Here is a 916,313-nt window from a genome sequence, read left to right as displayed (position 1 = left end):
GGTGCTCGGTAAACTGAACCAGGTGCCGGATGTGATTGACGCGCGTCGTCTGCACGGCGGCTGAACATCCTCTTCTGTAGGCCGGGTAAGGCAACGCTGCCACCCGGCATTTTGACATCAGGACAGAACTATGACTCAAATCGACCGCCTGCTTGGCATCATGAAACGCCTGCGCGACCCGGAAAACGGCTGCCCGTGGGATAAAGAGCAGACTTTCGCCACCATTGCGCCTTACACGCTGGAAGAGACCTACGAAGTGCTGGACGCGATTTCGCGCGAAGATTTCGACGACCTGCGCGGTGAGCTGGGCGACCTGCTGTTCCAGGTGGTGTTCTACGCTCAGATGGCGCAGGAAGAGGGGCGCTTTAACTTTGACGACATCTGCGCCGCTATCAGCGACAAGCTGGAGCGCCGTCATCCGCATATCTTTGGCGATGCCTCCGCAGGCAACAGTGCGGAAGTGCTGGCGCGCTGGGAGCAGATCAAAAGCGCCGAACGCGCTGAAAAATCCCAGCACTCGGCGCTGGACGACATTCCCCTGAACCTTCCTGCGCTGATGCGCGCGCACAAAATTCAAAAGCGCTGCTCGGCGGTAGGGTTTGACTGGACCTCTCTCGGCCCGGTGCTGGAAAAAGTGCACGAAGAGATCGACGAAGTGATGCATGAAGCGCAGCAGGCCGTTGTGGATGAAGCAAAGCTGGAAGAGGAGATGGGCGATCTGCTGTTCGCGACCGTCAACCTTTCTCGCCACCTCGGTGTAAAAGCGGAAACCGCCCTGCAAAAAGCGAACATTAAATTCGAACGTCGCTTCCGCGAAGTTGAGCGGATTGTGGCCTCGCGCGGCCTGGAAATGAGCGGCATTGACCTCGACGCGATGGAGGAAGTCTGGCAGGAAGTAAAACGCCAGGAACATGATCTCTAACGAAATTTTGCGATCAAGCGCAATTTGTGTGATTTTTTAAATGACAAGCGCTTGATTTGCGTCAAAAACATTTACCCAAAAGGGGCTATTTTCTCACTCCTTATGTTTGTCATGGCCTGGGAAGGAGACGGAGAATGAAAGTTTGTGGCGCTCGTCGTGTTCGGGTATACTACTTTCCCGTCCTGGTTATTCCATCGTTTCACCCTAACTTCTCAGGTTCAGCATGACAACGAACTATATTTTTGTGACCGGCGGGGTCGTATCCTCTCTGGGTAAAGGCATTGCCGCAGCCTCCCTCGCAGCCATTCTTGAAGCCCGTGGCCTCAATGTGACCATGATGAAACTGGATCCGTACATCAACGTCGATCCAGGCACCATGAGCCCAACCCAACACGGGGAAGTGTTCGTTACTGAAGACGGCGCTGAAACCGATCTGGATCTTGGCCACTACGAGCGTTTCATCCGTACCAAAATGACCCGTCGTAACAACTTTACGACTGGCCGCATCTACTCTGACGTTCTGCGTAAAGAGCGCCGTGGTGACTACCTGGGCGCGACCGTGCAGGTCATCCCACACATCACTAACGCCATCAAAGAGCGTGTCCTTGCCGGTGGCGAAGGGCATGACGTTGTGCTGGTTGAAATCGGCGGTACCGTAGGGGATATCGAATCCCTGCCGTTCCTCGAAGCGATTCGTCAGCTGGCGGTAGATATTGGTCGTGAGAACGCGCTGTTCATGCACCTGACGCTGGTGCCTTACATGGCGGCAGCAGGTGAAGTGAAAACCAAACCGACTCAGCACTCCGTTAAAGAGCTGCTCTCCATCGGTATTCAGCCTGATATCCTGGTTTGCCGTTCCGATCGCGCGATTCCGGCGAACGAACGCGCGAAAATTGCATTGTTCTGTAACGTGCCTGAAAAAGCCGTTATTTCAATGAAAGACGTCGATTCCATTTATAAAATCCCGGGCCTGTTGAAATCACAGGGTCTGGACGATTATATTTGTAAACGATTCAGCTTGAACTGTCCGGAAGCTAACCTGTCTGAATGGGAGCAGGTGATTTACGAAGAAGCCAATCCGGGCGGCGAAGTGACTATCGGTATGGTCGGCAAGTATATTGAACTGCCGGATGCCTATAAGTCAGTTATCGAGGCGCTGAAGCACGGTGGTCTGAAGAATCGCGTCTCCGTCAACATCAAGCTGATTGATTCGCAGGATGTTGAAACGCGCGGCGTTGAAATTCTCAAAGATCTGGATGCGATTCTCATCCCTGGCGGCTTCGGCTACCGTGGTGTTGAAGGCAAGATCGCCACTGCACGCTATGCGCGTGAAAACAATATTCCATACCTCGGCATCTGCCTGGGTATGCAGGTTGCGCTGATTGAATTTGCGCGCAACGTAGCGGGAATGGAAAACGCGAACTCTACGGAATTTGTGCCAGACTGTAAGTACCCTGTCGTGGCGCTGATTACGGAATGGCGCGACGAAGACGGTAACGTCGAAGTCCGTACCGAGAAGAGCGATCTGGGTGGCACCATGCGTCTTGGCGCACAGGCCTGCCAGCTGTCAGACGATAGCGTGGTTCGCAAGCTGTACGGCGAGCCGGTGATTACCGAGCGCCATCGTCACCGCTATGAAGTCAACAACATGTTGTTGAAACAAATTGAAGCTGCAGGTCTGCGTGTTGCAGGCCGTTCTGGGGATGATCAGTTAGTCGAGATCATCGAAGTGCCAAACCATCCGTGGTTCGTGGCCTGCCAATTCCACCCGGAATTTACTTCAACGCCGCGTGACGGGCATCCGCTGTTTGCAGGCTTCGTGAAAGCCGCCAGCGAGTACCAGAAGCGTCAGGCGAAGTAAAAAAAGTTAGAACGGCAACGCGTACCCCTGGTACGCGTTGTTTGTCTGGAGTTTTAGTTTAACTTGTACTGAGGAAAATCTAATGTCCAAAATCGTTAAAGTCATCGGTCGTGAAATCATCGACTCCCGTGGTAACCCGACCGTTGAAGCCGAAGTTCATCTGGAAGGTGGTTTCGTCGGTATGGCTGCTGCTCCATCAGGCGCATCTACAGGTTCCCGCGAAGCGCTGGAACTGCGTGATGGCGACAAATCCCGTTTCATGGGCAAAGGCGTACTGAAAGCGGTTGGCGCTGTTAACGGTCCTATTGCTCAGGCTATCGTTGGCAAAGATGCCAAAGATCAGGCTGGCATCGACAAGATCATGATCGATCTGGACGGTACTGAAAACAAATCTAACTTCGGTGCGAACGCAATCCTGGCAGTTTCCCTGGCGAACGCCAAAGCAGCCGCTGCTGCTAAAGGTATGCCACTGTTCGAGCACATCGCTGAACTGAACGGCACCCCAGGCAAATACTCCATGCCTGTACCAATGATGAACATCATCAACGGTGGTGAGCACGCAGACAACAACGTTGATATTCAGGAATTCATGATTCAGCCTGTTGGCGCGAAATCCCTGAAAGAAGCGGTGCGTATGGGTTCTGAAGTGTTCCACAACCTGGCTAAAGTTCTGAAAGCTAAAGGTATGAACACTGCTGTTGGTGACGAAGGTGGCTACGCGCCAAACCTGGGTTCTAACGCAGAAGCGCTGGCTGTTATCGCTGAAGCGGTTAAAGCAGCAGGCTACGAGCTGGGCAAAGACATCACCCTGGCGATGGACTGTGCAGCATCTGAATTCTACAAAGACGGTAAATACGTTCTGGCTGGCGAAGGCAACAAAGCATTCACCTCCGAAGAGTTCACCCACTTCCTGGAAGACCTGACCAAACAGTACCCAATCGTTTCTATCGAAGACGGTCTGGACGAGTCTGACTGGGATGGTTTCGCATACCAGACCAAAGTACTGGGCGACAAAATCCAGCTGGTTGGTGACGATCTGTTCGTAACCAACACCAAGATCCTGAAAGAAGGCATCGAGAAAGGCATCGTTAACTCCATCCTGATCAAATTCAACCAGATCGGTTCTCTGACCGAAACGCTGGCTGCGATCAAAATGGCGAAAGACGCTGGCTACACCGCTGTTATCTCTCACCGTTCTGGCGAAACTGAAGACGCTACCATCGCTGACCTGGCTGTGGGTACCGCTGCTGGCCAGATCAAAACCGGTTCTATGAGCCGTTCTGACCGTGTTGCTAAATACAACCAGCTGATTCGTATCGAAGAAGCGCTGGGCGAAAAAGCACCTTACAACGGTCGTAAAGAGATCAAAGGCCAGGCATAAGCCTGAACTTTCGTTCTTATGAAAAAACCCGCTTCGGCGGGTTTTTTGTTTTCTATAGCAGAAGCGGCAGCGTGGCGCTGGCCGTTTGCTGGCTTACGTCACCGTAATGGCTGTCTACTGCAATAAGGGAAGTGGTAAGCAGTTCAACCAGCAGCATCACGCCAACCTTGGCATTGAGCGCACCCGCGCTCAGCGGTCCCTCGGGCTTGGCTGCAACCAGCTGTAAATCGCTCAGGGAGGCCAGCGGGCTGCGGGGTGTATTGCTGAGCGCCAGTACCTTAACGCCACGCTTGCGGGCGAGTTTCACCACGTGAAGCAGATCCCGTGTAGAGCCAGAACTTGAGATGGCCACCACCAGCGTCTCTTTCGAGAGCGTCGTCGCATTCATGGCGGCGCGATGCATATCGCTAAACAGCTGTGCAGGTTTGCCGAGTCGCAGCAGCTTGTAATGCAAATACTCCCCCAGAATCGCGCTGGCCGCCACCCCGTAAATTTGCACTGATTGCGCCTGATGCAAGGCCAGTGTCGCCTGTTCAAGCTGGGCCCGGTCGAGGAGTTTTGCGGTATCTTGCAGCGCCTGGACAGACTCATCCACCACGTTATCTATCGCATCTCCTGCCTGACGCTCTGGCAAACCCTGCTGAATATCCAGCGCAAGCGCCATTTTAAATTCGTTATATCCCTTACAGCCCAGCGTGCGGCAAAGGCGTGTGACGCTGGCCTCGCTGGTGCCGCTTTCACGCGCCAGCTCGGTGATCGTCAGGTAGAGCACCCTGGCAGGATCGTTGAGAACAAACTCCCCCAGTTTTTGTTGCGTTGGGCTGTACCCGGAAGCCTCCTGGCGTAGCTTCAGCAGCAGGTTTTCATGGTCCGACATGCTAGATCCTTAATGCGTTTCTCTGCCAACTAGTGTGGCGGAAAGCGGGGGAGAGATGCCAGTCATTTCGAAAAAGTATGATCGGCGTCCTGATTTTTGGTGGTAATTTTCACAATTTAAATTATATGTGGTAAAAATTTTCATCAACAACCAGGGGGATAAAAAAATGATGCAAATGTTCAGCGGAGCGTCTTCCGGCGGATGGTTTGAAAAAGCGCAGCGCTTTGGCAAATCCTTTATGTTACCCATCGCCATACTGCCCGCAGCAGGTCTGTTGTTGGGGATCGGCGGGGCGCTATCGAATCCGAATACGCTTACCGCGTATCCATTTTTAGACGTTGGCTGGCTACAGGCCATCTTTACCATCATGAGCAGTGCAGGCTCGATTGTGTTCGCAAACCTGTCGGTACTGTTTGCTGTTGGGGTCGCCGTTGGGCTGGCAAAAAATGATAAAGGTACGGCAGGGCTGGCGGCATTACTCGCTTATCTGGTGATGAATGCCACTATCAATGCGCTGCTGATCCTGACCGGAAAACTGGCGCATGAGAACCCGGGCGCCGTAGGGCAGGGCATGACGCTGGGTATTCAGACGCTTGAAACGGGCGTGTTTGGTGGGGTCGTTATTGGGCTTGTGACCTGCGCACTGCATCATCGGTTTAATAAAATCGCGCTTCCGCAATTCCTGGGCTTTTTTGGCGGCTCACGCTTCGTACCCATTATCAGCTCACTGGCGGCGATACTCGTCGGCGCGCTGATGACCGTGGTCTGGCCGCATTTTCAGAAGCTGATCTTTGGCCTTGGCGGTCTGGTGGATGCCACCGGCTATCTGGGAACATTGCTGTACGGCTTCATCCTGCGCATGCTTGGCCCGTTTGGCCTGCACCACATCTTTTATCTGCCGTTCTGGACCACCGCGCTTGGCGGCAGTGAAATTGTTAACGGTCACCTGGTTGAGGGCACGCAGCGGATCTTCTTTGCTCAGCTCGCGGACCCGAACACCCAGCACTTCTATGAGGGCACGTCGCGCTTCATGTCCGGGCGCTTTATCACGATGATGTTTGGCCTGCTGGGCGCCTGCCTGGCGATGTACCACACGGCTAAACCCGAGAACAAGAAGCGCGTAGCCGGGCTGCTGCTGTCAGCGGCGTTAACCTCTTTCCTGACGGGCATTACCGAGCCCATCGAGTTCTCATTCCTGTTTATTGCGCCGGTGCTGTACGTCATTCATGCGCTGTTTGACGGGCTGGCGTTTATGCTCGCGCACATGCTGCATATCACCATCGGGCAAACTTTCTCCGGCGGGTTTATTGATTTCGTGCTGTTCGGCATTTTGCAGGGTGAAGCGAAAACTAACTGGATGTTCGTCCCGCTGGTAGGCGTACCGTGGTTCTTCCTTTACTACTGTACTTTCCGCTATCTGATTAAACGTTTTGATTTTGCCACGCCGGGCCGTGAAAAGGAGGCGTTGGCTGACGAGGCTACCCTGCCGCAAAGCGAGCGTGCCGCGGCGGTGATCGCCGGATTGGGTGGAAGAGACAATCTGGATGACGTTGACTGCTGCGCCACGCGTCTTCGCGTCACGGTGAAAGACAGTAGCAAAGTCAATGAAGCAGCACTGAAAGCGACCGGCGCGCGCGGCGTTATCGTCCGCGGCAACGGTGTCCAGGTCATCTATGGCCCGCACGTCACCATTATCAAAAACGAAGTGGAAGAGATCTTATCGTAATGAAAACTGTACTGGATAACCTGAAAGGAAAACTGGTCGTCTCCTGCCAGGCGCTGGAAAATGAACCGCTGCACAGCCCGTTTATTATGTCGCGAATGGCGCTGGCGGCAGCCCAGGGCGGTGCCGCTGCGATCCGCGCCAATAGCGTGGTGGATATCAAGGCTATCAAAGGGCTGGTCTCACTGCCGGTCATCGGCATCATCAAACGGGACTATCCGGATAGCGAGGTGTTTATCACCGCAACGCTCAAAGAAGTGGATGAGCTGATGGCGGTCGCCCCGGACATCGTTGCGCTGGATGCGACCGCCCGGAAACGGCCCGGTGGCGTATCGCTGGACATGCTGATCGCGCAGATCCGCACCCGTTACCCTTCGCTGCTGCTGATGGCGGATATTGCCACCGTGCAGGAGGCCGTGACCGCGCAGGCGCTGGGGTTTGATTGTGTCGGAACCACCCTTTACGGTTATACGGCAGAGACCGCGGGCCATTCGCTACCGGAAAATGACTGCGCGTTTTTGAAAGAGGTGCTGTCTGCCGTCACGATCCCCGTGATTGCCGAAGGTAACGTGGATACCCCCGATCGCGCGGCCAGGTGTCTGGAGTTGGGTGCGCATACGGTTGTCGTCGGCGGGGCGATCACCCGACCGCAGCAAATTACGGAACGGTTTATGGCGGCAATTGGCGCGCAAAGCACCGATGGAGCATGATCATCTGACGGGGATCTGCGATACTTATCGTTTATTCCCTTAACAGAGTTGACTATGCAGTACCCGATTAACGAGATGTTCCAGACCCTGCAAGGCGAGGGTTACTTTACCGGCGTTCCCGCTATCTTTATTCGTTTACAGGGATGCCCGGTTGGCTGCGCCTGGTGTGATACCAAACATACGTGGGATAAGCTCGCAGATCGGGAAGTGTCGCTGTTCAGCATTCTGGCGAAAACCAAAGAGAGCGATAAATGGGGCGCGGGCAGCGCGGAAGATCTGCTTGCCATTATTGGTCGTCAGGGCTGGACGGCGCGGCATGTGGTGATCACCGGCGGGGAACCCTGCATTCACGATTTGATGCCCCTCACCGAACTGCTCGAGAAGAACGGCTATAGCTGTCAGATCGAAACCAGCGGTACCCATGAAGTGCGCTGCTCCCATTCAACGTGGGTAACGGTTTCACCGAAAGTGAATATGCGCGGCGGTTATGACGTACTGTCGCAGGCGCTTGAGCGTGCGGATGAGATCAAACATCCGGTGGGGCGCGTGCGTGACATCGAAGCGCTGGACGAACTGCTGGCGACGCTGACGGACGAAAAGCAGCGCGTGATCGCGCTACAGCCTATCAGCCAGAAAGACGATGCAACCCGTCTGTGCATTGAAACCTGTATCGCCCGCAACTGGCGCCTGTCGATGCAGACGCACAAATATCTGAACATTGCCTGATACTTTTGTGGCCCCGCTTAACGCGGGGCTTTTGTTGTTGGCAGTAAAGCCCAGGTCACGACTGCCGACCCAAGGCAAATCGCACTGTTGAACAGCAAGGCATACTGCGCGGCACTGGCCATTCCCATCGGCAGCCATAGGGCGTACAGCGATGCGGTGACCGCGATCCCCATTGCGCCGCCAAGGGAACTGCCCATCTTATAGATCCCTGAAGCCACCCCCACTTTGTTTTCAGGGGCATTCATTACCGCCGTGTCCGTTGAGGGCGTGGCGTAACATCCGAGCCCCAGCCCGAATAAAATATTGCTCAGAAAGACGGTGACAATGTAGACCTCTTTGCTTAAGAAGGTGCATGAAATCAGCGTAATACCTGTTGCGGTCAGCAGCGGGCCGGTCATCATCGGCAGCCTGGCGCCATAGCGCTGAAGCAGTTTTTCACCCACCCGGATCATCGCCAGTACGGTAACCAGATACCCCAGCGTCATCATGCCGGTCTGTAGCGGTGACAGATGATGGCCTTGCTGCAACCAGATGCTGGCGATCATCATGGTGCCAATGCAGCCGTTGAGCAGGAAATTTGAGAATACCGAGGCGCTATAGGCACGGTTTTTAAACAGGGCGAAATCGATCAATGCCGCATCGCCCTTCCGCCGCCCGGTAACGACAAAGCACATCAGTGCAATCACGGCTCCACACAGTACAAGAAGCGATAAACTGCTGCTCCAGCCCCAGCTGTGTCCTTTGCTGATAAACAGATTGAACAGCACCAGCATAAGGACAAAACTCACCAGGCCGCTGATATCCAGCTTGTGTCGACACGCATCAGGGCTGCGGCTTTCCGGCGTGGCGCGGATAAGCAATAGCGCGACCAGAGCCACCACTATCGACAAAATAAAAATCCAGCGCCAGCCCAGCGTGGTGGCGATGGCGCCTCCCACAAACGAGCTCAGGCCACTCCCGCCCCATGAACCAATAACCCAGAAGCTGATTGCGCGCTGGCGTGCTTTCCCTTCATACCAGGTCTTAATCAGCGCCAGCGTGGCGGGCATGATGCAGGCCGCGGATAGCCCCTGTATCGCTCTTCCCAACAGAAACAGGACGGGCTCCCATGAAATGAACAGCAGACCGCTTCCGATCATGCTCAAAATCAGGCCTGTCATGGTCAGGCGCATGCGCCCAAACTTATCGGCAAACCCACCGCAGGCTACGACAAAACAGCCGCTAAACAACGCGCTCAGGCTGACGGCCAGCGTAAGGGTTTCGAGGGCAATGTCGAGGCTATTCTGCATGGCCGGAACCACGTTGATAACCGACTGGGCAAACAGCCAGAAGGTCAGAACGCTCATGACGATACCCGCCAGCAGCCGATCGTTACCGGCGTAGGCGGATGCGTCTGTCAGGGAAACGGTACTCATAATGCAGCCCTCCCGGGAAGGTGCGAATCAGCGCAGATAGTGTTCGGTCAGTGCGGCCCACAGCGCCGCGCCGGTGAGGAGAATAGTGTCGTTAAAGTCGTAGCCCGGGTTATGCACCATGCAGCGGTCAGGCTCATCGCCAGCGCCAAGGGTGAAATAACAGCCATTGGGATTTTTCTCGAGCATGAACGCAAAGTCCTCGCTGCCCATAAACGCATTCACCTCCGCGACGGACTCCTGACCGAACAGATCGGTGGCGACGTTGCGCACCATCTCATTGGCTTGCGGATTGTTTTTCAGTACCGGGCTGCCATTAATGTGTCGAATGGTAGCCGTGGCATTGAAACTTTCCGCCTGCGCAACGGCGATATCATGGATGCGCTGTAGCACGGTTTGCCGCACGCTTTCATCCAGCGTGCGCACGGTAAGTTTCATCAATACTTTGTCGTTGATGATGTTGGGGGCATGTCCAGCCTGAATGCTGCCTACGGTAACGACGGCAGGCTGAAAAGGGGTGATATTGCGCGAAACAATGGACTGCAAAGCGATAGTGATATGACAGGCAACCAGGGTGGCATCTACGGTATGTTCTGGCACCGCACCGTGACCCCCCACGCCGTTAACCTCAATATGAAGGGTGTCCGAAGAGGCCATCATGGCGCCATCGCGCAGACCAATTTTTCCGACGGGCTGTGACGGCATATTGTGCAGACCAAAAATGTGGTCGCAGGGGAACAGGTCAAACAAACCGTCCTCTACCATAACGCGTCCGCCATACAGAAGTTCTTCCGCGGGCTGAAAAATAAGGTGCAGCGTGCCGTTAAAATTGCGGGTGCGTGCCAGGTACTCCGCTGCATACAGGAGCGTTGTGGTGTGGCCGTCATGACCGCAGCCGTGGAATTTACCCTCAACGGTACTGCTCCAGGCCTTGCCGCTGTTTTCCTGCATAGGCAGCGCATCCATGTCGGCGCGCAGACCCAGGCGTTTAGGCCCGTTACCCACCTTCAGTGTGCCGACCACACCGGTTTTCGCCAGGCCGCGATGAACATCATATCCCCATTCCTCAAGCAACGCCGCAACGCGATCGCTCGTATTGTGCTCCTCAAAACCAATTTCAGGATGCTGATGAAAATAGCGACGTAATTCAGTGAACTGGGCTTCTTTGCCGCGCAGAGCTTCGATAATTGGATGTGTCATTTTTGTTATCCTTTTTATGCCAAACGGTGATAATTTCGAGTCTATGACGATCGCACTGCCAGAAAATGCATTTTTTTGTTGTAAAGCGACGGTTTTGTTTTGATTGTTTTTCATACAATTCCGTTATGACAAAAAAGAGCCGGTCATTATTTGTCTTTGATGAGGGGAAAGATGAATCAGCGGGGAGATGAATTTTGGGTGGAGATCCAGGACATTCGCCACTGCGTGGAGGATGAAGGCGATACGCTAACGTTGCTCTGGGTGCTGGAAGGGCGGGCTGAGCTGAATACCGATGTGGGACGTGACATCCTGGAGGCCAATACCCTTGCCATCATCAACCGTCATCGACGCTGGCAGTTCACGAGCGAAACGGCAAATATCACCCTGCGCGTGTCCCTTTCCGGGCGCTGGGTGGTCCAGCTCTGCAATGATTTTTTTGTCCATGATTACGCTATACCGGCAGAAGCCGGAGGCGTCTGGCCCCAATGCGATGCGCTTCGCGATCTGCTGCGCCAGCTTCTTGTGGTCACCCTCATTAACGACCCACACCGCTACCGGTTGGAGACGTACCGCTGGCTGAGCGAGATATTGCTGTTGCTGACCAGCCGCTTTCAGCAGCCCGCCCGGTATTTGTCCCGTGAACTTTCCCCAGCGCACAGCAAACGCATTGCCCGGGTGATAGAGCGGATCAATGCCAGTTATTCTCGCCGTATTACGCTAGCGGAAATCGCCGCGAGTGAATATGTCTCTGAAGCCTGGCTCTCTCGTCTCTTTAGAAAGGAAGTGGGGATCAGTTTCATGCAGTACATCACCACCCTGCGGCTGGAAAAGGCGGCTGACGCGCTCCGTCTGACGAACCGACCGCTGCACCAGATTGCGCTTGAGCAGGGTTTCGCCAGCACGCGTATGATGACCGATCGGTTTCGGCGTGTTCACAATATGTCCCCGGGTGAGTTTCGTAAGTCCCGACGCCAGCACCCGGAGGCCACACGTGTTCGTACGGACAGGTGTGAGCAGCGCTATCCGGTGGCCATGGATAAGCTGTTTAGCCTGCTCAATGAACCGGTGGCGCGCGGCTGGGGAGCCTCCCCGCTTATCGATCGACCGCAGCAGGAGCAGACACTGGATCTTGAGCAGCTTAATTCTCTCTCCACCTCGCTGCGCCGTATGCGGGTGGTCATTACTCTGCGTGAGCTCGACGATTTACTGCGTGAGGACGTTCGTCAGAATCTTGAAGCGATAAATGAGGCCATTCCCATAGAGGGGATTGATATCGCCGAACCTTTTCTCAGCAGCCGTCTGTTTGCCACCGGGTGGGATGACCCCCAGATGGCGGGCTACGCCTGCTGGTACAATCTGCATCAGCTCTTCACCTGGCTGGCAAAAAAGCAATGGACGGTGCTGCTGCACACCGGCGTAACGACCCGTCGCGATCTACTTGCCCGTTTTTTACAACGGTCGGTCAATCATTTTTCGCCCGTGATCACCGCGGGCTGGCACTTTGTCATGCACTGGTCAACACAGGCGAGTGAGGAGACCCGGGAGCAGGTCTGGCTGGCGCAGCAAAACGTCATACGCAACTATCTGCCACAGGCAAAGTTTGGTTTATGGCATCGATTTTCACCCGACAGCGCGGGCGTGAGCGACAATACCCTGTTCAGCTCAGCCATCCTGATGCAGGCCGATTTTCTTGCCTGTTCAGCCGATGCCAATGAACTTCTCGATCCTGCGCAGCGGGAGCCAGCCCAACTCTCTTCTACAGAAAATTATCCGGTACAGAAGATCCGCCAGATTATCGCCGCCCTTCGTCTGCGCAAATGTTCGCTTCCCGTCTGGCTTCTCTCCTGGAATACCCTCACCGGGAACACGCGGGCGACAAACGGCTGGTTTTTTCGTGGGGCGCTGCTGATGCAGAGCCTGCTCGGGCTATCGGAACAGGTCTGGCTAGGGGGATTCTGGCTCAATTCGGGCCTTCAGGGTGAAGCCCGTGCGAACAACACCATCGATACGTCAAGCCTTGCGCTACAGTACAACCATGGTCTTCCACGGCCGGTTTATTGGGTACTCTGGCTCTGGCAACGCCTGCGGGGCGAGGTGCTGGTAAACGACGGGCGTGTTCTGCTCACGCGCCATCACAATGGTTACCAGTTGCTGCTGCGTAATGTGGTGGTTTTTAATCCGCTCCTTTCCAGTGAAGAAGCATTCATCCAGCGTTTTCGCCAGCAGTATCATTTACACCTGAAGGGAATGCGCGGTATTTGGCGAATTAAACGCCATCTTTTCGATCAGCATAACGGCGCGCTCTATCCGTTGCTTGAAGGGGTAGGCAGCGAAAGCGGCCCTGACGAAGAGATGTGGCGCTGGATAGCGCACAAAGCGCGTCCAACGCTTTCCCTATACGATGAACGCATTGATGACGGCTGGCAACTGACAGAATCACTGGAGAGTAATGCGCTGGTGCTCTATGAGTTTACGCCGCTCGTGCCTCTTGAGGCCGAAACGGAGGAGATTCACTCCCCGCGGTAGACGCAGCCTGCCGTGCAGGTCTCTTTGATCATCACCGCGCTCAGCAGCGGCACAAGCGGTTTCATCTGATCCCAAATCCATTTCGCCAGCACTTCGCTGGTCGGGTTTTCAAGGCCCGGAATATCATTCAGATAGTAGTGATCGAGACGATCGTAGGTCGGCTTAAACGCGGCCTTCAGTTCGGCAAAGTCCATGATCCAGCCCGTATGGGGATCGACTTCACCGGTGATTTCAAGACGCACCATAAACGAGTGTCCATGCAGGCGGCCACATTTGTGCCCGGCAGGAACGTGTGGAAGGTGGTGTGCGGCTTCGAAGGTGAAATCTTTAAACAGTGTGGTGGACATCATAGCTCTCAGGAATGCGGAAAAAACCGCCGCATAGTACCGGAAAGCACAATTTTTATCATTAACTAAAACGGCTCTGAACGGTCACCGCCTCGTATTCATGGTGTTTATCGACTTTTGTTGTTTTATTTCATATAGTTATTTAATCGCTTTTATCGTTAAGAACGATAACTAAAACAGGTTAGTCCATTTGGTTATTTATTATTTCCATCCCTTCTTTAATTGTTATTATCCCCGCCGTTAACCTTATCTTCAGTTTGGATTTATTCGCTTAAAGTCCGCTTTGCTACTGGAACATAACGACGCATGACAACACAGGCCCCACCTTCAAATTTGCTTCCCCTTAACCCGGAGCAACTGGCGCGCCTCCAGGCCGCGACTTCCGATTTTTCACCCACCCAGCTTGCCTGGGTCTCCGGCTATTTCTGGGGAATGCTGAACCAGCAGCCGGGTGCTGTGGCAGGCGTACCGCCAACGGCCGTTGAAATTCCTGCCATCACGCTTATCTCCGCTTCGCAAACGGGTAATGCCCGTCGTGTGGCCGAAGCGCTGCGTGATGACCTGCTCGCCGCGAAGCTGAACGTTAACCTGGTCAACGCCGGGGATTATAAATTCAAACAGATCGCGTCAGAAAAACTGCTGGTGGTGGTGGCGTCAACGCAGGGGGAAGGTGAGCCTGCTGAAGAAGCCGTCGCGCTGCATAAGTTCCTGTTCTCGAAAAAAGCACCAAAGCTCGAGGGCACCGCCTTTGCCGTCTTCGGCCTCGGTGATACGTCCTATGAATTTTTCTGCCAGTCCGGTAAAGATTTCGACAGCAAGCTGGCGGAGCTGGGCGCAGAGCGCCTGCTGGATCGCGTAGACGCTGACGTGGAATACCAGGCTGCCGCCGCCGAATGGCGGGCGCGCATCGTTGAGGTGCTGAAGGCCCGCGTCCCGAAAGAGACGCCAGCGCAGGCCGCCGTTACCGTAGCCGGCACCGTTAACGAAATCCACACCAGCCCTTACACGAAAGAGGCGCCGCTGACGGCGAGCCTGTCGGTAAACCAGAAAATCACGGGCCGTGATTCAGAAAAAGACGTGCGCCATATCGAAATCGATCTCGGTGACTCTGGCCTGCGTTACCAGCCTGGCGATGCGCTGGGCGTCTGGTATCAGAACGATCCGGCGCTGGTGAAAGAGCTGGTCGAACTGCTGTGGTTGAAAGGCGATGAACCGGTTACCGTGGACGGCAAAACGCTCTCGATCTCCGAGGCGCTCCAGTGGCATTTCGAACTGACGGTCAACACCGCCAACATCGTTGAAAACTACGCCACCTTAACCCGCAGCGAATCGCTCCTTCCGCTGGTCGGGGACAAGGCGAAGTTACAGCAATACGCGGCGACAACGCCGATTGTCGATATGGTGCGTTTCTCTCCGGCACAGCTGGATGCTGACGCGCTGGTCGGCCTGCTGCGTCCGCTGACCCCGCGCCTGTACTCCATCGCCTCCTCGCAGGCGGAAGTGGAAAACGAAGTCCACATCACCGTTGGCGTGGTGCGTTACGACATCGAAGGCCGCGCGCGCGCGGGCGGGGCGTCAGGCTTCCTGGCAGACCGCGTGGAAGAAGAGGGTGAAGTTCGCGTCTTTATCGAGCACAACGACAACTTCCGCCTGCCGGCGAACCCCGAAACGCCGGTGATTATGATTGGCCCGGGCACCGGTATTGCGCCATTCCGCGCCTTTATGCAGCAGCGTGCAGCAGACGACGCGCCGGGTAAAAACTGGCTTTTCTTCGGCAACCCGCACTTTACTGAAGATTTCCTCTACCAGGTTGAGTGGCAGCGCTACGTCAAAGAGGGCGTGCTGACCCGCATCGATCTGGCCTGGTCCCGCGATCAGAAAGAAAAAGTATACGTACAAGACAAACTGCGCGAACAGGGCGCAGAGCTGTGGCGCTGGATCAATGACGGCGCCCACATTTATGTCTGCGGCGACGCCAATCGCATGGCGAAAGACGTTGAGCAGGCACTGCTGGAAGTGATTGCCGAATTCGGCGGTATGGATGCCGAAACGGCGGATGAATTTTTAAGTGAGCTGCGCGTAGAGCGCCGTTATCAGCGAGATGTCTACTAATGAGCGAAAAACATCCTGGCCCACTGGTGGTCGAAGGCAAACTGACTGATGCCGAGCGCATGAAGGTAGAGAGCAACTACCTGCGCGGTACCATTGCCGAAGATTTAAATGACGGCCTGACCGGCGGTTTCAAAGGCGACAACTTCCTGCTGATCCGTTTCCACGGTATGTACCAACAGGACGACCGCGATATCCGCGCCGAGCGTGCCGAACAGAAGCTGGAGCCGCGTCACGCGATGCTGCTGCGCTGTCGTCTGCCGGGCGGGGTAATCACCACGAAACAGTGGCAGGCGATCGACAAGTTTGCCGGTGAAAACACAATCTACGGCAGCATTCGTCTGACCAACCGTCAGACCTTCCAGTTCCACGGCATTCTGAAGAAGAACGTCAAGCCGGTGCACCAGATGCTGCACTCCGTGGGTCTGGACGCGCTGGCGACTGCCAACGACATGAACCGTAACGTGCTTTGCACCTCGAACCCGTACGAATCTGAGCTGCACGCCGAAGCGTACGAGTGGGCGAAAAAAATCTCCGAACATCTGCTGCCACGTACCCGCGCCTATGCGGAGATCTGGCTCGATCAGGAGAAAGTCGCCACCACCGATGAAGAGCCGATCCTCGGTCAGACCTACCTGCCGCGTAAGTTTAAAACCACGGTGGTGATCCCGCCGCAGAACGATATCGACCTGCACGCCAACGACATGAACTTCGTGGCGATTGCCGAAAACGGCAAGCTGGTCGGCTTTAACCTGCTGGTGGGCGGCGGTTTGTCCATTGAGCACGGTAACAAGAAAACTTACGCCCGCACCGCGAGCGAGTTCGGCTTCCTGCCGCTGGAGCACACGCTGGCCGTGGCAGAGGCGGTGGTTACGACCCAGCGCGACTGGGGTAACCGTACCGATCGTAAAAACGCGAAAACCAAATATACCCTTGAGCGCGTAGGCGTCGAGACGTTCAAAGAAGAAGTGGAGCGTCGCGCGGGCATCAAGTTTGAGCCGATCCGCCCTTACGAATTCACCGGTCGCGGCGATCGCATCGGCTGGGTAAAAGGCATCGACAATAACTGGCACCTGACGCTGTTTATCGAAAACGGCCGTATTCTTGATTATCCGGGCCGTCCGCTGAAAACCGGCCTGCTGGAAATCGCAAAGATCCACAAAGGCGAGTTCCGTATTACCGCCAACCAGAACCTGATCGTCGCCAGCGTGCCGGAAAGCGATAAGGCGAGAATTGAAGAGCTGGCCCGCGAGCACGGGTTGATGAATGCGGTGAGCGCGCAGCGTGAAAACTCAATGGCCTGCGTGTCGTTCCCGACCTGTCCGCTGGCGATGGCCGAAGCCGAGCGATTCCTGCCGTCCTTCACTGATAAAGTGGAGGCGATTCTGGAAAAACACGGTATTCCGGATGAGCATATTGTTATGCGCGTGACGGGCTGTCCGAACGGCTGCGGCCGCGCGATGCTGGCCGAACTCGGTCTGGTAGGGAAAGCGCCGGGTCGCTATAACCTGCATCTGGGCGGTAACCGTATCGGGACACGAATTCCGCGTATGTTCCGCGAGAACATCACCGAGCCGGAAATTCTCGATTCCCTCGACGTGCTTATCGGACGCTGGGCGAAAGAGCGCGAAGCGGGTGAAGGCTTCGGCGACTTTACGGTACGTGCGGGCATCATTCGCCCGGTGCTCGATCCCGCAAGGGATTTCTGGGAGTAATCCATCCTTTGCCCGGTGGCGCTTCGCTTACCGGGCCTACGGGTTTTGTAGGCCGGGCAAACGCAGTGCCGCCCGGCGAAACAGGTAAACGAGGTTCTTATGTCCGTACTCGATCTAAACGCCCTTAATGACCTGCCAAAAGTTGAACGCATTCTGGCCCTGGCAGAAACTAACGCCCAACTGGAAAAGCTCGACGCCGAAGGGCGCGTGGCGTGGGCGCTGGAAAACCTGCCGGGAGACTATGTGCTTTCGTCGAGCTTTGGCATTCAGGCGGCGGTCAGTCTGCATCTGGTGAATCAGATCCGTCCGGACATTCCGGTGATCCTCACCGATACCGGCTATCTGTTCCCGGAGACCTATCAGTTTATCGACGAGCTGACGGACAAGCTCAAGCTGAACCTGAAGGTTTATCGCGCAACCGAAAGCGCGGCCTGGCAGGAGGCGCGTTACGGCAAGCTGTGGGAGCAGGGCGTTGAGGGCATCGAGAAATACAATGAGATCAACAAGGTCGAGCCGATGAACCGCGCGCTGAAAGATCTTCATGCGCAGACGTGGTTTGCTGGGCTCCGCCGCGAGCAGTCCGGGAGCCGGGCAACGCTGCCGGTGCTGGCGGTGCAGCGTGGCGTGTTCAAAGTGCTGCCGATCATCGACTGGGATAACCGCACGGTGTACCAGTATCTGCAAAAGCACGGGCTGAAGTACCATCCGCTGTGGGATCAAGGCTACCTGTCGGTAGGCGACACCCACACCACGCGTAAATGGGAACCGGGAATGGCGGAAGAAGAGACGCGATTCTTTGGGCTGAAGCGCGAGTGCGGGCTGCACGAAGGGTAATGTTTTTTCGCCCGGTGGCGTCTACGCCTTACCGGGCCTACGTTTCGTGCCGTTGTAGGCCCGGTAAGCGCAGCGCCACCGGGCTTAATTGCATCAGGCTTTCCCCGCTTTCGCCAGCTCCTTCACCAGCGGCAGCATCACTTTCACGACATCCCGGCTGCGGTGCTCAATCCGCTGCGGCAGCGTTTTATCAATGTGCTGCTGATTATCCAGCCGCACGTCATGCCAGCTGGTCCCGTTTGGGAACGCCTTCGATTTAGCGCGCTGCTGATAGCCATCTTTTTTGCCCAGCGCCCAGTTAGTTGCCTCGACGTACAGCACCGGAATGCCCGCCTTATCAAACACTTCACCGTCATTACAGCAGCCCGTGCCTTTGGGATAATCGGGGTTACCGCCCGGATTTGTCGCGGCATAGACGCCATGCGTGCGGGCAAGCGCCAGCGCGCGGTCGCGGGTGAGTTTACGTACGCTGCTCGGCGTGCTCTGTCCGCTATTAAAATAGAGCTTATCTCCCACGATCAGATTATCGAGGTTAATCACCAGCAATGTATTTTTCTTCTCCTCAGCGGTCATGCGCTTAAGGAGATTCTCAGCGCCGAGTTTTCCTTCTTCTTCACCGCTGGTCGCAACAAAGCGAATGCTGTATTTCGTCGGAATATTCTTCAGGCGTTCGGCCAGCTCAAGCATGACGCCCAGCCCCGCCGCATTGTCATCCAGTCCCTGAAGCGTCAGCCCGCCGAGGTTATTATCGACATCGGCGTCGCTCATCGGCGTGTAGGTATCAAGGTGCGCCATAATAATAATCTGCTCAGCCGCCTTTCCTTCGTGCGCCGCAATGACCGTGCTGCCGGTTACGTTATGCCAGTTCTGCGTTTTATTGCGTGAGGTATAGATGTAGCGGCTGTGGAAAGCGCGAATGTCGCTCTCATAGCCCATATCCGCAAACTGCTGACGAATATAGTCTGCCGAGAGCATTTCGGCTGGGGTTCCGGTCATGCGGCCCGGAAAGACCGTCGCAATATGCCGCGCCTGCATACTGGCTATTTCACCGTAAGATTGATTTTTTGCCTGAGCCGGAAGGATAAAGCAAACGCCGAGCGCCAGGGCAACGAATCGGTGGCGCATTGCGGAAAACATAGTGAGTCCTTAAAAACAGAGCAAAATTTTAACCCGCATAGTATGAAACTGTGATCGGGTAGACACAATTTGAATTGCGCTTAAATGCCCGAAATTTCGCATGTTAAGCACTTTTTGATATTTGCTTTTTCACGGCGTTATTCCATTGAGTAACTACTCATTCCAATTCGTAATTTCATTCGATCTAAGCTGCCCCCTATAGTCCCTTTATTCCTGGTTGTTAGTGAGTTGTTGCCTGTGGACTATCTCCCCCTTTTTGCCGCCTTGAAAGACCGACCGGTACTGGTTGTCGGGACGGGTGAAATTGCCGATCGCAAAATCGCGTTCCTGCAACGCGCCGGGGCGCAGGTGCAGGTCGTTGCAGAGGCGGATTTTGAAGAGTCTCAGATCGACAGCGTGGTGCTGGTGATTGCGGCAACCGAAGATCGGGCGCTCAATCGCCGAATCTCCGACGCAGCTCAGGACCGTCACCGTCTGGTGAACGTGGTAGACGACCAGCCGCTGTGCTCGTTTATCTTCCCGTCGATTGTTGACCGCTCGCCGCTGCTGGTGGCGATCTCCTCCGGCGGCACCGCGCCGGTGCTGGCGCGCGTACTGCGGGAAAAAATCGAAGCGCTGCTGCCGACCAGCCTCGGGCGCATGGCGGAGAAGGCCAGCTACTGGCGCAACCACCTTAAAACGCGTCTGACCAGCGTGACGGAACGCCGTCGCTTCTGGGAGCGTGTGTTTCGCGGCCGCTTTGCCAGCCTGATGCATGCCGGTAACGAGACGGCGGCGCAACAAATTCTCGAAGACGAACTGGATAACCCCGGCAGTACGGGCGGGGAGATCATTCTGGTGGGCGCCGGGCCGGGCGATGCCGGGCTGCTCACGCTGCGTGGCCTCCAGGTTCTTCAGGATGCGGATGTCGTGTTCTACGACCATCTGGTCACCGACGGTATTCGCGAACTGATCCGCCGTGACGCGGAGCAAATTTGCGTCGGCAAACGTGCCGGCGAGCACTCCGTGCCGCAGCACGACACCAATCAAATGCTGATTGCCGCCGCGAAAGCGGGCAAGACCGTGGTGCGCCTGAAAGGGGGCGACCCGTTTATCTTCGGCCGTGGTGGCGAGGAGTTGCAGGCGGCAGCCGAAGCGGGCGTCCCGTTCCAGGTGGTCCCCGGTATTACGGCGGCGTCTGCCGTCACGGCCTACGCCGGTATTCCGCTGACCCATCGCGATTACGCCCAGAGCGTGACCTTTGTGACCGGGCATTATAAAGCCGACAGCACGCCGTTTGACTGGTCGCATCTCGCCCAGAGCCGACAAACGCTGGCGATTTATATGGGCACGATGAAAGCGGCAGACATCAGCGAACAGCTTATTCAGCACGGTCGCGATGCGACGACGCCGGTAGCAGTTATCTCCCGCGGGACACGCGTCGATCAGCATGTCGCCATCGGCACTTTACAAGACCTTGCAACCCTGGCGAAAGACGCCCCGATGCCCGCCCTGATCGTGGTGGGAGAAGTGGTGCAGTTGCACAGCTCGCTCGCCTGGTTCCAACACACAACCGACACAGAAGGCTTCGGCGCTTCTGTTGTAAATTTGGCTTAAGGAACGGTTATGGACCAAAAACGACTTACTCACCTGCGGCAGCTCGAAGCGGAAAGTATCCACATTATCCGCGAAGTGGCCGCCGAGTTCTCTAACCCGGTGATGATGTACTCCATCGGTAAAGATTCCAGCGTCATGCTGCACCTGGCGCGTAAAGCGTTTTATCCGGGGACGCTGCCGTTCCCGCTGCTGCATGTGGATACCGGCTGGAAATTCCGCGAGATGTACGAGTTTCGTGACCGTACCGCCAAAGCCTACGGCTGCGAGCTGCTGGTGCACAAAAACCCGGAAGGGGTGGCGATGGGCATCAACCCGTTCGTGCACGGCAGCGCCAAGCATACCGATATCATGAAAACCGAAGGGCTGAAGCAGGCGCTGAATAAATACGGTTTTGATGCGGCCTTCGGCGGCGCGCGGCGTGACGAAGAGAAATCCCGCGCCAAAGAGCGTATCTACTCTTTCCGCGACCGCTTCCACCGCTGGGACCCGAAAAACCAGCGTCCGGAGCTGTGGCACAACTACAACGGCCAGATCAACAAGGGCGAAAGCATTCGCGTCTTCCCGCTCTCCAACTGGACCGAGCTGGATATCTGGCAGTACATCTATCTGGAAAATATTGAGATCGTTCCGCTGTATCTGGCAGCAGAGCGCCCGGTCCTGGAGCGCGACGGCATGCTGATGATGATCGACGACGATCGCATTGATTTACAGCCGGGTGAAGTGATCAAAAAACAGATGGTCCGTTTCCGTACTCTCGGCTGCTGGCCGTTGACCGGCGCGGTGGAATCCAGTGCGCAGACGCTGCCGGAGATCATCGAGGAGATGCTGGTGTCGACCACCAGTGAGCGACAGGGCCGCGTGATTGACCGCGACCAGGCAGGCTCCATGGAGCTGAAGAAACGTCAGGGTTATTTCTAAGGAGCCGCCATGAATACGACTATTGCCCAACAAATTGCCGATGAAGGCGGCGTAGAAGCTTATCTGCACGCCCAACAGTACAAAAGTCTGCTGCGTTTCCTGACCTGCGGCAGCGTTGATGACGGGAAAAGTACCCTGATTGGTCGTCTGCTGCACGACACGCGACAAATTTACGAAGATCAGCTCTCTTCCCTGCACAATGACAGTAAACGCCACGGCACCCAGGGCGAAAAACTCGACCTGGCGCTGCTGGTGGACGGCTTGCAGGCGGAGCGCGAGCAGGGCATTACCATTGATGTCGCCTATCGCTACTTCTCTACCGAAAAGCGCAAATTTATTATCGCCGACACCCCGGGGCATGAGCAGTACACCCGTAACATGGCGACCGGCGCGTCCACCTGTGACCTGGCGATCCTGCTGATGGACGCCCGTAAAGGCGTGCTGGATCAGACGCGTCGTCACAGCTTTATCTCTACGCTGCTGGGGATCAAACACCTGGTGGTGGCGGTGAACAAAATGGATCTGGTGGACTACAGCGAAGCGCGATTCGACGAGATCCGCCAGAGCTACCTGACCTTTGCTGAACAGCTGCCGGGCAACCTCGATATTCGCTTTGTGCCGCTGTCGGCGCTGGAAGGGGATAACGTCGCCTCTCAGAGCGCGAACATGCCGTGGTACAGCGGCCCGACGCTGCTGGAGGTGCTGGAAACCGTTGAAATTCAGCGCGTGGTTGAGACCCAGCCGATGCGCTTCCCGGTGCAGTACGTAAACCGTCCGAACCTCGATTTCCGCGGCTTCTCCGGCACCCTTGCGTCCGGCTCGGTCAACGTGGGCCAGCGCGTGAAGGTGCTGCCGTCCGGCGTGGAATCGACCATTGCCCGTATCGTCACCTTTGATGGCGATCTGGACGAAGCAGGGGCAGGTGAAGCGGTAACCCTGGTGCTAAAAGACGAGATTGACATCAGCCGCGGCGATCTGCTGGTCGACGCGCAGGAAACGCTGGCGGCGGTGCAAGGCGCATCCGTGGACGTGGTGTGGATGGCGGAACAGCCCCTGACAGCAGGCCAGAGCTATGACATTAAAATTGCCGGCAAGAAAACCCGCGCCCGCGTGGACGGCATTCAGTTCCAGGTGGACATCAACAACCTGACCCACCGTGACGTGAGCGAGCTACCGCTGAACGGCATCGGTCTGGTGGATCTGACCTTCGACGAGCCGCTGGTGCTGGATCCGTATCAGCAGAATCCGGTGACGGGCGGGCTGATCTTTATCGACCGCCTGACCAACGTCACCGTCGGCGCCGGGATGGTCCGTGAGCCAAACGCGCAGGCTACCGTGGCCTCTGAGTTCAGCGCGTTTGAACTTGAGCTGAATGCGCTGGTGCGTAAACACTTCCCGCACTGGGGCGCACGCGATTTGCTGGGAGGCAAGTAATGGCTGCCCATGATGAGAACGTCGTCTGGCATCCTCATCCGGTCACCGTCGCCCAGCGCGAACAGCTCCACGGTCACCGTGGGGTTGTGCTGTGGTTTACCGGGCTGTCTGGCTCCGGTAAATCCACGGTGGCAGGCGCGCTGGAAGAGGCGCTGCATCAGCAGGGAGTGAGCACCTACCTGCTGGACGGCGACAACGTGCGTCACGGCCTGTGTAGCGATTTAGGGTTCAGCGATGAAGACCGTAAAGAGAACATTCGCCGGGTGGGAGAAGTCGCCAGCCTGATGGCGGATGCCGGGCTGGTGGTGCTGACGGCGTTTATCTCACCGCACCGCGCCGAACGTCAGATGGTGCGTGAGCGCGTGGGCCGGAATCGCTTCATTGAAGTGTTTGTGGATACGCCGCTGGCAATCTGCGAAGCGCGCGATCCGAAAGGGCTGTATAAAAAAGCCCGCGCGGGAGAGCTGCGAAACTTCACCGGTATTGACTCGGTTTACGAAGCGCCTGAATCCCCTGAGATTCATCTGGAAGGTCAACAATTGGTAACAAATTTAGTAAGCCAATTATTAGACCTGCTCAGACGGGACGATATTATCAGATCCTGAGACGGTATCGTTCGGGAGCTGTCTTCCCGAGCGATGAGTCACGGTCACAGGATTAGCTATGCGCAACAGTGAAAACTACATGATTACCACCGGGTCGGAACCGTTAACGACCGACGACGAGACGACCTGGTCCTTCCCTGGGGCGATTGTCGGCTTTGTGTCGTGGCTACTGGCGCTGGGTATCCCGTTTTTGATCTACGGTGGAAACACCCTCTTTTTCTTCCTCTATACCTGGCCTTTCTTCCTGGCGCTGATGCCCGTTGCGGTTGTGGTGGGCGTGGCGCTGCACTCCCTTTTCAACGGCAAGCTCCTGTATAGTACGCTCATCACTATCGCCACCGTTGTGGTCATCTTTGGCCTGCTGTTTTTATGGCTGATGGGCTAACTTACGGCATAATTAAAACCCCGCAGTAGAGTCCAGCGGAAAGTTATGGGATGATGATGCCGTTTTTTCAGGGGGCAGGATGGGTAAACTAACGCTGCTGTTGCTGGCTTTGCTGGTCTGGCTGCAATATTCGCTGTGGTTCGGCAAAAACGGACTGCACGACTACAGCCGGGTGAGCGATGACGTCGCGGCACAGCAGGCGACAAACGCCAAACTTAAAGCGCGTAACGATCAACTTTTTGCTGAAATTGATGACCTCAATGGCGGCCAGGAGGCGATTGAGGAGCGCGCACGCAATGAACTTAGTATGACTAAGCCGGGCGAAACGTTTTATCGTCTGGTTCCGGATGCGTCTAAACGCAATCAGGGCTCCGCACAAAACAATCGATAATCAGGCCCAGGATTACGACATGGCAGCAACTTTTTCGGACGTCTGTGCCGTGGTGCCGGCCGCAGGTTTTGGCCGGCGTATGCAGACAGAATGTCCTAAGCAGTATCTCTCAATTGGCGATAAAACGATCCTCGAGCACGCCGTGGCGGCGCTGCTGGCGCATGCCCGGGTGAAACGCGTTGTTATTGCCATCAGCCCCGGCGATGCACGTTTTGCGCAGCTCCCGCTGGCGAATCATCCTCAGATTATCGTCGTTGACGGCGGCGCAGAGCGGGCTGACTCCGTTCTGGCGGGCATTCAGGCTGCCGGGAACGCGCAGTGGGTGCTGGTGCACGATGCCGCGCGTCCCTGTCTGCATCACGACGATCTGTCGCGTCTGCTGGCCCTGAGTGAAACCAGTAAAGTGGGCGGCATTCTGGCCGCCCCGGTGCGTGACACCATGAAGCGTGCCGAACCGGGTAAACCAGCGATTGCCCACACCGTCGAGCGCGTCGATCTATGGCACGCGCTGACGCCACAATTTTTTCCCCGCGAATTACTCCACGACTGCTTAACGCGAGCGCTTAAAGAAGGTGCGACCATTACGGACGAAGCCTCGGCGCTGGAGTATTGCGGTTTCCACCCCACGCTTGTTGAAGGACGCGCTGATAATATAAAAGTGACGCGCCCGGAAGACTTACAGCTCGCGGAATTTTATCTTACCCGTACGACCCCTCAGGAGAAGGCATAATGCGTATTGGACACGGTTTTGATGTACACGCCTTTGGTGGCGTTGGCCCAATTATCATTGGCGGCGTGCGCATTCCTTACGAAAAAGGTCTGCTGGCGCATTCTGATGGCGACGTGGCGCTGCATGCGCTGACCGACGCGCTGCTGGGTGCCGCCGCGCTGGGCGACATTGGCAAACTGTTCCCGGACACCGATCCTGCTTTTAAAGGCGCAGACAGCCGCGAACTGCTGCGCGAAGCCTGGCGTCGTATTCAGGCCAAAGGCTACACCCTCGGCAACGTTGATGTGACGATCATTGCTCAGGCACCAAAGATGCTGCCGCACATCCCTCAGATGCGCGTGTTTATCGCTGAAGATCTGGGTTGCCATATGGACGACGTCAACGTCAAAGCGACCACCACGGAGAAGCTGGGCTTTACCGGTCGTGGCGAAGGCATTGCCTGTGAAGCCGTGGCGCTGCTGGTGAAGGCGGCCAAATGACGGATTTCGACAATCTGACGTATCTGCACGGTAAACCGCAGGGCAAGGGTCTGCTGAAAGCCAACCCTGAAGATTTCGTGGTAGTGGAAGATCTGGGTTTTGAGCCGGACGGCGAAGGCGAGCACATCCTGGTGCGCATTCTGAAAAACGGCTGCAACACCCGCTTCGTGGCGGACGCGCTGGCAAAATTCCTCAATATTCACGCCCGCGAAGTGAGCTTTGCCGGTCAAAAAGATAAACATGCCGTGACCGAACAGTGGCTTTGCGCCCGCGTGCCCGGCAATGCCATGCCCGATTTAAGCAAATTTGAGCTTGAGGGCTGTAAGGTACTGGAGTACGCCCGCCATAAACGCAAATTGCGTCTGGGCGCACTGAAAGGCAATGCCTTTACCCTGGTGTTGCGCGAAGTGACCGAACGCGAGGACGTTGAAAAACGCCTGAAGGCCATTAACGAACGCGGCGTACCAAACTATTTCGGCGCTCAGCGCTTTGGTATCGGTGGTAGCAACCTGCTGGGCGCGCTGCGCTGGGCGCAAAGCGGTGCACCGGTGCGCGATCGTAATAAACGCAGTTTTTGGTTGTCGGCGGCCCGCAGTGCGTTGTTTAATCAGATTGTGAGCGAACGGCTGAAAAAACCGGACGCGAATCAAGTTGTTGTCGGCGATGCGCTACAATTAGCGGGACGCGGAAGCTGGTTTGTGGCAACGGCCGAAGAGATGGCCGATGTCCAGTCGCGCGTGGACGCTAAAACGCTGATGATTACCGCCGCCTTGCCGGGTTCAGGCGACTGGGGAACCCAGGGCGAGGCGCTGGCCGCTGAGCAGTCAGCGGTGGCGGATGCGCCAGAATTACAATCGTTGCTGGTGCGGGAAAAGGTCGAGGCGGCACGCCGTGCGATGCTCCTCTACCCGCAACAGCTGAGCTGGAACTGGTGGGATGACGTAACCGTCGAGTTACGCTTCTGGCTGCCGGCAGGTAGCTTTGCCACCAGTGTTGTCAGGGAACTTATCAACACGTCGGGTGATTATGCGAATATTGCTGAGTAACGATGACGGGATCCATGCGCCAGGTATTCAGACGCTGGCGAAACACCTCCGCGAATTTGCGGATGTGCAGGTCGTGGCTCCCGATCGTAACCGCAGTGGCGCGTCTAACTCATTGACGCTGGAGTCTTCACTTCGCACCTTTACCTTTGAGAATGGCGATATTGCCGTCCAGATGGGGACGCCGACCGACTGCGTGTTTCTGGGCGTGAACGCGCTGATGCGCCCGCGGCCGGACGTTGTGGTCTCCGGCATCAATGCCGGGCCAAATCTTGGCGATGATGTGATTTACTCCGGCACCGTGGCCGCGGCGATGGAAGGGCGTCACCTGGGGTTTCCGGCGCTGGCGGTCTCGTTAAACGGTCACACCCACTATGACACAGCCGCCGCGGTGACCTGCTCCATTCTCCGTGCGCTTGGCCGCGAGCCGCTGCGTACCGGACGTATCCTCAATATTAACGTGCCGGACCTCCCGCTGGACGAGATCAAAGGGATCCGCGTGACGCGCTGTGGCAGTCGCCATCCTGCCGATCAGGTTATTCCCCAGCAGGATCCGCGCGGCAATACCCTGTACTGGATCGGCCCGCCGGGAGCTAAATGCGATGCCGGACCAGACACCGACTTCGCTGCGGTGGATGAAGGGTACGTTTCCGTTACGCCGTTGCACGTAGATTTAACCGCTTATAGCGCGCATGATGTGGTGTCGGACTGGTTAGATCGGGTCGGAGTGAACGCGCAATGGTAAGTAAACGTGTACAAACTCTTCTGGAACAATTACGCGCACAGGGGATCGCCAACGAGCAGGTGCTGAACGCGCTTGCCCAGGTTCCCCGTGAGAAGTTTGTAGATGAGGCGTTTGAACACAAAGCGTGGGAAAACGTGGCGCTGCCCATTGGGCAAGGCCAGACGATTTCGCAGCCCTACATGGTGGCGCGTATGACGGAGCTTCTGGAGCTAACGCCAGAGTCCCGGGTGCTGGAAATTGGCACCGGTTCAGGGTATCAAACCGCGATCCTGGCTCACCTTGTGCACCATGTCTGTTCGGTGGAACGGATTAAAGGGTTGCAGTGGCAGGCGCGCCGTCGCCTGAAACAGCTTGATTTACATAATGTATCGACACGCCACGGCGATGGATGGCAGGGTTGGCAGGCTCGCGCCCCGTTTGACGCCATCATTGTCACGGCAGCGCCACCTGAAATCCCCACTGCGCTTCTTTCGCAGCTGGACGAGGGTGGCATTCTTGTATTGCCCGTCGGCGATGAGCAGCAGCTTTTGAAGCGCGTTCGTCGACGCGGCGGCGAGTTTATTATCGATACCGTGGAAGCCGTGCGCTTTGTGCCCCTGGTTAAGGGCGAACTGGCCTGAGACTCGGATTTTTCCAGGGTTATTAAGGCAAATTCAGCGTATGGTGTGGCGCGATAGATTCGTGCCATCACGGTTATTTTTAAGTCACTGGTAGTTAACACATTCCTGGGGGATAAATGAGCGCGGGAAGCCCAAAATTCACCATCAGCCGTGTTGCGGCATTATCACTGGTTTCGCTCTGGCTGGCAGGCTGTACAAGTTCAAATAACGCGCCTGCGCCCGTCAGTTCCGTTAATGGAACCAGCGGCTCGGGTAACACGTCCAGCGGAATGTTGATCACCCCTCCGCCTAAAATGGGCACCTCAACGGCGCAGCAAACTCCGCAGATCCAGCCGGTTCAACGTCCAGTTACGCAGCCTACGCAGATTCAGGCAGTGGAACAGCCTGTTCAGACTGAAAATGGCCGCATAGTGTATAACCGTAAGTATGGGAACATTCCGAAAGGTAGCTATACCGGCGGCAGCACCTATACCGTGAAGCGCGGCGATACGCTGTTCTATATTGCCTGGATCACCGGGAACGATTTCCGCGATCTGGCACAGCGAAACAACGTCCAGGCCCCGTATGCTCTGGAAGTCGGGCAAACGCTTCAGGTTGGCAACGCGACGGGGACACCGCTTACGCCAGGCAACACCGTTTCAGCGGCCGACGTAACTGCGCAAAATAACAGCGTTACTCCTGCACAAAAAACCACCACGGTGGTTGCTTCACAACCTGTAATTACGTATTCTGAGGATTCAGGTGATCAGAGTGCTAACAAAATGTTGCCGAATAATAAAGGTACTGCGACTGTTGTCACAGCACCGACTACGGCACCTGTGGTTAGCTCTACTGTACCGACTGCAAGCAGTCAGAATGCCAGCTCGTCAATCACCACCTGGCGCTGGCCAACTGACGGCAAGATTATCGAGAACTTCGCTACCTCTGAGGGGGGCAACAAAGGGATCGATATCGCAGGCAGTAAAGGACAGGCAATCATCGCGACCGCAGACGGACGCGTTGTCTATGCCGGTAACGCACTGCGCGGTTACGGTAATCTTATTATCATCAAACATAACGATGATTACCTGAGTGCCTACGCCCATAACGACACTATGCTGGTCCGGGAACAACAAGAAGTTAAGGCGGGGCAAAAAATCGCTACCATGGGTAGCACCGGAACCAGTTCTACACGCTTGCATTTTGAAATTCGTTACAAGGGGAAATCCGTAAACCCGCTGCAATATTTACCGCAGCGATAAATTGACGGGGCATGCCAGCCAGGGTGTCTCGTCCAGGGATCACGGGTAGGAGCCACCTTTATGAGTCAGAATACGCTGAAAGTTCATGATTTAAATGAAGACGCGGAATTTGATGAGAACGGATCAGAGGCTTTTGACGAAAAAGCCTTAGTAGAAGAGGAACCCAGTGATAACGATTTGGCTGAAGAAGAGCTGTTATCGCAGGGTGCCACACAGCGTGTGCTGGACGCGACTCAGCTTTACCTTGGGGAGATTGGTTACTCCCCACTGCTAACGGCCGAAGAAGAAGTCTATTTCGCACGTCGTGCTTTGCGTGGTGATGTTGCCTCGCGTCGTCGCATGATCGAAAGTAACCTGCGACTGGTCGTGAAAATTGCCCGCCGTTACGGCAATCGTGGTCTGGCTCTGCTGGATCTGATTGAAGAGGGCAACTTAGGTCTCATCCGCGCAGTTGAGAAGTTTGACCCGGAACGCGGGTTCCGTTTCTCAACCTACGCGACCTGGTGGATTCGTCAGACCATCGAACGGGCTATTATGAACCAGACCCGTACGATTCGACTGCCGATCCACATCGTCAAAGAGTTGAATGTTTATCTGCGTACCGCGCGCGAGTTGTCCCATAAACTGGACCACGAGCCAAGTGCGGAAGAGATCGCAGAGCAACTCGACAAACCGGTTGATGACGTAAGCCGTATGCTGCGTCTCAACGAGCGCATTACCTCGGTTGACACCCCGCTGGGTGGTGACTCCGAAAAAGCGCTGCTGGACATCCTGGCCGATGAAAAAGACAACGGCCCGGAAGACACCACGCAGGACGATGACATGAAACAGAGCATCGTCAAATGGCTGTTCGAACTGAACGCCAAACAGCGTGAAGTGCTGGCACGTCGTTTCGGTTTACTGGGGTATGAAGCTGCGACACTGGAAGATGTCGGCCGTGAGATTGGCCTGACCCGTGAACGTGTTCGTCAGATTCAGGTTGAAGGGCTACGCCGCCTGCGTGAAATCCTGCAAGGGCAAGGTCTGAATATCGAAGCGCTGTTCCGCGAGTAAGCAACCATTCGTCAGAAAAGGCCCGTCGTGAGACGGGCCTTTTTTATGCCTTACGATTGCGCCGTTTCGTGCAGCAAACGCCAGGTGATGTTATCCCCTTCCTGATTAAGCACCGCGGTTGACCAGCGCACGTTGACGGGCTGGCCTGGCCGGGTTTGCGTCTCCCGGTAATGGAGCACCGCGCCGTTGTCCCATGTCTGAAGCGTCGTTAGCGCATCAATGCCGATCCTGAGCCCGGGTCGGGTTCCCCGCTGCGCATATAAAAATTGGGCCAGAGCGTGATGATCTAAATGGGTGCCACTCGGTGGAACCATCAGAAAATCCGGACGAAAACGGGCGAGCAGGGTGTCCCGATCGCCTTCGCCTGCACCTAACCAGTTTTCAAGGGCGACGTGGATGTCGAGGATCTCTTGTTCGAAATGAGTCATGGTTGCTCCTGTTGCAGTTGCGCAAGTAACTGCGTGTTATTAAGACGGTAGACGTACAGTACGGGCAGCAGAGTGATAACTGCGGCAAAAATAAACATCCCGTGCCAGGCGGCCAGCGGCGTAAAATAAGCTTGCATGAAGCTCAGCGCCTGCGCCAGCAGCAGGGTACCCGCAAAAAAGCTCAACTGACGATTCAGATTCCATAGCGCACTGGCATCAGGCATATCTTCCCGCCGCGTTGTCAAAAACGCGCTGCTCTGAGCCGTACTGCTGCAAAGGCTTCCCCCCGCACCCATTAACGCAAACGCAACGGCAGGTAACAGCATAGCCGGGCCGACGTTGATTAAAAGCAGAATGCCCGTTGCCTGCAAAAGGCAACCGATGACCACCAGCGGCCGCGGGCCGATACGGTTGAAATAGCGTCCTGTCGCGGTGATAGCCAAAAACGATGCCACAGACCACGGCAGCATAAGCATGCCCGTTGCGGTGGGCGTCATATTGGCCTCGCTCTGAAGGTAATACATGCCCGTTACGTTCACGCCAATAAAGATGCCGGGTACGCACACATAGATAAGCATGGATAAGCGCAACAGCGGATCCGTCAGCAAAGACAGGTTTACTATTCTGGTGGTGTTTATCGGTGACGGTTCTGTTTTAAGCCACGCGCAGGCCAAAACAAAGGTGACAATGGCGACGGGCAGGGTGGCAAAAAATATCCAGCGCCAGCTGAATGTCTGAACCAGCATGCCGCCCACAGCCGGTGAGCACGCGGGGGCAAGCAGTGCGACCAGCATCACCGCCGAGGAGAGTCTGGCCCGCTCATGAGGCTTAAACTGTTGCCAGGTCAGCGCCTGACCAACCGGGATCAGTAAACCCCCTCCGGCGCCCTGTACGACTCGCCAGGCAATCAGACTTTCCAGAGAAGAGGAGAGACCCGCCGCAACGGAGGCCGCGCTAAAGAGAAGCAGTGAGAGCAGAATAACGCGCTTCGGCCCGACGCGGCGCGTCAGAATACTGCTGAATGGGATGACTAACGTCAGCCCGGCAATGTATCCGTTACTTACCCAGGCAAGCGCGGAAGGTGTGGTATTGAATGCGTGAGCCATCGCCGGAAAGGCGACGCTGGCAATAAACATGTTTATCAAATCAAGGAAAAAGCCGAGCAGAAAGACGACGGCGATTTTGCTGCGATACGTCATGGAAGTTCCTCCGGTGAGGTGGCGTATCGTATCGGCCCGCGCGTTACGGATAAACGCGACAAAGGACGATATACTGTCAACATTATTTTGACAGTTAACCAGGCAAGCGATGCTTAATTTACAGCGTACGGCGATGTTTATCGCCGTAGCGGACACCGGCAGTTTCACCGCCGCGGCGGAGGCGATGGGGCTGACAAAAGCGGTGGTCAGCTTTCATATTCGTCAGCTTGAAGAGGAGCTGGGCGTCACCCTGTTGCTGCGAACCACCCGACGCCTGACGCTGACCGAAGCGGGGAAGCTCTTTCATCAACGAAGCGTGATGCTGTTACGGGATGCAGAGCGATTGCAGGATGATGTTCGCGCCAACCACGCCGGGCTGACGGGAGAACTGCGGATCACCACCACGCCCGAGTATGGCTCGCAGGTGGTGGTGCCTTTGCTGGCTGAGTTTAGCCAGCTGCACCCTGATCTCCGCGTGCGGCATGTCTCGTCCTCTTTGCATGCCGATCTTATCGCCGAGCGCTTCGATGTCGCTATCCGGCTCGGCACGCTTGCAGATTCGCGCTACCACGCCGCGTTGATGACCTCCTTCACCATCCTGCCCGTGGCTACGCCATGCTGGCTGGCAAACCATCCGGTTGACTCGCTGGAGCAGCTGGCGGAAGCGGACTGGATCATTCACGAGCGTTTAACGTCGCCGCTGCGCTGGCAGGTGAGAGGCGTAGATCGGCATCCGGTTTCCTTTGAGATCAGAAAAGCGCCGCGCCTGTATGCAGACAGTGCCCAGGCGTTGATGGCTTTTGCCCTCGCGGGATGTGGCGTGGCGCTGTTGCCGGAGTGGCTGGTGCGTAACGCACTGGATGCGGGGGAACTGGTCTCGCTGTTACCGGAGTACACGTTTGCTCAGCAGGGCATCTATGCTGTTTATCCCGATGCCCGGCATGTGCCCGCGAAAGTGCGAACATTTATTGATTTTATGCGCGTCAGGGTTACTTAACCCTGCATCATCTTTTTAATGAGCGCTGAAAATTGCTCTCGTTCCGCGCCGTTAAGGCGCCCTAAAAACGCCTCATCCACCTCATTTCCAATCGGTTTACTGCTCTCAAGCAGGGCCTCACCTTCGGCCGTCAGAAAGACAAACCGACGGCGTTTGTCCGCCGGATCGTGCTCGCGCCTGACCAGGCCGCGTGCTTCCATGCGGCTCAGCATTTCTGCCAGCGTCGCTTTGGTGCTCACCGCGACTTCAGTCAGGGCAACCTGCTCAATGCCAGGATTTTCAGCAATTGACCGCATCACCGCATATTGTGGTTTGGTCAGTTCGGGCAATGCGTGTTGCCACTGGGCGGTATGCTGTTGAAAAAGCTGACGTAGCAGGTGAAACGCTTCTTGTCTTAACTCCATGGACACTCCGACGGAAAAATACTCCCTCTATGATAGCCGCTCTCGGGCTGAATTTTAACGTGAGAGTTTTTAGCGAATAGTGTGATCGTATGCGAACGATCTTGTCAGCAGCAGGATCGAGGCGTAGTTTAGTTAATATGTTCGTATACGAACAAACTAATTGAGGTGCTGAATGAGATTGATTGTGGGAATGACGGGCGCGACGGGTGCGCCATTAGGCGTGGCGTTGTTGCAGGCGCTGCGGGAAATGCCGGAGGTGGAAACGCATCTGGTGATGTCGAAGTGGGCAAAAACCACGATTGAGCTGGAAACGCCCTTCACTGCGCATGACGTTGCTGCACTGGCGGATGTCGTCCATAGCCCGGCCGATCAGGCTGCCACCATCTCCTCCGGCTCGTTTCGCACCGACGGCATGATCGTCATTCCGTGCAGCATGAAAACGCTGGCGGGTATCCGCGCGGGCTACGCCGAAGGGCTGGTAGGGCGTGCGGCAGACGTGGTGCTGAAAGAGGGACGCAAGCTGGTGCTGGTTCCGCGTGAGACGCCGCTCAGCACCATCCATCTTGAGAACATGCTTGCCCTTTCCCGCATGGGCGTGGCGATGGTGCCGCCTATGCCTGCGTACTACAACCACCCACAAACCGCCGATGACATAACCCAGCATATCGTGACCCGCGTTCTCGACCAGTTTGGTCTGGAGCATAAAAAAGCCCGACGCTGGGAAGGTTTGCAGGCAGCGAAACATTTTTCACAGGAGAATAAAGATGGCATTTGATGATTTGAGAAGCTTCTTGCAGGCGCTCGATGAGCAAGGGCAGCTGCTGAAAATTGAGGAAGAGGTAAACGCTGAGCCGGATTTAGCGGCCGCCGCCAACGCTACCGGACGCATTGGCGATGGTGCGCCTGCGCTGTGGTTCGATAATATTCGCGGCTTCACCGATGCCCGTGTGGTGATGAACACTATCGGCTCGTGGCAAAACCACGCTATTTCGATGGGGCTGCCAGCAAATACCCCGGTGAAAAAACAGATCGACGAGTTTATTCGTCGCTGGGACAAATTCCCCGTCTCGCCAGAGCGTCGTGCAAATCCGGCCTGGGCGCAGAACACGGTGGATGGGGAAGACATCAACCTGTTCGACATTCTGCCGCTGTTCCGCCTGAACGACGGTGACGGGGGCTTTTATCTCGATAAAGCGTGCGTTGTCTCCCGCGATCCGCTCGACCCCGATCACTTCGGCAAGCAGAACGTCGGGATTTACCGTATGGAAGTGAAGGGTAAGCGTAAGCTCGGCCTGCAACCGGTGCCGATGCATGATATCGCGCTGCATCTGCATAAGGCAGAAGAGCGCGGCGAAGACCTGCCTGTTGCCATTACGCTGGGTAACGATCCGATCATCACCCTGATGGGCGCCACGCCGCTGAAATACGATCAATCCGAGTATGAGATGGCCGGTGCGCTACGCGAAAGCCCGTATCCGATTGCGACGGCTCCGCTGACCGGTTTCGATGTGCCGTGGGGGTCGGAAGTGATCCTCGAAGGGGTGATTGAAGGCCGAAAACGTGAAATTGAAGGGCCATTCGGTGAGTTTACCGGACACTACTCCGGCGGGCGCAACATGACGGTCGTGCGCATTGATAAAGTCTCTTACCGCACAAAACCCATTTTCGAATCTCTCTACCTGGGGATGCCGTGGACCGAGATTGATTATCTGATGGGGCCCGCTACCTGCGTGCCGCTCTATCAGCAGCTGAAGGCGGAATTCCCGGAAGTGCAGGCGGTAAACGCCATGTACACCCACGGCCTGCTGGCGATTATCTCCACCAAAAAACGATACGGCGGTTTTGCCCGTGCGGTCGGGCTCCGCGCCATGACCACGCCACACGGTCTGGGTTACGTGAAAATGGTGATTATGGTGGATGAGGACGTCGATCCGTTTAACCTGCCGCAGGTGATGTGGGCGCTGTCATCGAAGGTCAATCCGGCTGGCGATCTGGTGCAGCTACCGAATATGTCTGTGCTGGAGCTTGACCCCGGCTCCAGCCCGGCGGGGATCACTGACAAGCTGATCATTGATGCCACCACCCCTGTCGCTCCGGACAACCGTGGTCACTACAGCCAGCCGGTACAGGATCTCCCTGAAACCAAAGCCTGGGCCGAAAAACTGACCGCGATGCTGGCGGCACGTCAATAAGGAGGAAAAAATGATTTGTCCACGTTGTGCCGATGAACATATTGAGGTGATGGCAACATCACCGGTGAAAGGTGTCTGGACGGTATACCAGTGTCAGCACTGTCTGTATACCTGGCGCGATACCGAACCGCTGCGCCGTACCAGCCGTGAGCATTACCCGGAAGCGTTCCGCATGACGCAGAAGGATATTGATGAAGCACCGCAGGTGCCGACGATCCCGCCGCTGCTGTAATAAAAAGCCCGGAGGCGCTGCGCTTACCGGGCGTTAATATTGTGCGATCTTTTGCCCGGTGGCGCTACGCTTACCGGGCCTACGGGTTTTGTAGGCCGGGTAAGGCGAAGCCGCCACCCGGCAAAAAAGACCGCAGAGAACTAAACCAGACTCTTCAACCGATAAATCCACTCCAGCGCCTGACGCGGCGTCAGCGAATCCGGATCGAGATTTTCCAGCGCTTCCACAGCCGGAGATGTCTCTTCCGGCACCGCCAGCAGTGACATCTGCGTACCATCTATCTGCGTAGCTGCCGCATTCGGTGACAAACTTTCCAGCTCACGCAATTTCTGACGCGCGCGCTTAATCACCTCTTTCGGCACACCCGCCAGCGCGGCGACGGCCAGGCCATAGCTCTTGCTTGCCGCGCCGTCCTGCACCGTGTGCATAAAGGCGATGGTGTCGCCGTGCTCAAGCGCATCAAGGTGAACGTTAGCCACGCCTTCCATTTTCTCTGGCAGCTGTGTTAGTTCGAAATAGTGCGTCGCGAACAGCGTCAGCGCCTTGATTTTATTCGCCAGACTTTCCGCGCACGCCCAGGCCAGGGACAGGCCGTCATAGGTGGAGGTACCGCGTCCTACTTCGTCCATCAACACCAGACTGTTCTCTGTCGCGTTATGCAGAATGTTGGCGGTTTCGGTCATCTCGACCATAAAGGTAGAGCGACCGCTCGCCAGATCGTCCGCCGCACCCACACGGGTGAAGATACGGTCGACAGGGCCAATCTCAACCTTCTGCGCCGGAACGTAGCTGCCGATGTAGGCGAGCAGCGCGATAAGGGCTGTCTGGCGCATATAGGTACTTTTACCGCCCATATTGGGGCCGGTAATGATCAGCATTCTTCGCTGCGGTGACAGGTTCAACGGGTTGGCAATAAACGGCTCGTTCAGCACCTGCTCAACCACCGGATGGCGACCTTCGGTAATGCGAATGCCGGGCTTGTCAGTAAAGGTTGGACAGGTGTAGTTCAGCGTTTCGGCGCGCTCGGCCAGGTTTACCAGCACATCCAGCTCGGCCAGCGCAGCGGCGCTCATTTGAAGGTCAGCCAGATGCGGCAACAGGATGTCGAACAGCTCGTCATACAGCTGTTTCTCCAGCGCCAGCGCTTTACCTTTCGACGTGAGCACTTTGTCTTCGTACTCTTTCAGCTCGGGAATAATGTAGCGCTCGGCATTTTTCAGCGTCTGGCGGCGAACGTAGTGAATCGGTGCCAGGTGGCTCTGCCCACGACTGATCTGGATATAGTAACCGTGTACGGCGTTGTAGCCGACTTTCAGGGTGTCGAGCCCCAGACGTTCACGCTCGCGGATTTCCAGCTTATCCAGATAATCCGTCGCGCCATCGGCCAGCGCACGCCATTCGTCCAGCTCTTCGTTATAACCCGGAGCAATAACCCCGCCATCCCGCACCAGAACAGGCGGCGCATCAATGATGGCGCGTTCCAGCAGTTCGCGAAGCTCGGTAAATTCGCCCATGGTTTCGCGCAGCTTTTGCACTGGCGCGCTGTCGATCTCTCCCAGCTGAGCGCGCAGTTCCGGCAACTGCTGGAAAGCGTGACGCATACGGGCGAGATCGCGTGGACGCGCGGTACGCAATGCCAGGCGCGCCAGGATACGCTCAAGGTCACCCACCTGACGCAGCACCGGCTGCAATTCGGTGTAACGATCCTGCAATGCGGCAATGGTTTGCTGACGGCCAATCAGCGTTTCGGTGTTGCGGATCGGCATATGCAGCCAGCGTTTGAGCATACGGCTGCCCATGGGGGTAACCGTGCTGTCAAGAACCGACGCCAGCGTATTTTCCATGCCGCCAGCGAGGTTCTGCGTGATCTCCAGGTTGCGGCGCGTGGCGGCATCCATGATGATGCTGTCCTGCTGACGCTCCATGGTAATTGAACGGATATGGGGCAGGGCGGTACGCTGCGTATCATTCACGTACTGCAACAGGCAGCCTGCGGCACATAGCCCGCGCGGGGCATTTTCCACACCAAAGCCAATCAAATCGCGCGTGCCAAATTGCAGGTTCAGCTGCTGGCGCGCGGTATCAATTTCGAACTCCCACAGTGGACGACGACGCAGGCCGCGGCGACCTTCAACCAGCGCCATCTCGGCGAAATCCTCTGCATAAAGCAGTTCTGCCGGATTAGTGCGCTGTAGTTCAGCCGCCATGGTTTCACGGTCAGCCGGTTCACTCAGGCGAAAACGACCGGAGCTGATATCCAGCGTGGCGTAGCCAAACCCTTTACCGTCCTGCCAGATCGCCGCCAGCAGGTTATCCTGGCGCTCCTGAAGCAGGGCTTCATCGCTGATGGTTCCCGGCGTCACGATGCGTACGACCTTGCGCTCAACGGGGCCTTTCGACGTGGCCGGGTCGCCAATTTGTTCGCAGATAGCGACAGATTCGCCCTGGTTCACCAGCTTCGCCAGATAGTTTTCAACCGCGTGATGCGGGATACCCGCCATCGGGATGGGTTCGCCTGCCGACGCGCCACGTTTCGTCAGAGAAATGTCGAGCAGCTGAGACGCACGTTTCGCATCGTCATAAAAAAGCTCGTAAAAATCGCCCATACGGTAAAACAGCAGAATTTCCGGATGCTGTGCCTTCAGCTTCAGGTATTGCTGCATCATCGGCGTATGCGCGTCGAAATTGTCGATTGTGCTCATGGAGTTATGATATCCATTTCTTTGAAAATATTACGCTTTGAGCGGCTCAATGGCCGATTGTTCCTTCTATTGTCGCATGAAAAAAAGGTGCGGCGCAGAAAAAAGTCACGACTTTACGAGGCATCTTCCGCTATTAATTCAATGATGATTTTTCCGTGCTCGACGCCCACCCGAACCTGCGAGTTGGTGGTAAATCCCGCTTGTTCAAGCCAGTCGCCTTTCAGGCTCAGCGCTGCGTGTACGCTGTAGCGTTTTGGAATTTTCGTTTTACGGTCTTCATGACGTTTTCTGAAGTAACCCACTTTTAAGTGCCGATAGGGTTTGGCGATCGCGATCTGTTGCATAAGCTCTCCGGTGAATGCGGTTATTTACACCTGTATAAAATACCAGTAAAACGCAGCGAGGGGAGGGGTAATTCTGGAAGGACGCTTCAGAAAACGGAATGCAATAACTGAAAATGTGCGGATAAAAAGGTATTATAAATACACTTTATTGTTGAGGACGACGTTATGTCCGGTAAACGTATTTCACGAGAAAAAAAGACGATCGCCAGAATGATCGCCCTGTACGAAAACAGGTGTCCGCACGCCATAAAAGAAGAGGGGCACTATTCGGCGCTTAAGGCTTATGCCGATAAGCGGCTGGATAAATGCGTGTTTGGTGAGGAAAAACCTGCCTGCAAACAGTGCCCGGTGCACTGTTATCAGCCCGCCCGACGGGAAGAGATGAAGCAGGTAATGCGCTGGGCAGGGCCACGTATGTTATGGCGTCATCCGATTCTGACCATCCGACATCTGATCGACGATCGTCGTCCGGTTCCGGAATTACCGGAAAAGTATCGGCCTAAAAAATAATCGTCTCAGCGCCGCAGTGGACGACAAATCACGCTCAGGGCTACGGCGCGGCGCAGGCAGACAGAAAAAGAGCACCAAATATCCCTGCGCCAGCGCGGGAGCAATATGTACCCGCTGACGGAATGACGGGTTATTTCAGGCTCTCTTTATCGATTCCCAGACGCTTCATACGCGAGAGCAGGGTAGTACGCTTCAGCCCCAGCCGTTGCGCCGCACCTTTCGGTCCGGCTACCACGCCGTTGGTCTCCTTCAGCACTCGCATAATGAGCTGATATTCATCTTCTCCCTCTTTCGCAAGCTCGCTTGCGGCCACGGTCGTTTCAGAGAGAGTAACCTCTGGCAGGGAGAGCTGGAGCACGTTCCCGCGCGTCAGCAGGACCGCGCGCTCAATGACGTTTTCCAGCTCGCGCACGTTCCCCGGCCACTCCATCGCCGAAAGGGTGCGTAGCGTTTCGGCAGGAATACTGTCGATATTTCGCCCCATCCGGCGGGCAATCTTCGCGGTAAAGGCTTTCACCAGCAGCGGAATATCTTCCGGGCGTTCGCGCAGCGGCGGCAGGCAGATCGGGAAGACGTTCAGACGATAGTAAAGATCGCTGCGAAACTCGCGGTCGGCGACCATTTTTTTCAGATCGCGGTTGGTGGCGGCAATCAGACGCACGTCGGTCTGGATCAGCTTGTTGCTGCCGAGACGCTCGAACTCCTGCTCCTGCAAAACGCGCAGCAGCTTAGGCTGAAGCTCCAGCGGCATATCGCCCACTTCGTCGAGGAACAACGAGCTTTTATCCGCCAGTTCAAAACGGCCCAGCCGCTGGCTGCTGGCGCCGGTAAACGCGCCGCGCTCGTGGCCGAACAGGTCGCTTTCCAGTAAGCCCGCAGGCATCGCCGCGCAGTTCATCTTCACCATCCGGCGGCTGTTGCGGTTGCTCAGGTTGTGGATCGCCCGGGCAATCAGCTCTTTCCCTGTGCCGGTTTCACCTAGGATCAGCACCGTGCTGTCGCTCTGCGCCACCATCTCCACCTGCTTGAGGATGTTGTACATGGCATCGCTGCGTCCGATGATTTCGCCAAACTCGCTGTCCACATTGTTGAGCTGCTCGGTCAGCGCCAGGTTTTCGTCCACCAGCCGTTCTTTCAGACGGTGGATCTCCTGATAGGCGAGGGCGTTATCCAGCGCAATGGAGATACGTTCGGCGATCTGGCGCAGCAGCTTCAGGTTGGCGGTGGTAAATACGGCTTCATCGCACTGCGCCAGTTTAAGCACGCCGAGCATGGTGTTGCCGGACATCAGCGGCAGCAGGCACAGGGTCTGGATCTTGTTGCCCCAGGTGTTAAACAGCATCCGCTCGTAGGGCGCTACCGGATCCTGCTCGCTGAGGTTTAACAGCAGGATCTCTTTGCTTTTAAATACCCGTTCAGACAGGGTTCCCGCTTCGTCCACTTCGCTTTGCTCGTGCGCCGGGTTAGCTTCGTCGAGGTAGTGGGTGGAGTAGATGTTCAGCTTGCCCTTACGGTTGCCGCGCAGCGCAATGCTGATGGCATCGATCCTGAAATAGTGATGGATCTCTTTGGCGACTTCGCTCACCAGTTCGTCCATATCGAGACGCGACAGCACGGCATTGGTGATGGCGACCAGAATGCGGAAATTATCGCGCTCGCGGCTCAACAGGTCGTAATCCACGTTATTGGTGACGCGGCTTTGGATCTGCTCTGCCACGACGGCCACAATTTGCGTGAAGGTATGCAACCGCTCGTACTCCGCCTCGGTCCAGGGCTGGTCGTTATTACGGATAAACTCGCAGCCGCCAAAAATTTGCCCTTCCACCGCCAGCGGCAGCATGCTGTAGTGGCCGAACGGGTGGTAAAGGTTGCTCTCTGCCAGCTTCGGCCAGGCCTGGCGAAATTGGTCAAAATTGCAGTGCAGCGCTTCCGGGCGGGAGAGAATACGTCGCACCGGACCGTGGGCCAGAAACGTTTCATCTTCATATTCGAAGATTTTGCCGTTATCACGCGTTGAGAAATAGCTCGCGCGGTGGGTTGCGCTATGCCAGAGCACAATGGCGGCGCTGTCCGCCAGCGCTGATTGCCTGACCAGCCGCGTCAGGGCATCGCTCAGCGCGCCGAGGTCGGGCTGTTGTAAAAGTGTGCGCGTGATGTCAAACAGGCCCTGCTGTCCAAGATCGCTCATCGGTGTATACGGCATTGTTGCTTTCCAATAGAAACTGGCAAAAAAGAGACATTCAGCGCTGACCGCTTTTGGCGCGGTCTAGCAAATTCGGGGTAACGGTTCAGCGTGCGGCAGATCCAGCGTGCGCTTCACGCCGTAAAGCCCGGTCAGGCGCACCCCTTTGCGCTCAACCACGTCGCCGATGATGGCCGCGTCTTTCCCTAAGGGATGTGCGCGCAGTTGTTCAAGTACGGCTTCCGCCGCCGTGCGTTCCACGCCGATCACCAGCTTACCTTCGTTGGCAAAGTTAAGCGGGTCTAGCCCTAATAGCTCGCACAGCCCGCGTACAGCAGGCTTAACGGGCAGGCCGCGCTCGGTCAGTTCAATTCCGCAGCCGCTGCTTGCGGCAAATTCGTGTACGACGGCATTCACGCCGCCTCGCGTGGCGTCGCGCAGGGCTTTTACACCCGGCATGTCGCGCAGCGTCTGGATCAGCGGCGTGAGTACCGCGCAGTCACTGTGCAGCTCGCCATCCAGCCCTAAGCCTTCGCGCAGGTTCAGGATGGTTGCCCCGTGGCAGCCCAGCGTGCCGCTGACAATCAGCACGTCGCCTGCACAAAGCTGCTGCGCGCCCCAGTGAATGTCGGCGGGGATCGCCCCCATTCCGGCGGTGTTAATGAAGAGCTTATCTGCCGCGCCGCGCTGCACCACCTTGGTATCCCCGGTCACGATGGCGATCCCCGCCTCGCGGGCGGTGTGCGCCATGCTGTTAACCACCGCCGTGAGCGTCTCCATGGGTAACCCTTCTTCGAGGATAAACCCGCAGGAGAGGTAGCGGGGGATCGCGCCGCTGACGGCCACGTCGTTTGCCGTGCCGCAGACGGCGAGCTTGCCGATATCGCCGCCCGGGAAGAACAGTGGGTCAATCACGTAGCTGTCGGTAGAGAACGCCAGCCTGTCGCCGTGGGCGGTCAGGGCCGCGAGGTCAATACGCGCCTGATCTTCCTGCTCGGCGAGCCAGGGGTTGTTAAAGGCTTCCATGAACAGCCTGTTAATCAACTGCTGCATCGCCTGTCCACCGCTTCCGTGCGCCATTTCCACCGTGTTCATGCTTCACACTCCTGGTTGCGATAGTGATACCACGCGGCGCATGCCCCTTCGGAAGAGACCATCAGCGCGCCAAACGCGGTTTGCGGGTTACAGGCGTTGCCAAATAACGGGCAGTGATGAGGTTTGCATTTGCCGGTGAGTACGTCGCCACAGCGGGCGCGGGGATCGTCGCACACCTTCTGCGGCTGCGGGCGGAAATGCGCTTCGGCGTCGAAGGCGCGATACGCGGGCGTCAGGTGTACGCCGGATTCGGCAATCAGCCCCAGTCCGCGCCACTCGCTGTCGCCTTCGACGCTAAACACGTCGGCTATCGCCTGCTGTGCCCGTCTGTTACCTGCATCGGGCACCACGCGGCGATACTGATTTTCCACCACACTCAGGGCCGCTATTTTCTGCTCAACCAGCATGGTCACGCCTTGCAGTAGATCAAGTGGCTCGAAACCAGCCACCACTAACGGACGATTGTACTGTTCAGCGATAAAACCGTAGGCTTCTGTGCCGATCACCATGCTGACGTGTCCTGGTGCCAGGAAGGCGTCGATGCCGTTGTCCGGCGCTTCAAGCAGGCTACGCAGCGTGGGAATAAGCGTGATGTGCTGGCAGAAAAAGTAAAAGTTAGTGACGTTGCGGGCTTTCGCCTGCTGGAGAGTGATAGCGGTGGCGGGCATGGTGGTTTCAAAACCCAGCCCGAAAAAGACCACCTTACGCTCAGGATTAGCCTCTGCCAGCGTAAGGGCATCCATCGGTGAGTAGACGATCCGCACGTCCGCGCCGCGCGCCTTCGCCTGGAGCAGCGAGCCATTTTTTCCCGGTACGCGCATGGCGTCGCCAAAGGTGCAAAAAATCACACCGGGGCGGCTGGCGATGTCGAGACAGCTGTCGATGCGCCCCATCGGCAGCACGCACACCGGGCAGCCGGGGCCGTGGATAAATTCGATGTTCTCCGGCAGCAGCTGGTCGAGGCCAAATTTGAAGATGGCGTGGGTGTGTCCGCCGCACACCTCCATGATCCGCAGCGGTTTTTCTTTCGTGTAGTCCAGCAGGGACGCGCGGGTTTTCAGGCGATCGATAAGCTGCAACACCTGCTCAGGCGCGCGATATTCATCAACGTAACGCATGTGTTATCGTTCCTCACCATACAGCAGGGCACCCACGTCCGGCTCAACGTCGAACATATTCTGTAGCGCGTCCAGCGTGTCGCGTGCTTCTTCCTCATTAATCACGCTCATGGCAAACCCCACGTGGACCAGCACCCACTGGCCGAGACGCGATGCGCCGGTCTCATCGTGGCTGCCCACCAGCGTCAGATCGACATCGCGCAGGATGCCGCAGACCTCCACTTTGGCCTGATTGCCGTCGATCGAATGAATTTGTCCGGGGACGCCTATGCACATCGTTCGCTCTCCAGCCAGTTCAGCCAGGCGTCCATCCCGTCGCCGCGCGTGGCGGAAACCAGCAGGATCTCAATGTCCGGGTTCACTTCCCGGGCGTAAGCCAGGCACTTATCCACGTCGAAATTCAGGTACGGCAGCAGGTCGACTTTGTTCAGCAGCATGAGGGAGGCGGCGGCAAACATATGTGGATACTTCAGCGGCTTGTCTTCCCCTTCGGTCACGGAGAGCACCGCCACTTTATGCCGCTCGCCGAGGTCGAAGCTTGCCGGGCAGACCAGGTTGCCGACGTTTTCAATAAACAGGATGCCGTTATCCGCCAGCGGCAGGCGCGGGGCGGCGTCGGCAATCATCTGCGCATCCAGGTGGCAGCCCTTGCCGGTGTTGACCTGAATCGCGGGCGTACCGGTTTCGCGGATGCGCGCCGCGTCGTTTACCGTTTGCTGATCGCCTTCGATAACGGCGCAGGAGACACGTTTATTCAGTCGTTTGAGGGTTTCGGTCAGCAGGGTGGTTTTACCGGAGCCGGGGCTGGAGACCAGGTTCAGTACCAGCTGTTGACGGGCGGCAAAGCGGGCGCGATTGCGGGCGGCGAGCTGGTTATTTTTGTCCAGCACGTTAATCTCCACCTCCAGCATCTCGCGCTGGCTGATGCCCGGCGCGTGGGTGCCTGCTTCGCCGTGGCCGTAATGCAGGTCGCCCGCGTCTGAACGCTGTGGCGCAAAGGTGATGCCGGTCAGTGCCGCCGCGGGACGCGGTGCAGGAGAAAAGGGTGCGGAGCGAAACGCGGAGTGGGGACGGTGTTCATCCCCTTCTATATACAGGTTGCCTTCAGCGCAACCGCAGGTACCACACATACATTACTCCTTCTCGATTTCGAGGCGTTGGATCTGCATACCGTCATCCGCCACGATGCGCAGCCCGCTGCTCTGGCACTGCGGACAGCGCTGTACCTTCGATGACAGCAGCGTGACGTACTGCTGACACTGCTCGCACCAGCACTCCGCCTGCTGCTCCTCGATATGCAGTGCGCAACCCTCCGCCAGCGTGCCGCGGCACACCAGCTCAAAACAGAAGGTGAGGGCGCTGGTCTCGACGCAGGAAAACGCCCCGACCTTCAGCCAGACGCCGGTCACGCGCTTCGCATGGTTCTGCACAGCCTGCTGTTCGATAAGTTCCAGTGCCCGCTGGCAGAGGGTGATTTCGTGCATGACGCCTCCTTAATGAATTGCCCCTTCAATGCAATAACAGTGCCAGCTTGATTTGCGTTACGGCGTGACGATGTCAACGCTGTCGAAATGACACGTCGACACCGCAGCGGTGACAGTGCGCATCTCTTTAAAATCCATTTAAATCAATAAATTAAAAACTGGCACGAAATCTGCTTAACAGCCGCTAACTCCATTAACCGGATACCTTTTATGACTATTTGGGAAATTAGCGAAAAAGCGGATTACATCGCGCAACGTCATCAGCAGCTTCAGGATCAGTGGCACCTCTACTGCAACTCTCTGATTCAGGGGATCACCCTGTCAAAAGCCCGTCTGCACCATGCCATGAGCTGCGCGGCGCAGGGGGACATGCGCTTTGTGTTGTTTGGTCACTTCACGATTTTTGTCACCCTGGCGGAGAGCTTCAACAGCCACACCATTGAGTATTACGTTGAGACAAAAGAGGGTGAAAAACAGTGTATTGCGAAAGCCCAACTGATGGCCGACGGCATGGTGGACGGTCACGTCAGCACCCGCGATCGCCAGCAGGTGCTGGAGCACTATCTGGAGAAAATCGCGCCGGTTTATAACGGCCTCTACGCTGCCGTTGAGCACGATCAGCCGATCAACCTGAAACAGCTGATCGACGGAAAATCCTCCGCGAACGTGGCCTGAAGAGCGAGTGTCGAGAAGTGTCGATAAGACAGTTTTTTTTCGTCAAAAATGACCATCACCAGAGGATGACCCGGTGAACCGTTTTGTAATTGCTGACTCGACGGTCTGTATTGGCTGTCGAACCTGTGAGGCGGCGTGCTCGGAAACGCACCGCCTGCACGGGCTACAGTCCATGCCGCGCCTGCGCGTCATGCGTAATGAGAAAGAGTCTGCCCCGCAGCTCTGTCACCACTGTGAAGACGCGCCATGCGCGGGCGTCTGTCCCGTCAATGCCATCACCCGCGTTGACGGCGCGGTACAGCTGAACGAAAGCCTGTGCGTGAGCTGCAAGCTGTGCGGCATCGCCTGTCCGTTTGGCGCCATTGAGTTTTCCGGCAGCCGTCCGCTGCATATTCCGGCGAATGCCAACACCCCGAAAGCGCCGCCTGCGCCACCGGCTCCGGCACGCGTGAGCACGCTGCTCGACTGGGTGCCGGGCATTCGTGCCGTTGCGGTGAAGTGCGACCTGTGCAGCTTCGATGAACAAGGTCCGGCCTGCGTGCGCACCTGTCCGACCAAAGCGTTAATTCTGGTTAATATTCGCGACATCGCCCGCACCAGCAAACGCAAGCGCGAGCTGACCATCAATACTGACGTCGGCGATCTTTCGCTGCTGCGGGCGATTAACGAGGGGGCGAAATGAACGCGATAGTTATGATGACCAGCGGCGTGGCCTGGTTTGCCGCCGCCGCTGTCCTGGCGCTGCTCCTCTCCTTCCATAAAACGCTGAGCGGCTGGATCGCCGGTATCGGCGGGGCGGTCGGCAGCCTGATGACGCTGGCGGCGGGCGGCGTTGTCCTGATCGACGGCCAATCCGTCGACACCCTCATCCCGCTGATCCACCACGCCGTTGAGCTTACGCCGCTAAATGCCATCTGGCTGGTCACCTTTGGTCTGTGTGGGTTGTTTATCAGCCTGTTTAATATCGACTGGCACCGCCATCAGCACACCAACGCCAACGGCCTGCTGGTTAACCTGTTGATGGCCGCCGCGGTCTGCACTGTTGTCGCCAGCAACCTCGGCGCGCTGGTGGTGATGGCTGAAATCATGGCCCTGTGCGGCGTGTTCCTGACCGGATGCAGCGCCTCCGGCAAGCTGTGGTTTGCGCTCGGACGACTCGGCACGCTGCTGCTGGCGCTGGCCTGCTGGCTGGTGTGGCAGCGTTTCGGCACGCTGGACTTTGCCGTGCTTAACGGCCAGCCGCTGGGGAATGACGTCTGGCTGTTGGGCGTAGTCGGTTTTGGCCTGCTGGCCGGGATTATCCCGCTGCACGGCTGGGTGCCGCAGGCGCATGCCAATGCCTCGGCCCCGGCTGCCGCGCTGTTCTCCACCGTGGTGATGAAGGTCGGTCTGTTCGGCATCCTGACGATAACCCTGACGGGCGGCCAGCCGCCGCTGTGGTGGGGCGTGGCGCTGCTGATTGCGGGGATGATCACCGCATTTGTCGGCGGGCTGTACGCCCTGATGGAGCATAACATCCAGCGCCTGCTGGCGTACCACACCCTGGAGAATATCGGCATCATCCTGCTCGGCATGGGCGCGGGTGTCAGCGGGCTGGCGCTCAACCAGCCGGCGCTGATTGCCGCCGGGTTTATTGGCGGTCTGTATCACCTTATCAACCACAGCCTGTTTAAAAGCACCCTGTTCCTCGGCGCGGGCAGCGTCTGGTTTCGCACCGGGCACCGCGATATTGAAAAGCTCGGCGGGATTGGCAAAAAAATGCCCGTCATTTCGCTGGCGATGCTGGTCGGGCTGATGGCGATGGCCGCGCTTCCGCCGCTGAACGGCTTTGCCGGGGAGTGGGTGATCTATCAATCCTTCTTCGCGCTCGGCCAGAGCGACGCGTTTATCGCGCGGCTGCTCGGCCCGCTGCTGGCGGTTGGGCTGGCGATTACCGGGGCGCTGGCGGTGATGTGTATGGCGAAGGTTTACGGCGTCACCTTCCTGGGTGCGCCGCGCACCCGCGAAGCGGAAAACGCCTGTTGCGCCCCGGTGCTGATGGCCACCAGCGTGGTCGCGCTGGCGCTGTGCTGTATCGCAGGTGGGGTTGCCGCGCCGTGGCTGCTGCCGCTTCTGGGCCACGCCATTCCGTTGCCGCTGGCTACGGCGCATACCGTCGTGTCCCAGCCGATGATGGCGCTGCTGCTGATTGCTGCGCCGCTCCTGCCGTTCGTGCTGATGCTGTTCTTCAGACGCGACCGTCTCGCCTCCCGCTCGCGCGGCGCGGCGTGGGCCTGCGGCTACGAACACGAGCAGTCGATGGTCATCACCGCCCACGGTTTCGCCATGCCGGTGAAGGAGAACTTCGCCGCCGTGCTGAAGCTGCGCCACTGGCTGAACCCGGTGGGCTGGGTGCCGGGCTGGCAGAGTGCCGCCGTGCCCGTGCTGTTCCGTCGCCTGGCGCTGATCGAGCTGGCGGTGCTGGTGGTGATTGTCATTTCACGAGGAGCCTGACATGAGTTTGTTACTGGCAATTCTTCAGGCGCTGGTGCTGTTTGCCGCCGCGCCGCTGCTGTCGGGCATCACGCGCGTGGCGCGCGCCCGGCTACACAACCGTCGCGGGCCTGGCGTGCTCCAGGAGTACCGCGATCTCTTCAAGCTGCTCTCCCGTCAGAGCGTCGCTCCGGATGCCGCAGGTTGGGTGTTCCGCCTGACGCCGTTCGTGATGGTCGGCGTGATGCTGACCATCGCCACCGCGCTGCCGGTAGTGACGGTGGGCTCGCCGCTGCCCGTGCTTGGCGATCTGATTACGCTGATCTACCTCTTCGCCATCGCGCGTTTCTTCTTTGCGATTGCGGGCCTGGACACCGGCAGCCCGTTTACGGGTATCGGCGCCAGTCGTGAGGCGATGCTCGGCGTGCTGGTTGAGCCAATTCTGCTGCTGGGGCTGTGGGTCGCCGCGCAGGTTGCTGGCTCGACCCACATCAGTTTCATCACCGACACCGTTTACCACTGGCCGGTTTCACGTTCGCTCCCGCTGGTGCTGGCGCTCTGCGCCTGCGCGTTCGCCACCTTTATCGAGATGGGCAAGCTGCCGTTCGATCTCGCGGAAGCGGAGCAGGAATTGCAGGAGGGGCCACTCACCGAGTACAGCGGCTACGGCTTTGCGGTGCTGAAGTGGGGCATCAGCCTCAAGCAGCTGGTGGTGTTGCAGATGTTCGTCGGCGTTTTCTTCCCGTGGGGGCAGATGACGCACTTCTCTGCGGGCGGCCTGCTGCTGGCCGTTGTGGTGGCTGCGCTCAAGCTGCTTATCGGCGTGCTGGTGATTGCCCTGTTTGAAAACAGCATGGCGCGCCTGCGTTTTGTCGAAACGTCACGCATTACCTGGGCTGGTTTTGGTTTTGCATTTTTAGCGTTCGTCTCCTTGCTGGTGGCGTGATTAAAGAGAGTGTTTATGTCTGAAGAAAAGAAAGGTCAGCAGTATCTCGCCGCGTTGCATCAGGCTTTCCCGGGCGTGGTGCTGGAGGAGTCATGGCAAACCAAAGACCAGGTAACCGTCACCATTAAGGTGAACTATCTGCCGGAAGTGGTGGAGTTTCTCTACTACCAGCAGGGCGGCTGGCTGTCGGTGCTGTTCGGCAACGACGAGCGTCAGCTGTGCGGCAACTATGCGGTGTACTACGTGATGTCGATGGAGCAGGGCGAGAAGTGCTGGCTCACCGTGCGCGTCGAAGTTGACCCGAACAAGCCGGAGTACCCGTCCGTCACGCCGCGCGTACCCGCCGCCGTCTGGGGCGAGCGCGAAGTGCGCGACATGTACGGCCTGGTGCCGGTTGGTCTGCCTGACGAGCGTCGCCTGGTGCTGCCGGACGACTGGCCGGATGAACTCTATCCGCTGCGCAAGGACAGCATGGACTACCGCCAGCGTCCGGCCCCGACAACCGACAGCGAAACCTACGAGTTCATCAACGAGCTGGGCAGCAAGAAGAATAATGTGGTGCCGATCGGCCCGCTGCACGTCACCTCTGACGAACCGGGCCACTTCCGCCTGTTCGTCGACGGCGAAAACATTATCGACGCCGACTACCGCCTGTTCTACGTCCACCGCGGCATGGAGAAGCTGGCGGAGACCCGCATGGGCTACAACGAAGTCACGTTTCTTTCTGACCGCGTGTGCGGCATCTGCGGCTTTGCCCACAGCACTGCCTACACCACCTCGGTGGAGAACGGCATGGGGATCGTGGTGCCGGAACGCGCGCAGATGATCCGCGCCATTCTGCTGGAGGTGGAACGCCTGCACTCACACCTGCTGAACCTCGGCCTGGCCTGCCACTTCGTCGGCTTTGACTCCGGGTTTATGCAGTTCTTCCGCGTGCGTGAGGCATCAATGAAGATGGCGGAGATCCTCACCGGGGCGCGTAAAACCTACGGCCTGAACCTGATCGGCGGGATCCGCCGCGACCTGCTGAAAGACGACATGATCCAGACCCGCCAGCTGGCGCAGCAGATGCGCCGCGACGTGCAGGAGCTGGTGGACATGCTGCTCAGCACGCCCAACATCGAGCAGCGCACCGTCGGGATTGGTCGTCTTGACCCTGAAATCGCCCGCGACTTCAGCAACGTCGGCCCGATGGTGCGCGCCAGCGGCCACGCCCGCGACACCCGCGCCGATCACCCGTTCGTCGGCTACGGCCTGCTGCCGATGACCGTGCACAGCGAGCAGGGCTGCGACGTCATCTCCCGCCTGAAGGTGCGCATCAACGAGGTGTTTACTGCGCTGAACATGATCGACTACGGCCTCGATAACCTGCCGGGCGGCCCGCTGATGGTGGAAGGCTTCACCTACATTCCAAACCGCTTTGCCCTCGGATTCGCCGAAGCGCCGCGCGGGGATGACATTCACTGGAGCATGACCGGCGACAACCAGAAGCTCTACCGCTGGCGCTGCCGTGCGGCGACCTACGCCAACTGGCCAACCCTGCGCTACATGCTGCGCGGTAACACCGTCTCTGACGCGCCGCTGATCATCGGCAGCCTCGATCCGTGCTACTCCTGCACCGACCGCATGACCGTCGTGGACGTGCGCAAGAAGAAAAGCCAGGTGGTGCCGTACAAAGAGCTTGAGCGCTACAGCATCGAGCGTAAGAACTCGCCGCTGAAATAAGGACTCGTGATGTTTACCTTTATCAAAAAAGTGATCAAAACCGGCGCGCAGACCAGCAGTTATCCGCTGGAGCCGATCCCGGTGGATAAAAACTTTCGCGGCAAGCCGGAGCACAACCCGCAGCAGTGCATCGGCTGCGCGGCCTGCGTCAACGCCTGCCCGTCGAATGCCTTAACGGTGGAAACGGACCTGAAAACCGGCGAGCTGGCCTGGCAATTTAACCTCGGGCGCTGCATCTTCTGCGGCCGCTGCGAGGAGGTCTGCCCGACGGTAGCCATTCGCCTGTCTCAGGAGTACGAGCTGGCGGTGTGGAAAAAAGAGGATTTCCTCCAGCAGTCGCGCTTTGCGCTGTGCAACTGCCGCGTCTGCAAGCGTCCGTTCGCCGTGCAAAAAGAGATCGACTACGCCATCGCGCTGCTGAAGCACAACGGCGACGTGCGTGCGGAGCATCACCGTGAAAGCTTCGAAACCTGCCCGGAGTGCAAACGTCAGAAATGCCTGCTGCCGTCTGACCGCATCGATTTAACCCGTCATATGAGAGAGGCCAGCTGATGGAAAACTTACTCGGCCCGCGCGACGCTAACGGCATTCCGGTACCGCTGACGGTGGAGGAGTCCATCGCCAGCATGAAGGCGTCGCTGCTGAAAAAAATCAAACGCTCGGCCTACGTCTATCGCGTGGACTGCGGCGGCTGCAACGGCTGTGAGATCGAAATCTTCGCCACCCTGTCGCCGCTGTTTGACGCCGAACGCTTCGGCATCAAAGTGGTGCCGTCCCCGCGCCACGCGGATATCCTGCTGTTCACCGGCGCGGTCACCCGCGCGATGCGCTCGCCTGCGCTGCGCGCCTGGCAGTCTGCGCCGGATCCGAAAATCTGCATCTCCTACGGCGCCTGCGGCAACAGCGGCGGCATCTTCCACGATCTTTACTGCGTCTGGGGCGGCACCGACAAAATCGTGCCGGTGGACGTCTACATTCCGGGCTGCCCGCCGACGCCCGCCGCCACGCTGTACGGTTTTGCCATGGCGCTCGGCCTGCTGGAGCAGAAGATCCACGCCCGCGAGCCGGGCGAGCTGGACAACCAGCCAGCCACTCTCCTGCACCCGGATATGGTGCAGCCGCTGCGGGTGAAGATCGACCGCACGGCGCGCAGGCTGGCGGGGTACCGCTATGGCCGTCAGATTGCCGACGGTTATCTGCGCCTGCTGAGCCAGGGCGACCATCAGGTGGCGCGCTGGCTGGAGGCCGAGAACGATCCGCGTCTCAATGAGATCGTGGCAAACCTGAACAGTATTGTGGATGAGGCGCGTATCCGATGAGTGAAACGGTGGTGTTCAGCCAGCTGAGCCGTAAGTTTATTGATGAGAACGATGCCACGCCGGATGCGGCGCAGCAGGTGGTCTATTACAGCCTGGCGATTGGGCACCACCTCGGGGTGATCGACTGCCTGGAGGCGGCGCTAAGCTGCCCGTGGCCCGAGTACCTGGCGTGGATCGCCACGCTGGAGGAGGGCAGCGTGGCGCGGCGCAAAATGGAGGGCGTGCCGAAGTACGGCGAGATCGTTATAGACGCCAACCATATCACGATGCTCGCCAACGCCTTTGACGCGGCGCTGAGCGTACAAACCCCGGCGCAGCAGGCGTGGAGCAAAACGCTGCTCTGCATGCTGCACGATATTCATCAGGAGAGCGCCATCTACCTGATGGTGAGGAGATTACGTGACTGACGTTTTACTGTGTGTCGGCAACAGCATGATGGGCGACGACGGCGCGGGCCCGCTGCTGGCGGAGATGTGCGCCGCGAACCCGCCGGGCAACTGGGTGGTGATTGACGGCGGCAGCGCGCCGGAAAACGACGTGGTGGCCATTCGCGAGCTGCGCCCGGACAGGTTGTTAATCGTCGATGCCACCGATATGGGGCTCAACCCCGGCGAGATCCGCCTGATTGACCCGGACGACATCGCCGAGATGTTTATGATGACCACCCACAACATGCCGCTGAACTACCTGGTGGATCAGATTAAAGACGACGTGGGTGAGGTGCTGTTTCTGGGCATTCAGCCGGACATCGTCGGGTTTTATTATCCGATGACGCCGCCGGTGAAAGAGGCGGTGGACGTGGTGTATTCACGGCTTGCCGGGTGGGTTGGGGACGGGGGTTTTCAGCCCCTCACCCCGGCCCTCTCCCCAGAGGGGAGAGGGTGAAAACCGCATCGAGCAGTTTGTAGGCCGGGTAAGGCAACGCCGCCACCCGGCAAAACAGGCTACGCCAGATCCGCCCCGTTACTCGCAATCACCTTCTTATACCACCAGAACGATTTCTTGCGCTTGCGGTCCAGCGTGCCGTTCCCGGCGTCGTCGCGGTCGACGTAGACAAACCCGTAGCGCTTACTCATCTCCCCGGTTGAGGCCGAGACCAGGTCAATGCAGCCCCAGGTGGTGTAGCCCATCAGCGGGACGCCGTCCTCAATCGCGTCACCCATCGCACGGATATGCTCGCGCAGGTAGCTGATGCGGTAGTCGTCGTTGATCTCGCCGTTTTCATCAATGACGTCCTTCGCCCCGAGGCCGTTTTCCACCAGGAACAGCGGCTTCTGGTAGCGGTCATACATCATGTTCATGGTGATGCGCAGCCCGAGCGGGTCGATGCCCCAGCCCCACTCGCTCACCTGAATATGCGGGTTGCGCAGGGACTTCACGATGTTCGCCGCGCTGGTGTTGCCCGCGTTCATATCCGCCGACGCGCAGCGCGAGGCGTAATAACTGAACGAGACAAAGTCGACGGTGTTTTTCAGCAGGTCGTCGTCGCCGGGGTCTTTCACAATCACCACCCCTTTCTCGCGGAACACGCGGGCGGAGTAGGCCGGATAGCTGCCGCGCGCCTGCACGTCGATAAAGAACAGGTTCTCGCGATCTTTCTCCAGTGCCATCCACACGTCTTCCGGCTTGCAGGAGTAGGGGTAGAAGTTACCGCCCGCCAGCATGCAGCCGACCTGGTTTTCCGGGTTCACCTCGTGGGCGATTTTGGTCGCCAGCGCGCTCGCCACCAGCTCGTGGTGCGCGGCCTGGTATTTCACCTGGTCTTCGTTTTCCCCTTCCTCAAACACCAGCCCCGCGCCGGAGAACGGGCTGTGCAGCATAATGTTGATTTCGTTGAAGGTCAGCCAGTATTTCACCAGCCCGTTAAACGCCTCGAAGCAGGTGCGGGCGTAGCGGGCGAAGAAATCCACCATCTTACGGTTGCGCCAGGAGCCGTACTCCGTCACCAGGTGCATCGGCACGTCGAAATGGCAGAGCGTCACCAGCGGCTCGATGTTGTACTTTTTGCACTCCTCGAACACCGCGCGGTAGAAGGCAATGCCCTCCTGATTTGGCAACGGTTCGTCGCCATTCGGGTAGAGGCGGCTCCAGGCAATCGAGGTGCGGAACACCGTAAAGCCCATCTCCGCCATCAGGGCAATGTCTTCTTTGTAACGATGGTAAAAATCAATCGCCTCGTGGCTCGGGTAAAATTCGTCGTCACGCAACGAAAACCGTTTTTCCTTGCCGACTTTTACCGCCAGACGGTTTGCGCCGTGGGGGATCATATCGACCGTCGTCAGTCCTTTGCCGCCTTCACGGTAAGCACCTTCACTCTGGTTGGCGGCAAGCGCGCCGCCCCATAAAAATCCTTGTGGAAAAACAGACATTCTTACCTCGCTTTCAGTTTATGCTTCTGCTGCTTTGTTCTGTACCGGTGCGGTTTGCAGGGCGCGTGCTTTTTCGGCTTCGTCTTCTACCGGGATATCTTCAAACCCTAACAGCAGGGTCAGCACGAACGACAGCACCACCGCCAGACCCATCACGCCAAACACCCAGACGATGGTCATCGGGTTGGCCGGGTCGAAGAACTGCACGCTGGTGAACAGCCCCGGCGCCGCCATGGAGTGGCTGGCAAGACCGGCCATGCCCGCTACCGCGCCGCAGATAAAGCCGCTGATCAGGCTCGCAATCAGCGGACGCTTCAGGCGTACCGCCACGCCGTACAGCGCCGGTTCAGAGATCCCCGCCATGATGGCGGAGGCCGCAGCCGCCAGCGCCGTCTGGCGCAGCTCCGGGTTTTTGGTTTTCCACGCCACTGCCAGCGATGAACCGCCGAGCGACAGGTTGGCGCCGATTTCCGACGGCATCACCATCCCTTCTTTGCCCGTTTCGGCAATGGTCTGGATGATGGTCGGCGTAAACACGCGGTGCATCCCGGTCATCACCAGCAGCGGCCACAGCGCGCCCATAATGGCAACGGAGAGCCAGCCCAGATAGCCGTGAATGGTGTAGACCAGCGCGGAGATGGCGCTACCGATCCAGATCCCGAGCGGGCCAATCAGCACGATGGCGAGCGGGGCGGCAATCAGCACGATCAGCATCGGCTTGAGGAAGTTTTTGGTCACCGCCGGGATGATGCGATCCACCCAGCGTTCGATATACGACAGGCACCAGGTCATCACCAGGGCCGGGATAACGGTATAGGTGTATTTCACCGCCGTCACCGGAATTAAGGCAAATTCTACATGCTCGCCCTGCGCCGCTTTCGCCATCAGCTCGATAAAGCTCGGGTGAACCAGTACGCCCGCAATGGCTATCGCCAGGGACATGTTGGTTTTGAACTTCACCGCTGCGGAAGCCGCCACCATCAGCGGCAGGAAGAAGAACGCGCCGTCGCCGATAACGGTCAGGATCGTCAGCGTCGGGTCACCTTTGCCCAGCACGCCGGTCATCTCAAGGATCATCGCCAGCAGCTTGACCATCGACCCGCCGATGATCGCCGGGATCAGCGGAGACATGGTGCCGATCAGCGCGTCGAGGATCCCGGCGCCAATCCGGCGCAGCGTAAGCTTCTGTGGACCTTCCGCTACGGCAGGTTGCAGGTTGGCGGGCAGCAGGCTCACCACTTCACGGTATGCCTGGGACACGGTGTTGCCGATGATCACCTGGCACTGGTTGTCGTTGCGCACCACGCCGAGCACGCCGCTGATGCTTTTCAGACGCGCGGCGTCGGTAAGGCTTTCGTCTTTCAGAACGAAGCGCAGGCGCGTCATGCAGTGGGTGACGGCGACGATGTTCTCTTTACCGCCCAGCGCGCTAACCACGTCATTTGCCAGCGCAGCGTAATTTTTTGCCATCGGATGAGATCCTGTTATCGTTGTGAGAAGTGTAGGAAACCGGTTTCACATAATCATCATGAGTTTCTTTTAATGAAACAAGACCACTTTTTATGCATTTTTTCGTTTCGTGATGACGATCACTCGTGGCCGTAAAAAGCGTGATAACGCCGCTGCGACAATTTTTCTGCGGTGAAGTACACTGCGGCTCATCAGAGTTGAATGGAATAACACTATGACCACGATGCTGGAAGTGGCGAAGCGGGCAGGCGTGTCGAAAGCGACGGTCTCCCGGGTGCTGTCGGGGAACGGTTACGTCAGCCAGGAGACGAAAGACCGCGTGTTTCAGGCCATCGAAGAGAGCGGGTATCGCCCCAATCTGCTGGCGCGAAACCTGGCGACCAAACGCACCCAGACCCTGGGGCTGGTGGTGACAAACACCCTGTACCATGGGGTCTACTTTAGCGAGCTGCTGTTTAACGCCGCGCGGATGACGGAAGAGAAGGGGCGTCAGCTGATCCTGGCGGACGGCAAGCACAGCGCCGAAGAGGAGCGCGAGGCGATCCAGTACCTGCTCGACATGCGCTGCGACGCGGTGATCATCTACCCGCGTTTTCTGAGCGTGGAAGCGCTGGACCAAATTATTGAGAAATGCGAGCAGCCGATTATGGTGCTCAACCGCCGTTTGCGGAAAAACAGCAGCCACAGCGTCTGGTCCGATCATAAAGCGTCGTGTCAGGACGCAGTATCGCAGCTGATTGAGAAAGGCCACCGGGAGATTGCGTTTATCACCGGTTCGCTGGATTCCCCCACCGGCGTGGAGCGTCTTTCCGGCTACAAGGACGCGCTGGCGCAGCACGGCATTGCCCTGCGTGACGCGCTGATCGCCGAAGGGAAGTGGAGCCCGGCCAGCGGCGCGGCGGCGGTCTCTCAGCTGCTCACCCGCGCCGAAACGTTTACCGCCCTGGTGGCGAGTAACGACGATATGGCTATTGGCGCCATCAGGCAGTTGCACGAGAGCGGCGTCGCCACGCCGGGCGCGGTGTCCGTCATCGGCTTTGACGACGTGGCAATCGCGCCCTATATCGTGCCGTCCCTCTCCAGCGTGCGTATTCCGGTAACGGAGATGATCCAGGAGACTATCAGCCGCCTGATCTTCATGCTCGACGGCGGTGAGTTTAAGCCTCAGCAAACTTTTTCCGGCGAGCTTATCCTGCGCGACTCCGTCATTGACGGCCCGCATCGCTGACGTCGACATCTGTCATCGTCACAAATGACGATGACAGATCCTCTTCTTTTTTATTTATCTTCAAAATCAATGCATTAAATATTGGCACGGTTTATGAATAGCTTCGCGCATAACAGTTATGCCGGAGAAGCAGATGAACCGTTTTATTATGGCCGATGCCAGCAAATGCATTGGTTGCCGTACCTGTGAAGTGGCGTGCGTGGTTTCCCATCAGGCGGAGCAGGATTGCGCCTCCCTGACCCCCGACACCTTCCTGCCGCGCATCCACGTCATTAAAGGCGTGAATATTTCCACCGCCGCTATCTGTCGCCAGTGCGAAGACGCGCCGTGCGCCAACGTCTGTCCGAACGGGGCGATTAAGCGCGAGAAAGGCTTCGTGCATGTGATGCAGGAGCGCTGCATCGGGTGCAAAACCTGTGTGGTGGCGTGTCCGTATGGCGCGATGGAGGTGGTCGTTCGCCCGGTGGTGCGCAACAGCGGTATCGGGCTCAGTGTGCGCGCGGAGAAAGCCGAAGCCAATAAATGTGACCTCTGCTACCACCGCGACGCCGGTCCGGCGTGTATGGAAGCCTGTCCGACGCATGCGCTGGTCTGCGTCGATCGCGATAAGCTCGAACAGATGAGTGCCGAAAAACGCCGCCGTGCGGCGTTCGACACCTCGTCATCGCTGCTGTTTTAAGCTGCAATGCGCGTTAACGGCGTACAGCTTCGGGTGCGCGGCAAGGTGCAGGGGGTAGGATTTCGTCCCTTCGTCTGGCAGCTTGCACACCAGCTGGGGCTGGCGGGCGACGTGTGCAACGACGGAGAGGGTGTCCTGGTGCGTCTCGCGGGTAGTGGGGGTGACTTTACCGCGAGACTGCGCCAGGACTGCCCACCGCTGGCGCGCATCGATCGCGTTGAAACGCAGCCGTACAGCTGGAATACGCTGCCGGACGAGTTTGTCATCCGCCACAGCGAGAGCGGGGCGATGGACACGCAAATCGTCCCGGATGCCGCCACCTGTCCCGCGTGCCTGGCGGAGATGCGCGATCCGCGCGAGCGCCGTTATCGCTACCCGTTTATCAACTGCACCCACTGCGGGCCGCGGTTTACCATTATCCGCGCCATGCCCTATGACCGCCCGGCCACGTCAATGGCGCCATTCCCGCTCTGTGTGCCCTGTGAAACGGAGTACCGCAACCCGGCTGACCGGCGTTTTCACGCTCAGCCGGTGGCCTGCCCGGACTGCGGGCCGCAGCTGGAGTGGCAAGCCGGGGATGCTGCCACCACCACCCGCGAATCGGCGTTAAGCGCGGCGGTGGAGAGATTGAAAAACGGCGGGATTGTGGCGGTCAAAGGGCTGGGCGGATTTCACCTGGTCTGCGACGCGCTTAACCCACAGGCGATTCGGAAATTGCGGGCACGCAAGCAGCGCCCGACCAAGCCGCTGGCGGTGATGATCCCGCATGCGAACGATCTGCCGGAGGCCATCCAGACGCTGTTACGTTCACCCGCTGCGCCGATTGTGCTGACGCCAAAAGCCTGCCTTCCTGCGTTTCCTGAGGAGATTGCGCCGGGGCTGAATACAATTGGCGTGATGTTGCCTGCGAACCCGCTCCAGCATTTGCTGATGTTGGACTGCCAGCGCCCGCTGGTGATGACCTCCGGCAACCTCAGCGGCCATCCACCCGCCATAAGCAACCAGCAGGCGCTGGAAGAACTCAGTGACATCGCTGACGGCTTCCTGCTGCACAACCGCGATATTCTTCAACGGATGGATGATTCAGTAATGGATCGGGAGGGCACGATGCTGCGTCGCGCACGCGGTTTTGTGCCGGATGCCATCACATTGCCCGCCGGATTCCGCGACATCCCGCCCATGTTATGCACCGGCGCGGAGATGAAAAATACCTTCTGCCTGGTACGTGGCAACCAGGCGGTGCTGAGCCAGCATTTTGGCGATCTGAGCGACGAGGGCGTAGAGGCGCAGTGGCGCAGTGCGCTCTCGACGATGCAGGACATCTACGCCTTTCAGCCTGAGCGCGTGGTGTGCGATGCCCATCCGGGATATCACGCCCGACAGTGGGCCCGGGCGCAGGCGCTGCCCGTTGAGACCGTGCTGCATCATCATGCGCATGCGGCGGCGTGTCTGGCGGAGAATGGCTGGCCGCTCGACGGCGGGGATGTTATTGCCCTGACGCTGGATGGGATCGGTATGGGTGAGAACGGCGCGATGTGGGGCGGCGAGTGCCTGCGGGTGAACTATCGCGACTGCGAACGGCTGGGCGGTCTGCCAGCCGTTGCGCTGCCGGGGGGCGATCTGGCGGCAAAACAGCCGTGGCGCAATTTGCTCGCCCACTGTCTGGCGTTCGTACCTGACTGGCAGCAGTACCCGGAAACAGAGGCGGTACAGTGTCAAAACTGGCCGCTGCTGGCAACGGCAGTGTCGCGCGGTATCAATGCGCCGCGGGCCTCCTCCTGTGGTCGTCTGTTTGACGCCGTGGCCTGTGCGCTGGGCATTGAAACGCAACGCTATGAGGGCGAAGCCGCGTGCCGGCTGGAGGCGCTGGCCGAACGCTGTGCAGGGGTTGATCATCCGGTGACGCTCAAGACGGATAACCTTGCGCTGTTCTGGCAGCAGTGGCTGGCCTGGCGGGCGGAGCCCGGCGAGCGCGCCTGGGCCTTTCACGATGCGCTGGCAAAAGGGCTGAGCGAACTGGCGGCAACGCATGCCCGCCGACGGTCGCTCTCTACGGTGTGCTTCAGCGGAGGTGTCCTTCACAACCGCCTGCTACGCGCGCGCTTTCGTCATTACCTTTCTGATTTCACGCTTCTTTTTCCTTCGCGCCTGCCCGCAGGCGACGGAGCGATCTCCTTCGGGCAGGCGGTGGTTGCTGCCGCCCGATCATGTTCACAAAGGATTTAAAATGTTACGACTTTTACGCAATGAACCTCGTGCAGCGTGCCTGCTGCTGGCTCTGGTGATGGCTAACCTGCTGGCCTGGGGGCTGGCGTGGCACACCTTTAGCGGCAGTACGGCGCTGATGGCGGCCAGCCTGCTGGCCTGGTGTTACGGACTGCGTCATGCGGTGGATGCCGACCATATCGCCGCGATTGATACCGTGACGCGTAAGATGATGCAGCAGGGCAAGCGCCCGTCCGGCGTGGGCGCATGGTTTTCCCTCGGACACTCCACCATCGTAGTGCTGGCCTCCATTGCCATCGCCGCCACCGCCACGGCGTTTCAGAAAAATATGGAATGGTTCCACGAAACCGGCAGCCTGATTGGCACCGCCGTCTCCGCCGCCTTCCTGCTGGCGATGGCGCTGGTGAATATGGTGATCCTGCGCGGCGTCTGGCGCAGTTTTCAGGCACTGAAACACGGCAGGCCGGTGCAGGGGGACATCACGCTGCCTGCACAGGGTGGCGTCATGAACTGGCTGTTTGGCAAAACCTTCCGCCTCGTCAATAAAAGCTGGCAGATGTACCTGGTCGGTTTCCTGTTCGGCCTGGGCTTTGACACGGCCACCGAAATCGGCGTACTGGGGATCTCCGCCGCCAGCGCCTCCAGCGGGATGTCGGTGTGGTCGATCATGATCTTCCCGGCGCTCTTCGCCAGCGGCATGGCGCTGGTGGATACGCTCGATAACCTGCTGATGGTGGGTGCCTACGGCTGGGCGTTTAACAAGCCGCAGCGCAAGCTGTACTACAACATGACCATCACCGGCACTTCGGTGGTGGTGGCGCTGTTTATCGGCGGGCTGGAAGCGCTGGGTCTGCTGATGGACAAGTTCGCCCTCAGCGGCGGCGTGTGGGATCTGATTGGCGCGGTGAACGATAACCTGGGCGACGCCGGGTTTGTGGTGGTCGGGCTGTTTGTCGCCTGCTGGCTGATCTCAATGGCGAACTACCGCTGGCGCGGTTATGACGCGCTGGTGGTGCGGTCCTGAACCACGCAGCCCTGTTTTTGCCCGGCGGCGCTACGCTTGCGCGGGCCTACAAGGTTTGCCGTTATGGTGTTGAGTAGGCCGGGTAAGCGGAGCGCCACCCGGCATGACGAGGGTTAAGCAGGTAACGATTTCAGCAGCGCGAAGGCCTCCTTCATTCTGTCTTCGCTGACCACAAAGGCGCGCATCTGACCGACAGTATCGGTGCCGCGAGCTACCATGCCCTGAGCCGAAAGGGCAATCTCCCAGTTCAGATCCTGACGCTGCGTTTCACCTGCGAGATGCAGCGGTAGTTCCGGCGTTTTTACCTTCACCAGCATGGCGGGTAATTTCACCGGGGCGTTGCCGCCGAGCAGGTTTTTCGCCAGGAACATGGCGCTTAACTGAATCGGTTGCAGGAACGGCAGCACCTGGCCGTTAATTTCCGCGCAGTCGCCCAGGGCATAAATGTCCGGCTGGGTGGTTTGCAGGTAGCTGTCTACCTTCACGCCGCGATTGATCTCTGCGCCTGCGCGGTGCGCCAGCGCGGTTTCCGGGCGCAGCCCCGTCGCCGCAATAACCACATCCACTTCCACCCTGCGGGTGCGGTCGAGCGTCGCACAAATGCCGGTTTCGGTTTTACTCAGGCTCTGCAACTGCGATTTCAGCAGCAGATGCACGCCCATGTCGGTCAGACGATGCTGTAAGCGACTGCTTACTTCTGCCGGCATCAGCGCTGACAGAATGCTGGCCGCGTGGTCAACCAGGGTGACGGATTTTCCCGCCCGGCAGAAGTCCATCGCCAGCTCGGTGCCAATCAGCCCGCCGCCGACAATCATCACCCGCATGGCGTCGCGTAACAGGGTCTCGCTGGCCTGATACTCCTGCTGACTGTTGAGCGTGACCATCAACTCGCGGCCCTCAACCGGCGGCACAAACGCAGATGCCCCCGTCGCCAGCACCAGCTTGTCGTACTGCCAGGTTTTATCTTTCGCGTTCACCACGTGGGCGTCGGCGTCGATATCGGTGACCCAGGTGTACGGAAACAGACGCAGATTAAATTGTTCTGCAAACTCCCCCGCCGTCTGGCGGGTGAGATCGTCGGCGCGCTGATTTTGGCTAATGACGTGGCTTAAATCAGGCTTGTTGTACTCATCCATGCTGTCGGCGGCGATCACTGTCAACGGCACGTTAGCATCCTGTTTGCGGATATTTTTCACCAGCTGGCGGGCGGCAAAGCCCGAGCCGATAATGACGATGCCGTGGCTCATTTTGCCTCCGTTGCCAGTTCATCAAAGACGTCTTTTCCGAGGGAACATTCCGGGCAGAGGAAGTTGTCCGGCACCTCGCTCCACGGTGTACCCGGCGCGACATCCTGCAACGGCTCGCCCAGCTCAGGATCGTAAATCCACTGGCAGACGCTGCACTGCATGCAGGGGCCGAGGTCGGCAGCGGCAGGAGCGGCTTCTGCTACGGCTTCCGGCGCAGCAGCCGCGGCGGGTGCGGTTTCCGGCAGCGGCGCAAGCGCCCACTGGCGGGCAATGTCGCGACCGTGCTGGCGACAGATTTCCAGCGCGTCGAGATCCGGACGCCATTTCGCCTTCAGGCTCAGGGACATCTCAAAACCGGCATCCTGTAAACGGGTGGAGAGACGGTCTACCGCGCCGCCGCTCCAGCCGTGTGAACCAAAGGCGCTGGCGCGTTTGTTACGGAAGCGCAGGCCGGTCATCTCTTCCACCAGTCCGGCAATTTTCGGCATCATCACGTTATTCATGGTGGAGGTACCCACCAGCACGCCTTTGGAGCGGAAGACGTTGGTCAATACCTCATTCTTATCGCTGCGCGCCACGTTGAAGATTTTCACTGCCACGTTCGGGTCCACTTCGTTGATGCCCTGGGCAATGGCGTCCGCCATCATGCGGGTGTTGTTGGACATGGTGTCGTAGAAGATGGTGATGCGGTCTTCCTGATAGTCCGCCGCCCACTTCAGGTACAGCTCGACGATCTGGGTAGGATTTTCACGCCATACCACGCCGTGGGAGGTAGCAATCATATCCACTGGCAGGTTGAAGCCGAGGATCTCGGTGATTTTTGGCGTGACCAGACGGCTGAACGGCGTCAGGATGTTGGCGTAGTAGCGCTGGCACTGTTCGAACAGCTCGGTCTGATCCACTTCGTCGTTGAACAGACGTTCGTCGCAGTAGTGCTGGCCGAAGGCGTCGTTGCTGAACAGCACCGCGTCACCGGTCATGTAGGTCATCATGCTGTCCGGCCAGTGCAGCATTGGGGTTTCCACGAAGATCAGCTGTTTGCCGTTGCCGATATCCAGCGTGTCGCCGGTTTTTACGGTGTGGAAGTTCCACTCTGGATGGTGGTGGTGGCCGTTGATGGAGTCAATGGCGTTGGTGGTGCAGTAGATCGGGGTATCCGGAATGTGGGACATCAGCTCGGTCAGCGCCCCGGCGTGATCCTCTTCCGCGTGGTTGATGATGATGTAGTCGATGTCATTCAAATCGATTTCGCTGCGCAGGTTCTGCACGAACTCGCGGCTGAATTTGTGATCGACGGTATCGATCAGGACGTTTTTACCTTCACGAATGAGATAGCTGTTGTAGCTGCTGCCGCGCAGCGTTTTGTATTCCGTCCCGTGAAAATCACGTACTTCCCAGTCACGTTGACCCACCCAATGAATGTTATTTTTAACCAGAATAGACATAGCAACCTCAACTTAATACGGCGTTTTCAAATAAGATGACTGTCATATATCAAGTTGCGTGCCAGTTTTTTAACTCATTGAAAATAATGTATTTATATTTTTATTCTCCCTAATGGGTAGTCATTTTGACTATCTTAAAAATTGTCAATATGACACTATGTGTTGTCAAAATGACAGTGAGGCAGCGATGAGCTTTTCCGTAGATGTGCTGGCGAAGATCGCCATAGAACTGCAAACCGGTATTGGTCATCAGGACCGCTTTCAGCGGCTGATCTCCACGTTGCGCCACGTGCTGGATTGCGATGCCTCGGCGCTGCTGCGTTACGAAGGGCGGCAGTTTATTCCGCTGGCTATCGACGGTCTGGCGAAGGACGTACTCGGGCGGCGCTTTACCCTGGAGGGTCACCCGCGTCTGGAAACCATCGCCCGTGCGGGTGATGTGGTGCGTTTCCCGGCAGACAGCGATCTGCCCGATCCGTACGACGGCCTGATCCCCGGCCAGGAGAGCCTGAAGGTTCACGCCTGTATCGGCCTGCCGCTGTTTGCCGGGCAGAACCTGATTGGCGCGTTAACCCTCGACGGCATGTCGCCGGATCAGTTCGATACCTTCAGCGACGAAGAGCTACGGCTGATTGCCGCGCTGGCGGCCGGGGCGCTGAACAACGCCCTGCTGATAGAACAGCTGGAGAGCCAGAATATTCTTCCGGGTAGCCCGACGGCGTTTGAGCAGGTGGCGCACACCGAAATGATTGGCCTTTCGCCGGGCATGGCGCAGCTTAAAAAAGAGATTGAGATTGTCGCCGCGTCTGATTTGAACGTGCTGATCTTCGGGGAGACCGGCACCGGTAAAGAGCTGGTGGCGAAAGCGATCCACGAAGCCTCGCCCCGTGCGGTGAACCCGCTGGTGTATCTCAACTGCGCGGCGCTGCCGGAAAGCGTGGCGGAAAGCGAGCTGTTCGGACACGTCAAAGGAGCCTTTACCGGGGCGATCAGCAACCGCAGCGGCAAGTTCGAAATGGCTGATAACGGCACGCTGTTCCTCGATGAAATTGGCGAACTCTCCCTTTCGCTCCAGGCCAAACTGCTGCGGGTGTTGCAGTATGGCGATATTCAACGCGTGGGTGACGATCGCAGCTTACGCGTGGATGTGCGCGTGCTGGCGGCGACGAACCGCGATCTGCGCGAAGAGGTGCTGGCGGGCAATTTCCGCGCCGATCTGTTCCACCGTCTGAGCGTGTTCCCGCTCACGGTGCCGCCGCTGCGCGAGCGGGGCGATGATGTGGTGCTGCTGGCGGGCTTTTTCTGCGAACAGTGTCGGCACAAAATGGGGCTTTCCCGCGTGGTGCTAAGCCCCGGCGCGAGGACGCACCTGCTGAGCTACGGCTGGCCGGGTAACGTGCGTGAACTGGAACATGCGATTCACCGCGCGGTGGTGCTGGCGCGGGCTACGCGTTCGGGGGATGAAGTGGTTATCCATGCGCGCCATTTCGCGCTGCATGAGGAAACGACGCCGTCCGTGAAGCCAGTGATACCTGAGAGCGTGAACGAAAACCTGCGCGAGGCGACGGATGCGTTCCAGCGTCAGATGATCACCCGCGCCCTGGAGCAGAATAACCGCAGCTGGGCGGCATGCGCGCGGGCGCTGGAGATGGACGTCGCCAACCTTCACAGGCTGGCGAAACGTCTGGGGCTTAAGGGTTAAATAATCCCCGCCTGGTAGAAGTCTTGCAGGTTGATCGCGCCGCACAGCCTGCCGTGCTCGTCCACCACCGGCGCAGCGGTGATTTTGCGCTTCATCAGTACCTCTTTGGCTTCAATGGCGCGGCTGTCGGCATTCAGCGTCAGCCCGCCCCGGGTCATTGCTTCGGATACCCGCGCCTCCAGCTTGCCGCCGCCCACCAGCCAGCGGCGCAGGTCGCCGTCGGTGAAGACGCCCTTCACCTGGCGGTCATTGTCGCATACCGCAACCAGCCCCAGCCCGGTGCGGCTCAGCTCCAGCATGGCGTCCATCACGCTGGTGTCGAGTTTGACCTGAGGAATGGCATCGTCCGTGCGCATCAGGTGGTGAACCTTGTTGAGCAGACGTGCCCCAAGCGCGCCAGCAGGATGGGAACGGGCGAAATCTTCCTCATTAAAACCGCGCGCCTGCATCACCGCCATCGCCAGCGCGTCGCCCATCATCAGCGTGTTGACGGTGCTGGAGGTCGGTGCCAGGTGCATCGGGCAGGCTTCGCGCTCAACGGAAATATCCAGCGTTGCTTTCGCGGCCAGCGCCAGCGGCGAACGGGATTTGCCGGTCATCGCTAACAGGGCCACCGATTTTTCTTGCAGGCGAGGGATGATGAGATCCAGCTCTTTGGCTGAACCGGAGTAGGAGATAAACAGCATCACGTCGCGGCTTTCGATCATCCCCAGATCGCCGTGCAGCGCTTCGGCAGGATGCACGAAGAACGCCGGTGTGCCGGTGCTGGCAAGCGTCGCGGCAATCTTCTTGCCGATATGACCGGATTTACCGATACCCGCCACGATCACTTTGCCCTCGCAGTGGATAATGGTGTTGGCTGCACGAACAAAATCCTCACCCAGACGCTCCGGCAGGCGGCTGGCTTCCTGTAGCTCCAGCAGCAGAGTCTGGCGGCCTGCGTTTAACAGAAAATCACTCATTTTTCTCTCCGGTTACGATCACGTCGATGCCCTTCGCTTCCAGCGCTTTTTTAAATGCCGGATCGATACCTGCGTCGGTAATCAGCTTATCGACGCTTTCAAGGCTACAGACAATGTTGGGGCTTTTACGGCCAAACTTCGACGAGTCCGCCATCAAAATCACTTCCCGCGCGGCGTTGCACATCGCTTTGCTGACGCTGAACACCTCGTTGAAGGTGGTCACGCCCGCGTTGAGGTCGATGCCGTCCGTGCCCATAAACAGCTTATCGAAGCTGAAGTGGTCGAAGGCATTCTCCGCCAGCTGCCCGTGAAACGACGCGGATTTTTTACGGAAGGTGCCACCGGGCATCAGGATGGTCTGCTCGCTGTCGAACTCTGACAGGGCATTGACGATGTGCAGGCTGTTGGTCATCACGGTGATGTTATTAAAGCGGCTGAGCAGCGGGATCATCTGCAGGACGGTACTGCCAGCGTCGAGGATGATGGAATCGCCGTCCTGGATAAATTTGACCGCGGCTTCGGCAATCAACGCTTTCTGGTGCGTATTAATCAGCGTCTTGTGATCGATAGGCGGGTCGGCTTCGTCTTTATTGAGCACCACGCCGCCGTAGGTACGAATGACGGCGCCGGAGTTTTCGAGCAACACCAGGTCCTTGCGTATTGTCGTGCCGGTGGTGTCAAAGTAGTGGGCCAGATCCTCTACCGAGCACTTTCCCTGCTTTTGCAGATGCTCAAGTATGGCCGCCTGCCGCTGACGTGGTTTCATAGGCGCTTCGTTCCTTACGTTGCGAAATGATAATTCCGCAAGTTTATAACTTTCACAACGAAATTATCCATGTTTCAGATTAAGCGCTAATGATAGTGCATTCTGACAGAGTGAATCATGGGGGAAGATCACATCAGGTTGTAATTCATGCAGCAAAATGCCGTTGATCGCCTGGATTTTCACCGGGCGGGCAAAGACGGTCATGCCGCGCATGATGAGGGAATCGCAGACCTTATTGTTTTCATCCAGCGCAACAGCGACGACAACCCGCGGTTTGAAGCGTCCGCCGGAACGCCCGACGCCCACACGGCCTTTCTGGCACAGGGCGTCAAAGGCGCGGTTAAACTGATGGATCTGCCAGCCGCCAAACGCCATCTGGCAGATCCAGGCGAGGGCGGCGAAGGTGATTAATGCGGTTACCATATCGGCTCCTTAATTGCCGGGTGGCGGCTGCGCCTTACCCGGCCTACGGGGGTTGTAGCCCCGGTAAGTGCAGCGCCACCGGGGATTAAACTCAGAACATCACCTGCCCACCGGTGACGTTAATCGACTGCCCGGTGCAGTACGAGGCTTTCGGGCTGGCGTAAAACAGCAGCATGTTCAGCACGTCCTGATAATCACACCCGCGCTTGAGCGGCACTTTGTCGATGTAGTACTGCTCCACTTCTTCAGCTTTGATGCCGAGCTTGGAGGCGTACTGCGGCAGCAGGGACTGGAACATCGGCGATTTCAACAGGTTACCCAGCATCAGCGAGTGAACGGTGATGCCGTATTCGGCCAGATCCAGCGCCAGAGACTGCGTCAGCCCCACGCCGCCAAACTTCGCCGCGCTGTAGCCGGAGTTGTGCTTGCTGCCCACTTTCCCGGATTTCGAGTTGATCTGAATGATGCGCCCCTGAATACCATCGCGGATCATCAGCCGGGAAAACTCACGGGCGCAGAGGAAATAGCCCACCAGATTCACCTGCAACGAGCGGTCAAAATCCCCCAGTTCGAAATCGCTGATAAAGGCCGCTTTCGCGATCCCCGCGCTGTAGACCAGCAGGTCGATACGCCCAAATATCTCATCTACTTCGCGGGCCAGCGCCATCACGCTCTGCTCGCTGGTGGCGTCGGCACCAAATCCGTACGCCATCCCTTCGCCAAACTCGGTGTTGATGGCGTCCGCCACGCGGGCGGCTTTTTCACTCTGAATGTCCACTACCGCCACGCGATAACCCTCTGCGGCAAGCCCACGGCAGAGGAACTCGCCTAAGGTTTGTCCCCCACCAATGACAACGGCAACCTGACTCATGTGTTTCTCCTTAATTACGCAACAAATTTTAACGTACAGCCTGGTGTGACAGCCTGCGGAACCGGCCCCTCAACGTGAACCGTGCCGGGATACTCCGCCTGCGGCTGCCCGTCAAAACGCAGGGTGATATGCCCCAGCTCGCGCAGGTTTTGTTCAGCGACGTCGCCGACGGCGGTCACGGCATAGCGCGCCTCGCCCAGCTCAAGCTGGCTCCCGGCCTTCAGCTCGCCGTTTAGCTCGCCGTGGCAGTGGATAAAGCAAAACTCTTCGATATCCGCAGGCGCCCCTTCGCGGAAGGTGATCAGCATCTGGTCGCTCAGCGCATCGGCCGCGCTCTGGCCGATGCGGGTAATGGTGGTCTGGTAAATCACGGTCATGGCAGGAACCTCTTATTGATAAATAAAGCCGGAGACAAACCAGGCAATCAGCACCGTGGGCGCGCCCGTCAGGAAGCGGCTCACCAGCACGGAGGGGACGCCCACGCGCACGGTGTCCTGACGTGCTTCCGCCAGCGACAGCCCGACGGGGATGAAGTCGCACGCCGCCTGAGCGTTAATGGCGAAAAGGGCTGGCAGAGCGAGGTGCGGGGGAATGTTGCCCAGACCAATCTGTACGCCAATCAGCACGCCGATGACCTGGGCAATCACCGCGCCCGGGCCGAGAAACGGCGACAGCAGCGGGAAGGAGCAGATCAGCGCCAGCGTCACCAGGCCGAGCGGGTGGCTGGCGAGCGGGGCGAGGCCCTGGGCAATCCAGTCGCCGAGGCCGGAGGCCATGATGATACCGATCAGCGCCGAGACGAACGCCATAAACGGCAGAATGGTTTTCAGCACCGTGTCGATGGTGTCGCGCCCGGACTGGAACAGCACCGCCACGGCGGACCCCATCCCCATCCCGACCTTCGCCAGCAGGCCATCGCTCTGCTCGGTGATTTTTTTGCTGGTGTCGTACTCGCGCGGGGCCGCTTTTTGCGGCGCGGATGTGCCATTCACCAGCGTGATGTTGTCCTCCTTCACCCCAGAGACATAAATATCCTCAAGGATGTACTGCGCCAGCGGGCCGGATTTCCCGGTGGAGTGAATATTTACCGTCGGAATGCGGCGCTTCGGATAGATGCCGCAGCGCAGCGTGCCGCCGCAGTCGATCACCGCCACGCCGATTTCCGCTTCCGGCGGTTCCCCTTCCTTGAAGCCGTCGACCGCTTCCCAGCCCGTCAGCTCGTGCAGCCTGTCGACGATCGCCGGGCGCGTGCCCGCGGTGATGTACACAATCTTTTTGCCTTCGGTGGCGTCGAACTCCAGCGGGCCGCCCCAGCCGCCCGTGCCTTTCTCAATGCGGATCCGGTTCATGCTGTAGCTCCTGAAAGATGGACTTTCTGTTCAAGCTGGATGCCCATTTTTTTCTCAAAAATGGCGGTGGTGAGATCCGTCACCCAGCCGCGGAAGAAGTTGGTGACCAGACCGACCAGCAGGTAGCTCACCGCCAGCGGGCCGAGCGGCAGGCCAAGCGTGGTAAGGCCGCTGGCGATCCCGAGATAAACGAACAGCTCGCCGGGGTTGATGTGCGGGAACAGGCCGTTCATGGAATGGCAGCTGTAGGAGGCGGCGGCGTAATAGCTCGGCTTGTACTTCTCTGGCATAAAGCGGCCGAGGCTTAAGGTCATCGGGTTGCAGAACACAAAGGTGCCGATGAAGGGCAGGATCAGGTAGCGGGACAGCGGGTTTCCGGCGCAGCGCTGGGCGAAGCGTTCAATACGCTGCTGGCCGATAAAGTTAATCAGCGCGTTCATGATCACCAGCAGGCTGATCAGCAGGGGCAGGATCCCGGTCACCATGCCGGTGAATACCTCGCCGCCTTTCTGAAAAAGCCCGATGAACCACTCGGCGCCGTAGGTGATGGTTTCTATCATTCTTCTCTCCTGTAGGGCGTTTGTTTTTGTCTGTTCGGGGCTAATAATAATCAAATTGAAAGCTTTTAAAGTGTTAATTAGATCTCACAATGAAAGAAAAATGGATTAATTTGAAAGATAATTGGTGGGGCGAATGATTTTCGATGGAAAAAAGCGCGGATTTGCGTTGGGGAGGTGTGTACCGCTTCCTTGAGGTGTTGCGGATGCTTTACCATACTGGGTTCTTACCGAACTCGTTAAATGGATGCCACATGTTCAAGCGTCGTTATGCAGCGCTGTTACCTGCGCTTATTCTCCTGTCCGCCTGTAGTAGCAAACCCAGGACTGAAGCTGTTCAACAAACGGCGGGCGCGCCTTCCGGCGGGTTCCTGCTTGAGCCGCAGCACAATATGATGCAGATGGGCGGCGACTTCGCGAATAACCCTGCGGCCGAACAGTTCATCGATAAAATGGTGAGCAAGCACGGTTTTGATCGCCAGCAGCTGCATGCCATTTTGTCTCAGGCGAAGCGTCTGGACTACGTGCTGCGCCTGATGGACAGGCAGGCGCCGACGGCCCAGGTGCCGACCGGGCCAAACGGGGCGTGGCTGCGCTATCGCAAACAGTTTATTACCCCGGACAACGTGCAAAATGGCGTGGTGTTCTGGAATCAGTATGAAGACGCCCTGAACCGCGCGTGGCAGGTCTATGGCGTGCCGCCGGAGATCATCGTCGGTATTATTGGGGTTGAGACCCGCTGGGGACGCATTATGGGTAAAACCCGCATCCTCGATGCGCTGGCGACGCTCTCCTTCAACTACCCGCGCCGCGCCGAGTATTTCTCCTCTGAACTGGAAACCTTCCTGCTGATGGCGCGAGACGAACAGGACGATCCGTTAGATCTGAAAGGGTCGTTCGCCGGTGCGATGGGCTACGGCCAGTTTATGCCGTCCTCCTATAAGCAGTACGCGGTAGATTTTAACGGGGATGGTCACATCAACCTGTGGGATCCCGAAGACGCCATTGGCAGCGTGGCCAACTACTTCAAAGCGCACGGCTGGACGCCGGGCGGCCAGGTGGCGGTGCAGGCAAACGGCGAGGCGTTTGGTCTGGAAAACGGATTTAAAACCAAATACAGCGTGGCGCAGCTGGCAGCGGCAGGCTTAACGCCGTCGCAGCCGCTGGGCAATGTTGACCAGGTGAGCCTGCTGCGCCTGGATGTCGGAACCGGTTATCAGTACTGGTTCGGACTGCCGAACTTCTACACCATTACCCGCTACAACCACAGCACGCACTATGCGATGGCGGTGTGGCAGCTGGGGCTGGCGGTGTCTCAGGCGCGTGTGCCGGCAGCGTCACCGTTTAGCCAGTAAGTCCCCTTATGCCTCCCTCTCCCTGTGGGAGAGGGCTGGGGTGAGGGCACCCGCCCGCACCTGTTTCCCGCAGAAACATTTCGCCACATTCCCATTTCACTCCCGCCGTTTACATCTTAATCGTCTTTCATTATTGTTATGTTATAACATAATTTTTAATTGAGATATCCATGTCCCTGTTTTCTCTCTCATCCCCGGTTCGTCTGCTGCTGGCGCTGATGCTCATTCTGTTTCTCGGCCTGGCCGTGCGCTGGGCGGTGGCGTTGCCATGATCGTGATGAACGACCTGGTGGCGGGTTACGATCGCCAGCCCGTTACGCGCGCACTGTCCGGCGTGATTGAACGCGGGAGCATGACCGCCATCGTCGGGGCCAACGGTTGCGGCAAATCCACGCTGCTGAAAACGCTCGCTGGCTTTCTTCCGCCCGTCAGCGGTACGTTTCGCTGGCAGGGGAGACGTCCGGTGGTGGGCTGGCTGGCGCAGCGTCACGCGCTGGAGGCGCAATTTCCTCTGACCGTGCAGGACGTGGTGAGCATGGGCTGCTGGCCAGAAATCTCGCTATTTGCCGGTTTTCGTCGGGATACCCGCATGCGCATTGCCGGCGCGCTTGAGCGCGTGGGGCTGGCGTCCATGGCGTTATCCACCATCGATGAACTCTCCGGCGGGCAATTCCAGCGCATGCTGTTTGCCCGCGTTTTAGTGCAGCAGGCACCGCTGGTGATGCTGGACGAACCCTTCACCGGCGTTGATGAAGCGACCTGCAACGTGCTGATGGATCTGATGCTGGAGATGTATATGCAGGGGCAGACCCTGCTGGCGGTACTACATGACAGCGAGCGCGTAGCACGTCACTTCCCGCAGACGTTACGTCTGGACGCTGATAGTCCCCAATGGAAAACCGAGCGGGTGAGGGTGGCATGATCTGGCATACATTCTTCCAGCCGTTTATTGAGTACGGCTTTATGCGCCGTGCACTGGTGGTTTGCCTGGCGCTCTCCGTCAGCACCACGGCGCTGGGGGTATTCCTTCAGCTGCGTCGGATGAGCCTGATGGGGGACGCCCTTTCTCATGCCATTTTGCCGGGTGTCGCGGTGGGCTATCTGCTCAGCGGTATGTCGCTGCTGGCAATGACTGTCGGCGGGTTTATTGCCGGGATCGCCGTTGCGCTGGTGGCCGGGCTGGTCAGCCGCCGCACGCCCCTTAAAGAGGATGCCAGCTTCGCGGGGTTTTACCTGGGTTCCCTGGCGCTGGGCGTCACGCTGGTGTCGCTGCGCGGTTCAAATGTCGATCTGCTTCATCTTCTGTTTGGCTCCATTCTCGCCGTGGATAGCGCGTCAGCCCTGTTCGTGACGGGCGTTTGCATGTTCACGCTCCTCACGCTGGCGATGTTTTATCGTGGGCTGGTCAGCGAAGCGTTCGATACCGCGTGGTTGCAGGTGAACGCGCGCTGGCTGCCCGGGATGTTACACGGTCTGTTTCTGGCGCTGCTGGTGCTCAACCTGGTGGCCGGTTTTCAGGTGCTCGGCACGTTGATGGCCGTCGGGCTGATGATGTTACCCGCCGTGGCGGCACGCTGCTGGGTGCGCACCCTGCCAGGGTTACTTCTGATGGCGGGTATCAGCGGTATTTTTTGCGCGTGGCTGGGCTTAAGCCTTTCCTGGGCAGTGAGTCTGCCCGCCGGGCCCTCCATTGTGCTGACCGCCAGCGCATTGTTCTTTATTTCCGTTTTATTTGGCACGCTCAGCAGGCTGGCGGATAGCCTGCGGGCGCTTTTTTAACGCAAGGGGAAACGATGAAACGTACAGGGTTAGCCGTGGCGCTCGCGCTCGGCATGATGACGCACGGCGTAATGGCGAAAACGCTTAATGTGGTGACCAGCTTTTCCATCCTGGGAGACATCACGCAGCAGGTTGGCGGCGATCGTGTGAAGGTGACGACGCTGGTGGGGCCGGACGGTGATCCCCATACTTTCGAACCCTCGCCCAAAGACAGCGCGGCGCTGAGTAAAGCCGACGTGGTGGTAGTCAATGGGCTGGGGCTGGAGGGCTGGCTCGATCGTCTGGTGAAAGCCTCCGGATTCAAAGGCCAGCTGGTGGTTGCTTCGGACGGCGTGAAAACGCACACGCTGGAAGAGGACGGTAAAACCGTGACCGATCCGCACGCGTGGAACAGCGCGGCGAACGGCGCGCTGTATGCGCAAAATATTCTCTCTGGGCTGGTGAAGGCCGATCCTGAAGATACGGCGGCGCTTGAAGCTACCGGTAAACCCTATATTGCGCAGCTCTCTCAGCTGGACGGTTGGGCTAAAAAGCGTTTCAGCGACATCCCACAGGCGAAGCGCAAAGTGCTGACCAGCCACGACGCTTTCGGCTATTTCAGCCGCGCCTACGGCGTGACGTTTATGGCGCCGCAGGGGCTGTCGTCTGAGAGTGAAGCCAGCGCGGCGCAGGTAGCGGAGATCATCAATCAGATTAAAGCTGACGGTGTGAAAACCTGGTTTATGGAAAACCAGCTTGATCCGCGCCTGGTGAAGCAGATCGCGACCGCCACGGGCGCCCAGCCGGGCGGTGAACTTTACCCGGAAGCGCTGTCCGCGAAGGGCGGCGTGGCGGACACCTACGTCAAGGCGTTTCGCCACAATGTGGATACCCTCGCTAACAGCATGAAATAAGCGTCTCTCTGGCCGGTGCGCCCGCATCGGCTTTTTTCTGAAGCCCCCTCGTAAAACCCGACGCGCATCCCCATATTTGATGAGAAAGTGCTATCTTGTGCTGCATGTTTTTCTAAGGCCTGGAGCGAGAATGACTGACCATGAATTGATGCAGCTAAGCGAAGTGGTGGGGCTGGCGCTGAAACAGCGCGGCGCGACTCTTACGACCGCAGAATCCTGCACCGGCGGCTGGGTGGCGAAAGCAATTACCGATATTGCTGGCAGTTCCGCCTGGTTTGAACGCGGCTTTGTGACCTACAGTAACGAGGCTAAAGCGCAGATGATTGGCGTGCGTGAAGCCACGCTTGAGCAGCATGGCGCGGTCAGCGAGCCGGTGGTGATCGAAATGGCGATTGGCGCGCTGAAAGAGGCGCGCGCAGATTACGCTATCTCCATCAGCGGTATCGCGGGGCCGGACGGCGGCAGCGACGTGAAGCCTGTCGGCACCGTCTGGTTTGGCTTTGCCACCTCAAAAGGTGAAGGGATCACCCGCCGGGAATGCTTCAGCGGCGATCGCGAAAGCGTGCGTCGTCAGGCAACGGAATACGCGTTAAAAACGCTCTGGCAACAATTTCTACAAAATACTTGATACTGTATGACTATACAGTATAATTGCCTCAACAGAACAGAAGTCCATGGTGAAGCGCAGTTGCTTCTCCCGGCATGACAGGAGTAATAATGGCTATCGACGAAAACAAACAGAAAGCGTTGGCGGCAGCACTGGGCCAGATCGAAAAGCAATTCGGTAAAGGCTCCATCATGCGCCTGGGTGAAGACCGTTCCATGGATGTGGAAACTATCTCCACTGGTTCGCTTTCTCTTGATATCGCACTGGGCGCTGGCGGTTTGCCGATGGGCCGTATCGTAGAAATCTACGGTCCGGAATCCTCGGGTAAAACCACCCTGACGTTGCAGGTTGTTGCGGCGGCACAGCGCGAAGGTAAAACCTGTGCGTTTATCGATGCCGAGCACGCGCTGGACCCGGTCTATGCCCGTAAACTGGGCGTTGATATCGACAACCTGCTGTGCTCACAGCCGGACACCGGCGAGCAGGCCCTGGAAATTTGTGACGCGCTGGCGCGCTCAGGTGCGGTTGACGTGATCATCGTCGACTCCGTTGCGGCGCTGACGCCAAAAGCAGAAATTGAAGGTGAAATCGGTGACTCTCACATGGGCCTCGCGGCACGTATGATGAGCCAGGCGATGCGTAAGCTGGCGGGTAACCTGAAGCAGTCCAATACGCTGCTGATCTTCATCAACCAGATCCGTATGAAAATTGGTGTAATGTTCGGTAACCCGGAAACCACCACCGGCGGTAACGCTCTGAAATTCTACGCTTCTGTCCGTCTGGATATCCGCCGTATCGGCGCGGTGAAAGAGGGGGATAACGTCGTCGGTAGCGAAACCCGCGTGAAGGTTGTGAAGAACAAAATCGCAGCACCGTTCAAACAGGCTGAATTCCAGATCCTCTACGGCGAAGGTATCAACTTCCTCGGCGAGCTGGTTGACCTGGGCGTGAAAGAGAAGCTGATTGAAAAAGCGGGCGCATGGTACAGCTACAACGGTGACAAGATTGGTCAGGGTAAAGCGAATGCTATCTCCTGGCTGAAAGAGAACCCGGCGGCGGCGAAAGAGATTGAGAAGAAGGTGCGTGAACTCCTGCTGAGCAACCAGGACTCTAAACCTGATTTCGTGGTCGACGGCGCGGATGCTGAAGAAACCAACGAAGATTTTTAATCCTCTCGGATAAAAATGAAGGGCTGCTGATGCGGCCCTTTTTGCATTTCTGAATCGACAGGTTTTTTATGAGTGAACCGACATCACGCCGACCAGCCTACTCACGCTTGCTGGATCGGGCCGTGCGTATTCTTGCCGTGCGTGACCATAGTGAACAGGAGCTGCGGCGGAAACTGTCAGCGCCCGTCATGAGCAAAAACGGTCCGGAAGACATTGATGCCACCGCGGAAGATTATGACCGCGTGGTTGCCTGGTGCTACGAGCATCACTATCTGGATGACGGCCGTTTTGCCGCTCGCTTTCTTGCCAGCCGTGGTCGTAAAGGCTATGGGCCAGCGCGTATCCGCCAGGAGCTGAACCAGAAAGGTGTAGCCCGTGAATCGATTGAAAAATCCATGCGCGAAAGTGAAATCGACTGGTGCGAACTGGCGCGTGAGCAGGCGGTACGAAAGTACGGTGAGCCGCTGCCGCGTGAATTTTCAGAAAAAGTTAAAATCCAGCGCTTTTTGCTCTACCGCGGCTTCCTGATGGAAGATATTCAGGATATCTGGCGTAATTTTACCGATTGAACGCATGCGGGATTTTACTTCCCACTAAAGAAAACTTATCTTATTCCCACTTTTTCCAGTAGCTGGTCCGTCCAACTGTTTACAGATACAGATCTGCTGCGACATTTCGTTAGCTTGATTTCAGGATAATTATGAGCAAGAGCACCGCTGAGATCCGTCAGGCGTTTCTCGATTTTTTCCATAGTAAGGGACACCAGGTTGTTGCCAGCAGCTCCCTGGTACCGAACAATGACCCGACTCTGCTGTTTACCAACGCCGGGATGAACCAGTTCAAGGATGTGTTCCTTGGTCTCGACAAGCGTAATTATTCCCGCGCCACAACCTCACAGCGTTGCGTGCGTGCGGGCGGTAAACACAACGATCTGGAAAACGTCGGTTACACCGCGCGCCACCACACTTTCTTCGAAATGCTGGGTAACTTCAGCTTCGGCGACTACTTCAAACACGACGCCATTCAATATGCGTGGGAACTGCTGACCGGTGAAAACTGGTTTAATCTGCCGAAAGAGCGTCTGTGGGTGACCGTGTATGAGACCGATGACGAAGCGTTCGACATCTGGGAAAAAGAAGTGGGTATCCCTCGCGAACGTATCATCCGTATCGGTGACAACAAAGGCGCGCCTTACGCGTCTGATAACTTCTGGCAGATGGGTGACACCGGCCCTTGCGGTCCGTGCACCGAGATCTTCTACGATCATGGTGACCACATCTGGGGCGGCCCTCCGGGAAGCGCGGAAGAAGATGGCGATCGCTACATTGAGATCTGGAACATTGTCTTCATGCAGTTCAACCGTCAGGCCGACGGCACCATGGAGCCGCTGCCAAAACCGTCCGTAGATACCGGTATGGGTCTTGAGCGTATCGCGGCCGTTCTGCAACACGTTAACTCCAACTATGAGATTGACCTGTTCAGCACCCTGATCAAAGCCGTTGCCGAAGTGACGGGCGCAACCGATCTGAACAACAAATCACTGCGCGTTATCGCAGACCATATTCGTTCCTGTGCGTTCCTGATTGCTGACGGCGTTATCCCGTCGAATGAAAACCGTGGCTATGTGCTGCGTCGTATCATTCGTCGTGCGATCCGTCATGGCAACATGCTGGGCGCGAAGGACACCTTCTTCTATAAACTCGTTGGGCCACTGATTGGCGTGATGGGCTCTGCCGGTGACGAGCTGAAACGCCAGCAGGCGCAGGTTGAACAGGTTCTGAAAACCGAAGAAGAGCAGTTTGCCCGTACGCTGGAGCGCGGACTGGCGCTGCTGGACGACGAGCTGGCGAAACTCAAGGGCGACACGCTGGATGGCGAAACCGCTTTCCGCCTGTACGACACCTACGGCTTCCCGGTTGACCTGACGGCGGACGTTTGCCGCGAGCGCAACATCAAAGTTGACGAAGCAGGCTTTGAAGCCGCAATGGAAGAGCAGCGTCGTCGTGCGCGTGAATCCAGCGGTTTTGGCGCGGACTACAACGCGATGATCCGCGTTGATAGCGCGTCTGAATTTAAAGGCTACGAAGAGCTGGCTCTGACCAGCAACGTGACCGCGCTGTTTGTTGACGGTAAAGCCGTAGACAGCATTAGCGCAGGTCAGGACGCGGTTGTTATCCTGGATAAAACACCGTTCTATGCGGAATCCGGCGGCCAGGTTGGCGATAAAGGCGAACTGAAAGGCAATGGCTTCAGCTTCAGCGTAAGCGATACCCAGAAATACGGTCAGGCAATTGGTCACCAGGGCAAACTGGTTTCCGGTTCTCTGAAAGTGGGCGAGGGCGTTCAGGCCAACGTTGACGAAGCTCGCCGCGCGCGCATTCGTCTGAACCACTCGGCAACCCACCTGATGCACGCAGCCCTGCGCGAAGTGCTGGGTACGCACGTTGCACAGAAAGGTTCTCTGGTTAACGACAAAGTGCTGCGTTTCGACTTCTCGCATTTTGAAGCGATGAAGCCGTCTGAAATTCGTGCGGTGGAAGACCTGGTGAATGCCCAGATCCGCCGTAACCTGCCAATCGAAACCCACATCATGGATCTTGAGGCAGCGAAGAAGAAAGGTGCGATGGCGCTGTTTGGCGAGAAATATGACGACCGCGTTCGCGTGCTGAGCATGGGCGACTTCTCTACCGAACTGTGTGGCGGTACTCACGCATCCCGCACCGGTGACATCGGCTTGTTCCGCATCGTTTCCGAGTCGGGTACGGCGGCAGGCGTGCGTCGTATTGAGGCGGTGACCGGGGAAGGTGCAATTGCCAGCCTGCATGCGCAGAGCGACCAGCTGCACGAGATCGCGCAGCTGCTGAAAGGCGATAGCCAGAACCTGGGCGAGAAAGTGCGTGTCGCGCTGGATCGTACCCGTCAGCTGGAAAAAGAACTCCAGCAGCTGAAAGAACAGGCTGCGGCGCAGGAGAGCGCAAACCTCTCCAGCAAAGCGGTAGACATTAAGGGCGTCAAACTGCTGGTCAGCGACCTGGCGGGCGTTGAGCCTAAGATGCTGCGTACCATGGTCGACGATCTAAAGAACCAGCTTGGTTCGACGGTTATCGTGCTGGCAACGGTCGCAGAGGGTAAGGTTTCTCTGATTGCGGGCGTCTCTAAGGATGTGACGGATCGTGTCAAAGCAGGGGAACTGATTGGCATGGTCGCCCAGCAGGTGGGTGGCAAAGGTGGCGGTCGTCCGGACATGGCGCAAGCCGGTGGTACGGATGCGGCGGCACTTCCCGCGGCATTAGCCAGCGTTGAAAGCTGGGTAAGCGCGAAACTGTAATAACTACAAAGCACAAGCAGACGCCATAGCGGTAACGTTATGGCGTCTTGCTCACTGCGCTATCGATAACGATAAAGTCAGGTTGAGTTTGTGTATATCGGCTAAACTTACGTTTAACAGAATGTGATGCCGTGACTGCTTACACTTTACGTGTTTGTCATCGCTTACTTTTTGGCGTTATATGATGGATAATGCCGGGATACAAGAGACCCGACTCTTTTAATCTTTCAAGGAGCAAAGAATGCTGATTCTGACTCGTCGAGTTGGTGAGACCCTCATGATTGGGGATGAGGTCACCGTGACAGTTTTAGGGGTAAAGGGTAACCAGGTACGTATTGGTGTTAACGCTCCTAAAGAAGTATCTGTCCACCGTGAAGAGATCTACCAGCGTATCCAGGCTGAAAAATCCCAGCAGTCCAGTTACTGATATTGTCGCGTCTCGCTGTCGGGCGAGACGCAACCCTCCCGCTATTTTTCCTGCATAAAGTTACCGTTCTATTTCAAACGCTTCGTTTTTGACCACTCTCATAATCTTATCTCATCCAAATGACGCGCTTCTCTCAACACAATTCTGTGAAGATGCCTGCAAAATCCGCTTATAAAACACTCTCTTTGCGGCTTTTACATGCGAATTGCGTGCGAATTGTGCAAACGAAAAAAGCATGTGGAAAATTGTTTGACTTATAAGTCCCAGAAAGTAATATATGCGCCACGCAGCGACGAGAAGCTCTTAACGAGTTGCTCGAAGCACTCGAAAGAGGCGTTGTGTGGTGAGGTGGCCGAGAGGCTGAAGGCGCTCCCCTGCTAAGGGAGTATGCGGTCAAAAGCTGCATCCGGGGTTCGAATCCCCGCCTCACCGCCATTTTGCATCCGTAGCTCAGCTGGATAGAGTACTCGGCTACGAACCGAGCGGTCGGAGGTTCGAATCCTCCCGGATGCACCATCTATTACTTCATATTGCTTTCGAAGTGATATGAATATCGAGCAGTACAGTAGTAAATCCCGATGCATCCGTAGCTCAGCTGGATAGAGTACTCGGCTACGAACCGAGCGGTCGGAGGTTCGAATCCTCCCGGATGCACCATTTTTTACTTCATATTGCTTTTGAAGTGATATGAGTATCGAGAAGTACAGCAGTAAATCCCGATGCATCCGTAGCTCAGCTGGATAGAGTACTCGGCTACGAACCGAGCGGTCGGAGGTTCGAATCCTCCCGGATGCACCATTTTTTAATTCATATTGCTTTTGAAGTGATATGAGTATCGAGAAGTACAGCAGCAAATCCCGATGCATCCGTAGCTCAGCTGGATAGAGTACTCGGCTACGAACCGAGCGGTCGGAGGTTCGAATCCTCCCGGATGCACCATCTCTTCTTGTGATCCCCTTCGATGTTTAGTTCTTAATCACTCTCATTGTTATCACTTCGCAATCAGCGACAAAAATCCCCTTTTACGATAAAGTAATGCTTTGTTAATCGTTTAGCGAGAGCACGATGTACGCACAGTATGACGGTTTGATCTTCGACATGGACGGCACCCTCCTGGATACCGAACCCACGCATCGTCAGGCCTGGACCGAAGTCCTGGGCCGTTACGGTATGCGTTTCGATTTACAGGCGATGATTGCCCTCAACGGATCGCCCACCTGGCGTATCGCACAGGCCGTGATTGAGCTGAATCAGGCCGATCTCGACCCGCACCAGCTCGCGCGTGAAAAAACCGAAGCGGTAAAAGCCATACTGTTAGACACCGTGCAGCCTTTACCACTCATTGACGCCGTCAAGGAGTGGCACGGCCGTCGTCCTATGTCTGTCGGTACGGGCAGCGAGAGCGCGATTGCTGAAGCGCTACTCAAACACCTTGGCCTGCGCCACTATTTTTCTGCCGTCGTTGCTGCCGATCATGTTAAACATCACAAACCCGCACCGGATACCTTCCTGCGCTGTGCAGAATTAATGGGTGTACCACCTGCAAAATGCGTGGTGTTTGAAGATGCTGATTTTGGCATTCAGGCCGCGCGTGATGCCGGAATGGCGGCGGTGGATGTTCGCTTACTGTGAGTGACGCGCTGTCACTCGCTTCATTATTCGCCAGCAGTTTTTTAAGCTCCACCCTCTTACCGGGGAATTCGGAAGTGGTGCTGGTGGCGATGCTGTTGTCCGGCGTGAGTCAGCCCTGGTTGCTGGTCTTAATAGCAACAATGGGTAATAGCCTTGGAGGGCTGACTAACGTTATTCTTGGACGTTTCTTTCCGCTACGCGAAAAATCTCGCTGGCAGGAAAAGGCAGTGGGCTGGCTAAAACGCTATGGCGCTGCCACGCTGTTATTAAGCTGGATGCCTGTAATAGGCGATTTACTGTGTCTGCTGGCGGGATGGATGCGCATCTCCTGGGGACCGGTGCTCTTTTTTTTGTGCCTTGGCAAGGCGTTACGCTATGTTTTACTGGCATGGGTAACACTACAGGGTATGACGTGGTGGCACTAATTGGTGGAATGAATTCGCGACCTTCAATCGTCAACCATTACAATTATGCTGAGTGACAATTTTTTGACAGGCGGGAGGTCAAATTGATCCCGGACGTATCACAGGCGCTGGCCTGGCTGGAAAATCACCCTCAGGCACTGAAGGGGATTCAGCGTGGGCTTGAGCGCGAAACGCTGCGCGTAAATGCGGATGGTAGCTTAGCGACTACGGGACACCCGAAGGCGTTAGGCTCGGCGCTGACACATAAATGGATCACAACCGATTTCGCCGAAGCGCTGCTGGAGTTCATTACGCCAGTAGACGGTGATATTGATCATATGCTGACGATCATGCGCGACGTGCATCGCTTCACCGCCCGCAACCTCGGCGACGAGCGTATGTGGCCGCTCAGCATGCCGTGCTATATCGAGCAGGGGCAGGATATCGAGCTGGCTCAGTACGGCACCTCGAATATTGGACGGCTGAAAACGCTGTATCGCGAAGGACTGAAAAATCGCTACGGCGCACTGATGCAGACGATCTCTGGCGTGCACTACAATTTCTCTCTGCCGATGGCGTTCTGGCAGGCGAAGTGCGGTGAAACGGATAAAGAAGCGATCTCCGCGGGCTACTTCCGCCTGATCCGCAACTACTACCGTTTTGGCTGGGTTATTCCGTATCTGTTCGGCGCGTCCCCGGCTATCTGTTCATCGTTCCTGCAAGGGAAACCGACCACGCTGCCGTTCGAGAAGACTGAGTGTGGCATGTACTATCTGCCGTACGCGACCTCGCTGCGCCTGAGCGACCTTGGCTATACCAATAAGTCGCAAAGCAATCTCGGAATTACGTTTAACGATCTGCACGAATATGTGGCAGGCCTGAAGCGGGCGATAAAAACCCCGTCGGAAGAGTACGAAAAAATCGGCCTCGAAAAAGACGGCAAGCGCCTGCAAATTAACACCAACGTATTGCAGATTGAAAATGAACTGTATGCGCCGATTCGTCCGAAGCGCGTGACGCGCAGCGGTGAAACGCCGTCGGATGCGCTACAGCGCGGCGGGATCGAATACATTGAAGTGCGCTCGCTGGATATCAACCCGTTCTCACCGATTGGCGTTGACGAGCAGCAGGTTCGCTTCCTTGACCTGTTTATGGTCTGGTGCGTACTGGCGGATGCGCCGGAAATGAGTTCCGACGAACTGCTGTGTACTCGTGCCAACTGGAATCGCGTGATTCTGGAAGGGCGCAAGCCGGGTCTGACGTTAGGTATTGGCTGTGAAACGGCCCAGTTCCCACTGTCTAAGGTAGGGAAGGATCTGTTCCATGACCTGAAGCGCGTAGCCCAGACGCTGGATAGCGTGTACGGCGGCGAAGCTTACCAGAAGGTCTGCGACGAACTGGTTGAAAGCTTCGATAACCCGGAACTGACATTCTCAGCACGTATTCTGCGTTCTATGATTGAACAGGGAATTGGTGGCACAGGGCGTTCACTCTCAGCGGAGTACCGTGAGATGCTGATGCAGGAGCCGTTAGAGATCCTGAGCGAAGCGGATTTTGTGGCAGAGCGCGATGCGTCCGTTGTGCGTCAGAAAGAGGTCGAAGCGGCGGATACGGAGTCGTTTGAGGCGTTTCTGGCGAAGCAGGCCTGAACCAAAAGAAAAAGGCCACATCGCTGTGGCCAAAATATACATCTCTGAATTCAGGGATGATGATAACAAATGCGCGTCTTTCATATACTCAGACGCGCATTCTGTAGAAGAGTTCAGTTTATTTTAAAAAAAATCACTATCGGAGGTGACGTATGCCGTTATTAGATAGCTTTACTGTCGACCATACCCGTATGGAAGCACCAGCAGTCCGCGTGGCGAAGACCATGAACACGCCGCACGGCGACACGATCACCGTTTTCGACCTGCGCTTCTGCGTGCCGAATAAAGAAGTGATGCCAGAGAAAGGCATTCACACGCTGGAACACCTTTTCGCCGGATTCATGCGCGACCACCTGAACGGCAACGGCGTGGAGATCATCGATATCTCTCCGATGGGCTGCCGCACCGGTTTCTACATGAGCCTGATTGGTCAGCCTGAAGAGAAACGCGTCGCGGATGCGTGGAAAGCGGCCATGGAAGACGTGCTGAAGGTGAAAGAGCAGAACCAGATCCCAGAGCTGAACGTTTACCAGTGTGGCACTTACCAGATGCACTCTCTGGAAGAAGCTCAGGAGATTGCCCGCCATATCATCGAACGTGATGTTCGTGTAAACAGCAACGACGAGCTGGCCCTGCCAAAAGAAAAACTTCAGGAACTGCACATTTAGTATTGTGCCTGTGGATGCCCGGTGGCGCTTCGCTGACCGGGCCTACAATACTGATGACGACAACCACGGCCAGCTCCGCGCTGGCGACGCCGGTATCGCGATCGTTTTGCGGATGCACGCTGATACAGACGTCGCTGCGGCGGCTGAAGTGGTGGCAGAAATATTCGATCTGGTCGAGATAGACGTTCGGCGTGCTCACTTCGACGTAAGTCTGTCGAGAGCCAGCGCGTGGCGCGGGTGTGTTCAGCATGGTACGCTCCTGTTGTCTTTTCACTCTCGTGAATCAATTTCAGGCGCGCTGCTTTATCGGAACTGACAATCGCTGTCGCGTTTTGGACACGGTGCGGTGTTTTGCCGGATGGCGGCTACGCCTTATCCGGCCTACGTTCGTAGGCCCGGTAAGCGTAGCGCCACCGGGCAACCCGTGCACAGGGCTAGTGCGCTCCACCGCCCCCGCTACCGGCACCAAACGGTGGTTTGGCAAACCACACCAGCCCCAGCAGGACGATGAAGATCCCCGCCGATATCCAGAAAATCTCGTTTGCCGAGATAATCAGCCCCTGGTTGGTGATCTGCTGGGCAAGCCAGCCGGACGCCTGCTGCTCCGTCATCCCCATCCCCTCAAGCTGGCTATACATCTGCTGAGCGTTAGGGTTGAACGGGTTCACCGCTTCGGTCAACTGGGCGTGGTGCATCGCTTCCCGGTTGGTCCACAGCGTGGTGGTGATCGATGTCCCGATGGAGCCCGCCAGCGTACGGGTGAAGTTCGACAGGCTCGATGCCGCCGCCATCCGCTCAGGCGGCAAGCCGGAAAGCGTAATGGTGGTCAGTGGCATAAAGAAGCACGCCACAGCAAAGCCCTGAATAAACTGCGGCCACGCGGAGGCGCCAAAGTCCATTCCCGGTTCAAACGTATACGCGCGCCAGTAGAAGCACACGGCGTACATGATGAAGCTGAACGTCACCAGCCTGCGCATGTCGAGCTTATGGGCGAAACGGCCAATAATCGGCGACAGCAGAACCGGAATTAACCCCACCGGCGCGGAGGCCAGCCCCGCCCAGGTTGCGGTATAGCCGTACACCTCCTGCAACAGCTGCGGCAGCAGAACAATCGCGCCGAAGTAGAGCATATAGGCGAGGCTGATACAGAGGCAGCCGATGGTGAAGTTTCGCGATTTAAACAGCGAGAGGTCGACTATCGGATTTTCGTCCGTCAGCTCCCAGACAATCAGGAAGCTAATGGCAACCACGGCGACCACCGTCAGCACGATGATTTCCGTAGAGGCGAACCAGTCCAGCTCTTTGCCGCGGTCGAGCATGATTTGCAGGCTGCCGATGCCGACAACCAGCAGTGCCAGCCCGATGCCGTCGATCCGCCGCTGTTCGGTCCGCGTTTCGCGACCACGCAGAGACTGTAGCGTCATCAGCACCACCAGCGCACCGATGGGTACGTTGATGAAGAAGATCCAGCCCCAGTGATAGTTATCGCTGATATAGCCGCCGAGGATTGGCCCGCAAATTGGGGCGACAATCACCGTCATCGACCACAGCGCGAGCGCGATGGAGCGCTTGGCGGGCGGATAGTTGTTCAGCAGCAAACTCTGCGATAGCGGAATCAACGGCCCGGCGACAATCCCCTGAATGACGCGGAAGAAAATCAGCATCGTCAGGCTGCTGGACATGCCGCAGGCCCAGGAGGCCAGTACGAACAGGATCGTCGACCAGAGGAACAGCTTCACTTCACCGACGCGCTTCGCCAGCCAGCCGGTGATGGGAATAGAGATGGCGTTCGCCACCCCGAATGAGGTAATGACCCAGGTCCCCTGGCTCAGCGATGAGCCAAGGTTCCCGGCGATCGTAGGGATCGCCACGTTTGCGATGGTGGAGTCCAGCACCTGCATGAATGTCGCCAGCGACAGCGCAATGGTCATAATGACCAGCTGCGCCCCCTCAAGCGGTTTTTGCGGCTTTTGCTGTTGCATAACGCTCACCTTCGGCTTAACCGGCGTTTGCCTTCACGATGTCATCGATCAGCTTATTGACCGGATCGAGGCTAATTTCACGGGCGTTACTTTCATAAGCTGGCGTGCTGCGCACCTGGCTTGCGAGGATCTGACCGTCGCGGTTGGCGGTATCGACCGTCACCAGCGTGGAAAGGCCAATTCGCAGCGGATGGTCTGCCAGCTGCTTAGGATCCAGCTCGATACGTACAGGCAAGCGCTGTACCACTTTGATCCAGTTGCCGGTGGCGTTCTGTGCAGGCAGCAGGCTGAAGGCGCTGCCGGTCCCCATGTCCAGACCGACTACTTTACCGGTGTACTTCACGTCATCGCCGTAGATATCGCTGACCACGGTTGCGGTCTGGCCGATACGCATATGCGCCAGCTGGGTCTCTTTGAAGTTCGCGTCCACCCACAGGTTGTTCGCCGGAACGACCGCCATCAGCGGCGTGGTGGTGCTAATTTGCGCACCCGGCTGCACGGAACGACGGGAAACGTAACCGGTCATCGGGCTGACGATTTTGGTACGTTGCAGGGCAAGCCATGCGTTACGCACTTCGGTCGCCGCCTGTTTCACCGCCGGCTGGTTTTCCAGAGAGGTGCCCAGCACCATCGCCTGGTTGGCGTTGTACTGTTGGATCGCCACGTCCAGCTGCGCCTGTGCGCTCGCCACCGCATCGCGGGCGTGCTGCAACTCTTCACGGCCAATCAGGTTGGCGGTGCCGAGAGGAACACGACGCTTGAGGTCGCTCTGCGCCTGGGCCAGGGCCGTTTTCTGCACGTCGATATTGGCCTGAAGCTGTTTGCTGTTGATCATCAGCTGGCGGGTCTGGCGAACGCTGGAGGCCAGCGCCGTCTGTGCTTTTTCAAACGCCTGTTGGGCGTCGGTCGGGTCGAGCGTGACCAGCACATCCCCTTTTTTCACAAAGTCGGTGTTGTCAGCCCAGACTTTCGTGACGCTGCCTGACACCTGCGCCATGATTTGAACCTGATTCCCTGCCACGTATGCATCGTCTGTCTCTTCAACATGACGCAAGACTAAAAACCAATAGATCCCATATGCCACGGCAATAATAATAAAGAGCAAGGTCAGCAGAATAAGGGCGCTCTTACGTTTGCCCTTCTTGTTGACCGGTTGCTGCGGGGGGGTGTTCTCCGCATTTGCGCTCATTGTTGTTCTCCACGATCTTTTTATTTTCACATCGGCTGAGCCGACCTGCTGTCAGAAAGGCCAGCAGTTTCACGTGCTGGCCTGTCAGTTTTTCTTTTGCAATCTGGAATGTTGAGCGGATCGTCGCGTTAGCGCAGCGCCTCAAGAATGACGCCATCTTCATCCATCTGGTCCAGACGGGTGAGCAGCTTGCGAGTAATGTGCTCAAGCTGGTCGCGCTCGGCGGTGCTGAGGGCAGACCAAAGCTGGTGCAGGCAGTTATGCTGCGGTGGCAGCACTTCGCGCAGGAATTCGTGACCTTTCTCGGTCAGTTGCAGATGCAGGCAGCGGCGATCGTTATCGCTCTCACGGCGCTCTATCCAGCCGCGCTTCTCCAGCTCATCAGCAATACGGGTTGCATTGGTACGGGATGAACCCAGCGCGCAGCTCAGTTCAGACGGCTGAATGCTGTGGTTTTCCTGAGACTCAAGCGTAATCAACGCCATAAACAACGTCTCGTTAATCCCTTGCGCTTTCAGCATCTTGTTACGATTTTCCAGCAGCTTACCCTGCATGTGCATGCACAGGCGGGTCAGCAGGATCTCCTGATACGGGAAGTCCTCATGACGACTGGCGCGGAACTTAAGCATTTGTTCAATGGGCGTAAACGAACTATCCATTTTGGGCATAACCTCATTAATTACAGCCGATATAGTAACGATAGTGACAAATAATGTAAATGAATTATTTGTGCGGTTATATCCGCCAAACGTATGTCACCATCAGAAAGCGCCGGGTAAATCCGTGACCCGGTGAGCACAGAAAGTGTGGGGTGTGTACCCGCGAAAGAGGGGATGTGAGGACAGGGGTCTGAACTATTCATGCCGGTAGTAAATATGTCACCCACAGTAAAATTTCTGGGATAAATGATTACCGTTACCTTAACAGATGCAGGCCCCCTTTACACCCCAGGGGGCCCAAAGCAATGTAAAACTTAGTGAATTGCTTCCTGGCGGTGATAGCCGCGCCACCATACCAGCAGATTTATCGCCGCCACGATGGCGCCGATTGCGCACACGCCCGTCCAGCCCGCATGCTGCCAGGCGGAGGCTGAGATTAGCGAGCCCGCCGCGCCGCCGATAAAGTAGCTGGTCATGTACCCGGCCGTCAGACGGTTACGGGCGTCTGGTTTCACGCGGTAAATCACGGTCTGGTTGGTGATATGAACGCCCTGCACGGTGAGGTCGAGTACCAGAATACCGACAATTAGCGCCAGCACTGAGACGTGTCCGTACCAGATAGCCGCCCATGAGAGCAGGAGTAAAACCAGCCCTGCGGAGGTGGTCATATGAGATTTACCTTTGTCGGCCAGGCCACCCGCCGGGCGCGCGCCCAGTGCGCCAGCCGCGCCTGCCAGCCCGAACAGGCCAATCACGCCTTCTGAGTAGTTAAACGGCGGCGCGGCGAGCAGAAACGCCATCGACGTCCATAAGATGCTGAAGTTGGCGAAGGTGAGACACCCCAGAACGGCGCGTGTGCGCAGGAGTTTATCCCGGGTGAAGAGGCTGAAAACGGAGGCGAGGAGCTGCGGATAGTTCAGGTGATTCTCCTGCTTCACCTTTGGCAGGCCGCGCCACAGGGCCAGCGCCATGATAACCATCAGTACGCTTGCCACCCAGTAAACGGTGCGCCAGCCGCCGAGGCTCGCCAGCAGCCCGGCAACGGTTCGCGCCAGCAGGATGCCCAGCAGCAGGCCGCTCATAATAGTGCCAACCACTTTGCCGCGTTTTTCCGGGGAAGCCAGCGTCGCCGCGAGGGGAACCAGAATTTGTGCCACCACCGAGAACAGCCCCGTCAGCGCGGTACCGATAATCATCATCGTTAACGACTGGCTGCTGGCGGTGATCAACATCCCGCCTGCGGCCAGCAACGTCATGGAGACGATAAGCATCCGGCGCTCAAACATATCGCCTAATGGCACCAGGAACAGCAGCCCGGCCGCATAGCCGAGCTGCGCAGCGGTGACGATAAAGCCGGCGGAGCTGGCTGAAAGATCGAAAGCACGCGCGATAGTATCAAGCAGAGGTTGCGCGTAATAGTTGCTGGCGACGGCCAGTCCCGTTGCCACGGACATTAAAAGGATGAGTGCGGGGCTAAGCCCTTGAGTTGTTTTTGTCATTTGTTTCAGGAATCGTAAGTTAAGTGATTATTTTTCCGGAAACATAATAACCAATGATTGTGAATGTTGGGGGATTGTTACGTGGTGGATTGTGCGGTTTAGGTTGGGTGCGGTTTGATCCCCTCACCCTACCCCTCTCCCCAAAGGGGAGAGGGGATTTTATACACCCTCTCCCCTTTGGGGAGAGGGCAGGGTGAGGGGTAGTATTTTTACTTCTGCGCCTCAAGCGCCTCTTTTACCCAGCCATCGAACTGCTGCTGGTGGGCTTTGATCCAGCCATCCACGTGGCCTTTGATATCAGCTTCGGATGATTTACCCGCGTGCATCATCGCGTTCTGGGCGTTAATGTCTGCCAGCGGCAGTTTCATCACCGAGAACAGCTTCGCCGCCGCCGGGTTTTTCTCGGCCCAGGCTTTGTTCGCCACGATATGCATGGTATTCACCGGGAAGCCATAGTTCATGCCGTTTGGCAGTTTGGTGTCGATATCTTTCTGCTCGCCCGGCAGGGAGGAGAAGGGCACCTGCAACCACACCACGTCTTTGCCCGGCTTCAGCACGTCGCTCACCCAGTACGGCGTCCAGGTGTAGTAGATCACCGGCTTGCCTTCTTTAAAGCGGGCGATGGTATCGGCCATCATCGCAGAGTAATTGCCGTGGCTCACGTCGACGGTCTTCGCCAGATCGAAGGCTTTGTTCTGGTGGTTAATCACCGCTTCACAGCCCCAGCCCGGCGAGCAGCCCATCATGTCGGCTTTGCCGTCACCGTTGGTATCAAAGAGTTTGGCGATCTTGGGATCTTTCAGCTGTTCAATATTGGTGATGTGATACTTATCGGCGGTTTTCTTGTCGATCAAATATCCCTGCGCAGCGCCGGTCACAAAGGTGCCTTCGTGGTAGAATTTCTTGTCACCGCCTGCGGCGGCATACATATCGTCGTGCAGCGGCTGCCAGTTCACGGCGGTAAAGGTGGCATCGCCGGAGGCAATAGAGGTATAGCCCACGTTGTAATCCACTTCACTGGCGGTATTCACCGTATAGCCCAGTTTCTCCAGCGCACGGCTGACAATCTGGGTCTGGAAGGACTCTTCCGAAATGGTGCTCTGCACCGGCTGCACGGTAATGCCTTTGCCCGGCAGGTCAGCGGCAACTGCGCTGGTGGAGACAAGGGTCGCAAACGCTGTGGCAAAAAGTACGTTATGTCGCATCGTTGTTCCTTATTTTGTGAATGGGCGGGTGAGTAACCCGACAGGGCCGGTGGTATACCAGCGACGGTTGCCGCGACTGCGTGAATCACGACCGACAGCCTGGGTCAGGCGGTCAAGAATGATGGCGAGGATCACAATCCCGACGCCACCGACGGTCGCCAGCCCCATATCGAGACGGCCAATGCCGCGCAGTACCATCTGACCTAACCCGCCAACGGCAATCATTGAGGCGATCACCACCATCGACAGCGCCAGCATCAGCGTCTGGTTAACACCTGCCATAATGGTCGGCATCGCCAGCGGAAGCTGAACCTTAAACAGCATCTGACGCGGGCTGGCGCCAAACGAGCGTGATGCCTCTATCAGATCCGCAGGCACCTGGTTAATGCCCAGAATGGTCAGGCGAATAATCGGCGGCAGGGCAAAGATAATGGTCACGACCACCCCCGGTACGTTACCGATGCCGAACAGCATCACGATAGGCACCAGGTAAACGAACGCTGGCGTGGTCTGCATTGCATCCAGCAGCGGGCGGATAATTTTTGCGGCCCGCGGGCTGCGCGCCAGCCAGATCCCCATCGGCAGGCCGATCGCCACGCAGAACAGCAGGGCGGTCAGCACCAGCGCCAGGGTGATCATCGCCTGAGACCACGCGCCAATCGCGCCGATGGCAATCAGGGAGATCAGCGTGGCGATCCCCATACCCGCGCTGCCGAACTGCCATGCGATCAGCGAGAACAGGATAATCGCCACCGGCGCGGGCATGCCCAGCATCAGCTGCTGGAAGCCGTTCAGGATGTAATCCACCGGGATACGGATCCCCTGGAACACCGGACGGAAGTGGGTAACGACCCAGTCGATCCCCTCCGTTACCCAGCTATCCAGCGGGATCAGCGTCTTGTGGAACGGATCCATAATATTGAAATGCTCTGGGGCAGGCGCCGGTGCGCTGTTGAGCCAGTCTGCCGCGCCGCCGCCATCGGCAGGCGCAGGCGTCGACCCCCACGCATCGGCAGATTGCGCCGCGCTGTCCGCTGCTTCAGTGGTGCCCCATGGGTTTGATTGATCAGCCATTGTTTGTCCCCTCGCGATCTAAAGCCTGTAGCAGCATCCGTTTTGAGATGATGCCAACGTACTGTTGTTCTTCACCGACAACCGGCACGGCGCACGGCGCCTGACCCACGTGAGAGAGCAACTCGCTGAGCGGCGTTTCGGCGTCCACGGCAAGCGGAGCGTCAATCAACGCCGCATCGATTCCCTGGTTTTCGCTCAGGGCGGTTTTCAGGGAGTCGATGGAGACAACGCCGACAAATTTATTGCCGCGTTCAACCAGATAACCGTATTCACGGTCTTCGTCCTGCAACAGCTTCAGCGCGGAGCGCGGACCAAAACCTGGCGTTTTTCGAATAATGCCGTTTGGTGTTCGGCGGGCAATATCTTTCGCACTGAATACGTGGCTAATATCCACGCCGCGGAAGAAGGTGCGCACATAATCATTCGCCGGATTATTGAGAATTTCATCCGGTGTGCCGACCTGCACCACTTCACCATTTTGCATAATGGCGATACGGTCGCCAATACGCATGGCTTCATCCAGATCGTGAGAAATAAAAACAATGGTGCGCTGATGTTTGGCCTGTAATTTTACCAACTCATCCTGCATCTCGGTGCGAATTAAGGGATCGAGCGCCGAGAAGGCTTCGTCCATTAATAAAATATCCGGATTAATCGCTAATGCGCGCGCTAATCCCACGCGCTGACGCATACCGCCGGAGAGCTCATCCGGATACGCATGAGCATAATTTTCCAGCCCGACCTGACGCAGTGCATCAAGGGCTTTTTCCTGACGTTCCTGAGCGGGCGTGCCGGCTAACTCCATGCCAAAGGCGGTATTATCGAGTACCGTCATGTGCGGCATCAGTGCAAATGACTGAAACACCATCGCAATTTTCTTTCTGCGCACCTCGCGGAGTTCCGCGTCTGATATTCTGGCGATATCAACGCCGTCAATCAGCACCTGTCCGCGGGTGGGTTCAATCAGGCGATTGAGAAGGCGAACCATAGTGGATTTACCCGAACCGGATAATCCCATGATGACAAAAATCTCGCCTTCTTCAATGGCCAGACTGGCGTCTTTAACGCCAAGCGATAGCCCGGTTTTTTCCAGAATTTGCTCTTTCGAAAGGCCTTTCTCAATATATTTGAAAGCACGCTGCGGGTGCTCGCCAAATACTTTATAAAGATTTTTCACTTCTAATTTAATTGCCATGCAATAGAGAGTGTCCTGTTATTTGTTTATGTCGATATGATTACCATGGTAAATAGTTAACTGGCATTACCCTAACATACTCAGAATCTGAGACAACCCTGGACCTGCCTGAGGTCGGAATTTTACCGCAAGCGAAACGGCTGAATTTCCCATGAATAAAGGGCTGAGGGCGCTTTGAATTTTTCTCAATTTTTTGCTACTGCATGGGAGAATTTCGCCTGAATCGGTGTGATTCAGGCGAATATGAAGGGGAAATTACAGTGTAGTACGTAGTGGAATATTCGGCTGGAAATAATGAAATGTAGAGTTAATTAATGAACGTTAATTCATTCATTAAAAATCCCAGTCCTCGTCTTGCGTCTCCACCGCTTTACCCATCACGTACGACGAGCCGGACCCGGAAAAGAAGTCGTGGTTTTCATCGGCGTTGGGCGACAGCGCCGCGAGGATCGCCGGGTTCACTTCCGCCATTTCCGGTGGGAATAACGCTTCGTAGCCCAGGTTCATCAGCGCCTTGTTGGCGTTGTAGCAGAGGAAGGCTTTTACGTCCTCTTCCCAGCCCGTTCCGGCGTACAGCTCCTCGGTATAGCTCAGCTCGTTGTCATACAGATCCATCAGTAAATCGAGGGCAAAACCTTTGAGTTCCTCGCGTTTTTCCGGGGTGACTTTCTCCAGTCCTTTCTGGTACTTATAGCCGATGTAATACCCGTGTACCGCTTCATCGCGGATGATGAGGCGAATCAAATCGGCGGTATTAGTGAGCTTGCCCCGGCTCGACCAGTACATGGGCAGCCAGAAGCCGGAATAGAAGAGAAAAGATTCCAGGAACACGCTGGCGATCTTCTTCTTCAGCGGCTCGTCGGCCCGGTAATATTCCAGCACCAGATCTGCCTTGCGCTGCAATGACGCGCTCTCTTCGCTCCAGGCGTAGGCCGCGTCCACGTCTCTGGTCTGGCACAGGGTGGAGAAAATCGAGCTGTAAGAGCGGGCATGGACCGCCTCCATAAAGCTGATATTCGACATTACCGCCTCTTCGTGCGGGGTCAGCGCATCACTCATCAGCGCGGGCGCACCCACGGTATTCTGAATGGTGTCCAGCAGCGTCAGGCCGGTAAAGACGCGGATTGTCAGCTGCTGCTCGGCATGGCTCAGGGTTTGCCAGGCCGGAATATCGTTGGAGAGCGGCACCTTTTCCGGCAGCCAGAAGTTGCTGGTCAGGCGGTTCCAGACCTCCAGGTCTTTATCATCCTGAATTTTGTTCCAGTTAACGGCGCTTACGCGTGACAGTTTCATCCTTTCTCCTTACAGCGCGCAGGACACGCAGCCTTCAATTTCGGTACCTTCCAGCGCGAGCTGGCGCAGGCGAATGTAGTACAGCGTTTTGATGCCTCTCTTCCAGGCGTAGATCTGCGCTTTATTGATATCCCGCGTGGTGGCGGTGTCCGGGAAGAAGAGCGTCAGCGACAGCCCCTGGTCCACATGTCTGGTCGCCTCGGCGTAGGTATCAATGATCTTTTCCGGGCCGATCTCATAGGCGTCCTGGTACAGAGCCAGATTCTCGTTAGTCATAAACGGGGCAGGGTAGTAGACGCGGCCGGTTTTGCCTTCCTTGCGGATTTCAATCTTCGACACGATCGGATGGATGCTCGAGGTGGCATGATTTATATAGGAAATGGAGCCGGTTGGCGGAACCGCCTGAAGGTTCTGGTTATAGATGCCGTAGTGCATCACATCCTCACGCAGCTGTTGCCACATCTCACGCGTCGGCAGGGTGATGCCGGCGCGGTCGAAAAGCGCGCGTACTTTTTCGGTTTTCGGCTGCCAGTCGCCTTCCAGATACTGGCTGAAATACTCTCCGCTGGCGTAGCGGGACTGCTCAAAGCCTGCGAACCGCTGGTTGCGTTCGCGCGCCAGCAGCATCGAGGTATGCAGCGCATGCCAGGTGATGGTATAGAAATAAAGGTTGGTGAAATCCAGCCCTTCCGGGCTGCCGTAGGCGATACCCTCCCGCGCCAGATAGCCGTGCAGGTTCATCTGCCCAAGGCCGATGGCATGCGACGCGGCGTTGCCCGCCTCAATGGACGGTACGCTGCGGATGTGGCTCATGTCCGATACCGCCGTCAGCCCGCGAATGGCGGTCTCTACCGTGCGGCCAAAATCGGGGGAATCCATGGTGTGGGCAATATTCAGCGAACCGAGATTGCAGGAGATATCTTTGCCGATATCCGCGTAGTCGAGGTTCTCGTCGTAACTGGACGCGCTGTTGACCTGCAAAATCTCCGAGCACAGATTGCTCATGTTGATGCGCCCGGCAATCGGGTTGGCGCGGTTCACCGTATCCTCGTACATGATGTACGGGTACCCGGACTCAAACTGAATTTCGGCCAGCGTCTGGAAAAAGTCGCGGGCGTTAATGTATTTCTTACGAATGCGCTCGTCCGCCACCAGTTCGTCATACAGTTCGCTGATGGCCACATCGCCAAAGGCTTTGCCGTAGATACGCTCGACGTCATACGGTGAGAAAAGCGCCATGTCGGCATTTTCTTTGGCCAGCTTAAACGTGATATCCGGGATCACCACGCCGAGCGACAGGGTTTTAATGCGGATCTTTTCGTCGGCGTTTTCACGTTTGGTATCCAGAAAACGCAGAATGTCCGGATGATGCGCGTGCAGATAAACCGCGCCCGCGCCCTGACGTGCGCCAAGCTGGTTGGCGTATGAGAAGGCATCTTCCAGCATCTTCATCACCGGGATGACGCCGGAGGACTGATTTTCGATGCGCTTGATCGGCGCGCCCGCTTCCCGCAGGTTCGAAAGCAGAAATGCCACGCCGCCGCCGCGTTTCGACAGCTGTAGCGCCGAATTCACCGCACGGCCAATCGACTCCATATTGTCTTCAATACGCAGCAGGAAGCAGGAGACCAGCTCGCCGCGCTGGGCTTTGCCGCAGTTAAGGAAGGTTGGCGTGGCAGGCTGGAAGCGGCCTGAGAGGATCTCCTCCGTCAGCCTTTCGGCCAGAGCTTCATCGCCCTGCGCCAGCGTCAGGGCTACCATCACCACCCGATCTTCAAAGCTTTCTAAATAGCGTTTGCCGTCGAAGGTTTTCAGGGTGTAGCTGGTGTAATACTTCCACGCGCCGAGAAACGTCTGGAAGCGAAAACCACTGGCGTGCGCCCGTTCAAACAATGCCACCGCGAAGGCGCGGTCGTAGCGGGTCAGGACGCGCTCTTCGTAATAACCCTCTTTTACCAGCCAGTCGAGACGTTCCTGCTGGCTGCCAAAGACGACGCTGTTCGGGCGTACATGAGCGGCAAAAAAGGCGTCCACCGCCTCACGATCTTTGCCAAACTGAATGCGCCCCTCCCGGTCATAGAGGTTTAGCATGGCGTTTAATGCATGGTAATCCGGCGTCGCCTGAATCACGCGCTCTGCGGTTGTCGTTGCCAAAATTCGTTCACTCCTTTACGCACGTTCTCTACGTCCTGCTGTGTCCCCATCAGTTCAAAACGATAGAGATACGGCACGCCGCATTTTTGAGAGATGACATCCCCGGCGCGGGCAAAGGCCTCGCCGAAGTTACGATTGCCTGCCGCGATCACGCCGCGAATCAGCTGCCGGTTATGGGGATCGTTCAGAAAGCGGATCACCTGACGAGGCACAGCCCCCGCGGTGCCGCCACCGCCATAGCTGGGCACTACCAGAATGTAGGGTTCGTCTACCTGAATACGCTCCCGCTCGTTCAGCGGAATGCGAATCGCGGGCAGCCCGAGACGCTCCATAAACCGAAGCGTGTTTTCCGAGCTGCTGGAAAAGTAGACCAGCCTGCTCATGCACTGACGCCCTGAGCGGCAAGGCGGTTGATCATGTCCGGACGAAAGCCAGACCAGCTGGTGTCGCCGGCAACCACAACCGGAAGCTGACGGAAACCCTGCGCCCGCAGGGTGTCTGCCGCGTCAGGCACCTGATCTATATTGACCATCTCAAATGCCACGCCGCGGCTCTCCATCGCCCGTTTCGTGGCGTGGCACTGAACACAATCGTTACGAGTGTAAATAATAATGCTCATGATTCGTATTTCCATTTATAATGAGAGAACGGCGCGAGTAAACGCGTCATGTTGTGTCTGTCTTGCTAAAAGGAATACTAGATGTAGTTGAGATAACTTTCAACCACACAAGATATGGGAAATTCAGATTGATAAGGCCCCAATGATGAGCCTGGCGGGGCAGGGCGGACTGCGCGGGTTTTTCAGGCTTTCAGGCAAAGAAAAGCCCCGGCGCCTGAGGCTACCGGGGCTGAGAACGCGTGCTTACTTACGCAGGCTAAGCAGGGCGCCGACAAAAATCCCGACTGCCGCGACCGTTCCCAGCGTACACAGCGGTTTTTCACGTACGAAGGTGGTGGCGCAGCTGGCCATATCGCAGGCCGCCTGAGTGGTACGTGAGCGGCCATTCATCCTTGCGCGCGTTTCACGCAGCAGAGACTGAGCCTTACGTTTCGCGGCATCTGCTTCATCCTTCGCGTCAGAGCCCCAGGATTTCAATACGGCTTCCAGCGTGTCCGCTAATTGGCTGACATCGTTACGAATATCCTGGGTGTCGTCGTTAATATCGTTTCGGTTCGGTCTGTTAAACATACGATCCTCCATAATTTGTGTTCCCGTTTAGTTTAGTCCAGAAATGTAATATCTGAAGCGAGTCACGGCTTATCGGGCAGTTTATGGAATATTCTGAAAGCCCTGCTAATGCTGAATACTGTAAGGTTGCCCGGCAGGTATGATAATGAGGAAAAGATATGTATTTACGACCCGATGAGGTGGCGCGCGTTCTTGAAAAAGAAGGGTTCACCATGGATGAGGTAACATCAAAAGCGTACGGATATCGCCGTGGTGAGAATTATGTTTACGTCAACCGTGAAGCAAGAATGGGGCGTACTGCTCTCATTATTCACCCGACACTCAAAGACAGAAGCCTGTCATTTGCTGAGCCCGCCTCGGATATTAAAACCTGCGATCATTATCAGCAATTTCCGCTCTATTTAGGCGGCGAGACGCATGAACATTATGGTATTCCGCACGGTTTCAGCTCGCGTATGGCGCTGGAGCGTTTCCTGAAAGGGCTGTTTGGCGACGTACAATAACTCAGCGACTGGCATGAGCCAGTCGCCTTATCTTACGCTTTTGCCTGACTATAAGGGCTGACTTTAAACAGGCGGCGGCAGTAGTCAAGGAAGTAACCGTACACCGCACCCATCAGCATAGATACCACGATATTTGAACTTACCGCGGCGGCGATTTGATGCCAGTCTGCGCCCACCGTCAGCAAAATAACCACATACACCGGGGACTGGAACGTCACGTAAGCCAGCACGTCCGCCAGGTTTTTTACCCAACCTGCCGGGCTAATACGCCGGGCGAAACGCATCACCGCATCGCGATACATTCCGTACGGCCAGGCAATCATGATATTCACCGGAATGGCCACCAGGCGCGATGAGAGGGACTGCTCAAAGGTCATTCCGGACAGGAAAATTTCAATCAGCATGTTTACGACGGAACAGTAAACGACCATCGCGAACGTATCCGCTACCGCATGGCGCAGGCGAGACTGCGGTGAGAACATGTCTGAACTCCTCGAACAGGACAAAAAAGTGGCGTTTTTACCTGCGGCGTTTAGTGCTTTAGGTTGGTTTGTTTTGAGTGTATAGCGTATCCCTCTGGCTTTTAACTAACAAGTAGTGATTAATTTTTATTTATGGACGCTTTGTCCATAAAATTCTCTAAAGTTGGCTGTTTTTTGTGCGAGTCGTTATTTTCTTTCCCATCCACCGTTTTATTAAACGAAATCAGACTATTAGCTTATCTGAGCAAGCGTATAACGTTTGTTATTCGGAGGATGCCGGGCGGTTTTTTGAACGGCTTTAAACAGGGATTTTTGACCAGGTGCAGGACGGAATATTACGCATTAAAACTGACAGGTAATTCGGGGTTATATTAACGGGATATTCTAAAACATTTACAATAATGTCAAAACGACAGAGTGGGTAGATATCAGAACAAAAATCAATTATTCTGTTGCTTGATTTATGTTATACACACGAAGAAAGGTTTCTCATTATTATGGCTTTAACGTTACAGAATCTTAATAATATCCGTACCCTCCGGGCGCTGGCGCGTGAATTATCCATGGATGTTCTGGAAGAAGTGCTGGAAAAAGTTCGGATTGTCACAGAAGAAAAACGCAGCGAGCAGGCTGAATTAGAGCGCCAGCGCGCTGAACAGCAGGATAAAATTAATGCTCTGCTGGAACTGATGAAGGCAGACGGTATTTCCCCGAGCGATCTGTTAGGCGGAGAACTGGCTCATGCGGGCCAGCCGGCTAAAAAACGTAAAGCGCGTGCGGCGAAATATCGTTTCATCGACGCGAACGGTGAAGAGAAAACGTGGACCGGTCAGGGACGTACGCCAAAGCCAATTGCGAACGCACTGGCAAACGGTAAATCGCTGGATGATTTCCTGATCTGATGATTATTCGGGCGGTGTATTCCGCCCGATTATTGACTTAGCAGACGCCAAAGTCACCTTCTTCGGAGTACAGAACTACGTCCGCCGCTTTCAGGTGATATTTCTCGCCCTGCTCATTGCTGGCCTGCACGGCCACAATGTTTTCACCATTTACTTCGAGCACTTTCAGTTTCGGACCGCCCTGACGCGGTTGGACATAATCACCGACAGAAAACATAGCACCTCCTCATCATTGTCACGATCTTCACCATAGCCCACGTCCGGGGCGGGGTACAGCCTAATCTTTCAGATACCCCTTATCAGGTACGTCGGTTCCACGGCATCACTTTCAGCAGTCGCGCCATACCGCAAAAACCTGTCACTCCGGCGAACAGCAGCCCGGCGCCCACAAAACCGCTTAGCAGGAAAAAGCCGCTGGAGACGCTGTAACCCAGCACCACGCCGCAGAGAATCAGCAGCCCGGCGGCGATCTGCACCTGACGCATCAGCGGAAGCGGCTGCGATTTATCTTCAACGGTCAGCAGCCCGGCCTGCTTCCAGCCCTGAATGCCTCCCTCAACCACAAAGGCGTTCGCAGGGGACGCTGCCCGGGCAAGACGAGCATCATTGTTTGCGGTTCTTGCGCCAGACTGACAGTGGAAAATCACCGTTTCTCCCGGCGCTGCGTTAAGCCCGCCGGGTAACGAATCCAGCGGAATGGAGTGCGCCACTGGAATATGCTCGCGGGCATACTCGTCGGGGTCGCGAATATCGATAAGTTTGGCGCCTTCAGCAATAAGCGCGTTTGCCTGCTGCGGCGAAATAAGAGGAAGAGACATTGTGTTTCCTTACGGTCAATTTCAGAACAGTAGAGCATTTAAGGCAGGGTTTCAGCCAGTGTAAAGAGGGTAAAGGCAGGTAAAAGCGCGAGAGACGAATGGCAGTTACCCGTAAACTGGCTACGCTTAGAGAAGTGTCTTTTATAATTTTCAATTGGTTAGCTTGCACGGAGTTATTTATGGGTTTTTGGCGCGTTGTTTTTACGATTATTCTCCCGCCGCTGGGCGTGCTGCTTGGCAAGGGACTGGGCTGGGCGTTTATCCTGAACATCCTTCTGACCATCCTGGGTTACTTCCCGGGTCTTATCCACGCGTTTTGGGTTCAGACGAAAAGCTAGGTACGCCACAATAGATCACTGTAGATCCGGGTCAGCGCGCCCTCGGGGCCAAACTGCTGTTTGATCCAGCGCGTGACCTGACCGGTCGCCGCATGCTGCGTGGCGAGCAGCATGCGCGAGTCCTGGCGCGGATTATTGATTCGCCGCTTTACCAGCAGCCCGTCCTCCACCGCCTCACGCGTCATATACTCCGGTAAAAATCCAATACCTTCCCCCAGGATCTGACACTGACATTTGGTGTTAAAGTCCGGTACCAGAATCGCCTCCTGACCGTGAAGCAGCCAGCCGACCTTCTTGTTGATGGTATGCGCGGTGTCCTCGACCATGATATTGGGATACAGACGCAGCTGACTTTCGGAAATGGGCTCCGGGGCGAACGCCAGCGGATGCGTGGGCGCGATGGCAAATACCCAGCGGATCGCGCCTATCTCGGTGTAATCGATGCCTCCGCCATCCAGCAGCGTATCCGGCGCGCCAATGGCGATGTTGGCCTGATTATTAATGATGGAATCCCAGACGCCGTTATACACCTCGGTCGTCACCGTGATTTGGCAGGTAGGAAACTGTTTTTTCAGCACCTGGAGCAAACGCGCGGTATGGCGTGGCGTATACAAAAGCTGATTAATGCAGATGCGCACCCGCGTCTCAATGCCCTGCGAAATGGTATCAATCCCGCGCTTGATGGCATGAAAGTCATTCAGCAGGTCGGTCGCTTTACGATAAAAATAAAAACCGGATTCGGTCAGCTCAATGCTGCGCGTGTTGCGTACAAACAGCACCACGTCCAGCCCGGTCTCCATACGTTTGATGGTGTAACTGATGGCGGAAGTGGTCACGCCCAGCTCGGCAGCCGCTTTGCTAAAACTGCCAAAGCGTGCCGCGGTGGTGAAGGCCAGCAAATTCTCTTCGGTAAAGATGGAATTCATATTATGGCTCCTGGTTACCATCAGTTTTGAACATATTTTAACACCGGCGTTACATCATAGTTGATGTCGGTCACAGTTCTGGATTTTTACGTAGGGCCGCGCTGTGTAAGGCTTTTTCATTCATAAGGATAATGCAGCCCGAGGCGCGTAAAAGCGGTAAACCATAAGAAAAAGGTTGCACAGACGCACGTTTTTGCCGGACTGTTGAATTTAACTCAACAATGAATTGCGTGTCGATGAATCATTTTTAAGCGGATTCTTTTATGACCAGGCTGTTGCTATTCTCAGGTCATCAGAAGTGAAACATAGGGAGTCTGAATATGTCTGCAACTGCACTGGTTACAGAATTTTTGCTGGCGGCAGAAGAGGGTAATATCGACGCGCTAAAAGCCTGCCTGGAAAAAGGCGTGGATATTGACGCGACCAACCGCCAGAAAAGAACCGCCATTATTATTGCCAGCCTGAAAAAGCATTACGCCTGTGTGGAATTTTTAATTGCCGCCGGGGCGGATATTGATAAACAGGACCAGACCTGTTTTAACCCCTTCCTGATCGGCTGCCTGACCAATGATTTAACCCTGCTGCGCATTGTCCTTCCGGCGGATCCGGATCTCGACCGTCTGACGCGCTTTGGCGGCGTGGGCATTACCCCTGCCAGTGAAAAAGGGCACGTTGAAATCGTGCGCGAGCTGCTGGAAAAAACCGACATTAACGTCAACCACACCAATTTTGTCGGCTGGACGCCGTTGCTTGAGGCCATCGTGTTAAACGACGGCGGCGCAAAGCAGCAGGAAATTGTGAAGCTGCTGCTGGATCACGGCGCGAATCCGCACATGACTGATAAATACGGCAAAACCCCGCTCGAACTGGCGCGGGAAAAAGGCTTCAACGCGATCGCAGACCTGCTGCTGGCGGCAGGCGCATAGCGCATTCGGTCAGCCTTCCCCTGGCTGGCCGTGAATCAAAAAACGCATTGTTACCGACGTGCATTTAGCACGACGGCGGCCCCCTTTTATCTTAAACAGGTGAAAATAATGCCAACCAAAATCGTCATAAAAAAGAATACGTATTTCGATTCGGTTTCCTTAATGTCGGTTTCCACCAAAGCCAATAAATTGCCGGGCGTCGAGCAGGCGTTTGTGGCGATGGCGACGGAAATGAACAAAGGGGTATTAAAAAACCTCGGGCTATTAACGCCGGAATTAGCGGACGCGAAAAACGGCGACCTGATGATCGTTATTAAAGGCGACGCGGCGAATGAGGAAACCCTTGCCGCCATTGAAGCGTTATTCACGCGTAAAGAGAGCGCTGGCTCCCATGAAGCACGCTACGCGACAATTGCCAGCGCCAAAACCCATCGTCCGGACAGCAACCTTGCGGTGATATCCGTCAACGGCACCTTCGCCGCCCGCGAAGCGCGCCAGGCGCTGGAAAACGATCTCAACGTAATGCTGTTTTCCGATAATGTGTCGCTCGACGACGAGCTGGCGCTGAAGCAGCTGGCGCATGACAAAGGATTGCTAATGATGGGGCCGGACTGCGGCACCGCCATTATCAACGGCGCGGGGCTGTGCTTTGCCAACGCGGTACGTCGCGGGCCGATTGGCATCGTTGGCGCCTCCGGCACCGGTAGCCAGGAGCTGAGCGTGCGCATTCACGAGTTCGGCGGCGGCGTGTCGCAGCTGATCGGCACCGGCGGGCGCGATCTCAGCGAGAAGATTGGCGGCCTGATGATGCTCGACGCCATCGACATGCTGGAGGCGGACGACGCGACCCGGGTGATAGCGCTCATCTCCAAACCGCCTGCACCCGCGGTGGCAGAGAAAGTGCTGGCCCGGGCACGCGCCTGCCGCAAACCTGTGGTTGTGTGCTTCCTGGGCCGCAACGAACCGCCAGCCGATGAAGACGGCTTGCAGTTTGCTCGTGGCACCAAAGAGGCGGCCCTGAAAGCGGTGCTGCTTACCGGCATTAAAAAAGACTCCCTGGATTTACATCCGCTCAACTGGCCGCTGATCGAAGAGGTGCGCGCCCGCCTGACGCCGCGGCAGAAGTACATTCGCGGCCTGTTCTGCGGCGGCACCCTGTGCGACGAAGCGATGTTTGCCGCGCTGGAGAAGTTTGACGATGTTTACAGCAACATCCAGCCGGATCCGGCCAGGCGTCTGAAGGACATCAGCGTCAGCCAGGCCCACACCTTCCTTGATTTCGGTGACGACGATTTCACCAACGGCAAACCACACCCGATGATCGACCCGACCAACCGCATCAGCCGCCTGCTACAGGAGGCGCGCGATCCGCAGGTGGGCGTCATCGTGATGGACTTCGTGCTGGGCTTTGGCGCACACGAGGATCCGGTGGGGGTGATGATCGAGGCGATCAAAGAGGCACAGGCAATCGCGAAAGCCGACAACCGTCCGCTGGAAATTCTCGGCTACGTGCTCGGCACCGATCAGGATCCGCAGTCGCTGGCCCAGCAGTGCCAGCTGCTGACCGACGCAGGCGTCATCTGGGCCAGCAGCAGCACCAATACCGGATTACTGGCACGCGAATTTGTCTGCAAAGGGGAGAGAGCATAATGACGACCTTATTCAACCAACCGCTGAACGTGATTAACGTCGGGATTGCGATGTTCAGCGACGACCTCAAAAAACAGCACGTTCCCGTGACCCAGCTCGACTGGACGCCGCCGGGGCAGGGCAATATGCAGGTGGTGGACGCGCTGGATCGGCTGGCGGAAAAACCGCTGGCGGAGAAAATTGCCGCCGCGAACAACATTGCCCTTGAGCGCATTATTCAGTCCCATCCGGTGCTGGTGGGCTATGACCAGGCCATCAACGTGGTGCCGGGCATGACTCGCACCACCATTCTGCACGCCGGTCCGCCTGTTACCTGGGAAAACATGTGCGGGGCGATGAAGGGCGCGGTTACCGGCGCGCTGGTGTTTGAAGGGCTGGCGACGGATCTGGAGGACGCCGCAAGGCTGGCGGCTTCCGGGAAGATCACCTTCTCGCCGTGCCACGAGCACGACTGTGTGGGCTCTATGGCGGGCGTCACCTCCGCGTCGATGTTTATGCACATCGTTGAGAACAAAACCTACGGCAACCGCGCCTTCACCAACCTCAGCGAGCAGATGGCGAAGATCCTGCGCATGGGGGCCAACGATCAGAGCGTGATCGACCGCCTGAACTGGATGCGCGACGTGCTCGGCCCAATGCTGCGCGACGCGATGAAGATTATCGGCGAAATCGACCTGCGACTGATGCTGGCCCAGGCGCTGCACATGGGCGACGAGTGCCACAACCGCAACAACGCGGGCACCACGCTGCTTATTCAGGCGCTGACGCCGGGGCTGATCCAGGCGGGCTATCCGGTGGCGCAGCAGCGTGAAGTGTTCGAGTTTGTCGCCAGCAGCGACTACTTCTCCGGTCCGACGTGGATGGCAATGTGTAAGGCCGCGCTGGATGCCGCCCACGGCATTGAGTACAGCACCGTCGTCACCACCATGGCGCGCAACGGCTACGAGTTCGGCCTGCGCGTCTCCGGCCTGCCGGGGCAGTGGTTCACCGGCCCGGCGCAGCAGGTGATCGGCCCGATGTTCGCGGGCTATAAGCCGGAAGACTCCGGGCTGGATATCGGCGACAGCGCGATTACCGAAACCTACGGCATCGGCGGCTTTGCGATGGCGACAGCCCCGGCAATCGTGGCGCTGGTGGGCGGCACGGTGGAGGAAGCCATCGATTTCTCCCGCCAGATGCGCGAAATCACTCTCGGCGAAAACCCGAACGTCACCATTCCGCTGCTGTCGTTTATGGGCATCCCGTCCGCCATCGACATCACGAAGGTCGCGGGCAGCGGCATTCTGCCGGTCATTAATACTGCCATTGCCCATAAGGACGCCGGTATCGGCATGATTGGGGCGGGCATCGTTCACCCGCCGTTTAGCTGTTTTGAAAAGGCGCTGTTAACCTTCCGCGATCGCTACGTTCTATAAGGTATGCATCCATGAAAAACATGAAACTGGAGTGGAAAAGAGGTGACTGGGCAGCTTATTTCGGGTTGATGACCAACAACCTGACCAATTTGCTGACCATGATGGGGTTGCTCATTTTTGTCGTCGGCATCCCGAAGGAGATTGTTTATGGACGCATCGCGCCAGCCTTCGGGCTGGCGGTGCTGGTGGCGAGTCTTTGCTATACGTGGTTTGGCCTGCAAATGGCGCGCGCCACCGGACGAACGGACGTCACTGCGCTGCCGTCCGGCCCGAGCGCGCCGTCGATTTTTACCGTGACCTTCCTGGTCTTAATGCCGGTTTACCAGCAAACCGGCGATGCGGATTTCGCGATTCAGATTGGCCTGGTGTGGTGCTTTGTGGAAGCGATGATCCTCGCGGGCGGTTCCTTCCTGGGGGAAACCATCCGCAAGATGATCCCGCGTACCGTGCTGCTGTCGTGCCTGTCCGGTCTTGGCCTGCTCCTGCTGGCGATGAACCCGATGTTGCAGGCGTTCGAAGCGCCGACCGTGTCGTTTATCGTCCTGCTGCTGATCTTCATTAACTGGTTCGGTAAAAAGCCGATTTTCGCCCGCATCCCGACCGGCCTGCTGTTGTTGATTGCCGGTACTCTGCTTGCGTGGATCTCCGGCCTGCAAAGCCCGGATGCCATTAAAGCGTCCATGTCATCCTTCGGCTTTAACCCGCCGGAAGTGCATGTGGACAGCTTTATGCAGGGGTTGCCGCATGCGCTGCCGTATCTGGCGTCCGCCGTACCGCTGGGGCTGGCGAACTACATCTTTGACCTGGAGAACATCGAAAGCGCCCACGCGGCGGGGGATGAATACCCGACCCGCAAGGTAATGCTGGCGAACGGTCTGGCCTCCATGCTCGGCTGCCTGATGGGCAATCCGTTCCCGGTCACGGTCTACGTCGGCCATCCTGGCTGGAAAACGATGGGCGCCAGCATCGGCTACACCCTGGCGTCCGGCGTGACCATGTTCATCGTGCCGCTGTTCGGGCTGGGGGCCTTTATGCTCGCCATCATCCCGATGACCGCCATCGTGCCGATTCTGGTGTTTATCGGCGTCGTCACCGCCAACCAGGTGGTGAGGGAAACCCCGAAAGTGGAGGTGCCCGTCATCTTCATCTGCCTGTTCCCGTGGATCGCCAACTGGGCGCTGACCATGATGAACAGCGTGATGAGCGCGGCGGGGACCAGCGCGGCGAAAATTGGCACCGACGTGCTGCACAGCAAGGGGATCTACTACGAAGGCCTGATGCATCTCGGCAACGGCGCGCCGCTCGCCAGCATGCTCTGGGGCTGTATCGCCATCTTCGCCATCATCAACAAACCGCTACGCGGGGCCGTCGCCGCCGCAGGAGGCGCGCTGCTGGCGCTGTTTGGCGTGATCCACGCCCCGGTGGTGGGCTTTGCCGAGGGCAGTTCCCTGATGTTCGTCACGGCCTACCTGATGATGGGCGGGATGTTTGTGGTGAAGCATGTTCTCGATATCTCTGTTAATCCCCCTCTCCCAGTGGGAGAGGGCCAGGGTGAGGGCGCCAGAACGCACCTTCTAAAGGAAACAAAATGAAAGAGCTTATGGTCGTTGCCATCGGCGGCAACAGCATTATCAAAGACAACGCCAGCCAGTCGATTGAGCATCAGGCGCAGGCGGTCAAAGCGGTGGCTGAGTCGGTGCTCGAAATGCTGGCCTCGGACTATGACATCGTGCTCACCCACGGCAACGGCCCTCAGGTGGGGCTGGATCTGCGCCGCGCCGAGATCGCCCACGAGCGGGAAGGGCTGCCGCTGACCCCGCTGGCAAACTGCGTGGCAGATACCCAGGGTGGGATCGGCTACCTGATCCAGCAGGCGCTCAACAACCGCCTGGCGGCGCGCGGGGAACAAAAAGCGGTCACGGTCGTCACGCAGGTGGAGGTGGATAAAAATGATCCTGGCTTTATGCACCCGACGAAACCCATCGGCGCGTTCTTCAGCGAGGCGCAGCGCGACGAACTGCAACTTGCGCATCCGGACTGGCATTTTGTCGAGGATTCAGGCCGGGGCTATCGCCGCGTGGTGGCTTCACCGCAGCCGCGGCGCATTGTCGAGGCGGACGCCATCAAGGCGCTGACGCAGAAAGGATTTGTGGTGATCGGCGCGGGCGGCGGAGGCATTCCTGTGGTGCGCAGTGACCAGGGCGATTATCAGAGCGTGGACGCGGTGATAGATAAAGATCTCTCCACCGCGCTGCTGGCGCGCGAGATCGGCGCCGACGTGCTGGTGATCACCACCGGCGTGGAGAAAGTGTGCGTTAACTTCGGCAAGCCGAACCAGCAGGCGCTGGATACCGTCAACGTGGCGCAGATGACGCGCTACAGGGATGAAGGCCACTTCCCGGCGGGCAGCATGCTGCCGAAAATCGTCGCTTCGCTGGAATTTTTACGCCATGGCGGCAGGCGCGTGATCATCACCTCGCCGGACTGCCTGCCCGCAGCGCTGCGCGGTGAAACGGGTACCCACATTGTTAACGAAGGAAGATAAGATGAGTGAGAATAAAAGCCGCCGCGAGTTTATTAGCCAGAGCGGTAAAATGGTTACCGCCTGCGCGCTGTTTGGCGCCACGGGTTCTGTCGCGTATGCTGCCGATTCTGCTAAGGCAACCTGCGAGACGGGTAAACCGATGAACATCACCGCAAAACATTACTATCTCGATAACGTGCTGCTGGAAGCCGGGTTTAACTTCGACGGCAGCGTGGTGACAAGTACCCGCACCGAGCTGAAAACGCTTGAGATAAAAGACGGGAAAATCGTCGCCCTGCGCGATAACAACAGCCACGCCGACGCGGCCCTGCCGCACTTCGATGCGGGCAAAAAGCTGATGCTCCCGGCGATGCGCGATATGCACATCCATCTGGACAAAACCTTCTATGGCGGCCCGTGGCGCTCCCTGAACCGTCCGGCGGGTACCACCATTCAGGACATGATCCGCCTGGAGCAGAAGCTGCTGCCGGAATTACAGCCTTACACGCAAGAACGCGCCGAAAAGCTGATCGACCTGATCCAGTCCAAAGGGTCCACCATCGCCCGCAGCCACTGCAACATAGAGCCGGTTTCCGGCCTGAAAAACCTGGAAAATTTGCAGGCGGTACTGGCGCGCCGAAGCCCAGGTTTTGACTGTGAAATCGTTGCCTTCCCGCAGCACGGTCTGCTGCTCTCCAACTCTGAAAAGCTGATGCGCGAGGCGATGCAGGCCGGAGCGCACTACGTGGGCGGGCTGGACCCAACCAGCGTCGACGGCGCGATGGAGAAATCCCTCGACACCATGTTCCAGATTGCGCTGGATTACAACAAAGGGGTGGATATTCATCTGCACGAAACCAGCCCGGCGGGCGTGGCGGCGGTGAACTACATGGTAGAAACCGTGGAGAAAACGCCGGCGCTGAAGGGGAAGCTGACCATCAGCCACGCCTTCGCGCTGGCGACGCTTAACGAACAGCAGGTGGATGAGATCGCCACCCGCATGGCGGCGCAGCAGGTGACCATCGCCTCCACCGTGCCGATTGGCACCCTGCACATGCCGTTGAAGCAGCTGCGTGAAAAAGGCGTGTTTGTCATGACCGGTACCGACAGCGTGATTGACCACTGGTCCCCGTACGGTCTGGGGGACATGCTGGAGAAAGCCAACCTCTACGCCCAGCTCTATATTCGCCCGAACGAACAGACGCTTTCGCGGGCGCTGGGCATCGCCACCGGCGACGTGCTGCCGCTGAACGACAAAGGTGAGCGCGTGTGGCCTAAAGCGCAGGACGACGCCAGCTTCGTGCTGGTGGATGCCTCCTGTTCCGCCGAGGCCGTGGCGCGTATCTCTCCGCGTACCGCGACGTTCCACAAGGGGAATCTGGTCTGGGGCTCTGTGGGCTAATGTGGTGCCGGGTGGCGCTGCGCTTACCCGGCCTACGGTTCGGAGATTTTGTAGGTCGGGTAAGGCGAAGCCGCCACCCGACAATGCAGTATACTGCTATGCACATTCTTAAAGAGGGATCTGCCATGGCACAAAACATCTACGACAACCCGGCATTTTTTGAAGGCTATGCCCAGCTTCCGCGCTCGGTTCAGGGCCTGAACGGCGCGCCGGAGTGGCCCGCGCTCAAGGCAATGCTGCCAGATTTAACCGGTAAAGCGGTTGTCGATCTCGGCTGCGGCTACGGATGGTTCTGTCGCGCAGCGCGCGAGCTGGGCGCTTGCGACGTCACGGGCGTCGATATCTCTGAAAAGATGCTCGCCCGCGCGGTAGAATTGACGGATGACACGCAGATCCACTATCAGCGTAGCGATCTGGAATCTCTTCAGCTTCGCGAAAACAGTCTCGATCTGGTCTACAGCTCGCTGGCGCTGCACTATCTGCCGGAACTGGATGCGTTATTCGCCAGGGTGCAGCGTGCGCTTAAACCCGGCGGCAGCCTGGTTTTCTCGATGGAGCACCCGATTTATACCTGCGCTACCCGTCAGGGCTGGCTCACCGACGACAACGGTGAGCGGTTCTGGGGCGTGAACCATTATCAGGACGAAGGCAAGCGCGTCAGCAACTGGCTGGCAGAGGGGGTAATCAAATACCACCGCACGCTGGGTACCACGCTTAACGCGCTGATCAAGGCCGGATTGACGATAAGTGAAGTCAATGAGTGGGGACCAACGCAGGCGCAGGTTGACGCCTGGCCCGCACTGGCCGAAGAGGCGGAACGCCCGATGCTGGTGCTGATCGCCGCCCGTAAGGCTTAATAGCCGACTTTATATACCCGCCCGCTCTGTACCCCTTCCACGCTGCGGCGGTAGGCCTGCGCAACGGTCGCAGCGGGAACGCTTTCAAAGCCCGGGAAGAAGCCATCATATGCTTCGACGGATTCCGTCAGCACCGTCGGGCTGATCAGGTTAATGCGGATCCCGCGCGGCAGTTCACAGGCCGCTGCGCGCACAAACCCTTCCAGCGCCGCGTTTACGGTGGTGGCATTGACGCCCTGAGCAATCGGTTCGTGCGCCACAATCCCGCTTATCAGCGTGATCGAGCCGCCTTCGTTCAGGAAGTGCTGGCCGGTCAGCGCCAGACGAACCTGCCCCAGTAGCTTATCCTGCAAGCCCCGGTTGAACTCGCCGTCGGTCATGGTTGCGAGCGGGCCGAAGTGTACCCCACCGCTGGCGGAGACAATCGCATCCACCGGGCCGATCTTTTCGAACAGCGCCTGTACGCTCGCCTGCGAGGTGATATCCACCTGATGCTCGCCCTGCGTGCGACCCACGCGGATCGTCTCGTGGCGTTGGCTTAACTCTTCTGTGACTGCACGACCGACCGTACCGCTGGCACCAATAATGACGATTTTCATAGCAGACTCCTTATGTTGTGAGCCTTCATTCTTTAATAAATAAAAACTCAGATAAACTGGGCTAACGTTAGAAGATTACTAACCAGAGGTTTGGAATATGGATAAGCTTCGCGGGATGGAGACGTTCATCGCGGTAGTGGAAAGCGGCAGCTTCACCGGCGCGGCGGCCCGGCTGGAGATGTCGGCGGTGATGGTCGGGAAGTATATTGCATTGCTGGAATCGCAGCTCGGCACGCGGCTACTGGAACGCAACACCCGACGCCAGAGCCTGACCGACGCCGGACGCGTTTATTTCGAAGAGGCCAGGCGCGTGCTGGAGCAGGTCTCCATTGCTGAAAACGCAGTTGAACGTCTGCGAGCCACGCCCGCCGGCACCCTGCGCGTGACGGCACCCACCTCGTTTGGCGGCTGCGTTATCGCGCCTCTGACGGCCACGTTTTTACAGCGCTACCCGCAAGTGCGCATCGAACTGGATCTCACCAACCGAATGGTGGATCTGGTGGAGGAAGGGATCGATCTGGCCATTCGCATCGGGGAGATCCGAAATGAGGATCTGGTGGCGAAATACCTGTGTCCCTACAACATGACGATCTGCGCCGCGCCGGAATATCTGGCGCGTCACGGTACGCCGCAAACGCCAGCCGATCTGGTGGATCACCTGTGTCTGTCGCACACGGTATGGACGGCGCGTAACGAGTGGCGGCTGCCCGGTGTGGAAGGCGAGGTGCGCTGGAAGCGTGATGCCGTCTTACGATGCAATGACGGCTACGGCTTACGCATGGCGGCGCGAGCCGGGGCAGGACTATTGCTGCAACCGGAAGTGCTGGTGGCTGAAGAGCTGGCAAACGGCAGGCTGGTTCGGGTTCTGGAAGCGTTTACGCCCGCGCCGAGGCCGGTGCATTTATTGTGGCGCCAGGATTTGCGTCCGCTGCCTAAGCTAACGGAATTTATTGCCCATATTCTGCTAAGATTGGGCACAATATAAAAAAAGAAGGTAAGTAAAGAATGTCTGCAAACAAACTCGCCAGCAGCGCGCAGGGCCTGCAATCCTCTGCCATCCGTGAATTATTAAAACATAGCAAAATGGCAGGCGTGATTTCGCTGGGGGGCGGTATTCCAAACCCGGATCTGTTCGATCATGAAGGTTTAAAAATTGCCGCTGATGCCGTGCTGTCTCAGCATTTTGGCGAAGCGTTCCAGTACGGCCTGACGGAAGGCGTCCCGGGGCTGCGCGAAGAGATCCAACGCATCTGTGAAGGTCGCGGCATCGCCTGTAAAGCCGATGACGTGGTCATTACATCCGGCTCTCAACAGTCGCTTGACGTGCTGGCGCGTGCGTTAATTAACCCGGGCGATACGGTCGTCGTTGAGCGTCCGACCTACCTCGCCGCGTTGCAGGTCTTTGGCCTGGCACAGGCGAATTTTGAATCCGTCGGCACCGACGGCGACGGCATGAAAGTAGATGAACTTGAAGCGCTGGTGGCAACCAAAACCATCAAAGCGGTTTATATCGTGCCAACCTTTGGTAACCCGGGCGGCGTGACGCTCTCCGAGGCGCGTCGTAAACAGCTGGTGGAATTATCGAAGCGCTATGACTTCGTGATTATCGAAGACGATCCGTACAGCGAAATCAACTATACCGAGGAAGCGTTCCGCCCGCTGATTGCTCATGCCAAAGATATCGGCAATGAGGATAACGTGGTGTACACCTCCACCTTCTCTAAAATCCTCGCGCCGGGCACCCGCGTGGGCTGGGTGCTGGTGCCGGAGTGGCTGAAGCGTGCGGTGGTGAACCTCAAGCAAACCACCGATCTGCACACCAGCACGCTGTCGCAGCTGATGACGTACGAATATCTGAAAACCGGTCGTCTGGCGAATCAGATTAAAATGATCCGCGAAGCCTATCGCCAGAAATACCAGACCTTTGCCAGTGAACTGGAAGCGGAGCTGGGCGATGTGATGTCGTTCCACAAGCCAAAGGGCGGCATGTTCCTGTGGGCGAAAATGAATAACGGCATCAATACGACGAAATGGCTGGAAAAAACGTTGAGCAACGGCGTCGTGTTTGTGCCGGGTGAGTTCTTCTACTGCAACGAGCCGGACCACACCACGCTGCGCATGTCTTTCGTTACCCCAACGGATGAGCAGCTTAAAGAAGCGGTTCGACGTCTGAAAATTTCCCTGTAAGCGGATGCGCATAATGGCAGATGCCGTTATGCGCTGTTCCCGTGTAGGGTAAGGTTATTGCGTGGCGTGGGCGAGGGTGCGGTCAAATGCATCGCCGTCTGGCACCTGTGTGACTTCATGGATCCGACAAATTTTCCCCTCGCGCAGCGTGGCAAACATATACACCTCTAATTCTGCCTGGCGACCATCCGGATATGTCACGGCCACTCTGTGCCGGTCTGCCACACATTCGTTATGGCAACATAACGCTTCCACGGTAAACGTAATCTCGCGGATCTGCGCACGCACATGGTTCAGGTGTTTCATAAATCCCTGATAATCAAGCATGTGACCGTCCGTAACCTGCTGGTAATCGGGCGTAAACACCTCTGCCGGATCTACATTGCCATTGAATAAGCGGGTTAACAGACAGGCCATTTGCTCGCGCTGCGCGGTGTTGTCGGGCTGGTTTATCAGGGATGTAATGATGGTCATGTTAGCTCCTCGTGATGTTGAGCCGCTATTATCCTTGACAGCATAAGGCGTAGTTTCTGTAATAAGTCGAAGAATAACGATTTTCGGTCAAATTCATGCTGACAACTGAGAGGCTTGTTCATCCCGGCGGCTATCACACCCCGTGGCACAGCCATCATGCCGGCCAGCTCTGGCGCATTGCTGCGGGGCTGCTGGTGATTGAGACGCCGCTGGGGCGTTCGGTGGTACCCGCAAAACATATCGGCTGGATCCCGCCTGGTCAGCAGCACGCTGCCTTTTCGGAAAGTGCGATTGAAGGTTGCGCTGTCTATCTTGACCCTGCCCATTGTGAAGGGCTTCCGGAAGAGGCCACGCTTTTCGAGTCGGACGATTTTACCGATGCACTGTTTTCCCGTTTAAGCGTTGCCGGGAGTGAATACGATCCCCGAAAGCTCATCCTGCTGCTGGAGGAGTTGGCTCTGGCGTCTCAGGTCCGCTTTTATCTGCCCGTACCGACCGATCCCCGGCTGAAAAATGTGGTCAGGAAACTGCTGCAATCCGTCGATGATAATCAGACGGTGGAAAGCCATGCCAGCCGTGCCGGGATGAGCGTACGTACATTCAACCGGCGGTTTAGCGCGGAGACGGGGATGAACTTCGTCAACTGGCGCCAGCTGGCGCGCGTCATGCAGGCGATGGAGTGGCTGGCGGCGGGGAAGCCGGTGGGGTGGATTGCGCTCTCGTGCGGATACAGCAGCGTCAGCGCATTTATTGAAGTTTTCAGAACGTGGACCGGTAAAACGCCGGGGCAGTGGGCGATTAAAGAAGGCCCTTTTGCGCAAAGGTAATGCGCGTGGCCTCGTTGAGATCCAGCTCTCTTAACGATTCCGGATAAACCCAGGCGATCTCCTGAAACTCGTCGTTAAACGTAACATCCCGATTGGCGCTGATGCAGTCGAAGATCAGATAAATCATATAAATTTCCTCGGTGGTACCATCGGCGTAAGTTTTGACCCTGATGTCATCGCGAAAAGCCCAGGGCTTGACGTCGATAATGTCCAGCGCGTCGCCCAGCTCCTCACGGACTTCACGGCGCAGCGCCTGTTCCATGGTTTCGCCTGGTTCCATTCCACCACCGCAGAGTGCCCACTGACCGGGGAATACACCGCGATCGTCGGCCATTTTACATAGCAGGTAGGCTCCGTCATTCTGGATGATGGGGCAGACAATGTTTCGTTGGCGCATGATTTCTTCCTGAAAAATGAATTTGGGCTACTATAGCAGATTGGTGATGGAGATCATGTTAGGTGTGTTGGATCCACATCACTCGGAACAGCGGTGTAGGCCGGGTAAGGCGAAGCCGCCACCCGGCGTTTGACTACCGCTCCCTCAGCGCCTCCCTCGCCCGGTTAAACGGCTTAATCAGATAATCCAGCACCGTTTTCTCCCCGGTCTTAATATCCACCGTCGCAATCATCCCCGGCACAATCGAAAAGTGCCTGCCCGCCTTGTTCACCAGATAATCCTGGCTGGTGCGAATGAATACACGGTAGTAGAACACCTCCGGCTTCGCTTCGTCCTGAATGGTGTCCGGGGAAATGGTCTCCACCACTCCGTGCAGCCCGCCGTAAATCGCGTAATCGTAGGCGGTGATTTTCACCAGCGCCTCCTGATTAGGATGGATAAAGGCGATATCCCGGGGCGAGAGGCGGGTTTCAATCAGCAGGTGATCGTCCACCGGCACAATCTCCATTAACTCGCCGTTGGGCGGTATGACGCCGCCGATGGTGGTCACCTTGATGTTTTTCACGATCCCGCGCACCGGCGACTTCACCGTCAGGCGGGTAACGGAATCCTCGCGGCCTTTCAGGATCGCTGACACCATATCCACCTCGGCGTTGGCCTTCGACAGCGCTTCACGGGCCTGCACGTAATACTGGGAACGCACGTCGGTGAGCTTCAGCTCCAGGTCGCTTTTCTGCCGTTGCAGGCGCAGCACTTCCACGTGGCTGGCGGCACCGGTTTTCACCAGCCGTTGAGTGATCGCCAGTTCTTTATTGGCGAGCGCTAACGCGGAGCGGAGTTCACGCTGCGTATCCTCCAGCTGGGCGCGGCGAGAGTTGTAAAGCCGCGTTTCTGCGGCGGTCAGGTCGGTCCATTTCGCCAGGGAAGGCGGGAATTTCAGCGGGAGATCGTTCACCTCGGCGTACAGGCGCACGCTGGAGGCCAGCGACGCGCGGTAACGCGCCGCGCTTTCGCCGACGTTAGATTCCGAGCGGGTAGGATCAAGCCGCGCCAGCACCTGTCCGGCCTGCACCTGATCCCCTTCGTGTACGTTCAGCTCGGTGAGGATCCCCCCATCCAGCGACTGCAATACCTGCTCGCGTGAACTGGGGATCACTTTTCCGGTGCCGGTTGAGACTTCATCCAGCACCCCGAACCACGCCCAGACGCCGAGCACCACAAACATCAGCAGGGAGAAGAAAACGATGCGCCGGGCACCGGTATAACCGCTTTCGGAGTCGAGCGCGTTATCCAGATCTTCTACTGCGGCAACGTCACGCTGATTGATTTTCATTGTTCCACTCCCGTCCGGTTGCCTGCTGCTGTTGCTGCATACGGCTGTTGTTCAGCGCCTGCGCTTTTGGCGCGTCCATCACCAGCATGCCATCTTTGAGTACCACCACGCGCTCCACCAGCTCCAGTACCGGCACGCGGTGGGTCGCGACAACCAGCGTGCGGTTGCCGAGCCACGCCCCGAGACGTTGAATAAATTCCCGCTCGGTATGTTCATCAAGGGAGGCGGTCGGTTCATCCATCAGCACGATATTCGGGTCGCGCAGCAGCATCCGCGCCAGCAGAATAGACTGCCGCTGCCCGCCGGACAGCCCGACGCCGTTCTCCATAATCGGGTAATCCAGCCCCTTTGGCAGCTTCTGCACAAAGCTGGCCGCGCCGCACATCTCCAGCACCTCGAAGATCTCTTCATCGGTGGCGCGCGGCATGCCGAGCGTGATGTTCTCGCGCAGGGTGCCGTAAAACAGCCGGGCGTTTTGGGTCATAAAGCCGACGTTTCTCCGCACGTCAGCCACGTCCAGATGCGGCAGGCTGAGGTTGTCGAGCCGCAGTTCACCGCCCGCCAGATCCATCCCGCCCGCCATCGCCTGCAACAGGGTTGATTTGCCCGCGCCGTTGCGCCCGAGGATCGCCACTTTTTCGCCCGCTTTGATCTCCAGGCGGTTAATGCGCAGCGCCATGCGCGGATCTTCCGGGTGATAGCGGAACTGCGCCTGCTCGAACAGGTAATGTCCGCGCAGCACGTCCTGACGGATCGGCGTCTCTTCGCGCTGATTCTCGGTCGGCAGCTGCATAATGCTGTCCAGCCCCTCTTTGGCCGCCTTCACCTGCTGCCAGCGGGCCAGCACGCCGCACAGCGTCGCCATCGGGGCGATCATCCGTGAGGCGAGCATTGAGGCGGCCACCACCGAACCGGTGGTTAAGGTGCCGTCGATCACCATCGGCGCGCCCACCACGATCACCCCGGCATAGACCAGGCTCTGAATGGTCATCCCCCAGCTGATCAGGTTCTGCGTCAGTTCGCGGGTGCGCAGGCCGGATTCGGCGGTGATCTGGATATAGCTGTTCCACTGCTGCAAAAAGCGGTTCTCCGCCTGCATCAGCTTGATGTCCTCCAGCCCCTGCACGCTCTCCACCAGCACCGCGTTGCGCAGGGTAGATTCATGCGCCGACTGCTTCGCCAGCTCCGCCAGCTTCTTTTGCAGCAGCAGGCCAGGCAGGACCATGATCACCGCCGCCACCGGGGCGATCCACGCCAGCTGCGGGGCGATGATCGCCAGCACAATCACAAACAGGATAAAGAACGGCAGATCGACGATGGTGGAAATGGTGGAGGAGGTGACCATCTCGCGGATCTGCTCCAGCTCGCGCAACTGGGAGATAAAGCTGCCGGTGGAGCGCGGAATGGCGCTGTGGCGTAGCCGCAGCGCGTGGCCGAAGACCCGATCCGAGACGCGCATATCCGAGCGTTTGCCCAGCAGATCCATAATGTGCCCGCGCGCCACGCGCAGCACAAAACCAAACAGCGTGGCGATCAGTACCCCAATAGTCAGTACGTAGAGCGTCGGGTAGGACTGGGCGGGGATCACCCGGTCATACACCTGCATGGAAAAGACAATGCCGGAGAGGGAGAGCACGTTGATAAACAGCGCCGCCAGCATCACCCAGCTGTAAGGGCGAAGGTCGCGCATCACCAGCCGGTAGAGCCAGTCCGGGCGGTATTTTGAGATATAGGCGTCCACGCGGCTGTCCTTCAGCGCCGCCAGCGGACGCAGGGCGATGACGTGGCGGATGGCAGGCAGCATCGCGCTCATCGACAGGCGGTTGGTGTGCGTGTTGTCGTCGAAAAAGCTGACCTCAAGCGTATCCTCGCCGTCGAAATTGTCGATCACGCCGATTTTACCGTCGTTTAGCTCTACCACCACCGGCAGACGCCAGCTGTTAATGGACTGCTGATCGGCCGTCAGCAGCTGGAACGTCAGCCCGGCTTCACGGGCGAGCTGCGTCAGCGCGGGCACCATCGGTTTGCCTTTCAGCCACGGCGCGCCCGCGATCAGCGAGCCTGGCGAGCAGGCAACGCGATAGCGCGTCGCCACATAGCCAAACGCCTGCGCCCACTGCTCCAGCGCCTCATCCGTCATGTTTTCACCTTGCGGAATATCGCGTTGCTTCATGGCTGGATCTCCACGGTCTGGATGGTGCGGTTTTCAAGATCGAACGCCTGACGTATGCGCCCGGTTTGGTAGAGACAGTTCAGCTGAAGCTGGCGGAGCTGTCCGGCGGTTTGCTGCTGGGTAAAGCGCGCCTGATACACCTCCTGCTCGGCGTTGAGCACGTCGAGCAGCGGGCGGGAACCAAGATCGAGATACTGCTGCTGATACAGCTCGCGGGTACGGGCGCTGAGCGCTTCCTGGCGGCCCTGGATCTGAAGCGTGCTCATCAGGCTCATCACCTGGCTGCGCGCTTCCAGCAGTTTTTGCCGCACCTCAAGACGGGTGCGCTGAATGGTGGACTGGGCCGATTCCACCGCGTGTCCGGCGGCGTTACGCCGGGCGGTGAGGCCGCCGCCCTGATAGAGCGGCATCTGCACTTTTACCCACGCGGAGTACTGGGTGCGGTCCCGCGTTTCGTTGCCTGAGTAGCGGTCGTTAAGATAGTGGCGGACTTCCGGCTCCAGCGAGACGGTAGGGGTCATCTGCGCGTTGGCATAGTCGAGATTGGCCTGCGCGACGTTGGCCTGCGCCCAGGCCGCTAAAACCGAGGGTACCAGGCGATCGTCCGGCTCGGCAATATCGCAGCTGCGGGCCAGACTTTGCGGAAATTCATTGCTGACCGCGTTCAGGCCGTCCCAGCCCAGCATGCTCATCAGCGTGGCGCGTGAGCTGTCGAGGCTGGCCTGATACTGCATCAGCTGCGCTCGCGCGCCTTCGATACGGGCATCGGTCTGCACCACGTCAGAGAGCGACGTGGCGCCTTCGTCATTACGCAGCTTCGTCAGTGTGCCGATGGAGGTCAGGGCGTCCAGCTGTTCTTTAGCGGTCTCGACCATCTGCTGCCAGGTCTGCACCTGCACCATAGCGATGGCGGTATCGTGGGCGATAGTGTCGATGCTCACCAGCACGTTGGCCTGCTGCTGGGCGACGCCCGCGTTTTCGGCGCGCACCTGGCTTGCGACTTTGCCGAAGTCGTAAAGCATTTGCGAAAGAGAAAGCACCAGCGAGGGGGTAAAGCCATTATCGTCGCCGTCGTGGCTATAGCCGTTATCCATGCCGGCGTTAATTTGCGGATAATATTTCGATTTGGCGACGTCCACATTTTCGCTCTGCTGATAGAGTTTGCCGACGGCTTCACTGATGGCCGGATGCCAGGTCACGGCGCGGTTTACGGCTTCATCCAGCTGTAGCGTGCCGGGGGCGGCTTTGCTGGCTACGGGCGCCACGCGGCCATTTAAAGAGGGGAGTTCCTGCGTTTCGCTTAATTGTCCGGTATTAATCATCGCCGCAGGGTTTGCCGCGATAGCGGGCACAGATATCAGGCAGCACGAGAGCCACCAGTAAGGCATCTTCTTTCCCATGTCTTGTCCCTAATAAAAAAGTACTGCTTTTTTGTTTATGCCCGGGCGCTGTGCGCGCCCGGGTCATTTCTTGCAGGTGCTATCAGGTAATGATGTGTTGCTGGTTTACAAGCTCGTCGTAGGTGGTCTGAACGTTGTCCAGCGTAACGAGCGTAGATTTAGTGTAGGCGGCTCCCGTGCCGTCACGGTCGATGGAGATCACAGTATTGTTACCGCTTTGTGAAACAGAGACATAGTTCCCCAGCGTCGACGCGCTACCGTTCCAGCCCACCAGCAGATCGCCAATGTCGATCTTGTCTCCCTGCGACAGGGAGAAGTTCGTCCAGTGGTCACCCGTGCTGTTACCTGCGGTGGCGTTACCCGCCGTAGTGTTCAACACCTGATAAATCAGCGTGTCGCCGTAGGCCGTGCCGCTAATCACATCGTTATGTTCCGAACTGACAAATTTCGGTGCCATATTGATGGTCAGCGAGGCGGTATCCCGGGTGCCGTTGGCGTCGGTCAGGGTGTAGTTAAAGACCTCCTTGCTGGTGATGGTAGAGAACGATATCCCCGGGTTGAGTGTGTAGGTGTAACTGCCGTCTGCGGCAATCGCCAGCGTGCCGTAGTGACCCGTGATGTTTACCTGCGTGCTGCCGGTGTAAGGATCCAGCGTGGTGGTTACGCCGTCGTAGCCGGTAATGCTGAGACGGGTATCCACCGAGTGCAGCTGGTCCATCGCGCCCGCGGAGCCGGTGCCGTCGAAGATATTGCCGTCAACGGTGTGGGTGCCCGTGGCGTCAAACTGCGACAGGGAGTAGCTGGTCCCGGTGACGCTTGGGGTAACGGTGATATTTCCCACCCCCAGCGGTCCCATTCTGCCGGTATAGTTCAGCGTATAGGTTCCCGCTTCCAGATCGAGGCCCGTCAGGTTGATCGTCGCCCTGCCGCCCAGCAGCAGCCCGCCGTTAAATGAGCCGGATCTGAGGGTGGTGGTGCCGTTGGTCAGCGTCCAGTCGACCGTTAACCCGGTAAGGGTCAGCAGCGAGGCGACGTTAAACGACAGAACCACGTTATGCAGTGCAGTATTAGGATCCACCACGAAGGTCCCGCTTCCGCTGCCCTGGGTTGAGGCAAGCAGCGCGGCGTTCCAGCTCGCCGACCCGACGGTGGTATCCGAGTATGCGGCGGTGCGGTGCACCGAGTTCACGTCCATCGCCGTGCTGACATCGTTCACCGCGTCCATTGGCTGCGCGGTCGGGGTGATGTTCAGCGATGCCGTGTCTTTCGAGCCGTTCGGCGCGGTGATGGTGTAGACGAAGGTATCCGGCGTGCTGATGCTGTCAGCGCCGACCCCGCTGTCCAGGGTGTAAGTGTACTCCCCGGCTGCGTTGATCCGCAGCGTACCGTACTCGCCGGTGATCTCCGTCAGGCCGCTGCTGTTCACCGCCACGCCGTTAACGTCGGAGACCACGGTACCTGCTGGCGCAATATCATCCGCCAGCACATCCCCGGTCGTGCTCTCGCTCACGCTTGCCACGCTGTAGACATGATCCTGCAAGACGTTCAGCGTGTAGGCCGTCAGCGCGGTGATCCCCGCCGCCGTATTGAGCAGGAACAGGTACTCGCCAGCGGGCAGGTTCAACGTCAGCTGCGGGGAGGTGCCGCCCAGCAGCGGCGCGCGCAGCCAGCCGGGTTCAACGCGCATCTGCTCGAAGGTCTGCGTCGCATTGTTGAACTTATAGATGTAGAGGTCGAACACCGAGGCCAGCGCGACGCCGCCCACGGACGCCTGAACGGTCATGGTGCGGGTGGTGCCTTCTTCCACGTTATAAATGATCGGGTTGGCCAGATCGTCCAGCAGGTTCAGCCCCAGGGTATTGCCAAGGTTGATCCCCACCAGGGTAAAGCCGCCCTGCGACGAGGTGCCGTTGTTGATCGCCTCCACGGTGGTGTCGAAGGTCAGCGAGGCGGTATCGTCCACGGCCACGATCCCGCTGCTGGTAGTGCCTTCGCCCAGCGACAGAACCAGATTTGCCGAGGCGCTGGTGCCGTTATGGGTGATGGTGTAGGTAAAGTTCTCCGTGCGGCCAATGACGGCGGCGCTGGTGTTGGTCAGGTTATAGGTATAGCTGCCGTCCAGGTTGATGGTCAGCGTGCCGTATTGCCCCTGAATCACCGTGCCGTCAGCCGTAACGCTGGTGGTGGTGCCCTGGGCGTTGGTGACCGTAGTGACGGTGGTGCCCGCCGGGGCGTTGTCGCTGCCTGCGGTTGGATCCACGTCAGTGATGACGTTCCCGACAACGCTGGTCTCGCCGGACACGGTGCCTGCGCTGGTCTCTTTCACCGCCACATCGAGGCTGGTGTAAGAGCCGGTTGCCAGCAGGTTAGTGTTGTAGCTCAGGACGCGATACTGACCATTCGCCAGCCCGTTCAGGTTCAGCGATACCCCCGTCGCGCCGAGGGTCAACAGGTCAGCGAACTGCGGCTGCCCGGTATCGACCACGGTGGTCCAGGTGTTGTTGGCGGCGTCGAAGCGCTGTACCACCAGCTCAAGGGTATTGAGCAGGGAAAGAACGGCACCCGTGGCGTTGGCGTTCACGGCAATATCCGCACTGCCGCCGTTGCCGACGGTGAAACCTACCTGCGCGGTGTCGTTGCCGAGCAGCGTCAGCACGTTACCTAAGGCGCCTACCAGCAGGAAACCATAGTCGCTGTACTGCGAATTGGTCACCGTGGCGGTGGTCGTGAGCGCCAGTTCTTCAGCGTTGGTGCTGGCAGAGAGCGGCACCACCGGCGCAAGGGCTGAGCCGGGCAGCGAAACGTTGCCTGCCGCATCGGTGGCGGTGATTTGCAGCGTCTGACCTTCCGTCTGTTTATTGAGGAAGGTGTAGCTCCAGGAACCGTTGCTGTCCGCCGTGGCGGTGACCGTTGAATTATCCGCCAGGCGGATGGTGACGGTGCTGCCCGCTTCAGCGCTACCGGTCAGTACGCTGCCGTCTGCGTTGAAGGTCCCGGTTGGAGCCGTTGGCGCAGTGAGATCGACAATGACGGTGGTCGACGTGGAAATCGGGCTGGTGCCCGAGCCGTTGCTCGCCGTGGCGGTGAAGGCATGCGGGCCTTCACTCAGCACCGGCGTGGTGAAGCTCCAGTTGCCGCTGGCATTCGCGGTGACCGTGCCCATCAGCACCCCGTTGTTATAGAGGGTGATGGTCGTGTTCGGCTGCGCCGTGCCGCTCAGGGTTGGCGTGGTGTCATCGGTGGTATTCCCGTTGGTCAGGTTGCCCGTCACCGTGCCAACGTTATCGTCAATATTGGCGATAACAGGCGCGTTCGGGATTGTGGTGATCGGGGCAATCACGGAGGTGGTGATACCCGCGTTACCGGCCTTATCGGTAGCAAAGACGATCAGTGACTCCCCGCCGGTCTGTGGAGGGGTGAGGGTGGCGCTGAAGCTTCCGCTACCGTCCGCGACGGCCGTTCCAAGCACGGTTCCGGTGCTGCTGGTGATGGTGACGGTGCTTCCCGCTTCCGCTGTACCGGTAACCTGCGTCCCGTTGGTGATCACCGCCAGCCCGGTTGGGGCTGGTGGCGGCGTCAGGTCAACGTTAATCGTGATAATCGGTGAAGCCACGCTGGTATTGCCCGCGGCATCGGTGGCGGTTGCGGTGAAGTTATGCGCGCCTTCCGTCAGCGTGGTGCTGGTTTGCGGCAGCGTCCAGTTGCCGTTGGCATCGGCAGTGACGGTCCCCACCAGCGTCGTGCCGTCGTAAATACGTACGGTGGCATTGGCTTCTGCCGTACCGTTTAAGGTCGGACGGGTGTCGTTGGTTGGGTTGGTGCCAGTAACAGGTCCGGTGACGGTCCCCACATCATCCTCAATCGAGGTGATTGCCGGTACGACAGGGGCGGTGGCATCCACATTAATGGTGTAACCGCCGGTCTGCGCGCTGGCGTTGCCCACCGCGTCGGTGGCGGAGAAGGTCAGATTATGCGGCCCGTCAGCCAGCGGGGTGGAAGGCGTAAAGCTCCACGCGCCGCCGGTGGCGACTGCGGTGCCAATCTGTACCCCATTATCAAAGATGGTGACCGTCGCGCCGGCTTCTGCCGTACCGGTGATCGTTGGCCGCGCGTCGTTGGTTAACCCGCCGTTGGCGACAGGCGCAGCGGCGTTACCGACATCGTCGGTGATGCTGGTCAGCACCGGCAGCGCTGGCGGCGTGGTGTCAATGGTCAGGCTGAAGTCGGCGGACGGCGTGCTGGTGTTACCCGCCTGATCCGTTGCTTCTGCGGTAAAGGTGTGTGACCCGGTGCCCAGCGGCACGGTGATATCGACGGTCCAGTTGCCATCGGCATCGGCAGTACCGGTGCCCACCAGCGTGGTGCCCTCATAAATATTCACGGTGGCCAGCGGCTCGCTGGTCCCCACCAGACGCGGGAGAGGATCGTTGGTGGTCTGGCCGGAACCTATTGCCCCGGTGATGGTGCCAACGTCGTCAATCGCCTGGGTGATAACCGGCGCGACAGGCGCAGCCGTATCTACCACCAGCGTAAAGCCTGGTGAGGCAGGGCTGACGTTGCCCGCGGCATCGGTTACCGTGGCGGTCCAGGTGTGGCTGCCGTTTGCCAGCGTACCGGTGGTAAAGCTCCATACGCCGTTTGCGTCCGCCACGGCGGTACCCACTTCACGGCCACTTTCATAAATGGTGATGGTCGCGTTGGCCGCCGCGGTGCCGTTCAGTGTTGGCGTGGTGTCGTCTGTGCTTTGTCCCGAGGCGACCGGGCCCAGCACGGTACCAGCATCGTCAGTGGCCGGGGTAAAGACCGGTGCATCGGGCACCGAGGTATCCACCGTCAGGTTGAACGGTGGTGAGGTGACCCCGGTATTGCCTGCGGCATCGGTGGCGTTGAAGGTAATAACGTGCGGCCCTTCGCCCAGTTCAGTGGTCGGCGTGAAGGTCCAGTTACCCTGGGCGTTGACGACCGCCGTGCCGATTTCCACATCATCGACAATAACGTGTACCGTTGCGCCCACTTCCCCCGTACCGTTGAAGGTTGGACGTGTGTCGTTCGTGGAGCCGTCGCTGGCGAGGGTTCCCGTTCCCGGGCTGACATCGTCTATTACCGTGGTAACCACCGGGGCCGCAGGCCCGGCGGTATCCACCGTAAAGGCGAACACTGGCGAGTTGGCGGAGACGTTTCCGACATCATCGCTGGCGTTAACGCGCAGGTTATACGTCCCGTCAGTCAGTACCGGATCCGGCGTAAAGGTCCAGTTGCCGCTGCCGTCGACCGTGGTGGTGCCAATCTCCACGCCGTTATTCAGCACGTGAATGATGGTACCCGCCTGGCCGGAGCCGCTGAGGGTTGGCGTGGTGTCATTGGTCACCTGCCCGGCGGTAAGCGGGCCGGTTGTGCCTCCCGGGGCATTGTCGCTGACCGTAACGATCGTCGGCACCTGTGGCGCAGTCAGATCGATTTCGACGCTCCAGGCGTTGGACGGCTGGCTGACGTTGCCCTGCGGATCCGTCGCTCTGACGGTAAAGTCATGCGTCCCTTCGCCGAGGGCGGTTTCAGGGGTAAATGTCCAGGCACCGGTGCCGTCTGCTGCCACCGTACCAATTTGCGTAGCGCCATCAAAAATGGCGACGACGCTGTTCGGCTCGGCGCTACCGGTCAGGGTTGGCGTAGTGTCGTTGGTTGGATCGCCGCTTGGGACAGGCGTTGCCGCATTGCCTGCGTTATCCGTCACGCTGGTAATCACCGGCGTGGTAGAGACGGTGTCGACAACGATGGTGATCCCGGCCGACGGGGCGCTCTCATTGCCTGCCGGGTCGGTGGCGGTCACGGTCAGGGTGTGGCTGCCGTCGTCCAGCGCAGGCGGCGTGTAGCTCCAGGTGCCGGTCGGACCGACAACAACGGTGCCCAGCGGGTCGCCGTCATCGTACACCGTAATGGTGTCCCCGGCCGTGCCTGTTCCGGTCAGGGTAGGACGGTTGTCGTTGGTGCTCTGCCCGTCAGCGATTGGGCCGATGACCGGGCCTACGTCATCGGTCACCGCACCGATGGCTGGTGCGGTCGGATCGGTGAGGTCGACGGTGACGGTCGCGATCGGCGACTGCCCGCTGGTCGCGCCGGTGGTGGTGTTTGTGGCGGTGACGGCGAAGGTGTGTGGGCCTTCCGCGAGCGGCAGCAGCGGCGTGTAGCTCCAGTTGCCGTCTGCATCCGCAACAATGTCGGTCAGCGGAACCAGCGCCCCATCCAGATAAATGGCGATGACGCTACCCGCATCGGCGGTGCCGGTAAGGGTAGGCGTGGTGTCATTGGTGGTTTTATCTTTCACATCGCCAGTGACGGGATCGGCATCATCGTTGATTGCCGTAATCACCGGCACCGCTGGCAGAATAAGCGGGGAGTCCGGTACGTCAAAGGTGGTTGTCGGGCTTGCATTACCTGCGGCGTCCGTGGCGAACAGCGTCAGCGTCGCGGGATCCAGTTGGGCCGGGGAGAGGGCGATGGAGAAGATGCCTCCCGTCGCGACCCCGGTCCCGATGATATTGCCGCCGGCGTCACGCACCGTCACCGTGGTTCCGTCATCTGCCGTACCGGTCAGCGGCGTGCCCTCTGCGGCAATGGTGATATTGGTTGGCGTTGCAGGAAGCAGCGTATCCACCGTCACGCTGAGATCGCCGGAGCTGGCGGAGGTATTCCCCGCCGCGTCACTTGCGGCAACCGAGAAGGTGTGCGGCCCTTCCGCAAGCGCGGGGTCGGCTGTCCAGGACCATGTCCCGTTCGGCTGAACCACCACGACCACCGGAGACGGCGTGCCATCAACAGAAACGGTTACGCTCGAACCCGGCTCGCCAATCCCGGTGAGGGTTGGGGTACCGTCGCGGGTGTAAAGCACGCTGTTAGTCAGTTGGCTGTCAGAGACGGCGTCAATTTGCGGCACGGTCGGTGCCTGCGTATCGACCGTCACGCTAAAGACCGGGCTGACCGGGCTCAGGTTACCCGCGTCGTCCACCGCGGCGACGGTGATATTCAGCGGACCATCGGTTTGTGTCGGCAGGGTGTATGACCACTCGCCATTGGCGATTTCAACGCGATCCACTTCCACGCCGTTGTTGTAGATAATCACCGTTTCGCCGGTCGTGCCGCCTCCGCCAATGACAGGTGTGTTATCGTTGGTTGAGCCTCCATTCTGAGCGCCGCCAATGGAACCGATGAGCGGGGTATCCGGGGCGAGGGTGTCGACCGTTATCGTGATACCGGTTGATGGCAGAGATTCATTGCCGGCTTCATCGGTGGCGGTCGCCGTGTATTGGTGCGTCCCTTCGCCAATGTTGCTCTCAGGACGCCAGCTCCAGTTACCGCTACCGTCCACCGTGACGCTGCCCACGGCCTGCGGCTCGCCTGTACCCACCTGGTCATAGATGGTAATGACGTCATTCGGCGTACCGGTGCCGCTCAGTACCGGGCGCGGATCGTTGGTGGTTCCGCCGTTGTCCACTGGCCCGGTGATCTGGCTTACGCTGTCTGTCACCGTCGGGATCCCCGGCTGGCCCGGCGCGTCGGTATCAATGGTAATGGTCACTGGCGTGGACGGTGCGCTTTCGTTCCCGGCGCTGTCCTGATTGGTCACCGTCAGGGAGAGATCGTAGGTGCCGTCAGGGAGCGGATCTTCCGGTGTCCAGCTCCAGTTACCGTCGCCATCGATCTCGGCTTCACCTATTTTGGTTGCGCCATCGTAAATGCTTACGGTATCTCCCGGCGTGCCCGAGCCGCTCAGGGTTGGTGTGGTATCGCGGGTGGTCTCCCCAGGATTCAGAGCCGTCCCCGGTGTGGCGCCGTCCGGGTTCACGGTGATCTCAGGAATATCCGGCGTTGCAGGCGCGGTCGTGTCGATCGCCAGCTCAAACGGTGGCGAGATGGTGGTATTACCCGCCTCATCCGTCGCGTGGACCGTCAGCGAATGCGGGCCGTCCGTCAGCGGCGTGGTTGGCGTAAAGCTCCAGCCGCCGCCGCCGTCAAGCACGGCCGTGCCGAGCAGGGTGGTCCCGTCATAGATAGTGATGGTGGTGCCTTCCGGTGCGGTTCCCTGCAGCTGCGGCAGCGTGTCATCGGTAGTATCCCCGCTGTTAAGCGGAACCTGCACAGTGCCGATGTTATCGGAGACGGTGTCAAGGGTGGCCGCCGGTGGCGGAGTGGTATCGACGGTAAAGGTAAAGCCGGGTGATGATGCGCTGGTGTTGCCGGCCGCATCGCTCGCGACGACGGTGAACGTATGCTGCCCGTTCCCTAATGCGGTAGTGGGCGTGAAGGTCCATGCGCCACCGTTGTTCACAATGGCAGTACCAATATCCTGTCCGTCCAGGCGGATCGTCACGGTGGAGCCCGGCTCGCCGGTACCGTTCAGCGTCGGGAGCGTGTCGTTGGTGATTTGGTTGTTGTCGAGCGGCCCCGTGCGGCCCGGTACGTCATCAATGACCTGCGTAATGGCTGGAGCGCCCGGCGCGGCGGTATCCACCGTGATGCTCCAGGTGTTCGATGTCCCGCTGAGGTTATTGTTGGCGTCAACCGCCGTCGCCGTCAGCACGTGCCCGCCGTCGGGAAGATCCGTTTCCAGCGTGATGGACCACTGGCCGTCAGGCCCAACCACCGCAGTGCCGATTTCAGTGGTGCCGCTGTAGAGGGTGATCGTTGTGCCGGGCTCGCCCGTTCCGTTGATGGTCGGGGTTTTGTCGTTGGTGAGACCGTTCTGGCTGACAGGACCGGTGACGTCGAGCGCATCATCCTCCACGCCTGTGATGACCGGGGTTTGTGCCGCGGTGATGTCCGGCGCGTCAAACGGCGCGGTCGGGCCGGTGTTTCCGGCGGTATCGGTGGCATCTGCGGTCAGGGCTTCGCCGTTGGCTTTCGGCGGGATCAGATCAACGCTGAAATTACCCTGATCGTCGGCGACCGCTTCCCCGACCTTAACGCCATTTTCACGAATGGTGACGGTGCTGCCCGGCTCGGCTGTACCGGTTACCGTGGTGCCGTCGGCAGAGATCACCACGTTTTCCGGTGCCAGCGGTGGCGTGCTGTCTGGCGCGTCGGCAAAGCCGGACGGACTGGTGTTGCCGCTGCCGTCGGTGGCCGTCACTTCAAGGGCTTCGCCGTTGGTCTGGGCTGGCGAAATCGGGATGGTAAAGGTGCCGTCCGGACCGGCGGTGGCCTGGCCGATAATCGTACCGTCCGGCGCTTTAATAATAATCGTGCTGTTTGGCTCGGCGGTTCCGCTGACGCTTGCCCCGTCTTCCGCCACCACCAGGTTACCCGGTGCGGCAGGCGCGGTGATGTCCGCTGCGTTAACCAGCGCCGGGGAACTCTGGTTGCCTGCGGCATCGGAGGCGACCACGGAGATGATCTCGCCGTTCACTTGTGCAGGGTTCAGGTTGGCGATGTAGTTGCCGTTGCTGTCGGCAGTGGCGGTCCCGATTTGCACCCCGGCGTTGTTGGTGATGACAATTTTACTGCCCGGCTCGGCAGTACCGGTGATTTGCGTGCCTGTCGAATTGAGCGTCGCCTCCGGCATGTCTGGCGGCGTAAGATCGACGGTAAAGTTGATCGGCTGAGACAGGCCGCTCTGGTTGCCTGCCGCATCGGTTTCGCGCAGGGTAATCGAATGTGCACCCTCTGCCAGCGGCGTTGTCGGCGTGATGCTCCAGGTACCGTTCGGCAGAACCGTTGTGCTGCCAATCGCAACGCCGTTATCGTAAACCGTAATCGTGCTGCCTGGTTCTCCTCGGCCCGTCAGGCGGGGCTGCGACTCGTCGGTAAACTGCCCGGCGGTAATCGTGCCTTTCAGCCCTCCGGTGTCATCGTTAACGATAAATCCTGTCGGCACCGGCGGGGTGGTGACATCCACCGTTACGGTAAAGGCCGGCGAGGCCGGACCGGTGTTACCGGCGATGTCGGTGGCGCGTACGGTAAGCTGGTGGCTGCCTTCGCTCAGGTTAACCGACGGCGTAAAGCTCCAGCTTCCGTTGCTGCCTACAACCGCTGTGCCAATGGCAATGCCGTTATCATAGATGGTGACCGTAGAGCCCGCTTCCGCCGTGCCGGTGAGCTGCGGGCGCGGATCGTTAGTGGTGCTTCCGCTTCCGAGCACGCCGGTATTGGGCGCAACGTCATCGGTCATACCGGTGATGGCCGGGGCACCTGGTGCGACCGTATCCACCACGAAGGTCACCGCTGTGGACGCCGGGCTGGTATTGTCTGCCGCATCGGTCGCGGTGGTGGTAATGGCGTGGTTTCCTTCAGACAGGTTGGTCGACGGGGTAAAGCTCCATTTCCCGGTAGCATCGGCCGTGGCGGTGCCGATCGGCTTGCCGTTGTCATAGAAGGTAATAACGGTGCCAGCTTCACTGATGCCGCTGAACGTCGGGCGTGCATCGTCCGTGCGTTGTCCGTTGCTCAGCGGGCCCGCTTCGGTGCCCACGTTATCATTGACGGTGACAATCTCGGGGGCAGCCGGCGCGGTTGAATCCGGTGCCGTGACCTGAACGCCCGGGCTGGTATTGCCGGACGGATCGGTGGCGGTGGCGGTGATCTGCTCCCCGTTGGTGAGCGGCGTGCCGAGATCGATAGTAAATTTCCCGTCGCTGCCAGCCTTGCCCGTTCCGATGGTGTTGCCATCGGCATCTTTCAGTGTCACGGTGCTGCCCGGCTCAGCCGTACCGGAGACGGTTTTGCCGTCAGGCGAAACCTCCAGATTGGCAGGTGCATCCGGCGCGGTGAGATCCGGTGCTGTGACCTGACCACCCTGGCTGGTATTGCCGGACGGGTCGGTGGCCGTGGCGGTGATCTGCTCCCCGTTGGTGAGCGGCGTACCGAGATCGATAGTAAATTTGCCGTCGCTGCCGACCTTGCCCGTTCCAATGGTGTTGCCATCGGCATCTTTAAGGGTAATCGTGCTGCCCGGTTCAGCCGTACCCGTTACGGTTTTGCCGTCAGGTGAGACCTGAAGATTAGTGGGAGCATTCGGAGGCGTAGTATCAGGTTCGGAAGGATTTCCCGGATTACCGGGATTCGGGTTGTTGTTATCGTCATCTCCGCCACCTCCACCGCCGGTTCCCGCCGCAATAGCAATCCCACCTGCGGCGGCCAGGCCACCCAGCACCCAGGGCCACGCAGCGGCGCCACCAGCATCACTCCCTGACGCCGCCAGTAATGCATCGGTGGAGGCGATGGATTCATAGGTCGCGGCACCGGTTGGATCTTCAATCCACCACAGCGCTCCGTCACTCTCTTCAAGCACCAGCTGGCTTACGCCCTGCGCATCAGCGACGTAGAAATTCTTGAGGGTAATCACTTCGCCCGAATTGAGGGTAATCACCAGATCGTTTCCGCTGCGGGAGTAATCTGCGATGTTGGCTCGATCCACGTTAAGCTTAACGATTGAGGAGTGATCGAGTGTTATCTGTGTCCCTTCCGTGGTCGTTTCCACGCCAGTTAATTTAGATATAACAGATATTTGGCTCATACAGTTATTACTCCAGCAGAGTGATTGGTTACGGCGTGTCAAACAAAGCCATCGTTTCTGAAGGGATGAACGCGCTCCCGGCGAAAATACTGTTTAATAAACAGGATTTACCGTTACTTTCTTTAGCGCGACCGATGCCCGCCAGGATTAAAAGTGGCAACCTCAGGGCAAAGCTAATTATTTACACAGGAAATAGTTGTTTATTTATATGTTTGCGATTTATAAGCCTTATTATTTGTGCAGGTATTAAATTATTTCGTTATAAAAATGATATAGCTATAAATGTCTGAATACGCAAATTAAGTGTTCGTAAACCCAACGCGGCTATTGCAGGAGGGATTAATTGATAGCGTGAATATGTTTCGTTAGCTATGAGGGCGCGTGGATAAAGGGTTTTGGCGTAAAAGGTGCAACCCTTAAAACGGTGCTGGTGGGGCGATATTAATAATTATAATATGCGATAAATATCTAATTTTGGTTAGGTTTAATTGCTGCTTAATTGTAGTTTAAGTTAGGGTAAAATATCTGGTGTATGATATATTTAAAACTCTCTCATTTGTAAAATATATTTTTACGGGCGGGTTAATTTCTGCTACTCAAAAAAATTACGTATTTTCTTCTCATGTTTAATAAATAAAAGGCCGCAAGCGAGGCCTTTCAGAGGCTATCGGTATTAGCCTAAAGAAATTATGCCGATTTCCACGAGGGCGGCTAATGTCAAAAGAATAAAGAGGATAACAACTATTGGTCTGTACATTTTTAAGGTTCCATCCTTGTGTGAAGTCCTGCCCATCGTGTCCGTTGTCATTTTCCATGGTAATGACGTGCTGTCGTTGATGCTCATCAAAGGGACGCAGTAGATTGAGGAAAATCTGCATTCAGGGTTGGAACCATTTAACGCAGTGTAGGCTGCGTGGCGGGGAGCTGTCGCCACTGGCGGATGTGCTCGATCAGGGCTCTGAGCTTGGGGGCCATATTGTGGCGCTGGGGAAAATAGAGATAAAAACCAGGAAAAGATGGAAGAAACGCATCCAGTAAGGAAACCAGCTGTCCTGATTCAATGTACGGTGTGAAGGTGTCCTCCGTGGCAAAGGTTATACCACCGCCGGCCAGCGCGAGGCTGAGCATAAGACGCAGATCGTTAGTGGTGATTTGTGGTTCAATTGCCACATCGAAAGGGACGCCTGCTTCCTCAAACTCCCAGCGATAGGGGGCAACGTCCGGGGAAGGGCGCCAGCCGATACACCGATGAGCGACCAGTTCACGGGGGTGCGTCGGTGCGCTGTGTGTCGCCAGATAGGAAGGTGAAGCCACCACCCGTTCACGCTGCTGGCCCGTAAGGGGAATAGCGATCATGTCTTTTTCGATAACTTCGCCCAGCCTCACCCCGGCGTCATAGCCCGCTGCCACGATATCGAATTCCTCATCTGACACGAAAACATCAAGCGATACCGCAGGATGCGCGGCCGTAAACGAGGCGAGCAGTGGGCCCGAAAGAAATGCTTCCGCAATTGAGGTGACTGCGATCCTGAGCTGTCCGCGCGGTATGCTGTCCGAGATAACATCGTCAAAGGCCGCCTCAATGTTGGCGATGGGCCCCAGCAACGATTTATGCAACCGTTCACCCGCTTCGGTGAGCCTTACCGAGCGCGTGGTGCGCATCACCAGCAGGGTCTGAAACCCATCTTCGAGACGTCTTATTCCCTGGCTGACAGCGGAACGGGTTATGCCCAGGCGCCCGGCGGCAGCGCTGAAGCTGCGTTCTTCGGCGACCGCCAGAAAAAGCGGTAACAAATTAAGATCGATTTTCATTGTTTAACATTGCTAACCAGTGAGTCCAGTAAAGGCAGGATACAAGAAACAATGGTCTGTATCTATGATTGCAGTGAACTCAACTGAAGGAGTAAAACATGAACAAAGTCATCTTAATTACCGGCGCCTCCAGCGGTATCGGAGAAGGTATCGCCAGAGAGCTCGGCAAGGCAGGCGCAAAAGTGTTCCTGGGTGCACGCAGGCTGGATCGCATCCACGCTCTGGCTGATGAAATCCGCAGCGCAGGAGGGGAGGCAGAGGCTCAGGTATTAGACGTTACCAGCCGCCAGTCGATGGCCGCCTTCGTTCAGGCAGCACGGGATAAGTGGGGCCGCATTGACGTACTTATTAACAACGCGGGCATTATGCCTCTCTCTCCGCTTTCGGCTGGCAAGCAGGATGAATGGGAGCGCACCATTGACGTAAATATCAAGGGCGTACTGTGGGGTATTGGTGCTGTTTTGCCGATTATGGAAGCCCAGGGCTCGGGGCAGATCGTCAATATAGGCTCGATTGGTGCCTTGTCCGTCGTGCCCACGGCCGCCGTCTATTGCGCGACCAAATTTGCGGTACGGGCCATTTCCGATGGTTTACGTCAGGAAAGTTCGAACATCCGTGTGACCTGCGTCAACCCTGGGGTAGTGGAAAGCGAACTGGCCTCGACCATTACGCACGAAGAAACCATGGCGGTGATGGATGCGTACCGGGCTATTGCTCTCAAACCGGCTGATATCGCTCGCGCCGTGCGCCACATCATCGAGGCGCCTGAGAGTGTCGATACCACCGAAATCACCATCAGACCTACGGCCTCTGCAAACTAACGTAGCGGGTCAGGCACCAGCCTGCCCGCTTCACCCTCTTACCACGGCTGTTCGGTCGGCATAATAAACAGCTCTGCCACGTCCACATGTTCCGGTGCCTGCAATACGTAAAGAATCGAGTCGGCGATATCATCGGCTTTCAGGAACGTCATCTTCTCCTTCAGCTGTTCCATCTGTGCACGATAATTTTCGTCACTGATATGCTCGAATAATTCACTTTCAACGGCACCCGGCTGAAGCGAGGTGACGCGAATGTTGAACTGAGGGGCCAGCTCCATACGCAAAATATCCGAGAAGGCGGCAACCGCGTGCTTCGTCGCGCAGTATACGCCCAGTCCGGGAAAGGTTTTACGCCCGGCGATCGACGAGGTATTGATAATATGACCAGAGCGCTGTGACTGCATAATCGGCAGTACGGCCGCGACCGTGTTAAACAGGCCCTTTACGTTTACATCTACCATTCGATGCCACTCGTCAACACGGAGGCTGGCGATATCCGAAATCGGCATCAGCCCGGCGTTATTAAAGGCGATATCAATATGGCCATAGCGTTTGTGCAGTGCCTCCACCCCTTTATTAACTGAGGCCGGGTCAGTGACATCCATGGCCAGCGCCATGGCTTCCCCGCCAGCAGCCTCAATTTCAGACACCAGCGCCTGAAGACGATCCAGACGGCGGGCAGCGAGACCCACCCTGACGCCCTGTTCCGCTAACTTTTTGGCCGTGGAGGCACCAATTCCGCTTGAAGCACCGGTGATGAGCGCGACTTTACCGTTGAGTTCCATAGTTGATCCTCTTGAGAGTTGATTTCAACGCTTCAGAAAGAATGTCTGAAGTACGGGTCAATAATGGATCTTTCTGGCAATCGCTTCGCGCGGGCTTTTGCTCAAACTGTCGGGCTTTTGCTGCGAACGGCATCGCTGCGATAGTGGGAGGGCGTCACGCCGTTATGCCTGAGGAATACGGCAGCAAAGTGGCTGGGGCTGGTGTATCCGACGTTCAGTGCAATATTGATAATGGAATCATTGCTTTCCGATAGCATGCGACGCGCCTCCTCCATGCGTAGCCGGATAAAGTAGTGAGAAGGGGAAAGTCCGGTTGACTGTTTAAAGGCGCGGCTAAAATGGTATTCGCTAAGATCGGTCAGTTCAGCCAGGCGTGCCAGGTCAAACGGCTGGGCTAACCCTTCACGCATTGCCGTGAAGACCCGGTGCAGCTTAAATGCCTGCAAGCCCCCGCGGTGTCGTTTCGCATGTGTGCCATAGGTGCGAATCAGATGTACTGCCAGCGCCTGCGCAATGCCCTGAATAAACGGGCCGCTGGGTGGATTTTGCAGATACAGCTCCTGACGTATCTGCTCCAGCAGGGCGGATAGCGTGTCGTCGCGCGCGCCGGAGACTTCCCGCAGTTCATACTCCTGCATCATAGCCACTCCCATATAAACATGCATAACGACGAAAGGCGTATCTGGCCCGGCGTGCCAGCGCATTTCAGTAGGAGAAGCCGCCGTTGTGAGAAAGAAATCGCCTGCGGTAACGCGGTTTGCTAACCACGGCTCACCGGGGGAACGCTCCTCAACGACGGCATTACCTGAGAGGATCCAGACGATAAAAGGCTCCGGCACTGCCGGAATAATGACGTTTTCCTGCACGTGTCTGCGCGCCAGAATTTGCACGAATACATCCCGGGAAGATTGCGCCCGATGTTCCCTGATCAGCTTGCCGGGAAGGTATTCTTCAAAGGTCTCTGCGGAAGTACGCTGCGTCATATTTATCGTTGCCTTTAGCTATGCCAGTTGCACCAGGTTCACCGCCGGAAGAGGACCTCCGGGGAATTGTTGTAGCGTACCGCCAACCTCCAGGCTGCCTAAATCAATACTTGCGAAGCCCAGTTGACCGGCTAAGGCTGTTATTTCCGCCTTTGCGTCAGGATGGTCTCCGGAGATAAAGACGACACGACGGCCACCCGCCTGCGCCGGATCCTGAGCCAGCACCCCTGCAAGGAGAGTATTGAAGGCTTTAACGACGCGTGCACCCGGAGCCCACTGTGTCACCACCTGGCTTGAGTTTTTTCCGCCCAGTTCAGCCAGCGTGAAGCCTGGCAGTATGACCGGGTTGGTCGCGTCGATCAGGATACGCCCCTCCCAGTTGATGCCGCGTAACGCGGCCTCGGTTTTGTCCCAGTTTGTGCTGACAAAAACGATGTCGGCCTGGGCGGCCTGTTCTACGGTGCCAGCGCGAGCCCCGTGGCCCAGTTTCTCAACCACCGCAGTCAGGCTTTCCGGCCCGCGGCTGTTACTCAGAATAGCGTTCATGCCCGCTTTAACCAGTTGTTCTGCAAAGGCTTTCCCGATAGCGCCAGCGCCGATGATACCTACAGTAGTCGTTTTCATATTGTATTTCCTTCATTGAAGAGTAGTGAACATGCACTGAGAGTAGTAATCTTTGACCTATCTGAATAGCCTATATAATTAGATGGGATCCATCTGCTGGAGCGATACATGCTGGACGGTATGTCTGTTGATCAACTCCGCACCTTTATTGCTGCCGTTGATGAAGGGAGTTTTTCCGCCGCCGGTCGCAGGCTGCGGCGCGCGCAGTCGGTTGTCAGCGCGACGCTGGCAAACCTTGAGGCACAGGTCGGGTTTCCATTATTCGATCGTACCGGGCGTTATCCGACGCTGACGGAGGCGGGCGTCGCCATGCTGGAAGCGGCGCGTCTTGCCACTGGCGGGATGGACGCCTTTAAGGCTAAGGCGCGCACCTTAGCCGAAGGTCTTGAGCCTGAACTGGCGGTGTCCGTCGACGTGATGTTTCCCGTAGCGCAGCTCACCGCTGCGGTGCAGGCGTTTCAGCAGGCATTTCCTGACACCCCGCTGCGTTTGTATGTGGAAGCGTTGGGGGCGGTGTTCCAGCCTTTACTGGACGGTCATTGCCGGGTGGCGATAACCGGATCGCTGCCGCATCTTCCGGCGGGATGCACCTCAGAATTCCTTCTCAGCGTGCCTGCGGTGGCCGTTGTCTCCCCTGAGCATCCGCTGGCGAACGCGTCCGGTCCGATCCTTCGTTCACTTTTACAGGAACACGTCCAGCTGGTGCTGACCGATCGCTCCTCTCTCACCGTGGGCCGAAGCTTTGGCGTCATGTCGTCAAAGACATGGCATTTAGCGGATATGGGCGCGAAGCACGCCTTCCTGCGTGCCGGACTGGGGTGGGGTTATATGCCGCTGCCAATGGTCGAGGAAGATCTCGCAGCGGGAAAACTGGTTACGCTGAACGTGCCGATGCAGCCCGACGTCGGGCCCGGTTTTTCCATGCAGGCGGTGCACCTGGAGGAACATCCGCCCGGCCCGGCCGGACGCTGGTTCGTTAACAGGCTGAAAATGCAGGCTGGCATGCCTCTCAACGAACGCAGCGGATCCGGCAAGTGAGCTCAACGGATAATTCAGGTTTTGTTGCTGTTGCATGTCTCCAGTATCGCACCGGCCCGACGGGCCGTGGCAGGCAGGATGTCGGCATCGGCTACGTAGCCATCGGGATCGAGACAGCGATTGTGTTCTCTCGCCTGTTGCAGGATCGCTTCATCCCAGTAGAGGCGCTTACGCTGATCGCCGCGGGTCGTCAGAATAAACTCCGTTTTGCCGTCAACCGCGCGGTAGCGACGCCAGCTGTTTGCCGGAACAGAGATCACCGAACGTTCCGGAGCGATAACGCTCACTTCTTCGCCCGCCTCGTTCCAGGTGACCTCCAGCTGGCCTTTAAAGACCATAATGACCTGAATATCCGGGCAGAGATGGCGGCCCACAACGTGATCCTCGGCGAGACGCAGCCATTCGACGGAAAAACCGTGCGGGCTCACGATAGCGGGAGCGGAATCCCGATCCTGTGAAATGCCGAAACCGATAACCGGCGCAATTTCGCCGCCGTGTCCTGGCAGCACCGAATCCAGCAGTCCCTGGGCTGACCAGCAGCGGTCATCGCCGGTTACCGCACGCTGGCGCATCTCCTCAACGCTGTAGTCACGCAGCCCGGCAATATATTCCTCTGACAGCGGCGTCAGCAGCGCGGCGGGGTCAGGCCGCGGGTCGCCGGTTTCCTGTGTGATGAGCATGTTGTCTTTACTCAAATACATTCCGTATTCGCTGGCTGCCGCCAGCACGGAAGGATGCCAGATGATGCCGCCCGTGTTGTCCCCGCCGAGCACCGTAAACACCATACCGCTGGTCTCTTCTTTACTGACGTTGGTGAAACCGCGGAAGATCCAGGTCGGTATTGAAAGGATAGTGGGTGCGCTAAATTCAGCTTCATGCTCGCCGTTGGCACCCCAGCGAAAACGCCATATTCCTTCATGGATCAGGAACACCTCGGCGGTGAAATGCAGATGCAGATTATTCGTCACCCCTTTCGGCATAGCCGCCGCGCCAATGTTAAAGCCGTGCGGCTCGGGAATATTGACGACCTGCTCGCTGGACTGGGTTACACCCGGGCCGATGAAGGAATAGTTTTGTTTGAGATGCGAGCCGGGTAGCTTGCAATCAATAAAAGCAAGATTACAGGAAACCATGTCCTCGGGGGCGATTAACCGTGTTCGTGCCTGACTCTGGGTAAGATGGATGGTTTTCATTATTTCTCCTTTTAATAACCGGATGCACCGGTGGTAGGGATAGCGTTGCCGCGGGCGAGGGCAATGGCTTCACGCGAGGCGCGACCCAGTTGCATGACGTCGTTTGCAGGGGTAACAAACTGAAAACCCTGATCAATGCGCGCTGCGGCGGCCGCGCCGGAAGTGCAGAAAATTCCGGCAATCTTCTGCTGCTGGCGGCAGCACTGAATCACCCGCTCAATAGCAGCAAGCATTTCGGGATGATGGGATTCGGCGCTGGCGCTGCCGGTCAGCGTCAGTGAGAGATCGTTGGGGCCAATAAACACACCGTCCAGCCCTTCGGTATCAAGGATGGCGTCAAGATCAGCCAGCCCTTCGCGGGTTTCGATCATCGCCAGCGTCAGGATCTCGTTGTTAGCGTGCTGTGGATAATCACTGCCGCCGTAGAGTAGACCTCTGGCCGGACCAAAGGAGCGAACACCCAGCGGTGGATAGCGACAGGCCGCGACAAAACGGCGAGCCTGTTCCGCGCTGGAGATCATCGGGCAGATTACGCCGTAGGCTCCTGCGTCTAATACGCGCATGATTTGCGCCGGATCGTTATCTGCCACCCGCACCAGCGGCACGGCAGGCGTGGCCGATAGCGCCTGTAGCATTGACAGCGCGCTGGCAAAATCAATCATGCCGTGCTGCAAATCGACGGTGACGGCGTCGTAACCCTGATGGCCCATAATTTCCGCGCTATAACCGGACGGGATCGCCAGCCAGCCGTTTATGATGGGAGTATTTTCCAGAAATGCGGTCTTTAAACTGTTTTTGCGCACTGTATGCACTCCGTTATCCACTGACGCAGCAGCGGCGCGATCTCATCCGGGTTTTCCAGCGGAATAAAATGCCCGCCAGCCTCCACCGTATGTCTGGTCACGTTCGCGTTGCCTGCGGCCAGTAGCTGATGATGATGGGGCGTGCAGATAACGTCCTGCGCGCCGTTTAGAAGTAATGTGGGGCAGGAGAGGACGTTAAACGCAGTCCGGTTGTCCTGCCGGTGAATGGCCATTTCCGTTTGCCCGGCAAAGGTCTCAATGCCGCACTCTTGCGCCATTCGGCAAATAGTCTCTTGCAGGATCCGATCGGACAGACGTGACGGGGCGACATAGCTCTGCCACAGCGAGGAGACCAGCCAGTCGGCCAGGCCCCGCGCCTGTGCGGTGCGTACCGCTTCCCGGCGTGAAGCGAGGGTGTCTGGCGCAACGGGCAACGGATTAACGGAAATCAGCGTCAGCCCGTTCACTCTTTCTGGCGCGTCGGCGGCCATTTGCAGCGCGACTATGGCACCGAGAGAAAACCCTGCCAGCAGAAAGCGCGGCGGCAGAACCTCTAATAACCGCCGTGACGCCTGCGGCGCGGACTCCGCACCCGTCAGCGTAATACAGGACACCGCTGCGACATTCAGCCGTTCAATAACGGGCTGCCAGAGCCGGGCGTTACAGAGCGTGCCACCAAGCAGCACCAGTGGCAGATCGGTATTGTCCAGAAGCGGATATTCCATTGCATCCCTCACGTAGCGGTCCCGCCGCCGTCAACCATCAGGGCACTGCCGGTGATCAGCCCGGCGGCATCTGAGGCGAGAAACACTACCGGGCCCATAATGTCCTCCAGCTTGCCTAACCGGCGCAGCTTGATGTTGTCCAGCACGTAGTGGCGGAACGCCGGATCGGCAAGCGCCGGGCGCGTCAGGTCGGTTTCAATGAAGGTCGGGCACAGCGTATTAACGCGGATCCCCGCATCGCCCAGCTCCAGCGCCATCGTTCGGGTTAACCCTTCAAGCGCGAATTTGGAGGCACAGTACACGCTACGCTCGGGGCCACCAACGTGTCCCATTTGCGATGAGATGTGAATAATCGACCCTCCCTTACCGCCCGCCCGCATTCTGCGCGCCACGCGCTGGCTGACAAAAAAGGTGGCGCGCAGGTTAAGCGCCATCACCGCATCGAAATTGTCCTCGTTCACCTCAAGAAACGGCTGGTGGCGGGCCAGCCCGGCACTGTTCACCAGAATGTCGGGCGTGGGCAATGTCGCCAGCACACGCTCAACCTCCTGAGCGTCGGTAATATCCAGCTCCAGCGGGTGAAATGCGAGCCTGTGTTCCGCTGCCACACCTGCGGCATGCGCCAGCGCCTCGTGGCCCCGGGCGGCGATCCATACCTCTGCGCCCGCCTGTGCGAGGGCGACGGCGGCAGCGAAGCCAATCCCTCTTGACCCGCCGGTTACCAGCGCGCGTTTGCCGTGCAGGGTGAAAGAGGGCGTTTGCAAAAGCGTCATGGCTTACACCTTTTCCCTGACCGGGGCCGGTGTGGCGTAGGGAACCTCCGTCTGGCCATAACGGCGCACGCGAATATTGGCCTGCTCGGCATGTCCGGCGAAACCCTCCAGCAACGACAGACGCGAACAATAGCTGCCGATTTCGGCGGTGGCTTCGTCGCTGAGGACTTTCTGGAAGGTGCAGGTTTTCATGAACTTGCCCACCCACAGGCCGCCGGTATAGCGTGCGGCTTTTTGCGTCGGCAGGGTGTGGTTGGTTCCGATCACCTTATCGCCGTAGGCCACGTTAGTACGCGGCCCAAGGAACAGCGCGCCGTAATTGGTCAGGTTAGCCTGGAACCAGTCGTCCCGGTCGGTCATCACCTGAACATGTTCGGAAGCGATACGATCTGCCTCCAGCAGCATCTCTTCGTAGCTGTCACAGACGATGATTTCCCCGTAGTCCTGCCAGGACTGGCGGGCAATGTCGGCGGTAGGGAGCTTTTCCAGCAGCCGTTCCACTTCGCTGAGCGTCTCTTTGGCAAGCTGGAGCGAGTTCGTCAGCAGGATGGCAGGGGTGGTGACGCCGTGTTCGGCCTGGCCCAGCAGATCCGTGGCACACATTTCCGCGTCAACGGTGTCATCGGCAATCACCAGCGTTTCCGTCGGACCGGCAAACAGATCGATACCTACCCGGCCAAAGAGCTGGCGTTTGGCCTCCGCGACGAAGGCGTTACCGGGGCCGACCAGCATGTCGACCGGTGCCAGCGAGTCCGTGCCCAGCGCCATGGCGCCTATCGCCTGAATGCCGCCAAGGGCATAGATTCCGTTGCGCCAGCCATTTTTTGCGCCGCGACAATCGCCGGGGCGGGCTGACCGTTAAACGGCGGGGCACAGCTGATAATTCTTGAGCACCCCGCCACGCTGGCGGTGATAATCGACATGTGCGCGGAGGCGAGCAGGGGATATTTTCCGCCAGGCACGTAACATCCCACGGCGTTAATCGGAATATTTTTATGCCCAAGAATAACGCCGGGACGCGTTTCAATTTCCAGATCCCGCAGGCATTCTTTCTGCGCGCGGGCAAAATTCGCCACCTGCTGTTGGGCGAATTCAATATCCTGAATATCCTGGCGGCTTAACTGTTTTATGCAGCGGTCGATCTCCGCGGGGGTCAGACGATAATCCTGACGGTCATAACGATCGAATTTAATGGATAATTCGCGAATGGCTTTATTTCCACGTTTTTCAATATCTGCAAGTATTTGCTCAACCATTTCTCTTATTTGCTGGTTGGCTTGCTGGCGCTCTTCGGTAGATTTACCGGTTTTTAATTTCCAGGACACACGCTTCTCCTTACCTTTTTTAGATGTCAGTTGTCCTCCCGGCAGACCGGGAAAGGGTGTTTACTTCAGAGTGGGTTATTGATCCGGCGCTGCGGCGTACGCACCGTTTTTTAATAATTGGGCTGAGGTTTGCGTTTTACGGGCATATACCCATCGAGCGGACAGCGGCGTGGCAATAGCGGCCACAACGGAAAGGGCGGCAATCAATATATAACCGGACGACAGGTTAATATGTTGCATCATTACGCCCATCATTACCGGCCCGACAAACATGCCGCAGGAATAAATGGTCTGGAATAGTCCCATTCGCGTGGATTGTTCATCAGACGAGGTATTCACTACGCTGAGCGACATAAATGCGGCAAAGGCCATACCGAACGAAAAACCTGCCAGCGCCTGCCACAGGTAAATGACGTACATATTGCTGGTAAAGGGAATGCCGAAGGTGGAGATCACCTGTAAAACGATGCCGAGCACGGCGGTTTTTACCAGCCCAAGGCGCTGATAAAACACCGAGCTGCACAGGGCGATGGCCAGCCCGTAAAACAGAAGGTGGATGTTTCCGAGCACCGCGAGGATCCCCGCCCGGGCGCCGAGCTGTTCGGCGTAGACCGGCGTCAGCGTGTCCCGGGTGGCGAAGGGCACCAGAATGACGACGGTCGCCAGGATGCCAATCAGCCAGACGGAACGGTCGGCCAGCTGCTGGCGCGCGCCGGTGATGCAGGCTTTAAGCGTGGGGGCCTGCACCGGGTCGTGCACGTCCTGAATGCGGGTCGTCAGGATCAACGCCACCAGGGCGGAGATGCAGGAGACAAAAAAGGCGATGTTATTGGCAAAATAGTGAATCAGCACCGCGCCAATACAGTTGCCGAGAAACACGCCGATGGGCCCTGCCAGCGCCAGCAGCGCGACGGCGGCAGGGGCTTCGTTGCGACCGAAGTAACGCATGAACAGGATGTTGTACAGCACCCATGTCGCCGCCGTGACGCCGTCTGCCGCTTTAGCCAGATACAGCGTAATGGCATTGGGTTCAAGCCAGGCAATTGGCCAGGCGATAATTGGCAGCAGCAGGCCAATCTGGATGAAGATCCTGCGGCTTTTAACCACGTCGGAAATAATGCCTAACGGGAAGCGTATCAGAAGGGTTGCCAGCCCGGATGCGCCCATGATGATGCCCATGATCTGGGGCTCAATGCCCTGGTTGATCATCATGGGGGCCAGGAATGCATCAATGCTATGGATGCAGATAAAGAACAGGATGCTGATGATGAAAAAGAGCCGGGCTTCCCGACGGCGTAACAGTGCTTGAAACATGGTTTTGAACCTCTTAAGAATTAATGGGTTATAACCAGTCAGGGACGACGTTTACCGGTTCAATCCTTTGGGCGACTCCTGTTCTCTCCGGTACCATTGACGGTATGAAAACTCTTTGCATACGTATTCAAGATTTGAAGTTACGAAAAGGTTTCATGTTTGTAAAGTGATCTCGATCTTGTTGTGAGAATTTTAATTTTTTGTGTTGCATACGCATGCAAAGGTGGTGTAAGTATAAAAAACACCCACTTGCTGAGGCGTTTGAAGCACGCGCAAATGGGCAGGACGTTGATAAGGAATCAGGGGTAATGAAACGTAAGACTTTTGCAGCAGTCACATCCCAACAGGTCGCTCAACTGGCGGGGGTATCGCAATCTGCGGTGTCGCGAACGTTCACGCCGGGGGCCAGCATTTCACCGGCAACGCGTGAAAAAGTGCTGAAGGCGGCGCGCGAGTTGGGCTATCGCCCGAATGCGATAGCCCGTTCGCTCAACACGGCGCGTTCGCGCATTATCGGTGTCGTCATTTCTTACTTTGATAACCCCTTTTACTCGCAGGTGCTGGAGGCGCTGGCACAAAAGCTGGATACGCTGAACTATCACCTGCTGCTGTTCGTTGGCGACCGGGAAGGTAACGTTGACCGTATTTTTGACCAGATTATGCAGTACCGGGTGGATGGCATTGTGCTGGCCTCGGTGACGCTGTCGCTGGAGTTGTCCGAGGAGTGTCTTGCCGCCGGGATCCCGGTAGTGCTGTTTAACCGCAGCGAAGAGAGTGGCATGGCCTCCAGCGTCAACAGTAATAACGAAGCGGCCGCGCGGCAGATTGCCGAGTTTCTGCTGGCGGGGGAGCACAAGCGTTTTGCCTACGTGGGCGGCGTGGCTGATTCCCCGGTCAATATCGCCCGCCAGCACGGGTTCATCTCCACGCTGGAAGAACATGGCATCACCGATGTGCGGGTGGTGCACGGGAATTACGACGCTCAGCAAACCACCCGGGCGGCTTATACCCTGTTTTCGGCGTCGCCAGCGCCGGATGCGGTCTTTGTCGCCAACGATCATATGGCCGTCACGGTAATGGATGTGGCGCGCTATGAGTTTGGTTTGCGCATTCCGGAGGAGGTCTCCATTGTCGGGTATGACGACATCGGCCCTTCCGGCTGGCCCTCTTATGCGTTGACCTCGGCGTCGCAGCCGGTCGGCGCGATGGTAGATGCCACGGTTGAACTGTTAATGAAGCAAATTGACAGCGGAACCATAGAGCCTGAACAGATTACGGTGCCCGGTACGCTGGTGATACGCCACTCGGCGCGTCGCCCACGCAGCGGCGTTATCGAAACCAATGGTTTAACGCTATTCCAGTCTAAGGAGCGCACATGACCAGATTGCGGGGCTTCAGCCCTCAATTCGACTCTATCCAGCAGTTCATTTTGACGCTGACGCACGTGGTGTGGGAGCAGAAAGATATCGGCCAGCTGGCGGATTTTTACGCCACGCCGGTGGTTTTCACTACCCCCGAAAAACAGCTGCATGAGCTTTCCCAGTTTATGCGCCTGACGCTTGAGGCGATGCACAGCTTCCCGCAGCGAGCGGTGCTGACGGAGGATATTCTGTGCAGCCAGAACCCGGGGGACGAGTACTATGCGGCTCAGCGTACCGTAGCCCGCATTCAGCATCAGGGGGAGGGGTTTTTTGGCCCGCCGACCGGGAAAAATGTCTGGGTCCGCACCTGGGCCGATCGCATCTGTGTTGATGGGGCCGTACGCCAGGAGTGGCTGCTTCAGGATCGTGCAGCGATTGTGGCGCAACTGGGGCTGGATATCCGCGAATTTGCCTTTAACCTGGCGACCATGCGCCAGCAGCTTGGCGTGGAGGCGGTCTCTGCCGAGACGCTGGATGCCCGCTGGGCGGGCGGGCCCGAGGGCGACGACGTAGAAGGGGCGCTGGCAGGCGTCGTTGAGCGCTACTTAACCATGTGGGCGGGCGGTAACAGTGGCGTGGTGCCCGGTCTCTATCACCCGGCGGCGACGCTTTACGCGCCGGGTCATTGCCTCTGCACCGGTGAGCAGGAAATTGGCGCACAGCTTTCTGGCTACCGCGCTTCATTTGCCGACAGCGAAACGCAGCTCCATCATCTGATTGTGCGTAAAGATCCTAACGAGCCGAATCGGCTTTCCCTGCGCTGGTCGTTATTAACCTGGCATGACGGTTACGGCAAATTTGGTGCGCCAACCCGTAAACCCATATCAATTACCGGTATCAGCCAGCTTGAATTACGTGATGGTTTAATTTTCCGTGAATATCTGGGGATCGATGAATTAGCGATCTGGTCGCAAATAGTGAATTAACAGGGGCGGCAGCCCCCTTATTCTGGCTGCCGAAAATAATCGAGTTTAATTCACCCTCACTTACGGGTGCGGGTTCTTATTGTCTGAAAACAGAGCAGGAGTTTATATGTCTTCCACCGAAGCAACAAATAAAGCACCAGCCGTACCCGAAAAAAGCAGCGTGAAATCGCTGAAAGAGGAACCTGTATTACAGGTGGAACGTCGTGATTTTGTCGATCTGGTACCGGAAAAAAGACCGCGCGTGCAATCATTACGCGGCTTTGATGACTGCTATACCGATATTGTCGATTATATAGTTCGCTGCACCCATAAAATATGGGACGAGCGCGATGTCGGCTTAATTTATTCTCACTATACCCATAACTGCGTGCTGTATAACGCGCTGGGGACACTCTATAACCGTGAGCAGGTGGTACAGGATACGCTGCAACGCTTAATTGCCTTCCCGGAGCGGCGCGGCATGGCAACCCAGGTTATCTGGAACGGAAATGATGTTGACGGTTTTTATACCTCTCACCTGGTGACGGGAAGCGGGCGGCATACCCAGCACAGCCATTTAGGCAAGCCGACCAACCGCACCTTCGTTACCCGTACCGTGGCGGATTGTATGATCCACGAGAATAAAATTTACCGGGAGTGGGTGGTCAGCGACAACATGTCGTTAATGAAACAGCTTGGCCTGAATACCGATCAAATCGCATTTAATATGGCAAAGGAGCAGTTCGATAAAGGCTTCCGCGTGATGGACATCGGCGAAAATGGCCGCATGCTGGGACAATATCCGCCGGAGATGGAGTGCGATGTATCCATTGCACACACCGATACGGAAGAGCAGTGTCTGCGCTGGCTGCACGAGATCTACAATCGTCGGATGTTCGGCAAAATCAAAGAGGTTTACGCCCCTAACGTGCAGTGGCATGGCCCGCTGATGAAAGAGCTGTACGGCACCGCGGCGGTAACCCATCAGACGCTGGCGCTGGTGGGGATGATCCCTGACGGCGCGTGGCTGCCGCAGCATATCTGTTCCAACCCGTGCGATGAAGGCGGCGTCAAAGTGGCGGTTCGCTGGATCATCGAAGGGCATCACCTGGGTTACGGCGAACTGGGCAAGCCGACCGGAGAACGACTGTTCGTGATGGGCATGTCGCACTACCACATCGTCAACGGCAAAATTGTTGATGAATGGGTCGTGTATGACCACCTTGCGCTGCTGGCGCAAATCAAACTCGGCCAGATGGAGGACGCGTAAATGTTAAATCAGGTGAGCTGGATTAAGCGCCCGCAGGGGCAGGATGCGCAGGCCGATCGTTCCCTGACGGAGAAGGTCAGCGCCATTATCGAGCGCGTGAAAACCGAAGGCGATACGGCGCTAAGAGCCTTTTCGCAGCAGTTTGATAACGTCGTGCCGACGCAGTTTGAGGTGAGCGAGCAGGAGATCGCCGAAGCACTGGCGGGGATGGATGCCCAGACGCGTCGCGACAGCGAGTTTGCTATTAATCAGGTGCGTCGTTTTGCGCAGGCGCAGCTGGCGACCATGCAGCCGCTGGAAGTTGAGACGCTGCCTGGCGTGCATCTCGGTCACCGGATCATCCCGGTGCAGACGGTGGGCTGCTACGTGCCGGGTGGGCGTTACCCGATCCTCTCTGCGCCGGTGATGTCGATTGTCCCTGCGACGGTGGCGGGCTGCGAACAGATCATCGCCTGTCTGCCGCCGGGAGCGCATCCGACGATGATCGCGGTTTGCCATCTGGCGGGCGCGCACCGCATTTTCAGGGTAGGTGGCGCGCAGGCCATTGCGGCCATGGCCTGGGGAACGGAGAGCATTCCATCGGTGGACAAAATCGTTGGGCCAGGCAACGCCTTCGTTAACGAAGCGAAACGCCAGGTGTTTGGTCGAGTCGGCATTGATGCCCTCGCCGGGCCGAGCGAGATTTTCACTATCGCTGACGACAGCGCCGATCCGCGCATTCTGGCCGCCGATATGCTGGCGCAGGCAGAGCACGATATTCATACCCGCGTCGGGCTGGCGACAACCAGCCGGGATATCGCTGAGCGTACCCTGGCGGAGGTTGAGCGTCAGCTTGCCAGCCTGCCAACGGCCGCCACGGCGGGGGAGGCGTGGCGCCGGCAGGGTGAGATTGTGCTCTGCGAAGATGAAGCACAGCTGATTGCGTTTGCTGACCATATGGCGACGGAGCATTTGCAGGTGCATACCCGCGATCCGCACGCGACGGCGGCGAAGATCCGCAACTATGGCTCGCTGTTTATTGGTCAGAACGCCAGCGTGGTGTTCTCTGATAAATGCTGCGGCACCAACCATACGTTACCGACGATGGCGGCGGCACGCTATACCGGCGGTCTGTGGGTTGGGGCGTACGTCAAAATCTGTACCCATCAGTGGATTGACGAGCAGGGTATCCCGGCAATCGCAGAACCGGCGATCCGCCAGAGCCGTACCGAGGGGATGCAGGGGCACCGACGGGCGGCGGAAATTCGTCTGCGTCCGCAGGACATTGATGCCATTACTACCGGCATGCGGGACTAAAACGTATCCCGGGCAGCCTTCTGCCCGGTTTTCATTACGAGGGAGCCTGAGTCTATGAAGCGCCTGATACCGCCAGACGACTGCCCGGAGGAAATTGCCCGCCGTCTCGACGTCATTCAGCAGCACCGGGCGCTCAACGCGATCCTCGGGGTTAACCCTGACGCCATGTCTCAGGCGGAACAGCATCAGCAGCAGCGTCGACGCGGGGAGCCGATCGGCCCCCTGCACGGCGTGCCGTTGATCGTCAAAGATAATATTGCCTGCGCACCGATGCCCATTACTCTTGGCTGCCGGGCGCTGGCCTCACTTAACGCGACGTCGGATGCGCTTGTTATACAGCGGTTGCGCAGGGCAGGAGCGATTATCCTCGCCAGAGCGAATATGTCCGAGTTTGCTTTTGACGTGCGCTCGCGAAGCTCGCTGGGGGGCGATGTGGCAAACCCGCTTCGCCCGTCACTCACCGCCGGAGGTTCCAGCGGAGGATGCGCCGCGGCGGTGGCGGCGGGGATGGCGGATGGCGCATTGGGTACCGATACCGGCGGCTCTATCCGCATTCCCTGTAGCTATACCGGGTTGGTGGGGCTACGGCCTGCTTTTCGCCGTTCACAGCTGGATGGCGTGGCGCCGCTCTCGCCCAGCAAAGATACCGTTGGGCCAATGGTACATAGCGTTGAAGATGCCGCCTTGCTGCATTCGGTGATCCATGGTTTGCCACCGGTTGCGCTTCCTGTGCGTTCGCTGAAAGGCGTTCGCTTTGGTGTGGTAACCGCGTTACAGGGAGAGGATGAGGTACAGCTGGAGGTCTGGCAGTCGGCGCTGCACACGTTGCGTCGTGCCGGAGCAACGCTGGTGGAGGTATCATTACCTTTGCTGGACGACGTAAGTCAGGCGACATGCCTGAGCCTGTATGAATTTCGCGTGGCGATTGACGACTGGCTTAGCAAACAGCCTGGCGCTCCCTCCGGACTAACAAGCATTGTGGACTCCGGCGCTTACCTGCAAGAGTTTGCGCCGTTTCTACGTCAGATGCTGGTGAGTAACACGCTGAAAACCCCGCACTGGCTGGCGGGGCGTCGCTTTCAGCGCCTGTTACGGCAGAGCCTTTGCCAGGTGGCGGAGGCGCAGCGCATCGACGGATTTGTGTATCCCACCGTACAACGGTTACCAGAAAGTATGGCGAAGATGCCGCCAGGCTGCGCACCGGAACTGGCCGCCATCAGCGGCCTGCCGGCTATAACGTTGCCGTGCGGCGTAAGCCGTATCGGTCTGCCGGTGGGGATGGAGATGTTATCGGTGCAGGAGGATGAGACGGCGCTGATGGTGCTGGCGCTGGCGTGTGAGGGGGCGCTGGGCGAGAAGGGACAGATATAAAAAGCCCGCAGAGCTTGCGCCGTGCGGGCTTTCAGCACTTCATCGGATGACTCTGGTAATCACCGATGGAGGATTATTGGGCTGGTGGAGTCTTAATAAATTCATTAATAGGCTGTTTTTTGTTGATAATTTATAAATTCTACTTTCACGGTATGCCAATGGCGATTTGTTGCAGTGTTTCCTGTGGTTAAGCAAACCTGTTTTTTGAATGGATCACACCAAGAAAAAGCTTTTTTGGATTTAACTGTTCACCCTTAACTTATATTTAGAAAGAAAAAGACCGGCTGTTGCTGGTCTGAGGTCGGTTAAGCCGTTACGGGTTTGTCTTCCTGTAGCTACTTCGAAGAAAGGGCAAGTCTGCGTACAGTCATCAGGAAATCGAATGGGGTTGAATCCCACAACTCAGGTGAGAAATCAAATCCATACCGGCTTTTGAATTGCTCATCCAGCCTGTCTCCGTAAAGCGCAAGGAAACAATCGACCTCTTCGGCTAACTCTTTTAACATCCAATCTGGGGCTGTTTTTTTATAGAGTTCAATAGTGCCCTCAATAGTATCCTCTCCCTCATTTATGAGGTCATGATCCTGATTGAAATAACCCTGAATCAGCTGATCAAGATGATAGAAATTTTGCATAATCCACCTGTCCTATGGGGTCGGGAATGCTGTAAGGATATAGCGACAGAGCTGGTCATCCCTGTACTCGGAGTTTGGTTCAAAAGGCATTGAGTAGTTGCCTATTGCAGAACATCTTTTGCCGATGAACAAGAGGCGTGGCAAGCGGCATATGGGCACTGGATGCAAAAATGTAAAACTGGGGTTACTGAAGTTAGCGCTGGCCAAAGTTTTGCCGAGTGGACGTAATGTGGACATGGGCAAAAAAAGGGTTACGTTTTCACGTAACCCCTTGTTTTATTTGGTGGGCTGGCGGAGTCTGAATTGGTTATGTAATTTATTGAATTTACTTTGGTAACTACTAGTTCAACTTTTCGCTGGTGCCTATTTAGGTGCCTAAAAAATTTTTCACAGTATTTTGATGAGTAAAAGGAAGAGAGATAGGGAAGGTGACTGATACTATTTAAGTGTTCATTATCCCCGTAGCTCGCCTTGCTCTGAGAATATCGGTAGCGCTGAGGAATGGCGTCTGATCCTGCCATGAAAATCCCTTCCGGTCGATGCGTACCAGTTCATAACGTTCCACTAGAAAATTCACCGCATCGGCAAGTGTTATTCCTGCGTCGATATGCTCCTCAATGGCCGTGTTGTCATGGAATGGCGTGTCGTTAAGCGTCAGTCCGTAATGGTGTTCCAGCAGATACGTCAGCAGTTGCTGCCAGACCTGCACGGGAGACAGACGTGACGAAACCGGCACTGTGGCCGGTACAGTTGAAATGTGCATGGGCAGAATCCTAAGAAAAGAAGAAGAGAGAAGGTGTTAATCGGTTGGATAAACAGTGAGGTAAACGTAGCCGCAGCTGCCACGAGTATCAGCTATGCAGGTTAAACCCGTAAGATGAATGATCACCTGATGTTGCTGCTGTGGATTTAGCTCACCGGAACGCAGCATTGATTCCAGTTGATCTATAAACAGCGGGAAAGTCTGATCCAATTTCTGCAGTTGCTCCGGGATAAAGCCCCCCGTCAACCCAGCCCTGTCAGCCAGGTAATGCAGCCGATTACCCTCCTGAATCAACCTTGCTCCAAACCGTGGGGCGAAATCGCTTTGTAGCCCCCATTCCTGAGATGGTGTTAATGACATGGATACCCCCCGTTTAAAGCAAACCCTGCTCGGCAAAAGAGACCACTTCGTTTCCAACAACGAGATGATCCAGCACGCGCACTTCCACCAGTGCCAAGGCTTTCACGATCCGCTGAGTAATATGTTTGTCCTGCTGGCTGATTTCCGTCGTACCGGACGGATGGTTATGAGCAAGGATGACCGCTGCGGCATTGTACTTGAGGGCCAATTTAACAACTTCGCGGGGATGTACCTCTGTATGGCTGAGCGTGCCAGTGAAAAGTATTTCTCGCTCCAGCAAGCAGTGCTGGTTGTCGAGATACATCACGATAAAAACTTCACGCTCCTGATGAGCCATCTGTAACTGAAGCCAGGTTTTGGTGAAGCTGGTGGAGGTAAATGGCTTACTCGGCTGACGCTGGTATTTTTCCAGCAATCGTAATGCTCGCCGAATAACTTGCTGCTCATTTGCAGGAAATACCGGGGATAAATTGAATACAGACATATTTGCTCCTTAAAACAAAAAGCCTCGCCGGTTTATTGGCAAGGCCTGAGGGAAGGGATAATAAAAAGGTTCATGAGGCAAGCTGCAGCATATTTTCAGCCATCACCCATAGAGCGCGATTGAGCTTTACATCTCCGTCGATACCTTTTACCGCACGGGTTTGAGCACGCTTACCTTTCGTCGTTCGTCCCGATAGCCCGCCTTTTATCAAGTTCTCCTGAATGCGTTGGTAAGTGGTCCACAGATCATTGCTCTCATCCTGCCAGCGGCGCGGGGAAAGGATCTGCGATTCCGTCACCGGCTGATGCCCTTCACCAAAGCGATAGGTTAATGCCGCTTTCGCCATCGCCTGCTGTGCTGGTGGCGGTAACAAAAGCGACTGCATGGCATCGCGTTTCTCCTCCACCCGGTCAAATATCCCCAGCACTTCGTAAGCCCCTTCAATGACTTTCTCCACCACGTTGCCTTTATGCGGCACTCGTACCTCACCAAAGCTCTCACCGCAAATCAGCCCGTTCTGGCAGACTGCGCGAAATAGTCCCGGCAACATCTGGTATGAGCTGGAGCCGTCATGGCTGTTAAGCAGAATGATTTCCGGCACCTGCTTACCGGTTATTTGCCCTTCACGGCGCAGGCGCAGCATGTGTTTCGTGTGCTCTCTCTTGCTTTGGTCGCGCACACGAGTCTGGCAGGCAAAGAATGGCTGAAAGCCTTCACGCTGCAGGTTATCAAGCAGGGTAATGGTCGGGATGTAGGTGTATCGCTCACTACGAGATTCATGTTTTTCTTCGCTGAACACACTCGGGACATAGTGCGCTAGTTCATCTCGGGTTAATGGACGATCACGGCGAACGAGATTGACCGCACCAAATCGGCTTGCTAAACGCATGGAATAACTCCTTATTAATAAAAATAAATCCCTTGTTCATGATTGAGCAAGAGTTGAATGTTTTTAAAGATAAAATAACGTTATATTCGGTTGGGTAATATAGATGTGATTTAAATTCTATCTTTGTTTTTTATTATCCATTATATGTGATAACTCTAGACCAGAATTTAATGTTCTGGAGTTTTAATTTGCCAAAAATAATAGTTTTCTTCTTTTATTGTCATTTTTGCGATTTGTGGATAGCTAATGGCGTTTGTCTATGTAGGGAACATGTAAGAGTTATTGTTAAGTGATAATAAGTTAGTTATAACAGGACTCATGCTAAGTAAATATCATGACGTATTTACTTTATGTTGGTAATGTAAATTGAATAATTAAATACTGTAATCAGTAGTGAGGGTAGAATATGTATTCTAATATAACAGAATTGGCTCCGAAAACTATTCAGTATAAATATATCAAATCCCATGGACCCCTAAATAAATATCAGCTAAAACGGATAGAGCAGACAATTGACAAAACGCTGGATGAGTATCCTCGAGTATTAGCGGTAAGGGTGGACCTCCATATGCCCGTTTGCAGACCACTCTGTGATATGCTCATTGCAGATGATTATGCCAGAACAGATGCCGCTGCAATCTCTCGGTTTAATGCTTCGCTTAACACGAAAATAAAACACTATGAATTTAAACAGAAAAAGGCAGGTAAACGGGTACGTGAAACATCATCTCGCATTGTGTGGGCAAGGGAGTTCTGTCCTACAAATTATAAAAAACACTATCATGTTTTGCTTCTGCTCAATCGGGATGCATTTAATAGTCTTGGATCATTTGAGAGTGATAATGGAATACCGCTTCGTTTTATCCGTGAAGCATGGATGAGCGCTATTAATTTGATTTATCCCAAAAATAAAGAGTTGGTACAGATACCTGACAATCCATGCTATTACATAAGTGCAAAAGACGGTAAGCAAAGTGAAGCTTACAGAGAGCTGATATTTCGCTCAAGTTATCTTGCTAAAGAGAAAAGTAAATGTTTTACAGATGGGGAACGAAATTTTGGTTGTAGTATTAAGTGAAGAGGGACGGTGAATTATAAGACTGGTTAACTAAAAGCTTTTTAAATGAATAAAAATATCGATTATATTGCCGAAGGGGCTGGTGAATATCAGGTGTAACTCAGTAAGATGCGTCTCATTTGTAAATAAAAAGATTGGTAAGTAATTATTAAGAGTCGTGAGGTTAAATCATTTTGAATTTTTATGATGCTTACAGATTGATGTTATAAACTAATTTAGTCCGATACAATCTAATTACTCTGAGGTGGCTTCACAACATAAATTTTAATGTTTAAGTTGCTCTCCTGCTCTTCATCCAAAGGATTCACAGGAGATAAACATGAATACGAACCCGATTGTTACGAATTTCTCGAAACTTGTTTTCCCACATCTTTTCGAAGAGGTAACAGGGGCTATACAAGCCATAACGCATGCACCGACAGAGTTGATCGCAGGAACACAGTTGTCAGTGATGTCACATGCTTGCCAGGGTGTGGTGGAGTTTGAACACAATGACGGAAGAAGAAGCCCTGTGTCCCTGTACAGTATTATTCTGGCTGAATCAGGGGAGAGGAAAACGGCAGTGTTCAATCTGCTGCAGAAACCAATACAAGACTTTCAGAAAAAAAAGTTGAAGGACTATGAGGAGGAAATGAATATTTATGAAGCGGACTCACAGTCATGGTGGGCCATCAGAAAGACCATACTTCGCCAAATTAGAAAAAAAACAGACATGGGTGAGGACAGCACATTTGAGCAGGAACAATTGAGAGAACACTTTACCCATCAACCTAAAAAGCCAAAGCGCCCCAAGCTACTCTATAGTGATGCTACACCTGAGGCTATTATCCAGGGACTGGTTGAAAGCATAGGTACGTCAGGTTTAATCTCCGATGAAGGCGGTGTGATTTTTAATGGGCGGGCGATGGGTAATACACCTCTTTTTAATCAACTCTGGGATGGAGGGAGTGTTGATGTGGAGCGTAAAGGACATCGTCTGAACGTTGATAACGCCAGACTTATGGCGCTTATAATCACCCAGAGAAATGAGTTAGTCCTGTTCAGGAAAAAGCATGGTGCTCGTGTCCAGGGAAATGGTTTTTTTGCCCGCTGTCTGTGGTCTGTAACTACATCAACGCAGGGTATAAGAACGCATCAACCTGATATCCACGTAGATACCAGTGTTCTGGATAAATTTAACAAACGAGTTGAGGAATTACTTGAACAAACGCTTGCCGGAACCACTCCTTGTGTTCTGCATTTTTCTGCTGACGCGGAGAGGCGCTTTGCACAGTATCAAAATGAAATTGAGCAAAGGATATTAACAGAGAAAGAAAAGCATGATGCACTTCCGGGAATTTTATCAAAGCTTCCTGAGAATGCGGTAAGGCTGGCAGCATTGATGCATTTTTTTTATGAATTTGAGGGTGATGACATTAATTTAGGAACGCTAAATTATATTTTTCTGATTATGGAATATTATTATCAACAAGCAGTGAATATATTGACTGCCAGCCTGACTTCCGATAAGGAGGATGCCAAAAGGCTCTGGGAGTGGTTAATGACAAGTTCTTTCTGGAATAATTCCTCTGTCGCGAAGTCAGAAATAAGACGTTATGCGCCCTATCAGCTGCGTGATGTAGCCCGCTTTAACAACGCGTTAAAATATCTTGAGGAGGCTGGTCTGGTATCTATAAGTAAATTCAAAAATGGCAACGGTTCGGTCAGTCAAATGGTGGGCATCAATCGTTAATGTAAGATATCCACAACTACTCCTCTGCTTTTCCTGCTCCGTAGAGCAGAAATCGCAGGGGGGAATTTCCAGAAAATTATCCTTAATGAAAAGCACACTCTGTACCCGCATTTGAAAAAAACAGACGAGAGCTGTGTAAATTTACAGTTAATGTTTAACTCAGGTCAGTCGTCTGACAGACACATGCTGACGTTTTTATTATCTGTGAAGCAAAATGCTTTGCTGCATGACATTTTGATTTTCTGTATGACAGGAGTGATTGATGATTAGGTGCCACCTGAACAGACTGATGGGTGAACGCAGATTAAAGGTTGCCGATGTGGTACGCGATACCGGTCTTCCCCGTAGTACTGTCACAGCGCTCTGGAGAGATAACGCCACCCGGATTGAGCTGCCAGTGCTAAGCATTCTCTGTCATTATTTTAAATGTGATGTCAGTGAGTTACTGGAGTTTACTTCGGATGAAAATCACGTTGAATTATGTCGTCCAAGAAAGGGTTTAAATAATTTTTCACATCGTGTCTGGTTTATGAGTAAATAAGACAAAATCATTAGTGGGCTGTATTTTTAATGTTAATGATTTTGTCATTATTGAATTTAGGTTTGTTGCTTTATACCAAAATTTTGTTTATTCATGGCTACCATTTTAAATAATTACAAGCAGCACTATCTGCTCTATATGAACAGTTTATCTTGGCTGCTTCGTAGCCGATTAAACCTATAATGGGGTTATTGTTCTCATTGTTGTTGTAAATATCTTTTAGAAGGTTATCTCCTTGTTGGCTAGCCCAGCTCTGAGAGCCGTTATTAAAATCAAAATAATATTTTGCTGAGAGCAGTTGGACGGATTGCTCTGTATCTGGCAAAACGCTCCAGATAATAACTTGCTTAACTTTGATGATTTCATTTTCAGCCAGTTTTTTAGCAGCACTTAAACCTTCTTTCAATTTTGAATTGTCTGGTTCTTTCTTAAAGCAATAAGGATCACTTCCATTGGCGACACAGGCCTCATTGTATTGATCTATAGAACGCTTTGCGCTTTCTATCAAACTGGCGTATCCATTAGCAAACCGAGTCATTTCCCTTTTCCAGATATCATTAGTTGCAGATATCGACATATCACACGTATAAGTTACGGTTAGGCGTCCTTGCTCATCGGCTCCATTTTCCCATTGAAAGGATTCACATCGCTGGCGATGTTCTAATGCGGTCCCCAGGGTTCTGGTTGAATCGATATTTGATAATACCTGTGATTTTATAATTTCCTGATTGTTTGAAGCGGATACGTCATCACAGCCAGCAAGAATAAAGATTGAACAGCCGATAAACAATTCAGTAAGTACTTTTTGTTTAGACATGAGTGATTCCTTTTGAAGTTTTGTTAAATTATTCAGTCTTGATTAAATTAGGCCTGATAAGGCGATTTGATCTGGTTTTAATGAATGAAGGGCACATGTTCGATGCCTTTATGAAGTAAGTTGCTCTTGGTATTTATCGTATCGGTCAAACAAGCGTGGCTTTCAATTTCTTTACCCATAGGGTTCATGACACTGATATGAGCGTCGGGCTGACCTTTGTACTCTTCATAAGCGATCGCAATAGCACCTTCTATATCTTCTCCTGTTCCTCGCAATACAAAGACTCTGCTGTCAGTAACATCATTTACTGTGATGGACTGTTGAGCTTCACCTGAATTTGTGTCCAGTTTGATAACTGTGCGACCTTTATCTGAACTCTTATCCTGAGATTCAAAGTAAATATATACAGTATCCTTTTTATGACTCAGGGTCATAACCTCACCCGTATCAAGTGTGCATTTTAAATCCCAGTTTTCCTGACAGGCCTGCGAATAACTGCTTAACAATATGAGCAGATATAAAGATACTTTCGTTTTTACAAGATTCATATAACCTGCTAATTAAGTGAGTGGACTATTGTTAATTGATGAATTGCTCCTCTTTTACTACTGTTTATTTGATGGATAATATTTTTTACATGAACGATGATAAGCCGAATTCATTACATCGTGGATATAAGGAAAATGAGGTAAGGATGCGATGAACCGCTCACCCGCAGTGAGATGGCAGATGTCATCCCTGCGTACAAAACTCTCTGTGGTTAATTTCACCTGGTTGATGCTGGCTACTGGAATAACCCTGATTATTTCGGCCTGACAGGCAACTAAATACCAATTACCTTCCGTGTGGATAAGTCGGTAAGGTTCCAAGACTGTGTGAAAATCACCGTCAGTCAGCAAATGAATACGGTTTTGCTGACAGACCGCCTGTATCAGCCGCTGAAAGCATTCTGATGACACAACCGAGTCGGAATGCGATGAAGGCCAGATTAGGCAGGGGGAATATGATGTTTCACCTGTGAGGTAATGCATCAACCTGCGGTCAGGCGACGGAAACAATTGAGTGATACCGGTGTTGCGCATAAATGCCAGAACATCTAACGAGCTGTCTGTAAAGCGTTTCCCGTCAAGCCGCCAGCGTCCATTCTCACTGACGATATTAAGGTGGAGTAGTCGCTGGTGGAAATCTCGCTGCAACGTTCGTTCAGATACTCCAAACTCTTCTGCCAGGGTTTTAAGGTCAAGAGACTCTCCTGACAGTAACCTGCTGATAATCTGTGTTAGCCTGATGGCAAACCGGTCATAACGAGTTGATGTATTGTTCATCAGAAAAAATATCCAGGGATAAATTACTGTTTTTCATGAGGTTATTATGAATCATTCGCACGTCAGGATGTGTCGCAGTAAGGGGAGGAATAGAGAAAAAACGTCCAGACAAATAATTAAGTAATATCCTGATTAACAATAACTATTTTTTCAGAGACAGAACTGAAGCTGGTCGCGACATATCCTGTCGCTGAAATTCACAATTCTCAGGTGGCTTAACTTAGTGGAGAGGTGCATCAGAAAAACCAGTGCCATATTGCGGTAGCTGCATTCTCCAGCCCTTCTCTGAGCACTCCCAGTCCGTTGCGTATCACGTTGGGGAGAGGTATGGCCTCCAGAATCCTGCTCAATACTTCTCCCAACAAATCCGCGAAATCCTTTCGGGCCTTAGTCTCCGATTCTTTGGTGCGATGTTCTTTCCTGATCTGGCGAAAGACGCCACTAGTAGCCTCTGGTGGCAGGGCAAAAATCATTGTTTCTACTATGCGAGACATGTTGTAACCGGTTTTTGCTGAAACAGCATGCACCGGGTAAGGGGTAAAGAACTGGCGTGAAACGGCAGCACTTCTGGCTGCGAGCGTCATGAGTTGCTCCACTGAAGGAGATCCTTTTTCACGATCCCATTCCTGTGATGGCTCGGCTTTGTCAGCCTGGTTGATAGCAAAAACAATGCCGTCTGTCGATACGCCACAATCCAGTAGAAAACGGTGGAACTCTTCGTCTGTGGTACAGGCCCGGTCATCGGCTTTCATCACCCAGAGAATGAGATCCAGCTTCGGTAACTGTTCCTGGTACATATGGCGGTATATCTCATCATGCTTCAGCGATTCACCTGCGCCCGGCAGATCGACCAGCGTCAGGCTGCGTCCTCCTGCGTTCAGGGTAAAGTGCAAAGGTTTACGTGTGCAGCCTTCTGCATGGCTGACCGGGCTGAGAGGTTGTTCAAAAAGGGCATTGCATAGCGAGGATTTTCCGACACCAGATTTCCCCATGATGCCAATCACGGGTTCGTAATTAATACTCTGGCGTATATGCTCCAGCACCAAATCGGAGATGTGTCCAGGAAGAATGGATAAAGGTTGCTTCAGGACATTAATGCCCCGTTCTGTTGAATCAGACATGTAGCCTCCGGAATGAAAAAAATTCGATACAGCAATATCGCTGCAATATATTCATTGCGGTAATACAGGTCTGTTTTTTTTTGCATTCGAATTACGGGAGAGAAATGTGATTTTGTTGAGCAAACCGGGGACATTGCCCCGGTTCACTGATACGGTGAAATGATATCTAACGTCGCATTACCCATTCGTTCAGTTCTGACTCCAGCCAGCCAACGGATTGCCTTCCCAGTTGTCGTTGTTTTGGAAATGTTTCATCGTAGCGTGGCGATTTTGGATTAAGCCAGTCGTATATGGTTGAGCGTGAAATACCCATTTTTTTCATGACATCTTTTAGCCTCAAGATCCTCGGTGAATCAGGAATATTTGCGTAACTGGATGTATGTGAGGAGAGGTGGTTTTGTAACATCTAGGCTTCCTTAGTATGCGTTTGTTCGGGTAGTCACATGTTGCCGACATAGCCGAATTCGGCATACACTCGAAGTAAAATGCGAATAAATTTACTTAAGGCGTTTACTTTTTATGAAAAATGTGAAAGTTGATTTTTTTGATGGTTTTTATCTACAGCTTTGTGCCGTCTTTGAAAGCAAGTTTCTTGAGTTGGGAAGGAAACTTGAAGCTGAAAAGAAAGGCGAATGTGAGGACATTCTACATAGGTACAGGCAAACCGCTCATGATAAAATCGAAGAATTTAAAATGATTGAATTGGCTAAAAAACAGGGGCAACCTGATTTAGATAGGGCTTGTGATGATGATATTCGGTACTCACAGGAGTTTATAAATATTCATGGGGTAATGGTTGAAAAGCCTTTTGTTTATAAGAAAACTTATGTGGAAGTTCGGGGTGAAAATCGTAGCAACATTGTTGGTCATAAACTGACAGGGCTTGCGAGACTATATGGTACACAATATGAATCTTTATATATCTCTATGGCTGTTGAAGATTTTTATTGGGCACAATTTCAATATGAATCAGGTAATAAAAAAGAGAGCTGTGAATTCCTGCTTGATGCATTTTCTTATATTAATAGCTGCATTTCATGTAATGATGGTACAGAATCACAGGAGTATCATAGATTCAGACGTGATTTCGATAACATATGCCGAAAAATGAATTCTAGCATGGGAGGGAAGAATAAACTGCAAGATCTTGAGCACTTGAAGCCTTGTGTTTTTATTTGTGCTAAGAATCTTTCTGCTTTAAACGATGTTCCTGTTGGCGGATGGAAAACGAAGAAAGAATTTTTTGAATACATAATCCCCGCTCTCTGTGAATATGATAAAAAAATAAATTCTGACAGATGGGATGGTGATACGGGGAGCAGGGAAGAATCTATCCGTAACAAACTCGACATATGGTCAAGGGGGGAGCTTAAAGATGTAATCAATAAGGTGTTAAGATCCAAAAAAGTTAGCAGTTTCATTGCCCGTTAAACAGTATCAGAGGGGCTGGAAGGTTAGAGTATATTCAGGGCGGACTAATGCAAAACGTGTAGTAGTCCCTGTTTGAAGCGAACAGACTACAACCAGAACATCTGGTACTCAGATGTTCCTGACAGAATTAACATGGGAATGAATATCAATTATCTGCGTACTCTATCAGCGAAACCGCGATCGGCATCGTCGCGCCATGCTCGCATATCACTAGGGGGCGTTTTCTACAAGCTGGGTTGGTCAGATCACAGAATAAAAAAATGAATTTTGTATTCTACAGTATGAGAAAGTAATGAATTAACTCATGATAAGCGCACCCGTGAAATGGCCGAAGCTGAGGAACCTTAGTCGCCGGATAGCGATTTGATTAAAATTAAGAATGTGTGGTGTCCTCTGGCGGAATACTTCATTGTAGAAGTCATTCTCTGTAACGGTGGATAAATGAATAGGTATTACGTGGTAACTGTGAAGCGAAAGGAGAACCGTGAAACTGTACGAAAACGTGGTGATTGGTAATTTTCTCTATGGATTGGGCGTTTCCATAGGAAATCGGCTTAAATCCGGATACCTTCCGGGGGCTGTCAGTTTATTGCAGCAGACTCCCGAGGACAAGGCGTTGGGGGATGTCCTGCTCGAATTTCCCGGTACACTGCGTCTTATCGAATTCAAGGCACAGGGGAATCGTTCAACAAAGGAACGTCGCCGTCACAATAAATTATCGACGATCCTAAAAGACAAACAGGAATTTCGGGATATTTCTTGTAGAGAGCAGGAAATGCTGAGTATTTCCCGCCGAGTCCACTGGTACGTGGAAACAACACCGTCCCCTCTGAAAGGAGTTGAAGCTTTTTTTTCTCCTTACCTTGATGCCTTCGACACAGGGAAACCAGCGAAGCAATTATTCGCACTGGAAAAATACATTGAATCCGTAGCTGATGATGTGGTTACGTCGAGGAGTGATGAACGCGATGTGCAGGAGAAGGAGTATCTGAAACTTGTACGCTGGTGTCAGGGCGTGGGCGAGACAGGTGCTGGAGCGTTGATTGTCATTGTGGGTGCTGGCGGCTGTATGGAGTTTGTCGCGCTGGAAGATTTGATGGCTTTGAACATGTCTTATGGAAAATGGGTGACATACAGACAAGACATGGAGTTGCGGCTGGAGAGGGCGTTGGAAATGGAGCTTAAGCAAAAAGAACTGAAGATGGAGCGAGGGTGGGAATATGGGCGATAACGTGGAAAAACGTTTGACAGATCGTGATGTCCAGTTGTTCTTTGATGCGGCAGAAACACTGCGGGAAGCCGCAGAGTGCGACGGTGAGAAGGCCAGGAAGGCAACGGCAGAATTGGCTTCTTTCATCAACCGGTTAGATGTTCGTCTCAAAAGGCTGGAAAACGATGTCTCTCACAAAATAAATGGCTCAGCGGAAATGACTGCCAATCGTGCGGCTGAGCTGTTGAGTGTCCAATTTCGACAGGCGAATGAGGCGGCCCAGAGAGCAACAGAGCAGTACCAGGAAGCGGCAAAAAACCTCAACTATAGAAACTGGTTCTATATCTTGGGTACTCAGTTTGTACTGGTGTTGGTTTTTATCGCATCCATTATGTTTCTGGTGCCTTCTCTAGATGAAATACAGCAACGCCGGGCGCAAATGGCAGATTTAAATGAGCAACTTGATGGCGTTCCATTGCAATGGGGAATGTGTGGTAAAGAAAAATGTTTCCGCACAGATGAACGCAGTGGCAAGGGAGCCAAAGGTGCTGATGGCAACACTTGGCGCGTTCCCTGGAAAGGGTAACAGTACTCATATCCATTAGCTCTGACGTAACTTTATGCAATCAATCCAGTTCGATCTCTACAAACTTGGGTGGAAGGCTTTCGAAGATCTCATTTCGTGCATCCTGAAAGAAACTCTTGGGCAGACGTTCCAGGTATTTCTGACGGTGTTGATGGCGGTCGTGATGGCGCTTTCTATGGCTCTTGGTCGGAGACTAGTTCCGGCGAGATCATGAACGGTAGTTTTACCGTTCAATGCAAACATACCAGCAAACAAGACATGAAGCTGCTGAAGAGTGTGATTTGTGATGAGCTTCCAAAGATCGAGCGGCTACACATGAATGTCAAACTCACTATAAAATCTTTGTCCATTCAGTTAGCATATCCTTCATTTCTTCGGGGCTAAAAATGCAATAAGGAAAATCTGAATGCTCAGAAGGTTCCGGTTAGAGCGGAAGTCTGACTATGAAAAGCTGGTGATTGCTCAGCGTCTGGCGGACATGCTTGAGAAATTCTTAAGTGGAAGGCTGGCCCCTCTGTCGCTTGGTGCTGAACAAGGTGGCATTGAGGAGTGGGACGATGTGGTCATCATGCACACCACAGACCACTATGAGCATTTACAGATTAAGCGCCAGTCGACTGACTTTTGTACCAAAGATCCTGATAAAGCTGTACAACTCGCTAAAAAATCCAGAAAGGGTTCCTCGCCCATCTCCCCGACCAATTCCGTTTTAGACTCGGCGTTTTCTAGTCTTGCCAGAATCGCGAAAGCGGGAAAACTTGATGAATTTCCCAACCGTGAGTTCAGACTCACTCTCGTGGGTCTGCATCTGCAGATAAAAGATAATTTTTCAGTCAATCATTTAGAAGAAGTCTGTGATCTTTGTCGTCAAAAAGGACTCAGTATAGAGGAATTAGCTAAGCGTCAGGATGGTCCAACCACGAGGGCTTATTTATGGCTAACAACTTGGTGTGGATTCGAAGACTGGAGTCAGATACGAAATGTGCTTCGCATGGTTCAAATCAATTGTATCGGTAACGATGCGACATTAAAAGATAGGACAATTCACTCGCTTGGTCGTTACTTCAGCGATCCGAATCGTACACTGGACCGTTTAATTACCTATATCGCGGCAGAAACATCTGACGTAGCAGCCTTGGGCTGCCATGACGTAGTCCAGGAACTGCGAAGTGAACTGCGCCCTGATGTTGAAACCTGGGTGCAGTATCAGTTACGCGACGGTTCTACAATGGCTAGCAAAACTTGGTCATTAGCCGGAACTCTTGATCTTGCCAGTCCCACAGCAAGGTCTGCAAAAGGAGTCGTTGAGCACATGTGGAGTAGTGAGCCCGGCAACCGCAAGCTCAGAGTCTATGCCAATTACTCCCCCCTGGTTGGAGATAATCTGACTCTTCTTTCGGCCATCGTACGTATGGCTTTGCACTTACCCCAGGGCAGTCAAGGGCTGATGTTAGGTGAACCAGCGTGGCGCAGTAGCGTTGGTCATGAAATTGGACACACACTTGGCTGTGCAGAACATGACTACAGCGATCTGCCTTGGCTTGAGAATGCTGAACGCCTAGCATGTGCACAAGATCATGAATTTAAGTCGTTAAGTGCAGCCCGAGGAGAAGCTGAAGCGCTTGCTAAAGCCATGGACGACTTGCTGTGGCAACGCCTCCTCCAAGGGGTTTCAGCAAAGCTCGGCTCAATCTCAGATTCGGCGCTAGCAGATGCGATGGATACGGTCTGGCAGTCATGGCTGGGCGGGTTCGCCGCTGCACCTGAAAACCGCCGAAAATTCATGGATCAGCTTCTGTATCCGAAAACTGAGAGAAAAAATGAAAAGCATGCGCTTCGGTTGGGCCTTCGTACTTTAAATCTTCTCGTTACTGCTGTTGAAACCTTATTGCTGGTTGCAGTGGGTTTCCCTGAAGGCAGCAATAACTGGGATTCTTTTCAGGAAGGAGGCCCAGTATTGAGCATTGCTCTTAAGTACTGGTCTGGCCCTGCTGGTGGTTTTTCGGGAGTGCGGGAGCTTTCTGACGATCCGTTAATAGCTGTTATCGGACCTAATCCGGATCCCATCGTGATCTTATCGGGTGTGAGTACATCCCCATCAGAATTATTAAATATAGGAATGGCTGACGACGCAGAGACTGCGACCAGTATGGCCGCTGAGCGTCAACCGCACCTGCTTGTCACGCGGTCTGGAATGTTTCGTCATTTACATAACGGGACACTTGACTCCGTACGCCAACATTTCACTAAGCAATGGCAAGATCGAAAACTCGCTCGTGAATCGGCCATTGAGAAGAATACGAAAGGATCCTGAAATGCCGACAATCCAAGAACTCGTTACCGCTATAACCAAGCGTGCTGAGGGCCGCTATGAAGTTCATTTGGTAGATGCGGACGAAATGGTTTCACCCTCAATTGATATCGGCATGACTGCAATACAACTCAGACGCATTAATCGGGAAAATGCCGGATGGCGGACAGTGTTGATCACGGCCTTTCCTAGTAACCACGATAATATCCAGAGTGCTTTCAGATGGGCCGCTGATATCCGAGACATACTTGCAGAGCCGCAGACAGCAGACCTTTACATGTTTATGCTCATCGACGGAGTTGAGTCAGAAGATGCTGCCCGTTTCGAAACGGACGATCGATTCTGTAGAAAATTGGTACTCAGGAAGCATGAAGATATCGATTCTTTCCTTGATCGGAGTTTTCTGGCGTCTTTAACACCCGCAAGAGATGGGAATGATATCAGCGATCCTCTTCTAGCTTCCCTGAACGCGATGTGTCAAGCCCACAATTGGGTAAAACCTCACCTTGAAAAATGGCGTGAATTGCTGCTTTCTGAGAAATCTGGCGATGAAATTGTTAATTGTTTGAGGGATATGGCGTTTGGAGAGAAGGACTTCCAATGAAACACCTTAAATCTATTACGCTATCAAACGTCCGCCGATACGGTGCAGACACCAAAATTGAGCTCAGTGGCGGTGCAACTATTCTACTGGCCCCTAACGGCACGGGGAAAACGGCCTTCTTCGAAGCTATCGAATTCAGTCTCACAGGTAATATTTCTCGTCTAGGTGAGAATCTCTCACCTATCATCCGGGAAAGTCAGACAGTGGCTAAGGTGGTCTTGGATTTTGGGGATGTACAAGCCTCTGCGCAGGTGAGCAACGGAGGTGACGTCAAAAGGACTGGTGATTTAAGCTCTCTCTTTCCGGATACGAATGCCGAGGACATCCCCTTTTTACTGAGACTTACCCACTTACTGGATCAGCGCGAGGGACAATGGCTGGTAAAAGCGGATGCAAAAGTTGCGGGCGCTCAGCTGGCTCGCTTGCCAATCGGTAAAGATGGAACCCTAGTTAGTAATGCTCTTGGTGGCATTCGCCGCGTTCTCACTGAGAAGCTGAAGCAAGCGAACAGATCCCTTGAGGCGCTCGAAGCCGAGTTTGGGGAATGGCAAAGTCTGATTCTTGATCGTGACCAAGCCGCAACACAATCTCAGGCCGCACTGCGCAGCAAAGAAAACATTGCAGAATCAATCTCAGAAATCGCTCGCAATACTCAGAGTGCAGAACAATTGCCAGTAGGTTTACTGGTTCCACCAGTGGGTATCAGCAATCTGGAAACAATGCACGATGCATTAGAGCAAACAGTACAAGCCAAGCTGAGTCAACTTCGCGAACAGATTGCAGCGCTTATGGAAGTGGATGGACTAATTGGCCGGTTCGTTTCTGAGCAAGTGAGTTCTGAGCAGCTTGGCAATGCGCTTATAACTGCTAAAGAAGAGTTGACACAAAAACAACAGGAACGATCTCAGCTTGTTAATAAAAAAAATACACTCCAGAAGGAACTCGTCACAGCTGAAGCTGAACGTGATGTAATTATACAGCAGCTTAACCGGCTCAATAGTGAGGCGCGAACCAAAGAGACCTTCGAACAACGCAAGCATGATTTGGCGTCAGCTGACAAAGCGTTGGCCGACGCCCAGACTCTGGCATCAACCTTGCGACTCGTACATGAAGGGAACGAACAGCTCCGTATTGAACACGAACTTATAAGTAAACAGCGTAAATCTCTGCTACTTGTAGATAGTGAACTACTTACCGCTCATCAACTTATCAAGCGCTGGGAAGAGATTCTTCAACATATCTCGACCGTTACCGACTCGGTTAGCAATGAGGAAATTCAGAAGCGTGTACTTCAGGAGCGTCTTCATACCGCAAACACGTTAAAGGCATTAGCTGAAACCGATGAGCTTTCAGTGAAGCAGCTCCATGAAACGCTCACGTCTACTGCTGACACAATAAGGCAATCCGTAGCCTCCATTGCCGCACATATACCAGAGGATCGCGGGGACTGCCCTTTATGTGGAGTGGAACACGGCGCTGCCATTCTTCATGAACGCATTACCAAATCATTAGAGGCTATAGATCCCAAAGTTATCGAAGCAGAGCAGTGCGTCAAAACCGCATCCGATCATTTACGTAGATGTACAGAATCAGTGACACATGCCGAAACAGAATTGAAAACGTGCCAGAGTAAAATTGTTGAACTGCGAGGCGATATCGTTCGCTCAGTAGCGGATATCAATCAACTCAAAACAAACATCCTTCTTGACGGAGATACGGTACAACTAGCGAAAGCATCTATCCAGCGTCGCGAAGAATCAAATGCTTCAGCGAAACATCAACTTGACGAAAAACAGCATAATCTTGCCCCCTTACCGACACCTGAAATATTGGAAGCGTCTAAAAACGCGTACCAAACGGCGACTCGCGAACTGGATACTGCGCGGCAGAATCGGGCCGGAGCCTTGGCTAATCTTGAACAAACAACCGCTGCACTAGCTGCAATAACAACATGTGCACTCCCTTCAAAAACGCTGGCTGATTTATCCATTGAGCAAAACAAAAATGCCATTCGACTCACTGAATTAAAATCGCAAATTGAGGCTGAGCAGTCTGCACTGGATAGACAGAATATCCCTTTAACTGAAGCTAATAATAAGATAAGTGGCATCGAAAAGCAGATCACTGACGCTCAGGCTCAGCTAGCCTCAATCCGATATTCATGGAGACAACTGTCCTTCCTCGGCGATCCCGCGCACGAAGTGGCGAGCAGTAAAGAGATTCAACTACAGTCATCCGTTGCTGACCTGTCCCGACATTCAGAAAAGTTACAAACACTCAAAATTGAGATTGGCACTTGGAGCAAGCTGGAACAGACTCGTTTGGCACAAGGGCTTATAGATCGTCGCCGAGGAACATCATCGGAACAGGAATTTGCTACGAGCCTCAGCCAGCGAATTGATAACGAGAGAGCAATTCAGATGCAGTTGCTGCAATTATCTGAAGCGATGGAGACGCTCAATCGTTGCCTGTCTGCTGAGATCTCGAATGTACAAAAACATGTGCTCTCTGTCGTTCCAAGGTGGCAGGCTTTGCTCAAACGCGTAGTGCGAGAACAGCGTTTTACTGGCACCAGTTTGGGTTTTCGTAGTATCTACAGAAAGGAACATGCTGAAGTATCTGTTCCTTTGCATGGGAAGTCAGTACCGGTTCCGGCGATAGCGAGCGAAGCTCAGCTTACTGATCTACAGCTTACCTTCTTGCTCTCCATGGCATTGGAACACCAGTGGTCCTCATGGCGCTGCCTGCTTCTGGATGATCCGACACAGCATCATGACCTGGTCCACGCAGCATCCGTATTCGATTTACTGCGCGATTACATAGTTGATCATGGCTTCCAGATTGTAATTGCAACGCATGATGCCCTTCAGGCCCGCTACTTCATGCGCAAACTGCAAAATGACGGCATTGATGCACGCTTGTGGTCACTCGTTCCAACACCTGAAGGGGTGACGGCATCTGAGATGCAGATAACCAGATAACCTAATAGCGCTGTGCCAGGTAATAAAGCAAGGCTGTTGTGCTCTCAACCTGAGAAAACTCGAAGGCTATTCATTTTAGGAGGAAAGGATGGAATCTGCTCGTGACAAACGCACCGGAGAAAAAGTGGATGCTGAAGAACTCTGGTTGTTGGATATCGTTGATACCAGTGGTTATGTCTGCTGGGGATGCGGAATCGAAATGTATCCTTCCGCCTATAAAAAAGGCAGTAAGAAAAGACCGTCGTTTAGTAAAATGCCAGGAAAAGAACACATTAACTGCGATGCTGATGCCGAGAGCACTGTTGTTAAGCAGGGCCAGAAGAAAAGCGTCCGCCATCTCTTGGACAGTGCACCGGCTTTGATGCCAGCAGGGTTAAAGTTGATTGAAAAACGTCCAGTTGTTGATCCTGACGCAACAGGTGGTGAAAACAGTTCGAGCACAACACGTTCTACATCATCAACATCCAGTAGTGGCAATGCCCCAACACGGCAATCGCGTCGTCCGGTTAATGCTATTCGGCAGATTTGTAGAGCGTTTATTCACTTCCCATATGATCGAGGTATGTCACTACATATACCGGATATTGATGCCGATACTTACATGTCCGTTTTTAAAAAACTTAAAGATCCTATTCAGTCTTATCCGGAGCAACGGGTTTTCTACTCACAGCTGTTGTGGCAGAAATTTGAGCAAGATGAGAATCGGATTATCATTCCGCTTTCTGGAGAATGGGTTAAAGATGAATCCGGAAGGCTCAAGCCTTCTCGAAGTTACAAACTCCATGTGGAATGGAGCGGCTGGTCCCAAGCTAAACGCACAGCACTTCGAAATGAGCTGGAGGCTGCCCAGGAAGAAGCGAAGGATGCGGGGAAGAAAAAGCTAAAAGACAGGGCTCAGATTTTCTTCATTGGTGAGCAAAGTACCGAGGACCATGAGGTCTTCTACGTAGCCGATTACAGGCTGATTTGTGCGATCGTAGGACATATCACCTATCCGAGAATTTAAATTAAAATCAGAAACTTGAGCTGTAACTCCTAACAAGTTGAGAACCGAAACATACGTCTTTAATAAACTTTGCCTTGGTTGGTTTAAACCTTCCATAAGTCGAGAAAAATAAAGGATAAATAGATGTGGTCAGATAAGGAATCATCAGAGGATTACCTAAATTTTGGTGAAGTATCTCAGCTAGCAGTAGATGTGCTTACCACCGAAAATATGTTGCCAGTATCAATAGGCATTTTTGGTAACTGGGGGGCTGGCAAATCTTCACTTTTGAAACTGATAGAGCAAAAACTTGAGCAAGATGACAAAGATTGGATAGTAATTAATTTTGACTCTTGGCTCTATCAGGGCTACGACGATGCGCGTGCTGCCCTACTTGAAGTCATCGCTACAGCATTGACAAAAGCTGCGGGTGGCAATACGACTCTTGTCTCAAAAGCAAAAAGACTTTTAAGCCGGGTTGATGGGTTTAGAGCAATGGGCTTTCTGGCTGAGGGAGCTGCTTTATTTGCTGGTGTTCCTACTGGCGGTTTGCTTTCCAGAAGCATTGGTGCATTTAGGAATGTTACTGATGGCATCCAGAGCCAGGAAGAATATGAGGCTTTGAGCAACCTGGCTAAAGAAGGTAAACAAGCTGCGGGTGGTTTGATTAAACCAGATGCTAAAAAAAGCCCTCCACAGCAGATTGATGCTTTTCGTCAGGAATATGGGGAAATTTTAGAAGAGCTTGGTAAGCCACTCATCGTAGTAATTGATAACCTCGATCGCTGCCTGCCTGCTAATGCTATCCATACCCTTGAAGCCATCAGGTTATTCCTTTTCTTAACTAATACTGCCTTTATCATTGCAGCGGACGAGGACATGATTCGTTCTTCTGTGGCTGATTACTTCAAAGGGGCATCCCAACGTCATCAAATAGACTATCTCGATAAGCTCATCCAGGTTCCTATTCGGGTGCCAAAAGCTGGGGTGCGTGAGATTCGTTCATATCTATTCATGCTTTATGCTATTGAGCATGGCTTGAAAGGCCAAAAACTTACCACGCTTCGCGGCGGGCTAGAAAAGGCATTGCAGCAATCCTGGAAAGATGAACCAATTACTCGGCAAGACGCGCTTAAAATGACTGGTGAATCTGAGGATAGTAATCTCGCTTTAGCATTTGCACGTGCGGACCGCATTGCTCCAGTATTAGCCAACTCTCCAATTATTCATGGCAATCCTAGGATCGTTAAACGCTTGTTGAATGTTGTCAAAATGCGTTCTCAAATTGCTAAACGACGAGCTATGCCTTTGGATGAAGCAATCATCACTAAGTTAGTAATCTTTGAGCGATGTGTTGGAGTAGATGGCACAGCTGACTTATATCACCTCGTGGATATTGAACAAGGCATGCCCCAACTGCTTAGACAGCTTGAAGAGGCTGACGGTCAAATACCTTCTGAAGCGCCAAAGACATGGACTGATAATCCAACAACTAAGTCTTTTATTGCTCAATGGTCCCAGCTTGAACCACGCCTTGGTGGAATCGATTTGAGAGCCGCCATATACCTATCCAGAGAAACCATGCCAATAGGTGCATATGTAGTTGGTCTGTCTCCATCTGGACGGGAAGCATTGAATGCACTTATTGAATTGAAAAATACTAGTTCTCCTACAGCAGAAGTTCTTCTGGAAACGCTTCCGCGTGAGGAACAGGTGCCGGTAATGGAAGGTTTAATTAGCCAGTTGAGGCAAGTATCGGAATGGGCTCGTAGGCCTAAAGGTTTTTCTGGTGCATGCCTCTTGGCTCGCCACTCGACAGATGCGGCCAGTATATTTATTCGTTACTTGCAGGAGTTGCAGCAGGGAACGAAGCCACCAGTATGGATGGCTGCAGCACTAAAAGATGAGCAATGGAATAAGGACGCTTAATGGGAACTTCACAATCAAGTATAGGCCCGGGTGGTGGTTCTCCACTGGTTCCACCATGGGCTGATGATCAGCCACAGCAACCCTTAACTCCGCCTCAAGAACGAAGGTTTGCGCCTTTTCGGGAGTCTTTGGGAAACGCAGTTTCAAACGGCAATAGAGCAGACTTCAGAAAAGCCATAGGGCATTACGCGCGAAAAGCCTCTGGAGGAAGCAGTAGTGCAGCTCGAAGATTAGGGAGTGTCACACAGGCAGGGGGCGGATTGTTTGGGGCTCTGGCGGGAGTGCAAGCGGCTCCAGGAGAACCAAGCATTGATTTGGGAAGTTTGGCTGGCCTTCCATGCGAAATGGCAATATCAGCGATTGCTCAAGCTTTAACGTCACAGGATGGTGATTCAGAAAAAATTTGTGCAGCCATGAATCATGCCTTAGTGGAAGCTCTCGATGGTGTAGCAATTTTCGATCCCCAAAAAATAACTGATGGTGTGATCGTTGACACAATGATTTGTTATTTAGCTGAAAGCATTTTTCTGCAAATGGTCATGGATTCTAACAAGGCATGGAATAAAGCGGACACTCCTTCAAAGGCCATTCATGCAGAAACTGAACTTCGAGAATTGATCAAAGTTGTTGTTGATAAGCATATGGCTCCAAAACTTGTCGGTAACATTAGATCTTTTACAAGAAATCAAATGGTTAAAATCGAGCGTCAGGTAATTATTGAGGCTTGGCAAGAATGGGAGGCCTATCAATGACATACTTAGTTTTCCATCATGATCATCGTCTCTTACCGCCAGCAGGTGAGAACTTGTTGCCCGTACAGCTTTATGGATTAAGTGGGCAGGGACGGGGTGATATATCTATTATTGGAAATCCTGCGATTGATCGAATTAAGCGCTTGGGAGTCAAAATTCCAGCTCAGGTCATGGACTTTTTGAGCATCGCACTAGCGGTTACAGCGGCTGATACCTTCGTTCAGCGTGAAAGCTCGGAGGATGGTTGGACTCGTCAATTCTCGCTACGACTTCCCCTTCATGAGCCATCTCGATGGATTGCTCTAAAGAAGGAACTTGAAAGCACTTTGCATTTTCTTAGTGGGGACATCTGGGATTTCGAGTTTTGCACTGGTGGTTATGCACCGCCAGAACCCTATAGTCAACATTCAAGGTTTCACCTGATTAAGCTCAAAGAACTTGATTGTGTCAGTTTATTTTCGGGAGGATTAGATTCGGCTATTGGCGCAATAGATCTTCTAGCAGTGGGGCGCGCTCCGCTTTTAGTTAGCCATGCTTATAAAGGAGATAAGTCACGCCAAGATCAAATTGCTGAAAGATTGAATGGTCGATATTCACGGTTTGAAATTAATGCTGATCCGCATCACTATCAAGGTGTGACTGACATTACGATGCGAACGCGGAGCCTCAATTTTCTTGCTTTTGCGGCAGTGGGCGCTTGTGCTGTACAAGAAGTATCTCAACAAAAAAAGGTCGATCTTTATGTGCCCGAAAATGGGTTTATCTCGTTAAATGCTCCACTAACTCCACGCCGGATAGGTACGTTGAGCACACGAACAACACATCCATATTTTATTGCCAGCATACAACAGCTGTTTGATGCGGTCGGAATTCCTTGCCAAATAATCAACCCATATCAGTTCAAAACAAAAGGGCAAATGGCTTATCAATGTTTGAATAAGCAACTCTTAACTGAAATTGTAGAAAGTACAGTATCTTGCAGTCATTGGAAACGCGCTAATCAGCAGTGCGGGGTATGTGTACCGTGCATCATTCGACGGGCATCGCTTCATGCAGGGGGAATTAATAGAGACGCTGGTTACACATTCCAATCCCTGGCTAAAGTAATGAATGAAATTGATCGTAGGGATGATCTTATCGCTCTCAGGATTGCAATCGCACAGAAATCCACTTTGAAAATAGGAACATGGGTCGCCAAGAGCGGCCCCTTGCCTGTGGCCGCTTTCAATAATTTTAAGCAGGTGTTTATGGAAGGGCTAAATGAGGTCGAAAACTACTTATTGAGTGAGGGCATTGTGTGAGCATCGACATGCACTGTCATCTTGACTTATATCCTCGGCCAGAACAAGTGGCTGAGGAGTGCAGACGTCGAGGGACTTATATACTGTCGGTTACAACGACACCCAGAGCATGGCATGGGACTTCTTTACTGGCTAAAGGAAGCCAGCGAATCCGAACTGCTCTTGGGCTCCATCCCCAAATTGCACATCAAAGATCTCATGAGTTAGAGCTGTTTGATTCGCTACTTTCCGAGACCAGGTATGTTGGCGAAATAGGGCTTGATGGTGGTAAGGGATTTAAAGAGCATTGGGATGTCCAACTGAAGGTATTTCGGCACATACTCAATAGTGTGCATCGTGCTGGAGGTAAGATTATGACTATTCATAGTCGGGGAAGTGCATCAGCTACCATTGATGAGATTGAAAATATTGATGGGATAGCGATATTACATTGGTTTACTGGTACACCCAGGCAGCTAGAAAGAGCAATCGATTTAGGGTGTTGGTTCTCCGTGGGGCCTGCTATGCTCGATACAATTAAGGGGAAGGCCTTAGCTTTGAAAATTCCTAAATCACGCATTCTTACAGAAACCGATGGGCCATTTGGTAAGTTTCGTAATGAACCACTAATGCCATGGGATAGTGCGATTGCCGAGACTCAGTTAGCCACATTATGGGGAGCGAGCCCTATGGATGTTAAAGCCCAGCTTTCTGATAATTTAAGAAGACTGTGTAGTTATTAAGTGTTTAGATAAAACGAATAAGCGCTCCCTATGAATCGCTTATTCGTGTATTAGCCGACAAGCCTTATACCTCTAATACCCTCGCTAATCATGCTTCCGTGGTCAGCTGCCATCACGAAGTCAGCCCACCACTGCATCATAGGTCGTCGCTGCTCAAGATAATCACTGCGGTTATACGCACGACGAACCTCATTCTTATCCACGTGGGCCAACGCCGCTTCAATAACGTCAGGTGGAAAACCCTGTTCGTTAAGGGCTGTACTGGCGATAGAACGCAAACCGTGTGAAACGAGCACACCTCCAAAACCTGCACGTTTTAGCGACGCGTTAACGGTCTGGCTATTCATTGGCTGGTTGGGTTTGATACGGCTTGGGAAGATAAATTCGCGGTTGCCGCTCAAAGGCTTCATCATCTCTAGAACAGCCATCGCTTCGTCTGACAATGGAACAGTATGGTCACGGTTCATTTTCATTCGTGATGCGGGAATTTTCCATTCTCGCGCTTCCAGATCTAGTTCATCCCAGCGAGCTTCAGCCGCTTCGGCAGGGCGGGTAATAGTAAGAAGTTGCCACATGAACAGGCAGCGTGTGGAAAGGCTAATGCTGGCTGTTCGCATTGTCTGCATCAGTTGTGGTAGCTGATCCGGTCGAATGCTGGGCATGTTCTTTTTCTGAGGCTTCTCGAAGGCTTTACCGATATTAACGCTGGGAACAGCATCAATCAGCCCTGTGTTTTGGGCATAGATCATGACCTCATTAATGCGCTGGCACAGGCGACGAACGGTTTCCAGTGCTCCTCTGGCCTGAACCGGTTGGACGGCCTGAACCAGTGTATGAGCTTTAATATCTATAACGCTAATGTCGCCAATTGCAGGAAAAACATCTCTCTCAAGAGAGCGCCAGATATCCTCTGCGTAGTCATCGGTTACACTGGCTTTCTTTATATTCCACCAACGTTCAGCCACGAGCTGGAAAGTATTGGTTTTGGCTGCCAGCGAACTGCGAAGTTGTTCTTGCTGATGTTCCTGTGGGTCGATTTGTTTCGCCAGGAGAGAGCGTGACTCTGCTCGATAGTTTCTGGCATCGGCAAGCGTAACTGACGGGTAGGGGCCTATGCTCTTCTTCGCACGTTTCTTGGTGACAGGGCGAATGTAGCGAAACTGCCAGATTTTACTCCCGCTGGATTTGATAAGTAGCTCAAGGCCATCGCCATCATAGAGAACGTAGTCCGCTTCCTTGGATTTAGCAGATTCGATTTCTTTAACGGATAGAGGTTTGGTTTGTCTTGCCATTGCCGGGTTTCCATAGTTTTAGGCACCTCAAAAACAATAAAGCTTTATGAAGTGCCTAACAAGGTGCCTAAAAGGTTCGGATTTAATTAGTTGGCATCAGACTTCGCGGGACAAATTGCAGGTACAAAAAAGCCCGCAGGGCTTGTGCCATGCGGGCTCTTAAGACTTCATCGGATGACTCTGGTAATCACCGACGGAGAATTTTGGTGGAGCTGGCGGGAGTTGAACCCGCGTCCGAAATTTCTACATCCTCGGTACTACATGCTTAGTTTGTCTTTACATTCGCACGCCAGCTGCGGACAAACACGCCACTAACGAACTAGCCTGATTAGTTTTAACGCTTCAACCCCAGGCAGGGTTTCCACGCGATCTCTTTTGGGTTTGACCTCTCTTTGATCCCCGTCTTAAGAGCGGAAGCTAGGGAGAGAGGGCTCTTAGCAGGTTATTAAGCTGCTAAAGCGTAGTTTTCGTCGTTTGCGACTATTTTTTTGCGGCTTTTAACGAGGCAAACCGCCCCTCGGCATGCACCTTGGGTTTCGCAAATCCCGTCGAATCCAGAATCAGCCCCAATAGTGTTGAACTCAGTATACCAGATTTCACTTCCTCGATACCAGCCCGAAACGCTAACTTATTGAATAGTACAATAAGCGCGCAGAATCAACGTCCTGCGTTTTTCATGATACGTGCTTTGTCGAGCTGCCACTCGCGTGCTTTCAGGTCAGTACGTTTGTCGTGCTGTTTCTTACCTTTCGCCACGCCGATTTTCACTTTGCACCAGGCATTTTTCCAGTACAAAGAGAGCGCCACCACGGTGAAGCCTTCGCGGTTGATGCGTCCGTAGAGGGATTCCAGTTCGCGCTTGTTCAGCAGCAGCTTACGGGTGCGGGTTGGATCGCAGACGTAATGTGAAGAGGCGACGGTCAGCGGCGTAAAGTTCGCGCCGAACAGGAAGGCCTCACCGTCTTTCAGGATCACGTAGCTGTCGCCGATATTGGCTTTCCCGGCACGCAGCGATTTTACTTCCCAGCCCTGCAACGCAAGGCCAGCCTCGAATTCTTCTTCGATGAAATACTCGTGGCGAGCACGCTTGTTGAGCGCAATGGTCGCCGAACCAGGTTTATGTGCTTTTTTCTTCGTCATAAGTGTCGTAAAGCCGTCGGTAATCTGATTTTAAAAAGTCACCTCATTGCGTCCTGTGAGGTCTAACGCGCTATCTTAGCACGAGATAAGGCTTAGCGTTTTTTTAACAGGTGATAAATGTTATTATTTGTCTGTTGTGTGACCATGGAAAATGCTATGCCTCAGATTAGCCGTACTGCGCTTGTTCCCTACAGCGCGGAACAAATGTATCAGTTAGTGAACGACGTTCAGTCCTATCCGGAATTTATTCCAGGATGCACCGGTAGCCGGGTGCTGGAATCCGGCCCGACGCAGATGACTGCGGCCGTGGATGTCTCCAAAGCGGGGATCAGCAAAACGTTCACCACGCGCAATACCCTGACGAGCAATCAAAGTATTTTGATGCATCTGGTGGATGGTCCGTTTAAAAAACTGATGGGAGGGTGGAAGTTTACGCCACTGAGCGCTGACGCCTGCCGCATTGAGTTTCATCTGGATTTTGAATTTACCAATAAGCTGATCGAACTGGCGTTTGGCCGAATATTTAAAGAGCTGGCCTCGAATATGGTTCAGGCGTTCACCACGCGCGCCAAAGAGGTTTACAGTGTCGCATAAGATTGCTGTTGAGGTGGTGTATGCGCTGCCGGAGAAGCAGTATTTGCAGCGCGTGACGCTTGAAGAGGGCGCCACCGTTGAGGCGGCTATCCGGGCCTCCGGCATCCTTGAACTTCGCCGTGATATTGACCTGGCGAAGAATAAAGTCGGCATTTATAGCCGTCCGGTTAAGCTCGGTGATGTGCTGAAAGAGGGCGACAGGGTTGAAATCTATCGTCCGCTGATTGCCGACCCAAAAGAGTTGCGCCGTCAGCGAGCAGAGAAATCCGGTAAGTAGCCAAATAAACATACACAAAAAAGGTGCTCATTGAGCACCTTTTTGCGTTGCTGGCGCCTGATTATTTGGTCAGGGCAGGCTTGTTGTCGATGTTGGTCAGCACGCCAGCACTGCTGAAGGTCAGCGTCAGGGTTTGCTGGGTCACATCTTCATGACCAGGCTGCTGGCGGAATACATAGAACCACGTATTTGTGCCGAACGGATCGGACATCATCGGGGTTCCCAGGGCATAAGCGACCTGCTGTTGTGTCATACCTACGCGGATTTTGGACACATCGTTAGGAGTAAGGTAGTTCCCCTGGTTGATATCAGGACGGTAAACCACTTTCTCCAGAGTGGAACAGCCTGCGGTCAACATCAGAAGAACCGCTGCGGCAGCGGTCAGCGTTTTACAGCGCATAGTGATTTGATTCCTTTTCGGGCCCGAGCAGTACGCGGCTCATATGTAATATGCCGATGATAATAGACCTTGCCCCACTTTGAAACTGGTCTGGCGGCGTTTTTGTTGTTCTGTATGACCCTGAGATCCCGAAAAAGTTTATGCCGCCAGCAGTTCTTTCGCATTCGCGAGCGTATTACGGGTGACTTCACTGCCCCCCAGCAGGCGTGCCAGCTCCTGCAAGCGTGAGCGTTTATCCAGCGGTTTCATGTGCGTTTCCGTCATTTCGCCATCGGTTTCCTTGCTAACGATAAAGTGGTGATGACCACAGCCGGCGACCTGCGGCAGGTGAGTCACACACATAACCTGCGTCGATTCACCCAACTGACGCAGCAGTTTGCCGACAACGGCCGCGGTCGGGCCGCTGATACCCACATCCACTTCATCGAAAATCAACGCCGGGGTTTCCATTTTACGGGCGGTAATCACCTGAATGGCCAGGGCGATACGCGACAGTTCACCGCCAGAAGCCACTTTCGAAATCGCCTGTAAAGGCTGGCCTGGGTTGGTGGTGACGCGGAATTCTACGCGGTCTGCGCCTTCCGCCGTCAGGTGATGCTCTTCAAAGCGAACATCAATAGTGAACACCCCATGCGGCATCGCCAGCGTATGCATGCTGTCGGTAATATGCTGGCTAAGCTCCAGAGCATAGTGCTGTCGCACGTCGTGCAGCCGTTTCGCCGTTTCCAGCGCCTGCTGATGATGCAGATTAACCGCCAGAGACAAGGTTTCAAGGGAATCGGCCTGATCGTCCAGCTGCTGCTGTTCCTCCAGCAGAGACTGATAGTAATTCGGCAGCTCTTCCGGGGTAACGTGATGCTTACGCGCCAGTGAAATCTGACGGGAAATGCGTTGCTCAAGCTCGAACAGACGGTTCGGGTCGAGATCGAGACGTTCACAGTAGTGGCGCAGCTCATCCCCGGCTTCTGAAATCTGAATCGCGGCCTCTTCCAGCATTTCCAGTACGCCAGAAAGCTTATTGTCCATGCCGGTCAGTTCGGTAACAAGCTGACGCACGGTATACAGCTGGCTCTGCAAATTCACGTCTTCGCCATCCGCCAGCATGTTCAGGGCATTCTGGCTGATGGAAAGCAGCTGACCGCTGTTGGCCAGACGCTTGTACTCCTCGTCGATTTGCTCAAATTCACCCGCCTGAGGGTTAAATTCGTTCAGCTCTTTCAACTGATATTCCAGCAGCTCGGCGCGCGCGGTACGCTCCTGGCTTTGCTGTTGATGCTGCGCAAGTTCGCGGCAGCTTTGATGCCACTGACGATAGTGCTCCGCCATGAGTTGAGTAAGCGCGTACTCACCCGCGTAGCCATCGAGCAGGGCTTTCTGCTGTTCGGGTTTGATTAGCTGCTGGTGCGCGTGCTGACCATGGATCTGGATGAGCAGCTGGCCCAGCTCGCGAAGCTGGGAAAGGGGAACCGCTGTACCATTGATAAAACCGCGGGAGCGGCCGTCACTGCTGATGACGCGACGAAGTAAACACTCACGTCCATCTTCCAGCTGGTTCGCTTCCAGCCAGCGCAGGGCGGCAGGCGTGTCTTTTAACGAGAAGCGGGCGCAGAGATCGGCACGGGCCGCACCTGTGCGCACCATATCACCCTCTGCACGACCGCCGAGGCACAAGCCGAGGGCATCAATGGCAATGGATTTACCTGCACCGGTTTCACCGGTAATCGCCGTCATTCCACTATGGAAGTCGATCTCAAGCTCACGAACAATGGCAAAGTTGCTGATGGTCAGTTGTGCCAGCATAATTGTTTTCCTGTATGAAAAACCATAACTGTGTTTGTATACAGTATAAACTGGTTTTATATACAGTAAAGCGCTGGATGTAAAATCAGAACAATTTTTTTGACCAGCCGAGTTTTGAGCTTAATGTATTGAAATAACTGTAATCTTTTGGATGGATAAGGTTCAGGTGATAATCGCAGCGGCGAATGAGGACATCTTCTCCTTCTTGAATGGGAAGCGCAATCTGGCTGTCGCAGCTGATCTCCAGGTCGCTGCGGCGATGTGAAAAACGCAGGCGGATGGTGCTGTCGCCGTTGATCACCAGCGGACGCGCCGAGAGCGTATGCGGGAACATCGGCACCAGGGTGATCGCATCCAGCGATGGCGTCAGGATTGGGCCTCCGGCTGAAAGCGAATAGGCAGTTGACCCCGTCGGGGTTGAAATAATCAGCCCGTCAGAGCGCTGCGAGAAAGCGAAGATTTCGTCGATATAGACTTCGAACTCGATCATGTGCGCCACTTTACCAGGGTGGAGAACCACCTCGTTAATAGCGGTGCTGATGCGCTTCTGGCAATCCTGCTGGCAGACCTGGGCTTCAAGTAAAAACCGTTTTTCACTGATATAGTGACCTTCCAGCACGTCCGCCAGCTGCTGTTGCGCATTGTCCGGGTCGAGGTCGGTCAGGAAACCAAGATTGCCACGGTTAATACCAATAACCTTAATATCATAGCGAGCCAGCGTTCGCGCCGCGCCCAGCATATTGCCGTCGCCGCCGACCACCACGGCGAGATCCGCCTGCTGGCCAATTTCCGCCAGCGTGCCGGTTCTGACGCTTTTAAGCTGCAACTCCTGGGCGATCTGCTGCTCGACCATCACTTCATAGCCTTTACCACACAGCCAGCGATACAACATTTCATGTGTCGTCAATGCGGTAGGGTGACGCGGATGGCCGACGATCCCAATACACCTGAAATGATTATTCATTTTCTGGAGGTCCTTGTGCCTGATGAATGATGACAATCTGCCTTGTTCCCTTGAATCCAGGAAACTGATCCCCATAATAAGCGAAGTTAGCGAGATGAATGCAGAAAAACGCGGAGAAATTCATGAGTAGTAAAGAACAGAAAACGCCTGAGGGGCAAGCCCCTGAAGAAATTATCACGGAACAGCACGATGAAGTTGAGGCAGTAGAGCCAGACACGTCTGCTGAGCAGGTGGACCCGCGCGATGAAAAAATTGCCAATCTGGAAGCTCAGTTGGTAGAAGCGCAGAATCGCGAACGCGATGGCGTACTGCGTATCAAAGCGGAAATGGAAAACCTGCGCCGTCGTACCGAGCTGGACGTTGAAAAGGCGCACAAATTTGCGCTGGAGAAATTCGTCAACGAACTGCTTCCGGTGATCGACAGCCTGGATCGCGCGCTGGAAGTGGCGGATAAAGCTAATCCGGATAACGCGGCGATGATTGAAGGCATCGAGCTGACGCTGAAATCCATGCTGGATGTGGTGCGTAAGTTCGGTGTTGAAGTGATTGCCGATACGGATGTACCGCTGGATCCAAACGTTCACCAGGCCATTGCGATGGTGGAATCCGAAGACGTTGCCGCGGGTAACGTGCTGGGCGTGATGCAGAAAGGGTATACCCTGAACGGTCGTACTATTCGCGCTGCGATGGTGACCGTGGCGAAAGCGAAAGCGTAATTTGCCGACCCGTAGTGCCGGGTGGCGGCTTCGCCTTACCCGGCCTACAACATTACTCGGCGATACTTTCGCGTAAAGGTTTAACGGGCAGGACCTTCACCTGCTTAATCATGTTGTCCTGAACGTCCAGAATATCAATATCATACTGCGCAATGCGCACGCGCGTGCCTGCCGCCGGGATCTCTTCCAGCGCTTCCAGGATCATTCCGTTCATCGTCCGCGCTTCGTCTTCCGGCAAATGCCAGTTAAACGCTTTATTGATTTCACGAATGTTGGCGCTGCCGTCGATAAGCACTGACCCGTCGTTTTGCGGGGTGACTTCTTCTGCAAGGGAAGGCGACATTGACGTGGTAAAGTCCCCGACAATCTCTTCCAGAATATCTTCGACCGTCACCAGCCCCTGTATGTCGCCGTATTCATCCACCACCAGACCGACTTTCTTCTTGTTTCGCTGGAACTTCACCAGCTGCGTGCTCAGTGGGGTGCCTTCCGGCACGTAGTAAATTTCGTCGGCGGCGCGCAGCATCACCTCTTTGGTGAACTCGTTTTTCTCAGTCATCAGACGATAGGCCTCGCGCACACGCAGCATGCTGATGGCATCGTCGAGAGAATCGCGATAGAGGACGATACGCCCGTGCGGGGAGTGCGTCAGCTGGCGGACAATGGCCTTCCAGTCGTCGTTAATATCAATCCCGACGATTTCATTGCGCGGCACCATGATGTCGTCAACGCTGACCTTTTCCAGATCCAGCACCGACAGGAGCATGTCCTGATTGCGACGGGAGATCTGCGAGCGGGATTCGTTCACGATGGTACGCAGTTCGTCTTTGCTGAGCGCGCTACTGATGGTGACGTCTGCCTTTATACCAACCATGCGCATCAGCACCCGTGTCACCATATTCAGCAGCCAGACCAGCGGCATCATCAGAATAAGCAGCGGTGCTAACAGGAAGCTGCTCGGGTAGGCGACTTTTTCCGGGTAAAGCGCCGCGATGGTTTTGGGCAGTACTTCCGCAAACACCAGCACCACAAACGTGAGCACACCTGTGGCAATCGCCACGCCTGCGTTGCCGTACAGACGCATCCCGACGATGGTGCCCAGTGCAGAGGCGAGAATATTGACCAGGTTGTTACCGATAAGCACCAGGCTAATCAGACGGTCCGGCTTACGCAGAAGCTTTTCGACACGACGCGCGGCACGGTTACCCTGCTTGGCGCGATGACGTAACCGGTAGCGGTTCAGCGTCATCATGCCGGTTTCAGAGCCAGAGAAATAAGCGGAGATGACCACCATGATGACCAGAATGACGATCAGCGTGGTGGTAGAGATGTGTTCCAGGGGGAACTCCTTTTGTTACTTAGCCAGCAAATTGCTGTATGAAGCGGCTACCAAAATAGGCAAGCGTGAGAATGCCCGCACCCGCAACGTTGAACCAGACCACGCGACGACCGCGCCAGCCTTCATGATAATGGCCCCATAACAGGACAATATAGACAAACCACGCGATGATGGAGAGGACCGCTTTATCGATATTCTCCACGCTGAACAGGTTCTTCATATAAAACAAGCCCGTGCACAGCGTCAGCGTCAGCAAAACCACGCCGACCTGGGTGATGTGGAACATCTTACGCTCAATCACCATCAGCGGCGGCATTTCATGGTTAAACGCCAGCTTTTTATTTTTCAGCTGGTAGTCGATCCAGGCGAGCTGCATGGCGTAAAGGGCGGCGATGATCAGCGTCGCGTAGGAGAATAGAGACAGGCCGATATGCACCAGCATCCCCGGCGTGGCTTCCAGATGGGTAATAAACTCATTGGGCATGAACGTGGCTAACGCCAGGTTGATCAGCGCAAAGGCGTAGACTATCGGCAGCAGCAGCCAGCCACGATTTTTAGACGCGACAATGGTCATGACCGTACAGATCATCAGGCTGACCAGCGAGCCGACGTTCAGCACGCTCAGATTTTGCACGCTGCCGTCGCCGGGAATGATGCGTGATTCCAGCGCAAACGCATGGCTAATCAGTGCGATCACTGCCGAAAGAATAGCCATGCGCCGCCAGCCGCTGTTTTTTTGCAGCAGGCCAGGAATGATCAGCGCGAGGCTGACAGAGTAGGCAACAAGGGCGATCAGTGCGAAAACAGGCATATAGGCGTCGACAGTTGTCTTAATAAGAAAGAGAAGCAGTATAACGTTACGTGACGCCTGCTCCAACCGTTGCATAACAACAAAGGCGCCTTCATGTTATACTCCGGCAAAATTCTGTGTATGTGTCGCCCAGGCGACCTAACGTTTCTACCCCAGGCGAGAGACAATGTTTGATAATTTAACCGATCGTTTGTCGCGCACGCTGCGCAACATCAGCGGCCGTGGACGCCTCACCGAAGAGAACATCAAGGAAACGCTGCGCGAAGTGCGCATGGCGCTGCTGGAAGCAGACGTTGCGTTGCCGGTCGTGCGTGATTTTATCAACCGCGTGAAAGAGAAAGCGGTTGGTCATGAAGTTAACAAGAGCCTGACTCCGGGTCAGGAGTTCGTCAAAATCGTCCGTAACGAGCTGGTTTCGGCGATGGGCGAAGAGAACCAGGTGCTTAACCTGGCGGCTCAGCCACCAGCCGTCGTGCTGATGGCGGGTCTGCAAGGTGCGGGTAAAACCACCAGCGTCGGTAAGCTGGGGAAATTCCTGCGCGAAAAGCACAAGAAAAAAGTGCTGGTGGTTTCGGCGGACGTGTATCGCCCGGCGGCGATCAAACAGCTGGAAACGCTGGCCGAGCAGGTTGGCGTAGACTTCTTCCCGTCCGACGTGGCGCAGAAGCCTGTTGACATCGTTAACGCGGCGCTGAAAGAGGCGAAGCTGAAATTCTACGACGTGCTGCTGGTGGATACCGCCGGGCGACTGCACGTTGACGAAGCGATGATGGACGAAATCAAGCAGGTTCATGCTTCTATCAATCCGGTAGAGACCCTGTTTGTTGTCGACGCCATGACCGGTCAGGATGCGGCGAACACCGCAAAAGCGTTTAACGAAGCCCTGCCGTTAACCGGCGTGGTGCTGACCAAAGTCGACGGCGACGCTCGCGGCGGTGCGGCGCTGTCTATTCGTCATATCACCGGTAAGCCAATTAAGTTCCTCGGCGTGGGCGAGAAAACCGAAGCGCTGGAGCCGTTCCACCCGGATCGTATTGCCTCCCGTATCCTCGGCATGGGCGACGTGCTGTCGCTGATCGAAGATATCGAAAGCAAGGTTGACCGCGCGCAGGCTGAAAAACTCGCTAGCAAGCTGAAAAAAGGTGACGGTTTCGATCTGACCGACTTCCTTGAGCAACTGCGTCAGATGAAAAACATGGGCGGTATGGCAAGCCTGATGGGTAAACTGCCGGGTATGGGGCAGATCCCGGACAACGTCAAATCCCAGATGGATGACAAAGTGCTGGTGCGTATGGAGGCAATCATCAACTCGATGACGCTGAAAGAGCGCGCGAAGCCAGAAATCATCAAAGGTTCCCGCAAGCGCCGTATCGCAGCCGGTTGCGGCATGCAGGTCCAGGACGTTAACCGCCTTCTGAAACAGTTCGACGACATGCAGCGCATGATGAAGAAAATGAAGAAAGGCGGCATGGCGAAGATGATGCGCGGCATGAAAGGCATGATGCCGCCCGGTTTTCCTGGGCGATAATCGCTTTTGAGATTGCTTTTTGCCCGAAAATGAGTAAAATTTTCGGGCTTTTAATATGACACCCGGGCTCCGTTCCTCGATGGGGCCCGGTTGTTTTATTCACACAAGAGGATGTTATGGTAACTATTCGTTTAGCACGTCACGGCGCTAAAAAGCGTCCGTTCTACCAGGTTGTTGTGACTGACAGCCGTAATGCACGCAACGGTCGCTTCATTGAGCGCGTTGGTTTCTTCAACCCACTGGCCTCTGGCGCAGAAGAAGAAACTCGTCTGGATCTGGATCGTATCGCTCACTGGGTTGGCCAGGGCGCTACTGTTTCCGATCGCGTTGCTACGCTGATCAAAGCAGCAAACAAAGCAGCTTAATCTGTCACGGTGGTCATGATGAGCAATAAAGCACCTGTTGAACCGATCGTATTGGGAAAAATGGGTTCTTGCTACGGTATCCGTGGTTGGCTCAGAGTGTTTTCCTCCACTGAAGACGCTGATAGCATTTTTGATTACCAGCCTTGGTTTATCCAGAAAGCCGGTAAGTGGGAAGAGGTCGAGCTGGAAAGCTGGCGTCACCACAATCAGGACATCATCATCAAGCTGAAAGGCATTGACGATCGTGATGCCGCGAATGCGCTGACTAATTGTGAAATTGTCGTGGATTCGTCGCAGTTGCCGCAACTGGAAGAGGGTGACTACTACTGGAAAGACCTTATGGGTTGCCAGGTAGTGACCACTGAAGGCTACAGCCTGGGGAAAGTCATCGACATGATGGAAACCGGGTCAAATGACGTTCTCGTCATTAAGGCAAACCTGAAAGATGCATTTGGCATCAAGGAGCGGTTGGTCCCGTTCCTCGATGGACAGGTTATCAAGAAAGTCGATCTCACTACTCAAACCATTGAAGTAGATTGGGATCCTGGTTTTTAAATTCTCCGGATAAACGGTAAAAGACGGCGCTATGTGGATTGGCATAATTAGCCTGTTTCCTGAAATGTTCCGCGCGATTACCGATTACGGGGTAACTGGCCGGGCAGTAAAGAATGGCCTGCTGAGCATCCAGAGCTGGAGTCCTCGTGACTTCACGCATGACCGGCACCGTACCGTGGACGATCGTCCTTACGGCGGCGGACCGGGGATGTTGATGATGGTGCAACCCTTACGGGACGCCATTCACACAGCAAAAGCCGCGGCAGGTGAAGGCGCGAAGGTGATTTATCTGTCACCTCAGGGACGCAAGCTTGATCAAGCGGGCGTGAGCGAACTGGCGACGAATCAAAAGCTGATTCTGGTCTGTGGTCGCTACGAAGGGATAGATGAGCGCGTAATTCAAACCGAGATTGACGAAGAATGGTCTATCGGCGATTACGTTCTCAGCGGTGGTGAGCTACCAGCAATGACGTTGATTGACTCCGTCGCCCGGTTTATTCCGGGGGTTCTGGGCCATGAGGCTTCGGCAACGGAAGATTCCTTTGCCGATGGATTGCTGGACTGTCCACACTATACTCGTCCTGAAGTGTTAGAAGGGATGGAAGTCCCGGCAGTGTTACTGTCTGGAAACCATGCCGAGATACGTCGCTGGCGTTTGAAGCAGTCGCTGGGCCGGACCTGGCTTAGAAGACCTGAACTTCTGGAAAACCTGGCTCTGACTGAAGAGCAAGCAAAGTTGCTGGCCGAGTTCAAAACCGAACACGCGCACCAGCAGCATGAACATGATGGGAAAGCGTAATACGCTCCCGAATATCAGTTTACCCAGGATAAGAGATTAAATTATGAGCAACATTATTAAGCAACTTGAACAAGAGCAGATGAAGCAGGACGTACCTTCCTTCCGTCCAGGTGACACCGTGGAAGTGAAAGTATGGGTTGTTGAAGGTTCCAAAAAACGTCTGCAGGCATTCGAGGGCGTGGTTATCGCTATTCGTAACCGCGGTCTGCACTCTGCATTCACTGTTCGTAAAATTTCCAACGGCGAAGGCGTTGAGCGTGTCTTCCAGACTCACTCTCCGGTAGTTGACAGCATTGCTGTTAAACGTCGTGGTGCTGTACGTAAAGCTAAACTGTACTACCTGCGTGAGCGTACTGGTAAGTCTGCTCGTATTAAAGAGCGTCTGAACTAAGATTCGCTTAAGCGACATCCTGTCAGAAAGGGCTGGCCGAAAGGCTGGCCCTTTTTTTATCCCATCGCACCTCTCGCGTTAACCCTTCCGTCATAAATCATTTACAATGTTCGCCTCTTGGGGGGAGGGTAAGTGGATAACGTACTGCATCAGCATAGCTGGAAACGCGCAGCGGCATTGACCGCGCTGTTTGCGATCCTGCTGATCGTCGTGGCGCCGCTGATCTCCGTCTCGCTGCAAAAAGATCCCATGAGCGCCATGCCGGGCATGCACCATGACATGAGCATGATGTCGATGGACGAGCATCATGGGGATATGCCGCATTCCATGCCAGTTGACCATGCGGAAGCCTGCGGCTACTGCGTGCTGTTAGCGCATGTGCCGGGCGTGATGCTGGCGCTTATCGTTCTGCTCAGCGTGGTGTTGCAGCGGCTGCGCATGAAGCCGCCTCGTCAGGCGGTCAGCCACTGGCACTTTTTCCCCTGGCTTTACCCCGATACCCGCGCGCCGCCGCGTCGGTCTGCTTTCTCCCTTTAAAACAAAATCACTCACTTTTTGCCTTAAAAAGGAAAAGTATGACTACCTGCACTCCGCGCGCGGCATGGGGAAACCTGCTGCGTCGCCTCCATTTCTATATCGGGCTGTTTGTTGGTCCGTTTATTTTCTTCGCAGCGCTGACCGGTACGCTGTATGTCGCCACGCCGCAGCTTGAAAATGCGCTGTACCATCATGCACTCCACACGGATGCCGTGGGTGAGGCGCAGCCTCTTGCTGCACAAATTGCCGCGGCCGAAAAGGCCGTAGAATCAGATCTGCGTCTGCATGCCGTTCGTCCGGGGCTGGAAGAGGGCGAAACGACCCGCGTGATGTTTGCCGACCCGGCGCTGAGTACCTCCGAGCATCGGGCTATTTTTATTGATCCCGCCAGCCTTGAGGTTCGAGGGGATATGACCGTATACGGCACCAGCGGGATTTTACCGCTGCGTCAGACTATCGATTATCTGCATACCTCGCTGATGCTGGGCAACCTCGGGCGCCTCTATAGCGAGTTAGCCGCCTCGTGGATGTGGGTTGCTGCCCTGGGCGGGATCGCGCTGTGGTTCTATACCCGACCGAAGCGCCGTATTAACAATCGTTTCCAGAATCGTCGTCGCCTGCATGTGATCTTAGGCTGGACGTTACTGGCGGGAATGCTGCTGTTCTCAGTCACCGGGTTAACCTGGTCACAATGGGCCGGTGGCAACGTCGATAAGCTGCGTGCAGAGATGAACTGGCTGACGCCGCAGGTAAACACCACCCTTTCCGGTGCGCCGGAAATGATGGATGAACACGCCGAACATCGTGGTCATCACGGCGGAATGTCGATGCCTGAAATGCCTGTTGTACTGTCGCTTTTTGACAGCGTATTGCAAGCCGCCCGCCAGTCAGGAATTGATGCGAACAACGTTGAGATCCGTCCGGCAAGCAGGGTCGACCAGGCCTGGACGGTGACGGAAATCGATCGCCGCTGGCCGACGCAGGTTGATGCCGTTGCCGTGGACCCTCAATCTCTGAATGTGCTGGACAGGACTCGCTTTGGGGATTTCCCGCTGATGGCTAAACTCACCCGCTGGGGCGTGGATTTCCATATGGGGATCCTGTTTGGTCTGGCAAATCAGCTGCTGCTCATCGCGTTTGGCGTTGCGCTGTGCGTGCTGATTATCTGGGGATACCGGATGTGGTGGATGCGTCGTCCTGCGACGTCAGCCGCGAACCCGGTACAGACGCTCTGTCAAAGCTGGCTGGCATTGCCGCTGTGGGGAAGGGGAGTGACGTTCATGATAAGCCTCCTGCTGGGGCTGGCGTTGCCGGTAATGGGCGTCAGTCTGGCGGTATTTATCGTGATTGACTGGCTGCGCTGGCGAGCGGCTTCAGGCGTGTCGCTCGCCGGCACATCCGCTAAATAGTCTTAAGGCGTGCTGATAACTACCGCAACACGGCGGTTTTCAGCGCGCCCTTGCGCAGTACGGTTGCTGCTGAGAGGGTATTTTTTGCCTAAACCCCGCGTAGTGAGGTTGCTGCGCGGGATGTTCGCGCCCTTCGCCCAGGCATCCGCTACAACATTGGCACGTTTTAACGAAAGCGCTTCGTTGTAGCTCTCTTCGCCATAGTTATCCGTATGGCCGTCCATCCGGGCGTGATTCAGACCGGTTGCCGCCAGACGTGAGGCCATAGTCTGGATCTGCGTTTCACTTTCCGGACGCAGTCTGGCGTCATTTTTATCAAACAGGATCTTATCCGACAGGCCCAGGGACCAGTCGCCATTCAGTTCGTTAAAGCCGTAGGACTTCATGGCCGCGATTTGCTCTGGTGTGAATTTACCCTCCGGCGTCTGGCACCCGGACATAACCAGAGATGCCAGTAACAACGGCGCGAAGTATCGCTTCAACATATCGTCTTCCTTTCAGGGTATTGTTTTCGAACGCTGGTTTTTGACCAGGTACATATTGCGATCGGCTTGCTCCAGTAATGCCTCGACGGAGGCATTTTCCCACGCCAGAGCAAAGCCAATGCTGAGTGACATTGATGCTGTGTGTCCGTTATGCAGATCAAACGGACGGATAAATTGCTGCGACAGCGCAGCGCAAATATATTCGACCTCACGCGCGGTGTGGACGCCATAAAGGATCATGGCAAACTCGTCGCCGCCAAGACGGTAAGACTGATGACGTTTTTCGCCAAATTCGACCATCCTTTTTGCGGCTTCGATCAGTACGCAGTCACCCGCGGCATGGCCCCAGGTGTCGTTAATAAACTTGAAGTTATCACCGTCCAGGAAGAGCAGGGCAGAATTGGTCTTTGCCGAAGCGTCATTCATTAAGGCCGCAATGTTGTTGCGAAACGCGGCGCGGTTTGCAAGCCCCGTGAGCGGATCGTGCATGGCGGTACGCAACAGTTGAGCGTTTTTCGCCTGTAGCTTGAGCTGCCACTCTTCCATTTCATCCAGCAGGCTGTTGAAGTCTTCACCAAACTGGTGGAACTCTTCAATGCGGCCTTCCGTTACCCGGCGAGAGAAGTTGCGGTTGGTACGGACGTCATGCACAACGTCAGTGATGTTTTGCATTTCAACAACCATGCCATGATGTAGCGAGCGGGTGATGGTCAATGCGACGGCAGAGGCAAAAAGAATGCAGCCGGTGAGGACCGCAAATGAGAGCCAGATAAAGTGGCTAATCAGGCTGTCTCGTGCGGTCAGACGAATTTCGCCAATCACATTACCGTTATGTATGATGGGCTGTGCGACAGGAACAGGGAACAACCACCGGTTGACCAGCGCGCCCAGCGTGTCGGTATTATCCGCCGGGTTCCACGACCACCAGGCAAACCGTTTATGATGTGCATTAAGCACTTCCGCCACAGCAAATTGCCCCTGCTTGCCGAGGGTCGCCAGCGTTTCATTTGCCGCCACGGCATCGTTGAACACCAGAGAAGCCTCAAGGCTGTGGCTCATGGTGGCGCCGGTGAGTTCGAGGTTTTTTTGCGCGTATTGCTTTAATGTCACCACGGAAGCGAAACACAGCAGCAACCATATAAACGTCATCGTTATAATGACGCTTATCATGCTGATTCGCCGCAACGTTCTTTTAAACGTCGGACGCGGTGTTGGTGTGACTTCCTTATTCATGCTTCTTATTCCGTGCGAGCATTAATACATCCGGATTGACTCTTACGCCACTGCGCGTCAGCGCATCCAGATTTACGGAAAACCTGACCTTGTTGTGCTCTATTATCAGACAAAATGCGCTGCCAATAACGCATTCAGGATTTTGCTCTGACATTAATAGCAACGCCTGGCCCTGATATTGATTTATTATTTCCTGTTGTTTTGCCGGTGATTCGCTCCCGAAATAGAGGGCATCGCACCTTGCTGTGAGTGCTTCCCGATCGCTATGCACAATGACAGGACTATAGGGCAACGGGTTATTTACATCTTCACTGCTGAGCGCCTGTCTGTAACGGGAAGAGGCATAAATACAGAGCTTAGGCTGGCCGGAAAGTGCTGGCCATCGGGTGTAGCTTACAATACCAGAAACAATCGAACGTACCGATTTATCCGTTTCCGTGAGCGAGCCTGCCCTTACAGGGCTCACCAAAATGAACAGCATTAGCGCCAGGGGGAGGTGAAGCAAAGCGATCAAGAATGTATTTCTCATCAGAATCCGCCAAACCGCCCCGGAAATAGATGCCCTTATGAATTTCCGGCAGAATACCATTCTTTCTCAAAGCCGTCATTATGTCAGAAATATCCCTGTCTTGACCTAAGCTAAATCTTACAGAGCACGATATTCAAAGTAATTTAGGCAGGCTCAATTAAGTCTGCTGGAATTCATACTTTTATTCATTTTTTGTTGCCAGGATTTATGTAGCCACGCAACTTTCCCTCAATTCACCCGAGGATAATTAAGCTAACGGCCAGCGCCGGGATAGCGTGCCTGGTGTGAGCGTAGACTGGCGTTAAAAGCGCATGTGTAATTTTATGTTTACGATTTTAACCTGTGATTTGGCATTTAAATGGCTACTGTAAAATAATCTGTACGTATTTTGGATTGAAATCTTTACTTGATATGTTATCGTTGTGTCACCTCTTCGAGGAAAACCACTATCGCAAACGAGTTTTACAGGATCGCAATCATGCAAAAAGACGCGCTGAACAACGTACATATCACTGACGAACAGGTGTTAATCACCCCGGATCAACTGAAGGCGGAATTCCCGCTGAGCGTCGCGCAGGAAGCTCAGATTGAGCACTCTCGCCAGACCATTTCTGACATTATCGCAGGCCGCGATCCGCGCCTGCTGGTGGTATGTGGTCCTTGCTCCATTCACGATCCTGAAACCGCCATTGAGTACGCTCGTCGATTTAAAGCATTAGCGGAGGAGGTCAGCGATAGCCTCTATCTGGTGATGCGCGTCTATTTTGAAAAGCCACGTACTACGGTTGGCTGGAAAGGATTGATCAACGATCCGCACATGGATGGCTCGTTTGATGTGGAAGCGGGCCTGAAGATTGCGCGTCGCCTGCTGGTGGAGCTGGTCAGCATGGGGCTGCCGCTGGCAACCGAAGCGCTGGATCCGAACAGCCCGCAGTACCTCGGCGATCTGTTTAGCTGGTCTGCGATTGGGGCGCGCACCACCGAGTCACAAACCCACCGCGAGATGGCGTCTGGCCTGTCTATGCCGGTTGGTTTTAAAAACGGTACCGACGGCAGCCTGGCCACGGCGATTAACGCCATGCGCGCCGCCGCCATGCCCCATCGTTTTGTCGGGATCAACCAGGCGGGCCAGGTATGCCTGCTGCAAACGCAGGGCAATCCGGACGGGCATGTGATCCTGCGCGGTGGTAAAGCGCCAAACTACAGCCCGGCGGATGTCGCGCAGTGTGAAAAAGAGATGGAACAGGCGGGACTGCGTCCGGCGCTGATGGTAGATTGCAGTCATGGTAATTCGAATAAAGATTACCGTCGCCAGCCTGCGGTTGCAGAATCTGTGATTGCACAGATTAAAGATGGTAACCGTTCAATTATCGGCCTGATGATTGAAAGTAATATTCATGAAGGCAATCAGTCATCGGAACAGCCGCGTAGCGCGATGAAGCCCGGCGTCTCGGTCACGGATGCTTGCATCAGCTGGGAAACCACTGATGCGCTACTGCGTGAGATCCACAAAGATTTGAACGGCCAGCTGGCGACGCGTCTGGCATAAGAGGATAGTTATGGTTGCTGAATTGACCGCATTACGCGATCAAATTGATGAAGTGGATAAGGCGTTGCTGGACCTGCTGGCGCGCCGCATGGCACTGGTTGCTGAGGTCGGCGAAGTTAAAAGCAAATACGGCCTGCCAATTTACGTTCCGGAGCGTGAGGCCTCTATGCTCGCCTCCCGCCGTAAAGAGGCACAGGCGCTGGGCGTTTCACCGGACTTAATTGAAGATGTCCTGCGTCGTGTGATGCGGGAATCCTATTCCAGCGAAAACGACAAGGGCTTCAAAACTCTCTGTCCGTCGCTGCGTCCGGTGGTGATTGTCGGTGGCGGCGGCCAGATGGGGCGTCTGTTTGAAAAAATGCTGACGATTTCTGGCTATCAGGTGCGCATCCTGGAAAAAGAGGACTGGCCGCATGCGCCGGAACTCATGAAGGATGCCGGAATGGTTATCGTCAGCGTACCGATTCATGTGACGGAGCAGATTATCGCGAAACTTCCTCCGCTGCCGGAAGATTGCATTCTGGTGGATCTGGCGTCCGTTAAAAATGGCCCTCTACAGGCAATGCTGGCGGCGCACACCGGGCCCGTGCTTGGGTTACACCCGATGTTTGGCCCGGACAGCGGCAGCCTGGCGAAGCAGGTAGTGGTTTACTGCGACGGACGGCAGCCGGAAGCCTACCAGTGGTTCCTGGAACAGATCCAGGTCTGGGGAGCACGTTTGCACCGCATTAGCGCGGTAGAGCATGACCAGAACATGGCGTTTATTCAGGCGCTGCGCCACTTTGCAACCTTCGCCTATGGTCTGCACCTGGCGGAAGAGAACGTTCAGCTTGAACAATTGCTGGCGCTTTCCTCGCCAATCTATCGTCTGGAGCTGGCGATGGTCGGGCGACTGTTTGCCCAGGATCCACAGCTTTACGCCGACATCATCATGTCGTCTGAAAATAACCTGGCGCTGATCAAGCGCTACTATCAGCGTTTTGGCGAAGCGATCACCTTGCTGGAACACGGCGATAAACAAGCGTTTATCGACAGTTTCCGTAAAGTGGAGCACTGGTTCGGTGATTACGCCACGCGATTCCAGAGTGAAAGCCGCACGCTGTTGCGCCAGGCAAATGACAGTCGCCAGTAATCTGATGATGTATATACTAAAAGCCAGCAATGCTGGCTTTTTTCATTTTGGGGAACTGTCATGGCTGAACCGCAGCTGCTGTTGAACTATACCGGGCATCTGCCCGAATGCCCGACGTGGAGTGCTGAAGAGAAGGCGCTCTACTGGGCGGATATTCTGGAAGGGGAGATTCATCGGTACCATCTGCCCACCGCGGAACACTCGGTGCTCTCATTCCATGAAGAAGTTGGGTGTTTTGCCCTGCGTGAACGCGGCGGATTTATCGTCGCGATGCGAAACGCCATCTGGCTGACCGATAAACACGGCCTGCTCCAGCGTAAGGTTTGCGATAACCCGTCCAACCCGCAGCTTGCACGCTTTAACGATGGAGGCACCGACCATCAGGGACGGTTTTATGCGGGCACGTTCTGGGGGCTGGGAGATTATAACGGCGCCATGTTGATGCGTATCGACAACGACCTGACACCGAAAGTGATCCAGTGCGATATTCAGGGGCATAACGGTTTAGCGTTTAGTCCTGACAAACGGTGGATGTTTACTTCTGATACGCCGAACGGTGTGATTTACCGTACGCCGCTTGATGAGCAGGGGGAACCCGGTAAGCGCGAAGAGTTTCGCCGTTTTAGTGAGGGAGACGGTATACCCGACGGAGCGGCAATGGATGAGGAAGGCTGCTACTGGAGCGCACTGTTTGACGGCTGGCGTATCGCACGGTTTTCACCGCAAGGCGAACAGCTGGAAGAATACCGGCTGCCGGTACGCTGCCCGACAATGGTCTGCTTTGGCGGCGACGATATGAAAACGCTGTTTATCACCACCACGCGGGAAAATATGGAGGCGGAGGAGCTGGCGAAATACCCGCTTTCCGGTGCCATCTTCACCCTGCCTGTAAATGTGGCAGGGATGAAGAAAAGCCGCTTTATCGAACATTAAGCCGGATCGACCGGGACCACGTTTTCGCTCGGATAGCAGCCCAGTACTTTCATGGAGCGTGTGATCTCGCCCAGTTCGCGCAGGGCTTTCTGCATGGATGCAGACTCCAGGTTGGCCTGAACGTCGAGATAGAACATCTCTTCCCACGGGTTGCCATGTATTGGGCGGGATTCCAGCTTCGTCATGATCAGGTTGTGATTACGCAGCACCAGCAGCGCTTCAACCAGCGCACCCGCCTGCTGGCCGGTCGCCATCAGCAGGGTGGTTTTCGCCGGAACCTGGTCGGACACGTTGATGGCCTTGCGGGCAAGAACCACGAAACGGGTGATATTTTGCGTCTGGTTGGCCAGATTGCGTTCCAGCACCTGTAAGCCATACAGCGCGCCGCCCGCTTCGCTACCGAGTGCCGCGACGGCAGGAGAGTTTGCCTGCGCCACTTTTTCCATCGCCGCCGAGGTGCTTTCGGTGTACTCAATTTTCCAGTGCGGATAACGGTTCAGGAACTGGCTGCACTGCTGGAACGGCTGCGGGTGGCTGTACACCGTTTCAATCTGACTCAGATCGGTTGAGCCAGAGACCAGCACGCAGTGATCGATAGGAATAGTCAGCTCACCGACCAGCGACAGGCTGGTGTGCTGGAGCAGATCGTAAACATCGTTGATGGCGCCGGAACTGGTGTTCTCAATAGGCACCACGGCGTAATCTGCCTGGCCGGTTTCGACCTGGTTGAAGATGTCTGCAAATTTTGCACAACCGCTCTCAATGAACTCTTCGAAATGACGGGCTGCGTACTGGCGAGCCGCCAGGTGAGAATAAGAACCTTTCGGGCCGAGGAAAGCGATCCGAGCAGAGTGCGGGTTGGTTTTGTTCAGATGCTGCTGGAGCAGGGCCTGTTGCGTCAGAACGGAATCTTCAATGATGAGCTGGAACAGGCGGGTGATGTAGTGGGCATCAAGATGATGCGCTTTGCCGAGCTGTATCAACCGTTCCAGTAAATCACGCTCGCGATCGATATCGCGCACCGGCCGATGAGAATCCAGCTTGGCTTTGCCAACTTCAATGGCGAGCGCGCGGCGTTCTGCCAGCAGGGCCAGTAACTTTTCGTCGAGTGCACTGATTTTTACGCGTAAATCCAGGAGCGGGTTTTCCGGTGTCATAGTGTTGTCTGTCTCATTTTATCGTTATCAATAAAAAAGGCCTCCCGGTGTGGGAGGCCTTGTTGTTCGTCTTCGCATTCTTTATCACACGACGAAACGCCTCCCGGTCAGGGGAAGGTAAAAAAGAATGCGAAGAAAAACGGCGTCTGTTTCATTAGGTCATCCTGAAATTGATAGGGTTAAAGTACCTGTACTGTTTTGATCCTGTCAATAAAAAACGCGCCCGAAGGCGCGTTGTCGGTACACTCAATTTAAAGGATTACTCTTCTTCAACTTCTTCCGCGAAGCTGGCGTCTTTCACCGATGTTGTGGCGCGACGGGCTTCACCTTTGTGTTGCACTTTATTGAGCTGCCGTTCCAGCTTGTTGATCAAATCGTTAATTGCGGTGTACATATCCTCGTGTTTAGCGCTGGCGACCAGATGGCCGTTTGGAGTATTGATAGTTGCATCAGCGACGAAACCCTGCGGCTCCTTGGACAGGATGATATGTGGATTAATCAAATGTGTTTGCCATTTATCCAGTTTGGCGAGACGGTCTGCGACGTGCTGGCGGATTGCCGGAGTAATTTCCATTTGTTTACTGGTAATGTTCATTGTCATAAATTTTACCTCTTGTCTTTCCGTCTTGGTGATTCCAGCATACCCGACCTAATGTCAAAATGTGTGATTTAGATCACGTTATTTTGTCGGTTTTTGTCAGGGAATCTTTTTTGTGAGGCAGGGCAGGAAGAGGTGAGATTTACCTTGTCGAAGCCAGCAATTGCGGTCATAGTTGACTGGATGTGTTGAAGCTAAACCGCTTCAGCGTAAGTCTGAAAGAATAAAAAAACGGCAGCCTGCGGGCTGCCGTTATGCGTTGTAGCGGTATCAGGTGTTGCTGCTGTTCGCGGCGATGATTTTCGCCACTTTGTCAGCCTGAGCCGTCATCTGCATCTGGCGATACGCATTCTCCATCAGCTTCAGGCCATCACGCGTGGCCTGGGTATCTGGATAATCACGCAGCATGCCTTCTACACGGTTAACCACGGCAACCCATGCGCCACGGCGAGTGTAGTATTCCGCGACGGAGTACTCGTATTTCGCCAGACGATCTTTCAGGAACACCAGACGCTTAGTGGCATCGGTAATGTACTGGCTGTTCGGGTAGCTACGCACCAGTTTGGAGAAGTCATTGAAAGCATCACGCGCATGTTGCGGGTCACGGTCAGAACGATCCACCCCGAAGAAGCCCTGCAATGCACTGTCATCCAGCGCCATGTTAGTCAGGCCGCGCATGTACATCACGTAATCGATGTTAGGATGGGTAGGGTTCAGACGCATGAAACGATCGATCGTTGCCTGAGCCAGCGGCAGATCGGCATTTTTATAGTAGGCGTAGATCAGATCTAACTGTACCTGCTGTGAATACGGACCAAACGGATAGCGATTATCCAACGCTTCCAGTTGCGTTATCGCCTGTTTCCAGTTACCGTCCTGCAACTTTTGTTGTGCAGTCGCATAGATTTCATTCGGCGGATTGTCAGGGACCTGTTCATTCGAACCGGAGCAGCCCACCAAAGCCAGGCTCAACGTGGCCGCTGCCACCAGATATTTCATGCGCGTCATGACGTTTTGACTTTCCTCAAATGTTTGTCCGGGAGAAACTCAGTTCCTGCTCCCGATTAAGACCAGCTACAATAGCACACTATATTAAACGGCAAAGCCGTAAAACCCAACGTTAAACGAAGAAGCAGTTTATGGCACAACGAGTAGAACTCACCGCAACAGTCTCCGAAAATCAGCTCGGTCAACGCTTAGATCAGGCTTTGGCCGAATTGTTCCCTGATTATTCGCGTTCACGTATAAAAGAATGGATCCTTGACCAGCGCGTGCTGGTAAACGGCAAGATCTGGGACAAACCAAAAGAGAAAGTGTTTGGTGGGGAAGCTGTCGCCATCAATGCTGAAATCGAAGAGGAAGTCCGCTTCGAGCCGCAGGATATCCCGCTGGATATCGTCTACGAAGATGACGATATTCTGGTCATCAATAAACCGCGTGACTTTGTTGTCCATCCGGGCGCGGGTAATCCTGACGGTACGGTACTTAACGCACTCCTTCATTATTACCCGCCGATAGCTGACGTACCGCGTGCCGGTATCGTTCACCGTCTGGATAAAGACACCACGGGTCTGATGGTGGTGGCGAAGACGATCCCCGCCCAGACTCGACTGGTGGAATCTTTGCAGCTGCGCGAAATCACCCGTGAGTATGAAGCGGTGGCGATTGGTCATATGACCTCTGGCGGCACGGTGGAAGAGCCGATTAGTCGTCATCCAACCAAGCGTACGCATATGTCCGTACACCCGATGGGTAAACCGGCGGTAACCCATTACCGCATCATGGAACATTTCCGTATTCATACGCGCCTGCGTCTGCGTCTGGAAACCGGGCGTACTCACCAGATCCGCGTGCACATGGCGCATATTACCCATCCGCTGGTGGGTGACCCTGTTTACGGCGGTCGTCCGCGTCCACCAAAGGGCGCATCGGATGAATTCATCTCCGTGCTGCGTAAATTCGATCGCCAGGCGCTGCATGCGACGATGCTACGTCTTTACCACCCAATCACCGGAATTCAGATGGAATGGCATGCGCCTATCCCACAGGATATGGTGGAACTTATCGACGCGATGCGCGCAGATTTCGAAGAACATAAGGATCACGTGGACTGGTTATGACCAAACTGATTGTCCCGGAGTGGCCGCTGCCTGAAGGCGTGGCCGCCTGTAGCTCGACCCGTATCGGTGGCGTGAGCCAGGGTGCGTGGGCGTCTTTGAACCTCGGTGCGCACTGTGGCGATAACCTGGAGCACGTCGAAGAGAACCGTAAACGCCTCTTTGCTGCGGGAAACCTTCCTTCAAAACCGGTCTGGCTTGAGCAGGTGCACGGTAAAGCGGTGCTGAAGCTTACGGGTGAGCCCTATGCGTCTAAACGCGCCGATGCTTCGTACAGCAATACGCCGGGAACGGTTTGCGCGGTGATGACCGCTGATTGCCTGCCGGTGTTGTTTTGTAACCGTGCCGGTACGGAGATTGCAGCAGCGCATGCGGGCTGGCGTGGCCTGTGTGAAGGCGTACTTGAAGAGACCGTTGCCTGCTTCCAGGACGATTCTGCAAATCTCATCGCCTGGCTTGGCCCGGCGATTGGCCCGCAGGCATTTGAAGTGGGGCCTGAGGTTCGGCAAGCTTTTATGGAAAAAGATCCTCAGGCGGTTAATGCGTTTGTGGCGTCCGGCGATAAATATCTGGCCGATATTTATCAGCTTGCCCGCCAGCGCCTTAATAATGTCGGCGTGACCCAGATCTTTGGCGGAGATCGCTGTACATTCACCGAAAAGGGTGATTTTTTCTCCTATCGCCGTGACAAGACGACAGGCCGTATGGCAAGTTTCATTTGGCTGATATAACCTAAAGAATCAAGACGATCCGGTACGCGCCGTTTTCTTTTCACATAATTCAGGTTATTAACCTTGAATAATTGAGGGATGACCTCATTTAATCTCCAGTAGCAAATTTGACCTGTTATGGGAGGAGTTATGCGTCTGGATCGTCTTACTAATAAATTCCAGCTTGCTCTCGCCGATGCCCAGTCCCTCGCACTGGGGCACGACAACCAATTTATCGAACCTCTTCATTTAATGAGCGCCTTGCTGAATCAGGAAGGGGGATCGGTACGTCCTTTGTTAACGTCCGCTGGCATTAATGCCGGCCAGTTACGCACCGCCATCGATCAGGCGCTGAGTCGTTTACCGCAGGTAGAAGGTACCGGTGGCGACGTACAGCCGTCACAGGATCTGGTGCGTGTACTGAACCTTTGCGACAAGCTGGCGCAAAAACGTGGGGACAACTTTATTTCGTCAGAGCTGTTTGTTCTGGCGGCGCTTGAATCACGCGGTACCTTAACCGACCTGCTGAAATCCGCCGGTGCAACCACCGCTAATGTGACCCAGGCGATTGAGAAAATGCGCGGAGGTGAAAGCGTGAACGACCAGGGAGCCGAAGACCAACGTCAGGCTTTGAAAAAATTTACGGTCGATCTGACCGAACGTGCCGAGCAGGGCAAACTTGACCCGGTAATCGGTCGCGACGAAGAAATTCGCCGGACTATTCAGGTACTGCAACGCCGTACCAAAAACAACCCGGTGCTGATTGGTGAGCCTGGCGTCGGTAAAACCGCCATCGTTGAAGGGCTGGCGCAGCGTATCGTTAATGGCGAAGTGCCCGAAGGGCTGAAAGGCCGTCGCGTACTGGCGCTGGATATGGGCGCGCTGGTGGCCGGGGCGAAATACCGCGGTGAATTTGAAGAGCGTCTGAAAGGCGTGCTGAACGATCTGGCGAAACAGGAAGGCAACGTCATCCTGTTTATTGACGAACTGCACACTATGGTGGGGGCAGGTAAAGCTGACGGCGCAATGGATGCAGGGAACATGCTGAAACCTGCGCTGGCACGTGGTGAACTTCACTGCGTCGGTGCCACTACGCTGGACGAGTATCGTCAGTACATTGAAAAAGATGCCGCGCTGGAGCGACGCTTCCAGAAGGTGTTTGTCGCAGAACCAAGCGTTGAAGATACCATCGCGATTTTGCGTGGTCTGAAAGAGCGTTATGAGCTGCACCATCATGTGCAGATCACTGACCCGGCCATCGTTGCGGCGGCGACGCTTTCGCATCGTTACATTGCCGACCGTCAGTTGCCGGATAAAGCCATCGACCTTATCGATGAAGCGGCGTCCAGCATCCGTATGCAGATTGACTCGAAACCGGAAGAGCTGGACCGACTCGATCGCCGCATTATTCAGCTCAAGCTGGAACAGCAGGCATTGAACAAAGAGTCTGATGAAGCGAGTAAGAAACGCCTCGATATGCTCAACGAAGAGCTGGATGAGAAAGAGCGTCAGTATTCTGAGCTGGAAGAAGAGTGGAAAGCAGAGAAAGCCTCCCTCTCTGGCACCCAGACAATCAAGGCGGAGCTGGAGCAGGCGAAAATTGCCATTGAGCAGGCGCGTCGCGTAGGGGACCTGGCGCGGATGTCCGAGCTACAGTACGGCAAGATCCCTGAGCTGGAAAAACAGCTTGAGATCGCCACGCAGTCGGAAGGCAAAACCATGCGTCTGTTGCGTAATAAAGTGACGGACGCCGAGATTGCCGAAGTGCTGGCGCGCTGGACGGGGATTCCTGTAGCTCGCATGATGGAAAGTGAACGCGAAAAACTGCTGCGTATGGAGCAGGATCTGCATCAGCGCGTCATTGGCCAGAACGAAGCGGTCGAAGCGGTATCTAACGCCATTCGTCGTAGCCGTGCGGGGCTGTCCGATCCGAATCGTCCCATCGGCTCGTTCCTGTTCCTGGGGCCAACCGGTGTCGGTAAAACCGAGCTGTGTAAAGCGCTGGCTAACTTTATGTTCGACAGCGATGACGCGATGGTGCGTATCGATATGTCCGAGTTTATGGAGAAACACTCTGTCTCGCGTCTGGTCGGTGCGCCTCCGGGATATGTCGGTTATGAAGAGGGCGGTTACCTGACGGAAGCGGTTCGTCGTCGTCCTTATTCCGTCATCCTGCTGGATGAAGTGGAAAAGGCTCATCCTGACGTGTTTAACATTCTGTTGCAGGTGCTGGATGATGGACGCCTGACGGACGGGCAGGGAAGAACGGTCGATTTCCGTAACACGGTGGTGATCATGACCTCGAACCTGGGTTCCGATTTGATTCAGGAACGCTTCGGTGAGCTGGATTACAGCCATATGAAAGATCTGGTGCTGGGTGTGGTCAGCCAAAACTTCCGTCCGGAGTTCATCAACCGTATTGATGAAGTAGTCGTGTTCCATCCGCTGGGTGAGAAACACATTGCGTCGATTGCGCAGATCCAGTTGCAGCGTCTGTACAAGCGTCTGGAAGAGCGTGGGTATGAAATCCACATCTCGGATGATGCGCTGAAACTGCTGAGCGAGAATGGTTACGATCCTGTTTATGGCGCGCGTCCGTTAAAACGTGCAATCCAGCAGCAGATCGAAAACCCGCTGGCGCAGCAAATCCTTTCCGGGGAGCTGGTTCCGGGCAAAGTTATCCGTCTGGAAGCCAACGAAGACCGAATTGTGGCAGTGCAGTAAGTCACAAAACGCAAAAACGGGCCGCTTGCGGCTCGTTTTTGTTTAAAAACCAGGCAAGAATTAAGGTCTGAGATGTGTTTTGCCTGGAAAGTGAGCAGTCAGTAAATAATTTTCACTTTGCACTTGCAGCCTCAGAATAACTCCCTATAATGCGCCTCCACTGACACGGAACAACGGCACGCACGCCGCCGGGTTAGCAGAGAAAAGCAAAATAAACGCTTGACTCTGAAGCGGGAAAGCGTAATATGCACACCCCGCGCCGCAGCGAAAACGTAGCGGCACTGCTCTTTAACAATTTATCAGACAATCTGTGTGGGCACTCAAAGTGACATGGATTCTTAATGTCCTCGGACACTAAATGAATACCAAGTCTCAACGAGTGAACACGTAATTCATTACGAAGTTTAATTCATTGAGCATCAAACTTAAATTGAAGAGTTTGATCATGGCTCAGATTGAACGCTGGCGGCAGGCCTAACACATGCAAGTCGAACGGTAACAGGAAGCAGCTTGCTGCTTCGCTGACGAGTGGCGGACGGGTGAGTAATGTCTGGGAAACTGCCTGATGGAGGGGGATAACTACTGGAAACGGTAGCTAATACCGCATAACGTCGCAAGACCAAAGAGGGGGACCTTCGGGCCTCTTGCCATCGGATGTGCCCAGATGGGATTAGCTAGTAGGTGGGGTAACGGCTCACCTAGGCGACGATCCCTAGCTGGTCTGAGAGGATGACCAGCCACACTGGAACTGAGACACGGTCCAGACTCCTACGGGAGGCAGCAGTGGGGAATATTGCACAATGGGCGCAAGCCTGATGCAGCCATGCCGCGTGTATGAAGAAGGCCTTCGGGTTGTAAAGTACTTTCAGCGGGGAGGAAGGCGACAGGGTTAATAACCCTGTCGATTGACGTTACCCGCAGAAGAAGCACCGGCTAACTCCGTGCCAGCAGCCGCGGTAATACGGAGGGTGCAAGCGTTAATCGGAATTACTGGGCGTAAAGCGCACGCAGGCGGTCTGTCAAGTCGGATGTGAAATCCCCGGGCTCAACCTGGGAACTGCATTCGAAACTGGCAGGCTAGAGTCTTGTAGAGGGGGGTAGAATTCCAGGTGTAGCGGTGAAATGCGTAGAGATCTGGAGGAATACCGGTGGCGAAGGCGGCCCCCTGGACAAAGACTGACGCTCAGGTGCGAAAGCGTGGGGAGCAAACAGGATTAGATACCCTGGTAGTCCACGCCGTAAACGATGTCGACTTGGAGGTTGTGCCCTTGAGGCGTGGCTTCCGGAGCTAACGCGTTAAGTCGACCGCCTGGGGAGTACGGCCGCAAGGTTAAAACTCAAATGAATTGACGGGGGCCCGCACAAGCGGTGGAGCATGTGGTTTAATTCGATGCAACGCGAAGAACCTTACCTACTCTTGACATCCAGAGAACTTTCCAGAGATGGATTGGTGCCTTCGGGAACTCTGAGACAGGTGCTGCATGGCTGTCGTCAGCTCGTGTTGTGAAATGTTGGGTTAAGTCCCGCAACGAGCGCAACCCTTATCCTTTGTTGCCAGCGGTTAGGCCGGGAACTCAAAGGAGACTGCCAGTGATAAACTGGAGGAAGGTGGGGATGACGTCAAGTCATCATGGCCCTTACGAGTAGGGCTACACACGTGCTACAATGGCGCATACAAAGAGAAGCGACCTCGCGAGAGCAAGCGGACCTCATAAAGTGCGTCGTAGTCCGGATTGGAGTCTGCAACTCGACTCCATGAAGTCGGAATCGCTAGTAATCGTGGATCAGAATGCCACGGTGAATACGTTCCCGGGCCTTGTACACACCGCCCGTCACACCATGGGAGTGGGTTGCAAAAGAAGTAGGTAGCTTAACCTTCGGGAGGGCGCTTACCACTTTGTGATTCATGACTGGGGTGAAGTCGTAACAAGGTAACCGTAGGGGAACCTGCGGTTGGATCACCTCCTTACCTTAAAGAACCTGCCTTTGCAGTGCTCACACAGATTGTCTGATGAAAAGTAAATAGCAAGGCGTCTTGCGATTGAGACTGTACGTCCCCTTCGTCTAGAGGCCCAGGACACCGCCCTTTCACGGCGGTAACAGGGGTTCGAATCCCCTAGGGGACGCCACTTGCTGGTTCGTGAGTGAAAGTCACCTGCCGTCATATCTCAAAACTGACTTGCGAGTCATGTTTGAGATATTTGCTCTTTAAAAATCTGGATCAAGCTGAAAATTGAAACGACACATCTTTAATGGTGTGTTCGAGTCTCTCAAATTTTCGCAATCGGAAGTGAAACATCTTCGGGTTGTGAGGTTAAGCGACTAAGCGTACACGGTGGATGCCCTGGCAGTCAGAGGCGATGAAGGACGTGCTAATCTGCGAAAAGCGCCGGCGAGGTGATATGAACCTTTGACCCGGCGATGTCCGAATGGGGAAACCCAGTGCAATCCGTTGCACTATCGTTAACTGAATACATAGGTTAACGAGGCGAACCGGGGGAACTGAAACATCTAAGTACCCCGAGGAAAAGAAATCAACCGAGATTCCCCCAGTAGCGGCGAGCGAACGGGGAGCAGCCCGGAGTCTGAATCAGCTTGTGTGTTAGTGGAACGGTCTGGAAAGTCCGACGGTACAGGGTGATAGTCCCGTACACGAAAGCACACATGCTGTGAACTCGAAGAGTAGGGCGGGACACGTGGTATCCTGTCTGAATATGGGGGGACCATCCTCCAAGGCTAAATACTCCTGACTGACCGATAGTGAACCAGTACCGTGAGGGAAAGGCGAAAAGAACCCCGGCGAGGGGAGTGAAAAAGAACCTGAAACCGTGTACGTACAAGCAGTGGGAGCCTCTTTATGGGGTGACTGCGTACCTTTTGTATAATGGGTCAGCGACTTATATTCTGTAGCAAGGTTAACCGTATAGGGGAGCCGAAGGGAAACCGAGTCTTAACTGGGCGTTAAGTTGCAGGGTATAGACCCGAAACCCGGTGATCTAGCCATGGGCAGGTTGAAGGTTGGGTAACACTAACTGGAGGACCGAACCGACTAATGTTGAAAAATTAGCGGATGACCTGTGGCTGGGGGTGAAAGGCCAATCAAACCGGGAGATAGCTGGTTCTCCCCGAAAGCTATTTAGGTAGCGCCTCGTGAACTCATCTTCGGGGGTAGAGCACTGTTTCGGCTAGGGGGCCATCCCGGCTTACCAACCCGATGCAAACTACGAATACCGAAGAATGTTATCACGGGAGACACACGGCGGGTGCTAACGTCCGTCGTGAAGAGGGAAACAACCCAGACCGCCAGCTAAGGTCCCAAAGTCATGGTTAAGTGGGAAACGATGTGGGAAGGCACAGACAGCCAGGATGTTGGCTTAGAAGCAGCCATCATTTAAAGAAAGCGTAATAGCTCACTGGTCGAGTCGGCCTGCGCGGAAGATGTAACGGGGCTAAACCATGCACCGAAGCTGCGGCAGCGACGCTTATGCGTTGTTGGGTAGGGGAGCGTTCTGTAAGCCGTTGAAGGTGTCCTGTGAGGGGTGCTGGAGGTATCAGAAGTGCGAATGCTGACATAAGTAACGATAAAGCGGGTGAAAAGCCCGCTCGCCGGAAGACCAAGGGTTCCTGTCCAACGTTAATCGGGGCAGGGTGAGTCGACCCCTAAGGCGAGGCCGAAAGGCGTAGTCGATGGGAAACAGGTTAATATTCCTGTACTTGGTGTTACTGCGAAGGGGGGACGGAGAAGGCTATGTCAGCCGGGCGACGGTTGTCCCGGTTTAAGCATGTAGGCGGAGGTTCCAGGTAAATCCGGTACCTTATTAACGCTGAGGTGTGATGACGAGGCACTACGGTGCTGAAGTGATAAATGCCCTGCTTCCAGGAAAAGCCTCTAAGCATCAGGTAACACGAAATCGTACCCCAAACCGACACAGGTGGTCAGGTAGAGAATACCAAGGCGCTTGAGAGAACTCGGGTGAAGGAACTAGGCAAAATGGTGCCGTAACTTCGGGAGAAGGCACGCTGATATGTAGGTGAAGTCCCTGCGGACGGAGCTGAAATCAGTCGAAGATACCAGCTGGCTGCAACTGTTTATTAAAAACACAGCACTGTGCAAACACGAAAGTGGACGTATACGGTGTGACGCCTGCCCGGTGCCGGAAGGTTAATTGATGGGGTTAGCGGCAACGCGAAGCTCTTGATCGAAGCCCCGGTAAACGGCGGCCGTAACTATAACGGTCCTAAGGTAGCGAAATTCCTTGTCGGGTAAGTTCCGACCTGCACGAATGGCGTAATGATGGCCAGGCTGTCTCCACCCGAGACTCAGTGAAATTGAACTCGCTGTGAAGATGCAGTGTACCCGCGGCAAGACGGAAAGACCCCGTGAACCTTTACTATAGCTTGACACTGAACACTGGTCCTTGATGTGTAGGATAGGTGGGAGGCTTTGAAGCGTGGACGCCAGTCTGCGTGGAGCCAACCTTGAAATACCACCCTTTAATGGCTGGTGTTCTAACGTAGACCCGTAATCCGGGTTGCGGACAGTGTCTGGTGGGTAGTTTGACTGGGGCGGTCTCCTCCCAAAGAGTAACGGAGGAGCACGAAGGTTGGCTAATCCTGGTCGGACATCAGGAGGTTAGTGCAATGGCATAAGCCAGCTTGACTGCGAGCGTGACGGCGCGAGCAGGTGCGAAAGCAGGTCATAGTGATCCGGTGGTTCTGAATGGAAGGGCCATCGCTCAACGGATAAAAGGTACTCCGGGGATAACAGGCTGATACCGCCCAAGAGTTCATATCGACGGCGGTGTTTGGCACCTCGATGTCGGCTCATCACATCCTGGGGCTGAAGTAGGTCCCAAGGGTATGGCTGTTCGCCATTTAAAGTGGTACGCGAGCTGGGTTTAGAACGTCGTGAGACAGTTCGGTCCCTATCTGCCGTGGGCGCTGGAGAATTGAGGGGGGCTGCTCCTAGTACGAGAGGACCGGAGTGGACGCATCACTGGTGTTCGGGTTGTCATGCCAATGGCACTGCCCGGTAGCTAAATGCGGAAAAGATAAGTGCTGAAAGCATCTAAGCACGAAACTTGCCCCGAGATGAGTTCTCCCTGAGACTTTAAGTCTCCTGAAGGAACGTTGAAGACTACGACGTTGATAGGTCGGGTGTGTAAGCGCAGCGATGCGTTGAGCTAACCGATACTAATGAACCGTGAGGCTTAACCTTACAACGCCGAAGCTGTTTTGGCGAAGAGACGAAATTTTCAGCCTGATACAGATTAACAGAATTTGCCTGGCGGCTTTAGCGCGGTGGTCCCACCTGACCCCATGCCGAACTCAGAAGTGAAACGCCGTAGCGCCGATGGTAGTGTGGGGTCTCCCCATGTGAGAGTAGGGAACTGCCAGGCATCAAACAGAAAGAACCCCGTACCGGAAGGTGCGGGGTTTTTTGCTTTGTGCACGGAAAAACATGCCGGATGGCGGCTTCCCCTTATCCAGCCTACAATTGTTAAAACGATTTTAACAATGGTGCCGCTTTGACTCGTCCTTTTGATTACCAACAAGATTTTGCAAATATAAATTTTCGCGAACATCCCGAACGGTATCAGGTTGGCCGGGGTGAGCAGGGCGTATTGATGGTCGAGCCTTATAAAAGCGAAATCCTTCCACACTGGCGTTTTAAAAATTCTGAAGTCGCAGCGCGTTCGGCACAAGAGATATACGCTCTCTTTGAAGAGTACCGCAGTAAAAACGATTTTGTAGGCATGGATATGGCGCGTAAATTCATACAAATGGGCTATACCCGCGCCCGGCGATACGCGAATCATAAGGGCGGTAAAAAGTATGATGCGGAACGACAAGTCAAACCCTTCGATCACGATCCAGTGAAAGCAGAAGCAGCCGCAGTCTTCAAAAAGTGGTGGGATAAAATTCGTGCAGACGAAGATTACTTGCAGCGAAAAAAGGCCCACCAGCAGTCCTGGGGATAATTACTGCGTCCGCTAATAATTAGATAGCTGATCGAGTTCACAAAACGCAATGAAACATATTGGAAACATTTTATTTACCTAACGATTCGTTTTAAATCCGGTTTTACTGTTTGTGGGCAAAGGCCCGCAATGTGAGACAGGGGATATTAAAATGACAGAAACCGTAGCCAGTGCAGATACGGATAACACCAATTTGGCAGGTAAGGATACTCGCCGTCGGGTTTGGGCAATCGTTGGGGCCTCATCAGGAAACCTTGTAGAGTGGTTTGACTTTTACGTCTATTCATTTTGTTCACTCTACTTTGCGCATATCTTTTTCCCGTCAGGGAACACCACAACTCAGCTTTTGCAAACCGCAGGCGTTTTTGCCGCCGGGTTCCTGATGCGCCCTATCGGTGGATGGCTATTCGGCAGGATCGCGGACAGGAAAGGGCGCAAGACATCCATGCTCATCTCTGTATGCATGATGTGCGTCGGCTCGCTGGTGATTGCCTGCCTGCCCGGTTATGAGACTATCGGAACATGGGCACCGGCGTTGTTGTTGCTGGCACGTCTGTTCCAGGGGCTATCGGTCGGTGGCGAATATGGCACCAGTGCGACATACATGAGCGAAGTGGCGGTTGAAGGTCGCAAAGGTTTCTACGCATCATTCCAGTATGTAACCCTCATTGGCGGACAGCTACTGGCGTTACTGGTTGTGGTGATCCTTCAACAAATCCTTAGCGATGAAGATTTACGCGCCTGGGGCTGGCGCATTCCGTTTGCCCTGGGGGCAGCCCTGGCGGTTGTGGCGCTGTGGCTACGCCGTCAGCTTGATGAAACCTCACAACAGGAGGTCAGGGCGCTTAAAGAAGCTGGTTCGATGAAAGGGCTGTGGCGTAACCGCAAAGCATTTTTGATGGTATTAGGCTTTACCGCCGCAGGCTCGCTAAGCTTCTATACCTTCACCACCTATATGCAAAAATATCTGGTCAACACTACGGGCATGCATGCAAACGTTGCGAGTGTCGTCATGACGGTGGCGTTACTGGTCTTTATGCTCATCCAGCCAATTGTCGGCGCGCTGTCGGACAAAATTGGTCGCCGTACCTCCATGCTGATCTTTGGCGGCATGCTCACCCTGGGTACCGTTCCGCTTTTGACGGCGCTACAGCATACAACCTCTCCGTATGCCGCTTTCGCTTTAATCATGGTGGCGCTCATTATTATCAGTTTTTACACGGCAATCAGTGGCATTTTGAAAGCGGAAATGTTTCCCGCACAGGTGAGGGCGCTGGGCGTAGGCCTGTCTTATGCGGTCGCGAATGCCCTGTTCGGCGGTTCGGCGGAGTATGTCGCGCTATCGCTTAAGTCGTGGGGCAGTGAAACGACCTTCTTCTGGTATGTCACCGTAATGGGAGCGCTGGCGTTTATTGTCTCGCTGATGCTGCATCGCAAAGGAAAAGGTATCCGCCTTTAATAATGCGCCATCTGCCAGACGGCGTAGCCGGTTGTTGCCCCGGCTACGTCCCAGGCAAAATCTTTCCAGCTCCAGCCACTTCCCGAGGGGCGGCTATCCCAAAGTTCTTTTGATGCCCCCAGGCTGATGGAGAACATCAGGCCTATTGTGGCACTTCGATCCCTGCTATAACCCTGGTGCAGCGCATACTCATTACCCGCAGCGGACATCATTGCCGACGCCAGAAAGTGCTGAGCTTTATCCTGACCCGACCAGTTATCATTAGCCATATGGCTGCAACCTGTCAGCAAAAGAGGGATTATCAGGCAAGGCGTACGCATTAACAGGCTCCATAAAAAAAGCCCCGTCGATGACAGGGCTCGTGTATTACAGAATGCGGCTGATGAGGCGATCGATACGGATCCGACGTAGACGGCGAATCAGCTTGCGAACTTTCACCGGGTAATCAGCGATGCTTTGCAGATCGCGATAATGACGAACCACTGTGGTATGCGTGCGTATAAGCTCCAGCTCACGATCGCGTTTCGCGGCTAACGCATGCTGAGGATCGTGAATAAGAATGGCGTTTTCCAAATCCAGACGCCAGGCGCGTGGGTTCAGGTTATTACCGGTCAGCAGCATCCACTCGTCATCAACCCACATTCCTTTGAGATGATAACTGTTATCTTCATCTTTCCAGAGGCGCACGACGAGCTGGTCCGTGTTCACATAGTACTGTAAACGGCTCAGAAAGCGGCGCAGGTTAATCTCATAGAGATAAGGCAGTGCGCCGATGATCTTGAAAGGCTGATCTTCCGGAATGAAAAAGTCGTTTGCCGTTTTATCCCCGACAATGATTTCCACCTTTTTACCATCACGCAGCAACTGAATGATATTACGCACCAGAACGGCGGGAAGGTTGAAGTACGGGGTGCAGATGGTGAGCTTATGCTCCGCGCACGGCATCAAATGGAAGATAGTCTTGTTCAGGAGGCTGGATTTACCCAGGCCTACCAGAGGCGTAACGGACAGTTCTTCATTATTGGCATCACCCTGGAAACGATAAACCGCATCGCGCAGCTCCTGGCGGAAGGAGCGAACGTCGTTTTTGATTTCCGGGCTTTTCGGGCGATGAGGATCGTCAAGACGATGCACACCCCGGCCATGAACCAGGTTTTTATCAACCCAGTTGAACATGATGTCGGTCATCTGCGGATTACGGATAAGATGGTAGCGATCGTAACGGTATTTATCGAGCTGATGGAGATACACATCATTCAGACTGGCGCCGCTATAAAAGACGCTGTCATCAATGATAAATCCTTTAAAATGAAGAACGCCAAGCGCTTCACGGGTATTCACCGGTACGCCATATACCGGGATATCAATACCCGGATTTTCCTGGGCCATGCGGCAATACCAGTCAGCATTGGTATTCGAGGCAGCCGCACCAATACGGCCACGCTGAGCACGGTGCCAGTCAACCAGCACGCGAACATCCAGTTCCGGACGCTGACGTTTCGCTTCATAGAGCGCGTTCAGGATCGCACGCCCACCTTCATCTTGTTCAAGATAGAGCGCCACAATGCAAATACGTCGCGTAGCGCTGGCAATCTTTTCAAGAAGCGTCTCCCGGAAATGAGCGGGAGCATAAAAGAACTCTACATCATCAACTGACTGAGAAATCTTCGGTAGTTGAGCAAGGTGTTGTTGATGTTTATTACGCTTAAATTTTGACAACATCACAGTGCGTTTCTTCTCTGTTCATTGAAGGGTTGTCTGTACCAGGCAAACAACATAAGCGGACAATGATACCCCAGTGCCGGGAAAAGTGGGTAACATTTCCAGCAGCTTACTCTTGTTTATCCGTCGAAGTCAGGCTGAGGGACAAAGAGACAATGCCTTCATCCAGCTGGATATCAACGTCAAAACCGAGCTTCCGCGCCAGGGTCACCATACCCCGATTATTTGGCATAGTAATGCCATTGAGCCGTGACAATCCGTGATCGCGCGTATAACCAATGAGTTTTTCGAGCAGCCGTCTGCCCAAACCCAAACCTTTAAGATCGGAACGCACCAGTACGGCAAACTCCGCATCCACGTTATCCGGGTCGGAAATGGCACGCGTCACGCCGAGGATCTCTTCTCCCTCTGCGGAACGGCGGACCGCCACAATCGCCATTTCTCGATCGTAGTCGATCTGGGTCATATTGGCTAAATCGTCGTGGGTAAATTCATTAATTTCGCTGAAATAGCGATAGTACAAATCTTCTTTCGTCACCTGCGAGATGAACGCTCGCAGCAGCGGCTCGTCTTCCGGCAGGATAGGGCGAAACAGTGCCCGCTCTCCATTTTTCATCTCCACCCACTCTTCCAGATGGAGAGGATAAGGACGAATGGCGAGACGGCTTTCCCGGTCACCGACAAATGGCGCAATTTCCAGCGTCACGTCGAGGGCAGTGAATTCATTTCCGGAAGCGAGGAGCGGGTGGATGTCCAGGCGCTGGATCTCCGCACAGTCAACAATGAGGTTGGAGACCTTCACCAGAAACTGGCTTAACCCGGCGATATCAAGCGGCCTCAGAGCGCTTCTGCCGCGGATTTTTTTACTTTTGATGGCCTGAATAACCAAATAACGCGCCAGGTTCATGTTTAGAGGTGGAAGCGCGACAGCCGCTTGTTCTTCTGGCCGCCATTCAACGCCGCCTTCACCCAACATAATAAGTGGACCAAAAACCGGATCGTGTTCGACGACCACGCGCAGCTCCTGCGCACCTGCTCGGTTAGCCATGCTCTGCACCAGCAGGCCGTGGATCCGGGCCTGTGGCCACGTCATTTTAACGCGATCGATAATGGCATCCGCGGCCTGTTGTACTTCTGTCGCGGTGCGCAGATACAGCATGACGCCCTGAACATCCGATTTGTGCGGAATATCGGGGGAGCGCAGCTTCAGCGCGACCGGATAGCCAATCTGCTCAGCGATATGTACCGCCTCAGCGCTGTCACCGGCAATCCAGGTCGGCAGTGTTTGCATCCCATAGCTGCCAAGAATGGGTTGCACTTCATGCGTATCAAGCGAAGTGGCGCCCTCTTCGATGGCCTGTTGCAATAAACTGTGTACGTCCACCGAATTTGCTGTGAGGTTGCCCGGTAGGGCAGGCGTTTCACGCAGCTGCTTCTGGTTGCGGCGGTACTCAACCATATGCATAAACGCGGTTATGGTGCCCTCTGGCGTACGGTAGGTTGGCAACCCGGCTTCACTAAACAGACGTCGCGCTTCCTGCGAGGAGAACTCGCCGCACCAGTTGGTCAGCAGGGTGACGTATTTGCCGCGCGGATGGTTTCGGACAGCCTCAATCAGCGTTCGTGCACTTTCGCTACCTGGCGCAACCGCGCTGGGCGAATGGATAATCATCAGCGCATCAAAGTCCTGGCTATCCAGCAAAATCGTGATCGCCTTAATGTAACGATCGCTGCTGGCATCATCGCGCAAATCGAGGGGATTATCGGGAACAACGCTTCCCGGTAACGCGTCCCGCAGGCGCTGGAGCGTCTCTTCACCCAGCGTGGCCAGCTTGCCGTTGCGTAGCCAGAGCTCGTCCAGCGCCAGGGCGGCGGGAGCGGCTCCGTTGCTGACAATCATCAGCTTTTCACCGCGCAGGGGACGCATGTGGCTCAACGTTTCGACGGCGGAAAAAAGCTCGTGCGTATCCTGTACCCGCAGTAAACCGGCGCGCTGGATCGCTGCATCCCATGCGGGATCCATCCCGGAATGGGAATGCAGCAGGCGCTGAGCCGCGGGGCTGCGCCCGCTTTTGATGACCAGAATCGGTTTATTACGCGATGCGCTACGCGACGCCGACACAAAACGACGGGCGTAGCTCAGGTGTTCAAGGTAGAGTAGGATAGCGCTGGTTTTGCTGTCACGCGCCAGGAAATCCAGCAGCTCATCGACGTCAATGTCCAGGCTGTCGCCGAGGGCGATGAAATAGGAAAAGCCCATCTCACGCTGCTGCGCCCAGTCGAGGATGGTATTGGATACCGCTGCCGACTGTGAAATAAAGGCCAGTTTGCCTTTACGGATCGGAACCGGGGAAAAACTGGCATTCAGCCCTTGCCAGGGCGCAAGCAGACCGAGGCTATTTGGACCAAGAATGCGCATCTGGTAGCGGCTGGCGCAGGCCAGCAGTTCGGGCTGCTGTTCAGGAGGCGAGGAAAGAATAATGCAGGTTTTACAGCCTTTCTGACCGAGCGACTCAAGCAATTCGAGGTTTCGTTTCGCATGCGTACAGAGCACGGCGAGGTCGGGAACAAACGGTAAACTTTGCACGTCCGGCCATGCCAGCACCCCCTGTACCGCTTTATAAGCGGGCGTAACGGGCATGACCGGGCCGTTAAACCCGCCAGCCAGCAGGTTACGCATCATCAGATACCCTGCGCGGTCCGGTTTCATCGAGGCGCCAATAACGGCAATGGATTTCGGACGGAGTAGCGCTTCTAACCCTCTCTGGCTCATGCAGGCCTCCTGTGAATGCAAGCGACCTGATGATTTTAAACGCTTTCTGTCTCTGTTGCTGTGACGCTACCCTTATGAACGGTTTTTCCTGCCAGATAACGTTCGCGGAAGCAGGAGAAGTGGGAGCTTAATGCGCTGGCCGCCTGGGTATCGCCCGCCAGATCCAGTAGCGCAATGGCGACTTCAGCGGTGCAATATTGACCCTCGGCATGCGCTTCTCGTAAGCGATAGGCAGAAACGCGCGACAGATCGACGGAAATCACCGGCAGCGCATCAAGATAAGGGCTTTTGCGAAACATCTTTCTTGCTTCGGTCCAGGTGCCGTCGAGCATAATAAACAGCGGCGGCTTACCGGATGGTGGCGCCGTAAGCACCTGGCGTTGTTCGCCTGCATATGATGCCGGGAAAACGACCATGGGCTGATAGTCCGGGTTTGCCACCAGGTCAAGCAGAGCCTGAGGTGGCTCAGTGCGCGACCACTGAAACGCTGCGGTATTGGGCAGAATATCGGCGATCAAACGCCCCGTGTTGCTGGGCTTCATCGGTTCGGTATCGAACATGACCAGACAAAAACGGCTTTTAGCCTCGCTCGGTGCAAGCGTTTCGCACAGACACACTTTCAGCGGTAAAAGGCAGCGCTGGCAGCGGCGAATACGATTGCCTCGGGCCAGAAAAGGGCGGGTTGCGCGCGCAAGGCGCTCGGCGCGTAATTGAAGTACAGCGTTATCAGTCATGGGCGAAAAGGCAGGAAAAAACCCATTTTCGCAGAGGAGAGAACGGGGCACAAGATGTGCCCCGTGAATGTTACAGGGATTCGTTTAACCAGCTGTCGAAAGGCGCCTTCGGTACTGCACCATTGAGCATGTCGATCACTTCCCCATTTTTGAAAATCATAATGGTTGGAATGCTGCGAATGCGAAAACGGGCGCTGAGTTCACGTTCCGCTTCGGTATTCACTTTAACAAAACGCATTTTCCCGCTGCGCTCTTCAGCCACGTCTTCGAAGATGGGCGCAAAGTTACGGCAGGGGCCGCACCACGGTGCCCAGAAATCGACCACAACCGGCAGATCGTCCTTGAGGAGTTTGTCCAGCGTAGCACCCGTCGCGTTAATGACATCGCCATCAAATAATTCGTGGCCACAACGCCCGCATTTCGCACCGTCATCCATCCGATCGTCCGGAATGCGGTTTAAAGCCTGACAGTTGGCACATACGGTATTCATAACTAACCTCTGATAGAGCCGTGGAACAACGGCAGAACGCCGATAATGTTTCTGATATGTTACATATTATCAGTGAGCCTGTATAAATCGACAACGCGTTTTATTCAATGGGAACAATAGTCACAGGCTTTTGTACGAAATTATGGCTATGAGCTTGCACATCGGGTAATCTGCGCGCTTCGCGCAGCGCTGGTGGAGAAAAGCATGAACGACGAAATGAAAAACAAAAGCGGCAAGGTCAAAGTGATGTATGTCCGCAGTGATGATGACTCTGATAAACGCACCCAAAATCCGCGTACCGGAAAAGGTGGCGGGCGTCCGGCGTCTTCTCGTGCAGACGGTGGCCGTCGCCCCGCCCGCGATGACAGAAATAACCGCGGCGATGACCGCAAACGTGATGACCGTAAGCGTGACGATCGCAAACGCGATGATTTTGTCCGCGACGGTGGATCGCCATGGCGTACCGTTTCTCGCGCGCCCGGTGAAGAGGCGACCGAAAAAGCCGATCACGGCGGTATCAGCGGAAAAAGCTTTATCGATCCGGAAGTGCTGCGTCGTCAGCGTGCGGAGGAGACCCGTGTCTACGGTGAGAACGCCTGTCAGGCCCTGTTCCAGAGCCGCCCGGAGTGTATCGTTCGCGCATGGTTTATCCAGAGCGTGACCCCGCGCTTTAAAGAAGCGCTGCGCTGGATGGCGGCGAACCGTAAAGCCTACCACGTGGTTGACGATGCCGAGCTGACAAAAGCGTCCGGGACTGAACACCACGGCGGCGTCTGCTTCCTGATCAAAAAACGTAACGGCACCACCGTGCAGCAGTGGGTCAGCCAGGCGGATGCCGATGACTGTGTGCTGGCGCTGGAAGATGTGGGTAACCCGCATAACCTGGGCGCTATGATGCGTAGCTGCGCGCACTTTGGCGTGAAAGGCGTTCTGTTGCAGGATGCCGCGCTGCTGGAATCCGGTGCGGCAATCCGTACCGCGGAAGGCGGTGCTGAGCATGTTCAGCCGATCACCGGCGACAGCGTGCTGGAGGCCCTTGAGCAATTCCGTAACGCGGGCTACACCATTGTCACCACCTCAAGCCGCGCCGCTACGCCGCTGTTTAAAGCGACGTTGCCGCGCAAAATGGTGCTGGTGTTAGGTCAGGAGCGCGATGGTCTGTCTGATGCGGCACTCTCCAGCGCTGACATGAGCGTTTCTATCGACGGCACTGGCAACGTTGAAAGCCTGAACGTATCCGTTGCGACCGGCGTGCTGCTGGCCGAATGGTGGCGTCAGAACAAGGCATAAGCCTTATATGTGCCGGGCCTGACCCGGCACATTCAAACCCTACTCACTCTCTGCCGGTAACACAGGCATCCAGTCAATCGGCTTTTCGCCACGCTTTTCCAGCCACTCATTCGTCAGAACAAAATGGTTACTGCCAAAGAAACCGCGATGCGCAGACAGCGGCGACGGGTGCGGTGCTTTCAGTACGTGATGGCGCTGACGATCGATAATCGCCCCTTTCTTTTGGGCATGTGAACCCCAGAGTAAAAACACGACGCCTTCACGATGCTCATTGATTAGGCTGATAACCTTATCGGTAAAGGTTTCCCATCCCAGACTGGCGTGGGAGTGTGCCTGACCCGCCCGGACGGTTAATACGGTATTCAGCAACAGCACGCCCTGGCGCGCCCAGCTTTCCAGATAACCGTGATTAGGGCGGGTGAAACCCGGAATCGTTCCTTCCAGCTCTTTATACATATTCAGCAGAGAAGGGGGAATGGCCACGCCCGGACGCACGGAAAATGCCAGTCCGTGAGCCTGCCCGGGACCATGGTACGGATCCTGCCCCAGTATAACCACCTTCACGTCGCTCAGTTCGGTGTAGCGAAAGGCGTTAAATACATCTTTCTGCGGTGGATAAATTGTCTGGCCGGCCTGCCGTTCAGCCGCAACGGTACTGAGGGTATTAATAAAATAGGGCTGCTGCTTCTCTTCTGCCAGCACGTCATGCCAGGTTAAAGGTGTTGTCATCTCGCTCTCCTGCGAATTTCATTCTCTGCCTAGCTTACCTGCTAATGCCTGGTGAGCAAAATTACCCGCGGAAAAGCGGCTAAGTGTCTCAATTTATGTTGAAAACCAGGCAGGGTAAGTTGAATTGGTAAATCATTAAAATTGATCTAAAACAAAAAATTCAGACCACACTCTTTGTGTGGTTAGTGATTTTGTTGATTTAAATCAATAAATCACCCGGGTCTGAATGTTATATATACACACAACAAACAATGGTTTTACCAATTGGCCGCAAAAGGCCAGCATCAGTTAATGTAGCCTAAGGGAGGCAACACATGATTACAGGTATCCAGATTACTAAAGCTGCAAATGACGATCTGCTGAACTCTTTCTGGCTGCTGGACAGCGAGAAAAATGAAGCGCGCTGTGTAGTAGCGAAAGCAGGTTTTGCGGAAGACGAAATCGTTCCGGTGAGCAAACTGGGCGAAATTGAATACCGTGAAATTCCAATGCAAGTGCAACCAGAAGTGCGCGTGGAAGGTGGTCAGCACCTGAACGTTAACGTCCTGCGTCGTGAAACGCTGATGGATGCTGTTGAGAACCCAGAAAAATACCCGCAGCTGACCATCCGTGTGTCTGGCTATGCGGTGCGTTTCAACTCTCTGACTCCGGAACAGCAGCGCGACGTTATCGCCCGTACCTTTACTGAAAGCCTGTAAGGTTTCAGCTTCGGGGGTGGAATAAAAAAGCCGGGAATGTCCCGGCTTTTTTTTACTCTTCAGTTTTTGTCTCTGGCGCAGCAGAACTTGGCTTACGGCGCTTACCAATATTTTTGGTATCGCGGTGGCGCTGCTTCACGCGCGGCTTCTCTTTTTCTTTCTCTTTTCTCTCAGCACGTTTCGCGAGCGCTTTCTTGGACGGTTTACCCGTCATTTTTTCACTCGGCGCACGTGTCGTCGGACGAAGTTCGTCAATCACACGAGCTTTTAGCGGCTCATCAACGTAGCGGCCAATTTTTTGGAGCAGCAGATGGTCGTGCGCTTCTACCAGAGAAATAGCAATCCCTTTGCGGCCCGCACGGCCGGTACGACCAATACGGTGCAGGTAAGTATCACCGCTGCGCGGCATATCAAAGTTGATCACATGGCTCACGTCCGGGATGTCGATCCCGCGCGCGGCAACGTCGGTTGCAACCAGCACATTCACGCGACCATCGGTCAGGCGCTTAATCCCTTCGGTACGCTTAACTTGTGCCATTTCACCTTCGAGATAGCAGTTGTTGATGCCAGCGTTGCGCAGCATTTCTGCCAGCTCATGCACGCGCTCGCGTTTACGTACGAAGACGATGGTACGGGTTGCTTCTTCCTGCTTCAGCAGATGTTTCAGCAACTCAACCTTATGCTCAAGGTTATCTGCGCGGTAGTACCACTGGTGGATCTTCTTACGCTCACGCGTCGATGGCGTAGCGGACACTTCCACCGGATCTTCCAGCAGACGTTCGGCGAAATCTTTAATGGCATCCCCTTCAAGGGTTGCCGAGAACAGCATTGTCTGGTTACGCCAGCGCGTTTCACCCGCGATGTGTTCGATATCCTGGGCAAAGCCCATGTCCAGCATGCGGTCAGCTTCATCGAGAATCAGCGTTTCCACCGCCCGGCAGTCGAAGTTCTCTTCTTTTATGTATTGCAGCAGACGGCCTGTCGTCGCGACAACGATATCCTGGTTTTCGCTGAACACTTCGGCGTGGTTCATATACGCTACGCCGCCGGTGATGGTCGCGATATCCAGATGGGTGTTCGCCGCCAGCTCACGCGCGTGTTCGGCAACCTGCATCGCCAGTTCACGGGTCGGGGTCAGGATCAAAATGCGCGGCGGCCCTGATTTTTTACGCGGAAAATCGAGCAAATGCTGCAACACAGGCAGCAAGTAGGCTGCTGTCTTCCCCGTGCCGGTTGGCGCAGAACCGAGCACATCGCGGCCCTCAAGCGCAGGCGGAATGGCCGCGGCCTGAATGGCGGTCGGGCGTGTAAAGCCTTTACTCTCAAGAGCATTGAGCAGGCTTTCATCGAGTTCAAGTTCGGAAAAAGTCGTTACAGTCATGTTCTACCTCTGTGTGGGGCGCTGATTATAGACGTTACGGCTGTAATCTTCATCTGTTTGTATGGATATCGCTTTTCGACCACTTCGCTTTCCCCTATGCTACTCCAGTTTCACACAGAAGGTTGCCCTGACATGTCTCAACTCAAAGCGCAGTTGCGCCGCGATGGTTTTACGTTTAAACAATTTTTTGTGGCGCACGATCGTTGTGCAATGAAAGTCGGTACAGACGGTATTTTACTGGGTGCATGGGCCCCTGTCGCAGGTGTAAAACGCATTCTGGATATTGGTACGGGCAGCGGACTTCAGGCGCTGATGCTGGCGCAGCGTACCGAAGAACACGTCACTATCGACGCCGTTGAGCTTGATCCTCAGGCGGCCCAGCAGGCAAGCGAAAACGCTGCCGATTCTCCGTGGGCAGAACGGATCAGGGTGGAATGTGCCGATGTCCTGACCTGGGCACCGGAGCAGACTGCGCGTTACGATTTGATCGTCAGCAATCCGCCGTATTTCACGCCAGGTGTGGAGTGTGGAACGCCGGAACGCGAGCAGGCACGTTACACCGGCTCGCTCGATCACAAGGCGCTACTGACCAGCGCGGCGGAACTCATCTCGGAAGAGGGATTTTTCTGCGTGGTCTTGCCCGAAAGCACGGGTAACACCTTCATTGAGATCGCTCGGGATATCGGCTGGAGTTTGCGTCTTCGTACCGATATTTCGGATACGGAAGGTCGCTTACCGCACCGCGTGTTGCTGGCGCTCTCGCCGAAAGAGGGGGAGTGCTTTACCGACAGGATGGTTATTCGCGGGCCAGACCAGCGTTATTCCGAAGATTACACTGCCCTGACCCAGGCCTTTTATCTGTTTATGTGAACCTGCGGCGTCAACACCGACGGGCCGGACGTTTCCAGCGGGTCGGGATAGTCCAGCGTATAATGCAGGCCACGACTCTCTTTGCGCATCATCGCACAGCGTACAATCAGCTCGGCAACCTGCACAAGGTTGCGCAGCTCCAGCAGATTATTGGAAACGCGGAAGTTGGCGTAATATTCATCAATTTCCTGCTGCAACATCATGATGCGGCGTAACGCGCGTTCCAGACGCTTCGTTGTGCGTACAATCCCGACATAATCCCACATGAGAAGCCGCAGCTCGTGCCAGTTATGCTGGATAACCACCAGTTCGTCCGGGTTCTCTACCCGACTTTCATCCCATGCTGGCAGGTGCGTTGTTGGACGTGCATAGGGCATGCGTTTGGTTATATCTTCCGCAGCCGACCATCCATACACCAGACACTCCAGCAATGAGTTTGAGGCCATGCGATTCGCACCATGCAGGCCGGTGTAACTGACCTCGCCGATCGCATACAAACCATCCACGTCGGTACGACCATGATCGTCAACCATCACCCCGCCACAGGTATAGTGGGCGGCAGGCACAATCGGCACCGGATCGCGGGTTAAATCGATACCCAGACTCAGCAGCTTTTCATAAATCATCGGGAAGTGCTGGCGAATAAAGTCTGCCGGTTTATGGCTAATGTCCAGATACATACAGTCCACGCCAAGCCGCTTCATCTCGTGGTCAATGGCGCGGGCCACGATATCCCGCGGGGCAAGTTCACCTCGGGGGTCGAAGTCCGGCATAAACCTGGAACCGTCCGGTCGCTTGAGATACGCGCCTTCGCCGCGCAACGCTTCAGTTAACAGGAAGTTACGTGCCTGCGGGTGGAACAGGGCGGTAGGATGGAACTGATTAAACTCCATATTCGCTACGCGGCAGCCTGCGCGCCAGGCCATGGCGATACCGTCTCCGGAGGCGATATCCGGGTTAGTCGTGTACTGGTAAACCTTGGAGGCGCCGCCGGTCGCCAGCACAACGGCTTTAGCCTGGCAGGTTTCCACCTTCTCTTTATTCCGATTCCACACCCATGCGCCGACAACACGGCGCGTGCCGGGCAGGCCAATTTTATCGGAAATAATCAGGTCGACGGCGTTACTGCGCTCCAGCACCCGAATATTGGGATGGCTGAGGGCTTTGCTGACCAGCGTGGTTTCAACCGCTTTTCCTGTTGCATCAGCAGCGTGCAGAATACGGCGATGGCTGTGCCCGCCTTCACGGGTCAGATGATAGCTCTCTTCACCATTAGGCTGAACCTGCGTATCAAACAGCACGCCCTGGTCGATAAGCCATTGCACGCAGTGGCGGGCATTGCTGGCGACAAACTCTGCGGCATGCTCATCCACGATCCCGGCACCGGCAATCAGAGTGTCTTCTACGTGTGAGGCAATGCTGTCCGTTTCATCAAACACGGCGGCAATACCGCCTTGTGCATAGAAGGTGGAACCTTCGCTCATCGGCCCTTTACTCAGCACGATTACGTTCTGATGTTCCGCCAGGCGCAGCGCGAGGGAGAGGCCAGCAGCACCGCTGCCGATAATCAGTACATCACAATGGAGTTCAGGCGTTGTATTCATGATGTTTGTTTAATTTACTAAACATGGTCTGGGCAGAATAGCATTGTGATGCGAGTTATCGCACGTTTTTTTTGAAGCGTGTTGCAATGACTAAACGGATGGCCGGAAGTTATATCATCGCTAAATGACTGGAATTATTTTGCGAAGCAGATCGTTAGCTTCAGATTTTGTGGTGAAATAAAGCCTGTGTTGCGTTACTCTTCTGACGATAAAGTTAATGATTCTTGTCAGAAAGCGGGTGCGTATCGTGAACAGACTTATAATGAGAGAAAATGAACGGTCTGCGGCGCGATGAACAAAAACAAAGGCGTTACGGAACTTATTGAAGAACAGACGCTCTAATTCGGTGCTTGCTCAAAGTGCAATGTTGTTAGAGTGGCGTTTCGATAACGCGTGGAATTTGGTTTGGGGAGACATTACCTCGGATGAGCGAGCAGTTAACGGACCAGGTCCTGGTTGAACGGGTCCAGAAGGGAGATCAGAAAGCTTTTAACCTACTGGTGGTGCGCTACCAGCATAAGGTAGCGAGTCTGGTTTCCCGCTATGTACCGTCAGGCGATGTTCCTGATGTGGTACAAGAGTCTTTTATTAAGGCCTATCGCGCGCTGGATTCATTCCGGGGGGATAGTGCTTTTTATACCTGGCTGTATCGTATTGCAGTCAATACGGCTAAGAATTATTTGGTTGCTCAGGGGCGTCGTCCGCCTTCAAGTGATGTTGACGCTATCGATGCAGAAAACTTCGAAAGTGGCGGCGCGCTGAAAGAAATTTCGAACCCTGAGAACTTAATGTTGTCAGAAGAACTGAGACAAATCGTTTTTCGCACGATCGAGTCGCTCCCGGAAGATTTACGCATGGCAATTACGTTACGGGAGCTGGATGGCCTAAGCTATGAAGAGATAGCCGCCATCATGGATTGTCCGGTCGGCACGGTTCGTTCACGAATTTTCCGTGCGCGAGAAGCCATTGATAATAAAGTTCAACCGCTTATCAGGCGTTGACGATAGCGGGATACTGGAAAAGGTATTAGGCATGCAGAAAGAAAAACTTTCCGCTTTAATGGATGGTGAAATGCTGGATAGTGAGCTGCTCGATGAGTTGTCTCATTCTCCCGAAATGCAACAGACCTGGGAGAACTATCATCTTATCCGCGACACTCTGCGGGGTGATACCAGCGATGTTCTCCATTTCGATATCTCAGCACGCGTTATGGCGGCCATTGAGAACGAACCTGTTCATCAGACCACGCCGCTTATTCCTGAAGCGCAGCCTGCACCTCACCAATGGCAGAAAATGCCGTTCTGGCACAAGGTGCGTCCATGGGCCAGCCAGCTCACCCAGATGGGAGTCGCTGCGTGTGTATCGCTTGCAGTTATCGTTGGGGTCCAGCACTATAATACCCAGTCTGAAGCCAGTCAGCAGCCTGAAGCGCCAGTGTTCAATACGCTGCCGATGATGGGTAAAGCCAGTCCGGTTAGCCTGGGCGTACCGGCAGATGCCTCCGCAAGCGGCGGACAGCAACAGCAGGTACAGGAGCAGCGTCGTCGCATTAATGCGATGTTGCAGGATTACGAGTTGCAGCGTCGTCTGCACTCCGAGCAGCTTCAGTTTGAGCAGGCCCAAACCCAGCAGGCTGCTGTGCAGGTGCCAGGAAACCAAACTTTAGGAACGCAATCGCAGTAATGAAGCAACTTTGGTTCGCCATGTCTTTGATGGCGGGTAGCCTGTTCTTCTCTGCTAACGCCTCGGCTGATGTTTCATCCGGGGCGTTGTTGCAGCAAATGAATCTGGCCAGCCAGTCACTCAATTACGAGTTGGCATTTATTAGCATCAATAAGCAGGGTGTCGAATCGTTACGCTATCGCCACGCCCGCCTTGATAATCAGCCGCTCGCCCAGCTTTTACAGATGGATGGCCCGCGTCGGGAAGTGGTCCAGCGTGGGAACGAAATCAGCTATTTCGAGCCAGGCCTTGAGCCGTTTACGCTCAATGGTGACTACATCGTTGATTCCCTGCCATCGCTCATTTACACCGATTTTAAACGTCTCGCCCCCTACTATGATTTTATCTCGGTGGGGCGAACGCGTATTGCCGACAGGTTGTGCGAAGTGATCCGCGTAGTCGCGCGGGATGGGACACGTTACAGCTATATCGTCTGGATTGACGCAGAGACGAAGCTGCCGATGCGCGTTGATCTGCTCGATCGCGACGGTGAAACGCTGGAGCAGTTCCGCGTGATCTCCTTCGACGTGAACGGTCAGGTTGGCAACAGTATGCAGAATCTGGCCAAAGCCAGCCTGCCGCCTTTGCTTTCCGTACCTGCCGGCGATTCTGTCAATTTCAACTGGGTACCTTCCTGGATCCCGCAAGGATTCAGCGAAGTATCCAGCAGCCGTCGCCAGCTGCCGACTATCGAAACACCGGTTGAGTCGCGCCTCTATTCCGATGGGCTATTTAGCTTCTCGGTGAATATCAATCGCGCTACGGCGAACAGTTCCGAACAGATGCTCCGTACCGGTCGCCGGACGGTTAGCACGACGGTACGCGATAATGCGGAAATTACCATTGTTGGTGAATTACCGCCGCCAACAGCAAAACGTATTTCAGACAGCATCAAATTCAGGGCTGCGCAATGATTAAAGAGTGGGCGACGGTCGTATCCTGGCAGGATGGCGTAGCGCTTGTCAGCTGTGACGTTAAAGCATCATGCAGCAGCTGCGCTTCGCGAGCCGGTTGCGGCAGCCGCGTATTGAATAAGCTGGGGCCGCAAACGTCGCACACTATTGCTGTGTCGAGCGATCAGCCGCTGGTGGCAGGGCAAAAAGTGGAGCTCGGCATCGCTGAAGGCAGCCTGCTCACTTCCGCCATACTGGTTTACCTTTCTCCGCTCGCCGGACTTTTCGTGATGGGCGGGGTTTTCCAGATGCTGTTCGGCACAGATTTGGCCGCCATGTGCGGTGCCGCCTTGGGCGGTGTGGGCGGTTTCTGGCTTGCTAAAGGCGTTTCCCCAAGGCTTACCGCCCGGGAAGCCTGGCAGCCCGTCATTCTCAGCGTTGCACTGGCACCCGACCAACTTCGTGTTGAGACGCTCTCTTCTGAGGCCCGGTGATCTGCCGGGCTTTATTATTATTTACATCGCAATAAAGTAAACGCCGTCTCTTCGCGCTATACCTGACTCTAAGTGCATTTCCAGCAGACGAGGTTGTAGTGTAGAATGCTGCGTTTTCGCACTGAAAAACGTCAGGCTAAGAACAGCGGCCTCCAGGAATTCGTAAGGCATAATTATTTAACTATATGAAGAACATACGTAACTTTTCGATCATTGCTCACATTGACCACGGTAAGTCGACGCTGTCTGACCGTATTATCCAGATTTGCGGTGGCCTGTCTGATCGTGAAATGGCAGCCCAGGTTCTGGACTCCATGGACCTGGAACGCGAACGCGGTATTACCATTAAAGCCCAGAGCGTGACGCTCGACTATAAGGCTTCCGATGGTGAAACCTACCAGCTGAACTTTATCGACACCCCAGGGCACGTTGACTTCTCTTATGAAGTGTCACGCTCGCTGGCGGCCTGCGAAGGCGCGCTGCTGGTGGTGGATGCCGGGCAGGGCGTAGAGGCCCAGACGCTGGCAAACTGCTATACCGCCATGGAAATGGATCTCGAAGTGGTGCCGGTTCTGAATAAAATCGACCTGCCAGCCGCCGATCCTGAGCGCGTAGCGGAAGAAATTGAAGACATCGTCGGTATCGATGCGACCGATGCAGTGCGCTGCTCGGCAAAAACCGGCGTAGGTGTTCCGGATGTACTGGAACGTCTGGTGCGTGACATTCCGCCGCCGGAAGGTGACCCGGATGCGCCGCTCCAGGCGCTGATCATCGACTCCTGGTTTGATAACTACCTGGGCGTTGTCTCGCTGGTGCGTATTAAAAACGGCACCATGCGTAAAGGCGACAAAATCAAGGTCATGAGCACCGGGCAGGTCTACAACGCTGACCGCCTCGGCATCTTCACACCAAAACAGGTTGACCGTACCGAACTGAAATGCGGCGAAGTGGGTTGGCTGGTCTGTGCAATTAAAGACATCCTCGGCGCGCCAGTGGGCGATACCCTGACCGGCGCACGTAACCCGGCAGATAAAGCGCTGCCAGGCTTCAAAAAGGTGAAACCGCAGGTTTATGCGGGTCTGTTCCCGGTCAGCTCTGACGATTACGAAAACTTCCGCGATGCGCTCGGAAAGCTGAGCCTCAATGATGCTTCCCTGTTCTATGAGCCAGAAAGCTCAACGGCGCTGGGCTTCGGCTTCCGCTGTGGCTTCCTCGGTCTGCTGCACATGGAGATCATTCAGGAACGTCTGGAGCGTGAATACGATCTGGATCTGATCACCACCGCCCCGACGGTTGTCTACGAAGTAGAAACCACGTCGAAAGAGGTCATCTACGTCGACAGCCCTTCCAAGCTCCCGCCGCTGAATAATATTCAGGAACTGCGCGAGCCTATCGCAGAGTGTCACATGCTGCTGCCGCAGGAGTTCCTCGGCAACGTGATCACCCTGTGTATTGAGAAGCGTGGCGTGCAGACCAACATGGTGTACCACGGTAACCAGGTGGCGCTGACCTATGAAATTCCGATGGCGGAAGTGGTGCTCGACTTCTTCGACCGTCTGAAGTCTACCTCCCGTGGCTATGCGTCACTGGACTACAACTTCAAACGCTTCCAGGCCTCGAACATGGTTCGCGTGGACGTGCTGATCAACGGCGAGCGAGTTGATGCCCTGGCGCTGATCACCCACAACGATAACGCACCGTACCGTGGTCGTGAGCTGGTTGAGAAGATGAAAGAGCTGATCCCGCGTCAGCAGTTTGACATTGCGATTCAGGCGGCCATTGGTAACCACATCATTGCCCGTTCAACCGTGAAGCAGCTGCGTAAAAACGTTCTGGCTAAGTGCTACGGCGGCGACGTCAGCCGTAAGAAAAAGCTGTTGCAGAAGCAGAAAGAAGGTAAGAAGCGTATGAAGCAGGTCGGTAACGTTGAGCTGCCGCAGGAAGCATTCCTTGCCATCCTTCATGTTGGTAAAGACGGAAACGGTAAATAACCTTAAGGAGTTGGCATGGCGAACATGTTTGCCCTGATCCTGGTCATCGCTACCCTGGTAACAGGTCTGTTATGGTGCCTGGATAAGTTTATCTTCGCCCCAAAACGCCGTGAACGTCAGGCTGCCGCGCAGGCAGCCACGGGCGATACGCTGGACGCGAAAACCCTGAAAAAAGTCGGCCCAAAACCGGGCTGGCTGGAAACAGGGGCATCGGTCTTCCCGGTGCTGGCGATTGTGCTGGTGGTGCGTTCATTTATCTATGAACCGTTCCAGATCCCGTCAGGATCGATGATGCCAACGCTGCTGATCGGTGATTTCATTCTGGTTGAGAAGTTTGCCTATGGCATCAAAGATCCGATCTACCAGAAAACGCTGATCGAAACGGGTCATCCGAAACGTGGCGACATCGTGGTGTTTAAATATCCGGAAGATCCACGGCTGGATTATATTAAACGCGCGGTAGGTCTGCCGGGCGATAAAGTAACCTACGATCCGATAGCGAAGGAAGTGAGGATTCAGCCAGGCTGTAGCTCTGGAACTGCATGTGAAAATGCGCTGCCAGTCACTTACTCCAACGTTGAGCCAGGTGATTTTGTGCAGACCTTCGCCCGCCGTAATGGCGGTGAAGCGACCAGCGGATTCTTCCAGGTGCCAAAAGGTGAAACCAAAGAGAACGGTATTCGTCTGGTTGAACGCAAAGAGACGCTGGGCGATGTCACTCACCGCATTCTGACCGTGCCAATCGCACAGGACCAGCTAGCAATGTACTACCAGCAGCCAGGCCAGCAGCTGGCGACCTGGATTGTGCCGCCGGGACACTACTTCATGATGGGTGACAACCGCGATAACTCTGCGGACAGCCGTTACTGGGGCTTTGTGCCGGAAGCGAATCTGGTCGGTAAAGCAACCGCTATCTGGATGAGTTTCGAGAAGCAGGAAGGCGAGTGGCCGACCGGCGTTCGCCTGAATCGTATTGGTGGAATTCATTAAGTTTCGTCAAAAATAACACGTAGCGGCTTTTATTCGCCGCTACGTGAATTATTTCAGCGATAAATCTCTTTGAACTAACGACATCCCCTGTCGTTGCGTATAGAATATTCCCCCGAAGTTTAAGGTTGGCCCTGCAAGGGTGCCACGGCACACGAAACCGCGTTGGTTTTCTCAGGTCGGTTTCGTGTGCTGCATTTTTGACGCATTCATTTATTGGTATCGCATGAACCCCATCGTAATTAATCGGCTTCAACGGAAGCTGGGCTACACTTTTCATCATCAGGAGTTGTTGCAACAGGCATTAACCCATCGCAGTGCCAGCAGCAAACATAATGAGCGTCTCGAGTTTTTAGGCGACTCTATTTTAAGTTTCGTGATTGCAAATGCGCTTTATCATCGTTTTCCGCGTGTGGACGAAGGTGATATGAGCCGCATGCGTGCCACGCTGGTGCGCGGCAACACCCTCGCTGAAATCGCACGCGAGTTCGAGCTGGGTGAGTGTCTGCGTCTGGGGCCGGGTGAGCTGAAAAGTGGTGGGTTCCGTCGTGAATCCATTCTTGCCGATACGGTCGAGGCATTAATCGGTGGCGTGTTCCTGGACAGCGATATCCAGACCGTAGAAAAGCTGATCCTGAACTGGTATCAGACCCGTCTGGACGAAATCAGCCCGGGCGATAAACAAAAAGATCCGAAAACGCGTCTGCAAGAATATTTGCAGGGTCGTCACCTCCCGCTGCCATCCTATCTGGTGGTGCAGGTACGTGGCGAAGCGCACGATCAGGAATTTACCATCCATTGCCAGGTCAGTGGCCTGAGTGAACCGGTGGTCGGCACGGGTTCAAGCCGTCGTAAGGCTGAACAGGCTGCCGCCGAACAGGCGTTAAAAATGCTGGAGCTGGAATGAGCGAAGAAAAAACGTATTGCGGATTTATTGCCATCGTCGGACGTCCGAACGTTGGTAAATCCACCCTGTTGAATAATCTGCTTGGACAGAAGATTTCCATTACCTCGCGTAAGGCGCAGACCACGCGTCACCGCATCGTCGGTATCCATACTGAAGGCGCTTATCAGGCGATCTACGTCGATACCCCGGGCCTGCACATGGAAGAGAAGCGTGCCATCAACCGTCTGATGAACAAGGCGGCGAGCAGCTCCATTGGCGATGTAGAGCTGGTGATTTTCGTTGTGGAAGGCACCCGCTGGACGCCGGACGACGAAATGGTCCTGAACAAGCTGCGTGACGGCAAAACGCCGGTGATCCTCGCGGTCAATAAAGTGGACAACGTGCAGGAAAAAGCCGATCTGCTGCCGCATCTGCAATGGCTGGGCAGCCAGATGAACTTCCTGGACATCGTCCCGCTGTCTGCGGAAACGGGTCTGAACGTCGATACCATCGCGGGTATCGTGCGTAAACATCTGCCGGAAGCGACTCATCACTTCCCGGAAGACTACATCACCGATCGCTCTCAGCGTTTTATGGCGTCTGAAATCATCCGTGAGAAGCTGATGCGTTTCCTGGGCGCTGAACTGCCGTACTCTGTAACGGTGGAGATCGAGCGTTTCCAGAGCAACGAGCGTGGCGGCTACGATATTAACGGTCTGATCCTCGTTGAGCGAGAAGGGCAGAAGAAGATGGTGATCGGCAATAAAGGTGCCAAGATCAAAACTATCGGAATCGAAGCCCGTAAAGACATGATGGACATGTTTGAAGCACCGGTTCACCTGGAACTGTGGGTGAAAGTGAAATCTGGCTGGGCCGATGATGAGCGTGCGCTGCGCAGCCTCGGTTACGGCGAAGATCAGTAACCTAAGACGACGAACATATGGATGGATGGCAGCGCGCCTTTGTCCTGCATAGTCGTCCCTGGAGCGAAACCAGCCTGATGCTGGACGTCTTCACGGAAGAGTCCGGTCGCGTGCGCCTTGTTGCCAAAGGCGCACGTTCCAGACGTTCTAATCTGAAAGGTGCCTTGCAGCCTTTCACCCCGCTGCTGGTCCGCTTTGGCGGGCGAGGGGAAGTCAAAACCCTGCGCAGTGCTGAAGCCGTCTCCCTGGCGCTTCCTCTTTCTGGTATCACGCTCTACAGCGGTTTGTATGTCAACGAACTCATTTCACGGGTTCTTGAACATGAGACCCGCTTCTCTGAACTTTTCTTTGATTACCTGCACTGTATTCAGGCACTTGCTGGCGCAACCGGCACCCCTGAGCCTGTGCTGCGTCGTTTCGAACTGGCGCTGCTCGGGCACCTTGGTTACGGCGTTGATTTTCTGCACTGTGCGGGGAGCGGGGACGAGGTAGAAGACACCATGACCTATCGCTATCGTGAGGAAAAGGGCTTTATTGCCAGTGTCGTCGTCGATAACAGCACTTTTACCGGGCGCCAGCTCAGAGCACTGTATGAACGCGAGTTCCCGGACGCCGACACCCTGCGTGCGGCAAAACGCTTTACCCGAATCGCGCTCAAGCCGTATCTTGGGGGCAAACCTTTAAAGAGCCGCGAATTATTCAGGCAGTTTATGCCGAAACGCTAATGTTTTACCCCTCACCCCAGCCCTCTCCCGGAGGGAGAGGGAGAAGGTAAATGACCAAAAATACCGAGGATTGTCATGGCTGAATTACTGTTAGGCGTCAATATCGATCACATCGCCACGTTACGTAATGCACGCGGTACCGCGTATCCCGATCCGGTTCAGGCGGCATTTATCGCTGAGCAGGCTGGCGCCGACGGCATTACCGTCCACTTGCGTGAAGATCGTCGCCACATCACTGACCGCGACGTGCGCATCCTGCGTCAGACGCTGGATACCCGCATGAACCTGGAGATGGCGGTGACAGAAGAGATGCTGGCGATTGCCTGCGAGACCAAACCGCATTTCTGCTGCCTGGTGCCGGAAAAGCGTCAGGAAGTGACCACCGAAGGCGGTCTCGATGTGGCCGGGCAGCTCGACAAAATGCGCGATGCCTGCAAACGCCTGGCGGATGCCGGTATCCTGGTATCTTTATTTATCGACGCCGATTTCACCCAGATTAAAGCCGCTGCCGACGTGGGCGCGCCGTATATTGAAATTCACACCGGCTGCTATGCCGATGCCGAAAACGACGCAGCGCAGGCGAAAGAGCTGGAGCGAATCGCCAAAGCGGCAACCTACGCCGCGAGCCTGGGACTGAAGGTGAACGCCGGTCACGGCCTGACTTATCACAACGTAAAAGCCATTGCTGCCCTGCCGGAAATGCATGAGCTGAACATTGGCCACGCCATTATTGGTCGTGCGGTGATGAGCGGCCTGAAAGAGGCGGTGTCCGAGATGAAGCGCCTGATGCTGGAAGCGCGTCAGTAATGGCTATTCTGGGCTTAGGCACCGACATCGTCGAAATAGCCCGCATTGAAGCGGTGATCGCCCGCAGCGGCGATCGCCTCGCAAGACGCGTGCTGAGCGATAACGAATGGGCTATCTGGGAGGCGCATCAACAGCCGGTGCGCTTTCTGGCAAAGCGCTTCGCGGTAAAAGAGGCGGCGGCGAAAGCGTTCGGCACGGGCATTCGTAACGGCCTGGCGTTTAACCAGTTTGAAGTGTTTAACGATGAGCTGGGTAAGCCACGTCTGCGTTTATGGGGCGAGGCGCTTAAGCTGGCGGAAAAGCTGGGCGTGGCGCACATGCACGTAACGCTTGCAGATGAACGCCACTATGCCTGTGCGACGGTGATTATTGAGAGTTAAATTTTGTCCGCATGGTGCATCAGGACAAACTTATCCCACAACTGTTCTTCGTTCTCGACGTGTGCCGGATCTTTTAAGATCGTATTGGGAATTGGGCACACCTTCTGGCAGGTCGGCGTTTCATAGTGGCCGATGCATTCGGTGCAGCGGTCGCTGTTAATCTCATAAATGCTGTCGCCCATCGAAATCGCCTGGTTCGGGCATTCGGGTTCGCACATATCGCAGTTGATGCATTTTTTGGTGATTAACAGCGCCATCAGGAAATTCTCAGAAACATCACAAACAGGGCGGGCATTATACGCTCATTCGTTGTTCAAACCAGTTTTTTTACCAGCTCTTCGCTGTGCCGAATACGTTCTGGCGCACGCTCCAGATCCTGCTGAACCAGCGCCATAAACAGCAGGTCCGTCAGCATCATCTGCGCACTCGTCGACGAAATCGCCGCGCTGCGAGTGGCCTGTTCCTCGGCAATGGTATACAGGCAGCGGGTTGCCCGTTGCTGGAGCGCATTCGGGCTAAATCCGGTAATCGCCAGAATTTTTCCCCCTACGCGCAGGGCTTCGTCGGTGGCCATATTAATTTCACGTCGCTCGCCGGAATAGGAGATGGCCAGCAGTAAATCGTCAGGATCCATGGCCTGCACGGTCGCCAGCAGCGCGTGCATATCCTGTTCAACGATGGCGTTATAGCCGATTTTTGTCAGCTTCCAGCCAAAGTTACGCGCAACCAGTCCGGAGGCGCCGATCCCGGTCAACACAATGCGCCGCGCGTCGCGAAGCATGGCTACGCTTTCCAGCAGCTTCTCTTCCGTGTTTACATCCAGCGTGGCATGCATTGCCGCCACGTTCTCCTTGATCAGCTTTTCGCCCACCAGACGCATCGGATCGTCGCCACGGATCTGGTTATGCACCGGCATTGACTGCGGATTCGGGTTGCTCACCAGTGCTTCACTGATCGCCAGCTTTAGCGCCGGAAAGCCCTTATAGCCTATTTTCTGGGCGAATTTCACCACGCTCGACTGGCTTACCCCGGCTTCGCCTGCCAGCTGCTGGGAGCTGAGGTGTCGCGCGCGATCGGGCTGAGAAAGTAAAAAATCCGCCAGCTTTTTATCACTCTGGGCAAACCCTGCGTAGCGCTGACGAATACGAATTAAACAGTTCATACGGTCTCCTGGCGAAAATGTGATTACCCGCGCAAATACGAATTTTACTCGCCTGAATGAATTTTATATTCCATTATAGTGCGTTTATTATGAATTAAAAATTCCAGAGGTAAATAACATGAATCTTGGCTCTCTTGTTTCTGAAACGCGTAACCCGCAAACCATGGATCTTGATGCACTGTCCACGCTGGAGCTGGTAAACCGCTTTAATCAACAGGATACCCTCGTCGCGCTGGCAGTCAAAGAGACATTGCCTGAGGTAGCAAAAGCCGTAGACGCCGCTGCCGGCGCTCTGAAAGCAGGAGGACGCATTATTTATATGGGAGCGGGAACCAGCGGGCGCCTCGGTGTGCTGGATGCCTCAGAATGTCCGCCGACTTTTGGCGTTCCGAACGGGCTGGTCGTTGGCCTGATTGCCGGTGGCCCCGGCGCGCTGCTGAAAGCGGTAGAAGGGGCAGAAGACAATAAACAGCTTGGGGAAGATGATCTCAGGGCGCTGAACCTGACCGCGCAGGATCTGGTGGTCGGCCTGGCGGCTTCTGGTCGTACGCCGTACGTCATTGGTGGACTGGAATATGCCAGACAGACCGGGTGCACCACAGTGGCCATCTCCTGTAACCCGGGCTCGCCGATTGCGCAGGTGGCCGCCATTGCCATCTCTCCGGTCGTCGGGCCGGAAGCGCTCACCGGCTCCACACGGCTGAAGTCGGGTACCGCGCAGAAGCTGGTACTCAATATGATCTCCACCGGCGCGATGGTGAAATTTGGCAAGGTCTACCAAAACCTGATGGTGGATATGCAGGCCACTAACATCAAGCTGGTGGACAGAGCGTGTCGCATGGTGATGGAAGCGACAGGCGCCAGTCGTGAAGAGGCGGAAAAGGTGCTTCAGCAGACCGATCACGATGTAAAACCCGCCATTCTGATGATATTAACCGGGCTGGATGCAGCCGCGGCCAGAGCCAGACTCGAAGCCCATCACGGGTTTTTACGGGCGGCATTAGAACACCAATAAGAGGCGTGTATGGACAAAACAGCAGCGCTCGCCAGCGACATCCTGCTCGGGATCGGTGGGGAAAAAAATATTCAGCGTCTTGAGAACTGTATGACGCGTGTTCGCGTCGAGGTGCATAACGACGAACAGCTTGATTTGACGCGCCTTAAGCAGCTTCCCGGCGTGAGCGGGTACGTTAAGCAGGGGCAACAGCACCAGTTGATTGTCGGTCCGGGCAAAGCGGCGCAGGTGGTAGATGCCATGCGCGCCCTGATGACGGGCGGTGAAACGGCTCCCGCCTTTGACGATGCGGAACGCACCAAAGCGCAGGCGAAAGCCAAATACAAAGCCCCTATGAGCGATGCGCTGCGCCAACTGGCTAACGTCTTTATTCCGCTGATCCCGGCGTTTATCGCGTCGGGGCTGATCACCGGGATTATCAATATTCTTAAGCGTCCGGATATTGTCGGGGATTTTGCCACGCAGTATCCGAACCTGCTGGGTATTCTGGCGATTTTCGGCAGCGCGGTGTTTGCCATCATGAACATTCTGGTGGGGGTGAACACGGCCAAAGTGTTTGGCGGCTCGCTGGCGATGGGCGGCGTTATGGCGGGTATCCTCTCCAGCCCGCAGCTGGCGCAGATTACGCTGTTTGGCGAGGCGCTTCAGCCTGGCCGCGGCGGGGTGATTGCCGTGCTGCTGGTGGTCATTCTGATGTGCTGGATCGAGAAAAAGCTGCGCGCGGTGCTGCCAGGCTCGATTGAGCTGATCCTCAACCCGCTGCTGACCACATTGATTACCGGGAGCGTGGCGATTGTGGCGCTGCAACCGTTAGGCGGCGCCATCTCTGAAGCCATCGCCCACGGCGCGTCTCTGGCTATCGATCGCGGTGGGTTATTGGTGGGGGCTGTGCTGTCCGGAACCTTCCTGCCGTTAGTGCTGACCGGTCTGCATCAGGGGCTAGTGCCGATTCACGTCGAACTGGTACAGGCGCACGGCTATAACGCCCTGCTGCCGATCCTGTCGATGGCGGGCGTTGGGCAGGTCGGCGCGGCCATCGCGGTGCTGATGAAAACCCGCAACGCACGTCTGAAAAAGGTCATTAAAGGGGCGTTGCCGGTCGGGTTGCTCGGTATCGGCGAGCCGCTGATTTTCGGCGTTACGCTGCCGCTGGGCAAGCCGTTCCTGGCCGCCTGTCTCGGTGGCGCGGTGGGCGGGGCGTTGATTAGCTACTGGAAAGTGGCGACCGTTATCACCTTCGGGATTTCCGGTTTACCGCTGGCATTAACCATCGTGACCGGAAAAGTGATGCTCTATCTGTTAGGCTATCTGGTAGCGGTGATCGCCGGGTTCCTGTTTACCTGGCTATTAGGATTCAACGACCCAGAGGAGTAAGGTTTGGCAAATCACGAGCGTCGCGTTGTCTTTTTTGATCTGGATGGAACGCTGCATCAGCAGGATATGTTCGGCACCTTTATGCGCTATCTGCTGCGGCGCCAGCCCCTTAACGCGTTGCTGGTATTGCCCCTGTTACCCGTTATTGGCATCGCGCTACTGGTGAAAGGCCGTTCAGCGCGCTGGCCGATGAGCCTGCTGCTCTGGGGATGCACGTTTGGTCATAGCGAAGCGCGTCTTAAGCAGCTTGAACAGGATTTTGCCCACTGGTTTCGCGGGCACGTCGCCGCGTTTCCCGTGGTCCAGGCGCGCCTGACCAGCTATCTCGACGCCAACGATGCCGATATCTGGCTGATTACCGGCTCCCCGCAGACGCTGGTGGAGCAGGTCTATTTTGATACGCCCTGGCTGCCGCGCGTAAACCTTATCGCCACGCAGATCGCGCGCGGCTACGGCGGCTGGGTGCTCACCCTGCGTTGCCTCGGACATGAAAAAGTGGTGCAGCTGGAGAAACGCATCGGTACGCCGCTGCGTCTGTACAGCGGCTACAGCGACAGCAAGCAGGACAACCCGCTGCTCTATTTTTGCCAGCACCGCTGGCGCGTCACGCCTCTGGGCGAACTTCAGCAACTCGAATAGTCTTATCTGTACCGGCTGTGTATAATGCCGCCCGCTTTTCGACTGGAGTATCAGCCCTTGTCCAACCCTGAACACAATCATGAATACTGGATGCGCCACGCGCTGGCGCTGGCTCAGCGCGCCTGGGAAGAGGGCGAAGTTCCCGTGGGCGCGGTGCTGGTCCATAACAATCAGGTAATTGGTGAAGGGTGGAACCGTCCGATTGGCCGTCACGATCCTACCGCGCATGCTGAAATTATGGCGCTGCGTCAGGGCGGGCTGGTGCTGCAAAACTATCGTCTGCTTGATACCACCCTGTACGTCACCCTTGAACCGTGCGTGATGTGCTCCGGGGCGATGGTGCATAGCCGAATCGGTACGCTGGTGTTTGGCGCGCGGGATGAAAAAACGGGCGCTGCTGGTTCACTGATGGACGTGCTTGGGCATCCGGGGATGAACCACCAGGTGAAAACTATCGGCGGGGTACTTGCACCAGAATGTTCGGGTCTGTTAAGTGACTTTTTTCGAATGCGTCGGCTGCAGAAAAAGCAACAAAAGGCAGAATTGAAACCGCAGGGTGATTAAGCTCGTCCGGTGCGACCACCGGATAGCTTTCAGCCAGCTGTTGCGCCTCGGCCGCCTCTTTTTCTTTCTCCAGCAGATATCCCACCAGGCTTATCTGATACTTACGAATATTTTCCACGTAGGCATACGCTTCATGCCCGCGCGCATAGCCGTACGTCAGCTTCTGGTACCACTGTTTCTGGCTAAGCAGCGGCAGGCGCTGTTTTACATCTGACCAGCTGTCCGGGTTACCTTTGGTTTTTGCCGTCAGCGTCCGCGCGTCGAGCATATGGGCATAACCCATGTTATAGGCGGCCAGCGCAAACCAGATCCGCTCCCCTTCAGGGACCGTCTCCGGCACTTTCGCCATCATATCCTGTAAATATTGCGCGCCGCCGCTGATGCTCTGTTCCGCATCGGTTCGATCGCTAATGCCGAGGCTCTGCGCGGTATTTTTGGTCAGCATCATCAACCCGCGCACGCCCGTGGGGGAGGTGGCCTGAGCATCCCAGTGCGATTCCTGGTAGGAAATTGCCGCCAGTAACTTCCAGTCAATCTCCTGAGCGTACTTCTCGAACAGCGGTTGCAGGTCCGGCAGCACGCTATCTACCGCGCGCAGGAAGGAGCGGGTGTCAACGTAATCAAAATCGTCACCGTGACCGAGATATTTCTCTTCCAGACGCGCCAGGGTGCCGTCTTCATTGATGGAATTAAAGAAATCGAGCATAGCCGCAGAGACGGTTTGATCGTCGTCCAGCTGGGTAAACCAGGTCACCGGCTGTTCGTCGGTCACATCCAGCGCCACGGCGATTTCAGGATGAACGCGCTGGAAAAGACTGATCGCCACCGAATCAGCAATGGTATAGGCCAGCTTTTTATCTTTTACCTGCTCCAGCAATTCGGTCGTGCCGAGTTTAGGATCGACCGTCCAGCTGAGGTTAGGGTATTTTTTCTCTTTCAACGCCCGCAGATCGTCAATCACCACATGGCCTGGCGCAATGGTCAATTGCTGGTCGGTGATGTCGGCCAGTGAGCGCGGGCGCAGGCTACCCACACGATAAACCACCTGCTGCGACACGGAGTAGTAGGTCGGGCCCGGCTGATAGTTTTTGCTGCGTTCGCTGTTGTACACCAGACCTGCGGCGAGAATATCGGCACGGTCATGGTCTAAATCATCAAACAGCTGGTTGATGTTCTGCCGCACGGTGACTTTCAGCTTCACGCCCAGATAGTCCGCAAACAGCTGTGCCAGTTCGTAATCAAGACCAATGGTTTTACCGTTGATATCGTCGTATATAAGCGGAGAGGAGAGGGTACTGACGCGCAACTCCCCCCGCTCCTGAATGGCGGCGATACGGTTTTCGGCTTTGCCGAACCAGGGGATAGACGGCCAGAGGGCCACTGCCAGCAGCAACGTAACAATGCCGATGAGCAGATAATTAATCTTTAATTTTTTCAATTAGTTAATTCTCTGCGACGCCGGTTGCCTCAGTGTGCTGTAGTCATGTTAAGAGTAGAGTTTGCCATTGATTGAGCGGCATTTTGCGCAAAGTAGCGCCAGTTGGCAACCAATTAGAGAGACAGGTCACATCTATTGTTAAACAAAAAGGATGATTTTATTTCGACGCAAACGGTTTCGTCAGCGCTCAGGATTCTCTATAATGACGCCCGTTTTCCCCCCTTGCGCACACTGTAAGCGCCCCGGCGCTTCGAAGACGAGAGACTTATGATGGAAATTCTGCGTGGTTCGCCTGCACTGTCTGCCTTCCGTATTAACAAACTGCTGGCACGTTTTCAGGCGGCCGACCTTCCGGTAAGCAATATTTACGCTGAGTATGTCCATTTTGCTGACCTGAATGCCCCCCTGAATGCAGAGGAGCGCGTACAGCTGGAACGTCTGCTTAAATATGGCCCAAGCCTGAGCAGCCATACGCCGACCGGCAAATTAATCCTCGCCACGCCACGCCCTGGCACCATCTCCCCCTGGTCTTCCAAAGCAACAGACATCGCTCACAACTGCGGCCTGAACCAGATTAACCGTCTGGAGCGCGGTGTGGCGTACTACGTGGAAGCCTCTACCCTGAGCGACGCGCAGTGGCAGGCCGTCACAGCGGAGCTGCACGACCGCATGATGGAGAGCGTGTTTGACTCTCTGGATGATGCGCAGAAACTGTTCTCCCACCATCAGCCTGCGCCGGTACAGAGCGTGGATCTGCTGGGGCAGGGGCGTCAGGCGCTGATCGACGCAAACCTGCGTCTTGGTCTGGCGCTCGCAGAAGATGAAATCGACTACCTTCAGGATGCATTCGTTAAGCTGAATCGCAACCCGAACGACATCGAACTGTATATGTTCGCGCAGGCCAACTCCGAGCACTGCCGCCACAAAATTTTCAACGCCGACTGGATTATCGACGGCGAACAGCAGCCGAAGTCGCTGTTCAAAATGATCAAAAACACCATGGAGCAAACCCCTGACCACGTGCTGTCTGCCTATAAAGACAACGCCGCAGTGATGGAAGGTTCCGAGGTGGGCCGCTTCTTCGCCGACCGCGAAGCAGGGCGCTATGACTTCCACCAGGAGCCTGCGCATATCCTGATGAAAGTGGAAACCCACAACCACCCGACGGCCATCTCTCCGTGGCCGGGTGCGGCGACCGGCTCCGGCGGTGAAATCCGTGACGAAGGTGCGACCGGTCGCGGCGCGAAACCAAAAGCGGGTCTGGTCGGTTTCTCCGTTTCCAACCTGCGTATCCCGGGCTTTGAACAGCCGTGGGAAGAAGATTTCGGCAAGCCAGAGCGCATTGTGACCGCGCTGGATATCATGACCGAAGGCCCGCTGGGCGGCGCGGCGTTCAACAATGAATTTGGTCGTCCGGCGCTGAACGGTTACTTCCGTACCTACGAAGAGAAAGTGGACAGCCATAACGGCGAAGAGCTGCGCGGCTACCACAAACCAATTATGCTGGCGGGCGGGATCGGCAACATTCGCGCCGATCACGTGCAAAAAGGTGAGATCGTCGTGGGCGCGAAGCTGATCGTGCTCGGCGGCCCGGCCATGAACATTGGTCTGGGCGGTGGTGCAGCCTCGTCTATGGCTTCCGGCCAGTCTGATGCGGATCTCGACTTCGCGTCCGTGCAGCGCGACAACCCGGAAATGGAGCGCCGCTGTCAGGAAGTGATCGACCGCTGCTGGCAGCTCGGCGATGCCAACCCGATTCTGTTTATCCACGACGTGGGCGCGGGTGGACTCTCTAACGCCATGCCGGAACTGGTGAGCGACGGCGGTCGCGGCGGGCGCTTCAACCTGCGCGATATCCTGAGCGATGAGCCAGGCATGAGCCCGCTGGAAATCTGGTGTAACGAATCCCAGGAGCGCTACGTGCTGGCGGTTGCTGCCGATCAGCTGCCGCTGTTTGACGAGCTGTGCCGCCGCGAGCGCGCGCCGTATGCCGTCATCGGTGAAGCGACCGAAGAGCAGCACCTGACTCTCAGTGATACCCATTTCGACAACCAGCCGATCGATCTGCCGCTCGACGTGCTTCTCGGCAAAACGCCGAAGATGACCCGCGACGTTACAACCCGCAAAGCGGCGGGTAAAGCGCTGGATCGTCAGGGCATTATTGTGGCGGAAGCGGTTAACCGCGTGCTGCACCTGCCTGCGGTGGCGGAGAAAACCTTCCTGGTCACCATCGGCGACCGTACCGTGACCGGTATGGTGTCACGCGATCAGATGGTCGGCCCGTGGCAGATCCCGGTCGCTAACTGCGCCGTGACCACCGCGAGCCTCGACAGCTACTACGGCGAAGCGATGGCGCTGGGTGAACGCACCCCGGTGGCTCTGCTGGACTTCGCCGCTTCTGCCCGTCTGGCGGTCGGTGAAGCGCTGACCAATATCGCCGCGACGCAGATTGGCGACATCAAACGCATCAAACTTTCCGCGAACTGGATGGCCGCTGCCGGTCACCCTGGCGAAGACGCGGGCCTGTACGAAGCGGTAAAAGCGGTGGGTGAAGAGCTGTGTCCTGCGCTCGGCCTGACCATTCCGGTGGGTAAAGACTCCATGTCGATGAAAACCCGCTGGCAGGAAGGCAGCGAGCAGCGCGAGATGACTTCGCCTCTGTCGCTGGTGATCACCGCGTTTGCGCGCGTGGAAGACGTGCGTCATACCGTTACGCCGCAGCTTTCCACTGAAGATAACGCCCTGCTGCTGATTGACCTCGGCAAAGGCCATAACGCGCTGGGTGCCACCGCGCTGGCACAGGTTTACCGCCAGCTCGGCGAAAAGCCAGCCGACGTGCGGGACGTCGCACAGTTGAAAGGCTTCTACGACGCAATTCAGGCGCTGGTGGCGCAGCGTAAGCTGCTTGCCTACCATGATCGTTCCGATGGCGGCCTGCTGGTAACGCTGGCAGAGATGGCCTTCACCGGCCACTGCGGCGTTGAAGCAAACATTGCAACGCTTGGCGAAGACCGCCTGGCGGCGCTGTTTAACGAAGAGCTTGGCGCGGTCATTCAGGTACGCGCCGCAGATCGCGACGCGGTGGAAGCGATTCTGGCGCAGCACGGTCTGGCAGACTGCGTGCACTATCTCGGTAAAGCGGTGCAGGGCGACCGTTTCGTGATTGAAGCCGACGGCCACCCGGTGTTCAGCGAAAGCCGCACCACGTTGCGTATGTGGTGGGCGGAAACCACCTGGCAGATGCAGCGCCTGCGTGACAACCCGGAATGTGCCGATCAGGAGCATAACGCGAAGGCGAACGACAACGATCCTGGCCTGAACGTGAAGCTCACCTTCGACATCAACGAAGACATTGCCGCGCCGTACATTGCGACCGGTGCGCGTCCGAAAGTGGCCGTGCTGCGCGAACAGGGCGTTAACTCCCACGTTGAGATGGCAGCGGCCTTCCACCGGGCGGGCTTTGACGCCATCGACGTCCACATGAGCGACCTGCTGGCAGGGCGTACCGGGCTGGATGATTTCCAGGCACTGGTAGCCTGCGGGGGGTTCTCCTACGGTGACGTGCTGGGCGCGGGCGAAGGCTGGGCGAAGTCCATCCTGTTCAACAGCCGCGTACGTGACGAGTTTGAAACCTTCTTCCACCGTCCGCAGACGCTGGCGCTGGGCGTGTGTAACGGCTGCCAGATGATGTCTAACCTGCGCGAGCTGATCCCGGGCAGCGAAGCCTGGCCGCGCTTTGTGCGTAACCAGTCTGACCGCTTTGAAGCGCGCTTCAGCCTGGTAGAAGTAACCCAAAGCCCGTCTCTGCTGTTGCAGGGGATGGTCGGTTCGCAGATGCCAATCGCGGTTTCGCACGGTGAAGGTCAGGTTGAAGTCCGTGATGCGGCGCACCTGGCTCAGCTTGAAAGCAAAGGACTGGTGGCGCTGCGCTTTGTTGATAACTTTGGCAAGGTCACCGAAACCTATCCGGCTAACCCGAACGGTTCGGCAAATGGCATTACCGCGGTCACCAGCGAAAGCGGTCGGGTGACCATCATGATGCCGCACCCGGAGCGTGTCTTCCGCACCGTGAGCAACTCCTGGCACCCGGAAAACTGGGGCGAGGACAGCCCGTGGATGCGCATTTTCCGCAACGCGCGTAAACAACTAGGTTAAGTTTCAACGCCTGACTGTAGGCCCGGTAAGCGCGAGCGCCACCGGGCTTTTTTGTCTCTGTCGCAAATTCGCGACAACTCTCTGGTCTGAGTGTCTCCAAAAGGAGACATTTAACCTGTTGATTTATATGCGGCAGGACAGGTTCCCGTTAAGGTGTTGCTTAATAGCGACACTTAGCCTGGAAATCATTCACGTAACAATCAATACGTTTTGATAATAAAAATATTACTAATCATAAGGATAGCGTTAATTTTTGCAATCTGGCACGCGTGTTGCATAATAGTAACCAGTGGCTCATTCACCTTCTTATGTCAGCCCCTTCGGGACGTGCTACATAAACTTCGAATGACGCACAAAAAGGTGCCTGCCGTCCAACTACTGATTATTGCAATGCTTTATCAGGCCAGGGCGAAACGTCGAGTTAGGCACCGCCTTATTCCATGACAAAGCCGGGTTTTTACCCGGCTTTGTTGTATCTGAAGGGCAGACTCAGTTACGCTCTCCTCAAACCCGGATGAAGAGAGTAATGTGTTGAAACGCTGGCCCGCTTTCCCTCGCTCCCTGCGACAGCTCGTTATGATGGCCTTCCTGCTGATCCTGCTACCTTTGCTGGTTCTGGCCTGGCAGGCCTGGCAAAGCCTGAACGCGTTAAGTGCTCAGGCGGCCCTGACTAACCGCACCACGCTTATTGATGCTCGCCGTAGCGAGGCGATGACCAACGCCGCGCTTGAGATGGAGCGTAGCTATCGCCAGTACTGCGTGCTGGACGATCGCACGCTGGAGAGGGTCTATCAGAACCAGCGTAAACGCTACAGCGAAATGCTGGACGCCCACGCCGGGGTGCTGCCAGATGACAAACTCTATCAGGCGCTGCGTCAGGATCTGAACGATCTGGCGCAGCTCCAGTGTAAAAACAGCGGTCCTGATGCCGCCGCCGCCGCCCGACTTGAAGCCTTCGCGAACGCCAATACGGAGATGGTTCAGTCCACCCGTACGGTTATCTTTTCCCGTGGTAAGCAGCTCCAGCAGGAGATTGCCGAGCGCGGCCAGTTCTTCGGCTGGCAGGCGCTGGTGCTGTTCCTCGTCAGCCTGGGGCTGGTGCTGCTCTTTACCCGCATGATCATCGGCCCCGTGAAGGGGATCCAGCGGATGATTAACCGCCTGGGGGAGGGTAAATCTCTCGAGGATACGGTCGTTTTTAAAGGCCCGCGCGAGCTGCGCTCGGTCGGTCAACGCATCATCTGGCTTTCAGAGCGCCTGGCGTGGCTGGAATCGCAGCGCCACCAGTTCCTGCGCCATATCTCACACGAACTCAAAACGCCGCTGGCCAGCATGCGTGAAGGTACGGAACTGCTGGCCGACGAAGTGGCGGGGCCGTTAACCCCTGAGCAAAAAGAGATCGTGGCGATTCTGGATGCCAGCAGCCGCAATTTACAAAAGCTTATTGAACAACTGCTGGACTATAACCGCAAGCTGGCGGATGGTGCTGTGGTGCTTGAAAGCGTTGAGATTGAACCGCTGGTGGACATGGTGATCTCCGCCCATAGCCTGCCAGCAAGAGCTAAAATGATGCATACCCAGGTGGAACTCAACGCGCCAGCCTGTCTTGCAGAACCGATGCTGTTAATGAGCGTACTGGATAATCTTTATTCCAATGCGGTGCACTATGGTACTGAATCCGGTACCATTTATATCAGAAGCAATAACAACGGTTCGCGGGTATTTATTGACGTAGCGAATACCGGAAGCCCGATTCCGGATGATGAAAAAACGATGATCTTTGAACCCTTCTTCCAGGGGAGTCATCAGCGAAAAGGTGCGGTAAAAGGAAGTGGTCTGGGGCTGAGTATTGCCCGCGACTGCATACGACGCATGCAGGGTGAGCTTAACATCGTGAGTGATGAACGCGCCGATGTCTGTTTTCGTATCGAACTGCCTCTTGAGCCGGAAAAATCAATGAAATGAATAACAACCTGGTGAGTATGTCACACGTCTTTTACCGCGCACTGCGCGCGGTGTTTTCCAGCAAAAATGTGCGCCTCAGCCTGCCCTGCTTACTGCTGGCAGGCTGTGTAACCCATGCACCGAAAAGTGCAATTAGCCACAAACAGGAAGATAAATGGCCGCAAAAACAGCTGGCTGATTTCCTTTCGACACGTTGCGATGATATCTGGAGCCTGTCGGGGCGTGATGTTGAATCCAATCCGCTGTTCTGGCTGCGCGGAATAGACTGCGCCCAGCGGCTGGCGCCCGCCGAGGCCCGTGCCCAGGCGGCGATGCTGGTGGACGATACCTGGCAGGACGCATTTAAACGCGGGATCGTGATGGCGGATGCCAGAATCACGCCTGTCGAACGCCGCGCCAACGTGACGCGGCTGGATACTTACGTGATCAATATTCCCCCGCAGGTGCGCCCGGTCTATCAGCTCTGGCGGGACGGACAAACCCTGCAATTACAGCTGTCTGAAGAGCGTTTCCGCTTCAGCAAATTGCAGCAGTCAAGCGACAGCGAGCTTGATGCGCTTCGCCAGCAGCAGGAGTCGCTGCGCGAGCAGCTGGAAACCACCACCCGCAAGCTCGAAAATCTGACCGATATCGAAAGACAGCTCTCGACGCGTAAGCCGGCAGGCAGCTATCTGCCTGATGGGTCGAAAGGCAACTCTGCCACGACGCCAGACAGTGAGACGCCGAAACAAGAGGATGTGAAGCCATGACAAGCCGTAAACCTGCCCATCTGTTACTGGTGGATGACGATCCCGGGCTGTTAAAGCTGCTGGGGATGCGTCTGGTCAGCGAAGGCTACAGCGTGGTCACCGCTGAAAGCGGGCAGGAGGGGCTGAAGGTGCTCAGCCGTGAGAAAATCGATCTGGTGATCAGCGATTTGCGCATGGATGAAATGGATGGCCTGCAACTGTTCACGGAGATCCAGAAGCAGCAGCCCGGGATGCCGGTGATTATCCTCACCGCTCACGGATCTATTCCTGATGCGGTGGCCGCGACGCAGCAGGGGGTATTCAGCTTCCTCACCAAACCGGTGGATAAAGACGCCCTCTATAAAGCGATCGACAGCGCCCTTGAGCACGCAGCGCCATCCGGCGACGACGCCTGGCGTGAATCCATCGTGACGCGTAGCCCTGTGATGCTGCGCCTGCTGGAACAGGCGCGGATGGTGGCGCAATCCGATGTTAGCGTGCTGATCAACGGCCAGAGCGGGACCGGGAAAGAGATCCTCGCCCAGGCGATCCACAACGCCAGCCCGCGCAGTAAAAATGCTTTTATTGCCATTAACTGTGGCGCGTTGCCGGAACAGCTGCTCGAATCAGAGCTCTTCGGCCATGCCCGCGGCGCCTTTACCGGCGCGGTGAGCAGCCGTGAAGGGCTGTTCCAGGCGGCTGAGGGCGGCACGCTGTTTCTTGATGAAATTGGCGATATGCCCGCGCCGCTGCAGGTCAAATTGCTGCGCGTGTTGCAGGAGCGGAAAGTACGTCCGCTCGGCAGCAACCGCGATATCGATATCAACGTGCGTATTATTTCCGCCACCCACCGTGATTTACCCAAGGTGATGGCGCGCAACGAGTTCCGCGAAGATCTCTACTATCGACTGAATGTCGTCAACCTGAAAATCCCGGCGCTGTCCGAGCGTGCGGAAGATATCCCGCTGCTGGCAAATCACCTTTTGCGCCAGGCCGCTGACCGCCACAAACCATTTGTGCGCGCGTTCTCCACCGATGCGATGAAACGCCTGATGACCGCAAGCTGGCCGGGTAACGTACGCCAGCTGGTGAACGTGATTGAGCAGTGCGTGGCGCTGACGTCATCGCCGGTGATCAGCGATGCGCTGGTGGAGCAGGCGCTCGAGGGGGAAAACACGGCCTTACCGACGTTTGCGGAAGCGCGAAATCAGTTCGAGCTGAACTATCTGCGCAAGCTGCTGCAAATCACCAAAGGCAACGTGACCCACGCGGCGCGCATGGCCGGGCGTAACCGTACCGAGTTCTATAAATTGCTCTCACGCCACGAGCTGGAAGCGAACGATTTTAAAGAGTAATACCGCAAAATTCGCCTGAATATGATACTGTGAGCAACCGATTACGAGGCTGCTTACTGGCAAGAGTTTAAGGACCCACCATGAAAAAAATTGATGCGATTATTAAACCTTTCAAACTGGATGATGTACGTGAAGCGCTGGCAGAAGTAGGCATCACCGGGATGACCGTAACTGAAGTGAAAGGTTTTGGTCGTCAGAAGGGCCACACCGAGCTATACCGTGGCGCAGAGTACATGGTGGACTTTCTGCCGAAAGTGAAAATCGAGATCGTGGTGAGCGATGATATCGTCGATACCTGTGTGGATACCATCATCCGCACGGCGCAGACCGGTAAAATTGGCGACGGGAAAATCTTCGTCTTTGACGTGGCGCGCGTGATCCGTATCCGTACCGGCGAAGAAGACGACGCGGCGATTTAACATTCTTGCCGGGTGGCGCTGCTGTATGACCGGATACATAGGTAACAGATCAGACCGGGAACATAGGTAACACTTTTCAGTCTATCCGGAGCACACTCTGGGTTTTTCGGTCGTAGTACGCAAGCGTTATTCCATTAAAGATGATGGCCTCCAGGCCATCATCTTGTTCTTCCAGCATGATGTACTCATCAGTCAGCGCTTCACTCAGGAACACCGTCCCCTTTTTCCCCATATAGAGTGTCCCCCTTGATTTCACCCTGTAGACCGTACCTCCTTCCGGATAAGCATATTCAGGAACCCTGCCATCCCAGTGCCGGCCTGAGGGTTGCCATACCGTTCCGGGCGTTGCACCCGCCAGGGCTTCATGTGGCCTTTCGTAGTTAAACTCTTCCCGGTAGCCACTGAACCACCGCTGTTGTTCTTCCATCGTCATAAATATGTTGCCCTGTTTTACTGCACTTTTCAGCGAACGATGCATTCGCTCATGACGGCCGTTTTCTTCCGGATGCCCCTTTCTGATGCGTTCCGGTCTGATGCCCAGCTTTATCAGCCAGACTGCAAGGCGACTTAACCCGGCGATACCTGTTCCTGCGAAAGGCTGACCATTATCCGTTCTCAGGACTTCCGGCAGACCGTACTCCAGGAACGCATCCGTCAGGCACTGCCTGACGAAGGGCTCGCTCTCCCGGTCTGCTCCCCGGCAGCTCAGAAGATACCGGCTGTGATTGTCGGTGAGGGTGAAGGGATGACAGTATTTCCGGCTCAGCAGCCTGAACTTGCCTTTAAAATCAGCGCTCCAGACCTGATTGTTCTCACTGATGATGGTCAGGGGCTGGCGATTGCCCGGGGTTCTGCGTTTTCGCTTTTTATCCGGAACCAGGCCTTCACGCTTGAGGATATCGCCGATAGTACTGGCAGCGGGGACGGTAAAATCGACGTGATGATTGAGCAGCCACATCCGCAGTTTTTTGGGGCCCCAGTCAGGGTGTTTTTGCCTCAGGGCCGTAAGCTGCCCGGCGATATCATCAGGAACTGTCCGGGAGTGGGAGTGCGGAGCACGCGACCGGTCAGAGAGAGATGACAGGTCAGAGGGGTCAAAACGCTGAAGCCATTTGTAACCGGTTTTTCGACTGATGCCGAAGAGACGGCAGAGGGCAGAAAAAGAATCCGTACCTGCATGGCAGGCACGGATAAAATCAAGGCGTTGCATAGGTCGGGTCTCAGTCCAGGGCATAGCGAGTCTCCTCTTCTATGCCAGTTATAACTGTTACCCATGTATCCGGTCTAAAGTGTTACCCATGTTTCCGGTTCATACCCTGCGCTTACCCGGCCTACAGAACCCTTCGCAGATCCGTGCAAGCGCAGCGCCGCCGGGCGATTACAGCACTTTATGCGGGCCGAAACATTCGTAATGAATGTTGTCTTTGTTCACGCCCAGGTCTACCAGCTGCTTCGCGGCATACTGCATAAACGCTACCGGCCCACACACGTAGAACTGCATCCCCGGTGCGCTAAACGCCCCTTCGTGCTGCCCTAAATTCATCAGGCCTTCGCTGTCAAAACGTGCCGCTGCGCGGTCAGCTTCCGTGGGTAAACGATACCAGGTATGCGCGGTAAAGTGTGGCAGACCCGCTCCGAGCGCTTTCACTTCATCTGCAAAGGCGTGCACATCACCGTTTTCGGCCGCGTGGAACCAGTTAACCTGCGCGCTGTGGTTCGATTTTGCCAGCGTATCCAGCATCGCCAGCATTGGCGTTTGACCAACACCTGCGGAAATCAGCGTCACCGGGGTACCCGATTCCACCGCCATAAAGAAATCACCCGCTGGCGCGGCCAGATGAACGATATCACCCACGCTGGCGACGTTATGCAGCCAGCTGGATACCTGACCGCCTTCCTCACGTTTAACCGCAATGCGATAGCCTTTGCCGTCTGGCTTGCGGGTCAGGGAGTACTGGCGAATCTCCTGGTGCGGGAAGCCTTCAGGCTTCAGCCAGACGCCCAGATACTGCCCCGGCTGGTAATCGGCAACTGGCTGGCCGTCCACCGGCTCAAACTCAAAGCTGGTGATCAGTGCGCTGCGCGGGGTTTTCTCAACGATGCGGAAAGCACGCGTGCCTTCCCAGCCGCCATTCTTGCTGGCGTTTTCGCTGTAGATCTGCGCTTCACGGTTGATGAACACGTTTGCCAGCACGCCGTATGCCTTACCCCAGGCATCCAGCACTTCCTGGCCCGGGCTGAACATTTCGTCCAGGGTTGCCAGCAGGTGACTGCCCACGATGTTGTACTGCTCAGGTTTGATCTGGAAGCTGGTGTGCTTCTGGGCGATTTTTTCCACCGCAGGCAGCAGAGCCGGCAGGTTTTCGATGTTGCTGGCATAGGCGGCAATAGCGTTAAACAGCGCTTCGCGCTGATCGCCGTTACGCTGGTTGCTCATGTTGAAAATCTCTTTGAGCTCCGGGTTATGCGCGAACATGCGATCGTAGAAATGAGCGGTCAGTTTAGGACCCGTTTCAACCAGCAGGGGGATTGTGGCCTTCACGGTAGCGATGGTTTGGGCGTCGAGCATAGCAGCTTCCTTCTGATGTTACTTTAATGATGTATTTTATATGCATCTTATAAAAATACCCCTGCAATGTAAATGGTTCTTTGCATCGTGAAAAATATGCATCACAAAGCTGAAAAGAAATCCGTTGAAAATGGCGAGAGCTTTATTGCTCAAACCCTTGCGTGGCGTGGAGGTAAACGTTTGCGTAAAATCGTTTGTCAAGACCTGTTATCGCAGAACTATTCAGTTATACTGTTGCCCGTCGTCCAACAGGACTGCCTTTTCAGGCCAAAAATTTACTTGTTAGCTGAGTCAGGAGATGCGGATGTTAAAGCGTGAAATGAACATTGCCGATTATGATGCCGAACTGTGGCAGGCTATGGAGCAGGAAAAAGTACGTCAGGAAGAGCACATCGAACTGATCGCCTCCGAAAACTACACCAGCCCGCGCGTGATGCAGGCGCAGGGTTCTCAGCTGACCAACAAATATGCTGAAGGTTACCCGGGCAAGCGCTACTACGGCGGTTGCGAATACGTTGATATCGTTGAGCAGTTGGCGATTGACCGTGCGAAAGAACTTTTTGGCGCTGACTACGCGAACGTCCAGCCGCACTCTGGCTCTCAGGCTAACTTCGCTGTTTACACCGCGCTGTTGCAGCCGGGCGATACCGTTCTGGGTATGAACCTGGCGCAGGGCGGCCACCTGACTCACGGCTCTCCGGTTAACTTCTCTGGCAAACTGTACAACATCATCCCTTACGGTATTGATGAGTCCGGTAAAATTGACTACGAAGACATGGCGAAGCAGGCCAAAGAGCACAAGCCGAAGATGATCATCGGTGGCTTCTCTGCTTACTCCGGCATCGTTGACTGGGCAAAAATGCGTGAAATCGCTGACAGCATCGGCGCGTACCTGTTCGTCGACATGGCGCACGTTGCCGGTCTGATTGCCGCTGGCGTTTACCCGAACCCGGTTCCACATGCGCACGTTGTGACCACCACCACCCACAAAACCCTGGCGGGTCCACGCGGTGGCCTGATCCTGGCGAAAGGCGGTGACGAAGAGCTGTACAAAAAGCTGAACTCCGCCGTGTTCCCAAGCGCCCAGGGCGGCCCGCTGATGCACGTTATCGCCGCGAAAGCCGTCGCGCTGAAAGAAGCGATGGAGCCAGAGTTCAAGGTTTATCAGCAGCAGGTTGCTAAGAACGCCAAAGCGATGGTGGAAGTGTTCCTGAACCGCGGTTACAAAGTGGTGTCCGGTGGGACTGAAAACCACCTGTTCCTGCTGGATTTGGTCGATAAGAACCTGACCGGTAAAGAAGCTGACGCAGCCCTCGGCCGCGCCAACATCACCGTGAACAAAAACAGCGTGCCAAACGATCCGAAGAGCCCGTTCGTGACTTCCGGTATCCGTATCGGTTCTCCGGCCGTAACTCGCCGTGGCTTTAAAGAAGCGGAAGTGAAAGAGCTGGCGGGCTGGATGTGTGACGTTCTGGACAACATCAATGACGACGCGGTTATCGAGCGCGTTAAAGGTAAAGTGCTGGACATCTGCGCACGCTTCCCGGTGTACGCATAATTCTCTGCGTTTCAGAACTGAAAAAGGCCGCTCATGCGGCCTTTTTTTATGGGCTAACGTCGGTCGAGGGAGATGGCCCCCGGCCCGGTTATCGCCAGCAAAATAAAGGCGCCAGCGATACTCACATTTTTATAGAAGTTAATCATATTTGGCAGGACCGCATCGCCCGTCATATCCCAGTAGTGGTGTCCAATCACCGCCGTTCCCAGCGTATAGAAGACAAAGATCACCGCGAGGGGGCGGGTGAAAAAGCCCAGAACGATCAGAATCGCGGCGGGGATTTCCATTACCACCGCAATAATCGCGGCCAGCATGGGCATGGGGGCGCCGAGCGACGTCATGTACTGAACGGTGCCGCTAAACCCCGTCAGCTTGGGATAACCGAAAATAATAAACAGGACTACGATAGCAATGCGGGCAATTAAAAGCAGGAGAGAACGAGAGGATCCGAAATCGAAATAACGTAAGCTGTTCATGGCAAACGACCTCTTCAGGCGATGTCTTATAAACGTAATACAGTTTTACCGCTCTCGCCATACGCTGTACGGCTGGTGATGATGTTAATTTTTAGTTAATTTATAGCGCGCTAACGACTTGCTAAAGTCAGGGATTAACGCCAGACTATCGCCTCCATTTCGGGAGGGATTCATGGTCTTGCATTCCACGCGCTGGCTGGCGCTCAGCTATTTCACCTATTTCTTTAGTTACGGTATTTTTTTGCCTTTCTGGAGCGTCTGGCTCAAGGGAATTGGTCTGACGCCTGAGACCATCGGCATCCTGCTGGGCGCGGGGCTGGTGGCACGTTTCCTGGGTAGCCTGCTGATAGCACCCCGCGTCAGCGATCCCTCTCTGTTGATTAAAGCGGTGCGAATTCTGGCCCTCCTGACGCTGGTCTTTGCGGCCTGCTTCTGGGTCAGCCACCAGTTTGCCTGGCTGATGGTGGTGATGGTTGGCTTTAATCTGTTCTTCTCCCCGCTGGTGCCGCTGACGGATGCCCTGGCGAACACCTGGCAAAAGCAGATCACCATGGACTATGGCCGCGTGCGCCTGTGGGGATCGATTGCCTTCGTGATCGGCTCTGCGCTGGTCGGGAAACTGGTCAGCCTCTATGACTATCGCGCCATTCTGGCCCTGTTAACGCTCGGCATCGCCTCGATGCTGCTCGGTATGTTGCTGCGTCCGTCGGTGATGCCGCAGGGCGAAAGCCGCCATCAGGAGAGCGCTGGCTGGCCCGCCTGGCGCTCGCTGGTGGCGCAAAGCTGGCGTTTCCTGGCCTGCGTCTGTCTGCTTCAGGGGGCGCATGCGGCCTATTACGGCTTCAGCGCCATCTACTGGCAGGGGGCGGGCTACTCGGCTTCTGCGGTAGGCTACCTGTGGTCGCTCGGCGTGGTTGCGGAGGTCATTATCTTCGCGCTGAGCCAAAAACTGTTCCGTCGTTTCGGGGCGCGTGACCTGCTGCTGCTTTCCGCCGTTTGCGGCGTAGCGCGCTGGGGCATCATGGGCTGGACGACGGAGCTGCCGTGGCTGATTGTGGCGCAAATTCTGCACTGCGGAACCTTCACCGTCTGCCATCTGGCGGCGATGCGCTATATCGCGGCGCGAGAGGGTGGGGACGTTATTCGTCTTCAGGCAGTCTATTCAGCGGTGGCGATGGGCGGCAGTATTGCGGTGATGACCGTATTTGCCGGTTTCCTCTATCAGCACCTGGGCCACGGTGTGTTCTGGGTGATGGCGCTGGTCGCTTTGCCGGCCATTGTCATCCGCCCTAAAGTCGCTGCTCGCACGTAACTAGGATTCGAGCATAACGCGAATATGTTCCTGCTGCTGCGTGTTCAGGGTCTCAACGGCATGAATGAGCGGCGGCGAGAACAGCGGCAGGGCGGTTGGATAAGGCGTAATAACCAGCGCCGCCTCGCGGGGGGCGCCCTCCTTCTTAAACGCTTCCAGGCTAAGATAACGAATATTGAGCGGCAGCAGCGTTAGCTCGCGAAGCTGCTGCTCAATTAACTCCTCGCAGGCTTTATCTTCCCCCGTTAACAGGACCACCTGTTTTTCATGAAGATCGGTTTCCTGCATCAGCCAGGCACCAAAAATCACCGCCACCAGAGCCATCTCTTCACCGGAGAATCGCAGGCCAAATTCGGCTTCGAGCTCAAACAGCGCCTCTTTAGTGGTGCGCAGCAGCCGGGGGTATAGACGGTGGATCTCTTCCGGCAGATTGTTGTCGATGCCAATGTCAAATAAGGAGCGGTCCAGCGCCTGAGCCAGATGAATATACAGCTGATCGGTCAGCCCTTGCTCATCGCTGAAGTTCATCCCGGTTTGCGCCCGGAAACGGGCAATCATACGCACGATGGCCCGACGCAGGCGCTGATCCTGCTGGTGTTTATCCAGTACCGGGTCGGGTGTGCGGAGCATCATAAACAGCAGCGCCAGGAACAGCTGTTCATCACAGTGCGTTCCCTGCGGGACGCGCCGTTTCCAGTGACGGACAATTTCCTGCGCCGTAAAGTATTCCCCTCTCGATTGCGTCCAGCTGCGCTGAACGGGTGAAAACTCCGGCGTATTGCCCAGATGATGCTGAATCAGACAATATTGCAGATAAAGCTGTAAAAACTGTACGTCGCGGGACTCAAACTGGCGCTGAAGCTTGCGCGCGCAAAAGTTGATAAGCGCCCGAAGGTTCGCATCGTCATAAAGCGGGCGGGCAATGCCGTGCTGTTTGAGCGCGGTTTTTAAGGCAGGGGTAAACTGTTGGGCGACAAAATGTGGACACAGCCGAAGCGCCCTGCGCAGCCAGTGCAGCAGGCACAAACGCTGATTCAGGGCGGAGCCCTCAATTCGGTAACAACCGTCATGGTGCGTGACGATATCAAGCCGATGATAGCGCTGGATTTCATCGCGCGTCTCGGCTATATCTTGCCGTGCCAGGACGTCGTCCACGCCGTTGGCAGCGATTATGCTCTGTGCGGTGACGGCAGCATCGGGCAGGTAAAGCATCAAAAGCACCTGGCAACGGCGCTGCGAACTGGAAAGCACAGATGGAATTTCAAGCGTCGTCATCATCTGTCGGGTATCCAGTGTGAATGTTTGATAAGAATAGCTAAAGGATGGGCGCTGAAAAGCGCGCCGGCAGGCCTTTCATTCAGGATTGCTGGCGAACATCACAGAATTTTTGACGTGAGGAATTGATGCAAACAGTTAAACAAAGCGTGATAGCGTTATTTTTGGCGGTTATCACCTCCGCCGCCAGCGCACATCCTCACAGCTTTATCAGCCTGAAAACCGAACTGGTGACGGACGGCACACAGCTTAGCGGCCTGAAGATGCGCTGGACGATGGATGAAATCACCTCCGCCGACCTGCTGTACGATGCCGGAAACGCAAAGCCCGGCGACGAGATCTGGAAAAAGCTGGCGGCGGAAGTCATGGCCAACGTGCTGGGTCAGCACTACTTCACCGAGTTCTGGCACAACGGACAAAAGGTGAAATTTCTTAACCGTCCCACGGAGTACGGTATGACCCGCGACGGCCATCAGGCGGTGCTGACGTTTATCCTTCCGCTGGCGCACCCTCAGCCGCTGGCCGGGCAGAAGTACAGGTTTTCCACGTTTGACCCAACCTACTATGTCGATATGCATTACGCCCAGGACAGCGACGTACAGTTGCCAGAAATATTGCAAAAAAGCTGCAAAATTGCCGTGCACACGCCGACGCCCAGTGAAGAGACGCTGAACTTTGCCGTTTCCCTTGATAAAGAAGATGCGCCTCCAGAAGACATGGAATTAGGAAAACAGTTTGCGCAGGAGGTGACGTTACAATGTCAGTGATCTCCTCCCCCGTCAGTAAGCCGCGTCGCTGGCTGCACCTCTGGCCTCTGGCGCTCTTTTTGCTGTTTGCGTCTGGCGGCGCGCTCTGGCTGTGGCAGGCATGGCCGCAGGTGATGATGAAAAGTATCCTCTGGCAGCGGGAAGTTAATCAGCAGATGAGCGGGCTGCTGAAAGCCGTGGCGGAAAATCCGTCCAAAGCGGGCGGCTCTCTTCTGGCGTTCAGCTTTATCTATGGCGTGCTGCATGCCCTGGGGCCGGGGCACGGCAAAATCGTCATCACGACCTGGCTTGCCACCCATCCGTCGAAGCTGAAATCGAGTATCGGCCTGACGCTGGCTTCCTCGTTACTTCAGGGCGGTGTGGCAATTGCGCTGGTCGTGGTCGTCCTTTCGCTGCTACAGCTCCCGGCCCGCCAGCTGCATATGAGCAGCTTCTGGCTGGAGAAGGGAAGTTACGCGCTGGTAGGCTTACTGGGGCTGATTCTCTGCTGGCGGGCGCTGAAAAAATTGCGTGCGTTGCTGCAAAAACCAAAATTCAAAATCTTTACGCCGCATCACGTTCACCATAAAAACTGCGGGTGCGGGCATCAGCATCTGCCGACGCAGGAACAATTACAGAATGGTGACGACTGGCGTGCGCGCCTGATGATTGTTCTCTCAATGGGGATGCGTCCATGCTCGGGCGCAATCATGGTGCTGTTGTTCAGCAAAGTGATAGGTGTATTTGGCTGGGGCATGATCTCGGCGCTGGCGATGGCGGCGGGAACATCTCTGACTATCTCTTCGTTAGCCTTGCTGGTGCACAGCTTCCGTCAGCTGGCGGTAAAACTCAGCGGCAATAAAACGCCGGTATTGTGGCGACAGGTTGGCTGGACGACGCTTGCGCTGGCGGGCGGGGTGATTCTGCTGGTGGCTGCGGTCACGATGTGGATAAGTGCGGTGCCGGTGGGAAGGGGGTTGCGGCCTTTTTAGCCATACCTGAGGGGTTTGTAGGCCCGGTAAGCGTAGCGCCACCGGGCTTAACAGACTGGATTAACGCTTCAGCGCATCGCTCAGTTCTTCACGCATGTTTGCCAGCATGGCTTTAACAACGCGCGGGTTACCTGCAACGATGTTGCCGGTAGACATATAGTTATGGCCGCCGGTGAAGTCACAAACAATCGCGCCAGCTTCACGTGCGATCAGCTCGCCCGCCGCGAAGTCCCACGGCTTCAGTGACAGCTCAAAGTAACCGTCAACGCGGCCGGTCGCCACGTAGGCCAGATCCAGTGCAGCAGAGCCGGTGCGACGGAAGTCCGCGCATTCGGTGAACAGTTTGCCGAGGATATTCATATAAGTGGTTGCGTGCTGCTTCGCCTTGAACGGGAAGCCGGTCGCCAGAATCGTGCCGTCCAGATCGCGTGCATTGCTGCAGCGCAGACGGTAGCCGTTCAGCTGCGCGCCCTGACCGCGGGTCGCGGTGAACAGTTCGTTACGCATTGGATCGTAAACAACGGCGACTTCAGTACGGCCTTTGATGCGTACTGCGATAGACACAGAGAAGTGTGGCAGGCGCTTAACGAAGTTGGTGGTGCCATCCAGTGGATCGATAACCCATTGAACATCCTGATCGGTACCTTCATGTTCACCGCTTTCTTCGGTGATGATGGTGTGCTGCGGGTAAGATTTGCGGATCGTTTCGATAATAATCGCTTCGGCGGCTTTATCGACGTTAGTCACGAAATCATTGCTGCCTTTCTGGCTGGTTTCTACGGAGTCTGGGGTTTCGTAGTGTTTGGCAATTACATTACCCGCCTTGCGCGCTGCGCGCACGGCGATGGTCAGCATCGGATGCATCGGTCTCTCTCACTGGATGTTAAAGAACAGGAAAATCGGCGCAGAGTATAGCAGCGGGATCGGATTATGTCTCTCGTTTATGATAATATGCCCGAATATTCTTCAGACACTGAATCCAGACATCTAAAAATTATGCTGCAAAACATTCGAATCGTGCTGGTCGAAACATCGCACACCGGCAACATGGGCTCTGTGGCCCGCGCTATGAAAACCATGGGCTTAACGAACCTGTGGCTGGTTAACCCGCTGGTGAAACCAGACTCTCAGGCTATTGCGCTGGCGGCCGGCGCCAGCGACGTGATCGGGAATGCACAGATTGTGGACACCCTGGACGAAGCCCTGGCCGGTTGCAGTCTGGTGGTGGGGACCAGCGCGCGCTCCCGTACGCTGCCCTGGCCGATGCTGGACCCGCGCGAATGCGGCCTGAAAAGTATCTCAGAAGCGGAACAGGCGCCGGTTGCGCTGGTGTTTGGTCGTGAACGCGTTGGCCTGACCAACGAGGAACTACAGAAGTGTCACTACCACGTGGCGATTGCCGCAAACCCGGAATACAGCTCGCTGAACCTAGCGATGGCGGTGCAGGTGATTGCCTACGAAGTGCGCATGGCATGGCTGGCGACGCAGGAAAAACCGGTCGAACCTAAAGAAGAGACGGCCTACCCGCTGGTGGACGATCTTGAGCGCTTCTACGGCCACCTGGAGCAGACGCTGCTCTCTACTGGCTTTATCCGCGAAGGTCACCCGGGACAGGTGATGAACAAGCTGCGCCGTATGTTCACCCGCGCGCGTCCGGAAAGCCAGGAGCTGAACATCCTGCGCGGGATCCTGGCGTCGATTGAGCAGAAGAATAAAGAGTAGTGTTGATTTCCCCCTCTCCCTGTGGGAGAGGGCCGGGGTGAGGGCATCAGTCCGCACCTTTGTTATGAAGGCACAGAAGGTTAAATACCTGACTAAAACAGTCAAGTAAATAGTTGACCAATTTAGTCAGGAATGTCAGACTTGGCCCTGCTATGCAATACCCCCATTTTACAATAAAAAACCCCGGGCAGGGGCGAGTTTGAGGTTAAGTAAGACATGAGACTGACATCTAAAGGGCGTTATGCCGTGACCGCGATGCTGGACGTTGCGCTCAACTCCGAAGCGGGCCCGGTTCCGTTGGCTGATATTTCTGAACGACAGGGGATCTCCCTCTCTTATCTGGAACAGCTGTTCTCCAGACTGCGTAAAAATGGACTGGTGTCCAGCGTTCGTGGCCCGGGCGGCGGTTATCTGCTGGGTAAAGACGCGGGCAGTATTGCGGTTGGCGAAGTGATTAGCGCAGTTGACGAATCCGTTGATGCGACCCGTTGCCAGGGCAAAGGCGGCTGCCAGGGCGGCGATAAATGCCTGACCCACGCGCTGTGGCGCGATCTGAGCGACCGTCTGACCGGCTTCCTGAATAACATCACCCTGGGTGAGCTGGTTAATAACCAGGAAGTTCTGGATGTTTCTGGTCGTCAGCACAGTCAGGATTCACAACGCAGCACCCGCACGCAGGACGCCATCGACGTTAAACTGCGCGCGTAATTAAAAAGATAAGTATTCAGAATCAGGCCGGGGTGGTCACACCCCGCGTACTCGGTCGTACATCCAGCCGGTTGCCTGATTCCTTGCATTGAAGCGATGTACGGAGTTTATAGAGCAATGAAATTACCGATTTATCTCGACTACTCCGCAACCACGCCGGTGGACCCGCGTGTTGCCGAGAAAATGATGCAGTGTCTGACCCTGGACGGAAACTTTGGTAACCCAGCTTCCCGTTCACACCGTTTTGGCTGGCATGCTGAAGAGGCGGTTGATATCGCCCGTAATCAGATTGCTGACCTGGTCGGTGCCGACCCGCGTGAAATTGTTTTCACCTCCGGTGCGACCGAATCCGACAACCTGGCGATCAAAGGTGCAGCCAACTTTTATCAGAAAAAAGGCAAGCACATCATCACCAGCAAAACCGAACACAAAGCCGTGCTGGACACCTGCCGTCAGCTGGAGCGTGAAGGGTTCGAAGTGACTTACCTGGCGCCGCAGAGCAACGGGATCATCGACCTGAAAGAGCTCGAAGCGGCGATGCGTGATGACACCATTCTGGTTTCCATCATGCACGTTAACAACGAAATCGGTGTTGTGCAGGACATCGCCACCATCGGCGAAATGTGCCGTGCGCGCGGCATCATCTACCACGTGGATGCGACCCAGAGCGTGGGCAAACTGCCTATCGACCTGAGCCAGCTGAAAGTGGACCTGATGTCCTTCTCCGGTCACAAAATCTATGGCCCGAAAGGCATCGGCGCGCTGTACGTTCGTCGTAAGCCACGTATCCGCATCGAAGCACAGATGCACGGCGGCGGACACGAGCGCGGCATGCGTTCCGGTACTTTGCCTGTTCACCAGATCGTGGGGATGGGCGAAGCGTATCGCATCGCGAAAGAAGAGATGGAAAGCGAGATGGCACGCCTGCGTACGCTGCGTAACCGTCTGTGGGACGGCGTGAAGGATATGGAAGAAGTCTATCTGAACGGCGATCTCGAGCAGGGCGCGCCCAACATCCTCAACGTCAGCTTCAACTATGTTGAAGGCGAGTCGCTGATCATGGCGCTGAAAGACCTGGCCGTTTCTTCCGGTTCTGCCTGTACGTCTGCAAGCCTGGAGCCATCCTATGTGCTGCGTGCGCTGGGCATGACTGACGAGCTGGCGCACAGCTCTATCCGTTTCTCTTTAGGTCGTTTCACTACCGAAGAAGAGATTGACTACACCATCAAACTGGTTCGTAACTCCATCGGCCGTCTGCGCGACCTTTCTCCACTGTGGGAAATGTTCAAGCAGGGCGTGGATCTGAACAGCATTGAATGGTCACATCACTAATCGGTACATAAGGAGAATTCAATCATGGCATACAGCGAAAAAGTTATCGATCATTACGAGAACCCGCGCAACGTTGGCTCTTTTGACAACAGCGACGAATCTGTCGGTAGCGGTATGGTTGGCGCGCCAGCGTGTGGCGACGTGATGAAGTTGCAGATTAAAGTCAACAATGAAGGTATCATTGAAGACGCGCGCTTCAAGACCTACGGCTGCGGTTCTGCTATCGCCTCCAGCTCCCTGGTCACCGAGTGGGTGAAGGGCAAGTCTCTGGACGAAGCACAGGCAATCAAAAACACGGACATTGCTGAAGAACTCGAACTGCCGCCGGTGAAAATTCACTGTTCAATTCTGGCAGAAGACGCGATCAAAGCCGCCATTGCGGATTACAAAAGCAAACGTGAAGCAAAATAATTGAGGTTTGAGTATGTCGATTACCCTTAGCGACAGCGCTGCCGCGCGAGTAAGCTCTTTTCTGGCGAACCGTGGTAAAGGCTTTGGCCTGCGACTGGGCGTACGTACCTCCGGCTGTTCTGGTATGGCTTACGTACTGGAGTTTGTTGACGAACCGGCGTCTGATGACACCGTGTTTGAAGACAAGGGCGTGAAGGTGGTGGTCGATGGCAAAAGCCTGCAATTCCTCAACGGCACTCAGCTGGACTTCGTCAAAGAAGGCCTGAACGAAGGGTTCAAATTCACGAACCCGAACGTCAAAGACGAGTGTGGTTGCGGCGAAAGCTTCCACGTTTAACTGCGCGTCATCCGAAACCCCACCGTGGCCTACCTGCTACGCGTGGGGTTTGTTCTAACAGGCTACCCCTGAGATTGTTATGGATTACTTCACTCTCTTCGGACTACCCGCTCAATACCCGATTGATCTCCAGGCGCTGACGATCCGTTTTCAGGATCTCCAGCGTCAGTACCATCCGGATAAATTCGCCAGCGGGACGCAGGCAGAGCAGCTGGCTGCGGTATCACACTCCGCAACCATCAACCAGGCCTGGCAAACGCTGCGTCATCCGCTGGCGCGTGCAGAATATCTGCTCTCGCTCCACGGTTTTGATCTGGCGAGCGAACAGCATACCGTGCGCGACACCGCGTTTCTGATGGAGCAGCTGGAGCTTCGCGAAGAGCTGGATGAAATTGAACAGGCTAAAGACGAAGCGCGTCTGGAACGTTTTCTCCAGCGCGTAAAGGGCATGTTCGATACCCGCCATCAGCAGATGGTTGAGCAACTGAACAACGAGACCTGGGACGTGGCGGCAGACACTGTGCGCAAACTCCGTTTTCTCGATAAACTGCGAAGCAGTGCTGAACAACTCGAAGAAAAGCTGCTCGATTTTTAATTTCGGAAGCAATTATGGCCTTATTACAAATTAGTGAGCCAGGCTTTAGCGCCGCACCGCACCAGCGTCGTCTGGCGGTCGGTATTGACCTGGGCACCACCAATTCTCTCGTGGCGACCGTGCGTAGCGGCCAGGCGGAAACGCTGGCTGACGAGCAGGGCCGCCATCTGCTGCCTTCCGTGGTCCACTACCAGCAGCAGGGTCACGCTGTCGGCTTTGATGCCCGCGCCAATGCCGCGCGCGATCCGGCTAACACCATCAGCTCGGTTAAGCGCATGATTGGCCGCTCGCTGGCGGATATCCAGACCCGTTATCCGCATCTGCCGTACCAGTTACAGGCCAGCGAAAATGGCCTGCCGATGATTGCGACATCTGCCGGTCTGCTGAACCCGATTCGTGTTTCCGCTGACATCCTCAAAGCGCTGGCGGCGCGCGCGACGGCGACGCTCGGTGGCGATCTGGACGGCGTGGTAATCACCGTTCCGGCCTACTTCGACGATGCACAACGTCAGGGCACCAAAGACGCCGCGCGTCTGGCGGGCCTGCACGTGCTGCGTCTGCTGAACGAACCGACAGCGGCAGCCATTGCCTACGGCCTCGATTCCGGTCAGGAAGGGGTGATTGCGGTTTACGATCTCGGCGGCGGGACGTTTGATATCTCTATCCTGCGCTTAAGCCGCGGTGTGTTCGAAGTGCTGGCGACCGGCGGGGATTCCGCGCTCGGCGGCGATGACTTCGACCATCTGCTGGCGGACTACATCCGCGAGCAGGCGGGCATCAGCGATCGCAGCGATGCGCGCGTCCAGCGTGAACTGCTGGATGCGGCCATCGACGCCAAAATCGCCCTGAGCGATGCGCAGTCCGTCAGCGTGAACGTCGCAGGCTGGCAGGGTGAGATCACCCGCGACCAGTTCAGCGAACTGATTGCGCCTCTGGTTAAGCGTACCCTGCTGGCCTGCCGTCGCGCATTGAAAGATGCGGGCGTTGAGGCTAACGAGGTGCTGGAAGTGGTCATGGTTGGCGGCTCAACCCGCGTGCCGCTGGTACGTGAGCGCGTAGGGGAATTCTTTGGCCGCACGCCGCTAACCTCTATCGACCCGGACAAAGTGGTTGCCGTGGGTGCCGCTATCCAGGCCGATATCCTGGTCGGCAACAAGCCGGACAGCGAAATGCTGCTGCTGGACGTCATCCCGCTGTCTCTGGGTTTAGAAACCATGGGCGGCCTGGTGGAGAAAGTTATTCCCCGTAACACCACCATTCCGGTGGCGCGCGCGCAGGAGTTCACCACCTTCAAAGACGGCCAGACCGCGATGTCCATCCACGTGATGCAGGGCGAGCGCGAGCTGGTGCAGGACTGCCGCTCTCTGGCGCGCTTTGCGCTGCGCGGAATTCCGGCGCTGCCGGCGGGCGGGGCGCATATTCGCGTCACCTTCCAGGTGGATGCGGACGGTCTCCTGAGCGTGACGGCGATGGAAAAATCCACCGGCGTCGAATCGTCCATTCAGGTGAAGCCGTCCTACGGCCTGACCGATGGCGAAATCGCCTCCATGATTCAGGACTCAATGAGCTACGCCGAGCAGGATGTGAAGGCGCGTATGCTGGCGGAACAAAAAGTGGAAGCCGCCCGCGTGCTGGAAAGCCTGAACGGCGCGCTTGCTGCCGATGCCGCGCTGTTAAGCGCCGCTGAGCGCCAGGTGATTGACGAGGCTGCTGCGCGCTTAAGCGCCGTGGCCGAAGGCAATGACGCTGACGCAATAGAAGAAGCCATTAAAAACGTTGATAAACAAACCCAGGACTTCGCTGCTCGCCGCATGGACAAATCTGTCCGCGTCGCGCTGAAAGGCCAGTCCGTGGACGAGGTTTAATATGCCAAAGATTGTTATTTTGCCTCATGCGGACCTCTGTCCGGATGGCGCTGTTCTGGAAGCGAAGACCGGTGAAACCATTCTCGATGTAGCCCTGCGTGCAGGTATCGAAGTGGAACACGCCTGTGAAAAATCCTGTGCCTGCACCACCTGCCACTGCATCGTGCGTGAAGGTTTTGATTCTCTCGCCGAGAGCACCGAAGACGAAGACGACATGCTGGACAAAGCATGGGGTCTGGAGCCAGACAGCCGCTTAAGCTGCCAGGCGGCGGTGACCGATGAAGATCTGGTCGTGGAATTCCCACGCTACACCATCAACCACGCACGCGAGCATTAATATGGGACTGAAGTGGACAGACAGCCGTGAAATCGGCGAAGCGCTCTACGACGCGAACCCGGATCTCGATCCGAAGACCGTACGATTCACCGACATGCATCAGTGGATCTGCGATTTAGAGGATTTTGACGACGATCCAAACGCATCCAATGAAAAAATTCTGGAGGCGATTCTGTTAGTCTGGTTAGATGAAGCAGAGTAAATCACTTAACGGGCTGCCTTCAGGCGGCCCGTTTGCTAAAAGGACAAATAAAATGACCGAAGCGATGAAGATTACGCTCTCCACGCAGCCAGCCGACGCACGCTGGGGCGAGAAAGCCACCTGGAGCATCAATAACGACGGTATTACCCTGCACCTGACGGGTAACGATGATTTGGGCCTGATCCAGCGCGCCGCGCGTAAAATTGACGGCCTGGGCATTAAGCATGTCACTCTGACTGGCGAAGGCTGGGACACCGACCGCAGCTGGGCTTTCTGGGCGGGTTACAAAGGCCCGAAAGGCACCCGTAAAATTGAGTGGGCGAACCTCGATGAAGCCGGTCAGAAAGAGCTGGAAAGCCGCCTGAAAATTATCGACTGGGTGCGCGACACCATCAACGCCCCGGCGGAAGAGTTGGGGCCTGAGCAACTGGCGCAGCGCGCGGTTGACCTGCTGTGCGGCGTGGCGGACGACAAGATGTCCTACCGCATCACCAAAGGTGAAGACCTGCGCGAACAAAATTACATGGGTATCCACACCGTGGGTCGTGGCTCCGAGCGTCCTCCGGTCCTGCTGGCGCTGGATTACAACCCAACCGGCGATAAAGAAGCGCCGGTCTTTGCCTGTCTGGTCGGGAAAGGTATCACCTTCGATACCGGCGGTTACAGCCTTAAGCAGAGCGCGTTCATGGACTCCATGAAGTCCGACATGGGCGGCGCGGCGACCATTACCGGCGCGCTGGCGTTCGCCATCACCCGTGGTCTGAACAAGCGCGTGAAGCTCTACCTGTGCTGCGCGGATAACATGGTGAGTGGCAACGCCTTCAAGCTGGGCGACATCATTCGCTACCGCAACGGTAAAAATGTTGAGGTGATGAACACCGATGCCGAAGGCCGTCTGGTGCTGGCCGATGGCCTGATCGACGCCTCTGCGCAGAAGCCGGAGCTGATTATCGACATGGCGACCCTGACCGGCGCGGCGAAAACTGCCCTTGGCAACGATTACCATGCGCTGTTCAGCTTCGACGACAAGCTGGCCGCTCGCCTGCTGGCCAGCGCGACGGCGGAAAACGAGCCGTTCTGGCGTCTGCCGCTGGCCGAGTTCCACCGCAGCCAGCTGCCGTCTAACTTCGCCGAGCTGAACAACACCGCGAGCGCGGCGTACCCGGCGGGAGCCAGCACAGCAGCAGGCTTCCTGTCTCACTTCGTTGAGAACTACCATGAAGGCTGGCTGCACATTGACTGCTCCGCTACCTACCGTAAAGCGGCGGTTGAGCAGTGGTCAGCAGGCGCAACCGGTCTGGGTGTGCGTACCGTGGCGAACCTGCTGACGGCTGAGTGATCTTTTTTGCCGGGTGGCGCTACGCTTACCCGGCCTACAAAACCCGTAGGCCCGTGCAAGCGTTGCGCCGCCGGGCAATTGTGAAGTAGCCAAACTATGTCAGAAACCAAAAACGAATTAGAAACCCTGCTGGAGCAGGCGGCGACCGAGCCCGCCCACCGTCCGGCCTTTTTCCGCACGCTGCTGGAATCCACCGTCTGGGTGCCGGGCACCGCCGCGGAAGGGGAGCAGGTTGTCGAAGACAGCGCCCTGGATCTGCTGCACTGGGAGAAAGACGACGGCACGTCGGTGATCCCGTTCTTTACCTCGCTCGAGGCCTTGCAGGAAGCGGTAGAAGACGAACAGGCGTTCGTGGTGATGCCGGTGCGCACGTTGTTCGAAATGACCCTGGGGCAGACGCTGTTCCTCAACGCCAAACTGCCGACCGGGAAAGAGTTCACTCCGCGTGAAATCAGCCATCTGATTGGTGACGAGGGCAACCCGCTCAGCACCCAGGAGGTGCTGGAAGGGGGCGAAACGCTGCTGCTGTCTGAAGTGGCTGAGCCGCCCGCGCAGATGATTGACTCCCTGACCACGCTGTTTAAAACCATCAAGCCGGTAAAACGCGCGTTCCTCTGCTCCATCAAAGAGAGCGCTGACGAAAAGCCTGTTCTGCTGATTGGGATTGAGGCCGATGGCGATATCGACGAGATCATCCAGGCGGCGGGAAGCGTAGCGACCGACACGCTCCCGGGCGATGAGCCGATTGATATCTGTCAGGTGAAGAAAGGTGAGCAGGGCATCAGCCACTTTATTACCGAGCACATCACCCCGTTCTACGAGCGTCGCTGGGGCGGCTTCCTGCGCGATCTCAAGACCAACCGCATTATCTGATTACGGCGGGGTGACCTTCACCCCGTTGCTTCCAGCAACAGTAAATCCATCAGCAGCACCAGATTCGACTCAAACGACGTCACCCCTGCGGCTTCGGCGGCGAAATGTACCGCTTCGTCATAGAGGGCAAAATGCACGTCGGCCATACCTGCCAGCGTATTGGCCGACGCGCGGGTAAACGCGACGATCGTCATGCCGACGTTTTTGGCGATCCGCGCTTTATCCAGCACCTGCTCCGTTTCGCCGCTGCGCGAAACGGCAATAAATACCTGATAGCGTGCGGCGTTGCTGAGAAAAATATTCCGGCTGTCCCCCGGTCCGGAGATGAACGCGGTTTTTCCCAGCACCTGCAACTTCTTGGTCAGGTACTCGGCAAAAAGATATGAAAACCCGGCGCCGTAGAGAAAGAAGCTCTCTTTCTGGCGCAGCAGGCTGGCAAACTGCTGGCGTTTGTCCTGGGTAACCCACTGGAAGGTCTGCTGATAGTTGGCGATAAACTGATTAAACAGCGCGGGCATTTCTGCATGTTGCGCAGACTGTACGGTGATATGCGGCGTGTCAGAAAGCAGCTGCTTGCAGTGCCAGATAAACTCGCTAAATCCGCTGAAGCCCAGCTTCTGGCATAGCCGCATAATCGTCGCGGTGGAGACAAATGTCGCCAGCGCCAGCTCGCGCACCGTGATATTGCCCACCAGCAGCGGATGCTCAGTGAGGTGGGCGAGGACGCGATACTCCGCGCGGGTCAGTGACGACCCGCGTGTTAACAGCGTTGCCAGGCGGTTATCCATTATTTCGCCGGTTCTACCGGCAGATCGTCCCGTGCACCCCATTCACTCCAGGCGCCGTCATACAGCGTCACGTCATTCGCGCCAAGGGTTGCCAGCGCCAGGATCACCACGCAGGCCGTCACGCCGGAGCCGCAGCTGGCAATAACCGGACGATGCAAATCCACGCCCTGACGTTCAAAAATGGCACGCAATTCATCGGTGGTTTTCAGCTCGCCTTCAAACACCAGATCGCCCCACGGCACGTTCAGCGCCCCCGGGATATGTCCTCGTTTCAGTCCCGGACGCGGCTCATCCGCTTCAGCGTTGAAGCGCGGAGCAGGACGGGCATCGACGATTTGCGCCGTTTTTTCATGGCTCACGACCAGAACGTCGGTCAGGCGCTTGACCACGTGTGCGTCGAACGTGGCATCGAATTCGCCTTCCGGCAGCGTCACGTCGCCCTGCTGAAGCGGCAGCTCGTCGCGCTTCCAGCCCGCAAGCCCACCCGCCAGAATCGACACTTTTTCCACGCCGAAGTTTTTCAGCATCCACCACGCCCGCGGGGCGGAGAAGAGGTTACCCTCATCGTAAACAACGAGGTGTTTGTCTTTGCTGATGCCGAGCTCGCGCATCGCCACGGAAAACGCTTCCGGACGAGGCAGCATGTGCGGCAGGGGAGAGGTGTGATCGGAGAGGGCTTCGATATCGAAAAAAACCGCGCCAGGCAGGTGCCCTGCGCGATATTCAGCGGGAACGTCACGATGCTCCTGGCCCGGAGGGGCCATGCGCGCGTCGATAATCTGAACTTCCGGGTCGTCGCCGTGCTCAATCAGCCAGTCGGCGGCGACAAAATATGAGGTGGACATGGTTGCCTCCATTCTTTTCCGTAAAAAAGGATTGTCGGTGTTTTTTCTGACACCGACAAGTTAACCACGTTCAACTCGCGAGCAAGCCCCTATTTTTTCACCGCTTCACCGTCCTGCCATGCCTTTTGCAGCGCTGGCCAGTAGTCGCGGTTGGCTTCGATCATCTCATCCAGAATCGCTTTCGCGTGCTCCATGGTCGGCACGGTGCGGTTCAGGGTAAACGCCTGCAACGCTTTCTCGTAGCTGCCTTCGATGGTTGCCTCCACCAGCAGCTGTTCAGAAGCGAGCTGCTGTTGCAGGAGCGTCTGGTGGAACAGCGGCACCCGACCCACGCGGACGGGCTCTGGTCCTTCGGAGGTAATATAGGCAGGCACTTCCACCACCGCATCATAAGGCAGGTTGGTAATCGCCCCGCGGTTTTCCACCATCACCAGGTGACGCTGGCGCAGGTTGAATGCCAGCGAGCAGGCGACATCGACGATAAATTCGCCGTGAACACCTACGTGGAAGGCGTCCGGTAAGATCCCGCTGCGCTGGTACTCTTCGGCGGCGGCAAACAGCTTTTTCTCACGTCCGTTCATCACTTCGTTGGCACGGGTATAGTCCGGGTTCTGATGCTCCACAATCTGGTTCGGCATCAGGTAGTACTGTAGATACGGGTTCGGCAGGTACTCCGGGAAGTTATCCATAATCGGCTTGATGTTGCGCCAGGTTTTCACCCATGACGGATCCGAGTGCTGCGGGTCGGTTTTGGCCGCGTCTTCCGTCAGCAGGCCAAACTTCGCGATATGTTTACGCAGCTCCGGCAGCTTGTCCTCGCCGTCCACCAGCACGCGGGTAAACCAGCCGAAGTGGTTGAGGCCAAAATAGTCCACCTCCAGTTTATGACGGTCCACGCCCAGAATGGCGCCCATATTGCGCATCGCGGCGACAGGCATATCGCAGATGTTCAGCACGCGTGCGTTGGGGCGCAGGCGACGCACGCCCTCAGCGACGATCGCCGCCGGGTTGGAGTAGTTCACGATCCACGCTTTCTCGTGCGCGTAGCGTTCCACCCTATCGATCAGCTCTACCATCGGCAGGATCGTACGCAGGCCATATGCCAGCCCGCCGGGTCCGCAGGTTTCCTGGCCGACCACTCCGTGGCGCAGCGGAATTTTTTCATCCTGCTCGCGCATTTTGTACTGTCCGACGCGCATCTGAGCAAAAACAAAATGCGCGCCGCTGAAGGCCACCTCCGGATCGCTGGTGACCGTGAATTTGATGCTCTGGCTGTGGTCGCGAATGACCTTTTCCACCACGGGCGCAATGGTGTTCTGGCGCGCCTCGTCGATGTCATACAGGCGAATCTCTGCCAGGGGGAAATCGTGCAGGCGTACCATCAGGCTTTTCACTATACCTGGCGTGTAGGTGCTGCCGCCGCCGGCAATCGACAGAATGAATGGGGGTGTTAACATCTTTAGCTCCTTTCAGAGAAACGTCTCAACGGCTTCTCGCATTTTTTTGACATGCAGCCCGTAGACCACCTGAACGTTGTTACCTTGTTTGATAATCCCTTTCGCGCCGGTCGCTTTCAGGCGCGGTTCGTCGATGATGGTGACGTCCTTCACCGTGACGCGTAAGCGGGTGTAGCAGTTATCAACCACCTGAATGTTTTCCCGACCGCCCAGACCGACGACGATCGATTCGCCCAGCCCGTCGTTATTTCCCTTCGCCTGGTATTCCTGTTTGCTGTAGAGGCGCGTCTCCCGATCGTCATCTTCACGACCGGGCGTTTTCATGTTGAAACGCAGGATCAGGAAGCGGAACACCACGAAATAAAGGGCGAACATGATCAGCCCGACCACGATGTACATGGGCCAGTTGGACTTTTCCGTGCCGAGCGGCAGGTTGTAGAGGATAAAATCGATAATTCCGTTGGCGCCGATGGCGTGAACGCCAAACAGGGTGAACAGCATCATGCCAATGCCGGTCAGCACCGCATGCACCACGAACAACAGCGGGGCGACAAACAGGAAAGAGAACTCGATCGGCTCGGTTACGCCGACCAGCAGCGAGGTCAGCGCCGCCGGGATCAGAATGGCTTTCGCAATCGCTTTACGCTCTGGCTTCGCGGTCATGTACATCGCCAGCGCGGCGGCGGGAAGGCCGAACATCTTGCTGATGCCGCGAGCATCCCACACCACGGTGCTGCTGAGCTGCTTCACGTCCGGGCAGGCCATCTCGGCGAAGTAGATATTGCGCGCGCCCTGGTAAGCCGTACCGCACACCTCCTGCGTACCGCCCAGTTCGGTATACAGGAACGGCGTATAGACCAGATGATGCAGGCCCGTCGGCACCAGAATGCGTTCAAGGAAACCGTAGATCGCCACCCCAAACGGACCGGACCCTTTGATCGCCAGCGCCAGGGCGCTTATTCCATGCTGTGCGTACGGCCAGAGTTCGCTCATGACCACGCCGAGCAGCATAGAGACTGGCAACATCACAATCGCGACAAAGCAGTGGCCGGAGTATATCGCCATCGTGCCGTTAAACTGGACACCGGAATATTTGTTGTACAGATAACCGGAGAGCGCCCCGGTCAGGATCCCGGCGAAAACGCCCATCTCCAGCACCTGGACGCCCAGAACCATGCTTTGTCCGGCGGCTTTCATCTGCTCTGCAGGGGCCAGTTCTCCCTGAAGCTGTAACGTCACGTTCATGGCATTGATAAACACGATAAAAGTCACCAGCCCAATCAGCGCCGCGTAGCCTTTGTCTCGGGTTGCCAGGCCAATGGGGATCCCGACGGCAAACACCAGCGCCAGGTTGACCAGCACCGACACGGCAGATTTGGCGATCAGCTGGCCGACACTCTGGATCAGCGGATGGCCGAGAAACGGCAGGTACTCGGCCAGATTGCCGTTACCCAGCACATTCCCAAAGGCGATAAACAGACCGACGATAGGTAAGATAAGTACAGGTCCGTAAAGTGATTTTCCGAAATTTTGTAGGGCGTTCACGGCTCGTTTCATGGCTTTCTCTCTTATTGAACCGCGCACTCGGGGTGCGTCATGGTCATAAAACTAGCAGGCATGATGCGAGCTTATCCAGCTATCTTCTTGTTTTAAAAACAAATGACGCGAAAGGTAACATGTTACGTTACGCTGTGTGATCGCGGTTCCACCCTCGCATACGAGTACGATGCCATTCTGCGAGGCGCTTTCCAGATTATAAAATTGGACTTTTTGTATTAACGAAACTTGCGGATAATACTTATCCGGACGACGACCAACAGGCCCCTCAGGCCAGGGACATAGGATGAAACCGTTTCGCTTAGCTGCGATCTCTCTCGCGCTGCTCACCACCTTTACGCTTGTCGGCTGTGATAACAGCGATGACAAACCTCAGGCCGCTGCCCCCGCAGCGTCTACTACATCAGCACAGAAAACCCCGGTAAAACCGGATCCTGAAAAGCTGGCTAAGCTGGCCGCGCAGAGTCAGGGTAAGGCGTTGACGCTGCTGGATGCCTCTGAAGTGCAACTCGACGGCGCTGCGACACTGGTTCTGACCTTCTCTGTACCGCTGGATCCCAGCCAGGATTTTGCGAAAACGGTGCATGTGGTGGATAAAAAAAGTGGCAAAGTGGACGGCGCCTGGGAACTGGCCCCCAATCTGAAAGAGCTGCGCCTGCGCCATCTGGAGCCGAATCGTAATCTGGTCGTCACCGTCGAGCGTAATTTGCTGGCGCTGAACAAAGCGACATTCGGCATTGACTATGAAAAAGCGATCACCACCCGGGATGTTGAACCGACGGTCGGATTCGCCAGCCGCGGATCGCTGCTGCCGGGTAAAGTGGTGGAAGGGTTGCCGGTGATGGCGCTCAACGTCAACAATGTGGACGTGAACTTCTACCGCGTTAAGCCGGAGTCGCTGGCCTCGTTTGTCGGCCAGTGGGAGTACCGTAACTCGCTGACCAACTGGGAGTCTGACAACCTGCTGAAGATGGCGGAACTGGTCTACACCGGCCGTTTCGACCTCAACCCGGCGCGCAACACGCGTGAAAAACTGCTCCTGCCGCTCAAAGATATTAAGCCGCTCCAGCAGTCTGGCGTCTATATCGCCGTGATGAATCAGGCTGGTCACTATAACTACAGTAACGCCGCGACGCTCTTTACCTTAAGTGATATTGGGCTGTCCGCTCACCGTTATCATAACCGCCTGGACATCTTCACCCAGAGTCTTGAAAACGGTGCGGCGCAGTCAGGCGTGACCATTACCCTTCTGAACGATAAAGGACAGACCCTGGCCGAGGCGAACAGCGACGCCGATGGTCATGCGAAACTGGAAACCGATAAAGAAGCCGCGCTGATCCTGGCCAGTAAAGATGGCCAGACCACGCTTCTTGACCTCAAACTTCCGGCGCTGGATCTGGCGGAGTTTGATATCGCCGGTAACCCGGGTTACAGCAAACAGTTCTTTATGTTTGGCCCGCGCGATCTCTATCGTCCGGGTGAAACGGTGATCCTTAACGGCCTGCTTCGCGACAGCGATGGCAAACCGCTTCCCGAGCAGCCGGTAAAACTTGACGTGCTGCGTCCGGACGGCCAGGTAGCGCGTACGGTCGTTGTGCAACCTGAGAACGGCCTTTATCGCTTCAACTATTCGCTTGATAGCGGCGCCCAGACCGGCATGTGGCATATTCGCGCGAATACGGGGGATAACCAGCAGCGCATGTGGGATTTCCACGTCGAAGATTTTATGCCTGAGCGTATGGCGCTGAATCTGACCGGGCAAAAAACGCCGGTTTCCCCGCAGGAGGATGTGGACTTTAACGTTGTGGGCTATTACCTGTATGGCGCGCCGGCTAACGGTAATTCTCTGCAAGGCCAGCTTTTCCTGCGTCCGCTACGTGACGCGGTGCCTGCACTGCCTGGCTTCCAGTTCGGTGATATTGCCGAGGAGAACCTGAGCCGCAGCCTGGATGAAGTGCAGCTTACGCTGGACGAACAGGGGCGCGGACAGGTTACCACCGAAAGCCAGTGGAAAGAGGTGCACTCGCCGCTGCAACTGATTTTGCAGGCCAGCCTGCTGGAATCAGGCGGGCGTCCGGTAACGCGACGCGCCGAGCAGGCTATCTGGCCTGCGGCTGAACTTCCGGGGATCCGCCCACAGTTCGCCAGCAAGGCCGTGTACGACTACCGCACCGATACCACCGTCAACCAGCCGATTGTTGATGAGAACGGCAACGCCAGCTTTGACATCGTCTATGCCGATGCCAGCGGGGCGAAAAAAGCGATATCTGGTCTGCAGGTGCGTCTGGTCCGTGAGCGTCGCGACTACTTCTGGAACTGGTCCGAGAGCGAGGGCTGGCAGTCTCAGTTTGATCAAAAAGATCTCGTTGAGGGCGAGCAGGAACTTAACCTCAAGGCCGATGAAACCGGTAAAGTCACCTTCCCGGTGGAGTGGGGCTCATACCGTCTGGAAGTGAAAGCCCCTGATAACATGGTCAGCAGCGTGCGCTTCTGGGCGGGGTACAGCTGGCAGGATAACAGCGATGGCACGGGTGCTGCTCGCCCGGATCGTGTGACGCTGAAACTGGACAAGCCATCCTATCAGCCAGGCGATACCATCAACCTGCATATTGCAGCGCCGGCCGCAGGCAAGGGCTATGCAATGATCGAATCCAGCGAAGGGCCACTGTGGTGGAAAGAGATCGACGTACCGGTTAACGGTCTGGATCTCGCCATTCCGGTGGATAAGGCCTGGAAACGTCACGATCTCTACCTCAGCACGCTGGTGGTTCGTCCTGGCGATAAATCTAAATCCGCCACGCCAAAACGCGCGGTTGGTCTGCTGCATCTGCCAATGGGGGACGAAAATCGTCGCCTGAGCATCGCACTTGATAACCCACAAAAAATGCGTCCGAACCAGACGCTTTCTGTGAAAGTGAAAGCCAGCGTAAAAGAGGGGGCTGTGCCACAGAAGGTGAACGTGCTGGTCTCGGCTGTTGATAGCGGCGTGCTGAACATTACCGACTACGTCACGCCGGATCCGTGGGAAGCTTTCTTCGGTCAGAAGCGCTATGGCGCGGACATCTATGATGTTTACGGCCAGGTGATTGAAGGTCAGGGACGTCTTGCCGCACTGCGCTTTGGCGGAGACGGCGATGAACTGAAACGCGGCGGTAAGCCACCGGTGAACCATGTCACCATTATTGCTCAGCAGGCGCAGCCGGTTAGGCTTGATGCCAACGGTGAAGGCACCATCACGCTGCCGATTGGCGATTTCAACGGCGAACTGCGTCTGATGGCGCAGGCCTGGACGGAAGACGATTTCGGCAGCAGCGAAAGCAAAATCATTGTGGCGGCTCCGATTATCACCGAGCTTAACACGCCGCGATTCCTCGCAAGTGGCGATACCTCTCGCCTGACGCTGGACCTGACCAACCTTACTGACCAGCCGCAAACGCTGAACATTGCGTTAACCGCAACCGGTAAGGTGTCGCTCGAAGGTGCTCAGCCAGAGCCGGTTAAGCTGCCGCCTGGCGCACGTAGCACTCTGTTTATTCCGGTGCGCGCGCTGGAAGGCTATGGCGATGGTGAAGTAACTGCTCAGGTGACGGGGCTTCAGCTCCCTGGTGAGACGTTTGCGCCGCAGCAGAAGAGCTGGAAAATTGGTGTACGCCCCGCATTCCCGGCGCAAACGGTGAATACGGGCACGATGCTGAACCCTGGCGAATCCTGGAGCGCGCCAGCACAGCATATCGACGGTTTCTCGCCTGCCACGCTACAGGGACAGCTGTTGCTCAGCGGTAAACCACCTTTGAACCTGGCGCGCTACATTCGTGAACTTCAGGCCTATCCATACGGATGTCTTGAGCAGACCACCAGCGGCCTGTTCCCGTCCCTCTACACCAACGCGGCACAGCTTACGGCGTTGGGCATTAAAGGCGACACCGACGATAAACGCCGTGCGGCCATTGATATCGGCATCTCCCGTCTGCTGCAAATGCAGCGTGACGATGGCGGTTTTGCCTTGTGGGATAAAAACGGCCCGGAAGAGTACTGGCTGACCGCCTATGTTACGGACTTCCTGGTGCGGGCAGGGGAGCAGGGTTACAGCGTGCCTGCCGAGGCGGTGAATAACGCCAACAGCCGACTGCTGCGCTATTTACAGGATCCGGGGATGATGTCCATCCGCTACAGCGACGACACCCAGGCCAGCAAATTTGCTGTCCAGGCGTATGCTTCGCTGGTGCTGGCTCGTCAGCAAAAAGCGCCGCTCGGTGCACTGCGTGAAATCTGGGAGCGTCACGCTCAGGCCGCTTCCGGGCTTCCGTTGATGCAGCTGGGCATGGCACTCAAACTGATGGGGGATACACCGCGCAGCCAGCAGGCGCTGGATCTGGCTCTCAAAACACCCCGTAACGACAGCCGAAACTGGATGGCGGATTACGGCAGCCAGCTGCGTGATAATGCCCTGATGCTCTCCCTGCTGGAAGAGTACAAGCTGCTGCCGGATGCGCAAAACAGGCTGTTGAACGCGTTATCTGAAGACGCGTTCAGCCAGCGCTGGCTGTCAACCCAGGAGAGCAATGCGCTGTTCCTGGCTGGACGTTCACTGCAAACCTTGTCAGGCGCGTGGCAGGCAACGACCACCCTCTCTGAACAGACCCAGAGCAGTGATAAAGCGCAGGTAGAAAACCTGAACGGCGACCAGCCTGGTGCCTTGCAGGTGACGAATACCGGCACGACGCCGCTGTGGGTACGACTGGACACTACTGGCTATCCGGAGTATGCGCCCCAGCCATCTTCTCACGTCTTGCAGATTGAACGTCATATCCTGGCGACAGACGGCAGCAGCAAGTCGCTCTCTTCACTTAAGAGCGGTGAGCTGGTTCTGGTGTGGCTGGAAGTGAAGGCAAGCCAGAACGTACCGGATGCGCTGGTGGTGGATCTGCTCCCGGCAGGTCTGGAGCTGGAAAACCAGAATCTGGCGAGCAGCAGCGCCAGCTTGCAGGACAGCGGTAGTGAAGTGCAAAACCTGCTGAATCAGATGCAACAGTCTGATATTCAGCACATGGAATTCCGCGACGATCGCTTTGTGGCCGCCGTGCCGGTCAATGAAGGTCAGCCGGTCACGCTGGTTTACCTGGCCCGTGCCGTTACGCCAGGAACCTATCAGGTGCCTGTTCCGATGGTCGAGTCCATGTACGTTCCGCAGTGGCGGGCAACGGGGTCGGCCAGTGGCCCGCTGATCGTTGTTCCGTAAGATGCGGATAGCACGCCTGATTCGCTCCCGCTGGCTGTGGCTTGCGGGAGCGCTTCTCTTTTTAGGGGGGCTGATTGTCGCCGCTGACCGCGTGTGGCCGTTGCCCCTGAAAGAGGTCAACCCTGCGCGAGTGGTGGTGGATGAGCAGGGTGTTCCGTTGTGGCGCTTTGCCGACAGTGAAGGCATCTGGCGCTATCCGGTTACCATTGAAGAGGTATCCCCACGCTATCTTGAGGCGCTGATCCAGTATGAAGATCGCTGGTTCTGGGATCACCCTGGCGTCAATCCGCTTTCTGTACTGCGTGCCGCCTGGCAGGATCTCACCGCCGGGAGAGTGGTTTCTGGCGGGAGCACGCTTACCATGCAGGTGGCACGTCTTCTGGATCCGCATCCGCGTACCTTTGGCGGTAAAATTCGTCAGCTGTGGCGGGCGATGCAGCTGGAGTGGCATCTCTCCAAGCGTGAAATCCTGACGCTGTATCTCAACCGTGCCCCGTTTGGCGGCACGTTGCAGGGCGTGGGCGCGGCAAGCTGGACTTATCTTGGCAAACCGCCGTCTCAGCTGAGCTATTCCGACGCGGCGCTGCTGGCTGTACTGCCACAGGCACCCAGCCGTCTGCGTCCCGACCGCTGGCCGGAACGTGCCGAAGCGGCGCGGAACAAAGTGCTCGACCGCATGCTGACTCAGGGCGTCTGGTCTGAGAAGCAGGTGAAAGAGTCCCGTGAAGAGCCGGTCTGGCTGGCCCCCCGGCAGATGCCGCAGCTGGCGCCGCTCTTTTCCCGCATGATGTTGAGTAAAAGCCGCGACACAAAAATAGTCACCACGCTGGATGCAGCTTTGCAACGACAGCTTGAAGAGCTGGCAATGAACTGGAAATCGCGCCTGCCTGCCCGCAGTTCACTGGCGATGATCGTCGTGGATCATACATCCATGAAAGTGCGTGGCTGGGTAGGCTCGGTAGATATCAATGATGACAGTCGCTTTAGTCACGTGGATATGGTCAATGCGATCCGATCGCCGGGATCGGTCCTCAAGCCATTCATCTATGGCATGGCTCTGGACGATGGCCTGATCCATCCCGCTTCGTTATTACAGGATGTTCCAAGAAAAACGGGGGATTATCGCCCCGGCAACTTTGACAGCGGTTTCCATGGGCCGGTCAGCATGAGCGAAGCCCTGGTGCGTTCCCTCAACCTGCCTGCGGTGCAGGTACTGGAAGCGTACGGCCCAAAACGTTTTGCAGGCATGCTGAGCAACGCGGGATTACCGCTCATACTCCCCGCGGGGGCGCAGCCCAACCTCTCCCTGATCCTGGGGGGCGCAGGCGCACGCCTGGCTGATATCGCTGCCGCCTATAGTGCCTTTGCGCGTCAGGGTAAGGCGGGCCGGTTGCGTTTACAGCCGGGCGATCCGCTGATCGAACGTCCGCTGCTGTCGCAGGGGGCGGCGTGGATCATTCGTCGCATTCTCGCCAGTGAAGCACAGCCCCTGCCGGACAGTGCGCTGCCCCAGGTTGCGCCGCTGGCGTGGAAAACGGGCACCAGCTATGGCTACCGGGATGCCTGGGCCATCGGGCTGAACGCCCGGTATGTCATTGGAATCTGGACCGGACGTCCGGACGGCACGCCCGTTGCCGGGCAGTTTGGTTTCGCCAGCGCAGTTCCGCTCCTGAATCAGGTCAATAACATGCTTCAGTCCCGCTCGATGGTGGATGAAGCCCGTCTGCCGCGCGATCCGCGTCCTGCAAGCGTAGGACGGGGCGTGATTTGCTGGCCGGGGGGCCAGTCCCTGCCTGAAGGGAACGAAAACTGTCGGCGTCGGCTGTCAACCTGGCTGCTGGAAGGCAGTGAACCGCCTACGCTGCTGCTGCCGGAACAAGAGGGTATTCGCGGGATCCGTTTCCCGGTCTGGCTGGATAAAGAAGGCAAACGCGTCGCAGCGGATTGTCCTGATGCGACAGAAAAAGTGCTGGATGTCTGGCCGCTGCCGCTGGAGCCCTGGCTGCCTGCTGCCGAAAAACGGGCTGCTCGTCTCCCCGCCCGTTCAGCGGTTTGCCCTCTGCTGGATAACCATAATGCGGCGCCGCTGATGTTGTCAGGCGTCAGAGAAGGGGCGGTAATTAAACGTCTTCCGGGTGAGAAAAACATGACCCTGTTCGTTTCAACCAGCGGCGGGGAGGGGCAACGATGGTGGTTTTTGAATGGAGAACCGCTGGACGGACATCAGAAGAATTATTCACTGCAATTATATTTACCGGGTAAATATCAGTTAGTTGTATTAGATGAAACCGGACAAACGGCGACGGTCAATTTTGAGTTAGATCGCTAAGTGTTACTCCTCAAGAGTTAGCTTGATAATTATCAATATCCGTTCCTGAAAAAAAACGAGAATGCGTTTTTATTTTAAGGAACGAGCAATGGAAAAAAATAAACATCAGGGAGAGGGGACTATTCCCGCCATATCCCGGCGTCAGTTTATTCAGGCAGGATCGGCGCTCGCCGCTCTGCCTTTTGTCGTCAAAACCGGCAAAGTACAGGCACAGGGCGCGGCGGTTTCAGACACTACGCCTGAAGAAAAAGTGGTGCAAACCTGTAGTACGTTTGACTGCGGCGGCAAGTGTGATATTCGTGCTCACGTCAGTGAGGGCGTTGTGACCCGAATTTCTACGCGTCCGGATAACGCGTTGGATCCGCAAATGCCCGTAATGCGCGCCTGCGTGCGTGGCCGGGCTTATCGGAAATTTGTTTACCATCCCGATCGACTGAAATACCCAATGAAACGTGTAGGGAAACGTGGCGAAGGAAAATTCGAGCGTATTACCTGGGATGAAGCCACCACCCTTATTGCGAATCAATTAAAAACTATTACGCAAAAATACGGTGCGGCTTCACGCTATGTTCATGTGGGCACCGCTGTGTCCGGCGGGACTTTTTCCGGCGATAAAATGGTTCGTCGTCTGCTCAACTTAACCGGCGGCTATCTCGAAAGCTATCACTCGGTCAGTATGGGTAACACGGCGGCAGCAACGCCGTATACCTATGGCACCGCTGCCAGCGGCAGCTCTCTGGACACGCTGCTGGACACCAAACTGGTCATCCTCTGGGGACATAACCCGACGGAAACGATCTTTGGTCACAGCAACCACTTCTACCAGAAGATGAAGCAAAACGGCACTCGCTTTATTGTTGTCGACCCTCGCTATTCCGATACGGTTTCCTCCCTGGCCGATCAGTGGATCCCGCTGCTTCCCACCACGGACAACGCCCTGATGGACGCGATGATGTATGTGATCGTCACGGAGAACCTGCACGATCGCGACTTTATTCAGCGCTACACCCTGGGCTTTGACGAAGACACTATGCCAGAAGGCGTTCCGGCCAATGAATCCCTGATGGCTTACCTGAGCGGCGCAAAAGATGGCGTGGCGAAAACGCCCGAGTGGGCAGAGAAAATCACCCACGTGCCTGCACAAACAATTCGGCAACTGGCGCGCGACTACGCAACCACCAAACCCGCTGCGCTGATCCAGGGCTGGGGACCGCAGCGTCATAACTGCGGCGAGCGCACCGCGCGCGGCTCGACGTTGCTGGCTACGCTCACGGGTAACGTCGGGGTGAAAGGCGGTTGGGCAGCAGGCTATGGCGGCTGCGCAAACCGGAAATTTGCCGCCGGGCCAGAGATGCCGGACAACCCGGTCAAAGCCAAAATATCGGTGATGAACTGGGTGCAGGCCGCCGACGATGCCTCTCAGGTCACCGCGGACGTCGGCCTGAAGGATGCCGAAAAGCTGGACAGTAATATCCGCATCCTGTTCTCGCTGGCGGGAAATTATCTGGCTAACCAGAACCCGGATCTTCATCAGGCAACCCGTGTCCTGGAAGACGAGTCGAAAATCGAGTTTATCGTCGCAAGCGATCTGTTTATGACGCCGAGCGCCCGATACGCCGACCTTCTTTTGCCGGAAACCAGCTTTATGGAACGCTGGAATATCGGCGAAACCTGGGGCACGGCAAGCTATCTGATCCTGTCAGAAAAGCTCATTGAACCTGAATTTGAACGCCGTTCAGACTACGACTGGCTGCGGGAGGTCGCCGCTAAGCTTGGCGTCGAACCCGCGTTCAGCGAAGGGCGTGACGAAAAAGCGTGGATTGAGCACATCTGGGAGCAGACGCGTCTTTCCATGCCTGACGAAAACCTGCCGGACTTCGCGACGCTACAGAAGACGCGTCAGCACCTTTTCAAAAGCGCGCCGTTCGTCGCCTTTGAAGACAACATTCGCGATCCGCAGAATCATCCGTTCCCGACGCCGTCCGGAAAAATTGAGATCTTCTCGAAGCGTCTGTACGACATGCATCACCCGGAAATTCCGGCGCTGTCGCACTACGTGCCTGCCCATGAAGGGCCGGAAGACGCGCTGGCGAAACGCTTCCCGCTCCAGCTGATTACCTGGAAAGGAAAAAACCGCGCTAACTCCACCCAGTACGCCAACCCGTGGTTAATTGAGGCGCAGCAGCAAAAGCTGTGGATCAACCCGCAGGATGCGCAAAAACGCGGCATTGCGCAGGGAGATACCGTGCGTATTCATAACGCGCGCGGCATTTGCGAGATCCCGGCGGAGGTCACGCCGCGCATCATTCCAGGCGTTGTGGCCATGCAGGCAGGTGCCTGGTGGCAGCCGGACGAGCAGGGTATTGATAAGGGCGGCTGCGCGAACGTGCTCAGTTCCGCACGTATTACCGCGCTTGCGAAAGGGAATTCCCATCAAACCATGCTGGTGGAGGTAGCTAAAGCATGAGTCAGTTTAAACATTACGCACCGGTAAGCGACAAACAGCTGGGTTTTTATATCGACTCTTCTCGCTGCTCGGGCTGCAAAGCATGTCAGGTAGCGTGCAAAGATAAAAACAACCTTGAGGTCGGACGTCGTTTCCGTCGCGTGTACGAAGTTAATGGCGGGAGCTTTATCCCGACCGGGCAGGGTGGCGTCAGCAATAACGTTTTTGCCTACACGCTCTCTATCTCCTGTAACCACTGTGCCGACCCAATCTGCACCAAAAACTGTCCGACCACTGCGATGCATAAGCGTCCGGGGGACGGTATTGTGCGCGTAGATACTGATAAGTGCGTCGGCTGCGGCTACTGCGCGTGGTCATGCCCTTACGGCGCGTCACAGCTCAACGAGCAGACCGGGCAGATGTCCAAATGTGATTTCTGCGTGGATCTACAGGCGAAGGGGGAACAGCCTGTCTGTGTGGCAACCTGTCCACTCGAAGCGATTAAATTCGGGCCGATTGATGAACTGCGGGCGAAGTATGGTGCGGTCTGTGATGTGAAAGGCTTGCCTGATTCCTCCATCACCAAACCGAACCTGGTGATCAAAGCGCATCAGGGCGCAGAGAAAGAGGGGAAACGTCATGCATGAGTTACCGCTGCTAATTTTTACGCTGTTCCTGCAAGGATCGGTTGGCGTTACGCTGTGGCTGGCCTTCGGAAGCACGCAACGCAGCGCGCTGCTGCCGGCTGCCGGAGCGTTTGTGCTGGCCAGCCTCGGTCTGCTCGCCTCTGCGTTGCACATGGGCTATCCACTTAATGCGTTCAATGCGCTGCGTCACGTATCCAGCTCCTGGCTGAGCCGTGAGATTATCTTTGCCAGTCTTTATCTTGCGGCACTTGGCCTCGCAACGCTGCTGATGTTTGTCAAAAAACCAGGCTGGAAGCCGCTGTTGGTTGTGGCAGGTCTTGTCGGGCTGGTGGATGTGTTCTGCATGGCGCAGATCTACATGCATGCATCCGTGGTGACGTGGCATCACATTAATACCCTGGTGCTGTTTATCGGTTCGGTGGGAATTATCGGTTCAGCCTGCATGGCCGTTGGGGCACGTTCCCAGACTCGCGTGCGAACGGCGATTGTCATTATCACGCTGCTGGTGATTGCACGTCTGGTGATGCAGCCCGTCTGGCTGGCAGATATTACGGCTATGGACAACACCGTTGTGACGTTCCCACACGCACCGTTACAAATGCTGGAGCAACTGCGAACCGTGCATCTGCTGAGCTGGTGCGTTTCCGTTGCGGGTATGTTGTGCTTTGCTGCGGGCGGCTTAAAAGCGGCGCGAGGCACAATGCTGTTGGGCAGCGCCTTGCTGATTGTGGGTGAGCTGATGCTGCGCTTTGTTTTCTTCAGTATTGGCTGATGGGCGGATTAACCTTTGCCCCGGCGATGGACGTGACGCATGCGTGCGTCCGTCGCCGTTTTCGCCACTCTTCCTGCTGCGCCTGCGCGGACGTCTGTCCCGTACAGGCTTTTTCTTTTACCGACACCGGCGTCTCGGTTGATGACAGCCGCTGTATTGAATGCAGTGACTGCCTGTTTGTCTGCCCCGCTGAAGCCATCACCGGCATCACGCCGCGAAAACGTTTTCTGTGTGGCGATACGCTTGTTGGGCCTTTTACTGACCGTGCGCCAGGGGTGAATGAGCTTCTGCTGTGGCACGCGCAGCACCACGTTCGTTTTATCAGTATCGACGCGGAGCAGAATCCTGACTGGTTGCTGGCGATTGCCCGGCTGAATCTGGCGCTTCGTCGACGTGGTGAAGCAGCGTGGGCGTTTAAACATATACCCGTCAACGAGGTAAATACCGCCCGGCGTGCGCTGATGCACGTTCCCCGTGAGGATGTCCGGGTCTGTTGCGTCGTGCCCGGTCAGCGTGAGCTGCGCAGGGCGTTTTCTGCATTTAGCGAGGCAGAGATAACTCTCGATACCGAATCCTGCGTACTCTGCGGCGCGTGCTGGCGGAGTTGTACGGAAAACGCGATTCGGTTTGAGAACGCTGAACTGGTCGTGGAAACCGGACGTTGTACGGGGTGTGGCGGCTGCGAAGCGGTATGCCAGCATGCGGCGATAAACGTGACGCAAACAGACGGGACAGCGAAAAGCGTGACCATACCGGCATATGAAGCCGTTTGTTTGACGTGCCACCGCCATTTCTGGTCATTTAGTTCTGATGAAAAGCAGTGTCCGCTCTGTTTTCACCATCAGTACGGCATGCGAAATACGAGCTGTTGCTAATCTTCGTCTCATTTTAAAAAAATGTTATGCATAACCATAGGCAATGGCGCTATTGCTCTTTATAATCCGCGCCACACCATACTCAGGTATGCAAAAACAACAGAACATTTTACAGAGGTTATCAATGGCTATTGAACGTACTTTTTCCATCATCAAACCAAACGCGGTGGCAAAAAACGTTATTGGCAGCATCTTCGCTCGCTTTGAATCAGCAGGGTTTAAGATCGTTGGCACCAAAATGCTGCACCTGACCGTTGAACAGGCTCGCGGTTTCTACGCTGAGCACGAAGGTCGCCCATTCTTTGACGGTCTGGTCGAGTTCATGACTTCTGGCCCAATCGTGGTATCCGTACTGGAAGGCGAAAACGCGGTACAGCGTCACCGCGATCTGCTGGGTGCAACCAACCCGGACAACGCGCTGGCAGGTACTCTGCGCGCTGACTACGCAGACAGCTTCACCGAGAACGGCACCCACGGTTCCGACTCTGTTGAATCTGCTGCGCGCGAAATCGCGTTCTTCTTTGCAGAAGGCGAAGTGTGCCCGCGCACTCGCTAATAATTTCGTAAATGCCGCGTGCAAACGTGGCATCCCTGCGCCAGACTTTGTACAATGCAACGCCCCGGACGAGCAGACTGCTTACCGGGGCGTTTCTTTTCAACCCACCAAGGGCCACAACGTGTAACAACGAGGCCGGAAAAAATTATGTCTGAATTAGTGAATACCTCTGAAGTCGCCATTCCTGCGGTTCCCAATAAAAATGGAAAAATTAACCTGCTGGACCTGAACCGTCAGCAGATGCGCGAGTTCTTTAAAGAGATGGGCGAGAAGCCGTTTCGTGCCGATCAGGTCATGAAATGGATGTACCACTATTGCAGCGACAACTTTGATGACATGACGGACATCAACAAAGTGCTGCGCAATAAGCTTAAAGAAGTGGCGGAAATCCGCGCACCGGAAGTGGTGGAAGAGCAGCGCTCTTCAGATGGCACTATCAAGTGGGCCATTGCCGTTGGCGATCAGCGTGTTGAAACCGTGTATATTCCGGAAGACGATCGCGCCACGCTGTGCGTCTCTTCTCAGGTGGGCTGTGCGCTGGAGTGCAAATTCTGCTCTACGGCGCAGCAGGGCTTTAACCGTAACCTGCGCGTATCGGAAATTATCGGCCAGGTCTGGCGTGCCGCGAAAATCGTGGGTGCAGCGAAAGTCACCGGTACACGTCCAATCACCAACGTGGTGATGATGGGGATGGGTGAACCGCTGCTCAACCTGACCAACGTCGTTCCGGCGATGGAAATCATGCTCGACGATTTCGGTTTTGGTCTGTCCAAGCGCCGCGTTACGCTCTCTACTTCCGGCGTTGTGCCTGCGCTGGACAAACTGGGTGACATGATTGACGTTGCGCTGGCCATCTCCCTTCACGCGCCAAACGACGCCATCCGTGACGAAATTGTGCCGATCAACAAAAAGTACAATATCGAAACTTTCCTGGCTGGCGTGCGCCGTTACCTGGAGAAATCCAATGCTAACCAGGGCCGCGTGACCATTGAATACGTGATGCTGGATCATGTTAACGACGGTACCGAGCATGCACATGAGCTGGCTGAACTTCTGAAAGATACGCCATGTAAGATCAACCTGATCCCATGGAACCCGTTCCCGGGCGCGCCGTATGGCCGTAGCTCGAACAGCCGTATCGATCGCTTCTCAAAAGTGCTGATGGAGTATGGTTTCACCACCATCGTACGTAAAACGCGTGGCGACGATATCGACGCAGCCTGTGGTCAGCTGGCGGGTGACGTTATTGACCGTACCAAACGTACGCTGCGTAAGCGTATGCAGGGTGAGTCAATCGCGGTTAAAACCGTTTGATTATTATGCAGACACGGCGCATTTTTTGCGCCGTGAAGCATTAATTTACTGAATAACCAGCCACAATCATCACGACTGATTAATAATTACGGTGCGTTTCATACGACTTTCGGGCAGTATGTAACGACGTAACAACAGTTTAGCGTGAAGGCCTGCCAGCGCTGTCATCTGCGGCCCGACAGTCTTATACTGTTTGTTCCAGGTTAACTGACCTAAAGTTTCGCGGTGCGGGTGGCATTGTGACTCACCGGCACCTGAACCCTTATTTTCACGTACCAGTAGTTGTAGCGAATGAATACTGAAGCCACTCACGATCAAAATGCAGCACTCTCCACTGGCGTTCGTCTTCGCAACGCCCGTGAACAACTCGGACTCAGCCAGCAAGCCGTTGCAGAACGCCTGTGCCTGAAGGTTTCCACCGTTCGCGACATTGAAGAAGATAAGGCGCCCGCCGATCTGGCTTCAACGTTTCTGCGCGGTTATATCCGTTCTTACGCCAAACTGGTTCATATTCCTGAAGACGAATTACTGCCGATGATGGAGAAGCAGGCGCCTGTGCGTGCGGCAAAAGTTGCGCCGATGCAAAGCTTCTCTTTGGGTAAACGTCGTAAAAAACGCGATGGCTGGCTGATGAGCTTTACCTGGCTGGTCCTGTTCGTGGTTGTCGGGCTGACGGGCGCATGGTGGTGGCAAAACCACAAAGCGCAACAGGAAGAGATCACCACCATGGCCGATCAGTCCTCCGCTGAGCTTAATCAGTCTGGTACTAACGGCGCGCAAAGCGTGCCGTTGAGCACCGAAGGGGCTGCGACCTCCAGCGAACCTCAGGCGGCAGCAAGCAGCACGCCTGCAACCGAGCCAGCGGCGACGCCAGAAGCGACGGCGAATACCGCACCGGCTACCCAGGCCCAGGATCAGAACGCGGTCGTATCACCTTCTCAGGCCAATGTTGATACCGCCCCTGCGGCAACGGCACCGGCAGATAACACCGCGGCGTCACTGCCAACTGACCCGGCGGGTACGGCGGCACCTGCCGTTGACCCGAATGCGCTGGTGATGAATTTCACGGCTGATTGCTGGCTGGAAGTGACTGACGCGACAGGTAAAAAGCTGTTCAGCGGCCTGCAACGTAAAGATGGCACGTTAAATCTAACGGGCCAGGCACCATACAAGCTTAAAATCGGCGCACCGGCAGCGGTACAGATCCAGTATCAAGGAAAACCTGTCGATCTGAGCCGCTTTATCAGAACTAACCAGGTTGCGCGTCTTACCGTTAATGCCGAACAATCAGCAGCACAGTAACAGACGGGCAATGCGGGAGATTTTACATGCATAACCAGGCTCCTATTCAACGTAGAAAATCGAAACGGATTTACGTTGGGAACGTGCCAATCGGCGATGGGGCGCCTATCGCCGTCCAGTCGATGACCAATACGCGTACTACGGATGTAGAAGCGACGGTTAATCAAATCAAAGCATTAGAACGCGTCGGCGCGGACATTGTTCGCGTCTCAGTGCCGACCATGGACGCCGCTGAGGCGTTCAAACTGATCAAGCAGCAGGTGAGCGTTCCGCTGGTTGCCGATATTCACTTCGATTACCGTATCGCGCTGAAAGTCGCTGAATACGGTGTCGATTGTCTGCGTATTAACCCAGGCAACATCGGCAACGAAGAGCGCATTCGCATGGTGGTTGACTGCGCCCGCGACAAAAACATTCCAATCCGTATCGGCGTAAACGCTGGCTCTCTGGAAAAAGATCTCCAGGAAAAGTATGGTGAGCCGACGCCACAGGCGCTGCTCGAATCCGCCATGCGTCACGTCGATCATCTGGATCGCCTTAACTTCGATCAGTTCAAAGTGAGCGTGAAAGCGTCTGACGTCTTCCTGGCCGTTGAATCGTATCGTCTGCTGGCAAAACAGATCGATCAGCCGCTGCACCTTGGCATCACCGAGGCGGGCGGTCTGCGCAGCGGCTCAGTAAAATCGGCAATTGGTCTCGGCCTGCTGCTCTCTGAAGGCATCGGTGACACGTTACGCGTCTCCCTGGCCGCCGATCCGGTGGAAGAGATCAAAGTCGGTTTCGACATCCTGAAATCACTGCGTATCCGCGCGCGTGGGATCAACTTCATCGCCTGCCCAACCTGTTCACGTCAGGAGTTTGACGTGATCGGCACCGTCAATGCCCTGGAGCAGAGACTGGAAGACATTATCACCCCGATGGACGTCTCCATCATCGGCTGCGTGGTGAACGGTCCGGGTGAAGCGCTGGTGTCCACGCTGGGCGTTACCGGCGGTAACAAGAAAAGTGGTCTCTATGAAGATGGCGTTCGTAAAGATCGTCTGGATAATAGTGATATGATCGACCAGCTTGAAGCCCGCATTCGCGCAAAAGCGACGATGATGGACGAAGCGCAGCGCATCAGCGTTCAGCAGGTTGAAAAATAACGTGATGGGAAGCAGGCTGCTTCCCATGTATGATTGAACCCATTCTTTGGGTTCTTTTTTGTATATAGAAAGAGAATAAACGTGGCAAAAAACATTCAAGCCATCCGCGGCATGAACGATTATCTGCCTGGCGAAACCGCCATCTGGCAGCGCATTGAAGGCACACTGAAGCAGGTGCTCGGCAGCTACGGTTACAGCGAAATTCGTTTGCCGATTGTAGAGCAGACCCCGTTATTCAAACGCGCGATCGGCGAAGTGACCGACGTGGTTGAAAAAGAGATGTATACCTTTGAGGACCGCAACGGCGACAGCCTGACCCTGCGTCCTGAGGGGACGGCGGGTTGCGTACGCGCCGGCATCGAACATGGTCTCCTGTACAATCAGGAGCAACGCCTGTGGTATATCGGCCCGATGTTCCGCCACGAACGTCCGCAAAAAGGCCGCTACCGTCAGTTCAACCAGCTTGGCGTGGAAGTGTTTGGTCTGCAAGGTCCAGATATCGATGCCGAACTGATTATGCTGACTGCCCGCTGGTGGCGTGCGCTCGGTATTTCTGAGCACGTTTCCCTGGAGCTGAACTCTATCGGTTCTCTGGAAGCGCGTGCGAACTATCGCGATGCGCTGGTGGCGTTCCTGGAACAACACAAAGAGAAGCTCGACGAAGACTGTAAGCGTCGTATGTACAGCAACCCGCTGCGCGTACTCGATTCCAAAAATCCTGACGTACAGGCGCTGCTGAACGATGCGCCAGCGCTGGGTGACTACCTGGATGAGGATTCCCGCGAACACTTTGCTGGCCTGTGCAAGCTGCTTGAAGCGGCGGGCATTGCTTATACCGTTAACCAGCGTCTGGTGCGCGGTCTGGACTACTACAACCGCACCGTATTTGAGTGGGTCACCACCAGCCTCGGTTCGCAGGGCACCGTCTGTGCTGGCGGTCGTTATGACGGACTGGTCGAGCAACTGGGTGGTCGCGCAGCACCGGCTGTAGGCTTCGCGATGGGCCTTGAGCGACTTGTTTTGCTGGTTCAGGCAGTTAATCCGGAATTTAAAGCCGATCCTGTTGTCGATATATACCTGGTGGCCTCAGGTGCGGATACGCAGTCTGCGGCGATGCAGCTTGCCGAACGCGTGCGCGATGCGCTGCCGGACGTAAAGCTGATGACCAACCACGGCGGCGGCAACTTTAAAAAACAGTTTGCTCGTGCCGATAAGTGGGGCGCAAGTATTGCACTGGTGCTGGGTGAGTCCGAAGTGGCCAACGGCGAAGTGGTGGTTAAAGACCTGCGCTCTGGTGAGCAAACTACGGTAACGCAGGATGGCGTTGCGGCGCACTTGCGCACTCTATTGGGCTAAGGAGAAGGACTGCGTGGAAATGTACGAGAACGAACACGACCAGGTTGATGCGGTTAAACGCTTCTTTGCTGAAAACGGCAAGGCACTGGTTGTAGGGGTTATTTTAGGTGTTGGTGCGCTGGTTGGCTGGCGTTACTGGAACAATCATCAGGCTGACTCTGCTCGCGGTTCATCCCTGAACTACGAAAACACCGTTAGCGCAATCCGTGCCGATCAGCCGCAAACGCTGACGGCTGCGGAGAAATTTGCCGCTGACAACAAAAACACCTACGGTGCGCTGGCTGCGCTGGAAGTGGCTCAGCAGTATGTTGATAAAAACGAACTGGATAAAGCCGCTGCGCAACTGTCTCAGGGGCTTGCTGCTGCCAGTGACGAAAATCTGAAAGCGGTGATCAATCTGCGCCTGGCACGTATTCAGGTTCAGCAGAAAAAAGCCGACGACGCGCTGAAAACGCTTGATACCATTAAAGGTGATGGCTTTGCCGCTATTGTCGCCGATCTTCGCGGTGAAGCACTGCTGAGTAAGGGTGATAAAGCGGGCGCGCGTAAAGCGTGGCAAGCTGGCGTGGATAGTAAAGCTTCACCTGCGCTGAGCGAAATGATGCAGATGAAAATAAATAATTTGTCCGTCTGAGAGGGACCCAATGCAATTGCGTAAATTACTTCTGCCAGGACTGCTTTCTGTTACGTTATTGAGTGGTTGTTCACTGTTCAGTGGCGAAGAAGACGTTGTCAAAATGTCCCCGCTGCCGACGGTTGAAAACCAGTTCACTCCGTCCACCGCCTGGGACACCTCCGTGGGTGATGGTATTGGCGATTTTTATTCCAACCTGCACCCGGCATTTGCTGACGGCGTGGTCTATGCGGCCGATCGCAAAGGCACCGTTAAAGCGCTGAACGCTGATGACGGAAAAGAAGTGTGGTCCATTAACCTGGCGGAAAAAGACGGCTGGTTCTCCCGTAAACCTGCGCTGCTTTCTGGCGGCCTGACCGTTGCTAGCGGTCACGTGTATGTGGGCAGCGAAAAAGCGCAGGTTTACGCGCTGAATGCCAGCGACGGTTCGGTTGCATGGCAGACCAGCGTTGCCGGTGAATCCTTGTCACGTCCGGTTGTCAGCGACGGCCTGGTGTTGATCCATACCAGCAACGGCCAGTTGCAGGCGCTGAACGAAGCCGATGGTCTGGTAAAATGGACGGTTAACCTGGATATGCCAGCGCTGTCTCTGCGTGGTGAATCTGCTCCGGCGACTGCATTTGGCGCCGCCATTGTGGGTGGTGACAACGGTCGTGTCAGCGCAGTACTGATGCAGCAGGGCCAGATGATCTGGCAGCAGCGTATTTCCCAGGCGACCGGTTCAACTGAAATCGACCGTCTGAGTGATGTGGACACCACGCCGGTCATCGTTGACGGTGTGGTTTACGCGCTGGCGTATAACGGCAACCTGACGGCGCTGGACCTGCGTAGCGGTCAGATCATGTGGAAACGTGAGCTGGGTTCCGTGAACGATTTCATTGTCGACGGCAACCGTATTTATATGGTGGATCAGAACGACCGTCTGCTGGCGCTGAGCACCGAAGGTGGCGTGACGCTGTGGACGCAGAGCGATCTGCTTCACCGTCTGCTGACCGCACCGGCACTGTATAACGGCAGCCTGGTGGTGGGCGACAGCGAAGGCTATATGCACTGGATCGATCCAGAGAATGGCCGCTTCGTGGCGCAGCAGAAAGTGGACGGCTCAGGCTTCCTGACCGACCCGGTTGTGGCTGACGGCAAACTGCTGATTCAGGCAAAAGACGGCACGCTGTACGCGATCACGCGTTAATTACACGGCGGTTGTAGTATACTAAACGGCTCCTGTTCACTCAGGAGCCGTTTTGACATTTTTAAAAACGCTGCGAAAGCGACGTTATTTTGAATTTTATGAGGCTTCAAACATGGTACCTGTGGTCGCGCTTGTCGGGCGCCCTAACGTTGGAAAATCCACTCTTTTTAACCGTTTAACACGCACCCGTGATGCGCTGGTTGCGGATTTCCCGGGGCTGACGCGTGACCGTAAGTACGGTCGTGCAGAGGTGGAAGGACGCGAGTTCATCTGTATCGATACCGGGGGTATTGACGGTACGGAAGACGGCGTAGAAACCCGCATGGCAGAGCAATCTCTGCTGGCTATCGAAGAAGCGGATGTGGTTCTGTTTATGGTGGATGCGCGTGCTGGCCTGATGCCCGCGGACTCCGCTATCGCTAAACATCTGCGTTCACGCGAAAAGCCAACCTTCCTGGTGGCGAACAAAACTGACGGTATCGATGCCGATCAGGCCGTTGCGGATTTCTGGTCTTTAGGTCTGGGTGATATTTATCCTATCGCGGCCTCGCATGGCCGTGGCGTCACCAGCCTGCTGGAAACCGTTCTGCTGCCGTGGGTTGATGAAGTAAACCCGCCGGAAGAGGTGGACGAAGACGCCGAATATTGGGCACAGTTTGAAGCCGGAGAGGAAGGCGAGGAAGAGCCGGAAGATGACTTCAACCCGCAGGATCTGCCGATTAAGCTGGCTATCGTTGGTCGCCCAAACGTAGGTAAGTCTACGCTTACTAACCGTATTCTGGGCGAAGAGCGCGTGGTGGTTTACGACATGCCAGGCACAACGCGTGACAGCATTTACATTCCAATGCAGCGCGATGAACGTGAGTACGTACTTATCGACACTGCAGGGGTGCGTAAGCGCGGGAAAATCACTGATGTAGTGGAAAAATTCTCGGTGATCAAAACCCTTCAGGCGATTGAAGACGCCAACGTGGTGCTGCTGGTTATTGACGCACGTGAAGGTATCTCCGATCAGGATCTCTCTCTGCTCGGCTTTATCCTTAATAGTGGGCGCTCACTGGTTATCGTCGTCAACAAGTGGGATGGCCTGAGCAATGAAGTACGCGAACAGGTGAAAGAGACGCTGGACTTCCGTCTGGGCTTTATCGACTTTGCCCGCGTTCACTTCATCTCTGCCCTGCACGGCAGCGGCGTAGGCAACCTGTTCGAATCCGTTCGTGAAGCCTATGACAGCTCTACCCGCCGCCAGAGCACGGCGATGCTGACCCGTATCATGAACATGGCAGCAGAAGATCACCAGCCGCCGCTGGTGCGTGGCCGTCGCGTGAAGCTGAAATATGCCCACGCCGGGGGGTATAACCCGCCTATCGTGGTGATCCACGGTAACCAGGTGAAAGACCTGCCGGACTCCTACAAACGCTACCTGATGAACTACTTCCGTAAGTCGCTGGACGTGATGGGTACGCCTATCCGTATTCAGTTCAAGGAAGGGGAAAACCCGTTTGCGAATAAACGTAATACCCTGACGCCGAACCAGATGCGTAAGCGTAAGCGTTTGATTAAGCACATTAAGAAAAGCAAATAAGCTTTCATGGTAAATCACTAGCTATCATAAGCATCTTAAAGCCCGAATATTTCGGGCTTTTTTGTTTTCAAGGGCTATCATAAGACCACAAGAAAGTGCATGCTTTAGGTGTACACAATGGTGTACCCAGTATGCTGTTAAGTCGTTTTGGGTACACTTTTAAATGTATCAGTAGATTGCTAGGTATACGTGCATGCCAAAACTTACCGATATGCAGATCCGATCGTGGATCAAGAGTGGCGAACGATTTGAAGGTAGGTCCGATGGCGACGGACTCTATCTCCGCTTTCGCAAAGAGGACAAAACTCCATTCTGGCGTTTTCGATACAAACTTGCCGGCAAGCCCCGGACCTTGATGATTGGTTCTTATTCTATTATTCCGCTTGCTAAAGCAAGGGAGATTGCTAGAGAACTTGCAGCCCGTGTTGCTCTAGGGCATGACGTGGCTGCAGAGAAGCAACAACGCAAGGCTGAGGCTATAGCAAAAATTGAAGCTGAAAAGAACGCTATCCACGTTTCAGAACTTGCAGCGGAGTATTACTCTCGTCAGATCGAGCCAACGTACAAGCATCCAGAGCTTTTCCTCGCTAGCCTTCAAAAGAATATTGTGGCCTTAATTGGAAAAATGAAGGTCGAAGAAGTTCGTCCACGCCACGTTGATAGTGTTCTTCAAGACGTACTTAAGCGTGGGTCGCCCACAGTAGCTAATGATGTTCTTCGTATGCTCAAGCGCCTGTTTGACTTCGCGGTCGTTAGAGGCATGATTGATGTTAATCCTGCTATATCATTCGGCTCAAAAGATGCTGGGGGAAAGGAGAAAGGAAGAAAGCGGGCATTGAGTCGTGATGAGTTAGTCATGTTCTTTAAAGCGCTGCGTAGTGGGCAAGGAATCAGCAGGGAAAATGAGCTAGTTTTTAAACTTATATTGGCGCTGGGTGTGCGCAAAATGGAGTTATGCGCTGCTGAATGGTCTGAATTCGATCTCGAAAACGAGGTTTGGCATCTTCCCGGTACTAGAGCCAAGAATGGTGATGACATTGATATACCATTGGCGCAGCCGGTTATCGAATGGATAAAAGAGCTCAGACTTTTTGCCGGTGAGAGTCGGTGGTTTATACCCGCTAGGAGAGCCAGAAACACAGCTCACATTAGTCGTGCAACCCTTAACATGGTCATGCCGTCTGTACTGAAAGAAATGCAGGATATTGAGCCATTCAGTATCCATGATTTGCGTCGTACTATGCGCACTCAAATGGCTGCGTTAGGTATTGATCCTATAATAGCTGAACGTTGTTTAAACCATAAAATCCCTGGTATTGAGGGCATATACAACAGACACGAATACTTCGAAGAACGCAAAGTTGCTTTGGCTCGATGGGCTGACCTCTTAATGGACGTTGAGGCTGCTGGTCTGTCAAAGGAAATTATATCAAAAAGGAATGATTGAACATGGCGAAACTGTTGAGTTCAAATGTTTTCGAGAGACTTGCGTCTCAACGACTCATTACGATCAATGAAGTTGTTTATGCACTTTATGGATTAAATCCTAATACTAAAACAGCAGATCTTCCTAAGGAAGTCGCAGAAGAAGCTCAAGATATTAAAAAAACTATATCACGAAATCTGAGAAGCGCGGGGTTTCGAGTCTATAGTGTTACCACAGAGATGGAAGCAGATCTCGTGTTTGCCGCTTGCATTGATTATATAAATGAAGAGATTACGCCACCTGCAATTATTAATAAGGTTAAGGAAGCAGTAAGCGAATTCATTTATACAAACGAATGGGAAAAGTACATGTTTGCTTTTGGCGGGCGAACGCTTCTAGAAGATGTTGCGAAAATAAGAAAAACAGGAAGAGGCCAGCATCGTAAAGTTGATGAAGAAAATGGAACATTAAAGATGATGGGGCTGTTAATTAAATTGTTAGCAGATAAGCATCCTACTAAAAAATATGGGAGTCGAGAAAAGCCCACTATATCTGAAATTTATAAAGATATTTGTATGCTTATCGAACTTGAAAAGGCAACAACAAAAGGAATTGGTAAATCGACTTTTTCAGCCAAAGCTGCTGCGGCGTTACAATCGATTCATAACTCTTAATTATTTGTGGGTTTCAAACCATTAAAATCCAATTTCTAACAAAACAGGAATTAGGCAACAGAACTGAGATGTTGCCATCCTTTTACATGTATGAACATGTTTTGGCATCCCTTGCCATCCTTTGGTATCAGTAGTCTTGAGATGGTCCGAAAGGGTCTGAGAGGGTTAGGGAGGACATTCTCAGCCCTCAGTAACCATTCGAGTTACCATACAGTTTTGCCTTTTCCATCCGATGTTCTCCAGTGTTCTCCAGTGTTCTCCTGTGTAGTCCTTTATAGTCCCTTATAGTCCTTTGTAGTCTTCAAAGGTTTTAAGACAGATATAGACGTTCTTAGCCGCTATCAAGTCTATCTTATTGAAATAAAATAATAATTATCAATGTGTTAAATCTGGTTGGTCAGTTGGTTAGTGATATGATTTTCTTGATGGATTCATATTCTTTCAATGGATTGAAATGTTTTTTCAATAGATTCCAGTTTCAGTAGAAAGTATGCATTTGCACTCTTAGACTGGTCATCACATCATCAGCTATCACAGGAGAGCAAGGGCTAATGGAAAAAGAAAAGGAAATTAATTCTTTATCATCCGGTAGATACATACGTCGTTTTCGACTGCCGGAGATCTTAGGTGTATCTATGCCTACAGTTGATCGATGGGTCAAAAATGGAATCTTGCCACGTCCGGTCAAGCTGAGCGACAACGTGACTGCTTTTGATGCGCAGGAGATTAATCGCTGGCTGCAAGAGCGGCGCAAGGCTAACTGAGTCAGATCTTCACTTCTGTAAATTAGATTCGAGGAACAGTATGAAATCAAATAATGGCCTTAATGGTCAGGGCTTCCCTCACCCTGAAAACTGTAGTGATGATATTTCCGTTATCAATTTTGAGGGGCTAAAAGTTCGCATTGTTAAGCTAAATGGCGAACCGTGGTTCGTTGCAAAAGATGTTTGCGCGGCGCTGGAACTATCCAATTCGCGCATGGCGTTGCAGGCTCTGGATGATGACGAGAGAAATACCGTAACTTTAACTTACGGTATTCGCGGGAACCCAAATCATAGCGCTGTCTCTGAATCTGGTTTCTACAAGCTGATCGCCCGCAGCCGTAAAGCTACTACGGCAGGCACATTCGCCCATCGTTTCAGTAATTGGGTATTTCGCGAGGTGATTCCCTCAATCCGCAAAACTGGCTCTTATGGCGTGCCGTTCGTGTTTCTGAACGATTTTAGCCGGCGTATGGCAGCCTATCAGCAGGAGGCCAGTAAACGCGGTTATAAGTTGCAGCAATGTAAGAGTGCTAAAGAGGCTCTTGAACGCGAGGAGATTCAACTATGGCGTAAGTATCAGCCTGAGCTGTTAGATGAAAATGTTCACGAGCCGTTCACTGAAGTTCGCTCAGCTCCGGTTGGAAACAAAAATCGAGTTCATGAATAACTTGCGTGCTCTTGCGATGTAGAGCACTCAAAATAAGTTTGTCGCGACAGCTCACTAAACAATTCGAAAAGGTTAATGCCATGAAGAACAATTATGCCCGTCTGGGGCAGGGCTTCGCTCACCCTAAAAACTCCTTGCCATGTTATTCAACTGAAGGGTATTCTTTAAAAGCACCAGCAAAATCTGGTGTCGGGCGTGAGAACCCGGATAAGCAAAAGGCGATACCAGACGCCTATAGCGTCTTTTTTTGTGTCGTAAGGCCAGTACATCTTCATTCAGCGGGGAAGATCCGCATCGAATCTATGGTGGCGCTGGCGGGGCAGCCGAAAGGCTGGCCGGTATCCTTTTGCACCGGTATTCTCACCCCCGTCAGTGTCACCACCCTTTATGAGCGTGAGAACTCAGGTGGTGACTCCAGTAAGCAAAAGGAGGCTGCCACATGGCTACTACCCCAACCCAAAAACTGCCCAAATTCACCTGGCTTTTCCTCGGTACGCCGAAAGGCCGGGCCTGCACTCCCGTTGTTATCCGCATCGTTGCCGACAGTGAGCAAGAAGCCCGCGAGTTTTATTCCTGCTGGGATCTTATCTTTGCCGCCAAAATTCGCTCTGAATGTTCGCTTTATCAGTACAGCAGCGGCGCGTTTGAACTGGATGTTGCGAAATTGGGAGGTAGCCATGTTTAACCTCCAGACCCTGACAGCTAAAGCCCGCGAGCTGCGCGGCAACGTGGTAAAAGCCACTACCACGAAAGGCACCCGCACCATGACCCCCGTTTACGAACGGGAAGAGCAGCGCAAACTGCGTGAACGCATCCAGCAGACACAGCCGGACTGGGTTTTACTCTGGTGGGATATTGCGACCGTTACTGGCTGGCGTACCAGCGACGTGTGCAACTTCCGTTATTCCTGCATCAACTGGGAAACCGGCATTGCGACAATCATCGTAGCGAAGCAGACCAAGGCAGCAGAAGCCAGGGCGACCCGGAAGGGGCTCGAGATTGTTCGCCGGCAGCGCAAGGACGCTTCCCGGCTTGCTGGCGATCACATTGCCTACATGCACTGGGATAGCGTGAGCTGCGACGAGCTGGCCGCCGGTATGACGGAAGAAGAACAGGCGATCGTGTTTGAGCTGGTTGCAAAGGCTGAGGTTAAGCATGATACCAAACAGCTGCCGCCGGGCATCATCAAACGACTGCGTGAACGCATGGAGCGCAATCTTATCGGTGACGACCTGGTATTTTCCCGCAGCCAGATTGAAAGTAACCGTTGCCAGTCTCTGGAAGGTAGCGTGAGCCGCCAGACAATCTGGAAGAAACTGCACAACGTAATGCTGTGGTTTACCCGCGTGGTAAACACGCGTCTGCGCCTGAGCGCCTATTCCAGCCGCAAAATTGCCGCCTTTAATCTCATGTCCGCCGGCGGCGAACAGGGGTTGCTGGTCGCCTCTGAAATGCTCGGGCACAGTAACCCGGCAATCACCCGAACTTACCTCCAGTTAGGCAGTAAGGCCTCCGCCATTCAATCCCGTCTGGCCATGGAGGTATCTGTATGACAACGGTTATCCCAATTTGCTGTCTCGGTGCTTTCGCCGATCACATCTCTGCGCAATTAAATAGCGTGCGACTTTGTTTTACCAGCCAGTTATTAAGGGACGGGGAGGGGAAATTATGACTCCTGTTTACGATCTGGTTCGCCGGGCCGACGGCAAAAACGTATTCAGTTTTCCGGCCGGTGGTCGCTATCTGGTGGACACGTCGAACGGGTTGCAGTCGATGCGCCCCCTTCTGGACGACGAGATCATTTTTACGGTGGAGAGTGCCGTGCGCTTTCTGAGGAAAATTGGTTATCAGGTAATCCCGCCAGCGGCGTGAGGTAAAAAATTATGACGATTAAAAATTCCGGCTTAGCTGCTGGTGGCCGCGCTCACCCTGAAATCAGGCCGGGCGATAAATGGAAGGACGGTCGGGGCAACATCGTAATTATCGAAAGTTACCGATTCGACCGAGTGACATATTGCCGTGAAGGGTACAGCTCACCGTGTTTTTGTACGCCCGAAAGACTGGTGCGGGAGTTTGAATTTGTTTCTTCCGCGCCGGTCGCCGGCGAAAAAGATATCGATCGGATTATGCGGGTACAGGGCATCGAACGAATTTGGGTTATGCGGGAAATCATCAGGGAGCGAGGGAACAGAAAATGAAGAATGCACCAAACCTTAAAAAGCAGCCGGCGGATCTCATGGAGGAGTCAATTATCTTTGCCGGCGCCGATGCCTGGACGTTCGCCAAAGCATGGCAGGAAATGAACCCGATTGGCGACACCGTGCCGCCGGTCGTGCTGGATAAAAAGCAGCTGGCGGAGCTGGAGAATATCCGGATTGTGGATGATGGCCGTCTCTATGCCCGGGTTTGCCGCGGCGGGCATCTGACCGAACGGCAGATAACCATTCTCGCGACAAAGCTGGCGGTGGCCGGCGTGGAGCGCGCGCAATTCTACTCTGAAGGTTATCAGCTTCTGGAGGACTGGACGCCCCAGCTGCCGCGCCTCAAAGCCGATGCGGAAGCCGGCAAAAGCATGGTGATCGGCAAACCGCTGACGGATGTAAACCTCCGCGACCTGGCTGATAACGAAAAGGCGCTCATACTGGCCGCGCGTTACACCGGCATTGCAATCAACGAAAACAGCGAGGGCGTGTACGTCTACCGTGCCGGCATCTGGGAGAAAACGTCTTTGCTCGAGCTGAGCCGCGAAATGGTGGCTATCTACAACGAGAACAAAACCAACTTCAGCAAGCGCGCGATCAACAACGTTATCGATGCCCTGAAAATCGTTATCCCGGTAATGGGGGAGCCGCGGCGCAGCCTGATCCCCTTTGTTAACGGCGTCTACGATATGGAAACCGGCGTTTTCTCCGAACACAGCCAGGATAACTGGCTGACCAACCATAACGGCGTAACCTACACGCCGGCGGTGCCGGGCGAAAACCTCCGTGACCACGCGCCGAACTTCCATAAGTGGCTAAGTTACGCATCAGATAGAGACGCAATTAAGATGCAACGCATCGCTGCAGCGCTCTTTATGGTGCTGGCGAACCGGTACGACTGGCAGCTGTTTCTCGAGATAACCGGGGAGGGCGGCAGCGGGAAAAGCGTCTTCACCCATATCGCGACGATGCTGGCCGGCGTGCATAACACCGCCAGCGGGAACATGGCGGCGCTCGACAGTGCACGCGGGCGGGCGCAGTTCGTCGGCAAGAGCATGATAACGCTTCCTGATCAGCCCAAATATTCAGGTGAGGGCACCGGGATAAAGGCAATCACCGGCGGGGATGCGGTGGAGATCGACCCGAAACACGAGCACCAGTACACCGCCGTTCTGCGGGCGGTGGTTGTGGCCACGAACAACACGCCGATGATTTTCACCGAACGCGCCGGCGGCGTTTCCCGGCGCCGCGTAATTTTCCAGTTTAACCGGCGCGTCAGCGAAGAGGATAAGGATCCCGACCTGGCAGAAAAGATATCCGCTGAAATTCCGGTGGTTGTTCGCCGGCTGCTGGCGAACTTTGCGAACCCGGAAAAAGCGCGGGCGCTTCTGCTGGAGCAACGGAACAGCGAAGAGGCATTAGAGGTGAAACAGAAAACGGATCCGCTGTACGCCTTCTGTGCGCATCTGGAGCGCCTGGCTGATTGTGCGGGAATGATGGTAGGAAACCGCAATCCGCCTCACTATCCGCGAATTTATCTCTATCACGCTTATCTGGCATTCCTGGAGGCCAACGGTTTCGACAAGCCGCTGACGCTGAATAAATTCGCAGAGGGGATGGAAAGTGCGATGAGGGAGTTTAATCACGAGTACCGTAAGGAACGTAGAGCCCGTGGCATGGTGACTAACGTTGAACTTTCGGAAAGTGCGGAAGACTGGTTACCTCAGACGCATCCTGTAGCCGGTCATAAAGAATGAAGTTCAGATAAATATGGAGAAAGGTATACATGGTATACATCGAGAAGATAATTTATATATAAATCAGTGAAATAAACCATGTATACCTTGTTTTCAGGTATACACAGGGTGTACATGGTGTTCATTCTCTCATTAATTATCTGATGGTTTATTAAACAGAATGATGTATACCGTGTAGACCTGAAATCCCAAAATGTAGGCTGGTGTTCATAGGTTAATGTGTTGTTTTATAATAAATTTATTGGCTTTATGAACACCATGTATACCTTGAGGGCAAATTCTTTAAAACGCATCCACTCTTTTCACGTTGTGGACCCCTGCTATTTCATTAATATCGTTTCATAAATCGCAACTGGTTAATTGATTGTTGCGATTAATGGAACTTTAACGGTCGCTATAACAGGGGGAATTATGAGCAAGGTTAACGTTAAGCCCGTTCTGCTGAACGGGGAGCAGATTCAGGCTCTGAAAACCATCCAGGAGAGGGAGCGCCAGAAGTCGGGCATGGGGATCGCGCCGTCAATCCATGCTGTTGCACGCAAGGTATTTGATGCAGGGCTGTCAAAAATGGAGGCTGGCCAGTGAGCTACTCAATCAAAATAGGGAAACACAGTATCGAGCTGGCGGGTTATGCCGGTAAGGTTGTTGCGCCAAATACTCAGATGGCCGCTTTATTCCGTGGTATGGCGGGCGAACTCACCAGCCTGAGGACAACGGCGCAGCAGGCCGAAGCTGAGGCGGATTTGCTGGACGTTATCCGCAACGATCCGGATCTGAACGAACAGGCAAAAAACCGCAGGGCAGGTGAAGCCCGGAACCCGGACACGCTCAAAGACTTTACCCGCGGCGTCGCAGCCGTAAGCGAGCAGGCTGCAAACATTCTCGATTATCTGAAGAACAGGCTCGCTCCGGTCAATCCCCTGGCATCTGATGATGTTCAGGGATTCATGCGTGACAGTGAAATGCGCCAGGCATTCGCCCGACTGGATCGCCGCAGCCAGGAAAAAATGCTGCTGTCGATGCACAGTGGAAAGCATCAGGAGCTGGCGGACGCTTTACTAAGGGCGCACGCAGTGTGTTCTGGACTCGATACGGAACAGCTAAAACGTCTCGGCTTCTCCCGTATCGCATCGGAGAACGGGCAGGTGATTAGCGCGGTTGCCGAGCTGGTCGATGCGGTAAGGAAAGACGTCGCACAAATTACAGCTGTCCGAACCTGGTATAACAATCTCGTTTACGGGAAGAACGACGATCCATCAGAAGTTCTGCCCCGCATGACCGGCCTTGATCAGTTAAGCGAACATGTCAGCGCGATGCTCAAAGGCAGCCAGCGGCAGACACATTCAGAAGAGAAGCAGGCCGCCTGAGGGCGGCTTTTTTCTGCCCGGAGGGATACACCAGAATGCTGTTAAGTAAATCAGCCTACGCCAGGCATATGGGCGTCAGCCGGCAAACTGTTTACGGCTGGATAGCCCGCGGTGAAATTGTAATTTCAGGCGATAAAGTGGATGTCGAAGCATCGCAGGCTAAACAAAATTCTGCTGGTGCTGGCGAACACCAGACTGAAATGACGTGGGCGCAGGCCGCCGCATGGGTATGGAAGCATGACGGCGGGAAAGAGTTGCCGGCTGATATTGATGCTGGCCAGCGTATAGAGGCAGCAGCCGCTGAGCTGGGTTTTGATGTTCAGCACGAGCCCGATGAACAATTGCTGATTCTCTTCCGGCCGGATGAAGAAAACCACAGCTTCTTTGGCAAAGACCGTGCAGCAGGCGCTTTACGGTTTCTTCGTTCTGAGCTGGCTTACGTTGCCACAATGCACCCCAATACGCCGGATGACTGGAACAAAACCGGTTTAATGTCACTCTGCCTGCTGGGCGGCGAAAAACTGTAAACCCCCCAGTCCCTCAAACTTGACACTTTTTCGCGAGAAACTGGGAAAAGTGTCAACCCAACCTAACGGAACCTGACGCCTACGAACAGCTGCTACAGCAGAAGTGTAAAGGGCTGGCGTGAGATTTGTTGAGCCTTGGCTGTTAGCTTTTGTTAATGCTGATGCGAAGCTGGGCAGGTGTCAGCCTGTTATGGTTTGTTATGCCTTACTAGGGAAAACTAGGGGTAAAGTGTCAACCGCTACCGCTTCAGAAAACTTCAGGCACACGAACTCGCGAAGGGGAGGTGTTAAGCACTCCCCCTTTGCAACCATCCTCGAGCCTCTTTCAGATCGCTGTTCTGGTTTGCCCGGACGCTGGCGTTCAGATTGAGTTGTCAAAAGTTGTCACACACCGGCAACGCCAGTGGGGATTTTTGGCAGAACGCGCTCTAAGTTACAGTTGCTTTATTAAGTTAATTTTTATTGTGACTAAACTAGGGTGATATTTGATGATGAAATAATATAAATCAAAATACTCACACTTAGGAATTAGTAGCTATTTAATTATTATTGAGTTTGTATGTTAGGATCAACACTTAACACTTAAAACGTAATATGCAACAAAAACCACTTTGATTATCTTTTCACTACATAACATCTATATGCTGATTCCATAATGATGATTACCTGTTGATAAGGAATGTTTAAGGGTGCATGAAGGCTAGTAGATGGGTTCTTTTCATTATCAGAGTTTAAATATATAAGATTTTAGAAGAAAACTCTTGATTTTACATGTGTAATTAATTTAATAATAACACAAAATTCAAATGAACAGGATTACAAAAAGTGCAAGCCTTTGGTGTTGGTTCTTTTCACTTCAGTATAGATTTTTCGAAAGCGCCAGAAAATCTTACGATAGATATGTTTGTGAACGAGATTGGTCGAGTTCTTGAATCTATACAGTCTGTTAGTGACTTGGAGGTGGATTATGATGAAGATATGACTCCCCCGGATGCAATAATAAATTCAGATTTTTTTGAGCAAAATGACTGTGCTCCTGATGCAATTTTCCCTTTTATTCATTTTTTTGAGGTTAACTTCACTCTAACACTATTAAAAACTTATCAACGAAAATTACTCGGGTATTCAAGTGTTAATGACGAAAGCACATCAACCGATTTATTTGATGTGAATATAAACTATGATTACCAGACTAGTTTAGCAATAGTTAAAATTGCAAATAGCAATAGAAAAAGTTCAGGGGCAAATGCAATTCAAGTCGTAAGGGAGTATTTAGCTGCCGAATTCAAAGTGGCAAATACTTTTGTGACTTTCGAATCTTTAGGGCCAAGTCCTTTTCATGCTAATTTTTATATATCTCATGATGATTCATTAGATTCATATAAAGTTAATTTGATTGAAGATGTTGGTTATGATGATATTGAAATAATATTAGGCAAGGACGATGGATCTTCTGGGTTAAGCCAGGAGGCAAGGTTTATGATTGATTTTAAAAGTGAACTAGATACATTCTATGGATGTGTTACTGCACGAAACTGGTTTATGCATCGATGGTATGCAATTAGAGAAGGAATCAATGAGTTAGAGACGTATCAAAACCGACGGTTTAGTCCTTTTTTCTATTTCCAAAAAAGAAAATTAATATCAAATATACTTCTCGAACTTTGGATGTTCAACAATGATAAAATTGACTCTGAAAACGAGATTTCTTCTTATCATACAAAGTTTCCTTACCATAGAGATGGTGTGATTAAAAACTTCATTGATAAAGAAATTAAGAACTCACCGAAATATTCAATAAAGGAAACAATAGAATTAGTCCAGTTTTTTGAGCAAAAAAACGCTAAGTCTTTTGAATTGGGAATGGCACTGATAACCTCAATTATTGGTGGTGTTATTGGCGCGGTCATCACATCTTTGTCTTCACTAACTAAATGAGTTTCGGTTTGAATTATAATATGTAAGTAATTTAATGAATAAATAACAATATGGATATACAAAGTTCTTTTGTACAAACCGTTTAGATTTGATGGGATGTGTTAATTAAGTATATTTTGGTGACTTGAAAGTGTGCAGAGCTACATCGGTTTGCATGATTAGGGTCCGAAAATCTCAGGCATAACGGTGTACCCATGGGTGTACACAATTTTGAGTTCCATGTTTATTATTCTATGTTAATCAATAGTTTGCGTATAAATTGCACATACACATTAAGAAAAGCAAATAACTCTTACCGAACTCACTAAAACCCGCGCCTGTCGCGGGTTTTTTTCGCTCATTCAAAAGGTCTGCCTTCCCTGTGTGATGTCAATCACTATTCGCTTTTAACCATGTTTATATCTAAGAAAGTAGACAATCGTCGAATTTTCATCTTAAAGTCCAGGGTTCGGTACTAGACAAAACTAGCGCCTGGTTATCAAATGGTTAACCAATATTTCGCCGCATGTAAAAAATCGATCGGATACGTAACCGTTCGGCGTACATGCTGGTGTTTACAAGCACGACACATACCTTTCGGGAGAATTATGCAATCCTCTGTTAATCAAAAAGAGAGCCGAACCTTCTTCGGCCATCCTTATCCGCTCGGTTCGCTGTTCTTCACCGAGATGTGGGAGCGTTTCTCGTTTTACGGTATTCGCCCGCTATTGATCCTGTTTATGGCCGCCACCGTGTACGACGGGGGGATGGGCCTGGCGCGTGAAAACGCCTCGGCGATTGTCGGCATCTTCGCGGGCACCATGTACCTCGCCGCACTGCCGGGCGGCTGGCTGGCGGATAACTGGCTCGGCCAGCAGCGGGCCGTCTGGTACGGTTCGATTTTGATTGCGCTTGGGCACCTGTCGATTGCCCTGTCGGCCATTATGGGCGACAACCTGTTCTTCATCGGCCTGATGTTCATCGTGCTCGGCTCCGGCCTGTTCAAGACCTGTATCTCGGTCATGGTCGGTACCCTCTACAAAAAGGGCGATGCGCGTCGTGACGGCGGTTTCTCGCTGTTCTATATGGGCATCAACATGGGCTCGTTCATTGCTCCTCTGATTTCCGGCTGGCTGATTAAAACCCACGGCTGGCACTGGGGCTTTGGTATCGGCGGTATCGGGATGCTGGTCGCCCTGATTATCTTCCGCGTGTTTGCCGTTCCGGCCATGAAGCGCTACGACAGCGAAGTCGGTCTGGACTCCACCTGGAACAGTCCAGTAGTGAAACGTAACGGCGTGGGTGCCTGGCTGCTGGCGCTGGCTGTGGGTGTTGCAATCATCGTCACGTTGATTGCCCAGGGCGTGATTGTGATTAATCCGGTCGCGGTGGCCAGCGTGCTGGTATATGTGATTGCCGCCTCCGTCGCGCTCTACTTCATCTACCTGTTCATCTTCGCCGGGCTGAATCGCAAAGAGCGCGCAAGGCTGCTGGTATGCTTTATTCTGCTGGTCTCCGCCGCGTTCTTCTGGTCCGCGTTCGAGCAGAAGCCAACCTCCTTCAACCTGTTCGCCAACGACTACACTAACCGCATGATCGGTGATTTTGAGATCCCGGCGGTGTGGTTCCAGTCGATTAATGCCCTGTTCATCATTCTGCTGGCACCGGTATTTAGCTGGGCATGGCCGAAGCTGGCGAGCAATAATATTCGCCCGAGCAGTATCACCAAGTTCGTGATCGGTATTTTGTGCGCGGCGGCGGGCTTCGGCCTGATGATGCTGGCGGCACAGAACGTGCTGAGCAACGGTGGAGCAGGGGTTTCTCCGTTCTGGCTGGTGGGCAGTATCCTGATGCTGACGCTCGGGGAACTGTGCCTGAGTCCGATTGGTCTGGCAACCATGACCCTGCTGGCGCCGGAAAGAATGCGCGGTCAGATGATGGGCCTGTGGTTCTGCGCCAGTGCGCTGGGTAACCTGGCTGCGGGCCTGATTGGTGGTCACGTGAAGGCCGACCAGCTGGATATGCTGCCAGACCTCTTTGCCCGTTGCTCCATCGCGCTGTTGATTTGTGCTGCGGTGCTGATCGTCCTCATTGTTCCGGTGCGTCGCATGCTGGAAAATGTGCAGACAAAACCGGCTACCGAAGCCTGATACTATTCAGCCTGCCGGGGCAGTTATCCAGCCCCGGCCCACCTCAACAGGAGAGAGCATGTCGATAACCTGTCCGGATTGCCACGCAGCGCTCGAGCCGCAAAACGGTATCGCGCACTGCGACAGCTGCAATAACGATATTCCCCTCGAAGCGCGCTGCCCTGATTGCCATCAACCGCTTCAGGTACTCAAGGCCTGCGGTGCGGTGGATTACTTTTGCCAGAACGGCCACGGTCTTATCTCTAAAAAACGCGTGGAGTTTGTTCGGGCTGAAGGTTAATCGCACACGCAGCCTTCACCTTTCTGCCACAGTTCCACCAGCGACTCGGGTGCTTCCTGCTCGGGTACCAGCACGATGATATCGGCGTAGTGCGCCTGATTTTGGCCGGTCCAGATAATCTGGATGCGGAAATAGCGCTGGTCACCTCTGCCGGGGGAAGAGGCTTGCCCGGGCGGCTGGCCGCGCGGGAAAGCCTGCTCCAGAATGCTCACCAGGCGCTGGCGCTGGGCCTCATTAAGCGAGGAGAGCGCAATGGTGCGCTGGCCGCTCAGCTTAGGGATAAAAGCGACGCCGCCTTCCCGGGCCAGCTCAACCACGGCGTCATCCGTCAGTTCCGGAACCTGCATTACAGCACTCCTACCTGTTCCCAGGCTTGTTTTATAGCCGCCCCAACGTCGCTACCGGAGCGTTTCTCGCCGTGCGCTATCGTCAGTTTTGCAAAGGCATCAAAATCCGCATCCTGCGCCAGGTTGCGATCGCAAACCGTGTCGTACCAGGCATAACCCGCTTTTTCCCAGGCGTAGCCACCGATCGCCGTTGCGGCCAGGTAAAACGCGCGGTTGGGGATACCGGAGTTAAGGTGTACGCCGCCGTTATCCTCGCGCGTTTTGATGAAATCTTTCATATGCCCGGGCTGCGGATCTTTACCGAGCAGCGGATCGTTATAGGCCGTGCCGGGTTCAGACATGGAGCGAAGCCCTTTCCCGTTGATGCCCTCCGCCAGCAGCCCTTCACCAATCAGCCAGTCTGCTTTATCGGCGGTTTGCTTAAGATGGTATTGCTTCACCAGCGAACCGAACACGTCGGATAACGACTCGTTCAGCGCGCCCGATTGTTCAAAGTAGATGAGTCCGGCTTCGGTCTCCGTCACGCCGTGGCTAAGCTCATGCGCTACCACGTCGATGGCAATGGTAAAGCGGTTGAAGATTTCCCCGTCGCCATCGCCAAAGACCATCTGCTGGCCGTTCCAGAAGGCGTTTTGATACTCACGGCCATAGTGCACGGTGCCGGTGAGGATCAGCCCTTTGTTATCGAGCGAATCGCGCTGATATTCCTTCCAGAAGAAATCATGGGTAATACCCAGATAATCGTACGCTTCATCCACCGCCACATCTCCGTTGGAGGGCTGGCCTTCATAGCGTACCTGGGTACCCGGCAGATCCTGGGTCTGTTTCGCATCGTAGATGTCACGCTCAAGCTGACCGGCTTTATTCACATGCGGCGCGGCGGGTTTGCCCGGCATATGGGCCATCAGCGTCTGGACGTGGGTTAAGGTCTGACGGGCGCAGCGCTGCTGCGGCTCAGAACCGCTTTCGATAATACGGCGAAGAATATACGGAGGGATGACGCTATGTAGATGGGGCATGCTGCTCTCCTTATTAAAAAAGGCAATAGCAGCAGTATAGTTTGTAACCGGCGAAGATTTATCCGCTTTTACGCTGACGCGTTTTTTTCACCGGTTTGATCTCTTTCACTTCACTCTCGACCCAGCCGTCAGAAAGCCGGGTGGTGAGCACATCCCCTGCTTTAACCTGCTTCGTCTGCTTCAGCACTTTGCCGTCCGTCGCGGTGGTCACGCTATAGCCGCGGGCCAGCGTGGAGAGTGGGCTGACGGCTTCCAGATGGGTGACCGCATTGCCAAAACGCTCGCGGGTGGCGCTCAGGCGTGAGCGGATATTTTCCGCGAGGCGGAACTCAAGCTGCTGGATCCGCGTTTGTGCGCGATAAATCTTTGGCAGCGGATTCTGCTGGTTCAGACGCTGAGTCGTGCGCTGCTGGCGCGATATCGCTTTCTTAAGCTGGTTATCCAGCGCGAAGTTCATCCGCTGACGCAGACGCTCCAGTACGGTTTGCTGACGCGCCAGACGCAATTGCGGATGCTGCTGTTGCAGACGATGATGAAGCTGGGTAAAGCGGCGGGTACGGTTGGCGAGGAAGTAGTCCATCGCCATCTCCAGGCGCTGCTGCCCGTTCTGGATCTGGCGCAGCAGCTCCTGCTGATTACGGCTGACCACCTCTGCCGCCGCGGACGGCGTGGGCGCGCGTAAATCCGCGACAAAATCGGCTATCGTCACATCCGTTTCATGGCCGACGGCGCTCACCACAGGGATAAGGCTGGCAAAGATTGCCCGCGCCACGCGCTCGTCGTTAAAGCTCCACAGGTCTTCCAGCGAGCCGCCGCCGCGCCCGACGATCAGGACATCGCACTCCTGACGCGCATTCGCCAGCTCAATCGCGCGCACGATCTGCCCCGGCGCATCGTCACCCTGAACGGCAGTTGGGTAGATAATGACGGGCAGGGAAGGGTCACGGCGCTTCAGGACGTGCAAAATATCGTGCAGCGCCGCGCCGGTTTTCGAGGTGATAACTCCAATACAGTGGGCAGGTGAGGGCAGGGGCTTTTTAAACTGCTGGTCAAACAATCCCTCAGCCGAAAGCATGGCTTTTAACTGCTCGTACTTCTGCTGCAACAAGCCTTCACCGGCGGGCTGCATGCTCTCGACGATAATCTGATAATCGCCGCGCGGCTCATACAAGGTAATGTTGGCACGAACCAGAACCTGCTGGCCATGCTGAGGGCGGAACGTCACGCGACGATTGCTGTTGCGGAACATCGCGCAGCGCACCTGAGCGGTGTCATCTTTTAGCGTAAAGTACCAATGACCGGAAGCAGGCTGCGTGAAGTTAGAGATTTCACCGCTGATCCAGACCTGTCCCATTTCCTGCTCAAGCAGCAAACGCACCGTCTGATTAAGGCGGCTGACAGTATAAATTGAGGGGGATTGAGAGGATAACATGTGAGCGGGATCAAATTCTAAATCAGCAAGTTATTCAGTCGATAGTAACCTGCTGAGAGGCGATCGCAAGCATTTTTTTCAAAAAAGTGTAGATGCAATCGGTTACGCTCTGTATAATGCCACGGCAATATTTAACCACCCAGGTCAGAGATATTGCCCATGCTACGTATCGCTAAAGAAGCACTGACGTTTGACGACGTCCTCCTCGTTCCCGCTCATTCCACCGTTCTGCCGAATACTGCCGACCTCAGCACGCAGTTGACGAAAACCATTCGTCTGAACATTCCTATGCTCTCCGCAGCAATGGACACCGTGACTGAAGCGCGTCTGGCTATCGCTTTGGCACAGGAAGGCGGCATTGGCTTTATCCACAAAAACATGTCTATCGAGCGTCAGGCGGAAGAAGTTCGCCGCGTGAAGAAACATGAATCCGGTATCGTGTCCGATCCTCAGACCGTTCTGCCAACCACCACCCTGCACGAAGTGAAAGCGCTAACCGAGCGTAACGGCTTTGCAGGTTACCCGGTTGTGACCGAAGACAACGAGCTGGTGGGCATCATCACCGGTCGTGATGTGCGTTTCGTGACTGACCTGAACCAGCCTGTCAGCGTCTATATGACACCAAAAGAGCGCCTGGTGACCGTTCGCGAAGGCGAAACCCGCGACGTGGTGCTGGCGAAAATGCACGAAAAACGCGTTGAGAAAGCGCTGGTTGTGGATGCGAACTTCCACCTGCGTGGCATGATCACCGTTAAAGATTTCCAGAAAGCAGAACGTAAACCGAACGCCTGTAAAGACGAGCATGGCCGTCTGCGCGTCGGCGCTGCGGTTGGCGCGGGCGCAGGTAACGAAGAGCGCGTTGACGCGCTGGTTGCCGCGGGCGTTGACGTGCTGCTGATTGACTCCTCACATGGCCACTCCGAAGGCGTTCTGCAACGTATTCGTGAAACCCGTGCTAAATACCCGGATCTCCAGATCATCGGCGGTAACGTGGCTACGGGCGCAGGTGCTCGCGCGCTGGCGGAAGCCGGTTGCAGCGCGGTGAAAGTGGGTATCGGCCCTGGCTCTATCTGTACTACCCGTATCGTCACCGGCGTGGGCGTTCCGCAGATCACCGCGGTGTCTGACGCGGTTGAAGCGCTGGAAGGCACCGGTATTCCGGTTATCGCGGACGGCGGTATCCGCTTCTCTGGCGACATCGCCAAAGCGATCGCCGCAGGTGCCGCAGCCGTGATGGTGGGCTCCATGCTGGCCGGTACCGAAGAATCCCCGGGCGAAATCGAACTCTACCAGGGCCGTTCTTACAAATCCTACCGCGGTATGGGCTCCCTGGGCGCGATGTCCAAAGGTTCCTCCGACCGTTACTTCCAGACCGATAACGCCGCTGACAAACTGGTACCGGAAGGCATCGAAGGCCGCGTGGCCTATAAAGGCCGTCTGAAAGAGATCATCCACCAGCAGATGGGCGGCCTGCGTTCCTGTATGGGGCTGACCGGCTGTGGTACCATTGACCTGCTGCGTACCAAAGCGGAATTCGTACGCATCAGCGGTGCGGGTATCCAGGAGAGCCACGTGCACGACGTGACGATCACCAAAGAGTCCCCGAACTACCGTCTGGGATCATGATTTTCTTCGCCCGACCTCGTGTCGGGCGATTTATTTAATCTGTTTCACTTGCCTCGGAATTAGCGTCAATGACGGAAAACATTCATAAACATCGCATCCTCATCCTCGATTTTGGTTCTCAGTACACTCAACTGGTGGCGCGTCGCGTGCGTGAGCTGGGCGTATACTGTGAGCTGTGGGCGTGGGATGTCACGGAAGCACAGATTCGCGAGTTCAATCCAAGCGGCATCATCCTGTCCGGCGGCCCGGAGAGCACCACCGAAGAGAACAGCCCGCGCGCGCCGCAGTACGTATTCGAAGCGGGCGTACCGGTGTTCGGCGTGTGCTACGGCATGCAGACTATGGCGATGCAGCTGGGCGGCCACGTAGAAGGCTCTAACGAGCGTGAGTTCGGCTACGCGCAGGTTGAAGTCGTCACCGACAGCGCGCTGGTGCGCGGTATCGAAGATTCCCTGACCGCAGACGGCAAACCGCTGCTGGACGTGTGGATGAGCCACGGCGACAAAGTCACCGCTATCCCGTCGGACTTCGTGACTGTAGCCAGCACCGAAAGCTGCCCGTTCGCGATTATGGCGAACGAAGAAAAACGCTTCTACGGCGTGCAGTTCCACCCGGAAGTGACTCACACCCGTCAGGGTATGCGCATGCTGGAGCGCTTCGTGCGTGATATCTGCCAGTGTGAAGCCCTGTGGACCCCGGCAAAAATCATCGACGACGCCGTGGAGCGTATCCGCCAGCAGGTTGGTGATGACAAAGTGATCCTCGGCCTCTCCGGCGGCGTGGACTCCTCCGTGACCGCGATGCTGCTGCACCGCGCCATCGGCAAAAACCTGACCTGCGTCTTCGTGGATAACGGCCTGCTGCGTCTGAACGAAGCCCAGCAGGTCATGGACATGTTCGGCGACCACTTCGGTCTGAACATCGTTCACGTGGAAGGCGAACAGCGCTTCCTGGACGCGCTGAAAGGCGAGAACGATCCGGAAGCGAAACGTAAAATCATCGGCCGCGTATTCGTGGAAGTGTTCGACGAAGAAGCGCTGAAGCTGGAAGACGTGAAATGGCTGGCGCAGGGCACTATCTACCCTGACGTGATCGAATCCGCCGCCTCCGCAACCGGTAAAGCACACGTCATCAAATCTCACCACAACGTGGGCGGCCTGCCGAAAGAGATGAAGATGGGCCTGGTTGAACCACTGCGTGAGCTGTTCAAAGACGAAGTGCGTAAGATCGGTCTGGAACTGGGTCTGCCGTACGACATGCTCTACCGTCACCCATTCCCGGGCCCGGGCCTCGGCGTACGCGTGCTGGGCGAAGTGAAGAAAGAGTACTGCGACCTGCTGCGTCGCGCGGACGCGATCTTCATTGAAGAGCTGCACAAGGCTGACCTGTACAACAAGGTTAGCCAGGCGTTCACCGTGTTCCTGCCGGTTCGCTCCGTCGGCGTGATGGGCGATGGCCGCAAGTACGACTGGGTTGTCTCCCTGCGTGCTGTGGAAACCATCGACTTCATGACCGCGCACTGGGCGCACCTGCCGTATGACTTCTTAGGCCGCGTGTCTAACCGCATCATCAACGAAGTGAACGGCATTTCCCGCGTGGTGTATGACATCAGCGGCAAGCCACCGGCGACGATCGAGTGGGAGTAAGCCCATAACCTTTCCTGCGAAGTTATAAGCAGGTAAGACTGATAAAACCCTCTGTTTACAGAGGGTTTTTCTTTTGTAACTGATATCCGAACGGGACGTGAATTATTGGCTCATCTGTCGGGATCCACGGCAGCCGATACTGCGTCGCCATGCCCCTGGCGCCTGACCATACTGACGCTTAAAGCTGCGGTTGAAGGACTGCTGAGAGTCAAAGCCCAGCGCGATCGCCACGTTCAGAATCGGTTCATCGCTTTGGGCTAAGCGCTCAACCGATTTTTGCAGCTTTTGCGCGCGAATATATTCAGCGAGAGGGGAGCCGGTATGTTCTTTGAAGATCCGCTGGAGATGCCATTTCGAATAGCCGGCTCGCCTGGAGACGGTTTCAATGTCCAGGCGGCTATCAAGGTTGTTGTCGATCCAGTCGAGCAAATCGTGAATGAATGCACCCGTGTTCATCTTGCTTCCCCCTACGCCACGCATTAAAAGCATCTTTGTTTGTTGCACTTAAAGGTGGCCCGTTTTGATATTAATTGCAAGTTTTATTGTTACATTTAAATCCCTTCTCAAAACCCGTGATTTACCTTCGCCGCAAATAGCACATAAAGTGCAACAATTATTCTTGCACTTAATTAAGCGCCTTCCTACAATCGCCGCGATAGTGTATTCGCAACTGTTACAGTTTTGTGGCGATGAACGACACAAATGGCCTTAAGCCAGACCGGACAAAGGAAGTGGCGCGGCGCCTCCCGCTGCGTCTTGCCCGGCGGCTACAATAACCGGAATAAAAATAATGAGCCTGCAAAAAACCTGGGGTTACTTTCATCTGAGCGCGACGGGGGTGGTTTTACTCTCCGCGCTTCTCGTCGGGTGCGATGACAGCGTCGCGCAAAATGCCGCACCGCAAGCGCCCGTCGTCAGCGCAGCTGACGTGGTGGTGAAATCCATTAGCCAGTGGGACAGCTTTAACGGTCGCATTGAAGCGGTGGAAAGCGTTCAGCTGCGCCCACGCGTCTCCGGCTACATTGATAAAGTGAATTACACCGACGGCCAGGAGGTGAAAAAGGGCGAGGTGCTGTTCACGATTGATGACCGAACCTATCGCGCGGCGCTGGAACAGGCGCAGGCGAACCTGGCGAGAGCCAAAACGCAGGCCAGCCTGGCGCGAAGCGAGGCTAACCGTACCGATAAATTAGTCAATACCAACGTGGTATCCCGTGAAGAGTGGGAGCAGCGCCGTTCCGCTGCTACCCAGGCACAGGCCGATATTCGTGCGGCGCAGGCGGCGGTTGATGCCGCGCAGCTCAACCTCGACTTCACCAAAGTGACCGCGCCTATCGACGGTCGCGCCAGCCGGGCGCTGATCACCAGCGGTAACCTGGTGACTGCGGGTGACAGCGCCAGCGTGCTCACCACCCTGGTCTCACAGAAGACGGTTTACGTCTACTTCGACGTGGACGAGTCCACCTATCTTCACTATCAGAACCTGGCCCGCAGCGGGCAGGGGGCGTCCAGTCACCACACGGCGCTGCCAGTGGAGATTGGTCTGACGGGTGAGGAGGGCTATCCCCATCAGGGCAAAGTGGATTTCCTGGATAACCAGCTCACGCCGAGTACCGGTACAATCCGCATGCGCGCGCTGCTGGATAACTCACAGCGTCAGTTCACGCCGGGACTCTTCGCACGCGTGCGCCTGCCGGGCAGTGCGGAATTTAAAGCCACGCTTGTTGACGATAAGGCGGTGCTGACCGATCAGGATCGTAAGTATGTTTATGTCGTTGATAAAGACGGGAAAGCGCAGCGCCGCGACATTACGCCGGGGCGTCTGGCCGACGGTTTACGTATCGTACAGCAGGGGCTGAAACCCGGGGATAAAGTCATCGTCGATGGTTTACAAAAAGTGTTTATGCCGGGTATGCCGGTTAACGCGAAAACCGTTGCCATGACCGCCAGCGCCGCCCTCAACTGATCCCTTACCTGAGAATCCAATCCATGGACTTTTCCCGTTTTTTCATCGACAGGCCGATTTTTGCCGCTGTACTGTCGATTCTGATTTTTATCACAGGATTAATCGCCATCCCGCTGCTGCCGGTGAGCGAATATCCTGATGTCGTGCCGCCAAGCGTGCAGGTGCGCGCCGAGTACCCGGGCGCCAACCCGAAAGTGATTGCCGAAACCGTGGCGACGCCGCTGGAAGAGGCGATCAACGGCGTTGAAAACATGATGTACATGAAATCCGTCGCGGGCTCCGACGGCGTGCTGGTGACTACCGTCACCTTCCGTCCGGGTACCGACCCGGATCAGGCGCAGGTACAGGTGCAAAACCGCGTCGCACAGGCCGAGGCGCGTCTGCCGGAAGACGTTCGGCGTCTGGGCATTACGACTCAGAAACAGTCGCCAACGCTGACGCTGGTGGTGCATCTCTTTTCGCCTGGCGGTAAGTACGATTCACTGTATATGCGTAACTACGCCACGCTGAAGGTGAAGGACGAGCTGGCGCGTCTGCCCGGCGTGGGTCAGATCCAGATTTTCGGCTCGGGTGAATACGCGATGCGCGTCTGGCTGGATCCAAACAAGGTGGCGGCGCGCGGACTGACGGCCTCGGACGTGGTGACGGCGATGCAGGAGCAAAACGTACAGGTCTCCGCCGGGCAGCTTGGCGCCGAGCCGCTGCCGAAAGAGAGCGATTTCCTGATCTCCATTAACGCCCAGGGCCGTCTGCATACCGAAGAAGAGTTTGGCAATATTGTCCTGAAAACAACGCAGGACGGTACGGTCGTCCGCCTGCGCGACGTGGCGCGTATCGAGATGGGTTCCGGCAGCTATGCGCTGCGCTCCCAGCTGAACAATAAAGACGCGGTCGGGATTGGTATCTTCCAGTCGCCGGGGGCAAACGCCATCGATCTGTCTAACGCGGTGCGCGCCAAAATGGACGAACTGTCCACCCGTTTCCCGGACGATATGAAGTGGGCGGCACCTTACGACCCAACGGTATTTGTGCGCGACTCGATCCGTGCGGTTGTACAAACGCTGCTGGAAGCGGTGGTGCTGGTCGTGCTGGTGGTGATCCTTTTCCTGCAAACCTGGCGCGCGTCGATCATCCCGCTGATCGCGGTGCCGGTATCGGTGGTGGGTACCTTCAGCATTCTTTACCTGCTGGGCTTCTCGCTGAATACCCTGAGCCTGTTCGGGCTGGTGCTGGCCATCGGTATCGTGGTGGATGATGCCATCGTGGTGGTGGAGAACGTCGAGCGAAATATCGAAGAGGGGCTCGCCCCGCTTGCGGCGGCGCATCAGGCGATGCGTGAAGTGTCCGGGCCGATTATCGCCATTGCGCTGGTGCTGTGTGCAGTGTTTGTGCCGATGGCGTTCCTCTCTGGCGTGACCGGCCAGTTCTACAAACAGTTTGCGGTAACGATAGCCATTTCCACGGTGATCTCCGCGATCAACTCGCTGACGCTTTCTCCGGCGCTGGCCGCGCTGCTGTTGAAGCCGCATGGTGCCCCGAAAGATTTCCCGACCCGGCTTATCGATCGTCTGTTCGGCTGGATTTTCCGTCCGTTTAACCGCTTTTTCCATCGCAGCTCGACCGGCTATCAGGGACTGGTAGGGAAAACGCTTGGCCGACGCGGTGCAGTGTTTGCGGTTTATTTGCTGCTGCTTTGTGCCGCGGGTGTGATGTTTAAAGTCGTACCCGGTGGGTTTATTCCGACGCAGGATAAGCTGTACCTGATCGGCGGCGTGAAAATGCCGGAAGGCTCGTCGCTGGCGCGTACCGATGCGGTGATCCGCAAAATGAGCGAGATCGGGATGAATACCGAAGGTGTGGATTATGCGGTCGCGTTTCCTGGCCTGAACGCGCTCCAGTTCACCAATACGCCGAACACCGGGACGGTCTTCTTTGGCCTGAAGCCGTTCGACCAGCGTAAACATACTGCGGCGGAAATTAACGCGGAGATCAATGCGAAAATCGCGCAAATCCAGCAGGGCTTTGGCTTCTCGATTCTGCCGCCGCCGATTTTAGGGCTGGGTCAAGGGTCCGGTTATTCCCTGTATATTCAGGATCGTGCTGGTCTGGGCTATGGCGCGCTGCAAAACGCGGTGAACACCATGTCCGGGGCGATTATGCAGACGCCGGGGATGCATTTCCCCATCTCAACCTACCAGGCTAACGTTCCGCAGCTGGATGTGCAGGTTGACCGTGATAAAGCGAAAGCGCAGGGCGTATCGCTTACCGATCTTTTCGGCACGCTGCAAACCTATCTGGGCTCGTCATATGTAAACGACTTTAACCAGTTTGGACGGACCTGGCGCGTAATGGCACAGGCCGACGGGCAGTTCCGCGACAGCGTGGAAGATATCGCGAATTTACGCACACGCAATGACCAGGGCGAAATGGTGCCGATTGGCAGTATGGTGAAAATCACGACCACCTACGGGCCGGACCCGGTGATCCGCTACAATGGTTACCCGGCGGCGGATCTTATTGGTGATGCTGACCCGCGCGTGCTCTCTTCCGCGCAGGCGATGACGCAACTGGACGCCATGTCTAAGCAGATCCTGCCGAACGGGATGAATATTGAATGGACGGACCTGAGTTTCCAGCAGGCCACCCAGGGCAATACGGCGCTGATCGTCTTCCCGGTCGCGGTGCTGCTGGCGTTCCTGGTGCTGGCGGCGCTGTATGAAAGCTGGACGCTGCCGCTGGCGGTGATCCTTATCGTGCCGATGACGATGCTCTCCGCGCTGTTCGGCGTCTGGCTGACCGGGGGCGATAACAACGTCTTCGTGCAGGTGGGGCTGGTCGTGCTGATGGGGCTGGCCTGTAAAAACGCGATACTTATCGTGGAGTTTGCCCGCGAGCTGGAAATTCAGGGCAAAGGCATCATGGAGGCTGCGCTGGAGGCGTGCCGCCTGCGTTTACGCCCGATTGTAATGACCTCTATCGCCTTTATTGCCGGGACCATTCCACTGATCCTTGGTCACGGGGCAGGGGCAGAAGTCCGCGGCGTCACCGGGATCACCGTTTTCTCCGGGATGCTGGGCGTGACGCTGTTTGGTCTGTTCCTGACGCCGGTCTTTTACGTGACGCTGCGTAAGTTCGTGACGCGCGGCAAAGCGGAAAGAGAGGTGTTGCCTGCGTAGGACGTAGCAGATAACAAAAAGCCGCCTTCATTGTGAAGGCGGCTTTTTTTCGCAATCCGTCAGGATTAAGGCGCTTTTTTATGCTGCGTACAGAGTTCCGGCACCGGATCGCACCCGCTGGTATCGGCTTTTTTCACCTCTTCCAGCGCGCTGGCGACGGTATGGCGCGCTAAAACCGCTAACGAAGCCTGCTCCGCTTCATCAGCGATTGATTTGAAGTACCAGCAGGCGTTGGCGCTGACCACACAGCGGGCCGGGACGTCAGGACGGGACGCCCACAGCTTTTTATCTTCAGTGACGGAAAGGTAGATATCACGCAGGGTGATCTCTTCAGCCGGGCGGCCAAGGTGAATAGAGCCGTTGCGGCCAAGCGTGGAGACGATAATGCCGTCCCGGGCGAGAGGAACCATTAATTTGCGGATAAAGCTCGGATTCGCTTCCAGGCCGTAAGCCAGGATTGCACTCGTCGAACGTTCACCCGATTGCTCCGCCATCGCTACGCTGAGAACCATCTGCAAAGCTGTCGGGAAGCGGTAATCTAACATTTTTCTGTCCTGGGTTGCGGTGAATCTTGTTCTTTTTGGCACCGCAGAGGTGAATAATCAGTAAGTAACAATATAACAAATACGGTAATTTTATTGAAGCAATCTGCGGCATACGTGAAGTAACGCTGCGCTGACACATGTCAGGACGTGTAGCGCCGGGTTTACGTTCATGCGAACGCCGGATTCGGGAAATCAACGGTCACCATAAGACCACCTTCGGCTGACGTACTCAGATTGACCCTGCCGTTGTGTTGCTGCGTAACGGCTTTGACGATGGCAAGCCCCAGTCCACTCCCGCTTTGGGTCTGATTAGGATCGCGGAAAAATCTGTCGAACACGCGCTCCCGCAGTTCAACCGGGATACCGGGGCCCGCGTCTGAGACGCGCAGCTGAGCGGACGTATCACGCGATTGCAGTTGTACCTCAATGCGTCCACCCTCAGGGCTGTACTTCACGGCATTCTCAATTAAATTGTCGATCAGCGACACCAGACGTTCCCGAATGCCTGCGACATGGATTTCATCGTCACCGAAGAATTCAAACTCAATCCCGCGTGCCGATGCCAGCGGCTCCAGTGCGGCCATTCGCTCCTGAATAAGCGTTGTCAGCGGCACAGGCTCCATTACCGTGTCGATGTGCGCTTCGCTGTGCTTCATCAGCAGAAGCTGATTGACGAGACGAGCAGCACGGCTATTGCTGCGAACAATGCCTGCAAGCAGCTCCTGCTGGCTTTCGCTGATGACCGAGGACTGCAGCGCCTCGACGTTGATTCGCATCGCGGCCAGCGGCGTACGCAGCTCGTGCGCGGCATCGGCAATAAACACCCTTTCCCTTTCGGCGCTTTCCCGCACCCTGGCGAGAAAGTCATTAATCGCGTCCACCGTCTGGCGCAGCTCCCTGTGCCTGGGAACGGCTTTTAAGGGAGAGAGATCGTCTGGCGTGCGCAATGAAATTTCATTCACTACCCTGTTCCAGGGGCGCATCGCGATGCGGATTGACAGCCACGCGGGAAAAAGAAGAAAAGGAATGCATACCAGCAGCGGCATGACGTAATAGCCGCGCGAGTTCAGGTAGATAAAGAAATTCCAGCTGCCAGCCGGGGTAAAAAGGGTGACTTCAACGTCGGAGCGCGCGGATTTGAGTGTGCGGCTCGTCCAGGTGTGGTCTCCGGTCCGGACGCGCTGCATTTCCCCCAGACGGCTATTTTTCACCTCCGTTGGCGCGCCACGCGAAGAAAAAATAATCTCATTATGCTTGCGAACGATCAGGTTGATAGCGAGTTCCGGATCTTCACCGCCGCCATAACCCTCCCGCAGCGCCTTGCTGAACGCGGCCAGCACCTCATTACGCGCCTGCGGCCTATCCTCCATGCTCTCAACAAGGGAAAAAAGGGTTTCGTAAGTCTCACTGCCCGTGAGTATTGGAGGGCTGCGCAGGTCCTCCAGCAAAATGAAGGTTAAAAAGAAACACCAGAGCAACGTAAGCAGCAGCATCTGGGCGACCAGCATTCGCCTGACCAGCGTAGGGAGCCTGAGGCGGTACCAAAAATTACGCATCAACCTGCCGCCTTCTGAACCGGTACGGTATCAATGACGTACCCTACGCCCCGCACCGTTCGCACAAAGCCATCGCCAATTTTTCGCCGCAGGTTACCCATATGCACGTCGAGCGCGTTGCTGAGATTTTCTTTCGTGCCGAATATCCTCTCTTCCAGATACCGCCGCGTAAGCACGCGATCGGCGCGCAGCATTAACGTTTCAAGCAGCGCATATTCGCTTGCCGTCAGCTCAACGTGGCGTGCGCTCACCGTTACGCGACGCGTCGGAATATGAAGCGACAAACCGCGAATTTCTATTGCCTCATTTTCAAAACCGTAACTGCGTCGCGCAAGGGCTCTCACGCGTGCCAGCAGCTCGGCGAGAACAAAAGGTTTGACCAGATAGTCGTCCGCGCCCGCGTCCAGCCCGCACAGGCGGTCCTGCAGCGTGCCTCGCGCCGTCAGGATAATGACGGGGATCCCCCGGAGCTGCTGACGCAGACGCGTCATCAGGCTCATGCCATCGCCATCGGGCAGCCCCAGGTCGAGCAGGATAAGCTCCGGCACGCAGAGCTCAAGCTGATGCAGCGCATCCTCTTTCCGGCGTACCCATATGACATCAAATCCTTGATCTGCAAGGGCGAAACGTACGCCGTTGCCGAGATCCAGGTCGTCTTCAATTAGTAGAATTTTCACAAAGGTAACGGTATCAGCAGTGGATGAAGAACAGCTTAAGAAAAAAACGGTATCAGGAAATCATTTAGCTTTACATAACCAGCACGTGCTTCAGCGTTTCTTCATTTTCGGCTCATAAGAACCTTAGGGAGGGTATTCAGAATGAGCGCGCTGGCGTTTAACACCGCCTGAATCGTAACCATCTGAATCCAAAAGGGCTTCTTTAATGAGAAACTGCAAACTGCGTCACAGGTTCCCCCGTTCACTCATCGGTCGCAGCGTGAAAAGCATCCTGTCGGGGGCCGTCCTGGCGTTACTGGCTACCCCGGTGCTGGCGGCCGGGCAGCGCCAGGGCAACGTGTTAACCCTGGGGGGCGGCGTGGATGTTGCGCCACGCTATTCCGGTTCGGATAAGAGCCGCGTTACTGCGGCTCAGGTGGTTGATTACGCGATGGCAAATGGGTTCTTTATCAGTACCACCCGCGGGCTCGGCTACGGCAACCGCGTTGGCAACCTGGATTACAGCGCTGCGCTGAGCTATCGCGCAGGACGTAAGGATCGCGACGTAAGCAGCGATTCAATCGCCTCCGGCAGCGACTACCTGCGGGGGATGGGTGACATCAAAGGCTCGGCCGTCGTTGTGCCGGGGCTGGGGTACAGGATAACTGACTGGCTTAACGTGCAGCTGCAGGCTGAGGTCCCGGTTTCGGAAAGAGACAACGGTGAGGCTGTGCACTTCGGCATTGCCAGCCCGCTCTACACCTCTCCTGAAAACTCGGTGACGCTGGCGCTGACCGGTAGCTGGGGATCCAGCAAGTACATGCAAACGTACTACGGGGTCAGCGCCGCCCAGTCGGCCGCATCGGGATTTGCCCGACATGATGCCGGATCGGGCATATACGCCTATTCGCTGAACCTGGACTGGACCCATAAGCTCACCTCCCGCTGGAGCCTGCTTGCCGCAGCTGGCGTTACGCAGCTGACGGGAGAGGCGGGCGATAGCCCCATTGTTCAGCGAAAAACGTCTCCTGTGGGAAGTTTGAAGGTGACGTATAGCTTCTGATGGTTCAGTGAGGGCGAAGGCGCGTTTGTGACAAAACCGCACATAACCCCGTTACAGGAGCCGGAAGTACATAAAGCCCGTAGGATGGCGTGGCCCGAAGTCGGACCGTTCATCATGCGGGCTTTTTTATCACTGTTGACCCGATAACGCCTGTTCAATCGTACGGGTAACAACGTCCGGCTGGCTGACCATCGATACATGGCTTGCCGCAACCTCCGTGGTGTTGGCGTTGATTTTCTTCGCCATTGCGCGCTCAAGCTCAGGATTGATCATCCGGTCATTTTTGCTGACCACATACCAGCTCGGTTTGTCATGCCAGGCGGCATGCGCGACTTTCTCCCCAAACGCATTGGCCTTAATGGGGCTCTGCGTCGCGGCAATCACGCTGCGCTCAACGTCCTTCACGTCAGGGGCAAAATTCTCGCTGACCGCTTTTGTCGGCAGATATAAATACCCCTCTGCCGTTTTAGCGAGGCTGGCGCTCCCTGGCGGATCAGGGAAGCTATTTGCCAGTTCTGCCGTCGACTGGCCGGAATCCGGCGCAAAAGCGGCAACGTAAACCAGTGACTTCAGCGGGCATTGTTTCCCGCCTCGCTGATTACCGTCCCGCCCCAGGAGTGACCGACCAGCACCACATCCCCATGAGCCCGGGCAATAGCACGCTGCGTGGCGGCGACATCATCTTTCAGAGACGTGAGCGGAAGTTGTACCGCAATGACCTCGGTATGGTGTTTTTGCAGCCGGGTGATCACCTTATTCCAGCTGCTCCCGTCGGCAAACGCCCCGTGCACCAGCACCACGCTGGCTTTCGTCTCTGCCAGCGCGCTGGTGGAAACCGCCAGCAGCGCCGCTGTTAATACAGACAATGCTTGCATAACAGGCTCCTTAAAAGTGATGAACCGCCGCGTGGGGCGGTACGGTGAATTCAACGGTTTTATGGTCGATGGGCTTATGCGTCGGGTCGGCAACGATGATGGTTACCTTGTGTTTCCCGGCGGGCAGCCCGACCAGGATCACCGGCTCGCCGCTGGTTTCAGCCCAGTGCCAGGGCGCGTCATCCACCACTACGTGAATATGGCCGATACGCGGAGTGACTTTCAGCGCGTCGGGTCCAAATACAGGTTCAATGCGCAGGTTTTCGACGCGGTACTGAATAAAGACCGCACCTTTACTCAGCGGTCCCGCCAGCGGTGGGTCGACGATCAGTTTTGCTGGCGGCTGGGGTTTTTCCTGCGGCGCTACGGCGGCCGGGCCATTAACATCAGCGGCGCTCAGGCCATCCAACGGTGCGGCCAGTGCGCCAGCAAAGGACGTCAGCGCAAATACAGGAAGCAGGAAATATCGACGAATCATCTGTGGCTCTCCTCATCAGTTTATTATGGCGAGGGACACAGAAGACCATTTTTATGTATCGGGGATGTTTGCTTTTGCGGGCGTTTTGTACCGGTTTGTCAGCGTAGCGCTCGGGATACAGTGCGATACAGTTTGTCTGCCTGGAGCGAACACGCTTTAGCGCTCGGGCGAATCCACTACAAGACCTGATTGCTGTGACTGAATTTTGTCCTGATGGTGATACCAGGCGCCAATGGAGGAATAAACAAAGCGGCCAAAGAAAAACAGGAAACTGATGAGCAGTATGATGCGGGTCATCCGGGTGTTAAATCGATGTCGTTTTCGCATACGCGTAGCCTGACTCACTTTCTTTTCCTGAGTATACCCTTTTGGGCGATACGGCTATTAAGGCACAGCCGCAAGTCGGGGTCAATTCAGCGAAATGTAAAATACCGTCAATGCTTACATTAATTTATGTTATTAAAAACAACGCTTTTATTTATCGCATTGATAATTACAGGAAAAATATTCAAATAAAACGTAAGAAATGTTTATTCAGATAAATTAATTTGATTTAGGTCAACGGCATCTCGTCGTTGATATTTAAAATCCCACCTCCACTGTGCTTGCCAGGAATTTTCCGGGCATCGTGTACGTCAGGTTGGATGCCTGTCTTCATTTACCCTCTGGAGCGCAAGGGTTGTAAACGAGCATCTATGAATATTCACCACATCCTGAAGCAAAATAAAGACCGCTGGTGGGCACTTCCTCTTATATTACCCGTCGTGTTACTCCCGGTGCTTAGTGTGGCTAATACCTTAACGCAGCTGGGCGACGGTATCGTTGCGCTCTATTATCTCCCGCTCTCCTTTCTGCTGACGCTGATGTTGTTCTTTGGCCTGGAAGCCCTTCCCGGAGTGGTGGTGTCGCTGTTTTTACGTTATTACCCGTCCGTTGGGCTGTTTGAAACCGTGACCGGCATTCTGCATTTTATCGTTCCCCTGGTGCTCAGCTGGGGCGGTTACCGCGTGTTTGCGCCCCGACGCAATATGATCGCTTACGGTGACATACGCCTGATGGGGCAACGTATCTTCTGGCAGGTGTTTTGCCCGGCAACGCTTTTTCTGGTGCTATTTCAGTTTGCGGTTTATCTCGGGGTCTATGAGAGCCGCCAGAGCCTTGCAGGATTGAATCCCCTCAATATTCGGACCCTTATTAACTATCAGGGGCTGCTGGTGAGCGGGCTGACGGGTGTGCCGCTAAGCTACCTGCTGATCCGCCTGATACGTCATCCGCGCTATTTCAAGGGACTGATGTCCCAGCTCCGCACGCAAATAGACAAAAAGGTGACGGCCGTTGAGTTTGTGGTGTGGTTTTTAGCTCTGGGAGGGTTGCTGGCTATGCTGCTGCTGCCCATGAATGAAAACAGTTCCATTTTCAGCACCAACTACACTTTGTCACTGCTGATGCCCGTGATGCTCTGGGGGGCGATGCGCTTTGGCTACAAGCTGATGTCAATCATCTGGACGCCGGTCCTGCTGGTGTCGATTCACTTTTTTTATCACTACATTCCGGTGCAGGGGGGTTATGGCATTCAGCTGGCGATCACCTCATCCAGCTATCTGGTCTTTTCCTTCGTTGTGACGTACATGTCGATGCTGGCGACACGCCAGCGGACCATCAATATTCGCTCCCGCAGTCAGGCTTTTCTCGATCCGGTGGTGCATATGCCCAACCTGCGGGCGCTGTCGCGAGAGCTGGCCAGTAACCCCTGGTCGGCGCTCTGTTTACTGCGCGTGCCCGAGCTGGAAGTGCTGGGGCGTAATTACGGCGTACTGCTACGGATCCAGTATAAGCAGCAGCTGGCGCAATGGATAAATGGCACCCTTCAGCCAAAAGAGCAAGTCTATCACCTCACCGGATATGACATGGCGGTGCGACTGGAGGCGGAGTCGCATCAACAGCGCATTGAGACGCTGGACGAGCATATTAAGCAGTTTGTTTTTATCTGGGATGGTATGCCGGTGCAGCCTCAGGTTGGCGTGAGCTACTGCTATGTACGCTCACCCGTCAATCACCTCTATCTGGTGCTGGGGGAACTGGGCATCGTGGCTGACCTCTCCCTCTCAACGAATCACCCGGAAAATCTTCAGCAGCGCGGGGCTGTTCACTTGCAGCGTAGCCTGAAAGATAAGGTGGCGATGATGAGCCGTTTGCAGACAGCGCTGGAGCAGAACGCTTTTAGCCTTTTAGTTCAGCCCGTTCGCGGCCTGCGCGGCGATCATTACCACGAAGTGCTGCTGCGAATGCGTGATGATAACGGGGCGCTGATCTTTCCCGAGCAGTTCCTGCCCATAGCACAGGAGTTTGGTTTATCGTCGCGTGTCGATTTATGGGTACTGGAGCGTACGTTGAGTTTCCTGGCACAGCACCGCCAGCGTTTGCCGGGCCAGCGCTTTGCCATCAACCTCGCACCTTCTACCGTCTACCGGGCGCAGTTCCCGCTTGAAGTGAGCCGCCTGTTAGCCAGATATGCCGTTGAAGCATGGCAGCTGATCTTTGAAGTGACCGAAAGTAGCGCCTTTGGTCATGCGGATCTGGCGGCATCCACCCTCAGGCAATTGCAAAAAATGGGAATACGGATCGCCATTGATGATTTTGGCACCGGCTACGCCAGCTATGCGCGGTTAAAAAGCGTGGACGCCGACATTCTCAAAATCGACGGCGGCTTTATTCGCAATATTGTCAGCAACAGCCTGGATTACCAGATCGTGGCATCCATTTGCCATCTGGCCCGGATGAAGAAAATGCTGGTGGTGGCGGAATGTGTGGAAACAGAAGAGATACGTAGCGCGGTGCACGCGCTAGGTATCGATTATGTGCAGGGCTACTTAATTGGGTTGCCAGTTGAGCTTGATACGTTGCTCGAAACACAGCCTTCTCAGGAGAACGCCTTAGCCGTTACGCTGCCGCCTCAGAACTCTCTTCTTCAATCTTCAACAGCCAGCCGGTGACCGCTTCCCAGTACTGCTGCTCTTTTTCCAGATCCAGCAGCACCAGCGCGTTCTGGCTAAACCAGTCGTGCGGGAAGCTCAGCGTCCAGTGATAGTCATCCGTTTTAAGCTTCAGTGTCGGCGGCGTGGTGGTCGCCTGTCGCTGATTATTGAGCAGCACGCCCAGGCGCAGAAGCTGAATGAGTGGCAGGAACTGCTTTTTCTTAAATAGCGTAAAGCGCGGCAGATCGTCGAGCTTGATGGCTTTGCGGTGATAGCGCACCAGCGTCGCCATCATGGTTTGCTGCTCCTGGTTGAAGCCAGGCAGATCGCTATTTTGCAGAATATAGGCTGAATGGCGATGCATGCCGCTGTGGTTAATGTTCAGCCCCACCTCATGCAGCATCGCGGCCCATTTTAACAGCGCGGCCAGCTGCGGATGCGCCAGCTTTGGATTCTGCTCCTCCCACTGCTCGTACATCTGAACCGTGGTTTCCAGCACCCGTTTCGCCTGTTCGCGGTCGATATTGTACTGGTTGGCAAGGCTCTGCGCGGTGCGGCTGCGAATATCCTGATGACGGAAACGGCCTTCCATCTCATACAGCACACCTTCGCGCAGGGCGCCGTCAGAGAGGCGCAGCTCTTTGATCGCCAGCGCGTCAAACACGCCGCAGAGGATCGCCAGCCCCGGTACGAACACCGCTTTACGCTCGTCGGACAAGCCCGGCAGACTCAGGGCGTCGAAGCTCTTGTGCTTAAGCACCTCTTCGGTGAGTTTCACCAGGCGCTCAGGCGTAATAAACCCGTCCTTTTCACCCATCGCCAGCAGCACTTCATGGGCCGCTTTAATCGACCCCGATGCGCCCAGCGCCACGTTCCAGCCCTGAATACGATACTGCCAGGCCAGATTTTCCAGTTTTTGCACGGCGGCCATGCGCGCGCGCTGGAAGTTTTCGCGGGTGATGACGCCGCCCGGAAAATACATTTGCGCGAAGCTGACGCAGCCCATACGGCGGCTTTCAACCAGACGCGGCTCGAAATCTTCGCCAATCACCAGTTCGGTTGAGCCTCCGCCGATATCAATCACCAGCTTGCGGCCTTTTTCCGGCTGCGTATGCTCCACGCCCATAAAAATCAGGCGCGCTTCTTCGTTACCGGAGATGATCTCAATCGGGTAGGGGATAACCTTTTCCGCGCGCTTAAGAAATTCCGGCGCGTTCAGCGCCTGGCGTAGCGTATGCGTCCCGACGATGCAGACGCTGGACGGCGAAAAGCCTTGCAGACGTTCTGCGAACAGCGACAGACAGTTAAGCCCGCGCTCCATTGCCTCTTCGCTCAGCATGTTACGCGCGTCGAGCCCATCGGCCAGATGCACGCGCTGCTTCAGACGACCGATGATCTGCATCGCGCCATCCACCTCGCGGGCGATGACCATATGGAAACTGTTTGAGCCAAGATCGACCGCAGCGAACTCCTGCGGGCGTGGGGTATTATCGTTTATTGGCATAGGTTAATCGGGTTGCTCAAGTGATTTGATGTAATCGTAAATCGCCAGCTGCGACCGCACTTTACGGCGATTGCCGCGCGGTACATAGCGATTACTGAGTTCTTTGTCGATATAACGTGCTTTCACCGTATCGCTGAACAGGATCTCGATAATGTCCAGGATACGCTGCTTCAGGCGAGGATCCAGCAGCGGTGCCGCCACTTCAATACGGTAATCAATGTTACGCGTCATCCAGTCGGCGGACGAGAGGTATACGCGCTTATCACCGGCGTTATCGAAAATATAGACGCGATCGTGTTCAAGATAGCGATCCACAATGCTGATCACGCGGATGTTGTCGCTGATGCCTTCCAGTTCCGGAATGAGCGAGCACATGCCGCGAATGAGCAGATTTACCGGAACGCCGGAGCTGGAGGCCGCATACAGGCGATCCACCAGGCCTTTGTCCACCAGATTGTTGAGCTTCAGCGTGATGCCGGACGACAAGCCGTTCTGCGCATTGGCAATCTCTTTGTCGATCATATCGTACAGCAGGCGCCGTGAGTTCTGCGGTGACACCAGCAGATAATCGAAGCTCACCGGGCGGTACGGGTTCTCAATGAAGTTGAACACCCGACGCACTTCGTTGGTGATGCGGGCATCGGCAGTCAGCAGCGAATAGTCGGTGTAAATACGCGCGGTTTTCTCGTTAAAGTTCCCGGTACCGATATGGGCGTAGCGCACCACATCGTCGCCCTCTTTACGGGAGATCAGGAACAACTTGGCGTGAATCTTCAGCCCCGGCGCGGAGAAGATGACGTGCACGCCCGCTTCCGTCAGTCGGCGCGCCCAGTGGATGTTGGCCTCTTCGTCGAAGCGAGCCTGGAGCTCAACCACCACGGTCACTTTCTTGCCGTTGTGCGCTGCGTGGATCATCGCATCGATGATGCGGGAATCTTTCGCCACGCGATAAATGTTGATTTTAATCGCCAGCACGTTCGGATCGAACGAGGCCTGACGCAGCAATTCCAGCACGTGTTCAAAGGTGTGATACGGATAGTAGAGCAGCACATCCCGCTCGCGGATGGCATCGAACCCGTTGCGGAATTTATCGAACCAGATATGGCGCAGGCGCGGCAACGGTTTGTTTACCAGATTGGCTTTGCCGACGTTCGGGAAGCCAATGAAATCTTTAAAGTTGTGGTAACGCCCACCGGGGATTATGGAGTCGTAGCGGGAGATGGTCAGCTTATCGCGCAGCATCTCCACCATCGCGTCCGGCATATCGCGCTGATAGACAAAACGCACCGGCTCTGCCGTCAGGCGCTGCTTGAGGCTGGAAGACATCAGCTCCATCAGGCTGGCCTCCATCTCATGCACCAGATCGTACTCGGCATCACGGGTCATCTTCATCGAGTAGGCGTTGAGCGCGTCGTAATCGAAGAAGCCTTTGAAGATATCGTCCAGACAGTAGCGCAGAATGTTATCCAGCAGGATCATCGGCTTACGTCGGCGCGGGGTTTCCGGCGGCAGATTTACAAAGCGCGGGACTTTATCAGACGGTATTTCCAGCAGCGCGTAGTTAATGGTCTCACCACGAATGATTTCTACCGCCAGATAGGTGTAATCATCTTTCAGGAACTGCACCAGATCGGTTTCACGGTTGATCAGAATCGGGGTGATATGCTGGCGCAGATAGTGTTTGAAATAGTGGCGCAGCCAGTTTTGCTGATTCGCGGAGAGCTGGCGTTCGTTGATCAGGAAGATTTGGTTGCGTGCCATTTCCAGCAGCAGCTCGTTATAGAGGCCATCAAATTCCTGATCGGCTTTCATGACGCGAGACTGGATTTTTCCAAGCAGATGCCGCGAGTGGGAGTTTAAGCCCTGTTCTTCGCTGATGATGATTCGGCGTTTCAGTTCGGCGAAGCGAACCTTGTAGAACTCATCCAGATTGTTGGAATAGATGCCTAAAAAACGCATACGCTCAATCAGCGGGTTACTTTTATCGGCCGCTTCCTGAAGTACACGTTCGTTGAATGCTAACCAGCTTAGCTCTTTCTCGATATATAACTTTTCCTGACCCATTACAGCTCACACTCCAGTTCAATCACAGGACGTGGTAAATCCGTCTCGTCCTTATTATGGCGAGCATTTCCACGATATGTCCAACAGTGCCAGAAAAGTATGACAGTTATTTTTTTTGTTGGGGATTTTAGGGGGTTGGAGAAGGGAATATCGGGTAATGCAATATGTAGGTCGGGTAAGCGCAGCGCCACCCGACAGAACAAACTACTCTTCAGCCGCATGACCCTGCGGGGGTAACTTCACGCCGTCCAGCCAGGCGGCACCGTCGCGCATCTCAAGACGGCCGTCAACAAACCAGCTTACCACCAGCGGATAAATGGCGTGTTCCTGAGCCTGTACACGTTCCGTCACGTCGTCTTCGTTGTCACCGTCAAAGACCGGTACTTTTGCCTGCAAAATGACCGGACCGCCGTCCAGCTCGTCGGTAACGAAATGCACGGAGGTCCCATGCTCCTCATCGCCGTTCTCCAGCACCTGACGATGGGTATGCAGGCCAGGATATTTCGGCAGAAGAGAAGGGTGGATATTCAGCAAACGTCCGTTGTAATGCGCGACGAAGGCCGGGCTCAGGATACGCATGTAGCCCGCCAGCACCACCACGTCAGGCGCGTAGGCGTCAATCTCCTGCACCAGCTCACGGTCAAAGGCTTCACGCCCGGCGAACTGGCTGGCTTCCAGCGCGTGCGCAGGAATGTTCGCTTCCCGCGCGCGCTCAAGGCCGAACGCATCGGCCTTGTTGCTGAATACTGCCCGAATGGTGCCATTGATTTTCTTCTGTTTGCAGGCGTCTATAATTGCCTGCAAATTGCTTCCGTTGCCGGAAATGAGCACCACGATGTTTTTCATTCAATGACCACACGCTGTTCGGAATCGGAAGCTTTAATCGTACCGATTTTCCACGCGTTTTCACCTTTTTCTGTCAGCAGCTTAACCGCTTTATCCGCTTCGCTGGCGGGCAGGGCGATAACTATGCCCACGCCGCAGTTAAAGGTGCGGTACATTTCATGCTCGCTCACGTTGCCTGCGGATTGCAGCCAGTTGAAGACGGGCGGCCACTGCCATGAGGAGGCGTCGATCACCGCCTGGGTATTGTCCGGCAGCACGCGCGGAATGTTTTCCCAGAAGCCGCCGCCGGTAAGGTGAGCGATGGCGTGCACGTCAACGTTCTCAATCAGCTCCAGCACGTTTTTCACGTAGATGCGGGTCGGGGCCAGCAGGTGATCGGCCAGCGGTTTGCCGTCCAGCTCGGTGGTCAGCGGGTCGCAACCGCTCACTTCGAGGATCTTACGCACCAGAGAGTAGCCGTTGGAGTGCGGACCGCTGGAGGCCAGCGCAACCAGCACATCGCCGTCAGCCACTTTGCTGCCGTCGATAATTTCTGATTTTTCTACCACGCCGACGCAGAAGCCTGCGACGTCATAATCTTCACCGTGATACATGCCTGGCATTTCAGCGGTTTCACCGCCGACCAGCGCACAGCCGGATTGCAGACAGCCTTCGGCGATACCGTTAATGACGCTGGCTGCGGTATCCACATCCAGCTTGCCGGTCGCGTAGTAATCCAGGAAGAACAGCGGCTCAGCGCCCTGTACCACCAGGTCGTTGACGCACATCGCCACCAGATCAATACCAATCGTATCGTGACGCTTAAGATCCATCGCCAGGCGCAGTTTTGTACCGACACCATCCGTACCCGAGACCAGCACAGGTTCACGATATTTTTGCGGCAGCGCGCACAGTGCGCCGAATCCACCCAGGCCACCCATCACTTCCGGGCGGCGGGTTTTTTTCACCACACCTTTGATTCGGTCAACCAGCGCATTACCTGCGTCAATATCAACACCGGCATCTTTGTAGCTGAGAGAAGTTTTGTTGGTCACGGCTTAAATCCCCACGCGATTGCATAGCTAGTAAGAAAAATCGGCGCAATTCTAACAGTCCAGGCAAACGTTTGCGAGCCTATTCTCGGCGCGGGGATCTTTTTTTCTGTGCGGACTGTCCAGGGCAACAAACTTGACTCCGTTCACGAAAATGAAACCGGTTTCGGCGATCTGCTTGCAACGGCTATCTCCTTTGCACATCATCAAAATGAAACCGGTTTCTGTAACTGTTTTTGCAGAAAATAACGCAGAATGAGGGAAAGCGAATGTCAGGATTTAAAGCAGGTTTTCTGTGGGGTGGGGCCGTTGCGGCGCACCAGCTTGAAGGCGGCTGGAAAGAGGGCGGCAAGGGCGTGAGCGTTGCCGATGTCATGACGGCAGGCGCCCACGGGGTACCGCGTGAAATCACCAACGGCGTGCTGGAGGGGAAAAATTACCCAAACCACGAAGCCATCGACTTTTACCACCGCTATAAAGAAGACATCAAACTCTTTGCCGAGATGGGGTTCAAATGCTTCCGCACCTCCATTGCCTGGACACGTATCTTCCCGAAAGGCGACGAGCTGGAGCCGAACGAAGCGGGACTCAAATTCTATGACGATCTTTTCGACGAGTGCCTGAAGCACGGCATCGAGCCGGTGATCACGCTTTCCCACTTCGAGATGCCTTTCCACCTCGTAACGGAATACGGCGGCTGGCGTAACCGTAAGCTGATCGACTTCTTTGTCCGCTTCGCGAAGGTCGTTTTTGAGCGCTATCAGCATAAAGTGAAGTACTGGATGACCTTTAACGAGATCAATAACCAGGCCAACTTTCATGAAGACTTTGCGCCGTTTACCAACTCCGGGCTGAAATATGCGCCGGGAGAAGATCGCGAGCCGGTGATGTTCCAGGCGGCGCACTATGAGCTGGTGGCCAGCGCCCTGGCGGTGAAAGCGGGGCGTGAGACCAACCCGTCACTGCACATCGGCTGCATGATTGCCATGTGCCCCATCTATCCGCTGACCTGTGCCCCGGACGACATGATGATGGCGATGAACGCCATGCATCGCCGCTACTGGTTCACCGACGTTCACGTGCGCGGCAAGTATCCGCAGCATCTGCTCAATTACTTTGAACGTCGCGGCTTCGCGCTGGATATCACCGAAGAAGATAAAGTGGCGTTGACGCAGGGCTGCGTGGATTACATCGGGTTCAGCTACTACATGTCGTTCGCCACCAAAGCGACGGCGGATAATCCGACGCTGGATTATGACGAGAGCAAGAGCCTGGTTTCTAACCCGTACGTGCAGAAATCGGACTGGGGCTGGCAGATCGATCCTGTCGGGCTGCGCTACTCTCTGAACTGGTTCTGGGATCACTATCAGCTGCCGCTGTTTATTGTGGAAAACGGCTTTGGCGCGATCGACATGCAGGAGAGCGACGGCACGGTGAACGACCAGTACCGCATCGACTACCTTTCCGCCCACATCCGCGAGATGAAAAAAGCGGTGGTGGAAGACGGCGTGGATCTGATGGGCTATACCCCGTGGGGCTGTATCGACCTGGTCTCTGCCGGCACTGGCGAGATGAAGAAACGCTACGGTTTTATCTTTGTCGATAAAGATAACGAAGGTAACGGCACGCTGACCCGCAGCAAGAAGAAATCTTTCGACTGGTATAAGCAGGTGATTGCGAGCAACGGCGATAACCTGTAATTGTCGGGTGGCGCTAACGCTTACCCGACCTACACTACACGTAGGCCCGCGTAAGCGCAGCGCCACCGGGCAAGACCCCGCACCCAAACCGGAGCCCAGCCTCCGGCTTTTTTGTTTTTGATTGATGTACATCAAGCAACATGGGTATGGCGCAATCCGAAAAAAGCGGTATAATCCCGCGATTTTTTTGCGGATGCCACCTCAGAGGAGAAAGAGAATGAAGATTGTGGAAGTGAAACACCCACTCGTTAAACACAAGTTGGGCCTGATGCGTGAGCATGACATCAGCACGAAGCGTTTTCGCGAACTGGCTTCTGAAGTGGGTAGCCTGCTGACCTACGAAGCGACCTCTGATCTGGAAACGGAAAAAGTGACCATCGAAGGCTGGAACGGCCCGGTACAGGTTGAGCAGATCAAAGGTAAAAAAATTACCGTGGTGCCAATCCTGCGTGCGGGTCTGGGCATGATGGAAGGCGTGCTGGAGCACGTCCCAAGCGCGCGTATCAGCGTGGTGGGTATCTACCGTAACGAAGAGACGCTTGAGCCGGTCCCATACTTCCAGAAGCTGGTCTCTAACATTGATGAGCGTATGGCGCTGGTTGTTGACCCGATGCTGGCGACCGGTGGTTCGATGATCGCCACCATTGACCTGCTGAAACAAGCAGGCTGCAGCAGCATCAAAGTGCTGGTGCTGGTCGCGGCGCCGGAAGGTATCGCGGCGCTGGAAAAAGCGCACCCGGACGTTGAACTCTATACCGCGTCTGTCGACCAGGGACTGAACGAGCACGGGTACATTATCCCGGGGCTCGGCGATGCCGGCGATAAGATTTTTGGGACTAAATAATAGAATAACGATAAAGAAGCCGACTTTGATAGTCGGCTTTTTTTTGAATAAAAACCAACAATGACACTCAGAGGAAAACACTATGACGCGCCGTGCTATCGGGGTGAGTGAAAGACCGCCGCTTTTACAGACAATCCCGCTTAGTTTGCAGCACCTGTTCGCCATGTTTGGCGCAACCGTGCTGGTGCCAATCCTGTTTCACATTAACCCGGCTACCGTGCTGCTGTTTAACGGCATCGGTACGCTGCTTTACCTCTTCATCTGTAAAGGCAAAATCCCGGCCTATCTCGGGTCGAGCTTCGCGTTTATCTCCCCGGTACTGCTGTTGCTGCCGCTGGGTTACGAGGTCGCGCTGGGCGGCTTTATCATGTGCGGCGTGCTGTTCTGCCTGGTCTCCTTCATCGTGAAGAAAGCGGGTACCGGCTGGCTGGACGTGATGTTCCCGCCTGCGGCAATGGGGGCAATCGTTGCCGTCATCGGCCTGGAACTGGCGGGTGTCGCGGCGAACATGGCTGGGCTGCTGCCTGCGGACGGTCAGTCACCGGATTCTAAAACCATTATTATTTCGCTGGTGACGCTGGGCGTGACGGTTTTCGGTTCCGTCCTGTTCCGCGGCTTTATGGCGATTATCCCGATCCTGATCGGCGTGCTGGCGGGTTACGCGCTCTCCTTCGTGATGGGCGTTGTGGATACCACACCGATTGCCGAGGCACACTGGTTCGCGCTGCCGACCTTCTACACCCCACGCTTCGAATGGTTTGCTATCTTCACCATTCTGCCTGCTGCACTGGTGGTGATTGCTGAGCACGTTGGCCACCTGGTGGTGACGGCGAACATCGTGAAGCGTGACCTGATCCGCGACCCGGGCCTGCATCGCTCCATGTTTGCCAACGGTTTCTCCACCATCATCTCCGGTTTCTTCGGCTCCACGCCAAACACGACTTACGGGGAGAACATCGGCGTAATGGCGATCACCCGCGTCTACAGCACCTGGGTTATCGGCGGCGCGGCGATCATCGCTATTCTGCTCTCCTGCGTCGGCAAACTGGCGGCGGCGATCCAGATTATCCCGGTTCCGGTGATGGGCGGCGTTTCCCTGCTGCTGTACGGGGTGATCGGTGCGTCCGGTATTCGCGTGCTGATTGAATCCAAAGTGGATTACAGCAAGGCGCAGAACCTGATCCTGACCTCCGTTATCCTGATCATCGGCGTGAGCGGCGCGAAGGTGCACATCGGCGCGGCAGAGCTGAAGGGTATGGCGCTGGCGACCATCGTCGGCGTGGGCCTGAGCCTGATTTTCAAGCTGATCTCGGTCATTCGTCCGGAAGAAGAAATCCTGGACGCTGACGATAGCGAAAAAGCACCACATTGATCCTTTAACCGGGCGGACGATCCGCCCGGTTCTCTCCTTGCTGGTTCCGTGTTAAACTCCATTCCGATTTTATGTAAGATCTCTGGTTGAGGTATTTCTGAACGGACCGGCACAGCTCTCTCTGCCACTTTATCTCCCTGACGACGAAACTTTCGCGAGTTTCTGGCCGGGTGATAACCCCTCTTTACTGGCTGCACTGCAAAACGTGCTGCGCCAGGAACACAGCGGATACATCTATATCTGGTCACGCGAAGGCGCGGGACGCAGCCACCTGCTGCATGCAGCCTGTGCGGAACTTTCGGCGCGCGGTGACGCGGTAGGCTATGTGCCGCTGGATAAACGCACCTGGTTTGTGCCTGAAGTGCTGGAGGGCATGGAACATCTCTCCCTGGTCTGCATCGATAATATTGAATGCGTGGCGGGAGACGAGCCGTGGGAAATGGCGATCTTTAACCTCTACAACCGCATTCTGGAGTCGGGCAAAACCCGGCTGCTGATCACCGGCGATCGTCCGCCGCGTCAGCTCAATCTGGGGCTGCCGGATCTGGCGTCTCGTCTGGACTGGGGGCAAATCTACAAGCTGCAACCGCTGTCGGATGAAGACAAACTCCAGGCACTTCAGTTGCGCGCCAGACTGCGCGGATTTGAACTGCCGGAAGACGTAGGGCGCTTCCTGCTCAAGCGTCTGGATCGGGAGATGCGCACGCTCTTTGATACGCTCGATCAGCTCGATCGCGCCTCCATCACCGCCCAGCGCAAGCTGACCATTCCGTTTGTGAAAGATATTCTTAAGCTGTAGTTATGCCGGGTGGCGGCTGCGCCTTACCCGGCCTACATATGGCACCCGTAGGCCCGGTAAGCGCAGCGCCACCGGGCTAAAGATCCCCCATCAGGTGCTCAACCAGCAGCGGAATCGGTCTTCCCGACGCCACGCTTCTGCCGTTCTCACGCCACAGCGCCGTCCCGCTGATATCCAGATGTGCCCATGGGATCGCCGGCGGACAGAAGTGATGCAGCAGCCACGCCGCCGAGGCGCTTATCGCTGCATTGTTAGTCGGTGTGTTGCACAGATCGGCAATCGCGCTGTCGGTCTGCTTTTTCAGCCGTGCGTCCAGCGGCAGAGACCACACCTCGTCACCGCTCCGTTTCCCTGCCTGCGTCAACGCGGCGCGCAGCGGTTCATCCTGGGTCATCAGCCCGCTCAGCTCATACCCCAGCGCTTTCACCACTGCGCCCGTTAAAGTCGCCATATCAATGATGTAGCGGGCCTGCGGGTACCGCTGGCTGGCCCAGGCAATGGCGTCAGCCAGCACCAGCCGGCCCTCGGCATCGGTATTATTGATTTCAACGGTGGTGCCGTTACAGGCTGTTGCCACCGTGCCGGGCTGCATGGCGTCGGGGCCGATGGCGTTTTCCGCCAGCGCCAGCACGCCCATGATGCGCACGGGTAATTTCAGCTCCGCAACTGTCAGCATCAGCCCCAGTACGTTGGCCGCGCCGCACATGTCATATTTCATGGTGTACATGCCCGCGCCTTCCTTCAGCCACAGGCCGCCGGTGTCAAAGGTAATGCCTTTTCCCACGTAGCAGCGCATCGGGCCGTCGTTGGCACCATCATAATGAATAGCCAGCAGACGCGGCGGGCAGGTCGCCCCTTTGCCAACGGCGTGCAGCAGTCCAAGACCCTGCTCAGCAATATCTTTTTCGTTCAGCACCTCGCAGCGCAGGGCAGGGCTGGCGGCACACAGTTTTTGCGCCTCTTCCACCACAAACTGCGGCGTGCAGCGGTCGGACGGCATATCCGCCAGACGTCGCGCCGCGATCATGCCGAGCGCAATGGCCTGCTGCTGGCGGAAGGTCGTCTCCAGCTTCGCCTGCTGTTCCGGCAGGCAGAGGGCAGTGATGCAGGTAAGACGCACCGCTTTGTCCGTCTTCTTCAGCTTCAGGTCACTGAGCCTGTGCGCCTGATTAAAGAGAAAACGCAGCACCTGCGCCAGCACCACATCGTCGATATCCGTCACGTCCAGCACGAGTTCGGCGCTGGCGGGGGCGGTAAGCAGCGGTCGCAGGGCGGTGAGCAACCCTTCGGTCAGGGCGTCATGCCAGATCGTGTCCGGCAACAGAGTAATGCGCGCAAACGGCGCGCAGCCAAAGCGCGCGTCCGCGACGGTGCTCTGCTGGCGCATTTCAGCGATAAGAGCGCTATCCGGTAACAGGGAACTGTCAGCGCGCGCAATCAAATGGCTGTTCGGCTTCGCGTCTGAAAGCGCGTTGATAAACTGGTAAGTGATCATCATGATTCCTCAATCGGCGCGCGGATCCGTGCGGCATAGGCCTGCATCCACTCCTCATCTACCGCGTGATAGTGCGTTTTCTCCCGCAGGCGTTCAGTACGAAAAACGGTGAGGGGCTGGCGAGCCGTCGCCACCACGAACGAGAAGGTTTTTATGTTAGTCGCGGCGCCAAATTCTCCTTTGCTGTTCATGCACACCACGGAGAGATCGCCCGCGCGACCGAAGCGCGACATCAGCTTGTCTTCCAGTTCGAATACGACTGAATCCGCCGCCTGCTGCGGCGTCATCCCTTGCGCCATCCGGCGAACGATTTCGTAGCTGGTACAGCCCTTCATCAGGTCTTCACCGACGCCTGTGGCGGTGGCCGCGCCGGTTTCGCTGTCGCAGTAAAAGCCGGAGCCGATGATGGGTGAGTCACCGAGGCGACCGCGTTTTTTCATAAACAGGCCACTGGTGGAGGTGGCGACGCTCATCGAACCCTGTTTATCAAGGCCAATGATGCCGACGGTGTCATGTCCGTCGTAGGGGCTTAACCCCTTATCCAGCGTTTCGCGGCAGCGCTTGCGGTAGTGCTGCATGGCGCGATCCGTGAGCATGGTTTTGTCGGCAAAGCCCTGGCTCAGCGCCCATTCGCGCGCGCCCTGGCCGACCAGCAGGCTGTTATAGCGTTGACGGCTGAGCGCGTGCGCCACGCGCACCGGGTTGGCGATATCCACCAGATTCCCCACGGCGCCGAACGCCAGCGTGTCGCCGTCCATATAGGCCGCGTCCAGCTCCACCTCGCCGTTCTCGGTCGGCAGGCCACCGTAGCCGACGGATTTATACAGCGGAAAGTCTTCCACGGCAGCGACGGCATCGACCACCGCCGAAGCGACCGGTTTTCCCGCCGCCAGGGCAGACGCGGATTCCGTTACCCCTTCAAGTGCCATTCGCCAGGTTGCGATAATTCCCCACATGCTTTACTCCTGTTTTGCAAGGGTGGTGTCGGGTTGCGTAGCGGTAGTCAGCTCCGCGGCGCGGTACTGTTTATCCAGGATACGCATAAAAGGCAGGTACAGCATGGCGCCAATCAGCAGGTTGATCAGCTGCATCACGCTGCCGCTCAGGTGCCCGGTGACGATAAAGCCGCTGATAACCGGCGGCAGGGTCCAGGGAATAAACACCCCGGTGGTGACGGCGACCGCGCCAATTTTCATCGCCGTATACTGCACGGTGACCAGCACCAGCGGCACCAGATTAAACGGGATGAGCATGATCGGGTTCATGATCACCGGCAGGCCAAACAGGATCGGTTCGTTGATGTTAAACACTGAGGCTCCTGCGCCGAGGCGCGCCACCTCTCGCATGTTTTTGCTGCGGGCGAAAATCAGCATCGCTATCACCAGCGACAGCGTGGCGCCCGCGCCGCCCATCCAGATCATGTCAAAAAACTGTTCGGTGATGATGTGCGGCGGCGTCGTTCCCGCCTGAATCGCGGCGATGTTGTCGGTCTGGTTTTCCATCCACAGCGGGCGAATAATGCCGTTGATCATCGAACCGGAGTTAATGCCCACTGACCACAGAATGGTGATACTGAATACGGTCATCAGCGCACCGAAATAAGAGGTACCGTAGTGGCGCACCGGGGTGGCAACCACTTCATAAATAAACTGGTGGATGGTGTGGTAGTGGGTGTTTTCAAATATGATGCGGATAATAAGCACCAGAATCATCACCAGCAGGGCCGGGATCAGCGCCGCGAACGACTCCTGCACCGCCGGAGGTACGCCGTCCGGCATTTTGATGACCAGCTTTTTGCGCTTCAGCCAGCAGAACAGTTCCGTCCACAGCAGGGAACCGATCATCGCCACAAACAACCCTTTGCTGCCAATCCACTCCACCGGCATCACGGTAATGCCGCCGTTTTCCGCCACTTTGATAAAGGGCGTCAGGATCAGGAAGGCGACCAGCGCCAGGATGCCGCAGGAGATGCGGTCCTCGCCATAGTGCTCAGCCAGGCGGTAGGCCACCAGGAAGCTGATAAACAGCGACATGGTTGAGAATACCGCGTTGAATGGAATCTCTATAATCGCACTCCAGCTCTCACCAAAGGCCTGAGACATAAACTGCTGATAGGCCTGATTCGGGAAGGAGGAGATTACCAGCAGGATGGAGCCGACGATGATAAACGGCATGAATGAAACGTAGGCCCCACGAATGGCCCCAAGATGACGCTGCTGGGCCGTTTTCGCCGCCAGCGGCATCAGTTTTGCTTCAAGAAATCCCAGAACATTGTTCATTGTGAACTCCGTACAAGATTGAGAGGTGTTGTTTATGTTATGTCTGTGGATTATCAGTGAAGCGCGGCGAGCGAAAGGTGAAATCGGTCACAAAGCATTCGCTGTTCTACTATAAATCTCATAAGATTAGTTGCGGAGAGAGACGCGATGGAAATCAAACTGCATGCTAACGCCACCACCACACCGCGTATCCGTCGCTATCTTCAGCAGTCAGATAAAAGCGACAGAGAGCTAGCTGTTGAACTGGGGATCTCGGTCACCACCGTCAGGCGCTGGCGCAACCGCGACCAGGTTTCGGATAACCACACAACGCCAAAAGTGATACACAAAGCATTGAGACAAGAGCAGGCGGCACTGATAAATGCCGTGCGGGATATCACTGGGGCACCGCTGGATGAACTGCTGCTGCTGGTGAATGACGGACTCGGGATCGCCGTTTCCCGCGCGACCCTGAACCGCTACCTCAAACCGGCTTCGGTAAGACAAAAGGGGGCGTCGTTGCAGGGCAAAAAGGCGCTGAAGGCCGGTATCATGCCGCAGAAGCTACTTCTGCATCATCAGCCGCTATCGCTGCATATGGACGACGGTGGGGAGCAACACCTGCTCTGGGCGCGTGAACCCGTCAGCGGCTGGTGCTACGCCCGGCTTTATGCCGGTGTCTCGCCGCAGTTGCTGACCCGCTGGACGAACGAGGTGCTGGCTGCCTGTCCGGCTGATATTCAATCTATTGAGACTTTTGGGCTAGAAGTGAACTTGCCGGAGCATAACGTCATCGTAAAAGTGCATTCACAGTATTATCTTGCCCTTCAGGTCGCCGTGCCGTTACGTGAGATCATTCCGCGCGTGAATAGTGAACCGGCGGGAGAACTGTTGATCCAGCTGTGTGAATTTTTCAACCGGGGAAAAGCGCAGAAAAAGCTGGGGGAGAGTACGCCGCAGGCGTTTCTGGAAGCGCTGCGGCGTAACGATTAGACGATCCCGAGTACGTCTTCCGGCGGACGGCCGATACGCGCCTTGCCGTTCGCCACGACAATCGGGCGCTCAATCAGCTTAGGATTGTCGACCATCGCCTGAATCAGCCGATCTTCAGTGAGACTGGTATCGTTCAGATTGAGCGATTTATACAGATCTTCTTTCTGACGCATCAGCTCGCGTGCGCTGCCCATGTTCAGCATCTTCAGCAACTGGCGGATCGTCTGCGCGTCCGGGGGCGTCTCCAGATACAACACCACTTCCGGATCGATGTCGTTAGACTTCAGCAAATTCAGAGTCTCGCGGCTCTTGGAGCAGCGAGGGTTATGGTAAATTTTTACCGCGTCTGTCATGACTTCTCCTTTATTACATCTTCTCGTACGGCTTAAAGCGTTGTTGCAGGCCACGCAGCTGGTCGATTCGCGCATCGTAGCGGGCCTGTTGCAGGCTGCCGAGCTTCACCTGTGAGCTGGCGCTGCTTAGCAGGGATATGGCCTGATCGAGGCGCCCCGCCAGCGCCAGACCTTCCGCACGCGCGGCCAGCTCCTGATCGCGATTACCCAGTTGCCCCTGGGCCTGGGCGAGCAGCTCCCAGCCGTTCTGGTCATCTTTATTGTTAAAGGTATAGCGGTTCAGAATGGTCACCGCCTCGCCGGGCTGGCCGCCCTGTAAGTAGGCGTTCGCCAGGTTTAGCTGCAATACCGGATTGTTGCGAATGTCTTTCGCCCCTTTCAGACGGTTGATCGCATCGGTCGCTTTTTTCTGTCCTAAATCGATATCGGTTGCGAGGTCGAGATACCACGGATTGTCAGGCGCCGACGCCAGCAGCGGCTGTAGCGCTTTACGCGCTTCATCGTACTTGCTTGCTTCCATCGCCTGGAGTGCCTGACCATACTGCGCGGCGTTCTTCTCGCGCACGTTGCCTTTCGCCAGCGCGTCCAGCAGATCGCTGGTGAGCTGATTACGTCCGGAGTTGTACATGCCAAGCGTTCTCACTTTGGCCATGTAGAAATCCTGCGAGGACTGCACGACGACCGGACGCATCTGGTTAGCACGGTTACGCGCATCCGAGAGACGGCTTTCCGGCAACGGGTGGGTCAACAGAATTTCAGGCGGGCGCGACGAGTAGCGTGCCTGGTCGAGCAGTTTTTCCAGGAAGCTCGGCATGGCCTGCGGGTCAAAGCCGGAACGCTGTAAAACCTGAATGCCGATGCGGTCTGCTTCCTGCTCGTTCTGCTGGGTAAAGCTGATCATCCCCTGACGCGTTCCCGCCAGCGTCCCGGTAAGCGCCGCCATCCCGGCCTGCGGGCTGGCCATCGCCAGCAGAATAGAGCCCAGCGCGCCCACCCAGGTCAGGGGGGCGTTACGCTTCTGATCTTCCATCGCACGCGCCAGATGGCGCTGGGTGACGTGCGAAATTTCGTGCGCCATGACGGACGCCAGCTGGCTTTCGTTATCGGAATAACGGAACAACGCCGAATGCAGCACCACGTTCCCGCCAAAGAAGGCGAAGGCGTTGATTTCGTCGTTATTGATTAAATAGAAGTGGAAGGGCGTTTTTACCGAGTCTGCGTGCGCCACCAGTCGCATCCCCAGACCGTTGATGTACTGCACCAGCAAAGGGTCGTTAATCAGCGGAGCACTGCCGCGCAGCTGGCGTACGTAATAATCACCCATCTGCATCTCCTGCCCGATGGAGAGCGTGCTTCCTGCCGTGGTGCCCATGTCCGGCAATGAATCGGACGAGTCAGCGAAAGCGGGCAACACCTGACCCACCGTCACGGCGGCAATCAGTGTCGCAACCAGTGTTTTTCTCAACTGCCTGAACATAACCACTGTCCTGTATGTTGGATGTGCTAATTTGACCGATGAACCCGCATAACGTTCATCTCCGCTGCACTGCGAGTGTAGCCGTGTTAAGAGATGAAGAAAATCCCATTCATCAGGGTTTTGCGAAACCTGACAGTGAAACAAAAAGGAAAGTCTTTTTTGTGACAGTTAGATACAATTCACCGTCTCACTCCCGCCATTCGATTCAGGGAAGGGTTGTATGCTCGAAATGTTAATGCAGTGGTATCGGCGTCGGTTTAGCGATCCGGAAGCCATTGCTTTGCTGGTCATTCTGGTTGCCGGATTCGGTATCCTGTTCTTCTTTAGTGGCCTGTTGGCACCGCTTCTGGTGGCAATTGTGCTGGCGTATCTGCTGGAGTGGCCCACCGCGCGTCTGGAACATATCGGCTGTTCCCGACGCTGGGCGACCAGCATTGTTCTGGTGCTGTTTGTCGGCATTCTGCTGCTGATGTCCTTCGTGGTGATGCCCATCGCCTGGCAACAGGGGATCTACCTGATCCGCGACATGCCCGGCATGCTGAATAAACTTTCTGATTTTGCCGCCACGCTGCCGCGCCGCTATCCTGCGCTGATGGACGCCGGGATCATCGATGCGATGGCCGAAAACATGCGCGCCCGCATCATGACCATGGGTGACTCGGTGGTGAAATACTCTCTGGCCTCGCTGGTGGGGTTGCTGACGCTGGCGGTTTACCTTGTTCTCGTGCCGCTAATGGTGTTTTTCCTGGTCAAAGATAAAGAGCAGATGCTGAATGCGGTGCGCCGCGTGCTGCCGCGCAATCGCGGTCTCGCCGGTCAGGTCTGGCAGGAGATGAACCAGCAGATCACCAACTACATTCGCGGTAAAGTGCTGGAGATGATTGTGGTGGGCGTGGCGACCTGGATTGGCTTCGTGATTTTCGGGCTGAACTACTCGCTGCTGCTGGCGGTGCTGGTCGGATTCTCGGTTCTGATCCCGTATATCGGCGCGTTTGTGGTGACCATTCCGGTAGTCGGTGTGGCGCTGTTCCAGTTTGGTCTGGGTACGGAGTTCTGGAGCTGTTTCGCCGTATACCTGATTATTCAGGGACTGGACGGGAACCTGCTGGTACCGGTGCTGTTCTCAGAAGCAGTTAACCTGCATCCGTTGGTGATTATCCTGTCAGTGGTGATTTTCGGCGGGCTGTGGGGATTCTGGGGCGTGTTCTTCGCCATTCCGCTGGCGACGCTGATTAAAGCCGTGGTCCACGCGTGGCCGGATGTGCCGGCGGTGGAAGAGAAGTAGATTTAGTGCGGGCTGATGCCCTCACCCCAACCCTCTCCCACGGGGCTGAGGGATCCCCAGTAATTTTTTTATGCAGAAGCAATAAAGTTGCTTTCTAGATGACTGAGGGCTGTCAGCGATGCCCTGGTCCGGCTGTAAATCGCTGAGGCGTTTGCCTTCCGGCCGGGGCGAGGCGCAGGGATGCGCCGAGAGGGCGGCTTTACAGGGACGTTGCCTCCGCCCGTACCCGATAAGCCGGAAGGAATAAGCCGAGGGCACCGCGAAGCGGCGATTTACCGCCGGGAGCCCGGGTCGCCAGGGTGGTGGCGACTGAGCCACCCTGGCACGTTCACCGGTCATGTCGTTACAGAGTAGCAAGGAACATAAAGTGAACGGAATGACCACCACCGCCGTATGTTCCCCTCACCCTAACCCTCTCCCCGGAGGGGCGAGGGGATTGCTCAGTGCTCGCATTAATTTGTGGGGAACCCTCAGCCCACGGGGAGAGGGGGCAAACACTAAAAACGGCAACCTGGGTTGCCGTTTTGCTGTTTATCAGGCGCTTTGTTTCAGCCAGTTCAACACCACGTCGTGGTGGTTGCTGGTTTTGAAATCATCAAACACGTGCTCAACTTTACCGTCAGCGTCAATCAGGAAGCTGATGCGGTGAATACCGTCGTACGTTTTGCCCATAAAGGACTTCTCACCCCAGACGCCAAACTGCTCGCAAACCTGGTGGTCTTCATCGGAAAGCAGCGTGAAGTTCAGCAGCTCTTTTTCCGCAAAACGTGACAGCTTCTCTGGTTTATCGGTGCTGATGCCCAGCACTTCCACACCGACCTTTTTCAACTCATCCATGTTGTCACGTAAACCGCAGGCCTGTACGGTACAGCCCGGGGTCATGGCTTTCGGGTAGAAATAGACCAGAACACGCTGTCCCTGGAAGTCGGTCAAATTTACTTGCTCGCCGTCTTGATCCGGTAAGCTAAATTTCGGTGCGATATCACCGGCTTTCAGTGGGTTCATTACTCAACTCCATCCTGTTCGTGCTGCGAATAATCGACGACGCTTATACTGCCTTGCGCGTGTAATTCTGTACAGAGGGCTTTGAACGCTTGCTCGATATTTGACGCATCCTGCGAGGCAGGGCTGTGGGCGGTAATTTGAATAAACAGCGTCGGGATGGCGTTTTCATCGCCAGGCTGCGTGCGGGAAACCAGTTCGGCAATGTTCATCTGATGGCTGTCAAACAGTGCCGTAAAACGTTCAATCAGATGAGGTGAATCAGGCACTTCAACCTGTACCCAGACTGTGGCAGGCAGAGCCGGACGCGGGCGCGCGGTGGTGCGCTTCATCACAATCAGTAAATCCAGCTCTGCGCCTTTCAGCGGCAGGGTAGATTCGATGAGGGTAATGGCATTCCATGTTCCGGAAAGCAGCATGATGAACGTGAACTCTTCGCCAAGCATAGCCAGCCGGCTGTCTTCGATATTGCAGCCGCAGCTGCTCACGTGGCGAGTGATGGTATTCACGATACCCGGCCTGTCAGCACCCAGCGCAGTGATAACCAGGTAATGTTGTGATGAGGTTGTCAAACCTGTTCTTCCTTTGCGTGGTTAAGTCTTCCTAAGGAAAGCATAAAAAAAACATGCATACAACCGCCTGAGAGCCTCAGGTCGCTTGCTTTTATTACAGTTCCAAACGTAACATTGAGGCTCTTGTTCGCACAGAGGATGGCTCATGTTCACGGGAAGTATTGTCGCGCTTGTTACACCGATGGATGAAAAAGGTAATGTCTGCCGGTCAAGCATGAAGAAGCTCATTGATTACCATGTCGCCAATGGAACCTCGGCGATCGTTTCGGTAGGGACTACCGGTGAATCCGCTACGCTGAGCCACGAAGAGCACGGCGACGTTGTGATGCTGACCCTGGAACTGGCGGACGGGCGTATTCCGGTCATCGCGGGTACGGGCGCAAACGCAACGGCAGAGGCCATTAGCCTGACTCAGCGTTTTAACGACAGCGGCATTGTTGGCTGTCTGACGGTGACCCCTTACTACAACCGCCCAACTCAGGAAGGTTTGTTCCAGCATTTCAAAGCCATCGCTGAACATACTGACTTGCCACAAATTCTGTATAATGTGCCGTCCCGTACCGGTTGCGATATGCTGCCGGAAACCGTTGGCCGTCTCTCGAAAGTAAAAAATATTATCGGGATTAAAGAGGCAACAGGGAACTTAAGCCGCGTTCATCAGATCAAAGAGCTGGTTTCAGACGACTTTATCCTGTTGAGCGGTGATGATGCGACCGCACTGGACTTTATGCAGCTCGGTGGTAACGGCGTTATTTCCGTGACGGCGAACGTGGCGGCGCGTGATATGGCTGACATGTGCAAACTGGCCGCAGCCGGTCACTTTGATGAAGCTCGCGTGATTAATCAGCGTCTGATGCCGTTGCATAATAAATTATTTGTCGAACCCAATCCGATCCCAGTGAAATGGGCATGTAAGGAGTTGGGGCTTGTAGCAACCGACACGCTGCGTCTGCCAATGACACCGATTACCGACCATGGTCGTGAAATTGTCGCTGGCGCGCTGAAGCATGCCGGTTTGCTGTAAAGTTTAGGGAGATTTGATGGCTTATTCAGTACAGAAGTCGCGCCTGGCCAAGGTTGCGGGTGTTTCGCTTGTTATGCTCCTCGCTGCCTGTAGTTCAGACTCGCGCTACAAGCGCCAGGTGAGCGGTGATGAATCCTATCTGGATGCGCCGCCGCTTGCTGAACTTCACGCGCCTGCCGGCATGATCCTGCCGATCCAGAACGGTGATTATAATATTCCGGTTACCAACGGCAGCGGCCTGGTGGGTAAAGCGCTCGATATTCGTCCACCAGCTCAGCCTCTGGCGCTGGTGAGTGGCGCGCGCACGCAGTTCACCGGTGATACAGCTTCTCTGCTGGTGGAAAGCGCACGCGGTACCACGCTGTGGCCGCAGGTTGTGAGCGTCATTCAGTCGAAAAACTATACGATTGATAAACGCGACGACGCCAGCCAGACCTTAACCACCGACTGGATTGAGTGGAACCGTCTCGATGAAGACCAGCAGTATCGTGGTCGTTATCAAGTCTCCGTTAAGCCGCAGGGTTATCAGCAGGCGGTTACCGTTAAGCTGTTGAATCTTGAGCAGGCAGGTAAACCGGTTGCCGATCCGTCCGCCATGCAGCGCTACAGTACCGAAATGCTGAACGTGATTGCAGCGGGTCTGGATAAGAACGCTGCTGATGCCGCAAACGCCGCGCAGAACCGTAACGGCTCAACGTTTGACGTGCAGAGCGGTGCAGACGATACCGGCCTGCCAATGCTGGTGGTGCGTGCGCCGTTTAACCAGACCTGGCAGCGTCTGCCAGCCACGCTGGAAAAAGTGGGCATGAAGGTGACCGACAGCACCCGTTCAACGGGCAGCATCACAGCGACCTATAAGCCGCTGTCTGAAAGTGCCTGGCAGGAGCTGGGGGCAAGCGATCCACAGTTGCCTTCCGGTGACTACAAAATCCAGGTCGGCGACCTCGATAACCGCAGCAGCCTGCAGTTTATCGATCCGAAAGGACACACGCTGACCCAGGCGCAGAACGATGCGCTGGTCGCTGCCTTCCAGGCCGCATTCAGCAAATAATAGTGAGGGCTGGTTAATCCAGCCCTTTTTATTTTCGTGCCACGCAAACGTGTGCGTGGCATAATAAAGCCAGTTTTGAATACAAATCATCACACCAGGAGTAATGAAGATGCAGAAGCAAGCTGAGTTGTATCGTGGCAAAGCGAAAACCGTATACAGCACGGAAAACCCGGATCTGTTGGTGCTCGAATTCCGCAATGATACGTCAGCAGGAGACGGCGCACGCATTGAGAAGTTCGATCGTAAGGGCATGGTGAACAACAAGTTCAACCACTTCATTATGACCAAACTGGCCGAAGCCGGTATCCCGACTCAGATGGAAGCGTTGTTGTCCGATACGGAATGTCTGGTAAAAAAACTGGATATGGTGCCGGTTGAGTGCGTGATCCGTAACCGTGCCGCAGGCTCCCTGGTGAAGCGTCTGGGCATTGAAGAGGGTATCGAACTGAATCCACCGCTGTTCGATCTGTTCCTGAAAAACGACGCCATGCATGACCCGATGGTCAACGAATCCTACTGCGAAACCTTCGGCTGGGTCAGCAAAGAGAACCTGGCGCGCATGCAGGAACTGACCTACAAAGCCAACGACGTGCTGAAAAAGCTGTTTGATGACGCGGGCCTGATCCTGGTCGACTTCAAGCTGGAGTTCGGTCTGTACAAAGGCGAAGTGGTGCTGGGCGACGAGTTCTCTCCTGACGGCAGCCGCCTGTGGGACAAAGAGACGCTGGATAAAATGGACAAAGACCGTTTCCGCCAGAGTCTGGGTGGCGTGGTCGAAGCGTACGAAGCGGTTGCTCACCGTTTAGGCGTTAAGCTCGACTAAACTGCGCATTTGCCAAAGGATGTTGGCATCCTTTGGCGTCTTATCCTTGTTTACTATGGTAATCCTTTCATTAACCGCCTACGATCATAGCTATTATAAATGGAATAGTTCGAGGTGTTTATGCGCTGGCAAGGGCGTCGTGAAAGTGACAACGTAGAAGACAGACGCAGCAGTGGTGGCGGTGGTCCGTCTATGGGCGGGCCAGGTTTCCGGTTACCCAGCGGCAAGGGCGGTATTATTCTGCTGGTCGTCGTGCTGGTAGCGGGCTACTACGGTGTCGACCTGACCGGTTTGATGACCGGTGAAACCGGGCAACAGCAGCAGTATTCTCAGCGCTCCATCAGCCCGAATGAAGATGAAGCGGCGAAATTTACTTCCGTTATTCTCGCGACGACCGAAGATACCTGGGGTCAGCAGTTCGAGAAAATGGGGCGGACTTATCAGCCGCCAAAACTGGTGATGTACCGGGGAGCAACCCGCACGGGCTGCGGCACCGGGCAGTCCGTTATGGGGCCGTTCTACTGCCCGGCGGACAGCACCGTCTATATCGATCTCTCCTTCTATGACGACATGAAAAGCAAGCTGGGCGCCGACGGCGATTTTGCCCAGGGCTACGTGATCGCGCATGAAGTCGGCCACCATGTGCAGAAGCTCCTCGGCATTGAACCTAAAGTGCGTCAGATGCAGCAGAATGCGTCTCAGGCGGAGGTGAATCGTCTTTCCGTACGCATGGAGCTTCAGGCCGACTGCTTCGCTGGCGTCTGGGGACACAGCATGCAGCAGCAGGGCGTGCTGGAAACAGGCGATCTGGAAGAGGCCCTGAATGCCGCACAGGCGATTGGTGACGATCGCTTGCAGCAGCAGAGCCAGGGGCGCGTTGTGCCGGACAGCTTTACCCATGGCACCTCAGAGCAGCGCTACAGCTGGTTTAAGCGTGGCTTCGACAGCGGCAACCCGTCGCAGTGTAATACCTTCGGCAAAGCTATGTGATGTTGGGGTTTGAACAGCTGGTTAACCAGCTTCAGCGTACCGGGCACCGCCGGCTGGTGGTGCTCAGCGGCGATGAAGCGTGGACGTTGAGCCAGGCGACCATTCTGCGCGATACGTTACCAGGAGACTGGCTGTGGCTGGAGGAAAACCCCTCTAAGACCATCAGCGGCCTGCTGGGACGTGAATACCTGCACGCCGTTTTTGACGCGCGAGACGGGTTTGACGTCTCGGCCTTCGCCGCCCTCAGCGGGACCCTGCGCGCCGGAAGCCTTCTGGTGCTGCTGGTGCCGCCGTTCTCCGTCTGGGCTAACAGGCCCGACGCGGATTCTCTACGCTGGAGCGACAGCGCCGAGCCGATCGCCACCCCGCACTTTGTTTACCATTTTTGCCGGACGCTGGCCGCCGATTCAGATGCTATCGTCTGGCATCAACATCGTCCGCTGTGCCTTCCCGTTGCGCCAGATTTACCCGCCTGGCAGCCCGCCAGCGGTGAACCGCAGCGCGAGCAGGCTGCGATCCTCGACGCGCTTCTGACCATGCCTGCTGGCGTGGCTGCCGTGACGGCCCCGCGCGGACGAGGAAAGTCCGCCCTGGCGGGCATGTTGCTCAACGGCATTCAGGGTAGTGCTGTAGTGACCGCACCGGCAAAAGGGGCGACGGATGTCATCGCGCGTTTCGCCGGGGAACATTTTCACTTTATGGCCCCGGATGCGCTGCTGGCCTCCACAACAGAAGCTGACTGGCTGATTGTCGATGAGGCGGCCGCCATCCCCGGCCCGCTGCTCGAGAAACTGACGATGCGCTTTCCCCGCGTGTTGTTGACCACTACGGTGCAGGGTTATGAAGGCACGGGCAGGGGATTCCTGCTGAAGTTCTGCGCCCGGTTCAGCGGTCTGCGTCGATATACCTTATCAACCCCTGTACGCTGGGCTGCCGGATGTCCTCTTGAGCGAATCGTGGCGAACGCGCTGCTGTTCGACGATGCGCTTATCGATCGCAAACCGGCAGGGGAGGTAAGTTTAACGTCGCTGGAGCCCGGGGTGTGGGAGAGCGATCCGGCGCGCGGGGCAGGTGTGTATGAACTGCTGTGTGCCGCGCACTACCGGACGTCCCCCCTCGATTTACGCCGGATGATGGACGCGCCGGGACAGCATTTCACCGTTGCTGAAACCGACTCAACCCTCGCCGGTGCTCTCTGGCTGGTGGAGGAGGGCGGCTTATCTCCAGAGCTTAGTCGCGCGGTGTGGGCGGGATTTCGTCGGCCGCGTGGAAATCTGGTGGCACAGTCGCTGGCTGCCCACGGCGGATCGCCTCTCGCGGCGACGCTGAAAGGCCGACGCGTCAGCCGTATTGCGGTTCATCCTCATCGCCAGCGGGAAGGCATCGGCCAGGGGCTGATCCGCAGTGCCAGCGGAGAAGATTATCTCTCGGTCAGCTTTGGCTATACCGACGAGCTGTGGCGTTTCTGGCGGCAGTGCGGGTTTGTGCTGGTGCGAATGGGCAGCCACCGGGAGGCCAGCAGCGGGTGCTATACGGCGATGGCGTTGCTGCCGCTGAGCGAGGCGGGGCATCAGCTCTGCGAAGAGGCGCATCAGCGTTTATGTCGTGATATGCGCGTCCTGTCGGCCTGGAATGGCGAAAAGATCCCGGTGATGGATGCATGGGAAGCTACCCTTAATAGTGACGACTGGCTGGAGCTGGCGGGGTTTGCCTTTGCGCACCGGGCGTTTTCAACCTCGGTTGCGGCGCTAACGCGATTGTTGTTTGCCGTGGATATGCCGCTCCCGGCGCTGCGTGGGAAAATGGAAGGGAATACGCACAATTTCGGGCGCAAAGCGTTGCTGGCGAAGCTACGCGAGGAAACCGCTCACGCGCTTGAAAGGCTTGATTACTCTCGTAGCCAGCGGCTGAAAGCCGACATTTTGCAATGGCAATTTTTTCAATGATTTCTTCAGTAAAGTGGCATGGTCATTACCCCGCAGAGGCGTAAAATCCTGCTTAACAATTAAGGAGATCGCCATGAAACATGACCATTTTGTTGTGCAAAGCCCGGATACACCTGCTAAACAGCTACTACTTCTGTTTCATGGCGTGGGCGACAATGCCGTCAATATGGGACAGATTGGCAGCTGGTTTGCACCCGTTTTCCCACACGCGCTGATCGTCAGTATCGGCGGCGTGGAGCCCTGCGGTCCGGAAGGGCGGCAGTGGTTTTCCGTCGAGGGCGTGACGGAGGAAAATCGTCAGGCACGTATTGATGCCGTTATGCCAGCCTTTATCAATACCGTGCGTTACTGGCAGCAGCAGAGCGGCGTAGGTGCCAATGCAACAGCGCTGATTGGCTTCTCTCAGGGCTCAATCATGTCGCTGGAAAGCGTAAAAGCGCAGCCCGGACTGGTGTCCCGCGTGATTGCCTTCAATGGGCGTTTTGCGACGTTACCGCAAAGCGCGACCACGCAGACCACGATCCATCTCATTCATGGGGGTGAAGACCGGGTAATTGAGCTTTCGCATGCGGTTGCGGCCCAGGACGCGCTGACGCGTGAAGGCGGGGATGTGACGCTGGATATCGTGGACGATCTGGGGCATGCCATTGACGATCGCAGTATGCAGTTCGCGCTCGGTCATCTGCGTTATACCGTACCGAAGCACTACTTTGATGAAGCGCTCAGCGGCGGTAAGCCGAATGATGATGATATCGTCGAGTTTATGTGAGGTTTCCCCTCTCCCTAGGGAGAGGGGAAACAAAGCGATTACTTCTTCTGGTCCTTCTTCGGCCAGTCGTCTTCATCGTCCCACTTGTCGTTAAAATCACGGTGCGGCGGAAGATCCGGTTTGTTGGCAAGGAACTTTTTGTGGTCAACGCGCTTGAGATCTTTAATCACGTTAAGCAGCACGCCTACCAGAAATACCAACACCAGAATCCACCAGTACTTTGAAAGCCAGTCCATTCGCTAATCCTCTTTAAGCACCCGTCAGGCGACGAGCTGCTCCATAATACGTTGATACATGCGGGCCAGCAGTTGTAAATCGGCAGCGTTCACGCATTCATTGATTTTGTGAATCGTCGCGTTAACCGGACCCAGTTCGACAACCTGTGCGCCCATGCGGGCAATAAAGCGTCCGTCAGATGTGCCGCCCGTTGTCAGCAGCTGTGGCTTAATTTCATTATAGTGCGCAATGGCGTTCACTACCGCATCCACCAGTTTACCGCGCTGCGTCAGGAACGGCTGGCCAGACAGCCACCAGTCGAGGGTATAGCGCAGCTGGTATTTTTCGAGCAGCGCAATCACGCGCGCTTTTATCATCTCGTCGGTCAGTTCGGTGCTGAAGCGGAAGTTAAACTGGACGAAGAGATCGCCGGGAATGACGTTGTTGCTGCCGGTGCCGGCCTTGATGTTGGCTATTTGCATGCTGGTTGGCGGGAAAAATTCGTTGCCTTTATCCCATTCAATGCCCACCAGTTCGTTCAGCATCGGCGCGGCGCGGTGTACCGGGTTATCCGCCAGGTGCGGATAGGCAACGTGGCCCTGCACGCCATGAATGGTCAAATTGCAGGTCAGGGATCCACGGCGGCCATTTTTCACCACATCGCCCACCACTTCGGTACTGGACGGTTCGCCCACCAGACAGTAGTCCAGACGTTCATTGCGCGCCATCAGCGCCTCAACGACCTTCACGGTGCCGTTGTGGGCGCTGGCTTCTTCATCGGAGGTAATCAAAAACGCAAGACGGTTTTTATGGTTCGGATGCTGGGCGACGAAACGCTCTGCCGCCACGACCATCGCAGCCAGGGAACCTTTCATATCCGCAGCGCCGCGTCCGAAAAGCATGCCGTCGCGGATGGTTGGCTCAAAAGGCGGGTTGATCCAGCGGTCTGCGTCGCCTGCGGGAACTACGTCGGTATGTCCGGCAAACGCCAGCGTCTCCCCCTGACCGCGCCATGCCCAGAAGTTCTGCGTATCGCCAAAATCCATGTGCTCGACGGTAAAACCGATGGCACGCAGGCGCTCAATCATTAATGCCTGACAACCTGCGTCGTCCGGGCTAAGGGAAGGACGGCGAATAAGCTGCTGAGTCAGCTCAATGACCGGGCATGACATAGACTACACCTCAACGAATAAATCTGAATAAAGGGTTTCACTGAAACCCAGCAGCATAGGCTGACCTGGCTTGCAGAGCAATGGGCGTTTGATGATTGCCGGCATTTCAAGCATCAGTTTGGCTGCGCTGTCGGCGTTGTTGATCGTGGCCCGGAGAGATTCATCCAGTTTTCGCCAGGTGGTCCCGCGGGTGTTCAGCAGCGCTTCCCAGCCCAGTTCGTTGATGGCGGAATGGAGAAACGCGGGGTCAAGCCCGTCGGTACGGTAATCATGGAAGCGATAGTCGATGTTGTGTGCTTCCAGCCAGCGGCGGGCTTTTTTAATCGTATCGCAATTCTTAATGCCGTACATCACAACCATAGTGAATCCTTTTGTTCTTGTGTGGATTAAATGTTCAATATTTTCGAAGATATATCCTTAAGTGGAATATAACATATTCGGAATTTTTCGTGATTTACAATTCTCCATAATTCAACGAACAGCTGTACGCTGAATAGTGTTCCATCTTTTAAGCATAGTTGTCCACTCTGTATAAATTGCCAATAAACTCAGGGGGAAATTAAAAATGCTGTCATTTTTCTGACTATTTCAAAATATTGCTGTGGGTCACATAAAATTTACCCGGCAACGCTCATAGTGATCCTAAACCTACCTGCACAGCGAGGCTCAATCACAGCAATCGGTTAAAGTGGCTTCACAATGATGATACGTTTTCGTAGAATGCACATAATAATAAGAGAGGTTGTTATGATTGAACATGAACTGGGGAACTGGAAAGATTTTATCGAAGGCATGCTTCGTAAATGAATTTCCGGTAAGAAATGCAAGAGCACTTAATTAACTAAAATAACCATAGTGTGAAAGAATCACACAATAAAAAGGCGGCCTGTAAAGCCGCCTTTTTTTATTTCAACGAGTTATTCCGGCTTATCCTTCAGCGGGAAACGACGGCGTATCAGCACAAAGAACAGCGGTACGAAATAGATAGCCAGAATCGTCGCGGAAATCATTCCCCCCATAACGCCCGTTCCCACCGCGTGCTGGCTGCTGGAGCCTGCGCCGGAGCTGGTGGCCATCGGCAGGACGCCAAATACAAACGCCAGAGAAGTCATCAGGATCGGGCGCAGGCGCTGACGACAGGCGTGCAGCGTGGCGGCCATCAGTTCGTGACCTTTGGCATTCATCTCACTGGCAAATTCGACGATCAGAATGGCGTTTTTCGCCGACAATCCGATTACGGTGAGGAGTCCGACCTGGAAATAGACATCGTTTTCCAGGCCACGCATCCAGGTTGCCAGCAGCGCGCCGATGACCCCGAGAGGCACCACCAGCATTACCGAGAACGGCACTGACCAGCTTTCATACAGCGCCGCCAGGCAGAGGAACACCACCAGCAGCGAAAGGGCATACAGGGCAGGCGCCTGCGCGCCGGAAAGCCGTTCCTGGTAGGACATCGCCGTCCACTCCAGGCCAAAGCCGGTCGGTAACTGCTGAACCAGTTTTTCCATAATGTCCATTGCAGTACCGGTACTGACGCCAGGCGCGGCTTCACCGACAATCTCCAGCGCCGAATAGCCGTTGTAACGCTCCAGACGCGGCGAACCGGTCTCCCAGCGTGACGTCGCAAACGCCGAGAACGGCACCATGCCGCCGGTGTTATTGCGCACATACCAGCGGTTGATATCGTCCGGCAGCATGCGGTATTTGGCAGCAGACTGAACGTAGACCTTTTTCACGCGACCGCGATCCATAAAGTCATTCACGTAGCTTGAGCCCCATGCCGTTTGCAGGGTGTCGTTAATGTCGTCGATGGAGACGCCCAGCGCCTGCGCTTTACGCTGGTCAATATCCACCTGTAGCTGAGGGCTGTCATCCAGACCGTTATGACGAACGCGGGTAAGCTGCGGATCTTTCCCGGCCAGCTCGAGCAGTTTATCGCGAGCTGCCATCAACGCGTCATGCCCGGCACCCGCGTGATCCTGAAGCTCCATATCAAATCCGGCTGAGCTGCCCAGGCCACTGATAGCGGGCGGGCTGCTGGCGAAAACGCGCGCTTCCTTGATTTTGTTGAACGCTTTAGTTGCACGTTCAATGATGGCAAAGGAGGAGCCGCTATCGCTGTCGCGCTGGTCCCAGTCTTTCAGGCGCACAAACATACGCGCCACATTCTGCCCGTTACCGCCAGGGCCAGAGCCGACGGTGGAGAAGACGGAGACCACGTTATCCTTCTCCTGAGTATGGAAGTAGTTCTCAACCTTCTGCACCACTTTCAGGGTCTGCTGCTGGGTCGAGCCGCTCGGTAACTGTACGGAGGTGATAAACATGCCGCGATCTTCCAGCGGCAGGAACGAGGTTGGCAGCCGCAGGAATAAGAAGACCATGCCGCCGAGCAGCAGGACATAGACCACCATCCAGCTCACGCTGCGGTGCAGTACTTTACCCACGCCCGCTTCATAGCGCGCCGCATTTCGGTTAAACATGCGGTTAAACCAGCCGAAGAAGCCTTTTTGACCGTGGTGTTCGCCCTTATGCAGCGGTTTGAGCAGCGTCGAGCACAGAGCAGGGGTAAGGATCATCGCCACCAGTACGGAGAGCACCATCGCAGAGACGATGGTGATCGAGAACTGGCGATAAATCGCGCCCGTAGTGCCGCCAAAAAACGCCATCGGGATAAATACCGCCGACAGCACCATGGCGATACCGACCAGCGCACCCTGAATTTGTCCCATCGATTTGCGCGTGGCCTCGCGGGGCGAAAGCCCTTCCTCGCTCATGATGCGCTCGACGTTTTCCACCACCACGATGGCATCATCCACCAGCAGGCCGATGGCCAGCACCATGGCAAACATGGTCAGGGTGTTGATGCTGTAACCGAAGGCATACAGCACCGCAAAGGTTCCCAGCAACACCACCGGCACCGCAATGGTGGGGATCAGCGTGGCGCGGAAGTTTTGCAGGAACAGGTACATCACGAGGAACACCAGCGCGATAGCTTCGAGCAGGGTTTTCACCACATCTTCGATGGAGGCTTTTACGAATGAGGTGGTTTCGTAGGCGACTTTGTACTCCAGTCCGTGCGGGAAGTAATGCGACAGCTCATCCAGACGCTCTAACACCCGCTGCGCGGTCGCCATTTCGTTGGCGCCGGAGGCCAGTTTCACCCCCAGGCCGGACGCGGCATTGCCGTTAAAGCGACTCAGGTAGTCATATTTTTCCGCCCCCATTTCCACTGTGGCGACATCCCCCAGACGCACTTCCGAACCATCCTGATTCACGCGCAGTGTGATATTGCGGAACTGTTCAGGCGTCTGGAGCAGCGACTGGGAGTTGATGGTGGCGTTAAGCGCCTGGTTATCCACGGACGGCGTACCACCGAGCTGCCCCACGGCAATCTGAGCGTTCTGCGATTCGATAGCGTCGGTGACATCTTTGGCGGTCATCTGCACGCTGTTCAGCTTGTTGGGATCCAGCCAGATACGCATGGAATACTGCGAGCCGTAGGCGTCGATATCACCCACGCCGTTGATACGGCTGAGCGGGTCCTGAATATTACTGGCGACGTAGTCCGCGATGTCCTGCTTATCCATCGAGCCATCGGTTGAAACAAACGCGATGGTCAAAATATTGGTGTCACCGGTCTTACGCACGGTCACCCCCTGGTTCTGCACCGCCTGAGGCAGTTTACGCAGGGCCGATTGCAGCTGGTTTTGCACCTGCTGCACCGCTTCGTCCGGATCCGTGCCCGCCGTAAAGCTCAGGGTTACCGTCGCCTGGCCCGTGGCGCTGCTCTGCGAGGACATGTACATCAGGTTATCAAGACCCGTCATGTTCTGCTCGATAACCTGCGTGACGGTATTTTCCAGCGTCTGTGCCGAGGCGCCAGGGTAGTTCGCCGTGATACGCACGTTAGGGGGGGCGAGGTCGGGGTATTGCTCAACAGGAAGGGAAGTAATCGCCAGGACACCCGTCAGACACAACAGGATTGCAAGCACCCAGGCAAAAATGGGGCGATCGATGAAAAAATTCGCCATTAAAATGTGACCTCGTTTTGCTGCACGTCATTATTGTTTATTGCCCGCCTAACTTTAGCGGTAAGGCCCAGGTCAAACGTGGAGAAATAAAGGAGATAATGTAAATTATCATGCGCTTTTTTCAGCGCGCCTTCTTTCCCGCTATTTTTCAGCCTGCGCCGCAGGTGTCCGGAACGTCACGCTGACCTGTGTACCGCCCTGTGGGGGCTGAGAAAAGTGTAATGTTCCGCCGAGCCGTCCCGCGCGTTCGCGCATGATATTCAGCCCGTAATGCCCCGGCGGTTCACTGGCGTCGCCGATACCAATACCGTTGTCACAGATCGTGACCGTGTGAGTACCGTCCGCGGTGGTGACGCAGCTGACCACAATCTCGCTGGCGTCGGCATGTTTAATCGCATTCAGCACTGCCTCACGCACAATCTGTAAGAGGTGCACCTGTTTTTGCGCGTCCAGCGCAAGCGATGAGAGACGGCAGTCAAGCACCAGCTTCGCGCTGGTCTGGCTTTGCAAACCGTCGAGAGACTCCTGTAGCGCGGCAGGAAGATTGGCGTGGTTGAGCGTCAGGCGGAAGGTGGTGAGCAGCTCGCGTAGCTGATGCCAGGCGTTATTCAGCTCGCGGGAGAAGTCCGTAATGATGGTCTGCGCCGGGGCATTGTCGCCCGGCACGGCATGCTTCAGCAGCGTAAGCTGAATACGCAAATAGGAGAGCACCTGCGCCAAAGAATCATGTAGCTCACGCGCGATGGTGGCGCGCTCTTCCATCAGCAGCAACTGCTGATAATGTTTCTGCGCCTGATTGAAATAGAGCCCCCGGCCCAGCATCGTCGCCACGCTTTCCATAAGCGGCAGCGGAACATCCCCGGTCGCGCTTTGCCAGCGCAGTTCGCCGTACAGGGTGTCCTGCATTAATACCGGTAAATTGTGCATTTTCTCGCCCGGGGACTCCTGTCCTTCGTAAAGCTGCCAGTCGTCACTGGTGCGCAATTGCAGGTAATTCATCTGCGTATAGTCATGCACAATTTGCAAAATATGCCGGAAGCAGTGGCTGTCTATCTGCCCGGTATTCAACGCCTGTGAGCATTTGAACAGCATTTCAAGCTGCTGATGCGCTTCATTCAGGTGGCGGGTTTTTTCGGCAACGGAGTGCTCCAGGGAACGGTACAGGGTGTGTAATTCCGCCGACATATGGTTGAAGGCGCGGGAAAGCTGGCCCAGCTCGTTGGGAAGCATAATATCCGGCGCGGGGGTATCGAACTGCCCCTGTTCGATACGCTCGCTCGCTGCCACCAGATTATTCAGCGGCAGCACAACCTGACGGCGGATGCGCCGCAGGGTCATCACCGCCAGCAGCAGGATGCCCAGGCCGCCCGTCAGCGACATGAAAATCACCAGCTGTATCTTATGTTCGGTGTAGTGCTGTAGCGCCAGCACAAAGGCATCTATCCGGCCCACAAAATCCTCTATGTTGCTCTGATACCACCCGGTATCGCCGCTGGCGATACGCGTGTCCATCTCCTGCCAGCCAAGCTGCAACTGCTGGTAACGCTGTTTGACGTCCTCTGGCACATACCAGCGGTTTAGCTTCTGCAACGCAGGCGCGCTCAGCGTTTTCTGCCAGACCGCGCGGTGCTCTGCCAGCGACGGGCTGGCGCGCTGCATTTCGTAGCCCAGGCGGTAGCTCTGCATGCGCAGCGATCCGGCGATGTTAATCGCCTCGGCGTCGCGCTGGCTGCTGGCGAGTGTAACCAGCGCAATGGCGCTGATCAGAACGGACAAGACAATCATCGAAAAGAAAGCCCGAGCCAGGCTTCCCGATACGGGGCGTTTAACGGTCACTCATCAGCTTCCTGAATTAAATTGATCTGCCACAGGTTCACTGGAAATAGTTCGCCTTCCTGGGCATTTGAACATTGCGTCGCCATGCCACTGTGGGTAAATACGATAACAATATAAAGAATAAGGTTATTGAACCAAAAACAGGTGTTGTTATGAATCGTTTTATTATGGCCAACGCTCAACAGTGTATCGGTTGTCGCGCCTGCGAAGTTGCCTGTGTGATGGCGCACAACGGGGAGCAGCACGCGCTGAGCGAGCGCCATTTTCATCCCCGCATTACGGTCCTTACCTCTGGCTTGCGAAAAAGCCCAGTGACCTGCCACCACTGTGAAAATGCGCCCTGCGCGCAAAGCTGCCCGAACGGAGCCATCACGCAACACAGCGACAGCGTACAGGTCAATCAACAAAAATGCATCGGCTGTAAAGCCTGCGTGGTGGCCTGCCCGTTTGGCACGATGGACATGCTGATCACCCCGCTTGAAAATGACAGCGTAAAGGCCTCGGCGCACAAATGCGACCTCTGCCTGGAAAGGCCGCAAGGCCCGGCCTGCGTTGAAAACTGCCCGGCGGAGGTGCTTACGCTCGCCACCCCAGCCGTGCTGGATAAGCTGGTTAAACAGCGCCGACAGCGCAGCGCAAGGCTGGACGCGCTGCCGTGGCACAGCGAGGCGGTTCAATCAGCCCCTCCGCAAACCAAACGGCAACAGATGCAAAACACCCCGGCGCGCGGTGAGCCGGATAAGCTCAGCCCCGACGCGCGCGCCGGCCATTTTAACGAGATCTACTTGCCGTTTCGCCCGGAACAGGCGCAGCGCGAAGCATCCCGGTGCCTGAAATGTGGCGACCACAGCATTTGCGAGTGGACCTGCCCGCTGCATAACCATATTCCGCAGTGGATTGAGCGGATCAGGGCGGGGGATATCATCGGTGCGGCTGAGCTTTCTCACCAGACTAACTGTTTACCGGAAATTACCGGCCGCGTCTGTCCACAGGATCGATTATGTGAAGGCGCCTGCACCCTGCGGGATGCGTCAGGGGCGGTAACCATCGGTAATATCGAACGATATATCTCGGATCGGGCGCTGGCGATGGGCTGGACGCCGGACGTCAGCCACGTTACACCGGTCGGTAAGCGCGTCGCCATCATTGGTGCCGGTCCGGCAGGGCTGGCCTGTGCCGACGTACTGGTGCGCAGCGGCATCGGTGTGACGGTCTACGATCGCCATCCAGAAATCGGCGGATTGCTGACCTTTGGTATTCCGGCCTTCAAGCTGGATAAATCCCTGTTAGCGCGGCGCAGAGAGATATTCAGCGCGATGGGTATCCGCTTCGAGCTGAACTGCGAGGTGGGAAAAGACGTGTCGATGGTCCAACTGCAAAACGACTACGATGCCCTGTTCATCGGCGTAGGGACCTATCGTTCCATGAAAGCAGGTATCCCTCATGAAGACGCGCCGGGCGTGTACGACGCGCTGCCGTTTTTAGTGGCAAACACGCGGAACGTGATGGGTCTTGACCCTACCGCAGACGAGCCGTTTATCGACACGCAGGGGTTAAACGTGGTGGTGCTGGGCGGGGGCGATACGGCGATGGACTGCGTGCGCACCGCGCTGCGACATGGCGCGGCGAAAGTAACCTGCGCCTATCGGCGGGACGAGGCCAACATGCCGGGCTCAAAGAAAGAGGTTAAAAACGCGAAAGAAGAGGGCGCGGCGTTTGAATTTAATGTCCAGCCGGTTGAGCTCACGCTGGATACCGACGGGAAGGTCAACGGTATCCGGATGCTGCGCACCCGTCTGGGCGAGCCGGATGCGCAGGGGCGGCGTCGTCCTGTCCCGGTGGCGGGCAGTGAGTTTGTCATGCCAGCGGATGCGGTGATCATGGCGTTTGGGTTTAATCCGCACGCCATGCCGTGGCTTCAGGCGCAGGGCGTCGAAACCGACGACTGGGGGCGCATCAGGGCCTCCGTGGAGAGCCGTTATCGTTACCAGACCTCGAATCCGCAGATTTTTGCTGGCGGTGATGCGGTACGTGGTGCGGATCTGGTGGTCACCGCGATGGCGGAAGGGCGCCATGCCGCGCAGGGGATCATGGACTGGCTTGGCGTGCCGCCGCGCAACATGCATTAACGCAGACGGGCGACAAAGCGGGCATCACGGCGTAGTATAAACAGACTCATTTTGCCGTGGAGCCCGTATGTCCCTGAACATTACCGTTATTAAAGACAAAATCCTTTCTGAAAATTACTTTGTCCTGCGTAACATCACTTACGATCTCACCCGTAAGAGCGGGGATGTCATTCGCCATAAACGCGAAGTCTACGACCGGGGCAATGGTGCAACCATTCTGCTGTATAACCGTGAAAAGCAAAGCGTGGTGCTGATCCGCCAGTTTCGCATCGCGACATGGGTCAATGGCAACGCGGACGGACGTCTGATTGAAACCTGTGCAGGTCTGCTGGACGACGATGAGCCGGAAGTGTGTATCCGCAAAGAAGCCATTGAAGAGACGGGTTTTGAGGTGGGGGCGGTGCAGAAAGTCTTTGAGCTGTTTATGTCCCCTGGCGGGGTTACCGAGCTGGTTCACTTCTTCATTGCGGAGTACACCGATGCCCAGCGCACGCACCGGGGCGGTGGCGTGGACGATGAAGACATTGAAGTGCTGGAAATGCCTTTCGCTCAGGCTGTCGACATGGTGAAAAGCGGCGAGATCCGCGACGGTAAAGCGGTGATCCTGTTGCAGTATCTGCAAACCAGCGGTTTGATGAATGCTGCGGCGGTAGCGTGATAAGTTGTATTTCAGATAAATCTATCCGATAAATCCGATTGAGCCAGCCCGCCCAGGGCACGAAGATACGCCCCAGATTGACCTATTCGTTTCCGGGGCTGTGCCGTTCATGCGCTACTGCGTTTTTCTTCTCTTCTTCATTTGCGTGCTTCCCGCGCCTTTGGTGTGGGCTGCGCCTGCGCAGCAGTCTTTTTCAGACTGGCAGGTGACCTGCAATAACCAGAATTTCTGCGTAGCGCGCAACACCGGCGAGCATCGCGGTCTGGTCATGACGCTGAGCCGCAGTGCGGGGGCAAAAACAGACGCCAGCCTGCGCATCGATCTCGGCGGTCTTTCGACGCCTCCGGTGAAAGAGCCTGACATTGCCCCGCGCCTGCTGCTCGACAATGTGCCGCTTCAGCTCACGTCGCAACACTGGCAGTTAACCCCCTGGCATCTTAAAACAGACGATACGGGCACCATCACCACGTTTCTGAAAACCATTCAGGAAGGGCAGGCGCTGACCCTGCGCGAGGGGAAGCAAACGATCTCTCTGGCCGGTCTGAAAGCGGCGCTGCTGTTTATTGATGCCCAGCAAAAACGCGTCGGAAGTGAAACGGCATGGATTAAAAAAGGGGATAGTCCACCGCTGAGCGTGCCGCCTGCGCCGGCATTAAAAAAGGTGGCAGTGGTGAACCCCACGCCAACGCCGCTGACGCATAACGAACTTAACGATCTGCTGGATTACGGTACCTGGCGCATGAACCACAGCCAGTGCTCCCTCGATCCGAACCGGCGTGAAGTGCGCGTGACCGCGTTGACCGATGACAAAGCGCTGATGATCATCAGCTGTGAGGCGGGGGCGTACAACACCGTCGATCTGGCGTGGCTGGTGTCGCGTAAAAAACCGTTTGCTGCCAGAAGCGTGAGATTGCGCCTGCCGTTTACCCCTTCCAGCCAGAGTAGCGACATGGAGCTGATGAATGCCAGCTTCGATGAAAAAACGCGCGAGCTGACCACGCTGGCACTGGGACGCGGGATTGGCGACTGTGGGATCCAGACCCGCTGGCGTTTTAACGGCCAGCGCTTCCGCCTGGTGCGCTACGCGGAAGAGCCAAGCTGCGATAACTGGAATGGGCCAGATGCCTGGCCCACGCTGTGGATCACAAGGTAGGGCTCTGTCGCTTACCGGGCCTACGTTTTAGCGATTTGTAGGCCCGGTAAGGCTTAGCCGCCACCGGGCACGAAGACTGCACTACAGCACGCTCAGCGCCTTCTCCACCACGTTCTCAACGGTAAAGCCGAAGTACGGGAACAGCTTATCGGCCGGGGCGGATTCACCGTAACCCTTCATGCCGACAATCGCCCCTTTCAGACCCACATATTTGTACCAGTAGTCGGCAATGCCAGCTTCAACCGCCACGCGCGCCGCGACGTTTGAAGGCAGCACCGATTCGCGGTATGCCTCATCCTGGGCATCAAAGATATCCGTTGAAGGCAGGGAAACCACGCGCACCGCGTGACCCTCGGCGGTCAGTTTCTCGGCCGCTTTTACCGTGATTTCCACCTCTGAACCGGTGGCAATCAGGATCACGTCCGGTTTACCGCCGCTGTCTTTCAGGATGTACCCGCCGCGGGCGATATTTTTCACCTGCTCCGGCGTGCGCTCAATCTGCGCCAGGTTCTGGCGCGACAGGATCAGCGCTGTGGGTCCGTTATGGCGCTCTACGGCCAGCTTCCAGCCCACAGCCGCTTCAACCTGATCGCACGGACGCCAGGTACTGAAGTTTGGCGTCAGGCGCAGGCTCGCCAGCTGCTCTACCGCCTGGTGCGTCGGCCCATCTTCACCCAGTCCGATGGAGTCGTGGGTATACACCATGATTTGCCGCGCCTTCATCAGGGCCGCCATACGCGCCGCGTTACGGGCATATTCGACAAACATCAGGAAGGTGGCGGTGTACGGCACGAAGCCGCCATGGTGGGCGATACCGTTGGCAATGGCGGTCATCCCGAACTCGCGCACGCCGTAGTGGATATAGTTTCCGGCAATGTCTTCCTTCAGGGATTTAGAGCCAGACCAGATGGTGAGGTTACTTGGCGCCAGATCCGCCGAGCCGCCCAGCAGTTCGGGCAGGACAGGGCCAATCGCGTTCAGGGTGTTTTGTGACGCCTTACGGGTGGCAATTTTCGCCGGGTTAGATTGCAGGTTTTCAATCAGCGCCTGAGTTTTCTCTTCCCAGTCTTCCGGCAGGCCACCGCTCATGCGGCGGTTAAATTCGGCCGCCAGCTCCGGATACGCTTTTTTGTAGGCAGCAAACTTCTCGTTCCAGGCCTGCTGCGCTTTTTCACCTGTTTCGCGAGCATCCCAGGCCCTGTAGATCTCTTTTGGGATCTCAAAGGCCGGGTGTTTCCAGCCCAGTTTCTGGCGGGTCAGCGCCACTTCCTCTTCACCCAGCGCCGCGCCGTGCGCCTCTTCTTTACCCGCTTTGTTCGGCGAGCCGAAGCCGATGGTGGTGCGGCAGACGATCAGGGACGGTTTGTCCTTCACGCTCTGCGCTTCCTGAATCGCTTTTTTCACCGCCTCAGGATCGTGACCGTCGATTTCGTGCACCACGTGCCAGTGATAGGCTTCAAAGCGTTTTGCCGTGTCGTCGGTAAACCAGCCCTCGGTTTCCCCGTCAATGGAGATACCGTTGTGATCGTAGAAGCCAATCAGCTTGCCCAGCCCCAGGGTGCCCGCCAGCGAGCAGACCTCGTGGGAGATCCCCTCCATCAGGCAGCCATCACCCATAAAGACATAGGTGTAGTGATCGACAATCTCGTGGTCGGGCTGGTTGAACTGCGCGGCCAGCGTACGCTCTGCAATCGCCAGGCCGACGGCATTCGCCAGCCCCTGGCCCAGCGGGCCGGTAGTGGTTTCAACACCCGGCGTATAGCCGATCTCCGGGTGGCCCGGCGTTTTGGAGTGCAGCTGGCGGAAGTTTTTTAACTCCTCAAGCGGCAGGTCGTAGCCGGAAAGGTGCAGCAGGCTGTAGAGCAGCATCGAGGCATGACCGTTGGAGAGAATAAAACGGTCGCGATCGTACCAGGTCGGATCGGTCGGGTTGTGCTTCAGGAAGTCGTTCCACAGCACTTCGGCAATATCAGCCATACCCATGGGGGCGCCAGGGTGGCCGGAATTGGCTTTTTGTACGGCATCCATGCTGAGGGCGCGAATGGCGTTGGCGAGCTCTTTACGGGACATAGTTCACTCCGTGGCAAGGTTAAAGTTTGGCGGCGAGAAGATCTTCGAGTTTGCGCTGGTCGACGGCGAACTGGCGGATGCCATCTGCCAGTTTTTCCACGGCCATTGGATCCTGATTGTGCTCCCAGCGGAATTCCGCTTCGGTCATGGGTTTCGGTTTTGGCAGAACGGTAGAGGTCGGTACCAGCTTGCGGATCACCGTCTCTTCACTCTCCTGAAGCTTTTTCAGCAGGTCAGGAGAGATGGTCAGACGGTCACAGCCCGCGAGCGCCAGGATCTGCTCGGTGCGGCGGAAGCTGGCCCCCATCACGATGGTCTCGTAGCGATGCTGCTTGTAATAATCGTAGATATTACGCACCGATTTTACGCCAGGATCTTCTTCCACCACGTACGGATCCATTGGCTGTTTCGCCTGATACCAGTCGTAGATACGCCCGACAAACGGTGAAATCAGGAACACGCCCGCTTCGGCGCAGGCACGCGCCTGGGCGAAGGAGAACAGTAGCGTCAGGTTGCAGTGGATCCCCTCTTTCTCCAGCACTTCCGCCGCGCGGATGCCTTCCCAGGTAGACGCAAGCTTGATCAGAATGCGTGACTTATCGATCCCCTGCTCCTGGTAGAGTTCCACTATGCGGCGGGCCTTGTTAATGCTTTTTTCCTGGTCGAACGAGAGGCGGGCGTCCACTTCGGTAGAGACGCGCCCCGGTATGCTTTTAAGAATTTCCGCACCGATATTGACCGCCAGCTTGTCGCTGGCTTCGGCGACCTGCTGTTCCTGCGTTTTCCCGCGCTGTTTGCCGTAGGCAAGGGCGTCATCAATCAGATGACTAAAGTGCGCAAGACCGGCCGCCTTGAGCAGCAGAGAGGGATTGGTGGTCGCGTCTTCCGGCTGGTAGTGACGAATCGACTCGATGTCGCCGCTGTCTGCAACCACGGTGGTAAATTGTTTGATGCCGTCTAGCTGGTTCATAATTACTCCTTGGAAATAAAAGAGTTAGTCGAGTGCGTTAGTTCACACTTCTGAGAAAATCATGATGGACTTAACAAAAAAGCATAGCAGACGGGGGAGGCATTGCTTTCTGAGACGGGTAACATGGCTGTTATAAATTGATAACAATTTTTATTCTGCAATGGTGAGAGTTTGGCAGCCTTCAAAGTTTAGGAGCCTGCCTGCGGCGATACTATGCGGCACACCAGGGTGTGCATAGGAACGTCGACATCACCCTTTTTGACCGAAACGTGAAAGGAATAACAAGATGGATGATCAGTTAAAACAAAGCGCTCTCGATTTTCACGAGTTTCCTGTTCCGGGTAAAATCCAGGTATCCCCGACCAAACCGCTGGCGACCCAGCGCGATCTGGCGCTGGCCTACTCGCCGGGCGTGGCTGCTCCGTGCCTGGAAATCGAAAAAGATCCGCTGGCAGCGTACAAATACACCGCGCGCGGCAACCTGGTGGCCGTTATCTCTAACGGTACGGCGGTGCTGGGGTTAGGGAACATCGGTGCGCTGGCTGGTAAGCCGGTGATGGAAGGGAAGGGCGTTCTGTTTAAGAAATTTGCCGGTATCGACGTCTTCGATATCGAAGTGGACGAACTGGATCCGGATAAATTCATCAACGTGGTGGCGGCGCTGGAGCCGACCTTCGGCGGCATCAACCTGGAAGACATCAAAGCGCCGGAATGTTTCTATATCGAGCAGAAGCTGCGCGAGCGTATGAACATTCCCGTGTTCCATGACGACCAGCACGGCACGGCGATTATCAGTACCGCCGCCATTCTGAACGGCCTGCGCGTGGTGGAGAAAAATCTCTCCGACGTGCGCATGGTGGTCTCCGGCGCAGGCGCCGCGGCCATCGCCTGTATGAACCTGCTGGTGGCGCTGGGCATGCAGAAGCACAATATTGTGGTCTGCGACTCCAAGGGCGTGATCTACAAAGACCGCGAGCCAAACATGGCGGAAACCAAGGCGGCCTATGCGGTGGAAGACGACGGCAAGCGCACGCTTGAAGACGTGATTGACGGTGCTGACATTTTCCTCGGCTGTTCAGGCCCGAAAGTGCTGACCCAGGAGATGGTGCAGAAGATGGCGCGCGCGCCAATGATCCTGGCTCTGGCGAACCCGGAGCCGGAAATTCTGCCGCCGCTGGCGAAGGCGGTGCGTGAAGACGCTATCATCTGCACCGGACGTTCGGACTACCCGAACCAGGTGAACAACGTGCTCTGCTTCCCGTTCATCTTCCGCGGGGCGCTGGACGTCGGCGCCACGGCGATCAACGAAGAGATGAAGCTGGCTGCCGTTCATGCTATCGCAGAGCTGGCGCACGCCGAGCAGAGCGAAGTGGTGGCCTCCGCCTACGGCGATCAGGATCTGAGCTTCGGCCCCGACTACATCATCCCTAAACCATTTGACCCGCGTCTGATCGTGAAGATCGCGCCAGCGGTGGCCAAAGCGGCGATGGACTCCGGCGTGGCGACGCGTCCGATTCAGGATTTCGACGCGTACGTCGATAAGCTCACCGAGTTCGTTTACAAAACCAACCTGTTTATGAAGCCGATCTTCTCCCAGGCGCGCGCCGACGCGAAGCGCGTGGTGCTGGCGGAAGGGGAAGAGGCGCGCGTGCTGCATGCCACGCAGGAGCTGATCACCTTAGGGCTGGCGAAACCGATCCTGATTGGTCGTCCGAGCGTGATCGAGATGCGTATTCAGAAGCTCGGCCTGCAAATAAAGCCGGGCGTGGACTTTGAGATCGTTAACAACGAATCCGATCCGCGCTTCAAAGAGTACTGGAACGAATACTATTCGATCATGAAGCGTCGCGGGATCACCCAGGAGCAGGCGCAGCGGGCGGTGATCAGCAACACCACGGTGATCGGCGCGATCATGGTTCATCGCGGTGAGGCGGATGCGCTGATCTGCGGCACCATCGGCGAGTACCATGAGCATTTCAGCGTGGTACAGGAGATCTTCGGCTATCGCGAGGGCGTCCATACTGCCGGCGCAATGAACGCGCTGCTGCTGCCAAGCGGTAACACCTTTATCGCCGATACCTACGTCAACGACGATCCCTCCCCGGACGAACTGGCGGAAATCACCGTGATGGCGGCGGAAACCGTGCGCCGCTTTGGTATCGAGCCGAAAGTGGCGCTGCTGTCGCACTCAAACTTCGGGTCATCCAAATCCGCGGCGGCGTGCAAAATGCGCCAGACGCTGGACCTGGTGCGAGCGCGCGCGCCGGAGCTGATGATCGACGGCGAGATGCACGGCGACGCCGCGCTGGTGGAGAGTATTCGTAATGAACGTATGCCGGACAGTCCGCTGAAAGGCTCGGCGAACGTGCTGATTATGCCGAACGTGGAAGCGGCGCGTATTAGCTATAACCTGCTGCGCGTGTCGAGTTCTGAAGGGGTGACCGTAGGGCCAGTGCTGATGGGGGTGTCAAAACCGGTGCATGTGTTAACGCCGATTGCCTCCGTGCGTCGTATCGTCAACATGGTGGCGCTGGCGGTGGTTGAGGCGCAGACGCAGCCGCTGTAATTTATTGCCCTCGCCCCTCACCCTAACCCTCTCCCCATAGGGGAGAGGGGACTGCTCTGAGCCGTCTTTTCACCCTCGCCCCTTTGGGGAGAGGGCCGGGGTGAGGGGTAAGGGTTAAACCCAGTCCCGAACCTTAATAAACTCACTCAAGGCAGCCTCCGGGCTGCCTTCTTTTGGCGCGTAGCTGTATTCCCAGCGCACCAGCGGCGGCATCGACATCAGAATGGACTCCGTGCGCCCGCCGGTTTGCAGGCCAAACAGCGTCCCGCGATCCCACACCAGATTAAATTCCACGTAGCGCCCGCGACGGTAGAGCTGGAACTCACGCTCGCGCACGCCGTAGTCGGTGTCTTTGCGGCGTTCGACAATCGGAAGATAGGCGTTGGTAAAGCCTTCACCCACCGCGCGCATAAAGCTGAACGCGGTATCAAAATCCGGCGTGTTGAGATCGTCAAAGAACAGCCCACCGATGCCGCGCTGCTCGTCGCGGTGCTTCAGATAAAAATAGTCATCGCACCACTTTTTATATTTCGGGTAAACGTCTTCGCCAAACGGCAGGCAGAGGTCGCGCGCGGTGGTGTGCCAGTGCACGGCATCCTCTTCAAAGCCATAGTAAGGCGTTAAGTCGAAACCGCCGCCAAACCACCAGACCGGATCGGCCCCCGGTTTTTCCGCGATGAAAAAGCGCACGTTGGCGTGGCTGGTTGGCACAAACGGGTTATGCGGATGCACCACCAGCGAGACGCCCATCGCCTCGAAGCTGCGGCCCGCCAGTTCAGGCCGATGCGCCGTGGCGGACGCTGGCATTGCATCACCGTGGACGTGGGAGAAGTTGACCCCCGCCTGTTCAAAAATACCGCCGTTACGCAGCACGCGGCTGCGCCCGCCGCCGCCCGCTTCGCGCTGCCAGGTGTCTTCCTGGAATTCACCGCCGTCTGCGGCGGTCAGTTTCTGGCAAATCGCGTCCTGGAGCTGCATCAGGAAAGTTTTGACCAGCTGTGCATTCGGTTTCATCAACGTTTCCTGGAGTGCGCTTTTTGATTATCGAACCAGTTGAAATAACTGATGACCCCGGAGGCGATGGCGTTCGCGATCTTCTGACGAAACGCCTTAGTGCCGAGTAAACGCTCTTCTTCCGGGTTGGTAATGAACGAGGTTTCCACCAGCACGGACGGAATAGACGGTGACTTCAGCACCACAAACGCGGCCTGCTCGGTGCTTTTACTGTGCAGACGGTGCACGGGTTTAATCCGTTTGAGGATATGCGAGCCGAGCGTCAGGCTGTTTTTGATGGTATCGGTCTGCACAAGATCGAACAGAACCTGCTGTAACAGATGGTCTTTGTCGGTGGCTTTTTTCCCGGCCACTTCATCCGCCCGGTTTTCGCGATCGGAGAGGTATTTCGCCATGGCGCTACTGGCGCCACGGTTGGAGAGCGCAAATACCGAGGCGCCTGCGGCGGAAGGGTTTGTGAAGCCATCCGCGTGAATGGACATAAACAGATCGGCGCCGTGCTTGTGGGCAATCTCCACGCGATCGTACAGCGGGATAAACGTGTCGCCTGTGCGCGTCAGGCGGGCGTCAATACCGTTGCTGCGTAAAATTGCGCGTACATTTTTTGCAATTGCCAGCACGACGTGTTTTTCTTTCGACCCGTTTCGGCCAATGGCGCCGGTGTCGATCCCGCCGTGGCCCGGATCGAGCATGACCAGACGCTTTGCGCCAGCTTTTTTGGTTTTCGGCTTGCTGTGTCCGTTACTGGTTTTAAGCGTGCTCTCTTCTTTTGCCTGAGCCTGCTTTGCGATACCCGATAACGTTAAGGCCGCCAGCCCCGCTTTGAGAACCTGACGACGCGATGTGAGTGCTTTTAATGGTTTGAATGTGCTCATGCGGCCTGAATTGTAAAAATTGGGGTCCTGGTGTTATATCGTATCGTGTTTCCCGTTACGACAGTCCTTATTGAGAATTGTTTTACTTTTCATTTCAATACGTGACAAAGTGACATTATGCCAAATTTTGGCGAGTTTTTCCCCGGTTATTGGCTAAACGCCCTGTTCACGCCATAATCACTGTTTTTAAACCCGAAAAGGCGGTTAATACCATGGAGATACGCGTTTTTCGCCAGGAAGATTTCGAAGAGGTGATCACCCTTTGGGAGCGCTGCGATCTGCTGCGTCCGTGGAACGATCCGGAAATGGACATCGAACGGAAGGTGAATCACGACGTCAGTCTGTTTCTGGTCGCTGAGGTCAACGGCGAAGTGGTCGGGACGGTGATGGGCGGGTACGACGGCCACCGCGGCTCGGCCTACTATCTGGGCGTGCACCCGGAATATCGCGCGCGCGGCATCGCCAACGCGCTGCTTAACCGTCTGGAAAAGAAACTGATCGCCCGTGGCTGCCCGAAAATCCAGATTATGGTCCGGGAAGATAACGACGTGGTGCTGGGCATGTATGAACGTCTGGGCTACGAGCACGCGGATGTACTGACGCTGGGTAAGCGCCTGATCGAAGATGAAGAGTACTGAGTTCCACCCTGGCGACTACGACATTCACGGTCGTCTGCGTCTGCCTTTTTTGTTCTGGTGCGTTCTGCTGTTGCAGGCCCGCACCTGGGTGCTGTTCGTGATGGCTGGCGCGTCGCGCGGGCAGGGCGATACGTTACTGAATCTCTTTTATCCCGATCACGATGCGTTCTGGCTGGGGTTACTGCCGGGCGTACCGGCGGTCCTGGCGTTTCTGTGCAGCGGACGGCGGCAAGCCATTCCGCGCTTCTGGCGCGCGCTTCGCTGGCTGCTGATCCTGGCGCAGTTTGTGCTTCTGGTCTGGCAACCCTTGCTCTGGCTGTACGGCGAGCCGCTTTCGGGTATCGGGATTGCACTGGTGGTGGCGGATATTGTCGCGCTGCTGTGGCTGGTCACGAATCCCCGTTTACGCGCCTGTTTTACGCAAGAGCCAGATTAAAACGGCACTTTTTGTCGATACTGCACTCCAACAAGCGTTGATTTACTACGTAAGGACGTCTCAATGAAATCGCTGCGTTTACTTTTATGCGCTCTCCCGCTGGCGTTAACCGGCTGTTCCACGCTCTCATCCATCAACTGGTCTGCGGCCTATCCGTGGAACTGGTTTGGCTCCTCAATGGAAGTGACCGAGCAGGGCGTGGGCAAAATCACCGCCTCGACGGCGCTGGATCAGGATGCCATTCAGGATGCCATCGGCAGTGATTATCGCCTGCGCAGCGGCATGAAAACCGAGAACGGCAACATCGTGCGCTATTTCGAAGCGTTGAAAGATGACAAGGTGGCAATGGTCATCAACGGCGATAAAGGTACGGTCAACCGCATTGCGGTGATGGATGAAGAGATCCCGACCTCAGGTGGCGTGAAGGTGGGAACGCCGTTTGGCGAACTCTATCAGAAAGCGTTTGGCCACTGCGCCAGTGTGCCATCGGAGGAGAGCGTGGCGGTCGAGTGTAAGGCCGACGGCAGCCAGCATATTAGCTATGTGTTCAGCGGCACCTGGAACGGTCCGGAAGGGTTAATGCCGTCTGACGACACCCTGAAAAAGTGGAAAGTGAGCAAAATTATCTGGCAGCAGTAATTTGCGCCTGAGCAAGCCGCCTCGCTGAAATCCGGGTATAATAGCCGCCATCAATGCCACGCTGTCGTGGCATCTTTATTTCAGGAGGAGCGATGTCTCAGGTTCAGAGTGGCATTTTGCCAGAACATTGCCGGGCGGCGATTTGGATTGAAGCCAACGTCAAAGGGGACGTGGATGCCCTGCGCGCGGCCAGCAAAGTTTTCGTTGATAAACTGGCCACCTTCCAGGCCAAATTCCCCGAAGCCCATCTGGGCGCGGTGGTTGCCTTTGGCAGCACCGTCTGGCGTCATCTGAGCGGCGGCGAAGGCGCAGAAGAGCTGAAAGACTTTATTCCTTATGGCAAAGGTCTTGCGCCCGCCACCCAGTATGACGTTCTGATCCATATCCTCTCCCTGCGTCACGACGTGAACTTTTCTGTCGCTCAGGCTGCGATTGAGGCCTTTGGTGACAGTATCGACGTGCAGGAAGAGATCCACGGTTTCCGCTGGGTGGAAGAGCGCGATTTGAGCGGCTTCGTCGACGGCACCGAAAACCCGGCCGGGGAAGAGACGCGTCGCGAGGTGGCTGTAATCAAGGATGGCGTGGACGCGGGCGGCAGCTATGTGTTCGTCCAGCGCTGGGAGCATAACCTCAGGCAGCTTAACCGCATGAGCGTGCATGACCAGGAGATGATGATTGGCCGTACCAAAGATGCCAATGAAGAGATTGACGGCGATGCGCGTCCGGTCACTTCCCACCTGTCCCGCGTTGACCTTAAAGAAGACGGTAAGGGGCTGAAGATTGTTCGCCAGAGCCTGCCGTACGGCACCGCGAGCGGTACGCACGGCCTGTACTTCTGCGCTTATTGCGCACGCCTCTACAACATCGAACAGCAGCTGTTGAGCATGTTTGGCGATACCGACGGTAAGCGTGACGCCATGCTGCGCTTCACCCGCCCGGTGACCGGCGGCTACTACTTTGCGCCGTCCGTTGAGCGCCTGCTGGCGTTGTAAATCGCTCTCCATTCGTAGGCCGGGTAAGCGTGAGCGCCACCCGGCAATTTCTCCCGCACCTCTTATTCCCTTTTCTGCTTCTAAATCACCAAACGGTATATAAAACCGTTACTCCTTTAGACTCCGTTATAAATATTATGACTATAAGATAGTCATCACATTTATAAGGGTGCGCAATGGCCGTTACTGTACTGAAAAAAGGATCGCTGGCACTGGCAGGTTTACTGCTGGTGGCGCAGGCGCAGGCAACCGAGTTGCTGAACAGTTCTTATGATGTTTCGCGCGAGCTGTTTGCCGCCCTTAATCCCGCATTTGAACAGCAGTGGGCGAAAGAGAACAACGGCGACAAGCTGACCATCAAGCAGTCGCACGCTGGCTCATCCAAGCAGGCGCTGGCCATTTTGCAGGGGCTGAAAGCGGACGTGGTGACCTACAACCAGGTCACGGACGTGCAGATCCTGCACGACAAAGGCAAACTGATCCCGGCGAACTGGCAAAGCCGCCTGCCGAACAACAGTTCGCCATTTTACTCCACCATGGGCTTCCTGGTGCGCAAGGGCAACCCGAAGAACATCCACGACTGGAACGACCTGGTGCGTTCAGACGTAAAGCTGATCTTCCCGAATCCGAAAACCTCCGGCAACGCACGTTACACCTATCTGGCGGCGTGGGGCGCGGCGGACAAAGCTGACGGTAACGATAAAGCGAAAACCGAACAGTTTATGACCCAGTTCCTGAAAAACGTCGAGGTGTTTGATACCGGCGGTCGTGGCGCAACCACCACCTTCGCCGAGCGCGGGCTGGGCGACGTACTGATCAGCTTTGAATCCGAAGTGAACAATATTCGTAAACAGTACGAAGCGCAGGGCTTCGAAGTGGTTATCCCGAAAACGAACATTCTGGCCGAGTTCCCGGTGGCGTGGGTGGATAAAAACGTAAAGGCTAACGGCACAGAAAAGGCGGCGAAAGCCTACCTGAACTATCTGTACAGCCCGCAGGCGCAAACCGTTATCACCGACTACTACTACCGTGTCAACAACCCGGACGTGATGAGCAAGCTGAAAGACAAATTCCCGCAGACCGAGCTGTTCCGCGTGGAAGATCATTTTGGCGCCTGGCCTGAGGTCATGAAAACGCATTTTGTCAGCGGCGGTGAGTTGGACAAACTGCTGGCAGCGGGGCGTAAGTAATGTTTGCAGTGTCCTCCAGACGTGTGCTGCCGGGCTTTACCTTAAGCCTCGGGACCAGCCTGCTGTTCGTCTGTCTGATTTTGTTATTACCGCTCAGCGCGCTGGTGATGCAGCTCGCTGAGATGAGCTGGTCCCAGTACTGGGAAGTGATTACTAACCCGCAGGTGGTGGCGGCCTACAAGGTCACCCTGCTGTCTGCGTTCGTGGCCTCGATTTTTAACGGCGTGTTTGGCCTGCTGATGGCGTGGATCTTAACTCGCTATCGCTTCCCTGGCCGCACCCTGCTCGACGCGCTGATGGATCTGCCGTTTGCCCTGCCGACGGCGGTTGCCGGTTTGACGCTGGCGTCGCTCTTCTCCGTGAACGGGTTTTACGGTGAGTGGCTGGCGAAGTTTGATATCAAAGTGACCTATACCTGGCTCGGTATCGCGGTGGCCATGGCCTTTACCAGCATCCCGTTTGTGGTACGTACCGTGCAGCCGGTGCTGGAAGAGTTAGGACCCGAATACGAAGAGGCCGCAGAAACGCTCGGCGCCACGCGCTGGCAGAGTTTTCGCAAGGTCGTGCTGCCGGAACTCTCTCCGGCGTTGCTGGCGGGTATCGCGCTCTCCTTTACCCGCAGCCTCGGTGAATTTGGCGCGGTCATTTTTATCGCCGGGAACATCGCGTGGAAAACCGAAGTGACCTCGCTGATGATTTTTGTCCGTTTGCAGGAGTTTGATTATCCGGCCGCGAGTGCGATTGCCTCGGTGATCCTTGCCGCGTCGCTGCTACTGCTGTTCTCGATTAACACTCTGCAAAGTCGCTTTGGTCGACGTGTGGTAGGTCACTGATGGCGGAAGTTACGCAATTGAAGCGCTATGACGCGCCCCGCATCAACTGGGGCAAATGGTTTCTGATTGGTACCGGCGTGCTGGTCTCCGCATTCATTCTCGTCGTGCCGATGGTGTACATATTCGTTCAGGCCTTCAGCAAAGGGATTATGCCCGCGCTGCAAAACCTGGCCGATCCGGACATGCTCCACGCCATCTGGCTGACGGTCATGATTGCCCTGATCACCGTCCCGGTGAATCTGGTGTTTGGCGTATTGCTGGCCTGGCTGGTAACGCGCTTTAACTTCCCGGGGCGTCAGCTGCTGCTGACCCTGCTGGATATCCCGTTTGCGGTGTCACCGGTGGTGGCGGGTCTGGTTTATCTGCTCTTCTACGGTTCCAATGGCCCGCTGGGCGGCTGGCTGGATGAACACGACCTGCAGATCATGTTCGCCTGGCCGGGGATGGTGCTGGTGACCGTCTTTGTCACCTGTCCGTTCGTGGTACGCGAGCTGGTGCCGGTGATGCTCAGCCAGGGCAGCCATGAAGATGAAGCCGCGGTGCTGCTCGGCGCTTCCGGCTGGCAGATGTTCCGCCGCGTCACGCTGCCGAATATCCGCTGGGCACTGCTTTACGGCGTGGTGCTGACCAACGCCCGTGCGATCGGTGAGTTTGGCGCGGTGTCGGTGGTATCCGGCTCGATTCGCGGCGAAACCCTGTCGCTGCCGTTACAGATTGAATTACTGGAACAGGACTACAACACCGTCGGTTCCTTTACTGCCGCAGCGTTGCTGACGCTGATGGCGATTTTGACCCTGTTTTTGAAGAGTGTGGTGCAGTGGCGTTTAGAGAATCAGGAAAAACGTCAGCATCAGGAGGGAAATCATGAGCATTGAGATTGCCAATATTAAGAAGTCTTTTGGTCGCACCCAGGTGCTGAATGATATCTCGCTGGATATCCCTTCCGGACAAATGGTGGCGCTGCTGGGGCCGTCTGGCTCCGGTAAAACCACGCTGCTGCGTATTATCGCCGGGCTTGAGCACCAGACCAGCGGACATATCCGCTTCCACGGTACGGACGTAAGCCGTTTGCATGCCCGCGACCGTAAAGTGGGTTTTGTATTCCAGCACTACGCCCTGTTCCGCCACATGACGGTATTCGACAACATCGCGTTTGGTCTGACCGTACTGCCGCGTCGTGAGCGTCCGAATGCGGCCGCCATCAAAGCGAAAGTGACCAAACTGCTGGAGATGGTGCAGCTGGCTCATCTGGCGGACCGCTTCCCGGCACAGCTTTCTGGCGGGCAGAAACAGCGCGTGGCGCTGGCGCGTGCGTTAGCCGTGGAACCGCAAATCCTGCTGCTGGACGAACCGTTTGGCGCGCTGGATGCGCAGGTGCGTAAAGAGCTCCGCCGCTGGCTGCGTCAGCTTCATGAGGAACTCCAGTTCACCAGCGTTTTCGTGACCCACGATCAGGAAGAGGCGATGGAAGTAGCCGACCGCGTGGTGGTGATGAGTCAGGGCAACATTGAGCAGGTTGACGAGCCAGAGCAACTCTGGCGTGAACCGGCGACCCGCTTTGTGCTGGAGTTTATGGGGGAAGTAAACCGCCTTCAGGGTACTATTCGCGGCGGTCAGTTCCACGTTGGCGCGCACCGCTGGCCGCTGGGGTATACCTCCGCGCACCAGGGACCGGTGGATCTGTTCCTGCGCCCGTGGGAAGTGGACGTCAGCCGCCGTACCAGCCTGGACTCACCGCTTCCGGTGCAGGTGCTGGAAGCTAGCCCTAAAGGTCACTACACCCAATTAGTGGTACAGCCCCTGGGCTGGTACACCGAGCCGCTGACCGTGGTTATGCGTGACGACGAGCCGCCGCACCGGGGGGAACGCCTGTTTGTGGGGCTGCAACACGCGCGCATTTATCACGGCAACGAGCGCATCGAGACGCGCGAGGATATTGCTCTGGCGGAGTCAGCCTGATAGGTTATTGAGTATGTTTTTCGCCCGGTGGCGTGATGCTTACCGGGCTTTTTATTGAGTAAAAAACGTGAATACACTCGAACACACCATCGGCAACACCCCTCTGGTCAAACTTCAACGCATGGGGTGTGACAACGGCAGCGAAATCTGGGTCAAACTTGAAGGCAATAACCCGGCGGGGTCGGTGAAAGACCGGGCGGCGCTGTCGATGATTGTTCAGGCCGAAAAGCGCGGCGAAATAAAGCCCGGCGACGTGCTGATCGAAGCCACCAGCGGTAACACCGGTATCGCACTGGCGATGATAGCCGCCCTGAAAGGCTATCGTATGAAGCTGCTGATGCCGGATAACATGAGCCAGGAGCGCCGTGCCGCCATGCGTGCCTACGGGGCCGAGCTGATTCTGGTGAGCAAAGAGCAGGGGATGGAAGGGGCGCGAGATTTAGCGTTAGCGATGGCGGAGCGCGGGGAAGGCAAGCTGCTCGACCAGTTTAATAACCCGGACAACCCGTACGCGCACTACACCTCCACCGGCCCGGAAATCTGGCAGCAAACCGGCGGGCGCATCACCCACTTTGTCTCCAGCATGGGGACCACGGGCACGATCACCGGTGTGTCACGTTTTCTGCGCGAGCAGGAGCAGCCGGTGACGATTGTCGGCCTCCAGCCGGAAGAGGGAAGCAGTATTCCGGGCATTCGCCGCTGGCCCGCGGAGTATATGCCGGGCATCTTTAATGCGCAGCTTGTGGACCAGGTGCTGGATATTCATCAGCGCGAGGCGGAAAATACCATGCGTGAGCTGGCCGTGCGTGAAGGCATCTTCTGCGGCGTCAGTTCGGGTGGCGCGGTAGCGGGGGCGATTCGGGTGGCTAAGGCAAACCCGGGTGCAGTAGTGGTAGCGATTATTTGCGATCGCGGCGATCGCTACCTGTCGACCGGCGTCTTTGGTGAAGAGAGTTATTCGCAGGGGGCGGGGATTTAAGCGTCATGGAGATGATTTTATTCCGGGATAACACCCGGGCGCAGCAAACCGATATTGTCGCCGTTCAGTCGCAGGTGGTGTACGGCAGTGTGGGAAACAGCATCGCGGTGCCAAATATTCGCACCCATCGACTGAACGTTACCGCCGTGCCGACGGTGCTGTTCAGCAATACGCCACACTACGACACCTTCTACGGCGGGGTGATCCCGGACGAGTGGTTCAGCGGCTACCTGAAGGCGCTGGAAGAGCGCGAGATCCTGCGCGAGCTAAAAGCGGTCACTACCGGCTATATGGGCAGCGCCAGCCAGATCGTGCTGCTGGCGCAGTGGCTGAAGGCGATCAAAGTGCAACATCCCGATCTGCTGGTGCTGGTCGACCCGGTAATCGGAGACATCGACAGCGGGATGTACGTGAAGCCGGATATTCCTGAAGCCTACCGTGAGCACCTGCTCCCGCTGGCTCAGGGCATTACGCCCAACGTGTTTGAGCTGGAAGTGCTGAGCGGCAAACCGTGCCGTACTCCGGAGAGCGCCATTGCCGCCGCGCAGGGGCTGCTGTCTGACACGCTTAAATGGGTGGCGATCACCAGCGCGCCAGTGGCTGACGATCCGCAAAATATCCACGTCGTGCTGGTGAGCGAGGAGGGCGTTACCGTAAGCGCACACCCGCGCGTTGAGACGGACCTGAAAGGGACGGGGGATCTGTTCTGTTCGGAGCTGGTGAGCGGTATCGTCCGTGGTAAAACCGTGGCCGACGCCATTCGCATGGCGGGCGACAGGGTGACTGACGTGATGATCTATACGCAGTCGAAAGGCTACGACGAGCTTATTCTGCCTGCATAAACAAAAATGGCGCCCGAAGGCGCCATTTTACCGTGCGGCAAGAATTACTTCTTGATGCGGATAACCGGGGTTTCACCCACGGTAACGCTGCCAGACAGTTTGATCAGCTCTTTGATTTCGTCCATGTTGGAGATAACAACCGGAGTCAGGGTAGACTTCGCTTTTTCTTCCAGCAGTGGCAGATCGAATTCAATTACAGGGTCGCCAACTTTAACACGCTGGCCTTCTTCCGCGATACGTTTGAAGCCTTCGCCTTTCAGTTCAACGGTGTCGATACCGAAGTGAACGAACAGTTCGATACCGCTATCGGATTCGATAGAGAACGCATGGTTGGTTTCAAAAATCTTACCAATGGTACCGTCAACTGGAGCAACCATTTTGTTGCCAGTTGGTTTGATAGCAATGCCATCACCAACGATTTTCTCAGCAAACACTACATCCGGCACGTCTTCGATATTGACGATCTCGCCGGAGAGCGGAGCAACAATCTCAATAGTTCCGGAGTCGCTATTGCTTTTGTCACCGAACAGTTTACTAAATAAACCCATTAGACTTATCTCCTAAGCAGTAATTTGGGCCGCATCTCGTGGATTAGCAGATTGTTTTTTCTTCAATGAACTTGTTAACCAGCGTCATTAACTCGTCCGTTGTCGGTTGAGCAAGAGCCTGCTCTGCTAATACCTTCGCATCTTCGAAGTTCGTGTTACGGATAATCTTCTTGATGCGCGGGATGGAAATGGCGCTCATAGAGAATTCGTCCAGACCCATACCCAGCAACAGAAGTGTAGCACGTTCGTCGCCTGCAAGCTCACCACACATGCCAGTCCATTTACCTTCTGCATGAGAAGCATCAATAACTTGCTTGATCAAATTCAGTACAGACGGCGACATTGGCTGGTAGAGATGTGAAATCATATCATTACCACGGTCAACTGCCAGGGTGTACTGCGTTAAATCATTGGTACCGATACTAAAGAAATCAACTTCTTTGGCTAAATGACGTGCAATGGTCGCGGCTGCCGGTGTTTCCACCATCACGCCGATCTCGATTGACTCGTCAAATGCTTTACCTTCGTCACGCAGTTCCTGCTTGTAGATTTCAATCTCTTTCTTCAGTGCACGCACTTCTTCAACAGAGATGATCATCGGGAACATGATGCGCAGCTTACCGAAAGCGGATGCACGCAGGATAGCGCGAACCTGGTCACGCAGGATCTCTTTGCGATCCATGGCGATACGCACGGCACGCCAGCCCAGGAACGGGTTCTCTTCTTTCGGGAAGTTCATGTACGGCAGCTCTTTGTCGCCACCGATATCCATGGTGCGGACGATAACGGCCTGCGAGCCGCACGCTTCCGCAACCGCTTTGTACGCTGCAAACTGCTCTTCTTCCGTTGGCAGGGCGTCGCGGTCCATGAACAGGAATTCAGTACGATACAGACCAACACCTTCCGCACCGTTGCGTTCAGCGCCGTCAACGTCACGTACGGTACCGATGTTAGCGCACACTTCAACCTGATGGCCGTCCAGCGTGATGGCTGGCAGATCTTTCAGTTTAGCGAGTTCCGCTTTCTCGGTAGCAACCTGCTCCTGAACGGAACGCAGCTGCTCGATCACATCGTTAGTTGGGTTGACGTAAACCACGTTGTTTACGGCATCCAGAATCAGATAGTCGTCGTTTTTCACCTGCGAGGTGACGCTACCGGTACCCACGATGGCTGGCAGCTCCAGAGAACGCGCCATGATAGAGGTGTGGGAGGTACGTCCACCTGCATCAGTAATGAAACCCAGCACCTTGTTCAGGTTCAGCTGTGCGGTTTCAGACGGGGTCAGGTCAGCGGCAACCAGGATGACTTCGTCCTGAATCGCGCTCAGATCGATGATGGCCAGACCCAGGATGTTGCGCAGCAGGCGCTTACCGATGTCACGTACGTCAGCCGCACGCTCTTTCAGGTATTCATCGTCCAGTTCTTCCAGGGCAGTTGCCTGACCTTCGATAACTTCATGCGCAGCCGCGTCGGCCGTCATGCCTTTATCTTTAATCAGGGCTATGATTTCCTGCTCCAGCTCCTCATCTTCGAGCAGCATAATGTGCCCTTCGAAGATGGCTTCTTTTTCTTCACCGAAAGTTTCGCCAGCTTTAGTTTTAATCGCTTCCAGTTGCGCAGATGCCTTGGCACGACCGCTCAGAAAACGTTCAACTTCCTGATCAACCTTGTCGGCAGAAATTTTTTTCCGGTCAATGACGATTTCGTCTTCTTTCAGCAGCAATGCTTTGCCGAAAGCGATACCCGGGGATGCTAAAATGCCTGAAATCATAACCCTACCTTACTTGTGACTGATATTGAAAAGAACCCGGTAAACTTACTCGAGTTCAGCCATCAGCTTAACCAGATGCTCAACTGCTTTCTGCTCGTCTTCACCTTCAGCGGAGATGGTAACAACGGTACCCTGAGTCAGACCCAGAGTTTGCAGCTTGAACAGGCTTTTTGCGCTAGCGCTTTTGCCGTTGGAAGTCACAGTGATTTCAGAAGTGAAGCCTTTCGCTTCTTTAACAAACTGAGCAGCAGGGCGGGTGTGCAGACCGTTCGGAGCGGTAATGGTAACTTCTTGCTGGAACATTGTATTTCCCCAACTTATAGGTTTAGTGTTGTGGAACTAAAGTCTAGCCTGGCGACTTAACTTTAGCCTGTATAGTTAGCGCTGACGTTTCAATCGTCATTAAACATTATGCAGTGAAAGCAAGACTTGAACCAAATCATAAAATCGATTCAGCAGCGCTATTTCGTTCACCGATTAATTTCGCGCATCAAAATAATTGCTGGTTTAAATACCAGACCCAACGGGGTGAAGCAATGCCAGGAGGGGTAAAACTTTGAAGCAGGCCACAAAAAAGCACCTGAAAAGGTGCTTTTTTACGCGTTTTTAACATACTGGCATCACTGTTGCAGTTCTTTCTCTGTGAACAGATCGGCAAACAGTGCTGTGCTTAAGTAACGCTCACCCGAAGACGGTAGGATAACCACAATATTCTTGTTGGTAAAGGTTTCGTCTTCCAGCAGTTTGAGAGCTGCAGCAACCGCCGCACCGGAAGAGATACCCGCCAGAATGCCTTCCTCGTCCATCAGGCGACGCGCCGTGGAGATGGCTTCTTCATTGGTGATGGCGACCACTTTATCGATCAGCTTCAGATCGAGGTTGCCTGGAATAAAGCCAGCGCCGATACCCTGGATTTTGTGCGGACCTGGTTTGATCTCTTCGCCTGCCAGCGCCTGAGCGATAACCGGAGAGTCGGTTGGCTCAACGGCAACGGTAATCAGATCTTTTTTACCTTTCGTGCCTTTAATATAGCGAGACACCCCGGTCAGCGTACCGCCGGTGCCTACGCCGGAGATAAACACATCAACCTGACCGTCGGTATCTTCCCAGATTTCCGGGCCGGTGGTTTTCTCATGAATTTCCGGGTTGGCCGGGTTGCTGAACTGCTGGAGCAGCAGATACTTTGCAGGATCGCTGGCGACGATTTCTTCGGCCTTCTGAATCGCGCCCTTCATGCCTTTCGCGCCTTCCGTGAGGACCAGATTCGCACCCAACGCTTTCAGCAGCTTACGGCGCTCAATACTCATGGTTTCAGGCATAGTCAGCGTCAGCTTATAGCCGCGCGCCGCCGCAACATAGGCCAGGGCGATACCGGTATTGCCGCTGGTGGGTTCAACCAGCTCAACGCCAGGTTTCAGCACGCCACGCTTTTCAGCATCCCAAATCATATTCGCACCGATACGGCATTTAACGCTGAAGCTTGGGTTACGAGATTCGACCTTCGCCAGAATGCGTCCATTACCGATACGGTTCAGTCGAACCAGGGGCGTATGACCGATAGTCAGCGAGTTGTCTTCATAAATCTTACTCATGGCCTGTCCTTAACTGTATGAAATTGGGATACCGACCCAGCATACCTGTTGAACAGGTATGGGGAAGTAAGGAAATCGCATATCTATATGCTGCAAGGAAATAATGGGGATCAGTATGGAATAAGGGGCGGCATAAGCCACCCCTCTTTTACACATTTTTGCATTACTTCCATAACGCGTGCTTAGCACGGTAGCAGTCCGCCCACATCGCCGTCGCGCCGCAAACGGCAACGGGCATGATGAACAGATTCAGGAAAGGGATCATGGTGAACAGGCTGGTAAGGGCACCAAACTGCATATTGGCAACCTTCTGAGTGCGCAGGGCAGTGCGCATCTCTTTAAACGGCACTTTGTGGTTATCGAACGGATAATCACAGTACTGGATAGCAAGCATCCAGGCGCTGAACAGGAACCACAGCACGGGTGCGACCGTCTGGCCGATCCCGGGTACAAAATAAAGGATGAGCAGCACAATCGCCCGCGGCAGGTACCACGCAAACTTCTGCCATTCGCGCTTCATGATGCGGGGGACATCTTTCACGATCCCCAGTACGCCCGTGTCAGGCGGCGCCGCACCGGTCAGGCGCGCTTCCAGCTGTTCGGCCAGCAGACCGTTGAACGGCGCGGCTATCCAGTTAGCTATCGTCGAAAAGAAATAGCCGAAAACCAGCAGCACGGAGATAACCGCAATCGGCCAGAGCAGGTAGTCCAACCACTGTAACCAGTCCGGCACATAGCTCATCAGGGAAGGGATCCAGCTTTCCAGTCTGGTGAACAGCCACCAGAACGCGCCCCCCATCAGAATAATGTTGATCAGTAACGGCAAAACAACGAAGCGTCGAATGCCCGGCAGGGAGACCAGTTTCCAGCCCTGAGAAAAGTACCAGACCCCGCTACGTGGGGCAGAAGAAGATGTTGAAACCATACCAGGCTGTACTCCTTTTTACACAACCAGTGGAATTGCCCGCCTATATTATCCAGTTACGGGCCAATGACCAGTTCGGAAATGTTCGAAAAACCAGCAAAAAGCACGATTTAGTTCATCTTTATGCTGTGAATGCTCTGCATACACTTGCACTTGACGTAAACGGCAAATACTCTTAGTGAGTAAATGTTTGCCGTGGTGGCAAGGTGTTAGAACAACAGAGAATATAATGATGCAGGATTTGCGTCTGATATTAATCATTGTTGGCGCGATCGCCATAATCGCTTTACTGGTACATGGTTTCTGGACCAGCCGTAAAGAGCGTTCCTCTATGTTTCGCGATCGTCCACTGAAGCGCATGAAGTCCAGTCGCGAAGACGATGACGTTGAAGACGACATCGACGGTCTTGACGACGACGGCGTGGGTGAAGTTCGTGTTCATCGGGTCAATACTGCGCCCGGCGCAGCGCATGGAGAGCATGAAGCTCCCCGCGCTCCGCAGCACCAGTATCAACCACCGTATGCCTCTGCCCAGCCGCGCCAGCCAGCGCCGCCGCCAGTGGAAGAACCTGTTCGTCATCCGTCGAAGCAGCCTGTGCAACAGCAGCCCGTTGCGCCACAGCCTGTACAGCAGCAACCTGTGCAACAGCCTGCACAGCCAGTGCATCAGCCACAGCCAGTGCAACAGCCGCAGCCGGTAGAACAACCGCAGCCTGAATCTGCACCGCCTGCGCCACAGCCCGCTCCGCGCGTTGAGCCAGAGCCTGTTGTTGAGCCAGAACCGGTTGTTGAAAAGCCGCAGCGTAAAGAAGCGGTAATCATCATGAATGTGGCTGCTCATCATGGCACCCATCTGAACGGTGACGTGCTGCTTAACAGCATCCAACAGGCAGGCTTCAAGTTCGGCGACATGAATATTTTCCATCGCCACCTGAGTCCTGACGGCAGCGGTCCGGCGCTGTTCAGCCTGGCCAATATGGTCAATCCAGGCACGTTTGACCCGGAAATGACCGGTGATTTCGTCACGCCTGGGGTTACGATCTTTATGCAGGTGCCGTCCTACGGTGACGAGCTGCAAAACTTTAAGCTGATGCTACAGTCCGCTCAGCACATCGCCGATGAAGTGGGCGGTGTTGTGCTCGACGATCAGCGTCGTATGATGACGCCGCAGAAACTGCGCGAATATCAGGACCGCATCCGCGAAGTTAAGGAAGCTAACGCGTAATCGTCGCGTTTACTTCAACTCCTCCTCAACCCCCGCCTGTCGGGGGTTTTTCTCATTGATGGTGCGATATGGACTCAATCGAACAACAACTTACTGAACTGCGAACCACGCTTCGCCATCATGAATATCTCTATCATGTTATGGACGCACCGGAAGTACCGGATGCGGAATATGACCGCCTGATGCGTGAACTGCGCGAGCTGGAAGCGCAGCACCCCGAACTGATTACGCCCGATTCCCCAACGCAGCGCGTCGGCGCGGAACCGCTGGGTGCTTTCAGCCAGGTGCGCCACGAAGTGCCGATGCTGTCGCTGGATAACGTGTTTGATGAAGAGAGTTTTCTGGCTTTCAACAAGCGCGTGCAGGATCGCCTGAAGAGCGTCGACAATCTGAGCTGGTGCTGCGAGCTAAAACTGGATGGTCTGGCCGTCAGCATTCTTTATGAGAACGGCGTGATGGTACGTGCCGCAACGCGCGGCGACGGCACCACCGGGGAAGACATCACCACCAATGTGCGCACCATTCGTGCGATCCCGCTGAAGCTGCGTGGCGATAACATTCCTGCGCGGCTGGAAGTGCGCGGGGAAGTTTTCCTTCCGCAGGCGGGGTTTGAGAAGATCAATGAAGAAGCGCGTCGTACCGGGGGTAAAGTGTTTGCAAACCCGCGTAACGCGGCGGCAGGTTCGCTGCGCCAGCTCGATCCGCGTATCACCGCGAAGCGACCGCTTACTTTCTTCTGCTACGGCGTCGGGATCCTGGAAGGCGGTGACCTGCCGGATACCCACCTGGGTCGTTTAATGCAGTTCAAAGAGTGGGGTTTGCCGGTAAGCAACCGCGTGCAGCTTTGCGACTCTCCAGAGGCGGTGCTGGCGTTCTATCACAAGGTTGAAGAAGATCGTCCCACGCTTGGGTTTGATATTGATGGCGTAGTGATCAAGGTTAACTCCCTGGCATTGCAGGAACAGTTGGGTTTTGTTGCCCGGGCGCCACGCTGGGCAGTGGCCTTTAAGTTCCCGGCGCAGGAGCAGATGACCTTCGTTCGCGACGTGGAATTTCAGGTAGGACGTACGGGTGCGATTACGCCTGTGGCGCGTCTGGAGCCTGTGCAGGTGGCTGGCGTGCTGGTCAGTAACGCTACGCTGCATAACGCCGATGAAATTGCCCGTCTGGGGCTGCGAATTGGTGACAAAGTGGTGATTCGCCGCGCGGGCGATGTGATCCCGCAGGTGGTTAACGTAGTGGAATCAGAACGTCCTGCCGATACCCGTGCCATCGAGTTTCCTGCCCATTGTCCGGTATGTGGTTCGGACGTTGAGCGCGTGGAAGGTGAAGCGGTAACGCGCTGTACGGGCGGGTTAATCTGCGGCGCGCAGCGTAAAGAGTCCCTGAAGCACTTTGTCTCCCGCCGGGCGATGGACGTCGACGGAATGGGTGACAAGATCATCGACCAGTTAGTTGAGAAAGAGTATGTCCATACGCCAGCGGACCTCTTTACCCTGACGGCAGGTAAGCTGACCGGTCTTGATCGTATGGGGCCGAAATCTGCCCAGAACGTGGTCAATGCGCTTGAGGCGGCCAAAAATACTACCTTTGCCCGTTTCCTTTACGCGCTCGGCATTCGTGAAGTCGGAGAGGCGACGGCGGCAGGGCTGGCGGCGTATTTCGGCACGCTGGAGGCTCTTGAGAAAGCCACCATCGACGAACTACAGAAAGTCCCTGACGTTGGTATAGTGGTCGCTACCCACGTCTTCAACTTCTTCGCCGAAGAGAGCAACCGTGAAGTGATCGGTAAATTACTGGAACAGGGCATTCACTGGCCCGCACCGGTAGTGGTTAATGCAGAAGAGATCGACAGCCCGTTTGCCGGTAAAACGGTGGTGCTGACCGGCAGTCTGAGCCAGCTCTCGCGTGATGACGCGAAAGCGCGCCTGGTGGCGCTTGGGGCAAAAGTGGCGGGAAGCGTGTCAAAGAAAACCGACCTGGTGATCGCCGGGGAAGCGGCCGGTTCGAAGCTGGCAAAAGCGCAGGAGCTCGGCATCGAGGTGATCGATGAAGCGGAAATGATGCGCCTTTTAGGAGAGTGATGTGGAAAAAGAGCAGCTCGTTGAGATCGCCAATACGGAGATGCCGTTCGGTAAATATAAGGGCCGCAGGCTGATTGATTTACCGGAAGAATATCTGCTGTGGTTTGCCCGTAAGGATGAGTTTCCTGCCGGGCGTCTTGGCGAGCTGATGGCTATCACATTACTGATCAAAACAGAGGGGCTGACCCAGCTGGTGCAGCCCCTGAAACGTCCTTAAACTTTCGCGGCGCGGGTCTCTTCCTGCGCCAGCTTTTCAGTCTGTGCCTTGTAACGCCGCGCCAGTACCGCACACACCATCAGCTGGATCTGATGGAAAATCATCAGCGGCAGTACCATCATCCCAATGACCGACGTCGGGAACAGAATATTGGCCATCGGGATCCCGTTGGCCAGGCTCTTTTTCGATCCACAGAATACGATGGTGATTTCATCGGCCTTATTGAAGCCGCATTTGCGGGCCACAAAGACGTTAACCGCGATCACAATGGTCAGCAGAACAAGGCTTACCACCACAATAAACAGCAGCGATCCTGCGCCCACCCTGTGCCAGATGCCGTTCACCACGGCTTCGCTGAAGGCCGTGTAAACCACCAGCAGAATGGAGCTTTGGTCCGTTTTCCCGATCCATTTTTTGTGTTTCGCCACAAACGCCCCAATCCAGGGGCGGGATAAGTGTCCGAGCACAAACGGCAGTAGCAGTTGCAGACAAATTTTACCCACCTGCTCCAGATTACCTTCTGCACCGTGCATGTTCATCAGCAGACCGACCAGCAGCGGTGAAACAAAGATCCCGAGCAGGCTGGAAGCCGAAGCAGAACAGACCGCCGCCGCGACGTTGCCGCCCGCCAGCGAGGTAAAGGCAATAGCAGACTGCACGGTGGCCGGCAAAATGCACAGATAAAGGAAACCGGTATAGAGTGCCGGATCGACATTCACCGGCGCCCACCAGGCAAACAGCACGCCCAGAACAGGGAAGAGGATAAAGGTGCTGCACATTACCCAGAGGTGCAGTCGCCAGTGGCTACCGCCTGCAATAATGGCTTCCCGGGAGAGTTTGGCGCCATGCATAAAGAACAACAGGGCAATGGCTGCCGTGGTCAGCCCTTCAATGACCGGAACGAAACCGCCCCGCGCCGGGAAGAACGAGGCCAGCAAGACGACACCAATCAGGGTCAGCGTAAACGGATCAAGGATACGAAAAAGTTTCATAATCACTCCTGAAAACAGATGCCGCTATTGTGCTTTCTTCCCTTTGAGAAATAAAATTGATTTATTGCATCTATTCATGAATTAAACAGATGAATTATTCACTACGTCAGCTTCGTGTTTTCGTCACCGTCGCGCAGGCCCGCAGCTTCAGTCGGGCTGGGGAGATGATTGGCCTCAGCCAGTCGGCGGTGAGCCATAGCGTGAAAGAGCTGGAAACTCAAACCGGCGTGAAACTGCTCGACCGCACGACGCGCGAAGTGGTGCTCACCGAAGCGGGACATCAGCTGGCAACGCGTCTGGAAAGGCTGCTTGATGAACTGAACAGTACGCTGAGAGACGTCGGACGGCTTGGACAACAGCTTTCCGGTACCGTGAGAGTGGCGGCGAGCCAGACGATTTCGGCGCATCTTATTCCCCAGTGCATCGCTGAAAGTAATCACCGCTATCCGGATATCGATTTTGTTTTGCACGACAGGCCGCAGCAGTGGGTACTGGAGAGTATTCGTCAGGGGGATGTGGATTTCGGGATTGTTATTGATCCCGGAGCGGTAAGCGACCTGGAATGTGAAGTGGTACTCTCGGAACCCTTTTTATTGCTCTGCCGCGATGATGATCCTCTGGCATCGCTGTCGCAGGTGGCCTGGCAAGCCTTACAGGGGGCAAACCTGGTGTTACAGGATTATGCATCAGGTAGCCGCCCGCTGATAGATGCCGCACTGGCCGCACAGGGCGTAAAGGCAACCATTGTGCAGGAGATTGGGCATCCTGCCACGCTCTTCCCCATGGTCGAAGCGGGGATTGGGATCAGCGTTCTGCCTGCGCTGGCGCTGCCACTGCCGCAGGGAAGTCGTTTAACGGTGAAGCGTTTCCTGCCCTGTATTGAACGCCAGCTGATGCTGGTACGCCGTAAAAACAGGTCTCTTTCCGGAGCGGCTCATGCCTGCTGGGATGTGGTGCGTATGCAGGCCAGGCGTCTGATGGAGGCCCGCACGCGCGATCCACTTTTTAACGAAACCAATGATCAGATATAGATATCAATCTGATGTTCTGCGGAGGGTTTATTGACGCCTTCCGCCACGGCCTGACCGCTTTCCTGTTTTGGCATCGCCTCTTCTGCCTGCTGACGCTGCAATTGCGCCAGCTGTGCCTGCAACATAGCCAGCTGAGATTCGAGCAATTCTTGCTGCTTTTGCTTTTCTTCCGCTGTGGCATCACCCATGGCGACTTCTTTAAGTTGCTGAGTGACTTTCGTTATCTGTTTGGTCAGACGGGTGATCTGGGAAGCAATGTCGTTTCCGCCGGAGCTGTTATCTACGCTGCCGATTTCCATCGCCGACAGAGAAACGGGCTTAAGAGTTGTCATATTGAGATCCTTTTCGCCATAAAATAGAGGTATCGGCAAAGAAGGCGTGAGCTTGAGTAAAACAAGCGGTTTGGCTGTAATGGGGATGTGCTATATCGCAGATAGCAAAAAAGCGCCTTTAGGGCGCTTTTTTACATTGGTGGGTCGTGCAGGATTCGAACCTGCGACCAATTGATTAAAAGTCAACTGCTCTACCAACTGAGCTAACGACCCGAAATGGTGGGCGATGACGGGCTCGAACCGCCGACCCCCTCCGTGTAAAGGAGATGCTCTACCAACTGAGCTAATCGCCCATTTCGGAACTGCTACGATAAGGTGAGAATGGTGGGCGATGACGGGCTCGAACCGCCGACCCCCTCCGTGTAAAGGAGATGCTCTACCAACTGAGCTAATCGCCCAATCTCAATTCTTATCTACACTGCGAGTCTACCGAAGTAGATGGTGGGTGATGACGGGCTCGAACCGCCGACCCCCTCCGTGTAAAGGAGATGCTCTACCAACTGAGCTAATCACCCCCGCTGTGTGGAGTCGCATTATAGGGAGAGTTGAAAATGAGTCAACGCATTTTCTAAAGTTTTTATTCGTTCGTCGTAAAATTAGTCAAAACGATCGCAAAACGGACTGTGGTGCATGATTTCTAAACAAAAACAGCAATCTCGAACCGGATAAAGTGATCGACATTGAGGAATCGGCCCACAGTGATAGAATATTGCCCATTGTTTTCTTCCCAGGATTTGCCGATTACCGGCATCTTTATAACGTAAGGCCATTTCATGAAAATCAAAACTCGCTTCGCGCCGAGCCCGACAGGCTATCTGCATGTCGGTGGTGCACGTACTGCTCTCTACTCCTGGCTTTTCGCACGCCACAACAAAGGTGAGTTTGTGCTGCGTATTGAAGACACCGACCTGGAGCGCTCAACGCCGGAAGCAATTGAAGCCATTATGGATGGGATGAACTGGCTGAATCTGGAGTGGGACGAAGGCCCATACTTCCAGACCAAACGTTTTGACCGCTATAACGCCGTAATTGACGAGATGCTGGTCGCAGGCACGGCCTATAAGTGCTACTGCTCAAGGGAGCGTCTGGATGCGCTGCGCGAAGAGCAAATGGCAAAAGGCGAAAAACCGCGTTATGACGGTCGTTGCCGTCATGACCACAGCGAGCATGCTGCTGATGAGCCTTGCGTAGTGCGTTTTGCTAACCCGCAGGATGGCTCTGTTATCTTTGATGACCAGATCCGTGGCCCGATCGAATTCAGCAACCAGGAGCTGGATGACCTCATCATTCGTCGTACTGACGGCTCGCCAACCTATAACTTCTGCGTGGTTGTGGACGACTGGGATATGGAAATCACTCACGTGATCCGTGGTGAAGACCATATCAATAACACCCCGCGTCAGATCAACATTCTGAAAGCGCTGAACGCGCCTGTACCGGTGTATGCGCACGTATCGATGATCAACGGTGACGACGGTAAAAAGCTGTCCAAACGTCATGGCGCGGTGAGCGTGATGCAGTACCGTGATGACGGCTATCTGCCGGAAGCGCTACTGAACTATCTGGTACGTCTGGGCTGGGCTCATGGTGACCAGGAGATCTTCAGCCGCGAAGAGATGATCGAGCTTTTCTCTCTGAACTCGGTAAGCAAATCAGCCAGCGCGTTCAACACTGACAAACTGCTGTGGCTGAACCATCACTACATCAATACCATGCAGCCAGAGTATGTGGCGACTTATCTGCAATGGCACATTGAGCAGGCAAACATCGATACCCGTACGGGCCCTGAACTGGCGGATCTGGTGAAGCTGCTTGGCGAGCGTTGCAAAACGCTGAAAGAGATCGCCGAGAGCTGCCGCTACTTTTATGAAGAGTTTGACGCGTTCGACGCCGATGCGGCCAAGAAACACCTGCGTCCGGTTGCGCGTCAGCCGCTGGAAGTGGTGCGAGATAAACTCGAAGCCATTACCGAATGGACTGCAGAAAATGTTCACCACGCGATTCAGGCAACCGCTGATGAGCTGGAAATTGGCATGGGTAAAGTCGGTATGCCGCTGCGCGTTGCGGTGACGGGGGCAGGCCAGTCTCCGGCGCTGGACGTGACCGTTCATGCCATTGGCAAATCACGTAGCGTTGCGCGTATCAACAAGGCGCTGGGCTTTATTGCTGAGCGCGAAAGCCAGCAGTAATGCTCGTGAAATACAAATAACGGCAGGGTAACCTGCCGTTTTTTATGTCTGTTATTCAGCAATACCAAGACGCGTGAGAAAACCCTGCAAACCTTCGCGAGCGAGCAGCTTGTGCAAACGTTCCTGTTCGACAGTTGTCATGTTTTCCAGCGAGTCGATAATTTGTGGAAGCAGGCTGGATGAGGTCGCCACGCCATAGAGTGAAGGGCTTTCTGCCACATGGTAAACAGCCCGACTGTTACGAATGGCGGGAAGGCTAATGATGTGCTCCTTAACGTGCGCATCAATACATATCACCCTCGCTCTTCCGCCTTTTACACCGTTGATACCCTCCGTTTTCCATCCTTTCTGTCGTATCCAGCGATTAACGGTTTGTCGGGCGACGCCCAGACTGTCCGCCAGCTCTTCCGTGGTCATTTTGCTGCGTAATCTTTTCATATTAGCGTTGGTCGCGAATCCCTAAGCGTTGTAACAATCCGGTAATCCCTTCCCGCAGTAACAGAGATGTCATCTGCTTTTGCTCATCCGGCGTCATTTCATTCGCCAGCGTCAGGAGCAGGGCGTGAAGCGAGCCTTCGTGGTACGCCTTTTCTGGCATTTCCGGCGACTCTGTTACCCTGCGTGCGCTGCGAATAAAGTCGCGCACTTTTTCATTGACGTGTACCAGACGCGCCTTGCCGCCCTGAACGCCTGGTTTTGGCGATGTAATCCAACCCTCTTTGCGTACCCATTTATTGATGGTCTGTCGGCTATAGCCAGTCAGCAGGGCTAACTCTTCTGGCGTCATTCGTTCCTTGATCATACAATTTCCTGAATATCTGTGGGGTTAATTAGTGGTTCATTTTATAGCACCGTTTTACGTGAAAACGTGACAAGCTTAACTCCTGGCTGCGAGCAGACTCGCAAAGTGATTCATTTGCATGATTTTTCGGCGGTTGAAAGGCTGAGGTTGAATTTGCCGTTGACACTGTGCGGCGGAATTCATATTATGCCGCCCGTCAACATGACAGCTTTACGATGGGGCTATAGCTCAGCTGGGAGAGCGCCTGCATGGCATGCAGGAGGTCAGCGGTTCGATCCCGCTTAGCTCCACCAAACTCTGAACCCAACAGAGTACGGTAGGTAAAGTAACATGTGGGGCTATAGCTCAGCTGGGAGAGCGCTTGCATGGCATGCAAGAGGTCAGCGGTTCGATCCCGCTTAGCTCCACCAAAATTTAAACCCTCGTCGTCAGACGGGGGTTTTTTATATCTTGTAAAATATTTAGACTGTTTTTGTTGCAATTAACGTCGTTTTCTATACCTCACCTCAATCCAAATCAATAATTAAGTCCATAAATAGACCTAAACTTGATTCGTCCAATTAATAAACCTATTATCGATCCGGTCAATAAGACGATGGTTAAATAGATTACCCGGATTAATGAATAGAAAAATTTACAATAATGTAAAAATATTTATGATTGCCCTGGCGCTAAGCCTGATTGCGATCCCCTTTTCCCGTTATATCTCTCCGCGCGCTATCGTTAACGAAAATGATGTTTATTTAGCGTGGCTGCCCTTAAGCGCCATGCTCGCCATCGTGTTGTTATTTGGACGATGGGCAATCATTCCTTTGTTGCTAAGTTTTAGTGTTACTAATGCTTATTACTTTGATTTAGCCCCGCTACAATCTATCGTTTTATTATGTTGTCAGACGTTTTCCGTCTTCGCCGCCTGTGGCGTTATCCGTTTGATGCTGGGCAAGCGCTGGCGCCACAGCATGCCGAATAAGTACATTGGTATACGTATTTTATGGCTCGGATTTATGGTGCCTGTGGGCATCAAATTATCGATGTATCTGGCGGGGTATTTATTTGATTTCCCGGTAACAATCTCCTCCTATTTCGGCGAAGGATCTGCAATTTATAACGTTATCGATATTCAGAGTCTGATTTGCGCCGCCCTGATTTTCACCATGATGTTCTATTATCCATTAAGAATGATTATTAATCCTCGCTATGCCCGAACATTCTGGCGGCGAAGCGTGAAGCCCCTCTTTTGCAACAAAAAAGCGTTATTTATCGTTGTGTGGCTGATGCTGTTGGTCTCAATGATCGCTATTTTATGCGCACCTTTTGAGTCGCAGTTTATTGCGGGTTATTTGATGCCGACCGTTTTCATTCTTTTTACCCTGGGTATTGGTCGTTTGAGCTATGCGCTCATCTCTTTATTCTGGGCAGCCTCAGCGCTCATGTTGTTGACCTATAATTATAATTTTCTCAATGGCGTTGAATCGGGCCACTCGCTCTCCTTTATTCTGTCGGTACTCATCTCTTTCGCTATCTGCCTGCTTTACATGTCGCAGATCTATCAGAAAAGTGAATGGCTGAAACAGGGGTGGCAGGAGAGGGCGCTTACCGATCCGCTCACCGGTCTGCCTAACATTCGTTCGCTGGAAGTTTTTCTACAGCATCATCCTGAGGCCAAAGTCTGCTGCTTGCGTCTGGATAATCTGGAATTCCTGAGCCGTCACTACGGCATCCTCATGCGCGTGCACTGTAAAAAGATGATCACCGCGTCGCTGCAGCCGTTATTGCAAAAAGACGAGAAGCTCTTCCAGTTACCAGGCAGTGAACTGATGTTGGTCTTGCTGGGACCGGGCACGGCTGAACGTCTGCAATTTATGGTTGACCATCTGAACAGCCGTAAAATTATCTGGAACAAGACTGAGCTCGACATTGAGTTTGGTGCCTCCTGGGGGGAAGTGCCAAATGGAGAAAGCGTGCATCACACGCTGGGTCAGTTGAGCTGGCTGTCCGAGCAGTCCTGTTCCGGGCATAACGTCCTTGCGTTAACCAACAGTCTGGATGATGTTTCTGGTCATACGACGGACAGGGTGCTAATGCTGGCCCGTATAAAACGCGCCCTTGATATCGGTGGTCTCCATCTTTACGCGCAGCCAATTCACAACGCGCGCGGAGAAGGGTACTTTGAAATCCTTTCGCGTCTTGAAAGTGATGGTGAGATCATCACCCCTGACCGCTTTATTCCGCTGATTGCTCAGTTCAACCTGAGCCACCGATTCGACCTGAACGTGGTGGAAAAATTGCTGATGTGGATGCGCAGTCATCCATCCGGACGGGCCGGAACGCGGTTCTCCGTTAATCTGATGCCGCTGACGCTGATGCAGAACGAGATTGCAGCTGAGATCATCGCGCTTTTTGAACGCTACGCCGTTGCACCGCAAGATATCGTCATTGAGATCACCGAGGAACAGGCTTTCTCTGACTCGGGAAGCAGCATCAACAATATCCAGCAGCTGCGGGATTATGGCTTCCGCATTGCTATCGATGACTTTGGTACCGGCTATGCCAACTTTGAGCGCCTGAAGCGACTGGAGGCCGATATCATTAAGATCGATGGCTGCTTCGTGAAAGATATCTGCACCGACAGCATGGATGCGATGATCGTGCAGTCCATTTGCAACATGGCAAAAACGAAATCGCTTTGTGTGGTGGCTGAATATGTGGAATCGGCTGAACAACGCGAGATGTTGCTGCGATACGGCGTTGATTATTTGCAGGGCTATTTGATTGGTAAACCACTGCCCCTGACGGCGCTGGAGACATAAAAAAACCGGGAGCGATGGCTCCCGGTTTTCATTGAGCGATATGGATTACAGCACCAATGCTGCGATAGAGGCAGACAGGACGCTCACCAGCGTTGAACCGTAAACCAGCTTCAGGCCAAAGCGAGAAACGACGTTACCTTGCTCTTCGTTCAGGCCTTTAATCGCACCAGCGATAATACCGATGGAAGAGAAGTTCGCGAAGGAGACCAGGAAGACGGACAGGATCCCTTCCGCACGCGGGGAGAGCGTGCTGGCAATCTTCTGAAGATCCATCATCGCCACGAATTCATTGGATACCAGTTTCGTTGCCATGATACTGCCCACCTGCAACGCTTCGTGAGCGGGCACACCCATTACCCAGGCGACCGGGTAGAAGATATAGCCCAGAATACCCTGGAACGAAATACCAAGTACGGCCGCAAACAGGGCGTTCAGCGCAGCGATCAGTGCGATAAAGCCAATCAGCATCGCGGCAACGATAATCGCAACCTTGAAACCCGCCAGAATGTATTCACCCAGCATTTCGAAGAAGCTCTGTCCCTCGTGCAGGTTTGACATCTGAATGTTCTCTTCGCTGGCATCCACGCGGTACGGGTTAATCAGCGAAAGAACAATAAAGGTGCTGAACATATTCAGAACCAGCGCTGCAACCACGTATTTAGGTTCCAGCATAGTCATATACGCGCCCACGATAGACATGGAAACGGTAGACATTGCTGTCGCCGCCATGGTGTACATGCGGTTACGGGACATCTTGCCGAGGATATCTTTATACGCAATGAAGTTCTCAGACTGACCCAGGATCAGCGAGCTGACTGCGTTAAAGGATTCCAGCTTGCCCATGCCATTAACTTTCGATAACAGGAAGCCGATTGCACGGATAACCACCGGCAGAACACGAATGTGCTGGAGGATCCCGATCAGGGCAGAGATGAAGACGATAGGGCAGAGCACTTTCAGGAAGAAGAAGGCCAAACCCTGATCGTTCATGTTGCCAAAGACAAAGTTAGTCCCGTCGTTGGCAAATCCGAGCAGTTTTTCGAACATTTCGGAGAAGCCTTTCACGAAGCCGAGGCCTACGTTGGAGTTCAGGAAGAACCACGCAAGTAAAACTTCAATGACCAGCAGCTGGACAACATAGCGAATACGAATATTTTTGCGGTCAGTGCTGACCAGCAATGCGAGTGCAGTAACGACAACGAGTGCCAGGACAAAATGAAGGACGCGGTCCATATTTGCTCCAAATATGAGGCAGGTTTAATTTCCGTGCACATTCTATGTAACAAGCACAAAGAAAACGAGATCAAGCCCACACTATAGTTACATCCTGTGACGAGTCTCAAAAATAGTGATCACCAATACATTTTTGTTATGTTAGGTAAATGAGTGAAAAGTTAAGTTTGTGTGCTACGCTTCACAAATGTCTGCGCATTTTCACATTCTGTGACCTTGCTCCACCTGCCTGTCTATTGTCCCTGGCTATCAGAGTAATCATGTTAACAATTACAAATGAACTTGATAATCATTCTCATTTTGATAGCATAAAACATAGCAAAGGCTATATTTCCAGAGGCAGAAATGACGAATAGTCGCGTAGAGAGTAGCAGCGGCAGAGCGGCACGCAAGCTGCGGTTCGCATTAATGGGACCGGCATTCATTGCCGCGATTGGCTACATCGATCCGGGTAATTTTGCGACCAATATTCAGGCCGGGGCCAGTTTCGGCTATAAGCTGCTGTGGGTTGTGGTGTGGGCCAACCTGATGGCGATGCTGATTCAGATGCTTTCCGCGAAGCTGGGTATTGCCACCGGGAAAAACCTGGCGGAGCAAATCCGCGATCATTATCCGCGTCCGGCGGTATGGTTTTACTGGGTCCAGGCGGAAATTATCGCCATGGCCACCGATCTCGCCGAGTTTATCGGGGCGGCGATCGGCTTTAAGCTTATTCTGGGCGTCTCCCTGCTACAGGGCGCCGTGCTGACCGGTATCGCCACGTTCCTTATTTTGATGCTCCAGAGGCGGGGACAAAAACCGCTGGAGAAAGTCATCGGCGGCCTGCTGCTGTTCGTCGCTGCCGCCTATATTGTTGAGCTGATTTTCTCCCAGCCGAATCTGGTGCAGTTGACGAAAGGGATGGTGATCCCGTCGTTACCCACCTCTGAAGCCGTATTTCTGGCCGCCGGGGTGCTGGGGGCGACCATTATGCCGCACGTAATTTATCTGCACTCTTCTTTAACCCAAAATCTGCACGGCGGGACGAGTAAAGAGCGCTACTCCGCCTCGAAATGGGATGTGGCAATTGCGATGACCATTGCCGGATTTGTGAATCTGGCGATGATGGCGACTGCCGCCGCCGCGTTTCACTTTAACGGGCATACCGGGGTTGCCGATCTCGACCAGGCGTACCTGACGCTGGAGCCGTTGCTGAGCCATGCCGCTGCCACTATTTTTGGTTTAAGCCTGGTTGCTGCGGGACTTTCCTCTACGGTTGTGGGGACACTGGCCGGGCAGGTGGTGATGCAGGGGTTCGTACGTTTCCATATTCCACTGTGGGTTCGCCGTTCGGTAACGATGCTGCCTTCCTTTATTGTAATTCTGATGGGGCTGGATCCGACCCGCATTCTGGTGATGAGTCAGGTGCTGCTGAGTTTCGGTATTGCGCTGGCGCTGGTGCCGCTACTGATATTCACCAGCAACAAATCGCTGATGGGCGATCTGGTGAATTCGACGTGGGTGAAACGCGCCGGGTGGGCCATTGTGGTCGTGGTGGTGGCGTTAAACATGTGGTTGCTGTTAGGCACAGCAGCAGGCCTGTAAAAGAAAAAGGAGCCGTGAGGCTCCTTTTAGCTGTTAATGGTGATGGCCGTGACCATGGCCTCTGCCTTTTCCGTGACCCCTGCCGCCACGGCGGTCGTCACGATCGTTCCAGCCTTCGCGGTAGCCGCGCTCGTAGGCCTTACGCTTATCCCAGCCACGGTGATAGCCGTTATCGTGTTTCCACCAGCGGTTTTTACGCCACTCATAATGTCGGTGCCAGTAGTCACGGTCGCGCCAGTAGCCACCGTCCCAGTATCTGCCGTAGTCATCACGATCGCCAATTTGTAATTTAATCGATGGCAACAGGGTGATTTCGCCCGCATTGGCGACCAGCGGGGCCGAAGCCAGTAGTACCGCTGCAAGAATCAGTGACCTGAACATACTCTTCTCCTTCACGATCGGGGCCGCTGTGCGACCTGTTAACGCAATTTTACGAGTTGGTAAACATTCGTTTCATCGCCTCAACTCCTAAATCATGAACGAGAGCACTTTTTGCTAAAAGTGTTTTTAATCTGAACTGGACAGGATCGCTTCTATCGTCTTCAGCTCTTCTGCGGAGAAATGACGATTTTCAAGCATGCCTGCAGCATCATCAATTTGTCCGGTTTTGCTTGCGCCGATGAGCACGGATGTCACCGCATCGTGGCGCAGGATCCAGGCCAGTGCCATTTGCGAAAGCTTTTGCCCCCGTTTTTCCGCCAGCGCATTCAGCTTGCGTACCTTTTCCAGCTTTTTGTCGGTGACCTGTTCCGGATTAAGGAACTTACTGCCGCTTGCTGCGCGAGAATCTGCCGGGATGCCGTTCAGATAGCGATCGGTCAACTGTCCGCCCGCCAGGGGAGAGAAGGGGATACATCCCACCCCATTTTGCTGCAACACGTCCAGCAACCCCTCTTCAGGCGCACGTTCAAACATGGAGTACTTCGGCTGGTGGATTAGACAGGGCGTGCCCAGATCCTCCAGTATTTCAATCGCCTGCCGCGCCAGTTCTGCCGGGTAGTTGGACAGGCCGATGTACAGCGCTTTGCCCTGGCGCACCACATGGTCAAGCGCTTTCATCGTTTCACGTAGCGGCGTTTGTGGATCGGGGCGGTGGTGATAGAAGATATCAACGTACTCCAGCCCCATACGCATGAGGCTCTGGTCCAGGCTGGAAATCAGATATTTACGCGAGCCCCAGTCGCCGTAAGGCCCGTCCCACATGGTGTAGCCCGCTTTGGTGGAGATGATTAGCTCATCGCGCCAGGGCAGGAAATCCTCCTGCAGGATGCGCCCGAAGTTGCGTTCGGCTGAACCAGGAGGTGGGCCGTAATTATTAGCAAGGTCAAAATGTGTAATACCCAAATCGAAGGCGCGCTGTAAAAGTTGACGGCTGTTTTCGAGCAGCGTCGCGTCGCCAAAATTATGCCAAAGCCCCAGCGAGATGGCGGGAAGCTTGAGGCCGCTTTGTCCACAGCGGCGATATTGCATTGTTTGGTAACGATTTTTGTCAGGTTGATAACCCATGAGCGAGACCTCTGGCGCTGGAAAGAAAAATCAGTGTATGCGTTTACACTAACCTGAAGAAAATGAGCATAGCTCAGCTTTTTTCGTAAAGCATTCTTTCCAGCCCCTGATTGTCGCCAATTCTGGACACCCTTCACGCTTATTTAATACTCAGAGTGAGGACAACGTCAGAAGGACACCTATAATATGCGTACCCCCTATTGCGTCGCCGATTACCTGCTGGACCGACTAACAGATTGCGGTGCCGATCATCTGTTTGGCGTGCCGGGCGACTATAACCTGCAGTTTCTCGACCATGTGATAGACAGCCCGGACATCTGCTGGGTGGGCTGTGCCAACGAGCTGAACGCGTCTTACGCCGCAGACGGCTATGCCCGCTGTAAGGGATTTGCCGCACTCCTGACGACTTTCGGCGTTGGGGAGTTAAGCGCCATGAACGGTGTGGCGGGCAGCTTTGCCGAACATGTCCCCGTGCTCCATATTGTGGGGGCTCCGGGTATGGCGGCGCAGCAGCGAGGAGAGTTACTGCACCACACCTTAGGCGACGGCGAGTTCCGCCATTTCTACCACATGAGCGAACCCATCACCGTTGCACAGGCGGTGCTTACCGAACAAAACGCCTGCTATGAAATTGACAGAGTCCTGACCACCATGCTGCGGGAGCGCCGTCCGGGCTACCTGATGCTGCCCGCCGATGTGGCGAAAAAAGCCGCTACGCCCCCTGTAAGCGCTCTCACTCTTAACTCCGCACCGGCCGATTCAGCCTGCATGCAAGCGTTCCGTGAGGCTGCCGAAAAGCGTTTGTCAACGAGCAAACGCACCGCGCTGTTAGCGGACTTCCTGGTGCTGCGCCACGGTTTGCGCGCGGCCCTTCAGACGTGGGTGAAAGAGGTGCCGATGGCACACGCCACCATGCTGATGGGCAAGGGCATTTTTGACGAACGACAGAGCGGTTTTTATGGCACCTACAGCGGATCGGCGAGCGCCGCGGCGGTCAAAGAGGCAATCGAGGGGGCTGATACGGTGCTGTGCATTGGCACGCGCTTTACCGATACGCTCACAGCCGGGTTTACCCACCAGCTGACGCCAGATCAGACGATAGAGGTTCAGCCCCACGCGTCCCGCGTCGGCGACGTCTGGTTTACGGGTATCCCGATGAGGGAGGCCATTGAAACGCTGACAGCGCTGTGCAAAACGCATGTACGTGATACGCGAGCGCCATCGGATCACAGCAGCTCTTCTTTCCCCACTATCGAAGGGGCGCTGACTCAGGAGAGCTTCTGGCGAACCCTGCAAACGTTTATTCGCCCCGGAGACATTATTCTGGCTGACCAGGGGACGTCTGCTTTCGGCGCTATCGATTTGCGTTTACCGGCAGACGTGAACTTTATCGTCCAGCCGCTTTGGGGATCGATCGGCTACACGCTCGCGGCGGCGTTTGGCGCGCAAACAGCGTGTCCGAACCGACGCGTGATTGTCCTGACGGGTGACGGTGCCGCGCAGTTGACCATTCAGGAGCTGGGATCGATGCTGCGCGACAAGCAGCGCCCGATTATTCTGGTGCTTAACAACGAGGGATACACGGTTGAGAGAGCCATCCACGGGCCGGAGCAGCGCTATAACGATATTGCCCTCTGGAACTGGACGCAGATCCCGCAGGCGCTGAGCCTGGCGCCAGAGGCAGAATGCTGGCGCGTCAGCGAAGCGGAAACACTGGCGGAGGTGCTGGATAAAGTAGCACACCACGAGCGACTATCGCTGATCGAGGTGATGCTGCCGAAAGCCGATATTCCGCCGCTGCTGAGCGCGCTGACCAAAGCGCTGGAGGCGCGCAATAACGCCTGATTACCTGTCGTTTCGCCATGCCATCAACATCGGTTTGCCCGCCAGCAGGAGCCAGGCGGGCAACATCACGATACAAAGGAGCGGCAGAAGCGTGGTATCCGGCACCACAACGGCCGCCATAAACAGACTCAGCCATGCATCGCGCGTTACCACCAGTACCAGCCCCAGAATGGAGCAGGAGACGGTAATCGCCGCAGGGACAGCGTCGACGTGCTCATGCAGCATCAGCCCCAGCGCGACGCCAACAAATACCGCCGGGAAGATCCGTCCTCCCCGGAAACCACAGGCTGCAGCGATCACCAGCGCCGCCAGTTTTACCAGCGCGAACAGCAGATAATCGGAGACGCCAAAAACCTGGCTGAAGGCCAGCTGCTGCATCTCGTCCAGACCCTTAAACAGCGTAACCGTCCCGCCGATAGCGCCTAAAACGCCCAGAATAAAACCGCCCATACCCAGAATCAGCACCGGATGCTTCAGCCTGTGCATCAGACGATGCAGGCGCGGAAGACACCACACTGCGATCATTCCCAGCGCAATGGCTATCGCGACGACGACGGCACCGCTGACAATATCGGTGAGTTGCATCTGGCCATAGTGGGGGATGGGGAGTGAAAAATGAGGATGGAAAAACAGGCTGGTCGTGAGGGCCCCTGCTGCGGCGGCCATCAATGGCGCAAAGAGTTTATCCCACAGCGGCACATCATTGTCGCTGCTGAGCGTTTGCGAAAAGATGAGCGCAGCCGCTATTGGGGTACCAAACAGTGCCCCGATGGTACCGGCGGAAGCCAGAATCGTCCAGTCCAGCGCGCCAACGCGCGGGAAAAGACGCGCTCCCAGAAAGACCGCCAGCGCGATATTAACCGCCATAATGGGATGTTCAGGCCCGAGGCTTACGCCGCCCGCAAGACCGATAATCAGCGCGATAACAAGCCCCGGCAGAGCAGAGGGAGATACTGGCGCACCAATCAAGGGTTCCAGTGCCGGGTCCGGCCCGGCATGGCCCGGGCTATAGCGGATCACCAGACCTACGGCAATTCCGGTCAGGGTCAGCATCATCATGATCCACCCTGGCGAGTCAGTGCTGATGCCAAGTTTAACCGGCAGCGCGGTCCATAAAATCGTTTGCAGCACTGCCGCTACTTTCATGACGACGATGAGCACCAGGCTCGACGCTACGCCAATAATTAGCGCCGGGACAGCCAATAACAGCATGGTTCTGGCTCGCGGATGGAGCATGATGATTTCCTTGTACAAAACGGCTTAACGTTACTTTGCACAATCAGCATTGTGGCAATAGTGCAAAAGGTGCTGAAACGGTAAAGTTATTATGTGACGAAGATCGATAATCCATGGGCAGTCACCTTCTGGTCGTTGTTGTTATCACGCCTTGAATTTACAGTGTCCCAAAGATTTATTCTGACTTTAGCGGAGCAGTAGAAGAATGACAAAGTATGCTTTGGTAGGTGATGTAGGCGGCACCAACGCGCGCCTTGCCCTGTGCGATGTAAACAGCGGTGAAATTTCTCAGGCGAAAACCTATTCAGGGCTGGATTACCCAAGCCTGGAAGCGGTAGTTCGCGTCTATCTTGAAGAGCATAAAGTGAGCGTTGAAGACGGTTGTATCGCCATCGCCTGTCCGATCACCGGCGACTGGGTGGCGATGACCAACCACACGTGGGCCTTTTCAATTGCCGAAATGCGGAAAAACCTCGGCTTCTCGCACCTTGAAATTATCAACGATTTCACTGCGGTTTCCATGGCTATCCCAATGCTTAAACCTGAGCATCTGATTCAGTTCGGCGGTACGGCCCCGGTTGAAGGCAAACCCATTGCTGTTTACGGCGCCGGAACCGGTCTGGGGGTGGCGCACCTGGTTCACGTCGACAAACGCTGGGTCAGCCTGCCGGGTGAGGGCGGCCACGTGGATTTTGCGCCGAACAGCGAAGAAGAGGGCATTATTCTTGAGGAGCTACGCGCCGAGATTGGTCACGTGTCGGCCGAGCGCGTGCTTTCTGGTCCGGGTCTGGTGAACCTGTATCGGGCGATTGTAAAATCAGACGGACGTCTGCCGGAAAATCTGCAGCCTAAAGATGTGACCGAACGCGCGCTGGCCGACAGCTGTATTGACTGCCGTCGTGCTTTGTCGTTGTTCTGCGTCATTATGGGGCGTTTCGGCGGCAACCTGGCCCTGAATCTCGGCACCTTTGGCGGGGTCTATATTGCGGGCGGGATCGTGCCGCGCTTCCTCGATTTCTTTACCGCCTCCGGTTTCCGTGGTGGCTTTGAAGACAAAGGCCGCTTCAAAAGTTACGTGCAGGACATTCCGGTTTACCTGATTGTCCACGACAATCCGGGCTTGCTTGGCTCCGGGGCGCATCTGCGTCAGGTACTTGGCCAGATCCTCTGACATCCGTCTCCCTCTCCTGCGGGAGAGGGAACGCGCTACAGGTGCATGAGCTGGCGGAACGCTTTCACTCTGCTGCGGCTTACCGGCACCTGAAAATCCAGATCCTTCAGCCGCAAAATATAGGTGTTATTAAACCAGGGTTCGATCTCGCGGATCTTGTTCAGATTGACGCAGAACGAGCGGTGGCAGCGGAAGAAGTGCGCTGCCGGGAGTTTGTTGCAAAATTCGGTGATGTTCATCGCCATTATGTAGGCCTCACGCCGCGTATAGACAAACGTCATTTTTTCGTGCGCTTCAGCATAGTAAATATCGTCGACAGGCGTGACGATGATCCGTTCGTCCTTCACCAGATTAATGGTGTCGTTTTCACGCGCTACCGGACTGGCACTGGCGGGCAGCGACTGCTGCTGCCATGCGGCTTCCAGCTTATGCAGCATGCTGATAATACGCGACTCCTGATATGGCTTGAGAATATAGTCAAACGCCTCCAGCTCGAAGGCTTCCACGGCATGCTCTTTCCACGCGGTGACAAACACAATAAACGGCTTGTGGGCGAACTGATTGATATTTTGCGCCAGCAGAACGCCGTCCAGAGACGGAATATTAATATCGAGAAAAATCGCGTCGACCCGGTTATGCTGCAAAAATTTCAGCACGTCCAGACCATCCTCAAAACAGCCAACAATCTCCATCTGGCTGTGGGTTTTGATAAGCCAGCTCAACTCCTGCTGAGCCAGAATTTCATCTTCTACGATGATGACTTTCATCTGTTACTCCGGCCTACGGCAACAAGGATATGGGGGCATTAACGGGCGTTCGTTCGTTCGGAACATAAAAAGCAATCTCGGTGCCCGGCTCAAGGCGGTGAATGTGCAGCCCGTCACCGTACAGCAGCTTGACCCGGTGGTGCACGTTCAGCAGCCCGATTTTATTTCCCGGCATTTCGTTTGATTCGACGCGCTCGATAACTTTCGGATCGATGCCGTGTCCGGTATCGCGCACGGCGATTCGCACGCGGTTACCGCTTTCCGTCACGCTAATCGTGACCACGCCTTTTCCTTTACACGGCTGAATGCCGTGAACAATAGCGTTTTCCACCAGCGGCTGGATCAGCAGGCTTGGAATCACGCAGTTGACCTCTTCATCAATATCGTAAATGACCGTCAGCTTATCGCCAAAGCGTGCCTGCTCAATCGCGATGTAATCCTTGATTTGATACAGCTCTTTTTTGATGTCGATCTGCTCGTCGTCTTTTAACTCAATGTTGTAGCGCAGATAGCGCGACAGATTAAAAATCAGCTGCCGCGCGGTATCCGGATTAAGACGAATGGAAGAGGAGATAGCATTCAGCGCGTTAAACAGGAAATGGGGATTGATCTTGCTTTGCAGGGCACGCAGCTCTGCCTTATTTGCCATCTCGCGCAACTGCTCCGCACGCGAAACTTCGAGTTGGGTGGAGATGATCTGCGACAGGCCAATCGCCATCTCCTGGAGCGAGGAGGTGATTTGGTGTGCATGGCAGTAGTAAATTTTCAGCGTCCCCGTGACCACGCCTTTTTCCCACAGCGGGATCACCAGCATTGAGTGGATCTCTGGCGTCCGGTGGGCTTCATCATTGTTTTTAATGATGATTTTTCCGTAGTTAATCGCCTGTCTGGTGGTCGGGCTGATGGTATCGTCGCTGTCGCGATAATTGTGCTCACCGACGCCAACATAGGCCAGCACGTGGTCAATATTGGTGATGGCGACCGCATCGGCGTGAATATCCCGGCGGATGATATCGCAAACCTGACGTAAAGATTCGGTGTTAACGTGTCGGAAAAGCGGCAGCGTTTTGTTGGCAATATCCAGTGCCAGCTTCGCCTGACGCGCGGCGCTGGCCTCTTTTTCGCCTTCCACGCTTTGCACCAGCAGCACGATAAAGCCTATACAGACGCTTCCGAGGATCATCGGAATACCGATCTTCGAGACGATATCCAGCCCCAGCGCAGTGGTCGGTGCCCAGACGACGACCAGGATCATGGTCAGCGTTTCGCAGACCATCCCCGCGATTATCCCCGCGCGCCAGTGCTGTTTTTTCGGGATTTTGCGGTTAATCCAGCCGGAGAGTACCCCGGCAATAATGCTGGTGATAAAGCAGGGGACTGCCGTCACGCCGCCAATATCAATCAGGTATCGATGGGTGCCGGCGATAATGCCTGTGATAATCCCGACCCAGGGACCAAAGAGGATCCCGCCCGACATGACGGCGATGATGCGCACGTTCACCAGCGAGCCTTCTACCGGCACGCCGGACCAGGTGCTGAACAGGGCAAACATCGAAAAGATAAACGTAACGGCCAGCAGCTCTTTTGGCGAGTGGGCAGATTTATGCAACAGTTCGCGAAACAAGCGGATGCGGATAAGGAAAAAGAGACAGATCAGCATTAATGCCGCGCGGTCGAACACCGCCAGGAGCATATTGAAGATTTCGTGCACGGTCAGGCCTGGGAAAACGGGAAAAATCTATGATAGAAAACATAGGGCCAGATGACCAGCTATCCATCAGATTTATCAAATGGGGAAAAACCATAATTCTCAAAGGGGATTGCTGGCTTTTGACTGAAAGTCGCTGCTTTTTCGTTTGGGGAGAAGCGTCAGGTAACGATACTGAAAATATTGTGTTAAATCGCAGCGCTTAAAACTGCCTGATCACGATAAGAGTTCCGCTTTTCACTACAATCGCATTCCCGTTTTAGCGCAATATATTGTTTTGCCGTTATCCCCTCGACAGCGTCTTTTTCTTCAGGTTATTTTCTAAGCATGCCACACGGGTGGCAGCGTCGCTCGGACGGTCCGGGCGCTAACGTGACTCTGAGGAATCTATGGCTGAATTCAGTCCTGAACGCCGTTTTACGCGTATCGATCGTCTCCCCCCTTATGTTTTCAATATCACTGCTGAACTGAAAATGGCTGCGCGTCGGCGCGGTGAAGACATTATCGATTTCAGTATGGGTAACCCTGACGGCCCAACGCCGCCGCATATCGTTGAGAAACTCTGCACAGTTGCCCAGCGTCCCGATACCCATGGGTATTCAACCTCACGCGGCATTCCACGCTTGCGTCGGGCTATCTCCCGCTGGTATCAGGATCGTTATCAGGTGGATATCGACCCTGAAAGCGAAGCGATTGTGACCATTGGCTCCAAAGAGGGGCTGGCCCACCTGATGCTGGCGACGCTCGATCACGGCGATACCGTCCTGGTGCCGAATCCGAGCTACCCAATTCATATTTATGGGGCGGTGATTGCTGGCGCGCAGGTGCGTTCTGTTCCACTGGTGGAAGGCGTCGACTTCTTCAACGAGCTGGAACGGGCGATTCGTGAAAGCTATCCGAAGCCGAAAATGATGATCCTCGGTTTCCCGTCCAACCCAACGGCACAATGCGTCGAACTCGAATTCTTTGAGAAAGTGGTCGCGCTGGCTAAGCGTTACGACGTGCTGGTGGTACACGATCTCGCCTATGCTGATATCGTTTATGATGGCTGGAAAGCGCCGTCAATTATGCAGGTACCGGGTGCCCGTGATGTGGCGGTTGAGTTTTTCACCCTGTCGAAAAGCTACAACATGGCGGGCTGGCGAATTGGATTTATGGTGGGAAACAAAACGCTGGTGAGCGCCCTGGCGCGTATTAAAAGTTACCATGACTATGGTACGTTTACGCCATTGCAGGTCGCGGCCATCGCGGCGCTGGAAGGGGATCAGCAGTGCGTGCTTGATATTGCCGCCCAGTACAAGCGCCGCCGTGATGTGCTGGTAAAAGGGCTTCACGAAGCGGGCTGGATGGTTGAAATGCCTAAAGCTTCCATGTACGTCTGGGCGAAAATCCCCGAGCCGTATGCGGCGATGGGATCTCTGGAATTTGCCAAAAAACTGCTTCAGGACGCGAAGGTTTGCGTCTCTCCAGGCATTGGCTTTGGTGACTACGGTGACACGCATGTGCGTTTCGCGCTGATCGAAAACAGCGACCGTATCCGTCAGGCTGTGCGGGGGATTAAAAGCATGTTCCGCGCGGATGGCCTGCTCGCAGTGAAGAGCGTCGTGGAACAACCCGAGTCGTAACGGACACCAAAAAAACAGGCGCCAACGGCGCCTGTTTTTTTGACTGCATTTTCTTAACTAGATCATCAGAGCAAACGTTCCGGCCCAAACTAAAACAATAACCGAAATGCCCATAAAGAAATATTTCACGTTTCATCGCTCCGCGTATCTTCCGGTACGCATTAAAAAAACAGAGTCCAACTGAGTATAGAGAGTTGAAATCATGCGAAAGGGGAAATCGGAATTATCCCGTTACGTCGCTAACTTCAGCTCTGAATTCTGTGCTTTCCTGTCGCCAGACGGCGCTAATGTACGCCTAAATTTCAGGAGTGACAAGAGGCATTTTTTTAAATAATTTCCGATACTTACGAGTGTCGTGGAACGGCGACAGTTTGATTTCGGTACGCAATAAATGCCTGTTGAGCGACGGTCGAAAAAAGCCGTTATGCACTGCGATTACAGGTGCTTGAAAAGGTTAGTTTCTTAGCGAAACTAACCTTCGAAAGGGGTTAGATATAAAGTGAGGCTTCGCCCAGAGGGCGGGTTTTAAAGCGGCGGTGCATCCACAGATACTGCTCAGGTGCTCGCATAATCTCAAACTCAATCACCTTATTGATAAAGGTCGCGGCTTCACTCTCATCCTCAGGATAGTTCGCCATCTCCGGTGAGATATGCAGACGATAGCCTGACTTATCCGCTTTTCTGACCATGGTCACCGTTAACATCGAGGCGCCAGAGAGACGTGAAATCACAAAGGTACCGTTCGTCGTAGCGACATCTTTAACCGCAAAGAAAGGGGCAAAGCTGCTGCCTTTAGGGCCGTAGTCCTGGTCCGGGGCAAACCAGACGGCTTCACCTTTTTTCAGGGCGCCAACCATACCGCGCAGATTGTTACGGCTGATCATCGCCTTATTTGAACGCATGCGGCCCCGCGTTTGTACCCATTCCATCAGTGCGCTGTTATGCGGGCGATAGGTTGCCATCATCGGCTGACAAAGACCCATAACGCGGCCGCCCAGCTCAAGCGACATAAAATGCACACCCACAACCATCACGCCGCGTTTTTGCATCTGGGCATGTTTGAGGTTATCCAGACCTTCAACGTCAAACCATTTACGGACACGCTCGTCTGGCCAGAACCAGGCCATACCGGTTTCAAGCAGCGCCATACCGATAGATTTAAAGTTTTCAGCGATCAGCGTTTCACGCTGCTGCGCGTTGTAATGCGGAAAGCAAAGTTCAAGATTTTTTCGGGCAATGGACTCGCGACGCTTAAGAAAGTGACGCGATGCGCTGCCGAGCTTCGAACCCAGGAAGCGAATCACGGGATAAGGAAGCTGGACCAGCAGCCAAAGTACGCCAAGGCCGAACCATGTAAACCAGTAGCGCGGGTGCAGAAACGCCCGCTGAAATTTGGATTGAGACAAAATAGTGGAACCTTTGTAAAGCCTGTGAAGGTAGCGCAGACTTCGCGATACCACGTGCCATTGAGACCGTAGGACGAGGTCATGGTTGCAGGCTTTACCGTTCTTTACGACGTTGCCTGGCCATTGCTGACTTGGGTGGGCGGCTTAATGTAGCACCGTTATACATTATGAGCTATTACTCGTTTTTGCTTAAAAAAGCGGCAATTGCAAAGCGGATTGATAAATCAGGCATTATAGGGGGAAATTAAAAGTGTCCCCTGCAGGAATCGAACCTGCAACTAGCCCTTAGGAGGGGCTCGTTATATCCATTTAACTAAGGGGACGAAGCGGCAAGAGTATAGCGTTATTTACACTTCTCGTTAAGCGCATTGCCGCCTGACTGGTCAAAGAGTCACCGTTCACGCCGATTTTTCGGCAGTTTTATCCTTTTTTTCCTGAGCCTTAAGTTCGGCTTTACGCTTGTTGGACATGTCGTTACGGATTTGCGCATGGCTCAGCAGTGCAAAGATAAAGGTTCCGCCACAAATGTTGCCTGCGAGAGTAGGCAGGGCGAACGGCCAGAAAAAGTCGCTCCAGTGGAGTGTGCCGTTAAATACCAGATAAAGGATTTCAACGGTCCCGACAACAATGTGCGTGGTATCGGCGAGTGCGATAAGCCAGGTCATCAGGATAATCACCACGATTTTCGCGCTGCCCGCTGACGGGAACATCCAGACCATAGTGGCGATGATCCAGCCGGAGATAATGGCATTAGAGAACATTTCAACCGGCGTATTTTTCATTACGTCCATGCCAATCTTCACGAATGCGTCGCGGGTCGGTTCATCAAAGATTGGCATATACTCGAAGGCCCAGGCTGCAACGCCCGTACCGATCAGGTTCCCCAGCAGCACGACGCTCCAGAGGCGCATCAGTAAACCAAAATTACCAAGGGTCGGATTTTGCATGACGGGCAGTACGGCAGTGACGGTGTTCTCCGTGAAAAGCTGCTGTCGCGCCATAATGACGATAATAAAGCCGAACGTGTAGCCTAAATTCTCCAGCAAAAAACCGCCCGGCACGCCTTCCAGTTGAACGTGAAATATACCTTTGGCGAGCAGAGAGGCACCCATCGACAGACCGGCTGCGATGGCCGACCACAGCAGGGCCATTGCATCACGCTCCATCTCCTTTTCGCCATCCTGGCGAATATGCTCATGAATGGCCATGGCGCGCGACGGCAGGCGATCCTCATCGACTTCTATCTCTTCTCCCCGGTCTTTCTCCTCACTTTCAATCTCATGTTCCTCATTGTTCTCACCAATTTTTTCTTCGTTAATATCTTTCATAACTGCTCCTTCGGGGTAATCGCTCATTTAAGCGTAGCGGCTTTTGGCGCCTTGCCCGTGGGGAAGCTCTTAAATTGCTGAAAATGGCAATAAAGGTGAGACATCTCTTTCAAAGCCAATATAAAATTGCCAGCGAAACGAATTCTTAAAGACAGGCTATGCTGAAATTAGCGTGATGACGCGAGCGGGTCGTCATTGTCCTCGTAGACATCGGTAAGCGTGCTGTTACAATCACTTGCACGTTTCAGGCGGAGCCTCACAGGCTCCGTCACAGATGGCATTCAACGATAGCCATATTGAACAGGGAGAAATATATGAAGCTTCGGCTGTCGGCGCTTGCGCTGGGCGTAACGATGCTTGTGGGCTGCGCCAGCTCTGGCGAGCAAACGGGACGCTCCGATCCTCTCGAAGGATTTAACCGTTCAATGTACAACTTTAACTATAATGTGCTGGATCCATATCTGGTTCGTCCGGTTGCCGTGGCATGGCGTGACTACGTTCCGCAGCCAGCGCGTAACGGGCTGAGCAACTTTACCAGTAACCTGGAAGAGCCAGCGGTGATGGTGAACTACTTCCTCCAGGGCGACCCGTATCAGGGGATGGTGCATTTCACCCGTTTCTTCCTGAACTCTCTGCTGGGTATGGGCGGCTTAATAGATGTCGCAGGCATGGCGAACCCGAAATTACAGCGTGAACAGCCGCATCGTTTCGGCAGCACACTGGGGCATTATGGCGTAGGTTATGGGCCGTATGTGCACCTGCCATTCTACGGCAGCTTTACCGTGCGTGATGATGGCGGCGATATGGTGGATACGCTGTATCCGGTGCTGTCATGGCTCACCTGGCCGCTGTCGATTGGTAAATGGACCGTGGAAGGGATTGAAACGCGTGCGCAACTGCTGGACTCTGACGGTCTGCTGCGTCAGTCTTCCGATCCGTACATCATGGTCCGCGAGGCCTATTTCCAGAACCATGACTTTATTGCCAACGGCGGTAAGCTGAAGCCGGAAGATAATCCGAACGCGAAAGCCATCGAGAACGAATTAAAAGATATCGATTCGGAATAAATAAAAAAGGTGAGCGATGCTCACCTTTTTTAATCGTGTTGGGATTAGAACGCGTAGTTGAAGTTGGTACCAAACAGCCAGGCTTTACCTTCAGAGGTAAACTCGTAAGGGCCTTCCTGGAAGGTCACTTTCTGTCCATGCATGTACGACACGCCCGCGTCGATAGAGGCATTCTCGTTGAACGCGTAGGTTGCCCCCGCACTTACCCAGAAACGGTCCTGATCCGGAATGGAGATAGAACGCTTATCTGCCGGTACCGGACTGTCATCAAATGCCACGCCGGTACGGAACGTCCAGTTGTCATCCATATAATAGGTCGTACCAAGTGCGATACGGTAAGCATCGTGGAAGCTTTCGTCTTTATAGAACAGCGTCTGGCCGTTGCTGCCGGTGGCTTTCAGCTCCTGGAACTGGCTCCAGCTGGTATACGCGAGGCTATAGTGAATAGCCCACTGCGGCGCAACGCGGTTATAACCTGACACTTCCCACATTTCTGGCAGATGCAGTGACAGTGAACCCGGTACGGTTTGATTCGAGGTACCCCATGGAATGGTGGTGCCTGCGCCCGGTACCATACCGTTGACTGGGCTCAGGATGCCGCTTTTGTAATCGCCATCGAAGTCAATCTTCACTTCTGAGCGGTAGGTCAGACCCCAGCGGTTGTTTTTATCCAGTTCATACAGGATACCGGCGTTCCAGCCGTAACCCCACTCGTCACCTTTCAGGCTGGCAATTTTATTGCTGTTTTTCGGCAGCGCAGCAGTTTGCTCCCCGGAATAACGCTCGATTTTTGCATCAGCGTAGACAGCATCAAAGCCCAGACCAAAGCTCCAGTTATCGTTCAGACGATATGCGCCGCTCAGGTTAAGGTTCAGGGTCGTCAGGTCGGTTTTACCGCCGTATTCCCCGGCCGGGTAGTTGTTATTGAACTCCGTTGCCAGGCCATAGTTTGAGGTGACAGAGGCACCCCAACCAAACTGTTCATTGATTGGCGCAACAAAGTGCAGGTTAGGCACCCACGCCGTTGGTGCAATGTTATCCGCCTTCAGATCTGCGCCGGTATACTGAGATTTGCCAGAAATGTTGACATCAGGATCGATGTAAACCGCACCGGCAGAGAAGGTAGGGCGATCAAACATCATGATAAGCGCCGGGTTACGGCTTGCGTTGCCTGCGTCATCGGCAATCGCACCTTCCCCGGAATACGCACGGCCAAGGCCAGAGGAAGAAAATTCGTTTAACTGGAAGCCCGCTGACCAGGCGGACGTTGAGACGATTGCCACTGCAACTGCTAAAGCAGTTTGTTTGAACAGGGTTTTCTGGCTCATGACCATAACCTCATTGAGTTATTTTTATTCAATAATTGTTACATACCGTAACAGGAGCGCGAAGTGTAGGGTCTGAGGTATGACATACAAATCAGACCAGTGGCGAGAGTATAGGTCTGACCAGCTGGGATGTTGCAAGTTTGTTTATTAATATTTTCAAACATGTTTCATGAAACGAGATCTGGTTGGCAAAATTGTGACCAGTACGATTCATCCGAAAAGGTGAATTTTGTTTTAGATCATTTTTTAGTGTGATATTGCTCACTTATCCGGTTTTGCGCCATTAACGGCTGGAGGGGGCTCGTCCGGGGGCGTAAAATAGTCGCATCGTGTTTATCTCGCGCGCTGCGCGAATACAGAGGAAATTGAGCTATGAGTAAATGCAGTGCTGATGAAACCCCGGTTTGCTGCTGTATGGATGTTGGCACCATTATGGACAACACCGATTGCACCGCCTCTTACAGCCGCGTATTCCCTAACCGCGCTGAAGCGGAAGAGACGCTGGCCGCGCTGAGCAAGCGTGCGCGTGAAGTCGAATCCGATCCATGTGAAATCAAATCTACCTTCACGGAAGTGGAAGGCGGCGTACAGCTGGATATCGACTTTGTGTTCGCCTGCGAGGCAGAAACGCTGATCTTCCAGCTGGGCCTGCGTTAATTCCTGCGGTCTGGTGCCCTCACCCCAACCCTCTCCCACGGGAGAGGGCGCAAACACTAAAAACGGTAACCCACGGGTTACCGTTTTGCTTTTACCCTGGGCATTTTCTTTTTCTTCTCTGTGCCTTAGCTCGCAATTTTTCGCTTCCCCGATTGGCTCAATGTAAAAAAATAGTTAAGACTATTATCAGGTCAGACCACTTAACGTGCGCGCAAAATTTTTTTACAGGGGAGTGTTATGAGTCAGGCATTACCGCTTATCACCCGACACGGTGACCGCATTGCCATTGTCAGCGGGTTACGTACGCCGTTTGCACGTCAGGCAACCGCGTTTCACGGTATACCGGCTGTCGATCTGGGAAAAATGGTGGTGGGGGAGATGCTGGCTCGCAGCGAGATCCCGCTAGAGGTTATTGAGCAACTGGTTTTCGGCCAGGTGGTACAGATGCCGGAAGCACCCAATATCGCGCGTGAAATCGTGCTGGGTACCGGCATGAATGTTCATACCGACGCCTACAGCGTCAGCCGCGCCTGCGCTACCAGTTTCCAGGCGGTGGCGAACGTGGCGGAAAGCCTGATGGCGGGGACCATTCGCGCGGGAATTGCCGGCGGCGCGGATTCCTCCTCCGTGCTGCCCATCGGCGTCAGCAAACAGCTGGCCCGCATTCTGGTGGATGCCAACAAAGCTCGCACTACCGGTGCAAAGCTTAAACTCTTCTCGCGTTTACGCCTGCGCGACCTCATGCCCGTGCCACCTGCCGTTGCTGAATACTCCACCGGCCTGCGCATGGGCGATACAGCCGAGCAGATGGCAAAAACCTATGGTATTACCCGCGAACAGCAGGATGCGCTGGCGCATCGCTCGCATCAGCTGGCAGCGAAAGCCTGGTCGGAGGGCAAACTGACCAACGAAGTGATGACCGCCTATGTACCGCCTTACCGGGAACCGCTCGCGGAAGATAACAACGTTCGCGGCACCTCAACGCTGGCAGATTACGCAAAACTGCGACCGGCCTTTGACCGTAAACATGGCACCGTTACGGCGGCCAACAGTACGCCGCTGACGGACGGTGCCGCCGCCGTGATCCTGATGACGGAATCCCGGGCGAAAGAGCTGGGCATCACACCGCTGGGCTATTTGCGCAGCTATGCCTTTACCGCCATCGATGTCTGGCAGGACATGCTGCTCGGACCGGCCTGGTCCACGCCGCTGGCGCTGGAGCGCGCGGGGCTAACGCTCTCCGATCTCACGCTAATTGATATGCACGAAGCCTTTGCCGCACAAACGCTGGCAAACGTGCAGCTTATGGCGAGCGAACGTTTTGCCCGCGACGTGCTGGGCCGCGCACATGCCACAGGCGAAGTGGATCAGAGTAAGTTTAACGTGCTGGGTGGCTCCATTGCCTACGGTCATCCGTTTGCGGCGACCGGCGCGAGAATGATAACCCAGACCTTACACGAACTGCGTCGCCGTGGCGGCGGCTTTGGTCTCGTTACCGCCTGTGCGGCGGGCGGTCTGGGCGCAGCAATGGTTCTGGAGGCTGAATAATGGAAACGACATCTGCATTTAACCTTGCTGTTCGCCTTGATAACGTGGCCGTTATCACCATTGATGTGCCCGACGAAAAAATGAATACCCTGAAGGCGGAGTTCGGCGTTCAGGTGCGTGCGATGCTCAGACAGATCCGCGAAAACAAAGCGATACGTGGCCTGGTATTTATCTCGGCAAAGCCGGATAACTTTATTGCCGGGGCCGATATCAACATGATTGCCCGGGCGACAAGCGCTCAGGAAGCAGAAGATCTGGCGCGTCAGGGGCAGCAGGTGATGGCGGAGATCCATGCGCTGTCGATACCCGTTGTCGCTGCGATCCACGGGGCTTGCCTGGGCGGCGGGCTTGAGCTGGCGCTGGCCTGCCACAGTCGCATCTGTACCGACGATGCGAAAACCGTACTCGGACTGCCTGAAGTACAGCTTGGATTGCTGCCCGGTTCAGGTGGCACGCAGCGCTTGCCGCGGCTGGTGGGCGTCAGTACTGCGCTGGAGATGATTTTAACCGGTAAACAGCTGCGCGCCCGTCAGGCGTTAAAGGCGGGTCTGGTTGATGAGGTCGTTCCGCACGCAATCTTGCTTGAGACTGCCGTTGAGCGGGCGCTGAAAGGTCGTCAGGCGAAACGCCCCCTGCCGGTGCGTGAGCGTATCCTCGCCGGGCCGCTGGGGCGCACGCTGCTGTTTAATATGGTGGGTAAAAAAACCGAGCAAAAAACCAGAGGGAACTATCCGGCAGCGACGCGCATTCTGAAGGTGATTGAAACCGGTTTATCGCAGGGCAGCAGCAGCGGTTATGCCGCGGAAGCGAAAGCGTTTGGCGAGCTGGCGATGACGCCGCAGTCGCAGGCGTTGCGCGGCATTTTCTTTGCCAGCACGGAGGTTAAAAAAGATCCGGGCAGTGAAGCTGAACCGGCTCCGCTGCGCGCCGTTGCGGTTCTGGGTGGTGGGCTGATGGGCGGCGGCATCGCGTTTGTCACCGCCAGCAAAGGCAAATTGCCCGTACGTATCAAAGATATCAATCCTAAGGGCATCAACCACGCGTTGCAGTACAGCTGGCAGAACCTTGATCGCAAAGTGAAACGCCGCCATATCAAGGCCAGCGATCGCGATAAAACCCTCGCGATGATCACTGGCGCCACCGACTACAGTGGGTTTGCACACCGCGATCTGGTGATTGAAGCCGTGTTCGAAGATCTGGCCCTTAAGCAGCAGATGGTAGCGGACGTTGAACAGCATTGCGCGCCGCACACCATTTTCGCGTCAAACACCTCGTCTTTGCCGATCGGCGACATCGCGGCGAAAGCCATGCGCCCGGAGCAGGTGATAGGGCTGCACTATTTCAGTCCTGTCGAAAAAATGCCGCTGGTGGAGGTTATCCCTCATGCCACAACCAGCCCGCAAACTATTGCCACCGTGGTGAAGCTGGCGAAAAAACAGGGCAAAACTCCTGTTGTGGTCGCGGACAAAGCCGGCTTCTACGTCAACCGCATTCTGGCGCCGTATATTAACGAAGCGATGCGGTTGCTGACGGAAGGGGAGAAAATTGAGCACGTCGATGACGCCCTGGTGAAGTTTGGTTTCCCCGTCGGCCCAATCCAACTTTTGGATGAGGTAGGAATTGATACGGGGACTAAAATTATCCCTGTGCTGGAAGCGGCTTATGGCGATCGTTTTGCGCCGCCTGCAAACTTTGTTTCCGCAATTTTGAAGGACGATCGCAAAGGCAGAAAAAATGAACGCGGTTTCTATCTTTACGCCGCGAAAGGGCGTAAAAGCAAGAAACAGGTCGACCCTTCGGTTTATGCGCTTATTCCTGTCACGGGTCAGGGAAAACTGTCGGCGGTTCAGTGTGCTGAGCGCTGCGTGATGATGATGCTCAATGAAGCGGCGCGCTGCTTTGGTGAGCAGGTGATCAAAAGCGCGCGCGACGGCGACATCGGTGCCGTGTTTGGTATCGGTTTTCCGCCATTCCTTGGCGGCCCGTTCCGGTATATGGATACCCTCGGGGCGGGTGAAGTGGTTGCGATCCTGCAACGTCTGGCCTCGCAATACGGTCCACGGTTTACACCTTGTGACGAATTATTGCAGATGGCGGAACGGGGTCAGACATTCTGGCCCGCAAGGGAAACTGATTGCGTAAACTGAAGTCAAAGAAGGGTAAATCCTGAGGTGATGGAACCTGTTTTGGCGAAATTGTAAACAGAGATTGACTATACTTACGCCATTGAGGTAAAAAACAGCGTTTCATTCACCGAATGGATCAGGCACAATGCCCGGCCATCGGGTTTTCTACCTCAGAGCATTAATCGCGGGTAGTTAACGCCGGTGATTCTGGTTAACAAAAGCGGTGCAATATGCAAGTTTTTATCATGCGTCACGGCGACGCGGCACTCGATGCCGCCAGTGACTCAGTACGTCCTTTAACCGTCTGTGGCTGCGACGAATCCCGTCAGATGGCGACATGGCTTAAAGGTCAAAAAGTGGACATTGAACGCGTTCTGGTGAGTCCGTTCCTGCGGGCAGAACAGACGCTGGATGTGGTAGGGGAGTGTATGAACCTGCCATCCAGTGTGGATGTTCTCCCTGAACTCACGCCGTGTGGCGATGTTGGCCTTGTCAGTGCTTACCTTCAGGCGCTGTGCAACGAAGGTGTCGCTTCCGCACTGGTCATTTCCCACCTGCCGCTGGTCGGCTATCTGGTATCTGAGCTGTGCCCGGGCGAAACGCCACCAATGTTCACAACGTCCGCCATTGCCAACGTCACCCTCGACGAAACCGGCAAAGGGGTCTTTAACTGGCAAATGAGTCCGTGCAACCTGAAGATGGCTAAAGCTATCTGACGTGACGTGCGATATGGCGGGGTGCCGCGTGCCTCCCGCCATCCTGTCAGGGCAACTCTGGCGGCTGCCACTCCTCAACTTCAATCAACACCAGCAATGCGGCATCTCCGCCGTACTCTTTTGGTGCCTGATGAAAAGCCATTACGTGCGGATGCTGAGCCAGCCACAGCGGCGTCTGTTGTTTGAGAATATGTTTGCCGTGACCGTGCATCACGCAGGCGCAAAAAACATGCTCGCGTCGGCACGCCGCGATCAACGCCCCCAGCTCCTGCTTCGCCTGCATCTGGGTCAACCCGTGCAGATCGAGGAACAGCTCCGGCGAGTAATCTCCCCGGCGTAATTTTTTCAGTTCAAAATGGCTAACGTCTTCGCGCACGTATTTCACCGCGCCCTGCGTATTTAGCAGCGGCTGAAACTCATCTGAAAAATAGTGGCTGTTATCGGCCTGCTCCTGGAGCAGACGTTTGACCGGAACCTCGCTGATTTTTTTACGCTGCGGGCGATGGACAATGGTGTCGTGCGTGATTTTACGCGTCCCGGTCATCAGCTGGCGGAAGAGAGCCTGATCCTCCTCGCTGAGCGATGTTTTCTTTTTCATTCGTCATTCTCATCTCGTATTTCCGATAGTGTACCCGACTAAACGCATTTTTTAACCTCAAGCGACACGCGTCATTGCTGATTTATCGCCGTCTTCATGGCAAACTAGCCGCCGAAAATTATGCGAGCATGCCCTGGAGGAAAGAGTGGATAAAATTTTTGTCGATGAAGCAGTAAACGAGCTGCATACCATACAGGACATGTTGCGCTGGTCGGTTAGCCGCTTCAGCGCCGCCAATATCTGGTACGGACACGGCACCGATAACCCGTGGGATGAGGCCGTCCAGCTGGTGCTGCCGTCACTCTACCTGCCGCTGGATATTCCGGAAGACATGCGCACCGCGCGCCTGACCTCCAGTGAAAAACACCGCATCGTTGAGCGCGTGATCCGTCGCGTGAACGAGCGTATTCCGGTGGCTTACCTGACCAACAAAGCCTGGTTCTGCGGCCATGAGTTCTATGTTGATGAGCGTGTGCTGGTGCCGCGTTCGCCGATTGGCGAGCTGATCAACAACCACTTTGACGGCCTGATTAACCATCAGCCGCAGCACATACTTGATATGTGCACCGGCAGCGGCTGCATCGCGATTGCCTGCGCGTACGCCTTCCCGGAAGCGGAAGTGGACGCCGTCGATATCTCCACCGACGCGCTGGCCGTCACCGAACATAACATTGAAGAGCACGGCCTGATCCATCACGTCACGCCTATCCGCTCTGATCTGTTCCGCGACCTGCCGACGCTGCAATACGACCTGATCGTCACCAATCCACCGTACGTGGATGCCGAAGACATGTCCGATCTGCCGAACGAGTACCGTCACGAGCCGGAGCTGGGCCTGGCGTCAGGCTCTGACGGGCTGAAGCTGACCCGCCGCATCCTGGCCTGCGCGCCGGATTATCTGACCGACGATGGCGTTCTGATTTGTGAAGTGGGTAACAGCATGGTACATCTGATAGAGCAGTACCCGGATGTGCCGTTCACCTGGCTTGAGTTCGACAACGGCGGTGACGGCGTCTTTATGCTGACCAAAACGCAACTGCTTGATGCACGCGAATACTTCAGCATTTACAAAGATTAATCCAGCGGGCTTCGGCCCGTTTCACAACGCTCAAACACAAACAACAACATCGGAGCCGTGATGGCAGGAAACAGTATTGGACAGGTATTCCGTGTGACCACCTTTGGCGAGTCGCACGGTCTGGCACTGGGTTGTATCGTTGATGGCGTCCCGCCAGGCATCGAACTGACCGAAGCCGATTTACAGCATGACCTTGACCGTCGTCGTCCGGGTACCTCTCGCTACACCACGCAGCGTCGCGAGCCGGACCAGGTCAAAATTCTCTCCGGCGTTTTTGAAGGCCGTACCACCGGGACCAGCATTGGTCTGCTGATTGAAAACACCGATCAGCGCTCCCAGGACTACGGCGCGATTAAAGACGTCTTCCGTCCGGGCCACGCCGACTATACCTACGAACAAAAATATGGCTTTCGCGACTATCGCGGCGGCGGACGTTCTTCCGCGCGTGAAACCGCGATGCGCGTGGCGGCAGGTGCGATTGCCAAAAAATATCTCCAGCAGAAATTCGGCATCGTTATCCGCGGCTGTCTGACCCAGATGGGCGACATTCCGCTGGCAATCAAAGACTGGGATCAGGTAGAACTTAACCCGTTCTTCTGCGCCGATGCCGACAAGCTGGACGCGCTGGACGAGCTGATGCGTGGCCTGAAAAAAGAGGGCGACTCCATTGGTGCGAAAGTCACCGTGGTGGCCGACGGTGTGCCGGCTGGCTGGGGCGAGCCGGTATTTGACCGCCTCGACGCTGACATCGCCCACGCGCTGATGAGCATCAACGCGGTGAAAGGCGTTGAAATCGGCGACGGTTTTGACGTGGTTAAGCTTCGCGGCAGCCAGAACCGCGACGAAATCACGAAGGCGGGTTTCCAGAGCAACCATGCGGGCGGCATTCTGGGCGGCATCAGCAGCGGGCAGCAAATTATTGCCAATATCGCGCTGAAGCCAACGTCCAGCATTACCGTGCCGGGCCACACGATTAACCGTTCAGGCGATGAAGTAGAGATGATCACCAAAGGACGGCACGATCCATGCGTGGGGATCCGCGCGGTACCGATCGCAGAAGCGATGCTGGCGATCGTGCTGATGGATCACTTCCTGCGCCAGCGCGCGCAGAATGCGGATGTGTCGACCACCATTCCACGCTGGTAACTATGAAAAAAACCGCAATCGCTCTGCTGGCGCTGCTGGCCAGTGGAGCAAGCCTGGCCGCCACGCCGTGGCAGAAAATCACCCACCCGGTAGCGGGAAGCGCGCAGTCCATTGGCGCTTTCTCCAACGGGTGTATCGTCGGCGCGCAGGAACTTCCGCTGCAGTCGGACACCTATCAGGTGATGCGCACCGACCAGCGCCGTTACTTCGGCCATCCTGACCTGGTACTGTTTATTCAGCGTCTTGGCAACCAGGTGCATAACCTGGGGCTGGGGACGATGCTGATTGGCGATATGGGGATGCCTGCAGGTGGTCGCTTCAACGGCGGTCACGCCAGCCACCAGACCGGACTGGATGTGGACATCTTCCTGCAACTGCCGAAAACGCGCTGGAGCTCAACGCAGCTGCTGAAACCGCAGGCGCTGGATCTGGTCTCGGCCGACGGTAAACGGGTCGTCGCCTCGCGCTGGTCGCCGGAAATTTCCAGCATGATTAAGCTGGCGGCAGAGGATAACGACGTCACACGGATCTTTGTTAACCCGGCCATCAAGCAGCAGCTTTGCCTGGATGCGGGAACGGATCGCGACTGGCTGCGTAAAGTGCGCCCGTGGTTCCAGCACCGGGCGCATATGCATGTTCGCCTGCGCTGCCCGGCGAACAGCCTGGAATGTGAAGATCAGCCGCTGCCACCGCCTGGCGATGGTTGTGGTTACGAACTGCAAAGCTGGTTTGAACCGGCCAAGCCTGGAACCTCTAAGCCTGAGAAGAAGACACCGCCTCCGTTGCCGCCTTCCTGCCAGGCGCTACTGGATGAGCATGTACTTTAATGGATAATTTCGTCGATCTGTTTATGGTGTCACCGCTGCTGCTGGCGGTGCTCTTTTTTGTTGCGATGTTAGCCGGATTTATCGATGCCCTGGCGGGCGGTGGCGGGTTGCTCACCGTTCCGGCGCTGCTGGCGGCAGGCATGAGCCCTGCCCAGGCGCTTGCCACCAACAAACTCCAGGCATGCGGCGGTTCGCTCTCCTCATCGCTCTACTTTGTTCGGCGCAAAGTGGTGAATCTCGCCGATCAGAAGCTCAATATCCTGATGACGTTTATTGGCTCGACGGCGGGCGCGCTGCTGGTCCAGCACGTACAGTCCGACATTCTGCGCCAGATCCTGCCGATTCTGGTTATCTGTATTGGCCTCTATTTCTTACTGATGCCAAAGCTCGGCGAGGAAGACCGGGCGCGGCGACTGCACGGCCTGCCGTTTGCGCTGATTGCCGGTGGCTGCGTCGGTTTTTACGACGGCTTCTTTGGTCCGGGAGCAGGCTCGTTTTACGCGCTGGCATTCGTGACGCTGGCCGGGTTCAACCTCGCCAAATCCACCGCCCACGCCAAAGTCCTCAACGCAACCTCCAACGTTGGCGGTCTGCTGCTGTTTATCATTGGCGGCAAGGTTATCTGGGCTACCGGATTTGTGATGATGGCGGGGCAGTTTTTGGGCGCGCGCGCAGGCTCGCGTCTGGTATTAAGCAAAGGGCAAAAGCTGATCCGCCCGATGATTGTTGTTGTCTCGGCGGTGATGAGCGCCAAACTTCTTTATGACAGCCATGGACAGGAGATCCTCACCTGGTTGGGGATGAACTAATGAACAGTACGCATAAATACGAACAGCTGATTGAGATCTTCGACAGCTGTTTTGCTGATGATTTTAATACCCGTCTGATTAAAGGCGACGACGAACCGATCTATCTTCCTGCTGATGACCAGGTTTCATACAACCGCATCGTCTTTGCCAATGGCTTTTACGCCAGCGGTTTGCACGAGATTTCGCACTGGTGCATCGCGGGGAAAGCGCGTCGCGAGCTGGTGGACTTTGGTTACTGGTACTGCCCGGACGGGCGCGACGCCGCCACCCAGGGGCAGTTCGAAGATGTGGAGGTGAAACCGCAGGCGCTGGAGTGGCTGTTCTGCGTGGCAGCGGGTTTCCCGTTCAACGTCAGCTGTGACAACCTTGAAGGCGACTTCGAGCCAGACCGTATCGTCTTCCAGCGCCGCGTGCATGCGCAGGTGATGGAATATCTTGAGAAAGGCATCCCGGAACGTCCGGCACGCCTGATCGAGGCTTTACAAAATTATTACCATACGCCGGAGATCACGGCGGAATGCTTCCCGTGGCCGGAAGATTTATAACAGAGGAAAGAAGATGATCGCAGAATTTGAATCACGCATTCTGGCGTTAATTGATGACATGGTGGAACACGCCAGCGATGATGAGCTGTTCGCCAGCGGTTATCTGCGTGGTCACCTGACGCTGGCGGTAGCCGCGCTGGAAGCCGGGGACGATCACTCTGCCGACGCCGTTCACGCGGAAGTTACTCGCAGCCTTGAAAAAGCCATTCTGGCCGGGGAACTGTCTCCACGCGACCAGTCTTTAGTGCTGGGCATGTGGGACAATTTGTTCCAGCAGGCTAAACGCTAAGTTGCCGCCTTCTCTTCCCTCTCCCTTTTGGGGAGAGGGCCAGGGTGAGGACACCAGACCGCACCCTACTTAACCCTTTTCCCCTTCAGCAATTTCCGCACCCACAGTCGGTTCGGATTAAGCCCCGCGAGCGTAACCCTGTCCAGCGGAACCGGCTCATCGCTCATTTGCGCGGCTAGCACTTCAGCCAGCAATGGCGCGGAGCATAATCCCCGCGAGCCTAAGCCACCCAACATAAACAGTTCCGGATAAACGGGCGCACTTACCGCCGTTTCTTTGTTGTCTGCAAGATCCTGATAGACTTCAAGCGTGGCGTCATAGTCCGGCACGTTTCCCGCCATCGGCAGGTGATCGCGGGTCGCGCAGCGTACGCCGCAGCGCGCCTGACCCTCACTGACATCAACCTCTTTCGCCCACGACGCATTCGGGAAACAGTCGAGCAGGCGCTGGCGGTTTTGCTGCTGATCCGCTTCGCTGTACTGCATATCTGTTTCACCGCGATGATAGCTGGCACCGATGCAGTGATGGCCGTTGGACGGATTTTGCGGCGTCGCGTAGCCGTCGTAACACAGCACCTGACGCAGTTTGCTCAGTTCGGGCGCAGTGGGGATATGGCTCACCTGGCCGCCGACTGGATAAACCGGCAATGACGCTGTCTGGGTAAACTGAGTGATGTGATGTCCGTTGGCCAGTACAACGCTGGCATGCTGCGACGCATTGCCGTCAGCAAAACGCAGTTCCCAGTGCGCAGTGCGGCTTAGCGATTCAACCTTGTGGGCATAATGCACTGTCAACCCACGCGACTGCCCGAGGGCTATCGCCGCAGAAGTCAGTTCAGCCGGACATAGCCAGCCGCCGAGTGGATACTGAATTCCGCCGCAGCCGGTGTCGACGCCAGCGGTCTCAGCAACCTGCTGAGCCGTCACTGCATGGGCGATGGTTTCCGGCAGCCCCAGCGACAGCATTTGGGTGATTTTCTGTTGGCTCTTCTCATCCCAGCCCAACTGCGTCACACCGCACCAGTCGTGGTCGAACGCAACCGGCAGGCTATCGTAAAGGCGACGAGCAAACGTAAACGCAGCCGGGAAGAACTGGAACAGTGCTGGATCGTGTGAACTTAATAAGGGATAAAGCGCGCCCTGACGGTTGCCTGATGCACCCATCGCCGGTGCCTCGTCAGCGCAGTAGAGCGTCACCTGCCAGCCACGGTGCAGCAGCGCCAGTGAGAGCAGGGCGCTGGCAATACCTCCGCCCACAATGGCGACCTCACGCGACGCACTGGGGCGGCGAGCAAACCAGGGTGCCTGTGCCGGGATCGCCAGATCCTGCTCCATCACCCCCACCAGCATGTCGCGTTTGCGGCCAAAGCCTTTGGTTTTCCGCATGGTAAACCCCGCCTCCTGCAACCCACGGCGGACAAAGCCCGCCGAGGTGAAGGTGGCAAGCGTCGCGCCCGGGCGTGCCAGACGTGCCATTGCGCTGAACAGGTGCGGACTCCACATGTCAGGGTTTTTGGCGGGCGCAAAACCGTCCAGGAACCAGGCGTCCACTTTCTGATGCATTGAGTCATCGAGCTTATCGGTCAGGTCGTTAATGTCGCCAAGCCACAGGTCGAGCGTGACGCGTCCGTCGTCCAGAATCAGACGATGACAGCCGCCGATAGCCGGTGGCCACTGGGCCTGAAGCTGTTCCGCCCAGTGGGCAAGCTCCGGCCAGCGCTGATGGGCAAGCCGCAGATCGTGTGCGGTAAGCGGAAATTTTTCGAAACTGATGAAATGTAATCTTTGTAAGGTAGCCTCGGGGTGTGCAGCGCGAAACTGGTCGAAGGCCTGCCAGAGGGTCAAAAAATTCAGCCCGGTGCCGAAACCGCTCTCCGCGACGACAAACAGGCTGCGCGGATGCTCAGGGAAGCGGGTGCTGAGATGATTTCCTTCGAGGAAGACATAGCGCGTCTCTTCCAGTCCGTTATCATTAGAAAAGTAGACGTCATCAAAATCTCGGGAAACAGGTGTACCCTCAGCGTTGAATTCGAGGTTGGCAGGTTGTATGGCGTTTTGTTTCACGTAAGTTACTCGTCCGACAGGCAGTGGCACGATCTTAGCGATGTGAGCCCATCGGTGCAAATTTCCACAGAAAATCGCTGATCGGACTTGTTCGGCGTACAAGTGTACGCTATTGTGCGACTCGAAACTTTTTATAGTGCGACTTACAGAGGTATTGAATGAAACGTGCAGTGATTACTGGCCTGGGCATCGTTTCCAGCATCGGTAATAACCAGCAGGAAGTCCTGGCATCTCTGCGTGAAGGACGCTCCGGGATCACTTTCTCTGAAGAGTTTAAAGATTCTGGAATGCGTAGCCACGTATGGGGTAACGTTAAACTGGATACCACCGGTTTAATTGACCGTAAAGTGGTTCGTTTCATGAACGATGCCTCTATCTACGCCTATCTTTCCATGCAGGAAGCGATCAAGGATTCTGGTCTGAGCGAAGACGCTTACCAGAACAACCCACGCGTGGGCCTGATTGCAGGCTCCGGCGGTTCCTCTAAAGCTCAGGTGTTCGGTGCTGACGCCATGCGCAGCCCGCGCGGCCTGAAAGCGGTCGGTCCATATGTTGTGACCAAAGCCATGGGTTCAGCGGTTTCCGCGTGCCTGGCAACGCCGTTCAAAATCCACGGTGTGAACTACTCCATCAGCTCCGCATGTGCGACCTCCGCACACTGTATCGGTAATGCGGTTGAGCAGATCCAGCTGGGCAAACAGGACATCGTATTTGCTGGCGGTGGCGAAGAGCTGGGCTGGGAAATGGCCTGTGAGTTCGACGCGATGGGCGCACTGTCCACCAAATACAACGAAACGCCAGACAAAGCATCCCGTACCTATGATGCACACCGCGACGGTTTTGTTATCGCTGGCGGCGGCGGTATGGTTGTGGTTGAAGAGCTGGAACACGCGCTGGCGCGTGGCGCGCACATCTACGCTGAGATCGTGGGCTACGGCGCAACGTCTGACGGCGCTGACATGGTTGCTCCATCCGGCGAAGGCGCGGTGCGCTGCATGAAGATGGCGATGCACGGCGTTGATACCCCAATCGACTACCTGAACTCCCACGGCACCTCAACGCCGGTAGGTGACGTGAAAGAGCTGGGTGCGATCCGTGAAGTGTTCGGCGACAACAGTCCGGCGATCTCTGCAACCAAAGCCATGACCGGTCACTCTCTGGGTGCGGCGGGCGTGCAGGAAGCGATCTACTCTCTGCTGATGCTGGAAAACGGCTTTATCGCGCCAAGCATCAACATCGACGAGATGGACGAGCAGGCGGCAGGCCTGAACATCGTGACCGAAACCACCGAACGTGAGCTGACGACCGTTATGTCCAACAGCTTCGGTTTCGGCGGCACCAACGCCACGCTGGTGATGCGTAAGCTGAAAGCGTAAGCGTTTGAAGATATAGTAGAAGGGAGCCACGCGGCTCCCTTTTTTTTTGCCAGAACACGGAGTTATGCATGAAGGCTGTTACCCCTGAGAAGAGCGCTCCTTCCGGGAACCTTTCCCTTTTCCGCATCGCCTTTGCGGTGTTTCTGACCTACATGACCGTTGGTCTGCCGCTGCCGGTGATCCCCTTGTTCGTTCACCAGGAGCTGGGCTATGGCAACACCATGGTCGGTATTGCGGTGGGCATTCAGTTTTTAGCGACGGTATTAACCCGGGGTTACGCCGGTCGCCTCGCGGATCAGCACGGCGCAAAACGCTCGGCGTTGCAGGGCATGTTTGCCTGCGGGCTGGCGGGGGGAGCCTGGCTGCTGGCGGCGCTGTTGCCGATAGATGCAGCGTATAAATTCGCGCTGCTGGTGGCAGGGCGCCTGATCCTCGGCTTTGGCGAAAGCCAGCTGCTGACCGGCACCCTGACCTGGGGAATGGGGCTGGTGGGACCTGCGCGTTCCGGAAAAGTGATGTCCTGGAACGGGATGGCGATTTACGGCGCGCTGGCGGCAGGCGCACCACTGGGGCTGCTGATCCACAGCCAGTTTGGTTTTGCGGCGCTGGCAGGCACTACCATGGTATTGCCGCTGCTGGCGTGGGCGTTTAACGGTTCGGTGCGCAAGGTGCCCGCCCATAAAGGCGAGCGTCCTTCGCTGTGGAGCGTGGTGGGGCAAATCTGGCAACCGGGGCTTGGGCTGGCGCTTCAGGGAGTGGGCTTTGCGGTTATCGGTACCTTCGTCTCCCTCTATTTCATGAGCCGCGGCTGGGCGATGGCAGGCTTTACGCTGACGGCTTTTGGCGGCGCATTTGTATTGATGCGCGTGCTGTTTGGCTGGATGCCGGATCGCTTTGGCGGCGTGAAGGTGGCGGTGGCGTCACTGGTCATTGAGACCGTGGGTCTGGTACTGCTCTGGCAGGCGCCGTCCGCATCCGTTGCGCTGCTGGGTGCGGCGTTAACCGGCTGCGGCTGTTCGCTGATCTTCCCGGCGCTGGGCGTTGAAGTGGTGAAGCGCGTGGCTCCGCAGGTGCGCGGCACGGCGCTGGGCGGCTATGCGGCGTTTCAGGATATCTCTTACGGCATCACCGGGCCGCTGGCGGGGCTGCTTGCAACGTCGTTTGGCTATCCTTCCGTATTTCTCGCCGGTGCGGTGTCAGCGGTAGTGGGGATTGTGGTGACGCTGGTGGCGTTTCGCAGGTCGTAGTTTTTGCCCGGTGGCGCTCCGCTTACCGGGCCTACAACCGCGCGAACCGTAGGCCGGGTAAGGCGTTGCCGCCACCCGGCAGTTTTAAGCAACCAGCCAGAAAATCGCCAGCGCAATCAGCAACGCGATAAACATCAATCCCGGACGGGCAGAAAGCGTCTTGAACGTGTCAACAACGGGGGCAAACAGCGGGTTGTAGATCGGCTGAATGTTTCTTACCTCCGGCACGCCGCCTTCCCGCTCGGCGCGGCGAACGAAGATCTGATTCAGTAAATCCTGTACCTGCGCGGTGGTCAGCACGGTTTGCGGTGTCGCCTGCCAGCTCTGCTGGGCGTAATCCCGGATCATATCGAACTCGTGCGGTTCCAGCGGTTGTTTCAGTGCCGCCTGTACGCTGTGCAGGGTCGGAGCGCTCTGGGTGCTGAGCGTCTGACGCGCCTGGAGCCAGGTGACCAGATGGGTAAACTGTTTTGCCGGGATCATCTCGCCCGCTTTCACACCGGAAAGTTCCAGCATGGATTGCCAGATAAGCTTTGTCGGTTCGCCGGTGGCGGCAGCCAGCTTAGTGACCATCTGCTTGAGCGTATTATGCTCCGCAGGCTGCAATGGCCGTTCTGTAGACGGGCGCTGTTGCGGCTGCGGGATAGAAAGCTGATTGCTTTGCAGCAGGGTCAACACGGTTTTCAGCTGTTCCGGCGAAAGCTGGCTCAGGGCGGTATGACCGTACTGTTGACGGATAAAATCACTCACTGCCTGACGATTATTCCCCTGGCCCAACAGCTCGGTCAGCTGCGAGATAATCTGGCGGGTAGTATGTTGCTGCTGTGCGCTGGTAAGACGCTGGTTCAGGTTTTGTTCGGCGGCAGGGAAATGGCGCGACTGTAGCGGCGCATCGTTTCTTACGCCCAAATCGTGCTTAACGCCGGCCCATACCTCTGCGTTTTGCTGTGAGGTCAACGCAATAAGACGCGTGATCAGACGCTCCAGTACGGTGCGTTGCTGCGTGGAGAGCGGTTGTTCGCCTGGCGTGTTGGGCGTTACGGGGCCTTCACCCGGAGGGCGCGGAGGCGTACCTGAAATGGGCTGCATCGTCAAAAATCCTTAAAGTCAAACTCAGCGTAACCGGGCGGAGATATATGCCCGGCGGCGAGATTATGGCACACTTGGCAGGTTTACTTCCTCTCAAACAGGTACTCAGACGTGAAAATCCTCGTTGATGAAAATATGCCTTACGCCCGTGAGCTGTTCAGCCGCCTGGGTGAGGTTAAGGCTGTCCCTGGTCGCCCGATTCCGGTCAGCGAACTGGACGATGCAGACGCCCTGATGGTGCGCTCGGTGACCAAAGTAAATGAGGCGCTGCTCACCGGCAAAGGGGTTAAATTTGTCGGGACGGCAACGGCCGGGACCGATCATGTGGATGACCAGTGGCTTAAGCAGGCGGGGATTGGTTTTTCTGCGGCACCAGGCTGTAACGCCATTGCCGTCGTGGAATATGTATTCTCCTCGCTATTGATGCTGGCCGAGCGCGATGGTTTTGCGCTGAAAGACCGCACCGTCGGGATTGTGGGTGTGGGCAACGTGGGCGGACGTCTGCAAAAGCGTCTGGAAGCCTGGGGCATCCGCACTCTGCTGTGCGATCCGCCGCGTAAGGATAACGGCGATGAGGGCGATTTCCGCACGCTGGATGAGCTGGTCGACGAGTGCGACGTCATCACCTTCCATACGCCGCTCTTTAAAGAAGGGCCGTACAAGACTCTGCACCTGGCCGACGAAAAGCTGATCCGCCGTCTGAAGGCTGGCACTATTCTGATAAATGCCTGCCGGGGACCGGTGGTGGATAACGCGGCGCTGCTGACATGTCTCGACGAGGGTCAAGATCTTAGCGTCGTACTGGACGTCTGGGAGCCAGAGCCGGATCTCAACGTCGCATTGCTGAATAAGGTGGACGTGGGTACCGCGCATATCGCGGGTTATACCCTTGAAGGCAAAGCGCGTGGCACAACCCAGGTGTTTGAGGCTTACAGCGCCTTTATCGGCCATCCGCAGCAGGTCGCGCTGGATACGCTGCTGCCCGCCCCGGAATTTGGTCGCATTACCCTTCATGGACCGCTGGATGAGGCAACGCTGAAAAGACTGGTGCATTTGGTGTATGATGTGCGCCGCGATGACGCGCTGCTGCGTAAAGTGGCGGGTATTCCGGGTGAGTTTGACAAGCTGCGCAAAAATTACCTTGAGCGCCGCGAGTGGTCCTCCCTGTATGTGATGTGCGATGACGCCCCCGCGGCGGCGCTGTTGCATCAGCTGGGATTTAACGCCGTTCACCACCCGGCACGTTAATGTCTTCTTAATGCTCCCTGTCGGATATTCCGGCAGGGACGCTTTTTTATTTCTGGAGTAAACCACCATGTCTGAAGGCTGGAACATTGCCATTTTGGGTGCCACTGGCGCCGTGGGCGAAGCCCTGCTTGAAACCCTTGCTGAGCGTCAGTTCCCGGTGGGCGACATTTACGCGCTGGCGCGTACCGACAGCGCAGGAGAACATCTGCGTTTCGGCGGGAAATCCGTGATGGTGCAGGATGCCGCCGCGTTTGACTGGACACAGGCTCAGCTTGCGTTTTTTGCCGCAGGTGCGGAAGCCACGGCATCCTACATTGAAGAAGCGACCAATTCAGGCTGTCTGGTGATCGACCTGAGCGGCCTGTTCTCCCTGGAGCCGGATGTGCCGCTGGTGGTGCCGGACGTCAACCCGTTTGTGCTGGCTGACTACCGCAACCGCAATATCATTGCAGTACCGAACAGCCTCACCAGCCAGCTGCTGACCGCGCTGAAGCCGCTGATCGACGACGGTGGCCTGTCGCGTATTTCCGTGACCAGCCTGCTGTCAGCCTCCGCTAACGGCAAAAAAGCCGTAGACGCACTGGCAGGGCAGAGCGCGAAGCTGCTGAACGGTATCCCGATCGACGAAGATGATTTCTTTGGCCGCCAGCTGGCGTTCAACATGCTGCCGCTGCTACCGGATCGTGAAGGTTCGGTGCGGGAAGAGCGTCGTATCGTCGATGAAGCACGCAAAATTCTGCAGGATGACGGTCTGATGATCTCCGCGAACGTCGTGCAGTCTCCGGTCTTTTACGGCCACGCGCAGATGGTTGGGTTTGAAGCCCTGCGTCCGCTGGCGGCTGAAGAAGCCCGCGACGCGTTTGGCCGCGGTGAGGACCTTGTCCTGTCCGAAGAGAGTGAATTCCCGACGCAGGTGGGCGACGCTACCGGCAGCGCGCATCTCTCTGTGGGCTGCGTGCGTAACGATTACGGTATGCCTGAGCAGGTGCAGTTCTGGTCCGTTGCCGACAACGTGCGTTTTGGCGGCGCGCTGATGGCGGTCAAAATCGCGGAAAAACTGGTGCAGGAGTATCTGTACTGATGTCAGATGTGGAACAAAAGCCGGTCCATAGAATTGCCCTCGGCATTGAATACGATGGCAGTAAATACTATGGCTGGCAGCGGCAGAATGAGGTGCGCAGCGTCCAGGAGAAGCTGGAGAAAGCGCTCTCTCAGGTGGCGAATGAACCGATAAGCGTCTTCTGTGCGGGCCGCACCGATGCCGGCGTTCACGGCACGGGGCAGGTGGTGCATTTTGACACCACCGCCGTGCGCAAAGACGCGGCCTGGACGCTGGGTGTAAATGCGAATTTGCCTGGTGACATTGCCGTGCGTTGGGTGAAAGCTGTGCCGGATGATTTTCACGCGCGTTTCAGCGCGACGGCGCGGCGCTACCGTTATGTCATCTACAACCAGCGCCTGCGTCCGGCGGTGTTAAGCCAGGGCGTGACGCATTTTTATGAACCGCTGGATGCAGAACGTATGCAGCGTGCGGCGCAGTGTCTGATTGGAGAGAATGATTTTACGTCGTTTCGTGCGGTGCAGTGTCAGTCCCGTACGCCGTGGCGTAACGTCATGCACATTAACGTCAGTCGTTATGGCGCGTATGTGGTGGTGGATATCAAAGCCAATGCCTTTGTACATCATATGGTGCGGAATATTGTAGGCAGCCTGATGGAAGTGGGCGCCGGACACCAGCCGGAGAGCTGGATTGCAGAACTGCTGGCAGCGAAGGACAGAACGCTTGCGGCAGCAACGGCGAAAGCGGAAGGTCTGTATCTGGTTTCGGTGGATTACCCGGACCGGTTCGACCTGCCAAAACCGCCAATGGGCCCGCTGTTTTTAGCGGACTAAACAAAGGCGCAATTAGGGCTTAGACAATATGGACGTAATACGTTTTCTGATTGATTTCATCCTGCACATTGATGTTCACCTGGCGGAGCTGGTCGCGCAGTACGGCGTCTGGGTATACGCCATTCTGTTCCTCATTCTGTTCTGTGAAACCGGCCTTGTGGTTACGCCGTTCCTGCCGGGAGATTCACTGCTGTTCGTGGCGGGCGCGTTATCCGCACTGCCAACGAATGACCTGAATGTCCACCTGATGGTCGTCCTGATGATCATCGCCGCGATTATTGGTGATGCGGTCAACTACACTATCGGGCGGGTGTTTGGCGAGCGGTTGTTCAGTAATCCGGACTCGAAGATTTTCCGCCGCAGTTATTTAGATAAGACCCATGCGTTCTATGAGCGCCATGGCGGTAAGACCATTATCCTTGCCCGTTTTGTGCCTATTGTGCGCACATTTGCACCGTTTGTGGCGGGAATGGGTCACATGTCCTATCGTCATTTTGCCATGTACAACGTGGTGGGCGCGCTGCTATGGGTACTGCTGTTTACCTATGCGGGCTACCTGTTTGGCGATCTGCCGGTGGTTCAGGAAAACCTTAAGTTACTGATTGTAGCGATTATTGTGCTTTCCGTTCTGCCGGGTGTGATCGAAATTATTCGTCACAAACGCGCGGCGGCAAAACAAGCGAAGTAAGTGCACGCTGGCGGTTCGACCACTTTTTTATCCAAAGTTTCGGGCTGTTATGTTTTAATGTGCAACATTCATGGTCTGTTGGAGGCAAAAATGGCATTATTCGCCTCTTACAGCAAAACTGGCATACGACCAGGTTCAGGCAGAAAGGTTATCAATGAGCTGGATTGAACGAATTAAAAGCAACATTACCCCAACGCGTAAAGCGAGCATTCCTGAAGGGGTATGGACGAAGTGTGATAGCTGCGGCCAGGTTCTGTATCGCGCAGAGCTGGAACGCAATCTTGAGGTGTGTCCGAAGTGTGACCACCATATGCGTATGTCGGCGCGCAACCGCCTGCATAGCCTGCTGGACGAAGGTTCTCTGGTAGAACTGGGCAGCGAACTGGAGCCAAAAGATGTGCTTAAGTTCCGCGACTCCAAAAAATACAAAGATCGTCTGGCCTCTGCACAGAAAGAGACCGGCGAGAAAGACGCGCTGATCGTCATGAAAGGCACCCTGCATGAGATGCCGGTGGTTGCCGCCGCGTTTGAGTTCGCCTTTATGGGCGGCTCAATGGGCTCTGTGGTTGGTGCGCGTTTCGTGCGTGCCGTTGAGCAGGCGCTGGAAGACAACTGCCCGCTGATCTGCTTCTCTGCCTCCGGTGGCGCACGAATGCAGGAAGCGCTGATGTCCCTGATGCAGATGGCGAAAACCTCTGCCGCGCTGGCGAAAATGCAGGAGCGCGGTCTGCCGTACATCTCGGTACTGACCGACCCAACCATGGGCGGCGTTTCTGCAAGCTTCGCGATGCTGGGCGACCTGAACATCGCTGAGCCAAAAGCGCTGATCGGCTTTGCCGGTCCTCGCGTTATCGAGCAGACCGTACGTGAGAAACTGCCGCCGGGCTTCCAGCGCAGTGAGTTCCTCATTGAGAAGGGTGCTATCGACATGATCGTCCGCCGCCCGGAGATGCGCCTCAAACTGGCAAGCGTCCTGGCGAAGCTGATGAATCTGCCGTCGCCGAGCCCGGACGAGCCGCGCGAAGGCGTGGTGGTACCGGATCAGGAACCCGAGGCCTGATAACTGAAAAGGGCAGGGCCAAATGGCGCTGCCCTTTTGCTTTCTAAACCGTTAATGACAACCGGGCATCATGGAAAATAAAAGCATTCCTCAAGCCACGTCGCCCCTGGCCGCGTGGCTTTCTTATCTGGAAAACCTGCACAGTAAAACTATCGACATGGGCCTTGAGCGCGTAAGCCAGGTTGCCGCGCGCCTTGACGTGCTGAAACCTGCGCCTTTCGTGTTTACCGTGGCCGGCACTAACGGTAAAGGCACCACCTGCCGCACGCTGGAATCTTTCCTGATGGCCGCCGGTTATAAGGTAGGCGTTTACAGCTCGCCGCATCTGGTGCGCTACACCGAGCGCGTGCGGGTGCAAAACACCGAGCTGGCCGAATCGGCCCATACGGCGTCGTTTGCCGCTATCGAAGCCGCGCGCGGCGATACCTCATTAACCTATTTCGAATACGGCACCCTGTCGGCGCTGTGGCTGTTTAAGCAGGCGCAGCTGGACGTGGTGATCCTGGAAGTGGGTCTGGGTGGACGTCTGGATGCCACAAATATGGTAGATGCGGATGTCGCCGTCGTCACCAGCATCGCGCTGGATCACACCGACTGGCTGGGGCCCGACCGCGAAAGCATTGGCCGTGAGAAGGCCGGTATTTTCCGGGCCGATAAGCCTGCCGTGGTTGGCGAACCGGACATGCCACATACCATCGCTGAAGTGGCGAAAGAGAAGGGTGCTCGTCTGCTGCGTCGCGGCGTGGACTGGCAGTATGAGGTGCAGGACAACGGCTGGCGCTTTAGCGACGCGCAGGGCGTGCTGGAGAATCTGCCGCTGCCGCAGGTGCCACAGCCTAACGCGGCGACTGCGCTGGCAGCCCTGCGCGCCAGCGGGTTAGCGGTGAGCGAGCAGGCAATCCGCGATGGCATTCAGAACGCACTGCTGCCGGGACGTTTTCAGATTGTGAGTGAGTCGCCGCGTCTGATTCTGGATGTTGCACATAATCCGCATGCGGCGGCGTACCTCGCAGGACGTCTCAAATCGTTACCAAAAACCGGGCGCGTGCTGGCGGTTATCGGTATGCTTCATGATAAAGATATCGGCGGCACGCTGGCCTGCATGGAGAGTGTGGTCGATAGCTGGTATTGTGCTCCTCTGGAAGGGCCGCGCGGCGCGACTGCTGAGCAGTTGATGGAACATCTCGGCAAAGGCGAAATCTACAGCAGTGTGGTTTCGGCCTGGCGTGCCGCGATGGCGGAGGCTAAACCAGAAGATACCGTGCTGGTGTGTGGGTCATTCCACACGGTGGCACATGTCATGGAAGTGATGGACGCGGGGAGAACCGGTGGCGAGTAAGTTTCAGAACCGTTTAACAGGAACCATTGTGCTGGTCGCGCTCGGGGTGATTATTCTCCCGGGACTGCTCGACGGGCAAAAAAAGCATTACCAGGATGAATTTGCGGCCATTCCGCTGGTACCCAAACCGGGCGATCGCGACGAGCCCGATATGCTGCCAGCGGCAACGCAGGCGCTGCCAGCCCAGCCGCCTGAAGGCGCAGCGGAAGAGGTGCGCGCAGGTGATGCAGCCGCGCCGTCTCTTGACCCGTCGCGTCTGGCGACGAACAATAACATCGAGATTGATCCGGTGCCGGTAGAACAGCCTAAGCCTGTTGAGAAGCCGAAACCGGTGGAGAAGCCGCAGCCGAAACCGCAGCGGGATAAAGCGGCCGAGCAACTGGCAGCCGCTTCAGAAACGCCACCGCCGGCGAAACAGGACGCGGCCCCTACCGGCAAAGCCTATGTCGTTCAGCTCGGTGCATTGAAAAATGCAGATAAGGTCAATGAGATTGTGAGTAAACTGCGCGGCGCGGGATACCGTGTTTATACTTCACCCACCACGCCGGTACAGGGTAAAATTACCCGTATCCTCGTGGGGCCGGATGCGTCTAAAGATAAGCTCAAAGGTTCGCTTGGCGAACTGAAGCAGATCTCCGGGCTGAGCGGTGTGGTGATGAACTACAGCGCGAACTGATAAGGCTCCCCTCACCCCGGCCCTCTCCCCTTTGGGGAGAGGGTTAGGGTGAGGGGGAGAAAGCAGACGTCCACAGAGACGTCAGGCGGAGGGGCGTTGAGCATTTTTTCAGCGCCTTTTTTATTTACGCGTGGGAAGGAAATCCCTACGCAAACGTTTTCTTTTTCTGTTAGAATTCGCCCCGAACTGGATGACAGGGCGTTTAATCGTGGGACACATATGGTCTGGATTGATTACGCCATCATTGCGGTGATTGGTTTTTCCTGTCTGGTTAGCCTGATCCGTGGCTTTGTTCGTGAAGCGTTATCGCTGGTAACCTGGGGTTGTGCTTTCTTTGTTGCCAGTCATTACTACACTTACCTGTCTGTCTGGTTCACGGGCTTTGAAGATGAACTGGTCCGAAACGGAATCGCCATCGCGGTGCTGTTTATCGCGACGCTGATTGTCGGCGCTATCGTCAATTACGTGATAGGTCAGCTGGTCGAGAAAACCGGTCTGTCAGGAACGGACAGGGTACTCGGCATCTGTTTCGGCGCGTTGCGAGGCGTGCTGATTGTGGCCGCGATCCTGTTCTTCCTGGATACCTTTACCGGGTTTTCCAAAAGTGAAGACTGGCAAAAATCGCAGCTCATTCCGGAGTTCAGCTTCATCATCAGATGGTTCTTTGACTATCTGCAAAGCTCGTCGAGTTTCTTGCCCAGGGCATAAACCCTGAGATGTGGCTTAACGAGGAAAAGACGAATGTGCGGTATTGTCGGTATCGCCGGTTTCATGCCGGTAAACCAGTCGATTTATGACGCGTTAACGGTGCTTCAGCACCGTGGGCAGGATGCTGCGGGTATCATCACCATTGATGCAAACAACTGCTTCCGTTTACGCAAGGCGAATGGCCTGGTAAACGATGTGTTTGAAGCCCGCCATATGCAGCGTCTGCAAGGTAATATGGGGATCGGTCACGTTCGTTATCCTACTGCTGGTAGTTCCAGCGCCTCTGAGGCTCAGCCTTTTTACGTTAACTCCCCGTATGGCATCACGCTTGCCCACAATGGCAATCTGACTAATGCCCACGAGCTGCGTAAAAAGCTGTTTGAAGAGAAACGTCGCCACATTAATACCACCTCTGATTCTGAAATCCTGCTCAATATCTTTGCCAGCGAGCTGGATAACTTCCGCCATTATCCGCTGGAAGCAGACAACATTTTTGCCGCCGTTGCCGCGACTAATCGCCAGATCCGTGGCGCGTACGCTTGCGTGGCGATGATTATCGGTCACGGCATGGTGGCCTTCCGCGATCCAAATGGCATTCGCCCGCTGGTGCTCGGCAAACGTGACCTCGGCGATGGCCGTTCCGAGTACATGGTTGCCTCCGAAAGCGTGGCGCTGGACACGCTGGGCTTCGAATTCCTGCGTGATGTCGCGCCAGGCGAAGCGGTCTACATCACCGAGAAGGGCCAGCTGTTTACCCGCCAGTGCGCCGACAATCCGGTGAGCAACCCGTGCCTGTTCGAATACGTTTACTTCGCGCGTCCGGACTCGTTCATCGACAAAATTTCCGTTTACAGCGCGCGCGTCAACATGGGGACGAAGCTGGGCGAGAAGATTGCCCGCGAGTGGGACGATCTCGACATCGACGTCGTGATCCCAATCCCTGAAACCTCCTGTGATATCGCGCTGGAAATTGCCCGTATTCTGGACAAGCCGTACCGTCAGGGCTTCGTGAAAAACCGCTACGTTGGCCGCACCTTTATCATGCCGGGCCAGCAGCTGCGTCGTAAGTCCGTACGTCGTAAGCTGAACGCTAACCGTGCCGAGTTCCGCGACAAGAATGTGCTGCTGGTGGACGACTCCATTGTGCGCGGCACGACGTCTGAGCAGATCATCGAGATGGCGCGTGAGGCCGGGGCGAAGAAAGTATATCTCGCCTCCGCAGCGCCGGAAATTCGCTTCCCGAACGTGTATGGCATTGATATGCCAACCGCTAATGAGCTGATTGCGCATGGCCGTGAAGTGGATGAGATTCGCCAGATCATCGGGGCCGACGGCCTGATTTTCCAGGATCTGAACGATCTGATCGATGCGGTGCGCGCCGAGAACCCGGATATTCAGCAGTTCGAATGCTCGGTATTCAATGGGATCTACGTGACAAAAGACGTAGACCAGCAGTATCTCGACTACCTTGATTCTCTGCGTAACGACGATGCGAAAGCCGTCCAGCTGCAAAACGATCTCGAAAGCTTAGAGATGCACAACGAAGGTTGATGCTCCGGCAAGTGAGGGCGAATGCCCTCACTTGCAACTCCCCGTAAAATCCTGCACAGTCAGCCCTGAAATCAGCAAGGGCAAAAATCATGAAACGACTCATTGTAGGGATCAGCGGTGCCAGCGGCGCGATTTATGGCGTCCGGCTGTTACAGGTGCTGCGTGACGTTGCTGGCGTAGAAACCCATCTGGTGATGAGCCAGGCGGCGCGTCAGACCCTCTCTCTTGAAACCGATCTCTCTCTGCGCGACGTTCAGGCGCTGGCTGATGTTGTCCACGATGCCCGCGATATCGCCGCCAGCATCTCTTCGGGCTCGTTTAAAACGGCCGGCATGGTTATTTTGCCCTGTTCGATTAAAACCCTCTCCGGTATCGTAAACAGCTATACCGACACGCTGGTGACGCGTGCGGCGGACGTGGTGCTGAAAGAGCGTCGTCCTCTGGTGCTCTGCGTGCGGGAAACGCCGCTGCACCTGGGACATCTGCGTTTAATGACGCAGGCAGCCGAACTGGGAGCTGTGATAATGCCGCCGGTCCCCGCGTTCTATCATCGTCCACAAACGCTGGACGATGTCATCAACCAGACCGTTAACCGCGTGCTGGATCAGTTCGATATAGACCTGCCGGAAGATCTCTTTACCCGCTGGCAGGGGGCGTGAGGCTGTGCACAAACAAGGTGCATGAAATGACTGTTTGCCCTGTTTCAGGGCAAAACTGCAACCGCGATCATATCCTCGACATTTAATTCGCTTTTTCCCTTTTTCTCTTTCCGGTTCGTTCGGCAGACCTGCTATCTTTCACCATTAAGGCAGTATCGCAACGTTTTATTAACATATTTAACGTCGTAGTTTTAACCCGACGACAATGTGGCATAAGACCTGCAAGAGCAGCCTGCAACACAACACACAACATAAACCATAATAAAATCACGGTTCTTGAGGGTAAATGTATGAAGAAGACGGTTCTGGCTCTGTCTTTGCTCGTGGGCTTGAGTGCAGCAGCAAGTAGCTATGCAGCGCTACCACAGACAGTTCGTATCGGTACAGACGCAACCTACGCGCCATTCTCCTCCAAGGATGCGAAAGGCGATTTCGTGGGGTTTGATATCGATCTGGGAAATGAGATGTGCAAACGCATGGAAGTGAAATGCACATGGGTGGGCAGTGACTTTGACGCGCTGATCCCGTCGCTGAAAGCCAAGAAAATTGATGCCATTATCTCTTCTCTCTCCATCACGGAAAAACGTCAGCAGGAGATCGCCTTCTCAGAGAAGCTCTACGCTGCCGACTCACGTTTGATTGCCGCGAAAGGCTCGCCAATCCAGCCGACCATCGACTCGCTGAAAGGCAAACATGTTGGCGTGCTTCAGGGCTCGACCCAGGAAGGTTACGCCAATGCTAACTGGCGCGAGAAAGGCGTCGATGTGGTCGCTTACCAGAACCAGGATCTGATCTACTCTGACCTGGCGGCAGGCCGTCTGGATGCCGCGTTTCAGGATGAAGTCGCCGCGAGCGAAGGCTTCCTGAAACAGTCTGCGGGTAAAGAGTACGCCTTTGCCGGCCCGTCGGTGAAAGACAAAAAATACTTTGGCGACGGCACCGGTATTGGCCTGCGTAAGGATGATACCGAGCTGAAAGCCGCCTTCGACAAAGCGTTTAATGAGCTGCGTACAGACGGTACCTACGACAAACTGGCGAAGAAATACTTCGATTTCAACGTCTACGGTGATTAATACCTGAATGAGATGCACTGATGTGGTGCATCTTTAGGGGGAGTGTTCCAGTATGGTGCAAGCAATGCACCAGATTGGAACGCTGTGTGCATAGTTAAGCATTTTAAATGCAAAAATTCCCGTTCAGAGGCATTAATCTTTGCCTGAGTGAGGGGATTAATGGCACATTAACGGCACCCCATAGTCGTAAAATCTCGTATTTAGACAGTTTGTTGAGGACAGATATGAAAAAACTGGTGTTGTCACTTTCTCTGGTACTGGCCTTTTCCAGCGCCACCGCAGCATTCGCAGCCATTCCGCAGAAAATTCGTATTGGGACTGACCCAACCTACGCGCCTTTCGAATCGAAAAATGCGAAGGGGGAACTGGTCGGTTTTGACATCGATCTGGCTAACGAGCTGTGCAAACGCATTAAAGCGCAATGTACCTACGTTGAAAACCCGCTGGACGCGCTAATCCCGTCCCTGAAAGCGAAAAAAATTGACGTGATCATGTCCTCCCTGTCTATCACCGAAAAACGTCAGCAGGAGATTGCCTTCACGGACAAACTCTACGCGGCTGACTCACGTCTGGTGGTGGCGAAATCCTCTGACATTCAGCCAACCCTTGAATCTCTGAAGGGCAAACGCGTGGGCGTGTTGCAGGGTACGACGCAGGAAACCTACGGTAACGAGCACTGGGCGCCAAAGGGGATTGAAATTGTCTCTTACCAGGGCCAGGAAAACATCTACGCAGACCTGACGGCAGGCCGTATTGACGCGGCATTCCAGGATGAAGTGGCGGCAAGCGAAGGCTTCCTGAAACAGCCTGTGGGTAAAGATTACAAGTTCGGGGGGCCGTCCATTAAGGACGAAAAACTCTTTGGCGTTGGTACCGGTATGGGCCTGCGGAAAGAAGACAACGAACTGCGTGAAGCCCTGAACAAAGCGTTCGCCGAGATGCGCGCGGACGGCACTTACGACAAGCTGGCGAAAAAGTACTTCGATTTTAATGTTTACGGCGGCTAATCGCCCCGTCTGATAACGTGCGGCCCCTCCCGTTGCGGGAGGGGAAAAGACACGGTTCTACCACTCACGAGACGACAGGGCACGCGGTATGCTGTACGGATTTTCTGGCGTTATTTTACAGGGCGCGCTTGTCACCCTTGAGCTGGCTATCAGCTCCGTGGTGCTGGCGGTGCTGATAGGCCTGGCGGGCGCGGGGGCAAAGTTATCCGCCAACAGACCGCTGGCGCTGATATTTGAAGGCTATACCACGCTGATTCGCGGCGTGCCTGACCTGGTGCTGATGCTGCTGATCTTTTATGGCCTGCAAATCGCACTTAACGGCGTCACGGATGCCATCGGCATGGATCAGATCGATATCGACCCGATGGTGGCCGGTATTATTACCCTTGGTTTTATCTACGGTGCTTATTTCACTGAGACCTTTCGCGGCGCTTACATGGCTGTGCCGAAAGGGCACATTGAAGCGGCGACCGCCTACGGTTTTACCTCCTCACAAACGTTTCGCCGGATCATGTTCCCGGCCATGATGCGCTACGCGCTGCCGGGCATCGGTAACAACTGGCAGGTTATTCTCAAGGCAACGGCGCTGGTCTCCCTGCTGGGTCTGGAAGATGTGGTGAAGGCCACGCAGCTGGCGGGTAAAAGTACCTGGGAACCGTTCTATTTTGCGGTAGTCTGCGGCGTAATCTATCTGGTCTTTACGACCGTCTCCAATGGTGTGCTGCTTCTGCTCGAACGTCGCTACTCCGTGGGTGTGAAGAGGGCTGACCTGTGATTGAGATTATTCAGGAGTACTGGAAATCCCTGCTGTGGACGGATGGCTACCGCTTTACTGGCGTGGCGATCACGCTGTGGCTGCTGATCTCCTCGGTGGTCATGGGCGGCATTCTGGCGGTGTTCCTCGCCATTGGCCGCGTGTCGAACAATAAATTTATCCAGTTTCCGATCTGGCTGTTCACCTACGTGTTTCGCGGTACGCCGCTGTACGTGCAACTGCTGGTGTTCTATTCCGGAATGTACACGCTGGAGATCGTGAAAGGCACCGAGATGCTGAACGCGTTCTTCCGCAGCGGTCTGAACTGTACGGTGCTGGCGCTGACCCTTAATACCTGCGCCTATACCACCGAAATCTTCGCCGGGGCCATTCGTTCCGTGCCGCACGGTGAGATTGAGGCGGCGCGCGCGTACGGCTTCTCCTCCGTGAAGCTCTATCGCTGTATTATTTTGCCTTCAGCGCTGCGCATTGCGCTGCCGGCGTACAGCAACGAAGTGATTTTAATGCTGCATTCGACGGCACTGGCGTTTACCGCCACGGTGCCGGATCTGTTAAAGATTGCCCGCGATATTAACTCTGCCACCTACCAGCCGTTTACGGCGTTTGGTATTGCGGCAGTGCTCTATTTGATCATTTCTTACGTCCTGATCAGCCTGTTCCGTAAGGCTGAAAAACGCTGGTTGCAGCATATAAAACCGTCGACGCACTGAGAATTTATGATGGCTGAGAACAAATTAAACGTAATTGATTTGCACAAGCGCTACGGCGAACATGAAGTGCTGAAAGGGGTGTCGCTGGAGGCTAACGCGGGCGACGTGATCAGTATTATCGGCTCATCAGGTTCGGGTAAAAGTACCTTCCTGCGCTGCATCAACTTCCTCGAAAAACCGAGCGAAGGATCGATTGTGGTGAGCGGACAGAACATCAACATGGTCCGTGATAAAGACGGTCAGCTTAAAGTGGCGGATAAAAACCAGCTGCGCCTGCTGCGTACGCGTCTGACAATGGTATTCCAGCACTTCAATCTCTGGAGCCACATGACGGTGCTGGAGAACGTGATGGAAGCGCCGGTTCAGGTGCTCGGCTTAAGCAAGCAGGAAGCCCGCGAGCGTGCGGTCAAATACCTGGCGAAAGTGGGTATCGACGAGCGGCAGCAGATCAAATATCCGGTGCACCTGTCAGGGGGACAGCAGCAGCGTGTTTCCATCGCCCGCGCGCTGGCGATGGAGCCGGAAGTATTGCTGTTTGACGAACCGACTTCCGCGCTGGACCCGGAACTCGTTGGCGAAGTGCTGCGCATCATGCAGAAGCTGGCGGAAGAGGGCAAAACGATGGTGGTGGTGACGCACGAGATGGGCTTCGCCCGTAACGTTTCTAACCACGTTATCTTCCTGCATCAGGGCAAGATTGAGGAGCAGGGGCATCCGGACGAAGTGCTGGCGAACCCGCAAAGCCCGCGTTTGCAGCAGTTCCTGAAAGGCTCGTTGAAGTAATCTTTCGCCTTTCTCCCTCTCCCTGTGGGAGAGGGCCGGGGTGAGGGCATCAGGCCGCAGAGCCGCCCAATCGCCCGGTGGCGCTTCGCTTACCGGGCCTACAAAAACCGTCGGCCGGGCAAACGCAGTGCCGCCCGGCATTCAGACCGCACCACACTCCAGCCGATACACCCAGTCGTCATACCGTACGCCGTTAATCTCGTACGCCTTCTCCAGTACCTGTGTGCGCACAAAACCTGCTTTCTCAAGAACCCGCACCGACCCGCCATTATCCGCCAGCACGTACGCGTTAAGCGCCTTCACGCCCGTCTGGTTAAATGCATACTCACACACCGCGCGCAGCGCCTCGCTGGCAATGCCTTTTCCCTGCGCGTCAGGCACAACCGTGTAGCCAATATCCGCCTCTTCACGGTTCGCCGCACTGATTTGCAGGCCGATATCCCCGAGCGGCGTAACGTCGTTATGCAGACGGATCACAAAGACATGCTCCGCCATCAGGCGCGCGGCAAATACGCGGCGCGTCTCTTTTTCAGGCATGATAGCGGCCATATAGCGCATGATGTTGGGGTCTTCGCGCAGAGAGCGAAAGAACGCCCAGTCAGAAGGTTCGAAAGGGGTGAGGTGAAGCCGGGTTGTGGTGATGGTTGCCATAGTTACGCCATATCATCCAGAGATGGCGTATAACTCTAACATATTCACTGCACCACATCCCCCAGCGCCTCTTCCAGGTCATACCAGCGGAACGTAAATCCGGCCGCTTCCAGCCGTTTTGGCAGCGCGCGCTGGCCGCCCAGCACCAGCACCGAAGATTCGCCCATCAACAGCCGAATCGCCGTCGCAGGTACGCGCAGTACCGCCGGACGATGCAGGGCATGACCTAGGGCGTGAGCAAACTGTTCATTACGTACGGGGTAGGGAGATACCATGTTAAACGGCCCGCGCAGGTCGTTATCCAGCAGCCAGAGAATACCGTTGACCATATCGTCGATATGGATCCACGCCAGATACTGACGACCGTTGCCGATGGGCCCGCCAAGCCCCATTTTAAACGGCGGCAACATTTTACCGAGAATACCGCCTTTCGGAGCAAGCACCACGCCGGTGCGCAGCAGGCAGACGCGGGTGTTATCGCTCTGCGCCCCGCAGGCAATGCGCTCCCACTGGGCGCAGAGTTTATGGGTAAACTCGTTGTGCGGCGGCTCTTCTTCGGTCACCACCACTTCACCGAGATCGCCATAATAGCCTGTTGCAGAGCCGGAAATCAGCACCGAGGGCGGCATCTCGCTGTTACGAATCAGCTCAACCAGCCTTTCGGTCATGTTCCAGCGGCTGCTGCATAAACGCTGTTTTTGCTCTTCGGTCCAGCGTTTATCAGCGATAGGCTCGCCTGCGAGGTTGATGACGGCGTCAAAGCCGTTCAGATCCTGCCGTTCCGCCAGGCCTTTCCAGATCTCAACGCCGGTGCCCAGCACCTGGCGCGCTTTCTCCGGGCTGCGCGTGACCACGGTAATGTCGTGATGCAACGCCTGCAAACGTGGAATGAGATGGCGACCAATCAGCCCCGTACCGCCGGTGAGCAGGATCTTCATACAACCTCCAGGTTTACGCCTGGCGCTGCCAGCTTAACGTCATGGAGACGGAGTCGGCGTAGCGCAGGGCGTGAAGTTTATCGATCTCCACTTCAGCATAAGTGACCCATTGGTGTTCGCGTGCGATGTCGAGCACATCCTGAGTTAATTTTTCCAGTAGCGCAAAACGGTTGTTCTCAACGTACTGGATGATGCTTTTGGTGATCGTGCGATAGTTCAGCGCGTCATTGATGTCTTCGCTGGCGCGCGCCTTGTCTGCCGGGTAATGGATCACGACATTCACCACGATATCCTGGCGATTCGCGATCTCCTCCTCTTTGATACCAATGAATGTGCGTAAGCGTAGGTTTTTTATACGAATAATAGCGTCATGCTGGGACATTGCAGGTCTTCTCCGTGTCAGTATTTTTACCTCATCATACATGAGGAGAACACCTGCACCCAACGGGGCACAGGCTCAAATCTGATGGATTTTTTGCATGGCGCGTTCGGTTGCCGGGCGGGTCCGGATGCGCTCAAACCAGTTGTTCACCGCCGGATAAGTGGCCAGGTCGATCCGGTGGCGTTCATGGGTGTTAATCCACGGCCAGCAGGCGATATCTGCGATGCTGTAATGCTCACCTCCCAGCCACGGTGATTTTTCCAGCCGACGGTTCAGGACCCCGTACAGGCGCTGGGTTTCGACCTGATATCGCTCAATGGCGTAAGGGATCGTCTGCGGCGCATAGGCGGTAAAGTGATGATTCTGCCCCAGCATCGGCCCCAGGCCGCTCGACTGCCAGAATAACCATTGCAGTATGTGATGACGCTCGCGCATCTCCCCGCTCAGAAGCTTGCCGGTTTTCTCCGCCAGATAAAGCAGTATCTCCCCGGATTCAAACAGGCTTAGCGGTTTTCCGCCGTCTGAAGGCAAGTTATCAATGATGGCCGGAATTTTATTGTTGGGCGAGATGGCCAGAAAAACGGGGCGGAACTGATCGCCTTTGCTGATATCCACGCGAATGATCCGGTAGTCCAGTTCGGCTTCTTCAAGAAAGAGGGTGATCTTATGGCCATTAGGGGTGGGGGCATAATAGAGATCTATCATTCTCAACTCCTGTCAGTGCGAATAGTGTTGCCATGAAAAATCAGTATAGGTGCTTGTTGTAAATCGTGAGTTTTCATCAAGTGACAGCGAGGCAAAGAGATTATATGTTGAGTGAAAACCGATCAGCCGATGAGGATGTTATGAGCCAGCCTGTAATAACGTTGTGGTCCGATGCGAACTTTTTTTCCCCTTATGTCATGAGCGTTTATGTGGCGCTGGCAGAAAAGGGGCTAACTTTTAGTCTGAAAACCGTTGACCTGGACAGCGGCGAACATCTGAAGCCTCAGTGGCAGGGCTACGCGCTCACCCGCCGTGTCCCTGTGCTGGAGATTGACGGTTTTGAGTTGAGTGAATCCTCAGCGATTGACGAGTACCTTGAAGACCGCTTTGCCCCACCAGAGTGGGAACGCATCTATCCTCACGATCTGCAAAAGCGCGCCCGCGCCCGCCAGATCCAGGCGTGGCTGCGTAGCGACCTGGTGCCGATTCGCACAGAACGCTCCACGGACGTGGTGTTCGCTGGCGTCAAAAAGCCCGCCCTCAGCGAGGAAGGCTTATCCAGCGCCCGGAAGCTGATTGATACCGCGTCATCGCTGCTGTCACAGGGTAACCCAAACCTGTTTGGCGAGTGGTGTATTGCCGACACCGATCTGGCGCTGATGCTCAATCGCCTTATCCTCAACGGCGATGACGTCCCACAGCTACTGGTGGATTACGCCACATTCCAGTGGCAACGCGCGTCGGTACAGCGCTATCTGGCACTCTCTGCTAAGCGCGCGGGCTGATAAGACGGGGCGCTTGAGGTATGATAGGGGCAGTCTGAATTCCCGAGGAGTAACTGATGAAACTGATGTTTGCGTCGGATATTCATGGATCGCTGCCCGCGACCGAACGCGTGTTATCTCTGTTTGCCCAAAGCGGGGCGCAATGGCTGGTGATCCTGGGCGATGTGTTAAACCACGGCCCACGCAATGCGTTGCCGGAAGGCTATGCTCCCGCGCAGGTGGCGGAAAAACTTAATCATTTTGCCTCGCGCATTATCGCCGTTCGCGGCAACTGCGACAGCGAAGTTGACCAGATGCTGCTGCAATTTCCCATCACCGCTCCCTGGCAACAGGTGTTGATGGAAAACAGCCGTTTGTTCCTGACCCACGGGCACCTGTTCGGCCCGGATAACCTGCCGTCACTCGCCGCTGGCGATGTCCTGGTTTATGGTCATACTCATATTCCGGTGGCGGAAAAACGCGGGGCGTTTTACCACTTTAACCCCGGGTCTGTCAGCATTCCTAAAGGCGGTAACCCGGCAAGCTACGGCATGTATGAAGACGGGACATTAAGCGTTATCGCACTTAATGATCAGCAAGTTATTGCGCAGATAGCGATTAATCCGTAAGTTACACCACAACTGCAAACGCGCCGAAAGAGCGCTTAGACGAGAAGGTTTCCCGATGGTGGAGCAGAATCATTTGGCAAGTACTGAGTGGGTTGACATTGTCAGCGAAGAGAATGAAGTGATCGCGCAGGCCAGCCGCGAACAAATGCGTGCGGAGCGTCTGCGTCACCGCGCGACTTACATCGTTGTTCATGACGGCATGGGCAAGATTCTGGTCCAGCGTCGCACCGACACCAAAGATTTTCTTCCTGGTATGCTGGATGCCACAGCGGGTGGCGTCGTGCAGGCCGATGAAGTATTGCTGGATTCCGCGCGTCGTGAAGCGGAAGAAGAGTTAGGTATCGCTGGCGTGCCGTTTGCCGAGCACGGACAGTTTTATTTCGAAGATGAGCATTGTCGCGTCTGGGGCGGGCTGTTTAGCTGCGTTTCCCACGGACCTTTCGCCTTGCAGGAAGAGGAAGTGAGCGAAGTGTGCTGGATGACGCCGGAAGAGATCACCGCGCGTTGCGACGAATTCACGCCGGATTCCCTTAAAGCACTGGCGCTGTGGATGACCCGCAACGCCAAAAACGAATCCGCTAAACCGGAAAATAAGGCGGAAAAAGAGGAAGAGGCTGAGTAAGCCTTAACAGCTTTCCCGCAGACACAGGCTGGACGCGATGGGTTTATGGTCGCGCCAGTCTCCGTCATTCAGACGTTCCAGTAACGCTTTCCCGGCTTCAATCCCAATCTTGCGATGCGGTACTGCCATCGTCGTCAGCGGCGGCTGACAGACGCGGCTGACGTCGCTGTCGCCAAAGCCCACGACCGCTAAATCGTCCGGCACCTTGATGCGCCGACGCTGGCACTCATACAGCGCGCCGCAGGCCAGTTCATCTGATACGCACACCAGCGCATCCAGCTCCGGCCACGCCAGCAGAAACTCCGGCAATTGTGCCGCACCGGTGGAAAAGCTCGGCGGCATGGCGGCATTAATCACTCTGTTTGGCGACAGGTGGTGGCGCAGCATCGCCTTGTACCAGCCCTGCAAATGCTGCTGAAAAATCCACTGCTCCTGGTTAGCGCACAGCAGGCCGATATTCTGGTAGCCGCGCTGAATCACCATTTCGGTAAGTTCATACATGGCGGCGACGTTATCAATCCCGATATTCATATCAATAGGATCGGCACGCATTGCACCCATTTCCATCACCGGGATAGAGGCGTTTTTTAGCCAGTGTCGCACGGTATCGGAGTGCTCGACGCTGAGCAGTATCGCCGCGGCGATGTTCGAGGCCAGCAGCGTTTCAAGCAGTTTCTCTTCCTGTTCAAGACGATGCTGAGATTCCGCCAGCATAATCTGATATCCGGCTGGCTGGAGCACCTGCTGTAGCCCGGCGAACATCTCGGAACAGCCAGCTTCGGAAAGATTGGGTACTACCATCGCAATCGTCCATGACGATGCCGATGCCAGTGCGCTGGCGGCAAGATTGGGCATGTAACCCAGCTCCTGCACCGCGGCTTCAATTTTTTCACGCAGTTTATCGGAAACCTGTTCGGGCGTGCGGAGGGCACGGGAAACAGTCATCGTGCCTACGCCGGCAAGCTGCGCGACATCCGCGAGCGTTACTTTTCCGGTACTGCGCCGTTTTCGGGTTAAAGACATACATCTTCCTGCTGACAGGACGCGATTCAGTTTCATCCTTCATTTTACGTGACAGGCAGTATACGCCTTAAATCCCTTTTTTTGCTGTGATTTCGCACCAGGATAGCAATTTGATAACGCTATCACAGTCCTGCATGTTAGTCGTTGGTAGCGCTATCTTTGTGATCGCGATCGCAGTCATTAATTGATGGGTTGAATAGAGTTTGCCCATGTCTGGTCTTTAGCGGGAGTGAAAAATGCTCAAAAAGTGGATATATGATACAACCATCATCCTTCAGGATAGCGTTGAAAGCTGGCCCCAGGCGCTGGAACTGTGCGCGAAACCGCTGCTGGATTTGCAGGTCATTGCGCCGAAATATGTCACGGCTATCATTGAGCAGCATCACAGGTTAGGTCCCTACTATGTGCTGGCTCCTGGGCTGGCAATGCCACATGCGCGACCGGAAGAAGGGGCGAAAGGACTTGGCCTGTCATTATTAAAACTGAAACAGGGCGTCTCATTTGGTGCTGGTGAGTTTGACCCCGTCGATGTGATTGTGATGCTGGCGGCGCCGGACAAACATAGCCATATCGAAATGATCTCCGCCTTAGCAGAATTATTTTCCAGCGACGAAGATATAGCTGAATTACATCGGGCGAATACGCTGGAGGAGATAAAAACCGTCATCAATCGCTTCTGATTTAATTATTTAATCCGATTCATCTCAACATTACGCGTCAGCGTGATGGGTGTACTCTACTCAAAAAAGGGGATAACAATGAAAATTATGGCTATTTGCGGCTCCGGCCTGGGCAGCAGTTTTATGGTCGAAATGAATATTAAAAAGGTGCTCAAAAAACTGGAAATTGAGGCAGAGGTTGAACACTCCGATCTCTCCTCGGCCACGCCGGGCGCGGCGGACCTGTTTGTAATGGCGAAAGACATTGCCGCCAGCGCCAGCGTGCCGGAAAGCCAGCTGGTGGTGATCAACAATATTATCGATATCAACGAACTCGAAGCGCAGCTGCGCGCCTGGTTCGAAAGACAATAATCCTGAAAAGGCGAGGTGGATATGTTTATCCTTGAAACGCTGAATTTCGTTGTTGATATTTTAAAAGTCCCTTCCGTCCTGGTCGGGTTAATTGCCCTGATTGGTCTGGTGGCGCAGAAAAAAGCCTTTTCAGATGTGGTAAAAGGCACAATTAAAACCATTCTCGGCTTTATTGTACTGGGCGGCGGCGCAACCGTGCTGGTGGGCTCTTTAAATCCGCTCGGTGGTATGTTTGAGCACGCCTTTAATATTCAGGGCATTATTCCCAACAATGAAGCTATTGTGTCGATTGCCCTGGAAAAATATGGTGCCTCCACCGCGCTCATTATGGCTTTCGGGATGGTGGCGAATATTATTGTCGCGCGCTTTACCCGCCTGAAGTACATCTTCCTGACCGGGCATCACACCTTCTACATGGCGTGCATGATTGGCGTGATCCTGACGGTCGCAGGCTTCGAAGGGGTAGGGCTGGTCTTCACCGGTTCGTTGATCCTCGGCCTGATTATGGCCTTCTTCCCGGCGATTGCGCAGCGCTATATGAAGCGTATTACCGGCAACGATGAGATCGCCTTCGGTCATTTCGGCACGCTGGGCTACGTGCTGTCCGGCTGGATTGGCAGCAAGGTCGGTAAAGGCTCGCGCTCCACCGAAGAGATGAACCTGCCGAAGAACCTCAGCTTCCTGCGCGACAGTTCGATCTCCATCTCACTGACCATGATGATTATCTACCTGATTATGGCGGTGAGCGCCGGGCGTGAGTACGTGGAGGCCACCTTCAGCGGCGGCCAGAACTACCTGGTGTACGCCATCATTATGGCCATCACCTTCGCGGCAGGCGTGTTTATCATCTTGCAGGGTGTGCGCCTGATTCTGGCGGAAATTGTCCCGGCCTTTACCGGCTTCTCGGAAAAACTGGTGCCCAATGCGCGACCTGCGCTGGACTGCCCGGTTGTCTACCCGTATGCGCCAAACGCGGTGCTGATTGGCTTCCTGTTCAGCTTCCTCGGCGGGATTGTGGGCTTGTTCATCTGCGGTCAGTTTAGCTGGGTGCTGATCCTGCCGGGCGTCGTGCCGCATTTCTTCACCGGTGCAACGGCGGGCGTGTTTGGGAACGCCACCGGCGGACGTCGCGGGGCGATGATTGGCGCCTTTGCTAACGGCCTGCTGATCACCTTCCTGCCGGTCCTGCTGCTGCCTGTTCTGGGCGCGATTGGCTTTGCGAATACGACCTTCTCGGACGCCGACTTTGGCGCCGTCGGGATTGTGCTCGGCAACCTGGCGCGCTTCCTGTCGCCGCTTGCCATCACCGGACTGGTTGTTGTGTTGTTTGCGCTGCTGGTGGCCTACAACGTCTTCGCTAAAAACAAACCTGCCAGCGGTAACGCGCAGGAAAACCCCGGAGCCAAATCATGAATGAGAATGAAATAACCGAACTGGCGCGTCAGATCCGCCTTGAGACGCTGAAATCCCTGACGCAGCTGGGTTTTGGTCACTACGGCGGCAGCATGTCAGTCGTTGAAACACTGGCCGTTCTGTACGGCGCGGTAATGAAAATTGACCCGGCCGATCCGGACTGGCCAGAGCGCGATTACTTTGTGCTGTCGAAGGGACATGCGGGCCCGGCGCTGTACAGCACGCTGGCGATTAAGGGCTACTTCCCGATTGAAGAGCTGAGCACGCTAAACCAGAACGGAACGCGTCTGCCAAGCCACCCGGATCGCCTGAAAACACGCGGCGTGGATGCCACCACCGGATCGCTGGGTCAGGGGATCTCCATTGCAGGCGGCATGGCGCTGTCGCACAAGCTGGCAGGAAGGCCAAACCGGGTGTTTTGCATCGTTGGCGATGGGGAGCTGAACGAAGGGCAGTGCTGGGAAGCCTTCCAGTTTATTGCACACCATCGACTGAACAATCTGACGGTGTTCGTGGACTGGAACAAACAGCAGCTCGACGGCGAGCTGGACGAAATCATCAGCGCCTTCGATCTGGAAGGCAAATTCCGCGCCTTTGGCTTTGACGTGGTGACGGTGAAGGGGGATGACATTCCGGCGCTGCTGGAGGTGACCGCACCGATCCCTGCGACCGATGCGCGTCCGCGAGTGGTGATCCTCGACAGCATCAAAGGGCAGGGGGTGCCATACCTGGAACAGCTCAGCAACTCGCATCACCTGCGATTAACTGAGGAAAGCAAAGCGGCGCTCAACGAGACGATTCGCCAACTGGAGGCTTCACATGATTAAGGTTGCACCGACAGGACAGAAAGATTCGGTTGAGATGCGTAAGGTCTATGCGGGTTTTGTGGCAAAACAGATTGAGGCCGGGAGCGAGATTATTGCGCTCGAAGCGGATCTGATGAGTTCGATGGCGATGGACGGCGTAGCGCGTGATTATCCACAGCACGTCATCAACTGCGGCATTATGGAGGCCAACGTGATTGGGACGGCCGCCGGGCTGTCGCTCACCGGACGTAAGCCGTTCGTCCATACCTTTACCGCCTTTGCCAGCCGTCGCTGCTTCGACCAGCTGTTTATGTCCCTGGACTACCAGCGCAATAACGTGAAGGTGATTGCCTCGGATGCGGGCGTGACGGCCTGCCACAACGGCGGGACGCATATGTCGTTTGAGGATATGGGCATCGTGCGCGGTCTGGCGCATTCAGTGGTGCTGGAGGTGACCGATGCGGTTATGTTCGAAGATGTGCTGCGTCAGCTTATCGACCTGGAAGGCTTCTACTGGGTGCGGACCATCCGTAAACAGGCGCCGAGCGTCTATGCCCCGGGGTCAACCTTCACCATCGGCAAGGGCAACGTGCTGCGCGAGGGAACCGATATTACCCTGATTGCTAACGGCATTATGGTGGCGGAAGCGCTGGAGGCGGCGCGCCAGCTGGAGCAGGAGGGGGTAAGCGCAGCGGTCATCGACATGTTTACCCTGAAGCCCATCGATCGGATGCTGGTGAAAAATTATGCCGAGAAAACCAGGCGTATTGTGACCTGCGAAAACCACAGCATTCACAACGGGCTGGGGTCGGCGGTGGCGGAAGTGCTGGTGGAAACCTGTCCGGTGCCGATGCGGCGGGTTGGGGTGAAGGAGCGTTACGGTCAGGTAGGCACGCAGGACTTCCTGCAGAAGGAGTATGGCCTGACGGCACATGACATTGTGTCGGCGGCACGAGAGTTGCTGTAATAAAAAAGGCGACCGTTGAATGGTCGCCTTTTTTGCCGGATGGCGCTTCGCTTATCCGGCCTACAAAACCCTGGGCCCGGTAAGCGCTAGCGCCACCGGGCTTTTTAGCTTACTGCTGCTGCGAAGACTGGATCGCCGTCAGCGCGATGGTGTAGACGATATCGTCAACCAGCGCACCACGAGACAGGTCGTTCACAGGCTTGCGCATACCTTGCAGCATTGGCCCGATGGAGATCAGGTCTGCTGAACGCTGTACCGCTTTATAGGTGGTGTTACCGGTGTTCAGATCCGGGAAGATGAACACGGTAGCGCGACCTGCAACCGGCGAGTTAGGCGCTTTAGATTTCGCAACGTCAGCCATTACCGCGGCATCGTACTGGAGCGGGCCGTCGATCATCAGATCCGGACGTTTTTCCTGCGCAATGCGGGTTGCTTCACGGACTTTCTCTACGTCGCTGCCTGCACCAGAAGTACCGGTGGAGTAGGAGAGCATCGCTACGCGCGGTTCGATGCCGAAGGCAGTCGCGGAGTCCGCAGACTGGATAGCGATTTCTGCCAGCTGCTCTGCGGTTGGGTCCGGGTTGATCGCGCAGTCGCCATAAACGTAAACCTGTTCAGGCAGCAGCATGAAGAACACGGAGGAGACCAGAGAGCTGCCCGGTGCGGTTTTGATCAGCTGCAACGGTGGACGGATAGTGTTCGCGGTGGTGTGAACCGCACCGGAAACCAGGCCGTCAACTTCGTCCTGCTCCAGCATCAGCGTACCCAGCACGACGTTGTCTTCCAGCTGCTCGCGCGCAACGGCTTCGGTCATGCCCTTGTTCTTACGCAGCTCAACCAGGCGGGCAACGTAGCTTTCGCGAACCACTTCCGGGTCAACGATCTCAATGCCAGCGCCCAGCTCAACGCCCTGAGACGCCGCAACGCGGTTGATCTCATCCGGGTTACCCAGCAGCACACAGGTCGCGATACCGCGCTCTGCACAGATGGCCGCCGCTTTAACGGTACGTGGTTCGTCACCTTCTGGCAGAACCACGCGTTTGCCCGCTTTACGCGCCAGCTCGGTCAGCTGGTAACGGAAGGCTGGAGGAGACAGACGACGGCTGCGCTCGGACGTCGCCGTCAGGGATTCGATCCAGTCTGCGTTGATGTAGCCCGCAACGTATTCCTGAACTTTCTCGATACGCTCGTGGTCATCAACCGGCACTTCGAGGTTGAAGCTTTGCAGGCTCAGGGAGGTCTGCCAGGTGTTGGTGTTCACCATGAAGACTGGCAGGCCAGTGGCGAACGCACGTTCGCACAGCTTGCTGACGCGCGGGTCCATCTCGTAGGCACCGGTCAGCAGGATCGCACCGATTTCCACGCCGTTCATCGCAGCCAGGCACGCTGCAACCAGCACGTCTGGACGGTCAGCAGAGGTCACCAGCAGGGAACCTGCGCGGAAGTGTTCCAGCATGTGCGGAATGCTGCGCGCGCAGAAGGTCACGGACTTCACGCGGCGGGTGTTGATATCGCCTTCGTTAACGATGGTGGCATTCAGGTGACGCGCCATATCGATTGCACGGGTGGCAATCAGATCGAAGCTCCATGGCACCGCACCCAGCACCGGCAGTGGGCTGGAATCCTGCAGCTTAGCCGGGTCAACTTTGATGACTTTCGCTTTGGAAGAGTCGTCGAAGATTTCGGACAGGTCAGGACGCGTACGGCCCTGCTCATCAACCGGTGCGTTCAGCTTGTTAACAATCACGCCGGTGATGCTGGTGTTTTTCGCACCGCCGAAGCTGCTGCGCGTCAGTTCGATACGCTCTTTCAGCTGCTCTGGGGTGTCCGTGCCCTGAGACATCACGAAAACGATCTCTGCGTTCAGGGTTTTCGCGATTTCAAAGTTCAGAGACTGGGCAAACTGGTGTTTACGGGTCGGGACCAGGCCTTCAACCAGCACCACTTCAGCGTCCTGCGCGTTAGCGTGGTAGTTGGCGATGATCTCTTCCATCAGCACGTCTTTCTGGTTGCTGGAGAGCAGAGATTCAACGTGGCTCATCTTCAGCGGTTCAGCCGCTGGCAGATTGGAGTTCTTACGAACGATGGAGGTGGTCTGGTCTGGCGCATCGCCACCGGCACGTGGCTGGGCGATAGGCTTAAAGACGCTCAGACGAACGCCTTTGCGTTCCATAGCGCGGATCACGCCGAGGCTGACGCTGGTCAGGCCGACGCTGGTTCCGGTAGGGATCAGCATAATAGTACGGGACACGGTTTATCCTCTTTCGTTACCGCCGCGTTGGGCGGGCTACAAAACAGCACCGCCAGCATTGCTGGCGGTGTGGAATCAGGCAGTCAGGCGGCACGCGTCTTGCGCGATGACCAGCTCTTCGTTAGTTGGGATAACGATAGCCGGGCGGGTGCCTTCTTTGTTGATGAAGCCAGACTTGCCGAAGCGGGCAGCCAGGTTACGCTCGTGATCGACTTCGAAGCCCAGTACGCCCAGTTTGCCCAGGGACAGCTCACGTACCATTGCCGCGTTCTCACCGATGCCGCCGGTGAAGATAACCGCGTCCAGACGACCGTCCATCAGCGCGGTGTAAGAACCGATGTACTTCGCCAGACGGTGGCAGTAAACGTCCATTGCACGTTTAGCGTCAGCTTTTTCTGCGTAGTTGTCTTCAACGTAACGGCAGTCGCTGGTGACTTCGGTCAGACCCAGCAGGCCAGACTCTTTGGTCAGCATTTTGTTGATGTCGTCAACGCTCATGCCCAGGGTGTCGTGCAGGTGGAAGATGATCGCCGGGTCGATATCACCGGAACGGGTACCCATCACCAGACCTTCCAGCGGGGTCAGACCCATAGAGGTATCAACACACTTACCGTTGCGGATTGCAGAAACAGAACCACCGTTGCCCAGGTGGCAGGTGATGATGTTGACTTCTTCAACCGGCTTGTTCAGTACTTTTGCGGCTTCCTGAGTCACATAGAAGTGGCTGGTGCCGTGTGCGCCGTAGCGACGTACGCCGTGCTCTTTGTACAGGCTGTATGGCAGGGCATAGAGGTAAGACTCTTCCGGCATGGTCTGATGGAACGCGGTGTCAAACACGGCCACGTTTTTATCTTTCAGATTCGGGAAGGATTTCAGTGCTTCAGCGATACCGATCAGGTGAGCCGGGTTATGCAGCGGTGCGAAAGACGCAGAGTCTTTGATGCCCTGAATCACAGAGTCGTCGATTACCACGGAGCTGGTGTATTTTTCGCCGCCGTGGACGATACGGTGACCAATCGCAGTCAGCTGAGCAGACAGTTCTGGTTTTTGTGCCAGAATAGTGTTAACGATAAAGTTCAGCGCTTCACTGTGAGCGGCGCCTGCACCTAAAGCCGCTTCTTGTTTGCTGCCGTCCATCTTCCACTTGATACGTGCTTCAGGCAGATGGAAACATTCGGCCAAACCAGAGAGGTACTCATCACCGTTGAGCGCATCGATGATGGCGAATTTCAGTGAAGAGCTACCGCAGTTCAGAACCAGTACTAACTTACTCGACATGGAAGTACCTATAATTGATACGTGGCTAAAAAAACGTCAATGAGTCTAAAGCGTAACGCATGCTGACTCAGACATTTATGATTAACATCATGCCAAACGAACATTCTGGCAGGATGGAAGAAATACCTATGATTTTAAGCCATTTTGAACATTTTTCAGACAATGGCATAATATGCGATAATTTGACGAGTTAACGCTTCTCGTCTACGGCCTATCAGGCTGGCACAGGATACCCGATACGGGGTAGCGATGACAAAATATTTTGAACGTTGTCATAGCCTGTTGTGGTTTTGCACGAAAATTTTAATTTTTATATGTGAAGTTGAGGTACAGCCATGTCAACACCTGAAATCCCGTCCGTGAACTTTTTTAGTCTGTTTCGTCGGGGACAGCATTACGCAAAGACATGGCCGATGGAAAAGCGCCTCGCGCCCATGTTTATTGAAAATCGCACTATTCGCGCCACGCGCTATGCGATTCGCTTTATGCCCCCGATCGCTGTCTTTACTCTTTGCTGGCAAATTGCGCTGGGTGGACAGCTTGGACCTGCCGTCGCGACGGCGCTCTTTGCGTTAAGCCTGCCGATGCAGGGATTGTGGTGGTTAGGTAAACGTTCCGTCACGCCACTTCCGCCTTCTATTTTACACTGGTTTTATGAAGTGCGTGGAAAACTGGAGGAGGCCGGCCAGGCGCTCGCCCCGGTTGAAGGCAAGCCGGATTATCAGGCGCTGGCGGACACCCTCAAGCGCGCGTTTAAACAGCTTGATAAAACATTCCTCGATGACTTGTGATTGATCATCGAAACGACGACCAAAAGAAGGCACAGTAACAATCAGTTACCGTGTCTTTTTTTTACAGTGCAATGCGCTACAGGAGTCGAAAGATGGAAATGACCCATGCTCAACGTCTGATTTTGTCTAACCAGTACAAGATGATGACTATGCTTGATCCCGATAACGCTGCGCGCTACAGCCGCCTGCAAACCATTGTTGAACGTGGTTTTGGCTTGCAGATGCGCGAACTGGATCGCGAATTTGGCGAACTGAAAGAGGAAACCTGCCGTATCGTTATCGACATCATGGAGATGTACCATGCGCTGCATGTGTCCTGGACCAATCTGAAAGACCAGCAGTCCATTGACGAGCGCCGCGTAACGTTCCTGGGCTTTGATGCCGCGACAGAAGCGCGCTATCTGAGCTATGTGCGCTTTATGGTGAACACCGAAGGGCGCTACACTCATTTTGATGCGGGTACGCACGGCTTCAACGCCCAGACCCCGATGTGGGATAAGTATCAACGTATGCTGAGCGCGTGGCACGCCTGTCCGCGTCAGTACCATTTAAGCAGCAACGAAATTCAACAAATCATTAATGCCTGACGGAGGTGCGTGTGCAGTGTAAAGGTTTTCTGTTTGATCTGGACGGTACGCTGGTGGATTCGCTGCCGGTAGTGGAGCGTTCCTGGTGTCATTGGGCCGACAGGCACGGCATTGACCATCAGGATGTACTGAATTTCATCCATGGCAAACAGGCCATTACCTCATTGCGGCACTTCCTGGCGGGACGTCCTGAGGAAGAGATTCAGGCGGAGTTCAAATATCTGGAGCAGATTGAAGCTACCGACACTGAGGGCATCACCGCGCTGCCCGGTGCGCGCGAATTGCTTGAGCATCTGAATGAAGCGCAGATCCCGTGGGCTATCGTCACCTCCGGCTCGGTTCCTGTCGCGCATGCCCGCCATAAGGCGGCCGGTTTACCGACGCCGGACGTCTTCATTACCGCTGAGCGCGTAAAGCGCGGCAAGCCCGAACCGGATGCGTTTCTGCTCGGCGCTGAACTGCTCGGCCTTGCGCCAGCGGAGTGCGTGGTGGTGGAAGACGCGGCGGCAGGCGTGCTGGCCGGGCTGAACGCCGGAAGCCACGTCATTGCCGTTAACGTCCCGGCGGGGTCCCCCCGGCTGGAGGAGGCGGATTTTGTGCTTAATACTCTGACCGCCATCGACGTCTCGAAGGCATCAGACGGCGTTGTAACCGTCTCGCTAAAAATGTAATCCCATGATATAGCCCCGCATTACCGGGGCTTTTTTATGGCAGAATTGCTTCTCCTCCACTGACAAGGACATGTTGTGAACGGTGAACTGATTTGGGTCCTGAGCCTGCTGTTAATCGCCATCATTCTTTTTGCCACGGGCAAGGTGCGCATGGATGCCGTCGCCCTGTTTGTGATTGTCGCGTTCGTTCTGAGCGGTACCCTTTCCCTGCCGGAAGCCTTTTCCGGGTTTAGCGATCCCAACGTTATTTTGATTGCCGCCCTGTTTATTATTGGCGACGGGCTGGTACGCACCGGCGTGGCGACGATGATGGGGTCGTGGCTGGTTAAAGTGGCGGGCAGCAGCGAAACCAAAATGCTGATTTACCTGATGCTGACGGTCGCCGGACTGGGTGCGTTTATGAGCTCGACGGGCGTCGTGGCCATCTTTATTCCGGTTGTGCTGAGCGTCTGCATGAGGATGCAGATCTCCCCGTCGCGGCTGATGATGCCGTTGAGCTTTGCCGGGCTCATCAGCGGCATGATGACGCTGGTCGCGACGCCGCCGAACCTCGTCGTAAACAGCGAACTGATCCGTGAGGGGCTTGAGGGGTTTAGCTTTTTCAGCGTCACGCCGATCGGGCTGGTTGTACTGGTGATGGGCATTATCTATATGCTGTTGACCCGTTTCGCGCTGAAAGGGGAGAAGCAGGACAAAGCCAAAGAGGGCTGGAAGCGGCGAACTTTTCGCGATTTGATCAAAGAGTACCGTCTGACCGGGCGCGCCCGTCGGCTGGCTATCCGCCCCGGTTCGCCGATGATAGGCCAGCGGCTGGACGACCTTAAGCTACGCGAACGCTATGGCGCGAACGTCATCGGGGTTGAGCGCTGGCGTCGTTTTCGTCGGGTAATCGTTAACGTGAATGGGGTGTCAGAGTTTCGCGCGCGTGACGTCCTGCTGATTGATATGTCCACCGCGGACGTGGATCTGCGAGAGTTTTGTAGCGAGCAGCTGCTGGAGCCGATGGTGCTGCGCGGCGAGTATTTCTCCGACCGGGCGCTGGATGTGGGAATGGCCGAGGTGTCGCTGATCCCGGAATCGGAGTTATTGGGCAAAACCGTGCGCGAAATCGGCTTTCGTACCCGCTATGGCCTCAACGTGGTGGGCCTGAAGCGCGATGGCGTAGCCCTTGAAGGGGCGGTGGTGGATGAGCCGATCCTGCTGGGGGATATCTTCCTCGTGGTCGGCAACTGGAAACTGATTAGCCAGCTCGGGCAGAAAGGCCGCGATTTTGTGGTGCTGAATATGCCGATTGAAGAGAGCGACGCGTCACCGGCGCACAGTCAGGCGCCCCATGCGATTTTTTGCCTGGTGTTGATGGTCGCGTTGATGCTGACGGACGAGATCCCTAACCCGGTGGCGGCGATAATCGCCTGTCTGTTAATGGGCAAATTCCGCTGTATCGACGCCGAAAGCGCTTACAAAGCGATTCACTGGCCAAGCATCATTCTCATCGTTGGGATGATGCCCTTCGCCCTGGCGCTACAGAAAACCGGCGGGGTGGATTTGATCGTAAAAGGCTTAATGGACGCGGGCGGGGGATATGGTCCGTACCTGATGATGGTTTGCCTGTTCGTCATGTGCGCCACCATTGGTTTGTTCATCTCCAATACCGCAACGGCGGTGCTGATGGCGCCTATTGCGCTGGCGATGGCAAAATCGATGGGCGTTTCGCCCTATCCGTTTGCGATGGTGGTAGCGATGGCGGCGTCCGCGGCATTTATGACGCCGGTATCTTCCCCGGTCAATACCCTGGTGCTGGGGCCGGGAAACTATCGATTCAGCGATTTTGTAAAGCTGGGCGTGCCGTTCACCGTGCTGGTGATGCTGGTATGCGTGGTGCTGATTCCGGTGTTATTCCCGTTCTGAGAACATCGCCGGGTGGCGGCTACGCCTTACCCGGCCTACGTGATTCGTAGGCCCTGCAAGCGCAGCGCCGCTGGGCGAAAAACTACAGCGGCGAATCCTGACTGATCTCATCCAGCGACTTCGTGAAATTGGCGTGCCGTTCACCGTGCTGGTGATGCTGGTATGCGTGGTGCTGATTCCGGTGTAATTCCCGTTCTGAGAACATCGCCGGGTGGCGGCTACGCCTTACCCGGCCTACGTGATTCGTAGGCCCTGCAAGCGCAGCGCCGCTGGGCGAAAAACTACAGCGGCGAATCCTGACTGATCTCATCCAGCGACAAATGGAAGCTCGGCACAAACACCTGCATAAAGTAATCCATCTCTTCGCTACGGCGGGAGTCGAGCGTTTTCTCCAGGCGCGTTTTCGCCAGCAGGAACTCGTTATTCCCCGCGGATAACTCTTCCAGACATTTCAGGTAGGCGCACAGCGCATCGGCCTGCTTAACCAGGGATTTCTCCTCTTCCGTATACTGATGCTCGTCGATCAGCGGCCCGAAGATATCACGCAGCTCATCAGGCACCATATCGATCAGCTTCTGCTGGGCAATCTTCTCAATGGCCTTATATTCCTGGGCAATCTGCGAGTTGAAATATTTCACCGGCGTAGGCAGATCCCCGGTCAGCACTTCCGATGCATCGTGGTACAACGCCAGCAGGGCGATACGTTCGGCATTAACCTGCCCGTTGAATTTGCGGTTTTTAATTGCTGCCAGCGCATGAGCGACCATGGCAACCTGCAAACTGTGCTCAGACACATTTTCAGTGCGCACGTTGCGCATCAGCGGCCAGCGGTTGATGAGTTTCAGGCGGGAGAGGTGGGCAAAGAAATGACTCTGACTCATAGATTACCTTATGTCTTCACTGCGACGGACTTCATTGTGCGGGGAGGGGAGGGAAGATGCAAATTTGCAGATGTTACAGGCCGGGTAAGCGCAGCGCCACCCGGCGGAAAGTCAGCGTTACTGATGGTACCCCGAGAGGAATCGTCCGAAGCGGCTGATGGCCATTTCGAGATCGTCTTCGCGCGGCAGGGTTACAATACGCACGTGATCCGGCCACGGCCAGTTAAACGCCGTCCCCTGAACCAGCAGCACTTTTTCCTGCAACAGGAAGTCGAGCACCATTTTCTGGTCGTCGTGAATATTGAAGCGCTTCGCGTCGATTTTCGGGAACATATACAGCGCGCCGTTAGGCTTCACGCAGGAGACGCCCGGAATATCATTAATTAATTCCCATGCACGGTTGCGCTGTTCATAGAGGCGGCCGCCTGGAACGATAAACTCGCTGATGCTTTGATAGCCCCCGAGTGCTGTCTGGATCGCATGTTGCGCCGGTACGTTGGCGCACAGACGCATGGATGCCAGCATCTCCAGCCCTTCAATGTAGCCTTTCGCATGTTTTTTCGGACCGTTCAGTACCATCCAGCCCTGACGGAAACCGGCAACGCGGTAAGTTTTAGACAGTCCGTTAAAGGTGACCGTCAGCAGATCGGGCGCCAGCGCGGCGATAGAGTGGTGCTGCGCCGCGTCGTACAGGATCTTGTCGTAAATCTCGTCGGCAAAGATGATCAGGTTGTGCAGGCGGGCGATCTCGACGATCTCCATCAGCAGCTCTTTTGAATAGACCGCGCCCGTCGGGTTATTCGGGTTAATGATCACGATTCCCCGGGTGCGCGGTGTTATTTTGGCGCGAATGTCATCCAGATCCGGGAACCAGTCCGACGATTCATCGCAAAGATAGTGCACCGCTTTACCGCTGGAGAGCGATACCGCAGCCGTCCACAGCGGATAGTCTGGAGCGGGAACCAGCATTTCATCGCCGCTGTTCAGGAGCGCCTGCATCGCCTGAACGATCAGCTCCGAGACACCGTTGCCAATGTAGATATCTTCAACGGTGACGTCGCGCATACCGCGAGCCTGATAGTGCTGCATAATGGCTTTACGGGCGGAATAAAGCCCTTTTGAATCGCAGTAGCCTTGTGCAGTGGGCAGGTTACGGATCACATCCACCAGGATCTCATCCGGCGCTTCAAAACCAAATGGCGCGGGGTTGCCGATGTTGAGTTTCAGAACCTTATTGCCTTCCTCTTCAAGGCGTTTTGCCTCTTTGAGTACCGGGCCACGGATGTCGTAACAGACGTTGTCGAGCTTGCTGGATTTTTCGATAGGGGACATGAACCTTTAACCTTTTCGCTATTATTGCAACTTCCTGCCGTGGAAGCAGCACGGAACAATGTACTCCCACCGCGCTTCGTTTTGAAGGGCGCACAGAAGAAGATTTTGTCCAACCAGGCAGCACTGCTGTGATTGCTTAATCTAATGATGGAGTGATTTTGCGCCTGAAATTACCGTGAAAACGCTTAATGTTGGGTTTTTTATGCTGAAAGTTTCACATAAATATTAATATTATTCTGATTTAAATAAAAAGACGATCCGGGCTGAAGCGTTAGTCCCCCTGAGTGACCATTCGTAAAACCTGAATGCTGAGATACAGTTTGCTCTATTAGCAAAGCCAGGTTAAAAGTTACTCATGTGAAATTAATGTTAAGTGTTATTAATGAATGGCCTGAATCTAAATTAAACTTTATTTATTATTAACGACGAAAATGCAACTTTCGTTAATTTTAATAAAAAGAGTGTAGTTGCTTATCATTGGCGTTAAATCCGTTATATTGCAATAAGACTTATAAATATAGTGGATTTGGGTTAAGATGTGTTTTGGGAATGCAGCGTAGCGATAGGCTTGTTACGTATATCAGCTTCTGCCTTCCTGTATTAATCGATTGTTATTGTTAAAGTAATCTCTGGCTGATTGGGTAAGTCACATCTTGCTACGCTGGCAACGCTGCGATATAGATGGCAGAAAACATGTCTTACTCTTAATGGAATTTACATCTACCTTCAGATAACGAAATATCCTGAACGCAAGAGAATAAAAATAACGTCATGAAACGTGATTTCTGACTGTTGATATACCAAAGTACAATAACTATCTGTCAGGCAGTCTGCCGGGCCGGGACGCGAGGGAAACTCTTCAGAAGGAATTGCTTAACTGTTACACACAGCTTCAACCCGGGCAGCTCCGCACGAGCAACCTGAAAGTGAAAAGATATGATAAATGCAAATCGTCCGATAATGAATCTCGACCTCGATCTGCTGAGAACGTTTGTTGCGGTCGCCGATCTCAACACTTTTGCAGCAGCTGCTGCCGCCGTTTGCCGTACCCAGTCCGCCGTGAGTCAGCAAATGCAGCGGCTGGAACAACTGGTTGGTAAAGAGCTTTTTGCGCGTCATGGACGTAATAAGCTTTTAACAGAACATGGTATTCAGCTTCTGGGTTATGCCAGAAAGATACTGCGCTTTAATGATGAAGCCTGTATGTCATTAATGTTTAGCAACCTTCAGGGAGTGTTAACATTAGGGGCGTCAGATGAATCAGCAGATACCATTTTGCCCTTCCTTCTCAACCGAATTAGCTCGGTTTATCCGAAGCTTGCCCTGGACGTTAGCGTTAAACGCAATGCCTTCATGGTTGAGATGCTGAAAGAAAACGAGGTTGACCTGGTGGTCACCACGCATCGACCTGGCCAGTATGACTGCCTGACGCTGCGTACTTCTCCTACGCACTGGTACTGTGCCGCGGAGTACGTATTGCAAAAAGGTGAGCCAATACCCCTGGTCCTGCTGGACGATCCTAGTCCGTTCCGCGATATGGTGCTGACTGCGCTCAACGAAGCCAGTATTCCGTGGCGCCTGGCGTACGTTGCGTCAACGTTGCCTGCGGTACGAGCGGCAGTGAAGGCCGGACTTGGCGTAACAGCCCGTCCGGTGGAGATGATGAGCCCCGATCTGCGTGTGCTGGGTCAATCTGAGGGACTCCCGTCGTTGCCGGATACGGAGTACCTGCTGTGCCATAATTCCGCCAGCAATAACGAGCTAGCGAAAGTGGTATTCGAGGCAATGGAAAACTACCACAATCCATGGCAGTACGCGCCTGTTACTCCGGAAGGAGGGGATGACTCCCTGATTGTGGAAAGGGATTTTGAGTGATCATTCCCCCAAAATTCTCGTAACAAAATGTAAGTGCAAAAAAGAGCCACTCGCATGATTTTTTCATGCGAGTGGTTTTTTTTGCTATTCATAACCGCGAACGGAGCAGGGTTAAAGCAAATACCGCTTATTTATCAATGCAGAAAATGCTTTTGGTTAAGTTATAAACGATACCTCTTCTAACTTGCCTAATACCCCGCCGATGTTAAAAAAACAGGAAATATGTTGCTGTTTTTTTGATTGAATTAACAAAAGCGTGTCTCAGATCAAGAAAATACTCCCATTTGGGGGGAGGAATCGTTGGCAAATCCTGTCAAAATAGGAGGGTTATTTTTTTTACTTCCAAAACGGACACGATTCAACAAGATGCATTTGACGTAAAGTCATGTACCCACCAGGGTTAAAGGGCACCAAATGTTAATGAGAATCGCACGTTGTAATTTAATGTGAAGAAACCTTTGTTAAAGTTGACAAAAGGTTATAGAAAGGAGTAAAAAACCCCATCATTTTGCTGTCTATGTCTCATTTCTGACAGTTAGTGTAAGGTTATTTTGTTCCTCCCCATGAATCGATGTGATGCCCATCTGCCAGCAAGAGCAGTGTCGTCGGTATCACTTTTGATGAGTAAGCAATGAGTATGTCAACATCCACAGAAGTCATCGCTCATCACTGGGCATTCGCAATCTTTCTTATTGTAGCCATTGGCCTGTGCTGCCTGATGTTAGTCGGCGGCTGGTTCCTGGGCGGTCGCGCCCGCGCAAGGCACAAAAACACACCTTTCGAATCAGGTATTGATTCAGTAGGTACCGCTCGCTTACGCCTGTCTGCCAAGTTCTACCTGGTAGCCATGTTCTTCGTCATTTTCGACGTGGAAGCGCTTTACCTCTTCGCGTGGTCTACCTCCATTCGCGAAAGTGGTTGGGTGGGCTTTGTCGAGGCCGCAATTTTCATTTTAGTGTTACTGGCCGGTCTGGTTTATCTGGTGCGTATTGGCGCGCTGGACTGGACACCTGTGCGTTCACGCCGTGAACACATCAACCCGGAAAACAGTATCTCTAATCGTCAGCAGTAACAGCGAGGCAATAAGATGGATTATACGCTCACCCGCATAGATCCTAACGGTGAGAATGACCGTTACCCCCTGCAGAAACAGGAGATCGTAACCGACCCCCTGGAGCAAGAAGTCAACAAAAGCGTGTACATGGGCAAGCTCGAACATGCCATGCACGATATGGTCAACTGGGGTCGTAAGAACTCCATCTGGCCATACAACTTTGGCCTTTCTTGCTGCTACGTTGAAATGGTGACGTCATTCACTGCGGTGCATGACGTTGCGCGTTTTGGGGCCGAGGTACTGCGTGCTTCTCCACGTCAGGCTGACCTGATGGTGGTGGCCGGGACCTGCTTTACCAAGATGGCACCGGTTATTCAGCGTCTTTATGACCAGATGCTGGAGCCAAAATGGGTAATATCCATGGGCGCATGTGCAAACTCCGGCGGTATGTACGACATTTATTCCGTTGTGCAGGGCGTTGATAAGTTCATTCCGGTGGATGTGTACATCCCGGGCTGCCCGCCGCGTCCAGAGGCCTATATGCAGGCGCTGATGCTGCTGCAGGAGTCAATCGGTAAAGAACGCCGTCCGCTCTCCTGGGTTGTTGGCGATCAAGGTGTCTATCGCGCGAACATGCAGTCTGAGCGCGAGCGTAAACGTGGTGAACGTATTGCCGTCACCAACCTGCGTACGCCTGACGAAATTTAATTTGCGCCTGTGGGCCTGGAGAACACCTTCGCATATCACTACTCAAATAGCGCGAAGCCAGGCTTAACAGTCACCACGGACCATTTGCAATGGTGAACAATATGACCGACTTAACCGCGCAAGAAGCCGCCTGGCAGACCCGGGATCATCTCGATGACCCCGTCATTGGCGAACTGCGCAACCGTTTTGGGCCGGATGCCTTTACTGTTCAGGCCACCCGCACCGGGGTACCCGTTGTTTGGGTGAAGCGTGAGCAATTACTGGAAGTTGTCGATTTCCTCAAGAAATTGCCAAAACCTTACGTCATGCTGTTTGACTTACACGGCATGGACGAACGTCTGAGAACGCACCGCCAGGGTCTCCCTGCTGCGGATTTTTCCGTTTTCTACCACCTGATCTCAATAGACCGCAACACGGATATCATGCTCAAGGTGGCATTGTCTGAAAACGACATGCATCTGCCGACGATCACCAAACTTTTCCCAAACGCTAACTGGTACGAGCGTGAAACCTGGGAAATGTTCGGCATGACATTCGACGGCCACCCGCATCTGACGCGCATCATGATGCCGCAGACCTGGACCGGCCACCCGCTGCGTAAAGACTACCCGGCACGCGCCACTGAATTCGACCCGTTTGAGCTGACCAAAGCCAAGCAGGATCTGGAGATGGAAGCGCTGACCTTCAAGCCGGAAGACTGGGGCATGAAGCGCGGCACCGAAAACGAGGACTTCATGTTCCTCAACCTCGGTCCAAACCACCCCTCTGCGCACGGTGCATTCCGTATTATCCTTCAGCTTGACGGCGAAGAAATTGTCGACTGCGTGCCTGACATCGGCTATCACCACCGTGGTGCCGAGAAGATGGGCGAGCGTCAGTCCTGGCACAGCTACATTCCGTATACTGACCGTATCGAATACCTCGGCGGCTGCGTAAACGAGATGCCATACGTGCTGGCCGTTGAGAAACTGGCAGGCATCACCGTCCCGGATCGCGTTAACGTGATTCGCGTGATGCTGTCTGAACTGTTCCGTATTAACAGCCACCTGCTGTACATCTCCACGTTCATTCAGGACGTCGGCGCGATGACGCCGGTCTTCTTCGCCTTTACCGACCGTCAGAAAATCTACGATCTGGTGGAAGCGATTACCGGTTTCCGTATGCACCCGGCCTGGTTCCGCATCGGCGGCGTGGCGCACGATCTGCCGCGCGGCTGGGACCGCCTGCTGCGTGAATTCCTCGACTGGATGCCGAAACGTCTGGCGTCTTACGAGAAAGCCGCGCTGCGTAACTCCATCCTGAAAGGCCGCTCCCAGGGCGTTGCCGCCTACGGCGCGAAAGAGGCGCTGGAGTGGGGAACCACAGGTGCTGGCCTGCGCGCAACCGGTATTGATTTCGACGTGCGTAAAGCCCGTCCTTACTCTGGCTACGAGAACTTCGACTTTGAAGTCCCGGTTGGCGGCGGCGTTTCCGACTGCTACACCCGCGTGATGCTGAAAGTGGAAGAGCTGCGCCAGAGCCTGCGCATCCTTGAGCAGTGCCTCAACAACATGCCGGAAGGCCCGTTCAAGGCGGATCACCCGCTGACGACGCCGCCACCGAAAGAGCGCACGCTGCAACATATCGAAACCCTGATCACCCACTTCTTGCAGGTTTCCTGGGGCCCGGTCATGCCGGCACAAGAATCCTTCCAGATGATTGAAGCGACCAAGGGTATCAACAGCTACTACCTCACCAGCGACGGCAGCACCATGAGCTACCGTACCCGCGTGCGTACGCCAAGCTTTGCGCACCTGCAGCAGATCCCGGCCGCCATTCGCGGCAGTCTGGTCTCCGACCTGATTGTGTATCTGGGTAGTATCGATTTTGTTATGTCAGATGTGGACCGCTAATTATGCACGAGAATCAACAACCACAAACCGAGGCTTTTGAGCTGAGTGAAGCAGAGCGTGCCGCCATTGAGCACGAGATGCACCACTACGAAGACCCGCGTGCGGCGTCCATTGAAGCGCTGAAAATCGTACAGAAACAGCGTGGTTGGGTGCCGGATGGGGCGATCTATGAGATCGCAAAAGTGCTGGGCATTCCGGCAAGTGACGTAGAAGGCGTAGCCACGTTCTACAGCCAGATCTTCCGTCAGCCGGTCGGCCGCCATGTGATCCGCTACTGTGACAGCGTTGTCTGCCACATTACCGGTTATCAGGGCATTCAGGCTGCGATTGAGAAGAAACTTAATATTAAGCCGGGCCAGACCACGTTCGACGGACGCTTTACCCTGCTGCCAACCTGCTGCCTGGGTAACTGCGACAAGGGACCGACCATGATGATTGATGAGGACACTCACAGCCATCTGACGCCGGAAGCGATTCCTGACCTGCTGGAGCAGTACAAATGAAAACTGTAATTCGTACTGCTGAGACGCATCCGCTGACCTGGCGTCTGCGCGATGACAAACAGCCGGTCTGGCTCGACGAATATCAGAGCAAAAACGGCTATGCCGGTGCGCGTAAAGCCCTCGGCGGCATGGCGCCAGACGACATCGTTAATGCGGTGAAAGAGTCTGGCCTGAAAGGGCGCGGCGGTGCGGGCTTCTCCACCGGTCTGAAGTGGAGCCTGATGCCGAAAGATGAATCCATGAACATCCGTTACCTGCTGTGTAACGCCGATGAAATGGAGCCGGGTACCTATAAAGACCGCCTGCTGATGGAACAGCTGCCGCACCTGCTGGTGGAAGGCATGCTGATCTCCGCGTTCGCGCTGAAAGCGTACCGTGGCTACATCTTCCTGCGCGGCGAATACATCGAAGCGGCTGAAAACCTGCGTCGCGCGATTGCCGAAGCCACTGAAGCCGGACTGCTGGGTAAAAACATCCTGGGCACCGGGTTTGACTTCGAGCTGTTCGTGCACACCGGTGCCGGGCGTTATATCTGCGGTGAAGAAACCGCGCTAATTAACTCCCTGGAAGGCCGCCGCGCGAACCCGCGCTCCAAGCCACCGTTCCCGGCAAGCTCCGGCGTGTGGGGTAAACCGACCTGTGTAAACAACGTCGAAACCCTGTGTAACGTTCCGGCTATCCTTGCGAACGGCGTGGAGTGGTATCAGGGCATCTCATCAAGTAAAGATGCCGGTACCAAGCTGATGGGCTTCTCCGGTCGCGTGAAGAATCCCGGCGTCTGGGAGCTGCCGTTCGGCACCACCGCACGTGAAATTCTTGAAGACTACGCCGGCGGCATGCGCGATGGCCTGAAATTCAAAGCCTGGCAGCCGGGTGGGGCAGGGACAGACTTCTTAACCGAAGCCCACCTTGACCTGCCAATGGAGTTCGAAAGCATTGGTAAAGCAGGCAGCCGTCTGGGTACCGCGCTGGCGATGGCCGTCGACCACGAGATCGGCATGGTATCCCTGGTGCGTAACCTGGAAGAGTTCTTCGCCCGCGAGTCCTGCGGCTGGTGTACACCATGCCGTGACGGTCTACCGTGGAGCGTGAAGATCCTGCGCGCTATCGAACGTGGCGAAGGCCAGCCTGGCGATATCGAGACACTTGAGCAACTGTGTCGATTCTTAGGGCCAGGTAAAACCTTCTGTGCCCACGCACCGGGTGCCGTCGAGCCGCTGCAGAGCGCGATTAAATATTTCCGCGACGAATTCGAAGCAGGCATCAAGCAGCCGTTCAGCAATACCCATTCTATCAATGGTATTCAGCCGAACCTGCTGAAAGCACGCTGGTAAAAACAGAATTTTGATTAACGCTCGGTTTCGGCCGAGCCAACTGGAAGCATGCTAATGGCTACGATTCATGTAGACGGCAAAGAATACGAAGTCAACGGGGCGGACAACCTGCTGGAAGCTTGTCTGTCTCTTGGCCTCGATATTCCGTACTTTTGCTGGCATCCGGCGCTGGGCAGCGTCGGTGCTTGCCGCCAGTGTGCGGTGAAGCAATATCAAAACGCGGAAGACACGCGTGGTCGACTGGTGATGTCCTGTATGACGCCAGCCACCGAAGGCACTTTTATTTCGATTGATGACGAAGAAGCCAAACAGTTCCGCGAAAGCGTAGTGGAGTGGTTGATGACCAACCACCCACACGACTGTCCGGTGTGTGAGGAGGGGGGTAACTGCCACCTTCAGGATATGACCGTCATGACCGGTCACAGCTTCCGTCGCTATCGCTTTACCAAGCGTACCCACCGAAATCAGGATCTGGGGCCGTTCATCTCTCACGAAATGAACCGCTGCATCGCCTGCTACCGCTGCGTGCGTTACTACAAAGATTATGCAGACGGTCAGGATCTGGGCGTGTATGGCGCGCATGACAACGTTTACTTCGGTCGTCCGGAAGACGGTACGCTTGAAAGCGAATTCTCCGGTAACCTGGTAGAAATCTGCCCGACCGGCGTGTTCACGGATAAAACCCACTCCGAGCGTTACAACCGTAAATGGGACATGCAGTTTGCGCCAAGCATCTGCCAGCAGTGCTCCCTCGGCTGTAACACCAGCCCGGGTGAACGTTACGGTGAACTGCGTCGTATCGAAAACCGTTACAACGGTACCGTTAACCACTACTTCCTCTGCGATCGCGGTCGTTTTGGCTATGGCTATGTGAACCTGAAAGACCGTCCGCGTCAGCCGGTTCAGCGCCGTGGCGACGACGTCATTACCCTCAACGCTGAACAGGCGATGCAGGGCGCGGCAGATATTCTGCGCCAGTCGAAGAAAGTGATCGGCATCGGCTCCCCGCGCGCCAGCATCGAAAGCAACTTCGCGCTGCGCGAGCTGGTTGGGGCGGAAAACTTCTATACCGGTATCGCCCATGGCGAGCAGGAACGTCTGCAACTGGTGCTGAAAGTGCTGCGTGAAGGCGGTGTACACACGCCTGCGCTGCGCGAAATCGAATCCTATGATGCGGTTCTGGTGCTCGGGGAAGACCTGACGCAGACCGGCGCACGCGCGGCTCTGGCGGTTCGTCAGGCGGTGAAGGGCAAAGCACGTGAAATGGCAGCAGCGCAGAAAGTGGCTGACTGGCAGATTGCGGCGATCCTCAACATCGGCCAGCGCGCGAAGCATCCTCTGTTTGTGACTAACGTCGACAACACCCGTCTGGACGATATCGCCGCGTGGACCTACTGCGCGCCGGTTGAAGATCAGGCGCGCCTCGGCTTTGCCATTGCCCACGCGCTGGACAGCAACTCGCCGGCCGTTGAACTGGATCGCGACCTGCAGAACAAGGTCGACGTGATTGTTCAGGCGCTGGCGGGGGCGAAAAAACCACTGATCATTTCCGGTACCAACGCCGGTAGCGCTGAAATCATTCAGGCCGCAGCGAACGTTGCCAAAGCCCTGAAGGGCCGTGGCGCTGACGTCGGTGTGACCATGATTGCCCGTGCGGTGAACAGCATCGGACTGGGCATGATTGGTGGCGGCTCGCTGGAAGAAGCGTTAAGCGAACTGGAATCCGGTTCTGCTGATGCGGTGGTAGTGCTGGAAAATGACCTGCATCGCCACGCTTCCGCCGCTCGCGTTGACGCCGCGCTCTCCAAAGCACCGCTGGTGATGGTTATCGACCATCAGCGCACCGCGATCATGGACAAAGCACACCTGGTGCTCTCTGCTGCAAGCTTCGCAGAAAGCGACGGGACGGTGATCAACAACGAAGGCCGCGCACAGCGCTTCTTCCAGGTTTATGACCCGGCCTACTACGACAGCAACACCGTGATGCTGGAAAGCTGGCGCTGGCTGCACTCTCTGCACAGCACCGTGCAGAGCCGTGAAGTGGACTGGACGCAGCTCGACCACGTTATCGACGCGGTTGTTGAGAAACTGCCTCAGCTGGCGGGCATTAAAGACGCCGCGCCTGACGCAAGCTTCCGTATTCGCGGCCAGAAACTGGCGCGTGAGCCGCACCGCTACAGCGGTCGTACTGCGATGCGTGCCAACATCAGCGTGCACGAACCGCGTCAGCCGCAGGATAAAGACACCATGTTCGCCTTCTCGATGGAAGGGAACAACCAGCCGTCTGCGCCGCGTTCGCAAATCCCGTTTGCATGGGCACCGGGCTGGAACTCCCCACAGGCATGGAACAAATTCCAGGCTGAAGTGGGTGGTCATCTGCGCCACGGCGATCCGGGCGTGCGTCTGATTGAAGCCTCCGAAACCGATCTGGACTTCTTCTCTACCGTTCCGGAACGTTTCCAGGCTCAGGAAGGCCACTGGCGTATTGCGCCGTACTACCATCTGTTCGGTAGCGACGAAATGTCCCAGCGTTCTCCGGTATTCCAGCAGCGTATGCCGCAGCCGTACATCAAGCTCAACCCGGCGGATGCCGCGAAGCTTGGCGTTAACGCGGGTGCGAACATTGCCTTTAGCTACGACGGCCAGACAATCAGCCTGCCGCTGATTATTTCTGAAAGCCTGTCAGCAGGGCAGGTGGGTCTGCCGATGGGTATGCCTGGCATCGCGCCGGTCCTGGCGGGTGCGCATCTTGATAACCTTCAGGAGGCAAAAGCATGAGTTGGTTAACGCCGGATCTTATCGACATCCTGCTGAGCATTCTGAAAGCGGTCGTCATTCTGCTGGTGGTCGTCACCTGCGGCGCGTTCATGAGCTTTGGTGAACGTCGTCTGCTCGGTCTGTTCCAGAACCGTTACGGACCGAACCGCGTGGGCTGGGGTGGTTCACTCCAGCTGGTGGCGGACATGATCAAGATGTTCTTTAAAGAGGACTGGGTTCCGCGCTTCTCGGACCGCGTGATCTTTACGCTGGCGCCGATGATCGCCTTTACCTCGCTGCTGCTGGCGTTTGCTATCGTTCCCGTCAGCCCGACCTGGGTGGTGGCTGACCTGAACATCGGCATTCTGTTCTTCCTGATGATGGCAGGCCTCGCGGTGTACGCGGTGCTGTTCGCAGGCTGGTCCAGTAACAACAAATACTCGCTGCTGGGTGCGATGCGTGCTTCCGCGCAGACGCTGAGCTACGAAGTGTTCCTGGGGCTCTCCCTGATGGGCGTGGTGGCGCAGGCCGGTTCATTCAACATGACCGACATCGTCAACAACCAGGCCGACATCTGGAACGTTATCCCGCAGTTCTTTGGCTTTGTGACCTTTGCTATCGCGGGCGTGGCGGTGTGTCACCGTCACCCGTTTGACCAGCCAGAAGCCGAACAGGAACTGGCCGACGGTTACCACATTGAATATTCCGGTATGAAATTCGGTCTGTTCTTCGTGGGCGAGTACATCGGTATCGTCACCATTTCCGCGTTGATGGTAACGCTGTTCTTTGGTGGCTGGCATGGCCCGTTCTTACCGCCGTTCATCTGGTTCGCGCTGAAAACCGCGTTCTTCATGATGATGTTCATTTTGATTCGTGCGTCCTTACCGCGTCCGCGTTATGACCAGGTAATGTCCTTCGGCTGGAAAGTGTGCCTGCCGCTGACGCTCGTCAACTTGTTGGTAACGGCGGCTGTCATTCTCTGGCAGCAGCCATAAGGGGCTTTGAGATCATGACCTTAAAAGAATTACTCGTAGGCTTTGGCACCCAGGTACGCAGTATCTGGATGATCGGCCTGCACGCGTTTGCCAAACGCGAAACCCGGATGTATCCGGAAGAGCCGGTATATCTGCCGCCGCGCTACCGTGGCCGTATCGTGCTGACGCGCGACCCGGACGGTTCCGAGCGCTGCGTAGCCTGTAACCTGTGTGCGGTAGCGTGTCCGGTAGGCTGTATCTCTCTGCAGAAAGCCGAGACGGTAGACGGCCGCTGGTACCCTGAGTTCTTCCGCATCAACTTCTCACGCTGCATTTTCTGCGGTCTGTGTGAAGAAGCGTGCCCAACCACGGCGATTCAGCTGACTCCAGACTTCGAGCTGGGTGAGTACAAGCGTCAGGACCTGGTGTACGAGAAAGAGGATCTGCTGATTTCCGGTCCGGGCAAATACCCGGAATATAACTTCTACCGGATGGCGGGTATGGCAATCGACGGCAAAGATAAGGGCGAAGCAGAGAACGAAGCTAAGCCTATCGACGTCAAGAGCCTGTTACCGTAAGGAGAGGGCAATGGAATTCGCTTTTTATATCTGTGGCCTTATCGCCATCCTGGCTACGCTGCGAGTGATCACGCACACCAATCCGGTGCATGCGTTGCTGTATTTAATCATTTCGCTGCTGGCTATTTCCGGGGTGTTCTTTGCGCTGGGCGCGCATTTTGCCGGTGCGCTGGAAATTATCGTCTACGCGGGTGCCATTATGGTGCTGTTCGTGTTCGTGGTGATGATGCTCAACCTGGGCGGCTCTGAAATTGAGCAGGAACGTCAATGGTTAAAACCGCAGGTGTGGATTGGCCCGGCAATTTTGTCGGCCATCATGCTGGTGGTGATTGTTTACGCTATTCTGGGCGTAAACGACCAGGGCATTGACGGCACGCCAATCAGCGCCAAGGCTGTTGGTATTGCGCTGTTTGGTCCGTACGTTCTGGCGGTTGAACTGGCCTCTATGCTGCTGCTGGCGGGCCTGGTTGTTGCCTTCCACGTCGGTCGCGAAGAACGTGTTGGTGAGGTGCTGAGCAACCGCACTGATGACCGTGCGAAAAGAAAAACGGAGGAGCGCGCATGATCCCCTTAACACATGGACTGATCCTCGCTGCGATTTTGTTCGTTCTGGGCTTAACCGGTCTGGTTATCCGCCGCAATCTGCTGTTTATGCTGATCGGTCTGGAAATAATGATCAACGCTTCCGCGCTGGCCTTTGTGGTCGCCGGTAGCTACTGGGGCCAGGCCGACGGTCAGGTGATGTACATTCTCGCCATCAGCCTCGCGGCTGCCGAAGCGAGTATTGGCCTGGCGCTGTTGCTGCAGCTCCATCGTCGCCGCCAGAACCTGAACATCGATTCAGTAAGTGAGTTGCGTGGATGAACATGCTTGCCTTAACCATTATTTTTCCGCTGATTGGCTTCGTGCTGCTGGCATTTTCTCGCGGCCGCTGGTCTGAGAATCTGTCTGCCACCGTGGGCATTGGCTCAATCGGTCTGGCTGCGCTGGTGACAGCGTATGCGGGTATCGATTTCTTTAACAATGGACGTCAGGCCTACAGCGTGCCGCTGTGGAACTGGATGTCGGTCGGTAACTTCAACATCGGTTTCAACCTAGTGCTGGATGGTCTGTCTCTGACCATGCTCTCCGTGGTCACCGGCGTCGGCTTCCTGATCCATATGTTCGCCTCCTGGTATATGCGCGGTGAAGAGGGATACTCCCGCTTCTTCGCCTACACCAACCTGTTTATCGCCAGCATGGTGGTTCTGGTGCTGGCCGATAACCTGCTGCTGATGTATCTGGGCTGGGAAGGCGTGGGTCTGTGCTCTTACCTGCTGATCGGTTTCTACTACACCGATCCGAAGAATGGCGCAGCGGCCATGAAAGCGTTCGTCGTGACCCGTGTGGGTGACGTCTTCCTCGCTTTCGCGCTGTTCATTCTCTACAACGAACTGGGCACGCTGAACTTCCGCGAAATGGTGGAACTGGCGCCAGCGCACTTCGAAGCAGGCAACAACATGCTGTGGTGGGCAACGCTGATGCTGCTGGGTGGTGCTGTGGGTAAATCCGCACAGCTGCCGTTGCAGACATGGCTTGCCGACGCGATGGCGGGTCCAACCCCTGTCTCCGCGCTGATCCACGCCGCGACCATGGTCACCGCCGGTGTCTACCTGATTGCGCGTACCCATGGCCTGTTCCTGATGACCCCGGAAATTCTGCATCTGGTGGGTATCGTCGGTGCGGTTACGCTGGTGCTGGCAGGCTTTGCCGCGCTGGTGCAGACCGACATCAAACGCGTTCTCGCGTACTCCACCATGAGCCAGATTGGTTACATGTTCCTGGCGCTGGGCGTTCAGGCGTGGGACGCAGCCATTTTCCACCTGATGACGCACGCGTTCTTTAAAGCGCTGCTGTTCCTCTCATCCGGTTCGGTGATCCTGGCCTGCCACCACGAGCAGAATATCTTCAAAATGGGCGGACTGCGTAAGTCCATCCCGCTGGTCTATGTCTGCTTCCTGGTAGGCGGCGCGGCGCTGGCGGCACTGCCGCTGATTACCGCAGGCTTCTTCAGTAAGGATGAAATCCTGGCGGGCGCCATGGCGAATGGTCATATCAATCTGATGGTTGCGGGTCTGGTCGGTGCGTTTATGACCTCCCTGTACACCTTCCGTATGATTTTCATCGTCTTCCACGGTAAAGAACAAATTCACGCCCACGCAGGGAAGGGGATTACCCACCACCTGCCGCTGATTGTGCTGCTGGTACTCTCCACCTTCGTTGGCGCGATGATTGTGCCACCGTTGCAGGGCGTACTGCCGGCAACAACCGAGCTTGAGCACGGTCGCGTTCTGACGCTTGAAATCACCTCGGGCGTTGTGGCTATCGCGGGCATCCTGATTGCCGCATGGCTGTGGCTGGGCAAACGCACGCTGGTGACTGCCGTTGCCAACAGCGCGCCGGGCCGTCTGCTGGGCACCTGGTGGTACAACGCATGGGGCTTCGACTGGCTGTACGACATGATCTTCGTGAAGCCGTTCCTGGGCATTGCGTGGCTGTTGAAGCGCGATCCGCTGAACAGCCTGATGAATATCCCGGCGATCCTCTCTCGCTTTGCAGGTAAAGGCCTGCTGTACAGCGAGAACGGCTATCTGCGCTGGTATGTGGCATCCATGAGCATCGGTGCGGTTGTCGTGCTGGCGCTGCTGATGGTGTTGCGATAGTGGTTTTTGCCCGGTGGCGCTGCGCTTACCGGGCCTACGAGACCGTAGGTCGGGTAAGCGTGAGCGTCACCCGACACCACAAACCGCACTAACACGTGAATTTTGTCGAATTCGTTGAAAATCGGTCCCTGAGGGACTTTAACAAGGAATAAAAATCGCCATGTTATTACCCTGGCTAATATTAATTCCCTTCATCGGCGGCTTCCTGTGCTGGCAGACTGAACGCTTTGGCGTGAAGATGCCGCGCTGGATCGCGCTGATCACCATGGGATTGACGCTCGCGCTTGGCCTGCAACTGTGGTTGCAGGGTGGCTACTCATTGACCCAGTCTGCGGGCCTTCCGCAGTGGCAGTCTGAGTTCATTCTGCCGTGGATCCCACGTTTCGGTATCACAATCCACCTTGCGATTGACGGTCTGTCGCTGCTGATGGTCGTGCTGACCGGTCTGCTCGGCGTTCTGGCGGTACTCTGCTCCTGGCGAGAAATCGAAAAATACCAGGGCTTCTTCCACCTGAACCTGATGTGGATCCTGGGCGGCGTTATCGGCGTGTTCCTGGCCATCGACATGTTCCTGTTCTTCTTCTTCTGGGAGATGATGCTGGTGCCGATGTACTTCCTGATCGCGCTGTGGGGCCACAAGGCATCCGACGGTAAAACGCGTATCACGGCGGCCACCAAGTTCTTCATCTACACCCAGGCGAGTGGTCTGGTGATGTTGATTGCCATCCTGGCGCTGGTGTTTGTGCATTACAACGCCACCGGCGTCTGGACCTTCAACTATGAAGATCTGCTGAAGACCCCGATGTCCCACGGTGTGGAATACCTGCTGATGCTGGGCTTCTTCATCGCCTTCGCGGTGAAAATGCCGGTAGTTCCGCTGCACGGCTGGCTGCCGGACGCGCACTCTCAGGCGCCAACGGCGGGTTCCGTTGACCTGGCGGGTATCTTGCTGAAAACGGCGGCCTACGGTCTGCTGCGTTTCTCCCTGCCGCTGTTCCCGAACGCCTCCGCAGAGTTTGCGCCGATTGCCATGTGGCTTGGCGTGATCGGTATCTTCTACGGTGCATGGATGGCTTTCACGCAGTACGACATCAAACGTCTGATTGCTTACACCTCCGTTTCCCACATGGGCTTCGTACTGATTGCCATCTACACCGGTAGCCAGCTGGCGTACCAGGGCGCGGTGATCCAGATGATTGCGCACGGTCTGTCCGCAGCCGGTCTCTTCATCCTGTGCGGTCAGCTGTACGAACGTCTGCATACCCGCGACATGCGTATGATGGGCGGCCTGTGGGGCAAAATGAAATGGCTGCCTGCACTCTCCATGTTCTTCGCGGTTGCCACCCTGGGTATGCCAGGTACCGGTAACTTCGTTGGCGAATTTATGATTCTGTTCGGCAGCTTCAAAGTGGTTCCGATGATTACCGTCATCTCCACCTTTGGTCTGGTGTTCGCCTCCGTGTACTCGCTGGCGATGCTGCACCGCGCCTACTTCGGTAAAGCGAAGAGCGAAATTGCTGCTAAAGAACTGCCGGGGATGTCGCTGCGTGAGCTGTCCATCATCCTGCTGCTGGTCGTACTGCTGGTGCTGCTGGGCTTCTATCCGCAGCCGATTCTGGATACCTCGCACTCCGCGATGGGTAACATCCAGCAGTGGTTTGTTAATTCTGCTTCTACTACAAGGCCGTAATTCGCCATGACAATAACTCCACAACAACTGATCGCGCTGCTACCGCTGCTGATCGTCGGATTGACGGTGGTGGTTGTGATGCTCTCCATTGCGTGGCGACGCAATCACTTCCTGAATGCGACCCTGTCCGTTCTGGGTCTGAACGCTGCGTTAGTCTCCCTCTGGTTTGTTGGCCAGGCGGGCGCAATGGACGTCACGCCGCTGATGCGCGTTGACGGCTACGCCATGCTCTACACCGGTCTGGTGCTGCTGGCGAGCCTGGCAACCTGTACCTTTGCGTACCCGTGGCTCGAAGGTTACAACGACAACAAAGAAGAGTTTTACCTGCTGGTACTGATTGCCGCGCTCGGCGGCATTCTGCTGGCGAACGCGAACCACATGGCCGCGCTGTTCCTCGGTATTGAGCTGATCTCACTGCCGCTGTTCGGCCTGATTGGTTACGCCTTCCGCCAGAAACGCTCACTGGAAGCGGCTATCAAGTACACCATCTTGTCCGCTGCTGCGTCGTCGTTCCTGCTGTTCGGTATCGCGCTGCTGTATGCACAGACGGGTAACCTCTCCTTCCTGGCGCTCGGTAAGAGCCTCGGCGACGGTATGATGCACGAGCCGCTGCTGCTGGCGGGTCTGGGCATGATGATTGTTGGCCTTGGCTTTAAACTCTCTCTGGTGCCGTTCCACCTGTGGACGCCAGACGTTTATCAGGGTGCGCCAGCGCCGGTCTCTACCTTCCTGGCGACGGCGAGTAAAATCGCTATCTTTGGCGTGGTCATGCGTCTGTTCCTGTACGCCCCGGTGGGTGACAGCGAAGCGGTTCGCGTGGTGCTGGGCATTATCGCGTTCGTTTCCATCATCTTCGGTAACCTGATGGCGCTGAGCCAGACCAACATTAAGCGTCTGCTGGGCTACTCCTCTATTTCCCATCTGGGCTACCTGCTGGTGGCGCTGATTGCGCTGCAAAGCGGTGAGATGTCGATGGAAACCGTGGGTGTGTATCTGGCCGGTTACCTGTTCAGCAGCCTCGGCGCGTTCGGCGTGGTGAGCCTGATGTCCAGCCCGTACCGTGGCCCGGATGCAGATTCCCTGTTCTCCTACCGTGGTCTGTTCTGGCACCGTCCGATTCTGTCTGCGGTAATGACCGTGATGATGCTCTCTCTGGCGGGTATCCCGATGACGCTGGGCTTTATCGGTAAGTTCTACGTGCTGGCCGTCGGTGTGCAGGCGGGTCTGTGGTGGCTGACTGCCGGTGTCGTTATCGGCTCCGCGATTGGTCTTTACTACTACCTGCGTGTGGCTGTGAGCCTGTACCTGAGCGCGCCTCAGCAGCTCAACCGTGATGCGCCGTCCAACTGGCAGTACAGCGCCGGGGGGATCGTGGTGCTGATCTCCGCGCTTCTGGTGCTAATCTTCGGTATCTATCCGCAGCCGCTGATTGAGATTGTGCAGCGCGCGATGCCGCTGATGTAAAAGCAAAAAACCCGCCTCGGCGGGTTTTTTATTGCCCAGCGGCGCTACGCTTGCAGGGCCTACAGGTCTTGTAGGTCGGGTAAGCGAAGCGCCACCCGACTAAGCTAACTGCTTCCTGCTTATAAGCGGCCCGTCAATCTTCTTCATCGAGCGGTCCAGCACCTCTTCAATCACCGACGACAGCTCATTCAGCTCAAACTTCGCCACATAGCCGTCAGCCTTCACTTTGCGTATATGATCTTCGTTCGCGTTGCCGGAAAGAGACGAGTGGATCACCACCGGAATATCTTTCAGTACCGGGTCAGTTTTGATTTTGCGCGTCAGCGTAAAGCCGTCCATCTCCGGCATTTCGAGGTCGGTTAATACCAGGGCAATCTTATCGGTAACGGGGACGCCCTCAGCCTGAGCCTGCGCGGCCAGCTGAGTGATTTTCTCCCATGCGTCTTTGCCGGTGATATGCAACTGAGCCGGGATCTCCATTGCCTGCAATCCCTTCTCCAGCATTGAGCGCGCTACTTTCGAGTCTTCAGCAACAATCGCGACAGAGCCAGGCTTGATGTTGAATTTGGTGGTTTCCAGATGGGTGGCGTGCAGATCGTGGTTCGCCGGGGTGATGTCATACAGGATCTGCTCCACGTCGAGCACCATTGCCAGATCGTTGGTATCGGTCTTTTCGTCCAGACAGGCAATGCTGGTGATGTAGCGACCGCTGACGGCGGTTTCCGCGGCGTGCACCTGCTTCCAGTCGAGACGCATGATGTTCTCCACCGATTCCACGGCAAACGCCTGCACGCTGCGGGCATATTCGGTGATCAGCAAAATGTTTAGCCCGGTGGCTGGCTTGCAGCCGGCGACAGCGGCCAGATCGATCACCGGGATCACCTGGTCGCGAATATTTACCATCCCCATCAGCGGAGACTTCATTCCCGCTGGTTTGGTGAAGGTCGGCATCGGCACAATTTCGCGCAGTTTGAACACGTTGATGCCGAACAGCTCGGATTTATTTTCGTTCAGAGAGGTGCCAAGACGGAACAGCAACAGTTCAAAACGGTTGGACTGGGTCAGGTTCGCCCTGTCATCAATATCTTTCTGGAAATTATCCATTCTACCCTCAAGAGAAATGCTGGCCTTTTAATCGTTATCGGCACCCTGAGGGAAAAATGAAGGACTAAACGCTGACCTGAGCAAAATCTTCCGCCAGCTCGCATGCCGGGAACACCTCCCGACACTCTGCCAGCAGGCTTTCACAGCCGCGGACGTCATAGCGTGAGCTGACGTGAGTGACAATCAGTTTCCGGACGCCAGCCTCGCGCGCCAGCTGCGCGGCCTGACGCGTTGAGCTGTGCCCCCGGCTGTTGGCTTTTTCTTCCATCGCCGCTTCCAGCGTTGCCTCATGCACCATCACATCCACACCCCCGGCAAGCCGGAGCGCCGAAGGGCAGGGGGCGGTATCCCCAAAAATAGCCAGTTTTTTGCCCGGCTGCGGCGGCGCAAGGTAATCCTGACCGTTGATGACGCGCCCGTCTTCCAGCGTGACGGTCTCGCCGTGCTTCAGACGCTGGAACAGCGGGCCAGGTTTCACCCCATCGGCCTGCAACGCGGCGGCGTTCAGCGCGCCGGGCTTGTCATGCTCCTCAACGCGATAGCCGTAGCATTCCACCGGATGGTTAAGCGGGTAAGCGCGCACCTGGTAATCTCCGTCGTCGAACACCAGACCTTCGCCGATCTCAACCACCTCCAGCGGATAATCGGTCCACGAGCCGCTCAGGCGCAGCGTGGTCTCAACGAATGCCTGAATACCCGCAGGGCCATAAATGGTCAGCGGGTTAGCGTTACCGGCCATCGAACGGCTACACAGCAGGCCCGGCAGGCCAAACAGATGGTCGCCGTGCAGATGGGTGATAAATATTTTATCCACTTTCCCCGGGTGGTATGAGGTATGCAGCAACTGATGCTGCGTACCTTCGCCGCAGTCAAACAGCCACAGCCCGCCGCGGGTAGGATGCTTAAGATCCAGCAGAATCGCCGTCACGTTGCGTGAGCGGGTTGGCACGCCCGCGGACGTACCCAGAAAAATCAGTTCCATAATGCAATCAGCCCTTTGCCGAATGGGAAGGGGTTTAGTATAACGTGATGAACCCCAGGAAGGAGAAACACATGATCCAGTGGCAAGATCTACACCACAGCGAACTGACTATTCAGTCACTCTACGCCCTGCTCAAACTGCGCTGCGAAGTTTTTGTGGTTGAACAAACCTGCCCGTATCAGGATATCGACGGCGATGACCTGGTCGGCGAGAACCGGCACATCCTCGGCTGGCGCGATAACGAGCTGGTGGCGTATGCGAGGATTCTGAAAAGCGAAGAGGATTTTGACCCTGTCGTCATTGGCCGCGTCATTATCAGCGGAAGCGCGCGCGGTGAAAAGCTGGGCTATCAACTGATGGAAAAAACGCTGGACGCATGCCTGAAACGGTGGCCAGACAAGGCGTTATACCTGGGCGCGCAGGCGCATTTGCAATCATTCTATGGCCATTTTGGTTTTACCCCGGTCACGGACATTTACGATGAAGATGGCATCCCACACATCGGTATGGCGCGCGAAGCGAAACAGGCGCAATAGCGAGACGTTGTCTATAGTTATCGGACTGGTGTACTAACATGGAGAAAAATATGTCATTTCAATCCTGGGATACCCGAGCAGACGACGATCTAACGCTGTTAAGCGAAACGCTGGAAGAAGTACTGCGCTCTTCAGGCGATCCTGCCGATCAGAAGTACATTGAGCTTAAAGCCCGCGCCGAGCAGGCGCTGCATGACGTGAAAAACCGCGTCAGCAACGCATCCGACAATTACTACTACCGCGCCAAACAGGCGGTTTATCGTGCCGACGATTATGTGCACGAAAAGCCGTGGCAGGGCATTGGGGTCGGTGCGGCCGTAGGGCTGGTGCTGGGCCTGCTGTTAGCCCGTCGTTAAGCCGGTAAACCCCTCCCTACACGTGGGTACTGCTATTTATCATCAGTACCCCGTATAATGTAAGGTTTTAACAGGGAGAGGTTCGCGTGCATTCGATTTCCATCGCGCTGGAACGCCTGCGCACTCAGCTTGCTCAAGCGTTACCCGCTACACCCGGTTTACGCCATTTCGATGTCTCTTTCCCGTTAAACGACGCCTTCGATCCGCTGGCCTGGCTGGGTGTGCAGCGATGCTATCCCCAGTTTTACTGGCAACAGCGGAGCGGTGATGAAGAACTCGCCGCGCTCGGAAGCCTCGCCCATTTTGACTCTCTGGCCTCGGCCTCCCGGTTTTTGCACACCCATGACGTAGCCAATGATACCCGTATCTGCGGCCTGAACGCCTTCAACCCGGCACAGGGAAAGCTGTTTTTACCGCGCCTTCTCTGGCGACGGTCTGGCGGGGTCGCCACGCTGCGCCTGCAACTGTGGAGCGAAACGTCGCTGTGTGACGATGCCGGTGACGCACTGAAGTTTATTGATAACCTGCGCGACGCCGCGCCGATCCGCCCGTTGTCCGTGCAGATTGTGCAGGAAACCCATCATCCGGAAAAACCGGAATGGCTGGCGTTGATTCGTCAGGCGACGGATACCCTTGCTCGCGGCGATTTTGAGAAAGTGGTGCTCGCACGTGCTACAGACGTGCAGTGCCAGCAGCCCGTGAACGCCATCGCGCTAATGGCCGCCAGCCGCGCGCTGAACCTCAACTGCTATCATTTTTGTATGGTCTTTGACGCCTGCAACGCGTTCCTCGGCTCGACGCCCGAGCGACTTTGGCGGCGACGCGGCATGCTGCTGCGCACTGAAGCGCTGGCAGGCACCGTCGCCAGCCATTCTGACGATAAGCAGGCCCAGCGTCTGGGCGACTGGCTGATGAACGACGACAAAAATCAGCGGGAAAATATGCTGGTGGTGGAAGATATCTGCCAGCGTCTTCAGCACCATACCCGGACGCTGGAGATCCTCCCAGCGCAGGTGCTGCGTCTGCGCAAGGTGCAGCATTTACGCCGCTGTATCTGGACCGAACTCAAACAGTCTGATGACGAGCAGTGTCTGCATATTCTGCAACCGACGGCGGCGGTAGCCGGGCTGCCGCGTCAGGCGGCGCGAGAATTTATTGCGAAAGTGGAGCCGTTTGACCGGGAGTGGTACGCCGGATCGGCGGGCTATTTATCGCGCGATCAAAGCGAGTTCTGCGTGGCATTACGCTCCGCCCGCGTTCATGACGACGCGCTGCGTCTTTATGCGGGGGCGGGCATCGTCAGCGGCTCCGATCCAGAGCAGGAGTGGCAGGAGATTGAAAATAAGGCCGCCGGGCTGCGTTCCCTCCTCCTGAGGGATTAATACTGATTCGTGCAATCCCGATTCATATCAAAATTCTGACTTTTTCTATTATTTATACTGTGTCGCATTCTTGATACTGGACAATCTCATGTCAGTAAGTTCTTTTAACCGACGCTGGGCGACGGTGATCCTTGAAGCCCTGACCCGCCATGGTGTCAGGCATGTGTGTATTGCTCCGGGCTCTCGCTCCACGCCGCTCACCCTTGCTGCGGCGGAAAACAGGGCTTTTATTCATCACACCCATTTTGACGAGCGTGGTCTCGGCCACCTGGCGCTCGGGCTGGCGAAAGTCAGCAACGCGCCCGTGGCGGTGATAGTGACTTCCGGCACGGCGGTGGCAAACCTCTATCCCGCGCTGATTGAAGCGGGGTTAACCGGCGAAAAGCTGATTTTACTCACCGCCGATCGTCCTCCGGAACTTATTGACTGCGGCGCGAACCAGGCGATTCGTCAGCCTGGCATTTTTGCCTCGCATCCTTCACAGACGGTCTCGTTGCCGCGCCCCACCCAGGATATTCCCGCCAGCTGGCTGGTCTCAACTCTCGACCACGCCATGAACGCACTGCGCAGCGGCGGGCTGCACATTAACTGCCCGTTTGCCGAACCGCTGTACGGCGAAATGAACGAGACCGGCCTAGCCTGGCAACAGCAGCTGGGAGAATGGTGGGAGAGCGAAAAGCCCTGGCTGCGTGAGCAGACGCATCTGGAAAGCGCTAAGCAGCGCGACTGGTTCTTCTGGCGCCAGAAGCGCGGGGTGGTGATTGCCGGGCGGATGAGTGCGGCGGAAGGCAAGCTGGCGGCGGAGTGGGCACAAACGCTTGGCTGGCCGCTGATTGGTGACGTGCTTTCCCAGACGGGCCAGCCGCTGCCCTGCGCTGACCTCTGGCTGGGGAACGCGAAAGCGGTCACCGAGCTGGCGCAGGCGCAAATTGTCGTCCAGCTGGGCTCGAGCCTGACGGGCAAGCGACTGCTCCAGTGGCAGGCCACCTGTACGCCAGAAGAGTACTGGCTGGTGGATCCGCTCGAAGGACGCCTTGACCCGGCGCACCATCGCGGTCGCCGCCTGGTGAGCGATATCGACAGCTGGCTGGAATTGCATCCGGCGGAAAAACGCAAACCCTGGGCGGTGGAGATCCCGGCGCTGTCGCGTCAGGCGTGGGAACTCACCAAAGCGCAGTGCGAGGAGTTCAGTGAAGCCGGGCTGGCGCACCGTATCCGCAAATATCTTCCCGAGCAGGGGCAACTTTTTGTCGGTAACAGCCTGGTGGTGCGCCTGATTGACGCCTTTTCGCAGCTGCCCGCGGGTTATCCGGTATACAGCAACCGGGGCGCGAGCGGCATTGACGGGCTGATCTCCACCGCCGCTGGCGTACAGCGGGCCAGCGCAAAATCCACGCTGGCGATTGTGGGGGATCTCTCAGCCCTCTACGATCTCAACGCGCTGGCGCTCCTGCGTCAGGCGTCGGCTCCGTTCGTGCTGATTGTTGTTAACAATAACGGCGGACAGATTTTCTCCCTGCTGCCGACGCCGCAAAGCGAACGTGAGCGCTTCTATCTGATGCCGCAAAACGTGCAGTTCGAACACGCCGCCGCCATGTTCAGCCTGAAGTACCATCGCCCGGAAAACTGGGACGCGCTGGAGACGGCGCTGAACACCGCCTGGCGGCAGCCTGGCGCGACGCTGATTGAGCTGGTGGTAAACGATTCTGACGGCGCGCAGAAGCTGCAACATCTGCTGGCGCAGGTGAGTCACCTGTGATCCTCGCTGGCGTCACTCTGCCCGGAAAATCAGGCTACCCCTGGCTGGTTTTCTTGCACGGTTTTTCCGGTGACTGTCGTGAGTGGCAGACCGTTGGGGCGTCGCTGCATGACTACCCTAGACTCTACCTTGACCTGCCCGGGCACGGTGGTTCAGCGGATACGGGCGTGACGGGGTTTGCAGAGGTAAGTGAATTGCTCACGTATACCTTAATTAGTTACAACATACTAAATTACTGGCTGGTAGGGTACTCACTCGGTGGCCGCATTGCGATGTTCCATGCCTGCCAGCATCCTGCGGGGTTAGACGGGGTGATTGTGGAAGGTGGACACCCGGGCCTGCAAGACGCCGATGCGCGTCAGGCGCGGCTGACCTCGGACCGCCGCTGGGCGTCACGGTTTCGCAGTGAGCCGCTTGAGGCCGTCTTTGCCGACTGGTATCAACAGCCGGTCTTTGCCTCCCTTACGGATGAACAGCGCAACGCGCTGATCGCGCTGCGTAGCCGGAACAACGGCCCGAGGCTGGCTGAGATGCTGGAAGCCACCTCGCTTGCCGTTCAGCCTGATTTACGTCCCGCGCTCACCGCGCGTGATTTTTCTTTCGACTATCTCTATGGCGAACGTGACGGGAAGTTTGCAGCCATCGCTGCTGAACTTAACGCCATGCGTCATGCTATCCCTCATGCCGGACACAACGCCCACCGGGACAACCCGGAAGCGGTTGCCGCGAGTCTGGCTCAGATACTGCGTTATCGAACAAAGGACACGCTATGATCTATCCTGATGAAAACATGCTTTACGCGCCGGTTGAATGGCAGGACTGCTCCGAAGGCTACACCGACATTCGCTACCACAAATCCACCGATGGTATCGCCAAAATCACCATCAATCGTCCACAGGTACGCAACGCGTTTCGTCCGCTGACCGTAAAAGAGATGATCCAGGCGCTGGCGGATGCACGCTACGACGACAACATCGGCGTCATCGTCCTCACCGGGGAAGGGGAGAAAGCCTTCTGCTCGGGCGGCGATCAGAAAGTCCGCGGCGACTACGGCGGATACCAGGATGATGCCGGCACGCACCACCTGAACGTGCTGGATTTCCAGCGCCAGATCCGCACCTGTCCAAAACCGGTGGTTGCGATGGTGGCAGGTTATTCCATCGGCGGCGGTCATGTGCTGCACATGATGTGTGACCTGACTATCGCGGCGGAAAATGCCATTTTCGGTCAGACTGGCCCGAAAGTTGGCTCCTTCGACGGCGGCTGGGGGGCATCCTACATGGCGCGCATCGTCGGCCAGAAAAAAGCCCGCGAAATCTGGTTCCTGTGCCGTCAGTACAACGCCCAGGAAGCGCTGGACATGGGGCTGGTTAACACCGTGGTGCCGATCGCCGATCTGGAAAAAGAGACCGTGCGCTGGTGTCGCGAAATGCTGCAAAACAGCCCAATGGCGCTGCGCTGCCTGAAAGCGGCCCTCAACGCCGACTGTGACGGTCAGGCGGGACTTCAGGAGCTGGCGGGTAACGCCACCATGCTGTTCTATATGACCGAAGAGGGTCAGGAAGGGCGCAACGCGTTCAACGAAAAACGCCAGCCAGACTTCAGCAAATACAAACGGAACCCGTAATGCGTCGCGCGCAGGTTTACCGCTGGCAGATACCGATGGACGCGGGCGTGGTACTGCGTGAAAGGCGGTTAAAAACCCGTGATGGCTTTTTCGTGCATCTCCGGCAGGGCGAGCGGGAAGGGTGGGGCGAAATCGCCCCGCTTCCGGGCTTTAGCCTGGAAACGCTGGATGAGGCGCAGGCGGCGCTGATGGCCTGGACGCACGAATGGCGTGAGGGGGCAGCTCCGTCGCTGCCGGACGTTCCTTCCGTCGCGTTCGGCATCAGCTGCGCGCTGGCAGAGCTGGACGGCTGTTTGCCGGATGCGGCGAATTATCGCGCCGCGCCACTCTGTTCCGGCGATCCGGATGAACTTTTCGCGCTGCTCTCCGGGATGCCTGGCGAGAAGGTGGCGAAAATTAAGGTCGGCCTGTACGAAGCGGTGCGCGACGGGATGGTGGTTAACCTGTTACTGGAAGCCATTCCCGATCTGCACCTGCGCCTGGACGCCAACCGCGCCTGGACGCCGCTCAGGGCGCAGCAGTTTGCGAAGTACGTCAACCCGGCGTACCGCAACCGCATCGCGTTTCTCGAAGAGCCGTGCAAAACGCGCGACGACTCTCGCGCCTTCGCCCGGGAAACCGGCATTGCCATTGCCTGGGATGAGAGCCTGCGCGAAGCCGGTTTTACGTTTGTCGCCGAGCCGGGCGTCGGGGCCGTGGTCATTAAGCCAACGCTGACCGGCAGCCTCGACACGGTGCGCGAGCAGGTTGCGGCGGCCCATGCCGCAGGGCTGACGGCGGTGATCAGTTCATCCATCGAATCCAGCCTCGGGCTGACGCAGCTGGCGCGCATCGCTGCATGGTTAACGCCGGACACCGTTCCCGGTCTTGATACGCTAAACCTGATGCAGGCCCAACTGATTCGCCAGTGGCCGGACAGCACCTTACCGTGCCTCGACGTCGGGACGCTGGAGCCGCTGCAATGACTTTTACCGACTGGCCGTGGCGGCACTGGCGCTCCAGGAGTGCCGATACACCCGCGCTGCGTTTAGACGATATAACGCTCAACTGGTCACAGCTGGGCGAGCGTATCGATCGTCTGGCAGCCGGTTTTCAGTCTCAGGGTGTCAGGGACGGGGACGGCGTGATGCTCCTCGCCCACAACCATCCGCAGACTCTGCTGGCCTGGCTGGCGCTGCTTCAGTGCGGCGCCCGCATTTTGCCGGTGAACCCTCAGCTTCCCCGTCCGCTGCTGGACGTCCTCCTGCCGCAGATGACCCTGCGCTTTGCGCTGGTGCTTAACGGTGAGTATGACGGTCTGCCTGGGCTGGTATTAAGAGAGGGCGAGGAGCAGGGCGGCGTGACGTGGCGGGCAGAACGGCTGGCCTCGATGACGCTCACCTCCGGCTCCACCGGCTTGCCAAAAGCGGCGGTGCACACCTGTGCCGCCCACCTTGCCAGCGCAAAAGGCGTGTTGTCGCTGATGCCTTATGGCGGTGATGACGACTGGCTGCTGTCCTTGCCGCTGTTTCACGTCTCCGGTCAGGGGATTTTGTGGCGCTGGTTGCAGGGCGGAGGCCGTCTCACCGTGCGTGAAAAACAGCCGCTGGAGCAGGCCCTGCAGGGCTGTACCCACGCCTCGCTGGTGCCGACGCAGCTGTGGCGGCTGCTCAATTCACACCATCCCGTTGCGCTGAAAGCCGTGCTGCTCGGCGGGGCGGAAATCCCCGTTGAGCTGACCGAACAGGCGCGCAAGCAGGGGATCCGCACGTTCTGCGGCTACGGTCTGACCGAGTTCGCCTCCACCGTATGCGCCAAAGAGGCCGACGGCGCGCCGGACGTGGGCAGCGCGCTGCCGGGCAGAGACCTTCAGGTGGTGAACGGTGAAGTCTGGATCCGGGCGGAAAGCATGGCGGCGGGCTACTGGCGAGACGGCGCCTTACTGCCGCTGGTCAACGAGCAGGGCTGGTTCGCCACCCGCGATCGCGGCGAGTGGCATGACGGACGCCTGACCATTCTGGGCCGAATGGACAATCTCTTTTTCAGCGGCGGAGAAGGGATCCAGCCGGAAGCGCTGGAGCGCGTTATCGTCACACATCCGCAGGTAAGCCAGGTGTTTATCGTCCCGCTGGATGACGCCGAATACGGGCAACGCCCGGTGGCGGTAGTGGAATGTGAGCCGGGTACGGATATCACGCTGTTGCCGGAGTGGGTTCAGGGCAGGCTGGCGCGCTTTGAGCAGCCGGTACACTGGCTGGCGCTGCCGTCAGAACTGAAAAATGGCGGGATAAAGATTTCCCGCCAGGCGTTAAGGCAGTGGGTCAATGCCCTGTTGAGGGGCTAATCAGCCGATATCCGGCTGCGGTTTCTGCTGGCGTCGACGCATCCAGCGCAGCACCGGCGGCACGACAATCACCATGATCGCCATCGCCAGCAGGATCTTCGTCACGCTGCTCTCCCACAGGATCGCCATGTTGCCATTGCTGATGGAGAGGGCGCGGCGCAGGTTCTGCTCCAGCATTTCCCCCAATACAAACCCTAAAATCAGCGGCGACATCGGGAAGTGCATCTTGCGCAGAATGTAGCCCAGCACGCCGAGCAGCACCATTAACACCAGGTCGAAGGTGGTGCTGTGCACCGCGTACACCCCAACCGCAGAGACGGCGGCGATGGCCGGGACCAGGAACCACAGGGGAATGGTCAGCATGCGGGTGAACAGCCCGATCAGCGGGATGTTCATCACCAGCAGCATCACGTTGGCGATCAGCAGCGCCGCAATCAAGCCCCAGACGATATCGGGCTGCTCGGTAAACATCGCCGGACCCGGGGTGATGTTATAGAGCGTCAGCGCGCCCATCATCACCGCCGTGGTGCCGGAGCCCGGCACGCCGAGGGTCAGCATCGGGATAAACGAGCCGCAGGCCGAGGCGTTATTGGCTGCCTCTGGCGCCGCCACGCCGCGTATATCGCCCTTACCGAAGCTGTCGCTGTTGCCGCTCAGCTTTTTCTCGGTCATGTAGGTGATGGCGCTGGCGATGGTCGCCCCCGCGCCGGGCAGGATGCCGACAAAGAAACCAATCACCGACGAACGCAGGGTAGCACCCACACACTGTGCCCCCTCTTTGGCATTAAAGAGCATGCGGCCGGTTTTGCGCACCAGCGTCTGCCCGCTGCTGGTATGTTCCAGCATCAGTAAGATTTCTGAGACAGAGAACAGGCCAATCACGACGACAATGAACTGCACGCCGTCGGACAGGTGAACGCTGTCGAAGGTAAAGCGATAAACCCCGGTGTTGGCATCCACGCCGACGGTGGCCAGACTGAGGCCAATCAACGCAGACAAAAACGACTTCAGCGGATTCTGCGCCATCATGCTGCCGAGACAGGCGATGGCGAATACCATCAGGGCAAAATACTCGGCCGGACCAAACGCCAGCGACCACTGGGCCAGCGCCGGGGCGAAGAGGATGATGCCGCCAATGGCGATCAGGGAGCCAAAGAACGAGCTGACGGCGGAAATAGAGAGCGCCACGCCGCCGCGTCCCTGCTGTGCCATCGGATAGCCATCCAGCGCGGTCATAATGGCGGCGGCATCGCCAGGAACGTTAAGCAGTATCGAGGAAATACGCCCCCCGTATTCGCAGCCGATATAAACCGTCGCCAGCAGGATCAACGCCGATTCCGCAGGCAGGTGCAGCGCAAAGGCCAGCGGCAGTAAAATCGCCACGCCGTTGATAGGCCCAAGGCCCGGCAGCAGGCCAACGATCGTCCCGACGAAACAGCCGATCAGGGCGATCACCAGGTTTTCCGGGGTCATCGCTACCGCGAACCCCTGAGAGAGATAGATCCAGGTATCCATAGCGTGCTCCGTTAGTTAAACCATGCGCCGAGCGGCAGGGTCACGTCCAGCAGGCGGTCGAAGGCGTACCAGAGTAAAATGCCCAGTACGACCCCGGAGATCCCCGCCGCAGGCAGCGAGGCGTTAAACAGTATGCCAATCACCATCGTCAGCAGGGCGGTGGCGATCGGGAAGCCGAGCCACTCAAAGCCCCACGCGTACATCAGCAGAACAATCACCATTACCAGCAGACGTTGCAGCGTGCGGCGTGGCGGCCACTCCACGGTGTCCGGATGGCGCAGCAGCAGGGCCACCGAACAGAGCAGCATCAGGCCAACAATGCCGACGGGAAAGGGGCGTGGCCCCACGGGTTCATAGCTGTATTCGCTGTGGATCTGCCAGGCGACGAACAGGCCGCCAATGCAGAGCAGCAGCCATATCCCGGCAAAAATGCGATCGCTCATAGCGCCTCCGGTTATTTCGCAAGACCAAAGGCTTTCGCCTGTTCGCGGTAGTCATTCACCTGTTTTTTCACATACTCGTCCAGCTGCTTGCCGTTCAGGTTGAACTCAAACAGCCCGCGCAGATCGCGCTGTTTTTTGAACTCCTCGGTTTGCTGAAGTTTTGCGAAGGTATCCACCCACCACTGGTACTCGGCGTCGGTCACTTTTGGCCCGACGAAGAAGCCACGGATGATCGGCCAGACCAGGTTATAACCCTGCTCTTTGGCGGTTGGGACGTCTGCCAGCTGGCCCGGCAGACGGTTTTCCGAGAAGACCGCCAGCACGCGGATCTTATCCCCGCTCAGGTAGGGCACCATTTCGCTGAGATCGCCCGATACTGCCTGCACGTGATTGCCCATCAGCGCCGTCACCGGCTCACCGCCGCCTTCAAAGGCCACGTAACGCATTTTGTGCGGATCCACTTTGGCCTGCTGCGCCAGCAGCGCGGCTTTCATCCAGTCCTGGCTGCCGATAGAGGCGCCTGCGCCAATCACCACGCTGTTCGGATCTTTTTCCATGGCGGTCAGCAGATCTTTCAGGGATTTCCACGGGGAGTCGGCGCGAACGGCGATCATGCCGTAATCGGTGCCCACGGTGGCGAGCCAGCGCACGTCATTTACGTCATAACGACCAAATTTCCCCTGCGACAGGTTCAGCAGCGAGCCGCCGGAGAAGGCCACCACGGTGCCGGGTTCAGCAGGGCGCTGGGCGACGATGGCGTTATAGGCTACCGCGCCCACGCCGCCGGGCATGTAGGTGACGCGCATCGGTTTCTCAATGGCCTTCGTCTCCAGCAGGCTGACCTGAATCAGCTTACAGGTCAGGTCAAAGCCGCCGCCGGGTTTGGCCGGTGCGATACACTCGGTGCGGGACGGGGTGTCCTGCGCCTGGACGACAGAGGCACTCAACAGCAATACGCTTGCAGCAAGGGTAGAAAGTAATTGTTTTTTCATCGTTTATCCTCACGCCGGAGAACCGGGAGTACGGGTACGGGTGTCTTTTTTCTGATTATGTGAACCACCTTGTAGCGGTTCCGTTGCGTGATTGTTAAAACAATAACCTTTCATTTCCCTTTCACTGCGACACCAACTTTACAGGATGTGATATGCGTCTCTTACTGGCGGAAGATAATCGTGAGCTGGCTCACTGGCTGGAGAAAGCGCTGGTACAAAACGGATTTGCCGTGGATTGCGTCAACGATGGACGGGCGGCCGATCACCTTTTACAGGGGGAAAACTATGCCGTCGCGATCCTTGATATCGGCATGCCCGGCTTCGACGGGCTGGAAGTGGTGCATCGTCTGAGAAAGCGCGGGCAGACGCTGCCGGTGCTGTTTCTTACCGCCCGCAGCAACGTGGCAGACAGGGTGAAAGGGCTGAATGCCGGGGCGGATGACTATCTGCCGAAGCCGTTCGAGCTGGAGGAGCTTGATGCCCGCCTGCGCGCGCTGCTGCGCCGCAGCGAAGGGCGAACCCAGGAGCGCCAGCGGCTGGGAGAGCTGGAGTACGATGATGAAGGCTTTTTTCTGCTGCGCGATGAACCTCTTTCCCTCACGCCGCGCGAGCTCTCTTTACTGAAGGTGCTGATGCACCGCCGGACCCGTCCCGTCTCCCGGCAACAGCTCTTCGACCAGGTGTTCAGCCTGAACAACGACGTCAGCCCCGAGAGTATCGATCTCTATATTCACCGCCTGCGTAAGAAGCTGACCGGCAGCGGCGTGCGGATCACCACCCTCCGGGGACTGGGCTACGTGCTGGAGTGCGGCGATGAAGTGGGTTAAGCCGCAGTCGCTTTACCTGCAACTTTTGCTCTTTCTGGGTTTGCCGCTGCTGCTGTTATGGGGGCTGTCAGCCTTTAACAGCTACGTTAGCGCGCTACAGGCGGCGACGCAGGCCTATGACCGCACGCTGTTATCCTCGGCGCGCACCGTGTCTGAGCGGCTGGTGGTGCACAAGGGCAAGCTGCTGGTGAACGTGCCCTGGGTCGTGCTCGACAGCTTTGAGCTGAACATGAACGATCGCCTCTACTACAAGGTGGTTGACCCTGACGGGCGGACGATCTCCGGCTATGACGATCTGCCAAATATGCCTCCCTCCACGTCGCGCACCACTCACTATCCGGCGCTGGCGTGGTTTTATCATACCGAGTATCGCGGGCAGGCGATCCGCGTGGCGAAGCTGCTCCAGCCGGTTAACGAAGATAATGTGTTCGGGATGGCGGAAATTTATGTCGCAGAAACGTTGCAGTCGCGGCGCTATCTGGCCACACAGCTGCTGTTTTCCTCGCTCGTGTCGCAGGGGCTGCTGGTGCTGCTGACGCTGGTCCTGACCGCCTGGCTGCTGCGCCGCGTGCTGCGCCCAATGCGGCAACTCTCTTCGCTGATGGTGCGCCGTGAGCCCGGGCTGTTGGCCCCGCTGCCGGAGCTGCTGCCCTGGTCGGAAACGCGGCTGCTGATTGTGGCGTTTAACCGTTACATCGACCGGTTGCGCGGCGTACTTTCGCGGCAGGAGCGCTTCAATGCCGATGCCTCACACCAGCTCAAAACGCCGCTGGCGGTGCTAAAAACGCAGGTATCCGTTGCTCTGACGCGTAACGATCCGGCGCTGTGGCAGGAGAGCTTACGGGCAATGAACGTTACGCTGGATAACACCATCGTGCTGACGGAAAGACTGTTACAGCTTTCGGCGGTGAAGCGGAAAGAGCAGGGGGAGCGACAGTTTGCCCCTGTCGATCTGGTACAGGTGGTGCAAAACTGCTGCTTTTCGCGGCTGGCACAGGCGCGCAGCAAGGGTATCGATCTCGGTTATGACGGCGTACAGCAGCCGGTAATGATTGAGGGGGATGACGTTTTGCTGGGCGAACTCTGCGCTAACCTGCTGGAGAACGCGATCAAATACACGCCGGAGCAGGGCATCGTGACGGTGTACCTGCGCATGGATAACGATGCCGTTGAGCTGAGCGTGGAGGACAGCGGACCGGGTATTGCCGAAGACCAGATCTCCCAGGCCATGCTGCCGTTTCATCGGCTGGATAACGTGGGCGATGCCGCCGGGTCCGGCATTGGCCTGGCGCTGGCCAACGATATTGCCCGCCTGCACCGCAGCCATCTTCAGCTGATGCCCAGTGAAAATCTGGGCGGCCTGTGCGTAAAAATGCGTTTTTTATTGATGATATAAATACCGATATTATCAAATCGTTACAAACTAATTGCCCGATGTCCACTGAGCGCATTGATCCCACAGACAGTCAGGTTAAAATCTCGCGGTTTTTGGACATCTCTGAATATATTGTGCGGGATCACGACAATGAAAAAAGTGGCATTAATGGGCTTAGGCCTGATGTTTGTATCGGCAGCAGCCAACGCTATTTCCTTCAACGGCTCGGCGGGCGAAGATTATACCCACCTGGGCTTTGGTCTTGGCACGGATAGCGCAGGCCTGGCGATGACCGGCGGCTGGACGCATAACGACGACGATGGGGATGCGGCAAGCCTGGGGCTGGGCTTCAACGTACCTTTGGGTCCTTTCCTGGCGACAGTCGGCGGTAAAGGGATTTACACCAACCCGAACGACGGTGACGAAGGTTATGCGGCGGCAGTGGGCGGCGGTTTGCAGTGGAAAATCGGCGACAGCTTTGGCCTGTTCGGTGAGTACTACTACTCTCCGGATTCCCTCTCCAGCGGTATCGATAGCTATGAGGAAGCCAACGTGGGTGGACGCTGGACCATCATCCGTCCTGTCACCATCGAAGCGGGTTATCGTTATCTGAACCTGGCGGGTAAAGACGGCCACCGCGACAACGCGCTGGCAGATGGTCCCTACATCGGTGTGAGCGCAGGTTTCTAATCCTTTCGGCGCGGCGTTCAGTCGCGCCAGTTTCTCTCTTCCCCCGGTCTTCGATTGCGCTATAGTGTTTTGACCATTGAAATGGGAGAACACAATGATAAACGTGGAAATGTTATCCACTGGCGACGAAGTGCTGCATGGGCAAATCATTGATACCAATGCCGCCTGGCTCGCCGATCTCTTCTTTGAGCAAGGATTACCGTTAACGCGCCGCAACACCGTGGGTGACAATCTTGAGTCGCTGGTCAACGTTCTGCGCGAGCGCAGCGAACGCTGCGACGTGCTGATTGTGAACGGCGGGCTTGGGCCCACCAGCGACGATCTCAGCGCGCTGGCCGCCGCCACGGCCAGAGGTGAAGGCCTGGTCCTGCACGAGGCGTGGCTGGCACAGATGGAGCGATTTTTCTCCGAGCGTGGCCGCGTGATGGCCCCCAGCAACCGCAAGCAGGCTGAAATTCCCGCCAGCGCGGAACTGATTGATAACCCGGTCGGCACCGCCTGCGGGTTTGCCGTTCAGCTGAACCGCTGCCTGATGTTCTTCACCCCGGGCGTGCCGTCGGAATTTAAAGTGATGGTCGAGCAGCAGATCCTGCCGCGCCTGCGCGCGCGCTTCACGCTGCCTGAACCGCCGCTGTGCCTGCGTCTGACCACCTTTGGCCGCTCGGAAAGCGACCTGGCCCAGAGCCTCGATCACCTGCAACTGCCTCCCGGCGTGTCGATGGGCTATCGCTCCTCCATGCCGATTATTGAACTGAAGCTGACCGGACCGGCGTCAGAGAAAACCGCCATGCTGGCACTATGGCCGGAAGTGCAGCGCGTCGCCGGGGAAAGCCTGATTTTCGAAGGAACGGAAGGGCTGCCGGCGCAGATCGCAGCGAATTTGCAGTCCCGCCAGCTGAGCGTGACGTTAAGCGAGCAGTTTACCGGTGGGCTTCTGGCGCTTCAGCTTACCCGGGCGGGTGCGCCGCTGCTGGCCAGTGAAGTGGTGCCGTTCCAGCAGGAGACGCTGGCGCAGACGGCGCGCTGGGCATCCGAGCGCAGAGTGAAGCATTTCGCCGGACTGGCGCTGTTTGTGGGCGGGCTGGATGAAGAGCATCTCAACTTCGCCCTGGCAACGCAGGAAGGGACGCACGCCCTGCGGGTGAAGATGAGCATTACCCGCCACAGCCTGGCCGTGCGTCAGGAGGTGTGCGCGATGATGGCGCTGAACATGCTGCGCCGCTGGCTGAACGGCAAAGAGGTCGCCAGCGAGCACGGCTGGATCAACGTCGTGGAATCGCTGTTCGTAGAGTGAGGATGTGCCGGGGCAGTGTCCCCGGCAACGGTTACGCCAGTGCGTTTGCCAGCAAGGTAATGGGATGTTCACAGCGTTTGCTGGTGGACATCTCGATCTGCCACTTGCAGGTTTCACAATCCGTCACCACGATATCTGCGCCGCTCTCTTCAATCTGCCGGAACAGCGGCGCGCCAATGGCCTGTGACGTTGGGTAGTTTTCACGCTTGAATCCGTAGGTGCCAGCGATGCCGCAGCAGCGTGAGTCCAGCACCGTCAGCTCCAGCCCCGGGATCAGCCGCAGCAGATCCAGCGTATAGATCGACCATCCCATCTTCTCCATATGACATGGCGTGTGATACACCACCTTCAGCGGCAATTTGCCCAGCGGTAACGTCTGCCCGCTGTCCAGCTTGCGCCAGAGAAAACGGGTCGCCAGCTCAATGTGCTCGCGCAGGCCGGTGTTATCCACATCCAGCAGATGCGGATATTCATCGCGCAGCGTGAAGGTACAGGTTGACGACGTCGCCAGTACCGGTATCCCTTTGTCGACGATCGCCTCGCGCAAAGAGGTGACGTTGCTTTTCGCCTGCCTGCGCGCTTTGTCGGTAAAACCGTTGGCAATCAGCGGAACGCCGCAGCACTTCTCTTTGCTCAGCAGCTGAACGCCCGTCCCCATGGCGTTCAGCACTTTCAGCAGGTCTTTTCCCAGCTGCGGATGGTTGTAGTTCACGTAGCAGCCGTGGAAGAAGGCAACCTGCTCAGCAAACTGCGCCTGTTCTGCCGCCACGGATTTATACCAGCGGCGGAAGGTGCCGTGAGAATATTTCGGCAGACTGCGGTGATGGTCGATTTTGAGCGTCGCATCCAGCAGCCTGCGCACCGGCTTCAGGGCGGTGGCGGCATTGACGACCGGCGCGAAAGGCGTCGAGAGGCTGCCCATCAGATCGGTGTGGCTTAGTATCGCGTCGCGCAGCGTCGGTTTTTGCGTACTGTAGCGGGCGCGGGCGCGCTGGATGATATCGCCTATTTTCACGTCCGACGGGCAGGCAACTTCGCAGCGTTTGCAGTTTATGCAGTATTTCAGCGCCTCGTCGTAGAGCGCGCCGTCCTTCAGGCGCAGACGCTCCCCGTCGGGGCCGGCCTGTTTCGGGCCGGGATAGCGCGGATCGACGCCGCTGACCGGGCAAACCGTGGTGCAGACCGTGCATTTGATACAGCTTTCAAATCGGGTGTCGTTCATTGTGCTCCCTCCCTGCGCTGGATAATCTGCTCCGCGACATGCAGCGCGGTGACGGCGCAGACGCCGCCACCGCAGCCCTGTGCCACGGGATCGTACCCGCCCAGAACCGAGCCGATGGCGTAAAGATTTTCAACCGGTTCCCCGCCCAGCTGCGGGCGCAGCTGGGTGTCGACGATCACGCCGAACTGCTGCCAGGGCTGCGGGGTGAAGAAATCGCTTTGATACCAGTCCGCGCGGGAAGCGCTTTGCCGGACATCCAGCCCGAGAATTGCCTCACGCACGCCATCCCGGCTGCTCAGCAGACCGTTACTGAAAAAACTGCCGCTTGCCAGCACCGTATAGCGTGCACGAAGCGGGATGTCGCCGTGGTTGCGGGTCCAGATTTCGCTTACCGCGCCCTCTGCCAGGGTGATTTTTTTCACCTCGTCGCCTGCCAACCAGACGCCACCCTGGGCGACAAACTGACGTTGAAGCTGGGTATGCAGACGAATGCCGGGCACGGAAGGGGGGAGCGTCGGCAGTAAACCGAGCGTACAGGGCAGGCGCGCCGAGAGCCAGCGCCAGAGCCGGTTGTCCGTTAAGCCAAAACAGGCGGGCATAAACAGGGCGTCGCAGGTCTCGCCGAGCGGTTGAAGCGCCGCGTACAGCTGCGGCCAGTAGCGTTCATTATCCAGCAGACGGGCAATGTTCACCGCACGAAACTCGCTGGGGTTTTCGCGCAGCACGTCGAGCTCGGGGAGATCAATCTCCGCCGTATCCACCTGAATGCCCTGCTGTCTGAGAGACGCGGCGGCAAGATGCGGCTGGAAATCAAGGAAACCGCTGATCCCCACCACCCGCACGTGCCCGGCAGCGATGGGGGCGACAGGCACCTCTTCCGGGCTAAGCCAGGCGGCGCGCAGAGTGCCGAGCGGCGTGACGCGCTGATGATTTTGCTCGGCGTCACCCTGCATGCGTGCGCCGCAGGCGGTCAGCAGGTGTTCGGTTTCGCAGGCAAAGCGGGCCATATTCTCTGCGCCCGTCAGGCGGTAGGGATGTTCAGGCGGCAGATCGGCGAACGATAGCGCGCCCAGTAAATCCAGCGAGCCGGAGGAGAAGTGCAGGGCACTTTGACCGCGAGTGACAATGGCGCAGCGCAGACCCCGCTGCGTCAGTTTGAGACCGCACAGCAGGCCCGCCAGCCCTCCACCCACAATCACGGTATCAAATTTCATGGTTGTGCTCCTTCTCCAGACCGCAAAGTCCCTGATAGACCCAGCGGGTAAACTCACTTTCGCGCAGGGCATCGCCCCAGGCGACGGGCTGAATGCCTTTCCAGCGCTCATTTAAAAAATCGCTGAGCTGGGCGAGCGACTGGGTTGAGGAGGTGGCATGAAAACGTTGCAGCAGCCCGGCGGCACGGCAGGCGCACAGCTCCCCCTGACAGGTGCCCATCCCGACTCGCGTGCGGCGGCGTAAATCAAGCAGGTTGTTCACCGTCAGGTTTTCCACGGCATATTGCACCTCGCCTGCGGTCACGGCTTCGCATTCGCACACCAGGCTGCGGCTGAGTCGCCCTTCACCAAGCCAGGTCGGGGTGCGGTCGCCGTGGCGGTAAATCGCCGAACCGCGAAGCGGGGCAGGAAGTGAAATGATTTTGTGCAGCGTTTTTTCTGTCGATTGCTGCGAGCCGGGCAGGGCCCGCTCCGCCGTCACGCACGGCGCGGTGTTACCGAGCTTACGGCAGACGGCATCGGTGGCCCACTCCGCCATCAGCCGGTAGGTCATCAGCTTGCCGCCGGTAATGGTGATAAACCCGTCCATGCCGTCGCGTTCGGCGTGATCGAGCAGCACGATGCCGCGGCTGACGTTACGCCCGCTCGGATCGTTGTCGCTGGCGACGAGGGGACGCACGCCCGCGTAGGCACGCAGAATACGCGTCTGCGCCATCACCGGGGCCAGCTTTTCCCCTTCGCGCAGCAGGATATCCACCTCTTCGGCGGTAACGCGGTTGTAATCAATTTCGCTGTAGTCCACATGCATTGAGGTCGTGCCGATCAACGAAATGGTGTCCCCCGGCACGAGGATGTCGGCGTCAGACGGTTTACGGCAGCGGTTGATGACATGGTTATTGATGCGATGGTCGAGGATCAGCAGCGAGCCTTTGGCCGGGAACATGCGGACGGATAAATCGGCGTATTCCGCGATGCGCTGGCCCCAGATCCCCGCCGCGTTGACCACGACGGTGGCATACAGCTCGCGGTGTTCATTGTACTGCGTATCACACACGCGCACCCCGCGTACGGTATTACCTTCACGAATAAGCCCGGTGACGTGATGCCCGGTCAGGATCTGTGCGCCGTGTTCCCGCGCGTCGAGCATATTGGCGGCGGTCAGGCGGAAAGGATCAACGGTTCCGTCAGGCACTTTTACCGCGCCCAGTAACGCCGGGTTTACCGAGGGTTCAAGACGGCGCGCCTGTGCAGGATCGAGCGCCTCGGCCTGAATGCCTGCCGCCGTGCAGGCGGTGATAAAGGTTTGCTGAAAGCCGAGATCATCTTCGGGAAGGGTGATAAAAAGGCCGTTGGTCGGTTCAACGCAGTGGCGGGCGATGCGCCTGAGGATCTGGTTTTCAGCAATACACTCGCGCGCGGACTCAGCGTCAGTGACCGCATAGCGGGCACCGCTGTGCAACAGACCGTGGTTACGCCCCGTTGCGCCGGTGGCGATGTCGTGGCGTTCCAGAAGCGTGACGCTCAATCCCCGCAGGGCGCAGTCGCGTGCGATGCCGGCACCCGTCGCGCCACCGCCAATGATAATCACATCGCTGAAGCGTGGATCGTGAATTGTCATTGCCTTTCCTCTATGTTCGTTTTTTAGCATTTAGCCACATTGATCGTGTGGTTTGTTTGATTTCGAACATAAACGCGCGAAATTCGAAAGTGAAACGTGATTTCATGCGCTTTTTTGCGCATTCTGTCATATTTCTGTAACAATCTGTGCGTTGATTCACAGTAACATTCACCGTGATTTCTTAACATCGCCGCCTCTGTAGCCGGGCGCGAGATGCCCGGTCATTTTTTGAAAGGCCACGGAGGCTGTTATGCTCAGTATCTTTAAACCTGCGCCACACCGGGCGCGACTGCCAGAGGCAGAGATTGATCCTCTCTACCGCCGTCTGCGTTGGCAAATCTTCCTCGGGATCTTCTTCGGGTATGCGGCGTACTATCTGGTACGTAAAAACTTTGCGCTCGCCATGCCATACCTGGTGGAACAAGGCTTCTCCCGCGGCGATCTGGGCTTTGCGCTGTCGGGGATCTCCATCGCGTACGGTTTTTCGAAGTTCATTATGGGGTCGGTGTCGGATCGCTCGAATCCGCGTGTGTTCCTGCCCGCCGGTCTGATCCTCGCGGCTGCGGTGATGCTGTTCATGGGCTTTGTGCCATGGGCGACCTCCAGCATTGCCGTCATGTTCGTACTGCTGTTCCTCTGCGGCTGGTTCCAGGGGATGGGGTGGCCGCCATGCGGACGTACCATGGTGCACTGGTGGTCACAGAAAGAGCGCGGTGGGATTGTATCGGTCTGGAACTGCGCGCATAACGTCGGGGGCGGGCTTCCGCCGCTGCTGTTCCTGCTGGGGATGGCCTGGTTCAACGACTGGCACGCGGCGCTCTATATGCCTGCCTTTGGCGCCATTCTGGTGGCGATTATCGCCTTCGCCCTGATGCGCGACACGCCGCAGTCCTGCGGCCTGCCGCCGATTGAAGAGTACAAAAACGACTACCCGGATGATTACAGCGAGAAGCACGAAGAAGAGCTGACCGCGAAACAGATCTTCATGAAGTACGTGCTGCCAAACAAGCTGCTGTGGTACATCGCGGTGGCGAACGTGTTTGTCTACCTGCTGCGCTACGGCATCCTCGACTGGTCCCCGACTTACCTGAAAGAGGTGAAGCACTTCGCGCTGGATAAATCCTCCTGGGCCTATTTCCTGTATGAATACGCGGGCATTTCCGGCACGCTGATCTGCGGCTGGATGTCGGACAAAGTGTTTAAGGGCAACCGTGGGGCGACGGGCGTGTTCTTTATGACGCTGGTGACCATCGCGACAGTCGTTTACTGGCTTAACCCGCCGGGTAATCCGGGTGTGGATATGGCCTGTATGATTGTAATCGGCTTCCTGATTTATGGTCCGGTTATGCTGATCGGCCTGCACGCGCTGGAGCTGGCGCCGAAGAAAGCGGCAGGCACGGCGGCAGGCTTTACCGGTCTGTTTGGCTACCTCGGCGGTTCAGTGGCGGCAAGTGCCATCGTCGGTTACACCGTCGATTTCTTCGGCTGGGACGGTGGCTTTATGGTGATGATTGGCGGCAGCGTGCTGGCGGTTCTGCTGTTGATCGTCGTGATGATTGGTGAAAAACGTCACCATGCCGAGGTGCTGGCGCGTCGTCAGTAAGGAGCATTGCGATGAAATTAACTCAGTTAGCGACAGGCCTGCTGCTGGCGGGCCTGATGACAGGCTCCGCGCTGGCGGCGGATAAAATCGTGATCGCCCACCGTGGCGCCAGCGGTTATCTGCCGGAGCATACGCTGCCGGCAAAAGCGATGGCCTATGCCCAGGGCGCGGATTATCTGGAGCAGGATCTGGTGATGACGAAGGACGACCAGCTGGTCGTTCTGCATGACCACTATCTTGACCGCGTGACGGACGTGGCGGAGCGTTTCCCGGATCGTGCCCGTAAAGATGGCCGCTACTACGCCATCGACTTCACGCTGGCGGAGATCCGCTCGCTGAAGTTTACCGAGGGCTTCGAGATTGAGAACGGTAAGAAGGTGCAGGTCTATCCGGGGCGTTTCCCAATGGGCAAGTCTGACTTCCGTATTCACACCTTCGAAGAGGAGATCGAGTTTGTTCAGGGGCTGAACCACTCGACGGGCAAAAATATCGGTATCTACCCGGAAATCAAAGCGCCGTGGTTCCACCATCAGGAAGGAAAAGACATTGCCGCGAAGACGCTGGAGGTACTGAAAAAGTACGGCTACACCAGCAAGAAGGATAAGGTTTTCCTGCAATGTTTCGATGCCGCGGAACTGAAGCGCATCAAAACTGAGCTGGAGCCGAAGATGGGAATGGATCTCAATCTGGTGCAGCTGATTGCCTATACCGACTGGAATGAAACTCAGGAAAAACAGCCGGACGGGAAGTGGGTGAACTACAGCTACGACTGGATGTTTAAGCCGGGCGCGATGAAGCAGATTGCGCAGTACGCCGACGGCATCGGGCCGGATTACCACATGCTGGTGGCGGAAGGCTCAACGCCGGGCCACGTGAAGCTGACGGCGATGGTGAAAGAGGCGCATGCGAACAAGATGCAGGTGCATCCGTATACCGTGCGTGCAGACCAACTGCCGGAGTATGCGACGGACGTGGATCAGCTTTACGACGTGCTGTATAACCAGGCGGATGTGGACGGATTGTTTACGGATTTCCCGGATAAAGCGGTCGAATTCATTCACCGGAAGTAGGTTTTATAGGTCGGGTAAGGCGAAGCCGCCACCCGACAATCAGGCTCTGCGGCCTGATGCCCTCACCCTAACCCTCTCCCACCGGGAGAGGGGATAAGGACAACATCACATCTCGATCTCTATATCGCCTTTTGCCCGGCAGCAGCAGGGCAAAATTTCCCCTTCACTGATAAAGGCCAGCGGTTCGGTCAGCCAGTCTACCTGGCCTGCGACCAGACGGCAGCGGCAGGAGCCGCAGTAGCCTTCACGACACTGGTACTCGACTTCTACCTGATGTGCTTCAAGCGCCACCAGCAGAGAAGGGTGCTCTTCCTGGCACAACACCTCTGTACCCGAAAGGCTCAGCGTTACGCGGCTCATCAGAGCTGGAAATCGCTCAGGTCGTCGGTGTTGACTTCAGAATCAATCTGACCGACCAGGTAAGAACTCACTTCCACTTCCTGCGGCGCGACCTGCACGTTATCGGACACCAGCCAGGTGTTGATCCACGGGATTGGGTTAGAGCGCGTCTGGAACGGCAGGTCGAGACCGACGGCCTGCATGCGGATGTTGGTGATGTACTCAACGTACTGGCACAGAATGTCTTTGTTCAGGCCAATCATGGAGCCGTCGCGGAACAGGTAGTCTGCCCACTCTTTCTCCTGCTGGGCCGCCAGCACGAACAGGTCGTAGCATTCCTGTTTGCACTCTTCCGCAATTTCCGCCATCTCCGGATCGTCTGCACCGCTGCGCAGCAGGTTCAGCATATGCTGAGTCCCGGTCAGGTGCAGGGCTTCGTCACGGGCAATCAGACGGATAATTTTGGCGTTGCCTTCCATCAGTTTGCGCTCGGCAAACGCGAAGGAGCAGGCGAAGCTCACGTAGAAGCGGATCGCTTCCAGGGCGTTGACGCTCATCAGGCACAGATAGAGCTGTTTTTTCAGGGTCCGCAGGTTTACGGTGACGGTTTTACCGTTCACGTTGTGCGTACCTTCGCCCAGCAGATGCCAGTAGCTGGTCATCTCGATCAGTTCGTCATAGTAGTGCGCAATGCCTTCGGCGCGCTTCTGGATCTGTTCGTTGGTGACGATATCATCAAACACCACCGCCGGATCGTTCACGATGTTGCGGATGATGTGGGTGTAAGAGCGGGAGTGGATCGTCTCGGAGAACGCCCAGGTCTCAACCCAGGTTTCCAGCTCAGGAATCGAGATCAGCGGCAGCAGCGCCACGTTCGGACTACGACCCTGAATGGAGTCCAGCAGCGTCTGGTATTTCAGGTTGCTGAGGAAGATGTGCTTTTCGTGTTCCGGCAGCGCCTGGAAATCGATACGGTCGCGGGAAACGTCAACTTCTTCCGGACGCCAGAAGAAAGAGAGTTGCTTTTCAATCAGCTTTTCGAAGATGTCATATTTTTGCTGATCGTAGCGTGCCACGTTGACCGGCTGGCCGAAGAACATCGGCTCTTTGAGCTGGTCGTTTTTCGTCTGTGAAAAGGTGGTATATGCCATTGCGGTGAGTCCTGTGGTGTTATTTCCCCTCACCCCGGCCCTCTCCCACAGGGAGAGGGGGAAAGAGTTCCCTCTCCCTGTGGGAGAGGGTTAGGGTGAGGGAATTTATTAGATCTTACATGCGCCGCTTTCGCAGCCATCGTCCTGAATTGACGGCGCCAGGTCGTCCTGGGCGTCTTCCGCACCATCACGGGTGTTGTGATAGTACAGGGTCTTCACGCCAAATTTGTAGGCGGTGAGCAGGTCTTTCAGCAGTTGCTGCATCGGAACCTTGCCTGACGGGAAGCGCGTCGGGTCGTAGTTGGTATTGGCAGAGATCGACTGGTCGATAAACTTCTGCATGATACCCACCAGTTGCAGGTAGCCATCGTTGTTTGGCATTTCCCACAGCAGCTCGTAGTTGTTGCCCAGCGTTTCGTAATCCGGTACCACCTGACGCAGCACGCCGTCTTTCGACGCTTTGATGCTGACGTGGCCGCGCGGTGGCTCAATACCGTTGGTGGCGTTGGAGATCTGCGAAGAGGTCTCGGACGGCATCAGGGCAGAGAGCGTGGAGTTACGCAGGCCGTGAGTTTTAATGGACTCGCGCAGGCCTTCCCAGTCGAGGTGCAGCGGCTCGCTGACGATCGCATCCAGGTCTTTTTTGTAGGTGTCGATCGGCAGAATGCCTTTCGCGTAGGTGGTTTCATTGAACCACGGGCACGCGCCTTGTTCTTTCGCCAGCTCGTTGGAGGCTTTCATCAGGTAGTACTGAATGGCTTCGAACGTCTGGTGCGTCAGATTGTTGGCGCTGCCGTCGGAGTAACGCTTGCCGTTTTTCGCCAGCCAGTAGGCGAAGTTGATCACGCCGATACCTAAAGTGCGACGGCCCATTGCGCCGCGTTTTGCCGCCGGGATTGGGTAATCCTGGTAGTCCAGCAGGGCGTCGAGCGCACGAACCGCCAGCACGGCCAGCTCTTCCAGCTCGTCCAGGCTCTTAATCGCACCCAGGTTGAACGCAGAGAGCGTACACAGGGCGATTTCGCCGTTTTCATCGTTCACATCGTCCAGCGGTTTGGTCGGCAGGGCGATCTCCAGGCACAGGTTGGACTGGCGCACTGGCGCAACCACCGGATCGAACGGGCTGTGGGTGTTGCAGTGGTCAACGTTCTGGATGTAGATACGGCCGGTAGAGGCACGTTCCTGCATCATCAGGGAGAACAGATCGACCGCCTTCACGCGCTGCTTGCGGATGCTGTCGTCTTTTTCGTATTTGGTGTACAGACGCTCGAATTCGTCCTGATCGGCGAAGAACGCGTCGTACAGACCCGGGACGTCGGATGGGCTGAACAGGGTGATATCTTCACCTTTCAGCAGGCGGGTGTACATCAGCTTGTTGATCTGCACGCCGTAGTCCATGTGACGCACGCGGTTGCCTTCCACGCCGCGGTTGTTCTTCAGAACCAGCAGGCTTTCCACTTCCAGGTGCCACATTGGGTAGAACAGGGTCGCAGCGCCACCGCGCACGCCGCCCTGAGAGCAGGATTTTACCGCCGTCTGGAAGTGCTTGTAGAACGGGATACAGCCTGTGTGGAACGCTTCACCGCCGCGGATCGGGCTGCCAAGCGCACGGATACGACCAGCGTTGATGCCGATACCAGCACGCTGGGAGACGTATTTCACGATGGCGCTGGAGGTCGCGTTGATGGAATCCAGGCTGTCACCACACTCGATCAGTACGCAGGAGCTGAACTGACGGGTAGGGGTACGCACGCCAGACATGATTGGCGTAGGCAGAGAAATCTTGAACGTAGAGACCGCATCGTAGAAACGCTTCACGTAGTCCAGACGGGTTTCACGTGGATAATTAGAGAACAGGCAGGCGGCCACCAGAATATAGAGGAACTGGGCGCTCTCGTAGATTTCGCCCGTCACACGGTTCTGAACCAGGTATTTGCCTTCGAGCTGCTTCACCGCCGCGTAGGAGAAGTTCATGTCGCGCCAGTGATCGATAAACCCGTTCATCTGCTCGAACTCTTCTTCCGTATAGTCTTCCAGCAGATGCGTGTCGTATTTGCCCAGCTCAACCATTTTCACTACGTGATCGTAAAGCTTCGGCGGCTCGAACTGGCCGTAGGCTTTCTTACGCAGGTGGAAAATCGCCAGACGCGCAGCGAGGTACTGATAATCCGGTGCGTCGCGGGAGATCAAATCTGCCGCTGCTTTGATAATGGTTTCGTGGATATCAGACGTTTTGATGCCGTCGTAGAACTGAATGTGAGAACGCAGTTCGACCTGGGATATAGATACGTTGTTCAGTCCTTCTGCTGCCCAGTCGAGAACTCGATGGATTTTGTCCAGATTGATACGCTCGGTAGTACCGTCGCGCTTTGTCACCAGCAGACTCTGATTCATGTGGGTTTTTACCTGTCCGTGAAATAAAAAAATATCCCCCGCTTATCCACAGAACCGTCTTGTGACTAACTCTGTGGATAAATACTACATATAGGGGTTTTGCGATAAGAAGAACGCTATATGGTGAGTATTCTAGTATCGAATCTTTTCAGCACAAGGGTTGATTTTGACGTTAAATTGAGGTTGTGAAAGGGTAAAAAAGGCTAAGTCCTCGTACCGTAAGGCCTGGAAGAGATGTCAATATTCCAGAAAAAAAATTCAAAATTTGATCGAGTGCTGATTTCTTCAACGGGAGGTCAGAATTGCGCAACATGATGTCGCGCAATCTTTATAAGAATAACGAATGACGTTAGTCGTTTTTGGCGGTTGTGTGCAACATATAGTTAACATCCACGCCCGGGGCAAGTTTGAATTTATCCGTCAGAGGATTGTAGTGCAGACCCGTCATGTGCTGCTCCTTAAGCCATGTCTGGTCAACCCAGCCCAGCAGTTCGGCAGGCTTGATGAACTTCTTCACGTCGTGCGTCCCTTTCGGCACCATGCGCAGCACATATTCCGCGCCTACCACGGCCATCAGCCAGGCTTTGCCGTTGCGGTTGATGGTCGAGAAGAAGACCTGTCCACCCGGTTTCACCAGTTTTGCACAGGCGCTGACGACCGACTGCGGATCGGGAACGTGCTCCAGCATCTCCATGCAGGTCACCACGTCATACTGGTGCGCATGTTTAGCCGCGTGCTCTTCCACGGTTTCCTGGACATATTCTACCTGTACGCCGGACTCCAGCGCATGAAGACGCGCAACCTGTAGAGGTTCGAAGCCCATGTCCAGACCGGTGACGGTGGCCCCTTCGCGCGCCATGCTTTCCGCCAGGATGCCGCCACCGCAGCCGACGTCGAGCACTTTCTTACCGAACAGACCGCCGGAACGCTCCGCGATATAGCCCAGACGTAGCGGGTTAATACGATGCAGAGGTTTGAACTCACCTTCGAGATCCCACCAGCGGGACGCCACCGCTTCAAATTTGGCAATCTCTTCGTGGTCAACGTTGTGAGCCACCGGGGATTTTTCGGCATTCATGGGCGCTTTTACTCCTTATTTAGCAAGACAAATGAGTATATCAGGCAATCCCTGTGAATAAAGCGTATAGGTTTACCTGTATCACCGCGGCTGTGTTATAATTTGCGACCTTTGAATCCGGGATACAGTAGAGGGATAGCGGTTAGATGAGCGACCTTGCGAGAGAAATTACACCGGTTAACATCGAGGAAGAGCTGAAAAGCTCCTATCTGGACTATGCGATGTCGGTCATTGTTGGCCGTGCGCTGCCGGACGTCCGCGATGGCCTTAAGCCGGTACACCGTCGCGTACTATACGCCATGAACGTATTGGGCAATGACTGGAATAAAGCCTACAAAAAATCTGCCCGTGTCGTTGGTGACGTAATCGGTAAATACCATCCCCATGGTGATTCCGCGGTGTACGACACCATTGTCCGTATGGCGCAGCCTTTCTCGCTGCGTTACATGCTGGTAGATGGTCAGGGTAACTTTGGTTCTATCGACGGCGACTCCGCCGCGGCAATGCGTTATACGGAAATCCGTCTGGCGAAGATTGCCCATGAGCTGATGGCTGACCTGGAAAAAGAGACGGTTGATTTCGTTGATAACTACGACGGCACGGAAAAAATTCCTGACGTTATGCCAACGAAGATCCCAAACCTGCTGGTGAACGGTTCGTCCGGTATCGCAGTGGGTATGGCGACCAATATTCCGCCGCACAACATCACGGAAGTGATTAACGGCTGCCTGGCCTACATCGACGATGAAGACATCAGCATTGAAGGGCTGATGGAACACATCCCGGGCCCGGACTTCCCGACGGCGGCAATCATCAACGGCCGTCGCGGTATTGAAGAAGCGTACCGTACCGGTCGCGGCAAGATTTACATCCGTGCTCGCGCCGAAGTGGAAGCGGACGCCAAAACCGGCCGTGAAACCATTATTGTTCACGAGATCCCGTATCAGGTGAACAAAGCGCGTCTGATTGAAAAAATCGCCGAGCTGGTAAAAGAAAAACGCGTTGAAGGCATCAGCGCGCTGCGCGACGAGTCTGACAAAGACGGTATGCGCATCGTGATTGAAATCAAGCGCGACGCGGTGGGTGAAGTTGTGCTGAACAACCTTTACTCCCAGACTCAGCTTCAGGTCTCCTTCGGTATCAACATGGTTGCGCTGCACCATGGCCAGCCGAAGATCATGAACCTGAAAGAGATCCTGAGCGCGTTTGTGCGTCACCGCCGTGAAGTGGTGACTCGCCGTACCATCTTTGAACTGCGCAAAGCGCGCGATCGTGCCCATATCCTTGAAGCACTGGCCGTTGCGCTGGCGAACATCGACCCGATCATCGAGCTGATTCGCCGTGCGCCGACGCCGGCAGAAGCGAAGGCGTCGCTGGTTGCGCGTCCATGGGATCTGGGCAACGTGGCGGCGATGCTGGAACGTGCCGGCGATGATGCTGCGCGTCCTGAGTGGCTGGAGCCGGAATTCGGCGTGCGTGACGGTCAGTACTATCTGACTGAACAGCAGGCCCAGGCGATTCTGGATCTGCGTTTGCAGAAACTGACCGGCCTTGAGCATGAAAAACTGCTCGACGAGTACAAAGAGCTGCTGGAGCAGATTGCCGAGCTGCTGCATATCCTGGGTAGCGCAGAGCGCCTGATGGAAGTGATCCGTGAAGAGCTGGAGCTGGTTCGCGATCAGTTCGGCGACGAGCGTCGCACCGAAATCACGGCCAACAGCTCTGATATCAACATTGAAGATCTGATCAACCGCGAAGACGTGGTCGTGACGCTGTCTCACCAGGGTTACGTGAAGTATCAGCCGTTGACCGACTACGAAGCACAGCGTCGTGGCGGTAAAGGCAAATCTGCGGCGCGTATTAAAGAAGAAGACTTCATTGACCGTCTGCTGGTGGCCAACACCCACGACACGATCCTCTGCTTCTCCAGCCGGGGCCGTCTGTACTGGATGAAAGTCTATCAGCTGCCGGAAGCGAGCCGTGGCGCGCGGGGTCGACCTATCGTTAACCTGCTGCCGCTGGAAGCGAACGAACGTATCACCGCCATTCTGCCGGTACGCGAGTACGAAGAGGGCGTGAACGTCTTTATGGCAACCGCGAGCGGTACCGTGAAGAAAACCGCGCTGACCGAATTCAGCCGTCCACGTTCCGCCGGGATCATCGCGGTGAACCTGAACGAAGGCGACGAGCTGATCGGCGTGGATCTGACCTCTGGTTCCGATGAAGTGATGCTGTTCTCTGCGGCCGGTAAAGTGGTGCGCTTTAAAGAGAACGCCGTGCGCGCAATGGGTCGTACGGCGACCGGCGTGCGTGGTATCAAGCTGGCGGGTGAAGACAGCGTGGTTTCCCTGATCGTTCCGCGTGGCGAAGGCGCAATCCTGACCGTCACCCAGAACGGCTACGGTAAACGTACGGCGGAAAGCGAATACCCGACCAAGTCTCGCGGCACGCAGGGCGTTATCTCCATCAAAGTGACCGAGCGCAACGGTTCCGTTGTTGGCGCGGTACAGGTGGACGATGCGGACCAGATCATGATGATCACCGATGCCGGTACGCTGGTGCGTACCCGCGTGTCAGAGATCAGCGTGGTGGGTCGTAACACCCAGGGCGTTATCCTCATCCGTACTGCGGAAGATGAAAACGTCGTCGGTCTGCAACGCGTTGCTGAGCCGGTGGATGACGAAGAGCTCGACTCTATCGACGGCAGCGTCGCGGAAGGGGATGATGAAATCGTCCCGGAAGCGGACACCGATGATGAAGCAGCGGATGACGCTGACGAGTAACGTCTCCTGACGCATAAAGGGCCGGTTTCCGGCCCTTTTGTTTTGCGCAAGCAGACAAGTGAACGTTGCGACAAGCCGCGTTTACCGCTACCTTAACCACATTCTTTTTTCCCCGATGGCGGAGCCTCGCCCCTTTGAAATACCTCGTCTCCTTTCGTACCACGTTAAAAGTCTCTCGCTATCTGTTTCGGGCGCTTGCGCTACTGCTATGGTTGCTGGTGGCACTGCTCTCGGTGTTTTACATCGTTAACGCGTTACACCAGAAAGAAGCGGAGATCCGCCAGGAGTTTAACTTAAGCTCGGATCAGGCCCAGCGCTATATCCAGCGCACGTCTGACGTGATGAAAGAGCTTAAGTATATCGCTGAGAATCGACTGACGGCGGAGAACGGCATTCTTGCCCTCCGCGGTCGGGATGAAAAAACCGAAGTACCTGATTTCGAACCGCTCTTCCCGGACTCCGATTGTTCCGCGATGGGCAAAGCCTGGCGTGGCTCACTGGAGTCCCTGTCATGGTTTATGCGCTACTGGCGCGATAATTTTTCGGCCGCTTACGATCTAAACCGCGTCTACCTGATTGGCAACGAAAATCTTTGCATGGCGGACTTCGGTCTGCGGGATATGCCCGTCGAACGCGAAGACGCGTTGAAAAGCCTGCATGAGCGCATAGTGAAATACCGCAATGCGCCTCAGGAAGAGCGCGGGAACAACATCTTCTGGATAAGCCAGGGGCCGCGCATGGGCGTCGGCTATTTCTATGCCCTGACTCCGGTTTACCTCGGAAACCGCCTGCAAGCGCTGCTGGGGATTGAACAAACCATCCGCATGGAAAACTTCTTCACGCCGGGCAGTCTGCCGATGGGCGTGACCATTCTGGATGAGAACGGCCACCCACTCATCTCCCTTACCGGGCCTGAAAACCGCCTGAAAGTGGAGCCCAGCTGGATGCAGGAGCGGTCATGGTTTGGCTATACCTCCGGGTTCCGCGAGCTGGTGCTGAAGAAAAGTTTACCGCCATCGTCGCTGAGCATTGTCTATTCGCTGCCGGTGGACAAGGTGCTGGAGCGCATTCGCATCCTGATCCTTAACGCCATTTTGTTGAACATCGCGGTAGGCGTCGCGCTGTTTATGCTGGCGAGAATGTATGAGCGGCGGATCTTTATTCCGGCGGAAGCGGATGCTCAGCGTCTGGAGGAGCACGAGCAGTTTAACCGTAAGATTGTCGCCTCGGCGCCGGTAGGGATCTGTATCCTGCGTACTCAGGACGGGACAAATATCCTCAGTAACGAGCTTGCCCATAACTACCTGAACATGCTCACGCATGAAGACCGCCAGCGGTTAACGCAGATCATCTGTGGGCAACAGGTTAACTTTGTGGATGTGCTGACCAGCACGCACACCAATCTGCAAATCAGCTTCGTCCATTCGCGCTACCGCAATGAAAACGTGGCGATTTGCGTGCTGGTGGACGTCTCCGCGCGCGTTAAGATGGAAGAGTCATTGCAGGATATGGCGCAGGCGGCGGAGCAGGCCAGCCAGTCGAAATCGATGTTCCTCGCGACCGTCAGCCATGAGCTGCGTACGCCGCTGTACGGCATTATCGGTAACCTCGATCTTCTCCAGACCAAAGAGCTGCCGAAAGGGGTCGACCGCCTGGTGACGGCCATGAACAACTCGTCCAGCCTGCTGCTGAAAATTATCAGCGATATTCTCGACTTCTCTAAAATTGAATCCGAGCAGTTGAAAATAGAACCGCGTGAGTTCTCCCCGCGCGAGGTGATGAACCATATCAGCGCCAACTATCTGCCGCTGGTGGTGCGCAAACAGCTGGGGCTGTACTGCTTTATCGAGCCGGATGTGCCGCTGACGCTGCATGGCGATCCGATGCGTCTGCAACAGGTCATCTCGAACCTGCTAAGCAACGCCATCAAATTCACCGATATCGGCTGTATTGTGCTGCATGTCTGCCGGGCAGGGGAGTACCTGACTATTCGCGTGCGCGACACGGGAGTTGGCATTCCGGCGAAAGAGGTCGTTCGCCTGTTCGATCCGTTCTTCCAGGTGGGGACGGGCGTCCAGCGTAATTTCCAGGGGACCGGGCTGGGTCTGGCGATTTGCGAGAAGCTTATCAGCATGATGGACGGGGATATCTCCGTCGATACCGAGCCGGGTATGGGCAGCCAGTTCACCATCCGTATCCCGCTCTACTCGGCACACTATCCGGTGAAAACCACGGTCGACGGGCTGAGCGAAAAGCACTGCTGGCTGGCGGTGCACAACGCCTCCTTACATGATTTCCTGACCTCGATGCTGACCAGCAGCGGTGTGCGGGTCTCACGCTATGAAGGCCAGACGCCGGACGCAGATGACATGCTGATTACTGACGTTGAGCCAGACAAGGCGTGGGCGGGGCGGGGCGTGGTGATGTTCTGCCGCCGTCATATCGGTATTCCGATTGAGCGTTCGCCCGGGGTATGGGTGCACAGTGTGGCGACACCGCACGAGATGTTGGGCTTGCTGGCGCGTATTTACAGCGTACAGCTTGAGGACAGCGATGGCGCTACCGTGCTGGCCTCCCCTGATGAGCTGGCATCGGTGAATGACGATATGATGATTCTGGTCGTCGACGATCATCCGATTAACCGTCGTCTGCTCGCAGACCAGCTTGGCTCTCTGGGCTATCAGTGTAAAACGGCCAATGATGGCGTGGATGCCCTGAATGTCTTAAGTAAGAATCATATTGATATTGTGCTCAGTGATGTGAACATGCCTAACATGGACGGCTATCGTCTGACGCAGCGTATCCGACAGCTGGGGCTGACGCTGCCGGTGGTGGGGGTGACAGCCAACGCACTGGCGGAGGAGAAGCAGCGCTGTCTGGAGTCGGGAATGGACAGCTGTCTGTCGAAGCCGGTCACGCTGGATGTACTGAAGCAGACGCTATCCGTGTATGCGGAGCGGGTGCGAAAAGCGAGACAATAAAAAAGGCCCGAAAGGGCCTTTTTTATGTATCCGACGGCGCTGCGCTTGCGCGGGCCTACGGGGTCTTTAGACCGGGTAACCGCGAGGGGCACCCGGCGTAGACAGCGACGATCAATCTTTGTCCGTTGCGCTCAGCGTCACGGAAGAGAGATAGTTCAGCAGGGCGATATCGTTATCCACACCCAGCTTCATCATCGCGGATTTTTTCTGGCTACTGATGGTTTTGATACTGCGGTTCAGCTTCTTGGCGATTTCAGTAACCAGGAAACCTTCAGCGAACAGACGCAGAACTTCACTCTCTTTAGGCGAGAGACGCTTGTCGCCATAGCCACCTGCGCTGATTTTTTCAAGCAGGCGTGAGACGCTCTCAGGCGTGAATTTCTTCCCTTTCTGTAGCGCCGCCAGCGCTTTAGGCAGATCGGTAGGTGCGCCTTGTTTCAGCACAATCCCTTCAATATCAAGATCCAGAACGGCGCTCAGGATCGCCGGGTTATTGTTCATGGTCAGAACAATGATCGAAATGTCCGGGAAGTGGCGTTTAATGTATTTGATGAGCGTAATCCCATCACCGTATTTATCCCCAGGCATGGAGAGATCGGTAATGAGCACGTGCGCATCAAGTTTAGGCAGGTTGTTAATAAGGGCTGTGGAATCTTCAAATTCACCGACTACATTCACCCACTCGATCTGTTCAAGTGATTTGCGAATACCGAACAGTACAATCGGATGGTCATCGGCAATAATTACGTTCATATTGTTCATGTATAAGGCTACCTTGCTACAGCAAGCTCTTGACGTAAGCGTCAATGTCGCTGATGTATTTTTCAATGCCAGAGGCATCTTTCTCACGAATTAGATGTTCCAGCGTTTCACATAACTGCTTGCCGGGAACCAGATTAAGCATGGCAAACACCCCTTTAAGCCGGTGTGCTGTCTGTGCCAGCGCTGCAAAATCCTGCGCAGCGGACTCAGTATACAACCGCTTAACATCATCTGGTACTGTATCAACGAAGAGCGAATAATATCCGCTGGCATGGAGTTCGGCATTTTCATCGCCGCCTAACGGTGACTCCAGGATCTCTTCCTGCGCCAGATTCTCTTCAATCAGTTGTAATACAGCTTCCTGCATTGCATTGCTCATATTAAAGTTGACGCGCAGCTGCCCAGGGCCGATTTTCCGCACGCCTGGCTCATCATCGCTTAAAAGCAAGCCGGAGGCAGTAAGATTAGACGGATTATCAGTTAAAAATAGATCAAATTCTTGACTCGCGAGCCTTTCGTCCGGGGTAATGCAGGACGCGCCCCAGTTTTCCAGCTGACGAACGACGATATTACGGATCTCACTGGAGGTCACGTCCACCATCACCACCACATCATCCAGCAGACGCTCTTCATCCTCTTCCTGAGGATTCGCCGCCATTTTAACATGCAAGGAGTAGCGGGTGCCGAGGGATTCGCGCGCCTTAATATTCAGATGACCGCCCAGCTTACGCGCCAGCTGATCGCAGAGCCAGAAGGTGAGGGCATTCGCCTTACCGTAGTGGTCGCGCTGGGTATCGTTCAGGAACGGGAAGTGCAGGTTATCGATTTCGCTCACGGTGACGCCTTCGCCCGTATCCAGAATACGGAACGTCAGACGATCGTCGGTGGACTCATCGGTGCTGACTTCAAGGGTGATCTTGCCGATCTGTGTCGTGGTGACGGCATACTGAATCAACATCATCAGGATGCGACGCAGCGCATCGCGATCGCCGTGACGCTCGTCGTTGGCCGGTAAATGGTTGTTGATCAGCAGCTGGAGCCCTTTGCGCTTGATCACCGGCAGGACTTCCGGAACCACCTCATCAATCAGATCCTGGATGGAAAAGAGCGTAGGGGTGCCCTTCCAGATGTCATTCTCCAGCATGTTCGCAAGCTGGATTTCGTCCACCAGACGAACCAGCGAGTCGGCCTGGCTGCTAAGCTGTCGGCTTTCCGGCGTGCTTAAATCAGCAATCTGCGTGGCGAGTGACTTCAGCGGCTGTTTAAAGGCATCGCCAATGTTTTGCATAAACGCCGCGCGGCCATGCTGGTTTTTCTCATACAGCCTTTGCGCCTGCTTGAGCTTTTTATTCACCAGCACTTCGCGATCCTGATCGCGGATGATGAAGATTTGCGTGCGCGAGGCGACCTGACTGCGGAACTGACGGATCTCATACAGTTCATTATTAATGGTGGCCTGAATGACGCCCTGATGCTGGTCCGCCATGGCCGTAATATTTTGCAGGTTAAGATGCGGCAGAAGGTGATCGGCAATTTTGTTGCTCATCACCGTCCGGTTTGCCTCCTGATCGTGAACAAGCACCCCAAGCGGCAGCACGGAAATAATCTCTTCATTCAGGGCACGAAGAACACGCAACTCGTTGCTGGTCCCGGCTGATACCGACGTCGAGTCGCTCTGGCGGCCCGACTGGAAACGGAAGGTGCTGTAGCCAAACAGCGCCAGCGCCAGCAGGCCGATATTCAACAGCAGCGGCAGCATAATGTTTTGCAGGGTATCAAGCATCAGGGTGCCAAAAGGCACCTGCCACACCAGCCGCATACCGGTTGAGTTGAGCGATGAGGCAATCTCAATCTTCGAGCCATTAAATGAGATCGCTACGCTGTCCGGGCCTTCTTTATCCGACGGCGTGCGCATATTTTGGGTGCTGTTGTCTGGCTCCAGTCGGAAACTGTCCAGCGGCATATCCGGCGGGATAAGATCGTTAATTGGCAGATCGAAGGCAACCACGGTCGCCAGATGGCCCGGCTGGTTAAAGGTGGTTCGCAGCGTAAAGTAGTGGCCATTCTGCCAGGCAAGACGGCGTAATGACGAGAAACTTTCGCGCTCGTCCAGCGCGTTGGCCTGTTGCAGCATTTCTGCCCGACGGGAATCGACAATGCTGCCAACGGTGGTCTCTTTAAAGCCCGACGAGAGATCCTTAAGCGGCAGGGTCGAGATCAGGATCATGCTGTTGTCCTGACCGTTCAGGTAATACATGGACCACGGTACGGTCTCGGCGCCCCACAGGGTGTCCAGATAGGAGGAGATCCGCTGCGTCATCTCAAGCGTTGCGCTGTCGTGCGAGCCGAAAATCAGGGCTTCCGTCTTACGCTGCGGTTTTTCAAGGTAATACACATCCTGCTTAAGGCGCGTTTCCTGCAACCCTTCGCCTGATGAGGTGGCAGGTGTGGCGGCGATATTGTCGTAGATTTGCCAGGTCGCGTAGCGCCACGTATCAATGCGCTTATGCACCGCATGGGTGATATCGACAATTTGATAGCTTTTATCTTTAAGCCAGGTATTCACGGCGCTCTGAACCATCACTCCCATTGTGACTAACAGCACAACGATCAATAGAAGAAAGAAACGGGTGATGCTGCCCGGTAGAAGGGAGAATTTGCTCGGGGCGGTAGTTTCAGTCTGACTCATCGATGTGTTTAACCCGTAATGGCCGCGCGGTAATGGGATAGGGCAGTATAAAGGGTAATAACTGAATTTCCAGCGTCGTTATCGGTATGACCTTGACTTTTTATCTGTCGCAACCCGCTTCAACGTCATCCGTGTGAAAGATGTACAAAACCCAGTGAAATGTACAAATATGCTGTTACAACGGCAGTAAAATAGCACGAATTAACAAGAAATTAATTTTGAAAGTGAAAAGGAAAATCTGTAAACGCCGGGCGATGGATTTAGTTAATAGTCGTTATCATTACAGACGGGTAGCACATAAAATGTCTGTTGACGTAAAGAAAGGTAAAAAAAAACCGAATGCGGAGCATCCGGTTCAATTAGGGATAAACAGACATTCAGAACTGAATGACGGTAATAAATAAAGTTAATGATGATAGCGAGGGTTATTTTAGTGGTGTTGACGGGAATTTTTTTGTCATTCAGTGCTGTACTCTTTTTTAAGTTAGTCTTTTGAATTTTATAGGATATATTTTTGTTTTGATTATCCGTGCTATATTTTTAAACTTTAGATGCTTTGTGAAAGTTCCTTGAAATTTACATATTGAAACATCTTGATGGTAAAGTGAAACATCTTCAAAGTTTTCGTATCATATTCCTGTTGGATTATTCTGCATTTTTGAGGAGAATGAACTTGCCGACTGGTTAAGAGGGTTGACCAGTAAGCAGTGGTAAATAATAAGGCATATAACAGAGGGTTAATAAAATGAAAGTTAAAGTACTGTCCCTCTTGGTACCAGCTCTGCTGGTGGCAGGCGCAGCAAATGCGGCTGAAATTTATAACAAAGACGGCAACAAATTAGATCTGTACGGTAAAGTGGATGGCCTGCACTATTTCTCTGATGACGACAGTGCAGACGGCGACCAGACCTACATGCGTCTGGGCTTCAAAGGCGAAACTCAGGTTAACGACCAGCTGACCGGTTACGGCCAGTGGGAATACCAGATCCAGGGTAACTCTGGTGAGAACGAAAACAACTCATGGACGCGTGTGGCGTTCGCAGGTCTGAAATTCGCTGATGCGGGTTCATTCGACTACGGTCGTAACTACGGCGTTGTTTACGATGTGACTTCCTGGACCGACGTTCTGCCGGAGTTCGGCGGCGATACCTACGGTTCTGACAACTTCATGCAGCAGCGTGGTAACGGCTTCGCGACCTACCGTAACCAGGACTTCTTCGGTCTGGTTGATGGTCTGAACTTCGCGTTGCAGTACCAGGGTAAAAACGGCAGCCCAAGCGGCGAAGGCCAGACCAACAACGGTCGTGACGCGCTGCGTCAGAACGGTGACGGCTACGGCGGCTCTCTGACTTACGATCTGGGCGAAGGCTTCGCACTCGGTACGGCAGTCACCAGTTCTAAACGTACTGCTGACCAGAACGCTGCGGGCTACTACGGTGAAGGCGATCGCGCAGAGACCTACACCGGTGGTCTGAAATACGACGCGAACAACATCTACCTGGCTGCACAGTATACTCAGACTTACAACGCGACCCGCGTTGGCGATCAGGGCTGGGCTAACAAAGCGCAGAACTTCGAAGTGGTTGCTCAGTATCAGTTCGACTTCGGCCTGCGTCCATCCGTGGCTTACCTGCAGTCTAAAGGTAAAGACATCGAAAACTATGGCGATCAGGATATCCTGAAGTATGTTGACGTGGGTGCGACTTACTACTTCAACAAAAACATGTCCACCTATGTTGATTACAAAATCAACCTGCTGGATGAAAATGACTTCACCCGTCAGACAGGTATCGGTACTGACGATATCGTCGCGCTGGGTCTGGTTTACCAGTTCTAATTGCTCATACTGCAACAAAGGGGCCATCAGGCCCCTTTTTTCATGCTTTTTTAGGGTCTTCAAATACGCTGTTTTAGTGTACTCTTGCCGCCCTGGCATGAGGATAATAACCAATGGATATGACTTTTTTACGCGCCAGCGTTCTGGCGACTTTTTTACTCCTGACCGCGTGTGACTCTTCTACACAGCCCGCAAAAATCGACGCACCCGCCGCGACGGTGCTGGAAGGGAAAACCATGGGGACCTTCTGGCGCGTCAGCGTGATGAATATCGATAAATCCCGCGCTGAAGAACTACGCGGTAAAATTCAGGCGCAGCTGGATGCCGACGATCAGCTACTCTCTACCTATAAAAATGACTCAGCGCTGATGCGTTTCAATCGCTCCAGCAGCACCTCGCTGTGGCCGGTGAGCGAAGCAATGGCCGATATCGTCACGGAAGCCATGCGCGTGGGCTACAAAACCAACGGCGCAATGGATGTGACCGTTGGGCCGCTGGTGAACCTGTGGGGATTTGGCCCCAACAAGCAGCCGGTGACCACACCCGATCAAGCCGCCATCGACGACGCCCGCGCGCGTACAGGGTTACAGCATCTGGCGGTGATCTCCCAGTACGGTCAGCAATACCTGCAAAAAGACATTCCCGACCTGTTTGTGGATCTCTCCACGGTAGGCGAGGGGTATGCTGCGGATCATCTCGCGGCCCTGATGGCGCAGGAAGGCATTCCCCGTTATCTGGTTTCCGTCGGGGGCGCGCTCGTCAGCCGGGGCATGAACGCCAGCGGCAGGCCGTGGCGAGTGGCCATCCAAAAACCAACCGATCAGCAGAACGCGGTGCAGGCGATTGTCGACATCAACGGGCACGGTATCAGCACCTCCGGAAGCTACCGCAACTATTACGAGCTGGATGGCAAACGTATCTCGCATGTGATTGATCCGCAAACCGGACGCCCGATTACCCACAACCTGGTGTCCGTGACGGTGATAGCGCCAACTGCGCTGGAAGCCGACGCCTGGGATACCGGATTGATGGTGCTCGGCACGGAGAAGGCCAAAGAGGTGGTGCGTCAGGAAGGGCTGGCCGTCTATATGATCACCAAAGAGGCTGACGGGTTTAAAACCTGGAGTTCACCGCAGTTCAACAGCTTCCTGGTGAGCGAAAAAAATTAAAAAGCAAGGTTGCGGGTTTTTGTTCGGTGGCGTTCAGGCAAGCTGAGCGTATGCTTGTAAGAGGAGCCGATGATGAAAAACACAACCTATCTTACCGATGAGGATCGCTGGCAGGCTGTTCTGGCCCGCGATCCGCGTGCGGATAACCAGTTTGTCTTGGCCGTGCAGACGACCGGCATTTATTGTCGTCCGTCCTGCCGTGCCCGCCACGCGCTGCGTAAAAATGTCTGCTTTTATCCTGATGCTCACCAGGCCGCGCAGGCGGGTTTCCGCCCCTGTAAGCGCTGTAGGCCGGACCAGGTCGACCCTATGGCGCAGAAAAAGGCCAACGTTGCGCTGGCCTGCCGACTGCTTGAGCAGGATGCTGCGCTGAACCTGGAGGCACTGGCGCAGCAGGTTGGCATGAGTCCGTTCCATTTCCACCGCTTGTTTAAATCCGTTACCGGCATGACGCCGAAAGCATGGCAGCAGGCTGCGCGTGAACAACGCCTGCGTAGCCTGCTTGCACAGGGCGGTAAAATCACCGACGCCGTACTGGCCGCTGGCTTCCCGGACGGCAGCAGCTACTACCGTAAAGCCAACGGCGCGCTGGGCATGACGGCGAAACAGTACCGTAACGGAGAGGCTGCGGTCCGCTATGCCATCAGCGACTGCTCGCTGGGCCACTGTCTGGTGGCGGAAAGCGAGCGCGGGATCTGCGCAATACTGCTGGGTGATGACGACGCCGGGCTGACGGCTGAGCTGCTCTCACTGTTTCCGCTTGCCGTCCGTGAACCGATGGAAGGCGCATTTGCCGGGCGTGTTCGTCAGGTGATTGCCTCTGTCGACAGCCGCGCGACGCCGTTGACGTTACCGCTGGATATCCGGGGTACCGCTTTCCAGCAGCAGGTCTGGCAGGCGCTGCGGGCTATCCCCTGCGGTGAAACGGCGAGCTATCAGCAGGTGGCGAAGGCCATTGGTAAACCCAATGCCGTACGTGCCGTGGCAGGAGCCTGCGGAGCCAACAAACTGGCGATAGTTATCCCCTGTCACCGCGTGGTGCGTAACGACGGTGCGCTGTCGGGTTATCGCTGGGGCGCAACGCGTAAGGTGCTATTGTTGAAACGTGAGGCGAACAACCCGGAGGGATAATGCTCGATCTTTTTGCTGATGCTGAACCCTGGCAGGAGCCGCTCGCGCCGGGGGCGACGATCCTGAGACGTTTTGCGCTTTCCCGCGCGGCGGCGCTGTTCGACGGTATTGATACCGTCACCGCCCGTTCGCCGTTTCGCCATATGGTCACGCCGGGCGGGTATACCATGTCCGTGGCGATGACCAACTGCGGCGAACTGGGATGGGCGACGAATGAGCGGGGCTATGTATATGCCGCGAACGACCCGCTGACGGATAGGCCGTGGCCGCCGATGCCGGAGGCGTTTCAGGCGCTGTGTCACGATGCCGCCGTCGCGGCCGGCTATCCTGATTTTCGTCCCGATGCCTGTCTGATCAACCGCTATGCCGTCGGGGCAAAGCTCTCCCTGCATCAGGATAAGGACGAGCCTGACCTGCGCGCGCCGATTGTGTCGGTATCCCTTGGACTGCCCGCTGTCTTTCAGTTTGGCGGCCTGCGGCGCAACGACCCGCTCAAACGGCTGATGCTGGAGCATGGCGATGTGGTGGTCTGGGGCGGTGAATCACGGCTTTTTTATCACGGTATTCAGCCGCTTAAAAATGGCGATCACCCGGTGGCGGGGGCGTTTCGCTACAACCTCACGTTCCGCCAGGCAGCGTACAGAGAATAAAAATAAGAATTATTCTTGATGTGTGTGAAAGGCAGTTTACACTGCTGGCTGATTTTTCTTGTCCGGATTGCTCTGCATGCAACTACTTCTTCTTGTCTGGCGGCAGTATCGCTGGCCTTTTATCGCAGTGATGGCGCTAAGCCTTGCCAGCGCGGCGCTGGGGATCGGCCTGATTGCCTTCATTAACGTGCGTTTGATCGAAATGGTCGACACGTCACTCTCCGTCCTGCCGGAATTTCTGGGTTTACTGCTGCTGCTGATGGCAGTCACGCTCGGGTCACAGCTGGCGCTGACCGCGCTCGGCCACCACTTCGTTTTCCGTCTGCGCAGCGAGTTCATCAAACGGATCCTTGATACTCAAGTGGAACGCATCGAACAGCTGGGAAGTGCTTCTCTGCTGGCGGGGCTGACCAGCGATGTGCGCGCCATTACCATCGCCTTTGTGCGCCTGCCGGAGCTGGTGCAGGGGATCATCCTGACCTTTGGCTCGGCAGCCTATCTCGCCTGGCTCTCCAGCAAAATGCTGGCGGTAACGGCGCTGTGGATTGTTATTACCATCTGGGGCGGGTTCCTGCTGGTATCACGCGTCTATAAGCACATGGCGGTGCTGCGCGAAACGGAAGACAAGCTCTATAACGATTATCAGACAGTGCTGGAAGGGCGCAAAGAGCTGACGCTGAACCGCGAGCGCGCCGAACATATCTTCAACCATCTCTATATCCCGGATGCGCACGAATATCGTCATCACATTATTCGCGCCGATACGTTCCACCTGAGCGCCGTGAACTGGTCCAACATCATGATGCTGGGTGCCATTGGCCTGGTGTTCTGGATGGCGAACAGCCTGGGGTGGGCGGATACCAACGTGGCGGCAACGTACTCCCTGACGCTGCTGTTTTTACGCACGCCGCTGCTGTCGGCCGTTGGCGCACTACCGACGCTGCTGAGCGCACAGGTGGCCTTCAACAAGCTGAAGAAGTTCGACCTTGCGCCGTTTAAGTCTGAGTTCCCGCGCCCGCAGGCCTTCCCGAACTGGCAAACGCTTGAGCTGCGTAACGTGACCTTCCGCTATCAGGATAACGCCTTCTCCGTGGGGCCGATAAATCTGACCATTCACCGCGGCGAACTGCTGTTCCTGATCGGCGGCAACGGCAGCGGCAAATCCACGCTGGCGATGCTGCTGACGGGCCTCTACCAGCCGCAGTCAGGCGAAATTTTGCTTGATGGCAAAGCGCTGAGCGCGGAGAAACCGGAGGACTACCGCAAGCTCTTTTCGGCGGTATTTACCGACGTCTGGCTGTTCGACCGGCTGCTGGGCCCGGAAGGGCAGCAGGCGGATCCGGCGCTGGTGGAGAAGTGGCTTGCGCATCTGCAAATGTCACACAAGCTGGAGCTACAGGATGGCAAAATCCTGAATCTCAAGCTGTCGAAAGGGCAGAAGAAGCGCGTGGCGCTGCTGCTGGCGCTGGCCGAAGAGCGCGACATCATCCTGCTGGATGAATGGGCCGCCGATCAGGACCCGCACTTCCGTCGCGAGTTTTATCAGGTCCTGCTGCCGCTGATGCAGGCGATGGGGAAAACCATTTTTGCCATCAGCCATGACGATCACTACTTCATTCACGCCGACCGTCTGCTGGAGATGCGCGACGGCAAACTGAGCGAGCTGACCGGCGATGAGCGCGATGCGGCGTCACGGGACGCGGTGGCGCGCACGGCCTGATTGCAATTGTGCCGGGTGGCCCCCGGCACACTCATTTTTCATATATGCCGTTTTTTTCTCCATCCCGACCCGCCGTTTATTCTTATTTACATATCCCCGCGCTATGCTTAACGCCAACTCATTTAATGGATTTATGATTGATGTCGGTATTAAAGAAAAACAGCGCCAGGCAGCGTGACCAGGAGCGTGCGCGGCTCATCTGGCTCCTGACGACCGATAAAGCGGTCACGTCAACGTTATTGGGTAAGCTAACCCTGGCTGAGCAATATGATGTCGGCACGCTGGCCGACGATATTGCTGAGGTAGGTGCGCTGGTTGCACATTTACCACCTCCGGATCTGGCGGACACCCTGGAGGCATTGCCTTCCGAGGAGCGCCACGCCCTGTGGCGGCTGGTGCAGGATCATGAGCGCGGTCAGGTGCTGCTTGAAGCCTCGGAAAACGTCTGGGATGACCTTATCGATGAGATGAGCGATCGGGACATTCTTGACGCCCTGCAAACGCTGGATATCGATGAGCAGATTTACCTCGTTCAGCATCTTCCGCGCAACCTGACCGGACGCCTGCTGGCTTCCCTGCCTGCCGAGGAGCGGGCGCGCGTGCGTCAGGTGATGCACTACGAGAAAAACAGCGTCGGCGCGATCATGGAGTTTGGCGTCATCACCGTGCGTCCGGACGTCACCCTGGGTACGGTGCAGCGCTATCTTCGTCGCCTGGGCAGTATGCCGGACAACACCGATAAACTGTTCGTCACCTCGCGGGATAAAACCCTGCTCGGGGAGCTGGAGCTGAAAACGATCCTGCTGAACAGCACCCAGCAGCGGGTAAGTGAGGTCATGGAAACCGAGCCGATGGTCTTCTCGCCGGAAGACGATGCCGAAAAAGCCGCGCGTACCTTCGAACGTGATGACCTGGTGAGCGCGGCGGTGGTGGATTCGGTGGGCAAGCTGATGGGGCGTCTGACCATTGATGAGATCGTTGACGTGGTCTATGAAGAGACCGATAACGACCTGCGTGCCCTTGGCGGTATCAGTGCCGAAGACGATGTTCATGCCTCCGTCGGCAAGGCCGTCAAAACCCGCTGGGCGTGGCTCGCCATCAATTTATGCACCGCGTTCGTGGCGTCCCGCGTTATTGACGGCTTCGAACATACCATTTCCCAGCTGGTGGCCCTGGCGTCGTTGATGCCGATTGTGGCGGGGATCGGCGGGAACACCGGCAACCAGACTATCACCATGATCGTTCGCGCCCTGGCGCTGGAAAACATTCAGCCGGGTAATTTTTCGTGGCTGATTTTCAGGGAGATGGGCGTCGCGCTGATTAACGGCCTGGTCTGGGGCGGCATCATGGGCGGCATTACCTGGTGGCTGTACGATGATATGGCGCTGGGCGGGGTCATGATGCTGGCGATGGTGCTGAACCTGCTGGTGGCGGCGATGATGGGCGTGATTATCCCGTTGACCATGACCCGGCTGGGGCGCGACCCCGCGGTGGGGTCGAGCGTGATGATCACCGCCATTACCGATACCGGCGGTTTCTTTATTTTTCTTGGACTGGCGACGATTTTTCTTCTGTAGCCAGTGCTTTTTGCTTAAGTCGGGCAGGGAGGATGAACATCATCACAATCCCGCCCAGCACGCCAATCGCCAGGTTGCCGGTGTAAACCGTTGCCACAACCGTCACCAGCATCACGACGGTTTCAGCCACCGGCGCGTTTTTCAGCGTTCCGGGCTGAACGCTATGCCAGCTAAAGGTCTTGACGGCCACAATGGCCATAATACCCGCCAGTACCGCCATCGGGATTTTGGCCATCACCTCGCTGAGCGCCGTAACCAGCACAAGCAGTACGATACCCGCCGCAAGGGTGGAGATACGGCTTCTGCCTTTCCCCATCTCCACGTTAACGATGGTCTGCCCAATCATCGCGCAGCCCGCAATGCCGCCGTAGAACCCGGCCATAATATTCCCCACGCCCAGACCGATGCTCTCGCGGCGCTTGCTTGAAGGGGTAACGGTCAGTTCATCCACCAGCTTAGCCGTCAGTAGCGATTCCAGCAGGCCAACAAAAGCGATACTTAGCGCGCACGGCCAGATAATGCTCAGGGTTTCCAGATTGAGCGGCACCAGCAGTTGCGTAAAGCCCGGCAAACCGCCGCTCATGGAGCCTTCATCCCCTACCGTTGGCAGGATTTGCCCGCTGGTGACGGTGAACAAAGTCAGCAGCACAATGGCAATCAGCGGGGAGGGTACGCTTTTAATATAGCGTGGCACCCACAGCACAATCAGCAGCGTCAGCACGAACAGGCCCACTATCAGCGGGCTTCGGCTCCAGAAATGGGGCACCTGGGCAAAGAAAATCAAAATGCCAAGGGCGTTAACAAACCCGGTCATCACCGACTGGGGAATAAAGCGCATCAGCCGCGCCATTCCCAGCGCGCCGAACAGGATCTGAATCACGCCAGCCATCACCACCGCGGGCAGAATGTACTGTACGCCGTGTTGATGGACCATCGGGCCAATCACCAGCGCGACGGAACCGGCCGCCGCCGTCACCATGGCCGGACGCCCGCCGAGCAGGGAAAGGGCGAAACAGAGCACCACGGAGGCGATAAGGCTCACTTTCGGATCCACGCCCGCGACCACGGAAAACGAAATCACTTCCGGGATCAGCGCCAGCGCGGTAATCACGCCGGCCAGGGTTTCGCGCATCAGACGTTGAGGCGAACGTAAAACGGTGGCGACATGGCCTTCTTGGGGTACAGACGAGTGAGGTAATGACATAACAATTCGCTGGTAGGGGCAGGCTTCCGTGCGCGCGATCACAAAGTGCAGCATCATAGCCAGGAAAATCGTCGGGTGCCAGCCTGTATGCCAAAACCCTACAAACAATCCATCATTAAATTTCACAATTACAATAATTTCGTAACCTTTAAACAATATTTAAAAGTTGCTACCGTGCCACCGCAGCGTGTTTCACCTGTAATTTCTACGCATCAAGCACTATTCAACTAAGGCATAAATGATGAAAAAAATGACTGCCGTGCTCTTTTCTCTGGCCGTGGGGCTGAACGCCGTCTCGCTGGCGGCGAAGGCTGACGCACCAAAAGAGCAGGAAACGGATGTCCTTTTAATTGGTGGCGGCATCATGAGCGCCACGCTGGGCACATATCTTCAGGAATTAGAGCCGAACTGGTCCATGACCATGGTCGAGCGCCTTGATGGCGTGGCGCAGGAAAGCTCTAACGGCTGGAATAACGCCGGGACGGGGCACTCGGCACTTATGGAACTGAACTATACGCCGCAGAAAAAGGACGGTTCCATTAGTATCGAGAAGGCGGTAGAGATCAACGAAGCGTTCCAGATCTCACGTCAGTTCTGGTCTCACCAGGTGAACAGCGGTGTGTTGCACAATCCGCACTCCTTCATCAACACCGTTCCGCACATGAGCTTTGTGTGGGGCGATCAAAACGTCAACTTCCTGCGCGCGCGCTACGCAGCCCTGCAACAGAGCACGCTGTTCCGCGGGATGAAATACTCTGAAGATCACGCTCAAATCAAAGAGTGGGCGCCGCTGGTTATGGAAGGCCGCGATCCGAACCAGAAAGTGGCGGCGACCCGCACTGAAATTGGTACTGACGTTAACTACGGTGAAATCACCCGTCAGCTGGTGGCCTCTCTGAAGAAAAAAGAGAACTTTAACCTGCAACTCAGCTCCGAAGTGCGTGGTTTCAAGCGCAACGCGGATAACAGCTGGAGCGTGACCGTTGCCGATCTGAAAAACAACGAAGCCGAGCATGTGATTAAGGCGAAGTTCGTGTTTATCGGTGCTGGCGGCGCGGCGCTGAAACTGTTGCAGGAGTCCGGTATTCCGGAAGCGGACGACTACGCCGGCTTCCCGGTTGGCGGCCAGTTCCTGGTGTCGGAAAACCCTGAAGTGGTTAACCGTCATCTGGCTAAAGTGTACGGTCAGGCTTCTGTTGGTGCGCCACCGATGTCCGTTCCCCATATCGACACCCGTATGCTGGACGGTAAGCGCGTAGTGCTGTTCGGGCCGTTCGCTACATTCTCTACCAAGTTCCTGAAAAACGGTTCCCTGTGGGATCTGCTGAGCGCGACCACGACGTCAAACGTCAAGCCAATGATGGACGTGGGACTGGATAACTTCGATCTGGTGAAATACCTTATTAGCCAGGTGATGCTCTCTGATGAAGAACGCTTCGAGGCGCTGAAAGAGTACTATCCGCAGGCGAAGAAAGAAGACTGGCGTCTGTGGCAGGCGGGTCAGCGCGTGCAGATCATCAAACGCGATCCGAAAGAGGGCGGTGTGCTGCGTCTGGGTACCGAAGTAGTAAGCGATAAGGATGGCACTATTGCCGCGCTGCTGGGAGCATCCCCGGGGGCGTCTACCGCTGCGCCAATCATGCTACACCTGATGGAAAAAGTGTTTAAGGACAAAGTATCCAGCCCGGAATGGCAGGCGAAGCTGAAAACCATTATTCCATCCTACGGTACGAAGCTGAACGGTAACGTTGACGCCACGGAACAAGAGCTGGAATACACCAGCCGCGTTCTGCAACTGCAATACGTCAAACCGCAGGCTGCGGATGCTGCGCCGAAGGCAGAGCTGAAGCCGCAGGCGGAAAGCAAGCCGGTGGCGGATATCGCGCTGTAAGCTAAACGCAAAACGATAACATCCGTTACCGTTTTTCGTGTTTTCTCCCTCTCCCACCGGGAGAGGGTTGGGGTGAGGGCACCAGAACGCACCCTTTCCAGGTCGGGTAAGCGTGAGCGCCACCCGACTTATTTTTAACGTACTTCCGCTTGCCCTACCGTCTCATCCGCCTTCCATACGCGATATTTCACATCCACGTTTTCCGGCGTATATACGACAATCGGCAGCTTGCTGTTATAGCGCAGCAGACTGTTATCACCCAGATAGGCGGTGATAAATTTCTTCTCTTTCTTGCCGTCCGGGCACGCCATCATGGTGGAGACTGGCGAGGTTACTTTGTCGAAGACATAGTAGTCATAACCCCAGCCTTCCAGCGTTTTGCTTTCCAGTTGGCCGCCCAGACGATGCTGGTTGCAGTCCACTTCCAGCGTTTGGCCGATTAACAGCTCGACTTTGAAATTCCCTTCATTCTGCTGAGCCGGGAGCTGAATAACCTGGCGCTTCATCCCTTTGTCCGCTTGCGGATACGGGGCAACTTTTTCCAGCGGCTGCTCTTTTGGGGTTTCGCTGGCGAAAGCGCTGGTGCTCGCGCACGCAGCGGCGATAAGGGCGATGGCAAATTTAGGTGCGTTTTTCACTGTCATTCCTTTTTGTTAAAACGATCCCGGAAAGACTAACATAATGTATGTGAATGGTTGGCGTAATTTACTCACATTTTCATTTTAAACGGAGTAAAGAACTGCTTTTATGCTCTTTTATTGGTGTTTAATGCTGTGGTGGAGTCGGTGCAGAGATCGTGTTATTTTACGCGTTAATTATTGTTATTCATCTGTAAAGGGAGAAGAGATGGTACGGGAAAAACTGAAGACACCTGAAGGCCGCAAGTTCCTGCTGGCGTTACTGGTTGTGTTTATGATTGCTGCTGCATGCGTGGGGCGAGCAACCATTGTCGGCGTGATCGAGCAGTACAACATCCCGCTCTCTGCGTGGACAACCAGCATGTTTGTCCTGCAATCAGCGATGATCTTTGTTTACAGTCTGGTGTTCACCGTTCTGCTGGCGATTCCGCTGGGGATTTTCTTTCTCGGTGGGCGTGAGAAGCACTAAGCATTGTGCATGCGAAGACAGGCAATAAAAAACCAGCCATAAGCGGCTGGTTTTTTTGTGTAGTTTTGGTCGGCACGAGAGGATTTGAACCTCCGACCCCCGACACCCCATGACGGTGCGCTACCAGGCTGCGCTACGTGCCGACGCATAAAAGGAATACTACTCGATTCCTTTTTGATTGCAAGGGGGAAGCAACGCTAACTGATTCATAAATAATCAGTTAGCGATAAAGCGCTTCTCGTCTGTCAGCACCTGCAACAGCAAGCTGAGCTGCGGTTTCTGGTCTTTCAGCTTCTCACCTTCGAGGCTGTACGTCTGGTAATTGCCGTTGCTGTTCAGCACAAGGGACAGCGTCGGCGTGGTCACCACCAGCGTGTTTTCGCCAGCAGCCGTGACCCAGTTATGACGCCGCGTGGCGCTAAAGAGGTCTTGTCCCTGCGAGTATTCAATTGCCGGCGTGCTAACGTGCAGCAGCCGCTGCATTAACGTGGTCATGACGTCTTTATGGTCGGTCAGCATATTGATGCGTTGCGCGGGAGTGCCCGGCCAGTGGATCACCAGCGGGACATGCAGGTTCGGGCGCGACCAGTCCATGCCCTTCGCTTCGTCGCCGAGCGGCACGCCATGCCCCGCCGTGATAATGACGACCGTATTGTCCAGCTTGCCCGCGTCGCGCAGGGCGGTCAGCACGCGAGCGATCTGCGCATCGACATCACCCGCCGCACGGCTATAGCGGCGCGCGAAGCCTTTCTGATTGCTGTCATCAAGATTTGTGCCGTTAAACGCAACCCAGGAGAACCAGCGGTTATCTTCCTGTGCATAGCGCTTCAGCCAGTCTATCCACTGGTCAGCAGTCCGATCGTCAGACTGGCTCTGCGCGGCTGGCAGTGAGAAATCAGACAGCAGCGCCTGGCGGTACAGCGAGCTGTTGAAACCATCAGAGGCGAACAGCCCCAGCTGGTAGCCCTGCTGATTAAGCCCGGTAATCAATGCAGCCGGAATACGGGCCGACAGCACGCCGTCCATATAGCTCGGTGAAATGCCGTAGAACAGACCGAAAATACCCGCGTCGGTCGAATTACCGGAACTCATATGCTGAGTGAATACGATGTTGTTCTCAGCGAATTCAGCCAGGGCAGGCATCTGCTTCTCATAGCGAGAATAGTTCAGGCCATCGACGGTAATCAGCAGCACGTTCTGACCGCGCCCCATGTCGCGATATTTCAGATCGCTCAGGGGATACTGCACGCTGACCGCTTCCGGATTACCCTGTTCGACCAGACGACGCTGATACTCCTGCGCGTCCAGCAGACCGTGTTTTTCAAGGAAACGACGTGCCGTCATCGGATAGGAGAGCGGCAGATTCGCGCGCTGCATGGTAATAGGGCGGTAGAAGTTCGCATCTGCCCAGATATACATCAGGTGCGAACCGATAAATGAGGCGAAAAAGAGCGCCGCGACGGGCTTCGCATAATGTCGGCGTCGGGTCAGGCTGCGGAGCTTTTGCCAGCTCCACGTCGCGAACAACATTTCGATCAGCAGGATAATCGGCACGCTGATAAACATCAGCTGCCAGTCGCGGGCGGTCTCGTTCTGATCCGGGTTAATCACCAGCTCCCAGACGACAGGATTCAGGTGCAGGTGGAACCGGGTAAAGACTTCGCTGTCGATAAGCAACAGCGTCATGCCCGCCGTCGCAAGAATGGCGGACAGGAAGCGCATCAGCCGCTGCGACATGACGATAAACGTCAGTGGGAACAGGATCAGCAGATAGGTGGCGAAGACCAGAAAGCTAAAGTGACCAACAAGGCTCATCCACGAGTAGATACGCCCGGTTAACGTGGTTGGCCAGTCTGCCACAAACAGATAACGGCAGCCGAGCACCATCGCCAACAGAATGTTGAACAGGGCAAACCAGTGCCCCCAGCTGACCATCTGGGAGACTTTTTCACGGTAGCGCTGACGATTCGTCACCATAAACTGTTGTTCGTTTCCCTTAGTGTGCCTGGTCGTCGCTAACGGATGACTGCAAAGCCTGGGCGAAAGATTTGGCGATCGCCTGACGCTGAGCCGGAGCAACGCTGGTATTGATCAGGTTGGTAACCATATTTCCCAAAACCATCAGGGAGAGATCGGTTGGCGTTTTATGTTTTTCCAGTACGTTGACCAGCTCACTGAGCAGTTGTTCAACGTGTTCGTCACTGTAGCGGGAATGTTGTGGCATAAATCAAAATCAGTTTGTTGAGAGAAGGGCGACATATTACCGTAGCAACAGCTTTTTTTCCCCTTTTTTATCTTCTGTTGCACACATGCGTTGGTGGTGGTTGAATACCGCCCGGTCTAAAAGGAGAGTTTATCATGAGTCTGGAAATCAACCAGATTGCCTTGCACCAGCTTATCAAGCGTGATGAGCAAACCCTTGAAGTGGTGCTACGCGATTCGTTACTGGAACCAACGCCTACCGTTGTCGAGATGATGGCGGAGTTGCATCGCGTCTACAGCGCGAAAAATAAAGCCTATGGCTTGTTCAGCGAAGAGAGCGAGCTGGCGGATAGCCTGCGCCTGCAACGTCAGGGCGAAGAGGATTTCCTGGCATTCAGCCGCGCTGCAACCGGCCGTCTTCGTGACGAACTGGCGAAATATCCCTTCGCCGATGGCGGTATCGTCCTGTTCTGCCACTACCGCTATCTGGCGGTAGAGTATCTGCTGGTCACCGTGCTGAATAATTTAAGCAGCATGCGTGTGAACGAGCAGTTGGATATCAGCTCAACGCACTATCTGGATATCAACCATGCGGATATTGTGGCGCGTATTGATTTAACCGAATGGGAAACCAATCCGGAATCGACGCGCTACCTGACCTTCCTTAAAGGCCGCGTGGGCCGCAAAGTGGCCGATTTCTTTATGGACTTCCTCGGTGCCAGTGAAGGGCTGAACGCCAAAGCGCAGAACAAAGGTCTGCTCCAGGCGGTGGATGACTTTACCGCTGAGGCGCAGCTGGATAAATCTGAGCGTCAGACCGTGCGTCAGCAGGTTTACAGCTACTGTAACGAGCAGTTACAGGCCGGGGAAGAGATTGAGCTGGAGTCGCTGTCCAAAGAGCTGGCGGGCGTCAGCGAAGTCAGCTTCCAGGAATTTACCGCGGAAAAAGGCTATGAGCTGGAAGAGAGCTTCCCGGCGGATCGCAGTACGCTGCGTCAGCTGACGAAATTTGCCGGTAGCGGCGGTGGGTTAACCATTAACTTTGATGCCATGCTGCTCGGGGAACGTATCTTCTGGGATCCGGCGACCGACACGCTGACCATTAAAGGCACGCCGCCGAATCTGCGCGATCAGCTCCAGCGTCGCACCTCAGGCGGTAAGTAGCGGCCATAAAAAAACCCCGCAGAAGCGGGGTTTTTCTCGACAGGTTTGCGATTACGCGCGAACGAAGTCGATGTGAGACAGTTTTGGCTTGAACGGGTGACGCTGAACAGCCTGAACTTTTACTTTTTCTTCTTTACCGCCAACAACGATGGTCAGAACTTCGCTGTAGAATTCAGCTTTGTTCTGCATGTTCCACACTTTGTCGTGATCCAGTTCGATTGCAACTGGAGCAGCTTCGCCACCGTAAACGATAGCCGGGAACTTGTTAGCGTTACGCAGGCGGCGGCTCGCACCCTTACCCTGCACGTTACGTACTTCTGCTTCGATAGTGAACATTGATTTCTCTCTGTATTTAAAACCCTGCTACAGGCGACCCAGCAGCAGGTGAGTGTTCTGCCTCACGGATGTGAAGCGGGCGGCATTTTATACTCAAATGGCTCGCGCATCAACGAAAAGTCCCGTTAACCGCGCAATTCGTTTGCCCGGCGAAAGCGTCCTTCATAGTCAAAGACCTTCTCACGCACCTGCCAGAACTGCCCTTTTTTACGGGCGACAACAAAATCAGGATGGCGCAGCAGCGCCTGCTGGCGCACGATATCGGCAACGGTTATCCAGCGCAGCGGCACGCCGGGCGTGCGGGTATGCGGGCGGATAAAGAGCTGTTCGAACGCGGTGCGCTGGGCGGGCGTCTGGACCCTGAACCGCTCGCTGACGTCTGCGCCGTCCTCGTCGTAATAGGTAATCTTTAGCCACTCGCCTTTTTCATCCGCACCGGGCTGTAAGACCATGCCGGAACAGCGCAGCACCAGCGCATCTTTCAGTTTCAGCGCCGCTTTCAGCATGTCATCCGGGTCGACCAACACCGTGTCACACTCCCGACAGCGGCGGGCAGCGATATCGTTCTCGGCGTTGCACTGCGGGCAGTTTTTGAAGCGGAAGCGGAAATCACACTGTTCGCGATGGCCTTCATCGTCTTCAAACCAGCCCTGACAGCGGCGGCCAAAATGTTCGATCAGCGTGCCGTCGGCGGTAGTTTTGCCCCAGAAAGTGTTGGCAAACCCGCAGGCCGGACAAAACACCTGTACCGGCACGTTGTCGCTCTTGCCTTTTGGCGTGCCCACTTCCGGGGAGTAGAGATCGTGCGGATTACCGGCATAATCGAGGATCAGACAGTCGGTTTTGCCCGGTGCCAGGCGCAGGCCACGGCCGACAATCTGCTGGTACAGGCTGACGGATTCGGTCGGGCGAAGAATCGCAATCAGGTCAACGTGCGGTGCGTCAAACCCGGTGGTTAATACGGAGACATTCACCAGGTAGCGGAACTGCTGGGCTTTGAAAGCCTCAATCAGGCTGTCGCGCTCCGGCCCGGGGGTTTCACCGGTAATTAACGCCGCGTCGTTGGTGGGCAGAAGCCCCGTGATTTCACGCGCGTGTTCGACGGTAGCAGCAAAAATCATCACCCCTTTGCGCGTTTGCGCAAACTCTTCAATCTGGCTGATGATATGCGGCGTGATCCGCTTCTGTTTTTTCAGCTCATGGTTAAGATCCGCCTCGCTGAACAGCCCGTTGCTCTGCGCCTGTAAGCGGCTGAAATCGTACTGCACGACCGGCATATCCAGCCGCTCCGGTGGCGTCAGATAGCCATGCTTGATCATGTAGCGCAGCGGAAGCTCATAGATACAGTCGCGGAACAGGGCCTTTTCATCGCCACGCACCATGCCGTGATAATGAAACTGATAAATCCAGCCCTTGCCCAGACGAAATGGCGTGGCGGTCAGGCCAAGCAGGCGTAAGTGAGGGTTCACCTCTCTCAGATGAGTGAGGATTTGCTGATACTGGCTGTCGTCGTCATCGCTGATGCGGTGACACTCATCGACAATCAGCAGGGAAAACTCGCTGCGAAACAGGTCCAGGTTGCGCGCAACGGACTGTACGCTGCCAAACACCACTTTCCCGTGGCTCTCTTTGCGCTTCAGCCCGGCGGCAAAAATATCGGCCTCCAGGCCGAGCGCGCAATATTTGGCGTGGTTTTGCGCCACCAGCTCTTTTACGTGCGCCAGCACCAGCACGCGCCCGCGAGCCAGGCGCGCCAGTTCGGCAATCACCAGGCTTTTACCGGCTCCGGTCGGGAGCACGATGGCGGCGGGTTCCCGGTGCTTGCGAAACCAGGCGAGGGTGGCATCAACGGCTTCTTGCTGATAGGGGCGTAGTGTGAACGTCATGGCTTCTCTATTCAGTTAACTCGCATATAGTATGCCACGAAACTTTTTCCCTTGAGTGGCGCAACCAGACCATTATACTGAACTGTTTCTGACTGCTTCTTTTTCGGACGCGTAGTCCGACTTCCAGCACCATTAAGGCTAAAAAGATTTCATGCGACTTGATAAGTTTATCGCTCAGCAACTCGGCGTAAGCCGCGCTATTGCCGGGCGTGAAATTCGCGCCAGCCGCGTAACCGTGGACGGCGACATTGTGAAAGACAGCGCTTTTAAACTCCAGCCTGACCACCAGGTGGAGTATGACGGCAACCCGCTGACCCAGCAGAATGGCCCGCGCTACTTCATGCTCAACAAACCGGAAGGTTACGTCTGTTCAACGGACGATCCGGATCACCCGACGGTGCTCTACTTCCTCGACGAACCTGTGGCGCACAAGCTGCATGCGGCAGGGCGTCTGGATATCGATACCACCGGCCTGGTGCTGATGACCGATGACGGTCAGTGGTCGCACCGCATCACCTCCCCGCGCCATCACTGTGAGAAAACCTATCGGGTGACACTTGAGTCGCCGGTCTCGGATGACACGGCAGAGCAATTCGCGAAAGGCGTTCAGCTGCATAATGAAAAAGATCTGACCAAACCGGCGGTGCTGGAAGTCATTACCCCAACGGACGTCCGTCTGACCATCAGTGAAGGCCGCTACCACCAGGTGAAACGGATGTTTGCCGCCGTGGGCAACCACGTTGTGGGGCTGCATCGTGAACGTATCGGCGCGATTGAACTCGATCCAGACCTGGCGCCAGGGGAATATCGTCCGCTGACGGAAGAAGAGATTGCCAGCGTCGGGCTGCTTTCACGCTAAATTCAGGAGAACCCTGTGACCACCAGGCCACACTCGTCGTTTAAAATCGTATTTATCCTTGGCCTGTTGGCCATGCTGATGCCGCTGTCTATCGATATGTATCTGCCCGCGCTGCCGGTGATTTCCGCGCAGTTTGGCGTACCGGCAGGCAGCGCACAGATGACGCTCAGCACCTACATTCTTGGTTTTGCGCTCGGCCAGCTCTTTTATGGCCCAATGGCAGACAGCCTGGGGCGCAAACCCGTAATTCTGGGCGGGACGTTGATATTTGCCGCGGCGGCGGTGGCCTGCGCGCTGGCGCAGAGTATCGATCAGCTGATCGTGATGCGTTTCTTCCATGGCCTGGCTGCGGCTGCGGCAAGCGTGGTGATTAACGCGCTGATGCGCGACATCTACCCGAAGGAAGAGTTCTCACGCATGATGTCGTTCGTCATGCTGGTCACAACAATTGCGCCGCTGGTCGCCCCCATGGTGGGCGGGGCGGTGCTGGTGTGGTTCAGCTGGCATGCGATTTTCTGGATCCTGGCGATTGCCGCGCTGCTGGCCTCGGTGATGATCTTCGTCTTTATCGATGAAACGCTGCCGGTCGAGCGCCGTCAGAAGTTTCACGTCCGCACCACGCTTGGCAACTTTGCCTCGCTGTTTCGCCATAAGCGCGTGCTGAGCTATATGCTGGCCAGCGGCTTTAGCTTTGCCGGGATGTTTTCGTTCCTGAGCGCGGGGCCGTTTGTGTACATCGAACTGAACCATGTGTCACCCCAGCACTTTGGTTACTACTTCGCGCTGAATATCGTGTTCCTGTTTGTGATGACCATTATCAACAGCCGCTTTGTCCGGCGGGTCGGGGCGCTGAATATGTTCCGCGCCGGGCTGTGGATCCAGTTCGTGATGGCTATCTGGCTGGTATTGAGCGCATTGTTGGGCGTCGGTTTTTGGGCGCTGGTGGTGGGCGTGGCGGCGTTTGTTGGCTGCGTCTCGATGGTCTCATCCAACGCGATGGCGGTGATCCTCGACGAATTCCCGCATATGGCGGGCACCGCCTCGTCGCTGGCAGGGACGTTCCGTTTCGGGATTGGCGCGATTGTCGGGGCGCTGCTCTCAATGGCGACGTTTAATACTGCCTGGCCGATGCTGTGGGCGATTGCCCTCTGCGCGACCTGCTCCATCCTCTTCTATCTTTACGCCAGCCGGCCCCGTAAGACGGCGCATAAATGAGCACTTAAGGCCCGAAACGGGCCTTTTTGTTGACCCATATCAACCAACCCTCGGTTCGTTTACCCGGTGTTTGTTTCTTTTATGTAAAATCTATTTATGTAAAAAGTCACATCATTGTATTTAAAAAGGTTGAGTTAGATCGCAGAAACGGGTACATATAGCGCCGACGCGAGCCTGCAACGCCTATAAAATCCGCTAAACAGTGCAGGTTGGCGATGATGTGTTACTATAAATGTAAATAAATTGTGAAGTAAATTTGCTTCCGGGGATCTGAACGTGAATACATTACAACTCTCCATTGTCCATCGCTTGCCCCAGAGCTATCGCTGGTCGACGGGTTTTGCAGGTTCGAAAGTTGAACCGATTCCGCAAAGCGTTGCCGGGGAGGATAATTGTCTGGTAGCGCTCAAGCTGCTTAGCCCGAGCGATGAAAATGCGTGGCCGGTTATGGAACGTCTCAGCCAGGCGCTGACGGACATCGAAGTAGACAGCTCCGTGCTGGAATGCGAAGGTGAGCCGTGCCTGTTTGTTAACAGCCAGGATGAATTTGCTGCGACCTGCCGTCTGAAAAACTTCGGCGTGGCGATTGCCGAACCGTTCTCCGGTCAATATCCTTTCTGAGTGCTAGTCAGCGGACAATAGCTGGCGCGTGTAATCCTGCGCAGGCGCAGTGAATACGCGCTGGCACTCTCCCTGCTCAACGACTTCTCCCTGCCGCAATACCACCACCTGATGGCAAAGCGCACGCACCACCTGTAAATCGTGGCTGATAAAGATATAGGCCAGCCGATGCTTTTCCTGTAGCCCCTTCAGCAGCGCCAGAATTTGCGCCTGCACGGTGCGGTCCAGTGAAGAGGTAGGCTCGTCCAGCACGATCAGCACCGGTTTCATGATCAACGCGCGGGCAATCGCTATACGCTGGCGCTGTCCGCCGGAAAACTCAGCCGGATACCGGTGCCGGGTATCGGGATCTAAACCCACTTCCGCCATCACCCGCTTCACGTCGATTTCACGCTGTTGTGCCGTCAGCGCGGGCTGATGAACGCGCAGGCCCTCTTCAATAATCTGCAATACGCTCAGCCGCGGGTTCAGCGAAGAGTTCGGATCCTGAAAGACCACCTGCATCCGCGGGCGGACGGGCAGCATTTGGCGGCGGCTCAGGTTTTGCAGCGGCATGCCGTCAAAGAGAATGCTTCCCTGCGAGGCGATCAGGCGCAGCAGCGCCAGGCCGGTGGTGCTTTTGCCCGAACCGGATTCGCCCACAAGCCCAAGCGACTCGCCCGGACGCAGAGAGAAGCTCATGTTTTTCAGAACATGATTGTGATCGACCACGCGACGCAAAATGCCTTTGCGGATCGGGAATGACACCGACAGGTCCTCAACCTTCAGCAACGGTGCGCTGTCAGCGTTAAGCGGAACCGGGTCGCCAGAGGGTTCGCTATCGAGCAGGCGCTGTGTATACGGGTGCTGAGGCGCGCTCAGCAGGGCAGTTGCCCTGTTCTGTTCGACGCAGCTGCCGTTTTGCATCACGGCCACCGCGTCAGCGAGCTTTTTCACGATGCCCAGGTTATGCGTAATAAACAGCAGGCTCATGTTCAGCTCGTCGCGCAGTTCACGCAGCAGTTGCAGAATTTGCGCCTGCACCGTGACGTCCAGCGCGGTGGTGGGTTCATCCGCAATCAACAGTTCGGGGCGCGTCAGCAGCGCCATCGCGATCATCACGCGCTGGCGCTCGCCGCCGGAAAGCTGATGCGGGAAATCGTTCAGCCGTTTCGCCGCATTACGAATGCCGGTGCGTTCAAGGCAGTCCAGAATTTCCCCCCGCGCTGCCTCTTTACGCATTCCCCGATGAAGTGACAGCACTTCATAGAGCTGTTTTTCCAGCGTATGCAATGGATTGAGCGACACCATCGGCTCCTGAAAAATCATGGCAATCTTATTGCCACGAATGCCGCGCAGGGTTTGCTCATCAGCGTTCAGCAGGGATTGTCCATGGAACAGAATATCCCCGTGCGGATAGCTGACCGGCGGGGAAGGGAGCAGGCGCAGCACCGACAGTGCCGAAACGCTCTTACCGGAGCCGGATTCCCCGACCAGCGCCAGCGTCTCTCCGCGCTGGATCTGCAACGATAAATCCGTCACCACCGGGCGAGATTCGCCCTGCTTTGAAAACGCAATCGACAGATTTTCTATGCTCAGAAGAGGCCGGGTCATGTCATACCGCCTTGTTGGGATCGAAGGCATCGCGCACGGCTTCGCCAATAAAAATCAGCAGGGAAAGCAGCACAGCCACGGAGAGGAATGCGGCGATGCCCAGCCAGGGGGCCTGGAGGTTGTTTTTGCCCTGCAACAGCAGTTCGCCAAGGGACGGTGAGCCCAGCGGCAAACCGAAACCAAGAAAATCAAGCGACGTCAGGGTGGTAATGGAGCTACACAAAATAAACGGCAGGAAGGTGAGGGTCGCCACCACTGCATTGGGAAGCATGTGACGGAAGATGATTGCGCGATCGCTCACGCCTAACGCTTGCGCGGCGCGAATATAATCGTAATTTCGCGTGCGCAGAAACTCCGCGCGCACCACGCCGACCAGTGCCATCCAGCCGAACAGGACGGTGATGCCTAACAGCCACCAGAAGCCAGGCTGTACTACGCTAGACAGCAGGATAATCAGAAACAGCGTCGGCATACCGGACCAGACTTCAATTACGCGCTGCCCCCACAAATCGATTTTTCCACCGTAATAGCCCTGCACGGCGCCCGCCACGACGCCCATCACGCTGCTAAAGAGCGTCAGAAGCAGCCCAAACAGGAGCGAGATGCGGGTGCCATAGAGGATGCGCGCCAGCACATCGCCGCCGTTGGCGTCCGTTCCCAGCCAGTTCTGCGAGGAAGGCGGGGAAGGGAAGGGGGTGGACGTGGCGTAGTTAATACTGTTCGCGCCAAAGCGAATCGGTGCCCAAAGCGCCCAGCCGTGCTGCGCGATCTGTTCACGTAACCAGGGATCCTGATACTCGGCTGGCGTCGCAAACGGACCGCCAAAATCGCTTTCGCTATAGGTAGTAAGCACCGGCACGTACCAGCGATCTTTGAAATGCACCAGCAGGGGTTTATCGTTGGCAATCAGTTCGGAACACAGACTTAAGGCGAACAGGACGGCGAAGATCCACAGCGACCAGTAGCCGCGACGGTTGTGGCGAAAGCGCGCCCAGCGGGCCTGATTGACGGGGCTTAAACGCAACATCAGCGGCCCTCAAAATCGATACGGGGATCGACCAGCGTATAGCTGATATCGCTGATGATATTCAGCAGCAGGCCGATCAGGGTGAAAATGTACAGTGTGCCAAACATCACCGGGTAATCACGGGAGACGGTGGCCTCATAGCCGAGCAGCCCTAAACCGTTGAGAGAGAACATCACTTCTATCAGCAGAGAGCCGGTAAAAAACATACTGATGAACGTGGCGGGAAAACCGGCAATCACCAGCAGCATGGCGTTACGAAAAACGTGCTTCCACATAATCTGCTTTTCACCGACGCCTTTGGCGCGCGCGGTGACGACGTACTGTTTGCGGATCTCATCAAGAAAGGCGTTTTTGGTCAGCATAGTAAGCGCCGCAAAACCGCCGATAACCGTCGCCAGCACCGGAAGCGTGATGTGCCAGAAGTAATCGGTGATTTTCTGATACCACGGCAACGTGCTGAAATCCGCAGAGACCAGCCCGCGCAGCGGGAAGAGGTCGAAATAACTGCCGCCAGCGAAAAAGACAATCAGCAGCACGGCAAACAGAAACGCCGGGATAGCGTAGCCGATGATAATGAACGTGCTGCTCCAGATATCAAAACGGCTACCGTTGTAGACCGCTTTGCGGATCCCCAGCGGAATGGAGACCAGATAAATAATCAGCGTCCCCCACAGTCCGAGCGTGATGGAAACCGGAAGGCTTTGCTTGATCAGGGTTAGCACCGAGGCGCTGCGAAACAGGCTGTCGCCAAAATCGAAACGGACATAATCCCAGAGCATCCTGAAATAACGCTCGTGCAGCGGCTTGTCAAAACCATAGCGATGGGTGATCTCGGCGATCACCTCCGGATCCAGTCCCCGACCGCCCCGGTAGTGGCTTTCGCTGATATTGCCCACGCCCGTCCGGGCATGGCTGGCCCCCATTCCTTCACCGCCGCCGCCCGGCATGCCGCCAGCGTGACCAAATTCTATGGCCGCAATCGCCTGGTCCACCGGGCCGCCGGGGGCAATCTGCACGATAAAAAAGTTAATGGTAATGATGGCCCATAGCGTCGGGATAACCAGCAGCAGCCTGCGGATAAGATAAGCGCCCATCGTCACTCCTCAACGCCGCGCTGCGGGCAGTTTTGCGGCTTTATTCACGTCATACCACCACGTATCAAAACCAAGCGTATAAACCGGGCGAACGGCGGGCAGGGAGAATTTGTCCCAGCGGGCCACGCGATCTTCACCCATGTACCACATCGGCAGCATGTAATAGTTCCAGGTTAACACCCGGTCAAGCGCGCGCCCGAGCGGCAGAAGTTTCTCTTTATCGCCCTGAGCGGCAACGATTTTCGCGATCAGCGCATCAATCACCGGACTCTTTACCCCCGGAGCGTTGTAGGAGGAGTCGATATACCCCGATGCCCAGGAGATTTGCAGGTCTGAACTCGGCCACGGCTGGGCAGCCCACAGGGTTTGCATCATGTCGTAATCGCGACTGCGCTTGCGGTTGGTCAGCTGGGCAATATCGACCTGGCGGATATTCATGGTCACCCCAAGACGGGCAAGGTTCTTCTTAAACGGCAGCACCCACTGATCGTTTGCGCCGGAGGCAATCAGCAGTTCGAAGCTGAGCGGTTTACCTGTTTTAACATTTACTCGTAGCCGATTTTTCAGCACCCAGCCAGCGTCATCCAGCAGTTTGCTGGCTTTCAGCAGGTTGTCCCGGTCGAACCCGTTTCCGTCGGATTTTGGCGGTTCAAATAGGCGGGTGAACACTTCCGGCGGGAGCTCCGCTTTCATTGGCGCCAGCAAAACCAGCTCGTCCGCGTGGGGATAATCACGGGCGGCATATTCAGTATTCTGGAAATAGCTGTTCGCCCGGCTGTAGGCTCCGTAAAACAGCGCTTTGTTCATCCATTCGAAATCAAACGCCAGGGTAATAGCTTCACGCACCCGACGATCGGAAAAAACCGGGCGCTGAATATTAAACGCCAGCCAGCGCGTGTCCTGCGCGGATTCGTTTTTATGTTCGTCTTTAACGATATAGCCTTTCGCGAAATTTTTTCCGATATACCGGGTCGCCCAGTTTTTGGCGCTGTTCTCGACACGTAAATCAAATGCGCCTGCCTTAAACGCCTCGAAGGCCACGTTATCATCCAGGTAGTAGTCGTAGCGGATTGTATCGAAGTTCCAGCGGCCCCGGTTTACCGGCAGCGTGGCTGCCCAGTAATCTTTCACGCGGGAATAGATCACGTACTGGCCCATTCGCCAGTCGGTAATGCGATACGGTCCTCCGGCCAGCGGCGGGGAAGAGAGGGGATCGCTCAGCTTATGGTTTTTCCAGAATGATTCGGGCATGACGGGCAGGGAGAACAGGCTCAGCATATTCTCTTTGTTTGGCTCTGGGAGTTCGATTCGCACGGTCAGCGGGGCGATGGCTTTCACCGTGGTGCCCTTGTACACCAGACGAAACTGCGGCACGCCTTCGGTCATAAATTTATGAAAGGTGAACGCCACATCGCGGGCGCTAACCGGCGTACCGTCGTGAAAACGCGCCCGCGGATTAATCGCGATTTCTGCCCAGCTAAAATCATCGGCGTAACGCACGTTCTCAGCGACCAGGGGATAATAGCTGCCGGGCTCGTCGTCGGAGGTGACGAACAGCGTGTCATAGAGGGATTCGGTACGCGCTGCCGCCACGCCGCGCAGGGCGAAGCGGTTAAAGTTGTCAAACGTTCCGGTCGCGGAAAGCGTCACGTTCCCGCCTTTCGGGGCGGCGGGGTTCACATAATCGTAGTGAGTAAAGTTGACCGCATACTTCGGCTCGCCAATGACGGCAAAGGCCGTGCTCTCTTTGATGGCCTGCGCCTGGCCCGACAGGCTCACCAGCGCCAACAGCATCAATACAACGCGCATAATCATAGTGCGGCGGATCCCTTTGTTCACAGGCAGGCTCGGTTGAGGAGAATAATAAGGGACAGCGCCGTGATTGTGAAATTATTCCCCGAGCGTGATGTCGGGTTGCCACGTCCTGAACTGCTCCAGCGGCATAGGTCGGCCGATCCAGTAGCCCTGAAGATAGTTCACGCCATGCTCGCGCAGCCACGCCGCCTGCTCGGGCGTTTCAACACCCTCGGCGACGGTTAACATATTCAGGCGTTCTGCCAGCGTCAGCACCGCGTCCAGCACTGGCGAGGTAACGGTTTCAGTCCCGATGGCATTCACGAAGCCACGGTCAATTTTCAGGTAATCCATCGTGAAGCGTTCCAGATAGATCAGCGCGCTGTGGCCGGTGCCAAAATCATCGATGGCGATTTCAAAACCTTCACTGTGCAGCCATTCAAACAGCTGATTTGCCTCGCGGTGGTTGATCATGTCGCGCTCGGTTATTTCCAGCACAATCTGGAAGTGATCGGGCGGAAGGGCAGCGGCAAACGCGCGCATATCCTCCTTAAAGCTTTCCGCATGCAGATGACCGGGCGCGATGTTGATCCCAAACTTGGCCCCAGGCGGGAGCACCGTTTGCAGTACAGGGGCATCGCGGATAATCAGGTCAAAAAGATGCAGCGTCAGCGGGACAATCAGCTTCTGCGCTTCAGCAAAATTAATAAAGGCATCCGGTGGAATTTCGCCCATCACCGGATGCTTCCAGCGCATCAGGACTTCCAGCCCGGTCATTCTGAGCGACTGCGCATCCACGACGGGCTGATAGACCACGTAGAACTGGTCGTGCTTGATGGCCGTAAGGATCTCTTTCCCGGGATTCAGACGGATAGTGAGAATATAGAAATTCAGCAGACCTGCCGCAATACCGCAGACCAGGCCGAAGAACACGGCGTAGAGCAGTTCATCGGTCTTCCAGGCTTGCGCATAGACGTTAACGGTCAGAGGAATATTTTTCAGCGTGGCGGTGCGGGCAGGGACCTCAGGCAAATCCCGCGCCTGAACCAGCATTCCGGACTGGGTGGATAACGCGGAGTCGCCAATGACGATCGATATTCCGGAAAATTCATCCTGACGTGACGTATAAAGAAGGTAAGGCGTCAGGTTGATGTTCACGGAGGTAAATACGCCGCCGTCTTTTACCAGCGGATTGCGATACCAGATAGCGATCGCGGGTTTATCCGGCAGCATGGGCGTGCCCGGCAGGAGCGCGATATCAACAGGTTTGCTGATGTGTAGCTGAGGGATAAGCGTTTCCATTGGGGTATTCATCGGACCTGTTGCCGAAGAGCAGAAGGCCTGTTTATCCCGGACCAGCAAAAAGGCGCGCACGTTAATACTGAAGGCCGCGCGTGAGGTGAGCGCCGCACTGACCTCTTCACAGCTGTTCAGCGTGAGCGGCTGGAGCGTATCAATAGAGGTTTTAAGCTCGTCGAAAAAGCTCTCCATGTAGACGCTTAAATCCGTAATGAGGGTATCGTACCTGATTTCTCGCTTGTGATAACTCCAGTAAAACTGTAACGCACTCAGAAGCAGGGCGGTAAACAACCCCGTCAGAATACTGAGAAACAGTATCTTGCGGTTGCTGGAGAAGTAGCGGGTAAACATAGATGTCGTGATTCCTGAAATGACGCTGGATGTCTATCAGTGTAACGGGCAAAAAAAAACACTGCCGGAGCAGTGCTTTTTTAATCGTATCGCCAGCCAAGGGATAACCAACGATACGACAGCAATATTAACTACGGCTCAGAACGCGGCGAGCTTCGTTGTAGCGCTTCTTCCAGTAAGGTTCGTTCATGCTGGAAATCGTCACACCACTGCTGGTGGAAGCATGGACAAACTGATCGTTACCGATATAGATGCCAACGTGTCGACCGGTTGAACCTGCTCTGAACAGGACTAAATCGCCCGTACGCAGTTTAGTGCGCGAAATGGACTTGCCCATTTCCTGCTGTTCATAAGTAGAACGCGGAAGATCTAACCCAAACTGCTCACGGAAAGTACGCTGTACGAATGCGGAGCAATCGATGCCTTTCTTGGTGCTGCCGCCCAGGCGGTAACGCACGCCTTTCCAGTCAGCATACTGATCCATAATACGCGACTTAACGTCGAGATTACGTACCATATTTTCAAATTCATCCTGAGAGGCTTGCAGTGAAGAGGAATCTTCCATTCCCACAACACGCGTCTCAGGATGCATATTCTTCGCGGTGTTCGTCGTACTACATGCCGAAAGCAGAACCGCCACTGCAATCGCCGGGATCCCCCGCAAGATATATCTCAAAATTGGTTGAGATTTGACCATTTTGTTTGTTTTCCCTTGAAGTCCTTAACGAAAATATCGTTATAAAAATGCCAACCGTGACGAGACTAATTATCTGTTCACAATGAGACAATTCTTTATGGTGAAATCTGTGGCACAACGCACAAAATTATTCACCACGATAATAATTATCTCAATGGGGCAAAACGAGTTCGAGGTTAACCGATTGCAAAGGGCATTGCGAGCAAAAAAGACCGTTTTTTTATAAGAAAATGTGATACACAACGTTACAGCGCGGAATTGCTCAAAATGCCGCCATTCATACCGGTAATCCCTGCAATTGCTTCATTTTTATCACGAATTGTATGACGGAATGATGACAGCGCTGAATGATGCCGGAAAGAAGTGACTCAGGGATCGAAAACGATCCCTGATGAATGGTGTTAATTAGCGTTATTTATTTGTTTCAGACTTGTTTAAATTTGCCGGGAAGATAGCGATCAAAAATACTTATTACGCGATCGCTCAGGGGAGTCATCAGCACCCAGGGTAAACCAATTAACACCGCCGTGAGGGAGCCTACGGCGATATCTGTCAGCCAGTGAGCGCCAATCATCACCCGCGGGAATGCAAATACCACCACAATAACCAGGGCGATGGCGAAGGCTTTTTTACCGAAATAGCGCAGCATGAAGCCAGCAAAAATCAGCAGCATCATACCGTGGTCGCCCGGGAAGCTGTCCTTCGAGGCGTCTTTGGTTGGAATATGAAGCAGCTCGCTGACGCGGTTAATATTCGGGAAAGAGAGCGACGGACTGGCGCGTTTAACCGGCATCAGATGCTGCGCCAGCTGGTTGATAATCACGGCTGCCAGCAGCATGACCAGGCCGATAATCAGAATACGGCGACGACCCGTTTTGTCTTCCTTCAGCCAGAAGGAGAGCATCAGACAGCCCATTGCCAGCAGCGAACAGCCGTCAAACGCGCGGTTGTTGGTGATCGCCACCAGCCACAGGAAGGCTTCACTCTTCGCCAGCGCCTGGTTAAAGAAGTGGAACAGCCCGGAATCCAGCGGGAACCAGAATCCGTGATCCGCCGGGATATACCAGGAGAAAAAGATCGCCAGACCGGCAGCGTTGAGCAATAAAATAGCAGGAAGTCGAGTCGTCATAGTCTTCAGCAATGTGTGAAATCAGGGGCAACGTTAGCCGCCCAAACTTAAACGAAGCTTCAACAGGCTTGACTGGAGGGCATTCCAGTCGGTATTAACCGCACTAATTAGCTCTATCCGGCTGTCGGGTGGCGCGACGTTCTGGGTTTCTATAAAGAAATCCTCGCCCTGACGATTAATGCGCACCAGACCATCCGGGGTGCGCATGATCCCTTTTACCCGCTCAACCGGCGCCAGTCTCGCCCATTCCAGTATACCAATGGTGTCGAAAACCGTATCGGCATCGAAGATCCAGCCGCAGGCCTGGTGTCCCTGGCCGCTGTTCAGATTTCGACGCCAGCGCTGATGTTCCGGCAGGCTCAGCGCAGCCAGACCTTGCTTCGCGCCGTGGCTATGCGAATGCTCTGCGCTGGCAGGCAGTTGCGTCTGGTTGAGGCGGGGAAGATCGAGCAGGGCGCCATCAATGTTGCCCTGGGTGGTCTGCACATACTGACGTCCACCGCCAGCCTGCTGCCACCAGGCATTGAACGTGGCCTGACTTTCAGGCGTCGCGCGATCGGATTTATTCGCCACGATGATGTCTGCCGAGGCGAGCTGGTCGCGGAAATTGTCGTTATTGATCGCTTTTTCATCCAGCAGCTGGCGGGGGTCGAGCAGGCAAAGCGTCGCACGCAGCTCAAGCCACGGCTCGTAGACCGGGGCGGTCAGTAAATCAAGAATTTGCTTCGGATGACCCAGCCCAGTGGGTTCAATCAGCAGACGGTCAGGCTTGCCCTGACGCAGCAGCGTATTCAGCCCGACCTGCATCGGCAGACCATTCACGCAGCACATACACCCGCCCGGGATCTCTTTCACCATCGCGCCGCTGTCGGCGAGCAACGCGCCGTCGATCCCCACTTCGCCAAATTCGTTGACCAGCACGGCCCACTTTTCCGCCGGATCTTTATTGGCCAGCAAATGCAGAATGGACGTAGTTTTACCGCTGCCGAGAAAACCGGTGATCAGGTTGGTTTTGGTCACGTGCGCTCCGATAAATAATTGTGATGTAGTAACAACTATCTATCATCCTGACGAAAAAATCGGGCATTGAGAAGAGGGAGGGCGAACGGAGCGTAAAACCGTTCGCCTTAAACGCAATAATCGCTAAATTTTTAACGTTTCGATAACGGCCTGACGCGCGCCGAGCCGGACGAGGCGCTGGTACGCGCCGGTGATTACCTCGACAAAGACAGGGTTTTGCGGCAGGTCGTCGCCAAAGATTTCTTTTAGCGTCAGCAGGGCGCTAACGCGTTCTGCGTCACTGCTGGTAGCGACAATGGCCTGAAACTTGTCGCTCAGCGGATCGCGCACGTCAATGGCGTTGCCCTGGTCGTCCGTCCCGCTGACGTAGCGCATCCAGCCTGCGACGCCCAGCGCCAGTAATGGCCAGGCGGTGTTACGCTCAAGATGCATGCGGATCCCATCCAGCATGCGCTGAGGCAGCTTCTGACTGCCGTCCATAGCGATTTGCCAGGTGCGGTGCTGTAGCGCCGGGTTGGCGAAGCGGTCAAGCAGGCTGTCAGCATAGGCTGTCAGATCGACGTTGGTGATGCGCAGCGTAGGGGCCTGCTCATTCAGCATCAGCCTGCGGGCAGCCTCGCGGAAGCTGTCGTCCTGCATACATTCATTTATGTGCGCGTAGCCGGCAAGGTAGCCCAGATACGCCAGGAAGGAGTGGCTGCCGTTCAGCATCCGCAGCTTCATCTGCTCCCAGGGCAGGACATCCTCAACCATCTGTACGCCTGCAACCTCCCATTCCGGACGCCCGGCGACAAAGTTATCTTCCACTACCCACTGAATGAACGGTTCACAGCTGATGGCGCAGGGATCTTCAACGCCAAGTTCCTGGGTGATTTCCGCGAGTGAGGCGTCAGTGGCGGCGGGCACGATTCGGTCGACCATGGTGCCAGGGAAGCTCACGTGCGCCTCGATCCATCCGGCCAGCTCTGCGGATCGCTTTCCGGCCATGCCGAGAACGGCATTTTTCACCACGTGGCCGTTATCGGGAATGTTGTCGCAGGAGAGCACGGTAAACGCCGGCAGGCCGCGCTCGCGGCGGCGATGAAGCGCTTCGACCAGAATACCCGGCGCGGAATGCGGCTCAGACGGATGCTCAAGATCGTGCAGAATGCGGCTGTTGTGCATATCCAGTTTCCCCGTCGCCGGATCGATGCAGTAGCCTTTTTCGGTAATGGTGAGGGAGACAATGGCCACCTGCGGTTCGCAGAACTTCTCAATAATGGCTGCCAGCGAGTCGAGTTTTGCGTTCAGGCACTCTTTTACCGCACCGATAATAATGGGCTGATTGCCTTCGGCACCTTTCTCCAGCACGGTAAACAGATGATCCTGCGCGCGGAGCTGGCGCATGAGAACATCGCCGCTAAAGAGGCTAATCTCACAAATACCCCAGTCGCCTCCTTTGGCGTTCAGCACCCGGTTTGTTAACAACGCCTGATGCGCCCGGTGGAACGCGCCAAAGCCGAAATGGACGATGCGGGAGCGTAACTGCTCGCGATCGTAGCGGGGCTGCTGGACATGAGCAGGAAGCGCGGTGGAGGCAATAGTCTTCATGTAGTACACACCTGATTAACCATTAATTAACAATGCCAGTGTAAAGTTATATGACAACAAATTAAATTGGTAAGCCGTAAATATCCCGGTTATGTGAGTTTGATCAATCAATGTCGCGCGCTGTGTTGACCACTCCGATTAAACATGTATGGTAGTCGTCATTGAGGTAATCCATATTGGTATAACAACTTGAGAGGGTGGGGCAATGGAACAAACCTGGCGTTGGTACGGGCCGAACGATCCGGTTTCTCTTGATGATGTGCGTCAAGCTGGCGCAACGGGTGTGGTCACGGCGCTGCATCATATTCCGAACGGTCAGGTGTGGCCGGTGGAGGAAATCCAAAAGCGTCAGGCACAGCTGGCAGAGAAGGGTCTAACCTGGTCTGTCGTGGAAAGTATTCCGGTTCACGAAGATATCAAAACCCACTCCGGTGAGTGTGAAACCTGGATTGCGAATTATCAGCAGAGCATTCGTAACCTGGCGGCCTGCGGTATTGATACCGTCTGCTATAACTTTATGCCAATTCTGGACTGGACGCGTACCGACCTGGAATATGAAATGGCCGATGGTTCGAAGGCGCTGCGTTTCGATCAAATCGCTTTTGCGGCTTTCGAGCTGCACATTCTGAAGCGTCCGGGGGCGGAAGCAGACTACACCGCCGAAGAGCAGCAGCAGGCGCTGGCGTGGTTCAATGCCGCCAGTGAAGCGGACATTGAGAAGCTGGTTCGCAATATTATCGCGGGCCTGCCGGGGGCGGAAGAGGGCTATACCCTCGATCAGTTCCGCGCGCGCCTGGCGGAATATGGCGATATCGATAAAAACCAGCTGCGTGAAAACATGGCGCACTTCCTGCGCGCTATCGTGCCGGTGGCAGAAGAAGCGGGCGTGCGGCTGGCGGTTCATCCGGACGATCCTCCGCGTCCAATCCTTGGCCTGCCGCGTATCGTGTCGACCATTGAGGATATGCAGTGGCTAAAAGAGACGGTGGACAGCATCTACAACGGCTTTACCATGTGTACGGGCTCTTACGGCGTGCGTGCGGATAACGATCTGGTGCGGATGATCGAAACCTTTGGGGATCGCATTCATTTCACTCACCTGCGTGCAACCTGCCGTGAAGAGAATCCAAAAACCTTCCATGAAGCAGCCCACCTTGGCGGCGACGTGAACATGGTTGCGGTGGTGGATGCCATTCTCTCTGAAGAAGTACGTCGTAAGCAGGCGGGGGATGTACGTCCTATCCCGTTCCGTCCGGATCACGGGCATCAGATGCTGGACGATCTGCGCAAGAAAACGAATCCAGGGTATTCGGCGATTGGCCGTCTGAAAGGGATGGCGGAAGTGCGCGGTATCGAGCTGGCGCTGAAAATGACGAAGTATCCAGAGCTTCTGTAAGCCTGATTGCCCGGTGGCGCTACGCTTACCGGGCCTACGAAAAACCGGCTCTGAGGCCGGTTTTTGTGTTTTTGTAGGCCGGGTAAGGCGCAGCCGCCACCCGGCAAACGCCACAATCAGTCAGCGCGACCCATATAGCGTTTTTCTTCGATATGGATACGGATTTTCTCGCCCGCTGACAGGTATTCTGGCACCTGTACGACCAGACCGGTAGTCAGGGTAGCCGGTTTGTTACGCGCGCTTGCAGACGCGCCTTTGATGCCCGGTGCCGTTTCAACGATTTCCAGATCAACGGTCTGCGGCAGCTCCAGCGCCAGCAGCACGCCATCCCAGGTCAGCACCTGCATGTCCGGCATTCCACCTTCAGGAATAAACAGCAGCTCTTCTTCGATCTGATCTTTGGTGAAGATATACGGGGTGTAATCTTCTTTATCCATGAACACGTATTCGTTGCCGTCAATGTAGGAGAAATCAACGTAGCGACGGGTCAGGGTCACGGTATCCACGATATCGTCGCCTTTAAAACGTTCTTCCACTTTCAGGCCGGTGCGGACATCGGAGAAACGCATTTTATACAGCGTTGCTGCGCCACGGGCGCTGGGTGCCTGAATGTCGATATCTTTCACAATCAGCAGTTTGCCGTTGTAATTCAGTACCATACCTTTCTTAATTTCGTTCGCTCTTGGCATTGCAGTAATCCTGTTTACGGGAGGTAAAAAATATCGCGCCAAATTACTCGCGCGCGGCCTTTCAGGCAAGCGGAATTCGTGGGTTTTGCTATCAATACATAAAAGGTGTTACTGTGCGCGCAATGCCCGACTGCGCGGGCATCTGCCACCAACAGAGAGCATGTATGGATTGTCGTTCCGACTGTGGCGCGTGCTGTACCGCACCGTCCATCTCAAGCCCCATTCCAGGCATGCCACAAGGCAAGCCTGCCAATACCCGCTGCGTTCAGCTCTCTGAATCTAACCTGTGCATGATCTTTGGCTCGCCTTTACGCCCGAAGGTGTGCTCCGGGCTCCAGCCTGACGCCGAAATGTGCGGCAGTACGCGCCAGCAGGCCATCACTTACCTGCTTGAGCTGGAAGCGCTCACCGCGCCTTAAACGTCCTTAATCCGCGTCAGGCAGCTCAGCGTCAGGACGCACATCACCAGCGCAATCCAGAACACCGTATGATAGTTCCAGATTTCAGCCACAACGCCCGCCAGTGAGCCTGCAATAATCCAGCCCACGCGGGTGGTATTAGTATAAAGGGTGGTGGCAGCGCCTGCCTGACCCGGCATCAGATCCTGGAAGTAGAGCATGCCGATACCGGCCAGAATGCCGATATAAATGGCGTTCAGCAGCTGTAAAGCAAGAAGCAGCGCTGGCGTATGGACCGTCAGCATGCCGACATAAAACAGCAGCCCGGCAACGGCGGCGACGCGCATCAAAAAGCGCTTGCCGAAGCGCTTCGCGTAATAGCCCGCAATCAGCATGGTGGGGATCTCAAGCCCCGCGGCGGTTCCCATCATGATCCCGGCCAGCTTCTCCGGCAGATGCAGCTCATCAATAATAAACAACGGCATATTAATGATATAGAGGCTGTTCGTTCCCCACATCAGCGTACAGATAATGAATAACAGTAGTGCGTCGCGCCGGTTACGCCGCGGTGCTTCCAGCGTACCGGTCGCCACTTTCGGCTCTTTACGCATGGAAGGCAGGAAGAACCATACCATTGCGCCACACACCACGAAGGCTACCGCCGCGCTGAGGTACATTACCGTAAAGCCAAAACCCATTGCCAGCGCGTAGGCGAGCGGGGGGCCAATCACCCACGCAAGCGACACCTGCGCGCGCAGTATCGAGCTGAACATCACCGCTTCCCGCCCGGTGCGGTCGGCATGCTCGCGGGCAAGGGCGAACATCTGCGGGTTGGCGGTCGAGCCGAAGCTGCTCAGGAACACCCCAACAAACAGCAGAATGAAATAGTTGCGGTTCCAGGCAAACAACACGCAGGCGAAAACGCCCAGCAGACAGCAAAAAACAATCAGGCTTTTGCGATCGCCTTTTCTGTCGGAACGCCCGGCCAGAAACTGGCTGACCAGGATGCCAATGATGGCGCTCCCGGTGAAGAAGAAGCCAACCATCGCCGGGCGGGCGTGGACTTCGTTGGTCAGAAACAGGCTCAGCGTAGGCGTTTGTAACGCACCGGCAATACCGGTGAGGAAAGCAACAATCAAAAACGCCGTTGACGTCAAATCAAATGGCTTTGGTGAGGCGGCAGCGGGGGTGTTATGCATGTTCAGTCTTTGCGAGTAACAGAGAGAGGCGGAGTTTACGCCGCCTGTCATTAAATAAACAGAGGGCAAAATCAAGATTGCCACAATAAATCAAAATAGCATTTCAGTTTAACGCTGTTTCGCTGAAGCGTGCTGAACCTGTTTGCTGAACATCAGCAAAAACCTCCCTATTGAAGAAGAAATGTGCTGCACTTCTAAATTCTGCAACAAGAAATGTAACTTTTCTTGCAACCATTTGTAGAAAAGACAAGACTTCTTGAAACGTTTCAGCGCTATCTTGCATGTCCTGTAGAAGCAGGTTAGCGCATATTTTCTCAGTTAAGCTGAAACGATTCAATTTCAGCAGGAGAGGAGAATCATGTTCCAGTTATCTGTTCAGGATATCCACCCGGGCGAACAGGCCGGGAATAAAGAAGAGGCTATTCGCCAGGTCGCCGCTGCGCTCGTGCAGGCTGGCAACGTGGCGGACGGCTACGTCAACGGCATGCTGGCGCGTGAACAGCAGACCTCCACCTTCCTCGGTAACGGTATTGCAATTCCGCACGGCACCACGGACACCCGCGATCAGGTGCTGAAAACCGGCGTGCAGGTTTACCAGTTCCCGCAGGGCGTGCTCTGGGGCGAGGGGCAGGTGGCTTACGTGGCGATCGGTATCGCGGCCAGCGGTGACGAACACCTGGGCCTGCTGCGTCAGCTGACGCACGTGCTGAGCGATGATGCCGTCGCGGAACAGCTTAAATCCGCCACCACTGCTGAAGAGCTGCGTGCCCTGCTGATGGGCGAAAAACAGAGCGAAGCGCTGAAGCTGGATAATGAAACCCTGATGCTGGACGTCGTTGCGTCCGATCTGGTGACGCTCCAGGCGCTGAACGCGGCTCGCCTGAAAGAGGTGGGGGCGGCTGATACCGCCTTTGTGACCCGCACCATCAATGATAAGCCTTTAAACCTGGGTCAGGGCATCTGGCTGAACGACAGTGCTGAAGGCAACCTGCGCAGTGCTATCGCGGTCAGCCGTGCTGCGGTTGCCTTTGAGACAGACGGCGAACGCGCCGCGATGCTGGTAACGGTTGCCATGGCTGACGATCAGCCGGTTTCCGTGCTGAAGCGCCTTGGCGATCTGCTGCTGAACAATAAAGCTGAAAAACTGCTGAACGCAGACGCGGCGACGGTGCTGGCTCTGTTGACCAGCGACGATGCGCTGACGGACGACCTGCTGAGCGCAGAGTACGTGGTGCGTAACGAACACGGCCTGCATGCCCGTCCGGGCACCATGCTGGTGAATACCATTAAACAATTTGAAAGTGAGATCACCGTGACCAATCTGGACGGTTCGGGTAAACCAGCCAACGGGCGCAGCCTGATGAAAGTTGTCGCGCTGGGTGTGAAGAAAGGCCATCGTCTGCGTTTTACCGCGCAGGGTGCTGATGCTGAACAGGCGCTGAAAGCGATTGGCGACGCCATCGCGGCCGGTCTGGGGGAGGGCGCATAATGAGCAGACGTGTTGCGACCATTACGCTGAACCCGGCTTACGATCTGGTGGGCTTCTGCCCGGAAATTGAGCGTGGCGAAGTTAACCTGGTGCGAACCACCGGCCTGCATGCCGCAGGGAAAGGGATTAACGTGGCGAAGGTGCTTAAAGATCTCGGTATCGACGTCACCGTTGGCGGCTTCCTTGGCAAAGACAACCAGGACGGTTTTCAGCAGTTGTTCAGTGAACTGGGCATCGCCAACCGTTTTCAGGTTGTGCAGGGCCGTACCCGTATTAACGTTAAGCTGACCGAGAAAGACGGTGAAGTGACCGATCTGAACTTCTCCGGCTTCGAAGTGACCCCGGCTGACTGGGAGCGCTTCGTTGCCGATTCCCTGAGCTGGCTGGGCCAGTTTGACATGGTGTGCGTCAGCGGCAGCTTGCCGTCCGGCGTCAGCCCGGAAGCGTTCACCGACTGGATGACGCGCCTGCGCAGCCAGTGCCCGTGCATTATTTTTGACAGCAGCCGCGACGCGCTGGTCGCCGGTCTGAAAGCCTCGCCATGGCTGGTTAAGCCTAACCGCCGTGAACTGGAAATCTGGGCGGGCCGTAAGCTGCCAGAATTAAAGGATGTGATTGACGCTGCCCATGCGCTGCGCGAGCAGGGTATCGCTCATGTGGTGATTTCGCTGGGTGCAGAAGGTGCCCTGTGGGTTAACGCCTCCGGGGAATGGATTGCCAAACCGCCTTCTATGGAAGTGGTCAGCACCGTGGGTGCCGGGGATTCGATGGTTGGCGGCCTGATCTACGGTCTGCTGATGCGCGAATCCAGTGAACATACCCTACGCCTTGCTACCGCCGTTGCGGCCCTGGCCGTGAGCCAGAGCAATGTCGGTATTACCGATCGTACCCAGTTAGCCGCGATGATGGCGCGCGTTGACTTAAAACCTTTTAACTAACAGCAGGAGAGGAATAATGAAAACGCTGCTGATCATTGACTCCGGTCTCGGACAGGCTCGCGCCTATATGGCGAAGACCCTGCTGGGCGCGGCGGCACAAAAAGCGCATCTGGATATCATTGATAACCCGGGTGATGCTGAAATGGCGATTGTTCTGGGTGACAAAATCCCCGCGGACAGCGCCCTGAACGGCAAAAAAGTGTGGCTGGGCGATATTAACCGCGCGGTGGCACACCCTGAACTGTTTCTGAGCGAAGCAAAAGGTCATGCGACGGTTTACAGCGCACCCGTTGAGGCCGCGCCGGTCGCAACCGCTGGGCCGAAACGCATTGTTGCGGTAACGGCCTGCCCGACAGGTGTGGCTCACACCTTTATGGCGGCTGAAGCCATTGAAACCGAAGCGAAAAAACGCGGCTGGTGGGTGAAGGTTGAAACTCGTGGCTCTGTTGGCGCGGGTAATGCCATCACGCCGGAAGAGGTGGCCGAAGCCGATCTGGTGATCGTGGCGGCCGATATCGAAGTGGATCTGGCGAAGTTTGCCGGTAAGCCGATGTACCGCACCTCAACCGGCCTGGCGCTGAAGAAAACTGCGCAGGAGTTTGATAAAGCGCTGGCGGAAGCCAAACCTTATCATGCGACCGGTGCGGCTAAGACGCCTGGCGAAGGTAAGAAAGAGTCTGCGGGTGCCTATCGTCACCTGTTAACCGGGGTTTCCTACATGCTGCCGATGGTGGTGGCGGGCGGCCTGTGTATTGCGCTCTCCTTTGCCTTTGGTATCGAAGCCTTTAAAGAGCAGGGCACGCTGGCGGCAGCGTTGATGCAGATTGGCGGCGGCTCCGCGTTTGCGCTGATGGTGCCGGTGCTGGCGGGCTTTATCGCCTTCTCCATTGCTGACCGTCCGGGTCTGACGCCGGGCCTTATCGGCGGTATGCTGGCCGTGAGCACCGGTTCTGGCTTCATCGGCGGTATCATCGCCGGTTTCCTTGCCGGTTACGTGGCGAAGCTCATCAGCTCGAAGCTGAAGCTGCCGCAGAGTATGGAGGCGCTGAAACCTATCCTGATCATCCCGCTGATTTCCAGCTTGGTGGTCGGTCTGGCGATGATTTACCTGATTGGTAAGCCGGTCGCGGGCATTCTGGAAGGTCTGACCCACTGGCTGCAAACCATGGGGACGGCGAACGCGGTGCTGTTGGGCGCAATCCTCGGCGGTATGATGTGTACAGACATGGGCGGTCCGGTAAACAAAGCGGCATACGCGTTCGGCGTTGGCCTGCTGAGTACCCAGACCTATGCGCCTATGGCGGCGATCATGGCGGCAGGTATGGTGCCTCCGCTGGCACTTGGCCTGGCGACAATCATTGCCCGTCGTAAGTTCGATAAAGCGCAGCAGGAAGGCGGCAAAGCGGCGCTGGTGCTGGGTCTGTGCTTCATTACCGAAGGCGCAATCCCGTTTGCGGCGCGCGATCCAATGCGTGTTCTGCCATGCTGTATCGTCGGCGGTGCGGTAACGGGAGCTATCTCCATGGCGGTAGGTGCGAAACTGATGGCACCGCACGGCGGTCTGTTCGTCCTGCTGATCCCTGGCGCCATCACTCCGGTGCTGGGCTACCTGCTGGCGATTGTTGCCGGTACGCTGGTGGCGGGTCTGTCTTACGCGGTGCTGAAGCGCCCGGAAGCGGAAGTGGTCGCAAAAGCAGCCTAAAAGAGGTGTCGGGTGGCGGCTTCGCCTTACCCGACCTACAAAAAAGCCGGGTCGCGTTAAGCGCCCGGCTTTTTTTATGCCGCCTGTTCAGCGGTCTGCTGTGCCTTCAGCCAGGCAATCTCTTCTGCCCAGATATCCGGATTGATGGTTTCCAGCACCATTGGAATGCCGTCGAAGCGGGCATCCTGCATGATAAAGCGGAACGCATCGTGGCCGATATTACCTTCGCCCAGGCTGTGGTGACGGTCTACGCGGCTGCCGAACGCGCTTTTCGCATCGTTTAAGTGCATACCGCGAAGATATTTAAAACCAACAATACGCTCGAACTCTTCGATGGTATTTTTCGTGGCCTCGGTTGTGCGCAGGTCATACCCGGCGGCAAACGCGTGGCAGGTATCAATGCATACGCCCACGCGGGATTTGTCCTCCACGCCGTCGATTATCGCCGCCAGATGCTCAAACTTAAAGCCGAGGTTGCTGCCCTGACCGGCGGTATTCTCAATCACCGCCGTCACGCCCTGGGTTTTATCCAGCGTCATGTTGATGGACTCGGCGATGCGCGCCAGACAGGCGTCTTCGTCGATTTGCATCAGATGGCTACCGGGATGGAAGTTCAGCAGCGTCAGCCCCAGCTGTTCACAGCGCTGAACCTCATCCAGGAATGCTTCGCGGGATTTTTCCAGCGCCTCAGCAACCGGGTGGCCGAGGTTAATCAGGTAGCTGTCGTGCGGGAGGATCTGCCCAGGCCCATAGCGGTATTTCTCGCAGGCGGCTTTGAAGTCATCAATCACTTCCGCGGTGAGGGGAGCTGCGCGCCACTGGCGCTGGTTTTTGGTGAACAGGGCGAAAGCGGTCGCCTCGATTTCGGCGGCGCGAATGGCGGCATTCGCAAGGCCACCGGCAGCGCTGACGTGCGCTCCAACATATTTCATAAAAAGACTCCTGTTAACCCGAAATGCCTATGATAGCGGGTTAACAGGAGAAGGACGAGATGGTTTATGCCAACAGGCTGTGTACCGCAAGGTTAATCGCACCGCCGCCAACAATCAGCCAGATGAACAGCACCAGCGCCATCAGCAGCGGTTTCGCCCCGGCTTTTTTCAGCGCGCTGACGTGCGTGGTGACGCCCAGCGCCGCCATCGCCATCGCCAGCAGGACCGTATCCAGCGTGACCAGCATATCCACCATCACTTTTGGCAGCAGGTGGAAAGAGTTGAAGATAGCGACCACGATGAACAGGATCGCAAACCACGGAATGGTGATTTTGCTTTTCTCGCTGCCGCCTGCAGGAGCCAGCTGTTTAACCCGCGCCGCGAGGAAAATCAGGAACGGGGCCAGCATCATCACGCGCAGCATTTTGGCAATGACCGCCGCGTTTTCCGCTTCCGGGTTAATGGCGTGACCTGCCGCCACCACCTGCGCCACTTCGTGCATGGTTGAGCCGATATAAATGCCGTAGGTTTCCGGGCTAAACCAGTGCGCCACCAGCGGATACATGGCTGGATACAGGAAGATCGCCAGCGTACCGAAGATAACTACCGTCGCGACGGCAACCGTGACTTTACTGGCTTCGGCTTTGACTACCGGCTCTGTTGCCAGTACAGCCGCTGCGCCGCAGATGCTGCTACCCGCACCGATCAGCCAGCTGGTCTGTTTGTCCAGACCAAAGATCTTCTGGCCGATAAAGCACGCCAGTAAAAAGGTGCTCGAAAGGGTCAGGACGTCGATGGCAATCCCGCTGACACCCACATCCGCGATCTGCGAAAAGGTGAGACGGAAGCCATAAAGGATGATCCCGAGACGTAATAAATGCTGCTTGGCGAAAATCACGCCGCCGTCGCAGGATTTCCAGATGTGCGGGTAAACGGTGTTCCCGACCACCATGCCGAGCAGAATGGCCAGCGTCAGGGCGCTGAACCCTGCGCCGGCAACAGCTGGTATACTGCCACCCCATAAGGCCACGCCGGTAACCACGGCGCTGAGCGCGAGACCCGGCACGAAGTGCCACACTGTACGATGATGTTGTAAGGTGATTTCTGACATAACCTTCTCCTTTGTCTGGCTAAAGGTTACGGCGCTCTGGCTTAAAAATAAAATTGATTATATATTTATAATCAATCTTTATAAGTGGTAAGCAACCATGCACATCACATTGCGTCAGCTGGAAGTTTTTGCCGAGGTGCTGAAAAGCGGCTCGACAACCCAGGCGTCACAAATGCTGGCGCTCTCGCAGTCCGCCGTTAGCGCGGCCTTGACCGATCTTGAAGGGCAACTGGGCGTCCAGCTTTTCGACAGGGTAGGAAAGCGACTGGTGGTGAACGAACATGGCCGCCTGCTGTATCCGCGTGCCCTGGCCTTGCTTGAGCAGGCAACGGAGATCGAACAGCTGTTCCGCGAGGACAACGGCGCTATTCGCGTCTACGCCAGCAGCACGATCGGTAATTACATCCTGCCGGAAGTGATCGCCCGCTACCGCCGGGATTTTCCGACCCTGCCGCTGGAGATGAGCGTCGGCAACAGCCAGGACGTGATTAACGCGGTGATTGATTTCCGCGTGGACATCGGTCTTATCGAAGGGCCGTGCCACAACGTCGATATCATTGCGGAGCCCTGGCTTGAGGATGAGCTGGTGGTGTTTGCTTCCCCGGCCTCTTCTTTACTCCAGGGCGAGGTTACGCTGGAGCGTCTGGCGCAGGCGCAGTGGATCCTGCGAGAGCAGGGCTCCGGCACGCGTGAGATTGTCGATTATCTGCTGCTGTCCCATCTGCCGCAGTTCCAGCTAGGGATGGAGTTAGGTAACTCCGAGGCCATTAAGCATGCCGTACGTCATGGCCTGGGCATTAGCTGTCTTTCCCGACGGGTGATCGCCGAACAGCTGGAAACCGGCTCTCTGGTTGAGATCCCCGTTCCGCTGCCGAAGCTGGTGCGCACGCTGTGGTGCATCCACCATCGTCAGAAACACCTTTCCAGCTCGCTCCAGCGTTTTCTGCGCTATTGTGCCATTTAACGTTCCCCGGTGGCGCTTCGCTTACCGGGGCCAGGTGCGCTTATCACTCCACATTTTTATGCTTTACTTATAATCCTGGCCGAGTCATGAAGCTCTCTTATAACTGAGCATTTCTGCCGGAAGCAACGCAGATCGTCTGCTACAATCGCGCCTCATTTATTGAATGGACAGCATTTTCACATGGTTTCAGAAACTAAAACCACAGAAGCGCCCGCGCTACGTCGCGCACTTAAGGCGCGTCACCTGACGATGATCGCCATTGGCGGCTCCATCGGTACGGGTCTTTTCGTTGCCTCTGGCGCAACAATTTCGGCAGCCGGCCCGGGTGGGGCATTATTCTCTTATATCCTGATTGGCCTGATGGTCTACTTCCTGATGACCAGCCTGGGCGAACTGGCGGCATACATGCCGGTGTCTGGTTCGTTTTCGACCTACGGACAAAAATACGTTGAGGAAGGCTTCGGCTTCGCGCTGGGCTGGAACTACTGGTACAACTGGGCGGTGACCATCGCCGTTGACCTCGTCGCCGCACAGCTGGTGATGACCTGGTGGTTCCCGGACACGCCCGGCTGGATCTGGAGCGCCCTGTTCCTGGCGGTCATCTTCCTGCTGAACTACATCTCCGTGCGCGGTTTCGGCGAAGCGGAATACTGGTTCTCTTTAATTAAAGTGGCAACCGTCATCATCTTTATCGTCGTCGGTGTGGCGATGATCGTTGGTATTTTCAAAGGGGCTGAACCGGCGGGCTGGAGTAACTGGACAATAGGCGATGCGCCGTTTGCCGGGGGCTTCTCGGCGATGATTGGCGTGGCGATGATTGTCGGCTTCTCCTTCCAGGGCACCGAACTGATTGGCATTGCGGCCGGTGAATCCGAAAACCCGGAGAAGACCATCCCGCGCGCGGTGCGTCAGGTGTTCTGGCGTATCCTGCTGTTCTATGTGTTCGCGATCCTGATTATCAGCCTGATCATTCCGTATACCGACCCAAGCCTGCTGCGTAACGATGTGAAAGACATCAGCGTCAGCCCGTTCACCCTGGTCTTCCAGCACGCGGGTCTGCTCTCTGCGGCGGCGGTGATGAACGCGGTGATCCTGACGGCGGTACTGTCTGCGGGTAACTCCGGGATGTACGCCTCTACCCGCATGCTTTACACCCTGGCCTGCGACGGTAAAGCGCCACGTATTTTCTCGAAACTGTCTCGCGGTGGCGTGCCACGCAACGCGCTGTATGCGACCACGGTGATTGCGGGTCTCTGTTTCCTGACCTCCATGTTCGGCAACCAGACGGTCTACCTGTGGCTGCTTAACACCTCTGGTATGACGGGCTTCATTGCCTGGCTGGGCATTGCCATCAGCCACTACCGTTTCCGTCGCGGGTACGTCAAGCAGGGTCATGATCTGAATAACCTGCCGTACCGGTCAGGGTTCTTCCCGCTGGGGCCGATCTTCGCCTTTGTTCTGTGCCTGATCATTACCCTGGGCCAGAACTATGAGGCCTTCCTTGCGGACACCATTGACTGGGGCGCCGTCACGGCCACCTATATCGGCATTCCGCTGTTCCTGATCATCTGGTTTGGCTACAAACTGACGAAAGGAACGCGCTTCGTTCGCTACAGTGAAATGGATTTCCCGGAACGATTTAAACAATAACCGCACTTCCTCTCTTTTAGCCCGCTCAATCGAGCGGGCTTTTTTATGGGCAGATCAGAAGCTGTAGGTCATGCCTACGGTATAGCGACGGCCATCCAGCACGGTGTCATACGTATCGTAGTCAATCTGCTTATCGAGCATGTTATATACACCGGCAGTAACCAGCAGGTTTTTGTTGGCGTTGTAGCGCATACCGACATCCACCTGAGTGTAGGACGGTGTGCCCTGAGACATAGACGTGCGGCTCAGGTACTCAGACGTTTTACCGCGCAGGTTCAGACGGCTCCAGAAGCCGACGTCGGGCGTCGCCTGCCAGTCCAGGGTGGTGTTGAACATGTGTTTTGGCATTTTGTTCAGTGGCTTGCCGGAGAACTGGCCGCTCTTCTGCTCGGATTCCGTATAGGTGTAGTTTGCAGTCCAGTTCACATCGCGCGTGATTTTCCAGCCGAAGGAGGACTCCACACCGCGCATATTGGCTTTGTCCACGTTGACGCGATCGCTGACGAAATCATAGCTATGATCGCCAATCGTACAGGCGGGATCGGCGCTGCTGTTACAGCGGCGAACTTCCGTAATCTTGTCCTTGAAGTCGGTATTAAACAGGGTCACACCGGCATTAAGGTTATCGTTGTTATCCCAGAGCAGGGCGAGCTCTTCGCTCAGGCTCTTCTCGGGTTTCAGATCCGGGTTGCCGACGATGATACCGTCAAGACGGCCGCCACCTGTCACCTGGCCCCAGCTGGCAGACGACTGACGCAGATCCGGCGCACGATAGCCAGCAGAAACACCGCCTTTCAACGTCCACTGATCGGCCAGGTGCCATACGCCGTAACCGCGCGGCGTCCAGTTCGTCCCGTAGTTTTGGTCTTTATCCATACGCAGGCCGCCGGTCAACGTAAAGCTTTCCGTCATTGACCATTCATCTTCGGCAAACAGGGCCCAGCTCCAGCGCGTCAGTTTGTTCAGGCCGTCAGCAGCTTCCAGCTGATTACCCTTGTCGCGCAGTTTCTCATAGCGGTACTGCCCGCCGAGGGTCAACGTATGATCGCCGAGGAAGATCTGGTTCTGGTTGTTAAAGGTGGTGTTGTAGGAACGCATTTTGCGACCTGGATTATTGGTCTCTTCCTGCTGGATATAGCTGGTGGTATTGAAGTCGTCGTAATAACCACTGTGAGTTAACGAGTAGGTCGTGTGCTCATAGCGCGAGTCGCTTTTGGTATTTGGCGTACAGGTTGTTCCCCGGCAGGTTTCAGCTGCTTTCGACATCCCCGGGGTGCTGTTTCTGTCCTGAAGCTCGCGAGCAAAGTCGAGATCGAAATCGTTCTTCTCGTCCGGCGTGAAGTTCAGCGTAATGCCACCGTTACGCATTTTCTGCTCGTTATAGCCGTTCACGATTTTATCTTCTGCGCGGCGTGACAACAGCCCCGTCACTTTTGCACCCAGCAGCCCGTCAATCAGGGGACCAGAGGCGTAGGCGTTGGTCTGGAAGATATCGCCGGAGTCATGATTTTCCTGGAAGGTTGCATCGCCATGCAACGAACCGGTCCAGGCTTTGGTGTTCGAGACTTTTTTGGTAATGACGTTAATGACGCCCCCCATAGCATCGGAGCCGTAAAGCGAGGACATCGGGCCGCGGATGACCTCGATGCGCTCAATGGACTCCAGCGGCGGCAGCCAGCCTTGTTCAATACCCGAGTTGTCGCTGTTTGGGCGGGTGCTTCGCGTACTGACGCGTTTGCCGTTCACCAGGAACAGGGTGTACTGAGAGGCCATGCCGCGAATACTGATATCACTGCTACTTCCACCGCCGGTGACGACGACGCCCGGGACATCTCTCAGGGCATCGGTAACATCACGGTAGGCTTTATCTTCAATCTGCTGTTTTGAAATCACAGAGATGGAGGCGGGGGCATTCTGGATCTTTTGTTCAAAACCCGTCGCGGTAACGACAACGGTATCCTGATCGGCTGCGTGAACGAAGGGGGAACATGTGGCAGCGCCAATGGCGACGGCCAGGAGCTTAATGCGTGGTATTGTCATTTGTACATTCCGTATAAAAATGAAAAAAACTCCATCGGGATAACCCTGAGAACTGTATGTTTTTGTCTTGTAAGAACTCTTTGAGATGGAGAAGAGCCTGGAATTGTACAAAAGAATGTAGAATTGTAAACACAAATGATAATTGAAATCATTTGTGTTTGAGTGAGGGCGACGGAAAACAGGCTGGATTCAAGCGGATAGGATTATGTAAATGAGGGGAAAGGCCCGACAGGCGAGAGGCTATCGGGCAAACAGCTGTATTTACGCGAACAAATGTGTCGCATGGAAGCGAAGATGATCTTCAATAAAGGACGCCATAAAGTAATAGCTGTGATCGTATCCCGGCTGTATGCGCAGCGTCAGCGGCCAGTCCTTCTGGCGCGCGGCTTCCGCCAGCACCGCAGGCTGTAACTGCCCGGCGAGGAACTGATCGGCATCACCCTGATCCACCAGCATCGGGATAGCGTCTTCTGGCTGGCTTGCCAGCAACAGCGCACAGCTGTCCCATTCCTGCCATTTCTCTGCATCCTCACCCAGATAGTGCGTGAAGGCTTTTTGCCCCCACGGCACCTGCGTTGGGTTCACAATCGGCGCAAATGCGGACACGCTGGTGTATTTCCCCGGATTTTTCAGCGCCATTATCAGCGCCCCGTGGCCACCCATCGAATGTCCGCTTATCGCGCAGCGCTCGCTGACCGCGAACTGAGAGTGCACCAGGGCAGGGAGTTCATCGCGAATGTAGTCATACATGCGGTAATGGCTCGCCCAGGGTTGTTCCGTGGCGTTGAGATAGAACCCGGCGCCTTTACCCAAATCGTATCCGGCATCGTCGGCCACGTCATCGCCACGCGGGCTGGTATCTGGCATCACCAGCGCAATGCCCAGTTCGGCAGCAATACGCTGGGCACCCGCTTTGGTGGTGAAGTTTTCGTCGTTGCAGGTCAGGCCTGAAAGCCAGTACAACACCGGTGGATTGTCCGCAGGGGGCAGGAAAATGCTGAACGTCATAGCACAGTTCAGCGTGGTGGAGTCGTGCCGCCAGCGCTGCTGTCGACCTTCAAAACAACGATGCTCTTCGAGCAGTTCCATGCAGGGCTCCTTATCCGAAAGACTATTCATAAAACGCATAATACAGAGTTTTCATTGACCTGTGAGCAACTTTCACTTTCGCAGGACGGCGAGATGTTGCATCATAAATTTACTTTTCTTTAACAATTGGAGCGATCATGGCGCTGCGTATCGCGCTCAGCGGATTTGTGGTTCTGGTCGTGGCGATGGGGATAGGGCGCTTCGCCTTCACGCCTCAGGTGCCGCTGATGATTGCCGCCGGGCAACTCACGCTTACCAGCGCGGGGCTGGTGGCGGCAATGAACTACCTGGGCTATCTGGTGGGGGCATGGGATGCTATGCGCGCTCATCGCTTCGTTGAAACGCGTCTCTGGCTTGGCATCACTGGCGCGGTGGCGCTGACGCTGCTCTCTGCGGCGGCAGATAATGCTGTCGTTCACGGTCTGCTGCGCTTTGTGATCGGCTGCATGAGCGGCTGGTCGATGGTGCTGATTGCCGCCTGGACCAACGAGCGGCTGGGGCAGCTGGGCAAGCCGGGGCTTAGTGCAGCCGTCTTTGCCGGACCCGGGGCCGGCATCGCCCTGAGTGGCCTGCTGGCGGTCTATATTCAGGCGAGATCCCTGTCTGCCGGCGCGGCATGGCAAATCTACGGCGTACTGGCGTTGGTGCTGATTGCGCTGGTGGCGCGCTACCTGCCGCGCGCGGGCCAGCTTCATCGCCCCGGTACCGCGCCTGAGCCGTTGCTGCTGACCGCGGATCTCAGGCGTCTGGTCTGGAGCTACAGCCTGGCAGGGTTCGGCTATATCCTCCCTGCGACCTTCCTGTCGCAAATGGCGGCGGTGCGTTTCCCGGGCAGCCTGTTTGCCCAGTTTGTCTGGCCAATATTTGGCGCCGCCTCGGTGGTGGGGATTGCGCTCAGTATTGCCCTGCGGCATACATCAAGCGCTAACCGCAGGCTGGCGATTGTTCTCTGGTTACAGGGGATAGGCGTGCTGGCGGCCTGGCTGCTGCCGGGCATTGGCGGCTTGCTGACGGGTGGGCTGCTGGTGGGCGGCGGGTTCCTCTGCGCCGTGCAGCTCTCTCTTCTGTACGGTCGCGAGCTGGCGCCAGATCATACGCGTTATATGGCGGGACTGCTTACCACCGGGTATGCCATTGGTCAGCTGATTGGTCCGGTCACGTCGGCACTCTCGACCTGGCTCACGCACCGGCTGGAACCTGCGCTGGGGCTGGCGGGGATCGCGCTGTTCGCTGGCGGAGCGTTAGTCTGGAACCGTCAGGCTGAAAGGCAACAGCAATTGCAATAATTATCGACGTGAATACTGGATTATGTGCGTCGCCTCACGCACAATGAGCGCACACTTTTGCCACAACGAGGGCAAAAGACGCCACACCTGCAGGAGAAAAGAATGTCATCACTCAGTAAAGAAGCAGCCCTTGTCCATGAAGCGCTGGTTGCGCGCGGTCTTGAAACGCCACTGCGCCCGCCCGTGCAGGAGCTGGACAATGTTACCCGCAAGAGTCTGATCGCCGGCCATATGACGGAGATCATGCAACTGCTGAATCTCGATCTGAGCGACGACAGCCTGATGGAGACGCCGCACCGCATCGCGAAAATGTACGTCGACGAAATTTTCTCCGGCCTGGATTACGCGAACTTCCCGAAAATCACCGTCATTGAAAACAAGATGAAGGTCGATGAGATGGTGACGGTACGCGATATCACGCTGACCAGCACCTGCGAGCATCACTTTGTGACCATCGATGGTAAAGCGACGGTGGCCTATATTCCAAAAGATACGGTCATTGGCCTGTCCAAGATCAACCGCATCGTGCAGTTCTTTGCCCAGCGTCCTCAGGTGCAGGAGCGTCTGACGCAGCAGATCCTGACCGCACTGCAAACCCTGTTGGGGACTAACAACGTGGCGGTGTCTATCGACGCGGTTCACTACTGCGTGAAAGCGCGTGGCGTGCGTGATGCAACCAGCGCGACTACCACCACCTCGCTGGGCGGCCTGTTCAAATCGAGCCAGAACACCCGCCAGGAGTTTCTGCGCGCCGTGCGCCACCACAACTAATCAGACAGGGCAGGGACCATGGAGCGAAACGTCACGCTCGATTTTGTTCGCGGCGTCGCCATTCTCGGTATCCTGCTGCTGAATATCAGCGCCTTCGGTCTGCCGAAGGCCGCCTATCTGAACCCTGCATGGTATGGCGACATCACGCGCAGCGACGCCTGGACGTGGGCAATCCTTGATCTCTTCGCACAGGTTAAATTTCTGACCCTCTTTGCGCTTCTGTTTGGCGCGGGACTTCAGCTTCTCCTCAAACGCGGTACGCGCTGGATCCAGTCGCGTTTAACGCTGCTGGTTATCCTCGGTTTTATTCACGGGCTGCTTTTCTGGGACGGCGATATTCTGCTCGCGTATGGTCTGGTGGGCCTGATTTGCTGGCGGCTGATCCGCGACGCGCCCGGTGTAAAAAGCCTCTTTAACACTGGCGTGATGCTCTATGTCATGGGACTGACCGTGTTATTGCTGCTTGGCATGATCGCTGATGCTTCCACCAGTCGTTCGTGGATCCCGGATGCGGCCAATCTGCAATATGAGCAGTTCTGGAAGCTGAAAGGCGGCATGGAAGCGATCGGCAACCGGGCCGATATGCTCGGCGATAACCTGCTGGCGCTGGGGGCGCAATACGGCTGGCAGCTGGCGGGGATGATGCTGATGGGCGCAGCCCTGATGCGCACCGGCTGGCTGAAAGGAGAATTTAGCCTGCGACACTATCGTCTCACAGGCGCTGGCCTGGTACTGCTCGGCGTGATGATTAACCTTCCGGCGGTGATCGTACAGTGGCATCTTCAGTGGGATTACCGCTGGTGCGCGTTCCTGTTGCAGGTGCCGCGAGAGCTGAGCGCGCCGTTCCAGACCATTGGCTATGCGGCGCTGATCTATGGCTTCTGGCCCCGGCTTTCTCGCCTGTGGATCGTCAGTGCGGTGGCCTGCGTTGGACGGATGGCGTTAAGCAATTACATCCTGCAAACGCTGATATGCACCACGCTTTTCTACCGATTCGGCCTGTTTATGAAATTCGACCGCCTGACGCTGCTGGCGTTTGTTATTCCGGTCTGGATTGTTAACGTGGTGTTTTCAGTTATCTGGCTGCGTTTTTTCCGCCAGGGCCCGCTGGAGTGGGTATGGCGACGGTTAACCGCCCTTGCGTCGGGCGTGTCATTGCGTAATACATCCAGATAACGATCTGGATCACAATCATTAACAAAACGGATGTAAGCGTTTTCATCTGTGTGAGCTTCTTCACGTAGTCTCCTCTCTCTCGCTGCCAAAATAGCCACCTTGCTAAACACAGGGGGTGTCTGTGAGTTGCTGCAATCCTTTTAAGGGTGGTGAATATGATCACCATTCGTGACGTCGCCCGCCAGGCGGGTGTTTCTGTTGCTACTGTCTCCCGCGTGCTGAACAACAGTGCGCTGGTCAGCCCTGAAACGCGTGAAACCGTAATGAAAGCCGTGACCCAGCTGGGGTACCGGCCAAACGCCAATGCTCAGGCGCTGGCGACGCAGGTCAGCGATACCATTGGTGTCGTGGTGATGGACGTGTCGGACGCCTTCTTCGGCGCGCTGGTCAAAGCGGTGGACGTCGTTGCTCAGCAGCACCAGAAATATGTGCTGATTGGCAACAGCTATCACGAGGCTGAAAAAGAGCGTTATGCCATTGAGGTACTGATCCGCCAGCGCTGTAACGCCCTGATTGTGCACTCAAAAGCCCTGAGCGATGAAGAGCTGGCTGGGTTTATGGAGCAGATCCCCGGTATGGTGCTGATCAACCGTATCGTCCCCGGTTATGCGCATCGCTGCGTCGGTCTGGATAACATCAGCGGCGCGATGATGGCGACGCGGATGCTCATCAGCAACGGCCATCAGCGCATTGGTTATCTGGCTTCCAGCCACGGTATTGAAGACGACATGATGCGCCGTGAGGGCTGGCAAAACGCCCTGAAAGAACAGGGCATTGCGCCGCTGGAGAGCTGGGTAGGTACCAGTTCACCGGACATGCAGGGCGGTGAAGCGGCAATGGTGGAACTGCTGGGGCGTAACCTTCAGCTGACGGCCGTGTTTGCCTATAACGACAGCATGGCGGCAGGTGCGCTTACCGCGCTGAAAGATAATGGCATTGCGGTGCCGCAGCATTTATCGCTGATCGGTTTTGATGATATTCCGATTGCCCGTTACACCGATCCGCAGCTGACAACGGTGCGTTACCCCATTGCGTCGATGGCGAAACTGGCGACAGAGCTGGCGCTACAGGGGGCGGCAGGGCTGTTAGATCCTGACGCAACGCATTGTTTTATGCCGACTTTAGTACGCCGCCATTCGGTCGCTATCCGACAAACTGTGGCTCCGATCACTAACTGATAACATCACGTGATGTAACCGTTTTCAATCTGTGAGTAAATTCACAGTATCTTAACAAGCCGCTGTCTATGATGTCAGCGTTTTAGAGGCTGAAACACAATGTAACGGTGATTATTCACTTTTACCGTTACCAGAATGCCTCAAACAACGAATAAAACGCATTTCTGGAGCGTTACCGAACACGGAAGCTGGACATTTTATAAGTGAACTTCGGCGATCAGTAACGTTTTATTAACATCTGCCCGCCGACCGTTTTTCACAAGAACTACCCTGCATAAAAAAAACCGGAGATACCATGAATAAGAAGGTGTTGACTCTGTCTGCTGTCATGGCAAGCATGCTTTTTGGCGCAGCAGCACACGCAGCGGATACCCGTATTGGCGTGACTATCTATAAATACGACGACAACTTCATGTCCGTTGTGCGTAAAGCAATTGAAAAAGATGCTAAATCAGCGCCAGACGTGCAGCTGCTGATGAATGACTCCCAGAATGACCAGTCTAAACAGAACGATCAGATTGACGTTCTTCTGGCAAAAGGCGTGAAAGCGCTGGCTATTAACCTGGTTGACCCGGCTGCGGCAGGTACGGTGATCGAGAAAGCACGCGGCCAGAACGTGCCGATTGTCTTCTTCAACAAAGAGCCTTCCCGTAAAGCGCTGGACAGCTACGATAAAGCGTATTACGTGGGTACTGACTCCAAAGAGTCCGGGATTATCCAGGGCGATCTGATTGCGAAACACTGGGCGGCGAACCCAAACTGGGATATGAACAAAGATGGTCAGATTCAGTTCGTTCTGCTGAAAGGCGAACCGGGCCATCCGGATGCTGAAGCTCGTACCACCTACGTTATTAAAGAGCTGAACGATAAAGGCCTGAAAACCCAGCAGCTGGCGTTAGACACCGCAATGTGGGACACCGCTCAGGCGAAAGATAAGATGGATGCGTGGCTCTCTGGCCCGAACGCCAACAAAATTGAAGTGGTCATCGCCAACAACGATGCAATGGCAATGGGTGCTGTTGAAGCGCTGAAAGCACACAACAAATCCGCCATTCCTGTATTCGGTGTGGATGCTCTGCCAGAAGCGCTGGCGCTGGTGAAATCTGGCGCAATGGCCGGTACCGTGCTGAACGATGCTAACAACCAGGCGAAAGCCACCTTCGATCTGGCGAAAAACCTCGCTGATGGTAAAGGCGCTGCTGACGGCACCAGCTGGAAAATTGAAAACAAAATCGTTCGCGTTCCTTACGTGGGCGTAGACCAGTCCAACCTGGCTGAGTTTATCGGTAAATAAGTTAACTGAATTGTCTTCACTGGGCGCAATTCGTTGCGCCCTTTTATAACGCGATATGCGAGGCCAACAAGGTATAATTATGGTCAGCACAACTACTCAGTCGTCCGGTGAATACTTGTTGGAAATGACCGGTGTTAACAAGTCATTCCCCGGTGTTAAGGCGCTCGATAATGTTAATTTAAAAGTTCGTCCTCACTCTATTCATGCGTTAATGGGTGAAAACGGTGCGGGTAAATCAACATTATTAAAATGCCTTTTTGGGATCTATCAAAAAGATTCTGGCAGCATTCTTTTTCAGGGAAAAGAGATCGACTTCCATTCAGCGAAAGAAGCGCTGGAGAACGGTATCTCGATGGTACACCAAGAATTAAACCTGGTTCTGCAACGTTCAGTTATGGATAATATGTGGTTGGGCCGCTATCCAACCAAAGGTGTCTTTGTCGATCAGGATAAAATGTATCGCGACACCAAAGCCATTTTCGATGAGCTGGATATTGATATTGACCCGCGCGCACGCGTCGGGACATTATCCGTTTCCCAGATGCAGATGATCGAAATTGCCAAAGCGTTCTCCTATGATGCGAAAATCGTGATCATGGATGAACCGACATCGTCATTGACGGAAAAAGAGGTTAACCACCTTTTTACCATCATCCGTAAGCTGAAAGATCGCGGCTGCGGCATTGTCTATATCTCACATAAAATGGAAGAGATCTTCCAGCTGTGCGATGAAATTACCATCCTGCGCGATGGCCAGTGGATTGCCACCCAGCCGCTGGAAGGGCTGGACATGGACAAGATCATCGCCATGATGGTTGGCCGTTCATTGAACCAGCGCTTCCCGGATAAAGAAAACAAGCCGGGCGAAGTGATTCTGGAGGTGCGTAACCTGACCTCACTGCGTCAGCCGTCCATCCGCGATGTCTCTTTCGATTTGCACAAGGGCGAGATCCTTGGTATCGCAGGGCTGGTGGGCGCTAAGCGCACCGATATCGTGGAAACCCTGTTTGGTATCCGTGAGAAAGCCGAAGGCACCATTACCCTGCACGGTAAGAAAATCAACAACCATAATGCCAACGAAGCCATTAATAATGGTTTTGCGCTGGTGACGGAAGAGCGGCGTTCCACCGGTATTTACGCTTATCTTGATATTAACTTTAACTCGTTAATTTCTAATATTCGCAATTACAAAAACAAGGTCGGGTTGCTGGATAATTCCCGCATGAAGAGCGATACCCAATGGGTGATTGACTCCATGCGCGTGAAAACGCCGGGCCACCGCACGCAAATTGGCTCACTCTCGGGAGGGAACCAGCAGAAAGTTATTATTGGTCGCTGGCTATTAACCCAGCCTGAAATACTGATGCTGGATGAACCTACGCGCGGTATCGACGTGGGTGCAAAATTCGAGATTTACCAGCTGATCGCAGAGCTGGCGAAAAAAGGTAAAGGGATCATTATTATTTCTTCCGAAATGCCGGAATTGTTAGGGATCACAGACCGTATTCTGGTTATGAGCAATGGTCTCGTTGCCGGTATTGTTGAAACCAAAACGACAACGCAAAACGAAATTTTGCGTCTTGCGTCTTTGCACCTTTAAGATCAGGGGCTCCTCATGAGTGCGTTAAATAAAAAAAGTTTTCTCACTTATCTGAAAGAAGGCGGTATTTACGTTGTTCTTTTAGTCTTGCTGGCGATAATTATTTTCCAGGACCCAACGTTCTTAAGTCTGCTGAACTTAAGTAATATTCTGACCCAGTCTTCCGTACGTATTATCATCGCACTGGGCGTGGCAGGGCTCATCGTTACCCAGGGGACAGACCTTTCGGCAGGGCGCCAGGTGGGTCTGGCGGCGGTTATTGCGGCAACCCTGTTGCAGTCGATGGAAAACGCCAACAAGGTGTTCCCGGAGATGGCGACCATGCCGATTTTCGTGGTGATCCTGATCGTATGCGCCATCGGCGCGGTAATTGGCCTGATTAACGGCATCATCATTGCTTACCTGAACGTGACGCCATTCATCACCACGCTTGGCACGATGATCATCGTTTATGGTATCAACTCCCTGTACTACGATTTCGTCGGCGCGTCTCCAATCTCTGGCTTCGAAAGCGGCTTCTCGACCTTCACGCAGGGGTTTGTTGCGCTGGGCAGCTTCCGTCTCTCCTATATCACCTTCTATGCGCTGATTGCGGTGGCGTTCGTCTGGATCCTGTGGAACAAAACCCGCTTCGGTAAAAACATCTTTGCTATCGGCGGCAACCCGGAAGCGGCGAAAGTCTCCGGCGTCAACGTGGCTCTGAACCTGCTGATGATTTATGCCCTGTCCGGTGTGTTCTACGCCTTCGGCGGGATGCTGGAAGCAGGCCGTATCGGCTCTGCCACCAACAACCTCGGCTTTATGTACGAGCTGGATGCGATTGCGGCCTGCGTGGTCGGCGGCGTCTCCTTCAGCGGCGGCGTGGGTACCGTGCTGGGCGTGGTGACCGGTGTGATCATCTTCACCGTGATCAACTACGGCCTGACCTACATCGGCGTCAACCCGTACTGGCAGTACATCATCAAGGGCGCGATCATTATCTTCGCGGTTGCCCTGGATTCACTGAAGTACGCGCGTAAGAAATAAGTTCTTCAGAATGGAAAGGCCCGCTCACGTAGCGGGCCTTTTTTTGCCCGGTGGCGCGACGCTTACCGGGCCTACAAAATCGCGATCGTAGGTCGGGTAAGGCGAAGCCGCCACCCGACATCAGTTATTACTTCTTCTGCATTTCCAGCAGCTGCTCCGGCGTCACCGCCGGATAACCTTGCGCATTTTCAGGCACTTCGTGCATCGTTGGGATCGGCACCAGCGGGCCTAAAAAGCGCGGTTCACGCTTGAACAGGTACAGGTCAGCCAGCGCGCCAAAACGGGCGCCAAACTCGCGTACGCGCACGCTCAACATATCCTTTGGCGACGGCACGGCGTAGCACTGGGCCTGGATCCCCATATGCAGGGCGATAAACAGCGCCCGCTCGCAGTGGAAACGCTGGGTGATGATGATGAAATCGTTGGTGTCGAACACCTTGCGGGTACGCACGATGGAATCAAGCGTGCGGAATCCGGCGTAGTCGAGCACGATATCGGCCGGGTCGACGCCTGCGGCAATCAGGTCTTTGCGCATCGTCACCGGCTCGTTATAGCTTTGCAGCGCGTTATCGCCGCTCAGCAGCAGATAGTTCACCTTGCCGCTGTTATAGGCGTTCAGCGCGCCCTGAATACGATACCGGTAATACTGATTGATGACGCCGGTGCGGTAATACTTGGCGGTGCCAAGCACCACGCCAACCTGGCGGTAGGGGAGGTCCTGTAGGTCGTCAAAAATGTAGGGAGCTGTTTTCCAGCTCATCCAGCGGTCGAGACCCAGCACGATCAACAGCAGTATGCCGACCAGGACAGACAGGCTGTAAAACACGCGCTTTAACATGCAGATGGCTCGTACCGATGATGAAATTTCCCTCAGGCTACTGTACCCGCCTGGTTAGCGCAAGAAACAGCGATTCAACTGAGGGGTTTTTCGTCAGACTGGCGGGCAAATTTGCCCGCCGAACAGATTATGCTAGCAGCACGCGGTCGATGGTTGAACAGCCCAGCGCTTTCAGCGTGGCTGCGGTCGCGTCCCACTGGATCAGCGGTGCATCGGCCTTTTCAGCGAGGATCGCGCGCTGAATATCCGGGTAGTCATACCCGTTCAGGCTGAGCAGGTTCAGGGCGCCCTGGAGCGGAGGCAGCGTCGGGTTAAACGCGGCGTTCTCTGCATAGCTGCCGCTGAAGATGCGGCCGTCGCGGCACTGAAGGGCGACGCCGCTTGGTGATTTGCTGTATGGCGTGTGGCTTTTATTGGCGGCGGCAATGGCCGCTTCGCTGAGCGCATCCCCTGAGAGCGCGTAACCGTGGTCCTGCTCATCCATCAGCAGGGTTTTGATCTCAAGATCTTTAGGGCCAAAAGCATCCGGCAGGTAATCACCCAGCGTATGCGGCGCGCGTCCCGGCAGGTTGATACGCAGTTCGAGACCGCTGTTCAGCTCATTCATAAACTGGCGGCAGTGGCCGCAAGGGGTATAGTTGACGGTGATGGCGCGCAGGGCCTTTTCGCCGCGCAGCCAGGCGTGACTGATGGCACTCTGCTCCGCATGAACGGTTTGCTGCATGGTCGCACCGAGAAACTCCATGTTCCCGCCGAAGTACCAGGTCCCGCTCACGCCGCGCGCAATTGCGCCTACGTTAAAATGGGAAAGGTCAGCGCGGGCGCAAGCAGCCGCCAGCGGCAGCAGGGCGAAAGCCAGCGCGTCTTCGTCCAGCCCCGTTGCCTGTTTAAGCGTCGTGACCTGATCTGCCGTCAGCAGGGCGGGGAAATGCGCATCCGCCAGAACCGGAGCCAGGGCTGATTGCAAATTCTCTGCAAGCTGAGAGAAAGCAGCTTGAAAACGTGGATGCATGACGTTGCCTCATCAAGGTTAATGGATCGGTAGTGTACGGAGCCGTACGGCCTTTATATGTGATCCAAATCTCATTATGTATGCAACTTATGAAATGAAAATGAAATTTGCGCGACGCATCGCAAATTTTAGCCCATTACTGCCAGAATAATCGGGAAGATAAACGGCGCGAGCAGGGAGGTTATAATCCCGCAGATCACCAGTGCCAGCGAGCTGAATGCCCCTTCCTGATAATCCAGCTCCGCGCAGCGTGCGGTGCCCAGCGCGTGCGAGGCGGTACCCATCGCCAGACCGCGCGCCGCTTTGGTCCGAATTTTCATGATATTCAGCAGTGTATGACCAAACACCGCGCCCAGGATACCGACGAAAATCACGCACACGGCGCTGATGGCCGGAATGCCGCCGATGCTGCCGCCCACGGCCATGGCAATCGGCGTAGTAACGGATTTAGGCAGGATAGAGGCGGCGATCTGCGGCGATGCGCCCATCAATAAGGCCACCGAGGTACCGGTGATCATCGCAACAAGGCTACCCACAAAGCAGATGGTTATGATGGATTTCCAGCGCGCGCGGATCTGATGCAGTTGCTCATATAAAGGAAACGCCAGCGCCACCACGGCAGGCTGCAACAAATCGTTGAGGATCTTGCTCCCGGCGAAGTAACGTTCATAAGAAATGCCGGTGAGCAGCAGAAAAGGAATAATCACCACCATGGCGACCAGCAGCGGGTTGAGCAACGGCATTTTGAAACGAACCGCAAGCTTACGCGCAGCAAAGAACACCACCAGGGTTAACGGCAGGGACCACCAGATATTCGCCATCATTTTTTTGTTTTCTCCCCGATGACCTTACGTTCGCCATGCACAATGTGTGAGCTCCAGCTGACGACCAGGAAAACTACCAGCGTACTGATGGCGCAGGAGACCACTATCGGGCCGAACTGCGCCTTAAGCACATCGTAATACTGCATAACCCCAACGCCGATAGGCACAAAAAGCAGGGCCATATAGCGAATGAGAACGAAGCACCCCGGGTTGACCCATTTCGCGGGCAGCACCTGTAATGCCAGCAGCACAAACAGGATCAACATGCCGATAATGCTGCCGGGGATGGTAATAGGCAGCAGCGACGCGATAAAAATGCCGGCGTACAGGCAGGCATAAATCAGGACGAAGGCGCGAAGGTATTGCCAGATAGTATTCAGTGATTTGCTCATGGTGAAAGTCCTTGCTGAGACGTATTCATCATACAATTAAACCTGAAAATGTGCCACGGATCACATCATGAATTTTGGGCATACCAGACATTCCAGAATGGAACGCCGGGCTTTCAACATACATAGAGAGCAGCTACTATAGCGCGTCTTTTTTCACAGGTACTCAGAATGCGTGTTTTACTGGCCCCGATGGAAGGCGTGCTCGACTCTCTCGTGCGCGAGCTGCTTACCGAGGTGAACGATTACGATCTCTGCGTGACGGAGTTTTTGCGCGTGGTCGATATGTTGCTGCCAGAAAAATCATTTTATCGTCTCTGTCCGGAACTGCATCGTCAGAGCCGCACCCCCTCCGGTACGCTGGTGCGCATTCAACTGCTCGGCCAGTATCCTGAGTGGCTGGCGGAAAACGCCGCCCGCGCGGTAGCGCTTGGCTCGTACGGTGTCGATCTTAACTGCGGCTGTCCGTCAAAGCTGGTCAACGGCAGCGGCGGCGGGGCGACGTTACTCAAAGATCCGGAATTGATTTATCGCGGCGCAAAGGCCATGCGTGAGGCGGTGCCATCGCATCTGCCGGTGACGGTCAAAGTGCGTCTGGGATGGGACAGCGGCGACAAGCAGTTTGAAATTGCCGACGCGGTGCAGCAGGCGGGCGCCACCGAGCTGGTGGTGCACGGGCGAACCAAAGAGGATGGTTATAAAGCCGAGCGCATTAACTGGCAGGCGATTGGCGAGATCCGCAAACGGCTTACTATTCCGGTGATTGCTAACGGCGAAATCTGGGATTATGAGAGCGCGCAGGCCTGCCTCAAAGAGACCGGCTGTAATGCCGTGATGATTGGCCGCGGTGCGCTGAACGTGCCGAACCTCAGCCGGGTGGTGAAATACAATGAGCCGCGGATGCCGTGGGCGGACGTGGTGAAACTCCTGCAAAAATACACGCGGCTGGAAAAGCAGGGCGATACCGGGTTGTATCACGTCGCGCGCATTAAGCAGTGGCTGAGTTATTTACGGAAAGAGTACGACGACGCGCTGGGATTATTTCAGGAGATCCGTACGCTACAGACGTCGGCGGATATTGCCCGTGTGATCCAGTCGAAGCACTGAGCGAAGTGTGAATACGTTTGCCCGGCGCGGAGCCGGGCAAACGTATCAGAAAATCATTTTGAATACACCGGTTACCACCAGCAGCCCTATCAGAAATATAATCAAAATAACCCACAATAATATTTTCATTCGCTTCTCCTGCGTATGTCTGTCGTCAGTAAGTGTAGCAGTCAATTCATAATTGGTATGAATAGGTGAAATTAAATCATTCGCTTGGGGAATAAATTTCCGGATATGAAAATGTATAACAATATGCGGATTGCCACGCGTTACTAAAAAACGGAACGTCAGTAAGCGTAAGTTGCGCCTTTATTTTTTTGAGTTTATGGCGTAATGAAACGTTCTCTTACTTTATCTCTGAGTGCTCCCCTTATTTTTATGCTGGCCGCCTGCGCGCCGGAGCATGCCACGGTGTCTCCAGTGAAAACGCAAGCCGCCGCCGCTGCTGTAAATACCCAACTAAGTCATGCCGACTGGCCAAAAAACGAATGGTGGAAAGATTTTAATGACCCTCAGCTCAACGCGCTGATCGCTAAAGCGCTGGCGGATGCGCCGGATATGCAAATTGCCCGGCAGCGCATCACCCTGGCAGAAGCACAGGCGAAAGCCGCTGTCGCTGCTGATGGTCCACAAATGGATTTTTCCGCAGATGTGGAACGGCAAAAGATGTCGGCAGAGGGGCTGATGGGGCCATTCGCCCTGACTGACCCGGCGGCGGGGACAACCGGACCCTGGTACACCAACGGCACCTTTGGTCTGACGGCCGGATGGGATCTGGATTTATGGGGTAAAAACCGCGCCCAAATTGAGGCCCGCATCGGTAAGGTGAATGCGCAAAAAGCGGAGCTGGAGCAGACCCGACAGCTGCTCGCCAGCAGCGTCGCGCGGCTGTACTGGGACTGGCAGACCGAGGCCGCGGTGGGTGACGTGCTCGCGCAGATCAAACGGGAGCAGGAAAATATCATCGGTGCCGATCGTGAGCTTTATCAGCACGGCATTACCTCCTCGGTGGAAGGCGTTGAAACAGATATCAATGCCAGCAAAACCGATGAACAGCTCGCTGACGTGCACGGCAAAATGAAGGCCATTGAGGCGCGTCTGAATGCATTGACCAATACCCCTTCAGTCACGCTCGCCCGGCATGCCTTACCTGACGCAGAGGCGTCGCTGCCGTCAACGCTCGGTTATGAGCTGCTGGCTCGCCGCCCGGATTTGCAGGAGGCGCACTGGTATATCGAAGCGTCCATGAGCGAAGTGGATGCCGCCAGAGCCGCGTTCTACCCTGACATCAATTTGATGGCGTTTTTGCAGCAGGATGCATTGCACCTTAGCGACTTGTTCCGCTCATCTGCTCAGCAAATGGGCGTAACCGCGGGTCTGACGCTGCCAATTTTTGACAGCGGTCGGTTAAATGCGAACCTGGATATCGCCCAGGCGCAAAACAACCTCTCCGTGGCGAACTACAACAAGGCCGTAGTGGACGCCGTAAACCAGGTTGCCCGGACGGCCAGCGAAGTAGAAACCCTGACCGCCAAAAATCAGCACCAGCAGCAGATCGAAAAAGATGCGGCGCGCGTCGTTGCGCTGGCACAGGCGCGCTTCAGCGCGGGGATCATTGCCGGCTCGCGGGTGAGTGAAGCAAAAATTCCGGCGCTCAAAGAGCGTATTGCCGGGTTGATGCTGAAAGGTCAGTACGTGGATGCCACGCTCCAGCTCACCTCCGCGCTGGGTGGCGGATATCATCACAGCTAAAATCGCGCATTATCTATACTTACCTCTTTGCAGATTTTCAGGAGGTGAGTATGACGCGAGTCGCAATTGTTACCGCATCGGATTCAGGAATTGGCAAAACGACGGCCCTGATGCTGGCCGAACGCGGGTTTGATATCGGGGTGACCTGGCATTCAGATGAGGAAGGGGCGCTGGCAACCTGCCGTGAAATTGAAGCGCGCGGGCAGCGTGCCGAGGCCATCCAGCTCGACTTAAGCAATTTGCCGGAAGGCGCAAAGGCCATTGAAACCCTGATTACGCGTTTCGGGCGGCTGGATGTGCTGGTAAACAATGCCGGGGCGATGAACAAAGCGCCATTTCTGGACCTGTCATTTGACGACTGGCGGCACATATTCACCGTTGACGTGGACGGCGCATTTCTCTGCTCGCAAATCGCGGCGCGTCAGATGGTGAAGCAGGGAGAAGGGGGGCGGATCGTGAACATCACCTCGGTGCATGAACATACGCCATTGCCGGACGCCAGCGCCTATACGGCGGCCAAACATGCGCTGGGCGGGTTAACAAAATCGATGGCGCTGGAGCTGGTTAAACATAAGATTCTGGTGAACGCCGTTGCGCCTGGTGCGATCGCCACGCCGATGAATGATATGGACGACAGCGAAGTGAAAGAAGGTTCAATGCCGGAAATCCCGCTGGCACGGCCAGGGCATACCAAAGAAATAGCCAGCCTGGTGGCGTGGCTGTGTGACAGCGACGCCAGCTACACCACCGGGCAGTCGTTTATCGTCGACGGCGGTTTTATGCTGGCGAATCCGCAGTTTAAGCCAGCAGAATAAACATTCCCCTCACCCCAACCCTCTCCCCTATATAGAGTTCCCTCTCTCCTTTGGGGAGAGGGGTAGGGTGAGGGGCAGCAGGCCGCACTCACTCTTCATCCCGCCGCTTTTCACGATGCTTGAGCCACAGCCGTACCCCAATCACCACCGCAACAACCAGGATCAGCCAGGCCCAGTGTTTAAGATGCTGATCGAGATTATGCAGCCACGGGCCTATCACTTCGCCACCCACGTAGCCAAGCGTGGTAAAAATCAGCGCCCAGGCAATCGCCCCGATAATGTTCAGCGGCAGGAAAATTTTCGGCGGTAAGCGGCTCGCGCCAATCAGTATTGGCCCAATGATGCGAAAGCCATACATAAAGCGGGTGCCAATCACAAACATATAGGGATGCCGCTGGATAAGCCGCTGAGCACGACGAATTTTCTTTTGATGCTTAGCAAAACGTTGTAAAAGCGTCGGACCAAAGCGCAGACCCAGAAAGTAGAGCAGCTGGTCGCCAATCATACCGCCCAGTGCGACGGCGGCGACCACCAGCGGGAATTTCAGCAATCCCTGATGTGCGGCCACTCCGCCCAGCAGCGTGATGGTTTCACCCTCTGCCACGCTGCCGATGACCAGCGCGGCGTATCCATATTGTTCAATAAGACCGTTGATATCCATTAAGTAAATGTCGTCTCCCTTACTGTGCCTGCGTTAATCATATACCCCATCCATCAACCACGCGGCAATCAACGGAAATTTCCCACTGTACATAAAATAATCTAAAGCCTGCATTATACTTTAGCTATCGCTGACGGGCCGACAACAAGGGGGCGTTATGAACCATGTCTGGGGACTTTTCTCCCATCCCGATCGTGAAATGCAGGTCATCCGTAACGAGAACGAAACGGTCGCGCATCACTACACCCACCACGTCCTGCTGATGGCAGCGGTGCCGGTGGTCTGCGCGTTTATTGGTACTACGCAAATAGGCTGGAACTTTGGTGACGGCACCGTGGTTCAGCTTTCCTGGTTTACCGGACTGTACCTGGCCATTCTGTTTTATGGCCTGATGCTGGCCGGGGTGGCGGTAATGGGGCGGGTCATCCACTGGATGGCGCGCAACTATCCGCAGCGCCCGTCGCTGGCACACTGTATGGTCTTCGCCGGATACGTCGCGACCCCGCTGTTCTTAAGCGGTATTGTTGCGCTCTATCCACTGGTCTGGCTGTGCGCGCTGATCGGTACGGTTGCCCTCTTTTACACCGGTTATCTGCTGTATGTAGGATTGCCAACCTTCCTCAACATCAATAAAGAAGAGGGCCTGAGCTTCTCCAGCTCTACGCTTGCCATCGGCGTGCTGGTCCTTGAGGCGCTACTGGCCCTGACAGTTATTCTTTGGGGTTATGGATACCGTCTCTTTTAAGTCCCCTGCATTGCTGGCGTAAATGCCAGCAATGCAGCATCTGGTTATGATTCTCCGCTGGCGACAACGCACGGTGACCGCTATGATGCCGAAGCCAGCCTGTGTTTATCCGTCGACACAGGCGGTGTACGTCATAACGTGCGTGAATCATTATCAGAAGTCTCATCATGCTGAAATTTCGAGTGTCACTCCTTAGTCTTGTGCTACTGTTGGGCGTCTCCGCTACCGCGCCAGCCATCGCCAAAACGCCCGCAGTTGCCACCGCTGCTGCGCAACCCCAGATTGCGTCCGGCAGCGCGATGATCGTTGACCTGAATACCAACAAGGTGATCTACGCCAGTCACCCGGATCTGGTGCGCCCGATCGCTTCCATAACCAAAGTCATGACCGCGATGGTGGTGCTTGATGCACGACTGCCGCTGGACGAAAAGCTAAAAGTGGATATCAGCCACACGCCAGAGATGAAAGGGATCTACTCTCGCGTGCGTCTGAACAGTGAAATCAGCCGTAAAAATATGCTGCTGTTGGCGCTGATGTCCTCAGAGAACCGCGCGGCGGCGAGCCTTGCCCACCATTATCCTGGCGGTTACGACGCGTTTATCCGCGCGATGAATGCCAAAGCCAAAGCGCTGGGGATGAAAAATACCCATTTCGTGGAGCCAACCGGTCTGTCGATCCATAACGTCTCGACGGCGCGTGATTTAACCAAGCTGCTGATCGCCAGTAAGCAATACCCGCTGATTGGTCAGCTCAGCACCACGCGTGAGGAGATGGCGACATTCTCGAACCCGGCGTATACGCTGCCGTTCCGCAACACTAACCATCTGGTGTATCGCGATAACTGGAATATTCAGTTAACCAAGACCGGATTCACCAATGCGGCAGGGCACTGCCTGGTGATGCGCACCGTGTTTAACGGTAAACCAGTGGCGCTGGTGGTGATGGATGCCTTCGGCAAATATACCCACTTTGCGGATGCCAGCCGCCTGCGCACCTGGATTGAAACCGGGAAAGTGCAGCCGGTGCCGGCTTCAGCGCTGGCGTATAAAAAGCAGAAAGCGGAACAGATGGCGACGGCGCAGAACGACTGAGTCGCCTGTCTGTGCCGGGGGGCGGCTTCGCCTTACCCGGCCTACGGCCCTAAAGCGGCCCCGATACGTAGGCCCGGTAAGCGGAGCGCCACCGGGCGAAAGCGCCTACTCCGGCAGCGTCCAGTCACCATCGTTGAGTGGACGCTGCATGATCAACGTATCCCGCCAGTCGCCCTTCTTATACCCTACGCTGCGCAGTTGACCGACAACCTCGAAGCCATGTTTTTTATGCAGCCGTAACGATCCCGCATTATTGTTTCCGTCACCGACCACAGCAATCATCTGCCGCCAGGGACCTTGCTCACACCGTGCAATCAGGGCATCCATCAGCGCCGAGCCAAACCCGCGCCCGGTGGTGCTGGCATCCACATAGATGGATTCCTCAAGGGTGTACCGGTAGGCCTGACGTGGACGATAAAACGTGGCGTAGCAGTAGCCGACAACAATGCCGCGATACAGCGCAACCAGCCACGGTAAACCGCTGTCGGTCACACTCTTCATCCGCTGACGCATCTCATCGACGGTGGGGGGAACTTCCTCGAAGGACGCACGGCCATGAAGCACATGCCAGGCGTATATCGCCGAGATGGCATGTGCATCGTCAGGAAGGGCGTCGCGCACCTCGATTTCAGTTTCAGGTAAAATCTCTACAGCCGACATGTTCTGCCCGCTCCTTGTTTGGAAAGCCAGAGAAACGTTTCTCTGGCAACAGGCAGATACTCTAGTACGATTGAGGAGAGCTTAACAATCTCTTAAATTTGGCTATAGGCGTTCATCAGAGGCTTGCGTATTGTGCTCCTCTGTTTCGGCACTCTCTTTCCAGTATTTCTTCCGCGTTGTCTTACCAATGCCGGGGTTCATACTGTTTGTAGGGTCATTTTTGCGATAAAACTGTTTAAGCGTCTCCGGCGCTTTGTACAAATGCCCCACGTTGTGCTCGGCAGGATATTGCGCGCCACGCTCGTGCAGCAACGCCAGCATTTGCTCTTTCAACGCATGCGCATCCACCCCTTTTTTGACGATGTAATCCTGGTGGAAGACATAGCACATGAAGTGGCCGTAATAGAGCTTGTGCACCAGCTTGCTGTCAATCTCCGGCGGCAGATGTTCAAACCACTCGGTATCGTTGCGACGCAGGGCAATATCCAGCGCCAGAATATCCTCTACCTCTTCGGAATGCACAGCCTGATAACGGATAGCCGCACCCGCCGCGGCGAAGCGGTGCAGGAAGGCTTTGCTGCCTTCTTCCGGTGTGCAGGCGAAGAAATCCCCGTCGGCAGTTTTGAAGAACTCGGTGAGCCAGCTCTGCGCTTCGGCAATTCCGTCCCCGGCCATTTTCAGCAGCAGGTGGTGCTCATACTTATCGTGCCAGGTCTTCATCCGCTCCGGTAAATGCGCCGGGAAGGCGTTGCCCAGTTTCTGCATAAAGCGGTCGGTGAAGTGCGGTTTGAACAGCGATACTTTCTCCAGCATCGCGTCGGTGCGACCCTTCATGGTGAAGAAGAACGGCATTTTGTCGGTGCCGAGCTTGTCGATCATCAGGAAGGTATCTTTGCCGTAGCGCTCAGCGATGTCATAAATGTCCCGGTGCATATACTCGCCCGCCACCGGCAGGTGAGTGAACTCGGCCAGAATATGACGGCGGATCTCCGTCAGCACCTCCGGCTGATTGGTGCCAATGTAAAACACCTGCTGCTTTTTCTCTGCCGGGAAGGTATCGAGGCGCACTGCAAAAACGGCCAGCTTGCCCGCGCAGCCGGAGGATTCAAACAGGCGATCCGGATCGGCGTTATAGCGCGCTGGCGTATCGGCATTGATATCGCGCACGCGGGTGATGTAATCGTGGTCATGCGCGTGACGGCCATCGTGCTGAACGTCTTCGTCCTTCACGCGGTCATCGTCAAGTTTGCTGAGGATCTGCTCTGGCGTTACACCCAGATCGATCCCCAAATGGTTAACCAGCGTCAGCTTGCCGTTTTCATCGATACGGGCAAACAGCGACATCTCCGTGTAGGCCGGGCCGCGCTGCACCAGCGAGCCGCCGGAGTTATTGCAGATCCCGCCGATCACCGAGGCGCCAATGCACGATGAGCCGATCACCGAGTGCGGTTCGCGTCCCAGCGGCTTAAGCGCTTTTTCCAGCGAGTAAAGCGTGGTGCCGGGGAAGGCGAGCACCTGTTCGCCCTTGTCCAGCAGGTGCAGTTTGTCGAGGCGCAGGGTGCTGATAATCACGATGTCACGATCGTAATCGTTGCCGTTCGGCGTGGAGCCTTCGGTCAGGCCGGTGTTAGCAGCCTGCATTAAAATAATCTTGTCTGCCGCAACGCAGGCGCTGAGCACGCGCCACAGTTCGAGCAACGTACCGGGGAAGACTACCGCCAGCGCGTCGCCCTGGCCGGAGCGAAAGCCCTTCCGATAGCGGGCGGTTTTGGCCGGGTCGGTAAGCAGGTGAGAGTGACCAACCAGGCGAGACAGTTCGTTAATAAATGTAGTGTTATCGTCAGTTCGAACAGAAGACATCTTCCACTCCTTGTGGTGGGGCAAATTTCTCGCTGTAAAGCATAGCGCGATTAGCCGTTGAGCGGTCGGGTATTCATGAGAAAAATCAGAGAATAACCCTGCAAGGTTTTCAGGCTTTATGGCACACTGCGCTTTTCGCACGGTCTGGCCGGGTGCTTCCCGCGGTTATTGATGAGAGAGAATAACAACATGAAATGGCTATGTTCTGTAGGTGTCGCCGTCAGCCTGGCGCTGCAACCTGCGCTGGCAGAGGATTTGTTTGGTAATCACCCGCTCACGCCTGAAGCCCGCGACGCCTTTGTCACGGATTTACTCAAAAAGATGACGGTCGATGAGAAAATCGGCCAGCTGCGCCTGATCAGCGTCGGCCCGGAGAACCCGAAAGAAGCCATTCGCGAGATGATCAAAGACGGGCAGGTAGGAGCCATTTTTAACACCGTTACCCGCCAGGATATCCGCAAAATGCAGGATCAGGTGATGGAACTGAGCCGCCTGAAAATTCCGCTGTTCTTCGCCTACGACGTGGTGCACGGCCAGCGTACCGTCTTCCCGATTAGCCTCGGCTTAGCCTCCTCCTTTAACCTCGATGCGGTGAAAACCGTCGGGCGCGTATCGGCATATGAAGCCGCAGACGACGGCCTGAACATGACCTGGGCGCCGATGGTAGACGTCTCCCGCGATCCGCGCTGGGGCCGTGCTTCGGAGGGCTTTGGGGAAGATACTTATTTAACCGCCACGATGGGCAAAACCATGGTGGAAGCGATGCAGGGCAAAAGTCCGGCAGATCGTTACTCGGTGATGACCAGCGTCAAGCACTTCGCCGCCTATGGCGCGGTGGAAGGCGGCAAAGAGTACAACACCGTGGACATGAGCCCGCAGCGCCTGTTTAACGACTATATGCCGCCGTACAAAGCGGGGCTGGACGCGGGCAGCGGCGCGGTGATGGTGGCATTGAACTCTCTCAACGGCACGCCTGCCACCTCCGATTCGTGGCTGCTGAAAGATGTGCTGCGCGACCAGTGGGGCTTCAAGGGCATCACCGTTTCGGATCACGGCGCGATTAAAGAGCTGATCAAGCACGGCACAGCGTCTGACCCGGAAGATGCGGTACGCGTGGCACTCAAGTCCGGCATCAACATGAGCATGAGCGACGAATACTACAGCAAATACCTGCCGGGGCTGGTGAAGAGCGGCAAGGTGACGATGGCGGAGCTGGACGATGCCGCTCGCCACGTGCTGAACGTGAAATATGACATGGGGCTGTTTAACGATCCTTACAGCCATCTGGGGCCGAAGGAGTCTGATCCGGCGGACACCAATGCTGAAAGCCGCCTGCACCGCAAAGAAGCCCGCGAAGTGGCGCGCGAAAGCCTGGTGCTGCTGAAAAACCGTCTCGACACGCTGCCGCTGAAAAAATCCGGCACCATTGCCGTGGTCGGTCCACTGGCCGACAGCAAGCGTGACGTCATGGGCAGCTGGTCCGCCGCAGGCGTGGCGGATCAGTCCGTTACCGTGCTGACAGGCATTAAGAGCGCTGTGGGTGATAATGCAAAAGTGGTTTACGCCAAAGGCGCAAACGTCACCGACGATAAAGACATCGTGACCTTCCTCAACCAGTACGAGGAAGCGGTGAAGGTGGATCCACGCACGCCGAAAGAGATGATCGACGAAGCGGTTAACGCCGCGAAGCAGTCCGACGTGGTGGTCGCCGTGGTGGGTGAAGCGCAGGGGATGGCGCACGAAGCCTCCAGCCGGACCGACATCACGATCCCGCAAAGCCAGCGTGACCTGATCGCGGCCCTGAAAGCCACCGGCAAGCCGCTGGTGCTGGTGCTGATGAACGGGCGTCCGCTGGCGCTGGTGAAAGAAGACCAGCAGGCTGACGCCATTCTGGAAACCTGGTTCGCCGGTACCGAAGGCGGTAACGCCATTGCCGACGTGCTGTTTGGCGATTACAACCCGTCAGGCAAGCTGCCGATGTCCTTCCCGCGCTCCGTCGGGCAGATCCCGGTTTACTACAGCCACCTGAACACCGGTCGTCCGTACAACGCCGACAAGCCGAACAAGTACACGTCCCGTTACTTCGACGAGGCTAACGGCCCGCTCTATCCGTTTGGCTATGGCCTGAGCTACACCACGTTTAAGGTCTCTGACGTGAAAATGTCGGCGCCGACCCTGAAGCGTGACGGCAAAGTGACCGCCAGCGTGGAAGTGACCAACAGCGGTAAACGCGAAGGCGCGACGGTGATCCAGATGTACGTTCAGGATGTCACGGCCTCCATGAGCCGTCCGGTGAAACAGCTGCGCGGCTTCGAAAAGGTCAACCTGAAACCGGGCGAAACCAAAACGGTCAGCTTCCCGATTGACGTAAATGCGCTGAAGTTCTGGAATCAGCAGATGAAATACGATGCCGAGCCTGGCAAATTCAACGTCTTCATCGGCGTGGATTCCGCCCGCGTGAACAAAGCCGAGTTCGAACTGCAATAATCTTACCTTCCTCCCCATCCCCCGCCTGGCGGGGGATGCCTCTCATCTGGTACGAAAAACGGTTAAATTCACTGTTTTAAGCTACGCTTTTCTCTCAAGCCTATGAAAAAGGCCACAAAATAATGAGGAAAGCAGAATGACGATTATTAAGGGGATAACAGGGTCGGCGGTGCTACTGGCGGCGCTGAGCCTGCCGTTACAGGCCGCAGAGCCGGTTAAGGTGGGTTCCAAAATTGATACCGAGGGCGCGTTGCTCGGCAATATCATTTTGCAGGTGCTCGAAAGCCACGGCGTGAAAACGGTCAATAAAGTGCAGCTTGGCACTACGCCTGTCGTGCGCGGTGCTATCACTTCCGGCGAGCTGGATATCTACCCGGAATACACCGGCAACGGGGCATTCTTCTTCAAGGATGAAAACGATCCGGCCTGGAAAAATGCCAAAGCCGGGTACGAAAAAGTCAAAAAGCTGGACGCGGAAAAAAATAAGCTGGTCTGGCTTACACCGGCACCGGCCAACAACACCTGGACCATCGCGGTGCGCAAAGATATCGCCGAGAAAGGCAAGCTCACCTCGCTTGACGATCTCAGCCGCTACCTGAAAGAGAAGGGCGAGTTTAAGCTCGCGGCCTCGGCAGAGTTTATCGAGCGCGCTGATGCCCTGCCAGCGTTTGAAAAAGCTTATGATTTCAAGCTCGATCAGGCACAGCTGCTCTCTCTGGCGGGCGGCGACACGGCGGTGACCATTAAGGCGGCGGCGCAGAAAACCTCCGGCGTCAACGCGGCGATGGCTTACGGCACCGACGGCCCGGTCGCGGCGCTTGGTCTGCAAACCCTGACCGACCCGAAAGGCGTTCAGCCAATTTACGCCCCAACCCCGGTCGTGCGCGAGGCGGTGCTGAAAGCCTACCCGGAGATCGACGATTGGCTCAAACCGGTGTTTGAAAAACTGGATGCGAAAACGCTGCAACAGCTGAATGCCAGCATTGCCGTAGAGGGGCTGGATGCCAAAAAAGTGGCTGCCGACTTCCTGAAACAACAAGGGCTTGTGAAGTAACGGGATAAGGCTGTGCCAATAAAATGTCATAACCGCGTCCTGCTGCTGTTGGTCTGTGTGGCCATCGTGGCGGTCGCGTTACCTTTTGTGAATGTCGCGCCAAACCGTCTGGTGTCGGGCGAACCGCGCGCGCTGTGGCAGATCTGGGCATTTACGCCGCTGCTGCTGGGCGCGGCGCTGGCGAGTACCGTAGTCTTAGCCTTCTGGCCGGGGCGAAACGCGCTGTGGCTGACGCTTCTGCTCAGCGAAGCGCTGTTTATCGTACTGTTCTTGAGCGCGGGACAGGCGGCAACGCAGATGGCCTCGGTTGAAAGCCCGCTGGCGCGCACGTCGATTGGCAGCGGCCTGTGGCTGTGGCTGGCACTCTGCCTGCTGGCCTGTAGCGATGCCATTCGCCGCCTGACGCCGATACCTGTGTGGCGCTGGCTGCTGAACGCGCAATTCTGGGTTATCCCCCTGCTGATCCTCTTCAGCGGCGAGCTGAATCAACTCTCGCTGTTAAAAGAGTACGTCAACCGTCAGGAGGTGTTTGACAACGCGCTGGCGCAACATCTGACGATCCTGTTCGGGACGCTGGTCCCGGCGCTGCTGCTGGGCGTGCCGCTGGGCATGTGGTGCTACCGACATCCCAGCCGCCAGGGTGCCGTCTTTACCGTGCTCAACGTTATTCAGACCATCCCCTCCGTTGCCCTGTTTGGCCTGCTGATTGCCCCCCTCGCCGGTCTGGTTAAATCCTTCCCTGCGTTGGCCGCGGCAGGCATTGCCGGAACTGGGCTGACCCCGGCGCTGATTGCCCTTGTGTTGTATGCGCTGCTGCCACTGGTGCGCGGCGTGGTGGCGGGGTTAAGCCAGGTTCCGCCCGACGTGCTGGAAAGCGCCCATGCGATGGGGATGAGTGCGCGCCAGTGTTTCTGGAAAATACAGCTGCCGCTTGCGCTTCCGCTGCTGGTTCGCAGCCTGCGGGTGGTGACGGTGCAAACCGTTGGGATGGCGGTAATTGCCGCGCTGATCGGGGCGGGCGGCTTTGGGGCGCTGGTGTTCCAGGGGCTGCTCAGCAGCGCGCTGGATCTGGTGTTGCTGGGCGTTGTGCCCACGATTGCGCTGGCGGTCGTTCTGGATGCCTTATTTGCCCTGTGGCTCGCGCTGCTCAGGAGAAGAGCCAATGATTGAATTTCATGATGTGAGTAAAACCTTTGCGGGCCGTCCGGCGACAAGCCATCTCAATCTGCATTTTGCCGAGGGGGCGTTCTCGGTATTGATCGGGACGTCGGGGTCGGGAAAATCGACGACGCTGAAGATGATCAATCGGCTGGTGGAGCACGACAGCGGGACGATTCGCTTTGCCGGAGAGGAGATCCGCAGCCTGCCGGTGCTGGAGCTGCGGCGGCGTATGGGCTACGCCATTCAGTCCATCGGCCTGTTTCCCCACTGGACGGTGGCGCAGAACATTGCCACCGTGCCACAGCTGGAAAAATGGTCCCGGGGGAAGATCAATGAGCGTGTCGACGAGTTGATGGCGCTGCTGGGCCTGGACGCGTCGCTTCGCGACCGCTACCCGCACCAGCTATCCGGCGGACAACAGCAGCGGGTCGGGGTGGCGCGCGCGCTGGCCGCTAACCCGCAGGTACTGCTGATGGATGAGCCCTTCGGCGCGCTGGATCCGGTCACCCGCGGCGCACTTCAGGCCGAGATGAGCCGCATCCACCGTATTCTCGGGCGCACCATCGTGCTGGTGACGCATGATATCGACGAAGCACTGCGGCTGGCCGATCGTCTGGTACTGATGGATCACGGCGAAGTCGTCCAGCAGGGTACGCCGCTTGAGCTGTTAACGTCGCCGGCAAACGATTTTGTGCGTGAGTTCTTTGGCCGCAGCGAGCTGGGTGTCAGGCTGCTCTCGCTGCGCACCGTCAGGGACTATCTGCGTCCGCAGGATGCGCAAATCGGTGGTGAACCGCTGCATGACGGGATGAGCCTGCGCGATGCCCTGTCGGCGTTTGTCGCCCGGCAGTGTGAGGTGTTACCCGTTGCGGACGGGCAGGGGACACCATGCGGGACGATCCATTTTCGCGATCTGCTGGCGGGGGAGGTGACGCGTGAAGTGGGTCCGTGATCCGTTACTCTGGCTGACAGGGCTGTTTATCGCCTTACTCTACCTGATGCCGCACAGCGCGGTGCTGTTTAATGCGCTTATTCCCGGGCTGCCGCGCCCGGTGTACCAGCAGGAGAGCTTTGTTAATCTCACCCTGGCGCACTTCTGGCTGGTAGCGGCGTCAAGCGTGATTGCCATCGTGCTGGGCACAGGTGCCGGTATTGCGGTGACGCGGCCTGCGGGCAGGGAGTTCCGTCCGCTGGTGGAGACCATCGCCGCAACGGGGCAGACCTTTCCGCCGGTGGCCGTGCTGGCGATTGCCGTGCCGGCGATCGGTTTTGGGCAGGAGCCTGCCATCATTGCGCTGATCTTGTACGGCGTGTTGCCCATTCTGCAAGGGACGCTGGCGGGCATTGCGGCGGTGCCTGCATCGGTGCTGAGCGTAGCGGAAGGGATGGGAATGAGCGCCTGGCAGCGGCTACTGAAGGTTGAACTGCCGCTGGCCGCACCGGTGATTATTGCCGGTGTGCGGACGTCCGTGATCATCAACATTGGTACGGCAACCATCGCGTCGACGGTCGGGGTCAATACGCTGGGGACGCCAATCATTATTGGGTTAAGCGGGTTTAACACGGCCTATATTATTCAGGGGGCGGTTCTGGTTGCGCTGGCGGCGATTGTGGTGGATCGCCTGTTTGAACGCCTGGCCGGATACCTCAGCCAACACCGCCGCGAACAATAAACGAGTAACCTGCAAGCATAACGCCACCGATACCGCTGACGGCCATCAGTGCAAAAAGGGTAATTACGGCCAGTTTCGTTGCCTTCATCATGTGCTCCTGTTGTTAACGGAACAATTATACGGTGAAGCGCAGCTGTTAATGAACCATTAAATGCGTTACAACGCATTTGGCCCCAGCGAGTAAACGGGATAACCATGTTCGCGCCATTCCGTCAGGAGCTGCTGCTGGGAAGCGGAGGGGACTTCGCCACACCAGACCAGCAGCGTCTGCCCCTCAAACAGTTCCGGCCTGAGCTGTGCCAGGGAGTGTGCAAGCACGTCAACGCGCCAGCCCTGCTGGGTGGCAATCCAGGCTTCGAGCCACAGCCGGGTGGTATCGTGGACGTTCCAGCCGATCACCAGCGCATCTTTGCTGTTTTTATTCCGCGCTGAGGCAAGACAGACGGAAATATAGTTAATCAGCACGCCATCAAGCATGCTGAGCAGTGCCTGTAAGGTGGTTTGCTGACACTGAAGCCGACGCCGTAGGGGAATAAAAAGATGGGTGATCAGGGTTTGCGCGGGGTAGTCTCGACCCTGTTCTTTGATCCAGCCGCGCAGACGCTGCAAATTGCCGGTCTGCAACAGCCTCAGCAGCGTTTCCTGCTGCTCGCGCCAGAGATGCTGCGTATCAGGATCGTCCTGGCTCAGAAGCGACTTCACCTTGCCTACCTGTACGCCATTGTCGATCCAGCTTTTGATCTCGCGAATCCGGTCAATATCCGCATCGTTAAACAGGCGGTGCCCGCCGTCCGTTCTTTGCGGCTTAAGCAATCCATACCGTCGCTGCCACGCCCGTAGCGTAACGGGATTGATATCACACAGGAGTGCCACTTCACCTATCGTGTAAAGCGCCATTTTCGCCCCCAGGCTTGCGCGTCCCCAGCTTAACTGTAGACCCACTTTGCGGAACCAGGAAGATTTGATTCTTTTTTGTACAAATTATACGAAAGACAGGTTATCTCCGGCAAAAGGTGTGATGACGGACACGATTTATCGCTTTTTTGGCACGTTTCAAAGAAAGTTAACCGCCATCAGTGTATGTTACGCGTTTTTAGAATGTGCGGTTTGTGAGTATGTACGAGTTTAATCTGGTGCTGCTGTTGCTTCAGCAGATGTGCGTGTTTCTTGTCATCGCCTGGTTGATGAGCAAAACGCGCCTGTTCATTCCGCTGATGCAGGTCACCGTCCGTCTGCCGCACAAATTCCTCTGCTACGTCGTATTTTCCATATTCTGCATTATGGGGACCTGGTTTGGTCTCCATATTGAAGATTCCATCGCCAATACGCGCGCCATTGGCGCGGTAATGGGCGGGCTGCTCGGAGGCCCGGTCGTGGGCGGTCTGGTGGGGTTAACCGGCGGCCTGCACCGCTATTCGATGGGCGGTATGACGGCACTAAGCTGCATGATCTCCACCATTGTCGAAGGGCTGCTCGGTGGTCTCGTCCACAGCTATATGATTAAGCGCGGACGGCCGGATAAAGTGTTCAGTCCCCTTACCGCCGGGGCGATCACCTTCGTGGCGGAAATGGCGCAGATGGCGATCATCCTGCTGATCGCGCGCCCGTTTGACGATGCGTTACATCTGGTCAGCAGCATTGCCGCACCGATGATGGTCACCAATACCGTAGGTGCGGCGCTGTTTATGCGCATTCTGCTCGACAAACGCGCCATGTTCGAAAAATACACCTCGGCATTTTCTGCCACCGCCTTAAAAGTTGCGGCGTCGACGGAAGGGATCCTGCGGCAGGGATTCAACGAGGAGAACAGCATGAAGGTGGCGCAGGTGCTGTATAAAGAGCTGGATATCGGGGCCGTGGCGATTACCGATCGCGAAAAGTTGCTGGCGTTTACCGGTACCGGGGACGACCACCATCTTCCAGGTAAGCCGATCTCCTCGGCCTACACTTTGCGCGCTATTGAAACGGGTGAAGTGGTGTATGCCGACGGGAATGAAGTGCCGTACCGCTGTTCCCTGCATCCGCAGTGCAAACTTGGCTCTACGCTGGTCATTCCCCTGCGGGGCGAAAACCAGCGCGTCATGGGCACCATTAAGCTTTACGAAGCCAAAAATCGCCTGTTCAGCTCCATCAACCGCACGCTGGGGGAGGGGATCGCCCAGCTGCTTTCGGCGCAAATCCTGGCGGGGCAGTATGAACGGCAAAAAGCGCTGCTGACGCAGTCAGAAATTAAGCTCTTGCACGCTCAGGTGAATCCGCATTTCCTGTTTAACGCGCTCAACACGCTGAAGGCGGTGATCCGCCGCGACAGCGATCAGGCCGCGCAGCTGGTGCAATTTCTGTCGACATTTTTCCGCAAAAACCTGAAGCGTCCCTCGGAGATCGTCACCCTCGCGGACGAGATTGAGCATGTAAACGCCTATCTGCAAATTGAAAAAGCGCGCTTCCAGTCACGATTACAGGTGTCGTTATCCGTCCCGGATGAGCTGGCGTATCAGCATCTTCCGGCCTTTACCCTGCAACCGATTGTGGAGAACGCCATTAAGCATGGGACGTCGCAGCTGCTGGGAACCGGAGAAATCATGATTTCCGCTTCCCGTTTTAACCACCATCTGGTGCTGGATATTGAAGATAACGCGGGGCTGTATGAAGCCTCCGCGTCAGGCGGTCTGGGCATGAGCCTGGTGGATAAACGCCTGCGCGCACATTTTGGTGATGACTGCGGTATCACCGTCGCCTGTGAGCCAGACCGCTATACCCGAATTACCTTACGATTGCCGCTGGAGGAGAACGCATGTTAAGAGTGCTGATTGTTGATGATGAGCCGTTAGCACGGGAAAACCTGCGTGTCCTGTTGCAGGAGCAGAGTGATATTGAGGTCGTGGGGGAATGCGCCAATGCCATTGAAGGCATCGGTGCGGTGCATAAACTGCGCCCGGACGTGCTGTTCCTCGATATTCAGATGCCGCGCATCAGCGGTCTGGAGATGGTCGGCATGCTCGACCCGGAGCACCGCCCCTATATCGTCTTTCTGACGGCCTTTGATGAGTACGCGGTAAAGGCGTTTGAAGAGCACGCGTTTGATTATCTGCTGAAACCGATTGAAGAGAAACGCCTTGAAAAGACCCTGACCCGTCTGCGCCAGGAGCGTACCGCGCAGGACGTGACGCTGCTGCCGGAGCATCAGCAGCCCCTGAAGTTTATCCCCTGTACCGGGCACAGCCGGATTTACCTCCTGCAAATGGACGACGTTGCCTTTGTCAGCAGTCGTCTGAGCGGGGTATACGTCACCAGCGCTGAAGGCAACGAAGGCTTTACCGAGCTTACGTTACGCACGCTGGAGAGCCGCACGCCGCTGATCCGCTGTCATCGACAGTATCTGGTGAACATGGCGCACCTGAAGGAGATCCGCCTGGAAGATAACGGCCAGGCCGAACTGGTGCTACGTGCAGGGCAAACCGTGCCCGTCAGTCGTCGCTATCTGAAAAGTTTGAAAGAGGCGATAGGGCTGTAAAACTGGTACACTGCGCGCCATTGCATCATCGACATTCGAAGGCTCTATGCTAAGTAACGATATTCTTCGTAGCCTGCGCTACACCCTGAAAGCGAACAATAATGACATGGTGCGCATTCTTGCGCTCTCCGACATGGAATCCACGTCCGCCGGGTTCGACACCTGGATGACTAAAGAAGATGAAGAGGGTTTTGTTCGCTGCCCGGACATCATTCTGTCGGGCTTCCTGAACGGCCTGATCTACGACAAGCGCGGCAAAGATGAATCTGCGCCTGAGCTGGCGCTGGAGCGTCGGGTGAATAACAACACGGTGCTGAAAAAGCTGCGTATTGCGTTCTCCCTGAAAACTGACGACATTCTGGCGATCATGACCGAGCAGAAATTTCGCGTGTCGATGCCGGAAATCACCGCCATGATGCGCGCGCCGGATCATAAAAATTACCGCGAGTGTGGGGATCAGTTTCTGCGTTATTTCCTGCGTGGGTTGACGCAGCGGGTGCATAACCAGAAGGGGTGATTTTTAGCCGGGTGGCGGCCCCGCCTTACCCGGCTAAAAACTCGTTGGCCCGTGCAAGCGTAGCGCCGCCGGGCAAAAAAAAGCCGGATTCTCATCCGGCTTATTTATTACTTCACCTGCTGACCCGGCTTCGCGCCTTCGTCAGGGCTTAACAGGAAGATGTCTTTTCCGCCCGGGCCTGCGGCCATCACCATCCCTTCAGAGATGCCGAAGCGCATTTTACGCGGCGCCAGGTTTGCCACCATCACGGTCTGACGACCGATCAGCACCTGCGGATCAGGGTACGCGGAACGAATGCCGGAGAAGACGTTACGTTTCTCGCCGCCCAGATCCAGCGTCAGACGCAGCAGTTTGTCAGAACCTTCCACGAACTCCGCGTTTTCGATCAGCGCCACGCGCAGGTCGACTTTGGCGAAATCATCAAAGGTGATGGTCTCCTGAATCGGATCGTCCGCCAGCGGGCCGGTCACCGGCGCGGCAGCCGCTTTCACCTCTTCTTTTGATGCTTCCACCAGCGCGTCAACCTGTTTCATCTCGATGCGGTTATACAGCGCCTTGAAGGTGTTCACCTTGTGGCCGAGCAGCGGCTGCTGGATGGCATCCCAGGTCAGTTCGGTGTTCAGGAATGCTTCCGCGCGGGCTGCCAGCTGCGGCAGAACCGGCTTCAGCCAGGTCATCAGCACGCGGAACATGTTCAGACCCATGGTGCAGATCGCCTGCAAGTCGGCGTCGCGGCCTTCCTGTTTCGCCACCACCCATGGTGCCTGCTCGTCGACATATCGGTTGGCCACGTCTGCCAGCGCCATGATTTCGCGAATGGCTTTACCAAATTCACGACTTTCCCAGGCTTCGCCAACCGCAGCGGCGGCGTCGGTGAAGGTTTTATACAGCTCAGGATCGGCCAGTTCGGCAGAGAGCACGCCGTCAAAGCGTTTAGCGATAAAACCTGCGTTACGGGACGCCAGGTTCACCACCTTGTTGACGATGTCCGCGTTCACGCGTTGCACGAAATCTTCCAGATTCAGGTCGATATCGTCGATGCGGGAAGAGAGCTTCGCGGTGTAGTAGTAGCGCAGGCTATCCGCATCGAAGTGGTTCAGCCAGGTGCTGGCCTTAATAAACGTCCCGCGAGATTTGGACATCTTCGCACCGTTGACCGTTACGTAGCCGTGTACGAACAGGTTAGTCGGCTTGCGGAAATTGCTGCCTTCAAGCATCGCTGGCCAGAACAGGCTGTGGAAGTAAACGATGTCTTTGCCGATGAAGTGGTACAGCTCGGCGGTGGAATCTTTCTTCCAGTACTCGTCGAAGCTTAGGGTATCGCCGCGCTTGTCACACAGGTTCTTGAAGGAACCCATGTAGCCGATTGGCGCATCCAGCCAGACGTAGAAATATTTGCCCGGCGCGTTCGGGATTTCGAAGCCGAAGTATGGCGCATCGCGGGAGATATCCCACTGCTGCAGACCGGATTCAAACCACTCCTGCATCTTGTTCGCCACCTGCTCCTGCAGCGCGCCGCTGCGGGTCCACGCCTGCAGCATTTCGCTGAACGACGGCAGGTCGAAGAAGAAGTGCTCGGAGTCACGCATCACCGGCGTGGCGCCGGAAACCACGGATTTCGGCTCGATAAGCTCGGTCGGGCTGTAGGTCGCGCCACACACTTCGCAGTTATCGCCGTACTGGTCCGGGGATTTACATTTCGGACAGGTGCCTTTGACGAAACGGTCCGGCAGGAACATGCCTTTTTCCGGATCGTACAGCTGAGAGATGGTGCGGTTTTTAATGAAACCGTTCTCTTTCAGACGGGTGTAGATCAGCTCTGACAGCTCGCGGTTCTCGTCGCTGTGCGTGGAGTGATAGTTGTCATAGCTGATGTCAAAGCCAGCAAAATCGGTCTGATGCTCCTGACTCATTTCGGCGATCATCTGTTCCGGGGAAATTCCCAGCTGCTGCGCTTTCAGCATGATTGGGGTGCCGTGGGCATCGTCCGCACAGATGAAGTTCACCTCGTGGCCGCGCATTCGCTGGTAACGGACCCAGACATCAGCCTGGATATGCTCCAGCATGTGGCCGAGGTGGATTGAGCCGTTGGCGTACGGCAGGGCGCACGTTACCAGAATTTTTTTCGCGACTTGAGTCATAGTAGGCATTACTTCTTTTAACTGTGAAAAGGGTTTTCGATATTACCAAAAGGGGCATTATTAAGTAAGCACAAACCACGGCCTTTCAGGTAAACTTGTTCATCTAAGGTCTTATTCACAAGAACAAAGGAGTCGGGATGAGTTCTCAATCCCAGGCCAAATCACCGGAAGCCTTACGAGCAATGGTCGCCGGGACGCTGGCTAATTTTCAGCATCCAACCCTGAAGCACAATCTCACGACGCTGAAAGCGCTTCATCATGTCGCATGGCTGGACGATACGCTGCACATTGAGCTGCAGATGCCGTTCGTCTGGACCAGCGCCTTTGATGCCCTGAAAGAGCAAACCAGTTCTGAGCTGCTGCGCATTACTGGCGCAAAAGCAATTGACTGGAAGCTAAGCCACAGCATCGCCACGCTCAAGCGCGTGAAAAATCAGCCGGGCGTTAACGGCGTGAAGAACATCATCGCCGTCAGTTCTGGCAAGGGTGGGGTGGGTAAATCGTCGACCGCCGTGAACCTGGCGCTTGCGCTGGCGGCAGAAGGGGCGAAAGTCGGCATTCTGGATGCTGATATTTATGGCCCGTCCATTCCGAACATGCTGGGTGCTGAAAACCAGCGTCCAACTTCGCCGGACGGTACCCACATGGCGCCGATCGTGGCGCACGGTCTGGCGACCAACTCCATTGGTTACCTGGTCACGGACGATAACGCAATGGTCTGGCGCGGCCCGATGGCCAGCAAAGCTTTGCTGCAAATGTTGCAGGAGACAATGTGGCCTGACCTCGATTATCTGGTGCTGGACATGCCGCCGGGCACCGGTGATATCCAGCTGACGCTGGCGCAGAACATTCCGGTCACCGGCGCCGTCGTGGTCACCACGCCGCAGGATATCGCGCTGATCGACGCCAAAAAAGGCATCGTGATGTTCGAGAAGGTGGAGGTGCCGGTACTCGGCATCGTCGAAAACATGAGCATGCACATTTGCAGCAACTGTGGACACCATGAGCCGATCTTCGGTACCGGCGGTGCGGAGAAGCTGGCGGCGCAATATCACACCCAACTGCTGGGGCAACTGCCGCTGCATATCACACTGCGTGAAGATCTGGATAGCGGTAAGCCGACGGTGGTCAGCCGTCCTGATAGCGAATTCACGGAAATCTATCGTCAGCTGGCGGGGCGCGTTGCGGCGCAACTGTACTGGCAGGGGGACGTGATCCCGAGCGAGATCGCCTTCCGCGCGGTGTAACGCCTCTGCGCGTCAGTGCCGGGTGGCGGCCTCGCCTTACCCGGCCTACCTCGATTTTGTAGGTCAGGTAAGCTTAGCGCCACCTGACTTTACCCAAGCCGATAGTGCATCAAATAATACTCTCCTTCCGGAGAATCCCCCGTCGCCTCAATGTGCCAGCCGTGGCGCTGGTAAAACGCAACCGCCCGCTCATTCTTCACCAGACACTTCAGCGCGCCTGTACTGGTAAACGTCCTCTGTACTTGTTCCAGTAACAAACGGCCAACTCCCAGACGCTGATACTGCGGGTCGACAAACAGATTGTGCAAAAAGTTATCATTTTCCCAGACGGAGGCAAACCCTACCCGGTGACCGTCGTGAATCGCAACCCAGATCTGCTCGTCACGCGTTGCGGCGTCAAAATCCTCAAGCTGCCATTCAGAATTGTCCAGCCATGGCCAGGCCACGCGTCGTGCATGCAGGTACAGCGTGCGCAGAAATGGCCGGTCGTCCTCCTGCCAGGGCCGGATCATCGTATCAGCGGTGATAGAAAATATCTCCGTTATAGGCTTTGTAGATTTTGCCATCAGCATCGCCAATCAGAACATAATTTTCACCCATGTAGGTCCAGTGCGTACCGGCATCGGGCGCGGGAAGGTTACGTAGCTGGTACTGTTTGATGGTGTACTCTGGCGTCTGATACTGCGCGGGCGCGGTATCGCCAATCTTAAATTTGGTGAAGTCGGCGATGAACTCCTGCTCTTCATAAGCCTTAATGCCGGAAGGCGCGGCGGCCGTTTGCGGGGCTGCGAATGCGGAGCCCGCCAGAGACAGTAATACACCCAGAAGCACCAATTTACGCTTAGCCATTTTTTCTCCAGTGATATCGTTATGGATACGCTTGTCTGCGGGGGACAGTGCGGCAGACAGCCCATTTTAAGTATCAAAACAGGGTGTGTTTGAAAAAAAATGTAACAAAAGTGAACGGTTTTGTGTAGTGCCAGCGGTTGTGAGTATTTTTGATATGAATGCGTGCTGACGGGAATAATTCATTGTAACTATCGTTTTGCTGAATTAATTCTGAAAATACATTGTTGCCGTAATTTTATAAACTGTAGATCGTGCTTTTTTTTGCCACAGGCTTTAAGATTTTCAGGAAGATTATATTTTAATTAATTGCCCGTCACAGATCGGGCAATTCGTGTCTTCACTTTTAGATTACGTTTTAGTATTCCGTTGAAAAGAAACTTATTTCAAGCGTGGGTTAGCGCAGGGCTGCGCCCCGTCGGGCGTTCGCTACGAGCAGGGATGATAAGTATATATAAATGAAAAACACAACAGCATTATCTGTAATATTCTTAGCAATAAGTCAGTTGGCGGGGTGCGTAATTTCTCCTGGCCAAACGTTAAGTTCCGCAGGCAAAAAAATAATTGCGCCGGCTGATCTCAATAATAGTTTAGATAAACAAATCGAAATTTATCCACTTACGCCCGGATTAATTGAGAAACTACGTCCCGCAGCAGCTAAATCTCAGGCAAATCCTAATCTTGATGAGCAGGTCAAAAACTGGGAATACCGTATTGGAATCGGTGACATCCTGACGGTCACCGTCTGGGATCACCCGGAGCTGACTACGCCCGCGGGACAGTATCGCAGCGCAAGCGATACGGGAAACTGGGTCAATGCCGATGGCACGCTCTTTTATCCTTACGTGGGTAAACTGCACGTGGCGGGAAAAACGGTTTCCAGAGTGCGCGAGGAGATCACCGCGCGGCTGGATAACGTCATTGAAAGCCCTCAGGTCGACGTCAGCGTTGCCGCTTTCCGTTCGCAAAAAGCCTACGTTACGGGAGAAGTGGCGAAATCTGGCCAGCAGGCCATCACCAACATTCCGCTGACGGTTATGGATGCCGTTAATGCCGCAGGTGGGCTTACTGCTGATGCGGACTGGCGGAACGTGGTGCTGACTCACAACGGTCAAGATTCCCGAATTTCCCTGTATGCCCTGATGCAGCATGGCGATTTAACCCAGAATAAGCTGCTCAACCCTGGCGACATCTTGTTTATTCCCCGCAACGATGCGCTGAAAGTATTCGTGATGGGCGAAGTTGTTAAACAGAGCACGCTGAAGATGGATCGCAGCGGCATGACGTTGGCTGAAGCGCTCGGCAATGCCGGTGGCCTGGACCAGAATATGGCTGATGCGACGGGTATTTTTGTTATCCGCTCGGTACGCGAGTCCGGGAAAATTGCGAATATCTATCAACTGAATGCAAAAGACGCTTCGGCCATGGTGCTGGGCACCGAGTTTCAGCTTGAGCCTTACGACATTGTCTATGTCACCACTGCTCCACTCTCCCGCTGGAATCGCGTAATAACACAGCTTGTTCCGACAATCAGCGGGGTGCATGACCTCACCGAAACGGTTCGTTATATCAGATCGTGGCCGCAATAATGTTCGAATCAATACTCGTGGTATGTACCGGAAATGTCTGCCGTTCTCCGATTGGAGAACGGCTTTTGCGCCAGCACTTGCCCGACAGACACATCACCTCGGCGGGAATACTCGGCCTTGAGGGGTATCCGGCGGATGAGTGCGCCCAGGACGTGGCCTGGCGGCATGGGATCTCCCTCGACGGTCATGTGGCGCGCAGGCTGACACGCAGGCTGATGCAGGGATCCGATCTCATCCTGGTTATGGAGCCGGAACATCTTCGCTTCATTGCAGCCATGGCACCGGAAAACAGGGGGAAGTCGCTGCTTTTTGGGCAGTGGCTGGAGCCGCAGGATATCCCAGACCCCTATCGTAAAAGCCGTGAAGCGTTTGAATATGTGTTCGGGCTATTGGGTAAAGCCAGCCAGGAATGGGCACGTCGTTTAGGACAGAAAGGAATAAAGCATTAATGTCGTCTTACACAACAGACAGTTATGGTGCAGGGGCACCCGAACAAAATGAAATCGATCTCGTTCGTTTGCTCGGCGAAATGATCGACCACCGCACGATGATATTGTGCGTGACTTTCCTTTTCACTTTATGCGCGGGCCTCTATGCCTGGGTTACGCCACCTGTTTATCAGGCGGATGCTATGGTGCAAATAGAAAGCAAACAGGATAACGGCCTGCTCAAAGGCTTGAGCCAGCTGGGCACCGATATTTCGCCGGATGTTGCCCCTGAAATTTTACTGTTGAAATCTCGCATGATCCTCGGCGAGACCGTCGACAAATTAGATCTGACGTATCAGGCAAAGCAGCGCGTTTTGCCTGTGGTGGGGCGTCTCTGGCAGCGTCTGCAAGGGCGTGGCCAGGGCAACATAACGTTAGGCGAACTCCAGATCCCGCAGGTGGAGGGCAAAGCGCAAGAACTCACGCTGACCGTACAGGAAGCGGGAAGGTATCACCTGACGGGCGAAAACATTGAGGCAGACGGCCAGGTTGGTAAAACGCTGGTTACGCAAGGGATCGTGCTGCGGGTGACTTCGATTGAGGCGACGCCAGGCACACAGTTTTCGCTTAAGTCGTTGACGCGCCTGGAGACGATCAATGCACTGAAGAAGCGTCTGACGGTCGTGGAATCGGAGAAACAGAGCGGTATTGTGACCTTAACCCTGACGGGTGAAGATCCTGACAAAATCGCCCGGGTGCTGAATGCGATAGCTGAAAATTATCTTCAGCAAAATATCGCGCGCCAGGAGGCTCAGGATTCGCGTAGTCTGGATTTTTTACAGGAGCAGTTACCGAAAATCAGAGCGGACCTGGATCAGGCTGAAGCGCGGCTGAATGCCTACCGGGCGCAGCGCGACTCTGTGGATCTGTCTTTAGAGGCAAAATCCGTCCTGGATCAGGTTGTGAACGTTGAGAATCAGCTAAATGAGCTGACGTTCCGGGAGGCAGAAATTTCCCAGCTCTTTAAAAAGAGTCACCCTACCTACCGTGCATTGCATGAAAAAAGACAAACCCTTGTGCGGGAACGGGATCGTCTTAATAACCGTGTGTCCTCGATGCCCTCCACGCAGCAGGAGATTTTACGCCTGAGCCGCGATGTTGAGTCGGGCCGCACGATTTATTTACAGCTTTTGACGCGTCAGCAGGAGCTGAATATTTCCCGCTCCAGCGCTGTCGGGAACGTGAGGATCATTGATGAGGCGGTTACACTCCCGGATCCGATAAAACCGCGAAAAGCGCTAATCATTGCGCTTGGCGCGCTGTTCGGGCTCATCCTTTCAATGGGGACCGTACTGGTACGTCAGGCGTTCAAACGTGGGATCACGCTTTCCGAACAGCTGGAAGCGCAGGGGATGCCGGTTCTGGCGACGTTACCACGTTCACAGTGGCTGTGGAGTAAAACGCATTTGCGCAGAAAAAATCCGTTTTCTCGTCGCTGGACACACAAAACCTCGGATGTACCTTTCCTGCCAGTCGATCGACCTGCTGATATGTTTGTTGAAGCGGTACGCGGGCTGCGAACCAGTCTGCATTTCACCATGATGGAGGCTGAGAATCGCATTGTGATGATTTCTGGCCCCACGCAGGACTGCGGAAAAACGCTGGTGGCGACGAACCTGGCGGCCATTGCCGGGCAGAGCGGTCAGCGGGCGCTGTTTATTGATGCGGATATGCGCCAGGGTTATGTGCATAATATTTTTGGCCTGGAGAACCGCCACGGATTATCCTGCCTGCTGGAAGGGAAGCGCGACTTTGGGGAGGTCATTCAGCATGCTGAAAAAGGGGGAATTGACGTCATCACCTGCGGCCCGGAACCCCTGCGTCCGTTAGAAATGCTGTTAAGCGAACGGTTCATTGACATCATGTCCTGGGTTAACGAGCAATATGACATTGTCATCATCGATACACCCCCAGTTCTTGCCGTCAATGATGCCGCGCTGGTTGCCAGAGCAGCCGGAACAACGCTAATGGTTGCCCGTTACGATAAAACCAGCGTGAAAGAGATGGAGAATACCGTTAAACGTCTACAGCACGTTGGCGTGAAGGTCAGCGGCACAATCCTCAACGATATTGTTAAATCCGCAGCGCTGTTTTACAGCTCGGGGTACAGCCAGTATGACTACGGTTATGCTTCGAGGAAAAAAGGATAGGGGCGTCAGGACGGGAAAATAAACCCTCTCCCGGATGGGAGAGGGAAAAGCATTACTTCGCCATCACTTCCTGCGCGGTACGCTCAACCAGAGACAGCAGGACTTTAACGTCCTCCAGCGTCACGGTTGGGTTCAGCAGGGTCAGCTTCAGGCAGGTGACGCCGTTATGCTCGGTCACCCCGACGTTTGCGCGGCCGGATTCCAGCAGTGCATCGCCAATTTTCTGGTTCAGCAGGGCGATACCGGCGTCATCCATCTGGGTCTGCGGACGGAAGCGGAACAGCACGCTTGCCAGCTGGGGTTGCATAACCAGTTCCAGAGCAGACTGCTCTTTTACGTAAGCCGCAACCTGCTGTGCCAGCGTCACGCCGTGATCGATAATTGCCGCGTATTGCTCCTGACCCAGCGCTTCCAGGCTCATCCACAGTTTCAGCGCGTCGAAACGACGGGTGGTTTGCAGAGATTTGGAAACCAGGTTAGGCACGCCCGCTTCTTCATCGAACTCAGAGTTCAGGTAAGCCGCCTGATAGCGCATCAGCTCATAATGACGTGCTTCTTTCAGCAAGAAGGCACCGCAGCTGATGGTCTGGAAGAACTGCTTGTGGAAGTCCAGCGTCACGGAATCCACCAGCTCGATGCCGTCCAGGTAGTGACGATACTGCTCGGACATCAGCAGCGCGCCGCCCCAGGCCGCATCAACGTGTACCCAGATATTCTGTTTCGCAGCCAGCTCGGCAATGGCACGCAGCGGATCGATAGCACCCGCATCCGTCGTGCCGGCCGTGGCCACAATCGCCAGGATCTGTTCGCCGTTCGCGTTGCACTGTTCGATTTTCGCCGCCAGATCGGTGAGATCCATGCGGGAGAATTCATCAGTTTTCACCTGCACCACGGACTGGTAGCCCAGACCCATCAGCGCCATGTTTTTCTGCACGGAGAAGTGGGCGTTTTCAGAGCACAGCACGCGAATTTTGCGCAGATCGCCCACCAGACCGTCCTGCTGTACCGAGTGGCCCTGACGCGCGAAGAACGCATCACGCGCCAGCATCAGGCCCATCAGGTTACTCTGGGTGCCGCCGCTGGTGAAGACGCCTGCGTCGCCAGCCTGATAACCCACGCGGGTACGCAGCCATTCGATCAGCTTGATCTCAATAATGGTTGCGGACGGGCTTTGATCCCAGGAGTCCATACTCTGGTTGGTGGCGTTAATCAGCACTTCCGCCGCCTGGCTAACCACCAGGCTTGGGCAGTGCAGGTGCGCCACGCACTGCGGGTGATGAACGGACAAACTGTCTTTCAGGAAGAACTCCACGGCGCGTTCAATCGCCGCTTCGTTGCCCAGCCCTTTCGGGTTGAAATCCAGCTTAATACGGTCGCGCAGCTCCGCGACCGTTTTGCCCTGGTACATCTCAGGTTGTTTCAGCCACTGCATCACAGCCTGAGTGCTTTGTTCAATCGCCTGCTGGTAAGCTTCAATGCTCTGGGCAGAGGAGAACAAAATTGGGTTTGAATCAGACATCGTAATCAACAACTCCGGTTACGCCGGGCGAACGCCCGCAGCAAGCAGTGCCTGCTCGAATTTATCCAGGAACACTTTCAGCTCGTCATCGCTGATCAGCAGTGACGGCAGCAGACGCAGAACGATACCGTTACGGCCGCCACGCTCCAGAATCAGGCCTGCTTCGAAGCACTTCTTCTGGATCAGTGCAGACAGCTCGCCATCGCCCGGGAAGCAACCCATGTGGTCGGCGGCTTCATGTGGCTTAACGATTTCAATACCGATCATCATGCCCAGACCGCGAACGTGGCCGATAACCGGATAGCGTTTCGCCATCTCTTTCAGCTGGCCTTTCAGCCATTCGCCCTGTGCGGCCACTTTGCCCGCGATATTCTGGTCTTTCAGGATCTTCAGCGTCGTCAGACCGGTTGCCATCGCCAGCTGGTTGCCGCGGAAGGTACCGGTGTGGTGACCAGGCGCCCACGCATCGAACTGCTTCTTGATACCGAGCACAGCCAGTGGCAGACCGCCGCCAACTGCTTTGGACATCACGATGATGTCAGGCTCAATGCCTGCGTGTTCGAAGGCAAAGAATTTACCGGTACGGGCAAAGCCAGCCTGAACTTCGTCGAGGATCAGCAGAATGCCGTGTTCCTGAGTCACTTTACGGATGCGCTGCAACCACTCAGCCGGAGCCGGGTTCACGCCGCCTTCGCCCTGAACAGCTTCCAGGATCACCGCGGCAGGTTTACGCACGCCGCTTTCAACGTCGTTGATCAGGTTATCGAAGTAGTAGGTCAGCGCCTTCACGCCCGCTTCACCACCGATACCCAGTGGGCAGCGGTACTCGTGTGGGTAAGGCATGAACTGGACTTCTGGCATCATACCGTCAACCGCTTCTTTCGGAGACAGGTTACCGGTGACGGACAGTGCACCGTGGGTCATACCGTGGTAACCACCAGAGAAACTGATGATACCGCTGCGACCGGTTACTTTTTTCGCCAGCTTCAGCGCCGCTTCAACGGCGTCAGCCCCGGACGGGCCAGTGAATTGCAGACAGTACTCTTTGCCCTGACCAGGCAACAGAGAGAGGAGGTATTCTGAAAACGCGTCTTTCAACGGCGTAGTCAGATCCAGGGTATGTAACGGCAAGCCGCTGGTAATGACATTTTGGATGCTTTTCAGCACATCAGGATGATTGTGGCCAAGCGCGAGGGTGCCTGCGCCTGCTAAACAGTCAAGGTATTCTTTATTATCTGCATCGGTGATCCACACGCCTTCTGCTTTCGTGATCGCTAAAGGCAGTTTGCGCGGATAACTCCTGACGTTAGATTCAAACTCGGCCTGACGGGCCAGATAGGTTTCGTTGCTTTTGTGGGCATCTACGGTGTCAATACGGACTTTATCCGTCATCATATCACTCCTACAACCGCCGCTTCGTTATGAGCAACGATTGAATAAAAAGTTAAAAAACAGATGGGGCCTGAAAAAAACGCCGCCAATATAGAGCCTTTTGTCACCGGGCTCAATGGTTAATTTGTTTACTGTTTTGTGACACAGGGCACAGGGGAGGGGATAACCTCATTTTCCGGCAAAAATATGCAGTTTATTCTCAATAAAAACAGTGGCTTATATATGGATTGTCAGCATTGTAAAATCAGATGAAAGAGTGTGGCAAATTGTGCGCCTGGCAGGCTAAAAGGAGGCGGAGAGCCTCCTTAGACTGTTTATTTTTGAGTAACGCGTAAAACGCCGTGTTCACGTCCCTTTGTTTTATTCCATGACGCGTCCGTAATACCGTTTTCATCCAGGCTTATCGATATCACAAAACCGTTACCATGGATCTCATAGAAATTCGCATTCAGACGTTTAACGCTGGCTTTTTTGCCGTTCACGGTAGCGCTAAAAAAGCCGTTAGAAAGGGTAGCGTTAACCGTATCCGACGAGAACGAGGCTTCGCGAAGGGGATCGTGAACGGATGCCGTTGGTTCGTGTTGTGCCGCGTTTTCCGCTTTGGTTTTGCTGATATCGCAAGATCCATCGCCAGCGCTAATTTGCGTGCATCCCGAGCGCTCTAACTGAGCACGATAGTGTGCGCTAATGGCGTGTGCAGGCGAAATACACCCAGCAAGTACGGCAGCGCTTAACACTAGCATCATTGATTTTTTCATTTTATCACCTTAAAAACGACACAAATAATAAGAAACGTACATAATGCCGATCCAGACCCCGACCGAAATAAGCAATAGATACAGGGCAGCTGAAATAAAAATGTGTTTGAGCATGTTATTGGCCATCATCATACTTTCCATCAGCGAAGTACTGTCGCCCTGAAAAGCTTCCTCTATTATGAATGTAGTCGAGTTACGTGTTTTTCTTAAAAGCCAATCCCGATGCCTGCGCCCATAGCAAGATCATTATTTGTAGAATCGCTTACGCCAGCTTTAACGATGGTGTTGCTACCAACGTGGAAGGATGCACCCACACTAACAGCTTGCTCGTCTTTAAAGCTACCTACACCAGCAGAGAACATGACAGCCTGATCTTTCTCTACTTGAGGCATAGAGGCGATAGCTACAGCGCTAGCAGCACCTGAACGGGCTTCTTTCTTATTGCTATCAACTTCATCTTTCAGGCTCTTGAATTGAGAGTTAGTGTTAACTTGCGCTTGTGCGAACACTTGTTGAGCAGCTTTCAGATCTTTAGCTTGTGCTGTAGTTTGGGTATTGAGTGACTTAACCAGATTGATAGTTTTAGTATCAACTTCTTTCTTAGTGATGGTAGTTGTGATTCCGTTAGAGCCAGCTTTACCTGCATCCCCTTTATCCCCTTTATCCCCTTTATCACCTTTAGCGCCAGTGTCGCCCTTATCACCTTTGATGGAATCTCCTTTATCTCCTTTATCTCCTTTCTCACCCTTAACACCTGGAGCACCATCTTTCCCAGCTATACCTTGTGCGCCTGTATCACCTTTTAAACCTTGCGCACCTGTAGCACCATCTTTACCATCGATCCCGTTTTTACCATCAACACCATCTTTACCATCTACGCCGTTAGTCGGCTTAGGAGCGTTTTCTAATGCTGTAAGGCGGGTAGAGTTATTACCAGCCATGATAAGAGCAGTGTTAGCGTTTGTATCGGCTTGATTAGCTGTATCTTGCGCAATCTGTGCTTTATCAGCAAGAAGCTGTTTAGCCCCTTGTAAGTCACTGTTGACGTTATCAATAGCAGAAGTATTAGCTGTTGCAGTAGTTAATGCACTATTTGCTGTTTGTGCATTACGCAGGATTTCAACGTGATCACTAGCCTGATTACCTTCAACAGTGGTAAGGCGTTTACCTTGCTCAATTACAACAGTATCAGAAGCCGCAATATGGGAAGCGTTTTTATCAGCTAATGTTTTAGCCTGATCCGCCGTATCTTGTGCAGTAGAAGCAGCAGAGGAAGCAGTATTAATAGCTGTATCTTGTTGACTATTTACCTGATTGATTGCAGGGATTTTGTTAAAATACACATCAGCAATATCATTCGATAGACCATCAACTTGACCTTGCAAATTACTATGTGCTGTTTCCAGATCCTGACCACTGGAAAGAACTACATCACTAGCGGGTGTAGCAGCTTTAACAACACTAGATAACAGGATGCCAAAAACAGTAATAGCCATTACTGATTTGTTAATACATTTCATTTGAAAGACTCGCATTAATTTAATTAAGTGGTAACTGTGCTGAACTATAAATAGTTTACGTTTGGGAATGTTGATCTAAATCACAGTTAGCACATATGGCTTAAATGGTTGGATGTGATATTAAAGGCATTTAAGCATTACAAAACAAGGGGTTGTATAGACACTGTGTTTCTAGATGTATAAGTTGATGTTTATAAATGAAATTATATTTCAAGTTCATTCAATGGATTTTTTAAATGTATACTTTGAATCATAATTCATAACTTTCATATGAAATTAACTTCAATTGAAGCTGAAAGTAAGCATTATGAATGAGGAAAAACGGGTTAATATAAGATTTTTAACAAAAAGTGCTATTTTTTAATAAAAGGTAAAAAAAGTAACAAAATCTGGCACCAAGACCTTTTCAAGTGTTGCTATAATTAAATATTAAAAGAGAATATTCACACAGGAGAGCAATGAATGAAAGTAAGCAAAGCTTACAAATTCATAAATACTTCAGGAGTTACTTATTACTCTTTGTAAATATGTTTTTGATTTTGACTTACTCGAATAAAACTTGTTTTATTCGTATAGGTAAGCAATTAAAGAAAGTTATTAATCTACTTTCTAATCCTTCTAATAACAACACAAATCATAGATTTGGTTGTAAGTAAAATCAAAACATTAAATTCAAAAACACCGATAGAGAAAAGCAAAAGCCAATAAAATTTATATAAGAGAGTTAGTTATTTCCCTTATCGTTCTCTTATGCCCTTTTACCTTATTGTGGTTTTCCCTCTTATCGGAATATTAAGCATGCGTTCAGCTTGCGAAATTATTTAATCATCCATATATATTTATACAAAGTAATCGTAAGCGCTTGCAAAGCTCCCTGTTATTTATGTATGGATGGATAAGTAATTTCAGGAACAAAAAACAATTATTGACAACCGGAATGTCTGATTGTTTTTAAGTTGGTGTTTATTATTAGAATATTTGCCAACTTTTTTTATTCGAGAATTAAGCTTCTCAAAACATGTTTGTGATCACGTTAGTGATAAAATAACGAAACCTCCTAATATGAAAGGAAGATCTCCAGGCGGGGAATCATCTAATCATTTAGGAGGTTTTTGTTTATACCGCCTGATAAACAAGGAAGTAAATATTATGCCAAAATCATCTATCACTATTGGTGATGTATTCATTACTAACAATTGTGGGTTTTGTACTGTCATTGATTATACAAACAAAGATAGCGTAACTATCAAATTTGATAATACAGGTTTCATTACAAAGGTTAGAGCAAGAAATTTAAAATCAGGACAAGTAAAAGATCCCTATGCAATCTCGGTTTGTGAGGTTGGTTTTATAGGAGTGGGTGTACCAACTACGATTAATGGAAAACTTACAAGAATCTATAGTTTATGGGTACATATGCTTACACGTTGTTATAGTGAAAAGTATCACTTAGATTTCCCTAGCTATAAAGGTTGTAGTGTTGCCCCTCGTTGGTGTTGTTTTGCTAATTTTGCTAACGACATCAAAACACTTGAAGGGTATGAAGATTGGTTAGATCCGCATAATAAAATTTGCCTCGATAAAGATGCAAAAGATCCAGGTAATAAACTCTATAGTATTGATACGTGTCGTTTCATTACCTCTTATGAAAACATTGCTGATGCTTCCTATCGTCGCTCTCATTGATTCCTTTCTGCCTTTCCTTATCGGTGCTCTTAGTCTTTTGTGTTCGCTCCTGCCTTGCGTGAAGAAGCGATGACCGGGAAGGCTTTAGCTTTCGACGGTCGCAAATGCTTTAGCTTTGCGGCCTACTTTCCTACGCTCAACATCATTAAGCGGTATACAAGCGGGTTAACACATTTCAGGTGCTTCATTATGTGATTTAGCTATTCCAGGTGTGATAACTGCTGTGATAAATACTGTGATAATTCGAAAAATCTTGCACCCTGCCTACGGCCCCGGTTACACTAAACACCTACAAATTGTTTGTGTGTAAATGATTGTTTTCTAAGTAATTTGACTCGGGGTAGTGTTCGCTTGAACATTTGAGAAATACCCGTATTACCTGATCTGGATAATGCCAGCGTAGGGAAGTCAGATGCCTACCCGGTCATCGCTTCTTTCCGCACGGCAGGAGCGAAACCATGCAGCCTGACCTGCTCGACTCACACGTTTTACATCAATTCCGAACCCGTTCCCCGCTCACGCACTGTATGACCAACGATGTCGTGCAGACCTTCACCGCCAACGTTCTGCTCGCGCTCGGTGCTTCCCCGGCAATGGTGATCGAAGCCGAGGAAGCGGAACAGTTTGCCGCGCTTGCCGATGCCCTGCTCGTCAACGTTGGCACGCTCACCGCGCCGCGCGCCCAGTCGATGCGTCGGGCTATTGAGAGCGCGGTAGCCGCGGGCACACCCTGGGTTCTGGACCCCGTCGCGGTTGGCGCGCTGGCGTTCCGCACCCGTTTTTGCCAGCAAATATTATCCCTTAAACCTGCGGCCATTCGTGGCAACGCCTCCGAAATCCTCGCCCTTGCCGGAATGAGTGCGGGCGGACGTGGGGTCGATTCCACCGATACGGCAGCGAGCGCGTTGACCGCTGCGCAGGCGCTTGCCCGCCAGACCCACGCCGTTGTAGTCGTCACAGGGGAAGTGGATCACATCACCGACGGCCAGCGAACCCGTACGGTCGCGGGCGGCGACCCGCTGATGACCCGCGTGGTAGGAACTGGCTGTGCGCTCTCGGCGGTCGTCGCCGCCTGCTGCTCGCTGCCTGGCGACAGGCTTGATAACGCGGCGGCAGCCTGCGGCTTTATGAAGCGCGCAGGGTCAGTTGCCCTGACTCAAAGCCGGGGGCCCGGCAGCTTTGTCTCCGCGTTTCTGGACGCGCTTTACGCGCTGGAGGAACAGGTATGACGCGCATTAATGCCTTGACTATTGCGGGAACCGATCCCAGCGGCGGAGCGGGGATCCAGGCAGACCTGAAAACCTTCTCTGCGCTCGGCGCATACGGGTGCTCGGTTATCACCGCGCTGGTTGCGCAAAACACGCGCGGCGTACAGTCGGTGTATCGCATTGACCCGGATTTTGTCGCCGCGCAGCTGGATTCGGTATTCAGCGACGTACGTATCGACACCACCAAGATCGGCATGCTGGCAGAGGCGGACATTGTTGAAGCGGTCGCTGAACGTCTCAAACACTACCAGATAAAAAACGTGGTGCTTGATACCGTGATGCTGGCCAAAAGCGGCGATCCGCTGCTCTCCGCCTCGGCTGTCGACACTCTGCGTAAAAAGCTGCTGCCGCAGGTTGCGCTGATCACGCCAAACCTGCCTGAAGCCGCCGCGCTGCTGGATGCGCCACACGCGCAAAACGAACGTGAGATGAAAGAGCAGGGGAATGCGCTGCTGGCGATGGGGTGTCGCGCGGTGCTGATGAAAGGCGGCCATCTTGATGATGCAGAAAGCCCGGACTGGCTTTTCACCCACGATGGCACGCAACGTTTCACCGCGCCACGCGTCCAGACCAAAAACACCCACGGCACGGGCTGTACGCTCTCGGCGGCGCTGGCGGCGCTGCGTCCTCGTCACGCCACATGGGCGGATACGGTGCAGGAGGCGAAGGTCTGGCTCTCGGGCGCGCTGGCAAAAGCCGATTCTCTGGAAGTGGGTCACGGTATTGGTCCGGTTCACCATTTTCATGCATGGTGGTAAGCCGTATACTGGCATGAAACTCATGCCAGAGAAAAACAGAGATGGAACAAGCGCATACCCGGTTAATTGCTCAACTCAAGGAACGAATTGCCGCACCGGACAACACGCCGCTGTATCTGAAATTTGCCGAAACGGTTAAGAACGCGGTGCGCAGCGGTGTGCTCGCGCACGGTAATATTTTGCCCGGCGAGCGCGATCTGAGCCAGCTGGCCGGAGTGTCGCGTATTACGGTGCGTAAAGCCATGCAGGCGCTGGAAGAGGCTGGCGTCGTTACCCGCGCGCGTGGATACGGGACGCAAATCAACAATATCTTTGAATATTCGCTGAAAGAGGCGCGCGGCTTTTCTCAGCAGGTGGTGCTGCGTGGCAAAACGCCCAACACCCTGTGGGTCAATAAACGCATCGTGAAGTGCCCGGAAGAGATCGCCCGCCATCTTTCCCTTGCGCCGGAAAGCGATGTGTTTTTGCTTAAGCGCATCCGTTACGTGGATGACGATGCGGTATCGATAGAGGAGTCCTGGGTACCGGTAGGATTAATTCCCAACCCGGACGACATTGGCGTCTCGCTTTATGATTACTTCCGCAGCCAGAATATCTTTCCGCAGCGCACCCGTTCCCGCGTCAGCGCCCGGATGCCGGACAGCGAGTTTCAGGCACATATCAAGATGGACGATAAGATACCGGTGCTGGTGATCAAGCAAGTCGCGCTCGATCAACAGCAGCGGCCAATTGAGTACAGCATCAGCTACTGCCGCAGCGACCTATACGTCTTTGTGTGCGAGGAGTAGGGCCTCGCGCGTGGGGGCGCAGTCTCCACCGCGATGGCTGACTACCCAGGCGGCCACGGCATTGCCAAGCTGCACCGACTCTGGCAGTGACCATCCCGCAGCCAGCCCGGCAAGGGTACCTCCCGCATGGCTGTCACCGGCGCCGATGGTATCGACCACGGTAGCAGGAAACGCCGGAACGTGTCCGGAAGCGTCACCGTCGTACCAGACCGCCCCGTCTTTATCATGGCGTACGATTAGCGCAGCGCCAAACCGTTGCTGCCACTGAGTGCCGAGCTGTTCCACGTTCACGCCAAGCCATTCGGCGGCAAGTTCCGCCTCCTGCCGATTGAGCGAGACAACCGGTTTACGGGCCATAATCCGCGCCATCAGCGGGTCGGGAATATCCGCGATGCGCGGACCGAAATCGATAAAGAGCGTCACATCCTGAAGACGTTCCACCCAGGCCGTCAGCAGCTCGCCGCTGGGCGACGCCAGCTGGTAGCCGGACAAATAGATCAGGCTTTTCTCCGGCACGCTTAACCCGTCCAGCCAGCGTTGCTGCCACTGATTCTCCACACCGCTAAACGACATGAAGGTCCGTTCACCGTCAGGCTCCACCAGCGCCAGGCACCAGCCGTTATCGCCCGTTTCCGCTTCCACGGCGCTGTGCAGATCCTGCTTCGCCATGGCGTTACGGATAATATCGGCCCACACGCCGTGGCCAACGGGAAGCGCGTTTTGCGCTGCAATGCCGAGCCGCTTGAGGGCGATGGCGATATTCAGCGCGCAGCCGCCAATATTCACTCCCTGTTGCTTCAGCTCGATATCACACCCGCGCCAGGGCAGGGCGTAGGCGTCGGCAATCACGTCGATGACCGCCGCGCCGAGCACCGTTACGGGGCGCGTAGCGTGAAGGGTTTCGAGACGGCGGGCAAAAGCACTCATACGCCCTCCCTTTGCTCCCGGAAGTGCAGTAGTTTTTCGCAGTAGCGTCCGAAATCAAGCTGGTTTACGGCATCAAGTTCGCTTTTAAGCGCCGGATCAATGGCCTGTACACCGTGCAGCGCGCCACAGATGGCCGTTGCCATCGCGCCGATAGTGTCCGTATCACCGCCCAGGTTAGCGCATAACACCGCGCAGCGGTTCGGATCGGTGCCCGCAAGTTCGACCATCGCAATCGCCGCCGGAACGGACTCCAGGGTGCTCGTGCCCGCGCCAATAAGCTGATAGATCTGCTCGCTGGCGGACTCCGTACCGTTGGCTTCGCGCACGGTTTTCAGGGCCAGCTCAATACGAGCGGAAAGCGATGCGCTGAAGGTGGTGGTGTTCGCCTCCTGTGCCGCACGGGCAATACCCGGCAGGGCATCGGCGATGTTCTGCCAGCGCTCGCCGTCGATAGCGCGTGAAACCGCCCACGCGATCACCACCGCACCGGCGATGGCGAGATCCGATTTATGGGTCGGGCTGGAGGCTAACGCAACCTGTTCAACAAAATGTGCCAGACGCGTGGCCGGTAGCAGGCATCCCAGCGGGGAGGCGCGCATCGCCGCCCCGTTGGTGACGCCGTTATTTTCCAGCTCGCTCACCGGCTTGCCGTCACGGATGGCGTTCAGGGCAATTTTGGAGGTCGGGCCGAGCACATTCTTATTGAACGCGTCAAAATCCAGCGCCCAGTCCAGAATATGCTTACCGATAACGTCAGGATTAATTTCCCCGTCGCATTCGATAATCGCGTCGGCCAGGCACAGCGCCATCGACGTATCATCCGTAAATTCGGCCTGATTAAAGTAGCAGGCGGCATTATTCTCAGCCGGGCCGGGTAAGAAACGGTCGATCCAGCCGAAGTGCGCTTTTACCCGCTTGCGCGGCCACAGTTCAGACGGCATCCCCATCGCATCCCCTAACGCCTGCCCGTAAAGAGCACCGAGAATACGGTCTTGTTTCATTTAACTTCCCCTCGTGTCAGCGCGGTATCGCCATCAACCACCTCAATTGCGGTGATATCTTTATCCGATTCGCGAAAAAACAGCATAAACAGCACGGCAATCACTACAATCATGATTGCACCAAACGTCCACATTCCGGCCCAGTTGAAGGTCAGCCCATTCACCGGCTCTTTATAGGCGAACATTTTTTCCATCATCACGCCGCCGAGACGGTAACCCAGCAGGCTACCAAAGCCCTGACAGCACAGCGTGATCAAGCCCTGCGCCGCGTTGCGCATATGCACGGGCGCTTTTTTATCCACGTAGATGTACGCGGTGACGTAATAGAAGTCATAGCTTACGCCGTGCAGCAGAATGCCGAGGAACAGCAGGGCGTAGGTGAAGTATTGTTCGGCACCGCCGTAAACAAAGAAGCCGTAGCGAATGGCGGCGGTGATCAGGCCCAGCAGCAAGACCTTCTTAATACCAAAGCGTTTGGTAAAGAACGGCAGAGCGAGCATGAAGAAGATTTCAGAGAACTGGCCGAGGGTCATCCAGCCGGTGGCGTTTTTCATCCCCACTTCGGTGAGATAGCCGTTGGCAAAGATGTAGTAGAAAGCCAGCGGCATGGCGAACAGGAATGAGCAGAAGAAGAACACCAGGAAGTTTTTATCGCGCAGCAGGATCAGCGCATCCAGCCCCAGCATCACTTTGATATCCAGCTTGCCGGTGCTCTTCGGCGGGGTATTCGGCAGGAAAAGTGCGAAGACGCCGAGCAGAAGGGAGCTGGCAGCGGTCATCAGCAGCGGGATATTGGTGTCAGAGATGTCGCTATAGCCCATCATCTGCGGCAGGAAGCCGCACGCCAGGCCGGATGCAATCCAGCCGATGGTGCCCATCACGCGGATGCGCGGGAAATCAGCCTCCACGTCATCGACGTTCGCAAAAGCGATGCTGTTCGTCAGCGCGATGGTCGGCATATAGGTCAGGGAGTAGGCCAGCAACAGCGGGAAGAAGGTGCTGAACTGGGTTTGCTGTGCTGCGAAATACATCAGAATCGCGCCAGCGAACATCAGCACGGCCAGCACTTTCTGGGCGGCGAAGAAACGGTCGGTCAGCGAGCCGACCAGGATAGGAGAGAGGATCGCGGCAATAGCGGTACAGGCATAGGACCAGCCAATTTCCCCGGCGGTAAACCCGCTCTTGCTCAGCCACAGCCACAGCGGCACAAACCACGCGCCCCAGATAAACCATTCAACAAACATCATGAATGACAGTTGGACTTTCGTTTTCATTTTTTAATCCTGCATGTCAGAGGTACGCATGTAACATACCATGTGATAATACCTTTTAAATACCTTTAAGGCGATTGTTTGATCAGTGTAACAAAAATGTTGTACATGAAACGAGCCAGCAGATTGTGCTTAAAAAAGTTGCAAATGGTGGAAAATAGGTTAAGTCGGTACCAGGCTTAGTCTGCCTGCAAAAACGTGGGCTTGGATCACACGCTCCGACATCATGTCGGACATACGGGAGCATCACTATGACTGATATTGCGCAGCTGCTTGGCAAAGACGCCGACAGCCTTTTACAGCATCGTTGTATGACCATTCCAGCCGACCAGCTTTATCTGCCTGGCCATGATTACGTAGACCGCGTCATGGTCGACAATAACCGTCCTCCTGCCGTACTGCGAAACATGCAGACGCTTTATAATACCGGCCGCCTGGGCGGAACCGGGTACCTCTCTATTCTGCCCGTTGACCAGGGCGTTGAACACTCTGCGGGGGCATCGTTTGCCGCGAACCCGCTCTATTTTGATCCGAAAAATATCGTCGAGCTGGCGATTGAGGCGGGCTGTAACTGCGTGGCCTCCACCTACGGCGTGCTGGCCTCCGTGTCGCGTCGCTATGCCCACCGCATTCCGTTCCTCGTTAAGCTGAACCACAACGAAACCCTGAGCTACCCAACCGAATACGACCAGACGCTCTACGCCAGCGTCGAGCAGGCGTTCAATATGGGTGCGGTGGCGGTCGGGGCAACCATCTATTTTGGTTCTGAACAGTCGCGTCGTCAGATAGAAGAGATCTCCGCGGCGTTCGAGCGCGCCCACGAGCTGGGCATGGTAACCGTGCTGTGGGCCTATCTGCGTAACGGCTCGTTCAAAAAAGACGGAGTGGATTACCACGTGTCTGCGGATCTGACCGGTCAGGCAAACCACCTTGCGGCGACCATCGGCGCGGACATCGTGAAGCAGAAAATGGCCGAGAATAACGGCGGCTATAAAGCGGTGAACTTTGGCTATACCGACGACCGCGTCTACAGCAAGCTGACCAGCGACAACCCGATCGATCTGGTGCGCTACCAGCTGGCGAACTGCTATATGGGCCGCGCCGGGCTGATTAACTCCGGCGGTGCGGCAGGCGGTGAAACCGACCTGACCGATGCGGTGCGCACGGCGGTGATTAACAAACGCGCGGGCGGCATGGGGCTGATCCTCGGCCGTAAGGCGTTCAAAAAATCTATGGCCGACGGCGTGAAGCTGATCAACGCGGTTCAGGACGTCTATCTGGACAGTAAGGTCACGATCGCTTAAGTCTTTTCCCCTCACCCTAACCCTCTCCCCAACGGGGAGAGGGGACTGTTCAGTGCATACGGGAAGAGGGCCGCCACCCGGCAACACATCAGCGCAAAAGCTGACAGTCCGGCGGCAACCGGCACTGCAACGCGCCGGGCAAAACTTCGATGCGGAATCGCTCGCCGCTGAGCGGCTCTCCGTCGAGGTTAAAGGTCATGCCGTGTGGGGCGATCACTTCAAACCACGCGGATTTCCCGTCGATGATATTGGGGCTCTCCTCTGGCTGCGTCAGCGTCGTAAACAGCGCCGGCAGCAGCCCGTCGCCGGTAAAAATACGCAGCTGTAATTGACCGTCGTTGATCAGCGCTTCCGGGCAAAGCTGCTGTCCGCCGCCTGCCTGACGCCCGTTGCCGATACCAATCACCAGCGCGTCGCCCTGCCAGTGGAAGTTTTCACCTTGGATCTCACAGCTGTCGGGCCTGAGCGTGTCCATGCGCATCAGACCATGGATGAGATACGAAACGCCGCCCAGCGCGGCCTTCAGTTTTTCCGGCGTTTCGCTGGTAATGCGGGTGCCGAACCCGCCGGTCGCCATATTGATAAAGCAGGTTCTTTCATTCACCTGCGCAATATCGACGGCGGTCGCTTTCCCGAGGATAGCCAGTTGCAGTGCTTTGCCTAAATCCTCAGGTATACCGGCGCTGGTGGCAAAATCGTTGGCGGTACCGAGCGGTAAAATCCCCATCGCCGGGCGAGCTGCGTCGTTGAGGTCAATGAGCGCACCGGCGATCTCGTTGATCGTTCCGTCGCCGCCGCCGGAAATGATGGTCTGAACACCTAACCTGATGCCCTCGTCGATGTAGCGCGCCGCATCGCCTTTTTCAAACGTTACTCGCACGTGTATGCATGCTCCGTCTTCACGCAATTCGGTAATCGCCTGGCGCAGCAGATCGTTGCCTGCACTCTTGCCGTTAAGAATTAATAAACTGTCTGGATAGGTTGCCATCCGGGTTGCTCCCTTTTTTAGCTATAGAAAGAGTGTATCCCAGAGAGGGAAAAAGCGGGTAAGAACAGGATGAAAGGCAAAAAATAAGCCCGCGTAAGGGCTTTGAAATCGACTAAAGAACCCCGTAGCGCTTACAATGCATACTACTGCCGCTCAATTGACTATTGTGGTCAACGTTTGAGGTGTGACATTGGCCTTGCCTCGATTTTGAGCTGCTTACGCCAGACCCGATTATGTAGCGTTAGCGCAATGGAGCGGTAAAAAATCGATGAATTCATCCACATAATGTTCAGAAAGAAACATCCCAGCCCCAGCAAAGAGGTTATTTGCGGTGTGTAGTTCTCAACAGGGCCGAATAAAAGCGAAATCCCCGTCCAGATGAAATAAATGATGCTCATTATGCCTGTCAGCGTAATGACGAAAATATGCAGTTTATATCCAGGTAAAGAACCTCGTGTAGTCAGAAACATCGTGCTCATCACTACCAGACAATACACAATCGCTGCAATGAATACTCCCATCATAACCTTAAATTCGGGTAAGCCGAGCCAGCGAAACAGCAACAACCAGAGGGATACTTGCAGCATGGCGTAGCAAAAAATAGCCAGTAACGTGCTCACTGCCAAAGGAATTCCTGTCATATGGACGCCCACAGGAACGCCGAACCGATCTTTTAACTGTTCTTTTAATGTTTCAAGCTGGTTGGGATCATCGGTCGCCATTTTACTTTTAACCAAAGCACTTAATGCAAGGCTATCTTTAATGTATTTCATCATGGACGGGTCAATAACTTCCTGTAAATGAAAAAGACTGAATTAAACCAAAAATGTATTTACCCGTTTGTGCAACATTCTGTGGATTTCTGATATTTCCTGAGATGGCACTTCCAACGAAGGCAGAAGAATTTGAAATGGTATTCAGCAACTCACGCTGTAAGAGCAACTGCAACGCTTCTGACGGATAACGTTTGGGATACACGCCTGCCTTCATTGCTGCTTTTACACCTGAATTCGAGATGCCGGGATTGCGGATACGAATAATCTCCTCTGTTAATCGCGTACGGTCGGCCCGGCTCATTTTTTGTAATAAGGAGAGCAAACTCTCAGACGATGAACGGTTAAGAAGGCGATATGTTAATGCAGCGCTTTTTAAACCCGCAGCAGCCCCGGCAAGAGAAATCGCATCCAGGGCTGTGTTGGTTGCTGTATACCACTCCTGGGAGTCCATCCACGCAACGTAGTCATCGTGATTCATAGCAATCAACGATAGTCGGCCAAGCCCATTTGCACATTGAATTCCAGTTGCTACACCACCTGCTAAAATCACAGCGGCTATAGCACCGGAAGACCCTGCAGTGAGAGGTATAGCCATACCGGCCCCTGCCGCAAGTACAACAGTAAGAATTGCGGCTCCGCAGGAAATTGCCGTTGAACCAATTTCAGTCGCCAGGGAAGGGGACTGAATCGTAGCCGTTGTTGCGTGAACGGGGTTAACTTGTGAGGCATTTACTTTGGTTATGACTACATGACTAACCGAGCTTTCGTTTGGTGTCGCAATCCTTCTTGATGGCCGTACTAGCCACTGACGTGTACCGTCTGAGTAGATAATCCCGGCCTGGCTAAAATTTCTGCTGCAGTCCAGTTGACCTGCAAGTGCTGTGAAATTTATATCGCCGCCAGAGGCAAGACCAGGACTGCGTGCGAGTTCGTAATCTGGAAGATCCTTTGAAAGTTGTCCTGTGAATGTCACTTCATCTCTCCGTCCGTGTGAAGCATTGATTGTTAATAAATCAAGAGTAAAGGTCCTGTTAACACTTAAAATTAGGAATGTTCCGAATAGTGTTCATCCCTCTCAAATCCATTAAAAAATGTGTTTAGGCTCCTTTGTTCGTTCGATTTGCTTAGATGATACGCCTAATGCTGACACAAACCTTTCCCGGGTCAATGCAACGCCATATTTATCAGGGGGAAAAATTTCAGGAGTTAACAAAAAAATAAGCCCGCGTAAGGGAGATTACGCAGGCTAAGGAGGTGGTTCCTGGTACAGCTAGCATTTATGGGTTATGTTTTTCAGCGGGGGGATAATACCCGTATTGAACGAAGCGGTATGTGATCCGATTCTAAGAATTATCCCAGCGTGAAAAAATCCCGTTGATTGACTATTTGCCGTGCGGATTTCGGGTATTTTCACCTTCAAAATTGCGCATCAGCAGCGCAAACTCCAGCTCTACTTCTTCAGGAACCGGCAGCCAGACCACATGGCCGTCGCCAGGTGCGACCTCAATCGCCTCACCTTTTTTGTTTTCCAGATGCTCCAGGCGGAAGTTCATGTTGCCCTGCGGTGTCATCAGCTCCAGGCTGTCGCCTTTGGTGAATTTGTTTTTTACGGCGACGGCGGCCAGCGGGCCTTTACGCTCGCCGGTGAAGTCGCCTACAAACTGCTGGCGTTCGGAAATCGAATAGCCATGCTCGTAGTTCTGGTAGTCGTCGTGGGTATGTCGACGCAGGAAACCTTCGGTATAACCGCGATGCGCCAGGCCTTCCAGCGTTTCCAGCAGGCTGGTGTCGAACGGTTTACCGGCGGCGGCATCGTCGATGGCTTTGCGATACACCTGCGCGGTACGAGCGCAGTAGTAATAGGACTTGGTGCGGCCTTCGATTTTCAGGGAGTGCACGCCCATCTGGGTTAAACGCTCCACGTGCGCGATGGCGCGCAGATCCTTCGAGTTCATGATGTAGGTGCCGTGCTCGTCTTCGAAGGCGGTCATGTACTCACCCGGACGTTTGGCTTCTTCGATCATAAACACGCTGTCGGTAGGCGCGCCGATACCCAGCGTTGGCTCAACGTTGGTGACCGGGATCGGCTCGTGTTTATGCACGATGTTACCGATGTCATCCTCTTTGCCTTCCTGAACGTTATATTCCCAGCGGCAGGCGTTGGTGCAGGTGCCCTGGTTCGGGTCACGCTTGTTGATGTAGCCAGAGAGCAGGCAGCGGCCGGAGTAGGCCATGCACAGCGCGCCGTGAACGAAGATTTCGATCTCCATATCCGGCACCTGGGTGCGGATCTCTTCGATCTCTTCGAGAGACAGCTCGCGAGACAGAATGACGCGGGTCAGCCCCATCTGTTTCCAGAATTTCACCGTTGCCCAGTTGACGGCGTTAGCCTGCACCGAGAGGTGAATGTCCATATCAGGGAAGTTCTCCCGAACCAGCATGATTAAACCCGGGTCCGACATGATCAGTGCGTCCGGCCCCATCTCCACGACCGGCTTCAGGTCACGAATGAATGTTTTCAGCTTGGCGTTGTGCGGCGCGATGTTCACCACCACGTAGAATTTTTTGCCCAGGGCATGCGCTTCATTGATGCCGAGCTGAAGATTCTCGTGGTTGAATTCGTTGTTACGCACGCGCAGCGAATAGCGCGGCTGGCCCGCGTAGACGGCGTCGGCGCCATAGGCGAAAGCGTAACGCATATTTTGCAGCGTTCCCGCCGGGGAAAGGAGTTCCGGTTTAAACATGTTTGTTCTCGTTCTGATGACAGGTCAGATCCGCGTGCACCAGGTGCAGCGGTAAGGGGAGATCCCCCACTTTAAGGGCGGGCATTGTAGCGCTGCGGGGCGGGGAGGTAAAGTTCTTGTGCCGGGTGACGGCTTCGCCTTACCCGGCCTGGATTGTCCCGCAACTGACTAGGCAATCCTGCACGCATCCGCTTCCCAGCGATACCCCACGCCGTACACCGCGCGAATAAACGACTGGTCGGCGTCCAGCGCCTCCAGCTTACGGCGCAGGTTTTTGATGTGGCTGTCGATGGTGCGGTCGGTCACCACGCGGTAATCGTCATACAGATGGTTGAGCAGCTGCTCGCGGGAAAACACTTTTCCCGGCTCGTGGGAGAGGGTTTTCAGCAGGCGGAACTCCGCGGGGGTGAGATCCAATAGTTTGCTGCGCCAGCTCGCCTGGAAGCGGCTTTCGTCGACGATCAGCGGGCTTTGCGCATCCAGCACCTGCAATTCACGCTGCGGCTTGCAGCGGCGGAGGATGGTTTTCACGCGAGCGACCACCTCCCGCGGGCTGTAAGGCTTGCAGATGTAATCGTCAGCGCCGATTTCGAGCCCCAGCAGACGGTCGATCTCTTCGATTTTGGCCGTCACCATCACGATGGGCACATCGGAGAAACGACGAATTTCCCGGCACAGGGTCAGGCCGTCAGTACCCGGCAGCATCAGATCCAGCAGGATCAGATCCGGCGGCGTCTGGCGCACGTAGGGCAGCACCTGGTCGCCGTGGCTGATAAGCGTTGGCGCATAGCTCGCAGCGCGCAAATAGTCGATCAGCAGTTGCCCAAGTTTAGGCTCGTCTTCCACGATCAAAATACGCGGTGTGTTGTCGTCAATCGGTAACTCGGTCATGCTTCCCTCGATAAATCCCGTTCCAGAGGTAACTCTACTGTAATGCTAACCCCGCCAAAAGGCGAATGGGCGGCGCGGATGGTGCCACCATGCGCCTCCACAATGTTTACGCAAATCGCCAGCCCAAGGCCGGAGCCCCCGCTGGCGCGGTTGCGTGAACCTTCGGTGCGATAGAAGCGCTCGAACAGTTTTTCCAGCTGCGCATCCTTCACGCCAGGGGCGGAGTCCGCAAAGGTCAGGGCAAAGCGCCCGTTCTCCTGCTTGCCGGAGATATGCAACCCGCCGCCGCCGTCGGTGTAGCGGAGGCTGTTCTCCAGCAGATTATTGAACAGCTGCATCAGGCGATCTCTGTCGCCGAATACCACCGCGCTGTCAGGCAGCGAGAGGTTGATTTTCAGGTCACGGCTGGCGAAGCGTTCGCGGAACGCGCCGGTCACGACTTCAAGGATATTGATCACGTCGATTGGGGCTTTCTGGTAGGCCAGGGCGCCTTCATCGGACATGGAAAGCTGATGCAGATCGTCCACCAGCTTGGTCAGCGTACCGACTTCCGCCTGTAGCGAGGCCACGGATTCGGGGGTGAACTGCCGCAAGCCGTCCTGAATCGCCTCCAGCTCACCGCGCAGCACCGCCAGTGGGGTGCGCAGCTCGTGCGAAATGTCGGCCATAAAGTCGCGGCGCATCTGCTGGTTTTTCTCCAGCGTGCTGGCGAGCTGGTTGAAGTCCTGCGCCAGCTTGCCCAGTTCATCCTGACTGCGGGTGTCCACGCGGGTCGAGAAATCACCCGCCGCCAGCTTATGCGTGCCTTCCACCAGGCGTTTAACCGGCGCCAGCAGGCCGCGCGCCAGCGGGAAGGTGGCGAGCGCCGCAAGCAGGGTAGAAAGCGCGACAATCAGCCAACTGGTCTGGCGCTGCTGGCGATCAAAGTTGATGTCGGTGTTGCGCGTCAGCCGCTCGACCGGCGAGGCAATAACCCAGCCCACCGTGGCGCCGTTCGAGGTAATGGCGCGCTTTGTACCGTCCGGCGGTACCGGCGAGCGCGGGCCAACGAGCACGTGCATCTCCTGATCGATCACCCAGAACTGGGTGCGCCAGCCGTGCGGCGGCATGCCCGGCCCCGGGCGGTCGTCGTCATTATCGTGCTCCAGCGAGCGCAGAATTTGAAATATAAAACGATCGTTATTGCGCAGAAAACGCCAGTTACCGTGCAGGCTATACTGTTCCCCCAGCGCGTCGCTTAAGCCCTGTAAGCGCTGTTCGTTACCGTGCTTGATGTAGTCAATAAAGCCGCGCTCAAAGCTGACCCGCACCGCCCAGTGCATGGTAATCAGCAGGACGATACAGGTGGCGAAAATCGCCACAAAAAGCTTACCGGTGATCCCCGGACGCCAGAATTTCATGGTGCACTCCTTTTGCCGCGTCGGATCACAACGTTTTTGGTCGTGTCATTCGGTACTCTGGCAAAGATAAAAGCGGGCAGGGCGATAATTACCGCCATGCTGAGGTAGGTGTATAAAAAGACCTGATGCGCGACGGGGGTGTCGGCGCTGAGATGGTGCTGACCGTACATGCCGAGCAGCAATCCGGCGACCGTGACCCCCACGCTCATAGAGAGCTGCATGATCATCGACAGCAGGCTGTTACCACTGCTCGCCAGTTCGTCCGGCAGATCTTTCAGCGTCAGGGTGTTCATCGACGAGAAGCGCATGGAGTTGATGATCCCCTGGCAGAACAGCACCAGCGGCAGGATGTAGTACCAGCCCAGCAGTGCCACGGTCATAAACAGCAGACTAACCAGCGCCAGCCCGAGCGTGGCGGCCACCAGCACCCGGCGATAGCCAAAGCGGTTTACCACCTGCACCACAATACGCTTCATCCCCATGCTGCCGAGCACCATCGGGATCATCATCAGCCCGGCATGGAACGGCGAGAAGCCCATCCCAATCTGTAAAAATACCGGCGTCATAAACGGCAACATGCCGCTGCCGATGCGTCCGGCAAAGCTGCCGAACAGACCAAGACGGTAGGTGGGATTCTTGAACAGGTTCAGGCTAAACAGCGCGTTAGCGTTGCCTCTGGCATGCCACAGATACCAGAGAATGGCGGTGACACCCAGCGCTACCAGCAGGGCGAGCGACAGGGAGGAGATCCCCAGCCCTTTTTGCCCGTCGAGCGCCAGGGTGAGCGTCGCCATGCCAGCTGCCAGCAGGATGAAGCCAAAGAAATCAAAGCGCCGGGTCTGCATTTTATAGTTCGGCATCAGTGTCAGGGTGGCAATCGCGCCGATAATACCGACCGGCAGGTTGATCAGGAAGATCCAGTGCCAGGAGGCATACTCCACCAGAATACCGCCCAGCGCCGGGCCCAGCAGCGGGCCGACCTGACCGGGCAGGGTGACGAAGGTCATCGCCGCCATATACTGCGCGCGCGGAACAATTTTCATCACCGTTAACCGCCCGACGGGCACCATCATCGCGCCGCCGACGCCCTGTAGCACGCGCGCCATCACCAGCTGGTCAAGGGTATTGGCCTGGGCGCAAAACAGCGAGCCGGTGGTAAACAGCACAATGGCGGTGAAAAAGATGTTTCGCACGCCGACTTTATCCGCCAGCCAGCCGCTGGCGGGCAGCATCACGGCGACCGTCAGCACGTAGGCGACAATCACCATATGCATGTGCAGCGGGCTCTCCCCCAGGCTTTTCGCCATTGAGGGGAGGGCTGTGTTCACGATGGTCGTGTCCAGCGACTGCATAAAGAAGCCGAACGCGACGATCCACAATTGCCAGCGAACGTTACTGGGTAGGTCGGTCATTTACTCGGTCACCGTGGTTCTCTTTTTACGCGAAAAACGCAGCCGCAGGCGGTCAAAGAACAGATAGACTACCGGCGTGGTGTAGAGCGTCAGCAACTGGCTCATCACCAGGCCGCCAACGATCGTGATCCCCAGCGGCTGGCGCAGTTCAGAGCCGTCACCGCCGGATATGACCAGCGGCAGTGCGCCGAACAGCGCGGCCAGCGTAGTCATCATGATCGGGCGAAAACGCAGCAGACAGGCCTGGAATATCGCCTCGTCCGGCGTCAGGTTGCCGTTGCGCTGGGCGTCCAGGGCAAAGTCGACCATCATTATCGCGTTTTTCTTCACAATACCTATTAATAGCATGATCCCAATGAGCGCGATGAGGCTGAATGGAGCACCGAACAGCTCCAGCGCCAGCAGCGCCCCCACGCCCGCAGAGGGAAGCGTGGAGAGAATGGTCAACGGATGCACGTAGCTTTCGTACAGCACGCCCAGCACGATGTACACCGTGGCAATGGCCGCCAGGATCAAAATGACCTGCGAGTTCATGGTGTCCTGGAACACCTGCGCCGTACCGGCAAAGCTGCCGCGCACGGAGGAGGGCACCCCGAGCTGGGTCATGGCGCGGTTAATGGCATCGCTGGCCTCAGACAGCGACGAGCCGGTTGGCAGGTTAAACGACACGGTCGAGGCGGCGGAAAGCCCCTGGTGGTTCACTGACAGCGGCGCGTTCGACGGCTGCCAGCTGGCGAAGTACGACAGCGGGATCGCCTTGCCGTCATCATTGATCACAAACATCTTGTCCAGCGCGCTGATGTCCTGGGTGTAGCGCGGATCGACTTCCATTACCACCTTGTACTGGTTCATCGGCTGATAGATGGTGGAGACTTCACGCTGCCCGAAGGCGTTGTTAAGCAGGCTGTTGGCCGCCTCCACGTTAATGCCCAGGCGGGCCATAGTTTCACGATCGTAGGTGAGCGCCATCTCCGCGCCGTTGTTCTGGCTGTCGGAGTTCACGTCCGCCAGCTGCGGCAGCGCGGCCAGCGCTTTACGGATCTTCGGCTCCCACTCGCGCAGGGCGGCTAAGTCATCCGAGAGCAGGGTGTACTGATAGCTGGCGTTAGCCTGTCGTCCGCCGACGCGGATATCCTGAACGGCCATCAAAAACAGGTTCGCCCCCGGCTCTTTGGCGAGCTTCACCCGCAAGCGGTCAATGATCTGCTGCGCCGTTTCGTGACGTTCACCGCGCGGCTTAAGGGTAATAAACATCATCCCGCTGTTAACGCGCGAGCCGCCGGTAAAGCCGGTAACGTTGTCTACGGCCGGATCTTCCCGGATGATTTTCATAAAGTCCTGAAGCTTGCCGCGCATCGCCTGGAACGAAATGCTCTGGTCTGCCTGAATACCGCCCATCAGCACGCCGGTATCCTGCTCCGGGAAGAAGGTTTTCGGGATGGTGATATACATCCAGACGTTGAGCCCGATGGTGGCGATAAGCACCAGCCCGACAATACGCGTGTGGTTCAGCACCCATTTCAGCGATTTGCCGTAGCCGGACTGCATCGCCATCAGGACGTGGCCAAAGCCTTTCCTGCGCGGCTGTGAGTGTGGTTGGCTGCGCTTTAGCATCCAGCCGCACATCATCGGCGTTAGCGTCAGCGAAATCACCAGTGAGATACCAATGGCGACGGAGAGCGTGACGGCAAATTCGCGCAGCAGTCGCCCCGGCAGGCCGCCCATCAGCAGCAGCGGCAGGAACACCGCCACCAGCGACAGGCTCATGGACAGGACCGTGAAGCCCACTTCGCGCGTCCCCTGAAGCGCTGCCTGGAGCGGCTTCATGCCCGCTTCCAGATGACGCGAGATATTCTCCAGCACCACGATGGCGTCATCCACCACAAACCCGGTAGCAATCGTCAGCGCCATCAGCGACAGGTTGTTAAGGCTAAACCCGCACAGGTACATGGCGGCAAAGGTGCCTATCAGCGATACCGGGACCGCCACCGCCGGGATCAGCGTGGCGCGCCCCGAGCGCAGGAACAGGAACACCACCAGAATTACCAGCGCGACGGAGATGATCAGCGTTTGCTCTACCTCTTCAAGCGAGGCGCGGATGGTGGGGGAGCGGTCCTGCGCAATCTGGAGATCGATGGCCGCCGGAATGGTTTCCTGAAGCTCCGGCAGCCGCGCGCGGATGCTGTTCACCGTCTGAATGATGTTGGCTTCCGGCAGCTTGCGGATCATCAGCAAAATCGCCGGTTTGGCATTGGTCATCCCGGCGTTACGCACGTCCTGCACCGAATCGGTGACGCTGGCGACGTCGCTCAGGCGCACCGCCGCGCCGTTGTTGTAGTGAATAATCAACGGCTGATACTCGGCGGCGGTTTTCAGCTCGTCGTTGGTCTGGATCTGCCAGCGGTGGCTGCTGTCCTCAATCGCACCCTGCGGCTTACGCACGTTGGCGTTGCTGATAGCGGATCGTACGTCGTCAAGCGACACGCCCTGATTAAACAGCGCCTGCGGATTCAGCCCCACGCGCACGGCGGGCAAGGAGCTGCCGCCGACATCCACGTCACCCACGCCGTCAATCTGGGCGATGGTTTGCGCCAGCTGGGTGGAGGCAAAATCGTACAGCTCGCCCTGGGAGTAGGTCTCTGACGTAAGCGTCAGGATCATGATCGGCGCATCGGACGGGTTGGCCTTGCGGTAGGTTGGACGGCTCGGCATGCCGCTCGGCAGCAGGCTTTGGGCGGCGTTAATCGCAGCCTGCACGTCACGCGCCGCACCGTTAATATCCCGGTCGAAGTTAAATTCCAGAATGATGCGCGTGCTGCCCAGCGAACTGCTGGAGGTCATCTCGTTAACCCCGGCAATTCGCCCAAGCGATCGCTCAAGCGGCGTCGCCACCGATGAGGCCATGGTTTCCGGCGAAGCACCCGGCAGCGAGGCGCTGACCATGATCACCGGGAAATCGACCTGCGGTAGCGGGGCCACCGGCAGCAGCCGGAAGCCGAGCACGCCGCACAGGGTGATAGCGACGGAGAGTAAAATCGTCGCCACCGGACGGTAAATGAAGAGGGCGAAAAACTTCACTTACGCCTCCTCTTCACGTTTCGGGAAGCGGCTTTTCGTCCACAGGGCCAGACGGTCAAACAGCAGGTAGATAACCGGCGTGGTAAACAGCGTCAGCACCTGGCTCACGAGCAGACCGCCGACCATGCCGATGCCCAGCGGACGGCGCAGTTCGGCCCCCACGCCGGTGCTTAGCATCAGTGGCAGGGCGCCCAACAGGGCGGCGAGGGTGGTCATCAGGATCGGGCGAAAACGCAGCAGACAGGCCTGGTAAATGGCCTCGCGCGGCGCCATACCCTGCTCGCGCTCGGCGGCCAACGCAAAGTCGATCATCATGATGGCGTTTTTCTTCACGATGCCGATAAGCAGGATGATGCCGATGATCGCAATCACGTCCAGTTCGCTCCCCGCCAGCATCAGCGCCAGCAGCGCCCCCACGCCCGCTGTCGGCAGGGTGGAGAGGATGGTGATCGGGTGGATGAAACTCTCATACAGCACGCCAAGCACGATATACATCGCCACCACCGCCGCGACAATCAGCCAGACGGTGCTGCCCAGCGCGGCCTGGAACGCCAGCGTACTGCCCTGAAACTGGGTCTGAATATCGGACGGGAAGCTGAGTTCTTTCTCCGCGCCCAGAATGGCCTCCACCGCTTCGCCCAGCGAATACCCATCCGGCACGTTGAACGAAATGGTGGTGGACGGGAACTGATCGAGATGGTTAATCGACAGCGGGGTGTGGCGCTCTTCCACGCTGGCAATGGCGCTGAGCGGCACAATCCCGCCGTCTTTGCTGGTCAGGCGTATCGAGTCCAGCGCGGCAAGCCCGGGCGTGTTCTCGGTGTTATGTTCCAGCACCACGCGATACTGGTTGGCCTGGGTGTAAATGGTGGAGATCAGTCGCTGACCAAAGGCGTTATACAGGGCGTTATCCACGTCGGACATGGTAATGCCCAGACGGCTGGCGGTGTCGCGGTTGACGTTCACGTACGCCGCCAGCCCTTTATCCTGCCAGTCGCTGCTGACGTCAGAAACCTGCGGCAGTGCTTTCAGCTTATCCACCAGCTGCGGCACCCAGGTGCTGAGTGCATCAAGCGATGTGGCCTGGAGCGTAAACTGGTACTGCGTGCGGCTCACCTGCGTATCAATGGTTAAATCCTGGATCGGTTGCAGATACAGCTCAATGCCCGGCACGCGCGCCACCGCGCTTTGCAGTCGCTCAATTACCGCGTTGACGCGATCGTCGCGGTCATCGAGCGGTTTAAGGTTAATTTGCAGGCGCGCGCTGTTGAGCGACGGGTTGGTGCCGTCCACGCCCACGTAGGCAGCCAGGCTTTCCACCGCCGGATCTTTCATGATGATCTCAGACACCTGCTGCTGGCGCTGCGCCATGTTGGCGAAGGAGACCGTCTGCGGCGCCTGAAGCGTGCCCTGAATAATGCCGTTGTCCTGAATCGGGAAGAAGCCTTTCGGAATGAAAATCCACAGCATCACGCTGAGCGCCAGGGTGCCGAGCGCCACGCCGAGCGTCGCCCAGGGATGGTTCAGGACTTTCGCCAGCACGCGGCCGTAGGCGGCGATAATGCGCTCGAACATCCGCTCGGAGGCGCGCGAGAAGCGGTTTTGCTTGCGCAAAGATTCGTGGCTCAACATGCGGGCGCACATCATCGGCGTTAGCGTCAGCGACACCACGGCAGAGATCAGAATGGCGACCGCCAGCGTCACGGCAAACTCGCGGAACAGCCGCCCGACGATATCGCCCATAAACAGCAGCGGGATCAGCACCGCAATCAGCGAGAAGGTGAGCGAGATGATGGTAAAGCCAATTTCTCCTGCGCCCTTCAGCGCGGCGGCTAAGGGCTTTTCACCTTTTTCGATATAGCGCGAGATGTTCTCGATGACCACGATGGCATCGTCCACCACGAACCCGGTGGCGATGGTGAGCGCCATCAGCGTCAGGTTATTAATCGAAAAGTCGAGGAACACCATCACCGCAAACGTCCCGACCAGCGAGAGCGGCACGGCGACGGCGGGAATGATGGTTGCCGGAACGTTGCGCAGGAACAGGTAGATGATCATCACCACCAGCGCAATCGCCAGCATCAGCTCGAACTGGGTGTCTGACACCGAGGCGCGAATATTCGTGGTGCGGTCAGAAAGCACTTTCACGCTCACCGATTTTGGCAGGCTTTCCACCAGCTGCGGCAGCATGGTGCGAATGCTGTCGGCGGTATCAATAATGTTCGCGCCCGGCTGGCGCTGAACGTTCATGACAATCGCCTGCTGCTTATTAGCCCACGCCCCGAGCCAGCTGTTTTCCGCGCCTTGTTCGACGGTTGCCACGTCGCCGAGGCGGATCGGCGCGCCGTTTTGATAGGCCACAATCAGCTGACGGTACTCATCGGCGGACTGCATCTGGTCGTTGGCGGAGAGCGTGACCGCACGGGTTGGGCCGTCCAGCGAGCCCTTCGCTGAGTTAACGTTGGCGCTGCTGATGGCGGTGCGAATGGTTTCGCTGGTTAACCCCAGCGCGGCAATAGCCTGGGCATTGAGCTTAACGCGCACAGCGGGGCGTTGACCGCCCGCCAGCGTCACCAGCCCGACGCCGGTCACCTGCGAAATCTTCTGCGCCACGCGGGTTTCGACCATGTCTTCCACCTGAGTCATCGGCATGGCGGAGGAGGTGACGGCAAGGGTCATGATCGGCGGGTCTGCCGGGTTGACCTTGCTGTAAACCGGTGGATTCGGCAGGTCAGACGGCAGCAGGTTAGTGGCGGCGTTAATCGCGGCCTGCACCTCCTGCTCGGCGACGTCCAGCGACAGCGTGAGCTGGAACTGAAGCGTGACGACCGAGGCGCCGCCGGAGCTCTGGGAGGACATCTGCTTCAGGCCAGACATCTGGCCGAACTGGCGCTCCAGCGGGGCGGTGATGGCGGACGTCACCACATCCGGACTGGCGCCCGGATAGAGGGTGACAACCTGAATGGTCGGGTAGTCCACTTCCGGCAGCGCCGACACGGGCAGAAAACGGTAGCCAATGATCCCGGCCAGCAGGATCGCCACCATCAACAGGGTCGTCGCAACCGGACGTAAGATAAACAGGCGTGATGGCCCACCTGTAGAGCTCGGCGGCATCACCTGCATCAGGCTTTTGCTCCTGTATTCTGCGCTTCCACCACCTCGACCTGCGCCCCTTCGGTCAGACGGTCAATACCGTCGGTTACGACGCGGTCGCCAGCGGACAGCCCGGCACTGATCACCACCGTCTGACTGTCCTGGATCCCGGTTTTCACCAGATGTTTGCTAACCTTGTTTTCGCTGTTCAGCACCCAGACAAAGTTGCCTTCACTGCCCATTTGCAGGGCCGCCGTCGGGATCACCACGGCGTTTTCTTCTGTCGCGACCAGCATTCGCGCATTGACGAACTGATTCGGGAACAGGGCATCGTCCTGATTGTTGAAGCGTGCTTTAAGCTTGATGGTGCCGGTGGTGGTATCGATCTGGTTATCCAGGCTAAGTAGCGAACCTTCGCTCAGCTTCTGCTTGTTGGTGCGATCCCAGGCTTCAACCACCAGCGCTTTTCCGGCCTTCTGCGCCTGTATCACCGTCGCAATGTCGCTTTCCGGCAGGGTAAAGACGAGATCGATAGGGTGCGTCTGGGTGATCACCACGATGCCCGTGGTGTCGCCGCTGGAGATTTGGTTGCCGATATCAACCTGTTTCAGGCCCACGCGGCCGTCAATCGGCGCGGTGATCCGGCTCCAGTCGAGCTGGAGCTGGGCGCTGGCGACCGCGGCTTCGTCGGCCTTGATGGTGCCCTGAGATTCACTGACCAGAGACTGCTGGGTATCCAGCTCCTGGCGCGACACGAGGTTGGTTTTTACCAGCTGCTGATAGCGGGCTAAATCGCGGCGGGCATTGGCGAGGGTGGCTTTGTCTTTCGCGAGCTGCCCCTGCGCCTGCGCCAGAGCCACCTTAAACTGGCTTGGGTCGATTTCCGCCAGCAGATCGCCGGCTTTCACCTGCTGGCCTTCCTGGAAGTGGATGGCCATCAGCTGACCGTCCACGCGGCTACGTACCGTCACGGTGTTGGCGGCGGTAATGGTTCCCAGCCCGGAGAGATAACGAGGCACCGCTTTATTCACCGCCGTTGCCGCCTGTACCGGTGCCAGCGCCGCGCCGCGCATACCGTGGCGCCCGCCGCCCGTTGGACGTTGTGAGGGGCTATTGGCGCCAGCAGGTGCCGTGGAGTTCGCGGACTGGCTGTGCCAGTACCAGGCGGCCAGGACCACCACAATCAGACCAACGGCGATTGCCCAGCGGGATTTGTTACTGCCTTTCATCGTTATACGTTCTCGTCCTGAAACACTTTCGGGGAATGATACTAGTTTAGTCAGGTAACACAGCGGAAAAATGGAGGAAATATGGAAGACTGTCAGGAATGGTCTGAGTGTGGTGCGTTGTTTCGCCGGGTGGCGGCTTCGCCTTACCCGGCCTACAAGATCCTTGAACCGTAGGCCGGGTAAGCGCAGCGCCACCCGGCACAACCCCATTAGCTAAACACCACCTGCGCCCAGCGGGCCAGTCCTGCCGTAACGGAGCCAAAGTCATCGCCGCCGGCAATCGGGATCCCCGGCAGCTGTTCCGCCAGCGCTTTCTTGATCAGCGGTGAACGGGCGCTACCACCGGTCAGGTAAATCACGTCCGGTTTCTCTTTGCCATTCTCAAGCGCCAACTGCACCTGCTCCAGAATACGCTGTAGCGGCTGAGCCAGCGCCATTTCCAGCCCTTCCTGGGTGATAGCCGTAGCCAGATCGTCCCTGATAAACGGTAGCGTAACCGCATGCTCAGGACGATCGGAAAGGGCAATTTTGCTCTCTTCGGCGGTGCGCACCACCCGGTAGCTCAGACGCTGACGCCACACCTTATACAGCAGCGCGACCTTCTCTGCATCCTGCGCATCACGCACCAGATCGTTAAGGAGACGCCCATTCGCGGTGCTGTAAAAATCACTCTGGGCAGGGACGTCGTTGATGGCAATCGCATTCCACCATGGCAGGATCGGCAGGGCGATGCCTTTCTCGGTTTGACCGCCCATGCCGAGCAGCGGCATCAGGCTCTTGAATGCCAGGGCGATATCCAGATCGTTACCGCCCACGCGGCAGCCGCTGTGCCCCAGCAGGCTGTTTTCACGATCGCGACGATGATGCCACTGCGGACCCATCAGCAGTAATGAACAGTCCGTCGTACCACCGCCGATGTCCACCACCAGCACCCGTTTCTCTTCCGTCAGCGTGGCTTCAAAATCCAGCCCCGCCGCAACCGGCTCATACTGGAACACCACGTCACAGAAGCCTGCCCGGTGCGCTGCACGCTCAAGGATCCCCTGCGCCTGCTGGTTGGCTTCGTCGCCGCCCAGCCCCTGGAAGTTAATCGGACGGCCAATCACCGCCTGGGTGATGGCATCCGGTACCTGGGATTGCGCCTGATTGCGGATGTGCAGCATCATCGCGCAGACCAGATCTTCAAACATCGCCACCTGCTGTGGCTTCAGGCCGCTGGCGCCGAGGAAGGATTTCGGCGATTTAACGAAGTAGACCTCTTCCGGGTCTTCAATGTACTGCCCGAGGGAAGAGAGGCCGAACTGCACGCTGGAAGGGGTAACGTCGATATCTTCCTCGCGGTTAAAGCTGACCGCACGGCGCAGCAGCGCCTGGGTTTCCGCCGCCGTGGCCGGAACCTGATGATGGCGGAACAGCCACTCGCTCACCGCTTCACGCGTGGGCGCACAGAGCATTGACGGCAACAGCGTACTGCCGTTTTCCATTTTCAGGAGCTGCGGTTGTCCGTTTTGCATTATCGCAACCGAGCAGTTTGCGGTGCCGTAGTCGAATCCAATAAACACAATAAATCCCCATGCCGGTGAGAAGGGGCGAGACTTTAGCGAAATGTCTGCCAGGCGACAACAGGAATATGAAAGCAAGGCGCAACGCGATCTTTCGGTTTATGCTGAGGTAAATACAAAAGGAGATACGATGTTCACCCTGAACTGGCAACCGCCCTACGACTGGCAGTGGATGTTTGGCTTTTTTGCCGCGCGTGCGGTAACAGGGGTTGAGACCGTTACGGAGTATTACTACGAACGCAGTTTTGGCTATGCGGGGCATCAGGGCATATTTCGGGTTGTGCCAGACAGCGCAACCCATACGCTGGCGGTGTCGCTCAGCCCTGGCCTGATCCCGGTGGCGGATATTTGCCTGGACCGCATTGCCCGCCTGTTCGATCTTGATTGCGACCCGCTAAGAATTGCGCAGACCCTGGGCGATCTCGGCGCGGCGCGGCCGGGGTTACGTTTGCCGGGCGCGATGGATGCCTACGAGCAGGGCGTGCGCGCCATTCTCGGGCAACTGGTGAGCGTTGCGATGGCGGCAAAACTGGCGTCAAGAGTGGTGGCGCTGTGCGGTGAACCCATCCAGGACGCGCCGGGCTACCTCTGTTTTCCTCCGCCAGAGGTACTGGCCGCGGTGGATCCGCTGGCGTTGAAAGCCCTTGGGATGCCGCTCAAGCGTGCGGAGTCGTTGATTCATCTGGCGCAATCGGTGGTGGACGGTGAATTCCCGCTGTTCCCGCCTGCGAACGTCGAGGCCGGGATGAAGGCGCTACAGCAGCGCCCCGGCATCGGGCGCTGGACCGCAAATTATCTGGCCTTGCGCGGCTGGCAGGCGAAGGATGTTTTCCTGCCGGATGATTATCTCATTAAACAGCGCTTTGCCGGTATGACGCCCGCGCAGATCCGTCGCTATGCCGAGCGCTGGCAGCCGTGGCGCTCGTATGCGCTGTTACATATCTGGTACACCGACGGCTGGTCGCCGTCAGTTGATGGCGAAATAGCTGGTATTCAGCAGTAGATCGAGCGGCTGCGCTTCTCCGATGGTGTCGCCGTAAATAAAGTCAATGCCGATGCCCGACAGCGTATTCATCATGATCGACTGATGGCATGGCCCGGCAATAGTTTTTATGCCCAGACGCTGGGCGTGGCCCTGAATGATGGTCACCATCATCTCATCCATCAGATTGCCGTGGACGTTGGTCACCACGTCTGCATCCAGCAGCAGATAATCAGCGGTGTTGGCGCTGAGCTGGCTGAAGACGTTCATATCGCGTCCAACCCGGGTCAGCACCACGCGACAGCCAGCCTGACGAAGCTTTTGCAGACCCTGCTGCACGTTTTCATCCGTATTGCTCAGCACATCAACGGCGATCGCCAGATGCAGCAGCCGCGCCGGCAGCGGACCTCTGGTGATCAGGTCGAGCAGCTCATCCACCAGCGTGACGCTGGCTAAACCCGCTTCTGAGAGCGGCAGCGCGACGCCCATCCCTTTGGCCGCCACCTGTGCGGCATAGGTACGGAAAAATTCGCTGAATATACGTCGGTCAAGGGCGTGCAGCAGCTCCGGCTCCGCCAGCCCGGCGCGGAAGGCATGCTCTTCCAGCACTTCCCCCTGGCTGGTCCACAACCGCAGGGAAATCAGCCAGAAGCTACTGCTCTCGGGAATGCGCGGTGAGGCGACGCTGCGGGCGATCATCAGCAGATGATTATCTTTGATCATGTGCCACTGCTCATCCAGCGACATCATGCTGCGCGTGCTGTGGATCCGCTCCTGCTGGGGTTCATAGACGGTGACCACACCGCGCCCGCTGTTTTTCGAGGCGTAACAGGCGATATCGGCCTGAGACATCACTTCCGCTGTCTGATAATTAGCGTCGTCAATCAATGTGATCCCCGCGCTGGCGCCGATGCGGTGCAGGCGTCCTTCCCAGGAAAAATGATAGTTGTTGATGGCGTCGATCAACCGGCCCGCAATATAGCGTGCGCTTTCGACGTTGCAGTCCGGCAGCAGCAGGCCAAACTCGTCGCCGCCCAGACGCGCCAGCACGTCGCTGGAGCGCAGCATGGTCAGCATCAGCGAAGAGAGTTCGCGCAGGAGCGCGTCGCCCGCCGCGTGGCCTGCGGTATCGTTCACCGCCTTAAAACGGTCAAGATCGATAAAGACCAGCGCGTGACGCTGATGGGTCTCCTGTACCGTCTGCAACAGGCGCTTAAGATGGTTTTCAAAACTGACGCGGTTCGCCAGGTGGGTAAGGGCGTCATGGGAAGCGCTGTAGCTCAGCTGGCGCAGCATTTTTCGCGACTCGGTGACATCCTGAATCACCAGCACCGAGCCGATAGCGTGCCCCTCCAGGGTGCTGAGCGGGGTAATGCTGTAATGAATGTCGAAACTGCCTCCATTCCGGCAGTTAAGCACCACATCCTGTTCGATATCGGTACGGGACATATCGCCGCTGTGGATGTTTTCCATTAACGGGCCGTTCTCGCCGAAGGTAATGTGCAGCACCTTCAGAACGGGCTGACCCAGCGCTTCGCTTTGCGACCAGCCGCTCATCTTCTCGGCGACCGGGTTCATAAAGGTGATGTTCATGTCGATATCGGTGCACAGCACCGCTTCGCCGATGGAGTCGAGGGTGATATGCAGGCGCTCTTTTTCCTGGAACAGCGCCTCGTTCAACTGCTTCACCTCGGTCATATCCATGTTGATCCCTAACAGCCGCTCCACTTCGCCCTGTTTGTTCAGCACCCGGTTCGCCAGCGAACGAATGTGGCGAATGCCATCCTTGACGCGAATGCGAAATTCCAGCTTGAAAGGCACCCTGGCCTGGAGTGACTCACGCAGTACCTGTTCGGCGTGCGGACGATCTTCAGGCACCATGGCCGCATGCCAGAGCTGCCAGGTGGGTTTAATGTGCGGGGGGATCTCGTACAGCTCAAACATCCGTTTATCCCAGCTGATCACGTCCGGCTCGAGATCCCACTCCCAGATCCCGATGCCGCCGGCTTCGTTCGCGAGGGTGATACGCTCCATCAGACGCTTATTCACCCACTCGGTCTGTTTCAGGTCGTTGATGTCTTCAATCTGGGCAATAAAGTAGAGCGGCGTACCGTCGGCATGGCGCACAACGGAAACGGCCAGCAGCGCCCACACCACCTCGCCGCTGCGGGTGTAGTAGCGTTTTTCGAGGCTGTAGCTGTTGATCTCCCCGTTAATCAGCTGTTGCAACTGCTCCAGGTCGGTATTTAAATCTTCCGGCCAGGTTAACTGCTGGAACGTGAGCGACTGAAGCTCAGACTGACTGTAACCGAGGAAATTGCACAGCGCCTTGTTGGCCTGAAGCCACTGACCCTCAATGCCCACCAGCGCCATACCAATCGCGGAATATTCCATCGCATTACGAAAACGTTCTTCGCTTTCCGTAATATGTTTACGCTCGGCCCGGAAGGCATACATCACCATCGTCATAATGTTGGCGGGGAGCAGCATCATCAGAAAGGGAAGCCATGGCGCGTTGAAGGTCACCATCATGTTTGAAGGTGTCATGGAGGGCGGGTTTCGCGCCATCATCAAGGACACCATCATGATGGTGAATAAAAAAATCAGGAATGCTTCCATTCGCGGCAGGCGTACCGCGCTCCACATCAGCAAAACGATGATGCAGGTGAACGGCCACGGCAGCCAGGTGATTGCCGTCCAGCTAAGAACCAGTGTAACGACCAGGGTCACCAGCGTTTCCAGCAGCAGTCTCGGGTTGCGGTGGCGCAGCAGGTAATGCGGTTTAAACAGCAGACCTAACGGTACAAGCGCCAGCGCGCCAATGGCTTCTGAAAGTACCCAAAACAGAAAATTACGCAGCGGCTCCGCGCCTGGCACCAGAAAATGAACCAGAATGCCGCCCACCAGCGGCGGCACCAGGGCGCTGCCGAGGGCAAGGCGTATCCAGTCGTTGAGGTTTTGCAGCGGGTTATACCAGGGGAGCAGCTTACGCAGCAACACCGCACCAACACAGGCCTCAATAATATTGATTGCCGTGTAGGTTAAGTTGATTGATTCCCATGAAAAGAGCATCCACGAGGCAAAAATATTGCCAAAGGAGCAGGCGAGGGCGATGCCGGGCCACATTTTTCCCGCATGGCGGTAAAACGCCACCATCATAATGGAGGTCGGGAACCACAATGGCGCCAGCAGCGAACCGAAGCGAGTCAGCTCAAGGGAAAATAAGGTGAAGATGAACGTGACCAGACCCAGACAGACAAGCCGCAGTAAAGGATGTGGGGTAGTAACCAAAACCCGCTGGTATTGTTTATTCATTACCGCTCTATCCAGGGACGCCGTGTTGTCAGGAGCCAGCTCCGGACGCGTGAAATCATTAATTTGGTTTATGCTAGTACAAACATTTTACAATTCATATGCTGAGTGCTCAGATTTTGACTTCATAGACTTATAAAATAGTTACTCTGCGAAGAAGGGGGATGAAATGGTGAAAATCCGTGCGTAAAAATTTCGCTAAAGGCGTGAAACGGCGCTTTTCAGCCCGCCTCGCATAACCTGCGCATTCGACTGGTATCACGCCCCCGAAATCCCTATAATTGCCGCGTTTGACGCTCCGGCGTCGTCCTTCCTTACATCCAGGTTAATCAGGTCGCTAAATTTATGACTGATAAGTCTCATCAGTGCGTCATCATAGGCATCGCCGGCGCATCGGCTTCAGGTAAAAGTCTTATTGCCAGTACGCTTTATCGCGAACTGCGTGAACAAGTGGGTGATGAGCATATCGGTGTTATTCCCGAAGATAGCTATTACAAAGATCAATCCCATCTTTCGATGGAAGAGCGCGTAAAAACCAACTACGACCACCCCAGTGCGATGGATCACAGTCTGCTGTTCCAGCATCTGGAAGCGCTGAAGCGCGGCGAGGCGATTGAGCTGCCCGTCTACAGTTACGTGGAACATACCCGCACCCAGGAAACGATCCGCATTGAGCCCAAGAAGGTGATTATCCTTGAAGGGATTTTGCTGCTCACCGACGCCCGTCTGCGCGAATCAATGAACTTCTCGATTTTCGTCGATACCCCGCTGGATATCTGCCTGATGCGGCGTATTAAACGCGACGTTAACGAACGCGGTCGCTCCATGGACTCCGTGATGGCGCAGTATCAGAAAACCGTTCGTCCGATGTTCCTGCAATTTATTGAGCCTTCTAAACAATACGCCGATATTATTGTGCCTCGCGGCGGTAAAAACCGTATTGCCATTGATATCTTAAAAGCGAAAATCAGTCAGTTTTTTGAATAAGCCGTGTGAATTGTGTACCGTTCAGAGATAACCTGGTTTTGCCCTGACGCCGTAAGGATTCAGGGCGCGATGCACGAAAGGAGAAAGTGCCATGCGTCTTTGTGACCGCGATATAGAAGCCTGGCTGGATGAAGGCCGCCTGTCTATCACCCCGCGTCCGCCGGTTGAGCGTATTAACGGCGTGACCGTCGATGTACGTCTGGGGAATAAGTTCCGCACCTTCAGCGGCCACACGGCACCGTTTATCGACCTCAGCGGGCCGAAAGACGAAGTCAGTGCGGCGCTGGATCGCGTCATGAGTGACGAAATCGTCATCGAAGAAGGAGAGGCGTTTTATCTCCATCCTGGCGAACTGGCGCTGGCGGTGACCTTTGAATCGGTCACGCTGCCTGCGGATCTGGTCGGCTGGCTTGACGGACGCTCTTCTCTGGCGCGTCTGGGCCTGATGGTGCACGTCACCGCGCACCGTATCGATCCGGGCTGGTCTGGCCGTATCGTGCTGGAGTTCTTTAACGCCGGTAAACTGCCGCTGGCGCTTCGCCCGGGAATGATGATCGGTGCGTTGAGCTTCGAACCGCTGACCGGCCCGGCAGACCGTCCTTATAACCGCCGTCAGGACGCAAAATATCGCGACCAGCAGGGTGCGGTTGCCAGCCGTATCGATAAAGACTGATCTGTGAGTTCACTGAGGAAGCCATGAGAAGAGTTCTGACAACGCTGATGATTTTGCTGGTGGTGCTGGTGGCTGGCCTTTCAGCGTTGGTGCTGCTGGTTAACCCGAATGACTTCCGGGCCTATATGGTGCGGCAGGTTGAAGCGCGCAGCGGGTATGAACTCAAGCTGGACGGGCCGCTGCGCTGGCACGTCTGGCCGCAGCTCAGCATTCTCTCCGGACGTATGTCGCTCACCGCGCCGGGCGCCGCGCAGCCGCTTGTTACGGCGGATAACATGCGTCTTGATGTCGCGCTCATCCCGCTCTTATCCCATCAGCTCCAGGTTGAACAGGTGATGCTGAAAGGGGCGGTGATTCAGCTTACGCCACAAACCGAAGCCGTTCGTCAGGCGAATGCCCCGGTCGCACCGCGTGAAAATACTTTGCCTGATGTTCCGTCTGACACCGGCTGGTCTTTCGATATTGGTAATCTGAAAGTCGCTGACAGCGTGCTGGTTTTCCAGCATGAGGATGACGAACAGATCACCGTCCGCAATATCAACCTCAGGATGGAGCAGGACGCCAACCATCACGCGACCATGGAGTTCTCCGGGCGGATCAACCGTAATCAGCGCGATCTCAACCTGTCGATGAATGCGAACGTGAACGCCTCTGACTACCCGCACCAGCTGACGGCGGACGTTCAGCAGGTCAACTGGCAGCTGACCGGCGCGGATTTACCCGCGAAGGGGATCGCCGGCCAGGGCACGATGCAGGCGGTGTGGCACGAAGAGCGCAAACAGCTCGAACTGAACGCGCTCAACCTCCAGGCCAACGACAGTTCCCTGAAGGGGCAGGCGAGCGTCACGCTTGATGAAAAACCCAAGTGGGTGTTGGATCTGCAATTCGACAAGCTGAACCTTGAGAACCTGCTCGCGGCCCAAACGGTGAATGCGACCGATGAGGGTGTCGCGCAGGTAGGGCAAAGCCAGGTCACGCAGTCGCGTCCGGTGATCTCCTCCAGTCTCGATCTGCCTGACTACAATGGTCTGCGCGGATTTACCGCCGACATTCTGCTGGAAGCGAACAGCGTGCGCTGGCGTGGGATTGATTTTACTGACGTCAACAGCCAGATGTTCAACCACAACGGCCTGCTGGTCATCTCTGAGCTCAGCGGAAAAATGGGGGCAGGAAATCTCTCCCTGCCGGGCACGCTGGACGTACGTAAAGACGTTGCCAGCGCCGCGTTCCAGCCGCGTCTGGAAAACGTTGAGATTGGCACCATCCTGAAAGCCTTTAATTACCCGATTTCCCTCACGGGGCAGCTGTCGCTGGCCGGGGATTTCTCCGGCACGAAGATTGATGCGGACGCCTTCCGTCGTAGCTGGAAGGGGCAGGCGCACGTTGAGCTAAAAGATTCGCGCATGGAAGGGCTGAACTTCCAGCAACTGGTGCAGCAGGCGGTAGAGCGCAGCAGCAGCGTGAAGGCGAATGAAAACTACGATAGCGCAACCCGTCTCGACAGCTTTACCAGCGAGCTTGCCCTCGACAACGGTCAGCTCTCGCTCGACGAGATGCAGGGAATCTCGTCCCTGCTGGCACTGACCGGAAACGGCGCGCTGGATCTGGTGAAAGAGACGGTTGACACCCGCTTCAACGTCCGCGTGAAGGCTGGCTGGGAAGGGGAAGGCCAGCTTGTCGAGTTCCTGAAAGAGACGCCGATACCGCTGCGCGTGTACGGAAAATGGCAGGAACTCAATTACAGTTTGCAGGTCGATCAGATCCTCCGTAAGCACCTTCAGGATGAAGCGAAACGTCGGCTGAATGACTGGGCGGACCGCAATAAAGAGTCTCAGTCTGGTAAGGACGTGAAAAAGTTGCTCGATAAGCTCTGATGCCTGTTGTGCCGGGTGGCGGCTTCGCCTTACCCGGCCTACAAAAGCCAGACACCGTAGGCCGGGTAAGCGAAGCGCCACCCGGCTTTTTTACACCTCAAAATCCATCTCATCCTCACCGCGCAGCGGTACTAGCTGCACCTTCTGCACGCGATGGCTCTCTACCTGCAAGGTTTTGATCATGTAATTCCCCACCTGGACCTCTTCGCCCGGCTGCGGAATACGTTGCAGATATTCCATCAGCAAACCGGCGATGGTGTGGTATTCGCGCTTCTCGTCCAGCGGAAGCGGAACGAACTGCACCAGATCTTCGAGCGGCATATGGCCGTTGGCGGTCCAGCTGCCGTCTGCGTTTTTCTGAATATCGTGGCGTGCATCGATCTCATCCACCTCATTAGGCAGATTACCGGCGATGGTTTCCATCACGTCGCTGAGCGTCACCAGCCCTTCCACAGAACCAAACTCATCAACGACAAACGCGAAGTGGGTACGCGCGTTGCGGAACTGCTCCAGCGCGGAGAGAAGCGGCAGCGCTTCCGGGAAGACCAGCGGCTGGCGCACCAGCGCGCGCAGGTTGAGCGGCTCACCGTGAAGCTGCTGTTGCAGCAGGTCAATCACGTGTACCACGCCCAGCAGCTCTTCTTCCTCTTCTCCGCCGGTCACCACCACGCGGGTGTGCTGGTTTTTATCCAGCAGGGCACGGATCTGCTCTTCCGGTGCCGTCAGGTCAATATGCTCAATGTCGTGGCGGGAGGTCATGATACTGCTGACCGAGCGCTGGTTGAGGTTAAGCACGCGCTCTATCATCCGGCGTTCCTGCGGGTTGAAGATCTGCCCGTCGCTGTGGTCGGCTAGCATCGCAGCGGATTCAGCATCCAGCTCGGCATCCTCTTTTTTGCCGCTCAGCAGACGCATCACCGTATCTGCGGTGCGCTGTCGTAATGTCTGGTTCGCGGAAAGAAAACGGCGGCGGTTGAAAATGGCCAGCTGGTTAAGAAACTCAATAAGCACCGAGAAACCAATGGCTGCGTACAGATATCCTTTCGGGATATGGAAGCCAAAACCATCCGCCACCAGGCTAAAGCCAATCATCAGCAGGAAGCTCAGACAGAGAATGACGATAGTCGGGTGACTGTTCACGAAGCGCGTCAGGGCTTTACTGGCGAGCACCATCAGGGTGATGGCAATGATCACGGCGGCCATCATCACCGCCAGATGGTCAACCATCCCGACGGCAGTAATCACGGAGTCGAGAGAAAAGACGGCATCCAGCACCACTATCTGCGCGACCACCGGCCAGAATTTAGCGCCGCGCCGCTGGGTGGGGTTTTCACTGTCTTTTCCTTCCAGCCGCTCATTAAGCTCAACCGTGGCTTTGAACAGCAGGAACAATCCGCCGAAAAGCATGATCAGGTCGCGGGCGCTAAAGCTCAGACCCTGCACGCTGAATAAGGGTTTGGTGAGCGTGACCAGCCATGATATTGAGGCCAGTAACAGCAGACGCATCACCATGGCGAGCAGAAGACCGGTCACGCGGGCGCGGTCGCGTTGTGAAGGGGGTAATTTATCGGCAAGGATGGCGATAAACACCAGGTTATCAATGCCGAGCACTAATTCGATGACGACCAGCGTCACCAGCCCGGCCCAGATTGATGGATCGGCAATCCATTCCATAGTAAATGCAATACCTTCTGTTATATGACTAATGTCACACTTCGATCATGGATAAAGCAGACGGAAATTGCAATGCCGGGGTGAGATTTCTCTTAATGCTACACTTAGGTAAAACCCATTTGCGGGGCTGTGTAAATAAGTTAAATGCGAAGATTTAATTACAAAAGACGATATTTAGGATATATCGCAATAAATGGTCTGGTGCTCTATTTTGTCAATATAAAGAAAATCCGAAAACCTCAAAACTTTGCTCTTAATATTAATCTTAAAAACGAATATTAGGACGGTTGTCTCCTTGCCTGCTATTAGGTTAGCTGCAACAATTCTTCCAGCATCAAATGTTAAATCTCCTTGTTGCTATTTTTGTTTCAGTCTTTGGTGAAGGTTATACATTATCAATCACCCGTTTAAGGTGGCGGATATATTTCTCAAAAGGCCTGATCCAAGAGGGTGTCTAACCATAACGCATTGTTTAGTCAGTGGATTGGTAACTGAAAGCCAAGGGCGGTAGCGTGCCTGAAAGCGTGTGAATCAGCCTCAATTATTCTGTCAATAGCCAATGGATGAATAAGCTTTTTTTAGGACTGATGCCAGTTATATTGCTAAATGATTAACTGCATTCTGATTGTCACCACGACCCGCGCTTATTTTAATTGCACAGGATAATTACTCTGCCAAAGTGATAAATAATCAATGATGAAATCCAAAATGAAATTGATGCCATTATTGGTGTCTGTGACCTTGATGAGTGGTTGCACGGTCTTTCCCGGCAGCAATATGTCAACAATGGGCAAGGATGTGATTAAACAGCAGGATGCTGATTTTGATCTCGACAAAATGGTGAATGTTTACCCATTAACCCCACGTCTGGTAGAACAATTACGCCCACGTCCGAATGTTGCTCAGCCAAATATGTCTCTGGACCAGGAAATTGCCTCTTACCAGTATCGCGTTGGTCCGGGTGACGTGATTAACGTGACCGTCTGGGATCACCCGGAACTGACCACACCTGCGGGCCAGTACCGCAGCTCAAGCGACACCGGTAACTGGGTACAGTCCGATGGCACCATGTTCTATCCCTACATTGGCAAAGTGCACGTCGCGGGCAAAACGCTTGCTGAGATCCGTAGTGATATTACCGGCCGCCTGGCGCAGTACATTGCTGACCCGCAGGTGGACGTTAATATCGCCGCGTTCCGATCCCAGAAAGCCTATATCTCAGGCCAGGTCAACAAATCCGGCCAGCAGGCTATCACCAACGTCCCGCTCACCGTTCTTGATGCGATCAATGCCGCAGGCGGCTTAACCGACGGTGCTGACTGGCGCAACGTGGTGCTGACCCACAACGGCAAAGAGCAGCGCATTTCGCTTCAGGCGCTGATGCAAAACGGTGACCTGACCCAGAACCGTCTCCTCTATCCGGGCGATATTCTTTACGTGCCGCGCAACGACGATCTGAAAGTGTTCGTGATGGGTGAAGTGAAGAAACAGAGCACCCTTAAGATGGACTTCAGCGGTATGACCCTGACCGAAGCGCTGGGCAACGCGGAAGGTATCGATCTGACCGCCTCCAACGCCAGCGGTATCTTTGTGATCCGTCCAATCAAAGGCGAAAACGCGAAAGGCAAGATTGCCAACATCTACCAGCTGGACATGTCCGACGCGACGTCGCTGGTCATGGCAACGTCGTTCCGTCTCCAGCCATACGATGTGGTCTATGTCACCACCGCGCCGGTTGCCCGCTGGAACCGTCTGATCAACCAGTTGCTGCCTACCATCAGTGGCGTTCGCTACATGACGGATACGGCGAGCGACATTCATACCTGGTAAGCCGCGATGTTTAACAAAATTCTGGTGGTGTGTGTGGGGAACATTTGCCGTTCCCCCACGGCTGAAAGGCTGTTGAAAAATTACCAGCCTGCGTTAACGGTCGACTCCGCAGGGCTGGGCGCGCTGGTCGGAAAAGGTGCCGACGAACGTGCCGCAAGCGTCGCCCTTGAGCATAACCTCTCACTCGACGGGCACGTTGCCCGTCAGGTCTCTGGCCGAATGTGCCGGGAATATGACCTGATCCTCGCGATGGAAAAACGCCACATTCACGCGCTGTGCGATATCGCACCGGAGATGCGCGGCAAGGTGATGCTGTTTGGTCACTGGGATGGTGAGCGCGAAATTCCCGATCCGTATCGCAAGAGCCGCGAGGCCTTTGAGGCGGTATACACCTTACTAGACCAGTCTGCCCGCCAGTGGGCGCAGGCACTGAAAGCTCAGCAGGGATAACAATGACAGAAAAAACAAGACCTTCTGCCGCCCCGACGTCGGGCAGTGATGAAATCGATATCGGTCGCCTGGTCGGGACCGTTATTGAAGCGAAATGGTGGGTGCTGGGTATAACCGCCATCTTTGCCGTGGCGGCGATCGTTTATACGCTGTTCGCGACGCCTATTTACAGCGCCGACGCGCTGGTGCAGATCGAACAAAATACCGGAAACTCGCTGGTTCAGGATATCGGCTCTGCGCTGGCCAACAAGCCGCCGGCATCGGAGGCTGAAATTCAGCTGATCCAGTCGCGCCTGGTATTGGGCAAAACGGTTCACGATCTGGGGCTGGATATCGCGGTCACCAAAAACACCTTCCCGGTGTTTGGCGCAGGCTGGGATCGCCTGATGGGGCGCAGTAACGATACGGTAAAAGTGACCGACTTCGTGATTCCAAAAGGGGCTGGGGACCAAACCTTTACCCTGACCGTGCTGGGACCAAAACAGTATCAGCTGACCAGCGACGCAGGCTTCAGCGCGCGCGGCGAAGTGGGGCAGATGCTGACCAAAGATGGCGTGAGCATCAGGGTTGGTGCCATCCAGGCGCACGAGGGCGGTGAGTTTACGGTCACCAAATTCTCGACGCTCGGAATGATCAACAATCTGCAAAACAACCTGACCGTCACCGAAAACGGTAAGGATACCGGCGTCCTGAGCATGACCTTCACCGGTGAAGACAAGGATCAAATCCGCGACATCCTGAACAGCATCACCCGTAACTACCTTGAGCAGAACGTTGAGCGCAAGTCAGCGGAAGCCGCTAAAAGCCTCGCGTTCCTCAGTAAACAGCTGCCGGAGGTGCGCGCCCGTCTGGATGACGCCGAGAACAAGCTGAACGCATACCGTCAGGATAAAGACTCCGTCGACCTGCCGCTGGAGGCGAAATCGGTTCTCGACTCCATGGTCAATATTGATGCGCAGCTGAACGAGCTGACCTTTAAAGAGGCGGAAATTTCCAAGCTCTATACCAAACGTCACCCGGCGTACCGCACGCTGCTCGAGAAACGTCGTACCCTGGAAGAAGAGAAGGCGAAGCTGAATGACCGCGTGACCGCGATGCCGAAGACGCAGCAGGAAATCGTACGCCTGACGCGTGATGTGGAATCCGGCCAGCAGGTTTACATGCAACTGCTGAACAAGCAGCAGGAGCTGAAAATCACCGAAGCCAGCACCGTGGGCGACGTGCGTATCGTTGACCCGGCGATTACCCAGCCGGGCGTGCTGAAGCCGAAGAAAGCGCTGATCATCCTCGGCAGCATTATTCTCGGCTTGATGCTCTCTATCGTCGGCGTGCTGCTGCGCTCGCTGTTCAACCGCGGTATCGAAAGCCCGCAGGTGCTGGAAGAGAACGGGATCAGCGTGTACGCCAGCATCCCGCTTTCGGAGTGGCAGAAGTCCCGTGACAGCGTCAAAACCGTTAAGGGCGTCAAGCGTTACAAACAGAGCCAGCTGCTGGCCGTGGGTAACCCGACCGACCTGGCGATTGAAGCGGTGCGTAGCCTGCGTACCAGCCTCCACTTCGCCATGATGCAGGCCAAAAACAACGTCCTGATGATGACCGGTGTCAGCCCGTCAATTGGTAAGACCTTCGTCTGTGCCAACCTGGCGGCGGTGGTGAGCCAGACCAACAAGCGCGTGCTGCTGATCGACTGCGACATGCGTAAGGGCTACACCCATGAGCTGCTGGGTACCAACAACGTTAACGGTCTGTCGGAAATCCTGCTGGGTAAAGGGGAGATCAGCGAGAGCGCCAAACCGACCTCGATTCCGAAATTTGACCTGATCCCGCGTGGCCAGGTACCGCCGAACCCGTCTGAACTGCTGATGAGCGAGCGCTTCACGCAGCTGATCGAGTGGGCAAGCAAAAACTATGACCTGGTGCTGATCGATACCCCACCAATTCTGGCGGTCACCGACGCCGCCGTGGTAGGGCGTCATGCGGGCACCACGCTGATGGTTGCACGCTATGCGGTGAACACCCTGAAGGAAGTGGAAACCAGCCTGAGCCGCTTTGAGCAGAACGGTATTGAGGTGAAAGGGGTCATTCTGAACTCCATCTTCCGCCGTGCGACGGGTTATCAGGATTACGGCTACTACGAGTACGAATACAAGTCTGACTCTAAATAACAAAACACACCCCACACCCCTCACCCTAACCCTCTCCCCTGAGGGGAGAGGGGACTGCCTGGTGCAGTCTTTCACCCTCTCCCCTCCGGGGAGAGGGCCGGGGTGAGGGGCAGGAGGAATACATGAGCACACAACGCCCTTTGATTTCTATCTATATGCCGACATGGAATCGTCAGCAGCTGGCGATCCGCGCGATTAAATCGGTCCTGCGTCAGGATTACGATAACTGGGAACTGATTATCGTGGATGACTGTTCCTCCTCTTACGAACAGCTGCAAAAGTTTGTCGAAGACCTGAACGACCCGCGCGTGGTGTACACGCACAACGCCATCAACTCCGGGGCGTGCGCGGTGCGCAATCAGGCGATTATGCAGGCGAAAGGGCAGTATCTGACCGGTATCGACGATGATGACGAATGGACGCCAAACCGTCTGTCGATCTTCCTGTCGCACAAAGCGCAACTGGTGACCCACGCGTTTCTGTATGCCAACGACTATGTCTGTCAGGGCGAGGTCTATTCGCAGCCGGCCAGCCTGCCGCTGTATCCGAAATCACCGTATTCCCGCCGCCTGTTCTACAAGCGCAACATCATTGGCAACCAGGTATTTACATGGGCCTGGCGCTTTAAGGAGTGTCTGTTCGATACCGAGCTGAAGGCCGCGCAGGATTACGACATCTTCCTGCGGATGGTGGTGGAGTACGGCGAGCCGTGGAAGGTGGAAGAGGCCACGCAGATCCTGCACATCAACCACGGGGAGATGCAGATCACCTCGTCACCGAAAAAATTCTCGGGCTACTTCCATTTTTACCGCAAGCACAAGGACAAGTTTGACCGTGCCAGTCGGAAGTATCAGCTCTTTACCCTCTATCAGATCCGCAATAAGCGCATGAACTGGCGCACGCTGCTGACGCTGCTGTCGGTGCGTAACGGCAAGCGTCTGGCTGACGGGCTTCGGGGGAAATAATGTTTCTGGAAGATTGCCGCGCTAACAGCTGGAGCCTGCGCCCGTGCTGCATGGTTCTGGCCTACCGTATTGCGCACTTTTGCTCGGTGTGGCGCAAAAAAAATGTGCTGAACAATATCTGGGCCGCGCCGGTGCTGGTGCTGTACCGCATCATCACCGAATGCTTTTTTGGCTATGAAATTCAGGCCGCTGCCACCATTGGCCGCCGCTTTACCATTCATCACGGCTATGCGGTCGTCATCAACAAGTTCGTCGTCGCGGGTGATGATTTCACCATTCGCCACGGGGTGACAATCGGCAACCGTGGGCCAGACAGCCTGGCCTGCCCGGTGATTGGCAATAACGTCGAGCTGGGCGCCAACGTGGTGATGATCGGGGAGATTACCGTGGGCAATAACGTGACGGTTGGCGCAGGTAGCGTAGTGCTGGACAGCATTCCGGACAATGCGCTGGTGGTGGGCGAGAAAGCCCGCGTGAAGGTGATTAAATGAACATTCTGCAATTTAACGTACGCCTCGCAGAGGGCGGGGCGGCAGGCGTAGCGCTGGATCTGCACCAGCGCGCGCTGCAAAAAGGATTACAGTCGCGCTTTGTTTACGGTTACGGCAAGGGCGGCAAGAAAAGCGTCAGCCATGATAACTATCCGCAGGTGCTGAAGCAGACGCCACGTCTGACCTCCATCGCCAATATTGCGCTGTTCCGCCTGTTTAACCGCGACCTGTTCGGCAACCTGAATAACCTCTACCGCACCGTCACCCGCACCCGCGGGCCGGTTGTGCTGCACTTCCACGTGCTACACAGCTACTGGCTGAATCTGGAAGAGGTGGTAGCGTTTTGTGGCAAAGTGAAGGCGCACAAGCCGGACACCCGTTTCGTCTGGACGCTACACGACCACTGGAGCGTGACCGGACGCTGCGCCTTTACCGACGGCTGCGAAGGCTGGAAAGATAACTGCCAGAAATGCCCTACGCTCAGCAACTATCCGCCGGTGAAGGTCGATCGCGCGCATCAGCTGGTTGAGGGCAAGCGTCAGCTGTTCCGCGACATGCTCTCGCTCGGCTGCACCTTTATCTCTCCAAGCCAGCACGTGGCAGATGCTTTTAATAGCCTGTACGGAGCAGGGCGCTGCCAGATTATCAACAACGGTATTGATGTGGCGACGGAAGAGATCCTGGCCGAACTGACGCCCGTAGCCATTACCACCGGCAAGCCGAAAATTGCGGTCGTCGCCCATGACCTGCGCTACGACGGCAAAACCAACCAACAGCTGGTGCGCGACATGATGGCGCTCGGCGACAAAATTGAGCTGCATACCTTCGGCAAATTCTCGCCGTTCGAAGGCGCTAACGTGGTGAATCACGGGTTTGAAACCGACAAGCGCAAACTGATGAGCGCGCTCAACGGTATGGACGCGCTGGTGTTCAGCTCCCGCGTGGACAACTACCCGCTGATCCTGTGCGAAGCGCTGTCCATTGGCGTGCCGGTCATTGCCACCCACAGCGACGCGGCGCGCGAAGTGCTGGAGAAATCGGGCGGTAAAACCTTCAGTGAGAACGAGGTGCTGCCGCTGGTGCAGCTGTCGAAGGCCGATATCGCGCAGGCTGTTTTTGGCACGGACCTGGAATCGTTCCGCAACCGCAGCCGTAAAGCGTACAGTGGACAACAGATGCTGGAGGAGTATGTCTCGTTCTATCAGAATCTGTAGTTATCTGCTGCTGCCGCTGATCTACCTGCTGGTCAACGTCAAGATTGCCCAGCTCGGTGAAAGCTTCCCAATCACCATCGTCACCTTCCTGCCGGTTCTGCTGTTGCTATACGTTGATAAGCTTAACCTCAAAAAGCTGATGATTGCGCTGGGGATCGGGTTTGGTCTGACGGCGTTTAACTACATCTTTGGTCAGTCGCTGGACGCCAGCAAATATGTCACCTCCACCATGCTGTTTGTTTATATCGTTATCATTATTGGCATGGTGTGGAGTATTCGTTTTAAAACTATCTCTCCGCACAATTATAGGAAAATCCTCAGGTTCTTTTATATTGTCGTCGGGCTGATTGTTATGCTTGCGGCATTGGAGATGGCGCAAATTATTCTCACAGGCGGCAGTAGCCTGATGGAAATAATTTCGAAATATCTTATATACAGTAACAGCTATGTACTGAACTTCATTAAGTTTGGTGGCAAGCGTACCACTGCGCTCTATTTTGAACCGGCGTTTTTTGCTCTGGCATTAATCTCAATTTGGCTCAGCATCAAACAGTTCGGTATCAAAACCCCCAAGACCGATGCTATGATTCTTGCAGGAATCGTTCTGTCAGGGTCGTTCTCAGGGGTAATGACGTTTATTCTGTTTTACCTGCTGGAGTGGGCGTTCCAGTACCTGAACAAAGAGGCGATTAAGAAAAAACTGCCGCTGGCGATCATTTCTCTGACGGTATTTTTAGTGGGCGTAATATTCGCCTTCCCGTACATTTCTGAACGTCTGGGTGATTTGGGAACGGAAGGTTCGTCGTCCTATTATCGCATCATTGGTCCACTGGTGATGGTGGGTTATTCCTTAACCCATATTGATGGCGTAGTAAGATTCGGCTCACTTTACGAATATGTTGCATCATTCGGAATCTTTAACGGTGCGGATGTCGGTAAAACCATAGACAATGGTCTGTATCTGTTAATTATCTATTTTTCCTGGTTCGCCGTACTGTTGACACTGTGGTATCTGTTTAAAGTTTTCAAAATGATGATTAACGCGTTTGGTGATAACCAGAACTTTCGCGTGCAACTTTATCTGTTCACACCGGTGTCGTTGTTTTTTACCGGGTCAATATTTAGCCCGGAATATGCATTCTTAATTGTATGTCCGTTTATTTTGCGCAAAGCGTTGAATATTACGAGCGTATGACGAAATGAGGTGATTTATGTTTCTTAGCGTCATTACTGTCGCCTTTCGTAACCACGAAGGGGTGGTAAAAACCTGGCGCTCGCTGCGCAACCTGGCGCGCGATCCGAGCCTCACCTTTGAGTGGATCGTGGTCGATGGCGGCTCGAACGACGGCACGGCGGAGTTCCTGGAAAAACTTAACGGTGAGTTCAACTTACGTTACATCAGCGAGAAAGATAAAGGCATTTACGATGCCATGAATAAAGGCATCAACATGGCGCAGGGGCGCTACGCCATCTTCCTCAATTCCGGCGACGTGTTCCATGAAGATGTGGCGCTGTTTGCACGCCAGCTGGCGCGCCAGAAAGAAGATGCCATGTTTATCGGTGATGCGCTGCTTGATTTCGGCGAGGGGAAAAAAGTCCTGCGCGGCGCGAAACCAGGCTGGTATATCTACCACAGCCTCCCGGCCAGCCATCAGGCTATTTTCTTCCCAATGAGCGGCCTGAAAAAACAGCCTTACGATTTGCAATATAAAGTGTCATCAGATTATGCCCTGGCCGCCAGCCTGTACAAATCTGGCTACCCGTTCCGTCGAATTAAAGGACTGGTATCCGAATTTTCAATGGGCGGCGTGTCAACCTCGAATAATCTGGAATTGTGCCAGGATGCCAAAAACGTGCAGCGTAAAATATTACGCGTACCGGGGTTCTGGGCGGAATTATCTTATTTCTTACGTCTGAAAACGACGGGTAAAGCGAAAGCCTTATATAACAAAGCCTGAGATATAAGGAAACGTAATGCAGGAATTAAATGGATTCTCCGTGCCGAAAGGTTTTCGGGGCGGGAGCGGTATTAAAGTTCAACTGTGGTGGGCTGTACAGGCAACGTTATTTGCCTGGTCGCCGCAAATACTGTACCGCTGGCGCGCATTTTTACTGCGTCTGTTTGGCGCAAAAATAGGAAAAAACGTAGTCATTCGTCCTTCGGTGAAAATTACTTATCCCTGGAAATTAACGCTTGGGGATTACGCCTGGGTTGGGGATGACGCGGTGTTATATACCCTTGGCGAGATTACGATTGGCGCAAATTCGGTGGTTTCACAGAAGTGTTATTTGTGCACCGGCAGCCACGATTTTATGAGCCCGCATTTTGATATTACCGCTTCGCCTGTTGTGATCGGTGAAAAATGCTGGCTGGCAACAGACGTCTTTGTTGCACCCGGTGTTTCTGTTGGCGATGGCACGGTAGTCGGTGCCCGCAGCAGCGTTTTTAAATCGCTACCGGCAAATAAAATTTGCCGTGGCAACCCCGCAGTGGTGATACGCGAACGCGTTGAAACTGATTAAATTCATAAGTAGAGGAATATAAACATGTCTAAAGTCGCTCTCATCACCGGCGTTACCGGGCAGGATGGTTCTTACCTGGCAGAGTTACTGCTGGAAAAAGGGTATGAAGTACACGGTATTAAACGTCGTGCGTCTTCATTTAACACCGAACGTGTCGATCATATTTATCAGGATCCTCACGCGGCGAACCCGAAATTCCACCTGCACTACGGCGACCTGACCGATACCTCCAACCTGACCCGCATCCTGCAGGAAGTACAGCCGGATGAAGTCTACAACCTGGGCGCGATGAGCCACGTTGCGGTTTCCTTCGAATCCCCGGAATACACCGCTGACGTGGACGCCATGGGTACGCTGCGTCTGCTGGAAGCGATTCGCTTCCTGGGTCTTGAGAAGAAAACCCGTTTCTATCAGGCATCTACCTCTGAGCTGTATGGTCTGGTGCAGGAAATTCCGCAGAAAGAGACTACGCCGTTCTACCCACGTTCTCCGTACGCGGTAGCGAAACTGTACGCTTACTGGATCACTGTGAACTACCGTGAATCCTACGGCATGTACGCCTGTAACGGCATTCTGTTCAACCACGAATCCCCACGTCGTGGCGAAACCTTCGTGACCCGTAAAATCACCCGCGCGATCGCTAACATCGCTCAGGGTCTGGAGTCTTGCCTGCACCTCGGCAACATGGACTCCCTGCGTGACTGGGGCCATGCGAAAGACTACGTGAAAATGCAGTGGATGATGCTGCAGCAGGAACAGCCAGAAGACTTCGTGATCGCGACCGGCGTGCAGTACTCCGTACGTCAGTTCGTTGAGATGGCTGCGGCACAGCTGGGCATCAAGCTGCGCTTCGAAGGCACCGGCGTGGAAGAGAAGGGTATCGTTGTTTCCGTGACCGGCCACGACGCACCGGGCGTGAAGCCAGGCGACGTGATTGTTCAGGTGGATCCGCGTTACTTCCGTCCTGCTGAAGTGGAAACCCTGCTGGGCGACCCAACCAAAGCGCACGAGAAGCTGGGCTGGAAACCAGAAACCACCCTGCAAGAAATGGTATCCGAGATGGTGGCCAAAGATCTTGAAGCAGCGAAAAAACACTCCCTGCTCAAGTCCCATGGCTACGAGGTTGCCATCGCGCTGGAGTCCTGAGAATGACAAAACAACGTATTTTTGTCGCCGGTCATCGCGGAATGGTGGGTTCCGCGATTGTCCGCCAGCTTGAACAGCGCGGCGACGTTGAGGTGATTGTTCGCACCCGCGACGAGCTGAACTTGCTTGACAGCAAAGCGGTGCAGGACTTCTTCGCCAGCGAACGTATCGACCAGGTGTATCTGGCGGCGGCGAAGGTGGGCGGTATTGTCGCTAACAACACCTACCCGGCGGATTTCATCTACGAGAACATGATGATTGAGAGCAACATCATTCACGCGGCGCATCTGCACAACGTGAACAAGCTGCTGTTCCTCGGTTCATCCTGTATCTACCCAAAAATGGCGAAACAGCCGATCGCCGAGAGCGAACTGTTGCAGGGGACGCTGGAAGCCACCAACGAGCCGTATGCGATTGCTAAAATTGCCGGGATCAAGCTGTGTGAATCCTACAACCGTCAGTATAACCGCGACTATCGCTCGGTGATGCCGACCAACCTCTACGGACCGCACGACAACTTCCACCCGAGCAATTCGCACGTGATCCCGGCGCTGCTGCGTCGTTTCCACGAGGCGACTGCCGAAAACGCCCCGGACGTGGTGGTGTGGGGCAGCGGTACGCCAATGCGCGAGTTCCTGCACGTGGACGATATGGCGGCAGCCAGCATTCACGTCATGGAGCTGGATCGCGAGGTGTGGCAGGAAAACACCGAGCCGATGCTGTCGCACATTAACGTCGGGACCGGCGTGGACTGCACCATTCGCGAGCTGGCGCAGACCATCGCGCAGGTGGTGGGCTACAAAGGACGCGTGGTGTTTGATGCCACCAAACCGGACGGCACGCCGCGCAAGCTGCTGGACGTGACCCGTCTGCATCAGCTGGGCTGGTATCACGAGGTCTCACTGGAGCAGGGGCTGGCCAGCACCTACCAGTGGTTCCTGGAAAACCAGCACCGCTTCCGGGGGTAATGATGTTTTTAAGTCAGGAAGATTTTGCCACGGTGGTGCGTTCCACTCCGCTCATCTCAATTGATTTGATCGTGGAGAACGAACGCGGCGAGTTCTTGCTGGGGAAACGAACCAATCGTCCTGCACAGGGCTTCTGGTTCGTGCCCGGCGGGCGCGTGCAGAAGGATGAGACGCTAAGCGATGCGTTTGAGCGTCTCACTCTGGCGGAACTGGGCCTGCAACTGCCGATGGCAGCGGGCCAGTTTTACGGGGTCTGGCAGCACTTCTATGACGATAACTTTTCGGGCACCGGGTTCACCACGCACTATGTCGTGCTGGGGTTCCGCCTGAAGGTGAGTGAGGCAGACCTGCGTCTGCCTGATTCTCAGCATGACGATTACCGCTGGTTAACGCCAGAGGCGCTGCTGGCAAGCGACAATGTCCATGACAACAGTCGGGCGTACTTCCTTGCGGAACGTCAGGCCGAGGTGCCAGGCCTATGAAAATCCTCGTCTACGGAATTAACTACTCGCCGGAGCTTACCGGTATCGGGAAATACACCGGCGAGATGGTCGAGTGGATGGCGAGCCAGGGACATGACGTGCGGGTGATTACCGCCCCGCCGTATTACCCGGAGTGGAAGGTAGGCGAACGCTATTCCAGCTGGCGCTACCGCCGCGAAGAGGGGGCTGCGACCGTCTGGCGCTGCCCGCTCTACGTGCCGAAACAGCCCTCGACGCTGAAACGTTTAATTCATCTGGGCAGCTTTGCCCTGAGCAGTTTCTTCCCGCTGATGGCGCAGCGTCGCTGGAAGCCGGATCGCATCATCGGCGTGGTGCCGACGCTGTTCTGCACGCCAGGCATGCGCCTGCTGGGCAAACTCTCCGGCGCGCGCACCCTGCTGCACATTCAGGATTATGAAGTGGACGCCATGCTCGGACTGGGGATGGCCGGGAAAGGCAAGGGCGGCAAGGTGGCGAAGCTCGCCAGCGCCTTTGAGCGCAGCGGCCTGCACAACGTGGATTACGTCTCGACCATCTCGCGCTCGATGATGAACAAGGCGCAGGAGAAGGGTGTCCCGGCGGAGAAGGTGATCTTCTTTCCGAACTGGTCCGAAGTGGCGCGTTTCCGCGATGTGACAGACCAGGATGCGCAGGCGTTACGCGCGCAGCTCGGTTTGCCTGAAGATCAAAAAATCATTCTTTACTCAGGCAACATCGGTGAAAAACAGGGGCTGGAGAGCGTGATTGACGCCGCGCTTCAGCTGAGCGAACACCCGTGGATGTTCGTGATAGTCGGGCAGGGCGGCGGTAAAGCGCGGCTGGAAAAAATGGCCAGCGAGCGCGGACTGACCAACATCCGCTTCTTCCCGCTTCAGTCTTATGACGCGCTGCCCGCGCTGCTGAAAATGGCAGATTGCCATCTGGTGGTGCAAAAACGCGGCGCGGCGGATGCGGTGCTGCCGTCCAAGCTGACCAACATTCTGGCAGTGGGCGGAAATGCGGTGATTACGGCAGAAGCCGCAACAGAATTAGGCCAGCTGTGCAACAGCTACCCGGGTATTGCCGTTTGCGTAGAGCCAGAATCGGTTCCTGCGCTGGTGACCGGAATTGAGCAGGCACTCGCCATGCCAAAAGAGAACACGGTGGCACGTGAATATGCCGAACGCACGCTCGAGAAAGAGAACGTGCTGAGCCAATTTATTGCAGATATACGGGGATAAATCATGAGTCAAACCACTTTGTATCCGGTCGTAATGGCGGGTGGATCCGGGAGCCGGTTGTGGCCACTGTCCCGCGTGCTTTATCCAAAACAATTTCTGTGCCTCAAGGGCGACCTCACCATGCTGCAAACGACGGTTAACCGTCTGCACGGCGTGGAGTGTGAAAGCCCGGTGGTGATCTGTAACGAGCAGCACCGCTTTATCGTTGCCGAGCAGCTGCGCCAGCTGAATAAACTGACCGAAAATATCATTCTGGAGCCTGCCGGACGCAACACCGCGCCTGCTATTGCTCTTGCGGCGCTGGCGGCAAAACGCAGCAGCCCGGACTGCGACCCGCTGATGCTGGTGCTGGCGGCTGACCACGTTATTCAGCAGGAAGACGCCTTCCGCGACGCGGTTCGCGCGGCGATTCCTTACGCTGAGAACGGCAAGCTGGTGACCTTCGGCATCGTGCCGGATCTCCCGGAAACCGGCTATGGCTACATTCGCCGCGGCAGCGTTACGCCTGGTGAAGGCGACAGCGTGGCCTTTGACGTGGCGCAGTTTGTCGAAAAACCGAATCTGGAAACCGCCCAGGCCTACGTGGCCAGCGGTGAATACTACTGGAACAGCGGTATGTTCCTGTTCCGCGCCGGTCGCTACCTGGAAGAGCTGGAAAAATATCGCCCCGATATCTTACATGCCTGCGAAAAAGCGATGGCGGTGGTGGATCCGGATCTTGATTTTATCCGCGTGGACGAAGAAGCCTTCCTCGCCTGTCCGGAAGAGTCCATTGACTATGCGGTGATGGAACGTACGGCAGATGCGGTAGTGGTGCCGATGGATGCGGGCTGGAGCGACGTTGGCTCCTGGTCGTCACTGTGGGAGATTAGCGCGCATACCCCGGAGGGTAACGTCCATCACGGTGATGTGATCAGCCACAAAACGGAAAACAGCTACGTCTACGCCGAATCTGGCCTTGTCACCACGGTAGGGGTGAAAGATCTGGTGGTCGTGCAGACCAAAGACGCGGTGCTGATTGCCGACCGTAATGCCGTGCAGGACGTTAAAAAAGTGGTGGAGAAGATCAAGGCCGATGGCCGCCACGAACACCATATTCACCGTGAAGTCTACCGCCCGTGGGGCAAATATGACTCCATCGACGCTGGCGAGCGCTATCAGGTGAAACGCATCACCGTGAAGCCTGGAGAAGGGCTGTCGGTGCAGATGCACCATCACCGCGCCGAACACTGGGTAGTGGTGGCGGGAACCGCCAAAGTGACCATCAACGGTGAAGTGAAGCTGCTCGGTGAAAACGAGTCCATTTATATTCCGCTGGGTGCCACGCACTGCCTGGAAAACCCGGGGAAAATTCCACTCGACTTAATTGAGGTGCGTTCCGGTTCGTATCTGGAAGAGGACGATATCGTGCGCTTCCAGGACCGCTACGGGCGGGTGTAGCGCCGTCTTAACGCCGGATGGCGCTTCGCTTATCCGGCCTACGAATGAATAAAAAACAATTAAGCCTGTTAACGGGCGGGCCAACTGTTGCCTGAAAAAGGGGTCATCATGGAAAAATTAACCTGTTTTAAAGCCTACGATATTCGCGGCAAGCTGGGCGAAGAGCTGAACGAAGACATTGCGTGGCGCATCGGCCGCGCGTACGGCGAATACCTGAAACCACAAACTATCGTGCTGGGCGGCGACGTGCGTCTCACCAGCGAATCCCTGAAGCTGGCGCTGGCGAAAGGGCTACAGGACGCGGGCGTCGACGTGCTGGACATTGGACTTTCCGGTACCGAAGAGATCTATTTTGCCACCTTCCACCTGGGCGTGGACGGCGGTATCGAAGTGACGGCCAGCCATAACCCGATGGACTACAACGGCATGAAGCTGGTGCGCAAGGGCGCGCGTCCTATCAGCGGCGACACCGGTCTGCGCGATGTGCAGCGTCTGGCCGAGGCCAACGACTTCCCGCCGGTGAACGAAGCGAAGCGCGGCAGCTATAAGCAGATCAACCTGCAAAAAGAGTACATCGACCACCTGCTGGGCTACATCAACGTGGCGAACCTCAAACCGCTGAAGCTGGTGATTAACTCCGGCAACGGCGCGGCAGGCCCGGTTGTCGATGCACTTGAAGCCCGCTTTAAGGCGCTGAACGTGCCGGTGACCTTCGTCAAAGTGCACAACACGCCTGACGGCAACTTCCCGAACGGTATTCCTAACCCGCTGCTGCCGGAGTGCCGCGACGACACCCGTAACGCGGTGATTGAGCACGGCGCCGATATGGGTATTGCCTTTGACGGCGATTTCGACCGCTGCTTCCTGTTCGACGAGAAAGGGCAGTTTATCGAAGGCTACTACATCGTTGGCCTGCTGGCGGAAGCGTTCCTTGAGAAAAACCCGGGGGCGAAGATCATTCACGATCCGCGCCTCTCCTGGAACACCGTCGACGTGGTGAAGGCCGCGGGCGGCGAGCCGGTGATGTCTAAAACCGGCCACGCGTTTATCAAAGAGCGTATGCGCGAGGAAGACGCCATCTACGGCGGCGAGATGAGCGCCCACCACTATTTCCGTGATTTTGCCTACTGCGACAGCGGGATGATCCCGTGGCTGCTGGTAACCGAGCTGCTGTGCCTGAAAGGACAGAGCCTGGGCGAACTGGTGCGCGACCGCATGGCGGCGTTCCCGGCGAGCGGGGAGATCAACAGCAAACTGGCACAGCCAGCCGAGGCCATCGCCCGCGTCGAACAGCACTTTGCCATTCATGCGCTGGAGATTGACCGTACCGACGGTATCAGCATGGCGTTCCCGCAGTGGCGCTTCAACCTGCGCTCTTCCAACACTGAGCCGGTGGTGCGCCTGAACGTTGAGTCCCGCGCCGATACCGCGCTGATGGAAGCCCGAACGAAGGACATTCTGGCGCTGTTGAATCAGTAAAAAGAAAACCTTACCCCTCACCCTAACCCTCTCCCAAAGGGGAGAGGGAACTTGAACACCCTCTCCCCTTTGGGGAGAGGGCCGGGGTGAGGGGCGAGGGGAAAGGTTTAGAACTAAAGGAACAACGATGACAAATCTAAAAAAGCGCGAGCGAGCGAGAACGAATGCATCGTTAATCTCTATGGTGCAGCGTTTTTCTGATATCACCATCATGGTCGGCGGACTGTGGGCGGTGTGTTGGGTCAGCGGGCAGCCGTTCTTATACATGCACTTGCTGATGGCGTTGATTGCGCTGGTGGTGTTTCAGATGATCGGCGGCATGACCGATTTCTATCGTTCATGGCGTGGCGTCAAAATGACCACCGAACTGATGCTGCTGCTCCAGAACTGGACCTTAAGCCTGATTTTCAGCGCAGGCCTGGTGGCGTTCAGCCATGATTTTGATAATCGGCTTGTGACCTATCTCTGCTGGTATCTGTTAACCAGCGTTGGCATGGTGGTCTGCCGCTCGCTGATCCGCTTTGGCGCGGGCTGGCTGCGCAACCGTGGGTATAACCGTCGCTTTGTTGCCGTGGCGGGCGACCTGCCGGTGGGACAGGTGTTGCTCGACAGCTTCCGCAAAGAGCCGTGGTTAGGTTTTGAAGTGGTCGGGGTTTATCACGACGCGAAGCCCGGCGGCGTACCATCTGACTGGGCGGGCAGCTACGAACAGCTGATAGAAGACGCGAAAGCCGGCAAAATTCACAACGTCTACATCGCCATGCAGATGAAAGATGAATCCCGCATCAAGACACTGATGCGCGAGCTTGCCGATACCACCTGCTCGGTGATCCTCATCCCTGACGTGTTTACCTTCAATATTCTTCACTCCCGTATTGAAGAGGTGAACGGGGTACCTGTTGTTCCGTTGTACGACACGCCGCTGTCGGGGATTAACCGCGTGCTGAAGCGCGTGGAGGATATCGTACTTTCGTCTCTGATCCTGCTGCTCATCTCCCCGGTGCTGTGCTGCATTGCGCTGGCGGTGAAGCTCAGCTCGCCGGGGCCGATCATCTTCCGTCAGACCCGCTACGGCATGGACGGTAAGCCGATCATGGTGTGGAAATTCCGCTCCATGAAGGTGATGGAGAACGACAAGGTGGTGACCCAGGCGACGCAGAACGATCCGCGCGTCACCCGCGTGGGTAACTTCCTGCGCCGTACCTCGCTCGATGAGCTGCCGCAGTTCATCAACGTGTTCACCGGCGGGATGTCCATCGTCGGTCCTCGTCCTCACGCCGTGGCCCATAACGAGCAGTACCGTACCCTGATTGAAGGCTACATGCTGCGCCATAAGGTGAAGCCAGGCATCACCGGCTGGGCGCAGATCAACGGCTGGCGCGGCGAGACCGACACGCTGGAAAAAATGGAAAAACGCATCGAGTTCGACCTGGAGTACATCCGCGAGTGGAGCCTCTGGTTCGATATCAAGATTGTTTTTCTGACCATTTTCAAAGGCTTCGTGAACAAAGCGGCGTACTAAGATGAGCTTACGTGAAAAAACCATCAGCGGCGCGAAATGGTCAGCCATGGCCACCATCGTCATCATCGGCCTCGGGCTGGTGCAGATGACGGTGCTGGCGCGCATTATCGATAACCACCAGTTCGGCCTGCTGACGGTCTCGCTGGTGATTATCGCGCTGGCCGATACGCTGTCTGACTTCGGTATCGCCAACTCGATTATCCAGCGCAAAGAGATCAGCCACCTGGAGCTGACCACGCTCTACTGGCTGAACGTCGGGCTGGGTATCTTCGTCTTTGTGCTGGTGTTCCTGCTGAGTGATGTGATTGCCGGCGTGCTGCATAACCCGGACCTGGCGCCGCTGATGCGCACCCTGTCGTTTGCTTTCGTGGTGATCCCGCACGGGCAGCAGTTCCGCGCGCTGATGCAGAAAGAGCTGGAGTTCAACAAGATCGGCATGATTGAAACCAGCGCCGTGCTGGCGGGCTTTACCTTCACCGTTGTCAGCGCCCATTTCTGGCCGCTGGCGATGACCGCCATTCTCGGCTACCTCGTTAACTCTGCCGTGCGCACGCTGCTGTTTGGCTTCTTTGGCCGCAAGATTTATCGCCCGGGACTGCATTTTTCGCTGGCGTCTGTTTCATCCAACCTGCGCTTCGGCGCGTGGCTGACGGCAGACAGCATTATCAACTATGTGAATACTAACCTCTCTACGCTGGTGCTGGCGCGCATTCTGGGCGCGAGCGTCGCGGGTGGCTACAACCTGGCGTATAACGTCGCGGTTGTCCCGCCGATGAAGCTCAACCCTATCATTACCCGCGTGCTGTTCCCGGCGTTCGCCAAAATTCAGGACGATACCGAGAAGCTGCGCGTGAACTTTTACAAGCTGCTCTCCGTGGTGGGAATCATCAACTTCCCGGTACTGCTGGGGCTGATGGTGGTCGCCAGCAATTTCGTACCGCTGGTGTTTGGCGAGAAGTGGAACAGCATCATCCCGATCCTGCAACTGCTGTGCGTTGTGGGGCTGCTGCGCTCGGTGGGGAACCCGATTGGTTCTCTGCTGATGGCGAAGGCGCGCGTGGATATCAGCTTCAAGTTCAACGTGTTTAAAACCTTCCTGTTTATTCCGGCAATTATTGTGGGCGGGCACATGGCGGGCGCCATTGGCGTGACGCTCGGCTTCCTGCTGGTGCAGATCGTCAATACCGTGCTGAGCTACTTCGTGATGATCAAACCGGTGCTGGGCTCCAGCTACCGTCAGTACATTCTCAGCCTGTGGCTGCCGTTTTATCTCTCCTTACCGACTCTGGCGGTGAGCTACGGCCTGGGCGTGGTGCTCAACGGGCATCTGCCGCTGGCGGCGCTGCTTGCGGTGCAGGTCGCGGCAGGCGCGCTGGCATTCGGCGTAATGATTGTACTGTCACGCAATGCGCTGGTGGTTGAGATAAAGCGCCAGTTTTGCCGTAACGAAAAAATGAAAACGCTGCTTCGCGCAGGCTAATTTTACGAGGCCATTATGAAATTACTTATTCTTGGCAACCATACCTGCGGCAACCGTGGCGACAGCGCCATCCTGCGCGGTTTATTGGATGCAATTAACACCCTTAAGCCTGAGACAGAAGTGGATGTGATGAGCCGTTATCCGGTCAGCTCATCCTGGTTACTGAACCGCCCGGTGATGGGCGACCCGCTCTACAGCCAGATGAAACAGCACAACAACGCTGCGGGCGTGATGGGGCGCGTGAAGAAAGTACTGCGTCGCCGCTACCAGCATCAGGTGCTGCTTTCTCGCGTAACCGACACCGGCAAGCTGCGCAACATCGCCATCGCGCAGGGCTTTACCGATTTCGTGCGTCTGCTGTCCGGCTATGACGCCATTATTCAGGTGGGCGGCTCGTTCTTCGTCGACCTGTACGGCGTGCCGCAGTTTGAGCATGCGCTCTGCACCTTTATGGCGAAAAAACCGCTGTTTATGATTGGCCACAGCGTCGGGCCGTTCCAGGATCCGCAGTTCAACCAGTTGGCGAACTATGTCTTCGGCCACTGTGACGCGCTGATCCTGCGTGAATCGGTCAGCCTCGACATGATGAAGCGCAGCGAAATCGACACCACCAAAGTGGAGCACGGCGTAGACACCGCCTGGCTGGTAGATCATCAGGATGACAGCTTCCAGGCCAGCTACGCGGTACAGCACTGGCTGGACGTGGCGGCAAAACAGAAAACCGTCGCCATTACCCTGCGTGAACTTGCGCCCTTCGATAAACGCCTCGGCACGACTCAGGCGGCGTATGAAAAAGCCTTTGCCGAGGTGGTGAACCGCGTGCTGGACAGCGGTTACCAGGTGCTGGCGCTTTCCACCTGTACCGGTATCGACAGCTACAACAAAGATGACCGCATGGTGGCGCTCAACCTGCGTAACCTGGTCAACGACCCATCCCGCTACCACGTGGTGATGGACGAACTGAACGACCTGGAGATGGGCAAGCTGCTCTCCGCCTGCGACCTGACCGTGGGCACGCGTCTGCACTCGGCCATTATCTCGATGAACTTCGGCACGCCAGCCATCGCCATCAACTACGAGCACAAGTCCGCAGGCATTATGCAGCAGCTCGGTATGCCGGAAATGGCCGTCGATATTCGTCATCTGCTGGACGGATCGCTGGGTGCGATGGTGGGCGACACGCTCGGCCAGTTGCCTGCGATCAACGAACGTCTGGCGGTGGCGGTGAAAGCCGAACGCGAAAAAGGTATTGGCATGGTGAAATCCGTCCTCGACCGCGTCCGGGAGGGGAAATGAAGGTTGGTTTCTTCTTACTGAAATTTCCGCTGTCGTCTGAAACTTTTGTGCTGAACCAAATCACCGCGTTTATCGATATGGGGTATGACGTGGAGATTATCGCCCTGCAAAAGGGCGATACGCAAAACACCCATGCGGCGTATACCCAGTATGGGCTGGAGGCGAAAACCCGCTGGTTGCAGGACGAACCCACCGGACGGATGAACAAACTGCGCCATCGCGCTGGCCAGACGCTGCGCGGCCTTCATCGCGCCTCGACGTGGCGGGCGCTGAATATGTCGCGCTATGGGGCGGAGGCCCGCAACCTGATCTTATCCGCCATTTGCGGGCAAACGGCCCAGCCGTACCGGGCCGATGTCTTTATCGCTCACTTTGGCCCGGCTGGCGTCACGGCGGCAAAACTGCGTGAGCTGGGGGTAATTGACGGCAAAATCGCCACGATTTTCCACGGTATCGATATCTCCAGCCGTGAAGTGCTGAACCACTACACGCCGGAATATCAGCAGCTGTTTCGCCGTGGTGACATGATGCTGCCGATAAGCGACTTGTGGGCCGGACGCCTGAAAACCATGGGGTGCCCGAGCGAGAAAATCACCGTTTCACGCATGGGCGTGGACATGGAACGCTTCACCCAGCGACCGGTCAAGGTGCCGGGCAAGCCGCTGCAAATTATCTCTGTTGCCCGCCTGACCGAAAAGAAAGGGCTGCACGTAGCCATCGAAGCTTGTCGGCAACTGAAGGCGCGCGGTGTGGACTTCCACTACCGCATCCTGGGTATCGGGCCGTGGGAGCGTCGCCTGCGCACGCTGATTGAACAGTATCAGCTGGAAGACGTGGTGGAGATGCCGGGCTTCAAGCCGAGCCACGAAGTGAAAGCCATGCTCGACGAGGCGGATGTGTTCCTGCTGCCTTCCGTAACCGGCGCCGACGGCGATATGGAAGGCATTCCCGTGGCGCTGATGGAGGCGATGGCGGTCGGCATTCCGGTGGTCTCGACGTTACACAGCGGCATCCCGGAGCTGATCACCTCTGAGCATTCCGGCTGGCTGGTTCCTGAAAACAATGCGCTGGCGCTGGCGGACCGTCTGGCCGCGTTCAGCGATATCGATCAGCAGACGCTGATCCCTGTGCTGCAAAATGCGCGGCAAAAAGTTGAAGCAGAATTCAATCAGCAGGTGATTAATCGCCAGTTAGCGAGCCTGCTGCAAACGCTGTAACGCTGAGGTTGTATGCTGAATAAGATTACCCGACGCCGATTTGTCTCTTCTTTATCCGTCCTGGCTGCCATGCCGCTGCTGTCGCCCCGCGCTGTGCGGGCGGCAACCGGGAAGACGGTTTCTGTCGATCGCTACAACAATAAGGACTGGATCGCCGCCTTTAAGCAGGCATTTACCGAGGGCGATACCGTTGTTGTTCCCGCCGGGTTTACCTGTGAAAACATCAATACCGGCATTTTCATTCCTGATGGCAAAACCCTGCTGATCCGCGGTGCGCTGAAGGGCAACGGCCGCGGACGATTTGTACTCCAGGAAGGCTGCAAGGTCATTGGGGAAGGAGAAGGGCGCACGCATAACATCACGCTGGACGTGCGTGGCTCCGACTGTGTCATTAAAGGGCTGGCGATGAGCGGCTTCGGCCCCGTCACCCAGATCTACATCGGCGGTAAAAAGCGGCGAGTGATGCGCAACCTGCTCATCGATAACATTACCGTGACGCAAGCCAACTACGCGATCCTGCGTCAGGGGTTCCACAATCAGGTGGACGGTGCGCGCATTACCAATAGTAAATTCAGCCACTTGCAGGGTGACGCGATTGAGTGGAACGTGGCGATTAACGACCGCAACATCCTGATCTCGGACCACGTGATCGATAACATCAACTGCACCAACGGCAAGATCAACTGGGGCATAGGCATCGGGTTGGCCGGCAGTACGTACGACAATGATTATCCGGAACAGCAGACCGTTAAAAACTTCGTGGTGGCAAATATCACCGGCAGCAACTGTCGGCAGCTGGTGCATGTTGAAAACGGTAAACACTTTGTGATCCGTAATATCAAGGCCAACAATATTACTCCTGACTTCAGTAAAAAGGCCGGAATTGATAACGCGACAGTAGCTATTTATGGCTGTGATAATTTCGTTATTGATAATGTCGATATGGTCAACAGCGCCGGAATGCTAATTGGCTATGGCGTGATCAAGGGCGATTATCTGTCGATACCGCAGAACTTCAAACTTAACGATATTCGCCTGGATAACCGACAGCTTGCCTATAAGCTGCGCGGGATACAGATTTCCTCCGGCAATGCTACGTCGTTTGTTGCCATCACCAACGTTGAGATGCAGCGGGCAACTCTTGAGCTGCATAACAAACCCCAGCACCTTTTCTTACGTAATATCAACGTGATGCAGGAGTCAACGACGGGGCCGGCTTTGAAGATGAACTTCGATTTGCGCAAAGACGTGCGCGGGAAGTTTATGGCTAAAAACGAGACGTTGCTGTCGCTTGCGAACATAAAAGCGGTTAATGAAAAGGGGCAGAGCTCGGTGGATATTGATCGCGTTGATCAACACGTGGTGAATACGGAACGGTTGAATTTTGCGCTGCCGCACAGGTAATCATCCAGACTATTTTGCGACAATTCCTGGAACGAAATCGCGATCTATTCAGATTACAACTACTGTAATTTGTGGTGGGGTGACCTAGGATTACTTCATATTTAAGGCAAAACATGCTGGCGAAAACAGGTTTAAAAGCTATAATTCGTCAACCATTTTAAGGTGGAAGAAATAATGATTAATTTGAAAGCAGTCATACCGGTAGCGGGTCTGGGCATGCATATGTTGCCAGCCACGAAGGCAATTCCTAAAGAGATGCTGCCGATCGTTGACAAGCCGATGATTCAGTACATCGTCGACGAGATTGTTGCTGCAGGGATCAAAGAAATCGTTCTGGTGACGCACTCTTCGAAGAATGCGGTAGAGAACCACTTCGACACCTCTTATGAACTCGAAGCGTTGCTTGAGCAGCGCGTTAAGCGTCAGCTTCTGGCGGAAGTTCAGTCTATCTGCCCTCCTGGCGTGACCATCATGAACGTGCGTCAGGCGCAGCCGCTGGGTCTGGGCCACTCGATCCTGTGCGCGCGTCCGGTCGTAGGCGATAACCCGTTTATCGTGGTATTGCCCGATATCATCATTGATACCGCCTCTGCCGATCCGCTGCGTTACAACCTGGCGGCAATGGTTGCACGCTTCAACGAAACGGGTCGCAGCCAGGTGCTGGCGAAACGTATGAAGGGTGATCTCTCTGAGTACTCTGTTATTCAGACTAAAGAGCCGCTGGAGTCGGAAGGGCAGGTGAGCCGTATCGTTGAGTTTATCGAAAAACCCGATCAGCCGCAGACCCTGGACTCCGACCTGATGGCAGTTGGTCGTTATGTGCTGAATGCGGATATCTGGGCTGAGCTGGAAAAAACCGAGCCGGGTGCCTGGGACCGTATCCAGCTGACCGATGCGATTGCTGAGCTGGCGAAGAAGCAGTCGGTTGATGCCATGCTGATGACCGGTGACAGCTATGACTGCGGTAAGAAAATGGGGTATATGCAGGCGTTTGTGAACTATGGCCTGCGTAACCTGAAGGAAGGGGCGAAGTTCAGAAGCCGGATTGAGAAGCTGCTGGCTAACGACTGATAGTCCTTCCGCAGTCTGAAAGACTTTATGCGCGGCAGCCATCATTTTGTTATGTTGTTACATAAACAAAATGATGGCTGCCGCTTTTTGTTATTAATTCCTGTGATAACAGAGAGTTACCTGCTTCAAATCTGGGCTGATTTGTAACGATTTGTGCTTGTTTCCGAATCCATTTAGGACGACAATTAACGCCAGTTTTTGTCTGAAATCAGACAGTCAATTTTATATTCAACACTCGCTCAGTGCACTGGTAGCTGTTAAGCCAGGGGCGGTAGCGTGCAAAAATTTCTAATCCTGAATTAATACCAGGATTAAGAACGCCGATATCTCGACATATCTACAAAACGGAATAGATAACGTGAAAATTCTTGTAACGGGTGGAGCCGGCTTTATCGGCTCAGCGGTTGTACGACATATTATTACCAATACCCAGGATGAAGTCGTCAACTTGGATAAACTGACGTATGCCGGTAACCTGGAATCCCTTAACGATGTCAGCGCCAGCGAACGTTATGTGTTTGAGCATGCGGATATTTGTGATAAAGCGGCTATGGACCGTATTTTTGCTGAGCATAAACCGGATGCGGTGATGCACCTGGCGGCAGAAAGCCACGTTGACCGTTCCATTACCGGCCCGGCGGCATTTATTGAAACCAACATTGTTGGGACCTATGTGCTTCTGGAAGCTGCCCGTGCTTACTGGTCAACGCTCGATGACGCAGCGAAAAAAGCGTTTCGCTTCCATCATATCTCCACCGATGAAGTTTACGGCGATCTGCCGCACCCGGATGAACATCCGGCATCCTCAGAGCTTCCGCTGTTTACCGAAACCACTGCCTATGCGCCAAGCAGCCCGTACTCTGCCTCCAAAGCATCCAGCGACCATCTTGTTCGTGCCTGGCTGCGCACTTACGGCTTCCCGACCATCGTGACTAACTGTTCGAATAACTACGGACCGTATCATTTCCCTGAGAAGCTGATCCCACTTGTGATCTTGAACGCCCTTGACGGTAAAGCGTTGCCGATTTACGGCAAAGGCGACCAGATCCGTGACTGGCTTTATGTAGAAGATCATGCGCGTGCGCTTTACACCGTAGTGACTCAGGGCAAACCGGGTGAGACTTACAACATCGGTGGTCATAACGAAAAGCAAAACCTGGACGTTGTGCACACTATTTGCGATCTGCTGGATGAGATCGTCCCGAAAGAAGGCTCGTACCGCGACCAAATTACGTATGTTGCCGATCGCCCAGGACATGACCGCCGCTATGCGATTGATGCGCATAAAATTGGGGTGGAACTGGGCTGGAAGCCTGAAGAGACGTTCGAAAGCGGAATTCGTAAGACCGTGGAATGGTATCTGAGCAACCAGGAGTGGGTTAATAACGTAAAAAGCGGTGCTTATAAAACCTGGATCGAACAGAACTACGGGGAACGTCAATAATGAATATTCTTCTGTTCGGCAAAACAGGGCAAGTGGGCTGGGAGCTTCAGCGCGCGCTGGCTCCACTTGGCAATCTGATTGCGCTTGATGTGCATTCTAAAGATTACTGCGGTGATTTCAGCAACCCGGAAGGGATTGCTGAGACGGTTCGTAATATTAAACCTGACGTGATCGTCAATGCAGCCGCACACACCGCAGTGGATAAAGCAGAGTCGGAACCAGAGTTTGCGCAGTTACTGAATGCGACAAGCGTTGAGGCTATCGCGAAAGAAGCTGCAAAGATTGGCGCCTGGGTTGTTCACTACTCCACGGATTACGTCTTCCCCGGTGATGGCGAAACCCCCTGGAGTGAGACGGATGCGACGGCACCGCTGAATGTTTATGGTCAGACGAAACTGGATGGCGAGAAAGTATTGCAGGATAACTGCCCTAATCACCTGATTTTCCGTACCAGCTGGGTATATGCAGGTAAAGGCAACAATTTTGCTAAGACCATGCTGCGTCTGGCGAAAGAACGCAAGGAACTTTCCGTCATTAATGATCAGGTGGGTGCCCCAACCGGCGCTGAGCTGTTAGCCGACTGTACCGCACACGCCATTCGTGTAGCGATGATGAAACCCGAAGTTGCCGGGCTTTATCATCTGGTCGCTTCTGAGACGACAACCTGGTACGACTATGCGGCGTTGGTGTTTGAGGAAGCCCAAAAGGCAGGCGTTGAGTTGGCGATTGAAAAGCTGAATGCTGTACCAACTACGGCATATCCGACGCCTGCGCGTCGCCCGCATAACTCACGCTTAAATACCATGAAGTTCCAGCAGAACTTCAACCTGGTATTACCAGCATGGCAGGTTGGTGTGAAACGTATGCTTGCTGAGCTTTTCACGGCACAATCCATTTAATCAATTGAAAAATGCCCGTTTACGGGCATTTCGTGTTTATAGAGAAATTATAATGGCTACACGTAAAGGTATTATCCTTGCCGGCGGATCCGGCACTCGTCTCTACCCTGTGACCATGGCTGTAAGCAAGCAACTGCTGCCAATTTACGACAAACCCATGATTTACTACCCGCTGTCTACGCTGATGCTGGCAGGGATTAAAGATATTCTGATCATCAGTACGCCGCAGGATACTCCGCGCTTTGAACAGCTGCTGGGGGACGGTAGCCAGTGGGGGTTAAACCTTCAGTATAAAGTTCAGCCAAGCCCGGACGGACTGGCACAGGCCTTTATCATTGGCGAAGAGTTTATTGGTGACGATAGCTGTGCGCTGGTGCTGGGCGATAACATTTTCTATGGTCATGACTTGCCGAAACAGCTGGAAGCCGCAGTAAACAAAGGTGACGGTGCAACCGTATTCGCCTACCACGTCAATGACCCTGAGCGTTATGGTGTGGTGGAGTTCGATAAAGATGGTACGGCAATCAGCCTGGAAGAGAAACCGCTCGAGCCGAAGAGCAATTATGCCGTTACGGGACTCTATTTCTACGATAACGATGTAGTGGAAATGGCGAAGAACCTGAAGCCTTCTGCACGCGGTGAGCTGGAAATTACCGACATTAACCGTATTTATCTTGAGCAGGGGCGTTTGTCCGTTGCGATGATGGGGCGTGGATATGCGTGGCTGGATACAGGAACCCATCAGAGCCTGATCGAGGCGAGCAACTTTATTGCGACAATTGAAGAGCGTCAGGGATTGAAAGTGTCCTGCCCGGAAGAGATTGCGTATCGCAAAGGGTTTATTGATGCTGAGCAGGTGAAGAAGCTGGCTGAACCATTGAAGAAAAATGCCTATGGCCAATACCTGTTGAAGATGATTAAAGGTTACTAAGACATGAATGTAATTAAAACTGATATTCCAGATGTGCTGATTTTTGAACCAAAAGTATTTGGTGACGATCGTGGGTTTTTCTTTGAAAGTTTCAGCCAGAAAGTATTTGAAGAGGCGGTAGGGCGTAAAGTTGAGTTTGTGCAGGATAATCACTCAAAATCCTGCAAAGGCGTTCTGCGTGGCTTGCATTACCAACTGGAACCGTATGCACAGGGCAAACTGGTACGTTGTGTCGCTGGTGAAGTTTTTGATGTTGCGGTTGATATTCGTAAATCTTCGCCAACGTTTGGGAAATGGGTTGGTGTCAATCTTTCTGCTGAAAATAAACGACAGCTTTGGATCCCTGAAGGGTTTGCACACGGATTTTTGGTGTTGAGTGATACGGCTGAGTTTGTTTATAAGACGACAAATTATTATCATCCTGAAAGTGATAGAGGACTAATTTGGAATGATTCAGACCTCCAAATTGACTGGCCTCTTCAAAATACACCTTTACTTTCTTCGAAAGATATGCAACAGCCATCCTTCAAATCCCTCTGAACAAAGCATAAACCCTACAGATTTATTTTTTGTAGGGTTTAGCCTTTTAATAAGATCATGAGAAAATTTATCAGAGACGTCCCCCTTAAATCTATTTTTCATCTTTTTTTAGTTAGAGGCAGTATTTATCTTTTTCCATTTATCACATTACCAGTAATAACACGCAGCCTTGGTGTAACACAATTCGGTATATTATCAATGTTTTTGGCTGCTCAACAATATCTGATAATGCTGGTGGAATATGGCTTTACATTAACAGGCGCAAGGGATATTTCCAGAACGGTACACAAATACGACGAAAACAAAATACTGAGCGAAATTTTAAAGTGCCGCTTTTTGATTTTTCTGGTTTGTACTATCTTTGTTGTTTCTACTTATTTTTTACTCCCTGAGTATGGATATTCATTCTGTTACCTAATATTATTAATGGCAGTTTTGAGTTCTGTATGTAACCAAACTCACTTTTTTATCGGGAAGGAGAGGACGGGGTTTATAGTTATATCAACTGCCATAGCAAGAATTCTATCAATCTTAATTGTGGTTCTATTTGTAAGAAATAAAGATGATATATATATTGCGATGCTCGCATATTCATTAAACGTAGCGTTACCCAATATTCTTTCTATTTTTTATTTGCAGTTTGTATTAAAATATAATTCATTCTATAAAACGTCCTGGGAAGGATTAGTATTAAGGTTTAAAAGCGGGTTTGATATTTTTATCTCAAATGTATTTACTAATGTGTACAGTACATTAACGCTGATTTATCTAGGTTCTGTTCGCGGGCCAACAGAAACGGGTTATTATTCGAGTGCGGAAAAATTAAAGGCCGCAGCACAAGGGGTACTTTCACCTATTGCGCAAGCTTTTTTCCCAAGAATATCTAAAAAAGAAGGACGGGAGTTTTATCTATTGTGGCGTAAGTCAACGTTAATACTTGTTGGCTTTTCGGTGTTTATTGTTACTGGCTTATTATTATTTAGTCAGCTAATTTATAAAATATTTTTAGGGCAGCAGTATTTCGCTGGTTTACCTATTTATTATATTTTGTCATTTAGTATAATTTCTATATCTTTCGGCATAGCCTATGCACAGAACTTATATTTGATACAAGGCAAAACCAAACTCTTAAGAATGATATATTTTGTGGTTTCGATCCTTCACATAATACATATGCCTTTGTTAGTTCATTTCTTCGGAGCTATCGGCGCAGCACTATCGGTATTAATCACTGAAACCCTTGTTTCGTTGCTCATGTATATTTTCAGAAAAAAATGCTTCTTATGGAGTCAAACTTGAAGATTTTCGCATTAATTGTGACGTATAATCCAGACTTAAATTCCTTTAGCAAAAACCTTGATGCTATTAATAATCAAGTAGAAAAGGTAATTATTGTCGATAATAGCAATGATGCTACTTGCCAGGATAACCTCAAAGCCTATCTTAAAGAAAAAAATGACACTATACTCATTCAACCAAAAGAAAATTTAGGTATCGCTTATGCACAAAATATTGGTTTTGTGCAAGCTATTAAGGATAATGCAGACTATATTGTAACTTTCGATCAGGATTCATCTGTAGAAGACGGTTTAATTGCAGAACTTTATAACGAGTACAAAAAAGTCGAAGCATTAAATGGCATTAAAATTGCTTGTATTGGACCATCAGTTATCAATGAAAGAAACAATACCCGGTATGATAAATATTTCCGAAATAGTACTAAAGTAAATGATTCTGTATATAGTGTTAAATCTATTATTTCTTCAGGTACACTATATAATGTAAATGTCTTTGCTGCCATAGGCTTAAACAAAGCAGAATGGTTCATTGATTCTATCGATATTGAATGGTGTTATAGAGCAAGATATCTGGGTTATCATGTGTTAATGACAACTAAGGTTGCTATGAAACATAATCTTGGCGCTAAAGATATGCATCTTCCGTTAGGGAAATCTATTAATATCGGCTCTCCATTTAGATTGTATTATGTTTATCGTAATTGGGTTTTTTCACTTCGAGAGCCTCAATTCGAATTAGCCTATAAACTTAAATTATTGATTTTGATGCCTATTAAGTTCATTATTTTCGCTAACGTATCGCCACGCAAATCAAGGATGTCCTTTATGCTGCGTGGTTTTAAAGATGGCGTGATGAAAAAACATTCTTTTTTAAAATAAGTTTATTAAATGAAAATTTCGATCACTGCAAACACCAGTTGGTATATTTATAATTTCCGCAGAAATACTATTTTGGCACTAATAAATAGTGGGCATGAAATAATTGCGGTATCATCTGATCTTGATTATAAAGACAAATTAGAATCATTGGGCTGTAAATATGTTCAAATCGAAATGCAGAGATGGGGTAAAAACCCGTTCTTCGATTTAAAAACAATCTATGATTTCTATAAGATCTTCAAAAAAGAAAAGGTAGAACTAACATTAAATTTCACACCAAAAAATAACATATATGCAAGTTATGCTGCGAGCTTTCTCAATATTAAAATTATTAATAACATAGCTGGTCTTGGCGTAGTCTTTATTGAAAATAACCTTTTTTCTCGGCTTGTTTCATTTCTGTATAAAACAAGTCAAAAAAAAGCGGACTATATCTTCTTTCAAAATAATGATGATAAACAGCTTTTTATCGATTTAGGAATCGTGCGCTCCGAAAATTGTGATCGGTTGCCTGGGTCAGGTGTTGATCTATCGCGCTTTGAATATTCTGCTATGAGTACTTCTAATAAAATTAGATTTTTATTAGTAGCTCGATTAATTGCAGAAAAAGGTGTCCGTCTATATGCTGAAGCAGCCAAAGAATTAAAAAAGCGTTATTCTAATTTAGAATTTTGTTTGTTGGGACCATTAGATACATGTAGTGCTTCCGCTATAAAAAGTGATGAAATTGAAGCATGGCAAAACCAAGAAATAATCAATTATTTGGGGTTTACAGATCATGTTGAAAATGAATTAAAACTTTCTGATTGCATAGTACTTCCTTCATATTACAGAGAAGGTGTACCTAAGTCGCTTTTAGAAGCAGCCGCGATTGGTAGGCCAATAATTACTACAGACAATGTAGGATGTAAAGAGGTTGTTGATGATGGCGTCAATGGTTTCCTGTGTGAACCAAGATCTATGACTAGCCTCATGTATAATCTTGAAAAATTCATTTTATTATCGCCTATTGAAAAAGAAAAAATGAGCGCGAAAAGCAGAGAGAAAGTCCAGAAAGAATTTGATGAAAAGATTGTTATTAAAAAGTATTTAGATGTTATAAATAACTTATCGAATCATATTTAAGAAGATGGTGTTTCTATTAGAACTTTTACATCGTCCTTTTGAGAAAATTGGATGACCTTAAATACAATTAATGTACAATGAATGATTTTATATAAATCAAAAAAATATCCACGGCTTGATTTATATCTGTCGTCAAGATTTTATGTTGATAATTTTATTAAAGAATTGATTTTTTTAATATGTGAAGAATAAATTTTGATGCCTTTGTTTTGTATTCATTGTATTTATTATTCTCAAAGATTTTGCTGTTAATATTATATTTTTCAACCATGTATATTTATGCAATAACTTTTGCTAATACAAGCTATTAAATAAGAATAAATGCTCTGAATGAGAGATGACGTCTAGAATCACTATCATACGAATAGATATGCTATAACCTACATTAAGTAATTTATCAGTTATTTATTTTTTAGGTATATGGGCTTGCCAAAACAGCATGGAGTCGGAAATATGCCCTGGATTTTTTTAATTATATTTAGTTTATTCTGTGTAGCTGTATGCGCGATTAATCAAAGTTATTCAAAGGTAATGTCTTTTGCTCTAACTGCAATGTTCACTGTATTTTTTACTATTTATTACTTTAATGGTGTGGATTGGTTAAATTATTATTATGTCTTTGATTATTTCAAGGGCGCATTTGATATTCGATATGATTTGCTTTTCAATACTTATTTATATATCGCTGCAAATTTTATTGGTGTATTTCAGCTTGTAATATTTATTTTTTATTTCTTTTCTTTCTTTTTACTCTATAAATTGACAAAAAATAGTTGTATTGTCATAAATGGACCTGCATTTATTACTTGCGTTGTCTTTTTAGGAGGCATGGCTTTAGTTTTAGACCAAATACGCCAGTTTGTGGCGATTTGTATTTCTTTCTTTGCATTCAATCATCTCCTACAGGGTAATACGAAAAAATTCTATAAGTTTATATTATTTGCTGCTCTGTTCCATTATTCCGCACTGTTTGTTCTGTTGTTTAGGGTGTTAATTAACTTAAAGAAAAAAAGAATTATTATTGCTGGCCTGGTTGTTGTGGTTTCCTTTGTTTTTCTCGGCGGTGTGATAATTTTTAATTTAGGGTTTGTATCTAATATTCCAGTAATTGGTTTAGAACTTTATAGAAAAGTTGCTATATATGTTCGTGAGTTGGATACCTTTAAGGCAGAGATAGGTTTTGGTGTATGTGCTGATATTCTTATTATTTTTTACTATTTGTTGCGAAGGGAAAGATACAATCAGTTAGATAAACTGTGGGCGTTGGCATTTATGTCTGCATGTTTTCACATAGCATTCTACTTTATGCCTGCATTTTCACGATTTAACTATTTTTCAATTCTACCTCTATCTTATATATTTAGTCATGCGCTTACAAGCCGAAGAAATAAAATGGGGGTCGCACAGTTTGGGACCATTTTGGGGGCTGTCTCGTTAACTATACTAATAGTGACAGTGAAGACATTCACTGATCCAAAGAGGCCGTCATGGGATGAATATTCACCAAGTGCGATCCTATTCAATTCTCAGGAATTAGATAATCTGAGAAGCATTCGATGCGCAGCATTAAAGAATGAAATTGAGGATTTTTGCGCAACTTATTAAAAATGATTTCGCATTAAAGGTCATGATAGCTAACACTACGCAATTTCACTTTTTTTGTGCTATCCATGGGTAAGCTACCTGGGTTAATATTTATAATACATTTCAAGCCGCGCAACAGTCGCGGCGACCACACCTGACAGGAGTATGTAATGTCCAAGCAACAGATCGGCGTTGTCGGTATGGCAGTGATGGGGCGCAACCTGGCGCTCAACATCGAAAGCCGTGGTTATACCGTCTCCGTTTTCAACCGCTCCCGTGATAAGACCGAAGAAGTCATCGCTGAGAATCCAGGCAAGAAACTGGTTCCTTTCTATACGGTTAAAGAGTTCGTTGAGTCTCTGGAAACACCTCGTCGTATCCTGTTAATGGTGAAAGCGGGCGCAGGTACCGACGCTGCTATCGATTCACTGAAACCTTATCTGGATAAAGGCGACATCATTATTGATGGCGGCAACACCTTCTTCCACGACACCATTCGTCGTAACCGTGAACTGTCTGCTGAAGGCTTCAACTTCATTGGTACCGGCGTATCCGGCGGTGAAGAGGGCGCCCTGAAAGGTCCATCCATCATGCCTGGCGGTCAGAAAGAAGCGTACGAACTGGTTGCGCCAATCCTGACTAAAATCGCAGCCGTAGCTGAAGACGGCGAGCCGTGCGTGACCTATATCGGTCCTGATGGCGCTGGTCATTACGTGAAGATGGTTCACAACGGCATTGAATACGGCGATATGCAGCTGATTGCTGAAGCCTACTCTCTTCTGAAAGGCGGCCTGAACCTCTCCAACGAGGAGCTCGCAGAGACCTTCACCGAGTGGAACAAAGGCGAGCTGAACAGCTACCTGATCGACATCACCAAAGATATCTTCACCAAGAAAGATGAAGAAGGTAAATACCTGGTTGATGTGATTCTGGATGAAGCTGCGAACAAAGGTACCGGTAAATGGACCAGCCAAAGCTCTCTGGATCTGGGTGAGCCATTATCCCTGATCACCGAATCCGTATTTGCACGTTATATCTCTTCTCTGAAAGAGCAGCGTGTTGCAGCGTCTAAAGTGCTGTCTGGTCCTCAGGCTAAACCCGCAGGCGATAAAACTGAGTTCGTTGAGAAAGTCCGTCGTGCGCTATATCTGGGTAAAATCGTCTCCTATGCGCAGGGCTTCTCCCAGCTGCGCGCGGCGTCAGATGAGAACAACTGGGATCTGAACTATGGCGAGATTGCGAAAATCTTCCGTGCTGGCTGTATCATTCGCGCACAGTTCCTGCAAAAAATCACCGATGCCTATGCAGAAAATGCAGGTATCGCAAACCTTCTGCTGGCACCTTACTTCAAGCAGATTGCTGACGAATATCAGCAGGCACTGCGTGATGTTGTTGCGTACGCGGTGCAGAATGGTATCCCGGTTCCTACCTTCTCCGCTGCGGTGGCGTACTACGACAGCTATCGTGCTGCCGTTCTGCCAGCGAACCTGATTCAGGCACAGCGTGACTACTTCGGTGCGCATACCTATAAGCGTACGGATAAAGAAGGTGTGTTCCACACCGAATGGCTGGATTAATCTGATTTAACTCAGTCTGATAGCATGGCCCGGTGAGTCTCACCGGGCTTTTTTTATCGCTTTCAGGCCCATGTTGACTTACTTTCCCCAGCCCACTCCTTTTATTGCCGCATAAATCACTACGTTTATCCCTTTCTGAAGCAAGGCATTCGTCTTGACAGTCCCTCAACTTAAGAGGTAAAAACCTCAACAGTTGTTTATTGCGGTGGTGTGCTTACGCCTCCAGAAACTCAAACTTGAAGAAGTTAAACGAATGAAAATAACTATCTCCGGAACAGGCTATGTTGGTCTCTCAAACGGTATCCTGATCGCACAAAACCATGAAGTGGTTGCATTGGATATCGTGCAGGCAAAAGTGGACATGCTTAACCAGAAGAAGTCCCCGATCGTCGATAAAGAGATTGAAGAGTACCTGGCGACCAAACCGCTGAACTTCCGCGCAACCACGGACAAAGAAGACGCTTACCGCGATGCGGATTTTGTCATCATTGCCACGCCGACCGACTACGATCCCAAAACTAACTACTTCAATACCTCTACCGTTGAAGCGGTGATCAAAGACGTTACGTCAATCAACCCTAATGCGGTGATGATCATCAAGTCGACGATTCCAGTAGGCTTCACCAAATCTATCAAAGAAGAGTTGGGTATTGATAATGTCTTCTTCTCGCCGGAGTTTCTACGCGAGGGCAGGGCGTTATACGATAACCTGCACCCATCCCGTATCGTGATTGGCGAGCGTTCCGAGCGTGCAGAGCGTTTTGCTGCCTTGCTCCAGGAAGGCGCCATTAAAAAAGACGTGCCGGTGCTGTTCACCGATTCCACCGAGGCAGAAGCGATTAAGCTTTTCGCTAACACCTATCTGGCCATGCGCGTGGCTTACTTCAACGAGCTGGACAGCTATGCCGAGAGTTTAGGTCTGAATACCCGTCAGATCATCGAGGGCGTATGTCTCGACCCGCGTATCGGTAACCATTACAACAACCCGTCATTCGGTTACGGCGGCTACTGTCTGCCAAAAGATACCAAGCAGCTGCTGGCAAACTATCAGGCAGTGCCGAACAACCTGATTTCCGCTATTGTGGATGCCAACCGCACGCGTAAAGACTTCATCTCAGATTCTATTCTCGCGCGTCAGCCGAAAGTGGTGGGCGTGTATCGCCTGATCATGAAGAGCGGTTCCGATAACTTCCGCGCTTCTTCCATTCAGGGGATCATGAAGCGTATTAAGGCGAAGGGCGTGCAGGTCATTATTTATGAACCGGCCATGCAGGAAGACGAGTTCTTCCATTCACGTGTGATCCGCGATCTGGATGCGTTTAAGAAAGAAGCGGACGTGATTATCTCCAACCGTATGGCGGAAGAGCTGGCGGACGTGAAAGATAAAGTCTATACCCGCGATTTGTTCGGCAGTGACTAATCAAAATCGTGATATAAAAAAACCCGGCAATCTGCCGGGTTTTTTGTTTTTAAACGTTATAGAAGTTGCGGTACCAGTCGACGAAGTTTTTCACGCCTTCTTTGACTGAGGTTTGTGGTTTAAACCCAATAACGTCATACAGAGCTTTGGTGTCCGCACTGGTCTCCAGCACGTCCCCCGGCTGGATCGGCATCATATTTTTCACCGCTTCTTTGCCCAGCGCCTCTTCAAGCGCAGTGATGTAATCCATCAGTTCGACAGGTGAACTGTTACCGATGTTATACACGCGATACGGGGCAGAGCTGGTTGCTGGCGAACCGGTTTCGACTGTCCAGTCTGCGTCGGCCTGAGGAATGACGTCCTGTAGGCGAATAATCGCCTCCGCAATATCATCGATATAGGTGAAGTCGCGCTTCATCTTGCCGTAGTTGTATACGTCGATGCTGTTGCCTTCAATCATAGCTTTGGTGAATTTAAACAGCGCCATGTCCGGGCGTCCCCAGGGGCCATAGACGGTAAAGAAGCGCAGGCCAGTGGTCGGCAGGTTGTACAGATGCGAATAGGTATGCGACATCAGCTCATTGGCTTTTTTGGTTGCCGCATACAGGGATACCGGATGGTCTACGGAGTCGTCAGTAGAAAATGGCATCTTACGGTTGAGGCCATAAACGGAACTGGATGAAGCATACAGAAGATGCTGAACCTTGTTGTGGCGACAGCCTTCCAGCACGTTTAGGTGACCTACCAGGTTAGCATCTGCGTAGGCATGCGGGTTTTCCAGCGAGTAACGCACGCCCGCCTGTGCGGCAAGATGGATCACGCGGTCAAATTTCTCCTCAGCGAATAGCGCGGCCATGCCCTCGCGGTCCGCTAAGTCCAGCTTGTGGAAGGTGAAATTCTCGGATTTGAGCAGATCGAGACGGGCGAGCTTAAGGTTTGGGTCATAGTAATCATTCAGATTATCAATACCAACAACTTCATGCCCTGCATCAAGCAGGCGCTTGCTGACATGAGAACCGATAAAGCCCGCCGCGCCAGTAACCAAAAATTTCATAGCTTCCCTCATTTAATCTGTGTTCTTATTGATGCCAGTGGGCATCAAAGTCTGTCTATAATAACTCGTTAAACTAGACATACATAACCCATCTTTCCGATATAACTCATCGGATTCTTATAGAAAATTCCTCAGCAACAGATACACTATGGAAACAAGATTATGTTTGCCCTTTTTCATCTGTTAGGGATTGTATGACGCAAAACAACAATAACCTGGTCGCACGCAGTAATGACTCGGAACAAATTGATTTTCTCGATTTAGTGCTGCAATTGTGGAGTGGTAAGTGGGTAATAGGGACGTTCATCGCTGTATTTATCGTTCTTGCTGCTGTATACATCACTGTTGTCCAAGAAAAATGGACATCATCTGCTATCATTGCCCAGCCTGATGCAGCACAAATTGCAACCTATTCTAATGCTCTGAACATACTCTATCGTGGCGCTGGCCCTTCAATGACCGATATACAGAATCGTGCCATTGGTCGTTTTAACTCATCCTTTTCAGCCTTAGCACAAGCCTTGGAAAACCAAGAAGAACCGGAAAAACTCTCTATCGAACCTACTGTTAAAGGTCAGATGTTACCATTAACTGTAAGCTATCAGGGTGAATCGGCTGAAGCAGCGCAAAAGCAGTTGGCGCAGTACATCCAACAGGTCGATGAGCAGACGGCAAAAGAGCTGACGCTTGATCTTAGCGATAACCTCAAGCAGCAGATTACAACCTTAAACGACTCCCTTCAAAACCAAGAGAAGGTCGCGCAGGAGCAAAAAGATCTGCGTATTAAGCAGATTACTGAGGCACTAAAAAACGCAGAAGCCGCGAAAATCAGTGGTCCTCAGATTCAGCAAACACAGGATGTGACCCAAGAAACCATGTTCCTGCTGGGTAGTGAAGCCCTGAAATCGATGATTGAAAACGAAGCGTCTCGTCCGCTGGTTTTTACTAGTCTATATTATCAAACTAAGCAGAATTTGCTGGATATTCAGAATCTCAACGTTAACCCAGACACTATTCACGTCTACCGTTACGTCATGAAGCCGAACCTACCTATCCGACGTGACAGCCCTAAAAAGGCCATCACCCTCATCCTTGCCGTTCTCCTCGGCGGGATCATCGGTTCTGCTGTCGTCCTTGGCCGTAACGCGCTGAGAAACTACAAACCAAGAGCCTGATTTACACACAAAAAAAGACCGGGTTTCCCCGGTCTTTTTTTATTTATGCCGTTTCCGCAGATTCTCAATCACCGTCGTTAAATCCAGCTCCTGATCCTGAAGCAGCACCAGCAGGTGATACATCAAATCCGACGCTTCGTTCGTCAGCTCCTCCCGATCATGCACGGTGGCCGCCAGCGCCGTTTCAACGCCTTCTTCACCCACTTTCTGCGCAATACGTTTGGTGCCGCTGGCGTACAGCTTCGCCGTGTATGAGCTCTCGGGATCCGCTGATTTACGCTCTGCCAGCAGCTGTTCCAGCTGATAGAGGAACAGCCACTGATGGCTCGCCTCGCCGAAGCAGCTACTGGTGCCTTTGTGGCAGGTCGGCCCAATCGGGTTGACCAACACCAGCAGGGTGTCGTTGTCGCAGTCAGGCGTAATGCTGACCACATTCAGGAAGTGACCCGAGGTTTCCCCTTTCGTCCACAGACGCTGCTTGGTGCGCGAGAAAAACGTCACCTTGCCGCTGTCGAGCGTTTTTGCCAGTGCCTCCTGGTTCATGTATCCCAGCATCAGCACTTCGCCTGAAACGGCATGCTGTACAACCACCGGCAGTAATCCGTCAGTTTTTTCCCAGTCCAGCTGCGCCTGTTGTTGCTCTGTTAACATACCCTGATCTCCACGCCCTGGTCGGCCAGGTACGTTTTTAACTCACCAATATTGATAATCTGTTTGTGGAACACGGAAGCGGCCAGCGCGCCGTCTACGTTCGCATCGCGGAAGGCTTCAAGGAAGTGTTCCATGGTGCCCGCGCCGCCGGAGGCAATCAGCGGAACCTGGCAGACCGCGCGCACTTTTTTCAGCTGCCCGAGGTCGTAACCGTTACGAACGCCGTCCTGGTTCATCATGTTCAGCACGATTTCACCCGCACCGCGTTTTTGCACTTCCTGCACCCAGTCCAGCGTCTCCCATTGGGTGACGCGCGTGCGGCTTTCGTCGCCGGTGTACTGGTTAACGTGATATTTGCCCGTTGCGGTATCAAACCAGGTGTCGATCCCCACGACAATGCACTGCACGCCAAAGCGGTCCGCCAGACGCGTAATCAGCTCCGGATCTGCGAGCGCAGGGGAGTTAATCGAAATTTTGTCCGCACCGAAAGAGAGAATTTTCGCCGCATCGTCAGCAGATTTAATCCCGCCCGCCACGCAGAAGGGAATATCAATCACCTCTGCCACGCGCGCCACCCAGCTTTTGTCCACCACGCGGCCATCGCTGGAGGCGGTGATATCGTAAAATACCAGTTCGTCTGCGCCTTCTTCGGCATAGCGTTTAGCCAGGGGAACGATGTCGCCAATGATCTCGTGGTTGCGGAACTGCACGCCTTTTACAACCTGACCATCACGCACGTCCAGGCAAGGAATTATCCGTTTTGCCAGCATTGAATCGCCTCCTTCACCGTAAATTTGCCTTCCAGCAGCGCGCGACCCACGATCACGCCGCGTACACCGGTTCCGCGCAGAGCGGCGATATCCGCCAGGTCGCCGATACCGCCAGAGGACTGAAACGCCACCTGCGGATAACGCGCGCAAACCTCTTCATACAGTGAGACGTTAGAGCCTGCGAGCGTACCATCGCGTGAAATATCCGTGCACAGCACATGCTTCAGCCCTACCGGGAGATACATCCCGACCAGCTCTTCCAGCGTTACGCCGGAGTTTTCCTGCCAGCCGCTGACCGCGACCTGCTTGTTACCCTGCGCGTCAATGCGCACATCCAGCGCCAGCACCAGCGCATCCGCGCCGAAGCGGCGGAACCAGCCCTTGACCGTCTCAGGATCTTTCACAGCGGTCGAACCGACTACCACGCGCGCCACGCCCGCGTCCAGTAAGGCGGCAACATCGGCTTCCGTACGCACGCCGCCGCCCACCTGCACCGGGACGTCCACGCCAGCCACCAGTGTTTTAAGCAGTGGGATCTGGCGTTTGGCCGGATCTTTCGCGCCGGTCAGATCGACCAGGTGCAACACCTCAGCGCCCTCCGCGGCGTAAGCCTGTAACCGCGGCAGCGGGTCGTTGCCGTAGTCGCGCTGCTGTCCGTAATCGCCCTGGTGGAGACGAACAACCGTGCCGTCAATTAAATCTAAAGCGGGAATTATCATCACATCTCCAGGAAATTTTTCAGCAGCTGCGCGCCGGCGGCGCCGGAGCGTTCCGGGTGAAACTGCACGCCGTAAAAGTTATCTTTCTGCACGGCGGCGGTGAACGCCTCGCCGTAATTGCACTGGGCGATGGTGTAGGTATTCACGGGCATGGCGTAGCTGTGAACGAAATAGAAGTACGCGCCGTCTTCGATTCCCTGGAACAGCCTGTTGCCCGCTTTCGGATAAACGCGATTCCAGCCCATGTGCGGCAGCGGCAGGCCGTGGTCGGTCATTTTCGGCACGTCTTCTTCAATAATGCCCAGCAGATCAACGCCATTGCTCTCTTCGCTTCGGCGGCCAAGCAGCTGCATGCCGAGGCAAATGCCCAGCACCGGTTGAGTACAGGCTTTGATGAGTTCAACCAGCTCGCGCTCGTGGATCTGATCCATCGCCGCCTGGGCGGTGCCTACACCCGGCAGAAAGAGTTTATCCGCGCGCAGCACCACGTCCGGGTCGCGGCTTACCACCGGCTCGTAGCCGTGGCGCATAATCGCCGACTGTACGGAGTTCAGGTTGGCGCATCCGGTGTCCAGAATCACCACGTTCATTACAGCACTCCTTTCGACGAGGGAAGGGCGTCACCTTCCACGCGGATCGCCTGGCGCAGGGTACGGCCAAAGGCTTTGAACAGGCTCTCGACGCGGTGATGATCGTTTTTGCCTTTGGTTTTCAGGTGCAGCGTCAGGCCCATGGTGTAAGAAAGCGAGCGGAAGAAGTGCTCCACCATCTCGGTGCTGAGATCGCCCACGCGCTGGTAGGTGAAGTCGGCTTTATATTCCAGGTGCGGACGCCCGGAGATATCCATCGCGCAGCGCGCCAGGCACTCGTCCATCGGCAGAACAAAGCCGAAGCGGTTGATGCCGCGTTTGTCGCCGAGCGCCAGCTTCAGGGCTTCGCCCAACGCCAGGCCGGTATCTTCCACGGTGTGGTGATCGTCGATATACAGGTCGCCCTTAACGGCGATCTCCATGCGGAAGCCGCCGTGAGTGGCGATTTGATCCAGCATATGGTCGAAGAAACCGACGCCGGTGTGGATCTTGCTGCCGCCTTCACGATCGAGCCAGACCTTCACGTCGATCTGCGTCTCTTTGGTGTTGCGTTCAACGTGAGAATAGCGGTCGCGTCTGGTGAGCTGCTCGCTAATCATCGCCCAGTTTAGCGTGTCGCGGTTATAGCGCAGACCCGCAATGCCCATGTTTTCCGCCAGCGTGATATCCGTGACGCGATCGCCAATCACATAGCTGTTGGCTTTATCCAGCGCCTCTTCAGCCAGATAACGTTCAACAAGCTTCAATTTTGGCTTGCGGCAGTCGCACTCGTCGGCAGGCATATGCGGGCAGATCAGCACCTCGTCGAAGGCGATGCCCTGCGAGGTCAGCACCTGCATCATCAGGTTGTGCGGGCCGTCAAAGTCCGCCTGCGGGAAGCTGTCGGTGCCCAGACCGTCCTGGTTGGTGATCATCACCAGCTTATAGCCTGCTTTCTGAAGCTTCAGCAGCACCGGGATCACGTCGGGTTCAAACGCCAGCTTGTCGAAACGATCGACCTGAAAATCGCTGGGTGGCTCCGAGATGATGGTGCCGTCACGATCGATAAAGAGATACTTCTGACTCATACTTTCTCCGCTTTCAGGGCGTCAATCACGCGCTGGCTCTCCGCGCGGGTGCCGACGGTAATACGCAGGCAGCCGCTCAGGGTAGGTTGTTTATTCTGGTCTCGTAAGATGATGCCCTGATCCCACAACGATTTAAATATCGCGCTTGAGGCGGTGAAGCGCACCAGGATGTAGTTGGTCTCCGAGTCGAACACCTGCTCCACGCACGGAATCGTTTTCAGGGCATCGACTAGATATTGACGCTCCTCCAGGATCTGCGCCACACGCTCGCGCATCGCGCTGATGCCCTGCGGGGCCAGCGCCTGTGCCGCAATATCGGCAACCGGCGTTGAGAGCGGATACGGGGCGATCACTTTTAGCAGCAGGTCGATAACCGCTTTATTTGCCAGCGTAAAACCGCAGCGAAGACCGGCGAGAGCGAACGCTTTGGACAGAGTGCGCAGCACAACGAGATGCGGATACTCTTCAAGCCAGCCTGCCAGTGTCGCCTGCGGGCAGAACTCAATGTAGGCTTCGTCGGCCACAACCAGCGCTTTGCCGCGCGTCATTTCCAGCAGGGAACGGATATCCTGCGGATTGATAATCTGCCCGGTGGGGTTGTTCGGGCTACAGACAAACACCACCTTCACGCCGTCAAGGTTATCGGCGATGCCCTGCAAATCCAGCTGCCAGTTGTCGAGCGCCTGTACGTTGCGGCAGGCCACGCCAAAGGTTTCGGCGCTGACGCTGTACATCCCGTAGGTGGGCTGGCAGTACATCACCGCGTCTTTGCCCGGCTCGCAGAAGGCGCGGATCAGCAGCTCAATCCCTTCATCCGCCCCACGGCTGACCAGCACCTGCTCAGGCTTCACGCCTGCATACTGCGCATAGTTCTCGATCACCGCTTTCGGCTGACACTCCGGGTAGCGGTTCAGCGTCTGCTGCGAGAGCTCAAAGGCCACCGCCGTGGGGTATTCGTTGGCATTCAGCCAGACGTCGCCGTTCCCGCCGAGACGACGCGCAGACTGATAGGGCGTCAGGCGACGGACATTTTCGCGGGCTAATTCTTCGATGTTCATGCTTGCTCCTTCAGGGCGGCAACGCGCAGCGTCACGGCATTTTTGTGGGCAGTCAGGCGCTCGGCGGCGGCCAGGGTTTCAATGGTCGACGCCAGCGAGGCAAATCCCTCGCGGGAGAGTTCCTGCACGGTCATGCGCTTCTGGAAATCCGCCAGCCCCAGGCTGGAGCAGGTTGAGGTATAGCCATACGTGGGCAGCACGTGGTTGGTGCCGGAGGCGTAATCCCCGGCGGATTCCGGTGACCAGTCCCCGAGGAACACCGAGCCTGCGCTGGTTATGCTGTCGACCAGATCGCGCGCGTTGCGGGTCTGAATGATCAGGTGCTCCGGCCCGTACTGATTGGAGATGGCGATGCACTGGTCGATATCGCGAGCCACAATCAGTCGGCTGGCCGATAGCGCCTGACGCGCCGTTTCCGCACGCGGCAGGTCGGCCAGCTGACGCTCAACGGCCTCGCCCACGCGTTTTGCCATGTCGGCATCTGGCGTCAGTAAAATCACCTGCGAGTCAGGGCCGTGCTCGGCCTGCGAGAGCAGGTCAGAGGCCACGAAATCCGGTGTAGCGCCGCTGTCGGCAATCACCAGCACTTCAGACGGACCGGCAGGCATATCAATCGCCGCGCCGTCCAGACGCTGACTGACCTGGCGCTTCGCTTCGGTAACGTATGCGTTGCCAGGGCCAAAGATTTTGTCGACTTTGGGAACAGACTCCGTCCCGAACGCCAGGGCGGAAATCGCCTGCGCACCGCCCACTTTATAGATCGCCTGCACGCCGCACAGCTTCGCCGCATACAGGATCTCATCGGCGATCGGTGGCGGAGAGCAGAGCACCACCTTCTGACAACCGGCAATACGTGCCGGAGTGGCCAGCATCAGGACGGTCGAAAACAGCGGGGCAGAGCCGCCAGGAATATAGAGGCCAACGGACGCCACCGGGCGCGTCACCTGCTGGCAGCGCACGCCGGGCAGGGTTTCCACATCCACCGCCTGCAATTTCTGCGCGGTGTGGAAGGTATCAATATTTTTCACCGCGACGGCCATAGCCTGTTTGATCTCATCCCCAAGGCGGCTTTCCGCCCCGGCGATCTCCTGCGCGGTGACCTGTAACGCGTCGACCTCAGTTTTATCAAACTTCGCGCTGTACTCACGCAGCGCGTCGTCTCCGCGGGCTTTGACGTTATCGAGGATCTCCGCCACGGTGCGGGTGATGCTCTCCGAGGCGGAAATTGCCGGGCGCATCAGCAGCTCACGCTGTTGCGCGTCGCTACAGGTATTCCAGTCGATGATTGTGTTAAAGCTCATGGTCGTTACTCCATCATCTTCTCAATTGGCAGCACCAGAATAGAACTCGCGCCCAGCGCCTTCAGTTTTTCCATCGTTTCCCAGAACAGGGTTTCGCTGCTCACCATGTGCATCGCCACGCGCTGCTGGTCGCCCGCCAGCGGCAGAATGGTTGGGCGCTCAGCACCTGGCAGCAGGGCAATCACTTCGTCCAGGCGCTCGGTTGGCGCATGCATCATGATGTATTTGGATTCACGCGCCTGAATCACGCCCTGAATACGGGTCAGCAGCTTGTCGATGAGCTGCTGTTTAGCCTCCGCCATCTCGCCGTCGCGCTGGATAAGGCACGCTTTGGAGCGGTAGATCACCTCCACTTCGCGCAGGCCGTTGGCTTCCAGCGTGGCGCCGGTGGAGACGAGGTCACAGATGGCATCGGCCAGGCCCGCACGCGGCGCCACTTCAACAGAGCCGTTCAGCAGACAAGATTTAAACTGCACGCCTTTTTGATCGAGGTAACGCTTCAGCAGGTGAGGGTAAGAGGTGGCGATACGTTTGCCGTTCAGCGCGGCCGGGCCATCCCAGGCTTCATCAACCGGCGTGGCCAGCGACAGGCGGCAGCCGCCAAAGTCCAGACGACGCAGGGTAAAGTAGCGCGGATCTTCGCCCTGCGCGCGGCGGGTTAATAACTCTTCTTCCAGTACGTTTTCGCCGATGATGCCGAGGTCAACGACGCCATCCATGACCAGGCCCGGAATATCGTCATCACGTACGCGCAGAATGTCGATCGGCATATTTTCAGCCAGGGCGATCAGGCGCTGGGTGTGCAGGTTGATTTTAATCCCGCAGCGGGCCAGCAGTTCGCGTGAATCGTCGCTTAAACGGCCTGATTTTTGAATAGCTATGCGTAAACGTGAGTTATCTAACATTCTGTGTTCCTCGTTAACCTGTTTTAACCTGTCTGAATGCGGACCAAAAAAAAGCCCCCGGAAGAAGATCTTCCGGGGGCTTTTTCATGCGTTCATGCACCACTGGAAGATCCAAACGTCTTCCAGCACACATCGCCTGAAAGACTAGTCAGGATGATGGTGATGATGGTGGTTTTTAAAAGGAACGCGTGTCATATAAATTCTCGTTGAATGCTTATGCATTTGATGTCTTTTAACCTAAACCAGTTGTACGCCATAAAGCAAGGGCTTTTTTTGATCATTAATTCATTTCATATTGATGGTATGAATTGTGCGTTCCATAAGGCTGGCGTAGCCTTATAACAGGCGTCGTTAAGCGGAGAATGTCATGAAAAAGGTCGCGATTGTCGGATTAGGGTGGTTAGGAATGCCACTGGCGATGTCATTAGCCGCGAAAGGCTGGCAGGTGACAGGGAGTAAGACCACGCGGGACGGGGTTGAGGCGGCGCGCATGTGCGGCATTGATGGTGTCGAGCTGCGTCTCGAACCCGAGCTTATCTGCGATACCGACGAGCTGGATGAACTGATGAATGTGGACGCACTGGTCATTACCTTACCGGCGCGGCGCAGCGGGCCGGGCGAGACGTTTTACCTGCAGGCGGTGCAGGAGATTGTCGACAGCGCCCTGGCGCACCATATTCCGCGTATCATTTTCACCAGCTCGACCTCCGTCTATGGCGATATCGACGGTACGGCGAAAGAAAACACCGAGCGCCGTCCGGTAACCGCCAGCGGACGGGTACTGAAAGAGCTGGAAGACTGGCTGCACAATCTGCCTGGCACGCAGGTGGATATTTTACGCCTCGCCGGGCTGGTGGGGCCGGGGCGTCATCCGGGACGCTTCTTTGCCGGTAAATCCGCGCCGGATGGTCAGCACGGCGTTAACCTTGTACACCTAGAAGATGTTATCGGTGCGATAGAGCTGCTTTTACAGGCTCCGAAAGGGGGGCACATCTATAATATATGTGCGCCTTCGCATCCGCCACGCAGCACCTTTTATCCGCTGATGGCGCGCCAGCTGGGTCTGGCGCCGCCGGTGTTCAGTGAGGCGCAGGGGGAGCGCAAAGGCAAAATTATTGATGGCAATCGTATTTGCCATGAACTGGGATTTGAATATCAGTATCCCGATCCGCTGGTTATGCCCATGGAATAATTGCGCCGGCGGAGGCCATCGCACACCGCAAGGGGGCGAAGATGAAACCGTTGCTGGATGTTCTTGTTATTCTGGATGCGCTGGAAAAAGAGGGGAGCTTTGCCGCCGCCTCGGCGAAGCTCTATAAAACCCCTTCGGCTCTGAGCTACACCGTGCAAAAGCTCGAGAGCGATCTTAATATTCAAATTCTTGACCGCACTGGCCATCGCGCGCGTTTCACCCGTACTGGGCAGATGCTGCTGGAAAAAGGGCGTGACGTGCTGCATACGGTTCGCGAGCTGGAAAAACAGGCCGTCAAACTTCATCAGGGCTGGGAAAATGAGCTGGTGATTGGGGTTGATGATACTTTCCCTTTTTCGCTGCTTACCCCGCTTATTGAGGCGTTCTATCAGCGCCATAGCGTCACGCGGCTGGTTTTTATCAACGGCGTGCTGGGCGGCTCGTGGGATGCCTTAACGCAGGGCAGGGCGGATATCATCGTTGGAGCGCTGCATGAGCCTCCTCAACTGAGTGAATTTGGTTTCGCCCGGCTGGGCGTTCTGGAGCAGATCTTTGCCGTTGCGCCTCACCACCCGCTGGCGAATGAACCGGAGCCTGTTTCAAGACGCGTCATTAAAAACCATCGCGCCATTGTGGTGGGAGACAGCTCCCGCCCCGAGTGCGGCATTTCATCGCAGCTTCTGGATGAGCAGGAGGCCATCACCGTTTTTGATTTTAAAACCAAGCTGGAACTGCAAATAAGCGGCCTGGGGTGCGGCTACCTTCCCCGTTATTTAGCACAGCGCTTTACTGAAAGCGGCGCGCTGGTGGAAAAACAGGTTTTAGCGCAGAGCAGTAACGAATCGGTATGGGTGGGCTGGAGTGAACAGACCGCCGGGCTTGCCAGCGCCTGGTGGCGAGACGAAATTTTAGCAAATAGTGCTATCGCGACAGTTTACACTCAGGCAGATGATGGGAAATCAACCAGTTAGTAAAATTAATTTATGGGCAGGTTTCTCAATGTATTGCCTTTTGTATCTAGAATAGGGCAAAATGCCGCCGCTGCAAACAAATGAATAATCGACGATATAAAAGGCGTCGGTTATTTTTTTTTGCATGTACGAAACGAAACTAAAAACCAAGAGGCCGGGCTTCGTACCGGATAGATATTTACTAAAATCCGACAGTTGTTGTCGCTGAGGAAGAAAGAAATGGGGCAATTTTTCGCTTACGTGGCGGTTATCACCGTAAAGGAGAATAACTATGTCGCATAACGCAACTCCAAACACCTCTCGCGTGGAATTACGTAAAACGCTTACGTTGATTCCGGTTGTTATGATGGGCCTTGCCTATATGCAACCGATGACGCTGTTCGATACATTCGGTATCGTATCAGGCCTTACTGACGGTCACGTTGCAACGGCGTACGCCTTTGCACTGGTCGCCATTCTCTTTACAGCGCTGAGCTACGGTAAACTGGTTCGCCGTTTCCCGTCCGCAGGCTCTGCGTACACCTATGCTCAGAAATCCATTAGCCCGGCTGTTGGCTTTATGGTGGGCTGGTCATCACTGCTGGACTACCTGTTCATGCCGATGATCAACATTCTGCTGGCAAAAATTTACTTCGAAGCGCTGGTGCCTTCCGTACCGTCGTGGATCTTCGTTGTGGCGCTGGTGGCCTTTATGACCATCTCTAACCTGCGCAGCATCAAGACCGTGGCTAACTTCAACACCCTGATCGTGATCCTTCAGATGGGGATTGTTGCGGTTATCGTTGGGCTGATCATCTACGGCGTTTCCCACGGTGAAGGCGCAGGTACGCTGACCAGCACCCGTCCGTTCTGGTCTGAAGGTGCGCACGTTGTGCCGATGATCACCGGGGCGACTATCCTGTGCTTCTCGTTTCTGGGCTTCGACGGTATCTCTTCTCTGTCTGAAGAGACCAAAGATGCCGAGCGCGTGATCCCGAAAGCGATTTTCCTGACCGCGCTGATTGGCGGCCTGATCTTCATCGGTGCGTCTTATTTCTTACAGCTGTATTTCCCGGATATCTCTCGCTTTAAAGATCCGGATGCATCGCAGCCTGAAATCATGCTGTACGTGGCAGGTAAAACCTTCCAGTGGGGCGTGCTGATCTTCTCCAGCGTCACCGTACTGGCATCCGGTATGGCAGCGCACGCGGGCGTTTCTCGTCTGATGTACGTGATGGGCCGTGACGGTGTGTTCCCAACTCGCTTCTTTGGTTACGTGCATCCGAAATGGCGTACCCCGGCGTGGAACGTGCTGCTGGTGGGCGCGATTGCCCTGCTGGCGATCAAGTTCGACCTGGTAACGGCCACTGCGCTGATTAACTTTGGTGCGCTGGTGGCGTTCACCTTCGTTAACCTCTCCGTGATTTCGCAGTTCTGGATCCGTGAGAAGCGCAACAAGACGCTGAAGGATCACATCAACTATCTGGTGCTGCCAGTGTGTGGTGCCCTGACGGTGGGCGCCCTGTGGATCAACCTGGAAGAGAGCTCAATGGTTCTGGGTCTGATCTGGGGTGCAATCGGTCTGATTTACCTGGCTTGCGTAACGAAGAGCTTCCGCAACCCGGTTCCTCAGTACGAAGACGTCGCGTAAGACTGTGTCGGGTGGCGGCTATGCTCAACCCGACCTACAGTTTTGTAGGCCGGGTAAGCGTTAGCGACACCCGGCAAAAAAAAGCCGGAGACATCGCCTCCGGCTTTTTTGTACCCGCTACTCAGACAATCTCTTGCGCGTACTGGAACAGCGCTTTCAGCAGCGCCTGTTTCTCAGCATCCCCTTCATACTGGCCGTAAAGCATCTCCAGCTCCTGGGCATAGCTATTAAGAAACTCCGGTGTAAACACGTTGCGCCGATGCTGTAACCAGCGCTCCTGCTCTGCTTCATCCAGCGAGCCGGGATAGTTGCGCGCACGGTAGTTAAACATCAGCTTCTCAATACGCTTATCTGCGAAGGTGATATCCAGCGCAGGCAGGTTACGCGGGTCGGTTTGCAGCACGATGTTCATCGCCGCGCGATCGGCATCGCTGAAGAAGCCGTTATAAAGCTGCGCATCCACATTATCAGACGGCACGAACGGCTCTGCTTCGGCAAAAATGGCGACGACTTTCTCGCGCACCTGCGGGTTGTCGCGCAGCACTTTCAGGTTATCGAGGCAGTGCTGACGGTTAATCCCCAGCCGGTCGGCGTCTTCCGGACGCAGCGTGTTGGCCTGCGCAAGCACCGGGCATTTATTGATGTGCACCAGTTTTACCGGTACGGCTGGCAGGTCACCCAGCGCCTCTTTCGGCGTATAGAGCCGTTCACGTAAGGTGTCGCTGTCGAGCTCAAGCAGCGGCGAGATATTCCCGGCAAGATCCACCATGATGACGGCGTTACGGTTGTCCGGATGCCAGGCAAGCGGCGCCACCCAGCTTGTGTTCCCGCGCCACGCGCCGAACATCCCTGAAATATGCACCAGCGGTTTCATCTGCGGCACGTCAATCAGCGTCATCAGCTTTTGCTTGCTGCGATGGCTCAGCAGATACTCAAACAGGCGAGGCTGCGCGGTTTTTACGAGCTTCGCCATAGCGATGGTCGCGTAGACGTCTGCCATCGCGTCGTGGGCGTTGCTGTGCTCGATGCCGTTGGCCCGCGTCAGGTGCTCGAGCCTGAAGCTCGGCAAGCCGTCGTCGTTCTCCGGCCAGTTAATTCCCTCCGGGCGCAGCGCATAGCAGGCGCGCATAATATCCAGCAAATCCCAGCGCGAATTGCGGTTCTGCCAGCTCCAGGCATAGGGATCGTAGAAGTTGCGGTAGAAGATATTGCGCGTCACTTCATCGTCAAAACGGATGTTGTTGTAACCCACCACGCAGGTATCAGGCACCGTGAACAGGTCGTGGATGCGACGGGCAAATTCTGCTTCGCTAACGCCTTTATCCCGCGCTTCCTGAGGCGTGATGCCCGTCACCATCACCGCGCCCGGCTGCGGCAGGTAGTCATCGGCGGGTTTACAGTAAAACACCTCGGGTTCGCCGATGACGTTAAATTCGTCATCGGTTCGGATAGCCGCAAACTGCGCCGGTCGGTCCAGCGCCGGATGGGTACCAAAGGTTTCGTAATCGTGGAACAAAAAAGTCGGGCGCGCGGCAGAGTCAGACACCAGTAATCTCATCCTGTTAAAAATTGACGTCTCTATGGTAAACGATTGGGGTGAGCAGTCCGAATAAAAAGCACCTTCAGGCAAGAAATTTGCGAGATTTGTTCCGAAAAAATCTGCGTGCTGTCACATTTTTTTGCAATTAAGGCAGGTAACGACATCAGAACTCCCGTAAAAAGGTCATCGATTTTTACTGACCTGAGGATATACCGTTGAAACGCCGTCTGTTTATTGCTGTTTCTTTACTCGCTTCGAGTATTTCATCCGCGCTGGCTGCCGAGCCGCTGGATTTTTCACCTCAGCCGCCTGCCATCCAGGCAGGATCCTGGGTATTGATGGATTACACCACGGGTCAAATCTTAACGGCGGGCAACGAACATCAGCAGCGTAATCCGGCGAGCCTGACCAAACTGATGACGGGGTACGTTGTCGATCGTGCCATTGATAGCCACCGCATCAGCCCCGATGACATTGTGACGGTCGGACGTGACGCCTGGGCAAAAGGCAATCCGGTCTTTGACGGTTCGTCTCTGATGTTTCTGAAGCAGGGCGATCGGGTTTCTGTGCGCGATCTCAGCCGCGGCCTGATTGTTGATTCCGGCAATGACGCCTGCGTGGCGCTGGCGGATCACGTGGCGGGCGGTCAGCCGCAGTTCGTCAGGATGATGAATGACTACGTTGAAAAGCTGAACCTGCGCGATACCCACTTCGAAACCGTACACGGGCTGGATGCACCCGGTCAGCACAGCTCCGCTTATGATCTCGCCGTGCTTTCCCGGGCCATCATCCACGGCGAGCCTGAGTTCTACCACATGTACAGCGAGAAGAGTCTGACCTGGAACGGCATCACTCAGCAGAACCGCAACGGCCTGCTGTGGGATAAGACCATGAACGTGGATGGTCTGAAAACGGGACACACCTCGGGCGCGGGCTTTAACCTGATCGCCTCCGCAGTGGATGGTCAGCGTCGACTGATTGCGGTGGTGATGGGGGCAGACAGCCCGAAAGGACGTGAAGATCAGGCGCGCAAGCTGCTCCACTGGGGACAGCAAAATTTCGATACGGTGCAGATCCTGCATAACGGCAAAAAAGTGGGAACCGAACGCATCTGGTATGGCGATAAAGAGCAGATCGCGCTGGGCACGGATCAGGATTTCTGGCTGGCATTACCCAAAACGGAAGTGCCGAACATCAAGGCGAAATATGTAATGGATAAAAAAGAGCTGGAAGCGCCGATCGCCGCGCATCAGCGGGTAGGGGAGATCCAGCTGTATGATCGTGACAAGGTGGTAGCGCACTGGCCATTGGTTACGCTGGAGCGCGTTGAAAAGGGCGGCCTTTTCTCCCGCCTCGGCGATTATCTGCATCATAAATTCTAACCTTTTCGGGCAGACTGTCAGTGTTGCGAGTCTGCTCACATAATAAACACTCCTGGTTTGCCGATAATCTCGATTCTGCTTTATAGTGTATATATATACAGTAATAAACGGAGGCAGCATGGACTACAGCATCAGGCAGCAACAGAAACGTACGATCGCTGGCTTTCATCTCGTGGGGCCGTGGGAAAAGACGGTCAAGCAGGGATTTGAACAGCTGGTTATGTGGGTAGATGGACGTCATATTCAGCCGCAGGAGTGGGTGGCCGTTTATTATGACAATCCGGATGACGTGCCGGCAGAAAAGCTTCGCTGCGTTACCGCCGTAACGGTAGCGGACGATTTCACTATCCCTGATAACAGCGAAGGGGTAATGCTGACCGAAATTGCTGCCGGAGAGTATGCTATTGCCGCCGCGCGCGTCGAAAATCATGATTTCGCCACCCCGTGGTATCAGTTCTTCAACTCCCTGCTGGAAGACAGCAAATTCCAGATTGCGCCAAAACCCTGCTTCGAACGCTATCTGAACGATGGCAATGCTGACGGCTACTGGGATATTGAGATGTTTGTACCGGTAGAGCACAAAGTGGGATAATCCTGCGAAACGCAGGGTTTTTCAGCCGGGCGCGATCCACCCGGCTGAAAACACAGTACAATTGTGGTTTGCCGTAGAGCTGGAGACGGGTGTGCGCCCCGACAAGTCATTAACCCCTTTTGAAATTCGGTTATACAAACATTATCGCGTGGTGCACGGTTGCCGCATTGCGCTGGCGTTTGTGCTGACCTTCGTACTGGTTCGTTTGCTGGATATCCCGGAAGGAACGTGGCCGCTGATCACGCTGGTGGTGGTGATGGGGCCGATCTCATTCTGGGGGAACGTGGTCCCTCGCGCTTTCGAACGCATAGGCGGTACCGTTTTAGGCTCGGCGCTTGGGCTTATCGCCCTGAAGCTGGAGCTAATTTCATTTCCGTTCATGTTGCTGTGGTGCGCGGTGGCGATGTTTCTTTGCGGATGGCTGGCCCTCGGCAAGAAACCGTATCAGGCGCTGCTGATTGGCATTACGCTCGCGGTAGTGGTCGGCGCACCGGCGGGCGATATGACCACCGCATTGTGGCGAAGCGGGGACGTGATCCTCGGCTCGTTGCTCGCCATGCTGTTTACCGGCATCTGGCCGCAGCGCGCCTTCCTGCACTGGCGCATTCAGATGGCAAACTACGTCACGGCATTTAACCGGGTTTACCAGGCCGGGTTTTCGCCGAATCTGATTGAGCGTCCGCGGCTGGAAAAGCACCTGCAAAAAATCCTTAATGATGTGGTCAAAATGCGCGGGTTAATTACCCCGGCAAGCAAAGAGACGCATATCCAGAAAGCCATTTTTGAAGCCATTCAAACGGTCAGCCGTAATCTGGTCTGTATGCTTGAACTGCAAATCAATGCCCACTGGGCCTCACGCCCCAGCCATCTTCTGATGCTCAACGCGCATACGCTGAAAGAGACGCAGCAGATGACGCAACAAACCCTGCTGACCATCGCTCATGCACTTTACGAAGGTAACCCACAGCCGATACGGGCGAACAGCGAGCGGCTGAATGACATCGTCATCGAGCTCAAACAGCTGATGAATGAGCGTCAGGGCGACAATGTGTCGGAAACGCCCATCCACGGCTATGTCTGGCTGAGTATGGAGCTGGCGCGACAGCTGGAGTTGTTATCGCAGCTGATTTGCCGGGCACTGCGCAAATAAAAAGCGTATGTGATGCCTGCTGCTTCGATTCAGCAACAATTAGGGTTATGATGGTTTTAAACGATATACTCATTGTCATTCGCAGCCGCTGTCTGTTAAAACGGTTGCTTTAACGAATCCGAATCTCACATTATCAGGGGTGTAAAAATGGAAACTACCAAGCCTTCGTTCCAGGATGTTCTGGAGTTCGTCCGCCTGTTCCGCCGCAAAAACAAGCTACAGCGCGAAATCCAGGACGTAGAGAAGAAGATCCGTGACAACCAGAAACGTGTCCTGCTGCTGGACAACCTGAGCGACTACATCAAGCCAGGTATGAGCGTTGAAGCCATTCAGGGCATCATCGCCAGCATGAAGAGCGATTATGAAGATCGCGTTGATGACTACATCATCAAAAACGCTGAGCTGTCCAAAGAGCGTCGCGACATTTCCAAAAAGCTGAAAGTGATGGGCGAAATCAAAAACGTCGACGCTAAAGGCGAGTAATCGCATACTCTGTTGCCCGGTGGCGCTGCGCTTACCGGGCCTACAGGACCCTAGGTCGGGTAAGCGTAGCGCCACCCGACAATTTACATGGTGCAGAAAAGCAAAAAGCCTGCTCTAAAAGCAGGCTTTTTAAATTTGGCTCCTCTGACTGGACTCGAACCAGTGACATACGGATTAACAGTCCGCCGTTCTACCGACTGAACTACAGAGGAATCGTTGTGGAGGCTTATCTTAGCGGCGAAAAAACTTTTGTCAAACCTGATCTCAGGCAAAAGTGATTGTTTGATGATTCTGTCGTCATTTTGTTGTAAATCCAAACATAATTTTATGGAAAATACTTTGCAGGATACGCATTTCTGCCCCATCATTTGAAATGGAGTTTCAACTTTCTCGTTAAGGCCCATTTTGAACGTCACCGCACCCCTGCGCCAGGCGATTATGCGCACGCCCTGGTATGCAAAACGTAAGAGTTATCGAGTTCTGTTCTGGCGTGAAATCACCCCCCTTGCTGTGCCTATTTTCCTGGAGAATACCTGCGTCCTGTTGATGGGGGTGTTAAGCACCTTCCTGGTGAGCTGGCTCGGTAAAGAAGCCATGGCCGGGGTAGGGCTGGCGGACAGTTTCAACATGGTTGTGATGTCCTTCTTTGCCGCTATCGATCTCGGTACAACGGTAGTGGTGGCGTTTAGTCTTGGGAAACTTGATCCAAAACGCGCCCGGGAGGCGGCCAGACAGTCGCTGATGATCATGACCCTCTTTTCGATCATCCTGGCGGCGGTTATCCATTATTACGGCAAAGAAATTATCGACATCGTCGCGGGTGAAGCGACAAGTGAAGTGAAGGATCTGGCGCTCACCTATCTGGAAATGACGGTGCTGAGCTATCCGGCGGCTGCCATCGCGCTGATTGGTAGCGGTGCGCTTCGTGGCGCAGGGAATACCAAAATTCCGCTGTTAATAAACGGCGGCATGAACATCCTGAACATCATTATCAGCAGCGTTTTGATTTACGGCGTCTTTTCCTGGGAGGGGCTGGGCTTTGTCGGCGCGGGATTAGGGCTGACCATTTCCCGCTATATTGGTGCGGCGGCGATAATCGGCGTGCTGATGGCGGGAATTACGCCATCGCTGCGCTTGACGCTTAAAAGCTATTTCCGTCCGCTTAACTTCGCCATTATCTGGGAAGTGATGGGGATCGGTATTCCGGCCAGCATCGAATCCGTGTTGTTTAACGGTGGGAAACTGCTGACGCAGATGTTTGTTGCCGGGATGGGAACAGACGTCATCGCCGGCAACTTTATTGCCTTCTCCATCGCCTCGCTCATTAACCTGCCCGGAAACGCACTGGGATCGGCGTCGACGATCATCACCGGCAGACGCCTCGGAAAGGGGCAGATAGGGCAGGCGGAACGGCAGCTTCGGCATGTCTTCTGGCTTTCAACCATTGGACTGACGGCGATTGCGTGGGGAACTGCGCCTTTAGCCGGGCTGATGGCCTCGTTCTATACGCACGAAAATGACGTGAAAGAGGTCGTGAAGGTGCTGATTTGGCTCAACGCGGCGTTTATGCCAATTTGGGCCGCGTCCTGGGTACTTCCTGCCGGGCTGAAAGGGGCGCGCGATGCCCGGTTTGCGATGTGGGTCTCCATGCTCGGCATGTGGGGCTGCCGCGTCGTGGCGGGCTACACGCTGGGGGTAATGTTAGGTATGGGCGTTGTCGGCGTCTGGCTGGGGATGTTCCTTGACTGGGCCGTGCGCGGGGCGCTGTTCTACTGGCGCATGGTGAGCGGACGCTGGCTGTGGAAATATCCGCGAAAAAAAACGGAGCAGGAGGTTTCGGAAACGGCAAGTGCCTGACAAATGTGCGAAGTGGAGAATAAATCGGCAAACGATTGAAAATCTGCATTCACCCTTTGACATCCTCAGGGCGCATCGATAATATGCGCCCCGTTCACACGATTCCTCTGTAGTTCAGTCGGTAGAACGGCGGACTGTTAATCCGTATGTCACTGGTTCGAGTCCAGTCAGAGGAGCCAAATTTAAAAAGCCTGCTTTTAAGCAGGCTTTTTGCTTTGCTGCGTTCAGTAAAATTGTCGGGTGGCGCTCCGCTTACCCGACCTACAAAAACATCGAATCGTAGGCCGGGTAAGGCGAAGCCACCACCCGGCAAAAGCCGCACTATCCGTTCACACGAATTGGCGCCGTTGCCTCCACCAGCCACGGCCGCGCATCGCTGTCCACCCGGGGTGAAAGCGCCTCTCGTACCTGCTGGTGGTACTCATCCAGCCACTGTTTTTCTGACTCGCTCAACAGATGCAGCTCCACCTGGCTTAAATCGATTGGGATCAGCGTCAGCGAGGCAAACTTACAAAATCCCGGACGGCTTTCGACAATCTCCACCTGGTTTTCAATGCGAATACCGTGGCTATCGCCCAGGTAGTAACCCGGCTCAATGGTCATAATATTGCCCGCCACCAGCGGCCACGGGTTGACCTTTTGCGCAAAACGGTGCGGGTTCTCGTGGATCAGAAGCTGATGCCCTACGCCATGACCGGTGCCGTGGTCGTAATCCAGTCCCAACTCCCACAGCGGACGGCGCGCAAAGGCATCCAGCTGGTGCCCCTGAGTGCCGGACGGGAACTGAAGGGTAATCAGCGACAGGAAGCCTTTAAGCACTGCGGTGTAGTGCAAACGCTGCTGTGGATCGACCTTTCCCCAGGCCAGGGTACGCGTCGCGTCCGTGGTGCCGTTGCGGTACTGCCCCCCGGAATCATTCAGGTAAAAGTGGTCGTGGCCGATGGGCTTGTTGCTGGCCTCGCTTGAGTGGTAATGGCACATCGCCGCGTTACTCGCGGAAGCGGAAATGGTGGCGAAACTCGGCTCGACAAAGCCAGGCTGTTGCAGGCGGAACGCAAGCTGTTTCGCCTGCACGTCAAGCTCGGTCAGCGGCATTCCCGACGCGGCCCGCTGAGGAACTTCCCGGCTCAGCCAGGCCAGGAAATTCACCCATGCCGCACCGTCCTGGTGATGACATTCACGATAGCCCGCCAGCTCCACCGGGTTTTTCGTAGCTTTCATCAGGGTGATCGGGTCGGTCTGCCAGATAATTTCCCCCTGAGGTTCAACAGCAAAGCGTAACGCCACCGGTGCGGAATCGGGATCGATCATGATCCGCTTACCCTGCGCAAGCTGCCTACAGCGCGGGATAAAGGCTTCCTGAGGCGCAATCGTGAAGGCGTTCCGAACGGCATCCGGCAGCGCATTCAGCTTGCTGTCATCCACAAACCATTCCACCGCACCCTCGCGGCTCAGCAGGGCAAACGACAGAGGCACCGGGCAAAAGGGGATATCTGAGCCCCGCACGTTCAGCAGCCAGGCGATATTGTCCGGCAGGGTAACGGCCAGATAATCCGCGCGGTGCTCTGCAAGCACGGCGGCGGCGCGCTGGCGTTTGGCGGCGCTGCTTTCGCCGCTGATGTCTACAGGCATCTCGCGGATAAGCCCTGCGGGGGCGGCAGGGCGGTCAACCCAGAGGGTATCGAACGGAGAGCGCGCGAGCGGTACCAGTTCGCACGGCGTGGCCGAGAGCCGCGTAAACTCTGCATTGGTCATCAGCAGCGCATCAAAGCCGATGCGCGTGCCGGCCGCAACGTTTTTCGCCAGCCACTCGGCCAGCGGCTCGTTGTGCAGATGGTGGATCTCCACCTCGTGGAGATTGACCTGTACGCGGGCCTGAACCTGATAGCGTCCGTCAACAAACAGCAGCGCTCTGTCTTTCAGTACCAGCGCCAGCCCCGCCGAGCCGTCAAAGCCCGTCAGCCAGGCCAGCTTTGCATCATACGGTGCGCAAGATTCGCTCTGCCAGGCATCGGCGCGCGGCACAATCATCCCGTCGAGCTGATTGTCCTGTAGCCACTGGCGCAGGGCCGTAAGCGGTGATGTGGTGTGCATATTGTGTCCTTAGTATCACCTAAACGGTGGCTCATTGAAGGTGCGCAGCTTACGGGAATGCAGTTTGTCGCCCTCTGCACGCAGTAAATCGATGGCGCGAATACCAATCTGAAGGTGCTCTGAGATCGCCCCTTCGTAGAAACGGTTCGCCTGACCCGGCAGTTTGATCTCGCCGTGCAGCGGTTTATCGGACACGCACAGCAGCGTGCCGTACGGGACGCGGAAGCGGTAGCCCTGCGCGGCAATGGTGGCGCTTTCCATATCGATCGCGACCGCACGGCTGAGATTGAAACGCAGGGCGGAGGCGGAATAGCGAAGCTCCCAGTTACGATCGTCGGTGGTGACGACCGTACCGGTACGCAGGCGCTGCTTCACCTCTTCACCCGGCATGCCGCTCACCTCTTTGGTGGCGTCGTACAGGGCGCGCTGTACTTCCGCAATACTCGGGATAGGAATGTCCGGCGGCAGAACCGCGTCAAGGACATGGTCGTCACGCAGATAAGCGTGGGCGAGGACATAATCACCAATCAGCTGGCTTTCACGCAGGCCGCCGCAGTGGCCGATCATCAGCCAGACGTCCGGGCGCAGAACCGCCAGATGGTCGCAGATGGTTTTTGCATTCGACGGGCCAACGCCGATGTTAATCAACGTAATGCCCTGACCGTCGGCGGTGACCAGGTGCCAGGCGGGCATCTGGTGCTTTTTCCACGCCAGGTCGGAGATGGCCTCTTCCGGTGCTTCGGTTTCGGCGGTGATCCAGATCCCGCCCGCGCAGGAGAGAGCGATGTAAGGGCTGTCCGGGTCAAGGATCTGGCTACAGCCCCAGCGGACAAATTCGTCTACATAGCGGGTGTAGTTGGTAAACAGTACGAACGGCTGGAAATGTTCGGCTGGGGTGCCGGTGTAGTGGCGCAGGCGTGCCAGCGAAAAATCGACACGGCGGGCATCAAAGTGCGACAGCGGTGAAAACTCTGCCGGGTGATAGATCCCGTCCGCCGTCTCATCGCCAATCTGCGACAGCTCAGTGGTCGGGAAATGGCGGGTCAGCCCCGCGCTCATGGAGCGATCCAGCGTCAGCGCTGAGCCGTCTATCACGTACGGGTAAGGGATCTCGTGCAGGGACGGTTCAACGCTGATATGCGCGCCGTAATCCTGATACAGCAGGGTAAGCTGCTCTTCCAGGTAGGGGCGGAACAGCGCAGGACGCGTGATGGTCGTGCTGTAACAGCCGGAGTGGGTGAAACGCGCATAGGCGCGGGTTTTCGGATTGCTGCTGGCGCTGCCGTCCCAGGTGACAGAGAGCGATGGATAAACAAAAAGGCCCTGGGTTCTGGCCTTTTCATCGGGAAGTTTCCCTGTTTCGATATAGTCACTGATGGCGCTGCGCAGTGCATTGACGGACTGTTCATACAGCGCGTCGAGTTTTTCCAGCGCCTGAGCCGGGGTCAGGCTGGAGCCCTTATTATTCATGTCTGTCTCCTTGTTCCACAGGTGTGCGGCTATACCCGATAGTATGTCACACGCCTGTGAAACAAAAGTGAGGAGATCAGCTGTGCGCGGTTTCCTTCATCAACAGGGCGGTGGCAGCAGAAAGCAGGCAACCTGCCAGCAGATAAATCGCCACGCTATGCCAGTTCCCGCCGGAGAACGTCACCAGCGCGGCGGCGATAAACGGCGTAAACCCGCCGCCGACCACGCTCGCCACCTGATATCCCACGCCCGCGCCGCTGTAGCGGTAGCTTGCGCCAAACAGCTCGGTAAACATCGGCTGCTGCACGCAGACCACCATATCGTGAGCGATGTTCGCGAGCATGATCGCGAAGAAGACAATCCAGAAGACCGACTGGGCCTCCAGCGCCATAAAGAACGGCCAGGCGCTGAGTGTGCCGATAAGCGCCCCGGTGATATACACCCGTCGACGGCCAAAGCGATCCGCCAGCCAGGCGAAGCAGGGGATGGTCAGGCAGCTGATCCCGCCCACCACCAGGCCAATGTTCAGGAACAATTCCCGCGGCAGACCGAGGTTTTGAGTGGAGTAGTTGAGGGCGAAGGCGGTGACGATATACATCGTCAGCAGTTCGCACAGGCGCAGGGCGATAATTTTCAGAAAAGCGCCAGGGTGCTGCACCAGCGCTTCCATCACCGGCAGCCGTTTTTTCGCGACCGGTTTTTCGCGTTGCTGCTGCTCAAACTCAGCCGACTCTTCCATGCCGTTACGGATCCACAGGGCCACCACGACCAGCACAATGCTGAAGATAAACGGAATACGCCAGCCCCAGCTCAGAAACTGCTCGTCTGTCGTGAGCTGGCTAATGAGCGACACCAGGCCCGTGGAGAGCAGCAGACCCACGCCATAACCTACCTGCACGCCGCTGCTGTAGAACGCTTTCTTGTTCTTCGGCGCGCTTTCCACGGACAGCAGTGCCGCGCCGCCCCATTCACCGCCGACGGCAAAGCCCTGAATGGCGCGCAGCGTCACCAGCAACACCGGAGCCCACCAGCCAATCGAGGCAAAGGAGGGCAAAATACCGATCAGCGCGGTGGCAATGCCCATCATCCAGACGGTGAGCATCAGCATGCGCTTACGTCCAAGGCGGTCACCGAAGTGGCCGAAAATTATCCCGCCCAGCGGACGAAACAGAAAACCGACGCCGAAGGTGGCAAACGCAGCAAGCGTGCCCATGGCGGGGCTGATCTGAGGAAAGAATTCACGGTTAAAGACCAGCGCAGCGGTAATACCGTAGAGCAGAAAGTCATACCAGTCGACGACGGCGCCTGCGAAGCTACCTAAAGCGGCGCGGCGGGCGCGGTTAAGCGAAGGTGTCTCCTCGTTGCGGCGAGCGGAGATGAGGGTGGAGTCCATAGTTGTCCTGTCTGTACTGATTTTTAATTATTGGTATAAGAAAAGGTCACTCACGTTGCAGCCGTCATATTGACGGAACGTATGAGACTACCGCGACAGACGGCCTGAGAAAACGTTTTTATCTTTCCTGAAAGCGCAGAATCAATAAATTTCATCTTATCGGGTCCCAATATAAATCAGCCTGTTTGGCTCCGGTTAGGGCTGAATGGTTTACAGTAATAATGATCGCTGTGTGACGTAAGCTGAGGGAATAACGATGCAACGCCTCTTTCCTGCACTCTGGGTAGTCCTGTTTTTGGTGGCTTCGCCGCTGCATGCGGAGCCAAAAGTCTACGGCGAACAGCGCATCCACCGCTGGTGGGATGCGGTAACAGACGATATTTCCCAGACATGGGAACAGCCGGATCGTTACGATCTCTACCTGCCGTTTCTGAGCTGGCATGCCCGCTTTATGTATGACAAAGAGAAAACGGATAACTACAACGAAATGCCGTGGGGCGGCGGACTGGGCGTTTCTCGCTACAACGACGAGGGCAACTGGAGCGCACTCTTTGCCATGATGTTTAAAGATTCACATAACGAGTGGCAGCCCGCGATGGGCTACGGCTGGGAAAAGGGCTGGTATCTGGATAACGCAAAAGATTTCCGTCTGGGGCTGGGGGCCGCCGCGGGGATCACCGCGCGCGACGACTTTGCCAACTATGTCCCGCTGCCATTTATTTTCCCGCTTTTCTCTGCCGGATATAAGCGCGTCACCGTACAGTTCACCTATATTCCCGGAACCTACAACAACGGCAACGTGCTGTTTGCCTGGCTGCGCCTGGGCTTTTAAAGTGTGATCACTTTTTTGGCCACTGCGTTGGACAGAATCAGCAGCGAAAACAGGACCGACGTAACAAAGGTGAGCACAATCAGAGCAAGTTTGGTGCTCAGGGACGTTACCGGAATGAGCGCCGTCAGCAGGTGAAACACCGAGTAGTGCATGATATAGACCCCGGTCATCGTTTTGCTAATGGCGGCCAGCACGGACTCTTTAAACTCCGCATTGCGGCGAAAACGTACGCCGTTGGCCGCAATCACCAGGGCAATAATCAGGATGTAGATTTGCGATCCGGTGAGGATAAAGGCGTTTCTGTCCGCTTTAAATAGCGCAAAAAAGAAATGCCGTTCGTAAAACCACGTGAAGAGATAGATAAACGGTATGGCAATCACCGCTGCCCTGACCACATTTTTGCGGCCGATCCACGCCGCAATCTGCGGATCGCAAAAGAGCTGCCCCGTCAGATAAAACAGCAGCCACGTCCACAGGCGATACTGCGGCGACAACGAAAGCACGTGGACATCAGGATAGAGGGCTGACAGCAAATCGTACCCGTATGAGAAAAGCAGCAGGGTGACAATCACCCCGCAAAACAGCGTTCGCCGCTGGCTGAGCCACTCCACCGCCGGATGAAAAGTGTAAATCACGACAAATGCGAACACGAACCAGGGCTGGATAAGATATCCGCGCTGATAGGGCTCCCACAGGTAGTAAATGGTTACCCAGAACAGAAAGACGATCACCAGGCTTTTGATCTTATCCAGCTGCCAGCGCGTGCCGTGTCGGGATTGCCCATCCAGATACCCTGCAACCACAAAAAACAACGGCGTGGCGATGGTCGAAATGAAGGTTAAAAAACCGAGGATCCAGTGATAGTCATAATCGTAATGGTCCCAGGTGTTGTAGATGGTGAAGAAGGTGACCGCCGTCATACAGCCCAGCGTCTTGATGATGTTCAGCCCTGTCGCATTCATTGTTGTTCAGCTTCGTCCTTACGATGAAAACACGCGTAAATTACGGGGAGTACCAGCAGCGTCAGGATTGTAGCAAACCCAAGCCCAAACATAATCACAACGGCCATGCTCTGGAAGAACACATCCAGCAGCAGGGGGGCGAGGCCAAGCACGGTCGTAAAGGCGGTGAGCAGGATGGGACGCAGGCGCGACGTGGCGGCGTAAACGATCGCAGTGTGCTGATCCTGCTGCGCTTTCTGCTGCTCAATCTCTTCCACCAGCACAATGCCGTTGCGGATCAGCATCCCGCTCAGGCTCAGCAGGCCAATCAGTGCCATAAAGCCAAAGGGGATCCCGGTAAGTAAAAAACCGGGCGTAACGCCGATCAGCGCCAGCGGCACGGTCAGCCAGATAGCGACGGCGTTTTTTACCGAACTGAACATCAGCACCGTGATCACAAACATCACCAGATACCCGAGCGGCAGCGTGGTAAATAGCCCCTGCTGCGCTTCGCTGGAGTTCTCCGCGTCCCCGCCCCATTCAATGCTGTAGCCGTGGGGCAGAGGCAGGGCATCTATTTGCGGCTTCACGCGGGCGAGAATATCGCCGGACGTTTGCTGGCTTAGCGGGTCAGGGTCGGTCTGCACGGTCAGCACGCGCGAGCGGTCGCGACGCAGGATCAGCGGATCTTCCCACTCCAGCGCGAAGCCGCTGACGACGTTGCTCAGCGGAATATACTGCTGACGGGTCTGGCTCCATACCAGGACGTTATTCAGGTGATTGGCGTCCAGCCGTTCACTTTCCGGCGGGCGCACCACCACGGGTAACAGGTCGCTTCCTTCTCTGTACAGTCCCGCCCGGCTGCCGGAGAAATTCATCTCCAGGGCGTTATCGACGTCTTGCTTATCCACGCCAAGCTCACGTCCGAGCGCGGTGACGTACTGCGGGCGGATCACTTTGCTGCGGTTTTGCCAGTCGTTCCTGACGCTGTCCGTCGCCGGATCGCGCGTAAGAATGTTGTCTACCTGGCTGGCGATCAGACGCAGCCTGTCCGGATCGGGGCCCTTAATACGTATTTCAATGGCGCTGTCACCGGAGGGGCCAAACATCACCCGTTTCGTGCTGGCATTAACCTGCGGGTAGTTCCGTGCGATGTACTCATCAACGTGGCGGGTCAGGGCGGGGATGTTACGCTGGTCGTCCATTCTCACCATGATTTGTGCATAGTTGCTGTACTGCCGCTGTCCGCTGTAGGTCAAAATAAATCGCATACTTCCCTGACCAATCGTCGAGACCGTAGTTTCCACGCCAGGCTGGCCGTTAATGGTTTTCTCGATATCACCGGTCATCTTCTCGGTCCAGTTAATGTCGGTCCCGTAAGGGAGCCAGAGGTCGACAAAGAAAATTGGCGTACTGGATGAGGGGAAGAAGTTCTGCCGCACCGAGCCAAAGCCCCAGATGGCGGCAGCCAGCAGTGCGGCCATCACCATCAGCGTTGGCGCTTTACGCCGTAACAGTGCATTGAGCAAACCCCGGTAGATCCGATAGATGCGTTTGTCGTAGGGATCCGTTTCGTCGGCGTCTGGCGGTGCAGCGTCATGTTTAAACAGCCACCATTTAATCAGCACCGGCGTAATGGTGAGGGCTGAGAACCAGCTCAGCATCAGCGAAATCAGCAACACCTGAAACAGCGACTTACAGTATTCGCCGGTGGAATCCTGCGACAGCCCGACGGGCGCAAAAGCCAGGATGGCGATGACCGTCGCACCCAGCAGCGGCAGCGCAGAGCGGCGAATAATCGCGTTAATGGCGTTAAGCAGGGGCGAGCCCTGCTGCCGGGCTATCAGTACCCCTTCGACAACCACGATGGCGTTATCGACCAGCATACTGAGGGCGATGATCAGCGCCCCCAGTGAAATACGCTGTAGTTCTATGCCCCAGAGATACATGATCAGCAGCGTGCCCAGCACGTTGAGCGTGAGGGAAAAGGCGATAATGAGCCCGCTGCGTAAGCCCATAAAGATCAGCAACACACCGACGACAATCGCCAGCGCCATCAGGAAATTAATGATAAATCCGTTGACGGAATGCCCGACCTCCGCCGCCTGATCGTAAAACAGGTCGATATGGATACCTGCCGGTTTCTCGGCTGACATCTGCTCAAGCTTCGCCTCCAGGGCATGTCCCACGTCGATCACGTTAACGCCGGGGATAAAGGAGACGCCCATGGTGACGGCTTTTCTGCCGTTGGCATGGTAGATGCTGGCAGGGGACGCATCCAGCCCGCGTGACAGGGTGGCAATATCCCGTAAACGGGTAGCCGCCCCAACGCCGGGCGGGGTCACTATGAGATCGGCCAGCTCGTCAATACTTTCGAATTCACCTGTAGGATGCAGACGAATTGACTCAGTACCGGAGGGGATCTCTCCCGCGCTGGAAACCACGTTCAGCCTGCTGAGCTGGGCAGAAAGCTGGTTAAGCGTAATCCCGCGCGCGGCCATTTTGCTCAGAGAAATGTCCACGTTAATCTGCTGGGTGAGGGCTCCGCCGATGGCCACTTTGCCCACGCCCGGCACGAGGACCAACTCCCGGCGCAGCTGCTCGGCATACCGCACCAGTTCCGGATTGCTGAATTCATCGCCGGAAATGGCAAAGAAAAAGCCGAACACATCGCCAAAATCGTCATTCACAAACGGGGTCACTACCCCCGGTGGAAACTGTCGGGCGGCATCTCCCACCCGGCGACGCAGTTCATCCCAGATTTGCGGCAGCGCATTTGAGTGGTAGCGCGAGGCTATATTGACCGTGATCTGCGACAGGCCGCTGGAGGAGATGGAGCTGACGTTATCCAGGTAAGGTAACTGCTGAAGCGCGTTTTCCAGCGGCAGGGTGACCTCTTCCTCAACCTGCTGCGCCGACGCGCCCGGATAATGAGTGATTACCACCGCCGTTTTGATGGTAAACGCCGGATCTTCCAGTCTGCCGATGTTCAACAGGGCAATAATGCCACCTACGCCCAGCAGCAGAATAGTCAGCCAGACGCGAACCGGGTTGCTGATAAACTGACGAGAGATATCCATTACAGTCCCCGTTCACGCGTCCAGATACGTACCGGCTGGTTGGGATGTAACTCCCCAACGCCTGCGGCCACCACGCGTTCACCCGCCTTAAGCCCACCGACGATGACGACCCCCTCAGCGCTGACTTGCCCGACGCTGACCTTACGATCTTCCAGGTGCAACGTATCGCCTTCGCCCGTCACCACCCAGACGTGTGGCTCATTGCGCGGGCGGTTATCCGGGTTAAAGACCGCTTCAACCGGCACCACCAGCGCCTCACTGCCCACGCCCGTCGGTAGGTTGGTTAAATTGATGGTGACCGTTCCGCTGACGCCGCCCACGACGGGAAAATCATCCGGGCGGGGCATGGTTAAAATCACCTGCCAGGTCAATGTGTTGCTGTCGCTACTGCCTGAGTGCTCTTTGTACACAGCGGTAAACTCGCGACCGGGCAGGGCGTTGATCCTCACTACCGGTTTGTACTGCGCATTGCGGATATCGAAGGTGTTAAACAGGTTCTCTGGAAGGCTGAACACCACGTCCAGCAGGTCGGTACGGGTCAGGGTGACGACGGGCTGGCCGGCTGAGACGACCTGATGATTTCGCACATGTACGCTGGCCGCTGTCCCGCTAAAGGGGGCGACGAGCGTCATCTGGCTTAATTCCTCGCGAGCAATCTGTAGCGCGGCGTTTGCAGAATCGCGGTTTGCGCGCTGGACATCCATCTCGGCCTTCGACACGGCCTGGCGTCCTGCCAGGGTCTGGAAGCGGTCGAATTGCCGCTGAGCCAGGGTCGCCGCCGTTTGCCTGTCGTTCAGACGCTGCCGGGCTTCGCGATCGTTAAGACTGGCGAGCCGTTGTCCCTGTTTGACAACGGCACCCTGGCGAATGTCCAGAGTCTCAATCTGCCCGGCACGTTTGAACGCGAGATCGGTGGCGTCGCCGGATTCGATACGCGCGGGAAATACGCGCTGCTGCGCGTTGCCGGCCTTCACCACCTCTGCGACTTTTACCATTTTTGGCAGGGGCGCGGCGCGGTCGGGTTTGGGGTCGCACGCCGTCAGCAGCAATAAAACAGCAGGCAGAAGAGAGAGGTAGCGCTTCACAGTATTCCCCTGATAATAATTGTTTTATTTATTTCGTCATCAATGCTGGGGTGGCACTATTCCGCCAGGGCCGAGACGACCACATAGGTAAATAAACCGATTGCTGTGCTGGCGATAATGGCAAGCGCAATAAACAAACCAAGGCGAATCAGGCTCAAACCGTACATGCATTCCTCCATGAGGTTGAAGGTGGCGCGGGATAATGAGAATGAACATGTTGCATGTCTGACTATGAGCATAGTCGGTGAATAAATAAATGTTAAATAACCATTATTAGTGGCGTGACATACTCAGGCGAAACAAGCGATACGATAGCGTATCCCCTTTGAATAACATCCTGATATTCCTGTGCTACGTTTAATAGCATCCATTCCTTTTTTCCGTAAAAGGCATTCACGCCTGTACCCATGGGTTTGATGCGATCTCTCCTGATTCACTCACTGTTGTGTTGGTTATAAAAAGGATGCTTGATATGTATAAAACGATTCTGGTGCCGGTGGATGTATACGAAACAGCGTTGTCTGATAAAGCGCTACAGCATGCCCAATTCCTGGCGCAAAGCGCATCGGGTAATGTCCATCTGCTGTACGTTATGCCAAAGTTCTCGGCGGAACTGACCCGCGGTTTTATTGCAGACGCGAGAAAGATGGATGAATATATGATTAATAATGCTAAAGAAAAACTGGCCGCGCTGGTAAAAAAAATCAGCCTGCCGGAAGCAAATGTCCATCTACATGTTCGCAGCGGGAATATACGTGATGAGGTAATCAAACTGGCGGATGAACTTAACGTCGGCGCGATTATTGTGGGGTCGCGCAATCCCAATATTCAAACCCATTTATTAGGGTCAGAGGCGGCGAGTATCGTTCGTTATGCACATGTTCCTGTTTTCGTTATTCGTTAATGACATGAAAGCAAGGTGATTTCTGAAAAGAACCCGAGGAAGGAACGATGATAACAGAAAAGCCTCACCATCCGTATTATCAACAGACCGTTGATGAAACCCTGACAAATATCCAATCCAGCCTGGACGGACTTACCAGTGCAGAAGCCACCGCCAGACTGGAAAAATACGGTGAAAATGCCTTACCGCAAAAACCGGGTAAACCTGGCTGGCTGCGCTTTCTGGCCCATTTCAACGATGTCCTTATTTACGTCCTACTGGCGGCGGCGCTGCTGAAGCTGATAATGGGACACTGGGTGGATATGTTTGTCATTCTTGGGGTGGCCATCATCAACGCCCTGATTGGACATATTCAGGAGAGCAATGCGGAGAAATCGCTGCAAAGCATTCGTAATATGCTCTCCAGCGAGGCTGTGGTCATCCGGCAGGGCAACCATGAAACTATCCCGACGACAGCGCTGGTGCCGGGAGATATCGTGGTGATACGCGCCGGGGATCGCATTCCTGCCGACCTTCGCGTAATAGAGGCGCACAACCTGCGGGTGGAAGAAGCTATCCTTACCGGCGAATCCACCGTGGTGGAGAAAAGCAGCGATGCGCTCCACGGGGAGTTGCCGTTAGGCGACCGTTACAACCTGCTTTATTCTGGCACCACCGTCAGCTCCGGCGGGGGAAAAGGGCTGGTGGTGGCGACCGGGGGGGAGACCGAACTCGGCCATATCAACCAGATGATGTCGGACATTGAAAAACACCGTACCCCGTTGATGGTGCAAATGGACAAGCTCGGCAAGACCATTTTTATCACCATTCTGGTGATGATGCTGGCGCTGTTCGTTTTCAGTCTTATCTTCCGTGATATGCCCGTATCAGAGCTGGTGCTGTCGCTGATTAGCCTTGCGGTGGCGGCGGTGCCGGAAGGTTTACCGGCCATTATCTCCATCATCCTCTCGCTGGGCGTGCAGGCGATGGCGCGTCGCAAGGCGATTATTCGCAAGCTGCCTACCGTGGAAACGCTGGGGGCGATGACGGTGATCTGCTCGGATAAAACCGGCACCCTGACCATGAATGAGATGACGGTAAAAGCGGTGATTACCGCGGACACCACCTACCGCGTGGAGGGAGACAGCTACGAGCCGGTGGGCAATATTCACCCTGTTGACGATCCAACACCGGTAACCGTGACCCAGGGGTCTGTGCTGGAGCGCTATCTGCGCACCGTCGATCTCTGTAATGACAGCCAGCTGATCAAAGATGAGCAGGGGCTATGGAAAATCACCGGCGGGCCCACCGAAGGCGCGCTGAAGGTGCTGGCGGCAAAAATCCCGCTTCCGGCAATTGACGCCGAATTGCGCAGTAAAATCCCATTCGATTCGCAATATAAATACATGTCTACCCTGTATCGCCTGGGCGACGAAGAGGTGATGTTAATCACCGGTGCGCCGGACGTCCTTTTCCGTCTTTGCCAGCACCAGCAGACTCAAAACGGGCTGGAGCCGTTCAACCTGCACTATTGGGAAGAGAAGATTGAAGAGTATGCGCGCGAAGGATTGCGCATGGTGGCTGCGGCCTGGAAACCGGCCGCCAGCGGGCAGCGCGAGCTGACGCATGCGGATCTGCAAGAGGGGGTCATACTGCTCGGCATTGCGGGCATGATGGATCCCCCGCGTCCGGAAGCCATTTCGGCCATTGCCGACTGCTTGCAGGCGGGCATTCGCGTGAAAATGATTACCGGGGATCATCCACAAACAGCGATGAGCATTGGTCAGATGCTGGGTATTGGCAACGCGGCGAGCGCCATTACCGGGCGCGAACTGGAGGCGATGGACGACCACCAGCTGAGCGAGGCGGCGCAAAAATACGATATCTTTGCCCGAACCAGCCCGGAAGATAAATTCCGTCTGGTGCAGGCGCTGCAAAGTAAGCAGGAAGTGGTCGGGATGACCGGGGACGGCGTGAACGATGCGCCTGCGCTGAAGCGGGCGGATGTCGGCATCGCGATGGGGATCAAAGGTACTGAAGTCACCAAAGAAGCCGCCGATATGGTATTAACGGATGATAACTTTGCCACCATTGCCCGGGCGGTCCATGAAGGGCGTCGGGTCTACGACAACCTGAAAAAGACCATTCTGTTCGTTATCCCGAGCAACATCGCCCAGGCCCTGCTGATCATTATTGCCCTGCTGGCGGGGAACCTGATCCCGTTAACACCGGTACTGATCCTGTGGATGAACATGGCAACCTCGGCAACGCTGTCGTTTGGTCTGGCGTTTGAAGCGGGTGAGAAGGACATCATGAACCGGCCGCCGCGTAAGTCTAACCTGCACGTGATGGACGGTTACGCCATCTGGCGCGTGGTGTTTGTCGGCCTGATGATTGCCATCAGCGCCTTTGTGCTGGAGGCCTGGCTGCAACCGCGCGGTTACTCGGCGGAGTTCATCCGCACCGTGTTGCTGCAAACGCTGGTCACTGCCCAGTGGTTTTACATGCTCAACTGCCGCGTCACCGACGGCTTCTCCCTGAGTAAAGGTCTGCTGGCTAACAAGGGCATATGGATCGTGAGCGGCGTACTTCTGGCCCTTCAGCTTCTGATCGTCTATGCGCCGTTTATGCAGATGTTGTTCGGTACCGAAGCGCTGCCGTTCCGCTACTGGATCATTACCTTCCTGATCGGGTTCGCAATGTTCATGATTGTTGAAGCGGAAAAAGTCCTTACCCGGAGATGGCGCACGACGAAAGGATAACTGAATGAGTAGTCTAAGCCTGCCCACCGGCAGGCTTTCTCTTTGACCGAGTACAGAACACTATGATTCGATTTGCCGCGTTCGTTTTTACGCTTTGTATACTGGTTCCCGCTGCATCTGCTGTAACCTACCCACTCCCTCCCGAGGGGAGCCGCCTGGTGGGAGCGCCGATAACTGTCACCGTACCTGAAGGCAATACCCTGCCGCTCGAAGCGTTTGCAGCGCAGCACGGGCAAGGGTTAAGCAATATGCTGGAAGCTAACCCGGGGGTAGATCCGTTTTTACCACGTGCCGGTACAGCGCTGGTGGTGCCGCAGCAGCTTATTCTGCCGCCAACCGTGCGTGAAGGGATTGTGGTGAACGTCGCGGAAATGCGTCTTTACTATTATCCACCCGGCAGCAACACGGTTGAGGTGCTGCCTATTGGCATTGGTCAGGCCGGGCGCGAAACGCCGCGTAACTGGGTAACCGCCGTTGAGCGCAAACAGGAAGGCCCAACCTGGTCACCCACGCCAAATACGCGACGTGCTTACGCGAAGGAGGGGAAAACGTTGCCCGCGTTCGTGCCCGCCGGGCCGGATAACCCGATGGGGCTGTATGCCCTTTATATCGGCAGGCTGTACGCGATCCACGGTACCAACTCAAATTTCGGCATTGGCCTGCGCGTCAGCCAGGGCTGCATTCGCCTGCGTAATAACGATATCAAATACCTGTTCGATAACGTTTCGGTGGGGACGCGGGTACAGCTTATCGATCAGCCCGTAAAAATGACCACCGAGCCGGATGGTAGCCGCTGGGTAGAGGTTCACGAGCCGCTTTCACGCAATCGCGCGGAATTTGAATCAACCCGAAAAGTGCCGCTGCCCATTTCGGCCGCGCAAAGGACGCAGCTGATAAGTGAAGGGGCGGGCACTGAGCTGGAACGGCGGTCGGGGATGCCGGTGAGGCTTGCAATGCCCGGTGGCGTTGCGCTTACCGGGCCTACAGGACCGTAGGTCGGATAAGCGGAGCGCCACCCGACAAACTTACCAAACGCAGAAAAGCAAAAAGCCTGCTTTAAAAGCAGGCTTTTCAAATTTGGCTCCTCTGACTGGACTCGAACCAGTGACATACGGATTAACAGTCCGCCGTTCTACCGACTGAACTACAGAGGAATCGTGTGAACGGGGCGCATATTATCGACCTGCGTACGCCTTGTCAAAGGATGGATCGCCGACTTTTAACTGTTTGCTGACAAAACCAGCAAAGTGACGTTTTTGCCAACGGAATGCACCATAATTGTGCAGATATACCCCGAATGGGGCAGATCGGAAACCATTGTCCCCATCTCAAAACAGGCACCAGTGATTGGCTTTCCTTATTTTCAGCCGCTTAGCAGAGACATACACCCGCTGCAAAAAACTGGCATCCATATTGCAAAACCTGTTTAACAACACAGCCGTTACCGGCACGCTATTTTCGAACAGGGGGCAACATGAACTTAAGACGACTGAAATACTTCGTAAAAATCGTCGATATCGGCAGCCTGACCCAGGCGGCTGAAGTGCTGCATATCGCGCAGCCTGCGCTGAGCCAGCAGGTCGCGACTCTGGAAGGCGAAATGGACCAGCAACTGTTGATCCGCACCAAGCGCGGCGTAACGCCTACCGAAGCGGGAAAAATTTTATATACCCATGCCCGTACGATCCTGCGTCAGTGCGAACAGGCGCAACTGGCCGTGCACAACGTAGGTCAGACCCTGAGCGGGAATGTCTCCATCGGCCTGGCGCCGGGAACGGCCGCATCGTCGGTAACCATGCCGCTGCTTCAGGCGGTGCGCGCGGAGCTACCGGAAGTGCTGGTTTATCTGCATGAGAACAGTGGTTCCGTGCTCAATGACAAACTGCTCAACGGTCAGCTGGATATGGCGGTGCTGTACGATCGCTCACCGGTTGCCGGGATCACCAGCCAGCCGCTGCTTAAGGAAGATCTTTATCTGGTCGGGACCCGTGATTGCCCCGGCCAGAGCATTGATTTAACCGCCGTGGCAGAGATGAACCTGTTCCTGCCGCGCGACTACAGCGCCGTGCGCGTTCGCGTTGACGAAGCGTTCTCGCTGCGCCGTCTGACGGCGAAGATTATCGGTGAGATTGATTCCATCTCCACGCTGACTGCCGCCATTGCCAGCGGCATGGGGGTAACGGTACTGCCCGAGTCTGCCGCACGTTCACTGTGCAGCGCGGCGAATGGCTGGATGGCCCGCATCACCACGCCATCCATGAGCTTACCGCTGTCGTTGAATATGTCCGCGCGCGGCTCCCTGTCACCGCAGGCGCAGGCGGTGAAAGAGATCCTGATGTCTCTGGTCAGTAAGCCGTCGCTGGAAAATCGCGAGCTGCAACTGGTCAGCTGATATTCCAAATAAGCATAAGATGCTGGTTTTTATTATTTGTTCTTCAGCCCGGCTGACTCTAACAATAGCCTTATGTCAGATGCGCCGGAGTGAATCGTGAATTTCCAGCAACTTAAAATTATTCGTGAGGCGGCCAGGCGGGATTACAACCTGACCGAGGTCGCCAACATGCTTTACACCTCCCAGTCAGGCGTCAGCCGACATATCCGCGAGCTTGAGGAGGAGTTAGGCATTGAGATTTTTATCCGTCGCGGCAAGCGCCTGCTGGGCATGACGGAGCCAGGCAAGGCATTGCTGACCATCGCTGAGCGCATTCTCAACGAGGCCAGCAACGTTCGTCGGCTGGCAGATCTCTTTACCAACGACGCGTCAGGTGTGCTGACAATCGCCACCACCCATACGCAGGCGCGCTACAGTCTTCCGACCGTTATCAAAGCATTTCGTGAGATTTTCCCGGATGTACGTCTGGAACTGATCCAGGGCACGCCGCAGGAAATCGAAGTGCTGCTGCATAACGGTGGGGCAGATATTGGTATCGCCAGTGAACGGCTGAGCAACGACCCGCTGCTGGTGGCGTTCCCGTGGTTCCGCTGGCATCACAGCCTGCTGTTACCCGCCGATCACCCCCTGAATCAGGTTTCGCCGTTGACGCTGGAAGAGATCGTCAAATGGCCGCTGATTACCTACCGGCAGGGCATTACCGGACGCTCGCGCATTGATGAAGCGTTCAAGCGTAAAGGGCTCACACCGGACGTGGTGCTGAGCGCGCAGGATTCCGACGTGATCAAAACCTACGTCGAGTTAGGGCTGGGGATTGGCCTGGTGGCCGAGCAGTCTGGCGGAGAATATGAAGCCGGAAATCTGGTGCGCCTGGATACGCGTCATCTTTTCGACGCGAATACCGTCTGGCTGGGGCTAAAGCGCGGGCAGCTTCAGCGCAACTACGTGTGGCGATTTATCGAGTTGTGCAATGCAGGGCTGTCCGTGGATGAGATCAAACGCCAGGTGATGGAGCCGGAAGAGGTGGCGATTGATTATCAGATTTAGTCGCTAATCAGTAGGCCGGGTAAGGCGCAGCCGCCACCCGGCAAATTTACCGAACCCACAAAAGCAAAAAGCCTGCTTTAAAAGCAGGCTTTTCAAATTTGGCTCCTCTGACTGGACTCGAACCAGTGACATACGGATTAACAGTCCGCCGTTCTACCGACTGAACTACAGAGGAATCGTGTGAACGAGGCGCATATTATCGACCTCAGTGCGCCTTGTCAAAGGGGAAAACACCGTTTTTGTTCGTTTGCCGACAATTTCAGCAAACCGATGATTTAATAGCAAATTTGCTTTCAAATTGCACAGCAAATCGCGCCGCCCGCAGACAGGCGGCGCGCAGGATCAGAACAGAACGGAGTAGTTCAGACCAAACGTACGGCCACGGCCTTTATAAGTATAAAGACCCGGTGCACCGTAGGTTGGACTATACAGCCCCGGTGCGCGCTGGCCCCAGGCGGTGGTGTAGTCTTTGTCCAGCAGGTTCTCCACGCTGAAGCTGACTTTGCCCACCGGCAGGGCGTAGCTACCCAGGAAATCAACGGTGTTATAGCCATCAATCTTCTTACCGTCGGCGTCAGACACGTCGAAGGTTTGTGTGCTCTGCACGCGCAGGGCCCAGTCGCCCGGCGCCCAGTTCACCCATGCGCTGGCTTTCGACGGGCTGGCGCTGTCGACCGTCAGCTTCTCCCATTTCCCGTTTTCACGCGTTTCGGACTTGATGGCGTTAAAGTTCGCCCCGGTGCTCCAGTCGCTGTCGGTGAAGAAATAATCCACCTGGCCTTCAATCCCGTAGATACGACGTTTGTCGTCTTCCAGGTTGATGGTCATGTCGCTCTTGTTGATGGTGATGGTTTTATCCGAGAGCGAGTAGTAGGCCGCCACCTGGGTACGCAGGTTATCGCCGGTGAAGCGCCAGCCCAGCTCGTAAGCATTGACCTTAATACCGTCCAGCGTTGAGTCGTTCACGTTCACGCTGTTTTGCAGGCGATAGTGACCATCGACCAGCTGATAGGTGCCGGAGCCGTAGTACTTCGCCAGGTCCGGAATTTCGAAGCCCTGGGAGAAGTTAAACCACAGCTGTTGCTGTTCGGTCAGACGTCCAAGGATCCCGGCGTTAAACAGGAAGTTGTTGTAGTCGGTTTTCCCGCCCGGCACCGCGTCAGCGGAGGTGGCTTTGCCCGTGGCGATTGCCTGCTGCTGGGCGTAACCGACAAAATCGTCCACCTTGTTTTCGGTGTACTGGTAGCGCACGCCGCCGCTCAGGGTGATAGCGTCAATGTCATAGCTGGCTTGCAGGAACGGCGCGAGGTTGGTAATGCTGTATCCCGGGTAACGGCCCACGTTGTAGGCGTTGTCCAGCTCCATGCCGCCGCTCGCCGCTGCTTTGCTTAAGTCGAAGAACTGCTGGTTGGCGTCGAACGTTTCGTGATCGGCATCCACACCCCAGGTGAGGGTCAGGTCATCCATCGGCTTGCTGTTCAGCGTCAGCTTGCCGCCGTAAAAATCGGTTTTCTGCTGGGACGCGCCAATGCTGGTCACCGCGCCTTTGCTCAGCGTCGGGAACGGGTAGTAGGTCAGGCTCTCATCACGGTAGTAAATCTGCGCAACCAGATCCTGCCCCCAGAAGTCGGTGTTCGAGTACTGCAGGTTGATCAGGTGACGCTCTGTGCCCGGGATACGGTCAGAGTCCAGGTTGTCTTTGTTATAGGCTTTGGCATCGCCCGTGACCGCAGCGAAATTCTCTCCGAGGAACAGGCCGTGCTTGCCGTCGGATTCGCTCTTGTAGTACTGGGTGGTTAACTGGAGCTGCTGATGATCGTCGATGTTGATGGTGCCCGTTCCCATCACGTCGATACGGTCGGAATACTGCAAGCCGGTCTGGGTGTTATCGATAATCACCTCGTCGCCGTTGCCGTCATACCAGCCGCCGTAGCGCTGATAGGAGACCGACAGACGTCCAGAGGCATTGTCGTTGCCGCCGCTCACGGCTGCTGAGACGTTCTCATCATGGTCGTTATGGCTGTTAAACCCGCTTTTTGCCCCGGTCTGGAACTCCACTTCGGTCTCCGGCTGGCCTTTTTTGGTGACGATGTTCACCAGACCGCCGGTACTGCCGCCGCCGTACAGCGAGGTGGCGCCGGAAATGACTTCGATACGGTCAATGTTGAACGGATCGATAGAGTCGAGCTGGCGGCTGTCGCTGCGGGACGAGTTCAGACGTACGCCGTCCACCATCACCATCATGGAGCGACCGCGCAGGTTCATGCCGTAGTTGGTACGTCCCTGGCTGCTGACGTCCATGCCGGGGATCAGCTGGGCCAGCACCTCTTTAATCTCTTTCCCGCCCTGAACCTGCTGCTCAATTTCCGCCCGCTCTATAACCCAGGTGGTTTGCGCCATCTCTGCCACGCTGCGATGTGCCCGGCTGGCAGAAACCACAATATCTTCTTCCTTTTGTTCTTCCGCCCACGCAGAGGTAGAAAGCATGGCAAGCAAGCACGGATTTAAAACCCAAAGATGAGAACGTTTCATTGTTATGTTGATCCTGAATGTGTGTGTCAGTACTCGGTGGTCTTCATTAATGATTTAAAAACCTGGCTGCTCTCCGGGCTGGTGGTGCTCCGCCAGTGGATCACGCCGGGGGTGGTTGCCAGTTCAAACGGCTCGTCATCGTGAGCGCGATTCAGAATTCGCGCCGCGCGCCAGGCCATCAGGCTGAGCTGGGGTTCGGCAATACCGAGACGGTGCATCCCGGCATTGACGGCAAACAGGCGGTTGCTCTGCGGGCCGTCCCATTCAAGGGTGAAATCGTTGTTGATGCAGAAGGCTTCATCCTCATCCAGACGCAGTCGGGAAGAGAGCGGGGCGAGAAACGCGGGCTGTACGGTGCGGTAGCCGGTGGCGAAAATCACCACGTCGCTCTCCAGCTGTTCGCGACCGCCGTCCAGGTGATGCTGGATGCTCAGGCGCTGCCCGTTCTCCTGGCGCGTCAGCGCCGTCACCGAGCGGGACGGCATCAGGTGCGCCCAGGGTTTTTCGCGCAGCACTTCGAAGCGGTGATACATAGCACGATAGATGGCCAGCAGCGACTCCGTGGTGATCCCGTCGGAGGTCATCTTCTGCTCCTGCAACATCTGGCGACGGGCGTCGTCACCGAGGGTGGAGAAGCTGTCCACATACTCCGGCGTGAAATACTCGTTAGCAAACGCGGCTTCATCCAGCGCGTTGTAGTTGTTGCGACGCGAGATCCAGTTGAGGCTCAGCGGCTGGCCCCATTCCCCACGGAAGATATTCAAAAACAGATCCGCACCGCTCTGGCCGCCGCCGACGACGGTGACGCGCTTGCCTGCTAAATCCGGCGTGCGCAGCATCATTTCGCTGGCGTGGAAGCAGGTGTCGTCCTGCGCGGTGACGCAGTCTGGCAGATTGATCTGCTTCCCAATCCCCACGCAGACGTGGCGCGCCAGGAAGCGATCCCGCTGGGTCACGACCTCAAACAGACCGTTTTGCTCATCAAAGCTGACCTGCTGCACCTGCTGGCAGAAGGCCAGATTAGTCAGGTTATCCGCCGCCCAGCACAGGTAGTCGGCAAACTCCTCGCGCGAGACGGTGCGCTGCTCGGTAGTGAGGAAACGGTAGAACTTTTTGCGCTGTACCAGGTAGTTCAGGAAGCTGTGGCGGTTGGTTGGCTCCACGGCGCTGACCAGATCCTTCAGGAAGCTGGTCTGCATATGGCAGTCCGGTACCATCATTCCCGGGTGCCAGGAGAAGTGCGGCTTGCGTTCAAGAAACAGCGAGCTAAAACCGTCCAGCCCCTCTGCCAGCGCGGCTATACTGAGGTTGAACGGACCGATACCAATGCCGATGAAATCATAGGTTTTCATTGCGCTGACTCCTGGGAGACCAGAAAAAGAGGGTTATCAAGATCGCAGACGTAGTTCGGCAGCATGCGGTTGCCGCCATCGTGTTCAGAGAAGGTCAGTTTGACCGGGTTGAGGATCACGCGAATAATCTGCGGCTTAAACAGGTCGAACTTCGCGAAGCGCGCCGCAAGATCCGGATGGGCGGCCATATAGCGACGTAACACCTGCGCCAGGATCTGATAGAAGCGGGTTTCGCTCACGCCGGTTTGCAGGGTGAGACGGGAAATAAAGCGCAGCACCGTGACAAAGTTGCCGGTTTGCAGGTCGTGGATGATGTAATCCGCACTGAGGCGTGCGGTGACGGCTTTTACCTGCTCCGGCAGGCTCTGCGCCTGCGGGAAATCCTCGTCCACCAGGCGCATGTCGCCCTGGAAATCCTTCAGCAGAATGCGCTGTGGGACGTAATCTTTCATCACCAGCGTGACGTTCTGGCCGTGGGCGATGAGCGCCACCCCGTAGCGGCAGAGCAGGTGATAGAAGGGGATCACCGTCGCCTCAAACAGCTTTTCCAGCCATGCGTCTGCGGTTAACCCCGAGCGTTTGATCCATGCGTCAATCAGCGGGCGCCCGTCGTTATCGGTTTCCATCAGCGCGGCCATCAGCACCGCCTGTTCGCCATCCTGTAAATAGCAGGATGGGTTCTCGCGCCAGATCACCCCCAGCATCTCCTGATAGCGGTACGGCGCCTCAGGCAATGCGGCATAACCCGGATGCGACAGATATCCGGCTGCGGGTTCGCCAAGCACCTGCGCCCCGGAGTGAATCAGCGTGGCATCGCTGGCGAACTGCTGCTGTAGCCAGCGCGAGGCCAGCGGACCGGCGGCAATATACTTGCCCGGAATACCGCGGTAGCAGGAAGTGTTGTAGATGGTCAGCGGCAGCTTGATGTCATAGGGCGCGCGACGGCTGGCGTTGGTCAGCGTGCGCAGGGACTGCTGCGCCAGATACTCATCGCCGAACTCTCCCAGCTCCACCATCTCACCGCGCGCGAGCTGTGCCAGGAAATGAATGGCAATTTTTTGCTGCCACTGCCACGGATGCAGCGGCACCGGCAGCCAGCTGTCGTCCAGATCCAGTTCCTGCCAGCGGGCGTCGAATCGGTTGCGCTCGGCATCGTCCATGGCGCTGGCGAGCAGGGTGTTGATATCGCAATCGGCGTCACTGCTCCAGACCAGACGATCGCGTTGCACGGCGACCCAGTGCAGACGAAAACGCCCGCGATATTCCGGCGCGTAAAGGCGCAGGGCATCCAGCCCCCAGCCGCGGCGTCCCTTGTTAAAAATAAACTTCGGGTGACCGCGCATCAGGCACTGTAGTTCGTCCGGGTTGAGGTGGATCAGCGCATCGGCATCCAGCGTGTCACGCGCCTGCAACAGCTGCATGTCGCCCCGCAGCGTGGCGTAGAGATCTTCCATGTGCTCCGCCGTTTGCGCGTCGCTCATCTCCAGCACGGTGGCCAGTTGCAGCAGCGCGTTTTCCGCTTCGACCGCCGCGCCGCTGGCGGTGGTCAGGGTATCAGGATCAATATGCAGCCAGCCCCAGATCCCACGCGTGGCGCTAAACTGCCAGGTCGCGTTGCCCATACTGATGCGCCAGTAGTCCGCCGAAACCGGCTCGGCGCGCAGGGTGCGTTCATATTCCAGTTCAGCGAGGATCTTCGCCACCATCTCGCGGTTCACTTTCTGCCAGAGCGCGTTCACAGTTCCACCTCATGGAAGAAGCGGTGACGCTCGCTCATGATGAGACGGGAGCGTTTGTGCGGGAAGTCGAACTCTTTCACCGTGTCGAAACCGGCGGGCGCCAGATGGCGGAACAGACGCTGGTTGTCGAAGCGCGGTTCCGCCACAATGCGCGCCGTACGCGGTTCATTGAGATACAGATAGTGGCTGAGGCCACGCAGCCAGCTGCGGATATACTGCGCCCCGCGCCAGTTCTCTTCGCCCACCAGCATATGTAGCCCGCGGTCAAACGGCTGCCAGCGGTAGTGGCGGCCAATGCGGTCTTCCGCCGCCCAGTAGAGTTCAAAATAGCCGAACGGCTGGTCGTCAAAACAGCCGATCACCGGGTAACAATAGGTCGAGTCGAGCTGACGGCGCAGGTAGTTTTCCTGCTCGGCCTGCGGGCCCGCCATCTCCCAGAAGGCGTTCACGCGTGGGGTGTTCATCCAGCGGGTAAAACGCTCGCCGTCCAGCGCCACGTCCGCCACGCGGAAGCTCAGGGTGCGCTTAATCTGCGGATCGTAACGGCGATACACTTCGCCCTGCGGACGATGAGGGCGCAGCGGGAAGTACAGCTGACGGCTTTCATCAAACTGCATTCCGCCGCTCGCCTGCGGACGTTCGCCTTTCAGCCACAGCGGCAGCTGCCAGAATATTTCGCGCGCCAGATAATCCCCGTTTGCGAGGCTAAACAGCGCCTGCGCCTGAGGTTCATCCTGCCAGGCGGCCCACGGCAGGGTAATGCCGGTCAGGGCGGGGGCGGCAACAAACAGCTGGTCGAGGGCGTCCACCAGCCAGCCGTCCGGGAGCCCGGCCAGACGCGCAAGGACCGCGCTGCCGTCAAGACCCAGCGTCAGCGGCAGGTTTTGTTCCATGGCCGTACAGCGAAAGCCGTAGCCGGAATGGACGATGTTCGCGTTTGCCATCACGCCTTCTCCTTATAAAACGGGTTGCTAAAGTCGAAATAGATCACCGCCGGATCGACGATGGTGTTTTCGTTGCGATCGTGCAGGTAGCAGAAGAAGTTGCCTTTGCAGTTCCAGGTCGGGCTGTCGAGCACATAATCAAGGCAGCGGGTCTGCTTCGCCGTCATGCGCAGTTTGGCCAGCGCGTCACGCACGCGGGGCATCAGGTTCTCTTCGCTGTCGAAGCCGGCAGCGGCGAGCGCGGCGGTGACGGCAAGGGTAGAGTTCAGCAGCAGGTAATAAGGGAAGTAGCGCAGCAGCTGGCTCTCACCGAAGCGGTTTTCCACCTCGGTTTCGCCTGCCTCTTTCAGCCACGCGTCGGCCCCTTCGGTCCAGGCGCTGCCCTGACAATCGCGGTAGATCAGCCCAACGGGGAAATCCTGCTGCATCTCAACGAGGATATTTTGCTGGTGCGCCAGCAGGACCAGACCGTAGTCCGCCTCGGCGCTGAACAGCGGAAGCAATACGCGGTCGCAGTAGGCGTCCAGCCAGCAGCGTGCGGCCTGGGCGAGCGGGAGATCCAGACGCTGGCTCAGACGGCGCACCGCCGCCGCCAGCAGGCTGTCGCCGCCGTCCGGTGCCGCCTGGGTCAGGCTCACCAGCACGTTGGTTTGGGTATCTGGCGTATCAAACAGCAGGTTGACGCGCAGGGCCATCAGGCTCTCTTCCTGAATGACGCCGCTTTCATCGCGCAGCCCGGCCCAGCCGTCTTCCTGCATCACGCGCATGGTCGGGTAGCGCGCCTGGAGTTCCTGCCAGCGTGCCGTTTTCGCCAGCCGCGCCAGGCGCATGCCGCGCTTAACTTCTTTGACCGACAGCGTGCGCACGGAGTTGGTCAGCCGCACGCTGAGGGAAAACTTAATCATGTCGCTATTGGTTTCGCTGTACAGCGAGCGGGAAGAGCTGGTAGGCAGCCACTGTGCGCCCGCCTCGCCAAGATCCCGCAGGGCGCCTTTTTCAACCAGACGCTGGCACCACGGCTGCTCCAGCAAATAGGCAGCCTGCCACGGATGCATCGGCAGCAGCCAACGGGTGTCGGTGAAGTGGCCGAGAAGATCCGGCGCACTCTGGGCCGCGAAGCGCAGCAGACGTTCACGCAGGGAGACGTTCAGGCTGTCCCCGGCAATCAGTTCATGCTCAACCGCAAACCAGCGCAGCGGGAAGCGCGAGGCGAAATCCGGCAGATAGCGGCGCGCCTCGGCCTCGTTAAACGGCTCGTGCGATTTTGGGGCAGGATGAAAAGCATGGCCGACCAGCAGCGCCTGTTCCGCTTCGGCAAAGGTCAGCGGCTTATCGCGCAGGTTTGCCCAGTTGTGGCGTAAATCAATGGCCTGCCAGGTGTGCGTATGGCTCTCCAGGACGCGCTGCTTAAAGCGCGCCAGCGTATCGGCGTCCAGAGCGCCTTTTACTGTCTCTTTTTCAAGGATGAAATCAATCAGTTGATGGAATGTGACCGTGTCACCGCCGTCGCTGTCGGCTTGAATCAGCGTGGCCGGGAAACAATACTGGTGATGCTGCGTGGGGGAGAAATAGCGTACCGGAACCCGGATGGCCTGGGTTGGTGAGAGCGGGATATGTATCTGCGATAACTCATCCGCACGGGTTGCGGGAAGATAGTGCCAGTCCTTCGTTTCGCGCAGCAGCGCGTTCAAAAAACACTGGGCCGCAACATCTGTACCGGCGGAGCGGGGCAGAGCACGCATAGATGTACCTCATTCCATGACTGATAATAATTCTCGTTATGATATTCATTCTGTTTACAGCCGCAACTATTTTTGCAATATTTGTTTTCATAAACTTCATAATTTCCACACATTTATTGACATTATCTTCACAATTCTATGCGCACCTGTACTGAGAACATCACAGACAATATGGCCCCGAAGGCAAACTGGCCCCTTGCACTGGGCGCCGGTTTATTGGGTATCGGACAAAACGGTTTGCTGGTCATGCTGCCGCAGCTGGTCTCCCTGACCGGACTGTCGCTCTCCGTCTGGGCCGGGCTGCTGATGTTCGGCTCGATGCTCTTTTTACCCGCATCGCCCTGGTGGGGACGCCAGAGCGAGCGGCACGGCTGTAAGGTCGTGATGCTGGCCTCGTTAGGCGGCTATCTGGCGAGCTTCGTCGTGATGGCGCTGGTGGTCTGGGCGATGGCCAACGGCGCGCTGAATGCCCTCTGGGGAATGGCGGGCCTGGTTCTGTCGCGCATGCTGTACGGCCTGACGGTATCGGGGCTGGTGCCTGCGGCCCAGACGTGGGCCATTCAACGCGCGGGGCTGGATAAAAGGATGGCGGCGCTGGCAACGATAAGCTCTGGCCTTAGCTGCGGGCGTCTGCTGGGACCGCCTCTGGCCGCGCTGATGCTCAGCGTCAGCCCGGTCGCACCGCTCTGGCTGATGGCGCTGGCGCCGTTTATCGCGCTGCTTCTGGTGCTGCGCGAAGCCGCCGATCCCCCGCTGCCGCCGGTGGCGCACCAGTCGACGCGGTTACAGGACTCTATGATGCCTTTCCTGCTGCTGGCGCTGCTGCTGGCGGCGCTGGTCAGCCTGATGCAGCTTGGTTTATCGCCGCATCTTCATCCGTTATTTAATGGCGATGCCGTGCAAATCAGCCATCATGTCGCCCTGCTGCTGAGCCTGGCCGCGCTGGCGACCCTGGCGGCGCAGTTTCTGGTGGTACGCCCGCAGCATTTTAGCCCGAGGGTTTTACTCTTAATTGCCGCGGTCTTGATGGTGGCGGGGCTTGGGCTGATGTGTCTCGCCAGTTTAGCCCTGTTCTACGTGGGCATTGTCATCACCTCGCTGGGTGCCGCCATGGCCACGCCGGGATACCAGCTTTTGCTCAACGATCGGCTGACGACGGGCAAAGGGGCAGGGGTGATCGCCACCAGCCATACGCTGGGGTACGGGGCCAGTGCGCTGCTGGTACCCGTGGTGACGCGCTTTTACGGTGAGCAGTTTTTGATTACTGCCGCATGGGGAATGGCGCTGCTGTTTCTCGCGGTGAGCGTATGGGTACGATCGACCGATCGTACCCCTGCTGAACATTAGTGGAACGGATGAGAGGAGGTGCTGGCTGCGTCCTCACTTTGCCGCAGACGCTGGAGCGGATCCTGCTGGTAAAACTGGCAGAAACGCTGCCACAGCGCCGGGAAGCGTGGGGCGAAAAGCTCAGGTGCGCTAAAGAAATACTCGGACAGCACCGCGAAGCACTCGGCGGGATCGGTCGCGGCATAGGCATCAATGCTGGCCGCGCTTTCACCCACCAGGTCTATCTCATCCTGAATGTTTTCCATCGCCGCGTGCAGGTCGTGCTCCCATCCCGCGACTTCACGCAGCGGGATCAGCGGCACGCCGCTGGCGCGATCGCCGTTGCGGGTATCCAGCTTATGCGCTACTTCGTGAATGATCAGGTTGAAGCCCGAGGCATCGAACGAGTCCTGAATATCCAGCCAGTTGAGGATGATCGGCCCTTGCTGCCAGCTCTGCCCGGACTGCACCATACGCTGGTTGTGCACCAGCCCGATGTCATCCTCCCACTCATCATCGACGATAAACGGCGCCGGGTAGATCAGCACTTCGTGGAAGCCATCCAGCCATTCGATACCCAGCTCCAGTACCGGTAAGCAGAAGAGCAGGGCGATGCGCGAATTTTTAAGCGGATCCAGTTCGAAGCCCTGTAGCGGCACAAGCCGTTTTTGCTGTAAAAAACGCTCGGCCAGCTGAATCAGCTTTGATTGCTCTTCAGGCAAGAGATTCGCCAGCACGGGGATCGCCAGAGCCTCATCCCAGGGCAGCGCCATATTTCGACCAGCTTCGTTCGTTTTCCAGGGCCACTTAATCATCGCTTTGCTCGTTACTCGCACGTGAACAAAATGGAAAGGTCAGGGGCTGTTAGCATGCCAACATACTCTGTTAAGCAGTATGACACTCCTCTTCGGCGGCATGCAGACTGGCAGCCTGTTTAAGAGGAATCCAGCCCGCATAAACTATCACTATGTGCCGTAAGGTTGATAGCGCTTTAGGGGTATCCCCTTCATTTTGTGAAGTATGTCGTACGCGGCTATGATAAATCTCTTCTTACCCTACCGTGCTTAAGGATCCCGTCAGTATGCCCGTCAATTTTGACCTCAACGATCTCTATGCCTTCCGCGCTTTACTGGAATACGGCAATTTCCGTCTTGCGGCGGAGTCTATCTGCCTTTCCCAGTCGGCGTTGAGTCGCAGAATTGAAAAGCTGGAGGCGGCACTGGGGACAAAACTGTTCGACAGAACCACCCGGCGCGTCACGCTGACTCTGTATGGACAGACCTTTGCCGACCGGTGCGGGCAACTGCTTGTCGACGTGGAGTCCATGCTTTCGGATATCGATAAGGCCAGCGAGGAGCGCACGGGATTAATCACCGTGGCGACGGTGCCGTCTGCCGCCTGTTACTTTATGCCGGATGTGATCCGCCGCTTTCAGTCCCGTTACCCCCGCGTGCGCATTAAACTTATCGACAGCAGCGCCGGAAATGTTATCGAGGCCGTCACCCGCGGACAGGCGGATTTTGGTATCTGCTTTGCCCGAAGTTTACAGCCCGACATCGAGTTTGTCCCGCTGGTGGAGGACGTCTACGTGGCCGCCTGCCGACGAGACAGCCCGCTTGCAAAAAGAAAAAGCCTGACGTGGCAGGCTTTTTATCAGCAGGATTATATCGGTCTGGATAAGACCTCCGGCAACCGCAATCTTCTCGACCAGCGGGTCGGACATATTCGGCCTGAGCGCCCCAGCATCTGTGAAACGCGGCACGTGACGACTATGCTCGGGATGGTTGAAGCCGGGATCGGCATTGCGGCCGTTCCCGCCATGTCAATGCCCCGCGCAGAGCATTCGCTGCTGACGTCGGTGCCTTTAACCGAGCCAGAGGTCAGGCGAACCGTGGGGTTGATTCGCCGCCGCGGGCGGATCCAGTCCTACATTGCTGCCGAACTCGAAACGCTGATCACCGAGCAGTATCGCGAGGTGCACTGACGGGCGTTAAGCCCGTTGCCGTAATGACGCTGGCCGCCTGTGGCGAGGAGAGAAAGGCCAGCAGCGCTTTTCCCTGCTCAGGATGGTCGGCCTTCTGCGTTACGGCTCCGGCGAAACGGGTAATGTACTGTATGTCGTCAGGCAACTTACCCACAAACGTCACGCCCGGGACCGGCAGAAGCTCGCTCACCTGCTGAAAGCCGAGATCGTATTTCCCTTTTGCCACTTCAGACGCCACCGGGATGCGCTCAACCCGGTGCGCTTTATTTTGGACCTGGCCGTCGATGCCCAGCTTACGGAACAACTGGCTCTCAACATACCGGCCGCTGGCGCTGTCGGAATAAGCCATGGAATGCGCCTTCAGCAGCGTTTGCCGCAGGGCGGGTACCGTACTGATATCCGGCACCGGCGCGCCCGCTTTGACGACCATCCCGACGGGCGAATCCGCCAGCTCCACGCGGGAGCCCGCCGCCGTCCTGCGATCCTGTTCCAGTTTCGCCAGCGCATCGCCCACCATAATCACCACGTCCGCTTTTTCGCCCCGGGCGAGCCGGGCCGGAATGGCCTGCGGTGTTTTGCCCATCGACGGGCCGGAGACCACAATGAGCCTGTCGCCGCTTTGCGCTTCGTACTGCGGCGTCAGCTTCTCCAGCGCCGCTTTGAAGCCGCCAGAAATCATCACCGTTACCTCCTGCGCAAGCGCGCCCGCGCTGAGGGTGGTGAAGGTCAGGGCGGCAATCACCGTTCTGAATGTAAGCATGAGGGATCACTCCTTAACGGCGGTTTGCAGAATTAACGTGCGACGACGATAGAGATAAAGCGTTGCCAGCAGGGCGCAAACGGCGGCAAAGCTCATCCAGTAGCCCGGGGAGGCTTTGTCGCCGGTGTACTCAATTAAGGCGGTAGAAATCACCGGCGTGAAACCGCCAAAGACCGCCGTTGCCAGGCTATAAGCCAGCGAGAAGCCTGCCACGCGCACCTCTGCTGGCATGATCTCCGTCAGGGCCGGGATCATCGCGCCGTTATACAGGCCGTAGAGGAAAGAGAGCCACAGCAGCACGGTCAGCATCATTGAGAAACTCGGGGCTGCCGCCAGCATCGTCAGTGCCGGATAGCTGGTCGCCAGCGCCAGCAGCGTCATGGCGATCAGCACCGGTTTGCGTCCGAAGCGGTCCGACAGCGCGCCGCCAATCGGTAGCCAGATGAAGTTAGAAATGGCTACCAGTAGCGTGACCAAAAGACTGTCCGAGGCGCTGAGCATCAGGACTTTTTTACCGAAGGTCGGTGCGTAAACGGTGATCAGGTAAAACGCGGTGGTGGTCATCGCCACCATCAGCATGCCCGCGATGACTACTGGCCAGTTGGCGAGCAGCGTTGTGAAGACCTGACGCATCGCCAGATGGTGGCGACGGGCGCTGAATTCCTCGGTCTCCTCCAGCTTGCGGCGCAGGAAAAAGATGAACGGCACAATCAGACAGCCAAACAGGAACGGAATACGCCACCCCCATTCGCGAATGGCACTCTCTTCCAGCACCATATTCAGCGCAAAGCCCATCGCCGCCGCAATCATAATGGCGACCTGCTGGCTACCCGACTGCCAGCTGGTGTAGAAACCCTTGCGGCCCGGCGTGGCGATCTCCGCCAGATAAACCGAAACCCCGCCCAGCTCGGCGCCTGCCGAAAAGCCCTGCAACAGGCGGCCGGTCAGCACCAGCAGCGGCGCCCACAGGCCAATGCTCTGATAAGAAGGGATCAGCACAATCAGAAAGGTTCCGGCGGCCATGATCGACAGGGTGACGATCAGCCCTTTACGGCGGCCCACTTTATCAATGTAAGCCCCCAGCACAATGGCCCCGATCGGACGCATCAGAAAGCCCGCGCCAAAGACGGCGAAGGTCATCATCAGCGACGCAAATTCACTGCTTGCCGGGAAGAACGTGTGGGCGATGTAGGTGGCATAAAAGCCGAACAGAAAGAAGTCGAATTGCTCAAGAAAGTTGCCCGACGTGACGCGGAAAATCGCGCCCGCTTTCGAACGAACCGTTGCAGGTGAGGTTGAGGAAACCATAATTATCTCCAGTTTTATAGTGACGTTATGCTCGTCTGTTTCTGAAAACTGGATCAGGAAGTGGAAATTGATAAGCGCAAATCGCGCATGGACTGATGCGTGTGGTGCATTAATGACAAAGCGTTGACCAGTATTTACATATTCAACAATAACTTAACATTTCAGTAATCTGTTATTTACCACATTTCGCTAAGTTGCTGATATATCAGTTTTGTGACACCGCGCAGGAGAGAAGCCAGGCGGGGCCTGGCTTGGGATTATCAGCGCAGCGCGTTGGCAATCGCGCTAAACATCAGCGACGCTTCCAGCGGCTGGGCGCTGAATGACGGCTCTGCCTGCGGCCAGGTGGACCACTGGACGATAACCAGTTTTTCTTTCTGATTAACCACGATCATCTGACCAAAAATACCCAGCGCCCACAGGGAATCCTTCAGCGAATTTTCGACTTTCGGCTCCACGTTTGTGGCGGTGGCCGGCACTTCGTTGTTCCACCACTGGTAGCCGTACAACCCCTTCGGATGCGCCTCGGACACCGATCCTTTGGCCTGTGTCCAGGCTGAGGACTGTTTCACCCAGCCCTCGGGGAGGATCTGCTTTCCGTCCGGCAGCGTACCGTTATGCAGGATAAACTCCCCGAAACGCCCCCAGTCTTCCAGCGTGGCGTTGAACCCATGCGCACCCACGTCGTGCTGGCCTTTGCTGTAGGCATGCCACACGCCGTCGCTCGCCATGCCGTACGGCTGCCAGATGCTTTTCTCCAGATACGCCGCGAGCGTCATGCCGGTGGCGCGCTCAAGCACATCGCCTAACAGCCAGGCGCCACCCGAGGAATAGGACCAGTTTTCACCCGCCGGGTGTTCACGGTGTAATCCTTTCACCAGGGTGCGCACGCAGTCGTAGGTGCCCGGTTTCGCTTCGCATTCGGTAAGCCGGGCGAAGTCTGACTGCGGGTTAGTGTAATCTTCGTTCCACGCCACGCCCGAGGTGTGGGTGATGAGCTGTTTTAGCGTTACGCCCTCCCAGGCGGTGCCTTTTAAATCCGGTTCGTACTGGGTGATGAGGTCGTCCAGTGAGTGGATTTTACCCTCTTTTATCGCAACGCCCACCAGCGCGGAAACCACCGATTTGCCCACGGAACGCGACGTCCAGAGCGTTGTGTTGGTATTGCCTTCTCCCAGGTATTTATAGGCCACTTTGCCATTTTTAAGCACCAGCATGCCGCTGACGTTCTGGCGTTTCAGGTAATCCTGAAGATTGTAAATCTTACCCTTCACCTGATAGCGGGCATCGGTGAGCGGTTTTTCTGCGGGCAGCAGCGGCGTTGCGTTGCCGTGGCGGAACACATCGCCCGCGTAGTTGCGGTAGTCATTGCGAAAGCCCACCACGCGATCGGCCTGGCTCCAGGTGAGCATGGTATGTGCGTCCGGGAGTCTGGCATCGAAAGGCGCCGGACAGGTCGTGAGGTCGGTACCGTTGCAGGCCGCCATGACGGCGGGCGAGAGCAGGCTGCTGACAACCAGCGCCGCGAGCAGTGTGCGGTTTGTTTTGATTTTCATATTTATCTCGTTTGGCTCAGGAAGGACTTCAGTTTAAGAACCTGCGGCCTATAATAAAAAACGCGTTATGGGGGAAAATCCCCCGGAAAAATCGCGTGGAGAATGACGTGGCATCACTGATCTATTCCTTTGCCCAACTTGAGGCGTTCACCGCCGTCGCTGAGCACGGCAGCCTGATGAAGGCGGCCAGTAAACTCGGCAAAGATCGTACAACCCTGCGGGATCTGATCGATTTTCTTGAGGATGGGCTGGGCTACGCTCTGTTCCTGCGGGAGGGGCGCAGCCTGCGCCTGACGCCGGAGGGGGAGCAGCTTCAGCGGCAGGCGCACCTGCTGATGCGGCAGGTCAAAGCATTTGAGGCGTTTGCCCGATCGGTGCCGGATAGTGCCACGCAGGACATTGCCCTCGTTTACGATCCGTTCACCCCCAGAGCTTTTTTACAGGCGCTGATTGCCACACTGGCGGCGAAAAAGATCCGCCTGAGCCTGACCAGCGCATCGCGCGATGAGGCGGAAGCCATGCTGGCGAACGGTCAGGCCGATCTGGGGATCTGCCAGGCGCGCAACCGCAGCGTGGGCAATGAGATGGAGTGGCGGGCGCTGGGGGCGATCGAAATGGATTTTTACGCCGCAACGGCGCTTTTTGCGGAGGTTGCGTCGCCGGTGTCGCTGCTCGACCTCTCTCTGGTTCCGCAGGTGATTATGCATGCCGCGTCAGACGAGCCGGTTGCCCGTCGCCTGCAAATTTCAGGGCACACGCTTTTCACTAACGAACTGGAGATGCTGCGCGGCCTGCTGGAGCAGGGCTGCGGCTGGGGGTTTTTGCCGACCCATCTTCACGCAACGCAGTGGAAAAATGTAAAAAGGCTGCCCACCGAAGTGGGCAGCCAGGGGATAAGCCAGACGATAGTCACCATCTGGAAGCCGGGCAGCGACAAGCGCGGGCTAATCAACGATACGCTCTCGCAGCTTCCGGCGTTATGGAAACGCTCAGCGCTGTGAACACCCTTTGCACTGTTTATTCTGGATCTGCTGGAAGAAGTCGTTGCCTTTGTCATCCACCAGGATAAACGCCGGGAAGTTCTCCACTTCAATTTTCCAGATCGCTTCCATACCCAGCTCCGGATAAGCGACGCACTCCAGGCTCTTGATGCTGTTTTGCGCCAGCACCGCCGCCGGGCCGCCGATGCTGCCGAGGTAGAAGCCGCCGTGTTTATGGCAGGCGTCCGTCACCTGCTGGCTGCGGTTACCTTTCGCCAGCATGATCATGCTCGCGCCGTGGGATTGCAGTAAGTCCACATAGGAGTCCATACGTCCCGCAGTGGTCGGGCCGAGTGAGCCAGACGCGTAACCTTCTGGCGTTTTGGCCGGGCCTGCATAGTAAATCGGGTGATCTTTGACGTACTGCGGCAGGGCTTCGCCGTTATCGAGCAGTTCTTTCAGCTTCGCATGGGCGATGTCGCGCGCCACAATAATGGTGCCATTCAGCGACAGGCGGGTGGAGACCGGGTGCGCGGAAAGCTGCGCCAGAATATCGGGCATCGGCTTGTTCAGATCAATGCTTACCACGTCGCCTTCTCCCTGCTGGCGCAGGGATTCAGGAATATACTGGCCCGGATTGTGCTCCAGCTTCTCAATCCAGATCCCGTTGCGGTTGATTTTCGCTTTGATATTACGGTCAGCGGAGCAGGAGACGCCCATGCCGATTGGACAGGAGGCACCGTGGCGCGGCAGACGGATCACGCGAATATCGTGCGCGAAGTATTTCCCGCCAAACTGTGCGCCAAGGCCGAGGTTTTGCGCTTCCTGAAGCAGTTCCTGCTCGAGCTGGACGTCGCGGAACGCCTGGCCGTGCGCGTTGCCTTCGGTTGGCAGGCTATCGTAGTAGCGCGCAGAGGCGAGCTTGACGGTTTTCAGCGTGGCTTCCGCTGAGGTGCCGCCGATAACGAAGGCGATATGGTAAGGCGGGCAGGCCGCGGTGCCGAGGGTCCGCATCTTCTCAACCAGATAATTTTTCAGCTTCGCCGGGGTGATCAGCGCTTTGGTTTCCTGATACAGATAAGTTTTGTTGGCGGAACCGCCGCCTTTCGCCATGCAGAGGAATTTGTACTCGTCACCATCCACGCTGTAGAGGTCGATCTGCGCGGGCAGGTTGGTGCCAGTATTCACCTCTTTATACATATCCAGCGCCGCATTCTGCGAGTAGCGCAGGTTGTCTTCAATATAGGTGTTATACACGCCCTGGCTCAGCGCGGCTTCGTCACCGCCGCCGGTCCAGACGCGTTGGCCTTTCTTACCCATAATGATTGCCGTGCCGGTATCCTGACAGGTGGGCAGCACGCCTTTCGCCGCAATCTCGGAGTTGCGCAGGAATTGCAGGGCAACGTACTTATCGTTCTCGCTGGCTTCCGGGTCGCTCAGAATAGCCGCAACCTGCTTCTGGTGAGAGGTGCGCAGCATAAACGCTGCGTCGTGGAAGGCCTGCTGGGCCAGCAGGGTCAACGCCTCTGGCTCGACTTTCAGCACTTCCTGACCGTCGAACTCGGCAACGGAAACGTGCTCTTTGGTCAGCAGATAATATTCGGTGTCGTCATGCGCGAGTGGGAAGGGGTTCTGGTAGATAAAGGGTTTGTTTGACATAGCTTGCTCCACAAAAATTTAACCGCCGGAGGAAATGTCCGGCGGTCAGAAATCAGAACATCATGGACATCCACGGGTAACCAATCAGCAGCAGAGCTGCCAGGAAAATGGCACCGAAGATGGTGCCGAGGCGCCAGTAGTCTTTGGTTGGCAGGTAGCCGCTACCGTAGTAAATCGGGCTTGGGCCCGTACCGTACGGGGTGATGATCCCCATCACGCCCAGCGAGGTCACCATCAGCAGGACGAACACTTCCATATTCATGCCCGGAATGGTGGAGGCGATGGTCAGCATCGCAGGCAGCAGCGCCGTGGTGTGCGCGGTGGTGCTGGCGAACAGGTAGTGCAGCAGGTAGAACGCCAGCAGCAGGACGATGGTGGCGACACCCGGAGAGATACCGCTCATCAGCATGCCGCCTTCTTTACCCAGCCAGCTGATAAAGCCGGTGGAGGAGAGACCATCCGCCAGTGCCACCAGGGTGGCGAACCAGACGAAGGTATTCCACGCGGCTTTGTTGCCGGTGATGTCGTTCCACTCCAGCACGCCGGTCCACAGCATCAGGCCAACGATCAGCAGGGCAGCCATGGCCGGTTCAATCCACGCCGCGGCGAAGATCCACATCAGCAGCGCGCAGCACACGAATACCAGCAGCAGGATCTCATTGCGCGACAGTTTGCCCAGTTTTTCCAGTTCGCGGGTCGCCCACAGTGGTACTTCATTGTTTACCTTCACTTCTGGCGGGTAGAACCAGTAGGCCAGTAGCGGCATGGTCAGGATCAGCAGGATACCCAGCGGCAGGAAGGCGAGGAACCAGGTCCCCCAGGAGATATCAATTCCAACGGTGCTTTTCACCAGCGCCAGTGCCAGCAGGTTAGGTGCCAGAGCGGAAAGGAACATCGAGCTGGTGATACAAGCCGCGGTGATTGCCACCCACATCAGATAGGAACCGATTTTGCGCGCGCTTGGGTCGTTGGGTTTTGAACCGTACAACGGCGGCAGGTTAGCGATAATCGGGTAGATGGTCCCGCCGCTGCGCGCGGTATTGGACGGGGTGAACGGGGCCAGCAGCAGGTCCGCGAAGGTAATGGCGTAACCGAGCGTCAGGCTGCGACGGCCCAGGTACTTCACCAGAATCAGCGCCAGACGGCGGCCGAAGCGGGTTTTGTCGTAGCCTGCGGCGAACATAAAGGCACCGAAGATCAGCCACACGGTGGAGTTACCAAACCCGCTCACCGCCCATTTAAAGGAGGCGCCCGCCAGCTTGAATTTCGGGTCAGCCAGCTGTTCGGGGCTAAAGAGCACCCACTGGCTGCATAGCGCAATCGCCACCACGCCGGTGAGGCCGATTACGGCGCCCGGCAGAGGTTCGAAAATCAACCCGACGATGACGCCAACAAAGATGGCGAAGTAGTGCCACGCATATGGCGGCAGCCCTTCCGGAACGGGGACAAACAACAGCAGGACGGCGACAATGACGGGCAGGGCCATCATCAGCAGGCGTTTTGCTGTTCCATTTGATGCCAGATTCGCCGCAGGAGGCGTTACAGCAGTTTTTGTTTTCATAGTATCACGTCTTAAGTTGTCAAAAATTCGTCGTACAGCGAAAACACAAATTCGATTGCTTTATTCGTTTTGCTTTTTTTAGTTATTTAAGGTGCGTTTTTGTGTTTTCAGTAATAGCGATTTAACGCATTATTGTTTGCGCTAAATAAAAAATGATGATGTTTTTATATTGCGCCTTTGGATGCCATTACTATTGATCGCGATCAAAAAAACAGAATTGAGGACGTAATTTTATACTTTTTATAATAACCACTCTGAGTAGTGTGGTTATTCGCTATTTTTAAGCATTTTATTTATCAATTTTATAACATTAATAGTTTGGACTGTATTTTACGTTTTGATTTTAAAGGGTTTTTGGTGTGTATGGTGTATTGGCCTTACCATTGTTGATTTAACTTTTTTTAAATTAATGTGAACGTATAAAACATTCGCGCTAACACCAATGTGTTATTAATGTTATCGCAGGGATTAAATAGTTTATTAACTAACGTAATGACTTTAGAAACTAAAAAAAGCTTTATATTAATGTCATGACATCGGCAAAAACACGAAATAAAAAATCCATACCGATAACGAATTCTTAATTTTTAAAGTTTGGAGTTTCTATTATGAGCACTAACGAACGTATTTTAAGCCCCTTCACATTACCGAATGGTACTGAACTGAAAAACCGTTTGTTAATGGCCCCGATGACAACCTGTACGGGGTATTACGATGGCACCGTGACCAGCGAGCTGGTGGAGTACTACCGCGCCCGCGCTGGCAGCATCGGCACCATTATCGTTGAATGCTGTTTTGTTGACGATCTCGGCCTTGCGTTCCCGGGCGCAATTGGTATTGATAACGACGAAAAAATCGCCGGACTGGCAAAAATCGCTGACGCCATTAAGTCCAAAGGTTCCAAAGCCCTTCTGCAAATTTACCACGGCGGCCGTATGGTCGACCCAAAACTGATCGGCGGCCGCACGCCGGTTGGCCCAAGCGCGGTTGCCGCGCCGCGTGACGGTGCCGCGACGCCGGTTGCTCTGACTTCAGAAGAAGTGGAGGGCATGATCGGCAAGTTCGGCGAAGCCGTACGCCGCGCAATTCAGGCCGGCTTCGATGGCGTCGAAATCCACGGGGCGAATACCTATCTGATCCAGCAGTTCTACTCCCCGAACTCTAATCAGCGCGACGACGAGTGGGGTGGCAGCCGCGATAACCGCGCGAAATTCCCGCTGGCGGTGCTGGACATTACCCATAAGATGGTGCGCCAGTACGCGGACGACGCGTTTATCATTGGCTACCGTTTCTCACCGGAAGAGCTGGAAGTCCCCGGCATTCGCTTCGAAGACACCCTGTATCTGCTGGAAAAACTGGCCGCTCGTGGGGTGGATTATCTGCACTTCTCCCTTGGCGCCGCCCTGCGTCCTTCTATCGTCGATACTCAGGACCCGACGCCACTTATCGAAAAATACTGCGCCATGCGCTCTGACACGCTGGCGCAGGTACCGGTGATGGGCGTTGGCGGCGTGGTGAATGCCACGGATGTGAATGAAGCGCTGGATCACGGTTACGACCTGATTGCCGTTGGCCGCGCCACCATCGCCTATCCGGACTGGACCGATCGCATCGCGGCGGGCGAAAGCCTGGAGCTATTTATGGACAGTACCCGACGCGAAGAACTGAGCATCCCGGAACCGCTGTGGCGCTTCTCGCTGGTGGAAGCGATGATCCGCGACATGAGCATGGGCGAATCTAAATTCAAACCGGGCACCTTTATTGAAAAAGTGCAGGACGATGCTAACGAACTGGTGATTAACGTCAGCCTCGAAACCGATCGCATCGCCGATATCGAACTGGCCTCCGGCCCGAGTGAAGACGTCGAGTTTGTCACCAGCTTCGAAGAGATCCGTACCCGAATTCTGGATGCCAATACCCCGCACGTGGATGCTATCACCGGCGCAACCAGCCAGAGCGAGGCGGTGAAAAAAGCGGTCTCGAAGGCGATGCTGAAATCCAGCAAAGCGCTGGCGGCAGAAGAGGGCGCTGACCCGAATGAGGCTAAAAGCGTGGACGTGGTGGTGGTCGGCAGCGGCGGCGCCGGTCTGGCGGCGGCGATTCAGGCTCACGACGAAGGCGCGAGCGTGCTGATCGTTGAGAAAATGCCGACTATTGGCGGGAACACCATTAAAGCCTCTGCCGGGATGAACGCGGCGGAGACCCGCTTCCAGCGCGTGAAGGGCATTCAGGACAGCAAAGAGCTGTTCTACCAGGAAAGCCTGAAAGGCGGTGGCAATAAGAACAACCCTGAACTGCTGCGTCGCTTTGTCGAGAACGCGCCGCAGGCCATCGAATGGCTGGCAACGCGCGGCATTATGCTCAACGACATCACCACCACCGGCGGGATGAGCATCGACCGTACGCACCGTCCGAAAGATGGTTCCGCGGTGGGCGGATATCTGATTAGCGGCCTGGTGCGCAATGTCAACAAACGCAACATCGAGGTGATGCTGGATACCTCCGTGAGCGACATCATCTTCGAAAACGGCGAAGTGACCGGCGTGCGTCTGACCACCGAAGAGAACGAAACCCTCACCGTGGCAACCAAAAGCGTAATTGTCGCGACGGGCGGCTTCAGCGCCAACAGCCAGATGGTGGTGAAATACCGTCCGGACCTGGAAGGGTTCGTGACGACTAACCACAAAGGCGCAACCGGCGGCGGTATCGCACTGCTGGAGCGTATTGGCGCAGGCACCGTCGATATGGGCGAAATCCAGATCCACCCAACCGTTGAGCAGAAAACGTCGTACCTGATTTCCGAATCCATCCGCGGCGGCGGGGCGATTCTGGTAAACCAGCAGGGCAACCGCTTCTATAACGAAATGTCGACCCGCGACAAAGTTTCGGCGCAAATCATCGCGCTGCCGGAGAAATACGCTTACATCGTCTTTGACGAGCATGTTCGCGCCAAAAACAAAGCCGCGGATGAGTACATCGCGAAAGGGTTTGTCACCAGCGCCAGCTCGCCAAAAGCCCTGGCGGAAGCGCTGGGGATGGATCACCACCAGTTCCTGGCAACGCTGGAACGCTACAACGGCTTTGTGGAAAAACAGCATGACGATGATTTTGGCCGCACCACCGCGCTGCGTGCGCCTATCAACGAAGGGCCGTTCTATGCCATTCAGATTGCGCCGGGCGTGCACCACACCATGGGCGGTGTGACCATCAATACAGAAACCTGCGTGCTGGACAGCAACCACAACGTATTGCCGGGAGCCTTTGCTGCGGGTGAGGTTGTCGGGGGTATCCACGGCGGTAACCGCATCGGTGGTAATGCGGTGGCAGATATCATTATTTTTGGTACGCTTGCCGGACATCAGGCGGCTATGCGTTCGAAAACACGGTAAGGCTCCTGTTTCCCCGGCGGCGCGGTGCTTGCCGGGGCTACATCTGAGGACTTATGTAATGCCTGATAGCCATCGCGTTTACAGCTACAACGCCGTTCTGATGGGCTCGCCCATCCTCCTGAAACTCTTCTCCCATGACGAAGCCCTCGCGTCCCGCGTGTTTCGCCTGATCAAACAGTACGAAGATCTCCTCACCGTCAACCGTGCGGATTCGCAGGTGATGGATGTCAACCATGCTGCCGGTCAGCATCCGGTTGTCGTCAGTCGCCCGGTGTTTGACCTGATCCGCTGCGCGAAAGCGGCCAGCCTGCCTACAGACAGTGCGTTCAACCTGGCGATAGGTCCGCTGGTCAAACGCTGGAAAATTGGCTTTAAGGGGGACGCTGTACCGCCCGCGGACGAGATCGCCGCCTTGCTGAGTATCACGGATCCTGCGAACGTGGTACTGGATGACGCCAACAGCAGCGTGTTTCTTACACGCCAGGGAATGGAGATCGATCTGGGGGCTATCGCCAAAGGTTATATCGCCGACAGGGTGCGGGATTACTTGCATAAAGAGGGCGCCGAACTCGGGTTGATCAACCTTGGCGGCAACGTCCAGACGTTAGGCTCGCCGGAGGGTGGCTGGCGCGTCGGGCTGAAAAAACCGTTCGCCGGTGACGCGCTGATTGGCGCCATAACGGTAGAAAACCGGTCGGTTGTGACGTCAGGCACCTATGAGCGCTACTTCGAGCAGAACGGCAAACGTTATCATCACATACTTGACCCGCGAACCGGCTACCCGCTGGATAACGAACTGGACAGCGTGACGATTATTTCGCAAGACTCCCTCGACGGCGATATCTGGACCACGCTGATCTACGGCATGGGCGTGGAGCAGGGCTGCGCCGCGCTGCGTTCGCGCCCCGATATTGAAGCCATTTTTGTCACCAAAACAAAAGAAGTGGTGATCTCCTCGATGCACCACTTCCGTTTTACCCTTCTGGACGACAGCTACCGAATTACTGGCAGTACTGTTTGAGCAGGCGGACCTGTTCCGGCTGCAAACGGTAGCGATATACCGGTCGACCGGTGGCACCGTAGTGAATGCTGGTGAACAGGATATTGATTTGCGCCAGCCAGATCAGGTATTTGCGGCAGGAGACGCGGGAAATGTTGACCGCATTCGCCAGATCGTCGGTGGAAAATTCTATCTCCGGATGGCTGTCGATCCACTGGCAAATGGTGCGCAGCGTCTGCGGCGTTAAGCCTTTCGGTAATTTTTTGCTGTCGGCCAGCTCCGGCGCGCCGCCGTGGATCAGCCTGTCGACGTCGGCCTGTTCATAATACTGATGCGAGCCCATCAGACTGCGCTTTGCCTTCCAGCCGTTCAGCGCCTCTTCAAAACGCGGGAACTGGAACGGTTTAATCAGGTAATCCACCACGCCATAGTGTATCGACGTCTGGATCGTTGCGGCGTCGGATGCTGACGAAATCATGATAACGTCAATCGGGCGGCCCGATGCCCGGATGATGGGCAATAGATCCAGCCCGTTATCCTGCTGCATATAGACATCCAGCAGCACCAGATCGATCGGCTGGCCTGGGTTTGCGATCAATGCTTCGGCCTGGTTGAGCGTGGAAGCGACGCCGCAGCAGTTAAAACCCTCAACGCGGTTAACATACAGACGGTTGAGGTCGGCTACCATGGCGTCATCATCGACAATTAATACATTTATCACGCGATATTCCTCTCGCTATCCCAGGGGATCTGAACAAAAAATTGGGTAAATACGCCAGGCTCCGACTCGACGGTAATATCTCCGCCCAGGTTCTGGATCTGCTGACGTGCAAGGAACAGCCCAACGCCACGGTTTTCACCTTTTGTTGAGTAGCCCTTTGTAAAAATAGCCTCCAGCCGCTCGGGATCAATGCCGGGACCGTCATCGCTGACCTCACCGCTCAGCCAGCCGTTCTGATAATGCAGCAGCAGGCCGATCTCGCCTTCCGGCTGACCTTCCATCGCATCCAGGGCATTTTCGATTAAATTGCCCAGCACGGTGATCAGAACCGCAACCTGCTCTTCATTGCTGGTGTCAGGAAGCTGACTCTCCTCGGCCAGCGTCAGGGTCACTCCCGCCTCTTTGGCGCGGTTGATTTTACCCAGCAGGAAACCCGCAATGACCGGCGATTTAACCTTGCGCTGTATCGCGCCGATATCCGTCTGATAATTCTGTGCGGTCTGGATGATGTACTCTTCCAGCTTATCGTAGCGCTTCATGTGCAGCAGGCCGAGGATCACGTGCAGCTTGTTCATAAACTCATGCGTATGTGAGCGCAGGGCATCAACATAGTTGACCATACCATCGATACGCTGCATTAACTGGCTGATTTCGGTCTTATCGCGGAAGGTGCTGATTGCCCCGATCACCTGATTCTGGCTTTTCACGGGGACCATGTTGCACAGCAGTAGCCGTCCGTTACAGCCGATCTCTTGATCCTGACGAGCAATGCCGGTTTTCGCCACTTCCCGCAGGCTGACCAGCAGTGGTTCGCCGCTGCTCTCGGAGTGCTCACCCGAGCTCAGGAGCAAAATTTCTCTGGCGGTGTGGTTAATCATCGTCACGCGCCCGTGCATATCAACAGCCATCACGCCTTCGCGCAGGGACTGCAACATGGCCTGGCGCTGCTCAAAGAGGGCGGAGATCTCGTAAGGCTCCAGCCCGAAGAGAATACGTTTCAGAACCCGGACCAGACCCCATATCGCCACTGAGCTCATCAGAACGCTGAATAAGATGGTCCACACGGCATTGAGCCGACCGCGGGCAATCTGATCTTCAACTTTATTCAGCGAAATACCCACCACGACCACGCCGATCTGGTCGTGCCGATCGTCATAAACGGGCGTAAAGACGCGCAGTGCTTCCGCGAGCGCGCCGCGGTTCACGGAGACATTCTCTTTCCCTTCGAGGGCGGGCGTCAGATCGTCGCCAATAAAATGCAAACCTAACAGCGCTTCGTTTGGATGGGAATAGCGGATCCCACGCAGGTCGGTAACCACGGTAAACAGCAGGTCGTTGCGCTTCGTCACCGCCTGGGCAATCGGCTGGATGATGCCGGCCTGCGGCGATTCCATCAGGCCACGCTTGATCTCCGGGCTGTCGGCCAGCGTTCGGGCGATACCCAGCGCAGTATCTTTCACGTCATCGCGCGTGGCACGGGTGATCTGCACAGAGTACAGCGCGAAGACCACCAGCAGCACAGAACCGATAATGGCGCAAACCATCAGCGTAACCAGCGTATTCAGCTTCATAGGGCGCTTGCGCGTCGGGGGGAAGGGCTGCAAATCGCTCATTAACACTCCGCGATGAAAAAGAAAGGGCTAATTATCGCTGATGACGGGCATTTCATAAAGCCATGTAAAGAGAGGCGTTTCGTGAGCCTTCTCTCATGTGACCTGTATAAAACACTTTATAGTGTGGGGGTACTCATAATAAGGAGGCAGTTTATGAGCATTATGCTTACCGGTACGGCCAGGGAAAGACGGCACGCCAGCACGATGAACATCGACAGATTATCTACGCTGGATATGCTTAATGTCATACACCAGGATGACGCACAAATCTCTTCTGCACTTACCCCTCACTTAAGTATGCTGGCTCGCGTGGTGGATAACGCGGCGGCGACGCTTAGTCACGGCGGACGTCTGGTGCTGATCGGCGCAGGCGCGTCCGGAGGTGTGGCGAAGCAGGCGGCAGAAGCGTTCGCGCCGGGAAAACATCCGGTCATTGCGATGACAGCAGGCGATAACGCCGGAAGCTACGCGCGCGGCGTTGCAGACCTTCAGACGATAAAATTCGGCGAGCACGACATGATGCTGGCGCTGTCCGTCAGCGGCAAAACGCCATGGGTTTGGGGCGCGATGCGTCATGCGTGGTCTCTGGGCTCAACGGTCGCGCTCATTACGGAGGATGCGCAAAGTGAAGCGGCGCAGCTGGCGAGCATGGTTATTGCCCCCGATCTGGGCGCGGATGTGGTTGCCGGGTATACCAACGCCAAAGCGGGCATTGCGCAAAGCATGATAATGCATATGGTCACCACCGGTCTGGCGATACGGACAGGACGGGTGTACAGCAACCTGCGTGTTGATCTGGAGGCAAGCAATACCAGATGGGCCGAGCGACAAATTGCCATTGTAATGGAAGCGGGGGGATGCTCCCGGGCGCAGGCGAAGGCGGCGCTGGAAAGCTGTAACCATCAGTGTAAAACGGCGGTGCTAATGGTGCTGACGGGTATGGATGCCTGGAAAGCGCATGAATTACTGGCACAGAATAACGGGTTTGTTCGCCTGGCCTTGCAGGAAGCGCCGTAATATTTCAGCGTCAAATAAAAAAAGCCCGCGTTGCGGGCTTTGCTATTTATGGGGATCAGAACTGGTAGATCATACCGATGCCAACGATGTCATCGGTTGCAATACCGTTGTCATTGTAGAAGGCATCATCTTCGTCCAGCAGGTTGATTTTATAATCAACGTAGGTGGAGAAGTTCTTGTTGAAGCTGTAGGTCATGCCCACGTCGATGTAGTTAACCAGATCCTGGTCTACATAGTCATAACCATTGCCTGGATGATAATCGTTACCACCCAAATCGATGCCTTTAGAATAGACCCACGCCAGGGATGGACGCAGACCGAAGTCAAACTGGTACTGCGCTACGGCTTCAAAGTTCTGAGTTTTGTTGGCGATGCCATCGTTGCCGTACGGAGTCATGTTGCGGGTTTCCGCATACATCATTGCCAGGTAGACATCATTCGCATCGTATTTTGCACCGATTGTCCACGCTTCCGCACGTTCACCGCCGGCATATTTGCTGAAGCGATTATAGGTACCTGCGCCGTAAGCAACCTGGTCGTTGGTACGGTCAGACGATGAATAAGCGGCACCCAGCGACAGACCGAAATCGAAGTCATAGGTAGTTGACATACCGAAGCCGTCGCCGTTCTGGAAACGAACATCATCATGGCCGTTTTTGGTGCCTTCCTGATTTTCGTTTGCGTTAGCACCTTCATTAGCACCCTGATATTGCAGTGCAAAGTTCAGGCCGTTAACCAGACCGAAGAAGTCATTATTACGGTAGGTCGCCACACCGTTAGTACGGCCAACCATATAGTTGTCGGTCCAGGTATAGGAGTCGCCACCAAATACTGGCAGCATATCGGTCCAGGCTTCAACGTCATACACGACGCCGTAATTACGGCCATAATCGAATGAGCCATATTCGCCGTATTTCAGGCCAGCAAAGGCCAGACGGTTAAAAGAGGTGTCGCCTGCGCCTTCGGTATCGTTAGCGTAGGTTTTATATTCCCACTGGCCGTAACCAATAAGATCGTTATTAATTTGTGTTTCGCCTTTGAAACCAATCTGGACATAGGTTTCATCGCCGTCGTCGCCTGGGTTGTCGGAGAAGGTATGACGTGCATCAACTTTACCGTACAGGTCAACTTTGTTGCCGTCTTTGTTATACATTTCCGCCGCATTTGCTGCGCCAGCCATTAATAACGCGGGTACGAGAATTGCCAGAACTTTTCTTTTCATTATATATTCCCTTTAAATATAAATTTTCTGAATATATGTAATTACCCTCCGTAACTACATGGCTGATACTATTCTATGGATTATTATTTAGGTTCAAAAATAAATGTAATTAAAGTGGTAAAAACATTACAAAATATTTCTTTTTATCTCTTTATTTTTCGCATGAATTAATTCATTGAAAATATAGCGGGTAATTATTATTAAGTATTTCTAAATTCTATTTATTAAGGGTTTTGATTCGGGTGTATTATAATTAACTCTCTTTTGAGCAACAGGATGGGATGATGGAACTTGCTCAGTGGCAGCACCGTTTTGAGCGCTGGCTCGACGAAAATCATTTTACTGATGATGCGGCGCACGATATCGCCCATTTTCGCCGCGTCTGGATGACGGCGCAGGCCATTATGGCTGACGGGGATTGCGATCCGCTGGTTGTGCTGACCGCATGCTACTTCCATGACATTGTCAGCCTGCCGAAAAATCACCCGCAGCGTAGTCACTCCTCGCGGCTGGCAGCGCGAGAAACGCGCCAGATCCTGAGCCGCGATTTTCCTGATTTTCCGCCCGATCGGTATGCGGCCGTTGAGCATGCCATTGAAGCACACAGCTTCAGTGCCGGTATCGCGCCGCAAAGCCCGGAGGCCAAAACGGTCCAGGATGCCGACCGGCTGGAGGCGTTAGGCGCCATCGGCCTTGCGCGCGTCTTTGCCGTGTCCGGTGCGCTGGGCACCGCGTTGTTTGATGCCGACGACCCGTTTGCCGGGGCGCGTGCGCTGGATGATAAAGCTTTCGCGCTCGATCACTTTCAGACCAAACTCCTGCGCCTGCCGGACACCATGCAAACCGCACGGGGACGCGAACTTGCGCGTCACAATGCCGATTTTCTGATCCAGTTTATGGCGAAGCTGAGTGCCGAATTACAGGGCGATTACCTCGGAACCGACAGCCAGATATTGACCCATTTCCGTCGCAGTGTGCGATCCTGAACTGTGGTACTCTGTTTTCTGTCTTTATTGTCCGGTTAAGAGAATGCAGGAAAATCGATCAGTGACTGTGCCCGCGCCTGAGCGGGTTGAGAAATCAACGGCAGCCGTGCAGGCACTCCTGCGTCAGCTGCTGGAAATGTATGATGCTAAAACGCTGGCAAACCAGCTGCTGGCACATGGCGAGAGCCACTGGAGCCCGGCAATACTCAAGCGGCTGCTGATAAGCGACAGGGCAGGGCACCGCCTGAGCGACGGCGAGTTCCGTTATCTGCGCAACCTGCTGCCGCGCCCGCCTGCTGCGCATCCGAATTATGCCTTTCGCTTTATCGATCTCTTTGCCGGTATTGGCGGCATTCGCCATGGCTTTGAAGCTATTGGCGGGCAGTGCGTGTTCACCAGTGAATGGAACAAACATGCCGTCCGCACCTATAAGGCGAACTGGTACTGCGACCCCGACGAGCACCAGTTTAATGCCGACATCCGCGACGTCACCCTGAGCCACAAAACCGGCGTCAGCGACGAAGAAGCCGCTGAGCACATTCGCAACACCATTCCGGCGCACGATGTGCTGCTGGCAGGCTTCCCGTGTCAGCCGTTCTCACTGGCTGGCGTGTCGAAAAAGAACGCGCTGGGACGCGCACACGGCTTTGCCTGTGATACGCAGGGCACACTGTTCTTTGATGTTGCCCGGATTATTGATGCCCGCCGCCCGGCAATTTTTGTGCTGGAGAACGTCAAGAATTTAAAGAGCCATGACGGCGGCAAAACCTTCCGCATTATCATGCAAACGCTGGATGAACTGGGTTACGACGTGGCGGATGCAGAGGACATGGGGCCGGACGATCCGAAAATTATCGACGGCAAACACTTCCTGCCACAGCACCGCGAGCGCATCGTGCTGGTGGGATTCCGCCGCGATCTCAATCTGAAAGGCGATTTTACGCTGCGCGATTTGCCCTCGCTGTATCCGGCGCGCCGTCCGACAGTGGCCGATCTGCTGGAGCCCGCCGTCGATGCGAAATTCATTCTGACGCCAGTGCTGTGGAAATACCTCTATCGCTATGCCAAAAAGCATCAGGCCAAAGGCAATGGCTTTGGGTTTGGCATGGTCAATCCGCTTAATCCTGACAGCGTGACGCGTACGCTGTCGGCGCGCTATTACAAAGATGGCGCGGAAATTCTTATCGATCGGGGCTGGGATAAGGCGCTGGGCGAAAAAGATTTCGACGACCCTCAGAATCAACAGCACCGACCGCGGCGCTTAACGCCGCGCGAGTGCGCCCGCTTAATGGGCTTTGAGGCGCCGCAGGGCTACAGTTTTCGCATTCCGGTGTCGGATACACAAGCCTATCGTCAGTTTGGCAACTCGGTGGTGGTGCCAGCCTTTGCCGCCGTCGCAAAACTGCTGGCCTCACGCATCAGCAAGGCCGTTCAGCTGCGTCAGAGTGAGGCCGTCAATGGCGGACGTTCACAATAAGGCCACGCGCAGTAAAAACATGCGTGCCATCGGTACGCGTGATACCGCGATCGAAAAACGGATCGCTGGCCTCCTGACCTCCATCGGGTTTGAATTCAGGGTTCAGGATGCCACGCTTGCCGGGCGTCCTGATTTCGTGATCGATGCGTATCAATGCATCATCTTTACCCACGGCTGTTTCTGGCATCATCACGACTGCTATCTGTTTAAAGTCCCGGCGACACGCACCGACTTCTGGCTGGAGAAGATTGGCAGGAACGTCGAGCGTGATAAACGCGATGTTTCGCAGCTTTACGCCCAGGGCTGGCGGGTGCTGATTGTCTGGGAGTGCGCACTGCGCGGAAGAATGAAGCTGAATGACGTGGAACTGACGGAGCGGCTGGAAGAGTGGATCTGCGGCGGCGGTCAGGCCGCGCAGATCGATACCCAGGGCATTCACCCGATCACGGTTTCTCCACCTCACACGCCGTGACAATGGGTTTCGCGGGCAGTAAATATTTACCCAGCGTGACCAGCACCACGGCAAAGACAATCACGCCCAGCGCCAGCCATTCAATCGTCGACAGCACTTCGCCCGCAAAACCGGTACCCAGCAGCACGGCAACCACCGGGTTAACGTAGGCGTAGCTGGTGGCAACCGCCGGTGAGACGTTGCGGATCAGGTACATATAGGCGTTGATGGCAATAATCGAGCCAAACAGCGCCAGATACCCGACGGCCAGGAAACCTGAGAGATCTGGCATTGCCGTCAGTTTTTCACCCGTCAACGCCGAGGCAATCAGCAGCACGATGCCTGCCGCGAGCATTTCAATGGCACCCGCCATCATCCCGGAGGGCAGTTCAATGCGGGAGCCGTAGACCGAGCCGAAGGCCCAGCTCATCGAGCCGATCATGATCATAACGGCAGCCCAGGGGTTTCCGCTCAGGTTACCGCCGCTGTTCAGCATGATAATACCCACAAGCCCAATCGCGATGCCCAGCCATTCGAGCTTACGGGTGCGGATCCCGAACAGACGACTAAAGCAGAGCGTAAACAGCGGCACGGTCGCGACGACCACGGCGGCGATGCCCGACGGCACGTTCTGGTGTTCGGCGACGGTTACTGCGCCATTGCCCACCGCCAGCAGCAGCAGGCCAATCAGGGCGGCGTTAAGCAGGGGACGCAGCGGCGGTAGCTTGTGGCCGCGCAGCAATAAAAACGCCATCAGCAGCACGCCAGCCGTAAGGAAACGAATACCGGCCATCATCAGCGGGGGCCAGCTTTCCACGCCAATACGAATGACAAAGTAGGTGGATCCCCAGATGATATACAGGGAAAAAAGTGCTCCAATGAGCGGTAATAAATGCCGAAAACGCATAGTCCCTCACGACGAAATAAAAAGTTCGCTCATAGTTAACGCCAAAACTATCGGGCTGGCGAGTGCTTTAATTGTGTTGTTAATGTGAAATTTTTGTTGACGTGAGGTGCCTGTTTCCGGGCGCTGAGTTTTGTTCCATACTATTCACTTAATTAGCAAAAAAAGAAGGATAGAGATTTTGGCAGGAAGTAGCTTATTAACATTACTGGACGATATCGCCACCTTGCTGGATGACATTTCAGTCATGGGAAAACTGGCGGCGAAAAAAACCGCCGGGGTACTGGGGGATGACTTGTCGCTTAACGCGCAGCAGGTCAGCGGCGTGCGGGCGAACCGTGAGCTGCCGGTGGTGTGGGGCGTAGCGAAAGGGTCCTTTATTAACAAGGTGATCCTTGTTCCGCTGGCGCTTCTGATTAGCGCCTTTATACCCTGGGCCATTACGCCATTGCTGATGATTGGCGGGGCGTTCCTGTGCTTCGAGGGTGCCGAAAAAGTATTGCATATGTTTGCCGCACGCAAAGAGAAAGACACCCCGGAAATGCGCCAGCAGCGTCTGGAAGCGCTGGCCGCGCAGGATCCAAAAACGTTCGAGCGCGATAAGGTCAAAGGTGCGATCCGTACTGACTTCATCCTTTCGGCCGAGATTGTGGCGATTACGCTTGGGATCGTATCCGAAGCACCGCTGATGAATCAGGTCATGGTGCTTTCGTTGATTGCCATTCTTGTAACGGTTGGGGTGTATGGGCTGGTCGGTCTGATCGTCAAGCTGGATGATATCGGCTTCTGGCTGGAAAAAAAATCCAGCGCCATTGCCCGCGTTATTGGCAAAAGCCTGCTGGTGCTGGCGCCGTGGCTGATGAAAAGTTTGTCGATAGTGGGAACTCTGGCGATGTTCCTGGTCGGCGGCGGTATTATCGTGCACGGCGTTGCTTCGCTGCATCATGCAATTGAACATCTGGCGTCGGGACACGGTTCGGTGATCGCCGCCATTCTGCCGACGCTACTTAACCTTGTGTTGGGCTTTATCGTAGGTGTCATTGTGGTGGCAGTGGTCAAGCTGGTAGAAAAAGTACGCGGAAAATCGCATTAATTTTTGCTGACCCCGGATGCAAAAAGACCATTCCTCGTCTAAATTGAAAACGTTTCACCCTGATACAGGAGGCAGGTATGGTCTTTTTGGTCAGTGATGAAGTTAAGCCAAAGAATGGTGGTCCATGCATGATTGTCACCGGTTATTCCAGTGGAATGGTGGAGTGCCGGTGGCATGACGGATACGGCATTAAGCGGGAGGCTTTTCGTGAAGATGAGCTTCAGCCTGGTGATAAAAGGCAAAAACGCGATAAGGCTTAATCACACAACGCCCGGCCTTGCCGGGCGTTTTTACTGGCAGAAGACTTATCATATCGGATGGTGAGCGACACTCAGGGAGTGCGTGTGCAGCACAATACCTTTGTTGTAAAACAATCTTTTTTGCAGTGGCTGCATAAGCGTAGCAATCCCCGTTTGGTTGTTAACCTCTGTTTTATCGTTGTCCTGATCTTTTCCACCCTCCTGACCTGGCGCGAAGTTGTGGTACTGGAAGATGCCTATATCTCCAGTCAGCGTAACCATCTGGAAACGGTTGCCAGTGCGCTGGACAGACAACTCCAGTTCAGCGTCGATAAAATGCTGTTTTTTCGCCACAGCATGCGTGATGCGCTGGAAACGCCGCTGGCGTTTGGCGTGCTGCATGATGCGGTAAAGCGTTTTGCCCGTTTGCGCGCATCCCCCACCTGGCAAATTGAGGTTGATAAACAGCGCACATTGCCGATCAACGGTGTGTCTGATGCCTTCGTTGAAAAGACCACCCTTCTGAATCGCGATGATGAGTTTCTTGATAATGAACTGTCCGCCGCGCTTGAAGTGGGGTATTTATTGCGTCTGGCATCCAGTTCTTCCGGCAACGAAGAGCGCGTGATTTATGTCTCTCGCGCCGGATTCTTTCTGGAAACGGATACGCCGGAAAATGCCAGCGATATCGTGCAGCGTTACTACCATCTGGTCACTCAGCCCTGGTTTACCCAACAGTCCGAGCGTGAGAACCGTGCGCGTGCCGTGCGCTGGTTTATCTCGCCTCCTTCCTCCTTTGTGGGCAAAAAGCCGCTGATCACCGCCAGTGTGCCTGTTTATTACAATCACGTCTGGTATGGCGTGGTGGCGATGGATTTCACCTTTGCCACCCTGCGTCGTCTGCTGGTGGAGGCCGTAGGCGATAACCCGGAAGGGGAATACCAGCTGTATGACAGTCGTCTCACCCTGCTCGCGACGTCTGGATCATCTGCTGCGGACGTTAATCATTTTGACGCGCCCGAACTAGCGCAGATAGCGCACGCAATAGAATCGGATTCCGAAGGCGGCATTCGCCTGGGGAGTCGTTTTGTCAGCTGGGAGCGTCTCGACCACTTTGATGGCATCGTCCTGCGCGTGCACACCCTGGAAGAAGGGGTGCGCGGCGATTTCGGCAGCATCAGTATTGTGCTGGCATTGCTTTGGGCGCTGTTCACCGCGATGCTGCTCATCTCATGGCTGGTGATCCGGCGCATGGTCAGTAATATGTATTCGTTGCAGAATTCGCTGCAATGGCAGGCCTGGCACGACCCTCTGACCCGGTTGAATAATCGTGGGTCGCTGTTTGAGCGGGCGAAAATACTGGCGAAGCAGTGTGAACAGCAGGCGCTGCCTTTCTCTGTCATCCAGATCGATCTTGACTGCTTTAAGAGCATTAATGACCGGTTCGGGCACCAGGCGGGTGATAAGGTGTTGTCCCATGCTGCGGGGCTGATTGCCAGTACCCTGCGCACTAAAGATATTGCCGGGCGCGTCGGCGGCGAAGAGTTCTGTGTGGTGCTGCCCGGCATGACGCTTGAAGAGGCGGCGGAAGTTGCAGAGCAGATCCGTGAGCGTATCGACAGCAAAGAGATCCTGATTAAGAAAAGTACTACCCTGCGCGTGAGCGCGTCGTTTGGCGTCTCTGGCGCGCAGGAGAAGGGCAATTATCACTTCGAAAATCTGCAATCCACCGCCGATGCGCGTCTGTATGAGGCGAAACAGCGCGGGCGTAACCGGGTCATCTGGCAGGATCACGTTAAAAAGTAATCAAGCCCCTCGCGCCAGCCGGCCGGTCCGGTGTGCTGAGTGCGATAAACCCGTGTGGGATCGTTGTTCTTAAGGCTGACCCCCTCCCGGTTGAAGCCTTTCACCACCACGGCGAAGGCTACGCTGTCCAGCAGAGGGGCATCATTGGGGCCGTCGCCCAGGCCCAGCGTTGTCGGGTCAAATCCGTCGTGCAGGCGATACTGTTCCACAAGCCAGTGCACCGCCACGTCTTTGCCACAGCTCGTGTCCAGAATATGCCAGAAGCGAGCACCCGGGACGATCTTCAGCCCCTGTCGGGCCAGTTCGGCTGCGAAGCGTTTCATTTGTTCATCACTGTCACGCCAGATCAGCGTCACGGAAGCCTCGTGTTTACGTGCAAGCGCCGCTCGGGGACGGCTTAGCCCGGTCCATTCGGCGACCACGCGCTCATCCACATCGTCGAAGGTGGTGAATTTCAGATGCATCTCCTGGCGTACCCGGGCAATAAACTGCCGGATATCGTCATGCTTCTTTTCTGAGATGAACCGTGCGGCGTTTTCCCACCGTACGTCAGGCTGGATCACCGCGCCGTTTTCCGCAATGTAGGGCAGCCCGCCAAGGCCAAGTTCCTGCTGGATGTCACGCATTTCGGACGCGGTTTTGCTGCTGCACAGAATGACTGGTACCTGTTCATCCTGTAAACTCTTCAGCCAGGAAGCGGCAGGCTGCCAGTCGAGAGTGTGAAAATCCAGCAGCGTACCGTCGAGATCGGTAAAGACGAGCAGAGTCTCCTTTAGCGAAGGCATAACGTCTCCTGAATAATGATGTTCATCTAAGAAAAGTCTTAAAAAAACTCAGCATTGATGTCCCGTTGAAGTGGAAACGATCCCGATAAACCCACACGCGGCGCATGTTTATACTCATAACCAAAATTCACATGTATAAAATATAATATTCGCTAAGAGAATATATGCTTGTAAGACAAATCTGTTGGGGATAATGTCTTACCTGCATCAGATTTCCTGGTGTAACGAATTTACAAGTGCTTCTTGCATAAGCAAGTTTGATCCCGGTCATCCCCATGACCGGGATTTTTTTCGCCTTAGCGGTTCGTTTCCGAGACGCTAAAGTCATGGATATCCAGCTCGAATGCTTCAGCCAGTTCACGGTAGGTATGGTAATCACGACCATTGACCACGACACGGTCTGAATTATCCTCCGCGCGATGAACTTCGGACTCACTGATTTCATTAATGGCGGCAAGCAGGGCATCGACATCCACTTCCACCTCACGCTTAATGGTGTCGCTGTACTCTTTGTCAGTCTTCATGGCGGGCTCCTCATTTAACCGTCTCAACAGCTAAGTATAGACCGCACACAAAAACGCCATTCGCGTCAGGCGGCGATGCCAGCCAGGGTAATTTGTTCTACACTGGCTCAAAACCACAGGAGGAATGTATGAAGGTCAACGATCGGGTAACCGTCAAAACGGACGGTGGGCCGCGCCGCCCGGGCGTGGTGCTGGCAATAGAAGAGTTTAATGAAGGCACAATGTATCTGGTGTCGCTGGAAGATTACCCGCTCGGCATCTGGTTCTTCAACGAACTGGGGCACCCGGATGGGATCTTTGTGGAAACGGCGGAATAGGGCGGCGTCGGGGGCGTCTTCTCCCCGGCCCGGCTGCTGAAAAGCAAAATCTCTGGCCAGGCCAGAGATCAAGGTAGGGTACAACATGGCCGTGCAAATTAGCGCATATTAACGAAAATCCCATTCGTCACATTATCTGTCAGGCGTACGACATGGTATATCACTTGCTTATTATGCGTTTTAATTTTCCTTTTAATATTTCCTTTGTGTGACGATACTGTTTTTGCCTTGATATTCATCTGGTCTGAGATCTGAATTGTCCCTTGTCCAGCCATCCACATTCTTAGCATACTTGATTCAGTTCTGCTTAATGATAGAGTGGGTAAGTTAACCGCCCCTACATTCTTAACTTCTTTATTCAAATAATCGCCCAGAATGTCATCAAGCGACTCTGGTTTAATCGATTTCGAACTGATTAATAAGTTTTTACGCACCAACAAATACTCATCGAAATGAATATTGGCGATCGCCATAAAAACAATAAACAGGGTTCTGGGATGCTGATTAATGATCTGCTTAATGTGCTGACTGTTAGCGGGGTCGCGAATGAAACAGTCCTCATTAATAAACACCACGCCGGGCTTGTGAGTCTCACAAGCGGCTGCGAGTTCTTCAACGGTGTGTGCATCGTTGATGTCTCTCTTTCTTACCCCTCTGCTTGCTAAGTACCCGGTTAACCCTAGCCGGGTGTAGCTGCATAAATCCATAATGATCGTTGACATGGCATACCCTCACTCAATGCGTAACGATAATTCACCACCTGCCTGAGAGCTCATAAACAGCCATACGGGATGGAAAAAATCTAATAAAACCTGTGAGCATGACAAAGACTTTCAGGCGAACTCACTATCCCGTAAAGTTACGTATAATTTGCCAGGAATCATCTTAAAGTAAAGTAAATATTAAGTATTGTGAGGTGGTTAGAAACATTTAAACCGCGTCAGATATATCCTGGTAGATGTTTTTCAAGATTATTTTTAGGAATATCCTCAGAAAGACATTGCAAACACTGCGGGTTATTATTTGCGTGGAAGTTCGCTGACAATATCCGCTAAGAGATTGAATATCTCGCTGAATAAATGCTCGCAGAAGGGGGCGATAAGTGGCATCAATAATGACATTAATAAAAGGCCAACCGTCAACGTCACCGGAAAGCCGATGACGAATACCGACAGCTGCGGGGCCATTCGGTTGAGTAAACCCAATGCGAGGTTAACGGTGAGCAACAGGGTTATGACAGGCAGCGCCAGCATCAGCCCGTTGAGGAAGATCAGCCCGGCAGCCCGCACCAGCGCCAGAAAAGCGTTACTGTTCACCGGGTTGTCGCCAATCGGCAGCGTGTGGAAGGTGTCCACCAGCATAGAGATGAGCCACAGGTGGCCGTTGAACGAGAGAAACAACAGCATCGCCAGCAGGTCGATAATACGCGCCAGCACGGGCATATTCAGATGGCTGCCCGGGTCAACGAACGTCGCGAAAGACAGACCCATCTGCAAACCGATCAGTTCGCCCGCCGTTCGTACCGCGGCGAAGGCGAGCTGCATCGTAAACCCGACCGCCACGCCAATCATCACCTGTTGCAGGGCAATCCAGATCGCATTCGGGGAAAAAATCGGAATATCCACCGCCGGCAGGGAAGGGGCAACGATAATGGTGATAACCATGCCCAACCCAATTTTGATGCGTTTAGGCACCGACTTTTCACTGAGTATGGGGGCGGTGGAGATCAGCGCCATGATGCGCAGCATCGGCCAGAAATAGATCCCGAGCCACTGAACAAACTGATCGCTGGTGAATTGCAGCATCGTCCGTCAGCCGATGATGTAAGGCAGATTGGTGAACAGGTTGCGCATGTAGTCCAGCAGCAAATTGAGCATCCAGGGCCCGGCAACGATAATCGCCACGAAGACGGCGATGATCTTCGGGATGAACGACAGGGTCATTTCGTTAATCTGCGTGGCGGCCTGAAGAATACTGATAATCAGACCGGTTACCAGCGCAACCAGAAGCAGGGGCGCGGCGACGGCAATCGCGACTTTCATCGCTTCCGTGCCCATCATCATGACCGACTCAGGCGTCATTGCGCGCTCCTCAACTGTAGAAACTCTGCGCCAGCGAGCTGACCAGCAGCTGCCAGCCGTCGACCAGCACGAACAGCATGATCTTAAAGGGCAGGGCAATGGTTGCGGGCGGGACCATCATCATCCCGAGCGCCATCAGGACGCTGGCGATCACCAGGTCAATAATCAGGAACGGAATGAAAATGGTGAAGCCAATCTGGAACGCCGTTTTCAGCTCACTGGTCACATACGCTGGCAGCAGAATGCGCATCGGCACCGCTTCCGGTCCCTGTAACTCGCCCGTGTTAGCGAGACGGGCAAACAGGGCCAAATCCGCTTCGCGCGTCTGGCGAAGCATAAATTCACGTAATGGCTGAGCCCCCTTTTCCAGGGCAACCTGCATGGAAATTTTATCTTCGCTGAACGGCTGGTACGCCTCGGTGTAAATCTTGTCGATCACCGGCGACATAATGAAAAAGGTCAGGAACAGGGCTAAACCCAGCAGCACCTGATTGGGCGGCGCGGACGGCGTGCCGAGCGCATTTCGCAGCAGACCAAACACAATGATGATGCGGGTGAAACTGGTCATCATCAGCAGGATCGCCGGGATAAAGGTCAGTGAGGTGATGAACACCAGCGTCTGCACGGAGAGGGACCAGCTTTGTCCCCCGTTCGCCAGCGGCGTGGAAACCAGCCCCGGCAGCTGCGCATACACAGAAGGCGCGAACAGGCCCAGACCTGCCAGCGTAAGCAATAACAAACGGCGCATCAGGATCTCCCGGAACGCTTGAGCAAACTCTTCATAACGGACTGAAAATCCGCAGGGGCCTGGGCGTTAGCCTCCACCGTGACAGGCGAAGGGGGCAGCGTGTGAAGAACGTTAATGCTGGAGGCAGTCACGCCCAGCACCAGTCGCGCATCTTCCACTTCCACAATGACCACGCGCTCGCGTGGCCCGAGTGTGGTGCTGGCACTGACCTTCAATCCGCGCGTGCCGGCCGTTTTCCCGGCCAGCCCGAAACGCTTTGCCAGCCAGGCGGCGATAAGGATAAAGGCAATAATACCGAACAGCGCGCCGCTCACCTGAAGCAGCGGGGAGCCGGGTACGGCGGAGGGCGCGGACAGTGTTGCCTGGGTTTTCATACTTAACGGCTCAGGCGACGCATACGTTCGGAAGGGGTAATGATGTCGGTGATACGTACGCCGTATTTATCGGCCACCACCACTACTTCGCCCTGTGCAATCAGGTAGCCGTTGATCAGAATATCCAGTGGCTCACCCGCTAAACCGTCCAGGGCTACAACGGAACCCTGCGTCAGGCGCAGCAGCTCTTTAATAGTCATGCGGGTGCGGCCCAGCTCAACGGTCAGCTTGACCGGAATGTCCATAATCAGGTCGATGTCCTGTAACGTCCCGCTGACGTCGCCGCCGCCTAACTGCTGGAAGACCGCGTCTGCCGCGCTTTTCGTCGGCGTCGTTTTTTGCTCGTTTAACGCGTCAGCCCACAGATCGTCCAGTGCTCCGCTGTTTTCATCGGACGGATTGTTCATGTCACTCATTTGGGCTGTTCCTCATTCAGCGAATTCAAAATCGGGTTGATCAAGTGCTCAACGCGTAACGCATACTGGCCGTTAATTGTGCCGTACTGGCTTGTCAGCACGGGTACGCCATCCACATGGGCAATAATGCGGTCGGGTTTATCTATCGGCAAAACGTCGCCGGGTTGTAATTTCAGGATCTGCGATAACCGCATGGAGATGTCGGCAAAGTTAGCCACTAGCTCCAGCTGCGAGTGCTGAACCTGGCGCACCAGGTTCTCACGCCAGTTCTGATCTTCATGGCGTGAGTTCTCCAGCGGCGGGTTCACCAGCAGTTCGCGCAGCGGTTCAATCATGCTGAACGGCAGGCAGATGTTGAACTCGCCCGTCAGGTTGCCGATCTCGACGTGGAACGGGGTGTTCACCACGATGTCATTCGGGGAGGTGGTGATGTTGGTAAACTTCACCTGCATCTCGGAACGCACGTACTCCACTTCCAGCGGGTTAATCGCTTTCCACGCGTCGCTGTAGGATTCCAGCGCCAGCTTCAGCATGCGGTTAATCACGCGCTGTTCGGTATGGGTAAACTCGCGGCCTTCCACTTTGGTCGGGAAACGGCCATCGCCACCGAACAGGTTGTCCACTGCGATGAACACCAGGCTTGGCGAGAACACCACCAGGCCGGTACCGCGCAGCGGTTTCAGATGGATCAGGTTAAGGTTGGTTGGCACCGGCAGGTTGCGGGCAAACTCATGATACGGCTGAATGCGGATCGCACCGACGGTGATATCCGGGCTACGACGCAGCAGGTTAAACAGCCCCATTCGGAACTGACGTGCGAAACGTTCGTTGATGATCTCCAGCGCCTGTAAACGCTCGCGCACCACGCGACGCTGGGTATTGGGATCGTAGGGACGAATATTATCGTCGCCGGTCAGACCCGGCTTCGGATCGTCACTCTTATCGCTGTCGCCATTGAGCAGCGCATCGATTTCTGCCTGAGAAAGAATACTGTCGCCCATGTCGTTACCGCAGAATGAAGGCTGTATACAGAACGTCAGTGACTTCCTGCTTAGGTTGGCCGTTGACCAGCGGGGTCGCCAGCGTCTGTTTGATCGCATCGACCAGCTTTTGCTTGCCCACATCGGTGGCGAGCGCGGAGGCATCCTGACGAGAAAACAGCAGCAGCAGACGGCTACGCACTTCTGGCAGGTAGTCGTTCAGACGTGCACGGGTCGCTTCATCTCTCAGACGCAGCGTAATGCCCACGTAAAGCACGCGATCCGCATCGCCGAGGTTCACGGTGAACGTATCCAGCGGGTAGAAGACCGGCGCCGGTGGAGGCGGCGCTTCAGCTTTGGCGGCTGCGCTGGAGGGTTCCTGCTGCATACGCCAGTAACTGTAGCCTGCGGTGGCGCAGGCCGCGAGGGTAATCAACACCAGCAGCGGGATCCAGATGGAACGCTTGCTTTTTTTGGTGATAGCGGAGTCTGTCATCTGATACGAGCTTCCTGTTTCGGTACAGCTTAATACGGTGATTATCCCGTGTCCGGCTTAGGTCAAAGCGTGGAAAAGACGGGGATAATCACGTTACCTCTGGCGTTTAGGCAAAGATGTCTACGGCACGGCTGCCGCGCGCGGCGGATTGCAGGGCGGCAGGGGCAGGCAATAATTCTTCGCTCTCCTCGTTAAACCCGCCATGCTGGCCTGAACGCGAAGCGTGCTGTTGTTGCCCGGATGAAGATTGCTGCTGCCCGGCAAAGCCTTCGCTGCTGACGCTGCTTTGGGAAAGCTGTATGCCGTTTTCCGCAAGCTGCGTGCGCAGGATCGGCAGGGCCGCTTCCAGCGCCGCACGAACGTGGCTGTGGGGCGAAACCATCTGCAACTGCGCCTGGTTGTCATCCAGCTTAAGCGAAATTTGCACCTGACCCAGATCTTCCGGGTGCAGGCGTAGCTCTGCGGTCTGTTGGCCCTGTCTGGTGAACAGGGTGATGTGCTGGCTTAGATTCTGCTGCCATTCGTGCGTGCCCAGCGGCTGGCTTAACACCGGCGCGGTCGCAACGGTAGCGGCAGACTGGGGAGTTGCCAGGTGACTAACGATCGGGGCCAGCGTCGCGGTTGGGCTGGCGGCAGACGACGCCGTGCTCGCTACGTCCTGCTTCTCCGCGACGGCGGCAACAGCTGGCGTAACGGCTGCCGTGGCGGGCAGCGACGTGTCGCTGTCCTGAACCGACGTTTTTTCCTGACCCGTTAACGCATGGCTAAGCGGCTGATGCTGGCCGTTGTCCGTCTGGGCTAGCGCAGAGGGGAGGGCGGCACGGGGGGCGACCTCCCCGGTGCTTGCTGGCTGCGTCGCCATTGGGGTGGTAGTCTGCTGGTGCGGTAACATCGCCATCAGCGCGCTTAACCCGGCCAGCTCCTCTTCTTCAGTCGTGGTCTCGCTGTTTGCTTTCGCGTCCGTCCGGGTCAGCGCCTTCAGCGCATCCGTATTCGCTGCGGGTTTCAGGCCGGAGACGAGGCTTTGCAGGGAGACGGCGGTATCTTCATCAGTCAGGGTCTCCTGGCGCGAGAGCAGCTCGGCGATTTTGGCCTGGAGCGTGGTATCACCGTTTTTTTCCTGTGCCGCTGTCGACAGCTTGCTTCCCGCCGCTTTCAGATCGGCCAGCGTCAGCGGAGCATCTTTGCCTTTGCCGGTGGTCTCGGTCAGCGCGCCCGCCAGCAGAGAGAGAAAATCTTGCGCGCCCTCAGCGCCTTTTCCGGTCAGCGTGCCGCCGGACGGGTCGCTGTCGGTCATCAGCAGTTGTTGCAGTGTGATCATTCTGGTTTCCTCATTGATGCGCGCTGGGCAAACTCATCCATTTTTTTCTGATCCAGACGGTTTTCCGCCAGGGTCGAGGCTGCAATCTGCCGGTCCTGTAAGGTTTGCCAGGCCTGCAACCGCTGTTTTTTCTCGCGCCAGAAATTCAGCGCGGTATCGACTTTTTGCGTCCACTGGTTAAGCTGCTGGCGATGCTGCTCAATCGCCTTTTCCAGCGTCTGGATAAACTGCTGATAGTTAATCCAGCGCTGGCTACCAATGCCCTGCGTCATGTCGGTGTTAAGGTTGGTGCGATATTCATGCTGATAGTCGATTAACATCTTCAACTGTTCTTCAGCCTGCTGGCACCCGCGTCGCATTGCGCCAAGTTGCAATGCGGCATCATCAACTTCTTTTTCAGCCAGATCTTTCAGCGTTGATAACGCGCTGTTCTGCGCCATGACCTTCGCCCTCCACCTGTGTTACACCTGCGGGAAAATCAGCTCCAGTGCCTGGAGGGAATCTTCCCAGTCGGCGCGTTCAAAAATACCCTGTTGCAGAAATGCCTCCAGCTGCGGCCACAGGGCAATCGCTTTATCGAGCATCGGATCGCTGCCTTTGGCGTACGCCCCGACGCTTACCAGATCGCGGTTGCGCTGGAAGCTGGAGAGCAGTTGTTTGAAGTTACGCACGCGGGCGTAGTGTTGTTCGGTGATCAAGGCCGTCATCGCACGGCTGATCGACGCTTCAATATCAATCGCCGGGTAGTGCCCGGCTTCGGCCAGACGGCGCGACAGCACGATATGGCCGTCGAGGATCGCGCGCGCGGAGTCGGCAATCGGGTCCTGCTGGTCATCGCCTTCGGTCAGTACCGTATAGAACGCGGTGATGGAGCCTCCGCCGCTGATGCCGTTCCCCGCGCGCTCAACTAACGCCGGGAGCTTGGCGAAGACCGACGGCGGGTAACCTTTGGTCGCGGGCGGCTCGCCGATGGCCAGCGCAATCTCACGCTGCGCCATCGCGTAGCGGGTCAGGGAGTCCATAATCAGCAGCACGTGCTGGCCCCGGTCGCGGAAATCTTCCGCGATACGCGTGGCGTAGGCGGCACCCTGCATACGCAGCAGCGGCGACACGTCCGCCGGGGCGGCGATCACCACCGAGCGGGCGCGACCCTCCGCACCAAGAATGTTTTCGATGAAATCTTTGACTTCGCGACCACGCTCACCAATCAGGCCGACGACGATAACGTCCGCCTGGGTATAACGCGCCATCATGCCGAGCAGGACCGATTTACCCACGCCGGAGCCGGCAAACAGCCCCATACGCTGGCCGCGTCCCACGGTGAGCAGGGCGTTAATTGGCCGCACGCCGGTATCCAGTACGTGCTCGATTGGCGTGCGTTGCAGCGGGTTAAAGGGTTGGGTGATCAGCGCGCCGGTTTCGGTGGTATCAGGGGAGGGCAGGCCATCGAGCGGTTTGCCGCTCCCGTCCAGCACGCGGCCCAGCAGCGCCGGACCGAGCGGGAGCTGTTTGCCGCTTTGCAGGCCGTCACCGCTGATGTTTTTTGCGTAGACGCGGGCGCCGGGCAAAATCCCTTCCACTTCCTCAAGGGGCATCAGAAACAGTCGCTGGCCGTTAAACCCGACCACTTCACTTTCCACTTCACGCGTCTCACTCCCGTCCTGACGCTCAATCACGCAGGTGGCGCCGAGCGGAAGTTGCAGACCCGTGGCTTCCAGGACCAGACCGGTGGCACGCGTCAGGCGTCCATAACGACGAACGGATGGCAGCTGCGCCATCTTCGTTTCAAAATTATCGAGCGTGTTAAGCCAGCGCGTAAGGCGTGCGGTCATCAGACGACTCCCGGTGCCGCCAGGCGGCACAGTTCCTGCCAGCGGGTCGCGACGCTGGCATCCAGATCGCCCTCATCCGCCGAGACCTTACAGCCTCCGTGATGGAGCGACGGATCGCCGCGCAGCCGCCAGCCGTGCAGGCTCAGCGTCGCGCCGAGGCTCTCTTCCACGCGCTGCAAATCATCAGGATGCACGCGCAGCTGCGGTTTGCCGCTGAACAGCGGCTCCTGCTGGAGCAGCCCCTGGATTTGCTTAATCAGCGCGGCGTTATCCACGACCGGCGTCTGGCCGATCACCTGACGGGCCGCCTCCAGCGCCATCTGCATCAGGCGCGAGGCAATCACGCTGTCGAGCGCATCCAGCGTGTGCTGAAACTCGCTCACCAGCTGCTGCATACGGGCATGCAGCGGCGCCTGCTGCTGGCGCGCCTGCTCAATGCCCTGCTCTAAACCTTTCGCCAGCCCTTCCTGATAACCCTGTGCGTGCCCGGTCTGACGGCCTTCGTTCATCCCGGCGTTGAAGCCCTGCTCGTGCGCCTGCATTTGCATCTGGGCCAGCATCTGGGCGCGCTGTTCCTCTTCACTCAGCTCGGGCACGCCCGCCCCGGCGTCGCCCTCATCGGACGACACTATGGCAGGGGTGAACTCTGCGGTGGGAGGGGAGAGGTCGTCAGGCGTCCAGCGCTTCCACGACAGTTCATCAGACATAGGTGTCGTCTCCGCTGCCAATCACCATCTCGCCGGTTTCTGCCAGACGACGAACAATAAGCAGGATCGCTTTCTGTTCGTTCTCCACCTGAGACAAACGCACCGGGCCACGGTTGGCCAGGTCGTCGCGCAGGATATCGGCCGCACGCTGGGACATGTTGCGCAGGAACTTCTCGCGCAGCGGCTGCTCGGCGCCTTTGAGGGCGATAAGCAGGGACTCCGAATCCACTTCCTGAAGCAGGCGCTGGATGCTGCGATCGTCCACTTCGACCAGGTTTTCGAACAGGAACATCTCGTCGATAATTTTCTGCGCCAGTTCGCCGTCGAACTCGCGCACCGCCGTAATAACCGCCTCTTCCTGCTGCGTTTTCATCAGGTTGATGATTTCCGCTGCCGTTCTCACGCCGCCCATTTTGCTGCGCTTGAGGTTCTGGCCGTCGAGCAGGTTGTTCAGCACTTCGGTCAGCTCCGCCAGCGCGGCTGGCTGGACGCCGCCGAAGGTGGCGATACGCAGCATCACGTCGTGGCGCAGGCGCTCGTCGAACAGCGCCAGAATATCGGCCGCCTGGCCCCGTTTGAGGTGGACCAGAATGGTGGCGATAATCTGCGGGTGCTCGTCGCGAATAAGATCGGCGGCGCTTTGCGGTTCCATAAAGTTGAGCGTTTCGATCCCGCTGGCGGTGTCGCGCGTTTCGAGAATATCTTCCAGCAGGCTGGCGGCGCGTTCTTCGCCCAGCGCCTTAACCAGCACGGAGCGCAGGTATTCGTTGGCGTTGACGTTGAGCGCAGCAAACTGCTCGGCTTCCTGCTCAAACTCCGCCAGCACTTCGGTCAGCTGCTTGTTGGAGATCTGGCGCACGTTGGCCATCGCCGCGCTGAGGATCTGCACTTCTCGCTGAGAGAGGTGTTTAAACACCTCCGCCGCGCGATCTTCGCCAATGGTCATCAGCAGGATGACGCTCTTATCGGTGCCTGTAAGCGTATTACTCATGTTCGTTACCCATCCAACCGCGGATGACCAGCGCGACGACGCGCGGATCGTTATCTGACATTTCGCGAATGCGCTGGCTCATCACCTCTGCGCCCATTCGCTGGTTAGCACGGCGCTGCTGCATCTGTTCATCTTTGCTGAGACGAACTTCAACCGCTTCTTCCTCGTCCGGACGCGCGTTCTTCTGTTCCAGCGCGGCTTTTTCGGCTTCAGCGCGACGCTGAAGCTGAGGACGGACACCCTTACGCCACAGCAGCCACGCGACAATCAGCACCAGCAGCCAGCGGCCTGCGGACATCAGCTGATCGAAGAACGCCTGCTGTTGCCAGAACGGCAGTTCGCCACCGGTCTCATCCACCGGGTTGAACGGTGAGTTCACAACGTTGAGGGTATCGCCACGTTTTTCAGAGAAACCCATCGCTTCGCGGGTCAAATCTTCGATCTGCTTCATCTGCTCCGCCGTGAGCGGCAGCGGTTTACCGTCCGGCAGCGTTTTGTAGTTCACCACCACGGCAACAGAGAGACGCTGAATATCGCCCGTGTTCAGTTTGGTATGGCGGATAGTCCGGTCGACTTCGTAGTTGGTCGTTTCGTTACGGCTGCTGTTACGCGGGCCGGCACTGTTCGCGGTCGAGGTCGTCTGCTGATTCGTTTGCTGACCGTTCTGCGGGTTGGCCGGCGGCGTGGAGATTGGCGCGGCGTTGGCAGGCGCAGGCTGGTTAGAGAGCGCACCCGGCACACCGCCAGGATACTGGCCACCGACCTGTTCCGTCTCATTGATCTGACGCGAGCGTAACACGGCGCGAGAAGCATCCCCGTTCGGGGCGTACTGCTCTTCGGTCTGTTCTTTATTCGAGAAATCAATCTGCGCGGTGACCTGCGCATGCACGTTGCTGTTGCCCACCACAGGGCCCAGAATCGCTTCGATGCGACGCTGGAGACGGCCTTCCACGTCGGCGGCGTATTTCAGCTGGGCGTCGTTGAGATCGCGCCCGGCGGTGTTGGACTGCGTCAGCAGGTGACCGCTCTGATCCACCAGCGTAACGTTACCCGGCGGCAGACCGGCTACCGCACTGGAGACCAGGTGCGTGACGGCGCTGATCTGCCCTTCATCCAGCGCACGACCGGGTTCGAGGTTAACCGTCACAGAGGCAGAAGGGGACTTTTGTTCGCGGACAAACAGGGACGGCTTAGGCATCGCCAGGTGCACGCGGGCACTTTTCACCGGGCCTAAGGTTTCAATCGTACGGGCCAGCTCACCTTCCAGCGCGCGCTGGTAGTTAACCTGCTCGCTGAACTGGCTGATGCCGAATTTTTCCTGATCCAGCAGTTCAAACCCAACCGCGCCGCCTTTCGGCAGCCCCTGCTGGGCGAGACGCAGGCGAAGCTCGTGCACTTTATCTGCCGGCACTTCAAGCGCACCGCCGTTATCGGCAAAGCGATACGGGATGTTCATCTGGGTCAACTGGGTGACGATGGCACCGCCATCCTGGTCGGAAAGGTTGCTGTAGAGCGTGCGGTAATCCGGGCTTTTTGCCCATAAGACCATCGCGACAACGATCGCAATGGCGGCAGCGCCTGCCACAATCAACGGGATCTTAGGGTTGGCGCGAAGGCGGTTCATCCACTCGAGTGATTTATTCTGCGGCGCTGTCGATGCTGCTGTCGCACTCATTGCGCACCTCTTAAATCCTGGTGGTTTACGTTATTCGTGTAGAGAAACAAAACTGACTCCCGGGTCGGCAAACACGACAAAAGTTCCATACTGATGGCCCTGCCATTATTTGATGATTCGTGATTTTCTATGCGTCAAATAACCTGGTTTTTTAACGCTATTTACCGCCATTATCTTATTGACAAGCTGTTAGTCTTGACCTCGTAAAAAACCATCCAGGGGAGAGTCATGGCTATACAGGGCATTGAAGGGGTACTCAGTCAGTTACAGGCGACGGCGATGACCGCCCGTAATCAGAGCGTAACTGACCAGCCGCAGGGCATTAGCTTCGCCGGTCAACTGCATGCGGCGCTGGACAGGATCAGCGATAAGCAAAACGCGGCCCGTACCCAGGCTGAGAGATTTACCCTCGGTGAACCCGGCGTGGCGCTCAACGATGTGATGGCCGATCTGCAAAAAGCGTCGGTGTCATTGCAGATGGGGTTGCAGGTGCGTAACAAGCTGGTGTCGGCGTATCAGGACGTGATGTCGATGCAGGTGTGAAACCTTCCAATCTTACGCTGGCAGCCTGATGGCTTTAATGCCACAATATTTTTTTCTTCGCATGCAGGAAAGATGATGAAAAAAGTAGCAATTGTGGCTGCAATGCTGACGTTAGCGGGATGCGTTCAGGTCGAAAACTATCAGGAAGTGGTTAAGCATCCGGCACCTTCGAATCTGGCAGGTTACTGGCAGTCGAAAGGGCCGCAGAGCGCGATGGTGAGCCCGGAGGCGATTGCCACGCTGGTGGTGACGCCAGAGGGTGATACCCTGGACTGCCGTCAGTGGCAGCGCGTTATCGCGGTGCCGGGTAAGATCATGCTGCGTTCAGCTGATTATTATAACGTGACCGAAAAACGAGACGTCTATCCGCTCGATCGTGATGGGGCGGCGCTGGAGTATGACGGCATGGAACTGTACAAGGTTGACCGCCCAACGGTGGAATGCGCAGATTACCTGAGCAAGAATCCTCTGGAGAGTAAGCTTCCGTAACCGTTTTGGAGTTTGCGCCCTCTACCCGTGGTCTGAGGGATCTCCACAAAATAATGCCTTCACCGTCGGCCCCCTCTCCCTGGAGGGAGAGGGCTGGGGTGAGGGGGAACATACGGCTCTGGTGGTCATTCCGTTCACTTTAAGACCGCACTGTTCCAGCACTACAGCGCGTCCTCAATCACCCAGACGCTGACGCTTCCCCCGTTACAGAAGAACGTCCCTTCGCCATCCGCCGCCGTGGTCACGGTTTCCTCGCGGTTGCCTAAAAAATCCCGCCAGGTCTTATTGCCGTAATTCTCGCCGAGGCAGATCGTCTTCTCACCGTTATCACCATTCGACAGCACCACCACACAGCCCGGGTGCTCCTCTGTCCCGCTGCGGCTAAACGCAATGCAGTTTGGATGATCGAAAAAGAGGGTTTGCACGCCGTGGGCAAAACGCTGCCGGGCGAGGATCAGCTCGTGGAGCTGTTCAATCACCGGCATATCAATGTGATACGTCTCACCATCCCCGCCAGTGTCGTCATAGCTGGCGCCAAAAAGATCCGGGTAGAACACGCTCGGCACGCCGTTTTCACGCAGCAGGATGAGCGCGTAGGCCAGCGGTTTGAACCAGGCTTCAACCGGGGCTTCCAGCGCCTGCAAGGGCTGGGTGTCATGGTTGGCCACCAGCGTTACGGCATGGAACGGATCGGCTTCCACCAGCGTACCGGTGAAAATCTGGCTCATATCGTAGTCGCGTCCCTGGCGTGACGCTTCGTGAAATTTCATTTGCAGCGGCGCGTCAAACAACATGGTTTTGCCGTCCACCTGATTGATGTATTGCTGCAATTTATCCACTTCGTGAGACCAGTATTCCGCCACAATAAACAGAGGCTGCGGGGCCACCTCCTGGACATGTTCAATCCACTCTTTATAGAACCAGGCTGGAATGTGTTTTACCGCGTCCAGGCGGAAGCCGTCGCAGTGCGTTTGCTCCATCACCCAGCGCGCCCAGTATTTGATCTCCTCCGTCACCGCGTGGTTGCGAAAATCAATATTTTCACCCATCAGGTAATCGAAATTGCCCATCTCGTCGTCGACCTGATCGTTCCAGCCTTCGCCGGTGTAGTCGTTAACGATTTTGAAGATACCGTCCTCACTGGGATTTTCAATGTGGTCGATACCGCTAAAGCATTTGTAATCCCAGATGAACTGCGAATACTGCCCGGCCCGAACGGGGAAGGTGTAGCGCGTCCAGGCTTCACATTCGATGATCTCATCGCTGATTTGGGTGCGATCCTGAGCATCCACGCGTTGCACGCGGACGGGTTCCTTTTCATCGGCGCCCATTTTGTGGTTGACCACCACGTCCAGAAGCACCGCAATCTGGTTGCTTTTTAAGGCGTTGATGGCCTCCAGCAGCTGGGCTTTATCGCCGTATTTGGTGGCGACGCTGCCTTTCTGGTCAAACTCACCGAGGTCGAAAAGGTCATAAGAGTCATACCCGACGGAATAGCCGCCGGATGCCCCTTTGTATGCCGGCGGTAACCAGACCATATTGATGCCGATTTCGTTCAGGTTGGGGGCTAATGCCGTGACTTCTCGCCACAGTTCACCGCCGGTGGGGTAGTACCAGTGAAAACATTGTAAAAGTGTTGGGTTGCGCATGCACCATCTCCATGAGGTCGCGAAACTCAAGTATGGAGCAGGTTTGGCAGAAATGCCTGGCGAACGAAACGGTTAACGCTTGCCCGCCAGTTAAATGGCTAATTAATATCGCTATTACTTTGCGGAACCAGGACATGACCGCCCTGATTACCGTAGGTGGAGAGAACGGTTTTCTGGATGGAGGATTGCCCAACCAGCTTCGCCAGCTCATCCATTCTGGCTTGCAGCAATGTTTTTACCTGGCCTTCGTTGTCCAGGATCACCCGCAGCGTCGGGCGAAGCTGCTCCTGAATCTGCATCGAAGGTTCACTTTCCTGAGTGAGACGAGCCAGTGAGTGCACCGCATTAACATAGTCGGTTTCACAGATGATTAGATCATCCCATAGTCCCTGCCGCGCCAGTCGCAACATCAACTGGCTCTGCTCAAGGAGTTGCTGATAAAGGGCATAAAGTTGCGGTGCGTTACTCATTAGACGGCGTCCTGCATCAGTTGTGGCGTACCGGCAACCTCCTTCCACCCGTCAGCGATATTGCGCAGCAGGTTTTCCACCTCTTCGATGGCGCTGGCGTCGTTATTCACGTTGGCGTGCAGGAGGCGACGTACCATATAGGCATAAAGGGCAATCAGGTTTTGCGTAAGCTCATCACCGTTATTTTCCACCAGGCCAACCTTCAGCCCGTTTTCGATAATGTTGATGGCTTTTGAGAGCGCCAGCCCTTTAGCAGGAATATTACCGTCTGCCAGGAACAGACGCGCGCGTACCAGCGCGCTGAGGGCTCCATCAAATAGCATGATTACCAGCTGCTGCTGGCTGGCGCTCATCACCGCGCTTTCAACTTCTATCTTTGCGTAGGCCTGCGTGCCTTTTGCGCCGTACATGTTATCCCCCTCGGGTCTGATTAGCGTTTACTACTTGTTGCTGGACGTATTTTCGAACTGCTGCGTCAGGTAGCTGCTGGTGTTGTTCAGCGAGGTCATCAGTACGTCCAGCTGGGTAAACTGGGCTTTGTACTGCGCCACTCTTGCATCAATACGTTCGCTCACGGCGTTATATTGATCCGTTAACTTGTTCAGCGTTTTGCTGACGCCATCTTTGGCCGCCTGGATAATGCCTTTACTGGAAAGCCAGTCAGTCAGATGGGTGGCCATGGTGGTGGTGATCCCGGTGGTTTTTCCGTCACCTACAACCAGATCTTTCACCGCAGACGGGTTATCCGTCAGCGCTTTTTTCAGCTTTTCGCTGCTCAGCTCCAGCTTGCCCGTGCTTGGATCTGAGGTAATGCCAACCTGAGACAGCGTTTTATAGGCGGTTCCGCCGACGGTGTTGCTCAGCATGGTTTTCAGCTGCGTCTGGATAGTACGCAGCGTAGTGTCTCCGAGCAGGGCGCCGTTGCTGGAATCCTGCGCATCTGTGCCCGCATCAACCGCCGTATATTTGGTTAACGATGCAAAGCTGTCCTGAAGGGTGTTGTAGGCATCCACCCAGGCTTTCATCGCCGTTTCCGCTTTAGACGTATCTTTAGTAATCGTCAGCGTCTGGTTACCGGTGGTGACGTCGTTCAGGTTCAGGGTGATATCTTCCAGCGCATCGCTAATGGTGTTGCTGCTGTTTTCGATATCTACGTTATTCACCTTCAGCTTCGCGTTTTGCGCGGTAACGCTTTCCATCATACCGTTGCTGGCATCGGTGCTGGTGCCGTTGTAACCCATAAAGGATTGCAGGGCGCTATCGCCGCTTACGCTGATGCTGACCGCGTTGTCCGCTCCGGTTTCGGTGGAGGTGATGGACAGACGATATTGACCATTACCGACGTTAATAATACTGGCGGTCACGCCGGCGTCAGCTTTGTTAATCGCATCGCGAATGCCGGTCAGCGAGGAATTTGCCGCGCTGATATCGATGGTCACCGGATCTTTACCGTTTCCGGCGGTAAAGGTGATCTTGCTGTCAGCCGTGGCAATGGCCGTTTTGGTATCCGGCTGTGCGTTTTTGGTCGTCAGGGTTTGCGCCTGCGCCAGCTGCGACACGCTGATGGTGTATTTACCGGCAATCGCGCTGCCGGTAGTGGTGGCGCTGAATGCCGTGGAGCTACTCGACGTGCTGGTCGCCGTAAACAGGTCGGCTTTATTCAGCGCGGTGTTTGCAGTCTGAAACGCTTCCAGCGAACTCTTCAACGTGCCGTAAGCGCTAAGCTTGGCGGTATAAGATGACTGTTGTTTGGTTATCGGCGTCAACTGTGCTTTTTCGGCCGTGGTCAGACTATCCAGAATGTCTGCTAACTTAAGACCCGAACCGATCCCCAATGATGAAATACTTGCCATATTTATTCCTTAATCTATCGACACGTAGAACGAATAGTGGGGTTATCGGCTTTTATGGGGGAAAGTTTACGGTTAATTTCTTTTTTTTAATGGCGGGAATAACGGTAATAGAGAAGAGCTTTTCCGTGGCTAAAAAAATTAACGCGATCCTGAAAAAAAATCTAAAGGTTGGTTTGGACCAGACGATAACACCTTTGACGGCGATGAAGCCGAAGGGTGGAAACCCAAATCTAACCAAACAGATTTGATGAACAACAGGAATCGAAATCATGGCACAAGTCATTAATACCAACAGCCTCTCGCTGATCACTCAGAACAACATCAACAAGAACCAGTCCGCTCTGTCTTCTTCTATCGAGCGTCTGTCTTCTGGTCTGCGTATCAACAGCGCGAAAGATGACGCTGCGGGCCAGGCTATCGCTAACCGCTTCACCTCTAACATCAAAGGTCTGACTCAGGCTGCACGTAACGCTAACGACGGTATCTCTCTGGCACAGACCACTGAAGGCGCGCTGTCTGAAATCAACAACAACCTGCAGCGTGTTCGTGAACTGACCGTTCAGGCAACTACCGGTACTAACTCTGATTCTGACCTGACCTCAATCCAGGACGAAATTAAATCCCGTTTGGAAGAGATTGACCGTGTATCGGGCCAGACTCAGTTCAACGGCGTGAACGTGCTGGCGAAAGACGGCACTATGAAAATTCAGGTTGGCGCGAACGATGGACAGACCATCTCCATCGATCTGCAGCAAATTGATTCCTCGACTCTGGGTCTGAAAGGTTTCTCAGTAAATGGCAATGAACTGAAAGTTGGTGATGCAATTACCAATGTAGATCTGGGTGGTACAGCAGCACCAGTAGCTGTTAGCTATGCAGCTGGAACCGCGACTACTTTAGGTATCACTGATACATCAAACCTGAGCTTCCATAACGTTCTCGATTCAGATGGTGCGGCGACTAACCAATATGTTGTCAAATCCGGCGATGATTACTATTCAGCAAAACTGAATGCTGCAACAGGTGAAGTTACACTTGATACTACAGATGTAGCCTACACCACTGAGAGCGGTGCTACAGCAACTCAGAACGGCGTCGCCATTAAAATGGCCAACGCCAAAGACACTGGCACTGCAACTGGCTATGTCACTGTTGAAGGGAAAAACTATACTGCGACAGCTGCTGGAACAACAACAGTAGTTGTCGGTACTACTGCTGAATTCAGTGGCGCATCTACCAATGATCCATTAGCGCTTCTGGACAAAGCTATTGCACAAGTAGATAGCTTCCGTTCTTCACTGGGTGCGGTTCAAAACCGTCTGAGCTCTGCCGTAACCAACCTGAACAACACCACCACCAACCTGTCTGAAGCGCAGTCCCGTATTCAGGACGCCGACTATGCGACCGAAGTGTCAAATATGTCTAAAGCGCAGATCGTTCAGCAGGCTGGTAACTCCGTGCTGTCCAAAGCTAACCAGGTTCCTCAGCAGGTTCTGTCTCTGCTGCAAGGCTAATCGCCTGATTACGCTTAAACCCCGCTTCGGCGGGGTTTTTTCTATCCACGCACAAGCGTAACCCCCCAAATAACCCCTCATTTCACCCACTATTCACCCGATTAAAACCCCTCCAGAATCGGATAATCATGCCGATAACTCAACTAACGCAGGGCTGTTTATCGTGAATTCACTCTATACCGCTGAAGGTGTAATGGATAAACACTCGCTGTGGCAGCGTTATGTTCCGCTGGTGCGTCACGAAGCATTGCGCCTCCAGGTGCGTTTGCCGGCGAGCGTGGAACTGGACGATCTGCTACAGGCGGGCGGTATCGGGTTATTGAATGCAGTTGACCGGTACGACGCTCTGCAAGGAACGGCATTTACGACTTACGCAGTGCAGCGTATTCGTGGTGCGATGCTGGACGAGCTGCGCAGCCGCGACTGGGTGCCGCGCAGCGTTCGCCGCAACGCGCGCGAAGTGGCGCATGCGATGGGGCAGCTGGAACAGGAACTGGGGCGCAACGCGACGGAAACCGAAGTGGCGGAGCGCCTGGGCATTCCTGTTGAAGAGTATCGCCAGATGTTGCTCGATACCAATAACAGCCAACTCTTCTCTTATGATGAGTGGCGCGAAGAGCATGGCGATAGCATCGAGCTGGTGACGGATGAGCATCAGCAAGAAAACCCGTTACACCACTTACTGGAAGGGAATTTACGCCAGCGCGTGATGGAAGCGATTGAAGCTTTACCTGAACGTGAGCAACTGGTGTTAACCCTCTATTACCAGGAAGAGCTCAATCTCAAAGAGATTGGCGCCGTGCTGGAGGTGGGCGAGTCACGGGTGAGCCAGCTGCACAGCCAGGCCATTAAACGCCTGCGCACAAAACTGGGTAAGTTATAGGTGAGTCATTCGCCTTGGAAATGCCGCACAACGTATTGACAACCAGGAGTTATCATGACGGTGCAGCAATCTAAAAGACGGCCTTTAAGCCGCTACCTGAAAGACTTTAAACACAGCCAGACGCATTGCGCCCACTGTAAAAAATTACTCGACCGCATCACGCTGGTTCGTCGCGGTGAAATCGTGAATAAGATTGCGATTTCCCGCCTCGACACGCTGATGGATGAAGCCGCCTGGCTTGAAGAGCAAAAAGAGTGGGTAGCGCTTTGCCGTTTCTGTGGCGATCTCCACTGCAAAGAGCAAAGCGACTTCTTCGATATTATCGGCTTCAAGCAGTTCCTGTTTGAACAAACGGAGATGAGTCACGGCACCGTGCGTGAATACGTGGTTCGCCTGCGCCGCCTGGGTCAGCATTTGACCATGCAAAATATCTCCCGCGATCTGCTGACGACCGGATACCTGGATGAAAATCTGGAGCCCTGGCTGCCCGCCACCAGTACCAACAATTACCGCATCGCGCTGCGAAAGTACGCGCAATATAAAGTCCAGATGCCGGGCGTCATAAAGCAGAAAGTCCACGCCGGAACAACTTCTGATATATATTAAAAAAGAATAAGATGTAGCGCAGCCGCCTTTGACGTTGCAGGCGATTTCTCTACACTACTCAAAAATTCCACTGTATCGGAGTACTTATGAAATTAGCAGTTCTGGGTCGTCAGGCGCTGATGGGGATGATGGCCGTTGCGCTGGTCGCGGGGATGAGCGTGAAAACGTTCGCGGCAGATAATCTGCTCAACAAAGTCAAAGAGCGCGGCACGCTGCTGGTTGGGCTGGAAGGAACCTATCCTCCGTTCAGCTTCCAGGGCGACGACGGTAAGCTGACCGGTTTTGAAGTGGAGTTTGCGCAAGAGCTGGCCAAGCATCTCGGCGTCAAAGCCTCCCTGAAACCGACCAAATGGGATGGTATGCTGGCGTCACTGGATTCCAAACGTATCGACGTGGTGATTAACCAGGTGACCATTTCTGACGAGCGTAAGAAGAAGTATGACTTCTCTACGCCGTACACCGTCTCCGGTATCCAGGCGCTGGTGAAGAAAGGTAACGAAGGCAGCATCAAATCCGCCGCGGATCTGAAAGGTAAGAAAGTCGGCGTCGGTCTGGGCACCAACTACGAAGAGTGGCTGCGCCAGAACGTGCAGGGCGTGGACATCCGCACCTATGATGATGACCCGACGAAATACCAGGATCTGCGCGTAGGCCGTATCGACGCCATTCTGGTTGACCGCCTGGCAGCGCTGGATCTGGTGAAGAAAACCAACAATACCCTGGCCGTCGCGGGCGATGCATTCTCCCGTCAGGAGTCCGGCGTGGCGGTGCGTAAAGGTAACGAAGATCTGCTGAAAGCCATTGATGCTGCCATTGCTGAAATGCAGAAAGACGGCAGCCTGAAGGCGCTTTCTGAGAAGTGGTTCGGCGCAGACGTGACGAAATAAGTCTCTGACCGACAAAAAAAGGCGCTTTTAAAAGCGCCTTTTTTATTTCTCGTGCGTCTGCGTGCATAATGAAATAACAATTGTTTGCGTGACCGGAGGAACCATGTCACTACAGAATTTAACGCGCTTTCCCCGTCTGGAATTTATCGGCGCACCCACGCCGCTGGAGTATCTGCCGCGATTTTCTGACTATCTGGGGCGCGATATTTTCATTAAGCGTGACGATGTGACGCCCATGGCGATGGGCGGGAATAAGCTGCGCAAGCTGGAATTTCTCGCCGCCGATGCCCTGCGCGAGGGCGCGGATACGCTGATCACCGCCGGGGCAATTCAGTCTAACCACGTTCGCCAGACGGCGGCAGTGGCGGCGAAGCTGGGCCTTCACTGCGTAGCCCTGCTGGAGAACCCGATTGGCACGCAGGCAGAGAATTACCTGACTAACGGTAACCGCCTGATGCTGGATCTGTTCAACGTGCAGGTTGAAATGGTTGACGCGTTGACCGACCCGGCTGCACAGCTTGATGAACTGGCGACGCGCCTGGAAGCGCAGGGCTTTCGTCCGTACGTCATCCCGGTTGGCGGCTCGAATGCGCTGGGTGCTCTCGGCTATGTTGAGAGCGCGCTGGAAATCGCCCAGCAGTGCGAAGGCGCGGTGAGTTTGTCCTCGGTGGTAGTGGCGTCCGGCAGCGCGGGGACCCATGCCGGTTTAGCGGTCGGGCTTGAGCAACTGATGCCGGACGTAGAGTTGATTGGCGTGACGGTTTCCAGAAGCGTTGCGGATCAAAAGCCGAAAGTCGTCACCCTGCAACAGGCGGTGGCAGAACAGCTTGCGCTTCAGGCGAAGGCGGAAATATTGCTGTGGGATGACTACTTCGCGCCGGGCTATGGTACCCCCAATGATGAAGGGATGGAGGCCGTTAAGCTGCTGGCCCGCCTCGAAGGTATTCTGCTTGACCCTGTCTATACCGGTAAGGCGATGGCGGGCCTTATCGACGGTATCGCCCGCAAGCGCTTTAAGGATGAAGGACCCATTTTGTTTGTTCATACTGGCGGGGCGCCTGCGCTGTTTGCCTATCATCCCCATGTCTAAAAATCAGGTAGAAAAATAATAATGCAAGAAAGTATTCAACTGGTTATTGATTCGCTGCCGTTCTTGCTTAAGGGCGCGGTGTTTACTTTACAGCTCAGTATCGGCGGGATGTTCTTCGGGCTGGTGCTCGGGTTTGTGCTGGCACTGATGCGCATGTCGAACATCTGGCCGGTGCGGTGGCTGGCGCGGTTTTACATCTCCGTGTTTCGCGGAACGCCGCTTATCGCCCAGCTGTTTATGATTTACTACGGGCTGCCCCAGTTCGGTATCGAGCTGGATCCGATCCCGGCGGCGATGATTGGCCTGTCGCTGAATACGGCGGCGTACACCTCTGAAACGCTGCGTGCGGCGATCTCGTCCATCGATAAAGGACAGTGGGAAGCGGCGGCCAGTATCGGGATGACCCCGTGGCAGACGCTGCGCCGGGCGATCCTGCCCCAGGCGGCGCGCGTGGCGCTACCTCCGCTGAGCAACAGCTTTATCAGCCTGGTGAAAGACACCTCGCTTGCGGCGACCATTCAGGTGCCGGAGCTGTTCCGTCAGGCGCAGCTGATCACCTCGCGCACGCTGGAAGTGTTTACCATGTATCTGGCGGCCTCGCTGATTTACTGGGTGATGGCGACGGTGCTGTCCGCCCTGCAAAACTATTTTGAAAACCAGCTTAACCGCCAGGAGCGAGATCCAAAATGAGTGCAATTGACGTCAAAAACCTGGTGAAAAAATTCCACGGGCAAACGGTGCTGCACGGCATCGACCTTGAGGTTGAGCAGGGCGAAGTGGTGGCAATTATCGGCCCGAGTGGGTCAGGGAAAACCACGCTGTTGCGCAGCATTAATTTGCTTGAGCAGCCTGAAGGCGGGACGATCCGCGTGGGCGATATCACCATTGATACCGGGAAACCCATCAGCCAGCAAAAAGGGCTGATTCGCCGCCTGCGTCAGCATGTTGGCTTCGTATTCCAGAGCTTTAATCTCTTTCCGCACCGTACGGTGCTGGAAAATATTATCGAAGGTCCGGTCATCGTAAAGGGTGAACCAAAGGAAGACGCGACGGCCCGCGCCCGCGAGCTGCTGGCGAAGGTTGGCCTGGCCGGGAAGGAGACGAGCTATCCGCGTCGGTTATCTGGCGGACAGCAGCAGCGTGTCGCCATTGCGCGCGCGCTGGCGATGCGCCCGGATGTGATCCTGTTCGACGAACCCACATCCGCACTCGATCCTGAGCTGGTCGGGGAAGTGCTTAACACTATCCGACAGCTGGCGCAGGAAAAACGCACGATGGTGATTGTGACGCATGAAATGAGCTTCGCTCGCGACGTTGCCGATCGGGCAATTTTCATGGATCAGGGGCGAATAGTAGAGCAGGGGCCAGCTAAGGCGCTGTTTGCCAATCCTCAGCAGCCTCGAACCCGCCAGTTCCTTGAAAAATTCTTAATGCAGTAGCATTTTCACGCTCAATTTGCTCCAGATGTCGCTTCTGGAGCAAATTATCCTCCCATAACTTCAGTTTTGTTGATTTTTTATTCCGCCCGATGTGGATAAGCCATCGCCAAATTAAAGATAATCCGTCTGTGGTCGATATTTTATATAAATGATCCTGCTTTATGTGTTAGGTTATATTCACCATAATAATGATTATCTTTATCAGAGGCTTCATTCGGCAAGTATGAGGGATATAGACTTTTTCACCTGGCGACGGGAATGCGTCCTCCGGTTTCAGGAAATGACCTGTGCTGACGAGGTATATCAGGAACTTCAGCGACAAACGCAGGCGCTTGAATTCGATTATTATGCGCTTTGTGTTCGACACCCTGTGCCATTTACCCGCCCGCGAACATCCGTCCATTCCAGTTATCCGCAACAATGGATGGCGCAATATCAATCCGAGAATTATTTCGCCATTGACCCGGTACTGAAGCCGGAGAATTTCATTCAGGGTCATTTGCCCTGGACGGATGAATTATTCACGGATGCCCAGCAATTATGGGACGGCGCTCGGGACCACGGTTTACGTAAGGGAATAACCCAGTGTCTGATGCTGCCAAATCATGCGCTCGGCTTCCTCTCCGTGTCATGTACTAGCTTACAGGCACACTCGATATCCAGTGAAGAGATTGAGCTGCGTTTACAAATGCTGGTTCAGATGGCGCTCACTACACTGTTGCGCTTTGAACATGAGACGGTGATGCCGCCGGAAATGAAATTCAGCAAGCGTGAACGGGAAATTCTGAAGTGGACCGCAGAAGGGAAGACGTCGGCAGAAATCGCCATCATTCTTTCCATCTCGGAAAATACCGTCAACTTCCATCAGAAGAATATGCAGAAGAAATTCAACGCGCCGAATAAGATCCAGATAGCGTGTTATGCCGCGGCGACTGGGCTTATTTGACTGATATCACGTTCTGCGTGTCAGACGAGGAGAAGGCTGAATGCATTGCATCCAGCCTTTTTTGTTACTGGCGGTAGGCTTGTTTAATTTGCTTAACTGTATTGGCAAAAACAGCGGATTCCGCCTGATCTTCCATCTGCGCGATCTGTTTTTCCATTTTAATGATCACACGTCCAGCATCAGCCTGGCCCATCGCCTGTAGCATAAGCGTCAGCAGCGACTTCAGGCAGTTTACTTCCTGTGCCAGTTCCTGGTTATTCTCGGCAGTGGCAAATTCAGGTGTGCTCATTTATTTTCCTCATTATAAAACAGCGCATGAGCGCGACGATGAAAGTTAAGGCGGCGGAGTATACCACAAGCTGCGGCAAAAAATGCAGTGGTTGTTTTTTATACTTTTACGCGTATTGATTATTGGCCGGTGCGGATTATGAAGGTAATCTGCCCAATATGTTAGCGACAATTAAATGTTTATCGCCGGTACGCCATCCGTTAATTGTTGTTACAAAAAAATGAGAGCATTTTTTAGTTTACGTTAACAAATGTTTTGGTGGCTTTTTGAATGCTGGTGCTAAAAAAATAGCGGTAAAGCCCAGTACACATGGGTTTTCTTTCCACTTACTGTACAGCCTAATTTCCAAAAACGAGACCCGAATCGTATAGCCGATTTTTTAGCGTTTTAATCTTGCATGGAAAACCGTTAATATAAACCCAATTAGCAGTCAGTAGCGTTATCCCTATTCTGGAGACATTTCCTTTGATCAACGTCCTTCTTGTTGATGACCACGAACTGGTGCGCGCAGGGATACGACGCATTCTTGAAGATATAAAGGGTATTAAAGTAGCCGGCGAGGCGTGCTGTGGCGAAGATGCCGTCAAATGGTGTCGCGCGAACTCCGCAGACGTGGTGCTGATGGATATGAACATGCCCGGTATTGGCGGGCTTGAAGCCACGCGCAAAATCGCGCGCATGTTTGTTGATACCAAAGTCATCATGCTGACCGTCCATACCGAAAATCCGCTGCCCGCCAGGGTCATGCAGGCGGGGGCTGCGGGGTATCTCAGTAAAGGTGCTGCACCGCAGGAAGTCGTCAATGCGATCCGCACCGTTCACGCAGGGCAGCGCTATATCGCTTCTGATATTGCTCAACAGATGGCGTTGAGTCAGATTGAACCGGAAAAAACGGAATCTCCGTTTGCCAGTTTGTCTGAGCGCGAATTGCAGATTATGCTGATGATCACTAAAGGTCAGAAGGTGAATGAGATTTCTGAACAGCTGAATCTCAGCCCGAAAACGGTCAACAGCTATCGCTATCGGATGTTCAGTAAACTGAACATCCACGGTGATGTCGAACTGACTCACCTGGCCATTCGCCATGGTTTGTGCAATGCGGAGTCGTTAATAAGTCAGTGAGTGAAGCGTTCGATTCAAAAGCATTTCTGAAAACCGTCACCAGCCAGCCTGGCGTCTACCGGATGTATGATGCTGGCGGTACGGTTATCTATGTCGGTAAGGCGAAAGATCTGAAGAAACGCCTTTCAAGTTATTTCCGCAGCAACCTTGCCTCCCGTAAAACCGAAGCGCTGGTCGCACTTATACACAACATTGATGTCACCGTAACGCACACGGAAACGGAAGCGCTGCTCCTTGAGCACAACTACATTAAGTTGTATCAGCCGCGCTACAACGTTCTGCTGCGTGATGACAAGTCCTATCCGTTTATCTTCCTGAGCGGCGACACGCACCCGCGGCTGGCGATGCATCGTGGCGCTAAGCATGCGAAAGGTGAATATTTCGGCCCCTTCCCGAATGGTTATGCCGTGCGGGAAACGCTGGCGCTTTTGCAAAAAATCTTCCCTGTTCGCCAGTGCGAAAACAGCGTTTATCGCAACCGCTCCCGGCCATGCCTGCAATATCAGATTGGCCGCTGCCTGGGACCATGCGTTGAAGGGCTGGTGAGCGAAGAAGAGTACGCGCAGCAGGTGGAATATGTCCGCCTGTTTTTAGCCGGGAAAGACGATCAGGTGCTGACGCAACTGATTACCCGCATGGAAAAAGCCAGCGCGGCGCTGGAATTTGAGGAGGCCGCACGCATCCGCGACCAGATCCAGGCGGTGCGCAGGGTGACCGAGAAGCAGTTTGTTTCCAATACGGGCGACGACCTCGATGTCATCGGCGTTGCCTTTGACGCCGGCCTGGCCTGCGTTCACGTGCTGTTTATTCGTCAGGGCAAAGTGCTCGGCAGCCGCAGTTACTTCCCGAAAGTGCCGGGCGGGACTGAGATGGGTGAAGTGGTGGAGACCTTTGTCGGCCAGTTTTATTTGCAGGGCAGCCAGATGCGTACGCTGCCCTCGGAGATCCTGCTCGACTTCACGCTGGACGATAAAACCCTGCTGGCGGACTCACTTTCAGAGCTGGCAGGTCGCCGGGTGAATGTCCAGACGAAACCGCGCGGCGATCGTGCGCGTTATCTGAAGCTGGCGCGAACCAATGCCGCCACGGCGCTGACCACCAAACTTTCCCAGCAATCGACCGTCAGCCAACGTTTAACCGCGCTTGCTGCGCTGCTCAAGCTGCCGGAAGTGAAACGCATGGAATGCTTCGACATCAGCCATACGATGGGTGAGCAGACCGTGGCGTCGTGTGTGGTCTTTGATGCCAATGGCCCACTGCGGGCAGAGTATCGTCGCTATAACATCACCGGTATAACGCCCGGTGACGATTATGCCGCCATGAATCAGGTGCTGCGTCGTCGCTATGGTAAAGCGATTGAAGAGAGTAAAATCCCGGACGTTATCCTTATCGACGGCGGGAAAGGGCAGTTGGGGCAGGCGAAGGCGGTATTCGAATCGCTCGACGTGGAGTGGGATAAGAACCATCCGCTGCTGCTAGGGGTAGCGAAAGGGGCAGATCGTAAGGCTGGCCTGGAAACGCTGTTCTTTGAGCCGGAAGGCGAGGGCTTTAGCCTGCCGCCAGATTCCCCTGCACTGCACGTGATCCAGCACATCCGAGATGAGTCGCACGATCATGCCATTAGCGGACACCGCAAAAAACGGGCGAAAGTGAAAAATACCAGTACCCTTGAGACGATTGAAGGCGTCGGGCCAAAACGTCGCCAGATGCTGTTGAAGTATATGGGCGGATTGCAAGGATTACTCAACGCCAGTATGGAAGAAATTGCAAAAGTGCCGGGTATTTCGCAAGGGCTGGCAGAAAAGATCTACTACTCGTTGAAACATTGAGGGCTCTGTAGCAACATAGAGCTAAATTTTACTGACAACAGACAGTTACCGTCATCATGCGATTTAATATCCCTACGTTGCTTACTCTCTTTCGCGTTGTGCTCATTCCGTTCTTCGTCCTGGCATTTTACCTGCCGGTCGTCTGGGCGCCTTTTGCCTGTGCGCTTATTTTCCTGATTGCCGCCGTGACGGACTGGTTTGACGGTTATCTGGCGCGTCGCTGGAACCAGAGTACCCGCTTTGGCGCGTTCCTCGATCCGGTTGCGGATAAGGTGATGGTGGCAATTGCGATGGTGCTGGTGGCGGAACATTATCATACCTGGTGGGTGACGCTGCCTGCCGCGACCATGATTGGCCGTGAGATTATTATCTCTGCCCTGCGCGAGTGGATGGCGGAGCTGGGTAAACGCAGCAGCGTGGCGGTGTCCTGGATCGGTAAAGTTAAAACCACTGCGCAGATGGCGGCGCTGGTGTGGATGCTGTGGCGTCCGAATGCCTGGGTAGAGTGGGCCGGCATTGGTCTGCTGTGGGTTGCGGCGGTGCTGACATTGTGGTCAATGTTGCAATATTTGAACGCTGCGCGCGGTGATTTGCTTGAACAGTGATCGTTTCGGCTTAATTTTCAGCAAACGATCCTGAGATGCAAAAAATAACGTTGACTCATAACGTCATATCAGTAGAATGCAACGCATCGAACGGCGGCACAGTAAGCCGGACGATAATGAAATCAAGTGCTTAGCAAGGCGTTAAATAGTTACTTGATAACATGCGGGAATAGCTCAGTTGGTAGAGCACGACCTTGCCAAGGTCGGGGTCGCGAGTTCGAGTCTCGTTTCCCGCTCCAGATTAATGCATCGGCAGTTTGCGGGTGCAGGCCGAAAGACAAAAGATTTAAGGCGCGTTAGCAAAGCGGTTATGTAGCGGATTGCAAATCCGTCTAGTCCGGTTCGACTCCGGAACGCGCCTCCACTTTCTTCCCTGGCCGGATGGTGGAATCGGTAGACACAAGGGATTTAAAATCCCTCGGCGTTCGCGCTGTGTGGGTTCAAGTCCCACTCCGGCTACCATGGGAAAACTAGAATAAAATCAATGATAAGCAGTGTCGTGTAAACCACCGAAAGGTGGTTTTTTATTTCCTAATTTTCGCCATTCGCCATTCTTTCGCCATTCGGCTTCACCATAAAAAGAGGGCATTACTGCCATCCGACTACCGGAACTATAGGAATTTTTCTATCATAACGTGCTGTCTGTGACGCGTTTTTATGACCAGCGATTCCCTGTTTTTCGTTAAGCGTGCCTTCCAGATCCGATATCCCTTTAGATTTGCTGCTACGAAGTTAGGTTATGGTAATAACCAGGCTGACTTAGTCTATGGCGTCGTTGATCTCTCTTTATCGGCATATGGTGCGGGCAGAAAAGTTTTGGGTCCCAGAGAGAGGTCCTGGAGTTTATTCCACGATTATATCAGAGGTTGGCAAGAGGCTTTTAAAACCGCAATGGCGCTGGATTTGACCAGTGGGAGCATTACGGGGTGGCAGATGTACCAGATAGCAAAAGAGAATTGATTATGTCTCAAGAGTTAGAATTTTCGCTTCATCCACCTGTTTGGCCTGCCGTGGCCTATTTCATTGTATCTATTGCAATTTTTCTCTTGCTTTATCTCGGCAAACTAAAAGTTCACAGGCTGCATAAATACCCGCTATTTATCGTGTATAGGGTGTTTGTAATCGCTATTGCAGCCGTTCAGATAAACATCTTTGCCAATGGCTACGAGTTTGTCAGCAGCTTTTTGCATATAGATTTTGACCCCTATCGCTATGACTCGGTATATTGGGGATCATTGTTTTTCTCCATAATTTACTTGCTGGCGTTGCCCCGGAACAAGTTTTAGCATAATGAAATTTTCATTTAAGGGACGCTATGTCTTTACCGCCATTGTATGCACTGCGTGCGTTTGAAGTTGCTGCGCGGTTGAACTCCTTCAGTAAAGCCGCTGAAACGCTCAATATTACGCCGGGCGCGGTCAGCAGACATGTCCGTACCCTTGAACTGTGGTTCGACTGCGAGCTTTTCAAAAGGCTAGGTCCTCGCGTGGAGGTCACTGAAGCCGGGCGAGTGCTTGCCGGACAGCTTAACGAAAGCTTCACGAGCATTGAATGGGCCTGCCGGGCATTTCGCAGTGAAAACCATCTGCTGCGGTTAAAAACACCCAGCACCCTGACCATGAGATGGCTTCTCGACGTGCTGCGATCTTTTCGCAACAACCATCCAAAACCGCAGGTGGAGATTGCCAGCGTCTGGATGGACATTGACACCGTTGATTTCAATCTTGAGCCATACGACTGCGCCATCCTTCTCGGTAATGGCCGTTTTGGTGAGACAACGGAAAGCCAGCTGCTTTTTCATGAATGGCTTATCCCGGTTTGCACCCCATCGCTTATCGAACCGGCCCGGCAGCAGCTTTCGCAATGCGATTTGATTCATCCTTCACCGGACAGACGTGACTGGCGGCGCTGGCTGCGAAGAACAGGATTGTTTCCGGGGCTCGATATGAGCAGCGGCATGGTGTTTGATACCCTTGAACAGGGAAGTATCGCCGCGATGAACGGGCACGGCATCGCTATCGCCGACCTGCATCTCACGCTTGATGCCCTGAAAAGCGGCCTGCTGGGCCTGCCGTTCAGGGAAGCTATCGCGACGGGAGATGGTTACTACCTCGTCTGGCCAAAAAATTCGCTCAAAAGAGAGAGCATCCAGCACCTTCTGGGCTGGCTGCAAAACCATACCCCGGTCGTTCCGGCTCTGGATATCGATTACCTGGAATACGATGAAAGCCGGGTTTATTAATACCGTTATGAGTAAGAGATGTTGGCCATCTTTTTATAGCGTTCTGGCAAAGCGCTGTTCAGGCTGAGTACCTTATCCAGAATATAAAATGCTGGCGTGTTTTTCTGCTGCTCAGCGTCAATAATTGCACCGCGTAATATCGTGGCGGCAGACGAAATCCTGTGAAAATATTCTTCAGTCTCAGGCGTCTGTAATTCACCCGACGTGGCGTAACGCACGTGCGGCCAGCCGGAGAAGTCGAGCAGCGGAAGGGGCTTTCCTGCTTCAGGATGACAGGCTGAAATCAGCGCAGCCGCTTGCTTAGGGTCGCGATGGGCAACGGACAGCATGTATACGCGCTGCGAAAACGGTGACAGATTCTCAGAGTGATGTTTCGTCGCCATAAGCATGGCCATAAAATCCTGTAAATCATCGGCTGAATCGGTGTCAGGTGGTAATACAGTTTTCAATAACTGATATAACGCATCAAGTGTCATATTTGCCCCGGATCCTCTTATCATTATTATTCAGTTTGCGGCTGAACGTTTTATCGACCCGCGTAAAGGCGGGTCGTGAAGATGATATTTGAATGCGGTCGCATCAGAAAAACGATTAATAATGGCAATCACTGTGAGTTTTTCTCACTATAGCCTCCAGGCTTCACACGCCGCCCAGGTACGCCTTCCTCACCTCCGGATCCTTCAGCAACGCCTCGCCGCTGCCGCTTAACCGAATCTGCCCGTTAACCATCACATAGCCGCGGTCGGACAACTTCAGCGCGTGGTAGGCATTCTGCTCGACCAGAAAAATCGTCATTCCGTTACGGGCCAGTTCGCGCAGCGTCTGGAAGATCTGTTTAACCACGATTGGTGCGAGGCCGAGGCTGGGTTCATCCAGCAGCAGAAGTTTAGGACGGCTCATCAGCGCCCGGGCAATAGCCAGCATCTGCTGTTCACCGCCGGAGAGCGTCATCGCCCGCTGGTTACGCCGCTCCTTGAGGCGAGGGAAGAGGTCGAACATGCTTTGCATATCTTCAGCTGCATGCTGATTGCCGACGGGGATTGTCCCCATCAGCAGGTTCTCTTCTACAGACATATCCGGGAAAATGCGTCGTCCCTCAGGTGCCTGCGCGATGCCGCCGGTGGCAACATAGTGGGTGGATTTGTGGCTGATATCATCGCCGCAGAAGAGGATCTGCCCGTTGCGGATCCGGGGCTGACCAAAGACAGACATCAGTAATGTTGACTTCCCCGCGCCGTTAGCGCCAATCAGGGCCACGGTTTCCCCTTTGTTTACCTCAAGTGAAACCTGCTTCAACGCCTGGATCACCCCGTAAAAAACGTCCACATTATGAAATTGAAGCATCGGTGCGCTCACAGATTTACCTCGGTTTCGTCGGTGCCCAGATACGCGGCAATCACTTTTTCATTGTGCTGGATCTCAGCCGGTTTACCTCTGGCAATCACATCGCCGTGATCGAGCACAATGATGTCATCTGAAATGCCCATCACCATCCCCATATCGTGCTCGATCAGCAAAACCGTGATGTCGTGGTGGTCGCGCAGGAACCTGATGATCTCGCTCAGCTTGTGCGTCTCCACCGGGTTCAGACCGGCAGCAGGTTCATCGAGACAAATCATCTCCGGGCCGGTGCACATGGCGCGGGCGATTTCGAGGCGTCGTTGCTGGCCATAGGACATTTCCCCGGCCAGACGGTTCGCGCAATCTACCAGATCCACCACCTCCAGCCAGTAAAACGCCCGGTCCAGCGCCTCGTTCTCTGCCCGACGATACGCAGGGGTGTTCAGCACCCCCGCCAGCAGATTGCGATTGACGCGCATGTGCTGTGCCACCAGCAGGTTTTCCACAACGGACATCTCGCGGAACAGGCGGATGTTCTGAAACGTGCGCGCAAGACCCGCGCGGTTCACCAGATGCGTGCCGCCAAACATCTTATAGAACAGGCGTTGACCAAGCTGCGCCGGGCTGAGCCAGTCGCCCGGCTGGAGTTTCTGGCCGAGCACCTGAATGACATTGGTAGTTTTATTTCGTGCATTGAACAGAATGTTGCCGCCGGAGGCCCGGTAGAAACCGGTCAGGCAGTTAAAGACGGTTGTTTTTCCCGCGCCGTTAGGCCCAATGAGTGCAGTAATAGAGCCGCGCTGCACCTCAAGATTGACGTCGTTTAAGGCCTTGATCCCGCCGAAGTGCATCATCAGATGTTCTACACGCAAAATCGTTGCGTTCATGGCGCCACTCCTTTACGCACGGCAAATCCGCTGCGGTTGATGCGGATCAGACCGCGAGGACGCCAGATCATCATCACCACCATCAGCATGCCAAACAGCAGCACGCGGTATTCCGCAAAGCTGCGCAGCAGTTCCGGCGTGACGGTCAGCACAAAGGCGGCCAGTACGACGCCGACGGTGGAGCCCATCCCGCCCAGGACCACAATCGCGAGGATGAGGGCCGATTCAAAAAAGGTGAAAGAGGTGGGGTTAACAAACCCCTGCCAGGTGGCAAAAAACACCCCGGCGATACCTGCCGTCGATGCGCCCAGAGTGAAGGCCGAGAGTTTGACCAGAACGTGATTCAGCCCCATGGAACGGCAGGCAATCTCATCCTCACGGAGCGCTTCCCACGCCCGTCCAATGGGCATTCGGGTCAGCCGGTGTTTAATGTACAGCACCAGCATGACTACCAGGAAAAGCACCGCATAGATGAAGATAAACTTCATGTTGGGGTTATAGGTCAGGCCGAAGAACTCGTGGAAAGGGACGCCGCCTTCTTTGGCGCGTCGGCCAAACTCCAGGCCAAAAAAGGTCGGGGCAGGGGCTGAAACGCCGTTAGGCCCGCCGGTGAAGGTAAGCCAGTTGTTCAGCACCAGACGGATGATCTCGCCAAACCCGAGCGTGACGATGGCGAGATAATCCCCGTGCATGCGCAACACCGGAAAGCCGAGCAGGGCGCCCGCGCCCGCAGCCATTAGCGCCGCCAGCGGCAGCATGCTCCAGAACCCAAGCCCCAGATACTGATACCCGAGCGCCAGTCCGTAAGCGCCGATGGCATAGAAGGCGACATAACCCAGATCCAGCAACCCTGCCAGGCCAACGACAATGTTCAGCCCAAGACCGAGCAGGACGTAAATCAGTCCGAGTATAGCGACCGTCAGAAAGTATTTTGTGGCCACAAACGGGAAGCAGATCGCCAGCGTGACAATCAGCGGAATGATCCAGCGCATGCGGCTTTTATACGCCGGTGGCCGGACATACACCCCCGCATTGTCAGATTCAAACCGCGCCTGTAAACGTCTTCCGGCCGCCGTAGCTGAAAAGGCGCTCAGCAAAAAGCGTCCCACCATCACCGTGCCTACAATCCACGCCAGCCGCTGGCCGTCAAAGGTAAAGCTGTAACCATCCAGTATGACGCCCGCAATCGGGCCGAAAATAATCAGGGCGATCATTCCGGAAAAAATCGCGTCCAGAATGCAGCGCTTCAGGGAAAAGCCGTCAGAGGTCATCGCGTTGTTCCTTACACTTTAGCCACGACAGGGCGGCCCAGCAGCCCCTGAGGACGGAAGATCAGGATTAATACCAGCAATCCAAACGAGAACACGTCTTTATAATCCGAGTTCACCATCCCGGAGAATTGCGCTTCTGCGACGCCCAGAATCAGCCCGCCAAGCATCGCACCGGGCAGAGAGCCGATGCCGCCCAGCACCGCCGCCGTAAAGGCCTTGATGCCGATAACGAACCCGACGTAAAAATCAAAGGTGCCGTAATTCATGGTGATCAGCACGCCCGCCAGCCCGGCCATGGCTGCGCCGATAACAAACACCAACGAAATAATTCTGTCGGTGTTGATACCCAAAATGGAGGCCATCTTACGATCCTGCTGCACCGCACGGCACATGCGCCCTAAGCGGGTACGGTTGATAATCCAGGTCAGCACCAGCATGCCCGCGAACGAGGCGATGAGAATAAAGACTTTGGTATAGGTTATCTGGACAAACCCTTCGCCGAGGTGAAAACGCAGCACGCCATCCAGCATGGTCGGTACGCCCTGCTGCCGTGGGCCCTGGCTGAGCTGGACGTAGTTTTGCAGTATCAACGACATCCCGATGGCCGAAATCAGCGGCGCCAGACGCGTCGAATTGCGTAGCGGCTTATAGGCGATGCGCTCAATCGTCCAGCCATAAACGCCGGTGACCACGATGGTGAAAACCAGGGTTCCCAGGATCAGCAGCGGAAAGGAGTGGAGTCCAAAAAACGCCAGCAGGGCCAGGCCAATGGCCGAGAGATAGGCGGAGATCATATACACTTCGCCGTGGGCGAAATTGATCATACCGATGATGCCGTACACCATGGTGTAGCCGATGGCGATAAGACCATAGACCGAACCCAGCGTTAAGCCATTAATTAATTGTTGCAGGAAGAATGTACTCATGGTCGCGCACCTGAATAAAGGGTTACGCCGACAGTCAGACCTGCCGGCGTTGAGCAGATTCCGTCCCGTTATGGCACTTCTTTATATTTGCCTTTGTCGTCCCACTGGTAGACCACGTAGTCAGACACTTTGAGGTCACCTTTGCTGTCCCAGGCTTTTTTACCCATCACCGTGTCGACAGGGTTGGCCTTCAGCCACTCGCTGGCTTTTGCGGAATCCGTCCCTTTCGTGGCCTTGAATGCCGCTGCGATAGCCTGCACAGACGCATAGGCGTAGAGGGTGTATCCTTCTGGTTCAAATTTACCGGCGCGGAATTTCTCGATGACGGCTTTTCCGTCCGGGATCAGGCGCGGGTCTTTACCGAAGGTCATGTAAATACCGTTGGTGTACTGCGCCCCACCGGCGGCGGTAACCATCTCTTCATTGACGATACAGTCTCCCGAGAAGAACTTCGCCTGCACGCCCTGTTCACGCATCTGGCGAACCAGCGGGCCCGCTTCCGGGTGACAGCCCCCGAAGAACACCACGTCTGGTTTTTGTGCGCCAATTTTGGTCACCAGCGCGTTAAAGTCTTTCTCCCCGCGGGACAACCCTTCGTACATCACTTCCTTAACGCCGCGTTTCGCCAGCGCCGCTTTAGTGGCGTCCGCCAGCCCCTGACCGTAGGTGTCTTTATCGTGGATGATGACGACCCGTTTGGCTTTAAGCTTATCGAGAATAAAATCGCTGGCGACCTGGCCCTGCTGGTCGTCACGTCCGCACATGCGGAACATATCGCTCATGCCCCGCTCGGTAATAAGCGGGTTCGTTGAGCCGGGGGTGATGGAGAGGATCCCGGCATCGCTATAGACCTCGGAGGCGGGCATGGTCGACGAGGAGCAGAAGTGGCCGACGACCGCTTTCACTTTATCCTGATCGACTAAGCGGTTGGCGACGGCAACGGCCTGTTTGGGTTCGCAGGCGTCATCGCCCTGAACCAGTTTGATTTTCTCACCGTTGATCCCGCCAGCGGCGTTAATGTCTTCCGCCGCCTGCGTAGCGCCATGCCAGTATTGATCGCCATAGGTTGCGTTCGGGCCTGTGAACGGCCCGGCCACGCCGATCACGATATCGGCCTGTGCAGAAAAGGCCGTCACCAGACAACCGGCCAGTAACAGGGAGAGGGGAGTTTTGGTAAATTTCAGCGACATTATTATGTTCCTTAGCAAAGAGGTTTTTGCACCAGGTAGAAACCCGAACGCCTGATGGCATCGTAAATCCAAAAACAAGAGCGAGAACAAAATGCACTTTAGAAGCAATCTCGTGCTTAATACGGCGAGGATCCCACGCACCGCGAAGCGCGCAGAACATTAAGCAAAAAGGTTGCCAGAATGGTTAATCCCTTGACCGGGTCACAACACGTTGAGTATAGAGCGCCGTTTTATGCGCCTTTGCGGGATGAGATGAATTTACAGCGGAGATCACATCTCCTTAACAACAAAGCCCATAAGTTGTGCAATGGTCACGATTTGCACGTTTTTGCAGCAATAAAGACCTAAACTTCAGATAGGCATGCGCGGCGATATATGTCAGGATCGTTTTTTTTATCAGGAGTATCAGCAATGGCTGAAGGCCCATTAAATGAAAGCGAGATGGCGTGGCTGGAAGAGACATTAATCTCTTACGGACACGACGATGCATCCGTGATTGACGTGTCCGAACTGGACGGCATGCTTACCGCAGTACTTTCCGGTCCCGTTGTGGTGGAGCCCGACACCTGGCTGGTGGCGGTATGGGGTGGCGAGAAGTATATTCCGCGTTGGAAAAACGATCGTGAGATGAACCGTTTTATCGATCTCTGCTTTAAGCACATGAACGATATTGCCGAGCGCCTGAGCGAATACCCGGATCAGTTTGAACCGCTGTTTGGCTATAACGACGTTGACGGTCAGAGCTATACCGTAGTGGAAGAGTGGTGCTATGGCTACATGCGCGGCGTGGCGCTGACGGACTGGTCATCCCTGCCGGAAGCGCTGGAAGCGGATCTGGCGGTGATTGCCCTGCACGGAACGGAAGAGCACAGCGTGAAGCTGGAAGCGCTGACCGAAGAGGAGTATATGGCCAGCATCGAGAGCATTCAGCCTGCGGCGCTGCGTTTGTACAACTACTGGGTGGCTAATCCGCAGCAGCCGGAAGCGAAAAAGCCGATCGTGAACGGGTCGAAGGTGGGACGTAACGATCCGTGTCCATGCGGGAGCGGGAAGAAGTTTAAGAGTTGCTGCCTGCATTAAATCATTAATTGCTGTGGCCTGAATGGGGCACGGGTGTTGAGTCCCCGCTAAAATCGGCGAACCGGAGACCAGATGACAAGGGCTGGACGCCATGTATGGCGGCCAGAGGCGAATCGAGACAGGATGTCGAGTTGAGCCGACCGCAGGCAGATGGTCGGGAGGTGAGCGCAGTGCGAAGCACCGATTTTCCGCGGGGCCGCGGGGATTGATAAGGGGGCCGCGGCGGCCCCCTTATCCCGTTCACATGTTGTGAAAAAATCATATTCTGTTGATCTTAAGGTGAACGGAACAGTACCTCAGGACCTGTATAAATAAGTTATCCCACTTCCGGCAGCATTCCCGCTGCAATCAGCACCTGCACCAGAATAATCACCACCCCACAACCAAACACCACGCACAGCAGCGGCTTACCACCCGCCACGCGGTATCCTTGCTGCGGATGTTGCTGGCGGCTCTTCCACGCCAGCAGGGAAGGCAGCAGCAGGGCCAGTACCGATAACGCCACGCCAGCATACCCTAGCGCCATCACAAACCCGCGCGGATAAAAGAGCGCGAAGGCCAGCGGCGGCAGGAAGGTCATCGCCCCCGTCTGTAAGCGTCCGGCAACGGTATTGCGACGCTGGAACAGATCCGCCATATAGTCAAACAGGCCAAGCGCCACGCCGAGGAAGGAGGTTGCCAGCGCCAGGTCTGCAAACAGATGTACCGCCAGCTCCACGTGTGAAGAGGCCACCACGTTACGCAGGGCAACCAGGAATCCATTCAGACCAGTATGCTCTGCCATCAGGCCGATAAAGGTGGTGGAATCAATACTGCCCAGCGTCACCAGCTGCCAGAACAGGTAAGCAATCAACGGAATGGCGCTGCCGATCACAAAGACGCGGCGCAGCTTGCGAATATCACCGTTCATATAACTCACGATGCTCGGCACGCTGCCGTGAAAACCGAAAGAGGTGAAAATCACCGGGATGGCCGAAAGCGCCAGACCTTTCTCCAGCGGGAGGGAGAGCAGGTTAACCTTGTGCACATGCGGTGCCAGCAGCACCAGCATCACAACAAGGAAGAGAATTTTGGCGCTGAACAAAAAACGGTTAAACAGATCGACCAGCGACGTGCCCGCACAAACCACACCGCCACCGATCAGCGTAAAGACAATGGCGCCTGTTTCCGGTGAAAGCGACGCACCGAAGCCGTCATTGATACTTGACGCAATCAGCTCCCCGGCGCCGCTGATGTAGGCGGCGGTCAGCGCGTACATCAGGAACATCATGCTGAAACCGGTGACCCACTGCCCGTAGCGTCCAAGATAGCGTGCAGCCAGGGAGCCTAAGCCGGTATCGGCAGGGACATGCTGATAAACCTCCAGCAATAATAGCGCGGTGTAACACATCAGGGCCCAAAGACCGCCCAGCAGCACTACGGTAACCCCAAACCCGACGCCGGCGGCAGCCAACGGCATGGCCAACATTCCTGCGCCAATTGTCGTTCCGGCGACGATAAAAATACTTCCCAGAGTTCTGTTCTTCACGCTTTCCTCTACAACGCTTCCATACCGCGACTCATTCTGCGGCGCAGAGTAAGGTAAAAGCACCATCTCGTCAAATCACCGTTACATAGGGTGTAATGATTAATTTACAAAAAGAAAGGGGGAACCTGCGCCAGCGCAAAGCGTGCCGTGGAGGGAGCGTTTAGTCTGCTTTTTATTTGCGAGAGGTAATGATGTCAATTCACGGACACGACGTGCTGAATATGATGATTGAGTCAGGTGAGCGTTATACGAAGGAGAGTCTGGTTGAGGCGATACATGCCCGCTTTGGCGAAGCGGCGCGTTTCCATACCTGTTCAGCTTCGGAAATGACAGCCGCGGAGCTGGTGGCGTTTCTGGCGGCGCGCGGAAAATTCATTCCGGCAGCAGACGGATTTTCCACGCACGAAAGTAAAATTTGCCGTCATTGAATAAAGCGGTGCTGAAAACTCAGCACCGCTTTTCTATTAATTCTGCGTGTCGAGCGTCGACAGCTCTTTATCAATGAAGTACAGACCTTCCCCGGATTTACCTGCCAGAGATAATTTATCCAGCACGGATTTAAACAGCTTCTCTTCTTCGTGCTGTTCAGCCACATACCACTGAAGGAAATTAAAGGTTGGATAATCCTGACTGGTCATGGCGGCATGAGCCAGTTCATTTATTTTCTGGGTGATCAGCTGTTCGTGCTCATAGGTGGCACGGAACAGTTCATCAAGAGAGCCGTACTCGGCGAAAGGCGATACCACGTTATCAATGCGCGGCAGGCTGCCGGTGTCCGTCAGGTAATCAAACAGACGCTGCATGTGCGTCATCTCTTCCTGGGCATGACGACGCAGGAAGGCGGCAGCCCCTTCAAAGCTGTGATAGCTGCACCAGGCGCTCATCTGCTGATAAAGCAGTGAAGAAAATAGCTCAAGATTCATTTGCGCATTGAGCTTGTCGATCATTTCAGTTTTTAACATGGTGCAGCTCCGGTTTATTAATACTGGTTCACGATGAGCGACACTATAATTTGTTATTTAATTATTTGCAAAAAGTAAAATAAATATTTATTTATTAAAAATACGAATGGGAATAAAACGCATTGCCGCCATTTGTATTTATTAATGAGAATTGTTTTTGTTCTTATTAAATAAACTGCCAGCGTGACTGGCAGTCGCGGTTAATACCACGGATTCTGGCTGGAAGAGGTAACGGCATATCCCTGACATTTATACTGAATGGTCACACTTTCGTTCAGACAGAGTGAACCGCTGATCAGGGTGCAGGTTTTAATCGGCTGCCCGTAGGCTGACGCGGAGGCGTAGCCCATGCGTTGGCAGGCCTTTGTTGCCGTACCGTTATTAACATAGTCATCAGACCAGGCGTTTTGGAGCATGGTCTGGCCATAGTCGAGGCGCACAATTCCGTTTGGGGCATCCGTACTACTGACTTCTGCCTGACGGTTGATGCTGCACCCGGCGAGCAACAGGATCGTTCCGGCTATGATTACACGTTTCATGTTTCACTCTGCGTGACGGGAAATACGCCATTGTAACCAACGCGACGGGACGCAATGGCCGGAATAGCCGGAGGATCTGCCCTTTCACTCTACAACGAGCCGGGCCACCGCGCGAAATTGTGAGCGCATCTTTGTTTTTTAAAACAAGTTTTCACTTAATTTGAAAGTGCGTTTGTTTGATAGTAAGGTTAAGTTGAAAAGGTATCCACAGCGGGATCGCCCGCCATGCATTCAGGAGAGACAAGATGAAAATTGCACTGATGATGGAAAACAGCCAGGCCGCTAAGAATCCCATCATCCTTAATGAGCTGAAAGCCGTTGCTGATGAGAAAGGTTTCCCGGTCTATAACGTCGGTATGAGTGATGAGAACGATCATCATCTCACTTATATTCACCTGGGCATCATGGCGAGCATTCTGCTTAACGCTAAAGCCGTTGATTTTGTTGTTACCGGCTGCGGTACCGGGCAGGGCGCGTTAATGTCCCTGAACATCCATCCGGGTGTGATTTGCGGTTACTGCATCGATCCTGCGGATGCTTTCCTGTTCGCGCAAATCAACAACGGTAACGCGCTTTCTCTGCCGTTTGCGAAGGGCTTCGGCTGGGGGGCAGAACTGAACGTACGCTTTATCTTTGAGAAAGCGTTTACCGGACGCAATGGCGAAGGCTATCCACCAGAGCGTAAGGAGCCGCAGGTGCGTAACGCCGGTATTCTGAACCAGGTGAAAGCGGCGGTGGTAAAAGAAAACTATCTGGATACCCTGCGTGCAATCGATCCTGAGCTGGTTAAAACCGCCGTCTCAGGCCAGCGCTTCCAGCAGTGCTTCTTCGAGAACTGCCAGGACAAAGAGATCGAAGCCTTCGTGCGCGGTATTGTTGGCTGATTTCCTTTGCCGGGCGGTGCGTTGCCCGCCCGGCACAGAGCCTTACTTTTTCGATGATACCGCGCTGCCTGCATTTTTGGTCAGACGCAGCGTGTCAACCATTCCCACCAGGCAGATCAGCGCGATCGCCACAAATGCCAGCCGGAAGCTCATTCCCGGCATGCCGGCAATCCCCATCGTCTCACTGACTTTTTCCCCGATACGAATACCAATTGCCCCGAGCGTGATCCCAAGTCCCACGGCAAGCTGCGTTGCGGTTGAAAACAGCGTATTGGCATAGCTCATCTGCGCAGAGGGTACATCCGCAAAGGCCAGCGTACTGATGGCTGTAAACTGGATCGAACGAAAAACGCCACCCAGATAGAGGATCAGCATGACGAGCCACACAGGAGTCTGCGGCGTAAGAAAGGCGCAGGCCAGCAGCGCCAGGACATTCAGTGAACCGTTAATCAGCAACAGCCGCTTAAACCCCAGGCTGCGGATCAGGGGCGTCGTCGCCGGTTTAATGGTGAGATTGCCTACGAAAACGGCCAGCACCAGCAGGCCAGAATGGAACGCGTCCATGCCAAAGCCGACCTGGAACATCAGCGGTAACAGGAACGGAACCGCGCTGATGGAGGCGCGAAACAGCGATCCGCCGTACAGGGTGACGCGAAACGTCGGCACTTGCATCGCATCGAGCCTGATCATCGGCCAGGTTGCCCGCTTAAAGTGGCGCAGCGCCAGGCTCAACGCGGCGACACCGACGATAAACAGCGTGGCGGTTAATCCTGTCCGCAGAGGCTCTGCGCCCATCAACTCCATCGCATAAACCAGGCTCACCATGGCAAGGGTGGTGACCACAAAACCCGGCAAGTCAAACGGTCGGCGCGTATCTTCATGCAGGTCCGGAATGATTCGCAGTGCCAGCAAAATGGCGATTATCCCCAGCGGCACATTAATAAAGAAGATCCAGCGCCAGTCGGCATAGCTTGTAATGAACCCGCCCAGCGGCGGGCCGATGATCGGCGCGACCAGCGCAGGCCACGTCAGGGTGGCGATTGCCGTGATGAGCTGATGCTTTGGCGTTGTACGTAACACGGCCAGGCGACCCACAGGCACCATCAGCGCGCCACCCATGCCCTGGAAGACGCGCATTGCGACAAACTCCTCGAGCGTGGTGGACAGGCCGCAAAATACCGAGGCCAGCGTGAAGATCGCCAGCGCGAGGGCAAATACTTTTCGCGCGCCGAAGCGGTCGGCGATCCAGCCGCTGGCGGGGATCAGCACGGCAAGGGTGATCAGGTAGGCGCTGATGCCGATATTCAGATCCACGGCCTGTATGCCGAAGCTTTTTGACATATCCGGCAATGCGGTGGCGATCACCGTCCCGTCCAGAAACTCCATAAAGAAAGCACCGGCCACCAGCAGTGCCGCAGGCGATAATCCACGGCTCTCTTTGCCGGATACGTTTTCACTCATTCTCTTCCTGCCCGCTCAAAAAATTTTATAAAAATTTACTGGAATTTATAAGTCTGTAACGTGCGGATTTATCGTGCCTTTTTTTAACAAACCGGCAGCACTGAGGGTTTATTAACCGTGATGCAGGTCACAAAATGGTTGATTTTTGTGATGGCGGTCATATTATAAGCGTATTGATAATAACACCTGCATAACACGTTACTGGAGCAACATAATGAAACTGCGCAAAATCCTGAAAAGCATGTGGGCTAACTACTGCACAACGTTTAAAGACGTCCCACCGGGTGCGATGTTCTGATAAAAAAACCTGCTTCGGCAGGTTTTTTTATGTCTGCGGACGACGAGAGGGAGATGGAAGGGCGTCTGTTTTGCTACTATGGCGGCCTTTGAATAAGGAGAACCCCATGTCACAAAACCTGAGCGCCGATCAGGAACTGGTATCTGACGTCGTCGCCTGCCAGCTGGTTATTAAACAAATCCTTGATGTGATTGACGTTATCGCGCCGGTTGAGGTACGCGAAAAGATGTCGACCCAGCTAAAAAACATCGATTTCACCAATCATCCTGCTGCGGCGGACCCGGTTACGCTCCGCGCGATCCAGAAAGCGATCGCGCTGATTGAACTGCGCTTCACGCCGCAGGGTGAGTCACATTAAAATAAACCGATGTTTTAAAATTAGAAACCGTTTTCTGATTTTACGTCGAAGGGCGACAGAGTCTGTCGCCCACAGAAGGCTCAAAAGAACGTCTGCACCAGCAGATAGCTCACCACGCAGGCACAGCTGACGCCAATCAGGCCCGGCAGAATAAAGCTGTGGTTGATGATGAATTTACCGATGCGGGTGGTGCCGGAGCGATCGAATCCAATACAGGCCAGATCGCTCGGATAGGTGGGCAGCACAAAGTAGCCGTAGGAGGCCGGGAAGAAGGCCACCAGCATTTTCGGATCGATGCCTAACATCAACCCCATCGGGGCGACCGCGGTTAAGGCCGCGGCCTGGCTGTTGACCAGTTTCGACACCAGAAACAACACGATGGCATACGTCCAGGGATGACTCTTCACTACCCCCTCCAGTGCCATTTTCAGTTCGTCGAGATGCGCCTGGAAAAAGGTATCGCTCATCCATGCCACGCCAAACACCGAGAAGATGGCGACCATCCCCGCCTTAAATACCGCTCCGTTTGAAATGGCCGACGCATTAACCTTACAGGTCATCAGCATGATGGCCCCGGCAATAAGCATCATCATTTGAATGACAAGGTTCATCGACAGGGCCGTCATTTTGCCTTTGATCTCAAACGCCGGACGCAACTCGGGCAACGCACCCAGCAGGACCACAACGGCAATCCCGGCGAAGAAGATCCACGTTGACCAGTAGGCCTGTTTAGGGAAACGCTGATCCATCAACGTCTCCGTTCCCCCATAGATAAACTCCCGCTGTTTCGGATCTTTCAGCTTTTCCTGAAATTCAGGATCGTCTGCGAGGTTTTTCCCCCGGCGCAGGCTCCACAGTGCCGCAATGGCGACGCCAGACAGTGAGGCCGGTACGGAAACGGCGAGTATTTCGAGGATCCCCCACGCGTGGCCGATACCGTGCTGCGCACCCAGAATAGAGACCAGCGAAACGACGGCCACGGAAACGGGGGAGGCGGTGATCGCCATCTGAGAGGCCACCGAGGCAACCGCCATCGGCCGTTCCGGGCGAATGCCTTTTTTCAGGGCGATATCCGCGATAATGGGAAACATAGTGTAGACGACGTGGCCGGTCCCGCAGAGAAAGGTTAACATCCAGGTGGTAAACGGCGCGAGAAGGGTGATGTGCTGGGGATGTTTACGCAGCAGGCGCTCTGCGAATTGCATCATCACGTTCAGGCCACCGGCGGTTTGTAGTGTGGCCGCGCAGCCGATGACGGCCAGGATCGTGAGCATCACGTCAACCGGCGGTTTACCGGGTTGCAGACCAAAGACAAAACTCAAAATAAACAGGCCGATGCCGCTTATCAGCCCCAGGCCCATCCCGCCGAAGCGGGTACCTACCAGCAGGCAGAGGATAATGACAATAAACTCAATGGTGATCATGATGCTCCCTCGTTAATGAATGTAATTAAACAAATCATTACACGATGTGTGGTTATTCATTGGGAGCAAGATCTGATTTGTTAAATGTCAGCAAAAGCAGGGAGTTGGCACCCACTCCCTGACGGGAGCGGGTGAAGGGACTTAGTGGTGTTGCACGGTAGCTATGTCGAGAAGATGGCGGTCCGTCTGCTCCAGACAGATCCCCGCGCGTTTCGCGTTGCGGATTTCGTCTGCGAGCGTTTTCAGCAGCATGCCATCCTGCTGCTGCTCTCTGTCCATATCACGTAAAAACTTGAGGGTAATGATGTCCTGTTGCGCTTTGGCTTCATCGGCCAGCTTGTTCAGCTTTGTACAGCGTTGCTCATACTCTTCAAGCGTTTTCTGGAACAGTTCCTCCAGAGAGGAGTAATTATCTTCAATCGTTTCAAGCTCTTTGACTGTGGGATTGGCGCCGATGGCTTTCAAAAAGTTAAAGACACGCATCATGTGCGTGACGTTACTTTGCGCCTGAGTACGAAAGAAGGTGGCAGTGCCGTTGAGGCTTTTTCTGGAACACCAGGCGCTCAAATGCAGATGCAGATTTGAAGCATAAAACTCCAGGTTCATCTGGGCATTCAGTTTTTGCATCATCGTTTGGGTAGTCATACTCATATCCTTATTGACTGTGGGACTTGATGTCCGCTACGAAACCTGACCCGGCAGGTACTGACGATTGAATAACAGAAAAAGATTTCTGCAAGGTAAACAAACTCGAAAATTCACGTCCTGTGTTCGATTTAAATAAGCATACGCTTCTCTTTGAATTAAGAAAACTCTTAGTTGGGCTGTGTTTACCATACATTACAAATTTAAATATAGCGCAGAACAGAAAACAGGTGGCGAGATAAAATATTTTTTATCTTTATGTTTTTAATGATATTAAAATCAGTGCTTCCCATTTTTATCGTTTCAGGAAACCTTCTGTGGCGGGAAATTCTGTGAAAGTGTTAAATCAGAAATAATAACTGCAAATATATCCTGCTGTAGCAAATTTGAGCTAAATCAATTTTCACATAATATACGGTTCTGTGATCGCGTCGTAAGATTGTTATCTAACAAATCTGGAAAATGAAACGATGTTTTATATCTTTTCACCCGTAGAGGTTTATGATGACAAAAGTTGCGGTGCTGCTGGCACCTGGTTTTGAAGAAGCAGAAGCGATTATCACAGTGGATATCCTGCGTCGCTTGCAGATCGAGGTGGAAACGCTGGCCTGCGCGGAGTCCCGTGCGGTAGTGAGTTACCACAATATCCCCATGGTGGCTGACAGTACATTAACGGAACGTATTAATAGGCTGTATGACGCGGTCGTGTTACCCGGTGGGCCGCAGGGGAGTATCAATCTTGCGGCTAACCAGGAGGTGATCCGCTTTGTTTCCGCGCATGACGAGCACGGCAAACTCATCTGCCCGATCTGCTCTGCGGCCGCGCGGGTGCTGGGCGCAAACGGGCTACTGAAGGGGCGGCGCTACGTCTGTTCCGGCGATCTTTGGCAGACCGTTGATGATGGAGTATATGTAGATGCGCCGGTCGTGGAGGATAACAACCTCATCAGCGGCAAGGGGCTGGGGCACGCTTTTGACTTTGCGCTGACGCTCTCTGCGCGTCTGCTGGGCGACGACGCCCCCGTGCGCGATCATGCTGAACACATCTATTACCGCTGGTAAATTTCTGCCGGACGCTAAGGCGTCCGGGTTACAGGGATTTCTTAGCTGACCTTATGGATAATCCTGCTTAACTCCTTTCCATTTGTAGGACAATTACGTCCTTTTTTATGTCATTTTTCGCTGAATTTATGTACGCAATTACTGTAATTCTGCGGTGTGATGTCGCTCTCTTATGGATGATTAATTTCCCGCTAAAACTATCACCAGCAATAACGCTTATGACGAGGTAAGCGCTAATGCCTTGTTTTAAGTCCGATTAAATAAGTTGTTCGCCATTATTCCCTACAGATAAGAATGCTAAAGCTGGAGTTTACCATGCACAAATTTACTAAAGCGCTGGCGGCCATCGGCCTGGCTGCCGTTATGTCACAATCCGCTATCGCTGAAAATTTAAAGCTCGGTTTTCTGGTTAAACAGCCGGAAGAACCGTGGTTCCAGACCGAATGGAAATTTGCTGATAAAGCCGGAAAAGATTTGGGATTTGAGGTAATTAAAATCGCCGTACCTGACGGCGAGAAAACGCTTAACGCCATTGATAGCCTGGCGGCGAGCGGCGCGAAAGGTTTCGTTATCTGTACGCCGGATCCAAAGTTGGGTTCAGCGATTGCCGCGAAAGCGCGCGGTTATGACATGAAAGTGATTGCGGTGGACGATCAGTTCGTGAATGCCAAAGGCAAACCGATGGATACCGTTCCGCTGGTGATGATGGCGGCCACCAAAATCGGCGAGCGTCAGGGCCAGGAGCTCTATAAAGAGATGCAAAAACGCGGCTGGGATGTAAAAGAGACCGCCGTGATGGCGATTACCGCTGACGAGCTGGATACCGCCCGTCGTCGCACCACGGGCTCCATGGACGCCCTAAAAGCGGCTGGCTTCCCGGAAAAACAAATCTACAAAGTCCCGACCAAATCCAACGATATCCCGGGCGCCTTTGATGCGGCGAACTCTATGCTCGTCCAGCATCCGGAGGTGAAACACTGGTTGGTGGTGGGGATGAACGATAACACCGTGCTGGGCGGCGTGCGTGCAACGGAAGGCCAGGGCTTTAAAGCACCGGACATTATCGGGATCGGCATCAACGGCGTGGACGCCGTGAGCGAACTGTCTAAAGCGCAGGCGACCGGCTTCTACGGCTCTCTGCTGCCAAGCCCGGATGTCCACGGCTATAAATCCAGCGAAATGCTTTACAACTGGGTGACCAAGGGGGTTGAGCCGCCGAAATTCACCGAAGTGACCGATGTGGTGCTGATCACCCGCGATAATTTCAAAGAGGAGCTGGCGAAAAAAGGACTGGGCGGTAAGTAATACGCTGTGATTGCGCCCCTCACACGCCGTGAGGGGCCTGACGTACACACTACAGGAATCACGGAGTCGTTATGCAACAGTCTGATCCGTATCTCTCTTTCCGCGGCATCGGTAAAACATTCCCCGGCGTAAACGCGCTGACCGATATCAGCTTCGACTGCTATGCCGGTCAGGTTCATGCCCTGATGGGGGAGAACGGCGCGGGAAAATCCACGCTGCTAAAAATTCTCAGCGGCAACTACACGCCCACCACCGGCACGCTGGCCATTCGCGGCGAAGAGGTGGCCTTTGCCGATACCACGGCAGCGTTAAACGCGGGCGTCGCCATCATCTATCAGGAGCTGCATCTCATTCCTGAAATGACCGTGGCGGAGAACATCTATCTGGGCCAGCTTCCGCATAAAAGCGGCGTGGTCAACCGCTCGCTGCTCAACTATGAAGCGGGCTTGCAGCTCAGGCACCTTGGGCTGGATGTCGATCCGCAAACGCCCCTTAAGTATCTCTCCATCGGCCAGTGGCAGATGGTGGAAATTGCCAAAGCGCTGGCGCGTAACGCCAAGATCATCGCTTTTGACGAGCCAACCAGCTCGCTCTCGGCGCGTGAAATTGAAAACCTCTTTCGCGTGATCCGCGAGCTGCGCAAAGAGGGCCGCATCATTCTGTACGTCTCCCACCGTATGGAAGAAATTTTTGCCTTAAGCGATGCCATCACCGTGTTTAAGGATGGCCGCTACGTGCGCACCTTCACCGATATGCAGCAGGTCAATCATGACCAGCTGGTGCAGGCGATGGTCGGGCGCGATCTGGGGGATATTTACCACTGGAAGCCGCGCGAGTACGGCCCTGAGCGTCTGCGTCTGGATAGCGTTAAAGCCCCAGGCGTGCGCACACCTATTTCACTCTCGGTGCGCAGCGGCGAAATCGTCGGGCTGTTTGGCCTTGTCGGGGCAGGGCGCAGCGAGCTGATGAAAGGGCTGTTTGGCGGTACGCGCATTACCCAGGGCCAGGTCTTCGTCGACGGGAAAAAGGTCGATATACAGAAGCCTGCGCAGGCGATTAACGCGGGCATCATGCTCTGTCCGGAGGATCGAAAGGCCGAAGGCATTATTCCAGTGCACTCGGTGCGCGACAACATCAACATCTCTGCCCGGCGCAAGTTCATCCGCGCGGGATGTCTGATTAACGACGGCTGGGAGGCGCGCAACGCTGATCACCATATCCGTTCGCTGAACATCAAAACTCCCGGGGCTGAACAGCTGATCATGAACCTGTCCGGCGGCAACCAGCAAAAAGCCATTCTGGGGCGCTGGCTGTCGGAAGACATGAAGGTCATTTTGCTGGATGAACCAACGCGCGGTATCGACGTGGGGGCGAAACACGAAATCTATAACGTCATCTATGAGCTGGCAAAACGCGGCGTGGCGGTGCTGTTCGCCTCCAGCGATCTGCCCGAGGTGCTGGGCGTCGCCGACCGTATTGTAGTGATGCGTGAAGGCGAAATTGCCGGTGAATTGCTGCATGAACAGGCGAATGAACAACAGGCGTTGAGTCTCGCCATGCCTAAAGTTAGCCAGGCTGTCGCCTGAGTAAGGAGTCAATGATGTCCTCTGTTACTACATCCGGAGCGCCGAAGTCGGCTTTCAGTTTTGGCCGCATCTGGGACCAGTACGGCATGTTGGTGGTTTTTGCCGCCCTGTTCGTTGCGTGCGCGATTTTTGTGCCAAACTTTGCGACCTTCATCAACATGAAGGGGCTGGGGCTGGCTATCTCCATGTCCGGCATGGTGGCCTGCGGAATGCTATTCTGCCTGGCCTCCGGCGATTTTGACCTGTCGGTCGCCTCGGTGATTGCCTGTGCCGGGGTCACCACTGCCGTGGTGATCAATATGACCGAAAGCCTGTGGATCGGCGTGCTGGCGGGGCTGATGCTCGGCGTGCTGAGCGGTCTGGTGAACGGCTTTGTGATTGCGCGCCTGAAGATTAACGCCCTGATCACGACGCTTGCGACCATGCAAATCGTGCGCGGTCTGGCCTATATCATCTCCGACGGTAAGGCGGTGGGGATTGAAGACGAGCGCTTCTTTACGCTGGGCTATGCCAACTGGCTGGGCTTGCCTGCGCCTATCTGGCTGACGGTAGCCTGTCTGATCCTGTTTGGTTTCCTGCTTAACCGCACCACCTTTGGTCGTAATACCCTGGCGATTGGCGGGAACGAGGAAGCGGCGCGTCTGGCGGGTGTCCCGGTCGTACGGACCAAGATCATTATCTTTGTGCTTTCCGGGCTGGTGTCGGCAGCGGCGGGGATTATTCTGGCGTCGCGTATGACCAGCGGCCAGCCAATGACCTCTATCGGTTATGAGCTGATTGTCATTTCCGCCTGCGTATTGGGGGGCGTATCCCTCAAGGGCGGCATCGGAAAAATCTCATATGTGGTGGCGGGGATCCTGATTCTGGGGACCGTGGAGAACGCCATGAACCTGCTTAATATTTCTCCGTTCTCTCAGTACGTCGTACGCGGCCTGATCCTGCTGGCAGCAGTGATCTTCGACCGTTACAAGCAAAAAGCGAAGCGTACCATCTGATTTATTTTTAGCCACTTATCTGCTCAACTATTAACCATAGTTGACTCCCTGACCGGCCCGCCAGTTATGCTGACGGGCCGGTTGCTAAATGGCGAGCGCCGTCACACTGTCTATACTTACATGGCTGTTTTGTTCACTGTAAGGAGGATTAGGGTGGCTGACTTGTTAACCGCACCGCCTGTACTGCCCGGAAAATTTGCTTTCTTTTTTGACCTCGACGGGACGCTCGCCGGAATTGAACCGCATCCTGACGACGTCGTTGTACCGGATCTGGTGTTAGAGAATTTGCAGCAGCTCTCCCGACAGAACGAGGGGGCACTGGCATTGATTTCAGGGCGCTCAATGGCCGAGCTGGATGTGCTCGCCAGTCCTTATCACTTTCCGCTGGCCGGTGTGCACGGAGCGGAGCGCCGCGATATCCATGATCAACTGCATATAGTTTCACTCCCCGATACGCTGGTTCAGGCGCTGCATGCGCAACTCTCTTCTGCTCTGGAACTGCTTCCCGGTACGGAACTGGAAGCCAAAGGCATGGCCTTTGCGCTGCACTACCGTCAGGCGCCTCACCATGAGGCGGCGATCTTTTCGGTAGCAAGAAGCGTGGCGGAAGCCCATCCGGAGCTGGCGTTACAGCCCGGTAAATGTGTGGTCGAGATTAAACCGGTAGGAATTAATAAAGGCGCTGCCATTGCAGCGTTTATGGCGGAAGCGCCGTTTAAAGGGCGTACGCCAGTATTTTTTGGGGATGACCTGACCGACGAGGCCGGGTTCAGCGTGGTAAACCAGGCCAGTGGCATGTCTGTCAAGGTAGGGCCGGGTGAAACCGTTGCCGGATGGCGGCTGGAAAACGTCGCCAGCGTCTGGCAGTGGATATCTGATGTCGCTAACCAGCAACAACAACAAATAGCGCAAAACAACGGGAGAAATCATTATGGGTCGCTTAGTCGTCGTCTCTAATCGCATCGCACCGCCGGATGATAAAAAAGCCAGTGCCGGTGGCCTGGCGGTCGGGGTATTAGGTGCCCTCAAAGCCGCGGGTGGTCTCTGGTTTGGCTGGAGCGGGGAAATCAGTAATGATGAGAAACCGCTTAAAAAGGTGTCACGGGGCAATATCACGTGGGCTTCCTTCGCACTCAGTGAGAAGGACTATGATGAATATTATTCCGAGTTCTCAAACGCCGTGCTGTGGCCAGCGTTTCACTATCGTCTGGACCTGGTGAAATTCCAGCGTGAATCCTATGAAGGCTATATGCGCGTTAATGCGCTGCTGGCAGATAAACTGCTGCCGCTGATCGAAGAAGACGATATTTTATGGATCCACGATTACCATCTGCTGCCTTTCGCCAGAGAGCTGCGAAAACGTGGTGTGAATAACCGAATCGGTTTTTTCCTGCACATTCCTTTCCCGACGCCGGAGATTTTCACGGCACTGCCGCAGCATGAAGAGATCCTTGAGGCGCTGTCCGATTACGACCTGCTCGGTTTCCAGACGGAAAACGACAGGCTGGCCTTCCTCGACAGCGTGTCCGGTAAAACCCGACTAGTTACTCACGGCGGCAAATCTCACACCGCGTGGGGACGTAATTTCCATACCGAGGTCTACCCGATTGGTATTGAGCCAGACGAAATTGCCGAGCAGGCCTCCGGTCCATTGCCTCCGAAGCTTGCCCAGCTTAAGGATGAACTCAAGCACGTTAAGAATATCTTTTCGGTTGAACGACTTGATTATTCCAAAGGGTTGCCGGAGCGATTCCTCGCGTACGAAACCCTGCTGGAAAAATTCCCGCAGCATCACGGCAAGATTCGTTATACCCAGATAGCGCCGACCTCGCGCGGTGAGGTTCAGGCCTATCAGGATATCCGTCACCAGCTTGAGACCGAAGCAGGGCGCATCAACGGGCGCTACGGGCAGCTTGGCTGGACACCACTTTTCTATTTGAATCAGCACTTTGAGCGCAAAATTCTGATGAAAGTGTTCCGCTATGCGGACGTCGGGCTGGTCACGCCCCTGCGCGACGGGATGAATCTGGTGGCAAAAGAGTATGTTGCAGCACAAGATCCTGCTGACCCGGGTGTGCTGGTGCTGTCTCAATTTGCCGGTGCGGCAAACGAGTTAACCTCAGCGCTGATTGTAAACCCTTACGATCGCGATGACGTGGCAAATGCCCTGAACCGTGCGTTAACTATGCCGCTTGCGGAACGTATTTCACGCCATTCGGAAATGATGGAGACCATCATGAAGAATGATATTAACCGCTGGCAGGCGCGTTTTATTGACGATTTGCGCGCGATCCAGCCGCAAAGTCAGGAAGGTGATCTGCAAAAAAAGATCGCGACCTTCCCTAAACTCGCCTGATTTTCTCCGGGGGCATTAATTGCCCCCAAGAGGCACCAGCAGGACATCAACCTGGCTTGACGAAACGATAGATTTTGCTGAGCATGCCGCACGAGAAAAAAAACTCTGGTTATGATTTCCGCAAATAACCAGGTCAATATTCTCTTTCTGACAGATGTCGAGTATATGCGCGCTTAATTCACCGGTCGCGATAACGGTCTGATGAATCGGATAGTCTGCCCTCTCCACCAACTCTTGCAGGAATTGGTGCGTTTCCTCCTGCAATACCTCACGTATATCTTCCAGCATCGGCGCAGCCAGCTGATTATACATTTCGGGTTCCGCGGCCAGCGTGATCAGGCTGATGCGGGCATTGGCGGGGCGGGCGATGGATACGGCTCGGGCGACAAGCTGGTGGCTTTCGGGAGAAACAGCAACTGAAACAAGCAGATGGGAGTAACTCATCACGCACTCCTTTGATGTCAGAATGACAAGTTTTCCCAGCTTTACCGCGAAACTGTCATTACTGCAAGAGGTGAATGCGTCATTAGTGTGAAGCTTATCATAATTATTCATTAATTATTCTTATAAGAAGAATAACTGAAAAGATGGCCTAAATGAAAAAAATTAACAGCTTAACGTAAATTACACATTTTCCCTTCCAGGTGGTTAACTCGCCTTAACTCATCATCAACCCGGCGTAGATCGTTACGCAACGAAACTGATTTTTGTGTTGCCAGCGTTAACCTCCTGTTTTTACTTTATTAATTAATGGTAGTTTCAACGTGAAGTTTTCCCCATAGCAGATCAATGCGGATTTGCCCTGTCTTTACATTTCCCAGACCCAATTCCCCCGTCCGGATGCATGAGTATTCGTTCCTGAAGAATATAAACAAGCTTGGGTTGGATAAAAAACACCCAAATTACAAGTCACGCTGATGGATTTATGGGTTACATTCGCGTAAATTATGTGACGCAGATCACATTTTTTTTAAATTCCAGGGGGGGCTGCATTGTATGTGTCAAAACTGACGAGTAGAGTTTGCGTCGAATTAGGAAAAATCTTAGTTATTTGTAAGAAAAGATAAAATGTGTAACCGACATTTTGGCCATGTTAACCGGTCACGCGCTTTACGACGTACAAACCTAAATTCAACTATGCATTTGGCCTTTTCTTTTTATACCGGGTGATTTCCCGGCGACATCACGGGGTGCGGTCTTTCCGCATAAAAACAATAGTTGGTTATTCGGGATGGGAAAAATGCATACATCCGAGTTGCTAAAACATATTTACGACATCAATTTGTCGTATTTATTGCTCGCGCAGCGTTTGATTAGTCAGGACAAACCGTCAGCGATGTTTCGTCTGGGTGTTAACGAAGAGATGGCAACCATGCTGGGGGGATTAACACTTCCGCAGATGGTCAAGCTGGCTGAAACCAATCAGCTTGTCTGCCAGTTCCGTTTCGATAACCCGCAGACCATTACGCGTCTGACTCAGGAATCCCGCGTGGACGATCTGCAACAGATCCACACCGGTATTCTTCTCTCCACCCGCCTGCTCAACGAAATCAGCCAGCCTGACGACGTAGCCCGGAAGAAAAGGGCTTAACAATGAGCGAAAAAAGCATTGTTCAGGAAGCCCGTGATATCCAGTTGGCAATGGAACTCATCACGCTGGGTGCGCGTTTACAAATGCTGGAAAGCGAGACGCAACTGAGCCGTGGTCGTTTGATCAAGCTGTACAAAGAATTGCGTGGTAGCCCACCGCCAAAAGGCATGCTGCCGTTTTCCACTGACTGGTTCATGACCTGGGAGCAGAACATCCATGCTTCCATGTTCTGTAACGCCTGGCAGTACCTGCTTAAAACGGGCTTATGCAGCGGCGTGGATGCCGTGATTAAAGCCTACAAACTTTACCTTGAGCAATGCCCGCAGCAGGAACAGGGACCCCTGCTGGCGCTGACCCGCGCATGGACGCTGGTGCGTTTTGTTGAAAGCGGAATGCTTGAATTGTCGCGCTGCAACTGCTGTGACGGCAATTTTATTACCCACGCGCACCAGCCTGCGGGCAGCTTCGCCTGTAGTTTATGCCAGCCTCCATCCCGAGCCGTAAAAAGACGTAAACTTTCCCGGGATGCTGCCGATATTATTCCACAACTGCTGGATGAACAGATCGAACACGCTGTTTAACCCGAACCTGTGGGCAAGATTCCAGCAGCGGTAAGCGATTACCGCTGCTTTTTTTTACCCTGCGTTCAGGTCACGCGCTCGAAATGAACGTCCTGCCATAGTCACTAGCGGAAGGATGATGTCGTGCTTATCTTATTAGGTTACCTGGTAGTTCTCGGTACAGTTTTCGGCGGTTACATGATGACCGGCGGGCACCTTGGAGCACTCTATCAACCGGCTGAACTTGTCATCATCGGCGGTGCAGGGGTAGGGGCTTTTATCGTTGGTAACAACGGTAAATCGATCAAGGGCACGCTGAAGGCGATTCCGCTGCTGTTTCGTCGCTCGAAATACACCAAAAGCATGTATATGGATCTTCTGGCGCTGCTCTATCGCCTGATGGCGAAGTCACGTCAGCAAGGAATGTTCTCGCTGGAGCGGGACATTGAAAACCCGAAAGAGAGCGAAATTTTCGCCAGCTACCCGCGTATTTTGGCTGACGCGATGATGCTCGATTTTATCGTCGATTACCTGCGACTGATCATCAGCGGCAACATGAACACCTTCGAAATTGAAGCCCTGATGGACGAAGAGATCGAAACCCACGAGAGCGAATCCGAAGTGCCGGCCAACAGCCTGGCGCTGGTGGGCGACTCGCTTCCGGCGTTCGGTATCGTGGCGGCGGTCATGGGCGTCGTTCATGCCCTGGCCTCGGCGGATCGCCCGGCGGCTGAACTGGGCGCCCTGATTGCCCACGCAATGGTGGGGACGTTCCTCGGTATTTTACTGGCATACGGCTTTATCTCCCCGCTGGCGAGCGTGCTGCGCCAGAAGAGCGCTGAAACCACCAAAATGATGCAGTGCGTGAAAATTACGCTGCTCTCAAACCTCAACGGTTATGCACCACCGATCGCCGTCGAATTTGGCCGTAAAACGCTGTACTCCAGCGAGCGTCCGTCGTTTATCGAGCTTGAAGAACACGTGCGTGCGGTGAAAAACCCCAACCAACAGACGACAACTGAGGACGCATGAAAAACCAGTCCCATCCGATCGTCATCGTAAAAAAACGCAAGCATAAGGGGCACGGGCACGGTTCTCACGGCTCATGGAAGATCGCGTACGCCGATTTTATGACCGCCATGATGGCCTTCTTTCTGGTGATGTGGCTGATCTCCATCTCCAGCCCGAAAGAGCTTATTCAGATTGCGGAATATTTCAGAACACCGCTGGCGACGGCGGTCACCGGCGGGCCGCGCATATCGAACAGCGACAGCCCGATCCCCGGCGGCGGTGACGATTACACCCAGCAGCAGGGCGAAGTGAAAAAACAGCCTAACATCGACGAGCTGAAAAAACGGATGGAGCAGGCGCGCCTGAAAAAACTGCGCGGTGACCTGGATCAGCTGATTGAGGCGGACCCTAAATTGCGCGCGCTGCGTCCGCATCTGAAAATTGACCTGGTGCAGGAAGGGCTGCGTATTCAAATCATCGACAGCCAGAACCGACCGATGTTCAAAACCGGCAGTGCCGACGTGGAGCCCTACATGCGCGATATTCTGCGCGCGATTGCACCGGTGCTGAACGGCATTCCGAACCGCGTTAGCCTCTCCGGTCACACGGATGATTTCCCGTACGCCACGGGAGAGAAGGGATACAGCAACTGGGAGCTTTCTGCCGATCGCGCCAACGCCTCGCGTCGCGAGCTGGTGGCGGGTGGGCTTGATGATGGCAAGGTCCTGCGCGTGGTCGGCATGGCTGCAACCATGCGCCTGACCGACCGCGGACCGGATGACGCCATCAACCGTCGTATCAGTCTTTTAGTGCTGAACCAGCAGGCGGAGCAGGCCATCCTGCATGAAAACGCCGAAAGTCAGAATGAGTCACTGGACGATTTAAAACAGCCTGGGGCCGTCCCTTCGGCTGCCGTTCCAACATCGCCACCAGCCAATCCGAGGTGATAGCGTGAGCATGGATATTACCGATTTTTACCAGACATTTTTTGATGAAGCCGACGAATTGTTGGCCGATATGGAGCAACATTTGCTGGATCTGGTGCCCGAGGCACCGGACTCAGAACAGCTCAACGCCATCTTCCGTGCGGCGCATTCCATGAAAGGCGGAGCCGGAACGTTTGGATTTACCATTTTGCAGGAAACGACCCATTTAATGGAAAACCTGCTGGATGAAGCACGACGCGGTGAGATGCAGCTCAATACCGACATTATCAACCTGTTTTTGGAAACGAAAGATATTATGCAGGAACAGCTCGACGCCTATAAAAGTTCGGCAGAGCCTGATGCCGCCAGCTTTGAATACATCTGCAACGCGCTGCGTCAGTTAGCGCTGGAAGCCAAAGGTGAGGCGTCTGCGCCCGTTGTCCCTGCGGCAAAACTGAGCGTTGTTGACGCCGCGGCCAAACCAGACAGTGCGCCTGATGCGCCCGCAGGAAAATTGCGCGTAGTGCTGTCACGGCTGAAAGAGAACGAGGTCAACCTGCTGGAAGAGGAGCTGGGTAACCTGGCGACGCTCAGCAACGTGGTGAAGGGTAAAGACAGCCTGGCCGCGACGCTCGACGGCGGGATCGGTCAGGATGACATTGTGGCGGTGCTGTGCTTCGTGATTGAAGCGGATCAAATTGCGTTTGAAACCGAGGCGGCGGCCGTTGAAGTGCCCGCGCCGGCAGAAATTGCCCCTGCGGTAGTTGCCGCTGCTCCGGCCCTGAAAGCCGTGCCAAAAGAGACGGCCGCCCCGGCCCGCGGTGAAAAACCGGCGGCGCGTTCCAGCGAGTCCACGAGCATTCGCGTGGCGGTGGAGAAAGTGGATCAGCTGATCAACCTGGTGGGTGAACTGGTGATCACCCAGTCGATGCTGGCCCAGCGCTCCAACGAGCTGGACCCGGTGACCCACGGCGATCTCATCACCAGCATGGGCCAGTTACAACGTAACGCCCGCGATTTGCAGGAATCGGTGATGTCCATCCGCATGATGCCGATGGAATATGTCTTCAGCCGCTTCCCGCGCCTGGTGCGCGACCTGGCCAGCAAGCTCAACAAACAGATCGAACTCACGCTGATGGGCAGCTCCACCGAGCTGGATAAGAGCCTGATTGAACGCATTATCGACCCGTTAACGCACCTGGTGCGTAACAGCCTCGACCACGGCATTGAGCTGCCGGAAAACCGCGTGGCAGCCGGAAAATCGCCAGTGGGCAACCTGATCCTGTCAGCAGAACATCAGGGCGGCAACATCTGCATCGAAGTGACCGATGACGGCGCGGGCCTGAACCGCGAGCGCATTCTGGCGAAGGCGATTTCGCAGGGCATGGCGGTCAACGAAAACATGACTGATGAAGAAGTGGGCATGCTGATTTTTGCCCCAGGCTTCTCAACCGCAGAGCAGGTCACCGACGTTTCCGGCCGCGGCGTGGGCATGGACGTGGTGAAACGTAACATTCAGGAGATGGGCGGTCACGTTGAGATCCAGTCTAAGCAGGGCGCGGGCACCACGATCCGTATCCTGTTGCCGCTGACGCTGGCCATTCTTGACGGCATGTCCGTTAAAGTGGCGGATGAAGTCTTTATTCTGCCGCTGAACGCGGTGATGGAATCCCTCCAGCCGCGCGAAGAAGATCTGCATCCGCTGGCGGGCGGCGAGCGCGTGCTCGAAGTGCGCGGCGAGTACCTGCCGCTGGTGGAACTGTGGAAAGTGTTCGAAGTGGACGGGGCAAAAACCGAGGCCACGCAGGGTATCGTTGTGATCCTGCAAAGCGCCGGACGCCGCTACGCGCTGCTGGTCGATCAGCTGATTGGTCAGCATCAGGTGGTGGTTAAGAACCTGGAAAGTAACTACCGCAAAGTGCCGGGGATCTCTGCTGCCACCATCCTGGGTGATGGTAGCGTCGCGCTGATCGTCGATGTATCGGCACTTCAGGGATTAAATCGTGAACAACGTGTGGCGAACACAGCCGCCTGATTAAGTAAAAGGTAATAACATGACCGGTATGAGTAACGTAACGAAACTGGCGGGCGAGCCATCTGGGCAGGAATTCCTGGTTTTCACTTTAGGTGATGAAGAGTACGGTATCGACATCCTGAAAGTGCAGGAAATTCGCGGGTACGATCAGGTAACGCGCATCGCGAACACGCCAGCGTTTATCAAGGGTGTGACCAACCTGCGCGGTGTGATTGTGCCTATCGTGGATCTGCGCGTGAAGTTCAGCCAGGGCGATGTGGAGTACAACGATAACACGGTGGTGATTGTTCTGAATCTGGGGCAGCGCGTGGTGGGGATTGTGGTGGACGGCGTGTCAGATGTGCTGTCGCTGACCGCCGATCAAATCCGTCCTGCGCCGGAGTTTGCGGTCACGCTGTCGACGGAATACCTGACAGGGCTGGGTGCGCTCGGCGAGCGTATGCTGATTCTGGTGAATATTGAGAAGCTGCTGAACAGCGAAGAGATGGCGCTGCTGGATATTGCGGCGAATCACGTGGCATAAAATAATGCCGGGTGGCGGCTTCGCCTTATCCGGCCTACAAATGGCTCCAACACGTAGGCCGGGTACGCGCCAGCGCCACCCGGCTCTTATGTATCTTTACGCCTCCTGCTCCACCAGCTCAGCCTCAACTTCCCGCGCCCCTTCATTCTGCGACAGCATCGCCGTCGCAATCCCGTTCCCCAGCACGTTAATGGCCGATCGGCCCATATCCAGGAAATGGTCAATCCCCATCAGCAGCAGGATCCCGGCTACCGGAATGTTAAAGCCTGGAATGGTTGCCGCCAGCACCACCAGCGACGAGCGCGGTACGCCCGCAATGCCCTTCGAGGCCAGCATCAGCGTTAACATCAGCACCGTCACCTCGGTAAAACTCAGGTGAATGTTGTACGCCTGGGCAATAAACATTGAGGCGAACGAGCAGTACACCATGGAGCCGACCAGGTTAAACGAGTAGCCGATCGGCAGGACGAAAGAGGCGATATTCCGTGAACAACCAAAGCGCGCTAACTGCTCCAGCGTTTTTGGGTATGCCGCTTCAGAGCTGCTGGTGGTAAACGCCACCAGCACCGGATCTTTCAGCATCGCCACCAGACGGAAAATCTCTTTCTTCAGTACCATGTAACCCACGGCCAGCAATACAAGACAGGTCAGGAGGATCGCCACATAATAACCGCCAATAAACGAGGCATAGTTCAGCAAAATGCCCAGCCCCTGGGTGGCAATGACGGACGAAATCGCCGCGAAAATGGCCAGCGGCGCAACGTACATCACGTAGCCCGTCACCTTCAGCATAATGTGGGATACCACATCCAGCGCCGCGACCAGCGGGGCGTTGAATTTTTGGCCCAGTGACGCGCCGCCAATGCCGAAGAACATCGAGAAGACCACAATTTGCAGGATCTCATTGTTCGCCATCGCGCCGGCAATGCTGGTTGGAATGGTGTGTGACAGGAAGGCTTTCAGCGACATCCCGCTCACGGCCAGGCCGGTATCAACCGTCTCTGTCGGAATGCTCAGGTTCAGACCGCTGCCGGGTTGTTCAAGGGTAACAATAAACAGCCCCACCAGAATGGAAAGTACGGATGAGCTGATAAACCACACCATCGCTTTACCCCCGACGCGCCCAATCGTAGACGTTTCACCCAGCCTCATAATGCCCACCGTCAGGGTGCTGAACACCAGCGGGGCTATCACCATCTTGATCAGCCGCAGGAAAATATCGGTCAGCAGGGTGATGTTCTCCGACCAGGCCTGTATCGCGTCGGACGAAGCATACTCATGGATCGCCGCACCGGAAAGAATGCCCGCCAGCATGAAAATCACGATGAAGAGCGTGAGTTTGTTTGCACTTGCCACAAAAAGATCCTCTATGCGCTAAAAGAGTTTCCTGCGTCAATGCATACAAAATTTTTATTTAAGCGCAGGAAAATATTCGGGGCATAAATTGAAGTAAAGCTGCGTGAGTTACAACTTGTTTTTAATTTTTATGAAATTCGTTGTTTTTAACATGACGATATATTGTGACTCAGATCACACTACAGGCGATATATCCTCAAGTTAAGCAAGAATAATGCCCATTTTTTTTTGCTAACCCTTTGTAATGTTTGTTAATAACCTGTTAATTCGAGCGGGGTTGCCCTCTTTTTGATGAAAGTGGTTGAAGTGCTAACCATAAACTAAATTCTCAGTAACCGCGCCGGGGAATGTTTAAGCGGGGCTAACATACTGAACAGTATGAATAAAATATGGCAAGCGAACCTATATTTCTTCTGGAGGGTGGTAAATGAAAAGAAAACTTCTTTTTATCTGCGCGGGCACGCTGCTGACGGCGGCAACGGTCGGTCAGGCTCTCGCGGTCACCAGTAGCGGCACTATCGGCGCGACGTTGACGCTGACCAACGGCTGCTTGATCAACGGCTCGCCAACGCAAAACGGCATTAACTTCGGGACGCTCGATTTCGGCACTCATCCTGCAACATTCTCCACCCTGACAACCCAGTTAACCGGTGCCAGCGGAGGAAACACCTTTACCATTCAATGTACCACTGCCAGTTACACGGTGGCGATCACCGGCAACACTAACGCTACCGCACCCGGAACCGTTGTCGGCACCCCAGGTACGCCGGGCCGCTATCTGGTCAACACCGCCAATGCGGCGCAGGGCGTTGCCTACAGCCTGTTCAGCGATAGTGGTTACAACAACGTGGTTGCGAACAATGCCGCGTTGCCGGTCGCCTCTACTGCGGGTGGGGTGGATAGCTACACCCTCTACGCACGCATTACGGGCGGCGGCAATAGCGTGACGGTCGTACCGGGAACCTATACCGACACGATTAACGTCAGCGTCACCTACTGATTCAGCCATGAAGGCATTGTTATGTCTGCGCGACAGCGCAGAGGGCGTCGTGCACCCTTTTTTGACCCTGTTGGTCGGGCTGATGTTGATCCCAGACGCCGGGGCGGTGACGTCCCAGTCATTCAGGGTGAGCGCGACGGTTGTGCCTGGATGCTCGGTGAGCACCGGCACCGGCGGGCGTTTCGGTACGCTGAATTTCGGGACCCGCAGCGGCGTGGAGAGCGCACCGGTCAGCACCAGCTTTGTTGCCGACGGCGCGTTGTCCATCGCCTGCACACCGGGTGTGGCGCTAAGTATGAGCATTAATGGCGGTCAGAATTATAGCTCTGTGCGGCGGATGACGCGTTCAGGCGGGACAGAGGTGGTCGGTTACCGGCTCTACAGCAGCAGCTCTCTGGCCGCAAACAGTGAAATTGGGGTTAACCAGGCAATACCGATTACCTATACCAACAGCAATAACATCGCGCTGCCTCTTTTTGGCGTCGCGCTTTTGACCGGGTTTAGCCCGTCAGGAACGTATTCAGATCAACTCACCGTGACCTTGTCATGGTAGGAAAGGGAGAGCATTGATGAAGCCATTTTTCAGGCGGTCAGGCCTGTTGAGTCTGTTGGGGATAACGGCCCTTACAGCGGTTAAGGCGCAAGCAGCCGCAACCATTCTTCTTTGGCCTATCGATCCGTGGCTTTCGGCAGACGCCAGAGCAACTGAATTGTGGATCCAGAATCAGGGCAACAGCGCCACGACAATGCAGATACGCATTGTGCGCTGGAAACAGGAGGGCGGATATGAGCGTTACACCGCCCAGCAGGATGTGGTCGCCAGCCCGCCGATCGTGACTATCGCTAAAGGCAGTAAACAGCTTATTCGCCTGATTAAGCAGGGGACGATCCCGTCCGGCGTCGAGCAAGCCTACCGCATCATTGTGGATGAGATTCCCCAGCCGGATGCAAAAGCGGAACCGTCTATGGGCCTCAAACTGCAAATGCGCTATTCCATTCCCTTATTTGTTTATGGACAGGGGATCCCCACCCTCAACGAAGGAGAGCATCACGCGCTGGCGAACACTCAGCAGCTCAACTGGCGGGTCATTCAGGAGGAGGGGAAACCCGCGCTTGAGGTCCGCAATCAGGGGAACGTTCACGTCAGGCTCAGCCAGGTTGCGGTTGAGCAGGGCGGGCAAAAACGCACGGTTGCCGAGGGGCTGCTGGGTTATGTGCTGCCAGGCAGCACCCGAAGCTGGCCGCTTCCGGCAGGGATTTATCAGCCGAATCGGATGAGCGCGCAAATTAATGCCAGGGATACGCAATGGCAATCGACGCCCGTCAACTGAAACCGGCGATGATGATCCTGCTTTGCGTCAGTACCAGCGCATTTGCCGAAACCGGCGACGACAGTTTACCGCCGCCGCCGGACGCGCGGACGATGAACGGCGAAGCTGTATTCCAGCTCGCCCTGGTGCTGAACCACTATGACACGGGTCTGGTGGTGCCGGTGACGCAGCGCGAGGGCGCCTGGTTTATTTCAGGAGCGGATTTGCTTCGCGCCGGACTGCCGCAGGAGCATGTGCCTGCCGGAGAGGTGAACCTTTCAACGCTCTCATCGGTACGCATAGAGTATGACAGCAGCGCCCAGCGGCTCATGCTGACGGTCCCCCGGGACTGGGTTGCGGCGCGGATCACGTCGTTTAGCGGTCAGAGCGCGCAAAGCAAGCCGCATTATGGCCGGGGCGCGCTGCTCAACTACGACGTTTATACCAACCATACCGAACATACGGGCGGCCAGGCGTCGGTGTGGCATGAGTTCCGCTATTTCAACGAAGACTATTCGTTTTCTTCGACAGGGTACGCCCGACAGAATTTCGCCGGAAGCAGCGGGCAGCAGGAAGGATACGTGCGCTATGACTCAACCCTGCTGATCACCAACGAGGAGGATGCCACCACCTGGACCGTTGGGGACGTCATCAGCGATGCGCTGAGCTGGAGCACCAGCGTGCGGATGGGCGGGATCAGCTATGGGCGCGACTTCTCCCTGCGTCCGGATCTTGTGACCTGGCCGCTGCCGGCGTTTTCCGGTGAGGCGGCCGTCCCGACCTCGGTCGATCTCTTTATTAATGGCTACCGTTCCGGCTCCACCCGCCTTCAGCCGGGGCCGTTTACCCTCACTAATCTGCCGTACATCAACGGCGCAGGGGATGCGGTACTGGTCACCACCGACGCGCTGGGACGTCAGGTGAGCACCACGCTGCCGTTTTATGTCAGCAGCGATCTGCTGAAGCAGGGGTTAAGCGACGGCGCCGTGACGCTGGGCAGCCTGCGGCGCAACTACGGTATAGAGAATTTTGACTATGGCCCGGCGGCGGGCAGCGGATCGTATCGCTACGGGGTGACCGACTGGCTGACGCTGGAGGGGCATGCGGAAGGGGCGGAGTCGCTGGCGCTCGGCGGCGCGGGCACGGTGCTGAAGCTCGGGCGTTTTGGCGTGGTGAACACGTCTTATACCCAAAGCCGGATGCGCGGCGACGAAGGGGGCCAGATGAACTGGGGCTATCAGTACAGCACCAGCGAGTTTAGCGTAGCGACCCAGCATACCCGACGCGACCGCGGCTTCGGCAACCTCGCCCTGTACGATCAGCCCACCGTTTATGATGAATATGATAACCCCGTTGCCAGCCTGAGCCGCAATACCGACCAGTACTCCTTAACCTTTAACCTCGGTGATTACGGCAATATCGGTGCGGCGTGGATCGGCGTGGAGAGTTTTGACAGCCGGAAAACCGAGCTGCTCAACCTCTCCTGGAGCCGAAATCTGTGGCGCTCAAGCAGTATTTACCTGGCGGCCAGCCGTGACCAGCAGCGGGACGACTGGACGGTTGCGCTGTCGTTGCAGGTCCCTCTGGGCGAACGTGACAGCGCCGCCGTTACCTTTGAAAACACGCCTGATGCAGGCAGCACTCAACGCATTAACTACAACCACTCGATGCCGTCTGACGGCGGCTTTAGCTGGAACATGGCCTGGGCCAACCAGTCGCGGTCGAGTAACTATCAACAGGCCACGCTCGGCTGGCGGAATAACAATGTTGAGCTTCAGGGCGGCGGCTACGGTGAGAAGGGGATGATGACCTGGTGGGGCGAGGCGATGGGCTCTGTCGTCCTGATGGACGGTGAGCTGTTTGCGGCGAACAAAATCAACGATGCGTTTGTGGTGATCAGCACCGACGGACATCCGGACGTACCCGTCAGCTACGAGAACCAGCCGGTTGGTAAAACCAATAACAAAGGTTATCTGCTGGTCAGCGGCGTTTCCGCCTATTACCCGGCGAGCTACCGCATTGATACCCTGAACTTACCTGCGGATACCCGGCTGAAAGAGACCGAGCGTCGGGTGGCGATTCGTCGGCATAACGGTTATCTGGTGGATTTCCCGATGGAGCAGGAGCGGGTTGCCAGCGTGATCCTGCATGACGCGCAGGGCAATGCGATCCCGGTGGGAAGCCAGGTCAAACGCGCGTCCCGCAGTAGCGCGGTTGTTGGCTACGACGGCCTCGCCTGGCTGGAAAACCTCAACGATGTGAATCCTCTGGAGGTCATCACCCCGGACGGTAAACGCTGTATCGCAACGTTGAACGTGGGCGCAAATCCCGAGCATAAGCTGCAAACCTACGGTCCGCTGACCTGCCGGGAGGCGCCGTGAAACGCCTGTTGATAGCCATACTGTTGCTGTTCCCGGGCAGCGGCTGGGCGGCCTGCACCGTCAGTACGGTGAACGCCTCGTTTGGCAGCGTCACCTCATTCGCCCTGAGCAGTACGGGGGAGGTGCAAACCACCGGCACGCTGGTGGTGTCCTGCGATACTGTTCTCAACCTGCTAACCAACGACTCGGTGACGCTGACCTACACCTCGGCGTCGATAGCCGCCAACAGCCGCGCCACCATGAAACGTACCGATAATGCGGCCATCGCGGACGTTATCCCCACGCGCCTGTGCGGTGCCACTGGCTGCGGCGGAAACAGTGAAGTACAAATCAGCAAAACCTATACCTGGAATGGCAACACCCTGCTCGGGCTGCTGGGGTCAAGGCGCTACAACATTCCGCTTTATTTCCGTACTGTGCCGGGGCAGAACGTCACGGCCGGGCCGTACCAGGTGTTGTTAACGTTCAGCATCAACTACAACGTGTGCGCCGTTGGCGCGGGCGGGCTATGCCTGACCCCGCAAACCGGCACGGCAACTACCTCCATTCTCCTCAACATGACCGTCACCAACGATTGCAGCACGATGACCACGCCGGACGTGAATTTTAACAGCGCGCCGCTGGTGCAAAATTTTCCCACCGTTTCGCAGTCGATCGCCGTCACCTGCACTAAGGGCAGCACCTACACCATAGGCATTAATAATGGAGCAAACGCCCTGAACAACGTTCGTCGTATGGTTAGCGGCAGCAATTTTATGAGTTACGACATCTATAAAGAGGCGACCAGCAACCGCTGGGGCGGCAGTGGCAGCGAGCGCTGGGCCAGCGCCAGCTCATCCCAGGTCAGTACCGACGGGCTTTTACGCACCTATAACTACAGCGCTAAGGTCCTGACCAGCCAGGCCACGCCGCCTGCCGGAACCTACACCGACACGCTGATCGTTGACGTCGCGTTCTGACACCCCGCGCTTTTCCCTTTCGCAAATGTAAAGTTCCCGTGGCCCCTGCCGATAACACCGTTAATCAATCGATGAGAAGGTGTTGTATGTTGAACCGTATCCGCGTTGTCACAATGCTTATGATGGTGCTGGTCATTTTCGCACTTCTTCAGCTTATTTCTGGCGGCCTCTTTTTCTCCTCGTTAAAACAGAACCAGGACAGCTTCGCGGCCTCGAACGATTTGCGGATGCAGCAAAGCGAACTGACCACAACCTGGGATCTGATGTTGCAGACGCGTATCAATCTGAGCCGCTCGTCTGCCCGCATGATGATGGATCCGAACAACCAGCAGAGCAGCGCAAAAACGGAACTGCTGAAGAATGCGCGCGCCACGCTGGCAGACGCGGCGAAACATTACGAGGCCTTCAAAAAAATCGCCCCTCAGCCCGCAATGGCGCAGGCGAGCGCGAACATAGATGAAAAATATCTGGCCTACTTCGCCGGCCTCACGGAGCTGGTGCAGTTCCTGGAGAAGGGCAATATGGATGCCTATTTCGCGCAGCCGACCCAGGGCATGCAGAACGCCCTCGGCGCGGCGCTCGGCGAGTACGCCAAAGCCAGCGGCGAGCTTTATCACTCCGCCTTTACGCAAAGCCAGAACGACTACCGTTTCGCGAAATGGCAGATGGCGGTGCTCGCCCTCGCGCTGGTCATCGTGCTGGTGGCCGTGTGGTACGGCATTCGTCATATCCTTCTTAATCCGCTTGGCCGCGTCATTGCCCATATCCGCGATATTGGCCGGGGCGATCTCACGAAAACGCTGACCGTTTCTGGTCGCAACGAGATCACCGAGCTGGCGACCAGCGTCGACCATATGCAGCGTTCGCTGATTGATACCGTCGCCAACGTGCGCGAGGGGGCGGATGCCATCTATACCGGCACGAGTGAAATCGCGATGGGCAACAACGATCTCTCGTCCCGTACCGAACAGCAGGCGTCCGCTCTGGAAGAGACGGCGGCAAGCATGGAGCAGCTCACCGCGACCGTGAAGCAGAATGCCGACAACGCCCGTCAGGCGTCGCAGCTTGCAGAAAGCGCGTCCGACACCGCCCAGCGCGGCGGTCGGGTGGTCGACGGCGTGGTGAAAACCATGCATGACATTGCCGACAGCTCGAAGAAAATCGCCGATATCATCAGCGTTATCGACGGCATCGCCTTCCAGACCAACATTCTCGCGCTGAACGCGGCCGTTGAAGCGGCGCGTGCGGGCGAGCAGGGACGTGGGTTTGCCGTGGTCGCTGGCGAAGTACGTAACCTCGCCAGCCGCAGCGCCAATGCGGCGAAAGAGATCAAAGCCCTGATTGAAGACTCTGTTTCACGCGTGGATACCGGCTCGGTGCTGGTGGAAAGTGCGGGTGAAACCATGAATGACATCGTGAATGCCGTGACGCGCGTGACGGACATCATGGGTGAAATCGCCTCTGCATCGGATGAGCAGAGTCGTGGTATTGACCAGGTCGCTCTGGCGGTATCGGAAATGGATCGTGTGACGCAGCAAAACGCCGCCCTGGTGCAGGAGTCCGCTGCCGCGGCCGCTGCGCTTGAGGAGCAGGCGAGCCGCCTGAAAATGGCCGTCTCGGCGTTCCGTCTTACTTCAAAAACAACAAATACGGTCAGCTCGCGGTCAGCGTACAGCGAAGCAACCCCGGCGCCCGTGACAACACCTACGCGCGCAGCGGTGACCGGACAAGATGAAAACTGGGAAACATTTTGACTGACAATTAAACCGCGGCTGCTTGCCGCTTGATGGGAGCGTGGATGTTAAATCGTATTCGTATCTCGACCACACTGTTTTTGATTCTGATCCTGTGTGGGGTTTTGCAGGTTGGCAGTAACGGGTTGTCTTTCTGGGCGTTTCGCGATGGCTATCAGAATTTGCAGGAAGTTGAGACGAGTAATCAGCAGCGCTCCGCACTGGCACAAACGCGTGCCGTGCTGTTACAGGCAAGCACTGCGCTGAACAAAGCAGGGACGTTAACCGCGCTGAGCTATCCGCCGGATGATATTAAGGCGCTGATGGTCGTGGCCCGCAGCAGCCTGAAGCAGGCCGACGCGCAGTTTAAGACGTTTACGGCGCAGGAGGCGGTGAGTGAGAAAGAGAAAACGCTGAAAGTCGCCATGAAAAAGACCTTTGATGTGTGGTACGGCGATCTCGACCATCAGGCGACGTGGCTGGAGAACAACCAGCTTTCTGACTTCCTGACCGCGCCGGTGCAGGCGTCTCAGACGGCATTTGACGACAGCTTTAACGCATGGCAGCAGGATATTAACCAGTTTGTGGCGCGTGCCGGTGCGGACAGCCGTACCAGCTACCGCATGTCAGGGGTGATTTTCCTGACCATGGTGATCCTGGCCGCCCTGCTGACCGGCGGCTCGCTGTGGTGGTCGCGCAAAATGATCGTCCAGCCGCTGGCGATCATCAGCAGCCACTTCGACAGTATGGCGAAGGGCGACCTGGCGCGTCCGGTGGCCGTGTATGGCAGGAATGAAATATCAGCGATTTTCGCCAGCCTGAAGGCGATGCAGAGTTCGCTGCGGGAAACGGTAAGCAACGTTCGTCAGGGCAGTTACGCCATGCATACCGGGATCTCCGAGATTGCGGCAGGCAATAACGACCTCTCATCCCGCACCGAACAGCAGGCGGCATCGCTGGCGCAGACGGCGGCCAGCATGGAGCAACTGACCGCGACGGTAAGCCAGAACGCCGATAACGCGCGTCAGGCGTCCGACTTGTCAAAACAGGCGGCGATGACGGCGAAACGTGGGGGCGACCAGGCTTCTCACGTCGCCAGCACGATGCAGCAGATTGCCGCCAGCTCGCAGAAAATTGGCGACATTATCAGCGTCATCGACGGTATCGCGTTCCAGACCAATATTCTGGCGCTGAACGCGGCCGTTGAAGCGGCGCGTGCCGGAGAGCAGGGGCGCGGGTTCGCGGTGGTTGCCGGTGAAGTCCGAAACCTCGCTAGTCGCAGCGCCAACGCGGCGAAAGAGATCAAAGGGCTGATAGAAGAGTCGGTCTCCCGCGTTCAGCAGGGCTCCGCGCTGGTGGATACCGCCGCGCAGACCATGCACGAGATTGTCACCTCCGTGACGCGGGTTAACGACATTATGGGCGAGATTGCCTCGGCGTCTGATGAACAACGCCGTGGTATTGAGCAGGTGGCGCAGGCCGTTACACAGATGGATCAGGTTACGCAGCAGAACGCCTCACTGGTGGAAGAGGCGGCGGCGGCTACCGATCAGCTGGCAAACCAGGCGGATCACCTTACCGGGTTGGTCGCCGTATTTAATGTGAAAGAGCACGTTGAAGCAGTAACAGAAGTCGGACGGTCACAGGCCGTACCCGTTGTATCCTGAATGTGATTGAGAAGGCGCTATGACATCACCCATGCCCTCAGGGCAAACGTCATTATTGTTGCAGATGACACAGCGCCTCGCGCTGTCCGACGCGCATTTTCGTCGGATATGTCAGTTAATCTACCAGCGTGCGGGGATCGTGCTTGCGGACCATAAGCGAGACATGGTCTACAACCGGCTGGTGCGGCGCTTGCGCACGCTGGGGCTGGATGATTTTGGCCGCTATCTGAGCATGCTCGAAGCGAACCAGAACAGCGCCGAATGGCAGGCATTTATCAACTCATTAACCACCAACCTGACCGCGTTTTTCCGCGAGGCGCATCACTTCCCGGTGCTGGCGGAACACGCCCGTCGCCGTAGCGGAGAGTATCGCGTCTGGAGCGCGGCAGCCTCTACCGGGGAAGAGCCGTACTCGCTGGCCATCACCCTTGCAGACACCCTGGGAATGGCGCCGGGCCGCTGGAAAGTGTACGCCAGCGACATCGACACCGAAGTGCTGGAAAAAGCCCGTAACGGCGTTTATCGCCAGGATGAACTAAAAACGCTGTCTCCTCAGCAGCTACAGCGTTACTTCATGCGCGGTACCGGCCCGCATGAAGGACTGGTGCGCGTACGCCAGGAGCTGGCGAACTGCGTGGAATTCGCCCCCGTTAATTTACTGGATAAGCAGTACAACGTGCCGGGGCCATTCGACGCCATTTTTTGCCGTAACGTGATGATCTATTTTGATAAAACGACGCAACAGGACATCCTGCGTCGCTTTGTTCCGTTGCTCAAGCCTGACGGTTTACTGTTTGCCGGGCACTCGGAAAACTTCAGCAACCTCGTGCGTGAGTTTAGCCTGCGTGGGCAAACGGTTTATGCGCTGAGTAAGGAAAAAGCATGAGTAAAATCAGGGTATTGTCTGTCGATGATTCTGCGCTGATGCGTCAGATCATGACCGAAATCATCAATAGCCACAGCGATATGGAGATGGTGGCAACAGCGCCCGATCCGCTGGTCGCGCGGGATTTAATCAAAAAATATAACCCCGACGTGCTGACGCTGGATGTCGAAATGCCACGCATGGATGGCATCGATTTCCTGGAAAAATTAATGCGCCTGCGCCCGATGCCGGTGGTGATGGTGTCATCTCTGACCGGTAAAGGTTCAGAAATCACCCTGCGCGCGCTGGAGCTGGGGGCGGTGGATTTTGTCACCAAGCCGCAGCTCGGCATTCGCGAGGGGATGCTGGCGTACAGCGAGATGATCGCCGAGAAAATCCGTACCGCGTCGCGCGCAAAACTGGCGGCCCACAAGCCGATGGCCGCGCCGGCAACCCTGAAGGCCGGACCGTTACTCAGCTCGGAAAAACTGCTGGTCATTGGGGCGTCAACCGGAGGAACAGAGGCAATTCGCCATGTACTCCAGCCATTGCCGCTCTCAAGCCCGGGTATCCTGATTACGCAACATATGCCGCCGGGCTTTACCCGCTCATTCGCGGAGCGCCTGAATAAGCTGTGCCAGATCAGCGTGAAAGAGGCGGAAGACGGCGAGCGCGTGCTGCCAGGTCACGCGTATATCGCCCCGGGTGACAAACATATGGAGCTGGCGCGCAGCGGGGCGAACTATCAAATCAAAATTCATGACGGGCCGCCGGTTAACCGGCACCGTCCGTCGGTGGATGTGCTGTTTCATTCGGTGGCGAAACATGCGGGGCGCAACGCCGTGGGGGTGATCCTGACGGGGATGGGCAACGACGGCGCCGCCGGAATGCTCGCGATGCACCAGGCTGGCGCCTGGACGATTGCGCAGAATGAAGCAAGTTGTGTGGTGTTCGGCATGCCGCGCGAGGCCATCAATATGGGTGGCGTAAGCGAAGTGGTCGATCTTAGCCAGGTAAGCCAGCAGATGCTGGCGAAAATCAGTGCCGGACAGGCAATACGTATTTGACTCAGGAGTATTATTTTATGGCGGATAAAGAGCTTAAGTTTTTGGTTGTGGATGACTTTTCCACCATGCGTCGCATTGTGCGCAACCTGCTAAAAGAGCTAGGCTTCAACAACGTTGAAGAAGCAGAAGACGGGGTGGATGCGCTGAACAAACTCCAGGCTGGCGGGTTTGGTTTTGTGATTTCCGACTGGAACATGCCGAACATGGACGGTCTCGAACTGCTAAAAACCATCCGCGCAGATGCAGGCATGGCCTCTCTGCCGGTGCTGATGGTGACCGCAGAAGCGAAGAAAGAGAACATTATTGCCGCTGCACAGGCGGGCGCAAGCGGCTACGTGGTGAAGCCATTCACCGCGGCGACTCTGGAAGAGAAGCTCGGGAAGATCTTCGAGAAACTCGGCATGTGAGGTGATGGAAATGTTGCAACCTGCTATGAAACCCGTTGAAGAACATTCGCCGAGCGACATTATTGCCCGTATTGGTAGCCTGACCCGCATGCTGCGCGACAGCCTCCGTGAGCTGGGGCTGGACCAGGCTATCGCCGAAGCGGCGGAAGCCATCCCCGACGCGCGCGACCGTCTGGACTACGTGGTGCAGATGACCGCGCAGGCGGCCGAGCGAGCGCTGAACAGCGTTGAGGCGTCACAGCCGCACCAGGATGCGATGGAGAAGGGGGCGAAAGCGCTGACCCAACGCTGGGATGAGTGGTTTGAGAACCCCATTGAGCTGGCGGATGCCCGCGAACTGGTAACGGACACCCGTCAGTTCCTGGGCGATGTGCCAGGGCACACCAGCTTCACCAATGCGCAACTGCTGGACATCATGATGGCGCAGGATTTCCAGGACCTCACCGGCCAGGTGATCAAGCGCATGATGGATGTGATTCAGGAGATTGAACGTCAGCTGTTGATGGTGCTGCTGGAAAATATTCCGGAACCGGCTGCCCGTCCGAAACGCGAGAACGAAAGCCTGCTCAATGGTCCACAGCTTGACACCAGCAAAGCGGGCGTGGTGGCAAGCCAGGATCAGGTGGACGATCTGCTGGACAGTCTTGGTTTCTGATTGCCTTTCTGCCTCAGGCTGTGAACGCGGCCTGAGGTTGTTCAGAACAAAAACAGCGAAAAGAGCCCGAATAAACGGGCTTTTCCCGCCATTGGATTTTCTCTGCGCTGGCATGATACCCGTGAATTAATGGGCTGCGAGCAGGCACAGTGGCAGAAGAGAACGACGACAAAACAGAAGCCCCCACACCCCACCGACTTGAAAAAGCCCGTGAGGATGGGCAGATCCCCCGATCCCGAGAGCTGACCTCCCTGCTGATCCTGGTGGTGGGCGTCTGCATAATCTGGTGGGGCGGGGAGATGCTTGCCCGCAGACTGGCGGGAATGCTCTCTGCTGGCTTACGTTTTGATCACAGCATGGTCAATGACCCCAATCTGATCCTCATTCAGATCATCAACCTGGTAAAAAGCGCCATGATCGCTCTGCTGCCGTTGATTGCCGGGGTGGTCATCGTGGCTCTTGTTTCGCCGGTCATGCTCGGTGGCCTGGTGTTCAGCGGTAAATCGCTGCAACCAAAATTCTCGAAGCTCAACCCGCTACCCGGTATTGCGAAAATGTTTTCAGCTCAAACCGGGGCTGAGCTTCTTAAAGCGATCCTGAAATCGCTTCTTATGGGCAGTGCTGCCGGGTTTTTTCTGTGGCACCACTGGCCGGAGATGATGCGTCTGATCAGTGAATCCCCCATGACGGCGATGAAGAATGCCCTGAACCTGGTCGGATTAGGCTCGCTGCTGGTGGTTCTCAGCATTATTCCGATGGTGGCGTTCGACGTTATCTTCCAGATCTTTTCCCATATCAAGAAGCTGCGAATGTCGCGTCAGGATATTCGCGATGAATATAAACAGATGGAAGGCGACCCGCACGTCAAGGGCCGTATCCGCCAGATGCAACGTGCTGCCGCGCGTCGTCGCATGATGGAAGATGTGCCGAAAGCCGATGTGATTGTCACTAACCCGACCCACTACTCCGTGGCGCTTCAGTACGACGAAAACAAAATGAGCGCACCGAAAGTGGTGGCGAAAGGGGCCGGGCTGATTGCGCTGCGCATTCGTGAAATCGCGACGGAAAACCGCGTACCGATCCTTGAAGCACCGCCATTAGCCCGTGCGCTGTATCGCCACGCGGAAATTGGACAACAGATCCCGGGCCAGCTCTACGCCGCTGTCGCAGAGGTGCTGGCCTGGGTGTGGCAACTGAAACGCTGGCGTTTAGCGGGCGGTCAACGACCTGTAAAACCTGAGAACCTTCCGGTGCCTGAAGCACTGGATTTTTTGAACGAGAAGGACACTGATGGCTAATCTGGTGGCAATGTTGCGCCTGCCCGGCAACCTGAAATCGACGCAATGGCAGATCCTTGCCGGACCGATTCTGATCCTGCTAATTCTGTCGATGATGGTGCTGCCGTTACCGGCATTTATCCTCGACCTGCTTTTCACCTTCAACATTGCGTTGTCCATCATGGTGCTGCTGGTGGCGATGTTCACCCAGCGCACGCTGGAGTTCGCCGCGTTTCCAACGATCCTGCTGTTCACCACGCTGCTGCGCCTCGCGCTGAACGTTGCCTCCACGCGTATCATCCTGATGGAAGGGCACACCGGCGCGGCGGCGGCGGGCAAGGTGGTCGAAGCCTTCGGTCACTTCCTGGTGGGCGGCAACTTCGCCATCGGTATCGTGGTGTTCGTCATTCTGGTGATTATCAACTTCATGGTTATCACTAAAGGGGCGGGGCGTATCGCAGAAGTGGGCGCGCGCTTCGTGCTCGACGGGATGCCGGGCAAGCAGATGGCAATCGACGCCGACCTGAATGCCGGGCTGATTGCGGAAGATGAAGCAAAAAAACGCCGTGCCGAAGTGACCCAGGAGGCAGATTTCTACGGCTCCATGGACGGTGCGAGTAAGTTTGTGCGCGGTGACGCCATCGCGGGCATTCTGATCATGGTGATTAACGTCGTCGGCGGCCTGCTGGTCGGCGTGCTGCAACACGGCATGGACATGGGCCACGCAGCGGAAAGCTATACGCTGCTGACCATTGGTGATGGTCTGGTGGCACAGATCCCGGCACTGGTGATCTCCACCGCGGCGGGCGTAATTGTGACCCGCGTCAGCACCGATCAGGATGTAGGCGAGCAGATGGTGGGGCAGTTGTTCAGCAACCCGCGCGTTATGCTGCTCTCCGCGGCGGTACTGGGCCTGCTCGGTATGGTGCCGGGCATGCCAAACCTGGTATTCCTGCTGTTCACTGCCGCGCTGCTGGGCCTTGCCTGGTGGATGCGTGGCCGCGAAACTCAGCCTAAGGCAGAGCCAGCGCCGGTCAAAATGCCTGAGAACACCCAGGCGGTGGAAGCCACCTGGAACGACGTTCAGCTCGAAGATTCGCTGGGGATGGAAGTGGGGTACCGCCTGATCCCGATGGTGGATTTCCAGCAGGATGGCGAACTGCTTGGCCGTATCCGCAGCATTCGTAAAAAATTCGCCCAGGACATGGGCTTCCTGCCGCCGGTGGTGCATATCCGGGACAATATGGATCTCCCGCCCGCCCGCTACCGCATCCTGATGAAAGGGGTGGAAATCGGCAGCGGTGATGCGTACCCCGGCCGCTGGCTGGCGATTAACCCGGGCACTGCCGCAGGCACGTTGCCGGGTGAGCAGACGACCGACCCGGCCTTTGGTCTGGCGGCCATCTGGATTGAGAGCGCCCTGAAAGAGCAGGCGCAGATCCAGGGTTACACGGTTGTTGAGGCCAGTACCGTGGTCGCGACGCACCTCAACCATCTGATTGGCCAGTTCTCCGCGGAACTGTTTGGACGTCAGGAGGCGCAGCAGCTGCTTGACCGCGTAACGCAGGAGATGCCAAAGCTAACCGAAGATTTGGTGCCGGGCGTGCTTACCTTAACCACCCTGCACAAAGTGCTGCAAAATCTGCTTGATGAGAAGGTGCCGATCCGCGATATGCGCACCATTCTGGAAACACTGGCCGAGCATGCGCCGCTCCAGAGCGATCCACATGAGCTGACGGCGGTGGTGCGCGTGGCGCTCGGGCGCGCCATAACCCAGCAATGGTTCCCGGGAACCGGCGAAGTGCAGGTGATTGGCCTGGACACGCCGCTGGAACGTCTGCTGCTTCAGGCCCTACAGGGCGGTGGCGGGCTGGAGCCGGGTCTGGCGGACAGATTGCTGGCGCAAACCCAGGAGGCGCTGGCGCGTCAGGAGATGCTGGGCGCGCCGCCGGTGCTGCTGGTGAATCATGCGCTGCGTCCGCTGCTGTCGCGCTTCCTGCGCCGGAGCCTGAACCAGCTGGTGGTGCTGTCGAATATGGAGCTGTCCGATAACCGCAATATTCGCATGACGGCGACCATAGGAGGGAAATAATGCGTAAGTGGCTGTGGATCTTATTTTTCCCACTGGCGGTGCAGGCCGCAGGCGAGGGGGCATGGCAGGCCAGCAGTATCGGCTTAACGCTCAACCATCGGGGGGAGTCGATCTCCTCCCGTCCGCTGTCAGCCTCTGAGCCCGTCTCCGGGCAGATGACGCTGGTGGCCTGGAATTACACCCTGACGGGACCCACACCGGCCGGGTTGCGGGTGCGGCTGTGCTCGCTGACCCGCTGCGCGGAAATCGAGGGCCAAAGTGGCATCACCCAGGCCTTCAACGGGGTGTCTGCTCAGGAACCTTTACGCTTTATCTGGGAAGTGCCAGGCGGTGGACGTCTGATCCCGGCGCTGAAGGTTCAGCGCAACGAGGTGCTCGTCAACTACCGCTAACTGCCCGCCTTTTCGCCAGTCTTCAGGCATTTCTGAAGGCTGGCTCGCAAAATTGACCTTCCCTTTTGATACAAAAGAAACGCTGTTTTATAAATCAGTGACACGCGTATTGACACTCTTTGCATTTTTGCCATTCACCACCCTGTGATGGCAGAAACAGAAAGGTTTCACCAGGTCGATACTTTTACTGTAGCCGTGTAAAAACTCCCGGACGAGGTTTGCTTACAGGGAGTCTCCCAAAACTGATTAGGGTTGACGGCAATGAAAACACGTAAAATTGGACTCGCAAATTATCTTGCTTACGGTTCAGGGGACTTCCTCGGAGCGGGGACTACCGCCCTGACGGCCGCCTGGCTTTTGTATTTTTATACGACCTTCTGTGGACTCACACCGATTGAAGCAACCTTTATCTTCGCCGCCGCAAGGGTGCTGGATGCGGTTGTCAGTCCGTTAATGGGCTTTTTAACCGATAATTTTGGTACCACCTGGCTGGGTAAGCGTTTTGGCCGGCGTAAGTTCTTCATCCTGCTCGGTATTCCCTGCGTTTTCAGCTACTCGCTGATGTGGGTAGGGGACATGAGTTTCTGGTATTACCTGCTGACGTATCTGATCTTTGATATTGTTTACACCATGATTCTGGTGCCGTATGAAACGCTGGTGCCGGAAATGACTGACGATTTCAAACAAAAAACCAAATTCTCCGGGGCGCGTATCTCCATGGCCCAGATGTCAGCCATTCTGGCCTCCTTTCTGCCGGGGATCCTGCTCACGCATTTCGGCAAAGACAACGCGATCTCCTTCTTCTATGCAAGCCTGGTCTTCTCCGTACTTTGCGCGCTGATGCTTGCTTTCGTCTGGTTCTTCACCTGGGAGCGTCCGCGGGAAGAGTGGTCTGAAGCAGCCCTGCGCGCTGAAGAAGAGAAAAAAAAGCTGACCCTGGGACAGAGCCTGAACCGTCTTTTTGTCGAATTAAGTTCGACGCTGCGTATCAAGATTTTCCGCCAGCATCTGGGCATGTATCTCGGCGGCTATATTGCCCAGGATGTGTTCAACGCCGTATTCACCTATTACGTGGTGTTTGTGCTGATGCAGGAAGCATCCATGGCGTCCAACCTGCTGGGCACGATGGCCATCTTCCAGTTCCTCGCCGTGATTGGCATGATCCCGCTGTGCATTCGCTTCGGACCTGCGCCGTCTTACCGCATGGTGGTCGTGCTGTTTGGCCTGGCCTCGCTCTCTTACGCGGTGCTTTATTACGCGGGTCTGAGCGACGTTTACGCTCTGCTGCTGCTGATCTCTGCGGTTGCCGGTCTTGGCCGCGGGGGTATTAACTACGTACCGTGGAATACCTACACCTACATTGCTGACGTGGACGAAGTGATCACCGGTCAGCGTCGTGAAGGGATCTTCGCGGGCATCATGACGCTGACCCGTAAAGCGTCCCAGGCCGGTGCGGTAATGCTGGTGGGGATCGTGATGCAGATGTCTGGCTTTGTCAGCGGTCAAAAAGTGCAGCCTGCGGAAGTGAGCCACACTATCCTGATGATCCTGAGCGTCGGCACCATTCTGGTACTGTTCTGCGGCTTCCTGGTCTCCCTGCGCTTCAAACTCAATTTGCAGACCCACAGCACCCTGCGTGAAGAGACCGCGAAAATGCGCGAGTCCGGCCATGCGATGCCGGAGGCGGCGACCCCGCAGGCCCGCGCCACCGTGGAGATGCTGGCCGGTATGCCGTATGAATCCCTGTGGGGCAACAACAATATCGGTTACCTGAATCGCAACAAGCCGGCGGCCCCTTCGCTGAAGGATCGTGCGGTACTGAATTCGACATACAACAGAGGTTAAGATGATGAAAGTTTGGCCTGTCAAACATAGCCCGTTACTGCGTCAGCCTGAGCGCTTTATCGCCAGGGATGAACTGAAATCGCTGATTCAAAAGGTGACGCATAATCTGGTCAATATCCACGACAAAACGGGTGAGTTTTTGCTGCGGCTGGACGACGGGCGCGTAATCGACACCAAAGGCTGGGCCGGATGGGAATGGACGCACGGCGTTGGTTTGTACGGTATCTGGCAGTATTACTGCCAGACCGGTGACGCAGGCATGCGCGAGATTATCGACAGCTGGTTTAATGACCGTTTCGCAGAAGGCGCAACCACCAAAAACGTGAATACCATGTCGCCGTTCCTGACACTGGCGTATCGCTACGAAGAGACCAAAAACCCGGCCTGGTTGCCGTGGCTGGAAAGCTGGGCGGAATGGGCGATGAATGAGATGCCGCGCACCGAACATGGCGGCATGCAGCACATCACACTGGCGGAAGAGAACCATCAGCAGATGTGGGATGACACGCTGATGATGACGGTGCTGCCGCTGGCGAAAATCGGCAAGCTGCTTAACAAGCCGGAGTACGTCGAGGAGGCGATCTATCAGTTCCTGCTCCACGTACAGAACCTGATGGATCGTGAGACGGGGCTGTGGTTCCACGGCTGGAATTACGACGGCAATCACAACTTTGCCCGGGCCCGCTGGGCGCGCGGCAACAGCTGGCTGACCATCGTGATCCCGGATTTCCTCGAATTGGTGGATCTGCCAGAAAACAACGCCGTTCGTCGCTATCTGGTGCAGGTGCTAAATGCGCAGATCGCCGCACTGGCAAAATGTCAGGATGAGAGTGGATTGTGGCATACGCTGCTGGACGATCCTGATTCTTATCTGGAGGCGTCGGCCACGGCAGGGTTTGCCTACGGCATTCTGAAAGCCGTGCGCAAGCGGTATGTCGGCGCAGAGTATGCAGAGGAGGCGGAGAAAGCGATCCGCGGTATCGTGCAAAACATCTCGCCGGAAGGGGAACTGCTGCAAACGTCCTTCGGGACGGGGATGGGCAGCGATCTGGCGTTTTACCGCCAGATACCGCTGACCTCGATGCCGTATGGCCAGGCAATGGCGATTCTGTGTCTGACGGAATATTTACGGAAATATTTTTAATACCTGAGTAATAATCTCATTACTGCAAAGCCTCTTTTAGAAGAGGCTTTTTTTATAATGGTACCGGGAAAATACCTTACGCTATCAATATCAGGCGTGTTATATATTGATGGGGTGAATACTAGGCTGGAAATACGTTGCGCTTAGTATTAAATCGTGATTTTCTTCACAAAACACAATCCGTATTTATCCTATTTTTTATCTGCGTTAAGATTCTTCTAATATTCATACAAGGAGTGATGCAATGGAAAATACAATGGGCGGTATTATCGTTAACCCTGCTGTAAATATGCATGCTGATAAAATGTCTGAAGAACATATCAATATGTTCGACACGGTTTTCAAGGATATTGATGGTGCGGGTTATTTCCCACTACTGTATGTCGGAAGCCAGCTGGTGGCTGGCCAGTTCCATACCTTTATTGCGCTTCGCCGTTTTATCCATGCGGAAGGCCCGGAAAAATCACTGGTTAAGGTGATTATTTTTCAAAGCCTGAATAATGACTTTGCCATTCATTCAATTTCTGAGTTTTAATGATTTTAACTACGGATAATTATTTAGACTGAAAAGGACATCATTATGTGGAAATCAGCGAAAAGAGATGAGTTTATCCCATTGGACGCGCCTGTAGCAGGTTATGAAATAGGTGTTCCTGGTATCAAAGGACCATCTCCATTGTTTATTATTCGCGCAAAAGTGAATGGTGGGATTCATCCGGGGAAATGGGTGTTCGGCAATACGGCATGGGTCCCATGGGGAGGAAGAGAGCACTTTTGTAATGAATTTGAAGTTTACGTGGGCGCTTTAAAATGGGTAGACGTTAAGGATAAACATTTCCCACCGAATATGGTTGAGGCGGGACATGAAGCCAATGGCACTAAGCTCTACGTTGCCCGCGCAAAATTCGATAACGGTCTCTTTGTGGGTAAAGCTGGAAGTCACCTCAGCAGAGGTTGCTGCATCGGCTATAACGGCAGAGAGTATGAATTAGATACCTTCCAGGTACTCGTTCACGACTGATGGCGTTCATTTATAAAAAAACCCGGCAACCGCCGGGTTTCTTTTTTACATACGTTCTATGGTTTCGATACCCAGGGTATCCAGACCCAGTTTCAGGGTCTTCGCCGTCAGCTGCGCCAGCTTCAGGCGGCTGTTACGCACCGCTTCGCTCTCGGCGGTCAGGATAGGGCAGTGTTCGTAGAAGCCAGAGAACAGACCGGCCAGATCGTAAAGGTAAGCACACATAACGTGCGGCGTACCGTCGCGCGCGACCACAGAGAGCGTCTCTTCGAACTGAAGCAGGCGGGCAGCCAGCTGTGCTTCACGGTCTTCGGTAAGGGTCACCGTGGCGTTCGCCAGCACGCTTTCGTCAATACTGGCTTTACGGAAGACGGAGAGTACGCGGGTGTAAGCGTACTGCATGTATGGCGCCGTGTTGCCTTCAAACGCCAGCATGTTGTCCCAGTCGAAGATATAGTCGGTGGTACGGTTCTTGGAGAGATCCGCGTATTTTACCGCACCGATCCCAACCGCGTTAGCCAGTTTCTCCAGCTCGTCAGCAGGCATATCCGGGTTCTTCTCGGACACCAGGCGACGGGCGCGCTCCAGCGCTTCATCCAGCAGATCGGAGAGCTTCACGGTGCCGCCTGCACGGGTTTTGAACGGCTTACCGTCTTTACCCAGCATCATGCCGAACATGTGGTGTTCCAGCGGCACGGAATCCGGCACATAACCCGCTTTACGCACGATAGTCCACGCCTGCATCAGGTGCTGGTGCTGACGGGAGTCGATGTAATACAGCACGCGGTCTGCATGCAGGGTTTCGTAACGGTATTTCGCACAGGCGATATCGGTGGTGGTGTAGAGATAGCCGCCATCCTTTTTCTGGACGATCACGCCCATCGGTTCGCCTTCCTTGTTTTTATACTCATCAAGGAATACTACCGTTGCGCCTTCGCTTTCCACCGCCAGGTTTTTGGCTTTCAGGTCCGCCACAATGCCCGGCAGCATCGGGTTATACAGGCTTTCACCCATTACGTCGTCGCGGGTCAGGGTCACGTTCAGACGGTTATAGGTAAGCTGGTTCTGGGACATGGTGATGTCCACCAGCTTGCGCCACATCTCGAGGAAGTACGGATCGCCGCCTTGAAGTTTCACCACGTAGCTGCGCGCGCGCTCGGCAAAGGCTTCGTCTTCGTCGTAGTGTTTTTTGGCTTCACGGTAGAAACCTTCCAGGTCTGCCAGCGCCATTTCGCCTGCGTTTTCCTGCTGCTGTTTTTCCAGATATGCGATCAGCATACCGAACTGCGTGCCCCAGTCGCCTACGTGGTTAGCGCGGATCACCTTGTGACCGAGGAACTCCAGGGTACGCACGGCCGCATCACCGATAATGGTGGAGCGCAGGTGACCGACGTGCATCTCCTTCGCCACGTTTGGCGCGGAGTAGTCAACCACCACGGTCTGCGCTTCTGGCTGAGCCACGCCCAGACGGTCAGATTTCAGCGCCGCGTCAACGTGGCTTGCCAGGAACGCAGGCTCAAGGAAAATGTTGATAAAGCCCGGACCGGCGATTTCGGTTTTGCTGGCGATGCCGGTGAGATCCAGATGCGTCAGTACCTGCTCAGCGAGCTGTCGCGGCGGCATGCCCAGTTTTTTAGCCACTGCCATCACGCCATTAGCCTGATAGTCGCCAAACTGTACTTTCGCTGACTGACGAACCTGTGGTTCGCAATCCGCAGGCGCACCTGCGGCAATCAGTGCCTGACTGACTTTTTCTGAGAGAAGAGCCTGAATATTCACCTGGATACCTTACGTTTTTGATGCGGGTAAAAAACACCCACGCCAGTTTAAGAATTTAGGGCGGGAGTATACTGCAAATGGCCTCGGGCGTCAGCCCTGCGGGGGGCGAAGATCGCTCAGAATCCAGGCGAAGACGGTATGCATAATCATGCAGTCAAAAAAACCGTGATTCTGCGGTTGGTCGACAGAGATCAACAGAGTAAATTAGCGGCTTTGCGACACGAAACGAGACTGACCTATGGCGAACTGGCACACCATTGACGAACTGCATGATATTTCCGCAGATTTACCGCGCTTCACCCAGGCGTTCACAGAACTTGCCACCCGTCTCGGGCTGGATATCGCGCCGCTTGAGGCCGATCACATCTCTTTGCGCTGCCACCAGAATGCCACCGCAGAACGCTGGCGGCGTGGCTTTGAGCAGTGCGGAGAACTGCTGTCAGAGAATATCATTAACGGTCGCCCGATTTGCCTGTTCAAACTTCACGCGCCGGTTATGGTGGCGCACTGGCAATTCACCGTTGTGGAACTGCCCTGGCCAGGAGAGAAGCGTTATCCGCACGAAGGCTGGGAGCATATCGAAATTGTTCTGCCTGGGGAGCCCGAGACGCTGAACGCCCGTGCGCTGGCGCTGCTTTCCGACGAGGGGTTAAGCCAGCCGGGTATTTTCGTCAAAACCAGCTCGCCAAAAGGTGAGCGCGAACGCTTACCGAACCCTACGCTTGCCGTAACGGACGGCAGCGTGACGGTGAAATTCCATCCCTGGACTATTGAGCAGATCGTCGCCAGCGAAGCGTAAGCACTGTGAGCGTCGATCCAGACACGAATCGGGCAACGTGCCACGATGGTACGTTGAGTGAAATTTAAGGAGGATGACATGGCGCTGCTGGAAATTTGTTGTTACAGCGTGGAGTGTGCCGTCACTGCGCAACGGCAGGGGGCCGATCGCATCGAGCTTTGCGCGGCACCGAAAGAAGGGGGATTAACCCCGTCCTTTGGCGTGCTGAAATCAGCCCGTCAGGCCATCACCATTCCGGTGCACCCGATTATTCGCCCGCGCGGCGGTGATTTTTGTTATACGGCGGGTGAGTTCAGTGCCATGCTTGAGGATATCGCCCTCGTCCGTGATTCCGGTTTTCCGGGCCTGGTGATCGGTGTGCTGGACGAAGACGGAAACATCGATCTTTCGCGTATGCGCCAGGTCATGCGTGCAGCCCAGGGAATGGCGGTCACTTTTCATCGTGCGTTCGATATGTGTCAGGATCCGATACAAGCCTTTGATACGCTGGCAGAACTGGGCGTGGCGCGCGTTCTGACGTCGGGCCAGCAGCCCTCGGCTGAAAAAGGACTGAAATTAATTACGGAACTAAAAGTACATTCCGGTGTTCCAATAATCATGGCGGGCGCAGGAGTACGCGCCAGCAATCTGGAACTGTTTTTAAACGCAGGGGTGGAAGAGCTACACAGCTCGGCGGGTAAATGGATACCTTCACCCATGCGTTATCGCAATACAGGGTTGTCAATGTCGACGGATGCTGAAGCGGATGAGTACTCGCGCTACGGTGTGGATGGAGAGTCGGTTGCGGAAATGAAATCGCTGATTGAACGTCATCACGTGTAGCAACGTACCGATTTTTACCGCGCATCATGTCGCCCAATATGATGCTTGCTTGTACCAGGCCCCTGCAATTTCAACAGGGGCCTTTTTTTATTCTTGCCCCTCACCCTAACCCTCTCCCCACAGGGGAGAGGGAACTGCACGGTGCGGTCTTTTCACCCTCGCCCCTTTGGGGAGAGGGCCGGGGTGAGGGGATAAATACTACGGCTTGGTCGCAATCAATACCGCACGCATCGGGGCCGGATAGCCTTCGATGGTTTTACTGTGATCGTCCGGGTCGAGGAACTGCTCCAGCGATTCGGTGATCATCCAGTCGGTGCGACGCTGTTCCTCAACCGACGTCACGCACACATCGGCGATGCGTACATCGACAAACCCACATTTCTCCAGCCAGTTCTTCAGCGCCAGCGCGGAAGGGATGAAGTAAACGTTGCGCATCTGCGCATAGCGATCGCCTGGCACCAGAACGGCATGTTCATCCCCTTCGATGACCAGCGTTTCCAGCACCAGCTCACCGCCGCTGACCAGCTGATCTTTCAGTTGCCAGAGATGCTCCAGCGGGGAACGACGGTGGTACAGCACGCCCATCGAGAACACGGTATCAAAGGCTTTCAGAGCAGGGAGTTGCTCGATACCCAGCGGCAGCAGGTGCGCGCGCTGGTCGTTACCCAGCAGCTTTCGCACCGCTTCAAACTGGCACAGGAACAGCTGCATCGGATCGATACCGACGGCCAGATGCGCGCCTGCGCCGATCATGCGCCACATGTGATAGCCGCTACCGCAGCCCACGTCCAGAATGGTGCGCCCGGTCAGGTCGGATAAATGCGGCAGAACGCGATCCCACTTCCAGTCTGAGCGCCATTCGGTATTGATGTTCACGCCGTACAGCGAGAACGGCCCTTTGCGCCACGGCATCAGGTTACGCATCAGCGTTTCGATGCGGTTGATCTGCCCGGCCGGGAGCGGCTCTTCGCTCTCCGCCGTCACGCTGTGCAGTAAATCCAGACGATGAGGCGTCAGTTCAGGCAGAAACTCCACGGCGTTGGACCACTGCTTCAACAGACCATGCTGCTGATCGCGCTGCCAGGTGGCAATTTGCGCAGGCAGGGTTTCCAGCCAGTGGGATAGGTGGTTTTTGGCAATCAGCTGATAGAAATTACCGAACTCGATCATGCTGCGTCTCCGGCTTTCAGCGCCACCAGAGAACCAAAGTTAAAGCACTGGAACCACAGTTCGCTGTGTTCAAATCCGGCTTTGCGCAGGCGCGCTTTGTGTGTTTCAACGGAATCCGTCAGCATGACGTTTTCAAGCATGCTGCGCTTCTGGCTGATCTCCAGCTCGCTGTAGCCGTTTGCACGCTTGAAATCATGGTGCATATTGAACAGCAGTTCGCCCACGCTGGCGTCTTCAAAGCTGAATTTCTCAGACAACACCAGCGCGCCGCCCGGGTTGAGGCCCTGATAAATTTTATCCAGCAACCGCTGACGATCGTCCGGCACCAGGAACTGAAGGGTAAAGTTCAGGACCACCATCGAGGCGTTCTGGATGTCGATATCGCGGATATCGCCTTCCACCACCTCCACAGGCGTAGGGGCTTTATACGCGTCAATGTGGCGACGGCAGCGTTCAACCATGGCCGGTGAGTTATCGACAGCCACAATCTTGCAGCCATCGTGATGAACGTTACGACGAATGGACAGCGTTGCCGCTCCCAGCGAACAGCCCAGGTCATAGACCTGCGTGCCGGGTTGAACGAAACGCTCCGCCAGCATGCCGATCATGGAGATGATATTGGAATAACCGGGAACAGAGCGCTGGATCATATCCGGGAAGACTTCGGCTACCCGTTCATCAAAGGTCCAGTCGCCCAGGCTGGCGATAGGCGCGGAAAAAAGCGTGTCGCGATCTGACATAACGTAAAAATCCGGGAAAAATAAAGGGGCATATTGTGCGCTAATGGAAGGAGAAAACCAACTCCCACGGCATATACCAAAGGTTAGCCAGCACCATCAGCAAAAGCGAGCACCAGGTCGCGCTCATGCCGGAACGACGCCAGCGGATCAGGCGGTGGTGAAAACCATAATAATGCATCAAACGCCCTGCAATCAGCAGCAGCCCACAGACGTGCACCATCCAGGTTTCAGCGCCATCCATCTCCATTAACAGCAGTAAAATTAACGCGACGGGAATGTACTCGACCGCGTTGCCGTGGATTCGGATTGCGCTTTGCAGCTCAGAAAAGCCCCCGTCACCGTAGGAGACGCGGTACTGCATTCTCAGGCGCACAACATCAAATGAAAATTTAATCAGCAGTAATGCACCTAACACCGCATACAGCGCGCTGACCATACTAACTCCCTGTTTTTGGCAGATGGCACGTCTCTATGATAGGGGGTGATTTCAGAAAAGAGAAGATTGTTGTGGGATGGACGGCGCGGGGCCAACCGACGGAACCGCCTGCTGCAAGGCCTGCCAGAGAGAATCGACCAGTTCAGGTGCCTGGGCAATATCCGGCGTATGTAAAAACAGGTACGGGGTGGTGGTTTGCTCCCATTTCGCGAGCGTTTGCAGCCAGACGGCGAACATCTCCTCATTCTGTTGCATGTTATCGCTGCCGATAAACCGGACCATCGGGTTCTGCGCGGTAACAATGGCATGAACCGGTACTTTCGGTTTTTTGCGCTGGGCATCAACAACGGCTTCGCTGTGCGGGATTGCGCTGTGCACGGGGCGGCTGTCGAGGATCACGCGGTTGACCGATCGTTCATGCAGGCCGCGATTCAGCGCTTTCTCCGCGTCGCCTTTGGCAAAGAAATCTGGATGCCTCACCTCCACACCGTACGTGAAATCGTGGGGCAGGGCGTCGAGAAACTGCCAGAGGGCTTGTAGATCGCGCGGGCTGAACGTGGCGGGAAGCTGGAGCCAGTACTGGCCAACACGGTTTGCCAGGGGCGACATCCGGGTGAAAAACTCGTGGGTTAAATCATCGCAGTTTCGCAGTGCGGCGTTGTGGGAGATGGTTGCCGGAAATTTGAAGCAAAAGCGGAAATCGTCGGTGGTTTGCTCGCGCCAGCGCTCGACGATCTCCGTGCGTGGCAGAGCGTACAGCGTGGTATTGCCCTCCACGCAGTTAAAGTGTCGGGCATACTCTTCAAGGCCAGTAATACCCAGGCGCACCCATTTCGGGTGCGACCACTGGGGCAAACCCACGTACATCATAGCGCGCTGAGGATCTCATCCGTGCTGCGCACGCGACCAATACGCGGGAAGATATGGGTCATGCTGCCCTGATGCTGATCCGCAGAGGCTGCGCTGCACGCATCTTCCGCTATCACCAGATTAAAGCCCAGCTCCCAGGCGTTACGGGCGGTGGATTCCACACCGATGTTGGTGGAGATCCCGCACAGAATAATAGTGTCTATCCCGCGACGGCGCAGCTGGAGCTCCAGGTCAGTGCCATAGAATGCGCCCCACTGGCGTTTGGTGACTTCTACATCGCTGTCGCGTTTACCGAGTGAGACCGGGTATGTCCACCAGTTGTCCGGCAGCGCATGCGCCGGGGCCTGAGCATCAACCGGCTGCTTTAGCGCTTCGGCGAAATCAGTGGACCAGCCGACGCGCACCATGACGACAGGCGCACCGCTGGCCCGGCATTTTTCCGCCAGACGCGCAGCACGGCTTACAACATCGTCAGCGGTGTGTGGACCACCGGCAAAAGGCAGGATCCCTTCCTGTAAATCAATGACCACAAGGGCGGTTTTGGTGGCATCAAGCGTTAACATTGTCACTCCAGTAAAATTAATTGCTTTTTTACACCTTACGACGGGTTGGCCTGTTATCGGTCGGATAATTTTGTTAATTTTTGTGAGAATAGACAATAAGAGCACAGCAAACACGCGTCAGGCCGTGCTTCGCTCTTATCGTGCGGCAGAATTTCCAGTATAATAGCCGCCTTTTTTCATCCAGTTGTGACATACAGAAAGCTGCGACATCGTAGCCTGTAAGACAGGCGACAATCAGCCTGCGGCTAATTAAGGGATATCTCATGCGTACAGAATATTGCGGGCAGCTGCGTCAGTCCCACGTCGGGCAGCAGGTCACCCTGTGTGGTTGGGTCAATCGTCGTCGCGATCTTGGTAGCCTTATCTTTATTGATATGCGTGACCGCGAAGGTATCGTTCAGGTGTTCTTCGATCCGGATCGCGCTGATGCGTTGAAGCTGGCCTCTGAGCTGCGTAATGAGTTCTGCATTCAGGTGACGGGCACCGTGCGTGCGCGTGACGAGAAAAACATCAACGCCGATATGGCGACCGGTGCTATCGAAGTGCTGGCGTCCGATCTGGTGATTATCAATCGCGCAGAAGCGTTGCCGCTGGACTCCAACCACGTCAACACCGAAGAAGCGCGTCTTAAATACCGCTACCTGGATCTGCGTCGCCCGGAGATGGCTCAGCGCCTGAAAACCCGTGCGAAAATCACCAGCCTGGTGCGTCGCTTTATGGATGACCACGGTTTCCTCGATATTGAAACTCCGATGCTGACCAAAGCCACGCCGGAAGGCGCGCGCGACTACCTGGTGCCATCCCGCGTCCATAAAGGCAAATTCTACGCGCTGCCACAGTCACCACAGCTGTTCAAGCAGCTGCTGATGATGTCCGGCTTCGACCGCTACTATCAGATCGTGAAATGCTTCCGCGATGAAGATCTGCGTGCAGACCGTCAGCCAGAATTTACCCAGATCGATGTGGAAACCTCCTTCATGACCGCCGAGCAGGTGCGTGAGGTGATGGAAGCCCTGGTGCGTAGCCTGTGGAACGACGTGAAAGGCGTTGAGCTGGGCGATTTCCCAATCATGACCTTCGCGGAAGCCGAGCGTCGCTACGGCTCCGACAAACCAGACCTGCGTAACCCAATGGAGCTGGTGGACGTGGCAGACCTGGTGAAAGCCGTTGAGTTTGCGGTCTTTGCTGGTCCGGCTAACGATCCGAAAGGCCGCGTGGCTGCCCTGCGCGTACCGGGCGGTGCTGCGCTGAGCCGTAAGCAGATTGACGACTACGGCAACTTCATCAAGATCTACGGTGCGAAAGGTCTGGCCTATATTAAAGTAACCGAGCGTGCTAAAGGTCTGGAAGGCATTACCAGCCCTGTTGCGAAATTCCTGAATGCGGACATCGTGGAAGCTATTCTGGAGCGCACCGGCGCGCAGGACGGCGACATGATCTTCTTCGGCGCAGACAACAAGAAAGTCGTTGCGGATGCGATGGGCGCGCTGCGTCTGAAGCTCGGCAAAGACCTGAACCTGACCGATGAAAGCAAATGGGCGCCGCTGTGGGTGATCGACTTCCCGATGTTTGAAGACGACGGTGAAGGCGGCCTGACCGCGATGCACCACCCGTTCACCTCGCCAAAAGACATGACGGCGGCGGAACTGAAGGCTGCTCCGGAAGATGCGGTAGCGAATGCCTACGATATGGTTATCAACGGCTACGAAGTGGGCGGCGGCTCCGTGCGTATTCACAGCGGTGAAATGCAGCAGACCGTGTTCGGCATTCTGGGCATTAACGAGCAGGAGCAGCGCGAGAAGTTTGGCTTCCTGCTGGACGCCCTGAAATACGGTACGCCTCCGCACGCGGGTCTGGCCTTTGGTCTTGACCGTCTGACCATGCTGCTGACCGGCACCGACAACATCCGTGATGTTATCGCCTTCCCGAAAACCACCGCAGCGGCGTGTCTGATGACTGAAGCGCCAAGCTTTGCCAACCCGGCCGCGCTGGCTGAGCTGGGCATTGAGGTGGTGAAGAAGGAAGAGAAAAACTGATATGGCATATAAGCGTCCCGTTTCGGTTCTGGTGGTCATTTATGCAGAAGACTCGAAGCGGGTGCTGATGTTGCAGCGGCGCGACGATCCTGATTTCTGGCAGTCGGTTACCGGCAGTCTGGAAGAGGGAGAGTCCGCGCCGCAGGCCGCCGCGCGTGAAGTAAAGGAAGAGGTCGCCATTGACGTTGCTCGCGAGCAACTGACCCTGAAGGACTGTCAGCGCACGGTGGAGTTTGAAATTTTTAGCCATTTACGTCATCGCTATGCACCGGGAATTGAGCGCAATACGGAATCGTGGTTCTGCCTTGCGCTTCCCCATGAGCGGGAGATCGTGTTCACGGAACACCTGACCTACCGCTGGGTGGATGCGGCGGATGCCGCCGCACTGACCAAGTCATGGAGCAACCGGCAGGCGATAGAAGAATTTGTAATTAACGCTGCCTGAGAAGGCGCGATTTTTGGAGAACTTTTTATGGCAGGTCATAGTAAGTGGGCCAACACCAAACACCGTAAAGCGGCACAGGATGCCAAACGCGGTAAAATCTTTACCAAAATCATTCGTGAGCTGGTAACAGCGGCGCGTCTGGGTGGCGGCGATCCGGCCTCTAATCCACGTTTGCGCGCGGCGGTTGATAAAGCCCTGTCCAACAACATGACGCGAGACACCCTGAACCGTGCAATCGCACGTGGCGTGGGCGGTGATGAAGACGCGAACATGGAAACCATCATTTATGAAGGTTACGGTCCTGGCGGTACGGCGGTGATGGTAGAGTGCCTGTCCGACAACCGTAACCGTACCGTTGCGGAAGTGCGCCACGCGTTCACCAAAACCGGTGGTAATCTGGGCACTGACGGTTCCGTTGCTTACCTGTTCAGCAAAAAAGGTGTCATATCCTTCGAGAAAGGCGACGAAGATGCGATCATGGAAGCGGCGCTGGAAGCCGGTGCGGAAGACGTAGTGACCTACGACGACGGCGCTATCGATGTCTACACCGCATGGGAAGAGATGGGGGCCGTGCGCGATGCGCTGGAAGCGGCAGGTCTGAAAGCGGATAACGCTGAAGTGTCCATGATCCCTTCCACAAAAGCGGACATGGATGCAGAAACCGCACCGAAACTGCTGCGTCTGATCGACATGCTCGAAGACTGCGACGACGTGCAGGAAGTGTATCACAACGGTGAAATCTCTGATGAGGTTGCAGCGACTCTCTGATGAGAGCCTGTAAACCGTTTACGGGAGACGCGTGATGTCGATTATCCTCGGGATTGACCCCGGCTCACGCGTCACCGGGTATGGCGTTATCCGTCAGGTGGGACGCCAGCTAACCTACCTCGGCAGCGGATGTATTCGTACCAAAGTAGACGATCTGCCGTCGCGCCTGAAGCTCATTTATGCGGGCGTGTCGGAGATCATCACCCAGTTTCAGCCGGACTTTTTCGCCATCGAGCAGGTCTTTATGGCGAAGAACGCTGACTCGGCGTTAAAGCTCGGGCAGGCGCGCGGCGTGGCGATAGTTGCCGCCGTGAACCAGGACCTGCCAGTGTTTGAATACGCGGCCCGTCAGGTTAAGCAGACGGTGGTGGGCATAGGTAGCGCGGAGAAAAGCCAGGTGCAGCACATGGTGCGTACCCTGCTGAAGCTCCCGGCGAACCCGCAGGCCGACGCCGCCGATGCGCTGGCCATTGCGATTACCCACTGCCACGTCAGCCAGAACGCGATGCAAATGAGTGAGTCGCGGCTCAATCTGGCGCGAGGCAGATTACGATAATGACAAATCAGGCTGGATGTTTATCCAGCCTTTTTTTATTATGTCGGCAGTTAATTTCATCCAGAACGCAGGAGCGTCACGTGATAGGCAGACTCAGAGGCATCATCATTGAAAAACAACCCCCGTTAGTGCTGCTGGAAGTGGGTGGCGTGGGCTATGAAGTCCATATGCCGATGACCTGCTTCTACGAGTTGCCGGAGGCGGGCAAAGAGGCGGTTGTCTTTACCCAGTTTGTGGTGCGTGAAGACGCTCAACTGCTGTACGGATTCAATAACAAACAGGAACGCACCCTGTTCCGCGAATTAATCAAAACCAACGGCGTCGGGCCCAAGCTGGCGCTGGCGATTCTGTCCGGTATGTCAGCGCCACAGTTTGTGAATGCCGTTGAGCGCGAAGATCCGGCTGCGTTAATTAAACTTCCGGGCATCGGCAAGAAAACCGCCGAGCGCCTGATTGTCGAGATGAAGGACCGCTTTAAAGGTTTGCATGGCGATCTGTTCACTCCGGCGGCCGATCTGGTGCTGACTTCACCGGGCGGGCCAGCGACGGATGATGATGCCGAGCAGGAAGCGGTTGCCGCGCTGGTGGCGCTGGGCTATAAACCTCAGGAGGCCAGCCGTATGGTGAGTAAAGTTGCCAAACCGGATGCCAGCAGTGAAACTCTGATTCGTGAAGCGCTGCGCGCTGCATTGTGAGGTAAAGGATGATTGAAGCAGACCGCCTGGTATCGGCAGGCACCATTCAGCCAGATGACGTGGTGGATCGCGCGATCCGTCCAAAACTGCTGGATGAGTACATTGGCCAGCCGCAGGTTCGTTCTCAGATGGAGATTTTCATCCAGGCGGCAAAGCTGCGCGGCGATGCGCTCGATCACCTGCTGATTTTTGGTCCGCCGGGGTTAGGTAAAACCACTCTGGCGAATATCGTCGCCAACGAAATGGGCGTTAACCTGCGTACCACCTCCGGCCCGGTGCTGGAGAAAGCAGGGGACCTGGCGGCGATGCTGACCAACCTCGAACCGCATGACGTGCTGTTTATCGATGAAATCCACCGCCTGTCACCGGTGGTGGAGGAAGTGCTCTATCCGGCGATGGAGGATTACCAGCTGGATATCATGATCGGCGAAGGCCCGGCCGCGCGCTCGATCAAAATCGATCTGCCACCGTTTACTCTGATTGGTGCCACGACGCGAGCCGGCTCGCTGACCTCACCGCTACGTGACCGTTTTGGTATCGTGCAGCGTCTGGAGTTTTATCAGGTGCCCGACCTTCAGCATATTGTGGGGCGCAGCGCGCGCTACATGGGGCTGGATATGAGCGAAGAGGGAGCGTTTGAAGTGGCGAAACGTTCCCGCGGTACGCCGCGTATCGCCAACCGCCTGCTGCGTCGCGTGCGTGATTTTGCCGAGGTGAAGCACGATGGCACCATTTCGGCTGACATTGCTGCGCAGGCGCTGGATATGCTGAACGTTGATGCCGAAGGCTTTGACTATATGGACCGTAAGCTGCTGCTGGCGGTGCTGGATAAGTTCTTTGGCGGGCCGGTGGGGCTGGATAACCTGGCGGCGGCAATTGGCGAAGAGCGTGAGACTATCGAGGACGTGCTGGAGCCGTATCTAATCCAGCAGGGCTTCTTACAGCGTACCCCGCGTGGTCGTATGGCGACGGTGCGGGCGTGGAATCATTTCGGCATTACGCCGCCCGCGATGCCGTAAGTAGCGATTAATGGTAGCCCCGGTAAGCGAAGTGTATGACCGGATACATAGGTAACAGATCAGACCGGGAACATAGGTAACACTTTTCAGTCTATCCGGAGCACACTCTGGGTTTTTCGGTCGTAGTACGCAAGCGTTATTCCATTAAAGATGATGGCCTCCAGGCCATCATCTTGTTCTTCCAGCATGATGTACTCATCAGTCAGCGCTTCACTCAGGAACACCGTCCCCTTTTTCCCCATATAGAGTGTCCCCCTTGATTTCACCCTGTAGACCGTACCTCCTTCCGGATAAGCATATTCAGGAACCCTGCCATCCCAGTGCCGGCCTGAGGGTTGCCATACCGTTCCGGGCGTTGCACCCGCCAGGGCTTCATGTGGCCTTTCGTAGTTAAACTCTTCCCGGTAGCCACTGAACCACCGCTGTTGTTCTTCCATCGTCATAAATATGTTGCCCTGTTTTACTGCACTTTTCAGCGAACGATGCATTCGCTCATGACGGCCGTTTTCTTCCGGATGCCCCTTTCTGATGCGTTCCGGTCTGATGCCCAGCTTTATCAGCCAGACTGCAAGGCGACTTAACCCGGCGATACCTGTTCCTGCGAAAGGCTGACCATTATCCGTTCTCAGGACTTCCGGCAGACCGTACTCCAGGAACGCATCCGTCAGGCACTGCCTGACGAAGGGCTCGCTCTCCCGGTCTGCTCCCCGGCAGCTCAGAAGATACCGGCTGTGATTGTCGGTGAGGGTGAAGGGATGACAGTATTTCCGGCTCAGCAGCCTGAACTTGCCTTTAAAATCAGCGCTCCAGACCTGATTGTTCTCACTGATGATGGTCAGGGGCTGGCGATTGCCCGGGGTTCTGCGTTTTCGCTTTTTATCCGGAACCAGGCCTTCACGCTTGAGGATATCGCCGATAGTACTGGCAGCGGGGACGGTAAAATCGACGTGATGATTGAGCAGCCACATCCGCAGTTTTTTGGGGCCCCAGTCAGGGTGTTTTTGCCTCAGGGCCGTAAGCTGCCCGGCGATATCATCAGGAACTGTCCGGGAGTGGGAGTGCGGAGCACGCGACCGGTCAGAGAGAGATGACAGGTCAGAGGGGTCAAAACGCTGAAGCCATTTGTAACCGGTTTTTCGACTGATGCCGAAGAGACGGCAGAGGGCAGAAAAAGAATCCGTACCTGCATGGCAGGCACGGATAAAATCAAGGCGTTGCATAGGTCGGGTCTCAGTCCAGGGCATAGCGAGTCTCCTCTTCTATGCCAGTTATAACTGTTACCCATGTATCCGGTCTAAAGTGTTACCCATGTTTCCGGTTCATACCGAAGCGCCACCGGGGACATGCTGACTACTGCGCGGTCTTTTTCATCATACTGAAAATAAACAACACCGCCGCGCACAATACCACCGACGGCCCTGCTGGCGTGTCATAGAACGCCGAGAAGGTTAAGCCGCCCGTCACCGCGATCATTCCGATAATCACCGCGATACCGGCCATTTGCTCCGGCGTACGCGCAAAACGACGCGCCGTGGCGGCAGGGATTATCAACAGCGACGTGATGATCAGCGCGCCAACAAATTTCATCGCCACCCCGATGGTTAACGCCGTCACCAGCATCAAGAGCAGCTTCACGCGCTGAAGCTTCACGCCGTCGACAAAGGCCAGATCGGGGCTGACGGTCATTGCCAGTAAATTCCGCCACTGCCACAGCAGGATCCCGAGCACCACCACCACGCCAATGGCAATGGAAATCAGATCTTCGGGCGTGACGGCCAGCAGATCGCCGAACAGATAAGCCATCAGGTCCACGCGGATGTTTGACATCAGGCTCACCACCACCAGGCCCAGCGACAGGGCGCTGTGCGCCATAATGCCGAGCAGGGTATCAATGGCCAGGTGAGGGCGTTTTTCCAGCCAGACCAGACCGGCGGCCAGCAGCAGCGTGACGACAATCACCGCATAAAACGGGTTTACGTCCAGCAACAAACCAAACGCGACACCCAGCAATGACGCATGGGCCAGCGTATCGCCGAAATAGGACATTCTGCGCCAGACGACAAACGAGCCGAGTGGACCCGCGGCGCAGGCAAGCATAATCCCGGCCAGCCAGCCGGGCAGTAACAGTTCAATCATGAGTGTCCATTTCCCCGACGCAGGACAATTCGTCCCTGTAAATCATGGCGGTGATTGTGATTATGGCGATAGATGCCCAGCTGTTCGGCGCCACGATGGCCAAACATGGAGATAAATTCGGGATGCATTGACACCACTTCCGGCGTGCCGGAACAACAGATGTGATGGTTCAGGCACAGCACTTCGTCGGTTTTGGCCATTACCAGATGCAGATCGTGGGAGACCATCAGCACCGCGCAGTTAAGCTCCCGACGGAGCTGGTCGATAAGATCGTACAGCGCAACCTGACCGTTGACGTCGACACCCTGCGTCGGCTCGTCCAGGACCAGCAGCTGAGGGCTGCTGAGCAGGGCGCGGGCAAGCAATACGCGCTGGGTTTCACCGCCCGACAGCTTTTGCAAAGGCGCCTCAACAAGATGTCCCGCCTGAACGCGTTTTAGCGCCGGTAGGATATCCGCTTTACGCGTACCGGGACGGAGACGCAGGAAGCGGCTCACCGTCAGGGGCAGGGTGGCATCAAGATGTAATTTTTGCGGCACATAGCCGATACGCAATTTGTCCTCGCGGACGATAACACCTGCGTCAGGGGCTACCAGGCCTAATACGACGCGCACCAGCGTCGATTTGCCTGCACCGTTAGGGCCGAGCAGCGTGAGTATTTTGCCGGGCTTCAGATTCAGCGACACGTCAGAAAGGACGCGGCGCTGGCCGAATGAGACCGAAACATTTTCAAGAGAAACTAAAGTCGTCATGTCAATTTAAGCTTGCAGAAGTCATCGAATGTTATAATATCACATTCCACGCATTCATTACGATGATTAGTCGCATTATGTTACAGAAAAATACGCTTCTTTTCGCAGCTTTATCCGCTGCTCTTTGGGGGACAACAGCACAAGATGTTAACGCTGCCGTTGTCGCTTCGCTTAAACCACTTGGCTTTATCGCCGCTGCCATCGCCGACGGTGTGACGGACACAGAGGTTCTTCTGCCTGACGGGGCCTCCGAGCATGATTATTCTCTGCGTCCGTCTGATGTAAAACGCTTACAGAACGCGGACTTAGTCGTCTGGATTGGTCCTGAGATGGAAGCGTTCATGCAGAAATCCGCTAAACAGGTCCCTGCGCAGAAACAGGTGACGATTGGTGAGCTGTCCGCTGTGAAACCGTTGCTGATGAAAGGGGCTGAGGACGAGGGCGACGAACACGACCACGACCATGCTCATGGCGAAAAAGGTGACGACCATCACCATCACGGTGAATACAACATGCATCTCTGGCTCTCCCCAGAGATAGCGCGGCTTACAGCGGTTGCAATCCACGACAAATTAGTGGAACTTATGCCGCAAAGTCGAATCAAACTCGACGCCAACCTGAAGGATTTTGAGGCTCAATTAGCCGCAACCGACAAACAGGTAGGTAACGAGCTCGCACCGCTTAAAGGAAAAGGGTACTTCGTTTTTCATGATGCCTACGGGTATTACGAGAAACATTACGGTCTGACCCCATTGGGGCATTTTACCGTCAACCCTGAAATTCAGCCTGGTGCGCAGCGTTTACATGAAATCAGAACACAGTTGGTTGAGCAAAAAGCGACATGCGTTTTTGCTGAGCCACAGTTCAGGCCAGCGGTCGTAGAAGCCGTGGCCAGGGGAACATCCGTGCGCATGGGAACCCTTGACCCGCTAGGTACGAACATCCAGTTGAGCAAAGCGAGCTATTCGCAGTTCCTCAGCCAACTGGCGAATCAGTATGCGAGCTGCCTGAAAGGAGATTAACGAGGAAGTGAATACGTGCAACAGATAGCCCGCTCTGTCGCCCTGGCATTTAACAATCTGCCTCGACCCCACCGCGTTATGCTGGGGTCGCTTACAGTTCTCACGTTAGCGGTCGCCGTCTGGCGGCCCTATGTTTACCACCCGAGTTCTGCCCCTATTATTAAAACCATCGAACTGGAGAAGAGCGAGATCCGCTCTCTGCTGCCTGAGGCCAGCGAGCCTATCGATCAGGCCGCACAGGAAGATGAAGCTATTCCCCAGGATGAGCTGGATGACAAGATCCAGAATGAAACCGGCATTCATGAATATGTTGTTTCTACTGGCGATACGCTGAGCAGCGTCCTGAACCAGTACGGTATCGACATGGGCAACATTAGCCAGCTTGCCGCATCCGATAAAGAGCTGCGTAACCTGAAAATTGGTCAGCAGCTTTCCTGGACCTTAACGCCCGACGGCGATCTGCAACGTCTGACCTGGGAGATGTCCCGTCGCGAAACCCGCACCTACGATCGCACCGCAAACGGTTTCAAAATGACCAGTGAAATGCAGCAGGGCGACTGGGTTAACAGCGTGATGAAAGGGACCGTCGGCGGCAGCTTTGTTTCCAGTGCCCGCGATGCTGGCCTGACCAGCGCTGAAATCAGCTCGGTGATCAAAGCCATGCAGTGGCAGATGGATTTCCGCAAACTGAAAAAAGGCGATCAGTTCTCTGTCCTGATGTCCCGCGAAATGCTGGACGGTAAGCGCGAGCAGAGCCAGCTGGTGGGTGTTCGCTTACGTTCAGACGGCAAAGACTACTACGCCATTCGCGCGGAAGACGGTAAGTTCTATGACCGCAGCGGTACGGGCCTGGCAAAAGGCTTCCTGCGTTTCCCAACGGCGAAACAGTTCCGTGTCTCCTCCAACTTTAACCCGCGTCGTCTGAACCCGGTAACGGGTCGCGTAGCGCCGCACCGTGGCGTTGACTTCGCCATGCCGCAGGGCACGCCAGTGCTGGCGGTAGGGGATGGTGAAGTGGTCATGGCGAAACGCAGTGGTGCTGCTGGCTACTACGTGGCTATTCGTCACGGTCGTACATACACCACCCGCTACATGCACCTGCGTAAACTGCTGGTCAAACCGGGCCAGAAAGTGAAACGTGGCGATCGCATCGCGCTGTCCGGTAACACAGGCCGTTCGACGGGGCCGCACCTGCACTACGAAGTGTGGATCAACCAGCAGGCGGTTAACCCGCTGACGGCGAAACTGCCGCGCACCGAAGGGCTGACCGGGAAAGATCGCAAAGATTACCTGGCGCAGGTGAAAGAGGTGATGCCACAGCTGCGCTTCGACTAAGCTAACACCCTCAAAAATAAGCCGGCGTCAGTGTGCGCCGGCTTTTTCTTTTGTACGCGGACGGCTGCCTCGCTACACTATCTGAATATATTTTTGCGTCACCAGACCCTGGAACCCGCATGGAAACCAAAAAAAACAATATTGAGTACATTCCCGAGTTTGAAAAATCCTTTCGCCACCCGCGTAACTGGGGCGCCTGGCTTGGCGTATACGCGTTTGCTGGCATGGCGTTACTACCTGCTTCCCTCCGCGATCCGGTTCTTGGAAAAGTGGGGTGCCTGGCAGGGCGCTTAGGTAAAAGCGCACGCCGCCGGGCGCAAATAAACCTTCTGTACTGCTTCCCGGATAAAACCGACGTCGAACGCGAAGCAATCATTGATGACATGTATACCACCGCGCCACAGGCCATGGCGATGATGGCGGAACTGGCGCTGAAAGGGCCGGAAAAGATCGTCGACCGCGTTGACTGGAAAGGGCTGGAAATCATCGACGAGATGCGTCGCAATGATGAAAAAGTGATTTTCCTGGTGCCGCACGGTTGGGGGGTCGACATTCCGGCAATGTTAATGGCATCGCAGGGCCAGAAAATGGCGGCGATGTTCCATAATCAGGGAAACAAAATCTACGATTTCGTCTGGAATACCGTGCGCCGTCGCTTTGGCGGACGCCTGCACGCCCGTAACGATGGCATTAAGCCTTTCATTCAGTCGGTACGTCAGGGTTACTGGGGCTACTATCTGCCCGATCAGGATCACGGTCCTGAGCACAGCGAGTTTGTCGATTTCTTCGCGACCTATAAAGCTACGCTACCCGCGATTGGTCGCCTGATGAAAGTCTGCCGCGCCCGCGTGATCCCGCTGTTCCCGGTTTATGACGGTAAAACGCATCGCCTGAGCATTGAGGTACGTCCGCCGATGGATGATCTGCAGACCGCGGACGATCGCACCATTGCACGCCGCATGAATGAAGAGGTGGAAGTGCTGGTGGGGCCACATAAGGAGCAATATACGTGGATCCTGAAGTTGCTCAAAACGCGTAAACCTGGCGAAACAGAGCCGTACAAGCGTAAAGAGCTTTTCCCGAAGAAATAGGAAACCTTCACCCCTCTCCCCTTAGGGGAGAGGGGATCGGAGCTTACTCTACGGTTAGTACGCGGGTGGTATTGGTTGAGCCGATGGTGCTCATCACGTCACCCTGCGTCACGATAACGATATCACCGGATACCAAATAACCTTTGTCGCGCAGCAGGTTCACAGCATCGTGCGCGGCGGCCACGCCATCGTTGGTGCTGTCGAAGTAGACTGGCGTCACGCCGCGATACAGCGCCGTCAGGTTCAGCGTACGCTCGTGACGGGACATGGCGAAGATCGGCAGACCGGAGCTGATGCGAGACGTCATTAGCGCGGTACGGCCAGATTCGGTCATGGTGATGATCGCCGTGACCCCTTTCAGGTGGTTGGCTGCGTACATCGCGGACATCGCAATCGCTTCTTCCACATTGTCGAACTGGATATCCAGGCGGTGCTTGGAGACGTTAATGCTTGGGATCTTCTCCGCACCCAGGCAGACGCGCGCCATGGCGGCCACGGTTTCCGCCGGATACTGACCCGCAGCGGTTTCTGCTGACAGCATCACCGCGTCAGTACCATCCAGCACGGCGTTCGCCACGTCCATGACTTCCGCACGGGTTGGCATTGGGTTGGTGATCATGGATTCCATCATCTGGGTGGCGGTGATCACCGCGCGGTTCAGCTGACGCGCGCGACGGATCAGCGCTTTCTGGATACCGACCAGTTCAGGGTCGCCAATTTCCACGCCCAGATCACCACGGGCAACCATCACCACGTCAGACGCCAGGATCACGTCGTCCATCGCGTCCTGATCGCAGACCGCTTCAGCGCGTTCCACTTTCGCAACGATTTTCGCATCGCAGCCTGCATCACGCGCCAGGCGGCGAGCATAGTTCAGATCTTCGCCGCAGCGGGGGAAGGAGACGGCCAGATAATCCACGCCGATCTGCGCTGCGGTCACGATATCCGCTTTGTCTTTATCGGTCAGCGCTTCGGCAGACAGGCCACCGCCGAGTTTGTTGATGCCTTTGTTGTTGGAGAGCGGACCGCCGACGGTCACTTCGGTGAACACCTTCATACCCTGAACTTCCAGCACTTTCAGCTGTACGCGTCCGTCGTCCAGCAGCAGGATGTCGCCAGGCACAACGTCAGCAGGCAGACCTTTGTAGTCGATACCCACTTTTTCCTTATCGCCTTCGCCTTTGCTCAGGTTGGCATCCAGCAGGAATTTATCGCCGATGTTGAGGAAGACTTTGCCTTCTTTAAAGGTCGATACGCGGATTTTTGGACCTTGCAGGTCACCGAGGATAGCAACATGGCGGCCCAGTTTAGCTGCGATTTCACGCACTTTGTCGGCACGTAATTTATGGTCTTCTGGCGTACCGTGAGAGAAGTTCATGCGCACCACGTTGGCACCCGCGGCGATAATCTTCTCGAGGTTATTATCGCGGTCGGTGGCCGGGCCTAGGGTGGTGACGATCTTGGTTCTGCGAAGCCTTCTGGACATGTAATACTCCGTTGACTGAAACAACTTTGGTGTTGCGTGAACATAGAATCGGCCTTCATCTATCGCAAGGCAGTAGCGAGGGGACCGAATGCCGTAAATCGTACATCGTCGTTATTAGGGAACATCGCTCTTTATAAGCAATTCTTTATCAAAACGCGATTCTTTCAGGGCTTCCTTGACCCGCTTCAAGTTATCCCGGAATTTTGCGCCCCGGCGTAAGGTAAAACCGGTCGCCAGCACGTCGATGACCGTCAGCTGCGCCAGGCGGGAGACCATCGGCATGTACATGTCGGTGTCTTCCGGTACGTCCAGGGTAATGGCGAGCGTTGCTTCCCGGGCCAGCGGCGTACCTGCCGTCGTCAGGGCGATGACCATCGCATCGTTGTCACGCGCGAGTTGCGCCAGCTCCACCTGGCTCTTGGTGCGGCCCGTATGGGAGATGAGTACCACGACATCATCTTCGCTACAATTCATACAGCTCATGCGTTGCAGCACAATGTCATCGGAGTAAATCACCGGCACGTTAAAGCGAAAGAACTTATTCATGGCGTCATGCGCCACGGCGGCGGACGAGCCAAGGCCAAAGAAGGCAATCCGTTTGGCCTGCGTAAGAAGATCGACCGCGCGATTCACTGAACACATGTCCAGAGACTGGCGAACATGGTCGAGCGTGGCCATTGCCGATTCAAATATTTTTGCGGTGTAAGCATCAACACTGTCGTCTTCATCTACATTGCGATTAACATACGGGGTACCGTTTGCCAGACTTTGTGCCAGATGCAGTTTAAAATCAGGAAAGCCGCGGGTGTCCAGACTACGACAGAATCGATTGACCGTCGGTTCGCTGACGCCCGATTCCTGTGCCAGAGCGGCGATGCTTGAATGAATCGCCTGAGCGGGCGCGGCGAGAATAACTTCGGCCACTTTGCGCTCGGATTTGCTAAGGTGTTCCAGTTGAAACTGGATTTTTTCCAGCATGTTCATTGTTAACAAGACGCTCATGAGGGCATAAACGATTTCATAGAGATGAAACCTTGATTCGATTTAGCCGATATTACCCCCGGGACACCCGAAAGGGTAATCGTCGACAAGAAATGTTGTTGTTTTTTTTCATTACTTGATCGACGTCGGGTTTTGCTCTGACCCTGTTGCGCAAAGAATCGACGTTTGTTGCGTCACCAGACGGGCGTAATGGCCCGCGCGACGAAAAATCACCGTATCGCACGCGTCGTTAAGCGCTAATGGTTTCAGGAAACGCGTAAAAGCAGTACAGTGCATTGTAATAAAATTACAACGATACCTGGCAGAGTACCAGGAGATCTAACTGAGGAGAATGACATGGCGGTAACGCAAACAGCCCAGGCATGTGACCTGGTCATTTTCGGCGCGAAAGGCGATCTTGCACGCCGAAAATTGCTGCCTTCCCTGTATCAGCTCGAAAAAGCGGGCCAGATCCATCCCGATACCCGAATTCTTGGGGTAGGGCGCGCCGACTGGGATAAGGAGGCTTATACCAAAGTCGTGCGCGAGGCGCTCGAAACCTTCATGAAAGAGAAAATCGATGAAAGCCTTTGGGATAAGCTGAGCGGGCGTCTCGATTTCTGCAATCTGGACGTCAACGATGTAAGCGCCTTTACCCGTCTGGGTGAAATGCTGGACCAGGAAAATCGCGTCACCATTAACTATTTCGCCATGCCGCCAAGCACCTTCGGCGCCATCTGCAAAGGTCTGGGCGAAGCGAAGCTGAACGCCAAACCGGCCCGCGTGGTGATGGAGAAGCCGCTGGGTACGTCGCTGGCAACCTCGCGTGAAATCAACGACCAGGTGGGCGAGTTCTTTGAGGAGTGTCAGGTTTACCGTATTGACCACTATCTGGGTAAAGAGACGGTTCTGAACCTGCTGGCGCTGCGTTTTGCCAACTCCTTGTTTGTGAACAACTGGGACAACCGCACTATCGACCACGTGGAAATTACCGTGGCGGAAGAAGTGGGCATCGAAGGCCGCTGGGGCTACTTCGACCAGGCCGGCCAGATGCGTGACATGATCCAGAACCACCTGCTGCAAATTCTGTGCATGATTGCCATGTCTCCACCGTCAGATCTGACGGCCGACAGCATTCGTGACGCCAAAGTGAAAGTGCTGAAATCACTGCGCCGTATTGACCGCTCCAACGTGCGTGAGAAAACCGTGCGCGGCCAGTACACCGCAGGTTTTGCCCAGGGGAAAAAAGTCCCTGGCTATCTGGAAGAAGAGGGCGCGAACAAGTCCAGCAACACCGAAACGTTTGTGGCGATCCGCGTGGATATCGACGACTGGCGCTGGGCCGGCGTGCCGTTCTACCTGCGTACCGGGAAACGTCTGCCGGCAAAATGCTCCGAAGTGGTGGTCTACTTCAAAAATCCGGAACTGAACCTGTTCAAAGAATCCTGGCAGGAACTGCCGCAGAACAAACTGACTATTCGTCTGCAACCGGATGAGGGGGTGGATATTCAGATCCTGAACAAAGTGCCGGGTCTTGATCACAAACACAACCTGCAAACCACCAAACTCGACCTGAGTTACTCTGAAACTTTCAACCAGACGCATCTGGCCGATGCTTACGAGCGTCTGCTGCTGGAAACCATGCGTGGTATCCAGGCGCTGTTCGTCCGCCGCGATGAAGTGGAAGAGGCGTGGAAGTGGGTCGACTCAATCACCGAAGCGTGGGCAGCCGACCAGGACGCGCCAAAACCGTATCAGGCGGGAACATGGGGACCTGTCGCCTCCGTTGCGATGATCACCCGTGATGGCCGCTCCTGGAACGAGTTTGAATAACCCCCATCTCTAGCCCAAAGGTGTTATTTTACCGGTAACATGATCTAACACAGCAAGTGGCATAATTTTTAATCTTTTAAGCTCCGCGTGGATTCACCCGCGGAGCTTTTTTTATTACACTCCCTTCAGACATTTTGCCCCTGCGCTCCGGATATCAGGCGTTTCAGCGTTGTTAACAACCGTCAGAAACTGTGTAAACTCCCGAGCCTGGACAGATAAATTAGAGGAGCTTTTATGAATCCGACATTGTTACGCGTAACACAACGCATCGTTGAACGCTCGAAAGAGACCCGTGCTGCCTACCTTGCCCGCATCGAACAGGCGAAGAGTGAAACGGTCCATCGCTCACAGCTGGCCTGCGGGAATCTGGCCCACGGCTTTGCCGCCTGCCAGCCTGGTGATAAAGACGCGCTGAAAAGCATGCTGCGTAACAATATCGCCATTATTACCTCCTATAACGACATGCTTTCAGCCCACCAGCCGTATGAGGTTTACCCGTCTATCATCCGCAATGCGCTGCACAGCGTGAACGCGGTGGGCCAGGTTGCAGGCGGCGTGCCGGCCATGTGTGATGGCGTGACTCAGGGACAGGACGGTATGGAGCTGTCTCTGTTGAGCCGCGAAGTGATCGCCATGTCGGCGGCAGTGGGCCTCTCTCACAATATGTTTGATGGCGCGCTCTACCTGGGCGTATGCGACAAAATCGTCCCGGGGCTGGTGATGGCCGCGCTGTCGTTTGGCCATCTGCCAGCGATTTTTGTGCCGTCAGGCCCGATGGCAAGCGGTCTGCCAAACAAGGAAAAAGTCCGTATCCGCCAGCTGTATGCCGAAGGAAAAGCGGACCGTCAGGCGCTGCTGGAAGCGGAAGCCGCGTCCTATCACGCGCCTGGCACCTGTACGTTCTACGGTACGGCTAACACCAACCAGATGGTGGTGGAGTTTATGGGGATGCAGCTACCGGGCTCGTCGTTCATCCAGCCGGATGCGCCACTGCGTAAAGCGCTGACCGAAGCCGCAGCCCGTCAGGTGACGCGCCTGACCGGTAACGGCAACGAGTGGATGCCAATGGGCAAAATGGTCGATGAAAAAGTCATCGTCAACGGGATTGTCGCCCTGCTGGCGACCGGCGGTTCAACCAACCATACCATGCACCTTGTCGCGATGGCGCGCGCGGCGGGCATTCTGATCAACTGGGATGACTTCTCCGAGATCTCCTCCGTGGTACCGCTGATGGCGCGTCTGTACCCGAACGGTCCGGCGGACATTAACCACTTCCAGGCTGCGGGCGGCGTGCCGGTGCTGATGCGCGAGCTGCTGAAAGGCGGCCTGCTGCATGAGGATGTCAACACGGTGGCGGGCTTTGGCCTGCATCGCTATACCCTTGAGCCGTGGCTGAACAACGGTGAGCTGGACTGGCGCGAGGGGGCGAGCAACTCGCTCGATCCTCAGGTTATCGCCACCTTCGAACAGCCGTTCTCTCCTCACGGCGGCACCAAAGTGCTGAGCGGTAACCTTGGGCGTGCCGTAATGAAAACCTCTGCCGTGCCGGAAGAGAATCAGGTTATCGAAGCCCCGGCGGTGGTGTTTGAAAGCCAGCACGACGTTTTACCTGCCTTCGACGCGGGTCTGCTTGATAAAGACTGCGTAGTCGTGGTGCGTCATCAGGGACCAAAAGCGAACGGGATGCCAGAATTACATAAACTTATGCCGCCGCTTGGTGTATTATTGGACCGCCGTTTCAAAATTGCGCTGGTGACCGATGGACGCCTCTCGGGGGCATCCGGTAAAGTGCCTTCAGCGATTCATGTCACCCCGGAAGCCTACGACGGCGGCCTGCTGGCGAAAGTCCATGATGGAGACATGATCCGCGTTAACGGTCAGACAGGCGAGTTAACCCTGCTGGTGGACGAAGCAGAGCTGGCGGCGCGTCAGCCACATATTCCTGACCTGAGCGCATCCCGCGTGGGTACCGGACGCGAGATGTTTGGTGCGTTGCGTGAGAAACTCTCCGGTGCGGAGCAGGGCGCAACCTGTATTACGTTTTAAGACGACTTGATTTTAACGATCTGGCGAGAGAAAACTCTGATGAAAAACTGGAAAACAAGTGCAGAAGCAATCCTGACTACTGGCCCTGTCGTGCCGGTTATTGTGGTAAACAAACTGGAGCACGCTGTCCCAATGGCGAAGGCGCTGGTTGCGGGTGGCGTTCGTGTTCTGGAAGTGACCCTGCGTACTGCCTGTGCGATGGATGCGATTCGCGCTATCGCCAAAGAAGTGCCGGAAGCGATCATCGGTGCTGGTACGGTTCTGAATGCGCAGCAGCTGGCGGAAGTGACCGAAGCGGGCGCACAGTTTGCCATCAGCCCGGGCCTGACCGAGCCGCTGCTGAAAGCCGCAACCGAAGGTTCTATTCCGCTGATCCCGGGTATCAGCACCGTTTCTGAACTGATGCTGGGCATGGACTACGGCCTGAAAGAGTTTAAATTCTTCCCGGCTGAAGCGAACGGCGGCACCAAAGCGTTGCAGGCGATTGCAGGCCCATTCTCCCAGGTGCGTTTCTGCCCAACGGGCGGCATCTCTCCGGCCAACTACCGCGACTACCTGGCGCTGAAAAGCGTGCTATGCATCGGTGGCTCCTGGCTAGTTCCGGCGGATGCGCTGGAAGCAGGCGACTGGGATCGCATTACTAAACTGGCTCGCGAAGCGGTAGAAGGCGCGAAACAGTAACAAATGCTCAATGCATAAAGCAGGCCCTCTGGCCTGATGCTGGTCACTTTATGTGACCAGCATGTATGAGTTCTTCTTCTTCTCCCCACAAACATTTTTAATATCCCTAACCCCCAGGCGTATCATTCTTCATTATTGAATAATCCCTTACTTATATACTTGATGAATAATTCATTCTTAATTTATCTGTGATGAGATTGTCTGGGCTCTTTTTATTTATTTTGTGAATAATGTTACTTCCTTTGAGTCAATTCAACTTGAGGTTGGGTATTTTAATAGGAGAACGATAGGTGTATTGTTTTTAATAAACGGAATGTTTGTTAAAAGGATAGATAATAATGTCAGGGGAATCTGAGGTGGCTCAACGGCGGGACACGTTAAACAGATATTTATTGTATTTCCCGCGTAGCAAAAATGTTATTTCTGATGTTCATTCTTTTACAGGAAAAGAGATATTAAGCGAGCCTTATCGCTATACCATTCGCTTTACCAGTCCGGATCAAAACATTGCCATTAATGCTGTTCTTAATCAAAGGGCTGAGTTTATTCTGCGTGCACCCAATCTGGAAGCCTCATGGCATGGGCAAACCTCCTGGCTGCCGGTTCGCCAGATTAATGGCACGATCACCCAATTTTCCCGGCTGATGTCTTCAGGTGACGAAGCACTGTATGAATGCGTGCTGGAGCATGAGCTGGCGCTGCTGGATCAAAATTACCGTTCTGCGGTTTACATGAACATGACAGTCCCGGAGCTCGTTACAAAGCTGATGAAGGACAGTGGTCACTTTGACGGCTACAACATTGATTTTGACCAACTGAGCCACAGCTATCCACGACGGGAAATGATCGTTCAGTGGAAAGAAACCGATTTGCGGTTCATCCGTCGGCTGCTGGCAGAGATAGGGATCTGGTTCCGTTTTGAGAATCACAACAAAGTGAAAACGGAAACCGTCGTTATTTTTGGGGATTCTGCGCGTCGTTACAACTTCAGCGACAAACAGATGCCTTATGTCCGACATTCAGGCATGACCAGTTATAACGAATACATCACCGATCTGGAGGAGCAGCACGGCCTGATCCCAAAAAATGTGTTGGTTCGCACCTATAACTATCGTGACCCGCAATCGCCGCAGACGGATAAGACCATTAAAACGAGCGATATTCCCGAAGGTGTAACGACAGGCCAACACTATCACTATGCCGATCACTATCTTGCTGCGGGGGATTTTCACGGTGAAGAGGCGGAAACCGCCGCATTTTACGCTCGTCTGCGTTATGAACGCCTGTTGAACGGACAGAGTGTTCTGGGGGCGACAACCAGCGATCCCGAGCTTCAGCCAGGCATTATGTTTTATCCTGCAGGGCCTTTACCTGACGGGTTTAAGTCCGGGTTTGTGATAACTGCGATGATTATCCGCGGCAGCCGTGCTGAACACTATCGCGCCGTACTTTCTGGGATCCCCTATATCCACGGCTATAGCTTCCGTCCTGAATACATATCCCGGCCAGTGATAGCCGGAACGGTGCCCGCCAGAGTGAAGGCTATCGGGGGAGATAAAACCTATGCCGGACTTGATGCGGTTGGACGCTACCGGGTTAAGTTCGATTTTGACCTTGATGAAAAACGGGTCGGATTTGAAAGCGCCCTGGTACGCCTCGGCAGGCCGTACGCCGGTGACACTTTTGGTATTCACTTTCCGTTGCTGGAGGGGACTGAAGTTGCCGTAGGTTTTGAAGGCGGCGACCCGGACAGACCTTTTATCGCCCATGTCATGCACGACGGCAGCCACCCGGATTTAGTCACAAACCGTAACGATACCCGAAACGTGATCCGCACGGCCGCGTTGAACAAGATCCGTCTTGAAGATCGTCGCGGGCAGGAACACATCAAAATCTCTACCGAGTACGGCAAAGGGCAAGTGAGTGTGGGCCACCTGGTTGATGCTGAGGGCAAAAAGCGCGGGGAAGGTGTGGAGGCTCGCACCGACGACTGGATGGCGCTGCGTGCTGCCAAAGGCGTGATGATCACCACGGAAGCACAGCCCCGCGCGGGGGGTAAGCAACTGGATATGACAGCGGCTATTGCACAACTCGAAAAGGCGTTATCGCTGGCGATGACCCTACAACAAAGTGCGCTTACGGCAGGTGCGAGTAATGTGGAAACCGATCGGCAAAATGCGCTCAGCCAGACGCTGAGTCATCTCGCGGAGCCCGGTATTTTGGCATATGGAAAAAGTGGAATTGCGCAGGTTACGCCGGACAGCCTGCAATTGTCAGCCGGGAAAGACCTGATTGCCACAGCGGGCGGGAATGCCAGCGTGAATGTGGTGAAAAAATTCTCGCTGGCCGTAGGGGAAAAACTGTCGCTGTTTACCCGCAAACTCGGCATCCAGATGATTGCCGGTGCGGGGGATATTACGACGCAGGCGCAGCGGGGCGAAATGCACATGCTGTCGCAGCAGGATTTCACGCTGACGAGCACCGCCGGGAAAATGAACGGCAGTGCCAGAAAGGGAATGCAGTTTGTCTGCGGGGGCGGCGGGATCCGGATCAGCCCGACCGGGCTGGTCACGATTTTCTCGCCGACGGGCATTGAGCTCAAAGCGCCGAGCCTGAAATACGACGGTCCGGAAAGTGTGTCGGTACCGACGCCATCCTTTGACAAAGGCGCCTTTAAACTTCGCTACAAACTGCACGCCTGCGATGATCCGGAGCAAATTCTGGCAAACAAAAAATTCAGGCTGACCAGTGCATCCGGTCAGGTGGTGGAAGGCGTGACGGACAGCTCCGGTCGTTCAACACTGCTCGATGCTGACGACCTCGACAGCTATAAAATGGAGATAATGGAATGACGGAGGTGAAGACAAAACCCTACGCTCCACGGGTGGTATCAGAAGGCGATATTCCGGTACACAAAACCCTGGGCGAAGTCGCCCAGACGCGCAACGTCGGGATACCGCGTCCGATGCCCGGCATTGTGATCCTCGTCCATGGCGTGAACGACGTGGGTGAAGCTTACCAGAATCAGGAGAAAGGAATACTTGTCGGGCTGGGTAAGCGACTCAACCGGCAGGATTTTTACGCCCACGAATGGAAAGACTACAGAATTATCACTCCCGGGCGTTCCCCCATCATCCCGTTTTACTGGGGATATAAACCGGTTACGCATGCTGACTACCGGGCGGACCAGAAGCGCTACCGGGAGGAAGTCGGGAAGCTGAGTGACAAAGCGCATCTGCCCTATGATGCGTACCAGGAAGATAACGAGACGAATAAAAAGTCGCTGGGTAATGACGGGAAAGGGCCGTTTCAGTACCAGAACGATAACTTTAAAAATGCACTTGATACGAGTTTTGCCAAGGGGGGCGGGACCTTTGCCAACGCAACGACGACGATCCCGGATATGCTGGGACCCGGCGCCGGTGGCTTCGGCGTTGCCGCTGCGGGATTTGCCTCGCTGCACTTCAATGATGGCGATTTTACCCATCCTATCTATGAAAGCCCACACCGCATTTACCAGTTTTTTGCCGCTCAACGGCTGGCGGATTTGATTTTAACTATCCGCCGAAATCCGGTCACAGCAAATGATGTTATCAACGTAGTGGCGCATAGTCAGGGCACTATCCTTACCATGCTGGCGAATATATTGGTCAAACAAGAGGGATTAAAGCCTGTCAACTGTGTCATTCTTAATCACTCACCGTATTCTCTTAAGCCGCGCGTGGCTGAAAATATTCAGCCGGGTTATCAACAGACCGACGATGCCAGACAGCAGACGTTTAAAAATTTCTGTCGCCTTATGCATACGCAATGGAAAGGTGGCGGGAAAATAGCAGAGAGCGAATTACTGGCTCTGGAGGCCTCCTGTACCCTGCGTAAACCTTCCGATAATCCGCTACGAACGGATGACAGATATTGCCGAAGCAACGACGGTAAAGTGTATAACTACTTTTGCCCGAATGACGGCGTCGTGTCGCTGGAGAATGTGCAGGGGGTTGGCTGGCGGGGCATTCCTCAGAATATTGCCAGTGATATACCGAATCTGTTTCAGCGCGTGTTTTACCAGCATGGTGAAGTAGGAAAAATCCCTGACGCTAACCCCTTTGAGCTACCATCGCGAAATGAGGGGGATGCAAAATATGCCTTTCTCACGAACGCCAGTTACAGCGCTCGCGATGTGTTGATAAACGGTGAGGAGTTACCGGAACCGTTTATTTTCAAACTCCAGGGGGAGGATAATCACCCGGATAACGATCCTAAAACCAGTGATAAACCGTATACCTATTATGTCGATCCGGACAGCCCGGACGCCTACATTTCCTATTCCGCTAAAGCCAGCGCCATTAAGCGCACAGTAACGACAACCTTTGCTGTGAACCGCTATCAAAATATTGGCTGGCAGCCCGGTCACGTTTTATCTGCTTCAGAGCTTAAAGAAGAGAGTTTTGAACGAAAGCATGAGGTTATTTATGGTGAGGTGTCAGGTTCGCGAGATTTTCAGTTAGTCACACTTACCTGGAAGAAAACACCGGAAGAACTGCAAGCGGAATGGCAGAAAATCGACCCGGTAGGCTACAGCCAGCACTCCTCTATTGTGATGAGTGAATTTGTACCATCGCACGCTATGGCGTTTGATTTGGCTATTGGGCAGTGCAAATCATTCGATTATCAGGCGGGGAAATTTTGGGAAGGGTTGCTACATCGGGCAGACTGGCGCGATCCGCAGAACGGCAATGCCGATGCCAGAGAATATTATCGTTCGGGAAGGTTGCCAATTGCTGAGACGAAAGACTTCATGAACAGACCTGACGAAGTGCTTCCAAAGAGCACTTACGGTGTGAAAAATCAGTTTAACAAACATACCTCTTTCAAGCCTTCTCACGATCAGGTTTCAGGAAATCAAGAATTGAAAAGCCTCCAATGGGATATGCCAAAACCAATGAGTGACAGTCAACTGGCGTAAGGACAAAACATGAAAGGATTATGTACCGTTGTCGCAGCTACGTCCGTTGTGCTGGCAACCGGATGCCAGGCGAAAGAACCGCCGACACAGGTTGTTTACCGGTTCGATGATCATCGTTATCTTGAGTTAAAAGGCTGGGGCTGTGAAGGCCAGCTCTGGTATACAGATACGAAAAGGGGTATTCATTCACAGCCTTATTTTCAATTTTATCGAGTATTTACCCGTAAGTTTATTCATCCATCAGAACGATATATCTCAATTCCTAACTGGGAGGTGGATGGGTTTCATGTATCGAAAGACTATGGCGAAACATGGAAAGCTGTCGGTTTTTCCCCAGCGGGTAATGAACCAAATGGAGATAACAGAGCACCCGCAGAAGATGCAGTGTCTTTCACCGTCGTCAACGATCAGGGCTTTCTACTAACCAAGCACCGGCTGTACATGTCGTCAAAACCATTTGAAGACCCGCGCATTCTGCCCGGTGGGCTGGGGATTACCTATACCGTGGATGACGGAATGGGAAATAAAGTCAGAGGTAAGCTGGAACCCGGTTCTTCTGGCCCTGCTTGGGGGCTGGATTACATCACCAAAGAAGGTCTGCACGAAGATATAGCTCAATTTAAGACAAACTATCAGGACCTACCTGATAGCGTACCCGAAGTGAAGGAGTACACCGGCTGGGATCATATGCGCTGTGATATGGATGCGGGGCGATAACTGATGAAAGGATTATGTACCGTTCTCGCAGCTACGTCCGTTGTGCTGGCAACCGGATGCCAGGCGAAAGAACCGCCCACACAGGTTGTTTATCGGTTCGATGATCATCGTTTTCTCGAATTGAAAGGCTGGGATTGTGAAGGCGAACTCTGGTACACGGATACGAAGCGAGGCATTCACACCGAACCCGTTAGTCAGTTTTATCGACTCTTTACCCGTAAATTTATTCACCCATCAGAGCGATATATTGCTCTGACGGGATGGGGAGTGAGTGGATTCATAGTATCTAAGGACTATGGGAAAACGTGGCACTCCGTAGCGTTCTCACCAAATCATAATGAACCCAATGGTGATGACTACGCGCCGTATGAGGATATTATTTCTTTCACCGTCGTCAACGATCAGGGCTTTTTACTAACCAAACACCGGCTGTATATGTCGTCAAAACCGTTTGAAGACCCGCGGATTCTGCCCGGCGGACCGGGGATTGCCTATACCGTGGATGACGGAATGGGAAATAAAGTAAGCGGGAAGCTGGACCCCCGTTCCCCTGGCTGGGCGTGGGGAATGGTCTATATGACTAAGCAGGGGCTTAAGCACAGCACGCAGCAATTTAAGGCTAACTGGCAAGATTTACCCGACAGCGTACCCGAAGTGAAGGAGTACACCGGCTGGGATCATATGCGCTGTGATATGGATGCGGGAAAATAGGGAGATAAAGCGATGAAAGGCGTCATTAGGTTAAACGATCCGCTGATAAGCGGAGGAAAAGTCACTAAGGCCTCTGGGGCAGACTTTATGGGTCAGCCCGTGGCCTTGAAAGATGATCTTGTGCAGTGTCCGCTCCATAAAGGGACGTTCCCAATCACTGAATGTCACCCAACCTGGACCATGCATGGCCGTGGGGTTGTGGTAGATGGCTGTCGCGCGGCGTGTGGATGTGAAATCAAAAGTACCTTACCTGTGGCGGGAGCTTCGTAATGCGCGCGTGGTGGTTATACAAAAAACAGCCAGACCCGGATTCCACTCTGCCAGTCGTCATGATTGTTTTCCTCTATGTGATAGCCGTCGCAATGGGCCTCGCGATCCGGGCTCTAACCTGGCCTGAACAGGAACACGTTACGGCTCTCTTTTTTGTGCCTTCAGTTATTCTGCCCATCTGTGTTGTGTCGTTGTTAGTTTTTACAAGTTTCATATTTCATGACGCCAACATTCATTATGCTGAAACCCGAAAATTCATAGCAAAAGAGCAGGAGATTAATTTAAAGGCGTATGCGCGGAAAAATATGGCTATCGCAGCATGGTCTTCAATAACCCCCCTGGAGCAACCCGCGCTGAATATGTTGAAACTGGAAGGCGAATTTCCGCTGGCACCGAAAACGCCGGTTAACATTCAGCTGGAAGATCGCTTCGACCAGACCAGGAATGAACAGATGTTTTACCGCTTACTGGACCCGATGGCAGAAAAATTGAAGGGCTATAACTACCGTATTTTTGAAACCGTTGTCTGGGTTCGCGGAGGGAGTGGATCCTGCATTGATGAACTGAGACGCACTCTGGAGCGGTTGGGTATTGAAACGGCCAGCACGTGTAAAATTGAGTACAGCACAGAATGCCCTGACTACGCGATCGTTAGCCAATGGATGAACTTATCTGATTACAAAGTTGAAAACCGACTGATTGTTATCGTTCATTTACATGAAGAAAGCGGCGAATCAAAGAGCATGGAAAATGCATGTGCATTCCTGCTGACCAGTCATTATGTCCGGGAGGAGGGCGAAAAACCGGTATATTTATATCAGCCTATGTCTGATGTGACCGATGTAGAGGACAACATGGCGGTCTTCCTTGAGACGGGTTCGGTACTTACGCCGAAAAATCTCTGGTATACCGGGCTGTCCCGTATTGAAAAATATCCATTAATGCAGGCACTGGACAAAAAAGCGCTCACGGTGGAACGGCTGGATATCGATGCCTCTCTGGGCGCAAAGAGTGCCGGGTATCGGTGGCTGGCTCTGGCATTTGCGGCGGATGCGGTAAAATATGCCCAGGGGGAGCAACTGGTAGCATATTCAGACAAAAACAAATTTTGTATTACTGCGCTTTCCTCCATGAAGACAGCTATCCCAAATAAACTTACCTGGTGTAACTGGAGTAATCCCCTTTATCCTGCGGGGATGGCGGCTTTATTCTGCGTGTTATCCCTCATTGCCTATCGTATCAGTTTCCTGGCGCAAAACGATCCGCCAGCAATCTGGGAACTGATTGCGAGCATAATCATTCCCTTCGTTATTTTTATAGGCCTCGGTAGTTTTGTTTTCATCTCGAAAACGAATGAAGCCTACGAGGACATGGAATACGAATGGAAGCGATAGAAACGAAACAACGTTAATCATGCTATGTGGCTGGTCGCTTACTTGACCAGCCTCTAGTTATTTACCCTGTCACTTTTACCGCAGTGGCCGCTTTTTTCGCTCTCGCGACGGCTTCGTCCACGTTTTCCCCGGTTGCTAATGCCACGCCCAGACGACGGCTTCCGTCGATCTCCGGTTTGCCGAACAGTCTGACCTGTAAGCCTGCACCAACCGCACCTTCGACGTTATCAAAGGTGACATTCTGGCTGGTCAGCTGCGGCAGGATCACCGCCGAGGCTGCCGGGCCGTACTGACGGATGCCGCCAACCGGCAGGCCGAGGAAAGCACGTACGTGCAGCGCGAACTCAGAGAGATCCTGCGAAATCAGCGTGACCATCCCGGTATCGTGCGGGCGAGGGGAGACTTCACTGAAGATCACCTCGTCGCCGCAAACAAATAACTCCACGCCGAACAGGCCGTAGCCGCCCAGCGCCAGCACCGTTTTGCGGGCGATCTCCTGCGCGCGTGCCAGCGCCAGCGCGCTCATTCGCTGCGGCTGCCAGGATTCGCGATAATCGCCGTCTTCCTGGCGATGACCAATCGGGTCGCAGAAATAAACACCGTCCACGGCGCTGACGGTGAGCAGGGTAATTTCAAAATCAAACTTCACCACGCCTTCTACGATGACGCGCCCGGCACCGGCACGGCCGCCCTGCTGGGCATAGTCCCAGGCTTTGTCCAGCGTGCTGCTGTCGCGGATAAAGCTCTGCCCTTTGCCGGAGGAGCTCATTACCGGCTTAATGATGCACGGGTAGCCAATCTCCTCTACGGCCTGGAGAAACGCAGCTTTATCCCCGGCAAAACGGTAGCTGGAGGTCGGGAGCTGTAATTCTTCTGCCGCCAGGCGACGAATGCCTTCCCGGTTCATGGTCAGTTTTGCCGCTGTGGCACAGGGCACCACGCGCTGGCCTTCCTGTTCAAGGGCAACCAACATCTCAGTGGCAATGGCCTCAATTTCAGGTACCACGAAATCCGGTTTTTCGTCGGCAATTAACGCCCGCAGGGCATTACCGTCAAGCATATCGATGACGTGCGAGCGATGCGCGACGTGCATGGCGGGCGCATTCGCATAACGGTCCACCGCAATCACTTCCACACCCAAACGCTGGCATTCAATGGCCACTTCTTTACCCAGTTCACCCGATCCCAACAGCATAACGCGCGTCGCGGCAGGACGCAGCGCAGTTCCTAAACGAGTCATAAAAATCCCCCTGAAAAAGATGCGGGCAGTATAAACGAAAACGTTTGCGTATGTCTTGTATAGGGATAACCCGAACAGGGGAGAAATTTGCGCTTCTTTAGCACTGACAGACATTTCCTGACACCCGCTCGCTTAGGCTGTGAAGGTTACGCACTGTTACGTGAGGAAAAATATGTCAGGCTGGATGAATCAACTGCAATCCCTGTTGGGACAAAAAGGCTCGTCGTCCGGCGAGCAGGGTCTGAGCAAGCTGCTAGTGCCGGGTGCGCTCGGCGGACTGGCCGGTTTGCTGGTTGCCAATAAATCATCGCGGAAACTGCTTACCAAATACGGTACCGGCGCGCTGCTGGCGGGCGGAGGGGCTATTGCAGGCTCCGTCTTATGGAACAAATACAAAGACAAGGTGCGCAACGCGCATCAGGATGAACCGCAGTACGGGAAGCAGGTTTCGCCGTTAGATTTACGCACCGAGCGCCTGATCCTCGCCCTGGTCTTTGCAGCCAAGAGCGACGGGCATATTGATGCCAGTGAACGTGCCGCAATTGAACAGCAGATGCGGGAAGCGGGCGTTGAGGAGCAGGGCAGGGCGCTGGTGGCGCAGGCCATCGAACAGCCGCTCGATCCGCAGCGGCTGGCGCAAAGTGTGAAAAACGAAGAAGAGGCGCTGGAACTCTATTTTCTGAGCTGTGCTGCCATCGATATCGATCACTTTATGGAGCGCAGCTACCTGAACGCCCTGGGTGATGCGCTGAAGATCCCACAGGACGTTCGTGAGGGAATTGAGCAGGATATTCAGCAGCAGAAGCAGACCCTCGCGGGCTAGAAGGCCATGTTTCGCTTGCATCATACGCGTGTTTTGCCAACCTTATAGGATGTAAAACGAAAAAGTAAGAATGCCATGCCTCCAAAAGCCCGACGTACTCCTTATGCGATCACCACGCATGGCGATACGCGTATCGATAACTACTACTGGCTGCGGGACGATTCTCGTTCCCGGCCAGAGGTGCTCGACTATCTGCACGAGGAAAACGACTATGGCCGCCAGGTCATGGCCAGCCAGCAGGCGCTTCAGGATCAGCTCCTGAACGAAATGGTGCAGCGTATCCCCCAGCGTGATGTCTCTGCCCCGTGGTGCAAAAACGGTTATCGCTATCGCCATATTTATGAGCCGGGAAACGAATATCCCATCTACCAGCGCCAGTCTGTGCTAAGCGCCGAGTGGGACGAATGGGAGATCCTGCTGGATGCTAACAAACGTGCTGCCCACAGTGAGTTTTATACGCTGGGCGGCATGTCCATTTCCCCCGATAACGCCATTATGGCGCTGGCTGAGGATTACCTCTCCCGCCGCCAGTACGGTTTGCGTTTCCGCAATCTTGAAACGGGAAACTGGTATCCCGAAATGCTGGATAATGTCTCCCCCGATTTCGTCTGGGGTAACGATTCAGAAACGGTTTACTACGTTAAAAAGCATGCCTCAACGCTGCTGCCTTATCAGGTCTGGCGTCATACGGTGGGGACCGATTCCGCCGACGATGAGCTTGTGTATGAAGAAAAAGACGAGACGTTCTACGTCAGCCTGCATAAAACCTCGTCTCGCCACTACGTGATTATCTTCCTTGCCAGCGCCACCACCTCTGAGGTGCTGCTGCTGGATGCCGAACTGCCGGATGCCCAGCCGTTATGCTTCCTGCCGCGCCGTAAAGATCATGAGTACAGTCTGGATCACTTCCAGCACAGCTTTTACCTGCGTTCGAACCGCGAGGGCAAAAACTTTGGCCTTTATAAAACCAAAGTGCGCGATGAACGGAAGTGGGAAGTGTTAATTCCTGCGCGCGATCAGGTGATGCTGGAGGGGTTCACCCTGTTTACCGACTGGCTGGTGGTGGAAGAGCGTCAGCGCGGACTGACCAGTATCCGCCAAATCAACCGCAAAACCCGCGAAGTGGTGGGCATTGCGTTCGATGACCCGGCTTACGTGACGTGGATCGGCTTTAACCCGGAACCGGAATCGTCCCGCCTGCGGTACGGCTATTCGTCAATGACTACCCCGGACACGTTGTTTGAGCTGGATATGGACACCGGGCAGCGTCAGGTGATTAAACAGGCGGAGGTCCGGGGATTTGAGTCGGAAAATTATCGCAGTGAACACCTGTGGGTGACCGCGCGCGACGGCGTTGAAGTCCCCGTGTCTCTCGTCTACCACAAGGATCACTTCAACAAAGGTAAAAACCCCATCCTCATCTACGGTTACGGCTCCTACGGATCCAGCATGGACGCCGATTTCAGCAGCAGCAGGCTGAGCCTGCTCGACCGCGGTTTTGTTTATGCGATTGCCCATATTCGCGGCGGCGGCGAGCTGGGTCAGCACTGGTATGAAGACGGAAAATTTCTCAAAAAGAAAAATACCTTCAATGACTACCTTGATGTCTGCGATGCGCTGATCGCGCAGGGTTATGGCGATCCGCAACTCTGCTTTGGCATGGGGGGCAGCGCCGGAGGCATGTTAATGGGAGCCGTGGTAAACCAGCGGCCTGAACTGTTTAAAGGCGTTATCGCTCAGGTGCCGTTTGTGGACGTGGTGACGACCATGCTGGACGAAACCATTCCGCTGACCACCGGGGAGTTTGAGGAGTGGGGGAACCCGCAGGATGAAACCTATTACCGCTACATGAGAGAGTACAGCCCGTACGATAACGTCGAGGCGAAAGCCTATCCGCATATGCTGGTGACCACCGGCCTGCACGATTCCCAGGTGCAGTACTGGGAGCCCGCGAAATGGGTGGCGAAGCTGCGTGAGCTAAAAACTGACGATAATCTGCTGCTGCTGTGTACCGATATGGACTCGGGGCACGGAGGGAAATCAGGGCGATTTAAATCCTATGAAGGGGTGGCGCTGGAGTACGCCTTTTTGATTGGCCTGGCGCAGGATACGCTGCCAGGCCGCGCGGGAACTCAGGCTTCGCCTAAATAATGCTTCAGCGTCAGGCGCAGTTCCGGGCTCATTCTGTCGAGGTTGTTGTACAGCCAGCGCAGATAGCCCGGATCGTTGTCCGCCACTTCCGATACCGGTTTTCCACGATATTTACCGAACGTGAAGGTGGTCAGTAGGGCGGGGCGGCCGGTAATGGTCGCCATATCGTCCGGCGTCCAGCCGGAAGTATTCATGATATCAATCAGGAGCGCTGCGGTGATGTAGCAGTCATAGAGGGCGCGGTGATGATGCAGCCCTTCCGGCGTCCGCACGCTTAGTTTGCGCGACTTATACAGCGCCATATTGCTGTATTTGATCCCCGGCCACAGACGGCGCGCCAGCTTCATGGTGCAAATCCATTCACCGGGCATCTCCGGCAGCACGCGGCGGTCAAAGCTGGCGTTATGGGCGACATACCACTGGCTACCGTGGTAAAGAGGGATGATCTCTTCAATCCACGGCTTATCCGCCACCATCGATTCCGTAATGCGATGAATTGCCATCGCCTGCGCACTGATAGGACGGTCCGGGCGCACCAGGTGGCTCATTGGATTGACTATCTTTCCGTCAACCACGTCGACAGAGGCGACTTCCACAATTCCACCCTGCAAATCGCAGGTTTCGGTATCGATAACGCGCAGCATTGATCGCTCCTGATCCTAAAATGCCTAGCCTAATGGAATGATATCCCCTTGCCAACCCTGTCGGCCCAAAGAACCGGTTAACAGCAACTCTCCCTTATCGGCACGCACGATCAGCTGACCTTTTTCATCCCATAACGCGCTACCGCTGCGCGCGTTCGCCATTAATACCGCGATGGCGTACTTATGCGCGAAGCGTTGTAACGAACTGATGGATTGCCGCCAGCGTTGCTCACCCACCGCCAGGCTGCTGGTGAACAGCGTTGCCTCTGGGTCCAGTTCCGGGGCGTCAGCCTGATTATCAACGATGGTTAACCGTTTATTGCCAGGAATAACACCCGCACCGTTACCCTGGGGATAACGCCGGATGGTCGACAGGTTAGGGGTGAAAAGCGCGAGTCCTTTCTGTTGCTGGAGCGTAATACCGGCAATCACCGTGATGAAACGTGACTGCGCCGCGTGAAGGAGGGGGGCAAGCTGCAAATCGTCGGGGGGTGGGGGTAAGGTTGTTCCGCCAGGGCCGGTAAGCGAAAGCTCCGGAAAGACGACTAAATCGCACCCATGCGAGGCAGCCTCGGCAATAAAGTGCAGGTGATGTTTTACGTGCTCATCAACACAGTTGTGCCGCGGAGCATACTGAGCCGCGGCAATAGTCCATCGTGACATCGTGACTTCCTTATACACTAAGTCGCTGGGATTTTAAGATTACACCTAAATTTATCAGGGTTTTCTTATCCTGCCACATAACGCGTAAGGAAGTGTAACGGGACGTTAAGCTTATTTAACTTTAGGTTCGTACGGCAGGCGCGAGAGATTAACGGAGGCGAGGCGATGCGCAATAAGACGTTCGCGGAACCAGTCGCGCAGATGCGCGGGTTGTTCACGCTCTACCACTTCAGCCACGACGGGCATGTTGTAACGCTCTTTGAATGCGACCCCCGCGGCGGCGAGATCGACATTCACTTTGTCCATCTCGTCCTGAGGAAGGGCGGCCAGGTTAACGTTCATTTCCTTCTCCTTTTTCTGCGGCGGCAACGTTACCGCGATTGTTCAACGATGACAAGGGAGCAAAGGATGTTCCTCGACTCGTTAATTATACAGAGTTATTCTTTAGCATTCAGGCATAACGAAAAGGAATGATTGTGATGCACTTTACCCCTTCCCGCGTCGCGTGTGCGCTGGTGTTTCTGCTCTCTTCGGCAATCGCGCCATCAGCTCTGGCCCATGCGCACCTTAAGCAACAATCCCCGCAGGAAAATACCGTCGCGACGGCACCCGACGTCATTACCCTGAATTTCTCGGAAGGCATTGAACCTGCCTTCAGCGGCGTCGTGGTGACGGACGCGCAGCAGCACAAAATCCAGACCGGCGCGGTGAAGCGTGACGAGAAGGATAACGCAAAGCTGATTGTTCCTCTTGAGAAACCGTTGACGACCGGCACCTATACGGTGGACTGGCATGTGGTCTCCGTGGACGGCCACAAAACCAAGGGCAGCTATCACTTTAGCGTGAAATAGTATGCTGGCCCTGAGCTACGTAGCGTTTCGCTTTATCCATTTTGTTGCGCTGATACTACTGTTCGGCAACGCGCTATACAGTGTCTGGTTTGCACCGTCTTCGTTGCAGCACCTCATGACGCAGCGTTTCCAGCGCCAGCAGAATATCGCGGCCTTAATCAGCCTGATGGCTGCTCTGCTGATGTTCGGCCTGCAAAGTGGGTTAATGGGCAACGGCTGGGGTGATGTCATTCGCCCGGCGGTCTGGCGCAGCGTGCTGGGCACGCAGTTTGGTGGCGTCTGGCTGTGGCAAATGGTGCTGGCCGCTGTGACCGCGGGCGCTGCATGGCTTACCCCGCAAAAGGGCTCACGGCTGTTACTGCTCGCGATGGGGCAACTGGTGCTGCTGGCGGGCGTGGGACATGCCGCGATGAACGGTGGCGCGCCGGGTGCGTTGCATCGTCTGAACCATGCGCTTCACCTGCTCTGCGCCGCCACCTGGGTGGGCGGTTTACTGCCGCTGCTGTTCTGTATGCGGCTGGCGAAAGGCCGCTGGCAGCCAGCCGCTATCTTTACCATGATGCGCTTCTCCCGCGTGGGGCATTATGCCGTGGCGGGCGTGCTGCTGACCGGGATAATCAATACGCTCTTTATTGTGGGCATAGACGTGCCGTGGGAAGCGCCTTATGTACGGCTGTTGTTGTTTAAATGTGCGCTGGTCATCATGATGGTGGCAATTGCGCTGGCGAATCGGTATTTTCTTGTGCCACGCTTTCGCCCTGATGCCGGGCGGGAACAACAGATTTTTATCAGGATGACACAGGCAGAAGTGGTGCTGGGCGCGCTGGTACTGGCGGCCGTCAGCCTGTTCGCGACCTGGGAACCCTTCTGACAAGGTTTAATAACTTATGAAAAAGACACTGCTTTCTCTTTTACTTCTCACCTGTGCCAGCAGTGCGCTGGCCGCGCCGCAGGTCATCACCGTCAGCAGGTTTGAAGTGGGTAAGGACAACTGGGCATTTAATCGTGAAGAGGTCATGCTCACCTGCCGTCCCGGTAACGCGCTGTATGTCATCAATCCCAGTACGCTCGTGCAGTATCCGTTAAATGACGTAGCGGAGCAGCAGGTTGCCAGCGGGAAAAGTAACGGACAGCCTGTCAGCGTGATCCAGGTGGATGACCCGGCAAACCCCGGGCAGAAGAAGAGTCTGGCACCGTTTATTGAGCGCGCTAAAAAGCTCTGCTAGCCGTCAGGTTTCCAGTAAAAAAAAACCGCAGGTGCTTGTAAAAGCTCTGCGGTTTTTCACATTTAGTGATGTTCTGACGCTTTTTTTCAGACCACTTTTACTGTGGACTGGAAAACCTGACGTCGTCATCTATTCTTAAAGGGCAAGGCGATTGAGCCTGCATTAATGCCAACTTTTAGCGCACGGCTCTCTCCCAAGAGCCATTTCCCTGGACCGAATACAGGAATCGTATTCGGTCTCTTTTTATATATTTGTTTTTCAAAGGTTTTTTCGGTATTAACACGAAATCCCCCGAAAATTACTCGAATATTCCATATCCTGTCTAAACCATAACATACTCCGCACCGCGTGCGTCCAGGTATTTTTTGGTCATTGTTAAATTTTTGTGGCCGAGTAAGCGCTGAGAAAATTCCTCCCCGCGCTCCTTTTCATAGAGCCTGCTCGCCAGACTTCTGATCTCATGGAAAGGAGGTGGGTTAGGTCCGAATTTTAACCCGGTCGAATCCCTTATCTCTGCAAAGGCCTGTGTGAGTCCGTCAGGAGTTAGCGGCCCCGGCTTTCTTCCCCCGCGGCGGACCGGAGAGTAAAGCATGAAGTCGGAAGGGTTGTTCACCCGGCATCGATCAATGACATCCTGCAACACAAGCCCGGCGACGTCCAGCCTCAAATCAAGGGGAAGTGCCAGTTTGTGACCTGTTTTCTCCTGCGTAACGAAAAGCCTCCCATCTTTAATGTCACTGAACCTGAACAGTGAGATATCTTCCCGCCGCTGGCCGGTGACCAGTGCCAGATCGCATGCGTTTGGCGCCCATTCAGAATGAGTTAACGCTGCCTGGCGGATGACCGTGAATTGTTCGAGCAGCAAGCGTTCTCGCTTAACTTTCGGTGTCGGCGTTCGCGTCGGTTCTGCCGGGTTCCTGTCGACATGTCCTTCCACAATCGCCTCCCTGAAGATGTCCATCAGCACAGACCTGAGCCCGGAAGCCATGCTCTTTTTATCGCAGAGAATGTACGCTTCAAGGAATGAGGCGATGTCCTTTGTCGTGACAGAAGCGAGGGGAATTTTGCCGAACTCTTCCTTAATGGTGGCGATCTGGTTTCGCCTGACCTTCATCGTGTTTGGTTTCAGCTCGCGCCGCTCGAGAATCACCTCGTAACGCTCCAGCCATGCAGCCACTGTGAAAGTGGGCACGTCTTTTATGCGATCCAGGAGAGAAGAGGGAAGGTGATTCTGGTCGATGTAGTTGTTGGCCTCAATGGCCTGGGCAACAGCGTCCTTGCGATCAATTCGGCCAAGAGATATCTCCTGCCCGGTCACCGGATTGCGCCAGCTGTAAAGTCTGTCTCTTTTACGATAGGTCAGGTTACGTGGCAGGTTAGCGTCGTAACGTACTGGCCTTTTCGCCATGAGTCAGTCTCTCCAGTAAGGTGCCGCCGGACGGCAGTTTGGTGTGTTTCGGTTTAGCGCGCAGGTTCTTCTTGCGCGGAGCCACGTAGATAGCGTCAGGCTGAACCTTATATTCCTTTCCGTGCAGCTCTGGCGCGGGATAAATTCGCCCCTCCCGCGTCCATCGACGCAGAGTAGAAAGGGAGGGTGGAGTCGTGTAGACCTCAGCAGCCCATTCCTGCAAATTGAGAAGCTTAGCCATGAGAACTCCTTAGCCACCTGGCATTATATGCGAGGCTGCGTTGACGTGTTGATTAATCGAAATCAGGTAAAAAAAAGCCCGGCGTACCGGGCAAAAGGGATAACGGAGCAGTGCTTTCGCACCCAATAGCCAGCTCATAACTGGCTATCAGTTGCGTCAGTCGTCTTCATCTTCGTCCCAGTCCTCGTCGTAATATGGCGAGGTGAGAAGTGGGTTAGTTGCTGAGAGAATCTCTCCGGCGGCGCCCTGCCGCTGAAGTCGACGAAGCGCTTCGTATAGCTCAAAGGCCTCGGTTCGCTCGTCACCTATATCGAGGGCGCATGCAACCTTGTGCGCCTCGGTGATAAGAGTTGATAGCTGGTTTCTGATGTCCTGAATGGTGCTCATAGTTATCCTTACGCCGCACGCTGGGCGCGCAGCGATCTGTATTTATCGTGCTGAAAATTCGCCGAAGTGAGTTTCTTCACCTTTTTTTCTGGCCGCTATCGCATCTTCTTTTTGCTTGAAATATCCAAGGCTTTTCATTTTTCCGTTCACCTTGATGTGAGCTCGCCACTTTCCTCTTCTCTCCTCATAAGAAACTCCTGCGACACCGGAAGTGTTGTTTGATGCGACGGAACGATTCATGGTGTTTTGGAGTGGGGTTACTTCGCGTAAATTGCAGAATCTGTTGTCTCGAGGGTTTCTGTTTATGTGGTCGATGTAACTTTTCGGCCAACTTCCAGTCATGAGAAGAAATGCTATTCGGTGGGCCTTAATAAGCTTCCTGTGCACCTGGATAGTGAGATAACCAAGTCTGTCAGTATTTCCTGCTAAATTACCGGCAGACTGATTTCCCCATTTGATCTTCCATCTAAACTCACCAGTTTCCGGATTGTAAGAAAGCAGTTTTTCTACCTCCTCACGAGTGATATCTGGCATCACACCCCCCTCTGCTTATTCCTCAATTTGATAACACCTTGGCAATCCGCGCACGTCTGTCAGCCGGGAACAGCAGCGCGCCGCGGCTCGGGAATTGTTTCGTCGCATTCTTCACAACGCTCTGCTGATACGGCGTTGCGGTTTACTCGGTGAGCGGAAAGTGCAGCGTTACGCTGAAGCTCTTCAATCTCTGCTGCGGTATCGATGATATCGGCCATGGTCAATGCTCCCGGAACTGTCGGTTAATTCGGTTGAAGGTGAACGCCAGCAATAAAAAAGGCCGCGATAGCGACCTGGTGATTAGTGCCGTCATGCTGCACCTCCTTCATTCTTTTCGGCTTCGACGGCCATCTGCTCAAGACGTCGTGATAGCTCGGCGGCCAGCGTCTGGAATTCTTCCTCTGTCACCACCGGAATCGGCACAAAGCGAATCCCGATGTGCGCAAGGTTATTGGCAATTTCGAGGCTTTTTCTCAAATCAACTGGTGAGGCTTTGTTCATGCTGCACCGCCATCTTTTTCGGCTAGCACCAGTCTTCCGTCGCATAGAGCACGTATGATTTCCTGATACTCCCAGCCGAAGTACATGCTCTCGACGTAGACCCGCAGAGGAGGATAATCATGCTGCTTGCGGCGAATGAAAGCCTCCGCCGCTTCACGGGTAAAATGAGCGTTGATGTTCTGCCACTCTTTGCGTGTACCGCAGACAGTGTGGCCGTCAAGGTCAGCCAGTACTTCCCACTGAGCGTCTTCATCGAGATCGGTAAAGGCAGTGTCGCACTGGTCAATGCAAAAGGCGTTTAACTCTTCCTGCTGCTGTTCATCCAGATCGTCCCAATACTCCTGCGGGCTGTCCCATTCGCATTCCTCGAAATGGACTATCTTCGATTCGCCGTACTCTTCTGCCAGGCCATAAATGGTTGCCTGCTTCTGAACCATGAAAATCGGATCGGCGGTGGCGTGACGATTAACACCATCGCCGCGATGGTGATACCTCAAGCGCTCAATGAAATCTGCGAATGTTTCCGGAGTTAATTTCGCTCCGTCTGCTATCGAATTGCTCATGAATCCACTCCGAAGCGGCGATTAAGCCGCCCTGTGTATACGACGAACTCAAGGAGGCTAACTCCCAGAGCTTCAATTTTCTTGTGATGCTTGTTGATGATGGGAGGCACCGTTTCGTTCCAGTTTGGCTTTGGCTTCTTGCGCATGGCCTGCTGGATTTCCTCGGTGCAGCGGTGGCAGGCAGCACGGATGGCGTTGTCTGTTTCTGGCGTCATGCAGCCTCCGTCTTAACAACATTGATGGCGCAGCCGGGCAGCAGTTCCACCGCGGCGGTGGCGCACTGATTTCCCCAGTGGTGCCAGCCCGGGGCGGCACTGCGGCTAAACAGCTCAATGCGTGGCACATCGCCATAAAGCAACTCCAGCCGATGACGCACTTCCCACGGCTTTTCGCTGTGCGCGCCGAGCGGGCTGTAGACCACCTGCTTAATCCCGGCATGCTTTCGCTCCAGCCCGGCGCCGCGGGTGGCAATCAACAGGTCTTCGGTGTTGGCCCGGGTGTGGTTTCCGCCGTTCATGCGCGTCTCGGCGTTAAGCAGATCGAGGAAGTCGTAAAAGTCGGTGACTTCACCCTCGGCCAGCGCCTTGTTGATGCGCAGTTCCGCGTTCTGATTCAGCTTCACCCAGGTAAAGCCCTTCATCGTGCGAACGGTAAAACCCCAAGCTTCGGCTAGTTCAATCGCCTCCTGGTTATGCGTGCCGGTGTACCACATCGCCAGCACCGCGTTTTCGGCGGCGAGTTCCCATACCGGGAGGCGTTTGATGTCGATGAGCTTCATGGTGGAGTAGTGATCGGCAGCGGCTCCGTTGCTGATGGTGTTGCCGTAAGACCATGGCGGATCGACATACAGAAGTGAGTATTTCGCTGTCATGCCGCCTCCTGCCTTTCCCGATATTCCTCAGCGAGCCGCTGCGCCTTTAGTGGATTGCTGACCACTTCACCCCATGGCATTAGCCAGCCGTTACCAATGAAGGGAAGGCACACAGTGCCAACCCTGATGTCGTCGTGAGCGTGAGTCATAGGATGGACTCCATTTCGTCTATGTAGAGGCCCTGAGCAATCAGGCGGCGACGGCGGGCGGCACGTTGAATGCACTCCTGCCGCCTACCTTCCTGCGATTGCTCTATAGCGCGCCGGGTGAACAGCCGCGATTTACCCTGCGGCGTAACAACCTTCGGCTTCGTAACGAGGTCGAAAGCGCGGTCGCAGATGCCGTCATCGTTGAGCCATTTCTTCGACTCAACGATCTGCGCTATCTGTCCGGAGCCGCGGGTAATGCCGTTGGCGACCCGGTTAAACTCAATGAGCGTTACGCCAAACTTCTCAGCGATTTCGCTGCCGGTTACCGGGCGGCCGCGCGTCTGAATCATCCAGATAACGCGCTCACGTAGGCCAGAGAATTGCCCGGTTCGCCCGGGCCGGCGGTAGAAGGGGGTGCGTTTCATGGCTCTACCTACTTTATGATGAGTGAGGGTTTGCCAAGTTTTATTTGCGCACCCGGCACATCCACGCCAGCTTCGATTTGGTGTTTGATAGCCAATTTATCTGGCTTGATGCTCGTCTCGTATTCGACGAATTCAGGAGGAAGCGCACTGGCATCCGTAATTTCAACTGACTTAGACGGCGCGCGAACCGTTACCTGATGAATGCCTGCCTTCAGTGATTTCTTCCCTGCTGTTTCGAGGGAGGTGGCTACATAATCTTTCATGCTCGCCACACGGTTATCTGCGGCTTTTGCGCGTTCTGCAAGGCGCTTGCTTTCTTCTCTCAGCGCCTCGGCATAAGCAGATTCGTTTTTGCAAACAGCAAGGATCTGCTCGACCTTTGCTTCCAGCTCCCACTCAATGCAATCAAGGGTGTCGGCTATCATTTCAGGCTCCATGCCTGAATCAGTCAGCTTTGCGAAATCATTGGCGATCTGGTAAAGAGCTGTCATTGCGTAACCTCTTCGAATTTTGCTTTGCACTTGGCATATACGGCCTGAACCTCTTGTTGAAGCTGCATTCCGGCCGTCATTTTGTAAGCTGCCTGGAAGTGAGTTTTGAGAGCATGTATATTTTTCGCCTGCTTCATGTCCTCACATAGTGACTGGATGGTGTTGATAAGTTCCTGTTTTGCGTTTTCTTCCGACTGGATGATTTCGCTTTCAGGGGTGTAGGGCATAACTGGCTCCGTGTATATGCCTTCGCTCTCGTTGAGCACATCGACGGCATTATCCAGACGGTCAGCCCGCGGCCAGTATTTATATGCTCTTTTGACGATCGTCTTCCTGGCCATCTCAGACCAGAAGTTGACCCATGGGCCTTTTGGTGATGTTCCCGCTTTGCTCACTTTCCTGATTTCTTCTATTTCAGCGAGACTCATCTCTTCAGTGAGATAGTCGCCATCAGCGGTTTTAACTGTGCAGTAGCCACCGATAACGGCGCCGCGAGCGTCAGGCGTGGCAAACGGGTTGTATTTATGAGCTGGCGCCTTATCGAGACCAAGTGTCTCGTAGTCGTCGCTAGCATGAACTAGCTTGCACTGACCCCACTTGATGACGCCAGCCGACTGGGCGATGTGCAGAAGGCCCATGTAGCTGATATCGAGGCAGACCATGCCGTCGCGCGGAACCAGATAAGCCAGTTTGCTTGCAGGGTTCAGGCTAATGCCGACAGCTGCAACGTTGATGATCGCGTTCTGGGCGCTGGTGGGGTTGGCAATCGCCGTTTCTGCCAGTTTTTGATTACGCTGGAATAACTGGATAGCGAACTGGCATTCCTTTGCCCAAGTCAGAGACTGGTCGGTAAGGGCTCCGACAAAAAGCGGCTCCTGCTCCTTAACGAACTGAATCAGATCGAAGCTCATAATCACTCCTTAAAACGGGCAGGGCGCTTGGCGCTGCCATTCTTCTTCGGCGCGGGCATATGCGCAGGCCGAAATGTATTCGTTGTATGCCTCTTCGGCCTTTTCTCCGATAAGCGCAAACTGGGCTTCCTGGGGCAGGAACAAGCTGCTCATTTCCAGAGGTTTCGCAGGGAACATGGCGATCAGTTCCTTCGCTCGGTCGTCGATCCACTTCTCTTTCTCGTCGGTGAGCTGCTGCTCAGTCCAGCGCCGATCTTCGATACGGTCGTAAGTGAGGTATGCGTTCATGGCTGAACTCCTGAAATTTGGATGTGCAGATCCCGCCCGCATTGAGCCAGGCCGATCGGTTGAATAGGTTTTTTACTTCTGCGCGATGGATTTCGCCGGGAGCTCGCCGTTTCGGAGGATGCTTTCTACTGGCCAGCACTCAGCTGACACTCTCTGCTCTGTAGTTGCCTGGCTGCATTCCTGTTGACTGTCGTAAACGCCGAGAATGACATCCTGATAATCACCGTTGGTCATTGCCACGGTCAGGACGAGCGCGAATAAAGTTTCCATCAGTGAAGAGTCCTCCCGATGGCGACGGCGTAAAGACGCTTTGCTTCTTCCCACGCCGGAGCATTGCGATGGAGCACCGCGAACGAAGCGAGTCGTTGGGCCTCTCTGATCTGCTGCTGGTTTACCATGATTTCCTCTTGGCCTTATCGCGGCGAACGGAACGGTTAATACAAGACTTCAACGCATTTATTCAGTGTTTCAATGGGCGGTGGATGGCCGCCGGTTGTCATAACTAACCGCACTCATCGAGAACGGTGAGGTATGAAAAAAAGCCGCTGATTAGGCGGCCTTGATGGTGATGTCATCTGAATCGAGTATTCCAGAGACGTCTACATGGGTTATCTTTATGCCCTCGCTGCCGTCCATTGGCGGCCAACCTTCAACCCCCTCACCATTTGACCAGTCGAATTCACTCACCACGCCGTAAGTGTTGTAGTTTTGACTCAGTGCAATGAGCAGAGCCTCTTTTGCCAACATGACCAGCACCGCATTCAAAACTGATCCCTGTCTCTCCAGTCGGTAATCAGCGTTCGACCAAAAGTTGTTAATCTCATGCAGCTTTTCATCGGTCATTACGTCATGGTCTATTTCAACCGTTATCTCCGCCTTCCACTCATAGTCGATTGTGTATTTTTTAACGTTCGCCATCGCCTTACCCTCTGTCGTTACCCGCTGACGGGCGTAACAAAGGCCGCCACTGGCAGCCTTAATCAATTTCTTCAATCGTAATTTTGCAAACAATGGCGTACCGCTTAACCGGGTCACCATCTGCGTCCTCTGGGCGTGCATATGAATCGCGTGTCATCAGATAACTGATGATGTCGCTAACCTCTGACATGTCAGGACGCTTCGTAAACAGAGCATCAGCACCAATAATTGCTATTGTCTCTTTCATACTTCACCTCATGTGATTTGCCCGCTGATGCGGGAGAAATGCTTTGGTGCTGGCTCCCCACAATGAAGCAGGGAAGGCCGTCGTCGCCTTGGTGAGCCATTACCTCACCAACTAGCTGATAACCGTATGCCAGCCCAAAACATTCCAGTTACGCACCATTGCCGCTCTCCCTGAGCCCGCCGGGCGGGCTACAGGTGCTTCCATTTTTTCCGCAATCGAATAGAACTGATGTAAGAAGGCGATAACCCATAGACAGCTGCAATTTTTCTGTTACTAAGCGGTGAGCTTCGTATCGCGAATACATCTTCTGGTGTCAGCTTGGCTGCGCCGTTCTTCTCTCCAGTTACGTGCTTGGCGCGACCTTTCAATTCCATATCCCTAACATTGTCGAGCTGAGTGCCTAGCTCTAGGTGTTTTGGGTTAATGCAACGTGGGTTATCGCATTTGTGAAGAATTACCATCCCTTTAATGCTCTCAAGGCTAACGCCACGATCTTCGCAATAGGCCTTTCGATGCAGCTTGATAGAAACTGTTTTCCCATTGACGGTCGTGGAGGTCTGTCCATAAAGCTGTTTTTGTTTATGTTCAATGCAATTACTCAACATACTGATCTCTCGTAAGAAAACATTAGGTTGTGTAATCCCGCATATTGGAACCTTCCATTGGCTCGCCATGGGGCCGACGCATGGTTTACTGTCGCGCCGTTCGACTGACCGAACCTCCACTTCGCCGCTGGCTAACTTCGCTCAGCTGTCGATGTTTCGTTTCGATGGATTAAAGATACAGATAAAACTGTATTATCGTCAACAGACAAAACTGTATTTAATGGCGTGCGAAACATATGTTTCTGTATTTGTGGGTAATTTATTTTGTAAGGACGAAAAAAAACCGGCATAAGCCGGTTTGTTTAGACGTTTGAGAGGGGGTTTTAGCGTTTGCGGCGGTAAATTCGGTGCTCAATCATTACACCGATAATGGTTAAAGGCTGGTGATCGCTGTTAATGACAGGGTAGTCGTCATTGAGTGGGACCAGTTCAAAGTGCTGGCAGCCGAGAGGGTCTACCCATGTCGGGCGGTATTTTTTGAAGGTTGCCTGTGTTCCGCCGTTCTTCGCAACAACAAATTCCCCAGGCGTGGGTTCTACCTCAGGGTCGACAATAATAACGTCACCAGCCTTAAAATCTGGTTCCATTGAGTCGCCTTCAATACGCAACGCAAAGGTGTGCTGGGACACATCCAGATCAGTAAGTATGTATTCAAGGCTGCCATCGAAAGCCTCGATAGGGTTTTTCTCAGCCAAGGCTCCTGCCTGTACGTAGCTTATCAACGGAACTCTCCTGCTGTTGATCTCTGCCATCGGCATAAACGCGCCGCCGTTCATTAGCCAATCGGCATCGCATTTAAGCGCCTTGGCTATTCCAATTATATTACGTGGCTTGAGAGTTTTCCCATCTTCAATGCTCTGCCATGACTGCTGCCGAATACCTGCCTTCTCAGCAGCTTCTGCCTGGGTTAATCCCAGCTCAATTCTTTTTTGTTTAACGCGATCCGCAAGGCTCATAAATCCCTCTCTCTGTATGCCTTGATAGTCACAGTTAAAACTGTAATTGACAAACAGAAATAACTGTCACAGAATACAGATAAAACTGTGGAGGTGATATGGAAACAATTTCTCAACGCCTCAAGCAAAAACGTGAAGAGATGAATCTGTCTCAGGACCAGTTAGCAAAACTGGCTGGCATGAAACAGCAATCACTTCAGGCCATCGAGGCCGGGACTACTAAGCGTCCACGTTATTTGGTTGAGCTGGCTCGGGCTCTCAAATGTGAACCTGAATGGCTTCTTTTTGGCGATGAGCCGAATAAAACAACAGCCGCTTAACGGCGGCTCTAACAACGAAAGGGAAAGCAATGCATTCACTTGCGTATCAACAAGGTAACAAATTTTCGCCAACGGCGATGATTTACCAGAATCGCCGGGAACCTGATTCCAGGGCGTTAAACATCGATGGGATCCGCGCAGCTGTTCGCGCCTGGGCAGCTGATTGCCGCAGCCGTGAATTTGTCGCGGCGCTGATTGTTGAAGAGTGGCGGGCAACCGGCGGCACCGGTCTGGATATCCCGACTGACTCGCACCGCCAGATGCAGAAGGTATTCCGCTGGATTGATGGCGACACCGAATACGCCGCCAACAACATTCGCCAGCTGGCCCCGGCAATCATGGCCGTCCTGCCGCTGGAGTACCGCCATCGACTTCTCCCAGAGGACAGCTTCATGTCCCGCTTAGCACGACTTGAGAAGGAAACGAGTGAGGCGAAAGTGGCCGTTGCGATGAACGCCCCGCGTCACCAGAAGCTCAAGGAACTCAGTGAGGGGATCGTAGAGATGTTCCGTGTCGACCCGGACCTGACCGCGCCGCTGATGGCCATGGTCACTTCAATGCTGGGGGTTATGTGAGAACTACAGAAATGGCGAAAGCCGGTCTGCGCGAACAGAACCGACTTTCTGGTGCAAAAACGACAGTAGTTGCAGGAGGAATAATGGCAAAAAATCCACGCTATTACCATACCGCTGTACATAAAAACATAACCCGCGACCGCTTCATCCGCTCGGTTAACCCGATTGTGGCAGAGAAGATGCGCGCCATCCTGGAAGAGCTGAAACGTAAGGAGAGTGGCCGTGGGTAACGTATCTAATTTAGCCGAAGCCAGAGAGGCCAGAAGGCTCCAGAAACCGCGCACGAATGACGGTAAGGGGTTTGCCTTGCTGCACCGTAAAATTATGGATGTGCCGTTCTACAAGGACGCTGAGGCGGCTCATTTATGGGTTCACCTGCTCCTGCGCGCTAATCACGAACAGACAATGGTTTCGACTGATGTTGGCGATGTGATCTGCGAACGCGGAGAGTTCATTACCGGTCGTAACACACTGGCAATGGAAACGGGTTTGACCGCTGATCGCGTTAAATCACTGCTCCGTAAATTCCAGAACCTGGGCATGATCACCACCAAATCGAACAACCGTTTTACTGTTCTAAAAGTGGTCAAATATGACGAATATCAGTCAAATTTTTGTCCAGCCGATGTCCAGCCAGTGTCCAGCGCAAACGCAGTAATAACAATGCCTGTGGAGGATGTGTGTCCAGCCGATGTCCAGCCGGTGTCCACAGATAACAATATATTAAATAACTTACTACCTAAAGGTAGTAAGTATGTCGCAAATGACCAGAACCCCGCTGAAGAGAAAAAGTCCCGTTTGTCATGCGATGAAGTATGGCAATGCCTGAAAGACGAACTGCCTGAAGCCCGGGGATGGAGATGCCTCACTGATGAGCGACGCAATCTGATCCGCACCTTCTGGGGTAAGGCTAACAAAATTGCCCGCAACCTGGACGGCAAGCCGATGGATATGGACGGTTTCAGAAGCTATCTGCGCTACATCGCTCAGAACTGCCGCTGGATGCTTGAAGACCGACCAGACCAGAAATCCGGGAAGACCTGGCGCCGCATGAAATTCGATAAGTTCCTGACCGAAAAGCTCTACATCGAAGTGCGCGAGGGGGATCGTGATGACCGCTGAATTCATGGCTGTACCTCATAACCTCGAAGCAGAGCAGAGCGTTATCGGTGGCCTGCTGCTGGATGATGACAACAGCGAGCGAGTCCAGAAGGTTCTGGCGATGCTCAAGCCTGAGTCGTTCTACAGCCGACCTCACCAGCTGATCTTTGCCGAGATGCGCCAGATGTTCCGCGACAACAAGCCAGTCGATGGTCTGACATTGTTCGACGCGCTCGAAGGTAAAGGGCTCGCTGAGCAGGTTGGTGGCTTTGCTTACCTTGCGGAGATCGCCAAGAACACTCCCAGCGCTGCAAACATCGTAGCTTACGCAGCATCAGTCCGGGAAGCCGCAATGGAGCGCTACGGTATCAACCGCCTGACCGAAGCTACTGAGCTGCTGTATTCCCGTAACGGCATGAGCGCTACGCAGAAGTACGAGGCCATTCAGGGTATTTTCACCCAGCTCGCAGACCATTCAAAAACCGGCAGCCGCCGAGGGTTGAGATCGTTTGGCGAGGTTATGGATGACTGGGTAGCAGATCTGGAGAAACGCTTTGACCCTTCAGGCGAACAACGCGGCATGAGTACCGGTATACCGTCACTCGACCGAATGCTAGCGCCGAAAGGTCTGGTTAAAGGCTCTCTGTTCGTGATTGGCGCAAGGCCAAAGATGGGCAAGACAACCCTGTACGGGCAGATGGCGATCAACTGCGCAGTTCGTGAGAAAAAGCCAGCGCTGATGTTCAGCCTGGAAATGCCAGGCGACCAGATCCTCGAGAAACTGGTTGGTCAGAAGTCCGGCATTAATCCGAGTATTTTTTACATGCCCGCCACGGATGACGCCGATGACCAGTACCAGGGCGACTACGACGGCGACTTTAAGAAGGCGATCGCCACAGCCGGGAGACTGAGTGAAATCGACATGCTGTACATCGACGACACTCCTGGCTTGTCACTGGCGCATATCGTTACAGAAAGCCGCCGAATCAAACGCGAGAAGGGCTGCGTAGGCATGATTCTTGTTGACTACCTGACGCTGATGACCGCCGAAAAGGCCGACCGTAATGACCTGGCCTACGGGATGATCACCAAAGGTCTGAAGAACCTCGCCAAAGAGCTTGGCTGCGTCGTCGTGCTGCTGACCCAACTCAACCGCGAACTGGAGAAGCGAGTGAATAAACGCCCGTTGCCGAGTGATTCCCGCGACACAGGGCAGATTGAGCAGGACTGCGACTACTGGGTTGGTATCCACCGGGAAGGTGCTTTCGATGACAGCGTGCCGCCGGGAGAAACCGAGTTAATCCTGCGACTCAACCGCCACGGCAGCACCGGAACGGTTTATTGCAATCAGATCAACGGGGCAATTTACGACACAGACCAGCATGCAGCCGCCGCAGAACGCCGCGGGCGTGAGCAGCAGCCGAAAAAGAAAGGGGGGTTCTGATGACCATAACAATTCGTGGGCAGATTCTTGCAGCCCTGCGTAATAACGCGGGCCTGAATAGTGCTCGCATTGCCAGCATGATCGGCATGACCACCAAAAAGATTTCAGGCACGGTCAGCTCGCTTCTGGCAGACGGCCTGATCACTTGTGAGGGCAAGCACGGCCAGCGGCTTTATCGGCTGACCAGTTACGGCATGAAATACGCACCGGAAACCATACCTGCCATGCCGAAGGGGAATTCGAAGCTGGTGCAGCGTACAGAGACGAACGTGATCTGCCAGGAGTGCCGCAACAGCGCGGCGATGAAGCGAGTATTGATGGTTTGGGGGAGGGTGGGGGTATGAGCGAATGGAGTGATTATCGCTGGATGGTTAGGATCATGGCGAAGGATAACGGTGTAACGCTCATCAGCATCGCCAAGCACTGCGGTGTATCGCACAGGAAGCTTAATCAAATTCTGCAAACCGGGCCATCCAAAGAACAGGAAGAACTCATAGCCGAAGCTCTGGGCTGCGCAGGGTGTGACCTTGCGGAAATCCACAGGCAAATTGGCGAGTTATCAGACAAGTACGGGAGGGCAGTGGTATGAAAATTTACATCGCAGGACCAATGACGGGTTACGAAAACTACAACCGTCCGATGTTTAACGCAGTAGCACAGCAGATGTTATCAGGTGGTCATGTGGCATTAAATCCGGCCACGCTCCCGGATGGTTTATCTCAGCGTGAGTATATGGACATCTGCCTGGCGATGCTTCGCTGCGCCGACGCCATTCACATGCTGCATGGGTGGCAAGAGTCGGAAGGTGCCGTCGCTGAGCATGCCATGGCTAAAAAGCTGGGAATTAAAATTTCTTACCAATTTGAAGGAGCTGCCGCATGAAACCAACATACGAAGAACTTGAAGCCAAGTGCGCGGCTCTGGCTGCGGAGAATGCGGGGCTGAAGTCAGCGATTGAAAAGCATGCTGACAGTTACATCATGTGCGGATATTGCCGAACTGAGCGCGATGGCAAGAACGACGATGTTTGTGAAGTGCTTGATTCAATCCCAGCTACCGACGCTTTCCTGGCTGAAGTGCGGGCGCAGGGGGTGGAGATGTTTGCATCAAAGTGCAAAGAAGAATCGAAGCGTGCCCACTCTTCTGACGCCAGGGATTCTTGGTGGGTCTCGGGTGAAAACGCTGAAGACTTCGCCGACGAGCTTCGCAAAGGAGTGCAGTCATGAGCAACGCTATCGACGCGCACCTGACTGATGAGGTGATCAATGCAGCATTCGAAAACACGAATTTCGGTCGCTCTGATTTCCGCACCATCCTGGCTGAAACAGTCATGAAGCGCGCTGCCGGGTATCACTCAGGATGGACCGCAACGACAATCTGCACGCGCCTCGGCCTACTCGGGAAACAGGAGCGGCCAACCAAGCTCGGGCTGACGTTCGCTTTCCATCACTACTACAAGCCATGCGTTCGTGAAGCGCTGATGTCTGTCCAGGAGGCCGCCCAATGAGCAACATCGACAAACGCGAATTACGTAAAGCCGCCGAAAAACATGGAGATGACGACATCCTGGCGCTGCTGGATGAGCTGGAAGCCGCAGAGTCGCGGATTGCTGAGCTGGAAGCGCGGGAGGTGAACCTTCCAAAGCTCAGCGTTGGCGAAGTGATGCACATGAGCGGATTCAGTCGGGATTATGCCGAGGGGTGGTGTTCTGGTAACGACAATGCCATTCACGAGATTCATGCAGCTGGAGTGAAGGTGTCCGCCGCAGCCGGAAAAGGAGAGTGATATGGCTAATCATTCAGCAGCATGGGGAATCACACTGCACACTGAATGCCCCGAGTGTGGGGAGTACTTCGACATCATCCGCGTGCAAGATGATTTCTGGACCGATGCTCGTTTTGGCGTTTGTGAACATGACACTCCGGCAACGACAGGCGTCGAGGTCGAGTGTCCTGAGTGTGAACACGAATTCAAAGTCGATTTCGATTACTGAGGACTAACCCATGACATTAACCAAAGAATGGCTCCTGACGACAATCGCGGAGCTCGAAGAAGAGCGCGATGCTGTGCCCGGCGTTGTAAACGAAGATGCGGCCAATGCGCTTGTGGCGATGAAGTTGGCGCTGGCATCGCTCGAAGCGAAGCCTGTGACGCAGGTTCTCTCAAGTCGAGCGGGTAACGATACATCGACTATTGATAAAGCTCTGCCAGAAGGAACTATGCTATATAACGCCCTGCCAGCGCCGGTATCTGTGCCAGATGGATACAGGTTGCAGCCAATATCTGAATATGACGCAATGTGCGCCGCCATGCTTCAGGGTGCAGAACCTGTAATGACGGCTAACAAGTTGTCATTTGAGCAGTGGCTTTCTCAGCAGACAGGCACTATTGACGTCGAATGTGGATGCGTGATGACGGAGGTATTTTTCCACTGGTTGCGCGTTGCTTATGAGGCAGGTAATTCTCCGCATTGTCGGGAAATCTTGAATTCGTCAACCAAAAATTTTCGGGAAAACGCGGAAACGTCAACCAAATGCTGGTGCCGCACCTGCCGCCCGGTGACATTTGCTGATAGTCACTTCGTCGTTTGCCCTGAATGCGGAAATAAACGCTGCCCGCATGCCAATGACCACCGGAATGCATGCACAGGAAGTAACGAACCAGGTCAGGAAGGCAGTGCTTACCCAGCAGCACCGCGGCAGGAGGTGAAGTGATGGGCAAGTTAACTTTCGTCATTGAGTTCGAAGACGGCAAGGAGCCGCCTGTGCATGCCCATATGGAAGCTTTGGGCGGGAAGGTTGTTGCGGTCGCGTTCCGTGATGCATTGAGCGAGAATAATCCTCCGACGATCACTACCTCTCCTCAGGTGCTTAGCGGGATGCGGTGCTTTATCTGCAATGGCAAGCATCCGATAGGTGTCGCCTGCCCACTTAGTTCGCCAACAGTGGTATCGCATAATGCCTAACCCATTCTAAGCATAACAAACAGGCATCTTCGGAGGCCTTTCTCTTCAGTTGATTTTGTTGAATCAACCGTCCATACTTTCTTTGCTGATGGCCTGAACACCCATTGGTGACTTCTGCGCATTTAAGGGGACTTAAATGCGACCACAATCTGAACTCCTCACCTTGTCACAGATGCTTAACGGCACCTGCGATTTTCTGCATTCTGCGTTACCTCCCGGAGGTGGCGTATGAAACAGCACTACTGCATCGTTAACGACACCGTTAAAGACAACCTCATAGCATTCATCCGCACCCTGCCGGTAAACCCTCGCGCGCCGATGGTGGTCGAGGCCCGGGAAGAGACGCGAACCGATAAGCAAAACCGTCTTATGTGGCCGCTGCTGAAGGACCTGTCTGACCAGGTTGTCTGGCACGGCGAGAAGTTGACCCGCGAAGAGTGGAAGGACCTCATCACCGTTCTGGTGAATCAGACTCAAGACCAGGAACAGAAATCTGCGCCGGGCATCAACGGCGGCCGCGTTTATTTCGGCGTCCGCACTTCGAAATCCAGCAAGCGCTACATGGTCGACGTCATTGAGGCGATTTACTGGTTCGGAACCGACCGCGGCGTGAAGTTCTCCGAGGCATCCAATAAGCGCATTGCCTGGGCGCAAGAGTGGAGGGCTTCCCGTGGGTAATCCTCTCGCACGCGTCATCACGAACGAAATCTTCCGCGTTCCGGCGCGCCGCAAAAGTAAGCCAGCGGTTAAGCCGTCCGACATCCCGACCTTTAAAGATTACACCGCCCGCCTGGTGGATCAGAAATGGCTGCGTCTCGCGGCACGGAGGGCGCATGGCTAATTTGTGCAAAGCGGCACGCGGTCGAGAATGTCAGGTGCGGATCCCAGGCGTATGCAACGGCAACTCTGAAACATCTGTCTTGGCTCATATCCGCCTGGCGGGTCTCTGCGGTACCGGAATAAAGCCGCCTGACCTGATCGCCACCATCGCATGCAGCAGTTGCCACGACGAGATTGATCGCCGCACCCGCCTGGTCGATGCGGAATATGCAAAGGAGTGCGCGCTTGAAGGAATGGCTCGCACACAGGTCATCTGGCTTAAAGAGGGGCTCGTAAAAACATGAATGAATACCGCATCAGCCTCCCGTGGCCGCCGAGCAACAACCGCTACTACCGGCATAACCGCGGGCGCACGCACATCAGCACAGAAGGGCAGGCGTACCGCGACAGTGTCGCCAGAATCATCAAAGACTCAATGCTGGATATTGGCCTGGCAACACCCGTGAAAATCCGTATCGAGTGCCACATGCCGGATCGCCGCCGACGAGACCTGGATAACTTGCAAAAGGCTGCTTTCGACGCCCTGACGAAATCCGGGTTCTGGCTCGATGACCAGCAGGTCGACTACTACAGCGTGAAGAGGATGCCAATCGTCAAAGGCGGCAGGCTTGAACTGACCATCACCGAACTGGAGGCTGAATGAACCACACAGACTTCCTGCGGTATCAGGCCGAAAGCGTTAAGCGCGCCAGCATGCCGCCAGTAGCAAAGCACAGCCAGACCAAAACCAACCAGCGCGAAGTTTCAGTGGATCTCAAAATGAGGGGAGAATTGATGAAAAAGCAAAGATTGAATATTTCATATCTCAACGAGTGTTTTACTTACTCTCCTGAAACTGGCGTTTTAACTTGGAAGGCGAGACCTCTTGACCATTTCCATGACGAAGCCACTTGCGCAGCATGGAACAAAAAATATGCCTTCAAGCAGGCCGGGTATGAGCATCGCGGATATTTGAGCCTGTCCCTGAATGGTAGAAATATGTTTCTCCATAGGATCGTCATGGCCTTAATAAAGGGCCAGTGGCCTGTAGCCATGGTGGACCACATCAATGGCAATAAATCAGATAACAGGGAGTCCAATCTTCGCATTGTTGATAACGCAGAGAATGGTAAAAACAAGTCCCTGCTTCTAACAAACAAATCAGGCTACCACGGTGTAAGGCTTTGCAAGAATTCATTGCGATGGCACGCGTACATATATGTGAAAAGAAAACAAATCTTCCTTGGATCTTTCAAATCTAAAGACGAGGCTGTAGTGGCAAGGAAACAAGCTGAGAAAGAGCTGGGATTTCACAGCAATCATGGGCGAACCAATATCTATGGTGGTGCCGCATGAACAGTCAGCAACTGGAATACGTACGTCAGCAGCTCATTGTGGCGACCGCAGATCTGAGCGGGGCGACCAAGGGGCAACTGGTAGCTTTCGCCGAAAACGCACAATTCACTGCGACGGCGCGCAGCCGGGGACGGAAGAAAATCACCGACCCGGTCACCGGCCGTAAAGTTAACCCGGACGGCCCGGCGATGAGTGGAAGTCAGTCCCGCGCCAAGGGATCGTCTATCGCGCTGGTCAGCCCGGTAGAGTTCGTGACTGCATCGTGGCGCCGCGCTGTCCTGTCGCTGGAAGACCATCAGAAAGCATGGCTGCTGTGGAACTACAGCGAGAACGTTAGCTTTGAGCACCAGGTGGCTATCACCCAGTGGGCTTGGGCAGAGTTCCTGGAGCAGCTCGGCGCGAAGAAGGTGGCCGGCAAGACGATGGAGCGCCTGAAGAAGCTGATCTGGCTGGCGGCGCAGGACGTTAAGGCTGAGCTGGCGGGTAGGGATGTGTATCAGCATCAGGATCTGGCGGCCCTGTGTGGCGTTAAGCCTGATAACTGGTGCCATAACTACGCCGACTACTGGCGGGCCATGTGCACCATCTTTAAGCGGCTTGATGGCGATTCTCTTCTCTGCACTGTGAGAACACGATCACAACAAAAGGCGACTTTTTCGCAGCAGGCTATTGCAAAAGTCAATTAAATAGCATACATTTCATGTAAATCTGATATCGTCGCCATAGCTTCGTAGGTCGACAAAGAATTAAGAGCCTCGCCAATGTGCGGGGCTTTGTTTTTTGTGCTTTATGTAAACCAAGTAGTCTTTAAAAGTTAAAAATCATTTTTTACTTATGTAAAATGTGGCCTCCAGTTAAAACAGAGAGGCCTCATCATGAAGAACTTCCAGCTTTACGTTGGCGGCACTAACAACATCACCTATCGTTACGAAATCAGAAAGGTGGATGATGCTTTTAGTGTTCGAATATTCAACGTCATAAACAAGGTGCACAAAGAGGTCGGTTGTAAATCGCTTCGCTTTGTGTCAGCTCATGATGTTATCGATGAGTGCACATCGCATTACAGGAGGCACGCTGAAGGCCTAAGAGGCTTTTTACGTGGGCTCAAAATGTGGTGAAGGTGCAACTCAACAGACAGGTCGCTTAGGCGGCCTTTTTATTTGCCTGTAGCTAAACGGTAAAGCTCCCAACTCATAATTGGATGATCGCTGGTTCGAATCCAGCCGGGCGAACCAAACCCACTACCTGGGACCCTTCGGCCATAGAGCCGACATTGCCTTACCCTCACATTGCCAGCCTGTCGCTGGCTTTTTTATTTTCAGGCTCTGGGAACCATCATCGACACGCCTACTTGTTAAATCGTCCCTAGGGCCTGAACCAACTACACACGGAATAAATATGTCTGAGACCTTCACTATCGTAGGCGTTGGTCTTACATCGTCATCAGTCGGTGTAACCTTTGCCACGCTGTTTCCGGAGGCGACTCCAGCAGTGATGCTCGGATCACTCGCCGGAACGGCGCTATACGTTCTGACCTCAGATCCCCATCAACTCTGGAAGCAGGCTATCTTTGCGCTGATATCGTTTATCAGTGGCGTGTTCTTCTCCGTACCCATGGCGAAAATCATGGCCGGAATCATCAACACGCCGTTAAGCCTGATGAAGCCACCGGCCAGCATTGAGGTATCGCCAGCTGTCGGTGCAATTGTCACTGCTTCCATTTCCGTGGCAGTCCTGCTGCGTATTCTCCGCAAATCAAAAAGCGGGAAGATGCCGGGGCTGGGGGAGGAAGATAAATGACATGGCAACTTCTTCTGATGGATGCAAACGCCATAGTTTGCCTGCTAATCATGGTCAGGCTGATGTTTTTCCGGAAAGAGGGAAAGCGTCATCGCCTGAGTGTCGCGGTGCTGGCTTATCTGGTCATTCTTGCCGCCGGATTCAACGCCTTCAACATTCTGCTCGGCCATTACGTACAGGTTAACCTTGGCGATCTGCTGCTTAACTCCGTCATCTGCATGGCGGTGTGGCTGGCGCGTGGGAACCTGGCGAAGGTCGTTATAACGGAGTAGTCCATGCAAACCAGTGATAAAGGCATTGCCCTGATAAAAGAGTTTGAGGGCTGCAAGCTCACCGCCTACCAGGACAGCGTAGGAGTCTGGACGATCGGTTATGGCTGGACTCAGCCCGTCGACGGCAAACCAATCCGCGCCGGGATGACTATCAAGCAGGAAACGGCAGAGCGCCTGCTGAAGACCGGACTGGCCAGCTATGAAAGTGATGTGTCACGTCTGGTTAAAGTCGGCCTGTCTCAGGGGCAATTTGATGCCCTAGTGTCGTTCACTTATAACCTCGGCGCCCGGTCATTGTCGACATCGACTCTTCTACGAAAACTCAACGCCGGTGATTATGCTGGCGCTGCCGATGAGTTCATGCGCTGGAATAAAGCCGGTGGCAAAGTCCTGAACGGTCTGACCCGTCGGCGTGAGGCGGAGCGCGCTCTGTTCCTGTCGTGATTGGCGCGCTGCTAAGGCGTTACTGGTTGCAGTTGCTGGTGGTGGCGGTAATCGGCGTGCTGGTGTTCTTCGTGAACCACTACCGCGACAACGCCATCACCTACAAAGACCAGCGCGATAAGGCCATCGAGAATCTCCGCCTGGCTAACGACACCATCAAAGATATGCAGACCCGGCAGCGTGATGTCGCTGCACTGGATGCCAAATACACCGGAGAACTGGCTGATGCGAAAGAAACCATTGAGCGTCTGCATAGCGATGTCATTGCTGGTCGTAAGCGGCTGCAGCTCAACGCAAAATGTCCCGCAAACGGAACGGCCAGCACCGGCGGCATGGGCAATGCTCCCGGCCCCCGACTTACTGACTCCGCTGAACGGGATTATTTCATCCTCAGAGAGCGAATCGTCACCGTGACGAAGCAGGTTGGCTATTTGCAGGGCTACATCAACACCCAATGTCTGAAATGAGCTATGATTCTGTTTTCAATTATTAAAGGAAGATAATAATGACTAATAGAGAAATAGCTCTTGAGCAAGCCCTTATCGCTGTTATCGGCGCTATCCGAGAAGAGGATGCTGATTTGGAGCGCATAGCAGTTAGGGCTGACATGCTTTTGCTGGATAATTCACCTTATCGAATTGTTGAGCATCCCCATGTCTCAAATGCTTTAACTGAAATTGAAAAAGCACTTAATTTCAAAAAGTAAATCAAGCCGCCTCCGGGCGGTTTTTTTATTGTCATCACCATGGGTATTCCCATCGTAATGGCAATATCCCCACAAGCGGATAAAGAGGCTCTCAATGTCCGACATCTACCAAATCACGCTAACCACTCAAACAGGCGAAACCTTCACTGGCAAGATGTCACGACGTCAGCCTGAACTGGTGAACGGCTTTGTGCCGCTTGCGACTGAAACGGGCCAGTGGCTGTATTTCGCTCCTGCCGATGTGAAGCGCGTGGAGTTCACGCCAGTACCGGCAGAGCAGTCCGAGCCGCCAGCAGAACAAACAGCGGAGTAACCCATGGTTAACGATGACGATCGCAGGCCATACCCGCCAGTTAACTTCATCGTCTCAGACAACTGGCAGCCATACACCAGGCTGATCCCCGCTAACGAAGTGCATGAGTGGATAAGCCGCCAAATCCTCAGTGATGCTGGAAGCATCCATAACCCTGACCACGAACACCTGTTAGAGGCTGATCTCTGCTTCATGTGGGCATCCGATTCGTTTACGAAGAAAGGGCGACATGTCCTCGGCCAAGCCGAGCAGGTAATGCTCCGCGCAGGTGGCTGGCAAAAAGCCAGAATGGAACAGCAGATGCATGAATGGTTCGGGCGAATTCCTAAGTTCATCATCACCCTGGCAGCCGATTACTGCTCACAATGCAGTGACCTCGAATTCTGCGCACTGGTAGAGCATGAGCTTTACCACATCGCCCAGGCCACCGATGATTTCGGCGCGCCTAAGTTCAACAAAGAGACCGGGCAGCCAGTGCTCACACTGCGCGGCCACGACGTCGAAGAATTCACAGGTGTCGTACGTCGATACGGTGCCAGCAAAGAAGTACAGGAGCTCGTTGATGCGGCCAATGCGCCAGCAGAAGTGGCTCACATCGATATAGCCAGGTCATGCGGGACATGCATGCTCAAGCTGGCCTAACAATATGACTGATTATGACAGGCGGGTAATTTATGGCGACACTGAAAGGTGAGGTCAAAGCCTTCATCGTTCAGTCCCTTGCCTGCTTCGATACTCCATCCCAGGTGGTTGAGTTGGTCAAAAAAGAATTTGGCCTGAGCATCACTCGTCAGCAGGTCGAATCACACGACCCGACGAAAGCAAACGGCAGGGGGCTGGCGCAGAAGTGGGTTGAGTTATTCCACGAAACCCGTAAGCGCTTCCAGACCGAATTAAGCGACATCCCGATCGCCAACAAGGCATATCGTCTCCGCGCGCTTGACCGGATGATGACGAAAGCTGAGAGCATGCGAAACATGGCTCTGGCTGCTTCTCTGATGGAGCAGGCTGCGAAAGAGTGCGGGGATGCATACACGAATAAGCAGAAGGTTGAACACTCAGGCGGCCTTGCCGTGAGCTCAGTTGCATCTGTCATGGACGAGATAGGAGATGAAGACCTGTAAGGAGTGACTGTGTTAACTGAAAAGCAGAAAGCGCTCCTGAAGAACAGGTTCTGGCGTCTCAATCACCTGTACAAAATCAAAGATAAAAACGGTAAGTGCGTAACGTTCAAGATGACTCCTGAGCAGTTGGAGTATTTCGACGGGATGCACGACCGCAACGTGATACTCAAAGCACGTCAGCTCGGGTTTACCACCGAGGTGTGCATCATCCAGCTTGATCTGGCGATCTTCCACAAAAAAGAATGCGCACTGATCGCTCACTCACTTCCGGATGCAGAAAGGCTATTCCGAAACAAAACGCAGTTTGCCTACCAGCGGATGCCCGACGATATCAAGCTGGCCAATCCTCTCGTTAAAGAGACGACCAGCGAGTACGTCTTCGCGAAAGGCGGTAGCGTTACGGTATCGACATCCTTCCGAGGCGGCACGCTCTATAGCCTGCACGTTTCCGAGTTTGGGAAGATATGCGCCAAGTGGCCAGAGAAGGCTAAGGAGATTGTTACCGGTGCTTTTGAGGCTGTGCCACTTGGTGGCGTAATCACCCTGGAAAGCACGGCTGAGGGGCGGGCGGGATATTTTTATGACTACTGCTCTGAGGCCGAGAAGGCCATGCTTCAGGGCAAGGAACTATCCAACCTCGACTGGAAGTTTTTCTTCTTCTCCTGGTGGAAGAATCCGCAGTATGCAATCGACCTGGTGGAAGCGCTGCCTCAGCGCTTAGTTGAATACTTCGCTGAGATGGAGGCGAAGCACGGCGTTATCATCAACGAGCGCCAAAAAGCATGGTATTACGCCAAGGAGAAAACTCTAGGCGACGACATGAAGCGCGAATACCCGACCATACCGGCGGAGGCGTTCCAGCAGTCTGTCGAGGGCGCGTACTACGCCAAACAGTTCCGCTGGCTCTACACCAACAAGCGGATCGGTAAAATCCCGGATAACTCACACCTGCCGGTGCACACGTTCTGGGATATTGGTGTGGGCGACTCCACGGCTATCTGGTTCGTTCGTGAGGTTGGCGAAGAGTTCCACATCATCGACTACTACGAAAACTCTGGTGAAGGCCTGAGGCACTACATGAAGGTGCTGAAAGACCGCGGCTATGAGTACGGCGAGCACTGGGGTCCGCACGACATCGAAAACCGCGAATTCGGCGCTGATGCCAAATCGCGCAAAGAGCTCGCGCAGGAAGGCTATGAAATCGACGGTCAGGTGTACTCGATGACATTCAACGTTGTGCCTAAAACTGGTGTCGATACCGGCATTGAGTCGGTACGTGAAATTCTCCCGTCCTGCGTCTTCGATGAGGAGAAATGTGCCGAGGGCATATCTCACCTCGAAGGCTACCGCAAGGAGTGGGACGACAAGCGCGGCTGCTGGAAAGACAAACCGCTTCATGACTTCACATCACACGGTGCTGACGGCTTCCGTTACTTTGCAGTAGCGAAGAACAACCACAAGCAGGTCGGCGCAGTATTCTTCTAAGGAGCTCATCAGTGAGTGAACAACAAGGCGAGGTTTCATTCCTCGTTAATGCCCTTGCTGATGCTATCGGGCGGCAGCGCATGCTGTACGCAGGCCAGCCGGGAAACACCAAACGCACGAAGTTGTGGGATGAGTTTGGCTATCCAAACAGTCTCGAGTTCGACCGCTACTACCGGGCCTACGAGCGCAACGCGGTGGCGTTTGCCGCAGTCCATAAGCTTCTCGATTCGTGCTGGGTTGATAACCCGACGATCATCGACGGCGACGGCGGAAAGGAGTCAACAGAGACAACGGACTGGGAAAAGTCAGCCACTAAGCTGCTGAAGAAGCACTGGCCGAAAATTAAGGATGCGGATCGCCGTAACTTGGTTGGCCGATACTCGGCATTGCTGATTCAGTTTCGGGACGGAAGAGAGTGGAGTGAGCCGGTAGACAGGTCGGTGGTGTCACGGCTGAAAGACAAGGCCATTGTTAAGCTGATCCCCGCGTGGGAATCCCAGATCAAGCCAGGTAATTTCGATACCGACACGCTTTCAGAAACGTATGGCCAGCCAGTTTCGTACAGCTTCAACGAACAGCCAGTTGGTGATGATGGTACGTACGGCCCGGTGCGAGGCGTTACCGTACACCCCGAGCGAATTATCATCCTTTGCGAAGGTTCAGAAGACGAGAACATGCTCTCTGGCGTGCCTTTCCTGCGCGCGGGCTACAACAAACTTCTCGACCTTGAAAAGGTATCGGGTGGTAGTGCCGAAGGGTTCCTGAAGAATGCCAGTCGCCAGCTCGGGATTGCGTTCGACAAAGAAACCAACATTGCGAACCTGTCAAAGCAAGCCACAGACGCTGGCTACAAAGACCTGGGCGAAGCGCTCAACGACAAAGTCGCCAAGATGAACCGTGGCACTGATTCTGCCCTGGTAATGCAGGCCGGCACGCCGTCGGTGCTTTCTGTTGCAGCTGCCGATCCATCCCCGACTTGGACAGTAGCTGCCAACGAGTTTGCATCTTCGATTCAGTGCCCGTTCACCATACTGTTTGGTCAGCAGACGGGGCGCCTTGCCTCAGATGAGGACAAAACAGACTGGGCGAAGCGCTGTAACGGCCGCCGCTGGGGATTCCAGTCGACGGTTATTGAGAGTGTGCTTGAGCGCTTCTGGACAGTAGGTGTCATTGACCCGCCTACATCCGGAGAGGTTACGCTGGCATGGTCTGATCTGCTCGCGCCGAGTGAGAAAGAGAAGATTGCCAACATGCAGGCAATGGCTGTCGTGGCGAAAGATACCCAACAGGCATACGGCACTCCGGCAGTGGATGAAAACGAAATCCGCGCAGTTGGTGAGCTTGAGCCTCGCAAGGTCGTGCAGCCACCTAACCCTGATGTAAAGCAAACCGATAAGGATCCGCTGACAGATGATGATGACAGCGCAAACCAGAATCGGGACGCCAATCGTACCGCGTAATAAAGCTGACCCGACGCAATCATCGCGGCAGGTCAGTCGGATGTTCAACGATATCGAAGATCGGTATCTGAACATCAAGCGCAGGCTTAAGGCTCTGTTTGAGCTGCGGCTGACTGGGCAGCAACGTGAGGCGAACGCACAGCAGTCCTGGATGATGTGCAACAACGAGGGCGCAGAACCTTCGCTGTATCAAGTCAATGCCGGTAAGTTCGTCTATGACATGACAGCTGCTGAATTGGCCGATCTGCTCCAGGTGGTGCAGTCGATTCTTGATGATGAGCTTCTTGAAGGCGGCAGCCAGAACCTATGGGCGATGGACTACGTCATTGCGGAATATTACCGCGGCACGCTAAACGCCTTCACCAACCTGTCGGTGCAGTCGCAGGCGTACGCCAGTCAGACGACGCTCCAGCAGCTTTTAAGCAGCCTCGGCTACCTGAACCAGATTGCGGCGGCCAGGCTGACAACGTTCAGTGACTGGAAGGTCATCAGCGATACAGCCCGCGGCGACCTGGCCAACATCATCACCGATGCGGTAGCGCGCGGGGTGAGTCCTCGCGAGACGGCCAGCGTCATCAGCAAGCGCCTAGATGTGTCGATGTCGAAGGCCAAAACCATCGCCCAGACTGAGCAGGTCGGTGCGCTGCGGCAGGCACAATGGAACGAAACGGACTGGGCAGCCGACAGGCTGGGTCTGAATACCGGCCTACTGTGGCTTTCAGCGCTCAAACCAACGACGCGAACCTGGCATGCCAGCCGCCACGGCAAGGTCTACACCACCGTAGAGGTGCGGGACTTCTACGCTCAGAACGGCAACCGGTACAACTGCTATTGCAGCCAGATACCTGTGCTGCTCAACGACGACGGCAGCATATTCAACGAAGGGCTGGCGGATAAGCTGAAGAAAGAGCGTCAGCAATGGACAGTCAAGGAGGCCGCGTGATTTATCCATGTGATGCCGCCAATGCAGTGGAGATATTGAACATTCACTACTCATTCGCAGAAACCATATGCCGCCCAAGAGAAAGGCTCAAGGCAATTGCTCAGGGTCTGATAGTCCATGACAGGATGCTAGCCGATTGGGACGTAGACAGGAAAAGCGACGAGTATCGCCGAAGAGTAACACCGAAATTACACCAATGAGGACCCAGCATGAAACGCAACCGCGTTAATGTGCTGACCGTCGTCAACTCCGCTTCAAACATCACCACTGAAACCATCGACGGCAAGCCACATATCGTGGTTCGCGGCATCACGCCTGTCGTGGACGATATCGTGATGAACCGGAAGTTGTACCCGGCAGCAGAAATCGAAAAGGCTTACAACACGCTCGAGCGTAACCCGATGCCGCTGGGCCACCCGAAAGTGGACGGCAAGCATGTGTCGGCGCGTGATGTCCGGGCGGTGAACGAGTACCACGTCGGGGCCTGGCTACAGAACGTCAGCCACAAAGACGGGAAGGTGATGGGCGACATGTACGTTAACCGCCAGTACGCCGAGTCGAGAGACAAGGGCAAGCGCCTGCTCAACCGCCTGGATGAGATGCTGGCGGGTACAAACTCCGACCCTATCCATATCTCCACCGGGCTACTGTATTCCGGCATTGCTGCCAATGGCGAATCGAAGGGTAAGAAGTACAACGAGATCGCCACCAACATGATGTTTGACCATGTGGCGGTGCTGCTCGATGAGCCGGGTGCCGGGACTCCGGAGGAGGGCGTTGGGATCTTCGTTAACTCTGAAGGCGATGAACAGCAGATCGAAGTTGCCCGCCTCGCTGACGGAATCGACTGCACCCGCGACGGCCTGCTCAACAAGACCAAATTTTTCTTCACCAATGCCTCCAACTTCTCTTTCGACGACATCTCCCGCGCTATCAGCGACAAGCTGCGCGAGGGTGACACCGAAGATAAGTGGCTTTGGCCTGAAACGGTGTGGCCTGACAGCTTCATCTACCGCAATGACACCAAATACCTGAAGCAGAAGTACCTCATCGATGACGACGGCAAGGCCGTGTTCGTCGGCGAACCTGTAGAAGTCGTGCGCAAACCCACTGAGTACGAGATTAAAACCAACGGAGAGAACGATCCGATGAAAGAACTGATTATCAATGCGCTACAAGCCGCTGGTAAGCCGACTGAAGGCAAGTCCGAAGCCGAGCTGATGGACGCATACAACCAGATGAAGGCCGAAGAAGCCACCACCAAGAAAAAAGGCGATGAAGAAATCGACCCTGAAACCGGCAAGCCCAAGAAAAAAGAGCAGGCCACCAATAACGAAGAGATGCCAGCGTGGGCGAAGAAACTCGCCGATCGCGTGGACGTCGTTTTCAACAGCCTGAGCGCGAACGCCGACAAAGAGAAAGGCGAAAAGCGCGCGGCAGTGAAACTGGCGATGAACATGAGCGATGAAGAAGTCGCGGATCTGGACGGTAAGGCGCTCGACGCGATGTACGCCAAGTGCCAGACCTCTTTCGGCCTGAACGGTGCATTCCGCCAGCAGGCTACCAACACCCAATCAGTCAGCGAAATGCCGGAGTAAAAAATGGCTAAAGACGGAAAGCATATCATCCACGCCGGCGGCGTGTTCCCTAATCCGCTGCTTAACCGTGAAGGCGCGGCCGCGGCATCTACTCCGCCGGGTACCATTGGCTTCTTCAGTGCAGCGGACAAGTTCACTGCCTCTGTGGATGGCAATGAGGCTGCAATTCTGTATGTGGCCAACAAAGACTATCTGCGCTGCCTGTCAGTGGACGACGCTATCCCTGCTGGCGAGCTTGTCGTAGGTATTCAGCCTCTGCCGGGCATGTTCCTCAACGTTCGTGCCGCAGCCGGCACCTACACCAAGGGACAGGCGCTCTCTATTGCAAACGGTCGAGTCAAGGTGGCTGCTGGCGATGAGTCAGTGCGCTGCTACGTCGAGGAAGACAAATCATACACAGCGGCGGCAGGCGATCTGCTTCGTGTCGTAATCAAATAAGGAGCGGATATGTTTGTATTCTCCAAGTCTATCGGTGAAAAGACCGGTAACTTCGCGGTAAATCAGGCGCAATGGCGCGCTCTTGAAATTGAGCGAAACGCCAGTGCTCAGGCAGCAGCGGATTTCTTGGCGCGCACTCAGTTCCGTGGCGATGCAGAAAACGCTCCTTATCTCGATGCGGTGAACGCAGTTGACGATATTCGTCGCCTGTATCGCGCTTTCGACACAACTGTTCTTCAGCAGTTCGAGCCGAATACCGAGTTCACTCTGCTGAACGATCTAATGCCGCTTTCTCGCTCCGTTCGAATCGAACAGTCTCGTTACGACTATGCTCGTACCGGTGGCCGCGGCTGGGCTCACACTTCCATGTCCGGACAGGTCGGCGCGGCACTCGATGCTCGTAGCTATTCCTTCGATGGCACCATGGTGCCTATCCACGACTCGGGCTTTAAGTTCGAATGGCGTGATCCAATCTTCAACAGCCCGCAGGCATTGCAGTCGCAGGCTGATGCGCAGCGTGGTTCGGTTGAAGACGTTCAGCGTCGTTACGTTGACTACATCTTCAACGGCTTCCGCGACAAAGCTGGCAACTTCGCAGTGTTTGACGGTCTGACCTGGAAAGGGTTGCGTGACGATGAGCGCGTAGCGCAGATCGACCTTGGCGCTTCAGGCCTGAACATCGATTTTACCTCTGGCACAGCAACGTCTCAGGACATCCGCGCTGGCGCAATCGCACTGCGTGATCAGATGCGCCGCGTGAACAACCAGTATGCAGAGCAGACCTGGTACGTATCCGGTGAAATCATCTCCAACCTGGAACGCTACTTCTCCGACAACTTCCAGTCCGGCACGATCATGGATGAAATCCTGAAACTGACCGGCGTTGCGGCGATCAAAGAAGACAGCCAACTGTCAGGTAACGAAATCGTCATCGTTCCGCTGTCTGCTGGCGTCATTGCTCCAATCGTCGGCCAGGCTATCGGTACCGTTGCATCTCCGCGTCCGGAGTACAACAGCGACTACATCTGGCGCACCTGGGGTGCAATGGGGTTGATGGTCAAGCAGGACATCAACAACAAATACTCCGTAATTCACGCATCAAGCTAAGGATAAATCATGGCACTGGTAGAAATCGTGGCAAGCAACCTACACGCCGGTGCCAACCTCCGCAAACTGGAGGTTGGTTCGGTAGTTGATGTGGATGATGCAACAGCTGAGCGCTGGATCAGCACAGGCAAGGCGAAGGATACCGACAAGAAGAAAGGCGAGAAGCTTACCTTCGAAGTGGCTACTCCTTCAGCTCCTGCGACAGATCTGACGGCCCTTCAAAAGCAACTCGCCGACGCACTGGAGCAGAACCAAAAGCTAATCGCCGATGGTGAAGCTAAAGACAAGGCTCACGCCGACGCACTGGCAGCAGAAACCAAACGCGCTGACGAAGCCGAAGCAGCACTGGCGGAAGCTATCAAGAAGGCGAAATAACCATGGCTGACCCAATCACAGCGGCAGACGTGCAGGCGTTCCTCGGTGAATTGGGTTACTCCATCCCGGGTGCGCTGCTGGATCCGATCCTCTGCGTGGTGAACAAGATTATTCCGTGCCTCGATGGTGCTGGGTATGACGAATGCACCGCGAAGCTGATCCTGATGTACGCCGCCGCGCTTATGGCTACTTCGTCCGGTGCGCGCCGCATCAAATCGCAGGGGGCGCCGTCTGGCGCGTCCCGCTCGTTTGAATATGGCGACGACAGCATTACCTGGCTGCGTGACTCGCTGGCCCGGCTTGATACCAGCGGTTGCACCGGTGAGTTACCGATCAGCGCAGGTAATGGCGTCGGCCTGTTCATGGTGGTCGGGGGCTGCTGATGACGTACAAATCAGTTAAGCACGGGCTGCCGCGTTCGTTCACCCGCGTCTGGGTGATGACCGACACCGGGCGGGAGACTACCGGCTACGTGAAATCGGATGGTGAATGGCATATCAACTGTGAGCGCATCCGGGCGACTGGCGCGAAGGTGCTGCGCTGGAAGGAGGGCTGATGTCAACGGTAGCGAACTGGAGCTATACCGCCACGGCGACCATCTGGCGCAAACTGGAAGGAAATGACGAATACGGCGATCCGCTTGGCTATGCCGAACCTGAGCAAATCCTCTGCGATTACGAGGGCGGGCTCAGTAAGAAGTTAGCCAGCCTGGGCGCTGAAATCGTCGTTAAGAACACCGTCTGGACAGAGTTCGCGCTGGCGTCCGCCGGTGATTATCTGCTGATTGGCGTGTCAACCGAAGCTGACCCGGTTGTGGCCGGTGCCGACGAGGTGAGGCAAGTTATTCGCTATGCCGACACGTTTGAACGACTGGCGGATGATTACGCCATCCTGACCGGAGTGTAGCCATGGGCATAAAAGTGCGCGGCGTTAAGCAGTCGAAAGCTGGGCTCAACCGAATCATCAACGATTTAAAAGGGCGAAAGGTCGTCAGGGCGCTACAGTCAGCAATGATAATCGGCAGCTCACAAGCCGCGTTGTACACTCCGATCGACACCTCAACACTGCTTAATAGCCAGTATCGGGAGTTGATAAAAAACGGCGTTCGGCTGACAGGTCGGGTGGGATATACGGCCAACTATGCTGTTTTCGTTCACGATCCGAACGTGCCGCAAACCTTCCGCCGCGCCACCGCGCAGAAAGAGTTCCTCACCAAAGGCTTTGAAGACACCCGCAGCCAGATTGATGCCGTGATGCGCAAGGAGCTTTCAGTATGACACCAGCCATGTATGAGCGAGTGCGTAACTACTTCGTTGATGCCGGGCTTACCACTGGCTTCATTGTTCAGATGCTGGCATGGGACGACACAACGAAGTTAACCGACGCATTCATCGTGTTCCGGCCTAACGGCGGTACCGACATCCGAAATGACCTCGGATCTGATCACTACGTGCTGGTGGATGTCATTTCCGCCAAGGATAAGCGCCGAGCAGCCGCTGAGAAGGCTCAGGAAATCATCAATTATGTCGAACAGAACGACATTACCGACGAATGCCTTGGCCTGATTCAAAATCTCGGAAACATGCCAGCACCAATCCTGACCGAAGAGGGCCGCCTGGTCTTCCGACTCCAGTTCATGTGCGTCTACGGCGAATAACCCATTACCAACCCATCAGGCTGCCATCCGGCGGCCTTTTTTATTTGAGAGGTACACATGCAAGGCTGTGCTAATGATTTTGGCAAGCTGATCGGGAAAGTAGCTGTGCTACGCATGGCCTTTGGCTGCCCCGACGCAGTGCCAGCGCTTTCCGAGTGGAAGCGTCTCGGCGCTATGACGACCAAGGGCATCGACTATTCGATGAACACCATCAACTCCGAGGCGGATGATGCTAAAGGGCTGGTGGAGAACCTGGTCAACAACATGGATCTGACGATCTCTGGTGAAGGTGAGTTTCGCAAGTCTGATAAAGATAACGAGATCGGCGCGTGGCGCCTGTCGAAGTACATCTTTGACGAAGTTCAGGCAGGCCGTCAGCCTAACCTGTGGGTTCGTTTCGACTTTGCTGGTGAGAACGCCGGTACTTATATCCAGGGATACATGAACACCACTTCATGGTCTGGTGATTTCGGTACAAACGATATCTCCACCTTCTCCGGCGAGTGGAAGGTCTACGACGCCGACACCGTTGTGTTTGAAGTCGCTGATTCCATCGATGTCACTGGCGTTGAGGTTAACCCTGCAACTGCTTCTCTGGTCGTTGGCGCAACCCAGCAGCTGAGCGGCGCGGTTCAGCCAACCGATGCGACTAACAAGGCGATCACCTGGACGACTTCAGCACCTTCAATTGCCACCGTCAGTTCAACAGGACTGGTGACAGCAGTTGCCGAGGGAACCGCGACTATTACGGCTACTACTGCTGACGGTGATTTCACCGACACCTGCGCCGTTACCGTTACTGCCGCACCGTAATCACTACAAAGGGCGGCGTGCTGCCCTTGATACTGGTTATGGAGAGCGATATGACCCCTTTGAAAGAAATTGGAGAGTGCCTGATTGGTGCTGGCGGCCGTGAATACTTCTTCCGGCCATCGTTCCGTAACATGACTCGGATCGGCGAGCCAGAACATATCGTTTGCACTTTCTATGCGCTGTTCAATGACGACGTAGCAAAGATGCTTGAAGCGGCGCGCGAAATTCACAGTGCGATACCAGAGCATCAGCGCAGATTTTACGCCCACTATTTCGGTGACGTTTCGCTGCCGCGCTGGGCACTTGATGCAGCAGGCTCTGCCGCGTTTGTGCGTGATGCATTACTATCGGCTATTAACGTCATTCAGTCCTGCTGTGACGAGGACGTTTCTGAACTGACAGGATGGCATGAGCCTTCACGTACTGGCCGGCGCACATTCGTATGGCACCGCGGAGCGCTTCCGCCGGAGAACCTGATTCTGATAGCTCAGTCACTGATCATGCATGGCGTTATCGGACGGGCGAAGGTTCGTAAGTTGCAGAAGCACGAAAGCAAGGAAACGACGCCGGAGTTTCATGCGACTGAATACATCATGGCGGCGCGCAACCATTTCGGGATCAGCAGGGAAGAGGCTGAAAACCTTACCATGACCGAGTTCGCCATGATGCTTAACGCCAAATACCCTGACCAGAAAGGCTTCACCAGGGAAGAGTACGACGCGGTTATGGACGATGACGATCGCCGCTGGCAGGAAATGATTGAGCGCGAAAAGTCCTCAAAAAGAAAAAGTTAACCCGCTTCGGCGGGTTTTTTATTGCCGGAGCTAATGATGGCTGAAAAAGCGGGTGAGATTTATTACGACATTGAGGCTAATGTTGCAGGCCTTATTCAGGCTCAGAAGCAGGTAAATAAACGTTTAGACCAGATGGAGGGTAAGTTTGATTCAACCTCTCGGTCTGTAGGACGTTTTGAGGGCGCGCTCAATAAGGTCGGGGTGGCGATTGCCGCAGCTTTCACCATCGATGCAGCCAAAAAGCTCATTGCGATTGGTGATGAGATGGCCACCTTGCAGGCCAGGATCACCAGGCTTAGTCCAAGTATTGATACAGCGAAAGAGACGATGTCAGCTCTTTCCGCTATTGCCTCGCAAACAGGTAACAGCCTTTCCGAAACAGAGCGTTTGTGGGAATCACTAACCACAGCATTAAAAAGCGCAGGAGCAACAAACTCCCAGATCCTTGCTCTTACTTCTACGCTTCAAAAGATAGGCACCATAGGCGGTTCATCCTCTGAGGAAATGGCTAACGCACTTCGCCAGTTCGGGCAGTCAATCGCCGGCGGCACTGTACGAGCCGAAGAGTTCAACTCCATCCTTGAGCAAATGCCAGAGCTTGCTCGCCAGATTGCGTCTGGACTTGGAATATCGATTGGTGATCTCCGCAAGAGAATGCTGGAGGGCAAGTTAACGGCTGAAGATGCCCTTAACGCTATTCAAAAACAATCCCAGTCTGTTAACGAAGAGTTCGACAAGATGCCTGTCAATATCGACAGGGCGAAAAATAGCCTGGACGTAGCATTTAAAAACGCCATTAACGACATCAATCAGGCGATTGGCTTGACCTCGACCTTGGCGGGGTTGATGCAAAGTGTTGCTGATAATCTTAATTACTACAATAAAAATGTCGGTGATTCTTCCAGAATGCCGAAGCTTATCAAGCTACAGCAAGAATTAAACTCCGAGCTTAAAGATGGTCAGCGCTGGTATGAGACAGACTCCGTATTCCAGACTCGTCGTGCGCAGGCCGCCGTTCAGTTAAAGCAGGTAGAAGGTGAAATTGCTCACATCAGAGCTAAAGCAGCAAGTGATGCTAAGAACAACCAAGGGTTCAAGACCGAAACAAGCGGAGACGATGCAGCAACATCAAAGCTGGTGAAAAACTCTGAGCGCAGGCTCGCTCTAGCCAAACTGGAAGGAGAGGCAAGAGCAAGGCTTCAGGCTCAGTATGATGCTGCCGACGCTGGGGTTACGGATCCGAAACGCATCAAGACTCTTCAGGATGAATATGCAGAGACGTACCGAGTAACCGAGGCGAGAAAGGAAAGCAATAAAACTGGCAAGAAAACTGAGGCGCAGTCCGAATCAATTGCAAATAAGCTTGAAAATTTGCGTCAGCAGTCAGAATTGGCAGCTGATTCAACGGAGGAGCTAAGCAGAGAGCAGGCCATATTACGTGCTCAGCAGTCACTGGGTAATTCTGCAACCCAGGAGCAAATCAAAAAGGCCGGTGAATATGCAGCAAAAGCATGGGATGCATCAGCGGCAGCCAAAGGGGTTACGGAAGCACTTAAGGCAATGCCTTTGCAGGCGGAGAATAAATCCTACGCCGAATCCATGCAAAATCTGAAGGCCGCACTGAACGCTGGGAAAATAGACCTCAAGGAGTATAACGCTGCCACGGAGAAAATGGCGCTCGAGCACCAGAATAACCTCGCCAAGATTAACGCCCAGGCCACAGTCAATCCGGTAGCTTCTGCCCGAGCCGAAGTTGACCCGGTACAGCAACTGGTGAACGAAAATAACCAGAAGTTAGCCCTGATGCAGCAATATCAGCAGCAGGAACAGGCGATACTCCAGCAAAGTTACCAAAACGGGAATCTATGGTCACTCCCGTTTTTGCAACACCGATTTTGACGATAAATTGGCTTGCTTGAATCTATCCGGCGTCTGAATGGGATTTTATTCCCGCGCCTCGATGAGTTCCGCGCCTGATGAACCTCCAGAAAATATACGGCTTCAATGAGCCTTTCCGTTTTACAGGTTCCTCAACAGGCCGGTGGGCCGTTAGTATCATCAATATCAGTATTCGCAAAACCAGATCAGTGATTCTTTAAACCGGTGTATTTCTTCCGTTATGCTACATAAGTTTGCTGTCGTGCCGTTAGGGCCCAGGCTATTCTGGCCAGCTTGTTTGCCAGAGCACAAGTGACGACAAAGTTGCTTTTCCTACACAGTAGATCCCTGACCCAATCGGCCAATTTGCCAGACTGGTGTTCCAGTTTTTGTATGAATACCCTGGCACATTGAACCAACAAAGTTCGGATCTTTTTGTTACCTCGCTTACTAATTCCCAGCAATGTCGTCCGACCTCCCGTGCTGTACTGTCGAGGCACTAGCCCTGTTGCCGCCGCAAAGTCACGACTGCTGGCGTACTGCTTCCCGTCGCCAATCTCAGTTGAAATAGTACTCGCTGTCAGTGTTCCGACGCAGGGAATGCTCAGCAAGCGCTGTCCAATCTCATCTTCGTCCAACTTTCGTTTCAACTGGGATTCCAAATCTTTAATCTGCTCAACAAGATAGTGATAATGCTGTTGTAATTTCAGCAATAACTGGCTGAGGTATAGAGGCAAACTATTGTCCTCAAGAAGGGTACTCAGTCGGCTAATAACGGCAGCTCCTCGTGGAACGCTGATGCCAAATTCCAGCAGAAAAGCATGCATCTGATTGGTTGTTTTTACCTTATCCTGAACCAAGGATTCACGGACACGATGCAGCGCACGCATTGCCTGCTGAGATTCAGTTCTGGGCTGTACAAAACGCATAGACGGACGCGATGCAGCTTCACAAATAGCTTCGGCGTCGACAAAGTCGTTTTTGTTACTTTTAACGAATGGACGGACAAATTGTGGTGATATCAGCTTAGGAAAATGCCCCAACTCTTCCAACTTGCGTGCCATAAAGTGAGAGCCACCACAGGCTTCCATTGCGATGGTTGTAGCGGGGCATGTCGCCAAAAATTCGATTAACTTTGGCCGTGTAAATTTTTTACGGTAAACAGCCTTGCCGCGACGATCCTGGCAATGAATATGGAAAGAGTTTTTACCCAGATCGATACCAATGAGCGCAATGTTTTCCATGATAGTTCTCCGAATGAAAGCCTATCCTCAGCATAGTACCGGGAAGGAGGGAGTGACCATCTCATTAAATAAATTACGATCAGTTCGTTGCTGCAAAGGCAGCTACCGATGCCCAGTACCTTGCCTTAAAGACTGCGCAGGAAAACCAGTTCAATGAGCAGATGACAGCCGCTCAGTGGCAATTGCTCAGCCAGCAAGGTCTTGGTTATGAAATGCTGACAAGCGCGGTGGATGCGTTTTCAGGCAATGCATCCAATGCGTTAACCGGGCTGATCACCGGAACGATGTCAGCGCAGGATGCTATGCGTTCGCTCGGGAATACGATGCTGAACAGCGTGGTAAATGCGCTAGTCCAGGTTGGGGTTGAGGCTCTCAAAAACTTCATTATCGGTCAGACATTGGGCGCAGCTTCTACCGCTGCTTCTGTCGGTATGGCTACCACGACGGCGGCCGCATGGGCTCCAGCCGCAGCGCTGGCCAGCCTGGCATCCTTTGGCGCAAACTCAGCGCCTGCGATGGCTGGTATTGCATCTACCGTTGGGCTTGCTCAAGGGCTGGCTTTGGCTGGGGCCAGATACAATGGCGGACCTGTGTCAGCGGGAAGCATGTATCAGGTCGGTGAGCGAGGGAAGCCGGAGATTTACCAGGCCAGTACCGGTAAGCAGTACATGATACCGGGCGACAACGGCAAGGTAATTAGCAACAAGGATATGCAGAGCGGGAGTGGTGTAATAATCAACAATATCGTGCAGAATTACACCTCTGCTACTGTTGATTCTCAGGGAACTGTGAACTCAGATGGTAGTATTACCCTGACCACGATTATCGCGGATTTGAA

At 55.3% G+C, this 916,313-nt stretch carries 850 protein-coding genes, 22 tRNA genes, 3 rRNA genes, 1 other RNA gene, 12 pseudogenes, 1 riboswitch and 2 other annotated features (2 of these 891 only partly in view); of the genes and pseudogenes, 539 read left to right on the top strand and 349 right to left on the bottom strand.

The genetic code is table 11. The features are described 5' to 3' along the window. The 4 genes from relA to eno all read left to right on the top strand — a co-directional run. Positions 1-64 carry the end of a GTP diphosphokinase gene (gene relA / locus ACQG0S_RS17370; protein ID WP_022649204.1) on the top strand. 2,168 nt of this gene lie to the left of the window's left edge, so the window shows 64 of its 2,232 coding nt (coding positions 2,169-2,232); the start codon falls outside the window, past its left edge; its stop codon occupies positions 62-64. Between the two features lie 66 nt (positions 65-130). Then, positions 131-922, top strand: a complete 792-nt coding sequence (gene mazG / locus ACQG0S_RS17365; RefSeq protein ID WP_003862720.1) for a nucleoside triphosphate pyrophosphohydrolase — start codon at positions 131-133, stop codon at positions 920-922. Between the two features lie 223 nt (positions 923-1,145). Continuing rightward, a complete protein-coding gene (gene pyrG, locus ACQG0S_RS17360; RefSeq protein WP_022649202.1) occupies positions 1,146-2,783 on the top strand; it encodes a glutamine hydrolyzing CTP synthase in 1,638 nt (545 codons plus the stop codon). A gap of 82 nt (positions 2,784-2,865) precedes the next feature. Next, positions 2,866-4,164 carry a phosphopyruvate hydratase gene (gene eno, locus ACQG0S_RS17355; RefSeq protein ID WP_022649201.1) on the top strand — a complete coding sequence of 433 codons (1,299 nt, stop codon included), beginning with the start codon at positions 2,866-2,868 and terminating at the stop codon, positions 4,162-4,164. Between the two features lie 52 nt (positions 4,165-4,216). On the opposite strand, the gene ACQG0S_RS17350 is transcribed toward eno, so the two are convergent. Further along, positions 4,217-5,041 (bottom strand): MurR/RpiR family transcriptional regulator, encoded by an 825-nt coding sequence (locus ACQG0S_RS17350; RefSeq protein WP_015571725.1) that lies wholly within the window; start codon positions 5,039-5,041, stop codon positions 4,217-4,219. A gap of 166 nt (positions 5,042-5,207) precedes the next feature. Here ACQG0S_RS17350 and ACQG0S_RS17345 point away from each other — a divergent pair, with 166 nt between their 5' ends. Genes ACQG0S_RS17345 through queE form a run of 3 tightly spaced genes read left to right on the top strand, consistent with a single transcriptional unit; the run spans position 5,208 to position 8,200 of the window. Further along, on the top strand, positions 5,208-6,767 hold the full coding sequence (locus tag ACQG0S_RS17345) for a maltose/glucose-specific PTS transporter subunit IIC (RefSeq protein WP_169441282.1): 1,560 nt from the start codon (positions 5,208-5,210) through the stop codon (positions 6,765-6,767). After that, on the top strand, positions 6,767-7,474 hold the full coding sequence (locus ACQG0S_RS17340; protein WP_023298492.1) for an N-acetylmannosamine-6-phosphate 2-epimerase: 708 nt from the start codon (positions 6,767-6,769) through the stop codon (positions 7,472-7,474). Before ACQG0S_RS17345 ends, ACQG0S_RS17340 begins: the two co-directional genes overlap by 1 nt. Before the next feature lie 54 nt (positions 7,475-7,528). After that, complete coding sequence (gene queE / locus ACQG0S_RS17335) at positions 7,529-8,200, top strand: 7-carboxy-7-deazaguanine synthase QueE (RefSeq protein ID WP_006811780.1); 672 nt, start codon at positions 7,529-7,531, stop codon at positions 8,198-8,200. A gap of 17 nt (positions 8,201-8,217) precedes the next feature. On the opposite strand, the gene ACQG0S_RS17330 is transcribed toward queE, so the two are convergent. Continuing rightward, positions 8,218-9,615 carry an MFS transporter gene (locus tag ACQG0S_RS17330; protein WP_045308742.1) on the bottom strand — a complete coding sequence of 466 codons (1,398 nt, stop codon included), beginning with the start codon at positions 9,613-9,615 and terminating at the stop codon, positions 8,218-8,220. A gap of 27 nt (positions 9,616-9,642) precedes the next feature. Continuing rightward, positions 9,643-10,812: a M20 aminoacylase family protein gene (locus ACQG0S_RS17325; RefSeq protein WP_048966189.1), complete on the bottom strand. Its 1,170-nt coding sequence runs from the start codon at positions 10,810-10,812 to the stop codon at positions 9,643-9,645. A gap of 171 nt (positions 10,813-10,983) precedes the next feature. Here ACQG0S_RS17325 and ACQG0S_RS17320 point away from each other — a divergent pair, with 171 nt between their 5' ends. After that, positions 10,984-13,338, top strand: coding sequence for a helix-turn-helix domain-containing protein (locus ACQG0S_RS17320; RefSeq protein ID WP_048966188.1), 2,355 nt, complete (start codon positions 10,984-10,986; stop codon positions 13,336-13,338). Here ACQG0S_RS17320 and queD read toward each other — a convergent pair. Then, a complete protein-coding gene (gene queD / locus ACQG0S_RS17315) occupies positions 13,323-13,688 on the bottom strand; it encodes a 6-carboxytetrahydropterin synthase QueD (protein ID WP_006811776.1) in 366 nt (121 codons plus the stop codon). The genes ACQG0S_RS17320 and queD overlap by 16 nt on opposite strands. Positions 13,689-13,991: 303 nt before the next feature. On the opposite strand from queD, the gene cysJ reads away from it, so the two are divergent. The 3 genes from cysJ to cysH all read left to right on the top strand — a co-directional run bounded on the left by cysJ (position 13,992) and on the right by cysH (position 18,343). Next, on the top strand, positions 13,992-15,797 hold the full coding sequence (gene cysJ, locus ACQG0S_RS17310; protein ID WP_058676750.1) for an NADPH-dependent assimilatory sulfite reductase flavoprotein subunit: 1,806 nt from the start codon (positions 13,992-13,994) through the stop codon (positions 15,795-15,797). Continuing rightward, the gene (cysI, locus tag ACQG0S_RS17305; protein WP_023306833.1) at positions 15,797-17,509 is read left to right on the top strand and encodes an assimilatory sulfite reductase (NADPH) hemoprotein subunit; all 1,713 of its coding nucleotides are present in this window, start codon (positions 15,797-15,799) and stop codon (positions 17,507-17,509) included. The genes cysJ and cysI overlap by 1 nt, the downstream gene beginning before the upstream one ends. A gap of 99 nt (positions 17,510-17,608) precedes the next feature. Further along, positions 17,609-18,343 carry a phosphoadenosine phosphosulfate reductase gene (gene cysH, locus ACQG0S_RS17300; protein ID WP_023298485.1) on the top strand — a complete coding sequence of 245 codons (735 nt, stop codon included), beginning with the start codon at positions 17,609-17,611 and terminating at the stop codon, positions 18,341-18,343. 93 nt (positions 18,344-18,436) lie between these two features. Here cysH and ACQG0S_RS17295 read toward each other — a convergent pair whose 3' ends face one another. After that, a complete protein-coding gene (locus tag ACQG0S_RS17295) occupies positions 18,437-19,480 on the bottom strand; it encodes an aminopeptidase (protein ID WP_023298484.1) in 1,044 nt (347 codons plus the stop codon). A 237-nt stretch (positions 19,481-19,717) separates the two neighbouring features. On the opposite strand from ACQG0S_RS17295, the gene cysG reads away from it, so the two are divergent. The 11 genes from cysG to ACQG0S_RS17240 all read left to right on the top strand — a co-directional run bounded on the left by cysG (position 19,718) and on the right by ACQG0S_RS17240 (position 28,426). Then, the gene (cysG, locus tag ACQG0S_RS17290; protein ID WP_023306832.1) at positions 19,718-21,076 is read left to right on the top strand and encodes a siroheme synthase CysG; all 1,359 of its coding nucleotides are present in this window, start codon (positions 19,718-19,720) and stop codon (positions 21,074-21,076) included. 9 nt (positions 21,077-21,085) lie between these two features. Continuing rightward, complete coding sequence (gene cysD, locus ACQG0S_RS17285; RefSeq protein WP_006811770.1) at positions 21,086-21,994, top strand: sulfate adenylyltransferase subunit CysD; 909 nt, start codon at positions 21,086-21,088, stop codon at positions 21,992-21,994. Positions 21,995-22,003: 9 nt separating this feature from the next. After that, positions 22,004-23,428 (top strand): sulfate adenylyltransferase subunit CysN, encoded by a 1,425-nt coding sequence (gene cysN, locus ACQG0S_RS17280; RefSeq protein ID WP_022649189.1) that lies wholly within the window; start codon positions 22,004-22,006, stop codon positions 23,426-23,428. Further along, positions 23,428-24,033, top strand: a complete 606-nt coding sequence (gene cysC / locus ACQG0S_RS17275) for an adenylyl-sulfate kinase (RefSeq protein ID WP_022649188.1) — start codon at positions 23,428-23,430, stop codon at positions 24,031-24,033. Before cysN ends, cysC begins: the two co-directional genes overlap by 1 nt. A gap of 58 nt (positions 24,034-24,091) precedes the next feature. Continuing rightward, positions 24,092-24,418 carry a DUF3561 family protein gene (locus ACQG0S_RS17270; RefSeq protein WP_006811767.1) on the top strand — a complete coding sequence of 109 codons (327 nt, stop codon included), beginning with the start codon at positions 24,092-24,094 and terminating at the stop codon, positions 24,416-24,418. Positions 24,419-24,497: 79 nt separating this feature from the next. Further along, positions 24,498-24,809 (top strand): cell division protein FtsB, encoded by a 312-nt coding sequence (gene ftsB / locus ACQG0S_RS17265; protein ID WP_003862095.1) that lies wholly within the window; start codon positions 24,498-24,500, stop codon positions 24,807-24,809. A 19-nt stretch (positions 24,810-24,828) separates the two neighbouring features. Further along, positions 24,829-25,539, top strand: coding sequence for a 2-C-methyl-D-erythritol 4-phosphate cytidylyltransferase (gene ispD, locus ACQG0S_RS17260; RefSeq protein ID WP_048966186.1), 711 nt, complete (start codon positions 24,829-24,831; stop codon positions 25,537-25,539). After that, positions 25,539-26,018: a 2-C-methyl-D-erythritol 2,4-cyclodiphosphate synthase gene (gene ispF, locus ACQG0S_RS17255; protein WP_003862097.1), complete on the top strand. Its 480-nt coding sequence runs from the start codon at positions 25,539-25,541 to the stop codon at positions 26,016-26,018. The genes ispD and ispF overlap by 1 nt, the downstream gene beginning before the upstream one ends. Next, positions 26,015-27,064 carry a tRNA pseudouridine(13) synthase TruD gene (truD, locus tag ACQG0S_RS17250; protein WP_023298481.1) on the top strand — a complete coding sequence of 350 codons (1,050 nt, stop codon included), beginning with the start codon at positions 26,015-26,017 and terminating at the stop codon, positions 27,062-27,064. The genes ispF and truD overlap by 4 nt, the downstream gene beginning before the upstream one ends. Then, positions 27,045-27,806 (top strand): 5'/3'-nucleotidase SurE, encoded by a 762-nt coding sequence (gene surE / locus ACQG0S_RS17245; RefSeq protein WP_023298480.1) that lies wholly within the window; start codon positions 27,045-27,047, stop codon positions 27,804-27,806. Before truD ends, surE begins: the two co-directional genes overlap by 20 nt. Further along, the gene (locus tag ACQG0S_RS17240; protein WP_022649184.1) at positions 27,800-28,426 is read left to right on the top strand and encodes a protein-L-isoaspartate(D-aspartate) O-methyltransferase; all 627 of its coding nucleotides are present in this window, start codon (positions 27,800-27,802) and stop codon (positions 28,424-28,426) included. The genes surE and ACQG0S_RS17240 overlap by 7 nt, the downstream gene beginning before the upstream one ends. A 94-nt stretch (positions 28,427-28,520) precedes the next feature. Here ACQG0S_RS17240 and ACQG0S_RS17235 read toward each other — a convergent pair whose 3' ends face one another. Next, positions 28,521-28,652, bottom strand: a complete 132-nt coding sequence (locus tag ACQG0S_RS17235) for a peptidase (protein ID WP_306173474.1) — start codon at positions 28,650-28,652, stop codon at positions 28,521-28,523. On the opposite strand from ACQG0S_RS17235, the gene nlpD reads away from it, so the two are divergent. Both nlpD and rpoS read left to right on the top strand, forming a co-directional pair. Continuing rightward, positions 28,594-29,667: a murein hydrolase activator NlpD gene (gene nlpD, locus ACQG0S_RS17230; RefSeq protein WP_306307778.1), complete on the top strand. Its 1,074-nt coding sequence runs from the start codon at positions 28,594-28,596 to the stop codon at positions 29,665-29,667. The genes ACQG0S_RS17235 and nlpD overlap by 59 nt on opposite strands. A gap of 60 nt (positions 29,668-29,727) precedes the next feature. Further along, on the top strand, positions 29,728-30,720 hold the full coding sequence (rpoS, locus tag ACQG0S_RS17225; RefSeq protein ID WP_022649182.1) for an RNA polymerase sigma factor RpoS: 993 nt from the start codon (positions 29,728-29,730) through the stop codon (positions 30,718-30,720). Positions 30,721-30,770: 50 nt separating this feature from the next. On the opposite strand, the gene ACQG0S_RS17220 is transcribed toward rpoS, so the two are convergent. Continuing rightward, a complete protein-coding gene (locus ACQG0S_RS17220) occupies positions 30,771-31,148 on the bottom strand; it encodes a DUF4440 domain-containing protein (RefSeq protein WP_046618656.1) in 378 nt (125 codons plus the stop codon). Continuing rightward, the gene (locus ACQG0S_RS17215; RefSeq protein WP_046618653.1) at positions 31,145-32,347 is read right to left on the bottom strand and encodes an MFS transporter; all 1,203 of its coding nucleotides are present in this window, start codon (positions 32,345-32,347) and stop codon (positions 31,145-31,147) included. Before ACQG0S_RS17215 ends, ACQG0S_RS17220 begins: the two co-directional genes overlap by 4 nt. A 109-nt stretch (positions 32,348-32,456) precedes the next feature. Between ACQG0S_RS17215 and ACQG0S_RS17210 the strand changes: the two genes are divergently transcribed. Next, a complete protein-coding gene (locus ACQG0S_RS17210) occupies positions 32,457-33,344 on the top strand; it encodes a LysR family transcriptional regulator (RefSeq protein ID WP_048966185.1) in 888 nt (295 codons plus the stop codon). On the opposite strand, the gene ACQG0S_RS17205 is transcribed toward ACQG0S_RS17210, so the two are convergent. Continuing rightward, entirely contained in the window at positions 33,341-33,748 is a 408-nt protein-coding gene (locus ACQG0S_RS17205) for a MarR family winged helix-turn-helix transcriptional regulator (protein WP_022651767.1), read from the bottom strand. The two genes, ACQG0S_RS17210 and ACQG0S_RS17205, sit on opposite strands and share 4 nt — an antisense overlap. Before the next feature lie 172 nt (positions 33,749-33,920). Here ACQG0S_RS17205 and ACQG0S_RS17200 point away from each other — a divergent pair, with 172 nt between their 5' ends. Genes ACQG0S_RS17200 through ACQG0S_RS17190 form a run of 3 tightly spaced genes read left to right on the top strand, consistent with a single transcriptional unit; the run spans position 33,921 to position 36,172 of the window. Next, positions 33,921-34,523: a non-oxidative hydroxyarylic acid decarboxylases subunit B gene (locus ACQG0S_RS17200; protein ID WP_003862111.1), complete on the top strand. Its 603-nt coding sequence runs from the start codon at positions 33,921-33,923 to the stop codon at positions 34,521-34,523. Beyond that, on the top strand, positions 34,513-35,940 hold the full coding sequence (locus ACQG0S_RS17195) for a non-oxidative hydroxyarylic acid decarboxylases subunit C (protein ID WP_046618650.1): 1,428 nt from the start codon (positions 34,513-34,515) through the stop codon (positions 35,938-35,940). Before ACQG0S_RS17200 ends, ACQG0S_RS17195 begins: the two co-directional genes overlap by 11 nt. 10 nt (positions 35,941-35,950) lie before the next feature. After that, on the top strand, positions 35,951-36,172 hold the full coding sequence (locus tag ACQG0S_RS17190; protein ID WP_003862116.1) for a non-oxidative hydroxyarylic acid decarboxylases subunit D: 222 nt from the start codon (positions 35,951-35,953) through the stop codon (positions 36,170-36,172). A 140-nt stretch (positions 36,173-36,312) separates the two neighbouring features. On the opposite strand, the gene mutS is transcribed toward ACQG0S_RS17190, so the two are convergent. Together mutS and ACQG0S_RS17180 are read right to left on the bottom strand one after the other, a co-directional pair. Continuing rightward, positions 36,313-38,874: a DNA mismatch repair protein MutS gene (gene mutS / locus ACQG0S_RS17185; RefSeq protein ID WP_426750633.1), complete on the bottom strand. Its 2,562-nt coding sequence runs from the start codon at positions 38,872-38,874 to the stop codon at positions 36,313-36,315. 113 nt (positions 38,875-38,987) lie between these two features. Further along, on the bottom strand, positions 38,988-39,218 hold the full coding sequence (locus ACQG0S_RS17180) for a SymE family type I addiction module toxin (RefSeq protein WP_022649175.1): 231 nt from the start codon (positions 39,216-39,218) through the stop codon (positions 38,988-38,990). A gap of 165 nt (positions 39,219-39,383) precedes the next feature. Between ACQG0S_RS17180 and ACQG0S_RS17175 the strand changes: the two genes are divergently transcribed. Continuing rightward, positions 39,384-39,728, top strand: coding sequence for a nitrous oxide-stimulated promoter family protein (locus ACQG0S_RS17175; protein ID WP_022649174.1), 345 nt, complete (start codon positions 39,384-39,386; stop codon positions 39,726-39,728). Between the two features lie 130 nt (positions 39,729-39,858). Here ACQG0S_RS17175 and flhA (ACQG0S_RS17170) read toward each other — a convergent pair whose 3' ends face one another. The 6 genes from flhA (ACQG0S_RS17170) to hypA all read right to left on the bottom strand — a co-directional run bounded on the left by flhA (ACQG0S_RS17170) (position 39,859) and on the right by hypA (position 45,607). Beyond that, a complete protein-coding gene (flhA, locus tag ACQG0S_RS17170) occupies positions 39,859-41,931 on the bottom strand; it encodes a formate hydrogenlyase transcriptional activator FlhA (protein ID WP_023330179.1) in 2,073 nt (690 codons plus the stop codon). A 63-nt stretch (positions 41,932-41,994) separates the two neighbouring features. Further along, complete coding sequence (gene hypE, locus ACQG0S_RS17165) at positions 41,995-43,005, bottom strand: hydrogenase expression/formation protein HypE (RefSeq protein WP_023298473.1); 1,011 nt, start codon at positions 43,003-43,005, stop codon at positions 41,995-41,997. After that, complete coding sequence (gene hypD, locus ACQG0S_RS17160; protein ID WP_045308749.1) at positions 43,002-44,123, bottom strand: hydrogenase formation protein HypD; 1,122 nt, start codon at positions 44,121-44,123, stop codon at positions 43,002-43,004. Before hypD ends, hypE begins: the two co-directional genes overlap by 4 nt. Before the next feature lie 3 nt (positions 44,124-44,126). Continuing rightward, a complete protein-coding gene (locus tag ACQG0S_RS17155; RefSeq protein ID WP_003862132.1) occupies positions 44,127-44,399 on the bottom strand; it encodes a HypC/HybG/HupF family hydrogenase formation chaperone in 273 nt (90 codons plus the stop codon). Beyond that, complete coding sequence (gene hypB / locus ACQG0S_RS17150) at positions 44,390-45,253, bottom strand: hydrogenase nickel incorporation protein HypB (protein WP_426750629.1); 864 nt, start codon at positions 45,251-45,253, stop codon at positions 44,390-44,392. The genes ACQG0S_RS17155 and hypB overlap by 10 nt, the downstream gene beginning before the upstream one ends. A gap of 3 nt (positions 45,254-45,256) precedes the next feature. Continuing rightward, positions 45,257-45,607: a hydrogenase maturation nickel metallochaperone HypA gene (hypA, locus tag ACQG0S_RS17145; RefSeq protein ID WP_022649168.1), complete on the bottom strand. Its 351-nt coding sequence runs from the start codon at positions 45,605-45,607 to the stop codon at positions 45,257-45,259. A 210-nt stretch (positions 45,608-45,817) separates the two neighbouring features. On the opposite strand from hypA, the gene hycA reads away from it, so the two are divergent. The 9 genes from hycA to hycI all read left to right on the top strand — a co-directional run bounded on the left by hycA (position 45,818) and on the right by hycI (position 53,629). Further along, positions 45,818-46,282, top strand: coding sequence for a formate hydrogenlyase regulator HycA (hycA, locus tag ACQG0S_RS17140; protein WP_022649167.1), 465 nt, complete (start codon positions 45,818-45,820; stop codon positions 46,280-46,282). 73 nt (positions 46,283-46,355) lie between these two features. Next, positions 46,356-46,964: a 4Fe-4S dicluster domain-containing protein gene (locus ACQG0S_RS17135; RefSeq protein WP_048966182.1), complete on the top strand. Its 609-nt coding sequence runs from the start codon at positions 46,356-46,358 to the stop codon at positions 46,962-46,964. Continuing rightward, complete coding sequence (gene hycC, locus ACQG0S_RS17130; protein WP_038416592.1) at positions 46,961-48,775, top strand: formate hydrogenlyase subunit 3; 1,815 nt, start codon at positions 46,961-46,963, stop codon at positions 48,773-48,775. Before ACQG0S_RS17135 ends, hycC begins: the two co-directional genes overlap by 4 nt. A gap of 1 nt (position 48,776) precedes the next feature. Further along, positions 48,777-49,700, top strand: a complete 924-nt coding sequence (locus tag ACQG0S_RS17125) for a respiratory chain complex I subunit 1 family protein (RefSeq protein WP_032625965.1) — start codon at positions 48,777-48,779, stop codon at positions 49,698-49,700. A gap of 15 nt (positions 49,701-49,715) precedes the next feature. Continuing rightward, positions 49,716-51,425 (top strand): formate hydrogenlyase subunit HycE, encoded by a 1,710-nt coding sequence (gene hycE / locus ACQG0S_RS17120; protein WP_022649163.1) that lies wholly within the window; start codon positions 49,716-49,718, stop codon positions 51,423-51,425. Positions 51,426-51,434: 9 nt separating this feature from the next. Next, positions 51,435-51,977 carry a formate hydrogenlyase complex iron-sulfur subunit gene (locus ACQG0S_RS17115; protein WP_003862138.1) on the top strand — a complete coding sequence of 181 codons (543 nt, stop codon included), beginning with the start codon at positions 51,435-51,437 and terminating at the stop codon, positions 51,975-51,977. Next, positions 51,977-52,744: an NADH-quinone oxidoreductase subunit B family protein gene (locus ACQG0S_RS17110; protein ID WP_426750627.1), complete on the top strand. Its 768-nt coding sequence runs from the start codon at positions 51,977-51,979 to the stop codon at positions 52,742-52,744. Before ACQG0S_RS17115 ends, ACQG0S_RS17110 begins: the two co-directional genes overlap by 1 nt. Next, positions 52,741-53,151: a formate hydrogenlyase maturation HycH family protein gene (locus tag ACQG0S_RS17105; protein ID WP_045620863.1), complete on the top strand. Its 411-nt coding sequence runs from the start codon at positions 52,741-52,743 to the stop codon at positions 53,149-53,151. The genes ACQG0S_RS17110 and ACQG0S_RS17105 overlap by 4 nt, the downstream gene beginning before the upstream one ends. Continuing rightward, entirely contained in the window at positions 53,144-53,629 is a 486-nt protein-coding gene (gene hycI, locus ACQG0S_RS17100; RefSeq protein WP_022649159.1) for a hydrogenase maturation peptidase HycI, read from the top strand. Before ACQG0S_RS17105 ends, hycI begins: the two co-directional genes overlap by 8 nt. A 59-nt stretch (positions 53,630-53,688) precedes the next feature. Here the strand turns inward: hycI and ACQG0S_RS17095 are convergent, their stop codons facing one another. Both ACQG0S_RS17095 and ascF read right to left on the bottom strand, forming a co-directional pair. Then, complete coding sequence (locus ACQG0S_RS17095) at positions 53,689-55,113, bottom strand: 6-phospho-beta-glucosidase (RefSeq protein ID WP_023298466.1); 1,425 nt, start codon at positions 55,111-55,113, stop codon at positions 53,689-53,691. Between the two features lie 18 nt (positions 55,114-55,131). After that, a complete protein-coding gene (gene ascF / locus ACQG0S_RS17090) occupies positions 55,132-56,583 on the bottom strand; it encodes a PTS cellobiose/arbutin/salicin transporter subunit IIBC (RefSeq protein WP_426750624.1) in 1,452 nt (483 codons plus the stop codon). Positions 56,584-56,797: 214 nt separating this feature from the next. On the opposite strand from ascF, the gene ACQG0S_RS17085 reads away from it, so the two are divergent. The 4 genes from ACQG0S_RS17085 to ACQG0S_RS17070 all read left to right on the top strand — a co-directional run bounded on the left by ACQG0S_RS17085 (position 56,798) and on the right by ACQG0S_RS17070 (position 61,740). Further along, complete coding sequence (locus tag ACQG0S_RS17085; protein WP_155024370.1) at positions 56,798-57,811, top strand: LacI family DNA-binding transcriptional regulator; 1,014 nt, start codon at positions 56,798-56,800, stop codon at positions 57,809-57,811. 133 nt (positions 57,812-57,944) lie between these two features. Continuing rightward, positions 57,945-58,490, top strand: coding sequence for an electron transport protein HydN (gene hydN, locus ACQG0S_RS17080; RefSeq protein ID WP_017382793.1), 546 nt, complete (start codon positions 57,945-57,947; stop codon positions 58,488-58,490). Positions 58,491-58,496: 6 nt separating this feature from the next. After that, entirely contained in the window at positions 58,497-60,716 is a 2,220-nt protein-coding gene (hypF, locus tag ACQG0S_RS17075) for a carbamoyltransferase HypF (RefSeq protein ID WP_155024369.1), read from the top strand. A gap of 1 nt (position 60,717) precedes the next feature. Further along, complete coding sequence (locus tag ACQG0S_RS17070) at positions 60,718-61,740, top strand: HoxN/HupN/NixA family nickel/cobalt transporter (RefSeq protein ID WP_155024368.1); 1,023 nt, start codon at positions 60,718-60,720, stop codon at positions 61,738-61,740. Between the two features lie 113 nt (positions 61,741-61,853). Here ACQG0S_RS17070 and norW read toward each other — a convergent pair whose 3' ends face one another. Continuing rightward, positions 61,854-62,987 carry an NADH:flavorubredoxin reductase NorW gene (gene norW / locus ACQG0S_RS17065; protein ID WP_154849446.1) on the bottom strand — a complete coding sequence of 378 codons (1,134 nt, stop codon included), beginning with the start codon at positions 62,985-62,987 and terminating at the stop codon, positions 61,854-61,856. Then, the gene (gene norV, locus ACQG0S_RS17060) at positions 62,984-64,432 is read right to left on the bottom strand and encodes an anaerobic nitric oxide reductase flavorubredoxin (protein ID WP_022649152.1); all 1,449 of its coding nucleotides are present in this window, start codon (positions 64,430-64,432) and stop codon (positions 62,984-62,986) included. Before norV ends, norW begins: the two co-directional genes overlap by 4 nt. A 187-nt stretch (positions 64,433-64,619) precedes the next feature. On the opposite strand from norV, the gene norR reads away from it, so the two are divergent. After that, on the top strand, positions 64,620-66,134 hold the full coding sequence (gene norR, locus ACQG0S_RS17055; protein WP_032625943.1) for a nitric oxide reductase transcriptional regulator NorR: 1,515 nt from the start codon (positions 64,620-64,622) through the stop codon (positions 66,132-66,134). On the opposite strand, the gene gutQ is transcribed toward norR, so the two are convergent. The 7 genes from gutQ to srlA all read right to left on the bottom strand — a co-directional run bounded on the left by gutQ (position 66,131) and on the right by srlA (position 71,065). Further along, positions 66,131-67,096, bottom strand: coding sequence for an arabinose-5-phosphate isomerase GutQ (gene gutQ / locus ACQG0S_RS17050; protein ID WP_023298458.1), 966 nt, complete (start codon positions 67,094-67,096; stop codon positions 66,131-66,133). The genes norR and gutQ overlap by 4 nt on opposite strands. After that, complete coding sequence (gene srlR, locus ACQG0S_RS17045; RefSeq protein ID WP_015571676.1) at positions 67,089-67,862, bottom strand: glucitol operon DNA-binding transcriptional repressor SrlR; 774 nt, start codon at positions 67,860-67,862, stop codon at positions 67,089-67,091. The genes gutQ and srlR overlap by 8 nt, the downstream gene beginning before the upstream one ends. A 63-nt stretch (positions 67,863-67,925) precedes the next feature. After that, positions 67,926-68,285, bottom strand: a complete 360-nt coding sequence (gene gutM / locus ACQG0S_RS17040) for a transcriptional regulator GutM (protein ID WP_023298457.1) — start codon at positions 68,283-68,285, stop codon at positions 67,926-67,928. A gap of 91 nt (positions 68,286-68,376) precedes the next feature. Next, positions 68,377-69,156 (bottom strand): sorbitol-6-phosphate dehydrogenase, encoded by a 780-nt coding sequence (gene srlD / locus ACQG0S_RS17035; protein WP_154849448.1) that lies wholly within the window; start codon positions 69,154-69,156, stop codon positions 68,377-68,379. A 14-nt stretch (positions 69,157-69,170) separates the two neighbouring features. Beyond that, complete coding sequence (gene srlB, locus ACQG0S_RS17030; RefSeq protein WP_022649147.1) at positions 69,171-69,533, bottom strand: PTS glucitol/sorbitol transporter subunit IIA; 363 nt, start codon at positions 69,531-69,533, stop codon at positions 69,171-69,173. A 12-nt stretch (positions 69,534-69,545) separates the two neighbouring features. Continuing rightward, positions 69,546-70,505 (bottom strand): PTS glucitol/sorbitol transporter subunit IIB, encoded by a 960-nt coding sequence (gene srlE, locus ACQG0S_RS17025; RefSeq protein ID WP_048966172.1) that lies wholly within the window; start codon positions 70,503-70,505, stop codon positions 69,546-69,548. Then, positions 70,502-71,065: a PTS glucitol/sorbitol transporter subunit IIC gene (gene srlA / locus ACQG0S_RS17020; RefSeq protein ID WP_048966171.1), complete on the bottom strand. Its 564-nt coding sequence runs from the start codon at positions 71,063-71,065 to the stop codon at positions 70,502-70,504. The genes srlE and srlA overlap by 4 nt, the downstream gene beginning before the upstream one ends. Before the next feature lie 251 nt (positions 71,066-71,316). Here srlA and mltB point away from each other — a divergent pair, with 251 nt between their 5' ends. The 18 genes from mltB (at position 71,317) to luxS (ending at position 84,973) form a co-directional block, all read left to right on the top strand. Beyond that, positions 71,317-72,417, top strand: coding sequence for a lytic murein transglycosylase B (gene mltB / locus ACQG0S_RS17015; RefSeq protein ID WP_022649145.1), 1,101 nt, complete (start codon positions 71,317-71,319; stop codon positions 72,415-72,417). Positions 72,418-72,685: 268 nt separating this feature from the next. Then, complete coding sequence (locus ACQG0S_RS17010; RefSeq protein ID WP_022649143.1) at positions 72,686-73,339, top strand: metal ABC transporter ATP-binding protein; 654 nt, start codon at positions 72,686-72,688, stop codon at positions 73,337-73,339. Beyond that, positions 73,336-74,196 carry a metal ABC transporter permease gene (locus tag ACQG0S_RS17005; RefSeq protein WP_048966170.1) on the top strand — a complete coding sequence of 287 codons (861 nt, stop codon included), beginning with the start codon at positions 73,336-73,338 and terminating at the stop codon, positions 74,194-74,196. Before ACQG0S_RS17010 ends, ACQG0S_RS17005 begins: the two co-directional genes overlap by 4 nt. Positions 74,197-74,210: 14 nt before the next feature. After that, positions 74,211-75,089 (top strand): metal ABC transporter substrate-binding protein, encoded by an 879-nt coding sequence (locus ACQG0S_RS17000; protein WP_022649141.1) that lies wholly within the window; start codon positions 74,211-74,213, stop codon positions 75,087-75,089. Between the two features lie 130 nt (positions 75,090-75,219). Next, entirely contained in the window at positions 75,220-75,717 is a 498-nt protein-coding gene (gene pncC / locus ACQG0S_RS16995) for a nicotinamide-nucleotide amidase (RefSeq protein ID WP_003862172.1), read from the top strand. 89 nt (positions 75,718-75,806) lie between these two features. Then, positions 75,807-76,865, top strand: a complete 1,059-nt coding sequence (gene recA, locus ACQG0S_RS16990; protein WP_022649140.1) for a recombinase RecA — start codon at positions 75,807-75,809, stop codon at positions 76,863-76,865. Positions 76,866-76,933: 68 nt separating this feature from the next. Next, positions 76,934-77,434, top strand: coding sequence for a recombination regulator RecX (recX, locus tag ACQG0S_RS16985; RefSeq protein WP_063137602.1), 501 nt, complete (start codon positions 76,934-76,936; stop codon positions 77,432-77,434). A 131-nt stretch (positions 77,435-77,565) separates the two neighbouring features. After that, complete coding sequence (gene alaS, locus ACQG0S_RS16980; protein WP_022649139.1) at positions 77,566-80,193, top strand: alanine--tRNA ligase; 2,628 nt, start codon at positions 77,566-77,568, stop codon at positions 80,191-80,193. A gap of 241 nt (positions 80,194-80,434) precedes the next feature. Then, the gene (gene csrA / locus ACQG0S_RS16975) at positions 80,435-80,620 is read left to right on the top strand and encodes a carbon storage regulator CsrA (RefSeq protein WP_000906486.1); all 186 of its coding nucleotides are present in this window, start codon (positions 80,435-80,437) and stop codon (positions 80,618-80,620) included. A gap of 342 nt (positions 80,621-80,962) precedes the next feature. After that, positions 80,963-81,055, top strand: a tRNA-Ser gene (locus tag ACQG0S_RS16970). 4 nt (positions 81,056-81,059) lie between these two features. Continuing rightward, positions 81,060-81,136: transfer RNA gene (locus ACQG0S_RS16965), tRNA-Arg, on the top strand. A gap of 64 nt (positions 81,137-81,200) precedes the next feature. Beyond that, positions 81,201-81,277: transfer RNA gene (locus ACQG0S_RS16960), tRNA-Arg, on the top strand. Between the two features lie 64 nt (positions 81,278-81,341). Then, a tRNA-Arg gene (locus ACQG0S_RS16955) sits at positions 81,342-81,418 on the top strand. Between the two features lie 64 nt (positions 81,419-81,482). After that, positions 81,483-81,559: transfer RNA gene (locus ACQG0S_RS16950), tRNA-Arg, on the top strand. A gap of 126 nt (positions 81,560-81,685) precedes the next feature. Then, complete coding sequence (gene yqaB / locus ACQG0S_RS16945; protein WP_048966014.1) at positions 81,686-82,252, top strand: fructose-1-phosphate/6-phosphogluconate phosphatase; 567 nt, start codon at positions 81,686-81,688, stop codon at positions 82,250-82,252. Next, positions 82,249-82,677: a YqaA family protein gene (locus ACQG0S_RS16940; RefSeq protein WP_017692791.1), complete on the top strand. Its 429-nt coding sequence runs from the start codon at positions 82,249-82,251 to the stop codon at positions 82,675-82,677. The genes yqaB and ACQG0S_RS16940 overlap by 4 nt, the downstream gene beginning before the upstream one ends. 83 nt (positions 82,678-82,760) lie before the next feature. Next, complete coding sequence (gshA, locus tag ACQG0S_RS16935; protein ID WP_022649137.1) at positions 82,761-84,305, top strand: glutamate--cysteine ligase; 1,545 nt, start codon at positions 82,761-82,763, stop codon at positions 84,303-84,305. A gap of 152 nt (positions 84,306-84,457) precedes the next feature. Continuing rightward, positions 84,458-84,973, top strand: coding sequence for an S-ribosylhomocysteine lyase (luxS, locus tag ACQG0S_RS16930; RefSeq protein WP_003862180.1), 516 nt, complete (start codon positions 84,458-84,460; stop codon positions 84,971-84,973). A 61-nt stretch (positions 84,974-85,034) separates the two neighbouring features. Here the strand turns inward: luxS and ACQG0S_RS16925 are convergent. The 13 genes and pseudogenes from ACQG0S_RS16925 to ACQG0S_RS16865 form a co-directional block, all read right to left on the bottom strand. Further along, positions 85,035-85,178, bottom strand: a pseudogene (locus ACQG0S_RS16925) (hypothetical protein); the annotation flags it as partial. A 229-nt stretch (positions 85,179-85,407) separates the two neighbouring features. Then, positions 85,408-86,955 (bottom strand): multidrug efflux MFS transporter permease subunit EmrB, encoded by a 1,548-nt coding sequence (gene emrB, locus ACQG0S_RS16920; RefSeq protein ID WP_022649134.1) that lies wholly within the window; start codon positions 86,953-86,955, stop codon positions 85,408-85,410. Positions 86,956-86,971: 16 nt separating this feature from the next. Further along, positions 86,972-88,144, bottom strand: coding sequence for a multidrug efflux MFS transporter periplasmic adaptor subunit EmrA (emrA, locus tag ACQG0S_RS16915; RefSeq protein ID WP_022649133.1), 1,173 nt, complete (start codon positions 88,142-88,144; stop codon positions 86,972-86,974). A 128-nt stretch (positions 88,145-88,272) separates the two neighbouring features. Then, positions 88,273-88,803, bottom strand: coding sequence for a multidrug efflux transporter EmrAB transcriptional repressor EmrR (gene emrR, locus ACQG0S_RS16910; RefSeq protein ID WP_017694792.1), 531 nt, complete (start codon positions 88,801-88,803; stop codon positions 88,273-88,275). A 314-nt stretch (positions 88,804-89,117) separates the two neighbouring features. Then, entirely contained in the window at positions 89,118-90,302 is a 1,185-nt protein-coding gene (locus ACQG0S_RS16905) for an MFS transporter (protein WP_017692795.1), read from the bottom strand. Positions 90,303-90,511: 209 nt separating this feature from the next. Next, positions 90,512-91,507 carry a glycine betaine/L-proline ABC transporter substrate-binding protein ProX gene (gene proX, locus ACQG0S_RS16900; protein ID WP_048965961.1) on the bottom strand — a complete coding sequence of 332 codons (996 nt, stop codon included), beginning with the start codon at positions 91,505-91,507 and terminating at the stop codon, positions 90,512-90,514. Positions 91,508-91,516: 9 nt separating this feature from the next. Continuing rightward, entirely contained in the window at positions 91,517-92,581 is a 1,065-nt protein-coding gene (gene proW / locus ACQG0S_RS16895; RefSeq protein WP_022649132.1) for a glycine betaine/L-proline ABC transporter permease ProW, read from the bottom strand. Beyond that, on the bottom strand, positions 92,574-93,776 hold the full coding sequence (proV, locus tag ACQG0S_RS16890) for a glycine betaine/L-proline ABC transporter ATP-binding protein ProV (protein WP_022649131.1): 1,203 nt from the start codon (positions 93,774-93,776) through the stop codon (positions 92,574-92,576). Before proV ends, proW begins: the two co-directional genes overlap by 8 nt. 333 nt (positions 93,777-94,109) lie before the next feature. After that, the gene (nrdF, locus tag ACQG0S_RS16885) at positions 94,110-95,069 is read right to left on the bottom strand and encodes a class 1b ribonucleoside-diphosphate reductase subunit beta (protein ID WP_022649130.1); all 960 of its coding nucleotides are present in this window, start codon (positions 95,067-95,069) and stop codon (positions 94,110-94,112) included. Positions 95,070-95,078: 9 nt separating this feature from the next. After that, positions 95,079-97,223, bottom strand: a complete 2,145-nt coding sequence (nrdE, locus tag ACQG0S_RS16880; RefSeq protein ID WP_023306802.1) for a class 1b ribonucleoside-diphosphate reductase subunit alpha — start codon at positions 97,221-97,223, stop codon at positions 95,079-95,081. Then, on the bottom strand, positions 97,196-97,606 hold the full coding sequence (gene nrdI / locus ACQG0S_RS16875) for a class Ib ribonucleoside-diphosphate reductase assembly flavoprotein NrdI (RefSeq protein ID WP_022649128.1): 411 nt from the start codon (positions 97,604-97,606) through the stop codon (positions 97,196-97,198). The genes nrdE and nrdI overlap by 28 nt, the downstream gene beginning before the upstream one ends. After that, positions 97,603-97,842 carry a glutaredoxin-like protein NrdH gene (gene nrdH, locus ACQG0S_RS16870; protein ID WP_017382770.1) on the bottom strand — a complete coding sequence of 80 codons (240 nt, stop codon included), beginning with the start codon at positions 97,840-97,842 and terminating at the stop codon, positions 97,603-97,605. The genes nrdI and nrdH overlap by 4 nt, the downstream gene beginning before the upstream one ends. A gap of 243 nt (positions 97,843-98,085) precedes the next feature. Next, entirely contained in the window at positions 98,086-98,412 is a 327-nt protein-coding gene (locus ACQG0S_RS16865) for a DUF883 domain-containing protein (RefSeq protein ID WP_017382769.1), read from the bottom strand. A 158-nt stretch (positions 98,413-98,570) separates the two neighbouring features. On the opposite strand from ACQG0S_RS16865, the gene ACQG0S_RS16860 reads away from it, so the two are divergent. Next, a complete protein-coding gene (locus ACQG0S_RS16860; protein ID WP_006811693.1) occupies positions 98,571-98,915 on the top strand; it encodes a DUF2002 family protein in 345 nt (114 codons plus the stop codon). A gap of 32 nt (positions 98,916-98,947) precedes the next feature. On the opposite strand, the gene alaE is transcribed toward ACQG0S_RS16860, so the two are convergent. Continuing rightward, a complete protein-coding gene (gene alaE / locus ACQG0S_RS16855; protein WP_022649127.1) occupies positions 98,948-99,397 on the bottom strand; it encodes an L-alanine exporter AlaE in 450 nt (149 codons plus the stop codon). Positions 99,398-99,894: 497 nt separating this feature from the next. Between alaE and stpA the strand changes: the two genes are divergently transcribed. Beyond that, positions 99,895-100,299 (top strand): DNA-binding protein StpA, encoded by a 405-nt coding sequence (stpA, locus tag ACQG0S_RS16850; RefSeq protein WP_022649126.1) that lies wholly within the window; start codon positions 99,895-99,897, stop codon positions 100,297-100,299. Positions 100,300-100,336: 37 nt separating this feature from the next. On the opposite strand, the gene ACQG0S_RS16845 is transcribed toward stpA, so the two are convergent. Both ACQG0S_RS16845 and ACQG0S_RS16840 read right to left on the bottom strand, forming a co-directional pair. Further along, entirely contained in the window at positions 100,337-100,516 is a 180-nt protein-coding gene (locus ACQG0S_RS16845; RefSeq protein WP_006811690.1) for a hypothetical protein, read from the bottom strand. An 82-nt stretch (positions 100,517-100,598) separates the two neighbouring features. After that, the gene (locus tag ACQG0S_RS16840) at positions 100,599-101,117 is read right to left on the bottom strand and encodes a rhodanese family protein (protein ID WP_032625926.1); all 519 of its coding nucleotides are present in this window, start codon (positions 101,115-101,117) and stop codon (positions 100,599-100,601) included. Positions 101,118-101,296: 179 nt separating this feature from the next. On the opposite strand from ACQG0S_RS16840, the gene ACQG0S_RS16835 reads away from it, so the two are divergent. Further along, positions 101,297-101,455 (top strand): YqaE/Pmp3 family membrane protein, encoded by a 159-nt coding sequence (locus ACQG0S_RS16835; protein WP_003862203.1) that lies wholly within the window; start codon positions 101,297-101,299, stop codon positions 101,453-101,455. On the opposite strand, the gene ACQG0S_RS16830 is transcribed toward ACQG0S_RS16835, so the two are convergent. Next, a complete protein-coding gene (locus ACQG0S_RS16830) occupies positions 101,452-102,381 on the bottom strand; it encodes a LysR substrate-binding domain-containing protein (protein ID WP_032625925.1) in 930 nt (309 codons plus the stop codon). The two genes, ACQG0S_RS16835 and ACQG0S_RS16830, sit on opposite strands and share 4 nt — an antisense overlap. 320 nt (positions 102,382-102,701) lie before the next feature. Here ACQG0S_RS16830 and ACQG0S_RS16825 point away from each other — a divergent pair, with 320 nt between their 5' ends. The 7 genes from ACQG0S_RS16825 to ACQG0S_RS16795 all read left to right on the top strand — a co-directional run bounded on the left by ACQG0S_RS16825 (position 102,702) and on the right by ACQG0S_RS16795 (position 111,155). Further along, a complete protein-coding gene (locus ACQG0S_RS16825; protein WP_169441263.1) occupies positions 102,702-103,307 on the top strand; it encodes an ankyrin repeat domain-containing protein in 606 nt (201 codons plus the stop codon). 108 nt (positions 103,308-103,415) lie between these two features. Then, positions 103,416-104,957, top strand: a complete 1,542-nt coding sequence (gene fdrA, locus ACQG0S_RS16820; protein WP_032625914.1) for an acyl-CoA synthetase FdrA — start codon at positions 103,416-103,418, stop codon at positions 104,955-104,957. Beyond that, complete coding sequence (locus ACQG0S_RS16815) at positions 104,957-106,372, top strand: DUF1116 domain-containing protein (protein ID WP_023298441.1); 1,416 nt, start codon at positions 104,957-104,959, stop codon at positions 106,370-106,372. The genes fdrA and ACQG0S_RS16815 overlap by 1 nt, the downstream gene beginning before the upstream one ends. An 11-nt stretch (positions 106,373-106,383) precedes the next feature. Next, positions 106,384-107,964: a xanthine permease gene (locus tag ACQG0S_RS16810; protein ID WP_426750617.1), complete on the top strand. Its 1,581-nt coding sequence runs from the start codon at positions 106,384-106,386 to the stop codon at positions 107,962-107,964. Beyond that, the gene (locus tag ACQG0S_RS16805) at positions 107,961-108,917 is read left to right on the top strand and encodes a carbamate kinase family protein (RefSeq protein WP_023306797.1); all 957 of its coding nucleotides are present in this window, start codon (positions 107,961-107,963) and stop codon (positions 108,915-108,917) included. The genes ACQG0S_RS16810 and ACQG0S_RS16805 overlap by 4 nt, the downstream gene beginning before the upstream one ends. A gap of 1 nt (position 108,918) precedes the next feature. Further along, complete coding sequence (locus ACQG0S_RS16800) at positions 108,919-110,298, top strand: amidohydrolase family protein (RefSeq protein WP_063137597.1); 1,380 nt, start codon at positions 108,919-108,921, stop codon at positions 110,296-110,298. 125 nt (positions 110,299-110,423) lie between these two features. After that, complete coding sequence (locus ACQG0S_RS16795) at positions 110,424-111,155, top strand: class I SAM-dependent methyltransferase (protein WP_048965956.1); 732 nt, start codon at positions 110,424-110,426, stop codon at positions 111,153-111,155. On the opposite strand, the gene ACQG0S_RS16790 is transcribed toward ACQG0S_RS16795, so the two are convergent. After that, a complete protein-coding gene (locus ACQG0S_RS16790; protein ID WP_023298436.1) occupies positions 111,152-111,754 on the bottom strand; it encodes a short chain dehydrogenase in 603 nt (200 codons plus the stop codon). The two genes, ACQG0S_RS16795 and ACQG0S_RS16790, sit on opposite strands and share 4 nt — an antisense overlap. 97 nt (positions 111,755-111,851) lie before the next feature. On the opposite strand from ACQG0S_RS16790, the gene ACQG0S_RS16785 reads away from it, so the two are divergent. Continuing rightward, on the top strand, positions 111,852-112,739 hold the full coding sequence (locus tag ACQG0S_RS16785) for a LysR substrate-binding domain-containing protein (protein WP_048965955.1): 888 nt from the start codon (positions 111,852-111,854) through the stop codon (positions 112,737-112,739). 20 nt (positions 112,740-112,759) lie between these two features. Then, positions 112,760-113,941: a PLP-dependent aminotransferase family protein gene (locus tag ACQG0S_RS16780; RefSeq protein WP_022649114.1), complete on the top strand. Its 1,182-nt coding sequence runs from the start codon at positions 112,760-112,762 to the stop codon at positions 113,939-113,941. Between the two features lie 54 nt (positions 113,942-113,995). Here the strand turns inward: ACQG0S_RS16780 and ACQG0S_RS16775 are convergent, their stop codons facing one another. Next, positions 113,996-114,415, bottom strand: coding sequence for a nuclear transport factor 2 family protein (locus ACQG0S_RS16775; protein WP_045308442.1), 420 nt, complete (start codon positions 114,413-114,415; stop codon positions 113,996-113,998). Positions 114,416-114,510: 95 nt separating this feature from the next. On the opposite strand from ACQG0S_RS16775, the gene ACQG0S_RS16770 reads away from it, so the two are divergent. Further along, the gene (locus tag ACQG0S_RS16770) at positions 114,511-115,242 is read left to right on the top strand and encodes a helix-turn-helix domain-containing protein (protein ID WP_032625901.1); all 732 of its coding nucleotides are present in this window, start codon (positions 114,511-114,513) and stop codon (positions 115,240-115,242) included. On the opposite strand, the gene nudI is transcribed toward ACQG0S_RS16770, so the two are convergent. The 6 genes from nudI to ACQG0S_RS16740 form a co-directional block, all read right to left on the bottom strand. Next, on the bottom strand, positions 115,214-115,639 hold the full coding sequence (nudI, locus tag ACQG0S_RS16765) for a nucleoside triphosphatase NudI (protein ID WP_048965954.1): 426 nt from the start codon (positions 115,637-115,639) through the stop codon (positions 115,214-115,216). The two genes, ACQG0S_RS16770 and nudI, sit on opposite strands and share 29 nt — an antisense overlap. A gap of 133 nt (positions 115,640-115,772) precedes the next feature. Beyond that, positions 115,773-116,972: an HlyD family efflux transporter periplasmic adaptor subunit gene (locus ACQG0S_RS16760; protein ID WP_048965953.1), complete on the bottom strand. Its 1,200-nt coding sequence runs from the start codon at positions 116,970-116,972 to the stop codon at positions 115,773-115,775. Continuing rightward, positions 116,953-119,145 (bottom strand): type I secretion system permease/ATPase, encoded by a 2,193-nt coding sequence (locus tag ACQG0S_RS16755; RefSeq protein ID WP_023298431.1) that lies wholly within the window; start codon positions 119,143-119,145, stop codon positions 116,953-116,955. The genes ACQG0S_RS16760 and ACQG0S_RS16755 overlap by 20 nt, the downstream gene beginning before the upstream one ends. Then, a complete protein-coding gene (locus tag ACQG0S_RS16750) occupies positions 119,142-120,545 on the bottom strand; it encodes a TolC family outer membrane protein (RefSeq protein WP_022649108.1) in 1,404 nt (467 codons plus the stop codon). Before ACQG0S_RS16750 ends, ACQG0S_RS16755 begins: the two co-directional genes overlap by 4 nt. 82 nt (positions 120,546-120,627) lie before the next feature. Continuing rightward, a complete protein-coding gene (locus ACQG0S_RS16745; protein ID WP_065421689.1) occupies positions 120,628-132,051 on the bottom strand; it encodes a BapA/Bap/LapF family large adhesin in 11,424 nt (3,807 codons plus the stop codon). Between the two features lie 894 nt (positions 132,052-132,945). Continuing rightward, a complete protein-coding gene (locus ACQG0S_RS16740) occupies positions 132,946-133,863 on the bottom strand; it encodes a LysR family transcriptional regulator (RefSeq protein WP_048965951.1) in 918 nt (305 codons plus the stop codon). 98 nt (positions 133,864-133,961) lie between these two features. Between ACQG0S_RS16740 and ACQG0S_RS16735 the strand changes: the two genes are divergently transcribed. Continuing rightward, complete coding sequence (locus ACQG0S_RS16735; protein WP_023298428.1) at positions 133,962-134,684, top strand: SDR family oxidoreductase; 723 nt, start codon at positions 133,962-133,964, stop codon at positions 134,682-134,684. A gap of 38 nt (positions 134,685-134,722) precedes the next feature. Here ACQG0S_RS16735 and ACQG0S_RS16730 read toward each other — a convergent pair whose 3' ends face one another. From ACQG0S_RS16730 to ACQG0S_RS16720, 3 genes are all read right to left on the bottom strand, one after another. After that, on the bottom strand, positions 134,723-135,469 hold the full coding sequence (locus ACQG0S_RS16730) for an SDR family oxidoreductase (protein ID WP_022649104.1): 747 nt from the start codon (positions 135,467-135,469) through the stop codon (positions 134,723-134,725). A gap of 101 nt (positions 135,470-135,570) precedes the next feature. Further along, positions 135,571-136,452 carry a helix-turn-helix domain-containing protein gene (locus ACQG0S_RS16725; protein ID WP_022649103.1) on the bottom strand — a complete coding sequence of 294 codons (882 nt, stop codon included), beginning with the start codon at positions 136,450-136,452 and terminating at the stop codon, positions 135,571-135,573. Between the two features lie 18 nt (positions 136,453-136,470). Further along, positions 136,471-137,076: an NADPH-dependent F420 reductase gene (locus ACQG0S_RS16720; RefSeq protein ID WP_048965950.1), complete on the bottom strand. Its 606-nt coding sequence runs from the start codon at positions 137,074-137,076 to the stop codon at positions 136,471-136,473. Positions 137,077-137,184: 108 nt separating this feature from the next. Between ACQG0S_RS16720 and ACQG0S_RS16715 the strand changes: the two genes are divergently transcribed. Beyond that, positions 137,185-138,114 carry a LysR family transcriptional regulator gene (locus ACQG0S_RS16715; RefSeq protein ID WP_048965949.1) on the top strand — a complete coding sequence of 310 codons (930 nt, stop codon included), beginning with the start codon at positions 137,185-137,187 and terminating at the stop codon, positions 138,112-138,114. A 14-nt stretch (positions 138,115-138,128) separates the two neighbouring features. On the opposite strand, the gene ACQG0S_RS16710 is transcribed toward ACQG0S_RS16715, so the two are convergent. The 6 genes and pseudogenes from ACQG0S_RS16710 to ACQG0S_RS16685 form a co-directional block, all read right to left on the bottom strand. After that, complete coding sequence (locus ACQG0S_RS16710) at positions 138,129-139,307, bottom strand: hypothetical protein (protein ID WP_048965948.1); 1,179 nt, start codon at positions 139,305-139,307, stop codon at positions 138,129-138,131. 11 nt (positions 139,308-139,318) lie between these two features. Then, positions 139,319-140,110, bottom strand: a complete 792-nt coding sequence (locus ACQG0S_RS16705) for an HpcH/HpaI aldolase family protein (RefSeq protein WP_048965947.1) — start codon at positions 140,108-140,110, stop codon at positions 139,319-139,321. Beyond that, complete coding sequence (locus tag ACQG0S_RS16700; RefSeq protein WP_048965946.1) at positions 140,092-140,835, bottom strand: alpha/beta fold hydrolase; 744 nt, start codon at positions 140,833-140,835, stop codon at positions 140,092-140,094. The genes ACQG0S_RS16705 and ACQG0S_RS16700 overlap by 19 nt, the downstream gene beginning before the upstream one ends. Before the next feature lie 8 nt (positions 140,836-140,843). After that, the gene (locus tag ACQG0S_RS16695) at positions 140,844-141,608 is read right to left on the bottom strand and encodes an SDR family NAD(P)-dependent oxidoreductase (RefSeq protein ID WP_426750609.1); all 765 of its coding nucleotides are present in this window, start codon (positions 141,606-141,608) and stop codon (positions 140,844-140,846) included. Between the two features lie 3 nt (positions 141,609-141,611). After that, positions 141,612-142,864: pseudogene (gene hisD / locus ACQG0S_RS16690) on the bottom strand (histidinol dehydrogenase). A 144-nt stretch (positions 142,865-143,008) separates the two neighbouring features. Continuing rightward, on the bottom strand, positions 143,009-144,247 hold the full coding sequence (locus ACQG0S_RS16685) for an MFS transporter (RefSeq protein ID WP_022649095.1): 1,239 nt from the start codon (positions 144,245-144,247) through the stop codon (positions 143,009-143,011). 308 nt (positions 144,248-144,555) lie between these two features. On the opposite strand from ACQG0S_RS16685, the gene ACQG0S_RS16680 reads away from it, so the two are divergent. The 5 genes from ACQG0S_RS16680 (at position 144,556) to ACQG0S_RS16660 (ending at position 150,510) form a co-directional block, all read left to right on the top strand. Next, positions 144,556-145,626: a LacI family DNA-binding transcriptional regulator gene (locus ACQG0S_RS16680; RefSeq protein WP_048965943.1), complete on the top strand. Its 1,071-nt coding sequence runs from the start codon at positions 144,556-144,558 to the stop codon at positions 145,624-145,626. After that, a complete protein-coding gene (locus ACQG0S_RS16675; RefSeq protein WP_023298418.1) occupies positions 145,623-146,594 on the top strand; it encodes a nuclear transport factor 2 family protein in 972 nt (323 codons plus the stop codon). Before ACQG0S_RS16680 ends, ACQG0S_RS16675 begins: the two co-directional genes overlap by 4 nt. A gap of 106 nt (positions 146,595-146,700) precedes the next feature. Then, complete coding sequence (locus tag ACQG0S_RS16670) at positions 146,701-147,843, top strand: ester cyclase (protein ID WP_015571629.1); 1,143 nt, start codon at positions 146,701-146,703, stop codon at positions 147,841-147,843. Beyond that, positions 147,844-149,139, top strand: a complete 1,296-nt coding sequence (hisD, locus tag ACQG0S_RS16665) for a histidinol dehydrogenase (protein ID WP_048965942.1) — start codon at positions 147,844-147,846, stop codon at positions 149,137-149,139. A gap of 54 nt (positions 149,140-149,193) precedes the next feature. Then, entirely contained in the window at positions 149,194-150,510 is a 1,317-nt protein-coding gene (locus ACQG0S_RS16660) for an amidase (protein WP_048965941.1), read from the top strand. Positions 150,511-150,845: 335 nt separating this feature from the next. Here the strand turns inward: ACQG0S_RS16660 and ACQG0S_RS16655 are convergent, their stop codons facing one another. The 5 genes from ACQG0S_RS16655 to ACQG0S_RS16635 form a co-directional block, all read right to left on the bottom strand. Further along, positions 150,846-151,145 (bottom strand): contact-dependent growth inhibition system immunity protein, encoded by a 300-nt coding sequence (locus ACQG0S_RS16655; RefSeq protein WP_048965940.1) that lies wholly within the window; start codon positions 151,143-151,145, stop codon positions 150,846-150,848. A 442-nt stretch (positions 151,146-151,587) separates the two neighbouring features. Then, entirely contained in the window at positions 151,588-151,908 is a 321-nt protein-coding gene (locus ACQG0S_RS16650; protein WP_048965939.1) for a TA system toxin CbtA family protein, read from the bottom strand. Positions 151,909-151,944: 36 nt separating this feature from the next. Next, positions 151,945-152,268, bottom strand: coding sequence for a type IV toxin-antitoxin system YeeU family antitoxin (locus tag ACQG0S_RS16645; RefSeq protein ID WP_048965938.1), 324 nt, complete (start codon positions 152,266-152,268; stop codon positions 151,945-151,947). Positions 152,269-152,281: 13 nt separating this feature from the next. Further along, entirely contained in the window at positions 152,282-152,752 is a 471-nt protein-coding gene (gene radC, locus ACQG0S_RS16640; RefSeq protein WP_048965937.1) for a RadC family protein, read from the bottom strand. Positions 152,753-152,822: 70 nt separating this feature from the next. After that, a complete protein-coding gene (locus ACQG0S_RS16635) occupies positions 152,823-153,641 on the bottom strand; it encodes a DUF932 domain-containing protein (protein WP_048965936.1) in 819 nt (272 codons plus the stop codon). Positions 153,642-154,047: 406 nt separating this feature from the next. Here ACQG0S_RS16635 and ACQG0S_RS16630 point away from each other — a divergent pair, with 406 nt between their 5' ends. From ACQG0S_RS16630 to ACQG0S_RS16620, 3 genes are all read left to right on the top strand, one after another. After that, positions 154,048-154,719: an inovirus Gp2 family protein gene (locus ACQG0S_RS16630; protein WP_048965935.1), complete on the top strand. Its 672-nt coding sequence runs from the start codon at positions 154,048-154,050 to the stop codon at positions 154,717-154,719. 319 nt (positions 154,720-155,038) lie between these two features. Further along, on the top strand, positions 155,039-156,451 hold the full coding sequence (locus ACQG0S_RS16625; protein ID WP_426750603.1) for a YfjI family protein: 1,413 nt from the start codon (positions 155,039-155,041) through the stop codon (positions 156,449-156,451). A gap of 262 nt (positions 156,452-156,713) precedes the next feature. Continuing rightward, the gene (locus tag ACQG0S_RS16620) at positions 156,714-156,992 is read left to right on the top strand and encodes a helix-turn-helix domain-containing protein (protein WP_074142805.1); all 279 of its coding nucleotides are present in this window, start codon (positions 156,714-156,716) and stop codon (positions 156,990-156,992) included. A 97-nt stretch (positions 156,993-157,089) separates the two neighbouring features. Here ACQG0S_RS16620 and ACQG0S_RS16615 read toward each other — a convergent pair whose 3' ends face one another. The 5 genes from ACQG0S_RS16615 to ACQG0S_RS16595 all read right to left on the bottom strand — a co-directional run bounded on the left by ACQG0S_RS16615 (position 157,090) and on the right by ACQG0S_RS16595 (position 160,661). Beyond that, the gene (locus ACQG0S_RS16615; protein WP_048965933.1) at positions 157,090-157,809 is read right to left on the bottom strand and encodes a hypothetical protein; all 720 of its coding nucleotides are present in this window, start codon (positions 157,807-157,809) and stop codon (positions 157,090-157,092) included. 77 nt (positions 157,810-157,886) lie between these two features. Continuing rightward, the gene (locus ACQG0S_RS16610) at positions 157,887-158,357 is read right to left on the bottom strand and encodes a hypothetical protein (RefSeq protein WP_048965932.1); all 471 of its coding nucleotides are present in this window, start codon (positions 158,355-158,357) and stop codon (positions 157,887-157,889) included. A gap of 57 nt (positions 158,358-158,414) precedes the next feature. Then, positions 158,415-159,134, bottom strand: a complete 720-nt coding sequence (locus tag ACQG0S_RS16605) for a helix-turn-helix transcriptional regulator (protein ID WP_048965931.1) — start codon at positions 159,132-159,134, stop codon at positions 158,415-158,417. Positions 159,135-159,370: 236 nt separating this feature from the next. Next, entirely contained in the window at positions 159,371-160,255 is an 885-nt protein-coding gene (locus ACQG0S_RS16600; RefSeq protein WP_048965930.1) for a GTPase family protein, read from the bottom strand. A 166-nt stretch (positions 160,256-160,421) separates the two neighbouring features. Beyond that, a complete protein-coding gene (locus ACQG0S_RS16595) occupies positions 160,422-160,661 on the bottom strand; it encodes a helix-turn-helix transcriptional regulator (RefSeq protein WP_074142804.1) in 240 nt (79 codons plus the stop codon). 113 nt (positions 160,662-160,774) lie between these two features. Here ACQG0S_RS16595 and ACQG0S_RS16590 point away from each other — a divergent pair, with 113 nt between their 5' ends. The 11 genes from ACQG0S_RS16590 to qatD all read left to right on the top strand — a co-directional run bounded on the left by ACQG0S_RS16590 (position 160,775) and on the right by qatD (position 175,067). Next, positions 160,775-161,686, top strand: coding sequence for a hypothetical protein (locus tag ACQG0S_RS16590; RefSeq protein WP_048965929.1), 912 nt, complete (start codon positions 160,775-160,777; stop codon positions 161,684-161,686). A gap of 484 nt (positions 161,687-162,170) precedes the next feature. Then, the gene (locus ACQG0S_RS16585) at positions 162,171-162,917 is read left to right on the top strand and encodes a hypothetical protein (protein WP_048965928.1); all 747 of its coding nucleotides are present in this window, start codon (positions 162,171-162,173) and stop codon (positions 162,915-162,917) included. Beyond that, entirely contained in the window at positions 162,907-163,482 is a 576-nt protein-coding gene (locus ACQG0S_RS16580; RefSeq protein WP_048965927.1) for a hypothetical protein, read from the top strand. The genes ACQG0S_RS16585 and ACQG0S_RS16580 overlap by 11 nt, the downstream gene beginning before the upstream one ends. Positions 163,483-163,888: 406 nt before the next feature. Beyond that, positions 163,889-165,796, top strand: coding sequence for an ABC-three component system protein (locus tag ACQG0S_RS16575; protein ID WP_426750598.1), 1,908 nt, complete (start codon positions 163,889-163,891; stop codon positions 165,794-165,796). 1 nt (position 165,797) lies between these two features. After that, positions 165,798-166,397, top strand: a complete 600-nt coding sequence (locus tag ACQG0S_RS16570; RefSeq protein ID WP_063137591.1) for an ABC-three component system middle component 1 — start codon at positions 165,798-165,800, stop codon at positions 166,395-166,397. Next, positions 166,394-169,378: an AAA family ATPase gene (locus tag ACQG0S_RS16565; RefSeq protein ID WP_048965923.1), complete on the top strand. Its 2,985-nt coding sequence runs from the start codon at positions 166,394-166,396 to the stop codon at positions 169,376-169,378. The genes ACQG0S_RS16570 and ACQG0S_RS16565 overlap by 4 nt, the downstream gene beginning before the upstream one ends. 88 nt (positions 169,379-169,466) lie before the next feature. Continuing rightward, entirely contained in the window at positions 169,467-170,384 is a 918-nt protein-coding gene (locus ACQG0S_RS16560) for a hypothetical protein (RefSeq protein WP_048965922.1), read from the top strand. 123 nt (positions 170,385-170,507) lie between these two features. Then, complete coding sequence (locus tag ACQG0S_RS16555; protein ID WP_048965921.1) at positions 170,508-172,292, top strand: KAP family P-loop NTPase fold protein; 1,785 nt, start codon at positions 170,508-170,510, stop codon at positions 172,290-172,292. Then, positions 172,292-173,044 carry a hypothetical protein gene (locus ACQG0S_RS16550; RefSeq protein WP_048965920.1) on the top strand — a complete coding sequence of 251 codons (753 nt, stop codon included), beginning with the start codon at positions 172,292-172,294 and terminating at the stop codon, positions 173,042-173,044. Before ACQG0S_RS16555 ends, ACQG0S_RS16550 begins: the two co-directional genes overlap by 1 nt. Beyond that, positions 173,026-174,345 (top strand): Qat anti-phage system QueC-like protein QatC, encoded by a 1,320-nt coding sequence (gene qatC, locus ACQG0S_RS16545; protein WP_193388978.1) that lies wholly within the window; start codon positions 173,026-173,028, stop codon positions 174,343-174,345. The genes ACQG0S_RS16550 and qatC overlap by 19 nt, the downstream gene beginning before the upstream one ends. Positions 174,346-174,353: 8 nt before the next feature. Further along, positions 174,354-175,067, top strand: a complete 714-nt coding sequence (qatD, locus tag ACQG0S_RS16540; protein WP_048965963.1) for a Qat anti-phage system TatD family nuclease QatD — start codon at positions 174,354-174,356, stop codon at positions 175,065-175,067. Positions 175,068-175,117: 50 nt separating this feature from the next. Here qatD and ACQG0S_RS16535 read toward each other — a convergent pair whose 3' ends face one another. From ACQG0S_RS16535 to smpB, 3 genes are all read right to left on the bottom strand, one after another. Beyond that, on the bottom strand, positions 175,118-176,359 hold the full coding sequence (locus tag ACQG0S_RS16535) for an integrase (protein WP_048965918.1): 1,242 nt from the start codon (positions 176,357-176,359) through the stop codon (positions 175,118-175,120). Between the two features lie 204 nt (positions 176,360-176,563). After that, positions 176,564-176,927, bottom strand: a transfer-messenger RNA (tmRNA) gene (ssrA, locus tag ACQG0S_RS16530). An 89-nt stretch (positions 176,928-177,016) separates the two neighbouring features. Next, complete coding sequence (gene smpB / locus ACQG0S_RS16525) at positions 177,017-177,499, bottom strand: SsrA-binding protein SmpB (RefSeq protein ID WP_003863115.1); 483 nt, start codon at positions 177,497-177,499, stop codon at positions 177,017-177,019. Positions 177,500-177,655: 156 nt separating this feature from the next. Between smpB and ACQG0S_RS16520 the strand changes: the two genes are divergently transcribed. Both ACQG0S_RS16520 and ACQG0S_RS16515 read left to right on the top strand, forming a co-directional pair. Further along, positions 177,656-178,093 (top strand): type II toxin-antitoxin system RatA family toxin, encoded by a 438-nt coding sequence (locus ACQG0S_RS16520; RefSeq protein WP_003863117.1) that lies wholly within the window; start codon positions 177,656-177,658, stop codon positions 178,091-178,093. Continuing rightward, on the top strand, positions 178,083-178,370 hold the full coding sequence (locus tag ACQG0S_RS16515; protein ID WP_003863119.1) for an RnfH family protein: 288 nt from the start codon (positions 178,083-178,085) through the stop codon (positions 178,368-178,370). Before ACQG0S_RS16520 ends, ACQG0S_RS16515 begins: the two co-directional genes overlap by 11 nt. A 61-nt stretch (positions 178,371-178,431) precedes the next feature. On the opposite strand, the gene bamE is transcribed toward ACQG0S_RS16515, so the two are convergent. From bamE to nadK, 3 genes are all read right to left on the bottom strand, one after another. Further along, positions 178,432-178,770: an outer membrane protein assembly factor BamE gene (gene bamE, locus ACQG0S_RS16510; protein ID WP_003863121.1), complete on the bottom strand. Its 339-nt coding sequence runs from the start codon at positions 178,768-178,770 to the stop codon at positions 178,432-178,434. A 138-nt stretch (positions 178,771-178,908) separates the two neighbouring features. Then, a complete protein-coding gene (gene recN, locus ACQG0S_RS16505; RefSeq protein WP_022649071.1) occupies positions 178,909-180,570 on the bottom strand; it encodes a DNA repair protein RecN in 1,662 nt (553 codons plus the stop codon). An 85-nt stretch (positions 180,571-180,655) separates the two neighbouring features. Continuing rightward, a complete protein-coding gene (nadK, locus tag ACQG0S_RS16500; protein ID WP_022649070.1) occupies positions 180,656-181,534 on the bottom strand; it encodes an NAD(+) kinase in 879 nt (292 codons plus the stop codon). Positions 181,535-181,656: 122 nt separating this feature from the next. On the opposite strand from nadK, the gene grpE reads away from it, so the two are divergent. After that, positions 181,657-182,250: a nucleotide exchange factor GrpE gene (grpE, locus tag ACQG0S_RS16495; RefSeq protein ID WP_003863126.1), complete on the top strand. Its 594-nt coding sequence runs from the start codon at positions 181,657-181,659 to the stop codon at positions 182,248-182,250. A 52-nt stretch (positions 182,251-182,302) separates the two neighbouring features. On the opposite strand, the gene ACQG0S_RS16490 is transcribed toward grpE, so the two are convergent. Both ACQG0S_RS16490 and ACQG0S_RS16485 read right to left on the bottom strand, forming a co-directional pair. Beyond that, a complete protein-coding gene (locus tag ACQG0S_RS16490; RefSeq protein WP_048965917.1) occupies positions 182,303-183,589 on the bottom strand; it encodes an HlyC/CorC family transporter in 1,287 nt (428 codons plus the stop codon). A gap of 19 nt (positions 183,590-183,608) precedes the next feature. Next, positions 183,609-184,400 carry a cytochrome C assembly family protein gene (locus ACQG0S_RS16485; RefSeq protein ID WP_014832951.1) on the bottom strand — a complete coding sequence of 264 codons (792 nt, stop codon included), beginning with the start codon at positions 184,398-184,400 and terminating at the stop codon, positions 183,609-183,611. Positions 184,401-184,566: 166 nt separating this feature from the next. Between ACQG0S_RS16485 and ffh the strand changes: the two genes are divergently transcribed. From ffh to ACQG0S_RS16450, 7 genes are all read left to right on the top strand, one after another. Then, complete coding sequence (gene ffh / locus ACQG0S_RS16480; protein WP_003863132.1) at positions 184,567-185,928, top strand: signal recognition particle protein; 1,362 nt, start codon at positions 184,567-184,569, stop codon at positions 185,926-185,928. Between the two features lie 116 nt (positions 185,929-186,044). Then, positions 186,045-186,293, top strand: a complete 249-nt coding sequence (gene rpsP / locus ACQG0S_RS16475) for a 30S ribosomal protein S16 (protein ID WP_022649067.1) — start codon at positions 186,045-186,047, stop codon at positions 186,291-186,293. Positions 186,294-186,308: 15 nt separating this feature from the next. Then, positions 186,309-186,848 (top strand): ribosome maturation factor RimM, encoded by a 540-nt coding sequence (gene rimM / locus ACQG0S_RS16470; RefSeq protein WP_003863136.1) that lies wholly within the window; start codon positions 186,309-186,311, stop codon positions 186,846-186,848. 31 nt (positions 186,849-186,879) lie between these two features. Continuing rightward, on the top strand, positions 186,880-187,647 hold the full coding sequence (gene trmD, locus ACQG0S_RS16465) for a tRNA (guanosine(37)-N1)-methyltransferase TrmD (protein WP_003863138.1): 768 nt from the start codon (positions 186,880-186,882) through the stop codon (positions 187,645-187,647). 43 nt (positions 187,648-187,690) lie between these two features. Next, on the top strand, positions 187,691-188,038 hold the full coding sequence (gene rplS / locus ACQG0S_RS16460) for a 50S ribosomal protein L19 (RefSeq protein ID WP_002914145.1): 348 nt from the start codon (positions 187,691-187,693) through the stop codon (positions 188,036-188,038). A 132-nt stretch (positions 188,039-188,170) separates the two neighbouring features. Next, on the top strand, positions 188,171-188,575 hold the full coding sequence (locus ACQG0S_RS16455) for a DUF2946 domain-containing protein (RefSeq protein WP_022649065.1): 405 nt from the start codon (positions 188,171-188,173) through the stop codon (positions 188,573-188,575). A 38-nt stretch (positions 188,576-188,613) separates the two neighbouring features. Further along, a complete protein-coding gene (locus ACQG0S_RS16450; protein WP_048965916.1) occupies positions 188,614-189,984 on the top strand; it encodes a PepSY-associated TM helix domain-containing protein in 1,371 nt (456 codons plus the stop codon). Between the two features lie 2 nt (positions 189,985-189,986). On the opposite strand, the gene ACQG0S_RS16445 is transcribed toward ACQG0S_RS16450, so the two are convergent. From ACQG0S_RS16445 to ACQG0S_RS16435, 3 genes are read right to left on the bottom strand one after another with little or no spacing between them, the layout of a single operon-like run. Beyond that, on the bottom strand, positions 189,987-190,469 hold the full coding sequence (locus ACQG0S_RS16445; protein WP_023298405.1) for an OmpA family protein: 483 nt from the start codon (positions 190,467-190,469) through the stop codon (positions 189,987-189,989). 12 nt (positions 190,470-190,481) lie between these two features. Then, positions 190,482-191,702 (bottom strand): diguanylate cyclase DgcN, encoded by a 1,221-nt coding sequence (gene dgcN / locus ACQG0S_RS16440; protein ID WP_045308387.1) that lies wholly within the window; start codon positions 191,700-191,702, stop codon positions 190,482-190,484. Beyond that, the gene (locus tag ACQG0S_RS16435; protein WP_048965962.1) at positions 191,695-192,231 is read right to left on the bottom strand and encodes a YfiR family protein; all 537 of its coding nucleotides are present in this window, start codon (positions 192,229-192,231) and stop codon (positions 191,695-191,697) included. The genes dgcN and ACQG0S_RS16435 overlap by 8 nt, the downstream gene beginning before the upstream one ends. 478 nt (positions 192,232-192,709) lie before the next feature. Between ACQG0S_RS16435 and aroF the strand changes: the two genes are divergently transcribed. From aroF to ACQG0S_RS16420, 3 genes are read left to right on the top strand one after another with little or no spacing between them, the layout of a single operon-like run. Further along, on the top strand, positions 192,710-193,780 hold the full coding sequence (gene aroF / locus ACQG0S_RS16430) for a 3-deoxy-7-phosphoheptulonate synthase AroF (RefSeq protein WP_006811632.1): 1,071 nt from the start codon (positions 192,710-192,712) through the stop codon (positions 193,778-193,780). A 10-nt stretch (positions 193,781-193,790) separates the two neighbouring features. Continuing rightward, positions 193,791-194,912, top strand: coding sequence for a bifunctional chorismate mutase/prephenate dehydrogenase (tyrA, locus tag ACQG0S_RS16425; RefSeq protein ID WP_426750593.1), 1,122 nt, complete (start codon positions 193,791-193,793; stop codon positions 194,910-194,912). Between the two features lie 60 nt (positions 194,913-194,972). Continuing rightward, on the top strand, positions 194,973-195,845 hold the full coding sequence (locus tag ACQG0S_RS16420; RefSeq protein WP_048965915.1) for an SMP-30/gluconolactonase/LRE family protein: 873 nt from the start codon (positions 194,973-194,975) through the stop codon (positions 195,843-195,845). Here the strand turns inward: ACQG0S_RS16420 and pheA are convergent. The 4 genes from pheA to bamD all read right to left on the bottom strand — a co-directional run bounded on the left by pheA (position 195,842) and on the right by bamD (position 198,608). Further along, complete coding sequence (gene pheA / locus ACQG0S_RS16415) at positions 195,842-197,002, bottom strand: bifunctional chorismate mutase/prephenate dehydratase (RefSeq protein WP_023306733.1); 1,161 nt, start codon at positions 197,000-197,002, stop codon at positions 195,842-195,844. The genes ACQG0S_RS16420 and pheA overlap by 4 nt on opposite strands. Positions 197,003-197,032: 30 nt before the next feature. Then, positions 197,033-197,158 (bottom strand) — a sequence feature (Phe leader region). Beyond that, complete coding sequence (gene pheL, locus ACQG0S_RS16410; RefSeq protein WP_100229775.1) at positions 197,110-197,157, bottom strand: pheA operon leader peptide PheL; 48 nt, start codon at positions 197,155-197,157, stop codon at positions 197,110-197,112. It overlaps the preceding feature by 48 nt. 103 nt (positions 197,159-197,261) lie before the next feature. Beyond that, positions 197,262-197,603 (bottom strand): ribosome-associated translation inhibitor RaiA, encoded by a 342-nt coding sequence (gene raiA, locus ACQG0S_RS16405; protein ID WP_006811628.1) that lies wholly within the window; start codon positions 197,601-197,603, stop codon positions 197,262-197,264. Positions 197,604-197,870: 267 nt separating this feature from the next. Beyond that, complete coding sequence (gene bamD, locus ACQG0S_RS16400) at positions 197,871-198,608, bottom strand: outer membrane protein assembly factor BamD (protein WP_003863164.1); 738 nt, start codon at positions 198,606-198,608, stop codon at positions 197,871-197,873. Positions 198,609-198,739: 131 nt separating this feature from the next. Between bamD and rluD the strand changes: the two genes are divergently transcribed. The 9 genes from rluD to ACQG0S_RS16355 all read left to right on the top strand — a co-directional run bounded on the left by rluD (position 198,740) and on the right by ACQG0S_RS16355 (position 210,591). Next, positions 198,740-199,720: a 23S rRNA pseudouridine(1911/1915/1917) synthase RluD gene (gene rluD, locus ACQG0S_RS16395; protein ID WP_022649057.1), complete on the top strand. Its 981-nt coding sequence runs from the start codon at positions 198,740-198,742 to the stop codon at positions 199,718-199,720. Next, complete coding sequence (gene yfiH, locus ACQG0S_RS16390) at positions 199,717-200,448, top strand: purine nucleoside phosphorylase YfiH (RefSeq protein ID WP_045308385.1); 732 nt, start codon at positions 199,717-199,719, stop codon at positions 200,446-200,448. The genes rluD and yfiH overlap by 4 nt, the downstream gene beginning before the upstream one ends. 129 nt (positions 200,449-200,577) lie before the next feature. Next, positions 200,578-203,151 carry an ATP-dependent chaperone ClpB gene (gene clpB, locus ACQG0S_RS16385; protein WP_045308384.1) on the top strand — a complete coding sequence of 858 codons (2,574 nt, stop codon included), beginning with the start codon at positions 200,578-200,580 and terminating at the stop codon, positions 203,149-203,151. A 427-nt stretch (positions 203,152-203,578) separates the two neighbouring features. Further along, positions 203,579-205,120: ribosomal RNA gene (locus tag ACQG0S_RS16380) — 16S ribosomal RNA — on the top strand. Between the two features lie 84 nt (positions 205,121-205,204). Beyond that, a tRNA-Glu gene (locus ACQG0S_RS16375) sits at positions 205,205-205,280 on the top strand. Positions 205,281-205,463: 183 nt separating this feature from the next. Continuing rightward, positions 205,464-208,369: ribosomal RNA gene (locus ACQG0S_RS16370) — 23S ribosomal RNA — on the top strand. Positions 208,370-208,434: 65 nt separating this feature from the next. After that, a 5S ribosomal RNA gene (gene rrf, locus ACQG0S_RS16365) occupies positions 208,435-208,550 on the top strand. Together the 16S, 23S and 5S rRNA genes with 1 tRNA gene alongside form the textbook arrangement of a ribosomal RNA operon. A gap of 129 nt (positions 208,551-208,679) precedes the next feature. Next, entirely contained in the window at positions 208,680-209,132 is a 453-nt protein-coding gene (locus ACQG0S_RS16360; RefSeq protein ID WP_048966853.1) for a DUF4385 domain-containing protein, read from the top strand. A 151-nt stretch (positions 209,133-209,283) separates the two neighbouring features. Continuing rightward, entirely contained in the window at positions 209,284-210,591 is a 1,308-nt protein-coding gene (locus ACQG0S_RS16355) for an MFS family transporter (protein WP_048966852.1), read from the top strand. Here the strand turns inward: ACQG0S_RS16355 and ACQG0S_RS16350 are convergent. The 5 genes from ACQG0S_RS16350 to trxC form a co-directional block, all read right to left on the bottom strand. Beyond that, the gene (locus tag ACQG0S_RS16350) at positions 210,588-210,911 is read right to left on the bottom strand and encodes a YfiM family lipoprotein (protein WP_022649053.1); all 324 of its coding nucleotides are present in this window, start codon (positions 210,909-210,911) and stop codon (positions 210,588-210,590) included. The genes ACQG0S_RS16355 and ACQG0S_RS16350 overlap by 4 nt on opposite strands. Before the next feature lie 46 nt (positions 210,912-210,957). Then, positions 210,958-212,313, bottom strand: a complete 1,356-nt coding sequence (pssA, locus tag ACQG0S_RS16345; RefSeq protein WP_048966851.1) for a CDP-diacylglycerol--serine O-phosphatidyltransferase — start codon at positions 212,311-212,313, stop codon at positions 210,958-210,960. Between the two features lie 109 nt (positions 212,314-212,422). After that, positions 212,423-215,086 (bottom strand): bifunctional acetate--CoA ligase family protein/GNAT family N-acetyltransferase, encoded by a 2,664-nt coding sequence (locus ACQG0S_RS16340; protein WP_063138227.1) that lies wholly within the window; start codon positions 215,084-215,086, stop codon positions 212,423-212,425. 35 nt (positions 215,087-215,121) lie between these two features. Further along, positions 215,122-215,820: a tRNA-uridine aminocarboxypropyltransferase gene (gene tapT, locus ACQG0S_RS16335; RefSeq protein WP_022649050.1), complete on the bottom strand. Its 699-nt coding sequence runs from the start codon at positions 215,818-215,820 to the stop codon at positions 215,122-215,124. Between the two features lie 70 nt (positions 215,821-215,890). Continuing rightward, entirely contained in the window at positions 215,891-216,310 is a 420-nt protein-coding gene (gene trxC, locus ACQG0S_RS16330; RefSeq protein ID WP_003860733.1) for a thioredoxin TrxC, read from the bottom strand. Positions 216,311-216,514: 204 nt separating this feature from the next. Here trxC and ACQG0S_RS16325 point away from each other — a divergent pair, with 204 nt between their 5' ends. Beyond that, complete coding sequence (locus tag ACQG0S_RS16325) at positions 216,515-217,600, top strand: tRNA/rRNA methyltransferase (RefSeq protein WP_023300740.1); 1,086 nt, start codon at positions 216,515-216,517, stop codon at positions 217,598-217,600. A 39-nt stretch (positions 217,601-217,639) separates the two neighbouring features. Here the strand turns inward: ACQG0S_RS16325 and ung are convergent, their stop codons facing one another. Further along, positions 217,640-218,329, bottom strand: coding sequence for a uracil-DNA glycosylase (gene ung / locus ACQG0S_RS16320; protein ID WP_003860729.1), 690 nt, complete (start codon positions 218,327-218,329; stop codon positions 217,640-217,642). Between the two features lie 314 nt (positions 218,330-218,643). Between ung and grcA the strand changes: the two genes are divergently transcribed. After that, the gene (gene grcA / locus ACQG0S_RS16315) at positions 218,644-219,027 is read left to right on the top strand and encodes an autonomous glycyl radical cofactor GrcA (RefSeq protein ID WP_022649048.1); all 384 of its coding nucleotides are present in this window, start codon (positions 218,644-218,646) and stop codon (positions 219,025-219,027) included. 52 nt (positions 219,028-219,079) lie between these two features. Here grcA and srmB read toward each other — a convergent pair whose 3' ends face one another. After that, positions 219,080-220,408 carry an ATP-dependent RNA helicase SrmB gene (gene srmB / locus ACQG0S_RS16310; RefSeq protein WP_022649047.1) on the bottom strand — a complete coding sequence of 443 codons (1,329 nt, stop codon included), beginning with the start codon at positions 220,406-220,408 and terminating at the stop codon, positions 219,080-219,082. A gap of 132 nt (positions 220,409-220,540) precedes the next feature. Between srmB and trmN the strand changes: the two genes are divergently transcribed. Beyond that, positions 220,541-221,278, top strand: a complete 738-nt coding sequence (gene trmN, locus ACQG0S_RS16305) for a tRNA(1)(Val) (adenine(37)-N(6))-methyltransferase TrmN (protein ID WP_023306727.1) — start codon at positions 220,541-220,543, stop codon at positions 221,276-221,278. On the opposite strand, the gene nadB is transcribed toward trmN, so the two are convergent. Then, complete coding sequence (gene nadB, locus ACQG0S_RS16300) at positions 221,263-222,882, bottom strand: L-aspartate oxidase (protein WP_022649045.1); 1,620 nt, start codon at positions 222,880-222,882, stop codon at positions 221,263-221,265. The two genes, trmN and nadB, sit on opposite strands and share 16 nt — an antisense overlap. A gap of 425 nt (positions 222,883-223,307) precedes the next feature. On the opposite strand from nadB, the gene rpoE reads away from it, so the two are divergent. The 11 genes from rpoE (at position 223,308) to acpS (ending at position 232,690) form a co-directional block, all read left to right on the top strand. Then, on the top strand, positions 223,308-223,883 hold the full coding sequence (gene rpoE / locus ACQG0S_RS16295) for an RNA polymerase sigma factor RpoE (RefSeq protein ID WP_006176728.1): 576 nt from the start codon (positions 223,308-223,310) through the stop codon (positions 223,881-223,883). Positions 223,884-223,914: 31 nt separating this feature from the next. After that, positions 223,915-224,565 carry an anti-sigma-E factor RseA gene (gene rseA, locus ACQG0S_RS16290; RefSeq protein ID WP_022649044.1) on the top strand — a complete coding sequence of 217 codons (651 nt, stop codon included), beginning with the start codon at positions 223,915-223,917 and terminating at the stop codon, positions 224,563-224,565. Further along, positions 224,565-225,518 (top strand): sigma-E factor regulatory protein RseB, encoded by a 954-nt coding sequence (rseB, locus tag ACQG0S_RS16285; protein WP_022649043.1) that lies wholly within the window; start codon positions 224,565-224,567, stop codon positions 225,516-225,518. Before rseA ends, rseB begins: the two co-directional genes overlap by 1 nt. Continuing rightward, positions 225,515-225,991, top strand: coding sequence for a SoxR-reducing system protein RseC (rseC, locus tag ACQG0S_RS16280; protein ID WP_022649042.1), 477 nt, complete (start codon positions 225,515-225,517; stop codon positions 225,989-225,991). The genes rseB and rseC overlap by 4 nt, the downstream gene beginning before the upstream one ends. A 185-nt stretch (positions 225,992-226,176) precedes the next feature. After that, a complete protein-coding gene (lepA, locus tag ACQG0S_RS16275) occupies positions 226,177-227,982 on the top strand; it encodes a translation elongation factor 4 (protein WP_022649041.1) in 1,806 nt (601 codons plus the stop codon). Positions 227,983-227,997: 15 nt separating this feature from the next. Continuing rightward, entirely contained in the window at positions 227,998-228,972 is a 975-nt protein-coding gene (gene lepB, locus ACQG0S_RS16270) for a signal peptidase I (RefSeq protein ID WP_022649040.1), read from the top strand. Positions 228,973-229,195: 223 nt separating this feature from the next. Then, entirely contained in the window at positions 229,196-229,876 is a 681-nt protein-coding gene (gene rnc / locus ACQG0S_RS16265) for a ribonuclease III (RefSeq protein WP_003860711.1), read from the top strand. Continuing rightward, complete coding sequence (era, locus tag ACQG0S_RS16260) at positions 229,873-230,778, top strand: GTPase Era (RefSeq protein ID WP_022649038.1); 906 nt, start codon at positions 229,873-229,875, stop codon at positions 230,776-230,778. The genes rnc and era overlap by 4 nt, the downstream gene beginning before the upstream one ends. A gap of 17 nt (positions 230,779-230,795) precedes the next feature. Beyond that, entirely contained in the window at positions 230,796-231,503 is a 708-nt protein-coding gene (recO, locus tag ACQG0S_RS16255) for a DNA repair protein RecO (RefSeq protein ID WP_015572142.1), read from the top strand. Positions 231,504-231,578: 75 nt separating this feature from the next. Beyond that, positions 231,579-232,310, top strand: a complete 732-nt coding sequence (gene pdxJ / locus ACQG0S_RS16250) for a pyridoxine 5'-phosphate synthase (protein WP_015572143.1) — start codon at positions 231,579-231,581, stop codon at positions 232,308-232,310. Further along, entirely contained in the window at positions 232,310-232,690 is a 381-nt protein-coding gene (gene acpS / locus ACQG0S_RS16245; RefSeq protein ID WP_015572144.1) for a holo-ACP synthase, read from the top strand. The genes pdxJ and acpS overlap by 1 nt, the downstream gene beginning before the upstream one ends. Here acpS and ACQG0S_RS16240 read toward each other — a convergent pair. Then, positions 232,687-232,947, bottom strand: coding sequence for a YfhL family 4Fe-4S dicluster ferredoxin (locus ACQG0S_RS16240; RefSeq protein ID WP_023300734.1), 261 nt, complete (start codon positions 232,945-232,947; stop codon positions 232,687-232,689). The genes acpS and ACQG0S_RS16240 overlap by 4 nt on opposite strands. Positions 232,948-233,003: 56 nt before the next feature. Beyond that, on the bottom strand, positions 233,004-233,852 hold the full coding sequence (locus ACQG0S_RS16235; protein ID WP_023300733.1) for a MurR/RpiR family transcriptional regulator: 849 nt from the start codon (positions 233,850-233,852) through the stop codon (positions 233,004-233,006). Positions 233,853-233,970: 118 nt separating this feature from the next. Here ACQG0S_RS16235 and murQ point away from each other — a divergent pair, with 118 nt between their 5' ends. From murQ to tadA, 4 genes are read left to right on the top strand one after another with little or no spacing between them, the layout of a single operon-like run. Beyond that, the gene (murQ, locus tag ACQG0S_RS16230; RefSeq protein ID WP_063138228.1) at positions 233,971-234,867 is read left to right on the top strand and encodes an N-acetylmuramic acid 6-phosphate etherase; all 897 of its coding nucleotides are present in this window, start codon (positions 233,971-233,973) and stop codon (positions 234,865-234,867) included. Between the two features lie 9 nt (positions 234,868-234,876). Further along, the gene (locus tag ACQG0S_RS16225) at positions 234,877-236,241 is read left to right on the top strand and encodes a PTS transporter subunit EIIC (RefSeq protein WP_023306720.1); all 1,365 of its coding nucleotides are present in this window, start codon (positions 234,877-234,879) and stop codon (positions 236,239-236,241) included. Positions 236,242-236,244: 3 nt separating this feature from the next. Next, positions 236,245-236,880: a phosphatidylglycerophosphatase C gene (gene yfhb / locus ACQG0S_RS16220; protein WP_023300730.1), complete on the top strand. Its 636-nt coding sequence runs from the start codon at positions 236,245-236,247 to the stop codon at positions 236,878-236,880. A gap of 24 nt (positions 236,881-236,904) precedes the next feature. Further along, positions 236,905-237,444, top strand: a complete 540-nt coding sequence (gene tadA, locus ACQG0S_RS16215) for a tRNA adenosine(34) deaminase TadA (protein WP_023300729.1) — start codon at positions 236,905-236,907, stop codon at positions 237,442-237,444. Here tadA and mltF read toward each other — a convergent pair. Next, positions 237,332-238,882, bottom strand: coding sequence for a membrane-bound lytic murein transglycosylase MltF (gene mltF, locus ACQG0S_RS16210; protein ID WP_032623752.1), 1,551 nt, complete (start codon positions 238,880-238,882; stop codon positions 237,332-237,334). The genes tadA and mltF overlap by 113 nt on opposite strands. Positions 238,883-239,149: 267 nt before the next feature. Between mltF and purL the strand changes: the two genes are divergently transcribed. The 5 genes from purL (at position 239,150) to glnB (ending at position 247,504) form a co-directional block, all read left to right on the top strand. Further along, positions 239,150-243,037 (top strand): phosphoribosylformylglycinamidine synthase, encoded by a 3,888-nt coding sequence (gene purL / locus ACQG0S_RS16205; protein WP_169441253.1) that lies wholly within the window; start codon positions 239,150-239,152, stop codon positions 243,035-243,037. Positions 243,038-243,568: 531 nt separating this feature from the next. Continuing rightward, positions 243,569-245,002, top strand: coding sequence for a two component system sensor histidine kinase QseE/GlrK (qseE, locus tag ACQG0S_RS16200; RefSeq protein ID WP_170228361.1), 1,434 nt, complete (start codon positions 243,569-243,571; stop codon positions 245,000-245,002). After that, positions 244,999-245,751, top strand: coding sequence for a two-component system QseEF-associated lipoprotein QseG (qseG, locus tag ACQG0S_RS16195; protein WP_155025487.1), 753 nt, complete (start codon positions 244,999-245,001; stop codon positions 245,749-245,751). Before qseE ends, qseG begins: the two co-directional genes overlap by 4 nt. After that, positions 245,748-247,085 (top strand): two-component system response regulator GlrR, encoded by a 1,338-nt coding sequence (glrR, locus tag ACQG0S_RS16190; RefSeq protein WP_155025486.1) that lies wholly within the window; start codon positions 245,748-245,750, stop codon positions 247,083-247,085. Before qseG ends, glrR begins: the two co-directional genes overlap by 4 nt. A gap of 80 nt (positions 247,086-247,165) precedes the next feature. Further along, positions 247,166-247,504, top strand: coding sequence for a nitrogen regulatory protein P-II (glnB, locus tag ACQG0S_RS16185; protein WP_003860685.1), 339 nt, complete (start codon positions 247,166-247,168; stop codon positions 247,502-247,504). A 76-nt stretch (positions 247,505-247,580) separates the two neighbouring features. On the opposite strand, the gene ACQG0S_RS16180 is transcribed toward glnB, so the two are convergent. Further along, the gene (locus tag ACQG0S_RS16180; RefSeq protein WP_023305267.1) at positions 247,581-248,738 is read right to left on the bottom strand and encodes a DDE-type integrase/transposase/recombinase; all 1,158 of its coding nucleotides are present in this window, start codon (positions 248,736-248,738) and stop codon (positions 247,581-247,583) included. A 144-nt stretch (positions 248,739-248,882) separates the two neighbouring features. Continuing rightward, entirely contained in the window at positions 248,883-250,073 is a 1,191-nt protein-coding gene (gene hmpA / locus ACQG0S_RS16175) for an NO-inducible flavohemoprotein (RefSeq protein ID WP_032623756.1), read from the bottom strand. A 304-nt stretch (positions 250,074-250,377) separates the two neighbouring features. On the opposite strand from hmpA, the gene glyA reads away from it, so the two are divergent. After that, positions 250,378-251,631, top strand: a complete 1,254-nt coding sequence (gene glyA / locus ACQG0S_RS16170) for a serine hydroxymethyltransferase (protein WP_003860678.1) — start codon at positions 250,378-250,380, stop codon at positions 251,629-251,631. Between the two features lie 53 nt (positions 251,632-251,684). Here the strand turns inward: glyA and ACQG0S_RS16165 are convergent, their stop codons facing one another. Beyond that, positions 251,685-252,107 carry a DoxX family protein gene (locus ACQG0S_RS16165; RefSeq protein WP_038416512.1) on the bottom strand — a complete coding sequence of 141 codons (423 nt, stop codon included), beginning with the start codon at positions 252,105-252,107 and terminating at the stop codon, positions 251,685-251,687. A 172-nt stretch (positions 252,108-252,279) separates the two neighbouring features. On the opposite strand from ACQG0S_RS16165, the gene ACQG0S_RS16160 reads away from it, so the two are divergent. Next, positions 252,280-253,419: a 3-phenylpropionate MFS transporter gene (locus ACQG0S_RS16160; protein WP_003860673.1), complete on the top strand. Its 1,140-nt coding sequence runs from the start codon at positions 252,280-252,282 to the stop codon at positions 253,417-253,419. Here the strand turns inward: ACQG0S_RS16160 and csiE are convergent, their stop codons facing one another. Then, positions 253,420-254,697 carry a stationary phase inducible protein CsiE gene (csiE, locus tag ACQG0S_RS16155; RefSeq protein WP_048966854.1) on the bottom strand — a complete coding sequence of 426 codons (1,278 nt, stop codon included), beginning with the start codon at positions 254,695-254,697 and terminating at the stop codon, positions 253,420-253,422. 125 nt (positions 254,698-254,822) lie between these two features. On the opposite strand from csiE, the gene ACQG0S_RS16150 reads away from it, so the two are divergent. Then, on the top strand, positions 254,823-255,461 hold the full coding sequence (locus ACQG0S_RS16150; RefSeq protein ID WP_048966855.1) for a DUF1007 family protein: 639 nt from the start codon (positions 254,823-254,825) through the stop codon (positions 255,459-255,461). Continuing rightward, positions 255,452-256,432, top strand: a complete 981-nt coding sequence (locus tag ACQG0S_RS16145; RefSeq protein WP_048966856.1) for a nickel/cobalt transporter — start codon at positions 255,452-255,454, stop codon at positions 256,430-256,432. Before ACQG0S_RS16150 ends, ACQG0S_RS16145 begins: the two co-directional genes overlap by 10 nt. Before the next feature lie 60 nt (positions 256,433-256,492). On the opposite strand, the gene suhB is transcribed toward ACQG0S_RS16145, so the two are convergent. Next, complete coding sequence (gene suhB / locus ACQG0S_RS16140; RefSeq protein WP_022649020.1) at positions 256,493-257,296, bottom strand: inositol-1-monophosphatase; 804 nt, start codon at positions 257,294-257,296, stop codon at positions 256,493-256,495. A 132-nt stretch (positions 257,297-257,428) separates the two neighbouring features. Between suhB and trmJ the strand changes: the two genes are divergently transcribed. The 11 genes from trmJ to sseB all read left to right on the top strand — a co-directional run bounded on the left by trmJ (position 257,429) and on the right by sseB (position 266,153). Then, complete coding sequence (trmJ, locus tag ACQG0S_RS16135; RefSeq protein WP_015572157.1) at positions 257,429-258,154, top strand: tRNA (cytosine(32)/uridine(32)-2'-O)-methyltransferase TrmJ; 726 nt, start codon at positions 257,429-257,431, stop codon at positions 258,152-258,154. A 216-nt stretch (positions 258,155-258,370) separates the two neighbouring features. Further along, the gene (gene iscR, locus ACQG0S_RS16130; RefSeq protein WP_003860665.1) at positions 258,371-258,862 is read left to right on the top strand and encodes a Fe-S cluster assembly transcriptional regulator IscR; all 492 of its coding nucleotides are present in this window, start codon (positions 258,371-258,373) and stop codon (positions 258,860-258,862) included. Positions 258,863-258,979: 117 nt separating this feature from the next. Beyond that, positions 258,980-260,194 carry a cysteine desulfurase gene (gene iscS / locus ACQG0S_RS16125; RefSeq protein ID WP_006176692.1) on the top strand — a complete coding sequence of 405 codons (1,215 nt, stop codon included), beginning with the start codon at positions 258,980-258,982 and terminating at the stop codon, positions 260,192-260,194. Between the two features lie 24 nt (positions 260,195-260,218). After that, on the top strand, positions 260,219-260,605 hold the full coding sequence (gene iscU, locus ACQG0S_RS16120) for a Fe-S cluster assembly scaffold IscU (RefSeq protein WP_003860661.1): 387 nt from the start codon (positions 260,219-260,221) through the stop codon (positions 260,603-260,605). A 13-nt stretch (positions 260,606-260,618) separates the two neighbouring features. Continuing rightward, positions 260,619-260,942: an iron-sulfur cluster assembly protein IscA gene (iscA, locus tag ACQG0S_RS16115; protein WP_003860659.1), complete on the top strand. Its 324-nt coding sequence runs from the start codon at positions 260,619-260,621 to the stop codon at positions 260,940-260,942. Positions 260,943-261,021: 79 nt separating this feature from the next. Further along, entirely contained in the window at positions 261,022-261,537 is a 516-nt protein-coding gene (hscB, locus tag ACQG0S_RS16110; protein ID WP_022649017.1) for a co-chaperone HscB, read from the top strand. A gap of 14 nt (positions 261,538-261,551) precedes the next feature. Further along, positions 261,552-263,402: a Fe-S protein assembly chaperone HscA gene (hscA, locus tag ACQG0S_RS16105; RefSeq protein WP_063138184.1), complete on the top strand. Its 1,851-nt coding sequence runs from the start codon at positions 261,552-261,554 to the stop codon at positions 263,400-263,402. Between the two features lies 1 nt (position 263,403). Then, entirely contained in the window at positions 263,404-263,739 is a 336-nt protein-coding gene (fdx, locus tag ACQG0S_RS16100; protein ID WP_003860652.1) for an ISC system 2Fe-2S type ferredoxin, read from the top strand. Position 263,740: 1 nt separating this feature from the next. Then, a complete protein-coding gene (gene iscX, locus ACQG0S_RS16095) occupies positions 263,741-263,941 on the top strand; it encodes a Fe-S cluster assembly protein IscX (RefSeq protein ID WP_003860650.1) in 201 nt (66 codons plus the stop codon). Between the two features lie 52 nt (positions 263,942-263,993). Further along, positions 263,994-265,280 carry an aminopeptidase PepB gene (gene pepB, locus ACQG0S_RS16090; RefSeq protein WP_063138183.1) on the top strand — a complete coding sequence of 429 codons (1,287 nt, stop codon included), beginning with the start codon at positions 263,994-263,996 and terminating at the stop codon, positions 265,278-265,280. A gap of 96 nt (positions 265,281-265,376) precedes the next feature. Then, complete coding sequence (gene sseB, locus ACQG0S_RS16085; protein ID WP_032623766.1) at positions 265,377-266,153, top strand: enhanced serine sensitivity protein SseB; 777 nt, start codon at positions 265,377-265,379, stop codon at positions 266,151-266,153. Positions 266,154-266,170: 17 nt separating this feature from the next. On the opposite strand, the gene ACQG0S_RS16080 is transcribed toward sseB, so the two are convergent. The 4 genes from ACQG0S_RS16080 to ACQG0S_RS16065 all read right to left on the bottom strand — a co-directional run bounded on the left by ACQG0S_RS16080 (position 266,171) and on the right by ACQG0S_RS16065 (position 270,800). Next, entirely contained in the window at positions 266,171-266,941 is a 771-nt protein-coding gene (locus ACQG0S_RS16080; RefSeq protein ID WP_063138182.1) for a MurR/RpiR family transcriptional regulator, read from the bottom strand. Continuing rightward, positions 266,941-267,786, bottom strand: coding sequence for a 3-mercaptopyruvate sulfurtransferase (gene sseA / locus ACQG0S_RS16075; protein ID WP_063138181.1), 846 nt, complete (start codon positions 267,784-267,786; stop codon positions 266,941-266,943). Before sseA ends, ACQG0S_RS16080 begins: the two co-directional genes overlap by 1 nt. 89 nt (positions 267,787-267,875) lie before the next feature. Further along, positions 267,876-269,243, bottom strand: coding sequence for a 6-phospho-alpha-glucosidase (locus ACQG0S_RS16070; RefSeq protein WP_023300715.1), 1,368 nt, complete (start codon positions 269,241-269,243; stop codon positions 267,876-267,878). Between the two features lie 12 nt (positions 269,244-269,255). Then, the gene (locus tag ACQG0S_RS16065; RefSeq protein WP_063138180.1) at positions 269,256-270,800 is read right to left on the bottom strand and encodes a PTS transporter subunit EIIC; all 1,545 of its coding nucleotides are present in this window, start codon (positions 270,798-270,800) and stop codon (positions 269,256-269,258) included. Between the two features lie 286 nt (positions 270,801-271,086). On the opposite strand from ACQG0S_RS16065, the gene ACQG0S_RS16060 reads away from it, so the two are divergent. The 30 genes and pseudogenes from ACQG0S_RS16060 (at position 271,087) to ACQG0S_RS15915 (ending at position 305,919) form a co-directional block, all read left to right on the top strand. Beyond that, positions 271,087-276,039 (top strand): alpha-2-macroglobulin family protein, encoded by a 4,953-nt coding sequence (locus ACQG0S_RS16060; RefSeq protein ID WP_063138179.1) that lies wholly within the window; start codon positions 271,087-271,089, stop codon positions 276,037-276,039. A 1-nt stretch (position 276,040) separates the two neighbouring features. Beyond that, entirely contained in the window at positions 276,041-278,368 is a 2,328-nt protein-coding gene (pbpC, locus tag ACQG0S_RS16055; protein WP_426750582.1) for a peptidoglycan glycosyltransferase PbpC, read from the top strand. A gap of 88 nt (positions 278,369-278,456) precedes the next feature. Beyond that, positions 278,457-280,835, top strand: coding sequence for a DMSO/selenate family reductase complex A subunit (locus ACQG0S_RS16050; protein WP_022649007.1), 2,379 nt, complete (start codon positions 278,457-278,459; stop codon positions 280,833-280,835). Next, complete coding sequence (locus ACQG0S_RS16045; RefSeq protein WP_426750580.1) at positions 280,832-281,461, top strand: DMSO/selenate family reductase complex B subunit; 630 nt, start codon at positions 280,832-280,834, stop codon at positions 281,459-281,461. Before ACQG0S_RS16050 ends, ACQG0S_RS16045 begins: the two co-directional genes overlap by 4 nt. Further along, positions 281,454-282,233, top strand: coding sequence for a dimethyl sulfoxide reductase anchor subunit family protein (locus tag ACQG0S_RS16040; RefSeq protein WP_022649005.1), 780 nt, complete (start codon positions 281,454-281,456; stop codon positions 282,231-282,233). The genes ACQG0S_RS16045 and ACQG0S_RS16040 overlap by 8 nt, the downstream gene beginning before the upstream one ends. Then, positions 282,233-283,108, top strand: coding sequence for a 4Fe-4S binding protein (locus ACQG0S_RS16035; protein WP_048966862.1), 876 nt, complete (start codon positions 282,233-282,235; stop codon positions 283,106-283,108). Before ACQG0S_RS16040 ends, ACQG0S_RS16035 begins: the two co-directional genes overlap by 1 nt. A 124-nt stretch (positions 283,109-283,232) precedes the next feature. Next, a complete protein-coding gene (gene ndk / locus ACQG0S_RS16030; RefSeq protein WP_003860625.1) occupies positions 283,233-283,664 on the top strand; it encodes a nucleoside-diphosphate kinase in 432 nt (143 codons plus the stop codon). Positions 283,665-283,811: 147 nt separating this feature from the next. Then, positions 283,812-284,978: a bifunctional tRNA (adenosine(37)-C2)-methyltransferase TrmG/ribosomal RNA large subunit methyltransferase RlmN gene (locus ACQG0S_RS16025; RefSeq protein ID WP_003860623.1), complete on the top strand. Its 1,167-nt coding sequence runs from the start codon at positions 283,812-283,814 to the stop codon at positions 284,976-284,978. Positions 284,979-285,269: 291 nt separating this feature from the next. Beyond that, positions 285,270-286,280: a cytoskeleton protein RodZ gene (gene rodZ / locus ACQG0S_RS16020; RefSeq protein ID WP_048966863.1), complete on the top strand. Its 1,011-nt coding sequence runs from the start codon at positions 285,270-285,272 to the stop codon at positions 286,278-286,280. 26 nt (positions 286,281-286,306) lie between these two features. After that, positions 286,307-287,425 (top strand): flavodoxin-dependent (E)-4-hydroxy-3-methylbut-2-enyl-diphosphate synthase, encoded by a 1,119-nt coding sequence (gene ispG / locus ACQG0S_RS16015; protein ID WP_003860619.1) that lies wholly within the window; start codon positions 286,307-286,309, stop codon positions 287,423-287,425. 81 nt (positions 287,426-287,506) lie between these two features. Next, positions 287,507-288,781, top strand: coding sequence for a histidine--tRNA ligase (hisS, locus tag ACQG0S_RS16010; protein WP_022649001.1), 1,275 nt, complete (start codon positions 287,507-287,509; stop codon positions 288,779-288,781). A gap of 13 nt (positions 288,782-288,794) precedes the next feature. After that, positions 288,795-289,415, top strand: a complete 621-nt coding sequence (locus ACQG0S_RS16005) for a YfgM family protein (protein WP_032622338.1) — start codon at positions 288,795-288,797, stop codon at positions 289,413-289,415. 10 nt (positions 289,416-289,425) lie between these two features. Next, a complete protein-coding gene (gene bamB / locus ACQG0S_RS16000; protein ID WP_126510666.1) occupies positions 289,426-290,604 on the top strand; it encodes an outer membrane protein assembly factor BamB in 1,179 nt (392 codons plus the stop codon). Between the two features lie 112 nt (positions 290,605-290,716). After that, positions 290,717-292,189: a ribosome biogenesis GTPase Der gene (gene der, locus ACQG0S_RS15995; RefSeq protein ID WP_022648998.1), complete on the top strand. Its 1,473-nt coding sequence runs from the start codon at positions 290,717-290,719 to the stop codon at positions 292,187-292,189. Positions 292,190-292,382: 193 nt separating this feature from the next. Then, the gene (locus ACQG0S_RS15990; protein WP_196366543.1) at positions 292,383-293,636 is read left to right on the top strand and encodes a tyrosine-type recombinase/integrase; all 1,254 of its coding nucleotides are present in this window, start codon (positions 292,383-292,385) and stop codon (positions 293,634-293,636) included. A gap of 2 nt (positions 293,637-293,638) precedes the next feature. Continuing rightward, positions 293,639-294,289, top strand: a complete 651-nt coding sequence (locus ACQG0S_RS15985; protein WP_196366542.1) for a hypothetical protein — start codon at positions 293,639-293,641, stop codon at positions 294,287-294,289. 551 nt (positions 294,290-294,840) lie between these two features. Then, the gene (locus ACQG0S_RS15980) at positions 294,841-295,053 is read left to right on the top strand and encodes a helix-turn-helix transcriptional regulator (protein WP_196366541.1); all 213 of its coding nucleotides are present in this window, start codon (positions 294,841-294,843) and stop codon (positions 295,051-295,053) included. Positions 295,054-295,093: 40 nt separating this feature from the next. Further along, the gene (locus ACQG0S_RS15975) at positions 295,094-295,720 is read left to right on the top strand and encodes a BRO-N domain-containing protein (protein WP_196366540.1); all 627 of its coding nucleotides are present in this window, start codon (positions 295,094-295,096) and stop codon (positions 295,718-295,720) included. An 80-nt stretch (positions 295,721-295,800) separates the two neighbouring features. Next, a pseudogene (locus tag ACQG0S_RS15970) lies at positions 295,801-296,112 on the top strand (ash family protein); the annotation flags it as partial. A 47-nt stretch (positions 296,113-296,159) separates the two neighbouring features. After that, positions 296,160-296,405, top strand: a complete 246-nt coding sequence (locus ACQG0S_RS15965) for a host cell division inhibitor Icd-like protein (RefSeq protein WP_196366601.1) — start codon at positions 296,160-296,162, stop codon at positions 296,403-296,405. Next, complete coding sequence (locus ACQG0S_RS15960) at positions 296,398-297,273, top strand: tyrosine-type recombinase/integrase (RefSeq protein WP_426750813.1); 876 nt, start codon at positions 296,398-296,400, stop codon at positions 297,271-297,273. Before ACQG0S_RS15965 ends, ACQG0S_RS15960 begins: the two co-directional genes overlap by 8 nt. A 115-nt stretch (positions 297,274-297,388) precedes the next feature. Next, a complete protein-coding gene (locus tag ACQG0S_RS15955; RefSeq protein ID WP_196366539.1) occupies positions 297,389-297,592 on the top strand; it encodes a hypothetical protein in 204 nt (67 codons plus the stop codon). An 11-nt stretch (positions 297,593-297,603) separates the two neighbouring features. Further along, positions 297,604-297,918, top strand: coding sequence for a DUF4222 domain-containing protein (locus ACQG0S_RS15950; protein WP_196366538.1), 315 nt, complete (start codon positions 297,604-297,606; stop codon positions 297,916-297,918). Beyond that, positions 297,915-299,678, top strand: coding sequence for a DNA primase family protein (locus tag ACQG0S_RS15945; protein WP_196366537.1), 1,764 nt, complete (start codon positions 297,915-297,917; stop codon positions 299,676-299,678). The genes ACQG0S_RS15950 and ACQG0S_RS15945 overlap by 4 nt, the downstream gene beginning before the upstream one ends. Before the next feature lie 411 nt (positions 299,679-300,089). Beyond that, a complete protein-coding gene (locus ACQG0S_RS15940) occupies positions 300,090-300,263 on the top strand; it encodes a hypothetical protein (protein WP_014830800.1) in 174 nt (57 codons plus the stop codon). After that, positions 300,260-301,045, top strand: a complete 786-nt coding sequence (locus tag ACQG0S_RS15935) for a hypothetical protein (protein WP_196366536.1) — start codon at positions 300,260-300,262, stop codon at positions 301,043-301,045. The genes ACQG0S_RS15940 and ACQG0S_RS15935 overlap by 4 nt, the downstream gene beginning before the upstream one ends. Before the next feature lie 35 nt (positions 301,046-301,080). Next, on the top strand, positions 301,081-301,572 hold the full coding sequence (locus ACQG0S_RS15930) for a helix-turn-helix domain-containing protein (protein ID WP_230863401.1): 492 nt from the start codon (positions 301,081-301,083) through the stop codon (positions 301,570-301,572). Positions 301,573-302,397: 825 nt separating this feature from the next. Beyond that, positions 302,398-303,510 (top strand): hypothetical protein, encoded by a 1,113-nt coding sequence (locus ACQG0S_RS15925; protein ID WP_196366535.1) that lies wholly within the window; start codon positions 302,398-302,400, stop codon positions 303,508-303,510. Positions 303,511-304,097: 587 nt separating this feature from the next. After that, positions 304,098-305,639: a peptide MFS transporter gene (locus ACQG0S_RS15920; protein WP_023306697.1), complete on the top strand. Its 1,542-nt coding sequence runs from the start codon at positions 304,098-304,100 to the stop codon at positions 305,637-305,639. A gap of 58 nt (positions 305,640-305,697) precedes the next feature. After that, on the top strand, positions 305,698-305,919 hold the full coding sequence (locus ACQG0S_RS15915) for a zinc ribbon domain-containing protein (RefSeq protein WP_023300707.1): 222 nt from the start codon (positions 305,698-305,700) through the stop codon (positions 305,917-305,919). On the opposite strand, the gene ACQG0S_RS15910 is transcribed toward ACQG0S_RS15915, so the two are convergent. The 3 genes from ACQG0S_RS15910 to xseA are packed head-to-tail and all read right to left on the bottom strand — an operon-like array spanning position 305,916 to position 308,717. Beyond that, the gene (locus tag ACQG0S_RS15910; protein ID WP_023300706.1) at positions 305,916-306,266 is read right to left on the bottom strand and encodes a protealysin inhibitor emfourin; all 351 of its coding nucleotides are present in this window, start codon (positions 306,264-306,266) and stop codon (positions 305,916-305,918) included. The genes ACQG0S_RS15915 and ACQG0S_RS15910 overlap by 4 nt on opposite strands. After that, the gene (locus tag ACQG0S_RS15905) at positions 306,266-307,285 is read right to left on the bottom strand and encodes a M4 family metallopeptidase (RefSeq protein ID WP_046618989.1); all 1,020 of its coding nucleotides are present in this window, start codon (positions 307,283-307,285) and stop codon (positions 306,266-306,268) included. The genes ACQG0S_RS15910 and ACQG0S_RS15905 overlap by 1 nt, the downstream gene beginning before the upstream one ends. Positions 307,286-307,343: 58 nt before the next feature. Further along, on the bottom strand, positions 307,344-308,717 hold the full coding sequence (gene xseA, locus ACQG0S_RS15900; protein WP_063138176.1) for an exodeoxyribonuclease VII large subunit: 1,374 nt from the start codon (positions 308,715-308,717) through the stop codon (positions 307,344-307,346). Between the two features lie 159 nt (positions 308,718-308,876). On the opposite strand from xseA, the gene guaB reads away from it, so the two are divergent. Both guaB and guaA read left to right on the top strand, forming a co-directional pair. Further along, positions 308,877-310,343 (top strand): IMP dehydrogenase, encoded by a 1,467-nt coding sequence (gene guaB, locus ACQG0S_RS15895; protein WP_003860601.1) that lies wholly within the window; start codon positions 308,877-308,879, stop codon positions 310,341-310,343. 68 nt (positions 310,344-310,411) lie between these two features. After that, complete coding sequence (gene guaA, locus ACQG0S_RS15890) at positions 310,412-311,989, top strand: glutamine-hydrolyzing GMP synthase (RefSeq protein WP_006811514.1); 1,578 nt, start codon at positions 310,412-310,414, stop codon at positions 311,987-311,989. Between the two features lie 102 nt (positions 311,990-312,091). On the opposite strand, the gene ACQG0S_RS15885 is transcribed toward guaA, so the two are convergent. Beyond that, positions 312,092-312,445, bottom strand: coding sequence for a helix-turn-helix domain-containing protein (locus ACQG0S_RS15885; RefSeq protein ID WP_006811509.1), 354 nt, complete (start codon positions 312,443-312,445; stop codon positions 312,092-312,094). 334 nt (positions 312,446-312,779) lie between these two features. Between ACQG0S_RS15885 and ACQG0S_RS15880 the strand changes: the two genes are divergently transcribed. Together ACQG0S_RS15880 and oqxB are read left to right on the top strand one after the other, a co-directional pair. Next, the gene (locus ACQG0S_RS15880; RefSeq protein ID WP_045308556.1) at positions 312,780-313,955 is read left to right on the top strand and encodes an efflux RND transporter periplasmic adaptor subunit; all 1,176 of its coding nucleotides are present in this window, start codon (positions 312,780-312,782) and stop codon (positions 313,953-313,955) included. A gap of 23 nt (positions 313,956-313,978) precedes the next feature. Continuing rightward, on the top strand, positions 313,979-317,131 hold the full coding sequence (oqxB, locus tag ACQG0S_RS15875) for a multidrug efflux RND transporter permease subunit OqxB (protein ID WP_023300700.1): 3,153 nt from the start codon (positions 313,979-313,981) through the stop codon (positions 317,129-317,131). Between the two features lie 65 nt (positions 317,132-317,196). Here the strand turns inward: oqxB and ACQG0S_RS15870 are convergent, their stop codons facing one another. The 3 genes from ACQG0S_RS15870 to ACQG0S_RS15860 all read right to left on the bottom strand — a co-directional run bounded on the left by ACQG0S_RS15870 (position 317,197) and on the right by ACQG0S_RS15860 (position 319,909). After that, positions 317,197-317,676, bottom strand: coding sequence for an RrF2 family transcriptional regulator (locus tag ACQG0S_RS15870; RefSeq protein ID WP_003860591.1), 480 nt, complete (start codon positions 317,674-317,676; stop codon positions 317,197-317,199). 167 nt (positions 317,677-317,843) lie between these two features. Next, positions 317,844-319,232 (bottom strand): sensor histidine kinase, encoded by a 1,389-nt coding sequence (locus ACQG0S_RS15865; protein WP_048966867.1) that lies wholly within the window; start codon positions 319,230-319,232, stop codon positions 317,844-317,846. Continuing rightward, a complete protein-coding gene (locus ACQG0S_RS15860) occupies positions 319,232-319,909 on the bottom strand; it encodes a response regulator (protein WP_038416495.1) in 678 nt (225 codons plus the stop codon). Before ACQG0S_RS15860 ends, ACQG0S_RS15865 begins: the two co-directional genes overlap by 1 nt. A 205-nt stretch (positions 319,910-320,114) precedes the next feature. Here ACQG0S_RS15860 and ACQG0S_RS15855 point away from each other — a divergent pair, with 205 nt between their 5' ends. Then, the gene (locus ACQG0S_RS15855; protein WP_048966868.1) at positions 320,115-320,951 is read left to right on the top strand and encodes a MipA/OmpV family protein; all 837 of its coding nucleotides are present in this window, start codon (positions 320,115-320,117) and stop codon (positions 320,949-320,951) included. Between the two features lie 129 nt (positions 320,952-321,080). Here the strand turns inward: ACQG0S_RS15855 and ACQG0S_RS15850 are convergent. The 3 genes and pseudogenes from ACQG0S_RS15850 to ACQG0S_RS15840 all read right to left on the bottom strand — a co-directional run bounded on the left by ACQG0S_RS15850 (position 321,081) and on the right by ACQG0S_RS15840 (position 322,631). Beyond that, a pseudogene (locus ACQG0S_RS15850) lies at positions 321,081-321,826 on the bottom strand (alpha/beta fold hydrolase). A gap of 10 nt (positions 321,827-321,836) precedes the next feature. Continuing rightward, entirely contained in the window at positions 321,837-322,304 is a 468-nt protein-coding gene (locus ACQG0S_RS15845) for a DUF6130 family protein (protein WP_048966869.1), read from the bottom strand. 156 nt (positions 322,305-322,460) lie between these two features. Beyond that, positions 322,461-322,631 carry a YfgG family protein gene (locus ACQG0S_RS15840; RefSeq protein WP_017383512.1) on the bottom strand — a complete coding sequence of 57 codons (171 nt, stop codon included), beginning with the start codon at positions 322,629-322,631 and terminating at the stop codon, positions 322,461-322,463. Between the two features lie 368 nt (positions 322,632-322,999). Between ACQG0S_RS15840 and ACQG0S_RS15835 the strand changes: the two genes are divergently transcribed. Next, positions 323,000-325,297, top strand: coding sequence for an EAL domain-containing protein (locus ACQG0S_RS15835; protein WP_048966870.1), 2,298 nt, complete (start codon positions 323,000-323,002; stop codon positions 325,295-325,297). Here the strand turns inward: ACQG0S_RS15835 and ppx are convergent. From ppx to purM, 4 genes are all read right to left on the bottom strand, one after another. Beyond that, positions 325,245-326,783, bottom strand: coding sequence for an exopolyphosphatase (gene ppx / locus ACQG0S_RS15830; protein ID WP_003860570.1), 1,539 nt, complete (start codon positions 326,781-326,783; stop codon positions 325,245-325,247). The genes ACQG0S_RS15835 and ppx overlap by 53 nt on opposite strands. 3 nt (positions 326,784-326,786) lie before the next feature. Continuing rightward, the gene (gene ppk1, locus ACQG0S_RS15825) at positions 326,787-328,847 is read right to left on the bottom strand and encodes a polyphosphate kinase 1 (protein ID WP_006811494.1); all 2,061 of its coding nucleotides are present in this window, start codon (positions 328,845-328,847) and stop codon (positions 326,787-326,789) included. Positions 328,848-329,051: 204 nt separating this feature from the next. After that, positions 329,052-329,693, bottom strand: coding sequence for a phosphoribosylglycinamide formyltransferase (purN, locus tag ACQG0S_RS15820; RefSeq protein WP_023300681.1), 642 nt, complete (start codon positions 329,691-329,693; stop codon positions 329,052-329,054). Then, on the bottom strand, positions 329,690-330,727 hold the full coding sequence (gene purM / locus ACQG0S_RS15815; protein ID WP_048966871.1) for a phosphoribosylformylglycinamidine cyclo-ligase: 1,038 nt from the start codon (positions 330,725-330,727) through the stop codon (positions 329,690-329,692). Before purM ends, purN begins: the two co-directional genes overlap by 4 nt. Before the next feature lie 266 nt (positions 330,728-330,993). Here purM and ACQG0S_RS15810 point away from each other — a divergent pair, with 266 nt between their 5' ends. From ACQG0S_RS15810 to ACQG0S_RS15795, 4 genes are all read left to right on the top strand, one after another. Then, on the top strand, positions 330,994-332,424 hold the full coding sequence (locus ACQG0S_RS15810) for a 6-phospho-beta-glucosidase (RefSeq protein ID WP_048966872.1): 1,431 nt from the start codon (positions 330,994-330,996) through the stop codon (positions 332,422-332,424). Between the two features lie 217 nt (positions 332,425-332,641). Next, entirely contained in the window at positions 332,642-333,268 is a 627-nt protein-coding gene (gene upp / locus ACQG0S_RS15805) for a uracil phosphoribosyltransferase (RefSeq protein WP_022648979.1), read from the top strand. An 82-nt stretch (positions 333,269-333,350) separates the two neighbouring features. Next, a complete protein-coding gene (gene uraA / locus ACQG0S_RS15800) occupies positions 333,351-334,640 on the top strand; it encodes a uracil permease (RefSeq protein WP_022648978.1) in 1,290 nt (429 codons plus the stop codon). Between the two features lie 97 nt (positions 334,641-334,737). Continuing rightward, entirely contained in the window at positions 334,738-335,439 is a 702-nt protein-coding gene (locus ACQG0S_RS15795) for a DnaA inactivator Hda (protein ID WP_211482948.1), read from the top strand. Positions 335,440-335,515: 76 nt separating this feature from the next. Here ACQG0S_RS15795 and ACQG0S_RS15790 read toward each other — a convergent pair whose 3' ends face one another. From ACQG0S_RS15790 to celB, 3 genes are read right to left on the bottom strand one after another with little or no spacing between them, the layout of a single operon-like run. Further along, entirely contained in the window at positions 335,516-336,934 is a 1,419-nt protein-coding gene (locus ACQG0S_RS15790) for a leucyl aminopeptidase family protein (protein ID WP_048966873.1), read from the bottom strand. Further along, complete coding sequence (locus ACQG0S_RS15785) at positions 336,934-337,890, bottom strand: N(4)-(beta-N-acetylglucosaminyl)-L-asparaginase (protein ID WP_023306684.1); 957 nt, start codon at positions 337,888-337,890, stop codon at positions 336,934-336,936. The genes ACQG0S_RS15790 and ACQG0S_RS15785 overlap by 1 nt, the downstream gene beginning before the upstream one ends. A 3-nt stretch (positions 337,891-337,893) precedes the next feature. Next, positions 337,894-339,213 (bottom strand): PTS cellobiose transporter subunit IIC, encoded by a 1,320-nt coding sequence (celB, locus tag ACQG0S_RS15780; RefSeq protein ID WP_048966874.1) that lies wholly within the window; start codon positions 339,211-339,213, stop codon positions 337,894-337,896. Positions 339,214-339,360: 147 nt separating this feature from the next. Here celB and ACQG0S_RS15775 point away from each other — a divergent pair, with 147 nt between their 5' ends. Next, positions 339,361-340,185: a homeodomain-like domain protein gene (locus ACQG0S_RS15775; protein ID WP_048966875.1), complete on the top strand. Its 825-nt coding sequence runs from the start codon at positions 339,361-339,363 to the stop codon at positions 340,183-340,185. Here the strand turns inward: ACQG0S_RS15775 and arsC are convergent. After that, a complete protein-coding gene (gene arsC / locus ACQG0S_RS15770; protein WP_022648973.1) occupies positions 340,182-340,538 on the bottom strand; it encodes an arsenate reductase (glutaredoxin) in 357 nt (118 codons plus the stop codon). The two genes, ACQG0S_RS15775 and arsC, sit on opposite strands and share 4 nt — an antisense overlap. A gap of 13 nt (positions 340,539-340,551) precedes the next feature. Continuing rightward, a complete protein-coding gene (gene bepA, locus ACQG0S_RS15765) occupies positions 340,552-342,015 on the bottom strand; it encodes a beta-barrel assembly-enhancing protease (protein WP_003860547.1) in 1,464 nt (487 codons plus the stop codon). Between the two features lie 220 nt (positions 342,016-342,235). On the opposite strand from bepA, the gene ACQG0S_RS15760 reads away from it, so the two are divergent. Next, positions 342,236-343,300, top strand: coding sequence for an AI-2E family transporter (locus ACQG0S_RS15760; protein WP_003860546.1), 1,065 nt, complete (start codon positions 342,236-342,238; stop codon positions 343,298-343,300). Positions 343,301-343,834: 534 nt separating this feature from the next. Here ACQG0S_RS15760 and bcp read toward each other — a convergent pair. Continuing rightward, the gene (gene bcp / locus ACQG0S_RS15755; RefSeq protein ID WP_022648972.1) at positions 343,835-344,305 is read right to left on the bottom strand and encodes a thioredoxin-dependent thiol peroxidase; all 471 of its coding nucleotides are present in this window, start codon (positions 344,303-344,305) and stop codon (positions 343,835-343,837) included. Continuing rightward, positions 344,305-344,874 (bottom strand): glycine cleavage system transcriptional repressor, encoded by a 570-nt coding sequence (locus tag ACQG0S_RS15750; RefSeq protein ID WP_000213743.1) that lies wholly within the window; start codon positions 344,872-344,874, stop codon positions 344,305-344,307. The genes bcp and ACQG0S_RS15750 overlap by 1 nt, the downstream gene beginning before the upstream one ends. 145 nt (positions 344,875-345,019) lie before the next feature. Here ACQG0S_RS15750 and dapA point away from each other — a divergent pair, with 145 nt between their 5' ends. The 6 genes from dapA (at position 345,020) to ypfH (ending at position 351,477) form a co-directional block, all read left to right on the top strand. Next, positions 345,020-345,898 (top strand): 4-hydroxy-tetrahydrodipicolinate synthase, encoded by an 879-nt coding sequence (dapA, locus tag ACQG0S_RS15745; RefSeq protein WP_003860542.1) that lies wholly within the window; start codon positions 345,020-345,022, stop codon positions 345,896-345,898. Positions 345,899-345,914: 16 nt separating this feature from the next. Continuing rightward, on the top strand, positions 345,915-346,949 hold the full coding sequence (bamC, locus tag ACQG0S_RS15740) for an outer membrane protein assembly factor BamC (RefSeq protein WP_022648971.1): 1,035 nt from the start codon (positions 345,915-345,917) through the stop codon (positions 346,947-346,949). A gap of 109 nt (positions 346,950-347,058) precedes the next feature. Then, positions 347,059-347,772 carry a phosphoribosylaminoimidazolesuccinocarboxamide synthase gene (gene purC, locus ACQG0S_RS15735; protein WP_003860538.1) on the top strand — a complete coding sequence of 238 codons (714 nt, stop codon included), beginning with the start codon at positions 347,059-347,061 and terminating at the stop codon, positions 347,770-347,772. A gap of 120 nt (positions 347,773-347,892) precedes the next feature. After that, on the top strand, positions 347,893-348,762 hold the full coding sequence (gene ypfJ, locus ACQG0S_RS15730; RefSeq protein ID WP_001303362.1) for a KPN_02809 family neutral zinc metallopeptidase: 870 nt from the start codon (positions 347,893-347,895) through the stop codon (positions 348,760-348,762). Beyond that, positions 348,762-350,708: a tRNA(Met) cytidine acetyltransferase TmcA gene (locus tag ACQG0S_RS15725; RefSeq protein ID WP_048965546.1), complete on the top strand. Its 1,947-nt coding sequence runs from the start codon at positions 348,762-348,764 to the stop codon at positions 350,706-350,708. Before ypfJ ends, ACQG0S_RS15725 begins: the two co-directional genes overlap by 1 nt. Positions 350,709-350,781: 73 nt before the next feature. Continuing rightward, positions 350,782-351,477, top strand: a complete 696-nt coding sequence (gene ypfH, locus ACQG0S_RS15720; protein WP_048965545.1) for an esterase — start codon at positions 350,782-350,784, stop codon at positions 351,475-351,477. Between the two features lie 38 nt (positions 351,478-351,515). On the opposite strand, the gene ACQG0S_RS15715 is transcribed toward ypfH, so the two are convergent. Genes ACQG0S_RS15715 through ACQG0S_RS15705 form a run of 3 tightly spaced genes read right to left on the bottom strand, consistent with a single transcriptional unit; the run spans position 351,516 to position 353,225 of the window. Next, positions 351,516-351,713, bottom strand: coding sequence for a YpfN family protein (locus ACQG0S_RS15715; RefSeq protein ID WP_000383991.1), 198 nt, complete (start codon positions 351,711-351,713; stop codon positions 351,516-351,518). Positions 351,714-351,737: 24 nt separating this feature from the next. Then, positions 351,738-352,865: a succinyl-diaminopimelate desuccinylase gene (gene dapE, locus ACQG0S_RS15710; protein ID WP_017383496.1), complete on the bottom strand. Its 1,128-nt coding sequence runs from the start codon at positions 352,863-352,865 to the stop codon at positions 351,738-351,740. A gap of 3 nt (positions 352,866-352,868) precedes the next feature. After that, on the bottom strand, positions 352,869-353,225 hold the full coding sequence (locus tag ACQG0S_RS15705; protein WP_048965543.1) for an ArsC family reductase: 357 nt from the start codon (positions 353,223-353,225) through the stop codon (positions 352,869-352,871). 387 nt (positions 353,226-353,612) lie between these two features. Between ACQG0S_RS15705 and ypfM the strand changes: the two genes are divergently transcribed. Continuing rightward, positions 353,613-353,672 carry a protein YpfM gene (ypfM, locus tag ACQG0S_RS15700; protein ID WP_100181659.1) on the top strand — a complete coding sequence of 20 codons (60 nt, stop codon included), beginning with the start codon at positions 353,613-353,615 and terminating at the stop codon, positions 353,670-353,672. A 110-nt stretch (positions 353,673-353,782) separates the two neighbouring features. Here ypfM and acrD read toward each other — a convergent pair whose 3' ends face one another. Together acrD and narQ are read right to left on the bottom strand one after the other, a co-directional pair. Further along, the gene (acrD, locus tag ACQG0S_RS15695) at positions 353,783-356,896 is read right to left on the bottom strand and encodes a multidrug efflux RND transporter permease AcrD (RefSeq protein WP_048965542.1); all 3,114 of its coding nucleotides are present in this window, start codon (positions 356,894-356,896) and stop codon (positions 353,783-353,785) included. Between the two features lie 141 nt (positions 356,897-357,037). Further along, the gene (gene narQ, locus ACQG0S_RS15690; protein ID WP_048965541.1) at positions 357,038-358,732 is read right to left on the bottom strand and encodes a nitrate/nitrite two-component system sensor histidine kinase NarQ; all 1,695 of its coding nucleotides are present in this window, start codon (positions 358,730-358,732) and stop codon (positions 357,038-357,040) included. 152 nt (positions 358,733-358,884) lie between these two features. Between narQ and aegA the strand changes: the two genes are divergently transcribed. The 3 genes from aegA to ACQG0S_RS15675 all read left to right on the top strand — a co-directional run bounded on the left by aegA (position 358,885) and on the right by ACQG0S_RS15675 (position 362,672). Continuing rightward, positions 358,885-360,861 carry a formate-dependent uric acid utilization protein AegA gene (aegA, locus tag ACQG0S_RS15685; protein WP_074142866.1) on the top strand — a complete coding sequence of 659 codons (1,977 nt, stop codon included), beginning with the start codon at positions 358,885-358,887 and terminating at the stop codon, positions 360,859-360,861. A 67-nt stretch (positions 360,862-360,928) separates the two neighbouring features. Continuing rightward, positions 360,929-361,519 carry a GDP-mannose pyrophosphatase NudK gene (nudK, locus tag ACQG0S_RS15680; protein ID WP_048965538.1) on the top strand — a complete coding sequence of 197 codons (591 nt, stop codon included), beginning with the start codon at positions 360,929-360,931 and terminating at the stop codon, positions 361,517-361,519. 109 nt (positions 361,520-361,628) lie between these two features. Then, entirely contained in the window at positions 361,629-362,672 is a 1,044-nt protein-coding gene (locus ACQG0S_RS15675; protein ID WP_022648961.1) for a DUF1176 domain-containing protein, read from the top strand. An 81-nt stretch (positions 362,673-362,753) separates the two neighbouring features. On the opposite strand, the gene tkt is transcribed toward ACQG0S_RS15675, so the two are convergent. Together tkt and tal are read right to left on the bottom strand one after the other, a co-directional pair. Continuing rightward, entirely contained in the window at positions 362,754-364,742 is a 1,989-nt protein-coding gene (gene tkt / locus ACQG0S_RS15670) for a transketolase (RefSeq protein WP_022648960.1), read from the bottom strand. Between the two features lie 19 nt (positions 364,743-364,761). Continuing rightward, positions 364,762-365,712, bottom strand: coding sequence for a transaldolase (gene tal / locus ACQG0S_RS15665; RefSeq protein WP_022648959.1), 951 nt, complete (start codon positions 365,710-365,712; stop codon positions 364,762-364,764). Between the two features lie 286 nt (positions 365,713-365,998). Between tal and maeB the strand changes: the two genes are divergently transcribed. After that, positions 365,999-368,278: an NADP-dependent oxaloacetate-decarboxylating malate dehydrogenase gene (gene maeB / locus ACQG0S_RS15660; protein ID WP_045309155.1), complete on the top strand. Its 2,280-nt coding sequence runs from the start codon at positions 365,999-366,001 to the stop codon at positions 368,276-368,278. A gap of 114 nt (positions 368,279-368,392) precedes the next feature. Here the strand turns inward: maeB and hemF are convergent, their stop codons facing one another. Beyond that, positions 368,393-369,292 carry an oxygen-dependent coproporphyrinogen oxidase gene (gene hemF, locus ACQG0S_RS15655; RefSeq protein WP_048965751.1) on the bottom strand — a complete coding sequence of 300 codons (900 nt, stop codon included), beginning with the start codon at positions 369,290-369,292 and terminating at the stop codon, positions 368,393-368,395. Further along, positions 369,292-370,167 carry an N-acetylmuramoyl-L-alanine amidase AmiA gene (amiA, locus tag ACQG0S_RS15650; RefSeq protein WP_023306670.1) on the bottom strand — a complete coding sequence of 292 codons (876 nt, stop codon included), beginning with the start codon at positions 370,165-370,167 and terminating at the stop codon, positions 369,292-369,294. Before amiA ends, hemF begins: the two co-directional genes overlap by 1 nt. A 212-nt stretch (positions 370,168-370,379) precedes the next feature. Between amiA and ACQG0S_RS15645 the strand changes: the two genes are divergently transcribed. The 10 genes from ACQG0S_RS15645 to pdxK all read left to right on the top strand — a co-directional run bounded on the left by ACQG0S_RS15645 (position 370,380) and on the right by pdxK (position 378,675). Beyond that, positions 370,380-370,805: a GNAT family acetyltransferase gene (locus ACQG0S_RS15645; protein ID WP_003861292.1), complete on the top strand. Its 426-nt coding sequence runs from the start codon at positions 370,380-370,382 to the stop codon at positions 370,803-370,805. After that, positions 370,792-371,241: a DUF2919 domain-containing protein gene (locus tag ACQG0S_RS15640; RefSeq protein WP_022648955.1), complete on the top strand. Its 450-nt coding sequence runs from the start codon at positions 370,792-370,794 to the stop codon at positions 371,239-371,241. The genes ACQG0S_RS15645 and ACQG0S_RS15640 overlap by 14 nt, the downstream gene beginning before the upstream one ends. A 63-nt stretch (positions 371,242-371,304) precedes the next feature. Next, positions 371,305-371,880, top strand: a complete 576-nt coding sequence (locus tag ACQG0S_RS15635) for an RpoE-regulated lipoprotein (protein WP_022648954.1) — start codon at positions 371,305-371,307, stop codon at positions 371,878-371,880. Between the two features lie 92 nt (positions 371,881-371,972). Continuing rightward, complete coding sequence (locus ACQG0S_RS15630) at positions 371,973-372,872, top strand: Dyp-type peroxidase (RefSeq protein ID WP_022648953.1); 900 nt, start codon at positions 371,973-371,975, stop codon at positions 372,870-372,872. Positions 372,873-373,048: 176 nt separating this feature from the next. Next, positions 373,049-374,062, top strand: coding sequence for a sulfate ABC transporter substrate-binding protein (locus tag ACQG0S_RS15625; RefSeq protein WP_022648952.1), 1,014 nt, complete (start codon positions 373,049-373,051; stop codon positions 374,060-374,062). Then, positions 374,062-374,895, top strand: coding sequence for a sulfate/thiosulfate ABC transporter permease CysT (gene cysT, locus ACQG0S_RS15620; protein WP_022648951.1), 834 nt, complete (start codon positions 374,062-374,064; stop codon positions 374,893-374,895). Before ACQG0S_RS15625 ends, cysT begins: the two co-directional genes overlap by 1 nt. Further along, positions 374,895-375,770: a sulfate/thiosulfate ABC transporter permease CysW gene (gene cysW, locus ACQG0S_RS15615; RefSeq protein ID WP_003861305.1), complete on the top strand. Its 876-nt coding sequence runs from the start codon at positions 374,895-374,897 to the stop codon at positions 375,768-375,770. The genes cysT and cysW overlap by 1 nt, the downstream gene beginning before the upstream one ends. Further along, on the top strand, positions 375,760-376,854 hold the full coding sequence (gene cysA, locus ACQG0S_RS15610; protein WP_022648949.1) for a sulfate/thiosulfate ABC transporter ATP-binding protein CysA: 1,095 nt from the start codon (positions 375,760-375,762) through the stop codon (positions 376,852-376,854). The genes cysW and cysA overlap by 11 nt, the downstream gene beginning before the upstream one ends. A 67-nt stretch (positions 376,855-376,921) precedes the next feature. Continuing rightward, on the top strand, positions 376,922-377,833 hold the full coding sequence (gene cysM / locus ACQG0S_RS15605; RefSeq protein ID WP_048965750.1) for a cysteine synthase CysM: 912 nt from the start codon (positions 376,922-376,924) through the stop codon (positions 377,831-377,833). Positions 377,834-377,838: 5 nt separating this feature from the next. Further along, the gene (gene pdxK, locus ACQG0S_RS15600; protein ID WP_048965749.1) at positions 377,839-378,675 is read left to right on the top strand and encodes a pyridoxine/pyridoxal/pyridoxamine kinase; all 837 of its coding nucleotides are present in this window, start codon (positions 377,839-377,841) and stop codon (positions 378,673-378,675) included. A 44-nt stretch (positions 378,676-378,719) separates the two neighbouring features. On the opposite strand, the gene crr is transcribed toward pdxK, so the two are convergent. The 5 genes from crr to cysZ all read right to left on the bottom strand — a co-directional run bounded on the left by crr (position 378,720) and on the right by cysZ (position 383,511). Continuing rightward, positions 378,720-379,223, bottom strand: a complete 504-nt coding sequence (gene crr / locus ACQG0S_RS15595; RefSeq protein ID WP_022648946.1) for a PTS glucose transporter subunit IIA — start codon at positions 379,221-379,223, stop codon at positions 378,720-378,722. 43 nt (positions 379,224-379,266) lie between these two features. Further along, positions 379,267-380,994, bottom strand: coding sequence for a phosphoenolpyruvate-protein phosphotransferase PtsI (ptsI, locus tag ACQG0S_RS15590; protein ID WP_022648945.1), 1,728 nt, complete (start codon positions 380,992-380,994; stop codon positions 379,267-379,269). Between the two features lie 45 nt (positions 380,995-381,039). Then, a complete protein-coding gene (ptsH, locus tag ACQG0S_RS15585; protein ID WP_000487600.1) occupies positions 381,040-381,297 on the bottom strand; it encodes a phosphocarrier protein Hpr in 258 nt (85 codons plus the stop codon). A gap of 317 nt (positions 381,298-381,614) precedes the next feature. After that, a complete protein-coding gene (gene cysK, locus ACQG0S_RS15580; RefSeq protein WP_006811453.1) occupies positions 381,615-382,586 on the bottom strand; it encodes a cysteine synthase A in 972 nt (323 codons plus the stop codon). A gap of 163 nt (positions 382,587-382,749) precedes the next feature. After that, entirely contained in the window at positions 382,750-383,511 is a 762-nt protein-coding gene (gene cysZ, locus ACQG0S_RS15575) for a sulfate transporter CysZ (protein WP_426750566.1), read from the bottom strand. 229 nt (positions 383,512-383,740) lie between these two features. Here cysZ and zipA point away from each other — a divergent pair, with 229 nt between their 5' ends. From zipA to ACQG0S_RS15560, 3 genes are all read left to right on the top strand, one after another. Next, positions 383,741-384,736 (top strand): cell division protein ZipA, encoded by a 996-nt coding sequence (gene zipA, locus ACQG0S_RS15570; RefSeq protein WP_048965748.1) that lies wholly within the window; start codon positions 383,741-383,743, stop codon positions 384,734-384,736. Between the two features lie 68 nt (positions 384,737-384,804). After that, positions 384,805-386,820 carry an NAD-dependent DNA ligase LigA gene (gene ligA, locus ACQG0S_RS15565; protein ID WP_032623825.1) on the top strand — a complete coding sequence of 672 codons (2,016 nt, stop codon included), beginning with the start codon at positions 384,805-384,807 and terminating at the stop codon, positions 386,818-386,820. A 1-nt stretch (position 386,821) separates the two neighbouring features. Beyond that, complete coding sequence (locus tag ACQG0S_RS15560; RefSeq protein ID WP_003861328.1) at positions 386,822-387,037, top strand: DUF3820 family protein; 216 nt, start codon at positions 386,822-386,824, stop codon at positions 387,035-387,037. On the opposite strand, the gene ACQG0S_RS15555 is transcribed toward ACQG0S_RS15560, so the two are convergent. Continuing rightward, positions 387,034-388,029, bottom strand: coding sequence for a bile acid:sodium symporter family protein (locus ACQG0S_RS15555; RefSeq protein WP_038421494.1), 996 nt, complete (start codon positions 388,027-388,029; stop codon positions 387,034-387,036). The two genes, ACQG0S_RS15560 and ACQG0S_RS15555, sit on opposite strands and share 4 nt — an antisense overlap. Before the next feature lie 89 nt (positions 388,030-388,118). On the opposite strand from ACQG0S_RS15555, the gene ACQG0S_RS15550 reads away from it, so the two are divergent. Further along, a complete protein-coding gene (locus ACQG0S_RS15550; protein WP_022648940.1) occupies positions 388,119-389,060 on the top strand; it encodes a LysR family transcriptional regulator in 942 nt (313 codons plus the stop codon). Here ACQG0S_RS15550 and ACQG0S_RS15545 read toward each other — a convergent pair. The 5 genes from ACQG0S_RS15545 to ACQG0S_RS15525 form a co-directional block, all read right to left on the bottom strand. Next, on the bottom strand, positions 389,051-389,392 hold the full coding sequence (locus ACQG0S_RS15545) for a FlxA-like family protein (RefSeq protein ID WP_022648939.1): 342 nt from the start codon (positions 389,390-389,392) through the stop codon (positions 389,051-389,053). The two genes, ACQG0S_RS15550 and ACQG0S_RS15545, sit on opposite strands and share 10 nt — an antisense overlap. A gap of 137 nt (positions 389,393-389,529) precedes the next feature. Then, positions 389,530-389,605: transfer RNA gene (locus tag ACQG0S_RS15540), tRNA-Lys, on the bottom strand. Between the two features lie 4 nt (positions 389,606-389,609). After that, positions 389,610-389,685, bottom strand: a tRNA-Val gene (locus ACQG0S_RS15535). Positions 389,686-389,714: 29 nt separating this feature from the next. Then, positions 389,715-389,790: transfer RNA gene (locus ACQG0S_RS15530), tRNA-Val, on the bottom strand. 41 nt (positions 389,791-389,831) lie between these two features. After that, positions 389,832-389,907, bottom strand: a tRNA-Val gene (locus ACQG0S_RS15525). 258 nt (positions 389,908-390,165) lie between these two features. Here ACQG0S_RS15525 and gltX point away from each other — a divergent pair. Then, positions 390,166-391,581 (top strand): glutamate--tRNA ligase, encoded by a 1,416-nt coding sequence (gene gltX / locus ACQG0S_RS15520; protein WP_022648938.1) that lies wholly within the window; start codon positions 390,166-390,168, stop codon positions 391,579-391,581. Between the two features lie 51 nt (positions 391,582-391,632). Here gltX and ACQG0S_RS15515 read toward each other — a convergent pair whose 3' ends face one another. Further along, positions 391,633-392,019 (bottom strand): YfeC-like transcriptional regulator, encoded by a 387-nt coding sequence (locus tag ACQG0S_RS15515; protein WP_032622330.1) that lies wholly within the window; start codon positions 392,017-392,019, stop codon positions 391,633-391,635. Between the two features lies 1 nt (position 392,020). Next, positions 392,021-392,383, bottom strand: a complete 363-nt coding sequence (locus ACQG0S_RS15510; protein ID WP_022648936.1) for a YfeC-like transcriptional regulator — start codon at positions 392,381-392,383, stop codon at positions 392,021-392,023. A gap of 217 nt (positions 392,384-392,600) precedes the next feature. Between ACQG0S_RS15510 and ACQG0S_RS15505 the strand changes: the two genes are divergently transcribed. The 3 genes from ACQG0S_RS15505 to ACQG0S_RS15495 all read left to right on the top strand — a co-directional run bounded on the left by ACQG0S_RS15505 (position 392,601) and on the right by ACQG0S_RS15495 (position 395,193). Next, positions 392,601-392,676 (top strand) — tRNA-Ala (locus ACQG0S_RS15505). Between the two features lie 41 nt (positions 392,677-392,717). Further along, positions 392,718-392,793: transfer RNA gene (locus ACQG0S_RS15500), tRNA-Ala, on the top strand. A gap of 210 nt (positions 392,794-393,003) precedes the next feature. Then, positions 393,004-395,193: an EAL domain-containing protein gene (locus tag ACQG0S_RS15495; RefSeq protein ID WP_426750563.1), complete on the top strand. Its 2,190-nt coding sequence runs from the start codon at positions 393,004-393,006 to the stop codon at positions 395,191-395,193. Between the two features lie 45 nt (positions 395,194-395,238). Here the strand turns inward: ACQG0S_RS15495 and nupC are convergent, their stop codons facing one another. Then, positions 395,239-396,426, bottom strand: a complete 1,188-nt coding sequence (gene nupC, locus ACQG0S_RS15490) for a nucleoside permease NupC (protein WP_022648934.1) — start codon at positions 396,424-396,426, stop codon at positions 395,239-395,241. Between the two features lie 345 nt (positions 396,427-396,771). Between nupC and ACQG0S_RS15485 the strand changes: the two genes are divergently transcribed. After that, a complete protein-coding gene (locus ACQG0S_RS15485; protein WP_032623830.1) occupies positions 396,772-398,010 on the top strand; it encodes an Nramp family divalent metal transporter in 1,239 nt (412 codons plus the stop codon). A gap of 33 nt (positions 398,011-398,043) precedes the next feature. Here the strand turns inward: ACQG0S_RS15485 and ypeC are convergent, their stop codons facing one another. Beyond that, positions 398,044-398,391 (bottom strand): DUF2502 domain-containing protein YpeC, encoded by a 348-nt coding sequence (ypeC, locus tag ACQG0S_RS15480; protein WP_022648932.1) that lies wholly within the window; start codon positions 398,389-398,391, stop codon positions 398,044-398,046. 126 nt (positions 398,392-398,517) lie between these two features. After that, entirely contained in the window at positions 398,518-399,516 is a 999-nt protein-coding gene (gene mgrA / locus ACQG0S_RS15475) for an L-glyceraldehyde 3-phosphate reductase (RefSeq protein WP_154051470.1), read from the bottom strand. A gap of 186 nt (positions 399,517-399,702) precedes the next feature. Here mgrA and ipdC point away from each other — a divergent pair, with 186 nt between their 5' ends. Next, on the top strand, positions 399,703-401,361 hold the full coding sequence (gene ipdC / locus ACQG0S_RS15470) for an indolepyruvate decarboxylase (RefSeq protein WP_022648930.1): 1,659 nt from the start codon (positions 399,703-399,705) through the stop codon (positions 401,359-401,361). On the opposite strand, the gene ACQG0S_RS15465 is transcribed toward ipdC, so the two are convergent. Then, positions 401,362-402,597, bottom strand: a complete 1,236-nt coding sequence (locus ACQG0S_RS15465; protein WP_022648929.1) for an ion channel protein — start codon at positions 402,595-402,597, stop codon at positions 401,362-401,364. It lies immediately after the preceding gene. A gap of 205 nt (positions 402,598-402,802) precedes the next feature. On the opposite strand from ACQG0S_RS15465, the gene glk reads away from it, so the two are divergent. After that, complete coding sequence (gene glk / locus ACQG0S_RS15460) at positions 402,803-403,768, top strand: glucokinase (RefSeq protein WP_022648928.1); 966 nt, start codon at positions 402,803-402,805, stop codon at positions 403,766-403,768. A gap of 35 nt (positions 403,769-403,803) precedes the next feature. Here glk and ACQG0S_RS15455 read toward each other — a convergent pair whose 3' ends face one another. Both ACQG0S_RS15455 and ACQG0S_RS15450 read right to left on the bottom strand, forming a co-directional pair. Further along, positions 403,804-404,535, bottom strand: a complete 732-nt coding sequence (locus ACQG0S_RS15455) for a LytR/AlgR family response regulator transcription factor (protein ID WP_126315044.1) — start codon at positions 404,533-404,535, stop codon at positions 403,804-403,806. 13 nt (positions 404,536-404,548) lie between these two features. Beyond that, positions 404,549-406,246: a sensor histidine kinase gene (locus ACQG0S_RS15450; RefSeq protein WP_022648926.1), complete on the bottom strand. Its 1,698-nt coding sequence runs from the start codon at positions 406,244-406,246 to the stop codon at positions 404,549-404,551. Between the two features lie 386 nt (positions 406,247-406,632). Here ACQG0S_RS15450 and alaC point away from each other — a divergent pair, with 386 nt between their 5' ends. Further along, entirely contained in the window at positions 406,633-407,868 is a 1,236-nt protein-coding gene (gene alaC, locus ACQG0S_RS15445) for an alanine transaminase (RefSeq protein WP_023300650.1), read from the top strand. Between the two features lie 57 nt (positions 407,869-407,925). Here alaC and ypdK read toward each other — a convergent pair whose 3' ends face one another. The 4 genes from ypdK to ACQG0S_RS15425 form a co-directional block, all read right to left on the bottom strand. Continuing rightward, the gene (gene ypdK / locus ACQG0S_RS15440) at positions 407,926-407,997 is read right to left on the bottom strand and encodes a membrane protein YpdK (protein ID WP_099458937.1); all 72 of its coding nucleotides are present in this window, start codon (positions 407,995-407,997) and stop codon (positions 407,926-407,928) included. Between the two features lie 359 nt (positions 407,998-408,356). Then, positions 408,357-409,277, bottom strand: coding sequence for a kdo(2)-lipid IV(A) palmitoleoyltransferase (lpxP, locus tag ACQG0S_RS15435; RefSeq protein ID WP_168713920.1), 921 nt, complete (start codon positions 409,275-409,277; stop codon positions 408,357-408,359). A 248-nt stretch (positions 409,278-409,525) separates the two neighbouring features. Continuing rightward, positions 409,526-409,597 (bottom strand) — tRNA-Arg (locus ACQG0S_RS15430). Positions 409,598-409,672: 75 nt separating this feature from the next. Continuing rightward, positions 409,673-410,602 (bottom strand): formate/nitrite transporter family protein, encoded by a 930-nt coding sequence (locus tag ACQG0S_RS15425; protein WP_022648872.1) that lies wholly within the window; start codon positions 410,600-410,602, stop codon positions 409,673-409,675. Between the two features lie 314 nt (positions 410,603-410,916). On the opposite strand from ACQG0S_RS15425, the gene mlaA reads away from it, so the two are divergent. Next, positions 410,917-411,669, top strand: coding sequence for a phospholipid-binding lipoprotein MlaA (gene mlaA / locus ACQG0S_RS15420; protein ID WP_022648871.1), 753 nt, complete (start codon positions 410,917-410,919; stop codon positions 411,667-411,669). A 44-nt stretch (positions 411,670-411,713) separates the two neighbouring features. Here mlaA and fadL read toward each other — a convergent pair whose 3' ends face one another. After that, complete coding sequence (fadL, locus tag ACQG0S_RS15415; protein ID WP_022648870.1) at positions 411,714-412,997, bottom strand: long-chain fatty acid transporter FadL; 1,284 nt, start codon at positions 412,995-412,997, stop codon at positions 411,714-411,716. A 372-nt stretch (positions 412,998-413,369) separates the two neighbouring features. Between fadL and ACQG0S_RS15410 the strand changes: the two genes are divergently transcribed. From ACQG0S_RS15410 to sixA, 4 genes are all read left to right on the top strand, one after another. Continuing rightward, on the top strand, positions 413,370-413,654 hold the full coding sequence (locus tag ACQG0S_RS15410; protein ID WP_022648869.1) for a YfcZ/YiiS family protein: 285 nt from the start codon (positions 413,370-413,372) through the stop codon (positions 413,652-413,654). A 237-nt stretch (positions 413,655-413,891) separates the two neighbouring features. Beyond that, the gene (gene fadI, locus ACQG0S_RS15405; RefSeq protein ID WP_063138123.1) at positions 413,892-415,202 is read left to right on the top strand and encodes an acetyl-CoA C-acyltransferase FadI; all 1,311 of its coding nucleotides are present in this window, start codon (positions 413,892-413,894) and stop codon (positions 415,200-415,202) included. After that, positions 415,202-417,349: a fatty acid oxidation complex subunit alpha FadJ gene (gene fadJ / locus ACQG0S_RS15400; RefSeq protein ID WP_045308682.1), complete on the top strand. Its 2,148-nt coding sequence runs from the start codon at positions 415,202-415,204 to the stop codon at positions 417,347-417,349. The genes fadI and fadJ overlap by 1 nt, the downstream gene beginning before the upstream one ends. Before the next feature lie 209 nt (positions 417,350-417,558). Then, on the top strand, positions 417,559-418,044 hold the full coding sequence (sixA, locus tag ACQG0S_RS15395; RefSeq protein WP_003861375.1) for a phosphohistidine phosphatase SixA: 486 nt from the start codon (positions 417,559-417,561) through the stop codon (positions 418,042-418,044). Between the two features lie 46 nt (positions 418,045-418,090). On the opposite strand, the gene smrB is transcribed toward sixA, so the two are convergent. Beyond that, the gene (smrB, locus tag ACQG0S_RS15390; RefSeq protein WP_022648866.1) at positions 418,091-418,642 is read right to left on the bottom strand and encodes an endonuclease SmrB; all 552 of its coding nucleotides are present in this window, start codon (positions 418,640-418,642) and stop codon (positions 418,091-418,093) included. Positions 418,643-418,787: 145 nt separating this feature from the next. Between smrB and prmB the strand changes: the two genes are divergently transcribed. From prmB to ACQG0S_RS15360, 6 genes are read left to right on the top strand one after another with little or no spacing between them, the layout of a single operon-like run. Next, on the top strand, positions 418,788-419,720 hold the full coding sequence (prmB, locus tag ACQG0S_RS15385; protein ID WP_022648865.1) for a 50S ribosomal protein L3 N(5)-glutamine methyltransferase: 933 nt from the start codon (positions 418,788-418,790) through the stop codon (positions 419,718-419,720). A gap of 60 nt (positions 419,721-419,780) precedes the next feature. After that, positions 419,781-420,866 carry a chorismate synthase gene (aroC, locus tag ACQG0S_RS15380; protein ID WP_022648864.1) on the top strand — a complete coding sequence of 362 codons (1,086 nt, stop codon included), beginning with the start codon at positions 419,781-419,783 and terminating at the stop codon, positions 420,864-420,866. A 2-nt stretch (positions 420,867-420,868) separates the two neighbouring features. Next, positions 420,869-421,693, top strand: coding sequence for a penicillin-insensitive murein endopeptidase (gene mepA, locus ACQG0S_RS15375; RefSeq protein WP_048965793.1), 825 nt, complete (start codon positions 420,869-420,871; stop codon positions 421,691-421,693). After that, positions 421,693-422,502, top strand: coding sequence for a sulfite exporter TauE/SafE family protein (locus ACQG0S_RS15370; protein ID WP_022648863.1), 810 nt, complete (start codon positions 421,693-421,695; stop codon positions 422,500-422,502). The genes mepA and ACQG0S_RS15370 overlap by 1 nt, the downstream gene beginning before the upstream one ends. Beyond that, positions 422,502-423,047 carry an elongation factor P hydroxylase gene (locus ACQG0S_RS15365; RefSeq protein ID WP_048965794.1) on the top strand — a complete coding sequence of 182 codons (546 nt, stop codon included), beginning with the start codon at positions 422,502-422,504 and terminating at the stop codon, positions 423,045-423,047. The genes ACQG0S_RS15370 and ACQG0S_RS15365 overlap by 1 nt, the downstream gene beginning before the upstream one ends. Before the next feature lie 13 nt (positions 423,048-423,060). Further along, positions 423,061-423,336 carry a YfcL family protein gene (locus ACQG0S_RS15360; protein ID WP_022648861.1) on the top strand — a complete coding sequence of 92 codons (276 nt, stop codon included), beginning with the start codon at positions 423,061-423,063 and terminating at the stop codon, positions 423,334-423,336. A gap of 65 nt (positions 423,337-423,401) precedes the next feature. Here the strand turns inward: ACQG0S_RS15360 and mnmC are convergent, their stop codons facing one another. After that, positions 423,402-425,399 (bottom strand): bifunctional tRNA (5-methylaminomethyl-2-thiouridine)(34)-methyltransferase MnmD/FAD-dependent 5-carboxymethylaminomethyl-2-thiouridine(34) oxidoreductase MnmC, encoded by a 1,998-nt coding sequence (gene mnmC / locus ACQG0S_RS15355; protein ID WP_046619049.1) that lies wholly within the window; start codon positions 425,397-425,399, stop codon positions 423,402-423,404. Positions 425,400-425,557: 158 nt separating this feature from the next. Here mnmC and fabB point away from each other — a divergent pair, with 158 nt between their 5' ends. After that, positions 425,558-426,775, top strand: a complete 1,218-nt coding sequence (fabB, locus tag ACQG0S_RS15350; protein WP_022648859.1) for a beta-ketoacyl-ACP synthase I — start codon at positions 425,558-425,560, stop codon at positions 426,773-426,775. A 68-nt stretch (positions 426,776-426,843) separates the two neighbouring features. Next, entirely contained in the window at positions 426,844-428,022 is a 1,179-nt protein-coding gene (locus ACQG0S_RS15345; protein ID WP_047729280.1) for an MFS transporter, read from the top strand. A gap of 84 nt (positions 428,023-428,106) precedes the next feature. Here the strand turns inward: ACQG0S_RS15345 and flk are convergent, their stop codons facing one another. Further along, positions 428,107-429,111, bottom strand: a complete 1,005-nt coding sequence (flk, locus tag ACQG0S_RS15340) for a flagella biosynthesis regulator Flk (protein WP_045621148.1) — start codon at positions 429,109-429,111, stop codon at positions 428,107-428,109. Between the two features lie 111 nt (positions 429,112-429,222). On the opposite strand from flk, the gene pdxB reads away from it, so the two are divergent. From pdxB to hisP, 15 genes are all read left to right on the top strand, one after another. After that, a complete protein-coding gene (gene pdxB, locus ACQG0S_RS15335; RefSeq protein ID WP_023306650.1) occupies positions 429,223-430,359 on the top strand; it encodes a 4-phosphoerythronate dehydrogenase PdxB in 1,137 nt (378 codons plus the stop codon). A gap of 67 nt (positions 430,360-430,426) precedes the next feature. Beyond that, on the top strand, positions 430,427-431,440 hold the full coding sequence (locus tag ACQG0S_RS15330; RefSeq protein WP_023306649.1) for an aspartate-semialdehyde dehydrogenase: 1,014 nt from the start codon (positions 430,427-430,429) through the stop codon (positions 431,438-431,440). Next, positions 431,440-432,252: a tRNA pseudouridine(38-40) synthase TruA gene (truA, locus tag ACQG0S_RS15325; RefSeq protein ID WP_001286071.1), complete on the top strand. Its 813-nt coding sequence runs from the start codon at positions 431,440-431,442 to the stop codon at positions 432,250-432,252. The genes ACQG0S_RS15330 and truA overlap by 1 nt, the downstream gene beginning before the upstream one ends. Positions 432,253-432,280: 28 nt before the next feature. After that, entirely contained in the window at positions 432,281-432,940 is a 660-nt protein-coding gene (locus ACQG0S_RS15320; RefSeq protein WP_006811410.1) for a DedA family protein, read from the top strand. A gap of 154 nt (positions 432,941-433,094) precedes the next feature. Further along, positions 433,095-434,000 (top strand): acetyl-CoA carboxylase, carboxyltransferase subunit beta, encoded by a 906-nt coding sequence (accD, locus tag ACQG0S_RS15315; protein ID WP_022648854.1) that lies wholly within the window; start codon positions 433,095-433,097, stop codon positions 433,998-434,000. Positions 434,001-434,070: 70 nt separating this feature from the next. Next, complete coding sequence (folC, locus tag ACQG0S_RS15310; protein ID WP_169441245.1) at positions 434,071-435,339, top strand: bifunctional tetrahydrofolate synthase/dihydrofolate synthase; 1,269 nt, start codon at positions 434,071-434,073, stop codon at positions 435,337-435,339. Then, positions 435,329-436,015, top strand: a complete 687-nt coding sequence (dedD, locus tag ACQG0S_RS15305; protein WP_023300639.1) for a cell division protein DedD — start codon at positions 435,329-435,331, stop codon at positions 436,013-436,015. Before folC ends, dedD begins: the two co-directional genes overlap by 11 nt. Before the next feature lie 219 nt (positions 436,016-436,234). Beyond that, positions 436,235-436,723 (top strand): colicin V production protein, encoded by a 489-nt coding sequence (gene cvpA, locus ACQG0S_RS15300; RefSeq protein WP_000262116.1) that lies wholly within the window; start codon positions 436,235-436,237, stop codon positions 436,721-436,723. A gap of 33 nt (positions 436,724-436,756) precedes the next feature. Continuing rightward, on the top strand, positions 436,757-438,274 hold the full coding sequence (gene purF, locus ACQG0S_RS15295; RefSeq protein ID WP_008502595.1) for an amidophosphoribosyltransferase: 1,518 nt from the start codon (positions 436,757-436,759) through the stop codon (positions 438,272-438,274). 89 nt (positions 438,275-438,363) lie between these two features. Beyond that, positions 438,364-438,933, top strand: coding sequence for a UbiX family flavin prenyltransferase (locus ACQG0S_RS15290; protein ID WP_015572254.1), 570 nt, complete (start codon positions 438,364-438,366; stop codon positions 438,931-438,933). A 290-nt stretch (positions 438,934-439,223) separates the two neighbouring features. After that, positions 439,224-440,006: a lysine/arginine/ornithine ABC transporter substrate-binding protein ArgT gene (argT, locus tag ACQG0S_RS15285; RefSeq protein ID WP_048965800.1), complete on the top strand. Its 783-nt coding sequence runs from the start codon at positions 439,224-439,226 to the stop codon at positions 440,004-440,006. 224 nt (positions 440,007-440,230) lie between these two features. Then, positions 440,231-441,013: a histidine ABC transporter substrate-binding protein HisJ gene (gene hisJ / locus ACQG0S_RS15280; RefSeq protein WP_003861421.1), complete on the top strand. Its 783-nt coding sequence runs from the start codon at positions 440,231-440,233 to the stop codon at positions 441,011-441,013. An 88-nt stretch (positions 441,014-441,101) separates the two neighbouring features. Next, positions 441,102-441,788 (top strand): histidine ABC transporter permease HisQ, encoded by a 687-nt coding sequence (locus tag ACQG0S_RS15275; RefSeq protein ID WP_006811404.1) that lies wholly within the window; start codon positions 441,102-441,104, stop codon positions 441,786-441,788. After that, positions 441,785-442,498 (top strand): ABC transporter permease, encoded by a 714-nt coding sequence (locus ACQG0S_RS15270; RefSeq protein ID WP_003861424.1) that lies wholly within the window; start codon positions 441,785-441,787, stop codon positions 442,496-442,498. Before ACQG0S_RS15275 ends, ACQG0S_RS15270 begins: the two co-directional genes overlap by 4 nt. 9 nt (positions 442,499-442,507) lie before the next feature. Then, a complete protein-coding gene (gene hisP, locus ACQG0S_RS15265) occupies positions 442,508-443,281 on the top strand; it encodes a histidine ABC transporter ATP-binding protein HisP (RefSeq protein WP_003861426.1) in 774 nt (257 codons plus the stop codon). A 141-nt stretch (positions 443,282-443,422) separates the two neighbouring features. On the opposite strand, the gene ACQG0S_RS15260 is transcribed toward hisP, so the two are convergent. The 4 genes from ACQG0S_RS15260 to yfcG form a co-directional block, all read right to left on the bottom strand. Further along, positions 443,423-443,932: a GNAT family N-acetyltransferase gene (locus tag ACQG0S_RS15260; RefSeq protein WP_045308691.1), complete on the bottom strand. Its 510-nt coding sequence runs from the start codon at positions 443,930-443,932 to the stop codon at positions 443,423-443,425. A 44-nt stretch (positions 443,933-443,976) separates the two neighbouring features. After that, positions 443,977-444,870, bottom strand: a complete 894-nt coding sequence (locus ACQG0S_RS15255; RefSeq protein WP_023300635.1) for a TIGR01777 family oxidoreductase — start codon at positions 444,868-444,870, stop codon at positions 443,977-443,979. Positions 444,871-444,883: 13 nt separating this feature from the next. After that, positions 444,884-445,252, bottom strand: a complete 369-nt coding sequence (folX, locus tag ACQG0S_RS15250; protein ID WP_169441242.1) for a dihydroneopterin triphosphate 2'-epimerase — start codon at positions 445,250-445,252, stop codon at positions 444,884-444,886. 75 nt (positions 445,253-445,327) lie between these two features. Next, positions 445,328-445,957, bottom strand: coding sequence for a GSH-dependent disulfide bond oxidoreductase (gene yfcG, locus ACQG0S_RS15245; RefSeq protein ID WP_169441240.1), 630 nt, complete (start codon positions 445,955-445,957; stop codon positions 445,328-445,330). A gap of 140 nt (positions 445,958-446,097) precedes the next feature. Here yfcG and yfcF point away from each other — a divergent pair, with 140 nt between their 5' ends. The 3 genes from yfcF to yfcD are packed head-to-tail and all read left to right on the top strand — an operon-like array spanning position 446,098 to position 447,972. Further along, positions 446,098-446,742: a glutathione transferase gene (yfcF, locus tag ACQG0S_RS15240; protein ID WP_023300634.1), complete on the top strand. Its 645-nt coding sequence runs from the start codon at positions 446,098-446,100 to the stop codon at positions 446,740-446,742. Positions 446,743-446,798: 56 nt separating this feature from the next. After that, the gene (gene yfcE, locus ACQG0S_RS15235; RefSeq protein WP_023300633.1) at positions 446,799-447,350 is read left to right on the top strand and encodes a phosphodiesterase; all 552 of its coding nucleotides are present in this window, start codon (positions 446,799-446,801) and stop codon (positions 447,348-447,350) included. Positions 447,351-447,405: 55 nt separating this feature from the next. Continuing rightward, the gene (yfcD, locus tag ACQG0S_RS15230; RefSeq protein ID WP_006811396.1) at positions 447,406-447,972 is read left to right on the top strand and encodes an NUDIX hydrolase YfcD; all 567 of its coding nucleotides are present in this window, start codon (positions 447,406-447,408) and stop codon (positions 447,970-447,972) included. A 3-nt stretch (positions 447,973-447,975) separates the two neighbouring features. Here yfcD and ACQG0S_RS15225 read toward each other — a convergent pair whose 3' ends face one another. After that, the gene (locus ACQG0S_RS15225; protein ID WP_023300631.1) at positions 447,976-448,995 is read right to left on the bottom strand and encodes a LacI family DNA-binding transcriptional regulator; all 1,020 of its coding nucleotides are present in this window, start codon (positions 448,993-448,995) and stop codon (positions 447,976-447,978) included. A gap of 236 nt (positions 448,996-449,231) precedes the next feature. Between ACQG0S_RS15225 and ACQG0S_RS15220 the strand changes: the two genes are divergently transcribed. The 5 genes from ACQG0S_RS15220 to ACQG0S_RS15200 all read left to right on the top strand — a co-directional run bounded on the left by ACQG0S_RS15220 (position 449,232) and on the right by ACQG0S_RS15200 (position 453,212). Beyond that, the gene (locus ACQG0S_RS15220; RefSeq protein WP_063138129.1) at positions 449,232-449,675 is read left to right on the top strand and encodes a PTS sugar transporter subunit IIA; all 444 of its coding nucleotides are present in this window, start codon (positions 449,232-449,234) and stop codon (positions 449,673-449,675) included. A gap of 78 nt (positions 449,676-449,753) precedes the next feature. Next, positions 449,754-450,026 (top strand): PTS sugar transporter subunit IIB, encoded by a 273-nt coding sequence (locus tag ACQG0S_RS15215; RefSeq protein ID WP_003861447.1) that lies wholly within the window; start codon positions 449,754-449,756, stop codon positions 450,024-450,026. A gap of 21 nt (positions 450,027-450,047) precedes the next feature. Continuing rightward, positions 450,048-451,439: a PTS ascorbate transporter subunit IIC gene (locus ACQG0S_RS15210; protein ID WP_017383437.1), complete on the top strand. Its 1,392-nt coding sequence runs from the start codon at positions 450,048-450,050 to the stop codon at positions 451,437-451,439. Further along, a complete protein-coding gene (locus tag ACQG0S_RS15205) occupies positions 451,436-452,266 on the top strand; it encodes a transketolase (protein ID WP_038416452.1) in 831 nt (276 codons plus the stop codon). Before ACQG0S_RS15210 ends, ACQG0S_RS15205 begins: the two co-directional genes overlap by 4 nt. Then, positions 452,259-453,212, top strand: coding sequence for a transketolase family protein (locus ACQG0S_RS15200; RefSeq protein WP_023306640.1), 954 nt, complete (start codon positions 452,259-452,261; stop codon positions 453,210-453,212). Before ACQG0S_RS15205 ends, ACQG0S_RS15200 begins: the two co-directional genes overlap by 8 nt. A gap of 109 nt (positions 453,213-453,321) precedes the next feature. On the opposite strand, the gene pta is transcribed toward ACQG0S_RS15200, so the two are convergent. Beyond that, a complete protein-coding gene (gene pta, locus ACQG0S_RS15195) occupies positions 453,322-455,463 on the bottom strand; it encodes a phosphate acetyltransferase (protein ID WP_022648836.1) in 2,142 nt (713 codons plus the stop codon). A 75-nt stretch (positions 455,464-455,538) separates the two neighbouring features. Further along, on the bottom strand, positions 455,539-456,741 hold the full coding sequence (gene ackA, locus ACQG0S_RS15190) for an acetate kinase (protein ID WP_022648835.1): 1,203 nt from the start codon (positions 456,739-456,741) through the stop codon (positions 455,539-455,541). A 335-nt stretch (positions 456,742-457,076) separates the two neighbouring features. On the opposite strand from ackA, the gene yfbV reads away from it, so the two are divergent. From yfbV to ACQG0S_RS15170, 4 genes are all read left to right on the top strand, one after another. Then, a complete protein-coding gene (gene yfbV / locus ACQG0S_RS15185) occupies positions 457,077-457,532 on the top strand; it encodes a terminus macrodomain insulation protein YfbV (protein WP_003861459.1) in 456 nt (151 codons plus the stop codon). Positions 457,533-457,624: 92 nt separating this feature from the next. Further along, positions 457,625-458,119 (top strand): YfbU family protein, encoded by a 495-nt coding sequence (locus ACQG0S_RS15180; RefSeq protein WP_008502874.1) that lies wholly within the window; start codon positions 457,625-457,627, stop codon positions 458,117-458,119. Positions 458,120-458,130: 11 nt separating this feature from the next. Then, positions 458,131-458,790, top strand: coding sequence for a sugar phosphatase (locus tag ACQG0S_RS15175; protein WP_022648834.1), 660 nt, complete (start codon positions 458,131-458,133; stop codon positions 458,788-458,790). Positions 458,791-458,865: 75 nt separating this feature from the next. After that, positions 458,866-460,698: an SLC13 family permease gene (locus ACQG0S_RS15170; protein WP_022648833.1), complete on the top strand. Its 1,833-nt coding sequence runs from the start codon at positions 458,866-458,868 to the stop codon at positions 460,696-460,698. A 281-nt stretch (positions 460,699-460,979) separates the two neighbouring features. Here the strand turns inward: ACQG0S_RS15170 and yfbR are convergent, their stop codons facing one another. Then, complete coding sequence (gene yfbR, locus ACQG0S_RS15165; protein WP_022648832.1) at positions 460,980-461,579, bottom strand: 5'-deoxynucleotidase; 600 nt, start codon at positions 461,577-461,579, stop codon at positions 460,980-460,982. Between the two features lie 117 nt (positions 461,580-461,696). Further along, positions 461,697-462,911 carry an alanine transaminase AlaA gene (alaA, locus tag ACQG0S_RS15160; protein ID WP_022648831.1) on the bottom strand — a complete coding sequence of 405 codons (1,215 nt, stop codon included), beginning with the start codon at positions 462,909-462,911 and terminating at the stop codon, positions 461,697-461,699. Between the two features lie 936 nt (positions 462,912-463,847). On the opposite strand from alaA, the gene lrhA reads away from it, so the two are divergent. From lrhA to nuoN, 14 genes are all read left to right on the top strand, one after another. After that, on the top strand, positions 463,848-464,786 hold the full coding sequence (lrhA, locus tag ACQG0S_RS15155; protein WP_058677682.1) for a transcriptional regulator LrhA: 939 nt from the start codon (positions 463,848-463,850) through the stop codon (positions 464,784-464,786). 631 nt (positions 464,787-465,417) lie between these two features. After that, positions 465,418-465,858, top strand: coding sequence for an NADH-quinone oxidoreductase subunit NuoA (gene nuoA / locus ACQG0S_RS15150; RefSeq protein WP_003861475.1), 441 nt, complete (start codon positions 465,418-465,420; stop codon positions 465,856-465,858). Positions 465,859-465,873: 15 nt separating this feature from the next. Next, positions 465,874-466,548 (top strand): NADH-quinone oxidoreductase subunit NuoB, encoded by a 675-nt coding sequence (gene nuoB / locus ACQG0S_RS15145; RefSeq protein ID WP_003861482.1) that lies wholly within the window; start codon positions 465,874-465,876, stop codon positions 466,546-466,548. Positions 466,549-466,637: 89 nt separating this feature from the next. Further along, positions 466,638-468,440 carry an NADH-quinone oxidoreductase subunit C/D gene (gene nuoC, locus ACQG0S_RS15140; RefSeq protein WP_003861484.1) on the top strand — a complete coding sequence of 601 codons (1,803 nt, stop codon included), beginning with the start codon at positions 466,638-466,640 and terminating at the stop codon, positions 468,438-468,440. Positions 468,441-468,442: 2 nt separating this feature from the next. Beyond that, positions 468,443-468,943 carry an NADH-quinone oxidoreductase subunit NuoE gene (nuoE, locus tag ACQG0S_RS15135; protein WP_006176513.1) on the top strand — a complete coding sequence of 167 codons (501 nt, stop codon included), beginning with the start codon at positions 468,443-468,445 and terminating at the stop codon, positions 468,941-468,943. Further along, a complete protein-coding gene (gene nuoF / locus ACQG0S_RS15130) occupies positions 468,940-470,277 on the top strand; it encodes an NADH-quinone oxidoreductase subunit NuoF (protein ID WP_003861487.1) in 1,338 nt (445 codons plus the stop codon). Before nuoE ends, nuoF begins: the two co-directional genes overlap by 4 nt. Before the next feature lie 54 nt (positions 470,278-470,331). Then, positions 470,332-473,055, top strand: coding sequence for an NADH-quinone oxidoreductase subunit NuoG (gene nuoG / locus ACQG0S_RS15125; RefSeq protein ID WP_023300626.1), 2,724 nt, complete (start codon positions 470,332-470,334; stop codon positions 473,053-473,055). After that, positions 473,052-474,029: an NADH-quinone oxidoreductase subunit NuoH gene (nuoH, locus tag ACQG0S_RS15120; RefSeq protein ID WP_022648828.1), complete on the top strand. Its 978-nt coding sequence runs from the start codon at positions 473,052-473,054 to the stop codon at positions 474,027-474,029. The genes nuoG and nuoH overlap by 4 nt, the downstream gene beginning before the upstream one ends. Positions 474,030-474,043: 14 nt before the next feature. Continuing rightward, positions 474,044-474,586 (top strand): NADH-quinone oxidoreductase subunit NuoI, encoded by a 543-nt coding sequence (gene nuoI / locus ACQG0S_RS15115; RefSeq protein ID WP_003861491.1) that lies wholly within the window; start codon positions 474,044-474,046, stop codon positions 474,584-474,586. A 10-nt stretch (positions 474,587-474,596) separates the two neighbouring features. Continuing rightward, positions 474,597-475,151, top strand: coding sequence for an NADH-quinone oxidoreductase subunit J (gene nuoJ, locus ACQG0S_RS15110; RefSeq protein ID WP_006176507.1), 555 nt, complete (start codon positions 474,597-474,599; stop codon positions 475,149-475,151). Next, complete coding sequence (nuoK, locus tag ACQG0S_RS15105) at positions 475,148-475,450, top strand: NADH-quinone oxidoreductase subunit NuoK (RefSeq protein ID WP_006176506.1); 303 nt, start codon at positions 475,148-475,150, stop codon at positions 475,448-475,450. Before nuoJ ends, nuoK begins: the two co-directional genes overlap by 4 nt. After that, the gene (gene nuoL, locus ACQG0S_RS15100; protein ID WP_022648827.1) at positions 475,447-477,288 is read left to right on the top strand and encodes an NADH-quinone oxidoreductase subunit L; all 1,842 of its coding nucleotides are present in this window, start codon (positions 475,447-475,449) and stop codon (positions 477,286-477,288) included. Before nuoK ends, nuoL begins: the two co-directional genes overlap by 4 nt. Positions 477,289-477,448: 160 nt before the next feature. After that, positions 477,449-478,978 (top strand): NADH-quinone oxidoreductase subunit M, encoded by a 1,530-nt coding sequence (gene nuoM / locus ACQG0S_RS15095; protein ID WP_023300624.1) that lies wholly within the window; start codon positions 477,449-477,451, stop codon positions 478,976-478,978. Between the two features lie 6 nt (positions 478,979-478,984). Further along, positions 478,985-480,442 carry an NADH-quinone oxidoreductase subunit NuoN gene (gene nuoN, locus ACQG0S_RS15090; protein ID WP_022648825.1) on the top strand — a complete coding sequence of 486 codons (1,458 nt, stop codon included), beginning with the start codon at positions 478,985-478,987 and terminating at the stop codon, positions 480,440-480,442. Positions 480,443-480,541: 99 nt separating this feature from the next. Here nuoN and ACQG0S_RS15085 read toward each other — a convergent pair whose 3' ends face one another. Both ACQG0S_RS15085 and rbn read right to left on the bottom strand, forming a co-directional pair. After that, a complete protein-coding gene (locus ACQG0S_RS15085) occupies positions 480,542-481,546 on the bottom strand; it encodes a chemotaxis protein (RefSeq protein WP_022648824.1) in 1,005 nt (334 codons plus the stop codon). 64 nt (positions 481,547-481,610) lie between these two features. Continuing rightward, complete coding sequence (gene rbn, locus ACQG0S_RS15080) at positions 481,611-482,528, bottom strand: ribonuclease BN (RefSeq protein WP_022648823.1); 918 nt, start codon at positions 482,526-482,528, stop codon at positions 481,611-481,613. Positions 482,529-482,599: 71 nt separating this feature from the next. Here rbn and ACQG0S_RS15075 point away from each other — a divergent pair, with 71 nt between their 5' ends. From ACQG0S_RS15075 to menE, 8 genes are all read left to right on the top strand, one after another. Beyond that, positions 482,600-483,064, top strand: coding sequence for a GNAT family N-acetyltransferase (locus ACQG0S_RS15075; RefSeq protein WP_023300622.1), 465 nt, complete (start codon positions 482,600-482,602; stop codon positions 483,062-483,064). A gap of 50 nt (positions 483,065-483,114) precedes the next feature. Further along, on the top strand, positions 483,115-483,420 hold the full coding sequence (gene elaB, locus ACQG0S_RS15070; RefSeq protein WP_022648821.1) for a stress response protein ElaB: 306 nt from the start codon (positions 483,115-483,117) through the stop codon (positions 483,418-483,420). 86 nt (positions 483,421-483,506) lie between these two features. Then, a complete protein-coding gene (menF, locus tag ACQG0S_RS15065; RefSeq protein ID WP_048966272.1) occupies positions 483,507-484,802 on the top strand; it encodes an isochorismate synthase MenF in 1,296 nt (431 codons plus the stop codon). Positions 484,803-484,890: 88 nt separating this feature from the next. Continuing rightward, the gene (menD, locus tag ACQG0S_RS15060; protein ID WP_022648819.1) at positions 484,891-486,561 is read left to right on the top strand and encodes a 2-succinyl-5-enolpyruvyl-6-hydroxy-3-cyclohexene-1-carboxylic-acid synthase; all 1,671 of its coding nucleotides are present in this window, start codon (positions 484,891-484,893) and stop codon (positions 486,559-486,561) included. Beyond that, positions 486,558-487,334 (top strand): 2-succinyl-6-hydroxy-2,4-cyclohexadiene-1-carboxylate synthase, encoded by a 777-nt coding sequence (gene menH, locus ACQG0S_RS15055; RefSeq protein ID WP_048966271.1) that lies wholly within the window; start codon positions 486,558-486,560, stop codon positions 487,332-487,334. Before menD ends, menH begins: the two co-directional genes overlap by 4 nt. After that, positions 487,331-488,188 (top strand): 1,4-dihydroxy-2-naphthoyl-CoA synthase, encoded by an 858-nt coding sequence (gene menB / locus ACQG0S_RS15050; protein WP_014832749.1) that lies wholly within the window; start codon positions 487,331-487,333, stop codon positions 488,186-488,188. Before menH ends, menB begins: the two co-directional genes overlap by 4 nt. Further along, on the top strand, positions 488,188-489,153 hold the full coding sequence (gene menC, locus ACQG0S_RS15045) for an o-succinylbenzoate synthase (RefSeq protein ID WP_048966270.1): 966 nt from the start codon (positions 488,188-488,190) through the stop codon (positions 489,151-489,153). The genes menB and menC overlap by 1 nt, the downstream gene beginning before the upstream one ends. Further along, on the top strand, positions 489,150-490,511 hold the full coding sequence (gene menE, locus ACQG0S_RS15040; RefSeq protein ID WP_022648815.1) for an o-succinylbenzoate--CoA ligase: 1,362 nt from the start codon (positions 489,150-489,152) through the stop codon (positions 490,509-490,511). The genes menC and menE overlap by 4 nt, the downstream gene beginning before the upstream one ends. Here menE and ACQG0S_RS15035 read toward each other — a convergent pair whose 3' ends face one another. From ACQG0S_RS15035 to ACQG0S_RS15025, 3 genes are read right to left on the bottom strand one after another with little or no spacing between them, the layout of a single operon-like run. Continuing rightward, positions 490,512-492,026 (bottom strand): tripartite tricarboxylate transporter permease, encoded by a 1,515-nt coding sequence (locus ACQG0S_RS15035; protein ID WP_023300617.1) that lies wholly within the window; start codon positions 492,024-492,026, stop codon positions 490,512-490,514. 11 nt (positions 492,027-492,037) lie between these two features. Beyond that, the gene (locus ACQG0S_RS15030; RefSeq protein ID WP_022648813.1) at positions 492,038-492,469 is read right to left on the bottom strand and encodes a tripartite tricarboxylate transporter TctB family protein; all 432 of its coding nucleotides are present in this window, start codon (positions 492,467-492,469) and stop codon (positions 492,038-492,040) included. Between the two features lie 11 nt (positions 492,470-492,480). Then, positions 492,481-493,461 carry a Bug family tripartite tricarboxylate transporter substrate binding protein gene (locus ACQG0S_RS15025; protein ID WP_038416442.1) on the bottom strand — a complete coding sequence of 327 codons (981 nt, stop codon included), beginning with the start codon at positions 493,459-493,461 and terminating at the stop codon, positions 492,481-492,483. Between the two features lie 152 nt (positions 493,462-493,613). Between ACQG0S_RS15025 and tctD the strand changes: the two genes are divergently transcribed. From tctD to ACQG0S_RS15005, 4 genes are all read left to right on the top strand, one after another. Continuing rightward, on the top strand, positions 493,614-494,288 hold the full coding sequence (gene tctD, locus ACQG0S_RS15020; RefSeq protein ID WP_045620906.1) for a transcriptional regulator TctD: 675 nt from the start codon (positions 493,614-493,616) through the stop codon (positions 494,286-494,288). Further along, positions 494,275-495,684, top strand: coding sequence for a sensor histidine kinase (locus ACQG0S_RS15015; RefSeq protein WP_023306632.1), 1,410 nt, complete (start codon positions 494,275-494,277; stop codon positions 495,682-495,684). Before tctD ends, ACQG0S_RS15015 begins: the two co-directional genes overlap by 14 nt. 129 nt (positions 495,685-495,813) lie before the next feature. Then, positions 495,814-496,353, top strand: a complete 540-nt coding sequence (locus ACQG0S_RS15010) for a YfaZ family outer membrane protein (protein ID WP_022648809.1) — start codon at positions 495,814-495,816, stop codon at positions 496,351-496,353. Positions 496,354-496,447: 94 nt separating this feature from the next. Further along, positions 496,448-497,647, top strand: coding sequence for a nicotinamide mononucleotide deamidase-related protein YfaY (locus tag ACQG0S_RS15005; protein WP_048966269.1), 1,200 nt, complete (start codon positions 496,448-496,450; stop codon positions 497,645-497,647). Between the two features lie 31 nt (positions 497,648-497,678). On the opposite strand, the gene glpC is transcribed toward ACQG0S_RS15005, so the two are convergent. The 3 genes from glpC to glpA are packed head-to-tail and all read right to left on the bottom strand — an operon-like array spanning position 497,679 to position 501,701. Then, positions 497,679-498,869, bottom strand: coding sequence for an anaerobic glycerol-3-phosphate dehydrogenase subunit GlpC (gene glpC / locus ACQG0S_RS15000; RefSeq protein WP_048966268.1), 1,191 nt, complete (start codon positions 498,867-498,869; stop codon positions 497,679-497,681). Next, the gene (glpB, locus tag ACQG0S_RS14995; protein ID WP_045308705.1) at positions 498,866-500,083 is read right to left on the bottom strand and encodes a glycerol-3-phosphate dehydrogenase subunit GlpB; all 1,218 of its coding nucleotides are present in this window, start codon (positions 500,081-500,083) and stop codon (positions 498,866-498,868) included. Before glpB ends, glpC begins: the two co-directional genes overlap by 4 nt. Continuing rightward, positions 500,073-501,701, bottom strand: coding sequence for an anaerobic glycerol-3-phosphate dehydrogenase subunit A (glpA, locus tag ACQG0S_RS14990; RefSeq protein WP_023300612.1), 1,629 nt, complete (start codon positions 501,699-501,701; stop codon positions 500,073-500,075). Before glpA ends, glpB begins: the two co-directional genes overlap by 11 nt. Before the next feature lie 250 nt (positions 501,702-501,951). On the opposite strand from glpA, the gene glpT reads away from it, so the two are divergent. Both glpT and glpQ read left to right on the top strand, forming a co-directional pair. Continuing rightward, complete coding sequence (gene glpT, locus ACQG0S_RS14985; RefSeq protein WP_426750551.1) at positions 501,952-503,304, top strand: glycerol-3-phosphate transporter; 1,353 nt, start codon at positions 501,952-501,954, stop codon at positions 503,302-503,304. Positions 503,305-503,315: 11 nt separating this feature from the next. Continuing rightward, on the top strand, positions 503,316-504,374 hold the full coding sequence (gene glpQ / locus ACQG0S_RS14980; protein ID WP_048966267.1) for a glycerophosphodiester phosphodiesterase: 1,059 nt from the start codon (positions 503,316-503,318) through the stop codon (positions 504,372-504,374). 105 nt (positions 504,375-504,479) lie between these two features. Here the strand turns inward: glpQ and yfaE are convergent, their stop codons facing one another. The 4 genes from yfaE to ubiG form a co-directional block, all read right to left on the bottom strand. After that, complete coding sequence (yfaE, locus tag ACQG0S_RS14975) at positions 504,480-504,734, bottom strand: class I ribonucleotide reductase maintenance protein YfaE (protein WP_003859419.1); 255 nt, start codon at positions 504,732-504,734, stop codon at positions 504,480-504,482. Next, positions 504,734-505,864 carry a class Ia ribonucleoside-diphosphate reductase subunit beta gene (gene nrdB / locus ACQG0S_RS14970; protein ID WP_022648802.1) on the bottom strand — a complete coding sequence of 377 codons (1,131 nt, stop codon included), beginning with the start codon at positions 505,862-505,864 and terminating at the stop codon, positions 504,734-504,736. The genes yfaE and nrdB overlap by 1 nt, the downstream gene beginning before the upstream one ends. 108 nt (positions 505,865-505,972) lie before the next feature. Next, the gene (gene nrdA, locus ACQG0S_RS14965; protein WP_023300610.1) at positions 505,973-508,258 is read right to left on the bottom strand and encodes a class 1a ribonucleoside-diphosphate reductase subunit alpha; all 2,286 of its coding nucleotides are present in this window, start codon (positions 508,256-508,258) and stop codon (positions 505,973-505,975) included. Between the two features lie 349 nt (positions 508,259-508,607). Beyond that, positions 508,608-509,336 (bottom strand): bifunctional 2-polyprenyl-6-hydroxyphenol methylase/3-demethylubiquinol 3-O-methyltransferase UbiG, encoded by a 729-nt coding sequence (ubiG, locus tag ACQG0S_RS14960; RefSeq protein WP_006811346.1) that lies wholly within the window; start codon positions 509,334-509,336, stop codon positions 508,608-508,610. A 146-nt stretch (positions 509,337-509,482) separates the two neighbouring features. Between ubiG and gyrA the strand changes: the two genes are divergently transcribed. Together gyrA and rcsC are read left to right on the top strand one after the other, a co-directional pair. Next, the gene (gyrA, locus tag ACQG0S_RS14955; protein ID WP_023300608.1) at positions 509,483-512,119 is read left to right on the top strand and encodes a DNA topoisomerase (ATP-hydrolyzing) subunit A; all 2,637 of its coding nucleotides are present in this window, start codon (positions 509,483-509,485) and stop codon (positions 512,117-512,119) included. A gap of 134 nt (positions 512,120-512,253) precedes the next feature. Next, entirely contained in the window at positions 512,254-515,100 is a 2,847-nt protein-coding gene (gene rcsC / locus ACQG0S_RS14950; RefSeq protein ID WP_023300607.1) for a two-component system sensor histidine kinase RcsC, read from the top strand. Positions 515,101-515,211: 111 nt separating this feature from the next. Here the strand turns inward: rcsC and rcsB are convergent, their stop codons facing one another. After that, entirely contained in the window at positions 515,212-515,862 is a 651-nt protein-coding gene (rcsB, locus tag ACQG0S_RS14945) for a response regulator transcription factor RcsB (RefSeq protein ID WP_003859405.1), read from the bottom strand. 16 nt (positions 515,863-515,878) lie between these two features. Beyond that, complete coding sequence (rcsD, locus tag ACQG0S_RS14940) at positions 515,879-518,551, bottom strand: phosphotransferase RcsD (RefSeq protein ID WP_022648798.1); 2,673 nt, start codon at positions 518,549-518,551, stop codon at positions 515,879-515,881. A 745-nt stretch (positions 518,552-519,296) separates the two neighbouring features. Here rcsD and ACQG0S_RS14935 point away from each other — a divergent pair. The 6 genes from ACQG0S_RS14935 to mgtE all read left to right on the top strand — a co-directional run bounded on the left by ACQG0S_RS14935 (position 519,297) and on the right by mgtE (position 526,635). Continuing rightward, on the top strand, positions 519,297-520,388 hold the full coding sequence (locus tag ACQG0S_RS14935) for a porin OmpC (RefSeq protein WP_023306624.1): 1,092 nt from the start codon (positions 519,297-519,299) through the stop codon (positions 520,386-520,388). A 113-nt stretch (positions 520,389-520,501) separates the two neighbouring features. Then, positions 520,502-521,557 carry an FAD:protein FMN transferase ApbE gene (gene apbE, locus ACQG0S_RS14930; RefSeq protein ID WP_045620899.1) on the top strand — a complete coding sequence of 352 codons (1,056 nt, stop codon included), beginning with the start codon at positions 520,502-520,504 and terminating at the stop codon, positions 521,555-521,557. A gap of 72 nt (positions 521,558-521,629) precedes the next feature. Further along, positions 521,630-522,688, top strand: a complete 1,059-nt coding sequence (ada, locus tag ACQG0S_RS14925) for a bifunctional DNA-binding transcriptional regulator/O6-methylguanine-DNA methyltransferase Ada (RefSeq protein WP_063137695.1) — start codon at positions 521,630-521,632, stop codon at positions 522,686-522,688. Then, complete coding sequence (alkB, locus tag ACQG0S_RS14920) at positions 522,688-523,338, top strand: DNA oxidative demethylase AlkB (protein WP_023300603.1); 651 nt, start codon at positions 522,688-522,690, stop codon at positions 523,336-523,338. Before ada ends, alkB begins: the two co-directional genes overlap by 1 nt. A gap of 76 nt (positions 523,339-523,414) precedes the next feature. Then, a complete protein-coding gene (locus ACQG0S_RS14915; protein ID WP_046619099.1) occupies positions 523,415-525,058 on the top strand; it encodes a multidrug ABC transporter permease/ATP-binding protein in 1,644 nt (547 codons plus the stop codon). 140 nt (positions 525,059-525,198) lie between these two features. Then, a complete protein-coding gene (gene mgtE / locus ACQG0S_RS14910; protein ID WP_006811337.1) occupies positions 525,199-526,635 on the top strand; it encodes a magnesium transporter in 1,437 nt (478 codons plus the stop codon). Here the strand turns inward: mgtE and ACQG0S_RS14905 are convergent. Continuing rightward, positions 526,598-527,893, bottom strand: coding sequence for a SulP family inorganic anion transporter (locus ACQG0S_RS14905; RefSeq protein WP_032624810.1), 1,296 nt, complete (start codon positions 527,891-527,893; stop codon positions 526,598-526,600). The two genes, mgtE and ACQG0S_RS14905, sit on opposite strands and share 38 nt — an antisense overlap. A gap of 187 nt (positions 527,894-528,080) precedes the next feature. On the opposite strand from ACQG0S_RS14905, the gene mqo reads away from it, so the two are divergent. Continuing rightward, positions 528,081-529,730 (top strand): malate dehydrogenase (quinone), encoded by a 1,650-nt coding sequence (gene mqo, locus ACQG0S_RS14900; RefSeq protein WP_032623890.1) that lies wholly within the window; start codon positions 528,081-528,083, stop codon positions 529,728-529,730. 134 nt (positions 529,731-529,864) lie between these two features. Here mqo and eco read toward each other — a convergent pair whose 3' ends face one another. Further along, entirely contained in the window at positions 529,865-530,368 is a 504-nt protein-coding gene (eco, locus tag ACQG0S_RS14895) for a serine protease inhibitor ecotin (protein WP_032623891.1), read from the bottom strand. Positions 530,369-530,576: 208 nt separating this feature from the next. Between eco and ACQG0S_RS14890 the strand changes: the two genes are divergently transcribed. Further along, on the top strand, positions 530,577-530,837 hold the full coding sequence (locus ACQG0S_RS14890; RefSeq protein ID WP_006811332.1) for a DUF2534 family protein: 261 nt from the start codon (positions 530,577-530,579) through the stop codon (positions 530,835-530,837). A gap of 66 nt (positions 530,838-530,903) precedes the next feature. On the opposite strand, the gene ACQG0S_RS14885 is transcribed toward ACQG0S_RS14890, so the two are convergent. The 3 genes from ACQG0S_RS14885 to ACQG0S_RS14875 form a co-directional block, all read right to left on the bottom strand. Continuing rightward, positions 530,904-530,980: transfer RNA gene (locus tag ACQG0S_RS14885), tRNA-Pro, on the bottom strand. Positions 530,981-531,053: 73 nt separating this feature from the next. Further along, positions 531,054-532,814 (bottom strand): LPS biosynthesis-modulating metalloenzyme YejM, encoded by a 1,761-nt coding sequence (gene yejM, locus ACQG0S_RS14880; RefSeq protein WP_022648735.1) that lies wholly within the window; start codon positions 532,812-532,814, stop codon positions 531,054-531,056. Positions 532,815-532,833: 19 nt separating this feature from the next. Further along, the gene (locus ACQG0S_RS14875; RefSeq protein WP_001135586.1) at positions 532,834-533,061 is read right to left on the bottom strand and encodes a YejL family protein; all 228 of its coding nucleotides are present in this window, start codon (positions 533,059-533,061) and stop codon (positions 532,834-532,836) included. 134 nt (positions 533,062-533,195) lie between these two features. Here ACQG0S_RS14875 and yejK point away from each other — a divergent pair, with 134 nt between their 5' ends. Beyond that, a complete protein-coding gene (gene yejK, locus ACQG0S_RS14870) occupies positions 533,196-534,203 on the top strand; it encodes a nucleoid-associated protein YejK (RefSeq protein WP_017693031.1) in 1,008 nt (335 codons plus the stop codon). 51 nt (positions 534,204-534,254) lie between these two features. Here yejK and rplY read toward each other — a convergent pair whose 3' ends face one another. Continuing rightward, entirely contained in the window at positions 534,255-534,539 is a 285-nt protein-coding gene (rplY, locus tag ACQG0S_RS14865) for a 50S ribosomal protein L25 (protein ID WP_022648733.1), read from the bottom strand. A 125-nt stretch (positions 534,540-534,664) separates the two neighbouring features. Continuing rightward, the gene (locus ACQG0S_RS14860; protein WP_022648732.1) at positions 534,665-536,425 is read right to left on the bottom strand and encodes a DEAD/DEAH box helicase; all 1,761 of its coding nucleotides are present in this window, start codon (positions 536,423-536,425) and stop codon (positions 534,665-534,667) included. Positions 536,426-536,576: 151 nt separating this feature from the next. Between ACQG0S_RS14860 and rsuA the strand changes: the two genes are divergently transcribed. The 3 genes from rsuA to ACQG0S_RS14845 all read left to right on the top strand — a co-directional run bounded on the left by rsuA (position 536,577) and on the right by ACQG0S_RS14845 (position 539,120). Next, complete coding sequence (gene rsuA, locus ACQG0S_RS14855) at positions 536,577-537,284, top strand: 16S rRNA pseudouridine(516) synthase RsuA (RefSeq protein ID WP_022648731.1); 708 nt, start codon at positions 536,577-536,579, stop codon at positions 537,282-537,284. Between the two features lie 15 nt (positions 537,285-537,299). After that, entirely contained in the window at positions 537,300-538,499 is a 1,200-nt protein-coding gene (locus tag ACQG0S_RS14850) for a Bcr/CflA family multidrug efflux MFS transporter (protein ID WP_022648730.1), read from the top strand. Positions 538,500-538,775: 276 nt separating this feature from the next. Next, positions 538,776-539,120, top strand: a complete 345-nt coding sequence (locus tag ACQG0S_RS14845; protein WP_003859372.1) for a YejG family protein — start codon at positions 538,776-538,778, stop codon at positions 539,118-539,120. Between the two features lie 3 nt (positions 539,121-539,123). Here the strand turns inward: ACQG0S_RS14845 and yejF are convergent, their stop codons facing one another. The 9 genes from yejF to ACQG0S_RS14800 form a co-directional block, all read right to left on the bottom strand. Continuing rightward, positions 539,124-540,713, bottom strand: coding sequence for a microcin C ABC transporter ATP-binding protein YejF (gene yejF / locus ACQG0S_RS14840; protein ID WP_048966263.1), 1,590 nt, complete (start codon positions 540,711-540,713; stop codon positions 539,124-539,126). Between the two features lies 1 nt (position 540,714). Next, positions 540,715-541,740: a microcin C ABC transporter permease gene (locus tag ACQG0S_RS14835; protein ID WP_045308660.1), complete on the bottom strand. Its 1,026-nt coding sequence runs from the start codon at positions 541,738-541,740 to the stop codon at positions 540,715-540,717. Further along, complete coding sequence (locus tag ACQG0S_RS14830; protein WP_003859369.1) at positions 541,740-542,834, bottom strand: microcin C ABC transporter permease YejB; 1,095 nt, start codon at positions 542,832-542,834, stop codon at positions 541,740-541,742. Before ACQG0S_RS14830 ends, ACQG0S_RS14835 begins: the two co-directional genes overlap by 1 nt. A gap of 9 nt (positions 542,835-542,843) precedes the next feature. Then, the gene (locus ACQG0S_RS14825; protein ID WP_048966262.1) at positions 542,844-544,649 is read right to left on the bottom strand and encodes an extracellular solute-binding protein; all 1,806 of its coding nucleotides are present in this window, start codon (positions 544,647-544,649) and stop codon (positions 542,844-542,846) included. Positions 544,650-544,724: 75 nt separating this feature from the next. Further along, positions 544,725-546,278, bottom strand: a complete 1,554-nt coding sequence (locus tag ACQG0S_RS14820) for a cyclic di-GMP phosphodiesterase (RefSeq protein WP_048966261.1) — start codon at positions 546,276-546,278, stop codon at positions 544,725-544,727. Positions 546,279-546,405: 127 nt separating this feature from the next. Beyond that, a complete protein-coding gene (gene mepS, locus ACQG0S_RS14815) occupies positions 546,406-546,975 on the bottom strand; it encodes a bifunctional murein DD-endopeptidase/murein LD-carboxypeptidase (protein WP_003859364.1) in 570 nt (189 codons plus the stop codon). Positions 546,976-547,399: 424 nt separating this feature from the next. Beyond that, positions 547,400-548,104 carry a phosphatase PAP2 family protein gene (locus ACQG0S_RS14810; RefSeq protein ID WP_022648725.1) on the bottom strand — a complete coding sequence of 235 codons (705 nt, stop codon included), beginning with the start codon at positions 548,102-548,104 and terminating at the stop codon, positions 547,400-547,402. Between the two features lie 33 nt (positions 548,105-548,137). Continuing rightward, a complete protein-coding gene (locus ACQG0S_RS14805) occupies positions 548,138-549,124 on the bottom strand; it encodes a CobW family GTP-binding protein (protein WP_048966260.1) in 987 nt (328 codons plus the stop codon). Positions 549,125-549,247: 123 nt separating this feature from the next. Beyond that, positions 549,248-550,714 (bottom strand): mannitol dehydrogenase family protein, encoded by a 1,467-nt coding sequence (locus ACQG0S_RS14800; RefSeq protein WP_048966259.1) that lies wholly within the window; start codon positions 550,712-550,714, stop codon positions 549,248-549,250. Between the two features lie 205 nt (positions 550,715-550,919). On the opposite strand from ACQG0S_RS14800, the gene uxuA reads away from it, so the two are divergent. Further along, positions 550,920-552,110 carry a mannonate dehydratase gene (uxuA, locus tag ACQG0S_RS14795; RefSeq protein WP_022648722.1) on the top strand — a complete coding sequence of 397 codons (1,191 nt, stop codon included), beginning with the start codon at positions 550,920-550,922 and terminating at the stop codon, positions 552,108-552,110. A 116-nt stretch (positions 552,111-552,226) separates the two neighbouring features. Here uxuA and yeiP read toward each other — a convergent pair whose 3' ends face one another. After that, entirely contained in the window at positions 552,227-552,799 is a 573-nt protein-coding gene (gene yeiP / locus ACQG0S_RS14790; protein WP_003859355.1) for an elongation factor P-like protein YeiP, read from the bottom strand. A 164-nt stretch (positions 552,800-552,963) separates the two neighbouring features. On the opposite strand from yeiP, the gene ACQG0S_RS14785 reads away from it, so the two are divergent. Beyond that, positions 552,964-553,218 (top strand): YkgJ family cysteine cluster protein, encoded by a 255-nt coding sequence (locus tag ACQG0S_RS14785; RefSeq protein ID WP_048966258.1) that lies wholly within the window; start codon positions 552,964-552,966, stop codon positions 553,216-553,218. Here the strand turns inward: ACQG0S_RS14785 and setB are convergent. Further along, positions 553,215-554,396, bottom strand: coding sequence for a sugar efflux transporter SetB (gene setB / locus ACQG0S_RS14780; RefSeq protein WP_048966257.1), 1,182 nt, complete (start codon positions 554,394-554,396; stop codon positions 553,215-553,217). The two genes, ACQG0S_RS14785 and setB, sit on opposite strands and share 4 nt — an antisense overlap. A 103-nt stretch (positions 554,397-554,499) precedes the next feature. Next, positions 554,500-554,679 (bottom strand): hypothetical protein, encoded by a 180-nt coding sequence (locus ACQG0S_RS14775; protein ID WP_154817179.1) that lies wholly within the window; start codon positions 554,677-554,679, stop codon positions 554,500-554,502. Between the two features lie 75 nt (positions 554,680-554,754). Between ACQG0S_RS14775 and fruB the strand changes: the two genes are divergently transcribed. The 3 genes from fruB to fruA are packed head-to-tail and all read left to right on the top strand — an operon-like array spanning position 554,755 to position 558,525. After that, a complete protein-coding gene (fruB, locus tag ACQG0S_RS14770; RefSeq protein WP_022648705.1) occupies positions 554,755-555,885 on the top strand; it encodes a fused PTS fructose transporter subunit IIA/HPr protein in 1,131 nt (376 codons plus the stop codon). Beyond that, on the top strand, positions 555,885-556,823 hold the full coding sequence (gene fruK / locus ACQG0S_RS14765) for a 1-phosphofructokinase (RefSeq protein ID WP_006811313.1): 939 nt from the start codon (positions 555,885-555,887) through the stop codon (positions 556,821-556,823). Before fruB ends, fruK begins: the two co-directional genes overlap by 1 nt. A 16-nt stretch (positions 556,824-556,839) precedes the next feature. After that, a complete protein-coding gene (fruA, locus tag ACQG0S_RS14760) occupies positions 556,840-558,525 on the top strand; it encodes a PTS fructose transporter subunit IIBC (protein ID WP_048966256.1) in 1,686 nt (561 codons plus the stop codon). A gap of 74 nt (positions 558,526-558,599) precedes the next feature. Here fruA and nfo read toward each other — a convergent pair whose 3' ends face one another. Together nfo and ACQG0S_RS14750 are read right to left on the bottom strand one after the other, a co-directional pair. Then, positions 558,600-559,457 (bottom strand): deoxyribonuclease IV, encoded by an 858-nt coding sequence (gene nfo / locus ACQG0S_RS14755; protein WP_426750544.1) that lies wholly within the window; start codon positions 559,455-559,457, stop codon positions 558,600-558,602. A 64-nt stretch (positions 559,458-559,521) separates the two neighbouring features. After that, entirely contained in the window at positions 559,522-560,568 is a 1,047-nt protein-coding gene (locus ACQG0S_RS14750) for a YeiH family protein (RefSeq protein ID WP_023306611.1), read from the bottom strand. Between the two features lie 97 nt (positions 560,569-560,665). Here ACQG0S_RS14750 and yieE point away from each other — a divergent pair, with 97 nt between their 5' ends. Beyond that, positions 560,666-561,532: a DNA-binding transcriptional regulator YeiE gene (gene yieE / locus ACQG0S_RS14745; RefSeq protein ID WP_017383387.1), complete on the top strand. Its 867-nt coding sequence runs from the start codon at positions 560,666-560,668 to the stop codon at positions 561,530-561,532. 180 nt (positions 561,533-561,712) lie between these two features. Next, complete coding sequence (locus tag ACQG0S_RS14740) at positions 561,713-563,182, top strand: amino acid permease (protein WP_022648700.1); 1,470 nt, start codon at positions 561,713-561,715, stop codon at positions 563,180-563,182. 54 nt (positions 563,183-563,236) lie between these two features. Here ACQG0S_RS14740 and ACQG0S_RS14735 read toward each other — a convergent pair whose 3' ends face one another. Both ACQG0S_RS14735 and fghA read right to left on the bottom strand, forming a co-directional pair. Beyond that, positions 563,237-565,222, bottom strand: a complete 1,986-nt coding sequence (locus tag ACQG0S_RS14735; protein WP_048966255.1) for a ligand-gated channel protein — start codon at positions 565,220-565,222, stop codon at positions 563,237-563,239. 261 nt (positions 565,223-565,483) lie between these two features. After that, positions 565,484-566,311, bottom strand: coding sequence for an S-formylglutathione hydrolase (gene fghA / locus ACQG0S_RS14730; protein ID WP_038416422.1), 828 nt, complete (start codon positions 566,309-566,311; stop codon positions 565,484-565,486). Between the two features lie 137 nt (positions 566,312-566,448). On the opposite strand from fghA, the gene ACQG0S_RS14725 reads away from it, so the two are divergent. The 7 genes from ACQG0S_RS14725 to mglC all read left to right on the top strand — a co-directional run bounded on the left by ACQG0S_RS14725 (position 566,449) and on the right by mglC (position 574,642). Continuing rightward, a complete protein-coding gene (locus ACQG0S_RS14725; RefSeq protein ID WP_022648697.1) occupies positions 566,449-567,597 on the top strand; it encodes a YbfB/YjiJ family MFS transporter in 1,149 nt (382 codons plus the stop codon). Between the two features lie 102 nt (positions 567,598-567,699). Beyond that, positions 567,700-568,368, top strand: a complete 669-nt coding sequence (gene folE, locus ACQG0S_RS14720; RefSeq protein ID WP_017383384.1) for a GTP cyclohydrolase I FolE — start codon at positions 567,700-567,702, stop codon at positions 568,366-568,368. Between the two features lie 18 nt (positions 568,369-568,386). Next, a complete protein-coding gene (yeiB, locus tag ACQG0S_RS14715) occupies positions 568,387-569,544 on the top strand; it encodes a DUF418 domain-containing protein YeiB (RefSeq protein ID WP_022648696.1) in 1,158 nt (385 codons plus the stop codon). Between the two features lie 155 nt (positions 569,545-569,699). Next, on the top strand, positions 569,700-570,722 hold the full coding sequence (gene galS / locus ACQG0S_RS14710) for an HTH-type transcriptional regulator GalS (protein ID WP_048966254.1): 1,023 nt from the start codon (positions 569,700-569,702) through the stop codon (positions 570,720-570,722). 295 nt (positions 570,723-571,017) lie between these two features. Further along, positions 571,018-572,016, top strand: a complete 999-nt coding sequence (gene mglB / locus ACQG0S_RS14705; RefSeq protein ID WP_022648695.1) for a galactose/glucose ABC transporter substrate-binding protein MglB — start codon at positions 571,018-571,020, stop codon at positions 572,014-572,016. A gap of 79 nt (positions 572,017-572,095) precedes the next feature. Further along, positions 572,096-573,616 carry a galactose/methyl galactoside ABC transporter ATP-binding protein MglA gene (gene mglA, locus ACQG0S_RS14700; protein ID WP_048966253.1) on the top strand — a complete coding sequence of 507 codons (1,521 nt, stop codon included), beginning with the start codon at positions 572,096-572,098 and terminating at the stop codon, positions 573,614-573,616. A gap of 15 nt (positions 573,617-573,631) precedes the next feature. Then, complete coding sequence (gene mglC, locus ACQG0S_RS14695) at positions 573,632-574,642, top strand: galactose/methyl galactoside ABC transporter permease MglC (protein WP_022648694.1); 1,011 nt, start codon at positions 573,632-573,634, stop codon at positions 574,640-574,642. A gap of 127 nt (positions 574,643-574,769) precedes the next feature. On the opposite strand, the gene sanA is transcribed toward mglC, so the two are convergent. The 4 genes from sanA to ACQG0S_RS14675 form a co-directional block, all read right to left on the bottom strand. Further along, positions 574,770-575,480, bottom strand: coding sequence for an outer membrane permeability protein SanA (gene sanA, locus ACQG0S_RS14690; RefSeq protein WP_022648693.1), 711 nt, complete (start codon positions 575,478-575,480; stop codon positions 574,770-574,772). 127 nt (positions 575,481-575,607) lie between these two features. Next, positions 575,608-576,492 carry a cytidine deaminase gene (cdd, locus tag ACQG0S_RS14685; RefSeq protein WP_169441234.1) on the bottom strand — a complete coding sequence of 295 codons (885 nt, stop codon included), beginning with the start codon at positions 576,490-576,492 and terminating at the stop codon, positions 575,608-575,610. A gap of 128 nt (positions 576,493-576,620) precedes the next feature. Next, positions 576,621-577,316 (bottom strand): CidB/LrgB family autolysis modulator, encoded by a 696-nt coding sequence (locus tag ACQG0S_RS14680; RefSeq protein ID WP_022648691.1) that lies wholly within the window; start codon positions 577,314-577,316, stop codon positions 576,621-576,623. After that, complete coding sequence (locus tag ACQG0S_RS14675; protein WP_022648690.1) at positions 577,313-577,708, bottom strand: CidA/LrgA family protein; 396 nt, start codon at positions 577,706-577,708, stop codon at positions 577,313-577,315. The genes ACQG0S_RS14680 and ACQG0S_RS14675 overlap by 4 nt, the downstream gene beginning before the upstream one ends. A 168-nt stretch (positions 577,709-577,876) precedes the next feature. Here ACQG0S_RS14675 and dusC point away from each other — a divergent pair, with 168 nt between their 5' ends. The 3 genes from dusC (at position 577,877) to ACQG0S_RS14660 (ending at position 581,379) form a co-directional block, all read left to right on the top strand. Then, entirely contained in the window at positions 577,877-578,812 is a 936-nt protein-coding gene (gene dusC / locus ACQG0S_RS14670; protein WP_048965914.1) for a tRNA dihydrouridine(16) synthase DusC, read from the top strand. 333 nt (positions 578,813-579,145) lie between these two features. Then, positions 579,146-580,564 carry a multidrug resistance outer membrane protein MdtQ gene (gene mdtQ, locus ACQG0S_RS14665; protein ID WP_048965843.1) on the top strand — a complete coding sequence of 473 codons (1,419 nt, stop codon included), beginning with the start codon at positions 579,146-579,148 and terminating at the stop codon, positions 580,562-580,564. Between the two features lie 50 nt (positions 580,565-580,614). Next, positions 580,615-581,379 carry an SDR family oxidoreductase gene (locus ACQG0S_RS14660; RefSeq protein WP_022648687.1) on the top strand — a complete coding sequence of 255 codons (765 nt, stop codon included), beginning with the start codon at positions 580,615-580,617 and terminating at the stop codon, positions 581,377-581,379. Between the two features lie 88 nt (positions 581,380-581,467). Here ACQG0S_RS14660 and ACQG0S_RS14655 read toward each other — a convergent pair whose 3' ends face one another. Then, positions 581,468-582,040 (bottom strand): DedA family protein, encoded by a 573-nt coding sequence (locus ACQG0S_RS14655; protein ID WP_022648686.1) that lies wholly within the window; start codon positions 582,038-582,040, stop codon positions 581,468-581,470. 157 nt (positions 582,041-582,197) lie between these two features. On the opposite strand from ACQG0S_RS14655, the gene ACQG0S_RS14650 reads away from it, so the two are divergent. Together ACQG0S_RS14650 and pbpG are read left to right on the top strand one after the other, a co-directional pair. Continuing rightward, positions 582,198-582,785 carry a Yip1 family protein gene (locus ACQG0S_RS14650; RefSeq protein ID WP_048965842.1) on the top strand — a complete coding sequence of 196 codons (588 nt, stop codon included), beginning with the start codon at positions 582,198-582,200 and terminating at the stop codon, positions 582,783-582,785. A 167-nt stretch (positions 582,786-582,952) separates the two neighbouring features. Beyond that, complete coding sequence (gene pbpG, locus ACQG0S_RS14645) at positions 582,953-583,876, top strand: D-alanyl-D-alanine endopeptidase (RefSeq protein ID WP_048965841.1); 924 nt, start codon at positions 582,953-582,955, stop codon at positions 583,874-583,876. A gap of 105 nt (positions 583,877-583,981) precedes the next feature. Here the strand turns inward: pbpG and ACQG0S_RS14640 are convergent, their stop codons facing one another. Together ACQG0S_RS14640 and dld are read right to left on the bottom strand one after the other, a co-directional pair. Further along, a complete protein-coding gene (locus ACQG0S_RS14640; RefSeq protein ID WP_022648685.1) occupies positions 583,982-584,536 on the bottom strand; it encodes a GNAT family N-acetyltransferase in 555 nt (184 codons plus the stop codon). Positions 584,537-584,638: 102 nt separating this feature from the next. Beyond that, complete coding sequence (gene dld / locus ACQG0S_RS14635) at positions 584,639-586,396, bottom strand: D-lactate dehydrogenase (RefSeq protein ID WP_058677659.1); 1,758 nt, start codon at positions 586,394-586,396, stop codon at positions 584,639-584,641. Between the two features lie 189 nt (positions 586,397-586,585). Between dld and bglX the strand changes: the two genes are divergently transcribed. The 5 genes from bglX (at position 586,586) to ACQG0S_RS14610 (ending at position 592,771) form a co-directional block, all read left to right on the top strand. Further along, positions 586,586-588,883 carry a beta-glucosidase BglX gene (bglX, locus tag ACQG0S_RS14630; RefSeq protein WP_023300580.1) on the top strand — a complete coding sequence of 766 codons (2,298 nt, stop codon included), beginning with the start codon at positions 586,586-586,588 and terminating at the stop codon, positions 588,881-588,883. Positions 588,884-589,019: 136 nt separating this feature from the next. Next, positions 589,020-589,937 (top strand): glycine betaine ABC transporter substrate-binding protein OsmF, encoded by a 918-nt coding sequence (osmF, locus tag ACQG0S_RS14625; RefSeq protein ID WP_169441232.1) that lies wholly within the window; start codon positions 589,020-589,022, stop codon positions 589,935-589,937. A gap of 12 nt (positions 589,938-589,949) precedes the next feature. Beyond that, on the top strand, positions 589,950-591,107 hold the full coding sequence (locus ACQG0S_RS14620; protein WP_169441230.1) for an ABC transporter permease: 1,158 nt from the start codon (positions 589,950-589,952) through the stop codon (positions 591,105-591,107). Next, the gene (locus tag ACQG0S_RS14615; RefSeq protein WP_169441228.1) at positions 591,100-592,050 is read left to right on the top strand and encodes an ABC transporter ATP-binding protein; all 951 of its coding nucleotides are present in this window, start codon (positions 591,100-591,102) and stop codon (positions 592,048-592,050) included. Before ACQG0S_RS14620 ends, ACQG0S_RS14615 begins: the two co-directional genes overlap by 8 nt. Beyond that, positions 592,034-592,771, top strand: coding sequence for an ABC transporter permease (locus ACQG0S_RS14610; protein ID WP_169441226.1), 738 nt, complete (start codon positions 592,034-592,036; stop codon positions 592,769-592,771). The genes ACQG0S_RS14615 and ACQG0S_RS14610 overlap by 17 nt, the downstream gene beginning before the upstream one ends. Here the strand turns inward: ACQG0S_RS14610 and ACQG0S_RS14605 are convergent. Continuing rightward, the gene (locus ACQG0S_RS14605) at positions 592,746-592,859 is read right to left on the bottom strand and encodes a protein YohO (protein WP_022648678.1); all 114 of its coding nucleotides are present in this window, start codon (positions 592,857-592,859) and stop codon (positions 592,746-592,748) included. The genes ACQG0S_RS14610 and ACQG0S_RS14605 overlap by 26 nt on opposite strands. Positions 592,860-592,927: 68 nt before the next feature. Continuing rightward, positions 592,928-593,668, bottom strand: coding sequence for an HTH-type transcriptional regulator MlrA (gene mlrA / locus ACQG0S_RS14600; RefSeq protein WP_022648677.1), 741 nt, complete (start codon positions 593,666-593,668; stop codon positions 592,928-592,930). A 218-nt stretch (positions 593,669-593,886) separates the two neighbouring features. Between mlrA and ACQG0S_RS14595 the strand changes: the two genes are divergently transcribed. Genes ACQG0S_RS14595 through ACQG0S_RS14585 form a run of 3 tightly spaced genes read left to right on the top strand, consistent with a single transcriptional unit; the run spans position 593,887 to position 596,802 of the window. After that, positions 593,887-595,572, top strand: a complete 1,686-nt coding sequence (locus ACQG0S_RS14595) for a sensor histidine kinase (protein WP_003859271.1) — start codon at positions 593,887-593,889, stop codon at positions 595,570-595,572. Continuing rightward, positions 595,566-596,285 (top strand): two-component system response regulator BtsR, encoded by a 720-nt coding sequence (gene btsR / locus ACQG0S_RS14590; RefSeq protein WP_022648676.1) that lies wholly within the window; start codon positions 595,566-595,568, stop codon positions 596,283-596,285. The genes ACQG0S_RS14595 and btsR overlap by 7 nt, the downstream gene beginning before the upstream one ends. 46 nt (positions 596,286-596,331) lie before the next feature. Then, entirely contained in the window at positions 596,332-596,802 is a 471-nt protein-coding gene (locus ACQG0S_RS14585) for a DUF1456 family protein (RefSeq protein WP_015572337.1), read from the top strand. A 107-nt stretch (positions 596,803-596,909) separates the two neighbouring features. Here the strand turns inward: ACQG0S_RS14585 and metG are convergent, their stop codons facing one another. Then, positions 596,910-598,943 (bottom strand): methionine--tRNA ligase, encoded by a 2,034-nt coding sequence (gene metG / locus ACQG0S_RS14580; RefSeq protein WP_023300575.1) that lies wholly within the window; start codon positions 598,941-598,943, stop codon positions 596,910-596,912. Between the two features lie 137 nt (positions 598,944-599,080). Between metG and apbC the strand changes: the two genes are divergently transcribed. After that, positions 599,081-600,190 carry an iron-sulfur cluster carrier protein ApbC gene (gene apbC / locus ACQG0S_RS14575; protein ID WP_023300574.1) on the top strand — a complete coding sequence of 370 codons (1,110 nt, stop codon included), beginning with the start codon at positions 599,081-599,083 and terminating at the stop codon, positions 600,188-600,190. Between the two features lie 89 nt (positions 600,191-600,279). Here the strand turns inward: apbC and ACQG0S_RS14570 are convergent, their stop codons facing one another. Both ACQG0S_RS14570 and ACQG0S_RS14565 read right to left on the bottom strand, forming a co-directional pair. After that, complete coding sequence (locus ACQG0S_RS14570; protein ID WP_032622520.1) at positions 600,280-600,756, bottom strand: GNAT family N-acetyltransferase; 477 nt, start codon at positions 600,754-600,756, stop codon at positions 600,280-600,282. Further along, positions 600,707-601,039: an RcnB family protein gene (locus tag ACQG0S_RS14565; RefSeq protein ID WP_022648672.1), complete on the bottom strand. Its 333-nt coding sequence runs from the start codon at positions 601,037-601,039 to the stop codon at positions 600,707-600,709. The genes ACQG0S_RS14570 and ACQG0S_RS14565 overlap by 50 nt, the downstream gene beginning before the upstream one ends. 455 nt (positions 601,040-601,494) lie before the next feature. Between ACQG0S_RS14565 and ACQG0S_RS14560 the strand changes: the two genes are divergently transcribed. Genes ACQG0S_RS14560 through ACQG0S_RS14550 form a run of 3 tightly spaced genes read left to right on the top strand, consistent with a single transcriptional unit; the run spans position 601,495 to position 605,263 of the window. Then, the gene (locus tag ACQG0S_RS14560) at positions 601,495-602,625 is read left to right on the top strand and encodes a polysaccharide export protein (RefSeq protein ID WP_022648671.1); all 1,131 of its coding nucleotides are present in this window, start codon (positions 601,495-601,497) and stop codon (positions 602,623-602,625) included. Then, positions 602,625-603,074, top strand: a complete 450-nt coding sequence (locus ACQG0S_RS14555) for a phosphotyrosine protein phosphatase (protein ID WP_022648670.1) — start codon at positions 602,625-602,627, stop codon at positions 603,072-603,074. The genes ACQG0S_RS14560 and ACQG0S_RS14555 overlap by 1 nt, the downstream gene beginning before the upstream one ends. Beyond that, a complete protein-coding gene (locus tag ACQG0S_RS14550; RefSeq protein ID WP_058646974.1) occupies positions 603,074-605,263 on the top strand; it encodes a polysaccharide biosynthesis tyrosine autokinase in 2,190 nt (729 codons plus the stop codon). The genes ACQG0S_RS14555 and ACQG0S_RS14550 overlap by 1 nt, the downstream gene beginning before the upstream one ends. A 52-nt stretch (positions 605,264-605,315) precedes the next feature. Here ACQG0S_RS14550 and ACQG0S_RS14545 read toward each other — a convergent pair whose 3' ends face one another. From ACQG0S_RS14545 to ACQG0S_RS14530, 4 genes are all read right to left on the bottom strand, one after another. After that, positions 605,316-606,782: a pyridoxal phosphate-dependent decarboxylase family protein gene (locus tag ACQG0S_RS14545; RefSeq protein ID WP_038416407.1), complete on the bottom strand. Its 1,467-nt coding sequence runs from the start codon at positions 606,780-606,782 to the stop codon at positions 605,316-605,318. An 18-nt stretch (positions 606,783-606,800) separates the two neighbouring features. Then, positions 606,801-608,177, bottom strand: coding sequence for a diaminobutyrate--2-oxoglutarate transaminase (locus ACQG0S_RS14540; RefSeq protein ID WP_032623920.1), 1,377 nt, complete (start codon positions 608,175-608,177; stop codon positions 606,801-606,803). 311 nt (positions 608,178-608,488) lie between these two features. Then, the gene (locus tag ACQG0S_RS14535; RefSeq protein WP_022648666.1) at positions 608,489-608,932 is read right to left on the bottom strand and encodes a hypothetical protein; all 444 of its coding nucleotides are present in this window, start codon (positions 608,930-608,932) and stop codon (positions 608,489-608,491) included. Between the two features lie 206 nt (positions 608,933-609,138). Next, on the bottom strand, positions 609,139-610,428 hold the full coding sequence (locus tag ACQG0S_RS14530) for a YadA-like family protein (protein WP_063137686.1): 1,290 nt from the start codon (positions 610,426-610,428) through the stop codon (positions 609,139-609,141). A gap of 969 nt (positions 610,429-611,397) precedes the next feature. Here ACQG0S_RS14530 and ACQG0S_RS14525 point away from each other — a divergent pair. From ACQG0S_RS14525 to ACQG0S_RS14510, 4 genes are all read left to right on the top strand, one after another. Next, positions 611,398-612,138, top strand: a complete 741-nt coding sequence (locus ACQG0S_RS14525; RefSeq protein WP_123906485.1) for a hypothetical protein — start codon at positions 611,398-611,400, stop codon at positions 612,136-612,138. 326 nt (positions 612,139-612,464) lie between these two features. Continuing rightward, positions 612,465-612,561, top strand: a riboswitch (TPP riboswitch). Positions 612,562-612,596: 35 nt separating this feature from the next. After that, on the top strand, positions 612,597-613,367 hold the full coding sequence (gene thiM / locus ACQG0S_RS14520; protein ID WP_023306588.1) for a hydroxyethylthiazole kinase: 771 nt from the start codon (positions 612,597-612,599) through the stop codon (positions 613,365-613,367). Further along, the gene (gene thiD / locus ACQG0S_RS14515; RefSeq protein ID WP_023300565.1) at positions 613,364-614,164 is read left to right on the top strand and encodes a bifunctional hydroxymethylpyrimidine kinase/phosphomethylpyrimidine kinase; all 801 of its coding nucleotides are present in this window, start codon (positions 613,364-613,366) and stop codon (positions 614,162-614,164) included. Before thiM ends, thiD begins: the two co-directional genes overlap by 4 nt. Positions 614,165-614,205: 41 nt before the next feature. After that, entirely contained in the window at positions 614,206-614,952 is a 747-nt protein-coding gene (locus tag ACQG0S_RS14510; protein ID WP_022648658.1) for a GntR family transcriptional regulator, read from the top strand. Here ACQG0S_RS14510 and ACQG0S_RS14505 read toward each other — a convergent pair. The 3 genes from ACQG0S_RS14505 to ACQG0S_RS14495 are packed head-to-tail and all read right to left on the bottom strand — an operon-like array spanning position 614,926 to position 618,154. Then, positions 614,926-615,879 carry a PfkB family carbohydrate kinase gene (locus ACQG0S_RS14505; RefSeq protein ID WP_023306586.1) on the bottom strand — a complete coding sequence of 318 codons (954 nt, stop codon included), beginning with the start codon at positions 615,877-615,879 and terminating at the stop codon, positions 614,926-614,928. The genes ACQG0S_RS14510 and ACQG0S_RS14505 overlap by 27 nt on opposite strands. Continuing rightward, positions 615,876-616,880: an ADP-ribosylglycohydrolase family protein gene (locus tag ACQG0S_RS14500; protein ID WP_023300562.1), complete on the bottom strand. Its 1,005-nt coding sequence runs from the start codon at positions 616,878-616,880 to the stop codon at positions 615,876-615,878. The genes ACQG0S_RS14505 and ACQG0S_RS14500 overlap by 4 nt, the downstream gene beginning before the upstream one ends. Continuing rightward, complete coding sequence (locus tag ACQG0S_RS14495) at positions 616,877-618,154, bottom strand: nucleoside permease (RefSeq protein ID WP_063137685.1); 1,278 nt, start codon at positions 618,152-618,154, stop codon at positions 616,877-616,879. The genes ACQG0S_RS14500 and ACQG0S_RS14495 overlap by 4 nt, the downstream gene beginning before the upstream one ends. Positions 618,155-618,402: 248 nt before the next feature. Here ACQG0S_RS14495 and fbaB point away from each other — a divergent pair, with 248 nt between their 5' ends. Next, complete coding sequence (gene fbaB, locus ACQG0S_RS14490) at positions 618,403-619,455, top strand: class I fructose-bisphosphate aldolase (RefSeq protein ID WP_022648654.1); 1,053 nt, start codon at positions 618,403-618,405, stop codon at positions 619,453-619,455. An 88-nt stretch (positions 619,456-619,543) separates the two neighbouring features. On the opposite strand, the gene yegS is transcribed toward fbaB, so the two are convergent. The 11 genes from yegS to yegD form a co-directional block, all read right to left on the bottom strand. Then, on the bottom strand, positions 619,544-620,443 hold the full coding sequence (gene yegS / locus ACQG0S_RS14485; protein WP_063137684.1) for a lipid kinase YegS: 900 nt from the start codon (positions 620,441-620,443) through the stop codon (positions 619,544-619,546). 170 nt (positions 620,444-620,613) lie between these two features. Further along, positions 620,614-621,219, bottom strand: coding sequence for a hypothetical protein (locus tag ACQG0S_RS14480; protein WP_023306583.1), 606 nt, complete (start codon positions 621,217-621,219; stop codon positions 620,614-620,616). Between the two features lie 7 nt (positions 621,220-621,226). Continuing rightward, complete coding sequence (locus ACQG0S_RS14475) at positions 621,227-622,192, bottom strand: hypothetical protein (RefSeq protein ID WP_063137683.1); 966 nt, start codon at positions 622,190-622,192, stop codon at positions 621,227-621,229. 409 nt (positions 622,193-622,601) lie between these two features. After that, positions 622,602-623,963, bottom strand: coding sequence for a tRNA 5-hydroxyuridine modification protein YegQ (gene yegQ, locus ACQG0S_RS14470; protein ID WP_038416385.1), 1,362 nt, complete (start codon positions 623,961-623,963; stop codon positions 622,602-622,604). A 168-nt stretch (positions 623,964-624,131) separates the two neighbouring features. After that, positions 624,132-624,854 (bottom strand): two-component system response regulator BaeR, encoded by a 723-nt coding sequence (gene baeR, locus ACQG0S_RS14465; RefSeq protein ID WP_015572364.1) that lies wholly within the window; start codon positions 624,852-624,854, stop codon positions 624,132-624,134. Continuing rightward, positions 624,851-626,254: a two-component system sensor histidine kinase BaeS gene (gene baeS / locus ACQG0S_RS14460; RefSeq protein WP_023306582.1), complete on the bottom strand. Its 1,404-nt coding sequence runs from the start codon at positions 626,252-626,254 to the stop codon at positions 624,851-624,853. The genes baeR and baeS overlap by 4 nt, the downstream gene beginning before the upstream one ends. Further along, positions 626,251-627,666, bottom strand: a complete 1,416-nt coding sequence (locus ACQG0S_RS14455) for an MFS transporter (RefSeq protein WP_032623937.1) — start codon at positions 627,664-627,666, stop codon at positions 626,251-626,253. The genes baeS and ACQG0S_RS14455 overlap by 4 nt, the downstream gene beginning before the upstream one ends. Then, the gene (gene mdtC / locus ACQG0S_RS14450; protein ID WP_022648648.1) at positions 627,667-630,744 is read right to left on the bottom strand and encodes a multidrug efflux RND transporter permease subunit MdtC; all 3,078 of its coding nucleotides are present in this window, start codon (positions 630,742-630,744) and stop codon (positions 627,667-627,669) included. Beyond that, positions 630,745-633,867, bottom strand: a complete 3,123-nt coding sequence (locus tag ACQG0S_RS14445) for an MdtB/MuxB family multidrug efflux RND transporter permease subunit (protein ID WP_426750534.1) — start codon at positions 633,865-633,867, stop codon at positions 630,745-630,747. It abuts the gene before it with no gap. Continuing rightward, positions 633,867-635,066: an MdtA/MuxA family multidrug efflux RND transporter periplasmic adaptor subunit gene (locus ACQG0S_RS14440; protein WP_063146242.1), complete on the bottom strand. Its 1,200-nt coding sequence runs from the start codon at positions 635,064-635,066 to the stop codon at positions 633,867-633,869. Before ACQG0S_RS14440 ends, ACQG0S_RS14445 begins: the two co-directional genes overlap by 1 nt. A 209-nt stretch (positions 635,067-635,275) precedes the next feature. Beyond that, positions 635,276-636,628 (bottom strand): molecular chaperone, encoded by a 1,353-nt coding sequence (yegD, locus tag ACQG0S_RS14435; protein WP_169441221.1) that lies wholly within the window; start codon positions 636,626-636,628, stop codon positions 635,276-635,278. A gap of 130 nt (positions 636,629-636,758) precedes the next feature. On the opposite strand from yegD, the gene alkA reads away from it, so the two are divergent. Continuing rightward, positions 636,759-637,631, top strand: coding sequence for a DNA-3-methyladenine glycosylase 2 (alkA, locus tag ACQG0S_RS14430; protein WP_048965646.1), 873 nt, complete (start codon positions 636,759-636,761; stop codon positions 637,629-637,631). Here the strand turns inward: alkA and ACQG0S_RS14425 are convergent. Beyond that, a complete protein-coding gene (locus ACQG0S_RS14425; RefSeq protein ID WP_048965645.1) occupies positions 637,596-640,925 on the bottom strand; it encodes a diguanylate cyclase in 3,330 nt (1,109 codons plus the stop codon). The two genes, alkA and ACQG0S_RS14425, sit on opposite strands and share 36 nt — an antisense overlap. Before the next feature lie 342 nt (positions 640,926-641,267). Between ACQG0S_RS14425 and udk the strand changes: the two genes are divergently transcribed. The 3 genes from udk (at position 641,268) to asmA (ending at position 644,456) form a co-directional block, all read left to right on the top strand. Further along, positions 641,268-641,909: a uridine kinase gene (gene udk, locus ACQG0S_RS14420; protein ID WP_000130320.1), complete on the top strand. Its 642-nt coding sequence runs from the start codon at positions 641,268-641,270 to the stop codon at positions 641,907-641,909. A 91-nt stretch (positions 641,910-642,000) separates the two neighbouring features. Then, positions 642,001-642,582, top strand: coding sequence for a dCTP deaminase (dcd, locus tag ACQG0S_RS14415; protein ID WP_006811250.1), 582 nt, complete (start codon positions 642,001-642,003; stop codon positions 642,580-642,582). A 23-nt stretch (positions 642,583-642,605) separates the two neighbouring features. Continuing rightward, positions 642,606-644,456, top strand: coding sequence for an outer membrane assembly protein AsmA (asmA, locus tag ACQG0S_RS14410; RefSeq protein ID WP_048965644.1), 1,851 nt, complete (start codon positions 642,606-642,608; stop codon positions 644,454-644,456). 90 nt (positions 644,457-644,546) lie between these two features. On the opposite strand, the gene ACQG0S_RS14405 is transcribed toward asmA, so the two are convergent. Next, positions 644,547-646,130, bottom strand: coding sequence for a TerC family protein (locus ACQG0S_RS14405; RefSeq protein WP_048965875.1), 1,584 nt, complete (start codon positions 646,128-646,130; stop codon positions 644,547-644,549). 693 nt (positions 646,131-646,823) lie between these two features. Here ACQG0S_RS14405 and ACQG0S_RS14400 point away from each other — a divergent pair. The 31 genes from ACQG0S_RS14400 (at position 646,824) to ugd (ending at position 682,190) form a co-directional block, all read left to right on the top strand. Continuing rightward, positions 646,824-647,960: a polysaccharide export protein gene (locus ACQG0S_RS14400; RefSeq protein ID WP_022648641.1), complete on the top strand. Its 1,137-nt coding sequence runs from the start codon at positions 646,824-646,826 to the stop codon at positions 647,958-647,960. Between the two features lie 6 nt (positions 647,961-647,966). Next, entirely contained in the window at positions 647,967-648,410 is a 444-nt protein-coding gene (wzb, locus tag ACQG0S_RS14395) for a low molecular weight protein-tyrosine-phosphatase Wzb (protein WP_003862078.1), read from the top strand. A 2-nt stretch (positions 648,411-648,412) separates the two neighbouring features. Continuing rightward, positions 648,413-650,575: a tyrosine-protein kinase Wzc gene (gene wzc, locus ACQG0S_RS14390; RefSeq protein WP_022648640.1), complete on the top strand. Its 2,163-nt coding sequence runs from the start codon at positions 648,413-648,415 to the stop codon at positions 650,573-650,575. Between the two features lie 122 nt (positions 650,576-650,697). Beyond that, entirely contained in the window at positions 650,698-651,540 is an 843-nt protein-coding gene (wcaA, locus tag ACQG0S_RS14385) for a colanic acid biosynthesis glycosyltransferase WcaA (RefSeq protein WP_006811246.1), read from the top strand. Beyond that, on the top strand, positions 651,540-652,031 hold the full coding sequence (gene wcaB, locus ACQG0S_RS14380) for a colanic acid biosynthesis acetyltransferase WcaB (protein WP_023300548.1): 492 nt from the start codon (positions 651,540-651,542) through the stop codon (positions 652,029-652,031). Before wcaA ends, wcaB begins: the two co-directional genes overlap by 1 nt. Continuing rightward, positions 652,028-653,245 (top strand): colanic acid biosynthesis glycosyltransferase WcaC, encoded by a 1,218-nt coding sequence (gene wcaC, locus ACQG0S_RS14375; RefSeq protein WP_023300547.1) that lies wholly within the window; start codon positions 652,028-652,030, stop codon positions 653,243-653,245. The genes wcaB and wcaC overlap by 4 nt, the downstream gene beginning before the upstream one ends. Next, positions 653,220-654,440, top strand: a complete 1,221-nt coding sequence (gene wcaD, locus ACQG0S_RS14370) for a colanic acid polymerase WcaD (protein WP_022648637.1) — start codon at positions 653,220-653,222, stop codon at positions 654,438-654,440. Before wcaC ends, wcaD begins: the two co-directional genes overlap by 26 nt. 16 nt (positions 654,441-654,456) lie before the next feature. Next, a complete protein-coding gene (wcaE, locus tag ACQG0S_RS14365) occupies positions 654,457-655,203 on the top strand; it encodes a colanic acid biosynthesis glycosyltransferase WcaE (RefSeq protein ID WP_023300546.1) in 747 nt (248 codons plus the stop codon). Between the two features lie 16 nt (positions 655,204-655,219). Continuing rightward, positions 655,220-655,768, top strand: a complete 549-nt coding sequence (gene wcaF / locus ACQG0S_RS14360; protein ID WP_003863512.1) for a colanic acid biosynthesis acetyltransferase WcaF — start codon at positions 655,220-655,222, stop codon at positions 655,766-655,768. Positions 655,769-655,792: 24 nt separating this feature from the next. After that, positions 655,793-656,914, top strand: a complete 1,122-nt coding sequence (gene gmd, locus ACQG0S_RS14355) for a GDP-mannose 4,6-dehydratase (protein WP_003863514.1) — start codon at positions 655,793-655,795, stop codon at positions 656,912-656,914. Between the two features lie 2 nt (positions 656,915-656,916). Continuing rightward, entirely contained in the window at positions 656,917-657,882 is a 966-nt protein-coding gene (gene fcl / locus ACQG0S_RS14350; protein ID WP_015572377.1) for a GDP-L-fucose synthase, read from the top strand. 2 nt (positions 657,883-657,884) lie between these two features. Then, positions 657,885-658,364: a GDP-mannose mannosyl hydrolase gene (locus tag ACQG0S_RS14345; RefSeq protein ID WP_072201098.1), complete on the top strand. Its 480-nt coding sequence runs from the start codon at positions 657,885-657,887 to the stop codon at positions 658,362-658,364. Continuing rightward, positions 658,361-659,584, top strand: coding sequence for a colanic acid biosynthesis fucosyltransferase WcaI (gene wcaI / locus ACQG0S_RS14340; RefSeq protein ID WP_022648633.1), 1,224 nt, complete (start codon positions 658,361-658,363; stop codon positions 659,582-659,584). Before ACQG0S_RS14345 ends, wcaI begins: the two co-directional genes overlap by 4 nt. A gap of 3 nt (positions 659,585-659,587) precedes the next feature. Beyond that, positions 659,588-661,024, top strand: coding sequence for a mannose-1-phosphate guanyltransferase (cpsB, locus tag ACQG0S_RS14335; protein ID WP_063137677.1), 1,437 nt, complete (start codon positions 659,588-659,590; stop codon positions 661,022-661,024). A 108-nt stretch (positions 661,025-661,132) separates the two neighbouring features. Beyond that, positions 661,133-662,503 (top strand): colanic acid biosynthesis phosphomannomutase CpsG, encoded by a 1,371-nt coding sequence (cpsG, locus tag ACQG0S_RS14330; RefSeq protein WP_022648631.1) that lies wholly within the window; start codon positions 661,133-661,135, stop codon positions 662,501-662,503. Positions 662,504-662,630: 127 nt separating this feature from the next. Further along, positions 662,631-664,025, top strand: a complete 1,395-nt coding sequence (gene wcaJ / locus ACQG0S_RS14325; protein ID WP_023300544.1) for an undecaprenyl-phosphate glucose phosphotransferase — start codon at positions 662,631-662,633, stop codon at positions 664,023-664,025. Between the two features lies 1 nt (position 664,026). After that, complete coding sequence (gene wzxC / locus ACQG0S_RS14320) at positions 664,027-665,505, top strand: colanic acid undecaprenyl disphosphate flippase WzxC (protein WP_022648629.1); 1,479 nt, start codon at positions 664,027-664,029, stop codon at positions 665,503-665,505. Between the two features lie 15 nt (positions 665,506-665,520). Beyond that, the gene (wcaK, locus tag ACQG0S_RS14315; protein WP_022648628.1) at positions 665,521-666,801 is read left to right on the top strand and encodes a colanic acid biosynthesis pyruvyl transferase WcaK; all 1,281 of its coding nucleotides are present in this window, start codon (positions 665,521-665,523) and stop codon (positions 666,799-666,801) included. Then, entirely contained in the window at positions 666,798-668,018 is a 1,221-nt protein-coding gene (gene wcaL / locus ACQG0S_RS14310; RefSeq protein ID WP_063137676.1) for a colanic acid biosynthesis glycosyltransferase WcaL, read from the top strand. Before wcaK ends, wcaL begins: the two co-directional genes overlap by 4 nt. A gap of 12 nt (positions 668,019-668,030) precedes the next feature. Further along, positions 668,031-669,422 carry a colanic acid biosynthesis protein WcaM gene (gene wcaM / locus ACQG0S_RS14305; protein ID WP_048965615.1) on the top strand — a complete coding sequence of 464 codons (1,392 nt, stop codon included), beginning with the start codon at positions 668,031-668,033 and terminating at the stop codon, positions 669,420-669,422. A gap of 174 nt (positions 669,423-669,596) precedes the next feature. After that, positions 669,597-670,493, top strand: a complete 897-nt coding sequence (gene galF / locus ACQG0S_RS14300) for a GalU regulator GalF (protein WP_023306567.1) — start codon at positions 669,597-669,599, stop codon at positions 670,491-670,493. Positions 670,494-670,851: 358 nt separating this feature from the next. Continuing rightward, positions 670,852-671,937, top strand: a complete 1,086-nt coding sequence (gene rfbB / locus ACQG0S_RS14295) for a dTDP-glucose 4,6-dehydratase (RefSeq protein WP_063137675.1) — start codon at positions 670,852-670,854, stop codon at positions 671,935-671,937. Continuing rightward, positions 671,937-672,836 carry a dTDP-4-dehydrorhamnose reductase gene (gene rfbD / locus ACQG0S_RS14290; RefSeq protein ID WP_063137674.1) on the top strand — a complete coding sequence of 300 codons (900 nt, stop codon included), beginning with the start codon at positions 671,937-671,939 and terminating at the stop codon, positions 672,834-672,836. The genes rfbB and rfbD overlap by 1 nt, the downstream gene beginning before the upstream one ends. Before the next feature lie 52 nt (positions 672,837-672,888). Then, the gene (gene rfbA / locus ACQG0S_RS14285; protein ID WP_045341336.1) at positions 672,889-673,767 is read left to right on the top strand and encodes a glucose-1-phosphate thymidylyltransferase RfbA; all 879 of its coding nucleotides are present in this window, start codon (positions 672,889-672,891) and stop codon (positions 673,765-673,767) included. Between the two features lie 3 nt (positions 673,768-673,770). Continuing rightward, entirely contained in the window at positions 673,771-674,307 is a 537-nt protein-coding gene (gene rfbC, locus ACQG0S_RS14280) for a dTDP-4-dehydrorhamnose 3,5-epimerase (RefSeq protein WP_063137673.1), read from the top strand. Positions 674,308-674,364: 57 nt separating this feature from the next. Further along, positions 674,365-675,606 (top strand): oligosaccharide flippase family protein, encoded by a 1,242-nt coding sequence (locus tag ACQG0S_RS14275; protein ID WP_426750529.1) that lies wholly within the window; start codon positions 674,365-674,367, stop codon positions 675,604-675,606. Continuing rightward, positions 675,603-676,484: a glycosyltransferase family 2 protein gene (locus ACQG0S_RS14270; RefSeq protein WP_161177068.1), complete on the top strand. Its 882-nt coding sequence runs from the start codon at positions 675,603-675,605 to the stop codon at positions 676,482-676,484. Before ACQG0S_RS14275 ends, ACQG0S_RS14270 begins: the two co-directional genes overlap by 4 nt. 9 nt (positions 676,485-676,493) lie before the next feature. Beyond that, positions 676,494-677,609 carry a glycosyltransferase family 4 protein gene (locus ACQG0S_RS14265; protein WP_063137670.1) on the top strand — a complete coding sequence of 372 codons (1,116 nt, stop codon included), beginning with the start codon at positions 676,494-676,496 and terminating at the stop codon, positions 677,607-677,609. 453 nt (positions 677,610-678,062) lie between these two features. Next, entirely contained in the window at positions 678,063-679,214 is a 1,152-nt protein-coding gene (locus tag ACQG0S_RS14260; RefSeq protein ID WP_063137669.1) for an EpsG family protein, read from the top strand. 149 nt (positions 679,215-679,363) lie between these two features. Further along, entirely contained in the window at positions 679,364-680,770 is a 1,407-nt protein-coding gene (gndA, locus tag ACQG0S_RS14255) for an NADP-dependent phosphogluconate dehydrogenase (RefSeq protein WP_047053487.1), read from the top strand. A 253-nt stretch (positions 680,771-681,023) separates the two neighbouring features. After that, positions 681,024-682,190: a UDP-glucose 6-dehydrogenase gene (ugd, locus tag ACQG0S_RS14250; RefSeq protein ID WP_038416357.1), complete on the top strand. Its 1,167-nt coding sequence runs from the start codon at positions 681,024-681,026 to the stop codon at positions 682,188-682,190. Between the two features lie 49 nt (positions 682,191-682,239). On the opposite strand, the gene ACQG0S_RS14245 is transcribed toward ugd, so the two are convergent. Further along, positions 682,240-683,244 carry an NAD-dependent epimerase gene (locus ACQG0S_RS14245; protein WP_063137668.1) on the bottom strand — a complete coding sequence of 335 codons (1,005 nt, stop codon included), beginning with the start codon at positions 683,242-683,244 and terminating at the stop codon, positions 682,240-682,242. Between the two features lie 194 nt (positions 683,245-683,438). Here ACQG0S_RS14245 and wzzB point away from each other — a divergent pair, with 194 nt between their 5' ends. Then, a complete protein-coding gene (gene wzzB, locus ACQG0S_RS14240; protein ID WP_063137667.1) occupies positions 683,439-684,419 on the top strand; it encodes an LPS O-antigen chain length determinant protein WzzB in 981 nt (326 codons plus the stop codon). A gap of 39 nt (positions 684,420-684,458) precedes the next feature. Here the strand turns inward: wzzB and hisIE are convergent, their stop codons facing one another. From hisIE to hisL, 9 genes are all read right to left on the bottom strand, one after another. After that, complete coding sequence (gene hisIE / locus ACQG0S_RS14235; RefSeq protein WP_023306558.1) at positions 684,459-685,070, bottom strand: bifunctional phosphoribosyl-AMP cyclohydrolase/phosphoribosyl-ATP diphosphatase HisIE; 612 nt, start codon at positions 685,068-685,070, stop codon at positions 684,459-684,461. Next, on the bottom strand, positions 685,064-685,840 hold the full coding sequence (gene hisF, locus ACQG0S_RS14230; RefSeq protein WP_063137666.1) for an imidazole glycerol phosphate synthase subunit HisF: 777 nt from the start codon (positions 685,838-685,840) through the stop codon (positions 685,064-685,066). Before hisF ends, hisIE begins: the two co-directional genes overlap by 7 nt. Then, positions 685,822-686,559, bottom strand: a complete 738-nt coding sequence (gene hisA / locus ACQG0S_RS14225) for a 1-(5-phosphoribosyl)-5-[(5-phosphoribosylamino)methylideneamino]imidazole-4-carboxamide isomerase (RefSeq protein ID WP_032654196.1) — start codon at positions 686,557-686,559, stop codon at positions 685,822-685,824. The genes hisF and hisA overlap by 19 nt, the downstream gene beginning before the upstream one ends. Further along, on the bottom strand, positions 686,559-687,149 hold the full coding sequence (gene hisH / locus ACQG0S_RS14220) for an imidazole glycerol phosphate synthase subunit HisH (RefSeq protein WP_023300527.1): 591 nt from the start codon (positions 687,147-687,149) through the stop codon (positions 686,559-686,561). The genes hisA and hisH overlap by 1 nt, the downstream gene beginning before the upstream one ends. After that, a complete protein-coding gene (gene hisB / locus ACQG0S_RS14215; RefSeq protein WP_063137665.1) occupies positions 687,149-688,216 on the bottom strand; it encodes a bifunctional histidinol-phosphatase/imidazoleglycerol-phosphate dehydratase HisB in 1,068 nt (355 codons plus the stop codon). Before hisB ends, hisH begins: the two co-directional genes overlap by 1 nt. Then, positions 688,213-689,274 (bottom strand): histidinol-phosphate transaminase, encoded by a 1,062-nt coding sequence (hisC, locus tag ACQG0S_RS14210; RefSeq protein WP_022648605.1) that lies wholly within the window; start codon positions 689,272-689,274, stop codon positions 688,213-688,215. Before hisC ends, hisB begins: the two co-directional genes overlap by 4 nt. Next, positions 689,271-690,575, bottom strand: a complete 1,305-nt coding sequence (gene hisD, locus ACQG0S_RS14205; RefSeq protein WP_023300525.1) for a histidinol dehydrogenase — start codon at positions 690,573-690,575, stop codon at positions 689,271-689,273. The genes hisC and hisD (ACQG0S_RS14205) overlap by 4 nt, the downstream gene beginning before the upstream one ends. Positions 690,576-690,580: 5 nt before the next feature. Further along, a complete protein-coding gene (hisG, locus tag ACQG0S_RS14200; RefSeq protein WP_032623983.1) occupies positions 690,581-691,480 on the bottom strand; it encodes an ATP phosphoribosyltransferase in 900 nt (299 codons plus the stop codon). Between the two features lie 45 nt (positions 691,481-691,525). Next, positions 691,526-691,649, bottom strand: a sequence feature (His leader region). Continuing rightward, positions 691,625-691,675 (bottom strand): his operon leader peptide, encoded by a 51-nt coding sequence (gene hisL, locus ACQG0S_RS14195; RefSeq protein ID WP_099516347.1) that lies wholly within the window; start codon positions 691,673-691,675, stop codon positions 691,625-691,627. Its footprint overlaps the feature before it by 25 nt. A gap of 172 nt (positions 691,676-691,847) precedes the next feature. Here hisL and ACQG0S_RS14190 point away from each other — a divergent pair, with 172 nt between their 5' ends. The 4 genes from ACQG0S_RS14190 to ACQG0S_RS14175 all read left to right on the top strand — a co-directional run bounded on the left by ACQG0S_RS14190 (position 691,848) and on the right by ACQG0S_RS14175 (position 695,273). Further along, a complete protein-coding gene (locus ACQG0S_RS14190; RefSeq protein ID WP_006811206.1) occupies positions 691,848-692,672 on the top strand; it encodes an SDR family oxidoreductase in 825 nt (274 codons plus the stop codon). A gap of 41 nt (positions 692,673-692,713) precedes the next feature. Then, a complete protein-coding gene (locus tag ACQG0S_RS14185; RefSeq protein ID WP_048966313.1) occupies positions 692,714-693,643 on the top strand; it encodes a LysR substrate-binding domain-containing protein in 930 nt (309 codons plus the stop codon). Between the two features lie 219 nt (positions 693,644-693,862). Continuing rightward, the gene (gene yoeI, locus ACQG0S_RS14180) at positions 693,863-693,925 is read left to right on the top strand and encodes a membrane protein YoeI (protein ID WP_099458931.1); all 63 of its coding nucleotides are present in this window, start codon (positions 693,863-693,865) and stop codon (positions 693,923-693,925) included. Then, complete coding sequence (locus ACQG0S_RS14175) at positions 693,915-695,273, top strand: APC family permease (RefSeq protein WP_022648602.1); 1,359 nt, start codon at positions 693,915-693,917, stop codon at positions 695,271-695,273. The genes yoeI and ACQG0S_RS14175 overlap by 11 nt, the downstream gene beginning before the upstream one ends. Before the next feature lie 121 nt (positions 695,274-695,394). Here ACQG0S_RS14175 and sbcB read toward each other — a convergent pair whose 3' ends face one another. Next, entirely contained in the window at positions 695,395-696,831 is a 1,437-nt protein-coding gene (sbcB, locus tag ACQG0S_RS14170; protein WP_414629779.1) for an exodeoxyribonuclease I, read from the bottom strand. A 197-nt stretch (positions 696,832-697,028) separates the two neighbouring features. Here sbcB and dacD point away from each other — a divergent pair, with 197 nt between their 5' ends. The 4 genes from dacD (at position 697,029) to ACQG0S_RS14150 (ending at position 700,420) form a co-directional block, all read left to right on the top strand. Next, on the top strand, positions 697,029-698,195 hold the full coding sequence (gene dacD, locus ACQG0S_RS14165) for a serine-type D-Ala-D-Ala carboxypeptidase DacD (protein ID WP_048966315.1): 1,167 nt from the start codon (positions 697,029-697,031) through the stop codon (positions 698,193-698,195). A 118-nt stretch (positions 698,196-698,313) separates the two neighbouring features. Beyond that, positions 698,314-698,787, top strand: a complete 474-nt coding sequence (gene sbmC / locus ACQG0S_RS14160) for a DNA gyrase inhibitor SbmC (RefSeq protein ID WP_022648599.1) — start codon at positions 698,314-698,316, stop codon at positions 698,785-698,787. Positions 698,788-698,878: 91 nt separating this feature from the next. Next, entirely contained in the window at positions 698,879-699,937 is a 1,059-nt protein-coding gene (locus ACQG0S_RS14155) for an FUSC family protein (protein WP_022648598.1), read from the top strand. A 147-nt stretch (positions 699,938-700,084) separates the two neighbouring features. Continuing rightward, positions 700,085-700,420: a DUF496 family protein gene (locus ACQG0S_RS14150; RefSeq protein ID WP_000450410.1), complete on the top strand. Its 336-nt coding sequence runs from the start codon at positions 700,085-700,087 to the stop codon at positions 700,418-700,420. 136 nt (positions 700,421-700,556) lie between these two features. Here ACQG0S_RS14150 and ACQG0S_RS14145 read toward each other — a convergent pair. Next, positions 700,557-700,632, bottom strand: a tRNA-Asn gene (locus ACQG0S_RS14145). Positions 700,633-700,858: 226 nt separating this feature from the next. Here ACQG0S_RS14145 and emmdR point away from each other — a divergent pair. Together emmdR and ACQG0S_RS14135 are read left to right on the top strand one after the other, a co-directional pair. Next, positions 700,859-702,277: a multidrug efflux MATE transporter EmmdR gene (gene emmdR, locus ACQG0S_RS14140; RefSeq protein WP_048966117.1), complete on the top strand. Its 1,419-nt coding sequence runs from the start codon at positions 700,859-700,861 to the stop codon at positions 702,275-702,277. A gap of 103 nt (positions 702,278-702,380) precedes the next feature. Beyond that, positions 702,381-702,456: transfer RNA gene (locus ACQG0S_RS14135), tRNA-Asn, on the top strand. A gap of 142 nt (positions 702,457-702,598) precedes the next feature. Here ACQG0S_RS14135 and ACQG0S_RS14130 read toward each other — a convergent pair. The 3 genes from ACQG0S_RS14130 to shiA all read right to left on the bottom strand — a co-directional run bounded on the left by ACQG0S_RS14130 (position 702,599) and on the right by shiA (position 707,234). Beyond that, positions 702,599-704,371, bottom strand: coding sequence for an aminopeptidase P family protein (locus ACQG0S_RS14130; protein ID WP_048966841.1), 1,773 nt, complete (start codon positions 704,369-704,371; stop codon positions 702,599-702,601). A 15-nt stretch (positions 704,372-704,386) separates the two neighbouring features. Continuing rightward, positions 704,387-705,841 carry an AMP nucleosidase gene (locus tag ACQG0S_RS14125; RefSeq protein WP_022648595.1) on the bottom strand — a complete coding sequence of 485 codons (1,455 nt, stop codon included), beginning with the start codon at positions 705,839-705,841 and terminating at the stop codon, positions 704,387-704,389. A 76-nt stretch (positions 705,842-705,917) separates the two neighbouring features. Beyond that, complete coding sequence (gene shiA, locus ACQG0S_RS14120) at positions 705,918-707,234, bottom strand: shikimate transporter (RefSeq protein WP_022648594.1); 1,317 nt, start codon at positions 707,232-707,234, stop codon at positions 705,918-705,920. Positions 707,235-707,490: 256 nt separating this feature from the next. Between shiA and pagP the strand changes: the two genes are divergently transcribed. Next, positions 707,491-708,066, top strand: a complete 576-nt coding sequence (pagP, locus tag ACQG0S_RS14115) for a lipid IV(A) palmitoyltransferase PagP (RefSeq protein ID WP_023300518.1) — start codon at positions 707,491-707,493, stop codon at positions 708,064-708,066. On the opposite strand, the gene ACQG0S_RS14110 is transcribed toward pagP, so the two are convergent. Genes ACQG0S_RS14110 through ACQG0S_RS14100 form a run of 3 tightly spaced genes read right to left on the bottom strand, consistent with a single transcriptional unit; the run spans position 708,063 to position 713,172 of the window. Continuing rightward, the gene (locus ACQG0S_RS14110; protein WP_160863192.1) at positions 708,063-708,986 is read right to left on the bottom strand and encodes an acyltransferase; all 924 of its coding nucleotides are present in this window, start codon (positions 708,984-708,986) and stop codon (positions 708,063-708,065) included. The two genes, pagP and ACQG0S_RS14110, sit on opposite strands and share 4 nt — an antisense overlap. 38 nt (positions 708,987-709,024) lie before the next feature. Continuing rightward, entirely contained in the window at positions 709,025-712,087 is a 3,063-nt protein-coding gene (locus tag ACQG0S_RS14105) for an efflux RND transporter permease subunit (RefSeq protein ID WP_048966842.1), read from the bottom strand. Then, positions 712,087-713,172 (bottom strand): efflux RND transporter periplasmic adaptor subunit, encoded by a 1,086-nt coding sequence (locus ACQG0S_RS14100; RefSeq protein WP_063137663.1) that lies wholly within the window; start codon positions 713,170-713,172, stop codon positions 712,087-712,089. Before ACQG0S_RS14100 ends, ACQG0S_RS14105 begins: the two co-directional genes overlap by 1 nt. Before the next feature lie 472 nt (positions 713,173-713,644). On the opposite strand from ACQG0S_RS14100, the gene ACQG0S_RS14095 reads away from it, so the two are divergent. From ACQG0S_RS14095 to ldtA, 3 genes are all read left to right on the top strand, one after another. Beyond that, entirely contained in the window at positions 713,645-714,076 is a 432-nt protein-coding gene (locus ACQG0S_RS14095) for a universal stress protein (protein WP_023300514.1), read from the top strand. Between the two features lie 47 nt (positions 714,077-714,123). Continuing rightward, positions 714,124-716,817 carry a cation-transporting P-type ATPase gene (locus ACQG0S_RS14090; RefSeq protein WP_023300513.1) on the top strand — a complete coding sequence of 898 codons (2,694 nt, stop codon included), beginning with the start codon at positions 714,124-714,126 and terminating at the stop codon, positions 716,815-716,817. A 62-nt stretch (positions 716,818-716,879) separates the two neighbouring features. Beyond that, positions 716,880-717,812: a L,D-transpeptidase gene (gene ldtA / locus ACQG0S_RS14085; protein ID WP_048966843.1), complete on the top strand. Its 933-nt coding sequence runs from the start codon at positions 716,880-716,882 to the stop codon at positions 717,810-717,812. Between the two features lie 83 nt (positions 717,813-717,895). Here ldtA and ACQG0S_RS14080 read toward each other — a convergent pair. Continuing rightward, a tRNA-Asn gene (locus ACQG0S_RS14080) sits at positions 717,896-717,971 on the bottom strand. 320 nt (positions 717,972-718,291) lie between these two features. On the opposite strand from ACQG0S_RS14080, the gene nac reads away from it, so the two are divergent. Together nac and cbl are read left to right on the top strand one after the other, a co-directional pair. Further along, positions 718,292-719,209, top strand: coding sequence for a nitrogen assimilation transcriptional regulator NAC (gene nac, locus ACQG0S_RS14075; protein ID WP_022648585.1), 918 nt, complete (start codon positions 718,292-718,294; stop codon positions 719,207-719,209). 96 nt (positions 719,210-719,305) lie between these two features. After that, positions 719,306-720,256: an HTH-type transcriptional regulator Cbl gene (gene cbl / locus ACQG0S_RS14070; protein ID WP_003859532.1), complete on the top strand. Its 951-nt coding sequence runs from the start codon at positions 719,306-719,308 to the stop codon at positions 720,254-720,256. Between the two features lie 99 nt (positions 720,257-720,355). Here cbl and ACQG0S_RS14065 read toward each other — a convergent pair. The 6 genes from ACQG0S_RS14065 to ACQG0S_RS14040 form a co-directional block, all read right to left on the bottom strand. Then, a tRNA-Asn gene (locus ACQG0S_RS14065) sits at positions 720,356-720,431 on the bottom strand. Between the two features lie 167 nt (positions 720,432-720,598). Continuing rightward, positions 720,599-722,788: a TonB-dependent siderophore receptor gene (locus ACQG0S_RS14060; protein WP_048966154.1), complete on the bottom strand. Its 2,190-nt coding sequence runs from the start codon at positions 722,786-722,788 to the stop codon at positions 720,599-720,601. Between the two features lie 26 nt (positions 722,789-722,814). After that, positions 722,815-724,140 carry a lysine N(6)-hydroxylase/L-ornithine N(5)-oxygenase family protein gene (locus ACQG0S_RS14055; RefSeq protein WP_426750520.1) on the bottom strand — a complete coding sequence of 442 codons (1,326 nt, stop codon included), beginning with the start codon at positions 724,138-724,140 and terminating at the stop codon, positions 722,815-722,817. After that, positions 724,137-725,879 (bottom strand): IucA/IucC family protein, encoded by a 1,743-nt coding sequence (iucC, locus tag ACQG0S_RS14050; protein WP_048966156.1) that lies wholly within the window; start codon positions 725,877-725,879, stop codon positions 724,137-724,139. The genes ACQG0S_RS14055 and iucC overlap by 4 nt, the downstream gene beginning before the upstream one ends. Then, positions 725,876-726,823, bottom strand: coding sequence for a GNAT family N-acetyltransferase (locus tag ACQG0S_RS14045; protein ID WP_048966157.1), 948 nt, complete (start codon positions 726,821-726,823; stop codon positions 725,876-725,878). Before ACQG0S_RS14045 ends, iucC begins: the two co-directional genes overlap by 4 nt. Beyond that, the gene (locus ACQG0S_RS14040) at positions 726,823-728,565 is read right to left on the bottom strand and encodes an IucA/IucC family protein (RefSeq protein WP_069596740.1); all 1,743 of its coding nucleotides are present in this window, start codon (positions 728,563-728,565) and stop codon (positions 726,823-726,825) included. The genes ACQG0S_RS14045 and ACQG0S_RS14040 overlap by 1 nt, the downstream gene beginning before the upstream one ends. Positions 728,566-728,703: 138 nt before the next feature. Here ACQG0S_RS14040 and ACQG0S_RS14035 point away from each other — a divergent pair, with 138 nt between their 5' ends. Continuing rightward, on the top strand, positions 728,704-729,912 hold the full coding sequence (locus ACQG0S_RS14035; protein ID WP_048966299.1) for an MFS transporter: 1,209 nt from the start codon (positions 728,704-728,706) through the stop codon (positions 729,910-729,912). Here ACQG0S_RS14035 and mtfA read toward each other — a convergent pair. Then, positions 729,909-730,706, bottom strand: a complete 798-nt coding sequence (gene mtfA / locus ACQG0S_RS14030) for a DgsA anti-repressor MtfA (RefSeq protein WP_022648578.1) — start codon at positions 730,704-730,706, stop codon at positions 729,909-729,911. The genes ACQG0S_RS14035 and mtfA overlap by 4 nt on opposite strands. A gap of 266 nt (positions 730,707-730,972) precedes the next feature. Here mtfA and ACQG0S_RS14025 point away from each other — a divergent pair, with 266 nt between their 5' ends. Then, the gene (locus tag ACQG0S_RS14025; protein WP_023300505.1) at positions 730,973-731,875 is read left to right on the top strand and encodes a LysR family transcriptional regulator; all 903 of its coding nucleotides are present in this window, start codon (positions 730,973-730,975) and stop codon (positions 731,873-731,875) included. Here ACQG0S_RS14025 and ACQG0S_RS14020 read toward each other — a convergent pair. The 3 genes from ACQG0S_RS14020 to ACQG0S_RS14010 all read right to left on the bottom strand — a co-directional run bounded on the left by ACQG0S_RS14020 (position 731,847) and on the right by ACQG0S_RS14010 (position 735,499). Further along, positions 731,847-732,635, bottom strand: a complete 789-nt coding sequence (locus tag ACQG0S_RS14020) for a substrate-binding domain-containing protein (RefSeq protein WP_048966300.1) — start codon at positions 732,633-732,635, stop codon at positions 731,847-731,849. The genes ACQG0S_RS14025 and ACQG0S_RS14020 overlap by 29 nt on opposite strands. A 6-nt stretch (positions 732,636-732,641) precedes the next feature. Then, positions 732,642-733,943, bottom strand: coding sequence for an MFS transporter (locus ACQG0S_RS14015; RefSeq protein ID WP_023300503.1), 1,302 nt, complete (start codon positions 733,941-733,943; stop codon positions 732,642-732,644). 260 nt (positions 733,944-734,203) lie between these two features. Then, complete coding sequence (locus ACQG0S_RS14010) at positions 734,204-735,499, bottom strand: serine hydrolase domain-containing protein (protein WP_048966301.1); 1,296 nt, start codon at positions 735,497-735,499, stop codon at positions 734,204-734,206. 95 nt (positions 735,500-735,594) lie between these two features. Between ACQG0S_RS14010 and ACQG0S_RS14005 the strand changes: the two genes are divergently transcribed. Then, on the top strand, positions 735,595-736,500 hold the full coding sequence (locus ACQG0S_RS14005; protein WP_048966302.1) for a LysR family transcriptional regulator: 906 nt from the start codon (positions 735,595-735,597) through the stop codon (positions 736,498-736,500). Here ACQG0S_RS14005 and fumA read toward each other — a convergent pair. Together fumA and ACQG0S_RS13995 are read right to left on the bottom strand one after the other, a co-directional pair. Then, entirely contained in the window at positions 736,489-738,138 is a 1,650-nt protein-coding gene (gene fumA, locus ACQG0S_RS14000; protein ID WP_023300500.1) for a class I fumarate hydratase FumA, read from the bottom strand. The genes ACQG0S_RS14005 and fumA overlap by 12 nt on opposite strands. 52 nt (positions 738,139-738,190) lie before the next feature. Then, positions 738,191-739,699 carry an anion permease gene (locus ACQG0S_RS13995; RefSeq protein ID WP_072201094.1) on the bottom strand — a complete coding sequence of 503 codons (1,509 nt, stop codon included), beginning with the start codon at positions 739,697-739,699 and terminating at the stop codon, positions 738,191-738,193. A 608-nt stretch (positions 739,700-740,307) separates the two neighbouring features. Between ACQG0S_RS13995 and ACQG0S_RS13990 the strand changes: the two genes are divergently transcribed. Next, positions 740,308-743,088, top strand: coding sequence for a flavocytochrome c (locus ACQG0S_RS13990; protein ID WP_048966303.1), 2,781 nt, complete (start codon positions 740,308-740,310; stop codon positions 743,086-743,088). 58 nt (positions 743,089-743,146) lie between these two features. Continuing rightward, entirely contained in the window at positions 743,147-744,109 is a 963-nt protein-coding gene (locus ACQG0S_RS13985; protein WP_038416330.1) for an FAD:protein FMN transferase, read from the top strand. On the opposite strand, the gene dcuR is transcribed toward ACQG0S_RS13985, so the two are convergent. Both dcuR and ACQG0S_RS13975 read right to left on the bottom strand, forming a co-directional pair. Next, complete coding sequence (gene dcuR, locus ACQG0S_RS13980; RefSeq protein WP_048966304.1) at positions 744,090-744,809, bottom strand: two-component system response regulator DcuR; 720 nt, start codon at positions 744,807-744,809, stop codon at positions 744,090-744,092. The genes ACQG0S_RS13985 and dcuR overlap by 20 nt on opposite strands. Further along, positions 744,806-746,422, bottom strand: a complete 1,617-nt coding sequence (locus ACQG0S_RS13975; RefSeq protein WP_032624010.1) for a sensor histidine kinase — start codon at positions 746,420-746,422, stop codon at positions 744,806-744,808. Before ACQG0S_RS13975 ends, dcuR begins: the two co-directional genes overlap by 4 nt. A 153-nt stretch (positions 746,423-746,575) precedes the next feature. Between ACQG0S_RS13975 and ACQG0S_RS13970 the strand changes: the two genes are divergently transcribed. After that, positions 746,576-747,439, top strand: a complete 864-nt coding sequence (locus ACQG0S_RS13970; protein WP_023300495.1) for an N-acetylmuramic acid 6-phosphate etherase — start codon at positions 746,576-746,578, stop codon at positions 747,437-747,439. Positions 747,440-747,494: 55 nt separating this feature from the next. Here the strand turns inward: ACQG0S_RS13970 and ompC are convergent, their stop codons facing one another. Then, a complete protein-coding gene (gene ompC / locus ACQG0S_RS13965) occupies positions 747,495-748,661 on the bottom strand; it encodes a porin OmpC (RefSeq protein WP_022648565.1) in 1,167 nt (388 codons plus the stop codon). Positions 748,662-748,945: 284 nt separating this feature from the next. On the opposite strand from ompC, the gene ACQG0S_RS13960 reads away from it, so the two are divergent. Genes ACQG0S_RS13960 through ACQG0S_RS13950 form a run of 3 tightly spaced genes read left to right on the top strand, consistent with a single transcriptional unit; the run spans position 748,946 to position 751,596 of the window. After that, positions 748,946-749,647, top strand: a complete 702-nt coding sequence (locus ACQG0S_RS13960) for a phosphohydrolase (RefSeq protein ID WP_022648564.1) — start codon at positions 748,946-748,948, stop codon at positions 749,645-749,647. A 43-nt stretch (positions 749,648-749,690) separates the two neighbouring features. Further along, positions 749,691-751,124, top strand: coding sequence for a DNA cytosine methyltransferase (locus ACQG0S_RS13955; protein WP_426750514.1), 1,434 nt, complete (start codon positions 749,691-749,693; stop codon positions 751,122-751,124). Beyond that, positions 751,105-751,596: a very short patch repair endonuclease gene (locus ACQG0S_RS13950; protein ID WP_022648562.1), complete on the top strand. Its 492-nt coding sequence runs from the start codon at positions 751,105-751,107 to the stop codon at positions 751,594-751,596. The genes ACQG0S_RS13955 and ACQG0S_RS13950 overlap by 20 nt, the downstream gene beginning before the upstream one ends. Here ACQG0S_RS13950 and yedA read toward each other — a convergent pair. Beyond that, positions 751,568-752,482: a drug/metabolite exporter YedA gene (yedA, locus tag ACQG0S_RS13945; RefSeq protein WP_022648561.1), complete on the bottom strand. Its 915-nt coding sequence runs from the start codon at positions 752,480-752,482 to the stop codon at positions 751,568-751,570. The two genes, ACQG0S_RS13950 and yedA, sit on opposite strands and share 29 nt — an antisense overlap. A 175-nt stretch (positions 752,483-752,657) precedes the next feature. On the opposite strand from yedA, the gene ACQG0S_RS13940 reads away from it, so the two are divergent. The 3 genes from ACQG0S_RS13940 to dgcQ all read left to right on the top strand — a co-directional run bounded on the left by ACQG0S_RS13940 (position 752,658) and on the right by dgcQ (position 755,617). Further along, entirely contained in the window at positions 752,658-753,572 is a 915-nt protein-coding gene (locus tag ACQG0S_RS13940) for a DUF808 family protein (protein ID WP_169441341.1), read from the top strand. 77 nt (positions 753,573-753,649) lie between these two features. Further along, complete coding sequence (locus ACQG0S_RS13935; protein ID WP_022648559.1) at positions 753,650-753,832, top strand: YodC family protein; 183 nt, start codon at positions 753,650-753,652, stop codon at positions 753,830-753,832. 84 nt (positions 753,833-753,916) lie between these two features. Further along, positions 753,917-755,617: a cellulose biosynthesis regulator diguanylate cyclase DgcQ gene (dgcQ, locus tag ACQG0S_RS13930; RefSeq protein WP_032671304.1), complete on the top strand. Its 1,701-nt coding sequence runs from the start codon at positions 753,917-753,919 to the stop codon at positions 755,615-755,617. Here dgcQ and ACQG0S_RS13925 read toward each other — a convergent pair. Together ACQG0S_RS13925 and yodD are read right to left on the bottom strand one after the other, a co-directional pair. After that, a complete protein-coding gene (locus tag ACQG0S_RS13925) occupies positions 755,602-756,402 on the bottom strand; it encodes a mannosyl-3-phosphoglycerate phosphatase-related protein (protein ID WP_426750512.1) in 801 nt (266 codons plus the stop codon). The two genes, dgcQ and ACQG0S_RS13925, sit on opposite strands and share 16 nt — an antisense overlap. A gap of 296 nt (positions 756,403-756,698) precedes the next feature. Next, the gene (gene yodD, locus ACQG0S_RS13920) at positions 756,699-756,926 is read right to left on the bottom strand and encodes a YodD family peroxide/acid resistance protein (protein ID WP_017383339.1); all 228 of its coding nucleotides are present in this window, start codon (positions 756,924-756,926) and stop codon (positions 756,699-756,701) included. 128 nt (positions 756,927-757,054) lie between these two features. On the opposite strand from yodD, the gene dsrB reads away from it, so the two are divergent. Beyond that, positions 757,055-757,243 (top strand): protein DsrB, encoded by a 189-nt coding sequence (gene dsrB / locus ACQG0S_RS13915; protein WP_003859583.1) that lies wholly within the window; start codon positions 757,055-757,057, stop codon positions 757,241-757,243. Between the two features lie 98 nt (positions 757,244-757,341). Here dsrB and rcsA read toward each other — a convergent pair whose 3' ends face one another. The 14 genes and pseudogenes from rcsA to fliF all read right to left on the bottom strand — a co-directional run bounded on the left by rcsA (position 757,342) and on the right by fliF (position 768,864). Continuing rightward, positions 757,342-757,965, bottom strand: a complete 624-nt coding sequence (gene rcsA, locus ACQG0S_RS13910) for a transcriptional regulator RcsA (protein WP_426750510.1) — start codon at positions 757,963-757,965, stop codon at positions 757,342-757,344. Positions 757,966-758,255: 290 nt separating this feature from the next. After that, positions 758,256-759,048: pseudogene (gene fliR, locus ACQG0S_RS13905) on the bottom strand (flagellar biosynthetic protein FliR); the annotation flags it as partial. 6 nt (positions 759,049-759,054) lie between these two features. After that, positions 759,055-759,324, bottom strand: coding sequence for a flagellar biosynthesis protein FliQ (fliQ, locus tag ACQG0S_RS13900; RefSeq protein WP_003859587.1), 270 nt, complete (start codon positions 759,322-759,324; stop codon positions 759,055-759,057). A 10-nt stretch (positions 759,325-759,334) separates the two neighbouring features. Beyond that, complete coding sequence (fliP, locus tag ACQG0S_RS13895; RefSeq protein WP_022648554.1) at positions 759,335-760,072, bottom strand: flagellar type III secretion system pore protein FliP; 738 nt, start codon at positions 760,070-760,072, stop codon at positions 759,335-759,337. Continuing rightward, a complete protein-coding gene (gene fliO / locus ACQG0S_RS13890; protein WP_023306522.1) occupies positions 760,072-760,446 on the bottom strand; it encodes a flagellar biosynthetic protein FliO in 375 nt (124 codons plus the stop codon). The genes fliP and fliO overlap by 1 nt, the downstream gene beginning before the upstream one ends. 2 nt (positions 760,447-760,448) lie before the next feature. Continuing rightward, positions 760,449-760,862 (bottom strand): flagellar motor switch protein FliN, encoded by a 414-nt coding sequence (gene fliN / locus ACQG0S_RS13885; protein ID WP_003859592.1) that lies wholly within the window; start codon positions 760,860-760,862, stop codon positions 760,449-760,451. Further along, positions 760,859-761,863 (bottom strand): flagellar motor switch protein FliM, encoded by a 1,005-nt coding sequence (fliM, locus tag ACQG0S_RS13880; RefSeq protein WP_006811158.1) that lies wholly within the window; start codon positions 761,861-761,863, stop codon positions 760,859-760,861. The genes fliN and fliM overlap by 4 nt, the downstream gene beginning before the upstream one ends. 4 nt (positions 761,864-761,867) lie before the next feature. After that, the gene (gene fliL, locus ACQG0S_RS13875; protein WP_048966294.1) at positions 761,868-762,338 is read right to left on the bottom strand and encodes a flagellar basal body-associated protein FliL; all 471 of its coding nucleotides are present in this window, start codon (positions 762,336-762,338) and stop codon (positions 761,868-761,870) included. A 106-nt stretch (positions 762,339-762,444) separates the two neighbouring features. Continuing rightward, a complete protein-coding gene (gene fliK, locus ACQG0S_RS13870; protein WP_048966295.1) occupies positions 762,445-763,659 on the bottom strand; it encodes a flagellar hook length control protein FliK in 1,215 nt (404 codons plus the stop codon). Next, a complete protein-coding gene (fliJ, locus tag ACQG0S_RS13865) occupies positions 763,656-764,099 on the bottom strand; it encodes a flagellar export protein FliJ (protein WP_006811155.1) in 444 nt (147 codons plus the stop codon). The genes fliK and fliJ overlap by 4 nt, the downstream gene beginning before the upstream one ends. 21 nt (positions 764,100-764,120) lie before the next feature. Beyond that, the gene (gene fliI / locus ACQG0S_RS13860; protein ID WP_032624018.1) at positions 764,121-765,491 is read right to left on the bottom strand and encodes a flagellar protein export ATPase FliI; all 1,371 of its coding nucleotides are present in this window, start codon (positions 765,489-765,491) and stop codon (positions 764,121-764,123) included. Next, positions 765,491-766,198 (bottom strand): flagellar assembly protein FliH, encoded by a 708-nt coding sequence (gene fliH / locus ACQG0S_RS13855; protein WP_022648550.1) that lies wholly within the window; start codon positions 766,196-766,198, stop codon positions 765,491-765,493. Before fliH ends, fliI begins: the two co-directional genes overlap by 1 nt. Continuing rightward, complete coding sequence (gene fliG, locus ACQG0S_RS13850; protein ID WP_003859608.1) at positions 766,191-767,189, bottom strand: flagellar motor switch protein FliG; 999 nt, start codon at positions 767,187-767,189, stop codon at positions 766,191-766,193. The genes fliH and fliG overlap by 8 nt, the downstream gene beginning before the upstream one ends. Further along, positions 767,182-768,864, bottom strand: coding sequence for a flagellar basal-body MS-ring/collar protein FliF (gene fliF / locus ACQG0S_RS13845; RefSeq protein ID WP_022648549.1), 1,683 nt, complete (start codon positions 768,862-768,864; stop codon positions 767,182-767,184). The genes fliG and fliF overlap by 8 nt, the downstream gene beginning before the upstream one ends. 228 nt (positions 768,865-769,092) lie before the next feature. Between fliF and fliE the strand changes: the two genes are divergently transcribed. Then, positions 769,093-769,407 carry a flagellar hook-basal body complex protein FliE gene (gene fliE / locus ACQG0S_RS13840; protein WP_022648548.1) on the top strand — a complete coding sequence of 105 codons (315 nt, stop codon included), beginning with the start codon at positions 769,093-769,095 and terminating at the stop codon, positions 769,405-769,407. A 75-nt stretch (positions 769,408-769,482) separates the two neighbouring features. Beyond that, entirely contained in the window at positions 769,483-769,896 is a 414-nt protein-coding gene (yedD, locus tag ACQG0S_RS13835; protein WP_048966296.1) for a lipoprotein YedD, read from the top strand. 161 nt (positions 769,897-770,057) lie between these two features. On the opposite strand, the gene amyA is transcribed toward yedD, so the two are convergent. The 4 genes from amyA to fliD form a co-directional block, all read right to left on the bottom strand. Next, positions 770,058-771,545, bottom strand: a complete 1,488-nt coding sequence (gene amyA / locus ACQG0S_RS13830; RefSeq protein ID WP_045622418.1) for an alpha-amylase — start codon at positions 771,543-771,545, stop codon at positions 770,058-770,060. Between the two features lie 98 nt (positions 771,546-771,643). Next, positions 771,644-772,015: a flagella biosynthesis regulatory protein FliT gene (gene fliT / locus ACQG0S_RS13825; protein ID WP_006811148.1), complete on the bottom strand. Its 372-nt coding sequence runs from the start codon at positions 772,013-772,015 to the stop codon at positions 771,644-771,646. Then, positions 772,015-772,425 carry a flagellar export chaperone FliS gene (gene fliS / locus ACQG0S_RS13820; RefSeq protein WP_003859616.1) on the bottom strand — a complete coding sequence of 137 codons (411 nt, stop codon included), beginning with the start codon at positions 772,423-772,425 and terminating at the stop codon, positions 772,015-772,017. The genes fliT and fliS overlap by 1 nt, the downstream gene beginning before the upstream one ends. A gap of 30 nt (positions 772,426-772,455) precedes the next feature. Next, positions 772,456-773,868, bottom strand: coding sequence for a flagellar filament capping protein FliD (gene fliD, locus ACQG0S_RS13815; RefSeq protein WP_023300484.1), 1,413 nt, complete (start codon positions 773,866-773,868; stop codon positions 772,456-772,458). Between the two features lie 269 nt (positions 773,869-774,137). On the opposite strand from fliD, the gene ACQG0S_RS13810 reads away from it, so the two are divergent. From ACQG0S_RS13810 to sdiA, 8 genes are all read left to right on the top strand, one after another. After that, on the top strand, positions 774,138-775,382 hold the full coding sequence (locus ACQG0S_RS13810; protein WP_038416320.1) for a FliC/FljB family flagellin: 1,245 nt from the start codon (positions 774,138-774,140) through the stop codon (positions 775,380-775,382). A gap of 163 nt (positions 775,383-775,545) precedes the next feature. Then, positions 775,546-776,265 carry an RNA polymerase sigma factor FliA gene (locus ACQG0S_RS13805; protein ID WP_003859623.1) on the top strand — a complete coding sequence of 240 codons (720 nt, stop codon included), beginning with the start codon at positions 775,546-775,548 and terminating at the stop codon, positions 776,263-776,265. Between the two features lie 54 nt (positions 776,266-776,319). Beyond that, entirely contained in the window at positions 776,320-776,871 is a 552-nt protein-coding gene (gene fliZ / locus ACQG0S_RS13800) for a flagella biosynthesis regulatory protein FliZ (protein ID WP_023300482.1), read from the top strand. Positions 776,872-776,957: 86 nt separating this feature from the next. Beyond that, complete coding sequence (gene tcyJ / locus ACQG0S_RS13795) at positions 776,958-777,758, top strand: cystine ABC transporter substrate-binding protein (RefSeq protein WP_023300481.1); 801 nt, start codon at positions 776,958-776,960, stop codon at positions 777,756-777,758. A 103-nt stretch (positions 777,759-777,861) separates the two neighbouring features. After that, positions 777,862-778,848, top strand: coding sequence for a D-cysteine desulfhydrase (dcyD, locus tag ACQG0S_RS13790; protein WP_022648541.1), 987 nt, complete (start codon positions 777,862-777,864; stop codon positions 778,846-778,848). Positions 778,849-778,869: 21 nt separating this feature from the next. Further along, on the top strand, positions 778,870-779,538 hold the full coding sequence (gene tcyL / locus ACQG0S_RS13785) for a cystine ABC transporter permease (protein ID WP_003859632.1): 669 nt from the start codon (positions 778,870-778,872) through the stop codon (positions 779,536-779,538). After that, positions 779,535-780,287: an L-cystine ABC transporter ATP-binding protein TcyN gene (tcyN, locus tag ACQG0S_RS13780; RefSeq protein ID WP_023306513.1), complete on the top strand. Its 753-nt coding sequence runs from the start codon at positions 779,535-779,537 to the stop codon at positions 780,285-780,287. Before tcyL ends, tcyN begins: the two co-directional genes overlap by 4 nt. Before the next feature lie 223 nt (positions 780,288-780,510). Continuing rightward, entirely contained in the window at positions 780,511-781,233 is a 723-nt protein-coding gene (gene sdiA, locus ACQG0S_RS13775) for a transcriptional regulator SdiA (RefSeq protein ID WP_032622448.1), read from the top strand. Between the two features lie 64 nt (positions 781,234-781,297). Here the strand turns inward: sdiA and ACQG0S_RS13770 are convergent, their stop codons facing one another. Further along, positions 781,298-781,522, bottom strand: coding sequence for a DUF2594 family protein (locus ACQG0S_RS13770; protein WP_003859644.1), 225 nt, complete (start codon positions 781,520-781,522; stop codon positions 781,298-781,300). After that, positions 781,509-781,589, bottom strand: coding sequence for a hypothetical protein (locus tag ACQG0S_RS13765; RefSeq protein WP_418235935.1), 81 nt, complete (start codon positions 781,587-781,589; stop codon positions 781,509-781,511). The genes ACQG0S_RS13770 and ACQG0S_RS13765 overlap by 14 nt, the downstream gene beginning before the upstream one ends. A gap of 398 nt (positions 781,590-781,987) precedes the next feature. Here ACQG0S_RS13765 and uvrY point away from each other — a divergent pair, with 398 nt between their 5' ends. From uvrY to ACQG0S_RS13735, 6 genes are all read left to right on the top strand, one after another. Beyond that, a complete protein-coding gene (gene uvrY / locus ACQG0S_RS13760) occupies positions 781,988-782,644 on the top strand; it encodes a UvrY/SirA/GacA family response regulator transcription factor (protein WP_017384478.1) in 657 nt (218 codons plus the stop codon). Next, positions 782,641-784,473, top strand: a complete 1,833-nt coding sequence (gene uvrC / locus ACQG0S_RS13755; RefSeq protein ID WP_022648536.1) for an excinuclease ABC subunit UvrC — start codon at positions 782,641-782,643, stop codon at positions 784,471-784,473. Before uvrY ends, uvrC begins: the two co-directional genes overlap by 4 nt. 56 nt (positions 784,474-784,529) lie before the next feature. Continuing rightward, positions 784,530-785,078: a CDP-diacylglycerol--glycerol-3-phosphate 3-phosphatidyltransferase gene (gene pgsA / locus ACQG0S_RS13750; RefSeq protein ID WP_003859652.1), complete on the top strand. Its 549-nt coding sequence runs from the start codon at positions 784,530-784,532 to the stop codon at positions 785,076-785,078. A 163-nt stretch (positions 785,079-785,241) separates the two neighbouring features. Beyond that, positions 785,242-785,317: transfer RNA gene (locus ACQG0S_RS13745), tRNA-Gly, on the top strand. Between the two features lie 51 nt (positions 785,318-785,368). Beyond that, positions 785,369-785,442, top strand: a tRNA-Cys gene (locus ACQG0S_RS13740). A gap of 11 nt (positions 785,443-785,453) precedes the next feature. After that, positions 785,454-785,540 (top strand) — tRNA-Leu (locus tag ACQG0S_RS13735). A 126-nt stretch (positions 785,541-785,666) separates the two neighbouring features. On the opposite strand, the pseudogene ACQG0S_RS13730 reads toward ACQG0S_RS13735, so the two are convergent. After that, a pseudogene (locus ACQG0S_RS13730) lies at positions 785,667-785,798 on the bottom strand (integrase); the annotation flags it as partial. Between ACQG0S_RS13730 and ACQG0S_RS13725 the strand changes: the two are divergent. The 3 genes from ACQG0S_RS13725 to ACQG0S_RS13715 are packed head-to-tail and all read left to right on the top strand — an operon-like array spanning position 785,736 to position 787,320. Next, on the top strand, positions 785,736-786,038 hold the full coding sequence (locus ACQG0S_RS13725) for a DUF4225 domain-containing protein (protein ID WP_225303286.1): 303 nt from the start codon (positions 785,736-785,738) through the stop codon (positions 786,036-786,038). The pseudogene ACQG0S_RS13730 and the gene ACQG0S_RS13725 overlap by 63 nt on opposite strands. Before the next feature lie 2 nt (positions 786,039-786,040). Next, complete coding sequence (locus ACQG0S_RS13720) at positions 786,041-786,364, top strand: hypothetical protein (RefSeq protein WP_048966679.1); 324 nt, start codon at positions 786,041-786,043, stop codon at positions 786,362-786,364. A 29-nt stretch (positions 786,365-786,393) separates the two neighbouring features. Further along, complete coding sequence (locus ACQG0S_RS13715) at positions 786,394-787,320, top strand: LysR substrate-binding domain-containing protein (RefSeq protein ID WP_046619373.1); 927 nt, start codon at positions 786,394-786,396, stop codon at positions 787,318-787,320. A gap of 5 nt (positions 787,321-787,325) precedes the next feature. Here the strand turns inward: ACQG0S_RS13715 and ACQG0S_RS13710 are convergent, their stop codons facing one another. The 6 genes from ACQG0S_RS13710 to ACQG0S_RS13685 form a co-directional block, all read right to left on the bottom strand. Next, entirely contained in the window at positions 787,326-787,796 is a 471-nt protein-coding gene (locus ACQG0S_RS13710) for a hypothetical protein (protein WP_023300475.1), read from the bottom strand. A 163-nt stretch (positions 787,797-787,959) separates the two neighbouring features. Then, positions 787,960-788,676 carry an ABC transporter ATP-binding protein gene (locus ACQG0S_RS13705; protein ID WP_048966680.1) on the bottom strand — a complete coding sequence of 239 codons (717 nt, stop codon included), beginning with the start codon at positions 788,674-788,676 and terminating at the stop codon, positions 787,960-787,962. After that, a complete protein-coding gene (locus tag ACQG0S_RS13700) occupies positions 788,673-789,548 on the bottom strand; it encodes an ATP-binding cassette domain-containing protein (RefSeq protein ID WP_023300474.1) in 876 nt (291 codons plus the stop codon). Before ACQG0S_RS13700 ends, ACQG0S_RS13705 begins: the two co-directional genes overlap by 4 nt. Then, positions 789,545-790,819 carry a high-affinity branched-chain amino acid ABC transporter permease LivM gene (gene livM / locus ACQG0S_RS13695; protein ID WP_126490217.1) on the bottom strand — a complete coding sequence of 425 codons (1,275 nt, stop codon included), beginning with the start codon at positions 790,817-790,819 and terminating at the stop codon, positions 789,545-789,547. Before livM ends, ACQG0S_RS13700 begins: the two co-directional genes overlap by 4 nt. Positions 790,820-790,830: 11 nt before the next feature. After that, positions 790,831-791,745: an ABC transporter permease subunit gene (locus tag ACQG0S_RS13690; RefSeq protein ID WP_003859667.1), complete on the bottom strand. Its 915-nt coding sequence runs from the start codon at positions 791,743-791,745 to the stop codon at positions 790,831-790,833. A 68-nt stretch (positions 791,746-791,813) separates the two neighbouring features. Continuing rightward, positions 791,814-792,935: a branched-chain amino acid ABC transporter substrate-binding protein gene (locus tag ACQG0S_RS13685; protein WP_023300472.1), complete on the bottom strand. Its 1,122-nt coding sequence runs from the start codon at positions 792,933-792,935 to the stop codon at positions 791,814-791,816. Between the two features lie 411 nt (positions 792,936-793,346). On the opposite strand from ACQG0S_RS13685, the gene ACQG0S_RS13680 reads away from it, so the two are divergent. Beyond that, a complete protein-coding gene (locus tag ACQG0S_RS13680) occupies positions 793,347-794,015 on the top strand; it encodes a YecA family protein (protein WP_048966682.1) in 669 nt (222 codons plus the stop codon). Positions 794,016-794,331: 316 nt separating this feature from the next. Here ACQG0S_RS13680 and tyrP read toward each other — a convergent pair whose 3' ends face one another. Next, positions 794,332-795,543 (bottom strand): tyrosine transporter TyrP, encoded by a 1,212-nt coding sequence (gene tyrP / locus ACQG0S_RS13675; RefSeq protein WP_048966694.1) that lies wholly within the window; start codon positions 795,541-795,543, stop codon positions 794,332-794,334. A gap of 188 nt (positions 795,544-795,731) precedes the next feature. On the opposite strand from tyrP, the gene ACQG0S_RS13670 reads away from it, so the two are divergent. After that, positions 795,732-795,971, top strand: coding sequence for a YecH family metal-binding protein (locus tag ACQG0S_RS13670; protein WP_032622412.1), 240 nt, complete (start codon positions 795,732-795,734; stop codon positions 795,969-795,971). Between the two features lie 36 nt (positions 795,972-796,007). Here the strand turns inward: ACQG0S_RS13670 and ftnA are convergent, their stop codons facing one another. Both ftnA and yecR read right to left on the bottom strand, forming a co-directional pair. Beyond that, positions 796,008-796,505 carry a non-heme ferritin gene (ftnA, locus tag ACQG0S_RS13665; protein ID WP_022648525.1) on the bottom strand — a complete coding sequence of 166 codons (498 nt, stop codon included), beginning with the start codon at positions 796,503-796,505 and terminating at the stop codon, positions 796,008-796,010. A gap of 200 nt (positions 796,506-796,705) precedes the next feature. Beyond that, a complete protein-coding gene (gene yecR / locus ACQG0S_RS13660) occupies positions 796,706-797,044 on the bottom strand; it encodes a YecR family lipoprotein (RefSeq protein WP_022648524.1) in 339 nt (112 codons plus the stop codon). A 245-nt stretch (positions 797,045-797,289) separates the two neighbouring features. Between yecR and ACQG0S_RS13655 the strand changes: the two genes are divergently transcribed. Continuing rightward, positions 797,290-797,928: an RpiB/LacA/LacB family sugar-phosphate isomerase gene (locus tag ACQG0S_RS13655; protein ID WP_003859680.1), complete on the top strand. Its 639-nt coding sequence runs from the start codon at positions 797,290-797,292 to the stop codon at positions 797,926-797,928. A gap of 42 nt (positions 797,929-797,970) precedes the next feature. Here ACQG0S_RS13655 and ACQG0S_RS13650 read toward each other — a convergent pair whose 3' ends face one another. Then, positions 797,971-799,389, bottom strand: coding sequence for an MFS transporter (locus tag ACQG0S_RS13650; protein ID WP_048966683.1), 1,419 nt, complete (start codon positions 799,387-799,389; stop codon positions 797,971-797,973). A gap of 214 nt (positions 799,390-799,603) precedes the next feature. On the opposite strand from ACQG0S_RS13650, the gene azuC reads away from it, so the two are divergent. Next, complete coding sequence (gene azuC, locus ACQG0S_RS13645; protein WP_003859682.1) at positions 799,604-799,687, top strand: stress response protein AzuC; 84 nt, start codon at positions 799,604-799,606, stop codon at positions 799,685-799,687. A gap of 106 nt (positions 799,688-799,793) precedes the next feature. Then, positions 799,794-800,045 (top strand): DUF2766 family protein, encoded by a 252-nt coding sequence (locus tag ACQG0S_RS13640; RefSeq protein WP_003859683.1) that lies wholly within the window; start codon positions 799,794-799,796, stop codon positions 800,043-800,045. Positions 800,046-800,125: 80 nt separating this feature from the next. Here ACQG0S_RS13640 and ACQG0S_RS13635 read toward each other — a convergent pair whose 3' ends face one another. Both ACQG0S_RS13635 and ACQG0S_RS13630 read right to left on the bottom strand, forming a co-directional pair. Next, a complete protein-coding gene (locus tag ACQG0S_RS13635) occupies positions 800,126-801,469 on the bottom strand; it encodes an anaerobic C4-dicarboxylate transporter (protein WP_022648521.1) in 1,344 nt (447 codons plus the stop codon). Positions 801,470-801,610: 141 nt separating this feature from the next. Next, entirely contained in the window at positions 801,611-802,114 is a 504-nt protein-coding gene (locus ACQG0S_RS13630) for a non-heme ferritin-like protein (protein WP_022648520.1), read from the bottom strand. Positions 802,115-802,618: 504 nt separating this feature from the next. Between ACQG0S_RS13630 and ACQG0S_RS13625 the strand changes: the two genes are divergently transcribed. The 6 genes from ACQG0S_RS13625 (at position 802,619) to otsA (ending at position 809,418) form a co-directional block, all read left to right on the top strand. Further along, positions 802,619-803,176, top strand: coding sequence for a DJ-1/PfpI family protein (locus ACQG0S_RS13625; protein ID WP_048966695.1), 558 nt, complete (start codon positions 802,619-802,621; stop codon positions 803,174-803,176). Between the two features lie 315 nt (positions 803,177-803,491). Next, positions 803,492-804,481 carry an arabinose ABC transporter substrate-binding protein AraF gene (gene araF, locus ACQG0S_RS13620; protein WP_023300466.1) on the top strand — a complete coding sequence of 330 codons (990 nt, stop codon included), beginning with the start codon at positions 803,492-803,494 and terminating at the stop codon, positions 804,479-804,481. Positions 804,482-804,552: 71 nt separating this feature from the next. After that, entirely contained in the window at positions 804,553-806,067 is a 1,515-nt protein-coding gene (gene araG, locus ACQG0S_RS13615; RefSeq protein WP_023300465.1) for an L-arabinose ABC transporter ATP-binding protein AraG, read from the top strand. A 14-nt stretch (positions 806,068-806,081) separates the two neighbouring features. Beyond that, complete coding sequence (gene araH, locus ACQG0S_RS13610) at positions 806,082-807,062, top strand: L-arabinose ABC transporter permease AraH (RefSeq protein WP_023300464.1); 981 nt, start codon at positions 806,082-806,084, stop codon at positions 807,060-807,062. 153 nt (positions 807,063-807,215) lie between these two features. Then, a complete protein-coding gene (gene otsB / locus ACQG0S_RS13605) occupies positions 807,216-808,019 on the top strand; it encodes a trehalose-phosphatase (protein WP_048966684.1) in 804 nt (267 codons plus the stop codon). Continuing rightward, a complete protein-coding gene (otsA, locus tag ACQG0S_RS13600) occupies positions 807,994-809,418 on the top strand; it encodes an alpha,alpha-trehalose-phosphate synthase (protein ID WP_022648514.1) in 1,425 nt (474 codons plus the stop codon). The genes otsB and otsA overlap by 26 nt, the downstream gene beginning before the upstream one ends. Before the next feature lie 15 nt (positions 809,419-809,433). Here the strand turns inward: otsA and uspC are convergent, their stop codons facing one another. Further along, positions 809,434-809,862 (bottom strand): universal stress protein UspC, encoded by a 429-nt coding sequence (uspC, locus tag ACQG0S_RS13595; protein ID WP_022648513.1) that lies wholly within the window; start codon positions 809,860-809,862, stop codon positions 809,434-809,436. Between the two features lie 796 nt (positions 809,863-810,658). Between uspC and flhD the strand changes: the two genes are divergently transcribed. From flhD to cheW, 6 genes are all read left to right on the top strand, one after another. Continuing rightward, positions 810,659-811,009 carry a flagellar transcriptional regulator FlhD gene (gene flhD, locus ACQG0S_RS13590; RefSeq protein WP_003859693.1) on the top strand — a complete coding sequence of 117 codons (351 nt, stop codon included), beginning with the start codon at positions 810,659-810,661 and terminating at the stop codon, positions 811,007-811,009. A gap of 2 nt (positions 811,010-811,011) precedes the next feature. Continuing rightward, complete coding sequence (flhC, locus tag ACQG0S_RS13585) at positions 811,012-811,590, top strand: flagellar transcriptional regulator FlhC (RefSeq protein ID WP_022648512.1); 579 nt, start codon at positions 811,012-811,014, stop codon at positions 811,588-811,590. 123 nt (positions 811,591-811,713) lie between these two features. After that, entirely contained in the window at positions 811,714-812,601 is an 888-nt protein-coding gene (gene motA / locus ACQG0S_RS13580; RefSeq protein ID WP_003859696.1) for a flagellar motor stator protein MotA, read from the top strand. Continuing rightward, positions 812,598-813,527, top strand: a complete 930-nt coding sequence (motB, locus tag ACQG0S_RS13575) for a flagellar motor protein MotB (protein ID WP_022648511.1) — start codon at positions 812,598-812,600, stop codon at positions 813,525-813,527. Before motA ends, motB begins: the two co-directional genes overlap by 4 nt. 4 nt (positions 813,528-813,531) lie before the next feature. Then, entirely contained in the window at positions 813,532-815,541 is a 2,010-nt protein-coding gene (gene cheA / locus ACQG0S_RS13570) for a chemotaxis protein CheA (RefSeq protein WP_048966685.1), read from the top strand. 19 nt (positions 815,542-815,560) lie between these two features. Continuing rightward, positions 815,561-816,064, top strand: coding sequence for a chemotaxis protein CheW (cheW, locus tag ACQG0S_RS13565; protein ID WP_003859699.1), 504 nt, complete (start codon positions 815,561-815,563; stop codon positions 816,062-816,064). A gap of 96 nt (positions 816,065-816,160) precedes the next feature. Here cheW and ACQG0S_RS13560 read toward each other — a convergent pair whose 3' ends face one another. Continuing rightward, complete coding sequence (locus ACQG0S_RS13560) at positions 816,161-817,420, bottom strand: dicarboxylate/amino acid:cation symporter (RefSeq protein ID WP_048966686.1); 1,260 nt, start codon at positions 817,418-817,420, stop codon at positions 816,161-816,163. A 427-nt stretch (positions 817,421-817,847) separates the two neighbouring features. Here ACQG0S_RS13560 and ACQG0S_RS13555 point away from each other — a divergent pair, with 427 nt between their 5' ends. From ACQG0S_RS13555 to ACQG0S_RS13470, 18 genes are all read left to right on the top strand, one after another. Continuing rightward, on the top strand, positions 817,848-818,420 hold the full coding sequence (locus ACQG0S_RS13555; RefSeq protein WP_022648508.1) for a spore coat protein U domain-containing protein: 573 nt from the start codon (positions 817,848-817,850) through the stop codon (positions 818,418-818,420). A 7-nt stretch (positions 818,421-818,427) separates the two neighbouring features. Continuing rightward, a complete protein-coding gene (locus tag ACQG0S_RS13550) occupies positions 818,428-818,973 on the top strand; it encodes a Csu type fimbrial protein (protein ID WP_022648507.1) in 546 nt (181 codons plus the stop codon). A 16-nt stretch (positions 818,974-818,989) separates the two neighbouring features. Continuing rightward, positions 818,990-819,751: a fimbrial biogenesis chaperone gene (locus tag ACQG0S_RS13545; RefSeq protein ID WP_023300459.1), complete on the top strand. Its 762-nt coding sequence runs from the start codon at positions 818,990-818,992 to the stop codon at positions 819,749-819,751. Then, entirely contained in the window at positions 819,727-822,111 is a 2,385-nt protein-coding gene (locus tag ACQG0S_RS13540) for a fimbria/pilus outer membrane usher protein (protein WP_048966687.1), read from the top strand. The genes ACQG0S_RS13545 and ACQG0S_RS13540 overlap by 25 nt, the downstream gene beginning before the upstream one ends. Further along, a complete protein-coding gene (locus ACQG0S_RS13535) occupies positions 822,108-823,070 on the top strand; it encodes a Csu type fimbrial protein (protein WP_048966688.1) in 963 nt (320 codons plus the stop codon). The genes ACQG0S_RS13540 and ACQG0S_RS13535 overlap by 4 nt, the downstream gene beginning before the upstream one ends. A gap of 86 nt (positions 823,071-823,156) precedes the next feature. Continuing rightward, positions 823,157-824,824, top strand: a complete 1,668-nt coding sequence (tar, locus tag ACQG0S_RS13530; protein WP_032624034.1) for a methyl-accepting chemotaxis protein II — start codon at positions 823,157-823,159, stop codon at positions 824,822-824,824. A 44-nt stretch (positions 824,825-824,868) separates the two neighbouring features. Beyond that, a complete protein-coding gene (tap, locus tag ACQG0S_RS13525; RefSeq protein ID WP_048966689.1) occupies positions 824,869-826,470 on the top strand; it encodes a methyl-accepting chemotaxis protein IV in 1,602 nt (533 codons plus the stop codon). 19 nt (positions 826,471-826,489) lie between these two features. After that, positions 826,490-827,356, top strand: a complete 867-nt coding sequence (cheR, locus tag ACQG0S_RS13520; protein ID WP_017384409.1) for a protein-glutamate O-methyltransferase CheR — start codon at positions 826,490-826,492, stop codon at positions 827,354-827,356. Next, positions 827,353-828,402 (top strand): protein-glutamate methylesterase/protein-glutamine glutaminase, encoded by a 1,050-nt coding sequence (locus ACQG0S_RS13515; protein ID WP_014884341.1) that lies wholly within the window; start codon positions 827,353-827,355, stop codon positions 828,400-828,402. Before cheR ends, ACQG0S_RS13515 begins: the two co-directional genes overlap by 4 nt. Positions 828,403-828,419: 17 nt before the next feature. Beyond that, entirely contained in the window at positions 828,420-828,809 is a 390-nt protein-coding gene (gene cheY, locus ACQG0S_RS13510) for a chemotaxis response regulator CheY (RefSeq protein WP_000763862.1), read from the top strand. A gap of 10 nt (positions 828,810-828,819) precedes the next feature. Beyond that, positions 828,820-829,464 (top strand): protein phosphatase CheZ, encoded by a 645-nt coding sequence (gene cheZ / locus ACQG0S_RS13505; protein WP_022648501.1) that lies wholly within the window; start codon positions 828,820-828,822, stop codon positions 829,462-829,464. Between the two features lie 149 nt (positions 829,465-829,613). Beyond that, positions 829,614-830,762: a flagellar biosynthesis protein FlhB gene (gene flhB / locus ACQG0S_RS13500; protein ID WP_022648500.1), complete on the top strand. Its 1,149-nt coding sequence runs from the start codon at positions 829,614-829,616 to the stop codon at positions 830,760-830,762. Next, positions 830,755-832,833 carry a flagellar biosynthesis protein FlhA gene (flhA, locus tag ACQG0S_RS13495; protein WP_003859723.1) on the top strand — a complete coding sequence of 693 codons (2,079 nt, stop codon included), beginning with the start codon at positions 830,755-830,757 and terminating at the stop codon, positions 832,831-832,833. The genes flhB and flhA (ACQG0S_RS13495) overlap by 8 nt, the downstream gene beginning before the upstream one ends. Beyond that, positions 832,833-833,225: a flagellar protein FlhE gene (gene flhE / locus ACQG0S_RS13490; RefSeq protein WP_048966690.1), complete on the top strand. Its 393-nt coding sequence runs from the start codon at positions 832,833-832,835 to the stop codon at positions 833,223-833,225. The genes flhA (ACQG0S_RS13495) and flhE overlap by 1 nt, the downstream gene beginning before the upstream one ends. Positions 833,226-833,486: 261 nt before the next feature. Next, entirely contained in the window at positions 833,487-835,070 is a 1,584-nt protein-coding gene (locus ACQG0S_RS13485) for an MFS transporter (RefSeq protein WP_063137651.1), read from the top strand. A 4-nt stretch (positions 835,071-835,074) separates the two neighbouring features. Continuing rightward, positions 835,075-836,214 (top strand): glycoside hydrolase family 88/105 protein, encoded by a 1,140-nt coding sequence (locus tag ACQG0S_RS13480; RefSeq protein ID WP_063137706.1) that lies wholly within the window; start codon positions 835,075-835,077, stop codon positions 836,212-836,214. A 244-nt stretch (positions 836,215-836,458) separates the two neighbouring features. Further along, positions 836,459-836,749 (top strand): hypothetical protein, encoded by a 291-nt coding sequence (locus ACQG0S_RS13475; RefSeq protein WP_032624037.1) that lies wholly within the window; start codon positions 836,459-836,461, stop codon positions 836,747-836,749. Between the two features lie 45 nt (positions 836,750-836,794). After that, positions 836,795-837,235, top strand: coding sequence for a DUF3421 domain-containing protein (locus ACQG0S_RS13470; RefSeq protein ID WP_022648495.1), 441 nt, complete (start codon positions 836,795-836,797; stop codon positions 837,233-837,235). A 45-nt stretch (positions 837,236-837,280) separates the two neighbouring features. Here the strand turns inward: ACQG0S_RS13470 and argS are convergent, their stop codons facing one another. Beyond that, the gene (gene argS / locus ACQG0S_RS13465) at positions 837,281-839,014 is read right to left on the bottom strand and encodes an arginine--tRNA ligase (RefSeq protein ID WP_169441217.1); all 1,734 of its coding nucleotides are present in this window, start codon (positions 839,012-839,014) and stop codon (positions 837,281-837,283) included. Between the two features lie 238 nt (positions 839,015-839,252). Between argS and ACQG0S_RS13460 the strand changes: the two genes are divergently transcribed. Next, on the top strand, positions 839,253-839,813 hold the full coding sequence (locus ACQG0S_RS13460) for a VOC family protein (RefSeq protein ID WP_048966692.1): 561 nt from the start codon (positions 839,253-839,255) through the stop codon (positions 839,811-839,813). Between the two features lie 78 nt (positions 839,814-839,891). Beyond that, positions 839,892-840,635, top strand: a complete 744-nt coding sequence (gene cutC / locus ACQG0S_RS13455; protein ID WP_032622415.1) for a copper homeostasis protein CutC — start codon at positions 839,892-839,894, stop codon at positions 840,633-840,635. Between the two features lie 198 nt (positions 840,636-840,833). On the opposite strand, the gene cmoB is transcribed toward cutC, so the two are convergent. From cmoB to ACQG0S_RS13430, 5 genes are read right to left on the bottom strand one after another with little or no spacing between them, the layout of a single operon-like run. Next, positions 840,834-841,805: a tRNA 5-methoxyuridine(34)/uridine 5-oxyacetic acid(34) synthase CmoB gene (cmoB, locus tag ACQG0S_RS13450; RefSeq protein WP_015570275.1), complete on the bottom strand. Its 972-nt coding sequence runs from the start codon at positions 841,803-841,805 to the stop codon at positions 840,834-840,836. Next, positions 841,802-842,545: a carboxy-S-adenosyl-L-methionine synthase CmoA gene (gene cmoA, locus ACQG0S_RS13445; protein ID WP_048965809.1), complete on the bottom strand. Its 744-nt coding sequence runs from the start codon at positions 842,543-842,545 to the stop codon at positions 841,802-841,804. Before cmoA ends, cmoB begins: the two co-directional genes overlap by 4 nt. A gap of 40 nt (positions 842,546-842,585) precedes the next feature. Beyond that, positions 842,586-842,981, bottom strand: a complete 396-nt coding sequence (locus tag ACQG0S_RS13440; RefSeq protein ID WP_003859737.1) for an MAPEG family protein — start codon at positions 842,979-842,981, stop codon at positions 842,586-842,588. Positions 842,982-843,032: 51 nt separating this feature from the next. After that, the gene (locus ACQG0S_RS13435) at positions 843,033-843,851 is read right to left on the bottom strand and encodes a DUF72 domain-containing protein (protein ID WP_063137649.1); all 819 of its coding nucleotides are present in this window, start codon (positions 843,849-843,851) and stop codon (positions 843,033-843,035) included. Next, complete coding sequence (locus ACQG0S_RS13430; protein ID WP_023300447.1) at positions 843,848-844,414, bottom strand: hydrolase; 567 nt, start codon at positions 844,412-844,414, stop codon at positions 843,848-843,850. Before ACQG0S_RS13430 ends, ACQG0S_RS13435 begins: the two co-directional genes overlap by 4 nt. Before the next feature lie 263 nt (positions 844,415-844,677). Here ACQG0S_RS13430 and aspS point away from each other — a divergent pair, with 263 nt between their 5' ends. The 6 genes from aspS to ruvB all read left to right on the top strand — a co-directional run bounded on the left by aspS (position 844,678) and on the right by ruvB (position 849,933). Further along, on the top strand, positions 844,678-846,450 hold the full coding sequence (gene aspS, locus ACQG0S_RS13425) for an aspartate--tRNA ligase (RefSeq protein WP_023300446.1): 1,773 nt from the start codon (positions 844,678-844,680) through the stop codon (positions 846,448-846,450). A gap of 1 nt (position 846,451) precedes the next feature. Further along, entirely contained in the window at positions 846,452-846,895 is a 444-nt protein-coding gene (gene nudB / locus ACQG0S_RS13420; protein WP_023300445.1) for a dihydroneopterin triphosphate diphosphatase, read from the top strand. A gap of 27 nt (positions 846,896-846,922) precedes the next feature. Further along, the gene (locus ACQG0S_RS13415; protein WP_003859747.1) at positions 846,923-847,663 is read left to right on the top strand and encodes a YebC/PmpR family DNA-binding transcriptional regulator; all 741 of its coding nucleotides are present in this window, start codon (positions 846,923-846,925) and stop codon (positions 847,661-847,663) included. Between the two features lie 34 nt (positions 847,664-847,697). Then, complete coding sequence (gene ruvC, locus ACQG0S_RS13410; RefSeq protein ID WP_014884319.1) at positions 847,698-848,219, top strand: crossover junction endodeoxyribonuclease RuvC; 522 nt, start codon at positions 847,698-847,700, stop codon at positions 848,217-848,219. A gap of 80 nt (positions 848,220-848,299) precedes the next feature. Further along, positions 848,300-848,914, top strand: coding sequence for a Holliday junction branch migration protein RuvA (gene ruvA, locus ACQG0S_RS13405; RefSeq protein ID WP_022648487.1), 615 nt, complete (start codon positions 848,300-848,302; stop codon positions 848,912-848,914). An 8-nt stretch (positions 848,915-848,922) separates the two neighbouring features. Beyond that, positions 848,923-849,933: a Holliday junction branch migration DNA helicase RuvB gene (gene ruvB / locus ACQG0S_RS13400; protein ID WP_006811035.1), complete on the top strand. Its 1,011-nt coding sequence runs from the start codon at positions 848,923-848,925 to the stop codon at positions 849,931-849,933. 86 nt (positions 849,934-850,019) lie between these two features. On the opposite strand, the gene ACQG0S_RS13395 is transcribed toward ruvB, so the two are convergent. From ACQG0S_RS13395 to znuC, 3 genes are all read right to left on the bottom strand, one after another. After that, positions 850,020-851,177: a DDE-type integrase/transposase/recombinase gene (locus ACQG0S_RS13395; protein ID WP_023305267.1), complete on the bottom strand. Its 1,158-nt coding sequence runs from the start codon at positions 851,175-851,177 to the stop codon at positions 850,020-850,022. 106 nt (positions 851,178-851,283) lie between these two features. Further along, positions 851,284-852,069, bottom strand: coding sequence for a zinc ABC transporter permease subunit ZnuB (gene znuB, locus ACQG0S_RS13390; RefSeq protein WP_022648485.1), 786 nt, complete (start codon positions 852,067-852,069; stop codon positions 851,284-851,286). Beyond that, positions 852,066-852,821 (bottom strand): zinc ABC transporter ATP-binding protein ZnuC, encoded by a 756-nt coding sequence (gene znuC, locus ACQG0S_RS13385; protein ID WP_003859757.1) that lies wholly within the window; start codon positions 852,819-852,821, stop codon positions 852,066-852,068. Before znuC ends, znuB begins: the two co-directional genes overlap by 4 nt. Positions 852,822-852,898: 77 nt before the next feature. Between znuC and znuA the strand changes: the two genes are divergently transcribed. From znuA to lpxM, 3 genes are all read left to right on the top strand, one after another. Further along, positions 852,899-853,843 carry a zinc ABC transporter substrate-binding protein ZnuA gene (gene znuA / locus ACQG0S_RS13380; RefSeq protein ID WP_032677373.1) on the top strand — a complete coding sequence of 315 codons (945 nt, stop codon included), beginning with the start codon at positions 852,899-852,901 and terminating at the stop codon, positions 853,841-853,843. A gap of 15 nt (positions 853,844-853,858) precedes the next feature. Beyond that, positions 853,859-855,178, top strand: coding sequence for a murein DD-endopeptidase MepM (gene mepM / locus ACQG0S_RS13375; protein WP_022648483.1), 1,320 nt, complete (start codon positions 853,859-853,861; stop codon positions 855,176-855,178). 119 nt (positions 855,179-855,297) lie between these two features. Next, positions 855,298-856,269, top strand: coding sequence for a lauroyl-Kdo(2)-lipid IV(A) myristoyltransferase (gene lpxM, locus ACQG0S_RS13370; protein WP_046619407.1), 972 nt, complete (start codon positions 855,298-855,300; stop codon positions 856,267-856,269). A 43-nt stretch (positions 856,270-856,312) separates the two neighbouring features. Here the strand turns inward: lpxM and pyk are convergent, their stop codons facing one another. Further along, on the bottom strand, positions 856,313-857,755 hold the full coding sequence (gene pyk, locus ACQG0S_RS13365) for a pyruvate kinase (protein WP_003859767.1): 1,443 nt from the start codon (positions 857,753-857,755) through the stop codon (positions 856,313-856,315). A gap of 114 nt (positions 857,756-857,869) precedes the next feature. Beyond that, positions 857,870-858,739 carry a MurR/RpiR family transcriptional regulator gene (locus tag ACQG0S_RS13360; protein ID WP_048966876.1) on the bottom strand — a complete coding sequence of 290 codons (870 nt, stop codon included), beginning with the start codon at positions 858,737-858,739 and terminating at the stop codon, positions 857,870-857,872. 354 nt (positions 858,740-859,093) lie between these two features. Between ACQG0S_RS13360 and zwf the strand changes: the two genes are divergently transcribed. The 9 genes from zwf to ACQG0S_RS13315 all read left to right on the top strand — a co-directional run bounded on the left by zwf (position 859,094) and on the right by ACQG0S_RS13315 (position 871,351). Then, complete coding sequence (gene zwf / locus ACQG0S_RS13355; RefSeq protein WP_022648481.1) at positions 859,094-860,569, top strand: glucose-6-phosphate dehydrogenase; 1,476 nt, start codon at positions 859,094-859,096, stop codon at positions 860,567-860,569. Positions 860,570-860,803: 234 nt separating this feature from the next. Continuing rightward, positions 860,804-862,615: a phosphogluconate dehydratase gene (edd, locus tag ACQG0S_RS13350; RefSeq protein WP_023300442.1), complete on the top strand. Its 1,812-nt coding sequence runs from the start codon at positions 860,804-860,806 to the stop codon at positions 862,613-862,615. Positions 862,616-862,654: 39 nt separating this feature from the next. Continuing rightward, complete coding sequence (gene kdgA / locus ACQG0S_RS13345; protein WP_003859774.1) at positions 862,655-863,296, top strand: bifunctional 4-hydroxy-2-oxoglutarate aldolase/2-dehydro-3-deoxy-phosphogluconate aldolase; 642 nt, start codon at positions 862,655-862,657, stop codon at positions 863,294-863,296. A 338-nt stretch (positions 863,297-863,634) separates the two neighbouring features. Then, a complete protein-coding gene (locus tag ACQG0S_RS13340; RefSeq protein WP_048966877.1) occupies positions 863,635-866,148 on the top strand; it encodes a DUF2345 domain-containing protein in 2,514 nt (837 codons plus the stop codon). Next, positions 866,145-868,259: a T6SS effector phospholipase Tle3 domain-containing protein gene (locus tag ACQG0S_RS13335; protein ID WP_048966878.1), complete on the top strand. Its 2,115-nt coding sequence runs from the start codon at positions 866,145-866,147 to the stop codon at positions 868,257-868,259. The genes ACQG0S_RS13340 and ACQG0S_RS13335 overlap by 4 nt, the downstream gene beginning before the upstream one ends. A 9-nt stretch (positions 868,260-868,268) precedes the next feature. Continuing rightward, entirely contained in the window at positions 868,269-868,976 is a 708-nt protein-coding gene (locus ACQG0S_RS13330; protein WP_063138115.1) for a T6SS immunity protein Tli3 family protein, read from the top strand. A 3-nt stretch (positions 868,977-868,979) separates the two neighbouring features. After that, the gene (locus ACQG0S_RS13325; RefSeq protein ID WP_063138114.1) at positions 868,980-869,687 is read left to right on the top strand and encodes a T6SS immunity protein Tli3 family protein; all 708 of its coding nucleotides are present in this window, start codon (positions 868,980-868,982) and stop codon (positions 869,685-869,687) included. 12 nt (positions 869,688-869,699) lie between these two features. Next, entirely contained in the window at positions 869,700-869,957 is a 258-nt protein-coding gene (locus ACQG0S_RS13320; RefSeq protein ID WP_022648473.1) for a PAAR domain-containing protein, read from the top strand. Beyond that, complete coding sequence (locus ACQG0S_RS13315; protein ID WP_048966463.1) at positions 869,957-871,351, top strand: hypothetical protein; 1,395 nt, start codon at positions 869,957-869,959, stop codon at positions 871,349-871,351. Before ACQG0S_RS13320 ends, ACQG0S_RS13315 begins: the two co-directional genes overlap by 1 nt. Before the next feature lie 61 nt (positions 871,352-871,412). On the opposite strand, the gene purT is transcribed toward ACQG0S_RS13315, so the two are convergent. After that, positions 871,413-872,591 (bottom strand): formate-dependent phosphoribosylglycinamide formyltransferase, encoded by a 1,179-nt coding sequence (gene purT / locus ACQG0S_RS13310; protein WP_022648471.1) that lies wholly within the window; start codon positions 872,589-872,591, stop codon positions 871,413-871,415. A gap of 172 nt (positions 872,592-872,763) precedes the next feature. Between purT and ACQG0S_RS13305 the strand changes: the two genes are divergently transcribed. Then, a complete protein-coding gene (locus tag ACQG0S_RS13305) occupies positions 872,764-873,414 on the top strand; it encodes a tellurite resistance TerB family protein (RefSeq protein ID WP_022648470.1) in 651 nt (216 codons plus the stop codon). Positions 873,415-873,489: 75 nt separating this feature from the next. Further along, the gene (gene ptrB, locus ACQG0S_RS13300) at positions 873,490-875,565 is read left to right on the top strand and encodes an oligopeptidase B (protein ID WP_046619432.1); all 2,076 of its coding nucleotides are present in this window, start codon (positions 873,490-873,492) and stop codon (positions 875,563-875,565) included. Here ptrB and exoX read toward each other — a convergent pair. The 3 genes from exoX to ACQG0S_RS13285 all read right to left on the bottom strand — a co-directional run bounded on the left by exoX (position 875,547) and on the right by ACQG0S_RS13285 (position 877,214). Further along, on the bottom strand, positions 875,547-876,209 hold the full coding sequence (exoX, locus tag ACQG0S_RS13295) for an exodeoxyribonuclease X (RefSeq protein WP_022648468.1): 663 nt from the start codon (positions 876,207-876,209) through the stop codon (positions 875,547-875,549). The two genes, ptrB and exoX, sit on opposite strands and share 19 nt — an antisense overlap. Positions 876,210-876,233: 24 nt before the next feature. Continuing rightward, positions 876,234-876,872, bottom strand: a complete 639-nt coding sequence (locus ACQG0S_RS13290) for a nitrilase-related carbon-nitrogen hydrolase (RefSeq protein WP_023300434.1) — start codon at positions 876,870-876,872, stop codon at positions 876,234-876,236. A gap of 111 nt (positions 876,873-876,983) precedes the next feature. After that, the gene (locus tag ACQG0S_RS13285; protein WP_003859784.1) at positions 876,984-877,214 is read right to left on the bottom strand and encodes a DNA polymerase III subunit theta; all 231 of its coding nucleotides are present in this window, start codon (positions 877,212-877,214) and stop codon (positions 876,984-876,986) included. A gap of 137 nt (positions 877,215-877,351) precedes the next feature. On the opposite strand from ACQG0S_RS13285, the gene yobA reads away from it, so the two are divergent. Genes yobA through ACQG0S_RS13270 form a run of 3 tightly spaced genes read left to right on the top strand, consistent with a single transcriptional unit; the run spans position 877,352 to position 878,949 of the window. Further along, positions 877,352-877,723 carry a CopC domain-containing protein YobA gene (yobA, locus tag ACQG0S_RS13280; RefSeq protein ID WP_023300433.1) on the top strand — a complete coding sequence of 124 codons (372 nt, stop codon included), beginning with the start codon at positions 877,352-877,354 and terminating at the stop codon, positions 877,721-877,723. Between the two features lies 1 nt (position 877,724). Then, positions 877,725-878,594, top strand: a complete 870-nt coding sequence (copD, locus tag ACQG0S_RS13275) for a copper homeostasis membrane protein CopD (RefSeq protein ID WP_046619433.1) — start codon at positions 877,725-877,727, stop codon at positions 878,592-878,594. Between the two features lie 16 nt (positions 878,595-878,610). Next, positions 878,611-878,949, top strand: coding sequence for a YebY family protein (locus ACQG0S_RS13270; RefSeq protein ID WP_022648464.1), 339 nt, complete (start codon positions 878,611-878,613; stop codon positions 878,947-878,949). A 322-nt stretch (positions 878,950-879,271) separates the two neighbouring features. On the opposite strand, the gene ACQG0S_RS13265 is transcribed toward ACQG0S_RS13270, so the two are convergent. The 19 genes and pseudogenes from ACQG0S_RS13265 to ACQG0S_RS13175 form a co-directional block, all read right to left on the bottom strand. Beyond that, the gene (locus ACQG0S_RS13265) at positions 879,272-880,357 is read right to left on the bottom strand and encodes a tyrosine-type recombinase/integrase (protein WP_426750493.1); all 1,086 of its coding nucleotides are present in this window, start codon (positions 880,355-880,357) and stop codon (positions 879,272-879,274) included. Next, positions 880,326-880,598, bottom strand: coding sequence for an excisionase (locus ACQG0S_RS13260; RefSeq protein ID WP_426750491.1), 273 nt, complete (start codon positions 880,596-880,598; stop codon positions 880,326-880,328). Before ACQG0S_RS13260 ends, ACQG0S_RS13265 begins: the two co-directional genes overlap by 32 nt. Positions 880,599-880,754: 156 nt before the next feature. After that, the gene (locus ACQG0S_RS13255) at positions 880,755-880,985 is read right to left on the bottom strand and encodes a hypothetical protein (RefSeq protein ID WP_337258471.1); all 231 of its coding nucleotides are present in this window, start codon (positions 880,983-880,985) and stop codon (positions 880,755-880,757) included. Positions 880,986-881,027: 42 nt separating this feature from the next. Next, entirely contained in the window at positions 881,028-881,519 is a 492-nt protein-coding gene (locus ACQG0S_RS13250; RefSeq protein WP_047355337.1) for an HNH endonuclease, read from the bottom strand. Between the two features lie 62 nt (positions 881,520-881,581). Next, positions 881,582-881,737: pseudogene (locus ACQG0S_RS13245) on the bottom strand (TraR/DksA C4-type zinc finger protein); the annotation flags it as partial. Between the two features lie 91 nt (positions 881,738-881,828). Then, complete coding sequence (locus ACQG0S_RS13240; protein ID WP_058691400.1) at positions 881,829-882,020, bottom strand: DUF1382 family protein; 192 nt, start codon at positions 882,018-882,020, stop codon at positions 881,829-881,831. Next, positions 882,017-882,583, bottom strand: coding sequence for a hypothetical protein (locus ACQG0S_RS13235; RefSeq protein WP_063438386.1), 567 nt, complete (start codon positions 882,581-882,583; stop codon positions 882,017-882,019). Before ACQG0S_RS13235 ends, ACQG0S_RS13240 begins: the two co-directional genes overlap by 4 nt. After that, positions 882,580-882,798: a hypothetical protein gene (locus ACQG0S_RS13230; RefSeq protein ID WP_426750488.1), complete on the bottom strand. Its 219-nt coding sequence runs from the start codon at positions 882,796-882,798 to the stop codon at positions 882,580-882,582. The genes ACQG0S_RS13235 and ACQG0S_RS13230 overlap by 4 nt, the downstream gene beginning before the upstream one ends. Then, positions 882,795-883,454: an MT-A70 family methyltransferase gene (locus ACQG0S_RS13225; protein ID WP_161503857.1), complete on the bottom strand. Its 660-nt coding sequence runs from the start codon at positions 883,452-883,454 to the stop codon at positions 882,795-882,797. The genes ACQG0S_RS13230 and ACQG0S_RS13225 overlap by 4 nt, the downstream gene beginning before the upstream one ends. After that, on the bottom strand, positions 883,451-883,603 hold the full coding sequence (locus ACQG0S_RS13220) for a DUF1317 family protein (RefSeq protein WP_001514153.1): 153 nt from the start codon (positions 883,601-883,603) through the stop codon (positions 883,451-883,453). The genes ACQG0S_RS13225 and ACQG0S_RS13220 overlap by 4 nt, the downstream gene beginning before the upstream one ends. Beyond that, positions 883,600-884,028, bottom strand: coding sequence for a regulator (locus ACQG0S_RS13215; protein ID WP_232946004.1), 429 nt, complete (start codon positions 884,026-884,028; stop codon positions 883,600-883,602). Before ACQG0S_RS13215 ends, ACQG0S_RS13220 begins: the two co-directional genes overlap by 4 nt. A gap of 8 nt (positions 884,029-884,036) precedes the next feature. Continuing rightward, positions 884,037-884,519, bottom strand: coding sequence for a siphovirus Gp157 family protein (locus ACQG0S_RS13210; protein WP_232946002.1), 483 nt, complete (start codon positions 884,517-884,519; stop codon positions 884,037-884,039). Then, positions 884,516-885,430, bottom strand: a complete 915-nt coding sequence (locus tag ACQG0S_RS13205) for a recombinase RecT (protein ID WP_232946000.1) — start codon at positions 885,428-885,430, stop codon at positions 884,516-884,518. Before ACQG0S_RS13205 ends, ACQG0S_RS13210 begins: the two co-directional genes overlap by 4 nt. A gap of 9 nt (positions 885,431-885,439) precedes the next feature. Further along, positions 885,440-885,718: a host nuclease inhibitor GamL gene (gamL, locus tag ACQG0S_RS13200; RefSeq protein WP_232945998.1), complete on the bottom strand. Its 279-nt coding sequence runs from the start codon at positions 885,716-885,718 to the stop codon at positions 885,440-885,442. Positions 885,719-885,790: 72 nt separating this feature from the next. After that, positions 885,791-885,988 (bottom strand): DUF1482 family protein, encoded by a 198-nt coding sequence (locus ACQG0S_RS13195; protein WP_232945996.1) that lies wholly within the window; start codon positions 885,986-885,988, stop codon positions 885,791-885,793. Between the two features lie 279 nt (positions 885,989-886,267). Further along, complete coding sequence (locus ACQG0S_RS13190; protein WP_232945994.1) at positions 886,268-886,636, bottom strand: DUF2528 family protein; 369 nt, start codon at positions 886,634-886,636, stop codon at positions 886,268-886,270. Between the two features lie 58 nt (positions 886,637-886,694). Next, a complete protein-coding gene (locus ACQG0S_RS13185) occupies positions 886,695-886,883 on the bottom strand; it encodes a hypothetical protein (RefSeq protein WP_063840717.1) in 189 nt (62 codons plus the stop codon). A gap of 188 nt (positions 886,884-887,071) precedes the next feature. Beyond that, a complete protein-coding gene (locus tag ACQG0S_RS13180; protein ID WP_026080571.1) occupies positions 887,072-887,488 on the bottom strand; it encodes an HNH endonuclease in 417 nt (138 codons plus the stop codon). A gap of 323 nt (positions 887,489-887,811) precedes the next feature. Further along, positions 887,812-888,444: a LexA family protein gene (locus ACQG0S_RS13175; RefSeq protein WP_426750483.1), complete on the bottom strand. Its 633-nt coding sequence runs from the start codon at positions 888,442-888,444 to the stop codon at positions 887,812-887,814. Positions 888,445-888,542: 98 nt separating this feature from the next. On the opposite strand from ACQG0S_RS13175, the gene ACQG0S_RS13170 reads away from it, so the two are divergent. The 46 genes and pseudogenes from ACQG0S_RS13170 to ACQG0S_RS12945 form a co-directional block, all read left to right on the top strand. Beyond that, entirely contained in the window at positions 888,543-888,764 is a 222-nt protein-coding gene (locus ACQG0S_RS13170; protein WP_017693164.1) for a helix-turn-helix domain-containing protein, read from the top strand. Between the two features lie 29 nt (positions 888,765-888,793). Continuing rightward, positions 888,794-889,339, top strand: coding sequence for a toxin YdaT domain-containing protein (locus ACQG0S_RS13165; RefSeq protein WP_063134458.1), 546 nt, complete (start codon positions 888,794-888,796; stop codon positions 889,337-889,339). 11 nt (positions 889,340-889,350) lie between these two features. After that, positions 889,351-889,432: pseudogene (locus tag ACQG0S_RS13160) on the top strand (replication protein); the annotation flags it as partial. After that, positions 889,423-889,569, top strand: coding sequence for a hypothetical protein (locus ACQG0S_RS13155; protein ID WP_015571544.1), 147 nt, complete (start codon positions 889,423-889,425; stop codon positions 889,567-889,569). The pseudogene ACQG0S_RS13160 and the gene ACQG0S_RS13155, both read left to right, overlap by 10 nt. Next, complete coding sequence (locus ACQG0S_RS13150) at positions 889,562-890,461, top strand: DNA replication protein (protein WP_108361533.1); 900 nt, start codon at positions 889,562-889,564, stop codon at positions 890,459-890,461. The genes ACQG0S_RS13155 and ACQG0S_RS13150 overlap by 8 nt, the downstream gene beginning before the upstream one ends. Next, on the top strand, positions 890,451-891,884 hold the full coding sequence (locus ACQG0S_RS13145; protein WP_426750480.1) for a DnaB-like helicase C-terminal domain-containing protein: 1,434 nt from the start codon (positions 890,451-890,453) through the stop codon (positions 891,882-891,884). Before ACQG0S_RS13150 ends, ACQG0S_RS13145 begins: the two co-directional genes overlap by 11 nt. Beyond that, a complete protein-coding gene (locus ACQG0S_RS13140; protein ID WP_426750478.1) occupies positions 891,884-892,228 on the top strand; it encodes a winged helix-turn-helix domain-containing protein in 345 nt (114 codons plus the stop codon). The genes ACQG0S_RS13145 and ACQG0S_RS13140 overlap by 1 nt, the downstream gene beginning before the upstream one ends. Next, complete coding sequence (locus ACQG0S_RS13135; protein ID WP_426750476.1) at positions 892,225-892,473, top strand: XRE family transcriptional regulator; 249 nt, start codon at positions 892,225-892,227, stop codon at positions 892,471-892,473. Before ACQG0S_RS13140 ends, ACQG0S_RS13135 begins: the two co-directional genes overlap by 4 nt. Then, positions 892,470-892,766, top strand: coding sequence for a DUF4406 domain-containing protein (locus ACQG0S_RS13130; RefSeq protein WP_023303592.1), 297 nt, complete (start codon positions 892,470-892,472; stop codon positions 892,764-892,766). Before ACQG0S_RS13135 ends, ACQG0S_RS13130 begins: the two co-directional genes overlap by 4 nt. Next, positions 892,763-893,110: a hypothetical protein gene (locus ACQG0S_RS13125; protein WP_426750474.1), complete on the top strand. Its 348-nt coding sequence runs from the start codon at positions 892,763-892,765 to the stop codon at positions 893,108-893,110. The genes ACQG0S_RS13130 and ACQG0S_RS13125 overlap by 4 nt, the downstream gene beginning before the upstream one ends. Further along, entirely contained in the window at positions 893,107-893,391 is a 285-nt protein-coding gene (locus ACQG0S_RS13120; protein ID WP_426750472.1) for a hypothetical protein, read from the top strand. The genes ACQG0S_RS13125 and ACQG0S_RS13120 overlap by 4 nt, the downstream gene beginning before the upstream one ends. Before the next feature lie 86 nt (positions 893,392-893,477). Further along, positions 893,478-893,669 (top strand): annotated as a pseudogene (locus tag ACQG0S_RS13115) (hypothetical protein); the annotation flags it as partial. 1 nt (position 893,670) lies between these two features. Continuing rightward, entirely contained in the window at positions 893,671-893,877 is a 207-nt protein-coding gene (locus ACQG0S_RS13110) for a hypothetical protein (RefSeq protein WP_426750470.1), read from the top strand. Positions 893,878-893,887: 10 nt separating this feature from the next. Further along, positions 893,888-894,598 carry a hypothetical protein gene (locus ACQG0S_RS13105; protein ID WP_426750468.1) on the top strand — a complete coding sequence of 237 codons (711 nt, stop codon included), beginning with the start codon at positions 893,888-893,890 and terminating at the stop codon, positions 894,596-894,598. Beyond that, complete coding sequence (locus tag ACQG0S_RS13100) at positions 894,598-894,849, top strand: hypothetical protein (RefSeq protein WP_426750466.1); 252 nt, start codon at positions 894,598-894,600, stop codon at positions 894,847-894,849. The genes ACQG0S_RS13105 and ACQG0S_RS13100 overlap by 1 nt, the downstream gene beginning before the upstream one ends. A 228-nt stretch (positions 894,850-895,077) precedes the next feature. After that, entirely contained in the window at positions 895,078-895,527 is a 450-nt protein-coding gene (locus ACQG0S_RS13095; protein ID WP_409249731.1) for a recombination protein NinB, read from the top strand. Further along, entirely contained in the window at positions 895,520-895,690 is a 171-nt protein-coding gene (locus ACQG0S_RS13090; protein WP_058677203.1) for a NinE family protein, read from the top strand. Before ACQG0S_RS13095 ends, ACQG0S_RS13090 begins: the two co-directional genes overlap by 8 nt. Next, entirely contained in the window at positions 895,683-895,973 is a 291-nt protein-coding gene (locus ACQG0S_RS13085) for a DUF1364 domain-containing protein (protein ID WP_058677204.1), read from the top strand. Before ACQG0S_RS13090 ends, ACQG0S_RS13085 begins: the two co-directional genes overlap by 8 nt. Then, the gene (gene rusA / locus ACQG0S_RS13080; protein WP_032680713.1) at positions 895,970-896,332 is read left to right on the top strand and encodes a crossover junction endodeoxyribonuclease RusA; all 363 of its coding nucleotides are present in this window, start codon (positions 895,970-895,972) and stop codon (positions 896,330-896,332) included. Before ACQG0S_RS13085 ends, rusA begins: the two co-directional genes overlap by 4 nt. Then, positions 896,329-896,424 (top strand): annotated as a pseudogene (locus ACQG0S_RS13075) (hypothetical protein); the annotation flags it as partial. The gene rusA and the pseudogene ACQG0S_RS13075, both read left to right, overlap by 4 nt. A gap of 24 nt (positions 896,425-896,448) precedes the next feature. Continuing rightward, positions 896,449-897,024, top strand: a complete 576-nt coding sequence (locus ACQG0S_RS13070) for an HNH endonuclease (protein ID WP_426750809.1) — start codon at positions 896,449-896,451, stop codon at positions 897,022-897,024. Beyond that, positions 897,021-897,710 (top strand): bacteriophage antitermination protein Q, encoded by a 690-nt coding sequence (locus tag ACQG0S_RS13065; RefSeq protein WP_063151933.1) that lies wholly within the window; start codon positions 897,021-897,023, stop codon positions 897,708-897,710. Before ACQG0S_RS13070 ends, ACQG0S_RS13065 begins: the two co-directional genes overlap by 4 nt. Before the next feature lie 474 nt (positions 897,711-898,184). Then, positions 898,185-898,259 (top strand) — tRNA-Ile (locus ACQG0S_RS13060). A 163-nt stretch (positions 898,260-898,422) separates the two neighbouring features. Continuing rightward, on the top strand, positions 898,423-898,824 hold the full coding sequence (locus ACQG0S_RS13055; RefSeq protein WP_001514183.1) for a putative holin: 402 nt from the start codon (positions 898,423-898,425) through the stop codon (positions 898,822-898,824). After that, positions 898,821-899,096, top strand: coding sequence for a phage holin family protein (locus ACQG0S_RS13050; protein ID WP_001514184.1), 276 nt, complete (start codon positions 898,821-898,823; stop codon positions 899,094-899,096). The genes ACQG0S_RS13055 and ACQG0S_RS13050 overlap by 4 nt, the downstream gene beginning before the upstream one ends. 3 nt (positions 899,097-899,099) lie before the next feature. Then, positions 899,100-899,540, top strand: coding sequence for a lysozyme (locus ACQG0S_RS13045; RefSeq protein WP_063151934.1), 441 nt, complete (start codon positions 899,100-899,102; stop codon positions 899,538-899,540). After that, positions 899,537-900,007 (top strand): lysis protein, encoded by a 471-nt coding sequence (locus tag ACQG0S_RS13040; RefSeq protein WP_426750462.1) that lies wholly within the window; start codon positions 899,537-899,539, stop codon positions 900,005-900,007. The genes ACQG0S_RS13045 and ACQG0S_RS13040 overlap by 4 nt, the downstream gene beginning before the upstream one ends. A 38-nt stretch (positions 900,008-900,045) precedes the next feature. Continuing rightward, on the top strand, positions 900,046-900,246 hold the full coding sequence (locus tag ACQG0S_RS13035) for a hypothetical protein (RefSeq protein ID WP_045622346.1): 201 nt from the start codon (positions 900,046-900,048) through the stop codon (positions 900,244-900,246). Between the two features lie 94 nt (positions 900,247-900,340). Further along, the gene (locus ACQG0S_RS13030; RefSeq protein ID WP_426750460.1) at positions 900,341-900,559 is read left to right on the top strand and encodes a hypothetical protein; all 219 of its coding nucleotides are present in this window, start codon (positions 900,341-900,343) and stop codon (positions 900,557-900,559) included. Between the two features lie 3 nt (positions 900,560-900,562). Beyond that, entirely contained in the window at positions 900,563-901,201 is a 639-nt protein-coding gene (locus ACQG0S_RS13025) for a putative metallopeptidase (protein WP_426750458.1), read from the top strand. A gap of 32 nt (positions 901,202-901,233) precedes the next feature. After that, positions 901,234-901,683, top strand: coding sequence for a DUF2280 domain-containing protein (locus ACQG0S_RS13020; protein WP_032634757.1), 450 nt, complete (start codon positions 901,234-901,236; stop codon positions 901,681-901,683). Between the two features lie 9 nt (positions 901,684-901,692). Beyond that, complete coding sequence (locus ACQG0S_RS13015; protein WP_426750456.1) at positions 901,693-903,168, top strand: terminase; 1,476 nt, start codon at positions 901,693-901,695, stop codon at positions 903,166-903,168. 11 nt (positions 903,169-903,179) lie between these two features. Continuing rightward, complete coding sequence (locus tag ACQG0S_RS13010; RefSeq protein ID WP_426750454.1) at positions 903,180-904,628, top strand: DUF1073 domain-containing protein; 1,449 nt, start codon at positions 903,180-903,182, stop codon at positions 904,626-904,628. Next, positions 904,585-905,571 (top strand): phage minor head protein, encoded by a 987-nt coding sequence (locus tag ACQG0S_RS13005; protein WP_426750807.1) that lies wholly within the window; start codon positions 904,585-904,587, stop codon positions 905,569-905,571. Before ACQG0S_RS13010 ends, ACQG0S_RS13005 begins: the two co-directional genes overlap by 44 nt. 209 nt (positions 905,572-905,780) lie before the next feature. Beyond that, on the top strand, positions 905,781-907,169 hold the full coding sequence (locus ACQG0S_RS13000) for a DUF2213 domain-containing protein (protein ID WP_426750451.1): 1,389 nt from the start codon (positions 905,781-905,783) through the stop codon (positions 907,167-907,169). A 3-nt stretch (positions 907,170-907,172) separates the two neighbouring features. Then, entirely contained in the window at positions 907,173-907,607 is a 435-nt protein-coding gene (locus ACQG0S_RS12995) for a hypothetical protein (protein WP_032648633.1), read from the top strand. Between the two features lie 9 nt (positions 907,608-907,616). After that, a complete protein-coding gene (locus ACQG0S_RS12990; protein ID WP_230480259.1) occupies positions 907,617-908,714 on the top strand; it encodes a major capsid protein in 1,098 nt (365 codons plus the stop codon). Positions 908,715-908,723: 9 nt separating this feature from the next. Then, complete coding sequence (locus ACQG0S_RS12985) at positions 908,724-909,089, top strand: hypothetical protein (protein WP_426750449.1); 366 nt, start codon at positions 908,724-908,726, stop codon at positions 909,087-909,089. A 2-nt stretch (positions 909,090-909,091) separates the two neighbouring features. Then, complete coding sequence (locus ACQG0S_RS12980) at positions 909,092-909,472, top strand: DUF7370 family protein (protein ID WP_279748417.1); 381 nt, start codon at positions 909,092-909,094, stop codon at positions 909,470-909,472. After that, positions 909,472-909,645: a hypothetical protein gene (locus ACQG0S_RS12975; protein ID WP_023300380.1), complete on the top strand. Its 174-nt coding sequence runs from the start codon at positions 909,472-909,474 to the stop codon at positions 909,643-909,645. The genes ACQG0S_RS12980 and ACQG0S_RS12975 overlap by 1 nt, the downstream gene beginning before the upstream one ends. After that, positions 909,645-909,995 (top strand): hypothetical protein, encoded by a 351-nt coding sequence (locus ACQG0S_RS12970; protein ID WP_426750447.1) that lies wholly within the window; start codon positions 909,645-909,647, stop codon positions 909,993-909,995. The genes ACQG0S_RS12975 and ACQG0S_RS12970 overlap by 1 nt, the downstream gene beginning before the upstream one ends. A 2-nt stretch (positions 909,996-909,997) precedes the next feature. Next, complete coding sequence (locus tag ACQG0S_RS12965) at positions 909,998-910,366, top strand: HK97 gp10 family phage protein (RefSeq protein WP_426750445.1); 369 nt, start codon at positions 909,998-910,000, stop codon at positions 910,364-910,366. Beyond that, positions 910,363-910,746 (top strand): phage tail termination protein, encoded by a 384-nt coding sequence (locus ACQG0S_RS12960; RefSeq protein ID WP_426750443.1) that lies wholly within the window; start codon positions 910,363-910,365, stop codon positions 910,744-910,746. Before ACQG0S_RS12965 ends, ACQG0S_RS12960 begins: the two co-directional genes overlap by 4 nt. Before the next feature lie 57 nt (positions 910,747-910,803). Continuing rightward, positions 910,804-911,559, top strand: a complete 756-nt coding sequence (locus ACQG0S_RS12955) for an Ig-like domain-containing protein (protein ID WP_426750441.1) — start codon at positions 910,804-910,806, stop codon at positions 911,557-911,559. Positions 911,560-911,609: 50 nt separating this feature from the next. Continuing rightward, positions 911,610-912,353 (top strand): DUF6246 family protein, encoded by a 744-nt coding sequence (locus tag ACQG0S_RS12950; RefSeq protein ID WP_426750439.1) that lies wholly within the window; start codon positions 911,610-911,612, stop codon positions 912,351-912,353. Between the two features lie 36 nt (positions 912,354-912,389). Then, a pseudogene (locus tag ACQG0S_RS12945) lies at positions 912,390-914,177 on the top strand (tape measure protein); the annotation flags it as partial. Positions 914,178-914,470: 293 nt separating this feature from the next. Here ACQG0S_RS12945 and ACQG0S_RS12940 read toward each other — a convergent pair. After that, positions 914,471-915,475 carry an IS110-like element IS4321 family transposase gene (locus ACQG0S_RS12940; RefSeq protein WP_000427620.1) on the bottom strand — a complete coding sequence of 335 codons (1,005 nt, stop codon included), beginning with the start codon at positions 915,473-915,475 and terminating at the stop codon, positions 914,471-914,473. A 119-nt stretch (positions 915,476-915,594) separates the two neighbouring features. On the opposite strand from ACQG0S_RS12940, the pseudogene ACQG0S_RS12935 reads away from it, so the two are divergent. Further along, a pseudogene (locus ACQG0S_RS12935) lies at positions 915,595-916,313 on the top strand (tail protein (tape measure)); its annotated part runs 73 nt beyond the window's last position; the annotation flags it as partial.

The organism is Enterobacter cloacae complex sp. 418I7 (assembly GCF_050030705.1).
Classification (GTDB): Bacteria; Pseudomonadota; Gammaproteobacteria; order Enterobacterales; family Enterobacteriaceae; genus Enterobacter; species Enterobacter intestinihominis.
The sequence above is the reverse complement of the archived record's forward strand: the minus strand, read 5'-3'. Positions and strand labels throughout refer to the sequence as shown.

Coding starts and splice junctions, on each gene's coding strand:
- recN (WP_022649071.1), bottom strand. CDS start 180,570: ATGCTGGCACAACTGACCATCAGCAACTTTGCCATTGTTCGTGAGCTT.
- ACQG0S_RS15035 (WP_023300617.1), bottom strand. CDS start 492,026: ATGGATACCTGGATCTATCTCTCTCAGGGGTTCGCGGTAGCGATGACC.
- menD (WP_022648819.1), top strand. CDS start 484,891: ATGTCAGTAAGTTCTTTTAACCGACGCTGGGCGACGGTGATCCTTGAA.
- ACQG0S_RS16715 (WP_048965949.1), top strand. CDS start 137,185: ATGCTGGACGGTATGTCTGTTGATCAACTCCGCACCTTTATTGCTGCC.
- emrA (WP_022649133.1), bottom strand. CDS start 88,144: ATGAGCGCAAATGCGGAGAACACCCCCCCGCAGCAACCGGTCAACAAG.
- ACQG0S_RS13655 (WP_003859680.1), top strand. CDS start 797,290: ATGAAAATTGCACTGATGATGGAAAACAGCCAGGCCGCTAAGAATCCC.
- folE (WP_017383384.1), top strand. CDS start 567,700: ATGTCATCACTCAGTAAAGAAGCAGCCCTTGTCCATGAAGCGCTGGTT.
- ACQG0S_RS15645 (WP_003861292.1), top strand. CDS start 370,380: ATGGAGATACGCGTTTTTCGCCAGGAAGATTTCGAAGAGGTGATCACC.
- ACQG0S_RS16485 (WP_014832951.1), bottom strand. CDS start 184,400: ATGCCTGTTTTCGCACTGATCGCCCTTGTTGCCTACTCTGTCAGCCTC.
- ACQG0S_RS14875 (WP_001135586.1), bottom strand. CDS start 533,061: ATGCCACAACATTCCCGCTACAGTGACGAACACGTTGAACAACTGCTC.
- rfbD (WP_063137674.1), top strand. CDS start 671,937: ATGAATATTCTTCTGTTCGGCAAAACAGGGCAAGTGGGCTGGGAGCTT.
- yfaE (WP_003859419.1), bottom strand. CDS start 504,734: ATGAGCCGCGTAACGCTGAGCCTTTCGGGTACAGAGGTGTTGTGCCAG.
- ACQG0S_RS14405 (WP_048965875.1), bottom strand. CDS start 646,130: ATGGAATGGATTGCCGATCCATCAATCTGGGCCGGGCTGGTGACGCTG.
- ACQG0S_RS14535 (WP_022648666.1), bottom strand. CDS start 608,932: ATGAAAAAATCAATGATGCTAGTGTTAAGCGCTGCCGTACTTGCTGGG.
- thiD (WP_023300565.1), top strand. CDS start 613,364: ATGACGCGCATTAATGCCTTGACTATTGCGGGAACCGATCCCAGCGGC.
- rimM (WP_003863136.1), top strand. CDS start 186,309: ATGATGAGCAATAAAGCACCTGTTGAACCGATCGTATTGGGAAAAATG.
- ACQG0S_RS16165 (WP_038416512.1), bottom strand. CDS start 252,107: ATGAACAGCTTACGTTATTTCGATTTCGGATCCTCTCGTTCTCTCCTG.
- ispG (WP_003860619.1), top strand. CDS start 286,307: ATGCATAACCAGGCTCCTATTCAACGTAGAAAATCGAAACGGATTTAC.
- ACQG0S_RS14060 (WP_048966154.1), bottom strand. CDS start 722,788: ATGAAACGTTCTCATCTTTGGGTTTTAAATCCGTGCTTGCTTGCCATG.
- ACQG0S_RS16150 (WP_048966855.1), top strand. CDS start 254,823: ATGCAAACAGTTAAACAAAGCGTGATAGCGTTATTTTTGGCGGTTATC.
- hisA (WP_032654196.1), bottom strand. CDS start 686,559: ATGATAATTCCCGCTTTAGATTTAATTGACGGCACGGTTGTTCGTCTC.
- fruK (WP_006811313.1), top strand. CDS start 555,885: ATGAGCAGACGTGTTGCGACCATTACGCTGAACCCGGCTTACGATCTG.
- nudK (WP_048965538.1), top strand. CDS start 360,929: ATGTCCCTGAACATTACCGTTATTAAAGACAAAATCCTTTCTGAAAAT.
- ACQG0S_RS15640 (WP_022648955.1), top strand. CDS start 370,792: ATGAAGAGTACTGAGTTCCACCCTGGCGACTACGACATTCACGGTCGT.
- ftsB (WP_003862095.1), top strand. CDS start 24,498: ATGGGTAAACTAACGCTGCTGTTGCTGGCTTTGCTGGTCTGGCTGCAA.
- cvpA (WP_000262116.1), top strand. CDS start 436,235: ATGGTCTGGATTGATTACGCCATCATTGCGGTGATTGGTTTTTCCTGT.
- ACQG0S_RS13190 (WP_232945994.1), bottom strand. CDS start 886,636: ATGGCGAACGTTAAAAAATACACAATCGACTATGAGTGGAAGGCGGAG.
- hscA (WP_063138184.1), top strand. CDS start 261,552: ATGGCCTTATTACAAATTAGTGAGCCAGGCTTTAGCGCCGCACCGCAC.
- ACQG0S_RS14825 (WP_048966262.1), bottom strand. CDS start 544,649: ATGATTATGCGCGTTGTATTGATGCTGTTGGCGCTGGTGAGCCTGTCG.
- yedD (WP_048966296.1), top strand. CDS start 769,483: ATGAAAAAAGTAGCAATTGTGGCTGCAATGCTGACGTTAGCGGGATGC.
- ACQG0S_RS15485 (WP_032623830.1), top strand. CDS start 396,772: ATGACGAATAGTCGCGTAGAGAGTAGCAGCGGCAGAGCGGCACGCAAG.
- ACQG0S_RS14505 (WP_023306586.1), bottom strand. CDS start 615,879: ATGAGTGCTTTTGCCCGCCGTCTCGAAACCCTTCACGCTACGCGCCCC.
- ACQG0S_RS16560 (WP_048965922.1), top strand. CDS start 169,467: ATGGAATCTGCTCGTGACAAACGCACCGGAGAAAAAGTGGATGCTGAA.
- mltB (WP_022649145.1), top strand. CDS start 71,317: ATGTTCAAGCGTCGTTATGCAGCGCTGTTACCTGCGCTTATTCTCCTG.
- folX (WP_169441242.1), bottom strand. CDS start 445,252: ATGTCCCAGCATGACGCTATTATTCGTATAAAAAACCTACGCTTACGC.
- emrB (WP_022649134.1), bottom strand. CDS start 86,955: ATGCAACAGCAAAAGCCGCAAAAACCGCTTGAGGGGGCGCAGCTGGTC.
- ACQG0S_RS14640 (WP_022648685.1), bottom strand. CDS start 584,536: ATGTCGGCTGTAGAGATTTTACCTGAAACTGAAATCGAGGTGCGCGAC.
- hisC (WP_022648605.1), bottom strand. CDS start 689,274: ATGAACATCGAAGAATTAGCCCGCGAAAATGTCCGTCGCCTGACGCCC.
- ACQG0S_RS15785 (WP_023306684.1), bottom strand. CDS start 337,890: ATGTGGGGAATTATCGCAACCTGGCGAATGGCACTTGAAGGGGTAACG.
- udk (WP_000130320.1), top strand. CDS start 641,268: ATGACTGATAAGTCTCATCAGTGCGTCATCATAGGCATCGCCGGCGCA.
- ACQG0S_RS17175 (WP_022649174.1), top strand. CDS start 39,384: ATGTCCGGTAAACGTATTTCACGAGAAAAAAAGACGATCGCCAGAATG.
- wcaM (WP_048965615.1), top strand. CDS start 668,031: ATGCTGAATAAGATTACCCGACGCCGATTTGTCTCTTCTTTATCCGTC.
- ACQG0S_RS13135 (WP_426750476.1), top strand. CDS start 892,225: ATGAGCGAATGGAGTGATTATCGCTGGATGGTTAGGATCATGGCGAAG.
- ACQG0S_RS16815 (WP_023298441.1), top strand. CDS start 104,957: ATGACGACCTTATTCAACCAACCGCTGAACGTGATTAACGTCGGGATT.
- bamD (WP_003863164.1), bottom strand. CDS start 198,608: ATGACGCGCATGAAATATCTGGTGGCAGCGGCCACGTTGAGCCTGGCT.
- setB (WP_048966257.1), bottom strand. CDS start 554,396: ATGCATAACACCCCCGCTGCCGCCTCACCAAAGCCATTTGATTTGACG.
- yeiB (WP_022648696.1), top strand. CDS start 568,387: ATGGAGCGAAACGTCACGCTCGATTTTGTTCGCGGCGTCGCCATTCTC.
- ACQG0S_RS13100 (WP_426750466.1), top strand. CDS start 894,598: ATGGGCAAGTTAACTTTCGTCATTGAGTTCGAAGACGGCAAGGAGCCG.
- lepB (WP_022649040.1), top strand. CDS start 227,998: ATGGCGAACATGTTTGCCCTGATCCTGGTCATCGCTACCCTGGTAACA.
- znuB (WP_022648485.1), bottom strand. CDS start 852,069: ATGATTGAACTGTTACTGCCCGGCTGGCTGGCCGGGATTATGCTTGCC.
- amiA (WP_023306670.1), bottom strand. CDS start 370,167: ATGAGCACATTCAAACCATTAAAAGCACTCACATCGCGTCGTCAGGTT.
- rpoE (WP_006176728.1), top strand. CDS start 223,308: ATGAGCGAGCAGTTAACGGACCAGGTCCTGGTTGAACGGGTCCAGAAG.
- ACQG0S_RS17320 (WP_048966188.1), top strand. CDS start 10,984: ATGAATCAGCGGGGAGATGAATTTTGGGTGGAGATCCAGGACATTCGC.
- ACQG0S_RS16695 (WP_426750609.1), bottom strand. CDS start 141,608: ATGACGCTTTTGCAAACGCCCTCTTTCACCCTGCACGGCAAACGCGCG.
- hisF (WP_063137666.1), bottom strand. CDS start 685,840: ATGCTGGCAAAACGGATAATTCCTTGCCTGGACGTGCGTGATGGTCAG.
- ACQG0S_RS14190 (WP_006811206.1), top strand. CDS start 691,848: ATGAAAAAGGTCGCGATTGTCGGATTAGGGTGGTTAGGAATGCCACTG.
- ACQG0S_RS16080 (WP_063138182.1), bottom strand. CDS start 266,941: ATGGATAACCGCCTGGCAACGCTGTTAACACGCGGGTCGTCACTGACC.
- wcaL (WP_063137676.1), top strand. CDS start 666,798: ATGAAGGTTGGTTTCTTCTTACTGAAATTTCCGCTGTCGTCTGAAACT.
- ACQG0S_RS16450 (WP_048965916.1), top strand. CDS start 188,614: ATGACTACCTGCACTCCGCGCGCGGCATGGGGAAACCTGCTGCGTCGC.
- ACQG0S_RS13635 (WP_022648521.1), bottom strand. CDS start 801,469: ATGATCACCATTGAGTTTATTGTCATTATCCTCTGCCTGCTGGTAGGT.
- ACQG0S_RS13545 (WP_023300459.1), top strand. CDS start 818,990: ATGAAGCCATTTTTCAGGCGGTCAGGCCTGTTGAGTCTGTTGGGGATA.
- ACQG0S_RS16805 (WP_023306797.1), top strand. CDS start 107,961: ATGAAAGAGCTTATGGTCGTTGCCATCGGCGGCAACAGCATTATCAAA.
- ACQG0S_RS13330 (WP_063138115.1), top strand. CDS start 868,269: ATGAAAGGATTATGTACCGTTGTCGCAGCTACGTCCGTTGTGCTGGCA.
- dcyD (WP_022648541.1), top strand. CDS start 777,862: ATGTCACTACAGAATTTAACGCGCTTTCCCCGTCTGGAATTTATCGGC.
- fliQ (WP_003859587.1), bottom strand. CDS start 759,324: ATGACGCCTGAGTCGGTCATGATGATGGGCACGGAAGCGATGAAAGTC.
- ACQG0S_RS15855 (WP_048966868.1), top strand. CDS start 320,115: ATGAGAAACTGCAAACTGCGTCACAGGTTCCCCCGTTCACTCATCGGT.
- ACQG0S_RS14655 (WP_022648686.1), bottom strand. CDS start 582,040: ATGGATATCAACGGTCTTATTGAACAATATGGATACGCCGCGCTGGTC.
- dusC (WP_048965914.1), top strand. CDS start 577,877: ATGCGTGTTTTACTGGCCCCGATGGAAGGCGTGCTCGACTCTCTCGTG.
- ACQG0S_RS13650 (WP_048966683.1), bottom strand. CDS start 799,389: ATGAGTGAAAACGTATCCGGCAAAGAGAGCCGTGGATTATCGCCTGCG.
- fliT (WP_006811148.1), bottom strand. CDS start 772,015: ATGAGTAACGCACCGCAACTTTATGCCCTTTATCAGCAACTCCTTGAG.
- rluD (WP_022649057.1), top strand. CDS start 198,740: ATGGCACAACGAGTAGAACTCACCGCAACAGTCTCCGAAAATCAGCTC.
- ACQG0S_RS15840 (WP_017383512.1), bottom strand. CDS start 322,631: ATGCGAAAACGACATCGATTTAACACCCGGATGACCCGCATCATACTG.
- ACQG0S_RS14650 (WP_048965842.1), top strand. CDS start 582,198: ATGAACCATGTCTGGGGACTTTTCTCCCATCCCGATCGTGAAATGCAG.
- tyrA (WP_426750593.1), top strand. CDS start 193,791: ATGGTTGCTGAATTGACCGCATTACGCGATCAAATTGATGAAGTGGAT.
- dcd (WP_006811250.1), top strand. CDS start 642,001: ATGCGTCTTTGTGACCGCGATATAGAAGCCTGGCTGGATGAAGGCCGC.
- ACQG0S_RS14045 (WP_048966157.1), bottom strand. CDS start 726,823: ATGGCAAACGCGAACATCGTCCATTCCGGCTACGGCTTTCGCTGTACG.
- ACQG0S_RS13690 (WP_003859667.1), bottom strand. CDS start 791,745: ATGAGTACATTCTTCCTGCAACAATTAATTAATGGCTTAACGCTGGGT.
- gutM (WP_023298457.1), bottom strand. CDS start 68,285: ATGGTAACCGCATTAATCACCTTCGCCGCCCTCGCCTGGATCTGCCAG.
- fadL (WP_022648870.1), bottom strand. CDS start 412,997: ATGAGCCAGAAAACCCTGTTCAAACAAACTGCTTTAGCAGTTGCAGTG.
- norW (WP_154849446.1), bottom strand. CDS start 62,987: ATGAGCCACGGCATCGTCATTATCGGCTCGGGCTTTGCCGCCCGCCAG.
- fliK (WP_048966295.1), bottom strand. CDS start 763,659: ATGATCACACTGCAACAACTGCTGATGACCGACAGCGACCCGTCCGGC.
- aroC (WP_022648864.1), top strand. CDS start 419,781: ATGGCAGGAAACAGTATTGGACAGGTATTCCGTGTGACCACCTTTGGC.
- ACQG0S_RS14835 (WP_045308660.1), bottom strand. CDS start 541,740: ATGTTGCGTTTAAGCCCCGTCAATCAGGCCCGCTGGGCGCGCTTTCGC.
- fliE (WP_022648548.1), top strand. CDS start 769,093: ATGGCTATACAGGGCATTGAAGGGGTACTCAGTCAGTTACAGGCGACG.
- hydN (WP_017382793.1), top strand. CDS start 57,945: ATGAACCGTTTTATTATGGCCGATGCCAGCAAATGCATTGGTTGCCGT.
- ACQG0S_RS15225 (WP_023300631.1), bottom strand. CDS start 448,995: ATGTCTTTAACCCGAAAACGGCGCAGTACCGGAAAAGTAACGCTCGCG.
- mazG (WP_003862720.1), top strand. CDS start 131: ATGACTCAAATCGACCGCCTGCTTGGCATCATGAAACGCCTGCGCGAC.
- purL (WP_169441253.1), top strand. CDS start 239,150: ATGATGGAAATTCTGCGTGGTTCGCCTGCACTGTCTGCCTTCCGTATT.
- alaE (WP_022649127.1), bottom strand. CDS start 99,397: ATGTTCTCACCGCAGTCTCGCCTGCGCCATGCGGTAGCGGATACGTTC.
- ACQG0S_RS16060 (WP_063138179.1), top strand. CDS start 271,087: ATGAAACCGTTTCGCTTAGCTGCGATCTCTCTCGCGCTGCTCACCACC.
- wcaD (WP_022648637.1), top strand. CDS start 653,220: ATGTCTCGTTCTATCAGAATCTGTAGTTATCTGCTGCTGCCGCTGATC.
- ACQG0S_RS16445 (WP_023298405.1), bottom strand. CDS start 190,469: ATGTTGAAGCGATACTTCGCGCCGTTGTTACTGGCATCTCTGGTTATG.
- ACQG0S_RS15880 (WP_045308556.1), top strand. CDS start 312,780: ATGAGCCTGCAAAAAACCTGGGGTTACTTTCATCTGAGCGCGACGGGG.
- ACQG0S_RS14455 (WP_032623937.1), bottom strand. CDS start 627,666: ATGACCGACCTACCCAGTAACGTTCGCTGGCAATTGTGGATCGTCGCG.
- ACQG0S_RS17240 (WP_022649184.1), top strand. CDS start 27,800: ATGGTAAGTAAACGTGTACAAACTCTTCTGGAACAATTACGCGCACAG.
- nac (WP_022648585.1), top strand. CDS start 718,292: ATGAACTTAAGACGACTGAAATACTTCGTAAAAATCGTCGATATCGGC.
- fliZ (WP_023300482.1), top strand. CDS start 776,320: ATGACGGTGCAGCAATCTAAAAGACGGCCTTTAAGCCGCTACCTGAAA.
- ACQG0S_RS15870 (WP_003860591.1), bottom strand. CDS start 317,676: ATGTTAGATTACCGCTTCCCGACAGCTTTGCAGATGGTTCTCAGCGTA.
- mgrA (WP_154051470.1), bottom strand. CDS start 399,516: ATGGGTTATCAACCTGACAAAAATCGTTACCAAACAATGCAATATCGC.
- mepA (WP_048965793.1), top strand. CDS start 420,869: ATGAAAAAAACCGCAATCGCTCTGCTGGCGCTGCTGGCCAGTGGAGCA.
- nuoG (WP_023300626.1), top strand. CDS start 470,332: ATGGCTACGATTCATGTAGACGGCAAAGAATACGAAGTCAACGGGGCG.
- ACQG0S_RS16670 (WP_015571629.1), top strand. CDS start 146,701: ATGTCTTCCACCGAAGCAACAAATAAAGCACCAGCCGTACCCGAAAAA.
- ACQG0S_RS13515 (WP_014884341.1), top strand. CDS start 827,353: ATGAGTAAAATCAGGGTATTGTCTGTCGATGATTCTGCGCTGATGCGT.
- csiE (WP_048966854.1), bottom strand. CDS start 254,697: ATGATGACGACGCTTGAAATTCCATCTGTGCTTTCCAGTTCGCAGCGC.
- ACQG0S_RS16785 (WP_048965955.1), top strand. CDS start 111,852: ATGGATAAGCTTCGCGGGATGGAGACGTTCATCGCGGTAGTGGAAAGC.
- ACQG0S_RS13125 (WP_426750474.1), top strand. CDS start 892,763: ATGAAACCAACATACGAAGAACTTGAAGCCAAGTGCGCGGCTCTGGCT.
- ACQG0S_RS15345 (WP_047729280.1), top strand. CDS start 426,844: ATGAAGGCTGTTACCCCTGAGAAGAGCGCTCCTTCCGGGAACCTTTCC.
- ACQG0S_RS14740 (WP_022648700.1), top strand. CDS start 561,713: ATGGTTTCAGAAACTAAAACCACAGAAGCGCCCGCGCTACGTCGCGCA.
- motB (WP_022648511.1), top strand. CDS start 812,598: ATGAAAAACCAGTCCCATCCGATCGTCATCGTAAAAAAACGCAAGCAT.
- rpoS (WP_022649182.1), top strand. CDS start 29,728: ATGAGTCAGAATACGCTGAAAGTTCATGATTTAAATGAAGACGCGGAA.
- ACQG0S_RS13470 (WP_022648495.1), top strand. CDS start 836,795: ATGTGGAAATCAGCGAAAAGAGATGAGTTTATCCCATTGGACGCGCCT.
- ACQG0S_RS15260 (WP_045308691.1), bottom strand. CDS start 443,932: ATGGCAACCATCACCACAACCCGGCTTCACCTCACCCCTTTCGAACCT.
- cysD (WP_006811770.1), top strand. CDS start 21,086: ATGGACCAAAAACGACTTACTCACCTGCGGCAGCTCGAAGCGGAAAGT.
- nuoJ (WP_006176507.1), top strand. CDS start 474,597: ATGGAATTCGCTTTTTATATCTGTGGCCTTATCGCCATCCTGGCTACG.
- ACQG0S_RS14480 (WP_023306583.1), bottom strand. CDS start 621,219: ATGATGAAATACATTAAAGATAGCCTTGCATTAAGTGCTTTGGTTAAA.
- celB (WP_048966874.1), bottom strand. CDS start 339,213: ATGAACAATGTTCTGGGATTTCTTGAAGCAAAACTGATGCCGCTGGCG.
- mtfA (WP_022648578.1), bottom strand. CDS start 730,706: ATGATTAAGTGGCCCTGGAAAACGAACGAAGCTGGTCGAAATATGGCG.
- ACQG0S_RS13960 (WP_022648564.1), top strand. CDS start 748,946: ATGGAACTTGCTCAGTGGCAGCACCGTTTTGAGCGCTGGCTCGACGAA.
- pbpC (WP_426750582.1), top strand. CDS start 276,041: ATGCGGATAGCACGCCTGATTCGCTCCCGCTGGCTGTGGCTTGCGGGA.
- ffh (WP_003863132.1), top strand. CDS start 184,567: ATGTTTGATAATTTAACCGATCGTTTGTCGCGCACGCTGCGCAACATC.
- ACQG0S_RS13485 (WP_063137651.1), top strand. CDS start 833,487: ATGAAAACACGTAAAATTGGACTCGCAAATTATCTTGCTTACGGTTCA.
- ACQG0S_RS15915 (WP_023300707.1), top strand. CDS start 305,698: ATGTCGATAACCTGTCCGGATTGCCACGCAGCGCTCGAGCCGCAAAAC.
- gyrA (WP_023300608.1), top strand. CDS start 509,483: ATGAGCGACCTTGCGAGAGAAATTACACCGGTTAACATCGAGGAAGAG.
- ACQG0S_RS17115 (WP_003862138.1), top strand. CDS start 51,435: ATGTTTACCTTTATCAAAAAAGTGATCAAAACCGGCGCGCAGACCAGC.
- galS (WP_048966254.1), top strand. CDS start 569,700: ATGATCACCATTCGTGACGTCGCCCGCCAGGCGGGTGTTTCTGTTGCT.
- ACQG0S_RS15465 (WP_022648929.1), bottom strand. CDS start 402,597: ATGCTCCATCCGCGAGCCAGAACCATGCTGTTATTGGCTGTCCCGGCG.
- ptsH (WP_000487600.1), bottom strand. CDS start 381,297: ATGTTCCAGCAAGAAGTTACCATTACCGCTCCGAACGGTCTGCACACC.
- fliP (WP_022648554.1), bottom strand. CDS start 760,072: ATGCGCCGTTTGTTATTGCTTACGCTGGCAGGTCTGGGCCTGTTCGCG.
- rcsB (WP_003859405.1), bottom strand. CDS start 515,862: ATGAACAATATGAACGTAATTATTGCCGATGACCATCCGATTGTACTG.
- ACQG0S_RS13685 (WP_023300472.1), bottom strand. CDS start 792,935: ATGTCGCTGAAATTTACCAAAACTCCCCTCTCCCTGTTACTGGCCGGT.
- mglB (WP_022648695.1), top strand. CDS start 571,018: ATGAATAAGAAGGTGTTGACTCTGTCTGCTGTCATGGCAAGCATGCTT.
- proW (WP_022649132.1), bottom strand. CDS start 92,581: ATGGCTGATCAATCAAACCCATGGGGCACCACTGAAGCAGCGGACAGC.
- rplS (WP_002914145.1), top strand. CDS start 187,691: ATGAGCAACATTATTAAGCAACTTGAACAAGAGCAGATGAAGCAGGAC.
- ACQG0S_RS16180 (WP_023305267.1), bottom strand. CDS start 248,738: ATGCCCTGGACTGAGACCCGACCTATGCAACGCCTTGATTTTATCCGT.
- ACQG0S_RS16570 (WP_063137591.1), top strand. CDS start 165,798: ATGCCGACAATCCAAGAACTCGTTACCGCTATAACCAAGCGTGCTGAG.
- ACQG0S_RS15320 (WP_006811410.1), top strand. CDS start 432,281: ATGGACGTAATACGTTTTCTGATTGATTTCATCCTGCACATTGATGTT.
- ldtA (WP_048966843.1), top strand. CDS start 716,880: ATGATTCGATTTGCCGCGTTCGTTTTTACGCTTTGTATACTGGTTCCC.
- emmdR (WP_048966117.1), top strand. CDS start 700,859: ATGCGCACGCCCTGGTATGCAAAACGTAAGAGTTATCGAGTTCTGTTC.
- purC (WP_003860538.1), top strand. CDS start 347,059: ATGCAGAAGCAAGCTGAGTTGTATCGTGGCAAAGCGAAAACCGTATAC.
- cysW (WP_003861305.1), top strand. CDS start 374,895: ATGGCGGAAGTTACGCAATTGAAGCGCTATGACGCGCCCCGCATCAAC.
- nrdB (WP_022648802.1), bottom strand. CDS start 505,864: ATGGCATATACCACCTTTTCACAGACGAAAAACGACCAGCTCAAAGAG.
- xseA (WP_063138176.1), bottom strand. CDS start 308,717: ATGTTATCCTCTCAATCCCCCTCAATTTATACTGTCAGCCGCCTTAAT.
- iscU (WP_003860661.1), top strand. CDS start 260,219: ATGGCATACAGCGAAAAAGTTATCGATCATTACGAGAACCCGCGCAAC.
- flhD (WP_003859693.1), top strand. CDS start 810,659: ATGCATACATCCGAGTTGCTAAAACATATTTACGACATCAATTTGTCG.
- pyk (WP_003859767.1), bottom strand. CDS start 857,755: ATGTCCAGAAGGCTTCGCAGAACCAAGATCGTCACCACCCTAGGCCCG.
- bepA (WP_003860547.1), bottom strand. CDS start 342,015: ATGTTCAGGCAGTTGAGAAAAACACTGGTTGCGACACTGATTGCCGCC.
- ACQG0S_RS14260 (WP_063137669.1), top strand. CDS start 678,063: ATGCCCTGGATTTTTTTAATTATATTTAGTTTATTCTGTGTAGCTGTA.
- alkB (WP_023300603.1), top strand. CDS start 522,688: ATGCTCGATCTTTTTGCTGATGCTGAACCCTGGCAGGAGCCGCTCGCG.
- ACQG0S_RS13215 (WP_232946004.1), bottom strand. CDS start 884,028: ATGAAACGCACCCCCTTCTACCGCCGGCCCGGGCGAACCGGGCAATTC.
- mglA (WP_048966253.1), top strand. CDS start 572,096: ATGGTCAGCACAACTACTCAGTCGTCCGGTGAATACTTGTTGGAAATG.
- araF (WP_023300466.1), top strand. CDS start 803,492: ATGCACAAATTTACTAAAGCGCTGGCGGCCATCGGCCTGGCTGCCGTT.
- ACQG0S_RS13395 (WP_023305267.1), bottom strand. CDS start 851,177: ATGCCCTGGACTGAGACCCGACCTATGCAACGCCTTGATTTTATCCGT.
- ACQG0S_RS13720 (WP_048966679.1), top strand. CDS start 786,041: ATGTCTCAAGAGTTAGAATTTTCGCTTCATCCACCTGTTTGGCCTGCC.
- hypF (WP_155024369.1), top strand. CDS start 58,497: ATGCGCGTTAACGGCGTACAGCTTCGGGTGCGCGGCAAGGTGCAGGGG.
- ACQG0S_RS17070 (WP_155024368.1), top strand. CDS start 60,718: ATGTTACGACTTTTACGCAATGAACCTCGTGCAGCGTGCCTGCTGCTG.
- ACQG0S_RS13235 (WP_063438386.1), bottom strand. CDS start 882,583: ATGAGCAATTCGATAGCAGACGGAGCGAAATTAACTCCGGAAACATTC.
- nuoK (WP_006176506.1), top strand. CDS start 475,148: ATGATCCCCTTAACACATGGACTGATCCTCGCTGCGATTTTGTTCGTT.
- ACQG0S_RS15005 (WP_048966269.1), top strand. CDS start 496,448: ATGATAAACGTGGAAATGTTATCCACTGGCGACGAAGTGCTGCATGGG.
- raiA (WP_006811628.1), bottom strand. CDS start 197,603: ATGACAATGAACATTACCAGTAAACAAATGGAAATTACTCCGGCAATC.
- yobA (WP_023300433.1), top strand. CDS start 877,352: ATGCACTTTACCCCTTCCCGCGTCGCGTGTGCGCTGGTGTTTCTGCTC.
- ACQG0S_RS14110 (WP_160863192.1), bottom strand. CDS start 708,986: ATGACGGCGGTCACCTTCTTCACCATCTACAACACCTGGGACCATTAC.
- ACQG0S_RS16160 (WP_003860673.1), top strand. CDS start 252,280: ATGGTCTTGCATTCCACGCGCTGGCTGGCGCTCAGCTATTTCACCTAT.
- cysT (WP_022648951.1), top strand. CDS start 374,062: ATGTTTGCAGTGTCCTCCAGACGTGTGCTGCCGGGCTTTACCTTAAGC.
- hypE (WP_023298473.1), bottom strand. CDS start 43,005: ATGAACACGGTGGAAATGGCGCACGGAAGCGGTGGACAGGCGATGCAG.
- nuoH (WP_022648828.1), top strand. CDS start 473,052: ATGAGTTGGTTAACGCCGGATCTTATCGACATCCTGCTGAGCATTCTG.
- fbaB (WP_022648654.1), top strand. CDS start 618,403: ATGACTGATATTGCGCAGCTGCTTGGCAAAGACGCCGACAGCCTTTTA.
- cmoA (WP_048965809.1), bottom strand. CDS start 842,545: ATGTCAGATCGCGACACGCTTTTTTCCGCGCCTATCGCCAGCCTGGGC.
- srlR (WP_015571676.1), bottom strand. CDS start 67,862: ATGAAACCACGTCAGCGGCAGGCGGCCATACTTGAGCATCTGCAAAAG.
- ACQG0S_RS14275 (WP_426750529.1), top strand. CDS start 674,365: ATGAGAAAATTTATCAGAGACGTCCCCCTTAAATCTATTTTTCATCTT.
- apbC (WP_023300574.1), top strand. CDS start 599,081: ATGAGTTCTCAATCCCAGGCCAAATCACCGGAAGCCTTACGAGCAATG.
- ACQG0S_RS15960 (WP_426750813.1), top strand. CDS start 296,398: ATGTTTAACCTCCAGACCCTGACAGCTAAAGCCCGCGAGCTGCGCGGC.
- fliN (WP_003859592.1), bottom strand. CDS start 760,862: ATGAGTGACATGAACAATCCGTCCGATGAAAACAGCGGAGCACTGGAC.
- ACQG0S_RS14550 (WP_058646974.1), top strand. CDS start 603,074: ATGTCGTCTTACACAACAGACAGTTATGGTGCAGGGGCACCCGAACAA.
- ACQG0S_RS15955 (WP_196366539.1), top strand. CDS start 297,389: ATGACTCCTGTTTACGATCTGGTTCGCCGGGCCGACGGCAAAAACGTA.
- nadB (WP_022649045.1), bottom strand. CDS start 222,882: ATGAATACAACGCCTGAACTCCATTGTGATGTACTGATTATCGGCAGC.
- oqxB (WP_023300700.1), top strand. CDS start 313,979: ATGGACTTTTCCCGTTTTTTCATCGACAGGCCGATTTTTGCCGCTGTA.
- ACQG0S_RS13360 (WP_048966876.1), bottom strand. CDS start 858,739: ATGAACATGCTGGAAAAAATCCAGTTTCAACTGGAACACCTTAGCAAA.
- guaB (WP_003860601.1), top strand. CDS start 308,877: ATGCTACGTATCGCTAAAGAAGCACTGACGTTTGACGACGTCCTCCTC.
- ACQG0S_RS13290 (WP_023300434.1), bottom strand. CDS start 876,872: ATGTCACGATGGACTATTGCCGCGGCTCAGTATGCTCCGCGGCACAAC.
- nuoA (WP_003861475.1), top strand. CDS start 465,418: ATGAGTATGTCAACATCCACAGAAGTCATCGCTCATCACTGGGCATTC.
- rcsA (WP_426750510.1), bottom strand. CDS start 757,965: ATGTCAACGATCATTATGGATTTATGCAGCTACACCCGGCTAGGGTTA.
- ACQG0S_RS12980 (WP_279748417.1), top strand. CDS start 909,092: ATGGCTGACCCAATCACAGCGGCAGACGTGCAGGCGTTCCTCGGTGAA.
- era (WP_022649038.1), top strand. CDS start 229,873: ATGAGCGAAGAAAAAACGTATTGCGGATTTATTGCCATCGTCGGACGT.
- ACQG0S_RS15790 (WP_048966873.1), bottom strand. CDS start 336,934: ATGATCACTTACCAGTTTATCAACGCGCTTTCAGACGCGAAGCCGAAC.
- fadI (WP_063138123.1), top strand. CDS start 413,892: ATGAGTCAGGCATTACCGCTTATCACCCGACACGGTGACCGCATTGCC.
- nuoN (WP_022648825.1), top strand. CDS start 478,985: ATGACAATAACTCCACAACAACTGATCGCGCTGCTACCGCTGCTGATC.
- mglC (WP_022648694.1), top strand. CDS start 573,632: ATGAGTGCGTTAAATAAAAAAAGTTTTCTCACTTATCTGAAAGAAGGC.
- ACQG0S_RS13475 (WP_032624037.1), top strand. CDS start 836,459: ATGGAAAATACAATGGGCGGTATTATCGTTAACCCTGCTGTAAATATG.
- ACQG0S_RS15290 (WP_015572254.1), top strand. CDS start 438,364: ATGAAACGACTCATTGTAGGGATCAGCGGTGCCAGCGGCGCGATTTAT.
- ACQG0S_RS17105 (WP_045620863.1), top strand. CDS start 52,741: ATGAGTGAAACGGTGGTGTTCAGCCAGCTGAGCCGTAAGTTTATTGAT.
- ACQG0S_RS16675 (WP_023298418.1), top strand. CDS start 145,623: ATGACCAGATTGCGGGGCTTCAGCCCTCAATTCGACTCTATCCAGCAG.
- dapA (WP_003860542.1), top strand. CDS start 345,020: ATGTTCACGGGAAGTATTGTCGCGCTTGTTACACCGATGGATGAAAAA.
- ACQG0S_RS14425 (WP_048965645.1), bottom strand. CDS start 640,925: ATGAATAAACAATACCAGCGGGTTTTGGTTACTACCCCACATCCTTTA.
- ACQG0S_RS15365 (WP_048965794.1), top strand. CDS start 422,502: ATGAACAGTACGCATAAATACGAACAGCTGATTGAGATCTTCGACAGC.
- cysA (WP_022648949.1), top strand. CDS start 375,760: ATGAGCATTGAGATTGCCAATATTAAGAAGTCTTTTGGTCGCACCCAG.
- srlE (WP_048966172.1), bottom strand. CDS start 70,505: ATGAACCGGATCCGCATTGAGAAAGGCACGGGCGGCTGGGGCGGCCCG.
- ACQG0S_RS15635 (WP_022648954.1), top strand. CDS start 371,305: ATGAAATCGCTGCGTTTACTTTTATGCGCTCTCCCGCTGGCGTTAACC.
- eno (WP_022649201.1), top strand. CDS start 2,866: ATGTCCAAAATCGTTAAAGTCATCGGTCGTGAAATCATCGACTCCCGT.
- ACQG0S_RS13950 (WP_022648562.1), top strand. CDS start 751,105: ATGGCGGACGTTCACAATAAGGCCACGCGCAGTAAAAACATGCGTGCC.
- yodD (WP_017383339.1), bottom strand. CDS start 756,926: ATGAAGACTGACAAAGAGTACAGCGACACCATTAAGCGTGAGGTGGAA.
- ACQG0S_RS17005 (WP_048966170.1), top strand. CDS start 73,336: ATGATCTGGCATACATTCTTCCAGCCGTTTATTGAGTACGGCTTTATG.
- yfcD (WP_006811396.1), top strand. CDS start 447,406: ATGGTGGAGCAGAATCATTTGGCAAGTACTGAGTGGGTTGACATTGTC.
- yfcE (WP_023300633.1), top strand. CDS start 446,799: ATGAAACTGATGTTTGCGTCGGATATTCATGGATCGCTGCCCGCGACC.
- surE (WP_023298480.1), top strand. CDS start 27,045: ATGCGAATATTGCTGAGTAACGATGACGGGATCCATGCGCCAGGTATT.
- ACQG0S_RS15200 (WP_023306640.1), top strand. CDS start 452,259: ATGATTAAGGTTGCACCGACAGGACAGAAAGATTCGGTTGAGATGCGT.
- ACQG0S_RS13995 (WP_072201094.1), bottom strand. CDS start 739,699: ATGAAAACAAAAACTGCTGTAACGCCTCCTGCGGCGAATCTGGCATCA.
- cysJ (WP_058676750.1), top strand. CDS start 13,992: ATGACAACACAGGCCCCACCTTCAAATTTGCTTCCCCTTAACCCGGAG.
- rcsD (WP_022648798.1), bottom strand. CDS start 518,551: ATGAGTCAGACTGAAACTACCGCCCCGAGCAAATTCTCCCTTCTACCG.
- ACQG0S_RS16040 (WP_022649005.1), top strand. CDS start 281,454: ATGCATGAGTTACCGCTGCTAATTTTTACGCTGTTCCTGCAAGGATCG.
- ACQG0S_RS14660 (WP_022648687.1), top strand. CDS start 580,615: ATGACGCGAGTCGCAATTGTTACCGCATCGGATTCAGGAATTGGCAAA.
- ACQG0S_RS17330 (WP_045308742.1), bottom strand. CDS start 9,615: ATGAGTACCGTTTCCCTGACAGACGCATCCGCCTACGCCGGTAACGAT.
- bglX (WP_023300580.1), top strand. CDS start 586,586: ATGAAATGGCTATGTTCTGTAGGTGTCGCCGTCAGCCTGGCGCTGCAA.
- luxS (WP_003862180.1), top strand. CDS start 84,458: ATGCCGTTATTAGATAGCTTTACTGTCGACCATACCCGTATGGAAGCA.
- metG (WP_023300575.1), bottom strand. CDS start 598,943: ATGACTCAAGTCGCGAAAAAAATTCTGGTAACGTGCGCCCTGCCGTAC.
- wcaF (WP_003863512.1), top strand. CDS start 655,220: ATGCAGGAATTAAATGGATTCTCCGTGCCGAAAGGTTTTCGGGGCGGG.
- shiA (WP_022648594.1), bottom strand. CDS start 707,234: ATGGACTCCACCCTCATCTCCGCTCGCCGCAACGAGGAGACACCTTCG.
- ACQG0S_RS13255 (WP_337258471.1), bottom strand. CDS start 880,985: ATGAGCACCATTCAGGACATCAGAAACCAGCTATCAACTCTTATCACC.
- fliO (WP_023306522.1), bottom strand. CDS start 760,446: ATGAAAACCCAGGCAACACTGTCCGCGCCCTCCGCCGTACCCGGCTCC.
- ACQG0S_RS13120 (WP_426750472.1), top strand. CDS start 893,107: ATGAGCAACGCTATCGACGCGCACCTGACTGATGAGGTGATCAATGCA.
- livM (WP_126490217.1), bottom strand. CDS start 790,819: ATGACCTCTGACGGCTTTTCCCTGAAGCGCTGCATTCTGGACGCGATT.
- fliF (WP_022648549.1), bottom strand. CDS start 768,864: ATGAGTGCGACAGCAGCATCGACAGCGCCGCAGAATAAATCACTCGAG.
- ypeC (WP_022648932.1), bottom strand. CDS start 398,391: ATGTTCAGGTCACTGATTCTTGCAGCGGTACTACTGGCTTCGGCCCCG.
- ACQG0S_RS14560 (WP_022648671.1), top strand. CDS start 601,495: ATGAAAAACACAACAGCATTATCTGTAATATTCTTAGCAATAAGTCAG.
- tcyJ (WP_023300481.1), top strand. CDS start 776,958: ATGAAATTAGCAGTTCTGGGTCGTCAGGCGCTGATGGGGATGATGGCC.
- ACQG0S_RS13095 (WP_409249731.1), top strand. CDS start 895,078: ATGAAACAGCACTACTGCATCGTTAACGACACCGTTAAAGACAACCTC.
- radC (WP_048965937.1), bottom strand. CDS start 152,752: ATGTCTGTATTCAATTTATCCCCGGTATTTCCTGCAAATGAGCAGCAA.
- flhC (WP_022648512.1), top strand. CDS start 811,012: ATGAGCGAAAAAAGCATTGTTCAGGAAGCCCGTGATATCCAGTTGGCA.
- sbcB (WP_414629779.1), bottom strand. CDS start 696,831: ATGAGATTACTGGTGTCTGACTCTGCCGCGCGCCCGACTTTTTTGTTC.
- ACQG0S_RS16145 (WP_048966856.1), top strand. CDS start 255,452: ATGTCAGTGATCTCCTCCCCCGTCAGTAAGCCGCGTCGCTGGCTGCAC.
- ACQG0S_RS15455 (WP_126315044.1), bottom strand. CDS start 404,535: ATGAAAGTCATCATCGTAGAAGATGAAATTCTGGCTCAGCAGGAGTTG.
- ACQG0S_RS14810 (WP_022648725.1), bottom strand. CDS start 548,104: ATGACGACTCGACTTCCTGCTATTTTATTGCTCAACGCTGCCGGTCTG.
- nrdA (WP_023300610.1), bottom strand. CDS start 508,258: ATGAATCAGAGTCTGCTGGTGACAAAGCGCGACGGTACTACCGAGCGT.
- ACQG0S_RS16065 (WP_063138180.1), bottom strand. CDS start 270,800: ATGAAACGAGCCGTGAACGCCCTACAAAATTTCGGAAAATCACTTTAC.
- tar (WP_032624034.1), top strand. CDS start 823,157: ATGTTGAACCGTATCCGCGTTGTCACAATGCTTATGATGGTGCTGGTC.
- rnc (WP_003860711.1), top strand. CDS start 229,196: ATGAACCCCATCGTAATTAATCGGCTTCAACGGAAGCTGGGCTACACT.
- ACQG0S_RS15760 (WP_003860546.1), top strand. CDS start 342,236: ATGCTCGAAATGTTAATGCAGTGGTATCGGCGTCGGTTTAGCGATCCG.
- ACQG0S_RS14175 (WP_022648602.1), top strand. CDS start 693,915: ATGTCGCATAACGCAACTCCAAACACCTCTCGCGTGGAATTACGTAAA.
- ACQG0S_RS14800 (WP_048966259.1), bottom strand. CDS start 550,714: ATGAAGACTATTGCCTCCACCGCGCTTCCTGCTCATGTCCAGCAGCCC.
- ACQG0S_RS16790 (WP_023298436.1), bottom strand. CDS start 111,754: ATGAAAATCGTCATTATTGGTGCCAGCGGTACGGTCGGTCGTGCAGTC.
- galF (WP_023306567.1), top strand. CDS start 669,597: ATGATTAATTTGAAAGCAGTCATACCGGTAGCGGGTCTGGGCATGCAT.
- ACQG0S_RS14785 (WP_048966258.1), top strand. CDS start 552,964: ATGGATTGTCGTTCCGACTGTGGCGCGTGCTGTACCGCACCGTCCATC.
- ACQG0S_RS12940 (WP_000427620.1), bottom strand. CDS start 915,475: ATGGAAAACATTGCGCTCATTGGTATCGATCTGGGTAAAAACTCTTTC.
- aspS (WP_023300446.1), top strand. CDS start 844,678: ATGCGTACAGAATATTGCGGGCAGCTGCGTCAGTCCCACGTCGGGCAG.
- acrD (WP_048965542.1), bottom strand. CDS start 356,896: ATGGCGAATTTTTTCATCGATCGCCCCATTTTTGCCTGGGTGCTTGCA.
- murQ (WP_063138228.1), top strand. CDS start 233,971: ATGAATCTTGGCTCTCTTGTTTCTGAAACGCGTAACCCGCAAACCATG.
- ACQG0S_RS13220 (WP_001514153.1), bottom strand. CDS start 883,603: ATGACTCACGCTCACGACGACATCAGGGTTGGCACTGTGTGCCTTCCC.
- glpB (WP_045308705.1), bottom strand. CDS start 500,083: ATGAAATTTGATACCGTGATTGTGGGTGGAGGGCTGGCGGGCCTGCTG.
- accD (WP_022648854.1), top strand. CDS start 433,095: ATGAGCTGGATTGAACGAATTAAAAGCAACATTACCCCAACGCGTAAA.
- cdd (WP_169441234.1), bottom strand. CDS start 576,492: ATGCATCCACGTTTTCAAGCTGCTTTCTCTCAGCTTGCAGAGAATTTG.
- ACQG0S_RS12955 (WP_426750441.1), top strand. CDS start 910,804: ATGCAAGGCTGTGCTAATGATTTTGGCAAGCTGATCGGGAAAGTAGCT.
- amyA (WP_045622418.1), bottom strand. CDS start 771,545: ATGCGCAACCCAACACTTTTACAATGTTTTCACTGGTACTACCCCACC.
- yedA (WP_022648561.1), bottom strand. CDS start 752,482: ATGCGTTTTCGGCATTTATTACCGCTCATTGGAGCACTTTTTTCCCTG.
- ACQG0S_RS15545 (WP_022648939.1), bottom strand. CDS start 389,392: ATGACAACTCTTAAGCCCGTTTCTCTGTCGGCGATGGAAATCGGCAGC.
- yejM (WP_022648735.1), bottom strand. CDS start 532,814: ATGGTGACGAATCGTCAGCGCTACCGTGAAAAAGTCTCCCAGATGGTC.
- ACQG0S_RS17295 (WP_023298484.1), bottom strand. CDS start 19,480: ATGTTTTCCGCAATGCGCCACCGATTCGTTGCCCTGGCGCTCGGCGTT.
- hisD (WP_048965942.1), top strand. CDS start 147,844: ATGTTAAATCAGGTGAGCTGGATTAAGCGCCCGCAGGGGCAGGATGCG.
- pheA (WP_023306733.1), bottom strand. CDS start 197,002: ATGACACCGGAAAACCCGCTCCTGGATTTACGCGTAAAAATCAGTGCA.
- ACQG0S_RS16810 (WP_426750617.1), top strand. CDS start 106,384: ATGAAAAACATGAAACTGGAGTGGAAAAGAGGTGACTGGGCAGCTTAT.
- ACQG0S_RS16760 (WP_048965953.1), bottom strand. CDS start 116,972: ATGAAAATCAATCAGCGTGACGTTGCCGCAGTAGAAGATCTGGATAAC.
- osmF (WP_169441232.1), top strand. CDS start 589,020: ATGACGATTATTAAGGGGATAACAGGGTCGGCGGTGCTACTGGCGGCG.
- tcyL (WP_003859632.1), top strand. CDS start 778,870: ATGCAAGAAAGTATTCAACTGGTTATTGATTCGCTGCCGTTCTTGCTT.
- otsA (WP_022648514.1), top strand. CDS start 807,994: ATGGGTCGCTTAGTCGTCGTCTCTAATCGCATCGCACCGCCGGATGAT.
- ACQG0S_RS16420 (WP_048965915.1), top strand. CDS start 194,973: ATGGCTGAACCGCAGCTGCTGTTGAACTATACCGGGCATCTGCCCGAA.
- pyrG (WP_022649202.1), top strand. CDS start 1,146: ATGACAACGAACTATATTTTTGTGACCGGCGGGGTCGTATCCTCTCTG.
- ACQG0S_RS17085 (WP_155024370.1), top strand. CDS start 56,798: ATGACCACGATGCTGGAAGTGGCGAAGCGGGCAGGCGTGTCGAAAGCG.
- ACQG0S_RS14150 (WP_000450410.1), top strand. CDS start 700,085: ATGGAAACTACCAAGCCTTCGTTCCAGGATGTTCTGGAGTTCGTCCGC.
- ACQG0S_RS14035 (WP_048966299.1), top strand. CDS start 728,704: ATGCGCACCTGTACTGAGAACATCACAGACAATATGGCCCCGAAGGCA.
- ACQG0S_RS12990 (WP_230480259.1), top strand. CDS start 907,617: ATGTTTGTATTCTCCAAGTCTATCGGTGAAAAGACCGGTAACTTCGCG.
- ACQG0S_RS13085 (WP_058677204.1), top strand. CDS start 895,683: ATGGCTAATTTGTGCAAAGCGGCACGCGGTCGAGAATGTCAGGTGCGG.
- flk (WP_045621148.1), bottom strand. CDS start 429,111: ATGCAGCCCATTTCAGGTACGCCTCCGCGCCCTCCGGGTGAAGGCCCC.
- glpA (WP_023300612.1), bottom strand. CDS start 501,701: ATGACAATTCACGATCCACGCTTCAGCGATGTGATTATCATTGGCGGT.
- folC (WP_169441245.1), top strand. CDS start 434,071: ATGGAAAATAAAAGCATTCCTCAAGCCACGTCGCCCCTGGCCGCGTGG.
- ACQG0S_RS14090 (WP_023300513.1), top strand. CDS start 714,124: ATGATAACAGAAAAGCCTCACCATCCGTATTATCAACAGACCGTTGAT.
- ACQG0S_RS12975 (WP_023300380.1), top strand. CDS start 909,472: ATGACGTACAAATCAGTTAAGCACGGGCTGCCGCGTTCGTTCACCCGC.
- nuoI (WP_003861491.1), top strand. CDS start 474,044: ATGACCTTAAAAGAATTACTCGTAGGCTTTGGCACCCAGGTACGCAGT.
- wzb (WP_003862078.1), top strand. CDS start 647,967: ATGTTTAACAAAATTCTGGTGGTGTGTGTGGGGAACATTTGCCGTTCC.
- ACQG0S_RS13035 (WP_045622346.1), top strand. CDS start 900,046: ATGACTAATAGAGAAATAGCTCTTGAGCAAGCCCTTATCGCTGTTATC.
- ACQG0S_RS15940 (WP_014830800.1), top strand. CDS start 300,090: ATGAGCAAGGTTAACGTTAAGCCCGTTCTGCTGAACGGGGAGCAGATT.
- ACQG0S_RS12985 (WP_426750449.1), top strand. CDS start 908,724: ATGGCACTGGTAGAAATCGTGGCAAGCAACCTACACGCCGGTGCCAAC.
- gltX (WP_022648938.1), top strand. CDS start 390,166: ATGAAAATCAAAACTCGCTTCGCGCCGAGCCCGACAGGCTATCTGCAT.
- tcyN (WP_023306513.1), top strand. CDS start 779,535: ATGAGTGCAATTGACGTCAAAAACCTGGTGAAAAAATTCCACGGGCAA.
- ACQG0S_RS16685 (WP_022649095.1), bottom strand. CDS start 144,247: ATGTTTCAAGCACTGTTACGCCGTCGGGAAGCCCGGCTCTTTTTCATC.
- ACQG0S_RS16580 (WP_048965927.1), top strand. CDS start 162,907: ATGGGCGATAACGTGGAAAAACGTTTGACAGATCGTGATGTCCAGTTG.
- fliD (WP_023300484.1), bottom strand. CDS start 773,868: ATGGCAAGTATTTCATCATTGGGGATCGGTTCGGGTCTTAAGTTAGCA.
- ACQG0S_RS14265 (WP_063137670.1), top strand. CDS start 676,494: ATGAAAATTTCGATCACTGCAAACACCAGTTGGTATATTTATAATTTC.
- ACQG0S_RS14545 (WP_038416407.1), bottom strand. CDS start 606,782: ATGTCTGATTCAAACCCAATTTTGTTCTCCTCTGCCCAGAGCATTGAA.
- ACQG0S_RS13050 (WP_001514184.1), top strand. CDS start 898,821: ATGACATGGCAACTTCTTCTGATGGATGCAAACGCCATAGTTTGCCTG.
- flhE (WP_048966690.1), top strand. CDS start 832,833: ATGCGTAAGTGGCTGTGGATCTTATTTTTCCCACTGGCGGTGCAGGCC.
- cysZ (WP_426750566.1), bottom strand. CDS start 383,511: ATGGTTTCAACATCTTCTTCTGCCCCACGTAGCGGGGTCTGGTACTTT.
- ACQG0S_RS17200 (WP_003862111.1), top strand. CDS start 33,921: ATGAGATTGATTGTGGGAATGACGGGCGCGACGGGTGCGCCATTAGGC.
- ACQG0S_RS16905 (WP_017692795.1), bottom strand. CDS start 90,302: ATGACAAAAACAACTCAAGGGCTTAGCCCCGCACTCATCCTTTTAATG.
- ACQG0S_RS16045 (WP_426750580.1), top strand. CDS start 280,832: ATGAGTCAGTTTAAACATTACGCACCGGTAAGCGACAAACAGCTGGGT.
- ACQG0S_RS13305 (WP_022648470.1), top strand. CDS start 872,764: ATGTCAGGCTGGATGAATCAACTGCAATCCCTGTTGGGACAAAAAGGC.
- ligA (WP_032623825.1), top strand. CDS start 384,805: ATGGACTCAATCGAACAACAACTTACTGAACTGCGAACCACGCTTCGC.
- pagP (WP_023300518.1), top strand. CDS start 707,491: ATGCAACGCCTCTTTCCTGCACTCTGGGTAGTCCTGTTTTTGGTGGCT.
- ACQG0S_RS17125 (WP_032625965.1), top strand. CDS start 48,777: ATGAGTTTGTTACTGGCAATTCTTCAGGCGCTGGTGCTGTTTGCCGCC.
- ACQG0S_RS14680 (WP_022648691.1), bottom strand. CDS start 577,316: ATGATGGCGAATATCTGGTGGTCCCTGCCGTTAACCCTGGTGGTGTTC.
- ACQG0S_RS15510 (WP_022648936.1), bottom strand. CDS start 392,383: ATGATCAAGGAACGAATGACGCCAGAAGAGTTAGCCCTGCTGACTGGC.
- hisB (WP_063137665.1), bottom strand. CDS start 688,216: ATGAGTCAGAAGTATCTCTTTATCGATCGTGACGGCACCATCATCTCG.
- ACQG0S_RS13725 (WP_225303286.1), top strand. CDS start 785,736: ATGACCAGCGATTCCCTGTTTTTCGTTAAGCGTGCCTTCCAGATCCGA.
- ACQG0S_RS15945 (WP_196366537.1), top strand. CDS start 297,915: ATGAAGAATGCACCAAACCTTAAAAAGCAGCCGGCGGATCTCATGGAG.
- sdiA (WP_032622448.1), top strand. CDS start 780,511: ATGAGGGATATAGACTTTTTCACCTGGCGACGGGAATGCGTCCTCCGG.
- ACQG0S_RS13025 (WP_426750458.1), top strand. CDS start 900,563: ATGGTTAACGATGACGATCGCAGGCCATACCCGCCAGTTAACTTCATC.
- ypfH (WP_048965545.1), top strand. CDS start 350,782: ATGAAACATGACCATTTTGTTGTGCAAAGCCCGGATACACCTGCTAAA.
- ACQG0S_RS15705 (WP_048965543.1), bottom strand. CDS start 353,225: ATGGTTGTGATGTACGGCATTAAGAATTGCGATACGATTAAAAAAGCC.
- ACQG0S_RS14185 (WP_048966313.1), top strand. CDS start 692,714: ATGAAACCGTTGCTGGATGTTCTTGTTATTCTGGATGCGCTGGAAAAA.
- ACQG0S_RS13990 (WP_048966303.1), top strand. CDS start 740,308: ATGAGCACTAACGAACGTATTTTAAGCCCCTTCACATTACCGAATGGT.
- ACQG0S_RS14400 (WP_022648641.1), top strand. CDS start 646,824: ATGATGAAATCCAAAATGAAATTGATGCCATTATTGGTGTCTGTGACC.
- ACQG0S_RS13325 (WP_063138114.1), top strand. CDS start 868,980: ATGAAAGGATTATGTACCGTTCTCGCAGCTACGTCCGTTGTGCTGGCA.
- yfbV (WP_003861459.1), top strand. CDS start 457,077: ATGTCAACACCTGAAATCCCGTCCGTGAACTTTTTTAGTCTGTTTCGT.
- nrdI (WP_022649128.1), bottom strand. CDS start 97,606: ATGAGCAGGCTGGTCTACTTTTCCAGCAGCTCGGAAAACACGCTTCGG.
- ACQG0S_RS13105 (WP_426750468.1), top strand. CDS start 893,888: ATGACATTAACCAAAGAATGGCTCCTGACGACAATCGCGGAGCTCGAA.
- ACQG0S_RS13030 (WP_426750460.1), top strand. CDS start 900,341: ATGTCCGACATCTACCAAATCACGCTAACCACTCAAACAGGCGAAACC.
- sixA (WP_003861375.1), top strand. CDS start 417,559: ATGCAAGTTTTTATCATGCGTCACGGCGACGCGGCACTCGATGCCGCC.
- ACQG0S_RS14025 (WP_023300505.1), top strand. CDS start 730,973: ATGCCCGTCAATTTTGACCTCAACGATCTCTATGCCTTCCGCGCTTTA.
- ACQG0S_RS13925 (WP_426750512.1), bottom strand. CDS start 756,402: ATGCCTTCGCTAAAGGAGACTCTGCTCGTCTTTACCGATCTCGACGGT.
- ACQG0S_RS16830 (WP_032625925.1), bottom strand. CDS start 102,381: ATGAATTCCATCTTTACCGAAGAGAATTTGCTGGCCTTCACCACCGCG.
- fliS (WP_003859616.1), bottom strand. CDS start 772,425: ATGTACGGCGCAAAAGGCACGCAGGCCTACGCAAAGATAGAAGTTGAA.
- ACQG0S_RS14860 (WP_022648732.1), bottom strand. CDS start 536,425: ATGACGTTCACACTACGCCCCTATCAGCAAGAAGCCGTTGATGCCACC.
- ACQG0S_RS17205 (WP_022651767.1), bottom strand. CDS start 33,748: ATGGAGTTAAGACAAGAAGCGTTTCACCTGCTACGTCAGCTTTTTCAA.
- exoX (WP_022648468.1), bottom strand. CDS start 876,209: ATGCTGCGCGTTATCGATACCGAAACCTGCGATTTGCAGGGTGGAATT.
- wzc (WP_022648640.1), top strand. CDS start 648,413: ATGACAGAAAAAACAAGACCTTCTGCCGCCCCGACGTCGGGCAGTGAT.
- ung (WP_003860729.1), bottom strand. CDS start 218,329: ATGACAACACCTTTAACCTGGCATGACGTGCTGGCAGAAGAGAAGCAG.
- recX (WP_063137602.1), top strand. CDS start 76,934: ATGAGTGAACCGACATCACGCCGACCAGCCTACTCACGCTTGCTGGAT.
- hmpA (WP_032623756.1), bottom strand. CDS start 250,073: ATGCTCGACGCCCAAACCATCGCTACCGTGAAGGCCACAATCCCCCTG.
- ackA (WP_022648835.1), bottom strand. CDS start 456,741: ATGTCGAGTAAGTTAGTACTGGTTCTGAACTGCGGTAGCTCTTCACTG.
- ACQG0S_RS17345 (WP_169441282.1), top strand. CDS start 5,208: ATGATGCAAATGTTCAGCGGAGCGTCTTCCGGCGGATGGTTTGAAAAA.
- argT (WP_048965800.1), top strand. CDS start 439,224: ATGAAGAAGACGGTTCTGGCTCTGTCTTTGCTCGTGGGCTTGAGTGCA.
- mqo (WP_032623890.1), top strand. CDS start 528,081: ATGAAAAAAATGACTGCCGTGCTCTTTTCTCTGGCCGTGGGGCTGAAC.
- norR (WP_032625943.1), top strand. CDS start 64,620: ATGAGCTTTTCCGTAGATGTGCTGGCGAAGATCGCCATAGAACTGCAA.
- smrB (WP_022648866.1), bottom strand. CDS start 418,642: ATGAAAAAGAAAACATCGCTCAGCGAGGAGGATCAGGCTCTCTTCCGC.
- ACQG0S_RS14345 (WP_072201098.1), top strand. CDS start 657,885: ATGTTTTTAAGTCAGGAAGATTTTGCCACGGTGGTGCGTTCCACTCCG.
- ACQG0S_RS16595 (WP_074142804.1), bottom strand. CDS start 160,661: ATGTTACAAAACCACCTCTCCTCACATACATCCAGTTACGCAAATATT.
- hisP (WP_003861426.1), top strand. CDS start 442,508: ATGGCTGAGAACAAATTAAACGTAATTGATTTGCACAAGCGCTACGGC.
- mutS (WP_426750633.1), bottom strand. CDS start 38,874: ATGAGCACAATCGACAATTTCGACGCGCATACGCCGATGATGCAGCAA.
- ACQG0S_RS13225 (WP_161503857.1), bottom strand. CDS start 883,454: ATGACAGCGAAATACTCACTTCTGTATGTCGATCCGCCATGGTCTTAC.
- ACQG0S_RS16235 (WP_023300733.1), bottom strand. CDS start 233,852: ATGAACTGTTTAATTCGTATTCGTCAGCGCTACGCAGGGTTTGCCCAG.
- ptsI (WP_022648945.1), bottom strand. CDS start 380,994: ATGATTTCAGGCATTTTAGCATCCCCGGGTATCGCTTTCGGCAAAGCA.
- dapE (WP_017383496.1), bottom strand. CDS start 352,865: ATGTCATGCCCGGTCATTGAGCTGACTCAGCAGCTTATTCGCCGTCCT.
- ACQG0S_RS15990 (WP_196366543.1), top strand. CDS start 292,383: ATGCCAAAACTTACCGATATGCAGATCCGATCGTGGATCAAGAGTGGC.
- pepB (WP_063138183.1), top strand. CDS start 263,994: ATGACCGAAGCGATGAAGATTACGCTCTCCACGCAGCCAGCCGACGCA.
- ACQG0S_RS14020 (WP_048966300.1), bottom strand. CDS start 732,635: ATGCTTACATTCAGAACGGTGATTGCCGCCCTGACCTTCACCACCCTC.
- mdtQ (WP_048965843.1), top strand. CDS start 579,146: ATGAAACGTTCTCTTACTTTATCTCTGAGTGCTCCCCTTATTTTTATG.
- glyA (WP_003860678.1), top strand. CDS start 250,378: ATGTTAAAGCGTGAAATGAACATTGCCGATTATGATGCCGAACTGTGG.
- ACQG0S_RS15910 (WP_023300706.1), bottom strand. CDS start 306,266: ATGCAGGTTCCGGAACTGACGGATGACGCCGTGGTTGAGCTGGCCCGG.
- wcaJ (WP_023300544.1), top strand. CDS start 662,631: ATGACAAATCTAAAAAAGCGCGAGCGAGCGAGAACGAATGCATCGTTA.
- ACQG0S_RS13975 (WP_032624010.1), bottom strand. CDS start 746,422: ATGAGCGATTTGCAGCCCTTCCCCCCGACGCGCAAGCGCCCTATGAAG.
- ACQG0S_RS16435 (WP_048965962.1), bottom strand. CDS start 192,231: ATGAGAAATACATTCTTGATCGCTTTGCTTCACCTCCCCCTGGCGCTA.
- ACQG0S_RS17215 (WP_046618653.1), bottom strand. CDS start 32,347: ATGACGTATCGCAGCAAAATCGCCGTCGTCTTTCTGCTCGGCTTTTTC.
- der (WP_022648998.1), top strand. CDS start 290,717: ATGGTACCTGTGGTCGCGCTTGTCGGGCGCCCTAACGTTGGAAAATCC.
- zipA (WP_048965748.1), top strand. CDS start 383,741: ATGATGCAGGATTTGCGTCTGATATTAATCATTGTTGGCGCGATCGCC.
- zwf (WP_022648481.1), top strand. CDS start 859,094: ATGGCGGTAACGCAAACAGCCCAGGCATGTGACCTGGTCATTTTCGGC.
- ruvB (WP_006811035.1), top strand. CDS start 848,923: ATGATTGAAGCAGACCGCCTGGTATCGGCAGGCACCATTCAGCCAGAT.
- ispF (WP_003862097.1), top strand. CDS start 25,539: ATGCGTATTGGACACGGTTTTGATGTACACGCCTTTGGTGGCGTTGGC.
- stpA (WP_022649126.1), top strand. CDS start 99,895: ATGGCTTTAACGTTACAGAATCTTAATAATATCCGTACCCTCCGGGCG.
- ACQG0S_RS15985 (WP_196366542.1), top strand. CDS start 293,639: ATGGCGAAACTGTTGAGTTCAAATGTTTTCGAGAGACTTGCGTCTCAA.
- ACQG0S_RS16645 (WP_048965938.1), bottom strand. CDS start 152,268: ATGTCATTAACACCATCTCAGGAATGGGGGCTACAAAGCGATTTCGCC.
- lrhA (WP_058677682.1), top strand. CDS start 463,848: ATGATAAATGCAAATCGTCCGATAATGAATCTCGACCTCGATCTGCTG.
- ACQG0S_RS16025 (WP_003860623.1), top strand. CDS start 283,812: ATGTCTGAATTAGTGAATACCTCTGAAGTCGCCATTCCTGCGGTTCCC.
- ACQG0S_RS14605 (WP_022648678.1), bottom strand. CDS start 592,859: ATGAAGGCAACGAAACTGGCCGTAATTACCCTTTTTGCACTGATGGCC.
- ACQG0S_RS13230 (WP_426750488.1), bottom strand. CDS start 882,798: ATGACGCCAGAAACAGACAACGCCATCCGTGCTGCCTGCCACCGCTGC.
- fdx (WP_003860652.1), top strand. CDS start 263,404: ATGCCAAAGATTGTTATTTTGCCTCATGCGGACCTCTGTCCGGATGGC.
- rbn (WP_022648823.1), bottom strand. CDS start 482,528: ATGGAACTGATTTTTCTGGGTACGTCCGCGGGCGTGCCAACCCGCTCA.
- ACQG0S_RS15715 (WP_000383991.1), bottom strand. CDS start 351,713: ATGGACTGGCTTTCAAAGTACTGGTGGATTCTGGTGTTGGTATTTCTG.
- ACQG0S_RS13935 (WP_022648559.1), top strand. CDS start 753,650: ATGGTCTTTTTGGTCAGTGATGAAGTTAAGCCAAAGAATGGTGGTCCA.
- ascF (WP_426750624.1), bottom strand. CDS start 56,583: ATGGCAAAAAATTACGCTGCGCTGGCAAATGACGTGGTTAGCGCGCTG.
- ACQG0S_RS12965 (WP_426750445.1), top strand. CDS start 909,998: ATGGGCATAAAAGTGCGCGGCGTTAAGCAGTCGAAAGCTGGGCTCAAC.
- ACQG0S_RS13250 (WP_047355337.1), bottom strand. CDS start 881,519: ATGCCAGATATCACTCGTGAGGAGGTAGAAAAACTGCTTTCTTACAAT.
- upp (WP_022648979.1), top strand. CDS start 332,642: ATGAAGATTGTGGAAGTGAAACACCCACTCGTTAAACACAAGTTGGGC.
- rseC (WP_022649042.1), top strand. CDS start 225,515: ATGATTAAAGAGTGGGCGACGGTCGTATCCTGGCAGGATGGCGTAGCG.
- ACQG0S_RS16740 (WP_048965951.1), bottom strand. CDS start 133,863: ATGAAAATCGATCTTAATTTGTTACCGCTTTTTCTGGCGGTCGCCGAA.
- ACQG0S_RS15215 (WP_003861447.1), top strand. CDS start 449,754: ATGAAAATTATGGCTATTTGCGGCTCCGGCCTGGGCAGCAGTTTTATG.
- grcA (WP_022649048.1), top strand. CDS start 218,644: ATGATTACAGGTATCCAGATTACTAAAGCTGCAAATGACGATCTGCTG.
- yfiH (WP_045308385.1), top strand. CDS start 199,717: ATGACCAAACTGATTGTCCCGGAGTGGCCGCTGCCTGAAGGCGTGGCC.
- fliL (WP_048966294.1), bottom strand. CDS start 762,338: ATGACAGACTCCGCTATCACCAAAAAAAGCAAGCGTTCCATCTGGATC.
- wzzB (WP_063137667.1), top strand. CDS start 683,439: ATGACGCAAAACAACAATAACCTGGTCGCACGCAGTAATGACTCGGAA.
- ACQG0S_RS17195 (WP_046618650.1), top strand. CDS start 34,513: ATGGCATTTGATGATTTGAGAAGCTTCTTGCAGGCGCTCGATGAGCAA.
- ACQG0S_RS16755 (WP_023298431.1), bottom strand. CDS start 119,145: ATGAAGCAACGCGATATTCCGCAAGGTGAAAACATGACGGATGAGGCG.
- ACQG0S_RS16590 (WP_048965929.1), top strand. CDS start 160,775: ATGAAAAATGTGAAAGTTGATTTTTTTGATGGTTTTTATCTACAGCTT.
- znuC (WP_003859757.1), bottom strand. CDS start 852,821: ATGACGACTTTAGTTTCTCTTGAAAATGTTTCGGTCTCATTCGGCCAG.
- fliJ (WP_006811155.1), bottom strand. CDS start 764,099: ATGGCGCAGAACAGCGCGTTATCAACGCTGAAAGATCTGGCTGAAAAA.
- qseG (WP_155025487.1), top strand. CDS start 244,999: ATGAATAACAACCTGGTGAGTATGTCACACGTCTTTTACCGCGCACTG.
- ACQG0S_RS13625 (WP_048966695.1), top strand. CDS start 802,619: ATGACAAAAGTTGCGGTGCTGCTGGCACCTGGTTTTGAAGAAGCAGAA.
- kdgA (WP_003859774.1), top strand. CDS start 862,655: ATGAAAAACTGGAAAACAAGTGCAGAAGCAATCCTGACTACTGGCCCT.
- ACQG0S_RS16795 (WP_048965956.1), top strand. CDS start 110,424: ATGGCACAAAACATCTACGACAACCCGGCATTTTTTGAAGGCTATGCC.
- ACQG0S_RS17155 (WP_003862132.1), bottom strand. CDS start 44,399: ATGTGCATAGGCGTCCCCGGACAAATTCATTCGATCGACGGCAATCAG.
- ACQG0S_RS15015 (WP_023306632.1), top strand. CDS start 494,275: ATGAAGTGGGTTAAGCCGCAGTCGCTTTACCTGCAACTTTTGCTCTTT.
- lpxM (WP_046619407.1), top strand. CDS start 855,298: ATGGAAACCAAAAAAAACAATATTGAGTACATTCCCGAGTTTGAAAAA.
- ACQG0S_RS16860 (WP_006811693.1), top strand. CDS start 98,571: ATGTATTTACGACCCGATGAGGTGGCGCGCGTTCTTGAAAAAGAAGGG.
- maeB (WP_045309155.1), top strand. CDS start 365,999: ATGGATGATCAGTTAAAACAAAGCGCTCTCGATTTTCACGAGTTTCCT.
- ACQG0S_RS16835 (WP_003862203.1), top strand. CDS start 101,297: ATGGGTTTTTGGCGCGTTGTTTTTACGATTATTCTCCCGCCGCTGGGC.
- hemF (WP_048965751.1), bottom strand. CDS start 369,292: ATGAAACCGAATGCACAGCTGGTCAAAACTTTCCTGATGCAGCTCCAG.
- nuoB (WP_003861482.1), top strand. CDS start 465,874: ATGGATTATACGCTCACCCGCATAGATCCTAACGGTGAGAATGACCGT.
- ACQG0S_RS17095 (WP_023298466.1), bottom strand. CDS start 55,113: ATGTCTGTTTTTCCACAAGGATTTTTATGGGGCGGCGCGCTTGCCGCC.
- ACQG0S_RS13630 (WP_022648520.1), bottom strand. CDS start 802,114: ATGACTACCCAAACGATGATGCAAAAACTGAATGCCCAGATGAACCTG.
- bcp (WP_022648972.1), bottom strand. CDS start 344,305: ATGAACCCACTGAAAGCCGGTGATATCGCACCGAAATTTAGCTTACCG.
- ACQG0S_RS16710 (WP_048965948.1), bottom strand. CDS start 139,307: ATGAAAACCATCCATCTTACCCAGAGTCAGGCACGAACACGGTTAATC.
- rfbA (WP_045341336.1), top strand. CDS start 672,889: ATGGCTACACGTAAAGGTATTATCCTTGCCGGCGGATCCGGCACTCGT.
- nupC (WP_022648934.1), bottom strand. CDS start 396,426: ATGGACCGCGTCCTTCATTTTGTCCTGGCACTCGTTGTCGTTACTGCA.
- qatC (WP_193388978.1), top strand. CDS start 173,026: ATGGGAGGCCTATCAATGACATACTTAGTTTTCCATCATGATCATCGT.
- ACQG0S_RS15220 (WP_063138129.1), top strand. CDS start 449,232: ATGCTCAAAAAGTGGATATATGATACAACCATCATCCTTCAGGATAGC.
- glnB (WP_003860685.1), top strand. CDS start 247,166: ATGAAAAAAATTGATGCGATTATTAAACCTTTCAAACTGGATGATGTA.
- ACQG0S_RS15775 (WP_048966875.1), top strand. CDS start 339,361: ATGGAAATCAAACTGCATGCTAACGCCACCACCACACCGCGTATCCGT.
- mepS (WP_003859364.1), bottom strand. CDS start 546,975: ATGGTCAAATCTCAACCAATTTTGAGATATATCTTGCGGGGGATCCCG.
- ACQG0S_RS16550 (WP_048965920.1), top strand. CDS start 172,292: ATGGGAACTTCACAATCAAGTATAGGCCCGGGTGGTGGTTCTCCACTG.
- cutC (WP_032622415.1), top strand. CDS start 839,892: ATGGCGCTGCTGGAAATTTGTTGTTACAGCGTGGAGTGTGCCGTCACT.
- ACQG0S_RS13165 (WP_063134458.1), top strand. CDS start 888,794: ATGCATTCACTTGCGTATCAACAAGGTAACAAATTTTCGCCAACGGCG.
- sbmC (WP_022648599.1), top strand. CDS start 698,314: ATGGACTACAGCATCAGGCAGCAACAGAAACGTACGATCGCTGGCTTT.
- ACQG0S_RS13180 (WP_026080571.1), bottom strand. CDS start 887,488: ATGTTGAGTAATTGCATTGAACATAAACAAAAACAGCTTTATGGACAG.
- dsrB (WP_003859583.1), top strand. CDS start 757,055: ATGAAGGTCAACGATCGGGTAACCGTCAAAACGGACGGTGGGCCGCGC.
- glrR (WP_155025486.1), top strand. CDS start 245,748: ATGACAAGCCGTAAACCTGCCCATCTGTTACTGGTGGATGACGATCCC.
- fliM (WP_006811158.1), bottom strand. CDS start 761,863: ATGGGCGACAGTATTCTTTCTCAGGCAGAAATCGATGCGCTGCTCAAT.
- fruA (WP_048966256.1), top strand. CDS start 556,840: ATGAAAACGCTGCTGATCATTGACTCCGGTCTCGGACAGGCTCGCGCC.
- srlB (WP_022649147.1), bottom strand. CDS start 69,533: ATGACCGTGATTTACCAGACCACCATTACCCGCATCGGCCAGAGCGCG.
- ACQG0S_RS14055 (WP_426750520.1), bottom strand. CDS start 724,140: ATGAAAACCTATGATTTCATCGGCATTGGTATCGGTCCGTTCAACCTC.
- ACQG0S_RS13670 (WP_032622412.1), top strand. CDS start 795,732: ATGATGTCAATTCACGGACACGACGTGCTGAATATGATGATTGAGTCA.
- rseA (WP_022649044.1), top strand. CDS start 223,915: ATGCAGAAAGAAAAACTTTCCGCTTTAATGGATGGTGAAATGCTGGAT.
- ACQG0S_RS14245 (WP_063137668.1), bottom strand. CDS start 683,244: ATGAAATTTTTGGTTACTGGCGCGGCGGGCTTTATCGGTTCTCATGTC.
- cysK (WP_006811453.1), bottom strand. CDS start 382,586: ATGAGTAAGATTTATGAAGACAACTCGCTGACTATCGGTCATACGCCC.
- ACQG0S_RS15180 (WP_008502874.1), top strand. CDS start 457,625: ATGGAAATGACCCATGCTCAACGTCTGATTTTGTCTAACCAGTACAAG.
- ACQG0S_RS13265 (WP_426750493.1), bottom strand. CDS start 880,357: ATGGCGAAAAGGCCAGTACGTTACGACGCTAACCTGCCACGTAACCTG.
- trxC (WP_003860733.1), bottom strand. CDS start 216,310: ATGAATACCGTATGTGCCAACTGTCAGGCTTTAAACCGCATTCCGGAC.
- ACQG0S_RS15550 (WP_022648940.1), top strand. CDS start 388,119: ATGAATTATTCACTACGTCAGCTTCGTGTTTTCGTCACCGTCGCGCAG.
- ACQG0S_RS15515 (WP_032622330.1), bottom strand. CDS start 392,019: ATGAAAAGATTACGCAGCAAAATGACCACGGAAGAGCTGGCGGACAGT.
- ACQG0S_RS15845 (WP_048966869.1), bottom strand. CDS start 322,304: ATGATTCGTCGATATTTCCTGCTTCCTGTATTTGCGCTGACGTCCTTT.
- ompC (WP_022648565.1), bottom strand. CDS start 748,661: ATGAAAAGAAAAGTTCTGGCAATTCTCGTACCCGCGTTATTAATGGCT.
- purT (WP_022648471.1), bottom strand. CDS start 872,591: ATGACTCGTTTAGGAACTGCGCTGCGTCCTGCCGCGACGCGCGTTATG.
- ACQG0S_RS16575 (WP_426750598.1), top strand. CDS start 163,889: ATGCTCAGAAGGTTCCGGTTAGAGCGGAAGTCTGACTATGAAAAGCTG.
- ACQG0S_RS16050 (WP_022649007.1), top strand. CDS start 278,457: ATGGAAAAAAATAAACATCAGGGAGAGGGGACTATTCCCGCCATATCC.
- cheR (WP_017384409.1), top strand. CDS start 826,490: ATGACATCACCCATGCCCTCAGGGCAAACGTCATTATTGTTGCAGATG.
- ACQG0S_RS14500 (WP_023300562.1), bottom strand. CDS start 616,880: ATGAAACAAGACCGTATTCTCGGTGCTCTTTACGGGCAGGCGTTAGGG.
- ACQG0S_RS14820 (WP_048966261.1), bottom strand. CDS start 546,278: ATGTTTACCCGCTACTTCTCCAGCAACCGCAAGATACTGTTTCTCAGT.
- ACQG0S_RS16225 (WP_023306720.1), top strand. CDS start 234,877: ATGGACAAAACAGCAGCGCTCGCCAGCGACATCCTGCTCGGGATCGGT.
- nuoC (WP_003861484.1), top strand. CDS start 466,638: ATGGTGAACAATATGACCGACTTAACCGCGCAAGAAGCCGCCTGGCAG.
- nrdF (WP_022649130.1), bottom strand. CDS start 95,069: ATGAAACTGTCACGCGTAAGCGCCGTTAACTGGAACAAAATTCAGGAT.
- ACQG0S_RS13270 (WP_022648464.1), top strand. CDS start 878,611: ATGAAAAAGACACTGCTTTCTCTTTTACTTCTCACCTGTGCCAGCAGT.
- fruB (WP_022648705.1), top strand. CDS start 554,755: ATGTTCCAGTTATCTGTTCAGGATATCCACCCGGGCGAACAGGCCGGG.
- ppk1 (WP_006811494.1), bottom strand. CDS start 328,847: ATGGGTCAGGAAAAGTTATATATCGAGAAAGAGCTAAGCTGGTTAGCA.
- ACQG0S_RS13110 (WP_426750470.1), top strand. CDS start 893,671: ATGGCTAATCATTCAGCAGCATGGGGAATCACACTGCACACTGAATGC.
- ACQG0S_RS14935 (WP_023306624.1), top strand. CDS start 519,297: ATGAAAGTTAAAGTACTGTCCCTCTTGGTACCAGCTCTGCTGGTGGCA.
- nudI (WP_048965954.1), bottom strand. CDS start 115,639: ATGCGCCAACGAAACATTGTCTGCCCCATCATCCAGAATGACGGAGCC.
- ACQG0S_RS16340 (WP_063138227.1), bottom strand. CDS start 215,086: ATGAGCCAGAGAGGGTTAGAAGCGCTACTCCGTCCGAAATCCATTGCC.
- uraA (WP_022648978.1), top strand. CDS start 333,351: ATGACGCGCCGTGCTATCGGGGTGAGTGAAAGACCGCCGCTTTTACAG.
- ACQG0S_RS17220 (WP_046618656.1), bottom strand. CDS start 31,148: ATGACTCATTTCGAACAAGAGATCCTCGACATCCACGTCGCCCTTGAA.
- yegQ (WP_038416385.1), bottom strand. CDS start 623,963: ATGTTTAAACCGGAACTCCTTTCCCCGGCGGGAACGCTGCAAAATATG.
- ACQG0S_RS14105 (WP_048966842.1), bottom strand. CDS start 712,087: ATGGATATCTCTCGTCAGTTTATCAGCAACCCGGTTCGCGTCTGGCTG.
- fabB (WP_022648859.1), top strand. CDS start 425,558: ATGAAACGTGCAGTGATTACTGGCCTGGGCATCGTTTCCAGCATCGGT.
- hycA (WP_022649167.1), top strand. CDS start 45,818: ATGACTATTTGGGAAATTAGCGAAAAAGCGGATTACATCGCGCAACGT.
- ACQG0S_RS16655 (WP_048965940.1), bottom strand. CDS start 151,145: ATGCAAAATTTCTATCATCTTGATCAGCTGATTCAGGGTTATTTCAAT.
- ACQG0S_RS15370 (WP_022648863.1), top strand. CDS start 421,693: ATGGATAATTTCGTCGATCTGTTTATGGTGTCACCGCTGCTGCTGGCG.
- btsR (WP_022648676.1), top strand. CDS start 595,566: ATGTTAAGAGTGCTGATTGTTGATGATGAGCCGTTAGCACGGGAAAAC.
- ACQG0S_RS17340 (WP_023298492.1), top strand. CDS start 6,767: ATGAAAACTGTACTGGATAACCTGAAAGGAAAACTGGTCGTCTCCTGC.
- hisJ (WP_003861421.1), top strand. CDS start 440,231: ATGAAAAAACTGGTGTTGTCACTTTCTCTGGTACTGGCCTTTTCCAGC.
- ACQG0S_RS13970 (WP_023300495.1), top strand. CDS start 746,576: ATGAGCATTATGCTTACCGGTACGGCCAGGGAAAGACGGCACGCCAGC.
- rfbC (WP_063137673.1), top strand. CDS start 673,771: ATGAATGTAATTAAAACTGATATTCCAGATGTGCTGATTTTTGAACCA.
- ACQG0S_RS13955 (WP_426750514.1), top strand. CDS start 749,691: ATGCAGGAAAATCGATCAGTGACTGTGCCCGCGCCTGAGCGGGTTGAG.
- sseB (WP_032623766.1), top strand. CDS start 265,377: ATGTCAGAAACCAAAAACGAATTAGAAACCCTGCTGGAGCAGGCGGCG.
- ACQG0S_RS16565 (WP_048965923.1), top strand. CDS start 166,394: ATGAAACACCTTAAATCTATTACGCTATCAAACGTCCGCCGATACGGT.
- grpE (WP_003863126.1), top strand. CDS start 181,657: ATGAGTAGTAAAGAACAGAAAACGCCTGAGGGGCAAGCCCCTGAAGAA.
- ftnA (WP_022648525.1), bottom strand. CDS start 796,505: ATGTTAAAAACTGAAATGATCGACAAGCTCAATGCGCAAATGAATCTT.
- rsuA (WP_022648731.1), top strand. CDS start 536,577: ATGCGACTTGATAAGTTTATCGCTCAGCAACTCGGCGTAAGCCGCGCT.
- tadA (WP_023300729.1), top strand. CDS start 236,905: ATGCCGCCCGCTTTTCGACTGGAGTATCAGCCCTTGTCCAACCCTGAA.
- ACQG0S_RS16865 (WP_017382769.1), bottom strand. CDS start 98,412: ATGTTTAACAGACCGAACCGAAACGATATTAACGACGACACCCAGGAT.
- ACQG0S_RS13315 (WP_048966463.1), top strand. CDS start 869,957: ATGCGCGCGTGGTGGTTATACAAAAAACAGCCAGACCCGGATTCCACT.
- pgsA (WP_003859652.1), top strand. CDS start 784,530: ATGCGATTTAATATCCCTACGTTGCTTACTCTCTTTCGCGTTGTGCTC.
- queE (WP_006811780.1), top strand. CDS start 7,529: ATGCAGTACCCGATTAACGAGATGTTCCAGACCCTGCAAGGCGAGGGT.
- ACQG0S_RS13175 (WP_426750483.1), bottom strand. CDS start 888,444: ATGAGCCTTGCGGATCGCGTTAAACAAAAAAGAATTGAGCTGGGATTA.
- menB (WP_014832749.1), top strand. CDS start 487,331: ATGATCTATCCTGATGAAAACATGCTTTACGCGCCGGTTGAATGGCAG.
- ACQG0S_RS14495 (WP_063137685.1), bottom strand. CDS start 618,154: ATGAAAACGAAAGTCCAACTGTCATTCATGATGTTTGTTGAATGGTTT.
- tap (WP_048966689.1), top strand. CDS start 824,869: ATGTTAAATCGTATTCGTATCTCGACCACACTGTTTTTGATTCTGATC.
- ACQG0S_RS14735 (WP_048966255.1), bottom strand. CDS start 565,222: ATGACAATACCACGCATTAAGCTCCTGGCCGTCGCCATTGGCGCTGCC.
- wzxC (WP_022648629.1), top strand. CDS start 664,027: ATGAGCTTACGTGAAAAAACCATCAGCGGCGCGAAATGGTCAGCCATG.
- ACQG0S_RS16070 (WP_023300715.1), bottom strand. CDS start 269,243: ATGTTAACACCCCCATTCATTCTGTCGATTGCCGGCGGCGGCAGCACC.
- ACQG0S_RS16800 (WP_063137597.1), top strand. CDS start 108,919: ATGAGTGAGAATAAAAGCCGCCGCGAGTTTATTAGCCAGAGCGGTAAA.
- guaA (WP_006811514.1), top strand. CDS start 310,412: ATGACGGAAAACATTCATAAACATCGCATCCTCATCCTCGATTTTGGT.
- glpT (WP_426750551.1), top strand. CDS start 501,952: ATGCTCAGTATCTTTAAACCTGCGCCACACCGGGCGCGACTGCCAGAG.
- fcl (WP_015572377.1), top strand. CDS start 656,917: ATGACAAAACAACGTATTTTTGTCGCCGGTCATCGCGGAATGGTGGGT.
- ACQG0S_RS14595 (WP_003859271.1), top strand. CDS start 593,887: ATGTACGAGTTTAATCTGGTGCTGCTGTTGCTTCAGCAGATGTGCGTG.
- cheY (WP_000763862.1), top strand. CDS start 828,420: ATGGCGGATAAAGAGCTTAAGTTTTTGGTTGTGGATGACTTTTCCACC.
- ACQG0S_RS13555 (WP_022648508.1), top strand. CDS start 817,848: ATGAAAAGAAAACTTCTTTTTATCTGCGCGGGCACGCTGCTGACGGCG.
- ACQG0S_RS14905 (WP_032624810.1), bottom strand. CDS start 527,893: ATGCTGCACTTTGTGATCGCGCGCACGGAAGCCTGCCCCTACCAGCGA.
- elaB (WP_022648821.1), top strand. CDS start 483,115: ATGTCATTTCAATCCTGGGATACCCGAGCAGACGACGATCTAACGCTG.
- glk (WP_022648928.1), top strand. CDS start 402,803: ATGACAAAGTATGCTTTGGTAGGTGATGTAGGCGGCACCAACGCGCGC.
- ACQG0S_RS16355 (WP_048966852.1), top strand. CDS start 209,284: ATGACAGAAACCGTAGCCAGTGCAGATACGGATAACACCAATTTGGCA.
- ACQG0S_RS15930 (WP_230863401.1), top strand. CDS start 301,081: ATGCTGTTAAGTAAATCAGCCTACGCCAGGCATATGGGCGTCAGCCGG.
- araG (WP_023300465.1), top strand. CDS start 804,553: ATGCAACAGTCTGATCCGTATCTCTCTTTCCGCGGCATCGGTAAAACA.
- ACQG0S_RS13130 (WP_023303592.1), top strand. CDS start 892,470: ATGAAAATTTACATCGCAGGACCAATGACGGGTTACGAAAACTACAAC.
- alkA (WP_048965646.1), top strand. CDS start 636,759: ATGTTCACCCTGAACTGGCAACCGCCCTACGACTGGCAGTGGATGTTT.
- qatD (WP_048965963.1), top strand. CDS start 174,354: ATGCACTGTCATCTTGACTTATATCCTCGGCCAGAACAAGTGGCTGAG.
- ACQG0S_RS17350 (WP_015571725.1), bottom strand. CDS start 5,041: ATGTCGGACCATGAAAACCTGCTGCTGAAGCTACGCCAGGAGGCTTCC.
- nudB (WP_023300445.1), top strand. CDS start 846,452: ATGGCATATAAGCGTCCCGTTTCGGTTCTGGTGGTCATTTATGCAGAA.
- ACQG0S_RS13145 (WP_426750480.1), top strand. CDS start 890,451: ATGACCGCTGAATTCATGGCTGTACCTCATAACCTCGAAGCAGAGCAG.
- ACQG0S_RS13700 (WP_023300474.1), bottom strand. CDS start 789,548: ATGAACGCAACGATTTTGCGTGTAGAACATCTGATGATGCACTTCGGC.
- ACQG0S_RS16615 (WP_048965933.1), bottom strand. CDS start 157,809: ATGTCTAAACAAAAAGTACTTACTGAATTGTTTATCGGCTGTTCAATC.
- ACQG0S_RS15085 (WP_022648824.1), bottom strand. CDS start 481,546: ATGGATAATTTCCAGAAAGATATTGATGACAGGGCGAACCTGACCCAG.
- ACQG0S_RS14725 (WP_022648697.1), top strand. CDS start 566,449: ATGGCGCTGCGTATCGCGCTCAGCGGATTTGTGGTTCTGGTCGTGGCG.
- cpsG (WP_022648631.1), top strand. CDS start 661,133: ATGGAAAAATTAACCTGTTTTAAAGCCTACGATATTCGCGGCAAGCTG.
- hycE (WP_022649163.1), top strand. CDS start 49,716: ATGTCTGAAGAAAAGAAAGGTCAGCAGTATCTCGCCGCGTTGCATCAG.
- ACQG0S_RS16350 (WP_022649053.1), bottom strand. CDS start 210,911: ATGCGTACGCCTTGCCTGATAATCCCTCTTTTGCTGACAGGTTGCAGC.
- hisG (WP_032623983.1), bottom strand. CDS start 691,480: ATGTTAGATAACTCACGTTTACGCATAGCTATTCAAAAATCAGGCCGT.
- ACQG0S_RS14095 (WP_023300514.1), top strand. CDS start 713,645: ATGTATAAAACGATTCTGGTGCCGGTGGATGTATACGAAACAGCGTTG.
- ACQG0S_RS14540 (WP_032623920.1), bottom strand. CDS start 608,177: ATGATGACGGATAAAGTCCGTATTGACACCGTAGATGCCCACAAAAGC.
- hypA (WP_022649168.1), bottom strand. CDS start 45,607: ATGCACGAAATCACCCTCTGCCAGCGGGCACTGGAACTTATCGAACAG.
- ACQG0S_RS15030 (WP_022648813.1), bottom strand. CDS start 492,469: ATGAGCGATCGCATTTTTGCCGGGATATGGCTGCTGCTCTGCATTGGC.
- ACQG0S_RS13810 (WP_038416320.1), top strand. CDS start 774,138: ATGGCACAAGTCATTAATACCAACAGCCTCTCGCTGATCACTCAGAAC.
- fdrA (WP_032625914.1), top strand. CDS start 103,416: ATGCCAACCAAAATCGTCATAAAAAAGAATACGTATTTCGATTCGGTT.
- ACQG0S_RS15920 (WP_023306697.1), top strand. CDS start 304,098: ATGCAATCCTCTGTTAATCAAAAAGAGAGCCGAACCTTCTTCGGCCAT.
- mgtE (WP_006811337.1), top strand. CDS start 525,199: ATGTCGGTATTAAAGAAAAACAGCGCCAGGCAGCGTGACCAGGAGCGT.
- znuA (WP_032677373.1), top strand. CDS start 852,899: ATGTTACAGAAAAATACGCTTCTTTTCGCAGCTTTATCCGCTGCTCTT.
- sseA (WP_063138181.1), bottom strand. CDS start 267,786: ATGTCCACCTCATATTTTGTCGCCGCCGACTGGCTGATTGAGCACGGC.
- yegS (WP_063137684.1), bottom strand. CDS start 620,443: ATGGCAACCTATCCAGACAGTTTATTAATTCTTAACGGCAAGAGTGCA.
- ACQG0S_RS16840 (WP_032625926.1), bottom strand. CDS start 101,117: ATGTCTCTTCCTCTTATTTCGCCGCAGCAGGCAAACGCGCTTATTGCT.
- hisD (WP_023300525.1), bottom strand. CDS start 690,575: ATGAGCTTTAACACAATCATCGACTGGAATACCTGTAGCGACGCGCAA.
- ACQG0S_RS14890 (WP_006811332.1), top strand. CDS start 530,577: ATGGTACGGGAAAAACTGAAGACACCTGAAGGCCGCAAGTTCCTGCTG.
- ACQG0S_RS16630 (WP_048965935.1), top strand. CDS start 154,048: ATGTATTCTAATATAACAGAATTGGCTCCGAAAACTATTCAGTATAAA.
- aroF (WP_006811632.1), top strand. CDS start 192,710: ATGCAAAAAGACGCGCTGAACAACGTACATATCACTGACGAACAGGTG.
- cysI (WP_023306833.1), top strand. CDS start 15,797: ATGAGCGAAAAACATCCTGGCCCACTGGTGGTCGAAGGCAAACTGACT.
- ACQG0S_RS16680 (WP_048965943.1), top strand. CDS start 144,556: ATGAAACGTAAGACTTTTGCAGCAGTCACATCCCAACAGGTCGCTCAA.
- ACQG0S_RS12960 (WP_426750443.1), top strand. CDS start 910,363: ATGACACCAGCCATGTATGAGCGAGTGCGTAACTACTTCGTTGATGCC.
- ACQG0S_RS13715 (WP_046619373.1), top strand. CDS start 786,394: ATGTCTTTACCGCCATTGTATGCACTGCGTGCGTTTGAAGTTGCTGCG.
- uxuA (WP_022648722.1), top strand. CDS start 550,920: ATGGAACAAACCTGGCGTTGGTACGGGCCGAACGATCCGGTTTCTCTT.
- tkt (WP_022648960.1), bottom strand. CDS start 364,742: ATGTCCCGTAAAGAGCTCGCCAACGCCATTCGCGCCCTCAGCATGGAT.
- ACQG0S_RS13460 (WP_048966692.1), top strand. CDS start 839,253: ATGGCGAACTGGCACACCATTGACGAACTGCATGATATTTCCGCAGAT.
- rpsP (WP_022649067.1), top strand. CDS start 186,045: ATGGTAACTATTCGTTTAGCACGTCACGGCGCTAAAAAGCGTCCGTTC.
- ACQG0S_RS16555 (WP_048965921.1), top strand. CDS start 170,508: ATGTGGTCAGATAAGGAATCATCAGAGGATTACCTAAATTTTGGTGAA.
- ACQG0S_RS13210 (WP_232946002.1), bottom strand. CDS start 884,519: ATGACAGCTCTTTACCAGATCGCCAATGATTTCGCAAAGCTGACTGAT.
- ACQG0S_RS16750 (WP_022649108.1), bottom strand. CDS start 120,545: ATGGGAAAGAAGATGCCTTACTGGTGGCTCTCGTGCTGCCTGATATCT.
- edd (WP_023300442.1), top strand. CDS start 860,804: ATGAATCCGACATTGTTACGCGTAACACAACGCATCGTTGAACGCTCG.
- wcaK (WP_022648628.1), top strand. CDS start 665,521: ATGAAATTACTTATTCTTGGCAACCATACCTGCGGCAACCGTGGCGAC.
- ACQG0S_RS17000 (WP_022649141.1), top strand. CDS start 74,211: ATGAAACGTACAGGGTTAGCCGTGGCGCTCGCGCTCGGCATGATGACG.
- asmA (WP_048965644.1), top strand. CDS start 642,606: ATGAGAAGAGTTCTGACAACGCTGATGATTTTGCTGGTGGTGCTGGTG.
- ACQG0S_RS13185 (WP_063840717.1), bottom strand. CDS start 886,883: ATGAAAGAGACAATAGCAATTATTGGTGCTGATGCTCTGTTTACGAAG.
- yejF (WP_048966263.1), bottom strand. CDS start 540,713: ATGACCCGGCCTCTTCTGAGCATAGAAAATCTGTCGATTGCGTTTTCA.
- hypD (WP_045308749.1), bottom strand. CDS start 44,123: ATGCGTTACGTTGATGAATATCGCGCGCCTGAGCAGGTGTTGCAGCTT.
- ACQG0S_RS15255 (WP_023300635.1), bottom strand. CDS start 444,870: ATGAAGATCCTGCTCACCGGCGGTACGGGGCTGATTGGTCGCCATCTC.
- norV (WP_022649152.1), bottom strand. CDS start 64,432: ATGTCTATTCTGGTTAAAAATAACATTCATTGGGTGGGTCAACGTGAC.
- yeiP (WP_003859355.1), bottom strand. CDS start 552,799: ATGCCAAGAGCGAACGAAATTAAGAAAGGTATGGTACTGAATTACAAC.
- pdxJ (WP_015572143.1), top strand. CDS start 231,579: ATGGCTGAATTACTGTTAGGCGTCAATATCGATCACATCGCCACGTTA.
- gndA (WP_047053487.1), top strand. CDS start 679,364: ATGTCCAAGCAACAGATCGGCGTTGTCGGTATGGCAGTGATGGGGCGC.
- ACQG0S_RS14570 (WP_032622520.1), bottom strand. CDS start 600,756: ATGGCAAAATCTACAAAGCCTATAACGGAGATATTTTCTATCACCGCT.
- ACQG0S_RS13680 (WP_048966682.1), top strand. CDS start 793,347: ATGGCTGAAGGCCCATTAAATGAAAGCGAGATGGCGTGGCTGGAAGAG.
- ACQG0S_RS13440 (WP_003859737.1), bottom strand. CDS start 842,981: ATGGTCAGCGCGCTGTATGCGGTGTTAGGTGCATTACTGCTGATTAAA.
- ACQG0S_RS15725 (WP_048965546.1), top strand. CDS start 348,762: ATGTTGGGGTTTGAACAGCTGGTTAACCAGCTTCAGCGTACCGGGCAC.
- ACQG0S_RS15410 (WP_022648869.1), top strand. CDS start 413,370: ATGAGTAAATGCAGTGCTGATGAAACCCCGGTTTGCTGCTGTATGGAT.
- rseB (WP_022649043.1), top strand. CDS start 224,565: ATGAAGCAACTTTGGTTCGCCATGTCTTTGATGGCGGGTAGCCTGTTC.
- ACQG0S_RS14565 (WP_022648672.1), bottom strand. CDS start 601,039: ATGGCTAAGCGTAAATTGGTGCTTCTGGGTGTATTACTGTCTCTGGCG.
- dgcN (WP_045308387.1), bottom strand. CDS start 191,702: ATGAATAAGGAAGTCACACCAACACCGCGTCCGACGTTTAAAAGAACG.
- ACQG0S_RS16720 (WP_048965950.1), bottom strand. CDS start 137,076: ATGAAAACGACTACTGTAGGTATCATCGGCGCTGGCGCTATCGGGAAA.
- ACQG0S_RS14750 (WP_023306611.1), bottom strand. CDS start 560,568: ATGTCAGAAATCACCTTACAACATCATCGTACAGTGTGGCACTTCGTG.
- ruvC (WP_014884319.1), top strand. CDS start 847,698: ATGTCGATTATCCTCGGGATTGACCCCGGCTCACGCGTCACCGGGTAT.
- ACQG0S_RS16325 (WP_023300740.1), top strand. CDS start 216,515: ATGAACGACGAAATGAAAAACAAAAGCGGCAAGGTCAAAGTGATGTAT.
- ACQG0S_RS17210 (WP_048966185.1), top strand. CDS start 32,457: ATGCTTAATTTACAGCGTACGGCGATGTTTATCGCCGTAGCGGACACC.
- srlA (WP_048966171.1), bottom strand. CDS start 71,065: ATGATAGAAACCATCACCTACGGCGCCGAGTGGTTCATCGGGCTTTTT.
- ACQG0S_RS13430 (WP_023300447.1), bottom strand. CDS start 844,414: ATGTTAACGCTTGATGCCACCAAAACCGCCCTTGTGGTCATTGATTTA.
- menC (WP_048966270.1), top strand. CDS start 488,188: ATGCGTCGCGCGCAGGTTTACCGCTGGCAGATACCGATGGACGCGGGC.
- gmd (WP_003863514.1), top strand. CDS start 655,793: ATGTCTAAAGTCGCTCTCATCACCGGCGTTACCGGGCAGGATGGTTCT.
- nuoF (WP_003861487.1), top strand. CDS start 468,940: ATGAAAACTGTAATTCGTACTGCTGAGACGCATCCGCTGACCTGGCGT.
- baeS (WP_023306582.1), bottom strand. CDS start 626,254: ATGAAATTCTGGCGTCCGGGGATCACCGGTAAGCTTTTTGTGGCGATT.
- ndk (WP_003860625.1), top strand. CDS start 283,233: ATGGCTATTGAACGTACTTTTTCCATCATCAAACCAAACGCGGTGGCA.
- ACQG0S_RS14555 (WP_022648670.1), top strand. CDS start 602,625: ATGTTCGAATCAATACTCGTGGTATGTACCGGAAATGTCTGCCGTTCT.
- ACQG0S_RS16700 (WP_048965946.1), bottom strand. CDS start 140,835: ATGGAATATCCGCTTCTGGACAATACCGATCTGCCACTGGTGCTGCTT.
- hycC (WP_038416592.1), top strand. CDS start 46,961: ATGAACGCGATAGTTATGATGACCAGCGGCGTGGCCTGGTTTGCCGCC.
- recA (WP_022649140.1), top strand. CDS start 75,807: ATGGCTATCGACGAAAACAAACAGAAAGCGTTGGCGGCAGCACTGGGC.
- sanA (WP_022648693.1), bottom strand. CDS start 575,480: ATGTTAAAGCGCGTGTTTTACAGCCTGTCTGTCCTGGTCGGCATACTG.
- menE (WP_022648815.1), top strand. CDS start 489,150: ATGACTTTTACCGACTGGCCGTGGCGGCACTGGCGCTCCAGGAGTGCC.
- ACQG0S_RS16535 (WP_048965918.1), bottom strand. CDS start 176,359: ATGGCAAGACAAACCAAACCTCTATCCGTTAAAGAAATCGAATCTGCT.
- ACQG0S_RS16735 (WP_023298428.1), top strand. CDS start 133,962: ATGAACAAAGTCATCTTAATTACCGGCGCCTCCAGCGGTATCGGAGAA.
- ACQG0S_RS16610 (WP_048965932.1), bottom strand. CDS start 158,357: ATGAATCTTGTAAAAACGAAAGTATCTTTATATCTGCTCATATTGTTA.
- ACQG0S_RS14775 (WP_154817179.1), bottom strand. CDS start 554,679: ATGCAAGATAGCGCTGAAACGTTTCAAGAAGTCTTGTCTTTTCTACAA.
- ACQG0S_RS17190 (WP_003862116.1), top strand. CDS start 35,951: ATGATTTGTCCACGTTGTGCCGATGAACATATTGAGGTGATGGCAACA.
- cysC (WP_022649188.1), top strand. CDS start 23,428: ATGGCTGCCCATGATGAGAACGTCGTCTGGCATCCTCATCCGGTCACC.
- ACQG0S_RS13140 (WP_426750478.1), top strand. CDS start 891,884: ATGACCATAACAATTCGTGGGCAGATTCTTGCAGCCCTGCGTAATAAC.
- nfo (WP_426750544.1), bottom strand. CDS start 559,457: ATGAAATATGTTGGAGCGCACGTCAGCGCTGCCGGTGGCCTTGCGAAT.
- ACQG0S_RS13285 (WP_003859784.1), bottom strand. CDS start 877,214: ATGAACGTTAACCTGGCCGCCCTTCCTCAGGACGAGATGGACAAAGTG.
- yqaB (WP_048966014.1), top strand. CDS start 81,686: ATGTACGCACAGTATGACGGTTTGATCTTCGACATGGACGGCACCCTC.
- nrdH (WP_017382770.1), bottom strand. CDS start 97,842: ATGAGCATTATTATTTACACTCGTAACGATTGTGTTCAGTGCCACGCC.
- ACQG0S_RS15360 (WP_022648861.1), top strand. CDS start 423,061: ATGATCGCAGAATTTGAATCACGCATTCTGGCGTTAATTGATGACATG.
- ACQG0S_RS13480 (WP_063137706.1), top strand. CDS start 835,075: ATGAAAGTTTGGCCTGTCAAACATAGCCCGTTACTGCGTCAGCCTGAG.
- ACQG0S_RS13205 (WP_232946000.1), bottom strand. CDS start 885,430: ATGAGCTTCGATCTGATTCAGTTCGTTAAGGAGCAGGAGCCGCTTTTT.
- ACQG0S_RS15025 (WP_038416442.1), bottom strand. CDS start 493,461: ATGAAAAAACAATTACTTTCTACCCTTGCTGCAAGCGTATTGCTGTTG.
- ACQG0S_RS16625 (WP_426750603.1), top strand. CDS start 155,039: ATGAATACGAACCCGATTGTTACGAATTTCTCGAAACTTGTTTTCCCA.
- lepA (WP_022649041.1), top strand. CDS start 226,177: ATGAAGAACATACGTAACTTTTCGATCATTGCTCACATTGACCACGGT.
- ACQG0S_RS15625 (WP_022648952.1), top strand. CDS start 373,049: ATGGCCGTTACTGTACTGAAAAAAGGATCGCTGGCACTGGCAGGTTTA.
- ACQG0S_RS13155 (WP_015571544.1), top strand. CDS start 889,423: ATGGCAAAAAATCCACGCTATTACCATACCGCTGTACATAAAAACATA.
- ACQG0S_RS16605 (WP_048965931.1), bottom strand. CDS start 159,134: ATGAACAATACATCAACTCGTTATGACCGGTTTGCCATCAGGCTAACA.
- cheW (WP_003859699.1), top strand. CDS start 815,561: ATGACCGGTATGAGTAACGTAACGAAACTGGCGGGCGAGCCATCTGGG.
- ACQG0S_RS16620 (WP_074142805.1), top strand. CDS start 156,714: ATGATTAGGTGCCACCTGAACAGACTGATGGGTGAACGCAGATTAAAG.
- ACQG0S_RS15905 (WP_046618989.1), bottom strand. CDS start 307,285: ATGCCCCATCTACATAGCGTCATCCCTCCGTATATTCTTCGCCGTATT.
- ACQG0S_RS16845 (WP_006811690.1), bottom strand. CDS start 100,516: ATGTTTTCTGTCGGTGATTATGTCCAACCGCGTCAGGGCGGTCCGAAA.
- rplY (WP_022648733.1), bottom strand. CDS start 534,539: ATGTTCACTATCGAAGCAGAAGTACGTAACGTGCAGGGTAAGGGTGCG.
- ACQG0S_RS15075 (WP_023300622.1), top strand. CDS start 482,600: ATGATCCAGTGGCAAGATCTACACCACAGCGAACTGACTATTCAGTCA.
- ACQG0S_RS14130 (WP_048966841.1), bottom strand. CDS start 704,371: ATGCACACCACATCACCGCTTACGGCCCTGCGCCAGTGGCTACAGGAC.
- ACQG0S_RS13020 (WP_032634757.1), top strand. CDS start 901,234: ATGGCGACACTGAAAGGTGAGGTCAAAGCCTTCATCGTTCAGTCCCTT.
- crr (WP_022648946.1), bottom strand. CDS start 379,223: ATGGGTTTATTTAGTAAACTGTTCGGTGACAAAAGCAATAGCGACTCC.
- ACQG0S_RS14830 (WP_003859369.1), bottom strand. CDS start 542,834: ATGGGCGCTTATCTTATCCGCAGGCTGCTGCTGGTTATCCCGACGCTA.
- smpB (WP_003863115.1), bottom strand. CDS start 177,499: ATGACGAAGAAAAAAGCACATAAACCTGGTTCGGCGACCATTGCGCTC.
- cpsB (WP_063137677.1), top strand. CDS start 659,588: ATGAGTCAAACCACTTTGTATCCGGTCGTAATGGCGGGTGGATCCGGG.
- alaC (WP_023300650.1), top strand. CDS start 406,633: ATGGCTGAATTCAGTCCTGAACGCCGTTTTACGCGTATCGATCGTCTC.
- tapT (WP_022649050.1), bottom strand. CDS start 215,820: ATGACTGATAACGCTGTACTTCAATTACGCGCCGAGCGCCTTGCGCGC.
- ACQG0S_RS13240 (WP_058691400.1), bottom strand. CDS start 882,020: ATGAACAAAGCCTCACCAGTTGATTTGAGAAAAAGCCTCGAAATTGCC.
- ACQG0S_RS16520 (WP_003863117.1), top strand. CDS start 177,656: ATGCCTCAGATTAGCCGTACTGCGCTTGTTCCCTACAGCGCGGAACAA.
- tal (WP_022648959.1), bottom strand. CDS start 365,712: ATGAACCAGCTAGACGGCATCAAACAATTTACCACCGTGGTTGCAGAC.
- ACQG0S_RS14915 (WP_046619099.1), top strand. CDS start 523,415: ATGCAACTACTTCTTCTTGTCTGGCGGCAGTATCGCTGGCCTTTTATC.
- ACQG0S_RS13435 (WP_063137649.1), bottom strand. CDS start 843,851: ATGATGTACGTGGGTTTGCCCCAGTGGTCGCACCCGAAATGGGTGCGC.
- ACQG0S_RS12995 (WP_032648633.1), top strand. CDS start 907,173: ATGGCTAAAGACGGAAAGCATATCATCCACGCCGGCGGCGTGTTCCCT.
- ACQG0S_RS12970 (WP_426750447.1), top strand. CDS start 909,645: ATGTCAACGGTAGCGAACTGGAGCTATACCGCCACGGCGACCATCTGG.
- ACQG0S_RS16770 (WP_032625901.1), top strand. CDS start 114,511: ATGCTGACAACTGAGAGGCTTGTTCATCCCGGCGGCTATCACACCCCG.
- ACQG0S_RS15275 (WP_006811404.1), top strand. CDS start 441,102: ATGCTGTACGGATTTTCTGGCGTTATTTTACAGGGCGCGCTTGTCACC.
- rusA (WP_032680713.1), top strand. CDS start 895,970: ATGAATGAATACCGCATCAGCCTCCCGTGGCCGCCGAGCAACAACCGC.
- flhA (WP_023330179.1), bottom strand. CDS start 41,931: ATGCCGTATACACCGATGAGCGATCTTGGACAGCAGGGCCTGTTTGAC.
- ACQG0S_RS15210 (WP_017383437.1), top strand. CDS start 450,048: ATGTTTATCCTTGAAACGCTGAATTTCGTTGTTGATATTTTAAAAGTC.
- cysH (WP_023298485.1), top strand. CDS start 17,609: ATGTCCGTACTCGATCTAAACGCCCTTAATGACCTGCCAAAAGTTGAA.
- suhB (WP_022649020.1), bottom strand. CDS start 257,296: ATGCATCCGATGCTGACCATCGCCGTGCGCGCAGCGCGCAAGGCGGGT.
- truA (WP_001286071.1), top strand. CDS start 431,440: ATGTCAGATGTGGAACAAAAGCCGGTCCATAGAATTGCCCTCGGCATT.
- ACQG0S_RS14615 (WP_169441228.1), top strand. CDS start 591,100: ATGATTGAATTTCATGATGTGAGTAAAACCTTTGCGGGCCGTCCGGCG.
- ACQG0S_RS17270 (WP_006811767.1), top strand. CDS start 24,092: ATGCGCAACAGTGAAAACTACATGATTACCACCGGGTCGGAACCGTTA.
- ACQG0S_RS14440 (WP_063146242.1), bottom strand. CDS start 635,066: ATGAAAGGCAGTAACAAATCCCGCTGGGCAATCGCCGTTGGTCTGATT.
- purF (WP_008502595.1), top strand. CDS start 436,757: ATGTGCGGTATTGTCGGTATCGCCGGTTTCATGCCGGTAAACCAGTCG.
- ACQG0S_RS16725 (WP_022649103.1), bottom strand. CDS start 136,452: ATGACGCAGCGTACTTCCGCAGAGACCTTTGAAGAATACCTTCCCGGC.
- baeR (WP_015572364.1), bottom strand. CDS start 624,854: ATGACCGAGTTACCGATTGACGACAACACACCGCGTATTTTGATCGTG.
- ACQG0S_RS13065 (WP_063151933.1), top strand. CDS start 897,021: ATGAACAGTCAGCAACTGGAATACGTACGTCAGCAGCTCATTGTGGCG.
- pncC (WP_003862172.1), top strand. CDS start 75,220: ATGACTGACCATGAATTGATGCAGCTAAGCGAAGTGGTGGGGCTGGCG.
- gamL (WP_232945998.1), bottom strand. CDS start 885,718: ATGAACGCATACCTCACTTACGACCGTATCGAAGATCGGCGCTGGACT.
- pdxK (WP_048965749.1), top strand. CDS start 377,839: ATGGAGATGATTTTATTCCGGGATAACACCCGGGCGCAGCAAACCGAT.
- trmD (WP_003863138.1), top strand. CDS start 186,880: ATGTGGATTGGCATAATTAGCCTGTTTCCTGAAATGTTCCGCGCGATT.
- fumA (WP_023300500.1), bottom strand. CDS start 738,138: ATGTCAAACAAACCCTTTATCTACCAGAACCCCTTCCCACTCGCGCAT.
- ACQG0S_RS16775 (WP_045308442.1), bottom strand. CDS start 114,415: ATGACCATCATTACATCCCTGATAAACCAGCCCGACAACACCGCGCAG.
- bamC (WP_022648971.1), top strand. CDS start 345,915: ATGGCTTATTCAGTACAGAAGTCGCGCCTGGCCAAGGTTGCGGGTGTT.
- ACQG0S_RS16730 (WP_022649104.1), bottom strand. CDS start 135,469: ATGGAACTCAACGGTAAAGTCGCGCTCATCACCGGTGCTTCAAGCGGA.
- ACQG0S_RS16035 (WP_048966862.1), top strand. CDS start 282,233: ATGGGCGGATTAACCTTTGCCCCGGCGATGGACGTGACGCATGCGTGC.
- ACQG0S_RS14040 (WP_069596740.1), bottom strand. CDS start 728,565: ATGCGTGCTCTGCCCCGCTCCGCCGGTACAGATGTTGCGGCCCAGTGT.
- yejK (WP_017693031.1), top strand. CDS start 533,196: ATGAGTCTGGAAATCAACCAGATTGCCTTGCACCAGCTTATCAAGCGT.
- yfbR (WP_022648832.1), bottom strand. CDS start 461,579: ATGAGTCAGAGTCATTTCTTTGCCCACCTCTCCCGCCTGAAACTCATC.
- ACQG0S_RS15205 (WP_038416452.1), top strand. CDS start 451,436: ATGAATGAGAATGAAATAACCGAACTGGCGCGTCAGATCCGCCTTGAG.
- ACQG0S_RS13045 (WP_063151934.1), top strand. CDS start 899,100: ATGCAAACCAGTGATAAAGGCATTGCCCTGATAAAAGAGTTTGAGGGC.
- ACQG0S_RS15865 (WP_048966867.1), bottom strand. CDS start 319,232: ATGCGTAATTTTTGGTACCGCCTCAGGCTCCCTACGCTGGTCAGGCGA.
- fghA (WP_038416422.1), bottom strand. CDS start 566,311: ATGGAACTGCTCGAAGAGCATCGTTGTTTTGAAGGTCGACAGCAGCGC.
- ACQG0S_RS14010 (WP_048966301.1), bottom strand. CDS start 735,499: ATGAAAATCAAAACAAACCGCACACTGCTCGCGGCGCTGGTTGTCAGC.
- ACQG0S_RS14530 (WP_063137686.1), bottom strand. CDS start 610,428: ATGGCTATTACTGTTTTTGGCATCCTGTTATCTAGTGTTGTTAAAGCT.
- ACQG0S_RS15330 (WP_023306649.1), top strand. CDS start 430,427: ATGTCTGAAGGCTGGAACATTGCCATTTTGGGTGCCACTGGCGCCGTG.
- mlrA (WP_022648677.1), bottom strand. CDS start 593,668: ATGGCGCTTTACACGATAGGTGAAGTGGCACTCCTGTGTGATATCAAT.
- rodZ (WP_048966863.1), top strand. CDS start 285,270: ATGAATACTGAAGCCACTCACGATCAAAATGCAGCACTCTCCACTGGC.
- ACQG0S_RS13170 (WP_017693164.1), top strand. CDS start 888,543: ATGGAAACAATTTCTCAACGCCTCAAGCAAAAACGTGAAGAGATGAAT.
- azuC (WP_003859682.1), top strand. CDS start 799,604: ATGAAACTGCGCAAAATCCTGAAAAGCATGTGGGCTAACTACTGCACA.
- ACQG0S_RS16745 (WP_065421689.1), bottom strand. CDS start 132,051: ATGAGCCAAATATCTGTTATATCTAAATTAACTGGCGTGGAAACGACC.
- bamB (WP_126510666.1), top strand. CDS start 289,426: ATGCAATTGCGTAAATTACTTCTGCCAGGACTGCTTTCTGTTACGTTA.
- iscR (WP_003860665.1), top strand. CDS start 258,371: ATGAGACTGACATCTAAAGGGCGTTATGCCGTGACCGCGATGCTGGAC.
- ACQG0S_RS13985 (WP_038416330.1), top strand. CDS start 743,147: ATGCCTGATAGCCATCGCGTTTACAGCTACAACGCCGTTCTGATGGGC.
- csrA (WP_000906486.1), top strand. CDS start 80,435: ATGCTGATTCTGACTCGTCGAGTTGGTGAGACCCTCATGATTGGGGAT.
- nuoL (WP_022648827.1), top strand. CDS start 475,447: ATGAACATGCTTGCCTTAACCATTATTTTTCCGCTGATTGGCTTCGTG.
- iscA (WP_003860659.1), top strand. CDS start 260,619: ATGTCGATTACCCTTAGCGACAGCGCTGCCGCGCGAGTAAGCTCTTTT.
- ubiG (WP_006811346.1), bottom strand. CDS start 509,336: ATGAATGCCGAAAAATCCCCGGTGGCTCACAACGTTGACCACGAAGAG.
- proV (WP_022649131.1), bottom strand. CDS start 93,776: ATGGCAATTAAATTAGAAGTGAAAAATCTTTATAAAGTATTTGGCGAG.
- yfcG (WP_169441240.1), bottom strand. CDS start 445,957: ATGATAGATCTCTATTATGCCCCCACCCCTAATGGCCATAAGATCACC.
- ACQG0S_RS15630 (WP_022648953.1), top strand. CDS start 371,973: ATGTCTCAGGTTCAGAGTGGCATTTTGCCAGAACATTGCCGGGCGGCG.
- bamE (WP_003863121.1), bottom strand. CDS start 178,770: ATGCGCTGTAAAACGCTGACCGCTGCCGCAGCGGTTCTTCTGATGTTG.
- aegA (WP_074142866.1), top strand. CDS start 358,885: ATGAATCGTTTTATTATGGCCAACGCTCAACAGTGTATCGGTTGTCGC.
- hypB (WP_426750629.1), bottom strand. CDS start 45,253: ATGTGTGGTACCTGCGGTTGCGCTGAAGGCAACCTGTATATAGAAGGG.
- truD (WP_023298481.1), top strand. CDS start 26,015: ATGACGGATTTCGACAATCTGACGTATCTGCACGGTAAACCGCAGGGC.
- copD (WP_046619433.1), top strand. CDS start 877,725: ATGCTGGCCCTGAGCTACGTAGCGTTTCGCTTTATCCATTTTGTTGCG.
- alaS (WP_022649139.1), top strand. CDS start 77,566: ATGAGCAAGAGCACCGCTGAGATCCGTCAGGCGTTTCTCGATTTTTTC.
- araH (WP_023300464.1), top strand. CDS start 806,082: ATGTCCTCTGTTACTACATCCGGAGCGCCGAAGTCGGCTTTCAGTTTT.
- ACQG0S_RS17325 (WP_048966189.1), bottom strand. CDS start 10,812: ATGACACATCCAATTATCGAAGCTCTGCGCGGCAAAGAAGCCCAGTTC.
- ACQG0S_RS14125 (WP_022648595.1), bottom strand. CDS start 705,841: ATGAATAATAAGGGCTCCAGCCTGACCCCGGCTCAGGCGCTGGAAAAA.
- yieE (WP_017383387.1), top strand. CDS start 560,666: ATGCACATCACATTGCGTCAGCTGGAAGTTTTTGCCGAGGTGCTGAAA.
- wcaB (WP_023300548.1), top strand. CDS start 651,540: ATGTTTCTGGAAGATTGCCGCGCTAACAGCTGGAGCCTGCGCCCGTGC.
- fliH (WP_022648550.1), bottom strand. CDS start 766,198: ATGTCTGATGAACTGTCGTGGAAGCGCTGGACGCCTGACGACCTCTCC.
- dld (WP_058677659.1), bottom strand. CDS start 586,396: ATGTCTTCTGTTCGAACTGACGATAACACTACATTTATTAACGAACTG.
- iscS (WP_006176692.1), top strand. CDS start 258,980: ATGAAATTACCGATTTATCTCGACTACTCCGCAACCACGCCGGTGGAC.
- ACQG0S_RS13335 (WP_048966878.1), top strand. CDS start 866,145: ATGACGGAGGTGAAGACAAAACCCTACGCTCCACGGGTGGTATCAGAA.
- queD (WP_006811776.1), bottom strand. CDS start 13,688: ATGATGTCCACCACACTGTTTAAAGATTTCACCTTCGAAGCCGCACAC.
- purN (WP_023300681.1), bottom strand. CDS start 329,693: ATGAAAAACATCGTGGTGCTCATTTCCGGCAACGGAAGCAATTTGCAG.
- ACQG0S_RS15975 (WP_196366540.1), top strand. CDS start 295,094: ATGAAATCAAATAATGGCCTTAATGGTCAGGGCTTCCCTCACCCTGAA.
- ACQG0S_RS16240 (WP_023300734.1), bottom strand. CDS start 232,947: ATGGCGCTGTTAATCACCAAAAAATGCATCAACTGCGATATGTGCGAA.
- uspC (WP_022648513.1), bottom strand. CDS start 809,862: ATGAGTTACTCCCATCTGCTTGTTTCAGTTGCTGTTTCTCCCGAAAGC.
- ugd (WP_038416357.1), top strand. CDS start 681,024: ATGAAAATAACTATCTCCGGAACAGGCTATGTTGGTCTCTCAAACGGT.
- wcaA (WP_006811246.1), top strand. CDS start 650,698: ATGAGCACACAACGCCCTTTGATTTCTATCTATATGCCGACATGGAAT.
- ACQG0S_RS15835 (WP_048966870.1), top strand. CDS start 323,000: ATGAATATTCACCACATCCTGAAGCAAAATAAAGACCGCTGGTGGGCA.
- hisIE (WP_023306558.1), bottom strand. CDS start 685,070: ATGTTAACAGAGCAACAACAGGCGCAGCTGGACTGGGAAAAAACTGAC.
- ACQG0S_RS14675 (WP_022648690.1), bottom strand. CDS start 577,708: ATGAGCAAATCACTGAATACTATCTGGCAATACCTTCGCGCCTTCGTC.
- ispD (WP_048966186.1), top strand. CDS start 24,829: ATGGCAGCAACTTTTTCGGACGTCTGTGCCGTGGTGCCGGCCGCAGGT.
- gutQ (WP_023298458.1), bottom strand. CDS start 67,096: ATGAGTGATTTTCTGTTAAACGCAGGCCGCCAGACTCTGCTGCTGGAG.
- ACQG0S_RS14445 (WP_426750534.1), bottom strand. CDS start 633,867: ATGCAGGTGATGCCGCCGAGCTCTACAGGTGGGCCATCACGCCTGTTT.
- ACQG0S_RS14510 (WP_022648658.1), top strand. CDS start 614,206: ATGGAACAAGCGCATACCCGGTTAATTGCTCAACTCAAGGAACGAATT.
- hscB (WP_022649017.1), top strand. CDS start 261,022: ATGGATTACTTCACTCTCTTCGGACTACCCGCTCAATACCCGATTGAT.
- tctD (WP_045620906.1), top strand. CDS start 493,614: ATGCGTCTCTTACTGGCGGAAGATAATCGTGAGCTGGCTCACTGGCTG.
- emrR (WP_017694792.1), bottom strand. CDS start 88,803: ATGGATAGTTCGTTTACGCCCATTGAACAAATGCTTAAGTTCCGCGCC.
- thiM (WP_023306588.1), top strand. CDS start 612,597: ATGCAGCCTGACCTGCTCGACTCACACGTTTTACATCAATTCCGAACC.
- apbE (WP_045620899.1), top strand. CDS start 520,502: ATGGATATGACTTTTTTACGCGCCAGCGTTCTGGCGACTTTTTTACTC.
- ACQG0S_RS17110 (WP_426750627.1), top strand. CDS start 51,977: ATGGAAAACTTACTCGGCCCGCGCGACGCTAACGGCATTCCGGTACCG.
- recO (WP_015572142.1), top strand. CDS start 230,796: ATGGATGGATGGCAGCGCGCCTTTGTCCTGCATAGTCGTCCCTGGAGC.
- ACQG0S_RS14585 (WP_015572337.1), top strand. CDS start 596,332: ATGCTAAGTAACGATATTCTTCGTAGCCTGCGCTACACCCTGAAAGCG.
- iscX (WP_003860650.1), top strand. CDS start 263,741: ATGGGACTGAAGTGGACAGACAGCCGTGAAATCGGCGAAGCGCTCTAC.
- alaA (WP_022648831.1), bottom strand. CDS start 462,911: ATGTCCCCTATCGAAAAATCCAGCAAGCTCGACAACGTCTGTTACGAC.
- cheZ (WP_022648501.1), top strand. CDS start 828,820: ATGTTGCAACCTGCTATGAAACCCGTTGAAGAACATTCGCCGAGCGAC.
- ACQG0S_RS13640 (WP_003859683.1), top strand. CDS start 799,794: ATGTCACAAAACCTGAGCGCCGATCAGGAACTGGTATCTGACGTCGTC.
- ipdC (WP_022648930.1), top strand. CDS start 399,703: ATGCGTACCCCCTATTGCGTCGCCGATTACCTGCTGGACCGACTAACA.
- ACQG0S_RS15965 (WP_196366601.1), top strand. CDS start 296,160: ATGGCTACTACCCCAACCCAAAAACTGCCCAAATTCACCTGGCTTTTC.
- nuoM (WP_023300624.1), top strand. CDS start 477,449: ATGTTATTACCCTGGCTAATATTAATTCCCTTCATCGGCGGCTTCCTG.
- ACQG0S_RS16825 (WP_169441263.1), top strand. CDS start 102,702: ATGTCTGCAACTGCACTGGTTACAGAATTTTTGCTGGCGGCAGAAGAG.
- ACQG0S_RS13195 (WP_232945996.1), bottom strand. CDS start 885,988: ATGGAAACTTTATTCGCGCTCGTCCTGACCGTGGCAATGACCAACGGT.
- ACQG0S_RS13070 (WP_426750809.1), top strand. CDS start 896,449: ATGAGGGGAGAATTGATGAAAAAGCAAAGATTGAATATTTCATATCTC.
- ACQG0S_RS15885 (WP_006811509.1), bottom strand. CDS start 312,445: ATGAACACGGGTGCATTCATTCACGATTTGCTCGACTGGATCGACAAC.
- fadJ (WP_045308682.1), top strand. CDS start 415,202: ATGGAAACGACATCTGCATTTAACCTTGCTGTTCGCCTTGATAACGTG.
- ACQG0S_RS13710 (WP_023300475.1), bottom strand. CDS start 787,796: ATGACACTTGATGCGTTATATCAGTTATTGAAAACTGTATTACCACCT.
- ACQG0S_RS12950 (WP_426750439.1), top strand. CDS start 911,610: ATGACCCCTTTGAAAGAAATTGGAGAGTGCCTGATTGGTGCTGGCGGC.
- arsC (WP_022648973.1), bottom strand. CDS start 340,538: ATGACAGACGCGGTAAAAATTTACCATAACCCTCGCTGCTCCAAGAGC.
- ACQG0S_RS16780 (WP_022649114.1), top strand. CDS start 112,760: ATGTCTGCAAACAAACTCGCCAGCAGCGCGCAGGGCCTGCAATCCTCT.
- ACQG0S_RS13005 (WP_426750807.1), top strand. CDS start 904,585: ATGACAGCGCAAACCAGAATCGGGACGCCAATCGTACCGCGTAATAAA.
- ACQG0S_RS15675 (WP_022648961.1), top strand. CDS start 361,629: ATGCGCTACTGCGTTTTTCTTCTCTTCTTCATTTGCGTGCTTCCCGCG.
- ACQG0S_RS16635 (WP_048965936.1), bottom strand. CDS start 153,641: ATGCGTTTAGCAAGCCGATTTGGTGCGGTCAATCTCGTTCGCCGTGAT.
- ACQG0S_RS15010 (WP_022648809.1), top strand. CDS start 495,814: ATGAAAAAAGTGGCATTAATGGGCTTAGGCCTGATGTTTGTATCGGCA.
- mlaA (WP_022648871.1), top strand. CDS start 410,917: ATGAAGCTTCGGCTGTCGGCGCTTGCGCTGGGCGTAACGATGCTTGTG.
- trmN (WP_023306727.1), top strand. CDS start 220,541: ATGTCTCAACTCAAAGCGCAGTTGCGCCGCGATGGTTTTACGTTTAAA.
- wcaE (WP_023300546.1), top strand. CDS start 654,457: ATGTTTCTTAGCGTCATTACTGTCGCCTTTCGTAACCACGAAGGGGTG.
- ACQG0S_RS15950 (WP_196366538.1), top strand. CDS start 297,604: ATGACGATTAAAAATTCCGGCTTAGCTGCTGGTGGCCGCGCTCACCCT.
- ACQG0S_RS17010 (WP_022649143.1), top strand. CDS start 72,686: ATGATCGTGATGAACGACCTGGTGGCGGGTTACGATCGCCAGCCCGTT.
- ada (WP_063137695.1), top strand. CDS start 521,630: ATGAAAAACACAACCTATCTTACCGATGAGGATCGCTGGCAGGCTGTT.
- ypfJ (WP_001303362.1), top strand. CDS start 347,893: ATGCGCTGGCAAGGGCGTCGTGAAAGTGACAACGTAGAAGACAGACGC.
- ACQG0S_RS15810 (WP_048966872.1), top strand. CDS start 330,994: ATGTCAGGATTTAAAGCAGGTTTTCTGTGGGGTGGGGCCGTTGCGGCG.
- srmB (WP_022649047.1), bottom strand. CDS start 220,408: ATGACTGTAACGACTTTTTCCGAACTTGAACTCGATGAAAGCCTGCTC.
- ACQG0S_RS17180 (WP_022649175.1), bottom strand. CDS start 39,218: ATGCAACAGATCGCGATCGCCAAACCCTATCGGCACTTAAAAGTGGGT.
- yfcF (WP_023300634.1), top strand. CDS start 446,098: ATGAGCCAGCCTGTAATAACGTTGTGGTCCGATGCGAACTTTTTTTCC.
- trmJ (WP_015572157.1), top strand. CDS start 257,429: ATGCTGCAAAACATTCGAATCGTGCTGGTCGAAACATCGCACACCGGC.
- ACQG0S_RS15980 (WP_196366541.1), top strand. CDS start 294,841: ATGGAAAAAGAAAAGGAAATTAATTCTTTATCATCCGGTAGATACATA.
- hisH (WP_023300527.1), bottom strand. CDS start 687,149: ATGAACGTGGTGATTCTGGACACCGGATGCGCCAACCTGAACTCCGTA.
- ppx (WP_003860570.1), bottom strand. CDS start 326,783: ATGCCAATAAACGATAATACCCCACGCCCGCAGGAGTTCGCTGCGGTC.
- pbpG (WP_048965841.1), top strand. CDS start 582,953: ATGCTGAAATTTCGAGTGTCACTCCTTAGTCTTGTGCTACTGTTGGGC.
- ACQG0S_RS13770 (WP_003859644.1), bottom strand. CDS start 781,522: ATGAGCACACCTGAATTTGCCACTGCCGAGAATAACCAGGAACTGGCA.
- cmoB (WP_015570275.1), bottom strand. CDS start 841,805: ATGATCGAGTTCGGTAATTTCTATCAGCTGATTGCCAAAAACCACCTA.
- glpC (WP_048966268.1), bottom strand. CDS start 498,869: ATGAACGACACCCGATTTGAAAGCTGTATCAAATGCACGGTCTGCACC.
- fliG (WP_003859608.1), bottom strand. CDS start 767,189: ATGAGTAATACGCTTACAGGCACCGATAAGAGCGTCATCCTGCTGATG.
- wcaC (WP_023300547.1), top strand. CDS start 652,028: ATGAACATTCTGCAATTTAACGTACGCCTCGCAGAGGGCGGGGCGGCA.
- ACQG0S_RS13260 (WP_426750491.1), bottom strand. CDS start 880,598: ATGGCTAAGCTTCTCAATTTGCAGGAATGGGCTGCTGAGGTCTACACG.
- ACQG0S_RS13055 (WP_001514183.1), top strand. CDS start 898,423: ATGTCTGAGACCTTCACTATCGTAGGCGTTGGTCTTACATCGTCATCA.
- nuoE (WP_006176513.1), top strand. CDS start 468,443: ATGCACGAGAATCAACAACCACAAACCGAGGCTTTTGAGCTGAGTGAA.
- ACQG0S_RS15425 (WP_022648872.1), bottom strand. CDS start 410,602: ATGAAAGATATTAACGAAGAAAAAATTGGTGAGAACAATGAGGAACAT.
- ptrB (WP_046619432.1), top strand. CDS start 873,490: ATGCCTCCAAAAGCCCGACGTACTCCTTATGCGATCACCACGCATGGC.
- ACQG0S_RS14015 (WP_023300503.1), bottom strand. CDS start 733,943: ATGGTTTCCTCAACCTCACCTGCAACGGTTCGTTCGAAAGCGGGCGCG.
- ACQG0S_RS13550 (WP_022648507.1), top strand. CDS start 818,428: ATGAAGGCATTGTTATGTCTGCGCGACAGCGCAGAGGGCGTCGTGCAC.
- ACQG0S_RS16600 (WP_048965930.1), bottom strand. CDS start 160,255: ATGTCTGATTCAACAGAACGGGGCATTAATGTCCTGAAGCAACCTTTA.
- fliI (WP_032624018.1), bottom strand. CDS start 765,491: ATGACCGCACGCCTTACGCGCTGGCTTAACACGCTCGATAATTTTGAA.
- ACQG0S_RS15495 (WP_426750563.1), top strand. CDS start 393,004: ATGAATAGAAAAATTTACAATAATGTAAAAATATTTATGATTGCCCTG.
- nadK (WP_022649070.1), bottom strand. CDS start 181,534: ATGAATAATCATTTCAGGTGTATTGGGATCGTCGGCCATCCGCGTCAC.
- yecR (WP_022648524.1), bottom strand. CDS start 797,044: ATGAAACGTGTAATCATAGCCGGAACGATCCTGTTGCTCGCCGGGTGC.
- clpB (WP_045308384.1), top strand. CDS start 200,578: ATGCGTCTGGATCGTCTTACTAATAAATTCCAGCTTGCTCTCGCCGAT.
- ACQG0S_RS13540 (WP_048966687.1), top strand. CDS start 819,727: ATGGCAATCGACGCCCGTCAACTGAAACCGGCGATGATGATCCTGCTT.
- ACQG0S_RS13415 (WP_003859747.1), top strand. CDS start 846,923: ATGGCAGGTCATAGTAAGTGGGCCAACACCAAACACCGTAAAGCGGCA.
- proX (WP_048965961.1), bottom strand. CDS start 91,507: ATGCGACATAACGTACTTTTTGCCACAGCGTTTGCGACCCTTGTCTCC.
- acpS (WP_015572144.1), top strand. CDS start 232,310: ATGGCTATTCTGGGCTTAGGCACCGACATCGTCGAAATAGCCCGCATT.
- ACQG0S_RS16660 (WP_048965941.1), top strand. CDS start 149,194: ATGAAGCGCCTGATACCGCCAGACGACTGCCCGGAGGAAATTGCCCGC.
- wcaI (WP_022648633.1), top strand. CDS start 658,361: ATGAAAATCCTCGTCTACGGAATTAACTACTCGCCGGAGCTTACCGGT.
- pssA (WP_048966851.1), bottom strand. CDS start 212,313: ATGTTGTCAAAATTTAAGCGTAATAAACATCAACAACACCTTGCTCAA.
- flhA (WP_003859723.1), top strand. CDS start 830,755: ATGGCTAATCTGGTGGCAATGTTGCGCCTGCCCGGCAACCTGAAATCG.
- glpQ (WP_048966267.1), top strand. CDS start 503,316: ATGAAATTAACTCAGTTAGCGACAGGCCTGCTGCTGGCGGGCCTGATG.
- srlD (WP_154849448.1), bottom strand. CDS start 69,156: ATGAGTCAGGTTGCCGTTGTCATTGGTGGGGGACAAACCTTAGGCGAG.
- ACQG0S_RS15555 (WP_038421494.1), bottom strand. CDS start 388,029: ATGAAACTTTTTCGTATCCTTGATCCGTTTACGCTGACCCTGATTGGT.
- ACQG0S_RS13340 (WP_048966877.1), top strand. CDS start 863,635: ATGTCAGGGGAATCTGAGGTGGCTCAACGGCGGGACACGTTAAACAGA.
- ACQG0S_RS16650 (WP_048965939.1), bottom strand. CDS start 151,908: ATGCACATTTCAACTGTACCGGCCACAGTGCCGGTTTCGTCACGTCTG.
- ACQG0S_RS13320 (WP_022648473.1), top strand. CDS start 869,700: ATGAAAGGCGTCATTAGGTTAAACGATCCGCTGATAAGCGGAGGAAAA.
- cysN (WP_022649189.1), top strand. CDS start 22,004: ATGAATACGACTATTGCCCAACAAATTGCCGATGAAGGCGGCGTAGAA.
- ACQG0S_RS13000 (WP_426750451.1), top strand. CDS start 905,781: ATGAAACGCAACCGCGTTAATGTGCTGACCGTCGTCAACTCCGCTTCA.